The sequence below is a fragment of the Oceanobacillus timonensis genome (assembly GCF_900166635.1).
GTDB classification, from domain to species: Bacteria; Bacillota; Bacilli; order Bacillales; family Amphibacillaceae; genus Oceanobacillus; species Oceanobacillus timonensis.
Genome location: NZ_LT800497.1, coordinates 1888378 through 2811123, shown reverse-complemented (window position 1 = coordinate 2811123; position 922746 = coordinate 1888378). Strand labels below are relative to the sequence as shown.

899 protein-coding genes, 11 tRNA genes, 3 other RNA genes, 6 pseudogenes, 6 riboswitches and 6 other annotated features (1 of these 931 only partly in view) are annotated in these 922746 nt (G+C 39.2%); of the genes and pseudogenes, 418 read left to right on the top strand and 501 right to left on the bottom strand.

The genetic code is table 11. The annotated features are described in order from the left end of the window. The 45 genes from B7E05_RS13765 to recA all read left to right on the top strand — a co-directional run. Positions 1-828 carry the 3' portion of a protein-glutamate methylesterase/protein-glutamine glutaminase gene (locus tag B7E05_RS13765; RefSeq protein WP_080874739.1) on the top strand. Its footprint begins 243 nt before the window's first position, so the window shows 828 of its 1071 coding nt (coding positions 244-1071); its start codon lies off the left edge, out of view; its stop codon occupies positions 826-828. A 19-nt stretch (positions 829-847) separates the two neighbouring features. After that, positions 848-1327, top strand: coding sequence for a chemotaxis protein CheW (locus tag B7E05_RS13760; RefSeq protein ID WP_080874738.1), 480 nt, complete (start codon positions 848-850; stop codon positions 1325-1327). After that, a complete protein-coding gene (locus B7E05_RS13755) occupies positions 1327-1962 on the top strand; it encodes a chemotaxis protein CheC (RefSeq protein WP_080874737.1) in 636 nt (211 codons plus the stop codon). Before B7E05_RS13760 ends, B7E05_RS13755 begins: the two co-directional genes overlap by 1 nt. A gap of 1 nt (position 1963) precedes the next feature. Next, positions 1964-2455 (top strand): chemotaxis protein CheD, encoded by a 492-nt coding sequence (locus B7E05_RS13750; RefSeq protein ID WP_080874736.1) that lies wholly within the window; start codon positions 1964-1966, stop codon positions 2453-2455. 26 nt (positions 2456-2481) lie between these two features. Further along, positions 2482-3258 (top strand): FliA/WhiG family RNA polymerase sigma factor, encoded by a 777-nt coding sequence (locus tag B7E05_RS13745; protein ID WP_080874735.1) that lies wholly within the window; start codon positions 2482-2484, stop codon positions 3256-3258. Positions 3259-3301: 43 nt separating this feature from the next. Then, on the top strand, positions 3302-3766 hold the full coding sequence (locus B7E05_RS13740) for a DUF6115 domain-containing protein (protein ID WP_080874734.1): 465 nt from the start codon (positions 3302-3304) through the stop codon (positions 3764-3766). A 204-nt stretch (positions 3767-3970) separates the two neighbouring features. Beyond that, positions 3971-4729, top strand: a complete 759-nt coding sequence (gene rpsB, locus B7E05_RS13735) for a 30S ribosomal protein S2 (protein ID WP_080874733.1) — start codon at positions 3971-3973, stop codon at positions 4727-4729. Positions 4730-5044: 315 nt separating this feature from the next. Then, on the top strand, positions 5045-5929 hold the full coding sequence (tsf, locus tag B7E05_RS13730; RefSeq protein ID WP_080874732.1) for a translation elongation factor Ts: 885 nt from the start codon (positions 5045-5047) through the stop codon (positions 5927-5929). A gap of 307 nt (positions 5930-6236) precedes the next feature. After that, positions 6237-6959, top strand: coding sequence for a UMP kinase (gene pyrH, locus B7E05_RS13725; RefSeq protein WP_080874731.1), 723 nt, complete (start codon positions 6237-6239; stop codon positions 6957-6959). A 2-nt stretch (positions 6960-6961) separates the two neighbouring features. Then, positions 6962-7519: a ribosome recycling factor gene (frr, locus tag B7E05_RS13720; RefSeq protein WP_080874730.1), complete on the top strand. Its 558-nt coding sequence runs from the start codon at positions 6962-6964 to the stop codon at positions 7517-7519. A 620-nt stretch (positions 7520-8139) separates the two neighbouring features. Beyond that, on the top strand, positions 8140-8898 hold the full coding sequence (locus B7E05_RS13715; protein WP_080874729.1) for an undecaprenyl pyrophosphate synthase: 759 nt from the start codon (positions 8140-8142) through the stop codon (positions 8896-8898). 15 nt (positions 8899-8913) lie between these two features. Next, positions 8914-9702 (top strand): phosphatidate cytidylyltransferase, encoded by a 789-nt coding sequence (locus tag B7E05_RS13710; protein WP_080874728.1) that lies wholly within the window; start codon positions 8914-8916, stop codon positions 9700-9702. Positions 9703-9962: 260 nt separating this feature from the next. Beyond that, complete coding sequence (gene rseP / locus B7E05_RS13705) at positions 9963-11237, top strand: RIP metalloprotease RseP (protein ID WP_080874727.1); 1275 nt, start codon at positions 9963-9965, stop codon at positions 11235-11237. Between the two features lie 375 nt (positions 11238-11612). Then, on the top strand, positions 11613-15902 hold the full coding sequence (locus B7E05_RS13700; RefSeq protein ID WP_080874726.1) for a PolC-type DNA polymerase III: 4290 nt from the start codon (positions 11613-11615) through the stop codon (positions 15900-15902). 290 nt (positions 15903-16192) lie between these two features. After that, positions 16193-16663: a ribosome maturation factor RimP gene (gene rimP, locus B7E05_RS13695; RefSeq protein ID WP_080874725.1), complete on the top strand. Its 471-nt coding sequence runs from the start codon at positions 16193-16195 to the stop codon at positions 16661-16663. 94 nt (positions 16664-16757) lie between these two features. Then, entirely contained in the window at positions 16758-17861 is a 1104-nt protein-coding gene (gene nusA / locus B7E05_RS13690) for a transcription termination factor NusA (protein ID WP_080874724.1), read from the top strand. A 13-nt stretch (positions 17862-17874) separates the two neighbouring features. Then, positions 17875-18144: an RNase P modulator RnpM gene (gene rnpM / locus B7E05_RS13685; protein ID WP_080874723.1), complete on the top strand. Its 270-nt coding sequence runs from the start codon at positions 17875-17877 to the stop codon at positions 18142-18144. A gap of 1 nt (position 18145) precedes the next feature. Then, positions 18146-18451: a L7Ae/L30e/S12e/Gadd45 family ribosomal protein gene (locus B7E05_RS13680; protein WP_080874722.1), complete on the top strand. Its 306-nt coding sequence runs from the start codon at positions 18146-18148 to the stop codon at positions 18449-18451. 388 nt (positions 18452-18839) lie between these two features. Beyond that, positions 18840-20939 (top strand): translation initiation factor IF-2, encoded by a 2100-nt coding sequence (gene infB, locus B7E05_RS13675; protein WP_080874721.1) that lies wholly within the window; start codon positions 18840-18842, stop codon positions 20937-20939. Then, complete coding sequence (locus B7E05_RS13670) at positions 20936-21214, top strand: DUF503 domain-containing protein (protein ID WP_080874720.1); 279 nt, start codon at positions 20936-20938, stop codon at positions 21212-21214. The genes infB and B7E05_RS13670 overlap by 4 nt, the downstream gene beginning before the upstream one ends. 109 nt (positions 21215-21323) lie before the next feature. Further along, entirely contained in the window at positions 21324-21665 is a 342-nt protein-coding gene (rbfA, locus tag B7E05_RS13665; protein ID WP_080874719.1) for a 30S ribosome-binding factor RbfA, read from the top strand. Positions 21666-21827: 162 nt separating this feature from the next. Further along, a complete protein-coding gene (gene truB, locus B7E05_RS13660) occupies positions 21828-22721 on the top strand; it encodes a tRNA pseudouridine(55) synthase TruB (protein ID WP_342744999.1) in 894 nt (297 codons plus the stop codon). 21 nt (positions 22722-22742) lie between these two features. Beyond that, entirely contained in the window at positions 22743-23684 is a 942-nt protein-coding gene (locus B7E05_RS13655) for a bifunctional riboflavin kinase/FAD synthetase (RefSeq protein ID WP_080874718.1), read from the top strand. A gap of 158 nt (positions 23685-23842) precedes the next feature. Beyond that, positions 23843-24112: a 30S ribosomal protein S15 gene (gene rpsO, locus B7E05_RS13650; RefSeq protein ID WP_080874717.1), complete on the top strand. Its 270-nt coding sequence runs from the start codon at positions 23843-23845 to the stop codon at positions 24110-24112. Between the two features lie 249 nt (positions 24113-24361). After that, entirely contained in the window at positions 24362-26476 is a 2115-nt protein-coding gene (pnp, locus tag B7E05_RS13645) for a polyribonucleotide nucleotidyltransferase (protein ID WP_080874716.1), read from the top strand. Between the two features lie 144 nt (positions 26477-26620). Next, a complete protein-coding gene (locus B7E05_RS13640; protein ID WP_080874715.1) occupies positions 26621-27574 on the top strand; it encodes a polysaccharide deacetylase family protein in 954 nt (317 codons plus the stop codon). Between the two features lie 34 nt (positions 27575-27608). After that, entirely contained in the window at positions 27609-28835 is a 1227-nt protein-coding gene (locus tag B7E05_RS13635; RefSeq protein WP_080874714.1) for a M16 family metallopeptidase, read from the top strand. A 150-nt stretch (positions 28836-28985) separates the two neighbouring features. Then, positions 28986-29237: a YlmC/YmxH family sporulation protein gene (locus tag B7E05_RS13630; RefSeq protein ID WP_080874713.1), complete on the top strand. Its 252-nt coding sequence runs from the start codon at positions 28986-28988 to the stop codon at positions 29235-29237. 211 nt (positions 29238-29448) lie between these two features. Then, positions 29449-30333: a dipicolinic acid synthetase subunit A gene (gene dpaA / locus B7E05_RS13625; RefSeq protein ID WP_080874712.1), complete on the top strand. Its 885-nt coding sequence runs from the start codon at positions 29449-29451 to the stop codon at positions 30331-30333. Further along, a complete protein-coding gene (gene dpaB, locus B7E05_RS13620) occupies positions 30330-30935 on the top strand; it encodes a dipicolinate synthase subunit B (protein WP_080874711.1) in 606 nt (201 codons plus the stop codon). Before dpaA ends, dpaB begins: the two co-directional genes overlap by 4 nt. A gap of 39 nt (positions 30936-30974) precedes the next feature. Continuing rightward, complete coding sequence (locus tag B7E05_RS13615) at positions 30975-32027, top strand: aspartate-semialdehyde dehydrogenase (protein WP_080874710.1); 1053 nt, start codon at positions 30975-30977, stop codon at positions 32025-32027. A gap of 80 nt (positions 32028-32107) precedes the next feature. After that, on the top strand, positions 32108-33337 hold the full coding sequence (dapG, locus tag B7E05_RS13610; protein ID WP_080874709.1) for an aspartate kinase: 1230 nt from the start codon (positions 32108-32110) through the stop codon (positions 33335-33337). A gap of 171 nt (positions 33338-33508) precedes the next feature. Then, positions 33509-34243 (top strand): ClpP family protease, encoded by a 735-nt coding sequence (locus tag B7E05_RS13605; RefSeq protein WP_143833312.1) that lies wholly within the window; start codon positions 33509-33511, stop codon positions 34241-34243. After that, the gene (locus tag B7E05_RS13600) at positions 34240-34446 is read left to right on the top strand and encodes a YlzJ-like family protein (RefSeq protein ID WP_080874707.1); all 207 of its coding nucleotides are present in this window, start codon (positions 34240-34242) and stop codon (positions 34444-34446) included. The genes B7E05_RS13605 and B7E05_RS13600 overlap by 4 nt, the downstream gene beginning before the upstream one ends. Before the next feature lie 235 nt (positions 34447-34681). After that, positions 34682-37027 carry an FtsK/SpoIIIE family DNA translocase gene (locus B7E05_RS13595; protein WP_080874706.1) on the top strand — a complete coding sequence of 782 codons (2346 nt, stop codon included), beginning with the start codon at positions 34682-34684 and terminating at the stop codon, positions 37025-37027. A 141-nt stretch (positions 37028-37168) separates the two neighbouring features. Next, positions 37169-37894: a GntR family transcriptional regulator gene (locus tag B7E05_RS13590; protein ID WP_080874705.1), complete on the top strand. Its 726-nt coding sequence runs from the start codon at positions 37169-37171 to the stop codon at positions 37892-37894. Positions 37895-38363: 469 nt separating this feature from the next. Further along, a complete protein-coding gene (gene yfmF, locus B7E05_RS13585; RefSeq protein WP_080874704.1) occupies positions 38364-39653 on the top strand; it encodes an EF-P 5-aminopentanol modification-associated protein YfmF in 1290 nt (429 codons plus the stop codon). Continuing rightward, positions 39646-40941 (top strand): EF-P 5-aminopentanol modification-associated protein YfmH, encoded by a 1296-nt coding sequence (gene yfmH / locus B7E05_RS13580; protein ID WP_080874703.1) that lies wholly within the window; start codon positions 39646-39648, stop codon positions 40939-40941. The genes yfmF and yfmH overlap by 8 nt, the downstream gene beginning before the upstream one ends. After that, positions 40938-41654 carry an elongation factor P 5-aminopentanone reductase gene (gene ymfI, locus B7E05_RS13575; protein WP_080874702.1) on the top strand — a complete coding sequence of 239 codons (717 nt, stop codon included), beginning with the start codon at positions 40938-40940 and terminating at the stop codon, positions 41652-41654. The genes yfmH and ymfI overlap by 4 nt, the downstream gene beginning before the upstream one ends. Positions 41655-41799: 145 nt before the next feature. After that, the gene (locus tag B7E05_RS13570) at positions 41800-42051 is read left to right on the top strand and encodes a DUF3243 domain-containing protein (protein ID WP_080874701.1); all 252 of its coding nucleotides are present in this window, start codon (positions 41800-41802) and stop codon (positions 42049-42051) included. A 277-nt stretch (positions 42052-42328) separates the two neighbouring features. Next, positions 42329-43114, top strand: coding sequence for a DUF3388 domain-containing protein (locus tag B7E05_RS13565; protein ID WP_080874700.1), 786 nt, complete (start codon positions 42329-42331; stop codon positions 43112-43114). A gap of 24 nt (positions 43115-43138) precedes the next feature. Continuing rightward, positions 43139-44047, top strand: a complete 909-nt coding sequence (locus B7E05_RS13560; protein WP_080874699.1) for a helix-turn-helix domain-containing protein — start codon at positions 43139-43141, stop codon at positions 44045-44047. 126 nt (positions 44048-44173) lie between these two features. Further along, the gene (pgsA, locus tag B7E05_RS13555; protein ID WP_080874698.1) at positions 44174-44752 is read left to right on the top strand and encodes a CDP-diacylglycerol--glycerol-3-phosphate 3-phosphatidyltransferase; all 579 of its coding nucleotides are present in this window, start codon (positions 44174-44176) and stop codon (positions 44750-44752) included. Next, positions 44749-45999, top strand: a complete 1251-nt coding sequence (locus B7E05_RS13550; protein WP_080874697.1) for a competence/damage-inducible protein A — start codon at positions 44749-44751, stop codon at positions 45997-45999. The genes pgsA and B7E05_RS13550 overlap by 4 nt, the downstream gene beginning before the upstream one ends. Positions 46000-46193: 194 nt before the next feature. Beyond that, on the top strand, positions 46194-47237 hold the full coding sequence (gene recA, locus B7E05_RS13545; RefSeq protein ID WP_080874696.1) for a recombinase RecA: 1044 nt from the start codon (positions 46194-46196) through the stop codon (positions 47235-47237). Positions 47238-47675: 438 nt separating this feature from the next. Here the strand turns inward: recA and B7E05_RS13540 are convergent, their stop codons facing one another. Beyond that, complete coding sequence (locus B7E05_RS13540) at positions 47676-48932, bottom strand: IS110 family RNA-guided transposase (protein WP_080873567.1); 1257 nt, start codon at positions 48930-48932, stop codon at positions 47676-47678. Positions 48933-49455: 523 nt separating this feature from the next. Here B7E05_RS13540 and B7E05_RS13535 point away from each other — a divergent pair. The 11 genes from B7E05_RS13535 (at position 49456) to hfq (ending at position 62466) form a co-directional block, all read left to right on the top strand. Next, on the top strand, positions 49456-50172 hold the full coding sequence (locus tag B7E05_RS13535) for a dihydropteridine reductase (protein ID WP_080874695.1): 717 nt from the start codon (positions 49456-49458) through the stop codon (positions 50170-50172). Positions 50173-50658: 486 nt separating this feature from the next. After that, a complete protein-coding gene (gene rny / locus B7E05_RS13530; RefSeq protein ID WP_080874694.1) occupies positions 50659-52221 on the top strand; it encodes a ribonuclease Y in 1563 nt (520 codons plus the stop codon). A gap of 86 nt (positions 52222-52307) precedes the next feature. Beyond that, positions 52308-53105 carry a TIGR00282 family metallophosphoesterase gene (locus tag B7E05_RS13525; RefSeq protein ID WP_080874693.1) on the top strand — a complete coding sequence of 266 codons (798 nt, stop codon included), beginning with the start codon at positions 52308-52310 and terminating at the stop codon, positions 53103-53105. Between the two features lie 90 nt (positions 53106-53195). After that, positions 53196-53456 carry a stage V sporulation protein S gene (locus B7E05_RS13520; protein ID WP_040980240.1) on the top strand — a complete coding sequence of 87 codons (261 nt, stop codon included), beginning with the start codon at positions 53196-53198 and terminating at the stop codon, positions 53454-53456. 212 nt (positions 53457-53668) lie between these two features. After that, positions 53669-55228: a tRNA (N6-isopentenyl adenosine(37)-C2)-methylthiotransferase MiaB gene (miaB, locus tag B7E05_RS13515; RefSeq protein ID WP_080874692.1), complete on the top strand. Its 1560-nt coding sequence runs from the start codon at positions 53669-53671 to the stop codon at positions 55226-55228. Further along, positions 55229-55657, top strand: coding sequence for a YlbF/YmcA family competence regulator (locus tag B7E05_RS13510; protein WP_080874691.1), 429 nt, complete (start codon positions 55229-55231; stop codon positions 55655-55657). It begins immediately after the preceding gene. A 263-nt stretch (positions 55658-55920) separates the two neighbouring features. After that, a complete protein-coding gene (locus tag B7E05_RS13505) occupies positions 55921-56493 on the top strand; it encodes an outer spore coat protein CotE (RefSeq protein WP_080874690.1) in 573 nt (190 codons plus the stop codon). 225 nt (positions 56494-56718) lie between these two features. Continuing rightward, the gene (gene mutS / locus B7E05_RS13500) at positions 56719-59328 is read left to right on the top strand and encodes a DNA mismatch repair protein MutS (protein ID WP_080874689.1); all 2610 of its coding nucleotides are present in this window, start codon (positions 56719-56721) and stop codon (positions 59326-59328) included. 22 nt (positions 59329-59350) lie between these two features. Beyond that, on the top strand, positions 59351-61228 hold the full coding sequence (mutL, locus tag B7E05_RS13495; RefSeq protein WP_080874688.1) for a DNA mismatch repair endonuclease MutL: 1878 nt from the start codon (positions 59351-59353) through the stop codon (positions 61226-61228). Between the two features lie 37 nt (positions 61229-61265). Next, positions 61266-62198: a tRNA (adenosine(37)-N6)-dimethylallyltransferase MiaA gene (miaA, locus tag B7E05_RS13490; RefSeq protein ID WP_080874687.1), complete on the top strand. Its 933-nt coding sequence runs from the start codon at positions 61266-61268 to the stop codon at positions 62196-62198. 43 nt (positions 62199-62241) lie between these two features. After that, positions 62242-62466: an RNA chaperone Hfq gene (hfq, locus tag B7E05_RS13485; protein ID WP_080874686.1), complete on the top strand. Its 225-nt coding sequence runs from the start codon at positions 62242-62244 to the stop codon at positions 62464-62466. A 116-nt stretch (positions 62467-62582) separates the two neighbouring features. On the opposite strand, the gene sigK is transcribed toward hfq, so the two are convergent. From sigK to B7E05_RS13440, 9 genes are all read right to left on the bottom strand, one after another. Further along, positions 62583-63290: an RNA polymerase sporulation sigma factor SigK gene (gene sigK / locus B7E05_RS13480; protein ID WP_080874685.1), complete on the bottom strand. Its 708-nt coding sequence runs from the start codon at positions 63288-63290 to the stop codon at positions 62583-62585. A gap of 228 nt (positions 63291-63518) precedes the next feature. Continuing rightward, the gene (mnhG, locus tag B7E05_RS13475; RefSeq protein WP_080876311.1) at positions 63519-63869 is read right to left on the bottom strand and encodes a monovalent cation/H(+) antiporter subunit G; all 351 of its coding nucleotides are present in this window, start codon (positions 63867-63869) and stop codon (positions 63519-63521) included. Further along, positions 63862-64140: a Na(+)/H(+) antiporter subunit F1 gene (locus B7E05_RS13470; RefSeq protein ID WP_080874684.1), complete on the bottom strand. Its 279-nt coding sequence runs from the start codon at positions 64138-64140 to the stop codon at positions 63862-63864. Before B7E05_RS13470 ends, mnhG begins: the two co-directional genes overlap by 8 nt. Continuing rightward, complete coding sequence (locus B7E05_RS13465; RefSeq protein ID WP_080874683.1) at positions 64140-64616, bottom strand: Na+/H+ antiporter subunit E; 477 nt, start codon at positions 64614-64616, stop codon at positions 64140-64142. Before B7E05_RS13465 ends, B7E05_RS13470 begins: the two co-directional genes overlap by 1 nt. Positions 64617-64621: 5 nt before the next feature. Further along, positions 64622-66106: a Na+/H+ antiporter subunit D gene (locus B7E05_RS13460; protein ID WP_080874682.1), complete on the bottom strand. Its 1485-nt coding sequence runs from the start codon at positions 66104-66106 to the stop codon at positions 64622-64624. After that, positions 66099-66437, bottom strand: a complete 339-nt coding sequence (locus B7E05_RS13455; RefSeq protein ID WP_080874681.1) for a Na(+)/H(+) antiporter subunit C — start codon at positions 66435-66437, stop codon at positions 66099-66101. Before B7E05_RS13455 ends, B7E05_RS13460 begins: the two co-directional genes overlap by 8 nt. Beyond that, on the bottom strand, positions 66437-66868 hold the full coding sequence (locus B7E05_RS13450; RefSeq protein ID WP_080874680.1) for a Na(+)/H(+) antiporter subunit B: 432 nt from the start codon (positions 66866-66868) through the stop codon (positions 66437-66439). Before B7E05_RS13450 ends, B7E05_RS13455 begins: the two co-directional genes overlap by 1 nt. Continuing rightward, the gene (locus tag B7E05_RS13445; protein ID WP_080874679.1) at positions 66865-69282 is read right to left on the bottom strand and encodes a Na+/H+ antiporter subunit A; all 2418 of its coding nucleotides are present in this window, start codon (positions 69280-69282) and stop codon (positions 66865-66867) included. Before B7E05_RS13445 ends, B7E05_RS13450 begins: the two co-directional genes overlap by 4 nt. Positions 69283-69802: 520 nt before the next feature. Then, positions 69803-69943 carry a sporulation histidine kinase inhibitor Sda gene (locus B7E05_RS13440; protein WP_040980271.1) on the bottom strand — a complete coding sequence of 47 codons (141 nt, stop codon included), beginning with the start codon at positions 69941-69943 and terminating at the stop codon, positions 69803-69805. A 628-nt stretch (positions 69944-70571) separates the two neighbouring features. On the opposite strand from B7E05_RS13440, the gene B7E05_RS13435 reads away from it, so the two are divergent. The 11 genes from B7E05_RS13435 to B7E05_RS13385 all read left to right on the top strand — a co-directional run bounded on the left by B7E05_RS13435 (position 70572) and on the right by B7E05_RS13385 (position 79388). After that, on the top strand, positions 70572-71087 hold the full coding sequence (locus B7E05_RS13435; RefSeq protein ID WP_080874678.1) for a YqeG family HAD IIIA-type phosphatase: 516 nt from the start codon (positions 70572-70574) through the stop codon (positions 71085-71087). 2 nt (positions 71088-71089) lie between these two features. Further along, complete coding sequence (gene yqeH, locus B7E05_RS13430) at positions 71090-72199, top strand: ribosome biogenesis GTPase YqeH (RefSeq protein ID WP_080874677.1); 1110 nt, start codon at positions 71090-71092, stop codon at positions 72197-72199. Between the two features lie 56 nt (positions 72200-72255). Next, on the top strand, positions 72256-73086 hold the full coding sequence (gene aroE, locus B7E05_RS13425; RefSeq protein ID WP_080874676.1) for a shikimate dehydrogenase: 831 nt from the start codon (positions 72256-72258) through the stop codon (positions 73084-73086). 1 nt (position 73087) lies between these two features. Further along, on the top strand, positions 73088-73381 hold the full coding sequence (gene yhbY, locus B7E05_RS13420) for a ribosome assembly RNA-binding protein YhbY (RefSeq protein WP_080874675.1): 294 nt from the start codon (positions 73088-73090) through the stop codon (positions 73379-73381). A gap of 132 nt (positions 73382-73513) precedes the next feature. Next, positions 73514-74095 carry a nicotinate-nucleotide adenylyltransferase gene (locus B7E05_RS13415; protein WP_080874674.1) on the top strand — a complete coding sequence of 194 codons (582 nt, stop codon included), beginning with the start codon at positions 73514-73516 and terminating at the stop codon, positions 74093-74095. Then, the gene (yqeK, locus tag B7E05_RS13410; RefSeq protein WP_080874673.1) at positions 74070-74654 is read left to right on the top strand and encodes a bis(5'-nucleosyl)-tetraphosphatase (symmetrical) YqeK; all 585 of its coding nucleotides are present in this window, start codon (positions 74070-74072) and stop codon (positions 74652-74654) included. The genes B7E05_RS13415 and yqeK overlap by 26 nt, the downstream gene beginning before the upstream one ends. Further along, entirely contained in the window at positions 74647-75003 is a 357-nt protein-coding gene (gene rsfS / locus B7E05_RS13405) for a ribosome silencing factor (RefSeq protein ID WP_080874672.1), read from the top strand. The genes yqeK and rsfS overlap by 8 nt, the downstream gene beginning before the upstream one ends. Positions 75004-75008: 5 nt before the next feature. After that, on the top strand, positions 75009-75755 hold the full coding sequence (locus B7E05_RS13400; protein WP_245833100.1) for a class I SAM-dependent DNA methyltransferase: 747 nt from the start codon (positions 75009-75011) through the stop codon (positions 75753-75755). Between the two features lie 111 nt (positions 75756-75866). Further along, positions 75867-76493 carry a helix-hairpin-helix domain-containing protein gene (locus B7E05_RS13395; RefSeq protein WP_245833099.1) on the top strand — a complete coding sequence of 209 codons (627 nt, stop codon included), beginning with the start codon at positions 75867-75869 and terminating at the stop codon, positions 76491-76493. A gap of 25 nt (positions 76494-76518) precedes the next feature. Then, the gene (locus B7E05_RS13390; RefSeq protein ID WP_080874670.1) at positions 76519-77097 is read left to right on the top strand and encodes a ComE operon protein 2; all 579 of its coding nucleotides are present in this window, start codon (positions 76519-76521) and stop codon (positions 77095-77097) included. Further along, a complete protein-coding gene (locus B7E05_RS13385) occupies positions 77094-79388 on the top strand; it encodes a DNA internalization-related competence protein ComEC/Rec2 (protein WP_080874669.1) in 2295 nt (764 codons plus the stop codon). Before B7E05_RS13390 ends, B7E05_RS13385 begins: the two co-directional genes overlap by 4 nt. An 81-nt stretch (positions 79389-79469) precedes the next feature. Here B7E05_RS13385 and B7E05_RS13380 read toward each other — a convergent pair whose 3' ends face one another. Then, the gene (locus B7E05_RS13380) at positions 79470-79604 is read right to left on the bottom strand and encodes a YqzM family protein (RefSeq protein ID WP_080874668.1); all 135 of its coding nucleotides are present in this window, start codon (positions 79602-79604) and stop codon (positions 79470-79472) included. A gap of 332 nt (positions 79605-79936) precedes the next feature. On the opposite strand from B7E05_RS13380, the gene holA reads away from it, so the two are divergent. Continuing rightward, a complete protein-coding gene (holA, locus tag B7E05_RS13375; protein ID WP_245833098.1) occupies positions 79937-80941 on the top strand; it encodes a DNA polymerase III subunit delta in 1005 nt (334 codons plus the stop codon). 95 nt (positions 80942-81036) lie between these two features. On the opposite strand, the gene rpsT is transcribed toward holA, so the two are convergent. Further along, positions 81037-81294: a 30S ribosomal protein S20 gene (rpsT, locus tag B7E05_RS13370; RefSeq protein WP_080874666.1), complete on the bottom strand. Its 258-nt coding sequence runs from the start codon at positions 81292-81294 to the stop codon at positions 81037-81039. A gap of 274 nt (positions 81295-81568) precedes the next feature. Between rpsT and gpr the strand changes: the two genes are divergently transcribed. From gpr to B7E05_RS13310, 12 genes are all read left to right on the top strand, one after another. Next, positions 81569-82669, top strand: a complete 1101-nt coding sequence (gene gpr, locus B7E05_RS13365; RefSeq protein ID WP_080874665.1) for a GPR endopeptidase — start codon at positions 81569-81571, stop codon at positions 82667-82669. A 181-nt stretch (positions 82670-82850) separates the two neighbouring features. After that, complete coding sequence (locus tag B7E05_RS13360; RefSeq protein WP_245833097.1) at positions 82851-83987, top strand: stage II sporulation protein P; 1137 nt, start codon at positions 82851-82853, stop codon at positions 83985-83987. A gap of 12 nt (positions 83988-83999) precedes the next feature. Further along, on the top strand, positions 84000-84305 hold the full coding sequence (locus B7E05_RS13355; protein ID WP_080874663.1) for a hypothetical protein: 306 nt from the start codon (positions 84000-84002) through the stop codon (positions 84303-84305). Positions 84306-84494: 189 nt separating this feature from the next. Beyond that, complete coding sequence (gene lepA, locus B7E05_RS13350) at positions 84495-86303, top strand: translation elongation factor 4 (protein WP_080874662.1); 1809 nt, start codon at positions 84495-84497, stop codon at positions 86301-86303. 195 nt (positions 86304-86498) lie between these two features. Then, positions 86499-87671 (top strand): radical SAM family heme chaperone HemW, encoded by a 1173-nt coding sequence (gene hemW, locus B7E05_RS13345; protein ID WP_080874661.1) that lies wholly within the window; start codon positions 86499-86501, stop codon positions 87669-87671. Positions 87672-87849: 178 nt separating this feature from the next. Further along, positions 87850-88881, top strand: a complete 1032-nt coding sequence (hrcA, locus tag B7E05_RS13340) for a heat-inducible transcriptional repressor HrcA (protein WP_080874660.1) — start codon at positions 87850-87852, stop codon at positions 88879-88881. A gap of 100 nt (positions 88882-88981) precedes the next feature. After that, positions 88982-89545 (top strand): nucleotide exchange factor GrpE, encoded by a 564-nt coding sequence (gene grpE / locus B7E05_RS13335; protein ID WP_080874659.1) that lies wholly within the window; start codon positions 88982-88984, stop codon positions 89543-89545. A 39-nt stretch (positions 89546-89584) separates the two neighbouring features. Next, entirely contained in the window at positions 89585-91435 is a 1851-nt protein-coding gene (gene dnaK / locus B7E05_RS13330) for a molecular chaperone DnaK (protein ID WP_080874658.1), read from the top strand. Between the two features lie 208 nt (positions 91436-91643). After that, positions 91644-92774 carry a molecular chaperone DnaJ gene (gene dnaJ / locus B7E05_RS13325; protein ID WP_080874657.1) on the top strand — a complete coding sequence of 377 codons (1131 nt, stop codon included), beginning with the start codon at positions 91644-91646 and terminating at the stop codon, positions 92772-92774. 380 nt (positions 92775-93154) lie between these two features. Further along, complete coding sequence (gene prmA / locus B7E05_RS13320; protein ID WP_080874656.1) at positions 93155-94096, top strand: 50S ribosomal protein L11 methyltransferase; 942 nt, start codon at positions 93155-93157, stop codon at positions 94094-94096. Between the two features lie 17 nt (positions 94097-94113). Continuing rightward, positions 94114-94881 (top strand): 16S rRNA (uracil(1498)-N(3))-methyltransferase, encoded by a 768-nt coding sequence (locus tag B7E05_RS13315; RefSeq protein ID WP_080874655.1) that lies wholly within the window; start codon positions 94114-94116, stop codon positions 94879-94881. A 218-nt stretch (positions 94882-95099) separates the two neighbouring features. Next, positions 95100-96308, top strand: a complete 1209-nt coding sequence (locus tag B7E05_RS13310; protein ID WP_080876309.1) for a Bcr/CflA family efflux MFS transporter — start codon at positions 95100-95102, stop codon at positions 96306-96308. A gap of 129 nt (positions 96309-96437) precedes the next feature. Here B7E05_RS13310 and B7E05_RS13305 read toward each other — a convergent pair whose 3' ends face one another. Then, the gene (locus B7E05_RS13305; protein WP_080874654.1) at positions 96438-97844 is read right to left on the bottom strand and encodes a catalase; all 1407 of its coding nucleotides are present in this window, start codon (positions 97842-97844) and stop codon (positions 96438-96440) included. Between the two features lie 236 nt (positions 97845-98080). On the opposite strand from B7E05_RS13305, the gene B7E05_RS13300 reads away from it, so the two are divergent. From B7E05_RS13300 to B7E05_RS13275, 6 genes are all read left to right on the top strand, one after another. Continuing rightward, entirely contained in the window at positions 98081-98872 is a 792-nt protein-coding gene (locus B7E05_RS13300; RefSeq protein ID WP_179134540.1) for a MerR family transcriptional regulator, read from the top strand. Further along, a complete protein-coding gene (locus tag B7E05_RS13295) occupies positions 98865-99800 on the top strand; it encodes an ABC transporter ATP-binding protein (RefSeq protein ID WP_080874652.1) in 936 nt (311 codons plus the stop codon). The genes B7E05_RS13300 and B7E05_RS13295 overlap by 8 nt, the downstream gene beginning before the upstream one ends. Continuing rightward, positions 99797-100201 (top strand): ABC transporter permease, encoded by a 405-nt coding sequence (locus B7E05_RS13290; RefSeq protein WP_080874651.1) that lies wholly within the window; start codon positions 99797-99799, stop codon positions 100199-100201. Before B7E05_RS13295 ends, B7E05_RS13290 begins: the two co-directional genes overlap by 4 nt. Before the next feature lies 1 nt (position 100202). Next, positions 100203-100565: a hypothetical protein gene (locus B7E05_RS13285; protein WP_080874650.1), complete on the top strand. Its 363-nt coding sequence runs from the start codon at positions 100203-100205 to the stop codon at positions 100563-100565. Between the two features lie 104 nt (positions 100566-100669). After that, positions 100670-101749, top strand: coding sequence for a YiiX/YebB-like N1pC/P60 family cysteine hydrolase (locus B7E05_RS13280; RefSeq protein ID WP_080874649.1), 1080 nt, complete (start codon positions 100670-100672; stop codon positions 101747-101749). 244 nt (positions 101750-101993) lie between these two features. Continuing rightward, on the top strand, positions 101994-102719 hold the full coding sequence (locus tag B7E05_RS13275) for an EcsC family protein (RefSeq protein WP_143833237.1): 726 nt from the start codon (positions 101994-101996) through the stop codon (positions 102717-102719). Positions 102720-102809: 90 nt separating this feature from the next. Here the strand turns inward: B7E05_RS13275 and B7E05_RS13270 are convergent, their stop codons facing one another. After that, positions 102810-103265 carry a hypothetical protein gene (locus B7E05_RS13270; protein ID WP_080874647.1) on the bottom strand — a complete coding sequence of 152 codons (456 nt, stop codon included), beginning with the start codon at positions 103263-103265 and terminating at the stop codon, positions 102810-102812. Positions 103266-103692: 427 nt separating this feature from the next. Here B7E05_RS13270 and mtaB point away from each other — a divergent pair, with 427 nt between their 5' ends. The 29 genes from mtaB (at position 103693) to B7E05_RS13125 (ending at position 132713) form a co-directional block, all read left to right on the top strand. Then, positions 103693-105054: a tRNA (N(6)-L-threonylcarbamoyladenosine(37)-C(2))-methylthiotransferase MtaB gene (gene mtaB / locus B7E05_RS13265; protein ID WP_080874646.1), complete on the top strand. Its 1362-nt coding sequence runs from the start codon at positions 103693-103695 to the stop codon at positions 105052-105054. 15 nt (positions 105055-105069) lie between these two features. Further along, positions 105070-105735 (top strand): deoxyribose-phosphate aldolase, encoded by a 666-nt coding sequence (gene deoC / locus B7E05_RS13260; protein ID WP_080874645.1) that lies wholly within the window; start codon positions 105070-105072, stop codon positions 105733-105735. 111 nt (positions 105736-105846) lie between these two features. After that, on the top strand, positions 105847-106026 hold the full coding sequence (gene rpsU, locus B7E05_RS13255; protein WP_040980621.1) for a 30S ribosomal protein S21: 180 nt from the start codon (positions 105847-105849) through the stop codon (positions 106024-106026). Positions 106027-106040: 14 nt separating this feature from the next. Next, complete coding sequence (locus tag B7E05_RS13250) at positions 106041-106487, top strand: GatB/YqeY domain-containing protein (RefSeq protein ID WP_080874644.1); 447 nt, start codon at positions 106041-106043, stop codon at positions 106485-106487. A 259-nt stretch (positions 106488-106746) separates the two neighbouring features. Next, positions 106747-108051: an NfeD family protein gene (locus tag B7E05_RS13245; protein WP_080876308.1), complete on the top strand. Its 1305-nt coding sequence runs from the start codon at positions 106747-106749 to the stop codon at positions 108049-108051. 24 nt (positions 108052-108075) lie between these two features. After that, positions 108076-108471, top strand: a complete 396-nt coding sequence (locus B7E05_RS13240; protein ID WP_080874643.1) for a flotillin-like FloA family protein — start codon at positions 108076-108078, stop codon at positions 108469-108471. A 45-nt stretch (positions 108472-108516) separates the two neighbouring features. Then, entirely contained in the window at positions 108517-109512 is a 996-nt protein-coding gene (gene floA / locus B7E05_RS13235) for a flotillin-like protein FloA (protein WP_080874642.1), read from the top strand. A gap of 27 nt (positions 109513-109539) precedes the next feature. Next, complete coding sequence (locus tag B7E05_RS13230) at positions 109540-110088, top strand: hypothetical protein (RefSeq protein ID WP_080874641.1); 549 nt, start codon at positions 109540-109542, stop codon at positions 110086-110088. 266 nt (positions 110089-110354) lie between these two features. Continuing rightward, complete coding sequence (yqfC, locus tag B7E05_RS13225; protein ID WP_080874640.1) at positions 110355-110657, top strand: sporulation protein YqfC; 303 nt, start codon at positions 110355-110357, stop codon at positions 110655-110657. Between the two features lie 115 nt (positions 110658-110772). Next, on the top strand, positions 110773-111999 hold the full coding sequence (gene yqfD / locus B7E05_RS13220; RefSeq protein ID WP_080876307.1) for a sporulation protein YqfD: 1227 nt from the start codon (positions 110773-110775) through the stop codon (positions 111997-111999). Positions 112000-112001: 2 nt separating this feature from the next. Continuing rightward, positions 112002-112973 carry a PhoH family protein gene (locus tag B7E05_RS13215; protein ID WP_080874639.1) on the top strand — a complete coding sequence of 324 codons (972 nt, stop codon included), beginning with the start codon at positions 112002-112004 and terminating at the stop codon, positions 112971-112973. 200 nt (positions 112974-113173) lie between these two features. Further along, complete coding sequence (locus tag B7E05_RS13210; RefSeq protein ID WP_245833093.1) at positions 113174-115291, top strand: HD family phosphohydrolase; 2118 nt, start codon at positions 113174-113176, stop codon at positions 115289-115291. Then, entirely contained in the window at positions 115291-115755 is a 465-nt protein-coding gene (ybeY, locus tag B7E05_RS13205; RefSeq protein ID WP_080874638.1) for an rRNA maturation RNase YbeY, read from the top strand. The genes B7E05_RS13210 and ybeY overlap by 1 nt, the downstream gene beginning before the upstream one ends. Next, positions 115745-116107, top strand: coding sequence for a diacylglycerol kinase family protein (locus B7E05_RS13200; protein ID WP_080874637.1), 363 nt, complete (start codon positions 115745-115747; stop codon positions 116105-116107). The genes ybeY and B7E05_RS13200 overlap by 11 nt, the downstream gene beginning before the upstream one ends. A gap of 622 nt (positions 116108-116729) precedes the next feature. Next, positions 116730-117632 (top strand): GTPase Era, encoded by a 903-nt coding sequence (gene era / locus B7E05_RS13195; RefSeq protein ID WP_080874636.1) that lies wholly within the window; start codon positions 116730-116732, stop codon positions 117630-117632. A gap of 194 nt (positions 117633-117826) precedes the next feature. Continuing rightward, a complete protein-coding gene (locus B7E05_RS13190) occupies positions 117827-117988 on the top strand; it encodes a YqzL family protein (protein ID WP_143833236.1) in 162 nt (53 codons plus the stop codon). Between the two features lie 134 nt (positions 117989-118122). Beyond that, positions 118123-118869 (top strand): DNA repair protein RecO, encoded by a 747-nt coding sequence (gene recO, locus B7E05_RS13185; protein WP_080874634.1) that lies wholly within the window; start codon positions 118123-118125, stop codon positions 118867-118869. Between the two features lie 386 nt (positions 118870-119255). Further along, positions 119256-120134, top strand: coding sequence for a glycine--tRNA ligase subunit alpha (glyQ, locus tag B7E05_RS13180; RefSeq protein WP_080874633.1), 879 nt, complete (start codon positions 119256-119258; stop codon positions 120132-120134). A gap of 1 nt (position 120135) precedes the next feature. Further along, a complete protein-coding gene (gene glyS / locus B7E05_RS13175; protein WP_080874632.1) occupies positions 120136-122211 on the top strand; it encodes a glycine--tRNA ligase subunit beta in 2076 nt (691 codons plus the stop codon). A 185-nt stretch (positions 122212-122396) separates the two neighbouring features. Next, on the top strand, positions 122397-123026 hold the full coding sequence (gene ccpN / locus B7E05_RS13170) for a transcriptional regulator CcpN (protein WP_080874631.1): 630 nt from the start codon (positions 122397-122399) through the stop codon (positions 123024-123026). A gap of 28 nt (positions 123027-123054) precedes the next feature. Then, on the top strand, positions 123055-123867 hold the full coding sequence (locus B7E05_RS13165; RefSeq protein WP_080874630.1) for a pyruvate, water dikinase regulatory protein: 813 nt from the start codon (positions 123055-123057) through the stop codon (positions 123865-123867). A 319-nt stretch (positions 123868-124186) separates the two neighbouring features. Continuing rightward, entirely contained in the window at positions 124187-125998 is a 1812-nt protein-coding gene (gene dnaG / locus B7E05_RS13160) for a DNA primase (RefSeq protein ID WP_080874629.1), read from the top strand. Between the two features lie 27 nt (positions 125999-126025). Continuing rightward, positions 126026-127141 (top strand): RNA polymerase sigma factor RpoD, encoded by a 1116-nt coding sequence (gene rpoD, locus B7E05_RS13155; RefSeq protein WP_080874628.1) that lies wholly within the window; start codon positions 126026-126028, stop codon positions 127139-127141. Between the two features lie 165 nt (positions 127142-127306). Beyond that, positions 127307-127843 (top strand): hypothetical protein, encoded by a 537-nt coding sequence (locus B7E05_RS13150; protein ID WP_080874627.1) that lies wholly within the window; start codon positions 127307-127309, stop codon positions 127841-127843. Between the two features lie 141 nt (positions 127844-127984). Beyond that, entirely contained in the window at positions 127985-128380 is a 396-nt protein-coding gene (locus tag B7E05_RS13145; RefSeq protein WP_080874626.1) for a c-type cytochrome, read from the top strand. Between the two features lie 79 nt (positions 128381-128459). Continuing rightward, positions 128460-129203 carry a tRNA (adenine(22)-N(1))-methyltransferase gene (locus tag B7E05_RS13140; RefSeq protein ID WP_080874625.1) on the top strand — a complete coding sequence of 248 codons (744 nt, stop codon included), beginning with the start codon at positions 128460-128462 and terminating at the stop codon, positions 129201-129203. Then, positions 129175-130293 (top strand): Nif3-like dinuclear metal center hexameric protein, encoded by a 1119-nt coding sequence (locus tag B7E05_RS13135; protein WP_080874624.1) that lies wholly within the window; start codon positions 129175-129177, stop codon positions 130291-130293. The genes B7E05_RS13140 and B7E05_RS13135 overlap by 29 nt, the downstream gene beginning before the upstream one ends. Positions 130294-130494: 201 nt before the next feature. Further along, complete coding sequence (locus B7E05_RS13130; protein ID WP_080874623.1) at positions 130495-131808, top strand: DEAD/DEAH box helicase; 1314 nt, start codon at positions 130495-130497, stop codon at positions 131806-131808. Positions 131809-131819: 11 nt separating this feature from the next. Beyond that, complete coding sequence (locus tag B7E05_RS13125; RefSeq protein ID WP_080874622.1) at positions 131820-132713, top strand: deoxyribonuclease IV; 894 nt, start codon at positions 131820-131822, stop codon at positions 132711-132713. Between the two features lie 64 nt (positions 132714-132777). Here B7E05_RS13125 and B7E05_RS13120 read toward each other — a convergent pair whose 3' ends face one another. Further along, a complete protein-coding gene (locus B7E05_RS13120) occupies positions 132778-133059 on the bottom strand; it encodes a DUF2624 domain-containing protein (protein WP_080874621.1) in 282 nt (93 codons plus the stop codon). A gap of 168 nt (positions 133060-133227) precedes the next feature. Here B7E05_RS13120 and B7E05_RS13115 point away from each other — a divergent pair, with 168 nt between their 5' ends. Then, on the top strand, positions 133228-133596 hold the full coding sequence (locus B7E05_RS13115; protein ID WP_080874620.1) for a hypothetical protein: 369 nt from the start codon (positions 133228-133230) through the stop codon (positions 133594-133596). Positions 133597-133946: 350 nt separating this feature from the next. On the opposite strand, the gene B7E05_RS13110 is transcribed toward B7E05_RS13115, so the two are convergent. Further along, on the bottom strand, positions 133947-134273 hold the full coding sequence (locus B7E05_RS13110; RefSeq protein WP_080874619.1) for a hypothetical protein: 327 nt from the start codon (positions 134271-134273) through the stop codon (positions 133947-133949). An 82-nt stretch (positions 134274-134355) separates the two neighbouring features. Here B7E05_RS13110 and B7E05_RS13105 point away from each other — a divergent pair, with 82 nt between their 5' ends. From B7E05_RS13105 to B7E05_RS13045, 12 genes are all read left to right on the top strand, one after another. After that, positions 134356-134991, top strand: coding sequence for an NfeD family protein (locus B7E05_RS13105; protein WP_080874618.1), 636 nt, complete (start codon positions 134356-134358; stop codon positions 134989-134991). A 604-nt stretch (positions 134992-135595) separates the two neighbouring features. Next, the gene (gene ltrA / locus B7E05_RS13095; protein WP_080874617.1) at positions 135596-136855 is read left to right on the top strand and encodes a group II intron reverse transcriptase/maturase; all 1260 of its coding nucleotides are present in this window, start codon (positions 135596-135598) and stop codon (positions 136853-136855) included. Positions 136856-137140: 285 nt separating this feature from the next. Then, a complete protein-coding gene (locus tag B7E05_RS13090; RefSeq protein WP_080876305.1) occupies positions 137141-138769 on the top strand; it encodes a Na/Pi cotransporter family protein in 1629 nt (542 codons plus the stop codon). Positions 138770-139077: 308 nt separating this feature from the next. Continuing rightward, positions 139078-139152 (top strand) — tRNA-Asn (locus B7E05_RS13085). A gap of 1 nt (position 139153) precedes the next feature. Next, a tRNA-Met gene (locus B7E05_RS13080) sits at positions 139154-139230 on the top strand. A 31-nt stretch (positions 139231-139261) separates the two neighbouring features. Beyond that, positions 139262-139337 (top strand) — tRNA-His (locus tag B7E05_RS13075). A gap of 14 nt (positions 139338-139351) precedes the next feature. Next, a tRNA-Ile gene (locus B7E05_RS13070) sits at positions 139352-139428 on the top strand. An 11-nt stretch (positions 139429-139439) separates the two neighbouring features. Then, positions 139440-139532: transfer RNA gene (locus B7E05_RS13065), tRNA-Ser, on the top strand. A gap of 33 nt (positions 139533-139565) precedes the next feature. Then, positions 139566-139638, top strand: a tRNA-Phe gene (locus B7E05_RS13060). A gap of 285 nt (positions 139639-139923) precedes the next feature. Then, the gene (sodA, locus tag B7E05_RS13055; protein WP_080874616.1) at positions 139924-140535 is read left to right on the top strand and encodes a superoxide dismutase SodA; all 612 of its coding nucleotides are present in this window, start codon (positions 139924-139926) and stop codon (positions 140533-140535) included. A gap of 103 nt (positions 140536-140638) precedes the next feature. Further along, entirely contained in the window at positions 140639-141916 is a 1278-nt protein-coding gene (locus B7E05_RS13050) for an MFS transporter (protein WP_080874615.1), read from the top strand. Between the two features lie 165 nt (positions 141917-142081). Next, complete coding sequence (locus tag B7E05_RS13045; protein ID WP_342744998.1) at positions 142082-144208, top strand: peptidoglycan D,D-transpeptidase FtsI family protein; 2127 nt, start codon at positions 142082-142084, stop codon at positions 144206-144208. 128 nt (positions 144209-144336) lie between these two features. Here B7E05_RS13045 and B7E05_RS22450 read toward each other — a convergent pair whose 3' ends face one another. Both B7E05_RS22450 and B7E05_RS13035 read right to left on the bottom strand, forming a co-directional pair. Next, positions 144337-144969, bottom strand: coding sequence for a hypothetical protein (locus B7E05_RS22450; RefSeq protein ID WP_080874613.1), 633 nt, complete (start codon positions 144967-144969; stop codon positions 144337-144339). 12 nt (positions 144970-144981) lie between these two features. Next, complete coding sequence (locus B7E05_RS13035; protein WP_080874612.1) at positions 144982-145212, bottom strand: hypothetical protein; 231 nt, start codon at positions 145210-145212, stop codon at positions 144982-144984. A gap of 254 nt (positions 145213-145466) precedes the next feature. On the opposite strand from B7E05_RS13035, the gene rpmG reads away from it, so the two are divergent. From rpmG to B7E05_RS13000, 8 genes are all read left to right on the top strand, one after another. Continuing rightward, positions 145467-145616 (top strand): 50S ribosomal protein L33, encoded by a 150-nt coding sequence (gene rpmG, locus B7E05_RS13030; protein ID WP_040985278.1) that lies wholly within the window; start codon positions 145467-145469, stop codon positions 145614-145616. Positions 145617-145684: 68 nt separating this feature from the next. After that, entirely contained in the window at positions 145685-146254 is a 570-nt protein-coding gene (locus B7E05_RS13025) for a 5-formyltetrahydrofolate cyclo-ligase (protein WP_080874611.1), read from the top strand. 87 nt (positions 146255-146341) lie between these two features. Continuing rightward, a complete protein-coding gene (locus tag B7E05_RS22180; RefSeq protein ID WP_179134539.1) occupies positions 146342-146512 on the top strand; it encodes a hypothetical protein in 171 nt (56 codons plus the stop codon). A gap of 177 nt (positions 146513-146689) precedes the next feature. Continuing rightward, positions 146690-148237: a rhomboid family intramembrane serine protease gene (locus tag B7E05_RS13020; protein WP_080874610.1), complete on the top strand. Its 1548-nt coding sequence runs from the start codon at positions 146690-146692 to the stop codon at positions 148235-148237. Positions 148238-148402: 165 nt separating this feature from the next. Then, complete coding sequence (locus B7E05_RS13015) at positions 148403-149848, top strand: spore germination protein (RefSeq protein WP_245833090.1); 1446 nt, start codon at positions 148403-148405, stop codon at positions 149846-149848. Positions 149849-149915: 67 nt separating this feature from the next. Continuing rightward, positions 149916-150128: a YqgQ family protein gene (locus B7E05_RS13010; protein WP_080874608.1), complete on the top strand. Its 213-nt coding sequence runs from the start codon at positions 149916-149918 to the stop codon at positions 150126-150128. Further along, positions 150121-151080, top strand: coding sequence for an ROK family glucokinase (locus tag B7E05_RS13005; protein WP_080874607.1), 960 nt, complete (start codon positions 150121-150123; stop codon positions 151078-151080). Before B7E05_RS13010 ends, B7E05_RS13005 begins: the two co-directional genes overlap by 8 nt. Positions 151081-151301: 221 nt before the next feature. Next, complete coding sequence (locus B7E05_RS13000; protein WP_080874606.1) at positions 151302-153239, top strand: LTA synthase family protein; 1938 nt, start codon at positions 151302-151304, stop codon at positions 153237-153239. Between the two features lie 66 nt (positions 153240-153305). On the opposite strand, the gene B7E05_RS12995 is transcribed toward B7E05_RS13000, so the two are convergent. Then, entirely contained in the window at positions 153306-153500 is a 195-nt protein-coding gene (locus B7E05_RS12995) for a YqzE family protein (protein WP_080874605.1), read from the bottom strand. Between the two features lie 207 nt (positions 153501-153707). Between B7E05_RS12995 and comGA the strand changes: the two genes are divergently transcribed. The 9 genes from comGA (at position 153708) to B7E05_RS12950 (ending at position 160249) form a co-directional block, all read left to right on the top strand. After that, on the top strand, positions 153708-154703 hold the full coding sequence (comGA, locus tag B7E05_RS12990) for a competence type IV pilus ATPase ComGA (protein WP_080874604.1): 996 nt from the start codon (positions 153708-153710) through the stop codon (positions 154701-154703). Next, positions 154675-155715, top strand: coding sequence for a type II secretion system F family protein (locus B7E05_RS12985; RefSeq protein WP_080874603.1), 1041 nt, complete (start codon positions 154675-154677; stop codon positions 155713-155715). The genes comGA and B7E05_RS12985 overlap by 29 nt, the downstream gene beginning before the upstream one ends. Before the next feature lie 13 nt (positions 155716-155728). Further along, the gene (gene comGC, locus B7E05_RS12980; RefSeq protein ID WP_080874602.1) at positions 155729-156034 is read left to right on the top strand and encodes a competence type IV pilus major pilin ComGC; all 306 of its coding nucleotides are present in this window, start codon (positions 155729-155731) and stop codon (positions 156032-156034) included. Then, positions 156021-156452: a competence type IV pilus minor pilin ComGD gene (gene comGD, locus B7E05_RS12975; RefSeq protein ID WP_080874601.1), complete on the top strand. Its 432-nt coding sequence runs from the start codon at positions 156021-156023 to the stop codon at positions 156450-156452. Before comGC ends, comGD begins: the two co-directional genes overlap by 14 nt. Further along, complete coding sequence (locus tag B7E05_RS12970; protein WP_143833235.1) at positions 156439-156774, top strand: prepilin-type N-terminal cleavage/methylation domain-containing protein; 336 nt, start codon at positions 156439-156441, stop codon at positions 156772-156774. The genes comGD and B7E05_RS12970 overlap by 14 nt, the downstream gene beginning before the upstream one ends. Then, positions 156725-157192: a competence type IV pilus minor pilin ComGF gene (comGF, locus tag B7E05_RS12965; protein ID WP_080874599.1), complete on the top strand. Its 468-nt coding sequence runs from the start codon at positions 156725-156727 to the stop codon at positions 157190-157192. Before B7E05_RS12970 ends, comGF begins: the two co-directional genes overlap by 50 nt. Continuing rightward, positions 157164-157532 (top strand): hypothetical protein, encoded by a 369-nt coding sequence (locus B7E05_RS12960; RefSeq protein WP_080874598.1) that lies wholly within the window; start codon positions 157164-157166, stop codon positions 157530-157532. The genes comGF and B7E05_RS12960 overlap by 29 nt, the downstream gene beginning before the upstream one ends. Positions 157533-158231: 699 nt before the next feature. Further along, positions 158232-159560, top strand: a complete 1329-nt coding sequence (gene ltrA, locus B7E05_RS12955; RefSeq protein WP_080874597.1) for a group II intron reverse transcriptase/maturase — start codon at positions 158232-158234, stop codon at positions 159558-159560. Positions 159561-160006: 446 nt separating this feature from the next. Then, positions 160007-160249, top strand: coding sequence for a DUF2626 domain-containing protein (locus B7E05_RS12950; protein ID WP_040985302.1), 243 nt, complete (start codon positions 160007-160009; stop codon positions 160247-160249). Positions 160250-160318: 69 nt separating this feature from the next. Here B7E05_RS12950 and B7E05_RS12945 read toward each other — a convergent pair whose 3' ends face one another. Next, the gene (locus B7E05_RS12945; RefSeq protein WP_080874596.1) at positions 160319-160948 is read right to left on the bottom strand and encodes an MBL fold metallo-hydrolase; all 630 of its coding nucleotides are present in this window, start codon (positions 160946-160948) and stop codon (positions 160319-160321) included. Positions 160949-161090: 142 nt separating this feature from the next. On the opposite strand from B7E05_RS12945, the gene B7E05_RS12940 reads away from it, so the two are divergent. Then, positions 161091-161264 carry a DUF2759 family protein gene (locus B7E05_RS12940; RefSeq protein WP_080874595.1) on the top strand — a complete coding sequence of 58 codons (174 nt, stop codon included), beginning with the start codon at positions 161091-161093 and terminating at the stop codon, positions 161262-161264. A gap of 172 nt (positions 161265-161436) precedes the next feature. Here B7E05_RS12940 and B7E05_RS12935 read toward each other — a convergent pair whose 3' ends face one another. Then, positions 161437-162225 carry a YqhG family protein gene (locus tag B7E05_RS12935; RefSeq protein WP_080874594.1) on the bottom strand — a complete coding sequence of 263 codons (789 nt, stop codon included), beginning with the start codon at positions 162223-162225 and terminating at the stop codon, positions 161437-161439. Further along, the gene (locus B7E05_RS12930) at positions 162209-163873 is read right to left on the bottom strand and encodes a DEAD/DEAH box helicase (protein WP_080874593.1); all 1665 of its coding nucleotides are present in this window, start codon (positions 163871-163873) and stop codon (positions 162209-162211) included. The genes B7E05_RS12935 and B7E05_RS12930 overlap by 17 nt, the downstream gene beginning before the upstream one ends. Positions 163874-164033: 160 nt before the next feature. Beyond that, positions 164034-164123, top strand: a riboswitch (glycine riboswitch). A 221-nt stretch (positions 164124-164344) separates the two neighbouring features. Here B7E05_RS12930 and gcvT point away from each other — a divergent pair. From gcvT to gcvPB, 3 genes are read left to right on the top strand one after another with little or no spacing between them, the layout of a single operon-like run. Then, positions 164345-165454: a glycine cleavage system aminomethyltransferase GcvT gene (gcvT, locus tag B7E05_RS12925; RefSeq protein WP_080874592.1), complete on the top strand. Its 1110-nt coding sequence runs from the start codon at positions 164345-164347 to the stop codon at positions 165452-165454. 12 nt (positions 165455-165466) lie between these two features. Beyond that, on the top strand, positions 165467-166816 hold the full coding sequence (gene gcvPA, locus B7E05_RS12920; protein ID WP_080874591.1) for an aminomethyl-transferring glycine dehydrogenase subunit GcvPA: 1350 nt from the start codon (positions 165467-165469) through the stop codon (positions 166814-166816). After that, positions 166809-168281: an aminomethyl-transferring glycine dehydrogenase subunit GcvPB gene (gene gcvPB / locus B7E05_RS12915; protein ID WP_080874590.1), complete on the top strand. Its 1473-nt coding sequence runs from the start codon at positions 166809-166811 to the stop codon at positions 168279-168281. The genes gcvPA and gcvPB overlap by 8 nt, the downstream gene beginning before the upstream one ends. A 76-nt stretch (positions 168282-168357) precedes the next feature. Here gcvPB and B7E05_RS12910 read toward each other — a convergent pair whose 3' ends face one another. Then, positions 168358-168732: a rhodanese-like domain-containing protein gene (locus B7E05_RS12910; RefSeq protein WP_080874589.1), complete on the bottom strand. Its 375-nt coding sequence runs from the start codon at positions 168730-168732 to the stop codon at positions 168358-168360. Positions 168733-169027: 295 nt separating this feature from the next. Between B7E05_RS12910 and B7E05_RS12905 the strand changes: the two genes are divergently transcribed. The 3 genes from B7E05_RS12905 (at position 169028) to B7E05_RS12895 (ending at position 173460) form a co-directional block, all read left to right on the top strand. After that, the gene (locus B7E05_RS12905; RefSeq protein ID WP_080874588.1) at positions 169028-171592 is read left to right on the top strand and encodes a vitamin B12-dependent ribonucleotide reductase; all 2565 of its coding nucleotides are present in this window, start codon (positions 169028-169030) and stop codon (positions 171590-171592) included. Between the two features lie 349 nt (positions 171593-171941). Continuing rightward, positions 171942-172361, top strand: coding sequence for a transcriptional regulator MntR (mntR, locus tag B7E05_RS12900; RefSeq protein ID WP_080874587.1), 420 nt, complete (start codon positions 171942-171944; stop codon positions 172359-172361). A 208-nt stretch (positions 172362-172569) separates the two neighbouring features. Then, positions 172570-173460: a patatin-like phospholipase family protein gene (locus B7E05_RS12895; protein WP_080874586.1), complete on the top strand. Its 891-nt coding sequence runs from the start codon at positions 172570-172572 to the stop codon at positions 173458-173460. A gap of 150 nt (positions 173461-173610) precedes the next feature. Here the strand turns inward: B7E05_RS12895 and B7E05_RS12890 are convergent, their stop codons facing one another. Further along, positions 173611-173994 (bottom strand): SA1362 family protein, encoded by a 384-nt coding sequence (locus tag B7E05_RS12890; protein ID WP_080874585.1) that lies wholly within the window; start codon positions 173992-173994, stop codon positions 173611-173613. 540 nt (positions 173995-174534) lie between these two features. On the opposite strand from B7E05_RS12890, the gene B7E05_RS12885 reads away from it, so the two are divergent. The 24 genes from B7E05_RS12885 (at position 174535) to spo0A (ending at position 194601) form a co-directional block, all read left to right on the top strand. Next, entirely contained in the window at positions 174535-175032 is a 498-nt protein-coding gene (locus B7E05_RS12885; protein ID WP_080876304.1) for a YqhR family membrane protein, read from the top strand. 82 nt (positions 175033-175114) lie between these two features. Next, the gene (locus B7E05_RS12880) at positions 175115-176176 is read left to right on the top strand and encodes a M24 family metallopeptidase (RefSeq protein ID WP_080874584.1); all 1062 of its coding nucleotides are present in this window, start codon (positions 175115-175117) and stop codon (positions 176174-176176) included. A gap of 24 nt (positions 176177-176200) precedes the next feature. Beyond that, positions 176201-176764, top strand: a complete 564-nt coding sequence (gene efp / locus B7E05_RS12875; protein WP_080874583.1) for an elongation factor P — start codon at positions 176201-176203, stop codon at positions 176762-176764. Positions 176765-177113: 349 nt separating this feature from the next. Beyond that, positions 177114-178067 carry a stage III sporulation protein AA gene (spoIIIAA, locus tag B7E05_RS12870; protein ID WP_080874582.1) on the top strand — a complete coding sequence of 318 codons (954 nt, stop codon included), beginning with the start codon at positions 177114-177116 and terminating at the stop codon, positions 178065-178067. Next, positions 178036-178548 carry a stage III sporulation protein SpoIIIAB gene (spoIIIAB, locus tag B7E05_RS12865; protein ID WP_080874581.1) on the top strand — a complete coding sequence of 171 codons (513 nt, stop codon included), beginning with the start codon at positions 178036-178038 and terminating at the stop codon, positions 178546-178548. Before spoIIIAA ends, spoIIIAB begins: the two co-directional genes overlap by 32 nt. Positions 178549-178593: 45 nt before the next feature. Beyond that, positions 178594-178794 (top strand): stage III sporulation protein AC, encoded by a 201-nt coding sequence (gene spoIIIAC, locus B7E05_RS12860; RefSeq protein WP_042534715.1) that lies wholly within the window; start codon positions 178594-178596, stop codon positions 178792-178794. A gap of 11 nt (positions 178795-178805) precedes the next feature. After that, positions 178806-179198 carry a stage III sporulation protein AD gene (gene spoIIIAD / locus B7E05_RS12855; protein WP_080874580.1) on the top strand — a complete coding sequence of 131 codons (393 nt, stop codon included), beginning with the start codon at positions 178806-178808 and terminating at the stop codon, positions 179196-179198. Positions 179199-179266: 68 nt separating this feature from the next. Next, positions 179267-180475, top strand: coding sequence for a stage III sporulation protein AE (spoIIIAE, locus tag B7E05_RS12850; RefSeq protein WP_342744997.1), 1209 nt, complete (start codon positions 179267-179269; stop codon positions 180473-180475). 6 nt (positions 180476-180481) lie between these two features. Continuing rightward, positions 180482-181108: a stage III sporulation protein AF gene (spoIIIAF, locus tag B7E05_RS12845; RefSeq protein ID WP_245833087.1), complete on the top strand. Its 627-nt coding sequence runs from the start codon at positions 180482-180484 to the stop codon at positions 181106-181108. Further along, positions 181105-181743: a stage III sporulation protein AG gene (gene spoIIIAG, locus B7E05_RS12840; RefSeq protein WP_080874579.1), complete on the top strand. Its 639-nt coding sequence runs from the start codon at positions 181105-181107 to the stop codon at positions 181741-181743. Before spoIIIAF ends, spoIIIAG begins: the two co-directional genes overlap by 4 nt. A gap of 13 nt (positions 181744-181756) precedes the next feature. Further along, positions 181757-182452 (top strand): SpoIIIAH-like family protein, encoded by a 696-nt coding sequence (locus B7E05_RS12835; RefSeq protein WP_080874578.1) that lies wholly within the window; start codon positions 181757-181759, stop codon positions 182450-182452. A 309-nt stretch (positions 182453-182761) separates the two neighbouring features. Beyond that, positions 182762-183253 (top strand): acetyl-CoA carboxylase biotin carboxyl carrier protein, encoded by a 492-nt coding sequence (accB, locus tag B7E05_RS12830; protein WP_080874577.1) that lies wholly within the window; start codon positions 182762-182764, stop codon positions 183251-183253. Between the two features lie 13 nt (positions 183254-183266). Further along, a complete protein-coding gene (gene accC, locus B7E05_RS12825) occupies positions 183267-184640 on the top strand; it encodes an acetyl-CoA carboxylase biotin carboxylase subunit (RefSeq protein ID WP_080874576.1) in 1374 nt (457 codons plus the stop codon). 12 nt (positions 184641-184652) lie between these two features. Then, the gene (locus tag B7E05_RS12820; protein WP_080874575.1) at positions 184653-185036 is read left to right on the top strand and encodes an Asp23/Gls24 family envelope stress response protein; all 384 of its coding nucleotides are present in this window, start codon (positions 184653-184655) and stop codon (positions 185034-185036) included. Between the two features lie 240 nt (positions 185037-185276). After that, positions 185277-185657 (top strand): transcription antitermination factor NusB, encoded by a 381-nt coding sequence (nusB, locus tag B7E05_RS12815; RefSeq protein WP_080874574.1) that lies wholly within the window; start codon positions 185277-185279, stop codon positions 185655-185657. A gap of 12 nt (positions 185658-185669) precedes the next feature. Next, positions 185670-186527 carry a bifunctional methylenetetrahydrofolate dehydrogenase/methenyltetrahydrofolate cyclohydrolase FolD gene (folD, locus tag B7E05_RS12810; protein WP_080874573.1) on the top strand — a complete coding sequence of 286 codons (858 nt, stop codon included), beginning with the start codon at positions 185670-185672 and terminating at the stop codon, positions 186525-186527. Next, the gene (xseA, locus tag B7E05_RS12805; RefSeq protein WP_080874572.1) at positions 186524-187891 is read left to right on the top strand and encodes an exodeoxyribonuclease VII large subunit; all 1368 of its coding nucleotides are present in this window, start codon (positions 186524-186526) and stop codon (positions 187889-187891) included. The genes folD and xseA overlap by 4 nt, the downstream gene beginning before the upstream one ends. Beyond that, positions 187872-188114, top strand: coding sequence for an exodeoxyribonuclease VII small subunit (locus B7E05_RS12800; protein WP_080874571.1), 243 nt, complete (start codon positions 187872-187874; stop codon positions 188112-188114). Before xseA ends, B7E05_RS12800 begins: the two co-directional genes overlap by 20 nt. Position 188115: 1 nt before the next feature. After that, positions 188116-189000, top strand: coding sequence for a polyprenyl synthetase family protein (locus B7E05_RS12795; RefSeq protein ID WP_080874570.1), 885 nt, complete (start codon positions 188116-188118; stop codon positions 188998-189000). A gap of 20 nt (positions 189001-189020) precedes the next feature. Continuing rightward, positions 189021-189830, top strand: coding sequence for a TlyA family RNA methyltransferase (locus B7E05_RS12790; protein ID WP_080874569.1), 810 nt, complete (start codon positions 189021-189023; stop codon positions 189828-189830). Positions 189831-189864: 34 nt separating this feature from the next. After that, positions 189865-190314, top strand: coding sequence for a transcriptional regulator AhrC/ArgR (gene ahrC, locus B7E05_RS12785; protein ID WP_080874568.1), 450 nt, complete (start codon positions 189865-189867; stop codon positions 190312-190314). Positions 190315-190338: 24 nt separating this feature from the next. After that, complete coding sequence (gene recN, locus B7E05_RS12780) at positions 190339-192033, top strand: DNA repair protein RecN (protein ID WP_080874567.1); 1695 nt, start codon at positions 190339-190341, stop codon at positions 192031-192033. A 246-nt stretch (positions 192034-192279) separates the two neighbouring features. Next, positions 192280-193473, top strand: coding sequence for a SpoIVB peptidase (gene spoIVB, locus B7E05_RS12775; RefSeq protein ID WP_080874566.1), 1194 nt, complete (start codon positions 192280-192282; stop codon positions 193471-193473). 345 nt (positions 193474-193818) lie between these two features. Further along, on the top strand, positions 193819-194601 hold the full coding sequence (spo0A, locus tag B7E05_RS12770; RefSeq protein WP_080874565.1) for a sporulation transcription factor Spo0A: 783 nt from the start codon (positions 193819-193821) through the stop codon (positions 194599-194601). A gap of 247 nt (positions 194602-194848) precedes the next feature. On the opposite strand, the gene B7E05_RS12765 is transcribed toward spo0A, so the two are convergent. Next, complete coding sequence (locus B7E05_RS12765) at positions 194849-195109, bottom strand: hypothetical protein (protein ID WP_080874564.1); 261 nt, start codon at positions 195107-195109, stop codon at positions 194849-194851. A 189-nt stretch (positions 195110-195298) separates the two neighbouring features. Further along, complete coding sequence (gene lexA, locus B7E05_RS12760) at positions 195299-195919, bottom strand: transcriptional repressor LexA (protein WP_080874563.1); 621 nt, start codon at positions 195917-195919, stop codon at positions 195299-195301. A gap of 400 nt (positions 195920-196319) precedes the next feature. On the opposite strand from lexA, the gene B7E05_RS12755 reads away from it, so the two are divergent. The 7 genes from B7E05_RS12755 to B7E05_RS12725 all read left to right on the top strand — a co-directional run bounded on the left by B7E05_RS12755 (position 196320) and on the right by B7E05_RS12725 (position 202222). Then, a complete protein-coding gene (locus tag B7E05_RS12755) occupies positions 196320-196970 on the top strand; it encodes a YneB family resolvase-like protein (protein WP_080874562.1) in 651 nt (216 codons plus the stop codon). Positions 196971-197172: 202 nt separating this feature from the next. Beyond that, positions 197173-197406 (top strand): DUF896 domain-containing protein, encoded by a 234-nt coding sequence (locus tag B7E05_RS12750; RefSeq protein ID WP_080874561.1) that lies wholly within the window; start codon positions 197173-197175, stop codon positions 197404-197406. 91 nt (positions 197407-197497) lie between these two features. Next, positions 197498-199498 carry a transketolase gene (gene tkt / locus B7E05_RS12745; RefSeq protein ID WP_080874560.1) on the top strand — a complete coding sequence of 667 codons (2001 nt, stop codon included), beginning with the start codon at positions 197498-197500 and terminating at the stop codon, positions 199496-199498. Positions 199499-199647: 149 nt separating this feature from the next. After that, positions 199648-200106 carry a sporulation inhibitor of replication protein SirA gene (gene sirA / locus B7E05_RS12740; RefSeq protein WP_080874559.1) on the top strand — a complete coding sequence of 153 codons (459 nt, stop codon included), beginning with the start codon at positions 199648-199650 and terminating at the stop codon, positions 200104-200106. A 47-nt stretch (positions 200107-200153) separates the two neighbouring features. Continuing rightward, the gene (locus B7E05_RS12735) at positions 200154-200375 is read left to right on the top strand and encodes a YneF family protein (RefSeq protein ID WP_080874558.1); all 222 of its coding nucleotides are present in this window, start codon (positions 200154-200156) and stop codon (positions 200373-200375) included. A 559-nt stretch (positions 200376-200934) separates the two neighbouring features. After that, entirely contained in the window at positions 200935-201639 is a 705-nt protein-coding gene (locus tag B7E05_RS12730; protein ID WP_080874557.1) for a cytochrome c biogenesis CcdA family protein, read from the top strand. A gap of 115 nt (positions 201640-201754) precedes the next feature. After that, a complete protein-coding gene (locus B7E05_RS12725) occupies positions 201755-202222 on the top strand; it encodes a CcdC family protein (RefSeq protein WP_080874556.1) in 468 nt (155 codons plus the stop codon). A 100-nt stretch (positions 202223-202322) separates the two neighbouring features. On the opposite strand, the gene B7E05_RS12720 is transcribed toward B7E05_RS12725, so the two are convergent. Further along, the gene (locus B7E05_RS12720) at positions 202323-202796 is read right to left on the bottom strand and encodes a DUF2621 family protein (protein WP_080874555.1); all 474 of its coding nucleotides are present in this window, start codon (positions 202794-202796) and stop codon (positions 202323-202325) included. 226 nt (positions 202797-203022) lie between these two features. On the opposite strand from B7E05_RS12720, the gene B7E05_RS12715 reads away from it, so the two are divergent. From B7E05_RS12715 to B7E05_RS12695, 5 genes are all read left to right on the top strand, one after another. Further along, positions 203023-204150, top strand: a complete 1128-nt coding sequence (locus tag B7E05_RS12715) for an ATP-binding protein (protein ID WP_080874554.1) — start codon at positions 203023-203025, stop codon at positions 204148-204150. Positions 204151-204392: 242 nt separating this feature from the next. Continuing rightward, the gene (acnA, locus tag B7E05_RS12710; protein WP_080874553.1) at positions 204393-207104 is read left to right on the top strand and encodes an aconitate hydratase AcnA; all 2712 of its coding nucleotides are present in this window, start codon (positions 204393-204395) and stop codon (positions 207102-207104) included. A gap of 148 nt (positions 207105-207252) precedes the next feature. Continuing rightward, on the top strand, positions 207253-207855 hold the full coding sequence (locus B7E05_RS12705) for a TlpA family protein disulfide reductase (protein ID WP_080874552.1): 603 nt from the start codon (positions 207253-207255) through the stop codon (positions 207853-207855). Between the two features lie 30 nt (positions 207856-207885). Continuing rightward, a complete protein-coding gene (locus tag B7E05_RS12700) occupies positions 207886-208308 on the top strand; it encodes an acyl-CoA thioesterase (protein WP_080876301.1) in 423 nt (140 codons plus the stop codon). Between the two features lie 93 nt (positions 208309-208401). Next, on the top strand, positions 208402-208698 hold the full coding sequence (locus B7E05_RS12695) for a hypothetical protein (RefSeq protein ID WP_080874551.1): 297 nt from the start codon (positions 208402-208404) through the stop codon (positions 208696-208698). A gap of 52 nt (positions 208699-208750) precedes the next feature. On the opposite strand, the gene B7E05_RS12690 is transcribed toward B7E05_RS12695, so the two are convergent. The 4 genes from B7E05_RS12690 to plsY all read right to left on the bottom strand — a co-directional run bounded on the left by B7E05_RS12690 (position 208751) and on the right by plsY (position 210941). Next, positions 208751-209050: a HesB/YadR/YfhF family protein gene (locus B7E05_RS12690; protein WP_080874550.1), complete on the bottom strand. Its 300-nt coding sequence runs from the start codon at positions 209048-209050 to the stop codon at positions 208751-208753. Positions 209051-209079: 29 nt separating this feature from the next. Beyond that, the gene (gene yidD / locus B7E05_RS12685) at positions 209080-209316 is read right to left on the bottom strand and encodes a membrane protein insertion efficiency factor YidD (RefSeq protein WP_080874549.1); all 237 of its coding nucleotides are present in this window, start codon (positions 209314-209316) and stop codon (positions 209080-209082) included. 7 nt (positions 209317-209323) lie between these two features. Then, positions 209324-210256: a GTP cyclohydrolase FolE2 gene (gene folE2 / locus B7E05_RS12680; protein ID WP_080874548.1), complete on the bottom strand. Its 933-nt coding sequence runs from the start codon at positions 210254-210256 to the stop codon at positions 209324-209326. A 103-nt stretch (positions 210257-210359) separates the two neighbouring features. Continuing rightward, positions 210360-210941: a glycerol-3-phosphate 1-O-acyltransferase PlsY gene (plsY, locus tag B7E05_RS12675; RefSeq protein WP_080874547.1), complete on the bottom strand. Its 582-nt coding sequence runs from the start codon at positions 210939-210941 to the stop codon at positions 210360-210362. A gap of 289 nt (positions 210942-211230) precedes the next feature. On the opposite strand from plsY, the gene B7E05_RS12670 reads away from it, so the two are divergent. The 16 genes from B7E05_RS12670 (at position 211231) to B7E05_RS12595 (ending at position 234784) form a co-directional block, all read left to right on the top strand. Continuing rightward, positions 211231-212205: an ABC transporter ATP-binding protein gene (locus tag B7E05_RS12670; protein WP_080874546.1), complete on the top strand. Its 975-nt coding sequence runs from the start codon at positions 211231-211233 to the stop codon at positions 212203-212205. Further along, positions 212202-213725 carry an ABC transporter permease/substrate-binding protein gene (locus B7E05_RS12665; RefSeq protein WP_080874545.1) on the top strand — a complete coding sequence of 508 codons (1524 nt, stop codon included), beginning with the start codon at positions 212202-212204 and terminating at the stop codon, positions 213723-213725. Before B7E05_RS12670 ends, B7E05_RS12665 begins: the two co-directional genes overlap by 4 nt. Positions 213726-213769: 44 nt before the next feature. Further along, positions 213770-214186: a CoA-binding protein gene (locus tag B7E05_RS12660; protein WP_080874544.1), complete on the top strand. Its 417-nt coding sequence runs from the start codon at positions 213770-213772 to the stop codon at positions 214184-214186. Between the two features lie 514 nt (positions 214187-214700). Next, complete coding sequence (gene parE / locus B7E05_RS12655; RefSeq protein WP_080874543.1) at positions 214701-216656, top strand: DNA topoisomerase IV subunit B; 1956 nt, start codon at positions 214701-214703, stop codon at positions 216654-216656. Between the two features lie 25 nt (positions 216657-216681). After that, positions 216682-219141, top strand: a complete 2460-nt coding sequence (gene parC / locus B7E05_RS12650; protein ID WP_080874542.1) for a DNA topoisomerase IV subunit A — start codon at positions 216682-216684, stop codon at positions 219139-219141. 133 nt (positions 219142-219274) lie between these two features. After that, positions 219275-220417 (top strand): acyl-CoA dehydrogenase family protein, encoded by a 1143-nt coding sequence (locus tag B7E05_RS12645; protein ID WP_080874541.1) that lies wholly within the window; start codon positions 219275-219277, stop codon positions 220415-220417. Between the two features lie 16 nt (positions 220418-220433). Continuing rightward, complete coding sequence (locus B7E05_RS12640) at positions 220434-221789, top strand: acetyl-CoA carboxylase biotin carboxylase subunit (RefSeq protein ID WP_080874540.1); 1356 nt, start codon at positions 220434-220436, stop codon at positions 221787-221789. 1 nt (position 221790) lies between these two features. Continuing rightward, the gene (locus tag B7E05_RS12635; RefSeq protein WP_080874539.1) at positions 221791-222000 is read left to right on the top strand and encodes an acetyl-CoA carboxylase biotin carboxyl carrier protein subunit; all 210 of its coding nucleotides are present in this window, start codon (positions 221791-221793) and stop codon (positions 221998-222000) included. A gap of 21 nt (positions 222001-222021) precedes the next feature. Further along, the gene (locus B7E05_RS12630) at positions 222022-222801 is read left to right on the top strand and encodes an enoyl-CoA hydratase (protein ID WP_179134538.1); all 780 of its coding nucleotides are present in this window, start codon (positions 222022-222024) and stop codon (positions 222799-222801) included. A gap of 22 nt (positions 222802-222823) precedes the next feature. Next, positions 222824-224353 carry an acyl-CoA carboxylase subunit beta gene (locus B7E05_RS12625; RefSeq protein WP_080876300.1) on the top strand — a complete coding sequence of 510 codons (1530 nt, stop codon included), beginning with the start codon at positions 222824-222826 and terminating at the stop codon, positions 224351-224353. A gap of 209 nt (positions 224354-224562) precedes the next feature. Next, positions 224563-228195, top strand: a complete 3633-nt coding sequence (locus B7E05_RS12620; RefSeq protein WP_245833085.1) for a dynamin family protein — start codon at positions 224563-224565, stop codon at positions 228193-228195. Next, the gene (locus B7E05_RS12615) at positions 228192-229088 is read left to right on the top strand and encodes a 5'-3' exonuclease (RefSeq protein ID WP_080874537.1); all 897 of its coding nucleotides are present in this window, start codon (positions 228192-228194) and stop codon (positions 229086-229088) included. Before B7E05_RS12620 ends, B7E05_RS12615 begins: the two co-directional genes overlap by 4 nt. A 333-nt stretch (positions 229089-229421) precedes the next feature. Beyond that, complete coding sequence (gene cysK, locus B7E05_RS12610; RefSeq protein WP_080874536.1) at positions 229422-230348, top strand: cysteine synthase A; 927 nt, start codon at positions 229422-229424, stop codon at positions 230346-230348. Positions 230349-230561: 213 nt separating this feature from the next. Beyond that, positions 230562-230742: riboswitch (Lysine riboswitch) on the top strand. A gap of 394 nt (positions 230743-231136) precedes the next feature. Then, positions 231137-232018: a 4-hydroxy-tetrahydrodipicolinate synthase gene (gene dapA / locus B7E05_RS12605; RefSeq protein ID WP_080874535.1), complete on the top strand. Its 882-nt coding sequence runs from the start codon at positions 231137-231139 to the stop codon at positions 232016-232018. A gap of 180 nt (positions 232019-232198) precedes the next feature. Further along, complete coding sequence (locus B7E05_RS12600) at positions 232199-233422, top strand: DUF819 family protein (protein WP_080874534.1); 1224 nt, start codon at positions 232199-232201, stop codon at positions 233420-233422. Positions 233423-233617: 195 nt separating this feature from the next. Then, complete coding sequence (locus tag B7E05_RS12595; RefSeq protein ID WP_080874533.1) at positions 233618-234784, top strand: CAP domain-containing protein; 1167 nt, start codon at positions 233618-233620, stop codon at positions 234782-234784. Positions 234785-234870: 86 nt separating this feature from the next. Here B7E05_RS12595 and B7E05_RS12590 read toward each other — a convergent pair whose 3' ends face one another. Next, entirely contained in the window at positions 234871-235098 is a 228-nt protein-coding gene (locus B7E05_RS12590; RefSeq protein ID WP_143833234.1) for a hypothetical protein, read from the bottom strand. Between the two features lie 383 nt (positions 235099-235481). Between B7E05_RS12590 and B7E05_RS12585 the strand changes: the two genes are divergently transcribed. The 10 genes from B7E05_RS12585 (at position 235482) to B7E05_RS12540 (ending at position 243156) form a co-directional block, all read left to right on the top strand. Further along, the gene (locus tag B7E05_RS12585; RefSeq protein ID WP_080874531.1) at positions 235482-236417 is read left to right on the top strand and encodes an ABC transporter ATP-binding protein; all 936 of its coding nucleotides are present in this window, start codon (positions 235482-235484) and stop codon (positions 236415-236417) included. After that, a complete protein-coding gene (locus B7E05_RS12580) occupies positions 236410-237276 on the top strand; it encodes an ABC transporter permease (RefSeq protein ID WP_179134537.1) in 867 nt (288 codons plus the stop codon). Before B7E05_RS12585 ends, B7E05_RS12580 begins: the two co-directional genes overlap by 8 nt. 22 nt (positions 237277-237298) lie before the next feature. Then, the gene (locus B7E05_RS12575) at positions 237299-238456 is read left to right on the top strand and encodes a serine hydrolase (protein WP_080874529.1); all 1158 of its coding nucleotides are present in this window, start codon (positions 237299-237301) and stop codon (positions 238454-238456) included. A 143-nt stretch (positions 238457-238599) separates the two neighbouring features. After that, a complete protein-coding gene (locus B7E05_RS12570; RefSeq protein ID WP_080874528.1) occupies positions 238600-239043 on the top strand; it encodes a GNAT family N-acetyltransferase in 444 nt (147 codons plus the stop codon). A gap of 79 nt (positions 239044-239122) precedes the next feature. Beyond that, the gene (locus B7E05_RS12565; protein WP_080874527.1) at positions 239123-239416 is read left to right on the top strand and encodes an RNA polymerase alpha subunit C-terminal domain-containing protein; all 294 of its coding nucleotides are present in this window, start codon (positions 239123-239125) and stop codon (positions 239414-239416) included. A 211-nt stretch (positions 239417-239627) separates the two neighbouring features. Then, positions 239628-239981, top strand: a complete 354-nt coding sequence (locus B7E05_RS12560; RefSeq protein ID WP_080874526.1) for a lmo0954 family membrane protein — start codon at positions 239628-239630, stop codon at positions 239979-239981. Between the two features lie 26 nt (positions 239982-240007). Beyond that, on the top strand, positions 240008-240643 hold the full coding sequence (locus B7E05_RS12555; protein WP_080874525.1) for a PspA/IM30 family protein: 636 nt from the start codon (positions 240008-240010) through the stop codon (positions 240641-240643). Positions 240644-240747: 104 nt separating this feature from the next. After that, positions 240748-241482, top strand: coding sequence for a cell wall-active antibiotics response protein LiaF (gene liaF, locus B7E05_RS12550; protein ID WP_080874524.1), 735 nt, complete (start codon positions 240748-240750; stop codon positions 241480-241482). Then, on the top strand, positions 241479-242531 hold the full coding sequence (locus B7E05_RS12545; protein WP_080874523.1) for a sensor histidine kinase: 1053 nt from the start codon (positions 241479-241481) through the stop codon (positions 242529-242531). Before liaF ends, B7E05_RS12545 begins: the two co-directional genes overlap by 4 nt. Next, on the top strand, positions 242524-243156 hold the full coding sequence (locus tag B7E05_RS12540) for a response regulator (protein ID WP_080874522.1): 633 nt from the start codon (positions 242524-242526) through the stop codon (positions 243154-243156). The genes B7E05_RS12545 and B7E05_RS12540 overlap by 8 nt, the downstream gene beginning before the upstream one ends. A gap of 90 nt (positions 243157-243246) precedes the next feature. Here B7E05_RS12540 and B7E05_RS12535 read toward each other — a convergent pair whose 3' ends face one another. The 3 genes from B7E05_RS12535 to B7E05_RS12525 form a co-directional block, all read right to left on the bottom strand. Further along, the gene (locus B7E05_RS12535; protein ID WP_245833084.1) at positions 243247-243585 is read right to left on the bottom strand and encodes a TM2 domain-containing protein; all 339 of its coding nucleotides are present in this window, start codon (positions 243583-243585) and stop codon (positions 243247-243249) included. A gap of 231 nt (positions 243586-243816) precedes the next feature. Then, the gene (locus B7E05_RS12530) at positions 243817-244065 is read right to left on the bottom strand and encodes a hypothetical protein (protein WP_080874520.1); all 249 of its coding nucleotides are present in this window, start codon (positions 244063-244065) and stop codon (positions 243817-243819) included. 111 nt (positions 244066-244176) lie between these two features. Further along, positions 244177-244374 (bottom strand): hypothetical protein, encoded by a 198-nt coding sequence (locus tag B7E05_RS12525; RefSeq protein ID WP_080874519.1) that lies wholly within the window; start codon positions 244372-244374, stop codon positions 244177-244179. Between the two features lie 476 nt (positions 244375-244850). On the opposite strand from B7E05_RS12525, the gene erm reads away from it, so the two are divergent. Then, the gene (gene erm / locus B7E05_RS12520; protein ID WP_080874518.1) at positions 244851-245588 is read left to right on the top strand and encodes a 23S ribosomal RNA methyltransferase Erm; all 738 of its coding nucleotides are present in this window, start codon (positions 244851-244853) and stop codon (positions 245586-245588) included. A 33-nt stretch (positions 245589-245621) separates the two neighbouring features. Here erm and B7E05_RS12515 read toward each other — a convergent pair whose 3' ends face one another. Further along, positions 245622-246869, bottom strand: coding sequence for an ISL3 family transposase (locus tag B7E05_RS12515; protein ID WP_080871944.1), 1248 nt, complete (start codon positions 246867-246869; stop codon positions 245622-245624). Between the two features lie 821 nt (positions 246870-247690). Next, positions 247691-249052: a transposase gene (locus B7E05_RS12505; RefSeq protein WP_080873175.1), complete on the bottom strand. Its 1362-nt coding sequence runs from the start codon at positions 249050-249052 to the stop codon at positions 247691-247693. Positions 249053-249173: 121 nt separating this feature from the next. Here B7E05_RS12505 and B7E05_RS12500 point away from each other — a divergent pair, with 121 nt between their 5' ends. Together B7E05_RS12500 and B7E05_RS12495 are read left to right on the top strand one after the other, a co-directional pair. Continuing rightward, complete coding sequence (locus B7E05_RS12500; protein WP_425435113.1) at positions 249174-250880, top strand: helicase-related protein; 1707 nt, start codon at positions 249174-249176, stop codon at positions 250878-250880. 331 nt (positions 250881-251211) lie between these two features. Further along, positions 251212-252079, top strand: a pseudogene (locus B7E05_RS12495) (alpha/beta fold hydrolase). A gap of 226 nt (positions 252080-252305) precedes the next feature. Here B7E05_RS12495 and B7E05_RS12490 read toward each other — a convergent pair. Beyond that, positions 252306-254072 carry a DUF2207 domain-containing protein gene (locus B7E05_RS12490; protein ID WP_218672702.1) on the bottom strand — a complete coding sequence of 589 codons (1767 nt, stop codon included), beginning with the start codon at positions 254070-254072 and terminating at the stop codon, positions 252306-252308. A 501-nt stretch (positions 254073-254573) separates the two neighbouring features. Between B7E05_RS12490 and B7E05_RS12485 the strand changes: the two genes are divergently transcribed. Continuing rightward, positions 254574-254864, top strand: coding sequence for a CD3324 family protein (locus tag B7E05_RS12485; RefSeq protein WP_080874515.1), 291 nt, complete (start codon positions 254574-254576; stop codon positions 254862-254864). 163 nt (positions 254865-255027) lie between these two features. On the opposite strand, the gene B7E05_RS12480 is transcribed toward B7E05_RS12485, so the two are convergent. After that, the gene (locus tag B7E05_RS12480) at positions 255028-255555 is read right to left on the bottom strand and encodes a P-loop NTPase family protein (RefSeq protein WP_080874514.1); all 528 of its coding nucleotides are present in this window, start codon (positions 255553-255555) and stop codon (positions 255028-255030) included. Positions 255556-255865: 310 nt separating this feature from the next. On the opposite strand from B7E05_RS12480, the gene B7E05_RS12475 reads away from it, so the two are divergent. The 8 genes from B7E05_RS12475 to B7E05_RS12440 all read left to right on the top strand — a co-directional run bounded on the left by B7E05_RS12475 (position 255866) and on the right by B7E05_RS12440 (position 261216). Next, on the top strand, positions 255866-256270 hold the full coding sequence (locus B7E05_RS12475; RefSeq protein ID WP_080874513.1) for an Rpn family recombination-promoting nuclease/putative transposase: 405 nt from the start codon (positions 255866-255868) through the stop codon (positions 256268-256270). An 83-nt stretch (positions 256271-256353) separates the two neighbouring features. Then, positions 256354-256620, top strand: coding sequence for a hypothetical protein (locus B7E05_RS12470; protein ID WP_080874512.1), 267 nt, complete (start codon positions 256354-256356; stop codon positions 256618-256620). After that, positions 256617-257000, top strand: coding sequence for a hypothetical protein (locus B7E05_RS12465; RefSeq protein ID WP_080874511.1), 384 nt, complete (start codon positions 256617-256619; stop codon positions 256998-257000). The genes B7E05_RS12470 and B7E05_RS12465 overlap by 4 nt, the downstream gene beginning before the upstream one ends. A 265-nt stretch (positions 257001-257265) precedes the next feature. Continuing rightward, positions 257266-257805 (top strand): PadR family transcriptional regulator, encoded by a 540-nt coding sequence (locus B7E05_RS12460; RefSeq protein ID WP_080874510.1) that lies wholly within the window; start codon positions 257266-257268, stop codon positions 257803-257805. A gap of 285 nt (positions 257806-258090) precedes the next feature. Next, complete coding sequence (locus tag B7E05_RS12455; RefSeq protein WP_080874509.1) at positions 258091-259275, top strand: MFS transporter; 1185 nt, start codon at positions 258091-258093, stop codon at positions 259273-259275. 201 nt (positions 259276-259476) lie between these two features. Next, on the top strand, positions 259477-259941 hold the full coding sequence (locus B7E05_RS12450) for an ABC transporter permease family protein (RefSeq protein WP_080874508.1): 465 nt from the start codon (positions 259477-259479) through the stop codon (positions 259939-259941). A 412-nt stretch (positions 259942-260353) separates the two neighbouring features. Then, positions 260354-260683 (top strand): PadR family transcriptional regulator, encoded by a 330-nt coding sequence (locus tag B7E05_RS12445; protein WP_080874507.1) that lies wholly within the window; start codon positions 260354-260356, stop codon positions 260681-260683. Between the two features lie 350 nt (positions 260684-261033). After that, positions 261034-261216, top strand: coding sequence for a hypothetical protein (locus tag B7E05_RS12440; RefSeq protein ID WP_080874506.1), 183 nt, complete (start codon positions 261034-261036; stop codon positions 261214-261216). 355 nt (positions 261217-261571) lie between these two features. On the opposite strand, the gene B7E05_RS12430 is transcribed toward B7E05_RS12440, so the two are convergent. Next, positions 261572-262474, bottom strand: coding sequence for an alpha/beta hydrolase fold domain-containing protein (locus B7E05_RS12430; RefSeq protein ID WP_080874504.1), 903 nt, complete (start codon positions 262472-262474; stop codon positions 261572-261574). A gap of 608 nt (positions 262475-263082) precedes the next feature. On the opposite strand from B7E05_RS12430, the gene B7E05_RS12425 reads away from it, so the two are divergent. Further along, positions 263083-263481 carry a c-type cytochrome gene (locus B7E05_RS12425; protein WP_080874503.1) on the top strand — a complete coding sequence of 133 codons (399 nt, stop codon included), beginning with the start codon at positions 263083-263085 and terminating at the stop codon, positions 263479-263481. Between the two features lie 54 nt (positions 263482-263535). Then, complete coding sequence (locus B7E05_RS22175) at positions 263536-263757, top strand: hypothetical protein (protein WP_080874502.1); 222 nt, start codon at positions 263536-263538, stop codon at positions 263755-263757. Here the strand turns inward: B7E05_RS22175 and B7E05_RS22170 are convergent. After that, positions 263732-264262 (bottom strand): hypothetical protein, encoded by a 531-nt coding sequence (locus B7E05_RS22170; RefSeq protein ID WP_080874501.1) that lies wholly within the window; start codon positions 264260-264262, stop codon positions 263732-263734. The two genes, B7E05_RS22175 and B7E05_RS22170, sit on opposite strands and share 26 nt — an antisense overlap. Before the next feature lie 213 nt (positions 264263-264475). Here B7E05_RS22170 and B7E05_RS12410 point away from each other — a divergent pair, with 213 nt between their 5' ends. Both B7E05_RS12410 and B7E05_RS12405 read left to right on the top strand, forming a co-directional pair. After that, complete coding sequence (locus tag B7E05_RS12410) at positions 264476-266347, top strand: serine hydrolase domain-containing protein (RefSeq protein ID WP_080874500.1); 1872 nt, start codon at positions 264476-264478, stop codon at positions 266345-266347. A 271-nt stretch (positions 266348-266618) separates the two neighbouring features. After that, entirely contained in the window at positions 266619-268139 is a 1521-nt protein-coding gene (locus B7E05_RS12405; protein ID WP_179134536.1) for a plasmid pRiA4b ORF-3 family protein, read from the top strand. 100 nt (positions 268140-268239) lie between these two features. Here the strand turns inward: B7E05_RS12405 and B7E05_RS12400 are convergent, their stop codons facing one another. The 6 genes from B7E05_RS12400 to B7E05_RS12375 all read right to left on the bottom strand — a co-directional run bounded on the left by B7E05_RS12400 (position 268240) and on the right by B7E05_RS12375 (position 274260). Then, entirely contained in the window at positions 268240-269205 is a 966-nt protein-coding gene (locus tag B7E05_RS12400) for a bile acid:sodium symporter family protein (RefSeq protein WP_080874498.1), read from the bottom strand. Continuing rightward, a complete protein-coding gene (locus tag B7E05_RS12395; protein WP_080874497.1) occupies positions 269202-270587 on the bottom strand; it encodes an FAD-binding oxidoreductase in 1386 nt (461 codons plus the stop codon). The genes B7E05_RS12400 and B7E05_RS12395 overlap by 4 nt, the downstream gene beginning before the upstream one ends. Positions 270588-270877: 290 nt before the next feature. Continuing rightward, positions 270878-271522 (bottom strand): ABC transporter permease, encoded by a 645-nt coding sequence (locus B7E05_RS12390; RefSeq protein ID WP_080874496.1) that lies wholly within the window; start codon positions 271520-271522, stop codon positions 270878-270880. Beyond that, positions 271522-272430 carry an osmoprotectant ABC transporter substrate-binding protein gene (locus B7E05_RS12385; RefSeq protein WP_080874495.1) on the bottom strand — a complete coding sequence of 303 codons (909 nt, stop codon included), beginning with the start codon at positions 272428-272430 and terminating at the stop codon, positions 271522-271524. Before B7E05_RS12385 ends, B7E05_RS12390 begins: the two co-directional genes overlap by 1 nt. A 15-nt stretch (positions 272431-272445) precedes the next feature. Continuing rightward, on the bottom strand, positions 272446-273093 hold the full coding sequence (locus tag B7E05_RS12380; RefSeq protein WP_080874494.1) for an ABC transporter permease: 648 nt from the start codon (positions 273091-273093) through the stop codon (positions 272446-272448). Positions 273094-273108: 15 nt separating this feature from the next. After that, positions 273109-274260, bottom strand: coding sequence for a betaine/proline/choline family ABC transporter ATP-binding protein (locus B7E05_RS12375; protein WP_080874493.1), 1152 nt, complete (start codon positions 274258-274260; stop codon positions 273109-273111). 258 nt (positions 274261-274518) lie between these two features. Between B7E05_RS12375 and B7E05_RS12370 the strand changes: the two genes are divergently transcribed. From B7E05_RS12370 to queE, 7 genes are all read left to right on the top strand, one after another. Next, on the top strand, positions 274519-275109 hold the full coding sequence (locus B7E05_RS12370) for a GbsR/MarR family transcriptional regulator (RefSeq protein ID WP_143833232.1): 591 nt from the start codon (positions 274519-274521) through the stop codon (positions 275107-275109). Beyond that, positions 275099-275983, top strand: coding sequence for a beta-keto acid cleavage family enzyme (locus B7E05_RS12365; protein WP_080874492.1), 885 nt, complete (start codon positions 275099-275101; stop codon positions 275981-275983). Before B7E05_RS12370 ends, B7E05_RS12365 begins: the two co-directional genes overlap by 11 nt. Positions 275984-275993: 10 nt before the next feature. Then, on the top strand, positions 275994-276962 hold the full coding sequence (locus B7E05_RS12360; protein WP_080874491.1) for a 3-hydroxyacyl-CoA dehydrogenase NAD-binding domain-containing protein: 969 nt from the start codon (positions 275994-275996) through the stop codon (positions 276960-276962). Continuing rightward, the gene (locus tag B7E05_RS12355) at positions 276949-277425 is read left to right on the top strand and encodes a thioesterase family protein (protein ID WP_080874490.1); all 477 of its coding nucleotides are present in this window, start codon (positions 276949-276951) and stop codon (positions 277423-277425) included. Before B7E05_RS12360 ends, B7E05_RS12355 begins: the two co-directional genes overlap by 14 nt. A 218-nt stretch (positions 277426-277643) precedes the next feature. Further along, positions 277644-277688: riboswitch (PreQ1 riboswitch) on the top strand. An 85-nt stretch (positions 277689-277773) separates the two neighbouring features. Continuing rightward, positions 277774-278445 carry a 7-cyano-7-deazaguanine synthase QueC gene (queC, locus tag B7E05_RS12350; protein ID WP_080874489.1) on the top strand — a complete coding sequence of 224 codons (672 nt, stop codon included), beginning with the start codon at positions 277774-277776 and terminating at the stop codon, positions 278443-278445. Next, positions 278445-278912 (top strand): 6-carboxytetrahydropterin synthase QueD, encoded by a 468-nt coding sequence (queD, locus tag B7E05_RS12345; RefSeq protein ID WP_080874488.1) that lies wholly within the window; start codon positions 278445-278447, stop codon positions 278910-278912. The genes queC and queD overlap by 1 nt, the downstream gene beginning before the upstream one ends. Then, complete coding sequence (gene queE, locus B7E05_RS12340) at positions 278905-279633, top strand: 7-carboxy-7-deazaguanine synthase QueE (protein WP_080874487.1); 729 nt, start codon at positions 278905-278907, stop codon at positions 279631-279633. The genes queD and queE overlap by 8 nt, the downstream gene beginning before the upstream one ends. A gap of 109 nt (positions 279634-279742) precedes the next feature. Here queE and B7E05_RS12335 read toward each other — a convergent pair whose 3' ends face one another. After that, positions 279743-280501, bottom strand: a complete 759-nt coding sequence (locus B7E05_RS12335) for a sulfite exporter TauE/SafE family protein (protein WP_080874486.1) — start codon at positions 280499-280501, stop codon at positions 279743-279745. A 371-nt stretch (positions 280502-280872) separates the two neighbouring features. Here B7E05_RS12335 and B7E05_RS12330 point away from each other — a divergent pair, with 371 nt between their 5' ends. After that, complete coding sequence (locus B7E05_RS12330; protein ID WP_179134535.1) at positions 280873-281331, top strand: MarR family transcriptional regulator; 459 nt, start codon at positions 280873-280875, stop codon at positions 281329-281331. Positions 281332-281566: 235 nt separating this feature from the next. Here B7E05_RS12330 and B7E05_RS12325 read toward each other — a convergent pair whose 3' ends face one another. Then, positions 281567-283021 (bottom strand): DASS family sodium-coupled anion symporter, encoded by a 1455-nt coding sequence (locus tag B7E05_RS12325; protein ID WP_080874484.1) that lies wholly within the window; start codon positions 283019-283021, stop codon positions 281567-281569. Between the two features lie 303 nt (positions 283022-283324). On the opposite strand from B7E05_RS12325, the gene B7E05_RS12320 reads away from it, so the two are divergent. From B7E05_RS12320 to B7E05_RS12310, 3 genes are all read left to right on the top strand, one after another. Further along, on the top strand, positions 283325-283633 hold the full coding sequence (locus tag B7E05_RS12320) for a hypothetical protein (RefSeq protein WP_080874483.1): 309 nt from the start codon (positions 283325-283327) through the stop codon (positions 283631-283633). 66 nt (positions 283634-283699) lie between these two features. After that, a complete protein-coding gene (locus B7E05_RS12315) occupies positions 283700-284194 on the top strand; it encodes a GNAT family N-acetyltransferase (protein WP_080874482.1) in 495 nt (164 codons plus the stop codon). A gap of 247 nt (positions 284195-284441) precedes the next feature. Beyond that, positions 284442-284999 carry an isochorismatase family protein gene (locus tag B7E05_RS12310; protein WP_080876296.1) on the top strand — a complete coding sequence of 186 codons (558 nt, stop codon included), beginning with the start codon at positions 284442-284444 and terminating at the stop codon, positions 284997-284999. A 488-nt stretch (positions 285000-285487) separates the two neighbouring features. On the opposite strand, the gene B7E05_RS12305 is transcribed toward B7E05_RS12310, so the two are convergent. Beyond that, positions 285488-286105: a TetR/AcrR family transcriptional regulator gene (locus B7E05_RS12305; protein WP_080874481.1), complete on the bottom strand. Its 618-nt coding sequence runs from the start codon at positions 286103-286105 to the stop codon at positions 285488-285490. Positions 286106-286710: 605 nt separating this feature from the next. On the opposite strand from B7E05_RS12305, the gene B7E05_RS12300 reads away from it, so the two are divergent. The 9 genes from B7E05_RS12300 (at position 286711) to B7E05_RS12260 (ending at position 295060) form a co-directional block, all read left to right on the top strand. Next, complete coding sequence (locus B7E05_RS12300) at positions 286711-287409, top strand: adenine nucleotide alpha hydrolase family protein (protein ID WP_080874480.1); 699 nt, start codon at positions 286711-286713, stop codon at positions 287407-287409. A gap of 140 nt (positions 287410-287549) precedes the next feature. Beyond that, positions 287550-288662, top strand: coding sequence for an RNA polymerase sigma factor RpoD (rpoD, locus tag B7E05_RS12295; RefSeq protein ID WP_080874479.1), 1113 nt, complete (start codon positions 287550-287552; stop codon positions 288660-288662). A 309-nt stretch (positions 288663-288971) separates the two neighbouring features. Continuing rightward, positions 288972-290432 (top strand): MocR-like pyridoxine biosynthesis transcription factor PdxR, encoded by a 1461-nt coding sequence (gene pdxR, locus B7E05_RS12290; RefSeq protein WP_080874478.1) that lies wholly within the window; start codon positions 288972-288974, stop codon positions 290430-290432. 134 nt (positions 290433-290566) lie between these two features. Further along, positions 290567-291019 carry a YfmQ family protein gene (locus B7E05_RS12285; protein ID WP_143833231.1) on the top strand — a complete coding sequence of 151 codons (453 nt, stop codon included), beginning with the start codon at positions 290567-290569 and terminating at the stop codon, positions 291017-291019. 61 nt (positions 291020-291080) lie between these two features. Then, a complete protein-coding gene (locus tag B7E05_RS12280) occupies positions 291081-291269 on the top strand; it encodes a hypothetical protein (protein ID WP_080874476.1) in 189 nt (62 codons plus the stop codon). A 184-nt stretch (positions 291270-291453) separates the two neighbouring features. Continuing rightward, positions 291454-292596 (top strand): tetratricopeptide repeat protein, encoded by a 1143-nt coding sequence (locus B7E05_RS12275; RefSeq protein ID WP_080874475.1) that lies wholly within the window; start codon positions 291454-291456, stop codon positions 292594-292596. 249 nt (positions 292597-292845) lie between these two features. Beyond that, positions 292846-293226: a VOC family protein gene (locus B7E05_RS12270; protein ID WP_080874474.1), complete on the top strand. Its 381-nt coding sequence runs from the start codon at positions 292846-292848 to the stop codon at positions 293224-293226. Positions 293227-293314: 88 nt separating this feature from the next. Then, the gene (locus B7E05_RS12265) at positions 293315-294265 is read left to right on the top strand and encodes a threo-3-hydroxy-L-aspartate ammonia-lyase (RefSeq protein WP_080874473.1); all 951 of its coding nucleotides are present in this window, start codon (positions 293315-293317) and stop codon (positions 294263-294265) included. A 21-nt stretch (positions 294266-294286) separates the two neighbouring features. Beyond that, entirely contained in the window at positions 294287-295060 is a 774-nt protein-coding gene (locus tag B7E05_RS12260) for a TatD family hydrolase (protein WP_080874472.1), read from the top strand. A 142-nt stretch (positions 295061-295202) separates the two neighbouring features. Here B7E05_RS12260 and B7E05_RS12255 read toward each other — a convergent pair whose 3' ends face one another. Further along, on the bottom strand, positions 295203-296507 hold the full coding sequence (locus B7E05_RS12255; RefSeq protein ID WP_179134534.1) for an N-acetylmuramoyl-L-alanine amidase family protein: 1305 nt from the start codon (positions 296505-296507) through the stop codon (positions 295203-295205). Positions 296508-297056: 549 nt separating this feature from the next. Here B7E05_RS12255 and B7E05_RS12250 point away from each other — a divergent pair. The 4 genes from B7E05_RS12250 to B7E05_RS12235 all read left to right on the top strand — a co-directional run bounded on the left by B7E05_RS12250 (position 297057) and on the right by B7E05_RS12235 (position 303380). Further along, positions 297057-298244: a CynX/NimT family MFS transporter gene (locus B7E05_RS12250; RefSeq protein ID WP_080876295.1), complete on the top strand. Its 1188-nt coding sequence runs from the start codon at positions 297057-297059 to the stop codon at positions 298242-298244. 1120 nt (positions 298245-299364) lie between these two features. Next, positions 299365-300390: a WD40/YVTN/BNR-like repeat-containing protein gene (locus tag B7E05_RS12245; protein WP_080874470.1), complete on the top strand. Its 1026-nt coding sequence runs from the start codon at positions 299365-299367 to the stop codon at positions 300388-300390. Positions 300391-300499: 109 nt separating this feature from the next. Continuing rightward, positions 300500-302188, top strand: a complete 1689-nt coding sequence (locus B7E05_RS12240; RefSeq protein ID WP_179134533.1) for a gamma-glutamyltransferase family protein — start codon at positions 300500-300502, stop codon at positions 302186-302188. Between the two features lie 64 nt (positions 302189-302252). After that, a complete protein-coding gene (locus tag B7E05_RS12235) occupies positions 302253-303380 on the top strand; it encodes a DUF418 domain-containing protein (protein WP_080874468.1) in 1128 nt (375 codons plus the stop codon). Between the two features lie 78 nt (positions 303381-303458). Here B7E05_RS12235 and B7E05_RS12230 read toward each other — a convergent pair whose 3' ends face one another. Continuing rightward, complete coding sequence (locus B7E05_RS12230; RefSeq protein WP_080874467.1) at positions 303459-304697, bottom strand: aminopeptidase; 1239 nt, start codon at positions 304695-304697, stop codon at positions 303459-303461. 138 nt (positions 304698-304835) lie between these two features. Next, positions 304836-305816, bottom strand: coding sequence for a zinc-binding dehydrogenase (locus B7E05_RS12225; RefSeq protein WP_080874466.1), 981 nt, complete (start codon positions 305814-305816; stop codon positions 304836-304838). Positions 305817-305991: 175 nt separating this feature from the next. Here B7E05_RS12225 and B7E05_RS12220 point away from each other — a divergent pair, with 175 nt between their 5' ends. From B7E05_RS12220 to B7E05_RS12200, 5 genes are all read left to right on the top strand, one after another. Then, positions 305992-306834: a LysR family transcriptional regulator gene (locus tag B7E05_RS12220; RefSeq protein WP_179134532.1), complete on the top strand. Its 843-nt coding sequence runs from the start codon at positions 305992-305994 to the stop codon at positions 306832-306834. 78 nt (positions 306835-306912) lie between these two features. Beyond that, a complete protein-coding gene (locus tag B7E05_RS12215; RefSeq protein WP_080874464.1) occupies positions 306913-307563 on the top strand; it encodes a Vat family streptogramin A O-acetyltransferase in 651 nt (216 codons plus the stop codon). A gap of 198 nt (positions 307564-307761) precedes the next feature. After that, positions 307762-308241 carry a metal-dependent hydrolase gene (locus tag B7E05_RS12210; RefSeq protein ID WP_080874463.1) on the top strand — a complete coding sequence of 160 codons (480 nt, stop codon included), beginning with the start codon at positions 307762-307764 and terminating at the stop codon, positions 308239-308241. A gap of 220 nt (positions 308242-308461) precedes the next feature. After that, the gene (locus B7E05_RS12205; protein ID WP_080874462.1) at positions 308462-310504 is read left to right on the top strand and encodes a catalase; all 2043 of its coding nucleotides are present in this window, start codon (positions 308462-308464) and stop codon (positions 310502-310504) included. A gap of 246 nt (positions 310505-310750) precedes the next feature. Next, positions 310751-311689, top strand: coding sequence for an NADP-dependent oxidoreductase (locus tag B7E05_RS12200; protein ID WP_080874461.1), 939 nt, complete (start codon positions 310751-310753; stop codon positions 311687-311689). A gap of 107 nt (positions 311690-311796) precedes the next feature. On the opposite strand, the gene B7E05_RS12195 is transcribed toward B7E05_RS12200, so the two are convergent. Further along, positions 311797-312672 carry a DUF3307 domain-containing protein gene (locus tag B7E05_RS12195; RefSeq protein ID WP_080874460.1) on the bottom strand — a complete coding sequence of 292 codons (876 nt, stop codon included), beginning with the start codon at positions 312670-312672 and terminating at the stop codon, positions 311797-311799. Continuing rightward, the gene (locus B7E05_RS12190) at positions 312669-313445 is read right to left on the bottom strand and encodes a hypothetical protein (RefSeq protein ID WP_080874459.1); all 777 of its coding nucleotides are present in this window, start codon (positions 313443-313445) and stop codon (positions 312669-312671) included. The genes B7E05_RS12195 and B7E05_RS12190 overlap by 4 nt, the downstream gene beginning before the upstream one ends. A gap of 280 nt (positions 313446-313725) precedes the next feature. Here B7E05_RS12190 and B7E05_RS12185 point away from each other — a divergent pair, with 280 nt between their 5' ends. The 3 genes from B7E05_RS12185 to B7E05_RS12175 all read left to right on the top strand — a co-directional run bounded on the left by B7E05_RS12185 (position 313726) and on the right by B7E05_RS12175 (position 317366). Continuing rightward, the gene (locus B7E05_RS12185; protein ID WP_080874458.1) at positions 313726-314265 is read left to right on the top strand and encodes a TetR/AcrR family transcriptional regulator; all 540 of its coding nucleotides are present in this window, start codon (positions 313726-313728) and stop codon (positions 314263-314265) included. Between the two features lie 116 nt (positions 314266-314381). Further along, positions 314382-315506, top strand: coding sequence for an MFS transporter (locus B7E05_RS12180; RefSeq protein WP_080874457.1), 1125 nt, complete (start codon positions 314382-314384; stop codon positions 315504-315506). Positions 315507-315818: 312 nt separating this feature from the next. Further along, complete coding sequence (locus B7E05_RS12175; protein ID WP_080874456.1) at positions 315819-317366, top strand: multicopper oxidase family protein; 1548 nt, start codon at positions 315819-315821, stop codon at positions 317364-317366. A 299-nt stretch (positions 317367-317665) separates the two neighbouring features. Here B7E05_RS12175 and B7E05_RS12170 read toward each other — a convergent pair whose 3' ends face one another. After that, positions 317666-318541: a LysR family transcriptional regulator gene (locus B7E05_RS12170; protein ID WP_080874455.1), complete on the bottom strand. Its 876-nt coding sequence runs from the start codon at positions 318539-318541 to the stop codon at positions 317666-317668. Positions 318542-318742: 201 nt separating this feature from the next. Here B7E05_RS12170 and B7E05_RS22530 point away from each other — a divergent pair, with 201 nt between their 5' ends. The 15 genes from B7E05_RS22530 to B7E05_RS12100 all read left to right on the top strand — a co-directional run bounded on the left by B7E05_RS22530 (position 318743) and on the right by B7E05_RS12100 (position 333639). Then, complete coding sequence (locus tag B7E05_RS22530) at positions 318743-318871, top strand: hypothetical protein (protein WP_281252468.1); 129 nt, start codon at positions 318743-318745, stop codon at positions 318869-318871. After that, positions 318825-319220 carry a nucleoside deaminase gene (locus tag B7E05_RS12165; protein WP_080874454.1) on the top strand — a complete coding sequence of 132 codons (396 nt, stop codon included), beginning with the start codon at positions 318825-318827 and terminating at the stop codon, positions 319218-319220. The genes B7E05_RS22530 and B7E05_RS12165 overlap by 47 nt, the downstream gene beginning before the upstream one ends. 135 nt (positions 319221-319355) lie before the next feature. Then, positions 319356-320564: an amidohydrolase gene (locus B7E05_RS12160; RefSeq protein WP_080874453.1), complete on the top strand. Its 1209-nt coding sequence runs from the start codon at positions 319356-319358 to the stop codon at positions 320562-320564. A gap of 447 nt (positions 320565-321011) precedes the next feature. Then, a complete protein-coding gene (locus B7E05_RS12155; protein ID WP_425435112.1) occupies positions 321012-322298 on the top strand; it encodes a Y-family DNA polymerase in 1287 nt (428 codons plus the stop codon). A 2-nt stretch (positions 322299-322300) separates the two neighbouring features. Beyond that, positions 322301-322708 carry a hypothetical protein gene (locus B7E05_RS12150; RefSeq protein ID WP_080874452.1) on the top strand — a complete coding sequence of 136 codons (408 nt, stop codon included), beginning with the start codon at positions 322301-322303 and terminating at the stop codon, positions 322706-322708. A 145-nt stretch (positions 322709-322853) separates the two neighbouring features. Continuing rightward, positions 322854-323333, top strand: coding sequence for a PaaI family thioesterase (locus tag B7E05_RS12145; protein WP_080874451.1), 480 nt, complete (start codon positions 322854-322856; stop codon positions 323331-323333). Between the two features lie 330 nt (positions 323334-323663). Continuing rightward, the gene (locus tag B7E05_RS12140; RefSeq protein WP_080874450.1) at positions 323664-324539 is read left to right on the top strand and encodes a TetR/AcrR family transcriptional regulator; all 876 of its coding nucleotides are present in this window, start codon (positions 323664-323666) and stop codon (positions 324537-324539) included. Next, positions 324536-326008 carry an MDR family MFS transporter gene (locus B7E05_RS12135; protein WP_080874449.1) on the top strand — a complete coding sequence of 491 codons (1473 nt, stop codon included), beginning with the start codon at positions 324536-324538 and terminating at the stop codon, positions 326006-326008. The genes B7E05_RS12140 and B7E05_RS12135 overlap by 4 nt, the downstream gene beginning before the upstream one ends. A gap of 393 nt (positions 326009-326401) precedes the next feature. After that, entirely contained in the window at positions 326402-327073 is a 672-nt protein-coding gene (locus B7E05_RS12130) for a spermine/spermidine synthase domain-containing protein (RefSeq protein WP_143833228.1), read from the top strand. Between the two features lie 347 nt (positions 327074-327420). Beyond that, complete coding sequence (locus tag B7E05_RS12125; RefSeq protein WP_080876293.1) at positions 327421-328191, top strand: SDR family NAD(P)-dependent oxidoreductase; 771 nt, start codon at positions 327421-327423, stop codon at positions 328189-328191. A gap of 22 nt (positions 328192-328213) precedes the next feature. Next, positions 328214-328777: a TetR/AcrR family transcriptional regulator gene (locus B7E05_RS12120; protein WP_080874447.1), complete on the top strand. Its 564-nt coding sequence runs from the start codon at positions 328214-328216 to the stop codon at positions 328775-328777. Positions 328778-329227: 450 nt separating this feature from the next. Continuing rightward, positions 329228-330517 (top strand): MFS transporter, encoded by a 1290-nt coding sequence (locus B7E05_RS12115; RefSeq protein WP_245833081.1) that lies wholly within the window; start codon positions 329228-329230, stop codon positions 330515-330517. A gap of 221 nt (positions 330518-330738) precedes the next feature. Next, positions 330739-331530, top strand: a complete 792-nt coding sequence (locus tag B7E05_RS12110) for a uroporphyrinogen-III synthase (protein WP_080874446.1) — start codon at positions 330739-330741, stop codon at positions 331528-331530. Between the two features lie 311 nt (positions 331531-331841). Beyond that, complete coding sequence (locus B7E05_RS12105; RefSeq protein WP_080874445.1) at positions 331842-332267, top strand: hypothetical protein; 426 nt, start codon at positions 331842-331844, stop codon at positions 332265-332267. Positions 332268-332409: 142 nt separating this feature from the next. After that, positions 332410-333639, top strand: a complete 1230-nt coding sequence (locus B7E05_RS12100; RefSeq protein WP_080874444.1) for a hypothetical protein — start codon at positions 332410-332412, stop codon at positions 333637-333639. A 109-nt stretch (positions 333640-333748) separates the two neighbouring features. On the opposite strand, the gene B7E05_RS12095 is transcribed toward B7E05_RS12100, so the two are convergent. Then, positions 333749-334573 (bottom strand): alpha/beta hydrolase, encoded by an 825-nt coding sequence (locus B7E05_RS12095; RefSeq protein ID WP_080874443.1) that lies wholly within the window; start codon positions 334571-334573, stop codon positions 333749-333751. A gap of 514 nt (positions 334574-335087) precedes the next feature. On the opposite strand from B7E05_RS12095, the gene B7E05_RS12090 reads away from it, so the two are divergent. The 5 genes from B7E05_RS12090 to B7E05_RS12070 all read left to right on the top strand — a co-directional run bounded on the left by B7E05_RS12090 (position 335088) and on the right by B7E05_RS12070 (position 340949). Then, on the top strand, positions 335088-335837 hold the full coding sequence (locus B7E05_RS12090) for a gluconate 2-dehydrogenase subunit 3 family protein (RefSeq protein WP_080874442.1): 750 nt from the start codon (positions 335088-335090) through the stop codon (positions 335835-335837). 21 nt (positions 335838-335858) lie between these two features. Further along, positions 335859-337598, top strand: coding sequence for a GMC family oxidoreductase (locus B7E05_RS12085; RefSeq protein WP_080874441.1), 1740 nt, complete (start codon positions 335859-335861; stop codon positions 337596-337598). Between the two features lie 599 nt (positions 337599-338197). Beyond that, positions 338198-339247, top strand: a complete 1050-nt coding sequence (locus B7E05_RS12080; protein WP_080874440.1) for an NAD(P)/FAD-dependent oxidoreductase — start codon at positions 338198-338200, stop codon at positions 339245-339247. A 365-nt stretch (positions 339248-339612) separates the two neighbouring features. Next, on the top strand, positions 339613-340221 hold the full coding sequence (locus B7E05_RS12075) for a uridine kinase family protein (protein ID WP_179134530.1): 609 nt from the start codon (positions 339613-339615) through the stop codon (positions 340219-340221). A 53-nt stretch (positions 340222-340274) separates the two neighbouring features. Beyond that, a complete protein-coding gene (locus tag B7E05_RS12070) occupies positions 340275-340949 on the top strand; it encodes a LysM peptidoglycan-binding domain-containing protein (protein ID WP_245833079.1) in 675 nt (224 codons plus the stop codon). Between the two features lie 185 nt (positions 340950-341134). On the opposite strand, the gene B7E05_RS12065 is transcribed toward B7E05_RS12070, so the two are convergent. Beyond that, positions 341135-341560, bottom strand: a complete 426-nt coding sequence (locus tag B7E05_RS12065; protein WP_080874438.1) for a hypothetical protein — start codon at positions 341558-341560, stop codon at positions 341135-341137. Between the two features lie 430 nt (positions 341561-341990). On the opposite strand from B7E05_RS12065, the gene B7E05_RS12060 reads away from it, so the two are divergent. The 7 genes from B7E05_RS12060 (at position 341991) to B7E05_RS12030 (ending at position 347006) form a co-directional block, all read left to right on the top strand. Continuing rightward, positions 341991-342347: a DoxX family protein gene (locus B7E05_RS12060; protein WP_080874437.1), complete on the top strand. Its 357-nt coding sequence runs from the start codon at positions 341991-341993 to the stop codon at positions 342345-342347. 339 nt (positions 342348-342686) lie between these two features. Next, positions 342687-342983, top strand: coding sequence for a hypothetical protein (locus tag B7E05_RS12055; protein WP_080876290.1), 297 nt, complete (start codon positions 342687-342689; stop codon positions 342981-342983). Positions 342984-343272: 289 nt separating this feature from the next. After that, positions 343273-344508: an IS91 family transposase gene (locus B7E05_RS12050; RefSeq protein ID WP_080872281.1), complete on the top strand. Its 1236-nt coding sequence runs from the start codon at positions 343273-343275 to the stop codon at positions 344506-344508. Continuing rightward, positions 344483-344737 (top strand): hypothetical protein, encoded by a 255-nt coding sequence (locus B7E05_RS12045; RefSeq protein WP_245832918.1) that lies wholly within the window; start codon positions 344483-344485, stop codon positions 344735-344737. The genes B7E05_RS12050 and B7E05_RS12045 overlap by 26 nt, the downstream gene beginning before the upstream one ends. 125 nt (positions 344738-344862) lie before the next feature. After that, a complete protein-coding gene (locus B7E05_RS12040; protein WP_080872281.1) occupies positions 344863-346098 on the top strand; it encodes an IS91 family transposase in 1236 nt (411 codons plus the stop codon). Beyond that, positions 346073-346327, top strand: a complete 255-nt coding sequence (locus B7E05_RS12035) for a hypothetical protein (protein WP_245832918.1) — start codon at positions 346073-346075, stop codon at positions 346325-346327. Before B7E05_RS12040 ends, B7E05_RS12035 begins: the two co-directional genes overlap by 26 nt. A 202-nt stretch (positions 346328-346529) precedes the next feature. Continuing rightward, on the top strand, positions 346530-347006 hold the full coding sequence (locus B7E05_RS12030) for a DUF3267 domain-containing protein (RefSeq protein WP_080874436.1): 477 nt from the start codon (positions 346530-346532) through the stop codon (positions 347004-347006). A gap of 233 nt (positions 347007-347239) precedes the next feature. Here B7E05_RS12030 and darG read toward each other — a convergent pair whose 3' ends face one another. Both darG and darT read right to left on the bottom strand, forming a co-directional pair. After that, positions 347240-348271 (bottom strand): type II toxin-antitoxin system antitoxin DNA ADP-ribosyl glycohydrolase DarG, encoded by a 1032-nt coding sequence (gene darG / locus B7E05_RS12025; protein ID WP_080874435.1) that lies wholly within the window; start codon positions 348269-348271, stop codon positions 347240-347242. 12 nt (positions 348272-348283) lie between these two features. Further along, entirely contained in the window at positions 348284-348913 is a 630-nt protein-coding gene (gene darT, locus B7E05_RS12020) for a type II toxin-antitoxin system toxin DNA ADP-ribosyl transferase DarT (protein WP_080874434.1), read from the bottom strand. A gap of 482 nt (positions 348914-349395) precedes the next feature. On the opposite strand from darT, the gene B7E05_RS12015 reads away from it, so the two are divergent. Further along, positions 349396-350595, top strand: coding sequence for an alpha/beta hydrolase (locus B7E05_RS12015; protein ID WP_179134529.1), 1200 nt, complete (start codon positions 349396-349398; stop codon positions 350593-350595). Between the two features lie 465 nt (positions 350596-351060). Here B7E05_RS12015 and B7E05_RS12010 read toward each other — a convergent pair whose 3' ends face one another. From B7E05_RS12010 to B7E05_RS22440, 4 genes are all read right to left on the bottom strand, one after another. Continuing rightward, positions 351061-351378, bottom strand: a complete 318-nt coding sequence (locus B7E05_RS12010; RefSeq protein ID WP_080874432.1) for a type II toxin-antitoxin system PemK/MazF family toxin — start codon at positions 351376-351378, stop codon at positions 351061-351063. Next, positions 351378-351569, bottom strand: a complete 192-nt coding sequence (locus B7E05_RS12005) for a hypothetical protein (protein ID WP_143833227.1) — start codon at positions 351567-351569, stop codon at positions 351378-351380. The genes B7E05_RS12010 and B7E05_RS12005 overlap by 1 nt, the downstream gene beginning before the upstream one ends. Positions 351570-352200: 631 nt before the next feature. Continuing rightward, positions 352201-352410, bottom strand: coding sequence for a hypothetical protein (locus B7E05_RS22445; RefSeq protein WP_245833077.1), 210 nt, complete (start codon positions 352408-352410; stop codon positions 352201-352203). A gap of 3 nt (positions 352411-352413) precedes the next feature. Then, positions 352414-352584 carry a hypothetical protein gene (locus B7E05_RS22440; protein WP_245833076.1) on the bottom strand — a complete coding sequence of 57 codons (171 nt, stop codon included), beginning with the start codon at positions 352582-352584 and terminating at the stop codon, positions 352414-352416. A 425-nt stretch (positions 352585-353009) separates the two neighbouring features. On the opposite strand from B7E05_RS22440, the gene B7E05_RS12000 reads away from it, so the two are divergent. From B7E05_RS12000 to B7E05_RS11950, 12 genes are all read left to right on the top strand, one after another. Continuing rightward, the gene (locus tag B7E05_RS12000) at positions 353010-353681 is read left to right on the top strand and encodes a response regulator transcription factor (RefSeq protein WP_080874430.1); all 672 of its coding nucleotides are present in this window, start codon (positions 353010-353012) and stop codon (positions 353679-353681) included. A gap of 1 nt (position 353682) precedes the next feature. Further along, complete coding sequence (locus B7E05_RS11995; protein WP_080874429.1) at positions 353683-354669, top strand: sensor histidine kinase; 987 nt, start codon at positions 353683-353685, stop codon at positions 354667-354669. Between the two features lie 123 nt (positions 354670-354792). After that, positions 354793-355560, top strand: a complete 768-nt coding sequence (locus tag B7E05_RS11990) for an ABC transporter ATP-binding protein (RefSeq protein ID WP_080874428.1) — start codon at positions 354793-354795, stop codon at positions 355558-355560. Next, positions 355553-357568, top strand: coding sequence for an ABC transporter permease (locus tag B7E05_RS11985; protein ID WP_179134528.1), 2016 nt, complete (start codon positions 355553-355555; stop codon positions 357566-357568). The genes B7E05_RS11990 and B7E05_RS11985 overlap by 8 nt, the downstream gene beginning before the upstream one ends. A gap of 30 nt (positions 357569-357598) precedes the next feature. Continuing rightward, positions 357599-357892, top strand: coding sequence for a hypothetical protein (locus B7E05_RS11980; protein ID WP_080874426.1), 294 nt, complete (start codon positions 357599-357601; stop codon positions 357890-357892). Further along, entirely contained in the window at positions 357893-358387 is a 495-nt protein-coding gene (locus B7E05_RS11975; RefSeq protein WP_080874425.1) for a hypothetical protein, read from the top strand. Between the two features lie 172 nt (positions 358388-358559). Continuing rightward, a complete protein-coding gene (locus tag B7E05_RS22165; RefSeq protein WP_179134527.1) occupies positions 358560-358724 on the top strand; it encodes a hypothetical protein in 165 nt (54 codons plus the stop codon). 176 nt (positions 358725-358900) lie between these two features. Next, positions 358901-358973: transfer RNA gene (locus tag B7E05_RS11970), tRNA-Thr, on the top strand. Positions 358974-358982: 9 nt separating this feature from the next. Beyond that, positions 358983-359072: transfer RNA gene (locus B7E05_RS11965), tRNA-Ser, on the top strand. 532 nt (positions 359073-359604) lie between these two features. Then, positions 359605-360690, top strand: coding sequence for a tyrosine recombinase XerS (xerS, locus tag B7E05_RS11960; RefSeq protein ID WP_080874424.1), 1086 nt, complete (start codon positions 359605-359607; stop codon positions 360688-360690). A gap of 348 nt (positions 360691-361038) precedes the next feature. After that, positions 361039-361416, top strand: a complete 378-nt coding sequence (locus B7E05_RS11955) for an rRNA methyltransferase (RefSeq protein ID WP_080874423.1) — start codon at positions 361039-361041, stop codon at positions 361414-361416. Between the two features lie 550 nt (positions 361417-361966). Next, complete coding sequence (locus B7E05_RS11950) at positions 361967-362242, top strand: acylphosphatase (protein ID WP_080874422.1); 276 nt, start codon at positions 361967-361969, stop codon at positions 362240-362242. 51 nt (positions 362243-362293) lie between these two features. Here the strand turns inward: B7E05_RS11950 and cls are convergent, their stop codons facing one another. The 12 genes from cls to B7E05_RS11890 form a co-directional block, all read right to left on the bottom strand. Next, the gene (cls, locus tag B7E05_RS11945; protein WP_080876289.1) at positions 362294-363751 is read right to left on the bottom strand and encodes a cardiolipin synthase; all 1458 of its coding nucleotides are present in this window, start codon (positions 363749-363751) and stop codon (positions 362294-362296) included. Positions 363752-363903: 152 nt separating this feature from the next. Further along, positions 363904-365421 carry an FAD-dependent oxidoreductase gene (locus B7E05_RS11940; protein ID WP_080874421.1) on the bottom strand — a complete coding sequence of 506 codons (1518 nt, stop codon included), beginning with the start codon at positions 365419-365421 and terminating at the stop codon, positions 363904-363906. A 137-nt stretch (positions 365422-365558) separates the two neighbouring features. Continuing rightward, complete coding sequence (locus tag B7E05_RS11935) at positions 365559-365798, bottom strand: 4Fe-4S dicluster domain-containing protein (RefSeq protein ID WP_080874420.1); 240 nt, start codon at positions 365796-365798, stop codon at positions 365559-365561. Between the two features lie 141 nt (positions 365799-365939). Beyond that, entirely contained in the window at positions 365940-366143 is a 204-nt protein-coding gene (locus B7E05_RS11930) for a DUF6501 family protein (protein WP_080874419.1), read from the bottom strand. Between the two features lie 42 nt (positions 366144-366185). Beyond that, positions 366186-367145 carry a peptide-methionine (R)-S-oxide reductase MsrB gene (gene msrB, locus B7E05_RS11925; RefSeq protein WP_080874418.1) on the bottom strand — a complete coding sequence of 320 codons (960 nt, stop codon included), beginning with the start codon at positions 367143-367145 and terminating at the stop codon, positions 366186-366188. A gap of 118 nt (positions 367146-367263) precedes the next feature. After that, the gene (gene vrrA / locus B7E05_RS11920; protein WP_080874417.1) at positions 367264-367752 is read right to left on the bottom strand and encodes a VrrA/YqfQ family protein; all 489 of its coding nucleotides are present in this window, start codon (positions 367750-367752) and stop codon (positions 367264-367266) included. A 279-nt stretch (positions 367753-368031) separates the two neighbouring features. Further along, complete coding sequence (locus B7E05_RS11915) at positions 368032-368256, bottom strand: YozE family protein (RefSeq protein ID WP_080874416.1); 225 nt, start codon at positions 368254-368256, stop codon at positions 368032-368034. Beyond that, on the bottom strand, positions 368257-369021 hold the full coding sequence (gene tatC / locus B7E05_RS11910) for a twin-arginine translocase subunit TatC (protein ID WP_080874415.1): 765 nt from the start codon (positions 369019-369021) through the stop codon (positions 368257-368259). It abuts the gene before it with no gap. Positions 369022-369092: 71 nt separating this feature from the next. After that, positions 369093-369263, bottom strand: coding sequence for a twin-arginine translocase TatA/TatE family subunit (locus B7E05_RS11905; RefSeq protein ID WP_080876288.1), 171 nt, complete (start codon positions 369261-369263; stop codon positions 369093-369095). 35 nt (positions 369264-369298) lie between these two features. Further along, the gene (gene tatA / locus B7E05_RS11900; protein ID WP_080874414.1) at positions 369299-369499 is read right to left on the bottom strand and encodes a twin-arginine translocase TatA/TatE family subunit; all 201 of its coding nucleotides are present in this window, start codon (positions 369497-369499) and stop codon (positions 369299-369301) included. A gap of 129 nt (positions 369500-369628) precedes the next feature. Further along, on the bottom strand, positions 369629-370120 hold the full coding sequence (locus B7E05_RS11895; RefSeq protein ID WP_080874413.1) for a dihydrofolate reductase: 492 nt from the start codon (positions 370118-370120) through the stop codon (positions 369629-369631). Between the two features lie 37 nt (positions 370121-370157). Next, positions 370158-371111, bottom strand: a complete 954-nt coding sequence (locus B7E05_RS11890) for a thymidylate synthase (protein WP_080874412.1) — start codon at positions 371109-371111, stop codon at positions 370158-370160. A gap of 461 nt (positions 371112-371572) precedes the next feature. On the opposite strand from B7E05_RS11890, the gene B7E05_RS11885 reads away from it, so the two are divergent. The 3 genes from B7E05_RS11885 (at position 371573) to B7E05_RS11870 (ending at position 374420) form a co-directional block, all read left to right on the top strand. After that, positions 371573-371773: a cold-shock protein gene (locus B7E05_RS11885; protein WP_080874411.1), complete on the top strand. Its 201-nt coding sequence runs from the start codon at positions 371573-371575 to the stop codon at positions 371771-371773. Between the two features lie 459 nt (positions 371774-372232). Then, positions 372233-372766, top strand: a complete 534-nt coding sequence (locus tag B7E05_RS11875; RefSeq protein WP_080874409.1) for a cytochrome c oxidase subunit II — start codon at positions 372233-372235, stop codon at positions 372764-372766. Next, positions 372747-374420, top strand: coding sequence for a b(o/a)3-type cytochrome-c oxidase subunit 1 (locus B7E05_RS11870; RefSeq protein ID WP_425435111.1), 1674 nt, complete (start codon positions 372747-372749; stop codon positions 374418-374420). Before B7E05_RS11875 ends, B7E05_RS11870 begins: the two co-directional genes overlap by 20 nt. Positions 374421-374821: 401 nt before the next feature. On the opposite strand, the gene B7E05_RS11865 is transcribed toward B7E05_RS11870, so the two are convergent. The 6 genes from B7E05_RS11865 to B7E05_RS11840 all read right to left on the bottom strand — a co-directional run bounded on the left by B7E05_RS11865 (position 374822) and on the right by B7E05_RS11840 (position 378242). Then, the gene (locus B7E05_RS11865; RefSeq protein WP_080874407.1) at positions 374822-375949 is read right to left on the bottom strand and encodes a THUMP domain-containing class I SAM-dependent RNA methyltransferase; all 1128 of its coding nucleotides are present in this window, start codon (positions 375947-375949) and stop codon (positions 374822-374824) included. Positions 375950-376070: 121 nt separating this feature from the next. Continuing rightward, positions 376071-376454: RNase P RNA component class B (gene rnpB, locus B7E05_RS11860), an RNA gene on the bottom strand. 57 nt (positions 376455-376511) lie between these two features. Next, positions 376512-376823 (bottom strand): cell division regulator GpsB, encoded by a 312-nt coding sequence (gpsB, locus tag B7E05_RS11855; protein WP_080874406.1) that lies wholly within the window; start codon positions 376821-376823, stop codon positions 376512-376514. A gap of 291 nt (positions 376824-377114) precedes the next feature. Continuing rightward, complete coding sequence (locus tag B7E05_RS11850) at positions 377115-377507, bottom strand: cytidine deaminase (RefSeq protein ID WP_080874405.1); 393 nt, start codon at positions 377505-377507, stop codon at positions 377115-377117. A gap of 35 nt (positions 377508-377542) precedes the next feature. Then, entirely contained in the window at positions 377543-377908 is a 366-nt protein-coding gene (locus B7E05_RS11845; RefSeq protein ID WP_080874404.1) for a YppE family protein, read from the bottom strand. A 118-nt stretch (positions 377909-378026) separates the two neighbouring features. Continuing rightward, complete coding sequence (locus B7E05_RS11840) at positions 378027-378242, bottom strand: hypothetical protein (RefSeq protein WP_080874403.1); 216 nt, start codon at positions 378240-378242, stop codon at positions 378027-378029. A gap of 686 nt (positions 378243-378928) precedes the next feature. Between B7E05_RS11840 and recU the strand changes: the two genes are divergently transcribed. Then, positions 378929-379507 carry a Holliday junction resolvase RecU gene (gene recU, locus B7E05_RS11835; RefSeq protein WP_080874402.1) on the top strand — a complete coding sequence of 193 codons (579 nt, stop codon included), beginning with the start codon at positions 378929-378931 and terminating at the stop codon, positions 379505-379507. Between the two features lie 17 nt (positions 379508-379524). Next, complete coding sequence (locus tag B7E05_RS11830; protein ID WP_080874401.1) at positions 379525-382560, top strand: transglycosylase domain-containing protein; 3036 nt, start codon at positions 379525-379527, stop codon at positions 382558-382560. Positions 382561-382648: 88 nt separating this feature from the next. On the opposite strand, the gene nth is transcribed toward B7E05_RS11830, so the two are convergent. The 11 genes from nth to B7E05_RS11775 all read right to left on the bottom strand — a co-directional run bounded on the left by nth (position 382649) and on the right by B7E05_RS11775 (position 394058). Beyond that, the gene (nth, locus tag B7E05_RS11825) at positions 382649-383302 is read right to left on the bottom strand and encodes an endonuclease III (RefSeq protein ID WP_080874400.1); all 654 of its coding nucleotides are present in this window, start codon (positions 383300-383302) and stop codon (positions 382649-382651) included. 4 nt (positions 383303-383306) lie between these two features. Continuing rightward, complete coding sequence (locus tag B7E05_RS11820; RefSeq protein WP_080874399.1) at positions 383307-383996, bottom strand: DnaD domain-containing protein; 690 nt, start codon at positions 383994-383996, stop codon at positions 383307-383309. A 163-nt stretch (positions 383997-384159) separates the two neighbouring features. Then, positions 384160-385452 carry an asparagine--tRNA ligase gene (gene asnS / locus B7E05_RS11815; RefSeq protein ID WP_080874398.1) on the bottom strand — a complete coding sequence of 431 codons (1293 nt, stop codon included), beginning with the start codon at positions 385450-385452 and terminating at the stop codon, positions 384160-384162. A gap of 96 nt (positions 385453-385548) precedes the next feature. After that, positions 385549-386064: a hypothetical protein gene (locus tag B7E05_RS11810; protein WP_080874397.1), complete on the bottom strand. Its 516-nt coding sequence runs from the start codon at positions 386062-386064 to the stop codon at positions 385549-385551. Positions 386065-386210: 146 nt separating this feature from the next. Further along, on the bottom strand, positions 386211-389015 hold the full coding sequence (dinG, locus tag B7E05_RS11805) for an ATP-dependent DNA helicase DinG (RefSeq protein ID WP_080874396.1): 2805 nt from the start codon (positions 389013-389015) through the stop codon (positions 386211-386213). A gap of 101 nt (positions 389016-389116) precedes the next feature. Further along, the gene (locus B7E05_RS11800; RefSeq protein ID WP_080874395.1) at positions 389117-390097 is read right to left on the bottom strand and encodes a biotin--[acetyl-CoA-carboxylase] ligase; all 981 of its coding nucleotides are present in this window, start codon (positions 390095-390097) and stop codon (positions 389117-389119) included. After that, entirely contained in the window at positions 390073-391260 is a 1188-nt protein-coding gene (locus tag B7E05_RS11795; protein WP_080874394.1) for a CCA tRNA nucleotidyltransferase, read from the bottom strand. The genes B7E05_RS11800 and B7E05_RS11795 overlap by 25 nt, the downstream gene beginning before the upstream one ends. Positions 391261-391263: 3 nt before the next feature. Next, positions 391264-392400 carry an N-acetyl-alpha-D-glucosaminyl L-malate synthase BshA gene (bshA, locus tag B7E05_RS11790; RefSeq protein WP_080874393.1) on the bottom strand — a complete coding sequence of 379 codons (1137 nt, stop codon included), beginning with the start codon at positions 392398-392400 and terminating at the stop codon, positions 391264-391266. A 78-nt stretch (positions 392401-392478) separates the two neighbouring features. Then, entirely contained in the window at positions 392479-392880 is a 402-nt protein-coding gene (mgsA, locus tag B7E05_RS11785) for a methylglyoxal synthase (protein WP_080874392.1), read from the bottom strand. Between the two features lie 37 nt (positions 392881-392917). Next, a complete protein-coding gene (gene dapB / locus B7E05_RS11780) occupies positions 392918-393715 on the bottom strand; it encodes a 4-hydroxy-tetrahydrodipicolinate reductase (protein ID WP_080874391.1) in 798 nt (265 codons plus the stop codon). Beyond that, positions 393705-394058, bottom strand: a complete 354-nt coding sequence (locus B7E05_RS11775; protein ID WP_080874390.1) for a nucleotide pyrophosphohydrolase — start codon at positions 394056-394058, stop codon at positions 393705-393707. The genes dapB and B7E05_RS11775 overlap by 11 nt, the downstream gene beginning before the upstream one ends. A 206-nt stretch (positions 394059-394264) precedes the next feature. Here B7E05_RS11775 and B7E05_RS11770 point away from each other — a divergent pair, with 206 nt between their 5' ends. The 4 genes from B7E05_RS11770 to B7E05_RS11755 all read left to right on the top strand — a co-directional run bounded on the left by B7E05_RS11770 (position 394265) and on the right by B7E05_RS11755 (position 397138). After that, positions 394265-395131 (top strand): YitT family protein, encoded by an 867-nt coding sequence (locus tag B7E05_RS11770; protein WP_245833074.1) that lies wholly within the window; start codon positions 394265-394267, stop codon positions 395129-395131. Between the two features lie 79 nt (positions 395132-395210). Then, positions 395211-396104, top strand: coding sequence for a cidABC operon transcriptional activator CidR (gene cidR, locus B7E05_RS11765; RefSeq protein ID WP_080874388.1), 894 nt, complete (start codon positions 395211-395213; stop codon positions 396102-396104). Positions 396105-396243: 139 nt separating this feature from the next. Continuing rightward, on the top strand, positions 396244-396792 hold the full coding sequence (locus tag B7E05_RS11760) for an acyl-CoA thioesterase (protein WP_080874387.1): 549 nt from the start codon (positions 396244-396246) through the stop codon (positions 396790-396792). Next, positions 396773-397138 (top strand): hypothetical protein, encoded by a 366-nt coding sequence (locus B7E05_RS11755; protein ID WP_080874386.1) that lies wholly within the window; start codon positions 396773-396775, stop codon positions 397136-397138. The genes B7E05_RS11760 and B7E05_RS11755 overlap by 20 nt, the downstream gene beginning before the upstream one ends. Positions 397139-397377: 239 nt before the next feature. Here the strand turns inward: B7E05_RS11755 and B7E05_RS11750 are convergent, their stop codons facing one another. The 57 genes from B7E05_RS11750 to B7E05_RS11465 form a co-directional block, all read right to left on the bottom strand. Continuing rightward, entirely contained in the window at positions 397378-398052 is a 675-nt protein-coding gene (locus tag B7E05_RS11750; RefSeq protein WP_080874385.1) for a zinc metallopeptidase, read from the bottom strand. Between the two features lie 55 nt (positions 398053-398107). Continuing rightward, on the bottom strand, positions 398108-398362 hold the full coding sequence (locus B7E05_RS11745; protein WP_080874384.1) for a sporulation protein YpjB: 255 nt from the start codon (positions 398360-398362) through the stop codon (positions 398108-398110). A gap of 208 nt (positions 398363-398570) precedes the next feature. Further along, positions 398571-399149: a lipoprotein heptaprenylglyceryl N-acetyltransferase LhaT gene (gene lhaT / locus B7E05_RS11740; protein ID WP_080874383.1), complete on the bottom strand. Its 579-nt coding sequence runs from the start codon at positions 399147-399149 to the stop codon at positions 398571-398573. A 162-nt stretch (positions 399150-399311) separates the two neighbouring features. Next, the gene (locus tag B7E05_RS11735) at positions 399312-400088 is read right to left on the bottom strand and encodes a menaquinol-cytochrome c reductase cytochrome b/c subunit (RefSeq protein WP_080874382.1); all 777 of its coding nucleotides are present in this window, start codon (positions 400086-400088) and stop codon (positions 399312-399314) included. A gap of 15 nt (positions 400089-400103) precedes the next feature. Then, positions 400104-400778 (bottom strand): menaquinol-cytochrome c reductase cytochrome b subunit, encoded by a 675-nt coding sequence (qcrB, locus tag B7E05_RS11730; protein WP_080874381.1) that lies wholly within the window; start codon positions 400776-400778, stop codon positions 400104-400106. 6 nt (positions 400779-400784) lie between these two features. After that, a complete protein-coding gene (locus B7E05_RS11725; RefSeq protein WP_080874380.1) occupies positions 400785-401297 on the bottom strand; it encodes a QcrA and Rieske domain-containing protein in 513 nt (170 codons plus the stop codon). A gap of 150 nt (positions 401298-401447) precedes the next feature. After that, complete coding sequence (locus B7E05_RS11720) at positions 401448-401906, bottom strand: DUF2487 family protein (protein WP_080874379.1); 459 nt, start codon at positions 401904-401906, stop codon at positions 401448-401450. Positions 401907-402155: 249 nt separating this feature from the next. Continuing rightward, on the bottom strand, positions 402156-402704 hold the full coding sequence (locus B7E05_RS11715) for a ReoY family proteolytic degradation factor (RefSeq protein ID WP_080874378.1): 549 nt from the start codon (positions 402702-402704) through the stop codon (positions 402156-402158). Positions 402705-402741: 37 nt separating this feature from the next. Next, entirely contained in the window at positions 402742-404001 is a 1260-nt protein-coding gene (locus B7E05_RS11710) for a tetratricopeptide repeat protein (RefSeq protein ID WP_080874377.1), read from the bottom strand. A 131-nt stretch (positions 404002-404132) separates the two neighbouring features. Then, complete coding sequence (aroA, locus tag B7E05_RS11705) at positions 404133-405422, bottom strand: 3-phosphoshikimate 1-carboxyvinyltransferase (RefSeq protein ID WP_080874376.1); 1290 nt, start codon at positions 405420-405422, stop codon at positions 404133-404135. Between the two features lie 19 nt (positions 405423-405441). Further along, entirely contained in the window at positions 405442-406545 is a 1104-nt protein-coding gene (locus tag B7E05_RS11700; protein WP_080874375.1) for a prephenate dehydrogenase, read from the bottom strand. 4 nt (positions 406546-406549) lie between these two features. Beyond that, positions 406550-407653 (bottom strand): histidinol-phosphate transaminase, encoded by a 1104-nt coding sequence (gene hisC, locus B7E05_RS11695; RefSeq protein WP_080874374.1) that lies wholly within the window; start codon positions 407651-407653, stop codon positions 406550-406552. A 3-nt stretch (positions 407654-407656) separates the two neighbouring features. Further along, a complete protein-coding gene (gene aroH / locus B7E05_RS11690; protein ID WP_080874373.1) occupies positions 407657-408031 on the bottom strand; it encodes a chorismate mutase in 375 nt (124 codons plus the stop codon). Then, positions 408028-409104, bottom strand: coding sequence for a 3-dehydroquinate synthase (gene aroB, locus B7E05_RS11685; RefSeq protein WP_080874372.1), 1077 nt, complete (start codon positions 409102-409104; stop codon positions 408028-408030). The genes aroH and aroB overlap by 4 nt, the downstream gene beginning before the upstream one ends. After that, entirely contained in the window at positions 409105-410274 is a 1170-nt protein-coding gene (gene aroC / locus B7E05_RS11680; protein ID WP_080874371.1) for a chorismate synthase, read from the bottom strand. Positions 410275-410463: 189 nt separating this feature from the next. Continuing rightward, positions 410464-411237, bottom strand: a complete 774-nt coding sequence (locus B7E05_RS11675; protein ID WP_080874370.1) for a CheR family methyltransferase — start codon at positions 411235-411237, stop codon at positions 410464-410466. 68 nt (positions 411238-411305) lie between these two features. Then, positions 411306-411752, bottom strand: coding sequence for a nucleoside-diphosphate kinase (gene ndk / locus B7E05_RS11670; RefSeq protein WP_080874369.1), 447 nt, complete (start codon positions 411750-411752; stop codon positions 411306-411308). Positions 411753-411839: 87 nt separating this feature from the next. Next, positions 411840-412811 (bottom strand): heptaprenyl diphosphate synthase component II, encoded by a 972-nt coding sequence (gene hepT / locus B7E05_RS11665; RefSeq protein WP_080874368.1) that lies wholly within the window; start codon positions 412809-412811, stop codon positions 411840-411842. Positions 412812-412849: 38 nt separating this feature from the next. After that, on the bottom strand, positions 412850-413557 hold the full coding sequence (gene menG, locus B7E05_RS11660) for a demethylmenaquinone methyltransferase (RefSeq protein ID WP_080874367.1): 708 nt from the start codon (positions 413555-413557) through the stop codon (positions 412850-412852). A gap of 18 nt (positions 413558-413575) precedes the next feature. Further along, positions 413576-414346 carry a heptaprenyl diphosphate synthase component 1 gene (locus tag B7E05_RS11655; protein WP_425435096.1) on the bottom strand — a complete coding sequence of 257 codons (771 nt, stop codon included), beginning with the start codon at positions 414344-414346 and terminating at the stop codon, positions 413576-413578. A gap of 289 nt (positions 414347-414635) precedes the next feature. Next, positions 414636-414860 carry a trp RNA-binding attenuation protein MtrB gene (mtrB, locus tag B7E05_RS11650; protein ID WP_080874365.1) on the bottom strand — a complete coding sequence of 75 codons (225 nt, stop codon included), beginning with the start codon at positions 414858-414860 and terminating at the stop codon, positions 414636-414638. A 209-nt stretch (positions 414861-415069) separates the two neighbouring features. Beyond that, complete coding sequence (locus B7E05_RS11645; protein WP_080874364.1) at positions 415070-415342, bottom strand: HU family DNA-binding protein; 273 nt, start codon at positions 415340-415342, stop codon at positions 415070-415072. Positions 415343-415755: 413 nt separating this feature from the next. Beyond that, positions 415756-417234 (bottom strand): stage IV sporulation protein A, encoded by a 1479-nt coding sequence (gene spoIVA / locus B7E05_RS11640; protein WP_080874363.1) that lies wholly within the window; start codon positions 417232-417234, stop codon positions 415756-415758. Positions 417235-417456: 222 nt separating this feature from the next. Then, positions 417457-418176: a hypothetical protein gene (locus tag B7E05_RS11635; protein WP_179134525.1), complete on the bottom strand. Its 720-nt coding sequence runs from the start codon at positions 418174-418176 to the stop codon at positions 417457-417459. Positions 418177-418192: 16 nt separating this feature from the next. Continuing rightward, positions 418193-418390, bottom strand: coding sequence for a DUF2768 domain-containing protein (locus tag B7E05_RS11630; RefSeq protein ID WP_080874361.1), 198 nt, complete (start codon positions 418388-418390; stop codon positions 418193-418195). A 350-nt stretch (positions 418391-418740) separates the two neighbouring features. Continuing rightward, positions 418741-419001, bottom strand: coding sequence for a stage VI sporulation protein F (locus B7E05_RS11625; RefSeq protein WP_080874360.1), 261 nt, complete (start codon positions 418999-419001; stop codon positions 418741-418743). A gap of 57 nt (positions 419002-419058) precedes the next feature. Next, complete coding sequence (locus B7E05_RS11620) at positions 419059-420099, bottom strand: NAD(P)H-dependent glycerol-3-phosphate dehydrogenase (RefSeq protein ID WP_080874359.1); 1041 nt, start codon at positions 420097-420099, stop codon at positions 419059-419061. Between the two features lie 14 nt (positions 420100-420113). Beyond that, positions 420114-421424, bottom strand: coding sequence for a ribosome biogenesis GTPase Der (der, locus tag B7E05_RS11615; RefSeq protein WP_080874358.1), 1311 nt, complete (start codon positions 421422-421424; stop codon positions 420114-420116). 196 nt (positions 421425-421620) lie between these two features. Beyond that, on the bottom strand, positions 421621-421806 hold the full coding sequence (locus tag B7E05_RS11610) for a capping complex subunit for YIEGIA (protein WP_080874357.1): 186 nt from the start codon (positions 421804-421806) through the stop codon (positions 421621-421623). Continuing rightward, entirely contained in the window at positions 421807-422703 is an 897-nt protein-coding gene (locus tag B7E05_RS11605; protein WP_080874356.1) for a YIEGIA family protein, read from the bottom strand. 207 nt (positions 422704-422910) lie between these two features. After that, complete coding sequence (gene rpsA / locus B7E05_RS11595; RefSeq protein WP_080874354.1) at positions 422911-424041, bottom strand: 30S ribosomal protein S1; 1131 nt, start codon at positions 424039-424041, stop codon at positions 422911-422913. A gap of 116 nt (positions 424042-424157) precedes the next feature. Beyond that, positions 424158-424739: a lysophospholipid acyltransferase family protein gene (locus B7E05_RS11590; RefSeq protein ID WP_080874353.1), complete on the bottom strand. Its 582-nt coding sequence runs from the start codon at positions 424737-424739 to the stop codon at positions 424158-424160. A 154-nt stretch (positions 424740-424893) separates the two neighbouring features. Beyond that, the gene (cmk, locus tag B7E05_RS11585) at positions 424894-425580 is read right to left on the bottom strand and encodes a (d)CMP kinase (protein WP_080874352.1); all 687 of its coding nucleotides are present in this window, start codon (positions 425578-425580) and stop codon (positions 424894-424896) included. A gap of 218 nt (positions 425581-425798) precedes the next feature. Continuing rightward, positions 425799-427142: a germination protein YpeB gene (ypeB, locus tag B7E05_RS11580; protein ID WP_080874351.1), complete on the bottom strand. Its 1344-nt coding sequence runs from the start codon at positions 427140-427142 to the stop codon at positions 425799-425801. A gap of 16 nt (positions 427143-427158) precedes the next feature. After that, entirely contained in the window at positions 427159-427881 is a 723-nt protein-coding gene (gene sleB / locus B7E05_RS11575; protein ID WP_245833251.1) for a spore cortex-lytic enzyme, read from the bottom strand. 292 nt (positions 427882-428173) lie between these two features. After that, on the bottom strand, positions 428174-428851 hold the full coding sequence (gene prsW, locus B7E05_RS11570) for a glutamic-type intramembrane protease PrsW (RefSeq protein WP_080874350.1): 678 nt from the start codon (positions 428849-428851) through the stop codon (positions 428174-428176). Between the two features lie 108 nt (positions 428852-428959). Further along, the gene (locus B7E05_RS11565) at positions 428960-429925 is read right to left on the bottom strand and encodes an asparaginase (protein ID WP_080874349.1); all 966 of its coding nucleotides are present in this window, start codon (positions 429923-429925) and stop codon (positions 428960-428962) included. 1083 nt (positions 429926-431008) lie between these two features. Next, entirely contained in the window at positions 431009-431980 is a 972-nt protein-coding gene (locus B7E05_RS11560; RefSeq protein WP_080874348.1) for a YpdA family putative bacillithiol disulfide reductase, read from the bottom strand. 195 nt (positions 431981-432175) lie between these two features. Further along, positions 432176-433459, bottom strand: coding sequence for a Glu/Leu/Phe/Val family dehydrogenase (locus B7E05_RS11555; RefSeq protein WP_080874347.1), 1284 nt, complete (start codon positions 433457-433459; stop codon positions 432176-432178). Positions 433460-433612: 153 nt separating this feature from the next. Beyond that, complete coding sequence (locus tag B7E05_RS11550) at positions 433613-434200, bottom strand: genetic competence negative regulator (protein WP_080874346.1); 588 nt, start codon at positions 434198-434200, stop codon at positions 433613-433615. Positions 434201-434440: 240 nt separating this feature from the next. Then, positions 434441-434719 carry a hypothetical protein gene (locus B7E05_RS11545; RefSeq protein WP_080874345.1) on the bottom strand — a complete coding sequence of 93 codons (279 nt, stop codon included), beginning with the start codon at positions 434717-434719 and terminating at the stop codon, positions 434441-434443. Between the two features lie 10 nt (positions 434720-434729). Beyond that, positions 434730-435296, bottom strand: coding sequence for a CPBP family intramembrane glutamic endopeptidase (locus tag B7E05_RS11540; protein WP_080874344.1), 567 nt, complete (start codon positions 435294-435296; stop codon positions 434730-434732). 1 nt (position 435297) lies between these two features. Continuing rightward, positions 435298-436827, bottom strand: coding sequence for a RecQ family ATP-dependent DNA helicase (locus B7E05_RS11535; RefSeq protein ID WP_080874343.1), 1530 nt, complete (start codon positions 436825-436827; stop codon positions 435298-435300). A 14-nt stretch (positions 436828-436841) separates the two neighbouring features. Further along, entirely contained in the window at positions 436842-437879 is a 1038-nt protein-coding gene (locus B7E05_RS11530; protein WP_179134524.1) for a YpbB family protein, read from the bottom strand. Positions 437880-438538: 659 nt separating this feature from the next. Continuing rightward, positions 438539-439054, bottom strand: coding sequence for an ECF transporter S component (locus tag B7E05_RS11525; protein ID WP_080874341.1), 516 nt, complete (start codon positions 439052-439054; stop codon positions 438539-438541). Positions 439055-439057: 3 nt separating this feature from the next. Next, complete coding sequence (locus tag B7E05_RS11520; protein WP_080874340.1) at positions 439058-439495, bottom strand: DUF4430 domain-containing protein; 438 nt, start codon at positions 439493-439495, stop codon at positions 439058-439060. Between the two features lie 190 nt (positions 439496-439685). Next, positions 439686-441440, bottom strand: a complete 1755-nt coding sequence (locus B7E05_RS11515; RefSeq protein WP_080874339.1) for an ATP-binding protein — start codon at positions 441438-441440, stop codon at positions 439686-439688. Beyond that, positions 441440-442156, bottom strand: a complete 717-nt coding sequence (locus B7E05_RS11510; protein WP_080874338.1) for a response regulator transcription factor — start codon at positions 442154-442156, stop codon at positions 441440-441442. Before B7E05_RS11510 ends, B7E05_RS11515 begins: the two co-directional genes overlap by 1 nt. A gap of 202 nt (positions 442157-442358) precedes the next feature. Beyond that, a complete protein-coding gene (gene ccsA / locus B7E05_RS11505) occupies positions 442359-443549 on the bottom strand; it encodes a cytochrome c biogenesis protein CcsA (protein ID WP_080874337.1) in 1191 nt (396 codons plus the stop codon). Positions 443550-443591: 42 nt separating this feature from the next. Continuing rightward, complete coding sequence (resB, locus tag B7E05_RS11500; protein WP_080874336.1) at positions 443592-445241, bottom strand: cytochrome c biogenesis protein ResB; 1650 nt, start codon at positions 445239-445241, stop codon at positions 443592-443594. Between the two features lie 25 nt (positions 445242-445266). Beyond that, positions 445267-445845, bottom strand: a complete 579-nt coding sequence (gene resA / locus B7E05_RS11495; RefSeq protein ID WP_080874335.1) for a thiol-disulfide oxidoreductase ResA — start codon at positions 445843-445845, stop codon at positions 445267-445269. Between the two features lie 65 nt (positions 445846-445910). Next, positions 445911-446645, bottom strand: a complete 735-nt coding sequence (locus B7E05_RS11490) for a pseudouridine synthase (RefSeq protein WP_080876286.1) — start codon at positions 446643-446645, stop codon at positions 445911-445913. A 323-nt stretch (positions 446646-446968) separates the two neighbouring features. Beyond that, a complete protein-coding gene (locus B7E05_RS11485; protein ID WP_080874334.1) occupies positions 446969-447499 on the bottom strand; it encodes a spore maturation protein in 531 nt (176 codons plus the stop codon). After that, positions 447499-448089 carry a nucleoside recognition domain-containing protein gene (locus B7E05_RS11480; protein WP_080874333.1) on the bottom strand — a complete coding sequence of 197 codons (591 nt, stop codon included), beginning with the start codon at positions 448087-448089 and terminating at the stop codon, positions 447499-447501. The genes B7E05_RS11485 and B7E05_RS11480 overlap by 1 nt, the downstream gene beginning before the upstream one ends. Continuing rightward, positions 448082-449110: a D-alanyl-D-alanine carboxypeptidase family protein gene (locus tag B7E05_RS11475; protein WP_080874332.1), complete on the bottom strand. Its 1029-nt coding sequence runs from the start codon at positions 449108-449110 to the stop codon at positions 448082-448084. Before B7E05_RS11475 ends, B7E05_RS11480 begins: the two co-directional genes overlap by 8 nt. A gap of 377 nt (positions 449111-449487) precedes the next feature. Next, positions 449488-450063 carry an SMC-Scp complex subunit ScpB gene (gene scpB / locus B7E05_RS11470; RefSeq protein ID WP_080874331.1) on the bottom strand — a complete coding sequence of 192 codons (576 nt, stop codon included), beginning with the start codon at positions 450061-450063 and terminating at the stop codon, positions 449488-449490. Beyond that, a complete protein-coding gene (locus B7E05_RS11465) occupies positions 450054-450812 on the bottom strand; it encodes a segregation/condensation protein A (RefSeq protein WP_080874330.1) in 759 nt (252 codons plus the stop codon). The genes scpB and B7E05_RS11465 overlap by 10 nt, the downstream gene beginning before the upstream one ends. A gap of 156 nt (positions 450813-450968) precedes the next feature. Between B7E05_RS11465 and B7E05_RS11460 the strand changes: the two genes are divergently transcribed. Then, positions 450969-451061, top strand: coding sequence for a YjcZ family sporulation protein (locus B7E05_RS11460; RefSeq protein WP_077603073.1), 93 nt, complete (start codon positions 450969-450971; stop codon positions 451059-451061). A gap of 205 nt (positions 451062-451266) precedes the next feature. Here B7E05_RS11460 and B7E05_RS11455 read toward each other — a convergent pair whose 3' ends face one another. The 10 genes from B7E05_RS11455 to B7E05_RS11410 form a co-directional block, all read right to left on the bottom strand. Then, the gene (locus B7E05_RS11455) at positions 451267-451635 is read right to left on the bottom strand and encodes a GNAT family N-acetyltransferase (RefSeq protein WP_080874329.1); all 369 of its coding nucleotides are present in this window, start codon (positions 451633-451635) and stop codon (positions 451267-451269) included. A 302-nt stretch (positions 451636-451937) separates the two neighbouring features. Then, a complete protein-coding gene (locus B7E05_RS11450) occupies positions 451938-452369 on the bottom strand; it encodes a peptidylprolyl isomerase (protein WP_080874328.1) in 432 nt (143 codons plus the stop codon). Positions 452370-452424: 55 nt separating this feature from the next. Further along, the gene (lysA, locus tag B7E05_RS11445) at positions 452425-453750 is read right to left on the bottom strand and encodes a diaminopimelate decarboxylase (RefSeq protein ID WP_080874327.1); all 1326 of its coding nucleotides are present in this window, start codon (positions 453748-453750) and stop codon (positions 452425-452427) included. Positions 453751-454060: 310 nt separating this feature from the next. After that, on the bottom strand, positions 454061-455533 hold the full coding sequence (locus tag B7E05_RS11440) for a spore germination protein (protein WP_080874326.1): 1473 nt from the start codon (positions 455531-455533) through the stop codon (positions 454061-454063). 94 nt (positions 455534-455627) lie between these two features. After that, positions 455628-456056, bottom strand: coding sequence for a stage V sporulation protein AB (locus B7E05_RS11435; protein WP_080874325.1), 429 nt, complete (start codon positions 456054-456056; stop codon positions 455628-455630). Then, entirely contained in the window at positions 456034-456651 is a 618-nt protein-coding gene (locus tag B7E05_RS11430; RefSeq protein ID WP_080874324.1) for a stage V sporulation protein AA, read from the bottom strand. The genes B7E05_RS11435 and B7E05_RS11430 overlap by 23 nt, the downstream gene beginning before the upstream one ends. A gap of 173 nt (positions 456652-456824) precedes the next feature. Further along, the gene (gene sigF, locus B7E05_RS11425; protein ID WP_080874323.1) at positions 456825-457577 is read right to left on the bottom strand and encodes an RNA polymerase sporulation sigma factor SigF; all 753 of its coding nucleotides are present in this window, start codon (positions 457575-457577) and stop codon (positions 456825-456827) included. A gap of 10 nt (positions 457578-457587) precedes the next feature. Then, positions 457588-458028 carry an anti-sigma F factor gene (spoIIAB, locus tag B7E05_RS11420; RefSeq protein ID WP_080874322.1) on the bottom strand — a complete coding sequence of 147 codons (441 nt, stop codon included), beginning with the start codon at positions 458026-458028 and terminating at the stop codon, positions 457588-457590. Further along, the gene (gene spoIIAA, locus B7E05_RS11415) at positions 458025-458378 is read right to left on the bottom strand and encodes an anti-sigma F factor antagonist (RefSeq protein ID WP_080874321.1); all 354 of its coding nucleotides are present in this window, start codon (positions 458376-458378) and stop codon (positions 458025-458027) included. The genes spoIIAB and spoIIAA overlap by 4 nt, the downstream gene beginning before the upstream one ends. 106 nt (positions 458379-458484) lie before the next feature. Further along, positions 458485-459663, bottom strand: coding sequence for a D-alanyl-D-alanine carboxypeptidase family protein (locus tag B7E05_RS11410; protein WP_080874320.1), 1179 nt, complete (start codon positions 459661-459663; stop codon positions 458485-458487). Positions 459664-459813: 150 nt separating this feature from the next. On the opposite strand from B7E05_RS11410, the gene B7E05_RS11405 reads away from it, so the two are divergent. Then, on the top strand, positions 459814-460536 hold the full coding sequence (locus B7E05_RS11405) for a 3-ketoacyl-ACP reductase (RefSeq protein ID WP_080874319.1): 723 nt from the start codon (positions 459814-459816) through the stop codon (positions 460534-460536). A gap of 66 nt (positions 460537-460602) precedes the next feature. Here B7E05_RS11405 and B7E05_RS11400 read toward each other — a convergent pair whose 3' ends face one another. The 4 genes from B7E05_RS11400 to B7E05_RS22160 all read right to left on the bottom strand — a co-directional run bounded on the left by B7E05_RS11400 (position 460603) and on the right by B7E05_RS22160 (position 464332). Beyond that, positions 460603-461895 (bottom strand): pyrimidine-nucleoside phosphorylase, encoded by a 1293-nt coding sequence (locus B7E05_RS11400; RefSeq protein WP_080874318.1) that lies wholly within the window; start codon positions 461893-461895, stop codon positions 460603-460605. Positions 461896-461911: 16 nt separating this feature from the next. Next, entirely contained in the window at positions 461912-463090 is a 1179-nt protein-coding gene (gene deoB / locus B7E05_RS11395) for a phosphopentomutase (protein ID WP_080874317.1), read from the bottom strand. Between the two features lie 148 nt (positions 463091-463238). Further along, positions 463239-464129, bottom strand: a complete 891-nt coding sequence (gene xerD / locus B7E05_RS11390; protein WP_080874316.1) for a site-specific tyrosine recombinase XerD — start codon at positions 464127-464129, stop codon at positions 463239-463241. Positions 464130-464134: 5 nt separating this feature from the next. Continuing rightward, on the bottom strand, positions 464135-464332 hold the full coding sequence (locus tag B7E05_RS22160; RefSeq protein WP_179134523.1) for a DUF4227 family protein: 198 nt from the start codon (positions 464330-464332) through the stop codon (positions 464135-464137). Positions 464333-464648: 316 nt separating this feature from the next. On the opposite strand from B7E05_RS22160, the gene B7E05_RS11380 reads away from it, so the two are divergent. Beyond that, entirely contained in the window at positions 464649-465512 is an 864-nt protein-coding gene (locus tag B7E05_RS11380; RefSeq protein ID WP_080874314.1) for a fructosamine kinase family protein, read from the top strand. 251 nt (positions 465513-465763) lie between these two features. Here B7E05_RS11380 and fur read toward each other — a convergent pair whose 3' ends face one another. The 3 genes from fur to B7E05_RS11365 form a co-directional block, all read right to left on the bottom strand. Continuing rightward, positions 465764-466234 (bottom strand): ferric iron uptake transcriptional regulator, encoded by a 471-nt coding sequence (fur, locus tag B7E05_RS11375; RefSeq protein WP_080874313.1) that lies wholly within the window; start codon positions 466232-466234, stop codon positions 465764-465766. A gap of 180 nt (positions 466235-466414) precedes the next feature. Continuing rightward, entirely contained in the window at positions 466415-467059 is a 645-nt protein-coding gene (gene spoIIM, locus B7E05_RS11370) for a stage II sporulation protein M (RefSeq protein WP_080874312.1), read from the bottom strand. 130 nt (positions 467060-467189) lie between these two features. Then, the gene (locus B7E05_RS11365) at positions 467190-467732 is read right to left on the bottom strand and encodes an NUDIX hydrolase (RefSeq protein ID WP_080874311.1); all 543 of its coding nucleotides are present in this window, start codon (positions 467730-467732) and stop codon (positions 467190-467192) included. Between the two features lie 236 nt (positions 467733-467968). Between B7E05_RS11365 and B7E05_RS11360 the strand changes: the two genes are divergently transcribed. Continuing rightward, positions 467969-468895 carry an aldo/keto reductase gene (locus tag B7E05_RS11360; protein ID WP_080874310.1) on the top strand — a complete coding sequence of 309 codons (927 nt, stop codon included), beginning with the start codon at positions 467969-467971 and terminating at the stop codon, positions 468893-468895. 96 nt (positions 468896-468991) lie between these two features. Here B7E05_RS11360 and B7E05_RS11355 read toward each other — a convergent pair whose 3' ends face one another. Further along, positions 468992-469798 carry an SDR family NAD(P)-dependent oxidoreductase gene (locus B7E05_RS11355; RefSeq protein ID WP_080874309.1) on the bottom strand — a complete coding sequence of 269 codons (807 nt, stop codon included), beginning with the start codon at positions 469796-469798 and terminating at the stop codon, positions 468992-468994. Positions 469799-469945: 147 nt separating this feature from the next. Here B7E05_RS11355 and B7E05_RS11350 point away from each other — a divergent pair, with 147 nt between their 5' ends. The 3 genes from B7E05_RS11350 (at position 469946) to B7E05_RS11340 (ending at position 473190) form a co-directional block, all read left to right on the top strand. Continuing rightward, positions 469946-470689 (top strand): glycerophosphodiester phosphodiesterase, encoded by a 744-nt coding sequence (locus B7E05_RS11350; RefSeq protein WP_080874308.1) that lies wholly within the window; start codon positions 469946-469948, stop codon positions 470687-470689. Positions 470690-470833: 144 nt separating this feature from the next. Then, positions 470834-471751: a ribonuclease Z gene (rnz, locus tag B7E05_RS11345; RefSeq protein WP_080874307.1), complete on the top strand. Its 918-nt coding sequence runs from the start codon at positions 470834-470836 to the stop codon at positions 471749-471751. 59 nt (positions 471752-471810) lie between these two features. After that, complete coding sequence (locus B7E05_RS11340; RefSeq protein WP_080874306.1) at positions 471811-473190, top strand: aldehyde dehydrogenase; 1380 nt, start codon at positions 471811-471813, stop codon at positions 473188-473190. Positions 473191-473234: 44 nt separating this feature from the next. Here the strand turns inward: B7E05_RS11340 and B7E05_RS11335 are convergent, their stop codons facing one another. Then, on the bottom strand, positions 473235-474488 hold the full coding sequence (locus tag B7E05_RS11335; protein ID WP_080874305.1) for a DNA polymerase IV: 1254 nt from the start codon (positions 474486-474488) through the stop codon (positions 473235-473237). Positions 474489-474581: 93 nt separating this feature from the next. Further along, positions 474582-475703 carry a M20/M25/M40 family metallo-hydrolase gene (locus tag B7E05_RS11330; RefSeq protein WP_080874304.1) on the bottom strand — a complete coding sequence of 374 codons (1122 nt, stop codon included), beginning with the start codon at positions 475701-475703 and terminating at the stop codon, positions 474582-474584. A gap of 185 nt (positions 475704-475888) precedes the next feature. Here B7E05_RS11330 and B7E05_RS21930 point away from each other — a divergent pair, with 185 nt between their 5' ends. After that, on the top strand, positions 475889-476017 hold the full coding sequence (locus B7E05_RS21930; RefSeq protein ID WP_143833224.1) for a DUF4044 domain-containing protein: 129 nt from the start codon (positions 475889-475891) through the stop codon (positions 476015-476017). A 75-nt stretch (positions 476018-476092) separates the two neighbouring features. Here the strand turns inward: B7E05_RS21930 and B7E05_RS11325 are convergent, their stop codons facing one another. The 9 genes from B7E05_RS11325 to B7E05_RS11285 form a co-directional block, all read right to left on the bottom strand. Next, positions 476093-477079: an aromatic acid exporter family protein gene (locus B7E05_RS11325; protein WP_080874303.1), complete on the bottom strand. Its 987-nt coding sequence runs from the start codon at positions 477077-477079 to the stop codon at positions 476093-476095. Between the two features lie 67 nt (positions 477080-477146). After that, positions 477147-477578 carry a BrxA/BrxB family bacilliredoxin gene (locus B7E05_RS11320; RefSeq protein ID WP_080874302.1) on the bottom strand — a complete coding sequence of 144 codons (432 nt, stop codon included), beginning with the start codon at positions 477576-477578 and terminating at the stop codon, positions 477147-477149. A 78-nt stretch (positions 477579-477656) separates the two neighbouring features. Further along, positions 477657-478928: a dihydrolipoamide acetyltransferase family protein gene (locus B7E05_RS11315; RefSeq protein WP_080874301.1), complete on the bottom strand. Its 1272-nt coding sequence runs from the start codon at positions 478926-478928 to the stop codon at positions 477657-477659. A gap of 14 nt (positions 478929-478942) precedes the next feature. After that, positions 478943-479926: an alpha-ketoacid dehydrogenase subunit beta gene (locus B7E05_RS11310; RefSeq protein WP_080874300.1), complete on the bottom strand. Its 984-nt coding sequence runs from the start codon at positions 479924-479926 to the stop codon at positions 478943-478945. Continuing rightward, positions 479919-480932 carry a thiamine pyrophosphate-dependent dehydrogenase E1 component subunit alpha gene (locus B7E05_RS11305; RefSeq protein ID WP_080874299.1) on the bottom strand — a complete coding sequence of 338 codons (1014 nt, stop codon included), beginning with the start codon at positions 480930-480932 and terminating at the stop codon, positions 479919-479921. Before B7E05_RS11305 ends, B7E05_RS11310 begins: the two co-directional genes overlap by 8 nt. Before the next feature lie 47 nt (positions 480933-480979). Beyond that, positions 480980-482401, bottom strand: a complete 1422-nt coding sequence (lpdA, locus tag B7E05_RS11300; RefSeq protein WP_080874298.1) for a dihydrolipoyl dehydrogenase — start codon at positions 482399-482401, stop codon at positions 480980-480982. Further along, complete coding sequence (buk, locus tag B7E05_RS11295; protein WP_080874297.1) at positions 482402-483496, bottom strand: butyrate kinase; 1095 nt, start codon at positions 483494-483496, stop codon at positions 482402-482404. Between the two features lie 54 nt (positions 483497-483550). Then, positions 483551-484648: a Leu/Phe/Val dehydrogenase gene (locus tag B7E05_RS11290; protein ID WP_080874296.1), complete on the bottom strand. Its 1098-nt coding sequence runs from the start codon at positions 484646-484648 to the stop codon at positions 483551-483553. Positions 484649-484794: 146 nt separating this feature from the next. Beyond that, complete coding sequence (locus tag B7E05_RS11285) at positions 484795-486837, bottom strand: sigma 54-interacting transcriptional regulator (RefSeq protein WP_080874295.1); 2043 nt, start codon at positions 486835-486837, stop codon at positions 484795-484797. 205 nt (positions 486838-487042) lie between these two features. On the opposite strand from B7E05_RS11285, the gene B7E05_RS11280 reads away from it, so the two are divergent. Together B7E05_RS11280 and B7E05_RS11275 are read left to right on the top strand one after the other, a co-directional pair. Next, positions 487043-487276 (top strand): DUF2627 domain-containing protein, encoded by a 234-nt coding sequence (locus B7E05_RS11280; RefSeq protein ID WP_080874294.1) that lies wholly within the window; start codon positions 487043-487045, stop codon positions 487274-487276. Positions 487277-487522: 246 nt separating this feature from the next. Further along, complete coding sequence (locus B7E05_RS11275; protein ID WP_080874293.1) at positions 487523-488917, top strand: aspartate kinase; 1395 nt, start codon at positions 487523-487525, stop codon at positions 488915-488917. A gap of 240 nt (positions 488918-489157) precedes the next feature. Here the strand turns inward: B7E05_RS11275 and glnA are convergent, their stop codons facing one another. From glnA to gltB, 7 genes are all read right to left on the bottom strand, one after another. Then, a complete protein-coding gene (gene glnA / locus B7E05_RS11270) occupies positions 489158-490495 on the bottom strand; it encodes a type I glutamate--ammonia ligase (RefSeq protein ID WP_080874292.1) in 1338 nt (445 codons plus the stop codon). Positions 490496-490579: 84 nt separating this feature from the next. Then, entirely contained in the window at positions 490580-490993 is a 414-nt protein-coding gene (locus B7E05_RS11265; RefSeq protein WP_080874291.1) for a MerR family transcriptional regulator, read from the bottom strand. A gap of 116 nt (positions 490994-491109) precedes the next feature. Then, entirely contained in the window at positions 491110-492351 is a 1242-nt protein-coding gene (locus B7E05_RS11260) for a methionine gamma-lyase family protein (protein WP_080874290.1), read from the bottom strand. A gap of 2 nt (positions 492352-492353) precedes the next feature. Then, positions 492354-493595: a GTPase HflX gene (gene hflX / locus B7E05_RS11255; RefSeq protein ID WP_080874289.1), complete on the bottom strand. Its 1242-nt coding sequence runs from the start codon at positions 493593-493595 to the stop codon at positions 492354-492356. Between the two features lie 63 nt (positions 493596-493658). Further along, positions 493659-494570, bottom strand: a complete 912-nt coding sequence (spoVK, locus tag B7E05_RS11250) for a stage V sporulation protein K (protein ID WP_080874288.1) — start codon at positions 494568-494570, stop codon at positions 493659-493661. Positions 494571-494787: 217 nt separating this feature from the next. Further along, positions 494788-496284, bottom strand: a complete 1497-nt coding sequence (gene gltD, locus B7E05_RS11245) for a glutamate synthase small subunit (protein WP_080874287.1) — start codon at positions 496282-496284, stop codon at positions 494788-494790. Beyond that, positions 496277-500848 carry a glutamate synthase large subunit gene (gene gltB / locus B7E05_RS11240; RefSeq protein ID WP_080874286.1) on the bottom strand — a complete coding sequence of 1524 codons (4572 nt, stop codon included), beginning with the start codon at positions 500846-500848 and terminating at the stop codon, positions 496277-496279. Before gltB ends, gltD begins: the two co-directional genes overlap by 8 nt. A gap of 120 nt (positions 500849-500968) precedes the next feature. Here gltB and gltC point away from each other — a divergent pair, with 120 nt between their 5' ends. Beyond that, positions 500969-501862 carry a glutamate biosynthesis transcriptional regulator GltC gene (gene gltC, locus B7E05_RS11235; protein WP_080874285.1) on the top strand — a complete coding sequence of 298 codons (894 nt, stop codon included), beginning with the start codon at positions 500969-500971 and terminating at the stop codon, positions 501860-501862. Positions 501863-501931: 69 nt separating this feature from the next. Here the strand turns inward: gltC and mtnN are convergent, their stop codons facing one another. From mtnN to cymR, 17 genes are all read right to left on the bottom strand, one after another. Next, a complete protein-coding gene (gene mtnN / locus B7E05_RS11230; protein ID WP_143833223.1) occupies positions 501932-502621 on the bottom strand; it encodes a 5'-methylthioadenosine/S-adenosylhomocysteine nucleosidase in 690 nt (229 codons plus the stop codon). A gap of 30 nt (positions 502622-502651) precedes the next feature. Next, positions 502652-503401, bottom strand: coding sequence for a YrrS family protein (locus B7E05_RS11225; RefSeq protein ID WP_080874283.1), 750 nt, complete (start codon positions 503399-503401; stop codon positions 502652-502654). 329 nt (positions 503402-503730) lie between these two features. After that, complete coding sequence (gene greA / locus B7E05_RS11220; protein ID WP_080874282.1) at positions 503731-504207, bottom strand: transcription elongation factor GreA; 477 nt, start codon at positions 504205-504207, stop codon at positions 503731-503733. 359 nt (positions 504208-504566) lie between these two features. Continuing rightward, positions 504567-505205 carry a uridine kinase gene (gene udk / locus B7E05_RS11215; protein WP_080874281.1) on the bottom strand — a complete coding sequence of 213 codons (639 nt, stop codon included), beginning with the start codon at positions 505203-505205 and terminating at the stop codon, positions 504567-504569. 21 nt (positions 505206-505226) lie between these two features. Then, entirely contained in the window at positions 505227-505874 is a 648-nt protein-coding gene (locus B7E05_RS11210; RefSeq protein WP_080874280.1) for an O-methyltransferase, read from the bottom strand. Positions 505875-505982: 108 nt separating this feature from the next. Then, the gene (gene mltG, locus B7E05_RS11205; RefSeq protein ID WP_342744994.1) at positions 505983-507104 is read right to left on the bottom strand and encodes an endolytic transglycosylase MltG; all 1122 of its coding nucleotides are present in this window, start codon (positions 507102-507104) and stop codon (positions 505983-505985) included. A gap of 266 nt (positions 507105-507370) precedes the next feature. Further along, positions 507371-507646 carry a DUF1292 domain-containing protein gene (locus B7E05_RS11200; protein WP_080874278.1) on the bottom strand — a complete coding sequence of 92 codons (276 nt, stop codon included), beginning with the start codon at positions 507644-507646 and terminating at the stop codon, positions 507371-507373. Continuing rightward, positions 507646-508071, bottom strand: coding sequence for a Holliday junction resolvase RuvX (gene ruvX, locus B7E05_RS11195; RefSeq protein ID WP_080874277.1), 426 nt, complete (start codon positions 508069-508071; stop codon positions 507646-507648). Before ruvX ends, B7E05_RS11200 begins: the two co-directional genes overlap by 1 nt. Further along, on the bottom strand, positions 508068-508337 hold the full coding sequence (locus tag B7E05_RS11190) for an IreB family regulatory phosphoprotein (protein ID WP_080874276.1): 270 nt from the start codon (positions 508335-508337) through the stop codon (positions 508068-508070). Before B7E05_RS11190 ends, ruvX begins: the two co-directional genes overlap by 4 nt. A 91-nt stretch (positions 508338-508428) precedes the next feature. Then, positions 508429-511071 carry an alanine--tRNA ligase gene (gene alaS, locus B7E05_RS11185; protein WP_080874275.1) on the bottom strand — a complete coding sequence of 881 codons (2643 nt, stop codon included), beginning with the start codon at positions 511069-511071 and terminating at the stop codon, positions 508429-508431. A gap of 57 nt (positions 511072-511128) precedes the next feature. Then, positions 511129-511334, bottom strand: a binding site (T-box leader). Between the two features lie 99 nt (positions 511335-511433). Continuing rightward, the gene (locus B7E05_RS11180; RefSeq protein WP_080874274.1) at positions 511434-512522 is read right to left on the bottom strand and encodes an AI-2E family transporter; all 1089 of its coding nucleotides are present in this window, start codon (positions 512520-512522) and stop codon (positions 511434-511436) included. Between the two features lie 92 nt (positions 512523-512614). Then, positions 512615-512803 (bottom strand): hypothetical protein, encoded by a 189-nt coding sequence (locus B7E05_RS11175; protein WP_080874273.1) that lies wholly within the window; start codon positions 512801-512803, stop codon positions 512615-512617. A gap of 65 nt (positions 512804-512868) precedes the next feature. Further along, entirely contained in the window at positions 512869-515205 is a 2337-nt protein-coding gene (recD2, locus tag B7E05_RS11170; protein ID WP_080874272.1) for an SF1B family DNA helicase RecD2, read from the bottom strand. A 12-nt stretch (positions 515206-515217) separates the two neighbouring features. Beyond that, positions 515218-515889, bottom strand: a complete 672-nt coding sequence (locus tag B7E05_RS11165; RefSeq protein WP_080874271.1) for a tetratricopeptide repeat protein — start codon at positions 515887-515889, stop codon at positions 515218-515220. A gap of 16 nt (positions 515890-515905) precedes the next feature. After that, a complete protein-coding gene (gene mnmA, locus B7E05_RS11160; RefSeq protein ID WP_080874270.1) occupies positions 515906-517018 on the bottom strand; it encodes a tRNA 2-thiouridine(34) synthase MnmA in 1113 nt (370 codons plus the stop codon). 12 nt (positions 517019-517030) lie between these two features. Next, the gene (locus B7E05_RS11155) at positions 517031-518173 is read right to left on the bottom strand and encodes a cysteine desulfurase family protein (RefSeq protein WP_080874269.1); all 1143 of its coding nucleotides are present in this window, start codon (positions 518171-518173) and stop codon (positions 517031-517033) included. Positions 518174-518193: 20 nt separating this feature from the next. Beyond that, positions 518194-518619, bottom strand: coding sequence for a cysteine metabolism transcriptional regulator CymR (cymR, locus tag B7E05_RS11150; RefSeq protein WP_080874268.1), 426 nt, complete (start codon positions 518617-518619; stop codon positions 518194-518196). A gap of 375 nt (positions 518620-518994) precedes the next feature. Here cymR and B7E05_RS11145 point away from each other — a divergent pair, with 375 nt between their 5' ends. After that, on the top strand, positions 518995-520263 hold the full coding sequence (locus B7E05_RS11145; protein WP_080874267.1) for a replication-associated recombination protein A: 1269 nt from the start codon (positions 518995-518997) through the stop codon (positions 520261-520263). Positions 520264-520992: 729 nt separating this feature from the next. Further along, positions 520993-521670: an RsfA family transcriptional regulator gene (locus B7E05_RS11140; protein WP_080874266.1), complete on the top strand. Its 678-nt coding sequence runs from the start codon at positions 520993-520995 to the stop codon at positions 521668-521670. 63 nt (positions 521671-521733) lie between these two features. Here the strand turns inward: B7E05_RS11140 and ssrS (B7E05_RS11135) are convergent. The 12 genes from ssrS (B7E05_RS11135) to B7E05_RS11085 all read right to left on the bottom strand — a co-directional run bounded on the left by ssrS (B7E05_RS11135) (position 521734) and on the right by B7E05_RS11085 (position 536311). Continuing rightward, a non-coding RNA gene (ssrS, locus tag B7E05_RS11135) (6S RNA) lies at positions 521734-521916 on the bottom strand. Between the two features lie 75 nt (positions 521917-521991). After that, positions 521992-523362, bottom strand: coding sequence for an NADP-specific glutamate dehydrogenase (gene gdhA / locus B7E05_RS11130; RefSeq protein ID WP_080874265.1), 1371 nt, complete (start codon positions 523360-523362; stop codon positions 521992-521994). A 275-nt stretch (positions 523363-523637) separates the two neighbouring features. Then, positions 523638-525416: an aspartate--tRNA ligase gene (gene aspS, locus B7E05_RS11125; protein WP_080874264.1), complete on the bottom strand. Its 1779-nt coding sequence runs from the start codon at positions 525414-525416 to the stop codon at positions 523638-523640. Positions 525417-525419: 3 nt separating this feature from the next. Then, a complete protein-coding gene (hisS, locus tag B7E05_RS11120) occupies positions 525420-526700 on the bottom strand; it encodes a histidine--tRNA ligase (RefSeq protein WP_080874263.1) in 1281 nt (426 codons plus the stop codon). Between the two features lie 98 nt (positions 526701-526798). Beyond that, positions 526799-527019: a binding site (T-box leader), on the bottom strand. A gap of 51 nt (positions 527020-527070) precedes the next feature. Beyond that, positions 527071-527244 (bottom strand): sigma factor-like helix-turn-helix DNA-binding protein, encoded by a 174-nt coding sequence (locus B7E05_RS22155; RefSeq protein WP_179134522.1) that lies wholly within the window; start codon positions 527242-527244, stop codon positions 527071-527073. A gap of 77 nt (positions 527245-527321) precedes the next feature. After that, positions 527322-527768: a D-aminoacyl-tRNA deacylase gene (gene dtd / locus B7E05_RS11115; RefSeq protein ID WP_080874262.1), complete on the bottom strand. Its 447-nt coding sequence runs from the start codon at positions 527766-527768 to the stop codon at positions 527322-527324. Positions 527769-527783: 15 nt separating this feature from the next. Next, entirely contained in the window at positions 527784-529979 is a 2196-nt protein-coding gene (locus tag B7E05_RS11110; RefSeq protein ID WP_080874261.1) for a RelA/SpoT family protein, read from the bottom strand. 265 nt (positions 529980-530244) lie between these two features. Continuing rightward, entirely contained in the window at positions 530245-530757 is a 513-nt protein-coding gene (locus B7E05_RS11105) for an adenine phosphoribosyltransferase (RefSeq protein WP_080874260.1), read from the bottom strand. Further along, on the bottom strand, positions 530747-533056 hold the full coding sequence (gene recJ, locus B7E05_RS11100; protein ID WP_080874259.1) for a single-stranded-DNA-specific exonuclease RecJ: 2310 nt from the start codon (positions 533054-533056) through the stop codon (positions 530747-530749). The genes B7E05_RS11105 and recJ overlap by 11 nt, the downstream gene beginning before the upstream one ends. Before the next feature lie 91 nt (positions 533057-533147). Continuing rightward, positions 533148-533525 (bottom strand): LapA family protein, encoded by a 378-nt coding sequence (locus B7E05_RS11095; RefSeq protein WP_080874258.1) that lies wholly within the window; start codon positions 533523-533525, stop codon positions 533148-533150. Positions 533526-533714: 189 nt separating this feature from the next. Continuing rightward, on the bottom strand, positions 533715-535967 hold the full coding sequence (gene secDF, locus B7E05_RS11090) for a protein translocase subunit SecDF (protein WP_080874257.1): 2253 nt from the start codon (positions 535965-535967) through the stop codon (positions 533715-533717). A 44-nt stretch (positions 535968-536011) separates the two neighbouring features. After that, positions 536012-536311, bottom strand: coding sequence for a post-transcriptional regulator (locus B7E05_RS11085; RefSeq protein ID WP_080874256.1), 300 nt, complete (start codon positions 536309-536311; stop codon positions 536012-536014). 182 nt (positions 536312-536493) lie between these two features. Between B7E05_RS11085 and spoVB the strand changes: the two genes are divergently transcribed. After that, a complete protein-coding gene (gene spoVB / locus B7E05_RS11080) occupies positions 536494-538044 on the top strand; it encodes a stage V sporulation protein B (protein ID WP_080874255.1) in 1551 nt (516 codons plus the stop codon). A gap of 94 nt (positions 538045-538138) precedes the next feature. Beyond that, positions 538139-538522 carry a TIGR04086 family membrane protein gene (locus B7E05_RS11075; RefSeq protein WP_080874254.1) on the top strand — a complete coding sequence of 128 codons (384 nt, stop codon included), beginning with the start codon at positions 538139-538141 and terminating at the stop codon, positions 538520-538522. Between the two features lie 64 nt (positions 538523-538586). Here B7E05_RS11075 and yajC read toward each other — a convergent pair whose 3' ends face one another. The 15 genes from yajC to rplU all read right to left on the bottom strand — a co-directional run bounded on the left by yajC (position 538587) and on the right by rplU (position 549803). After that, on the bottom strand, positions 538587-538856 hold the full coding sequence (gene yajC, locus B7E05_RS11070) for a preprotein translocase subunit YajC (RefSeq protein WP_080874253.1): 270 nt from the start codon (positions 538854-538856) through the stop codon (positions 538587-538589). A 15-nt stretch (positions 538857-538871) separates the two neighbouring features. Then, positions 538872-540011, bottom strand: coding sequence for a tRNA guanosine(34) transglycosylase Tgt (gene tgt, locus B7E05_RS11065; RefSeq protein WP_080874252.1), 1140 nt, complete (start codon positions 540009-540011; stop codon positions 538872-538874). A gap of 59 nt (positions 540012-540070) precedes the next feature. Then, positions 540071-541099 (bottom strand): tRNA preQ1(34) S-adenosylmethionine ribosyltransferase-isomerase QueA, encoded by a 1029-nt coding sequence (gene queA / locus B7E05_RS11060; RefSeq protein WP_080874251.1) that lies wholly within the window; start codon positions 541097-541099, stop codon positions 540071-540073. Between the two features lie 41 nt (positions 541100-541140). Continuing rightward, a complete protein-coding gene (locus B7E05_RS11055; protein WP_080874250.1) occupies positions 541141-541332 on the bottom strand; it encodes a DUF2905 domain-containing protein in 192 nt (63 codons plus the stop codon). Continuing rightward, the gene (gene ruvB, locus B7E05_RS11050) at positions 541332-542339 is read right to left on the bottom strand and encodes a Holliday junction branch migration DNA helicase RuvB (protein WP_080874249.1); all 1008 of its coding nucleotides are present in this window, start codon (positions 542337-542339) and stop codon (positions 541332-541334) included. Before ruvB ends, B7E05_RS11055 begins: the two co-directional genes overlap by 1 nt. Positions 542340-542357: 18 nt before the next feature. Next, positions 542358-542969: a Holliday junction branch migration protein RuvA gene (ruvA, locus tag B7E05_RS11045; RefSeq protein WP_080874248.1), complete on the bottom strand. Its 612-nt coding sequence runs from the start codon at positions 542967-542969 to the stop codon at positions 542358-542360. Between the two features lie 63 nt (positions 542970-543032). After that, complete coding sequence (locus B7E05_RS11040) at positions 543033-543764, bottom strand: YebC/PmpR family DNA-binding transcriptional regulator (RefSeq protein WP_080874247.1); 732 nt, start codon at positions 543762-543764, stop codon at positions 543033-543035. Between the two features lie 84 nt (positions 543765-543848). Continuing rightward, entirely contained in the window at positions 543849-544349 is a 501-nt protein-coding gene (locus B7E05_RS11035) for a YhcN/YlaJ family sporulation lipoprotein (protein WP_179134521.1), read from the bottom strand. A 57-nt stretch (positions 544350-544406) separates the two neighbouring features. After that, the gene (gene safA / locus B7E05_RS11030; RefSeq protein ID WP_143833220.1) at positions 544407-545609 is read right to left on the bottom strand and encodes a SafA/ExsA family spore coat assembly protein; all 1203 of its coding nucleotides are present in this window, start codon (positions 545607-545609) and stop codon (positions 544407-544409) included. Between the two features lie 294 nt (positions 545610-545903). Then, entirely contained in the window at positions 545904-546758 is an 855-nt protein-coding gene (gene pheA, locus B7E05_RS11025; RefSeq protein WP_080874244.1) for a prephenate dehydratase, read from the bottom strand. A gap of 46 nt (positions 546759-546804) precedes the next feature. Further along, a complete protein-coding gene (gene obgE / locus B7E05_RS11020) occupies positions 546805-548085 on the bottom strand; it encodes a GTPase ObgE (RefSeq protein ID WP_080874243.1) in 1281 nt (426 codons plus the stop codon). Between the two features lie 2 nt (positions 548086-548087). Beyond that, positions 548088-548615, bottom strand: coding sequence for a Spo0B domain-containing protein (locus tag B7E05_RS11015; RefSeq protein WP_080874242.1), 528 nt, complete (start codon positions 548613-548615; stop codon positions 548088-548090). A 224-nt stretch (positions 548616-548839) separates the two neighbouring features. Then, entirely contained in the window at positions 548840-549130 is a 291-nt protein-coding gene (gene rpmA, locus B7E05_RS11010) for a 50S ribosomal protein L27 (protein ID WP_080874241.1), read from the bottom strand. Between the two features lie 14 nt (positions 549131-549144). After that, on the bottom strand, positions 549145-549477 hold the full coding sequence (locus tag B7E05_RS11005) for a ribosomal-processing cysteine protease Prp (RefSeq protein WP_080874240.1): 333 nt from the start codon (positions 549475-549477) through the stop codon (positions 549145-549147). A gap of 17 nt (positions 549478-549494) precedes the next feature. Continuing rightward, entirely contained in the window at positions 549495-549803 is a 309-nt protein-coding gene (rplU, locus tag B7E05_RS11000) for a 50S ribosomal protein L21 (protein WP_080874239.1), read from the bottom strand. A 15-nt stretch (positions 549804-549818) separates the two neighbouring features. After that, positions 549819-549893: a sequence feature (ribosomal protein L21 leader region), on the bottom strand. Between the two features lie 219 nt (positions 549894-550112). Here rplU and B7E05_RS10995 point away from each other — a divergent pair. Both B7E05_RS10995 and B7E05_RS10990 read left to right on the top strand, forming a co-directional pair. After that, on the top strand, positions 550113-550895 hold the full coding sequence (locus B7E05_RS10995) for a M23 family metallopeptidase (protein WP_080874238.1): 783 nt from the start codon (positions 550113-550115) through the stop codon (positions 550893-550895). After that, a complete protein-coding gene (locus B7E05_RS10990) occupies positions 550876-551745 on the top strand; it encodes a M50 family metallopeptidase (RefSeq protein WP_245833073.1) in 870 nt (289 codons plus the stop codon). Before B7E05_RS10995 ends, B7E05_RS10990 begins: the two co-directional genes overlap by 20 nt. Positions 551746-551835: 90 nt before the next feature. Here B7E05_RS10990 and minD read toward each other — a convergent pair whose 3' ends face one another. From minD to B7E05_RS10950, 8 genes are all read right to left on the bottom strand, one after another. Further along, positions 551836-552630: a septum site-determining protein MinD gene (gene minD, locus B7E05_RS10985; protein ID WP_080874237.1), complete on the bottom strand. Its 795-nt coding sequence runs from the start codon at positions 552628-552630 to the stop codon at positions 551836-551838. Continuing rightward, positions 552623-553309, bottom strand: coding sequence for a septum site-determining protein MinC (minC, locus tag B7E05_RS10980; RefSeq protein ID WP_080874236.1), 687 nt, complete (start codon positions 553307-553309; stop codon positions 552623-552625). The genes minD and minC overlap by 8 nt, the downstream gene beginning before the upstream one ends. Positions 553310-553422: 113 nt before the next feature. After that, the gene (mreD, locus tag B7E05_RS10975; protein ID WP_080874235.1) at positions 553423-553947 is read right to left on the bottom strand and encodes a rod shape-determining protein MreD; all 525 of its coding nucleotides are present in this window, start codon (positions 553945-553947) and stop codon (positions 553423-553425) included. Beyond that, positions 553944-554828, bottom strand: coding sequence for a rod shape-determining protein MreC (gene mreC / locus B7E05_RS10970; RefSeq protein ID WP_080874234.1), 885 nt, complete (start codon positions 554826-554828; stop codon positions 553944-553946). The genes mreD and mreC overlap by 4 nt, the downstream gene beginning before the upstream one ends. Before the next feature lie 12 nt (positions 554829-554840). After that, positions 554841-555881 carry a rod shape-determining protein gene (locus B7E05_RS10965; protein ID WP_080874233.1) on the bottom strand — a complete coding sequence of 347 codons (1041 nt, stop codon included), beginning with the start codon at positions 555879-555881 and terminating at the stop codon, positions 554841-554843. Between the two features lie 190 nt (positions 555882-556071). Then, positions 556072-556758: a RadC family protein gene (gene radC, locus B7E05_RS10960; protein WP_080874232.1), complete on the bottom strand. Its 687-nt coding sequence runs from the start codon at positions 556756-556758 to the stop codon at positions 556072-556074. Positions 556759-556989: 231 nt separating this feature from the next. Beyond that, on the bottom strand, positions 556990-557850 hold the full coding sequence (locus tag B7E05_RS10955; RefSeq protein ID WP_080874231.1) for an SPOR domain-containing protein: 861 nt from the start codon (positions 557848-557850) through the stop codon (positions 556990-556992). A 124-nt stretch (positions 557851-557974) separates the two neighbouring features. After that, entirely contained in the window at positions 557975-559231 is a 1257-nt protein-coding gene (locus B7E05_RS10950) for a bifunctional folylpolyglutamate synthase/dihydrofolate synthase (RefSeq protein ID WP_080874230.1), read from the bottom strand. A gap of 303 nt (positions 559232-559534) precedes the next feature. On the opposite strand from B7E05_RS10950, the gene B7E05_RS10945 reads away from it, so the two are divergent. Both B7E05_RS10945 and B7E05_RS10940 read left to right on the top strand, forming a co-directional pair. Continuing rightward, on the top strand, positions 559535-560431 hold the full coding sequence (locus tag B7E05_RS10945) for an ATP-grasp domain-containing protein (RefSeq protein ID WP_143833219.1): 897 nt from the start codon (positions 559535-559537) through the stop codon (positions 560429-560431). Then, on the top strand, positions 560428-561276 hold the full coding sequence (locus B7E05_RS10940) for an ATP-grasp domain-containing protein (RefSeq protein ID WP_080874229.1): 849 nt from the start codon (positions 560428-560430) through the stop codon (positions 561274-561276). The genes B7E05_RS10945 and B7E05_RS10940 overlap by 4 nt, the downstream gene beginning before the upstream one ends. A 47-nt stretch (positions 561277-561323) precedes the next feature. Here the strand turns inward: B7E05_RS10940 and B7E05_RS10935 are convergent, their stop codons facing one another. Then, on the bottom strand, positions 561324-563969 hold the full coding sequence (locus B7E05_RS10935; RefSeq protein ID WP_080874228.1) for a valine--tRNA ligase: 2646 nt from the start codon (positions 563967-563969) through the stop codon (positions 561324-561326). Positions 563970-564040: 71 nt separating this feature from the next. Then, positions 564041-564287, bottom strand: a binding site (T-box leader). 205 nt (positions 564288-564492) lie between these two features. Here B7E05_RS10935 and B7E05_RS10930 point away from each other — a divergent pair. Further along, positions 564493-564681 carry a hypothetical protein gene (locus B7E05_RS10930; RefSeq protein ID WP_080874227.1) on the top strand — a complete coding sequence of 63 codons (189 nt, stop codon included), beginning with the start codon at positions 564493-564495 and terminating at the stop codon, positions 564679-564681. Here the strand turns inward: B7E05_RS10930 and ysxE are convergent. From ysxE to hemA, 7 genes are all read right to left on the bottom strand, one after another. Continuing rightward, entirely contained in the window at positions 564678-565676 is a 999-nt protein-coding gene (gene ysxE / locus B7E05_RS10925) for a spore coat protein YsxE (protein ID WP_080874226.1), read from the bottom strand. The genes B7E05_RS10930 and ysxE overlap by 4 nt on opposite strands. Positions 565677-565790: 114 nt before the next feature. After that, complete coding sequence (gene spoVID / locus B7E05_RS10920) at positions 565791-566954, bottom strand: stage VI sporulation protein D (RefSeq protein ID WP_080874225.1); 1164 nt, start codon at positions 566952-566954, stop codon at positions 565791-565793. 281 nt (positions 566955-567235) lie between these two features. After that, positions 567236-568522 (bottom strand): glutamate-1-semialdehyde 2,1-aminomutase, encoded by a 1287-nt coding sequence (gene hemL / locus B7E05_RS10910; protein WP_080874223.1) that lies wholly within the window; start codon positions 568520-568522, stop codon positions 567236-567238. Positions 568523-568534: 12 nt separating this feature from the next. Continuing rightward, the gene (hemB, locus tag B7E05_RS10905) at positions 568535-569518 is read right to left on the bottom strand and encodes a porphobilinogen synthase (protein ID WP_080874222.1); all 984 of its coding nucleotides are present in this window, start codon (positions 569516-569518) and stop codon (positions 568535-568537) included. Beyond that, positions 569511-570281, bottom strand: coding sequence for a uroporphyrinogen-III synthase (locus B7E05_RS10900; protein WP_080874221.1), 771 nt, complete (start codon positions 570279-570281; stop codon positions 569511-569513). The genes hemB and B7E05_RS10900 overlap by 8 nt, the downstream gene beginning before the upstream one ends. 2 nt (positions 570282-570283) lie before the next feature. Continuing rightward, positions 570284-571210, bottom strand: coding sequence for a hydroxymethylbilane synthase (gene hemC / locus B7E05_RS10895; protein ID WP_080874220.1), 927 nt, complete (start codon positions 571208-571210; stop codon positions 570284-570286). Between the two features lie 117 nt (positions 571211-571327). Then, entirely contained in the window at positions 571328-572701 is a 1374-nt protein-coding gene (gene hemA, locus B7E05_RS10890; protein ID WP_080874219.1) for a glutamyl-tRNA reductase, read from the bottom strand. A gap of 330 nt (positions 572702-573031) precedes the next feature. Between hemA and B7E05_RS10885 the strand changes: the two genes are divergently transcribed. Beyond that, complete coding sequence (locus B7E05_RS10885; protein ID WP_080874218.1) at positions 573032-573511, top strand: LiaI-LiaF-like domain-containing protein; 480 nt, start codon at positions 573032-573034, stop codon at positions 573509-573511. A gap of 48 nt (positions 573512-573559) precedes the next feature. Here the strand turns inward: B7E05_RS10885 and yihA are convergent, their stop codons facing one another. The 14 genes from yihA to B7E05_RS10815 all read right to left on the bottom strand — a co-directional run bounded on the left by yihA (position 573560) and on the right by B7E05_RS10815 (position 586148). After that, the gene (gene yihA, locus B7E05_RS10880; RefSeq protein WP_080874217.1) at positions 573560-574141 is read right to left on the bottom strand and encodes a ribosome biogenesis GTP-binding protein YihA/YsxC; all 582 of its coding nucleotides are present in this window, start codon (positions 574139-574141) and stop codon (positions 573560-573562) included. Further along, positions 574131-576467: an endopeptidase La gene (gene lon, locus B7E05_RS10875; protein ID WP_080874216.1), complete on the bottom strand. Its 2337-nt coding sequence runs from the start codon at positions 576465-576467 to the stop codon at positions 574131-574133. The genes yihA and lon overlap by 11 nt, the downstream gene beginning before the upstream one ends. A 191-nt stretch (positions 576468-576658) precedes the next feature. Continuing rightward, positions 576659-577936, bottom strand: a complete 1278-nt coding sequence (clpX, locus tag B7E05_RS10870) for an ATP-dependent protease ATP-binding subunit ClpX (RefSeq protein WP_080874215.1) — start codon at positions 577934-577936, stop codon at positions 576659-576661. Further along, entirely contained in the window at positions 577929-578150 is a 222-nt protein-coding gene (locus tag B7E05_RS22690; RefSeq protein ID WP_425435110.1) for a ClpX C4-type zinc finger protein, read from the bottom strand. The genes clpX and B7E05_RS22690 overlap by 8 nt, the downstream gene beginning before the upstream one ends. 348 nt (positions 578151-578498) lie before the next feature. Then, the gene (gene tig / locus B7E05_RS10860) at positions 578499-579785 is read right to left on the bottom strand and encodes a trigger factor (protein ID WP_080874213.1); all 1287 of its coding nucleotides are present in this window, start codon (positions 579783-579785) and stop codon (positions 578499-578501) included. Between the two features lie 118 nt (positions 579786-579903). Then, a complete protein-coding gene (locus tag B7E05_RS10855; RefSeq protein ID WP_080874212.1) occupies positions 579904-580878 on the bottom strand; it encodes a tetratricopeptide repeat protein in 975 nt (324 codons plus the stop codon). 234 nt (positions 580879-581112) lie between these two features. Beyond that, a tRNA-Arg gene (locus tag B7E05_RS10850) sits at positions 581113-581186 on the bottom strand. Between the two features lie 5 nt (positions 581187-581191). Continuing rightward, positions 581192-581265: transfer RNA gene (locus B7E05_RS10845), tRNA-Gly, on the bottom strand. A 192-nt stretch (positions 581266-581457) separates the two neighbouring features. After that, positions 581458-581967 (bottom strand): metallophosphoesterase, encoded by a 510-nt coding sequence (locus B7E05_RS10840; protein WP_080874211.1) that lies wholly within the window; start codon positions 581965-581967, stop codon positions 581458-581460. A 69-nt stretch (positions 581968-582036) separates the two neighbouring features. Next, positions 582037-582630 carry an XTP/dITP diphosphatase gene (locus tag B7E05_RS10835; RefSeq protein ID WP_080874210.1) on the bottom strand — a complete coding sequence of 198 codons (594 nt, stop codon included), beginning with the start codon at positions 582628-582630 and terminating at the stop codon, positions 582037-582039. Positions 582631-582649: 19 nt separating this feature from the next. Further along, entirely contained in the window at positions 582650-583396 is a 747-nt protein-coding gene (rph, locus tag B7E05_RS10830; protein ID WP_080874209.1) for a ribonuclease PH, read from the bottom strand. A gap of 158 nt (positions 583397-583554) precedes the next feature. Then, positions 583555-584613: a GerMN domain-containing protein gene (locus B7E05_RS10825; protein WP_080874208.1), complete on the bottom strand. Its 1059-nt coding sequence runs from the start codon at positions 584611-584613 to the stop codon at positions 583555-583557. Between the two features lie 279 nt (positions 584614-584892). Continuing rightward, positions 584893-585708 (bottom strand): glutamate racemase, encoded by an 816-nt coding sequence (gene racE, locus B7E05_RS10820; RefSeq protein WP_080874207.1) that lies wholly within the window; start codon positions 585706-585708, stop codon positions 584893-584895. Between the two features lie 23 nt (positions 585709-585731). Continuing rightward, the gene (locus B7E05_RS10815) at positions 585732-586148 is read right to left on the bottom strand and encodes a MarR family winged helix-turn-helix transcriptional regulator (RefSeq protein WP_379591074.1); all 417 of its coding nucleotides are present in this window, start codon (positions 586146-586148) and stop codon (positions 585732-585734) included. 526 nt (positions 586149-586674) lie between these two features. Here B7E05_RS10815 and B7E05_RS10810 point away from each other — a divergent pair. Continuing rightward, positions 586675-586899, top strand: a complete 225-nt coding sequence (locus B7E05_RS10810; protein WP_080874205.1) for a helix-turn-helix domain-containing protein — start codon at positions 586675-586677, stop codon at positions 586897-586899. A gap of 351 nt (positions 586900-587250) precedes the next feature. Then, the gene (locus B7E05_RS10805) at positions 587251-588168 is read left to right on the top strand and encodes an Ltp family lipoprotein (protein ID WP_143833218.1); all 918 of its coding nucleotides are present in this window, start codon (positions 587251-587253) and stop codon (positions 588166-588168) included. A gap of 122 nt (positions 588169-588290) precedes the next feature. Here B7E05_RS10805 and B7E05_RS10800 read toward each other — a convergent pair whose 3' ends face one another. From B7E05_RS10800 to B7E05_RS10785, 4 genes are all read right to left on the bottom strand, one after another. Beyond that, positions 588291-588731, bottom strand: coding sequence for an acyl-CoA thioesterase (locus B7E05_RS10800; RefSeq protein WP_080874204.1), 441 nt, complete (start codon positions 588729-588731; stop codon positions 588291-588293). 122 nt (positions 588732-588853) lie between these two features. Beyond that, the gene (gene sdhB, locus B7E05_RS10795; protein WP_080874203.1) at positions 588854-589618 is read right to left on the bottom strand and encodes a succinate dehydrogenase iron-sulfur subunit; all 765 of its coding nucleotides are present in this window, start codon (positions 589616-589618) and stop codon (positions 588854-588856) included. A gap of 15 nt (positions 589619-589633) precedes the next feature. Then, positions 589634-591382, bottom strand: coding sequence for a succinate dehydrogenase flavoprotein subunit (gene sdhA / locus B7E05_RS10790; RefSeq protein ID WP_080874202.1), 1749 nt, complete (start codon positions 591380-591382; stop codon positions 589634-589636). A gap of 35 nt (positions 591383-591417) precedes the next feature. Then, on the bottom strand, positions 591418-592038 hold the full coding sequence (locus tag B7E05_RS10785) for a succinate dehydrogenase cytochrome b558 subunit (RefSeq protein WP_080874201.1): 621 nt from the start codon (positions 592036-592038) through the stop codon (positions 591418-591420). 759 nt (positions 592039-592797) lie between these two features. On the opposite strand from B7E05_RS10785, the gene B7E05_RS10780 reads away from it, so the two are divergent. Beyond that, positions 592798-593250 carry a YslB family protein gene (locus tag B7E05_RS10780; protein ID WP_080874200.1) on the top strand — a complete coding sequence of 151 codons (453 nt, stop codon included), beginning with the start codon at positions 592798-592800 and terminating at the stop codon, positions 593248-593250. Positions 593251-593368: 118 nt separating this feature from the next. Here the strand turns inward: B7E05_RS10780 and uvrC are convergent, their stop codons facing one another. The 12 genes from uvrC to zapA all read right to left on the bottom strand — a co-directional run bounded on the left by uvrC (position 593369) and on the right by zapA (position 607058). After that, entirely contained in the window at positions 593369-595174 is a 1806-nt protein-coding gene (gene uvrC / locus B7E05_RS10775) for an excinuclease ABC subunit UvrC (RefSeq protein WP_080876282.1), read from the bottom strand. Positions 595175-595310: 136 nt separating this feature from the next. Beyond that, entirely contained in the window at positions 595311-595625 is a 315-nt protein-coding gene (gene trxA / locus B7E05_RS10770) for a thioredoxin (RefSeq protein ID WP_080874199.1), read from the bottom strand. Positions 595626-595807: 182 nt separating this feature from the next. Further along, positions 595808-596782, bottom strand: coding sequence for an electron transfer flavoprotein subunit alpha/FixB family protein (locus B7E05_RS10765; protein WP_080874198.1), 975 nt, complete (start codon positions 596780-596782; stop codon positions 595808-595810). A 400-nt stretch (positions 596783-597182) separates the two neighbouring features. Further along, positions 597183-597956, bottom strand: a complete 774-nt coding sequence (locus B7E05_RS10760) for an electron transfer flavoprotein subunit beta/FixA family protein (protein WP_080874197.1) — start codon at positions 597954-597956, stop codon at positions 597183-597185. A 23-nt stretch (positions 597957-597979) separates the two neighbouring features. After that, positions 597980-598753 carry an enoyl-CoA hydratase gene (locus B7E05_RS10755; protein WP_080876281.1) on the bottom strand — a complete coding sequence of 258 codons (774 nt, stop codon included), beginning with the start codon at positions 598751-598753 and terminating at the stop codon, positions 597980-597982. Positions 598754-598787: 34 nt separating this feature from the next. Further along, on the bottom strand, positions 598788-599372 hold the full coding sequence (locus tag B7E05_RS10750; RefSeq protein ID WP_080874196.1) for a fatty acid metabolism transcriptional regulator FadR: 585 nt from the start codon (positions 599370-599372) through the stop codon (positions 598788-598790). 211 nt (positions 599373-599583) lie between these two features. After that, the gene (locus B7E05_RS10745) at positions 599584-601284 is read right to left on the bottom strand and encodes a long-chain-fatty-acid--CoA ligase (protein ID WP_080874195.1); all 1701 of its coding nucleotides are present in this window, start codon (positions 601282-601284) and stop codon (positions 599584-599586) included. A 172-nt stretch (positions 601285-601456) separates the two neighbouring features. Next, positions 601457-601867 (bottom strand): DUF350 domain-containing protein, encoded by a 411-nt coding sequence (locus B7E05_RS10740; RefSeq protein ID WP_080874194.1) that lies wholly within the window; start codon positions 601865-601867, stop codon positions 601457-601459. Positions 601868-601966: 99 nt separating this feature from the next. Continuing rightward, entirely contained in the window at positions 601967-604312 is a 2346-nt protein-coding gene (locus B7E05_RS10735; protein ID WP_080874193.1) for an endonuclease MutS2, read from the bottom strand. A gap of 42 nt (positions 604313-604354) precedes the next feature. Continuing rightward, positions 604355-606067 (bottom strand): DNA polymerase/3'-5' exonuclease PolX, encoded by a 1713-nt coding sequence (polX, locus tag B7E05_RS10730; protein WP_080874192.1) that lies wholly within the window; start codon positions 606065-606067, stop codon positions 604355-604357. A 173-nt stretch (positions 606068-606240) separates the two neighbouring features. Next, complete coding sequence (locus B7E05_RS10725; protein WP_080874191.1) at positions 606241-606792, bottom strand: CvpA family protein; 552 nt, start codon at positions 606790-606792, stop codon at positions 606241-606243. Positions 606793-606797: 5 nt separating this feature from the next. Continuing rightward, a complete protein-coding gene (gene zapA, locus B7E05_RS10720) occupies positions 606798-607058 on the bottom strand; it encodes a cell division protein ZapA (protein WP_080874190.1) in 261 nt (86 codons plus the stop codon). 128 nt (positions 607059-607186) lie between these two features. Between zapA and rnhC the strand changes: the two genes are divergently transcribed. Beyond that, positions 607187-608104, top strand: a complete 918-nt coding sequence (gene rnhC / locus B7E05_RS10715; protein ID WP_080874189.1) for a ribonuclease HIII — start codon at positions 607187-607189, stop codon at positions 608102-608104. Positions 608105-608118: 14 nt separating this feature from the next. Beyond that, on the top strand, positions 608119-608811 hold the full coding sequence (gene ung / locus B7E05_RS10710; protein WP_080876280.1) for a uracil-DNA glycosylase: 693 nt from the start codon (positions 608119-608121) through the stop codon (positions 608809-608811). A 67-nt stretch (positions 608812-608878) separates the two neighbouring features. On the opposite strand, the gene pheT is transcribed toward ung, so the two are convergent. The 3 genes from pheT to B7E05_RS10695 all read right to left on the bottom strand — a co-directional run bounded on the left by pheT (position 608879) and on the right by B7E05_RS10695 (position 613510). Further along, positions 608879-611308 (bottom strand): phenylalanine--tRNA ligase subunit beta, encoded by a 2430-nt coding sequence (gene pheT, locus B7E05_RS10705; RefSeq protein ID WP_080874188.1) that lies wholly within the window; start codon positions 611306-611308, stop codon positions 608879-608881. A 21-nt stretch (positions 611309-611329) separates the two neighbouring features. Further along, positions 611330-612364, bottom strand: coding sequence for a phenylalanine--tRNA ligase subunit alpha (gene pheS, locus B7E05_RS10700; RefSeq protein ID WP_080874187.1), 1035 nt, complete (start codon positions 612362-612364; stop codon positions 611330-611332). A 399-nt stretch (positions 612365-612763) separates the two neighbouring features. Further along, the gene (locus B7E05_RS10695; protein WP_342744993.1) at positions 612764-613510 is read right to left on the bottom strand and encodes a TrmH family RNA methyltransferase; all 747 of its coding nucleotides are present in this window, start codon (positions 613508-613510) and stop codon (positions 612764-612766) included. A 94-nt stretch (positions 613511-613604) separates the two neighbouring features. Here B7E05_RS10695 and sspI point away from each other — a divergent pair, with 94 nt between their 5' ends. From sspI to B7E05_RS10660, 7 genes are all read left to right on the top strand, one after another. Beyond that, the gene (gene sspI / locus B7E05_RS10690) at positions 613605-613823 is read left to right on the top strand and encodes a small acid-soluble spore protein SspI (RefSeq protein WP_080874185.1); all 219 of its coding nucleotides are present in this window, start codon (positions 613605-613607) and stop codon (positions 613821-613823) included. A 508-nt stretch (positions 613824-614331) separates the two neighbouring features. Then, positions 614332-615930, top strand: a complete 1599-nt coding sequence (locus B7E05_RS10685; protein ID WP_080874184.1) for a DUF6583 family protein — start codon at positions 614332-614334, stop codon at positions 615928-615930. A 48-nt stretch (positions 615931-615978) separates the two neighbouring features. Then, positions 615979-617202, top strand: a complete 1224-nt coding sequence (locus B7E05_RS10680; protein ID WP_080874183.1) for an ABC transporter permease — start codon at positions 615979-615981, stop codon at positions 617200-617202. Continuing rightward, positions 617199-618344, top strand: coding sequence for an ABC transporter permease (locus B7E05_RS10675; RefSeq protein ID WP_080874182.1), 1146 nt, complete (start codon positions 617199-617201; stop codon positions 618342-618344). The genes B7E05_RS10680 and B7E05_RS10675 overlap by 4 nt, the downstream gene beginning before the upstream one ends. Continuing rightward, positions 618328-619002, top strand: a complete 675-nt coding sequence (locus B7E05_RS10670; protein ID WP_080874181.1) for an ABC transporter ATP-binding protein — start codon at positions 618328-618330, stop codon at positions 619000-619002. The genes B7E05_RS10675 and B7E05_RS10670 overlap by 17 nt, the downstream gene beginning before the upstream one ends. Positions 619003-619119: 117 nt before the next feature. Further along, a complete protein-coding gene (locus B7E05_RS10665; protein WP_080874180.1) occupies positions 619120-619758 on the top strand; it encodes a lytic transglycosylase domain-containing protein in 639 nt (212 codons plus the stop codon). A 121-nt stretch (positions 619759-619879) separates the two neighbouring features. Further along, positions 619880-621031, top strand: a complete 1152-nt coding sequence (locus B7E05_RS10660) for a glycerate kinase (RefSeq protein WP_143833217.1) — start codon at positions 619880-619882, stop codon at positions 621029-621031. 51 nt (positions 621032-621082) lie between these two features. Here the strand turns inward: B7E05_RS10660 and B7E05_RS10655 are convergent, their stop codons facing one another. The 3 genes from B7E05_RS10655 to B7E05_RS10645 form a co-directional block, all read right to left on the bottom strand. Next, positions 621083-622066: a ring-cleaving dioxygenase gene (locus tag B7E05_RS10655; RefSeq protein WP_080874178.1), complete on the bottom strand. Its 984-nt coding sequence runs from the start codon at positions 622064-622066 to the stop codon at positions 621083-621085. Positions 622067-622212: 146 nt separating this feature from the next. Further along, entirely contained in the window at positions 622213-623298 is a 1086-nt protein-coding gene (locus tag B7E05_RS10650) for a M42 family metallopeptidase (RefSeq protein WP_080874177.1), read from the bottom strand. Between the two features lie 26 nt (positions 623299-623324). Further along, positions 623325-623816 (bottom strand): dUTP diphosphatase, encoded by a 492-nt coding sequence (locus tag B7E05_RS10645; protein ID WP_080874176.1) that lies wholly within the window; start codon positions 623814-623816, stop codon positions 623325-623327. Positions 623817-624069: 253 nt separating this feature from the next. Between B7E05_RS10645 and B7E05_RS10640 the strand changes: the two genes are divergently transcribed. Then, positions 624070-624468, top strand: coding sequence for a sigma-w pathway protein ysdB (locus B7E05_RS10640; RefSeq protein WP_080874175.1), 399 nt, complete (start codon positions 624070-624072; stop codon positions 624466-624468). A 77-nt stretch (positions 624469-624545) separates the two neighbouring features. On the opposite strand, the gene B7E05_RS10635 is transcribed toward B7E05_RS10640, so the two are convergent. The 19 genes from B7E05_RS10635 to B7E05_RS10545 all read right to left on the bottom strand — a co-directional run bounded on the left by B7E05_RS10635 (position 624546) and on the right by B7E05_RS10545 (position 643495). Next, complete coding sequence (locus B7E05_RS10635; protein ID WP_080874174.1) at positions 624546-625181, bottom strand: TVP38/TMEM64 family protein; 636 nt, start codon at positions 625179-625181, stop codon at positions 624546-624548. Positions 625182-625273: 92 nt separating this feature from the next. Then, the gene (locus tag B7E05_RS10630) at positions 625274-625582 is read right to left on the bottom strand and encodes a DUF1294 domain-containing protein (RefSeq protein ID WP_080874173.1); all 309 of its coding nucleotides are present in this window, start codon (positions 625580-625582) and stop codon (positions 625274-625276) included. Positions 625583-625718: 136 nt separating this feature from the next. Then, positions 625719-626075 carry a 50S ribosomal protein L20 gene (gene rplT / locus B7E05_RS10625; RefSeq protein WP_080874172.1) on the bottom strand — a complete coding sequence of 119 codons (357 nt, stop codon included), beginning with the start codon at positions 626073-626075 and terminating at the stop codon, positions 625719-625721. A gap of 35 nt (positions 626076-626110) precedes the next feature. After that, positions 626111-626308 carry a 50S ribosomal protein L35 gene (gene rpmI / locus B7E05_RS10620; RefSeq protein WP_080874171.1) on the bottom strand — a complete coding sequence of 66 codons (198 nt, stop codon included), beginning with the start codon at positions 626306-626308 and terminating at the stop codon, positions 626111-626113. A 31-nt stretch (positions 626309-626339) separates the two neighbouring features. Next, positions 626340-626846, bottom strand: coding sequence for a translation initiation factor IF-3 (gene infC, locus B7E05_RS10615; protein WP_080874170.1), 507 nt, complete (start codon positions 626844-626846; stop codon positions 626340-626342). A 65-nt stretch (positions 626847-626911) separates the two neighbouring features. Then, positions 626912-627043 (bottom strand) — a sequence feature (ribosomal protein L20 leader region). A 235-nt stretch (positions 627044-627278) separates the two neighbouring features. Continuing rightward, positions 627279-629213 carry a threonine--tRNA ligase gene (gene thrS / locus B7E05_RS10610; protein WP_080874169.1) on the bottom strand — a complete coding sequence of 645 codons (1935 nt, stop codon included), beginning with the start codon at positions 629211-629213 and terminating at the stop codon, positions 627279-627281. A gap of 55 nt (positions 629214-629268) precedes the next feature. Then, positions 629269-629499, bottom strand: a binding site (T-box leader). 58 nt (positions 629500-629557) lie between these two features. Beyond that, complete coding sequence (gene ytxC / locus B7E05_RS10605; RefSeq protein WP_080874168.1) at positions 629558-630394, bottom strand: sporulation protein YtxC; 837 nt, start codon at positions 630392-630394, stop codon at positions 629558-629560. A 514-nt stretch (positions 630395-630908) separates the two neighbouring features. Continuing rightward, positions 630909-631838, bottom strand: coding sequence for a primosomal protein DnaI (gene dnaI / locus B7E05_RS10600; protein WP_080874167.1), 930 nt, complete (start codon positions 631836-631838; stop codon positions 630909-630911). 54 nt (positions 631839-631892) lie between these two features. Continuing rightward, positions 631893-633224, bottom strand: coding sequence for a replication initiation and membrane attachment family protein (locus B7E05_RS10595; protein ID WP_080874166.1), 1332 nt, complete (start codon positions 633222-633224; stop codon positions 631893-631895). Positions 633225-633245: 21 nt separating this feature from the next. After that, positions 633246-633719 carry a transcriptional regulator NrdR gene (nrdR, locus tag B7E05_RS10590; RefSeq protein WP_080874165.1) on the bottom strand — a complete coding sequence of 158 codons (474 nt, stop codon included), beginning with the start codon at positions 633717-633719 and terminating at the stop codon, positions 633246-633248. Positions 633720-633735: 16 nt separating this feature from the next. Then, positions 633736-634122, bottom strand: coding sequence for a cytosolic protein (locus tag B7E05_RS10585; RefSeq protein WP_080874164.1), 387 nt, complete (start codon positions 634120-634122; stop codon positions 633736-633738). A 251-nt stretch (positions 634123-634373) separates the two neighbouring features. Beyond that, complete coding sequence (locus tag B7E05_RS10580; RefSeq protein ID WP_080876279.1) at positions 634374-635405, bottom strand: glyceraldehyde-3-phosphate dehydrogenase; 1032 nt, start codon at positions 635403-635405, stop codon at positions 634374-634376. 165 nt (positions 635406-635570) lie between these two features. After that, complete coding sequence (gene coaE / locus B7E05_RS10575) at positions 635571-636173, bottom strand: dephospho-CoA kinase (protein ID WP_080874163.1); 603 nt, start codon at positions 636171-636173, stop codon at positions 635571-635573. Then, positions 636170-637012: a DNA-formamidopyrimidine glycosylase gene (gene mutM / locus B7E05_RS10570; protein ID WP_080874162.1), complete on the bottom strand. Its 843-nt coding sequence runs from the start codon at positions 637010-637012 to the stop codon at positions 636170-636172. Before mutM ends, coaE begins: the two co-directional genes overlap by 4 nt. A gap of 12 nt (positions 637013-637024) precedes the next feature. Next, positions 637025-639661: a DNA polymerase I gene (gene polA / locus B7E05_RS10565; RefSeq protein WP_080874161.1), complete on the bottom strand. Its 2637-nt coding sequence runs from the start codon at positions 639659-639661 to the stop codon at positions 637025-637027. A 168-nt stretch (positions 639662-639829) separates the two neighbouring features. After that, positions 639830-641194 (bottom strand): two-component system histidine kinase PnpS, encoded by a 1365-nt coding sequence (gene pnpS / locus B7E05_RS10560; RefSeq protein ID WP_080874160.1) that lies wholly within the window; start codon positions 641192-641194, stop codon positions 639830-639832. Next, the gene (locus tag B7E05_RS10555) at positions 641195-641887 is read right to left on the bottom strand and encodes a response regulator transcription factor (RefSeq protein WP_080874159.1); all 693 of its coding nucleotides are present in this window, start codon (positions 641885-641887) and stop codon (positions 641195-641197) included. Positions 641888-642143: 256 nt separating this feature from the next. After that, positions 642144-642710 (bottom strand): energy-coupled thiamine transporter ThiT, encoded by a 567-nt coding sequence (gene thiT / locus B7E05_RS10550; RefSeq protein WP_080874158.1) that lies wholly within the window; start codon positions 642708-642710, stop codon positions 642144-642146. Positions 642711-642851: 141 nt separating this feature from the next. Then, positions 642852-642955: riboswitch (TPP riboswitch) on the bottom strand. A gap of 312 nt (positions 642956-643267) precedes the next feature. Continuing rightward, positions 643268-643495 (bottom strand): phage holin, encoded by a 228-nt coding sequence (locus tag B7E05_RS10545; protein ID WP_080874157.1) that lies wholly within the window; start codon positions 643493-643495, stop codon positions 643268-643270. A 214-nt stretch (positions 643496-643709) separates the two neighbouring features. On the opposite strand from B7E05_RS10545, the gene B7E05_RS10540 reads away from it, so the two are divergent. Further along, entirely contained in the window at positions 643710-644243 is a 534-nt protein-coding gene (locus B7E05_RS10540; RefSeq protein ID WP_080874156.1) for a YceI family protein, read from the top strand. 58 nt (positions 644244-644301) lie between these two features. Here the strand turns inward: B7E05_RS10540 and B7E05_RS10535 are convergent, their stop codons facing one another. From B7E05_RS10535 to B7E05_RS10525, 3 genes are all read right to left on the bottom strand, one after another. Then, entirely contained in the window at positions 644302-645174 is an 873-nt protein-coding gene (locus tag B7E05_RS10535) for a VanW family protein (RefSeq protein WP_080874155.1), read from the bottom strand. Positions 645175-645463: 289 nt separating this feature from the next. Further along, a complete protein-coding gene (locus tag B7E05_RS10530; protein ID WP_080874154.1) occupies positions 645464-646672 on the bottom strand; it encodes an NAD(P)/FAD-dependent oxidoreductase in 1209 nt (402 codons plus the stop codon). A gap of 301 nt (positions 646673-646973) precedes the next feature. Then, positions 646974-647915, bottom strand: a complete 942-nt coding sequence (locus B7E05_RS10525; RefSeq protein WP_080874153.1) for a hypothetical protein — start codon at positions 647913-647915, stop codon at positions 646974-646976. A gap of 268 nt (positions 647916-648183) precedes the next feature. Then, positions 648184-648288: riboswitch (SAM riboswitch) on the top strand. A gap of 127 nt (positions 648289-648415) precedes the next feature. On the opposite strand from B7E05_RS10525, the gene B7E05_RS10520 reads away from it, so the two are divergent. After that, entirely contained in the window at positions 648416-649522 is a 1107-nt protein-coding gene (locus B7E05_RS10520) for a methionine biosynthesis PLP-dependent protein (RefSeq protein WP_080874152.1), read from the top strand. Between the two features lie 102 nt (positions 649523-649624). Here the strand turns inward: B7E05_RS10520 and spx are convergent, their stop codons facing one another. Beyond that, complete coding sequence (spx, locus tag B7E05_RS10515) at positions 649625-650032, bottom strand: transcriptional regulator Spx (RefSeq protein WP_080874151.1); 408 nt, start codon at positions 650030-650032, stop codon at positions 649625-649627. A 408-nt stretch (positions 650033-650440) separates the two neighbouring features. Between spx and B7E05_RS10510 the strand changes: the two genes are divergently transcribed. Beyond that, positions 650441-650536 carry a YjcZ family sporulation protein gene (locus tag B7E05_RS10510; protein WP_080874150.1) on the top strand — a complete coding sequence of 32 codons (96 nt, stop codon included), beginning with the start codon at positions 650441-650443 and terminating at the stop codon, positions 650534-650536. Between the two features lie 188 nt (positions 650537-650724). Here the strand turns inward: B7E05_RS10510 and B7E05_RS10505 are convergent, their stop codons facing one another. Together B7E05_RS10505 and B7E05_RS10500 are read right to left on the bottom strand one after the other, a co-directional pair. Then, positions 650725-650946, bottom strand: a complete 222-nt coding sequence (locus tag B7E05_RS10505; protein ID WP_080874149.1) for a twin-arginine translocase TatA/TatE family subunit — start codon at positions 650944-650946, stop codon at positions 650725-650727. An 85-nt stretch (positions 650947-651031) separates the two neighbouring features. Next, positions 651032-652636: a M20/M25/M40 family metallo-hydrolase gene (locus B7E05_RS10500; RefSeq protein ID WP_080874148.1), complete on the bottom strand. Its 1605-nt coding sequence runs from the start codon at positions 652634-652636 to the stop codon at positions 651032-651034. A 177-nt stretch (positions 652637-652813) separates the two neighbouring features. Here B7E05_RS10500 and htpX point away from each other — a divergent pair, with 177 nt between their 5' ends. Then, on the top strand, positions 652814-653719 hold the full coding sequence (gene htpX / locus B7E05_RS10495) for a protease HtpX (RefSeq protein ID WP_080874147.1): 906 nt from the start codon (positions 652814-652816) through the stop codon (positions 653717-653719). 84 nt (positions 653720-653803) lie between these two features. Here the strand turns inward: htpX and B7E05_RS10490 are convergent, their stop codons facing one another. The 16 genes and pseudogenes from B7E05_RS10490 to B7E05_RS10425 all read right to left on the bottom strand — a co-directional run bounded on the left by B7E05_RS10490 (position 653804) and on the right by B7E05_RS10425 (position 665791). Further along, positions 653804-654292, bottom strand: a complete 489-nt coding sequence (locus tag B7E05_RS10490; protein ID WP_080874146.1) for a hypothetical protein — start codon at positions 654290-654292, stop codon at positions 653804-653806. 4 nt (positions 654293-654296) lie between these two features. Next, positions 654297-655937, bottom strand: coding sequence for a hypothetical protein (locus B7E05_RS10485; RefSeq protein WP_080874145.1), 1641 nt, complete (start codon positions 655935-655937; stop codon positions 654297-654299). Beyond that, positions 655937-656110, bottom strand: a complete 174-nt coding sequence (locus tag B7E05_RS22150; protein ID WP_245833070.1) for a hypothetical protein — start codon at positions 656108-656110, stop codon at positions 655937-655939. The genes B7E05_RS10485 and B7E05_RS22150 overlap by 1 nt, the downstream gene beginning before the upstream one ends. A 203-nt stretch (positions 656111-656313) precedes the next feature. Then, positions 656314-656565 (bottom strand): annotated as a pseudogene (locus B7E05_RS10480) (TIGR04197 family type VII secretion effector); the annotation flags it as partial. 169 nt (positions 656566-656734) lie between these two features. Further along, positions 656735-657769 carry a lactonase family protein gene (locus tag B7E05_RS10475; RefSeq protein ID WP_425435095.1) on the bottom strand — a complete coding sequence of 345 codons (1035 nt, stop codon included), beginning with the start codon at positions 657767-657769 and terminating at the stop codon, positions 656735-656737. Between the two features lie 467 nt (positions 657770-658236). Next, entirely contained in the window at positions 658237-658608 is a 372-nt protein-coding gene (locus B7E05_RS10470) for a hypothetical protein (RefSeq protein ID WP_080874143.1), read from the bottom strand. 12 nt (positions 658609-658620) lie between these two features. Beyond that, on the bottom strand, positions 658621-659628 hold the full coding sequence (locus B7E05_RS22285) for a hypothetical protein (RefSeq protein WP_218672701.1): 1008 nt from the start codon (positions 659626-659628) through the stop codon (positions 658621-658623). A 69-nt stretch (positions 659629-659697) separates the two neighbouring features. After that, the gene (locus B7E05_RS10460) at positions 659698-660066 is read right to left on the bottom strand and encodes a hypothetical protein (protein ID WP_080874142.1); all 369 of its coding nucleotides are present in this window, start codon (positions 660064-660066) and stop codon (positions 659698-659700) included. Between the two features lie 110 nt (positions 660067-660176). After that, positions 660177-661538 (bottom strand): transposase, encoded by a 1362-nt coding sequence (locus B7E05_RS10455; RefSeq protein WP_080873175.1) that lies wholly within the window; start codon positions 661536-661538, stop codon positions 660177-660179. 123 nt (positions 661539-661661) lie between these two features. Next, positions 661662-661835 carry a hypothetical protein gene (locus B7E05_RS22145; RefSeq protein ID WP_179134519.1) on the bottom strand — a complete coding sequence of 58 codons (174 nt, stop codon included), beginning with the start codon at positions 661833-661835 and terminating at the stop codon, positions 661662-661664. Beyond that, complete coding sequence (locus tag B7E05_RS10450) at positions 661832-662122, bottom strand: hypothetical protein (protein WP_245833068.1); 291 nt, start codon at positions 662120-662122, stop codon at positions 661832-661834. The genes B7E05_RS22145 and B7E05_RS10450 overlap by 4 nt, the downstream gene beginning before the upstream one ends. Next, the gene (locus B7E05_RS22430; protein WP_245833066.1) at positions 662119-663264 is read right to left on the bottom strand and encodes a hypothetical protein; all 1146 of its coding nucleotides are present in this window, start codon (positions 663262-663264) and stop codon (positions 662119-662121) included. Before B7E05_RS22430 ends, B7E05_RS10450 begins: the two co-directional genes overlap by 4 nt. Before the next feature lie 69 nt (positions 663265-663333). Then, the gene (locus B7E05_RS10440) at positions 663334-663693 is read right to left on the bottom strand and encodes a hypothetical protein (RefSeq protein WP_080874140.1); all 360 of its coding nucleotides are present in this window, start codon (positions 663691-663693) and stop codon (positions 663334-663336) included. Positions 663694-663709: 16 nt separating this feature from the next. Then, the gene (locus B7E05_RS22425; RefSeq protein ID WP_245833064.1) at positions 663710-664612 is read right to left on the bottom strand and encodes a CdiA family toxin C-terminal domain-containing protein; all 903 of its coding nucleotides are present in this window, start codon (positions 664610-664612) and stop codon (positions 663710-663712) included. Further along, complete coding sequence (locus tag B7E05_RS10430; RefSeq protein WP_179134518.1) at positions 664612-665478, bottom strand: LXG domain-containing protein; 867 nt, start codon at positions 665476-665478, stop codon at positions 664612-664614. Before B7E05_RS10430 ends, B7E05_RS22425 begins: the two co-directional genes overlap by 1 nt. Before the next feature lie 25 nt (positions 665479-665503). Then, positions 665504-665791: a DUF5344 family protein gene (locus tag B7E05_RS10425; RefSeq protein WP_080874138.1), complete on the bottom strand. Its 288-nt coding sequence runs from the start codon at positions 665789-665791 to the stop codon at positions 665504-665506. Between the two features lie 143 nt (positions 665792-665934). Here B7E05_RS10425 and B7E05_RS10420 point away from each other — a divergent pair, with 143 nt between their 5' ends. Further along, positions 665935-666360 carry a YwqH-like family protein gene (locus B7E05_RS10420; RefSeq protein WP_080874137.1) on the top strand — a complete coding sequence of 142 codons (426 nt, stop codon included), beginning with the start codon at positions 665935-665937 and terminating at the stop codon, positions 666358-666360. A 234-nt stretch (positions 666361-666594) separates the two neighbouring features. Here the strand turns inward: B7E05_RS10420 and putP are convergent, their stop codons facing one another. From putP to pruA, 3 genes are all read right to left on the bottom strand, one after another. Then, on the bottom strand, positions 666595-668073 hold the full coding sequence (putP, locus tag B7E05_RS10415; protein WP_080874136.1) for a sodium/proline symporter PutP: 1479 nt from the start codon (positions 668071-668073) through the stop codon (positions 666595-666597). Positions 668074-668276: 203 nt separating this feature from the next. After that, positions 668277-669278, bottom strand: coding sequence for a proline dehydrogenase family protein (locus B7E05_RS10410; RefSeq protein WP_080874135.1), 1002 nt, complete (start codon positions 669276-669278; stop codon positions 668277-668279). A gap of 105 nt (positions 669279-669383) precedes the next feature. Beyond that, a complete protein-coding gene (gene pruA, locus B7E05_RS10405) occupies positions 669384-670931 on the bottom strand; it encodes an L-glutamate gamma-semialdehyde dehydrogenase (RefSeq protein WP_080874134.1) in 1548 nt (515 codons plus the stop codon). A 240-nt stretch (positions 670932-671171) separates the two neighbouring features. On the opposite strand from pruA, the gene B7E05_RS10400 reads away from it, so the two are divergent. From B7E05_RS10400 to B7E05_RS10375, 6 genes are all read left to right on the top strand, one after another. Further along, complete coding sequence (locus tag B7E05_RS10400) at positions 671172-672533, top strand: sigma-54 interaction domain-containing protein (RefSeq protein WP_080874133.1); 1362 nt, start codon at positions 671172-671174, stop codon at positions 672531-672533. Positions 672534-672699: 166 nt separating this feature from the next. After that, positions 672700-672879: an aspartyl-phosphate phosphatase Spo0E family protein gene (locus B7E05_RS10395; protein WP_080874132.1), complete on the top strand. Its 180-nt coding sequence runs from the start codon at positions 672700-672702 to the stop codon at positions 672877-672879. Between the two features lie 127 nt (positions 672880-673006). After that, positions 673007-674368 carry a transposase gene (locus B7E05_RS10390; RefSeq protein ID WP_080873175.1) on the top strand — a complete coding sequence of 454 codons (1362 nt, stop codon included), beginning with the start codon at positions 673007-673009 and terminating at the stop codon, positions 674366-674368. A gap of 231 nt (positions 674369-674599) precedes the next feature. Continuing rightward, positions 674600-675127, top strand: coding sequence for an NfeD family membrane protein (locus B7E05_RS10385; protein WP_080874131.1), 528 nt, complete (start codon positions 674600-674602; stop codon positions 675125-675127). A gap of 144 nt (positions 675128-675271) precedes the next feature. After that, positions 675272-676816, top strand: coding sequence for a flotillin lipid rafts scaffold protein FloT (locus tag B7E05_RS10380; protein WP_080874130.1), 1545 nt, complete (start codon positions 675272-675274; stop codon positions 676814-676816). A gap of 41 nt (positions 676817-676857) precedes the next feature. Continuing rightward, complete coding sequence (locus B7E05_RS10375; RefSeq protein WP_245833062.1) at positions 676858-677169, top strand: hypothetical protein; 312 nt, start codon at positions 676858-676860, stop codon at positions 677167-677169. A gap of 184 nt (positions 677170-677353) precedes the next feature. Here B7E05_RS10375 and B7E05_RS10370 read toward each other — a convergent pair whose 3' ends face one another. The 3 genes from B7E05_RS10370 to B7E05_RS10360 form a co-directional block, all read right to left on the bottom strand. Continuing rightward, on the bottom strand, positions 677354-677767 hold the full coding sequence (locus tag B7E05_RS10370) for an HIT family protein (RefSeq protein WP_080874128.1): 414 nt from the start codon (positions 677765-677767) through the stop codon (positions 677354-677356). A gap of 111 nt (positions 677768-677878) precedes the next feature. After that, the gene (locus tag B7E05_RS10365) at positions 677879-678448 is read right to left on the bottom strand and encodes a helix-turn-helix domain-containing protein (RefSeq protein ID WP_080874127.1); all 570 of its coding nucleotides are present in this window, start codon (positions 678446-678448) and stop codon (positions 677879-677881) included. A 170-nt stretch (positions 678449-678618) separates the two neighbouring features. Beyond that, on the bottom strand, positions 678619-679521 hold the full coding sequence (locus tag B7E05_RS10360; RefSeq protein WP_080874126.1) for a hydroxymethylglutaryl-CoA lyase: 903 nt from the start codon (positions 679519-679521) through the stop codon (positions 678619-678621). Positions 679522-679884: 363 nt separating this feature from the next. On the opposite strand from B7E05_RS10360, the gene B7E05_RS10355 reads away from it, so the two are divergent. Then, positions 679885-681480 carry an amidohydrolase gene (locus B7E05_RS10355; RefSeq protein WP_080874125.1) on the top strand — a complete coding sequence of 532 codons (1596 nt, stop codon included), beginning with the start codon at positions 679885-679887 and terminating at the stop codon, positions 681478-681480. Between the two features lie 193 nt (positions 681481-681673). Here B7E05_RS10355 and B7E05_RS10350 read toward each other — a convergent pair whose 3' ends face one another. The 8 genes and pseudogenes from B7E05_RS10350 to B7E05_RS10315 all read right to left on the bottom strand — a co-directional run bounded on the left by B7E05_RS10350 (position 681674) and on the right by B7E05_RS10315 (position 687850). Next, complete coding sequence (locus tag B7E05_RS10350; protein WP_080874124.1) at positions 681674-682429, bottom strand: hypothetical protein; 756 nt, start codon at positions 682427-682429, stop codon at positions 681674-681676. A gap of 90 nt (positions 682430-682519) precedes the next feature. Beyond that, entirely contained in the window at positions 682520-683320 is an 801-nt protein-coding gene (locus B7E05_RS10345; protein ID WP_080874123.1) for a hypothetical protein, read from the bottom strand. Between the two features lie 334 nt (positions 683321-683654). Continuing rightward, positions 683655-684434 carry a hypothetical protein gene (locus B7E05_RS10340; RefSeq protein ID WP_080874122.1) on the bottom strand — a complete coding sequence of 260 codons (780 nt, stop codon included), beginning with the start codon at positions 684432-684434 and terminating at the stop codon, positions 683655-683657. 132 nt (positions 684435-684566) lie between these two features. Beyond that, on the bottom strand, positions 684567-684941 hold the full coding sequence (locus B7E05_RS10335; RefSeq protein WP_080874121.1) for an immunity 22 family protein: 375 nt from the start codon (positions 684939-684941) through the stop codon (positions 684567-684569). Positions 684942-685172: 231 nt separating this feature from the next. Further along, a complete protein-coding gene (locus tag B7E05_RS10330; protein WP_080874120.1) occupies positions 685173-685616 on the bottom strand; it encodes a DUF600 domain-containing protein in 444 nt (147 codons plus the stop codon). Between the two features lie 95 nt (positions 685617-685711). Next, positions 685712-686737 carry an ADP-ribosylglycohydrolase family protein gene (locus tag B7E05_RS10325; RefSeq protein ID WP_080874119.1) on the bottom strand — a complete coding sequence of 342 codons (1026 nt, stop codon included), beginning with the start codon at positions 686735-686737 and terminating at the stop codon, positions 685712-685714. Between the two features lie 91 nt (positions 686738-686828). Then, positions 686829-687296, bottom strand: coding sequence for a DUF6985 domain-containing protein (locus tag B7E05_RS10320; protein WP_080874118.1), 468 nt, complete (start codon positions 687294-687296; stop codon positions 686829-686831). Between the two features lie 105 nt (positions 687297-687401). Beyond that, positions 687402-687850: pseudogene (locus B7E05_RS10315) on the bottom strand (SMI1/KNR4 family protein). Between the two features lie 524 nt (positions 687851-688374). Here B7E05_RS10315 and B7E05_RS10310 point away from each other — a divergent pair. Next, positions 688375-689631 carry an IS110 family RNA-guided transposase gene (locus B7E05_RS10310; RefSeq protein ID WP_080873567.1) on the top strand — a complete coding sequence of 419 codons (1257 nt, stop codon included), beginning with the start codon at positions 688375-688377 and terminating at the stop codon, positions 689629-689631. Positions 689632-690109: 478 nt separating this feature from the next. Here B7E05_RS10310 and B7E05_RS10305 read toward each other — a convergent pair whose 3' ends face one another. From B7E05_RS10305 to B7E05_RS10265, 8 genes are all read right to left on the bottom strand, one after another. Beyond that, on the bottom strand, positions 690110-690322 hold the full coding sequence (locus B7E05_RS10305; protein ID WP_080874117.1) for an SMI1/KNR4 family protein: 213 nt from the start codon (positions 690320-690322) through the stop codon (positions 690110-690112). Positions 690323-690414: 92 nt separating this feature from the next. Then, the gene (locus tag B7E05_RS10300) at positions 690415-691530 is read right to left on the bottom strand and encodes an IS4 family transposase (RefSeq protein ID WP_080874116.1); all 1116 of its coding nucleotides are present in this window, start codon (positions 691528-691530) and stop codon (positions 690415-690417) included. A 134-nt stretch (positions 691531-691664) separates the two neighbouring features. Next, positions 691665-692003 carry an SMI1/KNR4 family protein gene (locus B7E05_RS10295; RefSeq protein ID WP_080874115.1) on the bottom strand — a complete coding sequence of 113 codons (339 nt, stop codon included), beginning with the start codon at positions 692001-692003 and terminating at the stop codon, positions 691665-691667. Positions 692004-692533: 530 nt separating this feature from the next. Further along, entirely contained in the window at positions 692534-692965 is a 432-nt protein-coding gene (locus B7E05_RS10290) for a YrhA family protein (RefSeq protein ID WP_080874114.1), read from the bottom strand. A gap of 179 nt (positions 692966-693144) precedes the next feature. Continuing rightward, positions 693145-694701 (bottom strand): IS66 family transposase, encoded by a 1557-nt coding sequence (gene tnpC / locus B7E05_RS10285; protein WP_080872501.1) that lies wholly within the window; start codon positions 694699-694701, stop codon positions 693145-693147. A gap of 97 nt (positions 694702-694798) precedes the next feature. Next, positions 694799-695155, bottom strand: coding sequence for an IS66 family insertion sequence element accessory protein TnpB (tnpB, locus tag B7E05_RS10280; RefSeq protein WP_042528993.1), 357 nt, complete (start codon positions 695153-695155; stop codon positions 694799-694801). A 704-nt stretch (positions 695156-695859) separates the two neighbouring features. After that, positions 695860-696747, bottom strand: a complete 888-nt coding sequence (locus B7E05_RS10270) for an Rpn family recombination-promoting nuclease/putative transposase (RefSeq protein WP_080874112.1) — start codon at positions 696745-696747, stop codon at positions 695860-695862. 179 nt (positions 696748-696926) lie between these two features. Further along, on the bottom strand, positions 696927-697727 hold the full coding sequence (locus B7E05_RS10265; protein WP_080874111.1) for an SDR family NAD(P)-dependent oxidoreductase: 801 nt from the start codon (positions 697725-697727) through the stop codon (positions 696927-696929). A 261-nt stretch (positions 697728-697988) separates the two neighbouring features. On the opposite strand from B7E05_RS10265, the gene guaC reads away from it, so the two are divergent. Next, complete coding sequence (gene guaC, locus B7E05_RS10260) at positions 697989-698972, top strand: GMP reductase (RefSeq protein WP_080874110.1); 984 nt, start codon at positions 697989-697991, stop codon at positions 698970-698972. Positions 698973-699025: 53 nt separating this feature from the next. On the opposite strand, the gene B7E05_RS10255 is transcribed toward guaC, so the two are convergent. The 15 genes from B7E05_RS10255 to B7E05_RS10185 form a co-directional block, all read right to left on the bottom strand. Continuing rightward, on the bottom strand, positions 699026-700705 hold the full coding sequence (locus B7E05_RS10255; RefSeq protein WP_179134621.1) for an ABC1 kinase family protein: 1680 nt from the start codon (positions 700703-700705) through the stop codon (positions 699026-699028). Positions 700706-700850: 145 nt separating this feature from the next. Then, complete coding sequence (locus B7E05_RS10250) at positions 700851-701270, bottom strand: hypothetical protein (RefSeq protein WP_080874109.1); 420 nt, start codon at positions 701268-701270, stop codon at positions 700851-700853. A 20-nt stretch (positions 701271-701290) separates the two neighbouring features. Next, on the bottom strand, positions 701291-702388 hold the full coding sequence (gene ddlA, locus B7E05_RS10245) for a D-alanine--D-alanine ligase (protein WP_080874108.1): 1098 nt from the start codon (positions 702386-702388) through the stop codon (positions 701291-701293). 235 nt (positions 702389-702623) lie between these two features. Then, positions 702624-703790, bottom strand: a complete 1167-nt coding sequence (rodA, locus tag B7E05_RS10240; RefSeq protein WP_080874107.1) for a rod shape-determining protein RodA — start codon at positions 703788-703790, stop codon at positions 702624-702626. Positions 703791-703808: 18 nt separating this feature from the next. Next, positions 703809-704438: a helix-turn-helix domain-containing protein gene (locus B7E05_RS10235; protein ID WP_080874106.1), complete on the bottom strand. Its 630-nt coding sequence runs from the start codon at positions 704436-704438 to the stop codon at positions 703809-703811. A 214-nt stretch (positions 704439-704652) separates the two neighbouring features. Continuing rightward, positions 704653-706170 (bottom strand): alpha-amylase family glycosyl hydrolase, encoded by a 1518-nt coding sequence (locus tag B7E05_RS10230; protein ID WP_080874105.1) that lies wholly within the window; start codon positions 706168-706170, stop codon positions 704653-704655. A gap of 227 nt (positions 706171-706397) precedes the next feature. Continuing rightward, on the bottom strand, positions 706398-706769 hold the full coding sequence (locus tag B7E05_RS10225) for a YisL family protein (protein WP_080874104.1): 372 nt from the start codon (positions 706767-706769) through the stop codon (positions 706398-706400). Positions 706770-706914: 145 nt separating this feature from the next. Next, on the bottom strand, positions 706915-708072 hold the full coding sequence (locus tag B7E05_RS10220) for a DUF418 domain-containing protein (protein ID WP_245833060.1): 1158 nt from the start codon (positions 708070-708072) through the stop codon (positions 706915-706917). After that, entirely contained in the window at positions 708073-711795 is a 3723-nt protein-coding gene (addA, locus tag B7E05_RS10215) for a helicase-exonuclease AddAB subunit AddA (protein ID WP_080874103.1), read from the bottom strand. Continuing rightward, complete coding sequence (addB, locus tag B7E05_RS10210) at positions 711788-715285, bottom strand: helicase-exonuclease AddAB subunit AddB (RefSeq protein ID WP_080874102.1); 3498 nt, start codon at positions 715283-715285, stop codon at positions 711788-711790. Before addB ends, addA begins: the two co-directional genes overlap by 8 nt. A gap of 168 nt (positions 715286-715453) precedes the next feature. Next, positions 715454-716002, bottom strand: a complete 549-nt coding sequence (gene lepB / locus B7E05_RS10205; RefSeq protein ID WP_080874101.1) for a signal peptidase I — start codon at positions 716000-716002, stop codon at positions 715454-715456. A 149-nt stretch (positions 716003-716151) separates the two neighbouring features. Continuing rightward, positions 716152-716790 carry a TVP38/TMEM64 family protein gene (locus tag B7E05_RS10200; RefSeq protein ID WP_080874100.1) on the bottom strand — a complete coding sequence of 213 codons (639 nt, stop codon included), beginning with the start codon at positions 716788-716790 and terminating at the stop codon, positions 716152-716154. Between the two features lie 314 nt (positions 716791-717104). Then, the gene (locus tag B7E05_RS10195; RefSeq protein ID WP_080874099.1) at positions 717105-717569 is read right to left on the bottom strand and encodes a competence protein ComK; all 465 of its coding nucleotides are present in this window, start codon (positions 717567-717569) and stop codon (positions 717105-717107) included. Between the two features lie 224 nt (positions 717570-717793). Then, positions 717794-718789 carry a lipoate--protein ligase gene (gene lplA / locus B7E05_RS10190; RefSeq protein WP_080874098.1) on the bottom strand — a complete coding sequence of 332 codons (996 nt, stop codon included), beginning with the start codon at positions 718787-718789 and terminating at the stop codon, positions 717794-717796. A gap of 233 nt (positions 718790-719022) precedes the next feature. Continuing rightward, positions 719023-719751 (bottom strand): MBL fold metallo-hydrolase, encoded by a 729-nt coding sequence (locus B7E05_RS10185; protein ID WP_080874097.1) that lies wholly within the window; start codon positions 719749-719751, stop codon positions 719023-719025. 114 nt (positions 719752-719865) lie between these two features. Here B7E05_RS10185 and yhfH point away from each other — a divergent pair, with 114 nt between their 5' ends. Beyond that, positions 719866-719997 carry a protein YhfH gene (yhfH, locus tag B7E05_RS10180; RefSeq protein ID WP_080874096.1) on the top strand — a complete coding sequence of 44 codons (132 nt, stop codon included), beginning with the start codon at positions 719866-719868 and terminating at the stop codon, positions 719995-719997. A 282-nt stretch (positions 719998-720279) separates the two neighbouring features. Continuing rightward, positions 720280-722088, top strand: coding sequence for an oligoendopeptidase F (gene pepF / locus B7E05_RS10175; protein ID WP_143833215.1), 1809 nt, complete (start codon positions 720280-720282; stop codon positions 722086-722088). Between the two features lie 118 nt (positions 722089-722206). Here the strand turns inward: pepF and B7E05_RS10170 are convergent, their stop codons facing one another. The 3 genes from B7E05_RS10170 to B7E05_RS10160 form a co-directional block, all read right to left on the bottom strand. Next, the gene (locus B7E05_RS10170; RefSeq protein WP_080874095.1) at positions 722207-723310 is read right to left on the bottom strand and encodes a hypothetical protein; all 1104 of its coding nucleotides are present in this window, start codon (positions 723308-723310) and stop codon (positions 722207-722209) included. A gap of 24 nt (positions 723311-723334) precedes the next feature. After that, a complete protein-coding gene (locus tag B7E05_RS10165; RefSeq protein ID WP_080874094.1) occupies positions 723335-724429 on the bottom strand; it encodes a hypothetical protein in 1095 nt (364 codons plus the stop codon). 298 nt (positions 724430-724727) lie between these two features. After that, complete coding sequence (locus B7E05_RS10160; RefSeq protein ID WP_080874093.1) at positions 724728-725273, bottom strand: GNAT family N-acetyltransferase; 546 nt, start codon at positions 725271-725273, stop codon at positions 724728-724730. Between the two features lie 335 nt (positions 725274-725608). On the opposite strand from B7E05_RS10160, the gene B7E05_RS10155 reads away from it, so the two are divergent. Continuing rightward, positions 725609-725812 carry a hypothetical protein gene (locus B7E05_RS10155; RefSeq protein ID WP_080874092.1) on the top strand — a complete coding sequence of 68 codons (204 nt, stop codon included), beginning with the start codon at positions 725609-725611 and terminating at the stop codon, positions 725810-725812. An 85-nt stretch (positions 725813-725897) separates the two neighbouring features. On the opposite strand, the gene hemY is transcribed toward B7E05_RS10155, so the two are convergent. The 4 genes from hemY to B7E05_RS10135 all read right to left on the bottom strand — a co-directional run bounded on the left by hemY (position 725898) and on the right by B7E05_RS10135 (position 731758). Next, positions 725898-727301 (bottom strand): protoporphyrinogen oxidase, encoded by a 1404-nt coding sequence (gene hemY / locus B7E05_RS10150; protein WP_080874091.1) that lies wholly within the window; start codon positions 727299-727301, stop codon positions 725898-725900. Further along, entirely contained in the window at positions 727301-728236 is a 936-nt protein-coding gene (hemH, locus tag B7E05_RS10145; protein ID WP_080874090.1) for a ferrochelatase, read from the bottom strand. Before hemH ends, hemY begins: the two co-directional genes overlap by 1 nt. A gap of 122 nt (positions 728237-728358) precedes the next feature. Continuing rightward, positions 728359-729396, bottom strand: coding sequence for a uroporphyrinogen decarboxylase (hemE, locus tag B7E05_RS10140; protein ID WP_080874089.1), 1038 nt, complete (start codon positions 729394-729396; stop codon positions 728359-728361). A 154-nt stretch (positions 729397-729550) separates the two neighbouring features. Further along, positions 729551-731758, bottom strand: coding sequence for a transglycosylase domain-containing protein (locus B7E05_RS10135; RefSeq protein ID WP_080874088.1), 2208 nt, complete (start codon positions 731756-731758; stop codon positions 729551-729553). A 188-nt stretch (positions 731759-731946) separates the two neighbouring features. Here B7E05_RS10135 and B7E05_RS10130 point away from each other — a divergent pair, with 188 nt between their 5' ends. After that, positions 731947-732444, top strand: a complete 498-nt coding sequence (locus B7E05_RS10130; RefSeq protein WP_080874087.1) for an antibiotic biosynthesis monooxygenase family protein — start codon at positions 731947-731949, stop codon at positions 732442-732444. Between the two features lie 100 nt (positions 732445-732544). Here B7E05_RS10130 and B7E05_RS10125 read toward each other — a convergent pair whose 3' ends face one another. Next, a complete protein-coding gene (locus tag B7E05_RS10125) occupies positions 732545-733183 on the bottom strand; it encodes a phosphatase PAP2 family protein (RefSeq protein WP_080874086.1) in 639 nt (212 codons plus the stop codon). A gap of 265 nt (positions 733184-733448) precedes the next feature. On the opposite strand from B7E05_RS10125, the gene B7E05_RS10120 reads away from it, so the two are divergent. Beyond that, entirely contained in the window at positions 733449-734624 is a 1176-nt protein-coding gene (locus tag B7E05_RS10120) for a M20 family metallopeptidase (RefSeq protein WP_080874085.1), read from the top strand. 46 nt (positions 734625-734670) lie between these two features. On the opposite strand, the gene B7E05_RS10115 is transcribed toward B7E05_RS10120, so the two are convergent. Continuing rightward, positions 734671-735891 (bottom strand): ABC transporter permease, encoded by a 1221-nt coding sequence (locus B7E05_RS10115; protein ID WP_080874084.1) that lies wholly within the window; start codon positions 735889-735891, stop codon positions 734671-734673. Continuing rightward, positions 735884-736627, bottom strand: a complete 744-nt coding sequence (locus B7E05_RS10110; RefSeq protein WP_080874083.1) for an ABC transporter ATP-binding protein — start codon at positions 736625-736627, stop codon at positions 735884-735886. Before B7E05_RS10110 ends, B7E05_RS10115 begins: the two co-directional genes overlap by 8 nt. 242 nt (positions 736628-736869) lie before the next feature. Here B7E05_RS10110 and B7E05_RS10105 point away from each other — a divergent pair, with 242 nt between their 5' ends. The 7 genes from B7E05_RS10105 to B7E05_RS10075 all read left to right on the top strand — a co-directional run bounded on the left by B7E05_RS10105 (position 736870) and on the right by B7E05_RS10075 (position 741525). Continuing rightward, on the top strand, positions 736870-737301 hold the full coding sequence (locus tag B7E05_RS10105; protein ID WP_080874082.1) for an HIT family protein: 432 nt from the start codon (positions 736870-736872) through the stop codon (positions 737299-737301). A gap of 118 nt (positions 737302-737419) precedes the next feature. Continuing rightward, positions 737420-737938: a tryptophan transporter gene (locus B7E05_RS10100; RefSeq protein WP_080874081.1), complete on the top strand. Its 519-nt coding sequence runs from the start codon at positions 737420-737422 to the stop codon at positions 737936-737938. Between the two features lie 288 nt (positions 737939-738226). Further along, positions 738227-738598 (top strand): YtxH domain-containing protein, encoded by a 372-nt coding sequence (locus B7E05_RS10095; RefSeq protein ID WP_080874080.1) that lies wholly within the window; start codon positions 738227-738229, stop codon positions 738596-738598. Positions 738599-738739: 141 nt separating this feature from the next. Beyond that, positions 738740-738925 (top strand): hypothetical protein, encoded by a 186-nt coding sequence (locus B7E05_RS10090; protein ID WP_080874079.1) that lies wholly within the window; start codon positions 738740-738742, stop codon positions 738923-738925. A 114-nt stretch (positions 738926-739039) separates the two neighbouring features. Then, positions 739040-739945, top strand: coding sequence for a peptidylprolyl isomerase (locus B7E05_RS10085; protein ID WP_080874078.1), 906 nt, complete (start codon positions 739040-739042; stop codon positions 739943-739945). A gap of 233 nt (positions 739946-740178) precedes the next feature. Further along, positions 740179-741186, top strand: a complete 1008-nt coding sequence (locus B7E05_RS10080; protein WP_080874077.1) for a LacI family DNA-binding transcriptional regulator — start codon at positions 740179-740181, stop codon at positions 741184-741186. A 147-nt stretch (positions 741187-741333) separates the two neighbouring features. Then, complete coding sequence (locus B7E05_RS10075) at positions 741334-741525, top strand: HPr family phosphocarrier protein (protein ID WP_245833058.1); 192 nt, start codon at positions 741334-741336, stop codon at positions 741523-741525. 126 nt (positions 741526-741651) lie between these two features. Here the strand turns inward: B7E05_RS10075 and B7E05_RS10070 are convergent, their stop codons facing one another. The 13 genes from B7E05_RS10070 to B7E05_RS10010 form a co-directional block, all read right to left on the bottom strand. Then, a complete protein-coding gene (locus B7E05_RS10070; protein WP_080874075.1) occupies positions 741652-743001 on the bottom strand; it encodes a four-carbon acid sugar kinase family protein in 1350 nt (449 codons plus the stop codon). A gap of 137 nt (positions 743002-743138) precedes the next feature. Further along, the gene (gene pdxA, locus B7E05_RS10065) at positions 743139-744161 is read right to left on the bottom strand and encodes a 4-hydroxythreonine-4-phosphate dehydrogenase PdxA (protein WP_080874074.1); all 1023 of its coding nucleotides are present in this window, start codon (positions 744159-744161) and stop codon (positions 743139-743141) included. A gap of 174 nt (positions 744162-744335) precedes the next feature. Beyond that, on the bottom strand, positions 744336-744929 hold the full coding sequence (locus tag B7E05_RS10060) for a thioredoxin family protein (RefSeq protein WP_080874073.1): 594 nt from the start codon (positions 744927-744929) through the stop codon (positions 744336-744338). A gap of 108 nt (positions 744930-745037) precedes the next feature. Continuing rightward, a complete protein-coding gene (locus B7E05_RS10055; protein ID WP_080874072.1) occupies positions 745038-746306 on the bottom strand; it encodes a TRAP transporter large permease in 1269 nt (422 codons plus the stop codon). Next, the gene (locus tag B7E05_RS10050) at positions 746303-746842 is read right to left on the bottom strand and encodes a TRAP transporter small permease (RefSeq protein ID WP_080874071.1); all 540 of its coding nucleotides are present in this window, start codon (positions 746840-746842) and stop codon (positions 746303-746305) included. Before B7E05_RS10050 ends, B7E05_RS10055 begins: the two co-directional genes overlap by 4 nt. 15 nt (positions 746843-746857) lie before the next feature. Then, positions 746858-747856 (bottom strand): TRAP transporter substrate-binding protein, encoded by a 999-nt coding sequence (locus B7E05_RS10045; RefSeq protein ID WP_080874070.1) that lies wholly within the window; start codon positions 747854-747856, stop codon positions 746858-746860. A gap of 698 nt (positions 747857-748554) precedes the next feature. Then, positions 748555-748731 carry a sporulation YhaL family protein gene (locus B7E05_RS10040; protein WP_080874069.1) on the bottom strand — a complete coding sequence of 59 codons (177 nt, stop codon included), beginning with the start codon at positions 748729-748731 and terminating at the stop codon, positions 748555-748557. A gap of 82 nt (positions 748732-748813) precedes the next feature. Further along, positions 748814-749758 (bottom strand): 3'-5' exoribonuclease YhaM, encoded by a 945-nt coding sequence (yhaM, locus tag B7E05_RS10035; protein ID WP_080874068.1) that lies wholly within the window; start codon positions 749756-749758, stop codon positions 748814-748816. Positions 749759-749785: 27 nt separating this feature from the next. Beyond that, positions 749786-752728, bottom strand: coding sequence for an AAA family ATPase (locus B7E05_RS10030; RefSeq protein WP_179134517.1), 2943 nt, complete (start codon positions 752726-752728; stop codon positions 749786-749788). Continuing rightward, entirely contained in the window at positions 752725-753942 is a 1218-nt protein-coding gene (locus tag B7E05_RS10025) for a metallophosphoesterase family protein (protein ID WP_179134516.1), read from the bottom strand. The genes B7E05_RS10030 and B7E05_RS10025 overlap by 4 nt, the downstream gene beginning before the upstream one ends. A gap of 379 nt (positions 753943-754321) precedes the next feature. Beyond that, a complete protein-coding gene (locus B7E05_RS10020) occupies positions 754322-754621 on the bottom strand; it encodes a metal-sensing transcriptional repressor (protein ID WP_080874065.1) in 300 nt (99 codons plus the stop codon). A 135-nt stretch (positions 754622-754756) separates the two neighbouring features. Further along, on the bottom strand, positions 754757-756010 hold the full coding sequence (locus B7E05_RS10015; RefSeq protein ID WP_080874064.1) for an ABC transporter permease: 1254 nt from the start codon (positions 756008-756010) through the stop codon (positions 754757-754759). Further along, positions 756003-756899 (bottom strand): ABC transporter ATP-binding protein, encoded by an 897-nt coding sequence (locus tag B7E05_RS10010; protein ID WP_080874063.1) that lies wholly within the window; start codon positions 756897-756899, stop codon positions 756003-756005. Before B7E05_RS10010 ends, B7E05_RS10015 begins: the two co-directional genes overlap by 8 nt. Before the next feature lie 194 nt (positions 756900-757093). Here B7E05_RS10010 and B7E05_RS10005 point away from each other — a divergent pair, with 194 nt between their 5' ends. Beyond that, on the top strand, positions 757094-757279 hold the full coding sequence (locus B7E05_RS10005) for a YhzD family protein (protein ID WP_080874062.1): 186 nt from the start codon (positions 757094-757096) through the stop codon (positions 757277-757279). Positions 757280-757330: 51 nt separating this feature from the next. On the opposite strand, the gene B7E05_RS10000 is transcribed toward B7E05_RS10005, so the two are convergent. After that, positions 757331-757678, bottom strand: a complete 348-nt coding sequence (locus B7E05_RS10000) for a YlbF family regulator (protein WP_080874061.1) — start codon at positions 757676-757678, stop codon at positions 757331-757333. A 144-nt stretch (positions 757679-757822) separates the two neighbouring features. Here B7E05_RS10000 and B7E05_RS09995 point away from each other — a divergent pair, with 144 nt between their 5' ends. Together B7E05_RS09995 and B7E05_RS09990 are read left to right on the top strand one after the other, a co-directional pair. After that, positions 757823-758722 (top strand): PucR family transcriptional regulator, encoded by a 900-nt coding sequence (locus B7E05_RS09995; RefSeq protein WP_245833056.1) that lies wholly within the window; start codon positions 757823-757825, stop codon positions 758720-758722. 111 nt (positions 758723-758833) lie between these two features. Beyond that, positions 758834-759931 carry an ABC transporter ATP-binding protein gene (locus B7E05_RS09990; RefSeq protein WP_080874059.1) on the top strand — a complete coding sequence of 366 codons (1098 nt, stop codon included), beginning with the start codon at positions 758834-758836 and terminating at the stop codon, positions 759929-759931. Positions 759932-760011: 80 nt separating this feature from the next. Here the strand turns inward: B7E05_RS09990 and B7E05_RS09985 are convergent, their stop codons facing one another. The 5 genes from B7E05_RS09985 to fumC all read right to left on the bottom strand — a co-directional run bounded on the left by B7E05_RS09985 (position 760012) and on the right by fumC (position 766435). Further along, positions 760012-760209 (bottom strand): alpha/beta-type small acid-soluble spore protein, encoded by a 198-nt coding sequence (locus B7E05_RS09985; RefSeq protein WP_080874058.1) that lies wholly within the window; start codon positions 760207-760209, stop codon positions 760012-760014. Between the two features lie 126 nt (positions 760210-760335). Continuing rightward, positions 760336-761481, bottom strand: coding sequence for a Glu/Leu/Phe/Val family dehydrogenase (locus tag B7E05_RS09980; protein WP_080874057.1), 1146 nt, complete (start codon positions 761479-761481; stop codon positions 760336-760338). A gap of 16 nt (positions 761482-761497) precedes the next feature. Further along, positions 761498-762979: an aldehyde dehydrogenase family protein gene (locus tag B7E05_RS09975; protein WP_080874056.1), complete on the bottom strand. Its 1482-nt coding sequence runs from the start codon at positions 762977-762979 to the stop codon at positions 761498-761500. 42 nt (positions 762980-763021) lie between these two features. After that, positions 763022-764686, bottom strand: a complete 1665-nt coding sequence (locus B7E05_RS09970) for a thiamine pyrophosphate-binding protein (protein ID WP_080874055.1) — start codon at positions 764684-764686, stop codon at positions 763022-763024. A 363-nt stretch (positions 764687-765049) separates the two neighbouring features. Beyond that, positions 765050-766435 (bottom strand): class II fumarate hydratase, encoded by a 1386-nt coding sequence (gene fumC / locus B7E05_RS09965; RefSeq protein ID WP_080874054.1) that lies wholly within the window; start codon positions 766433-766435, stop codon positions 765050-765052. A gap of 162 nt (positions 766436-766597) precedes the next feature. Here fumC and B7E05_RS09960 point away from each other — a divergent pair, with 162 nt between their 5' ends. Beyond that, positions 766598-767512 carry a zinc dependent phospholipase C family protein gene (locus B7E05_RS09960; protein WP_080874053.1) on the top strand — a complete coding sequence of 305 codons (915 nt, stop codon included), beginning with the start codon at positions 766598-766600 and terminating at the stop codon, positions 767510-767512. Between the two features lie 47 nt (positions 767513-767559). Here B7E05_RS09960 and B7E05_RS09955 read toward each other — a convergent pair whose 3' ends face one another. Together B7E05_RS09955 and B7E05_RS09950 are read right to left on the bottom strand one after the other, a co-directional pair. Beyond that, positions 767560-768870 carry an MFS transporter gene (locus tag B7E05_RS09955; protein WP_425435094.1) on the bottom strand — a complete coding sequence of 437 codons (1311 nt, stop codon included), beginning with the start codon at positions 768868-768870 and terminating at the stop codon, positions 767560-767562. Between the two features lie 131 nt (positions 768871-769001). Continuing rightward, on the bottom strand, positions 769002-769238 hold the full coding sequence (locus B7E05_RS09950; RefSeq protein WP_080874051.1) for an IDEAL domain-containing protein: 237 nt from the start codon (positions 769236-769238) through the stop codon (positions 769002-769004). Positions 769239-769562: 324 nt separating this feature from the next. Here B7E05_RS09950 and B7E05_RS09945 point away from each other — a divergent pair, with 324 nt between their 5' ends. Both B7E05_RS09945 and nhaC read left to right on the top strand, forming a co-directional pair. Next, complete coding sequence (locus B7E05_RS09945; RefSeq protein WP_080874050.1) at positions 769563-770462, top strand: cation diffusion facilitator family transporter; 900 nt, start codon at positions 769563-769565, stop codon at positions 770460-770462. Between the two features lie 351 nt (positions 770463-770813). Beyond that, positions 770814-772178: a Na+/H+ antiporter NhaC gene (gene nhaC / locus B7E05_RS09940; protein WP_080874049.1), complete on the top strand. Its 1365-nt coding sequence runs from the start codon at positions 770814-770816 to the stop codon at positions 772176-772178. A 49-nt stretch (positions 772179-772227) separates the two neighbouring features. Here nhaC and map read toward each other — a convergent pair whose 3' ends face one another. Continuing rightward, positions 772228-772980, bottom strand: a complete 753-nt coding sequence (map, locus tag B7E05_RS09935; RefSeq protein WP_080874048.1) for a type I methionyl aminopeptidase — start codon at positions 772978-772980, stop codon at positions 772228-772230. 340 nt (positions 772981-773320) lie between these two features. Between map and B7E05_RS09930 the strand changes: the two genes are divergently transcribed. Then, the gene (locus B7E05_RS09930) at positions 773321-774046 is read left to right on the top strand and encodes an ABC transporter ATP-binding protein (protein WP_080874047.1); all 726 of its coding nucleotides are present in this window, start codon (positions 773321-773323) and stop codon (positions 774044-774046) included. Continuing rightward, positions 774036-775676: a putative ABC transporter permease subunit gene (locus B7E05_RS09925; RefSeq protein ID WP_080874046.1), complete on the top strand. Its 1641-nt coding sequence runs from the start codon at positions 774036-774038 to the stop codon at positions 775674-775676. Before B7E05_RS09930 ends, B7E05_RS09925 begins: the two co-directional genes overlap by 11 nt. A 63-nt stretch (positions 775677-775739) precedes the next feature. Here the strand turns inward: B7E05_RS09925 and B7E05_RS22685 are convergent, their stop codons facing one another. From B7E05_RS22685 to B7E05_RS09895, 5 genes are all read right to left on the bottom strand, one after another. Continuing rightward, positions 775740-775889 (bottom strand): YjcZ family sporulation protein, encoded by a 150-nt coding sequence (locus B7E05_RS22685; protein ID WP_080874045.1) that lies wholly within the window; start codon positions 775887-775889, stop codon positions 775740-775742. 123 nt (positions 775890-776012) lie between these two features. Next, positions 776013-776762, bottom strand: a complete 750-nt coding sequence (locus B7E05_RS09915) for a (S)-benzoin forming benzil reductase (protein ID WP_080874044.1) — start codon at positions 776760-776762, stop codon at positions 776013-776015. Between the two features lie 493 nt (positions 776763-777255). After that, positions 777256-778617, bottom strand: coding sequence for a dipeptidase (locus B7E05_RS09905; protein ID WP_080874042.1), 1362 nt, complete (start codon positions 778615-778617; stop codon positions 777256-777258). A gap of 55 nt (positions 778618-778672) precedes the next feature. Further along, positions 778673-779134 carry an S-ribosylhomocysteine lyase gene (locus tag B7E05_RS09900; RefSeq protein WP_080874041.1) on the bottom strand — a complete coding sequence of 154 codons (462 nt, stop codon included), beginning with the start codon at positions 779132-779134 and terminating at the stop codon, positions 778673-778675. Between the two features lie 267 nt (positions 779135-779401). Beyond that, on the bottom strand, positions 779402-779983 hold the full coding sequence (locus B7E05_RS09895; RefSeq protein ID WP_080874040.1) for a YhcN/YlaJ family sporulation lipoprotein: 582 nt from the start codon (positions 779981-779983) through the stop codon (positions 779402-779404). A 214-nt stretch (positions 779984-780197) separates the two neighbouring features. On the opposite strand from B7E05_RS09895, the gene B7E05_RS09890 reads away from it, so the two are divergent. Next, on the top strand, positions 780198-780443 hold the full coding sequence (locus B7E05_RS09890; RefSeq protein WP_080874039.1) for a YhdB family protein: 246 nt from the start codon (positions 780198-780200) through the stop codon (positions 780441-780443). A gap of 196 nt (positions 780444-780639) precedes the next feature. Here the strand turns inward: B7E05_RS09890 and B7E05_RS09885 are convergent, their stop codons facing one another. The 4 genes from B7E05_RS09885 to B7E05_RS09870 form a co-directional block, all read right to left on the bottom strand. Beyond that, on the bottom strand, positions 780640-781449 hold the full coding sequence (locus tag B7E05_RS09885) for an anti-sigma-I factor RsgI family protein (RefSeq protein ID WP_080874038.1): 810 nt from the start codon (positions 781447-781449) through the stop codon (positions 780640-780642). Then, entirely contained in the window at positions 781446-782189 is a 744-nt protein-coding gene (gene sigI, locus B7E05_RS09880; protein WP_080874037.1) for an RNA polymerase sigma-I factor, read from the bottom strand. The genes B7E05_RS09885 and sigI overlap by 4 nt, the downstream gene beginning before the upstream one ends. A gap of 452 nt (positions 782190-782641) precedes the next feature. Beyond that, entirely contained in the window at positions 782642-783364 is a 723-nt protein-coding gene (locus tag B7E05_RS09875; RefSeq protein WP_080874036.1) for a PRC-barrel domain-containing protein, read from the bottom strand. Positions 783365-783438: 74 nt separating this feature from the next. Beyond that, positions 783439-784257 (bottom strand): S1 family peptidase, encoded by an 819-nt coding sequence (locus B7E05_RS09870; RefSeq protein ID WP_245833055.1) that lies wholly within the window; start codon positions 784255-784257, stop codon positions 783439-783441. 154 nt (positions 784258-784411) lie between these two features. Here B7E05_RS09870 and B7E05_RS09865 point away from each other — a divergent pair, with 154 nt between their 5' ends. Continuing rightward, positions 784412-784969, top strand: coding sequence for a beta-class carbonic anhydrase (locus B7E05_RS09865; RefSeq protein WP_179134515.1), 558 nt, complete (start codon positions 784412-784414; stop codon positions 784967-784969). Between the two features lie 70 nt (positions 784970-785039). On the opposite strand, the gene B7E05_RS09860 is transcribed toward B7E05_RS09865, so the two are convergent. Beyond that, positions 785040-786125, bottom strand: coding sequence for an undecaprenyldiphospho-muramoylpentapeptide beta-N-acetylglucosaminyltransferase (locus B7E05_RS09860; protein WP_080874033.1), 1086 nt, complete (start codon positions 786123-786125; stop codon positions 785040-785042). 103 nt (positions 786126-786228) lie between these two features. Here B7E05_RS09860 and B7E05_RS09855 point away from each other — a divergent pair, with 103 nt between their 5' ends. Further along, positions 786229-787596, top strand: a complete 1368-nt coding sequence (locus B7E05_RS09855; RefSeq protein ID WP_080874032.1) for an MATE family efflux transporter — start codon at positions 786229-786231, stop codon at positions 787594-787596. 70 nt (positions 787597-787666) lie between these two features. Here the strand turns inward: B7E05_RS09855 and B7E05_RS09850 are convergent, their stop codons facing one another. From B7E05_RS09850 to B7E05_RS09815, 8 genes are all read right to left on the bottom strand, one after another. Then, positions 787667-788854, bottom strand: a complete 1188-nt coding sequence (locus tag B7E05_RS09850) for a NupC/NupG family nucleoside CNT transporter (protein ID WP_080874031.1) — start codon at positions 788852-788854, stop codon at positions 787667-787669. Between the two features lie 334 nt (positions 788855-789188). Next, positions 789189-790466 carry a 2-oxoglutarate dehydrogenase complex dihydrolipoyllysine-residue succinyltransferase gene (gene odhB, locus B7E05_RS09845; RefSeq protein WP_080874030.1) on the bottom strand — a complete coding sequence of 426 codons (1278 nt, stop codon included), beginning with the start codon at positions 790464-790466 and terminating at the stop codon, positions 789189-789191. A gap of 1 nt (position 790467) precedes the next feature. Further along, complete coding sequence (locus B7E05_RS09840; RefSeq protein ID WP_143833213.1) at positions 790468-793338, bottom strand: 2-oxoglutarate dehydrogenase E1 component; 2871 nt, start codon at positions 793336-793338, stop codon at positions 790468-790470. Between the two features lie 579 nt (positions 793339-793917). Further along, positions 793918-794391, bottom strand: coding sequence for a tRNA (cytidine(34)-2'-O)-methyltransferase (locus B7E05_RS09835; RefSeq protein ID WP_080874028.1), 474 nt, complete (start codon positions 794389-794391; stop codon positions 793918-793920). 250 nt (positions 794392-794641) lie between these two features. After that, positions 794642-795496, bottom strand: a complete 855-nt coding sequence (locus B7E05_RS09830; protein WP_080874027.1) for an amidase domain-containing protein — start codon at positions 795494-795496, stop codon at positions 794642-794644. Between the two features lie 117 nt (positions 795497-795613). Further along, positions 795614-796750 carry a tRNA epoxyqueuosine(34) reductase QueG gene (queG, locus tag B7E05_RS09825; RefSeq protein WP_080876271.1) on the bottom strand — a complete coding sequence of 379 codons (1137 nt, stop codon included), beginning with the start codon at positions 796748-796750 and terminating at the stop codon, positions 795614-795616. A gap of 86 nt (positions 796751-796836) precedes the next feature. Further along, complete coding sequence (locus tag B7E05_RS09820) at positions 796837-798534, bottom strand: ABC-ATPase domain-containing protein (protein WP_080874026.1); 1698 nt, start codon at positions 798532-798534, stop codon at positions 796837-796839. A gap of 134 nt (positions 798535-798668) precedes the next feature. Then, positions 798669-798742: transfer RNA gene (locus tag B7E05_RS09815), tRNA-Gly, on the bottom strand. Between the two features lie 253 nt (positions 798743-798995). Between B7E05_RS09815 and dat the strand changes: the two genes are divergently transcribed. After that, positions 798996-799868: a D-amino-acid transaminase gene (gene dat, locus B7E05_RS09810; RefSeq protein ID WP_080874025.1), complete on the top strand. Its 873-nt coding sequence runs from the start codon at positions 798996-798998 to the stop codon at positions 799866-799868. A gap of 69 nt (positions 799869-799937) precedes the next feature. Here dat and B7E05_RS09805 read toward each other — a convergent pair whose 3' ends face one another. The 28 genes and pseudogenes from B7E05_RS09805 to proB form a co-directional block, all read right to left on the bottom strand. After that, entirely contained in the window at positions 799938-800942 is a 1005-nt protein-coding gene (locus tag B7E05_RS09805; protein ID WP_080874024.1) for an STM3941 family protein, read from the bottom strand. Positions 800943-801140: 198 nt separating this feature from the next. Then, positions 801141-804368, bottom strand: coding sequence for a carbamoyl-phosphate synthase (glutamine-hydrolyzing) large subunit (gene carB / locus B7E05_RS09800; protein WP_080874023.1), 3228 nt, complete (start codon positions 804366-804368; stop codon positions 801141-801143). A 3-nt stretch (positions 804369-804371) separates the two neighbouring features. Continuing rightward, the gene (locus tag B7E05_RS09795) at positions 804372-805574 is read right to left on the bottom strand and encodes an aspartate aminotransferase family protein (protein ID WP_080874022.1); all 1203 of its coding nucleotides are present in this window, start codon (positions 805572-805574) and stop codon (positions 804372-804374) included. After that, on the bottom strand, positions 805567-806364 hold the full coding sequence (gene argB / locus B7E05_RS09790) for an acetylglutamate kinase (RefSeq protein ID WP_080874021.1): 798 nt from the start codon (positions 806362-806364) through the stop codon (positions 805567-805569). Before argB ends, B7E05_RS09795 begins: the two co-directional genes overlap by 8 nt. Positions 806365-806373: 9 nt before the next feature. Continuing rightward, the gene (gene argJ / locus B7E05_RS09785; protein ID WP_080874020.1) at positions 806374-807594 is read right to left on the bottom strand and encodes a bifunctional ornithine acetyltransferase/N-acetylglutamate synthase; all 1221 of its coding nucleotides are present in this window, start codon (positions 807592-807594) and stop codon (positions 806374-806376) included. 17 nt (positions 807595-807611) lie between these two features. After that, complete coding sequence (gene argC, locus B7E05_RS09780; protein WP_080874019.1) at positions 807612-808649, bottom strand: N-acetyl-gamma-glutamyl-phosphate reductase; 1038 nt, start codon at positions 808647-808649, stop codon at positions 807612-807614. Between the two features lie 225 nt (positions 808650-808874). Continuing rightward, the gene (locus B7E05_RS09775) at positions 808875-809834 is read right to left on the bottom strand and encodes an alpha/beta hydrolase (protein ID WP_080874018.1); all 960 of its coding nucleotides are present in this window, start codon (positions 809832-809834) and stop codon (positions 808875-808877) included. A 450-nt stretch (positions 809835-810284) separates the two neighbouring features. Beyond that, positions 810285-810992 carry a CPBP family intramembrane glutamic endopeptidase gene (locus B7E05_RS09770; RefSeq protein ID WP_080874017.1) on the bottom strand — a complete coding sequence of 236 codons (708 nt, stop codon included), beginning with the start codon at positions 810990-810992 and terminating at the stop codon, positions 810285-810287. A gap of 5 nt (positions 810993-810997) precedes the next feature. After that, positions 810998-811447 carry a MarR family winged helix-turn-helix transcriptional regulator gene (locus B7E05_RS09765; protein ID WP_080874016.1) on the bottom strand — a complete coding sequence of 150 codons (450 nt, stop codon included), beginning with the start codon at positions 811445-811447 and terminating at the stop codon, positions 810998-811000. 444 nt (positions 811448-811891) lie between these two features. Further along, positions 811892-812204 (bottom strand): annotated as a pseudogene (locus B7E05_RS22415) (IS1595 family transposase); the annotation flags it as partial. Between the two features lie 716 nt (positions 812205-812920). Further along, positions 812921-814033, bottom strand: a complete 1113-nt coding sequence (locus tag B7E05_RS09755; RefSeq protein WP_080874014.1) for an ABC transporter permease — start codon at positions 814031-814033, stop codon at positions 812921-812923. Further along, on the bottom strand, positions 814030-815286 hold the full coding sequence (locus B7E05_RS09750; protein ID WP_080874013.1) for an ABC transporter permease: 1257 nt from the start codon (positions 815284-815286) through the stop codon (positions 814030-814032). The genes B7E05_RS09755 and B7E05_RS09750 overlap by 4 nt, the downstream gene beginning before the upstream one ends. A 13-nt stretch (positions 815287-815299) precedes the next feature. Then, complete coding sequence (locus B7E05_RS09745) at positions 815300-816232, bottom strand: ABC transporter ATP-binding protein (protein WP_080874012.1); 933 nt, start codon at positions 816230-816232, stop codon at positions 815300-815302. A 537-nt stretch (positions 816233-816769) separates the two neighbouring features. Further along, a complete protein-coding gene (locus tag B7E05_RS09740) occupies positions 816770-817585 on the bottom strand; it encodes a cytochrome c oxidase assembly protein (RefSeq protein WP_080874011.1) in 816 nt (271 codons plus the stop codon). 175 nt (positions 817586-817760) lie between these two features. Then, positions 817761-818399, bottom strand: coding sequence for a response regulator transcription factor (locus B7E05_RS09735; protein ID WP_080874010.1), 639 nt, complete (start codon positions 818397-818399; stop codon positions 817761-817763). Between the two features lie 28 nt (positions 818400-818427). Continuing rightward, positions 818428-819501, bottom strand: a complete 1074-nt coding sequence (locus B7E05_RS09730) for a sensor histidine kinase (RefSeq protein WP_080874009.1) — start codon at positions 819499-819501, stop codon at positions 818428-818430. 15 nt (positions 819502-819516) lie between these two features. After that, a complete protein-coding gene (locus B7E05_RS09725) occupies positions 819517-820032 on the bottom strand; it encodes a DNA-deoxyinosine glycosylase (RefSeq protein ID WP_179134514.1) in 516 nt (171 codons plus the stop codon). A 26-nt stretch (positions 820033-820058) separates the two neighbouring features. Beyond that, positions 820059-820619: a maltose acetyltransferase domain-containing protein gene (locus B7E05_RS09720; protein ID WP_080874007.1), complete on the bottom strand. Its 561-nt coding sequence runs from the start codon at positions 820617-820619 to the stop codon at positions 820059-820061. Further along, the gene (locus tag B7E05_RS09715) at positions 820619-821017 is read right to left on the bottom strand and encodes a hypothetical protein (protein ID WP_080874006.1); all 399 of its coding nucleotides are present in this window, start codon (positions 821015-821017) and stop codon (positions 820619-820621) included. The genes B7E05_RS09720 and B7E05_RS09715 overlap by 1 nt, the downstream gene beginning before the upstream one ends. 126 nt (positions 821018-821143) lie before the next feature. Next, positions 821144-822448, bottom strand: coding sequence for a nucleobase:cation symporter-2 family protein (locus B7E05_RS09710; protein ID WP_080874005.1), 1305 nt, complete (start codon positions 822446-822448; stop codon positions 821144-821146). Continuing rightward, a complete protein-coding gene (locus B7E05_RS09705; RefSeq protein WP_080874004.1) occupies positions 822445-823032 on the bottom strand; it encodes a xanthine phosphoribosyltransferase in 588 nt (195 codons plus the stop codon). The genes B7E05_RS09710 and B7E05_RS09705 overlap by 4 nt, the downstream gene beginning before the upstream one ends. 115 nt (positions 823033-823147) lie before the next feature. After that, positions 823148-823249, bottom strand: a riboswitch (purine riboswitch). 105 nt (positions 823250-823354) lie between these two features. Then, the gene (locus B7E05_RS09700; protein ID WP_080874003.1) at positions 823355-823729 is read right to left on the bottom strand and encodes a VOC family protein; all 375 of its coding nucleotides are present in this window, start codon (positions 823727-823729) and stop codon (positions 823355-823357) included. 175 nt (positions 823730-823904) lie between these two features. Next, positions 823905-824654 (bottom strand): SDR family NAD(P)-dependent oxidoreductase, encoded by a 750-nt coding sequence (locus tag B7E05_RS09695; RefSeq protein ID WP_143833212.1) that lies wholly within the window; start codon positions 824652-824654, stop codon positions 823905-823907. A 211-nt stretch (positions 824655-824865) separates the two neighbouring features. Further along, positions 824866-825053: non-coding RNA, 6S RNA (ssrS, locus tag B7E05_RS09690), on the bottom strand. Positions 825054-825211: 158 nt separating this feature from the next. Then, on the bottom strand, positions 825212-825814 hold the full coding sequence (locus B7E05_RS09685; protein WP_080874001.1) for a 3'-5' exonuclease: 603 nt from the start codon (positions 825812-825814) through the stop codon (positions 825212-825214). 6 nt (positions 825815-825820) lie between these two features. Continuing rightward, a complete protein-coding gene (locus B7E05_RS09680; RefSeq protein WP_080874000.1) occupies positions 825821-826777 on the bottom strand; it encodes an MBL fold metallo-hydrolase in 957 nt (318 codons plus the stop codon). 350 nt (positions 826778-827127) lie between these two features. Then, the gene (locus tag B7E05_RS09675; RefSeq protein WP_080873999.1) at positions 827128-828375 is read right to left on the bottom strand and encodes a glutamate-5-semialdehyde dehydrogenase; all 1248 of its coding nucleotides are present in this window, start codon (positions 828373-828375) and stop codon (positions 827128-827130) included. Further along, positions 828372-829490, bottom strand: coding sequence for a glutamate 5-kinase (gene proB / locus B7E05_RS09670; RefSeq protein ID WP_080873998.1), 1119 nt, complete (start codon positions 829488-829490; stop codon positions 828372-828374). Before proB ends, B7E05_RS09675 begins: the two co-directional genes overlap by 4 nt. 528 nt (positions 829491-830018) lie before the next feature. Between proB and B7E05_RS09665 the strand changes: the two genes are divergently transcribed. The 4 genes from B7E05_RS09665 (at position 830019) to cydS (ending at position 833311) form a co-directional block, all read left to right on the top strand. Further along, positions 830019-830795 carry an NRDE family protein gene (locus tag B7E05_RS09665; RefSeq protein ID WP_245833053.1) on the top strand — a complete coding sequence of 259 codons (777 nt, stop codon included), beginning with the start codon at positions 830019-830021 and terminating at the stop codon, positions 830793-830795. Between the two features lie 65 nt (positions 830796-830860). Further along, entirely contained in the window at positions 830861-832204 is a 1344-nt protein-coding gene (locus tag B7E05_RS09660) for a cytochrome ubiquinol oxidase subunit I (RefSeq protein WP_080873996.1), read from the top strand. Further along, entirely contained in the window at positions 832201-833214 is a 1014-nt protein-coding gene (locus tag B7E05_RS09655; protein WP_080873995.1) for a cytochrome d ubiquinol oxidase subunit II, read from the top strand. Before B7E05_RS09660 ends, B7E05_RS09655 begins: the two co-directional genes overlap by 4 nt. A gap of 4 nt (positions 833215-833218) precedes the next feature. Continuing rightward, positions 833219-833311 carry a cytochrome bd oxidase small subunit CydS family protein gene (cydS, locus tag B7E05_RS22680; RefSeq protein ID WP_425435093.1) on the top strand — a complete coding sequence of 31 codons (93 nt, stop codon included), beginning with the start codon at positions 833219-833221 and terminating at the stop codon, positions 833309-833311. Positions 833312-833365: 54 nt separating this feature from the next. Here cydS and cydC read toward each other — a convergent pair whose 3' ends face one another. Next, on the bottom strand, positions 833366-835084 hold the full coding sequence (cydC, locus tag B7E05_RS09650; protein WP_080873994.1) for a thiol reductant ABC exporter subunit CydC: 1719 nt from the start codon (positions 835082-835084) through the stop codon (positions 833366-833368). After that, positions 835081-836790 carry a thiol reductant ABC exporter subunit CydD gene (cydD, locus tag B7E05_RS09645; protein ID WP_281252504.1) on the bottom strand — a complete coding sequence of 570 codons (1710 nt, stop codon included), beginning with the start codon at positions 836788-836790 and terminating at the stop codon, positions 835081-835083. The genes cydC and cydD overlap by 4 nt, the downstream gene beginning before the upstream one ends. 243 nt (positions 836791-837033) lie before the next feature. Here cydD and B7E05_RS09640 point away from each other — a divergent pair, with 243 nt between their 5' ends. Continuing rightward, on the top strand, positions 837034-837306 hold the full coding sequence (locus B7E05_RS09640) for a hypothetical protein (protein ID WP_080873992.1): 273 nt from the start codon (positions 837034-837036) through the stop codon (positions 837304-837306). A 53-nt stretch (positions 837307-837359) separates the two neighbouring features. On the opposite strand, the gene B7E05_RS09635 is transcribed toward B7E05_RS09640, so the two are convergent. Continuing rightward, positions 837360-838022: an endonuclease III domain-containing protein gene (locus B7E05_RS09635; protein WP_080873991.1), complete on the bottom strand. Its 663-nt coding sequence runs from the start codon at positions 838020-838022 to the stop codon at positions 837360-837362. A 96-nt stretch (positions 838023-838118) separates the two neighbouring features. Here B7E05_RS09635 and B7E05_RS09630 point away from each other — a divergent pair, with 96 nt between their 5' ends. Next, the gene (locus tag B7E05_RS09630; RefSeq protein WP_080873990.1) at positions 838119-839156 is read left to right on the top strand and encodes a C45 family autoproteolytic acyltransferase/hydrolase; all 1038 of its coding nucleotides are present in this window, start codon (positions 838119-838121) and stop codon (positions 839154-839156) included. A gap of 142 nt (positions 839157-839298) precedes the next feature. Further along, entirely contained in the window at positions 839299-840129 is an 831-nt protein-coding gene (gene pdxK, locus B7E05_RS09625; RefSeq protein WP_080873989.1) for a pyridoxine/pyridoxal/pyridoxamine kinase, read from the top strand. Positions 840130-840217: 88 nt separating this feature from the next. On the opposite strand, the gene B7E05_RS09620 is transcribed toward pdxK, so the two are convergent. The 4 genes from B7E05_RS09620 to B7E05_RS09605 all read right to left on the bottom strand — a co-directional run bounded on the left by B7E05_RS09620 (position 840218) and on the right by B7E05_RS09605 (position 843572). Then, positions 840218-841615, bottom strand: a complete 1398-nt coding sequence (locus tag B7E05_RS09620; RefSeq protein WP_080873988.1) for a DHA2 family efflux MFS transporter permease subunit — start codon at positions 841613-841615, stop codon at positions 840218-840220. A gap of 147 nt (positions 841616-841762) precedes the next feature. Continuing rightward, complete coding sequence (locus B7E05_RS09615) at positions 841763-842308, bottom strand: NADPH-dependent FMN reductase (protein ID WP_080873987.1); 546 nt, start codon at positions 842306-842308, stop codon at positions 841763-841765. A gap of 283 nt (positions 842309-842591) precedes the next feature. After that, positions 842592-842993 carry a spore coat protein gene (locus B7E05_RS09610; protein WP_080873986.1) on the bottom strand — a complete coding sequence of 134 codons (402 nt, stop codon included), beginning with the start codon at positions 842991-842993 and terminating at the stop codon, positions 842592-842594. Between the two features lie 96 nt (positions 842994-843089). Next, positions 843090-843572 carry a GNAT family N-acetyltransferase gene (locus B7E05_RS09605; protein ID WP_080873985.1) on the bottom strand — a complete coding sequence of 161 codons (483 nt, stop codon included), beginning with the start codon at positions 843570-843572 and terminating at the stop codon, positions 843090-843092. A gap of 796 nt (positions 843573-844368) precedes the next feature. On the opposite strand from B7E05_RS09605, the gene ltrA (B7E05_RS09600) reads away from it, so the two are divergent. Continuing rightward, positions 844369-845697: a group II intron reverse transcriptase/maturase gene (gene ltrA, locus B7E05_RS09600; protein ID WP_080873984.1), complete on the top strand. Its 1329-nt coding sequence runs from the start codon at positions 844369-844371 to the stop codon at positions 845695-845697. A gap of 326 nt (positions 845698-846023) precedes the next feature. Here ltrA (B7E05_RS09600) and B7E05_RS09595 read toward each other — a convergent pair whose 3' ends face one another. From B7E05_RS09595 to B7E05_RS09580, 4 genes are all read right to left on the bottom strand, one after another. Then, positions 846024-847094 (bottom strand): DUF871 domain-containing protein, encoded by a 1071-nt coding sequence (locus B7E05_RS09595; RefSeq protein ID WP_080873983.1) that lies wholly within the window; start codon positions 847092-847094, stop codon positions 846024-846026. Positions 847095-847149: 55 nt separating this feature from the next. Beyond that, complete coding sequence (locus B7E05_RS09590) at positions 847150-848529, bottom strand: PTS transporter subunit EIIC (RefSeq protein ID WP_080873982.1); 1380 nt, start codon at positions 848527-848529, stop codon at positions 847150-847152. A gap of 16 nt (positions 848530-848545) precedes the next feature. Continuing rightward, positions 848546-849436, bottom strand: coding sequence for an N-acetylmuramic acid 6-phosphate etherase (murQ, locus tag B7E05_RS09585; RefSeq protein ID WP_080873981.1), 891 nt, complete (start codon positions 849434-849436; stop codon positions 848546-848548). Positions 849437-849546: 110 nt separating this feature from the next. Next, complete coding sequence (locus B7E05_RS09580) at positions 849547-850398, bottom strand: MurR/RpiR family transcriptional regulator (RefSeq protein ID WP_143833211.1); 852 nt, start codon at positions 850396-850398, stop codon at positions 849547-849549. A gap of 423 nt (positions 850399-850821) precedes the next feature. On the opposite strand from B7E05_RS09580, the gene B7E05_RS09575 reads away from it, so the two are divergent. Continuing rightward, positions 850822-851331, top strand: a complete 510-nt coding sequence (locus B7E05_RS09575; protein WP_080873979.1) for an exodeoxyribonuclease VII large subunit — start codon at positions 850822-850824, stop codon at positions 851329-851331. 241 nt (positions 851332-851572) lie between these two features. Here B7E05_RS09575 and B7E05_RS09570 read toward each other — a convergent pair whose 3' ends face one another. The 3 genes from B7E05_RS09570 to B7E05_RS09560 form a co-directional block, all read right to left on the bottom strand. After that, positions 851573-852247: an SIMPL domain-containing protein gene (locus B7E05_RS09570; RefSeq protein WP_080873978.1), complete on the bottom strand. Its 675-nt coding sequence runs from the start codon at positions 852245-852247 to the stop codon at positions 851573-851575. Between the two features lie 50 nt (positions 852248-852297). Further along, positions 852298-852867 (bottom strand): SLOG family protein, encoded by a 570-nt coding sequence (locus B7E05_RS09565; RefSeq protein WP_080876270.1) that lies wholly within the window; start codon positions 852865-852867, stop codon positions 852298-852300. A gap of 148 nt (positions 852868-853015) precedes the next feature. Next, on the bottom strand, positions 853016-853345 hold the full coding sequence (locus tag B7E05_RS09560; protein ID WP_080873977.1) for a CotD family spore coat protein: 330 nt from the start codon (positions 853343-853345) through the stop codon (positions 853016-853018). 350 nt (positions 853346-853695) lie between these two features. Here B7E05_RS09560 and B7E05_RS09555 point away from each other — a divergent pair, with 350 nt between their 5' ends. After that, positions 853696-853899: a cold-shock protein gene (locus tag B7E05_RS09555; protein WP_080873976.1), complete on the top strand. Its 204-nt coding sequence runs from the start codon at positions 853696-853698 to the stop codon at positions 853897-853899. A 146-nt stretch (positions 853900-854045) separates the two neighbouring features. On the opposite strand, the gene B7E05_RS09550 is transcribed toward B7E05_RS09555, so the two are convergent. Continuing rightward, positions 854046-854969: a manganese-dependent inorganic pyrophosphatase gene (locus tag B7E05_RS09550; protein ID WP_080873975.1), complete on the bottom strand. Its 924-nt coding sequence runs from the start codon at positions 854967-854969 to the stop codon at positions 854046-854048. A gap of 178 nt (positions 854970-855147) precedes the next feature. On the opposite strand from B7E05_RS09550, the gene B7E05_RS09545 reads away from it, so the two are divergent. The 3 genes from B7E05_RS09545 to B7E05_RS22525 all read left to right on the top strand — a co-directional run bounded on the left by B7E05_RS09545 (position 855148) and on the right by B7E05_RS22525 (position 857012). After that, entirely contained in the window at positions 855148-855612 is a 465-nt protein-coding gene (locus B7E05_RS09545; protein WP_179134513.1) for a DinB family protein, read from the top strand. Next, positions 855605-856723 (top strand): NAD(P)/FAD-dependent oxidoreductase, encoded by a 1119-nt coding sequence (locus B7E05_RS09540; protein ID WP_080873973.1) that lies wholly within the window; start codon positions 855605-855607, stop codon positions 856721-856723. Before B7E05_RS09545 ends, B7E05_RS09540 begins: the two co-directional genes overlap by 8 nt. A gap of 157 nt (positions 856724-856880) precedes the next feature. Then, complete coding sequence (locus B7E05_RS22525; protein ID WP_281252458.1) at positions 856881-857012, top strand: hypothetical protein; 132 nt, start codon at positions 856881-856883, stop codon at positions 857010-857012. A gap of 59 nt (positions 857013-857071) precedes the next feature. On the opposite strand, the gene B7E05_RS09535 is transcribed toward B7E05_RS22525, so the two are convergent. The 4 genes from B7E05_RS09535 to B7E05_RS09520 all read right to left on the bottom strand — a co-directional run bounded on the left by B7E05_RS09535 (position 857072) and on the right by B7E05_RS09520 (position 860296). Next, the gene (locus B7E05_RS09535) at positions 857072-857725 is read right to left on the bottom strand and encodes a YczE/YyaS/YitT family protein (protein ID WP_425435092.1); all 654 of its coding nucleotides are present in this window, start codon (positions 857723-857725) and stop codon (positions 857072-857074) included. A 130-nt stretch (positions 857726-857855) separates the two neighbouring features. Next, positions 857856-858578, bottom strand: coding sequence for an amino acid ABC transporter ATP-binding protein (locus B7E05_RS09530; RefSeq protein ID WP_080873972.1), 723 nt, complete (start codon positions 858576-858578; stop codon positions 857856-857858). Continuing rightward, a complete protein-coding gene (locus B7E05_RS09525) occupies positions 858578-859228 on the bottom strand; it encodes an amino acid ABC transporter permease (RefSeq protein WP_080873971.1) in 651 nt (216 codons plus the stop codon). The genes B7E05_RS09530 and B7E05_RS09525 overlap by 1 nt, the downstream gene beginning before the upstream one ends. A gap of 252 nt (positions 859229-859480) precedes the next feature. After that, positions 859481-860296: a transporter substrate-binding domain-containing protein gene (locus tag B7E05_RS09520; RefSeq protein WP_080873970.1), complete on the bottom strand. Its 816-nt coding sequence runs from the start codon at positions 860294-860296 to the stop codon at positions 859481-859483. A 344-nt stretch (positions 860297-860640) separates the two neighbouring features. Between B7E05_RS09520 and B7E05_RS09515 the strand changes: the two genes are divergently transcribed. Beyond that, positions 860641-860982 (top strand): hypothetical protein, encoded by a 342-nt coding sequence (locus B7E05_RS09515; RefSeq protein WP_080873969.1) that lies wholly within the window; start codon positions 860641-860643, stop codon positions 860980-860982. 76 nt (positions 860983-861058) lie between these two features. Here B7E05_RS09515 and B7E05_RS09510 read toward each other — a convergent pair whose 3' ends face one another. Continuing rightward, positions 861059-862006 carry a bile acid:sodium symporter family protein gene (locus B7E05_RS09510; RefSeq protein WP_143833209.1) on the bottom strand — a complete coding sequence of 316 codons (948 nt, stop codon included), beginning with the start codon at positions 862004-862006 and terminating at the stop codon, positions 861059-861061. A gap of 327 nt (positions 862007-862333) precedes the next feature. On the opposite strand from B7E05_RS09510, the gene B7E05_RS09505 reads away from it, so the two are divergent. After that, positions 862334-862669 carry a hypothetical protein gene (locus B7E05_RS09505; RefSeq protein ID WP_080873968.1) on the top strand — a complete coding sequence of 112 codons (336 nt, stop codon included), beginning with the start codon at positions 862334-862336 and terminating at the stop codon, positions 862667-862669. A gap of 145 nt (positions 862670-862814) precedes the next feature. On the opposite strand, the gene solA is transcribed toward B7E05_RS09505, so the two are convergent. The 3 genes from solA to B7E05_RS09490 are packed head-to-tail and all read right to left on the bottom strand — an operon-like array spanning position 862815 to position 866221. Then, entirely contained in the window at positions 862815-863954 is a 1140-nt protein-coding gene (gene solA, locus B7E05_RS09500; protein ID WP_080873967.1) for an N-methyl-L-tryptophan oxidase, read from the bottom strand. Positions 863955-863976: 22 nt separating this feature from the next. Then, positions 863977-864450 carry an acyl-CoA thioesterase gene (locus tag B7E05_RS09495; protein ID WP_080873966.1) on the bottom strand — a complete coding sequence of 158 codons (474 nt, stop codon included), beginning with the start codon at positions 864448-864450 and terminating at the stop codon, positions 863977-863979. A gap of 28 nt (positions 864451-864478) precedes the next feature. Then, the gene (locus B7E05_RS09490) at positions 864479-866221 is read right to left on the bottom strand and encodes a class I adenylate-forming enzyme family protein (protein WP_080873965.1); all 1743 of its coding nucleotides are present in this window, start codon (positions 866219-866221) and stop codon (positions 864479-864481) included. Between the two features lie 196 nt (positions 866222-866417). On the opposite strand from B7E05_RS09490, the gene B7E05_RS09485 reads away from it, so the two are divergent. Next, positions 866418-867456 (top strand): IS630 family transposase gene (locus B7E05_RS09485; protein WP_281252457.1). Its coding sequence is split into 2 segments (ribosomal slippage): positions 866418-866915 and positions 866917-867456, totalling 1038 coding nucleotides; the frame shifts between segments, so codons are not numbered across the junction. Positions 867457-867543: 87 nt separating this feature from the next. On the opposite strand, the gene B7E05_RS09480 is transcribed toward B7E05_RS09485, so the two are convergent. The 14 genes from B7E05_RS09480 to B7E05_RS09415 all read right to left on the bottom strand — a co-directional run bounded on the left by B7E05_RS09480 (position 867544) and on the right by B7E05_RS09415 (position 882134). Next, positions 867544-868494 (bottom strand): D-2-hydroxyacid dehydrogenase, encoded by a 951-nt coding sequence (locus tag B7E05_RS09480; RefSeq protein WP_080873964.1) that lies wholly within the window; start codon positions 868492-868494, stop codon positions 867544-867546. A gap of 404 nt (positions 868495-868898) precedes the next feature. Next, positions 868899-870182: a TRAP transporter large permease gene (locus B7E05_RS09475; RefSeq protein ID WP_080873963.1), complete on the bottom strand. Its 1284-nt coding sequence runs from the start codon at positions 870180-870182 to the stop codon at positions 868899-868901. A 26-nt stretch (positions 870183-870208) separates the two neighbouring features. Then, positions 870209-870691 carry a TRAP transporter small permease gene (locus B7E05_RS09470; protein WP_080873962.1) on the bottom strand — a complete coding sequence of 161 codons (483 nt, stop codon included), beginning with the start codon at positions 870689-870691 and terminating at the stop codon, positions 870209-870211. Next, the gene (gene dctP / locus B7E05_RS09465) at positions 870688-871680 is read right to left on the bottom strand and encodes a TRAP transporter substrate-binding protein DctP (protein ID WP_080873961.1); all 993 of its coding nucleotides are present in this window, start codon (positions 871678-871680) and stop codon (positions 870688-870690) included. Before dctP ends, B7E05_RS09470 begins: the two co-directional genes overlap by 4 nt. 17 nt (positions 871681-871697) lie before the next feature. Further along, positions 871698-872951: an enolase C-terminal domain-like protein gene (locus B7E05_RS09460; protein WP_080873960.1), complete on the bottom strand. Its 1254-nt coding sequence runs from the start codon at positions 872949-872951 to the stop codon at positions 871698-871700. 27 nt (positions 872952-872978) lie between these two features. Beyond that, a complete protein-coding gene (locus B7E05_RS09455) occupies positions 872979-873734 on the bottom strand; it encodes a glucose 1-dehydrogenase (RefSeq protein ID WP_080873959.1) in 756 nt (251 codons plus the stop codon). Between the two features lie 14 nt (positions 873735-873748). Beyond that, the gene (locus tag B7E05_RS09450) at positions 873749-874759 is read right to left on the bottom strand and encodes a zinc-dependent alcohol dehydrogenase (RefSeq protein ID WP_080873958.1); all 1011 of its coding nucleotides are present in this window, start codon (positions 874757-874759) and stop codon (positions 873749-873751) included. 28 nt (positions 874760-874787) lie between these two features. Beyond that, positions 874788-875462, bottom strand: coding sequence for a GntR family transcriptional regulator (locus B7E05_RS09445; RefSeq protein ID WP_179134512.1), 675 nt, complete (start codon positions 875460-875462; stop codon positions 874788-874790). Between the two features lie 202 nt (positions 875463-875664). Beyond that, the gene (locus tag B7E05_RS09440) at positions 875665-876516 is read right to left on the bottom strand and encodes a metallophosphoesterase (RefSeq protein WP_080873956.1); all 852 of its coding nucleotides are present in this window, start codon (positions 876514-876516) and stop codon (positions 875665-875667) included. Positions 876517-876616: 100 nt separating this feature from the next. Further along, positions 876617-877357, bottom strand: coding sequence for an esterase family protein (locus B7E05_RS09435; protein ID WP_080873955.1), 741 nt, complete (start codon positions 877355-877357; stop codon positions 876617-876619). A 26-nt stretch (positions 877358-877383) separates the two neighbouring features. Continuing rightward, positions 877384-878553: an ATP-grasp domain-containing protein gene (locus B7E05_RS09430; RefSeq protein ID WP_080873954.1), complete on the bottom strand. Its 1170-nt coding sequence runs from the start codon at positions 878551-878553 to the stop codon at positions 877384-877386. Positions 878554-878805: 252 nt separating this feature from the next. Next, on the bottom strand, positions 878806-879636 hold the full coding sequence (locus tag B7E05_RS09425; protein ID WP_080873953.1) for an alpha/beta hydrolase: 831 nt from the start codon (positions 879634-879636) through the stop codon (positions 878806-878808). Positions 879637-879681: 45 nt separating this feature from the next. Beyond that, positions 879682-880974, bottom strand: coding sequence for a globin-coupled sensor protein (locus tag B7E05_RS09420; protein ID WP_143833208.1), 1293 nt, complete (start codon positions 880972-880974; stop codon positions 879682-879684). A 332-nt stretch (positions 880975-881306) separates the two neighbouring features. Continuing rightward, positions 881307-882134, bottom strand: a complete 828-nt coding sequence (locus B7E05_RS09415) for a mechanosensitive ion channel family protein (RefSeq protein WP_143833207.1) — start codon at positions 882132-882134, stop codon at positions 881307-881309. A gap of 223 nt (positions 882135-882357) precedes the next feature. On the opposite strand from B7E05_RS09415, the gene B7E05_RS09410 reads away from it, so the two are divergent. Beyond that, complete coding sequence (locus B7E05_RS09410; RefSeq protein ID WP_080873951.1) at positions 882358-883929, top strand: PTS sugar transporter; 1572 nt, start codon at positions 882358-882360, stop codon at positions 883927-883929. A 195-nt stretch (positions 883930-884124) separates the two neighbouring features. Here B7E05_RS09410 and B7E05_RS09405 read toward each other — a convergent pair whose 3' ends face one another. From B7E05_RS09405 to B7E05_RS09365, 9 genes are all read right to left on the bottom strand, one after another. Continuing rightward, positions 884125-884559 (bottom strand): hypothetical protein, encoded by a 435-nt coding sequence (locus B7E05_RS09405; protein WP_080873950.1) that lies wholly within the window; start codon positions 884557-884559, stop codon positions 884125-884127. A gap of 29 nt (positions 884560-884588) precedes the next feature. Beyond that, entirely contained in the window at positions 884589-885587 is a 999-nt protein-coding gene (locus B7E05_RS09400) for an ABC transporter ATP-binding protein (RefSeq protein ID WP_080873949.1), read from the bottom strand. Then, entirely contained in the window at positions 885587-886606 is a 1020-nt protein-coding gene (locus tag B7E05_RS09395; protein WP_080873948.1) for an ABC transporter ATP-binding protein, read from the bottom strand. The genes B7E05_RS09400 and B7E05_RS09395 overlap by 1 nt, the downstream gene beginning before the upstream one ends. A gap of 17 nt (positions 886607-886623) precedes the next feature. Then, entirely contained in the window at positions 886624-887475 is an 852-nt protein-coding gene (locus B7E05_RS09390; protein ID WP_080873947.1) for an ABC transporter permease, read from the bottom strand. Between the two features lie 55 nt (positions 887476-887530). Continuing rightward, positions 887531-888475 (bottom strand): ABC transporter permease, encoded by a 945-nt coding sequence (locus tag B7E05_RS09385; protein WP_080873946.1) that lies wholly within the window; start codon positions 888473-888475, stop codon positions 887531-887533. A gap of 151 nt (positions 888476-888626) precedes the next feature. Then, positions 888627-890225: an ABC transporter substrate-binding protein gene (locus B7E05_RS09380; RefSeq protein ID WP_080873945.1), complete on the bottom strand. Its 1599-nt coding sequence runs from the start codon at positions 890223-890225 to the stop codon at positions 888627-888629. 55 nt (positions 890226-890280) lie between these two features. Continuing rightward, the gene (locus B7E05_RS09375; RefSeq protein ID WP_143833206.1) at positions 890281-891474 is read right to left on the bottom strand and encodes a M20 metallopeptidase family protein; all 1194 of its coding nucleotides are present in this window, start codon (positions 891472-891474) and stop codon (positions 890281-890283) included. 179 nt (positions 891475-891653) lie between these two features. Beyond that, complete coding sequence (locus tag B7E05_RS09370; RefSeq protein WP_080873944.1) at positions 891654-892730, bottom strand: C45 family autoproteolytic acyltransferase/hydrolase; 1077 nt, start codon at positions 892728-892730, stop codon at positions 891654-891656. A gap of 435 nt (positions 892731-893165) precedes the next feature. Then, positions 893166-894260 carry a tetratricopeptide repeat-containing glycosyltransferase family 2 protein gene (locus B7E05_RS09365; RefSeq protein ID WP_080873943.1) on the bottom strand — a complete coding sequence of 365 codons (1095 nt, stop codon included), beginning with the start codon at positions 894258-894260 and terminating at the stop codon, positions 893166-893168. Positions 894261-894897: 637 nt separating this feature from the next. On the opposite strand from B7E05_RS09365, the pseudogene B7E05_RS22675 reads away from it, so the two are divergent. Further along, positions 894898-895194: pseudogene (locus B7E05_RS22675) on the top strand (hypothetical protein); the annotation flags it as partial. Positions 895195-895965: 771 nt separating this feature from the next. On the opposite strand, the gene B7E05_RS09355 reads toward B7E05_RS22675, so the two are convergent. The 5 genes from B7E05_RS09355 to B7E05_RS09335 all read right to left on the bottom strand — a co-directional run bounded on the left by B7E05_RS09355 (position 895966) and on the right by B7E05_RS09335 (position 900090). After that, complete coding sequence (locus B7E05_RS09355) at positions 895966-896457, bottom strand: carcinine hydrolase/isopenicillin-N N-acyltransferase family protein (protein ID WP_080873941.1); 492 nt, start codon at positions 896455-896457, stop codon at positions 895966-895968. 95 nt (positions 896458-896552) lie between these two features. Beyond that, complete coding sequence (locus B7E05_RS09350; RefSeq protein WP_080873940.1) at positions 896553-897446, bottom strand: glycosyltransferase family 4 protein; 894 nt, start codon at positions 897444-897446, stop codon at positions 896553-896555. Between the two features lie 40 nt (positions 897447-897486). Continuing rightward, complete coding sequence (locus B7E05_RS09345) at positions 897487-898197, bottom strand: glycosyltransferase (RefSeq protein ID WP_080873939.1); 711 nt, start codon at positions 898195-898197, stop codon at positions 897487-897489. A 24-nt stretch (positions 898198-898221) separates the two neighbouring features. Then, on the bottom strand, positions 898222-899049 hold the full coding sequence (locus tag B7E05_RS09340) for a hypothetical protein (protein ID WP_080873938.1): 828 nt from the start codon (positions 899047-899049) through the stop codon (positions 898222-898224). 90 nt (positions 899050-899139) lie between these two features. Then, positions 899140-900090 carry a glycosyltransferase family 4 protein gene (locus B7E05_RS09335; protein WP_080873937.1) on the bottom strand — a complete coding sequence of 317 codons (951 nt, stop codon included), beginning with the start codon at positions 900088-900090 and terminating at the stop codon, positions 899140-899142. Positions 900091-900358: 268 nt separating this feature from the next. Here B7E05_RS09335 and B7E05_RS09330 point away from each other — a divergent pair, with 268 nt between their 5' ends. The 3 genes from B7E05_RS09330 to B7E05_RS09320 all read left to right on the top strand — a co-directional run bounded on the left by B7E05_RS09330 (position 900359) and on the right by B7E05_RS09320 (position 903520). Beyond that, positions 900359-901666, top strand: a complete 1308-nt coding sequence (locus B7E05_RS09330) for a nucleotide sugar dehydrogenase (RefSeq protein ID WP_080873936.1) — start codon at positions 900359-900361, stop codon at positions 901664-901666. 23 nt (positions 901667-901689) lie between these two features. Further along, complete coding sequence (locus B7E05_RS09325; protein WP_080873935.1) at positions 901690-902373, top strand: glycosyltransferase family 2 protein; 684 nt, start codon at positions 901690-901692, stop codon at positions 902371-902373. 208 nt (positions 902374-902581) lie between these two features. Further along, positions 902582-903520 (top strand): SDR family oxidoreductase, encoded by a 939-nt coding sequence (locus tag B7E05_RS09320; protein WP_179134510.1) that lies wholly within the window; start codon positions 902582-902584, stop codon positions 903518-903520. A 392-nt stretch (positions 903521-903912) separates the two neighbouring features. Here B7E05_RS09320 and B7E05_RS09315 read toward each other — a convergent pair whose 3' ends face one another. Beyond that, positions 903913-904125 (bottom strand): hypothetical protein, encoded by a 213-nt coding sequence (locus tag B7E05_RS09315; RefSeq protein ID WP_080873933.1) that lies wholly within the window; start codon positions 904123-904125, stop codon positions 903913-903915. Between the two features lie 157 nt (positions 904126-904282). Here B7E05_RS09315 and B7E05_RS09310 point away from each other — a divergent pair, with 157 nt between their 5' ends. Beyond that, a complete protein-coding gene (locus tag B7E05_RS09310; protein WP_080873932.1) occupies positions 904283-905560 on the top strand; it encodes a glycosyltransferase family 2 protein in 1278 nt (425 codons plus the stop codon). Positions 905561-906010: 450 nt separating this feature from the next. On the opposite strand, the gene B7E05_RS09305 is transcribed toward B7E05_RS09310, so the two are convergent. Further along, positions 906011-906223, bottom strand: coding sequence for a hypothetical protein (locus B7E05_RS09305; protein WP_080873931.1), 213 nt, complete (start codon positions 906221-906223; stop codon positions 906011-906013). Between the two features lie 13 nt (positions 906224-906236). Then, entirely contained in the window at positions 906237-906638 is a 402-nt protein-coding gene (locus B7E05_RS09300) for a DUF2642 domain-containing protein (protein WP_080873930.1), read from the bottom strand. Between the two features lie 706 nt (positions 906639-907344). Between B7E05_RS09300 and B7E05_RS22140 the strand changes: the two genes are divergently transcribed. Further along, the gene (locus B7E05_RS22140; protein ID WP_179134509.1) at positions 907345-907497 is read left to right on the top strand and encodes a hypothetical protein; all 153 of its coding nucleotides are present in this window, start codon (positions 907345-907347) and stop codon (positions 907495-907497) included. Positions 907498-907583: 86 nt separating this feature from the next. Here the strand turns inward: B7E05_RS22140 and B7E05_RS09295 are convergent, their stop codons facing one another. Continuing rightward, positions 907584-908585: an SDR family oxidoreductase gene (locus tag B7E05_RS09295; protein ID WP_080873929.1), complete on the bottom strand. Its 1002-nt coding sequence runs from the start codon at positions 908583-908585 to the stop codon at positions 907584-907586. Positions 908586-908732: 147 nt separating this feature from the next. Here B7E05_RS09295 and B7E05_RS22135 point away from each other — a divergent pair, with 147 nt between their 5' ends. Continuing rightward, a complete protein-coding gene (locus B7E05_RS22135; protein ID WP_179134508.1) occupies positions 908733-908897 on the top strand; it encodes a hypothetical protein in 165 nt (54 codons plus the stop codon). A gap of 231 nt (positions 908898-909128) precedes the next feature. Here B7E05_RS22135 and B7E05_RS09290 read toward each other — a convergent pair whose 3' ends face one another. Both B7E05_RS09290 and B7E05_RS09285 read right to left on the bottom strand, forming a co-directional pair. After that, positions 909129-909239 (bottom strand): DUF1657 domain-containing protein, encoded by a 111-nt coding sequence (locus B7E05_RS09290; protein WP_179134507.1) that lies wholly within the window; start codon positions 909237-909239, stop codon positions 909129-909131. 65 nt (positions 909240-909304) lie between these two features. After that, entirely contained in the window at positions 909305-909916 is a 612-nt protein-coding gene (locus B7E05_RS09285) for a YetF domain-containing protein (RefSeq protein WP_245833051.1), read from the bottom strand. A gap of 164 nt (positions 909917-910080) precedes the next feature. Here B7E05_RS09285 and B7E05_RS09280 point away from each other — a divergent pair, with 164 nt between their 5' ends. After that, on the top strand, positions 910081-910419 hold the full coding sequence (locus B7E05_RS09280) for a DUF4363 family protein (RefSeq protein ID WP_179134506.1): 339 nt from the start codon (positions 910081-910083) through the stop codon (positions 910417-910419). Positions 910420-910597: 178 nt separating this feature from the next. Here the strand turns inward: B7E05_RS09280 and B7E05_RS22670 are convergent, their stop codons facing one another. Further along, positions 910598-910723: a hypothetical protein gene (locus B7E05_RS22670; RefSeq protein WP_425435109.1), complete on the bottom strand. Its 126-nt coding sequence runs from the start codon at positions 910721-910723 to the stop codon at positions 910598-910600. A gap of 410 nt (positions 910724-911133) precedes the next feature. Further along, entirely contained in the window at positions 911134-912117 is a 984-nt protein-coding gene (locus B7E05_RS09275; protein ID WP_080873926.1) for a DUF3231 family protein, read from the bottom strand. A 197-nt stretch (positions 912118-912314) separates the two neighbouring features. Here B7E05_RS09275 and B7E05_RS09270 point away from each other — a divergent pair, with 197 nt between their 5' ends. From B7E05_RS09270 to B7E05_RS09230, 9 genes are all read left to right on the top strand, one after another. Next, a complete protein-coding gene (locus B7E05_RS09270) occupies positions 912315-913025 on the top strand; it encodes an aspartate/glutamate racemase family protein (protein WP_080873925.1) in 711 nt (236 codons plus the stop codon). A 23-nt stretch (positions 913026-913048) separates the two neighbouring features. Continuing rightward, positions 913049-913198, top strand: a complete 150-nt coding sequence (locus B7E05_RS22130; RefSeq protein ID WP_179134505.1) for a hypothetical protein — start codon at positions 913049-913051, stop codon at positions 913196-913198. A gap of 383 nt (positions 913199-913581) precedes the next feature. Beyond that, entirely contained in the window at positions 913582-913764 is a 183-nt protein-coding gene (locus tag B7E05_RS09265) for a hypothetical protein (protein WP_080873924.1), read from the top strand. 154 nt (positions 913765-913918) lie between these two features. Then, on the top strand, positions 913919-915133 hold the full coding sequence (gene hmpA / locus B7E05_RS09260) for an NO-inducible flavohemoprotein (protein ID WP_080873923.1): 1215 nt from the start codon (positions 913919-913921) through the stop codon (positions 915131-915133). A gap of 395 nt (positions 915134-915528) precedes the next feature. Next, positions 915529-916245 carry a polysaccharide deacetylase family protein gene (locus B7E05_RS09250; protein WP_080873921.1) on the top strand — a complete coding sequence of 239 codons (717 nt, stop codon included), beginning with the start codon at positions 915529-915531 and terminating at the stop codon, positions 916243-916245. Between the two features lie 475 nt (positions 916246-916720). Continuing rightward, on the top strand, positions 916721-917290 hold the full coding sequence (gene ectA / locus B7E05_RS09245; protein ID WP_342745024.1) for a diaminobutyrate acetyltransferase: 570 nt from the start codon (positions 916721-916723) through the stop codon (positions 917288-917290). Between the two features lie 48 nt (positions 917291-917338). Further along, a complete protein-coding gene (gene ectB, locus B7E05_RS09240) occupies positions 917339-918586 on the top strand; it encodes a diaminobutyrate--2-oxoglutarate transaminase (RefSeq protein WP_143833304.1) in 1248 nt (415 codons plus the stop codon). Positions 918587-918626: 40 nt separating this feature from the next. Beyond that, positions 918627-919013 (top strand): ectoine synthase, encoded by a 387-nt coding sequence (locus tag B7E05_RS09235; RefSeq protein ID WP_080873918.1) that lies wholly within the window; start codon positions 918627-918629, stop codon positions 919011-919013. 218 nt (positions 919014-919231) lie between these two features. Beyond that, positions 919232-919687: a hypothetical protein gene (locus tag B7E05_RS09230; RefSeq protein ID WP_080873917.1), complete on the top strand. Its 456-nt coding sequence runs from the start codon at positions 919232-919234 to the stop codon at positions 919685-919687. Positions 919688-919889: 202 nt separating this feature from the next. Here B7E05_RS09230 and B7E05_RS22520 read toward each other — a convergent pair whose 3' ends face one another. After that, entirely contained in the window at positions 919890-920018 is a 129-nt protein-coding gene (locus tag B7E05_RS22520; protein WP_281252456.1) for a hypothetical protein, read from the bottom strand. A 58-nt stretch (positions 920019-920076) separates the two neighbouring features. Between B7E05_RS22520 and B7E05_RS09225 the strand changes: the two genes are divergently transcribed. Further along, entirely contained in the window at positions 920077-921423 is a 1347-nt protein-coding gene (locus tag B7E05_RS09225; protein ID WP_080873916.1) for an MFS transporter, read from the top strand. Positions 921424-921572: 149 nt separating this feature from the next. On the opposite strand, the gene B7E05_RS09220 is transcribed toward B7E05_RS09225, so the two are convergent. The 3 genes and pseudogenes from B7E05_RS09220 to B7E05_RS09210 form a co-directional block, all read right to left on the bottom strand. Further along, a complete protein-coding gene (locus B7E05_RS09220; RefSeq protein ID WP_080873650.1) occupies positions 921573-922013 on the bottom strand; it encodes a GNAT family N-acetyltransferase in 441 nt (146 codons plus the stop codon). A gap of 240 nt (positions 922014-922253) precedes the next feature. Further along, complete coding sequence (locus B7E05_RS09215) at positions 922254-922508, bottom strand: hypothetical protein (RefSeq protein WP_245832918.1); 255 nt, start codon at positions 922506-922508, stop codon at positions 922254-922256. Beyond that, a pseudogene (locus B7E05_RS09210) lies at positions 922483-922746 on the bottom strand (IS91 family transposase); the annotation flags it as partial. The gene B7E05_RS09215 and the pseudogene B7E05_RS09210, both read right to left, overlap by 26 nt.

Sequence of the window (922746 nt, the reverse complement as noted above, 5' to 3'; positions counted from 1 at the left end):
CTGTCCAGTGAAACAAAACAAGGAGCCGACTATACCATTCAGGCTATCTCGACAGGGGCGGTGGACTTTATTACAAAGCCGTCCGGAGCGATTTCATTAGATATAAAAAAGGTAGAACAAGAAATATGTGACAAGGTATATACAGCGGCAACGGTTAAGGTACATAAAAAAATCAATCATGCGGAAGAGCATAAGCCGATCGAAGCGATTCAAAAGCCGCTAACGATGCCCGTACCACCTGCTCTATCAACGAAAAGACTCCTGGCTATCGGAACATCTACCGGCGGTCCGAGAGCTTTGCAGAAAGTGATTACCGCTTTACCGAAAGATATCCGTGTTCCGATTGCCGTCGTACAGCATATGCCTCCCGGATTTACTGCATCGCTTGCGGAAAGGCTGAATCAGATTAGCAAGGTAGCCGTGAAAGAAGCAGAACATGGTGAATTAATGAAAAAGGGGACGGTCTATATTGCGCCAGGCGGCTATCATATGGAGGTGAAAAGCAGCGGGACGGCATTAATTGTTTCGTTAAATCAGCAGTCTCCGGATAATGGGCACCGTCCCTCTGTAAATACCTTGTTCCGTTCTTTATGTGCCCTTCGGAATTATCAGATTGTCACTTGTGTCTTAACAGGAATGGGAAATGACGGAACGCTTGGTTTAAAAGAACTGAAAAAAGCAAATGCCCATGTATTATCACTAGCAGAAACGGAAGAGACGGCAATTGTTTACGGCATGCCAAAATCTATTGTTAAGGAAGGACTGGCTGATTATCAAGTACCTTTAAATCAAATGGCGAGCCAGCTGAGTAACCTTGTTAACAAATAATTTGAAGGGATCGATTTGAATGACACAAGAACAATCAACTTCAGAAACACTGGAAAAAACAATTATTTTTGAGCTGAATGGCAGTGAATACGGACTGCCTGTGAATTTTGTAGAATCTATTGAGACAGCTTTGCCAATCACTCGTGTTCCGCATGAGAAAAACTATATCAAAGGAGTTATTAATCTGAGAGGGAAGGTTATTCCTGTCATCGATTTACGAATCCGGCTGGAAGGACAGCAGGAGCATAGCCGGGATGAGGATCAGATTATTATTACCAGAATAGAAGAGACACAGGTAGGTTTAATGATAGACAGCGCAGAGGATGTTTTAGATATCCCCGTCGATCTATTGGAAAATCCGCCAGAAACAATTGGTACTGTAAAAAAGGAATACATCCAGGCTATCGCACATCTGGATAACCGCTTGATTATCTTATTAAATATATATGCGTTATTACATTTAGAAGAAATAAAGACACAAGAAACGGATGATCGTTAATGGATGTTTTTAAACTGACGGGTTTTCAGAAAGATATTTTAAAAGAGGTAGGAAATATTGGCGCTGGAAATGCAGCAACATCCCTATCCCGGCTTCTGGAACAGAAGATTGATATGACGGTTCCCAATGTGGAGATTGCTGATTTTAATGAAGTGATTGCATTAGTCGGCGGGCCGGAGCAGCCGATTGTCGGTATTATGTTTCAGGTGGAAGGTGAAATAACGGGCGTGATGGCGATTGTTGTGGATATCGAAGAAGCAGAATACCTGGTGCAAAAATTGACTCATAATCAGGCGTTTCAATTATCTGAACAAACAAACGGTGCAGAATTAGAGATTGCGATGTCTGCATTAAGTGAAATTGGAAATATCTTAACAGGTTCTTACCTCACAGCTCTTTCCGACTTTACGGGAATGAACCTGCAGCCTTCCGTCCCGCATCTTGGAATGGATATGGCCGGAGCTATAATGACAATGGGATTATTAGAAATTTCTCAAGTAACAGATTACTGCATTATCATTGATACGGAAATCAGGCAAGAAGAAGAAGGACATGAACAAATTAGAGGCAATTTCTTATTTATTCCTGATCCGGACTCTTTTCAGAAGCTTTTTGCCAAATTAGGATGGAATTAATATGAGTGCGATGAAAACAATTGTAAATGTAGGTATTGCAGATACAAAAACGGTCCATGCGCCGGATACAATCCGTACTTTAGGCCTGGGTTCGTGTATCGGCACGGTGTTATATGATGAAAGACAAGGAATAGCAGGGTTATCCCACGTTTTGTTACCTGATTCCGGCCAAGCAAAGGCAGGAACTATAAACCCGATGAAATACGCGGATACAGCTATTCCTCAACTGATAGAAATGCTGCTGGAACTGGGAGCCGTCAGTATAAAAGCAAAGATGGCCGGAGGAGCACAAATGTTTCAAGTTGGTAAAGGAACCAGCTTTATGCGGATTGGCGATAAAAACATCGAAGCAGTTCAGGAAGCCCTCCGGAAATCAAATATTAAAATTGTTTCTTCGGATGTAGGCGGAAATTTAGGGAGAACCATTGAATTTGATCCAGTCACTTCTAAACTTTCTGTGAGGAAACGGAATCATGATATTTTTACCATTTAACCGATTGGAAAGGAGCGTGTATTTCTTTGAGTTCTCTAGAGCCTTTACAAGAAAAAAAGTTATGGGAAAATTGGGTATCCAATCAAGATAATGAAGCAGCAAACATACTCATTGAGAACTACATGTATCTTGTTTCCTTTCACACGGAAAGAATTGCGAGTCAGCTGCCTCATCGTGTTGATCGGGAAGAAATACGCAGTTATGGTTTGCTGGGGCTGTATGATGCCTTGCATAAATTTGAACTAAAACGTGATCTGAAGTTTGATACATATGCTTCATTTCGGATTAAAGGTTCCATTATGGATGGTTTGAGAAAAGAAGATTGGCTGCCACGGTCTATCCGTGAGAAAACGAAAAAAGTGGAACAGGCAAGTGAATCTTTTGAACAAAGGTATCAACGTGAGGCGCAGCCGGAAGATATTGCTGATATAACCGGGATGTCTGTTCAGGAAGTGGAAACAACCATGCGGGATATGGTCGTTAGCAATATGCTGTCCATTGAAGATAAACCGAAAAGTCATGAAAGTGATTTAAAAGAAGGTATCGGCTACAGTGTATCCGATAAACCTGATCTGAGACCGGAATCCAGACTTATTCAGGCAGAACGGAAAGAGGAATTGATAGATGGAATTAAATCATTAAATGAAAAAGAACAGCTTGTCATCAGTCTGTTTTATCAAGATGAGTTAACCTTTACAGAGATTGGCCAAGTGCTGGGATTAACGACTTCCCGGATTTCTCAAATACATAAGCGAAGTATTGTTAAGTTACGGTCAACGTTACAAAAAATCACGCAGGCTTAGGTAGAAAGAGAATATGTAAAAGTATGTATGGAAAGGAATAAATATGTCAACATTACTATGGATGATCAGCTTTATACTACATGGTGTCTCCCTATTAGCTATTTATTTATTATTAAAGGACAGACAGCATGCCGGTAATAGTAAGGAAACAGAAGCTGTATTAAAAGAGACGCTGACGGAAATTCGGAAAGAGAATAAAATGTTGCAGCGCCTTTTAGAGGAAGAAAAGCAACCTGATACAAAAACAGCTGATTGGGAAGAAATACAACAAACTGCTTCTCCCGTTGCAGAAGATACAGAAGCCGCATCTATCAAAACAGAGGAGAAACTGCAGAATCCGGAAATGTCCCCATCGGCTGTTTACCAGGACGAAGTAGAAACTTCTTTGGAAGCAAAGGTATTGCAGCTCCATGCAAATGGGAATACAACAGACGAGATAGCCCAACAGTTAAACTGTGGTAAAATTGAAGCTGAAATAATTATCAAAATGCATCAAAAAAAGTCATGAAAATTACTTGCTTACATTGGGATGTTGTGGTATATTAACTTTTGGTGTAAATAGTCTAATTATCAGAGAGGATTTATGAATCCACGATTAATAGTTAGATAAAAACAACACACGCATTTGGATTTATAAGATTGGTGCTGCTAGACAGTATTCTTATAAAGAAGAAAAATGCGGAGGAAAAAAACCAATTAGGAGGAATTTATTATGGCAGCAATTTCAATGAAACAATTGCTAGAAGCTGGTGTACACTTTGGTCACCAAACACGTCGTTGGAATCCGAAAATGAAAAAATATATTTTCACGGAGCGTAACGGCATCTACATCATCGACTTACAAAAAACAGTTAAAAAAGTGGATGAGGCATACAACTACGTAAAAGAAATCGCAGCAAACGGCGGTACTGTTCTTTTCGTCGGTACAAAAAAACAAGCACAGGATTCCGTACGTGATGAAGCTGTCCGTTCTGGAATGTTCTATGTAAACCAACGCTGGTTAGGCGGAACGTTAACAAACTTCCAAACTATCCGTAAACGTATTAATCGTTTGAAAGACATTGAAAAAATGGAAGAAGACGGTACATTTGAAGTACTGCCTAAAAAAGAAGTTGTTGACTTATTGAAAGAAAAAGATCGTCTTGTTAAATTCTTAGGCGGTGTGAAAGAAATGAAGAAACTTCCGGATGCGATGTTTGTTATCGATCCTCGTAAAGAGCGTATTGCTATTGCGGAAGCTCATAAATTAAACATTCCAATCATCGGAATTGTGGATACAAACTGTGATCCGGATGAAATCGATTATGTTATTCCTGCAAACGATGACGCCATCCGTGCAGTAAAACTTCTTACTTCAAAAATGGCAGATGCTATTCTGGAAGTGAAACAAGGTGAAGAAACAGAAGAACCTGTTTCTGAACAAGACCAATTAGAAGCAGAAGTAGAAGAAGAAACTGCTTCCCAAGAGTAATCTTTTAAAAGGTGAGGGTGATAAGAGGATAGAAGCCTTTTATCACCCTTTTTTCAAGAAGAATGAATGTGTAATATGCGCGAACGCTATAAAGGTATAGGTTGATTTTAACTAATTTATACTAATAAATGAATAATGATTAAAGATTAGAACGACCTAACGGAGGGAAAATACAGAGACTTCTATGAGAAAGTGTAGTGTTTTTCCATAGCGATCACTATGAAGACTCTCTTGATGCCTATACTGTTAAGTAAGAAAGTTATTTAAATCTTTAATTCAACTTCTATAAATGAATATACCAAGGAGGAATTTAACATGGCAGTAACTGCTCAAATGGTTAAAGAATTACGTGAAAAAACAGGTGCTGGAATGATGGATTGTAAAAAAGCACTAACAGAAACAGACGGAGATATGGATCAAGCAGTTGATTTTCTTCGTGAAAAAGGCATGGCAAAAGCTGCTAAAAAAGCAGACCGTGTCGCAGCTGAAGGTTTAACACACATTGAAATCGATGGAAACAAAGCTGCTATTATTGAAGTAAACTGTGAAACAGACTTCGTAACCAAAAATGATCAGTTCAAACAATTGCTTGCCGATCTTGGAAAGCACATTGTTAAAAATAATCCTGCATCCGTAGAAGAAGCTCTACAACAAAATCTTTTAGATGGATCAGAGACAGTTGGAGATGCCATTACAAAAGTTATTTCTAAAATCGGAGAGAAAATTTCTCTTCGCCGTTTCACAGTATTAGAAAAAACAGATAATGATGCATTTGGCGCTTACCTTCATATGGGCGGAAATATCGGCGTACTTTCTTTATTGGAAGGAACCACTGATGAAACACTTGCGAAAGACATTGCAATGCATGTAGCAGCTATCAATCCGCGCTATACATCCCGTGATGAAGTTGCAGAAGAAGAAGTAAACAGCGAGCGTGAAATGCTTAAAACACAAGCATTAAACGAAGGCAAGCCAGAAAACATCGTTGAAAAAATGGTAGAAGGCCGTCTAGGCAAATTCTTTGAAGAAATCGTTCTTTTAGAGCAAAGTTTTGTAAAAGATCCAGACCAAAAAGTGAAAAAATATGTTGAAGATAAAGGCGCTTCTGTCAAAGCATTCGTTCGCTATGCAGTAGGCGAAGGAATGGAAAAACGTGAAGACAATTTCGCGGAAGAAGTTATGAGCCAAATTAAAAAATAAGTGATACAAATTAGGGGACATTAATTTGTTCCCTTCTTTGTAACTATATAAGTGCGTGTTCAAAAAGACCGATAAATAGGACCAAGAAGTTCAAGGCGGCGCCGCTTTGAGGAACGGACTTTCACAGGATGTGGTGACTTCTACGTTGCCCACAGGACGTGGGTGTTCTTAGTAGAAGTTCCCCTATGCTTTATAATACGTGAGTACCGTAAAAGCAAGCCAACGCAGAAATTCGCAGTGTCATTTTTATTGGACTTTTTGAACATCCTATATAAGTGCAAAATATATTTTTTCTCTGGAGGTTATTATGACAACAGCACATTATAATAGAGTTGTGTTAAAATTAAGTGGAGAAGCTTTAAGTGGAGAAGAAGGTTATGGAATCTCACCAGAAATCATTCATTCCATTTCAGAGCAAGTGAAAGAAGTTGCAGACCTTGGAGTAGAGGTTGCTGTGGTCGTAGGCGGCGGAAATATCTGGCGCGGTAAAGTAGGATCCGAAATGGGAATGGATAGAGCTTCAGCTGATTATATGGGCATGCTCGCAACCATTATGAATTCCCTGGCCCTGCAGGATGGTCTGGAAACCATTGGTGTAGAGACCAGAGTTCAGACATCCATTGAAATGAGACAGGTTGCAGAGCCATACATACGGCGGAAAGCGATTCGCCATCTGGAGAAAAAACGTGTTGTTATTTTTGCTGCCGGAACCGGAAATCCTTATTTTTCTACCGATACAACAGCAGCATTACGTGCTGCAGAAATCGAAGCAGAAGTTATTTTAATGGCTAAAAATAACGTGGACGGCGTTTATACGGACGATCCTAAAATGAATAAAGAAGCAAAAAAATATCAATCATTAACCTATTTAGAAATGTTAAATGCCGGATTAGGCGTGATGGATTCTACCGCTTCTTCATTATGTATGGATAATGACCTGCCGTTAATTGTCTTCTCTATTATGGAAAAAGGAAACATTAAGCGAGTCGTACAAGGTGAAAATATTGGAACAACGATAAGGGGGAACTAAAAATGTCAGATTCAGTGATAAAAGATATGAAGGAAAAAATGAAGCAGGCTGTTCAAGCTTTTTCAAGAAATTTAGCCTCTGTTCGTGCCGGTCGTGCCAATCCAAGCCTTTTGGATAATGTTTATGTGGATTATTATGGTGCGAACACGCCGCTTAATCAACTGGCTCAAGTAGGTGCACCGGAGGCAAGATTATTAACGGTGACACCGTATGATAAATCTGCTATCGGCGATATTGATAAAGCAATTCAGAAAGCAGATTTGGGTCTCTCACCGTCTAATGATGGAAACATCATCCGGATAAATATTCCTGCGCTTACGCAAGAAAGAAGAAAAGAACTGGTGAAATTAGTCGGCAAATATTCAGAAGAAGCCCGCGTGCAAATCAGAAACCATCGTCGTCAAGCCAATGATCAGCTGAAAAAAGATGAAAAAAATGGAGACATTACTGAAGACGACTTGAGAGCATTTCAAGACGATGTACAGAACACAACGGATGCTTTTATTAAACAAATTGAAGACTTAGCAAAAACAAAAGAAAATGAAATTATGGAAGTTTGATAAGAGATATACATTATTTCTATCAGCTTTAACAGTAAATATATTTTTGTTTAAAGGTGACAGTTTTCTGCTAACGTAGTAAGATGCCATTAAGCCCTCTTATTAAAGGGGGTTTTTGTATTCATGTTACCGGCAATTGCGCTAAATACATGTTTAATGAAATATAGTCATAATAAAGGACGTTCAAAAAGTAACCAAATGATAAGCGGAGAAGTCTTTAGTTGATATTCTTGCCTCTAATTTTGGGACTGCGATTACCGATGTTGTCAGGTTAATAAATTTAAAAAAAATAATAGTTGCTATAAGCATAGAGCAATAAAGCTAACCAGCGGAGGAAAAACACGGAGACTCCTGCGGGAAAGCGCAGTGGGAAGACCCCGCAGGAAAAAAGCGAACTTCTTTTTTTCGAGGAGGCTGAGCTCAAGCCCGCGGAAAGCGTAGTGTTTTTCCGTAGCGGTCATACTAACCTGACAACATTGCTGCGATTACTCGTCCCATCGAAAATCATTGGCTACTTTTGAACAGACACTAATTATTATTGGCATGGTCATGCCTTTCATCCCTTGTTCTTGTAAAAGATGAAGAGGGTTATGAACAAACAACCATTCGGGGGACGGAAAATGTCTATTAAAATTCCTTTTTTATCAAAACAACCAAAAGAAACAGATTCACTTTCTGCAGAAAATGCTCCAGGTCATGTTGCTATCATCATGGACGGGAACGGCAGATGGGCGCAAAAGCGGGGTTTACCCAGGTTTGCAGGTCATAAAGAAGGTGTTTCTACGGTGAATAAAATCGTTAAAACCGCTGTGGGAGCAAATGTGAAGGTTTTAACGCTTTATGCTTTCTCAACAGAAAACTGGAAACGTCCAAAACAAGAAGTGGACTATATTTTAAAACTTCCCAAAGAATTTTTGCATGTATATTTACCAAGTTTGATGGAAAATAATGTTCGTATCGAAACAATAGGTGATTTTCATGCATTGCCAAATAATACGCAGGAAGCTGTAAACTATGCAATAGAAAAAACCAAGCATAATGATGGCCTTATCTTAAATTTTGCACTGAATTATGGCAGCCGTTACGAGATTTTAAAAGCTGTGAAGCAAATTGCCATCGACTTAAAAGAAGAAAATTTGGATATTGACTGTTTGGATGAAGAGACCTTTTCCAAACATTTATATACCAATGGCGTACCTGATCCGGATTTATTAATCCGGACCGGTGGAGAATACCGATTAAGTAATTTTATGCTTTGGCAAATGGCATATACCGAGTTTTGGTTTACGGATAAGCTTTGGCCCGAGTTTACGGAAGAAACATTTTATGAAGCATTACTTGCATATCAGCAGCGGAAAAGACGATATGGAGGTATATAAGGTGATGATAATGGAATGAAGCAACGAACGATAACAGCGGTATTGGCGCTGCTTGTATTTGTACCGATTATTATAATGGGCGGCATGCCGTTTACTATTTTTATCTATCTGTTGGCCACAATAGGATTAATTGAATTAATCCGTATGCGCCCGCCGGAAAAGCACTTCTTACCATATGTTTTATCAGCTTTATTAACGTGGGTGGTTTTACTGCCTGATGCCGTTTTTACTGATATTACATGGTTTACGAAGTATGAATTGATTTCTATTCTGATTTTTGTTTTATTAGCATATACGGTACTGGTTCAAAATGCTTTTACTTTTGATCAGGTCGGATTCGTTATCCTTGCAGCATTTTATGTCGGGTTAGGATTCTTCTATTTGCTGGAGACAAGAGATGGTGATAATGCGCTGAGAAATATTTTATTTGCATTTTTTATTATCTGGGCAACAGATACAGGAGCTTACTTATTCGGGAGGAAGCTTGGCAAACGGAAACTATTGCCTGCAATCAGCCCCAAGAAGACGGTAGAAGGTGCACTGGGAGGTATTTTTGTAGCAGTAGTTGTTGCTGTCATCTTTCATCTGATAACACCATTTGAGCAGTCCTTGTTGACAGTCATGATGGTTACGGTGATTGCTTCCTGTGTCGGGCAAATAGGTGATTTAGTTGAATCTGCTTTTAAACGTATATATAATGTGAAGGACTCAGGGAAAATCCTGCCTGGGCATGGTGGTATTTTAGACCGCTTTGACAGCATGCTTTTTGTTTTTCCATTACTGCATTTTATTCATTTTTTTTAACAAATGAAAACGAATGTTGTAGAATCAGTAAAGTAAGCTGAAATGTTGCATATACTAGGTGAAGAGCTTTCTTTTCTCCGTACATAGCATGTTTTATTTTTAAAATGATGAGACAAGCCAATCATTATGAATGGCTTTCAGTTATTAAAAAATAAATTTGTATTACGTCATAAGTTTATGTAATACAGTTATGTTTATATTATGATAGAAAAGTAAGGTGGAGTAATCTCTTTTACCTTTATCAGAAGGAAGGTGCTGTCATGACAACTGTTATTGCATTTATATTAATGTTTGGTGTACTCGTTTCTATCCATGAGTGGGGGCACTTGATTTTTGCAAAACGGGCAGGAATGCTTGTCCGTGAATTTGCAATCGGATTTGGCCCAAAGATATTATCATTCACCAAAAATGAGACACTTTATACCATTCGATTAATCCCGGCGGGCGGATATGTCCGTGTTGCAGGAGATGATCCGGAAATTGTCGAGTTAAAACCGGGACACCATGTTGCCCTGGATTTTAATAAAGATGGAAAAGTATCTCAAATTATTGTCAATAACAAATCAAAACATCCGAATGCCCGCACGATTGAAGTAGAGAAAGTGGACCTTGACCATAAGCTTTACATTGAAGGTTATGAATTGGATGATGAAGAAACAAAACTTCATTTTGATGTCGATCCGAAAGCAATGTTTATCGTTGACGAAAGAGAAACACAAATCGCTCCTTTCGATAGACAATTTGCATCGAAAACAGTTGGTCAACGTGCAATGCAGCTATTTGCCGGACCGATGATGAACTTTGTACTTGCCATCTTTATCTTTCTGCTTATTGGACTGATTCAAGGTGTTCCTGTAGAGGAAGCACAGATGGGGGAAATTCAACCCGACAGTCCTGCGGAAGAAGCGGGATTCGAGGAAAATGATATTATTACACAAATCGGTGATCAGTCCATTTCAACGTGGAATCAGTTCACAGGTATTGTGCAAGAAAGCCCGGGAGAGGAATTGGATTTAGTTATCTCCAGGGGCGGTACGGAACATGAACTCACCGTGGTTCCAGCAGAAGTGGAAACCGTTGATGAAAAGGGCGATCCGATGAATATCGGACAAATTGGAGTAACTGCAGCATATGAAAAAGATCTCCTTGGTACTGTAACCTTTGGCTTTGAGCAGACATTTGAAACATCAAAGCTTATTATTACCAATTTAGTTATGTTAGTTACAGGGCAATTGTCTATTGACGTTTTATCCGGACCAGTAGGCATTTATGATGCAACTAATCAAGTTGTTCAGTCCGGTTTTACTACCTTCTTAATGTGGACGGCAATGCTGAGCATTAATTTAGGAATTATTAATTTGGTTCCTCTACCGGCGTTAGACGGTGGCAGACTGATGTTTGTCGGCATCGAAGCAGTCAGAGGAAAACCGGTTGCTCCGGAAAAAGAAGGTGTATTCCACTTTGTTGGATTTGCACTTCTGATGTTACTAATGATTGTTGTCACATGGAATGACATTCAGCGATTATTCTTGTAAAATAAAATAGTAAATCCAATAGGATACCCTTGTCGGTTTATAGACAAGGGTATCGTGTTTTAATAATAACTCAACTTTGGGATTTTAAACTTTCTTTCCATAGGAACAGGGGTTGATCTTTTCTTCCATACAGCTGTTGAGAAAGAGTAGAAGATAAAGTGTAAGGCTACCGCTGCGGCGGAGTGGAAGCTACACACCATACCTTGTTCAAAAAATAGAAAGATGATTGAACTCAAAGCAAGCATGATAACAGCGATCCTGTTCATCTTGGAACAGCAAGGTCTATATGCTTCTTCTTAGGTGCGTAAGTTGAGTACTAATAAAAGAAGCTTTCTTTTCGTAAGTGAAAATATTTACAGATTGGAGGGGCACAAAATGCAGATTTCCAAGCAAGAAAAAATGAAATTGCTGCTTGAGCAAATTCAATTGTCTGAAACATCGGTGCAAACGTATTTTGCTTCAAGTTATTTGGAAAAAGTAGAAGTATATAAACAAGAGAAAAAATGGCATTTTTATATTCACCTGGAAGATGTGCTTCCTTTTGATGAATATTTATATTTATACCAGTCCCTGCAAAAAAGTTTCTCATCTATTGCGGAAAAGGTGGAACTGACATTACATACAAATAACAAACAATGTAATGAACAGGACATAGGTGTTTACTGGAAACACTTTTTAGCAACAACACCGATTTCTCCCGCCCATCAGGAAATGGTCATGCAGCAGACACCACGGATTGTGGATAATAAAATTATGCTGACTTCCAGAAACGAAACAGAATCCAATATTTTAAAAAAAAGGCTGGAGCCGGCCTTCAGTCAGTTCTGTTATCAAATCGGAGCGAGACCTTATGCTATTGATTTTGAAGTGAAGGCAAATCAGGACGAAATGCAAGCATTTCAGGACAATAAGGCAAAAGAGGACCAGGCGCTGGTTCAAAAAACGGTTCAGGAAAAAGAAAAGCGGGATAAAGAAAAAGATACGCCTGTCAGTCAGCCGTTCGCAATCGGTTATAAAATTCAAGATGATCCGGTAGAGATGAATCAAATTTTAGAAGAAGAAAGACGTATTACCGTACAAGGATATGTATTTGATGCAGAAATCCGTGAATTGCGATCCGGGCGCAGCCTTTTGATTATGAAAGTAACCGATTATACAGATTCCCTGCAAATCAAAATGTTTTCAGGCGGTAATGACGATGTCAGCAAGTTTCAATCTGTTAAAAAAGGGATATGGGTAAAAGCCCGCGGCAGTATCCAGACGGATATGTATACCAATGAATTGGCTATGATGGCAAAGGATATTCATGAGGTGCAAGTCAAAGAAAAACAAGACGAGGCACCGGAAGATGAAAAAAGAGTGGAATTACATGCACATACGACGATGAGTCAGATGGATGCGGTAGTTTCGCCGGATGCATTGGTTGAACAGGCTGCTAAATGGGGACATCCTGCTGTTGCCATCACAGATCATGCTGGTGTACAAGGTTTTCCGGATGCATATTATGCCGGACAGAAACATGGTGTGAAAGTACTCTATGGTGTAGAAGCAAACCTGGTCGATGATGGTGTTCCCATTGCCTACAATGAGAGCGACCGTTCCTTAAAAGAAGACACCTATGTTGTATTTGACGTGGAAACAACAGGACTTTCTGCTGTGTACGATACCATTATTGAATTGGCCGCAGTAAAAGTAAGAGATGGAGAAATCGTTGACCGGTTTGAATCTTTTGCAAATCCGCATCATCCGCTGTCACAGACAACAACCGATTTAACAGGTATTACGGATGATATGGTAAAAGATGCCCCGGAAGTAGGCGACGTTCTAAAAGAATTTCATGCCTGGATGGGGGACGATATTTTAGTCGCACATAATGCAAGCTTTGATATGGGCTTCTTAAATCAAGGTTTTAAACGGATTGACTATGCGAAAGCGACTAATCCGGTCATTGACACGTTGGAATTAGCACGATTTTTAATTACTGAGCTTAAAAATCACCGTCTGAATACCTTATGTAAACATTTAGGAATTGAATTGACCCAGCATCACCGTGCTATCTATGATGCGGAAGCTACAGGCTATTTATTATGGAATCTTGTGCAAAAATTAATGGAAAGAGGAATAACCAATCATCAGGATTTAAATAACCATATGGGAGAAAACAACGCTTATCAACGTTCCAGACCTTTTCACTGCACGATTTTGGCACAGACGCAGGAAGGTTTGAAAAATTTATATAAGATTGTATCTCATGCGCATATTGATTATTTCTACCGGGAACCGCGGCTGCCAAGATCTGTCTTGAAAAAGTACCGCAAAGGACTTTTAATCGGGACGGCTTGTGACCGGGGTGAAGTATTTGAAACAATGATGCAGAAATCGGAAGAAGAAGCAGAGCAGGTTGCTGAATTCTACGATTATATTGAAGTACAGCCGCCAAAAAACTTTGTTCATTTAGTGGATAAAGATTTGGTGCAAAATGAAGCGCAAATTGTGGATATACTACGGAAACTGGTCAATCTTGGCGAACGGATGGACAAACTGGTAACAGCTACCGGAAATGTCCACTATCTGCAGGATTTTGATAAGCAATATCGGCAAATCTTAATTGCCTCCCAGGCCGGTAATCCATTAAATCGGCAAACATTACCGGATACGCCGTTTCGAACAACGAATGAAATGCTTGCGGCCTTCTCCTTTTTAGGAAAAGACAAAGCAAAAGAAGTTGTTGTTCAAAACACCCAACAGTTAGCAGATCATATAGAAACGATTTCTCCAATCCAGGATGGTTTGTTTACACCGAATATTGAAGGTGCCGAACAAGAAATGCGTGATCTATGCTATAACATGGCAAAGGAAATATACGGTGAGCCGATACCGGAAATTGTGACGAACCGTCTGGAAACAGAGTTAGAGAGTATTATCGGAAATGGGTTTGCTGTTATTTATTTAATTTCCCAGAAGCTTGTTAAAAAGTCACTGAACGATGGTTACCTGGTAGGTTCCAGGGGCTCTGTCGGTTCATCCTTTGTTGCAACGATGACCGAAATTACGGAAGTGAACCCGCTGCCGCCACATTATGTGTGTCCAAGCTGCAAGCATTCTGAGTTCTTTACAGATGGTTCCGTAGCAAGCGGTTTTGATTTAGAAGATAAAGCCTGTCCTTCGTGCGGAGCTGCGCTGAGAAAAGATGGACACGATATTCCTTTTGAGACATTCTTAGGCTTTAAAGGGGATAAAGTACCCGATATTGACTTGAACTTCTCAGGAGACTATCAGCCTCGTGCCCACAACTATACAAAAGAGTTGTTTGGTATTGATAATGTATACCGAGCTGGAACAATCGGTACAGTCGCAGAAAAAACAGCTTATGGTTATGTAAAAGGTTATGCCTCTGATCATCAGCTCGTGTATAAAAATGCAGAAATTGATCGGCTTGTGCAAGGCTGTACAGGGGTAAAAAGAACAACTGGACAGCATCCGGGAGGAATTATTGTTGTTCCGGACGATAAAGAAATTTATGATTTCACACCAATTCAATTCCCGGCTGATGATCGGAACAGTGAATGGCGGACAACGCATTTTGATTTCCATTCGATTCATGATAATTTGTTGAAGCTGGATATACTCGGACACGATGATCCGACTGTAATTCGTATGCTGCAGGATTTAAGCGGTATTGACCCTAAAACGATTCCGACCGATGATGAAGAGGTTATGAAAATCTTTGGAGGTACCGAATCCCTAGGCGTTACTCCGGATCAGATTCAATGTAAAACAGGAACGTTGGGAGTACCTGAATTCGGAACACGATTTGTCCGGCAGATGCTTGAGGATACGAAGCCGAAAACATTTGCGGAACTGATTATTATATCTGGTCTGTCACATGGTACAGACGTATGGCTCGGTAATGCCGAGGAACTGATTAACGATGGTATTTGTAAACTTCCGGACGTTATCGGTTGTCGTGATGATATTATGGTGTATTTAATGCATAAAGGGTTAGAGCCTTCTTTAGCATTTAATATCATGGAGTTTGTCCGTAAAGGTAAAGGCTTGAAGGATGAATGGATCGAGGAAATGAAGAAAAATAATGTACCCGACTGGTATATTGAATCTTGTAAGAAGATTAAATATATGTTTCCGAAAGCCCATGCTGCAGCTTATGTATTGATGGCTGTGCGCATTGCCTATTTCAAAGTGCATCATCCGATTCTTTTTTACGCTGCCTACTTTACTGTCCGCGCAGATGATTTTGAGTTAGATACAATGATTAAAGGGTCTGAAGCGATTCGGAAACGCATTGAAGAAATCAGTTATAAAGGCAATGATGCTTCACCGAAAGAGAAAAGTCTGCTTACGGTGCTGGAGATTTGTTTAGAAATGTGCGAACGCGGTCTATCCTTTAAAAAAGTAGATTTATATAAATCGAGTGCGACAGAATTTATCGTTGACGGCGATTCCTTGTTACCTCCTTTTAATGCCGTGGATGGATTAGGTACAAATGCAGCCTTAAATATTGTAAAAGCGCGTGAAGAAGGCGAATTTTTATCGAAAGAAGATTTACGAGAAAGAAGTAAAATTTCCAAAACGGTATTAGAGTATTTAGATAATCATGGATGTTTAGAAGGAATGGAAGAGAAAAATCAGCTTTCATTATTTTAACTGATGAGGATTATCCGGATAAAATGCCTTGTTTTTGGGTAAGCTGACCATAACAGCACGGCTCTGGAAAGCTTTGAAGTCTTGTTTTGATGGTTTGCAAAGGGGTATAGAATATGCTATACTATTTTTTGGTTAGAATGTTTGATACGTACGAATGTAAAGAGTGGGTTCACGCCCGCTCTTTCTTCATACTCCGCCTAAACAGGACTCTCTGCTTCCCCCGCCACTTTTTTAGGCAGGGGTTTTATATTGGCTGAAGGTGCGGAGACATGGTTAAAGGAGGTTTACACTTGAGTTCCAAGGTAATTGATATAACGACTGAATTACTTAATCCAATCTTAGAAGAGAAAAATTTAGAATTAGTTGATATGGAATATGTGAAAGAAGGAAAGAACTGGTTTCTACGTGTTTATATTGATAAAGAAGGCGGTATTGACATTGTAGAATGCGGTGAGGTATCTGAACAGTTAAGTGAAAAACTGGATGAAGCGGATCCAATTAAAGAAGCTTATTTTCTGGAAGTATCTTCTCCTGGGGTTGAAAAGCCGTTAAAAACGCTGGAAGACTTGAAAAAGAATATTGGACAAAATGTTTTCGTCAAGTTATATGAGAAAATTGATGATGAAAAAACATTTGAAGGTATTTTAAAAAATGTGGAGAATGAGACCCTTTCTATTGAATATAAAGTAAAGACAAGAAAGAAAATTGTAGAAATACCTTATGAAAAAGTTGCAAAAGCAAGACTAGCAGTCATGTTTTAATGAAAAGTATCGTTTAAAAGTACGATAAAAGGATTTCAATATCCCTTTTGTCGGATTTATTGATACACATCAACCAAAAGGGGGAAAAGAAAAAGTGAGCACGCAGTTGTTTGATGCGATTGATCATTTAGCAAAAGAAAAAGGAATAGAAAAGGATATTTTGATGGAAGCCTTGGAAGCAGCGCTTATTTCTGCTTATAAGAAAAATTTTAAGGCAGCGTCAAATGTCCGGGTAGAGTTGAATGAAACGACTGGAAAGATGGGCGTTTTTGCGAGAAAAACGATTGTTGAAAATGTAGAAGACGCACAACTCGAAATATCTCTGGATGAAGCGAAAAGTATTAATCCGAATTATGAAGTGGAAGACGTTATAGAAGTGGAAGTGACACCGAAAGATTTTGGGCGTATTGCTGCACAGGCTGCAAAGCAAGTCGTTACACAGCGGGTCCGTGAGGCAGAACGCGGCGTGATTTTCTCTGAATATATTGATAGAGAAGAAGATGTCATGACAGGGATTATTCAGCGTAAGGATGCACGTTTTGTCTATGTGAATCTGGGTAAAATTGAAGCAAAACTGGCAGAGGCTGAACAGATGCCAACAGAAGAATACCATATTCATGATCGTTTGAAAGTGTATGTGACAAAAGTGGAGAATACAAGTAAAGGACCGCAAATTTATATTTCGCGTTCCCATCCTGGTTTGTTAAAACGATTATTTGAAATGGAAGTTCCGGAAATTTATGATGGCATTGTTGAAATCAGATCTGTTTCCCGTGAAGCCGGAGACCGCTCTAAAATCTCTGTTTATGCACCGGACCCGGAAATCGATCCGGTAGGTTCTTGTGTCGGGCAGAAAGGGCAGCGTGTTCAAGCGATTGTGACAGAATTAAAAGGGGAAAAGATCGATATTGTCGAGTGGTCGGAAGATCCTGTTGTTTACGTATCGAATGCTTTAAGCCCATCCAAAGTCCTGAAGGTGCTGGTAGATGAAGAAGAAAAGGCAACGACGGTGATTGTTCCGGACTATCAATTATCACTGGCTATTGGCAAACGAGGACAGAATGCGCGTTTAGCTGCAAAACTTACAGGCTGGAAAATTGATATTAAAAGTGAATCGGATGCAAAAGCAGAAGGTTTGCTGGATGATGCAGAAATAGAAGAAGCTTATTCTGACAACGATGAAGATTTGTTTGAATAAGGAGGTATTTCCCTTGGCTAAGAAAAAAAAGATACCAGAAAGAAAATGTGTTATTACAAATGAAATGAAACCGAAAAAAGACTTAATCCGCATTGTCCGGAATAAAGAAGGGGAAGTGTTTGTTGACGAATCCGGCAAAAAAAACGGTCGTGGCGCTTACCTTTCCAAAGAAAAGTCTGTGATTGAGCAGGCCCGGCAAACGGGTGCACTTAACAAAACATTGAATACAGAAGTAAGTCCGACAATCTACGATGAGTTAGAAGCTTTAGTAGAGGGAGAATGACATGAATCCGAATTATCTAAATATCATTGGTCTCGCTGTCAGAGCAGGTAAATGTTCAACAGGAGATAACATTATAAAGGATATCCGTAAAGGCCGTGCAAAGCTTGTTTTATTGGCTGAAGATATTGGACCGCAAACGAAAAAGAAACTTGCGGATAAATGCAATTCATACCATGTTCCATACCGTTTTGTTGCTGATAGGGAAGTATTATCACAGGCAATTGGAAAAGAACAGCGGGTAGCTATAGCAATATTGGATGCAGGCTTTGCAAAAAAACTCCTTTCTTTATTAACCAAGAAAGTGTAACCTTTTTCGAAAATGAACTCCCAAGCTATAGAGATAGCTTTCTAGCTCCGGGCGCTAAATAAAAAATGGTTAGCACCATATGTTCAACGGCTGAAAACGGTATACCGTGTCCGTATTGAAAGCCGATATTGGCTCGGAATATTCCGGCAAGGCGAGTAAATACAATTAGGCGACCGTATTTAAGGGCGCTCTCCACTTTTAGTTTGTTGGATAAAGGGAGACTTCCTTCAGTGAGGGAATCTGATATCTTTTACTGAATGGCAGTTGAACCAATCGTTCCGTTATTGGCTATTAGATCTCCTTCTTGGAAAGGATCTATTTTCTTATTTCTTGGAGCGGAAGTCTAATAGCCAGTTGCACTGCGATAAATTAATCCGGAGGTGAAGGTATGACCAAAATACGTGTATATGAATACGCAAAGAAAAATAATGTTGCGAGTAAGGAAATCATTCAATTTTTAAAGAATAAGAATATAGAAGTTTCTAATCATATGTCTACCATTTCAGATAAAGAAATCAAACAATTGGATGAAAAGTTCAACCCGCAGACAAAACAAAACACGAATCATAACCAAGTAAATACGAATAAGCAGCAAAAGGATAAAAAAACTTCCAATAAAAAACCAAATGCAAATCAGCGTGGGAAGAAAGATAATCCGAATAATAAAAAACAAAATTCCCCTAAAAAAGGGAAACAACATCAACAGCAAAAGGGGCAGTCATTAGTGAAAGAGACTCCAAGTAAAATCATGTATCACGGTACGTTAACCGTACAGGAACTGGCAGATAAACTGCAAAAAGAACCAGCAGAAATCATCAAGAAATTAATGTTTATGGGTGTGATGGCTACAAAAAACCAAGACCTGGAAGATGATGCTGTTGAGTTAATCTGTGAAGAATATAATGTAGAAGTAGAAAAAGAAATTATTTTAGAAGATACAGACCTTGACAAATATATTGAAGAAGACGATAGTGATAAATTAGTAGAACGTCCGGCTGTGGTTACCATTATGGGACATGTTGACCACGGGAAAACAACGCTGTTGGATGCTATTCGCCATACGAAAGTTACAGCTGGCGAGGCTGGCGGCATCACGCAGCATATTGGCGCTTACCAGGTTGAAAATGACGGTAAAAAAGTGACGTTCTTGGATACGCCGGGGCACGCAGCGTTCACCAGCATGCGTTCTCGCGGGGCGCAGGTAACAGATATTGCTATTTTAGTTGTTGCTGCAGATGATGGCGTTATGCCGCAAACAACGGAGGCAATTAACCATGCGAAAGCTGCAGGAGTACCAATTATCGTAGCAGTTAATAAAATGGATAAAGAAGGTGCCAATCCGGACCGTGTGATGCAGGAATTAACAGAGCATGAATTGATTCCGGAAGCCTGGGGCGGCAGTACCATCTTTGTGAATCTTTCTGCGATTAAAGGGGAAGGTATAGATGATCTTCTTGAGATGATTTTATTAGTTGCAGAAGTGGAAGAGTTAAAAGCAAACCCGGATGCAAAAGCTTTCGGTACCGTTATTGATGCGAAGTTAGATAAAGGCAGAGGTTCTGTAGCGACACTGCTGATACAAAATGGCACCTTGCATGTAGGAGACCCGCTTGTTGTGGGAAGTACGTACGGAAAAGTGCGTGCAATGGTCAATGACCTCGGCCAGCGTGTGAAGGAAGTCGGTCCATCCGCTCCGGCTGAAATTACCGGACTGCAACATGTTCCGCAGGCTGGAGACCAATTCCTCGCATTTTCAGATGAGAAAAAAGCGCGTCAAATTGGTATTGCCCGTCAAGAGAAGCAAATTGATGAAAATCGCGGCAGCCAATCTACGGTCAGCTTAGATGATTTGTTTGAACAAATTAAACAAGGGGAAATGAAAGAATTAAACATTATTGTTAAAGCGGATGTGCAGGGTTCTGTGGAAGCGTTGGCGGCTTCGCTGCGTAAAATTGAAGTGGAAGGTGTGAACGTTAAAATCATTCACACAGGTGTAGGTGCGATTAAGGAATCCGATATTATCCTTGCTTCTGCATCCAATGCCATTGTAATCGGATTTAACGTCCGTCCGGATGTGAATGCGAAAAGAGCTGCAGAATCTGAAAAAATTGATTTACGTCTTCACCGTGTGATTTATAGTGCGATTGAAGAGATTGAAGCTGCCATGAAAGGTCTTCTTGATCCAGAGTATCAGGAAAAAGTAATTGGCCAGGCAGAAGTCCGTGAAACATTTAAAGTATCACGTATCGGTACGATTGCCGGAAGCTATGTAACAGACGGCAAAATCACGAGAGATTCCAGTGTTCGTTTAATTCGTGATGGTGTTGTACTTTATGAAGGCGACCTGCTTGATTTGAAACGTTTTAAAGATGACGTGAAAGAAGTTCAAAAAAACTATGAATGTGGTATCACATTAAAGAACTTTAATGATATTAAAGAAGGCGACACAATCGAAGCTTATATCATGGAAGAAATGGAAAGAAAATGATTCTCTATGCAGAAGTAGAATGTATGTTGTATGAAGGAAATTCGTTAAAAGCGAAACGCTCCGTGTTGAAGCGGGTGATGAATAAATTACGTCAATCTTTTAATGTTTCTGTTTCCGAGATTGGATTTCATGATTTGTGGCAACGCACCAGTCTTGGGATTGTGATTGTTTCCAATGATTATGTGCATGCTGAAAAAGTAATCCAACAAGCTTTACACACAATAGATTCTTTTTCTGAATTAGAGAGAACAATAACCAATGTAGAACGATTGTAGAAGTGTGTGTTCAAAAAGCGCTGAAAGATAAGCAATAAATGGTTTAGAAGCAGGGCTTTTTGAACCCCCTTTAACATGAAGGTTCATCGGAGTATGTGAGGTGAGATGAATGTCTGAATTAAGAGCTCATCGCGTTGCAGAGCAAATGAAAAAAGAGCTGGGGGATATTTTATCCAGAAAAATAAAAGACCCCCGTGTAGGTTTTGTGACAGTTACCGATGTAGAAGTAACCGGCGATTTACAACAGGCAAAAATATTTATTTCGGTATTAGGTGATGAGAAGAAAAAGCAGGAAACCTTATTGGGACTTGCAAAAGCAAAAGGGTTTATTCGTTCAGAAATTGGCAAACGGATTCGTTTGCGTAAAACACCTGAACTTAACTTTGAATTTGATGAAGCGATCGAGCAAGGTAACCGGATAGACTCTATATTGAGAGATCTTAATAAGTAATGTTGAAAACTGATCCTTCTGATTCCCGGTAAGGATCAGTTTTTTTGCTATATTGCATCATGGTACATACCGCGTCCGTGTCTTCTCCAAGACAGCACTTTTTGTCACAGGAGTTTTACGAATGGTTATATTGCGTACTTTATGAAGAAAGGACGGTGTTTTATGGTGAATGGAATTTTACCGCTTTGGAAGCCTAAAGGGATGACTTCTTTCGATTGCGTTGCGAAATGTCGCCGCTATTTTTATACGAAAAAAGTTGGGCATACAGGGACATTAGATCCAGAAGTAGAGGGGGTACTGCCTATTTGTATTGGCAATGCCACCAAGATTGTTCCGTATTTGACGGATACGAAGAAAATGTATTCAGGGACGGTCGCCTTAGGAGCAGAGACAGACACAGAAGATGCGACCGGAAATATAGTGGATGAAAAAGAAGTCATCCGAATGCCGGAAAAAACAGAGATAGAAGCTGTTTTAGAAAAATATAAAGGGACAATCACCCAAGTTCCTCCTATGTATTCTGCTGTCAAAGTTCATGGTAAAAAACTATATGAATATGCAAGAGCAAATGAAGCAGTGGAAAGACCGGTGCGGAAAGTGTTTATCCATGATTTACAGCTTGAAGCATTAGATAAGGAAAAAAACACCTTTGATATATATGTCGTATGTTCGAAAGGAACTTATATCCGGACACTATGTGTAGATATAGGAAAGCAATTAGGCTACCCGGCACATATGCTGCAGTTAGAAAGAATACAAACCGGTAGTTTTTCCAAGAAAAATACGATTACTTTTGCTATGATAGAAGAGGCGGCTGCCAAGAATGAACAAGAACAGCTGTTAAGCCCGATTTCTGATGGTTTAAGTCATTTAATGCATCAAGAAGTAGATGAAGCATTAAAGTCCCGTATTAAAAATGGCCAGAAATTAGCGGTTACAGAAGCCCCTTTTTTGACAGATGACCCGATTGTATTTATAAATAATAACGAAGTATTAGCGATTTACGGCAGGCATCCAGATAAGCCGGAGCAAATGAAACCATTAAGAGTATTCTAAAGAAAGAGAAGGTGTAGCAGGATGAAAACAATGGAATTATCCTATCCGCATACGTTACATAAGGAAGATTTACCAGAAACAGTTAGCGCTATCGGTTTTTTTGATGGAATCCATAAAGGGCATCAGAAGGTTATTCAGCAAGCAGTAGATAAAGCGGCACAAAATAATATGGAAAGTGCTGTTATCACCTTTTTTCCGCATCCTTCTGTCGTGTTAAAAAAAGATGCAGCGCATGTCAAGTACATAACGCTGCCTTCTGAGAAGCAGGCAATCGTCCAAGACCTGGGTGTTGACCGTGTATACATTATCCGTTTCAATGAGGAGTTATCGAAGCTTAGCCCGCAAGAATTTATTGATCACTTCATTATCGGTTTAAACATCAAACATCTGGTTGCAGGTTTTGATTATTCTTTTGGACACAAAGGAAAAGGAAAAATGGCAGATATGCAGGATTATGCAAGGGATGCGTTTACTTGGGAAGCAATAGATAAAGTTACTTTACAAGAAGAAAAAATCAGCTCTACCCGAATCCGAAAGGCATTGGCCTCCGGAGAGATGGAAGAGGCAGAGCAGTTGCTGGGAAGACCCTATACAACCACCGGTGTCGTCGTCAAAGGGGCGAGCCGCGGACGTGAATTAGGTTATCCGACAGCAAACTTAGCGATAACGAAAGATGCGCTGCTGCCGAAGCAAGGTGTGTATGCTGCACGTGTTGATCGGAAGGGCAATATATACGGCGGGATGGCGAATATTGGAACCAACCCGACATTTACAGAAGATCAGGCGGATATGTCTGTTGAAGTGTACCTGTTTGACTTTGATGATAATTTATATGATGAGGAAATCACAATTGAATGGCTGTCTAATACAAGAGAAGAGATTAAATTTGATTCGAAGGAAGCCTTGATAGAAAGAATGCAGCAGGATGAACAGGAAATAAGAGCTTATTTAGCAAACCGGTAAACTACAGCTGCAGTCAGCTGCCTCGTGATAAACTTATGCTTGATTTTTTTCTTTAAAAGCGGTATGCTTATAGTTGTACAACCATCGCTTGGCATCACGTAACTCCGGCGTATGCTAGGGGATTGGGGATAACAAATTATTTTTTTGGAGGTGCCACAATGGCAATTACACAAGAACGTAAAAACGAAATTATTAATGAGTATAAGGTGCACGATACAGATACTGGATCTCCAGAGGTTCAAATCGCTGTTCTAACTGCAGAAATTACTGCATTAAACGAACATTTACGTACACATAAAAAAGACCACCATTCACGTCGCGGTCTTTTGAAAATGGTAGGTAGACGCCGTAACTTATTAACTTATTTACGTAATAAAGACGTTACCCGTTACCGTGAGTTAATCAAACGACTTGGTTTACGCCGTTAATGACGCAAAAAGCAGGAGCAATCCTGCTTTTTCTTTTATGTAAAAACGGTGAAGCCTGTCGAAATATTTGATGGACTGATGCAAACCAGCAGCCTGTGTAAAAGGAAGTGATTGATTCCTGGCAGGCTATCGTTTATTCTATAAAAAGGGATTCTTTTGTGAATAATAGAAGATAGAAGAAAAATGTAATATATGAAGTGCTACATATAAATTTAAATTGCTGTAGCCTTGAAAGGAGCAACAAAACTAATGGCAGATGAAAAAAAGCTATTCTCTACAGAGATTTCAGGAAAGAAATTTACAGTTGAAGTAGGGGAGCTGGCAAAACAAGCAAATGGTGCCTGCATGATTCATTATGGAGACACTGCTGTACTATCGGTAGCCACCGCTTCCAAAGAACCAAAAGATTTACCATTCTTTCCATTAACCGTAAATTATGAAGAAAGATTATATGCAGTAGGAAAAATTCCGGGAGGGTTTATTAAACGGGAAGGACGTCCCAGTGAAAAAGCAATCCTGACGTCAAGACTGATTGACCGCCCGATTCGTCCGTTATTCCCTGATGGATTCCGTAATGAAGTACAAGTTATCAGCACGGTTATGAGTGTGGATCAGGACTGTTCTTCCGAAATTGCAGCAATGATCGGTTCATCCATTGCTTTAAGTATATCCGATATTCCGTTTGAGCAGCCGATTGCAGGCGTTCATGTCGGTCGTGTTGATGGAGAACTAATTATTAACCCTACGGTGGAACAAGAGGAAAAAAGTGATATTGACTTAACGGTTGCCGGAACCAAAGATGCTATTAACATGGTAGAGGCCGGCGCGGATGAAGTACCGGAAGATGTGATGCTCGAGGCAATTATGTTTGGACATGAAGAAATTAAACGCCTCGTTGCTTTTCAGGAAGAAATTGTACAAGCATTTGCAAAAGAAAAATTTGAAGTGGAAATAGCCGAGATAGATGAAGAGCTGGCAGAAAAAGTCGAAGCAGAAGCCAAGGAAAAGTTGACGGAAGCCATTAAAGTGGTGGATAAACACGGCCGCGACGTTGCTATTGATGAAGTGAAGCAGGAAGTCGTCGGGAAATATGAGGAAGAAGAAGCAGAAGAAGAAACGGTGAAGCAGGTTAAATCCGTATTGGATAAAATGGTGAAAGAAGAAGTACGCCGCCTGATTACGAAAGAAAAAATTCGCCCGGACGGCCGGAAAGTAGATGAAATCCGTCCATTATCTTCCCGTATCAACGTCCTTCCACGCACACACGGTTCCGGTTTGTTTACTCGCGGACAGACGCAAGCCTTAAGTATCTGTACACTGGGAGCATTGGGCGATGTGCAAATTTTAGACGGACTTGATTTAGAAGAGACTAAACGTTTTATGCATCACTATAATTTCCCGCAATATAGTGTCGGGGAAACAGGCCCTATCCGTGGACCGGGCCGTCGTGAAATCGGTCATGGTGCGTTAGGCGAGCGGGCACTGGAAAAAGTCGTGCCGAATGAGAAAGATTTCCCTTATACCATCCGCCTTGTTTCCGAAGTGCTGGAATCAAACGGTTCTACTTCCCAGGCAAGTATTTGTGCAAGTACATTGGCGATGATGGATGCCGGTGTTCCGATTAAATCGCCGGTTGCAGGTATTGCGATGGGGCTGGTTAAATCAGGTGATGATTACACCATCCTTTCTGATATCCAAGGCATGGAAGATGCGCTTGGCGATATGGACTTTAAAGTTGCCGGTACTGAAAAAGGTGTTACCGCATTGCAAATGGATATTAAAATTGACGGCTTATCCCGTGCGATTTTAGAAGAAGCACTGACACAAGCTAAAAAAGGCCGTATGCATATATTAGATTCAATGCTTGCAACCATTGAACAGCCGAAAGAAGAACTGTCTGAATACGCGCCAAAAATCCTGACAATGTCGATTAATCCGGATAAAATTCGTGATGTGATTGGGCCGAGCGGAAAGCAAATCAATCAAATCATTGATGAAACCGGCGTAAAAATTGACATTGAACAGGATGGAAATGTCTTTATTTCATCAACTGATAGCGAGATGAACCATAAAGCGAAGAAAATCATTGAAGACCTTGTGCGTGAAGTAGAAGTTGGCCAGGTATACCTTGGAACAGTAAAACGGATTGAAAAATTTGGTGCGTTTGTGGAACTGTTCAAAGGAAAAGACGGACTGGTTCATATTTCTGAGCTTGCGGAAGAACGTACAAATAAAGTGGAAGATGCTGTTTCTATCGGCGATCAAATCATGGTAAAAGTAAAAGAAATTGACCGCCAAGGCAGAGTGAATCTTTCCAGAAAAGCCGTTCTGCAAGATGAGAAGAAAGAAAATGCTCAATCATAATCCCGACAATGGGAATATTGTTCTGTGAAAAAGAAGCTGATTTTTTTAATTCAGTTTCTTTTTTTATGGAATCAGGATAACGCTTAAAACCATTCATACTTGTCCCTCTGAGCGCATAAAAATACCAAGAGGGAGGGATTAGAGATGAAGCGGTACTTTAAGTATGTACATGTTCTTGTGTTTCTCATTTTAATATTCACGGTATTTGATATACGTTATAATCCTTTTCAAACGGAAACTGTTGCAGTAGATCCGTTAGAAATAGAAGTAAATGCACCAAAAGATGCACTGTATATGGAGATTGACCAAAAAAAAGATACGTACCAAGAAGATGCGGAAAATGCTTATATTGATGAGGTATGGAAGAAAACGCCAGGACGGAATGGGCTGGAAGTAAATGTGGAGGAATCTTATCAGAAAATGCAAGAAGCAAATAAATGGGATGAGGACTTACTTGTTTTTAATGAAACCTCTCCGGAAATCTTGTTAGAAGATTTAGAGCCATCTCCCATTTATCGGGGGCATCCTGAAAAAGAAATGGTTTCCTTTTTAATCAACGTTTCATGGGGAGACGCATATATCCCGGAAATGCTGCAAATTTTAAAAGAGCATCAAGTAAAGGCGACATTTTTTATTGAAGGAAAATGGGCGCAAAATAATTCCAGTCTTGTCAAAATGATTAAAGAAGAAGGGCATATCATCGGCAATCATGCCTATGATCATCCAGATATGGCGACACTTGATAAGAGCAATGCCCGTACGCAAATAGAAGAAACCAATCAAATTTTAAAAACAATTACAGGAGATACACCTAAATGGTTCGCTCCGCCTAGTGGAAGTTTTAACAATGAAACCGTAGAAACAGCAGCTGATCTGAATATGGAAACAATCTTATGGACACTTGATACAATTGATTGGAAGAATCCATCCGTTTCTGTTATGGTTAATCGCATAGAAAAAAACGTTCATCCTGGAGCAATGATTCTTATGCACCCGACCGAGGCAAGCACGAATGGTCTGGAGCAAATGATTACCCTGCTTAAAGAAAAAGGGTATAAGATAGGAACGGTAGAATCATTGTTAAGTGAATCACGTTAATTTACTAGAAGATGTATGACAAGGAGGATAAGAATTGGTAGAAAAGTATACAAGCAGCAACGGTGTACGGATTGTATTAGAATCAATGCCATCCGTGCGTTCTGTAACCATAGGAATATGGATCAAAACCGGGTCCAGAAATGAAACGGTCCACAATAACGGTATTTCCCATTTTTTAGAGCATATGTTTTTTAAAGGAACGAAAACAAGAAGTGCGCAGGATATTGCGGAAGCATTTGATTCTGTCGGCGGGCAGATTAATGCGTTTACTTCGAAAGAATATACCTGCTTTTACGCAAAAGTATTGGATACCCATAAAGCATTTGCGCTAGAAGTATTAGCAGATATGTTTTTTGAATCCACCTTTGATGAAGAGGAAATGGAAAGAGAGAAAAAAGTCGTCTATGAAGAAATAAAAATGTGTGAAGATACACCGGATGATATTGTCCATGATTTATTGGCTGAAGCCGCTTATGGCAAGCATCCGTTAGGATATCCGATTCTTGGAACCGAAAAGCAGCTGGCATCATTTGACCAAAAGCAATTACAGCAATATGTGGAAGATCATTACACACCTGAAAATGTTGTGATTTCAGTAGCCGGGAATGTAAGCCGTTCGTTTATAGATGATATTGATGCTTACTTCGGCTCATTTACTAGAAATACTACTAAAGAAAACATAACGAAACCTGTATTTTTGCAGGAGGCTATTTACCGGAGCAAGGATACGGAGCAGGCGCATCTGTGTCTCGGTTACAACGGTTATGAGGCAGGGGATAAGCATTTATATCCGTTAGCTATTGTAAATAATGTGCTGGGAGGCAGTATGAGTTCGCGCCTATTTCAAGAAGTGCGGGAGAAAAAAGGACTGGCTTATGCTGTCTTCTCTTACCATGCTGCATTTTTCGATGATGGCCTGCTGACCATTTACGCCGGTACTGGAAACAACCAGCTTGGACAACTGGAAGAAGTGATTCAATCCACACTCCATGATTTTGTGGAACAAGGTTTATCGGAAAAAGAATTACGGAACAGTAAAGAGCAGATAAAAGGAAGTTTGATGCTGGGGCTGGAAAGCACGAACAGCCGGATGTCACGGAACGGGCGGAATGAATTAGTATTACAGAAGCACCGTACATTAGATGATTTGATACTGGAAATTGACGGTATATCAAACGAGCAAATAACGGACGTTATTCAACATGTGTTTGGGCAGACGCCATCCCGAGCCTTAATCGCACCGGAAGATTCACATATATAAAGGAAAGCTGCGTGCATCGGGAATTTTACGAAGGCTTCTCCGTGATAAAAGCATGTTTTCCTGTTTTGGACATATAGTGTATTAATGGAATCTTTATCGTTCTGAAACGGTAATGACCTGTTTGCAGAATAGAGAAAAGGAGGTTTTAAGGTGGTACGCTTTCGAGATATGGGAGATAAGGAAATTATTAATGTGAACGAAGGAAAAAGGCTTGGAATGCTCGGTCAGACCGATTTAGAAATTAATCCGAAAACAGGACAAATTGAAGCGTTTATCATCCCCAGCTACAAATGGTTCGGTCTCGTGAAAGAAGGGGAAGAAACCAAGATTCATTGGCAAGCCATCCGGAAAATTGGTACGGATATGATTATGATTGATACAGAACTCCCTGAAGAAGGGTAATATGGCTAAGCTTGTTTGTTTGGCTGGAAAAGGATTCAGATATACCTTTTCTTGCTGGATAAACAAGCTTTTTTTATATGCATATAGGTTTTCCCCTTTTTTGACAGGTAAATTGTATTTTTACGGCTTAAATGGTCACCACTGATTTAAAAATTCATAAGCTATATCGAATCATGAATACGTGAAAAGTTGTCTGGAGGTTATGCGTAAAATGAGTCGACGAATTGCAGTGATCGGTGGAGATGCAAGATATTTAGAGTTAATAAAAATATTAAAAGGAAATCCCGATAATGAAGTGATTCTTTGCGGTTTTGATAAATTAGAGCAAGGCTTTACAGGTTTAAATGAATCCGCGCTGGACGAATTGGACCAAAGCAAGTTAGATGTCGTTGTTTTGCCAATCACAGGTATAGATTCAAAAGGGAATGTGGAAACGGTTTTTACAGATAAGAAAATACATTTAGATGAAGCATGGTTTCGGAAATTACATCCGGCATGTATCGTTTTTACGGGAATAACGAATGCTTACTTAACAAGTTTGGCGGAAAAAGCAGGCGTGAAATTAGTACCATTGCTTGATCGTGATGATGTTGCAATCTATAACTCCATTCCAACAGCGGAAGGTGCCATTATGATGGCTTTTGAACATACCGATCAGACCGTGCATTCCTCACGGGTAATGGTTGTCGGTTTTGGAAGGGTAGGAAATACGGTAGCAAATAAGTTTTCTGCATTGGGAGCAAAGGTTTCTGTCTGTGCCAGAAGTATTAGAGACTTGGCCCGAATTACAGAGATGGGTTTATATGCAGTGCCTCTACATGAATTAGATCAAAATACGGAGCATTGCGATATTTTAATCAATACCATTCCGAGTCTGGTAGTGACGAAAGAGGCTATTCGGAACCTGCCAACGAATGCCGTTATTATTGACTTAGCATCAAAGCCGGGCGGAACCGATTTTGAATTTGCAGAAAAACGGGGGATTCACGCTATCTTGGCAAGAAGCTTACCGGGCATTGTTGCGCCAAGAACGGCAGGGAAAATACTTGCCAATGTAATGGAACAAATTTTGGAGGAGGAGCGTGCGTCAGAATGACATTTAAGGATAAACGGATTGGCTTCGGCTTAACAGGATCGCATCATACGTTCACGCATATTTTTCCGATTATTGAGGAGCTTGTCGATCAGGGTGCGGAAGTTATTCCGTTTATAACGGACACGGTTCAATTCACGGATACCAAACACGGGAAAGCAAAGGATAATGTGAAAAAACTTGAGAAAATCACCAACCAGCCAATTATCACCACGATTCCTGATGCAGAACCTTATGGACCGGATAAACCACTGGATGTGATGGTCATTGCTCCATTGACTGGGAATTCAATGAGCAAATTCGCTAACGCCCACACAGATAATGCTGTCTTAATGGCCGCTAAGTCTACGCTCCGTAATGAAAATCCGATTGTATTAGCTTTGACTACCAATGACGCCCTTGGGTTAAATGCCAAGAATTTAGCCGTATTGCTTAATGCAAAGCATATCTATTTTGTACCATTCGGGCAGGATAATCCGTATCAAAAACCCTCTTCGCTCTCAGCAAACCTGAATCAATTAATTCCTGCTGCTGCGGATGCGTTAAAAGGAAAACAAATTCAGCCGATTATTGTACCTTATTCCACAAAAAATGTGTTAAAATGAAGTTTAGTTGACATTTAATAAGTGGAGGGAGTTATTGGAATGGCAGAGCAACAAACATACAATGTAGCTATTGTAGGTGCTACAGGGGCAGTAGGCCAGAAAATTAAACAAATACTAGAAGATAAAAACTTTCCGGTAAAACAACTGAAATTATTATCTTCGGCTCGTTCGGCAGGAAAAGAAGAAACCTTTCGCGGAGAAAAAATAATTGTCGAAGAAGCAGCACCGGAATCATTTACAGGTGTAGACATTGCACTATTTTCTGCGGGCGGATCTATTTCTAAAAAATTGGCTCCTGAAGCGGTTAAAAGAGGAGCAGTCGTCGTTGATAATACAAGTGCTTACCGTATGGATAAAGATGTACCACTTGTTGTACCGGAAGTAAATCCGGAAGATATCGCCAAACATCAGGGGATCATAGCCAACCCGAACTGTTCTACCATCCAGATGGTTGCGGCGTTAAAACCGTTAAAAGATGCATTTGGAATGGGTAAAATTATTGTTTCTACCTATCAGGCTGTATCTGGAGCCGGAAACGCAGCGGTGGATGAGTTATATGAACAGTCCAGAGATTATTTGGAAGGCAATGAAGTAAAAGCTGAGATTTTACCGGTTAAAGGGGATAAAAACCACTTTCCAATCGCTTTTAACGCTTTGCCGCAAATCGACGTTTTTGAAGATAACGGTTTTACTTTTGAAGAGATGAAAATGATTAACGAAACGAAAAAAATCATGCATGATGAAGCATTAAATGTAGCGGCAACCTGTGTGCGACTTCCATTTGCTGTTTCCCATGCAGAGAGTGTTTATATTGAAGTAGAGCAGGAAGGCTTGAATGTAGGAGACTTTTGGAAGACGTTAAAAGAAGCTGATGGTGTAGTATTGCAGGATAATCCGCAGGAACAGGACTATCCGACACCGCAATCTGCTCAAGGCAAAGAAGAAGTTTTCGTAGGACGTATCAGAAAAGATTTAGACAATCCAAAAGGCTTCCACTTATGGGTCGTATCTGATAATCTATTAAAAGGCGCAGCCTGGAATACTGTGCAAATCGCACAAACTTTAGTGGAACGCGACTGGTTGAAAAAATAAGTTTTTCCAGTCTTTTATGAGGTAATCAATCTAATAGGCATCCAGAGTTTAACTTCTTGGATCGTGTTGAGGTGTTCATATTGCAAGTATTAGTTCAAAAATTCGGAGGAACTTCTGTACAATCAGAAACCAATCGGGAACATGTTATTCGTCATATTAAAGATGCACTTGTTCAAGAATATAAGTTAGTTGTTGTTGTTTCCGCATTAGGGAGAAAGCCGGATCCTTATGCAACGGACAGTTTACTAAACCTGGTTGACTTTCCGGCAAATAAAAACGACAATCGCGAGCTGGATTTGCTGATGTCATGCGGTGAAGTGATTTCATCGGTTGTTCTATCCAATGAATTGCAAAAAAATCATGTCTCTGCAACGGCTTTGACCGGTGCGCAAGCCGGTTTTGTGACGAGTGAGGATTTTAACCGGGCAAAAATTAAAAAGGTGAATCCGGCACGCGTTTTACAAGAATTAGAAACACATGATGTTGTTGTTGTTGCAGGTTTCCAGGGACAAAGTGAGTCCGGAGAAATAACAACGATTGGCAGAGGCGGCAGTGATACATCTGCAGCAGCTTTAGGCGTTGCTTTAGAAGCTGAACGTATTGAAATTTTTACAGATGTGGAAGGGATTATGACAGCAGATCCACGCGTTGTCAAAAACGCACGTCCGCTGGATGTCGTGACATATACGGAAATTTGTAATCTTGCTTATCAAGGGGCTAAAGTGATTCATCCCCGTGCTGTAGAAATAGCAATGCAGGGAAAAATCCCGATGCGAATCCGCTCCACCTATTCCGAACGAATGGGAACGCTTGTGACTTCTTCGCGGGTTGAAGAGGAAAGTGCGGATATTTCCGAGCGGATGATTACAGGGATTGCTCATATTGCGAACGTAACGCAAATTAAAGTGCAGACGAAAGAGTCGGCTTATCGCATGCAGTCCGAAGTATTTAAGGCAATGGCAGAAGCGGGTATTTCTGTAGACTTTATTAATATTTCCCCAACCGGCGTGGCGTATACTGTTCCATCCGAACTGACGGCAAAAGCGATTGAGATTTTAGAGGTGCTTGGTTTTCAGCCGGAAATGAAAGAGAATTGTGCCAAGGTTTCAGCTGTGGGCGCAGGAATGACCGGTGTTCCAGGTGTTGCTTCTAAAATCGTAAAGGCATTAACAGATGTTGGTGTACAAATATTGCAGTCAGCAGACAGCCATACGACCATTTGGGTTTTAGTCCACGATCATGAGTTAGTAACTGCAGTAAATGCATTACATGAAGTATTTGGATTAAGTAAACAGGAAGTACCATTATAAATAGAAAAAGGGCATGAAGCAGCTTTTCCATCTGCTTTATGCCCTTTTTTTTACATGGAATAATATTTGAAAAAAAGGAATGCAGTTTCTATATGCCTTCTTCCGCATGATTTTTAACGGATTGTTTATACTAATCATATAAACACAGCTGGAAGGAGTTTTCATATGCGTATGGATACGGATGATAATAATGAAAATCAAGGAGAAGAGGAAAATCAGCAGAACGCATCCTCTCTGGTAGAAAAAATACAGCAGCTTGGGCAAGCAAATGTTCCGCAGGCGCCTGATTCAAACATCCATGTTTTATCGATTATCGGACAGGTGGAAGGACATCTTCAGCTGCCGCCGCAAAATAAAACTACAAAATATGAACATTTGCTGCCGCAGCTGATTGCCGTAGAACAAAATCCTAAAATTGAAGGTTTAATTATTTTGTTAAATACAGTTGGCGGGGATGTAGAGGCCGGGCTTGCTCTGGCGGAAATGATTGCTTCGATGTCGAAGCCGACTACTTCGATTGTATTGGGAGGCGGTCATTCCATCGGCGCACCCATTGCCGTGGCGACGGATTATTCCTTTATTGTTCCAACAGCAACGATGACCATCCATCCAGTCCGGTTAACAGGAATGGTTATTGGCGTGCCGCAAACTTTTGAATATCTGGACAAAATGCAGGAACGGGTGATTCAGTTTATTGTCGACCATTCCAATATTGATTCCGAAAAGCTGAAAGAGCTGATGTTTGCAAAAGGGAATCTGACACGCGATATTGGCACAAATGTGGTTGGCAAGGAAGCTGTGGACTTTGGGATTATTGATGAAGTCGGCGGTGTTAAAGAAGCAATTCAAAATTTAAATCAGATGATACAGCAAACGCATCCGGAAAAAGAAGGTGACGCTTCATGATACTCTATACTCCTTTGTCCTATCAGGAAATTTTCCCGGAAGCACAAGGGACAGGAAACGAGATACAAGCAGTGGAATGGCAGGGCAGAACGGTATTTGTCTCGAAAAACGAGGATGGCAACTATCAAATTAATCAGTTGATTTCGAGTAATCCGAATGATTATTTGAATCCGGATTTTTTACCAGGAAGAATTATCAGCTGATGGAAATCTGTGCTATAATAAAGAAATGGTAAAAAGATAAATGCAAGAAAGAATATGGGATGATATGATAACTGGAACAGTGGCCTCTTTATAGAGAAGACACCTGATGAAGTCTCTCTGTCTGCATAAAGAGAACTGATTCCAGTTTCCTTGTTACGCTGGGAAGTTTGATTTTTAGTATTTCGAATCTACTATTCTGGCAATCTTTATTTGTTATACATACGGGGGTGAGAAAATGGCTGCCAAAAAAAGAAAGAAAAGAAAAAAACGGACAACCAAGCAGGCTAAAGGACTGCAAATGGAGTTAACAGGACTATTATTAATCTTTATTGCTATATTTGGAAGCGGGGCAGCTATATTAAGCGGTGGTGCTATACCGGACTGGCTTGGGAACATATTCCAATTTTTCATGGGAATATGGCATTTTATTATTCCTGTGGCCTTATTTATCATTGGCTTTTACCTTATTTTTAAAAGAAAAGCCCCTGATTTTCTGACCAGAAGATTAATCGGATTTTATATCTTTATGGCTGGTATGTTATTACTGACCCATGTACAGGTGATGGAAAGTCTGCTGACAAATGCGGAGGATGTTTCGATTCTGGGGTTGACCTGGCAGCTTTACTTTCAATATTTAGACGGAACAGGTACATTGGTACAGACCGGCGGCGGTATGTTTGGCGCACTTTTATTCACGATTTCCTACTTCCTGTTTTCTATTGCAGGTTCTCGGATAGTTGTGTTTTTCTGTTTTCTCATCGGGATTATCTTTATGACAAACTTATCCATTGGTGATTTTATAAAAAAACTGACAGCGGGAATAAAAGCGACTTTTGCTTATCTTGGAGAACGTATCGAAAGGTCTAAAGAGAACCGGGCTGAGCGTAAGGAAGAAGAAAATAAGAATCAAAAAGACGTTCCCGATACTGTAACGAAAAGCCGGGCAGAGGCAGATAATGCTGCCCCGGAAGAACAAGAATACAGTGCGGAAGAGCTTCTTATCAATGATTTTACAGATGTCGCCTACCAGGAACAGCCTGGAACAGAAGCCAATAAAGGAAAAACAGAGAATACGAAAGAAAAAACAGCAAACATAGACCACGAGGAAGAAGCGCATGAAGGAATGCCGATGACAGCAACAGAAAATCATGATTATCAGCTGCCATCAATGGAATTATTAGCTAATCCGGCACATCATTCGCAACAGCAGGAAAAATCCCATATCCAGGCAACGGTCCGCAAACTCGACCGGACTTTTCAAAGTTTCGGTGTGAAAGCGAAGATAGCCAAAGTACATGTCGGACCGGCAGTGACCAAATATGAAGTTTATCCGGAGTCTGGTGTGAAGGTCAGTAAAATCGTTGGTCTGCATGATGATATTGCGCTGGCACTGGCAGCCAAAGATATTCGTATCGAAGCGCCTATACCAGGTAAATCAGCAGTCGGCATTGAAGTTCCCAACAAAGAAATCGCGATGGTTTCGCTTCGGGAAGTGCTGGATAAACAATCGTCTAAAACGAATAAATTGATGTTTGCTTTAGGCCGGGATATTTCCGGGGAAGCAATAGCCGGTGAACTAAATAAAATGCCGCATTTACTGATTGCAGGTGCGACAGGAAGCGGGAAAAGTGTCTGTGTCAATGGCATTATTACCAGTATTTTAATGCGTGCCAAACCGCATGAAGTGAAGATGATGATGATTGACCCGAAAAAAGTAGAGTTGAATGTATACAACGGAATTCCGCATCTATTAACACCTGTGGTTACTGACCCGAAAAAAGCTTCCAGGGCTTTAAAAAAGATTGTTGACGAGATGGAACGGAGATATGATCTGTTTTCAGACAGCGGTACAAGAAATATGGAGGCATATAACGCTTATATCCGGAAGTTTAATGAAACGGCAGCTGAAGAGGATCAGCAGCCTTACTTGCCATATATTGTGGTACTGGTAGATGAGCTGGCGGATTTAATGATGGTAGCTTCCAATGACGTGGAAGATGCGATTACCCGGCTTGCACAAATGGCAAGGGCAGCTGGGATTCATTTGATTATTGCGACACAACGTCCATCTGTAGACGTTATTACCGGTGTAATTAAAGCAAATATTCCATCCAGAATAGCGTTTAGTGTTTCATCGACAACTGATTCACGTACGATTCTGGATTCAGGTGGAGCAGAGAAATTACTGGGACGCGGCGATATGCTGTATGTTCCGGCCGGCAGTTCTAAGACCACCCGTGTGCAAGGTGCATTTTTATCGGATGAAGAGGTGGAACGCATTGTTGAACACTGTGTGGAACAACAACAGGCAAGTTATCAGGAAGAAATGATACCGGAAGAGACGAATGAAGTTGTAGAGGAAGTAGATGACGAACTCTATGATGAGGCCGTGCAATTGATTATTGAAATGCAAAGTGCCAGCGTCTCTAAGTTGCAGCGCCGCTTCCGGATTGGTTATACAAGGGCTGCCCGGTTAATCGACGCCATGGAAGAACGTGGTATTGTCGGGCCTTATGAAGGAAGCAAACCCCGTACCGTACTGGTATCTGACCAGGCAGAAGAGCACTCTGGTACATCTTAAAGAAACGCGGTTTATCTCTGGGAGGTAAGCCGCTTTTTCCATGCGGCAAGTCAAAAGTTCAAAATTCATTGAAGAAATGATACGATTAGAAGCAGATATAAAAGGTTATTATCAAGTATATAATAGGAAAGAGGTGGAAAAATGACTTTACGTGATGATGAGAGACATTTATATTTACAGGTAATGGATAAAATAAAAGCAGGTATTGCAGACGGAACGTATACAGAGGAAGAAAAATTGCCATCAGAATATACGCTTTCCAAACAATTAGGAGTTTCCCGGGCAACGTTAAGGGAAGCGTTGAGGATGCTGGAAGAAGACCAAATTGTCACCCGCAAACATGGCGTCGGCACATTTGTCAATGCGACCCCGTTATTTCAAGCTGGTATTGAAGAGCTGAGCAGCGTAACGTATATGATTAAACAGTCTGGAAAAAAGCCGGGAACACAATATATTAGCACCGATGTATTAGACGCTACCGTACAGGAACAGCGTGATTTCGGTAAATTTGATCTGGAATCTGTCACAACAATAGAAAGAATCCGTACGGCGGATGATGTTCCTGTTGTGTTTTGTATGGATAAAGCACCGGCACCTTATCTATCGTTAGCAAAACTGCGGGAAAAAGCGTCTATTATCAGCACGATTGAAGCAGCTTCGGAAAAACAAATTGCTTATGCCATAGCGGATATAGAACCATTTACATATCATGAACGAATCTACAGTATTTTGCAATGTACGCCGGATGATCCGCTGCTTTTGTTAAAACAGATGCATTATACCAGTGATGATGAGGCTGTTTTATATTCCATGAATTATTTTCGGGCAGATATGTTTCGCTTTCAGGTTGTGCGGAAAAGAATATAAAGTGAAACTTTATTTCGTAGCGGTCGCGGTAACCTGACAACAATGGTAAGCGCAATGGTTTTCGATGGGACGAGTAATCGCAGCAAGGTTGTCAGGTTAATATGACCGCTACGGAAAAACACTACGCTTTCCGCGGGCCCCGAGCTCACTCCTCCTCGGAAAAAAGAAGTTCGCTTTTTTCCTGCGGGGTCTTCCCACTGGGACTGCGCTTACTCGTCCCACCGAAGACATTTGCGCTTTCCCGCAGGAGTCTCCGTGTTTTTCCTCCGCTAGATAGTTTTATTACTATCTACCTGTATCGAATATAATTTTTATAAAATTGATTAACCTGACAGCATTGGTAGTCCCAGTCCCAGCCCCAGTCTGTTGCACTGCGATAAATTATTTTTTGTTTTCTTTCAGGATGATGGATGATAAGGAAGAGAAAGGCGTAAAATAAATAGTAGATCGTTAAGAATGGAGGATAATTATGAGCGTTAAAGAAATCAAGAAGATGGAAAACAATATCCAATTTCACATACTTCCAAATAAAAAGCATAAAACAATTACCTTTGCAGTGAAATTCCGTGCTCCGTTAGAAAGGGAGACTATCACGAAACGGGCGTTACTTCCTTATATTTTAAAACAAGGAACTGCTTCGTTTCCAACACGTAAAGAACTGCAGGAAGAATTAGCAGAACTGTATGGTTCAGTCATATCTATCGGCGGATCTAAAAAAGGAGAAAGTCATATATTGACGTTTTACTTAGAAGTGCCGAATGCAAAGTTTCTCCCGGAAAGTGATTCTCTAATGGAACGGGCTGCTGGGTTACTGCATGAAATGATTTATCAACCGCATCAGGAAGGTAATGGCTTTTCCCAGAAGGTGTTTGAGAGAGAAAAAGAGACGCTGCGTCAAAATATACATTCCATTAAGGATAATAAGGCCAGCTATGCCAATATGCGATTAATTGATGAAATGTGTGGTGATGAGGCATACAGCATTCATGCACAGGGCTATGAAGAAGACCTGTCCACACTCTCAAATGACGCATTGTTCACATATTTTGAAAATGTCCGTACAGAAGATGCCATGGATGTTTATGTGAGCGGTGATTTCGAAGCAGAACAGATGTTGAACCTATTAACCCAACAGTTTAAACGTTCTGGAAACCAAAAGGACATAGCACCTGCTGATGAAGATATATCGAAGCAGGTAGAAAACGGAAAAGAAGTCGTTGAGAAAGACCAGATTCAACAGGCAAAATTAAATATTGGCTATCGGACCAATATTCTTTACCGGGATGAAAAATACCCGGCTTTGCAGGTTTTTAATGCCCTCTTTGGCGGTTTTCCAAGTTCAAAATTATTTATTAATGTAAGAGAGAAAAATAGCCTTGCTTATACAGTGGCATCCCGTATAGAAAGCCATAAAGGTTTGTTATTTGTGATGAGCGGTATTGCACCGGCAGACTATGAGAAAGCACTGTCGATTATTCGCGAGCAGATGGAAGCCATGAAAAACGGGGATTTTACAGAAGAAGAATTAGAGGAAACGAAGCAGCTTATCATTAACCAGTTACAAGAGACGCTGGATCATGCACAGGGAATCATTGAATTAATGTATCAGCAAGTGGTCGGGCAGAAAGAAATGACCATGGATGAACTGTTTGCAGGCATCCAGCAGGTAACCAAAGAGCAGGTTATTGATGTAGCGGAGCAAGTGCAGGAAGACATGGTTTATCTATTAACAAGTGAAGGAGGAGCAGCTCATGAATAAGCAGTATTTTGAAACAGTGGACGAAACATTATATGAAAAAAAACTGGATAATGGATTGCAGGTTTGTTTGTTGCCAAAACCAGAGCTGACAAAAACATACGGTGTTTTTATGACCAATTATGGCTCGGTTGATCGCAGCTTTGTACCTATTGGCCAAAATGAGCCAATTACGGTACCGGATGGAATTGCACATTTCTTGGAGCATAAATTATTTGAGAAAGAAGACCGTGATGTTTTTACAGATTTTACGAAACAGGCAGCTTCTCCGAATGCATTTACTTCGTTTACAGAGACAGCTTATTTATTTTCAGCAACAAGTAATATTGAAAAAAATGTTTTAACATTGATTGATTTTGTACAGGATCCGTATTTCTCGGAACAGTCGGTTGAAAAGGAAAAAGGTATTATCGCCCAGGAAATTAATATGTATGATGATCAGCCGGATTGGCGCCTGTTCATGGGAACGAATAAGGCATTGTTCCATCATCATCCTGTCAATATCGATATTGCCGGTACGGTGGATTCGATTTATACGATTACAAAAGATGACCTGTATACCTGTTACCATACTTTTTACCATCCGGAAAATATGATTTTATTTGTAACGGGAAATGTTGATCCGGAGCAGATGATGGATATCATTATCCAAAACCAGGAAAAAAAATCATTTGATAAATTAGAGGATATACAGCGTGAATTCCCGGAAGAACCGAATCAGGTAAAAGAGAAAGAATTAAAAATAAACATGCCGGTGTCGATACCAAAATGTTCAGTAGGTATTAAAGAGCCGAAACAGCAGCTTCAAGGAGATGCTTATCTAAAACGTGATTTATTAACAGATATCGTACTCGATTATTTCTTTTCCACCGGGGGCGACTTTTACCAAGAATTATACGATGCTGATTTAATTGATAACAGTTTCTTTTTCGAAAGTAATTTGCAATCGTCCTTTGGGTATGTTGCCATTGGTTCCAATACCAAACATCCGGAACAATTTGCTTCCAGGGTACAGGAAATGCTGTTGTCAACAAAGGATATGGAAATCAGTGAAGCGGCTTTCGAACGGATGAAAAAGAAAAAAATGGGGGAGATACTCCGTGCCATGAACTCGTTAGAATTTATTGCCAATCAATTTGCTACATTAGCTTTTAAGCATGTGAATTTACTGGATATCGTGCCATTTATCCAAAAACTGACAGTTCAGGATGTCAATGCATTTTTAAGTACGTGGATTGAAGAAGAACGTCTGGCAACTTGTACGATTCAAAAAGAAACGGTGGAAGAATGAAGAAAACCATCCTTTTAATGGGGGCCAGTGGTGATATCGGATCCGCTATTGCCAAAAAATTGATGGCAGACGGATACCAGCTTATCCTGCATTATCATTCCAATCAGGCACCAATTGAAGCGTTGATGCAATCGGATCGTCATAACGCTATTGTAGCTGCTTATCAGGTGAATGTAGCAGATGAAACAGAAGTGCATGCTTTTATCCAAGCTGTATCTATATCTGTAGATGGAATTGTCTTCGCAGGTGGTCAAGCTTATTATGGTCTGTTTCAGGATATGAAGCCAGAAGAAATGGATGCCTTATTACAAGTACATGTGAAGTCACCCTGGCTGATTACACATCATTTTTTACCCGATATGATTCGCAGGCAGCAGGGGAGTATTGTATTTGTTACAAGTATGTGGGGAGACTACGGGGCAAGTAATGAAGTAGTCTACTCCAGTGTCAAAGGAGCCCAAAATATATTTGTGAAGGCTTTGGCAAAAGAAGTGGCTGTATCAAATATTCAGGTGAATGCAGTAAGTCCCGGTTTCATCGATACGAAAATGAATGCTCATTTATCTGCGGAAGAAGCAGCGGTCTTTATTGAAGAAATCCCTGAAAACCGCGCTGGCCGTCCGGAAGAGGTAGCCAATGCTGTCAGTTATTTATTGGGTGACGAATCCAGTTATATCCAGGGTGAAATTATTCATATTAACGGCGGATTATAATGGAGAAAGGACATGTATAAATTCTGTCATTCCTCAAATACTATAGGTGCTTTAAAATAGTTGCATCTCGGTTACCTGGGACAGCAGCAGGCAAGTGATCATGATGCTTCATTTGCTAAGAATATGTTTGAGGAGGCATGTCCTGATGTCAGTATTAGATAACTTTGATTCATGGAAAGGGTTTTTAAAAGGACGTTTGCAGCAGGCTGAAGAAAATGGTATTAATCACGATACCCTGACAAATTTGGCAGCGGAAGTCGGCGATTATCTGGCTGAGAGTGTGGATGCGAAAACACCAGAAGAAGAAGTACTGAAAGCTTTATGGAGTACAGCTTCGGAGGAAGAGCAACAAGCGCTTGCCAGCACCATGATAAAACTTGTCCAAAAACATGATTAAATAATGAATAAGAGGGAAAGAAGCTGTATAGTATGTTCTATATAGCTTCTTTTCTGATTTTAAAAAACTTCAAAAAATGAATGGTGAAAAAGGGATTAGTAGTTTAGGAAATATCGAAAAAATGGTATATTATAATAGAAGGTTCATTTTTTCGATATGATGGTACATAGTACGACATGTTAAGTTGCCTGATTTGAATAATTCTTTCTAAAATACGTGTTCAATAAGATGTCCAAGTGTCGGCAGCTGTTTGAACATTCTCTAAAAGGAGCTTACTATGGATAGAACTGAATGGTACTTAGAATATGAAAATTTAAAAAACCGTCCGGGCTTATTGGGTGAAATCTCTTCTTTGCTCGGGATGCTGACAATTAATATTATTATGATTAATGGCGTCGAAAATTCCCGCAGAGCAATGCTGATTCTATCTAAGCATGATGAGAATATCGTAAGGCTGAAATACATTTTAGAAACAATGGATGCCATTAAAGTACACAAGCTTCGCAAGCCTAAATTGCGTGATAAAATTACCGTTCGTCATGGGAAATTTATCCACCATGATAACGATAATCGGAAAACCATCCGTTTTGTGCGGGATGAGCTTGGCCTTTTAGTTGACTTTATGGCTGAATTATTTAAAGTGGAAGGGCATAAACTTATTGGGATACGGGGAATGCCCAGAGTAGGAAAAACGGAATCTGTTGTTGCAGCAAGCGTCAGTGCTAATAAGCGATGGCTGTTTGTATCCAGCACCATGATTAAACAGACAGTCCGCAAAAGCTTAATAGAAGGAGAATATGATTCGGACAATATTTACATTATCGACGGGATTGTCTCTAAAAGAAAAATGGATGAAGAGGAGCATTGGCGGCTTATCAGAGAAATTATGCAGCTTCCGGCTGTGAAAGTGATTGAACATCCGGATATTTTTGTTCAATCTACCGGATACAGCTTGGAAGATTTTGATTACATTATTGAACTTAGAACACATGAAGGTCAGGAAATCACTTACGAAACAGTGGAAAATGAAGGATTGCCTCAAGATGGATTCTCTATGTTTTAATCAAAAAGGTGGAAGGTGTTTTAAATGGATGTTGGTGAAAAACTAAAAGAAGCACGGCTGGAGAAGGATATTTCTTTGGACAGCCTGCAGGAGAAAACAAAAATTCAAAAAAGGTACCTGGTTGCAATTGAAGAAGGGAATTTTGATATTCTTCCAGGGAAGTTCTACACGCGTGCATTTATTAAAGAATATGCATCTGCTGTAGGAATTGATCCGGACGATATTATGACTGATCATAAAGAAGAACTTCCGGAAACAGAAGAAGAGAATGTCCAATACAGCAGGATTCAGCGGACCAGAAAAGAGAGCAGATCAGATAAAGAATCACGGTCGTTATCTCTTATTCCGACGGTAACAGTCGTGTTATTAATGATCGCTATCGTTGCAGTAGCTATATTTTTCCTGAGTCAAAATTCATCATCGCCAAGTGACGGGGAACCGGCGGAAGATAGCAATAGTAACGATGGCGGTATGATTATTGATGATTCCGGTGAAGAAGGCGGAAACGATGATGCAGATACTGCTGAAGATGCGGAAGAAGGAACAGAAGATGGAGCGGAAGAAGCGGACGGGGAAACAGAAGAAAATGGAGAAGTCTCCGTTGAGGTTGTTGAAGAAGGAACAGGTAATTCCCCGACGTCTGTGCTTGAAGTAACCAATATCAGTGACAGCACAACATTGACATTGGAATCTGCAGATGATGAACAGAACAGCTGGTTGGAAGTAACTGGTTCTGATGATGAATATTTATTCAACGGTAATTTTGATGCAGATTCAGACCCGGTGGAGATTGAGTTGGCGGAAGAAGATACCATTTCTTTAAATATAGGCAACTCATCCGCAGTGACTGTTTCTATTGATGGAACAGACATAGAATATCCTACTTCTGCGGTTCATCAGCGCATCGATTTGCAGATGAGTGATGAATCATAAATGATGTAAGAAATAAACCCTCCTTTTACTGGGAGGGTTTCCTTCTTGCACATTAGCATATGTAAATGCGAACGTATTGGAAAAACTGCCTATGCGGGTTTTTCTTAAATTATTGGAGGGTGTAAAATGAATTTACCAAATAAGTTAACTTTTACCCGTGTTTTAATGATACCTGTTTTTATTATACTGATGAGCGTACCATTTTCATGGGGAAGCTGGGAGATAGGCGATGCAACATTACCTGTTGCCCACTTTGCTGCAGCTCTTCTATTTATAATTGCTGCAGGCACAGACTGGGTAGACGGCTACTATGCAAGAAAATATAATCTGGTAACCAATTTAGGGAAGTTTATGGATCCTTTAGCAGATAAACTGCTTGTGTCGGCTGCTTTGATTTTATTAGTAGAAATTGAACTTGCTCCGGCATGGGTTGTCATTATTATTATCAGCAGGGAGCTGGCAGTTACCGGATTAAGACTCGTGGCAGCTGGAGAAGGAACAGTTATGGCTGCCGGAAGTATGGGGAAATTGAAAACAGCAACACAAATGGTTGCCATTGCTTCTTTGTTGCTTCATAATTTTCCATTTTCTTATATAAGCTTTCCGTTTGGCACAATCATGTTATATATTTCTTTAGTATTCACCATTATTTCCGGAGTGGATTACTTTGTTAAAAACTGGCATATAATGAGGGATTCAAAATGACAAAAAATTATCAAGCAGAAATCGTTGCGGTAGGTACAGAATTATTATTAGGACAAATAGCAAATACAAATGCAGAGTGGCTGTCAGAGCAATTAGCTGCTTATGGCATTAATGTGTATAACCATACGGTGGTTGGAGATAACCTGGATCGTGTAGAGGAGGCTTTCCGTCTCGCGCAATCACGTTCAGATATTGTGATTGTCACCGGTGGATTAGGGCCGACAGAAGATGACATGACACGGGAAGGCTTTGTACAATTAACAGACCTTCCCCTGGTAGAAGATAAAATAACCATGGATAAAATAGAAAGTTACTACCAAGCGCGTAATCGTACGATGACACCGAATAATCGAAAGCAGGCCCGCGTTTTTGAAGGAGCCCGTGTGTTAAAAAATAACGCTGGCATGGCGCCGGGAATGTATGTGGATTATCAGGGTACACATTGGTTCTTTCTGCCGGGTGTTCCTCGGGAAATGAAGCAGATTTCTGTTGAGGAGCTGTTTCCATTTTTAGAAAGTCTGACCGGGAAGCAGCAGGTCATTCAATCCACGGTGTTGAAATTTATCGGGATTGGGGAATCAAATTTAGAGCATGAATTAACCGATATGATTCATGAACAAACAAATCCGACGATTGCTCCGCTTGCGCAAGATCAAGGTGTTGTTATCCGGGTTACAGCAAGTGCTTCATCCAAGGAAGAAGCTCAAAAGCTTGTTGCTGATAAGAAGCAGGAAATTTTAGCACGTGTTGGGGAGTATTGTTTTGGGGAAGATGAACAGACAATCGAAAACAAAGTGATTGAGCTATTAACAGAACAGAACAAAACAATTGGTGCTGCAGAAAGTCTAACGGGGGGACTGTTTTCTAGTAATCTCGTATCTGCCGCGGGAGCTTCGAATGTATTTGCTGGAAGCTTCATTACGTATCAGACAGCTGCGAAATCGTCTTTATTGGATTTATCAGCGGAATGGATTTCGAAATATGGTGTTGTGAGTAAGGAATGTGCAGAAGCGATGGCCGAACAAACTGCTTTGAAACTGCAGACGCCGATGGCTATTTCTTTTACGGGAGTGGCCGGACCTGATAAACAGGAGGGAAAACCCGTCGGACAAGTTTATATTGCTATTTGTGATGCGGGTGAAATCGTAGAATCAAACGCTATTCTTTTATCAGGAAATCGCAATAACATCCGTGAGAGAGCTGCTTTAAAAGGCTTTGAATTATTATATCACTATTTAAAAAAATAATTGGTAATGCATTTTAATGATTCAATGTTATCCCGGTGCATAAAATTGCTTTTTCAGAGTAATGGAGCATATAATTTTAAATTTTGAGCAGAAAATCCTCTCGAAAATACAAGAACATTTATTCGTCTTTTTACTTGTTAAATCTAAAAAATCATTGTATGATAGATACAGATAGATAAAGGAGGTAATTTTCGGTGAGTGATAAACAACAAGCTTTAGATACGGCTTTAAGACAAATAGAGAAGCAATTTGGTAAAGGTTCCATTATGAAAATGGGGGAGAATGAAATACCAAAGATTGCCACGATTCCAAGCGGTTCACTGGCTTTGGATGTTTCGCTCGGAATTGGCGGTTATCCAAGAGGAAGAGTAGTAGAGATATATGGTCCGGAATCTTCCGGTAAAACTACGGTCGCGCTTCATGCGATTGCAGAAGCTCAGAAGCAGGGCGGGCAGGCTGCTTTTATTGATGCCGAGCATGCACTTGACCCTGTTTATGCACGCGCACTTGGCGTGAATATAGATGAACTTTTATTATCACAGCCGGATACAGGAGAACAGGCTTTAGAGATTGCTGAAGCACTTGTACGAAGCGGTGCAGTAGATATTATTGTTGTCGATTCTGTGGCAGCACTTGTGCCAAAAGCAGAGATTGAAGGAGAGATGGGGGATTCCCATGTCGGCTTGCAGGCCAGATTAATGTCACAGGCGCTCCGTAAATTGTCAGGAGCTATCAATAAATCCAATACAACAGCTGTTTTCATCAACCAAATCCGTGAAAAAGTAGGCGTAATGTTCGGAAATCCGGAAACAACTCCTGGCGGCCGGGCTTTAAAATTCTATTCTTCTGTGCGCTTGGAAGTTCGCCGTGCTGAAACGCTTAAAGTCGGCAATGAGATGGTAGGAAACAAAGCCCGTATTAAGGTTGTAAAAAATAAAGTAGCACCTCCATTCAAACAGGCGGAAGTAGATATTATGTATGGTAAGGGTATTTCCAAAGAAGGGGAAGTCCTGGATGTCGGGACAGATTTGGATATTGTTCAAAAAAGCGGCGCCTGGTATTCTTATAATGGAGACCGCTTAGGTCAGGGAAGAGAGAATGCAAAACAATTCCTGAAAGAAAATATAGAAACATTTAAAGAAATCAATACAGCTATCCGCGACCATTATGAACTGGACAAAGAACCGGAACAAAATGAAGAAAAATCTCAAGAAGAACAGGAAAGCATGGATCTTTAATGTTTTAAAAACCATAGTCATTGCACTATGGTTTTTTACATATGGTTTCATCGCAGTGTAATTGGCTGGGACTGGGGAATGCGCTTACTCGCCCCGGCGAAGAGCATTTGTAAGCCTCCTGCTTCAAGGGGCCACGAACATATTCTTTTCATATTTAGTAGGGGATAAAGCGAAACTCCCACTGAAGGAAGTTTCGTTTTTTTAAAATAATTCATCTATTTAATTGAGAATTGTTATCATTTATTGTATACTGAATGATAGCAGAAACATTAATGGATGAGAGCAGCGGTATAATGTCAAGCACTGATTTTTAAAAACCTACTTCATTCGTGCCAATACAGCTAAAAAAGGCAATAGGAAACTAAACCCACCCTAATTTGTTTACATTTTATACCATATAAACAAATTAATAGGTGAAAGAAAAAGGGCGATAAAAATCTATTTATGATTTTGTGGCATCCCTCCTTCTGGATGATAAATTTGGTTGTTCTTCAGCAGATAAAAGATCAACCGCACAAGTTTTCGAGCTGTAAGCGCAAGGGCACGTTTGTTGGCAAATTCTTTTGGTTCTTCCCGCTTTTTCGCATAGTACTGGGCAAAAACAGGGTCATGCACCCGAACACTGTTTGCGGCCTCAAAGAGGTAGTACTTGAGATAGCGGTTCCCCGATTGAATCAGCCGGGTTCGATTGGCAGTAAAATCACCGGATTGCGACTGGTTCCAGGCAATTCCGCCGAATTTAGCCAGCTGCTGCTGTTTTTGGAATTGATGAATGTCTACTTCGGCCAGGATACCAGAAGCGAAAATCGGACCAATTCCCGGGACTGTATCCAGCGTTTGTGGGATGGTTTCTAAATGATCCATAATGGCTTTTTTCAAGACCTTTAATTCCTGCTGAATAGCGCGAATAACCCGGATACTGGATGCCATCGCTAAGTTGACCGAATCTGCCATGGAGTCAGATAGCCGATAAGAAGACCGTGCTGCCTTTTTTAAGGAACGGGCAACGGCTTCGGGATCATCGAATCGATTTTTTCCATGGTGCACCAAAAAGGTAATGAGCTCGTCCAATGAGATATCAACGAGTTCTTCAACGGAAGTAAACTCTTCCATGACGGCCATGGACGTTACGCCGAGCGTGTTTTGTTTAAACGGTCCAGCGATGGTATAGTCGCTGAACTTTAAATACAGGTTTGTCAGGAGAAAGTTGCTCTCCCGTGTTAAATCCTGCATCAAATGATATCGTGCACGTGTCAGTCGCTGTAGAGCCATTTGTGGCTCGCTCCACGTATAAGGATGCGGTAAATTACCTGCACGAAGTTTTGCGGCAATATACCAGGCATCCACCCGGTCGTTTTTGGGAGCATCGAGAAAATTCGCTTTTTTGAATTCTTTGATAAGGCTAGGATTCAATGCGTAAACCAATTTATCTGATACGCCAAAGTCCAGGTGCTGCTGCAAATAGATAGCCGTGTGCGTCGAATAGCTTCCGGTGTGTTCCAGACCGAATAAAACCTGTTCAAACCCATGTTTTTTGACGAGTTTGGAAATACGGTCTTTCAATTCTTGAATGCCGGGACGATTGTTGGTAATGGTAAATCGGCTCAGAGGCCGTTTCACTTCGTCCCGGGTTAAGCAACAGACGACGTTATGCTTACTGCTTACGTCAATTCCGACGAACAAGGGAGAAGTCATAGGAATCACCTCCTTTGGTTTATGATGATGTAGCGCCTACGATGCTGAGATGTCCCTGGGAAACCTATGAACGACAGCCTTGCGAGCTATTGGAATACACCGGGAGTCAGCAGTGCATGAGCCTCCTTCTGCTTTGCGGGAGGGCTAACTGACCGGGAAACAGTCAACGTGTAGGTCTATAACACAGGGCCAGGGCAACACTCTCTAATTGGAAGACACCCAAGTGTTAGCTTGGGGCAACAGGAGAAATCGGAACAATCCCTTGGTAGGAACGCTACCTATGGCTATTTTCCCAAAGACAGCTCAGCATCGTAAACACTTTTGTTTGAGGGCTACCGCACTGTCGCTTGCTTCTTTCTAATTCGCGGTATGCTTGCCAAGGCAAGCATACGCTCATTACGAAGCTGCGCCCTCCAACAATAAATAAAATGACTAACTATTATTATTTAATTTTCAAGGTACAAGTGATGCCTAAAATCTATTAATTATTAGGCTTAAACATAATATACAAGGAGAATGCATTATGAAAATATACTGGACTAAAATAAATAAGATTATTGAGGAAGCCCCTGAGGTGAAAACATACTTGCTCGACTGTCCGGAAGGCTTCACATGGGAAGAAGGTGCCCATACTCACTTTGCATTTGAAGGTTTCAATGCCGGAGATAAACCAAACCGCAGTCTGATTCGGCATATGTCCATTTCCACTTTGCCGCATGAAAATTCAATCGGTATCACAACCCGGATTAGAGAGCAGTGCTCGGAATTTAAATCTATTTTAAGAAATATGGAAGTCGGTCATGAAGTGGCTATATTTAAAACACATTCGAATGTGCCGCTTAAAAGAGAAGACAGAAATGTGTATCTGCTGTCCTCGGGAGTTGGCCTGGCAACGTTCAGACCACTTGTGCTTGAGTATTTGGAACGTACTGATAACGTCAATCAGATTCATTCACTGAACATTGATTCATCCAGAGATTTCTTATTTACGCCTATTTTTGAATCTGCACCTGATAAAAAGTTCACATCACAGTTTGTTGATAACCGTAAAGACTACTATGAAGAAGTGAAAAATTTTGCCGCAGACAAAAATGGACTCTTCTATATTGTTGGTAGTGACGAATTCCTCACACAGAATATTGAAGTGTTGCGTGAGCAGGGCGTTAAGCCGGAACAAATTATGCTCGATAAACATGAACAGCAATTACCTGCATTTTTATCATTTGACTTGTCAAGTTAAACGAAAAACCATAGTTCGAGAACTATGGTTTTTTAATGAAAAAAATAGTTTTTCATCAAAACCAATCATGAAGCAAAAATGAATCTAATGTTAAACAACCCTCCGCCTCTGGTAACATATAAAAGTACCGCATTGATATCGTAGTGTTTTTCCGTAGCGGTCACACTAACCTGACAACATTGCTATGATTGCTCGCCCCGCCGAAAATCATTGCGATAACTCATTTCATCGAAGGGCTTTTGTAAGATTCCTGCTTCAACAAATAAAATCTGGTTTATCACCCTTCGATTTCATAACGAATATTATTTCCAATATATTATAATTTATATCGGGAGTTCCTTGACATTCCGGCGGGTGAGAATTAATATTAATAGTGTATAATTTTATAATTTACTTTATGAAATTACCTTTATTTGATGCATTTGAAAATGTGATATGCCGACAAATACGCAATTTACAATTTTATAGGCAATAGGAGGTGAAGTTATGAATACTGTGGTTATTATCATCTCCATTTTGCTTGCTTTAGTCGTCGTATTTGTTGTTGGTTATCTCGTACGTAAATCTATTGCAGAAGCTAAAATTTCTAGTGCGGAAACATTAGCGAAACAAATTGTGGACGAAGCACACAGAAATGCAGATACTGCTAAGAAAGAGGCGCTTCTGGAAGCAAAAGATGAGAATCATAAACTTCGGACCCAAGCCGAAGAAGAGATTCGTGAGCGTCGTGCGGAAGCTCAAAAACAAGAAAATCGTCTGATGCAAAAAGAAGAAAATCTGGACAGAAAAGGTGAAACATTAGACAAACGTGAAGTTCTGCTCGAACAAAAGGAACAAACGATAGTGGAACAACAACAACAAATTGAAGAAATGAAAAGCAAAGTGGAAGCTATGAAAGACGAGCAGCAAGCTGAGCTTGAGCGCATTTCAGGATATACAACCGAACAGGCGAGACAAGTTATTTTAGAGCGCATTGAAAAAGAAGTCCAGCATGAATCAGCTATTATGATTAAAGAAGCTGAAAATCGTGCAAATGAAGAAGCGGATAAGAAAGCGAAAGATATCTTGTCGCTTGCACTTCAAAGATGCGCAGCTGATCACGTTGCTGAAACAACGGTCTCTGTTGTGAATTTGCCAAATGATGAGATGAAAGGCCGTATTATCGGGAGAGAAGGACGAAATATCCGCACATTAGAAACGTTAACGGGAATTGATTTAATTATTGATGATACACCGGAAGCGGTTATATTATCCGGTTTTGATCCGATACGGCGTGAAATCGCACGCATGGCATTAGAAAGACTTGTACAGGATGGCAGAATTCACCCTGCACGTATTGAAGAGATGGTTGAAAAATCCAGACGTGATGTTGACGAGTATATACGTGAAGTGGGTGAGGAAACAACATTTGAAGTTGGAGTCCACGGGTTACATCCGGATCTTGTAAAGATTCTGGGTCGTTTAAAATATCGTACAAGTTACGGTCAAAATGTCTTGAAGCACTCAACCGAAGTTGCTTACTTGTCAGGACTGCTGGCAGCAGAATTAGGTGAAGATATTCATTTGGCCAGAAGAGCCGGCCTTCTCCATGATATCGGAAAAGCGATTGATCATGAAGTAGAAGGAAGTCACGTTGAAATCGGAAAAGAACTGGCAATGAAATACAATGAACATGAAGTTGTTGTTAATGCGATTGCTTCCCACCACGGAGATGAAGAGGCAACCTCTGTTATATCTGTGTTAGTTGCAGCTGCAGATGCACTTTCTGCCGCCAGACCGGGAGCTCGAAGTGAAACCCTTGAAAATTACATCAAGCGTTTAGAAAAACTGGAAGAGATATCTGAGTCGTTTGAAGGCGTAGAGAAGTCATTTGCCATTCAAGCCGGCCGTGAAATCCGTATCATGGTTCGTCCTGATGATATTGATGACATGGAATCATCGAGAATTGCTCGTGATATCAGAAAACGTATTGAAGGGGAGCTTGACTACCCTGGACATATTAAAATTACGGTTATTCGGGAAACAAGAGCAGTTGAATACGCGAAATAAAGCAAGGGCGACAGATGTCGCCTTTGCTTTTTAGATTAGAAACAAATATATATTGTTTCGTGCGCTGAGAAGAAAGGTTGGAAGAAATGAAAATTTTATTTATTGGTGATGTTGTAGGTTCTCCGGGAAGAGATATGGTTTCAGATTACCTGCCGAAATTAAAAGAAAAATATAAGCCGAATCTAACGATTATTAATGGAGAAAATGCAGCTGCCGGAAAAGGAATTACGGAAAAAATTTATAAACAATTTTTACAAGCCGGAGCACAGGTTATTACGATGGGCAATCATACCTGGGATAAGAAAGAAATTTTTGAGTTTATTGATCAGGCACCTGCGATGATTCGTCCGGCAAATTTCCCGGAGAATAATCCTGGTAAAGGCATAACCTACACAAATATTAATGGAAAAGAAGCAGCCGTGATTAATCTGCAAGGGAGAACCTTCCTTCCGCCGATTGATGATCCATTTGGAAAAGCAGATCAATTACTGGAGGAAGCGAAGAAACGAACCAATACGATTTTTGTTGATTTTCATGGGGAAGCAACAAGTGAGAAACAAGCTCTCGGCTGGTATTTAGACGGAAGAGTAACAGCTGTTGTCGGAACGCATACACATACGCAAACGGCAGACGAAAGAATATTGCCTGAAGGTACTGCATATATATCAGATGTGGGGATGACAGGACCGTATGATGCAATATTAGGTGTGGAGAAGGAGTCCGTTATTAAAAGATTCCAAACTTCTCTTCCAGTACGTTTTGAAATTGAAAAAAAGGGAAGAACACAACTAAATGGAGTATTCATTAGTACGGACGATTCGACTGGAAAAGCAGTAGCCATTGAAAGGATTCTTATTAATGATGATCACCCCTTCTTTGTGTAATATCTGTTATTGTACAGTCGGACACGGTATACATCTCCAGGAGAAATAGTAGCAATAAAAGTATAAATAGCACATGAGGAGGTACTAGTGATGGAAGTTTTAAAAGTTTCAGCAAAATCTAATCCAAACTCAGTGGCAGGAGCTTTGGCAAATGTACTTAGGGAGCGGGGTACGGCTGAAATTCAGGCAATCGGTGCAGGAGCACTGAATCAATCCGTCAAAGCAGTTGCTATCGCTCGCGGTTTTGTAGCACCAAGTGGAGTCGATTTAATCTGTATACCGGCATTTACAGATATTTTAATTGATGATGAGGAACGTACGGCAATTAAGCTAATTATTGAACCCCGATAAGATAGCATGCCAAATGTTTGTTCAAAAGGAAAGATAGACCAAGTATAAGCAATGATTCATGCAGGAAATGGAAAAATCTCTTTTTTCAATAATGGAAAAAGAGATTTTTTGATGTTTCCAGCTTTGCATATTGTACAATTTATATATAGGCTTTATACTATAGGTTAGTGCATTAATACATATGAATCGATGAAAGAAAGGGGATTAACCTGATGAATGAAGAACAACGAAAACAACAGGCCCAGATTCGTAACGAAGAAACAAATATAGAACGCATTAAAAATACATCCAGTGAGGAATTTATCGCTAAATATTTTCAAATGGAATATGAACCGCAATCTCCTGATATAAAGAAAGCGAGAAAGCGCCGTAAGGAAGACATTCAATTTCATTATGATTTCTCTATCCCGGAAGATATGCAACGAATCGGCGAGGGGAAAAAGTATTTAATCCGTACTTACGGATGTCAGATGAATGAGCACGATACGGAAGTCATGGCTGGTATTTTATCAGAAATGGGTTATGAATCCACGAATGTGACCGAAGAAGCGGACATCATCCTGTTGAATACATGTGCCATACGTGAAAATGCGGAGAATAAAGTATTCGGTGAAATCGGCCATTTAAAACCGTTAAAATTAGAAAATCCGGATCTGATTATTGGTGTATGCGGATGTATGTCACAGGAGGAGTCCGTTGTTAACCGGATTCTGGAAAAGCATCAGCACATTGACTTGATATTTGGAACGCATAATATCCATCGCTTGCCACACCTGGTGAAAGAAGCATTGTTTGGCAAAGAAATGATTGTGGAAGTGTGGTCTAAAGAAGGCGACATTATTGAGAATCTGCCTAAAGCACGTAAAGGCAAAACAAAAGCATGGGTAAACATTATGTACGGCTGTGATAAATTCTGTACGTACTGTATAGTGCCGATGACGCGCGGTAAAGAACGCAGCCGACGTCCGCAGGATATTATTCAGGAAGTCCGTCATCTTGTCGCACAAGGGTACAAAGAAGTCACATTCCTTGGTCAAAATGTAAATGCCTATGGAAAAGACTTTGATGATATCGAATATGGTTTAGGTGATTTAATGGATGATGTCCATAAAATTGATATCCCGCGTGTCCGGTTTACAACATCCCATCCACGTGACTTTGATGATCGTCTGATTGAAGTGCTGGCCCAAGGCGGAAATCTTCTTGATCATATTCATCTGCCGGTTCAGTCTGGAAGCAGTGAAATATTGAAGAAAATGAACCGTAAATATACTCGGGAAGATTATTTAGAATTAGTAAGAAAAATTCGTAAAGCCATGCCAAATGCAACATTGACAACAGATATTATTGTTGGTTTCCCGAACGAAACAGAAGAGCAGTTTGAAGAAACAATGACATTGGTTGAAGAAGTTGGTTTTGAAGCTGCTTACACCTTTATTTATTCCCCGCGGGAAGGAACACCGGCTGCAAGAAAGCAGGATGACGTTCCTGAAGAAGTGAAAAAACAACGCTTATATCGTTTAAATGAACTGGTTAATAAGCAATCTGCAGCGTCAATGCAGACTTATCAAGGTGAAACTGTGAAGGTTCTGGTAGAAGGGGAAAGTAAGAAAGACCCGGATGTACTTGCCGGTTATACGGAAAGAAACAAATTAGTAAACTTTAAAGGACCTAAATCGGCGATTGGCCACATTGTGGAAGTAGAAATTACAGAGACAAAAACATGGTCACTAAACGGTGTTATGGTCGAAAATAAAGTTGAGGTGAAATAAATGGCGATGTATGAACGAAAAGAAGTACTTGATGAAGCCAGAAAGTTAGCGGCGATGCTTGGAAGCACGGAAGAAATCGAACGTTTTAAACAAGTAGAAGCTAAATTAAATGCGAATCAAAAGGTGCAGAATCTGATTCAAAAAATAAAAACCTTGCAGAAACAGGCAGTTAACTTTCAAGCCTACGAAAAGAAGGAAGCTTTGCAGCGTATTGAACAAGAAATTGATAAATTACAAAATGAAATCGATGAAATTCCTGTAGTGCAGGAGTTTAAAGAATCACAAATTGTGGTGAATGATGTTCTGCAGCTGGTTTCCAAAACCATATCCCGTACGGTTACAAACGATATTATTGAATCCACAGGCGGCGATGTGCTAAAAGGAGAAACAGGATCGCAGACAAAAAATAGTTCCAGCTGTGCGAACTAATCCTGTATTCGTGTCATAAAAATAGATAGAAGAAAAGCCGGATAATTCAGTTGTCCGGCTTTTCATTATCCAGTGAAAAACGAAAACTTTTACACGCCCTTATTATTAGGATGGAACGGCTGCTGTCAGCCCATTTTTCGCAATAAAAACCCTTTAGGTTATTCTTAAAACGACGCCTTTTCTTTTTTCTTGGCAAGAGTTATGCACTTTAGGTATTTGCCGTGCATAAAATGACTATGAAAAAAGAGGAGGTAAAATATATCATGACTTTTCTTGATAAAGAATATAGAGAAATCATTACGAAAGCAGTATGTGGTAAAGGCAGAAAATTTACAAAAGACACCCATACGATAACTCCGAGCCATCGTCCGACAAGTATTCTTGGGTGCTGGGTAATTAATCATCTGTACCACGCAAAGAAGAAGTCTGAGGATACTGTCATTATCAGTGGCAGTTATGATATTAACGTATGGTATTCTTACAACGATAATACAAAGACAGAGGTTATCACAGAAAGGGTGGAGTATACAGATGTCGTTCCTTTATCTGTAAAAGACGATAATTGTATTAATGATGAATATGATATTATCGCAAAAGTACTTCAGCAGCCTAATTGCTTAGAGTGTATGATTTCAGATAAGGGCAAAAGTATTTCGGTTGATATCGAGCGTGAATTTGTTGTGCAAATCATTGGAGAAACGAAAATTTGTGTGAAAGTAAAGCCGAATTGGCAGAGTGACGATGAAGAAGATGATTTTATGTGGGATTATGAAATGACGGATGATGAAGCAGAAGATATCAAACCGGACTTTATCCATCACAATCACAAAGATTAACATGAAACGAGGGTAGTTAATACTCTCGTTTTCTATTACACACTGCAGGAAATGCTGAAACGAAACATTCCTATACTCTTTAGCGAATGTTTCGTTTTTCTAAGAACAGGATAGGACAAGGATACTTTAGAATATGCTATAATGGAATTCGATTCGTATAAGATGAAATATAAAAGTACATGAAAAGATATATAGACTATTTTAGCAAGCTGGAGGAAAAGATGCATGAGTAAAATAACACCAATGATGCAGCAATACATAGACATAAAATCACAATACAAGGATGCTTTTTTATTTTACAGGCTCGGAGATTTTTATGAGTTGTTTTATGATGATGCCATAAAGGCAGCGCAGGAATTAGAAATCACTTTAACGAAGCGGGCTGGCGGCGATGACCCGATTCCCATGTGTGGTGTGCCTTATCATTCTGCGGAAAATTATATTAAAACATTAATCGAAAAAGGTTATAAGGTAGCCATCTGTGAGCAGGTTGAAGATCCCAAGACTGCTAAAGGGGTCGTCAAACGGGAAGTTGTTCAAATGATCACGCCGGGAACAGTGATGGAAAGTAATATGCTTGTAGAAGGGGAAAATAATTATATTGGCAGCTTATCCCATTTTGATGATGGCTCGTTTGTAATTGCGTATAATGATTTATCTACCGGGGAGAATCGCCTTGCGTTAATGGAAGATGGCTGGGACAGTGTGATTCATGAATTTTATCACCAGCCGGTAAAGGAAATTGTTATTTCATCCACGCTGCCTGAAGAAATGCAAACACAGCTGCAGGACAGATTGCAGGTGACGGTATCCTATCAGGATGAAGTCAATTTTAATGCAGAATTTCGTGATTTAAGCGATAACTTAAACGATGAACGTCTGATGAAAGCTTTCAGCAGATTATTAAATTATATCCAAAGTACACAAAAACGCTCTCTGGACCACCTGCAGCCGGCAGAAGTGATTGAATTAAAACAATATATGAGCCTGGATATGTATTCCAAACGTAATTTAGAGCTGACAGAGACAATTATGAAAAAGTCTAAGCGCGGCAGTCTGCTGTGGGTGCTTGATAAGACGGTGACAGCGATGGGAGCAAGAATGCTGAAAAAATGGCTGGAACGCCCGTTATTGAATCAAGTTACTATTAACCGCCGCCTTGAGGTTGTCGAGACTTTTCTGAACGCTTTTATGGAGCGGGAAAATATACGGGAAAATTTAAAATCCGTCTATGATTTAGAGCGTTTATCCGGAAGAATTGCTTTTGGAAATGTGAATGCGAGAGACCTCGTCCAATTAAAACAGTCTTTGCAGAAAATCCCGGAAATAAAAGAAGCGCTCGGCGAATTGCAAACTGCTGAAGTTGACAAACTGGCAGATGCTTTAATTTACCCGGAAGATACGGTAGAATTACTGGAAAATAGCTTGGTAGAAGATCCTCCGCTTTCTGTCAAAGAAGGGGCCTTAATCAAAGAAGGCTACCATGAAGAGTTGGATAAATATCGCGATGCTTCTAAGAACGGCAAACAATGGATAGCATCGTTAGAGCAGAAAGAACGGGAACAAACCGGGATTAAGTCCCTTAAAATAGGATATAACCGTGTGTTTGGTTATTATATTGAAGTAACAAGGCCGAACCTGCATCTGTTAAAAGATGATCGCTACGAGCGTAAACAGACACTTACGAATGCAGAGCGTTTTATTACGCCGGAGCTCAAAGAAAAAGAGACGCTTATTTTAGAAGCAGATGAAAAAAGTGTGGAGTTGGAGTACGATTTATTTATTGAAATTAGAGAGCAGATAAAGCAGGAGATTCCATTAATTCAACAGCTTGCACAGATTATCAGTGAAATCGATGTGCTGCAGGGATTTGCAACGGTTAGTGAAGAAAATAATTATAAGCGGCCGACGTTTGAGAAAGGCGTTTTCGCTGTAGAGGGCGGGCGCCATCCGGTAGTTGAACAGGTGATGAAAAACGGTACTTTTGTACCGAATGATGTACATCTGGATCATCATGATCAGATGCTGCTTATTACAGGTCCAAACATGTCCGGTAAGAGTACGTATATGCGTCAAGTGGCTCTGATTGCCATTATGGGGCAGACAGGCTGCTTTATTCCGGCAGAATCAGGAGTACTCCCTGTCTTTGATCAGATTTTTACGAGAATCGGGGCGGCGGATGATTTGGTGTCCGGACAGAGCACCTTTATGGTAGAGATGCTGGAAGCAAGACATGCCCTCCGGAATGCAACAGCGGACAGCCTGATTTTATTAGATGAAATTGGACGCGGTACAAGTACGTATGACGGCATGGCTTTAGCGCAGGCGATTGTAGAGTATATTCATCATCATATTCATGCAAAAACGCTGTTTTCTACCCACTATCATGAGTTGACAGCGTTGGAAGATACCTTAGAGCATTTAAAAAATATCCATGTCCGTGCAGAAGAACATGAAGGAAATGTTGTATTCCTCCATCAGATTAAAGAAGGAGCAGCAGATCAGAGTTACGGGATTCATGTAGCTAAATTAGCAGATTTGCCGGATGAATTAATCAGCCGCGCTTCTGTTATTCTCGAGGGCTTTGAAAACAACGGCGTAAAAGAAGGAACACAAGAAGAATCGAAAGAAACAGCAGTAACGATTGAACCGGAAGATGCACAGTCTGACCAATTATCCTTTTTTGTAGAAGAGGATAATAAGCCGCGTAAACCGGAGAAGTTCAATCACAAAGAAAGCAAAACATTAGAAGAGCTCCAAAATTTGAATATATTGGAAATGAATCCGTTAGAGGCTATGAATGAATTATATCGCCTGCAGAAGAAATTAAAGTAACATGTAAGAGGAAGGTGATAGCATGCCAATTGAACAAATGCCGGATAGCCTGGCAAATAAAATAGCAGCCGGAGAAGTGGTAGAGCGCCCTGCTTCGGTTGTCAAAGAAATCATGGAAAATAGTATTGATGCGGGTGCTACCTGGATACGAATCGATGTACATGAAGCCGGATTATCGGAAATACGTATTGTCGATAATGGCTCCGGCATTGCTGCAACGGATGTGGAGAAAGCTTTTTTACCCCATGCAACCAGTAAAATTAGTACAGAGACGGACCTTTTCCATGTGAAAACACTCGGCTTCCGCGGGGAGGCGCTGGCAAGTATTGCATCAGTAAGCAGACTCTCTATTCATTCATCACAAGGGGACTCGGCAGGAGTAGCGCTGGAATTAGAAGGCGGAGAAGTTGTCAAAAGAGGGAAAAGTGATGCCCGCCAAGGTACGGAAATCGTTGTCCGTGATTTATTCTACAATACGCCTGCACGGTTAAAATATATGAAAAGCCTGCATACCGAATTGGGACATATATCCGACGTATTGAACCGGATGGCGCTGGCGCACCCGGAAATCCGAATCGAAGCAACGCATAATGGGAAAGGGCTGCTGAAAACATCCGGAAATAAAGATATGTTGCAAGTCATTTCACAAGTGTACGGGATGAGTGTTGCAAAACAAATGTCCCCTGTAACGTATAAAACAGTCGATTTTACGATTACCGGTTATGTAGCAAAGCCGGAAGTAACAAGAGCTTCCAGAAATTATATGTCAACGATTATTAATGGCAGATTTATCCGTAACGTGGTATTAAATAAAGCCATTATAGAAGGATACCATACATTGTTACCGATTGGTCGTTCTCCCATTGTCATCCTTTCTATCGAGATGGATTCCATCCTTGTTGATGTGAATGTGCACCCTGCCAAACTGGAGGTCCGCTTCAGTAAAGAAAAAGAGCTTTATGAAGCTGTTAAAGATATGATTCAGACCCATTTCCGGAAGATGACGCTGATTCCGGAGGTGAAGAAAAAGCCGGAGCCGAAAGAAAAATCGGAGCAGCATGCTTTTCAGTTTGAGACGGATGCTGTTAACCCATTTCAAGAGAAAGCCAGCGTATTTAAACAAGCAGAACCGATTATCAAGGAAAATAATCCGGTTCAAAATGAAGAACCTGCTGTTATTCGTGACGAGAACAGGTATATAGAAGCTGAAACAAATGAACCGGAACCATCTATCCAGCAGGAAGAAATCGTTCCTGAAAGGCCTTTAAATGATGTTTCGCCCCCTTCTCAGACAGAAGAAAAAACAGAGCAGCAGCCGCGGGTACCGATGATGTATCCAATCGGTCAATTGCAAGGGACCTATATTATGGCGCAAAATGAAAATGGATTGTATATGGTTGACCAGCATGCTGCGCAAGAACGGGTCAAATATGAATTTTTTAAACGCAAACTCGGCAAGCCAATCAATGAGTCACAGGAGCTTTTAATCCCGATGACCTTTGATTTTTCTAAAAAAGAAGCTATCTTTATTGAAGAAGCAAAAGATGCATTAGAAAAAGCAGGTTTATTTTTCGAACCATTTGGTAATCAGACCTATGTTATCCGTTCTCATCCTACTTGGTTCCCGGCGGGTCTTGAAGAAGAAATCATCCGGGAAATGGTGGATCAGTTCATTCGGGAATCTGCAGTCGATGTAGAAAAAATACGGGAAGAAGCAGCGATATTGATGTCTTGTAAAAGATCTATCAAAGCGAATCATTATTTAACAACGGAAGAAATGTTCCAGTTGCTGGAAGATTTACGCAATACAACAGATCCCTTTACTTGTCCGCACGGAAGACCAATTATTGTTCATTTTTCTACCTATGAACTGGAAAAAATGTTTAAACGTATTATGTAATGTGAAAATAAAATGGAAGAAGTTGAGGAACACACACATGAAGAAAAAAGTAATTTCTATTGTAGGGCCGACAGCAGTCGGAAAGACATCGTTAGGAATTGCTGCTGCCAAACAGTTTCAAGGAGAAATTATCAGTGGTGATTCCACCCAAGTATATATTGGAATGGATATCGGAACAGCAAAAGTAACGGCGGAAGAAACAAAAGGCGTCCCGCATCATATGATTGATATCATAAAACCTGACCAGCCTTTCTCGGCAGCCGATTTCCAAGCGCATGTAAAGTATCATATTGAAGCCATTCATGAACGGGGAAATCTTCCTATTATCGTTGGCGGGAGCGGGTTGTATATTCAATCTGTGTTGTTTGATTATCACTTTTCCGACCAGCGCCGTGATGAAGAATTAACCAAAAAGCTGTTTCAACAAATAGAAACAGAAGGACCGGGAAAATTATATGAGCGCTTGAAACAGGTTGATCCGGAACAAGCTGAAAAAATTCATCCTAACAACCACCGTCGTCTTGTTCGTGCATTGGAAGTTCATGAGTTGACCGGACTGACGATGACCGCGTATCAAAAAGAACAACAGGTGGAATCCCCGTATGATCCGTTTATTATCGGATTGGATATGGAACGGTCCATCCTGTATAATCGGATTAACCAACGTGTGGATAACATGATAGAAGCGGGCTTGCTGGAAGAGGTAGCAACTCTTATCGAGAAAGGTTATAAAAATTGTCAGTCTATGCATGCCATTGGCTACAAAGAAATCGTAGCTTACCTGGATCATCGGTTGTCATTGGAAGATGCGGTCCATGCTGTAAAGCAACATTCACGCAAATATGCGAAGAGACAGCTCACATGGTTCCGGAATAAATTGGATGTCCATTGGTATCAGCTTACCGAAAAAGAAAGTTCGCAACAAAAGAAATTAATTTTAAAAGATTTAGCAGGATTTTTGCAGGAATAAATAGAATAAAGAGGTATAGATAGAAAAGAGGAGGAACTTATTTATGGCCCAATCCGTTAATATTCAAGATCAATATTTAAACCAATTGCGAAAGAATCATGTTTTTGTAACTGTTTTTTTAACCAATGGTTTTCAGTTAAGAGGGGTATTAAAAGCATTTGATAATTTTACCGTATTGCTGGAAACGGATGGCAAACAACAACTTATTTTTAAACATGCTATTTCTACATTTTCTCCATCAAAAAATGTGGAGATTGAAAAAGAATAGAGAGCGGACGAGAGAGGGGCATAAATTGGCTTCTCTCTTTTTGAATTTACGTATCTATACAAAAAGGCTCCAAGTGACTTTTAAACACTTGGAGCCTTTTTAAATGCACTTCTGGGTTAATGGGAAGGGTGTTCGTTCCGATAATACTCATGGAATACTTTCATTAGGGCACGCTTCTCAATGCGCGATACATAGCTTCTGGAGATATTCAGTTTCTTGGCAATCTCCCGCTGCGTCATTTCCTCCTGGTCGTTTAATCCGTAACGATACACGATTACTTCCCGTTCCCTGCTGTCTAAGATGGAGAAATACTGTTCAATCTTGGAAATTTCCATGTTTAATTGAATATATTCAATCACATTTTCATTTTCAGCTTCTAATATATCGATTAAGCTGATTTCATTTCCTTCTTTATCCTGCCCAATCGGATCGTGTAGAGAGACATCTTTTTTGACTTTCTTAAGAGCTCTTAAGTGCATCAGTATTTCATTTTCCACACAACGTGCCGCGTAGGTGGCCAGTTTTGTTCCTTTGCCGGTAGAAAAACTTTCCACCCCTTTGATTAAACCAATCGTACCGATAGAGATTAAGTCCTCCATATCCTCGCCGGTGTTTTCAAATTTTTTGACCAGATGGGCTACGAGACGGAGATTATGTTCAATCAGTTTGTTTCTGGCATCTTCATCTCCTTCCTGCATCAATTGGATGTATTTTGCTTCTTCCTTCGGGGATAGTGGCTGGGGGAAAGACTGGTTCTTGACATAAGAGACAAAAAATAATGCTTCTTTAATAAATAGTCCAAGTGCAGATAATACAACAGACAAATCCCATCACCTCCAAGAGTAAGCATCTTTAAACTTTCTAGGTAAGTGCCTATAGCTTCATCATATGTGCAGAAGGCAGAAAAAGTGTCTGTCCATGAAGAATGGAAAAGCGCAAGAAAGAAATTATTTTATCTTACTTGCGCTGCTTTGGAATTTTACGGCAGTACATATAATATAAAAAGCTCCGATATCTCAAGTTATCCAGAGAAATCGGAGCTTTTATGTTATTTATTTGGATTGGTTCTGATTTGTTTCATACATTTCCTTTAAATCATCGATTCCTGTATTCTTATCGAGTTTCACACCAGTACGGTAGGCAGATCTCGTTATCATTAAGCTGGCTACCGGAGCTGTCAGGAATAAGAAGACAATAGCTAATAGTACTTTTGCATTCATGATACCCTGGGATAAAAAGTGAATGAACACAGCCAACATGATGAAAATAACACCTAATGTTGCACTTTTACCAGAAGCATGAGCACGGCTATAGACGTCTTTTAACCTGACAATGCCAATTGCACTAACTACAGCAAAAAATACACCAATGACAACAAAAATAGCTACAAGTATATCAATCATCGTGCTCAATAATAACACCTCTTTCCAGGAATTTTGAGAGACTCAACGTTCCAACAAAACCCAAAATAGTCAGTACGAGAACAATGTCTGAGAATACGGATGTATCTTGTAAAATCATTAAAATCCCGATAACACCGACTAGCAGAACACCTATTGCATCCAAAGCCAAAATTCTATCCTGTGTAGAAGGACCGGCAATAACACGGATAAACAACAATAGAAGTGCGATGGAGAGTGCGCTTAATGCCACGATTAAAACTGTATCAAACATTATTTCGTCACCTCCATAATGGCTTTTTCAAAAGAATCATGAACATTTTTAATCATGGATTCTTTATCTGGAACATCTAAAGAGTGAATGTAAATGGTCTTGCTGTCTTGTGAAAAATCCATAGAAATGGTTCCAGGAGTTAATGTAATTAATGCAGCAAGAATAGAAATCTCAAAATGGGATTCTAATTTTGTTCTTACAGCAACAATTCCAGGCTGGTGATCTTGTTTTGGTTTAAGTACTACTTTCACAACATCAATATTTGCTTTAATTAATTCAACAATAAACAGATAAATTAATTTAATGATAGCCCAGACTCTTTTTAAATAAAACTCAAACTTAAGGAAACGACGTATGATAAATAAAATCAGGATTCCTATCACATAACCGGAAATAAAGTTTACGGCTGTATACTCATTTTGTAAAAACATCCAGAGTATCGCGAGCAAAACATTTATTAATATTTGAAAAGGCATAGCAACTACTCCTTCAGCACAGATTCAATATAATTTGTAGGGTTTAAAATATCTTCCGCAACTTCCATTGAATAATTGAAAACTGGTTCCGCTGCAAAACCTAAAATAATGGTCAGAGCAACCAGAGGCAAGATAGGCAATAAAAGTTTCCCTACGGAGATTTTTGCTTGTTCTGCACTATGTTTTTGCTTGCCCCAAAAGGCAAAGCTGAAAACTTTCATCATAGAAATTAATGTCAGTAATCCTGCCAGCAAGGCTGCTGCGGCAATCACATATTGGTGCTCTTCAAAGCCTGCCAATATAAGTGAAAATTTACTAAAGAATCCACTTAGCGGCGGAATACCTGCCAAGGAAATTGCGGAGATAAAGAATAGCCAGCTCAGCCAGGGATGCGTACCAAGAAGCCCTCCCATTTTTCTTAAATCCGTTGTTCCAGTAACCTTTTTGGTGGCGCCTGCAAATAAAAATAGTGCTGGTTCCACAATCATATGATGAATAATATAGAAAACAGCTCCAGCGACTGCAAGCGGAGTGAAAATTCCTAAGCCCATTACCATAAAACTTACTTGACTGATAATCAGGTAAGAAAGCATCCGTTTGAAATCAACTTGTGCTATCGCTCCGAGTGCACCAATGATCATTGTGATACCTGCAATGGTGACGATAACCCCTTTATGAGTGAAGTTGATATCATGATTGAAAATCAGCGTAAATGTTCGGATAATGGCATAAATTCCTACCTTGGTTAAAAGGCCGCCAAATAATGCGGCGATGGCTGCCGGCGGTCCATAATAAGAGTGCGGAAGCCAAAAATATAATGGGAATAATGCCCCCTTGGACGCAAAAACAATAAATAGCATAATTGCTACAATATTTAATGCTCCAGTCTGATCCAGCTCCGCAACACGCTCAGCTATGTGCGCCATATTCATGGTTCCGGTAATGGAATAAATCCAAGCGATTCCGACAATGAAAAGGGCAGAAGCAAAAACGTTAATCACAACGTATTTAAAGGATTCTCTTAATTGATAGCCTGTTCCGCCATGAACAATTAATCCATAAGAGGCAATTAGCATCACTTCAAAAAATACAAACAGGTTAAATAAATCTCCAGTTAGAAAAGAGCCATTTACTCCAATCATCAAGAAAAGATAAAGCGGATAGAAAAACTGTTTTTCTCTATCCCGGGCAACAGTCTGAAATGCAAAAAACATACAAATTGTCCCGATCAACGTAGACAGAACCAGCATCAGAGTGGAAAGCAAATCTGCAACAATGACAATTCCGAAAGGTGCTTCCCAATCTCCTACGTCCAATACAACTGTTCCATGTTGATAGACATAAACTGCTAAGTAAACGGAAAGTGCCAGCAGAGCCAGCATTGTGATTCCGCTTAGCACACGCTGAACCGTGTGTCTTTTATATAGAAGTATCAGTATAGCGCCGATTATGAAAGGTATAATAATCGGCAAAATGATTACATTACTCATCTGCAGAACCCCTTAATTCTTCTAAATCGTCTGTTTTATGGACTTTATAGGTGCGATAGGCCATTACTAACAATATGGAAGTCACACCAAAGCTGATAACAATTGCTGTCAGTACTAACGCCTGTGGTAAAGGATCCGTATATGTTTCCGCATCAAAACTTAATATAGGTGAAGCGCCGCGCTGCAGTCCCGACATTGTTAACAATAACAGATGGACAGCGTGGGAAAGTAATAATGTTCCTGCAATCACGCGGAGCAATTTTTTAGACATAAGCAAGTAGACGGTTACGCTAAAAACGATCCCTATTATAATTGACATGAGTAGTTCCATTATTTATCATCCTCCGCAATCGTTAGAATAATTTTCAGCGCACTGGCCAGAACAACAAAGTAAACGCCTAAATCGAATAACATAGCGGTAGTCAATTCGACTTCTCCCAGAATAGGAAGCGTGAAATAGTCAAAGAACTGCTTCATAAAAGGAAAACCGAATACCATGGATATGACACCTGTCAAAGCAGCCAAAAGTAACCCGATACCAACTATTTTTACATAATCAAATCGAATAACAGCTTGGATTGATTTAATGTCAAATGAAAGGTACAGAATCAGAATAGCGCTTGCTGTCATCAGACCGCCGACAAATCCTCCCCCAGGACTGTTATGTCCTGCCAGTAATAGATAGATGGAAAAGGAGAGGACAATCACAATAATTAATCTCGCTAATGTCTGCAGCATCATATTATTGGGCTTTTGCATCATATATCCTCACTCCCTTTAAAACGCAAACGAATTAAGCTGACAACAGCTAATGCAGCCATGGAAAGAACAAGTATTTCTAACATCGTATCCATGCCACGGAAGTCTACTAAGATGACGTTAACAATATTATATCCTCCCGCTTCTTCTTTGGCGTTTTCTGTATAAAACTCTGAAATAGAATCATAACCCGTATTCTGTCCCATAGAGAAAGTTGACAATGAACCGAGTGTAATCATTAATCCGAAACCGATGGAAACAATTAATTTGATTGCTTTCGTTTTCGATGGTGTCTTTACCTTTTTCAAATTAGGTAAATGGTAAAAGACAAGCATAAACAGGATAACAGATACGGATTCAATAAGCAGCTGCGTTAATGCCAAATCAGGAGCTCTGAATAGGACAAATAATAGAGCTACAATAAATCCACTGACACCAGTCGTAATAATCAAAGCTACCCGATTATTAATAAATGGAACAATCAAGACAGACCCGACAAAAACGAGCATAATGATCCACATATAAATTGGGACCGGTGACAAGTCCAGAGACTGAATTGACGGCAGACTAAAGCGATACATCGTATAAGCCAGAATCAGGATAATAAACGTGCACATGTAAATAAAGTAATCCCGTAACCGTCCGGTCATTTGCAGACGGGTTAGGCTTTGTGAACCTTTGATTAAACCTTCATATCCCCAATCATAGGCACTGTTTAATACATCGCGCTCTCCGCGGTAAAAGGCAGAGTTCTCCCATTTTTTAAATGTCATAAACAGAATAAGGCCTAAAACAATAATACCAATCGTCATAAAGAGCTCGGCAGAAAAGCCATGCCAATGGGAGATGTGTACATCAAAAAACTCCCCTGGAGAAAGAATCCCCGGTGCAATAGCTGCCATAGCAGGCTCAATAATAGAATAGGCCAGCAAGTTAGGGAAAAGTCCGAATACAATAACGAGAGCGGCTAGTATAATCGGACTGATCAGCATACCAACTGGTGCTTCATGCACGTGTTTAACACTTAATTTGCTCATGTCGAGTTTACCCATAAATGTTCTGTAAAACATGAGAATACAGTATAGGAAGGTCAACACACTAGCAATCCAGGCAATAATCGGAATGATGATACCAAATGTTTCCAAATTAAAAATGCCGTACTCTGTGACGTTTAACATCCCAGTAAGAAACAATTCCTTACTTAAGAATCCATTAAATGGAGGCAGACCTGCCATAGAGGCAAGACCAATCAGTGAAATCGTTGCTGTCACAGGCATGATGGTCATTAAACCGCCCAGTTTTCGAACATCTCTTGTTCCTGTTTCATGGTCAATAATTCCAGCTGCCATAAACAGGCTTCCTTTAAAGGTAGCATGATTAATTAAATGAAATACTGCTGCTAAAATAGCAGTCATGTATAATGCATTATCCCCGTCCTGAAAATAAAATGCAGCAGAACCTGCTCCCAGCAAGCTCATAATTAAACCGAGCTGACTGACTGTGGAATATGCCAAGATACCTTTTAAATCTTTTTGACGTACTGCTGAGATAGAACCCCAGGTTAATGTGATGAGTCCTGCTGATGTAATAATCCAGAACCACTCTGGCGCACCGCCAAAAACGCCTGTTAATCTTGCAACAAGATAAATACCTGCCTTAACCATGGTGGCAGAATGTAGATAAGCACTCACAGGTGTTGGAGCTTCCATCGCGTCCGGCAGCCAAATATGAAATGGAAATTGCGCAGACTTGGTGAATGCTCCTAGTAAGACAAGAATCATTGCCGGAATAAATAAACTGCTTGCCATCACAAGGTCAGCGTTGGCAATGAGCTCTCTGATACTGAATGTGCCTGCAATAACGTAAAGTAATGAAAAACCACCAAGCATGGATAATCCGCCAAAAACAGTGATATACATTGATTTTTGCGCACCATATATTGATTTTTCTCTCGTATACCAATAACTGATTAATAATGAGGAAGCAATACTTGTTACTTCCCAGAAAACATAAATAACAATTAAGTTATCAGAAAGTACAACTCCCAGCATGGCACCCATAAACATTAGTAGATAAACATAGAAATTGTTGAGTTTTTCTTTTTGTTTAGATAAGTAGTAAATAGAGTAGAGGACTACTAATGCCCCAATCCCGGTAATCAATAATGTGAAAAGTAAGCTTAACCCATCCAGATACACATCAAAGTTTATACCGAGGGAAGGCACCCAGTTCAATGTATTTAAAATCACTTCTCCTGATGATGTTCTTGGTATAAATGATAATAAATAAATGAATAGTACCAGGGGCACAATTAAAACAAACCAGCCAGTATGTATTCTTTTTAAGTACTTATACAAGAATGGAATGAATATGGCTGCGATAAATGGTGACAATACAGCCCAATGTAATAACGTCAACAGTAATTCCTCCTTTTACAATAATTACGAATTCCTTTTCGTATGTGTTCAAAAAATAATCCGGTTGAAAGCGGGAAGTAAATGACGTCATTTTTCTTTTACAGAATGACGATTAGCTATACCGTCAGAATCGTTTGCGGACATTTTGAACATCCTCTATAAATATTTCTGTTGTTGAAAGCGTTGATTTCATTTCTTAAATAGCTTGTATCATTATTCAAAAGAAATTCATAAGATATAAGAATGAAAGTTCTCTTTTAACAGAAAATATAAAGGTTATTCGGTGCGATAATAAAGGGGGAATACCATGCTTTTCTTGATTATTATTCCATCTCTTTACGATTTTTTACACAAATCAGAGTGCTATATTCGATTATAACCTATTCTAAAGCTGGATGCATACTAAAAGAATGCTGTCTGCAATGGTCGGCAAATTATATTTTAAATAGGAAGAAACAGGGGGAAAAGCATAAAAAAAACTTCAATGTTTCCATTGAAGTTTTTTTATTAAAAGACAAAATTATACAGATTCTTTGATTTTATGAGTCAGAGATCTTTTATGGATTTCTTCCTCAAACAAAGAAAGAAAATCAGGACTTAGATTTAAGGCTATTGCCGTATAATATGATTCTAGTAATAATTCGTCCGATAATGTTTCCACAATACAACCTCCTCAATCGTCATCAATTCTTCTTAAGATAATAATAATTTAACACGTGTATCTTGTGTTAACAAGCTCTAACTTATCTACATATAGTTGTATATAAGTTGTGTATAAAAAGGTGGGTAACCTCGCTTGATATTGTTATTGGTACATTTTTATGTTGATAAAGTTATCCACAAAATCGAATAATATCGGAATTTGTCGAACGATTTTTACGGATTATATGCATATTTGCTGAACAACTTGTAGCATTTATTGCTGTAAAGAAAATATTGGAAAGCCATGTTGGCCGGGGATACATTTTATATGAACTCAACTTTGCCCTTTAAAAAGTAACTTCCATTTCATCGGAGCAGGGCTGATTGTTTTTTATACAGCTTTTGGCAAGGAAAAGATGGTAAAGTGTAAGGCGACCGCTGCGGCGGAAAGCGTAGTGGTTGGCCGGAGCGGAGCTATACACCATGCCTTGTTCAACAAATAGAAGGATGTTTTTACGAAAAGCTAGTCAGCTGTAGCAGGATTAGGTATAATGTGTTGTAGCGTAGAGTTACCGTCCTTATTGCTATAGAATGAAGGAAAGGACTTTACATATCTATCAATTAATCGGAAATCTTGAGGTGTATGTATGTTTTCTAAATTTTTGCCAGATGAGCAAATTGATCAAATTTTTGACTTGAAACCTGAAAAATTGAAGGATCAGGGAATAAAAGGTATTATTACAGACTTGGATAATACGCTGGTTGCATGGGATGTAAAAGATGCAACACCTGATGTTATTGCATGGTTTAAAATAATGGAAGAAAATGATATAAAAGTGACTATCATATCCAATAATAATCAAGAACGTGTTACGGTTTTTTCAGAACCGCTCGGAACGCCATTTGTATTTAGTGCCAAAAAACCTTTGGGGAGAGCTTTTAAAACAGTAGCAAAGCAAATGGAACTGGAGAAAGAAGAGATTTTAGTAGTCGGTGATCAGCTGTTGACAGATGTGCTTGGCGGTAACATTGCCGGTTTTTACACGGTTTTGGTTGTTCCAGTGGTACAAACGGATGATAAAAAAACAAAGATTAATCGTTTGATTGAGCGAAAAATTTTAAAAAGAATGCCGTTCAAAGATAAGCGCCATAAGGAGGAATAAGATTGGAGCAACATATTTGTCAGGGATGCGGTGCTGTTATTCAAACAGAGCATCCCAATGAACCAGGATATGCGCCTGTCAGTGCGTTAGAAAAAGATGTTATTTTATGTAAAAGATGTTTTCGCCTGAAGCATTATAATGAAATTCAAGATGTATCATTAACGGACGCCGACTTTTTAAAAATGGTCAGTTCCATACGAGACAGAGATGGATTAATTGTCCATATTATTGATATTTTTGATGTTGACGGCACTTTATTAAGTAATTTGCCACGAATTACGGGAGATAATCCAATTATTTTAGTAGGGAATAAGCTTGATTTATTGCCAAAATCAACAAATGAGAATAAATTAAAGCAATGGTTACGTCATGAAGCAAGCCAGCTGGGGATTAAAATAAAAGATGTTATTTTAATTTCTTCAGTGAAAGAAAAAGGGCTGGACGAGCTGAAGCAGAAAATAGAAATACACCGGGCCAATAAGGATGTCTTTATTGTCGGTGTAACCAATGTCGGAAAATCAACTTTTATTAACCGTTTAATTAAAGAAACGACAGGAGAAGAAAATGCCATAACAACGTCTTATTTTCCAGGAACCACCTTAGGATTTATTGAAATCCCGTTGGATGACCATTCCTTTTTAGTAGATACCCCTGGAATTGTGAATAAACAGCAAATGGCACACTATGTTTCCGAAAAGGAATTAAAAATGATTACACCGAAAAAAGAAGTAAAGGCACGAGTGTACCAATTAAATGAACAGCAAACATTATTTATCGGCGGATTGGTAAGGCTTGATTTTATAAAAGGAGAGAAACAATCTTTTATATGTTATTTCTCAAATGACTTAACTATCCACCGGACAAAATTGGAGAATGCGGACGCATTGTATGAAAAACATGCTGGGGAAATGTTAGCTCCGCCTTATGGAGAACAGCTGCAGCAATTTCCGCCGCTGGTGGCGCACAGCTTTAAAGTGGAAAAAGGAAAAGTGGATATTGTCTTTCCTGGACTGGGATGGATCAGTATTCAAGGAGACGGTGCCACAGTAGCTGCCCATAGTCCCAAAGGAGTCGCTGTTACGACAAGAAAATCTATTTTGGCAGGCCAATAAGAAGATATTACCTTTAGAAAAAGATGTATTTATTATATAGAGAGAGGAGCATTCTTTTGCGTTTAACATTTAAATTAATCGGTTATCCAATCAAACATTCTTTATCGCCCTGGATTCATCAAACTTTTTTTGAACGGACCGGTTTAGAAGGATCCTATACGTTACATGAAATACCGGGTGAAGCAGTTTTTGAGGAAGAAATCAAAAAGTTGAGAGATGCAGAAGTGAACGGGTTTAATATTACAGCTCCTTATAAACAGACCATTATTCCTTATTTGGACAGAATGGATGTGACAGCCGAGCGCGTCGGGGCAGTAAATACCGTTTCTTTAGAAGGAAATGAGTGGGTCGGATATAACACAGACGGTATTGGCTATGTACAGGCATTACGCGATAAGTTTTCCGATATGGATCGTAATAAAGATGTTTCTATTCTATTACTGGGTGCCGGCGGTGCTGCACGAGGTATTTTTCACGGTCTTATTCAGGCCGGTTATACAAACCTGACACTTGCGAACCGGACAACATCTAAATGTGAAGATATTATCTTAGGTTACCAAAGTTCTGTGATTACATTGGCGGAAGCGGAAGAAAATTTGGCGGCATATGATGTTATTATTCAAACAAGTTCAGTGGGGATGAATGAAGCCAAACAAATCATAGACCTGAAGAACTTACGAAAAGACACTATTGTCAGTGATATTGTTTATCAGCCGCTGGATACGCAGTTTTTAAAGCAGGCAAATGAAAAAGGCGGGCGTACGCACTATGGGCATACGATGCTGCTTTATCAAGCACAGAAAGCATTTGAAATTTGGACAAACCAACCTGTAGATGTGTACGGAATGGACGAAGAAATGATAGCAAAAATAAAAGGAGATCAATAAAATGTTAACAAATAAACAAAAACAATTTTTACGCAAAGAATCACATGCCGTTAAGCCGATTTTTCAGGTTGGCAAAGATGGTGTGAACGAAAATATGGTCACACAAATTAGTGAGGCATTAGAAAAAAGAGAATTAATTAAAGTGAGCATTCTGCAAAATTGTCTGGAAGATAAACATGTCGTTGCAGAACAAATTTCTTCTGGCACAGATGCAGAAGTAGTTCAGGTAATCGGCAGTACAATTATTTTATATAGAGAATCACAAGATCATAAAGAAATCAAACTACCACAATAAAGCGTATTTCAAAAGCCGCCACAGTCTTGATAGAGCAGGGGCCGGGTCTCTGCGTCTGCTTACGACTGCCCATCCCGGCGTAAACCGTTGGCAGCTTTTGGATAGGTATTTATCATTGCAGAAGGTGAGTATTTGAAAAAGATTGGAATTCTGGGCGGGACATTTAACCCGCCTCATATAGGTCATTTATGGATTGCTGAAGAAGTTAGAATCAGAAAGCAATTAGATGAAATTTGGTTTATTCCCACAAGCACACCGCCTCATAAAGAGACAGAAGTTCTTGATGCAGCACACCGGTTGGAAATGCTTCGTTTGGCTATACAGGATAATCCACATTTTCAAGTGAATGCATTAGAGCTGGAGAGAGAGGGAAAATCGTACACATACGATACGGTACAGGAGTTGACAACGAACTATTCTGAAGTTGATTTCCGTTTTATTATCGGTGGAGATATGGTAGCGTATTTGCCAAAATGGAACCGGATAAATGAATTAGTGCAGATGATTCATTTTATTGGCGTGTCAAGGCCGGGTTACACATTAGAAACACCGTATGCCGTTGAGCGTCTGGAAATACATCCGCTGGACATTTCCTCTACCTTTATCAGAAATCGATTAGAAGAAGGCGAGAAAGTCCGCTATTTGCTTCCTGATGATGTGATGAATTATATTAAGGAGAATCGGATTTATGGATATAGAGAATCTCAAAGTTGATTTGAAAGAAAGGTTGACCCAAGGAAGATATGAGCATACGCTGCGAGTAACAGATACAGCAATAAAGTTGGCTAAAGTCTTTCATGAATCAGTAGAAAATGCAGAGATAGCTGCCTTATTTCATGATTATTGTAAATGTGATTCCCTGGAGGAAATGAAGCAGACCATTGAAACAGACAGCTATTTGCCGGATTCACTGCTTTCCTTTCATCATGAATTATGGCATGGGCCGGTTGCGTCGGTCCGGATAGAAGAAAAATACGGTGTTACAAATCAGGAAATAAAAGATGCGATTTTCTTTCATACAACCGGAAGAGCGAAGATGACAAAGCTGGATAAAATTATCTTTCTTGCTGATTATACAGAACCGGGCAGAAGTTTCCCCGGGTTGGATGAAGTGAGAGATACAGCTGAATCGGATTTAACAAAGGCATGCTATCAGGCTGCCAGGAACACCGTCCGTTTCTTAATGGAAAAGAATAATACAGTGTACCCTGACAGTTTTCATGCTTATAATGACTTAAATCAACAAGTTTTTGGAGGAATAAAAAATGGATAATAAAGAATTAATTCAAGTAGTTGCAGAAGCCTGCGACGATAAAAGAGCAAAAAATATTATTGCTTTAGATATGCATGATGTATCTCTAGTCTCTGATTATTTCGTGATTTGTCACGGGAGTAATGAGCGGCAGGTTCAGGCAATTGCCCGTGCAATAAAAGAAACGGCGGAAAAACACGGAAATGACATAAAAAGAATGGAAGGCTTTGAAGAAGCACGTTGGGTACTTGTTGATATTGGCGATATCGTTTGCCATGTTTTTCATGAAGACGAAAGGTACTATTATAATTTAGAAAAGCTTTGGGGCGATGCGGATCGTGTTGCACTGAATATAAAGCAAGAAGGGTAATGAAAATGGCATATAGCAAAATGGCTGAAGTTTATGACGAGCTGATGGAACACGTTCCTTACGATGATTGGATGGTCATGATTCAGCAGATGATAGCTCGAACCAAAAGTCCTGTGCAATCGATTATGGACGTCGGTTGCGGCACGGGGATTATTACGAGAAAGTTGGCAGCGGGCGGTTACACAATGACGGGTGTAGATCAGTCTGGTGAAATGCTGAGACAAGCACAAAAAGAGACAGTCTCTGCTGATAACATAGACTGGGTGGAAGCTGATATTACAAAATTAGATGATTGGAAACAGCACTATGATATGGTAATCAGCTGCTGCGATGTCATCAATTATGTCACAGATGTTACAGACGTAGAAAAAGCGTTTCAAAATATCCATCAATCGTTAAAACCGGATGGTATATTTTTCTTCGATGTCCATTCAATGCATACTGTGGAAGATATCTATCTTGGACAGACATTTTCCGATGTAACGGATGAAGCAGCTTATATTTGGGAATGCATCCCTGGCGATGAGCCAGGGGAAATGTATCATCAGCTTACTTTTTTCCGGCAGGAACAAGGAGAACATTTTATCCGTTTTCAAGAGACGCATCATCAACGTACATTTCCGATAGCTACTTATCAACATATGTTAAAAAAAATTGGATTTAAAAAAATCCATATTTACGCTGATTTTTCATTAGAAAAAGATATTTGGGATGAACAATCAGAAAGATTTTTCTTTTTAGCTGAAAAGTAATCGTATAAAAGTCAATTTTACGCTGTTTTCTTAAAAAAAGGAGATTACCTTTCTTTGTCGAAATAATATTATGATGGAATGCTATTTTGACAAAGAAGGAGGTAATATCTTTTGTATTGGTTAAAGAAATATAAATTCCTTTTGATTATGATTGCTGCTGTCATTGTATTTGTTATCTTTGTTAGTAAGAAAGACGCCTCTGATCCGTTGTCAGCCTCATTAATCCCTCCTGATCAAGAAGACCCGGCAGAAACGCCGCTTGTTGAAGAAACCGAAGAAGAACAGCCACAACCTCAGCCACAAACGCAAACGGCATTGGTCGATGTCAAAGGAGAAGTGACAGAACCGGGAGTATATGAAATGGAAGAAGGCGATCGCGTCCAGGATATTGTGGAACGTGCCGGCGGTTTCACTGGAGACGCGGACATTGTTCAAGTAAACTTAGCGCAGGCTGTTCAGGATGAAATGGTTATTGTCATACCGGCTGTCGGTCAGGAAGAAGAGAATACAGAAAATGATGTCACAGAAGAACAGTCGGAGAGCGGGAAAATAAAAATAAATACTGCTTCCAGTGAAGAACTGACACAACTGCCTGGTATTGGTCCTGCTAAAGCAGAAGCGATTATTGCCCATCGTGATGAACATGGGCAGTTTCAAAAGGAAGCGGATTTACTGGAGATTTCCGGCATCGGCGAAAAAACACTGGAGACGCTTATGGAGCACATCCAAGTGCCGTAGAAAAAAAGAGAAAGAGGTAATTAGCATGGAGAGAATTGCTTGGAATCAGTATTTTATGGCGCAAAGTCATCTTTTAGCTTTGCGTAGTACATGTACACGCTTAATGGTTGGTGCAACAATCGTCCGCGATAAACGTATTATTGCCGGCGGTTATAATGGAAGTGTTTCCGGGGATGTGCATTGTATCGATGAGGGATGTTATGTCATTGATGGGCATTGTGTGCGAACGGTACATGCAGAAGCAAATGCACTGCTTCAATGTGCTAAATTTGGTGTGCCAACAGAAGGCGCAGATATTTATGTTACGCATTTTCCTTGTCTGCAATGCTCCAAACAGCTTGTGCAAAGCGGTATCAAAAATTTATATTACGCAGAAGATTATAAGAATCATCCTTATGCTGTGGAGTTATTTGAACAAGCCGGGGTACGTACACAAAAGGTGCCATTGGTTGATGCTGTGGTTGATACGAAGTTTGAGGAAAAGAATGCGTTTGTCCAGGAACTTATGGAAAAGTTGGAAACCGCAAATTTATCTCCTGATGAAAGGGAGAAAATAAAAGCAGATGCAACGCGATTATTCTTTAATGAAGAGAACAAACAGTGAGAGGATACTGGCATTTTCCTGCTATTGCATCTGTATTAGCCATTTTATATCATCTGTTGGATATGAAATGGCTGTTCCTTCTTTTTATCTTATGGTTCCTGTGGCTTAAGTTTCTGAAAAAAATGAATATTGCGGTCTGGCTGATGACACTGCTCAGTTTCATCACATTTATCTATATTATTCCAAAAGTTCCCCAGACAGCATTTGAGGAACATGCAGTAGAAGCAGAAATTAGCGGAGAGATTGAAGGTGAAGTGAAAATCAGTTCGGAACAAATCCAATTCACGCTTCTTCCATCCGATAATTCCTCCAAACTCCTCGTTACGTATTTTCCTGAAAAAGATGAGAATGTTCGAGAGATACCTCTCAACCATTCCCTGTTTCATGGCTCCAAGTGTACGATCCAGCAAAGTATTGAAATACCGCCTTCCAGTACAAACCCCGCCCAGTTCGATTTCCGTCAATTTTTACTTAAAAACCAAATTACCCACCAGGCTGTGTTAGAAGATTTTAATCAAATACAATGTGTCACAGAAAAAGGCGTGCTGCCTTCTCTGTATAAACTACGGACAAATTTGCTGAATCAGATGGAAACCGCTTGGAGTGATGATACATCGCCATGGATTCATGCCATTGTATTTGGAGATACCTCAGCTATGGAAGAATCCGTAACAGAATTATTCCAGCGATTTGGATTATCACATATTATCGCCATCTCCGGTACCCATGTGATACTGGTTATTGCTTTTTTATATTTGATTTTAGTCAAAGGTAATATCATGACGAAAGAGAAAACACAGCTGTTGCTTATTTTCTTTCTTCCCGTGTATGCCATATTGGCCGGTGCTAATCCGCCTGTTCTCCGCGCTGCTTTGATGATGGCAGTCCTCCTCGTTTTTCAAAAACTGCAATGGAAACTCCCTTATTCTGATCTATTATGTATTGTTTTTATGGTATTTATCCTTTGGGATCCTTATATGATTTATCAAGTCGGTTTTCAATTCTCATTTGCTGTGACCTTTGCCATCCTATTATCACAAGAGTGGATTAGCCGGTCAAAATCACCAGTATGGAAAGTTTTTCAAATAAGTTTTATTGCACAAATGGCCATTCTTCCGCTGCAGATTTATTATTTTAACATCTTCCATCCGCTATCGATTTTTATGAATGTAGTAGTTATTCCTTACTTTACTTTCTTTGTCATTCCACTTTTGTATATCTTTACAATGATTCATTTTTTGCCTGCTTCTATTTTAGCCATTTTTGATGATAGCTTTCTTTTCATTCATTCGAGAGCACTGCTATTTATGGAATGGATTGATGAGACCTTTCCTTCACCAATCTATTTAGACCAGTTGCCCGTCTTCGGGGTGGTTGTTTATTTCGTTTGTTTTTTCTTATTTATGAAATTTGTGGAACATAGACAGGAGAAATTAGCATGGCTGGCAGGGATTATTTTTATACTTCCGATTTTAATAACTGCAAGTAAGCCGTATTTTCAGGAAGAAGGTATTATAACGATGTTTGATATGGGGCAGGGAGACGCTATTTTGGTGGAATCCGAAAAAAGAGAAGCTGTGGTTATGATTGATGCAGGATCTGCTTTTCATTTTGAAGATATGGAACCGACGAGAGGCGTATATAAGAATATTATCCGTGCTTATTTTCATCAGCGCGGGATAAAAGAGCTGGATGCGATTATTGTGTCACATGACGATATCGATCATTTTGGAAGTATCCGTTATATTTTAGAAGAGGTTCACGTCAAAGAATTAATCGTAAGCCCTTATTTTGATCGGGCTTTATTAGAAGAATTTCAGCAGATACAACCTGATTTAAATATGACTTACGCACAAGCAGGAGATACCCTGCATTTTAATGATGTGATGACTTTTCAAGTATTGGCACCTGATGCAGATAAAGGAAATCCAAACGATAATTCGGTGGTTTTGTATACAAATCTGGGGCTGAATTGGCTGTTTACAGGGGATATTAGCAAGGAAATAGAAGAGCAGATTATACGTAACTATCCGGGATTGCAAGTCGATATTTTAAAGGTTGCTCACCATGGCAGTAACACATCGACAAGTGAAGTGTTTATCGATGCTGTCAAGCCGCGTGCAGGTCTGATTTCTGTAGGGAGAAATAACCACTATCATCACCCCAACGAAGAAGTGCTGGAAATACTGGAAGCCAATCAAGTACAAGTGTACCGAACAGATCAACAAGGTGCGATTCAATTTTATTATACGAAAGATGGCGGAGGAACATTTTCAACGTTTTTACCATAACCTAGAATGAGAACGTACTTCTTTTGAAAACAAAAAAAGAAGAGATGTAATCCCTTCCTTTTTGACCTTTTATCTCTTTTATTATCGGCCGATTACGCTGATGGCAACGCCAATTGCAAAAATGATAAAGAAAAAGAGAAATGAAAAGGTAAATCCTTTAATGGAGTCTACAACATCGCTGCCTTTGTACTGCGGATCTTTTTCGAATTCGTTCAAGATATACCCCTCCTATACTCACAACTATAGTATAAATCATCCATATCAAAAAATCTACACTCTTTATGCGTTTCTTTCATAAGGAATACAGCCATTTTTAGCAACAGTTGTCATCTATACTTTTTGCCAGGAAGCACAAATTATATATAGGCAAATATCGTTCTTAAAATTTGTTTCTAGGGCTTATTTTAAGACGTTTATTATAGATGCTTTATAAGGGAGAAACGTAAAAGTATGGCGTTTCTTCCTTTATTTTTGTTCTTGCGTTTATGTCTGCTTCCGTATAGGATAAAAAGAGATGAAATTTTGAGAGGATAGGAAGCGACATATTCATGATGGATCAAATTACAAAAATTAAAAGCAATCAAATCCAGCCTGTTTACTTTGCTTTCGGGACAGAGTCTTTTTTTCTGGAACAATTAAAAAAGCGCCTGGTAAATACGGTTTTAGAGGGGGACAAGACGAATTTGTCCCTATATGATTTGGAAGAGACACCTGTTCAAGATGTGTTAGCAGATGCAGAGACATTTCCTTTTTTTGGCGATCGTAAGTTAATAATTGCAAGTAATGCATCTTTTGTAAAAACAAAACCGGATAAAACGCCATTTGAACATGATATAGCATACTTACAGGAATACCTGCAAAACCCGCCGGAATATTCTATTTTACTGATCATAGCACCATATGAGAAATTAGATGAACGTAAAAAAGTAACCAAACAATTAAAAAAGCAGACATATGCTGTGGATTGCCAGGCAGTGCAGGAAAAAGATGCAAAAACATGGATTCAAAGCCTGATGAAGTCATACGGAATAGATATCGATCGAGAGGCAATGGAGATATTAGAGGCAGAAGTATCGAGTAATATCCAGCTCTTGCAAAGTGAAATTGGGAAGCTGGCGCTTTATGTTGGCGAAAATGGCGTTGTTACAAAAGAAGTTGCGCGGCAGCTGGTATCACACACACCGACTACAACCTCTATCGCACTTGTGGATGCTGTTATGAAAGGGAGTATTCAGGAAGCGATTGAAATTTATAAGGATTTGGAAAAAATGAATGAAGATCCAATTGCAATGATTGGTTTGCTTGCTTATCAATTTCGAATGATTTTAAGAGTGAAGCAGCTGAAAAAGAAGGGCTATTCGCAATTTCAAATTCAGAAGAATATTGGTGCGCACCCATATGTGATTAAGGTAGCAATGGCAAGGGAAGCGAAATTAACTGAAGAACGTCTGGCTTATATCCTTTGTCAGCTTGCAGAAACGGATGCAAAAATGAAACAGGGGCTGATGGAAAAAGGGTTAGCTTTTGAGCTGCTGTTAATGGACTTGGTGTAGGACTCATTGCGTATGTAGTAAAAATGAGGAATAAAAAAGGTGAAGTATCTACGGTTGTTTTTCCATACTTACTTCACCTTTATTTATTAATATACTTATGCGTTTATTTTTTTAGCTAAACGAGCCTTTTGACGATTAGCGTTATTTTGGTGGATAACACCTTTTTGTGCTGCTTTATCAATCAACTTATTAGCAGATTGGAAAACAATTTTTGCATTTTCAATGTCGTTTGCTTCTACAAGTTTATCCACACGTTTGATCTCTGTGCGCATAGCAGAAAGTTTAGCGTTGTTATTAGCTCGTTTCTTTTGGTTAACTTCTACGCGTTTTACTGCAGATTTAATATTTGCCATGTTTATTCACCTCCTAAAAAGTGTACGATTCTAAAAAAACATGTTTTATGATGGTTTCATCTGTTGTCTGTTTTATCCGTACGACAAGATGTATTTTACCAAAGCTGTCCCATCTTTTCAATAGTATTATTGCTTCACCTGAAAATTGGTATGAAAAAAATAAAAGCAGCACATGCTAAGTATGTTTCATGATGCGAGTAAAGCAAGCATTATTTTTGTGAAGAACTTGTATGCAGACAGCCGATATTTGTATTGAAAAAAGGGGTGTGATGGGATGGAAAATGCAGAGAATCAGTTCCAGGTAAGAACGGATTTAGCAGTGGAAGCAAAAGACATGTATACGGAAAAGCAGGAGAATCAAGAAAAGCAAGATATCACAGGGGTCACATATAAAGAAACGACGACAAAGGGTATACAAATTTCGTATGTGACAATTGATGATAAAGGTGCTGAACAAATCGGAAAGAAGCCGGGTAACTATGTCACCATTCATGCGGATGGTGTCAAAAAACAAGATACAGAGAAACAGCATCAGGCAGCAAAAATACTGGCAAAAGAGCTGGAAGATTTAATCAGAAAACAAGATTTACCAGATAAAGCATCATGCTTGATTGTTGGTTTAGGAAATTGGAATGTAACCCCTGATGCGTTAGGGCCGATGACCGTGGAGAAAGTGCTGGTGACCAGTCATCTATTTCGTCTGCAGCCGGAATCAGTCGCAGAAGGTTATGCCGAAGTGGCCGCTATGTCACCGGGGGTAATGGGGGTAACAGGAATTGAAACCAGTGATTTTATTTTTGGTATTGTAGAAAAGTATCAGCCTGATATGGTTATCGCTATTGATGCGCTTGCATCGAGATCCATCAGCAGAGTCAATGAAACAATCCAATTATCTGATACAGGTATTCATCCAGGTTCCGGGGTCGGCAATAAGCGCAAGGAAATAAGTGAACAGACGCTGGGCATCCCGGTGATTGCTATTGGTGTACCAACAGTGGTAGATGCTGTAACCATTACAAGTGATACCATCGATTATGTATTGAAACATTTTGGAAGAGAATGGAAAGAAAAAGATGACCCGTCCAAATCGCTAACGCCTGCCGGGATGAATTTTGGATCGAAACAATTAACTGAGGAAGATTTGCCGGAGAAAGCGCAGCGGGAAAAGTTATTTGGTATGATAGGCGGCCTGTCAGAGGAAGAAAAGAGACAGTTGATTATGGAAGTGTTGACGCCGATTGGTCATAATTTAATGGTCACCCCGAAAGAAGTCGATGGTTTTATGCTTGATATGGCCGAAGTAATAGCAAATGGTTTAAATGCAGCTTTACATGAAGCGGTAACAATTGATAATTTTTCAAGTTATTCGAGGTAAATACGTTTCTCCACTTCCTCTATCAAGTCTATTTTTTTCGTTTTACACGGTTCTATTTTCTCTACTTCACTCATAGGTTGAACTATAGAGTGATTAGAGAAAGGTGGGATCGTGTATTTTTATGAAGCGAAATAACTGGAGTAAAATGGTACAGACCTTTTCTCGGCGAAGCGGCCTTTATATGATATGTTTTGTGGGTATATTTCTATTAATCAGTATATTAACAGCAGTACAGCCTGCTTATCGATTTTCATCCGATATGCTTAACAGTTGGACAAAAGAAATGGACAGTACAGTTTTTTATCATTTAATTACAATGGAAAACCGGGCATATAAACAAAGTTTTCCTGAAGGGGAAGCAGAAATACCAAAAATGTCTGATGTATTCTTTGAGCTGACATCGAATGTGACACCAACTGATCCCAGAACGTTGTTTGGCAATGAAATTCCGGGTTTTTCAATATATGATAATCAATTATTAATGGCAAGCGATAATGATTTTACTCATTTTCCAATAGAATCGAATCCGCCTTTAGAAGAAGTGTTACGAGAGAGAGAAGCGGTACTGACAGAAGAGGATGAAACCGAGGAGACAGAGGAAACAGAGGAAACAGAAGAGTCTGAAGAGCCGGAAGAAGAAATTGAAAATGAACAGACAACCGGTGACCGAGATGTTGTATTTATCTATAATACGCACAATAGAGAGTCTTTTTTACCGCATTTGCCGAATGAAACAGATCCTGACGGGGCCATGCACGGAGAAATTAATATAACAAAAGTCAGTGATCGCTTAGCGGCTGAACTTGAAAGGCAGGGAATTGGTACACAAGTAGATGATACGGATTTTGGTGCCCTTTTGGATGAGCGGGGAATGGGATACCATCAATCTTATGAAGTCTCTCGCGATATTGTTACGGAAGCAGTAGCAGGTAATCAGGAAATTCAATATGTGTTTGATCTTCATAGGGATTCTCTAAGGAAAGACAAGACAACACAAACCATTGATGGAGAAGAATATGCAAAAATTCTATTTGTTATTGGTACGGGACATCCGGATTATGAAAAGAACCTAAAAGTTGCAACAGAATTACATGGATTGCTTGAAGAAGAATATCCAGGGTTAAGCCGAGGCGTGTTTCAGAAAGATGGTTCCAGTGGAAATGGCGTATATAATCAGGATGTGGAAGGCAATGCATTACTGATTGAGTTTGGCGGTGTCGATAATACCATGGAAGAACTGAATCGTTCCGCGGATGTGTTAGGGGAAGTGTTCAGCGATTATTATTGGGATGCTGAAGCAGTACAGTCTGATGAATAGGGGGAAGTTTTGATGCGAAATATCATTATATTGTTGTTACTTGTCATCTTTTTTCTTAGCGGACTGGTATTTGGGATGCAGAAGAATGAGACAGCTGAACAAACTGCTCCCTCCAGCAATCCCACGAGTGAAGTGATAGAAGAAGAACCAGTGGAGACAAAGGATGAAGAAGAGATGATTATTGCGGAAACAGATGTACTTGAAGAAGGAAATTACTCCTTAACAAATCGTGCGGCTGCTGCGATGGGAGGAATTGTTAAGCAATTATTTGAAGTAATCGTCTCCATTATGTATGGAATCGGAGAGCTGTTTTTTTAAAAGAATAAGAAAGAATAACGTTTTGTAATGTTGTGAGGTTAAGCCGACCACTCCGGAAAAACACGACGCTTTACTAAGTTAATCATTGAATCTCAAGGCATCAATTGCTATAATCAAAGCTAGTAATTGACGCCTTTTAAGATGAAAAGAAATTTAGGTAGTGCAGGAAAAATTAGGAGTGTGCGCGAAATGACGAATACAAAAAGAAACGTCAGAAACTTTTCGATCATTGCCCATATTGACCATGGAAAGTCAACATTAGCAGATCGAATTCTTGAAAATACAGAAACCGTTACAAAACGTGAAATGAAAGACCAGCTGTTAGATGGCATGGACTTGGAACGTGAACGCGGTATAACCATTAAATTGAATGCAGTGCAATTAAAATATACAAACAAAGCCGGAGAAGAATTTATTTTCCACTTAATTGATACACCTGGCCATGTCGACTTCACATATGAGGTATCCAGAAGCCTGGCTGCCTGTGAAGGAGCTATTCTTGTAGTGGATGCAGCACAAGGAATTGAAGCACAGACATTGGCGAACGTCTATTTAGCAATGGAAAATGATTTAGAAATTATTCCGGTCATTAATAAAATTGATTTGCCAAGTGCCGATACAGAAAAAGTTAAAAAAGAATTAGAAGATGTATTAGGGATTGACGGTGATGAAGCCATTTTAGCTTCTGCAAAAGCGAATATAGGAATTGAAGAAATTCTGGAGCGTATAGCAGAAGACGTTCCGGGGCCTCCTGGAGAAGCAGAAGATCCATTAAGAGCGTTAATTTTTGACTCGCTGTATGATACGTACCGCGGAGTTATCGCTTATGTCTGTGTGAAAGAAGGCTCTATTAAAGTCGGAGATAAAATTAAAATGATGGCTACAGACAAAGAATTCGAGGTAAACGAAGTAGGTGTATTTACCCCGAAACAGCTTCCTAAAAAAGAACTGACTGTCGGCGATGTCGGCTATTTAACAGCGTCGATTAAAAATGTCGGTGATTCCCGTGTCGGGGATACCATTACATTAGCTGACAGACCGGCTGATGAAGCACTGCCCGGTTACCGCCGTCTGAATCCGATGGTATTCTGCGGACTCTTTCCGGTAGACTCCAATGATTATAATGATTTAAGAGAAGCATTGGAGCGCTTGGAACTGAATGATTCTTCCCTGCAGTATGAGCCGGAAACTTCTCAGGCGCTTGGTTTTGGTTACCGTTGCGGATTCCTGGGATTACTTCATATGGAGATTATTCAGGAACGGATTGAAAGAGAATTTGGCATTGGTTTAATTACAACTGCTCCAAGTGTTATTTTTGAAGTAGAATTGACAAATGGAGATGTTTTTTCTGTGGATAACCCGTCAGAAATGCCGGATCCGCAAGTAATTGAAGAAGTACGCGAGCCGTTTGTAGAAGCTACGATAATGGTACCGAATGATTATATCGGTGCTGTGATGGAAATTGCCCAAAAGAAACGCGGTAATTTTGTAGATATGCAATATTTAGATGATATTCGTGTTAACGTCATCTATCATATCCCGCTTTCAGAAATTGTTTATGATTTCTTTGATCAGTTAAAATCACAGACAAAAGGGTATGCGTCCTTTGACTATGAATTAATTGGATATCAACCTTCTCGTCTTGTGAAAATGGATATATTGCTTAATGGGGAATCGATTGATGCGTTGTCGCTGGTTGTCCACCGTGATTTTGCGTATGAACGTGGAAAGCAGATTGTGGAGAAACTGAAGAATTTAATCCCAAGACAGCAATTTGAAGTGCCGATCCAGGCAGCCATCGGCAATAAAATTGTAGCGCGGTCTAATATCAAAGCAGTCCGTAAAGATGTGACAGCCAAACTTTATGGCGGAGATATTTCCCGAAAAAGAAAGCTTCTTGAAAAACAGAAAGAAGGAAAGAAACGGATGAAGATGGTAGGCGCCGTTGAAGTCCCTCAAGAAGCGTTTATGGCTGTTTTGAGGATGGATGATGATTAAGTATTGATTTCATAAGGGTTAAAGGAAAATAGATACTTGCGATAAAGTGCAAGTATCTATTTTGCCGTCCATATGCCACCGTGTTCATTTTAGCGATATAGAAAATCTGCATTTTGGATGTTTTATTAGGGTAATCCATTTTGCATGAAAGGGTATCGGAGTTTTTGTTTTCTATAGAGAAAGGAAGTTCATACAATGCGCGTTCAGTCAGTATATATTCATATCCCTTTTTGTAAGCAAATTTGCCACTACTGCAATTTTGTAAAGTATTATTACATGGAGAAGAAGGCAGATGCATTTATAGATGCGTTAATAAAAGAAATAGATACAGCCATTCCTGGTAAAGGAAATGTTTTTCGGACCATTTATATGGGTGGCGGAACACCTACAGCATTGTCAATGGAACAATTGCAAAAGCTCTTTCAGTTTTTACATGAAAAATTTGATCTTGCCGCTTGTGAAGAATTTACGATAGAAATTAATCCGGGAGACATCGACGCTGAAAAGGCCAGACTTTTGTATCATTATGGTGTGAATCGGATTTCATTTGGTGTCCAGGTAATGGATGATGCGATGCTTGAAAAAATCGGGCGTATGCATCGTGTGAAAGATGTTTATACAACCGTGGAAATTCTTACGCAGGCGGCGTTTACCAACATTAGTCTGGATTTGATTTATGCGCTCCCTGATCAAACCGTTTCCCACTTCGAAAAAACATTAAAAGAAGCACTTCAATTTGGTCTTCCGCATTATTCCACATATGCATTGCAAATTGAACCCAAAACGGTTTTTTACCATAAACGGCGAAAAGGGATGCTTCATCAGCCGCCCGAAGATGCTGAAGTGGAGATGTACCGGTTGCTCCAGAACCATATGAAAAAACAAGGTGTTTATCAGTATGAAATCAGTAATTTTGCCAAACCGGGGTATGAGAGCAAACACAATTTAACCTATTGGAATAATGATTATTATTTTGGTTTTGGTGCTGGTGCTCACGGCTATTTGCCCGGGAAGCGTACGGCAAATTACAAACCGTTAGGAACGTATATAAGAGAAATTGACCGTACAGGGTCAGCGGTCGAACATCTGGAAGAAATAACATTACAGGACCGGATTGAAGAAGAATTGTTTCTGCAGCTCAGAAAAGCAGAAGGGATTAATACACAAGCTTTTAGGGAAAGATATCATTTGTCGCTGGAAAAATTATACCGTGAAGAATTAAGTCAGCTGATACGAGATGAATTACTAATGTATCAAGACGGAAACTATGCATTGACAAATCAGGGTATGCTTCTGGGAGACAGGGTGTTTCAGGAATTTTTATTACTGGAGGATTTTTCGGAAAAACTGGAAATTGCCCGTTCTTAAACACCGTTTCCGGTTTTCGTATCTTCATAAATGAACAGGTTGTGTTTCATTCTTTATCATGCAGAAGCAAAAATGATAGAAAGGAAAAACCAAACTGTTTGACAAAAGAAAATGAATTTGATAATTTTATAATAGATTTAGCACTCATAACAAGAGAGTGCTAACAGAGGTGATCATCATGTTAACAGATAGGCAACTTATGATATTGCAGGTCATTATTGATGATTTTATAGAGTCTGCTAAACCGGTAGGGTCAAGGGCACTATCTAAAAAAGATACGTTGCCATTTAGCGCCGCAACAATCCGGAATGAGATGGCGGACTTAGAAGAATTCGGTTTTTTGGAAAAAACGCATACCTCTTCTGGACGTGTGCCATCAGAAAAAGGGTACCGTTATTATGTTGATCATTTAATTGGTCCGGAAATTCATCAACATGGATTGGGAATCATTGAAAAATTAACGAATAACGGGGTATATGAATTTGAACAGATTGTACAAACGGCAGCGGAGGCTCTTTCGCAATTAACCAATTATACGTCCATTATTCTCGGACCGGAGATGTTTGAAACGACAGTAAAAAATATTCAAGTACTGGCACTGTCCGACCAATCAGCAGTAGCTATTTTAGTCACAAATACCGGGCATGTAGAGCACCGTTCATTTACCTTGCCAAAAGGTATTTCATCATCTGATATCGAAAAGCTTGTAAACATTTTGAATGACCGTCTTCAAGGAGTGCCGCTTTATCGGCTGCCTGAGGTTATCCAAAATGAGGTAGCTTCTTTAATGATGAAATATATGGATGATGTAGGGTCATCCCTTCATTGGATTCGCGCGCTATTTACCCAAGAGCAAGCGGTGAAACTTTATTTTGGCGGCAAAGCAAATATATTGATGCAGCCGGAATTTAATGATGTCGATCGCATCCGCTCTTTTTATTCCTTGATGGAACGCGAAGATGAAATTGTAAATCTCTTGAAAAACTCCAATCAAGGTATTAAAGTATCTATTGGACATGAAAATGAAGTGGAAGAGATTAAAGACTTAAGTTTGATTACCGCTTCTTACCATATCGGCGGCGGACAGATGGGAACCATTGCATTAATAGGTCCTACGAGAATGGAGTACAAAAAGGTATTATCCTTAATGGAAAGCATCTCCAAGGAAATGACTGGCGCAATGCGGAAATGGTATAGTGATAAATCCTGAGTGAAAGGACGCGGTTCTTTCCACAAGGATTTTGGTTTTCTGTCTATATCTTCTATGGTATAGTTTTTAATTGGAATTTAGAAAAGAGGTGCTTGAGTAAATGGCAGAGAATGAAAAAAAAGAAGAAGAATCGCTGCAAGAAGAACAGGAAATTGTTGATGCGGCAGCGGACGAAACAGAAACAGAGACTGAATCTGCAGACGAAACGAATGATGTAGAAGCTCAGGCAGAAGCTTTGAAAAATGAAAAAGAAGAGCTTGAGAACCGTCTGCTTCGCTTGCAGGCAGAGTTTGACAACTACAAACGCCGCACATTAAAAGAGCGCGAAGCAGAACGTAAATACAAAGCACAGGATATGGTTCAGGAACTGCTTCCTGTGATGGATAATTTTGAACGCGCACTGCAGGTTGAAGTGTCCGGAGAAAACGAAAGTATACTGGAAGGAATTGATATGGTATACCGTCAATTACAGGACGTATTTTCTTCGCAGGGTGTGTCTGTTATTGAAACAGAAGGTGCAGATTTTGATCCGAATATACACCATGCTGTCATGCAAGTGGAAGATGACTCTGTAGAAACAAATAAAGTTGTTGAAGAGCTGCAAAAAGGCTATCTTCTAAAAGACAGGGTTATCCGGCCTGCAATGGTAAAAGTCAATAAATAATGAAATAGTGTACAGTAGGAATGAAGGAGGAAATAAACTATGGGTAAAATTATCGGAATAGACTTAGGAACAACAAACTCATGTGTATCAGTAATGGAAGGCGGCGAGGCAGTCGTTATCCCAAACCCGGAAGGAAATCGTACAACTCCTTCTGTTGTATCTTTTAAAAACGGGGAAAGACAAGTCGGAGAGGTTGCTAAACGTCAGGCAATCACAAATCCAAATACCGTTCAATCCATTAAGCGTCATATTGGTACAGACTATAAAGTAACCATTGATGATAAAGAATATACACCACAAGAAATTTCAGCAATTATTCTGCAACATATTAAAGCATATGCAGAAGATTATACAGGTGAAACGGTAGATAAAGCTGTTATTACGGTTCCTGCTTATTTCAATGACGCAGAGCGCCAGGCTACAAAAGATGCTGGTAAAATTGCTGGTCTTGAAGTAGAACGTATTATTAATGAACCAACAGCAGCAGCACTTGCATATGGTATTGATAAAGATGATCAAGATCAAACAATTCTAGTATATGACCTTGGCGGCGGTACATTCGACGTATCTATCCTGGACATTGGCGACGGTACGTTTGAAGTTGTTGCTACAGCCGGAGACAATCGTCTTGGCGGGGATGACTTTGACGAAGTAATCATCAAGCACATGGTAGAAGAATTCAGAAAAGAAAATGGTATTGACCTTTCTAAAGATAAAATGGCAGTACAACGTTTGAAAGATGCTGCTGAGAAAGCGAAGAAAGACTTGTCCGGTGTAGGACAAACGCAAATCTCTCTTCCATTTATCACAGCAGGAGATGCTGGCCCATTGCACTTGGAAATGACATTGACACGTGCGAAATTTGATGAATTATCAACAGAGTTAGTTGAGCGTACAATGAAACCGACACGCCGTGCACTTTCTGATGCTGGTTTATCTAAAAATGATATTCATAAAGTTATCTTAGTTGGTGGTTCCACACGTATTCCGGCAGTACAAGAAGCGATTAAGAAAGAATTAGGTCAAGATCCTTCTAAAGGTGTTAACCCGGATGAAGTGGTAGCACTTGGTGCCGCAATTCAAGGCGGTGTGCTGCAAGGTGACGTGAAAGACGTATTATTACTAGACGTAACACCACTTTCTTTAGGTATCGAAACACAGGGTGCAGTATTTACAAAATTAATTGAACGTAATACAACTATTCCGACAAGTGCATCCCAAACTTTCTCAACGGCAGCTGATAACCAGACTGCAGTAGATATTCATGTACTTCAAGGGGAACGTGAAATGGCAGCAGATAATAAAACGCTTGGCCGCTTCCAATTATCTGATATTCCGCCAGCACCACGTGGAATGCCTCAAATTGAAGTATCCTTCGATATCGATGCGAACGGTATTGTTAACGTAAGAGCAAAAGATTTAGGAACAAATAAAGAACAATCCATTACAATCAAATCTTCTTCTGGTTTATCTGACGATGAAGTAGATAAAATGGTAAAAGAAGCAGAAGAAAACGCAGAAGCGGATAAAGCACGCCGTGAAGAAGTAGAACTTCGCAACCAAGCTGATCAGCTTGTATTTACAACAGATAAAACATTGAAAGACTTAGGCGATAAAGTTTCTGATGAGGAAAAACAACAGACTGAAGCTGCAAGAGATGAATTAAAAGAAGCTTTAGAGTCTAATGATCAAGAGCAAATCCAAGCGAAGAAAGATGCGCTGGAAGAAAAAGTTCAACAGCTTTCTGCTAAGCTTTATGAGCAAGTACAACAAGAAGCTCAAGAGGCACAAGGTGCAGAAAATGCAGGGGAACAACAAGGCGATGACGTTGTTGATGCAGATTATACAGAAGTAGATGATGACGACAACGATAATAAAGAAAATAAATAAATGAACAAATAAACAATTTGTTGAAAGTTACTGAATAAAAGTCAAAGTCAGGATTCTCTTGGCTTTGACTTTTTTACAGAGGACGATAAACTGGAAATGATAAAAGCTTATAGTTGATTTGAATGAAAGCAGATATTCATTGTTGCCATAGACAATTGAATGATGATATGATTAAACCTATGCAATCAGAGTGTCGGGAGTGAGTAATTTGGCAAAAAAAGATTATTATGATCTTTTAGGTGTAGATAAGGACGCCTCAAAAGATGAAATAAAGAAGAGTTACCGGAAGCTGGCCCGTAAATACCATCCGGATGTCAATCAGGAAGAGGGTGCAGCAGAGAAATTTAAGGAAGTAAAGGAAGCTTATGAAGTTTTAAGTGATGATCAGAAGCGGGCACAATATGATCAATTTGGTCATGCAGGTCCACAAAGTCAAGGTTTTGGAGGTTTTGGCGGCGGTGGCGCACAAGACTTCGGCGGATTCAGCGATATTTTCGATATGTTCTTTGGCGGCGGCGGACGTACACGTGATCCGAACGCACCGCAACAAGGAGACGATTTGCAATATACGCTAATTCTCGATTTTGAAGAAGCCATTTTTGGGAAAGAAACGGATATTGAAGTACCGCAGGAGGAAGAGTGTGATACTTGCCATGGTTCAGGAGCAAAACCGGGGACAAAACCGGAAACCTGCTCGCATTGTCATGGATCAGGTCAGTTAAATGAAGAACAGAACACACCATTCGGCCGTGTCGTAAATCGTCGTGTCTGTCATTATTGTAACGGAACAGGTAAAATTATTCCGGACAAATGTGAAACATGTGGCGGTACTGGAACCGTTCATACCAAGAAAAAAATTCACATTTCTATTCCGGCTGGGATTGACGAAGGTCAACAAATCCGTGTATCTGGTAAAGGGGATGCAGGCAAAAATGGCGGCCCTCCAGGTGATTTATTTGTTGTTATTCGTGTTCGCAGACATGATTTCTATGTGCGGGAAGGCGACCATATTTTCTGTGAATTGCCGCTTACCTTTGCGCAAGCTGCGTTAGGGGATGAATTGGAAGTACCTACTGTACACGGCAAGGTTAAATTAAGAATTCCAGCTGGTACACAAGCAGGGAAAACATTCCGCTTGAAAGGAAAAGGTGCACCAAACGTTCATGGTAGAGGTCAAGGCGATCAGCATATTAAAGTAAAAGTAATGACGCCAACCAATTTAACAGATAAACAAAAAGATTTGTTGCGTCAATTTAATGAATTAGGTGGAAATGAATCCACAGATGAACAAGAGGATAATATTTTCCAACGCTTCCGTAAAGCGTTCAAAGGTGACTGATCAGAGTGTTCCTCCAGTTTGTAGTTTTGATGATATGTTAAGATAAGCAGACTGGAGGTATCTCTGTTTACATAGATATATAATATAAAATTTTTAGATGAAATTATTTTTATTCAGGAAAAGCCACGTCCAGCTCCAAGCGCCAAAAACTAGGAGATTTCCCGTCGCGCCCTACGATAAAGAAGACTAGGTGATTGCCAAGCCGACAGGCGCGGTCAGAGCCGTAGTCGCACTTATGCCCTGCGGGTATAAGTCAACATCGGTTCGTTACCTCACCGTGTTTCCTTTATCTCAGTTGCGCCGCTCCAATCTCTACGTTTTTAAACGGGCGCTTTGCGCTTTTGGCTTATAGATATATCAACAGAACGGCGGTGTTCCATATGAAGTGGTCAGAGATTACCATTCTTACAACAAACGAAGCAGTAGAGCCTATTTCTAATATTTTACATGAGACCGGAGCGAGTGGATTAGTGATTGAAGATCCATTGGATTTGGAGTATTTTGAGGGAGAAGGTTTTGGAGAAGTCGTGGAACTGGATCCCAATGATTATCCGGATGAAGGCGTCCGTGTCAAGGCATACTTGCCAATGAACAGTTTTTTAGGAGAAACAGTTGATGAGATTAAACAAGCAATCAATCAGTTATTGCTGTATGACATTGATATTGGGAAGAACCAGGTGAGCCTAAGTGAAGTCCATGAAGAGGAATGGGCAAGCGCATGGAAAAAATACTATAAACCCGTTAAAATATCCAATCGTGTGACGATTACGCCAACTTGGGAGGACTACAAGCCGGTATCAACGGATGAATTAATTATTGAGCTGGATCCAGGGATGGCTTTTGGAACAGGTACCCATCCGACAACAGTATTGAGTGTCCAAGGGCTGGAAGCTTATGTGCAGTCGGGTGATAAAGTGATAGATGTCGGCTGTGGATCAGGTGTCTTAAGCATTGCTTCGGTGAAATTAGGTGCTGCATCTGTACAAGCTTTTGATTTAGATGATATAGCTGTAAAAAGTACCAATTTAAATGTGAAATTAAATCATCTTTCAAACTATGTGACGGCAAAACAGAATAATTTGCTGGATGGTGTAGAAGAGCAGGCGGATGTCATTGTCTCCAACATTCTTGCGGAGATTATTGTCCGTTTTGTAGAAGATGCTTACAGCAATCTTCGTCCCGGTGGCCATTTTATTACTTCTGGTATTATTCAAAAGAAGAAACAATTGGTTCGTGACAGGTTAACAGAAGCAGGGTTTGATATTCTGTCTGTCAGCGAAATGGAAGATTGGGTTTCCATTATTGCCAAGAAACCGGATTAAAAGCAGGTGATCGAAACATGCAGCGTTATTTTATTTCGAAAGAACAGGTGACAGATCAAACTGTCAAGATTATAGGCGAGGATGTGCATCATATAACAAAGGTGATGCGGAATAAACCCGGTGATGAAATTATTTGTAATACGGATGACGGACGTGCAGCATGTTGTAAAATTGTAGAAGTACATGAAACAGAGGTGCAGGTAGAAATTGAAAATTGGCTGGATGAATCTGCTGAATTACCAGTCAAAGTAACGGTTGCACAAGGAATTCCAAAAGGAGATAAGTTTGAATGGATTCTACAAAAAGGGACAGAGCTGGGAGCTGCAAAATTTATTCCATTTGCAGCAGATCGATCGGTGGCCAAATGGAATGACCAGAAGTTTTCCAAAAAAGCAAATCGTTTCCGTAAGATTTTAAAAGAAGCTAGTGAGCAGAGCCATCGCAATCGGATTCCTGATCTGTCTCCTGTCATGCAGTTGAAAGCATTAATCAAAGAAAGCGAATCTTATACAGTAAAGCTTTTTGCATATGAAGAAGAGGCAAAAGGAGAGGCTGGAAATACTTCTGCTTTCGCTTTTGTATTGAGCAGCTTATCTGATGGGGACCGTATCTTGCTTGTTATCGGTCCGGAAGGCGGTATTTCTGAACAAGAAGCTAACCAGCTTAAAGCATCAGGGTTTCAGGCAATCCGGCTTGGAAAGCGGATTTTGCGTACAGAAACAGCAGCGTTATATGCGTTAACTGGTATTTCTTATCATTTGGAAGAGCTCATGTTTAAAAATTAGAAGGTAAAAGCAGCCGGAATGAGGTTGTTTTACCTTCTTTTAGTGAACAGAGGACAAAGCTTATATACTAAACGGGAAACAAACTTATGTACATATATACCCCCTTAGCGTCCATCAAGCTTTGAATCATAATAAGGGGATGCCATTTCTTTGCCTAAAATGATTGGTAATAACAGTGACAGGAGTGATAATGTTTGAATGGTGAAAGAGATATAAACATACAACATAATCCAACAGGAGCAGCCCGGTTAGGACTTGCATTGCTTCTCGGGCTGCTTGCTTTTTTAGGGCCGCTTAATATTGATATGTATTTGCCAAGTTTTCCGGAGATTACGCAAGATTTAGACACCAGTGCATCTCTGGTGCAGGTAAGTTTAACTGCGTGTTTACTGGGGCTTGCAATCGGGCAATTATTTGCCGGTCCAATCAGTGATGCGCAGGGCAGAAGGAAGCCGTTATTGATTGCTACGTTTTTGTTTGCTTTGGCTTCTATCCTTTGCGCAGTAGCTCCGAATATTATCGTGTTGATTGCAATGCGGTTTTTACAGGGATTAACAGCTTCAGCTGGCGTGGTCCTTTCTCGTGCAGTCGTGCGGGATGTATTCAGCGGGCAGGCACTGACGAAGTTTTTTTCATTATTAATGGTGATTAATGCCATTGCGCCGATGGTTGCCCCGATGATTGGCGGTTTTATTCTGGCATTTGAATCAACTAGCTGGAAAAGTATCTTTTACTTTTTAAGTATCGTCGGTCTGCTTATGGTTATTATTGTTGCGATGAAATTGAAAGAGACCTTGCCCTCTCATAAGCGGATACCGAGTTCTGCAGGGGCCTCGATAAAAACGATGGGCAGTCTGATGAAAGACCGTTCCTTTATCGGCTATGCCCTGGTCGTTGGTTTTATCCATGGCGGCAGCTTTGCTTATGTGTCCGGGACGCCGTTTGTCTATCAAGATATCTATGGTGTATCCCCACAAGTATTTAGTGTATTATTTGGGATCAATGGTCTGGCGATTATAACAGGCAGTTTTATTATCGGCCGTTTCAGCGGAATCATTCCTGAAAAAAAGATGCTGCAAACAGCTGTTACTACGGCTCTCGCAGCTACGTTTTTATTGCTTATCATGACAATCATCGAAGGCCCTTTAACACTAATCGTTCTATTCATTTTTATCTATATGACGACGATGGGGATGATATTGACAAGTACGTTTACATTGGGAATGGCTAAACAGGATCACCGCGCAGGAAGTGCGAGCGCCATTTTGGGCATGCTTCCGTTGTTACTTGGTTCCGTTTTTTCACCGCTCGCAGGCATAAGCGAGGAATCTGCCATTCCGATGGGAACGATTATATTTACGACCACGCTTATTGGTTTTATTGTTTTCTTTACACTTGTTAAAAAAGACGAGGCAAAAGCATCGTAAAGACCACTGTGAATCCGTTTAAAGATAACGTTAAAAAGAAGAAGTAGACATCGTAAGCTAATGTACCCTTCTTCTTTTTGTTTTAGGCCGTTCCCTGATTTGAATCGGTTTCGTTATTAGGTGTGTAATTTATTGCCGCAACCCGGCTGATACACGTTCCCCAAGTTCACGGGAAGCAAGGGAAAAATAGTGAAGACTCTGCACCTGCAAATTCCGCTCCACGCCTGTTAATGCCCCAACAAGATTCGATACAAGATGCGATTTTCCAGTCTGTGATAAGGATTGATAGAACTCTCCCGCCTGCGTAAAATCATCTTGCATGGTGATATCTGTGCGCACAAGTTTCCCTTCTACATAGGTACCTTCTCCGCTGGTTTGTAAATCGTCCGGCTGCCAATGCTTTTGCGCATTTACCGGCACATCACGGAATCGGGGACCAATACGATAACGCTGCGAATCCCAATAAATATTCGAGCGTCCTTGCAGGATTCTGTCATTGGACAATTCTGCGCCATCTAATAAGTTCGATGGGGAGAATGCAATCTTCTCTACCTGCTCCATGTAGTTATCCGGATTGCGATTCAGCACCATTTTTCCGACTGGATGAGGCGGGAACATCCTTTCATCCCACACTTTTGTGTCGTCAAGCGGATCATATGGAAGCTGTTCTGCTTCTCTTGGGTCCATCATTTGTACGTATAATCCGTATTCAACGGTTTCTCCGTTTGCTATCGTTTGAAAAAGGTCTTCGCCGGAATAATCCGGATTCATGGCAGCAAGTTTTTCTGCCTCCTCATTTGTAATGTATTCCACGCCATCAAATGGAACCCAAAGATATTTAATGTAGCGGCGTCTGCCTTCCGCATTTCGCCATACGTACGTACTGACACTGTGGCCGGGGATGTGACGAAAGCTTTTAACTGTGCCATGATCGGAAAACAGCCGAACAAAAAAAGCGGTGGATTCCGGCGTACTGGCGACAAATCTCCAAAGCCGGTTCGGATCCATCAAATTATTTTTCGGTGATGGTGCCATAGCTTCCACACTTTCTGCAAAACGTCTCGGATCCCGCAACGAAAAGATAGGAAGATGATTACAGATCAAATCAAAGATGCCATCATCTGTATAGAACTTCGTTGAAAAACCGCGCACATTTCGCAGCGTATCCGGCGTACCTTTATTGCTCGCTCCAAGGGAAAAACGGACGGCGACCGGAACGGTTTGGCCAGCTTGCTGAAGAAAGGGGAGTTTGGTGTATGCGCTCATACTGTGCAATGTTTCGAAATAACCGAAAGCTCCGTATCCTTTCACGTGTAAAGGCCGTTCCACGATTTTTTCATGAACAAGGTTCTCCAGTGATTCGTGCAAAATACTGTCCTGCTCCAGTATCGGGCCATTTTTGCCAACCGTCTGTGAATAAAGTGCTTCCGGATTATCGGTCTGTTTAGGCTGACGATTAGCATGCTTAGTTGCTGCTTCTGTTTTACGAACAGGGATACGCCTTCCTTGTGGGGAATGTTGGTTGTTATCGCTCATTATGTCCTCCTTATGAAAAATGTTCTACCTTATAAAGATATGACGGAGGTTTGTATTAATATGCATATTGAACGCTCTGCAAACGTAACTTCATTTTATATTAAAAGCCTGATGCAGCTATCAGGCTTTTTTTGTCTTGTCTTTTATTTTACAGTGAAGCGTCTTGAAAAAATACTATTTTGCTATTGAAGATGACGTAACGTAATATGGTTTAATAATGAGTAGGAGGTGCTATCGTGAAAAATGAAAATAAATTTTCCATCGGAGAAATCTCCAAGCTTACTGGAGTCACCGTCCGGACATTACAATATTACGATAATATTCAATTAGTACCATTACAAAAAAATGAAACAAGTAAACGGAGATATTATACAGAGTCCGACTTAACCCGGCTGCAACAGGTTCTGTTCTACAAATCTTTAGGATTAAAAATTAAAGATATTGCGACATTATTAGAAGAAAGCTCCAATGCGGAGCAGTTTCGGAATGTATTAGAAAAGCAGCGAGACATCTTTTACTATAAACTGCATGATATCAAAAGCAACATTGCTATGATCGAAACGAGTTTGGCCGGAATGGAAGAAAATGATGCACTTCCTTTGGGAAATCTGGTGCAATTAATGATTTCTTTAAATAAGGATACGGTTTATCAATATAAAGATGTTCCCTTTGATAAAAAAGCAGAAGATACTTTTATAGAGCATTATCAGAACCAAGAAGCAGTTATAGAAGTTTATTGGGACTGGAAAGCACTTATCCTGGAAGCTGTTGCGCATATACTCCATGATATCGAGCCGGAGAGTGAACAGGGACAGGACTTTGCGAAAAGGTGGATTGAGATGGTAGTAAGTATTACAGACGGAAGCAAGGAGTTACTCAATGTATATAAAGATTCTTATAAAAATCGGGAGCAATGGCCAAAGGAGGACCAGCAGCTGATTGACTTCACGAATACGTTTATCGATAAGGCGGTAGACCACTATTTATCTGCAGGCAAGGCAGACGTTTGGAGGAATCACAATGATTGAAATGAATCATTTAACGAAAACCTTTAAGGGTACCATTTCTGTGAATCAATTATCGCTGACCATTCAACCAGGTGTTGTGACTGGATTTTTGGGCCCGAACGGTGCAGGGAAATCAACGACGATGAAAATGATTTTGGGATGCATGCATCCGAGCGAAGGAAGTGTAACGATTGATGGGCAGCGTTATAAAAATTTGAAGCATCCAGTTTCTAAAGTAGGAGCTTTCATACATGCAGATGCAGTCAATCCCAAATTAACGGCAAAACAGCATTTAGAAATCATCGCTGCAGCAAGCGGTATTTCCGGGAAGCAAATAACGACAATGCTGAAGGAAACGGGATTGGAAAAGGTAACAGACAAGCCAATCGGCACATTTTCTTTAGGAATGAAACAGCGCTTAGGAATTGCCGCGGCTCTATTAGGTGATCCGGAAACGGTTATTTTAGATGAGCCATTTAATGGATTGGATGTGGACGGTATTCATTGGCTGCGTGCGCTGACGAAAAGGCTGGCACGGGAGGGAAAAGCAGTACTTGTCTCCAGTCACCTCATGAGCGAAATGCAAATGATAGCCGACCGGATGATTATTCTGGCACAAGGAAATCTAATTGCGGATATGACTATCGATGAATTAGCACAAAACAGTCTCGGTTCCTTTGTCAAAGTAACATGCGAAGATAATGACAAATTACAAGCCTTTCTAGCGAAAAAAGGGGCAGAGGTGAAACAGGCGGAAAACGGCGAGCTTCATGTTTACCAATTAGGCAAGGAACAAATTGGAATAACAGCAAAAGAAGAACAATTGGCTTTATATGAATTAACGAAAGTACAGCCTTCCTTAGAAGATTTATTTGTAGAATTAACAGAAGGAAAAGCAGATTATGTATCAACAGATACCCTTCTGACAAAAGGCAGGGAAACACCATGAGAAACATTATGCAAGCGGAATATAAAAAGATTTTCTTTCTTCGTTTTTCGAAAATGTATTTGCTTTTTACTATTGGAATCAGCTTAGCCCTCGGATTTATCTTTGCTGTGACTACCAATGTGACGCAGGGAACCGCGATTACAGATTTATCCGTCATGGAGGTCGTATCAGCAAATATGTTAGGTGTGGACCTCGCCAGTATTCTATTGATCGTTTTTACAGCGTTAACGATATCCAGAGAATTCACTGCAGAAACGATTTATACTACGTTAGCAACTGTTCCGAACCGAAAAAAGTTATTTTTAGGAAAATATATTATCTTTTTCCTGCTCTCCATCGCAATGAGTATTCTGATGGCAGCTCTCATATCTGACCAGTCAACTCATTCTGACGGCCAATAACATGCCGCTCGCCAGTTTAGCAGATACAGACATCCGGCAATTTGTTTTGGGTGTTCTGCTGATGCCGATATTTTACTGTCTGCTTACTGTTGCGGCAACGTTTCTTTTCAAAAGCAGCGGTGGAGGAATTGCTTTTTCTATTATTATATTGGCCATTCCCGCACTGATTCGTATGTTTCCGGGGTCCATTCAGCAAGCGTTGCTGCCAGTCACGCCTCAGTCGGCAATACACAGCTTGTCTGGCACAACCGGGTCAGAATCGTTTGAATCAACGGCTGCATTTACCAGTGTCAGCATACTGATTCTCTGGCTGGTAATCACTTCTGTCATAGCTGTAGTATCCTTTCATAAGAAGGATTTTTAATCAATCCTGCCTGCGTATGTTCCTGTAGCAGGATGCCGTTTTTAATACACGTTGTCATGCGTGGAAAACAATGACATTAAAACTTATTTCATATGGAGAGAACAATGAATATAAAAAAGATGTATCTATTATTAGTAAATATGCTGCTTCTATTCTTTTTGATTTTTTTGCTTTCCGTACAGCAATTAAACATATATGCAGTCATCTACGCTGTTTCGGCAGTACTTCTGATTGGCCATCTTTGGCTGTCACAGAATAAAAAAACAACAAAAATTATTTTCACGATCATTTATTTACTGATCATGTCTGCGCAGCGGGTATTTAATACGTTATTTGTGTTTTCCGGTACGGATGCCGGTATATTATTTCTCATGAAGAAAATGATTGCTGTAATTTTTATGCTGGTTCCTTTTTGTGTGTTGTATGTTATGTATTTATATACGATACAAAACGTCTTTTCCCATTCTGTAAAAGATGCTGCAACCATCAGTTTTAACACGATGAAAGAAATGCAAAAAAGTGCTGTCAGTTTGGGGGATAAATTGAAGAAAGGCAGGAGCTCATTATCCAGGGAAAATTTAAATGAAATCATGGAAGATATTCCAAGACACAGCTATACGAAGTATGTAAATAAAAATTCCTTAACCGATGCTTTCTTTGAGGAGTGTCAGCGAAGTTTAGCGGATGAGCATTTGTATATCGTTATTTCAAGTACCGGAAGTCCTGCAAGCGAGCTAATCGCTGTTTTTACTCAAAAAGTATATAACCATGTTTCCATCAGTTTTGACAGAGACTTAAAAACAATTGTGAGTTATAACGGTGGAGAAAAAGTTTCCCCTCCCGGATTGAATCAAGAGCAATTGATGCAATTTCACAAAAAGGACGATGCTGAAATATTAGTTTACAGTCTGAAGGTTTCCAGGGAACAAAAGCAAATGATTATAGATAAAGTAAAGGAAATGAATGACACAGGCAGTGTCTATAATTTTGTGGGGCTGGTTACAAAATTCTCCGTCCGTCCCAATATTATGTTTTGTTCACAGTTCGTATATAATATGTTGAAGGTGGCCGGATTGGAATATTTTCAGAGCCCCGCTACTAAAATAAAACCGACTGATTTAGTGGAAAAAGATTATTTTAGAAAATTGGCGTTCTGTTATCAAATTAAATTTAATGAGCTGTGAAATAATTGCTTGTTGTTACGTCATGCATCGGTCCAATTCTTTCATAAAAAATGATTGATGTTAATTATGCAGACTGCCTTTCTAATATAATAATGTACCCTTGATTGCATCCCTTTAGATACGATTCCGTTATCTAAGGGGATTTTGATGTCAAAAGAAAAATTTTTCATTCAAATCTTTACTGAATCCATTTGCGAATTCAAATCGTATAAGGAACTAAAGAAAACGAAGGCAGGTTTTGAATATGGAATATGAAACAGTTGTATTGAAAGAAATTCTGGATTGGCGTAATAAAATGTTGAAAAAATCCAGTCTTTTTAATCAGTTATCGAAAAAAGCACAAAAGAAAATGAATAACATGATCCCTGAGAAGGCGCATCAAATTATTACAGACAGCATTAAAAATATGGTAAAGGCTACGTTGGTCGGCTCCAATATGACAACTAAGAAACCCAAACCAACCGAACTTTCCTTGTTTGAACGGGATGAAATGGCCAAGGAAAAGTTAATCTCCTATCGTAAAACAGCCGTCGTTGAAGGTGCGGGAACGGGCGCAGGGGGCATTTTCTTTGGACTTGCAGATTTTCCGTTGCTATTGTCCATCAAGATGAAGTTTTTGTTTGAACTGGCAGCAGTTTATGGCTATGATGCCAATGAATATGAGGAGCGGCTGTTTATTCTCCATGTCTTCCAGCTTGCCTTTTCCAGTGATGAAAAACGGAAGGATACCTTTTATATACTTGAAAATTGGGAGCAGGAGAAGGGGGAGCTGGCTGATATGGATTGGCGTGTTTTTCAGCAGGAATATCGCGATTATATCGATTTGGTTAAAATGCTGCAGCTCATTCCAGGGCTTGGTGCCATCGTCGGTGCATATGCCAATCATAATTTGATGGATACCCTTGGAGAGACGGCAATGAATGCGTATAGGATGCGCCAGTTTGAACGAAATAAGTTGAAGAATCAATGAAAAAGCAACTGCTATCATAGTAGTGCATGTCACCCTGGAATAGTCAGATATACATGCTTATTCTTACAGAGGTAAAAATGGAGTTTCTAGTTAACCAAAAGACTGAACAAGTCTCGTAAGACTCAGCAAAATAAGGGCTGCTCCAAAAATTCGTACCAATAACGGTGCTATTTTATCAAATTTTTGAACCCAGCCTGCTCGCTCTTTTCCCAAAAGAAATTTCGCTCCAAAAAGATTGGTTGCTCCAACAAATAGGAAAATGATAGCTAATCCTGCTCCCTCGTATCCTTCAACTTGTTGCAAGGTTGAGGTCATTTCAAATCCAGCAAGAAAAAAGTTATGAATCGTTATCAATAATCCAATAAAGAACAGGTGAAAAGCAAAAAAATTCAGCAGCCGGCTCCGCGGCCATGAAATATACACACCTGTCGAGCCGTCATCCCATCCTTTGCCGTCACTTTGCATGTATCTCCAGGTCATAAACATCACAAACAAGCAAAACAGGAGCATACCTATTAATTTTATACACTCCCATAACACATCCATGTTTTGCCTCCTTTAGGCAAGTAAGGCTTATTGATAATATATATTTCCCTTATAGTGTGTGTTCAAACCCAATATCGAAGAAGATAGACTATCATTGCATGTGACAATGCCACAGATATTTACTGATGTTATGATGGTTTTTCCTCGTCTTTTGGCTTCCTTTTGGTAGATAATGAAGTGAAAAATAGGAGTATTTCTCACGCTTCACCATACATTTTTCCTCGGGTAAAAGCTGGGTGGAGTGAATGACGCGGGCAGAAATAAAGTAAATTCATGAGTGAAGCAAGATTGAAATGATAAAGCAGGATATCATCTTCCCCTTAATTATGAGGAGGAAAGGGTCTTTTATATCGTATTTTTAAATATTTGTGATATCATTAAGTACGTATAATCAAAAATGAAATGTTAACGAAAGGATGATATATAAATGGCTGAAAAATTGCCAAAAACCGTGAGCTTTCACACACTAGGATGTAAAGTCAATCATTACGAGACCGAGGGCATCTGGAGAATGTTCAAGGAGCAGGGCTATGAACGTGTGGATTTTGATCACGATGCAGACGTTTATGTAATCAATACATGCACGGTTACCAACACTGGTGATAAAAAAAGCAGACAGACTATCCGTCGTGCAATTAGAAAGAATCCGGATGCGGTTGTTTGTGTCACAGGATGCTATGCGCAGACTTCCCCTGGTGAAATTATGGAGATTCCTGGCGTGGATGTCGTTGTCGGCACGCAGGAACGAAAAAATATTTTTACCTATATTGAAGAGCATGAAAAAACGAAAGAACCGGTAAACGGTGTATCGAACATTATGAAAAATCGTGTGTTTGAAGAGATGGACGTACCTGTATTTACCGATCGCACACGGGCGTCACTCAAAATTCAGGAAGGATGCAATAACTTCTGCACATTTTGTATTATTCCGTGGTCAAGAGGACTACTGCGTTCCAGAGATCCTGAAAATGTGATTGACCAGGCTAATAAATTAGTCGAAGCAGGATATAAGGAGCTTGTCCTGACAGGAATACATACAGCAGGGTACGGAGAGGATTTAAAAGACTATAATTTTGCGATGCTGCTGGAAGAACTGGAACAGGTCGAAGGATTAGAGCGTATCCGTATCAGTTCCATTGAAGCGAGCCAAATTACAGATGAGGTTATTCGTGTACTGGATACAAGTAAAAAAATTGTCCGCCACTTGCATATTCCGCTGCAAGCTGGTTCCGATTCGGTATTAACCAGAATGCGCCGAAAGTATTCCACGGATTTTTACCGTCAAAAAGTGAAAAAAATACAAAAAGCATTGCCGGGACTTGCTATTACTTCAGATGTTATTGTCGGATTTCCGGGAGAAACAGAAGAAGAATTCCAGGAGACATGTGATTTCATTAAAGAAATTGGGTATTCCGAGCTTCACGTATTTCCATTCTCCCGAAGAACTGGAACGCCGGCAGCAAGAATGGACAATCAGGTGGAAGATGACGTAAAAGATAGACGCGTGCATGAATTAATTACCTTATCCGACCAGCTTGCAAAAGAATATGCTTCCAAATATCAAGATGAAGTATTGGAAGTGATTCCGGAAGAACATGCAAGTGAACAGGAAGATAATCATTTGATCGGATATACAGATAATTATATGAAAGTACAATTTGAAGGTTCAGCCGATTTAATTGGTAAAATTGTTAAAGTGAAAATAACAGAATCCGGATACCCGATAAATAAAGGTGTTTTTGTACGTGTGATGGATCATGCGACACATGTTGCAGAAAAAAACGCATAAAAGGAGATAACAATCATGAACTTAGCGTCTTATATAGACCACACATTATTAAAGCCTGAATCAACAAAGAACCAAATTGCAAAAATTGTCGAAGAGGCTAAAGAAAATAACTTTGCTTCTGTTTGTATCCAGCCGCATTGGGTTGTTTACTGTGCGAGTGAATTGAAAGATTCCCCCGTCAAAGTCTGTACGGTTATCGGTTTTCCTTTAGGAGCGACAACAACACAGACAAAGGTTTATGAAGCAAAAGAAGCCATCGAAAATGGAGCAGCTGAAGTAGACATGGTGATCAACATCGGAGAATTAAAATCTGGAAATGAAGCGTTAGTGAAAGCAGATATAAAAGCTGTTGTAGATGCTGCGAAAGAAAAAGCATTAACGAAAGTCATTATAGAAACGGCTTTATTAACAGATGAAGAGAAAGTGCTTGCCTGCCAATTAGCAAAAGAAGCAGGAGCAGACTTTGTAAAAACATCCACAGGATTTTCCGGCGGCGGTGCAACTGTAGAAGATGTAAAGTTGATGCGGAAAACAGTCGGACCGGAAATGGGAGTAAAAGCGTCTGGAGGAATACGTGATTTGGAAACAACGGAAGCGATGATCGAAGCCGGTGCAACACGAATTGGTGCCAGTGCAGGAGTGGAAATTGTTGCCGGTAAAGAAGGAACTTCAGATTATTAATAAATAACCATTGACCGTCCTGCAGGTTTATATTATAATTTAAAAAGGCATGATAGTCTATTCATGCTCGCATTAAAAATGGTTTTGTGCTTCGGAGGGAGGGAAATTAGCATGTCAAATAATACAACTCGCGTTCGTAAAAACGAGTCTCTTGAGGATGCTCTTCGTCGCTTTAAGCGTAGTGTATCAAAAAGTGGTACATTACAAGAATATCGTAAACGTGAACACTATGAAAAACCTAGTGTACGCCGTAAGAAGAAATCAGAGGCTGCTAGAAAACGTAAATTCTAAAGAAGGTGTGACGTATGCCGCTACTTGATCGATTAAATCAAGATATGAAGCAGGCGATGAAGAACAAAGATAAAGAAACCCTTAGCGTTATACGCATGGTAAAAGCTTCTATTCAGAATGAATCGATTAAGCTTGGAAAAGATACTCTATCTGAAGATGAAGAATTAACTATTCTTTCGAGAGAAGTGAAGCAGAGAAAAGATTCCCTCCAAGAATTTAAAAATGCTGGAAGAGATGATTTGGTTGACAAGACCGAAAAAGAACTGGAAATATTGGAACAATATTTACCAAAACAACTTTCAGATGAAGAATTAACATCGATCATTCAGGAAACAATAACAGAAGTGAATGCTGCCTCGATGAAAGATATGGGGAAAGTAATGGGTGCCGTGATGCCAAAGGTCAAAGGACAGGCTGACGGTTCTAAAATTAAACAAATAGTAGAGCAGGAATTGCGATAAAGAAAACCAACCCGATTCAGGGTTGGTTTTTTCAGTTATTTGGGGAGGACATTGGGAATAGATCGAATAAAAGAATCTATCATCATGTAAAATTAAGATGACGCTTTCTATTTTCTTGAAACATATGGTACTATCAAGATATACCCATCCACGAAAAATGAAACCTTTTATGAATTACTTTCGTATATAATAGGGAAGGTGCAGTATAAGGAGGTGATTCAAGTTGAAAAGGCATCGCAGGCGGTTAGCTGTATACATAATGTTTGTATCCGTGTTAACCTTCCTATCGATATTTACGTTCACTGGAACAGAGGCAGAAGCTGAACAAGGTGAAGGGGAGACCGTTTATATTATACCAATTGAAAGGGAAGTGGAGCGGGGTCTGGAAGCGTTTGTGAACCGGGCAACGACGGAAGCAATGGAAAATGGTGCAGACCATATTGTTTTTGAAATTGACACTCCTGGCGGCCGAGTTGATTCTGCCGGTCAAATTGGTTCCCATATCCGAGGCCTGACAGTACCGACAACAGCTTATATTGTCAATGAAGCATTATCTGCCGGATCTTACATTGCTTTGTTCTCGAATAATATTTATTTTAATCCACATGCAACGATGGGTGCGAGTGGAATTATTAATCAAGACGGGACAGCAGCTGATGAAAAAGCACAATCAGCATGGCTGGCGCAAATGAAAAGTGCGGCAGAAGCAAATGACAGAGACCCGATTTATGCTGCGGCGATGGCTGATAATAGTATTGACTTGCCGGAGTACGGAGCTCCTGAGGGGCAATTTTTGACATTAGGTCCCAGAGAAGCAGTTGAAGTAGGATATGCAGAAGGGATTGTTTCGAATCGTGCGGAGCTTTTAGAGGAACTTAATCTGTCTGAAGCAGATGTTGTGGAAACAGAACCTTCTATCGCAGAAGAAGCGGCGAGATTTTTAACGCATCCTGTTGTTATTCCTATCTTGTTATCTGTTGCCAGTATCGGTTTAATTGTAGAGCTGTACTCTCCAGGTTTCGGAGTCCCGGGAATATTAGGAGTGGTTTCGTTAATTTTATTCTTTTATGGGCATGTCGTTGCTGGATTAGCAGGAATGGAAGCTCTGCTCCTTCTTTTGATTGGTATCGGTCTTATCGTGGCAGAATTCTTTGTCACCGGAGGCATTTTAGGGGTGCTGGGAATCGGTGCAGTTGTCGGCTCTCTATTGATGTCGGGGTATGATTTGATGCATATGTCAATAAGTATAGGAATTGCCTTTTTAATTACTGTGATTATTGCTATTATCCTGTTTAGAAGAATTGGACTGAACAAAGGGATGTTCCGTCACATTGTATTAAGAGACAGTATAACAACAGAAGAAGGTTATGTATCCTCCGTGAATCGTTTGGAGCTTGTCGGACTTGAAGGAAAGACATTAACTCCGCTGCACCCTTCCGGACTGATTGAACTGGACAATGAAACGCTCGATGTTGTGACAGAAGGTTCTTATATTGATAAAGGGAAGCAAGTAAAAGTAATTCGGGTAGAAGGTGTTCGTGTCGTTGTCAGGGAAGTAAAATAATTTAAAATCTCGGGAGGAACATATGTGAGTAATGATACTATCATCCCGCTTGTGATTATTGCGGTTGTCATAATTGTTTTAGCAGTCTTTTTTACACTTGTTCCTGTAGCAATTTGGATTAGTGCCCTGGCTTCCGGGGTAAGAATCAATATCTTCAGACTGATAAGTATGCGACTGCGTCGAATTACACCTCAGCGTGTAGTTAATCCACTGATTAAAGCACATTTAGCAGGTCAGGATGTGACACTTCAGCAGTTGGAAAACCATTATTTGGAAGGCGGCAATCTGAGTAATGTAGTAAATGCACTCATTGCAGCAGATCGGGCAGATATTGATTTATCATTTGAACGTGCAGCTGCGATGGATTTAGAAGGTCGTGACGTCCTCGAAGTCGTTAGACAGAAGGTACATGAAGTATAAGGTAGTAAGAAAGTAAAATCATTTTTGAAATCAGGAGGAATCAGCATGGATCAAAATATTCTCATGCCGCTTATTATTATTGCGGTGATCGTTATTGCTTTAGCAATACTATTTACTTTTGTTCCGGTCGCACTATGGATCAGTGCCTTGGCTGCCGGAGTAAAAATCAGTATCTTTACACTTATCGGGATGCGTTTGCGTCGGGTAGTACCTAATCGGGTTATTAATCCGCTAATTAAAGCGCATAAAGCGGGTATGAATGTGAAAACCAATCAGCTGGAAAGTCACTATCTGGCTGGCGGTAATGTAGACAGAGTAGTAAATGCATTGATCGCAGCACAACGGGCAAATATTGATTTGTTATTTGAACGTGCCGCTGCAATCGACTTAGCAGGTCGTGATGTATTAGAAGCAGTACAAATGAGTGTCAACCCGAAAGTAATTGAAACGCCATTTATTGCTGGTATTGCAATGGATGGTATTGAAGTAAAAGCATTGGCGAGAATTACTGTACGTGCGAATATTGACCGTTTAGTCGGTGGTGCTGGTGAAGAAACTATCATTGCCCGTGTCGGTGAAGGTGTTGTAAGTACAATCGGTAGTTCCAATGCACATACAGAAGTGCTGGAAAATCCGGATATGATTTCTCAAACAGTATTAAGTAAAGGGCTTGACTCTGGTACAGCCTTTGAAATCCTGTCCATTGATATTGCAGATGTGGATATCGGTAAAAACATCGGTGCGATTCTTCAAACGGATCAGGCAGAAGCTGATAAGAATATTGCTCAAGCGAAAGCCGAAGAACGTCGTGCAATGGCAGTAGCGCAAGAACAAGAAATGCTTGCCCGCGTACAAGAAATGCGCGCGAAAGTGGTTGAAGCAGAAGCAGATGTACCACAGGCATTAGCAGAAGCATTGCGTTCCGGTAAAATGGGTGTCATGGATTATATGAACTATCAAAATATCGATGCGGATACAGATATGCGTGACTCTATTGGCAAATTGTCCAATGACAACAAAGATGACGACCAAAATAAGTAAGTAAAATGATAATAAAGGAGGGGGCATATGGGCTGGATACTTGATAATTTATATCTTGTTATTATCATTGTTTTCGGGATTATTTCTTTTCTGAGCAGTTCCGGGAAGAAACAGGAAGAACAAGAAAAAAAGCAGTCTAGACCTCCAAACAATCCGACACAGACCAGACAAAGACAGCAACGTTCTTCGACGCAAAGGGCAGGAACAAGGCAACAGGCACAAACGCAAAGAAAAAGAGAACAGCCCCGTGCACAGCGTCAAGTTTACACAGAAGGAGAGCGTCCGGATATTTCTGCTGGGAGTATTGAAGAACAGCAGAAAAAACAGATGGAACGTATGGCAAATCGCTATCAAACCTCTTCTCAAGAAAATCTGGAGGATGTTGAACAAAACTTCAACGACTTGAAGGTGGACCGTAAAAGCGAAGAAAATGCTCCTGGCAGGACCGAAATGAAAAAACGTGTCTCCGGGAATTTGGATGGAAAAGGATTGGTCAACGGTATTATTATGGCAGAAGTCTTGGGATCACCACGTGCTAAAAAGCCATATAGAAGTATCGTACAAAGAAGAAGATAAGAAAGAACCACATACCCTGATCGGCGCAACGTTGCCGTTCAGGGTATTTTTATGAGAAAAAAGGATTAATATCAAAATCTATGTTTGACATGATTATATAAATAAGCAAATGGAACGAACCAGCGAAGGATAATCGCCGAGACTCCTAAAAATTCGGATGTAAATTCTTTCTGGGGATGAAGGGAAGATCCTTCCGTTCCCAAGCGCTAAAAACTAGTTCTGTTCAAAGCATCATTTACATATGTATCAATGAGGGGGGATCATCATTGAAGAAATGGCAACAAAGAATCCGTTCGCTTTTAATGGAGCAATTCTCTCTTCCATCCGATGTTGTTATGGAAATGCCGCGCATAACAATTATTGGAAATTTGCATTTTTATATTGAAAATCATCAAGGGTTAGCATTGTATACGAATGAAGAGCTTCAACTAAAGGTAACAAATGGATTTGTAAGCATTAAAGGTCATTCTTTTGTACTGAAAATGATGCTTCCAAAAGAAATTATGTTAGAAGGAACGATTTCCGAGGTGCTGTTTTTAAATCATGAAAATGGAGAAAAGGATACCTGATTTTTCTATTTTCATCAGGTTTTAAGAAACTTCCTTCATGAAAATAATCATTCAAGTAAAAGCAGTATGTTTCTGTGCGAAATTTAAAATTGCAAATGGACAACAGGAGGTTGAAATGAAAAAACAAAACCCGCCGTCTATACGTGCTTACGTTACTGTTCAGGTAAAAGGGACCAGACCCGAACTATTCCTGCAAAAATGCGCTAGTCAGGGTATTTCAATCTGGGATGTTAAAAAAGTGGAAGAAGCATGCTGTCAGGCTACAATTATGCTCAAAGATGTGGGGGCTTTAAGAAAGATAAGGAGAGATTCTTTATACAAAGTTTCCTTTATGGATTCTAAAGGCTTTCCTTTTTTTCTTTCCAGGCTTGGCAGGAAAAAATTTTTACTTGCTGGTGTCTTCACGGGATTTCTATTTTTTTTCATTTTGTCTAATTTATTATGGTCTGTCCATATAACGGGTGTACCAAAAGAAATTGAAGAGAAAATAGAAACAGAACTGGAGGCATTTGGGATATACCCAGGTGTTTGGCTGTTTTCCCTTGCCACACCAAAAGATATTCAACGCCAGCTTTTAAATGAAGTCCCTGAACTGCTTTGGACAGGTGTTGAACTTCAAGGTACATCTCTGCATTTAGAAGCTGTTGAAAAAACAATTGTGGAAGAAGTTCCGCCTGGAGAGCCGAGGAACTTAGTGGCGACCAAAAAAGGGGTTATTTCTAACATGTATGTTTCCAAAGGACGAGCTATGGTCAGTGTCAATGACTATGTTGTCCCGGGAGAAGTTTTAGTGTCTGGTAATTTAAATGACAAAGAAGGGGAAGATAGTACGGAGACGGAAGAACAGGAAGAACAGCCTGATGAAGGCATTGCTGCAGAAGCAGAAGTCATTGCGAACACATGGTATGAAGTTTCTGTTACAGTCCCGCTACAATATCAAGCAGAAGAAATAACCGGAAACCAGAAGAAAAAGCATTATTTGCGTTTCGGAGATGTACAACTTCCGTTTTGGGGTTTTAGAGATCCTGATTTTGCTCATTCTCAAGTGGAGAAGCAGGAACAGCCTATCCATTTTTTAAAATGGGAGCTGCCGATGTCTTATGTTTCCAGAGAAATGAGGGAAACAGAGAAAATAGAGGAACAGCGAACAAATGAAGAGGCTGTAAACACAGGAATCGAGCAAGCTAAGATACAATTACAAAATGAATTGGGTCCGGAAGCTGTCATCATATCAGAAAAAATTTTACATGAACATACAGAGCATGGTAAAGTTGAATTAGTCTTATATCTTTCGGTAGAAGAAAATATTGTAAAAGAAGAACCTATTATTCAAGGAGACTGATTATGCCTGAAAACTTATTGGATATTGATTTACAATTAGAAGGTGCCAATGAAGCTCTTGCTTTGTTTGGTACGAATGATAAACATCTTAAACAACTGGAAGCTTTGCTTGGGGTAGACATTATATCCAGAGGCGAATCCATTCGCGTTTCTGGAGAGGAGCAGGCCGCGCAATTGGTTGAGGAAATTCTTCTGACCATTTTAAGCGTTATCAGAAAGGGTCAAACCATCTCACAACGGGATGTTGTCTACGCAGTAGAGCTGGCAAAAAAAGGAAAAATAAAACAATTTGAGACTTTATTTGAAGATGAAATCACCAAAAATTACAAAGGGAATGCTATCCGTGTAAAAACACTTGGACAGAAGCAATATATTCAGGCGATTAAATCGAAAGATCTCGTATTTGGAATTGGACCTGCTGGAACAGGGAAAACATACCTTGCTGTTGTTATGGCAGTACATGCCATGAAAAACGGCCTTGTCAAAAAAATTATCTTAACCAGACCGGCTGTAGAAGCAGGAGAGAGTTTAGGATTTTTGCCAGGGGATTTGAAAGAAAAAGTAGATCCTTATTTAAGACCGCTCTATGATGCATTGCACGATGTGTTAGGTGTAGAGCATACGGCGCGTTTAATTGAAAGAGAAACGATTGAAATAGCCCCGTTAGCGTATATGCGTGGCAGGACCCTGGATGATGCTTTTGTTATATTGGACGAAGCTCAAAATACCACGCCGGCTCAAATGAAAATGTTTTTAACACGGCTTGGTTTTGATTCGAAAATGATTATTACTGGGGATATGACACAAGTGGATCTTCCGAAAGGGATTACATCCGGATTGAGGGTTGCAGAGCGGATGCTGTCTTCTGTTGATGGCCTTTCCTTTGTACATCTGCAGGCAACAGATGTAGTACGCCATCCACTTGTTCAAAAAATAATAAATGCTTACGATACAGAAAGCGGAAATGAAGGATGAGACAACAGAACGTCTCATCCTTGTTGTTCATGATAAGCGATTTTGAAATATCCTTGCTTTAACCATACATATACAGGTAAGTTCAATGAATGTTTTTAGTGTGTCCTTTTGTTGGCTGCGGCACAACAATCGTATCCGTCAAACTCAATAGCCTATAGCGAATCAAATACAGACGGCAACAAACACAGGATGAGGTGAAAGTGTTGAAAAAAAGATGGAAGAAAGTCCTTTCTTTTTTTAAAAACAGACGTAAATATTTCATTGCGATTATTCCGGCACTTATTATCGGTGTCATTGTTTTTATAACTTTATTGGATAATGTGCGTACCAATACATATGATATTCAGCGTTTTGCTATCTCTGAAGAAACAATACGGTCGCCGATAACAATTGAGGATGAACAGGAAACAGACCATCGAATCAGAGAAGCGGTCAATGCTGTCCCTGATCGATACAGTATCTCTGACGAAGTAACGGAAGAAAGATTAAATTATATTAATGAAATCTTTGAAGCTATCATAACCATAAAAGAAGAATATAATGAGGAGTCGGAAGAATCGTATCAGGAAGAAGTAACGGAGTTAAGGTCGCTGCTCTCAGAAGAAATCAACACAGAAATTTCAGAAGACACATTCCTTTTATTATTGCAGCAGTCAGAGGCAGATTTAGAAGAAGCGGATACGGCCCATTCGCAGAGTTTGGAAAAGGTATTAAATCAAGGGATACGGACAGGGAATATTCAATCTGCAGTAACAAATATTGAACGAGATTTAATGGATTTAGATGTAAATGCAAATTTACAGGAAGCTTTAAGGGAGTTAGCCGCATTCGCTGTAGTAGAAAATTCATTTTTTGATTATGAGGCAACCGCCCAGGAGAAAAAGGATGCTGCGACGCTTGTCGATCCAGTAATTATCCGAGCTGGAGAAACCATCGTTCGTGAAGGGCAGACAATTACAAATGAAATCTATGAACAGCTTGAATTGGTAGGAGTATTATCACAAGAAGGAAATATATATCCCCTTCTTGCATTAGGATTTCTGGCAGCTATTATCGCTTACTTTTTTGGAATGGAATGCCTGCAAATTGCTAAAAATAACAATTGGAGTGTACTGCCGATTACTGCTGTTTTATTATTGAGTATGCTGGCTATTTTCATTATGAAGATTCAGAGTTATTTCTTTGACCAGTCGAATGCATTATATTTAGTGACGCCGATTGCAGCTATTGCTATTTTATTAAAAGTATTAATCAGCGAACGTTCAGCCATCCGCTTGGGCATCTTATATGCTGTATTAGCAGCGTTTATGTTTAATAACTACATTGCCGGGATGTTGCATGTAGAAGCAGCTGTTTATTTCCTATTTTCACAGCTTGCTGCGATTATGCTGATGAAGAAATGGAGTGAGCGTCTTGTTATTTTAAAAACAGCAATTGGATTATTTATCATCCATTCTGCTGTCATTACTCTATTTCTATTCCTGTCTTTTGAAAAGTATACATGGGTTGATGTGTTTTTATACCTTGGTTTTGGCATGATAGCTGCATTTCTTTCTGCTGTTTTGGCAATTGGGTTATTACCATTATTTGAAAGCTTTTTAGGAACGTTGACAGATATGAAACTCCTGCAGTTAGCTAATCCCAATCAGCCGCTCTTAAAAAGGCTGCTGGTGGAAGCGCCTGGAACATATCATCACTCGGTTATGGTGGCGAATATCAGCGAGACAGCTTGTGAAGCGGTTGGGGCAAATGGTTTATTGGCACGGGTAGGAGCCTATTATCATGATATCGGTAAAACGGTGCGGCCGGAATTTTTTATTGAGAATCAAATGCCGAATAAAAATCCACACGATAAATTACCGCCTAAAGAAAGTGCCGATATCATTATCCGGCATACAACGGACGGGGGCAATTTATTAAAAGCGCATAAAATGCCTGAGGAAATCATTGATATCGCGAAGCAGCATCATTCCAATTCCTGTGTTCAATTCTTTTACATGAAGGCAAAGGATCTGGACCCGGAAACAGATGAAGCGGACTTCAGGTATCCTGGACCAAAGCCGGAAACAAAGGAAACGGCGATTATCTGTATTTGTGATTCGGTGGAGCCGGCAGTTCGATCCCTACAGGAACCGACAATGGAACAAATTGATTCCATCGTTGCTTCCATTATTAATAGTAAAATTTCAGATGGACAATTAGATAACAGTCCTTTAACATTAAGGGAGTTAAAAATCATTCAACATACGGTTTGTGATTCTGTGAAAGGGATTTTCCATTCCAGAATTCAGTATCCGAAGAAGGAAGGCGATAAATAATGCTTATTGATTTTCAGGATGAAACACATGCTGTGTCAGATCAACATAAAGAACTGATCGAAAAACTGCTTACCTTTGCCGGGAAAGAAGAGAATGTCGCTTCGGAAGCAGAGATTTCCATCAGTTTTGTCGATAATGAACAGATTCAAGTGATTAACAGAGATTATCGTGGTAAAGATAAACCGACAGATGTTATTTCATTTGCAATGCAGGAAATGGAAGAGGAAGAGCTTGAAATTGTCGGAGAAGGTTTACCAGTTGTGCTTGGGGATATTATTATTTCAATTGATAAGGCAAAAGAGCAAGCGGAAGAATATAATCACAGCTTTGAGAGAGAGCTGGCCTTTTTAGCATTACACGGATTCTTACATCTGCTTGGATACGATCATATGAATACAGAAGATGAGCAGAAAATGTTTCAGAGACAAGATGATATCTTAGGTGCATTTGGCATTGAAAGGTAAGAAACACGTTGTAGGATTCCGTTTTGCTTGGGCAGGACTAAAAACGGTTGTGAAAAAGGAATCTAATTTTCAACTGCATCTGACCGCGACTGCACTCGTGGTTGCAGCTGGTTTCTTTTTCCATCTTTCTCTCATCGAATGGGCAGTTATTTTATTGACGATAGGTCTTGTACTTATTACAGAAATGATAAACAGTGTCATTGAGCGGATTATGGATTTTACCCAACCGGGTTATGATGAACGGATAAAAGAAATAAAAGATATCGCAGCAGGCGTCGTGCTGGTGACAGCGATTATTTCCGTTGTCGTCGGAGTCCTTGTATTCGGCCCTAAGATCATGCAATTGCTGTGATGGTATATATTTCTATATAAATTGAACTTCACTTTCTCACTTTTTAGAGTAACTTCAATTCTATAGAAATAGGGGGAGTTTCTTCCATACATCTGTTGCCAAAGAGTAGAAGGTAAGGTGTAAGGCTACCGCTGCGGTGGACCGTTTTGCTTTCCTAGGGGCACGCTCTTCAGCTAACTTTTGCCAAGAAGAACGCTTGGCAAAAGGGCATCTTCAGATGGTGCTGATCCCTCAGGAGTCAAAACGGTCCGCCTCCGCTAGTGGGGTATTCTACACGGTTGAAATAGTTGAAGCCATTCCTATGGCAGACTAAGAACGTAACATCTTGAGGTTGGGACTGTGATAATCGATGTTGTCAGGTTAATTATTTTTTTAAAAATAATATTCGATACAGGTAAATATCGATAAAACGAACTAGCGTAGTGTTTTTCCGCAGCGAGCGTCAGAAAGTGAAATATTAATTTCAAGTTATATAATAGACAAAAAGGGAAGTTTTTATAAAAACTTCCCTTTTTGTAATTCATTGTATCTTTATTAAAGGTTTTGTCGATATAGTGAAACCAACTAAAAAATGTAGTATGATAGGTAACAAGTAAACAATAGGAATTCGGAGGAAAGCAGCATGACAAATCAATTTAAATCAGGATTTATTGCAATTATCGGCAGACCAAATGTTGGAAAATCGACTTTTATGAATCGGGTTATCGGACAAAAAGTAGCCATAATGAGTGATAAAGCGCAAACGACAAGAAATAAAATACAGGGTGTTTTAACTACGAAAGAATATCAAATGATTTTCATTGATACGCCGGGAATCCATAAACCAAAGCACAAATTGGGTGATTTTATGGTACAGGTAGCAGAGGATACGTTGAATGAAGTGGATAGCATTTTATTCATGATTAACGCAGATGAAGGCTATGGCCGTGGAGATCAATACATTATTGATTTACTGCAAAAAGTAAAACAGCCTGTTTATCTGGTTATTAATAAAATCGATAAAATTCAACCGGAAAAGCTCATGCAGATGATTGACCAATATAAGGACTTGTATGCATTTGCTGAAATCATTCCAATATCTGCACTGGAAGGAAATAATGTGAATCATTTATTGGATGTACTTGCAGAAAATATGTCTGAAGGTCCGCAATATTATCCGGAGGATCAAATAACAGATCACCCGGAAAGATTTATTATTTCGGAGCTTATCCGTGAAAAAGTATTACATCATACCAAGGAAGAAATCCCTCATTCGATTGCTGTGGTTATTGAAGGTATAGAAAGAAATGAAAATGAGAAATTGCTTGTGCAGGCAACTATTATTACGGAAAGAAGTTCACAAAAAGGAATCTTAATCGGTAAGCAAGGGAGCATGCTGAAAAAAATCGGTCATCAGTCACGCCGTGATATAGAAGCATTGCTCGGATCGAAAGTATATTTAGAATTGTGGGTAAAAGTGAAAAAAGATTGGAGAAACAGACAGAGTCAATTACACGAATATGGTTTCCGGCTTGATGAGTATTAAGAGATGTGTTCAACATAGAGAATGTCACATTTCATTATTTCTTGAACATCTTTGTAAAGATGGTAATTTTTAATACTAATGAAAACAACAAAATCGAACCAACCTATAGAAGAAGCGGGATTTTTAATATGAAGCTGCACTTTTAGCGAGTGCTAATGTTTAGTAAAAAATAAATTGGAAAGGCGGGGTTTCTTGTGTTAAATGCAACATGGAATTTATTTTATCAAACAGGAAACATTGAAACCTATTTATTACTAAAAGAATTGGAGCAGCAAGAAGAATTAAACCCGGAACAGGAACAAAATAATCAGGCAGACTCTGCTGCCTCTAAAGGTATGGACTTGCCATCTTTCTAAGCGAATGTTCAAGAGTGTAAAATGATAAGGGAGCATTTCTGAAATAGACCAGCTTTTTGAACATGTACCTCAGATATTTTTTAGAGAACGTTTATATTTTCTGTTCAATATAAAGTAAGGCCGGGTGATGGAATATGTTGGAACAGATAGATGGTATGGTATTAAAAACAAAAGATTATGGTGAAACGCATAAATTAGTAACAATCTACAGCGGAAAAGTCGGTAAATTTCAGGCGCTGGCAAAAGGTGCAAAAAAGCCGAAAAGCCGAATGGCTGCCGTTACGCAGCCATTCGTTTTCACCCGCTTTTTCGTCTATATGAGCAGTGGACTGAGCACCATACAGCAAGGTGAAATATTGCATTCACATCGAAGCATCCGTGAAGATTTTGTGAAAACAGCTTACTGCTCCTATATAGCAGAACTTACAGATAAACTGGTAGAGAATAAACATGCAGATCCATATTTATTTGAACAATTTCAACAGACAGTAACGTGGATTGAAGAAAATGAACAAGCAGAAATTCCGATTATTATGTATGAATTGAAACTGTATAAAACAGCCGGATTTGCCCCGGTTTTAAATCAATGTCTGAACTGCGGAAGTACACAACAGCCTTTTGTATTTTCTGTTGTAGAGGGCGGGTTTCTATGTCCTGCATGCCGTCATATCGACCCGGAAGCAATCGAACTTTCCACGAAACTGGCCAGATTGTTATATCTTTTTTCTGAAGTAGAATTAGAACGCATCGGCACTATCCGGATGAAACCGGAGAATGTGACATTGCTCCAGACCATTTTAAAGGAATACTATGATCGCTATGGAGGATATTATATTAAGTCACGGAAGTTTTTGGATCAGCTTGATTTATTTAAGGAATAATTGACAAGCAACAGGGGAATGGAGTATGATTTGTACATATAGTGAAATTTTTATGCAATAGTGGATTTTTTGTGATAATGCTGTTTAAAGAAATCTAATATGATGATGAAATAAAACTGTGATGATAAAGAAAAGTACTGAAATATTTTCCGTAACAAGCGATTCCGGGACGGTGTGAGCCGGATTTACAGGGGTTTCAGGAAGGAGCTTTGGAGCAGCAGAAATGAAAAGCGGCTCTCAGAAACGGGAGCAAGTAGGGTGGAACCGCGGTTGAAGCCGTCCCTATGTCTGTTTGGATGACAGACATAGGGACGGCTTTTTGTTTCGTTTTAAAACCCTGTCTATCCTTACAGCAAATTTCTTTCCCATTTAAAGGAGTGGAGTAAATGAATATCCAGGAAATGATTTTAACATTACAAAATCATTGGTCAGAACAAAATTGTATCTTAATGCAAGCATACGACACAGAAAAAGGTGCAGGAACGATGTCTCCAATGACATTACTGCGCAGCTTAGGACCAGAGCCGTGGAATGTTGCTTATGTAGAACCTTCCAGACGTCCGGCAGATGGCAGATACGGGAAAAACCCGAATCGTTTGTATCAGCACCATCAATTTCAAGTCATTATGAAACCTTCTCCGGAAAATATTCAAGAACTGTATTTAGAGTCGCTGAAAAAGCTCGGGATTGACCCGCTCAAGCACGATATTCGCTTTGTAGAGGATAACTGGGAGAATCCGACACTCGGTGCAGCCGGTCTAGGCTGGGAAGTATGGTTAGATGGAATGGAAATTACGCAATTTACTTACTTCCAGCAAATTGGCGGTTTGGAAGCCAATCCGGTAACAGTTGAACTAACATATGGCATTGAACGGTTAGCATCTTACATTCAGGATAAAGAAAATGTATTTGATTTAGAGTGGAATAATGGTGTAACTCTCCGTGATATTTTCTATCAGCCTGAATATGAACATTCTGTCTATACATTTGAGACATCCAATACGGATATGTTATTTGATTTGTTTACGAAATATGAACAGGAAGCAAGAACGACTATGGAACATGGACTTGTCTTTCCGGCGTACGATTATGTTTTAAAATGTTCGCATACGTTTAATTTGTTAGATGCGAAAGGGGTTATTTCGGTAACAGAAAGAACAGGTTATATCAGCCGTATTCGTAATCTTGCCCGCAGCATTTCAAAAGTTTATGTTCAAGAACGCGAAAAATTAGGTTTTCCAATGTTGAAAAAGGAGGCAAACTAAGGTGGCACAGGATGTATTGATTGAAATCGGGTTAGAGGAGCTTCCGGCCCGCTTTATAGATGACGCAGAGCAGCAATTTTTAGATAAAACCATACAATGGCTGGATGAGCAGCGGATTTCCTATGCTTCTGCGGTTTCTTTTTCAACCCCGCGTAGATTGGCAGTTCTCGTAGAAGCGATAGCGGAGAGTCAGGCATCGGTTGAGGAAGAGGTAAAAGGACCAGCTATAAAGATTGCGAAAGATGAACAGGGAAATTGGACGAAAGCAGCAGAAGGTTTTACCAGAGGACAGGGAAAAACAACAGAAGATATCTACGTCAAAGAAGTCAAAGGAACTTCCTATATTTATGTGAAAAAATATATTGAAGGAAAACCAGTGCAGTCCTTGCTTCCGGAGTTTAAGGATATCATTGAGTCTATTACATTTGGTAAAAATATGCGCTGGGCGAATGAAACGTTACGTTATGCACGGCCAATACGCTGGTTAATGGCGTTGTATGGCAACGAAGTGATTCCGTTTGAAATTGCGCATGTCCATACAAGTAATATCACATATGGCCATCGTTTTCTCGGTGGGAAGCTTATCATAGAGGCACCGAAGCAATATGAACAGCTGCTGGAAGATAACTATGTTATCGCCGATGCCAAAAAACGGGAAGCGAAAATTGTAGCACAGTTGAACGTCTTACAAGAGGAAAATGCATTTCACATTCCAGTGGATAAAGGTCTCTTAAGTGAAGTAAAAAACCTTGTAGAATATCCAACAGCATTTGTGGGCAAATTTGCTTCTTCTTTCTTAGAATTGCCAAAGGAAGTTCTGATTACCTCTATGGCGGAACATCAGCGCTATTTTCCAGTGGAACGGGACGGTGTACTGTTGCCTGAATTTGTCGGAGTAAGGAACGGTGACGACTTTGAACTGGAAACAGTTGTCAGAGGGAATGAGAAGGTACTGCGGGCACGTCTTGCGGATGCGGAATTTTTCTATGAAGAAGATAAAAAGCTCTCGATTGATTTCTTCCAGGAGAAGCTTTCCCGGGTTGTCTTTCAGGAAAAGCTAGGCACGTATACAGAAAAAGTGCAGCGGGTCCAAAAGATTGCAAGTCATTTAGCAGAAGAACTGCAATTAAAAGAAACGGAAGAAATTGCACGTGCTGCTGAAATTTGTAAATTTGATTTAATGACGAATATGGTAAACGAATTTACAGAGTTACAAGGTGTCATGGGTGAAAAATACGCTGCGTACTTCGGAGAAACGCAGACCGTTTCGCAAGCTATCCGTGAGCATTACTTGCCGAAACAGTCTCATGGCAGTCTTCCTGCTACGGCTGTCGGAGCAGTATTAAGTATTGCGGACAAAATGGATACAATTGCCGGCTGTATTGGTGTTGGGCTTATCCCGAGCGGTTCACAAGATCCTTACGGTTTAAGAAGACAAGCAATGGGAATTTTACGGATTTTGAAAGACCAGCATTGGAATATCACCGTTGAATCATTGACAGAATATACATTAGCTGTATTACAAGATTCGGATTTAACGCTGAACACTTCTGCAAGAGAAGAATTACAGTCCTTTTTCGTTTCCCGTGCTGAATACTTAATGCGTGAAGAAAATATCGAAACAGATATTATTCATGCTGTAACGGATAACCAATTAGGGGTATTCCATTTTGCTGTAGAAAAAGCACATGTCTTATCAGCGGAAAAAGCGAATGAACAGTTTAAATCATCCCAAGAAGCACTGGTACGTGTGCTTAATTTGGAAAATAAGGTAGAAGATAAACATCATAAAGCCAACGCTTCCCTTTTTCAAACAGACTCGGAAAAAGAATTGTATGACGCGGTACAGAAAGTCAAAGCAAGTTATACAGAAGAATTGGATGCACAACACAGCGAAGATGCACTGCAGCTGCTTGCAAATTTAAGTGCTGATATCCATGCATTTTTTGATCACAATATGATTATGGACGATAATGAAGAGATAAGAAAAAACCGTTTAGCTATTATTCACGAGCTTTCCGAACTTATCCTGCAATATGCAGATTTACGGAAAATAGCTTGGAAGCAGCATGCGTAAATAAATATCTTTTTGTTTCGTAAAAAGGTATTTTAGTGAATAGAGTCGAATTATAATAACGTACGATGTTTTTAAATAAAGAAAGCATCGTACGTTATCCTTCATATATGCTCATTTTGATGTAATCAGCAATAGAAATCGTCATATTCGCTTGCAGATAATGCAGCAGTATAGGTGGTGAAAAAGTGGACTTATCAAAGAGGCAACAGCGGATTATAGAAATAGTAAAAGCCGACGGTCCCATCACGGGAGAGCAAATAGCAGATCAGCTAACTTTAACTCGTGCAACCTTGAGACCGGACTTAGCTATTCTGACAATGGCCGGCTTTTTAGATGCGCGCCCCCGTGTAGGTTATTTTTATACGGGAAAAACAGGTTCGGAATTATTAACAGAAAAAATCAAACGGTATAAAGTGCATGAATTTCAGCAAGTTCCTGTAGCTGTAAGTGAGAAGGTGTCTGTATATGATGCCATATCAACCATGTTTTTAGAAGACGTCGGTACGCTTTTTGTGGTGAATGAAAATGCCTGTTTAGTAGGGGTTCTTTCCCGGAAAGATTTATTACGTGCCAGCATGGGGAGCCAGGATTTAAGCTCAGTACCGGTTCCGATCATCATGACGAGAATGCCGAATATTACAGTCTGCCGCAAAAATGATTTGCTTATTGATGTAGCCCATCAACTTATATCCAGACAAATTGATGGTGTTCCGGTTGTAAAGGATACAAAAAATGGTCTCGAGGTAATCGGGCGGATTACCAAGACAACAATGACCAAACTGCTGGTGGAATTAACAATGGAAGATACAATTTAATTTTTAATGCAAAGGGGAGGATATCGAGATGGCTGAACAGCAAGTGATTTATGTGTTATCTGATTCTGTGGGGGAAACGGCTGAACTGGTCATTAAAGCAGGTTTAAGCCAATTTAAAAATGGAGATTATAAAATTCAGCGGATTCCTTATGTAGAGGATAAGGGAACCATTGATGAATTTTTACAACAGGCAAAATCGCATTCAAGCCTGGTCGGTTTTACGTTGATTGATCCGGAATTGCGAGCCCATCTCAATAAACGTTCCGTAGAATTAGATATTGAGGCAATTGATATTATGGGTCCGACAATGGATGCAATGGAACGGGTGTTTAGTGTTCAGCCCCGGCTGGAGGCAGGACTTGTCCACAAATTGGATGAAGATTACTTTAAGAAAATTGAGGCGATTGAATTCGCAGTGAAGTATGATGATGGAAGAGATCCTAGAGGTATAACCCGCGCAGATATTGTATTGATAGGTGTTTCCAGAACGTCCAAAACGCCCCTTTCTCAATTTTTGGCACATAAACGTTTTAAAGTAGCAAATGTTCCGATTGTACCCGAGGTGGATCCGCCGGAAGAGCTAATGATGGTAGATCCTAAAAAATGCATCGGTCTCCGTATATCTTCTGAAAAGCTGAACGGCATTCGAAAAGAACGTTTGAAAGCACTGGGGTTAGGTGACCAGGCAACTTATGCAAATGTGAGCAGAATAAATCAGGAACTGGATTTCTTTAATAATGTTGTCGGAAAAATAGGCTGTCCTGTCATCGATGTTTCCCATAAAGCGGTTGAAGAAACAGCTAACCAGATTATTAGAATGTGGCAAAAAAGAAATCAATAATCGTTTGAAAAGCATTCTGTATGCAACAATAACGGAATGTTTTTCTTTTTTTAATAGATTTGTAAACAAATTAATAGAAATCTATTAAAAAATATATTATAATGGTAAATCGTATGAGCAGATTTAAATGAAAATACAATTTTAATCATATTTTGCTCTGAAAAAGAAGGATTTTAAGCATCCTTTGTAGAAATTATGTTATGGCTATTTTTTTTGAGAATAAGAAAAAAATATGTCGAAAAATGAATGAAGAAGTCTATAAAGGAGGATTTTGTACAATCTCTCTAACAAAAAACAAAAAGAATAGTTGGTGGTAACTATGGCTAATCAAATACCTGAACCAATTATTGAAGAAGTAAAAAAATCCAGTGATATTGTCGATGTTATTGGAGAATACATGCAATTGAAAAAACAGGGTAGAAACTATTTTGGTTTATGTCCTTTTCATGGTGAAAACACACCTTCCTTCTCAGTGACCCAGGAAAAGCAAATTTTTCATTGCTTTGGGTGCGGGAAAGGCGGAAATGTATTTTCGTTTCTAATGGAAATGGAGAATTTCACATTTTATGAGGCATTAAAATATTTAGCAGATCGCAGCGGAGTAGAGCTGCCGGAATCCTCTATAAAGAAAGAATCCTCTATGTCGGAGGAAACGGAACAGATGCTCTCAGCATATGAATGGTTGACAAAATTATACCATCACCTCATAAAGTACCAGAAAGATGGGAAGGATGGATTAGAGTATCTGAAAAGCCGTGGGATTACAAATGAGACCCTGGAAGAATTTCAAATTGGATACGCACCGGACAAACGTGATTTCACGGCAACGTTTCTAACGCAAAAAGGGTACTCCAAGCCAATGCTTTTAAAAACAGGAATCGTGGCAGGAAATGACAGCAATGAGGTCATTGACCGATTTCGCGGCAGAGTTATCTTCCCAATACGGAACGCATTGGGACGCACTGTCGGTTTTGGAGGCAGAACGCTGCAGGAGGACAGCGGTCCGAAATATCTAAATAGTTCGGAAGGAGAACTTTTTCAAAAAAGTAAGCTTTTATATAATTTTGATTTAGCAAAGCGTCATATTCGAAAAGAAAATGAAGCTGTTTTGATGGAAGGCTACATGGATGTTATCTCCGCTTATCAGGCTGGAGTAAAGAATGTGGTGGCCACGATGGGAACGGCTTTAACTGAAACACAGGCAAAGCTTCTGAATCGCTACGCTGACACAGTTGTCATTTGTTTTGACGGAGACAGCGCCGGAATTGAAGCACGTTATAAAGCTTCTCTCTTGTTGCGGTCGGTTGGCTGCGGTGTGCGTATTGCGAATTTAGATGCAAAAGAGGATCCGGATAGTTATGTCCGGGAACATGGCGGAGAAGCATTTAAAGAAAGAGTGCTGCGGACAAGCGACAGTTATATGAGTTTCTTTATGCGGTATCAGCGCAGACATTTTAACTTACAGGTGGAAAGTGAACGTATAGAATATATCGAACGTGTTTTAAAAGAACTTTCCTTGATTGAAAGTGCGCTGGAACGGGAATATTATATTCAGGAATTGCATAAAGAATTTGGTTTGTCCCAAGAAGCCTTGATGAGTCAGCTTGCCCAGCATCAAAAAAGACTTCCTGCCTCGAAGGATAATCAAAGTAATAAGAGTTATACTAATTCATATGTATCTGTAAATAATAATAAATTATACCCCGCATATGTAAATGCGGAAAAAAGAATATTATCTTATATGCTTCAAGACGGTTATATAGCTGAAAAAGTACAAAATGAGCTTGGAGCAGGGTTTAATTTAAATGACCATAAAATTGTGGCAACACATCTATATGCATTTTATGAAGAAGGCAATTCACCAGACATCAGTTTGTTTTTGGAAAGGCTGTCTGATGAATATTTAAAGAATCAGGTTATTGAGTTAGCAATGTCCAGTGATGTACAGCATAGTACAGAAGAAGAAATTGATGATTATTTACGGATGATTCGTCGTGAAGCAAATCAAAGTCCAACGAAAAAGAACTTAAGAGAGCAGCAAAAAAGGGCGGAACAGGAAAATGATCCTTTGGAAGCCGCACGTTTGGCAATGGAGTTAATTGAACTGAAGAAGCAAACAAATGATAAGTAATTCAACAATTTGGAAGGAGGGGGACTCATGGCTGAACAAAAATCTTCACATATGAAAGAACCCGAACTGACATTAGAGCAAGCAAAAGAAAAATTGGTTGACATGGGTAAAAAACGCGGTACCCTTGCATATGAAGAAGTAGCTGACGGCTTATCCAATTTTGACATGGAACCAGAACAAATGGATGAATTTTATGAGTATCTGGAAGATCAGGGTGTCGATGTGATAGGTGAGTCTGAAGATGATCCCGAAATGCAAAAAATCGCAAAAGAAGAAGAAATTAATCTGAATGATCTCAGTGTACCACTGGGAATTAAGATTAATGATCCGGTCCGTATGTATTTAAAAGAAATCGGCAGAGTAGATTTACTTTCGGCAGCAGAAGAAATTGAACTTGCTTCCCGCATTGAAGAAGGAGATATTGAAGCCAAGAGAAGATTGTCTGAAGCCAACCTTCGTCTTGTTGTCAGTATCGCTAAACGTTATGTCGGCCGGGGCATGCTGTTCTTAGATTTGATTCAGGAAGGAAATATGGGTCTGATTAAAGCTGTTGAAAAATTTGACTACCGTAAAGGATTTAAATTCAGTACCTATGCAACCTGGTGGATCAGACAAGCCATTACCCGTGCAATAGCAGACCAGGCTCGTACCATCCGTATTCCGGTTCATATGGTGGAAACCATTAATAAATTAATTCGTGTACAACGTTCCTTGCTGCAGGATTTAGGACGTGAACCGACACCGGAAGAAATTGGGGAAGAAATGGAATTAAGTCCGGATAAGGTACGGGATATTCTAAAAATCGCCCAAGAACCAGTGTCATTAGAAACGCCGATCGGGGAAGAAGATGATTCTCATCTGGGTGATTTCATCGAAGACCAGGAAGCTGTTTCTCCATCAGATCATGCTGCTTATGAATTGTTAAAAGAACAGCTTGAAGACGTACTGGACACATTGACAGATCGAGAAGAAAATGTGCTTCGTCTGCGTTTTGGATTAGATGATGGCAGAACAAGAACGCTTGAAGAAGTAGGAAAAGTATTTGGCGTAACCAGAGAACGTATTCGTCAAATTGAAGCAAAGGCATTGCGGAAATTAAGACACCCAAGCCGGAGCAAACGATTGAAAGATTTTCTTGATTAAGAAGTCACTTTATCTTTTGTTGGCTATAAAAACAGGAATATGCAGGTTCTGAATCAGCAACTTGCATATTCCAATATTTATATAATAAAGGGTGTACAATACGATTCATGAAGTAACACCCCATGATGAATATATATGTATAGATTGAACTTCCGGGGTGGATGTATGAAAAATCAAGAAAAGAATCAATGGATTATCCAGGAGATAGTAAAGTGGAAAGAAAATCATTTGTTGCCGGAAGAACAATGTGATTTTTTATTGGCCTTATATACAAGAGGCGGAGAAATAGAAATGCCAACAGAAAAAAATACCTGGTTGCCAATATGGCGAAAACTTCATTTTGCTTTTATGTTAACGTTTTTGGTAAGCGTTATCTTTTTGGATTATTATTACGATGTAGCCTGGTATATCCTGGTGGGTATTGTAAGTGTGATTTTCATGATAAATGTTCTGATTTACTTAAACATGGGAGAGAATACATCACAACGATACCGTTACTTATTTCTATTTATGCAGTTATTATATATCTTGCAGCTATCTATCAGCATAGTTGAAGCCGCGGGTTTAGGAAGCTATATTCATATTGTTATTATGGCAAACGGAGCAGGATGGATTGTTTTCGGGTATGTAAGGAAACTGCGCGTTTTTAACTTTGCAGGGGCTGTGTTGATTGCGGCTCTCATGGTTTATACCTTTTTTTAGTAAAGACGGTTATCGTACGCTTTTACAGATGCCAAGTTTTATAATAAATATGTTGGATAAACCTTTAAAAATTTTTAGATTTCGAGTAAACTAATAGTAGTATTAATATATAATATTTGTATTACATAAGGAGGAAGCGTAATGAAAAAGAATCCGGTTATACCATATGCTATTATTGCCGGACTGGGGTTAATTGCAGTCATTATTATTTCAGTAGTTGGTATCGATCAGCGAGAAGCTATTCAAAACCCCGATGAAAATGGGGAAGAACAAGCAGAGGAAGGCGCAGAAGAAGGCGGCGATTCTGATTCTGCTGACGCTGGTGAAGAAGTGTTTCAAAATAACTGTGTAACTTGTCACGGGGAAGACCTGGCAAGCGGTTCTGCACCAGACTTAACAGAAGTAGGCGGCAGGTATTCTCAGGAAGAAATCGCTGACATTGTTGAAAATGGAACAGATGGGGGTATGCCCGCTTTTCCTGAACTACAAGGCGATGATTTAGATGCACTGAGTGAGTGGCTAAGTGAGCATCAATAATATATAATGGAAGAAATGAAAGCTTTCTGATTCGTACAGAAAGCTTTTCTTATTGTGCAAAGTAAAAGGAGAACAACGAATGAACTCAAATGTTTCACTTTCTAACCGTTTGAAAATAGTTGCCGGTTATTTACCGCAAGGAGCCTGTTTCGCAGATATTGGTTCAGATCACGCTTATCTGCCTGCTTACGTCTGCCAAAAAGACCCGGAAGCAAAAGCGATTGCCGGAGAGGTCAATCAAGGTCCCTTTGACAGTGCTAAAAAGACAGTTCAATTTCATCAATTAGAAGAACAGATTGAGGTTCGCTTAGGCGATGGGTTAACTGTCTTGAGGGAAGGAGAAGCAGACCAGATTGTTATTGCCGGAATGGGCGGTGCATTGATTACTTCTATTTTAGAAACACAAGCATCGATTGCTGAGTCTGTAGACAGAATCATTGCTCAGCCTAATGTAGATGCCAGAGAGGTCAGGCGATGGTTTGATCAGCATGGTTTTACATTGATAGCAGAAGAAATTATGGCCGAACAGGGCCATATTTATGAAGTGCTGGTTGCTGACCGGCAAATAAATGTTTTTTCGCCATATAACGATAATGATCAGATAAAAGAAAAACAATTTTTGTTGGGTCCTTATTTAGTAAATGAAAAGAACGATGCGTTTATCAAGAAATGGACATGGGAAAAAGCAAAACTGGAACGGATTATTTCACAAATGCAGCAGGCAAAACAAGTGAACTATGAAAGAATGTCTGAATTTCAAACTGAATTAAACTGGATGAAGGAGGAGCTTTATTATGAAGGAACAAACGATGAAACATGCTGATTTTTTTCAAATAATGGACAAGTGGGCGCCGAAAAGTCTTGCCTATCATTGGGACAATGTCGGTTTGCAGACGGGGCGATTCCACGATGCTACCTCTAATATACTGATTACGCTGGATGTAACAGAGGACGTGGTTGATGAGGCAGTGGAAAAAGGGGCCAATCTAATTATTGCACATCATCCCTTATTGTTTCAGCCTTTAAAACAGATTAATGTGGACCATCCGAAAGGAAGAGTGGTGCAAAAACTGATGAAAAACGATATCACGGTTTTTGCGGCCCATACGAATTTAGATGTGGCAGAAGGTGGCGTCAATGATTTATTAAGCGAGGCGATTGGTTTACACGTTAAAGAGCCATTGGAAGTTTTGGATCACGAGTCTTTGCTTAAAATCGTTGTTTTTGTACCGGATACACATGTCGAGGAATTACGTGATGCCTTAAATGAAGGTGGAGCAGGGCAAATCGGCGATTACAGCCACTGTACTTTTCAAAGTCCAGGCCAAGGTACATTTCGTCCATCAGAGGAAGCAGATCCGTATATTGGCACGCAAAATGAACTGACGTATGTAGATGAGAAAAAGCTGGAGGCAGTTGTCCCGAAAAAAGAGCTTGATAAAGTGATGAAAGCAATTATTTCTGCCCATCCTTATGAAGAACCAGCTTATGATATTTATCCATTGGAGAATAAAGGTGCTTCTTTTGGGATCGGCCGCTTTGGGACACTGGAACAATCCGTATCCATGAAAGCATTTATTGAAATGGTTAAAAAGAATTTAGACATGCCACAAGTACGTGTTTCTGGTAATATAGAAAAGAATGTAAAAAGAGTTGCTGTTTTGGGCGGCAGCGGGGAGAAATATGTAAGTCATGCGCTTCGAAAAAAAGCGGATGTATATATTACAGGAGATATGACATTCCATGCTGCTCAAGATGCAGAGCAGATGGGGCTGACTGTCATCGACGCCGGTCATTATATCGAAAAGATTATGAAAACAGCGACACAGAATAAGCTGATACAGGAAATTCCTGCATTCCAGTCAAAAGTTTATGTATCGCAAGTAAATACAGATCCATTCGTATTTATATAAAGTGATAGGACATTCCGTGGGGATTTTAAGGCGTGCTACTGTTTTGGAGAGGAAAGTAAGTGTCGTCCATCTCATGGCATCGCGCTTTCTCATCACCCATTACATCTTATTTGGAGGTTACGCTATTTTTGAAGTGGGAATCTTACAAGCAGTTTCACGGCAATAAAATAGATGGAACTTTTACTTAAAGGAGGGAAATAAATGGGAAAAACATTTACAGAATTATCTCTGGGGACGGATATGCAGCGTGTTATTCAAGAGCTGGGATTCAAAAACCCGACAGAGATTCAAGAACGAGTCATTCCTGCCATTTTGAATGATAAAAGTGTGATTGGCCAATCGCGGACCGGATCAGGTAAATCACATGCCTTTTTATTACCATTGTTTCAAAAGCTGGATGAAAATCAAAAGAAAGTCCAATTTGTTATTACTGCTCCAACGAGAGAGTTGGCAACACAACTTTATAATGAGGTAAGAAAAATCATTACGATTGCAGATAAGACAGAAGATTGGACGGCAAAACTGCTTGTCGGCGGTACAGATAAACAAAAAGCGGTGGAAAAATTAAAAACACCGCCAATGATTGTTGTTGGGACGCCTGGGAGAATTTTGGATTTAGTCAAGGATGGTGCATTATCCGTTTATAGCGCAGAGTCCTTTGTTATTGATGAAGCGGACTTAATGCTTGACTTGGGTTTTATTGAAGAAGTCGATCAATTATTAGTCCGCTCTAAACAAGATATACAGCTGCTTGTTTTCTCCGCAACAATTCCGCAGCGTCTGCAACATTTCTTTAAAAAATATTTAAAAAACCCGGAATATATTAAAATGGAAGAGCATTTTTCACCGGAGGCAATGGAACACCGCCTTATCCGAAAAAAACATCGGGACGTGGCACAGATTATTTGGGATATTTCCCAGACAACTCACCCCTATTTGGCATTGATTTTTACAAATGGGAAAGAACAGGCTAATGAATTAGCAGATAAGCTTCAAGAGTATGGATTAAATGTCGGGGTGATTCACGGCGGTTTAACACCGAGAGAAAGAAAACGGGTGTTAAAAGATATTCAGCAATTACGATATCAATATGTAGTCGCAACCGATTTAGCTTCTCGGGGAATCGATATTAAAGGAATCAGTCACGTTATTAATGCGCAGCTTCCGAAAGAAGAGCATTTTTATATTCATCGGGTCGGCAGAACTGCCCGGGCTGGACTGGAAGGAACGGCTGTCAGTATTTATTCTGAAGAGGATGCCCGTCTGATTGAACGATTAGAACAAAAAGGACTGGAATTCTCCTTCATGGAAGTAAAGCAGGGAGATTGGATAGAAGATAAATCCTGGAACGAAAGACAGCGCCGTAAAACCGTGGATACCAGTACGGACCGGGAAGCATGGAAACGGGTGAAAAAGGCAAAGAAAGTAAAGCCGGGTTATAAGAAGAAACAAAAGTATCAACAACAGCAAATTAAAAGACAGCTGAATAAAGAACAAAACAGGAAAAAACGCTAGGAGGAATAGAGATGGTGAAAATAGGTTCTCATGTTTCCATGAATGGTAAGAAAATGTTACTAGGTTCTAGTGAAGAGGCGGCTTCTTACGGAGCAAATACATTTATGATCTATACAGGTGCGCCGCAAAATACGAGAAGAAAGCCAATTGAAGAATTAAATATTGAAGCAGGACTGGAGCACATGAACGCGCATGGAATATCTGATATTGTCGTGCATGCACCATATATTATTAATATCGGTAACACTGTGAAGCCGGAGACCTTTGAATTAGGTGTGAATTTCCTAAGAAGTGAAATCGAGCGTACAGAAGCTCTGGGCGCTAAACAAATTGTGCTTCATCCAGGGGCACATGTTGGGGAAGGTCCGGAAAAAGGCATTCCAAAAATTATCGAAGGACTAAATGAAGTACTGGAACAGAAAAATGATGTACAAATTGCTTTAGAAACAATGGCTGGAAAAGGATCTGAAATGGGTCGTACATTTGAAGAACTTGCTGAAATTATTTCCGGGGTCACGCATAATGAACATCTATCCGTTTGTCTGGATACGTGCCACATTCATGACGCAGGGTATGATGTGGTGAATGACTTTGACGGTGTACTAAATACATTTGATAAAATTGTTGGTTTAGACCGCCTGAAAGTCGTTCATGTTAATGACAGTAAAAATGACCGCGAAGCTCATAAAGACCGTCATGAAAACATTGGGTTTGGTTACATCGGCTTTGATGCACTTCACAAAGTTGTTCACCACCCGCAGCTCAGTGAATTGCCTAAGATTCTCGAAACCCCTTATGTAGGCACAGATAAGAAGAATAAAAAAGCGCCATACAAGTATGAGATAGCGATGCTGCGTGAAGGGACTTTCCAAGAGAATTTAAAGGAAACGATTATGGAAGGTTAATACCGTATAATGACAAAAAAGATGAGTACCCTTATTCATGGGGATACTCATCTTTTTTATTCATCTAAAATAAATGCTCCATACCATATGATTTAATAACTTCATCCATTAACTGCTGTGCTGCTGCTGCGGTTTTTGGATCAGTAATGTTTGCAAGCTCCATCATAAATCGATCACGGTCAGCCTGATTAAATGGATCAGGAGAAGAAGCCCTTAAATAATTCACAATCTGATCAGCCTGCATGCGTGTAATGGAAAAACCATATTCGCCACTATAATGCAAAATCTCATCTGGGGTTAATTTACGTAGTTTATTTTTAATCATTTCTTTTATAAAAAAAGACATGTCATCACTCCTTTTGAATATCCTCTTATATTCATCAACCATGTAAATATATGCAGAAAACAAAACAATTATACCATTCTTTGTTAAAAATGCCGCATGATGCCTGTATGAAAAGTTGTTAACTCCGTAAGCTAATGATGAAAGTCTAAAAAGGAAGGAGATTATCTGATGCGCGATAATGAAAAAAACGATCATGTTCAGGGTGCACCGAATCATGGACAAAGACCGGAGCATGGACATACAGACGATTCATTAGACAGTAAAAGAATGGAAGAATTTTCAGCGGAACTTACTAGCTCCGATTTGCCGGATATCGAAGAGGAAAAAAGCTTTAACCCAGGAACATTATATGGATGGGGAAGTATTATTTTAGCTGTTATTTCTTTTTTTATTTGGCCGATAGTATTAGGAGCGGCCAGTATTGTATTCGGTTTTGTAGCACGAAGCAGAGGAACAAATATCCTTGGCCTCATTGGTATTATAGCAGGGGCTCTTTCCATCATTTCCGCATTTTTTGTTATACCATTTTTCTCCTAGGCTGAATTTCAGCCTTTTTTTATTGACTCAACTTCCCCCTTAAGAATAAGCATATAACCCTTGCTGTTCCAAGATGAACATATCGCTATTATCATGCTTGCTGACCATGATGCACCACGAAAAATTTGTTCTGTCTAATCGACCTTTTATTTGTTGAGCTATTGCAACCGCATCGAATATCCTACTAGCGTTCGCCTTACACTGTACCTTCTATTTTTGCCTACAGTTGTATGAAAAAAACAATCAACCCCTGTTTCGATGGAGGAAGCAAGTAATAAGTATCGGGTCAACACTTTGACATGTTGAACCGTTAAAACGGCAGCTTGTCCTTGAGTGAATTTGTTATGCTTTTAATTTTCAGTTTGAAATTGAGGGAAGTAGTAAATTTCATGGACAAGAATTTCGTTGGAAGAAGTGGTTGGATTTAATGATTCAAAAGTTGTTAGTATGTTTTCAACCGATACGGAAGAAACAGATACTGTTTGAATCTCCTCCGTAATACTGAGTACGGTGTCCCCAGGACGGACTTTGACCGGAACAGCTTCAAAAGATGGCATTTCCGCATGTTCGTCATTGGAAAAAGAGATTGTTTCGTCAGAATGAGATAAGTCTTGAAAAATGCTGGCTGCCACTAATATAATAAAGGTAATTAGGGAAAATCTACGTAAAAATGCCATAAAAATTCTCCTTTAATGAAACTATTTATTTACCTCAAACGTACATATAGATATAAGCAGGTTATGAGAGGGTGTGACGTGTATGGATATTGTTGAATTACAATGGATTGGATTTCTTGCTTTATTTTTTGGAACATTATTTATATTAGGTGAAATATTTGTGAACATGCGTGGCATTTTTGGCGTGTTGGGATTGGGATTTATAACTGTTTATTTTACCGTATATACAGAAACAGATTCTGTCTTACTCATGTTTATTATATACTTCCTGGGAATATTACTGATAATCATTGACGGGAAAGTATTGAACGATGGTACGTTGGCAACGATTGGACTGGTCATTATGATTGTTGCTGTTGCATTGCCGCAGCCGGATTTTGTAAATGGCCTTTATGCAGTAATCAGTATTTTCGTTGGGGCATTTGCCTCCTTGGCATTTTTAAAAGTGTTTAAGCGTAGACAGATGTGGACGAAAATCGCTTTAATGGACCAGCTTACAAATGAGCAGGGTTACAGATCGCTCAGCGAAGAATATGAAGCGTTATTAGGCAAAGAAGGGGTCGCTTTGACAGATTTCAGACCTTCCGGCACGATAGAAGTAGATAAAAAACATTACAGTGCTGTATCTGGCGGGCGCTGGATTAAAAAAGGCACACCGATTAAAGTGGTTGCCGTCGATGGAACGAGTGTCCGGATAGAAGAGCGGCATAAAGGATAATTGAATAGAAAAACATGGATACAGGGTTCATTTGAAATGAACCCTGTATTTATACGTGTGCCAGGCATGTGCACATTCTCTAGGGTTAAAGTCCCGAATCACGAAGGCAGTAGTAGTGGTTAGCTCAAGACAAGGGTGTCTGGGGGTGACCCAGAATCTGAAGGAAGTCGGCGGCAAACCCCCGCCCTTAGGAACACAAACTTCATAGAAGGCTAGATGTACTTGGGTGAGACTGCATAACAAGTCAAAGCCCTTACTGCCAAAGGGTGCATAGAGTAAATGAAGAAGGGATATGGGGAGGAAGAGTGTGTACTTACCCTGGGAGGTCTGATAGAAATGCGGTACACATGCCGTAACTGAACATGCGAATGTTCACTGAACTATCAGAAGTCAGCCGAAGCCGTAGTACCAGATAGTTCTAGAATATCTGGGAAGGGCTGAATCATTTAAGGAGAATTGCCACTTCGCGTACGCAATACTCGAAGAAGCAGAAACATGAAACCTTCCTAATGGAGGAAGCGGTGAATCCCGCGGGGGACATTAGAAGGGCTGAGAGACATTGCCACACAAGAAGAAAGGACAATTCACGCAGGAGTTAGATAACATGTTGGAACAAATTCTAGCACGAGAAAACCTAATGACAGCTCTGCATCGTGTAGAGCGCAATAAAGGAAGTCACGGAGTTGATGGAATGCCCGTACAAAACCTACGAGCGCATATCATGGAACACTGGGCTTCTATTCGGGAGCAACTAGAAACGGGTACCTACTACCCTCAACCAGTTCGCCGTTACGAAATCCATAAAGAAGGCGGCGGTATGAGGAAACTGGGTATTCCCACCGTGTTAGACCGTTTTATCCAACAAGCCATCGCACAAGTGCTCACCACGATATATGACCCGACCTTCTCGGAAAATAGCTATGGCTTCCGCCCAAAGCGTCGAGGTCATGACGCTGTAAGGAAAGCCAGGGCATATATGAAGGACGGATATCGCTGGGTGATTGATATGGATTTAGAGAAATTCTTCGATAAAGTAAACCACGACCGTTTGATGCGGACGCTAAGTCGGAGGGTCAAAGACCCGAAAGTCCTTCAGCTTATCCGCAGATTCCTGCAAGCAGGAATCATGGAAGACGGAGTGGTACATCCGAATACAGAAGGAGCGTCTCAGGGCGGACCGTTAAGTCCGCTTCTCTCAAACATTGTCCTGGATGAACTGGACAAAGAGTTAGAGAAAAGAGGACTCCATTTCGTGCGCTATGCGGATGATTTTCATATTTATGTCCGTTCGAAAAGAGCAGGACACCGAATAATGGAAAGTATCACCAACTTTATAGAGAAGAAGATGAAATTGGAAGTCAATAAAGAGAAAAGTGCGGTAGACCGCCCATGGAAACGTAAATTCCTTGGATTCTCATTCACCTTTCATAAGGAAAATCCCAAGATACGGATTGCGAAAGAAAGTATCAAACGTTTCAAGCGACGAATCCGAGAATTAACGTCTCGAAAGAAATCAATGAATATGGGGGACAGAATAGAGAAACTGAATCAATATCTCGCAGGCTGGCTGGGATACTACCAGTTAGCAGAAACACCTACGATATTCAAGGAACTCGACGGATGGATTCGAAGACGTCTACGAATGATACGTTGGAAAGAGTGGAAGAAAGTGAAAACGAAACACAAGAATCTCGTGAAACAAGGAATCAAGAAAGGAAAAGCGTGGGAATGGGCAAACACAAGAAAGAGCTATTGGCGAACCGCCAATAGCCCTATCTTGCATAGAGCGCTTGGTGACCAATACTGGTCAGAACAAGGTTTGAAGAGTCTAACTAATAGCTATCTAACGAAGCGTTGGACATAAATGAAACCGCCGTATACGGAACCGTACGTATGGTGGTGTGAGAGGTCGGAGGTTAGTCACCTCCTCCTACTCGATTTTCCTTTTGAAAAAGAAATATTTTTCACGAAATAAGCACATACTAAGCCTTCTTTCTGTGCGAACATCCTCAAATATTAAATCTTTGTAAATTTTTCTTCATACATGTTTACTTTATTGCAGGAATCATCAATAATGAATGAGGCGCAAAATTCTACAAAAGATTACACTACAAAAGGTTACATAAGAGGTAGAAGGGATGAAGTTTTCGTGGATATCGATGTTCAACAGTTAATTATTGAATTTCTCGGAGGAATCGGTATATTCCTGATAGGGATTAAATTCATGGGAGACGGTTTGCAGAAATCGGCCGGTGATCGCTTGCGGGATATTTTAGACCGGTTTACAAGCAATCCTTTTTTAGGAGTTCTTGCTGGAATTCTTGTTACGGTGCTAATTCAAAGCAGCTCCGGAACGACAGTGTTAACTGTCGGACTTGTAAATGCCGGTTTTATGACATTAAGACAAGCGATTGGTGTCATTATGGGAGCAAATATCGGAACCACTGTAACGGCTTTTATTATCGGGATAGATATTGGCCAATATTCGTTACTTATATTAGCAATCGGGGCATTTACCATCTTTTTCTTTAAAAAGCAAAAGATTGTCGCCGTTGGACAAGCTCTGTTTGGATTTGGCTCTTTATTCTTTGGACTGGAATTAATGAGCAGTGGCATGACGCCGCTTCGTTCCTTACAAGCATTCCAGGATTTGACGGTTTCTATGAGTGAAACACCGGTTCTTGGTGTTGTCATCGGAACGGTCTTTACCGTAATCGTGCAAAGTTCTACAGCAACAATCGGTATCCTGCAAGGGTTATTTGCGCAGGGAGCTATTGAATTAGACGCAGCTATTCCCGTGTTGTTTGGTGATAATATCGGAACAACGATTACATCTGTTATCGCCAGTATCGGCGTATCTGTAGCTGCCAAACGCGCTGCTTACACACATGTCATCTTTAACTTAATCGGGGCATTTATTTTTATTTTATTACTTCTACCATTCACCAGCTTTATTGGTTATTTACAATCAATCCTAGGTTTGAACGAGGAGATGACCATTGCGTTTGCGCACGGAAGTTATAATATAGCGAATACGATTATTCAATTTCCGTTCATTGGTGCTTTGGCATGGATTGTGACAAAGCTTGTGCCAGGTGATGATGTTATTATCGAATATAAGCCGAAGCATTTGGATTCTATTTTTCTGCAACAGTCTTCTTCGTTGGCACTGGGGCAGGCAAAATTAGAAGTAGTCCGTATGGGAAAATATGCGTATCAGGGGCTGGAAGAAACACATAATTATGTCACCACACAAAATCCGAAAAATTCAGAGCTGGCCATACAAATTGAAGGGGCACTGAACAATCTGGATCGTAAAATCACGGACTATTTAGTGGATATTGCTTCTACAAACCTGACGGAGATTGAAAGTGCAGAGCATACGGCCTTAATGAGCACCATACGTGATATTGAACGGATTGGTGATCATTTTGAGAATGTCTTAGAATTAGTCGATTATAAAATGTCCAATAAAGTATCTTTAACCGATCAAGCAATTGAAGATTTGAATAAAATGTTTGATTTAACGTACATGACTGTAAAACAGGCTGTGGAATCGTTAGAGATGAGTGACAGAGAAGCTGCTTTGGAAGTGATTCAAAAGGAAGACCAAATTGACAAAATGGAACGCAAATTCCGTAAAAGTCATATCATTCGTATGAATGAAGGCATTTGTAATGGAACAGCAGGTATTGTATTCGTTGATATATTAAGTAACTTAGAACGGATCGGGGATCATGCTGTAAACATTGCCCAGAATGTTTTGGGAGAACATTAATACCCTGGGGCTCTGTCTGATTCAAATACACAGACAGAGCCCTTTCTTTTCTTTTTATGGAGGTATATATGGTGGTGCCCGGCTTTTTGTGACGGAGAATCTGGCCTGGAATGAAAATTTGTTATATAAAATGCCGGATGTGAATAAATTTTTAAAAGTTTTTGTTGAAATATGTTACATTACGTGCTATTATAATTCTTGCAGTCAACTTCCGATAAACATTTTTGCAACTCCGCAAAAAAAGTTGTTGACATAACTTGAAGAACATGATAAATTATATTTTGTTGTTATTTAAATTGTATCTTTATTCCACAGTAGCTCAGTGGTAGAGCTATCGGCTGTTAACCGATCGGTCGTAGGTTCGAATCCTACCTGTGGAGCCATGGCGGTGTAGCTCAGCTGGCGAGAGCGTACGGTTCATACCCGTGAGGTCGGGGGTTCGATCCCCTCCGCCGCTACCAAAAATATACATATATGATTTGCTATTCCATGGCGGTCGTGGCGAAGTGGTTAACGCACCGGATTGTGGCTCCGGCATTCGTGGGTTCGATCCCCACCGGTCGCCCCATAAAAATAGTAAAAGGACCCTTAGCTCAGTTGGTCAGAGCTATCGGCTCATAACCGATCGGTCGCAGGTTCGAGTCCTGCAGGGTCCACCATTAGTTTACCTGGAGGTATACCCAAGTCTGGCTGAAGGGGTCGGTCTTGAAAACCGAGAGGCGGGTTAAACCGCGCGGGGGTTCGAATCCCTCTACCTCCTCCATACATATTTACGAAAAGAAAACGTCATAATTGCGGCTTGGTAGCTCAGTCGGTAGAGCAGAGGACTGAAAATCCTTGTGTCGGCGGTTCGATTCCGTCCCGAGCCATCTTAAAACAAGCGTATGCTTGTTTTTTTAGTATGTCTTTTTATCAGAATGTGAAGATATAACGTTATGGACGGTATTTAAGAAAATTAAATGAAACTTCCCGAAGGTTCATTAAGGCAAAAAAGTTGCCTTTAATCAATTAGAAAAAAAGAAGCTTCCTGAATGCCACTTTTATAAGGAAATATCCACGTCTATCAATGCAAAATATTTGCAAGAAATCGCTCCCTTTGATAACGTAATAATTGTAGACTTAAAAACATCATTTATTTAGAGGAGGAGTTACACATGGCAAAATTTGAATTACCAGAACTACCTTATGCATATGATGCATTGGAACCAACTATCGATAAGGAAACAATGAACATTCACCATACGAAGCATCACAACACCTACGTTACAAAATTAAATGATGCACTAGAAGGACATGAAGATCTGCAGAATAAAACAGTGGAAGAGCTAGTAAGAGACTTGAATGAAGTTCCTGAAAGCATCCGCACAGCAGTACGTAATAATGGCGGCGGACATGCTAACCACAGCTTTTTCTGGAAGACACTATCACCTAATGGCGGTGGAGAACCATCCGGTAAATTAGCTGATGAAATTAACAGCAAATTCGGTTCTTTCGATAAATTTAAAGATGAGTTTGCTACAGCTGCAGCAGGACGTTTCGGTTCAGGCTGGGCATGGCTCGTATTAAACAATGGAGAGCTTGAAATTACAAGCACACCAAACCAGGATTCTCCATTAACAGAAGGCAAAACACCATTACTAGGATTAGATGTATGGGAGCATGCATACTATCTTAAATATCAAAATAGACGCCCGGAATATATTTCAGCATTCTGGAATGTAGTAAACTGGGATCAAGTAGCAAACAATTACGACGCTGCTAAATAAGATGTTTTCCAAAAAAGCTTGCAGAAACATGAAGTTATCTGCAAGCTTTTTTGTATAGATACGGTTCCTTCGCTAAAAATAAAAGGAGAAGGAGTCGTTTTTTATGCAATTACATCAGAAATATAGAAGATACCATCGGCAAAAAGATGAATATAGAGATTTATGGATGCTTCTGCTTATCGGAGCTTTGTATGCAGCAGGCATCTTTTTATCCAATACATTTGTTAATGTGTACCTATGGAAGCAATCAGAGGACTTTTTTGTGATTGCGAATTATCACTTGGCAAGTTACGTATTCCAAGCGCTTTCCTTTATTTATGCTGGAAAATTATCTAAAAAAATCGATCGTATGATCATACTGCGGATTGGCATTCTCTTTTTATGCCTCTTTTTCTTATTTGTTCTGTGGATTGGTGAATTGGCAGCATATTATAATTTTATCCTCGGCTGTTTATTGGGAATCGGTTACGGCTTTTTCTGGTTAGCATATTATGTGCTTACTTTTGAAATAACAGAACCGGATACCAGAGATTGGTTCAATGGCATTTCCGGCACCCTTACATCGTTTGCTGGAATGATTGGTCCTTTGCTTGCCGGATGGATGATTTCAAAAATGACGGATGATGTTGGTTATACGGCTATTTTTATCATCTCGCTTAGCTTATTTATTGCCGCTATTATCGCAAGCTTTTTTATTATACGAAAGGGCAGCAGAGGGAGCTTTGCTTTAGCTGCTGTTATTGAGGAAAGAAAGAAAAATAAAAATTGGAAACGTATTTTACATGCTCATTTTTTTCAAGGGCTCCGAGAAGGGATTTATGGATTTTACATTACGATTTGGATATTCCTTGTAACGAACAGTGAGCTGGTTCTAGGGGTTTTTAATTTATTTCTTTCCGGGTTGTCCATTATTTTTTATTTTGTCGCATTAAAATGGATTAAACCGGCATTGCGAAAAAAGGCTATTTTATTTGGCGGTATTCTGTTATTCGCTTCTATATTTATTATTATTTTTGAAATGAGTTTATTCTGGTTAATTGTCTATGCAGTCATTATTGGCCTTGCATTTCCTATTTTGACTGTACCATATCAATCCCTTACCTATGATGTTATCGGCAAAGCACGGATGGTGAGCGAGAGAAGAGTGGAATATATTGTTGTGCGTGAAATTTATTTGAATCTGGGTCGAATCGCTTCGGTTGCAGCGTTTATTTTTGGGATGTTCCTTTTCCCGGACGACATGATAATACCTGCATTACTCATTATATTCGGTGCAGGACATGCCTTTATTTATTTTTGTGTCCGCAATATTTTTATCGGACCGGTAAAAAATCAAAAAATCGCATTAAAAGAAGATTTTACAGACGAAAAAAGTCGTTAATTGTGGTAAAATCAAACAGTGGTCTTCGCTACACTTGAATGATGGTGTTCATCATCATTCAAGTGTTTAAAAAGATGCATATAAATGATTTATTGCTTATACTTTTAGAAGAACCGTATAATGAAATATGATGGTAGTTCAAAATAGATGCGAAGGAGGAGAAAAGTGGTAGATAAGAAAAAAAAGAAAAAACGGGCCCAGCTTCCTGTTCGTATGAATATTCTTTTCTTTGCCATCTTCTTATTATTTTCTGCACTAATACTCCAGTTAGGTGTTGTGCAAATTTTAAACGGGGAAACATACCAGGATGAAATCGAGCGAACGAACTTAGATACGACCAGTGTCCCTGTGCCCAGGGGAAAGATTTATGATACAAATGGGGAACTGATTGTTGATAATGAAGCGATGTATTCCATTACATACACGCCTCCTAAGGGTGTTCAGGCGGATGATCGTCTGGATGTAGCGGAAACGCTGGCACAATACATCGATATGAGCGATGAGCAGTATATTGACCGAATAACAGATAGAGATAAACGGGAGTACTACTTATTACTTCATCAAGAGGAAATAGAAGAGCGATTAGAAGAAGTCGATACAGAAGAGATGGATAATTCAGAGGTGTACACTGCTACACTGGAATTGATTACAGATGATGAGATTGCTGATTTTTCCGATGATGAATTAGAAGTTATTGCTATTAAAAAAGAACTGGATAAAGCATATGCATTAACACCGCAAGTCGTTAAAAATGAAGATGTTTCTGCAGAAGAATATGCGGCTGTAGCAGAAAATCTGGATAAACTGCCTGGGATCAATGCCACAACAGACTGGAATCGGGTTTATCCGAATGGAGATACATTGACAAGTATTTTAGGCAGTATCACCAGCCAGGAGGAAGGAATTCCAGCGGAAGACATGAGCGCTTATCTGACAAAAGGATACAGCAGAAATGACCGTGTCGGCACAAGCGGAATTGAAGAGCAATATGAAGACTTCTTGAGAGGGCGTAAAGAACAGATTCAATATACAACACGCCCCAATGGATCGATTGTCGATTCAGATACGATTGTAGAAGGAGAGCGGGGGAAAGATTTAGTTTTAACAACAGATTTGGGCCTCCAACAGGAAGTTGATGAGATTTTATTAGATGAATTCCAATCTATGAAGGCGAATAGCCCTCATGCGAATCGATTTGCTACAAATGCGTTTGCAGTGGTTATGAACCCGAAAACCGGGGAACTGCTATCAATGTCCGGCGTGAACTATGATAGAGAAGAGGACGAATACAGTGATGCTGCATTTATGGCACTGTCGAGTGCGTTTGAACCTGGTTCCAGTATTAAAGGAGCAACCATTCTGACAGGATATGACTCTGGTGCTATTTCGCCGGGGGATACGTTCTATGACGCTCCGTTACGATTGGCAGGAGGAGGAATAAAAAAATCTACTCATAATATGGGAACGGTGGATGATTTATCAGCCCTGGAAAGATCCTCCAACGTGTACATGTTCTACGTTGCCTTACGTCTGGGCGGCGATTATCGTCACCCGCTACCGGATCATGCCGGCTTAGACATTGATAGGGCTAAAACGATACAGACCTTGCAAAATTATTTCAATCAATTTGGTTTAGGTGCGTCCACTGGTGTTGATTATCCGTATGAAAGCACCGGAGTAAGAGGGGGAGTGCCGGATAACCCTGGTAATATTCTTGACTTTGCGATTGGCCAGTATGATACGTATACAACCTTACAATTGGCACAGTATGTTTCAACGATTGCCAATGATGGGTATCGTGTCCAGCCACATTTCTTAAAAGAAGCACATGATCCGATTGCTTCGTTAGATGAATTGGGGCCGTTGTATTATTCTAAAAATACAAACGTGATGAACCGGATTGAAATGACAAATGATCAAATCAGCCGTGTCCAGGAAGGATTCCGTCGGGTTTATCAGGGTTCACAAGGAACTGCAAGCAGTTACTTTCAAAATAAGTCCTATAATCCAGCTGGTAAAACTGGAACAGCGCAAACAGCCTGGTATGAAAACGGGGAAGAGGTCGAAAAACTCAATAATCTGACACTGGTCGGTTATGCACCATATGATGATCCGGAAGTTGCTTTTGCGGTTGTTGTGCCGTATACAGGAATCAGTGAAGGAAATGGCATCAACTTTAAAGTTGGTGAGCGTATTCTAGATACGTATTTTGACATCAAAGAAGATCATGATGAAGAAGCAGAAGATGGTTCTTCCGAGGACGATTCTTCCGAAGATAGTGAAGAAGAATAACAAAAAACTTCCACCTATTATTTTTAAGGTGGAAGTTTTTTTATGTTTTGTATAAAAAAAGCGCATGTGTTAAAAAGATACTTTCCTGCTATATAAAAATGAGCTGCTCCATTTGGAACAGCTCATTTTTAATCATCGGAATACGTTGTAATCACATCGCCAATTTCACTGAAAGACATATCGCTGTCAATTTCATAAGTTCCTGGTATGACACTACCGCTTAGATCATTATCTTCCAAGTATTCATTAAAATCCCATGCGTCATCAATAATTCCTTCATCTTCTAAAGCATTACTGATGGAGGAAGGCGGTGCGCCGTCTTCAAGTGTGATTTCTGCTTCAATGACATCAGAATCTTCTTCTGAGGATTCGTCATCTTCATTTCCTTCTGAGTTGTTATCGTCATTGTCTTCATTTTCATTGCTATCTTCATCATTACGGTTGCCTTCATTGTCACTATTTTCATCGTTACTATCATCATCTGTGTTTTCACTATCAGCAGAATCATTGTTTGTATCTTGTTCATCACTGGTTTCTTCATCTGCATCAGCCTCTTCAGCATCTTCTTTGTCAACGCTATATGCAATATATTCGTCTTGGGTCAATACAGCATATCCTTGATCTTCCAAAACCGAAATCAACTCTTCCGGTTCCGTATCTTCCAGATTACCAGAAGATGAATTACCAAATAGATAGATAGCGAGAAGTAAGGCACCACTGGTTAGCAAACCGATAGCAAACGCTCTTACATGTTGTTTCATGATAATACTCCTCTAATCATTATTTTTAGGTTGAGACGATGCATCGTCATCAGATATATTTTGAGGTAATAATTCTTCTTCTAAAACAGATACTTTTTTCTTCAGCTGATATGTATCTTGCATTGTTGTAATGGATAATTGTTCAAGCTGGCTTTCCACTTCTTCAAGTCGATCATTAATAAAAAACGATAGAATAAATAGAACAATTCCAATGACAATCACTGCCAAAATGGCATATAACATTTTTAATTCCCTCCCTTTAGATACATCCTCTTTACGTATCATTTATAGTTATACCATAAAATAAAGCGAGTGACTATGCTAAAAGCATGAGAAATCAGGATAGAAAGTTGCTCCAGACTCTATCAGCCAAGTCATAAAATTTTTATCATGTTTTTCAAATAAACATCCTTGATAAATCAAAGAATGTTTGATAATATAATAAAAGTCTGTACAGTTATGTAAAAAGGCAAGTTGAAAAGTTTGGAGGGATAGATATGCGCGTAAATATAACGTTAGCTTGCACGGAAACAGGAGATCGTAACTATATTTCTACAAAAAACAAACGTAATAATCCGGAACGTATTGAGCTTATGAAATACTCACCACGTCTTAAAAAACATACCCTACACCGTGAAACGAAATAAGTGAACTTAAAAAACCCTTATCTGATATTATTGGATAAGGGTTTTTTAGTAAACGAGGTGAAGTGAAGATGTCAGAAAAAAAGAAAATGCGTCATAATATGTTGGAATATTTAAGCAGTTTTTCGGAGCATGAACGGAAAAAGATAGAAGAAAAACTGCGGCAGCGATTATTTTCAAGCTCATTGTTTCAACAAGCAAAAACGATAGGAATCACCATTTCAACCGATACAGAATGGAATACATTTCACATCATTGAAAAAGCTTTGGAAGAAGGTAAAACAATCGCTTCTCCGAAATGCAAAGTAGAAACCAAAGAAATGCAATATTACACATGGAGCAAAGCAGATCAAATACAAAATGGTTATGCAGGAATAAAGGAACCCATTCCAGATAAAACCATACCGATTTCGTTTCAGGATATTGATTTGCTGATTGTTCCCGGAATTATTTTTGACAAAGAAGGATACCGGATTGGTTATGGCGGCGGATATTATGACAGAATGCTGATGGAGTATCAGGGGATAACGATTTCTCTTTGCAGTGAAAAACAAATCGTGGAGAAAATTCCAAGAGAAATACATGATTTGCCTGTAGCACAGATATTCACAGAAGAGCGTGAGTTCCTAACCGGAAAATAGAAGAAATATGCATAAGATCCTTTCCTCTGTTGACAATAAATGATGCAGATGCAAAAAGCTACGATGGATTGTCGAGGGAGGCTAAAGATGATGCGTATGATTTTTATATTTGCTATGATGCTATCCGCAGTTTTGATTTTGCTAAAATGGAGATATAAAATAATCAACAGCATGTTAAATTGGGAAAAAGGAAGAAAATATCTCGTTCCGATGATTGGAAATATCATTTTACGGAAGAAAGAAAAAGAAGCGGTTTAGCCTGCAGTTTCACGTTCTGTCTGTCATTCATTGTTTCCTCTTTGCTCCTTATTCAGTGGGGATGGAACGCCCCCACTGAATAAGGTTTTACTTTATACGAAGTTGAATCCGCTTTTCAACCCATAGTTGCGCCTGATTATTAAAGTTTGGTATGCTTCAAAGAGGGGAGGATGATTTATGGAGATACATTTGCAATACAGGGCGTATCGGCTAGTGAAAAAATTAAAAGAACAAGGGTTTCGGGTTATTACCGCTGACGATCAAACAGATGAAGTTTGGATGCTGCGGAAGACAGACCGGAAATCTGCGATTGTTCGAGTGAAACCGCAGACGTTTGATTGGTCCAATCAATTGCGGCAAGATGCAGAGGCTACCTATCAGCAAATGCAGCGGATAAGGCAAGCCATTGTGAGTCCGAACGCATCCTTTTATTCCATTTACATAGCAGAAGAGCAACCGGTCGATGATTGGGAAGATATCAAACATCCCCGTGGAGAGGGTACAAAGAAAACGCCCAAGATGCACATATATTATTTTGCTGAAGAAAATGAAGCAGAAGAGAGAAATCAGTTAAATCAGGATTTGCATCTTTCTTTGTCTTCAGATAATGAAAGGGAATTATCAGATGCGGTAAAAGAAGCTGCAGCGAATCATATGAAAATCATATTGTTTCAAGAAATTCAGGAAGAACAAAACCAACGAAAGAAAATATTTTCAGTTTCTAAACCGCTGTTTACATATATATTAATTGCTTTCAATGTACTCATTTTTCTTTTTCAAAATACTAGCGGAAATATCGAAAACACACAACATTTAATTGATATGGGTGCAAACTATAATCTTTTTATCCTGGAAGGGGAATGGTGGAGATTTTTCACCTCGATGTTTTTACATCTCGGCTTTTTTCATTTGATTATGAACATGCTTGCTTTATTTTATCTGGGAACAGCAATTGAGAGGATATTTGGCAGAGCCCGGTTTCTGATTATTTATTTTCTTGGCGGTTTACTAGGATCTATTGCAAGTTTTGCTTTTTCTATCAATATATCAGCTGGAGCTTCCGGCGCTATATTTGCTTTATTTGGAGCACTTCTATTATTTGGCCTTATCTATAAGCAAATATTCTTCCAGACAATGGGGATGAATATTATCCTTATTTTGGGGATAAACCTGGTGCTTGGATTCAGTGTTCCGGAAATAGATATGGGGGCACATCTTGGCGGTTTAGCAGGAGGGTTTTTAACGGCTGGTGCAGTTTATGTTCCAGATAAGCGGAACCCAACGAAACAGCTATTTGCATGGACTGGTTTTGTCATTCTCTGTGTTGGATTATTGATTTATGGCTGGTCTTTCAATGCGTCATCCCCGGAGATGAAGTTAATGGAAGCAGAAACTGAATTAGAGGAAGAGAATTTTAGTGAGGTTATTTCCATTACAACGGAAGCCTTAACGGAAACGGATGACGAGACGTTAATTCCGTATTTCCTATTTCACCGTTCTTATGCATATATTCAAGAAATCGAATTCGACAAAGCTGTTGAGGACTTGGAAGACGCGATTCAATATGATGAAAAGGTGCCGGAAATGTATAATAACCTGGCCATTCTGTATGCAGAGCAGGGCGCAAATGAAGCAGAAATCGAAGCCATTATTGATGAAGGGTTAGAACAATTCCCGGATAATGAACAATTAAATGATTTAAAAAATGAAGTACCATCTTATTAAATAGAGAACCAGGCTGGAAAATGAATCAACCAGCCTGGTTTTTTGTCTAAAAAATAATAGGGCGAGGTTTTCCTTTACGAATACGTATTTACATGTATAGTTTTGACCGGACGATATAAACTATCTACATCCTATGATGTTAAGGTGATAAAAATGGCCCATGAGATGAAAAAAGTAGTGCCGGAACTCGAAACCAATGTTTCTTATTTGAAATCCTATTTAGGAGTGGATAAAAGCTTTGACCTTATTTATTTAGATTTGAACTATGCCGGTAAAGATATGGCGATGTTTATGGTTGACGGTTTTGTAAAAGATGATGTAATGACCTTTATTATGCAATCGCTCCAAAGGCTTCAGCCGAATGAGTTAGATACGGATACATTACGAAAGTTGATGAGAAGGGATATTCCCTTTATTGAAGTAGAAGAAATGAAAGAGATGGATAAATTAGTTGATTTCATCCTTTCCGGAGCTACCGTCTTATTTGTAGATGAATTGGATAAGGCAATTATTATTGATGCAAGGGAATATCCGGCACGATCTCCGGAAGAACCCGATTTGGAGAGAGTTGTTAGAGGGCCGCGGGATGGTTTTGTAGAAACCCTTGTATTTAACACAGCTTTAACCAGACGGCGAGTCAGAGACCGGTCACTGAGAATGGAGTTTACCCAGGTAGGAAGACGTTCGAAAACAGATGTCGTGATTAGTTACATAGAGGACATAGCTGACTCGAAGCAGGTAGAAAAATTGAAAAAAATGCTTGATGGGATAGATACAGACGGGCTTCCAATGGCTGAAAAGACGATTGAAGAATTTTTTAGTGACCGTTATTGGAACCCATACCCGGCGGTACGCTATACAGAACGTCCGGATACTGCTGCCTCCCATCTGTTAGAGGGACATATCATCCTTATAATTGACGGAACGCCTAGTGTGATGATTACGCAGACAACGTATTGGCAGCATTTGCAGCATGCAGAAGAATATCGGCAAAAACCGACTGTTGGTGCCTATTTACGGCTGGTGCGATTTCTGGCCATCTTTCTTTCGCTTGTACTTTTGCCGCTTTATTATTTATTCTCCGTTCAGCCAGAGCTGCTTCCGGAAGCATACGCTTTTATAGGTCCGGAAGAATTTGGGGTTATTCCATTACTGGTACAATTTTTAATTGTCGAACTAGGGCTGGATGTTTTAAGAATGGCTTCCATTCATACACCATCTTCACTTGGAACGGCACTCGGTTTAGTAGCTGCCATTATGATTGGTGATGTTTCAGTAGAAGTCGGCTGGTTTTCCAATGAGGTCGTTTTATATATTGCCACTGCAGCGATCGGTTCTTACGCAACACCAAGCTATGAATTAGGAATGGCTAATCGTCTTGTCCGTTTATTTCTACTATTTTCGACAGCCGTATTTGGTATAAGCGGCTATGTAATTGGCGTAACAGTCTGGTTATTGTTTCTGATAAAAATGAAAACATTGGACACTCCTTATTTCTGGCCGTTAGTTCCATTTTCATGGAAGAATATGCGTGATACATTCATTCGTTTTCCATACCCCGAAAGACATATCCGCCCACCAATATTAAGACCGAGAGATCCAGACCGTTAATTTGGTTTGGGTCTTATTCTTATTTCCCATTTGCATGACGTTTTGGTATAATATTTTTGGTGATAGCATGAAAAATATACATGATATACGAAAGTTGCTGATGAAATTCGGCACATTGATTTATACTAAGGATCGTTTAGGCGATTTAGAATTAATGATGATGGAAATAAATGAACTATATGAATGGAAATTAATTAATGGACAACAATTTCAGCAAGCCGTATTGCTTTTAAAAAAAGAAATGAGAGAATACGAGAAAGGAAACGGTGTCAATGAATGAATTATTAGCAGGTGCAGATATTGGTGGAACCACAGTGAAAATTGGCTTTATTACGAAAGATGGAACGATTCAGGATAAATGGGAAATCCCCACTGATTTAACGAATAATGGCGAGAATATCATTTCAGATATTTGGTCCAGCATGGCGTCTAAATTGCAAACACCACCGTTTAACAATGCTTCTATAAAAGGCATTGGTGTCGGAGCACCCGGTTTTGTTGATGCGCATACAGGTGTCATTGCAGAAGCCGTTAACATTGGTTGGAAAGACGTTCGTTTAGCTGAAGAACTTGGAAAGCTTGCAAATGTTCCTGTTTATGTTGAAAATGATGCGAACATTGCAGTTTTAGGAGAAAATTGGGTTGGTGCAGGAAATCAATCCAGAAATTTAATAGCTATTACATTAGGTACAGGTGTTGGCGGCGGAATCATCGCTAATGGTACGATTTTAAACGGCGCCAATGGTATGGCGGGTGAGATTGGTCATATTGAAGTGCTGGAAAACGGTCATTTATGTAATTGTGGTAAAAGGGGCTGTTTAGAAACGATAGCATCGGCGACCGGTATTGTTAGACAAGGAATGGAAAAAGTCCAGGCAAATCCCGATTCGCTCTTAGCGAAAGTATTTCAAGCAGAGGGAAGCATTACCACCCGTCATATTTTTGATTTGGCGAAACAGGGAGATCCCGCTTCTAAGGAAATTATAGACTATACAACAGATGTTTTAGGGAAAGCACTATCGAACATGTCAATGATTATCAATCCTTCCAATATTTTGATAGGCGGCGGCGTATCAAATGCAGGAGATTATTTGATACAAGCTGTAACCCAAGCATTCAGAAAGCACGCTTTACCAAGGATAAGCGAGGTTTGCACCATTAAAGTTTGCCAGCTTGGGAATGACGCGGGTATCATTGGTGGGGCTTATCTAGTGTATGAAAATAATAATTAACTGATTTTCAGACTTGATTTTTTCAGATTATCTACTAAAATAGTAATTTATGAACGGGTAATAAAATAAAATGATTTAATGTGAAACCTTTCTCTTGCCAAATCGTATGAAAAGGATGTAAAATTCTCTAGTTGTAGGTTTACATTAGCTAATAAAATGGGAAGTAATATGTTAAAGAACAAATTCGTATTCCTGTTTTTATCAATTAGGAGAGGATATAAATGAAACAATTAAAAAAGCCAAAGATACCGCTCTATGTGATTGCGGCACTATTACTTGGTCTGAAAACGTATATTGTCTACCGGTTTGTATTTAATATTGAACTTGATAACTCCATGCAGGAATTAATTTTGTTTATTAATCCGTTTGTGTCAGCATTCTTAATTCTGGCATTAGGAGTATGGTTTAAAAAATCTTCCAGACAAATGAAGTACATTCGGTATGCGATGTTGGCAATGTCCTTACTTGTTTGGGCAAATCTGGTATTCTACCGGCAGTTCACAGACTTTATCACCATCCCGCAACTATTTATGGGAAGCAATATGACAGATTTAGGATCCAGTATCTTAACTCTAATTAAACCATGGGATCTGTTCATTTTTGCAGATGTTGCGATCGTCTGGTATTTAAGTAAGAAATTTGAAGGAAACTTATCCGTGCTGTATCCAAGAAGCGGTAAAGTCGGCGTACTGGCATTTTCATTAGTTTTACTTGCAGGTAACTTTTTCCTTGCAGAAATGGAAAGACCACAGCTGTTCACCCGTGGTTTTGACCGCGAATATTTAGTAAAAAATATTGGATTGCTGAACTATCATGTATATGATGTCGTTGTTCATTCTAAAAATGAATCACAACGTGTGTTTGCAGACGGTAATGAAATTCCTGAAATTCAGGATTATATAAAAGAAAATGTGGATCATGAGAGCAGTGAAGAAATGAATGGTATTGCGAAGGATAAAAATATCATTTTCATTAACGCTGAATCCTTGCAGCATTTTGCGATGGACAGTGAAGTGAATGGAGAAGAAGTGACACCATTCCTTAATGATCTGGCGCATGATGAGGATACGTATTACTTTGACAACTTTTATGAACAAACGGGTCAGGGGAATACATCTGATTCCGAATTTTTAGTAGAAAATTCCATGTACCCATTATCTCGCGGTGCAGTATTCTTTACACATGGAGGAAATGAGTATCATTCATTCCCGGAAATGATTAAAGATGAGGGCTATACGTCATCTGTACTGCATGCGAATAATAAAAGTTTCTGGAATCGGGAACAAATGTATAACAGCCTGAATATCGATGAGTTCAAAGGGGAAGAATCTTATGATGTAACTCCGGAAAACTCTGTAGGATGGGGTATGAAGGATAAACCATTCTTTGAACAATCTATTCCGCTTTTAGAAGAGCAAGAAGAACCGTTCTATACAAAAATGATTACACTGACCAACCACTTTCCATTTGAATTGGATGAGGAAGATGCTACTATTGATAAGTTTGATTCCAACTCCAATACGTTAAACAGTTATATTCCAACTGTACGTTACATGGATGAGTCTATTGAAGAATTCTTTGATGAATTGAAAGAATCCGGTCTGTATGAAGACTCTGTCATTGTGATTATGGGTGACCATATTGGAATCAGTGCAAACCACAATAAAGCAATGGCCCAATTCTTGGATAAGGATGAGATTACACCTTATGACCAGGTTCAGTTACAACGTGTCCCATTATTTATTCATATCCCGGGAGACGGTAATGGTAAAGAAATTGATAAAATCAGTGGCCAAATTGATTTGAAACCGACCATGTTGAACATGCTGGGTATTGAATCTGATGATGATATTTACTTCGGAAATGACTTATTCAGTGATGATAGAAAAGATTATATCGCATTACGAAATGGCGATTTTATCACTGATGATTATGTAAGTACTGCTGGTGCTTGTTATGACCGTGAAACAGGAGAGCCAATGGATGATGTCGTCGAGGAAGAGGCTAATTCAGAGGAAGAAGCAAGTGAAGAATCGGAAAACGTACAAAATACTTGTGAATCTGTTCAAGAACAAGTAGATACCGAACTTTCTTATTCTGACTCTCTTATTTACGGAGACTTATTCCGATTTGTTGATTTTGGCGATGAGGAAGAATAAACGTAAACGATGCAGGCGAATATGCCTGCATCGTTTTTTTACGAAGAATAACGAGAAACAGTCGATTTAGTTTCGGCTGTTTTTTCTTTTGTGATACCAAGACTGAATCGAAAAAGGAATAACACCTAACCATTTGTTGCTGTATAACTGGTTAGTCGATTGCTTCTTTTGTTGTTTGCGTTCTTTTTTTTCTTCGGAAGATAAGTTCATGTATTTGATTGTTTCTTCTGTCAAAAATCGAATATAATCATTGCTTTTCATCTTTTATTCAACGCTCCTTTGAAAGAAAGTTGCTCCGTATCTTCTGTATTCGTAATGGCAGGAGTAAATGCTGTTCGAAGTTGTTTTATATATAGTTTAAACCACGGAGAAAAAATATATTCTTTTTTCTAGAAAAAAGAAGGATAATCCGAAAAAACGTCGAACTTATAGATTATGTCAGAAATATTTATTAGAGGAGGTGAGTAAATGAATCACGTCACAAAGTTATCTGACGACCTCTTTCAGGCAGCAGCACAACAGCAAGCATCCGATATCCACTTCTACCCTTATGAGCAGGAAACTGAAATTTACTTTCGTATCCACGGTAAACGTACTTTTATCCGTACTATCCTGACAAAACAATATCAGCTGCTAAGAACATATTTTAAATTCAGTGCCAACATGGATATTGGTGAAAGCAGAAAGCCTCAGGCAGGAATTATGATCTGGCACTTTGGAAAAAAAGATTATGCACTTCGTATTTCTACACTTCCCCATCACCAGCAAGAGACGATTGCTATTCGAATTCTTCCTCAAAATGAGACGTTACCGCTGGATTATTTATTTCTTTTTCCCAATCAAATACAGCAAATGCGAAGATGGATGAACCATGAAGCCGGACTTATCCTGGTAACCGGGGCAACCGGAAGCGGGAAATCATCCACGCTATATTCTCTGTTAGAAATGAAAATGAAGGAAAGACCTTGCCAAATTATCTCCTTAGAAGACCCCATCGAGAGAAAAATAAAACAAATTTTACAAGTACAAATTAATGAGAAAGCGGGTATTTCCTATCAAACGGGTTTAAAAGCAGCTTTACGTCATGATCCGGATATTCTGATGGTTGGAGAAATCAGAGATAAAGAAACCGCTCATTTTGCTGTAGAAGCAGCTTTGACAGGTCATCTTGTGTTGAGTACACTACATGCGAAAAATGCTGTCGGAACGATTTTCCGCTTAAAAGAAATGGGGATTAAGAAAGCGGATCTTCACCAGATTCTTATTGGAGTAGGGGCACTGCGATTAATTCCGATTACCAGAAAGAATAAAAGGCAGCGGAGTGCTATCGGAGAACTAATCGACGGTGTTCCTCTGACAGAAGCGATTGAAGGTACATTGCAAAACTTGCCGGAAAAACAGCAATTTAAAAATTTACAAAGGAAGGCATTTGCTTATGGCTTTAGCGAAACGATTTCTCCGTAATAATCAAAAGATATCAATTGCTGTACAACTGCAATTTTTACATGTTCTGCAGCGTATGCTTGCAAGAGGTCTTACCCTTATCCATTCTTTAGATACCATGAAATACTACGGGGAGTTGGAACACATCTCCAGCCAGATTTTGAGAAGTCTGGAAGCAGGAGAACATTTGGATGAAGCTTTAGATAAAGCAGGTTTTCATCACTCGGTGGTCTCTTATCTTTTTGTTGTACGGGAAAAATCCAATATACACGAACGGATTGAACATTGCTATCAATTATTTCAGCAGCGTGTTCAATATATTCGTAAATTCCAGCAAACGGTCCGTTACCCGCTTATATTATTGCTGATTTTCAGTGTATTGTTGTTTTTTATTTACTCGTATGTCATCCCTTCCTTCCAGCAGCTTTTGTTTGGAGAACTCCCTGTCCTGCTTCAGGTCGTTATTCTTCTTTCCTCATGGTTCGGATATGTTATCCTTGTTCTGCTTTTTTTCTTCACCATAGGTACACTCATTTGGCTTTTTGTGAGAAAAAATATTTCTTTAGAAACGAAAATGAAATGGTATAAAAGAATCCCTCTATACCGTTCTTACCTCAGGAAACAAACATCCTTTCATTTTGCTGCTTTGTACAGTTCTCTTCTACAAACAGGCATGCCCATGAAAGAAATTTTGAATTATATGTCCAAGCAGACAAAGCTTCCAATCATTTCTTATTACGCAAAACAAATGCAATTAGAATATTTTAAAGGGCGGTCAATCCACGGTCTATTAACCACAATGGCATTTTTAGAAAGTCACTTGACAGATATTTTATCTTCTAATATGGATGCGAAAAGCTTAGCAAAAGATTTAGCTATCTTTGCCGATGTTTCTATCGATACGATGTATCAGCGGCTTCAAAAAAGAATTGTCTATATTCAGCCTGTTTTTTTCTCCATCATTGGAGCGTTTATCATATTTATCTATATCAGTTTAATGTCGCCGATGTTTGAATTAATGAATACGTTGTAAAGGAGTTTGTAATATGTTGAAAAATCAGAAGGGTTTCACATTGATAGAGATGCTTATCGTCTTAATGGTCATCTCTGTCATCATGATTTTAATTATACCGAATCTGGGCAAGAAAACAGGGGATGTGCATTCAAAAGGCTGTGAAGCGTTGATTTCTGTCGTCCAAGCACAAACAGATGCTTATCATATTGATACGGGCAATTTACCTTCCAGCATAAACCAGCTCGTAAGCGCGGATTATATTACCGAAGATCAAACAACATGCTCCGATGGTAATAGCCTTTCTATTTCTAACGGTGTGGTAAATGCCTCGAACTGAACAAGGGTTTACGTTAATCGAAACATTATTTGCATTATCCATATTAGCTGTGATGTTGTTACTCGTTCCTAAACTGCAGGTGGAACAAACAGACAAACTGGAGCTTAAGCAATTCCTTGATACGTTAGAAATGGATGTACTCTATTTGCAAAATACAGCGAGCACCCAGGAGATTAATATGCCCTATGTTCTAAAATTCCATCCAGATAACTATCGTATTACGCTTAATCGCTCTACTGTTATAACACGAGAATATCCATCCCAATTCTCTTTGGAGAGTTCTTATCCAAAAGATGTGGCATTTTATGTGCGCGGGATTATAAAAAATCCACAAACCATTTGGGTAAGCTTAGCAGGGGAGCCGTATCAGATTGTATTTCCACTGGGGAAAGGCAGATTTTATGTTGAAAAACGATAAAGGATTTACCTTATTTGAAACCCTGATTGCATCGCTGCTTCTATTTACCATGCTTACCATGCTTTTTCCTCTTCTCTCCCTCCTTGCAAAAGAACAGTATGATTCAGTCGAAAGAGTCCAAATAACAAGTAAACTGCATGATGATTTGCAAGGGGTGTTTATTGGAATAACGTCTTACCCAAGCAACTATACTGTAACTCCTTACCGGACTTCTGCAGAATTTTCTTTCAAACTGGAAGGGGAGTATTTGAAAGGATGTGCAGAATGGACTAATGCCAAACAAAAAACAGAAACAAAATGTCTCTATGCCATATTGGAATAATCAAAAAGGGTTTACTCTCATTTCGATGCTGGTTGCTTTGACGGTTCTGACATTAACGCTGCCTTTTGTGCATTATGCTCTGTCTACACTTTCATTAAAACAAACATATACAGAAGCCTTATCTATGCAACAATTTTTCATCCATTTACACGATGATATCATTGCCTCTACTTCCATCCATGTTGCTGATAACCAATTGCATATCCGGTTTCTTGATCGAAATGATAATACAGAGAAAACAGCAACGTTCAGCCAATATAACCATTCCATACGAAGGCAGGTAAACAGACAAGGACATGAAATATATCTACATGACGTATCTGATGTTGCCTTTGAAGAACAGACAAATGCTATATTCTTAACGATTACCAAAGAGTCAGGTGAAGTATATGAAAAAACAATTTATAACGCTCCATAATCAACAAGGTTTTCTGTTATTGCATGTTGTCTGGGTCATTCTTATCGTTTTTCTGTCCATTCATTTTTTGCTTTCCCAGTATCAGACTGCAAAAGAAATCGTTCATAACCAGTTGGATCATATTGAGATAGAAACACTCTCTCAAATGGCTTATCAGAAGGCGCGTAAAGAACTAAGTGAAGATGACATTTCTCCATCATATCAAACGGATTATGTTTTTCCGCAAGGCGAGGTTTCCATATCATTTCGGGAAGAATTGGGCGAAAAGGTCTATATACTCTTGTTTATTAAACAGAAAGGCAGCGATCATGTTTACCAGTTAAACAAACCATTTTTCTAATATTCATTTTGAGAATCTTTTTCGCAGTGGAGCTGGCTGGGACTGGGACTGCGCTTACTCGTCCCACCGAAGAGCTTTTGCGATTACCAATGTTGTCAGGTTAATGAATTTTATAAAAAATATAGTAGCTACAAGTAGATAGCAATAAAGCTAACTAGCGGAGGAAAAATACGGAGACTCCTGGAGCGACCGAGCATAGGTCGTGATATATAGCGGGTGGGATTCCCGTCGAGAAAGAACTAGCCATTCACTCGTAGCGAGTCTTGGAGGGCTTGTGGTAACACAAGCTTTTAAGCGTAGACAGTGAGGTAATGGGCGGAAAACCAAGAGCGGTTGAAGGGATAGAGCTTCGAAATTCCGTGAAGAGATAGGAAGGTCGATAAGTTCAGGAGCTTAGAAGACAACACTGGTGTTTACGACAAAAGGCAAGAAAACACTAGCTTCCTCGGAGTCGATGACCTTGGCACGTTACACATAGATATATCACGGCAACTCGGGAGAACCTTTACGGTCTTTCCAACAAATTAGCAGGAAGGTAATGGTGAACAAGCGATAATAAAGTGAGGTAGCCAGAAGCCTAAAGGTAGTCGGATGGTGGCATAGTACCAATGAAGTCGGGTAACGCTGATGGAGGAAAGGCCACCACTTATCAATGCCCTTCAAGGGGACACATCAACCACACACGGAGGTGGAGAATGAATGGAAACTGAACTGCGAAGGATAGCAGAATTAGCGAAAGAAAATAAGGATATGGTCTTTACATCTTTAGCACATCTTCTCAATGAAGAAAATCTGAAACAATGCCATAAGGAACTTCCAAATAAAAAGGCTACAGGTATCAATGAGGTAACCAAAGGAGAATATGGAGCCAATTTGGACGATAATATCAAAGACTTAGTATTGCGCATGAAAGGGAAGAAGTATCGACCAGTGCCGGTAAGAAGAACGTATATTGACAAACCCGGTACAAAGAAGAAAAGACCCTTAGGTATCCCGGAACATGAAGATAAAATCGTTCAAAGAGGTATGGCCAAGATATTAAACGCTATTTACGAGAATGACTTTCTCGACAGCTCCTTTGGATTTCGTCCGAAAAGAAACTGTCATGATGCGTTAAAGACGCTAAACGTGTATATTGAAAAGCGATATACCAGTTATGTAGTAGATGTAGACATCAAAGGCTTCTTTGACAATGTAGACCATAAATGGATGATGACCTTTCTGGAGCACCGTATTAATGACCCAAGCTTCCTTCGAATTATTGGTCGCTTTCTAAAAGGCGGCTATATGGAGGAAGGAAAGTATTATCGGACAGAGGGAGGCACTCCGCAAGGTGGCATCATTTCGCCAATTCTTGGGAATATATACCTGCATTACGTTCTTGATTTATGGTTTGAGAAGAAGATACGCAAAGAAAGCAGAGGCCAGTCATACATGGTTCGATATGCGGATGATTTCGTATGTTGCTTTCAACACAAAAGCGATGCAGAAGCCTTTTACCACAAGCTTAGAAAACGGTTAAACAAATTCCGCCTAGAGATGGCGGAAGAGAAGACTACTATTATTCCGTTTGGCCGTTTCGCTGAAGAGGACTGTAAGCGTAAAAAGAAAGGGAAGCCACCTACCTTTGATTTTCTGGGTTTCACGCACTACTGCAGCAGAAGCCGGAACGGAAGGTTCCGAGTGAAGCGTAAAAGCAGCAGCAAGAAAGTGAAAGCAAAACTTAAAAGGCACAAGGAGTGGCTTCAGAAGCATCGAACGATGGATATCCGATTAATTATGGAGCGACTCAATTTAGCGCTCCAAGGCTATTACAACTACTATTGTGTCACGGATAATATATATGAAGTAAGGTACTTTTACGACAAAGTGAAACAACTTTTATTCAAGTGGATGAATCGACGAAGCCAGAAGAAATCATTCAGTTGGGAGAAGTTTCAACGGTTCGTACAAAAGTATCCGCTTGTCCGTCCGGAAATTAGAGTAAATATATATAGCCTGCGAAATCACATTAGCTATATTCTGTGAAGGTTGATAGGAGGAGCCGTGTGCGGTAATACCGCTCGCACGGTTCTGGGAGGAGTAGAGGAATTCAGTCAGAAGTTATAGAACTGAATTCCCGCTTACTCGACTGGGAAAGCGCAAAAGCTCTTCGGTGGGGCGAGTAAGCGCAGTCCCAGTGGGAAGACCCCGCAGAAAAAAGTGATCTTCTTTTTTCGAGGAGGCTGAGCTCAAGCCCACGGAAAGCGCAGTATTTTTCCGTAGCGGTCGGCTTAACCTGACAACATTGCTGCGTTTACTCGTCCCGCCAAAGAGCTTTTGTAAGACGGATAATGAATAAAATGTCATTTTTATCATTGTTTTCAAATAAATAAATATCATTGGGGGGATGATATTTATAAGAACCGTTTACAATCCTTTCTTGCTCGTATATAATAACTATGAGAACGTTACCTATAAAGGAGGGGGAAGACATGGACCGCATGTTTCGTGTTCTTGCCTTTTGGACAGGTATTTTTACAGTAATGTTTTATGTAGGTGACATGCTGAATACTGCACTATTATTCCTGGTTCAAACGGCGTTTTTCCTTACACTGAGTTACTTAAAGCTGTCTGAACGTATGTACATGTACTTATTCGGTGCATATTGTACGGTATTTATTGTGGGATATACCTGGTATTCAGAGTTTATCCTGGTACCTGGATTTGGACATTAAAAAACAGCGGAAAAAAGACCATCTGTATGTCAAACAGGCGGTCTTTTTTCATCGATACAATATTTTTCTTTATGCAGGGAAAAAAGGATTATTTTTCTTTTCATAGTCGATGGTTGTTGCAGGACCATGGCCGGGGAGAACGGTTAAATCTGCCGGCAGATGATAAAGTTTTTCCCTTATGGACTTTTCCAAGATATCTATATCTCCCTCGATTAAGTCTGTTCTGCCAATGCCCTGTTGAAATAATACGTCTCCAGAGACAGCAAAATTATCTTCAGAAAAAACGAAACTGATACTTCCTGGAGAGTGTCCGGGTGTGTGTAACGTTTCTATTGAAAAGCTTCCGATATGCAGCGTTCCTTCTGTCAATTCTGTATCCGCCTCCTGAGCAGCAATCGTCTGTCCTGTCAGTTTAATCGATCCATTTAATGCAGGTTCTCCTAACCAGTTCCATTCGGCTTTATGAAGATAGACTGGTGCATTCGTGAATTCTCGTACACGGTCTAGCCCTCCTATATGATCAAAATGCGCATGTGTCAGCAGGATGGCCTTCACATGTAAATGATTGCTTTTGATAGCTTCGATGATTTTTTCGGGTTCTCCGCCGGGATCAATGACCAAAGCTTCTTTTTCTTCTTTTTTGTAAACGATATAACAATTTGCCTGAACCAGTCCTACTGGCATTGCGATGATTTCCATATTCTTCTCTCCATTCTTTTATAATAACTCGACAAACGCTTGGAAATACTATAAAATATAAATAGTTTAACGATAATTACATAGTATTAAATACTGACATTTTACACAAGATTCTTTACCTTGAAAAGGAGGAGTTTTTCGGATGGGCCATATTGTATTAGGTATTTTATTTTTAGCAGTTGCATTATTAGCGGTTGTATCCATCGTTCGCCAGTTGAAGTATAAAAATATACTGGCGCTATTATTCTCTGGTCTGGCTGCTGTTGTGTTTGGTTTCTTTTCTATTGCAACGATTATTTCAGAAATTGTTGGATAAAAAAACGTGTTTCAGTTAATGAAGAATCCGGATATATTTGAATTCTTTTACCAGAATTCAGATAAGTCCGGATTTTCTTTGTTTCAAGCATAAAAAAGTATAACGTTTTGTAATGTTGTGAGATTAAGCCGACCGCTACGGAAAAACACCAGTCTTTCCGTGGGTCCCTAACTCACTCCTCCAGTTGCCGTTGCGTTAAATAAAAAATTCCTCCATTGATTACTTGAAAAGAAATTGTTGGTTTAAACCGTTTCTCCAAAGCTTCTAATTCTTCCACATATCTTGGATGGTCAGGTTCATCTTCATAAAAATGCTTTAATGTTGCTTTTTCTGTTTCCAATTGCTCTATAGAAGCAGCAGCCCAAGCATTATCCTGGTTTTGAACATGCTGTAATAAAACATTCTGAATACGGAGAAAACCGCTTTTAGGCTGGATCATCGGTGTCAGTGTATAACAATAATCTGAGATGGTTCTATCAAGAGGAATATCCTCCAGAAAATCCATCATGTTTAAGGTCATATGTCCGTGGAGTAACTGCAAGCCAATAGAAAATATTTCGTCTTTATGTTGTGCGCCACGGTAACTGATTTTTATATTTGCAACAAGCCAAGGATACAAGGGTGTATTGTCTGAAGTGCGAACTTGTTCAAACAACCTTGTATAGCGTTCTTTTTCCGTCAGTTTATTCATAATTTGATGAAGTCTCGGACTGCCAAAATGAATCCATTCTCCGGGTTCATTTGTTTTTTCTTTGTCTGTAATCAATCGAAGTGCTTGAGGTTCTCCTTCCCGTCCTATTTTTTTGATGTAATGCCAATAGAAGGGGCGATTCATTAATTCCTTATCCATTTTCTCAGTCAGCTGAATATGGATTTGCCCTTCATCTTTAGAAAGAATGGTACAATGTTTTGTTTCAAAGTAGTCGGTAAGAAATGCTGATAAATCAATTTGCTGTTCCATCTCTATACTGCTCCTCATTTTGTATTTCCGTATTTGCCTGTTCCATCACAGATGCCAGATTGTCGAGTTTAATCCGGACTTCTCCCGCTGAAGTGGATTCCTGATAAATCGATTCGATTTCTTTTTCCATGCTGTCCACTTTTAACTCTGCTAAAATAGCGTCTAAGTTACCAATCACATTTTCAAACAGATTTATTTTTTCATAAAGCATGGATAACACATGCTCCTCAATCGTCTGTTTCGTGACAATATTATAGATGTGCACATCTGATTCCTGACCATAACGATGAATACGGCCGATTCGCTGTTCCAAACGCATTGGATTCCAAGGTAAATCATAATTAATCAGGTGATGGCAAAATTGCAGGTTAATTCCTTCCCCGCCAGCTTCTGTAGCAATCAGTACCTGCGCATGATTTTTAAATAATTGTTTCATCCAATCTTTTTTACCCCTTTTAAATCCGCCGCGAAAAGGCACGGAGGAGATCCCATGCTGCTGCAGGTACCATTGCAAATAATACTGGGTGGCACGATATTCCGTAAAAACAATCACTTTTTCTCCATCCAGGGATTTAATCAGATTGGTTAACGCCTCCGCTTTTGGATGATGCTCCAACTGTTCAATATTTCCGATGGCTTCTTGTATAGCTGTATGATTTTCATGATCGCCTAATTTTATCAGTGACGTAAAACAGGCTTCTCTGGAAGAGCAGAATTCACGTAAATAAGTGATTTTAGCAAATGATGCCATTCCAAAAGACAACTCCATTAATTGCTGGTAAACCTTCTGGTAACTGTCAGGCAGCGATGTCCAGATCGTCTCGATGTTTCTTTTGGAATGGTTTAAAGTTGTATCTTTTCTTGTGTTACGAACCATCACTTGCTGAACAAGTTTCTTCAGATAAGGATCCCGCTCCATTTTTTGGCGATCCTTTCCGTATTTCTCTGTGAAACTTTTATAATTACCTAAATGTCCAGGTTTTAAAAGGCTGACCAGATTAAATAATTCTAACAGCTTATTCTGGACAGGCGTAGCTGTTAATAAAAGACAATACTTTTTCTTTAATTCCTGTACAAATTGGTAGTTTTTTGTCTGCTCATTTTTTAATTTATGTGCTTCATCCACCAGAATAAAATCATAATCTAACTCTAAGATCGCCTCCCGATGCGGAGAACGTTTGGCTGAATCAATAGAAGATATAATAATGGCATTATCTTCCCAGCTGTAATTTTTTCGATAAGCAATAGCAGGGATTAAAAATTTCTCATTTAATTCTTTTTCCCATTGATTAACGAGAGAAGCAGGAACAAGTATGAGTGCTTTCTTCACCAGTCCTCTTACCATATATTCTTTTAAAACCAGGCCTGCTTCAATTGTCTTTCCAAGCCCTACTTCATCCGCTAAAATGGCACGTCCATGCATCGTTTCAATTGCTTGTTCCGCAGCTTGTAATTGGTGGTCTAAAATATCCAAATGAGGCAGGTATTCCAATGCTTGCAATCCTCTGAAAGAGGGCCGTTTGGTTACATTTGCCGCCTGGTATGCCATACGAAAAAGCTCCCAATTTGTTAAGTCATTTTCATCACGAAAAGCTGATTCTAAATCATTTATAAATTGATTATCTTGTTGAACTTGAATAGAATCCATATATTTGATTCACATCCTTGCAGTTTAAATATGGTTTTCGATTACTTTTTTGAAGAGATATGATATACTTTTGTCAAATAGATTTTCCTGCTAACATATATATAGAATGACAGGTTATACATCCTTTAGTATAACCAACATGCATATATTCAATCAGCGGATGAATACAAGGGGAGAGCTTACAGTCTATGTAACGCCGAAGGAGCAAGTTAAGAGCGAATCTCTCAGGCAAAAAGACTCTTGTAGGACGCTACTCTGGAGAGCGTTTATAAGTTTGTAACACTTATGAACCACCCACGAAGCAAGTATCCCTGTCTACGGGCTGTAACATACCCTGCGATTTGGCGGATACGCAACTTTCTGGTTTGCGGACAGAGACTTCTTTGAGGAGGAGTCTCTATTTTTGTGCGAAAAATCAATGACTTTGTTTTACCAGCAGATTTTAATCAACTTTAAAAAGGAGAGAATCCGATGGGGGTATTAAAACGTACGCCAATTTTTCCAGCTTATGAAAGGGTTGCCAAGACCATTGATTTCGGCGGATGGGATTTACCGGTTCAGTTTTCAAGTATTAAAGAGGAGCATGAAGCCGTTCGGACAAAAGCCGGGTTGTTTGATGTGTCGCATATGGGGGAGATTTTGGTAAGTGGACCAGGAAGCGGGCATTTTCTACAGACAGTATGCACAAATGATATTACCAAGCTTGTACCAAATAAGGCACAGTATACGATGATGTGCTATGAAAATGGCGGGACAGTCGATGATTTCATTGTCTATATGCTTGCGGAAAATGAATACTTGCTTGTTGTTAATGCAGCGAATACAGAAAAAGACTTTGCGTGGCTGCAGGAGAAAAATAAGTTTACTGCAAATGTCGTCATAGAAAATATTTCGGAAAATTTAGCACAATTAGCGTTGCAAGGACCAAAAGCGGAGCAGATTTTACAAAAAGTTGTAAAGGAACCACTTGATGATATCTCTTTCTTCCGTTTTAAAAAGGATGTGGTGGTGGAAGGGATAGATGGGAAAGCCTTCATTTCCAGAACAGGCTATACAGGGGAAGATGGTTTTGAAATTTATCTGGATTCAGAAAATGGCGAACGTTTATGGAATCTTTTATTAGAAACAGGAAAAGAGGAAGGAATACAGCCTGTCGGCTTAGGAGCAAGAGATACACTCCGGTTTGAAGCAGGGCTTGCTTTGTATGGGCAAGAGCTCTCACCTGATATTTCGCCATTGGAAGCTGGTTTAGGTTTTGCTGTAAAGCTGAATAAGGGTACCGATTTTATTGGGAAAGAAGCACTTGAACAACAAGCAAATCATGGGGCAGCGAGGCAGCTTGTTGGCATCGAGATGATAGATAAAGGCATTCCGAGACATGGTTATGCTGTGTATCAGGATGATAAAGAAATTGGATTTGTTACTTCCGGCACACAATCACCGACTCAACACAAAAATATTGGATTCGTGCTGGTTCAATCTGCATTCACAGAGATTGGAACAGAGATGGAAATTCAGGTCCGTAAACGCCGCTTAAGAGCAAAAGTAGTCAAGACACCATTCTATCAGCGTAACAAATAAGGGGGAGAAAAGATGGAGTTTCGTTATTTGCCGATGACAAGGGAAGATAAACAAGACATGTTGGACGTCATAGGAATAAAGGATACAGAGGCGTTATTTGCTGACATTCCGACCAGTGTCCGTTTGCAGAAAGAATTAGACTTAAAAGCACCAGTGAATGAATACGCGTTGACCAAGGAGTTAACAGCTTTAGCAAACAAAAATACGTCAACCAAAGATACCGTATCTTTTCTTGGAGCGGGTGTGTATGACCATTACATCCCTTCTATTGTTGACCATGTCATTTCGAAATCAGAGTTCTATACGGCTTATACACCTTATCAGCCGGAAATTTCGCAGGGAGAGTTACAGGCTATCTTTGAATTTCAGACCATGATTTCTGAACTGACGGCTCTGCCAATCGCCAACTCCTCCATGTATGACGGGGGGACGGCTTTAGCAGAAGCGGTTAATTTAAGTGCAGCCCAGACGAAACGAAAGAAAGTACTGGTGTCAGAAGCTGTCCATCCGGAATACCAGCAAGTCATTCATACGTATGCGAAAGGACAGGAAGTTGACATTATCCCGATCTCATTAAAGAATGGAAAAACAGATCTTACCCATCTTGAAAAGCTGTTAGATGAGGAAATAGCTGGTGTTGTGGTTCAATATCCAAACTTTTTAGGTCAGATTGAGCCAATGGAATCGATTCAGCAGTTATTAGAAAATCAGGAGAAAACGATGCTGATTGTATCCAGCAACCCGCTTGCACTCGGCTACTTGACTCCGCCGGGAGAATTTGGTGCAGACATTGTAACCGGTGACACACAAGTGTTTGGCATTCCCGCTCAATTTGGCGGACCGCATTGTGGATATTTCGCAACCAGTAAAAAATTAATGCGCAAAGTTCCGGGACGTCTGGTTGGTCAAACAAAAGATGAAAATGGCGCAAGAGGTTATGTGTTGACTTTGCAAGCAAGAGAACAGCATATTCGTCGTGATAAAGCAACGTCAAATATTTGTTCCAATCAGGCATTAAATGCGTTAGCCAGCTCCGTTGCGATGAGTTCAATCGGGAAGCATGGGATACGAAAAATGTCTGAAATGAACATGCAGAAAGCACGTTATGCGAAAAAGAAATTAAAAGAGAAGGGTATTGCTATTGTGTATGAAGGTTCTTTCTTTAATGAATTTGTCATCCAGCTGGATCAAGATATTGCAAAAGTAAATACTGCTTTGCTTGAAAAAGGAATCCTTGGCGGTTTTGATTTAGGAAAGGTTGATCCTTCCTATCAAGGTCAAATGCTTGTAGCTGTGACAGAGATTCGTACCAAACAAGAAATCGATCAACTTGCTGAAGAATTGGGGGATATATATGCCTGATAACCATTTTCCATTATTATTTGAGCGCAGTAAAGAGGGAAGAACGAGCTACAGCTTACCGGAATTAGAAATAGAAGCCTTTGATCTACAAGAAGAATTAGAGGATAGTTATATTCGTAAGGAAGCACCAAAGCTTCCGGAAGTAAGTGAATTGGATATTATTCGTCACTATACGGGGCTTGCATCCCGCAATTATGGCGTGGATTCGGGATTTTACCCGCTTGGTTCCTGTACGATGAAGTATAATCCGAAAATCAATGAAGACATTGCGCGTCTGGAAGGGTTCAGCCATATTCATCCCTACCAGGATCCCAATACTGTACAGGGCGCTTTGCAAATGCTCTATGATCTGCAGGAGTCGCTAAAAGAAATTACAGGCATGCATGAGGTTTCTTTACAATCATCAGCGGGTGCGCAGGGAGAATGGACTGCATTAATGATGATTCGTGCCTTTCACGAAGCAAATGGGGATAATCATCGTACGAAAGTCATTGTACCGGATTCTGCGCATGGAACCAATCCGGCATCGGCAGCAGTAGCCGGATTTGAAGCAGTGACTGTAAAATCGAATAAAGAAGGGCTTGTCGATCTGGATGATTTACGGCGTGTTACTGGAGATGATACTGCCGCATTAATGCTTACCAACCCGAATACCTTAGGGTTATTTGAAAAAGATATTTTAGAAATGGCCGAAATTATTCATGGAGCCGGAGGGAAGCTTTATTATGATGGTGCCAATTTAAATGCCATAATGGGCTATGTAAGACCCGGAGATATGGGATTTGATGCGGTGCATTTAAATCTTCATAAAACATTCACAGGTCCACATGGCGGCGGAGGCCCGGGCTCAGGTCCAGTCGGAGTAAGTGAAGAATTGGCCGTTTATTTACCAAAGCCGTTGATTATAAAAGAAAATGATACGTTTTCCTTTGACGATGACAGGCCGCAATCGATCGGCCGGATAAAACCATTCTACGGTAATTTTGGTATTAACTTACGTGCGTATACGTATATTCGGACAATGGGGGCAGAAGGATTGAAAAAGGTTAGTGAATATGCTGTGCTCAACGCGAACTATATGATGCGCAAATTGGAAAAAGCATTTCAGCTGCCTTATCCGCAACATTGTAAGCATGAATTTGTGCTATCAGGGAGTATTCAGAAAAAATTGGGTGTTCGGACACTAGATATGGCAAAAAGACTATTGGATTTTGATATTCATCCGCCAACCATTTATTTTCCGTTGAATGTGGAAGAGGGGATGATGATTGAGCCTACAGAAACAGAGTCCAAAGAAACGCTTGATTCCTTTATTGACAGCATGACCCATATCGCAAAAGAAGTAGAAGAAGAGCCGGAAATCGTCCAAGAGGCGCCGCATCATACGATTGTAAAGCGGATGGACGAAGCAACAGCAGCACGTAAACCCGTTCTTCGGTATGAAGAAGCATCTTATAACAAATGAATCCATAATAAAAGCTGACTCAGATAATATCTCTGAATCAGCTTTTTTATTTGAAAGCATCTCGTGGCGCAATCATTTATTTTTTTGTTTTAATTTTTCCGGTCCACTTTTTAAATCCGCCTTTAAGCTGATAAATGTCACTATATCCTTTTTTATGCAATAGCTGGGCAGCTCTGGCAGAACGGCTGCTGTTTTGGCAATACAGGTATATAGGCTTGTCCTTCCGCATTTCAACAAGTCTTTGTTTCATTTGCGTAACCGGTATATTGCGTGCTCCCAGAATATGGCCTTTATCAAATTCCTGGGGCTCGCGAACATCAATTAACTGTGCTTTACGGTAACCTTCTATAAATTGGTCTTCTGTCAGTACATGTAAATAAGTGCGTTGTCTATAGAAGCGAAAAATAGTAATCGCAAGTAAAACAACTAGAGCAATGAGTAAAATCGTCATTTTATTTCCCCCGTCTATCTTTATATTCTACACCTTTATTATATGGGTAGTGATTTTATTTTTCAAAGTTTTTATTTGGCAAGCGGATAGTTATCATAAAAAAACAATCAAAGCGATGTTTCTTTGCTGTTTTTAAGGGAATTAAAAAGGTAACAGCTTTTAAAAAAACACTTGCTTTTCTGATAATTAACTAGATATTGTGTCAGAATAATGAAATGAGCACTATATATTGTTTTGTGATAAAGAGATATGATAAACTGATAAGTAATCAACCGTAAGACGAGGAGCGATAACATTGACAACCCATTTAGAATCATTAAGACAGGTTCATATTGATGCGCTTAATGAGGATATAAAAAAATTCGAAGCTGTCCATCCAATTACAGAAGAAATGCATATCACGCATCAAGGTGTGTCCCGATTAGTTATGCTGGATCGGTATGCATTTAAAGATACAGAGAAAAAAACATTAAAAAAAGGTGATTTTGTCGTTCTGACTGTCAAAGCAGATCCGAAATTTCCAGCACGCGGTCTAGGTTTTATTATAGATATAAATTGGGAAGATAACAAGGCTGAAGTAGCTGTTGAATCGGGTTATGTAGGAGTCTTAGATAAAGAAGAAGAAAGAGAGAAGGGAATAATTACGCGCTCTCTTGATGTGATTGAAAAGCCTCTGGAAATTTATTATGAACAAATTGCCAAAAGAAATGCGACAGGGCTTTCCGAAGTAGAGGAAACAGAAGAAAGAAAAGCCAGATCATTTGATGCGTTCTATAATCAATTGGCATCGATGAACTTTATTCCGGCAGGGCGTGTACTTTATGGAGCAGGTGCTGAAACAGATGTAACATATTTTAATTGTTATGTGATGCCGCTTGTAAAAGATTCCCGCGAAGGAATATCGGATCATCGCAAACAAGTTATGGAAATTATGTCACGAGGCGGCGGAGTAGGTACAAACGGTTCTACCTTGAGACCGCGTAATACCTTAGCCAGAGGAGTTAACGGGAAATCTTCCGGCAGTGTTTCCTGGCTGGATGATATTGCTAAACTGACAAATCTGGTTGAACAGGGCGGTTCCAGACGCGGTGCGCAAATGATTATGCTCGTTGATTCGCACCCGGATATAGTTGAATTTATCATTTCTAAAATGCAAAATCCGCGGATTTTGCGCTATTTAATCGAAAATACAGAAGACGAACAAATAAAACAGCTGGCAAATGAAAAGCTAAAATTTACTCCGCTGACAGAGACGGAATTTGATTTATATCAGGGAATTGTCAATTATAAAGCAATACCTGGTCAAGGCGGATTTACAGATGCTGCCATGAAACAGGCGACGGATAAACTGCGTGATGGAGGAACTTATTCCGTTCATAATCCGGAATTTCTAGCAGGCGCTAATATCTCCGTTTGTATTACAAAAGAATTTATGGAAGCAGTGGAAACAGACGATTATTATGAACTGCGCTTTCCAGATGTGGAAAATTATACAGCAGAAGAAATGAAAGCTTATAATGAACAGTGGCATGAAGTAGGGGATGTCCGTAAGTGGGAAGAAATGGGCTATGGCGTTCGTGTATACAGGAAAGTAAAAGCGAAAGAGTTGTGGAACTTAATCAATATTTGCGCAACGTATTCTGCAGAACCAGGCATTTTCTTTATTGATAATGCGAATGATATGACCAATGCAAAAGCGTATGGTCAGCAGGTTGTTGCAACAAATCCTTGCGGAGAACAACCGCTTGCACCATTTTCTGTTTGTAATTTAGCTGCTGTTAACCTTGCTGAAATGGCAGATAAAAAAACCAAATCGGTAAATGTAGAAAAATTAAAAGATACGGTAGAGACTGGTGTACGGATGCAAGATAATGTGATCGATGCAACCCCGTATTTCTTAGCTGAAAATAGAAAGCAGGCTTTAGGCGAAAGACGTGTCGGTTTAGGTGTGATGGGACTGCATGATTTATTAATTTATTGCGATACAGCTTACGGCTCAGAAGCAGGGAATAAGCTTGTGGATCAAGTATTTGAAATCATTGCAACAACAGCCTATCGCACATCTATTGAGTTAGCGAAAGAAAAAGGAAGTTTCCCGTTTTTAGTTGGTGAAACAGAAGAAGAAACAAAAACGTTACGTGAACGTTTCATACAAACAGGTTATATGCAAAAAATGCCGGCTGATATCCAGGAAGGCGTGTTGGAATACGGCATTCGCAACTCGCACTTGCTTACTGTTGCTCCAACCGGAAGTACAGGTACGATGGTTGGTGTAAGTACAGGCCTTGAACCGTACTTCTCGTTCTCTTATTACAGAAGCGGACGATTGGGCAAATTTATTGAAGTAAAAGCAGATATTGTTGAGGAATATTTCAATGAGCACCCAGAAGCAGTAGGTAAAGATTTACCGGATTGGTTTGTGACTGCAATGGATCTGAGCCCTGAAGCACATGCTGATACACAATGTGTCATTCAGCGCTGGGTTGACAGTTCCATTTCGAAAACAGTAAATGCGCCAAAGGGATATACGGTCGATCAAGTAGAAAGCGTATATCGCCGTCTCTATAATGGCGGTGCAAAAGGCGGTACTGTTTATGTGGATGGAAGCAGAGATTCCCAAGTCCTGACCTTAAAAGCAGAAGACAATCAAACTGGGGAGCAGACAGAATTATTCCCGGAAGAGAAAGAAGATAAAAAGGTTGTGCTTATGGATACGATTCAGGAATTAGATAAAACGAATGTAACGATTGGTTCCGAGGTAGGAGATACGTGTCCGGTCTGCCGAGAAGGAAGCGTGGAAGATATCGGCGGTTGCAATACGTGCACTAGCTGTGGGGCACAATTAAAATGTGGATTGTAAAATAACAAAAATAAAACAACGGAGAAAAATGCAAAATCTATATTATACGACAGCCTGATACCGTTATTGCACGGTGTCAGGCTGCTTTCTTTCTGGCAATATTCCATCGGCCTCACTTGATATACTACCCCGGATTTAAAAGCCGTCTTCCGAATGTATATCAAGTGAGGCCATTTTTGGGCTTATTCAATGAAAGGGTCATTACGATACCAAAAATAATCACTTGAGTTTTATAGAAAAATACGCTATGATTAGGGTAGAAAAAAAGTTTCCTTTGATAAAAAAAATTAACGTACTTATTGAAGGAGTGGTTACGCTCTCTTGTGGCAACCATAGAAAGGAGCTTTTTATGCCAACACCTAGCATGGAAGATTATATTGAAATTATTTATAATTTAATTGAAGCAAAAGGATATGCCAGAGTTTCCTCCATCGCAGAGGCGTTAGAAGTGCATCCTTCTTCCGTCACAAAGATGGTGCAGAAATTGGACAAGGATAATTATTTAGACTACGAAAAATACCGTGGATTTGTATTGACGTCTAAAGGCAAAAAAATCGGAGAGCGGCTCGTTTTCAGACACGAACTGCTGGAAGATTTTCTGGGATTAATCGGCGTCGATGAAGAACATATATATGATGATGTAGAAGGAATTGAGCATCATCTCAGCTGGAATTCGATTGACAGGATTGCAGATGTTGTTGCCTATTTTAAAGAAGATGAGCAGCGGAGAAATGATTTACAAAAAACAAGTGAAGCAAATAAAGCCTAACCAGTTGTTCGAGGAATGACTGGTTTTTCTATTTGGTATACGAATGATGGCACTTGTTACAGCGGCATACACTATTGGTATTTGCATCTCCCCTTTGAATATTCGCACGTTCCATCCCTTGGCTTTTGGAATCATAAACCGGGAAGCATAATAAACAAGCCAATAAGCGTATAAATCAATAAGCACCTATACAGGATGGAGCGATGTCATGAAAATTGATGCTGTATTCTCAGGCGGGGGAGTGAAAGGATTTGCTTATGTCGGCGTATTGGAGTCTTGGCAGGAGAAAAATCTGCAAGTAGAGCGTGCTGCAGGTACTTCCGCAGGAGCGATTATAGCAGGGCTTTTAGCTGCGGGTTATCATTATAAAGATATTAAACAAATGATGAAAACACTGGATGTTGAGAAATTAGCTGATCCTCCTCTATTATCAAAGGTATTGCCGGTAACAAAATGGTTATTTCTCTACTTTCAATTAGGCTTATACAAAGGGGTGCAACTGGAGGAGTGGCTTCGAGATGTTCTGGCCCGACAAGGGGTCTATCAATTTGGTGATTTGAAATCTGGTGCATTGAAAGTGGTGGTCAGTGATTTATCACTTGGTAAATTAGTTGTGATTCCAGATGATTTAGAACGTGTTTATGGATTACATCCGGATACGTTTTCTGTAGCTGCGGCTATTCGTATGAGTGCCGGTTTTCCATATTTTTTTATGCCGAAAAGGATACAAGGCAGGAAAAAAGAAAAAAGCGTGATGGTGGATGGCGGTTTATTGAGTAATTTTCCGTTATGGGTTTTTACCGAGGATACAAAAAAGCAGCCCCGTCCCATTATCGGCGTGAAGTTAACAGACCCTTCTGCCTCGTTGGAACCCCGTAAAATTCAAAATGCTCTCCAAATGTTCCCGGCTCTTTTTGCGACAATGAAGCAGGCGCATGACAATCGATATATATCAAAACAGCAAGCGGATCATATTATCTTTGTATCTGCTCCGGAACAAAATTCCATGAATTTTAATATAACCGAGGAAAATAGGGAAAAGCTGCGGATAATAGGGAAAGAATCGAGTGAGAAATTCTTGCGTACATGGAGCGGGTAGAGGTTATTTTCACAAGTTGATAAAACGCCATACTTTCGTACGAGGAAGCACATTTAATTGTTGATGTACAATATGGATTAGGATAAAAAAATAAACAAAGCAAAAAGGAGCTTAACATTAAGCTCCTGTAACGCCATCTTCTATCCATTTTTAAGAAGAAACACGATTCTTCTTCTTCGCTTTATTACCTTCGATGACACGTAAATGACTTGCTTTTTTAGGATTTCTTTTCTTTTGATTTGCTTTCTGATAGCCGGACCCAGTTGATTTGACAGTCTGTTGATGACCATACTTGGATTTAGATTGTTTCACTGCTTGCTTATATTTTTTCATATTATCCCGCTGTCTTCCGGAAGGCTGCCGCCTGCGTATGAGAAAGAAATAAACCAATCCAAAGATAGCTGCCCCTATTCCGATAGAAATCAATAGTCTTGATAGAAATGCGGCTGTATTTCCAAATAGTTGGGATACCAAACCGAAAGCCGCAAAAGCGATAATGACATAAACGAAAATAGATACTGCTTTATTTCTCAATTGAAATCCTCCTTCCTCACGCATGATTTATGCTTATATTTTATCACATCGTGCTTGCACAGTCCTGTCAAGGAACTTCATTTCCTTGCGCTGATGTGCCGTGTACTGAAATACTGAAATGATCCATCCTGCTGCAAAACATTTGAGCAGGTGAAGAAGTTGTTACTTACTGTGAAAGTTTCCTTCTCTATTACTTATTTATTCCCTCTTTTATAAAAAATATTCCCATAGTAAGGCAGAAATATGATTTTATCACAGTGTTATTAGCAAAAGAAGACTCGCTTGCAAGATTAAAGGAAACACTAAATTTCAAAGTGGAAGTTTTACAGCCAGCAATACGCCGATTTGTTCAGGGCAATCGGATGTATGGCACAAAGGTGTTGCGATAATATGGATGAGCATCGTAACACCTAAGAATATCATATATGTAGTCTTTGTTTCTTAGGTAATAAGATTCCTTGTTGAATAAAATTTCACTTTGTCATACCAGATTCCATATTTGGTCATACTAAAGAGTGGAGGTGGTTGACAGTGAGACGTATGTCAAAGAAACAACAAATAAACGATAATGAAGAATCTGTGTTAGTAAAAGCAATGTATACGGGATTTATAGGAGGAGTGACATTCAGCTTGCTTGCAAGTGCGATGTATTATTTTAATTTTTTGGAGGTGCAGCCAAAAAATTACCTGTTAACTTCCTGGGTATCTGACGCGTGGACGGATACATGGTTAGGTATTTTTTTTACAACGGTTTTGGCAGGTGTCGTTTCTTTACTGATTGCATTTCTCTATTATTTAGTTTTTAGAAAGATCAAGCATATGTGGGCAGGGATATTATATGGTCTTATTTTATGGGCTCTGTTGTTTCTTTTATTCCGCCCTATATTCCATGATGTTATTACAATCTCGGAATGGTCCATGAATACATGGGTGACAACGATATGTTTATTTATTTTATACGGTACATTTGTTGGCTATTCCATATCCTATGACTATATGGACGCCCAGAAAACGGAAGAGGTTATAAAAAATAGTTAGCGTTCTCCCGGGATTATTCAAATGGAACTATATATGATAAAATGACATATGAAACTTGAGATTTTGGAGAGGATGAAGCGTTTTGACGAAAATGGACCGTTTACGTGAAAAGTTAGAAGAAAACAAAGTGGATGCGATATTGATTGATAGTCCCTATAACAGACGCTATATTACGAATTTTACTGGTACGTCCGGAGCGGCATTAATTACTGCAGACAAAGCTTTATTTATTACAGATTTCCGTTACACAGAACAAGCAGCTGAACAAGCTGACAACTTTGAAATCATAGAACATAAACAAGGATTGGTCCAGGAAATTGCGAACCAACTCGACAAACTGGGCTTGAAAAGACTGGCTTTTGAGAAAGATTATACAACGTATAGTCAATTCGAGTCGTATCAGCGCCAATTTTCCCAAGAACTGATTCCTGTACAAGGAATCCTGGAAACATTACGTATGATTAAAACACCGGATGAATTGAGAATGATGAAACAAGCTGCAAAAATCGCTGATGATGCTTTTACGCATATTCAATCTTTTATCGAACCCGGCGTACCGGAAATCGATATTTCCAATGAATTAGAATTTTTTATGCGCAGACAGGGAGCGACCTCCTCAAGTTTTGACACCATTGTAGCTTCAGGTTACCGGTCTGCATTGCCGCATGGCGTTGCATCTACGAAAAAGATTCAGGAAGGCGAACTGGTGACAATGGATTACGGTGCATTATATGAAGGGTATTGTTCCGATATCACAAGAACGCTGGCTGTTGGAGAAATTTCTGTAGAATTACATGAAATTTATGATATAGTATTAGAGGCGAACCTTCGAGGTGTACAAGGCACGAAAGCCGGAATGACAGGCAAAGAGGCAGATGCTTTAACCAGGGATTATATTACTGAAAAAGGGTTTGGGGAACGTTTTGGCCATTCCACAGGCCATGCTGTAGGTATGGAAGTACATGAAGGTCCCGGATTATCTCCTCGATCAGATGCGGTGTTAGAACCAGGTATGGTAGTAACCGTAGAGCCGGGAATTTATGTTCCGGGATTAGGTGGATGCCGTATTGAGGACGATATTGTCATTACAGAAGAGGGGAATGAGCGGCTGACATACGCTCCAAAAGAATTGATACAATTATAAAATAAAGGGTACAGGAGGAAAAATATGATTTCAGTAAACGATTTTAAAACAGGTTTAACCATTGAAGTAGACAATGATATTTGGCAAGTGGTTGAATTTCAGCATGTAAAACCGGGAAAAGGGGCGGCATTTGTCCGTTCAAAGCTTCGTAATTTACGTAACGGAAACATTCAGGAAAAAACATTCCGTGCAGGCGAAAAAGTAGGCAAAGCGCATATTGAAAATAATAAGATGCAATATTTATACGCATCAGGCGACAGACATGCGTTTATGAATACTTTGACGTACGAACAGCTTGAAATTCCTGAGGAACAAATAAAAGATAAGTTGAAATTTATTAAAGAAAATATGGAAGTTTCCGTAATCAGCTATGAAAGCGAAATTATCGGAGTGGAACTTCCAAACAACGTGGAACTGACCGTAACCGAAACAGAACCTGGAATAAAAGGGGACACAGCAAGCGGCGGTTCCAAGCCTGCTACAATGGAAACGGGTCTTATTGTACAAGTTCCTTTCTTCGTAAATGAAGGAGACGTTCTTGTTATTAATACTTCAGATGGAAAATACGTTTCCAGAGCATCAAATTAAATCGGTATAAGCGGTCTGCTAATGAAAGCAGGCTGCTTTTTTTATGTCCAAAAAACGATCCATAAAGCAGGTTATCTGTTTTTTTATTTTTCTACCTCTGGTCCATTCCAATCCTCTTCATAAACAAATAACTCCAGGGCATAATTTCATTTCAAAATCATATATTTTTAAGAGAATGTTCAAAGTGCCTTCAGCATTTTCGATGGGACGAGTCATCGTAGTACCGTACTTAACCCTATCATCACGGCATTCCTCTTGTAGCAAATTTCTTTTAAGTTGGAGCCTTTGTAAACATACAATCTAAGGAAAATAAGCTGATTTGTATTTTTTCAAAAAGCGGGGTTTTATCATGAATGAGATTTTGCGGCTTTTCCCACCAGCCTTTCAAGACAGAATAAAACATTTCGTAGGTCAGCGCTGGCCGCAACTCCAGGAAATCCGGGTGCGTATGCATCAAAAAATAGAATTTATTTTCGACGCCTCTATCTGTTGGCTGGATGGACCGTTGCCGGATAAGAAAGAAGCTGTTTATATCCTGAATCAGCTGAGTGAATATTCTCTATACCGGATGGAAGAAGAATTGCGTAATGGTTTTATAACAATTGAAGGTGGTCATCGTGTTGGTATCGCAGGAGGAATTATCACATCAGGGCAAAAAGTAAAAGCGATTCAACCGGTATCCTTTTTTAATATTCGTATTGCCAAACAGAAAAAAGGATGTGCAGATGCATTGATGCCTTATATCTATGACGGCGCATATCATCACACCATGATTCTTGGTGCTCCGCAATCCGGAAAAACAACTGTGATTCGGGATATTTGCAGACAAATAGCCAGTTTTTCTGATATCAACCGTTCTAAAAAAGTAACCATTGTAGATGAGCGTTCTGAAATTGCGGCTTCTATCCGCGGTGTTCCGCAACATGATATCGGAATGCGCACAGATGTATTGGATGCTTGTCCGAAAGCAGAAGGAATGATGATGGCGATTCGCACATTATCTCCTGATATCCTGATAGTTGATGAGATTGGCACGGAAAGGGATGTAGAGGCCATCATTGAAGCATCTCAGGCAGGCGTGCAGGTTATTTGCACGTTACATGCAAATGATATGGCAGATTTATATCGTCGGCCGACCATACAAAAAATTGTACAGGAATCGATTTTTGAGCGTTTTTTACTTTTGGGGCGCGGGAGCAGAATCGGCAAACTGATTTGTGCTTATGATAGAGACGGGAAGCAAATAAACCCCAAGCAAAGAGGTGGTGACATTGAAGTGGATTGGCGTGCTGCTTTTAATTAGTATGTCCACAGCACTTGGATGGGAATGGGGAAAAGCATTAAAACAGCGTCCCAAGCATATTCAATTACTATTACAATCGCTTCAGATTTTGGAGGCGGAGATGGTGTATAGTCAGGTTCCATTACAAGAAGCGTTTTATGTTATCTCGGATAAACTGCGGGGACCAGTTGCTGCATTTTATCAAGAACTAGCTGGCGAGCTTGAAAATAAAGAAAAAGATTTTAACGACATTTGGAAAGCAAGCGCCCGTCGATTAGTTGGACAATCCTCTCTGCAAAAAAGTGAGCTGGAGATATTACTTCAGTTTGGGAGAACGCTGGGCCAGCATGATATTGAACAGCAGCAAAAACACTTAAAATTAACCAATATCTATTTAGAGGAGCAATGGAAAAATGCCACGGAACGTTTTCAGACGTATGGAAAATTGTCAAATGTGCTGGGTCTATTATGCGGTATCTTTTTAGCGCTTTTGTTTATTTGAATATTCTTTGAAAGAAATTTGTAGCAAAAGGGAAGGAGCAGGGACATGTTTGTGGACGCATTAATTCTGTTTCAGATTGCCGGCATAGGCATTATTGTTGCACTGATCCATACGATTCTAAAACAAATGGGGAAGGAAGAAATTGCGCAGTTTGCTACATTAATTGGTTTTATACTTGTTCTTCTCATCGTGGTGAACGGGCTCTCTGATTTATTTCAGCAAATTAGATCTGTATTTCTATTTTAAGGAGATTGGCTATGGATATTCTCCAGATTACAATTTTAGGTGTATTAGCAAGTATATTATATATCCTTTTAAAAGAAGTTCATGGTCCGATTGCTTTTTTAATCGTTCTTATTACAGGCATTGCTATCTTTTTTTCCATCATTCAACAAGTCCAATTAATATTTGAAACAATTCAAAAACTTGGAGACCAGGCAAATGTACAAGGACTTTATTTGACAACGATTTTAAAAATTATCGGAATTTCTTATATTGCTGAAATCGGGGCACATCTGACCAAGGACGCCGGACTGAATTCCGTATCAAAATACATTGAATTAGCAGGAAAAATATTTATTTTACTGCTGGCTGTCCCTATTATCACAGCAGTAATTGAAGCAATTATCGGTTTTATCCCGAACGTTTAATGGCGAAAGAAAATAAGAGAAATAAAAACAGACACATTCTAATATCGCCAGGAAAGGGAGTATCCAGATTGCCTAAAGGACTCGCCAAATTACTCCGGATGCTTTGTATGTTTATTATTGTTCTGATTGTTATGCATGGAAATAAAACAGTTGTTCAAGCGGAGGATACCCCGATAACGACAGAGGAAGAAGAGACACTTCAAGATTCTTTATTAGATGAGATTTCGCTGGATGAAATTCAATCCTACTGGGATCAGCTTGTCATGGAATATGGAGATAATTTACCGGATTTACAAAAAATCAGTATTTATGAATGGATAAAAAATGGAGACAGCTTCTCTATCCAGGATATCCTGATGCATTTTTTACGCTATCTCCTGCATGAGCTGATTATTAATGGAAAACTGTTAGGGACGCTTTTAATGCTGACCTTATTCGCCGTAGTGCTGCAATCGCTTCAATCTGCTTTTGAACAGACAACGGTCAGCAAAGTTGCTTATTTTGTTGTTTTTCTCGTCTTATTGTTTATTGTTCTGAATAGTTTTTATTTAGCAACCTCTTATACAAAAGATGCGATTGATACGATGCAAAATTTTATGATTGCGCTCCTGCCTCTGGTACTGGGGATGATGGCGAGTTTTGGAAATGTCATTTCTGTTTCTTTTTTTCATCCGGTTATTATATTCTTCATTCATTTCAGCGGCGTTTTTATTTCCGCTTTTGTGTTACCTTTATTATTTTTATCAGCCATGCTGATTATTATCAGCAGTTTAAACAGTCATTATAAAGTAACACACTTAGCAAATTTATTTCGAAATGTTGCGGTAGGCAGTTTGGGTGTTTTTTTGACCATTTTTTTGGGAGTTATTTCTGTCCAGGGTACGGCGACTGCCATTCAGGATGGCGTCGCAATGAAAACAGCAAAATTTGTAACTGGAAACTTTATACCCGTTTTGGGACGGACATTTACGGATGCTGCAGATACGATTCTCAGCGCATCCCTTATCCTAAAAAATGCAGTCGGCATGATTGGTCTCTTTATTATTTTATTTATTGTTGCTTTTCCTGCTTTAAAAGTCGGCGTTATCGCGATTATTTATAAGCTGGCTGCAGCGATATTACAGCCACTCGGCGGAGGACCGATTGTGCAATGTTTAAATACAGTGAGTACGTATATTTTATTTATTTTAGCTTGTCTATTAGCTGTATCCCTGATGTTTTTTCTCGGGATTGTCATTATTGTTGCAGCAAGTAATCTAACCGTCTTATTACGATAGGGGTTGATGAGTATCGGGGTATTTACAGACTGGGTGACACAAATTATTTTATTTATCATTCTGGCATCTGTCATTGATTTGCTTGTTCCGGCAAATCATCTGCAAAAATATGTGCGGCTGGCAATCAGTTTAATCTTAATTTTGATTCTGCTTCAACCTGTTTTTTACCTGTTTAATACCGATATAAACGCTGCTATATCAAGCTCTATGAACAAAATAGAGAATCAGCTTCAAGGCCAGCCATCGATAGAAAATCAAATTGATTTAGAAAAAAAAGAAATAGAAAGTGGACAAGATGCATATATTTTAGAACAAATGGCAAATGAATTGGAAAACATAGCAGAAGATCCGTTGAAGGAAGAATTTGATGCGGAGATTGCCTCTATTGATTTCCAATTCTCTGTAACGGACTCCGTTTCATATGAGGAGCTGACAGAGGTCATTGTTTATATAACAGAATCAGAACCAGGGGAAGGAGCGATGAATACGGTTGAAGATGTGGTTATTGAATGGGGCAATGAGGAGGAAACGCATGCAGAAGAGCCATTACAAGAGATGGAGGCCCGTTTAAGAGAACTTTGGGAAATTGAGGATAAAGAAATCAAGGTCTATTGGGAAGGAGAGGGATTTTGAAAAATAAACTGACTCACTTTTTAAAACAGACCACAGACAAGGAACATGCTTCGGGGAAAGAGCAAAAACAACCATCAAAAAAAATAGGTTTTATCGTCATTTTAGGGTTGGTGGGAATTCTGTTTATGATTATCAGTAATGTTTTAAAGCCGGAAGAGGAGACGCAGCCCGTTCCTTATGACGATTCACAGATAGAAACATCAGAAGAAGCAGCTGCAGAAACGATAGAAGGGGAAATAGAAGAGCTGGAGGATACATTGGGCGAAGAGCTTTCCAGTATGTTGAATCAGATGGACGGTGTTTCAGACACAGAGGTCATGATTCACCTGGATGCAACCAGTGAACAGGTGTATGAAAAAAATAAAACAACGGGACAACAGACAACAGATGAGACCGATCGAAACGGAGGCTCCAGAACAGTCGAAGATCAAACCGATGATCATCAGGTCGTACTTTACCGTCAGGGAGAGCAAGAAACACCTTTACTTGTACAGTCAAAGCAGCCGGAAGTTCGGGGCGTATTCATTGTTGCAGGGGGGATGGAAAGTCAATCGATGAAAAGCCAGGTTATTGAAGCAGTATCCAGAGTGTTAGACGTCCCTTCACATAAAATATCAGTGATGCCTAAAAATTAAGGAGGTAAAATGTATGTTAAAAAAACAAACAGTATGGTTACTCACAATGTTAAGTTTGATGGTTGTTTTAAGTGTCTATTACATTTTTTCAGCAAACGGGAATGATTTAGCTTTTGTAGATGATGGGCAGGAAGCAAGCTCGGAAGATGTAGTACCTGCAACGCAATCAGATGAAGGGGTAGAAGTAGATAATATCGAAAATGTAGATAGTGATGAATTGTTTACAACCATTCGTATGGAAATTCAAGACGAACGCAGCCGGAAGAAAAGCCAGCTTACAGATGTAGTGGCTTCAGCAAATGCCTCACCAACTGAAAAGGATGAAGCATTGCAGGAAATTGACAGTTTAGAGGAATTAGCCAGCAAAGAAAACATTCTCCAAGAGCAGCTTTTAGGTGCAACAGAATATGAAGACGTTCTTGTTCGGACGGATGGCGATAAAGTTCATATTCATGTAAAAACAGAGGAATTACCGGTAACAGAAGCTGCAAATATTATGCAAATGGCTCGTGATGAATTTGGAACGGACATAAAAGCGGAAGTTAATTTCCAACCAACCACAGGAGCGGAGGAACCAACAGAAGCTGAGGAAACCACGGAAGAAACAGTGGAGGATACAGAAGGAACAGAGGATGAAGCAGAAGGTACAGAAGAAACAGAAGAAGAAGCGGAAGAAACAGAGGAAGAAACTACGGAAACACAAGAATAAACAACAAGCCGGCAGCCTTATGAAGTTGCTGGCTTTACTTATGTAAAAAAAGTCCAGGCGGACATAAACAGGCAAGAACTGTTATACTATAGATATCAAGATTAAGGGAAGCATTTTATCAAATTCAATGATAGAATAATTTGCAGCCGTGTTTTTTTCTGCTATATTCATTCCAGTATCTTGTTTATACCGATATGATTTACAGTATACTTGAAGTTTTTGTGCGTTTTATCGTAATATATTAGAAGATAGGGAAACGAACCCTTTTGCAACAGGAATAAGATTTTAATTGAAATGAGGAGTGCCAACATGTTACAAGTAGATGAAATTAGAGAAATTATTGAAATGGTCGATAAATCATCATTAACCGAATTTTCCTATGAGGCTAATGGTGCAGTGATAGCAATGAAGAAAAATACCGGCTCAGTTACGACTACCGTTCAAACACAGCCTCAAGCTGCAGTGGAGCCTCAAAATCAAGCAATTCAAGAAGTAGACCCTGCAAAAAGCGCTCAACCTGAGGCAAAAGCAGAAGAAGCATCGCAAGCTCAGGCGGATTTTGATTATGAAATTGTTTCCCCGATGGTCGGAACATTTTATGCTTCTTCTTCCCCGGATGGCGATCCGTTTGTGACAAAAGGAAGCACTGTAGATACAAGCACCGTGGTATGTATTGTGGAAGCGATGAAATTATTTAATGAAATTGAAGCGGAAACCAACGGAGAGATTGTGGAAGTTTTAGTTGAAAATGGTGAGCTTGTAGAGTATGGGCAGCCATTATTTAGAGTAAAGAAGAAGTAAGGGGATGGAATAAGTGATTAAAAAGCTATTAATTGCCAATCGTGGAGAAATAGCTGTCCGAATTATCCGCGCTTGTAAAGAAATGGGCATCGAGACGGTTGCGATATATTCGGAAGCGGATGAAGAATCTTTACATGTGGAGTTAGCAGATGAAGCATATTGTGTCGGTCCGAAATTAAGCAAAGACAGCTATTTAAATATAACAAATATCATGAGTGTTGCTCTTTCTACGGAGGCAGATGCGATACATCCAGGATACGGATTCTTAGCAGAGAATGCTGACTTTGCAGAGATTTGCAGAGCGTGCAATGTAACTTTCGTGGGGCCAACGCCGGAAGCCATTCAAAAAATGGGAATTAAGGACGTAGCCAAAGAAACAATGAAAGCTGCAGATGTCCCGGTTGTTCCTGGTTCAGAAGGCATTGTCGATGGGGTGGAACATGCAAAAGAAATTGCGCTTGAAATAGGCTACCCTGTTATCATTAAAGCAACTGCCGGGGGCGGCGGTAAAGGAATCCGTGTTGCTCATTCGGAAGAAGAACTGATCAAAGGAATGGAACTGACACAAAAAGAAGCGGAGACATCCTTTGGTAATCCGGGTGTCTATCTGGAAAAGTATATTGAAGATTTCAGACATGTGGAGATTCAAATATTGGCTGATACACACGGGAATACCGTGCATCTTGGAGAACGGGATTGCTCGATTCAGCGCCGTTTGCAAAAACTGGTAGAAGAGTCACCGTCACCTGCTATTAATGCAACATTGCGGGAGCGCATGGGAGATGCTTCTGTAAAAGCGGCACAAGCAGTAGATTACGTCGGAGCAGGAACCATTGAGTATATTTTTGACAGGAAATCGGAAGCATTTTACTTTATGGAAATGAATACACGCATCCAAGTAGAACATCCGGTCACAGAAATGGTTACCGGGGTGGATCTCATTAAAGAACAAATTCGGATTGCGGATGGGCAAGAACTTGCATTTTCTCAAGAGGAAGTTACGTTTGAAGGGCATGCCATTGAATGCCGTATTAATGCAGAAGATCCGTACAAAGACTTTATGCCTTCCGCAGGGGAAATTAAAATGTATCTGCCTTCTGGTGGACTGGGCGTCCGGGTGGATTCCGGAGCCTATAGCGGGTATCGGATACCACCATATTATGATTCCATGATTGCCAAGCTTATTGTTTATGCTGAAACGAGAAGTGAGGCAGTAGAGCGGATGAAACGTGCGTTAGAAGAGTTTGTTGTGGAAGGGGTTCGTACGACCATTCCATTTCAGTATCAAATCATGAGCCATCCTGTGTTTAAAGAGGGAGACTTCAACACAAATTTCTTAACCGAATATCCAATCATCGAAGAAAAGGAAGATGAGGATAGCAAATAAGGAGTGAAGGCAATGAGTGATCAACTATTAGTAGAGATTCTTGAGGATGAAAGTTTAGGAAGTGTACAGATTGTACCGGAAGTCCTTGAGGTTATTGCGGGATTTGCTGCAACGGAAGTAAAAGGTGTTACGTCAATGCACGGCAACTTTGCAACTGGTGTTGCTGAAAAATTCGGCAGAAAGTCACATGGCAAAGGTGTTCGTGTGGAACTGACAAATAATGGTGCTATTATTGATATTTATGTTATCCTTCAGTTTGGAAAATCTATACCGGAGCTTGCTTCCAAGCTGCAGACAAATATTAAGCAAAATATCCAGACGATGACCTCTATTCAAGTTGAGGAAGTAAATGTGCATGTAGCAGGTATTCAAATGGATAATCAGGAAATTGTATAGATATTTTAAGTAGCATACTCATGCCTCAAACAATGAAATAAAGCAAAATGTATGAATATACAGTTTGAATAAAGAAAAACACAGGCGTAAACAGCTTGTGTTTTTCTATTTGCACAGTGAGAACAAGAATGTACTTGTTTTCATTTTTGCGATAAGCGGGTATACTGTATCCTAGCCAAAAATAAGGGAAACGTGTTATGATTTTAACAGTAAATGAAAGAATGTAGAAGGAGACGTGTAATGAATCGACATAAGGCCAGAGAAAAAGCATTTCAGACGCTTTTTCAATTAGATATGAATGAAGAGGAAATCAGCTTGGCGATGGAATCACTGAAGGAAGAAGAACGAAAAGATGTTTTTCTGTCCATGCTGATTGATGGTGTCATTACTTATAAAGAAACGATTGATTCCAAAATAGCAGAGAATCTTGAGAAATGGTCGATTGACCGAATTGCAGCGGTAGAACGCACGGTTTTAAGACTTGCAGTTTATGAATTATTATACATGGATGACATTCCCAGCGGTGTGTCTATCAACGAAGCAATTGAGTTGGCACATACATTTGGAGATGAACAATCCGGTAAATTTATTAATGGTGTATTATCCAAGGTTATTTCTTAAGGGGGTATTAGCGTGACTGCAGAATTATTAAATGGAAGAGAACTTTCCGATCAATTAAAAGAAGAAATGAAACAAGAAGTAGCAACATTAAAACAACAGCAGCAAATCCATCCGCATTTAACCGTTATTTTAGTAGGAGATGACCCTGCTTCCAAATCGTATGTGAGAGGAAAAGAAAAAGCTTGTGATTATACTGGTATTTCATCGGACCTGATTGAACTTCCTGAATCCGTATCGGAGCAAGAGCTGTTACAGATTATTGAAGAGCAAAATAATAATAAAAATGTACATGGTATTCTTGTTCAATTACCTTTACCTGACCATATCGATGAACAGCAAGTGATTCACGCCATTTCCCCGTTAAAAGACGTGGACGGTTTCCACCCGGTTAACATCGGAAAACTTGTGAATGGAGAAGAAACCTTTTTACCGTGCACCCCTTTTGGTATTTTGACGATGCTGGAATCGAAGCATATTGATATGGAAGGGAAGCATGCAGTGATTATCGGCCGCAGCAATATTGTCGGAAAACCGATGGGGTTATTGCTGTTGGAAAGAAATGCGACGGTTACATACTGTCATTCCCGTACAAAGAATCTCCGTGAAATAGCGTCGGAAGCAGATATTTTAGTGGTTGCAATGGGCAGACAGCATGCTGTTGATGGAAGCTATGTGAAAGAAGGAGCGACCGTAATCGATGTTGGTATTAACCGTATGGAAAACGGGAAGCTGACTGGTGACGTAGAATTTGAAAGCGCGAAAGAAAAAGCTGCTTATATTACACCTGTTCCCCGCGGAGTCGGTCCGATGACGATTACAATGCTTTTAAAAAATACCATTGAAGCCGCAAAAGGATTGGCTGAAAAGTGAAAGACAATTATTTAACAGTTACTGCACTGACAAGGTATGTCAAGCGTAAGATAGATACAGACCCCCACTTGCGCCAGGTTTGGCTGCGTGGGGAAATATCTAATTTTAAACATCACAGCCGCGGACATATGTATATGACCATCAAAGATGACAACGCCCGTATTCAGGCAGTGATGTTTTCTTCCAATAACAGCAAGCTTGTCTTTCGGCCGGAAAACGGTATGAGTGTACTTATTCGAGGAGAAGTAAGTGTGTATGAAGCTAATGGACAGTATCAGCTCTATATTCGTGAAATGGAACCAGACGGTATTGGCGCACTATACCAAGCTTTTGAGCAATTAAAAGAAAAATTGCAAGCAGAAGGCTTATTTCTTCCTGACCAGAAAAAAGAAATTCCTGTTTATCCTAATCATGTCGGTGTTATTACATCACCGACAGGAGCAGCTGTACGTGATATTGTGACAACGATTGAAAGAAGGTCGCCTTCTGTGAAGATTACGGTCTTGCCCGTATCTGTACAGGGACCGCAGGCTGTCAATTCAATTGTAAAAAAAATACAGTATGCAAATGCATTTCCGAATGAATATGATGTATTAATTGTCGGACGCGGCGGAGGTTCGATTGAAGAATTATGGAGCTTTAATGAAGAGGCAGTGGCAAGAGCGATTGATGCTTCTCATATCCCCGTGATTTCTGCGGTGGGACATGAAACGGATACAACGATTGCTGATTTTGTAGCTGATTTACGGGCGCCAACACCGACGGGAGCAGCTGAATTAGCTGTTCCTTCACAAAAAGAGCAGCTGGATAAAGTGTCGTACTTGAAGCAGCGGCTCACTCAATATATGCGTTCAGATATGCAAATGCATCAAAACCGCCTGGAAGCTTTAAGCCAAACTTATGCATTTAAATATCCGAAACAGTTACTTGCTCAAAAAGAACAAGAGTTGGATAATATGCTGGATACGTTAAATAAATCGTTGAAGGTAAGGATTGAACAGAAACGCATTTCGTATACGCATCTCAAACAGAGACTGGATACACAGCATCCAGAGCAGGAAATCAAAATTGCATCTGAAAAAAGTAAGACACTGCTGTCAAACCTGAATAAATCCATGAAACAAGTGCTCACCAAATCGGAAAGTGATTTGCAAGCTTCTATCAATAAACTAACATTGGTTAATCCGCTCGCTATCATGGCTCGTGGATACGGTATCAGCTACAATCAGGATGGCAAAGTGATCAAATCAGTGAATGATGTGAGCGAGGGAGATCCGATGGATGTACAGTTACAAGATGGATATGTACAGACAAAAGTACAGAAGATAAAGGAGGCAGAACAAAGTGGCGGAAGAGAAGAATGAAGATCAATTAACATTTGAGCAGGCAATGGAAAAATTGGAAGTCATCGTAAAAAAATTGGAAGAAGGCGATGTCCCTCTGGAGCAGGCTATTGAGTATTATCATGATGGAATGAAACTTTCCAAGCTTTGCAATGAAAAATTAACCAATGTACAGGAAAAGATGGTTACAATTTTAAATGAGCAGGGTGAACTGGAACCGTTTGATGTAGAGGAGGACAAGTAAGATGCATGAACGATTGCAAGCCTATTTAACATATTATCGGGAAGAATTGGAAAAAGCATATGCAAGCTGCTTTGATAAACTTGAAATACCGGATAATCTGAAATCATCAATGCTGTATTCTTTAGATGCAGGCGGAAAAAGATTACGTCCGATTTTATTATTTGCAAGCTACGAAGCATACGGGGAGGATGTACAAAAAGCAATGTCATCCGCTATTGCTCTTGAAATGGTACATACCTACTCACTCATTCATGACGATTTGCCGGCGATGGATGACGATGATTACCGCCGTGGTATGTTAACGAATCATAAAAAGTTTGATGAAGCGACAGCGATTCTTGCCGGTGATGCATTGTTAACATACAGTTTTGAGCTGATTTTAAGCGATCCATTGCTCAGCTCAGATCAGAAAGTAACCCTTACCAAAACGTTAACAGCCTGCAGTGGTCCTAAAGGGATGGTCGGCGGACAAATACTTGATATGGAAGCTGAAAAACAGTCTGTCTCTTTAGAGAAAATGGAAGAAATTCATACATTAAAAACAGGAGAACTCATCCGGTTTGCGATTTATGCAGGAGCATATTTAGCGGATGCGACAGCGGATCAACTACATTATTTAGAGAAATATGCACACTATTTAGGGCTTATTTTTCAAGTGCAGGATGATATTCTTGATGTTTCCGGAGAAGAAGAAAAGTTAGGTAAGCCTGTCGGAAGCGATGAGCTGAATGAAAAAAGTACTTATCCAAAATTGTTAGGACTTGATGGTGCAATGGCTCAAAAAGAAAAATATGTAAAAAAAGCATATGAAAGCTTAAAATTAGCGGACGCAGAGGATTCTCTTTTAAGAGCGTTAACGGATTACTTTAGTGAAAGAGACCATTAAACAGGTAAAGGAACAGGTTTATGAAAAAAAAGAAAAAAATTGCTGAATTGTTGGTGGAACGAGAATTGGCAGAAGACATGGAAAGTGCAAAACGGGCTTGTATGGCAGGATTGGTGTATTCCGGGGAGGAGCGCATGGATAAACCCGGAAGTCTTATTGCTGTCGAAAAACCACTCCGAATCAAAGACAAGACTTTAAAATACGTAGGCAGAGGCGGTTATAAGCTTGAAAAAGCACTTCAATCTTTTTCGGTAGATGTAACAGATAAGATCTTTATGGATATCGGCTCATCAACAGGAGGCTTTACAGACTGTGCTTTAAAAAATGGCGCTAAAAAATGTTATGCGATTGATGTCGGCTATAATCAATTGGATTGGAAGCTCCGTAATGACCCCAGCGTTATCAGTATGGAGAGAACAAATTTCAGGCATGTTACCCCGGATATGTTATATTCCGGCTGTCCTGAGGTAGCTTCTATCGATGTGTCTTTTATTTCTTTAAAGCATATTTTTCCTGTGCTTGCGACATTGCTTCATGAAAAAAATGATGTGATTGCATTAATAAAACCTCAATTTGAAGCACTTCGAGAGCAGGTTGGTGAAAAAGGAATTGTAAGAGATCCGGCAATTCACCTGGAGGTTTTGGAGAAAGTAATCCATTACGCTCAGGAAGCTTCTTTTACCTTAATGGATATCACATATTCACCCATCAAAGGAACAGAAGGGAACATTGAATTTTTGGCGCATTTTAAATGGAAAAATAAAGGAACGTCTAAAGAAGTTGTTTTAGAAAAGGTTGTGGAGGAAGCGCAGCAGGCATTAATCCAATAATTTTAGCAGCGTCATAATAAAGGAGGGTTTGTAAATGAGTAAAATACAGCGTCATATAAAAATTCGTGAATTAATTACCGAAAATATCATTGAAACACAGGATGAGCTGGTTGATTCATTGAAAAATCTTGGCTATAACGTAACCCAAGCAACCGTTTCCCGGGATATTAAAGAATTGCAATTGGTAAAAGTACCGACAAGTACCGGGGAGTATAAGTACAGCTTACCTGCAGATCAGCGGTTTAATCCATTACAGAAACTGCAGCGGTTGATTGTAGATACGTTTGTCAAAATTGAAAATGCCAGTCATTTTATTATTTTAAAAACACTCCCCGGTAATGCGCACGCAGTGGGTGTCTTAATTGATAATTTAGATTGGGAAGAGATTATGGGAACCATCTGCGGTGATGATACGTGTTTAATTATATGCAGGACACCGGAACATGCGGAGGATATTAAAAATCGATTAATTGGAATGCTTTAAAAATATTTAGTCGGGGTGAGCAGCATGTTAACGGAATTATCTATAAAAAACTTTGCGATTATTGAGGAACTATCCCTGAACTTACAAGAAGGACTGACGGTGTTAACCGGTGAAACAGGCGCAGGGAAATCCATTATCATTGATGCTATCCAATTATTGGCTGGTGCAAGAGGTTCGGTTGACTTTGTTCGACATGAATCAAATAAAGCAGAGATTGAAGGATTGTTTTTCATCGATCACGAAAAACACCCTATTTACCAAGTCGGAAAAGCATACGGGATTGAAATCAGCGATGAGCAAATTGTGCTCCAACGGACGATAACCTCATCCGGAAAAAGCATCTGTCGTGTGAATAGTAAATTAGTGACACTGGCTATTCTCCGTGAATTTGGAAAGACATTGATTGATATCCATAGTCAGCATGAGACGCAATCATTAATGGATAATGAGCAGCATATTGACTTTTTAGATCTTTATCTCGGAGATGAGATGAAAGAAGCTAAAAAGGATTACCAGAATATTTATGAACAACTGGAAAAATGGAAGAAAAAGTACCGCAGTTTGAATGATAATGAACAAGAGATGGCGCAACGTCTTGATTTGCTTCAATTTCAACAGCAGGAATTAACAGAAGCACAGCTTGTACCCAATGAAGATACAGATTTAGAAGAAGAACGCAATCAGTTGGCAAATTATGAAAAAATACACCAATCGCTTTCTGACGCTTATTTTGCTTTGTATGGCGAACAACGCGGATTGGATTTAATCAGCCAGGCGCAGCGTTCCTTGCAGGATGCCTCTGATTTGGATCCTTTTATTGCCGAAATATTAGATAACATCTCCAATCATTATTATATGCTGGAAGAAAGCACATATGACATCCGTAATTATCTTGACCAACTGCAATATAATCCGGAACGTCTGAATGAGATTGAGCAACGAATCGATGAATTAAACAGATTAAAACGGAAATATGGTTCAACAGTGGAAGAAATGACAGACTATTTAGGTCGAGTGGAAGAAGAAATCGAACAGATTACAAACAGGGAATCGCATTTAAATACACTGGTCACTGAAATTGATGAGCTGGAAAAAGATGCTTTATTGGAGGCAGATCAGCTTCATTATTTACGAAAGCAGGCTGCTGAAGAATTAACAAAAGATATTCACCGGGAATTGAAGGATCTTTATTTGGAAAAAACGACCTTTTCCATTGATTTTGAGGACTCTGCACAACGAAAGCTGAAATCAAACGGCTATGATAAAATATTATTTCGTATTTCCACTAATGTTGGCGAACCTTTAAAGGATCTTACAAAAATCGCTTCAGGTGGCGAGTTATCAAGAATTATGCTTGCCTTAAAGAAAATCTTTTCAAAGCATCAAGGCATTACGAGTGTTATTTTTGATGAAGTGGATACAGGTGTCAGTGGAAGAGTCGCCCAGGCGATTGCTGAAAAAATCCATGAAGTTTCGTTAGAATCACAAGTTCTATGTATTACCCACCTTCCTCAAGTTGCTGCAATGGCAGATACGCATAAATTTATCCAGAAAAAAGAAAAAGAAAACCGCACTTTTACTTCCGTCGTCGAATTAAATGATAAAGAACTAATTGAAGAGTTAAGCCGAATGGTTACAGGAACAAAATTAACTGACACTGCGAAAGAACATGCGAAGGAAATGGTAGCATTAGCGGACCGTTTTAAAAAATCAAATTAAAGGGATAAAAACCTGGAAAAGCCGGACAATAAAAGTACCGGTTTTTTCTTTTTCCTATACTTACAAATTCCGTCAACAGCGTGTCCGTTTGCATCCGAGGAATAACACACTATACATTCGTTTATCCATTTTTTTAGAGGAAAAGATACACATATCACATAGGTTGTTCCAGTTTAAACTGCCCTCCAACTGCAAAAAGTATAGGTACAGAAAGATCATATTTTTTGTAAGAGGAGGAGACGATTCATGCAGAGACCAAGCAAGAACAAGTGGATATATCTCATTAGCCCGCTTTTATCACTTGTTTTTATGTTATTTTTTATTTCCCCTTCCGTTATCCACGCAGAAACTTCCATGCAAGGATATAAAGAAGTATTTCAAGACCATCCCATCCTTCCCTTTTTCAATAAAGGAGAACGTACAAATAAGGAGGATAATGATAAACAGTACCAAGACCTGGAAGATGTCAGAATCGTACCAGGGGGACAATCCATCGGCGTACAATTAGAGACAAAGGGTGTACTGGTGGTCGGACATCATCAAGTGAAAGTATCAGAAGGAGCAAAATCTCCAGGGGAAACCGCCAAAATAAATGTCGGTGATACGATTGTTGAAATAAATGGACAGAAGATAAACCATATGACAGATATCAAACCGATTGTTGATCATAGCGGTAAAGAAAACAAAGCGCTGCAAGTCAAATTGAAGCGTGGAGATAAGTTTATGGAAACCAACTTACAGCCTGTTTTTGATAAAAAAGAAAAAGCTTATAAAATTGGTTTATATATCAGGGATACGGCAGCAGGTATTGGCACAATGACTTTTTATGATCCGGAATCAGGGAAATACGGTGCTTTAGGGCATGTTATTTCCGATATGGATACAAAGAAACCGATTGATATTAAACAGGGATCGATTATTCATTCATCTGTTACATCCATTGAAAAAGGTGATAATGGATTGCCCGGGGAAAAACAAGCATCTTTTCAAACACAGGAAAAACGAATTGGTAATATAACGAAAAATACGGACTTTGGGATATTTGGAAAATTAGAGAAAGGGGTCAATCATGAGAAATATGAAGAATCCTTTCCCGTTGCATTGTCCCATGAAGTAAAAGAAGGTCCTGCAAAAATTTTAACAGTTGTAGACGGGGAAAAAATTGAAGAATTTGATGTTGAAATTATCAGCAGTGTTCCTCAAAAATCAGCATCTACAAAAGGAATGGTTATTCAAATCACAGACCCGCGCTTGTTAGAAGTAACAGGCGGAATTGTACAGGGAATGAGCGGGAGCCCAATTATTCAAAATGATAAAATTATTGGTGCTGTAACACATGTATTTGTAAATGATCCAACTTCCGGTTATGGTGTTCATATTGAATGGATGCTGGAAGATGCTGATATTATTCAGCCGGACGAGAATGAATCCGCAGCATAAAAGGAAGCTTTATTGCAGGCTATTCCTTCTTTCCAAACGCAAAGAAATAAGACTGTCATACAAAAACTTGTGATAACGATCGTTATCACAAGTTTTTGTATGACAATATGGACATAAATTGTTAAATTTTAAATTTCTTGAAAAAAATACATCTATATCTGTTATAATGAAAACGGATACAATAAAGCTTTAAATGTTTGTCGAAGGATGTTGAAAAACAGAGAAAAAGGGAGAATGCTAAAGAAAATCGAAATAAATCAAATTTATTTTGATTTTTAAGAGGATATTCTTATTATTTGTAGAATAAGTAATAGGTGCATAAAAAGCAAAAGGGAGGATTTTTTAGTGAGTAAAATATCAGTATGTTTTGTAGATGATAATCGTGAGTTAATCCAATTAATGGAGGACTTTTTTGGTCAACAGAATGAAATTGAAGTTGTTGGAACAGCATTAAACGGCAAGGATTGTATCACATTAATTGAGGAAAAGACACCAGATGTCTTGGTGTTAGATATTATTATGCCGCATATGGATGGTATAGCTGTATTAAGTGAAATTAAAAAAATGAACTTAACTAAAAAACCGCATGTTATTATGCTGACAGCATTTGGCCAGGAAGAGGTAATGAAGAAAGCTGTTGATTTAGGGGCTTCTTATTTTATTCTGAAACCATTTGACATACAGAACCTGGCTGATCAAATCCTTCAGGTACGGGGACTTACTGCTCCAAGAGTGACGAATATAACGAAAACCAATACAGATGATAAAAGGAAACAAGATTTGGAAGCAAATATAACAAATATTATTCATGAAATCGGCGTACCTGCGCATATTAAAGGATATATGTACTTAAGAGAAGCAATTACGATGGTTTATAACGATATCGAACTGTTAGGGTCCATTACGAAAGTACTCTACCCGGATATCGCCAAAAAGTTCAGTACAACTGCTTCTCGTGTTGAAAGAGCGATTCGTCATGCAATTGAGGTTGCTTGGAGCAGAGGAAATGTTGATTCTATTTCTGCTTTATTCGGCTACACCATTAATATTTCCAAAGCAAAACCGACGAACTCAGAATTCATTGCCATGGTGGCTGACAGATTACGTTTGGAACATAAGGTAAGTTAGTGGGGTATTGAACCCTATGTGTGATAGGATTTACATTACTTATATCGTATTTGCAAGCCCGCGCTTAGAAGCCGATAAGCTTCTTTTTAGGGCTATAAATAAATCGCTTTTTATCAAAAGACATTTTTCTTTATTGGCATGTAACATTTACCAGTAAAGAGAGGTGTCTTTTGTTATAGATAAATACGAAGCTGCATCGCTTCGAATCAAGTGAAGGGAATAAACGGAGATGTGAAAAATAAGTTATTTATCCAAGGATAAAAACTGTAATTTGGTACCATGCTGCAAGGGAAACGATGAGAAGAGCAGCAAGCATTTTGATGATGTTTTTCCGGGAAAAATAATTTTTGCCTGGATAGACTTCCAGAAAAGTAAGAATGAGCAAAAGTACTGATAGAAATGGGAGGGTCAAATAGTCAGCTACTTTGGTTAAATAAACAAGACCGAATACAAAGCTAATGATGATTATCGGAATATAAATCCATCTTTTTTTAATGATTTCCGTCAAGGCGATTCACTCCTTAGGCTTGTCTTTTACACAAACATATGAAGCGTACGCGCGATTTATGTTAAAAAGTTAACAGACATCTTTTAAATGGATGTCTGTTAACTTCTTATTCGTGAAATATTTGTATAGCTGTCTATAGGCCTCATTGGAATAGCACTTGTTTGAACAGCAGTTTGGGAGCTTTTTCAATTAATGGATATGGCGATATAGGCCGATAACTTTACCAAGAATCGTTACATTTTCATAATAGAGAGGCTCCATTGTCGGATTTTCAGGCTGCAGCCGGAATCGATTCTTTTCTTTAAAAAATCGTTTCACAGTAGCTTCATCTTCCTCGGTCATGGCCACAACAATATCGCCATTATCAGCAGAACTTTGCTGTTTAACGATAACCATATCATTATCCAGAATGCCTGCCTCAATCATACTTTCTCCTTCAATAATTAGTACAAACAGGTTATCATCCGGTCCGGCTGAAGAGCTGGGAACGGGAACAAATTCTTCAATATTTTCAATCGCAGTAATAGGAATTCCTGCGGTAACTTTACCAATTACCGGTACATAAATGGCTTTATCTCTGGGTGCTTCATTTTCATTACCATATATAACCTCAATTGCGCGGGGCTTGGTTGGATCTCTACGAATAAATCCTTTGTTTTCTAATCTTTCTAAATGACCATGAACAGTAGAGCTTGAAGCTAAACCGACAGCTACTGCAATTTCCCGGACAGAAGGCGGATAGCCTTTCTGTTCTACTTCTTCTTTAATAAAGTTAAAAATCATTTGCTGTCTTTTTGAAAGTTTTGTCATGATTTTCTCCCCTCTGGCATAGGTATTTGTTATTTACAGTATAGCATGTAATTTTATCTTTTACAAACAAACGTTCTAAAAAGTGTTGACAAGAACAGTTGTTCTTTATATACTATTTTTAGAACAGCTGTTCCGTGAATTTATAAAATAACTGAAGGGGAGTTTTAAAATGTTTGAAAAACTAATGAAGTCTGACGCGTTTTATATTGTAGCTTTTATTATTGCTTTACTTTTTTTATATGTAATGATGGTTACGACTGTTTAGGTTTTGGAACAGGATAACTTATTTCCTTGCTTATTTTATAACGTATTAATAGAATTTATAATGAAGGAAAATAAATGGTAAAAAAGGACAACCCGGGAAGTGGACAAGAACGGTTTGCCATTGGAGGATAGGACATTGAGAACGATTATTTATTGCCGGGTAAGTACGGATAAAAAAACACAGGAAACATCGCTTCAAAGACAATATGAAGAATTAACAGTCCTTGCTGAAAAATTAAATTTCACTGTCATAGATTGCATACAGGAAAAAGCCAGCAGTTATGATATCGACAGAGATGGTATATTTAAGCTTCTTGATTATTTTTCCCGTCAAGAAGCTGATTGTCTTTGTATTCAGGATGAAACAAGACTGGGAAGAGGAAATACAAAAATTGCTTTATTTCATCAACTTCGAAAAATGCAGATACCAATTTATACAGTAACGCATGAAGGAGAACTTGAACTGAATGAGGCGGATTCGATGGTGTTGGATATTGTTGGTATAGTAGAAGAACATCAGCGCAAATTACATAATATGAAAATAAAACGGGGCATGCGCAGGGCTGTAACCAATGGATATAACCCTCAAGAAAATTTAAACCATATCAATCAATCCCCTGGGAGAGAGCGTGCCGAAATTCCGATTAAAGAGATTGTCCGGTTACGCCAAAATAAATTAACATTTCAAGAAATTACAACGGTTTTAGAAGGACTCGGCTATCATGCGTCGAAGGCAACGATTCATCGGCGTTACCAGGAATATATCAATTCCTTGAATGATGACTGACAGTGACGTAATATAGAGAAGCAGAACAATAACTGCTCTTTATTCAGGATTGGAACTGGGACTATGTTTTTCTGTAGCGGTCATACTAACCTGACAACATTGCTATGCTTACTCGTCCCATCGAAAACCGTTTCGATTCCCTGTCCTGTTGCAACGTATTGACAACATTTTGAACGCTTAACTATAGAAGGAGGGACAAGTTATGTTGTCTAAAGATAAAATAGATAGAATAAATGTATTAGCGAATAAATCGAAAAATGAAGGATTAACAGAAGAAGAAAAAAAAGAACAGAAAGAACTTCGGGAAGAGTATCTGGCAAACGTACGGGGATCTTTCAAAAATCATTTAAAAGGGATGACGGTAGTTGACCCTGCAGGCAATGATGTGACGCCAAAAAAACTTCGTGATTATCAGGAACGTAACAAGAAACATTAGTAAGCCACATGGACTTAGCTTGTATCGTTCTGGATTTCATTATAAAATAGAGATATGAAAAGAATATGTTTGCAGTGGAAGGAGAAAAATAATGACACAACAAATTGAGCAATTATCGATTAATACCATTCGCACGTTAGCTATTGACGCGATTGAAAATGCAAGTTCAGGTCATCCAGGATTGCCGATGGGGGCAGCGCCAATGGCTTATACGCTTTGGACAGATTTTATGGATCACAATCCTAAGAATTCAAAATGGTTCAATCGGGACCGCTTTGTATTATCAGCTGGACACGGTTCTATGTTACTTTACAGCTTGCTGCATTTATCCGGCTATAAAGTATCTATTGGTGATTTGAAAAATTTCCGTCAATGGGATTCTAAAACACCGGGGCATCCGGAAGTGCATCATACGGACGGGGTTGAAGCTACAACTGGTCCATTAGGACAAGGAATTGCGATGTCCGTTGGAATGGCAATGGCAGAAGCGCATCTTGGCGCAACTTATAATAAAGAAGGATATAATGTAGTTGATCATTATACCTACGCGATTGTAAGCGATGGAGATTTAATGGAAGGGATTTCCCACGAATCAGCATCTCTGGCAGGACACATGGGGCTCGGCAAATTGATTGCTTTATATGATTCCAACGATATTTCATTAGACGGTGATTTAGATCGTTCCTTCTCCGATAACACAGAACAACGCTTTAAAGCATATGGCTGGCAAGTATTACGGGTAGAAGATGGTAATGATCTTGCGTCTATCCGTCAGGCAATTAAAGAAGCACAGCAAAATAAAGATCAGCCTACACTAATTGAAGTAAAAACGGTTATTGGTTATGGCTCTCCAAATAAATCTGCATCCAGCGCTGCGCACGGAGCTGCACTTGGGGCAGATGAAGTGAAGCTGACCAAGGAAAATTATAATTGGACGTATGATGAATTCCATGTACCTGAAGAAGTATATGCTGATTTCAAAGAAAAAATCGTCGATGACGGTTCAGATAAAGAAGCTGCATGGAATCAACTTGTAGCAGCTTATAAAGAAGCTTATCCTGAGCTAGGTAAAAACTTTGAACTGGCATTGAAAGGAGAACTTCCAGAAAACTGGGACGAACATTTACCAGTTTATGAGGAAGGATCTAAGCTGGCTACACGTGCATCTTCCGGGGAAGTATTAAATGCAGTTGCAAAAACTGTTCCAAACTTTTTTGGAGGCAGCGCGGACCTGGCTGGATCTAACAAAACAACAATCAATGATGAAACTGACTTTACAAAAGAAGATTATAGCGGACGTAATATCTGGTTCGGTGTACGCGAACACGCAATGGGGGCTGCGTTAAATGGCATGGCGCTTCACGGAGGACTGAATATCTTTGGAGGAACATTCTTTGTATTCAGTGACTATTTACGTCCTTCCATTCGCCTTGCATCTATTATGAATGCACCGGTAACTTATGTGTTCACACATGATTCGATTGCAGTAGGTGAAGATGGCCCGACTCATGAACCAATTGAACAATTGGCTGCTTTACGTGCTATGCCACATTTATCTCTCATTCGCCCAGCAGATGCCAATGAGGTACAAGCTGCCTGGAGAATAGCATTAGAGTCAACTAATCAGCCGACAGCCCTTGTGCTGACCCGACAAAACATTCCAACACTGGCTCATACAGCAGAGCTGGCATATGATGGTGTTAAAAAAGGTGCTTATATTGTAAGTGATTCTGAAAAAGAAACACCGGATACGCTTCTTCTAGCTACCGGTTCCGAAGTTCACTTGGCGGTTGCAGCTCAAGAAGCGCTTAAAGCAAAAAATATTGATGCTCGAGTTGTAAGTATGCCTTCGTGGGATCGTTTTGAAGCACAAGATGAAGCTTATAAAAACAAAGTACTTCCGAAAGAGGTAACTGCCAGAGTAGGAATTGAAATGGCTTCCTCATTTGGATGGGATCGTTATGTCGGCCTGGAAGGTAAGACACTAACAATTGATCGTTTCGGTGCTTCTGCTAATGGCGATTTAATCATTGAAAAATATGGTTTCACCGTAGAGAACGTTGTTCAATTAGTAGAAGAAGTAACAAAATAAAAAAGAATATATTATATCTATAAAGAGAGCAATGATAATATTGCTCTCTTTATTCTTGTATTCGACAAAAGAAGTTGTTTCTTGCACGCTATTTTGACAACTTCCGAAGATAGATTCCTCTATAATAATAGTCAAAGGGGGAATACGTGATGAATGAATACGCAATTTATTGGATAGAAGAAAATGTGGCAAAAAACTATTTCCATAAAAGTGATTTATTACATCGATTCTTTATGGAATGTGCTGAAAAAAAGGATGAAATTATAATAAGAAAGCAATTTCGATTTATAACACGAAAAATCCATTTTTATAAGTTCGCTATGCATTTAAAGACGTTTTCTTCACCGGAAATTAACGTAAAACGAATCGGAAATAGAGTTCTCGTAAAAAGAGGTAAGGAAGCCGTTTGCCTGTATTTTGAGAATGGAGAATTAATTTTAAAATGTCATCATTTGACTACGGCGGTGTCTCTGCTTTTCCCTATTTTAGAAGATATTCATCCTTATTTCTTTGTTCAGGGTAAGGATAACCCGCAATATGGGTGGATTTCTCCTAAACCAATAAAAGCTCTGGATGATGAAAGTCAAGTGTTGTATAATTTCCTCTAATCTAATATACTGTATTAGAGACAACACGAAGGAGGAAATGTAGTAACATGAGTACGATATGGGTAGTATTAATTGCAATTGCAGCTTTAATTGCTGGTGTTGCTCTTGGATTTTTTATTGCAAGAAAATATATGATGAACTACTTGAAAAAGAATCCGCCGATCAATGAGCAAATGCTTCGTACATTGATGATGCAAATGGGCCAGAAGCCGTCACAAAAGAAAATCAATCAAATGATGCGATCTATGAATAATCAAAATCAGAAATAACCCTTGATATATCTGTTTTTTACAACAATCTTGATTTTTTCTGATTATAATAAAAAACTGTCGGATTTATTTTTTCTTTAAAGTAAAAATTGATTGGTTAAGTATTTTCAAAAACCATTTTTCTGTTGAAAATGAAGCAGAAGGGTGGTTTTTTTGTTATCTTGTATGATTTAGTTACTCAACTTACGTACTTAAAAATAAGCATATAAACCTTGCTTTGAGTTAAAGTGTCCTGCTATTTTTTTGAACAGGGTATGGTGTACAGCTCCCGCTCCGGCCAACCACTCCGCCGCAGCGGTCGTCTTACTTCTTACACCTCACCCTTCCTATATTTATCAACAGATAGATGGAAGAAACGCCCAAACCCTGTTCCTATGGAAAGGAAGGTACTTTTTAAAGTACAATATAGTTATTACACCATCAAATTTAGCGAAGAACCGAAAACGGAGAAGCGAATATTTCGAGAATTTCATTCATAAAATGTATATAGATTGTCATAAATTTGACTTTTATTTTTTTAGTTCTCTGTTAAAATAGAAATGATTAAGGGGTGAGTCATGTGGAAGAGATTAATATTTTTCTGGCTTTTGCAGCTGGATTCCTTTCATTTATTTCGCCTTGTGTTCTTCCTTTATATCCTGTATTTCTTTCGTATATTACCGGGATGAGCATGGATGAAGTAAATCAAGATGATAAACGGCTCGATCGAAAAGCGATATTACATACAATATGTTTTCTAATCGGTTTTTCAAGTATTTTTATAATGATTGGATTTACGACAACCTATATTTCCGAATTTTTAATGACCTATCAAGATACCATCAGACAGATTGGTGCTATTTTAATTATATTTTTTGGTCTGGTTATTGTAGGCGTTTTAAATTTCGAATTTCTGATGAAAGATCGTAAAATACAGTTTAAAAACCGTCCCGCTGGTTTTTTTGGTTCAATTATTATTGGAATGGCGTTTTCTTTAGGCTGGACACCATGTACCGGACCGATTTTAATGGTTGTATTCTCGTTAGCTGCAACGAATCCTAATCTTGGACTTATCATGATGATTAGCTATATTTTAGGTTTTGCTATTCCTTTCTTGCTGCTTGCTTTCTTCATTGGCAAATTAAAGTGGTTTAGAAAACATAGTAAAAAGATGGTGAAAATTGGCGGTTGGATTATGGTATTCATGGGCGTTGCATTATTCTTTGATTGGATGACGAGAATTACAGCGTTTTTAGCAAATTTATTTGGATTTACCGGTTTTTAAACATTATTGATATGGTACTGGATTCCATTGAAAAACATTTTATTGTATGGGGAAATATTAGCCAAAATAATATGAATCGGTATTTTCCATTGTATAAAGAAAAGAGTTGTTATTTATGTATTTAGCAATTGCGACAACAGCTGTCTTTGCATTCATGGCAATTGTGATGATATTTGTGCGAATGCGTGCCTCCAGAAAACCGGCATCTGTAAAAAAAATTATTTTGCCACCTTTTTTCATGAGCACAGGGGCATTGATGTTCTTGTTTCCTATGTTCCGGATAAGCTGGCTTCAGGTTGCAGAAGCCTTGGTAGTAGGAATGATATTTTCTATATTTCTAATAAAAACATCAAAATTAGAGCATTCTGATGATAATATTTACGTCAAACCCTCCAAAATGTTTCCAGTTATTTTAGTTGGCTTATTAATCGTTCGTATTACCATTAAGCTGATAATTGGTACAAGCATCTCTGTAGGCGAGACCTCTGGCATGTTCTTTTTACTTGCCTTAGGAATGATAGGTACTTGGAGAATAGCGATGCTCTATCAATATGTACAATTAACCAAAAAGCAAAGTGCGTAACGACCTGCACTTTGCTTTTTGGTTACAGACAAACGCTCGGAATTCTTTGCTGCTAAAAACCTTTCTGTCAATAGATGTTTATCCAGATAGTCTTTGTATCCTATGAATTTTTCTGCTTGTATTTTTCTCTCCAATTTTCCTGATAATCCTCTTTGGACTGTTTGAAAAAAGGTTCATATGGCGTTACATCGATATTTTTTTCTTTTAATTTTTTGCGGAGAAATTTGTGGTCTTTTTTTGGTGTTGCTAGAATGTATCCCTCAATCAATGTTGAACGTGTGATGTTCGCCTCATCTTTCTGAATGGATAATTCTCCAATTTTACTGGCAATTTTTTGTCTAGCTACGTCTCTGAACAGTTCAGGGACAGGGGAAACCAGTTCTTCTAAAAAGTCTTTTTCTGTTTGCGGCCATTTATGTATGGTTTGCTCTAAATAATATTCTTCCCAATCCATAATGGATCGTCCGTCTTCTTTAGGGAGTCTTTTTAGAAACTTTCGAAACATAAAATATCCACCGATTGCCATCAAACCAATTAATAAACAGCCCCACAGTATAATAATCAGTGATACCATCGCGCACCTCCCCCTTCATTTTACATAAAAAAATTACGAATATTGCTAATTTATTATCAACTAATCAATTTATTTTTTTAGAAAATTGTAGTAACATTAATTTAACCATTGTTAAGTTTCCTTACTTTAACATTATAAAGACAATAAGAAATATACACAAGTATTCATAATTGTTTCGTCATAATCATACATATTATTTATAACAACTTCTGAAAGGAGCATGGGTATGGATAGAAATAATAGAAATGAAAACCCGAGTGACTTACAAAGTTCTGAAAGTCGTCATAATTTACACCCCGATGCAACGCTTTCAGCAGCCATTATTTCATGGCTGAGCAAGAAAATAGAAGGAATAGTGGTGGTCATGAATACAAATAATGAAATTGAATACATTAGCGATTCTGTGTACGGGATACTTGGCTATGAGCCAAAAGAAGTAATCGGAAAAACGTGGAGCGATTCCCCGATAAAAATCGATTCAGAAATTATTTCGCAAGTTGTAGCAGATGACGAAATGAAACATAAAAAACTCTTAATTGATATTTTGGATAAGGATGGGGAACAGCTTTCTTTTTCTTGTGAGCTAGATAATATTTTTCAAGATATAGCTGTAGAAAAGAAATACCTGTTTTATTTGGAACGAAAAGAAGAGGATACCAGATTGGATGATTTAATGATTCGTTCGGAGAAAATGAATGTAGCCGGACAGCTGGCTGCCAGTTTAGCTCACGAAATTCGCAATCCACTTACATCGCTGAAAGGGTTTCTGCAATTACTCCAGGCGGGTGCTCAGCATAAAGAGGAGTATTTTAATGTGATGATTGAAGAAGTCGAAAAAATTGAATCAATCACGTCTGAATTATTATTTATTTCCAAACCGCTTACAAATAACCGTTCTAAAGAAAAAGTAACAAAAATGATGCAAGACGTGGAATTGTTATTACAATCTCAAGCGAATCAAAAAGATATTCATATTCAGTTACAAAGCAGTACAGAAGCATCTATTCTTTGTGATCGTTCCCAAATCAAACAGGTTTTGATTAATTTGGTGAAAAATGCCATTGAGGCAATGGAGCAATCCGGAAAGATAGTTGTAGAAGCGGAAGAAATAGAGCATAAAGTAAAATTGTCTGTTATTGATGAAGGCTGCGGATTGCCGGAAGATACCTTGCACCGATTAGGAGAGCCATTTTTCACAACAAAAAGTTCTGGTACTGGACTGGGGCTGTTGATTACGAAAAAAATTCTTACGAACCATGATGCAGATCTCCACATGTTTAATAATGCACGTAAAGGGAGTACATTTGAGATTATATTCCCTAAGGCTGATGACGAAACTGGTATAGACGAATAAATATATCCTGATTTTTGTATTCTTTTTTTCTATTGATAATTCTGCAATCATATAAGTTTAATTTATCCCTTGGCATAACTTTTTACTATCTACTATTTAACAATAATTATTTGTTTTATTTACTAGATTCCTATATTATATATTATGAACGGTTTATTAATTAGAATAGTTGATGAAAGAAAAAGGAATACCTTCTTCATTTTAAATGGGAGAAGGATAGGAAATGAAAGGGGTAACACAATATGTCGAACACAAATGCGTACAATGCAAAAAAGCAGTTCGAATTAAATGGTAAAACGTATCATTATTACCGTTTAAAAACGCTGGAAGAAGCGGGATTAGGTAAAGTAGATCGCTTGCCTTTTTCTGTCCGTGTTCTTTTAGAATCATTATTAAGACAACAAGACGGGCATCAAATTAAAAATGAGCATGTTGAATCCTTAGCACAATGGGGAACAGATAAGGCTACAGGGGAAGATGTTCCATTCAAACCTTCCCGTGTCATCCTGCAAGACTTTACAGGTGTACCTGCCGTTGTGGATCTGGCATCCCTGCGTAAAGCAACCGTAGATCTTGGGGGAGAACCGGACAAAATCAACCCGGAAGTTCCGGTAGATTTGGTTATTGACCACTCTGTTCAAGTTGACCAATATGGAACAGCCGATGCATTACGTGCAAATATGGAATTGGAGTTTGAACGTAATGCGGAGCGTTATCAGTTTTTAAACTGGGCGCAAAAAGCATTTAATAATTACCGTGCAGTACCGCCTGCAACCGGAATTGTCCATCAGGTAAACCTGGAGTATTTGGCTGATGTGGTCCATGCACGTGAAAATGAAGATGGTACGTTTGATACCTTCCCTGATTCACTTGTAGGTACTGACTCTCATACAACTATGATTAACGGTCTTGGTATCCTTGGCTGGGGTGTCGGCGGAATTGAAGCTGAAGCAGGCATGCTTGGACAGCCATCTTATTTCCCTGCACCAGAAGTAATCGGCGTAAAATTCACCGGCTCTTTCCCGAATGGAACAACAGCAACCGACTTGGCATTGAAAGTAACACAAGTACTGCGTGAACAAAATGTTGTCGGGAAATTTGTTGAGTACTTTGGTCCAGGGCTGAAAGATATGCCATTGGCGGATCGTGCTACGATTTCCAATATGGCTCCGGAATATGGCGCTACTTGTGGTTTCTTCCCAGTTGACCAAGAAACACTTGATTACTTAAAATTAACCGGCCGCAGTGATGAACTGATCAGCGTTGTTGAAAAATACAGTAAAGAAAATGATTTATGGTATGACGCTGATGATGTGGATCCGGAATATACAAAAGTCATTGAAATTAACTTGTCCGAATTAGAGCCGAATCTTTCCGGTCCAAAACGTCCGCAAGATTTAATTGCTCTTTCTGACATGAAAAAAGAATTTAATAAAGCAATTACTGCCAAAGAAGGAAACCAAGGATTTGGATTAGATAAATCTGAATTTGATAAAGAAGTTGAAATCAACCATCCAAATGGAAAAACTTCTGTCATGAAAACAGGAAGCCTTGCTATCGCGGCTATTACCTCTTGTACAAACACATCGAACCCATATGTGATGTTAGGTGCAGGATTGGTTGCGAAAAAAGCAGTTGAAAAAGGCTTGGAAGTTCCTGAATACGTAAAAACTTCTTTAGCACCAGGTTCAAAAGTTGTAACACGCTACTTAGAAGACGCTGGTTTACAAACGTATTTAGATAAACTTGGCTTTAATCTTGTAGGGTATGGATGTACAACATGTATCGGTAACTCCGGGCCTTTACGTGAAGAGATTGAAGAAGCAATAGCAGCGAATGATTTAGTTGCGTCTTCTGTATTGTCCGGTAACCGTAACTTTGAAGGTCGTATCCATCCGCTGGTAAAAGCAAACTATCTTGCTTCTCCACCGCTTGTTGTTGCGTACGCGTTAGCAGGTACAACGGATCTTGACCTTGTGAAGGAGCCTATCGGCAAAGATTCAGAAGGTAACGATGTTTACATGAAGGATATCTGGCCAACACTTACAGAAATTAAAGAGGAAGTTCAAAAAGTAGTAACACCTGAAATTTTCCGTAAAGAGTATGAAGATGTATTCAACTCAAACGAAAAGTGGAATGAAATTGATACAACAGATGAACCGTTGTTTGAATGGGATGAGGATTCTACTTATATCCAAAACCCGCCATTCTTTGAAGGGTTAACACCTGAAGCAGGTACTGTTGAGCCACTTAGTGGATTACGTGCTATCGGCCTGTTTGGAGATTCTGTCACAACCGACCATATCTCACCAGCAGGTGCTATCGCAAAAGATATGCCAGCAGGTAAGTTCTTGCAGGAAAAAGGTGTTTCCCCTAGAAACTTTAACTCTTACGGATCTCGCCGTGGTAACCATGAGATTATGATGCGTGGTACATTTGCAAACATTCGTATTCGTAACTTGCTGGCTCCTGGCACAGAGGGCGGTTATACAACATACTGGCCAACTGGCGAAGTCATGGCAATCTATGATGCTGCAATGAAATATCAGCAAGATGGAACAGGTCTTGTCGTTATTGGCGGAAAAGATTATGGAATGGGATCATCCCGTGACTGGGCTGCAAAAGGTACAAATCTGTTAGGAATCAAAACAGTAATTGCAGAAAGCTTCGAGCGTATTCACCGTTCTAACCTTGTTATGATGGGCGTATTGCCGCTTCAATTTGAAAAAGGCGACAGTGCGGAAAGCTTAGGATTAACTGGAAAAGAAACATTTGCTGTAGAAGTAGATGAGTCTGTGAAACCAGGTGATTTAGTGAATGTAACGGCAACAGATGAAGCTGGAAAAGTAACTACCTTTAAAGCAGTTGCCCGTTTTGATAGTGATGTTGAAATTGATTACTACCGTCATGGTGGTATCCTGCGCATGGTATTGCGTAATAAAGTCAAAGCATAAACAACTAGTTGTTTATGCTGATGAAGAAAAAGAGTTTTGCTGTTAGAAGGCAAAACTCTTTTTCTATGGGTAATTCATATTCTTTACAAAATTTGCGTTCCTCTGTACGATAGAAGAAGGAAAACAATGTGGATGGTGGGAGATACGATTGTATAAACGGATATTTGCGCTTATTCTATTGCTTATTCTTGTCGGGATTGTTATTGCTAATGTACTCGTAGATAGAACAGATGATACAGCGGAGGGAGAGGAAGAAGAGGCGGAACTTGTAGATGATGGTTCTTCCAGCCAAGGTGCCGGTATTGCACCTGCAGAAAGTGCTGGGATAGAACCGGGGGAGCCTGCTCCTGACTTTGAACTGGAGACGTTGGAAGGAGAAAGTTTCCGTTTGTCTGATTTACAAGGACAGAAAGTAATATTAAATTTCTGGTATTCCTGGTGTCCTCCATGTATCGAGGAAATGCCTGAAATACAGGATTTCTATGAAGATTATCAAGATGAGGTGGAAGTAGTTGCTGTTAATATGACACAGCATGAGAATCAATTGTCGGATGTTGGGGATTTTATTGATGAAAATGAACATACTTTTACGGTACCGTTAGATAAAGATAACTCATTATCAGAACCGTATGTGGTCTATGCTGCACCGACGACTTATTTTATAGGGACAGATGGTACGATACAACAACCCAGAAGAATTGGACCGATGGATTATGAATTTATGGAAGAAATGGTTCAGGAAATGGATTGATTGACGGAAATGGAAGAGGAGGAAGAAAGCTTGTTAGTTACAGAAACACCGATAGAAGTGAGATATCAAGAAACCGACCAGATGGGAGTGGTTTATCACGCAAACTATCTCGTGTGGTTCGAAATCGGCCGTACAAAGTTTGTAGAAGCTTTAGGACTCAATTACCAACAAGGTATGGAACAGCATCATGTTGTTTCGCCGGTGATTGATGCGCAGATTTCTTATAAAAATGCTGTACGCTATGGTGAAAAACCGGTTGTGAAGACATGGCTGGAGGATTATGATGGTTTACGTACGGTTTACCGTTATGAAATTTTAACGGAAAAAGGAGACATTGCTGTTACAGGTACAACGACACATACCATTGTTGATAAAGATACCTTTCGGCCGCTGTCTATCCGCAGAAAATTTCCGGATTGGCATGCTGCCTATCAAAAACAGCTTGGCAGTTAAGAAAGTATAAACTTTCTTATTGCATAAGTGTAACTAAGGTTGTCATCTAAAGGCTTGGTGGCAACCAAGTTTTCTAAAGAAAGAGGATTAGGAATGGCTTTTGGATTAAAGAGAGAAGAATTAAACCAGTGGAAGCGCAATGTCCGAGCTGGAAAAATTGATTTTATTACACATTATTGGCTGGACGATCGCTTTCCTGGTTGCAATACAGTAACCAAAGTGGGTTGCAGTGATTTGGAAAAACTGAAAGAATGGGGCAGAAAATATCAGTTGGATGAATCCTGGATTGATTTAAAGCCGGAGTATCCCCATTTTGATTTATTCGGTGACTATCAATGGAAAATTTTAAAATCAGAAAATAAGCTGGAACAATTGGAACGGTTTCAATAAGAAAAACGCAGGTAGATATTTACTTACCTGCGTTTTTCTTATGGAGTGTAATCTATTCTTGTCTTTCTAGATATTCTATTTTAGGTTCTTCACTGGAATCATCATAAGTAACGGACAAATCAGCACCTTCAAAATACCAGTCATCTGATTCTTCAATAAAAAATAGAATGTCATTCACCTTTGTCGATGCCGATTCATTTTCGGGTGCTTCCGCTTTAATACCGAGTGAAAATCCCGCTATTCTGCCGCCGACTCCACCATATCTCGGGAAGAACCGAACATTTTGTTCATCTTGTAAGTCTAACTCTTCTTTATACCAATTTGCGGCTTGTTCAGATACTGTTATTTCCATTATATCTCTCCCTTCCAAGAAAAAGTATCTTAAGGATGCTTTTTCTTTTCAACCTTTTCCGGAACGTAATCCACGCCTCCTGCATGAAATGGATGGCATTTACTAATTCTTTTTATAGATAATATAGCCCCTTTAAAAAAACCAAAACGTCGAAACGCTTCCAATGCGTAAGCGGAACAAGTTGGATAAAAACGGCAGCTTGCTGGTGTGAAAGGGCTGATAGCAAGCTGGTAAAAGCGGATCAGCCCTATAAAAATATATTTCATTTGATAATCACCCTTGTCTGTTGCGTTTATCATAGGTGACAGAAGCAATAGCATCATGCATATGAATCGACTCTTCATTACGACAGGCTACATGAAACTGCATGACGGCAGGTAATTCATATAAATCAGCAGCAACTAAACGAACAATATCCTCCACAAATCGGGGATTTTCATAGGCAGATTCTGTTACCATTTTTTCATCCGGTCTTTTCAAAACAGGATGGAGTCTGGCACTTGCATTACTTTCAGCGGCTTCTAATAAAAGAACCTTCCAATCCCCATCTGCATTGGAAAAATCAGAGTCCAGTTCTGCTTCGATTGTTACATTACCACGTTGATTATGAGCGCTGTATTCGCTGATTTCTTTGGAGCAGGGGCATAATGTTGTGATTTGCACATTTAAAGAAACATTAATCTGATACCCCTTGTTGACGGAATAACAAACGGAAACAGAGGCTTCCGCATGGTTTAACCCGGCTGCAGAACTATACGGTGCTTTACGCTCATAAAACCAGGGAAAGCTGACGGAAATCGTTGCATCTGTCTGTTCCAGTTTCATAGCCAATTCCTTTGTAAACTGTTTTAATGCATCCACAGAAACAGTAAAACCATTTTGATGATATTGTTCCAGCAGTTCCATGAAACGGCTCATATTCGTTCCTTTACTATTTGCAGGGATACTGGATGAAAATGTGAATGTGCCCACAGTGGTTTGTTCAGATGGTGCTTGTCCGCTTAAAACACGGACAGGGTATTTTACATTAGAAACACCGACGGCATCTAAATCAAAAAGAAAATCGCGTTTCACATTTTGCAAATCAGCCATTTTGTTTTTGTCAGTCGGTTTTTTCTTCTCACCAGGCGGTACAGAACCAAATAATTTATGTCTTTCTTCCTTTGAAGGAAGTTTTTTTAATGGAATCGTGTTTAATTGTTGCATAAAAACGCCCTTTCTAAATAAACGCCTGAAGTGTTCAAGTGTTTAAACAATCATTATAGCCACTAGTATACTGAATCAAGCTTAAATATTCAATCTATCGGCTTTACATCCAAGTTATTTTAGGCTCTGTTCCATTTATGATTCGTTTAATGTTAGCCCAATGCCGATACGCTACAAAAATGGTTAATATCAGGATAACAATGGTTAATCCGGTGTTTTGGAAAAACAAGGATGCAAAAAAGGCAACAACCCCTGTGATCATAGAGGAAAGGGAAACATACTTAGATAGATATAACGAAAGTAAGAATGTTGCAATCATAATAATAAATAAGATAGGATTAATCCCCAGAATCATTCCGCCGGATGTTGCGACCGCTTTGCCGCCCTTAAATTTAGCAAAAACCGGATAAGTATGTCCTAAAACAGCAATAATACCAATAATTAATGGATAAGCATCGGCGTTAAATAATTGCGGCAACACAGCTGCTGTCGTCCCTTTTAAAATGTCACCCAGAATGACAATGCTTCCTGCTTTAAAACCAAGTACGCGGAAGGCATTAGTAGCTCCAAGATTACCGCTTCCATGTTCACGAATGTCTATTTTATAACCAATCTTGCCAATGACTAAGGCGAATGGAATAGATCCTAAGAGATAAGCAATGATCCCGAAAATAATATAATCCATACGTTCCCAACTCTCTTTTTCAAATTCTTATTCTATGTTCCTATGGCTATTTTAGCATGAACCAATCCGTTTAAGTACATATTTTTTTACACTTTAAAAAAGTATACGTGTCATGAAGGCAATTTGTTGTCTTTCCTCCCTTGTTGCACTAAGTTTTCTTTAGAAAAGTGTTTCAAAGCCTGTTTTAGGAAGGAGCTAATTCTTATTTTCTTTTAACGGCAATGAAAATAAAATAATGAATGGGTTTTAAACACGTATAATCGGGAATCGTTTTTAGAGGAGGTTTTTTATGATTACTTTTGATGATGTTACAAAAACATACCCGGATGGTACAACCGCTGTCAATCAATTTAATCTGACAGTGGAAAAGGGTGAATTTATGACATTAATCGGTCCCAGCGGCTGCGGAAAAACAACGACAATGAAGATGATTAACCGCCTGATTGATCCATCTGAAGGGACGATATACATAGACGGAAAACCGGTAAGTGACTATTCCATTCATGAATTACGATGGAATATTGGATACGTCCTGCAGCAGATTGCCTTATTTCCCCATATGACTATTCAGGAAAATATCCAGGTGGTTCCTGAACTATTGAAGTGGAAAAAAGGAGAAGTAGATAAACGGACGGATGAGTTATTGGATATGGTAGGGCTAGACCCGTCTACTTTTAAAAAACGTTATCCGCTGGAATTGTCTGGTGGCCAGCAGCAGCGTATCGGTGTTATCCGGGCATTGGCTGCAGATCCGGACATTGTTTTAATGGACGAGCCGTTCAGTGCACTTGATCCAATCAGCAGGGAACAATTACAAATCGATATCGACAAATTGCAAAAAGAAATAAAAAAGACGATTGTGTTTGTAACACATGATATGGATGAGGCATTAAAAATGAGTGACCGGATTTGTTTAATGAGAGAAGGAAGTGTAGTACAGTGCGGCTCACCGGAGCAATTAATGAAGCACCCCCAAAATGGTTTTGTGGAAGAATTTATCGGAAACCGACAATCACCGTGGCTGAAATCTATTCAGGATGTAATGAAAAAAGAGGAACAGCCTGTACTTGAACAGACACCGGAAAACAGCGTGACGATTCCTGCAAAAAGTACACTGGAAGATGCATATGCCATCATCCATTCGGCAAACCAGACGGACTTTCCGGTAGTAGATAATAATCAAAAAGTCGTCGGAACAGTGACAAGGGACGAACTCCTTCAATACTTCTATCAGCAGGAGAAGGAAGGAGCGAGTGTTTTATGAACGCATTGATTGACGTGTTCCAGAACAGGCAGGATATGCTCTTTCAGGCTATTTGGGAGCATTTGCAAATTTCTTTAATTTCCCTTGGTATTGCTATTTTAATTGCTGTACCGATAGGCATTATGCTGACAAGATATCCGCGCGTTGCGGAACCTATCATTGGTACTTCAGCTGTTTTACAGACCATACCAAGTCTTGCTGTGCTTGCTTTTTTAATACCGTTTTTGGGAATTGGTATCCAGCCGGCGGTCGTTGCACTTATTCTTTATGGACTGCTGCCCATTCTCCGAAATACATACACCGGAATAGCCGAAGTAGACCCGGCTTTACAGGAAGCTGCCAGAGGCATGGGGATGAATACAAGAAAGCAATTAATGAAGGTGGATCTACCAATTGCAATGCCTGTTATTATGGCAGGTATCCGTACCTCCATGGTTCTTATCGTGGGGACAACAACCATCGCGGCTTTAATTGGTGCCGGCGGTCTTGGAGATATTATTTTACTTGGGTTAGACCGTGGAGGAGATATTCCGCTTGTATTATTGGGGGCCATTCCAGCTGCTTTATTAGCTATTATACTTGATTTTATTCTGCGCTTATTTGAGAAGCTGTCTAAAAATTACGGAATCAAAGCTTTTACAGCAATGTTGATTGTTGTTGTTTTAGTTGCAACTATTCCGTTTATGATTCCGAGCAATCAAAAAGGGGATATTGTGATAGCCGGGAAATTAGGAGCAGAGCCGGAAATCATCATGAATCTGTATAAAATATTAATCGAAGAGGAAAGCGATATTACCGTTGATTTAGAACCGAACCTCGGAAAAACAGATATGGTATTTAACGCACTGCAGCAAGGCAGCATTGATATTTACCCGGAATTTACAGGAACCGTTATTGTTTCGATGCTTGATGAACAGGCGGAATCCAATGAAGCAGAAGAAGTATATGCACAAGCAAGGGATGGCATCAAAGAAGCATATAATTTGGAACTTTTAGAGCCAATGTTGTTTAATAATACGTATACGGTAGCAGTGACAGAAGAATTTGCAGAAGAAAATAATCTGCGTGATATCTCTGACTTGAAGACAATTGAAGATCAGGTGACAGCCGGTTTCACATTAGAGTTTAATGACCGCTATGATGGTTATGTCGGGATGAAGGATCTTTATAATCTGGATTTTAATGAGGTAAATACGATGGATCCAGGTCTGCGTCAGGAAGCCATTTCCAGTGGAGAGGTAGATGTGATTGATGCTTATGGAACAGACAGCTATATGGTAGAATTAGGGCTGGTATCCTTGGGAGACTCTGAAAACTTGTTCCCGCCATATCAGGGTGCTCCGTTAATGCGTGAAGATACGTTAGAACAGTATCCAGAACTGGAGGACATACTGAATCAGCTGAGCGGGCAAATTACAGATGAGGAAATGCAGGAGATGAATTACCAAGTGGATTATGAGGATGCATCTGCAGAAGATGTTGCCAGAGATTATTTGACAGAAAAAGGCTTTGTGGAATAATTAGAATGAAAGTTCCAAATATGCACGTTAAAGGAGGAAATATCATGTCCGTTGAGAATCCAAGTCAAGAAAGATTAAAAGAAATCCTGGAGAATGCCAAGACCATCGCAGTTGTCGGTTTATCTGCTAATCCGGAAAGAACATCGCATCAAATTGCCAAAAGAATGCAGGAGGAAGGATATAAAATCGTTCCAGTTAACCCGACGATTGATGAGGTGCTTGGAGAAAAAGCGTATCCTTCATTAACAGAAGTTAATGAACCGATAGATATTATTAATGTTTTCCGCCGGCCGGATCAGCTGATGGAAGTTGCAAAGGATGCAGTACAAACAGACTGTAAAATGTTCTGGGCGCAGCAGGGGATTGTGAATGAAGAAGCTTATGATTATTTAAAGGAACATGATTTTGAAGTAGTGATGGATCTTTGTATAAAAGTGATACACGCCGTGTTATTGAATTAATGTGTTATCATTTATTTTATACGCGATGAGAAAAGCTGAATCCGGAATGATAAACCGGATTCGGCTTTTCTCATTTTAAATGTGCATCCGTGTGCAAACATCTTAAATAAATGATTATCTTGCTTTTCTGCGATTTTTCCAATAAGATATTAATGATGTAAATATGGATAGAATGCGTTTATCCTGATTGGATGAAGTCTCTCTATAAAGATTTATCGGCAAGAAAGCATGTTTAGACTAGACGAAAAAACAAATTCTGCTCTATAGTGTATAAACAAGGTATTTGCTGACGTATCGGCGAAAAAAATACTTTTATTGAGCTAAATAAGGCGCTTTACCAAAATCTATGGGTGATCAATGAGTATTATTTTGATGGTAGCAACCGCTACGGAAAAACACTGCAGATTTTGGTGTTGAACCCTAAATAATAGGTTTGATTCTTTTTCTATTTGCGAATGAAGAACGAATGTTCTATGATGTGTATATGAGGAAGTTTGAAAGGAGAAGATGATTCGTGGAGAATGAATATCAATACTCTGACAGTTCCATCCAAGTGCTGGAAGGGCTGGATGCAGTACGAAAACGACCGGGAATGTATATCGGAAGTACAGATATTCGCGGATTACATCATCTTGTTTATGAAATTGTAGATAATGCTGTAGACGAGGCACTAGCTGGTCACGGCAATCAAATTACGGTAACCATACATAAAGATGACAGTATTTCTGTGGAGGACAGCGGCAGAGGAATGCCGATTGGAATGCATGCGACGGGAAAACCGACCATTGAAGTTATTTTTACGGTGTTGCATGCAGGCGGAAAATTTGGTCAAGGAAGTTATAAAACAAGTGGCGGATTGCACGGAGTAGGAGCCTCTGTCGTCAATGCTTTATCTGAATGGCTGGTAGTCACCACCTATCGTGACGGGCATAAGTATGAACAGCGTTTTGAAAATGGCGGGCATCCTGCAACCACATTAGAAGATAAAGGGCCTTCGAGAAAAAAAGGTTCTTGTATCCACTTTAAGCCGGATCCGACTATCTTCTCGATAACCGCATTTAATTTTGAAACCATTTCCGAACGTTTAAGAGAATCTGCCTTCCTTCTTAAAGGTTTGAAAATTGAACTGCAGGATGAGCATGACGGAGAACATCAGGTTTACCAATATCCTGATGGGCTGGAGTCTTTTGTAAAATGGCTGAATGAAGAAAAGGACGTGCTCCATCCGGTTGTCTCCTTTGAAGGGGAACAATCCGAAATGGAAGTTGACTTTGCTTTTCAATTCAATGATGGATTTGCTGAAAATATGCTTTCTTTTGTTAACCATGTACGAACCAGGGATGGCGGGACGCATGAATTCGGGGCAAGAACAGCCATTACTCGTACGGTAAATGATTATGCTAGAAGAGCCGGGCTTTTAAAAGAGAAAGATAAGAACTTGGAAGGAACGGATATCCGGGAAGGGATGACTGCCGTGGTATCTGTCCGGGTGCCGGAGAATAAGCTGCAATTTGAAGGGCAGACAAAAGGCAAATTAGGAACAACAGAGGCCCGTTCCGCTGTTGATGCGGTTGTTTCTGAAAACCTGACATACTTTTTAGAAGAAAATGCAGAGACTTCTTCCTTGCTGATCAAAAAATCTATCCGTGCCAAAGAAGCGCGGGAAGCTGCTAGAAAAGCGCGGGAAGAAGCCCGTACCGGGAAGAAACGAAAAAGAAAGGATTCGTTGTTGAGCGGGAAACTAACGCCGGCACAATCCAAAAACCCAAAGAAAAATGAGTTATACCTTGTTGAGGGAGACTCTGCAGGCGGTTCTGCAAAGCAGGGCCGTGACCGTAAATTCCAGGCTGTACTTCCGCTTAGAGGAAAGGTCATTAACACGGAAAAAGCAAAACTGGAAGATGTTTTTAAAAATGAAGAAATTTCAACGGTTATTCACACGATAGGCGCGGGCGTCGGCGGAGATTTTAATATGGAAGATGTCCAATATGATAAAATTATCATTATGACAGATGCAGATACGGACGGGGCACATATCCAGGTATTGTTGTTAACTTTTTTCTATCGTTATATGCGGCCTTTGGTGGAAGCAGGAAAAGTATTTATTGCACTTCCGCCGCTGTTTAAAATTACGAAAGGAAAAGGAAAACAGGAAAAAACACGTTATGCCTGGGATGAAGAAGCGCTCCAAAAAGCAGTAAAAGAACTAAAGAATGGTTATGATATCCAGCGCTATAAAGGACTTGGTGAAATGAATGCGGACCAATTGTGGGAGACAACCATGAACCCTGAATCCCGTACGCTTATCCGTGTCTCCATTGATGATATTGCCCGGGCGGAACGCAGAGTAACGACGTTAATGGGAGATAAAGTGGAACCCCGTCGTAAATGGATTGAAGGGCATGTTAAATTTGGTTTGCAAGAGGATGGAACCATTTTGGAAAATGAAAATATTCATAAAGAAGATTAGTTCGGATTGTAAGGAGTGATTCCACTTGGATCAAACAGAGAAATATTTAGATCTTCCTTTAGAAGAAGTTATAGGGGACCGTTTTGGGAGATATAGTAAATATATTATTCAGGACCGGGCACTGCCGGATGCCAGAGATGGTATGAAACCAGTACAACGGCGTATTCTTTATGCTATGCATACAGAGCGAAATACCCATGATAAGAATTTTAGAAAAGCGGCGAAAACAGTTGGAACCGTTATTGGTAACTACCATCCGCATGGAGATTCTTCTGTATACGAGGCAATGGTCCGTTTAAGCCAGAATTGGAAAGTGCGTAATAGACTGATTGAGATGCACGGAAATAATGGCAGTATCGACGGTGATCCTCCTGCAGCTATGCGTTATACAGAGGCGAGGCTATCCCCGATTGCATCAGAACTTCTTCGGGATATTGACAAAGAGACCGTTGAATACATTCCTAACTTCGATGAAACAACCGATGAACCTGTTGTTTTGCCGGCGAAATTTCCGAATCTCTTAGTGAATGGCTCTACAGGTATTTCTGCAGGATATGCAACGGATATTCCTCCTCATAATCTGGCGGAAGTCATCGATGCAGTCATCATGCGGATGGATAAACCGACATCGAGTGTCGATGATTTAATGCATGTGTTGAAAGGACCTGACTTCCCGACTGGTGGCATTATCCAAGGGGTCGAAGGTATTAAGAAGGCATATGAGACAGGCAAAGGAAAAGTTGTCGTCCGCGGAAAAGCAGCGATTGAAACGTTAAAAGGTAACCGGGAACAAATTGTTGTGACAGAAGTACCTTTTGAAGTAAATAAAGCCACCATGGTGAAGAAGATGGATGAACTCCGCATTGACAGGAAGGTGGAGGGCATTGCAGAAGTGCGCGATGAGACAGACCGGACAGGGCTCCGTATTGTTGTTGAACTGAAGAAAGACGCGAACAGTGAAGGCATCTTAAATTTCTTATATAAAAACACAGACCTGCAGATTACGTACCATTTCAATATGGTGGCTATTAAAGATAAAACACCGACGCTTTTATCGCTGCCGCAGCTTCTTGATGCGTATATCAGCCACCAGCGCGAAGTTGTAACCAACCAGACGCGGTTTGATTTAAATAAGGCGAAGAAAAGAGCCCATATTGTGGAAGGGTTAATCAAAGCCATTTCCATTTTAGATGAGTTGATTGCAACCATCCGTGCATCAAAGGATAAAGCGGACGCTAAACGTCAGATTATGGATAAATACGACTTTACAGAGCCTCAAGCTGAAGCCATTGTTACCTTGCAGCTGTACCGGTTAACGAATACGGATGTTGTCCAGCTGGAAGAAGAAGCTAGCGAGTTGCGAGAACAAATGGAAAAACTGTCAGGAATTTTGGATAGTGAAAAGAAACTGCTGCAAACCATTAAAAACGATTTGAGACAAATCAAGAAAAAATTTGCTGATAACCGTCGTACACATATTGAAGATAAAGTGGAAGAGCTGAAAATCAATATCGAAGTAACCGTGGCAAGTGAAGATGTCTTGGTTTCCGTAACGAGAGACGGTTATGTGAAACGGACCAGTCTCCGGTCTTATGCGGCTTCCAATAATGAACATTTACCGCTGAAAGATGATGACCATCCAATCAGCCTGCTGGAGGTTAATACGACGGACGATATCATGCTGTTCACAACCAAAGGAAGATATATTCTTTGTGCTGTTCATGAGTTGCCTGATATTCGCTGGAAGGATATGGGGCAGCATATTTCACATATTGTCCCGCTGGAAAAAGAAGAACATTTGCTGAAGGTTATTCCTGTTCGTGATTTTAAGGAAGAACAAGGGTATTTAATGTTCTTCACCAAAAATGGCATGGTCAAACGAAGCGAATTCCAGCTTTATGAAGCACAACGTCGCGGGAAAGCATTAATTGCTTTAAATCTGAAAAACGATGATGAACTTGTTCATGTTACCCGGACAGACGGTCAGAAAGATCTGTTTATCACAACCAATAAAGGTTTTGGCCTATGGTATGAAGAAAATGAAGTTTCTATTGTCGGGCAAAGAGCAGCCGGAGTAAAATCTATTGCCCTAAAAGATGATGACTTCGTCGTTAATGGACAAGTTTTTGGCCCGGAAGCACCTAAAGATTTATTTATCATCACACAGCGCGGGGCCAGCAAACGTATGAAGTTAAAATCCTTTGAAAAATCCAGCCGGGCCAAGCGCGGATTAACCATGTTGAAGGAATTGAAGAAAAAACCGCACCGGATTCAAGGGTTCTTTATGGTAGATAAACAGGACATGATTTGCTATGAAACCAAAAATGGAGATACACAGAAAGTAAATCCACTAGAGTTTTCTGCATCCGACCGTTATGGAAATGGATCATTTATGTTTGATGCTGATCAAACAGGAGAAGTCATCGAAGTATATAAAGAAACCGTTTATGAAAAGCCATTTGAAGCTAACGAAGAAGAATCATAAAGGTAAGTTTATCTCCTTAACATGCAAAAAGCATAGTTAGGGAGATTTTTTTATCTTTTCCTTTGCCTAAGCCTCAGCTTTTGATAAAATAAATATGGAAACGCATTCATTATTTGCAAAAGGGGGCACGAGAATGGATTTTGATTTAACAAAAGAACAAAAAATGATTCAGCGGATGGTTTCGGACTTTGCAGAAAAAACAATCCGGCCAAGAGCAGTAGAAATCGATGTTAATGCAGCTTTTCCAAAAGACATCTTTCAAGACATGGGAGCGCTCGGTTTATTAGGAATTCCTTTCCCTGAAAGTTACGGCGGCTCAGGCGGTGATACCATTTCATATGCTGTTGCTGTTGAAGAAATCGGGAAGCGCTGCGGAAGTACTGGACTAAGCTATGCAGCGGCAGTGTCTTTAGGTGCGAGTCCTATATATTATTTTGGAACGGAAGAGCAGAAGCAAACGTTTTTAAAACCAATTGCTGAAGGAAACACTTTGGGTGCTTTTGGTTTAACAGAGCCTAATGCGGGGTCCGATTCCGGGGGGACGAAAACAACCGCAAAACGAGATGGAGATGAATATGTTATTCAGGGAGAAAAATGTTTCATTACCAATGCCAGTTTTGCGGAATTTATTATTGTAACAGCAGTTACTAAAAAAGATGCAGATAATAAGAATAAGATTTCTGCCATTATTGTGCCGACAGATTCGGAAGGACTGACCATTCGCAGTGATTATGACAAAATGGGAGTCCGTGGATCAGATACGGCAGAAATTGTTTTAGATAATGTTCGTGTCCCTAAAGAAAACCTCTTAGGTACAGAACATCAAGGGCATCAACAATTTTTGAAAACATTAGATGGCGGAAGAATTTCCATTGCGGCATTAGCTGTCGGTATTGCGCAGGCTGCCTTAGACCGTTCTTTGCAGTACGCCAAAGAGCGGAAGCAATTCGGAAAAGCGATCTCCAGTTTTCAGGCGATTCAATTTAAATTAGCGGACATGGCGATGGAAATTGAACTGGCACGTAACATGGTTTATAAAGCAGCCTGGTTAAAGGATCAAGGCAGAAATTTTTCCAAAGAAGCAGCTTACGCTAAATTATATGCAACGGAAATGGCATTTCGTGCGGCAAATCAAGCGATTCAAATTCATGGCGGTTACGGATACATGCGGGAATATGAAGTGGAAAGGCTGCTGAGAGATGCGAAGTTATTAGAAATTGGTGAAGGGACATCGGAGATTCAGCGGCTGGTTATTGCCAGACAGCTGGGATGCTAGAAAAGGAGAGAAGGCTATGATAGAAAAGGTTTTAATTGCCAACCGCGGGGAGATAGCCAGAAGAATTATACGCAGTTGCAAGCAGCTGAATATCCAGACGGTAGCTGTTTATTCGGATGCTGATGAAAATGCATTATTTAAACAAGAGGCTGACGAGGCATACCATATTGGTCCTTCCCAAGTGCAGCAAAGCTATCTTCAATTAGACAAAATGGTAGCGATTGCGAAAAAGGCGCATGCTGATGCCGTTCATCCCGGCTATGGTTTTTTAAGTGAAAGCCCGGCATTTGCAGAACGGTGCAAAGAAGAAGGAATTATCTTTATTGGCCCGGAAGCGTCTATCTTAAGATTGATGGGAAGCAAAATTGAAGCCCGGAAAGCGATGATAGCAGCTGGTGTACCTGTCATTCCTGGTACAGACCGTGCTGTGGAGTCGGCAGAAGATGCAACCCGTTTTGCGGAACAGATTGGCTATCCTGTTATGTTAAAAGCATCTGCTGGCGGTGGCGGCATCGGGATGGAGATTGTACATTCTTCCGTTGAATTGCAAAAAGCATTTGAAAATAATTCTAAAAGGGCAGCATCTTTCTTTGGTGATGGAGCGATGTTTATAGAAAAACAGATTACAAACAGCAGACATATTGAAGTGCAGGTGTTAGCAGACCATCATCAGAATACGGTTCACTTATTTGAAAGAGAATGCTCGATTCAGCGCCGCAACCAAAAGGTATTGGAGGAAGCGCCTTCTCCATCTATTTCTGAGGAACTTCGCAGGAAATTAGGAGAGACAGCTGTGATTGCTGCGCAAGCGATTCATTATACGAATGCCGGAACGATTGAATTTTTAGTCGATGAATCGGAGCAATTTTACTTTTTGGAAATGAATACACGTATTCAGGTAGAGCATCCTGTCACAGAAGAAATAACGGGTATGGATATCGTTCAAGAGCAAATCAACATTGCTAATGATCAGAAGCTTCCTTTTGCACAAGAAGAAATAACAAGACAGGGGCATGCGATTGAAGGAAGGATTTATGCAGAAGATCCAGTGCGCTTTTTTCCATCCCCGGGTAAAATCACTACGCTGGAACTACCTCAAGGAGAGGGCGTGCGGAATGAATGCGGGGTGACGTCCGGAGATACGGTAACACATTTTTATGACCCGATGATTGCCAAACTGATTGTTCACGGGGAAAATCGGTCAGAAGCAATTCATAAGCTGGAAAAAGCGCTGCAACAATTCAAAGTAGAAGGAATTAAAACCAACATACCAATGCTTCAGGAAATTATTACGTATGAGGCGTATAAAAAAGGGGATACCCAAACCAATTTTTTAGATAAATATTATCAACCAAATACAGGAGGGAATTAAAATGGAAATCAAAGCATCGATGGCAGGAAACGTATGGAAAATCACAGTACAGCAGGGGGAAGCTGTGGAAGAAGGACAGGATATAGTTATTTTAGAGTCTATGAAAATGGAAATTCCGATTGCAGCAGAGGAAAAAGGTGTTTTAAAGGAATGGAAGGTGCAAGAGGGTGATTTTGTAAATGAAGGCGATACCATTGCGGTTGTCGAATAAAACAGTTTGGGGTGAATGTTTATGCAATTAGTAAACTATGAAACGGTTGATCATCATATAGCTGTTATTACATTAAATCGGCCGGAAGCTGCAAACGCTTTATCCACGGCTTTGCTCACAGAATTAGAGCATTGTATTCAAAAAATAAAAACGGATGAAAAAATTCGTACGGTGATTATTACTGCTAGCGGAGAGAAGGCTTTTAGCGCAGGGGCTGATTTGAAAGAACGAAAGACAATGAATGATGAAGAAGTTGCAGCCGCCGTACAGAAAATTTCCAACGTCTGTGATTCCGTAGAGAAATTAGATGTACCCGTTATTGCAGCTCTTAATGGCGTTGCTTTTGGAGGAGGTCTGGAGCTGGCTTTGGCCTGTGATCTGCGTATTGCTGCGAATCATGTGAAAATGGGCTTAACAGAGACATCTCTGGCGATTATACCAGGAGCCGGGGGGACCCAGCGATTGCCGAGATTAATCGGGATAGGTCAGGCCAAGCTGCTTATTTATACGGCCAAATCAATCTCTGCAGAGGATGCTTTCGCGATTGGACTGATTGAGCGGTCAGTCGCTGCTTCCTTTTTACAGGATGAGGCAGTCAGTATCGCCCGGAAAATAACCAAAAATGGACCAATAGCAATCAAACAGGCAAAACAGGCGATAAACCAGGGGATGGATTTGCCAATGGATGAAGCGGTTCAACTGGAACATGCTTCTTATTTAAAACTTATCCCGACAAAAGATAGAAAAGAAGGCTTGCTTGCATTTCAGGAAAAAAGAAAGCCGGATTATCACGGAAATTAGAGCTGGGAAGGAGCGTGCTTATATGCGTAAGGAAGAAGAGTTGGAGCAGCGCATTGAAAAAATAAAACAGGGCGGAAAACAAAAATATCATGATAGCAATGCTGAGAAGGGGAAGCTGTTTGCAAGAGAAAGAATTCAACTGCTTTTTGACTCACATGATGTTATCGAAGACGGGTTATTTGCCAATGCAATGGCAGCGGATTTGCCGGCAGATGGTGTCATTACGGTGATGGGGAAAATAAATGGCCAGACGGTTTGCGCGATGGCGAATGATTCTACGGTCAAAGCGGGAAGCTGGGGGCAGCGGACGGTGGAGAAAATTTTACGCATCCAAGAGACCGCAGAACGGCTGGAAGTACCGATGATTTATCTGGTTGATTCTGCTGGTGCCAGAATTACAGATCAGATAGATATGTTTCCGGGGAGAAGAGGAGCGGGACGCATTTTTCATAATCAAATTAAGCTGTCTGGCAGAGTGCCGCAAGTCTGCTTGTTATTTGGCCCATCTGCTGCCGGCGGTGCCTATATTCCGGCCTTCTGCGATATTGTTGTTATGGTCGATGGTAATGCATCGATGTATTTGGGATCCCCGCGTATGGCGGAAAAGGTCATTGGTGAGAAGGTTTCCTTAGAAGAAATGGGCGGAGCAAAAATGCATTGTACGACTTCGGGAGTAGGCGATGTTTTAGTAGATACCGAAGAGGAAGCGATTCAATTTGCACAGAAGTACTTAACCTATTTCCCTGCTAATTTTCGGGAAAAACCGCAGCAGTTGGCACCTGTAGAACCAAAAACTTTTGATAAGTCCATTAGCGAAATTATCCCGGAAAATCAAAATGTGGCGTTCAATATGTATGATCTGATAGACCGCATGATTGATAAAGATAGCTTTTGTGAGATAAAAAAGCGATTTGCTCCAGAATTAATTACAGGTTTGGCGCGTATTGACGGTCAAAGTGTAGGATTGATTGCAAATCAGCCGCGTGTAAAAGGAGGTGTTCTTTTTACCGATTCAGCAGATAAAGCAGCAAAGTTTATCCAATTATGCGATGCATTCGGGATTCCATTACTGTTCTTAGCCGATGTACCCGGATTTATGATTGGAACGAAGGTAGAGCAGCAGGGTATTATTCGCCATGGAGCCAAAATGTTGTTTGCAATGAGTGAAGTAACGGTACCCAAAATTTCCGTGATTGTTCGTAAAGCTTATGGGGCAGGCCTTTATGCAATGGCAGGGCCCGCTTTTGACCCGGATTGCTGTTTGGCATTCCCCAATGCACAAATTGCTGTTATGGGACCGGAAGCAGCCGTAAATGCTGTTGAAGCAAATAAAATTGCCAAACTGCCAGAAGAGGAGCGAGCAGCTTATATTCAGGAAAAGCAGGCTGCCTATAAAGAGAACATTGATATTTACCGTTTAGCTTCGGAAATGATTATTGATGATATCATTCATCCGGATTATCTCAGAAATGAGCTGGCCAGCCGTTTCTCCGTTTATCAGAATAAGAAAAAGCAATTTACAGAACGGAAACATGGGGTCTACCCGGTATAAAACATTATTAAAACGCTCAGATTACTTCGAACTCTGAGCGTTTTTACATATTATTTTAATCAACTATAATATTATTATGTAAACTAAAATAATAATTCCTAGAAATCAACACCAATATTCCGTATAATAAGGATATAGTGCGAACGTCAGGAATAACAGTATCGAAGCGATGAACAGCTATGAATAAGTTGGAAAAGGGGTAAAGGCTTGTGATCACGTATATGGAAAAAAAGGTAACAGAACAACAAATTGCATCTCTCTATCAGGAAATGATAAACAAAGGGGACAAAGTGAATGCAGATAAGATGCTCGATATGCTGGAAAAATACACGGATCAAGAATTTATTATCACCTTGACAGGTCATTTTTCTGCAGGGAAATCTTCGCTGATTAACCACCTTTTAGGGGAAGAAATTTTGGCGAATAGTCCGATTCCTACCAGTGCAAATGTGGTTAAAATCACATCTGGAGAAGGAACTGTCAACGTGTTTTTTCATAATGGAGAAGTGGTAGAGTATCATGAACCGTATAATTTAGAACAAATTAAACAGTTCACTCAAAATAAAAATGATATTAAAAAGATGCACATCAGTACAGGAAAAGCCATTTTGCCGCCGCAAACAGCTGTTTTGGATACACCTGGTATTGATGCTGCCGATGATGTGGATAGGGTGCTGACAGAAGCATCGCTGCATTTATCAGATTATCTGATTTACGTCACCGATTATAATCATGTGCAATCGGAAGTAAATCTATTATTTTTGCAGGCGATGCAAGAAAATGGCCTGCCGTTTATGGTGGTTATCAATCAGATAGATAAGCATAACGAAGCGGAATTGCCTTTTGTCGAATTCGATAAAAAAATTAAACAAACGTTTGATCAATGGAATCTTCACCCTTCTTCTATTTTCTACACATCTCTCAAAAATGCTGAAGCACCGCACAATGCGTGGGAAGAATTGAAAGACACGGTATTTCATATGCTGCAATCAAAGGATGAATACATGACGATGGATGCAAGCATTCGACAAATCGTCCGTGATCATAAAGAAAAAATTCATCGGGAAATGTCGAACCAAAAAGCATCTTTGGGAGAAGTTGACGGAGCTTCCCTGACCCAGGAAATGGAAACCCTCACGCAAGAAATAGAAAACTTGGAGCAACAGCCGAAAAATATAGCGGCCTCTTTTTTAGATGAAGTGGATCAGACCGTCAAAAATGCTTATCTTATGCCGGCTGATGTAAGAGATTTTGCAAAAAGTTATTTGGAATCCGTGCAACCTGATTTTAAAGTGGGCGGATTATTTACAAGCAGTAAAAAAACAAAAGAAGCGAAAATAGAACGAAAACAAGCCTTTATGGAAGCTTTAGAAAAGAATGTGGAAACAACTTTAAAATGGAAACTCCGTGATAAGTGGTATGAACATATAGAAGCCCATCAACTTGATTCTTCTTATCAGGAAAAAGGTGTCTCTTTCCTGGAATGGTCTTTAAGTGAAGATCTGCTGGAAAGTCATTTACGTAAGGGTGCGAACCCTAATGGCGATTATGTTTTAAACTATACGAATGAAATTGCTTCCAGTTTAAAAACATATTTCAAAAAAAAGATGCGGCAGTTAACAAATGAAGTAAAACAAGAACTGGAGGCAAAGAATGAGAACGCGTTAGAAGAACGGAAACGCGCGTTGGAAAGCTTGCAGGAGAAACAGGAAGAGCAGCAAGCTAATCAGGCGCTTGATAAGGAAGAAGAAGCTTATTTCAAGCATTTAGATGAACAGGAAGCCGCTCCAGAAGTGTCAACAGATATCATCGCTGCGATGAAGGAGGAGCTAAAAGCCCGACAAGTTACTCCTAAGCAGGGAACCGCGGACTTGGAAATGTTGAAAGAGGAAGCACAGGTGGAAGAACCTGCAGATGAACAAGGTGAGACAGAAAATACGGTGCATCATAATACCGATCAAGATGTTGTCCGTGATATAGATGATGTATTGCAAGTGGTTCAATTACCGGGTTTTGAAAGTTATCAGCAGGATTTAAAGAAACGAAAAGTATCTTTGACAGAACGATCTTATACCATTGCTTTATTTGGTGCTTTCAGTGCTGGAAAATCATCCTTCGCCAATGCAATTCTGGGTGAACGTGTCCTGCCGGTATCGCCGAATCCAACCACTGCAGCAGTTAATCGGATTCGCCCGGTTACGAAGGAAAATCAGCATCGGGACGTTATTGTCACTTTTAAATCTGAAGCCATGCTAAAGGATGACATCCAAACCTTGGCAAAAGAATGTGAGCCGCCTGATGCTTCTCTGGATGAGCTTATTACCTGGCTGGAAACAGAAGAAGTGCTGACCGATGCACGTTTACCAAAAATGTATCAAGCGTATTTACGGGCGATGATAGCAGGTTATGGGCAGGCGAAATCGGTTATCGGCTCATCTAAGAAAATTACCTTTGATGCATTTGCGTCTTACGTGACAGATGAAGAAAAAGCATGCTACATTGCATCGATGGACCTTTTTTATGATTGTGCCGTAACAAAGCAGGGCATTACGCTTGTCGATACGCCTGGTGCGGACTCCATTAATGCCAGGCATACGAACGTATCCTTTGAATATATCAAACAGGCAGATGCTATTTTATATGTTACCTATTATAATCATGCGCTTTCCCGCGCAGATAAAGATTTTCTAATGCAGCTGGGGCGAGTAAAAGATGTATTTGAATTAGATAAAATGTTTTTTATTGTCAACGCCGCAGACTTGGCCAGCAATCAAGAAGAGTTAGATCTGGTAACCGGATATGTTAAAGAACAATTAACGCAATTGGGAATTCGTTTTCCGCGTCTTTATCCTGTTTCAAGCAAGCTCTCTTTAGCAGAGAAATTAGAACAAAAACCATTAAATCAGCAGATGCAGGCTTTTGAATCTCGCTTTTATGATTTTATTCATTATGATTTAACGGCACTGGCGAAAAGAGCTGCCATCAGCGATATGGAGCGTTCAGATGAAGCGCTGGAACAATTTATTCAATCCTTAAAACTGGATCAATCAGCAAAAACAAAACGAAAAGAAGATTTACAGCAAGCGTATCAGCAAATCATTCAATATGCAGAAAACCTGGACGTCACTTCAACAGAAAATCGCTGGCATCAAAAATTAGAAAAACAAACGTATTTTTTAAACGGGCGTTTTGCTATCCGGTTCCATGACCTCTTTAAAGAAATGTATAATCCAGGAACCATCACCGAGTCCGGGAAAGCAGGACGGGAACAGCTGACGAAGCAATTTGAACAGCTGGCGTTATATGTGGAAACCGAATTGCATCAGGAGTTATTAGCTGTTTCTTTACGAGTGGAGCAGCTCTTGAAAGATTTATTAAAAACCAATCAGCAGGAAATGATTGCAAAAGCGAAAAACCTGGATCCGGTTTTTTCGATAGCAGAATGGGATATGATCTCGTTTGACACACCTGATATCACGACCCGACTGTCGGTTGAAAAGGAGCAGGAGCTTCAGAAATTATTTGCGCGATTTAAAGATACAAAAACATTCTTTGTTCAAAATCAAAAAGAAGAAATCAAAGAGCAGTTATATACCATCATTGAATCAGATATTCAAACTTTCATAGAAGAAGGAAGAAGGTTAATCCAGTTGTCTTATCAAGCGCAGTGGGATCAAGGAATAGAACAGGAAAAAACAACCCTTGTCCATGAAGCGGATGTCCTTTATCAGCAATTTATCGACCGCTTATTTGTAGAAGTGGATATGGATGATTTAGAGCAGCGCAAAGAACGAATGAACAGTATTTTGGATGCATATAGAGAGGAAGGAAATAAATCATGACAGCAAATAAAGTTTTATTAGTAGATGGAATGGCGCTTCTGTTCCGGGGATTTTTTGCAACATCTTTCCGGGGGAATTTTATGTACAATTCTAAAGGCGTTCCGACAAATGGTGTTTATCAATTTTTGCGCTATTTAACAGATGCCATTCACACTTTTGAACCAACGCATGTTGTCTGCTGCTGGGATATGGGGAGCAAAACTTTCCGGACCCAGATGTATGACGGCTATAAAGCCAATCGCGATGAACCGCCGGTGGAACTGATTCCCCAATTTGATTTAGTAAAAGAAGTAGTGGATTCTTTTGATATCCCGAATGTCGGGTTGGTAAATTTTGAGGCGGATGATTGTATGGGAACCCTTGCCAATATGTATAATCCTGAAAATGACGTATTTATTCTTTCTGGGGACCAGGATTTACTGCAATTGGTAAAAGAAAATATTCGTGTGGTTATTATGCGGAAAGGTCAAGGCAATTATGAAGTCTTTGACAAGGATAACTTTTATGAGAAAAAAGCACTTTCTCCTGCACAAATTATTGATTTAAAAGGGCTGATGGGAGACTCTTCCGATAATTACCCTGGAGTAAAAGGTATTGGAGAAAAAACAGCATTGAAGTTACTTCAGGAATTTGGAACAATCGATCATTTAGTTGATAATATCGAAAAGCTTCCTAAAGGAGTACAAAATAAATTGCAGGCAGATATGGATATGCTTTATCTATCAAGAAATCTTGCGGAGATAAAATGTGATGTTCCGATTTCTTGTGATTTAGAAAGTTTTACATGGCGTTTTCAAGAAGAAAAAGTAACCACGGAATTAAGTAAACTGGAATGGAAACATTTGGGCCGGTTGCTGGCGCCATTAAGAGCTAATACAACGATATCATTTTAAATCCAGCTGACATAAGATGGGGGTATCCTTTGTACCTGGTAGGGGTATAAAAGATACCCCCCTTTCTTTTGGAGTGGCGAAGTAAAACCGCACACAGATTAGGGATTTCAAAAACTGAAAATAAATAGTTTTTATGATGGATGTACACTAGAGGTGTATAAGTATTTATTATTGTTAAAAATATGGAAAATAATAATGAAATTTGGTAAAAAGGTTTTCCATCGTTATAATAGAGGAAGATAAGTATGGAAGAATAAATAAAGATAAATCTGGGTATGTCTTGTAGATAGACGATTATGAAAGGAATAGAGTAAACAGAAGGGAGCAAAAAGTATGAGAGTAGTAGATAACATTACGGAATTGATTGGAAATACGCCGATGGTAAAATTAAATAAACTGCAGCCGGAAAATGCAGCAGAGGTTTATGTGAAGCTGGAAATGTTTAACCCGAGCGGGAGTGTAAAGGACCGGGCTGCAGCTCATATGATTGAAGTTGCTGAACAAGAAGGGCTTATTCATCCCGGGGACACGATTATAGAACCGACAAGCGGGAATACAGGAATAGGGCTTGCGATGGCTGCCTCAGCCAAGGGATATGAGGCTATCCTGGTGATGCCGGATAATAGTACGGCAGAGAGAAGAAATCTTTTAAAGGCTTATGGAGCAAAAGTTGTGTTAACACCAAGCAATGAAAGAATGCCGGGTGCCATAAACAAAGCATTAGAATTGCAAGAGGAAATACCAGCAAGCTTTATCCCTCAGCAGTTTAAAAATATCTCGAATCCGGACGCCCATCGTCAAACAACCGCGCTGGAAATTTTAAAAGATACAAATGATCAATTAGATGCTTTTGTTTGTACAGCGGGTACAGGAGGAACAGTGACAGGCACAGGGGAATCATTGAAAGAATACATTCCGGATCTACATATTGCTGTGGTGGAGCCTAAAGGTTCCCCGGTATTATCCGGTGGAGAACCGGGTTCGCATAAATTAGTAGGTACGAGTCCGGGCTTTGTACCTGAAATTTTAAATACATCTATTTATGATGAAATCATTCAAATTAATGATGAGCAGGCATTACGTTTATTAAAAGAACTTGCACAGAAAGAGGGATTGTTTATTGGCCCGTCTGGTGCAGCTGCTGTTTATGCAGCGATAGAAGTTGCTAAACGTCTTGATTCGGAGCAAAAGGTTGTCTGTATCGCGCCTGACACGGGAGAGAGATACCTGTCCATGGATTTTCTGCAAGACAATAATTAACACGCAGGCGAATCACCTATTTTCTTATACTGCATAGTTTACAATAAAGAAATTAAAAATGCTGATTCTTTATTTGAACGCACTATATCATTGGCAGAGCAGTATGTAGTTCAGGAAACGTCATACGATTTTATACAATATAAAAAAACCTTTATTTTTCATTGTTTTTCTTTGTTATTCTTGCTATAATACAGTCAAATTCATTATTCATAGGTGAACGATAGAGGTGCAAAAACCATCAGTATATATGCGGAGTCCGAACAGGCCGGCGATGAAGCATATAGAAAGGGGGATTTGCCGAAGCACAATAAGCCCTGTTCTTATTGTACTGGAACCAGGATTGAATAAATCCGGTGCTGTCATATAGGGGACTATGTGGAGGGCTATCAGCTGAGAGGACATGGAAATGTTTATGCAGCAGCGGTCTCCGTTGGTGCATTTTATTTTGTGGAAATTGTTAAAGTATTGGATAATGATAAGAGAAAATAAATTCGGGAGTAGTAAGAAAATAACACTGACTCTGCTTATCTTTATTACTTTCCACCCTCTAGTTTTTAAGGCACTTTAGTAAGGTGCTGCCGTCTATTTTTCATTATGAAATGTTGATATTATAAAAAGAGGTTTAAAAAAAGGCCGAATTAGAAGCAAGAAGATCAAGGCGGTGTGGCTTTTCCGAACGGAGCGTATGTTATTAAATACGTGAGTATCGGAAAAGCCGCGCCAACGCAGAGATTCGCCGCTTATCATTTGGAGTTTTTTTGAACTTCCTATAAAAAGGGTGTGTTGTTATGAATTTTGGGAAAGTGGTAACGGCGATGGTAACGCCATTCAACGAACAGCAAGAAATTGATTATGAAGCATTGGATCATTTAATTGAACATCTGATTGCTAATGGCTCCGACGGGGTGGTAGTCGCAGGAACAACGGGCGAATCCCCAACTTTATCAAATGAAGAAAAGCTGGCATTATTTTCACATACGGTACAAAAAGTAAATGGAAGAATTACAGTGATTGCTGGCACTGGTTCCAACGAAACAAAAGGCTCTATTGCGTTGTCACAAGCTGCTGAAAAAACAGGTGTGGATGCTATTATGCTGGTAACACCTTATTATAATAAACCTTCTCAGGACGGTTTACATGCGCATTTTAAAACGATAGCTGATTCGGTGCAATTGCCTGTGATGCTATATAACGTACCTGGCAGAACTTCTGTTGATTTGGCAGCAGAAACGGTTATTCGTTTATCGACGGTGGATAATATTGTGGCTATTAAAGATGCGAGCGGTAATATGGATAAGGTAACGGAAATGGTAGCGCAAACGGACGCGAGCTTTTCTGTATATAGCGGAGAAGATGCAATCACATTGCCGTCTCTTGCAGTTGGGGCAGTAGGCATTGTTTCGGTTTCAGCCCATGTAATCGGTAATGAGATGCAGGAGATGATCACTGCATATGAACAGGGAGAAGTGAAAAAAGCGGCTTCAATCCATCAGCGCATTTTACCGGTTATGCAGGAAATGTTTGCAGCACCTAGTCCAGCTCCGGTAAAGGCAGCTTTGAATCGGAAGGCTGTAAATGTCGGCGGTGTTCGTTTGCCATTACTTTCATTAAATGATGAGCAGCTGCAATCATTAAATCGTAAATTAGAACTGCTTGAGCAAGTAAAATAATTGGCGCTATCAAGTTGAAACCTCTCTAAATCATTTAGATTTAGGGAGGTTTTTAGCGTGGATTTGTCTGCAATATAGTCAATATTCCTAAAAACATACCACAATACCTATCAACTTATTCAGATTAAATGATAAAATATAATACAAATAATGAATAACAGAGAAGGGAATGGGGAGTCGATGAGTGAAACATTCATTCAAGCGGATGACAGTATTACACTATGGGGAATGATCATTATTTGGGCATCCGTCAGTATTTATTTGGAACAGCGCTACAATTGGGCCTCCAAGGTTACTGGAGCAATTATTGCGTTAGTCGGTGCCATGATTTTATCTAACACGGGTGTTATCCCATTAGAATCACCGGTGTATGATGCAGTCTGGTCTGTGATTGTTCCATTGGCAATACCACTATTGCTATTTCATGTGAACATTAAAAAAATATGGAAGGAAAGCAGCAGATTATTACTTATTTTCCTGCTGAGTTCAATCGGAACGGTGGCAGGAACCATTATTGCGTTTTTTACTTTGCGGAATCATATTCCTTTTTTAGATCAATTGAGTGGTATTTTCAGTGCTACATATACAGGAGGAGGCGTGAATTTTGCAGCGATGTCTGCTAAATTTGATACTCCTGAAGCCATTACCTCTTCAGCTGTGGTTGCTGATAATTTAATGATGGCTTTGTTATTTATTATTCTGATGATGATACCTGCTGTTAACTTTATCCGTAAACGATATTCAGCGCCGCATGTGAAACAAGTAGAACAAAGGCAATCGGATGCTGATAAGACATTGGCGGAAAGCTTTTGGAAGCGGAAGGAAGTTTCTTTGAAGGATATGGCACTCTCCATTGGGACGGCTTTTCTTTTAGTTATTGTCTCCTTAAAAATTGCAGAATTCTTTGCTGGCATCATCCCAAGCGGTGACGATGCTTCTTTTTTTAATAACTTATTGAGCGGGATCATAGGAGACCAGTATCTGGTACTGACAACACTGACTTTTATAGCGTTGGCTGTATTTCCAAATTATTTTTCCGGGTTAAACGGAAGCCAGGAAATGGGTACGTATCTGATTCACCTCTTTTTTGTCGTTATCGGAATTCCTGCTTCTATTCCTTTGATTATCCAAACGGCGCCATTATTACTTTTATTTGCATTTATTATTGTGGCCATTAATTTAATACTGTCACTTGTTTTTGGGAAATTATTCAAGATGAGCTTAGAAGAAATCCTTTTGGCCAGCAACGCAAATATTGGAGGTCCGACGACGGCAGCTGCATTTGCGATTGCGAAAGGATGGAAACAGCTGGTCGGACCGATATTAATCGTCGGAACACTAGGGTATATTGTAGGGAATTATATCGGTACCTTTCTTGCTGTTTGGTTTGGCTCTATCATGTAAGTAATTGTAAAAAATCTGTTTCTGTCTATTAAGATAGAGCAGATTTTTTTGATGTAAGCTGCATTTGAAAGAAAAAATGCTTAGATTTGTTGAAAGCAATTCAAACATAGTATAATTCACATAAGTTAGTCCATTAACTTATGATGGAAGGAGTAGCAGCAGCTGATTTGGTAAATAATAGAATAGCGGCTGTTGATGCTCTATTGCTGTATTAAAGAGACAAAAAAGGTTGGGATAGCAATTTTCAAGCGATTATTATTTTTGCTGTTTATTATATTATTAGCTGTTTGGACAAAAACGCTATGGGAAGATCCGGTTCGTGATTTGGTCCCGGATGCTGTCAATGATGCGTTTTCTTATGTAAGCGACTTTGTGACAGATGCGATAGATAATGACTTTTATTTTCGTCAAATATCCGATGAGGCAACGTCTTTGGTAGATTCCATAACCGGTTCAGATACAAACAGAGAGTATGAGCAAGTAGAAACACCTGAACTCACTACTCCAGAAGAACAGTCCTTTTCTGTTGGTAATGTGGAGATTGGAGATACAAAAGAACAGGTGGAAGACATGTACAGTGAGCCGGCACGTCAAAGTCAAAATGAGTATGGCGTCGAGTGGTCTACGTATCATGAAAATTATAAAAACTTTATGATGGTAGCGTACGATGAGCAGGAGGTTGTACGTGGACTCTTTACCAATCAGGATTTACTGTCTTCGCAGCATGATATTGAATTGGGTGATTCCAAATCATTTGTCAATGAGACATTAGGTGAGCCGGAAGAGGTGATCCGTAATGGCTGGTTTAATTATAACATTGAGAGTGAAGGGGAATATGATGTTTATCATATGGATGGCACGTACGCAACCATCTTTTATGATCTGCATGAATCAGATGAAGTCACAGCCATCCAGCTGATAGACGAGGATTTAGAATCTGCAAAAAGCACCCTTTATACGCCTGGCAATGAAGAGCTGAAAGAAGGGCTGGAATATCAATTATTTGATTTAACCAATGCAACTCGTGTGAAGCATGACCTGTCTATTTTGGAGTGGGACGAAGAAGTAAGAGAAACGGCGAGAAAACACAGTACGGATATGGCTGCCAATCAATTTTTCAATCATACGAATCTAGATGGACAGTCCCCTTTTGATCGAATGCGGGAAGACGACATTTCCTTCTTAAGTGCGGGAGAAAATCTTGCGTATGGACAATTCAGCAGTGTGTTTGCTCATCAGGGATTGATGAATTCAGAGGGACACCGAGAAAACATTTTACACGATACATTTAGCCATTTAGGCATAGGCGTTGATTTTAATGAAAGCGATCAGCCATTTTATACGGAAAATTTTTATCAATAATGTGTTCTGATTTTAGAACACCCGCAAGCTGTTAGAAGCAAAATCTAATAGCCTGCGGGTTTTTTTAAAGGATGAGGGTTCGCTTTTTATATGCTTTTATTAGTAGAAGCTGTTACAACAAAAGCAGAATCTCCTTCTATTTCTATGACGCTGTCTGTTATCACAATGATTCGATTCACGACATTTGTGATGATGATCGTTGCTGTGATGATCTCGGCAATGACAACGTTTTTCATGTCTGCTTCTGCATCCGCAATGGCTTTCATGTCTGCTGCCACAGTGACAGGATTTATGATCTCTGTGACGATAGTCACCTCCTGGGCGACTTGTGTTGCGACAAGGATCTTTACACTTTTCTCTTGATGAGTGATGACCGCACATAGCTTATCCCTCCTTTCCCAATCAATATACGCAAAGAAGAAAAAAGGGATTAGACAAACCTAATAGGAGCTAACACATTTTTGCGTAAAGCATGTATCTGTTGTATAGATTATTATCTTTTTCTTTACTCGAAGACCACCCAGATCGTTATGGACAGTAAAAAGGCCGCTATGAATGAATCGTACGTTTTTTCTTTTCTTGAATCGGGAATCATACAGCAAGTTACACTGCGTAAAATAGAGATGGGTGTGAAACTTTTAAGTTATTCTTTCGTATAACTTAATTAGACAGAAAAAATGGACGAGGAGGTCATGAATTGACTGAGATTGCAATGGAACTAACAAATGTCAGTAAACGCATTAAAGACAAAGAAATTATTAAAGACGTCAACTTTCAAATAAAGAAAGGGGAAGTTTTTGGTTTTGTCGGGCCGAATGGGGCCGGTAAAACGACTACGATCCGGATGATGGTTGGTCTGATGAAATTAACAGAAGGTGACATTCGCATTGTCGGGAAAAGCATTCAAACCGATTATGCAGAAGCAATCAGAGAAGTGGGAGCCATTGTGGAGAATCCGGAAATGTATCCTTTCTTAACAGGAAGAAAGAATTTGGAACAATTTGCCCGGATGATTCCAGGGACAACGAAAGAACGAATAGAAGAGGTTGTTCGATTAGTCGGACTGGAAAAGGTCGTCAATGAAAAAGTTGGCGGGTACTCTCTTGGAATGCGGCAGCGGTTAGGCATTGCACAAGCTTTGTTACATAAACCGTCGATTCTCATTTTAGATGAGCCGACCAACGGACTGGATCCCTCCGGAATGAAGGAAATTCGCCAGTATATCCGGACATTGGCAGAAAAGGAAAACGTCAGTGTGATTGTGTCCAGCCATTTACTATCTGAGATTGAATTAATGTGTGATCGCATTGGCGTTATAAAAAATGGCGCTTTAATTGCCGTGGAAGATGTGGAAAAGAACAGACAAGCTGAGAAAGACGATGTGTCAGAGTATACCATCTCCGTCAACAATGCCCAGGCTGCAAAAGTGCATTTGGACAGTTTGGATGATGAAACACTCCATGTTGAAGCGGTAGACGAATCAACCATAAAAACAGCTGTTAAACGGGAACAAATACCGGCTGTGCTTAAAGAATTATTAAACCATAACATTAATGTGTATGAAGTTCAGGTATCGACAAATACGCTAGAAGATAAATTTTTTGATTTGATTGGAGAGAATGTCATTGAGTAATTTGGGTCAGCTAATAAAAAACGAATTTATCAAACTGCATCATTATAAATCTACCTGGGCGATGTATATTATTATCGGCTTCCTCTTGATTGGTATGGGTATGGTTACAAGCTTTGTTGTGAACCCAAGTGCGATGGTTGATGGAACTTTTCAAGCAGAGCTGATGCAGGCCTATCAATCCATGGGATTAGAAGTTCCTGCTTACGATATGTGGGCCTTCGTGGCAGAAAATATCTCTATGACCAGCTTCATTACGATTTTCATTATCGTTGTTGCAGCTAAAATTATTTCCAATGAATATAAATGGGGAACGATTAAATTATTATTGATTCGCCCGGCAGGAAGAGGAACCATTTTAACCTCAAAATATATTACCGTTTTGTTGTTCGCATTGGTAATGATTTTATATACCATTATTCTTTCTATGATTATAGGGCTTCTCTTTTTTGGTGTCGACTCCTGGAATCCAACGATTGTCGATAATATGGGGTCCGGATATACGGAAGTTTCGGTGATAACTTCGATTGGGAAAGACATCTTGTTCAGCCTTATACCATTAATTATTGTGGCAACCTTTTCTTTCATGATTGCGATTTTATTTAAAGGCAGTGCTATGGCCATTGCAGCAAGCATTGTTATATTCATTGCTTCACCAATGATTACGATGCTGGTAAGCCAATATGAAATTAGTAAATATTTATTAACCGCACATCTGAACTTGCAAAGTACTTTTGAAGGATCACCAATGATTGAAGGAACCTCCTTAGGCTTTTCCGCTGCTGTGCTTCTTGTTTACTATGTGATATTTATGGTAATAGGGTGGCTGACTTTCAAAAAACGAGATGTAGCTGGAAATTAGTCGGAAAGGCGGTCTATCTATCGTGAAAAAAACGTATGCTTTTTTGCTCTGCAGCTTGCTTCTCCTTTTAGCTGCTTGTGCCAGCGATAATGAGGAAGAGAAGGAAGACAAGGAAAATCATTCAGGACAAGCGGATGATTCCGAAGATAATAATGAAAAGCAAAATCTGGATCCAGCAACAGGGTTGTTGATGGACTTTATAAAAGAAAATCAAGATTCGGAGCGCGTTTCTTTTTTAGCGACTTGGAATGATGAACCAATAGCGGAAATGAATACCGAATTAGCCATGCCGCTTGCCAGTGTAGTTAAAATAATGATTGCAATGGAATTTGCTGGTCAAGCAGAAGCAGGTGACATTGATCCTTCTCAAACGGTGGCTATGGAGGAAGTGGACAAGTATTATTTTCCGAATACGGATGGCGGAGCGCATGATGCCTGGAAAAGTACACTGGAAGACGAAGAAGGCGATGTTTCCCTGGAACAAATCGCACAAGGTATGATGGACTTTAGTTCTAATGCCAATACCGATTATTTAATAGAAAGACTGGGATTAGAAGAAGTAAATAATCGGGTAGAAGAATTGGATTTGAACCATCATGAGCCGATTTATCCGTTAACCGCAAGTATCGCTATCCCTCAAAGGGTGATGGAAGAGAAGCATTTAGAAGAAGGTGAGTTGGAAGCAGCATTACGCGATGTAGATGATGATGCTTACCGGCAAATAGCGAGCGATCTTTTTGAAGAATGGCAAGAGGAGCCGTTAAGTGCAGAGGAAAAAGAAGAAGCAAGTGCTTTACTTGATATGCCGATTCAAAAGGTCTGGTCGGATCGCCTGACACATGCGACAGCGGAAGATTATCATCACATCATGGCGATGCTGAATAAAAAGGAATATTACTCCGAAGCATTTTATGACGAATTAGATGCTATTTTTAACATGGATGTAGCGAATGAATCGATTGTACGTGCCGCGCAAAAAGGCGGAAGCACTGCTTTTGTTTTGAATCAGGCTGTGTATGCAGAAGATGCGGATGGAAATCGATTGGAGCTAGTTTTATTTACAAATGACCTCAACCTGTCTGAACTGGAGATTGCAACGATGCAGATGCAGGCTTTAACGGATAAATTAATCCATGAGAAAGATTTTCGTGAGGAAGTCAGAGAGATGTTAGCTGAATAATAGTCCTGACGAGTTCCCCTAGTGCTGGTGATTGGCACCGTACTAGGGGATTTTAATTTGTAAGTATCCTTTTTTACCCTTTTTAAAAGGTGGTAGTTATTCTATCATTAATAAAATAAACACAGAGAGAGCGGTGCAAATGAGTGTCTATTGATATAAAAGAAGTTAATAAAGAAAATTGGAGAGAAATTGCTGTATTAGAAGCAGCTGAAAATCAAAAAGCATTTATAGAGAGTGTTCCTTTTTGCCTAGCGGAAAGTTTTATTGAAGCGTTGACTACTTCCCTTGGGCTTTATGCAGATAACAAACCTGTCGGCTATGCCATGGTCGGTTTTTATGTTGCTGAAAAAAAGAGCATCTGGTTTGACCGGTTTATGATTGATTACCGCTATCAGGGACAAGGTTATGCCAATCAGTTCATCCCATTAATTGAAGCATATATCCATGCACGTTATGATGTCCAGGTCATACGTTTAAGCTTTGTTCCAGGAAACCATCTAGCGGAACAATTATATAAAAAGCATGGTTTCGTCCGGACAGGGGAGTATGATCCGGAAGGAGAAATCATTATGGAAAAGCGCATTTAGATAACTATAATTATATTATGTAAACTAATGAGTTAGCGTATTATTCTTTAAATGATAAAATAAGAAAAGAGGAAATTCGATGACCGGCCAAAAACAAAGAAAAGTATGCAAGAATGGACATATTTTCTTTAAAAGTTCCGATTGTGAAAGCTGTCCGACTTGTGAAAAAGAAAATAAACCGGAAAGTGGCTTTTTAGCGGCACTTTCCGCTCCGGCAAGAAGAGCACTTATCCACGAAGGCATTACTACAGAAGAGCAGATGGCAGCTCATACCAAGCGAGAAATATTAGCTCTACATGGCATTGGCCCAGCATCGATGCCGGCTCTGACAAAGGCGCTGGAAAACAAAGAACTTACATTTAAAACAGAATAGGTAGAATCGAAATGGAATGGCATCTCAGTCAGAGATATCATTCCATTTTTGCGTTTTAGCAGCTGGAACTAGATGGCTTGTAAAAGTGCTGTTTAGGAGGTTTAGAAGGGCATAGACCCTAAGGCTTAGACAAAGATATTGCTCAGGCTCATTACGAGAAAACAAAATCCCCGGTAAGATAAAGATACAATAACAAAAGGAGGAAAACGGAATGAAAAAATTCATGTTATTTATCGGCGGGCTGGTTGCATTACTGATCTTGCTCGCAAATCTTGGGCCGATGGTATTACTTGCTTTAAGCGTATGGCTGCTCTATATATGCTTTAAAAAATTTATCAGTACAGATTCCACCGCTGCCAAAGTAGGATGGGTGATTCTGGGATTGATTGTTGTAAGCATCACATTCTCTAACATTTATGCTGTATTAGGCGTCGCAGCAGCTTATGCACTTTACCTGATCTATAAGAACTGGAACACACCGGAAAGCTCTGTTGTCCACGAAATAAAGGAAGATGATGATCCATTTACCAATTTTGAAAAACAGTGGGCAGAGTTAAATAAATAATATTACATTCAAAGGAGAGATTGATTATGTCAACAAATATTTTTACACGAATGAAAGATTCTATTTCAGCAGATTTACACACGATGATGGATAAAAAGGAACAAAAAAACCCAATCGCTGCACTTAATCATTACCTGCGCCAAAGTGAACAGGAAAAAGAAAAAGTAAAAAAACTGATTGATCGTCAATATAAATTAAAAGAAGAATTTGCCCGCGAATATATGAAAGCACAAGACCTTGCAGATAAACGCTTGAAACAAGCACAAATTGCCGACCGTGCGCAAGAAGAGGAAATGCATGAATTTGCTTTAAAAGAGCATGAAGAGTATCAAAATCGCGCAGAACGCATGAAAGCATCCAGAGAAGAAGCGATTACGCAGCTTGAAAATCTGGAGCAGAAATATGAAGAAATGAAGCATCGCCTAAAGGATATGCACTTGCGCCGGATGGAGTTAATGGGACGGGAAAACATTGCAAAGGCAAATCATCAAATCAATCGCGTCGTGGAGGAATCACCGGAAAAACCTTTCTCCAAGTTTGAAGAAATGGAACAATATATCGAAAATCTGGAATACAGAGTAAACAGTTCTTACTACCAAAGCACATTTGACAATAAAATTGCCGCCATTGAAAAGAAGTTGGATGAAAAGGAAACAAACTAGAATCGATAGCTAGAAATGGAAAAATCATGGTATACTTATACAGGTGCAGGTCTTTCTTGCGCCTGTATATTTACATAAGAAATAAACGAAAGGAGAATGGCAGGATGTTTAAACAGCTCAGCACGAGAAATTTAAATTGGATAGGCATTACTGTCGCCATTCTTCTCATTTTTGAAATCGTCTTTTTTCATGGCGGATCACTGATATCGGCATTGATTACCGGTTTCTTTGTATATTTCAGCTGGAAAAGACTGCATTCCCTGGGCTGGAAGATCGTGTTTGCGATTGCAGCAATATCCTTCATTCTCAACATTTTTAATTTACTTGCAGTACGATTTTTAATCGTTGTTGCTATTGTTGTTTTCATTTTAAATTATGTCAAAGCAACGAAAGAACCCAGTAAAGAACAACCGGAACTGCCAAATAAATCGGGTTTAACAGAGGAAGAGCCGCTTGTTCAAGTGGATAATTTATTTGATGAACGTTTTTTTGATGATTTTCGGACGGAAGAGACAGCTTATCAATGGAAGGACGTCAATATGCATGGGATTTATGGTGATCGTGTTATTGATTTAAGTAATACAGTATTGCCATATGATACAGCAGTCATCTCTATCCGTCATATCGTAGGAAATATTGAGATTTATGTACCTTATGAAGTAGAGGTCAGCATCCATCATAGTTCCATCTTTGGCAGAGCATCGATTTTTGGCGTGTATCATGGAGGTCTGATGAACAAATCGCTTCATTATGAAACAACAAACTATAGTACAGCGCAGCAAAGAGTGAAGATTGTCACTTCTTTATTTTCCGGAGATATTGAGGTGAAACGCATATGAATACCATTATTCGTTTTGTTCTTTTGTCCATTGCTTGCAGTTTTGTTCTGGCTATTGCTGCGGTTGTTGCGACCTTTGTTACTTTTTCCATCAATGAAACAGCAGGGTGGAGTGCGCTCTGGGAAGGCCAAATTGGAGATGTTTCTTTTCTTCTTACTGTATTGGCATTTGTGCTAACATTTGGTTCCATTATCGGCGCGATTATCGGCTGGTATTGGAAGGGGAATTTGAAAAAGGTAGAAAAAATGCTTACAGGAATTGTAAAAGGAGAAAAGCCTATTGAAACCGATGATATTCCGAAAGAACTGGAGGCAATCTCTGTCCAAGTGAACCAAGTTCAGGAAAAATTACGGGCGCAGACAGAACATGCCCAAAAAATTGCGACGGAAAGAGCTAATGAACGGGAACAAAGCCTGCAGGAAGTCGTGGAACAGGAAAGAAATCGCTTGGCCAGAGAACTGCATGATTCTGTCAGTCAACAGCTCTTTGCGGCTTCCATGCTGATGTCGGCGATTAATGAGTCAGGGCAGCCAGAGGATCCGACTTTAACGAAACAGCTGAATATGGTGGAAAATATGATTCATCAATCACAGATGGAGATGCGTGCCCTTCTCTTACATTTACGCCCTGTAGCTTTAAAGGGCAAGTCCTTGCAGGAAGGCGTAGAAGGACTTTTAAAAGAATTAACGCAAAAAGTACCATTGGAAATTGATGCTAAAATCGAAGCATTTCAAGTAGATAAAGGGGTGGAAGATCAGCTGTTCCGGATTTTTCAGGAATCTATTTCCAATACATTGCGTCACGCGAAAGCTGCAAATCTTCATATTTTATTACTAGAAAGAGATGAAAACATTATTATGCGTGTGGTGGACGATGGAATTGGATTCGAAACAGAAAGTGTCAAAACAAGTTCTTATGGCATGCAGAATATGCGTGAACGCGCTTATGAAGTTGGAGGCACATTGAAAATTATTAGTCTGCCGAATGAAGGCACACGTTTAGAAGTAAAAGTACCCATTGTAAGAAAGGAGGACCCAACCAATGATTAACGTTTTATTTGTCGATGATCACGAGATGGTACGAATCGGTGTATCCGCCTATCTTTCCTCACAGCCGGATATTGACGTGGTTGCAGAAGCAGATGACGGTGCACAAGCTATTGACCTGGCATTAGAGCTCCGTCCGGATATTATTTTAATGGATCTTGTGATGAAGGAAATGGATGGAATTGAAGCGACAAAGAAAATCATTGCATCCTGGCCGGAAGCGAAGATTATTATCGTTACCAGTTTTTTAGATGATGAAAAAGTGTATCCTGCATTAGAAGCAGGAGCTACGAGCTATATGCTGAAAACATCCAAAGCCAGCGAAATTGCCAAAGCAATTCGAGCCACCTACGAAGGGCAATCTATCCTGGAACCGGAAGTGACCGGGAAAATTATGAATCGTATGCGGACGAAAGAGGAGACTGCTTTACATGAGCAGTTAACAGAACGAGAAAAGGAAATATTATTATTAATGGCCAAGGGTAAAGCCAATCAGGAAATTGCGGATGAATTGTTTATCGCGTTAAAAACGGTGAAGGTGCATGTTAGCAATATTTTAGGAAAATTAGAGGTTCAAGACCGGACGCAGGCTGTGATTTATGCCTTTCAGAATAAACTGGTGGAATGATGGATTCGTTCAAAATGGAAAACGGATATGATATATATGAAGGACTAGAAAAGGCAAAGCCCAAATGTACCTGAGCTTTGCCTATGTATTTTATTGACTTTGAACTTTTTGATTTTCCAAGTTTCGAGTTACTTCTACTTCGATTTGATTATGGTTTTGTTTAATCATGCCAGGAATTAAAAATAAATCGACGATAACCCAAATGCCCAATGCAAATAATACGACACCGCCTATAAGAATAAAAGTTGTTATAATTCCGAAAATCCAGAGTATAAGCATAGAAACGGCGCTGCCAACTTTACCTAAGTAGAATCGATGAATACCTAATGTACCTAAGAATATAGCTAAAAGGTATGCTACTACAATATTTTTTCCTTTTCTTTCAATTTCTGAATTCACATATAGTTTTTCTTGTGTTGATAAGGGCAACTTGTCACCTTCTTTCTTCAAGTAATTATAAGATACAACAAAATAAGATTTGCGAATCATTTCCTCTAGTTACTTTGATAGAGGGAATTTGTATCTTATTTCTTTATTATGTTGATTTACGAAAAAAATGTCAATACAAAATCAAATGATTTTTTAAAGTATAAAATTTCAGCAAAGAAGATTGTGACGTGGTTAAAATTTTTAGGTACTTTTACAGTTTTTGAATTGCTGTTAAGTTTCTGTTTTTGTAATAAATGCTTCATATAAAATCGCCACAGCGGACATGATCCCTATTCCCACAGCAATATATTTGAAAGCTTGATTGCCTGCATTATCATTAAACAGCGTAAGCATCGTTGTGGCAATGACAACCGCTGCCATTCCGATCTGTGCGGAGAATTTTGGTTTTGAATCTCTATTTGTAAATCTTTTATTTACGAAAAGAATCAGCAAAATGATAATGACAAAAACAATAATCATTCCGGTCACCTCCATACATAGTAGGTGCTATATTAAGATATATTCTTATGGTAACCTTCTTCCCATCGTTTTCTAGCCTTAAACATCAATCACTATGAAGAAGGAAAACAACTAAACCTTCTTGTTTGTAAAGAAATTAGAAGTAATGACTATAATTATTCCTATAATGATGGAAGGTACAGAAAAAGTGGAGAGGATTTCTGGACCATCTGTTATGGTACCTATACTTTTATTAAAAGCTATTCCTAACATAGTAAATAAAAAACCTGCCCAAAAAATTCTCTTTCCCAGTTTTGTATGTTTTTTCATGTTTATTCACCCTCCTGTTTCATTTCAACATGTTGTACATGAGTTTAAATATCATTTTGCACAAAATTTACAATAATTTTATCATAAGTATTCGGAACTATCTATCAAGTTAGTGGAGAAATAACCTGTTCCTATTTCTTGCTAACCAAAAGATACCTCACATTAATTTATATTTTCCCAATTGATGAAATAGCTTTTGGACATATTGCATATGTTTTGATTCCATTAGTATCGTTTTCAATTATTTGTTATAATCAACTTGTCATATTATATATGGAGGTAACTATTATGGGAAGTACATCAATTGCAGTTGTAGATAATCGTCTATTCTTCTAATTCATTTGAGAGGAGGATAGACATGGGGATTTGCAGCATTGCTGTAGTTAAAAACGTTCATTATAAACCAAGAAAAATACAACATGGTTATAATGAACGGTAAATAAAGTTCGTTATAACCAATGGGATAGAGGGTTATAATGAACAGCGTCAATCCAAAAAACAGTCAAAATTTTATCACGTCGAAAAAGCATATTCATGATATATTATCTCGAACAAATATCGGTAAAACAGACACCGTTATTGAAATTGGTTCGGGGAAAGGTCATTTCACAAGAGAGCTTGTGAAGATATGTGATTTTATCACTGCTGTTGAAATAGATTCTAAATTTGTATCTATAACGCAAGAATCTATCAATAAGGCTAAAAACATTCAAGTAGTCCATGCAGATATATTAAATTACAGGTTTCCAAAAGGAAATCAGCCGTATAAAATTTACGGAAACATTCCTTACAATATAAGTACAAAAATAATAAAAAAGATTGTATTTGAAAGTGCTGCCGCGTATAGTTTTCTGATTGTGGAAGAAGGCTTTGCGAAGCGGCTCATAGATTATCGAAGGGCTTTCGGATTATTCCTATTTCCTGAGGTTGATATAAAGTTTTTAAGAAGAATTCCTAGAGATTATTTTCATCCTAAACCTAAAGTTGATTCTGTTTTTATTCAACTTACAAGAAAAGAATCTGAAATTCATTCCAGAGACAAAGATTTGTATCAACATTTTGTTTATAAATTGGTTAATAAGGAATATCGAAAGCTATTTACAAAAAATCAGTTTAACAAAGCATTGAAGCATGCCAAGGTAACAAATATAGATCGTTTAACTGGTGAGCAAGTATTATCTATGTTTCATAGCTACAAGTTATTCCAGAGTTAAAAATGGCTCATCACCAAAATCTATGGTTGACGATTAAATAATATCCTGCATGTAAGCCCAATTACATTCAACTAAAATACGGTTCTCATATACATCCCGGTTACGTGTGAAAAAATGCCGGCGCTGTATCGCTTTTATCTTATTGTGACGTCCTTCCACCACAGCGTTCGTAAAGCGCATCCGGTGATAATTAATCACTTCTGTTTCCCAGTTTTTAATCGTTTGGAGACAGGATTCAACTGCTTTATGCTGGATACGATGTCCTTGTCGATACCATTGTTCCAGCATTTGTTTCGCTTGTTGTGCGTTTAAACTCAAATCATACCAGTCAATAAAAGCTTCTTTCCATTCATAGATGGCTTTTAATTGGTTATCATAGTTTAAAAGGGTTTGAACCGTTGTCTGGTCTTCTTTGGACAGAGCATCGTAGCGTGTTTCCAGCAGCTGATGATGACGTTTCAGTTGTTTCCTTGCCTGTGTAGAAAGTTTTTGCTGCACCTCTTTTCGCACGGCATGCATTGCATCGGTCACATAACGATTGACATGAAATCGATCGGCAATCCGAATCGCTTGCGGGAAGGTTTCTTTGACAAATTTATGATACGTATAGCTTAAATCCATCACTACAGCGACAGGGTTTAATAGATGCATATAGGAAGATGTTTGTTGAAACGCTTGTAAGTCTTCCTGTTTCCGCCCAGAAATGATATCCAGCATGTTGCCGCCTTTTAAATCATGAATGCCTGTATTGTAGCTGTGTCCTTTCCGCACGGCAAAATCATCGATGCCAAGCACCAATTGATGACGCTGGACCGCATCTTGAATGCAGGTCATTTGGGTATGCTTCCTTTCTGCTTGAAGTCCATTTTTAAAATACCTTTCCGCTGTGGAATAAGGGACGGATTGAGAAGCAGACATGGATTGTACCGTTACGCCTTGTCCTTGTTTCATCAACTGATGCTGAAAAGCTTTTGTATATCGCTTTTTCGGCGGAACAAAGGCATATTGCCAAACGAAATGGGCCTTACATTCCTGACATTCCATATTCACTGCTGGAATACAAAGCAGTGTTCGCCAGTTTGCCAATGGCAAATGGCGGACATGACGGTGGTATAATACACCATCCCGATGAACGTCATGGCTGCCGCAATAAGGACACGGTTGAACGTACTGTATCGGCTCAACAGATAGATAAACAACACCTGTTTTGTCATCAAATAATATATTTTTTACGTTTATTTCTGGAAGTTGAATCAATTTATTGATATAGTGAAATTGCACCGGTAACACCTCGCTATTTTGGTTGTTGGTACTTTCACTATAGCAGGGTTACGGGTGTTTTTTCATGTATTTGGATCTATTACCATATTTAACCTAATGTGTCACCCATAGATTTTGGTGTAGACCCTTAAAAATAGAGAGCCACTCAATTACTTCATTTAGAAGCAAAAAAATAGTTTAAAAGAAAATCCCCGCTTGTATGGTTTTTAGCAGATATCAAGTAGGGATTTTCATCAAAAGTAAATGATAAAATACTTGATTAAAGAACGTACGTTCTGTATAATGTGTTTAAAGTATTTCCTAGGTATATTTTTAATAAGATTAAAATGATATGTATTCATAATTCTAAGATCCTCTTTAGACTCTATGATGAGTTCCCCTAAAAAACACTACTAATTATTCAGCTGCTGTAAATAAGAAAAATCGCTATTCCATTTTATAACATATAACCAAACGTCAAGAAGATATTCAAGTTAAATAATCATTTTTGAATAAAAAATCAGAAAAGAGTGAAAATTAATGAAGCAAAAATCGAAAAAAGTCAATTAACAGCCATTTATAAATGTAAAGGTCATTTAGTAAGAGCGTTTCAGGGTGAGAGGAACAAACGAAATGAAATTCATAAAATTAGAAACCTTGTTAACCAATATCGGAATTTAATACGGCAAGCTTATATTTTTAATGACGAAGAAAAGCAATTTTTTCAGTCGGATTTGGAGCATTTTGAAAATAGGCTATTAGCTTGAATGAATTTCATAATTGCTCTTTTTAAAAATACAAAGACGAACCGAATTTTCGAAAGTGTATTTTTAAAAACAAAATTATGCAGTTTGTTGTTGTTGAATAAGCTCAGCTTGGATGCGATCCGCAGCTAATTTGGAAGCATTATAAATCAAAGCGACCATATCAAAATGGACTTTCGCACGCTTTCCAGTACGATAACGAACATTGTTTAGCTGATAGAACTCTTTCAGATAAGCATTGACACGTTCTACTGCTGTCCGTTGTTTAAAAATCTTTTTCCAAGCTCTTGATCCGCGTGCAGGCGCAGTATAACGTCTTAAATCCGTAGTTATCTTGACTTTATACACTTTTTGACAGATACCTTCGTTCGCAAGTGGGCAGTCGCTGCATTCCTTTGGTCTGGTATATTTCAATGTTTCGTATTTTGGATCAAAGCTATCATATTTATAGGAATGTTCTCGAAAACAGGTTGGGGCAAAATTCTTATCAAACCCAATCATTTCGCCTTCATTGCGCTTATTATAGGCAATGACAGACTGTTGTCCCATGCGATGAATCTGTTCATAAATCGGCTCGAAATCGTAACCAGCATCTAGCGTATTATAATGAACAGTGGTAAGAGGAAGGCGCTGGTCCGTTCCCTTTAATAAGGCGATAGCGGCTTTTCCATCATTTAAGCTGCCAGATGAAAACAAGGATTGTAGAATATACTGGCTTGATGTACCAACTGCGAGATGTCCTTTGTAGCCAAACCAGTATTCATTTTTACCGTCTGCATTCTTTTTCACACCCCATTTGGGGGCTAGTGGTACTTCTGCACGCAAGATGTCTAACGGAACGTCTAACTGTGCTTCGATTTTCTTTTCATACAATGGCAGGTTTGCTTCCTTTTCTGCTTGTTCTTGAAGGTACTGTTCGCGTTCTTCTTTGGATTTACGCCCACGCTTTTTGGGCGCAGCTTCCGGTTTTTCTTCTTTTTGAACGGGTGCCTTATCTCGTGCTTCAAAATGGGTGGCATCAATGGCAATGACTTCATCGGCAATAAACCCTTCTGTGACAGCTGCCAGCGTTACGCTTTCGAAGGATTTTTCTAAAATATCTGATTCACTCAGTTTCGTTACGAGACGAGAATACGCAGCTTCTGATGGAATAGCGTCGGAAACCAGAAATCCGCAGTTCATTTTAAAGATAAAGTCATCATTGAGACGCTTGATTAAGTCTTTGATCGTTGGGATGCGTTCGATGTAGCGAATAAAAAAGGAAATAATCATCCCTGCATAATTTAGCTCAACAGGCGCTCCCAGCCGGGATTTCTTATTAATCGCATGATAAATAAGATCCAGATCAATCGCTGAAATAATCGCTTCATATTTTTGGGTAGGTTCCATGTCATATAATTCTTGGATGCCAAATAGGCTCGGTTGTCGTATAATGGTCATAAGAAGTACTCCTCCAGTCTTTTTATGGTTTTCTTGTCAACTACCATTATACAAGATTTGGGGAGGTACTTCTTTTTTCATGTCCTGAACTCATTGGGGCACAAGGGATAAGAATTATGAAATTCATTCAGCTTATGAAAAAGAAGAATATCAACGGTTACAGCAGCATTATCGTTTTAACGAAAGCTTTCAAGAATGGATTATAGATAAGGCTAATCGGCTCTTCATATTAAAAAGAGGCGTTGACGAATATATTCATGAAAAGCTAATCCCTGCTGCTTATCAAAAAGCATTTGAAAACGGAATCCCCGACCATCTAAAAGAAGAATATCCTGAAACAAGATTAACGAAACGTCATTTTATTATTCATGCCGGTCCTACGAATTCTGGAAAAACCTATCAATCTATTCAATCATTATTAATAGCAAAAAAAGGAATTTATCTAGCACCGCTCCGTTTATTAGCTTTAGAAGTATTTGAAAAATTGAACGACAATGGAGTAAGCTGCGATTTAATCACTGGAGAAAAAGAAATAATTGTCCCGTTTTCCACACATCTTTCATCCACAGTAGAGAAAGCAAATTTTCAAGAAGAATATCCCGTAGCTGTTATTGATGAAGCACAGTTGATTTCTGATAAAGAGAGAGGAAGTGCTTGGTTCCGCGCTATTATTGGTATAAAAGCAAAAGAAATTCATATTTGTTGTTCTCTAAATGCTGTAAAGCTGATTAAAAGAATAGTAGAGGACTGTAATGATAAGGTGGAAATTCATTATCACGAACGTAATACACCTTTAATCGTTCAAAAAGAAGAAGTTTCATTTCCAGCGGATATTAAAAAAGGAGATGCCATTATAGCCTTCTCACGTAAGAAAGTTTTGCGTATGGCTGCTCATTTGAGGAAGAATGGCTTCAAGCCTGCAATTATTTATGGAGCGTTACCTCCAATAACCAGACGAAAGCAAGTAGAGTTTTTTAATAATGGTAAAGCAGATGTTGTTGTTGCAACAGACGCTATTGGAATGGGCATTAACTTGCCTATACAACGAATTATTTTTTCAGAACTTGAAAAATTCGATGGTACAGGCATTAGAAAGTTAACTTCTCAAGAAATAAAACAGATTGCTGGAAGGTCCGGCAGAAGAGGTATCTATAATATTGGTTGGGTTGCAAGCATGACAAAAAAATCAAGCTTTATTGAAAATAAACTTAACCAAAAAGATTCTATCATAAAAAAAGCTGTAATTGAGCCATTAGAAGAAACGATTTTACAAATTCAGTATGGTAATTTGATTAATAAATTAAGGTATTGGAATGACTTTACTTATAAATTGAATTATCTCGAAAAAGCAGATATAAGTAAACAATTAGATTTATTAATGATTTTGCCAAAGAAAATATTAGAAAGTAATAAGGATAAATTGTTATATCATGCAGTTCATATTCCTTTTCAAAAAAGAAATACAATTTTAACGCAACAGTGGCAAAATTATGTTTTTCAGGTTTGTGAAAATAATCAACGATTAGAGAAGCCGTTTGAAGAAATCTTTGAAAAGCATAGTTTAGATGTATTGGAAGTGAAATATAAACAATTAGATTTATATTATTCTTTTTCTAAAGTGTTTCAGAAACAATTGGATCGAGAATGGGTTACAAAACATCGTCAAAAGGTGTCTAATCTTATTATGCAATATTTAATAGGCGCTGATTTGAAAATATTTATCTCTTGCAGAGGTTGCGGAGAGAACAGGTTATATTTTGAAGCAGGAGATTATTGTGAGAAGTGTAGTATGGAACATTTTAAAAGAGAAGAATATTGGTTGTTGTAATCAGTTACTAATGTAAATTAAGCATAATTTCACTGAGGGATAGGGGAGTCTTTTTGTCATTGCTGTAATTTATCGCAGTGTAACTGACTGGGACTGGGACAGCGATTACTCGTCCCGCCAAAAAAGCCGCTAGTTTGTCTTATTGCTATCTACTTGTATCAAATATATTTTTCATCTCGAATGGAATTTTTATTTAAAAAACAATTAGAATCCTGCCTGGTTTCATTTGTTTCTGTTATGATTGGTTGTAATAAAACAGCTTTAGAATACATTTGGCGGGCGGTTTATTTGAATTGGTCTATCTAATGTGTGAAAGGATGTGGCGGGATTAATGGAAAGAATTCTTGGTACCTATTTTGTAGATGGTTATACGATTGAATATTCAATTACTGAAAAAGAGGGTACACCAATCCTCGTAATGCATGGCGGGCATTCTAACTGCTATGAGGAATTTGGGTATAAGCCGCTGGTGAAGAACGGGTTCATGCTAATAACACCCTCAAGAGCAGGATATGGAAAGACGTCAAAAGAAATTGGAGAAAATTTATCCAAAGCCAGTGATTATTATGTAAAGCTATTAGATTACTTGAACATGGAGAAAGTACATCTGCTTGCCATTTCAGCTGGCGGTCCGAGCGCCCTTTATTTTGCATCTCGCTATCCCGGGAGAGTTAAAACATTAACTTTACAAAGCGCTGTTACAAAAGAATGGCTGACAACCTGAAGATATAATATATAAGGCAGCACAGGTATTATTTCGTCCTGCTGTGGAAAAAACAACATGGAAACTGGCTTCAAGTATGAGCAATATTTTCCCGGAATTGATGTTTAAACAGATGGTACCTGCCTTTAGTAATCTTTCCTATAATGAATTAAAAAGCAGTGTGCTGGATCAAGATATCGATGAAATCCAGAGAATGAATAAACGCCAACGATCGGGCGATGGATTTTTAATAGATTTATCCCAAACGAAGGAAATCACCTCTAAAAACCTGCAGGCTATTCCCTGTCCAACGCTCATTATGCATAGTGAATTTGACGGTTCTGTTCCATTAGAGCATGCATATTATGCGGATCAACAAATACGAGATTCTGAATTGTGTATACTTGATACATGGGGGCATTTAATATGGCTTGGGCGCGGTTCTGGTAAAGTAAACGAAAGGCTTGTGAAATTTCTTAATAACTTCTCTTTATAAAAAATCAGACGAATTGGATGAAGAAAGAAAGCATTTGTAAATTCTGAAGAGAAAGATGAGGAGGCAGAGGTGATACATACCCCAAGCTGTTACTCTGCTGGTAAAGAAAATGATATGGTGAAAGGGGATAGTAAAAGTAAGAAAAGCTCAAAACAGTAATTTGAGCTTTTCTTATAATATAGATACATTATCTTTTATTTTAAAACTAAAAGCTAGAGAGGCTTGCCTAACGGGCACCGCCGCCTCCACCTCCGCCAGCACCAGCTCCACCGCCGACACCGGTAGCGCCGCCGCTGCCGCCTGCTGCAGTAGCAGCTGAAGTGCTGGAATGAAATCCGCCGCTGGCTAACCCGGTGGTCCAGCTTGCACGGGTGTAGTAAGTCCCAAACCAGAATTGCAGGTATACCCAGTCCTCTTCGTACCTGTCTTCAGGGACTAAATCCTCTAGTTTTTTAGATACTTTATCGCTTTTACCAAGCAAAGCACTCCATAGCATCATATCTTTCAAGGAAAGTGGCTTGGATGCATTCGAAAATTGATTGATATCTGATTCCTTTAAATAATTATCAAACTGAATCAAACGATCCGCTAGCTTTTCTCCCTCTTCACTTGGTATTGTAATAGATTGTAAAAATCCAAACACCTTTATTTCTTCAAAAGAGAACAATCCTTGCTGCTCCAGATAGGCTTCGGAATAGTCTTTGAGATAATCGGCAAAAGTGCTGACTTCCTTCGCATGCTCTTTACCCCATTTTTGGATGGCTTTATCTGTTACAACGCCATTCCTGTCTGCAGCATCCAAAAGCATCGTCCATAGAGCCATTTCATATGTCCCCTCATAGGATTCATCTTCTATTTGATCCGTAAGTTCACTAAAAGTTGTTGGGTGTTTTTTTCGTTCATTTTCAATATCGCTGATGGTAAGCGTTGTGCGGTATTTTTTTCCAAAAACCTTGCTTTCTTCTTCTGCTTCCATCGAAATGTTTTCATTTACAGACCATTTTAATAGATATGCTTGAAAGATATCTTCAAAATAACCAAGCTTCATCTGCATTAAGAGGGCACTTAAACCAGCATAATCTTCTCCGTCGAAAGGCACGGCTGCATACGTTTTGCCTTTGTTCTCTGCTATCCGTTTATGGATAGGCTTTATCGCGCCAGCTTCTCTTTTTACTTGATTTGTTTTACGGACAATGAAGAAGGTTCCAATACCAATCAATAAAGATAAACCAACGACTATGCTAATGATGATAACAGCTAGCGTAGAATTGTCACTTGAATTATAGGTGGACCCATCCATTGCTTTTTCTTGCTGGTCGGATAAGGTCATGTCTTCTGTCTGTTCAGCTTGAAAGAAATCAGTCGGAAATTGCGTTAAAGCAATCACATCTCCATCGACTTCCCCATTTGACTCCCATACAATACGGTCACCTTCCAGCTGCATATCTCCATCAAAACCAAAACCCCAGAAATTTACGTTATCAGGTGTAAATGGTTGAAAGCCAGAAATCTCAACTGTTAAATTCTGAGCAGGAATATCGGAAAAGGTATCAAAGTTCCAGAGCATGGCCTGGCCGTCTTCTAAATTACGTACAAGATTAGATAATGTATAGGTTACTGTATACGTATTTTTACCGTATTCACCAATTCCCCAAACTAATTCGGCGCCATCACTTGTAGATACTATTCCATATTTTCCTGCCTTTTCTTCCCGTGAATCATCAGAGTCCCAATCGGGCTCTTCTGTAAATCCATCAACGGAAAAATCCAGTACCTCAGACCCGTCAAGGTTGGCCATATTGATGAAAAGCTCTGTACCATCGTCCATATCCATCTGACGGTGTTCCGTCACGATACCTGAGCCATCTTCCTGTAATTCTACTTCAATATGTAAATCGCTCATTTCATTTTCAGCAAATACTGTGAGTGTAAGTAGCATGTTCATTGAAATCGCCATTGTTAAGGCAGCAAGTATCTTCAACCCCTTATTCATTTGTGTTCATCGCTCCCTTTATTCATTATGATGCATTCTTTGTGAATGTATTATATTACGTTTACCCTTTTTCAAGCACTGCTAATCGGAAATTTATTTATTGGTATAGCAAATAATTACGTTAGATGGTAAATTCGTGTGGATGGCGGATTGTCTCAATCAAGGAATGACAAATCGCAGAAAAAGATAAAAAATAATTATAATCGTTTTCCCCCTTGTTCAGAAGAGGGGAAATATGAGTTAATAAGGGTGTCGGTCCGATAGAATATCGGAAAGGAGGCTGATTGAAATTGATCACAAAATATGAGGTGATTTCCGCATAGCGGAAATCATAAAAGATGGGGCCGCATTTATTTTGCGGTCTCCTTTTCTTTCCCAAACTATTGTATACTAAAAGTGAAAAGGCTTACGAAAATAATTCCAAATGAAAGGAGTTTTAATGATGAATAAGAAAATAATGCATGATCGACTCATACATCTTGATAGAAAGGATGTTTCAGCTTGTCATATAAAAATGGAAAAGAGGTGCTTCCACCTCATTTGTTGAAGGAGCTTCAGAGATATATTCAAGGAGAACTTGTTTATATTCCGAAGCAAACAAGCCAGCGGGCGGGGTGGGGAGAAGCGAATGGCTCACGTCTTGCCCTGGACGAAAGAAATGAAGAAATCTGCCGACTATATAGAGAAGGCTATTCATTCGAGGAATTGGAGCAAACCTATAATCTGTCGATGGATAGTATTCGTAAAATTGTCTATAAAGCACGTGAGATTCAAAGTGACATAAAACAATAAACAGGCGTATTTTCATCTGTAGAGAATTTGAGACAAAATCTCTTTCATTAAAAGAGTGGTAATCGCTAACATTTTAGTGAGAGCCCTCTTTTTTAGCATATAAAAATCCCGGACAAAGAATGAAGATTCGTTTTAAAAATATATGTATCGACAAATATTCCTGTTAAGGCTGGCTTTCAAATTTTTGCATAAATTCTTTGAGCTGCCGTCCAGAACGAATATGATTGAAATGAAGCTGCTCCTGGTATTTAACCTTTAATGATTTTATCTTAGAATCATTTTCTTTCTTATAATTCCAAACAAAACGCAGGAAAGAAAAATCTAGCCTATCCGGATTCCCGTGCGGATTTTTCTTTCCTTTGTTTTTTACATAGCGCTTGAGTATACGATAGAAACAGACACTGCGAGGGAAATCTAACCAAATAACCACATCTGCACGCCCCATTCGCAAAGCTAGCGTTCTGGCATAATTTCCATCCATAATCCATTCCTTTTTTTGAATTTCTTCTTTTAGTTTGGCATCAAAATCTGTTTGAGAGACAGTGGTATCATCGTCAATCCATTGAATGTTGTCTAAATGTACCAAAGGGATGTTTCTTATTTGCGCAATTTGGGCGGATAACGTTGATTTACCTGCGCCCGGACAGCCAATGACGATGATTCGATTGACAAGGCACTTATTTTCTTCCATCCTCTTTCCCTCCAATCTTTTCAATAAGTATTATCAATACAAGAACTTCACTAATTTAGAAATGTATCATAGTTTATTCATCGTATCACGTTTAACCTAAAAGACCATACTCATTTTTCTGTTGTCCAAAAAACATTAAAAATCCAAATTAGATGGCATTTGATGATGGAAAAATGAAAAATACCGTACACAAATCCTCTTTTCGCAGGCATTTTTTGCAGGAAAAATTCTGTTTAACCGTTTTGCCTTTCACATACAAAACCGCTATGATAATAACAAATTTATTATTCCTTGGAGATGTGGTAAACTAATGCTAAATACAGTCAAAGAAAATAAAAACAGTTATCGCGTAAACCAGCCTGATTATGATGGACTTTGGAAGAATTTGATTGAAGAGTTGTTTCAAGAATTTATGGCCTTTTTTGCACCGGATTTGTATCCGGAAATTGATTTTGAGCGGGGAGTGGATTTCAAAAGCCCGGAACTTTTTCAGCTTGTGATGAAAACCAAAAAAGGAACCAAGTATTCAGATAAAATCGTCAAAGTACTTCTAAAGAATGGAGAAGAAAAATATGTCTTTATCCATATCGAAGTGCAGGCGGTTGGAAAAAAAGAATTTGCAGAACGCATGTTTAAATATTTTTACCGGATTTACGATAAAACGAAACTTCCTTCAGCGGGAGTTTTTGCTTTTCTCCCGCTGAAGGTTAGTTGAGTGAATCAGGGAGTTAGCGCCCGTTACCTCCCGCCTGCATACGTTTAATCTTCATGCTCTATTTTGAGACGGGAGGTTTACGGGTGATTCTCCGTGGCAAAACCAGCCATTCGATCTACTCCATCGCCTTGTTGACAGATGCTAGTCAGAAAGAGCATGAAGACGCATTCGGCTACTCTTTTTACGGCACCGAATTAACCTATGCTTATAACACTTATCGATTTCATGGAAAAGATAAAGAAGAACTGAAAAAATCAGATAATCCATTTGCTTTAGCGGTGCTTGCCGGCATGTATACCAGTGAAAATACCGACAAATCCGACAAGGATGATAAAAAAGATACCGATTGAAACAGCAGCTTCTCCGCCTGGCATTTGAAAAATATTCGCACCGCACCAATTATCTCGCCGCATTAGTGTATTTCATTGATTATATGATGCTGATTCCCTCAGACTTACAGGAACAACTGTATGAAACGTTACCCATTGCACAAAACAAAAAAGAGGAGGAAAAAATCATGGGTTTGGAAAAGTTAAGAGACACCCCAACATTTGGAAAAGTGTATAGAGAAATCGAGGAGAAAGCAATCAGGAAAGGTAAGGAAGACGCGGAACGAAAATTTGTTAAAAACCTTCAAGACCGGAACTATTCAGAGGAAGAAATAGCTGAATTAACGAGTCTAGAGCTTGAAGAAGTAAGGAAGCTTCAGAAATCGCTTGAAAATGAATAAACGTGAAAAGAACCTATACCTGTTAATGAGTTCCCTTTAGCAGATATAGGTTCTTTCATTTTTTGAAAAAAGTAGTTGAACATAACGCATGGAAGTACAAATGATGTTGATGCATATTTTCCGTTTTGAAATCGGCAAACAGGAAGCAGGGAAGAGAAAAATCGGTTATACGAATAACAGGTTTTGTCCATTTGCATCGGATATATTTGACACTTTTATATATTCATCATATAATACTCAACGTTAAGTAAAGGATGTGACGATGATGACGAGACTGCTTGTACTATGCATGTTAGATGCAAAACCGATGTCCGGCTATGATATTCAGCAGGCGCTGCGGATGACAGATGCGGAAAGATGGGGCGGCGTTTTAATTGGTTCCATTTATCATGCGCTTAAAAAATTAGAGAAGGATAGCTATATTACCATTGACAAGGTGGAACAAACTGGTCACCGGCAAAAATTCACTTATCGTATCACTGAAGAAGGAAAAGAACATCTGAAAGAATTGATTCGTGAAGCATTAACTGCTTCATCCGTTCAATACCCATCTTCTTTATATGCAGGCATCTCTTTTTTTGAAAAGCTTCCAGTCGAAGAAGCGCGTCAAGCTTTGGAACAACAGCAGATAGCTTTGGAAAAGGAATATCAAAGTGTTGAAACAGGCTGGCAGGAAAAGAATGTAGCCCTGGAAGGTAACATTCCTCCCATGGTACAGCTGGTTTTTGATAATATGTTTGCTGCAATCAGACTTCAACAGGATTTCGTCGAAAAGGCATTAGCATATGTAGAAGAAAATAATTAATAATCTCCCTCTGTATAGGAGGGAGAAAAAATATATTTATAGTCAACAATGACTAATCAATGTTGAGTAAAATAAAAAATGTTTGATACAAGGTGGATAAAGTCAGTAATGTCAGTGAAACTGTAAATTGCTGACGTTATCGGTGGAGGCGGAGCGTAAACGAGGCGGAAAAATTTATTCCTGTTCCTCTTCAGGTGTAATAGAAGAAAGGAGCCAATGGATTATCTTAAAAGAGGAAGAAAGTTGTTTTTATACAACACAGAATAAAGGGAAAGAAGGGAAAAAATGAATCAAGAACAACATGTAAAAAAAGCTCAAAAGAGCGCCTTGTTTATTGTGACGCTAGCAATCTTCACCGATATGCTTCTATATGGAATGATTGTTCCAATTTTGCCTGACTATGCAGAAACCTTAGGTATATCCCAATCTGCAATCGGCATTTTATTCGGTAGTTATGCAGCAGCTCTGCTAATCGCCACTCCTGTTTTTGGAGTTATTTCTGATAAAGTTGGGCGGCGAGGGCCGATGCTTTGGGGAATTTTAGGTCTTATGATTGCAACCCTGTTATTTGCATTTGCGAATACGTTTTGGCTCTTGCTGATTTGCCGTATTTTACAAGGAATCGCAGCAGCGGCTACCTGGACAGCTGGGCTTGCGCTTCTAGCTGATTTCTACCCATCAAAAGAACGGGGAAAAGTAATGGGGATCGCGCTGTCGGGTCAAGCAATGGGGATTCTGTTAGGTCCAACATTTGGAGGCTGGCTCTATCAGCTGGGCGGCTATATGCTTCCATTCTTTGTAGCTGCAGGGATTGCCCTGATTGATGGTTTGCTACGTGTATTTCTTTTGAAAGAAGAACCGCATCAAAAGGAAGAAGACACTTCAGGAGCATGGCAGTTATTAAAAAACCGTACCTTGCTGATGATTGTTGGAGCAGTGGTTATTGGAGCTGCCATTCCAAGCGTGCTGGAGCCGACATTTCCAACGCATCTGCAACATGTGTTTGATGCATCCCCAGGGATTATCGGCTTATTATTTGGTGTTCCCTCACTTGCTTACGCGTTTGCCGCACCGATTGTCGGAAGTGTTTCAACAAAGATTGGCCATCCTAAAACAATTACCATTGGTTTAGCAATCACTGCTGTATCATTCGTACTTGTTGTGATGCCGACAACGATGTGGCTGCAGGTTGCGGCATTAGCTTTGATAGGTATCAGTATGGGAACGGTACTTGCGCCGACGCTTCCTGAACTTGCTGATATCGCACAGGAAAATCAAACACAAGCATACGGGGTTACCTTTGCCATTTACAATACAGCTTATTCTATCGGAATGATGGTTGGACCGATAAGCAGCGGTACATTCGCTGATATTTTCGGATTACAAGCAAGCTATTTAGCAATTGCTGTGATGGTCTTGGTGTATATGCTGATTTTTGCAGTGATGACACTGTTAAAAAAGAAAGTGTAGGAAGATTAAAGAAGGTTTTATAAAGGAATTTTCATGATTACTTTTAGATAACAGCATTAAAGGTCTCGTTTTTTATCCAGGGAATGACATGCCTCCTTCTACAGTGGCAGACTTCGGTATTGTCATGTTTGCTCCTATATACGCATTCCTTATTCTGCCTGTGTATGCAGCAAGCAGTGAATATCAAGGGGGCAGTATCGTATGACGTTAACCGCTACCCCAAATCGACACCGATTAATGAACGGAAAAATAGTTGCGGTTATACTGGCAATATTAGGTGGAATATTAGTAGCTATCATCCCTTCACGATTGATCATTAATATCTTTTCGGATGTAAGTATGAGTTATATGTTGATTGATATCACACGTTGGACAGCGGTCTACTTGCTTATGTCTATCATTGCTTTTAGCATTGCGGGATTAACACGCAGCACCATCGTTCCGCTTTCCATTTTAATGATGATTCCTATATTTATTGGAACAGGCATTTTACAATGGCCAGAAGGACTGCGATTCCTGCCGGATCAAGCGGGCATGAGCTTACTGGGAACGCCTGCTTATGAAGTGACCGAACTGCCGCCGTGGACTGCTTTCTTTACGCTTTTCATTTGGGGGTTAATATGTACTTTGGCTTATTGGCTGTCTTTTCTGCGGAGGGATAGCTGAGAAGTGGAGAAGAGGGGATTAGTCAGAAACAGTAAATAGCCTTACAACAATTTCAATAAATATGACCCATTCGCATCTTGCGGTTCTAACACAGGATGCGAATGATTTATGTTATGATATCGCTCGTATTGTGCAATCTGTCCTCGCCCGTTTATAAAACCTCATTAAATATCCAAAATATAAGTCCTATTTAAATTTACTAAAACAGAAAGAGTAGTTATTCATATAATTACTCTTTTATTTGAAAATAAAATTAAACCCTCAAATCAGATTACTTATTATAATGTGATATAATAACAATTATAGATGTTTTAAATTATGGAATCATTATATTCGTAATTACTTTGACAGAAAGAGTGATTAATAGTAATATTACTATACTAGATAGAATAAATGATAAGGAGGGTATGTTATGATTAGAAGTGATATTATACGAGGGCATTTAGAGTCAATTATACTGCGTTTAATTTATGAAAATGATCAGTATGGTTATGAAATATCAAAACAAATCAGCTTACGGACAGAAAATCGTTTTCAGATTAAAGAAGCGACACTATACGCTGTTTTCCAACGACTTGAAAAGAAAGGATTAATCGAATCTTACAATGGTAAAGTGTCTCATGGCGGAAAGCGAAAATATTATCGAATGACGATGTTAGGGAAAGCATATTTAAAAGAGACAGCCCGAGAGTGGGAGGAAACAAAAGAAATTATTGATTTGTTTATGGAAGGGTTAGATTAAAGAAGATACAGCATTAATTTAAAATTGTTTTCTGGTATTAAGAAGTCTGGGAGGCAACGATTTGATGTCTTTAAACGAATACGGACCTTTTAACGGCGAAAAAGTGGGCATGGATGAAGTAAATGATTAATTTAGCAAATTAAAAATGAAGCCGTTTTAAAAACAGGTATTGAAGAAGATAAAGTTAAGTAATATTATTTAGATATAGGATATTTTGGCAAGTTCATAAATTATTATGCACCTTTAACGCATTATTACCTATCTCCTATCAGGGCGCATGTTCGGAATAGATAACGACGTGCAAATTACCTTTTTAAAGGGAAATTTGTGAAGGGAAGGAGAATATTGTGTTGTCAGCATCAGTAGGCGGTTTAAATATGGGAGATGTGTTTATTCAATTGCTCTTTTTGTTACTTGTTATTTTGCTCGTTATAGGGTTAGTATCGCTAATCGTAATGTGCATCAAAAGAAATAAAAGAATAAGTCAATTGGAAGAAAAAATTGATACATTACTATCAGAGAAAGGTAAATAGACTTTTCTTGTGAAAGAAATGACAGTTTACGCTGAAATGGACAGTAATGAAAAGCATAGGTTTTATAGCAGATTGGATTGGTAAAATGAATGACGATAAAAAAACGGGATTAGGTCAGGAAATGGCGTCTAAATGGTTCTCAAGCGTACCTAAATGGCTTAGATTTTCCATCATATTTGGGGCTCTGATAGTGTTGGTGTATTTAGTAAATAAAGGGATTGTTTTTTAATTTATATTTTGTAAAGAAAAGCAGTAAAAGCAACTCTTTAGCAGCTGCTTTTTGTTAGATACACTTTGTTGTAAGCTGACACAGTAAAACCGCGGGATAACAAATTTTCTGAACGGGAATCCTGCATCAGCTGTTTGTTATAATATCTACTATCTCTTTGGTTGCTTCTCTTGCCTCAGGAATAGGGTAAAGCACAAAGATATGGTTCATTTCCGGGTACTCAAAATAATTAATGTGAATGTCTTGCGATGCAGCCAACTCTTTGAATTTTTTAGCATCTGGTAAAAGAACTTCATGTGTTCCAATAAACATAGTAATTTCTCCTAGCCCATGTATCTTTCCGTTTATCGGACTGAGCAGATAATGATCACGGTCCGTATTTCCTGCGTATGCTTTCCCCATCTGAATTAATCCATAGATGCCTAACATCGGGTCTTTAGGTTCGAGCGCATGAGCCTCTGGATTTTTCATCGTAATATCAAGCCAAGGTGAAATTAATATAATATGCCGGGGCTGTGGCAATTCCTTTTCTAAAAGTAATTGTGCTAACGCTAATGCAAATCCTCCGCCGGCAGAGTCACCCATCAAAATAATATTATCGCTATTGATTGTTTCTAACATCCATTTGTATATTGGAAGCACTTTCTCGAAAGACTCTTTATAATGATGATTGGGTGCTTTCGGATAAATCGGAACGTATATGTTAGCTTTGGTTTCTTTTGCTACTTTCCCAAGAAAATGCCAGTGATATAACGAGGGCTGCTTGATATAACCTCCTCCGTGTAAATAGAGGATGGATTTTCCTGAATGATTCTCTTCTTGATTAAAGATATACCATTCCATTCCATCAAACATCTTTTTTTCAATGTTAAACCTTGTTTGAATGTATTTTGGCAGATCATATGGTTTTTCATTTTCTTTTTGTTTTTCTTTTAGAAACGTTTTGAATAATTGAGGGTCGGTAAAGCTGTCCTTATTACTCAGCCTCGTGATTAGACGTTCCGCAAGCCGGCTTTGAATACTTCTCATATTCGTGTTTCCTCCTGTATGCTATTTCTCCATTGCTTTTTATGTACGGCGTTTACAGACTCTGGATAATACATATATCCATCTTATGAATAAAGTTATTTTTTAATAAGCGCTCAAAAGTCTATATACATATAACCGCATTATCTTTATCTAGGGATAACGTATATTTTAAATTTACTTCAATCAAAAAAGCCATCCTTTTTTAGTATATAACAAAAGATGATGGCTGTATTCCCGAACCTCTGTCATCCTATTTTTTGATTCATCCATTTTTACTTGCGAATAACCAATATATTTCCCTCTATTATAATATATGAGCTGTGAATTCTAAATACCATACACGCATATATTTTTCTTTAATATTATCTCCATTTCTGTAAGTGCCTGGGGAAATGCTAAACAATAAACCTGAAGGACATATTCTTTTCTCTGGAAGTGGTGAATATAATATATTAATCCCAATAAAATAAGAGCGTTTTAACAAGCGATTTTTATCATTCTTTTGAACTAATTCACATAAGCATTTATATAGATTTTATCAGAAAAGGAGAGTAGAATGAATATTGAAAATATAATTTAACATCAATTAAAAGGAAGGGGAATGGAAAATGAAAAAGTTCTATCTTATGTTGTTAGCGTTTGCTTTAGCTTTTGTATTGGCAGCTTGTGGCGGAGATGACAGTAGTGATAGCAGTGATGGCGGGGCTGACAATGCGGAAAATGGGGAAGAGACAGAATCCTCTGATTCAGGGGAAGACGAGGAAGATGGAGATTCTGCCAGCGCTGACGCCGGAGAAGAAGTATTTCAGAATAATTGTGCCAGTTGCCACGGTCAAGACTTATCAGGAGAAGCTGGTCCAGATTTAACAGAAGTTGGAAGTACGTATTCCCAGGACGAAATTGCTGACATTGTAGAAAATGGAACAGATGGAGGAATGCCATCCTTTTCGGATATGGAGGATGACGATTTGGATGAACTGACGAGTTGGTTGAGTGAGCATAAATAATATATAATACAAAAACATAGACATGGAAATGCTCCCTTTACAGCAGATGAAGAAATGATAAAACAATCTAACATGATAATGGGAGCATTTTGTATTATTTTTTGCAAAGCAATACAGGAAATGCGAAAAGTAAATATTAAACTCGGAGAAAAGATACTGCCGCATGATATGTCAGGACGTAATGTAGACTTCATTTGTTTCAGACAACAAGGTTTTCCAACGATTGTGGTGTTTAAAAAGTATTTTATTGTTATATTACTTCATCAAACGGATTAAATGAATCTTTGATGTTTAATTCTTCCTTTAGCTCTTTTTTGAGTGGTTCATACGCATCGAGATTCATCCGTTGAAATGATTCAATAAACGACAGCATTTTATCAATATACTTTTGTTCTTCTTTACTATATGCTTCGGGATTGTTGTGATATTCTAAAACAAGCGGATTTGGGAAAACCTCCGAAACATGTGCATCATTTTCCTCAGCATATTTTTCTGCTTCCCCATATAATTCATGTTCATACATCCAGCTCTGGTCTGATTTATCAATATGATTATCATCAGTTGTTATTATTTCCATCATGGTGGTGGTAAAAAAATAAAATTGTACGAGTTGTTCGTATGTTTCATCGGATACACCATCGATATTTGACTTATCCGGTGAATTGCTTGCGCATGAAGATAAAATAAAGCTAATGGATAGGACTGCTAGAAAGATGGATGGTAGTTTATATCCCGTATGTAATTGTAAAAAAATGCGCTTTCGGATAAATATTACCTCCAATATTTGAAATAATTGCTAATAATAGATTACTGAAAATAGAATGAAAAGTAAATAGCTGTCTTGGCAAAGGTTTCTGTTGAAAAAAAGTAAAGTTGCACGCGAGAAATGATTTAAAATTATTAGAATTTTAAAATAAAAACTGTGAGGATATTCTATTTCGTGCTATGATAAATACTGAACCAGTATTTAAAAATCGGAAAGAAGGTCGGCTTAATGATCAAAAGAATCAGCGTTCTTCTTTGCATACTCTTATGCAGTTTATGTTTCCCGTATCCTTTTTCAGCAGCGGAAAATACAACGCCATCGGGGATCCCGATAGAAGAACTGGAGGAGTTTGTAGACGATTATGCAGAAGAATACATAGGCAGTACCGTTGCAGGCGCAGCAATCATTGCGATAAAGGATAAACAGATTGTCCTTTCTAAAGGCTACGGTTATGCGGACATAGAAAACCAAATTCCAATGGATCCGGAGACAACCGTTCTGGAATGGGGATCGATTACGAAATTATTTGTATGGGTCTCTGCGATGCAGCTTGCAGAACAAGGGGAACTAGATTTAGAGGAGGATATACGGACTTATTTGCCGGAGGATTTTCTAACGAAATTAAATTACGATGAGCCGATTACCATTTTAAATTTAATGCATCACAATGCGGGTTTTGAGGAATATATTTTTGATTTGTTATTTGATTCTCCGGAGCATTTGGTTGATTTAGAGGAATCCTTAACATTAGCAGAGCCGGAACAGGTGTATAGACCTGGAGAGGTTGTTGCTTACTCCAATTATTCTACATCTTTAGCAGCTTTTATCATTGAAGAAGTTACCGGACAGCCGTTTTATGAATATGTGGAGGAACATATTTTGGAAGAATTGGGAATGGCTCATTCCACCATCCATTTGCCTGTGGAAGATAATCAAGAAATAGCGCGTCATAAAGGGAAAGGGTATTTTCCTGGAGAGAACGGTGACTTTATAGAATCACAGCCTTTTTATATCTCCATGTATCCAAGCGGTGGTATAAACGGGACAGCTGCTGATTTAGCAAGGTTTGCACAGGCTTTGATGCCGCCTGATTCAGAAAACACTTCTTTATTTCAGGAAAATAGGACACTTTCCGAATTGCTTGCAACAAGCTATGCTCCGGAAGAAGGAGTTCCTGGTCTGGCTCATGGTTTTTGGGAATATGATGGCGAATACAGAGGATTGACCCACTCTGGAAATACAGTTGCTTATTCCAGTAATATGCAAATTGTACCGGAAGATCATTTTGCCATTATTGTTTTAACCAATCAGGCAGACGAAGTAGATTTATCTCATGGGTTGGTAGATGAACTGGTTGGAAAAGGAGAGCGGGAAGTACAAGAAAATCTTCCGTCCACGTCTGAGGTAGAAGGTTCTTATCTTTCGGCTCGGCGCACGTATCATGGTTTTATGAATCTCTATGCATACCTTGCTCCATTACATGTTAAACCAATCAATCATAATGAAGTCGAGATGGACCTGGCCGGTTTCAAAGCAACGTATGTACAAACAAGTCCTTACGTCTATCAATTAAAAAGCGGAGATGATGTTTTTATACCAAGCAACGTTATGTACTTTCGTGTAAATGATGGGGCGGTAGAGCAGATATCCACTTCTTATGCAGATTATCTGCCTATGGATAAAAGCAATCTTTTTCTTTTCATTAGCTTCGGACTGTTTATTTGGTTCATGGTTTATTTTCTAATCTCTCCAATTGTTTTAATTGTGCTGGCATGGTTGCGGAGGAGAAAAAGGCAGAAAACAGTGTCTGCTGCAAAATGGAATTGGGTATTAACGCTTTCCGGAACAGCATTGGCAGTGAATATAGTCATACTCATTGCCCGTATGCTAACTAATGCCACGCGACCGTATTCTGAATTGCTTCCTCACTTTATAGGGAATTATATTGTTACTATCATCAGTCTTATTTCTTTTGTGATGATAATGATCTCATGGAAGAAGAATCGATTATCCAAAATGCAGAAGGTCGGTTATCTGTTAACGAGTATTAGCAGTATTTTGTTTATTGCTTGGTTAATTAGTTGGCAGATGTTTGCATAGAGCAGCTTCCTTTGGATGGGTAAAAAGAAGAGAAATTTCCTTATTTGATGTCCTTCTTTTAACATGATTGCAATGGAATCAACCGACGTATTGGCTGTTTTCATCTCCTGCTTAGAAAATACAATTCTTCTCTGTTTGAAATGAGAGTCAAGTAGCTAGTTGCACTGAGATAAAAATAGTTGCATTTTTACCATTGAAAGTCTATCTTAAATGTAAATGTTTCCATAGAAGATGAAAGAGATAAAGCATAAATAGAGAGAGGATGTATTTTTTGGTTCTTCAATTAAATATTCATTTAAAAAATGTGGAATCCCCTAAGCAGCGAACATTAATCGTGTCGGAACAGAGCTCTTTTGAAGAATTGCATTTGTATCTGCAAACGGCATTTGCGTGGTCTAGCACGCATTTGCATCTTTTTTCACAGGAGGGCACCTCCATTGTGCCTCAAGCAGGAGATTTAATGGATCAGCCGGAAGCAATTGATGAGAAAACGGTGGTCTTAACGGATTTCTTGAAAAGTCCAGGGGATCAGTTAACGTATATTTATGATTTGAATATGGATTGGCAGCATGAAGTTATTTTAGAACAAAAAGCAGAATTGCCCATGGATTTACCTTTGCCATTTTGTATAGCGGCAGAGGGGAGTGTGCCTTTGGAACAGGGTTTTAAAGAGATGTATTCCTTTTCAGACAATGAGGAACTTCTAGAATATATTAATCATCAATTAAGTATATTTTATGAAGACTGGCTTCTTGATGAAGATGGTGCCGAAGAAATAGAACCGGATGAGGCAGAATGGAATCAATTATTTCATGCAGCTGATCAAGTTAAAGCTGACAAACCATGGCTTGACATACGTGATGATCAATTCATTGCGGTTTGGTCTGACAGGATAAATGATTATGTGTATTGTTCCATTATGGGAAACGCAGAGGAAAGTTTTGGTGTTTCCGGTTTTCTGGGAAACAGAGGGTTATTATCTTATCTGGATATACTGGAAAAGGATCCATTTGAAGATGATGTAGCTTTGTTTTTCAATCAATATTCGCTGACAGCTCATTTTAATAATAGAGAGGAATTGAGCGAGGATGAATATGATTTGATTAAAAGTCTGAACAGAAAATATCGCGGAAAGCACCAATGGCCATCTTTTGTCAGTATGGTTCCAGATACGGTTCCGTGGAGTTTTAATCAAGAAGAATGCTGGATTTTTACAGAAGTACTGACTAAATTGGATGCATTCTTTTCCCGTACGAAAAATCTTTCGAAAAAAGTTCCGAGCTTTGATGATGGGGAAATACTCGCACTAAATAAACAAGGTGAGCAAATTATTCTATCAATAAATAAGCAGATTATAAAGGCTGTGCAAGTTCCTGCTTTAGAATTAGAGTTGTCAGAAATAGAATGGAAACGGATGAGGAAGAAAATAGATAAGATCAATGGGGTGGAAATGGAACTGGCGTTTATCCAAGCAGGAGAACCGGTTCAGAGAACCCCTGAATCAAGACCGTTTCTTCCGTATATCCTTGTACTTATTGACCGGAATACGGGAGCAATAGTACATTATGATTTAGTAGACTCGGTTTATTATACGAAAGGTATTCAGGAAAAAATATTCCATCTTTTTGATAAAATAGAAACCTTACCGAAAACGGTGTATATGTTTGACGATTTCTTCGCGATGCATGGAGAGCCGCTATTTAATCAATTATCTCTTCCCTTAGTAAAAACAGAGGAATTACATGGTGTGAATCAATTTATCAACATGATGGAAGAGGACGGGCCTTTTTAATCATTCAAGGGTACGAAGAAGTAATGAAACAGTATAGGGTTTAAAGACAATAAAAAATCCAAGTTAACATTCAACTTGGATTTTTTGGGTATAATTCATATCAGTTTACTTTTTTTAGATTGACACCATCTTTTTCTTTTTCGACAGACTTATTTGCCCAAATCGTTGCAATAATGGGGCCTGAGATATTATGCCAGATGGCACCCCAGACACTTGGAAGTGCTGCCAGCGGGCTAAAGTGAGTCGTTGCCAAGGAAACGCCAAGACCGGAGTTTTGCATTCCTACTTCTATGGAGATAGCTCGCCGATCATTTTCATCCAGCCCCAGTAATCGTGCTGCTATATAACCCAAAAGTAAACCAAAACTATTATGCAGGAACACTGCAGCGAAAACAAGCGCTCCGGCAGAAGCGACATTAGGAGCATTTGCTGCTGTTACAGCTGTCACAATGATTAGAATAGCTGTTACTGATATTAATGGGACAATGGCGATGCTTTTTTCAACGGCAACAGGGAAGAATCGCTGTACCAAGAAACCAAGAATAATTGGAATAATAATAACTTGGACAATAGATAGAAACATAGCCACTGGATTAACCGGTAGCCATTGACCGGCTAACAAGTAAAGCAAGAGCGGCGTCATAATAGGAGCCAGCATTGTTGAAAAAGCAGTCATTGCAACAGAAAGTGCAACGTTTCCTCTTGCTAAATAAACCATCACATTCGATGCGGTGCCCCCTGGAACGGAACCTAATAAAACCAGACCGGCCGCAAGCTCTGCAGGTAATCTCAGTAAATAGGCAATACCAAAAGCAACAAGTGGCATGATTAGGTATTGTGCGGCTATTCCGATAATTACCGGTAAAGGATTGGTAACGACTAACTTGAAATCAACAGGCTTTAACGTCAGTCCCATTCCAAACATAATCACGCCGAGCAAAAGCGTAATAAAGCTCCCAAAAACAAGGAAGGCGGAAGGGAAGATAAACGAAATAACCGCAGCAATAATGACGAGAATTGCAAAATATTTACCGGCTAGTGCGCTTATCTTCTCAAGTGTTTTCATAACTTGTCCCCGCTGTCTATATCGACAATTTTATCCGGATTTAAAATATTATTCGGATCCAACGCTTTTTTTATGCTTGTCATCACATCGAGAGCATTACCGTGTTCCTGACGCTGATAAGGTTTCTTTCCGACACCTACCCCGTGTTCTCCTGTACAGGTTCCGCCACGCTCTAAGGCATAATGTACTATATTTTCATTAAATTGTTTTGCTTTTTTTACTTCTTCTTCGTTCTCCATATCAATCATAATCAATGAATGGAAATTTCCGTCCCCGACATGCCCTAATATACCGCCCGGAATATCCAATTTTTCTAATTCTTCCCCGGCATAGATAACGGAATTTGCTAATTCGGAAATGGGAACGGCAACATCTGTCAACATCATCTTTTTCCCGGTATAATCATGGACAAAAGCATATGCTAAATTATGCCGGGCATCCCATAGGTGATTACGTGCTGCATTATCTGTCTCTGAGGTAAATGTGTCACAAGCATGGTCCTGCATAATTTCTTTGGTAAAAGCGACATCCTCTTGTAAACCGGATGCATTTCCGTGAAATTCTAAGAAAAGAGTCGGCTTCACAGGATAATCGGTCTCACTAAACTTATTAATTTGTTCGACAGAAGCTTCATCCACAAACTCCACTCTAGCGATGGGAATTCCTGCGTGCAAAATAGAAGTTACCGCTTCTATGGCATTGGTCAGAGTCGGGAAAGTGGCCCGGGCTGCAACAATATGTTCCGGTATGCCATAAACTTGGAGCGTCAGTTCAGTGAAGCAGCCAAGTGTTCCTTCCGAACCGATAAACAGTCCGTTTAAATGATAACCGGATGCAGATTTTGCAGCCAGACTGCCTGTATGGATGACACTGCCATCCGCAAGTACGACTTCCATATCACGGACCTGATCGCGCATCACACCATACTTCACAGTCGTAGTACCGCTCGCATTCGTCGCAGCCATTCCGCCAAGCGTGGCATTTGCACCAGGGTCTACAGTGAAAAACAGACCGTATTTTTTTAATTCTTTATTCAGCTGTTCTCTTGTGACTCCTGGCTGGACTTTAACAAGTAAATCGCCTTCTTTTATTTCCAAAATCTGATTCATCGATGAAAAGTCGATGGTAATACCATTTTGATAGGGAATAACATGTCCTTCTAAACTCGTACCAACTCCAAAAGGCGTCACTGGCGCTTGGAATTTTTGTGCCACCTCCATAATATGCGTGACATCTTCTGTTGATTCTGGGTAAACAATGACATCCGGCAAGCTTGTCTGATGATAGGTTTCATCTTTGCTATGTAGTTCTTTTACCGTGTCATTGGTAGAGATTTGATTATTGGATAACGTTGTTGTTAACGCTTGTATAAGTTGTTCCATTCTTTTTCCCCTTTCGATTGTTAAAATTGATATTTCTTTGCGGATAGAAGCCACTGTAGTGATTATATATATTAATTTTATTATAAATACTTTTCAGATTAATTCAATGATTATAGAATAATTTTAAAACATGACAGAATTTGTTAGCAAAAGAGAGGAGTGCTAGAAGCTTTACATATCTACTGCAATAAATCCCGGCTTATTCGCGATTAAAATCGAAAAAGCCGGGATTCCTCCTATTTTGCATCCATATAACGAAGGTTACAGTTGTTTTCCTTCATCTCTGTCTTTTAATTATTTACCGGGTTTAACATTCTTTCAATTTTACCCATAATTAAATCCGCTGCAATGGCCATTAATGCAGTAGGAACAGCGCCTGCTAAAATAATGGATGTTCCATCTGTCGCATTGGTTCCTCGTACGATAATAGAGCCGAGTCCTCCTGCGCCGACAAAAGTTCCGATTGCAACAACACCGATGCCGACAACTAGCGCTGTACGGATACCTGCCATCATGACACTGATAGCAAGAGGCAATTCGACTTTTATCAGCAGTTGGAAACGTGTCATGCCTGAAGCATAGGCAGCTTCTTTTACTGTCTGATCTACGCCAATGATGCCTACGTAGGTATTTTGAATAATAGGCAGCAGGGAATAGAAAAATACCGTTACGACAACGGTAGTCGTACCAAGACCCATGACAACCATTGTGATTGCCATAAATCCTAATACTGGGATGGTTTGAATGATACTGCCAAGTGTCAATACCCAGCTGCTCAATTTACCATACCTGGCAATCAGGATGCCGATTGGGATGGAAACAATAGAAGCGAAAAGAACCCCATAAGCAGCCATTAAAAAGTGGCGATAAAATTCTGTCCAAATGTAAAAACCATTTTGAGATACATAGGTGATAAATTGTTCCCAGGCGCTCATTACATTCCCTCCTTGTCTTCAAAATAGTTATTTTCTTCAAGAAAATCGCGGGCAATGGTGGCAGGGCTGACTAATTCTACGTCGCCTCTGTAATTCATTTCTTGCATATCCTCTGTTGTTGCAGTATCGCTCAGCTTTTGCATTACTTCTTCAATTTCCGGATTTTCCTCCAACAGTTCATTTCTTGCTACTGGAGAGGCATCGTAAGGAGGGAAGAAGTCATCATCCAGTACTTTTAAATCATAAGCTGCAATTCTGCCGTCTGAGGAATAGCCGAGTACGGCATCCATATTTCCAGAAGCAGCTGCTTCATACACAAGACCAATTGCCATCGGATAAACATTACCAAAAGCAAAATGCGTCTCTGTGAAAGCATCATATCCATCTCCGGAACGGTTGACCCAGGCATTGTCTACGCCGAAATTCATATCATCAGCGAAGGGTTCCAAGTCATCAACATGGGAGATGCCTTCTTCCTCTGCGAATTCTTGTGTTACGGAAATAGTATAACTGTTTTCAAAACCGTACGAGTCGCCCCAGGTCTGGTCAAATTTTTCATCAAATTCCCGTTGAACAATGTCCATTGCTTCCTCCGGGTCTGTGACATCTTCATAGTTTAAAACCCCTGCGATGTCGGTTCCTGTATATCTGGTAGCTGTAATGTCTACTTCATCTTGCATCATCGCTTGATGGAGAACCATCGTGGATCCTAAATTTGTTACCAATTCTGTATCTAAATCTGTATAATGCTCAATCATTTGAGCAAGTGTATTGCCCCAAATTTCAGATTCTACTGTGTCTAACGTCGCTATGCGAACCGTGTTTTCTGAAGGCCCGCTGAGACCTGGCAGTGCACAGCCTGACAGAAGAAGTGCCGAAAGAAGGGGGATCAGCAATAGTTTCTTCATATATGATCCTTCCTTTTATACCGTTTTTCGTAAAGGCTTAGGTGTCAGTCCTTTTTCAAGGAGCGATAATAACCAGCTGGCAATTAACGCTAAAATCGTTGCCGGAACGGTTCCCAGAACAATGAGTTCCGGTTGATACAGGTTCAGACCGTCAAAAATAAGGTCACCTAAACCGCCACCGCCGATAAATGCTGCCAGGGTAGCCCAGCCAATCAAGTATACTGTGGCAAACCGGATGCCTGACATAATGACTGGTAATGCCAGCGGCAGCTCTACTTTGCGGATAATCTCAAAATTATTCATACCCATGCCTTTCCCTGCTTCTTTTAAACTTGTATTTACTTCCATAACACCGGTATACGTATTTCTAAGTATGGGAAGCACAGAATAAATAAATAAAGCAATAATCGCAGGGATAGTACCTACGCCCAGAAAAGGCATTAAAAAAGCTAAAATGGCCAGACTAGGGACGGTCTGCAGTATACCTACGAACGATATAAACCGATCCGCTGCTTTGCTTGGTATCCGGGTCAGTAAAATTCCTAACGGGACAGCAACGAGTATGCCTAACACGATAGCGGCGATCGAGATATACAAATGCTCTCCCGTTTTTTCCAGCAACTCCCACCCATAAGATGAGAGTGTATCCATCATTGTTTGCATTATTTTCCTGCCTCCTTAGGATTCCATTTTGCCGACTTCTGCTGTTTCATCACCCCAGATAGTGTTATAAACCATATCTGCAAGCGTTGCTCTCGTTACAATACCGGCCAGTTTATTATCATCTGTTACAACTGGTACGTAACTGCTGCCACGCCGGAGCATACGATGCATCGTATCTCGGAGCCGACTATTTTTATCAACCGCATATTTTGCGGTATCCATCACTTCATAAACATGATTTTTCTTTTTGTAGTTGGAATCAACCATTTCAATATCGATATATCCTTTTAAAGTACCGGATTCATCAACGACCAGCAGAGAATCAACCCGATTGGCATGCATTCTTTGGATAGCATCTCTTAAACTGCTTTCTTCGTCTATTGTAATCGGGTCCGGGTTCATAATCTGTTCGACAAAAGTGACTTCCGGACGGCTTTCTAATAAGCGGTCTTTGCCGATAAAGTCTTCTACAAATTCAGTTGCTGGATGACGGAGAATATCATCCGGTGTACCAACCTGGACAATTTCACCTTGATTCATGATAACGATTTTATCAGCGAGTTTGATTGCTTCATCCATATCATGTGTGACAAATACAATGGTTTTATTCATTTCTTTTTGAAGCTTCTTAAATTCTTCTTGTAAGCCGTCACGTGTGATTGGATCAAGTGCGCCAAAAGGTTCGTCCATTAAAATTAACGGCGGATTCGTAGCCAACGCCCTAAGTACCCCGATTCGCTGCTGCTGACCGCCACTTAACTCATGCGGATAACGATCTAAATAATCTTCCGGTAAATGAACCATGGAAATCAGTTCTTTAGCCCGTTCCCTTTGTTTTTCTTTATTCCATTTTAATAGGGAACCTACCAGAGATATATTTTCTCCTACTGTCATATGAGGCATTAAACCAATTTGCTGTATGACATAGCCGATGGAACGTCGAAGTTGGACAGCATCCTGCTCTAAAATATTGGTGCCGTCTACCAAAATTTCTCCACCAGTAGGTTCGATTAGACGGTTAATCATTTTCATTGTTGTGGTTTTTCCACATCCGCTTGGTCCTATAAAAACGACAAATTCTCCCCGCTCCACGTTCAAGTTCAGCTTATGAACAGAAGGAGTATCGTTTCCGTCGAATTTTTTTGTGACTTCTTTAAATTCTAGCATTCAAAGCACCTCCATAACTTATTCCGTCAAAACTTAAAATCAGACTTTAAAAAGTATAATAAATTATCCTATAAAAATGAAAACCCGAAAAAATCGATTCTAATCGTATAATCTGTGCAATTTAAACTTTACAAACTTTATGTAAGGGTTTATCTTAGAATTGCTTTTAATTACTCCGGATATCTATCAAATATGATTTTTTGATTTTTATTTAATCCGTGATAAAGTAGCTCATATACAGTAAAAGGGGGCTTGACGATGGAATCATATTCAAACAATCAATTGCTTCAGGAAATTCGAGCTTGCGAAAATCTTCTTACAGATCGTATTGCTGATAATATGGAGACCTTTGGTGTGTCGTCTACAATTGGGCGTCTGCTCGGTATTATTTATATGAACCGGGAGGCGATGACATTGGATGCACTTGCTGGCGAAACAGGTATGAGTAAAACCAGGATGAGCCAGGTCATGCGGGAAATGATTTCACTTGATATTGCAGAAAAAGAATATGTGAAAGGAAGCCGTAAAGACCATTACAATGTAGAACGCGATTATGCGCAGACGTTTATATCCTTGTTTACAAGGAATTGGTCGGAAGTCGTAAAGCGTAATACCAATTTAGAACGTCGTTTGAGAGAACAAATCCATCATTTAGAGACATACTTGACGGAAGATTCCCCAGAGGAAGTAAAGAATCGGATGGAAAGTTTACAAAAAGAATTAGATGAATGGCAAGCTTACTATCAATGGATTGATGGTCTTGTGACTTTTTTTGAAAGTGGCGAGATTTTTAAACATGTTCCTATTGTCACCCCAAATACGAAGGAGGAAACGCATCATGAAAAATAAACGTATTATTACCGCAGCATTGACTGGTGCTGGAGATACAACGGAAAAAAGCAGACATGTTCCGATTACACCAAAAGAAATTGCCGACGCTGCGATTGAATCCGCAAAAGCAGGTGCTGCCATTGCACATATTCACGTTCGTGACCCGAAGACGGGAAAACTCAGTCACGATGTGGACCTTTTTAAAGAGACGGTAGAACGAATCCGCGAATCCGACACAGACGTGATTATTAACATTACGGCCGGTGGCGGCGGCGACTTTGTTCCTGATCTCGAAAATCCGACACAGGGCGGACCTGGTACAGATATTCAAACACCAAAAGAGCGGCATGAACCAGTCGGAAAACTGCTTCCGGAACTCACTACACTGGACTGTGGCAGCTTGAACTTTGGCAATCAGGTTTACTTAGGACCGGAAGATTGGTTACGTGAGCATGCCAAGATGATTAAAGAAAGCGGCGTAAAACCGGAAATGGAAGTATTTGATACAGGGCATATCCGCCTTGCCAATCAATTGATTTCAGAAGGATTGGTGGAAGGATCGCCGATGTATCAGTTTTGTCTTGGTATTCCATGGGGCGCAGATGCAGATGCAGAAACGATCGAATATATGAAAAGACGCGTTGTCGAAGGGTCCCACTGGTCCGCTTTCGGTATCGGCCGTATGCAGCTGCCGATCGTAGCGCAGGCTGCTTTACTTGGCGGAAATGTCCGTGTTGGATTAGAAGATAATCTATACTTGGAAAAAGGTGTACTCGGCACCAATGCGCAGCTGGTAGACCAAGCTGTTAACATTTTAAACAGTGTAAAGCTGGAACCAATGACAGCAGCTGAAGCAAGAGAACTGTTAAGTTTAAGAAAATTTAATTCCTAAGAGGTGAACTATGGCACAAAAAACAATGGCCGTTTTAGGTACCGGTGTTATCGGTAATGGCTGGATTGCCCGCTTTTTAGCAGGCGGACATCAAGTCCATGCTTTTGACCCGGCTCCCGGCGCAAAAGAAAAAACAGAAAAAATGATAGATGATATTTGGGTAACATTAGAAGAATACGGAATAAGCAATGAAGCAGCAAAGGAAAACCTTACCTTTTATGACACCTTAGAAGAAGCGGTAAAAGAAGCAGATCTGGTACAGGAAAATGTTCCGGAGCAGGAAGCATTGAAGAAAAAAGTGCTGGCTCAAGTGGATGCAGCAACAAAACCAACCGCAATTATTGCATCCAGTACCTCGGGATACATGCCTTCTGTACTGCAGGCGGATTGCGTGCATCATCCGGAACGGGTTGTTGTCGCGCATCCATTTAATCCAGTTTACTTAATCCCGCTTGTAGAAATTGCAGGTGGCAAACAGACGGAAAAAAGTTACATGGAAAAAGCAGAAAAAATGTATGAAGACATGCATATGAAGCCGCTTGTGATGAAAGGGGAAATTGACGGCCATATTGGTGACAGACTGATGGAAGCAATCTGGCGTGAAGGACTTCATATCGTGAATGATGGCGTAGCGACTACGGAAGAAGTAGATAAAGCCATTGTTTATGGACCTGGTCTTCGCTGGGCCTTGATGGGACCATTTTTGACACTTCATTTAGCTGGCGGCAAGGATGGTATGAGGCACATGCTGGAACAATTCGGACCTGCATTGAAACTTCCTTGGACACGCCTTGTCGCTCCCGAGTTGACGGAGGAATTAAGTGAAAAAGTCATTTCAGGAACCGCAGAACAAAGTGGGGATGTCCCAATTGAAGATCTGGAACATCGCCGTGACCGTTTCTTAATTAAATTAATGGCGCTGTTAGAGGAAGAAGGTTTCTGGCCAGCAGAAAGGTTGCTTCCTTATGACAGAAAGTAAGCAAATATGGAAAGGTCGTGTGCTCCCTGAATGGGTCGATTATAACGGCCACTTGAATGATGCGTCCTATGCTTTGATTTTCAGTTACAGCCTGGACGCTTTAATCGATGACATTGGTCTGGATGAAGATGGAAGAAAAGCATATGCTTACACCATTTTCACCCTGGAGGCACATATTAAATATGTCAAAGAAGCTCATGAAAACGAAGAACTGCATACCTGTGTCACCGTGCTGAATCGGGATGCAAAACGGATGCATCTCTGGTTTGAAATGAAGAATAAAGAAAATGACACAGTGGCAACCAGTGAACAGATGGTGATGGGCATGGATGTATCATCTGGACGCCCGGCGCCATTTCCGGAATTGGTTGAAGCAGAAGTGAAACAATTACCGCAATTAGCGGAAGCAGACTGGCCTGCGGGAGCGAATAAACCGATGGGGATTCGCAAGAAAAAAGAATAGTTATCGTATGTGATGTGCTCTCTTATTGGCAGGAGGGAATAATAAATATTTCCTGTATCCGGTAAGGGAGCACTTACTATATTAGAATAAAAAGCAAAGCATATAGATTCTAATCCAATCTCGCTGGAGAAACATGAAAAACAGAAAATAGAAGCATACGTATAAAAAATATGTTATACTGCCATTTGAATGAAAAATGAATAAAGTCTACTTCATACGTAGGAGAGGTTCTAGGTACACCCTCTATAAAAAACTAAGGATAGCCATACTAATGAAACCTTAGATATGGTTTTTTATATTTCTGGGTGTATAGAATTCTCTTTTTCAAATTGGAAAGGGGATTTTTTTATGGAAAAAAATAATAAGCGGGCAGTCGTTGTTTTTAGCGGCGGCCAGGATAGCACCACTTGTTTGTTTTGGGCATTGGAAAAATTTGAACATGTAGAGTTAGTTACCTTTGACTACAGTCAGCGCCACAGTTTAGAGATTGAGGTGGCAAAGGAAATTGCTGCAGATCAAGGATTGAAGCACCATATTTTAGATATGTCTTTACTGAATCAATTAGCTCCCAATGCGTTAACAAGAGATGATATCGAAGTAGAGAACGCAGAAGATGGTGGTATTCCCAATACATTTGTACCGGGCAGAAATTTGCTATTTTTATCTTTTGCAACCATCCTAGCGAATCAAATCGACGCGAAACACATCGTCACCGGTGTATGTGAAACCGATTTTAGCGGATATCCGGATTGCCGCGATATCTTTACCAAATCATTAAATGTCACCTTGAATCTTTCTATGGATGAAGACTTTGTCATCCATACACCGTTAATGTGGCTGGATAAAGCAGAAACATGGGAGATGGCGGACGATCTGCAAGCCTTTGATTATGTCAGAGAGCGGACATTAACCTGCTATAATGGCGTGAGAGGTGCAGGATGCGGCGAATGTCCGGCATGTCAATTGCGCCAGCGTGGCTTAGATCAATATCTGGCAAGAAGACAGGAAGTGCATCCGTAATGTATGGATTTCGTATTGTTGAAGCGTTGCAAAAACTGGACGAGGATATTCATAGGGAACAGCTGGCTTATCATCAGAAACGGGTGATGGTAAGTAAGGAATTTACGTTTGATGCTGCACACCATCTTCATTGTTATGAGGGGAAATGTAAGAATCTTCATGGCCACACGTATCGAGTCGTATTCGGTATCAGCGGTTTTGTGGATAATATAGGGATGGTGATTGATTTTGGGGATATCAAAGAGATTTGGAAAGACAAGTTGGAAATATTCCTGGATCACCGTTATGTCAATGAAACTTTACCGAAAATGAATACAACAGCAGAAAATATGGTTGTCTGGATGTTCGAACAAATGGAAGCAGCTGTCCAAGAACTTCCCAACCAATGCCAGGTGGAATTTGTGCGGTTATTTGAAACACCGACAAGCTATGCAGAAGCAAGACGGGAGTGGATGTACCATGCGTAAAATACCTGTTTTAGAAATATTCGGTCCCACGATTCAAGGAGAAGGCATGGTGGTAGGAAGAAAAACGATGTTCGTTCGGACCGCCGGATGTGATTACCGGTGCGCCTGGTGCGATTCTGCCTTCACTTGGGATGGGAGTGCGAAAGAAGATGTCGTTCCAATGACGAGTACGGAAATTTGGCAGCGGCTGCAAGAAATAGGAGGGAATCACTTTGACCATGTGACGATTTCAGGCGGGAATCCAGCTTTGTTATCCGCTATGGACGATTTGATTGATGTGCTTCAGGAGCATCATATTGAGGTGGCTCTGGAAACCCAAGGAAGCCGTTATCAGGATTGGTTTGTTAAAATTGATGATCTGACCATATCTCCCAAGCCCCCAAGTTCTAAGATGAAAACAAACTGGGAGAAGTTAGATGATATTATTCATCAATTGGAAGTTAATGAGCGATTGGTACATACCAGCTTAAAGATAGTGATTTTTGATCAAGAAGATCTTCGCTATGCTGAAAAAGTACATCAGCGTTATCCGAAGCTTGCTTTTTTCCTGCAGGTAGGGAATGATGATTTAGAGGAAATAGAGCCACAGCAATTATCCAGGCATTTATTGAATAAGTATGAATGGTTGATTGATCAAGTCGTGGCATCCACTGTGCTGAATCGGGTTCGCGTTCTGCCGCAAGTACATGCATTAGTTTGGGGAAATAAGCGAGGGGTATAATAAGAGAGAAAAAGCTATTATCCTATTAAAAAGACTGTAAGAATTATCGTCTTTTTGATAGGGTAATAGTTTATTTCATTTTCTGGCATTTCTCTGAATGGATAGAAATCTAAATCAACAAAATAATTCCGCCAATCAGCGGCACTGCAACCATCGCAATTTTTAAGATTATCGGGTTTAACCTGGTGGTAAATTTAGCACCAATATAAGAACCGATAATCGTTCCGATAACGACTTCGATAAATAATGTTAAATCGAGAAAACCGACGGAATAATAACCGATACCGCCAACCAGTGCAATCGGTATAATAACAAGCATCGTCGTACCCGCGGAAAGCTGAAGCGATAAACCGAAGAAAACAAGGAATCCGATTTGGATAAACGGCGTCGAGCCAATTCCGAAAGCCCCTGATAGTAAGCCAGTCACGATACCGATTCCTGCAGCTGTCATCCAAAACCTGCTTCTTGAGGAACGGTTTTTCTCTGCGAAATCTTGTGTAGCAAACCTGCCAAATCCTGCTGTTACACGAATCCACAATAGTATGGCGGATAGAATAAGCATCCCTGCCGTAAAGAATTTTAATTCACTTTCCGGGATAAAACTGGCCAGCCTGGAACCTAAAAAAGCGCCAACTGCACCAAACAGCCCAGTTGCCAGCCCAATTTTTACCATCGTATTTCTTTCCCGCAAGTGACTGATGGTGCCGGATAATGAGGTGAAAACCATCGCTGCCAGAGATGTTCCAAGCGCTGTGTGTATTGGAACATCAAAAACTTCACTCAACATGGCAATAATAAAACCGGAACCGCCTGCCCCGACAAAACCAAGTAACAAGCCAATCACGAGCATCGTTAATAAAACAATCAAACTAAAAATCCCTTTCTCTTCTAAATTACATAAGCCATTATAGCATAGTGATGGTGCATTTTTGGATTGAGAATACTTGAGATGTTTTGTGTGATATTTTTTTAGGTAATAGGTCAATAAACGATTAAATGTCAGAAACCATTATTGCTGTGAAAAAGGACGCTAGTTTTAAATATAGTCTGTCTTGAAAATAAATAAAAAGTGCTGACAAAAAGGTGCTTTTTTCTGATTTTAATGGATAGAGAAGAGAGCAGAGAGATAACGTCACGATTTTTGTTAACTGGTAAACAATAATTGACGAATAGATAACAGAGATGTATAATCATAATTGTTAACTGGTTAACCAAAAACAGAAAGGTTAGGTGACATATATGGATAAGAAAAAAGAAGCAATTGAAGCATTACAGCAGTTGATTAAGGAGAGGGAAGCAGCGGATAGAAATCGTAAAGCAATAAAATTCAATGAAGAAGCTGTTGTTTCTGATTGGACACTAACACAGCTGCATGTTGTTGCTGTTATAAAAGAAAAAGGACAAGCAAATAACACGACCTTGGCAGAGCAATTAAATATATCTAAACCAGCTGTTACAAAAGCGGTAAAGAAATTATTAGAAAATCGGATGCTTGAAAAAATACAACAGGATGGAAACAAAAAAGAAGTGTATTATATGTTAACGGATTCCGGTGATATGCTTGCTGCCATTCATGAGGAACTACATGAAAAAGCAGAATCACGTTATTTAGATATTTTCAATCATTTTGATGACAATGAATTAGAAACACTGATTACGTTTTTCAAATTGGTATCTAAAAATATCAAGTCTCTTTAGGGACTGCATTAGGCCTGTTTAATTTTATCCGTTATTCCGGTATGGCAGTAGGCGGCATGTTTACTGGAATAATGCATGTTTTGTCCAGTACATTTACCTTTATTTTCTTAGAAGTTTTCCTTTTGGGAATTTCTTTTTGGCAATATGCTGTTGTAAAGAAAAATAAGGAGTAAAAGGGGATGAAAAGCGATATAAAAGAGTGACTTCACGTTCTTTTATATCGCTTTTAAGCTAATTATAACAATCCAACCCACTGCCAATACGTGGCACTAAACAGGATAATAAGCAAGTATCCAATCACCGTAAGCGGGACACCAGATTTGATAAATTGTTTTAAAGTAAATGTTCCTGTTCCATATGCCAGCATATTTTGTGGAGCGCTGACCGGCAATAAGAAACCGAAACTGATTACAAATTGCATAATCAAGACAAGCCCTGGGCCATTAAATGCTGTTGGTTCCATGGATCCGACTAAAGCAATGACAATCGGAATAAAAGCAGAGGCCAAACTGGTAGCGCTTGCAAAGCCTAAGTGAATCAAAATATTAAATAGAGCAAGTACTGCAATCATTGCGACCAGTGGCAGGGTAGATACACCGAGTATTTCAAATGAATTGGAAGAAAGCCAGGTAGCTCCTTCGGTCGCTAACAGGACAATCCCTAATGAAATTCCCGTTGCAAATACAATCAATGTGCCCCAAGGTACTTTGGTCTGTACTTCTTTCCAGGAAAAGATACCAATAACTGGTGTCAGCATGACAGCAACAGCAACAATGGTAACCGTAGTAGAATCTAAAGGATGTAGAATACCTTCTGTTGACCAGAATAATAAGAGCAACCCGGCAATAATGACCAAGCGCCACTCTTTTCCACTCATTTTACCCAGCTCTTTTAGTTGCTTTTCAATACTTATTCCTTCCTGCATTTCTGACATATTTGGCTTAATCAGATTAACCATAACAATATAAAGCACAATGGACATAATAAACGCCCACGGGGCAGCGTAGAGAAACCATTCTCCCCATGTCACATCAATACCGAATGCCGATTCCATAAATCCTAAGGCAACCATATTTTGCGCGGCTGCAGTTTTTATTCCAATATTCCAAATGGAGATAGACTGAACTGCAGTAATCATTAATAATGCGGCCAGTTTACTTTGTTTTGCCAATCCAAATGCTGCGACAATTCCTAATAAGATAGGCACAAGTGTACCCGCACGTGCCGTAGCGCTTGGCACAAACAAGGCAAGTACAAAGCTGACAATAATTGTTCCCAAAACAAGTGCTCCCGGTTTAGTTCCAACTTTTGACATAATATACAATGCTATTCTTTTATGAAGTCCAGTGATTTCCATGGCTGTAGCTAAAACAAGTGCTCCTCCAACAAGCAATACAGCGGAAGAACTAAATCCTTCTACTGCCATACCCAACCCCTGACTTGTTCCATAAATGGTCCCCGGATCTTCAATAGTAGGGGAGATTCCGATAAGAACAGCTAATAAACTAACGATCATCACTGCACTTACAGGATAAGAAACCGCTTCCGTAACCCATAACACAACAGCGAAGGCTAAGACAGCAAGCGCTCTCTGGCCTACGATAGGTAATGAATCAGGGTTAGGTAATATTAAAATGATAACAAGAACTAAAAAAGCTGCAATGAGTGCAATAGCATCTTTCTTTTTCATGAAAACCCCTCCCTTTATCTACCTTTATTATAATACAAAATAAATAGTTTGTGATGATATTCACATGTTACAAAAAATCGAAATTGTTATAAACTTCATAAAATGTTCAACAAGAACATATTTCTATACTTTGTATGAGAGGAACAGGGACTGTTTCTGCATTATTGCTGTATTTTGAAGGAAACGTTTGATACAATTGAATCAATTATCAGAATTTTATTTCTCCAGTAGCTAATCATTTAACATAAATTAAGTTTTATATGGAAAAAGAACGTAGTAAAAAGAAGTGAGGGAGGTTCTGACATGGAAATTATCAAGGCAATTGCGCCTCTTATCATAGTGGGAGGAATTGCAGTTTTTGTCGTTAACAGGGCAAAATATAAATTTAATCAAAGCAGCCCAGAAAAGAAAAAATCTAAAGAAAAGCAGGATGTATCGATTAGCTTTATCCCGATAGGAATGTTTTTTGGTTGTGCTGCTGGTGTCATATTAGGCACATTTTCTTCAATATTCTTACCAACCACAATTAGTTTAGGAGCAGGAATCGGCTATTTATTGGGGTATTTTGCTTATGAATTTTATAACAAAGAGGAAACTGTCAATCATCAATAGCTGTCTTTGGATACCAGATTTGGATAGCAGCGAATACATTTGGTATAAAATGGGGAGTGGATAAAAATGAACATAAATATTAAAAGAGCTGCGCGGGAACATGTTGAAGCAATTGCTGCTATTTGTTCTTGTGGCTGGAAACAAACGGTAGAAGGAAAGTTAAGTGAGGCATACCAAGTAAAGAATGCAGCGGAATGGTATAATCACGAACGAGTGACGTCAGATATAGAAAATGGCAATTATACGCATGTTGCTGTGATTGATTCCGAAGTAGCGGGCGTTATTGGCGGCGCAATAACGGAGCCAGGTGTCAGCCAAATTTTTGTATTATATGTAGATGAAACATATCGATACCACGGAATAGGGAGACAATTATTAAAAGTATTTACAGAGCAACATAAACAGGAAGGGGCAAGGGATCAATGGGTGTCTGTGCAGGACGGGAATCAAAGAGGGATTCCTTTTTATGAAGCGAGAGGGTTCGTGCTGCAGAAAAAACGAAAAGAGATGGCGAATACTGGAGAGTCATTTGTTAATCTGCAGTATTTGAGGAGAATCTAGTTATTATAACTGCTTACAAGTACATTTCAGTTTGGGAAGTTGCGTCATTTTCGTATTCTAGAAAGTATAGTCTGTATATTATGGTAAAATAAAACTACCTTAGATTGAGATCTCTCATAATAAGGAATTTAATTGGAGGAGGCGTTCATATGGTACATAAAAATAGAAAACACGTAATAAGTAAAAAAGGGAGAACGTCTAACTAGCCAGTTATCTCGTGTTTCCCTAAATTGGAAGGGGAATGGAATTGAATCAAGTATTATTGATTATCGATGCACAGCAGGAATTAATCGAAGGTAATCATGAAAGAAACGCGATTTTTCAAAAAACGCAGTTTATTGCTAATATTAACTCAGTAATTGAAAAAGCGGAGAAGATAGCAGTGCCACTTGTATTTGTAAGGGATTTAGATGTCAACGAAGGAAAAGAGAGCGGTTTTGAAATTCACAAGGAGATCCATGTATCTGCTGAAGCAGAAATTTTTGATAAGTCTGCAACAAATGCTTTTTATGGAACAGGTCTGTTAGAATATTTAAAGTCATATCAAGTAAAGCATATAGTAGTGATGGGCTGTGAAACACAGCATTGTATAGATAGCGCCGTAAGAACAGCAACTATCGAAGGTTTTGATGTCACATTAGTCGGAGATGGGCACTCAAACCTGGGTAATGATATTTTGAGTCAAGAACAGATTATAAAGCATCATAATGCTACACTTCATGGCCACTATAATGTAGATTATTTTTCCATTGTAAGAAATGCAAACGAAGATTTATTTTGCCCTACACATGATTCTTATAGATAATCATTCTAAAAGCGACATATATCTGTGTCGCTTTTAGTGTTTTATGAAAATGTGATGATATGGTGCTGTTAGAAGGGATAAAAGGGAAAGGAGCATTAGAAAAAGATAATAAGACACAGTAATCTAGCTTATACACTAATAGATTTGGGCGAATTTTAAGAGGATGTAGACGCTGAATAAGTGGTGATTCATTTAAATCCAAATGCACTGGAACAGTATATTTCTATGAACAATAAGCTTTCAGTTAATCTGCAGTATTTGAGGAAAATCTAGTATTATTTCTTTCCATTCCGGAATAAGAAAAACCTCAAGCTTGCATCTGCAACTATACCGAATATAACTCCAAAAAAAGAGTGGGTGACTATTCCTCAATGCTATTCATCTTCTTAAATGAATGTTCATAATCAGTAATTATTTTTAAGACAGAATGAAATTTTCCTTTTATAGTAAAATCTTTGCAAGTCATTTTCTAAAGCGTATGTATTCTATTAATGCTTATCTGAATGAACCGAATCAGTAGACGCGATACCATATAGAAAAGTATCGATAGCTTTGGCATATAGATCCAGTGTTTCTTTCATATCTAAATCCCGGCAAGTGTTATTTAATCCGTATAGCAAGGTATCAAAAATCTTTGCGAGTAATAGCGCGTTGTCTGATTTGAATTCGCCGGATGTCATCCCTTCGGCTAATAATTGTTGACTATAGGATATTCTGGTATTAATTGTTTTATAAAGCTGATTTTGAACGAACGTATTGGACTTTTCATGACTGAAAAATTCATCAGCAACATCTGTCAGGGGATGGTTATAATCATTGATAACAAAATGTTTCGCAATACCATGGAGTTGTTCCGTTACAGAGAAATACTGTTGTTTTTGTTCCTCCCATTGTTCCATCCATTGTTTTTCCCATTCATCCAATACATAAATAAAGAGCCCTTCTTTATTATCAAAATGATAATAAATATTCCCTTTACTGACTCCTGTTGCTTCGGAAATATTTTCAATTGAGGTGGCAGCATAGCCTTTCTGAATAAATAAATGTTTGGCGGCTTCAGCAATCTTTTGCTTTGTCATCATGCTTTTCGTTTGTTTCTTGTTCAAAAGGTTCCCTCCTATGTATTTTTGATGTCTGATTCGAACATTATTGAGGCATGTACGAAGACAAACTTATCGGTTTGATGTCGTTTAGATGATTACTGACCAATTGTTCTAAATCTACCATAATTTAAGTTCTGAAACAAGGTATTTTTAACAGCGTGGTCAGCTATTGACTGTGATACGAAGCTATGATATGATTTTAGAACGAACGTTCAGTTAATGGGATGGAAATAGTTGCATTATAAAAAAAGCAGTGGAAGTTTGCAACTTGTGAAGAAGTACAACATAAATTAGAATAAGGAATCATGACAATTATTTTGAATGTATCTTGTTTGAAAAAATAAGGTTTATTTTTTGTGTTATTTTAGAACAATCATTCAGTTTTAAAAAGGAAAGGTGGTGAGGGAAATGGCAGACCCGGATTCGGAACCCTGTGTTCATAATCATTTCCGGTTTAAGGATATACGTGTTTATCTTTCAAGCAAGGGTAAAGACGTATATCTTTAAACCGGCAGGAAAGCAATCCTATTTTCAAGTTTCTATAGCATTGGCATAACAATGAAATGCGATTACAGCTTGCGGATAGGTAACACAAGGAGGGAGGAGAAATGACATTAAAAGCAAGGCATCATATCCTGGTATGTTTAGAGGAACAAAACTATAGCCGGAAAGTTCTACTAAAAGGGGCTTTATTGGCAAGAAAATATGGTTATACGTTCGAAGTACTATTTTTCTGCTCCGTTGAAAGCAAATACACCATGTTTCATTTGTTAAATTTAGCAGAGAGTAAAAAATTAAGCAGAAGATTAGGGGCGGAAAAATTTACGGTGAAGCGGACAAAAAATGAATGGAAGACAGCAAAAGAAGTAGTAATGACCGCCAAAAATAATCATGTAAAAGAAATCATTATGTCAGGTGTACAACCCAATGATAGATTGCATATTCCGTTTTGGAAAAGAGCTTTCTTTTGCGATAAATACAATTATATCTTAAAAAGAATACCGGATATCATTCTGGTAGTGATGGATCACAGCGAATATAATCCTTTTGAAAAGGGATTATATCAAAATGGAAGACAAGGGTATTTAGTAAATAAAAGCGCTAATAGAACCACTTATTTTCTTCGTGATCATCCTTTTAGAGAAAAAGATATCCCCGGGCTTTTCTTTCAGGAGAAGGACACAGATGCACGTAATGGCGTTTTTGCTTTTATTCATAAGGGAAAAGTAAAGTACGTCTATATATACCATGGCAAAACGGATAAAGGGATGAAGGATGAGGTACAACCAAAACATGCTACTCTGTAGGCATTTGGATTTTTGTTATTGAGCTTAAACCCAAAATTGGTTCCAATGCCGGATCTGAATGCTGGTTCAGAGGCTTTATGAAAACACATGCTAGTAATCCATCAAGAAATAACTGAAATAGTTTGGAAGGAGGGAGATATATGACTGCACAAAACGTTTCACCCAAAGAAGAATCAGCATGGACATTAGAACAAGCCAAAGAAAAATTGGTGGAAAAAGGGAAGCAAAACGGTGTGCTGCTTTATAAGGAAGTAGCTAATGTGCTATCGGATTTTGATTTGGAAATGGAACAATTAGATGCATTTTATGCGTATATGGAAGAGCAAGGCGTTGTTGTGACAGAAGGGGCAGAAGATGATGCTAAAATACAGAATACAGAAAAAGAAGAAGTGGAGCGGATTGATCATAGTGAACCTGTAGGAATGAAAATAAATGATTCCGTTCGTATGTATTTAAGAGAAATTGGTAATGTGGATTTGCTGTCCCGGGAAGAAGAAATCGCACTTGCCGTTCGTATAGAAGAAGGAGATACGGAAGCGAAGAGAAAATTAATGGAAGCAAATCTTCGCCTCGTAGTCAGTATCGCCAAACGGTATGTAGGCAGAGGAATGGTTTTCTTAGATTTAATTCAAGAAGGAAATATAGGGCTGTTTAAAGCGGTTGAAAAATTTGATTACCGAAAAGGGTTTAAATTCAGCACCTATGCAACTTGGTGGATTAGACAGGCAATTACACGTTCCATTGCAGATCATGGCCGCACGATCCGTATTCCGGTGCACATGGTAGAAACGATGAATAAATTAATCCGTGTTCAACGCTCGTTACTTCTGGATTTAGACCGTGAACCGAACTCGTCGGAAATCGGTGAAGAGATGGGGCTAAGCCCAAATAAAGTGGAGGACATCTTAAAAGTCATTCAAGAGCCAGTATCCTTGGAAACACCTGTCGGGGAGGAAGATGCTTCGTATTTAGGAGACTTTATTGAGGATCAGGAAGCGGTATCACCTTCGGATTATGCGGCGCATGAATTGTTAAAAGAGGAGTTAGAGGAGGTGCTGGATACCCTCCCCCTCCGAGAAGAAAATATACTTCGTCTTCGATTTGGATTAGATGACGGAAAAACAAGGACGCTGGAGGAGCTTGGTAAGGTATTTGGCGTGACCAGAGAGCGGGTTCGTCAAATTGAAGCAAAAGCATTACGGAAATTAAGACACCCGAGACGCAGTAATCGGTTAAAAGATTTTCTGGATTAGTGCAGGGTATTCGTGTAAAAAGCTATTTATACTGATTCATTACAGTCCGATAACTTCATTGTTAATCGGACTTTTCTGCAGGAGAAAATAAAAATGTCAAAAATATTTCATTGCATGTAAGTTGCTTATTCAAGCATTTTTTCGCTATTATAGTAGGAGATATCTTTTTTTGGCCGGTTCCGTTTTCTTTAGTAAAACAAACATAATTATATAAAGAATAGCAAAGTCGTAACGAAGCTGTTATTTGTATATTGGTCAATAGAAAGCGTATCAGCATATTTAAATCTGCAACATCATCGAGGAATGCATATGAATTTTAATTTGGATCGTTCAGCCAAAACACCGCTGTACAAACAAATCGCAACATATATTGAAAATGGAATTTCTACAGGAGAATTTTCACCGGACGTCCCGTTGCCATCAGAACGTCATTTAGCAAAAGAGCTCCAAGTTAATCGCAGTACGGTAGTTGCTGCTTATGATGAGCTTCAATCGCTAGGAATCGTTGAAAGACGAAAAGGCAGCGGAACACATATTAGCACGGATATTTGGGGAATATCGGACAAGCGAATACCTAATTGGGGAAGGTATGTAGAAGATGGTTCGTTTCTTCCTAATTTACCGTTAGTCCAAAAAATACGAACAGAAACGCAAAATAATGAAATGATCAATATGGCGAGCGGGGAATTAGCTGCTGATTTATTTCCTGCAGAGCAGTTTCATTCTATTTTTAAAGAGTCTCCTTTTAATGAATATCTGGGTTATGATCATCCGCTTGGGAATGTTGATTTAAGAGAAACCATTTCCAAGCATCTTGCTGCCTATAAAGGTATTTCTATAGATGCAGCATCTATCCTGATTACTTCCGGCGCGCAGCAGGCACTTCATCTTATTGTTCAATGTTTACTGAAGCCGGGAGACGCAGTAGCGATAGAGGACCCGTCGTATGCTTATTCTTTACCTTTATTTAAGTCAGCCGGTTTACGTACCTTTTTATTAAAAAGCGATAAAAACGGGGTGCAACCTGAAGAAATTGTCGAATTGCATAAAAAACACCGCATTCGGATGGTTTTTATCAATCCTGATTTTCAAAATCCAACTGGTGTACAAATGCCTTTAAACAGACGAAAAAGAATATTGGAGATTTCATCTGACTATGGGATTCCGGTTGTAGAAGATGATCCGTACAGTATTACCGCGTTTGATGGAAATGTTGCTTCATCTTTAAAGCGAATGGATACGAACGGAAATGTATTATATATCAGCTCCTTATCTAAAATTGTTGCTTCTGGGCTGCGAATCGGCTGGGTTCTCGGACCGGAAAAAGTTATTCAACGTTTAGCTGATGCAAAACAGCAAATTGATTTTGGTCATAGTATTTTTCCGCAGTGGGTTGCCAATACATTTATTGGATCGCAGCAATTTGATGAGCATATAAATAAGGTCAGACAGCAGCTGGAAGAACGAAGGAAGCAGCTGTCAAAAGCGTTAACACACTTTTTAGGGGATAAAGTAGCATTTATCGAACCGAATGGCGGCATTCATTTATGGTGTAAGTTGAATGAACCCGTCGATGAATTTCAATTACTGGATGAATCGTTGAAAAGGGGATTTGCTTTTGTACCTGGTTCCATCTTTGGCGAGAGTAAAGGATTTGTTCGTTTCACTTATGGCAGAAGTACGAATGCCGATATCTGGGAAGGCATTTCTCGATTTGCAAAAGCTTTACAGTATTTGCTTGGCATAAATAACTCATCCTATCATCGCTAAAGTGGATGAGGTATTTTTATGCGAATTGGATGGTATCATTTTTTAGATTTCCGGTACAATGAAAATAGATTGAGAATGTATCCTACCAGGAAGCAGTTCAAACTAGGAAATGAAAACAGGAGATGAAATATGTCATGACATGGACGTTTATATTAATTACCATAGCAGGGATTATACTGAAATTTTTAACTAGCCCTCCAAGTGCTTTGGTGGGCTGGGTTTTAAATAAATTTGAGTTGCATCCAAAAATTGATGCAGAAAATAGCACGGTAACATATGGTGGAGAGTACCTGGAAGGAGATAAGAAACAAAGTGTTATAGATTCTTTTAATGGAGCCCAATTTTTATACAAGAATCATATTTTTCCAGGAAAAGAAGCCTCGTATCTTCAACCGGAAACGGGCATGATTCCACATATCATCAAATATAATAGAAAAAATAAAAACATCACATTTCATGTTTTTGCTTATGACAATCATGTAGATGTGGTTAAACAATGGAAGAAAAAAATGGCATCTTACACGCTTGATGCAGATTATATACAGAAAATGGCTTCGTCAGATAACAGGCTGCTGGATAATGCCTGATCGTACGTCAACGCTGCCGGGATCATTATGTCATTCAATGGACGTGGAGGGGGGATGAAACATGTTGAATAGCCTTATTATACTGGTTATTATCGTGTGTGTGTTGGCGTTAGTCGGAACGTTGCTTGTTACAAAAAAGCTGGATGATAATTATGAAAAGAAAAAAAGTTTCTCAAGTCTTTCTTATATTTATTTCCTTGGTCTTCCAGCAATTATTCTGATTTCCGTTCTTATCTGGGTTTTCGTTTAAAATGACATGTTACAAGTGACAATGATAATAACAGTGATGCGTAAAACACGGAATTTCCGTGTTTTTTTCTGTTTCCAGCATTATTTAGTACTTTATGCCGCAATTATCTTCCTTTTTTATTCCATTTGTATTATAATGAATTATGTTATTTGAAAGAATTATTTGTTAAATAAAGGAGGATAAGATGGAAAAACCACGAATACTCATTTTTATCTCATTATGCTTATTCATTGCTGGATGCAGCAGTACTTCAGAAGATACGAGTGCATCTGAACCTTCCTCATCTGAATCTTCTGAAGAAAGTGCGGATACGGAATCATTGGATACGGAGGAAGAAGCATCAGGTAACGAAACAAATGCCGATGAAGAAGAACAGCTTGCTTCCGGTTCAAATACCAGTACATATTTATTATCGGTAAAACTCCGGCCATTATATGCAAATGAAAATTATGATGAAGCGCTGGATTTAATCGAGGAATCTTTGGAAGAATATCCGGAAGAAGCCTTTCTTTATAATGATAAAGGCTATGTTCTCGTGGAACTTGGAAGACCAGAAGAAGCGAAAGAGGCTTTAGAAACAGCAATTGAGCTTGATGAAACGATGGAGTCTGCCTATAATAACTTGTCTTATGCACTGTCTGATTTAGGTGAATTTGAAGAGGCGATGGATGCAGCACAAACAGCGATTGATTTAAACTCAAATACACCGGAACAATATATTGCGATGGGGAATGCGCTTTCTATGCTGGATAGAGATGAAGAAGCCATACCTTATTTTGAAGAGGCATTGGAAATTGAACCGGATGTGGATTTTGCTTTGTATGGTATGGGAGTCAGTCTGCTTTATTTAGAGGAAACAGAAGAAAGCATTGTTTATCTAGAAAAGTTTTTGCAACAGCATCCAGAAGATGTCGATGCACTTGATATGCTTGTATATGCTTATGAACTGACAGAAGACTATGAGGAAGCTTTGCAATATGCTGACATTGTATTAGAAATGGATGATGAAGCCAATATCATATACAACCTGGACTATAAAGGAATTCTGCTTGCAAAAAATGACCAGTTGGATGAAGCAGAGGAGCTTTATGAAGACATGCTGGAAGAACACCCATTAGATAAAGGGGTTGCTTATTACGGTCTAGCTTTTATCGACATCCAGCGGGGGGAGATCGATGAAGGGCTGGATAAGTTGGAAGAAGTCTTAGAGGTAGATCCGGACTTGATTGAATATGCCGTCACAGATCCATTGTTTGAAGATATTTTAGATAATGAAAGATTTATAGAACTCGTTGAATCATATGATAATTCATTTAATGAACTATAGGAGAGATAAGCAAAAAGGTTTGATTTTACATGTATCAAGCCTTTTTGCTTTTTCATTGATTGGCAGCAGGTGATTCATTATCTTTGCCTCCCGACATTCAAACGGGATATATTATCCAATATTGAAAAAGAACCGAATTTTATGATAATGGAAATAAATGATATAATACGTTTTAATAGAATATATTACTAAAATACGGATAACCAATTGATGTTGATGTGTCCTGCTATTTGAATGGAGGGAAGCGAAATGAAAATCGAGCACGTGGCAATCTGGGTCAAAGATTTAGAAGCGATGAAACATTTTTACGAAACGTATTTCAATGGAAGTGCAAGTGCCAAGTATCATAATAAAGACAAAGCATTTGAGTCTTATTTTCTCACATTTGATGGAACAACACGTTTAGAAATCATGCGTCAATCAGGGGTGGATCAACCAGATTCAAAAAAGAGAACCGGTTGGGCTCATATTGCCATTTCCTTAGGGAGTCAAGAACAAGTGAATCAAATGACAGATACATTAAAAAAGACTGGTTTTCATTTAGTAAATGGTCCCCGCGTTACGGGAGATGGCTATTATGAAAGTGTTATTGAAGATCCGGAAGGCAATTATTTAGAATTAACGGTATAAAGATTGCCCTATAAAACAAGTAAAGTTCGAAAGTAGTTTTCGAAAAAACAGAAAGCGTTACCATCCGCGTAAAAAAGGAGAAATCAAAATGTATGAAAAAATAACAGAAGCAGCAAACCGTTTAGACGGCATTGCACATAAAACGCCAGTGCTGACTTCAACGCTTTTAAATGAATTAACCGGAAATTCTATTTTTCTAAAGTGTGAAAACTTCCAACGTATGGGGGCGTTTAAATTTCGTGGCGCCTATAATACGGTCAGCTCTCTTTCGCAAGAAGCCAGAAGGAAGGGAGTAATCGCCTATTCATCCGGAAATCATGCAATGGCTACGGCTTTAACTTGTAAAATACTTGCTATTCCGGCGACCGTAGTTATGCCTGAGGATGCTCCACGGGTTAAAACTGATGCTGTGGAGGACTACGGTGCGACAATTATTAAATATAACCGCTCCACAGAATCTCGGGAGGAAATTGCACAAGAGCTAATCGATAAATACGGTTATACGTTAATTCCGCCTTTCGATGCGGAGTCCATTATAGCTGGACAAGGTACCGTTGCACAAGAGTTCATAGAAGAAGTGGGAAAGCTTGATTATCTCCTGGTTCCCTGCGGGGGAGGCGGGCTGATAAGCGGATGTGCTGTTGCCGCCAAACACCTCTTGCCTGAATGTAAGGTGATTGGGGTGGAACCGGCGTTATCAGATGATGCAGCGAAGTCGTTTAAAACAGGTGAATTACAGACGATAAAAACACCAAACTCTGTTGCGGATGGTTTAAATACCCCTTCATTAGGAAAAATTACTTTTCCATTTATTAAGGAGCATGTAGATGATTTTATAACTGTTTCTGAGGAGGAAATCAAGACGGCTATGTACCTTCTTTGGACGCGGTTGAAGATTGTAGTCGAACCATCTGGAGCGGTTGCTTTAGCAGCGTATCGGAAGCTTTCTGTTAAAGGCAAAAGAGTTGGCGTGGTATTAAGCGGAGGAAATGTGGATGTCAGGAAAGCTGGTGATTTATTCAAGGATATCATCGTTTAATAGGAGCAGGGGGTGTGTTTGATGATTGATGCTCATATTCATCTGGATTGGTATCAGCCGAATGAATTACAACAGGTCATTCATGCACGCAAAATAGATGGAATGATAGCTGTAGCGAGCAATTTTGAGAGCTGCCAAACAGTATGGCAATTGGCCGAGAGGTATCCGTTTGTTTATCCCGCTTTTGGTTGGCATCCGGAACAGGCGCTGCCTTCTTCGCAAGAAATCAGCCAAATCATACAAGCAATCGAACAAAGATCAACAGATATTGTTGGTGTGGGGGAAGTCGGTGTACCTTATTATGCTAAACGTAAAGACGCTTCTTCTCTTGATGTTACACCTTATCACGCGATTTTGGAACGTTTTATACAAGTTGCAAAAAAGTATGATTTACCGATTATTTTACACGCGGTTTATGAAGATGCTTCTATTGTCTGTGATATGCTTGAAAAATATCAGATAAAACGGGCACATTTCCATTGGTTTAAAGGGGACCAGGCAACAATAAAACGGATGATAGCTAATCAATATATGATTTCTATAACGCCGGATTGCTGGTATGAAGAGGAGATTCAGTCTTTAATCAAACAATACCCATTAGAACTTATGATGGCAGAAACAGATGGACCATGGCCGTTTCAAGGACCTTTTCAGAATCAAATGACCCATCCGGATAGGATTATCGATGTCATGAAGAAAATAGCTGAAGTAAAACAGCTGCCTTTTGACAACGTTCGACAGCAAATAACAGACAATACGTATCATTTCTATCGATTGGAACGGTTTCATAAATAGCGCCAGCGCTGGATTGGAGAAACTATCTCTGAAAGGCTCTCTCGTTGGTTCCTTATTTTAGATAACAGGAAGCGTATAAGAGGGTGACAAATAAGGCAAAAGTGCAATAGAAAGATACTTTTGCCTTATCATGAGATGTTATTTAATTAAAATACGTTTCCAAACCTGCCACAATACCTTTTGTTGCATTTTCTTGATAGTGATCCGTTTGAATCACCTGCTGTTCCTCTGCATTGCTGATGAAACCAAGCTCAATTAAGATAGCAGTTTGCTGATTATCCTTCAACACTTGGAAATCGGCCTGTTGCGCCCCGCGATCATGGAGATCAACATGATTCATCAGCGATGTTTGTACAGATTGCGCAAGCATTTGGCTTTCACTTTCATTTTTGTAAAAGGTTTCTACCCCGCTCGCAGCTGGATCTTCCGAAGCATTATAGTGCAAGCTGATAAATGCGTCCGTATCTGCTGCATTACTAATATTGGCCCGTTCCTCCAATGAAAGATACGTATCATCTTCTCTGGTAAAGGTAACGGAAGCCCCTTGTTGACGTAATTGATCTCCTAATTTTTTAGCTGTGGTCAGCGCTAATGTTTTTTCATATACCTCTGACCCTACTGCGCCAGGATCTTTCCCGCCATGACCAGGATCAATCACAAAGTGACGGTCTGCAAGCGGATGTTCCGAGCTTTGTTCCGCTTGAACTTCTGGCTTGTCCTCTTTTGATTCAGTCTCTTCGTTTTCCGTTTCATCCTCTTTTTGTTCCGTATCAGCTTCTGATGCTTCATTTTGATTTTCTTCTGCTGTTTCCGACGACTCTATTGTTTCATTTTCTTCTGATACATCATCGCTGATGGTCGATTCGTTATCTTTATCAAGTAAATATAGAGCAATCCATACTTCTTCATCATGATAATACGTTTTTCCCCAACCGTATGATTCTTCAAAAATAGTAACTTTTTCTCCATGATTTAACTGTGTAACGACTGCTGCATTCTTATCAGGTGCATAACGTGCATTTACTGCGGATGCTTGAACACGGTACAATACTCCGTTTGTGCTAGATTCCGCAGACGTTGTATTTATTTCTGCAGCAGTTTCCGTTTCAATTTGTTGATTTTCTGTATCTTCTGTATCTTCTGTATCTGATTCCTCGTTTTCTGGCTCTGTCTGTATATCATCCACTGCGGAAAGGTGATGTAACGCGATCCAGGCCTGTTCACCGTTATAAAATGTTTTCCCCCAGCCATTGGATTCTTCAAAAATAGTAACTTTATAGTCTTTTTTTAATTCACCTAGAATGGTTGCATCCTCAGAGGGAGCATCCATGAATTCTATTGTTTCAGCATGAACTTGGTACATCTTCCCGTCGTCTGCATGAACTGTTGGTAAAAAAATGAATAGGCAAACGAAAAAAGCAATGCCTATCATTAAGTTGTACTTCATCTTGGAAATACCTCCAATTAATAGTTTGTTATATTGACAGGTTGTCCAATAAGTTTCATAGATATACATTTTTTGAAAGAAAAGAGTGGGAGTTTCAGATAATTTGTAATAATTTCATTGAATTCTATATTTTAAAGTTGAAAGAATGTGATAGACTGGAAGAAATACGATAAACTTTGATACCATAAACGTAGGTAACGATTAATAAAATAGGAAATGATTGACTTATGAAATATATTTTGTGGGAGGGTACATACGATTCGGAGAAGCTGATGATGAAATGGTATCAAACGAAACTTCATTCAGTGGGAGTTTTAAAGGCGATTTTCCGTGATAAATCGATGCATGAAATATGCTAAAAAATCATATAATATATTTCTTCGTTGAAATTATGAGCATCTTGACAACGTTCCGCACCTTCCCATAACATATATTGTATTATGAAAAATGTTTCTGTATTGCCTTTCAAGATACGAGAAATCGAAAAGAAGATAAAAAGAAGGTATGTAGATGGAGAAAAAAAGAGTGAGAGCAAAAAACAGTGGCGTTATGGAAGCATCTTCGAATAAGAGAATGCTATATTTGATTGCCATCATGGTTATTGGTTTTAATCTGAGACCAGCAATTACTTCTGTTGGACCGTTATTAGGGACGATACGGGATCAGATTGGTCTGGAGAATTGGAGTGCGGGGACAATTACCAGTCTGCCGCTGATTGCATTTGCTGTGATATCACCGCTTGCTCCGAGAATTGGACGGCGGCTGGGAAATGATCAAGCTGTCATGCTGGGACTGATACTGCTGTTCGTTGGCATTGGAATGCGCTCTGTTCCTTATACACCGCCTTTGTTTATTGGGACAGCTATTATTGGTGTTGGTATTGCCATTATGAATGTCCTGTTGCCGGCAGTAATTAAAGAGAAGTTCCCGCATAAAGTTGGCCAAATGACCAGTGTGTATTCGACATCGATGGCAATATTTGCAGCTACCGCTTCCGGGCTTTCTGTCCCGCTTGCAAAAAATGCAGGTTTGGGCTGGGAGTTAGCTTTATTATCTTGGGCTGTGCTGGCTGTAGTAGGAATTATTGTTTGGGTTTTTGTTCTTAGACAGGATTCCACGCCGAAAGAAGAACAGATAGCGTTAAGTAACCGATCTTTTAATGACGGTAATTTGTGGAAATCGCCACTAGCTTGGCAGGTTACTTTGTTTATGGGTTTGCAATCATTTATATTTTATGTAATCGTATCGTGGCTACCGGAAATAATGCAAAGTTTTGGCTTTTCCGTATCAGCAGCAGGCTGGCTAGTAGCCTATGTGCAGTTTGTTGGATTGCCGTCTACTTTTTTGGCACCGGTGTTGGCAGAAAAATTCTCCAACCAGCAAGGTATCGTATTAGGAATTGGCGGTGGTGCTACGATTGGTTTTGCCGGTCTATTAATCGGAGGGCCGCTGCCGCTCATTTTCGTTTGGGTAACACTGATTGGTGTTACTTTCGGAGGCGCTATCAGCTTATCCCTTGCGATGCTGGGGATGCGTGCGCGAAATGCTGAACAAGCAAGCTCGCTTTCCGGGATGGCACAATCCATCGGTTATATTTTTGCCGCAGTTGGACCATTGTTTATAGGGCTGCTGTTTGATATAACGCATGCATGGAATGCGTCCCTGATTGCTATCGTGGTTATTTGTTTACTGATGACACTGGCAGGATTGGGCGCTGGCAGAAATAGATACGTGTAAGTGTTTCGTTCTGTCCGGAATGCAGTTGAAAGCTGTTTTCCAGATACGGAATGTATTTATCCTGAGTGATGGAAAAGGCAAGGGAATTCTGTATGTAGTCATGTAAAGGGCTTCCGGAGATACAAATTTAATAATCTAATCATGATGCTAAAAAATCCCTCTTTGTTCTATTTGAAGACAAAGAGGATTTTTACTTTACTAGGCTTTCAATGAAAAGTCATCCGCTAAGATTGCCCTAAGACTTTGAATGCTTTTTTAAACGTCTTTTTCAGATAGAAAAAGAAGCAATGTCTAAAAGAACGCATAAAAGGAAGCCTTAAGTAAAAAGATTAGAAAACTTGTTCGTTTCACCATGCTTTATTCAACTCTAACATAATGTGTTAAGATTTATGAAATGCTTTAAAAAACTATCTAACAAATAACAGAAGACAAGCAAGAATAGCCAGTCACATGAAAACAGTATGATAAATTGTTAGATTAATAAATATATCATTGGGAGATGTTACATTTGGACAATATGTCAATACACTGTTGTTAAATGACCCGAAAGTCATTGCCGGAAAGCTTTTTTAAAGAAAATTAATCCAGCCGACATAGAGGAAGGAGGCTTGTGTATATTCCAGCATCCACAATTCAAGCAATAACATATGACATTGTCTCCAAAGGGTCTTATCCATGATAAGGCCTTTTTTGTATGGGAATAAGACTCATCATATTTTGATTAAAAAATGATTGTTTAAAAATTTTTGACAAAATCTTTTTGACTGTAGAATGACTTATGATACTCTAACGATAACTTGAATGACTGGAAAGATGATGTTGGCATGTAAACGGATGAAGACAGATTACTACATTTATTTTCCATACTTTATTTGAAGGCGAAGGTTTTACGGGCGTTTCTCCGTGATAAAAAGTCAATTTCGGACGTTTACGAGTTAGGTTTACAGTGAATAAAGCTAACTATAAAGGCTTTTTTCATTGTTTCTCGATATTTTCTTAGCTTTTCTTGTTGTAAAAGGGTTGTTTTTACTTACAAGTACACTAAATGAATTAGATGTATTTCTTAAGATGACCCTGAAATAGAAAGATGGATTTCAAAATAATCAAGGTGGTGAGTAGCATGGAAGTTTTATATTTTACAGCGGGAAGTTCTGTTTATGAAATAAAAAAAGAGGAGCAGGAATGGGTAATGGAAGAAAGACGAACACCAGCACCATTTTTATGTCTTGCAGCAGACCCTAGCCAGAAAGGACGGCTGTATGGAGGGACCTTTAACGAAGGTTTATGGATAAGTAATGATTGTGGCAAGACATGGACAGCAGCTGGATCAGGGATATCACATAACAGAGTAATGAGTGTGGCGGTCAGTCCAACAGAGGTGAAAAATGGATATCATGTTGTTTGGGCAGGTACAGAACCGAGCGGACTATTTCGTTCCGAAGATGGGGGTAAAACTTGGACTGATTGTCCAGGTCTATTAGATTTACCTTCCAAATCTGCTTGGAGTTTTCCGCCTCGTCCATACACACATCACGTACGTTGGATTGAACCGGATATCCATGATGAGAACCGTATATTTGTCGGCATTGAACTTGGCGGCGTGATGAAAAGTGAAGATAAAGGAGCAAGTTGGGAAGATCGAAAACCTCATTCACAATATGATTGTCATACTTTAACAACACATGCTCAAGCTCCAGGGCGAATATATGAAGCTGCAGGCGGCGGTTATGCAGAAAGCTTTGATGCCGGTAACACTTGGCAGACAGTGAATGAGGGCCTTGCACCTTATAACTATTTAGTTCATATCGCTGTAGACGCAGGGAATGCTGATACAATGGTTGCTGCCGCAGCGCAAAGTCCTTATGAAGCTTATGATCCGGCGCACGCACGTACGATTTTGGTACGACGGGAAGATGGGGCTTCCTGGTCGCCTGTAGAAAATGGCTTACCTGGTGCGGAAGGTTCCTCTGTCTTTGCTTTAACTTCCCATCCATCGGAATCAGGGGCTTTTTACGCTGTGAATAATCTTGGTTTTTACCTTTCTTATGATGCCGGGCAAACCTGGGAAAGGGTACCGCTGGAATGGCCAGATTACTTGAAAACAAAAAGAATTCATGGATTTGTCATGATTGCCTCCCCGGATTAAAACACAATAGAGGTCACATCTATAAATTAAAATTTTATTGTCTCCTACAGTTATGTTAGCTACATTATATTTCGAATATATTAATGACGTTATAGAAGGAGTTGAATTCATGCACACAAAGAGGCGTAACAATTGCCAAACTGGCTTGCTTTTAACTTTTACGACAACGGTATTGCTTGCGCTTAGCGGATGTGTCTCCGAGAAAGAGAATGGAGAGGATCCTGCGTCCAATCCATCTGAAGATAAAAGGGAAACGATAAGCCCGCCAAACGAGGAAGAAGAGACAGAGAATGATCCGGACGTGCCAGAGGCTTACGGTGTCAGCGCAGGGCACCCAGATGCTGTAGAAGCTGGAATGACCGTTTTGGAAAATGGAGGTAATGCTGTGGATGCAGCCATTGCAACTGCGTATGCCATTTCTGTAGTCGAGCCTTTTGCTTCAGGAATCGGAGGCGGCGGGGTAACCCTGGTTCAAGAGCAGGGTCAAGATCCCGAGGCATATGATTATCGTGAAGTCGTCCCTGAAGACGGCATTCCTTCATCAGATATTGGTGTGCCAGGGTTTGTAGCTGGGACAAAGGAATTACATGACGACTATGGGAGTGCTGACTGGCAAACGGTGATGAACCCGGCGATTGATTTAGCAGAAAGTTCGGAGGTATCTGAAACCTTAGCGCAGCAGCTTCAATCTGCTGAGGACCGCTTGCCGGTCGAGCAGCTGGAGCATTTTTATCCGGAGGGTACAGCGATTGAAGCAGGCGCTACGTTAGAACAATCGGCATTGGCCGAAACATTGCGTGATATTCGGGATAGTGATGGAACGTCCTTTTATGAAGGGAATACCGGAGAGAACTTAGCGGCGATTGAAGGGCTGGATAGAGACTCGCTTGCGGACTTCGATGTTGGTCGGCATGATCCGGTGACTGGAGAATTTGCCGGATATGAGGTGACTGGTGCTCCGCCGCCGCTTCCTGGTGCCAGTGTCATTCAAATGCTGCAAATGATAGAAGAACGGGGAACATTAGATGAAGAACGGAATAGCAGACCATTTGTGCATGATATTGCGATGTCTTGGCGAATTGCCCAACAATTTGTTGATTCGGATTTTGGCGATCCTTCCTTTGTGGATGTTCCAGTTGACTCTTTGGTTGACCGTGAACAAAATGCCGATTTAGCAGAAGAAATCTCCAGTGGCAGCTTGCTTCCTGAGGACGAAGAGCGGACTTATGGTGATTCGGATCCTAATACGACACATATTACTGTCATTGATGATAACGGCACCGTCATTTCCATGACGAATACGCTGACCAATTTCTTTGGATCGGGTGAGTACGCAGAAGGTTTCTTTCTGAATAATCAGATGTCCCGGTTTGACATTGGCCAAACTGAACAAAATACACCGGAACCTGGACGGCGTTCCGTTACTTGGTCTTCCCCGATGATTGTTGCGGATGAGGAGGGACCTGTTTTAGGAATCGGCAGTCCGGGAGGCGAACGTATTCCGATCATGCTTACGCAAGTGATTGCGGACTGGGTTCAAGAAGATTCGGATTTGGAAGCCGTTGTTGAAGCGGATCGCTTTCATCTGACGGATGACGCCCTTGTGATGGAAAGCGCACCGGAAACGAACGTGAGAGAAGCGTTGCTTGATATCGGTTATCGTGAGATTCGTGAAGCTCCGACCCCGCTTTATTTCGGTTCGATTCAAGCGTTGATGATTGATCGGGATAAGGATGACATATCAGGAGCGGCTGACTCCCGGCGTGAAGCCGATTGGCGTGTAGAACCACGGGATTAAGTAAGAATCTAGCATTAAAAAAATGCATGTGGCCATTTTAATGTAAGGAGTTAAAGAGGATTCTATGACATTAATAAAGCAGAACGATCAACATCAAAGAATTGCTATTTTAGACCAAATGCGGGGCATTGTTTTACTCGGAATCTTTTTAGCCAATGTTCCAGGTCTGTCTTCCGTCGATACGGAAAATTTATCTCCGGTTAATGAAGTATTAAGAAGTCTGGAAGAGATTATATTAAGTGACAGTACCCGGCCATTGTTTGCGTTCATGTTTGGGCTGAGTCTCATGTTACTTTATAATCGTTTAAAAGCGAAGGAAATCAATCCTTATCCGATGTTATTCAGACGGTTATTTTTGCTTACCCTCGTTGGTGCTGTGCACGGTTACGCTATTTGGTCGGGAGATATACTGCTCATGTACGGGATGGCAGGATTTGTCCTTCTGTTGTTTATGGATTGGTCAGCAGCTGGATTAGTTATGACGGCTTTTCTTTTCTGGATTGTTTACACAATTGGATCGGATGTCATCAGTTACTTTTCCTCCTACCATTTGTCGCTGGAAGATGGTTTGAAAGGTCTCTTGCCTGATTCCGAACAGCCGCCAACAGGAACAGAATATCTTATTATTGAATTTTCTTCCATGGTTGCACATATCGGTTTTTTCCTGTTTGGTATGTATGCGTATCGCAAGGGCTTGTTTACAATCATCGAAAAGCGAAGAACAGCCATGGGGTTATTGGCAGTTATTTGTCTTGTGATTGGCTTGGCAGGGAAAATAAGCCTTTATGATAGGATTGTGTTACATCCGTTAGAAAATTTCTATCCCTTTGTTGTAACGATTGGCATGATATTATGCATTGTCCTTTTAGGAACAAGCAAGACAAGCATGTCGAAGTTGCTTGTCCCGTTCACTTCCGTTGGTAAGATGGCGTTTACGAATTATCTTTTACAATCCATTGTGTTCGTGAGCTTATTTCAATCGAGTGGACGAACGATTTTTATCAACTTAGGGATTTGGCAGGAACCAAGTTATGCGTTCGCTCTTGGTATTGGTGTCATCTTATTCGCAGTGCAAATGATTTTCAGTCATTTTTGGTTAAAAGCATTTCGCTATGGACCATTTGAATGGCTTTGGAGGATAGGGACTTATGGAAAAATGGTTTCCATAAAGAGGAGAGAGGAAACGGAATAGACACATGCTATATATTAATGAAAAAATCCAACTAAGCTGATAGTTGGATTTTTTACTGACTATTTACGACTGATTGGATTAAGCCCAAGCACCTTTTCGGAAGACAGGAACACGGCTGCCATCTTCTTTAATGCCATCAATATTCATTTGATCCGAGCCAATCATGAAATCGACGTGTGTTGTGGAACGATTCAGACCTGCTTCTTGTAATTCTTCTTCTGTCATTTCTGTTCCGCCCTCTAAGTTAAACGCATAAGCAGACCCTAGCGCTAAGTGATTGGAAGCATTTTCGTCAAATAGCGTATTGAAGAAAGTCAATCCGGATTGGGAGATTGGTGATGCATCCGGAACTAAAGCAACTTCGCCTAAGCGGGAGGCTCCTTCGTCTTGCTGGACTAATTTTTGGATAACTTCTTCGCCTTTTTCAGCGGTCACTTTGGTTACTTTCCCATTTTCAAAATGGAATTCCATCCCTTCGATGACAGAACCGGCATAACTTAATGGTTTGGTTGACACGACCACGCCATCGACCCGGTTAGCATCCGGGGCAGTAAATACTTCTTCTGTCGGCATATTGGCTATAAAACGCTCCCCGCGTGCATTAAAGCTTCCAGCTCCTTCCCAGCGATGATTTTTTGGAAGGCCGACCGTTAAGTCTGTACCCGGAGCAGTGTAATGCAGGGCTGTGAATTGTTCTTTATTCAATGATTCTGCTTTCGTTTCCAGAGTTTGATCTTTTTCTTCCCATGTTTGAACCGCGTCGTCATCATATAGATGAATTGCTTTGAAAATAGCGTCCCATAAAGCATCTGTCTGTGCTTCCGTTGAATCTAATTCAGGAAAAACTTTCGCTGCCCATTCTGGACTGGCTGCAGCTGTTACAATCCAGGAAAATTTATTAGATTGAGTTGCTTGAGCCATTGGTTTGAAGGCTTCGCCGGATGCTTTTTGTGCCGCTGCGATTTTTTCACCGTCTAATCCTTTTAAAGCATCGGGATCATTGGACACAACATTGATACGAGTGGCACCTTCTTCAATGATATAGTTCATTTCTTCGATGCGGTAGTCCGGAATATCTGTTAATGTTTCTGTCGATTGATGTTCAAACCCAAGTCTGGAAACTTTATCGTCTCCCCATTTGACAATAACGCGTTTGGCGCCTTTTTCGTAAGCAGCTTTCGTTATTTTACGGGCTAATGGAGCTTGGTCGACATCAATGGATAAAACAACGGTGTGACCTTCTTGCACATTGACACCAGCAGAAACGATTAACTCAGCATATTTTTGTAGTAATTGATTAAAATTTTCCAAAGCCATGTATAAAGCCTCCTTGTAAATTGATATTCGTTTTCATAGTAGCACAATCATTTCTGAATCACAAAAAAGAGCGAATGAACGGTTTGGTTTACACCGGACGAATATTTCCTCATGATGAAAAATCAAAACGCAGCTTTTTTATTCCATTTCCAAGCCTACATTGCCAAATTGGTTTCCGGATTTCATTCTCTCCAATGCTTGTTCGATTTTGATAAGTGGATAAACACTGTCCAGCACCGGTTTTATGTTGTGATGTGTAATAAATTGTATCATCTGTTCGAACTCTTCCTTACTTCCCATAGAAGTTCCTAAGATATTCAATTGCGGGTAAAAGAGGGAGCGTAAAGAAAGGTTCACGCTGTCTCCAGAACTCGCTCCAAAAGTAACCAAATTCCCATCTGGCTTTAAGACGTCAATGTATTTCGGGAAGAGAGCTGGTCCAATACTATCTAATATGATATCAAAATTTCCCTTTTTTATTGCAGTCTTCCAGTCACTGTTTGTTTTTAAAAGATAATCCGCTCCGAGATCTCCAGCTTTACGCAGCTTCTCTTCGTCTCTTGAGGTGACGCCCACCTTTGCTCCGATTGCTTTTGCAAAGAGGAGGGCATAGGTTGCTACGCCGCTTCCAATTCCGGGAATGAGAAGATGCTGTCCCGTTTGCAGTTGTCCTTTGGTAAACAGCGCCCGGTATGCTGTAAGAGCGGAAAGAGATAATATACCAGCTTCTATCCAGGAAAGATAAACGGGTTTTTTAATGATATTTTGGGAGGGAATTACAATATATTCGGAAAAGGTGCCATTTGATGGACCGCCTAAAATACGCGGAGTCATTGGTACATTTTTGGCTGTATCCCAATCCAGACTTGGATTAATAATAACCGCGTCATATAACTCAAAATCCATAACTCCTTCTCCCAGTTCTGTAATGATTCCGGCACCATCCGAGCCCGGGGTATAAAATGTTTCATGAGACCGTTGCTGATTCATGACAAATAGATCGCGCCGGTTTAACCCTGCCGATTTTAACTTGATTTTGACTTCTCCTGCTTTTGGTCTTTTATTTTCTATTTCCTGATAAGATAATCCTGTTTGAGTTTGATAAATGATTGCTTTCATTTTTTCTCCTTTCTATTCCAATACGTTATAATAGCGAAAGGAACGAACATTCTTTTTAAATTAAAACAAAATGAATAAAAAGCTTTTATCTTTTATTTATTGTATAGTAAACAGAGGAACGGCGGAAATACGGATTGATTATGTAGTTCATAACCAATTGTTATGGGGTGAGAAAATGAATCAAACTGGGCTAGAAGCATATATTGCGATTGTTGAGGAAAAAAGCATTACCAAAGCAGCAAGCCGTTTACATATTTCTCAGCCTGCATTAAGTAAACAGGTAAGAAGCTTAGAAGCAGATTTACATACAAAATTGCTCGCCAGAAGCTCGAAAGGGATTGAACTGACAAAGGAAGGGGAATATTTTTATCATCAGGCATTATCTTTGCTGCAGGAAATGAGAAGAACCAGAGAGCAGCTGAATAGAATGCAGCAATCTGAAAAACTGACGATTGGCTGTTTACCGAGTATTTCAACCGCTTTTCTTCCGGACGTTATGGATGCTGATCATTCTATCTTTATTCAAAATCATTCGGAGGCACTTGTCCAATCTATAATGAATGGACAAATTGATGTGGCTTTTATCGATGCTTCTTTTCAAACAAAGGAGGCAGTGACAGCGGAATTATTTTCGGAGAATTATTATGTCGTTATGCCAAAGCAATATATAAAAGAGAAGCCAGAGATGCTGGAATGGCAGGATATTGTGAAGTTTCCGCTTATTTTGCATACCAGTCCCTGCGACTCTCGAAGCAGGATTTTAGCTTTTGCAAAACAGGTTGGTGCGATTCCGACGATTTCAAGGGAGGTTCCTTTTGGTGATTTTCTATACGGGTATGTATTAGCTGGGGAAGGAATAACCATTGTGCCGGCATTGCTTGTTAAAAGTATCAAGCATTTAAATGTCCATCTTATCCCTGTTAACGGTATGGAGCGTACGATTGCTATCTGTAGTAAAAGTGAGGAGAAAAGAGATAAGCTTTTATCGTTGATTGATAAAGGTTTGGTATCTAAATAACGGGTATCTGAATTATCATAGAGTGTAATAAATAAAGCGGGTTGTATTTGAAAAAATTTATAAAAAGGAAGTGTGTCTATGTCAGGAATAACGGAAGGACCGAACCCAAATAAAAGATATCCAATCGATGGAAATAAAAATGTTCAGTTTATTAAACCATCTCTAACAAAGGCAAACATCGTAGTTGGGGATTACACTTACTATGACAGCAAAAATGGAGAACATTTTGAAACCCAAGTTCACTATCATTATGACATAATAGGAGATCGGCTAATCATCGGGAAATTTTGTTCCATCGGTCCTGGAGTGACTTTTATGATGAACGGGGCGAATCATCGCATGGATGGTTCCACTTATCCATTTAATATCTTAGGAAATGGATGGGAAAAACATACACCCTCCTTAGATATGCTGCCTTTAAAAGGAGATACAGTTATTGGTAATGACGTATGGATTGGGCTGGATGCGCTCATTATGCCTGGTGTGAAAATTGGAGATGGAGCGGTTATTGGAGCCAAATCAGTGGTGACAAAAGATGTGGAACCTTTCATGATTGTTGGAGGTAATCCGGCTAAGCAAATAAAGAAACGTTTTTCTGAATCAAAAATAAACGAGCTATTAAAGGTCCAATGGTGGAATCTTGATAACCAGGTTGTGAGCGATAATATAGATGCTATTCTTAGCTATGATATGGAAGTGCTTCGGCATATTTCTAAAAACGATGATTAAACGATGCAGGCGATGAAAGAAAGCCCCCATCATTGAAGAATGTTTCACTTTATCTGTTGCTCATCTCTTTTAATAAACCTATTTTTGCTGTGATTTTGAATAAAAGGAAATAAATTGAAAGAAACGTATGTTCTTTTTCTTGGGATGGTGTTATGATAAGATAATGCAATTTACAAATGAATGAAGGAGAAAAAGAGCATGACAGGAAAAACACATATCATGGCTGGTATCGCAGCAACGACAGCCATCGTTGCTATCACAGATGCCTATCAACCTGAATGGTTTATTGCAGCAGGCGCAGCAGGGGGATTGCTTCCGGATATTTGTCATAGCGGCAGCAAAATCGGGCGGAGGTTTCCAGCAGTTTCGAAAATCGTCAATAGCCTCTTTGGGCATCGAACGTTTACACATAGTTTATTATTCTTAGCTTTGCTGGCATTTATTTTATCGAAATTCGTCAGTAATTCATCGATTACCACTGGTATCTTAGTTGGTATGGCTACACACCTTCTATTAGATGCTACTACGAAGCAGGGGATTAAGTTATTGTATCCTGCTAAGATAACGATTCGTTTTCCGGTTACCACGAGGACTGGCGGTAAAGTGGAAGGAATTCTCTTATTGGTGTTAACGGTGGTTACACTTTATTATGCAAACAGTATGATTGGGCTTTTTTAGAGAATAGAAGTGAATATTATATTAGAGAAAATGAGAAGGGAAATGTGGTGTAAAAGCAATTTCTCTTTTTTACATATTAACGTTTTATTCTTCTTTATTCAGGTGTGACAGGGTATACATGAAAGATAGACGTCACTTTATACAGAAAAAATCTCTTTGAATATTTCTAGTATATTTGCTAAAAATAAACGCAATTACCATCGCTAGGAGATGAAGCTGTATGAGTGAACGCGAAAAAAATAAAAAGGAACAGCAATTGGAATCATCTATTCGAGATACCCGCGATCAAGAGATGATTTCCAATGAAGGAAAAAAGATTGTGGATGATGAAAATTCATTGACCGCTGGGGATCGCGGACCAACGCTGATTGAAGACTTTCTTTCCAGAGAAAAGATAGCGCATTTTGACCGGGAGAGAGTACCCGAACGGGTGGTACATGCACGAGGGACGGGCGCTTATGGCGAATTTGAATTGTACCAATCAATGAGTGATATAAGCATGGCTGATTTCTTACAGGATCCTTCCAAAAAAACACCATTATTTGTGCGTTTTTCCCAAGTAATCGGTTCACGGGGCTGTAATGAAACCGTTCGTGATGTGCGCGGTTTTTCGATTAAATTCTACACCGATGATGGAAATTTTGATATTGTGGCCATCAATTTCCCGATCTTCTTCATCCAGGATGCGATTAAATTTCCTGATTTGATTCACTCTGTCAAGCCAGAACCTGATAATGAATATCCGCAAGGACAAACGGCACATGATACGTTTTGGGATTTTATGGGGAGTAATCCGGAGACGACCCATATGGCGATGTGGATTATGTCGGACCGGGCTATTCCTAAGAATTTCCGTACCATGGAAGGCTTTGGGGTTCATACGTATCGTTTTGTAAACAAAGAAGGCGTTGCTCATTTTGTTAAATTTCACGTGAAGCCTGTACTAGGGGTTCATCCATTAATTTGGGATGAAGCACAGAAGCTTGGTGAAGACGCCGATTTTCATCGCAGAGATCTTTGGACAAATATCAAAATGGGAAATTATCCGGAATATGAACTAGCTGTACAAGTTATCCGGGAAGACCAGGAATTTATGTTTGATTTTGATATTTTAGACCCGACAAAGTTTTGGCCGGAAGAGGAAGTGCCGCTTCAAAAACTCGGAAAGGTAACCTTGAATAAAACGGTCGATAATGCTTTTTCAGAAACAGAACAAAGTGCGTTTCATCCGGGGAATATTGTCCGGGGGATGGATTACTCCAATGATCCGCTGCTGCAAGGGCGTTTATTTTCGTATACAGATACCCAGCAGGCGCGAATCGGAGCAAATTACCAGCAGCTTCCCATCAACAAGCCAGTCTGTCCTGTTTTTAACAATCAGCGGGACGGCAATTCACGTCATGTGATTGACCGCGGCAAAGTTTCTTATCATAAAAACTTATTGGCGGATAATACACCTTCCGAAGTTTCGCCGGACAAGGGAGGGTTTGTTACGTATCCTTCCACTGTTCAAGGATTGAAACAGCGTAAAACAGCCGACTCGTTCAAAGACCACTATTCACAGGCCAGGCTCTTCTGGAACAGCATGACACCTGTGGAACGGGAGCATATTATTGGAGCTTACAGTTTTGAACTGGGAAGATGCCTTCATGTACCGGTACGTCAGCAGATGGTGGATCGCCTGGCGAGGGTCAGCACAGAACTAGCAGAAGCGGTTGCCAAAAATGTTGGGGTGACGGTACCAGATGTAGAAGAGTCAACGGTTACGAAATCATCGCCGGCTATCAGTTTGATGAATACACACTTTACAGCGAAAACATTGAAAGTTGCTGTTTTTCTTGCGGAAGGTTTTCCCGGGAAGGAAGTGGACGCTTTGCTGAAGCAATGGAAGGATGCCGGGATGCATCCAGTTATTGTCAGCAATAAGCTCGGGGAAGTAAAGAGCAGCGAGGGAATGACGTTTGACGTCGACCAAAACTTCCTGACAGGATCTCCCTTAAGCTATGAGGGTGCGTATCTTGTCGGCGGCACCGGAGTGGATGACTATTTTCATCATCAAGCCCGTACCTTTATTATGAATATGTACAATCATTTCAAGCCGATAGGGGCAAGAAAAGAGAGTGCTCATTTATTGAAGGAAATGGGTATTGAAGGACAAGCCGGCGTAGTTATGGATTTAGATGCGCAATTCGGACAGAAGTTTATTGATGCAATGGCAAAGCAGCGTTTTTGGGAGCGGCCAAGCTATCTTTATAATATGTAAGGGAAATATGTGTATAGAAGGAAGAAAGCATCAAATTACGATAACAGCGCGTAATTTGCTGTTTTTCTTTAGAGCTTTATGCGGGAATATGTATTTGTCATAAACGTTATCATGTCTGAGATATGAAATGCATGATTTACCAAATCTATATAAGTTTATTAAGCAAGTTTGAGTTGATTGTTTAAGCGAAATCCGTTTGATAATATGGACAATGCAACAGAAAAACATACGCTGGAGGTTTTGACCATGAAAGCAATTATTATCGACCAATACGGCGATGCAGATCAGCTAAAAGAAAAAGATGATATCCCAATTCCGGAAATAAAAGATAATCAGGTATTAGTAGAAATGCACGCTACGTCTATTAATCCAATTGACTGGAAACTGCGCGAAGGTTACCTGCAGGAAGGTGTTCCTTTTGAATTTCCAATTATTTTGGGATGGGACGCAGCAGGTGTTATTAAACAAGTCGGTAAAAATGTCACCGCCTTTCAAGTGGGTGATGAGGTATTTGCTAGACCGGATCTTACACCAAATGGCACGTATGCTTCCTATACAGCGGTAGATGAAGAACTGCTGGCGATGAAACCGAAAAATAGCAGTTTTGAAGAAGCGGCAGCTGTTCCGCTTGCAGGTCTCACTGCTTGGCAATGTCTTGTGAACTTCTCTGAAATAAAAGAAGGCGATAACGTGTTGATTCATGCCGGTTCTGGCGGTGTCGGCAGCATGGCCATTCAGATTGCTAAAAGCTTCGGTGCCTATGTCGCTTCGACTGCAAGCGGGAAAAATGAGGCATTTTTAAAAGAATTAGGCGTCGACCAGTTCATTAATTATAAAGAGGAAGACTTTGAAGAAGTCCTGCAAGATTATGATATTGTCGTAGACACGCTTGGTGGTGAAATCCTGAATAAAAGCTTCCAGGTATTAAAAGAAGGCGGGCGGCTGGTTTCCATCGCAGGACAGCCAGATGAAAAGGCAGCCAAACAAAAAGGAATCAAGGCAGGGTCCTTATGGCTTGAGCCCGATGGAAAAGAACTGTCGGAATTAGGGAAGCTGATGGAAGACGGGAAATTAAAAGCGTATATTGGACATACTTTCCCGCTTACAGAGAATGGTTTAAAAGAAGCCCATCGTTTGAGCGAAACCCATCATGCGAAAGGAAAAATTGTGATTCAAATCAAGTAAGTACAATCATGCGCAAAGAAAAAGATATTTCAGGCTGCTGAGCAATATGCAGCAGCCTGATTTTTTGCTAAAGGAAAAAGTCAATTTAACGAAATATTTCTTACCGGCTACGTAAGAACTCCCTGCACAATAAGCCCAAGTACCAATCCTAAGAAAATGGAAGAGAGCGTACCTAATAAGAAATATTCCGCCCAGTTTCGGTCATCTAACTGTTTAAATCGTGCAATGGACTTGGCAGCGATAATAAAAGCGATGGACGGATAAGCACCAACTGCTGTTAATAGAATCACCAGCAATCTTTCCAGATAACCGATAAGTTTGCCGCGCGAGCGAAGCGGGGCGGAGTATGTGAAATAGTGATATTCCTCCGTAAAATGCTTGTCCATCTCCGGCCGAATTTGTTCCTTCCCGGCGGCAATTTGATTTTTTAATGTCAGTTCACCTTCAAAATTGGCAAATTCAGATGGCAGAGAGCCGATGATAAACTTTACAATATGACCGCTGACACTTGTTGCTAAAATGTAAATGAGGATAATAAATAATGCGGTATTGGACAGACTTAAACGGTTTGTACCATTATTTAAGTTTAAAAGACTAGCTGCCATCTCTGCCGTTGTCATATGAAAGAAAAGCATACAGGCCGTGAGTATCATCATAACGTGTAAGGCTTGATCTGCCAGAAAATACCCGAGTTTTTTCATATTATCCGTCGGACTTTTGGGAAGGGAGTCTATAAATTTTATTTTCACTAAATCAATTAGAAGGTGCGTAATCATAATAAAAACTAATGGTAAAATCAAATAACTCATGATATGTTGAAATGCATATTGGTAACCCCAAATAATGATAAGTGCGATACCTGTTGTCAGCAGATGGTGAAAGATGTGTTTCTTTAAATATTTGATTTTATGTTTCACCATCTGGTCTGATTGCAGCCAAAAATCAGCAATCAAATGCGCCAGCAGAAGCATAAGTGTTGTCATGATAATCTCCTTTCTTCCGGGAAATAATCAGGTAAATGTTGGCTAATCTGTTGTCTCATATTTGTTTGCAGCTTATCCGTTAGACGCTGTTTCTCTTGTGTGCCTAATGAGTCCAGCACCTTTACAATATCCTCAAAAGCACGCAAGATGACTTGTGTTTTACCCTGTTTCATATGATGAGATATGGTGGCTGTTGTTCTTTTCAAATATTGGCTTACCTTTTTTTGTTGGCCGAGTATGAAATACAAAGAGCAGACGAGAGATTGTATTGCGGTTTGTTCGTTAATTTGTTCCTGCTTCAGCATTAAATTCGAATTGATTAATGTTTCGAACTGTCTACTAAAAGCCGTGAAGGTTTGTTCATTCGATGAGTCAGGTAATGCAAATCGAAATAGCCACCTGTCCATTTGTTTTTTTAGGTAATCATTGGCGTTTCTTGCTTGTTTCATTAATGGATGAATCCACGTTTCTATATTTATGTCTCTTACATCTTCTTGAATCGTACCGAATGATAGGCCGAAATAAGGCGGATGATCCGTAAATTTCCAAATGCGGCTGATATAAAAAGCAAGTGTATATGCTGTTGCGTAGCCACTGCTTATAAGTACCAATTCATCCCCGGCGCGGTGACTGATTTGTGTTACCGCTGTATTTTCCGTCCATCGAGAAATATTTTCTTTTAATTGCTCCAGGTAATCACTTAATGCTTTCCCGATATTTTCATTCGATGAATTACTTATATCCATGATGAAGATGGAAACTTCATTTGCCATGCATAAAACAACTCCTTCCTTATCCACTACAGCGGCAAGTTTGATTATATCATCAAATATAGCAAAAGTTAGATGAAATAGTCAAACTTTATGGAAATTAGATTGTTTGGTCTAATATAATGAAAATCATCCTGTTGTTGCTATGGATAATATAAATCCTGAATAAAGGTTGGTTAACTAGATTTATTTTGGAAATAGCAAACCTTTTTAAGTGTCTTGTCATACAATAAGTGATATGTTATTTTTATAATGAACGTTCAATATAAAAAGGAGTTATCTTATGAAAAAATCACAGAAAAAAGAAGCAATTATTCAAACAGCTGAGAAATTATTTTATGAACACGGATTTCATGCGGTTGGTGTGAAAAGCATATTAAATCAAGCTGGCGTTGCTCCGATGACGATGTATTATCATTTTCAATCAAAAGAAGAATTGATAAAAGAAATATTAACTCAAAGAGAAAAAAGGTATTTCCGATTGTTAGAGGATGAATTTGATAAGGGGAGTGGCATTCATTCATATATACAATCCCTTATTAATGCTCATATTAATTGGTTAAAAACAGCTGGTTTCAATGGTTGCTTGTTTTTAAGGGCTAAACAAGAATACGAGGGTGTAAACGAAGAAATTGTTTCACTAAGCAAAGCGCATAAGAGAAAACTCCTGGAAAAAATGGAAAAGGATTTAAATTCCAAATCGCTTAGTGTGCAAATTTCCGTTATGTTAGAGGGATTAACATCAATGGATCAAATACTTGATTTGGATGAGTTAAAAGATACTGCAATGGAATTATCAAAAAGAATGCAGGTTTCTGTATAATAAATGCTATAGATATAAGTGGAGGACATCGTAATTTCAAAATTTTAAGATTGCCTCCTATATTTTTTAATTGTTTTTATAATGAACGTTATATATAAAAAGGGGGAGTGGATTTTATGGATGCAAAGAAATTGATAGCAATAGGCTTGCCTATGATTGCTGTCACATATGGGTTATCTCGGTTTAGTTATGGTTTAATGCTCCCATATATTAGTGAAACAATTCCTATGAATCCATCAACCAGTGGATTTATTTCATCTTTATCGTACATTGCTTACTGTATTGCAATCCTATTTGCAATGATATTTTCTAAGAAGATTACTTCTAAAACAATTCTTATGATAGCCGGATTATCCTCTATTATAGGGTTAGGGATTATCTCTGTTTCTCCCAATCCTATCTTTTTAGGCTTAGGTATATTTTTAGCAGGGATGAGCACTGGATTCTCCTCTCCGCCATATGCTGCTATCGTAAATAATCATGTAGAAACAGGATTACAAAATCAAGCGAATTCATGGATTAATTCTGGTACAAGTATAGGGACAGCTTTCACAGGGGCTATTGCTATAGTGATGGCTGATAGCTGGAGAGAGACATATTTGATATTTATGGTCATTGCTATTTTTGTACTTATTGCAAATTATAAAGTGCTTCCAAAACAAGTGATTTCGGAGGAGAAGGGGACGGCAGGTTGTTCTAAAAAAGAATGGAGCCACTCTATTCAGTTAATTATTGCATCTTTAGTTATAGGAATCTCGTGTTCTGCCTATTGGACATTTTCCAGAGACTTCGTGTTAAATTTAGACCGTGTTCCAGCATATTTAGGAGAATGGTTTTGGGTAATTATAGGAGCTGCAGGCTTATTAGGAGGAACTGCAGGCGTGTTTATTAATCATTTCGGTTTAGTGCGTGCGTACAGAGTTTCTGTATTCATATTATCCACTTCGTCCTTTATTCTAGGGGTATTTCCAGAGAATGTGATAATGGGATTCCTTTCACCAGCTTTTTTTGGCAGTTCTTATATTTTCATGACAGGAGTATTGATTGTTTGGGGGATCTCCGTATTCAAGACGAATCCGTCATTCGGGCTTGGTGTACCATTCTTAATACTCGCGCTGGGACAGTCTATAGGGTCCATTTTATCTGGACAGATAGCCGATATATCTGGATATTACGTTCTTTTTATTGGAGCTTCTATCATTGGTTATGTAACCTTACTTTTGAAACCAAAAGTAAATTAGATTATTGGTTGAAAAAGGGAAGCAGAAGGGTATGCTTCAAACCTTAAAAATTTTTGGCAACTTCTGTTCTATATTTCATTTAATAGCTTTGAATGTATTATCTAAAGGGGTTTATGCGTTTACATCACCCATGCCCAGTCGCTAAAGTGCAGGTTTTATCGCAGTGTAACTGGCTATAAAACACCCACTACAAGAAATGAATCCATTTTTACTTTATATTCCCCCTAACTCTTTTAGCGCTCAAGTATATCAGCTTTGCACTTTTTTGCTCCTGGTTACATTTACTACTATAAAGAAATGGGGTGAATACGAATGCGCCGCAAGCTAGAAAAATTTGTGGATCAGCTTCCAAACATGCAGGTTTTAAAGCCTGATCAAAAAGCAAAGGATGGGGTTCATTATGAAATCGCGATGAAGCAATTTAAGCGCAAGCTGCATCGTGATTTACCAGCAACCACTTTATGGGGATATAACGGTCAGTTTCCCGGTCCAATCATTGAGGCAAATCGTGACGATCCGGTTCATGTGACTTGGTTGAACCAATTACCAAATAAGCATCTGCTTCCTGTTGATGTATCCATTCATGGCCTTGATCAGCTTCCTGCTGTACGCACTGTGGTACATTTACATGGCATCGAAACGAAACCGGATAGTGATGGACATCCAGAAGCATGGTACACCAATCATTTTCAGGAGACCGGCCCTGTTTTCTCAAGAAAAACATTTACGTATCCGAATCATCAGCGCGGAAGCTTGCTTTGGTATCATGATCATGCAATGGGAATTACGCGGCTGAATGTATATGCAGGACTTGCAGGAATGTATATACTTCGGGACGAACATGAGAAATCATTGAATCTGCCCGCTGGGGACTATGAAATTCCGCTTATGATTACAGACCGAAGTTTGAACGCAGATGGTTCCTTATTTTATCCATCACAGCCTGATGATGCAACTGAAGATTTACCGAACCCTTCTATTCTGCCAACGTTTAATGGAGATACCATATTGGTTAATGGAAAGGCATGGCCATATTTAGAGGTAGAACCAAGAAAATATCGTTTTCGGATTTTAAATGCTTCCAATACGAGATCCTACCAGTTACAGCTTGACTCTGATATAGCCTTTCAACAAATCGGCTCTGATGGCGGGCTGCTTAGACATCCTGTCGAAATGGAAACAATCGGTTTTCAGCCAGCAGAACGAATCGATGTCATTATTGATTTTTCCAAAGCAGCTGGTCAGTCGGTTGTATTAAAAAATGATTTAGGAGCCGATGCTGATCCCAACGACGACACGGGAGATATTATGCAGTTTCGTGTTACAAAGTCGTTAAAAAAGAAAGATCAAAGTTTTTTGCCTGCAGCTTTATCGGTTATTCCGTCATTAAAACAAAATAACATTTCTGCGATTCGCTATTTAAAATTAGTTGGGTCTGATGATGAATTTGACCGTCCTTTATTACTTCTCAACAATAAACACTGGCATGACCCGATTACAGAAAACCCGCGGCTGGGGACAACAGAGATGTGGGCTTTTACAAATACAACCAATTTCTCTCACCCAATGCATATTCATCTAGTCCAATTTCAAGTATTGGAGCATCAGCCATTTGACCTGGAGCAATATAATAAAGATGGCAAAATCATATTTACAGGATCGCCAATTGCGCCGGCAGCAAACCATCGCGGCTGGAAAGATACCATCGAAGCACCTGCTGCAACCATCACCCGAGTGATTGCCAAATTTGCACCATATAGTGGCGAGTTTGTGTGGCACTGTCATATTTTAGAGCATGAAGATTATGATATGATGCGGCCTTATATGGTGGTAGATGATGATGAAAAGGGTTTGAATTAAAGGGTGTATAATCTGCTGGTCTTATATAGTAAATAGACTATGAAATAACAAAGCATGCAATATCCATTTAATTACATCAATACCAAACAAAAAACCTCCTAAAAGTCATAAAAGTTAATGATTTTTAGGAGATTTTTGTAGAAACGTAATGAAGCATTGAACATATAGCTTATTACGGAATACGTATAGAGATGTCCTGGATATATTTTCATAAGATATCCTATTGAACATACGATAAAAAGCTGGTGAACAAAATCAAACAGCAAGGCATGAAACGTAACAACTGAACGAGGGAGTTATTATTCTTTTTGAATCATCTCTATAAAATGCTGAGCGGATTTGGACAAGCGATGATCTTTGAGCCATATTAATCCGACTGGTCCATTTAACTCCATCGCATTTGATATTCGATAAGTATTTATGGAGTATCCTCGATATCGCTTCAGTAGCGTTTCTGGAACAATAGATGCAGCAAACCCTGATGAAACAAGATCCAATAGAAGACTAATATCAGAACATTCCCCAATCATATGAGGGTGTAGTCTAAATCGAGAAAACGCCTCTATCATTAAATAGTGCACACCTAACCCTTCTGTACTTGGAAATAGGAGTGGGTAATGTTGGATTTCAGCAAGGGACACTTCTTTATCCAATGATGTGTACTCCTTAGACGTGATGAAATAAAAAGGGTCGTTATAGAGATGAAGTACAGAAAAATCATCCAAATCGAGTGGCATGCGGATAATTGCCAGTTCCACCATTCTGTCCCTGACCAATTGACAAAGATGAGAAGATTCATTTTGTTGGATTTTATACGTAATCTTTGGGAATTCTCTTTGAAATTGTTCAAGTATCTGCGGCAATTCGCTAACAGAAAAGGTGTTGACGCCAATAGCGAGACTTCCATTGACCCCTTTGCCAACCTCTTTTACCTCTGTTTTGGTTTCTTCCATTAATTGAGTTATTTGCTGCGCCTTTGTATAAAGAGCTTTTCCCGCCTCTGTCATTTCTAAAAATTTACCGCTTCTCTCGACTAATGTAGAGCCGAGTTCCTCTTCCATGGCTTTCAATTGCTGGCTTAAGGGCGGTTGAGATATATGTAGCCTTTTCGCGGCGGCGGAAATTTTCCTTTCTTCTACAATGGCAATAAAATAACGCAGCTGCCTAATATCCATCATAAACATCCTTTCTACTTTATATATGAAAAAGATAAGTAATTATAATTTAATTAATATTTATCATATAATCATCTTCATGATAACATATTTACATCAGGGTACAGGTTATTATGAAAATGATTATATTTTTATCACAGTACAACTGTAAAAACGGATGAAGATGCTTCCATACAGAAAGAAAAAAAGGAGGAAATCAATTTGGAGCAAAAGTTTATTTTAGCAGCAGCAGAAGGAGACACAAAAACTGTTTTAGCATTATTAGAAAAAGGAGTGGAACAACATGTCAAAAACAGAATGGATGAAACAAGCAGTCAAATTAGCAAATGAAAACGAACAAAAGCACCAGAGAGCTCCATATGGAGCAGTGGTTGTCAAAGATGGAAAAGTAATTGGATCTGGTGTGAATGAAGTAACCGCAACGAATGATCCAACTAAGCATGCAGAAATCCAAGCTGTTCGTGAAGCATGTCAAACGTTAAATACAACGAACCTTAAAGGGTGTGCAATCTATGCCAGTACAGAGCCATGTCCAATGTGTTTAAGCACCATCTATTATACGCAAATGGACACTGTATATTTTTCTAATCCTAGCAACCCTGATCAAGACTATGTATACAATCAGCTTTCCTTATCACACGATGAAAAAGATATCCACATGATTCGTTTAGAGGAATGAGAATTGTTTTGTGGTGAATATAACAGGCTAATCAAAAACGCCGGTTTAGCTAATCAGGTGCAAAAGAGATACCAACGCTGAAGTGAATGAATTTTTAAAGGAATGCTTTATGAATGATAGAAAGGATGGAGCGATATGCGCCCTGCTTATTGGTTAACAAACGTACGTTTAGAGACAGGCTATCAAAATACAAGTACAAAGACCGGATTTTTTCATCTATTGATTAAAGATGAAAAAATTGCAAACATGATAGCTTCTACGGAAAAGATAACAGATGACCTGCAAAAAATAGATGCAAAACAACTATTGGTACTTCCGCCTTTTGTTGAGAAACATTGTCATTTGGACAAAACATTGATTGGTGATCGATGGCGCTCCGTAACCCCTGCTCTTAATATCTTTGAACGTCTTGACATTGAAAAAGAAGTTCTTCCTTCTCTGGAGACTACCACGCAGGAACGGGCGGAACTGCTACTTGAAAAATACGTTGCATTTGGCATCACTCATGTACGTACACATGTAGATATTTATCCAGAGATTGGATTGAAGAATTTAGAAGATGTGCAAAAAGCACTGCAGACATTTGAAGGAAAATTAACATATGAAATGGTTGCCTTTCCTCAGCATGGCTTATTACGTACAAATTCACGACAATTAGTAAGAGAGGCGTTACAAAAAGGAGCAAATTTTGTAGGAGGCGTTGATCCGGCTACTGTGGACGGAGATATCGATGCATCACTAAATGCAATGGTTGATTTAGCGGTAGAAGGAAATGCCGGAATCGACTTGCATTTACATGACCCGGGTCATTTGGGAATCTTCACAATAAAGAAACTAGCTGAGTTAACAAAAGAAGCTGGTCTGGAAGGAAAAGTGGCAATTAGTCATGCTTTTGGACTTGGAGATATCCCGCTATCTCAAGAAGAAGAAATAGCGGAATTACTTGCTGATGCAGGAATCACCATTATTTCCAGTGTACCAATTAATCGAAAATTTCCATCGATGGGCTTATTGCGCGAAAAAGGCGTATCTGCTGCTATTGGATGTGATAATATTTTTGATGTTTGGTCCCCCTTTGGTAATGGAGATATTTTAGAAAGAGCTGGGCGATTGGCTGAAATTTCTAATTGGGTAGATGAACATGCACTATCACAAGCTCTTTATTATATTACGGGCGGTAAGACGCCGCTTAATGAAGAAGGTGTGCAAGTGTGGCCGAAAGTTGGCGATGATGCAAGTCTTGTGTTGGTTGAAGCGTCTTGTTCCGCAGAAGCGGTTGCACGAAGATCTAAACGGGCAGCTACTATGTTCCATGGAAAAATGGTATCAGGTTCACTTGAATAATCATATGAAGCGCAAGTAATTTATCTGTATGTAATTGTATCGTTATTCTACCGCAATGAATCATCAAAAAGGTTATTCATCGTCTTTTCTGCTGAAAAATATTTTTCTATACTTGTAAGAACCCTTTGCGATTCACTTTTGCGAAGGGTTTTTCCATTTGTCGTGGAGAACTTGTATCGAATGAATCATGACTTTGCCAATATCACTCATTCAAAAAGGAGAGAGGGATAAGCATGCTTATCCTTAAAAACAGGATTGGACCATGGGTGAAAGCGATGGCAACAGTTGAGAATAACAAAGAAAGTTTACCTTCCTGCATTTAGCTTTCCATATATTAACACGACTATTTAAACTGATTTATGTTGACTATAGGAATATACGTTCGTATAATGAAAATACAAACACCTATTCGTATCAGGAGAGATTATGATGAAAAACATTATCATGATGGATTATTCAAAGGAACCGCGCAGAGATATTATGTGTATCGACGCCAAATCTTTTTTCGCAAGTGTAGAAGCTGTCGAACGCAAGCAGCATCCTTTACAATCCCGAATTGCGGTTGTATCCAAGCCGGACAATCAAGGCGGTTTGGTGCTGGCCTCCTCTCCTTTGGTAAAACAAGAGTATGGAGTGAAAACAGGAACAAGGATTTATGAAATCCCGAAGAAAGCAAATATAGACATTGTGGAGCCCCGTATGGCATTGTATTTACAAAAGAATATGGAGATATTACGTATTTTTAAGCGTTATGTAGCCAAAGAGGATTTACTTACTTATTCTATCGACGAATCGTTTCTCGATGTAACGAAATCACATAAACTTTTTGGCAGTACGCAGGATATAGCAAAGAAAATCCAACGTGATGTATGGAGAGAATTAGGCTTAGTGCTGACTGTAGGAATAGGAGATAATCCACTTTTAGCAAAATTAGCGCTTGATCATCAGGCAAAACATGATGAACAACGAGGATTTATTGGAGAGTGGCGCTATGAGGACGTTCCACATAAGTTATGGAAAATAGAAGCTTTGATTGATTTTTGGGGAATAGGACAGAGAACAGAAGCAAATCTTAATCGGATAGGTATTCGGAATATGTATGATTTGGCGCAATATAATATTGGCAAATTAAAAGAAAGGTTCGGTGTGATTGGAGAACAGCTCTATTTCCATGCACATGGAATAGACCGAACCAAACTATCGGATATGTACACACCGAAAAGTACATCCTTCAGCAAAAATCAGATACTGAACAGAGATTATGTGGTGAAACACGATGTGGAAATTGTCATCAGGGAGATGACGGATGAAAATGTATCCAGACTAAGAAAGCACCATCTCATGACCGGTGTCGTCAAACTTTCCATTGGTTATTCCAAAGAAGTAGCACAAGACGGATTTCATCATCAGATGAAGATCGAAGCTACGGATTCGTCCAAAAAATTAAAAGGATACATGTTGCTTATTTTTCATAAATACTATCAGGAAAATATGCCGGTCAGGGTTGTCAATGTCACGTTTGGAAAACTTCAAATAAAGCAATCCTTACAGCTGAATTTATTCGAATCAGCAGAAGAAGCGATCGAAAATGAAGAGCTGGATAAGACAATTGATTTTGTGAGACGAAAATATGGTTATACGTCACTGCTGCATGCTTCCAGTTTACTTCAAAGCGGAATGGCAAGATATCGAGCGAAATTGCTTGGCGGTCATCGTTCTGGAAAGGAAGAGTGAACGTGGAAAAAATATCGATTACACGAGTGACACCAGAACAGTTCGGATATCAAGACAGAGGCATCGTTAAATGGTTAGGTATGATGTTAAGCGACCATTCAGAAGCACTTAAAAAAGAAGAAATGAACGAACAGCTAATCGAAGTGAAAGCAAAAGAAGCGATGTCGGAGGAAGCAATCGCCAAAGTGTTATATCAAGCTTTTGTAACAGATTCGCCTGTTTTGATTCAAGCGAATGTGATGCGAAATGGGCACTATTATAAAGATTTGGAATGTAAAGTATCTGGGTATATGGAAGAGCAGATACATCTCTTTTTAAAAGATGGGCGGGTAACAAGCTGTGCCCTGGAGGAAATAAGAAATGTGACGTTGATGAACACGCTTGACTGGTTCAATAAAAGGAAACAGTAAACTTAAAATATTTCTTATCAAGTTAAGTTTCAGAAAATGATTGTACATCAGGAAGAACTTCTATATATTTAAATTACAATACTATCAAATATTGACTGATATTACATTGGATCTACTGACATGGATTATACAAGGAGGATGCCTGATGGAAGAAAAAGTGGACAAAGCAATACAAGATATCTATCCTGATGATTTCGCCTGGTGCTATGGATGCGGCCGTTTAAATAAAGACGGTCATCACCTCCGAACTGGCTGGCAGGGGGACAAAACGGTTACTATCTTTACACCTGAAGCAAAGTATATGGGAATTCCAGGCTTTATTTATGGTGGACTGATAGCCTCGTTAATGGACTGTCATGGGACAGGGTCTGCCTCGCTCGCTTTACACCATAAGAACGGGAACGAGATTGGGGACGGGTCTGTACCACCCAGGTTTGTTACCGCAAGCCTGCAAATGGATTTTCTTAAACCAACCCCACAAGATGTTCCACTAAAAGCAATTGGAACAGTGGAAGAAATTCATCCTAAGAGATGGAAAGTGCATACAGAAATATTTGCTGATAATATGCTTTGCGCCCGTGGTGCGGTCGTTCTTGTTGTTATGCCCGATACATTTATGAAATGAAAACGAAAAGAGCAGCATACCACGGAACAGATCAAATGCTGCTGTAAGGGACATGAAATAGGATACGACCCTTCTAAAATGAAGCACACGCTATTCATTCTCTTCTTGTACTGCGATAAAAGCGCCGGACACTTTTTGTAGTGGGTGGCGCTTTTATCATGAAGTGAGAATCAGCAGGAATACTAACGGACAAGTTCCTGTGAAATGGTTTATTCGTGCATTTTCTCCATCCATTTTTCAATTCGTTGTGTCTTAAAATATCATATGTTATTATGTTTCAGTGACTGTTAGTTCACGAATGGTAACCAAGTAGTCAAAGGAGGGATCCTGATGAAACAGCGAAAAGAGGAAATGTTGGATGCGGCTGTGCAGCTGTTTCAGACAAACGGGTTTCACTCAACTTCAATAGAAAATATAACTACGGCATGCGGCATTTCCAAAGGGGCTTTTTATAAACATTTTGATTCGAAAGAAAGCATGATTCTGGAAGTTCTGCAACGCTATTATGATAAACTGTTCTGGGAAGCAGACCATTTTCCAAAGGATGTACATCGTTCCCCTCTGCAAGTACTTCAAACGAAAGTTACTGTGGAACTGGAAAAATCAATTGGTTATCGCTATTTTTTCCATGCTGTTTTAACCGATTTTCCTCCAGATGGTAAAGGACCTATCCCAAAATCATTATATCGTATGCAACGTCAACTTCATGAATGGCATAAAAACGCACTTCTGGAAGCATTTGGTCAAACTGCAGCAAGATATTTAACAGATTTAGCAGTGGTTATGGAAGGTATGATTCACAGTTACTTAATGAAGATTATCTGGGAAGGTCCAGTTATACCATTGGATCGAGTTGGAGACCTTATCGTTGAATGCCTTCATGCTATTGTAGCAAATGATGAGCATCTTTATCCTGTGCTGCCAAGTCAGCTAAAAACAGATAGGAGCCGCGTCTCTATCCTGGAGAGTATAAAACATAGTCTGGAAACGATACGCGCTGAATTACATAGGGAACAAAAGGAAAATCAGGAAAATGAAAAAGATATGCAGACCATTGATTTCCTGATTGATGAACTTGGGCAGAAAAGACCGCGGGAATTTCTGGTTGATGCGTTGCTTGCCCAACTTCATCGCCGCCAGAATCTAAAAAAGCAAATGACAGTTATTTTAACAACATGGGAAGTATGGAAGGATGATGAAATATGAACGACACAGCAAATTCCTGGGATTTGCCGACAAAACAAAAAGCACTCATGATAGCTGCCCTGCTGACAGGGGCATTTATGGGAATTATTAATGAAACACTACTCGCAACTGCTCTCCCATCCATTCAAGAGGCATTTTCCATTACACAAGGACAAGTGCAGTGGATGACGACGGCTTTCTTAATGACAAACGGGGTAATGATCCCGATATCCGCATTTTTGATTGACCGGTTTACTACAAGAGGATTATTTTTAACAGCGATTGGATTATTTGGTGTAGGAACACTTATCGCAGCCATAGCCAATGTCTATCCGATACTCCTGATGGGCCGCATTGTTCAAGCTGCAGGTTCCGGTATTATGCTGCCACTGCTGATGACAGTGCTTTTGGCAGTTATTCCGGTTGAAAGACGCGGTACCGCAATGGGGATGATCGGAATTGTTATAGCATTTGGCCCGGCAATCGGTCCAACGCTATCCGGCGTACTTTTGGAACATTTTTCTTGGCGCTCCCTGTTTCTTGTTGTATTGCCAATTGTTGTGATTGCTATGATAATTGCGGCATTATTCCTGAAGAATGTCACAGAACTGAAGAAGCCAAAAATAGATATTTTATCGATTATTCTTTCATCCGTTGGTTTTGGTTCCTTTTTATACGGATTTAGTATCGCTTCTGAAAGCGGGTGGGGAAGTGCGGAAGTTATTATAATGATTGCAGCTGGAGCCATCGTAATTGGGCTGTTTGTTTGGCGGCAGCTTATTCTGGAGACGCCGATGCTGGAATTCCGTATCTTTCAATACCGGACGTTCACACTTGCGATTATCATTACAATGACGGTGATGGTATCACTGATTGGAGCTGAAACGCTCTTGCCGCTGTTTATGCAAAATGTATTGCAATTTTCACCGCTGCAGTCCGGGCTGATGCTGCTCCCAGGTGCAGTTGTGATTGGGATTATGTCCCCGCTTACCGGGCGATTGTTTGATAAGTTTGGAGCGAAATGGCTGGCATTAATAGGGTTGAGTATTGTGACGGTTACAACGTTTATGTTTACCAGACTATCGCTGGATACATCTTTTGCGTATCTGACAACGATTTATGCGATTCGCATGTTTGGTCTGTCGTTTGCGTTGATGCCAGTTATGACATCCGCATTGAACCAACTTCCACCAAAGGAGTATTCACACGGTTCGGCGATGGCAAATACATTGCAGCAAATTTCGGCATCGCTTGGTACGGCAATTCTAGTGACACTTGTTGCTATGGGGGCAAACAGCTTTACAGCGGATGCCGATACTACTCCAGAAATAGCAGGACAACTTTCACAGCTTATTGGATTTGAGTGGGCATTCATGGGTAGTACCATTCTTGCGCTTTTTGCGTTTATACTGGCCCTGTTTCTACACCCTCCGAAGAAAGAAAAAGAAATTGTTCAACGTATACATGGCAGGGATGCAAACGGAAGGTAAGGATAAGAAACTTCCTCCTTGTTGTTATGAGGCGGAAAAGCCGTTCTTTGCGTCTTTGCAATCGTGTTATTCCATAAACTTAAACGTAACTGCCTTCTTCCTGTCATATTGGGAAAAGGCGGTTATTTTTTAATGCATGACTGAATATGTATTCAAAACCAGCAGGATATAAGTTGTTCTCCTTTTTATAAAGTGAGGTGCCATCTTTATTTTGAGAGGAATAGATGATAGTGTATATATAAAGCATTTTTTACATTTTTTCATGGATAAAATACCATAATTAATCGAAAGCTATTATACTATTTCGAGCATAATTACCCGTAGTCGCCATATACAGCATTGGAATAATGCGTAGCAAATAACTTGGCAGAAAACGATAAGGATGTGTGGATGATGCATGGTCAAACACGAAATATAATACAGCGTGTACGTACGCCCAGAGGAGATATACAACTTCAACAACGCGGCAACCATTATGAAATCATCAGTAATGGGACGTTTCTAATGGCAACATATAATGGAGAATCCGAGAAAATTTTAGTAAGTGCTGCATTAAAAAATACAACAGCTCCCAGAAATGTACTGGTTGGAGGCTTAGGAGTCGGTTTTTCTTTAGCAGAAGCATTGCGTCATGAACAAATCACGCAAGTCACCGTTATTGAGATAGAAGAAGCAATTATTTCATGGAATCGAACCTATCTTGCCGCTTTCTCAAATCATGCATTAAAAGATCCCAGGACGAAAATGATTCAGGCTGATTTTTTAGAATGGATGGAAGCAGCGACAGAAAAATATGATGTCATATGCTTAGATATTGATAACGGACCCGACTGGACAGTGACAAATTCCAATACAGACTTATATCAAGTGCATACACTGCACCTATTAGCAGGATTACTATCTTCCGATGGCGTACTAGCTTTTTGGAGCGCTGCTTCTTCACAAGCTTTTGTTGAAAAACTGAAAGAATCTTTTGAAGAAGTACACGTTATTCCTGTACCTCAGGAAAAGGGAGAGGCTGACTATATCTATCTCGCAAAAGCTCCTTTTCCATCGGTGTGCTAATTCATTTTCAAGTGATTTCCAAAGCACGTTTCCTTCCTTCTGTTCCAGACCGGTTCATTCAGATATTGCTTCATCTGAATCATTCCGGTCTAAAAGTTTTGGCAAATTTTCGTTCCACTTTTTCCCATGTCTTTTTTCCATCCTTTAGTGGCATGCCTTTTCAGGCCGTTCCTTTCTCGATTTCTTTAAACCGTCTTCCAAACGTCTGGTGACTCTTCACTTTTTCATTTTCACCTATGAAGTATATTTTTCTAGTTTCTTCATAATACATATTTGGTTTGACATTCTACCTATTGGTAGGTAGAATAAAGTTGTTTAATAAACAAAATGAAAGTGAGGAAATAAATATGCAATTTCAAAATAAAACGGTCATTATCACCGGCGGAGGTACCGGCATTGGCCGAAAAGCAGCAGCATTATTCTATAACGAAGGTGCCAATGTAATCATTAATGGCCGCAGAGAAGAGGTATTGAAAACAACAGCCACAGAGATTGATCCAACTGAACAAAAAGTAAGTTTTGTAGCAGGAGATATAAGTAACCCTGAAACGTCGAAAGAGTTAGTTAACAAAGCTGTTGAATTATTCGGTGGAGTTGATATACTGGTTAACAACACTGGAAAGTTTGTTCCAACTCCATTTACCGAATATACACCGGAAGATGTGCAATCTTATCTTGATGTCATTGTGAAAGGAACCATCTTCACTTCCCAAGCAGTTATTCCGGAAATGAAGAAACGTGGACAAGGTGTCATTATTAACACTGGTTCGATGTGGGCGCTTCAATCAGTAGAAGCAACCCCTTCCGCTGCTTATTCTGCAGCCATGGCTGGGAGACACGCGCTTACAAAAAATATGGCGGTGGAATTAGCTGCAGATAATATTCGAGTAAATGCGGTAGCTCCTGCTGTAGTGGAAACGCCAATTTATAATAATTTCCTTTCCGATGAGGAAGTTCCGGAAGTATTAGATTCATTTAATGAATTCCACCCTTTAAAACGAAATGGGCAACCAGAAGATGTTGCGAAGGCCATTTTATTTTTAGCAAGTGAATCAGCTTCCTGGATAACAGGAACGGTTATGCCTGTAGATGGCGGAGCGACAGCAAGGCTGCGTTAATATTAAAGGCAAAGGTGATTGAATGGCAAAAAAAGCAAATACGGAAACAAAAATTATTGAAACAGGAGAAGAACTGATTCAAGAAAGGGGCATAAATGGATTTAGTTTTGCTGATATCGCGAATATAGTAGGCATCAGAAAAGCTAGCATCCATTATTATTTCCCGACGAAAACAGATCTGGTAAAAAGTGTGTTAGAGCACTATATTAATCACTTTTTTACTGCTTTAGATAACCGATGCCGTCATCTTCGTTCGCTTGAAGAGGTTCTTACTGCGTATACAGAACAATTTAAAAGTAGTTTACAGGAAAATAACCAAGTATGTTTATGTTCGATGCTGTCCATGGAATCTTTTTCTTTGGATGATGAATTGCAGCAAGAGATTAATACATTTTTTAATAAAAATGTATGGTGGCTTCAAAATAAATTAGAGGAATTTCATATTCCGGAAGAACAGGCAAGTACGATGGCAAATCATCTATTTGTAGTGGTTCAAGGAGTACAGTTGATTACTCAAAGCTCCAGAGACATCTCTTATTTTGATTCCATCGTTTCTAAAGAGATTCATTCCATTATTTCACTTTAAGAAATGTTGGTGCCTCGTGGTGAAAAGGTATTGAACTTAACTAGTTAAAATGTGTCACAATGTACAGAAAATATCGTATTGATTAAAATAAGTTAAACTCAATAGTATCATAAAAAGATGATGTCTAAACGCTCATTATAGACATCATCTTTTCATTTAAATAATGAAAAAAAGTTAAAAGGTTTGTTCTATGAAGCATTTACAAGAATTGGGGAAATCTTTTTGCTATCGAATAATGCTAAAATGATAAAGTTCCAGAAAGAAGTGTACTATATGATTCATGAACTAGCGGTGGCTTCCAATTCTGAATTTATTCATTCTTCGCGTTACTTATATAGGAGTAACTTGGTGATGAGATTCAGCTAATCAGATAGAAATGATGAGCCTATAGAGCATTGGCTAAAAAGGTGTACTTATGAAGAGACAGATTGGGAGAAGAAGGTGTTTATTTTGGCGGATGAAAAGAACGATTCGGCACAAGGGTATATAGATAATCCAGAAAGACAAAAGCAATTGTATAAACGTACCTTGATTATTGTCGTTATTTCACAAATGTTTGGCGGGGCAGGATTAGCTGCCGGGATAACGGTAGGAGCACTGCTTGCTGAACAAATGCTTGGTACAGATGCTTTTGCAGGAGTTCCTGCTGCTTTATTCACTTTAGGATCAGCGGGAGCTGCATTGGTGGTAGGAAGACTTTCCAATCGCTTTGGAAGACGGATGGGTTTGGCGACAGGTTTTATAACGGGCGGACTTGGAGCAATAGGTGTAGTGCTTGCCGCTGTTTTAAATAGTGTGGTTTTATTATTTGCTGCTTTACTCATATATGGTGCAGGTACTGCAACCAACTTACAGGCACGTTATGCTGGTACAGATTTGGCAACGAATAAACAACGAGGTACTGCTGTAAGTATGGCGATGGTTGCTACAACTTTTGGTGCCGTTGCTGGCCCAAACTTAGTTGATGTGATGGGGGATTTTGCACGGTCTATTGGTGTGCCTGAATTAGCTGGGCCGTTTATTTTATCTGCAACCGCCTTTATATTGGCAGGTGTTTTCTTGTTTATCTTTTTACGTCCAGATCCATTCATGATTGCGTTAGAAATAAATGCAAATAAACTTCATAAGGAACAAGGTACTCGTACTCAACAGAATCTGATTCATAAAAAAGGAATGATCGTTGGGGCAATCATCATGGTACTGAGTCAAATTGTGATGATTGCCATTATGACAATGACTCCTATTCATATGGGAGATCATGGACATAGTCTACGAGCGATAGGACTCGTCATCGGTTTTCATGTCGGTGCAATGTACTTGCCATCACTCATTACAGGAGTACTTGTAGATAAGGTCGGCCGTACTGCGATGGCAGTTGCTTCTGGAGCCACATTGCTTCTTGCAGGAGTTGTAGCAGCCATTGCTCCTGGAAGCTCTTTATTTTTCATGACAGTGGCACTGATTTTGCTCGGGTTAGGATGGAATTTTGGCTTAATAAGCGGCACAGCTTTAATTGTTGATTCCACTGAGCCTGAAACGCGTGCGAAGACGCAAGGAACAGTGGATGTGTTTATTGCATTAGCTGGTGCGAGTGGCGGTGCTATGTCAGGAATGGTAGTTGCTGGGTCAAGTTACGAGATGTTGTCGCTTGTGGGCGGTGTTTTATCTTTGATACTTATTCCTATTGTGATTTGGTCTATCAAGGGGGAAAGAAACCGTTCAGAGAATAATATGAAATAAAAATGATCCATAACGATATAATTAGCTAATTTTTTTCAGGGGTAAGAGCTGCTTATTTTCTTAAAGATAAACAGCTTTTTATAAATAACTATCAGAAAAAATAAAAAAAGATTTCAGACTATCGAGATGCCCCTATGTTATAATATCCATAAATGAAGGATGGAAGAGATAGATGGATATAATTATAAATAATGTAAAAATGACTAAAAAAGGAGAAATATATGAACGGACTTAATGGAAAGAAAGTGGCTGTGGCTGCATCTCGTCAGGCAGAAGCAATCGATACGATGATTAGTAAACAAGGCGGAAACACAATGCAATTACCGATTCAAGGAGCATATCAGCTTAATGATTCGATTTGTGAAAACGATGTAAAAACGCTGATTGAAAACACATTTGACTTGATCATATTAACTACTGGAATAGGAGCAGAAACGCTAGAACAATCCGCACAGAAACTCAATATCCATCATAGCTTCATAGACAAACTAAAAAGCTCAAAACTCGCGATTCGCGGCAGTAAAACAACAAAGTGGATGAAACAGCATCAACTGACACCAAGCATTCTTTCTGCAGATGGCACAATGGAGAATTTGCTTGAATCGTTACCTCCTGCAAAACAGGATGAAGGAAAACAAATTTATTTGCAGACATATAATGAAGACGATGCGTATTTAAAAAGAAGTCTGGAGCAGCTTGGGTATGATGTTTATTTATCTAAGCCATATTCCTATAAAGAACCGGATCAACAGGTTTTATCGACACTGAAAGAAACAATCCTTCTTCAACATGTCGATGCTGTTGTTTTTACCAGTAAAACACAGGTGCGAAATCTATTTATGAAGGAGGATAAGGAGAAATTGGCGGAAGCCTTTAATCAAGGAGTTTTAGCAGCAGCGATAGGCAAGGTGACTGCGGCTGAATTAGAGAAGAATGGCGTTGACAACGTATTTCAGCCAATGAAACCTAAAATGGGAGCAATGGTTGTAGAACTAAATAAACAGTTCTCATAGAAAAGGCTACAAATATTTTTGCCGATGTCAGTTTTCGGTTAGTGTTATTCTAGCAATTATTGGTTTGATTACGTTACTTCCAGTTATTCGAAGGAAATTTATCGCAATAATACGTAATAAAAAATAAGGACATCTATAATGTTAATAGAATGAAGGTAAAGAGCAGCGGTTATTGCAGCCGTTGCTTTTTATTTATCCATTTTATCAACTTGTAATGTTGTATAAAAAAGCAGTTGCAATTACCTTTATACTAGTGTACTTTTCAAGTAGTACATGGATAGGAAATGGGAGAGCGAGAAAGGGGAAAAGAAATGAAACAGATTCGGATTGTTCTATTAGCAACGATACTGCTGCAAATACTGACTGGCTGTTCCATAGCCGAAGAGTTGTTCACTGAAGCAGAACAAGGCGACTTAGAAGTAGCTGTTAATCAAGATACAGGGGAAGGGGCGATGGAATTAGTCACCCCAACGATTACTACTGCAGATAATGAAATTGCAATTAAGGTCAATGGTATCGATGAGGATAAAACCACGTTTATTTCTGTAGCGAATGAGACCATCTTTGAAGATAAGATGGAGAATGACAAAGTATACACATTTAACATCGGTGATATCAACGATGCGCTTCGAACAGATTATGATTCAAAAATACAATTGATACAAACAAGTAATGACGAAGACTCTGGAGATATTACTGTCTTTAAACAAGTTCGATATACAGTGGAGCAAGAATAAAGAAAGAGCTGTTTTTAGTAAATAAATCGTTGCGTTTTACATATAACTAAAGTCTTGTTCGGCTTTAGAAAGTAAAAATAGTTTGATTTTTCAAATCTCGGGAATAGTTCTAAAACGAAGCCTTTATTTTGGAGGGGTTATTTTGAAGAAAATAGGTGTTGTTTTAGGACTATTTTTAATTTGTTTTGTGTTTGCAGCTTGCAATAATACAAATGAAACAGACTCTACGGATGCTACAGAATCAAACGATGCAGAGGGAGATGCTGTGTCTGATGATGCGGCAGAAAATAATGAAGAGGGAATCGAGCAGGATAACGAAGCAGAAGAACAGGATTATACGGAAGAGCAAGTCTCTAGAGATTACTTGATCTACGGTGAATGGCTGGAAGGGACGGATTTATTGCTTCACTTCACACGGACAACAGATGATTTGACACGCGAGGAGCGCTTACATCAATCTTTAATGGAAAGTGATTCTTCACAACGTAACCTGTTTTCTGCCACGACTAAATTTGAGGTCGACGGAACGCAAGCGAACTTATACTTTAATGAGGATGATGATTTAAGTATGGCGTCAACCGAATCTGCGCAATTTTGGGAAGTAATGAATGAGATTGGTTTTCGCTATGGATTAGATGCGTTTAACCTTTTGAATCAGGATGGAGAAAGAGGGCTGACTTTTGCTGAAAATCATTGGGAAGAGCCGATAGAAATAGAACAAGAGCCAAATCGAGGATATTATGTTATGAATCCAGAAAAAACGGAACAGGGGGAACACACTTATATAAGCGGAGCTGTTGCGGGAGAAGAAACGTATACGGATGATGAAGATTATTATTCTGGTATTTATGAAGGCTTAGAAATGGAAGAAGCAATGATTGATGGGAACCAAGCGACTGTTAAATACCGTATCGATGAGGGGACAGAAGCATCACAACAAGAACGTGAAGATTTTGAGCAAGTTCTTCAGTTAGCTGCGCTTGATTTTGAAGTCGAGGAACTTAAACTTGTGAACGAAACAGACCAGGTTATTTCCGTTTATCCATTGTTAGAGGAAACGGATGATAATACAAATGACGCTGCAGATAATGATAACTCATCTGAAGATGCATCAGATACAAGCGGACAAGAAGAAAATGCCAAGTTGACAGAAGAAGATGCTACAAGCAATGTATTTGATTATGTGGATGAGCATAAAGACGTTGATCGGGAAGATGTGAAAACCATGGTCCATGAAGATGAAGATGGGTATTTTACTGTTCAAGCATTTGTATATGCGGGAGAAGACGATGAGGTGCAGATGACAAATACGATAGGCTGGTATTTGGTAGATAAAGAGACGGGGAAAGTAGAGGAGAAGGAATTCGAATGAAGAAATAATTTATCGCAGTTTCACTGACATAAGTCACAAAAGCTACGTCCGCGATATCGCAGACGTAGCTTTTGTGTCTTTAATATTTCAGCAGGGGAGATTGGTTTATTTAGAACATTGTTATTAGCGCTTTTGCGAATTCTTCCGACTTTTGAATATAACCCAAATGCCCGCCAGGAATATTTATAATTTCTAAACCAAGCTGCTCAGAAATGTATTGGTTAACATCTTGCGGAAAAGAACCTTTTGAATCCAATCCATTTAATAAGACAATGCGGTCAATATATGGTTGGAAATCATCTAAAGTGATATCTGAACTTGTATATTGACGAATTTCATAACGGAACCAATTTAGCATTTCTTGTACTCTTTTAGAATCTCCATCTGTATCAGCAGGTTTTGACATACTCTTTGCATCTATAGGAGCCACATTTAATGCTGTAGCAAATTTTTTCATCGCTACATTCATATTTTGATGGAAGGCTGTTTGCACAATGTCTTCATTTTCTTCTTGCCATTTTTTCCTGTCCGGCAAAAAAGAATTGATTGGCGGTTCATGAAAGGCAATCTTTTTAACAATGTCAGGATGCTCTTTTAATACATGCATTGCGACGATAGAGCCTGAGCTGGAACCCAGAATATAGACTGGTTCATTGCTTAAATGTTTGGCTAAAGCAGCAATATCTTCCGCGTCACATTTTACGCGATACTGGTTATGAGGGTCCTCTGCATATTTAGGCAAAGGTTTCGTTAATTTACTTTGCCCATAACCTCGACGATCTACAGCAATGACAGTAAATTGGTCCTGTAATTGTTTTGCTAAAGGGATAAAAATATCCCCCGTTCCATTCGCACCTGGAATAAAGATTAAAATAGGTCCTTGTCCTATTGTTTCATAATGAATGTTTGCACCTTCCAATTCAATCATACTCAATTTATTTTGCTCCTTTCATACAGGGTTCCGTTTTCAGTAGCTTATCCTTTGATAATACGGTTAATCGTTACAATTTGCAATCTGTAAGAAATAATCCATCAAGAAAGATGGTTGAAAGATTGTAGATTTCATAATGATTATGCTAATAAGCTGCACACTATAGACGCCAAATGAATCCTTCCTCATAGTTGTATCCATAGTTATGTTCACTTAAAACAGAGACATAACTTTTTGTTTTTAATCTAATAAGGTATAAGACAATAAGAGAAGACATATACATGTATCAATCAATGAAATGAAGGAAGGTATATGTTTGTCACATATGAATGGATAAATTTTACTGTTGGTTTTATACCCTGGTAACTCATATAAAATGCGTTTTATTGAGACTCTATAGGTATTTCCTATTTTGTTATATAGACACCTAAAGTGGGGCACACAGCTTTAGGATATTCCCATTTTTTATACACGAAATAGAAAGTAGTTTAACAGTTTGAGAAAGGCGGGAAGTAAAATGGCTGAAGAATCAAAGGGGTCGAAGTTGTCACGCAGAAAATTTGTAAAGAATTCCAGTTATGTAGCGGGAGGTCTTATTGGCGGTGGTTTGATAGGTTCTGTGTTTGGCGTGAATTTTGGTGGTTCAGGATCGAAACAAGCTCCTGCACCTTCTGTGAAAGAAGCAGGGAATTTCAACCAAGCCTTAATGTATTTCACAAGGCATGCTGATTTTAATACGCTTGGTGCAGCAACGGAGCGTATATTTCCGGAAGATGATAATGGACCTGGTGCTTTAGCGCTTGGAGTCCCTTATTTTATTGATCATCAATTGGCAGGATCATATGGAAATAATGATAACGAATACATGCAAGGACCGTTTCGAACTGGAACTCCTTTTCAAGGGTATCAATCCGCATTAAAACGTCATGAAATTTTTATGCAAGGAATTCGCGCATTGGAGCAGGAAAGTCAAAAGAAACATGAAACGTCATTCACAGACTTGGAAGGAGAACAGCAAGATGAGATATTGCAGAAATTTGAAAATGATGAAGTGACATTAAAAGGGGTCGCCTCCTCTGCATTTTTCAATATGCTGCGATCTGCCACGCTTGCAGGCGCCTATGCTGATCCTTTATATGGCGGGAATGACGAGATGCGCGGTTGGAAAATGAAAGAGTACCCGGGCAGTCAAATGAGTTATAACGACAAAATTGAAGATGAAAAGTTTATAGAAATGGAACCAAAAGCATTAAACGATCATTTGTAATACGATGAGGAGGTTTTTTTAATGGCAAAAAAATTGGACAAAGTAGACGCAGTTACTGTTGGAGTCGGCTGGACCGGTGGTATTATTGCCGCAGAGCTGGCAAAGGAAGGGTATAAAGTAGTTGGGTTGGAACGGGGCAGTGACAGAGGAACAGAGGATTTTCAAATGATACATGATGAATATCGTTACGCTGTCCGGTATGGGCTGATGCAAGATACCTCAAAAGAAACCATCACATTTCGAAATAATCCTGATGAACATGCCCTGCCCATGAGACAATTAGGTTCCTTTCTTCTCGGAGAAGGAGTCGGAGGAGCTGGTGATCATTGGAATGGCCATACTTGGCGTTTCTTGCCATATGACTTGCAAATCAAATCAAAAACAGATGAGAAATATGGAAAGGACAAGCTTAGTGACGATTATACGTTACAAGACTGGGGAATCACTTATGAAGAGTTAGAGCCTTATTTTTACCAATTTGAACAAACCACCGGTATCAGCGGGGAAGAGAATCCAATGGGGGCTCCTCGAGAGAACGCTTATCCGACAGGGCCAATGAAAAGCTCTCCCATCCTGGATCGTTTTAAAAAAGCTGCGAAGAATTTAAAACTCCATCCCGTCCAGATGCCTTCCGCCAATTTATCTGAGGCGTATGAAAATCCGGATGGTGAAACAATCAATGCTTGTCAGTATTGTGGATTCTGTGAGCGGTTTGGTTGTGAATATGGGGCGAAATCCAGTCCTAATATTACTGTTCTTCCTACGGCAAAGAAAACGGGGAACTTTGAATTACGGCCAGATTCCAATGTTGTTGAGATTCTTCATAATGACGGGAAGGCAACTGGCGTCCGTTATGTCGATGTGCAAACAGGAGAAGAATTTGAACAACTCGCAGATGTTGTCATCTTGACCAGCTATGTATTAAATAATACGCGTTTGCTGCTCCAATCAGAAATTGGCGAACCATATAATCCCGAAACAGGAAAAGGCGTTATCGGCAAAAATTATTGCTACCAAATCGGCGCAGGTGCGACGGGCTTCTTTGAAAATGAGAAGTTTAACACTTTTATGGGGGCCGGCTCGCTTGGAGCTACCGTAGATGATTACAATGGAGATAATTTCGATCACAAAGATTTGGATTTTATTCATGGCGGTTCCTTATCAATTACACAAACAGGGCGCCGGCCAATTGAAAGCAACCCAGTTCCAAAGGGCACGGCATCATGGGGCAGGGAATTTAAAGAACAGTCATTACATTATTTCAACCGCTCCTTATCTGTCAGTGCACAAGGAGCTTCCATGCCGCATCGCAATAATTACTTAAGTTTGGATAAAAATTATAAAGATGCCTACGGTAATCCTTTATTGAAGTTAACATATGACTTTACCGAGCAGGATCGAAACTTACATCGCTATCTTTCGGAAAAAGCCGGAGATATCTTGAAAGAGATGGGTGCGGATAAAGTGGATGTGAGAGAAATCAGTGAACATTATGATATTGTTCCATATCAAACCACTCATAATACAGGCGGTGTCATTATGGGCGATGATCCAGATACTTCTGCAGTTAATAATTACTCGCAAATGTGGGATGTGGATAATTTGTTTGTTGTTGGTGCTTCTGCTTTTGCGCATAATGGCGGTTACAACCCTACTGGTACGGTTGGTGCACTAGCGTACCGTGCAGCGGAAGGGATTATTACATTTCTTGATGAGGGAGGCCAACTGGTCCAGACGAATAATAATAGCCAGCATGTTTAATGACAATCGATATAGAATGACTAGCAGCACGTATTCCATCATTCATTGGAATACGTGCTGCTAGTCATTTAAAGAGAAACAAACACATAGTTCTTTTTTCTTGATTTTTATTGCAAATGGCTATTTGCAAAGGAAATTGGAGCTACAGCCAACCCACTTTTCCTAAATAAATCAGATTATCTTGCAATTAAATGTTGACAATGATAATGAGAATCATTATCATTCAATTATGAGGTTTCTCTATCAAAATTTTTTACAATTTCTCAGCTTACTCATTGTGTTACCCCCAACCAAACATATAGAGACTTTAGAGACTTGATAGAGATTCCCTCAATTTTATAATAGAGTATACTACTTGGAGTGACAATAACATTCGGTGATAAACAGGCCATGTCCTATACATGGAATAATCCATTTCTGTTTTAGACATAGAACATAGCCCTCAACAGGGAGGGGGCATTCCATCTACATAACAGTACATTTGCTTAAAATGCCGCTCCATAAAAGAATCAGTTTACCATCATTGAGCAAAAAATCTCCGGCAAGAAGTGAAAAAGGGTGCTAAATAAATACATGAACGAAAGGCAGGTTGTTAAATAATGACAGAATGTAAAGACGTAACCATTATTGGAGGCGGTTCCGCTGGTTTATATGCAGCATTTTATAGCGGCATGCGAGATTTATCTGCACGTATTATCGAATTCAAGCCAAAACTCGGAGGCAAAATTCACATTTATCCGGAAAAGATAATTTGGGATGTAGGTGGTGTGACGCCGATCACAGGTGCACAATTGATGCATCAAATGGAAGCGCAAGCACGTACCTTTGATCCGGAAATTATTTGTAATGAGAAAGTAGAAAAACTTGAAAAGAATAAGGAGAACCTTTTTGTCGTAACGACCAATACAGGACAAGAATACTTTAGTCGAACCGTTATTTTGGCAACCGGTGGCGGTATTGTAGAGCCAATTAAATTAGATATAGCAGGAGCAGAACGTTTTGAAGTAAGTAATCTGCATTATACAATACAAAGCCTGGATGATTTCAAGGGCAAGAAAATTATCATTTCTGGTGGTGGAAATACCGCCTTTGACTGGGCAAATGCACTGGAACCTATTGTGGAGGAACTGTCATTAATTTATCGGGGTGACGCATTCAAAGCAATGGAAGCGCATATTGCTAGTCTGGAAGCATCCTCAGCCAACATTTATAAAAACACCGAGATTGAGAAGCTGATTGCCGATGGGGAGGATCATCGTATTACAGAAGTCTTGGCCCGAAATCAAAAAACCGGTGATGAAATGCGAATAGAAGCCGATGATTTAATTATTAATTATGGGTACGATCGAGAGTTGACATTTATTAAAGAGAGCGCATTACAAGTGGAACTGGAGCATGACTTCTTCGTAAAAGGATCTGCCAAAGCTCAAACCAATGTAACTGGATTGTATGCTGCTGGCGATATCTTATCTTTTGAAGGTAAAGTTGGTTTAATTGCTGGTGCTTATACGGATGCGGCAAATGCTGTGAATCAGGCAAAATTATATATTCAGCCTGATGCGTATGCAAAAGCAAGGGTATCTTCTCATAATGCTAAATTTGATGAAAAAAATAGAGAGCTGCTTTCTCATTTATACACTAAAAGCTAAGGAATGAATGGGATAAAAACCATATTCTAATAAAGCTTGACTTGCAAATGCGTTCTGCTACCATAATAGACAATCAAATGAATGCAATTTTCTTACGTATATGTTTTGATATGCAAATACTTCCTCTGTTCGTCTTTAGAAAAAGATGAAAGGGGGAATTTTTTTATCGAAAAAGAATAGGAACTCCACTTCTAGGAATAACGTATACGTTTGAAAATTGGCTTTTAGAAGGTAAAAGTGAATAATCATTAAGAGAAAGAAATATGGTTAATATGAAGAAAGAAGCAGAATGAGGTTTTATGCAATCACATGTGTTAGTGTACGAATAATTGGATATTACAACTGGATTCAGAGGAGCGATAATCGTGAAAAAGAACGAAATAAAGAAGACAGCTGCGCAGCAAATCGTAGCCGCTATACAAACACGCCTGAAAGGACGAACCAAACCTTTGGTGGTGGCCTTGGACGGAGGGAGTGGTGCAGGAAAATCGACGTTAGCCGCTGAAGTAGCTTCGCATGTAGGAGCTACCGTCATTCAGTGTGATGCGTTTTTTGATGCAACAATTACGGACGATGAATGGGATAGCTATACATTGGATTTGAAGTGTCGCAAGTGTATCGACTGGCAACGTATACGTACGGAAGCATTGTTACCACTTCTAGCAGGGCAGAATGTTCAATATCATCCTTTTTCCTTTTCTACTGAAAACGGCCTCTCATCATCCTGCATATCCAAAGAGCCTTCCGTGGTCATTATTCTTGATGGCATTTATAGCTCACTGCCTGAATTATCTGATGTGGTCGATTTTAAGATTCTAGTGGATCTGTTACCCGAAGTTCGCCGCCATAGACATAATATAAGAGAGGGTAATGAAGATTCGGATTGGCATATGAGATGGGATCCAGTAGAGGATTACTATTTCTCTGTATTGTGTCCGCCGTCATCTTATGATTTAACTGTGACTAATCCGTAATTTATCGTTTAGAAGAGTGAAAAAGGTTAAAAAGAATTATCGTACGCTCGATAATGAAAAATAATTTACAAAATGAAAAAGTATTTCTATTTTTTCATTTTGTTTACAATTATATTAAAAATGTTTATATCGATAGAATTCAAGTTTATAAGTTAAATCGGCGGGTAAAGGGTAACTATCACAATGGAAAGGAAGGTGTTATTATTAAGTCTATTTTTTCGATTATGATTGCTTTGGCTGGATTCGTTCTCTTCGCAGGGGTGGCCTCTGCTGAAAAGCAATATGAGGTGCAGCCAGGAGATAACGTATACCGTATCGCACAGAACTACCAAGTAGATGCCAATGCTATCATTGCAGCAAATCCATCCATTTCAGATTCTGCTTCTATTGAAGCCGGGCAAACAATAAAAATACCGGATGAAGATGGAACTCCTTTTACAGTAACAGCTTATACAGCTGGAGAAGAATCTACTGGTAAAGAACCTGGTGATCCCGGCTATGGAATAACAGCATCCGGTGAAGAGGTAGAGGAAGGAAACACTGTTGCATGTCCAGAGTCTCTTCTTTTTGGTACGAAAATACATATCCCGGAGTTGGATGAAACTTACGTATGTGAAGACCGCGGGAGTGCTATTACAAATGGCCATTTAGATATTTATAAGGAAGATTTGGATGATGCACTGGAATTTGGAGTGCAAGAGCTTCAAGGGAAAGTTTGGACATATTAAGGTTAAGAACTAGCTTATTGATTTATTGAGCATGAATAACCTTACCGTAATTTACAATAAAAGAAAGCAACCACCTATGGATTACATATAGGTTGGTTGCTTTCTTTGTGTGTGCTGTCTTGTTAAATTGCCCATCCATTCTGTTATGTAGACTATTCTATACATTATCACGGAAAATGGTAAATTTACATAAGTGTCTTTTTGAATTTATCAATATAATCCCTTGCCTTATCGGGACTTAGTCCACTATAATCCTGCACGTATGTAACAGCTTTATGCTCGTCTTCAGGATTTTGGAGCAAATCCTTTAAATGTTGTACAATTTCCGGGTCTTCTAATTTTTGATATGGAGATGCAGCATTATCTACATATCTTTTCAATTCAAAGAAACCCATTCCGGTTTCTTTTCGCACATATTTCATTATCTTTATAAATTTTAGGGGGGATGCATTGTTTTCGTCGTTATCGAACATCGTCTGAGCTTCTAAAAGAACTTCAAAAGGATCTCGTCGTGTTTGTGATGGGTCAAATTTATTTCTTTTACGTAAAAATATTAAATATAGAATTCCAATGATAATAATTACGATTAAAAGGATTTGCATAATCAGCATAATTTGACTCTCCTTGGAGATAGTTTTATATTATCATAGCATAAAGCGCAGTTACCTTCTAGTCATATATAAACGTTTCAAAACGAAGGAAAGAAAAAATAAAAGAGCTAACTTTACTATATGCAATGAACAAGAAATCCTGCCTGGGAGCGCCTATTGAACTAAATGATGCACTTGGGTTGGCATAGACTTTTAAATAAGCCTTCTTATCATTATATTTGCTGGATTGTGTAAGTTTGAAACAAGAGAATGCTATTTTGGTAAGTCTTTGTAGTCGGCGTCGGTTTCAGAAGTCGACTTTGCAAACAATACCTTTGGATGTTGCAGATGATTTTGATATGATATACGATGTTAATGTTTTTACCATTATCTATCATCAAACATGGAAAAATGTTAAAAAATACACAAATAGACGCAGGAGTGAACAGATATGCTACAACATTTCTCTAATGGTTATGTCGCAAAAACACTATTTCAAAGCAGCATACCAAAGGTACAAGGTGATGACCAGGCTGCAACGCAATTTAAAGAAGGTTTTAAATTATCCAAAAGGGTAATGAAGTTTGCAGGCCTTCTTGAAATGATTGGTTCCATATTTTTATTTATATCAATAATATCCAAATCAGGGAAAAAATTTGCAAGAATTGGTGCGCTGATGATCAATATTGTTCTTGGCGGCGCTATTTTTAAACACCTTGAAGCCGGACATGGCGTAGACGGCTCCAAAAAGGCATTAAAATTGTGCGGTTTAAATACGCTTAATTTTATAGAAACCTTGCGTAAATAACTTTTTCATAAGGAAGCAGAAGTCACCTACTTAAACGAAATAAGTGGGTGACTTTTGTGATTTCTATTTATTATATTTTATAAGGTAAGCTTCTATTCATTATGCTACTTGTATATTGGTGCTATTCTTTGTTTTCAATATTTGGTTCATGAGGTAAGTCTATTTCAATTAATGTTTCTAGATTTTCTCAGATCAATCATTGTTTGATTACAAGTCTTGATACATAGAATAGCATTTATCTTCTTACGTTTAATAACCATGCTAAAGGGTATCGTTTAAATAGAAAATGTTTACAAATGAAAGAGAGGAGGTTTTAATTTGAACTCAGCTTTAGAAATTATGCGTGTTTTATTACCTCTTGTACTCGTGTGTGGGATTGCAATATTTGTAGTTATGCGAATGAAACATAAATATGAAAAAGGTACTCTAGGTAAGAAAAAATCAAAAGGAGCTCAACAGTTATTAGATAGCCTAATACCACTTGGAATGACAGCTGGTTGTGCCTTTGCTATTATTTTCAGCGCGATTTTTCCAATTTCCTTACTATCTATTTTCGGTTTGGGAGCTGGAACAGGTTTATTACTCGGCTATGTTGCTTATGAAATTTACAGTAAAAAGCCAGAAGTTCATTCATAATTAACTGACTTATAGAAATGGTCACTTTAATATAAATAATAAGAACTTCTTCATGATGGGAAGTTCTTATTTTTCCATGAAATTGAAATGTAAGGGAGGCTGTGAAATACTTTTATATCATTGAACTTTATACATAAATTGCAGAAAATTATCATAAAAGTGATTGACCATGGATCAACAAGCAGTAGCTAAGCTTTTAGTTTTTTTATTGTCTAGGAAATTATAAAATTCTCTAGCTGTGGATAACTTTTATGTTAAACTTTTATTAACTCACTGGAGGGGTAGAGATATGAGAAAGGGAAGCGGAGTTATTAAAGAAATCTTAAAAGACCATTTTGCTGGATTTTGGGAGTTCCATGCTGATCGTTTTCCGAAAACTTATCGTGAACATATAAAAGAAACGGTAGAAAAAACAATTCGTTGCGGGACACGTGATTTAGGATATGCTCGCTATGAGTGTTTAGGATGTGAAGGGGATCCTTCTCCTAAATTCGTGTGTTTTACTTGTAAAAGCAGACTATGCCACCGTTGTGGGAAAAAGTATACGGATGACTGGTCAGACAAACAACAGGAAATGATATTTAATGTTACGCATCGCCATATGGTCTTTACACTTCCACGAGAGTTAAGAAACATATTTTACAATGACCGAAAAAAATTAAATGAATTAAGTAAACAGGTAGCCGAAGTATTTCAGTACCATAATAAAAAGAAAGGTAAGAAAAGAGGCTTCCGTTCAGGGATTATTACGGTTATTCATACGTTTGGAAGAGATTTAAAGTTTAATCCTCACATACATGCATTGGTGACAGAAGGTGCGTTAGATAATCAAAATGAATGGGTTAATAATGGATATGTTCCTTATGATTTTTTAAGAAAGTCCTGGCAAAAAGTTGTCTTAGATTTGTTGAAGAAGTGGTTTCCTGCAACACCGAAAATCATAGAACTTATTAATGAGTTATATCAAAGGTATCCGAAAGGCTTTTATGTCAATGCAGAGAAGAAAATGAACAATGCCAAGCGTGTAGCCAAGTATATCGGCAGATATTTAGCTCGACCAGCTATCGCCGAATATCGTATTGAATCTTATGATGGGGAAACAGTTCATTACTGGTATGAGGATCATAAAACAGGAAAACGTGTAGATAAAAAGGTTCCAGTGTACAGGTTCTTATTTGAAATATTACAACACATTCCACCAAAGCATTTTCGAATGGTTGGGAGGTATGGACTGTATAGTAGAAGGGCTCATCGTAAAGCGCAACAAATATTGAGTTTATATGCGTTCATGAGAACGAAGCAGATTTCGTTTCTTTTGGAAGCAAAACGTAAGAAAAAAACATACCGTCAACGTATGATAGAATCATTTGAACAGGACCCTTTGGAATGTCCGTGTTGCCGTAAACAGATGGAGCTCATTGGAATATGGCATGCTGACTATGGGTGGATTTATCATTACATGGAGGATGTAGAGAAAGAAAGAAGGAGGAGATACGGAATTGACAAACCCAAAAGAGCCGGATAAATCAGATGAATTTTTTCCAGACTGGCTGGACGAAGAGGATCCTTTTGGCTTAAAAGAAGAAATGAAGATCATATTATTTCAATGTTTAGATTGCCATGGAACCGATGAAGTCCCGGAGTATATCATTGGTGAATTTAGTGTGGATAAAAATAATAGGGATGAAGTAGAACTTCATTGTCCGCATTGTAATGGCACTATGATTGAAGCGAAAAACGTCCCAAGTGATTAGCATCTACTTGGGACGTGATTTAGTCGCGTTAGCGATTTTGTTCNTTGTCTAGGAAATTATAAAATTCTCTAGCTGTGGATAACTTTTATGTTAAACTTTTATTAACTCACTGGAGGGGTAGAGATATGAGAAAGGGAAGCGGAGTTATTAAAGAAATCTTAAAAGACCATTTTGCTGGATTTTGGGAGTTCCATGCTGATCGTTTTCCGAAAACGTATCGTGAACATATAAAAGAAACGGTAGAAAAAACAATTCGCTGTGGGACACGTGATTTAGGGTATGCTCGTTATGAGTGTTTAGGATGTGAAGGGGATCCTTCTCCTAAATTCGTGTGTTTTACTTGTAAAAGCAGACTATGCCACCGTTGTGGGAAAAAGTATACGGATGACTGGTCAGACAAACAACAGGAAATGATATTTAATGTTACGCATCGCCATATGGTCTTTACACTTCCACGAGAGTTAAGAAACATATTTTACAATGACCGAAAAAAATTAAATGAATTAAGTAAACAGGTAGCCGAAGTATTTCAGTACCATAATAAAAAGAAAGGTAAGAAAAGAGGCTTCCGTTCAGGGATTATTACGGTTATTCATACGTTTGGAAGAGATTTAAAGTTTAATCCTCACATACATGCATTGGTGACAGAAGGTGCGTTAGATAATCAAAATGAATGGGTTAATAATGGATATGTTCCTTATGATTTTTTAAGAAAGTCCTGGCAAAAAGTTGTCTTAGATTTGTTGAAGAAGTGGTTTCCTGCAACACCGAAAATCATAGAACTTATTAATGAGTTATATCAAAGGTATCCGAAAGGCTTTTATGTCAATGCAGAGAAGAAAATGAACAATGCCAAGCGTGTAGCCAAGTATATCGGCAGATATTTAGCTCGACCAGCTATCGCCGAATATCGTATTGAATCTTATGATGGGGAAACAGTTCATTACTGGTATGAGGATCATAAAACAGGAAAACGTGTAGATAAAAAGGTTCCAGTGTACAGGTTCTTATTTGAAATATTACAACACATTCCACCAAAGCATTTTCGAATGGTTGGGAGGTATGGACTGTATAGTAGAAGGGCTCATCGTAAAGCACAACAAATATTGAGTTTATATGCGTTCATGAGAACGAAGCAGATTTCGTTTCTTTTGGAAGCAAAACGTAAGAAAAAAACATACCGTCAACGTATGATAGAATCATTTGAACAGGACCCTTTGGAATGTCCGTGTTGCCGTAAACAGATGGAGCTCATTGGAATATGGCATGCTGACTATGGGTGGATTTATCATTACATGGAGGATGTAGAGAAAGAAAGAAGGAGGAGATACGGAATTGACAAACCCAAAAGAGCCGGATAAATCAGATGAATTTTTTCCAGACTGGCTGGACGAAGAGGATCCTTTTGGCTTAAAAGAAGAAATGAAGATCATATTATTTCAATGTTTAGATTGCCATGGAACCGATGAAGTCCCGGAGTATATCATTGGTGAATTTAGTGTGGATAAAAATAATAGGGATGAAGTAGAACTTCATTGTCCGCATTGTAATGGCACTATGATTGAAGCGAAAAACGTCCCAAGTGATTAGCATCTACTTGGGACGTGATTTAGTCGCGTTAGCGATTTTGTTCTATGTCAATTATTACTTGGAAGAACATCTTATGAGATCAGCAGCAGCGTTAATGAAATAAATCAAAACGAAGCAAATGAACGCAACAGAGAGAAAAATTCTGCTTATACTACTGTAACTTTTTAGAGGGGGGAGAATTACTATCGAACGATTAAAAGAAGTGAATATTTTAAAAGAAAAGAAAATAGTCATATGGTTGAATATCTGGTCGCTCATTATCTTTATCCTGGTTTTTACTTTAGGAATATTTATTTTACCAGCAGGTGCAGCGGAAATTACGATTCTTAATCTTATATTATTTTTAGTCAGTATGTTTGTGCTGTTCTGTTTTCACGAATTAATCCATGGGACGTTCTTTAAACTGTTTGCACCTGGATCTAAAGTGAAATACGGAATGAAGAGCGGTATGCTTTACGCTGCAAATCCAGGAAACACTTATGGGAAATTGCCTTTTATAGTGATTTGCATAATGCCTTTTATCATTATTACTTGCTTACTGACAATAGCTTCTCTGTTTCCAATTAATGCTTATGCTTTGTATTTATTATTCGCTGTTCACACAGCAGGTTGTGTCGGCGATTTCTATTTTATCGGGTTACTTAATAAGCCTAGTTTAAAAATAAAAACATTATCGTAGAGGACACCTCCGAAGGCATCAATATTTATCATAATTAGCCGAGAGGGCTTCTAACTTCAATGTAATCAACACCACAACGTTGCTGATTACAGCTATTCCGTCATTGTAAAGGGTTAAGCAATTTTATTTAGTTTTTCTAAAGTCACAATGATCTGAAATGATACGCCGTTTTAATAACGTATTTATGAAGGAAAGGGCAATCTAATTTGGATTGCCCTTTGATTTTCTGAAATTTATTTATACATTGGTACTTGTTGTAGATGTTTTGAAGCTTTTAAAATATGCTTAGGTGGAAACAATCTCTTTTTTCGTTCGTTCCAATTATGAATGGCTTGAATAAGGTCTTCATCTGAATTCGGTTTGTTTTTTTTAAGAACCCAATGAACGGTTGCAAGTAATTCCAGCCCATAGGGTGTTTCAAAACCATGAATGACTTCATTTACTTTTTCGAGCCGTTTCATATTATCTGGATCATTTTTTAAAAAGGCATACGCATTTTTTCCAGCGGAATGTATTAAATATATTTCCGACTCTGTATTACGATCCCCATATCCACGAATAAAATGACCTTCTAATCGTTGTAAGACAAAATTCAAATTTTCTGCGTAAGGTCCATATTTATTCTTTTCAAAATTAAGCTTAAGGGGTTCCCCGGATTCTTGAAGAAAATAAGCAATTTTTTGTACTTCTAATAATGATAATCGGTACCCTGTACCTTTATAGTTATCTAATGAAGCTAATAATAAAGCTCTTGATGTTGTCATCCGCGGTTTCTTCGTTCCAACTTTCATATCAGCTGGTTTTGGACTGCCTGCTGGTTCATAAACATGTACGGTTACGGATGAGTTTGCAAATGTTTCTTCAATTAATGCCTTAACTTTATCCCAGCTTAACCCTCCATTTCCACAACCAAGTGGTGGAATTGCAATGGATTGAATATTGTATTCATCAATTACTTTTACAAGATCTTGTAGACCTTCCGTAATATAATGCATTTTCGATTTTTCTTTCCAATGCTGTTTCGTCGGAAAGTTAATAATATATTTTGGTCCAATTCCATCTAGTGTTCTGTTAGGTACAACATGCATTTGACCTGTTTTTATTTCATTATTTCTACATGCTCTTGCATATTCCCGGAAAACGTCAGGAAATCCCTGTTTAAATTGTAAAGCAATTCCTTTTCCCATTACGCCAACAGTATTGACCGTATTAACAAGTGCTTCTGAAGTATCTTCTAATAAATTTCCTTTTTTATATTCAATCATCTTATTCACCTCTTAATAATAAAAAGATGGTCTAGTGAGTACTTGCATATCTACATTATATTCTTTCAGTATTTCATTTACTTTATGCTTCATATCATTGTTGCGCACACCAATACCCAAAAATAAATCCAATTCTGCAGAATGATATACTAAGAATTCAGCTTGGCGCCTTCTTTTTCTATCAGGATCTTCATTTGTGTCATTCCAGTATCGGCTTTTCAAGACATCCCAATCAAGCTCTTTTAAATCATTTAAATCGTTATAAAACTCTGTAATGAACATAATAGCATGACCATCCGTAAAGACAAATTCTTTTTCACGATTGACAATGTTGTCTATGCTCGTGACTAAATAAATGATATCATCTTGTGTTCCTTGGAATCCTTCGACACGTCCATTACTTAAAGCATATAGCATTGGAGATCGAGGTGCAAAATAAAAAGGAACATAGTCATGTAGTACACCATATGGGTACACGTCGACTTTCTTTGTAATCCGTCGATATTGAATAGACTGGTGAGCAATATCACTATAAGGCATTTGCTTCGAGGATACAAAAGAATGAGTTGCCAAGTGTCCTTTAACCAAAATGGACGGTAGATTTCGATAATCTGTTATATGATATAACAATTTAGATTCCATAGATTCACTTCCAGAAATTAAAAATAGCAGTGTTAAGATAAAATAACTTTCTATATTTATTATATCACATGATACAACTACAAAAATGCTCGAATATACGTTTATAAAAACAATTGTGGATTTCCCTGATTTTCAAGAAGCAGTTTTGAGATCTCTTTCAAATTTTGTGACCTACATTGCAATAGAAAATAAAGAACATTTTGCTTCCTATGATGATCCGATTTTTAAGCAAATGAAATTATTCAAATGAAAAAAGCTATTTTATAGATACATAGTTACAAAAAAACTATATTGGCAAACCGTCAGATGTCACTTGATAATAGAGAATCAATAGAAAAAATCCTGAAACTCTGCCAGTTGGATTCAATATAGTGTATGTAACATGAGAGTATTTTAAAGTAGTGTGACAAACAAGCTTTAGTTTCAAAAATCTCTTTTCAGGGTACTGCTATCCAGACAAACGAATGAAAGAGAGAAATGAAATGACATTTAAAAAATTAAAATCAACATTAAAAATAACAGGCATTATTGCCAGTTTATTAGTACTAACAGGAACGCTTGTTTTGCTTTGGCGTACATTTTTTACTAGTGGATATGGTACCTATTCAGGCCAAACTTCATTTTACTTGCTCACATTTCCTGTAGCATTATTCATTTTAGGCGGGGCAGCTTTCATTATTTTACTCCTTCTTATTTGGAAAAAATCTGCATTATTTTTAAAAATGATTTGGGCAATCATCTGTATTTCCTTTGTAGGAATAGCGCTTCTTTCAGGGTTTCAAAACCAATACTATGCAGAGCATATTGACGCAGAAACAGCATTGATGGATAACTATACATTCTCTTTTTCTGGTACAGATACGTATTCCGATTTAGAAGAAGATGTGGTTTATAAAACTGTGGAAGATGAAGATTTATTACTGGATGTATGGGATACAAAAGTTAATGATGAAAATCGTCCTGTTATCGTAAATATTCATGGCGGGGGATGGAGCAGTGGAGATAAAAGTGAGGTTTCCTCATGGAGCAGGTGGTTTAATTCGAAAGGATATGTGGTATTTAATGTGGAATACAGCCAAAATGGACCAGACATGTGGCAAAAACAAATTTCAGATACACATGCAGCTTTAAAATGGATTGTTGAACATGCAGATGAGTATCATTTAGATGAAAACAGAATTAATTTAATAGGATTTTCTGCAGGAGGGCATCTAGCCTTGTTAACTGGGTATACAGAATTAAATGAAAACAGTCTTATTTCCAGAGAAACGGGTTCCGATTCCACAGTGAAAATAAATTCTATTATTAATCTATATGGGCCATCGGATTTATTACAACTCTATGATGATACGAATAGTAAAGAATTTATTCAGCCACTGCTTGAACAGCTCATGGATGGCCAACCAAAAACAGAAGAAATCAAACATCGTTATCGTCAAATGTCTCCTATTCAGTATGTAAATGAAACTTCTGCACCCACGATTTCATTTGTCGGTTTAAAAGATAAAGTGGTACCTGAAGAGCAAATAGAGATATTGCATAAAAAACTAGATGAAAATAAGGTAGACAATCAAGCTTATTATTTTCCGTTTTCTGACCATAGTTATGACACGAACTGGGAAAGTATAACTACACAATCAACAAGACAAAAAATAGAAGAATTTTTAAATGAATATAACTAGGACTTATTGGTAAGAGAAGCTCTCCAGCAACTCGATAACAGTTAAGTACATTTAGCTGTTTTACTTTGCTGTAGGTAGGAGTAGGGAGTTATAATTCGCTTTTCTTTATGATAACGCAGATTGCAATCATTGCAAGAATATGGAGGGTATGTTCATACATACAAATTGTCAATAACCTTAGAAAGCAGGAAGAGAAATCCATTGACTATTCATTATACAGGGGACTTATTTCTTAAAGAAACAAATTATATGCTTAAATGTGGCTTCCAGCAAACCACCGATATTTTCTATCAAGACTTGTATTTTGATAAGGGATATATTGATATTGAAAGGTTAAAGCAACTCGGAGACTAGTAGGCAATTATAAGTTGGTGGATAAAATGATTAATCTACATGATAAAAACTCTGGAATAGATAAAGGTGAAAAAATGAAAGGCAAATACTATGTACAAAATATACATAGTATTACTTTTGATAATTATTAAACTTCTCTACGATTTCTAGAAACTCCAATGGATCAAGCATTCCTCTAGGTTTAATGCTTTCATCATATTCGAAGTTTTCTGAACAATCGATTTGAACATACGATTGTTTAGTGAGACCTGAATTAGGACTTTTTTTAATAGGAACACGATTTTGCTCTCTTTTAGTACCAGTTATTTTTAAGCCTTGTACTGTTCCATCTTCTTCTTGGATAAATAAAATTAAGACAGGGCGATTCTTTCCCTGTCCTTTTTCATCTTCATATGAATAAGTTAAATCATATATATAACCGGGTTTCATTAATCATCCTCCGTCCAGAATTTATAATTAGGATGATCAGGAGAGATATTAACATTTCCATTTTTATCAATTTTAAGTGGTTTATTCTTCGATAGCTTTGTTCTATCGACTTTATTTGAAATTTCCGCTAATAAGCGATCATACTCTTTTTGAATGTCTTTATGATTAGGACTTTTAAGTGTTGAGTTCATTTTCTTGTCCTCCTCTTTACACATTCCAATCACCACCTTATGGTAATCAGTATATGCATTTTAATAAAATATAGTCATTCTACATATTTATTTTAGCAATAAATATGGAAACTAGCAAGGATACTTAGGGTTAGTCTTTACCTCTATATTATCCGCAATAAGTGCAACGATGTTTAATATCGTTGCACTTGAGATTGCCTCGGATTTCAAACTCTCCAAAGTATAAATGAGCTGGGTTTCTTCTTCCTACATGCTGATTTATGGGATAGCGCAGTTATTTACGGAAAGCTTTCCGATTCCATAAAGTTGAAAGACCTGCTTGCATTTGGGTTGAGCATTTTTGTGTCCGATTTTTTCCATCCGGTAGAAGAGGGCAGGCTTTGAGGATATAAGTGGCCCTTTTTTATAATTTGAAATTGATAACTGACAGAATGAATGAAATTACTGAAGAAATAGATAATTGAATTAGAAATAGATAAGTATAGAACCGGACAAGGTACGCATGAAGTGAATAAATAAGTAAACAATTTAATGAGACGGAAAGGCATATTTCTTATTGAAGTATACCATTAACAAAGCAGTGATAATCAATAAAAAAATTGTTATTGGAAAGGACTCGCTGCCAATATAATCAAGAAGAATCCCTCCTATGATACCGCCACCGGCAATAGCAATATTCCAAACGGTTGTACTCTATATAATTTGAAGAGAAAGCGGTAACGCTATTAAAAATAAGAAATAAAAGGATTGCAAAAAGAAACAGGGGTTTGCGTCTCCATCCTTGTGTGGCAAATGTAACAGGAATCGCAGCAACGATAGCACCAAGTGCATAAAAAGACACCAATTATCCAGCGTAAGCGTTTGATACATTCAATCCATCACTTATTTGTGAAAGCAGTCCTGCAGGAACAGTCTCCATCATAGTACAAATAAAACCTGCCATGGAAAGAGCTAATAATCCAAGCCAAGGCAGTTTGTCCGTTGTTTGCTCTTGCGAATTCCTGGAAGTAGACATGTATACGCTCCTTATGAATAGGGTTACGTTATAAATTTTCTTTTAAAGCTATAAAAAATCTTTTGCAATTCTTTTATAATCGTAGTTACGCACAAAAAAAGACTAGAGAAGTACTTTCTATAAACATTATACGACAGGGAAGCTTATTTGACATTTAATTGTCCATCTCTATTCTATCGATTAAGCTAATCCAACTGGACAGTATTTTCAGTTGGATTTATTATAGTTAAAAAACCTTGGTTATGCTCGAGGTTCCAGAAAGCTTCTAGCAAGAAGCCAAAAAATACACTTCGTGGTAAGATAAAATTGGTTTCCCGACTACATATTTAAAAGAATTCACTCCTAAGATTCTTGAGATAATGGATTACAAAAATATATATTACAAAATCGAAACAAGTAAACAGTAATCGGAAGGGACTGATACGTTGAAAATCTTTATCGTAGAAGATGATTCAATCATATCTAAAAAGATAAAAGAACACATAGAAAAATGGGGGTATGAAGGAGCGGTCGTACAAGACTTTCAAAATGTCCTCTCTGAAGTGATTGCTTTTGATCCGCAATTGGTGCTGATGGATATTTCACTCCCTTTTTTTAATGGCTATTACTGGTGTGGGGAAATACGGAAGGTGTCGAAAATGCCCATCATTTTTATTTCCTCCGCTTCGGATAATTTGAATATCGTACGTGCCGTTGAAATGGGGGCAGATGATTATATAACCAAGCCTTTTGATTTGGAAGTGCTGATGGCAAAGATACAGGCGATTCTCCGCCGGACCTATGATTTTAGCGGAACTAGCAATTTAATGGAGCATCGAGGGTTAATTTTTAATGTAAATAATTTCACCATTTCGATTGCAGATAAAACTGCGGAATTAACGAAAAATGAAGCTAAAATCTTTCAAAAGCTTCTGGAAAATAGAGGAGAAATTATCAAACGGGATGAATTGATGATGACTTTGTGGGAATCAGACAGCTTTGTAGATGATAGCGCGCTATATACAAATGTGAATCGCCTGAGAAAGAAATTGGATCAAATGGGCTTAGAGAATTTTATTACCACAAAAAAAGGCGAAGGATATATCATTGAGGGATAATATGAAAATCTTTTTAACCTATCTGAACAATTATAAAGTACCGATTGCATTATGGATTTTGTTTGGCTTGATAAACATATTTATTGGTTATTTGTATCAGGTGCCGTTCGAACGCTCTCTTCTTTGGCTGGCAGTATGCGGATTTATTGGAATCGCAGTCGCTGGTTTTCACTTTTATAACTATTACAGCAGACACAAGAATCTGACCTTTCATCAAAAACAAACGCATATGGAGATACAGCAATTGCCGCTGCCGGGGAATTTAATAGAAAGTGACTATCAGGATTTACTGGAAAAATTGAGCGCAGCACATTCTCAGCTGGAAAATACAAAAGCGGAAAACGAGCAGGAAATCTTAGATTATTTCACCATGTGGGTCCATCAAATAAAGATACCAATTTCAGCCCTGCATTTTATTCTTCAAGATGAAGATAGTGAAGTGACGGAAGAAATGAAGGAACAGTTATTCAAAATCGATCAATACGTCGAATTGATATTACAATATGTACGGTTAGGAAGTACTTCGACGGATTATCATTTTCAAAAGGTGGACTTGGATGCGATGATTCGTGAAAGCCTCAAAAAATATGCTTCTGTTTTTATTCGCAAAAGGCTATCTGTTCATTATGACGGGATAGATCAACGCATCGTTACTGATGCCAAATGGCTGAGCTTTGTGCTCGAACAAATTTTATCCAATGCGTTGAAATATACAAACGAAGGTGCTATTTCGATTTACTTGGATGAAAATGCTGTCGTGATAGAGGATACAGGAATCGGTATTCGCCCGGAAGATATTCCGCGTGTAGCTGAAAGAAATTTCACAGGGTTTACAGGACGCGAGCATAAGAGCGCCAGTGGAATTGGACTTTACCTTTCCAAGCAAATCCTGACGAAATTGGGGCATCAAATAAAAATTGAATCGGAACCTAAAAAGGGAACAAAAGTTTCTATCGTGTTTGATGATAAACAAATGACAACAGAATAGCCAATCTAACAAAAATGTTAGAAACAAAGGAGAAATGTCAGATAGAACTGTAGATTGGCATTTCTCTTTTTTGCTATTCTTTACCTATCAACAAGAAAGTTGTTGGAAGAAAGGAGATGTACCATGACACTTTTACAAGTTCAACATTTAAGAAAGGTCTATACAACCAGGTTTGGAGGAAATCAAGTAGAAGCACTCTCTGATGTCTCTTTCAGCGTGGACGCAGGAGATTATATAGCTATTATGGGGGAATCCGGCTCCGGTAAAACAACGTTATTAAATATTCTGGCGGCATTGGATAAACCAACACGCGGTAATGTATTGTTGAACCGGAAAAATATTGTGCAGATACCTGAAAAAGAAATTTCTGCATTCCGGCGTAATAACCTCGGATTTGTATTTCAGGATTTCAACCTATTGGATACCTTCTCAATTCAGGATAATATCTTTGTTCCGCTGGTTTTATCCGGAAAAAAGCATAAAGAAATGGAACAGAAACTAATGCCGATCGCGAAGAAACTTGGTATCGAGCATATCTTGACTAAATTTCCGTATGAAGTATCAGGCGGCCAAAAGCAAAGAGCGGCAGTTGCCAGAGCATTGATTGCCGATCCGGAATTAATATTGGCAGATGAGCCGACGGGCGCTTTGGATTCCAAATCTACAGATGAATTGCTGGAGCATTTCGAACAAATTAATAAAGAGGGACAAACGATTTTGATGGTAACGCATAGTATTAAGGCAGCAAGTCACGCGAAACGCGTATTGTTTATTAAAGATGGAAATGTATTTCATGAATTATATAAAGGAGATACATCCAATGAAGAAATGTTTCAAAAAGTCTCTCATACACTTGCTGTTTTAGCTGCAGGGGAGGATGGAAATGGGTAATGGCTTTTATTTAAAAATGGCGGCAGACAGTATACGTAAAAATGGCAAGATGTATTTTCCATTTATCATTTCCTGTATCAGTACGATTATGATGACGTATATCATTCAGGCATTATCGACCAATCCGGGCCTTTCGGAAATTCCGGGCGGAGAGAACTTAAAAACAATTCTTTCTATGGGGTATTTCGTATTAATTATATTTTCAACGATTTTTCTATTTTATATGAACAGCTTTTTGATGAAAAATAGAAAAAGGGAATTTGGTGTATACAATATCTTAGGCATGGATAAAAAGCATATCATGAAAATGCTTGCTTACGAAACCTTATATATTGCTGTATGCAGCATGGTCGTAGGATTTGTTGCAGGCACCATCCTTAATAAAGTTTGTGTATTATTGATTCGCCAAATGATGGGTGCGGATGTAGCTCTTGGGTCTGAGTTTTCTTCCGAAGCGGTTATATGGACACTAAGCTTCTTTAGCATCATTTTTCTATTGATTTTATTGGGGAACATCTCTCAAATTCGATTAGCCAACCCGATAGAGCTTTTAAAAAGCGGAAATGTCGGTGAAAAAGAGCCAAAAACCAAAATCTTCTTTTCGATTCTTGGTGTTTTATTAACTGGGTGGGGTTATTATATTGTGTTAACCCTGCAATCTCCCATTAGTGGTATGCCTTATGCTTTTCTTGCAGCAGTATTGATTATTGCCGGTACGTATCTCTTATTTACCACCGGAAGTATTGCTGTACTCAAAATTTTAAAAAATAATAAAAACTATTACTATCAGACCAACCATTTTATCCCTGTTTCTGGCATGCTTTACCGGATGAAAAAGAATGCAGTAGGTCTTGGGAACATTACCATTTTATCTGTCGGTGTGATTCTTTTACTTTCGATTGCGGTTTCTTTATATATCGTATCTGAGAGTGATGATGCAACCTATTCAGGTAATGTGATTTCAGAGGTAAGATTACCAGAGGATACAGATGAAACAGGGGAAGAAATCAAAGCAAAATTAAGTGAGCTGATTGATCAAACAGCTTCTGAAACCAACAATACCGTTACCGGTTCATCTTCTTATACCTATCTAAATTTTGTAACACTTGCTGCGGGCGATGGCTTCGAAGTTACAAAAGATGCCTATTCCATGTTAGCGAATGAGAGTCCGATCAATTTATATATGACTGATCAGGAAAGCTATAATCAGTTAACTGGAGATAACCTGTCGCTTGATGAAAATGAAGTATATGTCCATGGAACAGATGATGAATATACAAATGAAACCCTTTCGCTGATGGATTTTCAATTTTCCGTCAACGTTATGGAGGATATGGAAGAATTCTCGCTAGACAGCGAAACGACAAGTTTAATTAGTGATACCTATTACATGATCGTTGATGATATAGAAACCCTTCGACAAATAGAGCAGCAGCAAAAAGAAATATTGGATGACTATGCTGCAAGCACAAACGTGTCTGCGCAAATTGGATTGGAGCAGGGAGTAAGTGAGGAGCAGGAAATAGCGTTTGGAGAGCAGCTGCGATCGAATATGGAAAAGGAAGATATGGACATTGTTGTGGTAGATAGCCGAACAGAAGCAGCAAATGACTTGCAAGCCCTAAGGAGCGGTGTTTTGTTCATTGTTTTGAATTTAGCTGTCTTACTATTATTAATGACGGTACTGATTATTTATTATAAACAAACTTCTGAGGCTTATGACGATAAAGAGCGTTTTTCTATCCTGCAAAAAATCGGATTGAATCAATCGGAAATTAAAAAAGCCATTAAATCTCAGATTTTAACCGTCTTTTTTCTCCCTGTCGTCGTAACAGGAATTCATATTTTAGCGATTTTCCTCCTCATAAGGAAATTAATGATTCTGGTCATGATTAATCAGGTGAACTTATTCCCAATCAGTGTGCTGATCGCATTTCTCGTTTTCCTGATTGTTTATGTGGTCATCTACCGAATAACGGCACGCGTTTATTACAAAATTGTTCAATAGAATAATGTTATATGAAAGAGGGGATAGGTTATGCATTTAAGTCTAATGGAGCTGCTGCTTATCTTTGTTGGCGGAGTTTTGATTTTAGGAATCCAGTTTTATTTATCGACCAGAAAGAATCGATTCATGGGGCTTTTATTCCCGTTCGTAGCCTTGGGGTATTCCATATATATGTTTTTAAAATCAGATTTCTTTTCCGATATGGCATTAAGTATGAAGGCTTATATGTTCATTGCTCAAAATATTCCTGCGCTGGTTTTGTTGGTAATTTACTTTATTTGCCGTTGGAATATGAAAAAACATAGGGAGAAAGGAGCTGTATAAATGAAAAAACAATTATTAATCTTAATAGCCCTAACAACTACTTTTATTATACTTGTTGGGTGCAGTGCTTCCGGATCAAATGATGATGAAAACTTTTTTAGTGAAACTATACGAAAAGCAGGCGATAAACTTACCGGCTTTTTTGGTGAACCTTCCTTAACAAAAGATAAATCATTAGAAGGAGAAAGAGCATTTGGAGAAGATGATTATACAGGAACATATGAAGCGGTATATCAACAATTCTCAGGCACAGAAAATTTATTTGGCGGTGCATCGCTTGATGGAAGTGAAGGAAAGAAGGTTCAGATCACCTATAACGCAAACATCGAAAGCGGGGAGGCAGAAGTATTTTGGAATACCGCTGATTCAGAGAAGGAATTATTATTTGAAGGCCAGGGAGAGCATACAGAAACCATCAGTTTACAAGGCGGCTGGGAATATCTCAGCTTGGAAGGGGATAAACTGGAAGGAGATATTCAGGTGAAAATTGAATAAAAGGGGATAGTAAGTCATCGACAAGCTTTTTGCAGAGAGAATTTCTCCTCTATATCGTATGAAATAAAGATGCATACCCAAATCGAAATAGATACAACCATTAATTGGAAGCCTTTATCTCATGTCTGTTTCCAAGTTTTGTGCATACTAAAAAATAAGGGAGGTGTTAGCAGTGAGTAAGAAAGGTGAAAAAAAGAAAAATAACGATTTTTTTAAAGATAACAAAGGCGTTCAAGCAGTACAAAATCAATTGAATGAAAGTTATCAAAGCGGAGTGGTGGAGGACCAGTTAAAAAATAATAAAGGGGTCAACCACTTCAATAATAAAAGCAGATAAAACCGAAATAATTGAGGCTGGGATATGACTAATAATTAGTCACAATCAATTTAAAAAGGGTTCTGGTTATTGTTTTAATGATCAGAACCCTTTAAAAACCTGAGTTTCTTGATCAAACGTTTTTATTGAAATTCCCGGAAAAATGTATTAATATGTAACATGTTCTAGAATTTAATGCTGGCGTAGCACAGTTGGTAGTGCGCATCACTCGTAATGATGAGGTCGGAGGTTCGAACCCTCTCGCCAGCATCTCTCAATGGAGAAGTACCCAAGTCCGGCTGAAGGGGACGCACTCGAAATGCGTTAGGACGGGCAACCGTCGCGTGGGTTCGAATCCCACCTTCTCCTTTTAAAAAAACGAAAGAATGTATTCAGCAGAATGCCGATGATTGTTTGGACTCTTTATTTTTAAGGAGTCCTGTTTTTTATTTTCATTCCTTTTTTAAACCAAAATAAAAGTTTATTTGCTAAAGGCGTTTAATAATTATTAAAATTAGAATGTATTATATCTATGTAACAAACTTAAAATGGTATAAAAAATGAACCAAAATCACAGCATCCTGTTCCTTATATAAGGAACAGGATGCTGAAAATCTGGTTTAAATTCAACACCAGCCATTACAATAATTCAATAGCAAGAAATGTATTTCAAAAGAAAATATGAAGCTTTCCCAAAAACGATTGCTATAAAGTAATTCGTGACGGACTGCATAATAATGACCTTAAATGGAAGTTTAATTATAAAGAAGAGGGAAGTTAGATACATCAAAAAATACTATCTAAATATATTCCAAATACATTATTACGTAAAATATAAATTTGACGTAATAATTGTGATTCTAATTAAAATCTTGTAAAATATACATATGAGGTGATCTTAATGGCGAACCGTTCAAAACAACAACTATACAACAAACTTCAAGCTTTACTTAAGGAACTACCTTGGTATGTTGAGGAGTTTATCAATCATAAAGAAAGAAAATTATCAGCAGCTTCATTACTCAATTATGCGCACGATTATAAAATCTTTTTTAATTGGCTTATTACGGAGAATTTTTATTCCGGTGAATTGAAAGATCTGCCGCTTGAATTGCTTGAATCACTCACGGTTCAGGAAGCTGAACGATTTTTAGCTTTTCTTCAATACCAATTACATAACAAAGAACTCACGATCAACCGTAAATTATCGGCTTTAAAATCGCTTTTCAATTATCTGCAAAATATTGCTGAGACACGTGATTTACAACCCTATTTAAAGCGTAATGTGATGGCAAAGCTTGAATTTAATGATATAAAAGAAAGTATGGAAACAACGGCAAACAAAATGGAAGGAAAAATTTTAATGGGCGATGAATATGAAAGCTTTCGCCAATTTATTGCCTATGACTATGGCGAGCTTTATAAAGACAATAAAAAGCTTGCAAACTTTCACACCCTAAACCGTGAACGTGATACAGCAATTGTCTCGCTTATTTTAGGGTCTGGATTACGGCTTTCCGAGCTTGTAAACCTGGATTTAGACGATATTGATCACAGCAAGTATACTGCGCGCGTTATTCGCAAAGGAAACAAAGAACAATATGTTTATTTCAGCAAGCAAGCAATGGATGACTTAAACGAATATTTACAAATTAGATCAGCACGCTATCATGTTGAGAAAACGAATAAAGCTTTATTTATAGCTGCAGCAATGGGACCAAAAGGCACGCCAAGACGATTAACTGCACGTTCTATTGAAAAATTAATCGAAAAATACGCCAACGCTTTCGGAAAACCCTCCTTATCCGTTCATAAATTAAGACATTCGTTTGCAACGAGGTATCATAGTGAAATTAACGATGTACCGAAGTTAAGACGGCAACTCGGACACTCATCGATACAAACGACGATGATTTATACGCATATTAACAACGATGATTTAAAGAATGCTGTAGATAAGATGGATATGCCTAAAGTGGATGAATGATGAGTAGTACATTTTACAATTCCCTTTAAAGTATTTTCATTCATATAGTTTTCCGCTTGAATAAAGGAACGTTTGTTTGTATAATAAGAGAAAGTATACAAACGAAGGGAGAAAAACAATGCCTAGAAATCCGGGATTTACAGACGAAGTCATTATCAAGATGTATCAAAGCGGTATGCCTTTTAAAGAAATGGTTTCACGTGTCGGAATATGATGTGTCAGATGAGTTTCTCCCCTCCTAAACTAGCAGATATTATTTACAATGACGCAATAGAACCTTATGAATCTAAAAAGGAAAAGAATTTAAGAGTACACTCAAAAAATACACAATAAAGGAGTTAAAAGAATATGTGGAAACTAGTAAATGGAAAACTTATTCAGACCGCTGATAAATCAAGAGTGGAATTTAGAACAAATGTAAGCAAGTCGATTATTGATCAATTGAACGCAATGGCCATCCAATACGACACATATCCCAATTATTTATTAGAATCAGGCTTACAAGCTGTTTTAACACAAGGGTTTATCCAGTTTAATAAAAAAAATCGTCCAAAAGATCGTGTACAGTATAAAACAACATATGATAAGGAATTATTACTTGAAGTGAAAGATTTTGCAAAAGAACACAAATTAAGTGTCAATGATGTACTTGAATGCAGTGTTCATTTCATTGATTTTAATTCAGTGAAGAAGAAAAGCAATAAACATCGAATTGAAAAGTTGTAATTTAACCATTTATTATAACGCCGTATCCATAATATTTATTATGAGAAGCTATAGTATATTTCATCTCATAACGAAGTATACTTTGGATAGTGAGACAAAACTAAATTTTTAAAACGCATTTAGTCTTTAATTATATAGTATTCGTTTACTCATCAAAACTGTATTCAAACGTTGCTGTTAAACGGAGTCAGCATATTAAGGTCCAGCCTCTTGCTTTTTTTAGCAAAATAACTTTAAACAGCAGCGTAATGCAGTTTCCGCTAAATATGAGACGTTGTTCTTGAGCGATAAACATTCCAATTGACTCGCTTTGCAAAACGCCGGTAATTATTTGTCAATTAAGTCTCTTTTTCATATCTGTCTGTTGTACAGCCGTTCAGTAAATTCTATTAAAATAGTTACCCCTTCCCCCATCGCTCTTTGTTTAGATACTGTATTCATAATTCATCTCACCTTATAATTATCAGAATATTTATTCATTAGGTTATGTCTCTTCACTGTAAATTGATAAATAAATTATGCTATCATATCTATTAAGAGGTGATTATCAATGAAGTATGTATCTGCTAGAGTTCAAGGGCGTGTGCAAGGAGTTGGATTTCGCTACTTCACGCAGCATACTGCCATGAGCTATGATATTGTCGGTTGGGTGAAAAATGAAGATGACGGCGCTGTTGCCTTCGAAGCATATGGAGAAGATGACCAAGTTGACCGTTTTCTTGAAGAAATTAAAAAAGGCCCTTCCCGATTTGCAAAAGTAAGTGAGATGGATGTTAATAAGCTTTCCGGAGAACCGGAATATACCTCTTTTAATGTAAGATATTAAAAAATGAGCAAGCCCGGTATCACTAGGAATAAGTGGTGCCGGGCTTGCTCATTATAGTATTGGCGAAAGTAAACGGGAGATATTTTCTTTGAATTTAATCCATAAAGATCGTTTGTTATAACGCGCAGTTGTTAATTCAGAACTTCGTGCACAATCTTCTTCAAATATGCTGTATAATTCTTCAGCAACCTTTTCATCATAAGTAATGGCACTTACTTCAAAATTTAAACGAAAGCTCCGAGAATCAATGTTCATCGTTCCAACAGATGCTATTTTTTTGTCTACGACGATTGTTTTAGCATGCAAAAAGCCGTTATCATAAAGTAATATTTTTGCTCCATACTTTAACAGGTCACCGGCATACGCCCATGTCGCCCAATATACAAATGGATGATCCGGCTTACAAGGAATCATAATCCGTATATCCACTCCGGACAAAAGTGCCATTTTACAAGCATCCATGAAGCTGGTATCCGGTATAAAATAAGGGGTTTGGATACAGACACTTTCCTTTGCAGAGAGTATCATTTTAATATACATATTCTTTAAATGCTCGGTCTCTGAGTTTGGACCGCTGGAAACCACTTGCACAGGGCTGGTGCCATGATGTTTTTCTAAATGAAAACAAAAATCTTTATAATCATCATGCTTTTTGTCTTTTCCGGCTTGATGCCAGTCCATGATAAACCTTATCTGAATATCATTCACAGCATTACCATGTATTTTTAAATGTGTATCTCGCCAGTAGCCGAATTTTTTATTCTCCCCAAGGTATTCATCGCCAACATTAAAACCACCAATATAGGATAAATCACCATCAATAATGACAAGTTTTCTGTGATTACGGTTATTAATTCGGAAATTCACAAGCTTTAAGAACGACGGAAAGAAAACACGGACTTCCCCACCGGCCTGCTTTAAATCCTCAAAGAATTTGGATGGCAATTTTTTTGATCCGACTTCATCATATAAAACACGAACCTTCACGCCCTCTTTTGCTTTTGCTATTAGTGCATCTCTTAGTCTCTTTCCGAGATGATCAGGCTGAATAATATAATATTGAACATTAATTTCTTGTTTCGCAGCCTGGATATCACTCAGGAGCGCATCAAACTTTTTATGACCATCGTTAAATACAAAAATCTCGTTATCCTCCGATAATCTGCCGTGGGAGGAACGTAAATTCATGGTGATAAGATCATCGTAATTTTTTAACCAGGGAAGGTCATCCCGTTTTTCTTCATCTATTAGCTTTAATTGCGTGTCAACTTCCTCTTTAAGCATTTTCTGTTCTTCCGCTGTTAAGCCATAGAAATTATTCTGCTTTAAACTGCGTCCTAAGAAGATGTAAATCAAGAATCCGACAATAGGTAAGAAAAACAAGACCAATAACCATGCCCATGTATAGCCGACATCTCGTTTTTCGAAAAATAACACACCTAATGCTAATAATAAATTAATAAAAATAATGATGGAGGCAATCATTGTAATAATATTACTTATTTCCATTGCCAATAGAAATCACCTTCTTTTTTTCTATAAGTTAAACTATTTTATTAGATTCATCCATATTATATAAAATGAAAAGTTAAGTCAACTATTGCTGCGCACACCTAAAAAGGAACACGTTTTTACGAATCAAACGTGTTCCTTTTTAGGTGTTAGTCATCGAGAGATATTTTTCTCAAAGGTTTTTTCGCCGGTCCTGCCATTACCTCCCCATCATAATGATAACGGGATCCGTGGCAGGGACAGTCCCAGGTTCTGTCTGCGCCGTTCCAATTCACCTCGCAACCCAGATGCGTGCACGTTGTATCAAGGACATGTACCTGATCTTCCATATCTTTATAAATGCCGACCCGGTCCCCTTTTACTGTTGTAATAGCTGCTTCGTCTATCTCTAATGTGTCTATTTCTTTAGAAGCAGGAAAAGACAGTTTCCCTTTTAAAAATTCTGTTGCAACTTCCATATTAAAACGGAATAAATTTTGTAACATCGGTTTTGAAGTGAACCGTTGCGGAGAGAATAAACCTTCGTACGGATGTTCATCTTTTTTAGTGATGATGTCCGTCATTATTTTGGCAGCTAGTGTCCCATTTGTCATCCCCCATTTTTTATAGCCGGTAGCAATAAGGATAGAAGGATCATCTCCTGTTATTGGGCCAATGTATGGCATTTTATCCAATGTGGTAAAATCTTGCGCGGACCATTGATAAGGAAAATCCGTTATCTCAAATTGCTCTTTAGCAAATGCCTTTAGATTCGCATAGCATGATGTTTCATCTAATTTTTCTCCGGAACGATGGTTTTCGCCGCCAATAAGCAGATAAGTGTCTTTATTATTTAACGTAGCTGTCCGGATAGAACGGATGGGATTTTCAGCATTGATATATATACCGCCTGGGTATGTTCCTGTCCATTTTCCAGCCACTATATGAGATTGTTCTGCGTACATTTTGGCAAAATAAAGCCCTTGATGATCTATATACGGAAATTGTGTTGCTGCTATCAGGTAATCGCATGCAACACGATATTCGTCCTTTGTCATAACCGTTTTTTGTCTATTATATTCCAACTTCATCGCAACTGTTTGCTCATAAACCTCTGTTCCGTTTTTGACAGCTTCCTCAAACATAAATTGTAAATACTTTAGCGGATGAAATTGTGCTTGCCCCGGCATTTTTAATGCTTGTTTAAATGGGATATCAAGCGGCATCTCCGAGGTGAGTTCTCCGGGGATACCCAAGGTTTGGTATGCCTCTGCTTCTTTGTCTAATTGCGGTAAATAGGCATCATCATTGGTGAAAAGAAAAGCATCTTGTTCCTCATAATTACAATCAATCCGATGTTCTGTGATTTCATTTTTTATAAAATCCATGCCGTCGCGGTTTGCCTGATAATATTGTTTTGCTTTTTCTTCTCCAAAAGTATCTATCAGTTCCGAATATATCATACCATGCTGCGCAGTGACTTTGGCTGACGTATTTCCAGTCACACCACTAAGCACTTGATTAGCTTCTAATAAGATAACTTTCATGCCTTTTTTAGAAAGCAGATAAGCAGCAGTAATTCCTGTTAATCCTGCTCCAACGATACAAACTTCTGTTTCCTTCGATTCTTGAAGCTTGGGAAAGTCTTGAAATGCGGTATCTGTCCGCCAAATGGATTTCGAATTCATATTTATTGCACCTCACATTTTGCTTGTTTCTTTTAGTATCTCCTTTACACATCAGCTTACTCAAAAGAAATGGAAACAAAAAAGAGGACATAGAAAAAGGCTGCTTCTGTTATGCAAGCAACCTTTGTATCGAATCATTAGCGATTTTCAAAAAACAGCCGATTCAATGAAATATATTCGTTCTCTTCTTCCGGTACCTCATCTTCCATATAGATTGCCTCTACCGGACAAACTGCTTCACATGCACCGCAATCGATGCAAATATCCGGATCGATATAGAACATATCTTTGCCTTCCTCTATACAATCAACGGGGCAAACTTCTACGCATTCCCCTGATTTTTCTGTTTTACATGGTGATGTAATAATAAAAGCCAACGAAATTCTCCTCCTCTTTACCAATGGTTTACGTATGAAATAATTATAACGTATTTTAAAATAAAAGAAAACGTCCTTATATGTAATCAGGAGATAAGATTTGTTCTGTAAACCAACCTTATCTCCTGATATTGGATCTGTTTAAACCACTTGGAAATAATCTTTTCTAAATCCTGCCATTCGATCACTGTTATCAATAATAAAGTAAAACTCATCTGTCTCGTTTTTTACATCGTAAACTTTACCTGGAGTAAGTTTGCGGTCTACAATAAATTTCTTGGCATTCGCGTGTACACATTTAATTTGTTTGATGGTTTCTCTGTTTTCCCAATCCTTATGAATCATTCTTTTGTTCTCCTCTGCTTGTTTACATAATAATATTATAATCTATTTGAATAGATATAAAAAGTTTCCATAACCTTCTTCTTCCATCTTGTCCTTAGGAATAAAGCGCATTGCTGCAGAATTCATACAATAACGTAATCCGCCTGCTTCTTTTGGACCGTCTTCGAAAACATGTCCCAAATGAGAATCGGATTGTTTACTTCGAACTTCTGTGCGAACCATGCCATGAGAAGTATCCGTCACATCTGTCACTTGCTGCGGGTCAACTGGTTTTGTAAAGCTCGGCCAGCCGCAGCCTGCATCATATTGCTCCTTCGATGAAAAAAGAACCTTGCCGGAAATAATATCAACATAAATACCATCTTCTTTATTATCCCAATATGCATTGTCAAACGGACGCTCTGTCCCGTTTTCTTGTGTGACTTGATATTGAAGAGGCGTCAGCTTCTCTCTTAATTCTTGTTCAGAAGGTTTATGCTGCCAATTTTCTTTGATGAAAGCTTCCCGGCCGGAGCCTTTTTTATACATTTTATAATGGAAAGAACGTTTCTTATAGTAATCCTGGTGCTCTTCCTCTGCTTCATAAAAAGGTTTAACCGGAAGAATCGGTGTAACGATGTCTTTTTTAAATTTTCCACTTTGCTGCAGTAATTCCTTAGAATGCTCTGCTATTTCTTTCTGTTCTTCATCATGATAAAAAATAGCTGTTTGATAGGACTCACCACGGTCATTAAATTGTCCGCCGGTATCTGTCGGATCAATTTGCTGCCAAAAAGTTTCTACTAACTCTTTATAAGGCATGATCGTTGGATCAAATTCAATTTGCACCGCTTCGACATGTCCTGTTGTATCGGAACAAACCTGCTCATAGGTTGGATTTTCTACATGACCGCCCGTGTAGCCGGAACGAATACTGATTACCCCTGGCCGTTCATCAAACGGTTCCACCATACACCAAAAGCATCCTCCTGCAAAAGTGGCGAGCTTTTTTTGTTGTGACATATTTTATTGCCTCCTATTCATCGCTATTTTACTATCCATTCTCCCCCTATTCTTCCTTTTTTATAAAAAAAAATCAAGCAGAAGGCTTTTAAGATTATTGTAATAGCCCCCTCTTGATTTAAATATACAGTTTTGGTGTAGAGATACCTTTTTCTTCTGTTTGTACAGGTTCTTTTTGTTCTTCTTGCTGCTGCTGATGGATTTCCTGTTTTGGTTCTGGATGCTCTTGGGAGAGTGTTTCTGCCGGAGTGGATGCTGTATCTTCTTTATTAAACGATTTAAAAGCTTTCATCATCCTGTACATGGAAGGAAGATTCTTTACCATTGGTCCATATTCCTGAATTAACGGTGCTGTTGATTGGACGACACCAAGAACTTGCTGTACACCGCCAAGTGTTTTAGAAAGTGTAGAAGCGCCTCCTGTCTGCGCCAATCCTTGTGCAGCACCACTAGATAATAAACTTGATAAACCTCTTGATCCGCCTTTTGCATTTGCAGTTCCACTCGAGTTTCTTATTTCTTTCGGAATCCCTCTTAAATGAGGAGGCCCGTTACGAAAAGGGGACTGTGGCGAACGAGGTATTTGATTTCTAGATGGGAAAACCATCACTATCTACCCCTTATTCATCTATTTCTTTTTCATTCTCTTATAGAATATGCGATAGTCATTCAACTGTGTAGACATTCATCTTATTCCTCTCATACACGCAATCATTTCCCGGGAAACCGCAGGAATCAACAAGAATCAGCGAGGACGATAAAAGCATGTCGAAACCTCCCGTTATTTCGTATATACTTGTTAATCAAACGTTTGATTAACAAGTATATACTCCGGTAAAAAGCTACCTAAACTGCTGTTACGTGTTCATGAAAAAAGCAGCATGTTTCAGCTGCTGTATTTCCATTCATAATCTGTCCAAAGCTCATCAAAGACATTTAATGCACCGGGAAATGGACTGTTCCATTCCAGATAATCACTGATTTCATCATAACTTGTTGCTTGCTTTGGGAAATAATGATCGTGAAATGCCCAATCCGCTAAAGCAGAGTAATTATCCGCCTTCAATTTCCCGCGGTGAGTTAATAAAAATTGATAAAAAGATAGACGCATTTATTCCCCTCCCTCATTCATAAAGTTCTCATGCTGTGCTTGTTTCTTTCGATAAACCATTTTACATAATTGAATACTCAGTTCATAAATAATAATCAGCGGTACCGCTACAACAATCTGCAGGAAAAAATCAGGTGGAGTAATCAATACGCCGACAATGATTAAAATAAAATATGCATATTTCCGGTTTTTTGTCATAAATGATGGTGTCAGAACACCTAAGCTTGTTAAAAACATGGTAACAACCGGAAGCTCGAATAAAAAGGCAAACGGGATTGTCACTTTTAATAAAAATCCGAAATAACGGTCTACCGTAAACATGACATTGAACATATCGTCATTCAAGGATAATAAAAACGGGAAAATTAATTTAATAAATACCGTGTAACCAAATACGAGACCAAGTAAAAACAAAATTAAAGAACCTGGTATATACACTAAGGAAACGCGTTTTTCTTTGGCTGTTAAAGCCGGGCTGACAAATGCCCAGAGCTGATATACAATAACGGGTATCGTTGCAGCAAAAGCCAGTAATCCGGCAATGGAAAAGTAAATCCAAATAATTTCAGCTGGGCTGATGACTGTCAGCTGCATATCAATATCATTTACAAAAAATTGATAGATGCTTTTTACGTTGAGAAAGCCAACAATAAAAAATAGTAAAAATATAATCGCCGTAACAATTAAACGATTTCGCAGTTCTGTTAAATGTCCCCCGACATTCATTTCTTTTTCTCCAGATATCTGTTCTTCTGTTTCAGACATTCTACAACCCACCTTTTAAGCTGATGACATAAAAGAGATGCAAGGAATAATCCCTACACCTCTGCCGTTAATTACTGTTTCTTTTTAGGATTGTCATTTAAAATATCCTGACTTGCATTTTTAAATTCTTTTAATGTCGTTCCTAGTGCCCTTCCGATTTCAGGAAGTTTATTTGGCCCAAAGACAAATAAAGCGGCAATAATAATTAGAATTAACCCCGGAAATCCGATATTTGAAAATATGTTCATTATCCATCACTCCGTATATGAGACTGAACTCATTTTTCTTCTTTTATAATCGATGTAACTTCTTTTGCCTCGTCTGTGACATCCTGTGTTAAATCACTTGTGGAACTTTTAAATTCTTTCAGTGATTGTCCGGCAGCTTTCCCAATTTGCGGCAGCTTGTTTGGCCCAAAAATAATAAGGGCTAATATGACGATTAAAATAAGTCCTGGAACGCCTATGTTCGTTAACATCTATCGGCACCTTCTTTATTTATATTGTGTCTTCTCGTATAAGATGCTCTAAACGTTCATCTTAAAAACGTACTTAGAAAACACTGTCTCTTTTTCATATCATAGCATGTTTAGAAAACGTTAGACAAGTTAATTTTTGCGGTCGTATTGCAGAAAATAATAGTCGTAAGGATTTTTTTCATTTTTTATACCTTTTTTCTTTTCGGTAAGCTCCCACTGTGCTTCATCAAACGCCGGCGCAAATGTATCCCCGGGGAATGCCTCATCAATCCTTGTGATATACATTCGATCAGCAATCGGCATTGCTTGTTCATAAATTTCTCCGCCGCCAATAATAAAATATTCTATCTCGGGCTGTTCTTTATTCCAACGCTCCACGGTAGATAAATCATGAATGACTTCTACATGGTCAAGTGAAAAATCCTTATTTCTGGTCAATACAACATTATGCCGCTTCGGTAATGGACCGTTCATCGACTCTAACGTTTTTCTCCCCATAATAATCGTATTTCCAGTTGTCTTCTCTTTAAAAAATTTCAAATCCTCCGGCAGATGCCAGGGCATATCATGTTGATAGCCGATTACGTTATTTTGATCAGCTGCAAATAACAATGAAATCATGCTTCAGCCTCCGTTCTGTACTATAATGTTCTTCTGTTTAAACTGCAATGGATGCTTTGATAGCTGGATGCGGATGATAATTTTCGATTTCCAAATCAGTTATGTCGATATCAAAAATGGACTTGTCCGGCGCATTTATTTTTAATATCGGCATTTCCCGGATTTCTCTTTCTAACTGCAAATTTACTTGTTCCACATGATTGGAATAAATATGCGCATCTCCAAAGGTATGAATAAACTCACCAACTTCTAAGCCGCATTCATGTGCTACCAAATGGGTTAACAGCGCATAGCTGGCGATGTTAAATGGAACACCAATGAAAATATCTGCACTGCGCTGATACAGTTGACAAGATAATTTTCCATCTGCTACATAAAATTGAAACAATGTATGACAAGGCGGCAGAGCCATCGTTGGAATGTCTTCCGGGTTCCAAGCCGATACAATATGGCGTCTGGAATTCGGATTATTCTTAATGGCTTCAATGGTCTCTTTTAACTGGTCGATGGATTCCCCTTTGGATGTTTCCCAATCTCTCCACTGCTTTCCATAAACAGAACCCAGGTCTCCGAATTTTTCAGCAAAGGCATCATCATGCAGTATTTTCTCTTTAAACAGCTTCATTTGTTCATCATATACTTCTTTAAAGGCAGCATCTTTTTGGCTGCGTATACCAAAATTTGTCATGTCCGGACCTGTATACGCTGAACTTGTAACCCATTTTTCAAAAGCCCATTCGTTCCAAATATTATTATTATGTTCTAATAAATAGCGTATGTTGGTATCCCCTTTGATAAACCATAATAATTCCGTCGCGATTAAACGGAAAGGAACTTTTTTTGTGGTCAACAAAGGAAATCCTTTTTGTAAATCAAATCGAATTTGATGACCAAAAATGGAGTAGGTTCCTGTTTTTGTTCTGTCATCTCTATTCGACCCCGTATCTAATATATTGCGGCATAATTCTAAGTAACCTTGTTCTCCTTGCATTGATAATGCCTCCTCTATCATTATATGTACGTTCCCCTTTTTTAGGAAGAACTTTTATACGTATGTCATTTTATATCATAAGATAATGAAACACCCCTTATTATAACAGAAATTCACTTCGACGTACGTATCGGAAACATAAACTGTTGAATTTCTGCTTGCACTCTATCTATTCTTGAAGCAAGCTTCTTGCAGCTGGTTGTATAATGGTATATTCAAAATATTTTTATTATTATATAAAAATGGTAGGGTTTTCTTGACTACGAAAAAAAAATAAGCTAATATGGGTACAAGCAAAGAAGATGGTACGGAATCATTAGAATGTAAAGGCAGCTTCGATAGACAGAAGTGGATACTTATGATCCCGTTCTTCTGTCGGAAGCTGCCTTTTTTTCATATTTCGTTCTTCTGCTTTGTAATCACACGCGTTTTACGTGGAAGTATTTAGGAGGAAATTTAACATGGAAAACGGAGTAGTAAAATGGTTTAACGCAGAAAAAGGCTACGGGTTTATTCAATTAGAAGAAGGGAATGATATTTTCGTACATTATTCTGCCATTCAAGAAGAAGGATTCAAAACATTGGAAGAAGGACAAGATGTTTCCTTTGATGTTGTTGAAGGTGAACGCGGGCCACAAGCTGCAAATGTTGTAAAAAATTAAATACCATTATAGATGAAAGCAGAGTTCTTACATAGAGCTCTGCTTTTTTTATTAACCAAACACGTCATTATTTACATAGTTACCCCCTTCCCTCTCCTCCATGAAAATAATCTGTTTATCATTTCCTCTATTCTTTTTTGTCAATGATTTCATTCATTTGTTCGTTAAAAAGTCATAAACTTTTCTAACCAAAAAGTTTGTAAAATCATGAAACCGACCTATTTGTGAATAATTGAACGAATTGTGAAAAATTTGATTTGCTAACGTATACAAGGCTTCTTTCCGATATGATAGACATATAGGCAAGAAGTTACAAAAGGGGTGAATCACATGAAAAAACCTGAACCTAATTTAAAAGGTACATTTTTTTCCGTTATCACTATAGGAGTTATTATTGTTATCAGCTGGGTCGCAGTATTGTTATTATTTTTATCACGATAAAGAAGGAGGAGAAAGCGTATGCATTTACACAAATACGAAAAGATATGGCTTATCTTCGGCGGCGGATCGCTTGTCGTATTTCTGCTGATACTTGGTTTTGGGGCATTTTATTTAGGGACACATCCACAAAGCCACGGAGCTACGATTGACCCGGAAAATGTGGAAGCAAACGAAGCATTCGAAAGGGAAAATCTTGGTCTTACCCAAGTAGATGAGGATCGGTACATTGTTAATGTTGTTGCCAGTACTTTTAACTATGATTTAGGAGATGATGAGGACGGAAACCCGGTATCTCACATTGAGATTCCTAAAGGGTCGACGGTTTTATTTCAAGCCGTAACCAAAGATGTTATTCATGGTTTTAATATTGCTGGAACCAATGTCAATATGATGGTTGAACCTGGGTATATTAGCAATTTGGAAGTAGAAATGAACCAAACCGGAGAATTTACATTGGTATGTAATGAATATTGCGGTGCAGGACATCACATGATGTTTGCAACAGTGGAGGTGGTTGACAATGAGTCTGGCAATGAAACAGCAGCCGAATGATGAAATAAATGTAACGCCCTTAAGTATTACCAAACCGGAAGCGAAATTATATCTTTCTTTTATGTATGTTGCGTTTATTTCCTTATTTATCGGCGGATTAATGGGTTTGTTGCAAGTGCTAGTGCGTTCTGGTGACTTTGAATTACCGCTTGGTATCGGCTATTATCAAATCCTTACTTTACATGGCGTTATTCTGGCATTAGTACTGACGACATTCTTTATTATTGGATTTCAATACGCTTTATTGGGTAAAACCGTAGGCATGTCTGATAAACAAAGGAAACTTGGCTGGTTATCCTTTTGGATAATGCTGATTGGTACGGCTTTAACAGGAACAGCTATTTTACTTGGGGAAGCAAATGTTCTATATACCTTCTATGCCCCCTTAAAAGCACATCCAATCTTTTATATCGGCCTTGCACTTGTCGTAGTAGGATCTTGGATTGCCGCTTTTGTGAATTGGCATCAGGTCTATGTTTGGAAAAAAGAACATCCTGATCAGAAAACCCCGCTTTTAGCATTTATGGTTACAATTAATATGATTATGTGGGTTATTTGTTCTTTAGGTGTTGCTGTAGCAGTTCTCGTACAATTTATTCCGTGGTCGTTGGGTTACGCAGAAACGATTAATGTGTTGTTGAGTCGTACACTATTCTGGTACTTTGGCCATCCGCTTGTTTATTTCTGGTTATTGCCAGCTTACATGGCATGGTACGCCATTATACCAAAAATTATCGGCGGGAAAATATTCAGTGATTCTTTAGCCAGATTGTCCTTTGTTTTATTCTTATTTTTCTCTATTCCTGTCGGCTTTCATCATCAGCTTACCGAGCCGGGGATTGATCCGACATGGAAGTTTATCCAGGTCGTTCTTACCTTTATGGTCATTATTCCGAGTTTAATGACTGCATTTTCGATGTTTGCCATGTTCGAAACGACCGGCAGAAAACAAGGGGCTACAGGGTTATTTGACTGGTTTAAAAAATTACCTTGGAAAGATGTCCGTTTTGTAGCGCCATTTGTCGGGATGTTAGCGTTTATTCCAGGTGGAGCCGGCGGTATTATTAATGCATCGCACCAATTAAACACATTGGTTCATAACACGATCTGGGTTACAGGACACTTTCACTTAACCATTGCAACAACGGTTATTCTGACTTTCTTTGGAATTGCATACTGGTTAATACCGCATTTAACGGGCAGAAAGTTGACGCCTAAGATTCATAAGCTGGGCATTTATCAAACGATTATTTGGGCTGTTGGTATGCTGATTATGTCTGGAGCTATGCATATTCAGGGACTTTTAGGCGGGCCAAGAAGATCTTCCTTCTCTGAATATGGCGGTACAGAACAAGCTGCTGAATGGGTTGGCTATCAGACTGCTCAGGCTGTTGGCGGAACATTGCTGTTTATCGGCATTGTCTTGATGGTATACATTTTTGTGGAATTAATTGCTTTTGCACCTGAGGGCGAAGAAGAATTCCCAATTGCAGAAGAAGAAGAGGATGCGCAACCTACACCGCGCTGGATGGAAAACTGGAAATTGTGGATCGGTATTACCATTGCTTTAATTTTATTTGCGTATACGATTCCGATGATAGATATTATACAAAATGCACCACCAGGGTCTCCTCCATTTGATGGTATTTTATAAGGGGAAATTATTCGATAAATGATGAATAAACAAATATATATGAATCTCAAGAGCGATTTTAAGTATAAGTTAGACCGGGAATTGACAAAAGCTGAAAAAGAATTTTTTAAATGGATCGCAGCAAAACATGTGTCTGAACAAGAAAAAAGAATGAATGAATAAGAATGCCTTCATAAAACAATCCGTTTTGATTCATCTTCAAAGCGGATTGTTTTGTTCCATTCATAGGAGCTTATCAGATAGCCTGCCACTTTCTGTTACAGATTTGAAAATGACATCACGTAAAAACCCCCACATTCTATGTGAGGGTCATAAGAACGACATCTGCTCTTCACGTAAGTAGCAACATCATTTCGTTATTGATATATCTTCTTCATGATTTATAAAGGAATACCTTATCGCTATTCTTTCTTTCCAAAATATTGATAATAATTTGTCTGAATAAAACCATTAAACAATTTGCGTTTCTTTGTAGCCGGTTTTCCAAATGCTTTTTCAAATTGTTCATAAGCTGTAATGATATACGCACTCCAGGATGGGTGATGATGCATGATGTTCCCTAGATCCTGATACATCTTTTCTACTTCTTCTCTATCGCTTAACCGTTCTCCATACGGCGGATTACTGATTAAATAGCCATTTTTTTGTTTAATGGAGAGATCACGGACTTGCATCTGTTTCCATTCAATTAAATCACCAAGCCCTGCTTCGAGTGCATTTGCCTGCGCAATTTCAATCATCTGGTGGCTGATATCCGAACCGGTAATGGATAGAGGCTGATCATAATTCGCTCGTTCTTCTGCTTCATTAAAAGCAGCGTCCCAATGTTTTTGTTTCACAAAATTCCATTCTTCCGAAGCAAATTCCCGGTTAAATCCAGGAGCAATATTCTGTCCGATGAAAGCTGCTTCGATTAAAATGGTCCCTGAACCGCAAAATGGATCGATTAACGGCTGATCAGGCTTCCAATTGGTTAATAAGACAAGCGCTGCTGCCAGTGTTTCTTTCAAAGGAGCTTCTCCTTGTCCGGTACGGTAACCGCGTTTATGTAGGCCTGTTCCGGACGTATCAATGGTTAATGTAGCTTCATCTTTTAATAAAGCAACTTCTACTTTATATAGAGCCCCAGATTCCGTCAGTTTGTTAACCAGACCATATTTTAACTTCATTCGGTCAACAATTGCTTTTTTTACAATCGCTTGACAATCCGGTACGCTATACAGTGTTGATTTAATTGATTTTCCGGAGACAGGGATTTGCCCATCTTCATCCATGTACATTTCCCAAGGAAGCGCTTTGGTCTGTTCAAATAATTCATCGAACGTTTTGGCCTGGAACTTGCCAACAAGAATCTTTACACGGTCAGCGGTTCTTAACCATAAATTACATCTGGGAATTGCTGAAATTGGCGCATCAAAGATAACTTTCCCGTTTTCTACAGTTGTTTCATATCCAAGGTCCTTTACTTCTTTTGCAACAATTGATTCTAGTCCCATCGCTGCTGTAGCAATTAAAGTTACTTGTTTCATTTTAACTATTCCTCTCAGTCATTAGTCATTCATATCGCTGTATTATCATAAAAAGAAAAAAGATTCTATTTCATTCAATTGGAAATAGAATCTGTTCATTCATCAGTACGACCATTAAATGTCCGGTAAGCCATGTTCTGTTCCATTGTACTGCAAACGGTGGTCAAGCCTCGTACGCCGGTTGTAATCATCTATCTACAGCATCTGCTGTCCCTCGTTCGGTTTCATTCCCTACTGGAAGATGCCCCTACCATTATTTGGGTTGCTCACTCGCGGGGTTTACCTCGTTCCACCTGCTGTGTTTCCACAACAGCTACGTCACTGTGGCACTTTCAAGCGAACTGGACATATCACAAAAAGCGACTTAGTACAGCTCGTCTGCCGTTAGTTTCTAAAAACTACCTTGACTTATGATTTCATCAAGCACGAACACTACAGGCATCTCAGCCTGTGTGAGCATGGACTTTCCTCTATGTCCGGATGGACATAGCGATTACATAGACATTTAAACAACCTATAATATCTTAGCAAAGTTTTGGAGATAAATCAATTCTCACTTTCCTTATTCTTCAGAGTCAGCGTATTTTTTTCCAAATACAGCTTTTTCAAGATTAGATAAGCGTTTTAACACATCATAATTCACCTGTGTATTTTGTGATGTTGAACGTGCTCTTGGTGCTTCTGTCTGCCGATTATTTTTCAATTGGTCAATTTCCTGATTTAAACGATCGATTTCTTGTTTAAAATTATCGTAATCTTGAATAATGATATCTAAAAATTCATCGACTTCTTCTTGAGAATAACCTCTGATTCCTGTTTTAAAATCTTTTTCTAAAATTTTCTTTCCACTAAGTTGAACGCGGTCAATGCTCATTATAAAATCACCTCTAAAATGTACTATTCTTATTCTTTTTCTTCATTTGTTTATATTTTAACATTATTCTCTATAAATTAAAGCTATTATAACATAAAGTAACACTTTGTTCAGCGCGAGGTTCTTTATATCTCTGCTGAATGTTCATTGCACTGTCATAAAAACGCCCGGACCTATACTTGGTACCTGAAACTTTTTCCTATGTTATACTTCCCCGACGTATAAAAAAGGAAACTGAATATCAGTCTCCTTCTAAAACTTACACATCTCCCGGAATGAAGTTGTTTCAAATTATGCCATATCTTCCTTCTGAAACGAGAAAGGAAGTAATTGATCAGTAGTAAGCGTTTGAACGTCTTCCTGTAAGTTGGTTAAATGGATAGTCATATCAGGAGCGAAAAATTCGCTCATTACTTGTCTGCATGTTCCGCATGGCGGTACAGGACGCTGCGTATCTGCTGCAACCGCCATTTCTAAAAATGCTGTTTCCCCATCGGAAATGGCTTTAAAAATAGCAACACGTTCTGCACAGCAAGTCGATGGATAAGCGGCATTTTCAATGTTGCATCCTGTATAAATTTTTCCTGAGCTTGTTAATAATGCTGCGCCTACAGGGAATTCAGAATAAGGTACATAAGCTCTGTCTCTCATTTGAATGGCTTCTTTAAGTAATTTTTCTTTCATGTGTATGTTCCTCCTGCTCTTTTACGTGTATCGTTTTATTTCTGTTCGGCTTCTTTGAGTGTACCTAATAGCAAATCAAAAACATATCGGATTGATTTATATAGCTCCATATACCTTTTTCTTCTTACATCCAGGTAATAACTATGCATGAGCAATAATTCCATGTTTTCCCTGGTGGATTGAATTTGATTTGGATGCACATCTGCTCTTCTTTCCTTTACTGCAGCAGAAGCAGCTTCTTCCCATATTTCTAATGCATCATAAACAGGAGCTGTTTCTTTCTTTACCATATTAAAAAAATCACGGTTTTTTCGATCTGTCGGAGCTTCTCCTGTTTCAAATCTCTCCCGCAGTGCTTCCAGATATTGATTTAATTGTTCGGTTTGTTCGCGGAGTTTCATTATATTCATCCTTCAATTTCAAACTGCTTGTCTTTATTCTATATAGATATAATAATGTAAGTTTATCATATAACAACCGGAAAAGTCATCATCCACTCATCAAATAAGCAGCTTCTTATTATAAGAGCTGCTTCCATCTTTGTATTTCTGCCTCCGTCTGTCTCAGGCTGTTTGTTTTTGTTTGAAACCGCACCCATACTTCACTGTCTACATTCGCTTTTAACTTAATGTGAATAAGATCGAGCTGCTCTTGTATCTGTTCAATTTGTTTTTCTATCTCTTTTTTACTGTATCCTTTATTTTCTTCGGGAAGGCTTGATTTTGAAAGAAGCATCTGTTTTCTCCTCCTATAGATAAAATAAAATTATATGGTTCAAATCCTGTTATGTTATTCATTCCACAGGAAAGGGATAACTTCCTTCTTGTTCGACAAAACTAGAATAATCCAAACAAAACTAGTGTAAATCTGTAATGATTTACACAAAATGAGACAAACTATATTGTGAAACTTCATATCGCCTGAAGTTTTACTGTGAAGCAAACAGGTACAGCCATTTCATATTAGAAAAGGAGGTTATTGTGTATGAAACCATCAAAAGCCCAGCAAAAAACCAACGCAAATAACAAAAAGAATAATAATGAAAAAACAAGAGATAAAAAAATAGCGGGTCCTGACCGCCCTTCCACTTAATTTTTAATATGTTGTCATCAGCAAACCTAATTATGTTTTGCAGGTATATGTACCAGCGGAATAATAATTAGGTTCTTTTTAACCTTCGACCCTTATGAATAAAAGCTTGTATCCGTAGATTATGTAAGGTTGATGCAACGGTAGTTTCTGTTTTCATTTCTCCATATTTTGTCCATATGTTTAAAAATTTCGTATGCTATAATTCGTTTCCTTCTTGAATTTATATTATAATATATGATGTACTGGTTTTATATGTATCCTACACGGAGCAGAGAAGTTTTCATATGATTGATGTGCGTTTAGGGTATAGCGTTAGGAGGCTTGCAAATATGAATTATCCAAATGGTCAGCGGAAACCACTAACCATAAAACCAAAGCAAACAAGTTTTAGCAAGAGAGGGATGACACTGGAAGAAGAAATAAATGAAACAACAGATTTCTATCGAATACAAGGACAAGCAGTGATTCATAAAAAACCGACACCTGTACAAATTGTAAATGTCCATTACCCGAAACGCAGTGCTGCAGTAATTACCGAAGCATACTTTAAACAAGCATCAACGACGGATTACAACGGCATTTATAAAGGAAAGTATATCGATTTTGAGGCGAAGGAAACCAAAAATAAGACATCTTTTCCTCTTGCAAACATTCATGAACATCAAGTGCATCATATGCAGCAAGTAATAAAACATGGTGGAATCAGCTTTGTTATTTTACGGTTTAGAGCTTATGAAGAAACTTATCTATTTGATGCAAAAGATTTATTTGTTTGCTGGCAAGAGCAATTTGATGGTGGTAAGAAATCAATTTCCTATGACTACGTGAAACAATCGGGATATCTTATTCCCTTTCATTATCAGAAAAAGGTTGATTTTTTAACTGTTGTTGATAAGCTCTACTTATAGATATGGAGGTATAAAAAATGGCAGATCAAACAGGCCAGACAAGAGCTGCTAGAAGAAAGCAGCAAGGAAAGAAAACAAAGAAGAAAAAGAAACAGCCGATTTGGAAGAAAATCATTAAGATTATTCTTTTAACCCTTTTAATTTTATTTTTAGGCGGAGCTGCTGTCGGTGCTTACTGGATTGCGCAAGCGCCTGATATTGATGAAGAGCAGCTGAGTGTTCCCTTTGCTTCGACTCTCTATGATAAAAACGGAGATGAATTTGCCAATTTGAGCTCTGATGAGCAAAGGCAGGAAGTGAGCTTTGAAGATGTGCCGGATCTACTGATTGATGCGGTTACTGCTACAGAGGATGTCCGTTTCTTTGACCATAATGGGATAGACCTCAGACGTATCGGCGGAGCAATCCAAGGTAATTTCACTGGCGGATTCGGTTCCCAGGGTGCCAGTACAATCACCCAACAAGTTGTCGAGCGGGCATTTTTAAGTAATGAAAAAAAGGTCAGCATTAAAGTGCAGGAAATGTGGATGGCCATGAAATTAGAAAGACAGTACAGTAAAGAAGAAATTATGGAAATGTACTTAAACAGTATTTTTTATGGTAATCATTCATACGGTGTCGCTCAAGCGGCAGAAACCTATTTCGGAAAAGACGATTTAAACGATTTGACGTTGCCGGAAGCTGCAATTTTGGCCGGTTTACCACAGCGTCCAACCGCTTATAATCCAATTGAGAATCCGGAATTAACGGAAGAACGGATGAATACCGTATTAAATCTGATGGTTCGTCATGGTAAGATTACGGAAGAAGAAGCTGACGAAGCAAGAAGTGTCGACATCCCTTCCCTACTATCGGATGATCAACCTGATCCATCACCGTATGATGCCTTTGTAGATCAGGTTCGTAAGGAAGTTAACGAAAAATTAGAGGACGTTGACCTTGATTCGGATGGATTGAAAGTTTATACCACACTTGATCCGGATGCGCAGCCATATGTGGAAGACGTAATGGAAAAAGGAGATTCCAATCCGATTCAATATCCGGAAGATACACAAGGAGCTATGGTTGTTTTAGATACACAGTCAGGGGCTATTCAAGCGATTGGAGGCAGCCTGAATAATGAAAGCAATGGCTTTAACTATGCTACAAGAGGTACACCTCAAGCTGGTTCTACTGCAAAACCAATTATGTCTTATGGACCAGCAATAGAATACAATCAAATATCAACGTATTATCAGTTAGATGATGAAGGTCCTTATGAAATTGAAGGTTCTAACCCAATAAGGAATGCTGGCAGAAGTTACAATGGATGGGTAACTGCCAGATATGCATTGCAACAATCTCTAAACGTACCAGCAGTAAAATTAATGGAAGAAGTTGGTCCTGAGAATTCAAAAGAATTTGCTGAAAATCTCGGCTTTGAATTTGAGTCTGATAACCTTGATCTCCGTGAAGCAATCGGCGGTACAAAGACAACAGTCACTCCGATACAAATGGCGGGAGCATATAGTACGTTTGGTAATGAAGGGAATTATACAGAACCGTATGCTGTCACAAAAGTAGAATTTTCGGATGGCCGTGAAGTGGACTTAACACCGGAATCAGAACAAGTGATGGAAGATTACACAGCTTATATGGTAACGGATATGCTTAAATCTGTTGTCAGTTCCGGTACAGGTACCAATGCAAACGTCCCTGGTCTGGATGTTGCCGGTAAGACTGGAACAACGACGATGGATAGTCAGGAAGGAAGCCCGGATGCCTGGTTTGTCGGTTACACGACAAATTATACCATTGCAGCGTGGACCGGCGGTTATCATGTAGATGAGGAATCAGGCGAAACCAGCCGGGTACCGCTGCAGGATACAACCTTGTCCCAGCAAATGTTCCAACAGACCATGAGTCACTTATCAGAAGGTATTGAAACAGCAGACTTTAATCGACCTGACTCCGTCGTAGATGTAGATGTGGAGAAAGGTACCAACCCGGCTGCTTTAGCAAGTGACAGCACTCCGAGTGACAACAAAGTAACAGAGCTGTTTGTCAAAGGAACAGAGCCAAACGAGGTTTCTGAGCGCTATGAAGAGTTGGATGGCGTAAGCGGACTGTCTGGAAGCTATAATGAAGACAATAATTCCATTGAAGTATCTTGGGATTATGACGCAGACTCGGAAGATGATGTGAACTTTGATGTAAGTGCCAGCATTGACGGCGGCAGTATGCAATCCCTCTCTTCTACCAGCGACACATCGATGGAAATTTCCGATGTGGAAGAAGGCGCAGAGTATACGATACAGGTTGTTGCTGAAAGTGGATCCACATCCAGCGATCCTGCGACAACAACCGTTCAAGTACCTGGCGAAAATGAAGATGAGGACGAGGAAGAAGAAGATATACCAGGTGTGAGTGGTCTTTCTGCTGAATATGATGGAGAAGAAACGATTGACGTTACCTGGAGTTATGATGGACCATCTGCTACCTTTGAAGTAAGCGTAAATGGAGAAACACAAAATGTAGGTTCTGAAAGTATTGCTGTCAGCGGAATTACTCCAGGAGATTACGACATTTCGGTGACGCCAATCAGTGAAGAAGACAGCAATGTTCGAGGTTCTTCCTCCTCTACCAGCGTGACTGTCCCTGAAGAAGAGGATAGTGACGAGGAAGAAGAAGCTGAAGAGGAAGAGTCGCCGGAAGAAGATGACAATGAATCTGATTCGGATTCAGACTCGGAATCATCCGGGGATGAAAATGACAATGGTTCAAATGACAACGAAGATAATAACAATAATAATAACGGCGATGACTCCGGTAATGGTAATGACAGTGGCAACGGTAATGACGATGGTAACAATAATGATAGCGACAACGGGGATGACAATAATAGCGATGAACCTGATAACCAGGAGGAACAAGAGAATGGAGATAGTGACTCCGATAGTTCCGATGGTTCCGATGAAGGCTCCGATGATTCGGAAGACGAAGGTTCAGAAGATGTTACACCTCAAAATGAAGATAATAGCGGTGAAGATGACAGTACCGAAGAGGAAGAATAAATCAAAAAATCCCGATCTGAATCAGCAGATCGGGATTTTTTGATTATGTGATTATATGGAAATGATTACGCAAACAGAATATTTCATCCTACTCCCCTATTTTCTTCATTCGTTTTTGACCTTCCCGGCAGATATCCAGTAGCGGGCATTCCGGACATTTAGGGTTCCTGGCTCTGCAATGGTAGCGGCCAAAGAAAATCATCCGGTGATGCGTGACACTCCATTCATCCCTTGGAACTTTACGCATCAGCGTATTTTCTACTTCAGTCACACTGTCTTTCCACCTGCAAATACCTAATCGTTTTGACACACGCTCCACATGTGTATCAACGGCGATAGAAGGTTCATCAAAAGCAACAGAAGCAACCACATTAGCTGTCTTTCTGCCGACGCCGGCCAATTGAATCAGTTCTTCTTTGGTTTGGGGCACTTCCCCATCAAACTTGTCGATTAATGTACGGCAAAGCTTTTGAATATTTTTGGCTTTGGACCTGTACAAACCGATCGAACGAATATCATTTTCCAATTCTTCTAATGGCACAGCGAGATAATCCTCCGGGGTTTTATACTTTTTAAATAAATCCGCTGTCACTTTATTAACCAATTTATCTGTACACTGTGCCGACAGCAAAACAGCAATCACTAATTCAAATGGATTGGAATGAACAAGCTCCCCCTTGGCATTCGGAAACATTTCAGCCATGGCATCTAAACATCGTCTGATTTGTGTGTTATTCAGCATTATTTTATTCTCCTTCCAGCCAATTATAATAAAAGGATGTATCCCGTTTCGGGCGTGTCTCCGTGTTGTTAGTCTCCGTTTTATTCTGATGAAATTGCCTGCTTGCCTTTCTCGCATCTTGTACGGTATGAATCCCTTTTTTCTTCCATTCTCTTAAAATCCGATCGATATATTTAAAGTTTAATTTGCTCATCAATACAGATTCACGCAAACCCGCTTTTATCAAAGAGGGCTCTATTTCATCTTCATCCAGCCAGCTGTTGACCGTTTCTATTTCAAATGGGGATAAAGGTCGGCCAAATTCTTGTTCAAATAAAATAAAAATATTCCCTATGTGTTCTTCTTCATGATTCACAACAGCAGCTTCTTCATCGTATAGTTTTTCCAACAAAGGCTCCAAAGAGTATGATTCACTGATTGGTGTCTGGTCAGAATTGTTTTTTTCAATGGACAAGAATCCTCTTTGCACTAATTTCCGAAGCATATTAGCTGCTTCTTCTTCTGAAATACTGGCTGTTTGTGCCAGCTCAAAAGGCGTAGGAAAATGATTCCCTTCATTTGCAAAACGGGAAAGCTGCAACAGCAAAATAAGTTCCGTTTCATGAAGGCCTAATTGATGATAGTTTGTCAGCAATTTTTTAGGAACAGTCATTTGATCCTGGATAATTTCTTGATAATTTATTTTTTTAGTCATTTCTAGCACCTCAGATAACAGTATAGCATTTTTTCTTCATCAAAAAGAAAGGAAATCCCTCGCTTAAAAGCAAGGGATTTTTGCGTACAGGAAATCTTCATATTTTGGTCCTGAAAGCCAAAAATAAAGCGCTCAGAACGTTGTTTCTTAGATATCTTCTTTATTAAGGATATAAACGGTTCAACAGTCTTGGGAATGGAATGGTTTCCCGGACATGTTCTACACCAGATAACCAGGCTACCGTTCTTTCTAGTCCCAGCCCGAATCCGCTGTGCGGTACACTGCCGTATTTACGCAATTCTAAGTACCACTCGTAAGCAGGTCCGGTCAAGCCATGTTCTTGATATCGTTGTTCCATTAACGCCAAATCATCAATTCGCTGGGAACCGCCGATAATTTCGCCATAGCCTTCCGGAGCAATTAAATCTGCACAAAGGACAACATCGGTTCTTTCTGGATGCGGCTGCATGTAAAATGCTTTAATGTCCTTTGGATAATTGGTAATGAAGACAGGCTTGTCATAGCTTTCTGCAATAGCTGTTTCATGGGGGGCGCCAAAGTCCTCTCCCCATTCAATATCCTCAAACCCTTTTTCTTTTAATAATTCTACGGCTTCATCATAGGTGATGCGCGGAAATGGAGCCTGAATTTGCTCTAATTTCGATGTATCCCGATCTAATGTTTTCAGCTCTAAAGCACAATTTTTAAGTACTGCCTGCACCACAAAACTCACATAGTTTTCTTGTACTTGTAAGCTGTCCTCGTGATCCATAAATGCCATCTCCGGCTCAATCATCCAAAATTCAATCAAGTGTCTTCTTGTTTTGGATTTTTCAGCACGAAAAGTAGGACCGAACGAGAATACCTTTCCTAATGCCATTGCTGCTGCTTCCATATAAAGCTGTCCGCTTTGAGATAAGTAAGCTTCTTCATCAAAATATTTGGTATGAAAAAGTTCCGTTGTTCCTTCTGCGGAGGAACCAGTTAAAATAGGCGGGTCTACCTTGACAAAACCATTGGTATTAAAGAATTCGTAGGTAGCACGGATAATTTCGTTACGGATTTTCATCACGGCATGCTGTTTTTTAGAACGCAACCATAGATGACGGTGATCCATTAAAAATTCGGTTCCATGATTTTTGGGTGTAATTGGGTAATCTGTTGCTTCATGGATAACTTCCAAATCAGACACTTGCATTTCATAACCAAAATCAGAACGTGTATCTTCCACAATTTTCCCGGTGACATATAAGGACGTTTCTTGTGTCAGGTTCTTTGCCCTTGAGAATACTTCCTCAGTAACATCGCTTTTCACAACAACTCCTTGCATAAAGCCGGTACCGTCACGAAGCTGTAAGAAGGCAATTTTACCGCTGGAACGTTTATTGGCCAGCCAGCCGCCGATGGTGACCTCCTTCTCTACGTGATTAGGTGCTTCTTGAATGGTTATCTTCATCTTAAAAATCCTCCAACTCGTTATTCGGCATCTGTTTAGGATGCATGTGTTTGTACAATATATGATTCTTTTTGCTGCTTCAAGCAGCCTCCCTGCTTATGGGAACATCTGATTATATGTGTATCGCTCTTCTAAATTCTCTCCATCAATGGAATAGTAATCCATGACAAACTGGTTGTCTTTATCATGGTACGTAATCTCCCATAACGCCTCCCCATCTTCATAGGCAGGACTGATATCGGCAAAGGTACACGTATCACAGCTGGATGACCAAGCATCTAAAATCGCTTCTTCACTCATCATATCTTCTGTATTAATCACAATTAATTCGCGTTCTTCCCCTTCCAACGGGAGAAAAATCAAACGTTCCTCATTGTCTTCATTACTTGCATAAAATACATGGTAGTTATTTTCTCCATAGTATCCTTGTATCGAATGAACATCATGATAAGAGGTCTGTGTTTCTATCTGATTTTTTGTGTCATCAAATCCTTCTGTGCGGTTATCGTTGATTACCTGATATAAATAAATACCGTAACCTACTCCTGCAAGTAAGAGAAGCGCAATGATGATCAGCGTCCATAATACCCATCTATTATTTGATTCCCTCATGTCACTCCATCCGTTTCTTATAAGTTTATCTTTCATCATTTACTATACCTAGATGTATAGCTTCTGTAAACAAATACCCCTGAAAACTTTCGTGCCGGCAAAAAAATCCCAATCTTGCCATCGCTTTTGATGATATGTCCAATAAGCTAGTGATGAAACCATTCTTCTGCGGCGCTCATCAAATGTTGAGTCGTATCATAATACACTGGTACATCCGGGATAGAATCCAGAAAGTATTTTCCGTATCTTGCTGTTTTCACACGCACATCGCAAATAAATACAATGCCTCTGTCCTCTGAGGAACGGATTAAACGTCCAAATCCCTGTTTAAATTTAATAACAGCTTGCGGCAAGGATAAATCCATAAACGGATTTTTTCCTTCTTCTTTCATTTGATGCGATTTCGCTTCAAAAACAGGATGGTTGGGTGGTTGAAACGGCAGTCTTGCCATCACTAACGCCGATAAATCTTCTCCGGGTATATCTACACCCTCCCAGAAGGAACTCGTCCCGAGCAGGATTGCCTGATCATAGGATTGGAAATTTTTCTTCAACCTGCTGCGGCTGCCGCTCGTTACACCTTGAGCAATAATGACATACTGCTGATCTGTCATCATTTCTTTTAGAAGATGATTCGCTTTTTTTAGCATATCATAAGAAGTAAACAAGACCAGCATTCTCCCCGAGGTCACTTCTGCTAACGATAAGATGGATTCACATACTGCATAGACAAAGTCATCCATGTTGCCATATTTAATATCCGGAAAATCAGTCGGAATTAACAGCTGTACTTGTTTATCGTAATGGAATGGAGAAGCAATTTGTTCTGTTAACAAATCTTGTTCCGCTACTCCCAATCGCTCTTTGATAAATGTAAAGGAGCTTCCCATCGTCAATGTGGCACTGGTGAAAATAACGCTGCTCTTTTTAGCGAAAAAGTTTTCAGCTAATATCGGGGCTATATCAGACGGTTCACTATAAAGAAATACACTATGGTGACTTCCCTTTAAATCTATCTCTGCCCATTTAATCAATGCTACTTCATTTTGTTCCTGGAACATTATCTTTAAATCTTCCCTATATTTTTCTAACACGTCCTGCATCTGAGCAATCTCTTCAAGAAATTGTTTTTCATCCCCATTGGTTGAGGAATAATGATTCTTTAACTGAAATAAAACATCTAATTGCTTTTGAAAATGCATACGCAGGCGTGCAACCATATCTTGAGCAAGCTGCCAGGTATTCTGATGATATGTCTCCGGCTTGATACGATATTGCACCCTTCCCAGATCGCTTGTTGCTTTATCATTCTTCTGTTGTGCCATCACAAATCGCTCAATAAGATGGAATAATTCGTCAATATCGTATTTTGCTTCTTTGATAGCAGCATTCCACTGCTCCGCCAATTCCTTTTTGTGTTCGACATTAAAAGCCTTCAAAACGGTATGGAATTGTTTATCTTCATCTGCTGTTCCTAAATAATTACAGGTGAATTGCATCTGTATATAATCCAGCTTGAGTCCGTAATGATGGGACGCCGTTTCTTCAAAATGATGCGCCTCATCGATAATGACTTTCTGATAGCTTGGTAAAAAAGCATAATCATTAAACATATCCGTACACAGTAATGCATGATTCGTAATCAGAATATCCGCTTTTTGAGCCCGTCGCCTGGCCAATTGATAATAGGAATGATGGAACCAGGGAGATTTCGGGTTCATATTTCTTTCTGCATCAGCAGAAACCTTTTGGAAGAGAATATATCCCCCCGCCGGTAACTGGATTTCATCAATATCCCCTGTTTCGGTTTCCGTAATCCACACGAGTAAAATCGCTTTTGTTAAGACAAAATCATAATTATCCTTTGGTCCATAATCCAGCTCATAAAGAAATTTCTCCAGGTTTAAATAATGATTCTTCCCTTTCATTAACGCTACTTTGAAAGGAGTGTCTATAATCTTTTTTAATAATGGAATTTCTTCTTCAAGCAGCTGGCTCTGCAACTGTGTTGTATATGTACTTATAATAAGGCGCTCTTGGTGATTGACAGCCTGGTAAATAGCCGGTAATAAATAAGCCAACGATTTTCCTGTCCCGGTCCCCGCTTCAATAAACGCGTGTTTTTTGGCAGAGAACGCATCATAAATCGTTTCAGACATTTGCCGCTGTCCCTCTCTCGGTTCATAAGATGCGAATGCTTTCGCAAGAGCCCCTTCTTCCTGGTAGATCGCATCTAAATATTCTCCAAATGATATATCTAACCGGGAGTCCGTTTCTGTTTCTTTTTCAGACATACGGAAAGCAAGTCCCTGATAATGTTTTATTTGATCATCGGGGTGTTCCTTGAATGCTAATTCCTCTAAACGATAATCCAGGATAGCTGCTAAATCGGATTGTAATTTATCTTCAAGCATTTTCAGCTTATATAACGTTTCATATGGCAGATGGTCCATTTTTTCTTTTAACTTTAAAAATAGTTTTCCTGTTACATAAGCATCGGATAAAGCACGGTGCGGATCATCGTGATGCAGATCAAAGTACGTGGACAGATAACTTAATTTATAACTGGATATACCCGGGAATAATATTCTGGACAGCTCTACTGTATCCAGCACCTGATTTTTTAATGCCGGAAAACCATTGGATGTTAATTCCGTATTAAGGAAGCCGACATCGAAAGTTGCATTATGTGCAATAATATAGCTGTCCTGAAACATACGAGTAATATCTTCTGCTTCATCTATAAATAATGGCGCATCTGTCACATCTTCATTATAAATACCTGTCAGCTGAGAAATGAAAGGCGGTATCGGCTGATTCGGATTGATTAACGTTGTTTTTGTTTCTTTTATTTCATCATTTTCAATGACAACCATTCCTATTTCAATGATTTTCCCTGCTTTTGCCGGTGAATTACCGGTTGTTTCTAAATCAATCACAACATACTTCATAAGACCACCTCCATTCTTTTCATTGGATAGGATCATTCATGTGCTGCATTTCTATATACATACAGCAGACTGTTCTCCCAATGGATTTCTATTATCTGCTTTTACCGGTCAAACCATTCTATTTCTGCGGAGTATAGGGTTACAGGGCTCCCATCCGGTGATTCAGCAATTAAAGCCCCTTCATCTGTGATACCCAAGAATTTGCCTGACCATTCATTATGAAACGTTTTAATGTTAATATTTTCCCCTATTTTAAAAGCATGTTCTTCCCACCTGGATTTAATGGCTTTAAATCCTGTCTCTAAGTATACCTCATACGTGTTTTCAACGTGTTTTAATATGCTCTGGACGATTTCTTTTTTATCCCAATTTTTCCCGGACTCTATTTTCAATGAGGTCGCAATATCACGAATCGATGCATCCCAGCTTGCTTCATCCTGATTGACATTTAAGCCGGAACCGATTAAAACATAATCAATCCGATCTTGCTCTCCCTGCATTTCCGTTAAAATCCCACAAAGTTTTTTATCGCCGATTAATAAATCATTCGGCCATTTAATACCGATAGACAAACCCGTCAGCTCATGCAGTGCGTCCCTTAACGCAACCGCAGCTAATAACGTAAGCTCAGAAGCTTTATTTGGAGGAATCGGCGGCCGCAGAAGCAGAGTGGACCATAAACCTTCTTTATCCGAAAACCAGTTTTTTTTCATTCTGCCTCTGCCGGCAGTCTGTTCTTCAGCAATAATCATGGTTCCATTCGGTGCATTTTCCCGGGCCGCTTCATGTCCAATTAATTGGGTAGAAGCAACCGATGCTTTGTGAATAATGTGGTGTCCCATCCATTTTGTTTCAAGCCCCCAGCGGATTGTATTGCTGCTGACTTTATCAGGAAAGGAAACGATGCGATATCCCTGACTTCTTTTCGCATCGATGGTATAGCCGTCACGCTCTAAGTCTTTCATGTGTTTCCAAACGGCATTCCGGGAAATACCCAATGCTTCAGAAAGCGCTTGACCGGAGATATAGCTCTCCTTACTTTTGGATAGAAGCTTGATTAACTTTGAGCGGGTAGATTCCATTGTATCCATTCCTTTATTTTTGATTTTTCATTTGCGAGTTTAGAGATAACGATATGATATTCTATTTTATCCAATATATCTTTTATCCATTTTCCTTTTGGACGTTCCGGAAACCACTCCATGATATCATGTCCGTTCACACAAAGCTCTTTTTTAGATAAAATAGGGAGCTTCTCCCGTATAAAGTACAGCTCTTGTCTATCTATCGTATGCTGATCGATCTGTTTTACTAAGTAAACAAAATCATCCCATTGTTCTTTTGGCAATTGATAGACAAACCATGCATCGATTCCGCTCTTTTTATAGAGATGATAAGCATCCACAAGGTTGTTTGCCTGTTGTTTCAGTTGATTGGAACACTTATAAGCCTTCGTGCAAGCTGCTGCTGTAATACCTGTGTTTTTCAGTTCCACGAATGCAAACACAGGCGCAAGCGAAGAAACAGGTTCTAATTCTTTTAATAGTGAGGGCTCTGCTTTAAAAATAGGCAGATAATGATACAATGCTAATTCAAATATATCATCGACAGCTCTTTTGAAATAAGTTCCTGCTACCATCTTTTCTAACTCTACCGTTAACCGTTCCACTGCTAAGTAATCGATTAATGCCCCGCAACGTTGCATCGCTTGCTTCGTATTCTCTTCAATAGTAAAACCTAATTGGCTGCAAAAGCGGAGAGCGCGAATAATACGTAAAGCATCCTCTTCAAAACGGTCCACTGCATTTCCGACCGTCTGAATCCGCCCGCTGGCAATAGCTTGTTTTCCGCCAAAAGGGTCTAATATCTTTCCGTTCATATCCATCGCTATCGCATTCATGGTGAAATCCCTGCGTTTTAAGTCTTCCTTGATATCACGGACAAAATGAACCTCATCCGGGCGGCGGTGGTCACTGTATTCGCCTTCTGTCCGGTAAGTGGTGACTTCAAATGATTCCTGCTCGTAACGGACAATCACGGTACCATGTTCCAATCCTACCGGAATAACTTTTGGAAAAATCTCCTGAATTTCGGAAGGGAGGGCAGATGAAGCAATATCCACATCATGAATCGGGCGTCCGGTTATATAATCACGCACACAGCCGCCAACGAAGTAAGCTTCGAAGTGATTTTCTTCCAGAATGGATATGATGTTTGCTGCCTTTTGAAAAATAGATGGTAACATTTGCTAACCTCTTTCCCCTTCTTCGAGAACTCGATTATATAATGCTTCATATTGATTGACAATTTTTTCGGATGAAAAATGCGTCCGCACATGTTCTAAAGCCGCTTCCGAAAATTGCTTTTGCATGTTCGAATCCGATAATAATTCGATGGCATATGCAGCAGCGCTTTTAACATCTCCAAGCTCCACGATAAATCCTGTTTTACCATGTGTTAACACTTCTGGAATACCGCCGACATCTGTGCCGATTCCAGGAACGCCGCAAGCCATTGCTTCTAATAATACTAACCCGAAGCTCTCTTTTTCAGACATCAGCAGCATGACATCCGCCATTGCCACAATATCACTGACATTATTTTGTTTTCCAAGAAACTGTATTTCTGATTCCAATCCTAAATCATGAACGTGCTGCGACATATCAGCAAATTCCGGGCCATCTCCAATTAATAACAATTTGGAAGGGACATTTTCATTCACTATTTGAAATGTATCGATGATATCCTGAACCCGCTTCACTTTTCGGAAGTTGGATATATGCACCATTATTTTATCGGATTCTTTTATTTGAAATTGATGACGCAGCTCCGTCTCATTTTTCGGATAGTATTCATTTTCATTGATAAAGTTATGAATAACGTTCATTTTTTTATTCACATCCACCATCTCGACGGTCTGTTTCCGTAAACTTTCCGAGACAGTAGTCACCGCATCAGACTGTTCGATACCATGGCGGATAATAGGTTTTAACGTATTATCAATACCCAGAACAGTGATATCTGTCCCGTGTAAGGTTGTGACAATCTTAACCGGGTGTTTTGCCATATCCCTGGCTAAAATACCGCAAATAGCATGCGGCATGGCATAGTGTACATGAAGAATATCCAGTTTCTCCCGATCGATTACTTCCGCCATCTTTGCAGCTAAAGCTAAATCATAGGGCGGGTATTGAAATACAGGATAATGGCTTATCTCCACTTGATGATAGTACACATTGACATATACTTTTTCTAAACGAAAAGGCATACTGGAAGTAATAAAATGTATTTCATGTCCTTTTTCGGCTAATTTCTTCCCTAATTCTGTTGCGATAACTCCCGAACCGCCAATCGTCGGGTAACACGTAATTCCTATTTTCTTCACAATTCCCCTTCTTTCCTGCCAGCTGTGTCCAGCTCTTGAAACAAAATAATAGTCAGCGTATCGTAGCACACACTGTATTTACTCTTCTTTTATAATTTCTCTCCAATGAAAATCACCCCGGTTCAACCCATGCATATAAATTTCTCCGCCAGCAATATTGGTGGCTAAAGGAATTTGATAGACATCACATAACCGCATTAAAGCGCTGATATCAGGCTCATGCGGCTGTGCAGTTAACGGGTCGCGGAAGAAAATAACCATGTCCATTTTATTTTGGGCAATCATACTCCCTATTTGTTGATCTCCACCGAGCGGGCCCGATTTAAAACGATGTACCGGAAGTCTTGTTGCTTCTTCTATCCTGCTGCCAGTTGTTCCAGTAGCAAATAAATCATGTTTCTTTAGTATATGTGCATAAGCTGTTGTAAACCCGACCATATCATCTTTTTTCTTGTCATGTGCTATCAATGCGATATTCATGTATCTTCCCCCCCCTTTCTTTACATGTCGGCATTTTCTATAAAATATTCTCTAGACCATAAATGAGCTCATCCAGATCCATTACCTGATAAACGCACTCTTTTACACCATCCATAAATGATGCCCGATTCATAGAATCATGCTGTATCGTTAAGGTTTGGCCAGCACCGCCGAAAACAATTTCCTGATGCGCTACCAGACCGGGAAGACGCATACTGTGAATACGCATGCCATCAAAATCTCCGCCGCGCACTCCTGGAATGGTTTCTTCCTCATCAGGGTGTCCCTGTTTTTTTGGATTTCTTGCTTCCTGAATAAGCTCTGCCGTTTTCTTTGCCGTGCCGGATGGGGCATCCAGTTTTTGATCATGGTGCTTTTCAATAATTTCTACATCGGGGAAATAGGCAGCTGCCATTTTTGCGAATTTCATCATTAAGACCGCACCGACTGCAAAGTTTGGCGCTATAATACAGCCGGTTTGTTTTTCTTTTGCCAGCTGTTTTAATTCTTCTAACTGCGCTTCGGTATAGCCGGTTGTTCCTATAACCGGGCGAATTTGGTGATTCAATGCTGCTTTTGTATGTTTATAAGCTACTTCAGGTACCGTTAAATCAACAAATACATCGGCCTGCTGTTCGGAAAAGCACTTTTCGATATCTGTATAGACCGGAATAGTCAAATCATCCTGAAAGCCTTCTAAATCTTTCAGGTTCATTCCTTCATTTTTATGGTCCAAACAAGCTATTAATTCAAAATCCTCTGTATCGTGAATCATATGAACGGCTTCTTTCCCCATTCTTCCTCTTGGTCCTGCTACAATAATTTTAATTGCCATGGTTTTCTTCCTCCTCTTTTTTAGTCCAGCGATTTTTATCTCTTGTTTCAAATTTTTGCATTGTTTGCTCAAAGGAATCCGACAGATCAAAATCCAGTGAATTTGCTAAACAGGCTAATACAAAAATCATATCACCTACTTCTTCTTCGACTGTATTTTCTTCTTCTGTCTTTTTCTTTGGTTTTTCTCCATGATAATGATTCACTTCGCGCGCTAATTCTCCTGTTTCCTCAGATAGTCTTGCCATTAAAGAAAGCGGCGAAAAGTACCCTTCTTGGAATTGGGATATGTATGCGTCCACCCGTTTTTGGACATCTTCTAAGGTAAGACGGGAATTCTCCATTATCGACACCTCGTTTTCTAACAATATACTTTTTCTCTTCTCTAATGTTAGCTAAAAGCAAGGATTTTGACAACTAATTGGTACAGTATGCGGATTGTCATTGTGATGGAAATTGTCTATAATAGATTCCGTCGAAATTTGCGTTATTAAAATATGATTATAATCTTAAACACAGCATACCACAACGAAATAGGGGGATTGATTCATTGCGTATTCGGGTAAAGAACATCATATTTATATTAGTGGGAGCTGCTATATTTTCTTTTGGTCTTGTTCATTTTAACATGCAGCATAACCTTGGCGAAGGCGGTTTTACCGGGATTACCCTTTTATTTTATTTTTTATGGCATATAGATCCTGCTATAACCAATCTTATCCTTAATATTCCGGTATTTTTGATCGGATGGAAAATACTCGGAAGGAATGCATTTATTTATACACTAGTTGGCACTTTTTCCGTTTCTTTATTTCTCTGGATTTTTCAAATTTATCAAATTCCAATTGGTTTAGAGAATGATATGACACTTGTTGCATTATTTGCAGGTGTATTTATCGGTGTTGGATTAGGAATTATCTTCCGCTTTGGCGGAACAACCGGCGGCGTTGACATTATCGCCCGCATTATTAACAAATATACTTCCTGGAGTATTGGAAGAGCGATGTTTGCATTTGATTTTCTTGTTATTGTTACTTCCATCCTGACATTCCTTGAACTGTCTGAAGGAATGTATACCCTTGTCGCTGTATTTATTGGCGCAAAAGTAATTGATTTTATTCAGGAAGGTGCCTATGCTGCCAAGGGAGCCTTTGTCATTTCTGACCAGAGTGAAGAAATTGCTAATCAGATTATGAAAAAAATGGACCGGGGTGTAACGGTTTTAAACGGAGAAGGAAGTTTTTCCAAAGAAAAAAGAAATGTATTATATTGTGTCGTAGCCCGGAATGAAGTTCCACGAATGAAAAGTATCATTACCCAGACAGACCCTTTCGCCTTTGTCTCTGTAACAACCGTTCATGAGGTGATGGGAGAAGGTTTTACACTGGATGAAAATAAAAGGCCGTTAAATGAATAATGTTGTAAAAGAGCCCGGAGCGTTTCCGGGCTTTTTCACAAACGAAAAATCATGAATTTTATTAAAAAGGAGAAAGACCATGGAGATTAAACATATGATTTATTTTATAGAAATCGTGAAAACGGGCAGTATGACAAAAGCAGCTGAAAATTTATTTATTTCACAGCCTACGATTAGTAAGCTCTTGCGGGATTTAGAAGCAGAGTTAGAAGTGGAATTATTTGATCGTCACAAACGCAAAATGGTTCTTACGGATGCAGGGGAAGCATTTTTACATCAGGCCAAAGAAATTGTTCGATTATACGAAAACCTGCCCACTGAAATGGATAATTTACTGGGAATCAGGAAAGGTCATATAAAAATAGGATTACCTACGATTATGGATGTCAGGCTGTTCACACAGATGCTTGGAAAATTTCACGAGAATTATCCGGATATCAGCTTTGAATTATTAGAGAGCGGCAGTAAAAAAATTGAAGAAAGTATTGAAAATGAGGAGCTCGATGTCGGAGTTACAGTGCTGCCGACAGACACGGAAGCATTTCATCAATTCTTTTGGCTTGAGGAGCAATTGAAGCTGGTGGTTCCTCGGTCACACAAATTTGCTGAAAGAGACAAAATAGAACTTATCGAATTGAGAGATGATGATTTTATTCTATTCAGTGAAGATTTTGTCTTAAACGATCGTATCATAGAGGCATGTAAGACTGCTGGATTTGTTCCCAAAGTAATTGCGGAAAGTTCTCAATGGTATTTTATTGAACAGATGATTGTCTCCAGTCTTGGAGTGAGCATTCTCCCGGAAAGTATTATCGACATGCTAAAAGAAGATGTTGTTGGTATTGAAATTGATACGCCTTCGATTTCCTGGCAGTTAGCAATTATTTGGAAGAAAAGTAGCTATACTTCTTTTGTAACAAAAGAATGGTTGAAATATATACAAGAGCAATTGATGTTCCAACGTAAAAAATAATAATTAATTGTGGCGTTTTCATAGATTTGGTCTATAGGTCGGATGAATAATAACTATTTTTATTATGAACAGTTACGTTTTAGAATAAGAAATAGAGACAAAATAAAGTTATCTTATTGAAGAAAGGAACGTAAGCAACATGACTAGTTATAAACATCCAAATGAAAGCAGAGTCGTTAGTACAGATCAAGTACTAGTGAATGATTTAAATAATTACAATACCCTCTTTGGAGGTGTATTGATGAAAAAATTAGATAATAACGCCACTTTATCTGCAAGAAGACACGCTAGAGTAAAGGAATGTGTCACAGCATCTACGGATTCGATTGATTTTCTTCATCCGATTACACAGTCCGACTCCGTATGTGTTGAATCATTTGTTTCCTATACTGGCAATACGTCAATGGAAATTTTTTGTAAAGTTATTGCGGAAGATATGATGACAGGAGAAAGAAAAATTGCTGCAACTGCTTTTCTTACTTTTGTAGCCCTGGATCAGGACAAAAAAGCAATTAAGGTACCAAGTATTGCTCCAGAATCAGCGGAAGAAAAATTCTTGTTTGAATCAGGTGAAAAACGGGCAGCAATGCGTCGTAAAAGAAGAGAACACAGTAAAGAACTGACGCAAATCATTGGTTTGGAAAAACCATGGGAAAGAGGAGATATCCATGTTTGTAAATCTGAATAACTTGTATCAAATAAAAGAAGAATTCGAAGAGCTTCAATATAATGATAAAGCATTATATGAGCATTTACAGCATGTGGTGAGCTTGACCAGACAGTTGCAAATTCCTTATAAATATTTAGGAGATTTGTTAGTAACAGGAGAAGAAGGAACAGTCAATCCTCCTTTTATTCGTGATTCTGTTTTACAACTTTATCAGCGTGAAGTGAAGTCGTTAAGAGAACGCAAGGATATTGAGAAGTTGTTATCTATTCTTCGTCAACTGGACCGTATCTCCTATTCACAAGTATTTCTGTTAGTGATGGGAGCAAAACCGGAGTTTATCCGCGTCAATACGATTATTAAATAACAAAAGGGCCAATCACCCAGAACAATATGTGGTGATTGGCCTTTTTCAATGATGAGAAGGTAAAGTGAACAAATAAAAGATCGATCATTCAGCAATCATTCCTTTCTATGCGTGAAAGCTGTTCTCGATAGTAACGATCCATGCTGTTATGTTTTGAGCTGGTCTTTTTGTATGCTCTTACAGGTGAATGCTGCCACTAAAAAAGATGATTCATTTTGGAATCATCTTTTTTATGCTTACTATTCTCTGTTTGCTGCAAAGATAAGAATAAAACGCATCAATTCGGCTACGGCAACTAATGCAGCTGCAACGTAAGTCAATGCGGCAGCATTTAATACTTTTTTGGTCTCCCGTTCTTCATTATTACGGATAATGCCTGCAGAAACTAGCTGGGTCATCGCCCTGTTGGAAGCATCGAATTCCACCGGCAATGTGACGAGTTGAAATAGTACTGCAACGGCGAAGAAAATAATTCCCACTAACATTAAATTCATTGTCCCCAAGAGCATTCCTGCAATAATTAAAATCATCGAGAGGTTGGAACCAGAACTTGCTGCTGGAGCTAAAGCGCTTCTAAAGCGTAAAAATGCATATTCTTCCTGATCTTGTATCGCATGTCCCACTTCATGTGCTGCTACTGCAGATGAAGCCATTGACCTGCCCTGATAGTTATTTTCAGAAAGGTTTACTTGTTTTTTACGGGGATCATAATGGTCTGTTAATTCCCCTTTTACCATACCGATCTGTACATCATGCAAACCGTTATCATCCAGTATTTTTCTGGCAACATCTGCACCAGTCATACCGGATGAAGTCGGTTTTTTAGAATATTTGGTATATGTGCTTTTGACTTTACTTGATGCAAGCATTGGAATAATCATTAGTAATAAAAAATAAATTAAATAAGCACCCATGTTTTAATTCCCCCATTACTGTATCTTAAGGTCAATTTTAGTCAGTATTTTCATTTTAGTCAACTGATTTGTCGTTTTTACGAAGCGACTTATTCCCTGGTTTTTCCCCTTTATATTTTTTCCAACTTACATAGGATAATGTAATAATAATGCAACCGCCTACAATCATTACACCTAAAATAAATGGAGACGGTGCCAAACTGTTATAATGAATATCTGATGAAGGAATAGAGGCAGCATGGACAGCTTTTACATGGCAAAACATCCCTATGATACCGATTGTCATCACACGAAGCAGTTTCCCACCCATAGAGATCACCTCTGATCTTTTTAATATCTACTCTTAGTTTATGATGAGAGGTGAACGGGTATGACGGTCAGACGCCTTGATTAGTAAGAAAATATAAAATGTTTGCATTGTTTGCGAAGAAACGATTAGCTGCACAGTACTAGTCTTACGTAATATTATCTTATTCAGAAACGGTTATATTTTGTTTGTGCAATAAAAACGCGTTCTTTTACTCGGCAGCTTTTTTTCGATGAATCGTTAAGTAATAAGCCAGGAGAATGGAAACAATACTTAACCAAAATGTAAAATAACCAATTTCATTCATATACGTTGTTAAATCAGAATAAATAGGCATTTGACCGAAAACATAGTCAATAATATCGTTGTGCAGTACAACGATTGCTGCGACAGTTAAATGTCGTAATTTTATTTTATAAAACGGGGCATAGAGTAACCCTTGTACAGCCATTCCAAAATGCGATGCAATCAGCATATAGCCTGCCGGACCGATATCCCCGCCTATTATTAATGATAATAAGTTCATCACAACAGCCCAGATGCCATATTTAAATAAAGAAACAATCGCTAATGCTTCAATATATGGAATGTTCTTACCAAAAATGAAAAATAATAAAAAAATAGTAAAAAATAAACTCGCTGTCGGGCTGTCCGGCACAAACGGAATAAATATCGCTGGAGTTATCTCCAGCTGCCATCCATACCAATAATAACCATAAATGGTGCCTAAAAAATTGATAATGAAAAGCAGTATCAAAAATTTTTTATCTAATAATATGTAGGATAACATCTCTATTCGATTTCTCCTTCTTTCTTAATAGTTACCAATAGAAGAAAGCACCTTTGCCTTATTATGGTCAAAGGTGCTTCTGTTTATCACAGTGTAACAAATATTCAGAAGGAATATGAGGAAATTCCCTCTGAATAAAATTTGTTTGATGCTTCATACTTCCTATTCTGCTGCTTCATTCGTTTCAACGATAAAATCTGCTAATTGTTCCAATTCTTCATCTGTTCCTTGGAACTGATCGGCAGGCATTGACCCGGTACCGTTTACAGCAATATCCATAATTTCTTCTTTTGAATGCTCATTTCCTCCGACTAACGCAGGGCCTGCACCGCCCTCTAATTCGCCGCCATGGCAGCTTAGACAGCTGGTTTCATATGCTGCGTATCCAGGATGACTCTCATCAACTACAGATTCACCCGGAGGAATTGGTTTGTTCTGTTCCGCACGCTCTTCCCAGTCAACTGGTGCTGCAGAAGTGTACGTTAACCAGATAACCGATGCTAGTCCTAATAGCATCATACCAACAGCAACTGGACGCTGACGCGGACGTCGCCCTGGACCATTGTCCAGAAATGGAGCAAGAAATAGTGCTCCAAATGCAATTCCCGGAATAACAAGAATTCCAAGAATAATCCAATTACCACTTGCAAATTGATATTTTAATAATTCATACAAGAATAAGAAATACCAGTCCGGTAGCGGGATATATGATGCATCTGTCGGATCAGCCATTCCCTCAAGCGGAGACGGATGTGCCAACACTAAACATAAAAACCCTACAAGGAAAACAGCTCCGGCCAACCATTCTTTTAATAAAAAGTTGGGCCAAAACGCTTCTGTTCTACCAGGATACTCGGAATAATCTTTTGGTATCTTGGATGCTCTTTCCGCCGGGATTCGGGAATCTCCGACGAACTTCATACCTTTACCTCTACGCATGGGTTGCCCTCCTTTTTATAGTGGTCCAGAAATACCTTGTCTACGGATTAAGATAAAGTGAACTGCCAATAATGCAAACAATGCTCCTGGTAAGAAAAAGACATGGATTGCAAAGAACCGGGTCAGCGTTTGTGCTCCGACAATCGTAGCATCTCCGGCTAGAAGCGTTTTTAAAGCTTCTCCGATAAATGGAACCTGTTCAGCAATTTCTAATCCAACTTGAGTTGCAAAGTATGCTTTGTTATCCCAAGGAAGCAAGTAACCAGTAAAGCCTAATCCCAGAATGATGAAGAAGATAAGAACTCCTACCATCCAGTTCAACTCACGAGGTTTCTTGTAGGCCCCTTGGAAAAACACCCGTAAAGTATGTAATAACAGCATTACGACAACAACACTTGCACCCCAGTGATGCATGCCTCGTACTATTTGGGCATGTGCTACCTCTGTTTGTAAATAATATACAGATTGCCAAGCGTTTTCAATATCCGGTACATAGTACATTGTCAAAAACATACCGGAAAGAATTTGAATGACGACAACAAAGAATGTTAATCCGCCGAAACAATATACAAATGCGGAAAAATGGTGCGCCGGATTAACGTGCTCTGGAACTTCGTGATCGGCAATGTCCCGCCAAATCGGCGTAATATCAATGCGATCATCGATCCAATCATAAATCTTTTGTAACATTGTTCATTACGCCTCCTCGTGTGGTTGGATATTACCCAGGAACAGCATGCCATCCCTTTCTTCCTGTTCATAAACATCAAGCGGTTGCAACGGCGGCGTTCCGGGAACATTCACACCATTTTTGTAATAACGGCCGTTATGACAAGGACAAAAATACTCTTCTGGATAATCTTCATTGCCTTCCCATGAAACAAAACAACCTAAATGTTTACAAACCGGGGAAAAGGCAACAATTTCATCATCATCATTTCGATATACCCAGGCTGTCTGGTTTACTTCTGATTCGTACCATCCGTCTACCTGGTCGATCGTCCAATCGACACGCTGTGGTTCAGAAGTGATTTCAGAAACTTCCAGACCAACATTTGCAAAATCTCCACCTTCATCATGCTTCAATACAGGATCAATAGCCATTCTGACAGGTGAAATTAACAAACCGGCAGCCATAAATCCGCCCACCCCTGTAAGCGTATAATTTAAAAATTGTCTGCGGGATATATCGCGCTTTTCATCACTCATGTTTTTCCCCCCTCTGTGTTCAAATAGTCACGGACATTATTAAGATAAAATCAGATTACTAGGACACTAATAATGATAGCGTAAACTATTGTTTGGGTCAATATATATCCTAAGGTTCAAACCAAATGTTTTGATAATTTTGTCATACATTTACCAAAAAGACTTCATCAATTCGGCTGTCTGCATCGTTTGGTCTCTTACCATGCTCTTTACTGCAGCTGGATCCGCATCTTTTAAAGGGATAGAAGGAAGCCAAATAAATTCTCCTTCTAATTGACTAGCTACTTTTCGCCAAGCAGGGTCAAAACTGATATACAACACATGTTCAAATGGTTGTTCTTTAAAATGAGCAGTCCATGTATTCAATCTTTCTGCTTCTTCGGATTTTTCAGCCGACGTGATATATGTATACATTGGCGTGAGCATGACTCTCCCCATTAATTCTTTCTCCAACTCTCTGGAAAGAAGCATTAAAACGTCATACTGATCAGCCTGTTTTGCAGAAGCGTCCAATGCACCAATTTGAAATGGGGCTAATGGGACAACAACCGTATCCACGTACTCCTTTGCTTGTTCGTATTTCTGTAAATCAACACTTGTCCATTTCATTCAAATTCCTCCTTTAAATGCTTGCCTATATTGTACCAATTTTTTTACATTGCTGAAAGAACCAAATGGAATCGCAGTCATAGAGAACAAAAGTGAAAAGCTCCCAGTTGTTGGCGTTCGGAGCTGGGCAGGACTGTTTATCTATCAATTGTGATTGGCAAGTAAACCGTTCTATTATTTTCTGCCATAAAAAAACAACCCGTAAAAAATACAGGTTGCTGCAGCATCATTTGATTAAAATAGTTCATTTTAGGTTTTATTCAGCAGTTTATCCAACTCTTTCGTTAACTCTATAAACTCTTTTTGATTTCCGGTATCCAGGGCGTTATCAATCTTTTCCCGCAATTGTTCCTGCTGTTGCTTTACAATGAGTTGATCCAATAATTCAGCGGTTGTCTGCTTATCATCTTTGGTCAGATAATAATCATCCGGTAAAAATGGATTTTCTTCTAAAACAGCAGCGTAATAGGCGCTTTGATTTGCCTGGTAGAAATTCAGCTGGATAAATAATGCTTCCTGCTTATTTAAACGGATATCATGAAATGTTTTCTCCGCATCCGTCGTTACCAAATGATTCTTATAAAAACGGAATGGTATTTTGTCCGAACACCGGCTTGAAATCATGACGCCCCTGGGGCAGTACTTCACATCTCTGACAAAATGTACATGTTCCAGAATATCCATATGGTTCACTAAATAATTAAGTATCCATACACTTTCTCTTTTTTTTAAGCGATAATGGTTTAAAAACCACTGGATGAACTTCTTCTTATCTTTTGCAGTTACAGATGATAGCATGCCACTCTCCCCTCTCTAAAAGCTTGATAATCCGCTATTACAGTAAATCTTGCTCTAAGCGTTCTACATGCTCACGCACATCCTCATCAATCGGCTGCTGTTCGAGATATGCTTTCAGGACCGGAATGGCTTCTTGCACTCTCCCTTCTTCCGTCAAGAAATAGCCATACTCTTTTAAAAAGTCACTGTCATGTTGTAAACTAGTATATGCTTCCTGATAGCTGTTTAATGCATCATCAAACGATTCTATTTCAACATTGGCTTTGGCCAATTCCCAATCATAGAGCGGATCCTCTGCACCAGTGTTTTTAATGCTTTGAATAACGTCAACAATCTCATCAAATGCTTCTCTTGCTTTAAGCAGTTCAATTAAAAACAAAACAGCTTCTTTATAATCTGGCTCTAAAGCAATTGCTTCTCTGACATGCTCTTCGCTTTCTGCCTCTCTTCCTAATTGGTGTGCAATTTCTCCGGCAAGGAAGTAGAGTTCTTTTTGATAGGAGTTCCTTTCCAGCCCCTGCTGGGTTATCTTATAGGCATCTTCCAGCATTCCCTGCTCTTTATAGACATCCGCAAGCTGCGTATAAGCGGCATAATAATCCTGGTCAATTTCCAGTGCGTGCTCCCATGCTTTCATTGCAATATCATCACGGTCAGCCTGATGTGCCGTAATCCCGTATTTAAATAATTTTTCAGGATCCGGGTCTTCCTCTTCTTTATAAAACGTCAGGGCTTTCTCATAATCACCGGCAGCTGCATATGCTTCGCCAAGCCGGTCGTCAATAGATATATTTGCTACTTCTTTTGTTTTTGCATACACATGTTCATAATAGTTAATAGCTTTCATGTACTCGCCAATAGAAAAGAACAGTTCTCCAAGTGCAAAGTCAATCACACTTTCCTGCGGGTCAATTTGTTTTGCTTCCATCAATTTTTGCTCGGAAACTTCAAACAGCCCTTGTGCCTGATATAAATCAGCCAGCTGGATTAATGCTTGCACATAGCCCTCGTCCTCTTCCGGAATTTCATTTAATATCGTAATCGCCAGCTCGTCTTCTTCAGATTCAATAAATATATCCGATAATGTGAGCTTTAACGAGGTTTCTTCAGGATATTTTTCAATCAATTGTTCAAGAATCGTTCTTGACTCGACTAGAAAACCCCATTGCAGGTATAGTTCGGCTATTTGAAACAAGGAATCATCATCCGCATTTTTTTGATAGTCTTTTAATAACGCTAATGCTTTCTCTGTTTCATTTTTTTCAGCTAATTCGATTGCTTGTTGAATGGTGTTCATTTAAAGAACCCCTCTCTTTTGTGTTTCTTTTGCTTCCAATTTATCATACAAAAAAGACAGCTACAGTTCAAATGACAAGAACTGTAGCCAGAATATAAGTGGATATTTCATCGATATAGAGCAATCATGATTTACTGCAAGATAGCTTCCAGATCATCGAAAAATGTCGGATAAGAAATGTTAATACTGTCTTTTTCATCCATTTTCACTGGAGCTTCTGTTATAAGCGCCGCGATAGCACCCATCATGGCAATACGGTGGTCCATATAGGAAGAAATGGTGCCGCCGGTTAATCGGCTGGGCCCGTTGATAACCATACCGTCTTCGGTGGCGGTAACATCCGCACCAAGTGCTTGCAAATTTTTACAAACGGCTTCGATACGATCCGTTTCTTTTACTTTTAATTCTTCCGCATCTTTAATGACCGTTTTTCCATCTGCCTGAGTGGCTAATAAAGCGAGTATTGGAATTTCATCTATAAGACGTGGAATGACATTTCCTTCTATCGTTGTTCCTTTAAGAGCGGTATACTGAATGGTTAAATCACCAATTTTTTCCCCGCCTGTTGTCCGTTCATTAGCAACTGTAATGCTAGCTCCCATTTGTTTTAACACATCCAGCACTCCAGTCCTGGAATGGTTTAAACCGACATTTTTTAAAGTAACTTTACTTCCAGGTACAAGGGCCCCGGCAATTAAAAAGAATGCAGCTGAAGAAATATCACCGGGAACTTCCACATCACAAGCGGTCAAATTCCCTTTGCTCGTTACAGCAATGCCTTTTTCCGTTTGTTTTAAATCTGCCCCGAATGCTTGAAGCATCACTTCGGTGTGATTTCTTGTTTCTGTTTCTTCCTGAACAACTGTTTCTCCTTCTGCAAGCAAACCTGCTAATAAAACGGCTGATTTTACTTGAGCGCTTTTCACCGGAAGCCGGTAGGTGATTCCTTGCAATGCGCCCCCGTGAATGGTAATCGGGAGGAAATTTCCGTCTGCTTCTCCGTAAATCGAAGCTCCCATTTTTCTTAATGGGTCAACTACTCGATTCATCGGGCGCTTCGTAAGAGAAGCATCCCCAAAAATGGTTGTTTCAAATGGAAGTCCGGATAAGAGCCCGAGCATTAACCGGGTTGTTGTTCCTGAATTACCAAAATCAATTGCTTCACCAGGTTTTTTCAGACCTTCTAACCCATTACCATGAACAAGTACCGTACTTCCCTCTTTTTCAATCCGCACACCCATTTTACGAAATGCAGCAATGGTTCGGAGACAATCCTCTCCATCAAGAAAATTCGTTACTTTTGTCGTTCCGTGTGAAATACTCCCGAAAATAATCGAACGATGGGAGATGGATTTATCACCGGGGACCATTACCTCGCCTTCTAATCTGGGTGAAGTATATTCAAATTGAACATGTGACACGCTATTCGCCTCCCTGTCATTACGATGGAATCATCGTTTCAAATCCGCGTTGTTTTAATATCTTCTGACCGGCATCTTGGGCTTCTTTTGAATAAAAACTTAGACGTAATGCACCTGTAATGCCTTCACGAACTTCAAGGATTTCAATATTTTTAATACTCAATGATGCGTTTGCCAAAATGAGTGCGACCTCCGCTATAGCCCCCGGCTGGTCAGCGATATCAACAACAACATCATAAAATGCAGGGATTGCTCCGCGCTCCCCTTCGTTTAATCCATCCCGATAATTTTTGGCACTATTTAAATACGTGATGACTTCTTCTTTTTCGTTCTCTTCAATCCGTTTTTTCAACTGTTCCATCTCTGTAATCCAGTCCTCCAGCATAGCTGACATTTTAGACTGATTATGGTAAAAAATATCCTGCCACATCACTGGATTACTGGAAGCAATGCGCGTAATGTCACGAAATCCGCCAGCAGCCAGGTTGGGAAGGAAAGCGTGTTTTTTCTCCCATTTTCTCGCCTGGTGAACAAGCGAGGATGCAATCAGATGTGGAAAATGGGAGATAACACCGGTCATCTCATCATGCTCATCAGGATTTAGCACGACAAAATTACTCTTGGTTGCGGATAAAACGTCCTGCAGTGTATGGACATTTTCCTCAGATGCATGATCCAGCGGAGACAGAACATAAATGGCATTTTCAAATAAATGCTCTTTCGCCGCTTCAATGCCTTTTTTGTGCGAACCGGCCATCGGATGACCGCCAATAAAATGAACAGCTTTATTGGTTAACTGATTTGCAGCCATAAGGACAGAACCTTTGACAGATGCTGTATCCGAAACAATAACGTCCTTGGTAAAAGGAATATCATCCAGTCTTGTAACCAGTTGAATCGTTTCTGAAATTGGGGCAGATATAATAATAATATCTGCCTGTAATGCCGCTTCTTCAAAATTTGTAAAAGCTTGATCGATAATTCCGTGATTTAACGCAAATTGCAATGTATTTTCATTGACATCAAAACCGGTGATGCCATGTTCGGATTCTTTTCTTATCGCTTTTGCGATGGACCCGCCAATCAGACCGAGTCCGGCTATTAAAACCTGTTGCTTCTCCATACGTTCACCTTACCTGATTTAATTTTTCTTGGTATTCTTTTAAAACGTTCTCCAACACTTTCATATCTTCTTCTTTTCCAATGGTGACACGAATCGTATTGGGGATTCCTAATAATTCTCCCGGACGGACGATAAATCCGCGCCTGATTAAATAATCAAATACATCTGTTCCGCTTCCAGGTGTTTTCACAAGCAGAAAATTCGCTTCTGATTCATAGTAGTCCCAGCCAATGGAAGTTAAAAAAGCCTGAAATTGCGTTAATACTTTTTTATTTTCCTGATACGTATGCCGGATAAAATCCTGATCTGAAAAGGCAGTAACAGCTGCCTGTTGAGTGACTGATGTTGTATTAAATGGACCGCGTACCTTATCCAGCGTTTCGACAATTATCGGGTCTGCGATGCCGTAACCAATTCGGAGACCTGCCAGACCGTAAGCTTTTGAAAATGTACGTAACACAATTAGGTTTGTATATTTATCTAACAGTCCCAGCGCATCGGGATCTTTTTCAGGATCCAAAAATTCAACGTACGCTTCATCTAAAACAACCAGAACGTCAGAAGGACAATCATTTAAAAAGCTCTCCAATTCTTCTTTGGAAAGGGACGTTCCAGTTGGATTATTCGGCGTACAAATCCAGATGATTTTTGTATTTTCCTGTACAGAAGCAAGCATCTTATCCAGCGGATGACTGCCATCCGCATTTACTGGGTGTTCAATAATCTCTGCACCTTCTATTAACGAATAATGCTTATACTGTGGAAACGTAGGTGTTGCCATAATAACCTGATCCTCTGCAGTCAAATAAGACCGGCAGAGCATCTGGATAATCTCTTCAGATCCGCTTCCGAAAATCAGTGATTCCGGACGGACATTTAATTTTTCACTGATCAAATAACGGAGTTCTGCCGTATAGCCGTCGGGGTAAATATGAAAGGCAGGTTCATTTGCCTGAAATACATTCTTTACCTTATCGGAAAAGCCATAGGGATTCTCATTCGACGCCAGTTTAACAATATAATCAAGTCCAAATTCGTCTTGAATGTCTTTTGTCTGCTTCCCTTGTTTATATGGACTGAGTTGTTTTAAAACCTCTTTACTTCTCATTGCTTAGCCATCCTTTCTTTCTACAAGATCCGGACGGAGTTTTACGGCCTCTCTCTGAAATGTATGCACAACTTCTTTTTGTGCTGTTTCCGTATTTACTACCATCATAACCCGGATGCAATTCGGCAGACTGCCGGGAACATCAATCTCCTGCATACACATAACGGGCACGTATTTCCATCCGTCAATTTCCCGCACAGCTTTTGCAGGAAACGCTGCATCAATTTCCTTGGTTACGGAAATAAAGGCATGGGATACATCTTCCGGCTGAATCTGATTGTTTTCTGCCATCTCCAGCACCAATGTTCTTGTATGCTCAATGATTTCGTCTGCTGTATTATTTTCTACTGTTGTAGCTCCTCGTACGCCTCTTGTCACAGCTTGTTCATCCTCTCTATATATGTTTTGATATAAGCCTCCACAGAGGAATCATCTAAGTTTTCGACAGTCGGCTCACCAATTTTATGGAGTAAAACCATCTGAATATGGCCGGAAACGGATTTTTTATCCGACTTCATGCTTTTAATGAGTTGATCTATATGTGCTTCTTCTATGTCGATAATCGGGTATTCATTCATTGTCATCCAATGATAGAACTCCTGAAACGGAAGCAGCTGTCCGTTTACATGCTCACTCACATGAAGGGCAAATAACATCCCGTTTGCGACAGCTTCTCCATGTGTTACTTTTCCATATCCGAGCGTAGCTTCAAAAGCATGGCCCAATGTGTGACCGAAATTCAGATGTTTACGAATGCCGGATTCTTTCTCATCTGCTTCTACGATATCTGCTTTCACCTTTATACCTGCTTCTAAGTGATTTTCCAGCTGCTCCGGCGAAATTTGTTTTAAAGAAAGCGGCAATAATGCTTCTGCTAATGAACGATCAGCAATAAGCCCTTCTTTTAAAATTTCTGCATAGCCGCTGCGAACTTCACGATAAGGTAAAGATGTTAAAGTTTCCGTATCATATAAAACAGCTGCCGGCGGGTAAAAGCAGCCGATTAAGTTCTTTCCGGATGCATGATTAATAGCTACTTTGCCACCGACACTGCTGTCATGAGCCAAGATTGTCGTCGGCATTTGCACGTAGTCAATTCCGCGCATAAAAGTAGCAGCGACAAATCCTGCCAAATCACCTATTACCCCGCCGCCTAAGGCAATAATGAGTGATTTGCGGTCCAGTCCGCTTTCAATAGCTTTGGACTGTAATTTGTAGTACACTTCTATATTTTTGGAGGCTTCTCCAGATGGAACAACCGATGTATAGATAGCTTTATCTTGCAGGCTGTTTGTCACATCTTGCAAATATTTATCAGCTATTTTATCATCCGTTATGATGAAAATGGAGCTGTAATCCTCGTGCAACCACTTCTTTAAGCGAAATCGCAGACCGGATTCCATCACAATCGGATAATGACGCTGGATTGACTGGATGGTTAATTGTTTCATTTAGAAGCACCTGATTTCTTCTCTATATGCATCTATAGCCTGTTTCAGCTGTGAAAAACGGTCGCTTGAAAACTGTTCTGTGACAGCTTTCGCTACTTCAAAAGCAACGATATGTTCCATCACGACAGAGGCAGCTGGAACTGCACAGGCATCCGATCTTTCAACGGTCGCTTTAAAAGGTTCTTTTGTTTCAATATCCACACTTTGCAATGGTCGTTTCATCAGCGTCGGGATAGGCTTCATCACACCACGTACAATAATAGGCATACCAGTACTCATGCCGCCTTCTAAACCGCCCAGACGGTTCGTGGTGCGATGATATCCATCTGCTTCATTCCAGGTAATTTCGTCATGGACTTCACTGCCATTTAGGCGGGCTGCTTCAAAGCCGATACCGAATTCCACCCCTTTAAATGCATTAATGCTGACTACACTTGCTGCAAGTTTACTGTCCAGCTTTCTATCATAATGTACATAGGAACCAATTCCGGCCGGCAATCCTTCTACATAAACTTCGCAGACACCGCCAATCGAATCGCCCACTTTTTTTGCTTCGTCTATCGCTTCCACCATTGGCTGTTCCACATTGGAATCTAATACCATAACCGGAGAATTCTCGGAAACCTCCGCACGTTCTTTTGCTGATAAATCGGGCTTTTCTTCTGCGCGGATACCGCCAATTTCTTTAACATATCCGGTGACACGAATGCCTAATTGTTCTAATAGCGATTTTGCTACTGCACCTGCAGCAACCCTTGCCGCTGTTTCTCTTGCTGAGGAACGTTCTAAAACATTCCGCATATCGCGGTGCCCGTATTTCAAACCGCCATTTAAATCGGCATGTCCCGGACGTGGTTTTGTAACAACTCTCCGCATTTTCGCCTCTTCGTCCATAGGATCTGCACCCATGATGTCTGTCCAATGCTTAAAATCATCATTATGTATCACAAGTGAAACAGGAGATCCGAGCGTATACCCGTGACGCACACCACTGGTAATATCTACGGTATCCTTTTCAATTTGCATTCTCTTTCCTCTGCCATGCCCGCCTTGTCTTCTGCGCAGGCTCTTATTGATATCTTCCGCTTTTAATTCCATCTGGGAAGGCAGTCCTTCGATAATTGTCGTTAATTGTTTTCCATGTGATTCTCCAGCTGTTAAATAACGCACTATACATTCTCCTTTACCTTTATAAACTATGAAAAAGAGATTTTTATAATCGCTGTTATCTTCCAAATAATTTCGTAAAAACGAACGTGTCATATTTTTTAGATAATATCGAATATACTTCACTCATTTAAATAGTTGAAAGTTTTCTAATTACTATATCATATCTTCCTGTATTTCGGGTAGTGTTAATTATTGTTTCCGGTAAAAAAAGCTGTCTTCCAGATAAAAACCGTATTCTCCAGCGTTAAATATCTGCTCGGTACTGCCGACAAACAAGCAGCCGCCCGTTACTAAGGATTGCTGAAAGTGACGGAATATATTTTTTTTAGCTTCTTCTGTAAAATAGATTAACACATTCCGGCAGACAATCAAATCCACTTCTTTCGGATAACGGTCTTCTAATAAATTATGCCGTTCAAAACGGATATGCTTTCTTAAAGATGGATCCACCTGAAATATCGTACCGTTTGACGTGAAATATTTTTTCTTTAAAGCAGCAGGCAGTTCTTTTAAAGCACGTTCCTGATAGTTCCCTTGTTTGGCTGCATTTAACACAGCCTGATCAAAATCTGTAGCACGAATCTGATAGTTTAAATCCGGAAAGTGTTCTTCCAGCATCATTGCCAAACTGTATGGTTCTTCTCCTGTAGAACAGGCAGCACTCCAAATCGTCAGTTTTCTTTTGTTTTTGATTAATTCCGGAATAATTTTCTTCTGCAGAACGTCCCAGCGATTGGGATTCCGGTAAAACTCAGAAACATTAATGGTTAATTTTTCTGTGAATTCCTCCAGAAACGCAGCATCTTTCTGACAAGCCGTAAAATAATCAACATAGCTTTTAAAACCGTGCTTATCCCTTAACGTCGTGATCCGTCTTTTCATTTGCGCTTCTTTATATAAACTCAGATTTAATTGAAGTGATTGATGTACTTTCTGTTTCATTAAATCATAATCATCTTTCATCCATTACCCTCCCTGCTCGTACATAAAAACCTCCGTATGTTTAACGGAGGTTTCCACAACGCTTTCCTTTAATAAATCCAAGTTTCGTCTTGCTTATTGTAATCGTTCAGCTCTTCTTCATTAAAAAACAGATTGATTTCTCTTGAAGCGCTTTCCGGAGAATCTGAACCATGAATAATATTTTTGCCGACATTCATGCCGTAATCTCCGCGAATTGTACCCGGAAGTGCCTCAGATGGGTTTGTTTTTCCCATGATTGTACGAGCGGAAGCAATCACATTATCTCCTTCCCAAACCATTGCGAATACCGGTCCGGAAGTAATGAAGTCAACCAGTTCGCCAAAAAATGGGCGTTCCTTATGTTCTGCATAATGTTGTTCAGCCAAATCGGCAGATACTGTCATTAACTTAGCTCCGGCTAATTTAAACCCTTTTTGTTCAAAGCGAGCAACAATATCTCCGATTAAGTTACGTTGAACACCATCCGGTTTAACCATTAAAAAAGTTTTTTCCATTCAAATCACCCTATCTCTATGTAATTAAAAAATATAACCTCTAAAATAGTAACAAATTATCAGTCAAATAACAATATCTTAATTAGATTAGGAGCGTCTTTTTCCAATAAATGCAGCAATATCCTGTAAACTTTTCTTTGCTCTGGATGGTTCCAGCCCATCTAAAGACTTTAATGCCTTTTGTAAATAAAGGTCACTGACGGCATAGCTTCGTTTGATAGCATCTGTATTTTTTAAACAGGCAACCAGTTTCTGCATGGTGCTTTTATTAATATCCTGGTTACTGGTAATCAATGTCGTCAATTGTTTTCTTAATTCTTTATCCTCCATTGCATAAAGAACAGGAAGTGTAATATTCCCTTGTAATAAATCATTTCCTGCCGGCTTCCCTAGTTCTTTTTCCGTAGAAGTGAAATCAAGAATATCGTCAATAATTTGATAAGACATGCCAACGTTGTACCCATAACGATATAATTTATTGGCATCCTGATTACTTAATCCACCAACCAGCGCACCCAGTTTACAACTGCAAGCAATTAATAATGCTGTCTTCCTTTTTATCCGGCGAAGATAATCACGCAAGTTTTGGTTCCATTGATATTTAAATTGGATTTGTTCAATTTCGCCAATGGATACCTCCACAAGTGTTTTTGATAATAATGTATGTATTCTTGGATCTTCTATCTTTGTAATTTCTTCCAGAGCCCTTGCAAGAATGAAATCTCCTGTATACATCGCAATCCGGTTTCCATATTGGGAAGCGGTTGTCGGTTTTCCGCGACGGAGTTCTGCCTCATCAATCACGTCGTCATGAACAAGCGTTGCCATATGAATCAGTTCCAACGTGACAGCCACTTTTTGTATTTTTTGGGAATCATAATTCCCTAATTGACATGAAAGCAAAACAAAAACAGGACGAATTCGTTTTCCCCCTGCTTTCAAAAGTGCTGTTGAAGCGTCTCGAAGTATGGGATGTTCAGCCTGAATACTCTGCTGTAAAGTTTTTTCAATAGCGTCCATATCTTTTGTTAAAAAACCATAAATCTTTGGTAGTCTCATGTACGTCACCTTATTTTACTAGTAAATTCATTCTTCATTTAAGATTTATGCCCCATGTGCATGGCAGCACCACCGCCGGCATACGTTTTGACATCAACAAACTTGAAGCCTGCATCAAAAAACATTTGTTTCAATTGGTCTTTGCCCGGGAAATCTTTTGCAGATTCCTGCAGCCAGGAATATTCCTGATAACTCTTGGCAAATATTTTCCCAAGTAATGGCATGATAAATTGGAAATAAAAATAATAAAGTTGTCGATAGCCTATCAAAGTAGGCTGTGATGTCTCGAGACAAACAACCTGCCCTCCCGGTTTTACTACCCGGTACATTTCTTTTAAAACGGCCATATAATCCGGTACATTCCGTAAACCGAATCCGATGGTTACGTAATCAAATTGATTGTCTTCAAAAGGAAGCTCCATTGCATTGCCATGCATCCATTCGATTGCATCCAACTGTTCCCGATTTCCTTTTTCTTTCGCGATAGACAGCATATTTTCGCTGAAATCCAGACCGATTACTTTCCCATCCGGACCGACGGCTTTTGCTAAAGAAATGGACCAGTCTCCCGTACCGCAGCATACATCTAATGCGCTGTCTCCCGGTGATACATGCATCCGTTTCATGACATCTTCACGCCATAATATATGCTGTTTAAACGAAATCACAGAATTCATCGCGTCGTAGTTTTTATATATATTCTCAAAAACGTGATGGACACGTTCTTCTTTTGATGAATAACCCATTATGCATTACACTTCCTTTTAAAGTCTTGACGTTCTCAGTTCATTCTTTTCCTGAGAATAAATGAACTGTTTCATAAACAAATTAGATTCGGATAACTGGGAAATAGCATGATAGACAGCTTTTCCATAATCCCGGATCAATTTACCATCAATCAGAGGCATAGAAGTTGCTTTGTTATGATGTGCTTCCCATTCTGTACGCAACAAAGAATAGCCATAATCAGCCTCTTCCGTGTCTAAACGACGGTACATTAGCCAGTTTTGGATAATGGATTCTAATTCAGCACCATACAGATATGTCGCCACATGTACAAGTAATGATGCATTTAATTTCATTTTTATCTGTAACCATGTTTCAAGTGGTAATTGCTCTTCATAATATAAAGTCACTTTCAACTCATTTATTTCACGGATGGCATTTGCGAGTGTCTGAATAAACGGAATCTCGCCTGCTTCTGCCAATAATAAATAATATAATCCGCTGTAGTAGTCCCCTGAAAGAACCTGAAGTTGTTTTTTAATCATTTCATTTTCCGTATCGGCTCTTTGTTTAATGGAAACAAAATCATGCGTATCCAAGGCAATTTGAACAAGCATCGTTGAAATAATATACTTTTCACGCTGCAAGGGAGTCAATGATTTATGTTGTTCAACAAGAAAAAGTAATAAATTCCATTTTTCCTCATCGATAACTGGATAATGTATATGCTTATGAATGTATGAATCATACAATTTATTTTCCAGTATTTTTCTATAACCTCTATCTGTTCTAATAAATGTAGTCAACACTATCACCTGAATCCTTTCAGCCTTTCTTCGCTTTAGCTATTATAGCACATTTTACACGTTATAAAAATGAAAGAAATTATTCTATTATCGCACGTGTGTAAAAAATAAAACCCCTTATTTCAGGCTTTTCATCAAAATCCAGGTTGGATGAATGAATGATAATTATGTTTTATAGTTCCCGCTGCGACGGGCTGTAGAGGGTTAAGTAATCGCAGTGTTCATTCTTTTTCGGCAGGGTGAATCGCCGTTAGTCTCCTAATGAGTTGCATCCGGCTGAAGGAAATTCTGCTTATTCATTTTTTATTTCACCGTGACTTGTCTGGATAAGTGCTTTCCCGCGGACTTTAATAGCAGAAGTATGCTCTGTGAATTGCGCAATCATAATTTCCCCTTGATCCAGTTTTTCCGAATGATGGAATTTTGTATCGCTGCCACGAGTTAACCCGATAACATGAACCCCGTCTTCTAACGCTTTGATAACAAAATAATCTGCTGTTGTGTTTTGACCGTCCATCCGTTCGTCCTCCTTAATTGTAACTATTTGATTGTTTTTAAGTAACACACGATTCATTGAGAGGTGTCTGCACTCCGTTATATTTGTGTTGGATAAATTAGCTGTTATTGAGACCAATTCCTTTAAAAGGTTGTTCAAAAACAAGGAAAGGGACACGTTTATGAACGTGCCCCTCCCTTTTGTACACTCCGGTTCGGATATGTAAAAGATTATTTTACACTATCCTTAAGAGCTTTACCTGGTTTGAAAGCAGGAACTTTGCTTGCAGGAATTTCGATTTCTTCTCCTGTTTGCGGATTGCGTCCTTTACGTGCAGAACGTTCACGTACTTCAAAGTTACCAAAACCGATTAGTTGTACTTTTTCACCGTCTTTAAGTGAATCCATGACTGCATCAAATACTGCATCTACAGCTTTTGTTGCATCCTTTTTAGAAAGATCGCTTTTTTCAGCCACAGCATTTACTAAATCTGTTTTATTCATGACATTCACCTCCTCCCAGGATGTTCTTTAGACAAATAGACGGACACCGTCTGTCTATCCATGGTCTTTTTCATCAAAGTCACCCTAATATGTGATGACAAGGCTTATAATAAACGAGTTTTAAATAAAATTCAACAAAAACTATCGATTTCTCTAGAATTTATTGAGATTTTACATGAAATTTCCTTTTTCTGAAGCGAAGCAGGCTAAACTCTTATGGAACAAGCATTGTCACCTTTCCATAAATCTATACGGTGTTTACCGGTTTTTTTTGCCGTTCTAGAAAAATATTTTCTTAGAAAACCTGTCATTTGTCTTATTTTTGCTTGAAAGCTATCAAAAATGAGGTATCAGGGAATGCAGACAAAAAAATAAACAGCTATTTTTTAGCTGCTTATCCAGGATGTATTCTTTTATAATATAATAGCGATTAAACCGCCTGATCCTTCGTTAATAATTCTCTCCAGCGTATCTTTTAATTTATATCTTGCATTTTCCGGCATTAAAGAGATTTTACCCTGAATACCTTCTCTGACAATCGAACTGAGCGACCTGCCAAAAATATCAGATTCCCAAATCGATAGCGGATCTTCTTCAAAATCCTGCATCAGGTAACGGACCAGCTCTTCACTTTGTTTTTCGGTTCCGATAATCGGGGAAAATTCCGATTCCACTTCGACCCGAATCATATGAATAGACGGTGCAACCGCTTTTAATCGAACACCAAATCTGGAGCCCTGCCGGATGATTTCCGGTTCATCCAGCTGCATATCTTCTAAACTTGGTGCAGCAATACCATAACCAGTTTGTTTTACCATTTGCAATGCCCCGGAAACCTGATCGTATTCCCGTTTTGCATAGGCAAAGTCTTGCATCAATTCTAGTAAATGGTCTTTACCGCGAATTTCTTCTCCGACAATTTCTTTTAGAACATGATCATATAATTGGTCGGGAGCATGTAAATCAATTTCAGCAATGCCTTCTCCCATTTCCATACCGGCTAGGTTAGCCCCATCAATATATTCGTAATCCCTGAAATAACCAACAATATGGTCCACATCACGCAAACGTTTGATATCCTTCACTGTATCTTGAATGGCTTCCTGGTAATTCTGACGAAGCCAGTGATTTTCTTTTAATACCATCACCCAGCTGGGCAGGTTCACATTTACTTCAAGTACCGGGAATTCAAATAATGCTTCGCGCAATACACTATAAACATCATGTTCCGTCATTGTTTCTACGCTCATGGCTAACACTGGAATATCGTGTTCCTGAATCAATTCTTCCCGAAGCATGGAAGTTCTTTGACTCTGCGGTTCTGTTGAATTAATCACCATAATAAAAGGTTTACCAACTTCTTTTAACTCTTCAATCACCCTTGTCTCTGCTTCCACATAATCTTCTCTATCGATTTCCCCGATAGAACCGTCTGTAGTTACGACAACGCCGATGGTTGAGTGTTCCTGAATGACTTTCCGCGTTCCAATTTCTGCTGCATCGTGAAATGGGATTGGGTCCTCATACCATGGTGTATGAATCATACGTGGCCCATTTTCGTCTTCAAACCCTTTCGCACCTTCTACAGCATATCCGACACAGTCAACGAGGCGGACGTTTACATCTAATCCATCTTCGACATTGACTTGAACAGCTTGGTTCGGAACAAACTTTGGTTCTGTCGTCATAATGGTTTTTCCAGCAGCACTTTGTGGTAATTCATCGTGTGCTCTTGCTTTTTCACTTTCACTTTCAATATTAGGAAGTACAACTAACTCCATGAATTTCTTAATAAAGGTGGACTTTCCTGTACGGACTGCTCCGACGATTCCAAGATATATGTCGCCATTTGTACGTTTCGATATATCCTTAAAAATATCTGTTTTTTCCAAAAGATCCCCTCCCGATCTCCGTACTTTGATATACATCACCCGTAATAATTGGACACTATCAGTCTATGACGTTGTCCTAATGGATTATGACTGGTTTCACATATTTTATCTGTATCAGATAAAACAAACCTTATATTTCATGTGTATGCAGCATAAATTGAATTATTCTGTTTTGTTTACATGCATTAAAAAAGCCGTACAATCCATTGTACGGCTTTGCGTTTATTCTTCTTCCATAAATACTGCTTGTCCATCTTCTACGGTATATGGCATGGAATACGCAGGGACAAATGGTGAGTCATCTACTAAAAGGTGACGGATATCTTCGCCTTCTTCATAATCATCATCTGTTTCCTCCAGCGCCTGATTCAAATCATAAGCATAATCAATGTATAGATTTCCGTCTAAATCCATTACAATTGGTAAATCAGCTTGTGTAAAAGGACTTTTTACGGTTGGCGCTTCTTGTAAACCAAGTTTTTCATAATCTACTGTATATATTTGATCGGTAATTTTCTGCCCGAATGCCGGATACGTATGCTCTTGTCTATACGTGTCCAATCGTACGTTGACGCTCCGTAACTGCTCCGTAGCTTGTAAATCAATTAGCCTGACTTTGAGGTCTCCTTCCGGATCAACAATGGTATATTGATAGACACCGCCTTCCTCAAAAGCATTTCCCGGTATTTCTGAAAGATACCCTTTCTCCAGCATCGGTCTGAAATCGATTAAATATTTTTCATAGATATGTGTTTCGCTGTCTTTGGTCTGGATTGGCACTAAACCATCTTCTCCTTCTCTATAGGTTTCAACGGCCTGCTGGACAACAGCTAATTGCTCTTCATTCGGAACCTGATTTTCCGACTGTTCACTTTGCGGATACATGCAGCCGCTTAAGAGCAGGAGAAAACAAGGTATTGCCAATAAATATGTATATTTCATCATGAAACTCCCTTTCCTATCTGGTTGGTCCGCTAAATGTAACATATAAAATAATCAAAGCTCCGCTGACGAGACTTATGTACGCTAACAACGTAACGATACCGCCAAACCAGCCCCGCAGCTTCGTTCTGCTCCAAACAATCAGGCCGGTAGCTAAGATTAATAAAAACATGCCTACAAAAGATATGTACATCATTAACATGGATACTGACAAAGCTTTCCCCCCTATTTCAATCAAAATACATTCAACAGACGCTATTATAACATAATTTTTGCGCAATATGCTTCCGGATAACTGACGAAACATTGAAAAATATAAAATGCCATTCTTCATGCAGTGACGGGTTTTTGGCGCTTGTAACTGGACATGGCGTTTAGAGGCAAACAGTTATCCACAAGTAAATTTTTTATAATTCCCTAGATATTAAAAAACCTATGGCAAAGGGGGTAACTTCACCATAGGCTGACTAAATAAAATCCTCAGCAACTCTATTCCTTGAATGCTGGTGCGATTTATCTTATGCATTATTTTGAAAATCCGTATACTCAACCGCCTATAAAACCCTATTTTCTAAATAATTTATTTAAAGAATTTGCATCTCCAGGCATTTTGCCGTTAACCACGGATTTTACAATTTTGTCTTCTTGTTCCTTGGAAAGGGGTTTATTCGCCATTGTTGAGAGCTGCTTAACAAGATTCCGGACGGTTTTTTCATCCGAAAAATCAGCATGCTTTACCGAATCAGCTACTTTGTATACTTCCTCAGGATTAATGTTGGAGTTCTTCTGTATTTTATCAAACATACCTTTTTGAAAATTATTCACATGGTTTCCTCCTTGCATTTCATTCATCACAGTATATGCCGGGAGGATAACAATGTGTTACTTATCTGAATAACGTTCTTTTAAAAGATTGCTTATATCATCTATTTCTTGACGCTTGGAGCGGTTCATTAATTCATCTACCACGTCTTTTGGAGCTTTATCTTCAAAAAGTACTTGATGAATCCCTTGGGTAATCGGCATTTCCACACCTTGTTCTTTTGCAAATTGATGTGCTGCTTGGACCGTGCGTACCCCTTCTACAACCATTCCCATTTCCTCTAGTACTTGATCCAGGTTCATCCCTTTACCTAACAGGTTCCCTGCCCGCCAGTTTCTGCTGTGCGCACTTGTGCAAGTAACGATTAAATCACCTACACCAGACAGACCAAGGAAACTTAATGGATTTGCTCCGAGTGTTGTGCCAAGACGGGCAATTTCAGCCAGACCACGTGTGATTAGTGCAGCTTTTGCATTATCGCCGTAACCAAGACCGTCTGAAATACCTGCCCCTAAAGCAATGATATTTTTGAGCGCCCCGCCTACTTCGATTCCCACGATGTCATCACTCGTATAGACACGTAAATGTTCACTGTTGAATAAATCCTGAGCCTGACGTGCACTGTCGAGATTAATTGCTGATGCAGATACGGTTGTCGGATGACGCAGTGCTACTTCTTCTGCATGACTTGGTCCGGATAAAACAACAATATTCTCATAAGGGAAATCCGGTATTTCCTCAGCAATCATTTCAGATACGCGTTTTAAAGTACCGGGTTCAATTCCTTTGGTTGCATGAATAATTTGCGTACTTGACGTAATATCATTTTTAAGCTGCCGGCAAACCTCACGTATAGCCTTGGTCGGCACAACGACAATCACTGCATCTGCATCCTTCGTTGCTGCTTCCATATCGTGAAATGCAGTAATTTTATCTGGAATATCGACATCCAGATATTTATCATTCCGATGCGTCCGGTTTATTTCATCTACATGTTCTTTTCGGTGTGCCCACATGCGCACTTCATGGCCGTTATCAGCTAAGGCAATTGCAAGTGCTGTACCCCAGCTTCCTGCACCAAGTACTACAACCTTACTCATCATCTATCTCCCCTTTATCGTCTCTGTCGTGCAAATAATTTAATTGGTGTTCCTGTAAAATCAAAAGCGTCTCTAATTTTGTTTTCTAAAAATCTTTTATAAGAGAAATGCATTAATTCCGGATCATTGACAAATACAACGAAGCTAGGCGGCTGCACAGCTACTTGTGTAGCGTATAATACCTTCAGCCTTCTCCCTTTTAGTGTAGGTGTCGGATTCATAGCGATGGCGTCCATGATAACATCATTCAGGACGTTTGTCGGGATACGTCTTGCATGGCTTTCACTTGCTAGTTGAATCATTGGAATTAACGTATGCAGCCGTTTCTTTGTTTTCGCAGATAAAAATACAATAGGAGCATAATCTAAATATTGAAAATGTGCCCGGACTTTTGTTTCAAAATCTTTCATCGCTTTTTCATCGCTGTTAACTGTGTCCCATTTATTCACAACAATAACAATTGCCCGTCCCGCTTCGTGCGCATACCCTGCAATCTTTTTATCCTGCTCTCTGATGCCTGTTTCTGCATCAATCAGTACCAAGACAACGTCAGAGCGCTCAATCGCTCGCATGGCCCTTAAAACGCTATATTTTTCCGTGCTTTCATATACTTTACCGCGTTTGCGCATTCCTGCCGTATCAATAATGACAAAATCCTGGTCGTCTTTACGTAATTTCGTATCAACAGCATCTCTCGTTGTGCCTTCTATTTCACTGACGATGACACGATTTTCATTTAATAAAGCATTCACCAGGGATGATTTCCCTACATTGGGACGGCCGATAACACTGAAATAAACCGTATCCTCTTCTTTTTCCGCACCCTGATCATCTGGAAAATGATTGACCACTTCATCAAGCATATCACCCAGCCCTAAGCCGTGCGTGCCGGAAATTGGAAATGGCTGTCCAAATCCTAATGCGTAAAATTCATAAATCATTTCATGCATATCTGGATTATCCATTTTATTCACTGCTAAAACGACAGGCTTATTTGATTTAAATAATAGCTTTGCAACTTCTTCATCAGCTGCGGTGATGCCTTCTCTGCCGTTAAGCATAAAAACAATAACATCTGCTTCATCAATTGCAATTTCAGCCTGCTGTCTCATTTGATTTAATAATGGCTCATCGACCATTTCAATACCACCAGTATCTATGATGTTAAATGGTTGATTTAACCATTCTGCTTCCGAATAAATACGATCGCGGGTAACACCTGGTGTGTCTTCCACGATGGAAATTCTTTCTCCAACTAATCGATTAAAGATCGTTGATTTACCAACATTTGGTCTACCAACAATCGCTACTACAGATTTCCTCACGTAAGGAACATCCTCTCTTTTTCAAAATTCCTTCTAATATATCAGCAGGTTCCGACATGCAGTAGAATGGAAGTCTGACTGCACCTCAGTCTTATTCTAGCAAAAGTAAGAAAGTTCCACAACGAAATATTTAAGCACCTATTCAAAAGCCTGTTAAAAGAATGCTTAACAGGCTTTTTGAACGTCTATCTTCTCATTAGTGCTTTACAATAATATAGACTTCCTCACTCAATTGATGGGAAATCCCGTCTATTATTGCTTCCAGATTGTTTGCGAATAATGCAAGCTCTTCCTTTGAGGAGCAAATAAAAATAGGGGCACCGCCTCCAACACTTTCCTCCTTCGTCGTAATAATAGCCAGAATTGCTTTTTCGACAACCATTTACTTTTTACCTCCTTTTAGAAATGTAGCTTCTGAAGGCATTTTAATAGCATTCTCCAAAACTGGAACAGAACCGATTACTTTTTTTGCAAATTCCGTATCCCGCACAAGCGGCAGGATAAAAACACCTAATCTGCCATCATCTAAATCCCGTTTTATTAAAGGAGTCAGTGCAGGAGTCCCGGCGTCTTTATAAATACCCAGGGTAACAGAAACATCATGTAAAATAGCCTGCCGCTGTCCTAAATTACTGATTGTTGTAACAACATTCAGGTTTTTGGGTTTAAGTATAAAACCCATTCCGTATTTTGAAATTTCTTCTTGTCGTTCATCCAGTCCGATATTCATGATGTAAATATTATCGACATAGAGTCCTGCTCCATCAAAAGATATTTCCGATTCTTCTATTTCAACAATATCTTTTAACGTAGAACCGCTCATAAAGCTGAGCGAAGCAACAATAGCCAATACACCAACGACTGTGGAAGGAAACCATCCCCATGAAACATAAGCCAGTGAAGTTAAGAAAGCTGTAAACATCACAAGATAATTCCTTCCTTCAAAAGAAATGGCAATCCCTTCAATATACGTATTTCCTCTGGGAACCAATTCAAATTGATCGAGCTCCGTTAATGTCGTTCTTTCCATACTTCGTACATCTCTAAATTGTGTTGCAGCCACTGTTAAAAAAGTAACAGCTGTAAATTCTAATTCTAACAGTGCAGGGATAGCTAATGCTCCCAGTGATGCAGCAATAAAACCTAATGATACATGAATAATCCGCCCATGCAGATATGTAGGATACTGCCTGTAATCACTCCGCAAAGTGATTAACCTGGTCAGTGTCCCAGCAACAACCCCAAATAAAATGACATTCAGGTAAGATTCGATTTCCATACATATCACCTCTTTTTCTTAAGTGTTAGTATGGCTCATTTTAGACGGATTATTTAAAGAAAACTTGGCAAGAGCATAGTTGGTTCCTTATGAAGAGACGGAACTGCGCTTACTTGCCCCACCGAAAGCCGCAGCTCAAATTTATACAATATACTTTTGAACATATAAAAAAGCTGTACATACGTATGTACAGCTTTTCGATTTTCATTATTTGTATTTATCCAACTGGTCACCAATCACATCTCCAAGTTGGAAACCTGGCTGATCGTCGGATTTTTCATATTGCTTATAATCTTTTTCTTCTTGTTCCTGTTCCAGTTCTTTCATGCTCAAGGAGATACGTTGTTCTTCCTCATTGACATCTAATACTTTTACAGTCACAGTTTGTCCAATTTCAAGAACTTCCTGCGGTGTGCCAATGTGTCGATTAGCGATTTGAGAAATATGAACAAGCCCTTCAACACCAGGTAACAGCTCAACAAATGCTCCGAAGCTGACCAATCTCTTGACAACACCTTCTACCGTAGAACCAGGCTTAATTTTTTCACTTACTTCTGCCCAAGGTCCAGGCAATGTGTTTTTATGAGATAAAGAGATGCGTTCACTGTCTAAATCGACAGAAATAACTTCTACTTTGATGGTATCTCCTTCAGAAACAACATCGGAAGCTTTTTCAACGTGTTCATGTGCTAGTTGCGAGATATGAACAAGTCCATCGACGCCTCCTAAATCAACAAACACGCCAAAATTGGTAATACGTTGAACAACCCCTTCAATCACATCTCCCGGGTTTAAGGATTGTAACACTTTTTCTTTTCTTTCTTTTTCTTCATCTTCTACAATCGCACGGTGTGATAAAATAACACGATTTTGCGTCCGGTCGATATCCGTGATTCGCACTTTTAACGTGCGATCTAAATAATCACTGAAATCTTCCACATAATACGTTTCAACTAATGATGCCGGGATAAAGCCTCGTACACCAACATCAACAACAAGTCCGCCTTTAACTACTTCTTTAACTGTTGTTTCAAAGGCTTCTCCTTGTTCGTATTTTCTTTCAAGTTCTTCCCATGATTGCTCTGCATCTACTGCTTTTTTCGATAATACTACTTCATCATCGTCGATTTTCTTTACTTTTAAAGTCACTTCTTCTCCTTCTGACAGTACATCAGTAGTAGATTCTACATGTAGTGTGGAAAGTTCGCTTATCGGCAAAATACCTTCTGTTTTATATCCGATATCTACAAGAACTTGTTTTTCTTCTAATTTTATAACTGTCCCTGTTACCGTTGTACCAACTTCTAACACCTGAAGGTCTTTATTTTCTTCACTCATATCCTTAGCCTCCTAGTTACAGTTCACCTATTCATACATTCGAATAGCAGAATGATGATTCATTATACTCTACATATAACTTCTAATAATTCGTTTTATTTGTCAAGTAAAGACAATTAATTTTTATGAATTTCGTATAAATTTCTGATTTCTTCCATAATTCCCTCTGACATTTCTTTCGCAGAAGCTTTGTTTTTTCGAAACGATTCTATATCCATTGGTTTCCCATAAACAACTTTCGTCCGGCGGAATAATTTATACTCACTGATAATAACACAGGGAACGACGTCCGCTTGAGAACGGAGTGCAAAAAAGCCAACGCCTGGCAACGCTTTCCCCGGTTTGCCATCTTTACTCCTTGTTCCCTCAGGAAACAAGCCGAGTGTTTCCCCTTCTTTTAAAAATTTCAAACCGCTTCGCAAAGCATTTCGATCAGCTAATCCTCTTTTAACAGGAAAAGCATGAATTCTTCGTAATAGTCCGCCAAAAATTTTCCCTTCAAAAAGCTCTTCCTTCGCCATAAAATAAACAGTCCTGGGAGCTGTAATTCCCACTACAGGAGGATCCAGATTAGAAGTATGGTTCGTACAAATAATAACCGGCCCTTTTTTTGGTATGTTGTGCTTTCCCGATACTTTAATCCGGTATAAGGGATAAAAAAGAATCGCAACGAGATATTTCGCCAAATGATACAGCATGCAATACACCCCCTGTTTTCACCCTTTTCTGCTTGCATGTCGGACATAGTATGCAAAGGAACCGTCTGAATAAATTCAACCTGGCCCATTATTGCAGACTATGTACATAAACGATGAGTCCGTAAAAATACACGGGAGACATTTGCCTGAAAACTTACCGGACACCGCGTTTTTTAATAAATGGCTGGCAAATATCGAGAATTTTCTCTGTCACATCATTGATGGATAGGGAAGTAGTATCCAATTCAATCGCATCATCTGCTTGAATTAATGGGGATGCTTTCCGGGTAGAGTCAAGTTCATCCCGTTTCTCTATTTCTTTTTCTAGTGTATGTAAGTCAGCGGGGATGCCTTTTTCTTTGTTTTCCTCGAAACGGCGCTTTGCACGCTCTGTTACAGAAGCAATAAGGAATATTTTTACATCTGCATCTGGTAAAACATGGGATCCTATATCGCGTCCATCCATTACTACACTATGATCTTGTGCAAGTTCTTGTTGTGCTTTTACCATTTTTTTTCGAACCAGCGGGTGTTTCGCAATCACGGAAACAGAAGCCGTCACATCCGGATAACGGATTACAGCAGTGACATCCTTCTCATCGATAAATACGCGCTGTCCATTCTCCTGTTGTGCAAGTCTGATATCAATCTTTTTTAAAATTTCCATAACCGCATTTTCATCTTCCAGGTCGATATTTTCTTGCAGCGCCTGGTAAGTGAGCGCCCTATACATCGCTCCTGTATCCACATAAATAATTCCAAGTTTTTTTGCAATCTGCTTGGCAACCGTGCTCTTTCCAGCTGCCGCCGGGCCGTCAATTGCAATTGAAATACTTTCCATTCTCTTCACTCCTGCCATTAAAAAGCCTGACGAATGCCAAGCAAGTTCTACACTATATTATCATAACATATCTGTAATTGATTAAACAGCCGTGAGTAAGACAGGAATTACATGGCCACATTCTACAACAAGTGATCCGACTTTTTCAGGATATTGATAAAAACAGCCTTCGAAAATAAGAAAAAATATTTTCGAAGGCTCGTTTATTTGATATCTTCCTATACCACAGAATTATAATTAATTTCTGCTTCTGTCAGTTTCTCAATTTTTTCTTCTTCGCCTGTCTCTGCATTTATAAATATTCGATAGGTCGCATCATCTCTGGTTCCTAAAAATTCATAAGAGAGAACCTCTTCTCCTTGATCATCATCAATAATCGCTAAATGATTCTCTTGGATCGTAACGTCCTGATTAACTGCGTCCCGTGCTTCTTCCTCTGAGATAGCAGGTTCTGGTATCTCCCGGTCCGTATGATTTTGAAAGTAATTATTTGCCGTCAAACCTGTAATCTCTCCATTATCTAAAGCTACTTTCACTTCCACAGCATCAGAGAACACGCGCACACCATCTTCTTCATAAACAAAAGAGTATACACCGATCTGATCATATTCGCTACTTTGGAAAAGCTCCATCTCATCGAAGCCAAGTTCAGAAAGATAATCTTCCGCAATTTCATTTCCTTCATTCAGACTTATCTGCTTTTCTTCTACGTCTCTGGAAACTAACAAATGAAGCGGGTGGCCGCCTTTCACCGTTAAATCTGCGTAGCCTCTTTCTCCATTTTCATCATAGGAAATGCTATACATCGGGGTTAATGCTCCATCGCCTGATTTCGTAATTGTCCAATCGGTTCCATTTTCTTTACCAAAAATCTTTTCAGCCTCTTTCAACGCTTCTTCTTCTGTGAGGTCATCGCCTGTTACATTTTTATAGGAATGATCTTCCGTTCTTGTACTGGTAGTACTGTCTTCAGGCGTCTCCTCTGTAGAAGTATCAAAAGAGTCTTCTACAGTTTGGAAGCTGTTTACCATATCATTATCTTTTGCTTCATCCTTATTTAATAACGTTTGTTCTACATCCATCCATTTCGATCCATCACTTAAGGATAGATGCTGCGCTTCTCTGAGTTCATCCCGTATTTCTCCGGATTGCTGGTAGAACTCTTCTAACTGCGCTGTTTCTTCATCCGTTAATGGGTCGTCATCCAAGTCACGAACAGCAGTCTGATATGTGAAATCTCCTAAATCGGATAGAAACTGTTCTGTTTTATGAATCGGCAGTAACCCCATTGGCAGTTGTCCAGTATTTGCATGTGCATCGGAACTGATACGCCAAATATCCACAAACTGCGGTGATAATTTGTCAGGTGAATTCATTGCTAACGAAGTACCTATCTGATCGTTTAACACATCCATATTGTAAGTGAGCTCGTGAAAGGACCTTTGATATTCATTCTCTGTTTGAACATATAGATCATTTTTTTGTTTATTGGTTTGGTAGCCCCAAATAGAAACCGAAATTAGAGCTACGGTCAACAATGTAATTGTAATCCAACGATACATTTATTTTCACACCTTTCTAGCTGCAGAATATATGTTTTCCAATTGTTTTAATTTGCGGTCTTGACCAAATCCATCCTGATGTTGCGGTATCGGGGTTGAAATAATAGATTGCATTGCCGGAAGGGTCCCAGCCATTAATCGCATCAATTACTGCTTCTCTGGCTTGTTCATTAGGTTCCAGCCATATTTGGCCATCTGCAACTGCTGTAAATGCTCTTGGTTCAAAAATAACGCCGGATACCGTATCAGGAAACAACTCGCTATCCACTCGATTAAGAATTACCGATGCAACGGCTACTTGTCCCTCATAAGGCTCTCCTCTCGCTTCGCCATATACGGCATTTGCCATGAGCTGGATATCATTATTGGAGTATCCTTGAGGAACATTTACAGAACTGGTGGGCGCGCTTTCCCCTCCTTCATTGTTCCCTTCTGATGGGGTAGAATCATTCCCGGTTCCGTACATTTCTTGCTGTACCTTTTCTTTATCAAATTCTGTCGCCTGTGTGAGCTTATCTTTTGCTGCTTGCCCGGCCATCCCATCAATTTCCATACCAAATTCATATTGGAAATTTCTTAAAGCCCAGTAAGTTCCCCAGCCAAATACACCGTCGATTTCCCCATTATAAAAACCAATGTGTTTTAATCTGGCTTGTAATTCAATGACGTCGTCTCCAACTGCCCCCTGTTGAATCACTTGGTCACTAAATGCATTTGTTTGTACTGGTTTTGCAAACATAAATGCAGATAGGAATACCAAAAGTGTTAAGCTGTAAACCATCGATTTGTGACAATTTATCATAATGATGCCTCCATTTCTTTCTCTCCTCATTCTTTTGAATCATTCAATTGAGAAACAAAAAGATGAGTAAAAGAGAAATATTTACCTAAGGCTATTTTTTGTGCAATTCTACTTTTTATTCATAAACTATAGAAAACAAATTAATAACGGATGAGCAGTTCCTTTTTTCTCTTCAGATGATGTTTTTTATAACTAAAAAAAGCTGACGAACAAGAAGTTCATCAGCTTTTTAGCTATCTTTTTTATATATTTTGAGGAGAGGAAATCGACTATCATACATTCTGGCGTGCTTTAAACGGTAAATCGCGAAAATCCATACACCAATTAAAAAGACCGACAAGATAATAATAAATTGATTTAATCCAAGCAGTATGTAGTTATAGATACCATGTAATAGAAATGGCATCACAAAAGCAATTGTTAAATATCTATGTTTATATTTTGGTTTCATCTTTGCTTTTCCTAAATAATATCCCATAATAATCCCGAAAAGGGCGTGTGAAGAAACCGGGTACAAAGCTCGCATCCATGCAAACTCAATGCCATTTGATAATAAATAAAACACATTTTCTAAGGAAGCAAACCCCAGACTGATTGCGCTGGCATATACAATTCCGTCATAATGATTATCAAATTCCTCATGCTGATAAATCAAGAACATAAACATAAACCATTTAAAAAACTCTTCTAAGAACGCACTGAAAAGAAACGCTTCGACAACAATGGGAACATTGCCCAGTTCCGCGTGAAGACCGTACTGGATAAACATAATCGGTAATACAATTAAGGCACCAGCAATAAACATACGCGCTATCAACCAAAGCGGTTCTGTAATGCGATCACGTAAATAAATAAATGTCATAAAAGCAACAGCGGGGGCTATACCAGCAGATAGAGCAGCTATCATGGTTTCTTACTCCTCTTCTTTCATCGATGACAGGTACATCCTATATTCATGTCAAGGGCAGCTCCTGCATGACTGGACTCGTGTAACTCCATATCAAACAATGAAAAATTATATATCAAATAAATGTTTTAATTCCACGTTACTTGCCAGGCCGGCAAGCAGTTTTATTCTCGCTTTTTTACTATCATAATCTCTTCCTAAAAGAACGCCATTTTCCAGGAGATCATACGTACTTCCTTCATAATCATAAGTCGGATAAACTTCGCCTTCTACAGCAGAAGTGGTAATCACTACTTTTATACCCTGTCGGATACATGCTTGAATAGCAGGCATCATTGCCTTTGAAACTTGTCCTCTTCCTACCCCTTCCAGAATAAGACCATCTACACCACTATCTATCGCTGCTTGAATATATTTTCCATCCGCATCCATATATACTTTGATAATATCAACAGTTGGAAGCTCTGTTTTAATTTCTAAATATTCGCGGTAAGTTGGTTTTTGGAATACACGCACAGTATTATTATCAATAATACCTAAATAGCCGTAGCCAAAAGCATTAAACCCTTGAATATTGGAAGCATGCTCTTTTCGGACATAGCGGGAATGGAAAATACGTTCATTGAATACCACTGTTACGCCGACATCCTTTAAATCTTCACTGCATGCTGCCAAAACAGCATTTTTAATATTAATAAAAGAATCTGTACCTATATCCTTGGGAGAACGTTGTGACCCGGTAAATACAATTGGAATACTGTAATTCGAAATAAGATGCATAAAATAAGATGCTTCTTCCAACGTATCTGTACCTTGTGTAATAACAATACCATCCCAAGTCTCTTTTTTTAAGTATTCATCTAATTTTTCTTTGATTTTGATTAAATCGGAAAAATGTAAATGCATACTTGCTTTTTGGACGAAAGAATCCACCTTCACGTGAATATCATCCGGTATATCACATTTTTCAATGATTTCTTCTCCAGTTAATACACCTGATGCTAATTTACCGCTTTCCTCATTTTTATCACTTGCGATGGTGCCGCCTGTTGCAATCATTAAAACTTTTTTCATGTCATTACCTTCTTTGCCAGTTATGTAATTAACTTTCTTTTTTAAGATTAACTCAACTTCCGCGCCTAAGAATAAGCATAAAAAAACTGGTGTTCCAGGATGAACATGCTTGCTATTATCATGTTTGGATTTCGTTATATCATCCTTCTATTTTTTGAACAGGGTATGGTGTATAGCTCGGCTCCGGCCAACCACTCCGCTTTCCGACGTACAAATGTTTTCGATGGGGTGAGTAAGCGCAGCAATGTTGTCAGGTTAGTATGACCGCTACGGAAAAACACTACGCTTTCCGCGGGCTTGAGCTCAGCCTCCTCGGAAAAAAGAAGTTCGCTTTTTTCCTGCGGGGTCTTCCCACTGCGCTTTCCCGCAGGAGTCTCCGTGTTTTTCCTCCGCTGGTTAGCTTTATTGCTCTATGCTTATAGCAACTATTATTTTTTGAAAATTTATTAACCTGACAACATTGGTAAGCGCAAAAGCTCTTCGGTGGGGCGAGTAATCGCAGCCCCAGTCCTAACTCCAGGAGTCACCGTTTTAGCCTGCGCTCTAATAGAATTCTGCAGCGCATGGAAGTAATAACATCTTTTGACATGCACTAAGAAAAATGTGTTCTGTCTGATTGAACTTTTATTTGTTCAGCTATTGCAACCGTATAGAATATCCTACTAGCGGAGGCGGACCGTTTTGACTCCTGAGGGATCAGCACCATCTGAAGATCCACTTTTGCCAAGTGCTCTTCTTGGCAAAAGTTAGCTGAAGAGCGTGCCCCTAGGAAAGCAAAACGGTCCGCCGCAGCGGTCGCCTTTCACCTTACCTTCTATTTTTGTCAACAGCTGTATGGAAGTAACGATCATCCCCTGTTCCAATAGAAAGAAGTTACTTCTTAAAGTGCGGAAGTCGAGACATTAACTTACAAAACACATGTTACAGCGGGAGGAATAAAACCTCCCGCTGCCTGTTTCACTGGAACGGAATGTTATATTCCCTGTCTCCAAAATATAACAGTTCGTTGCGCAACTGTATATTCCTATTTTGAAAAAGGGGTAAGAATCGCTCTTTTAACCCGGTTCTTCTTAAGCATGTTGTTTAAGAGAAAATAGATGCAGCAATCTGCTTGCCATGAAAACGGCCATTTTCAATAAACACTTTATTATTATCATAACCAGCTGCGACGACACCTGCGATATATAAGTTTGGCACATTCGTTTCCATTGTTTTCTCATCATGAATAGGTTTGCCGTTTTCAAGATTAATCTTTACGCCAACTTGTTCTAATAAGCTATAATCCGGACGATAACCTGTCATAGCAAAAACAAAGTCATTTTCAATCGTCACTTCTTGCCCATTTGTTTCATAAGTCAGGTGTGTATCTGTTATCTCTGTCACAGACCCGTTAAATATCATATCTACTTTTCCGTTTCGAATAAGTGATTCGAATTCAGGCAGAATCCACGGTTTAATACTTTCCGAATAGTTATCTCCTCGATAAATAACCGTGATATGCGCTCCTGCTTTATGCAATTCCAGCGTAGCATCAACAGATGAATTCTTACCGCCGATAACTGCCACTTTTTGGTTATAATATTCATGTGCTTCTTTAAAATAATGCATCACTTTTGGCAATGATTCTCCAGGGATATCTAAATAATGAGGTTGATCATAATACCCTGTAGCCATAATTACTTTTTCCGCACGATATGCATTCTCGCTGCCATCTCTTTTGACGGTTTTTAAATAAAAGCTTTCGCCGTCTTTGTCAAGAGATACTAATTTTTCAAATGCGTTTATCCGCAGTTCATTTCTTTCGGCAACTTCCCGATAATAAACCATTGCTTGATTTCGCACCGGTTTTTTATTTTCTGAAATAAATGGTACACCGCCAATTTCTAATCGGTCACTTGAGCTAAAGAAAGTTTGGTGTGTAGGAAAGTTACTGATTGTTTGTACAACATTTCCTTTTTCAATCAATAATGGGTTTTCGCCCTTTTTTTGAAGCTCTAATGCACATGCCATTCCGCATGGACCGGCTCCGATAATAATTATTTTTTCATCTAGCATTGTTTATCCTTCCTTCATCCATCGCTCGCAAAAGCGGTACATTCGCTTTTTATATGATGTTTTCACATAAATTTTTCATTATCTATCGTACAACGAGGCGCACTGCATCGCAAATACAAAAGGTCAGCTTACCACAAAAATAAAAAACTCTCGGCAAAGAAGAGTTTTTTATTTATTGTCTTTTGATGTTCCTGTTTATACCCAGCCTCTGAAATGGGAAGCTTCGGCCATTTTTCGCACACCTACCATGTAAGCAGCAAGCCTCATATCAATTTTTCTTGTTTTGGACATATTATATATACTATTAAAAGATTTAATCATGATTTCATGAAGCCGTTTGTCAATTTCTTCTTCTGTCCAATAGAATCCCTGGTTATTTTGTACCCATTCAAAGTAGGATACAGTAACCCCTCCTGCTGATGCCAGTACATCGGGAACGATCAGAATATCTCTATCTGTAAGTATTCTGGTTGCTTCCATCGTAGTTGGGCCATTCGCTGCTTCAACAATAATGGAGGCTTTGATATTATGTGCGTTATCTCTTGTAATTTGATTTTGAACTGCAGCCGGAACAATAATATCACAATCCAATTCAAATAGTTCTTTATTGGTAATTGTTTGATCAAATAATTTCGTTACCGTTCCGAAACTATCCCGGCGATCCAGTAAATAATCAATATCTAAACCCTTAGGATCGTATAATGCCCCATACGCATCTGAAATTGCGACAACTTTCGCACCGGCATCATGTAAAAATTTAGAAAGGAAACTGCCTGCATTTCCAAATCCTTGAATAACAACTCGAGCTCCTTTTAAATCAATACCTTTCTTTTTCGCTGCTTCATTTAAAGCAATCGTTACCCCTTTAGCGGTAGCTGATTCTCTGCCGTGCGAACCGCCGAGAACAATTGGTTTACCGGTGATAAATCCCGGGTTATTGAATTTATCAATTTTACTGTATTCATCCATCATCCATGCCATGATTTGTGAATTTGTAAATACATCGGGAGCCGGAATATCTTTTGTCGGTCCGACAATCTGGCTGACAGCACGAACATATCCGCGGCTCAAAGCTTCTAATTCTTTAAAAGACATTTTCCTTGGATCACAAATGATACCGCCCTTTGCTCCTCCATAAGGTAAGTCGACAATACCAGCTTTTAAACTCATCCAAATCGAAAGTGCTTTCACTTCTGTTTCTGTAACATCCGGATGAAATCGGATACCTCCTTTTGTCGGTCCAATAGCATCATTATGTTGCGCCCTATAGCCGGTAAAAACTTTTACTTTACCATCATCCATACGGACTGGAATACGAACAGTAAGCATACGCAAAGGTTCTTTTAATAAATCAAATACTTCTTCAGGGTAACCGAGTTTATTTAATGCGGTCTCCACAATGGATAACGTCGAATGTAACACATCTGTATTTTCTTCGTTTTTTGTTTGAGAAGTATCTTCTGCTTTATCGCTTGCCATCAATATTTACCCCCTGCCATGATATCAATGTTTTACTCACTCCAAGTTCAGTATACACTTTCATACGAAATATGCAACGAAAGAGGCGGCTGGTCTGATGATACGGTTATAACAGGAAATAATCCGTTTATTTCCAAAAAATACTCCGCTTCTTTATGAAGCAAAATAATGATTGATTTTAGAAATGGCGTCTCTTTCAAAAATGACTTTCCCATATTCCTGTAAACGATAAGATGTTATGATACTCGGATGAGCAAATTCAGACATAAGCCCAATGATATTTTCTTTATGTCTGACTGTATGCACATAAGGATCCAGCATCATAAAGTAACGGTTCTCCATAAAATATACGTTGGATTCTTTGATTTGCATATTGGATAAATACCCTGCTACTCCAATAACATCTTCAAAATCATCAAAGGAAAATATAAGCTCTTTGCTTTCATCAAGTGTCACTTTCATTTCAATATATTCATCATCTTCTTCTATATCTATATCTTCATATTGATGCGTCACAAAAATATGCATTCCTTGAGCTTGCATGAGGTGTACCTGTACAAGCAACATCCCTTCAAACTCCATTCCAAGTTCACTGCTTGCTTCGTACATCATATCGCTGAACAGTGTACGAACATTAGATGCATCATGCCATAAGTCCTCACGGGTAAATCCTCTTTCTATCAGATCATCGAACGTAAGAAAAATTTTAAACTGGTCTGTTGAAATTCGTTCGATCCGCATACTGCATCCCCCTTATCTTCTTCACATTTGCAACAAGTATTAATATTAATATATGCACCATCTCCAAATGATGAACACAACCTGCTTGTATCGTTTTGAAAATGGGTTTATAGATGTGCATCGAATGTATATATTGTATGTTATTCGGTTTGCTTTCTATACTTATACTTGTACACTGATTATAACATTTTATGTGTTTGTTGAATCCTATTATGCTTATTGAACGTGTTTATTCAAAAATCAAATAAACCAAATAATAACACCAGCAAGAATCAAGAGTAACACAACAATAAACAGAAATCGTAATAGTGGAAGATTCAATTTAATACGCATTTTACGGTTGTCTTTATGCACTTCATTTCTCGGAGGTAAATTCAATATATCAACTTCAATCTTGGTATGCTCCGTTGTTTCATGTTTGTCTTCCTCCGTTTGTTCCGATTCTTCTGGTTGATGTTCCGTTACGTCTTCAATAGCTTGTCTTAGTGCTTCTGCCTGATCATTTTGTTTGGAGCTCAATGCGACCACCTCATTTCTTTAACCGTATAACTAAACCAAGTAGAAAGTCAATAAAAAAATGCATGATAATTGGTACAATCAAATTAGCTGTATGTTCATAAACCCAGCCAATATAAAAACTAAGAAGCAGCACAGCAATAAATAGTAAAGGCTTCTTTAAATAGCGTATATGGACAACGGCAAAAAGAATACTTGCAAATACATACCCAAATGTTGTCTGGATAACACCCCGGAATAAAAACTCTTCACAAATTGCAACGGTAAGCGTGAATATAAAAATAAAACTTATTGGCTGGTGTTGAAATATAAGCTCATTTATTCCGCCATCATCCTGCCACTCTTCGGGCAGGATATACATAGCAGCAAGCTCAATCAGGACTACGAGAATAGCAGACAATAAACCAAAGGTCATCATATCCTGTATATCCCATCTGAATAGATGAAACCAATCGAAAAACGAGTCGAATAGAAAAAAGCTCAGAACAAAGGCTGCCAACAACAATAAGCCTTGTGAAAAAAATAACTGTATTCTCAGTTCTTTATTGGACAGTTGTTTGATTAACTCAGATTGTTTCATCTCATGCCTCTTTTAAATGCAAGATTTTCTGAAGTTTTTTTCGCCAATCTCCAGGATATGACGTTTCTCTGGTATGAAGAGGCGATACAGGATCCCACTTCCGCCAATCGAATCCACAGTTGCTGCAACATTGCCCGGATGGTTCCTCGAAATCATCCTGAAAAGGCTGATAAAGTGTTTTTCGTAAACATTCTTTCGTCTGAACCCACTCATATAATTCGTACAGTTTGCTATTTTTATATCGTTTTCTTTCTTCCAAATAATTCATCACCTTACTTCTGACCTGCTTCCACTTTGTTTCATCTATCATCCATTCATTATCACGAACCAAGCCGTGTTTTTGCAACTGTCTTTGTATAAAACGCGCGGCTCCTTCATTCATATCGAAAAACATATGCAATTGGTCAGGAGGTGGCAGCTCCATAGGATGTTGTTGCTCGTTTAAAACTGTTGCAACCAGACGGTCTATATCTTCCATCGCCGGCAGCTCATTTTTAACCATACTTGCTGACAGACGAAAATCTCCTTTTTGGTAAAGAATAACGCCGACACTTGGTTTCCCGTCTCTGCCAGCTCTTCCCACCTCCTGAATATAAGATTCAATTTGAAGTGGGAGATGGTAATGAATGACCAGCCGGATATCCGGTTTATTAATCCCCATTCCGAAGGCACTAGTACAGCAGATGATATCAATTTGATTATTCATAAACTGCTGTTGAATTCGCAGGCGTTCGGACGCTTCCATTCCGCCATGATAGTAGGCGATGTTGCGTTTCGGATGTTTGGCAGCAAGCGACAGCGCTGTCTCTTCTGCGGTTTGCCTGCTTGTAAAATAAATTAAAGAAGGGACAACATATGACGTTGTGATTTCTGTAATCTGCTTTAACTTTTCCTGATCATTTTCTACTTCTTCGATGCAAAAAGCAATATTTTTCCGATCCATTGGATAAATATGTTTTTTCATCTTCGGCTTATGCAAGCTCTCGATAATATCTGCCTGCACATCTGGTGTTGCTGTGGCACTCAGAGCTAAAACTGGCGGATGGTTTAGTGTTTCGATTACTTCTGCAAGCCGCTGGTAATCCGGTCGGAACTCATGTCCCCACTGTGATATACAGTGTGCTTCATCCACAACAAACAGTTTAATTGGCAGCTGCTTGAGATAATATTGATGGGCCTTTTTTTGCAGCCACTCCGGAGATACAAAAATAAGCCGATATGTGTGTAAATTGTTCAGTGCTCTCTGTTGCTCCGGAAAAGGCAAAAAACTGTTTAAAGCAATCACTTCTTTAAAAGAAGCCGCTTTTAATTCCTTTACCTGATCAATCATTAAAGAAATTAACGGAGAAACGACAATGGTGATTCCGTCCAATAGTTTTGCAGGGAGCTGGTAACAGATAGATTTACCGGAACCTGTCGGCAACACGCCAAGTACATCTTCTCCGCGCAAGACGTCCGATATAATTTCCTTTTGTCCCTGCCGAAAATAATCATAATGAAAATAATGACGCAATGCTTCTTCCAAACGCATATTTCCCACCCCCTCTACTTATTATATAAAACCAGTGCCAAGCGAATTTGAAAGTAAGTGATATCCGGATGAACATTATTTTTAATTTCTTTTAAACGGTACGTTTGTTTGGTATGTACAAATGCTTTAATTTCTTCATAAATAGCAGAATCTAAGTAATCAAAAAAAGGAAATGCATCTTCCTGCATGGCAATCTCTACAAAATGATCCTGAATCGTATTTGCTTTTAACCTGCGAATCTGCATAATCTCTTCAAACGAATGCTTTTTCTGTAATAACCGGCGTGTCCATTGTGCGGTTTGACTCAAAGACGTATCAACGGTTCGCAAGTGTTTTGTTAATAGGGTTAACATCGGATAATTTTCGCTATTCTCCTGTACGTTTAGCAAATGATAAAATGTTTTCTGCAAGGTCAGATAGCAATCTGGAATAGAGAGCTGATAATCTTGGGAGAGCTGTTGCAAACTGCTTCCATAAGAAAAAAAGCTGGTTATACGATCGACAAACATGGCTGCCTCGATATTGGACAGTCCGGATAAAGCCTCTTCCAATTCTTTGTACAATTGCTGCAGAATCTCTGCAGAACGATGTTTATATTGTTTATAAGTCCATTTAATAAACTGTTCAATGTCAACGTTATCGGTAATAGGAATGAACCGGTATTGGTTCTTAGAGGTGTTTGTGAAAGTTTGGATAAAAAGCAAGAGCCGCTGCTTGAATGGTTCGATTATTTTTGCGTATTTCGATCCTTGAAAACCATTAAGATCCGTTTTATGGGATAACATCCAAGTTTGTCCTTTAGCAGTTATTTGCAGCTTATGAGCTTCCTCTTCCTGTATGTACCTTGCATGCAACAATTGCTGAAGCTGCTGGTTATAAACCGCTTTTTCCAAATCCGGATAAATACCATAATAGTCAGCAATATGATAAAACTTGGCATCTTGAATCGTCTGAATGGCTTTTTTTCCGACTAAAAGATTATAAACGCTCGAAGATGTACGTTCTTGATTTATTTTTTGGAAACAATCGATAATGATCCCCTGAAAAAGCATTCTCACACCACCGTTCATACTGAAAACATCCGAATTGAAAAAAGGCAGCCCAAAGCACAGTCTATGAACTGGACTCCTTGTTTTCATATCATCTGGAATTACTTTAATTTCATAAAAAGTATACCACGAATACCTCGTTGTTTATATTATTTGAAATTCAAAACATAACGTCTCCCAGAGCTTTTTCTCCGTGACTCAACTTTCGCACCTAAGAATAAGCATAAAACCCTTGCTGTTCCAGGATGAACATGATCGCTATTATCATGCTTGCTGATCATTTTTATCATGCTCCACGAAAATTCTGTTCTGTCTTATCTAATTTTTATTTGTTCAGCCATTTCAACCGTATAGAACATTCTGCTAGCGGAGGCGGACCGTTTTGACTCCTGAGGGATTAGCACCATCTGAAGATGCCCTTTTGCCAAGTGCTCTTCTTGGCAAAAGTTAGCTGAAGAGCGTGCCCCTAGGAAAGCAAAACGGTCCGCCGCAGCGGTCGCCTTACACTTCACCTGCTAATATTTGTCAACAGATGTATGGGAGAAACAAACAACCTCTGTTCCTATAGAAAGGAAATTACTTTATTAAAGTTCGCAAGTTGAGTCCGTGATAAATAGATAACCACAGAAAAGACTGCTGGTCAGCAGATTTTTCTGTGGTTATTATTGGGAATCCTTCATTTGAAATCTATTTTTAGCATACTTTCGAAACAACACGTGAAGCAATGGATATAAAAGAACGGTAAATACCCCGTTACCAATAGCATGTGCTGTATCAAATGGAAGCCCAGCCAGATAATAAGGCCAAAAATGTCCAGTTACCTGGTAGGTTGTTAATGAAATAATAAATCCATAAAAATAACCGCTAAATACGGAAAAGAGAATAATGAAGAGGAACGGCACTTTTTTCCAAACCATTCCGATACCTCCTGCTGCCAAGCCAATCAAACACCACGCAATAATCTGCCAGATGGTCCATATCCCCATACCAAGTAACATATTCGACAAGAATACAGTTAATATTCCTAATAAAAGGGATGATAGCGGACCGAGAAAAATACCTGTTAAAATAATAATTGCTGTCACAGGTTGGACATTAGGGATAAATTGAAAGGCATATCTGCCTGCTACCGCCAGAGCTGCTAGCAGTGCAAGCAATGTCAGCTTGTATGTGCTCATTTTCTATTCCATCGATTGCAGGTCAAATGTAATCTCTTCGCCGCCATTCAGTTCGTATTCCCCGGCTCCTACCTGCGCTGGTTCACCGTCTACCGTATACATCCAATATTTTCCTTCTTCTTCATCATCTGATACACGTTCAATAGAAGTGATAAATCCATCATCTTCTTCCACGTAGAAAGTATCGTTTAACACATCTAACAAGATGTCTCCTTCTTCCACTTGTGCAACTTCTTCTGCTACATTTTCGTTGCCTTCATCAATCGTTATTGTTAAACGTACTTCATCTTCGGCAAGTTCTTGGTCTTCCCCGCTTGATTCATTCGTGCTGACAGAAGTATTGGTGCTTTCATCGTCCTCTGCTTCTTCTCCGTTACCGCAAGCTGCCAGCAGAGTAAAGGATAATAGCATGATTCCTAAAAACTTCAACCATTTGTTCATTTGTTTTATCTCCTCTCGTACTCCATTCCAGCCAGGCCTTTTTAAATAAATAGTATCAGGAGAGATGAAAGGAGTTGTCTTCCATAAAAAGCTTATTTGCCAGACCTGGGAAATGTTTCTTCCACTTTTGTAAATTTCCTTCCTGTCTCTCCCGTTTTACATACCATTATATTATCATATTTATCCTTTTTCAGGAATGTTTCATAGGTATTTCAAAACTAAAGGTTGTACCAATATCGAGCTTACTTCTTACTTGGATTTTTCCTTGGTGCGCTTCAATAATATTTCTTGCGATAGCTAAACCTAAGCCGGTTCCTTGTTTTTCTTTTTTCACTCTTGATTTATCCGCTTTATAAAAACGTTCAAAAACAAAAGGCAAGTCTTCTTCCGGAATACCGCTGCCGTTATCCTTCACTTCTACATGAAAGAAATCGGAATTACTTAGTGCATGAATCTCGACTTTCCCGCCTTTTTCCGAATGACGGATGGCATTATCAATTAAATTGGTTAAAACCTGCTCCACCCGATCTGCATCCATTTCACCAATTTGTTCATGGATATCCATCGTTAAGGAAAGTTCGATTTCATTGTCCTGGGAAAGCCCCTGGAATTTATGGACAACCCGTTCAACGAATGCTTGAACGGCAACAGAATCAATATGCAGCTGAATTTGACCTGCTTCCATTCTTGCCAAGTCAAGTAATTCATTAACAAGTCTGCCCATCCGGAGAGACTCATCATAAATAATTTTAGCCAATTCATTCTTATCATCTTTTGTTTCTGCTATATCATCAACAATCGCTTCACTATACCCTTGAAGCATGGAAATAGGCGTGCGTAATTCATGCGAAACATTTGCGATAAAGTCCTTCCGTAATTTATCAAGACGGCGCTCTTCCGTCATATCACGGATAACTGCAACACAGCCGCGGACATGGGATTCATCATATAAAGGAGTGACAAGCATTACATAGTTTCTTCCTTGTACTACCGATTCCTTTAAAACAGCGCGCTCTTCTGCAATGACTTCATTAAGAGCCGTTTTAAGCTCTGTCGGAAGTTGTCTTTCTTTCTCTTCATCCAGAGAGTTCTCATAGTTCCAGTTATCTAAATAGGCTTTTGCAGGAGGGTTTATAACAACAATTTCACCATCCCGATTTAATGTGAAAACACCATCTGCCATGGAGCTGACAATACTGGATAATTGTTCTTTTTCCTGTCTCAGCGCGTGAATATGATAATTCAACTGATTGCCCATCCGATTAAACTCTATGGCCAAATCGCCAATTTCATCCCGTGTCAATACCGGTACCTTCGTGTTAAATTCACCACGGGTTAAATTATATGCTGCTTCCCGCATTTTTATCAGTGGTGCCGTTATACGGGATGATAAAAACACAGCAAAAAATGTCGTTAACAAAATAGCAATTCCACCACTCAACAAAATCAGCTTGGTTGTTTGATCCCTCGTTTCATTAATCATATCCAGGGATTTAAAAACAAATACCCCTCCCCCATTATCTAACGGAGAGCCCACAGAAATAATCTCATTCTCATTTACGATTAATCCTTGTGAGTTCTGTGCTGAAATTCGCTCCCTCAAATCTGTTGCATCGGGGTTATTTAACATCCATGATTCATCTATAAAATTCAAGTCGGTATCCTCTGTGTCAGAAATCCACTGATCCCCGTCAGCGTTATAAACAACTACCCGGCTGGAGGGGTCTTTTAACATCTCCGTGGCATCTTCAATAAATTCCGAATCATAGTCGGAGTCCACTAAAGAAGAAATTTTCTCAGACATTTGGGTCATATCATTTTCTGCTTCTTGTATATGGTAGGTTTCAAAAAATTGCATTAAAAAAAACATCAATACACATAATACAAAGGATACTAATAATAGAATCGTTAATGATAGTTTGCCGACAACACTTTTCCAAAACATCAGTCTTGTTCAACCTCAAACTTATAGCCGATACCCCAAACCGTTACGATCATTTTAGCAGCTTCCGGAGAGACCGAGTTTAATTTTTCCCGTAACCGTTTTACATGGGTGTCTACGGTGCGGAGGTCACCAAAGAATTCATATTGCCATACTTCTTTTAATAATTGCTCGCGATTAAATACTTTATCCGGCGCACTCGCTAAAAAGCAAAGCAATTCATATTCTTTCGGGGTTAAGCTTACTTCCTGATTATCTGCTGTTACCCGATGCCCATCATGATCAATCGTTAAGTGCGGGAATACTAATAAATTTTTGGCAGTTGTATCAGACTCCTGGTAATTCAGGTTGGATACTCTACGCAGAATCGCTTTGACACGTAATACAGCTTCTCTGGGACTGAATGGTTTCACGATATAATCATCTGCCCCTACTTCAAAGCCTTGTACGCGGTTAGATTCTTCTCCCCGGGCTGTTAACATGATTACTGGTGTATCCTTTTCTTTTTTCAACTCTTCACATACTTCAATGCCATCCATTTCCGGCATCATGATATCCAAAATAATAGCACTGTAATTATTTTGCAAAGCCATTTCTAATGCAGTCTTTCCGTCTGCCGCTTCGTCTATTTCAAAATCTTCTTTTTCCAAGTACATTTTTATTAAACGGCGTATCCTTTCTTCATCATCTACCACTAATAATTTCTGTGCGTCGCTCATTTACATTTCACTCCTCATTTCAACTCTAATTAGCATTATAAACGAACCTGTTTGAAAAGTTAAGGAATTAAAAGCATCCTGCATGATTAACGAGTATGCCAGAGGCTGATAAATTCCCATAGAAAAAAGAACTGCTACCAAATAATTGATAACAATTCTTTTTTTGTCTTAGTTTGAGTCTGACATGTTTCGAAAATCCTTTTTAAGCATAGGAGTGCAAACCGGCAAGTATCAAGTTTACTACAATCAGATTAAACATGATAATAGCGAATCCAACTACTGCCAGCCAACCGGATTTTTCTCCATGCCAGCCTCTGGAAAGCCGCAAATGTAAGAATGCTGCATAGAAGAACCAGGTAATTAAGGCCCAGACTTCTTTTGGATCCCAGCCCCAGAATCTTCCCCAGGCAATCTGAGCCCAAATCGCTGCGAAAATTAATCCTCCCAGCGTAAAGACAGGGAAACCAATCGTAACTGAACGGTACATAATCTCATCCAGCATATCGGGTTTTATTCCTTTAAGAAGCGGCTGCAACCTTTTACCAATCCGCTTTCTGGAAATTAAAAAGGCTATTCCATAAATAAGGGTTCCGCCAATAAATGACCAAATCACGGTGTTTAATTTTCTTCCGGCGTCTTCGCCCTGCATCCAACCCGGTGCTTCAAACCATGGCGTCATCACATTTTCTGATAATAGTGTGCTATCACCGGGAGCTGCAATCGGCGGAAGGTGATATTCTGTCGTCATCTGCTTCCCTTCGCTTTCCACTTCAAAAGTAGCTTGGTAGGAAAGTGAATTAAATATCGTTGTGACAGCAATGAATCCAATAAATAAAAAGATAAAATAGATAACTATCTCAAGCATTGTATTTCGAAAAGAAAGTTGTGTCTGGTCAATTTGACGAATTAAATACATTAATCCAGCTACAAAGCTGATAAATAAAATTCCTTGTCCTAACGCTACTGTTGTAACATGAATATGCAGCCAGTTGCTTTGTAAAGATGGAACCAATGGCTCAGCTTCGGTAGAAAACATACTTGCATAAGCAATGATGATAGTAGCTACAGGTAATGCAAATACGCCTAAAAATGCTGTTTTATAGTAGATATATATAATAATAAATGCCAAAATCATCGACATTCCCAAAAAGGTGGTAAACTCAAAAAGATTACTTACAGGTGCATGACCAGTCATTATCCACCTTGTAATAAAGTAAACTAATTGAGAAATAAAACCAATCACGGTAATAACTAACCCGATACTTCCGGATTTCGTTTTCTGATGCCGCTCATTTTTATTTTGACGAATGGCTCCTCCAAAGAAAAAAGTGGCAACCAAATATAAAAGAAAAGCAATGAGCAAGGCTCCGCTACTGACGCTAAATAAGTCCATTCCCTTACCTCCAATCCTCTCTTAACCATTTCATATTCCTATTTACTTATCCAGTTCCTGCTGGTCTTCAACCATTGTAACATCGGTATCTTCTATAGCTTTTTCAATATCCTGTTTGACTCCATACCAATTTTTATTTGTATGGGCTGCCAAAAGAAGTGTATTGTCATTTTGTTTATTAATCCAAATTCGGCGATGCTGCCAATACATTCCTTGAATGACACCTATCATAAAAATCATCGCTCCGGCAAAAAAGAACGGAATGGTACGATCTGAACTTACGGTTATCCCGCTGACATCCCTGAATTCCACGTTATCAATAGCTACTTTATATTGATTTTCTCCTGTAGCATCGACATTCATGCCAATACCAAGAAAGCTGACCTCTCCTTCTTCCGAATCAGGAGGGTATACCGTCACAACAAAAGCAGGGTTTCTCGGGAAATTCGTTTCCGAAGCAGGCTCTCCCTCTTCGGTCATAATATAATCCGGATAATAGTTTGTTAACTCCACCTGGAAGCCATTGTCTAATTCATAAACCGATTCCGGATTGGTTAAATCAATAGTGAACGTACCTAACGATTCCCCATCTTCGTCCGCTGTTTCATGAATATAAAAGCTCATACTTTCAAACTCACCTTGTTGGAAGCCTTGTTGGTACAGTGTATATTTATCAAACTTTGCCGGATGGTTCATTTGAATAGACTCTTCCATAATTGGTTCCAATTCCGGTTCCGCACCGACAACATCAGCATCCTGTGCTTCATAGATAACAACATCAGTTTGGAAATTACTTGCAATTTCCTCTTCATCCAACGAACCTTCTTCAGCAGGATCCTGTCCGTCTTCCTGATCATATGTTTCCATTATAAAATCTTTATTTTCTATGTAGTACTGGTTATCGGTACCAGGTATACTTCTTTGTTCTCCTTCACGAACCCACATATATTCTTCGGAAAACATAATCGGTGTTGTACGTAAAATAGCAGCGATTAATATAATAATAAGACCTATATGATTGACGTAAGGTCCCCACCGGGAAAAACGGCCTTTCTCGGCTAATATATGCCCGTCTTCTTCCGTGATTTTATACCTTGATTTTCTTAACCTTTTAACTAATTTATCCACATCCGCGTCATCAACATTTGGTGTTTCACTATATAAACGCTGTCTGGATAAAAATTTCTTATGTTTTTTAGGTTTCTGATTTTTTAAAGCACGATAAAGCGGAACGAAACGATCCAGGCTGGCGATAACCAAGGATATACCTATTAATGCAATTAAGGTAATAAACCAAACAGAACTGTACATATGATGAAACCCGAGTTGATAATACATCAATCCAAAAATACCATAAGTCTCTTCATAAAAGATTGCCGGATCTCTTGATACAGCATCCTGTGGTATAAATTGCTCCTGCGGGAGAAGCGTTCCAAAGATAGAGGCTATTAAAGCTAAAACAATCAGCCAGACGCCTACTTTGACGGAGGAGAAAAAACTCCAGATTTTATCTATGATTGATTTCCGGTATATTTGTGAGCGGCGGGCACTGCCGTCATAACGCATATTTAACAGTTTTTTATCATCATTTCCATCGATGTACTGGTTACCTTCTACAGGCTTTCCACATGCTTCACATAACACAGTACCCTCCGGATTCATGTGTCCGCATTCACACTTTATTTTACTCATTGTCTGCCCCCATTCTTACGGATCATTATGATGCATCCGGCGTTATATCATCCAGATGGCCTTCTAATTTATCTAATGTCAGAGCCCCTTGAACAATTTCGTTTATGGTCCCGTCCGGATTGATAAAGTAAGTCGTCGGCATCGGCCTGATTTTATATAGGTCCCTCACATCCGCATTTATGTCTTGAGGAATTGCAAAAGTCAATCCATATTCTTCGATAAAATTATCAATGACTAATTCTGTGCTATCCAGACTGACTGCAACAATTTCGACCCCTTTATCTTTATATTCCGGATATAAATCCTGCATATATGGCATTTCCTCTTTACACGGTCCGCACCATGTCGCCCAGAAATTCAGCATAACCCCTTTTCCTTCCAAATCGCTGAGCTGTGTTACATCCTCATCAAATGCGTCATTTACTTGCTTCAGTTGAAAGTCAGGAGCATGGTCACCCGAATGGTATATTTCATCTTCATCTTTTGAATTTGAAAATAGTACAAATACGACAGCAGCAACCAAAACAGCTAAAATAGAGGACCGAAAAATGAGGCGCTTTCGTTTCTTTTTTTGTTTTTGTATCTCTTTTTCTTCTTTACCCATAATGGCCCCATCCCCTTTCCAACACATTATAACATTGACTAAAGCGTTTAAATTTGAATATTATCTTACAATTTTGTGGACATATTCCGGAGCTGGTTGACTTCTTTCGGCGTCAATGCTCGATATTCCCCCGCTTTTAATCCATGTAAAGTCAAAAAAGCGTATTGTTCACGCTTCAGTTTTAAAACCTGCAGACCTATTGCTTCAAACATTCTGCGAACTTGTCTGTTTTTCCCCTCATGTAATGTTAATTCAATGATCGATGTCTTCTTTTCTTTATCACTGGACAGTATTTGAACATGGTCCGCTGTTAATTTTTCACCATCAGATACGACACCTTTCCGAAATTTGGACAGTTCTTTCTTATGAGGAATACCTTTGACTTTTGCGACATACACTTTATTAACTTCTTTACTGGGATGCATCAGCTGGTTCGCAAATTCCCCATCATTTGTTAAAAGGAGTATCCCGGATGTATCGTAATCCAGCCTGCCAATCGGAAAAACCCGTTCGCTGACTTCCGGAAGATAATCTGTCACTACTTTTCTGTCTTTGTCATCTTTGACACTGGAAATGACTCCGCGGGGTTTATACAACAAATAATATACAAATGCCTCTTTTTCAATCGGAACACCATCAACTTCTACTTTATCATCAGGCGTAACCTTGATGCCCATTTCCGTTACTGTTTGATTATTTACTTTGACGTTTCCATTTGAAATAAGCTGTTCTGCTTTTCTTCTGGATGCCACTCCGCTTTGGGCAATGACCTTTTGTAATCTTTCTTCATGCTTCGACATATTAATCTCCTGTTCTTTATTTATATTTGCTATCCAGCTGGTTTGGGATAATGAAATAGAAATTTCCATTTTTCTATTATACTCATAATATCACGGTGGAACCTGCTGTAAAACTTCTCCACTAAAAAAAGAGAATAACAGATGATTGGATGCACCGTCTGTTTCCTGGTAAAAGGTGAAAACTGTTGCTATAGGTATTTCCTTCTGTACAATAAGAAAGCCTATGATGCGATATCATTTTTCATCTATCTACATCATAGCCTTATTTGACATGTTAGGAAAGGATAATTTTTTCAGAGTAAATATTTCCAGTTCAATCGATTCTACCCAAACATTATTGTAACAAGAAACACAGCTGTAAGTATAGCAATTATATCAGCTAATAAACCTGCCTGCAGCGCATAGCGTATTTTTTTGACGCCAACCGCACCGAAATAGATTGTAAGTACATATAAGGTGGTGTCCGTACTCCCTTGCATAACGGAAGCAAGCGTTCCGATAAACGAATCCGGCCCATAAGTTGCGATGATCTCTGTTGTCATACCTAATGCAGCTGTTCCGGATATTGGCCGGATAAGCGCAAGTGGCAAAACTTCTGCTGGAAACCCAATAAAAGCCAGCACAGGGGTTAATAAGTCAACAAAAGCATCTAAAGCACCAGAACTGCGTAATATCGAAATAGCTGTTATCATGCCTACTAAAAAAGGAAGTAACGAAACAGCTGTTTTTATCCCTTCTTTTCCCCCTTCCACAAATAAATCATATGCAGGCAATTTCCGGATACTGGCTGCTATCATAATAATTAAAATAAAACAAGGTATCATCCAGATACTTAGTGCGCTGATAAACCCCATTATGATTTCCTCCACGTACTTCTAAAATGAAAAAAACGATCGATAGCCAGTCCGGCAAGAGTACCTATACATGTAACCAGTAAAGTTGCACCGACAATTTCTGTAGGAGAAGCGGACTCATACTGCATTCGGATTCCAATGACGGTAGTAGGGATCAAGGTTAGCCCGGTTGTATTTAAGATAAGAAAGGTAATCATCGAACGGGACGCTTTTTCGGAATGATTATTGAGTTTGTTCATTTCTTCCATTGCTTTAATCCCTAAAGGAGTAGCTGCATTTCCCAGACCAAACATATTCGCTGTTAAATTAGATAGAATATATCCCAGCGCTGGATGATCCTTTGGGATTTCCGGAAATATTTTTGAAATAATCGGACGAAAAAGCTTGGCAAGCCCCCGTAAAATACCTGCTTCTTCAGCAATGCGCATCATTCCCAACCAAAAAACCAGAATGCTGATCAGTCCAATAGCCAGGGTGACCGCCTGGGCAGCACTTTCAAAAATCGCTTCGTTTACTGCTTCCATATTCCCTGAAAACATGGCATATATAATACCGATCAGAGCCATAGCGATCCAAATCCAATTAATCATTTGTATCCCACCTTAGAATTGAATGAAATACACGGGTTACATTATCCATCAACCCCTCTTTGTGCTGTTCCTCTATTCCTATATTGCTTGCCTGAAATGCCGGCACGTTTCGTTTGAGGTACACATCTTTTGCCCAATTATCCTGCTTATCTTTATAAAGCGGCACATGAACGCTATTTTCAGATGGCTTCTTATTTGATACTGCTTCTCCGTTCTGATTGACTTCTTTCATTTCAAATTGCTCAAACCCCCATTCAAACATGGAGATATGGTCCTGCCAATCATCGGGAGCATCCAAAGTGACAGCGATTAACTCCATCCCGTCCTTTTCGGCAGTAGTAATAAGCGTTCTTCCTGTCTGTTTTGTATAACCGGTTTTGCCGCCGGTACAATATTCATAGAAATACGTCAGAAGTTTATTTTTATTACGCCAATGATAAGATCGGTTTTCAGATATAAAACTTTCCGATCCACTTATTTCCTGGAAGATAGGGTTATCCATTGCATATTGCATGAGAATTGCCATATCGTGAGCGCTTGAATAATGCGTGTCTGAATCCAGACCATGCGGATTATCAAAATGGGTATGATCCATCCCAAGCCATTCCGCCTTTTGGTTCATTAAATAAACGAATCCTTCTTCACTGCCGCCGACATGCTCAGCAATTGCTACAGCAGCATCATTCCCGGACCGCAGCATAAGTCCATACACTAGATCGTTTAACGTCATTTTTTCTCCTTGCTCCAAATAAATCGATGAGCCTTCTGTATAAATTGCATTTCTGGAAACCGTTGCTTTTTCATTCATTTTTCCAGACTCTACTGCAATGATGGCTGTCATTATTTTAGTTATGCTTGCTATAGATGCCTCTTCCTCGGCATTTTTTTCAAATAACACTCTTCCTGATGATTTTTCTATCAAAATAGCATGCTGTGCAGAAACATCTACCGCAGCATGTCCATGAGTCGGGAAGGATAAAAGACTAAAAATGATAATAACTACCCATAATACAAAACGCATTAGCTTGGCTCCTCTCACAAAATACAGGTCTGTCGCAGCGGGCTGACTGGAAAACTTCCATCTTAAGAAAAGTGGAAACGAAAGATCAAAGAACCGGTAACAGCCTGTTTGGTTCCGGACTACAGGATGTAGGTCACGAAGCCCCAAGACATCGGTTTTCGGCAGAAAGCATTCTTCCACTCACGTTATAGTGAATGTATCATTTGTTCCTTAGACAGCAGGACATCAGAAACGCTACCAAATAAAAATCCCTTTATTTATAAGCCGGTCGATGAAATACTTCCTGATTTATTTATATGTGTGGAACAAGCTATTATGTATCTTATATATAAAAAGACCTCCTAGCTAAGCAGCAATCACTTAGCTAGGAGGTCTTTTTATTCATCTTGGAACCGGTCGAAAAATAAATCCACATCGGATGTATCTGTTTCCGTATCGAAGGAACTTTCTAATTCCGGTAATTCTTCCAGCGTTGATAAGCCGAAGAAGGTAAGAAATTCTTTTGTTGTTCTAAAAAGGGTTGGACGGCCGACTGTTTCTTTTTTGCCACATTCCTCTACCAACATTCGGGAAACCAATGTTTGCAGCGGTCTTTCACTGCGGACACCACGAATTTCATCAATTTCCGTCCGCGTTATCGGCTGCTGATAAGCTATAATAGCCAGTGTTTCTAACGCTGCCTGAGACATTCTATTTGGCTTCGGCTGGATAACCCATTTCTTAAAAAAATCACTGTGCTCCGGTTTCGTTGTTAAGCTGAGCATCCCGTTAGCATTTAGAATCATTAATCCGCGGTGCTGCTCTTTATAATCTGTCTGAAGCTCCTCCACAATTTGACGGACTTCATCTAAGGAAATATCAAGTATATTCCCAAGCTCATTGATTGTTATCCCTTCGTCTCCGCCGGCAAATAACAGGCCTTCCGCAGCCCCTTTTAAATAATCTAATTCCACGATGACTCCTCCATGTTATAAACATATAATTCTTCAAAAGCCTTTTCTTGCATGGCATATACTTCTCTTTTTTTCATTAATTCCAAAATAGCTACGAAGGTCGATACGATATATGACTTTGTCGAATCTGGAAACAGTGTATGGAAAGGAACACCGGTTTTGCTGTTCTTAACTTGCTGCAGAACTTCTTCCATCCGTTTTTCTATCGGAATATCCATTCGCTGGATGACCGTATCTTGCGGCTCTTTCCATTGATTTCTCTGCATCATTTTTTTCAGCGCATCAACCATATCGAAAATAGATGCATTTCCTGCATTTGTATTTTCAGGCAGTACATCTTTGAAATCAAACACGACAGGAGAGCGTGTATACACATGCTGCTCATTCGCTTCTTTTTCTTTGAGTGTTTCCGCAGCTTCTTTATATTTCCGGTATTCAATTAGACGGTGCATCAGTTCTTCACGCGGATCCTCCATATATGCTTCATCATCCATCTCTTCTTCTTCCAATTCTTGTTTGGGGAGAAGCATCTGGCTTTTGATTGCCAGCAATGTAGAGGCCATCACCAAGTATTCGCTGGCGATGTTTAATTCCAGGTGTTGCATGGTATGAATATAATCCATATACTGTTGTGTAATTTGAGCCACCGGAATATCATAAATGTCGATTTCATATTGATTTATCAAATGAAGCAACAAATCCAACGGACCTTCAAATTTTTCTAATTTCACTTCATATCCTTGAATCATCGCTGTCATTCCCCTCAACTAATTAAAAAATGTGCCGGTTATCCCAAAAAATTTTGCAAGAGCCCATACACTCTTTGCTTATCTTACATAAGTTATAACGTAATATAAATGTTAGCACAAAACATTTATGGACTGAACTAAAAAGGAGGAAATAAAATGAGTGGTTATTCTGGTGGTTATGCAGGTGGATTTGCTCTAATCGTTGTACTATTTATTTTATTAGTAATCGTAGGAGCAGCTTGGTTCTAAAACGATTTGAAATAAGATCAAACTTCATTCAGCGGGGCGTTGCCCCCTTGCTGAATGACAGTTGAACCAATCGGGCTGTCCTGTTATCCAGCTGTTTGCTCTCCCATTTCGAATTTTCAGGTTTTCCCTATTCTTGAAGTGGGAATCTTACAAACAGTGCTACTGTGATAAATAGATATAGCAACGAATGAAAAGCCAACCCATATCAGGGTTGGCTTTTATAATCATCCTTTGCTTTCTCATAAAAGGCTTTAACACTTTCAGAAGGTATAATATCATATTTATTGGAATAAATACGATGAATTTCTGCAATCATTCGTGACCCTATCCCTTGATCTCTATGGGAAGGATTCACAGTAAGGTGGTTAATAACCAATTGATTGTCACTCACGATTTGTACGCCTATTGCTCCGAGAACATCATCGCCTTCTTTCCACAAATGTAAATGCATTTGGTCATTTTCTTCATACTCCCGTATGGTTTCCTGCAGTTTTTTTACATCTTTTCCCTCAGGCATAAATGATAATAATCCCATAGCAATTTTTTCTAAGTTTCGTTTAAAGCGAATTAACATAATTACCCCTCATTAAATTCTTGTATGGTAATCCTCTTAAATTTTAATCAGTATTTACTCTGAAAGTATAACGCATTTCCAATATAATGAAAAGCACCATTTTAAAATTTAAGTAAAACTAATGATGACAGACATAAAGGAAGCCTTTCAAAATCATTCACAGAACGTATTTGTTTCCTTTTATCAAAACAATCATATCAAAGCCTTTTTAGCTATCTTTCTTCCAGATTCGTCTCTACTACATAGAACAAAACGTCATTTCCTGTCATTTTACATACGTATCTATCGTGATAAAAATAAGATTATCCTTCTACCCGAATTTCTTTCATAACATCCCCGTTAGACATTGCTTTTGCATGTTCTATACCGGATGTTACTTGTCCAAAAACAGTATGAACACCGTCTAAATGCGGCTGTGGTTCATGCACCACGAAAAATTGACAGCTTCCTGTATCTTTTCCTGCGTGTGCCATAGATAAAGAACCTTCTTGATGCTTGTGCGGATTTCCTTCTGTTTCACATTTGATTGTATACCCTGCAGAACCTGTACCATTCCCGACCGGACAGCCTCCTTGGCTGACAAAACCAGGAATGACACGGTGGAAAGTCAAACCATCATAGAATTCTTCATTCGCTAATTTTTCAAAGTTAGCTACTGTTCCCGGCGCTTCATTTGGATATAATTCAAATTCAATTTTATTTCCGTTTTCCATTTCAATATAACCTTTTTTCATTTCGGCAAAATCTCCTTCTAAAAACAATTATACTTTATTTTACCACTTATTCAGCTCAAGTAAAGCTCTTTATTTCGTCATAAGACAAGTCATTTTTAACAATATCCTGATACATTTCCCTCTTAACAACAAGATGATCCTGTCCATCTTCAATAAAAACAACGGCAGGTTTTGTCAACCGATTATAGTGGCTGGCCATCGAATAATTATAAGCCCCTGTTGAGAAAACAGCCAGTATATCTTTATCTTCAATACGGGGTACCGGTAAGTCCCAAATCAGCATATCCCCAGATTCACAACACTTTCCGGCGATGGAAACTTCTTTTACCGTCTCTGCTTCCGGCCGATTGGCAACCACCGCATCATATCGGGACTGATACAATGCTGGACGTATATTATCTGTCATTCCGCCGTCCACAGAATAGTATTCTCTGACACCAGGAATGTTTTTGTTTGCTCCGATTGTATATAAAGTAATTCCTGCGTCACCCACAATAGAGCGCCCCGGCTCAATCCAAATTTCCGGAAACTTCATATTATATTTTCGACAATTATCTTCTACACCTTGAATCATATCTTTTACGTACGCTCCGAGCGGAAGAGGTTCATCATTTTCCGTATATCGAATACCGAAACCTCCGCCTAAATTTAAAATGTCCGATTCAAATTGATAGGTTTGTTTCCATTCTTCTAATACAGCAAAGAGCCTGTCTGTTGCTGCGCGGAAACCATTTGTTTCAAATATTTGTGAACCAATGTGACAGTGTAGTCCTTTGATATGCATTCTCGGATGTCCCAATACTTTTTTCAAAGCAGCTTCTGCTTGGCCGTTTTGCAAATCAAACCCGAATTTAGAATCTTCATTTCCGGTCATTATATATCTATGCGTCTTTGATTCCACGCCCGGAGTTACACGAAACAGCACGTCCATTGTTTTATTCTGTTTGAACAGTTCCTGATCTAATAATTCAATATCATGAAAATTATCAAGCACGATACAGCCTATGTCATGTTTTACTGCCATCGCGATTTCCTGTTTGTTTTTATTATTACCATGCATATGGATTTTTTCCGTTGGAAAGTCTGCTTGGAGCGCAGTATATAATTCACCTTCCGAAATAACATCCAAGCATAATCCTTCTTGTTTTGCCACCTGAAGCATGGCAATAGTTGAAAAAGCCTTGCTGGCATAAGCGACTCTTCCGGTAACCCCGGCATCACGAAATGCTTGAACAAAAGCTCTGGCATGATTGCGAATCATTTCCACATCATAGACATATAAAGGTGTTCCGTATTTTTCTGCTAATTCGATGGTATCCACACCACCAATTTCTAAATGTCCCTTTGTATTTACGTTAAAGGGGTGTGCATCAAGTATCATTCTATTTCCCCCATCATTCTCAAATAATAAAAACACTTTATCATAATAGTGCTAATAATGAAAGCGTAAAACGAAACTTCATTCAGTGGGAGGTTTTTACGTAACAATGTTTTGATAAGGCGCGTAACCACAACCCAGTCTCTGTTCCATGACATTTTGTTAACTTGCTCCGGGGTCAATCGGATGGATACTGGCTGCCTATCTTCCGCTTAAAAATGAAAGCATTCCATATTGCTTGATACGGAAGCTTTGCAACCAGTTTTATTCCGATATACCATTCTCTAATTAGATGGAAGAAAACAGCTTCATATTAAGGCCGGCGATAATTATTTCGCGGGTGTACGATGCTCGGACGGTGTTTGGTGTTCGGGACCGGCATACGAAATATGATATGTGTCATCGCTTTAAAATTAAATGGCAGCAAAGGCCACATATAAGGTGTTCGTAAAGACCTGATTTGGATAAGGAATAAAAGATATAATGTAATACCGATCATATATCCGGGGAAGCCAAAAAAACCGACAGAAAGAACCAGAAGAATGGTCACGACCTTATTGGCGACACTTAACTCATAACTCGGTGTAACATAATTTCCGATAGAAGCTGTTGAAATATACAAAATAACCTCTGGTGAAAATAACCCGACCTCAATGGCTATCTCTCCAATCAACACAGCTGCAATTAACCCCATCGCTGTTGATAAAGGGGTCGGAGTATGTATCGCCGCCATTCTTAAAAATTCAATACCAATGGTTGCAATAATAATCTGTACAGTAATCGGTACGTTTCCTTCATCATTTGGACCAATAAAACTCAATTTATCCGGAAGCAATGATGGTTCCACTGCAAATAACAACCATGTCGGTAATAGAAATAAAGCCGCAAACACAGCCAAAAACCGAATAAACCGGATGCAAGTTCCAATTGCAGGTACTTGCCGGAATTCCTCAGCATGCTGCATATGGTGGAAATACGTTGTCGGCACGATAATAGCGCTTGGGGATGTGTCTACAAAAACAATCACATGACCTTCTAATAAATGGCTTGTTGCCACATCGGGTCTTTCTGTATACCGTACCAAAGGATAAATATTCCACTTTTTAACGAGTAAAAATTCTTCCAATGATTTATCCGTCATCGAAAGACCGTCTACTTCCACTTTCTCAATCAGATCTTTTAAATACGTCACTAAATCCGGATTAGCTACTTCCTCAATATAAGTGAGACAGACATCTGTTTTAGAACGTTCCCCGACTTTCAGCATGACATTGCGTAAATTTTCATCACGCAGACGTCTTCTGGTAAGTGCCGTATTTTCTACAATATTTTCCGTATAGCCATCTCTGGATCCACGAATAACTTTTTCTGTATCCGGCTCTTCCGGCGTTCTGCCCGGATAATTACGCACATCTATGATCTGTGCATAATCTTTCCCGTCAATAAATACTGCAATTAGACCGCTTAAAACTTCATCAACTGCTTCGTCCATGGTGTCCACATGTTCTACTTGCTGATGAACCAGTCTATTTTCAATAATTTCTCCGATTTTCTTACTTTCCGATTCATTATCATTAATTTCAATCAATATTTTTAAAATCTCTTGTATGACAGAGGTATCACATAGCCCCGTAACATAATAAAGCTGTATACGGTGACCTAAAATAACTAATTCCCTATATCCCAGATCCCAGGATTTATCTAAACCTATCTTCTTTTTCATATATGCATGCGTATCTTCAATATGAGGAGAAATAGATGTTTTCTTTTTCTTATCTGTCTGCATGTGTTCACCTTCTGATTATTGGCTTATATTAAAAACGGATGACGAACGGAGTCATTGTTTTCGAGCCGAAAAGTTTTTGAATGATTGATGCTTTTTAACGGACAAAATAAATCCATTGAAACAGCGAGCCAAATACCTTGCCCAGCATTAACGCCATCATAAATAGGATAACGTAATCTTTCATTCCGATTCTCCGGGTGAGAATAGGAAAAACATTTAATACTTCTGTCAAAGCGGCGGCAAGCATACCATTAAAAATACCATGTAATGCTCCCCACAAAATTAATGCTATGACCGATTGTGATGTTGAAACTGGGGTAAACGAAAAATAAGCCCCTGCCAGCATTCCAATCGTTACGGAAGCTCCGTAGACTTTGATATACTTCTCTGTCTTACTTAATTGAATAAGCCTCGGAATAATTCCCAATACCGTAATAAATGCTACAAAACCTGCACCAACAGCAATACCGCTACTAAAACCGATAAAAACCTGTAAGACATTAAGAAGAATTTCCTGAATCATTCAATTCATTTTCCATCGTATTAATATACTGCTGTAGGTCCTGCTGGTAGTTAAAGATTTCAACTTCTAATGGACTCGGTTCTTCATTAAATCTTTTTTTGAACCAATGGTTGAAAAAAAGAATCGTTCCAACTCCAAGTCCTAAAGAGTAAGGGATTTGAATCCACAATGGATACGCATTTTCCACACCGGTCAAAATAAAATGCAGTTTTTGCTGAACGGGCTGCATACTGACGTCATAATGAAAATTCATAATAGTCATTGCCGATCCGACAAAGAGAAGTAACCAGATAAAAGTTAGAATGAGTGGATGCGCCGGTTTCTTACGCGGTTCAATTTGTATTAAAGTCTGCTCCGGTCCGAGCAGTTGAAATTCAACATTGGAATATTCTTTTGTAAGATGGTCAATCACCAAAAAACTGTCGATTACTAATATATTTTTATCTTTTTTTGATAAGCGGTATATTGATGTATTTTCCAGTAATTCCTTCTTGTTTGAATGTGTAGATATATAAGCAATATCTTTCAATTTGAGCTCTTGCCACGCTTCGAGAATTACTTTTTTCCGCATTCTAATATAAACAAGCTCTGCCATCGCTAATACACCCCTGTCTTCATATCCTTAACAGATAGTATTTGTTAAAAGTGAACAAATTATAAGCCTTAAATATAAAGTACGGCTTTATGAATGAAGATGTCTTACAGTGAATGGAATGCACGAATACGAAAAAAGCTTATCTGTGTTATATACACAAATAAGCTCGCATTCTATCCGGCATCCATATTTTTTTTCATATCCTCTAGGATCTTTTTCTCCAGCCTGGAGACCTGTACCTGGGAAATACCAAGCCTTTCCGCTACTTCTGTCTGCGTTTGATCTTTATAATAGCGTAAGTAAATAATCAATCGTTCCCTTTCAGTCAGAGAGCGAACAGCTTCTTGAATAGATAGCTTTTCAAACCACCGGGAATCCTGTTCAGCAATTTGATCCAACAAAGTAATGGAATCTCCATCACTTTCATAGACTGTTTCGTGAATGGATTGAGGCGATTTGGCAGCCTCCTGTGCATGCACAATTTCTTCTGGTTCCAGCTCCAACGCTTCTGCCAGTTCATTCACAGACGGGGAACGTCCTAAATCTTTCGCCATTTCTTCCCGTTTACGGCGAATTTTATTTCCCATTTCTTTTAAAGATCTGCTGACCTTTACACTGCCATCATCTCGAATAAAACGTTGTATTTCACCAATAATCATGGGAACGGCATAGGTAGAAAAACGCACATTATAGGACAAATCAAATTTATCTACGGCTTTGATCAGCCCGATGCTTCCAATTTGAAATAAGTCATCCGGGTCATACCCCCGGTTGACAAATCGTTGAACGACAGACCAGACAAGCCGGACATTTCGGCGAATAAGTTCTTCTCTCGCTTCAATGTCCCCTGATTGGCTTAACCGGATCATTTTCTTTACCTGCTCATTGGAAAGCTGCTCTCTTTCCTCCGTTTTATGAATATTCACGACAGCTGTCCTAATTATAGACCTTTTTTGATTTGGATAATTGCTTTTTCATAAAAACGGAAGTCCCTTTTTCAGGAGCAGAAATGACTTCCACGGCGTCCATGAAATTTTCAATAATTGTAAAACCCATGCCGGACCGTTCCATTTCCGGTTTTGATGTGAATAAAGGTTCCCTTGCTTCATCAATATTTATAATACCTTGTCCTTCATCGCGGATGGTTAATTCTATCTCTCCATCATATAATACACAGTCAATATAGACTTTATGATGCGGTTCGCTTCCATAACCATGGATAATGGCATTGGTCACCGCTTCTGAGACAACCGTTTTTATTTCTGTTAACTCTTCCATCGTCGGATCCAGCTGTGTGATAAAAGATGCAACAGCCACTCTGGCAAATGCTTCATTTTCGCTGATGCTTGAAAAAGAAAAAGACATTTCATTTTTCATGATGTCACCCCCAACCCTTGAAGTGCGCGTTCTTCATTTTCTTCTAAGCGGATAATCTTAAAAAAGCCTGACATATCAAAAAGACGATGCAGGGAAGGAGCTACAGAACAAAGAACCATCTCTCCCCCTAATTGTACTACTTCTTTATAACGCCCCAGTACAACTCCTAATCCAGAGCTGTCCATGAAGCTTATTCCTTGTAAATTCAGGATGATATGTTTAATGGAATGCATGTAAATCCAATCCTTCCACGCATCCCTTAAACCTTCTGCCTCATGATGGTCTAATTCTCCTTCCATACGTACAATCAGCACATCGTCTCTTACTTCGAATTCAGTCTGTAAACTCATGCGCTATGTTCCTCCTCTTTGTTGTGAAATAGTTGCCTTTGCATATATTTATTCTCTATGCAGATGCCTATTTCCTGCTAGTCGACAAAAGAAGTGGAAATACGTATTAATCTCCTGATTTCACCATTTTTTGCAGGCTTCTTTTTGATAATTCCAGTACAGATGCTTCCGTGATATCCTCTTTTACAACCAGTGGCGTTGAATGAACAGGTTCATTATTTTCTTTGACCGTCAGTTCACCAACCACCGTTCCTTTTTTAATCGGAAATTCCCAATCCTCTTGTATGGAAACATCTGTGGTAACAGCAGGCTCTTCCTGTCCTTTTTTATACAAGCTGTGAACAGCCTGTTCGGTTACAATATCAAAAGAATGCGGTTTGGCTTTTATTTTATCCAGCTCCATAACTGTTTCTTCTTTTGCAAAAAGCTGTTTTGTCTGATAGCTTTGGAAACCATAATCAAGTAATCCAGACACCATCTTATTTCGTTCTTTCGGTGTTTCAGCCCCCATAACAACGGCAACAAGGCGCATATCATTTCTTTTTGCAGTAGCAGTTAAACAATACTTCGCTTCATTGGTATAGCCTGTTTTCATGCCATCTGCACCAGTATACGAACGAATCAGTTTATTCGTATTGACAAGCCAAAATTCGTCTTCTTCTCCCTGCCGCAAGTAGTCTTCATAGATGGAGGTATAGTTTGTAATATCTTCATATTTTAATAATTCTCTTGTCATCACAGCCATATCATAGGCGCTGCTGTAATGGTCTGTTGCTGGAAGACCAGTGGTATTTGCGAAATGCGTGTTTTCCAGGTCGAGTTCTTCTGCTCGTTTGTTCATTTCTTTAACAAATTCCTCTTCGGTTCCCGCAATCATTTCAGCCATTGCAACACTGGCATCATTTCCAGAAGCAATAGCGATTCCTTTGATTAAATCATTGACAGACATTTCTTCTCCTGCTTCAAGAAAAACTTGGGATCCCCCCATGGAAGCAGCATATTCACTTACAACCACCATATCCTCTTTCGTAATTTTTTCTGCTTCTAATGCTTCCATAATAAGCAGCAAGGTCATTATTTTTGTCATACTGGCAGGTGGTAATTGTTCGTGTGCGTCTTTGTCAAACAGTATTTTCCCCGTATTCTGTTCGATTAAAACACCTGATAATGCATCTTCTGCCAACCCTTGATTTTCTGGATTCTCCTCATTTGCTAAAACAGTGCTGTAGTTAAAAAACATTGAAACAATCAGTAATCCAATCATTAATAAGCTTCGTCGCTTCATACTGCTTCCCTCCAAATTACAATCATACTTTTAGGGTTTCCATTTGCGATAGATTTCATACTATTTTTAAGATGTAAAAGCATCCTTTTTGTTGTTTTAAACGTTCTCATCTATAATAAAATGAAAAGCGATAAGGAAGGTGATTGGAAAATGGGTCAAAATATACGTGATAAAGTTGCTTATATCACAGGTGGAAGCAGCGGAATAGGCAAAGCAACCGCCCATCAATTTGCAAAAGAAGGCGTGCATCTCGGCATCATTGCCAGAAATCCGGAAAAGCTTGCTAAAATCGAAGAAGCATTAGCAGGGTACGATGTCAATGTGGTTACCTGCAGTGCAGATATTTCAAAACAGGAAGAGGTAAAAAACGCTGTAAAGACATTAGAACAAAGATTAGGCAAAGCAGATATTTTAATCAATAATGCAGGAATCAGCGAACATGGCAATTTTCAGGAGATGGACGAGAAAACCTGGAAACATATTTTTGAAGTAAATGTTTTTGGAACGTACCATATGTTAAAAGAAGTTGTGCCGCATCTGGTCAGCAAGCAAAAAGGAGATATCTTCAATATTTCTTCCAGCAACGGTTTAAAAGCAACAGCAGGATCTACTGCTTACAGTGCCTCTAAATTTGCTGTTCAAGGTTTGTCTGAAGCTTTAATGCAGGAAGTTCGCAGAGAAAATATCAGAGTATTTACGATGAATCCAAGTATGGTAGCTACAGAATTAGTTTTTGGTGATGAATTAGAGGAAAAAAATGAAGAGAAATGGATGCAGCCGGAAGATATTGCCGAATATATCGTTGCGCAATTAAAATTAAATCAACGTATCTTTATTAAACAGTCTGCTCAATGGGCAACGAATCCATTCTAATAATGCAAAAAGAGCTTTCGAACACGTTGCTGTGTTTGAAAGCTCTTTTTACTGTTACATTGATTTTTATTGAATAATGCCGATAATACTTGGTTTTACTTGAACAGGACTGTCTGAAAATGCAATGGCATCCTTTATTTTTTGAATCACCGCGTTATTATCTTCTCTATTGGTGTGAATGGTTGCCAACTTATCGCCTGCTTGTACTTTATTGCCTAATTTCACATGAAAGCTGATTCCTGCTTGATGGTCAATTTGATCATCCTTCGTTTTCCGGCCGGCACCAAGCAGCATGGCGGCTTCTCCCATTTGCTGCGTTTCGACAGAAGCAATATATCCAGCCTTATCTGCAGTGACATCAATGGTATGCCCTGCTTCTATTTCATGGATACTTGACATATCTCCATCCTGCGCTTCAATAAAGGTAACAAATTTCTCATAAGCCTCGCCATCTTCAATCACTTCTTTAACAAGTTTTCTAGCTTGTTCTTCTGTTGTTGCTTTTCCTGCTAAGAAGACCATTTGTGCTGCGATTTCTACGGAAATATCATATAAATCCTGGCTATATTCCTGGTCGCGTAATAATTTTACTGCTTCCAAGACTTCATTCCCGTTGCCGATTTCGAATCCAAGTGGCTGATCCATATTGGTTAAAACAGCTACCGTTTCCCGATTCAATTTATTCCCGATGGCAACCATTGTCTCCGCAAGCTCTTTTGCCTCTTCTTCTGTTTTCATAAATGCCCCATTGCCGACTTTAATATCCAGAACAATCGCATCTGCTCCAGAAGCAATTTTTTTACTCATAATAGAGCTTGCTATTAATGGCGTCGAATCCACTGTACCTGTCACATCTCTTAATGCATAGATTTTTTTATCTGCCGGCACTAAATTCCCGGACTGTCCAACTAAAGAGATACCCAGATCCTTAACTTGCTCCTTAAATCTATCTAACGGAAGTTCTGTATGAAATCCTTGAATTGATTCCAGCTTATCTACTGTCCCGCCTGTATGGCCGAGTCCTCGTCCGCTCATTTTTGCAAAAGGAATATCTAAGGATGCAATAATCGGTGCAACAACCAGACTAACCTTATCTCCTACGCCGCCGGTAGAGTGTTTGTCTACAACGGTTGTATTTAAAAAGGACAAATCAATTGTCTCCCCGGACTTTACCATTAAATCCGTGAGGGCAGAGGTTTCATCGCTGTTTAAACCTTGAAAATAAACAGCCATTAGCCAGCTTGAGACTTGATAATCCGGAATCGTATCGTTGACATAACCATTTACAATATGCTCGATTTCTTCATAAGATAATACTTCCCCATATTTTTTCTTATTGATAATCTCTATCGTATTCATTTTAACCATCCTTTTATCATTTAATATCGTCTAAAAAGCTGGTGCCATGTTCAGGTGATGGAATCTGAAAATTATCAGCGATGGTTGCCCCGATATCAGCGAAAGTTGTCCGTTGCGGCAGCTCTTTTCCTTGTTCAATATTGGTATGATACGCAAGCAGTGGCACGTACTCGCGGGTATGATCGGTCCCGTGATGAATCGGGTCATTCCCGTGATCGGCGGTTACAATCAATAAATCATCATCCTGTAATTGTTCAAGTATTTCCGGGAGCTGCTTATCATACGTTTCCAGAGCTTCCCCATAACCAATCGGGTCTCTGCGGTGCCCGTATTTTGCATCAAAATCAACGAGATTAAGAAAGGTTAACCCGGTAAAATTCTGCTTTAATGCGTCGCTTAATTTTACCATGCCATCATCATTATCTTTCGTACGGACGGCTTCTGTCACTCCTTCCCCATCATAAATGTCATTTATTTTGCCAAGTGCAATTACATCAATCCCAGCATCTTTTAATTCATTCATTACTGTACGGCCAAAAGGCTTTAAAGCATAATCATGGCGGTTGGAAGTACGTTCAAATGCGCCAGGCTCTCCAATAAACGGGCGGGCAATCACACGTCCTACCATGTATTTTTCATCCAGGGTAAGTTCTCTGGCAATTTCACAAATACGATATAATTCATCAATTGGGACCACGTCTTCATGAGCAGCAATCTGCAAAACAGAGTCCGCTGAAGTGTAGACAATCAGGCTCCCTGTGTCGATATGTTCTTTTCCGAGTTCAACCAATATTTCTGTACCGGAAGCGGGTTTATTGCCAATCACTTTCCTCCCGGTCTTCTCTTCCAAGGCTTGAATAAGTTCATCCGGAAATCCTTCCGGGAAAGTTCGAAATGGCTGCTCAATGCGGAGACCCATAATCTCCCAATGTCCTGTCATCGTGTCTTTCCCATTAGAAGCTTCCTGCATTTTTGTATAGTGTGCTTTTGGATTGTCTACAGGAGCAATTCCTTTAATTTCTCGAATATTGCTCAAACCTAAGCTTCCCATGGTCGGCATATCCAGCCCATCCATCTTTTCTGCGATATGTCCTAATGTATCCGCTCCCAAATCATTAAACTTCTCAGCGTCCGGAGCTTCCCCGATTCCAACTGAGTCCATAACAATTAAAAATACGCGTTTAAATGGTTTCATTCCTAACAACCTCCTATGTACTATATTCCCGTAATAAGTGCTCCGTATGACATCTATTATAGATGTTAGATGTCTGACCACACAAGCAAAAATACATTTCTTTCGCGTGGAAAGCTTTTATTATACAAAAGACATGTTCGTCCACTTATTATGCTCTGGGATGATACGATTGATAAATATCTTTCAATCTTGCTTTTGTCACGTGTGTATAAATTTGTGTGGTGGATATATCCGCATGCCCCAGCATTTCCTGCACAATCCGCAAGTCTGCTCCGTTTTCTAATAAATGTGTCGCAAAGGAGTGCCTTAATGTATGCGGCGTAATCGTTTTATGAATCCCTGCTTCCATCGTCAATCCTTTTAAAATTTTCCAGAATCCCTGTCTGCTTAAAGGACGTCCGTGCTGATTTAAAAAGAGCACGTTTTCCTGTTTATTTTTCTTCACCATTTCTTTTCTCGCTGTCTCCACATATTTCTCTAAAACATGATTTGCTGTATCTCCCAATGGGACGATTCTTTCTTTTGACCCTTTGCCCATACACTGAACAAAACCCATCGTTAAGTGTAAATCTTCCAATTTCAAGTTTATCATTTCAGAAACACGGAGCCCGGTAGCATATAATAACTCCAGCATTGCTTTATTTCGCAGTGCCAGCGGTGTTTCCGCGGGAATGTTTAATAGGTTGTCCACTTCTTCCTGAGAAAGGATGTCCGGAAGCTTCCGGTCTTTTTTCGGTGTCTCAATATGCAGACTGGGATCCGTCTCAGCGATTCGCTCCCGTATTAAAAATTGATGAAAGGATCGAATAGAAGAAATGTGCCTGGAAATCGTAGCAGTTGATTTGCCATTGTCTTTTAGTTCATATAAAAAACGCATAATATCATTTCGGGTTATATCATTCCATTCATTATATCCAATTTTTGTTAAATGCTTTTCATAAGCCGTAAGATCTCTTTGATAAGAGTTAATGGTATTATCAGATAATCCTCTTTCTACCCGAAGAAAATGAAAAAAATCTTCTAATGCATCTTTTAACATAGCTATTATTCCCCTTTCAGAAAATCAAATGGCAGCCAGGGAACCCCTTCTTCTGTTACCTTAACCGCTGGTCCTTCCGGTAAATCATAACGATGCATTTCCTGAAACTCTTTATAAATAAAGTGCAAACATACCGTGAAAAAACATGCACCTACCATAAACCAGATAAATATTTTACATACTTCTTTAACATGTTTCCCCATATTCCAACCTCCCAGTGCTGTTACGCTGTATCGTAAAACAAACACTTTTACAGTTAGAATATGCACAAAACAATTTAAAAAATACCAGAAAAAGATGCAGACGCTTAAAAATAAAAACATCTCTCTGTTAATATTATACAATGGTTGGTACCAGAGATAAAGTTTCGCTTTATAAAATTCATTAACCTGACAACATTACTGCGCTTACTTATCCTATCGAAAACTGTATTCCCAACGATAACCACAAACACTTTTACGCTTTTGCATCATTCTGTATAATGACATACGGAAGGTAACGGAAAAGGAGGTTCATCGAATGATAGAAGAAAAATTAAAACACATTGGTGACAATACGTCGATTCAAACAAAGACACCTGTTTCCGGCGGGGATATTAACCAGGCTTATTATATACAAACCGGGAAACAAGCATACTTTATAAAAGTGAATCGCCAAGCGGAAAGCGGTTTTTTTCAAGTAGAAGCAAACGGACTGGAAAGGATTCGTTCGACGCAAACAATCGCTGTACCAGAAGTCTATTACTTTGACCAATCTTCCGGAGACCAGGAAATGACATTAATAATGGAATGGATTCAAGGAGAAAAGACAGCAACCACTGAACAACAATTAGGTGAACAGCTCGCCTCGATGCATGCTGCTGGTGGATCCGGCCAATATGGACTGGACCAATCAACTTATGTCGGAAAACTGCATCAGCCAAACGGATGGTATACTGACTGGGCTGATTATTTCCGGGAATGCCGTCTGCAGCCGCAATTCGATATAGCTGTGCAATTGAACCGGATGAATCAAAACAGACGCATGAAATTAGAAAAGTTAATGGATAACTTGGATAAATACCTTCCGAAACAGCCGCAAGTGTCTCTGCTGCATGGCGATTTATGGGGAGGAAATTGGATTGCAGGACAGGCCGGGAAACCTTATTTGATTGATCCTTCCATACTCTATGGCGACCATTTATTTGAATTGTCCTTTACGGAAGTTTTTGGCGGGTTTTCAAATACATTCTACTCTCAATATCAGAATGTATTTCCATTAGAAGATTACTACGAAGAAATCAAGCCTATATATCAGCTGTTCTATTTACTTGTCCATTTGAATATGTTTGGAGAAGTTTATGGAGGAAGTGTAGATCGAATTCTGAAGAGATATACATCCTAAATAGATGTTCCAAAAGATAAGTGAAATGGACTTCTATTCAGCGGGGACATGAATTCTCTCCGCTGAATAGAAGTATCACAAAGTTCGTTACATTGTGATAAATGAAGGATTTACAAGAATTATTATAAAAAGGTCTGTTCATGTAGATCGTGCATTTTTGACAGACCAATATGCTATCCTCCCTGCCTCCTCTGTGTATGTAGTTACTAAATAAAACCTTTCTCTCCCGGAAAAAGGTTTTACTTGGATGATTATGTTGCTTTTTGAACATCTTCTTCTACTGCAGATTCCTGGCATTGACGACAAACTCCATGAAAGGTTAAGCGATGGTCTTTCACCTCGAAGCCCCAGTCATTTTCAACAATTTGCTCTACCTCACCCAACAAATCATTCTCAATCTCTTCTACCGATCCACATTCAATACACACTAAATGATGGTGGAAATGCTTTGCACCTTCTTTGCGTAAATCATATCTTGATACACCATCGCCAAAATTAATTTTGTCTACTATTTTCAATTCGGATAATAATTCTAATGTACGATAAACGGTTGCCAGACCAATTTCCGGTGATTTCTCCTTTACAAGAAGATATACATCTTCCGCGCTTAGATGATCATCTTCTCTTTCCAGAAGTACTCGAACCGTAGCTTCCCTTTGGGGAGTTAATTTGTAGCTATGCGAATGTAGCTGTTTTTTAATTTTTTCAATCCGGTGTTCCATGGATAGTCGCCTCCCTCATTTTACATCTTAATTATATGCATCTATCTTCCATGTGTCAAAGGAATTCTCAATTATTATTAATAAACGTTATAAAGTAATAATGATTATTATATAATAGATGCACTTCTTTTATCAAGTGATAAGCAAGTGATGTAAACGAGATACAAGCAAAACAAACAACTATCCATTATACCTTTCTATCCATTCTAACAAGAATGTATTTGATAAATAAGCCTCCATTAACGCCGCGAGTGCTGCGAATACAATCAGAACGGCAAAAATGATAAGCAGCCTGATAAAAGGAGGTAATACTTCCTGATGATGATGCTTCAATAATAACTTCTGCCATAATCCAATCGAAAATACCATCGCAACACTTCCGGCAATGATGTATATTGGGATAATTAATACATTTTGCGGGGCAATCGATATAGTTGATAAAAGCAGCCCTTGTCCTCCAAGCTGGCTTACCATAAAACCAACGGAAAACCCGACGACAAGTCCTTTCATAAAGACCATCACCCAAATAACAGGAAGCCCGATCATACTTAATGCCAGCAAAATCATAACGGTAAGATACTTGATATGATAGAGGAGGCTTTGGATGAAGATGTCTTTCCGTCCAATAACTTCCCCGTCAACGGTTTGTTGTGTAAAAAAACGCTCTAAATAAAAGAACAGATTCTGCTTTTGCACAAAATCCATACTATTTACTAAGATAGCACCAAAAACAATACCTGTCAGAAAAAGAAGGCTTGTAAATAAATAAACCGTGGTATGCCGTTTTATATGCCCAATAAGTAAGTGATGAGATGTATGATACATGTCGATCCTCCTCGTATAAGTTCCTATACTTCAAACTATGAGAATCTTCCTCAAAACATACCTATCATTTTTAACTTTTAATAGAGCATAATCACACACCAGCTGAAATCCGCCTGCTCCCTCTCTATCTTTACTTATTTAAAGCATGTAAATAAAGAATAGCATAGTTTGTTTTTGCATCTTGAATCCGTTCTTCTTCTACAAGCTCTTTCGCTTCATCTAACGTTACTTCCATTATTTCAACAAATTCATCATCGTCCCCTGCCGGCGGATTTTCCATTTGAATTAAGTCATTAGTGACATAGACATACACCAACTCATTTGCAAAGCCTGGAGAAGTATAAAAAGACGTTACCTGTGATAGATTCGTTGTTGTATACCCCGTTTCTTCTTCCAGTTCACGGACTGCAGCTGTTAACGGGTTCTCATTTTCTTCCAACTTCCCTGCCGGAATTTCTATTAATGTTCTTTCTAATGGTTTACGGTATTGTTCCACAAGGACAATCTTGTTATCAGGTGTAATCGGGATAACTGCTACCGCCCCTGGATGGTATACTAACTCTCTTTGGGCTGTTTTGCCATTCGCGAGCTTTACCTCGTCCAGTTGCACATCTATGATGTTCCCTTCAAATATTTTTTTGGATGTTACTGTTTTTTCTTCAAAACGATGCATGTTTTCTATTCCACCTTTTCAGATTAATCTGTTCTTCTTATTTTAATTTGTCAGACTCTATTGTAGCAAGTCTATGTCTTTTTTTCTTCTGATTCGTTTTCTATTCTATTTCCGAAACTATTTTTTTAATTTGTTCCATATACAAGCAGATATACATCCTGAAAAAGTATATTGATTGTATTCTGTTCTTTCACCCTCTACAATGTATGCATACGGAGTTCATAAGGAGGATTAACATGAAAAAACGCCAGCTTGGAAAAAGCGATATTGAAATTTCTGATCTAACCCTTGGCTGTATGTCACTGGGCACGGATACACAACATGGAAAAAAAATGATTGATTATGCGTTGGATAAAGGGATTAATCACCTGGATACAGCAGACCTTTATAACTTTGGAGAAAACGAAAAAATCGTAGGAGAAGCTATAAAACATCGCAGATCAGACGTTGTTGTGACAACGAAAGTCGGAAATCACTTTAATGAAGAAAATCCAGATGACGGCTGGTTCTGGGACCCTTCCAAAAAACATATTCATGAAGCTGCCCGGGCCAGTCTTCAAAGATTAAACACGGATTATATTGATGTGTATATGCTTCATGGCGGCACATTAGAAGATCCTATTGATGAAACGATTGAAGCTTTTGAAGAGCTGAAAAAAGACGGTCTGATTCGTGCATATGGTATTTCATCTATTCGTCCCAATGTTTTTAGGGAATATGCACTCCGGTCTTCTATTGATGTTTTAATGACCCAATATAGCCTGCTGGATAGACGTCCGGAAGAAAGCCTTTTACCACTTGCAGAACAAAACCAAATCAGCGTTGTTTCCCGCGGGCCGCTGGCAAAGGGACTGCTAAGTAATAAAGCCGCTCAAGTCCTTGATAAAAAAGGAAAAGACGGGTATCTTGATTATTCTTACAGTGAACTAAAATCACTTTACTATGAACTCGAACAGGCGCTGCCTGAAAACACACTGCAGCAATTGGCAATGTACTATGTCGCTAACCATCCGGCTATCACTTCGACTGTATTTGGAGCTAGCTCTTTGGAACAATTGGAACAGAATATTGCTGTTCATCAGACTATCAATGAAATTACCGATGCAGCTTATCCTAACTTGCAACAGCTGACAAAAGCATCCCAGTATCAGCAGCATCGTTAAACCGGTATTTCCCGGCAGCAGTTAACAGAGCAGGTCTGCTTTGAAAGATGAAACGTATCTAAAGCAGACCTGCTTCTATTAGATGTATCGAATCTATCATTTTTTATCAAATTGCGATTTCAACATTTTTTCCATCAATCCGGGAAACAGACGGTAAAAGATACTCCCCGCCTCCATCCACCATGGCATATTAATCTCTCTTTTATTTGTAAATAGAGAATGGACAACTTTAGAAGCGATTTTTTCAGGCTTGAGCATGTATTTTTCAACATTTTGCTGGTACTCCCCATTTTTATCCGCTACCTCAAAAAAGGATGTTTTGACAGGTCCAAGATTAACAGAAGTGACAGTCAGACTGCTTTCCCTTGTTTCTTGTCTTAGTACATTTGTAAACCCTAGCATAGCATGTTTAGAAGCAGCATATCCTGCTGTTTTCGGTGTTGGTAACTTAGCAGATTGAGAGACAATATTGATTATATGCGACTTTCCTTTAAACTGTAAAAAATGTGGCAGAAACCCTTTTGCATATTGAATTCCTGCTAAAACATTCACTTGAAACATTTCTTCTACATCTTCTATATTCAGGTCTTCTATCGAATCAAATATACCAAAACCTGCATTGTTAATTAACCCATGAATACGTTCCTCTTTTTCCATCATCGTATTTATTTGTTCGGCAATGGCTTCCCTTGAGAATGTTTCTATGGGATAAATTTTGCAAATACCATTGTTTACTTCGATTTCTTCAGCTAATTCTTCCAGTAACTCTGTCGATCTAGCAACCAAAATAGGTATGCCTCCCTGCGCAGCAATTTCTTTCGCAATTTCTCTGCCAATTCCTTTCGATGCACCAGTAATAATGATTTTCTTGTCATAAACAGAACGATTTCTTCTTATTTTCATATTTATCGACCCTTACTTCATATAATGATTGAAATGGACATACGCTACATATACATATATTGTACAACGAAACAATCATGCCGTACACTAGTTTAAACATTGACTTACGGGCAGAAATCAAACACAATAAGGTTTGGGGGTGATAGGATGACATCCATTATCGCACACCGGGGAGCAAGTCATTATGCACCTGAGAACAGTATTTCGGCGTTTGAACTGGCTTATGAAATGAAAGCTGATGGCATTGAAACAGATGTTCAACTGACAAAAGATAATATCCCTGTCTTGTTTCATGATGAAAGTCTGAAGCGTATTTTTGGAATAAGTGGATGGATTAATCAATACACGCTTGCTGATTTAAAGCAATTGGATATGGGAAAGTCGTTTCATACTGCATTCACAGGTACAAGCATCGTAACCCTTGAAGAATTTTTGGTTTGGATAAAAGATAAACCATTAACCCTGCATTTAGAACTGAAAAATAATAAGATTGCACATAAGAACTTGGAAAAAATTACATATAACCTTATCGAGCAGCATCAATTGTTAAATCAGACCTATTTTTCTACGTTTTCGGACAGCAGTATTTCTTGTCTCGCTGGATTTCAGGAAATTACGCATATCGGCTGGTTAACAAAGCGGCAGCGAAGAGATTTATTAGCATATGCTTCGTCTATCGGCGCTACAGCCATTCACATCAAACATACATTATTGCGGCAGCGGCTTGTAAAAGAAGCGATGAAAAATGGCATTCCTGTCAGGGTTTATACAGTGAATTCGCCCCGTTTATTAAATCGGTGCTTTGCTTACAAAGTAGACAGTGTTTTTACAAATGTACCTGATAGAGCATTTGCCATCCGTAAAAAACTCTATCGGCGTTTTTTGGTCTGATTGAGAGGAAACATGCATATTTTTGAAGTTATACATTGATGAATGCTGGATATTTGGGTAAAATTTTAAAATATAAATAGATATTAGCGTACGTTCAAAAGATTGGATGATTTTGAACATACGATATGAAGGTGAGATTAAAACATGGATATTACTTTCTTAGGCACCGGAGCCGGTCTTCCTTCCAAAGAAAGGAACGTAACAGCTATCACGCTCAGTATGCTGCAGGAACTGAATGAGGTCTGGCTGTTCGATTGTGGTGAAGCGACACAGCATCAACTTCTTCATACTAAAATTAAACCGGGAAAAATAAATAAACTTTTTATTACGCATATGCATGGAGACCATATTTACGGTTTACCGGGCTTTCTCAGCAGCCGTTCTTTCCAGGCGGGTACAGATAGACCCTTAACCATTTATGGCCCTGAGGGAATCAGGGAGTTTGTTCAGTCTGCTTTGAAATTAAGCTATACCCATTTAACATATCCTCTGACAATCATTGAAATCGAAGAAGGATTATTACTTGAAACAGAAGCAGTAAAAGTATATACTAAAAAGCTTGCACATGGTGTTCCGAGCTTTGGTTTTCGAATTGTTGAGAAAGATAAGCCGGGGGAACTGCTTGTTGAAAAATTAAAAGCAAAAGGGATACGACCAGGTCCGATTTATGGAGAAATAAAAGACAATCCTTCTGTTACGTTGGAAGACGGTACCATCATCAACCGACGTGATTTTATCGGCCAGCCTAAGAAAGGAAGAATCATTTCCATACTAGGTGATACCAAATACCAGTCAGCACATAAAGATTTTATTAGCCATAGCGATTTGTTCATTCATGAAGCAACTTTTGCTGCAAATCAAGCAACGCTAGCAGAAAACTATTTTCATTCTACCAATAGACAAGCTGCAAAATTAGCACTTGACGCAAATTGTAAACAACTTATTTTGACACATATATCTTCAAGGTATCAATTCCAGAAAATGGATCAATTTCTGGAAGAGGCAAAAGAAGTTTTTTCGAATACATTTGTTGCCAGAGACTTTAGTGTGTTTCAATTATAGTATGTGTGTAGCATAAGCTTGCACATCCTTTTGAAGTGAGAAAGGGAGAGACAGATTTGATGACCTTACAAGAAAACTACCAACAAATTGTTGATGATCAGCGAAAATATGTTGACCAGGGAAACACGGTTGATTATACGTTTCGTAAACAACAATTAGAAAATATAAAAAAAATATTAAAAGATAATGAAAAAGAAATATACGATGTCTTAAAAAAAGATTTAAATAAACCCGATCACGAGGTTGTACTTACGGAGATCGGCATTATTCAAAGCGAATTGGAAGTTGCCATCAAAAATCTCCGCTATTGGATGCAGCCTGAAAAAGTGGCTTCTCCATTAACGCATAAAGGGTCGAAAAGCTATATTCTAAAAGAACCGCTTGGCGTTGTTCTGGTTATTGCACCTTGGAATTACCCTCTGCAGTTATCGCTTGCGCCTATTGTCGGAGCGATTGCAGCTGGCAACGCAGTGGTTTTAAAACCTTCTGAACATGCTCCGCACACGTCTGACTTTCTCGCCAGAGTGGTGGAAGAAAACTTTGATCCCGCTTATTTCACTGTTGTACAGGGTGCTGTCGAGGAAACAACAGAGCTGTTAAAGCAACGATTTGATCATATTTTCTACACCGGGGGAAGTGCTGTTGGAAAAATCGTCATGCGTGCAGCAAGTGAACATTTAACGCCGGTTACCTTGGAATTAGGCGGGAAAAGCCCGGCTATTGTTGATGAAGATGCCAATATCCAGATGGCAGCCAAGCGAATCGTGTGGGGAAAGTATACAAACGCCGGTCAAACTTGTGTTGCTCCAGATTATTTATTAGTTCAGGAATCTGTTAAATTTAAGCTTTTAAAAGCAATGAAAAAACAAATTAAATCGTTATTCGGCAAGAATGCTCTCCAAGGTGAAAACTACTCCAGAATCATTAACTATGACCATTTTAAGCGTCTGACCGCATTTTTAAATGAAGATCATATTGTGCACGGCGGAGAATATAACGAGGAAGAATTAATCATTGAACCTACGATTCTTGATAAAATAGATTGGGAAGATGCTATCATGCAAGAAGAAATATTCGGCCCGATTCTGCCGGTGTTACACTTCGAAAATATAGAAGACGCCCTTTCACTGATTAAATCAAGAGAAAAGCCGCTAGCTTTATATTACTTTGGAGAAAATCCAAGAATGCAATCTCAAGTAATGGAATATGTTTCTTTTGGCGGCGGTTCTATTAATGATACCTTCTTTCATTTGGCCAATCCGTATTTGCCTTTTGGCGGTGTCGGACAGAGCGGAATGGGAAGTTATCATGGAAAAGCCAGCTTCGATACTTTTTCACATCAGAAAAGTATTTTAAAGCAGACAACGAAATTTGATATTCCTTTTCGTTATTCAGGCGGTACGGTTACTTCAAATATTTTAAAGAAATTTTTATCTTAAATAACAAAAAGCCTTGATTTTATTCTATTTTACCAAATAGAAAATCAAGGCTTTTTATAGTCGTCCAAGAAATCTTTTTGAAAGCTTGTGCGCGGCTGCTGATCTTTTTCTTTCTCGCTGTTTAGAGGTAAAAAGATATCCTTCCCGTATTTATCTGTTAATGCTTCCATCGTTTCATACAGTTTTTCCTTCTTGGCATTATCCCGATAGGTAAATAAATCAAGTTGCTCTCCAACCTGCCTCTTCTCCTCTAAGTTTTGCAAAGAGACACCTAACAGCCGTACAGGATCTTCATTCCAATGGGTTTTTAATAATTCTTTTGCCACAAAAAGAATATCTTCTTTTTCATCGATATATCCTTGTAATGTTTTACTGCGTGTAATCGTTTGGTGATTATGAAAGCGAATCATTAATTGGACACTTTTTCCTGTCGCACTTTTTCGTTTCACCCTTCTTGCTACATTAGAAACAAGTTGATCCAGCAACTGATGCAGTTCATCCCAATCCGTCGTGTCATGAGCTAATGTTTGAGAACTGCCGATACTTTTAAAATCATGTACCGCTTCCGGGTCAACAAGTCGATAATCTATCCCGTTGGCAAGATTCTTCATTCTTTCTCCATTCACACCTAATAGCTGTTTTAACTGATATACATCATGTATGGCCAAATCGCCAATCGTTTGAATAGATACTTTCCTCAATTTTTCTGCTGTTTTCTTACCAATTCCGTGCATTTCTTCAATGGCAAGCGGCCATAACATGGTAGATAATTCTCGCTTACGAAGGATGGTTATTCCTAAAGGTTTTTTCATGTCTGAAGCCATTTTTGCCAAAAATTTATTGGGTGCAATACCGAGACTGCATGGAATATCCAGCTCTTTTAATATTCTTTGCTGCAGATATTCAGCTATTTCGATGGGCGTTCCCAGTCCTTCTGTATCTGTAATATCCAAATAACCTTCATCAATTGAAACCGGCTGAACAAGCGGCGTTATTTCCGAAAGCATCTTAAAAATCTTCCGGGAAGCTTCCCGGTACCTGTCAAAATTAGGTCGCATCAATAATAAATGAGGACATAATTTTTTCGCCTGCCAAACCGGCATGGTTGTTTTCACACCTTTTGCTCTAGCCTCGTAACTGCTTGTAACAATAATGCCCTTACGTTCTTCCGGATTCCCGGCTATCGCAATAGGACGCCCTTTTAATTCCGGGTTATGCGCCATTTCCACCGAAGCATAAAAACAGTTCATATCAATATGAAAGATAATACGTCTTTTGGAATTGACTGATTGCGTCATGACAACCCCCCTTACAGTGAGAAGAACACATCCCATTATGGAATGCGTTCCCCTTATTTCACAGAAAGTCGCTCCAAATATGGAAGCTGTATCTTATTTTGCTGCCGTTTTAACAATCTCCACAACAAATTCTGTTACTTTCACCAAATCCGCTACTTTAATACGTTCATCGGTTGTATGAATTCCCTCATAGCCAACAGCTAAGTTGACTGTTGGAATGCCATACCCTGCGATGACATTGGCGTCACTACCGCCGCCACTCTGTTCCAAGGTACTTTCTCTGCCAATCGCTTTTGCGGCTTCTCTAGCTACCTCGACAACCTGGTCTCCCTCTTCAAAATGATAACCGGGATAAGCAATAGCGATGTTGACATCAGCTGAACCGCCAAGCTCTTCAGCAGCTTCTTCAAAAGCTGATTTCATTTTTTCAACCTGGTCTTTCATCTTTTCTTCAGATAAGGAACGTGCCTCAGCTAAAATTTCCACGTGGTCTACGACAATATTGGTTTGCTTGCCGCCTTCAAAACGTCCGATATTCGCGGTTGTTTCTTTATCAATGCGTCCTAATGGCATTTTAGAAATCGCTTTGGACGCAATGGTAATAGCAGACACTCCTTTTTCAGGCTCCAATCCGGCATGTGCTGTTTTGCCAGTAATCGTTGCATGAATTTTTGCCTGTGTCGGTGCAGCAACAACAATATCACCAACCGTTCCATTGCTGTCCAAGGCGTAACCATAACGGGCATCCAATTTGGAAGCGTCCAATGCTTTTGCGCCTACCAAACCAGATTCTTCTCCAACAGTAATAATAAATTGAATCTGTCCATGAGGAATATTATTTTCCTGAAGTACTCTAATCAGCTCAAACATAGCAGCTAAGCCTGCTTTATCATCTGATCCGAGAATGGTGTCTCCTTCTGAAGAAATCACACCATCTGTTATTATCGGTTTGATCCCCTTCCCAGGAACCACGGTATCCATATGAGAAGTAAAATAAATGGCATCTGCATCCTCTTTGGTGGCCGGCAGTGTACATATTAAATTCCCTGCACCATGACCTGTTTGCTCTTTTGCATTATCTTCTTCCACTTGAACACCTAAAGCTTCAAATTTTTTGGTTAAAACATTTGCTATTTCTGTTTCAAAACCTGTTTCCGAATCTGTTTGAACAAGTTCTATAAATTCATTTACTAATCTTTCTTGTTTCACACTCATTTGCGTAACCTCCTAATGTATAGGCTACTACAATTTTTGGTTTTTTTACAGTAGAATGAATTCAATGGCCTGTTTCTATGCTTCTATCCTTTAAATTCAGAAAAACAATACGATTAACTTGTCTGATAAAGCATTTCACGTTAAAATAGCGATAGACAATATCGGATGATGAAGGGGGATATTTCATGGCAGCAAAGCAATCCGTACAAAAGAAACGTTCCAAACGCGCATTCCGTACCAAGCTTATTATATATTTCATGGTCGCTCTGATGATTATTTCAGCGGTTACAGCCGGACTAGCAGCTTTTGTTTAACATATAAAGGCAGTGCAGAAAAGTATCATGCTTTTCTGCACTGCCTTTTTGATGTATGTAACAGGAAAGTGTAAGTTACTTTTCCCTTTTTAACTTCCTTTTCTTCCAGGGAGTCACATCGCTTTTCTTGAATTTATTTTTTATAATTAAGTATTCTTCCATTTCATGTAATAACTGAAATAAATGTGCTCTTGTTTCAAATGTCTCTCTCGTTTCCGGTAAATCCTCTGCATGAAATTCCCGCCTTAACTCTTTTAATTGCTCTAAAAACGTAATAGCTGTATTCCCTGGGTGAACAGCTTTAGATAAATGTTCAAAGAAATCCGCAATCTCAAGCGCAATATGATCTGTTCTTGGTAAATGAGTTACAAGCGGCAGCATTTGCTTTAATAGTTCAAATTGTCTTTCTCTCATTTTAAAATAATTATAATAGGTATGTTCATTTCGTAATAAATGATTATCTTTATCCCGGATAACTAATTGTTTTGCTTCGGAAAGAATATCCTCTGTAGCTGCAATTTCTTCCCCTTGCCATTTGTCGTTTTGATCCCGGATATACAAAGAGTATTCATACAAAATGCGGCTGAAATTCATTTCTAATTGTGATTGCAGTTTCTTTAATTTGTTGTCTAAGCTCGGCATATAAACATTCAGTAACAGCCCTACTCCCAGCCCGACAGTAATTAGAACGAATTGCTCGCCAATTAAGGAGAGTGTTATATTCCCGGAACCATACAGGTTCAGCACCACAACTGAACTGGATGCAATTCCTGGAGTTGCTTTTAATCTGACCATTGCAGGAATAAATAAAAGAAGTAATAAAAATATAGAAAGGCTGTAATAGCCAACTAATTCAAAAATAATACACGAAAAAATAACGGCTGCTGTACACGCAACAAATCGCTGCCAAGCACTCAAAAAGGAAGACTTTCTCGAGGGCTGTATACAAAGAATGGTTAATATCCCTGCTGAAATAAAGTTTGAAAGACCAATCCATTGGGCTAACGAAATGGAAATGGGCGTTCCAACAGCAGTTTTGAGGGTGCGATATCCTATTTTCACCGTGAACCTCCTGATATATTTTCACATAGACAAAGAAGGCTGTCAGACGACAGCCTTTTATGGTTTCTTACACTTCTTCGCAATATTCATCAAACAGGTTTTGAAGCTTCACAGATACATCCATGGCACTATGTCCTTCAATCTGGTTACGTTCTACCATATCAAGGATTTTTCCATCCTTCAGCAGTGCAAAACTTGGGGAAGAAGGTGCATAGCCTTCAAAATAAGTTCTTGCTTGATCCGTTGCTTCCTTGTCCTGTCCGGCAAATACTGTTACTAGATGGTCTGGACGCTTATCGTAATGAATGGCATTACCTGCAGCTGGACGAGCCACTCCGCCGGCACAGCCACAAGTTGAATTAACCATCACAAGTGTTGTACCTTCACGTGCTAATGCTGTATCCACTTCTTCTGCAGTACGCGCTTCTTCATAGCCTGATTCCGTTATATCTGTTCGTGCTACATTCACGACATCTTGCATAAATAAATCAAAATCCATTATATCTCACCCTTTTTACTTAAAATATAGTTATAGCTTATCAGCTAGTGCTTAAAAATTCAATCTATTAGCATCTGCTTAATAAAGGCTTACGGATGATGCATTCATCCCTTCTAAAATTTCTTTCACACGAGATAAAAATCTGCCGCATACAAGACCGTCTAAAATACGGTGATCTAAAGAAAGAGATAGATTCACCATGTCACGAGCGGCAAACATATCATTGATAATAACAGGTCGTTTTACAATCGATTCAACTTGTAAAATCGCAGCCTGCGGGGAATTAATAATTCCCATTGAAGAGACCGAACCAAAAGAACCTGTATTGTTGACCGTAAATGTACCGCCCTGCATATCCTCCTGAGACAGTTTTCCCTGACGTGCTTTGGCAGCAAGCGTTGTAATATCACGGGCGATTGCTTTAATCGTTTTTTCATCCGCATGTTTGATGACAGGAACGAATAATTCATTGTCTTTTGCCACCGCAATCGATAAATGAATATCTTTTTTTTGAATAATTTTATCTCCTGCCCACATGCTGTTTAATTCAGGGAATTCTTTTAGCCCCTGAGCAACTGCTTTGACGAAGAAAGCAAAGGGGGTTAATGAAAAACCTTCCTGCTCTTTAAAGGATTCTTTCACACTATTACGGTATTTCACTAATTCGGTCACATCTACCTCTACCTGCATCCAGGCATGGGGGATTTCTTGTGTAGAACGGACCATATTTTCGGCAATCACTTTTCGAACTCCTTTTACAGGAATTTCGGTATCTCCAGCAGCGCTCTGGGTGCTTTCTTGTTGTGTCGAAGGTGTTTCTTTCACAGCAGCAGTCTCCGTTTTCTTCTCCTGTGACGGCGCAGATTGCTTCTGGACAGCATCGCCATTTTCAATGTATTTTTCCACATCTTTCCTGGTAATTCTTCCGCCTCTTCCAGATCCTTCGATTTTATTTAAATCAATCTGATGCTCTTGAGACAAGCGTAATACGGCCGGCGAATATCTTTTTTTCATCGAGCTGTCTGTATTCTCAACTTGTTTATCAGCAGTATTTTCCTCTTTACTTGTTTCTGTATCAGAAGGTGCTTCTGCATCCTCTGATGCAGCCTCTTCTGTTTCGATATAGCAAATCAGGGTTCCAACTTCTATCGTTTCCCCTTCTGCTGCTGTCAGTTCTGTTATTTTCCCTGTATAGGAAGAGGGAATTTCGGCATTTACTTTATCCGTCATCACTTCCGCAATCGGGTCGTATTTATTTACCTGATCCCCGACAGAAACAAGCCAGATACTGATCGTTCCCTCTGTTACACTCTCACCAAGCTGAGGCATTGTCATTTTTTCCACAGTCATATTTCTACCTCCAATTAATATTCTGCAAGGTCACGCATTGCTTTTTCTACTTTGTCCGGATTTAGCAAAAAGAACTTCTCCAATACTGGCGCAAATGGTGTTGCCGGCGTATCAGGTCCAGCCAAACGCTGAATGGGAGCATCCAGATCAAAAAGGCATTCTTCAGAAATAATCGCAGCAGCCTCACTAATAATACTTCCCTCTTTATTATCCTCCGTGATTAGTAATACTTTTCCTGTTTTACTTGCTGCTTCTTGAATGGCTTCTTTATCAAGAGGATAGACCGTACGCAAATCAAGAATATGTGCTTCGATTCCATCCGCTGCTAACTTTTCAGCTGCCTGCAAAGCAAAATGAACACATAAACCATAGGTAATTACCGTAATGTCATCCCCTTCTCTTTTGACGTCTGCTTTTCCAATTGGAACGACATAATCCTCTTCTGGTACTTCTTCTTTTAACAAGCGATAAGCACGTTTATGTTCAAAATATAAAACTGGATCGTTATCTCGAATGGAGGCTTTTAATAGACCTTTTGCGTCATAAGGTGTCGATGGCATAACAATCTTTAACCCCGGCTGATTTGCAAATACTGCTTCAACGGATTGAGAATGATACAATCCGCCATGCACACCAGCCCCGTATGGCGCACGTATCGTAATGGGCGCATTCCAATCATTGTTAGAACGGTAACGCATTTTAGCTGCTTCGGAAATAATCTGGTTGACAGCAGGCATAATAAAATCAGCGAATTGCATTTCAGCAACTGGACGCTTTCCGTACATCGCTGCACCAATAGCAACTCCGGCAATCGCCGACTCTGCTAACGGGGTGTCTAAAACGCGGTCTTCGCCAAATTGCTGGTAAAGCCCTTCCGTCGCTTTAAATACACCGCCTTTTTTCCCTACATCTTCTCCAAGAAGAAAGACACTTTCATCCCGCTCCATTTCTTCTCGTAAAGCGCTGGTAATTGCTTGAATATAAGACATATTAGGCATTATTTTCGCCTCCTTCATCCAGTTCTTCATATACGTATTTTAATGTGTCTTCCGGATCCGCAAAAGCAGCTTTTTCTGCATAATCCGTTGCACTATTGATCAGTTTGTCAATCCGCTCATGAATTTCTTTTTCTTTGGAGTCATCTAAAATTTGCTTTTCTTTCAAGGTTGCAGCAAATGTTACAATCGAATCTTTTTCTTTCGCTTCTTTCACTTCATCATCTTCCCGATAAGCACGATCATCATCATCACTGGAATGAGCTGTAAAACGATAGGTTAAAGCTTCAATCAAAGTTGGCCCTCCGCCACTCGCTGCCAGTTCTCTCGCTTCTCTTACCGCTTGGTAAACCGCAATTGGATCATTTCCGTCCACGGTAATTCCCGGCATGCCATAAGAAGACGCACGTTCTGCGACGGTCTTACTTGCTACTTGCTTATCATAAGGCACAGAAATGGCATATTGGTTGTTTTCGACCATGGTAATAACCGGAAGTTTTTGAACGCCGGCAAAATTTAATCCTTCATGAAAGTCACCTTGATTGGAAGAACCCTCTCCTAAAGTGACAAAAGCGGTGATGTCTTTCTTATCCATTTTAGCAGCGAGCGCTACGCCAACAGCATGCGGAAGTTGGGTTGTTACTGGAGAAGATCCAGTTAGTATGCGATTTTTTTTCTGACCGAAATGTCCCGGCATTTGTCTTCCGCCAGAGTTTGGGTCTTCTGCTTTACCAAAAGCGGAAAGCATAATATCTTGAGCAGTCATTCCAAACGCAAGAACAACGCCTAAATCCCGATAATAAGGTGCAATATAATCTTCCTTGCGATTCAATGCAAATGCAGCTCCCACTTGTGCTGCTTCTTGTCCTTGGCAAGAAACCACAAATGAAATTTTCCCGGAACGGTTTAACAGCCACATTCTTTCGTCAATTTTTCTTGCTAACAGCATCATTTCAAACATTTCTAAAGCCAGTTCGTCACTTACATTTTCCCAAGATGTTTGTGCCATTATTTTTTCCCTCCTTCAGCCATTTCACATGATTCTATGGTGCTCATTTATCCATGAATTTGTATTCCATCAACTGCCAGCGCTGCTTCACCGATTACTTCTGATAAAGAAGGATGCGGATGAATGGTCTGGCTGATTTCCCATGCAGTTGCGTCGAGCACTTTTGCTAGACCTGCTTCGGATATCATGTCTGTTACTTGAGGTCCAATCATATGAACCCCTAATAAATCCTGTGTTTTTTTATCGGTAATCATTTTAACAAAACCATCTGTTTCTCCATATACTAATGCTTTCCCAACAGCTTTAAAAGGAAACTTCCCGATAACGAGTTCATATCCTTCTTCTTTTGCCTGTTCTTCAGTTAAACCGACGCTTGCAGCTTCCGGGCTTGCATAAATACAGCTTGATACCGACTGGTAGTCTATTTCCTGTGTGTATTTACCTGCCATATGTTCTACAGCTGTGATTCCTTCATGGGAAGCCACATGTGCAAGCTGCATGCCTCCAATAACATCACCAATAGCATAAATATGCGATTCCTTGGTTTGATAAAATGGATTCGTATCAATCGTATGGTTAGAAAGTTGAATATCTGTATTCTCCAAACCAATATTTTGCGTATTCGCTTGTCTGCCAACAGATACGAGTAATCTGTCTGCTTCAAAACGTTCTTGTTTATCACCAATTATTGCTTCCACCATTACTCCGTTATCTTTTTCTAATGTATCTGTTTGAACATTAGCTCCTGTTATAATGTGTACGCCCCGTTTTTTCAGCTGTTTTTCCATTTCTTTCGCAACATCTTTATCCTCTGTCGGCAAAATTTGTTTTTGATATTCTAAAACCGTGACATCTACTCCGAAATCATTCAGCATGGATGCCCATTCGATACCAATAACGCCGCCGCCAACTATAACGACGGACTTTGGAAGTTCTTCCATTTCTAAAGCTTCATTCGAGCTGATGACATATTCACCATCGAAATCCAGTCCAGGTAACGTATTTGGCTGCGATCCAGTAGCGATTAATACATTTTTTGGAAGTAGCATGTCATTTTCATTTCCGTTTTCATATTCAACAGAAATCGTCCCAGGCATAGGAGAAAAGATGCTAGGTCCCAAAATACGGCCAAAACCTTGATAAACATCAATTTTTCCTTTTTTCATTAAACCTTGGACACCTTTGTGTAACTGTTCAATAATGTTATTTTTCCTCTGTTGCACCTTTGCGAAATTTAATGTAGGTGAATGCACTTCAACCCCGAATGTATCAGCTTTTATCGTTTGCTGGTAAACTTCCGCACTGCGCAATAATGCTTTGGAAGGAATACAACCTCTATGTAAGCAGGTTCCTCCTAATTCGGCTTTTTCTACGATTGCTACTTTCATATTTAACTGACTCGCACGGATAGCAGCAACGTAGCCGCCTGTTCCGCCCCCTAAAATGACTAAATCATATTCTGTGGCCATCTACTCAGCCTCCTCTGCAACATATATCTTCGCTTCTCCAGGGCTATTTAATACTTCTAAAACCCCTTCATTCATCGCTTCTAAATCATTTTTTCCAGAAAAAACCATCACATCCGCAATCCAGTTTATTCTCGGAATAATCGCGTCAATGACAAAATCATTTTCATCTATCTTTCCAGTAAAAACAATCCCGTCTACTTCCCCACATAACACAGCACTCATTGCCCCGATTTCTTTGGCAATCTGGTATGCTTGTGCTTCTATGACTTCTTTTGTTTGCTGATCTTCTTGCAATAATCTGGAGCGGATAATCAATGGATCCTCTGTATGCAAATAAGCTTTTATTCCGCCGGCATGCTGTACATGGTTCCATAAGAAACCTTCATTCAGAGCATAGTGGTCAGACAGATAGGTCAAGAAACCTTTTAACGGGATACTTCCCGACCGGTCAACGGTAAATGGGCCTTCTCCATCTACCCCGTTGGTTACATCGATAATTCTCCCCTGATAATGCGAAGCGATTGTAATTCCTCTGGCAATATGAACGGAAATCAGCTTTAATGTACGGTATGTTACCCCAAGTTGCTTGGCAGCAATTCTGCCGGCATGCCGGTGATTCAGAGAATGAAAAATGCTTGTTCTTTTTATTTCAGGAATACCGGTATATTTTGCTATATTGTGCATTTCATCTACAACCGGGGGATCGACAATGTATGCCTGGATATTTAAATTATCAGCTATCTCATGCGCTAATATCGCACCCAAATTCGATACATGTTCCCCATAAGCATTCGTTTTTAAATCGTACAACATCGCATCGTTTACGCGATATGTTCCACCACTGATTGGTCGTAATAGGCCGCCCCGGCCGCACACACTGATGAAATGTGATGTATTCATCCCATCCAAGTCCAACTGTTCAAATATAGCCTGCTTTCTGTATGGAACTTGGTCAATCAGCTGGTCAAAATGATACAATTCATCTTCGTTATGCGTAATCTTTTGCTGATATAAAAGATGATTCTCCTCAAACACACCAATCGTGGTGAAATACAAGTCAGGATAGATAACTAAAATACGAGCCCTTTGGTTCACAAAACAACCTCCATCATGTTACTATTCCTGTCTGTCAATAACTAATGATCCAATCTATTGTCTACGGTCTAATATATTTCGTTCATTTGTCATAAATTGATTACGTGATTTTAATTTTGCCTGAATTCTTTCCTCTGCAAGCCGATCAGCTGCAATATCTGTTGGAATATCATCACGATTCGAGATAGCAAAGACTTGCTCCAGATTTTTATAAATGCGCTGTACATTTTGTAATGCGCGATCACGATTATAACCAACTAATTCATCTGCAACATTAATGACTCCCCCAGCATTAATGACATAGTCAGGGGCATATAAGATCCCTTTTTGATGCAGAATCTCGCCATGTTCACGGCTTTTTAACTGATTGTTTGCCGATCCTGCTACTACTTTTGCTTTCAGTCTTGGGATGGTATTATCATTAATGGTCGCTCCCAGTGCACAAGGGGCATAAATATCACATTCCACATCATAAATATCATCCGGATCAACAGCTTTGGCATTAAAATTATCTTGCGCACGCTTCACCGCTTCTTTATTAATATCTGTAACAATTAAATGTGCGCCCTCTTCATGCAATAATTCGCATAAGCTGTAAGCGACATTTCCGACTCCTTGAACAGCAATGGTCTTTCCTTCTAAAGATTCTGATCCAAAAGCTTCCTTTGCGGTAGCCTTCATTCCTTGAAAAATGCCAAGTGCTGTAATAGGCGATGGATTCCCCGCTGTGCCGCTATATGCAGATAATCCTGTTACATATTCCGTTTCAAGCCCAATTTGATCCATGTCTGCTTCCGTTGTTCCAACGTCTTCAGCAGTGATATATCTGCCGTTTAAACTTTGAACATAACGGCCGAAAGCACGAAACATTTCCGGGTTCTTATCCTTCTCAGGATTCCCGATAATCACGGTTTTCCCGCCGCCCAGGTCCAAGCCGGCTGCTGCATTTTTATAAGTCATCCCACGTGCCAGACGCAGTGCATCCTCGATAGCTTCTGCTTCGGAATCATATTCCCACATTCTGGTTCCGCCCAGCGCCGGCCCTAATGTCGTATCATGAATTGCTATAATAGCTTTTAGCCCTGATTGTTTATCCTGACAAAAAAGCACCTGTTCATAATCGTATTTTTCTAAGTAATTAAAGATTTCCATGTTAAACCCTCCTATAGTAACTCGAGATTCATTCTTCTTGCATGTTATTTCAAACAACAGACGCAAAAGTATCACATATAGTATGATGCATCTGTTATTATCCACGGTTGGTAAGCATGCTATCACGCAAAAATTTGCAGACTATTTTATTCAATTTGATATTTTTCAAGCTTATAATACAGATTGCGGACAGATATTTGTAATGCTTTAGCAGTTTTCGTCTTATTTTTATTACATTGCAGATACACTTCTTGTAAATATTTCTTTTCATAACGATCTAAAGCTTCCTGTAATTTTAATGGTTTATCCGTCTGTACTATATCTTGATTTGCAGGTATTTCCTTTGTTTGCAATGTTGGCAAATGAGATGCCTCGATCTGTTCTTCCATATTGCCGATAAATATCATGGAGTGGCTGATGACATTAGCCATTTCTCTGACATTTCCGGGCCAATGATATTCCATCAGTTTTGTTAAAGCTTCATCGGATATTCTTTGAACATTTTTCCCATATTCTTCATTCAACTGATAAATAATATGCTCAATTAACATTGGAATATCCTCTTCCCGCTCTTTTAATGAGGGGATCGATATTGGTAGCTTATTGATTTGGTAGTAGAGATTTTCATCGAACTGATGATTCATGACAGCCTTCTCTGGATTAATATTTGTACCCGCAATCACCCGGACATCAACAGAAACAGGTTTTGACGCTCCCACGGGAGTGACTTTATTTTCCTTTAGCACATCAAGCAATTTTTTTTGAATAGTTAAGGGTAATTCGCCAATTTCATCAAGAAAGATACTCCCTTTATCCGCTTGTTCAAACAGTCCTTCTGTTTTAGCTAACTTTCCGGTCTCTTCTTCTACAGAGCCGAACAGCTCTTTTTCCAAAGCAGGTCCGGATAGCTTGGCGCAATTCACACGAATAAATTTATTAAATTTCCGGTCGCTTTCATGATGTATAGCCTGAGCAAATAACTCTTTCCCAGAACCTGTCTCCCCTCTCAAGAGAACCGTGGCTGGTGTTTTCGCTCCTACTTTCGCCTGTTCTAAAGCAAGTTTCATTTCCGGCGAGTTACCAATAATATCATCAAATGTATACTTCGCTTCCAGATTACGGATAATCTGCCTAGCGCGTTTTAACTCTTTTGTCACAGATTGTAATTCACTGACATCGTGAAGCACTCCGACACTGCCTTTCATTTTTCCCTGGACAATAACCGGCGCCCCATTCACAATAACGTCTTTCCTGGCTGGCCCGACCTTCATATGTACGCCGCGAACTGCACGCCTGGTCTTTAAAACCTGCATATGAACACTATCACCTTCTGAGATATCCACTGTTGCCGGTTTGCTGATGACTTCCTCTTCCGTTAACCCGGTTATCCTTGTATAGGCAGGATTAATAATCAGGCCGTTTCCGTGCTCATCGACAACACTGATAGCCTCGTCTGAAGAATTAATAATAGCTTCCAGCATGGTTTTAATTTCGTTTAAATCCGTATTTTCTTCCGCTAATTGAACCACTTCGGTAATATCTTTGAAAACAGCAAAAGCTCCGACTAAATCACCTGTTTTATTAATAATGGGAATACGGGAAGCAATCACTTTTTTACCATTATCCAAAATGGTCTTTTGATTCAATTCTTTTCTCTGGCTTCTTAAAACATGGGATAAACGGCTTGTTTTTAGTAATTCTTTAATAGGTTTCTCTTTATAATCTCTTTCTTTTTTACCGAGAATTTGTTCTGCACGCCGATTTAACAGCTGTACCTGTTCCTTCTTATTAACAACAATCATCCCGTCATTCATATGATTGAGAATAAGTTCAAGCCGACTTGCCTGCACTTTTACTTCATCTGTTAAAGCGGTTTTCTCATGAATTAATTCATAAATAATATTTGCTACAGACCCGGGAATAATGATTGTCTTTCTTGGAAATAACGCAATCATTTTTTCGAATAAGTTTTCTTCACCAGTCACATTGACAACAATATCAATAGGATGGTCAACCCAATCTTTCCAATCTGTACTGGTCTGAATATTCACTTCTTCCGCCAATTTCATAGCAGGAGCATTGGAATCTCTGTCAACAATTGCATGAATCTGCATGCTTTTCATTTCTTTAAACAGGTGGAATAATGCAGTACCACCTTTACCAGCGCCAACTATCAGAATTTGCTTCATGCTATCCATCCACCTTGAATTTATTTGCACAGTTTCATCATACGTTACCATGCATAATTTAGCAAATGAATTCTATTTCTATTTATCGACAGATTTTGATATAATGATATGCAAGTTGAAATGAAATCATTAGAAATAAAGCATTTCGAGTCAGAAGAAGCGTCTTACCTTAATGAAAGTACATATATAAAGGAGCAGAAGTTTTATGCAAAGAAACCTCGCTTTACTCATTCTATTTATTCCTGGAGTAATTGCAGCTTTTGGTATTAAATTAATGCGTGACACCCTGTTTGATACATTTTATCCTGTTTTTATGTATGGAAGCATTCAATTTATTGCCGGTTTAATTCTTTTTCTCGGCGGACTGATATTTCTTGCAGGCTTTATTGTTTATCGGGACAGGAAGAAGCGTAATCAAGAAAAAAAATCGGCAAGCTGATAAGCAGCTATCACAGTCTTACCTTCCTTGCTGTTTCCCCATTCCGGGTTAACAGAAATTGTAATAATTGATTTAATCAGGGGGAATGGAAACGTTATCTTGGCATTTTTCTTTCTTTTTTCCGTTTCCCCCTTTAATTTAACAGAAAATATGTTATATTAGTAAAAATAAAATATACCATGCGGCTAAAATCTGCAGACTAATCGCTGGTTTATTGCGAGAATTTTGAAATGGGGTATCTTGTAAATGAAAGTAGCAAAATTCGGAGGAAGTTCTGTAGCAAATGCAACACAAATTAAAAAGGTAGCGGATATTATCAAATCCGATTCCTCCCGAAAAGTGATTGTTGTATCCGCGCCGGGAAAACGATTTTCAAATGATGTGAAAATGACCGATTTATTAATCGATCTTTGTTATGCCAAACAAAATAATCAGGATTATGATTTGTTTTTACAAAAAATTATGTCCAGATTCCAGGAAATTATAGATGATTTAGATCTTGGCCACTATATTTTGGAAGATATTCAGCAAACCATTGAAAAATATCTCCAATTTGATATATCTCCAATGGCACAGCTTGATGCGTTAAAATCTGTTGGAGAAGACAGTTCTGCTAAAATTGTGAGTGCTTATTTAGAACATATCGATTTACATGCAAGCTATGTAAATCCCAAAGATGCAGGTATCTTTGTAAGTAATGAACCAGGCAATGCACAATTGCTTCCAGAAAGCTTTTCTCTTATCTATCAATTAAGAGAACGGGAAGGTGTATCTGTTGTCCCCGGTTTCTTTGGCTATTCAGCGGATGATGATTTAGTAACGTTCTCACGGGGCGGTTCGGACATCACGGGAGCTATTCTGGCTGCCGGAACCAAAGCGGATCTTTATGAAAATTTCACAGATGTGGATTCCGTTTTTACAGTAAATCCAAACTTCGTAAAAAATCCAAAAGATATTACGGTATTAACTTATAAAGAAATGCGGGAACTTTCCTATGCCGGTTTTTCTGTTTTTCACGATGAAGCACTTATCCCGGCGTTTAAAGAACAAATTCCTGTCTGTATAAAAAATACGAATAACCCGGATGCACCCGGGACGATGGTTGTTGCGGAAAAAGATGCAACAGACCAATGTGTTGTCGGTATCGCAAGTGATGTCGGTTTTTGCAGTTTATATGTAAGTAAATTCTTAATGAACCGGGAAGTAGGTTTTGGCAGAAAGCTTTTGAATATATTCGAGGATGAAGGGATTTCGTTTGAACATACACCTTCCGGAATCGATGATATGTCTGTTATTTTCAGAGATAATCAATTTACACCAGAGAAAGAAAAAGTGGTTATTGACCGGATTCGTGATGAATTAAACGTAGATACCGTAAGTGTTCATCGTGATTTGGCAGTTGTGATGGTTGTAGGCGAAGGATTAGAAAATACAATTGGCGTTGCTGCTAAAGCAACTGCATCTTTCGCTAAAGCTGGTGTCAATATTGATATGATTAACCAGGGTTCTTCAGAAGTATCCATGATGTTCGGTATTCATGCTGTTGATTTGGAAAAAGCCATTCAGTCGTTGTATAAAGAATTTTTTACAGACGAATCGAATTTAGAGTTTTCTGCTGTATCAGCGAAAGAACAGCAATAATATATGAGGAAGCATCGAATGCGGACAACCAATTCGCATTCGATGCTTTTTTTGATTGGGCGAGTAATCCGAGCCAGTTACACTGCGATAAAACATTAATAATAACACAAAACCCCTCAAGCAGCTTTTTAAACTGTTTGAGGGGTTTTGAGCTACATGCTTTTCAAAAGTGCATCAACTTCTTTTTATTGAGGAGATACCAGCTCAAGAAAACCTTTGATAATATCATGTTTTACTAGATTAATAATTGGTCAGATATTGCTCGCGTTCCCAAGGGTGCACGGTCGTACGGAACATATCCCACTCAATATCTTTCGCTTCAATAAAGTGCTCGAATAAATGCTCCCCTAGTGATTCCACCAGCACGTCATCCTGTTCCAGATAATTCATCGCTTCTTTCAAGGTAGATGGTAAATCTTTCACACCATTTTCTTCCCGCTCTTTTTTGTTCATCACATAAATATTGCGGTCGACGGATTCTGGAACATCCAATCCATTTTTTATCCCGTCTAAACCGGATGCAAGCAGGACGGATAACGCCATGTATGGATTAGCAGAAGGGTCTACACTGCGGACTTCAATACGTGTACTTAATCCGCGGGAGCTTGGGACGCGTACCAATGGGCTGCGGTTAGATGCAGACCAGGCAACATAACAAGGCGCTTCGTAACCAGGTACTAAACGTTTATAAGAATTTACTGTCGGGTTTGTCACCGCTGTAAAGTTTGTTGCATGCTTCAGGATACCGGCAGTAAATTGATAAGCTGTTTTACTTAATTCCAATTCACCTTTTGTATCGTAGAATTGATTTTCTTTGCCTTTGAATAAAGACATATTAACATGCATTCCGGAACCATTTACACCAAATAGAGGTTTTGGCATGAACGTCGCGTGTAAATTATGTTTTCTGGCGATTGTTTTTACGACCAATTTAAATGTTTGGATATCATCTGCATGTTTTAATGCATCTGAATATTTAAAATCTATCTCATGCTGTCCCGGAGCAACTTCATGGTGGGATGCTTCGATTTCAAAACCCATCTCTTCCAACTCTAACACGATATCGCGACGGCAATTTTCGCCTAAGTCTGTTGGTGCCAGATCAAAATAACCGCCGTGGTCATTTAATTCCAGTGTCGGCTCCCAGTTTTCATCCAGTTTGAACAGGAAAAACTCCGGCTCTGCACCAATATTAAATGCGTCAAATCCGGCCTCTTCCATTTTTTCCAGATTACGTTTTAAATTATAACGCGGGCATCCTGCAAACGGCGTACCATCCGAATTATAGATGTCACAGATAAACCGCGCTACTTTTCCTTTTTCGGAAGTCCAAGGAAATACAATAAATGTATCCAAATCCGGATGCAAGAGCATATCAGATTCTTCAATACGCACAAATCCTTCAATGCTGGACCCGTCAAAAGCCATTTTATTATCTAATGCTTTATCCAGCTGGCTTAATGGAATCTCAACATTTTTAACTGTTCCCAGCATGTCTGTAAATTGCAATCGAATAAATCGGACGTTTTCTTCCTCAATTTGTTGTAAAATTTCTTTTTTGGTTAACTTTTCAGCCATCAGTTCTCCTCCTAAATTCTTGACTAAATGTAAAAGAAAGTTTGACTGCATCATATTGCAGCATGCTTTCCATATCACTTTGTTCTAACGTCCTGTGAAAAAACGCGATAACTCCCCTTGTCTCATACTTGCTTTCCCGTATCTTCCAGCTTCATTTAATTCGTTTCTGAGGATATCTCTCAGTTCCTTGTCAGTCAGGTCGGCCGAACCTTTTTTCTCTGGATTTGCTGTTTTTTCTTTTGGAAATGCTTTTTCATTTTCTTCATCCAGTAAAAGCTTGATTCCAGCCATGTTTAACCCTCTGTCCAAAAGGTCTTTAATTTGAAGCAGTTTATCCACATCACGAAATGAGAATAGACGTTGATTTCCTTTTGTCCTTTCCGGCGCAATTAAATCATTTGCTTCATAATAACGAATTTGTCTTGCGGTAAGTTCGGTTAATTTCATAACTATACCTATAGAGAATAAGGGCATTGAACGACGATCCTGATCATTCAAAAAAGGACCCCCTTCCTATGATGATACATTAAGTATAATTGATGTTATCTTTATTGTCAATTATATGTTAGGTTATTTAACATATAATTAGCCCATCAATAATCCTTTCCCTGATCTCACGAAATAAAACCTTGATTTTTTAGTGTTTTCACAGCTTCAATAATTGCAATTTTCACGTGTGTATAGGTTAAACCGCCTTGTACATAAGCTGTATAGGGAGCCCGTATCGGCCCGTCAGCAGACAGTTCGATGCTTGCCCCTTGGATAAATGTGCCCGCAGCCATAATAACTTGGTCCTCATAACCAGGCATATCGCTCGGGTATGGCTTCACATAAGAATTGATTGGAGAACTTTCTTGAACAGACTGACAAAATGCAATCATTTCTTCCGCATTTTCAAAAGTGACCGTTTGAATCAGATCCGTTCTTTTCTCCATATACGATGGAGAAGTATGAAAACCGGCAAGTTCCAGGTATCTCGCCGTAAACAGTGCCCCTTTTAGAGCTTCACCTACAATATGCGGTGCCATGAAAAATCCTTGATACATTTCCTGAAGCATGCCTAAAGAAGCCCCAGTTTCCTTGCCAAGGCCGGGTGCTGTCAGACGATTTGCACATAAATGTATTAAATCACTGCGACCGGCAATATATCCGCCGGCCCGTACCAAACCTCCGCCTGGATTTTTGATGAGGGAACCGGCAATCAAGTCCGCTCCAACATGTAACGGTTCTTGTGTCTCCGTAAATTCTCCATAACAATTATCAACAAAGACAATGACAGACGAATCGATATCCTTTACAAAAGCAACCATTTCCTCGATTTCATTTATGGTAAAGGAAGGTCTTTCGTCATAGCCTTTGGAACGTTGAATCGCAACGACTTTGGTTTCTTTTGTCCAGCTTCTTTTTATTTCTGCAAAATCAACTTCGCCTGTCTCTTGTAAAGCCACCTCGCGATAACCGATTTGAAAATCAGCAAGTGAGCCTTCTTTCTTTCCGGGCTTGCCAATTACCTCATCTAATGTATCGTATGGATGTCCAGTGATATAAACAAGCTCATCTTGCGGGCGCAGTACGCCAAATAAAGCCGTTGTGATGGCATGCGTCCCCGATACAATTTGCGGGCGTACAACAGCGTCTTCTCCGCCAAATACATTTGCATACACTGCTTCCAAGCCTTCTCTGCCCAAATCATCATAGCCATAGCCTGTGGTGCCCTGCAAATGTGCATCGCTAATCCGATGGTTTCGGAATGCTTCCAGTACACGCCGTTGATTTTCTTCCACAATCCCCTGGATATATTGCTGCCCTTCCAAACAATCTTTTTCTGCTTCTATGATAAGTTTATCTGCTTGCATGTTTATTTCTCCTCCACAAAACGATGAAATGGATGGTCTTTTCTGACATAACCTTGAACATGAAATTGATTCGTTTCTTCCAGCAGCTCTTTTTTTACAATGAGCGCAGACGATTGCAACTGATATAGTAAATCTCCTTCACTTGAATCCAAAACAATGTCAAATAAATCCCATTCTTCTTTTAATACTTCCTCTATTTTCATGTATAATGCCTGTAAATCTTCTTCTTTGAATGCAGTTATTTGAATATTAGGGAATTGATTCGCTATAAAGAAATCACCTTTCAGCTGATCTTTTTTATTATAGACTGTCAATACCGGAATATGGCCTGCATCTAATTCCTGTAAAAGTTTCTGTACGGTTTCCTGCTGCTGCGCTAAATCCGGATCGGAAACATCGACGACATGCAGAAGAAAATCCGCTTCTGCCACTTCCTCCAAAGTCGATTTGAAAGCAGCAATCAACGCAGTCGGCAGATCCTGAATAAACCCAACCGTATCGGTTATTAGACTCTTCAGACCGCTGGGGAGCTGGATACGTCGTGTGAGCGGATCCAGTGTTGCAAACAGTTGATCTTCTTCCAGGGAGCTGCTTCTTGTTAACCGATTAAAAATCGTTGATTTCCCTGCATTGGTATATCCGACAATAGCTACTTGAAAGACGTCATTGGAGCGCCTGCGTTTTCGATATTGATCACGTTGCTTCACCACCAATTGCAGACGGCGTTTGATATCATAGATTCTTCTTTCAATATGCCGGCGGTCCGTTTCTAATTTGGTTTCTCCCGGACCTCTTGTCCCGATTCCTCCTCCAAGTCTGGACAGATTTGCCCCTTGTCCATGCAAACGAGGAAGCAAATACTCCAATTGAGCCAGTTCGACTTGGAGTTTCCCTTCCTTTGTTTGTGCACGCATCGCAAAAATATCCAATATTAATTGACTCCGGTCAAGCACACGGACATCCAATGCATCTGCCAGATTACGAACTTGGCCGGCAGATAATTCATTATTTGCTACCACCAAATCAATATCCGATGCATCAACCATCCGGCTCACTTCCTGAAGCTTTCCTTCACCAATATAAGTAGCCGGATGGATGCGTTCCCGGTTTTGTGTAATGACATGCTGCACCTGCCCTCCAGCTGTTTTACAAAGAGAAATAAGCTCATCTAAAGAGGACTGGAGTTGGCGCTCTGATTTCTCATTCTGGTTAACCGCAATTACTAATACATTTTCTGCTGTCATAGTTTACCTCTTTCTTAGAATATCCTTTAAAATTATTCTTATCATTTATCTTACTCATTATTTCTATTCTAGCAACAAATCCTCCTCTGTTAAAACAATTAAATCTTTGGATACTATTCGTTCGGAGGCAAGCAGCCGGACCGCTTGTAACCGGATTGCTTTTTCAATGACATTTCGCACATACCTTGCATTCGAAAAATTAAAAGATTCTTCCCGCAATTTTCTCGCTAAATGACTGCGAAGCTTCCATTCCGCCGGTTTTGATAATTGGTACTGTCTCTCGCCCAACATACGATTTCCTATATTTAATAATTCATCAACAGAATAATCATCAAAGTCTAAAATAAACGGAAAGCGGGACTCAAGGCCAGGATTCATCGAAAGAAAACGATCCATTTCACGTGGATAGCCGGCAAGGATAAGAACCATATCTTCCCGGCCGTCTTCCATATGTTTTACCAGTAGATCAATCGCTTCTTTACCAAAATCCTTTTCCCCTCCACGCGATAACGAGTAAGCTTCGTCAATAAATAAAATACCACCCATTGCTTTCTGAATAATCGCTCTTGTTTTTTGTGCTGTCTGGCCGATATATTCGCCGACTAAATCTGCACGTTCCGCTTCAATAAAATGCCCTTTTGACAGGACGTTCATATCATGATAAAGTTTTGCCAATTTCCGGGCTACGGTCGTTTTTCCCGTTCCGGGGTTTCCTTTAAATAACATATGAAGAACCTGTTTGGAGGTTTTTAACCCTTGTTCCTTTCGCTTTTCGTTGATAAGAATACTGGCATAAATCTCTTTAATGGACGTTTTTAAGTCGTTTAAACCGACAAAAGATGCAAATTCTTTATCGATTACTTCAAGCGGCGAATGTTTTTGCTTTTTCACACGAACCTCCCTGCTGGGCTGTTGTGTATTCTCGTTTAATATGATATTAATACGTCCATTTTTATACCTTTCTGCCTGTGCCAATTCTCCATCACCCCTTATTCTCTAACAATATACGCAAAGAACGGCAGAGGGGTGACAAATGCCTATGGATTCATCATGGTTTCCATCATGATTAGCTTTGTCTATGATGCAGTATATGAATCCGGGAAACGTATATATGAAAATCATTATACCTCTATATGTAATAAAGCGGAATAAAAACCCTCTTCGGACTTCTATTCCGCTTTAATTTCTTTTTTTACATATTTGCAACAGATGGCAGGGAAGTTTCCCCCATTATATATGCATCGACCTGATAGGCAACTTCTCTTCCTTCATTAATCGCCCAGACAATCAAACTCTGACCTCTGCGAGCATCCCCTGCCGCAAATACATTATCCGCTGTTGTTACAAATTTTCCATATGCTGCAAGCACGCGGTTTCGCATTGTTTTAACTCCGAAAGCATTTACAACCGGCTCTTCGCCTCCTTCAAATCCAATAGCAATCAACACAAGCTGCACAGGCCACACCTTTTCTGTTCCTGGTATTTCTTCAAAAAAGAAAACACCATCCTCATCTTGCCTTTTCTCCATTTGTACCGTATGCAACGCTTTTAATTCGCCTTGTTCATTGGTCACAAATTTCTTTGTTTGAATGGAATATTCCCGGATATCCTCGCCAAACTTTTCTTTCGCTTCTTTGTGTGCATATTCTAAGCTGAATACTTGCGGATAAGCTGGCCATTGGTTAGTATCTGCGCGTTTAATCGGCAGCTGCGGATGCTTCCCGAATTGGACAATGCTTTTGGCGCCCTGACGGATAGCCGTTGCAATACAATCTGCACCCGTGTCTCCGCCGCCGATGACAATAACATCTTTTCCTTCTGCGTTTAACTCTTCCTCTATTTCCACCTCTTCATCAAGCAGGGTTTCGGTTGAGCGTGTCAGGTAATCCATCGCAAAACGTACTCCTTTGCTGTCTCTGCCTTCCAGGGGCAAATCACGATGCTTCTGCGCGCCCGTACAAAGAATCACGGAGTCGAAGCTTGCTTTGATTTCTTCTGCTGAAATATCTTTGCCCACCTCCGTATTTAACACAAAATGAATTCCTTCCTGACGAAGCAGCTGGATACGTCGTTCAACTACGCCTTTATCCAGTTTCATATTTGGAATACCATAGGTCAGCAATCCGCCAGCCCGGTCCGCACGCTCATAAACTGTTACTTCGTGGCCCGCTTGATTTAACTGATCCGCTGCTGCTAATCCGGCTGGTCCGGAACCGATAATAGCCACCTTTTTGCCAGTACGCACAGTTGGAATCCGCGGTTCGATCCATCCTTCTTCAAACCCTTTATCAATGATTTTCTGCTCGATATTTTTAATCGTTACAGCGGGGTCATTAATTGCTACCGTGCAAGAACCTTCACATGGTGCAGGGCAAACGCTGCCGGTGAATTCAGGAAAATTATTGGTTTTCATTAACCTGTCTAACGCTTCTCTCCATCTCCCTTTATAGACAAGATCATTCCACTCCGGAATCAGGTTATAGATAGGACAGCCTGATGTAGCTCCTTCTATTTCCATCCCAATATGACAAAACGGAATACTGCAATCCATACAGCGCGCACCTTGCTCACTAGCTGCATCATCTGAGAAAGTGCCAGCGTATTCCTGCCAGTCTTTTATTCTTTCAAGCGGTTCACGCTCCACAGCATTTTTTCTTTTTATTTCCATAAATCCAGTTGCTTTACCCATTGACTCTGGCTCCTTTCGCTTCTTTGATGACTGCATTTTCATCCAGATGTACTGTCATTTTATGATTTTTCTTTGCCATAAAAGCTTCGTAACGTGCGTCCTCTATGCTTAAGCCTTTTTCTTTAAACCATTCTATCTGCTGAAGCATTAATTTATAATCTATTGGAATGACTTTCACAAAATGTTTCACTTCTTCTTTCCAATTTTTTAAAATAATCGCCGCTTTTTCACTGTTTGTATAATCTAAATGATTAATCAACAAGTCTTTTACTTCTTCCAGCTCTTCCAAGTCGGTGCATGTTTCAAATTGAATCAATCCGGTATTGGTTAAGGATTGGAAGGAAGAAATATCATCCGGCCTGATATAGGCGATGCCCCCTGACATTCCTGCGGCAAAGTTTTTACCGACATTACCAAGGATGACAACACGCCCTCCCGTCATATATTCACAGCCATGATCACCAACACCTTCTACAACCATTTTTGCGCCGCTGTTCCTGACTGCAAAACGCTCGCCGGCATAACCCTGGATATATGCTTCACCGCTTGTTGCACCATAAAAGGAGACATTCCCCGCAATCACATTATGACTGGGATCTATCGTCGAGGTTTCGGGTGTACGAACAATGACCTTTCCACCTGAAAGTCCTTTTCCGACATAGTCATTGGCATCGCCGGTTACCGTCATTGTTAGACCTGATGGGATAAAAGCACCGAAGCTTTGCCCAGCCGATCCAGTAAAGTGTAAGTTGATGGTGTCTTCGGGCAGCCCTTCTTCTCCGTATTTCATCGTCACTTCACTGCCGACAATTGTTCCCGCAGCACGGTCTGTATTATTGATTGGGAAGCATGCTTCCATTGCTGCTCCTGTTTTCAGTGATTCCTGAACAGCAGGAAGGATTTCTTGAATATCTAACGTTTGATTTAATCGCTGATCCTGCTGCCTTGTTTTTCTCTTTGTTCCGTTCGGCTGGTAAACCAGCGTCGATAAACCAAGGTGTTTCGCTTTCCAATGTGCATCCGTACGTGCCGATCTTTCCAGATACTCAGTCCGCCCTATCATCTCATCCATCGTTCGGAAACCAAGCTCTGCCATAATTTCACGAACCTCCTGCGCGATAAATCGCATATAGTTCACAACATAGTCCGGATCTCCGGCAAACTTTTTTCGAAGCTCCGGATTTTGTGTCGCTATACCGACTGGACAAGTATCCTTATGACAGACACGCATCATTACGCAGCCGACAGTAATAAGCGGAGCCGTGGCAAACCCGTATTCTTCCGCTCCAAGTAAAGCTGCAGTGACAACATCTTTTCCTGTCAACAGTTTCCCGTCTGTTTCTAAGGTAACACGGTCTCTCAGTCCGTTTAGCATCAACGTCTGATGTGCTTCCGCCAAGCCCAATTCCCATGGCAAACCAGTATGTTTAATACTCGTTTTTGGAGATGCACCCGTTCCTCCGTCATAACCAACAACAGAGATAACATCTGCATTTCCTTTAGCTACCCCGGCAGCGATTGTTCCAACACCTGATTTAGCAACAAGTTTAACACTGACCCTCGCGTGGCGATTCGCATTTTTCAAGTCATAAATCAATTGTGCCAAATCTTCAATCGAATAAATATCATGATGCGGCGGTGGGGAGATTAAATCTACCCCAGGTGTGGACCTGCGCACATCCGCAACCCATGGATAAACTTTATCAGCCGGCAGTTGACCGCCTTCTCCAGGTTTTGCACCCTGCGCTACTTTAATTTGCAGTTCTTTTGCATTGACTAAATAGTTACTGGTCACACCAAAACGGCCCGATGCTACCTGTTTGATGGCGCTGGAACGTAAATCTCCATTCGCATCAGGTGTAAAACGGGATGCATCCTCCCCGCCTTCCCCGCTGTTGCTTTTACCGCCAAGACGATTCATCGCGATCGCTAATGTCTCATGCGCTTCTTTACTGATAGACCCAAATGACATGGCACCCGTTTTAAAACGTTTTACAATGGAAGCAACTGATTCTACTTCATCCATGGAAATAGATTCTGCCTTTTTGAAGTCAAATAAATTTCTTAAAAACCCAATACGCTCTTCGTTTGATTCTTTCGAAAATTGCTTGAACAACTTATAATCTCCCCGGCGGCAGGACCATTGCAGTTTATAAATTGTTGAAGGATTAAATGCATGGTGTTCACCAGTCTTCCGCCATTGAAAATCACTTCCGGAATCAAGCAGCTGCTTGTGTGCTTCTTGATATCCTTCCTGATGGCGTTTCTCTGTTTCAAGTTGAATCACGTCCAGCCCAATCCCGTCAATTTGAGAAGCTGTTCCTGTAAAATATTTTTCAATAACTTGTTTGCTGATACCGACAGCTTCAAAAATCTGTGCCCCTCGATAGCTTTGTACAGTCGAAATACCGATTTTAGACATGACTTTGATAATCCCCTCGGTTGCAACGGCAATAAATTTCGTTTGCGCTTCTTTTGGGTTGAAAGCTAATTTATTATCTTCAAACGCCTGCTGATAGGTTTGATAAACGAGGTATGGGTAAATGGCATCCACCCCATAACCGAGCAAAGCTGCAAAATGGTGTACCTCACGCGCTTCACCTGACTGGATAACGATACTTGTTTTTGTCCGGATACCTTCACGAACTAAAAATTGATGCAAGCCGCTAACCGCAAGCAGTGCCGGTATCGCTTTTTGGTTTTGATCCATTTCTGAATCCCGCAGCACCAGTATATTTTTCCCGTTTTGAATGGCTGTTTTCGCCTGTTTAAACATCTGATCCAACGCAATTTTCATATCGTTCGTAAACAACGTTTCTATCATTTCAGCATCCAGTCCGGCCATTTCGTTGTTTTCCAACTTTCTCATTTGCACATTGGAAAGAATCGGTGAATCCAGACGGACACGCCTTTTCCTTTCCGTCTCCGGATGGAGGATATCTCCCTCACTGCCTAACCACGTCATCATGGATGTGACTAATTGTTCCCGATATGCATCAATCGGCGGATTGGTCACTTGAGCAAAGAGTTGTTTAAAATAATGAAATAAACTTTGCGGACGTTCCGATAAAACAGCTAACGGTACATCATTCCCCATTGCACCAATCGGGTCTTTCCCATCCTGCACTAACGGAATCAAATACTTTTCAATATCCTCCGTCGTATAACCAAATGCTTTCTGTTTATGGAATAATTGCGGATCCATTGGGATGCTTTCATCCACTTCCGGAGCGAGTGTCGTAGTTTGTTCGGCTATCCATTTTTGATAAGGATACTTCGTTGTCATGGCTGTTTTTATTTCTTCATCCGAAATGATTCTTCCTTTCTCAATATCCACTAACAGCATTTTCCCCGGACGCAACCGTTCTTTTAATAAAATATTATTTTCTTCCACATCGACAACGCCAACCTCGGAGGAATAGATAATATAATCATCTTTTGTCACGTAATATCTCGCCGGGCGCAATCCGTTTCTATCTAAAATCGCTCCAATTTGCTTTCCGTTTGTAAATGTAATGGATGTCGGGCCGTCCCATGGTTCCATCATCATACTGTGATATTGATAAAAAGCGCGCCTTTCCTGATTCATATGGTCATTTTTATCCCAAGGTTCAGGGATCAGCATCATAGCCGCATGAGCAGGTTCTCTTCCGGCAAGGGTTAAAAATTCCAGTGCATTATCCAGTGCTGCAGAATCGCTGCCGTCACTACGGATAATCGGCAACCATTTTTCTAAATCCTCACCAAATGCATCAGAAACAAATTGTTTTTCCCTGGCTCGCATCCAGTTCACGTTTCCTCGCAATGTGTTGATTTCACCGTTATGAATCAAATAACGGTTTGGATGCGCCCGTTCCCAGGATGGAAATGTGTTTGTACTGAATCGGGAGTGGACAAGAGAGAAAGCAGAAATAAAATCAGCTGCTTGTAAATCCAGATAAAATCCCTCCACCTGATTCGGGGTCAGTAATCCTTTATACACGATTGTATTACTGGAAAGGCTTGGTACATAAAAACGAATATCTTTTTCTTCTGCCCAATGCTCTGCCTGCTTGCGGATCATATATAGCTTTCTCTCAAAATCCAGGTTACCAGCAGCATTCGCCCGAATAAATACTTGCTTGATTTCCGGTAATGTATCCACAGCTCCTTTTCCAATACAAGCGGAGTCAACAGGAACATCTCTCCAGCCAATTAGCTGTTGTCCTTCTTGAACAACCAACTTATTGATCTTCTTTATGATTTTTGTTTGTTCTTGTTTATCTTGAGAAAGAAAGACCATACCGACCGCATATGCACCCGCAGACGGAAGATCGAAATCCGGGCAAACTCTTCGGAAATACTGATCCGGTATTTGTACCATCAAACCAGAACCATCCCCAATCATCGGATCACTTCCTTGTCCGCCACGATGTTCCAGCTTACAAAGCATATTCAATCCTTTGGCAACAATGTCATGTGTCTGTTTTCCTTTTATATGTGCATATAAGCCAATTCCACAAGCATCATGTTCAAAATCAGGGTGATATAGCCCTTGTGCTTTAGGAAAATCTTGAAAAGTCATTCTGCGTTCCTCCATTTCGTGTACATTAAAAGTGGGTAAGATACATTTTATGTTTTTTTATTTATCGAAACAATATATAATAAACATAAGAATAATCTAATATTGATATGAGGTGGAAATATGGAACTGCGTCAATTGAGGTATTTTGTTGCTGTAGCAGAAAGAGAACATGTATCGGAAGCTGCCTTGGAACTGCATGTTGCCCAATCAGCAGTCAGTCGGCAGATTTCAAATTTAGAAAGCGAATTAGGAGTGCAACTTTTTGAAAGAACTGGTCGAAATGTGCTTTTAACGCCAATCGGAAAAATATTTTTAACACATATAAAATCAGCTTTAAAAGGAATCGACTATGCAAAGAAGCAGGTGGATGAATACTTGGATCCAGAACGGGGATCGATAAAGATCGGTTTTCCGACAAGTTTAGCAAGTAACCTTTTACCAACGGTTTTATCTGCATTTAAGGAAAGCTATCCAAATGTCCGCTTTCAATTAAGACAGGGCTCCTATAATTTTTTGATTGAGGCCGTGAGAAATCGAGAAATTGACTTAGCGTTTCTCGGCCCTTTACCTGATACGCAACCGGATATCATTGGCAAGGTTCTATTTATGGAAAATTTCTATGCACTTATTCCTAGAAATCACGCTAAATCGAAAGAAGAAAAAATTTCGGTAGCTCATTTAAAAGAGGAAAATTTCGTGTTGTTTCCAGAAGGTTATGTACTTCATCAACTTGTTATCGATGCTTGTATTCAATCCGGATTCACACCAAACATCCAATCACAAGGAGAGGACTTGGATGCCATTAAAGGGCTTGTTGCTGCCGGGATGGGGATTACGTTGCTTCCTGAAAGTGCCTTTAATGATGTAAACACGACTTATAGTGCCAAAGTTGCTATCGATAATCCGCCTCTGAAGCGGACAGTTGGTATTATTATTCCTAAAAACCGTAATCTGGCACCATCCGAACGGGTATTTTATCATTTTATCCAGGATTATTTCGAAGCGTGGGAGTAAAACAGATTTCAGTAAGGAATATAAAAAACTCGTATTCACTTTTTTGCGAATACGAGTTTTTTATACTGCTTATAATTTTTGAACCATTTTTATAATCACATCTGCTGCATTTTTTGCTGCTTTTTCCAAAAAAACATCAAAGGAAACTGATGATTCTTTTCCGGCAATATCAGATAATGCGCGAATAATGACAAACGGTGTTTTATACTGATAGCACACTTGCGCAATCGCAGCTGCTTCCATTTCCAATGCAAGCATTTCCGGAAACCGCTTCTGCACTACTGCTGTTTGATCTTTTCGCTGCATAAAGGAATCACCGGTAGCAATAATTCCTGTTTCTGCCTGGATGTCTGATTCCAAAACAACCTTATCTGCCAACTCTATCAAATCCGGAGAGGCGGTATAGACAGCAGGCATTCCTGGAACTTGTCCATACACATAATCAAATGCTGTCGCATCTACATCATGGTGCAATACCTCTGTGGAAATGACGACGTCGCCTACTTCCAAATTTTCAGCAAATCCTCCCGCAGAGCCTGTATTAATAATTTTATCAGGTTTAAAACGTTCATGTAGTATCGTTGTAGACATTGCTGCATTTACTTTTCCAATACCGGATAGCAGAAGGACAACTTCTTTTCCCTCCAAGTATCCTTGATAAAAGGAAGTATTTGCAACTTCGATTTCTTGTACATCTGTCATTTTTTGTTTCAGCAATTCAATTTCTTCATCCATTGCTCCAATAATTCCGATTGTCATCGTCATCCTCCATTACTGTCCTGCATCATGTTAATTCAATTCTTCTACTTGCGTCGGCTGCCAGCCTTCACCGTCTACCCAATCCAGAAACACACGATAATTCTCTGAGTTGCTTGAATCAGAAACCGTAGCAATTACTTTGTCAGGCCCATTATTCCCAACCCAGTGCTCTACCATACCATCTTCACTTAAACCAGTGACCATGGAGACGGCTCTCTTAATTTCAACACGGTCCGAAGATCCATCGTTAAAATCTGTATTATGCTCGCCTTCTTGTTCTGTACCTACTGGATCCCAGTCACCAGTATAGGCTTCTTCTGCATCATCATCCGATGGCTCTGTTGATTCTCTATCATCATACCCATTTTCTTCTTCATTTTCATCTTCATCGGAAGCATCTTCATTCTCGTTATCATTTTCATTTTCATCTTTATCTTCGTTTTCACCCTCGTTTTCATCTTCATTATCTTCTTTTTTATTGGCGTCTTCGTTTTCAGATCCGTTATCATTTTCATCTTCATTTTTGTTCTCATCATCGGAATCTGGATCTGTTATTAGAAAACCATTATCATCTTCCCCGCCGCCTTCACCATTCGCATCTTCTGACGTATTTTCGGATGCATCCGATTCGGTTCCTTCTTCGGCTGTATCATCTCCGCCGCCAAATACCCATGTTGCAAGCAAGACAACTATCACTAACCCCCCAACAATAGATAGAATCGTAATAGCATGTGTATTCTTTCTTCTTTTTTCAAATTTGTTTGATCTTGTCTGACTCACCTATAATCCTCCTTACTGCTCTATTCCCTTTATACTATCATATCGATTTCAACAATCATTGTCTATTCTATTCTAGCATAAAAATACTGTTCGTCTCTTCTTTAAACGTGATGATTAAAAAGAAAATGAAAAAGAATATCTTTCTGTGTTCTAAATACTATTCGTTCAGGCAGTCTGATTTTTAACGTTTTTTATCAGAAATACAAAAACTTACAGTCAGCATGAACTGTAAGTTTTCTGTAAGATAATTCTTCTTCAGAGAAATTACCATCTATCTATTCACTATGGTGCGTTGCGGTAAAACATCCTGTGCAATCGCTTCCTATTTTTTATTCTACATTTGTTATTCGAACTTCAATTTCACCAGCTGGTGTTGTTACTGTAACATCTTTTCCAATTTCATGTCCTAATAAACTTTTCGCCATAGGAGAATCATTGGATATTTTCCCTTCAAATGGATCAGCTTCCGCGCTGCCTACAATGGTATACGTTTCTTCATCACCATCAGGTAATTCTACAAAAGTAATTGTTTTTCCAAGCGCAACAACGTCAGGATTGGCATTATCATTCTCAATAATTTCAGCATTACGAATCATGTTCTCCACTTGTGTAATACGCTGTTCCACAAATGCCTGCTCATCTTTTGCGGCATCATATTCGGAATTCTCGGATAGATCTCCGAAATCACGAGCTACCTTTATTCTTTCAACGACCTCTTGACGACGGTCAGTTTTTAAATAATGCAGTTCGTCCTCTAACTTAGCTTTCCCCTCTTCTGTCATATAAAAGCTTTTTTCTGCAGCCATCTCGATACACTCCTTCTGATTTCTTTTCTATCAAGGAACAAATACAGCTTCTTCAGCGTAATATTTACTCTAGAAAAAGCCCTTTATTCCATGTTTATAAAATGAAATTTCATTCAGTGGGGACGTTTATCCCCGCTGAACGAAATTTGCGATTACCCGCTTGTCAAAAAAACGTTGGATGATTATTGGCAAACAGCCTCACTTGTAATGAACTATTTCATTATTTCTATAAGCAGGCGTGTTATAGCCAGTTAAACCGGATAAATGAATAAAATTAGCTATATAGTTTATGTGGTAACTATTCAAAATATACTAATCAATACTATGGCAGATATTACCTAAATTAGCAAGAGAAATAATTATCTAATGGCATTCTTCGCTAAAATATTTTCTATTTTAGATGCCATAACATCTACGGCAACATGATTTTCTCCGCCTTCAGGAATAATTAAATCAGCATAACGTTTGGACGGTTCAATGAATTGCATGTGTGCAGGCCGAACCACTTGGATATATTGGTCAATCACCGATTCCAACGTTCTGCCACGCTCTTTAATATCTCTTAACAGGCGCCGTATAATTCTTAAATCAGCATCTGTGTCAACAAACACCTTGATATCCATTAAATCCACCAAATCGGCATCCTCTAAAATTAAAATTCCTTCCACGATAATGACTTCTTTCGGGTCAACATGAATGGTTTCATTAGAGCGGTTGTGGACCTTATAATCATAAACGGGTTTTTCAATCGGTTGATAGGCAATCAACTGTTTCAGATGCTCTACTAATAAGTTGTTATCAAATGCTAATGGATGGTCATAATTTGTTTGCAATCTTTCCTCGAAAGGAAGGTCCGATTGATCCTTGTAATAGGCATCCTGTTCTATCACTAAAATCGATGTCTCTTTAAAACGGTCATAAATGGACCTGGTTACGGAAGTTTTTCCACTGCCACTCCCCCCTGCAACACCAATTACAATGGGTTTATTTTTTGTCATGCTGTTATCTCCTTACATCTTTCATCTTTTATAGCTAATAGAAACACCATCATCCATCGGGATAATAGATGTATGATAATCGGGATGATTCATTAGCATTTCATTGTACGCTTTTAATTTCCGTACCAATGTTTTATATTTTTTAGGCGCCTCTTCAGCGGAATAGACCATTCCTCGGAATAATACATTATCCGTAATTAATATACCGCCGGAAGTGAGCATTTTATCGGCTAAATCAAAATAAGTTTGATATTGCCCTTTTGCAGCATCCATAAAAATAACATCAAACTGCTTTTTACTTTCAGCTAACTCCTGCATTACTTCCGCTGCATCACCTGCGATAACTTGAATCTGATGATCACGTTGCCAGGCTTGAATATTGCTGATTGCTTCATGATAGCGTGTATCATCTTTTTCAATGGTAATGATATCAGCATGTTCTGCTCCTTCCAGCATACGCAAGGCAGAATAACCAATAGCTGTACCTATTTCCAGAATCTTTTCCGGTTGTTTTATCTTTAAAATAAGATTAATCATATGCATACTGCTTCTGTCTATGATTGGCACATGATTAGCTTCTGCATCATTTTCCAGCATTGCAACAGATGCAGAAGACGCCGGTAATAGAGATTCCAGGTACTTTTTGATTTCTTTATTCATCTCACCAATTCCTTTTACTTAAAAAATCTCGTGGACGCAATGTGTAAAAAAGAAAACGGAAAATGGAGAAAGTCTCCATTAATCCGTTTAAGTGTGTGTATTTTAAAAACACACGCTTTAATCTATATACTCTTCCCGATTTTCACCATGTTCTTCAAAGGTTTCTGAAAAGTGAATATTTCCATCCTCATCATGTAAGAAATAAAGATAGTCTGATTCTTCCGGAGACAATACAGCTCGCAATGAATTTTCCGCGAAGTTGGATATAGGGCCTACCGGCAATCCGTCCACGACATACGTATTATACGGCGATTCTACTTCTAAATCTTCAAAAGTAACAACTGCTTGATGTTCTCCTTTTGCGTACAACACTGTCGGATCCGTCTGCAGCTTCAACCCTTCGTCTAAACGGTTTTGGAACACACCTGCAATTTGTGGCCTTTCTTCTTCATGGGCCGTTTCCTTCTCCACTACCGATGCAAATGTGATTGCTTCGTGCGGGGTGAAATCTTGCTCCGCTATCTCCCCTTCATACTGCTGGAAAATAGAATTGGTTTGTTCAACCATGCGATCGATGACCGCTTCAATAGATGGTTCCTCTTCATAAAATTCATAAGTAGAAGCAAACAGATAACCTTCTAAAGGAACATGGATATCATCATCCAGGATGTCTTCCGTTAACAAATCAGGGTACTTCTCCATCAATTCATCAATAAATGCAGGGTCATTGGCTACCTCCATGAAATCTTCCTCGGAGAAATGAAATTGTTCACTATATACTTCTGCAATTTCTTCTACTGTTAACCCTTCCGGAATTGTTACTGTATGCGCAGCATCTACAATAATTCTGCCATGCTGCAATGATTCAATGATTTCATCCATACTCATAGCCGTATTAAACGTATAATTTCCGGCTTGAAACTCGTTCACATTATTAAACTTTGTATAGAGACGGAATATACGAGCATCCTTGATAATTTCATTTTCCTCAAGTATACCGGCGATTGTTGAGCTGGAAGATCCAATGGGAATCTCAACTTCTACCGGGGTGGAATTCGCTTCATCCACCGGTTTCAGTGCGGAATGAATATATAAATAACCAGAGATTCCTCCGATTACTATAATCAGGATAAAACATACAATAATAATTGCGACAATCTTTCTCACTTTAGAAGCATCTTTTCCTCTTTGAATAAGATTTTTTTGGAATCCATTCGGCTTGTCATCTTTTGACACCATGTATCCCCCTTTCATCCGCTTTATTATACTAAATTCATATAAAATTATCCAATATTCCTGTTATTTTATTTCATCCTGTTACATTATAAACCAAAAGTTTTGTTTTAATCAGGATTATTGGAGAAATTTATATTTTTTCAGCAGATATTAAAAGGTTTTTTCATTCAGACGAACAAGGGGCTTATTTATCGAACCAAAAAGTACATAAATGCACCATAAAAGAAAGCCGACGCCATAAAATCTGGACATCCGCTTTCTTTTACGGTTTACTCTTCTTCGTCTGCTAAAGTGTTTAGCATTTCTTCAACCATTTCCCACTCTTCATCGGAATCAATCGGGTAAAGTGTGAAATCGTCATTGTCCTGTTCTTCGTAACGGAACGCGTATACTTCTACTTCTTCTTCCTCTGCTTGTTCAGCAGGTACGACAGCTATATACGATTGTTCTGTTTTATCCACGTCAAAGGTGAATAGCACTTCAAAAAGATGCTCGTCCCCGTTTTCATCTGGAATAATAATTCGTTCTTTTTCTTCTAATGACATTAAATAACGCCTCCTTTTGAATCAAGATAACCTTGTAAAATCATTGTAGCTGCCATCTTATCAATGACTTTTTTTCTTTTTTTACGGCTCACATCCGCTTCCAGAAGCACACGTTCCGCTGCCATTGTAGTTAAACGCTCGTCCCATAACTCAACAGGCAATTGGTATTTTTCTTTCACATACTCGGCATAGCGCTTTGATGCTTCTGCTCTTTCACCAATCGAACCATTCATATTTTTCGGAAGACCGACAACAATCTGAGATACTTCATTTGCCTCTATCAGGCTTGTAAGTTCTTCATCTGCAGATTCGATTTCTGTTTCATCCCAATAAATAGTAGTCAATCCCTGAGCAGTCCACCCAAAAGCATCACTAAGCGCAACACCTATCGTTTTTGAACCTACATCCAAACCTATTGCTTTCATGAATTCTCCTTATTCTGTTCTAGATAAAACTTGACAAGTTCTTCAATCACTTCGTCCCGTTCCACTTTACGTATCATATTACGCGCATCATTATACCTAGGAATATAAGCAGGATCTCCTGACAGTAAATAACCGACTATTTGGTTAATCGGATTATATCCCTTTTCCTCTAATGATTCATGAACAGTCATTAAAATCTTCTTAATATCCTGGTCAAATGGTTCTTCGGAAAAGTTGAATTTCATTGTTTTATCAATTGAACTCATAATGACACCTCGTCCTTCATTAACCTTCTACTATTTTAACATGTTTATCTTTTTCATTATACTTATTTATGAGAAAAGATACAACCAAGGATTAAGCATTTGTCATGTCTTTTACATAAGTTATAGCACTTTGTAATGCTTCTGTAACTTTAGATGGGTCTTTTCCCCCAGCTTGCGCCATATCCGGACGACCACCGCCGCCACCGCCGCAAATGGTAGCAGCCTGTTTTACTAAATTACCTGCATGGAGGTTTTGTTGCATGACATCCTTTGTTACTCCTGCAACAAGCTGTACTTTATCATTATTGACAGCTGCGAGAAGAATTACACCTGACTCTATTTTCTGCTTTAATTCATCTACCATAGAGCGCAGTTGATTCATATCTTTTACATCTACTTGTTTCGCCAGAACTTTTACATTATTTACCTCTTTTATTTCATCTAAAATAGAGGAAGCTTCCAGATTCGATAATTTAGCTTGTAAAGATTCTACTTGTTTCTGTGTTTCTTTTAATTCCGTTTGTAATGCAGATACTTTTTGCGGAATTTGTTCTTCTCTTGCTTTTAATAATGCGCCCGACTGCTTTAATAATTCAATTTTGTTATTCAAATATACATAAGCTTCTTTGCTTGTAACAGCTTCAATTCTTCTTGTTCCTGCTCCTATTCCGCTTTCTGAAACAATTTTAAACAAACCGATTTCTGCTGTATTGCCCACATGACATCCGCCGCATAACTCAATGCTGTAATCACTGATTTGAACAACTCGGACAACATCCCCGTATTTTTCACCAAACAATGCCATCGCGCCCATTGCTTTTGCTTCTTCAATCCCTTTTGTTTCAATGATGACCGGCAGCGACTCCCATATTTTTTGATTCACTATTTTTTCGATTTCTTCCAGCTCTTCTTCTGTTACACTGCTGAAATGCGAAAAATCAAAGCGAAACCGATTTTTTTCATTCAATGAACCTGCCTGATTCACATGCGATCCGAGTACATCTTTTAATGCCTGATGCAGCAAGTGGGTAGCGGTGTGGTTTTTGATGACATCATTACGGAAAGCTCTATCCACAACAGCTTCTACTTCCTCAGAAACGTGTAATACGCCTTCTTTTACCTCAACGTGATGGATATGTTGTCCATTGGGAGATTTTTGAACATCTTTGACTACCGCATACGCATTATCCGTTTTAATAGAGCCGGTATCAGCAACTTGTCCGCCACTTTCTGCATAGAATGGTGTTTCTTTCAACAGAATATATGCTTCTTGCCCTGCCTCAACAGAGTCTGTTGTTGCTTTATCCTGAATCATCGCCTGGATAACCGTATTTTTTTCTAAAACCGAATAGCCTACAAATTCACTTTCTACATCGATTGTTGAAAATATAGTATCCTGTACTTGCATGGAATCAACTTTTTGCCGTGCATTTCTTGCTCTTTCACGCTGCAGCTTCATTTCCTTTTCGAAGCCTTCCTGATTCACGGTAAATCCTAGTTTCTCCACGTATTCTTCTGTTAATTCTTTGGGAAAACCGTACGTATCATATAGACGGAATACTTCTTCTCCCGGAAATACATTACTGCCTTTTTCTTTTTCCGTTTCCATCAATTTCGTCAAAATTTCCAAACCGTCATTTAACGTTTCATGAAAACGTTCTTCTTCTACTTTGATGACTTTTTGAATGTAATCTGTTTCTTTGACAACTTCCGGATAGAAATCCTTCATGATTTCCGCTACTACCGGAACAAGACGATACATAAAAGCTTCCTGGATGTTGATGTCTATGGCGAAACGAACGGCACGACGCAATAATCGGCGGAGAACATAGCCTCTGCCTTCATTAGACGGTATTGCCCCGTCACCAATAGCAAAGCTTACTGTGCGAATATGATCAGCAATGACTTTAAATGCGATATCTGCTGCTTCATTTTCTCCATACTTCCTGTCAGCAATCATTTCTGTTGCTTGGATAATTGGCATAAACAAATCTGTTTCATAGTTTGTAGGTACTTCTTGAATAATGGATGTTAACCGTTCCAGTCCCATTCCGGTATCAATGTTTTTCTTCGGAAGCGGGGTATAGGTATCATCCGGATTATGGTTGAATTGAGAAAACACCAGATTCCATACTTCTAAATATCTGCTGTTTTCTCCGCCCGGGTAAAGTTCCGGATCAGTCGGATCATTTCCATAACTATCTCCTCTGTCATAAAAAATCTCCGTGTTCGGTCCGCTCGGGCCTTCTCCGATATCCCAGAAATTTTCTTCCAACCGGATAATGCGTTCTTTTGGCAGACCGACTTTTTGTAACCAAAGATCGTAAGCTTCATCATCTTCCGGATGAACCGTGACAGCTAACTTTTCCGGATCAAAACCAATCCATTTTTCATCTGTAAGAAACTCCCATGCCCATTCAATGGCTTCTTCTTTAAAATAATCACCGATGGAAAAGTTGCCCAGCATTTCAAAAAACGTATGGTGACGCGCAGTAAAACCAACATTTTCAATATCATTGGTACGTATTGCTTTTTGCGCATTCACAATTCTAGGATTATCAGGGATAATACGGCCATCAAAATACTTTTTTAATGTTGCTACCCCGCTATTAATCCATAGAAGTGTAGGATCTTCATGCGGCACCAGAGAAGCACTTGGCTCTACCTGATGCCCTTTCTCTTTAAAAAAATCAATAAACATCTGCCTGATTTCTGCGGAACTCAAAGATTTCATATTATATTTGCCTCCTTCATTTATGTAGAAATATAAAAAATCTCCTCACTGCATGATTGCAGGGACGAGATTTCGCGGTACCACCCTTATTATGAACAAAATATATGTTCATCTCTTTTCTCATTTTAACGGTATGATACCGACGGGGATTAGCCGTACTCTGGTGTAGCTTTCCATAACCATTTATTCAGGAGTCCTTTCAGCCGGGGGATTCCCTCTCTTGGAATAGCTTGTCATGTACTCAGCACCTTCATCGTGATTGACATCATGTTTAACAGCATGCGTTATTTTTAGTTGTTTCGTTTGATTCTAGCGTTATTATATTGATTTTTCCGCTCTATGTCAATTTTTCTTACTTGAAGCTACTTGAAACTTGTAGTTCCCGACTTCCTGCTTTTGGAAAGTTGATACTGTTGAAACAGTACTTTCAACATTGTAAAAACCGGAACAGAAAGGATCATACCGATAACTCCCGCCAATTGTCCTCCCAATAATAACGCAAAAATGATGCCGATTGGATGAATTTTGACGGTTTTTCCCATAATGTACGGGGACAACAGGTTACTTTCAATCAGCTGGATGATAAAGATAATCACGATAACGAGAAGCGCTTTTTCAGGCTGTACCATATAGGCAACTGTGACAACTGGAACAGCACCAATGATAGGCCCAAAATATGGAATAATATTAACGATTGCCAAAATAATTCCCAATAAAAGAGCATATGGTAAGTCCATCCACATCCAGCAAAGAGTCGAGATAACACCTACTGCAGCACTGATAATAAACTGTCCGCGAATATATCCCCCGAGACCTTTACTTATTTCTCTGCAGATACTGCCTGTTTCATCCCGATATTTCGCAGGAACAAAACGAAATAGAAAGGATTTGATAAATGGATAGTCTTTCAGGAAATAAAATACAAGTACCGGAATAACAGTCAAAAGGATGACAGCATCCATCATATCATTAAAACCGCCAATGGCTTTTCCTGAAAAGTTATTCATTGTATCCTCTAATGATTGAATAAACATATCCAGCCGGTCATGCACGGTTTCCGGTAAAAAAGAAGTAGACGTATATACCTTGTTTAAACCGTTCTGGTACAGAGCAATAAATTCCGGAAAGTTTCGGCTCATTTCCTTTACTTGTTCCACAATCAGCGGGTAGGCCCGGTAAATCGCATACCCGGCTCCGCCAAAAAAGAACAGATAAATAACTAATACCGCTATGCCGCGATGTATTCGATATCGATGCATCCATTCAATCAATGGATGCAGAAGAAAAGCCGCAATTCCAGCTATTAAAAACGGAAAGAGCAACTTGCCAATAAAGGAAAAAAATGCTGCATAATAAGGTTTCGTAATTGCTAAAAAATATAAAAGAATAAAGGAAAGAATCGCAATCACCAGAAAATAGATGACTTGTTTTGCTTTTATTTTTTTCCACATATAATCACTCCCAGTCTATGGTAGTGTAACCAACAGACTGGGAGTTTATCACAGATAATTGTTCGTAAAATTCCGCTATAGGAAGAAGCGCATTATAATAATCTTCGCTCTTCCTTAGAAAATAAGTCATCTAATGAACTGAGCGTTCCATCCGGTTCGACCTGATGGATATGCAATTCCTCCCCGGAAACCGTTAATTCAATGGAACATACCCAACAATAATAGCTAGTGGGACTTAATTTTCCAATTTGTTTTTCCCGGCAATTTGGACATACCAGCATATTTCTTCATCCTTTTTCCGCTTGGTATCATCCAATTATTGCCCATAATCAAAAAATATATACATCTATTCCATAAAATCGTATGGAGATAATTCTTCTTCGGGAATATCCTCTACGGTTTCATATTCTTTTTTCTCCGCTTTTTGGTTTCCTAATTGAATCTTTAACATCTCCTGCAATGAAGTAAATCTCCGGTTCGTATCTTCGGTTTGCACACCTTTGAAAAATGCTTCTTTTTCGCCGCAAATAATCAGGGACTCTTTTCCTCTTGTAATCGCCGTGTATAAAAGGTTTTTTCGCAGCATGCGATGATGGGAATAAACAACGGGAAGAATAACAATCGGAAATTCACTTCCCTGCGACTTATGGATGGAAATACAGAAAGCATGCGTGAAGTTATTATAATCTTTTCGGATAAAGACAACTTCTTTATCTTCAAATGCAATCACAATTTGTTCTTCATTTTCTTCGTTTTCTTCCGGTTTAAAAATGGCGACAATTTCGCCGATATCTCCATTATAAATACCGTCGTCAGGCTGATTAATTAACTGAATCACACGATCTCCCACACGAAAAACCGCATCTTGATAAACAATCTCCCGTTTCTTCTCTCCTGGAGGATTGATTAACTGCTGCAATGCTTCATTAATTGCATGGATACCGGCTTGTGAACGGTACATCGGGGACAAAACCTGAATAGACGAAGGATCAATTCCTTTTTTCTGTGCTTTGTCAATAATCGATGTCAATACATCTGTCATTTGGTAGTCATAACAAGGAATAAAACTGAAATCACGCGCATTTTCTAACGAATGATTATCATAATCTGCATTTTTAATCTGATGGGCAAGCCGGATAATTTTAGAACCTTCTTTTTGACGATAGACATCTGTTAAAGAAATAACAGGCAGAACGCCGCTTTTCATCAAATCGGTTAAAACCTGTCCAGGTCCCACTGATGGTAGCTGGTCTTCATCTCCAACAAGAATCACTTGCATCGACTCAGGAATTGCTTTAAATAAATGATTTGCTAACCAAGTATCTACCATCGAAAATTCATCAACAATCAGCAGCTTTCCGGATAAGGGTTCCTGTTCATCTTTTTCAAAACTCCCCATTCCATTCCAGCCCAGTAACCGGTGGATAGTGACAGCAGGTAAGCCAGTCGATTCAGACATCCGTTTTGCAGCCCGCCCGGTTGGAGCTGTTAAAACAAAGGGGAACTCACCTTTGTTCTTATAATCCGACGGCTCTAATGAAAGCTCGTGAATCTCGGCAAAAGCTTGAATAATACCGGTGATAACGGTTGTTTTCCCCGTTCCCGGACCACCTGTTAAAATCATCATTTTCGAATGAATTGCCTGGACAATGGCATCAAATTGTTCTTTTCCATAGCTCAATGACTCTGCTTCTTCAATATCCCCCGTAATCTTCAACAGTTCCGCTAAAGGTACTTCATCCTCTACCGGTTTGCTGATGATTTTTTTCAAACTGGCAGTAAAATTATCTTCTGCATAGTATAAAGACGGCAAATAGACGCGTTCGTCAACACCGATAATTTTTTTCTCTGTATTTAGCTGCATAATAACGTCGGAAACATACCCCTGGTCCGGATTAGGTAGACGAAGCAGGGAAATAACCTCCTGCACACATTTTTCAAAAGGCAGATAAACATGTCCCGCTTGAATACTTTGTTGCAGGATATAGATCACCCCTGCGCCAATACGGCTCTCATGGGTATGTGAGATACCTTGCGTGGAAGCTATCTGATCTGCCATTTTAAATCCAAAACCCTCAATATCAAAAACATATTGATACGGATCTTTTTCTAAAATTTCCAATGCCTTATCATGATAGGTCTGATAAATGACCTGTGCCATTTTCAGACCTATCCCATATTCTGATAATTGAACCGCAACTCGTTCAAAACCTTGATTTTCCTTGAGGCGCTCAGCTAATCGTTTACCTGTTTCCTTTGATAGTCCGGAAACACCATCTAAAACCGATGGGTCATCAATAATTTTCGAAACCGCATTTTCCCCCAGTTTCTCAACAATTTTAGTAGCACTCTTTTTACCGACACCATAAAATAAATCACTGGACAGGTATTGAATAAGCCCATCCTTGGTTGTCGGCAAAATGGTTTCATAGGATTGTACTTTTAATTGTGGACCATAGCGGGGATGCTTTTCCATCGCTCCATAAAAACAATAGGCAGTCTGATCCTGCAGCTGATCAAAATACCCTTTTACAATGATTTCTTTATTGCCATAATCAAGGTTTGTTTTTGATATTTTAATTCGAACGATAGAGAAATGCTCTGCCTCATTACGGAAAATCGTATTGATGACGCTACCTGTTACAAAAGGCAGTGCTTCCTTCGCTTCTATCTGGTTTCCCATGCTGATTACCCCTTATTTATCATCGGATTGCTCCATATACTGTAAAGCTATTTTCTTCCCATTTGCAGCAAGCATATGATCCGGTTGCAATTCCAATGCTTTGTCAAAATGGTTTTGTGCTTCTTGTATTTTTTCATGGAATAACGCAATCACCCCGAGATTATAATAAGCATCACTATGCGCTTCATCTAATTCGAGCACTCTTTCAAATGTCTGCTGTGCTTCTTCTAAAAACTCAGCTTGTGCCAGAGATAAACCATATTGAAACAGAAAACTTTCATCATTTGGATCTATTTCCGTTGCCCGCAGTAAATACGGCAGGGATAACTTCCATTGCTCCTGATTCCGAAAGCACATACCAAGCATAAAATAAGCATCCGCTTCTTCAAGCCCTTGTTCAATTGCTTTTAAGAAAGATTGTCCGGCTTTTTCAAAATGTTCCTGCTCAAAATAGAGATTTCCCAATCCATAATGTGCCGCTGCTGCTTGTTCATCCAGCTCAATGGCGCGTAAAAAGAAACGTTCCGCGCGCTCTGCCTCGTCCAATTTCATTAATAGATTGCCGAAATTAATATACCCTAAAGGATCATCGGGAGACTCTTCAATCACTTCATTAAACAGCTGTGCTGCTTCTTCATACTTTTTTTCATTTAATAGTGTAATAGCCTGCTGATTTTTATCCATTCATAAAGCCCCCCTGTTAGCCGACATATTGCAGTGCTTTATCATCTTTTATAATTTCATCAATCGTTCCGCCGCCAAGACAAACATCCCCTTGGTAAAATACAACGGCTTGTCCCGGTGTAACTGCCCGCTGGCTGTCTTTAAACAGGACATATGCTTTATCGTCCTGTACGGTTACGGTTACCTCTGCATCTTTTTGACGATAACGGAACTTCGCTGTACAGGTGAATGTTTCTTCTAATTTATCCGGCTGAATCCAATTCATATCCGTTGCTACAAGTGCATCAGAATAAAGATATTCATTATGATAGCCTTGAGCGACATATAAATAATTAGCTTGTAAATTTTTTCCAACAACAAACCATGGATCACCGGATCCGCCAATACCCAGACCTTGACGCTGCCCCAGGGTATAGTACATTAAACCGTCATGTGTTCCTTTTTCCACACCATCCATCGTCACCATTTTACCTGGCTGTGCCGGCAAATATTCACTTAAGAAACTTTTAAAATTCCGTTCGCCAATGAAACAAATTCCAGTAGAGTCTTTTTTCGTTGCGGTAGCCAATCCATAGTCCGCTGCAATTTTGCGCACTTCCGGTTTCGGCAGATGACCTAACGGAAACTTAACTTTTTCCAGTACATCTTTACTCAGTTGATTTAAGAAATACGTTTGATCTTTATTATCATCAACGCCGCGGAGCATTTGCACTTCCCCGTTTTCATCTCTGGCTACTTGCGCATAATGCCCCGTTGCCAAATAATCCGCTCCCAGAGAAAGTGCATGGTCCAGAAATGCTTTGAATTTAATTTCTTTATTACACATGACATCCGGGTTCGGAGTTCTTCCAGCTTTATATTCATCAAGGAAATACGTAAACACTTTATCCCAATACTGTTTTTCAAAGTTCACAGAGTAATAAGGAATATCTAGTTGGTTACATACCCGTACCACATCATCAAAATCCTCTGTCGCTGTACAAACACCAAATTCATCCGTATCATCCCAGTTTTTCATAAAGATACCGACTACGTCATATCCTTGTTCTTTTAATAATAATGCTGCAACGGAAGAGTCGACTCCGCCGCTCATCCCGACTACAACACGTGTGTCTTTATTCTCTTTCATTGTCGCCCCTCCTTAATTTGTTAATCTTTTTACAATACGTACGATTCTGTCTGCTGCTTCTTTCACATTTTCTGTTGTATTAGCCAGTCCAAAACTGAAACGAATCGAGTTTGTTGTAACCGGACTGTCCGATCCGAACATGGCTGATAATACATGCGAAGGTTCGACACTCCCGGCAGTACATGCACTGCCGCTGGAAGCAGCAACACCGCTTAAATCAAAATTGGCAAGCAATGCTTCCACATTTGCTCCCGGAAAGCGGATATTTATAATTGTGGAAACAGTTTTTTCAGGGTCTCCGTTAATATCAAAAGCTATGCCTGCTTCTGTAAATGTATCTGTTAATATTTGCTTATATGCTTGATACTGTTGATTTCTTGCCGCTTTTGTTTCCATCGCAATGGCAGATGCCATTTCAAAACCGACTACAGCAGGAATATTTTCCGTTCCCGGACGGCGTTTCCGTTCTTGTTCCCCGCCGGATTGAATCGGGTTTATAGACACGCCATCGTTTACATACAAAAAGCCAATCCCTTTTGGTCCGCCGATTTTATGCGCAGAAGCAGTTAATAAATCAATATTTTGCGTATGCACATCGATATCAACCAGTCCATAGGCCTGTACGGCATCTGTATGAAAATATGCCTGATGCTCTCTTACGATGGAGCCAATTTCACTAATAGGCTGGATAACACCAGTCTCATTATTGACATACATGACAGAAACAAGAATCGTATCATCTGTTAAAGCTGCTTCTACATCTCGGACAGATACCAGCCCTTTGTCGTTGACAGGCAAATAAGTGATTCGGAAGCCTTGTTTTTCCAGTCTTTCGGCTGTGTGCAGGGTCGCATGATGTTCCTGGGTGGTTGTGATTATATGATTTCCTTTGGCCTGATTCGCTTCTGCAACACCGACAAGAGCCATGTTATCCGCTTCAGTGCCCCCGCTTGTAAAAATAATTTCCTTCTCGTTGGCACCAATGGATGCTGCAAGTGCCTGTCTGGATGCATCCAGCTGCTGTCTTGCCTTCCGTCCAAAAGAATGCACACTTGATGCATTGCCGATGATTCCTTCATAAGCAGGAATCATGGCTTCCGCAACTCCCTTTGCCATAGGAGATGTGGCGGCATGGTCTAAATAAATTGCTTCCATGATTAAAATCCTTTCCAACTTTAAATGTAGAACATATATGCTTCTGCAGGTTCTTCATCATCGCCATCATAATTTGCCAAATCTTCGAGTGTGGTTTTATCTAAGATATTTTTCACCGCATCTCTGATTTCCAGCCATAATGAAGCTTGTGCCGGCTTTTCATTTTCCATGCCTTCTACAATCGTCAAAGGACCTTCCAGCACACGAATCACATCACCTGCTTTAATTTCTTTCGGTTTTTTAGCAAGCTGGTAACCGCCATATGCTCCACGGATACTCTTAATAAGACCGGCATTTCTTAACGGCGAAGCAAGCTGCTCCAGATAATGCTCGGACAAACTATTATCTTTGGCAATTACCTTCAAGGAAATCGGACCATTCCCTTCATTTTTCGCCAATTCTATCATTATCGTCAGTCCGTATCTTCCTTTAGTTGAAATTTTCATCAAATACACCTCATTTTTTAACTATCATTACACTTTTACCTATGATTTAATCTATATCATTTGAAATAAAGATTTTATCTTCTGGTAACCGCTCCGGAACACACTACACTTTCTTATAAGAGCTTCCGTGTATTTCTTCCGCTGGTCATCGTGATTCATGATAAAAAAATTATTTTGCTATATATAAAAGATAGATTAAACAATTTAACTTAACTTATCTATATCATGTATGAAATACCGTACACTATTTCATTCCATCTATACAAATATAATTATTTACATTACACCTATTATAGCACGACTGCTAACCTCTTGCATTTCTTCTATTTCCGCTTTAAGCTAATAGAATACGATTCAGAGGAAAGGTGTTATTTCATGTATAAACAACCACTGGCATATCGAATGAGACCAAAAAACATAGATGATATTATAGGACAAGAACACTTGGTAGGTCAAGGAAAAATAATTGATCGTATGGTGAAAGCGAATCAACTTTCTTCCATGATTCTCTTTGGCCCGCCTGGAACCGGAAAAACGTCCATGGCATTTGCCTTTGCGGAAACAGTTGGATTGCCATCCAAAACATTAAATGCCGTTACAGATAAGAAAAAAGATATGGAAATTGTTGTCGAGCAGGCAAAAATGCAAGGACAAACCGTTCTTATCTTAGATGAGGTACATCGTCTGGATAAAGCTAAACAAGATTTTTTGCTGCCGCATTTAGAAAATAATTTACTGACTTTAATCGGCTGTACAACAAGTAACCCGTATCATTCGATTAATCCGGCAATTAGAAGCCGCTGCCACTTATTTGAGCTGCACGGATTAACACTTGAAAATGTGAAAACAGCATTGCATCGTGCGGTAGAAGATCAGACAAATGGCTATGGAGATAAGGATGTTCACATCAATGATGACGCGCTGGAGCATTTTGCAATTGCAGCAAACGGCGACTTGCGCGCTGCCTTAAACGGCTTGGAACTGGCAGTCAGCTCGACACCGCCGGATGCTTCCGGACAACTGGCGATAACATTGGACATTGCAGAAGAATGTATGCAAAAGAAAAGTTTTTCCCACGATAAGGATGGAGATGCCCATTATGATGTTTTAAGCGCTTTTCAAAAATCGATTCGTGGAAGCGATGCTGATGCGGCCCTTCATTATTTAGGACGTCTGATAGAAGCCGGCGATTTGGACAGTATTGCAAGAAGGCTGGTTGTTATTGCTTATGAAGATATTGGCCTGGCAAGTCCACAGGCAGGTCCTCGTGCTGTAGCGGCCGTTCAGGCTGCAGAGCGGATTGGATTTCCAGAAGCACGGATTCCATTAGCTGACATTGTCGTAGAGTTAGCCCTCTCTCCCAAATCAAACACTGCTTATAAAGCACTCGATGCGGCTTTAACGGACATACGCAATGGAAAAAGCGGCGATATTCCTGCTCACTTAAAAGATGCCCATTATTCAGGAGCCAATAAACTTGGCAAAGGGAACGATTATCAATATCCGCATAATTATCCCGGCGCATGGGTGAAACAACAATACCTGCCGGATACGATTAAAAATCGACAATACTATACGCCAAAAGACACCGGAAAATTCGAAAGTGCCCTCAAACAAGTATACGAACGAGTAAAAAAAGATTAAGAGTCGGAAACTTGAAGAAATACTTTTTATAATGACTCAACTTTTTGAACAGGATAGGGTGTATACTTCCGCTCCGGTCAATCACTCCGCTTTCCGACGTACAAATGTTTTCGATGGGGTGAGTAAGCATAACACCAGGAGTCACGGTTTAGCTTGCAAACCACTTAGGAGTCTGCGTGGTTGGGCTACGCTCTAATAGGATTCTGCAGCATGGATTGTTCATATTGAGAATAGCTTTCATGGCACCACGAAGAAGTTGTTCTGTCTGATCGAACTTTTATTTGTTCAGCTATTGCAACTGCATAGAATACCCTACTAGCGGAGGCGGACCGTTTTGACTCCTGAGGGATCAGCACCCTCTGAAGATCCACTTTTGCCAAGTGCTCTTCTTGGCAAAAGTTAGCTGAAGAGCGTGCCCCTAGGAAAGCAAAACGGTCCGCCGTAGCGGTCGCCTCACACTTTACCTTCTCTTCTTTGTTAACAATCTCTATGGAAGAATTGGCTAACTCCTGTTTCGACGGAATGGAAGTTACTTTTTAAAGGGCGAAAGTAGAGTAATTATAGATCCATGTATATTTTAAAACTCCTCTGGAAAGAATAGAGATTACTATAATCTTTCTAGTACGTTAGAAGAATGTAATATTTTAACGTACCAAATACAAGAAAAAACATACAGGCATCAAATAATAGATGAATGTGCGTTTTTCTAAATGATGAGGAGTGAATAACATGGTAAAAGTGAGACAAGACGCCTGGTCTCATGAGGATGATTTATTATTGGCAGAAACAGTGTTAAGACATATTCGTGAAGGAAGTACGCAGCTAAATGCTTTCGAAGAAGTTGGAGACCACTTAAATCGTACTTCTGCTGCTTGCGGATTTAGATGGAATGCAGAAGTACGCAATAAATATGAAAATGCAATAGATTTAGCAAAGAGACAACGAAAAGAGAGAAAGAGAGCATTCAATAAAACGGTTCAAGCTGTTCCGAAGATGCGCCCTGCTAATCAACCGGAACATACCCCGTCTGATGAAGAATCAACGGACAAACCAGAACCGCAAATCAATCTCGAAGAACCAGCTGCAACATTTAATTTAGATTCTGTGATTACGTATTTAAAATCTTTAAAGAAAGAATTATATACTTCGAATCAGTCCAAATCTTCGATGCAATCGTTAGAAAGCGAGAACAGTGTTTTACAATCGAAAGTAGAAGAACTACAAAAGAAATTAGCAGATACGGAGCAACAGCTGCAAGCGATGAAAGAAGATTATCAAACATTTATCCAGATTATGGACCGTGCCCGTAAAATGACCGTTTTTGAGGATAAACATCCTGTCGGTGCACCAGCCTTCCGCATGGATAAGAACGGAAACCTGGAGCAGCTCGCACAAGGTTCCAACTAATTTCAAAATGGATAAATCATCTATATACAAAAAATACTGCACAATGCCTGTGCAGTATTTTCACGTAATCCCGATAGTGCCGTTCCACAATAAAGTTTTGATCCCGCTTTTCGCAGGTGGGTGTCCTGCTTTAAAGTTATTGCGCTTCCTTCGTGAGGCTTGCACGCACTTTAAAGACGCTGCGGACTCCCTAACTTATAGGTGTTCGGTCAAAATACCAATTGTTAACGAACACATCAGGATTGGTTAATGATTTATTTTCTATCATATTAGCATACATTCATTTAAAGTACAAATCATAAGTAAGGAATATTATTTCGCTTAGATAATCCCTTGTTCCACCATCGCATCTGCTACTTTTAAGAACCCTGCAATATTGGAACCTGCTACAAGATTCCCTGCCTCTCCATATTCATTTGCAGCTTGAATGCTGTTTTGATAAATATCCTTCATAATATTTTGCAGCTTTTCATCTACTTTTTCAAAATTCCAAGCTACCCGGCTGCTGTTTTGCGCCATTTCTAATGCAGATACAGCTACCCCGCCTGCATTTGCCGCTTTTGCCGGTGCAAATAAAACATTGTTACTCTGAAATTGATTAATTGCCTCTAAGGATGACGGCATATTCGCGCCTTCTCCCACAGCAATAACACCATTTTTAATTAACGCTTGGGCAGTTTCTTCGTCAATTTCATTTTGAGTCGCACTAGGTAAAGCAATCTCACATGGTACTTCCCATACGCAGCCGTCAGCTACATATTCTGCATCAGAATGTGTTTCTAAGTATTCACTAATACGTCCTCTATCTACTTCTTTAATCTTCTTCACGAGCTCAATATCGATTCCATTTTCATCATAAATATATCCATTAGAATCGCTGCATGCAACAACACGCGCTCCAAATTCGACAGCTTTTTCCATGGCATAAATGGATACATTTCCTGAACCGGAAACAGTCACTGTTTTATTTGAAAAATCCAGTCCATTATCTTGAAGCATTTCCTGCATAAAGTAAACCAGACCAAAACCAGTTGCTTCTTTTCGTGCCAAGCTTCCGCCAAAACCTAGGCTTTTACCAGTCAGCACACCAGGTTCAACAGTCCCTCTTATTTTCTTATACTGGCCGTAAAGATAACCAATTTCTCTTGCGCCTACACCAATATCTCCTGCAGGTACATCTGTATCCGGGCCAATGTGTCTGGATAATTCTGACATAAAGCTTTGACAAAAACGCATGATTTCAAGATCTGATTTTCCTTTTGGATCAAAATCAGATCCGCCTTTCCCTCCGCCAATAGGTTGGCCGGTTAAAGCATTTTTGAAAATTTGTTCAAATCCTAAAAATTTAATAATACTTGTATTTACTGTTGGATGGAAACGAAGGCCGCCTTTGTATGGCCCGATAGCACTGCTGAATTGAACACGGTATCCACGGTTTACTTGTACCTGTCCCGCATCATCAACCCAGGGAACACGGAAAGCAATCAGGCGTTCTGGTTCTATAATTCTCTCTAAAATCCCTGCTTCCATGTATTCCGGATGTTTCTCGAAGACACCTTCCAATGATTGAACAATTTCTTCCACTGCTTGTAAAAATTCGGTTTCATGATGATTTCTTTGGTTTAACTCTTCATAAACTGTCTGAACATATTCTTTTGCTGTTTGATTATATTTCTTCACATTATTCCCCATAATATTTACCGTTCATCTCCTTTAATTAAACCAAGTTTTAAATTCAGGTGATTTTTATATTCTATACGAAAAAAAGACTGAAAACAAGAATAAGCAAGTTTTTTTGCATTAATCTTACAAAAATCCGAATATTTTAGCACTTTTTTGCACTGCTGCGATGAAATAATTTTACTCCTCACCAAGTCCGTTACGATAAGCTTTTCTTACGCTCAGCTGTCAAAGAAAGATGCACGATGAATACATATCACGCATCTTTTCTTTTTTGACATTTTCTTTTATTTTTTATTTTCGTTTTTTTTCGCCAAGGCAATCGACAATTCCTGCAACTGGTCATCACTTACTTCACTGGGAGCTTCTGTCATCAAGTCAGAAGCGGATGCTGTTTTAGGGAAAAGAATCGTATCACGCAGATTGGAACGTCCTGCCAAAAGCATAATGATACGGTCTAAACCAAGTGCAACTCCTCCATGAGGTGGCGCTCCATATTCTAATGCATCCAGTAAGAAGCCGAATTGTTCTCTTGCTTCTTCTTCCGTAAACCCTAACGCTTGAAACATCTGATTTTGAAGTTCTGTTTGGTGAATACGGATGGATCCGCCGCCAAGCTCATAGCCATTTAATACTAAATCATAGGCATTAGCCCGCACATTGATTGGATCAGTTAACAACTTCTCTTTATCTGCTTCCACTGGTGATGTAAACGGATGATGGGCTGCAAAATAACGGCCTAATTCCTCATCATATTCAAATAAAGGCCAATCCGTTACCCATAAGAAATGAAATGCCTCTTCATCAATCAATTGTAAATCTTTCCCCAGCTTCAGACGCAGAGCACCTAAACTATCGTAGACAACAGATGATTTGTCAGCAACAAACAATAGCAAATCTCCACTAGCAGCATGTGCTTTATCGACGATTGCTGCCTTTTCCTCATCGGATAAGAATTTACTGATTGGACCTTTCACTTCTTCTTCCTCTACTTTTAACCAGGCTAAACCTTTTGCACCATACACATTGACATACTCTGTTAGTTGGTCAATATCTTTTCTGGAATAACTGTCGGCAGCACCTGCAACATTTAATAAAGCAACTTTACCGCCATTTTCTACCGCTTGTCTAAATACTTTAAACCCGGAATCAGCTACGATGTCCGTTACATGTGTTAACTCCAATCCAAAACGTGTATCAGGTTTATCGGAACCAAAACGATCCATTGCTTCATCATAAGGCATCCGCTTTAAAGGAAGTTGAATGTCAACACCTTTTACTTCTTTCACGACCTGCTTCATCATTTCTTCCGTCATGGTCATAATTTCATCACTTGTCAAAAAGGAAGTTTCAATATCAACCTGTGTAAATTCCGGCTGACGGTCCGCCCGCAAATCTTCATCACGGAAACAGCGCGCGATTTGATAATACCGCTCAAATCCGCTCATCATAATTAATTGTTTAAATAACTGCGGAGATTGCGGCAAAGCATAAAAGTCACCTGGATGAACCCTGCTCGGAACAAGATAGTCACGCGCTCCTTCTGGTGTACTTTTTGTTAAAATCGGTGTTTCCATTTCCAGAAATTCATTGTTATTTAAATAGTTACGGATGCTTTGCGTTGTTTGATGGCGTAATTTAAATGTTTCTTGTAAACCTGGCCGGCGTAAATCTAAATAACGGTATTTCAAACGGATATCTTCCGCAATATTAACATCATCCTGAATCATAAACGGCGGGGTTTTCGCTTTATTCAGCACGGTAATCGAGTTAACAATCACTTCCAACTTACCAGTTGCAATGGATGGATTGATAGTTGATTCGTCACGCAAAACAAGTTTGCCGACGACATCTATCACATACTCAGAACGGATGCTTTCAGCTACTTCTAATGCTTCTACGGAATAATCCGGATTAAAAACAATCTGCATCACTCCGGATTTATCGCGTAAATCAATGAAAATAAGCCCGCCAAGATCACGGCGTTTTTGGACCCATCCTTTCAACCTGACTTCTTTTTCTATTTCTTTTTCTGTTAAATGTCCAGATAAAACACGTTCCGTCATTTTCTAAATCTCCTCCAATAACGCTTTAAATTCGTTTATTACATTATCCATTGATATTTCTTTTTGATCGCCGGTTTCCATATTTTTAACGGTTATGATTTGTTTTTCTATTTCATCATCGCCTAAAAAGAATACAAATTTTGCTCCCAGACGGTCAGCGGCTTTCAGCTGTCCTTTCATTTTGCGGTACTGATAATCCGTATCCACCTGGACTCCAGCAGAACGCAACTGATGAACGAGTTTTACAGTTTCTAAGCGCACTTTTTCAGATCCGAAACCTGCCACATAACAATCCAGTCCAGTATCAACAGGAATGTCAACACCTTCTACCTGAAGCGCCATTAATAACCGCTCCAGTCCCATTCCGAAACCGATTCCCGGTGTGTTTGGACCGCCAAATTCATTAATTAAACCATCGTATCTTCCACCGCCTGCTAATGTTGTAATAGCACCAAACCCATCAGCTTCACTCATAATTTCAAATGCTGTGTGATTATAGTAATCTAATCCGCGAACTAAATTCGGATCTACTACATAAGGAATACCCATCGCATCCAAATATGCCTTAACCTGTTCAAAATAAGTTTGGGATTGTTCATTTAGATAGTTTAAGATGGATGGTGCTGTTTGCATGGCCGGATGATCACGGTCTTTTTTGCAGTCCAGTACACGTAACGGATTGTTGTCCAATCGTGCCTGACAATCTGCACAAAGTTCCTCTCGATATGGATCAAAGTGAGCCACAAGTGCGTCGCGATGTGCTTGACGGCTTTCTTTATCACCTAATGAGTTAATCACAAGCTTCAGCGATTTCAGACCCAAGCGCTGATAAATTTGCATTGCCAAATCAATGACTTCCGCATCTACAGCTGGGTCTTCACTCCCCATCGCTTCCACACCAAACTGGTTTAACTGCCGCATTCTTCCCTTTTGCGGTCGTTCATAACGGAACATGGAACCGAAGTAATACAACTTTTCTGGTAAATCTGGACTGCCAAACAGTTTATTTTCTACAAATGCACGGGCTACAGCAGCAGTTCCTTCCGGACGGAGTGTAATGCTTCTGCCTCCCCGGTCTTCAAATGTATACATTTCCTTTTGAACAATATCGGTAGAATCCCCGACACCACGCTGGAAAACTTCTGTGTGCTCAAATATCGGCGTGCGTATTTCGTGATAATAATAAGCATCACAAATTTCTTTGATTTGTTTTTCAACATATTGCCATTTTGCCGTCTCTTCCGGCAAAATATCCACGGTACCTCTCGGCGCTTTCATAGCCATTTTGTTTCCTCCTTACAAATATACAAGACATTAGCGTTGATAACAGGTAAACGTCATATTTTAACTAACAATACAAAAAACCCGTCCCTTATAAACAAATAAGGGACGGGTTTACCCGCGTTGCCACCCTAGTTGATATCAAAAAGATATCCACCTTTATCAGTTAACGCCTGCAACACGTTTATATCTACTCCTCTATTTCGATATAAATCCTCTGGAATGTCTTTCATATAAGCTGTATAGATAGTTGCTTCCAGCCAATGACAACTACTCTCTTGCTACCGGCACTTATATTACTTTTTTCCTTCGACGGTTTGATTCATTTAATTTTATGGAATGATTATAATAATAAGGTTAGTTAGACGCAATGTCAAGAACGACCAGCTCTTTTTTTCAATTGTTTCACTTCCTGAATGGAAATACCAAGCTCCGTTGCTATTTCTAAATACGTTGCTGACTTTTCCATTTGCAGAAAATGATGAAAATCAACCATCAGCAAATCAGAATAATCATTGGCATTACGCTGTTTTATATGTCGATGCATTCCTTACATTCTCCTTTTATCACGAAACGTTTTTATAGCATCTCCACAACACACACACCTTATTCTTCAACCTATTTTCATCTGTCTTTACTATCAATAATTAATGTAACCGGACCGTCATTGATCAGCTGTACGTCCATCATCGCTCCAAATTCGCCTGTCTCCGTAACAATCCCTTCCGTACGCAAGGCTTGGTTAAAGGCATGATATACCGACTCGGCCTGATTCGGCTTCGCTGCTTTGATAAAGCTTGGACGTCTGCCTTTTTTGGTATCTCCATATAATGTAAACTGTGACACAGACAATATACTTCCGCCTGTATCTTTCAGAGATCGATTCATTTTCCCATCTTCATCTTCGAAAATACGCAAATGGACAATCTTATTAACAAGATAATTTACGTCTTCCTCCGTGTCTTCATGTGTGACACCGACAAGCAGAAGAAACCCTTTTTGTATAGCACCGATTTTTTCTTCTTGGACGGTGACAGAAGCTTCCTTCACCCGTTGCAATACTACTTTCATAAAAATAAACGCTCCTTATTGAACTGTTCTGGTCACGGTATACACTTCCCGAATTTGTTTGATTCGTTCTACTACTTTTTTCAAGTGATTGGTGTTATGAATTAAAATAGTTAGTTGAATCACAGCCATTTTATTACGGTCTGATCTGCCGTTCACATGCGTAATATTTGTTTTTGTTCCATTCACTGCCTGCAATACTTCATTCAGCAGACCACGGCGGTCATAACCGGTAATCTCCAGGTCCACATGATATTGTTTATTTTCTGCAGACTGTGTTTTCCATTTGACATCAATATAACGCTGCCTCGCTTCATCCGTTTGTACATTCGGACAGTCCGCACGGTGGACAGAAACCCCTCTGCCTTTTGTAATGTAACCTAAAATATCATCACCAGGTACGGGATTACAACACTTCGCTATGCGTACAAGTAAATTATTTACTCCCGCCACTTCAATGCCGGAATCTTTCTTAGAGGATGGTCTTGCTTTATCTGTTTTGACTTCTTCTATCTTTGTTTCCAGATCTCGATCGACTTCTCTCGAATGGCGGATTTTTTCTGTCAGCCGGGTAGCGATAAGTGATGCCGTAATTCCCTGATAACCGACAGCAGCATACATATCATCTTCATTTGTAAAATTAAATTTATCAAAAATGCGCTGTAAATTATCCTGTGTTAATACTTCTTTCGGATCAATATCAAAAGCCCGAATTTCTCTTTCAACCGCTTCTCTTCCTTTAACAATATTTTCATCACGCTGTTGTTTTTTGAAAAATTGTTTGATTTTACTTTTGGCTTGAGATGTTTGAACCATTTTCAGCCAGTCCTGAGATGGACCATAGGAATGCTTGGATGTCATGACATCCACAATATCTCCGTTTTGTAATGTATAGTCTAAAGGCTCCATTTTGCCATTAATTTTTGCGCCGATTGTTTTATTACCAATCTCTGTATGAATTTTATAGGCAAAATCGATTGGAATCGATCCGGACGGCAATTCAATAACTTCTCCTTTTGGTGTGAACACATAAACCATGTCCGAGAATAAATCAATCTTCAGTGATTCCATAAATTCTTCTGCATCATGTGTATCACTCTGCCACTCCAAGATTTCCCGAAACCATGATAATTTTTCTTCGAAGGAGCTTTTCCCTTTCGCCTGCTTCCCTTCTTTATAAGCCCAGTGTGCAGCAATACCATATTCGGCAATATCATGCATTTCCTTTGTTCGGATTTGCACTTCGAGCGGATCCCCTTTAGGCCCGATGACCGTCGTGTGCAAAGATTGGTACAGATTTTGCTTCGGCATGGCAATATAGTCTTTAAATCTGCCCGGCATCGGCTTCCAATTCGTATGAATAATACCTAAGACGGCATAACAGTCTTTGATATTATCAACTAAAATCCGGACAGCAAGCAGGTCATATATTTCATTAAACTGCTTTTTCTGATTAACCATTTTTTGATAAATACTGTATAAATGCTTCGGCCTGCCGGACATCTCTGCTTTAATATGGACAGCTTCAAATTCTTGCGAAAGGTCGTCCATTACTTCCTGAATGTAAGATTCCCTTTCTTCCCGTTTTTGTTTCATCAACTGTACAATCCGATAATATTGCTGTGGATTCAAATAACGTAAAGCTGTATCTTCCAGCTCCCATTTAATCGTTGATATTCCCAGCCGGTGGGCAAGCGGAGCAAAGATTTCCAGCGTTTCATTGGAAATACGTCTCTGCTTTTCTGGTGGTAAATGTTTTAACGTCCTCATATTATGCAATCTGTCAGCGAGTTTAATCATGATAACACGGATATCTCTCGCCATTGCCACAAACATTTTGCGATGATTTTCTGCCTGCTGTGCTTCTTTTGTTTCATAGCGGATTTTCCCGAGTTTGGTTACTCCATCTACAAGTGCAGCTATCTCATGATTGAATGCTTCTTCCAATTGTTCGAAAGTAACATCGGTATCCTCAATCACATCATGAAGAAACCCGGCTGAAATCGTTTCTGCGTCCATTAACAGTTCAGCAAGGATTCCTGCTACTTGTACCGGATGTATAATATATGGCTCACCGGATTTACGAAATTGGTCTTTATGCGCCTCTCTCGCAAATTCATAAGCACGTTCAATCAAGGCAACATCTTCATCAGATAAATATTCGCTTGTTTTTTCTACAATATCTGTAATGTTGACATTTTCATCTTTTGCCATGTAATCACCTTTATTTACCTTCAATATTCATTATATTATTTTATAAAATAAAAATAGCAACAAGTGTCTGAAAGCTTGAAGCCATTCCTTTTGTTTAAAACCCTTTATACTTCTCCGATTTTAAAACAGGTTTCGATAATAATTACTATTATAAGACTTTTCATATATGTATGTCCAACTAAAAACCTGCTGCACAGTTATTAAAAATCTATACAAAAAGAGTCAAGACAGGATTTAGCTCTGTTTGACTCTTTTTAAGTATTCTCTAATAGGTCATGATTGTAAGCACATCATAGCCTTCTAATTTATCTTTACCGTCCAGATAGCCTAGTTCCACCAGAAAAGCACAGCCGGCAACGATTCCGCCAAGCTGTTCTACTAAATGAATGGTTGCTTCAATGGTACCGCCTGTTGCCAGGAGGTCATCCGTAATTAATACTCGCTGGCCGGGTTGAATCGCGTCTTTGTGAATGGTTAATACATTCTTTCCGTATTCGAGTCCATAATCCACCTTGATGACTTCCCTTGGTAGTTTTCCTTCTTTTCGGACCGGCGCAAAACCGATTTCCAAAGCATAGGAAACTGGGCAGCCGACAATAAACCCTCTTGCTTCCGGGCCTACAACGACATCAATTTCTCTTTCTTTTGCATATTCGACAATTTCATCCACAGCTGATTTAAAAGCGGGGCCGTCCGCCATTAATGGTGTAATGTCTTTAAAACGGATTCCTTCTTTTGGCCAATTCTCAACAATTTCTATATACTCTTTATAATCCATACACTGCTTCCTCCTTTTGGTTCGTAGACGTATCCATGCAAGATTCAAACCATTTTTTCAAATCCTGGTAATTAGAATAAATAAGTATACGCTCTGCTTCCTTTTGTTTCATACAATGTTGATAAATCACGGATTCGGATAAATCCTTCTTCGTTGCTGGTGCCGTATAGCGAAGCCAGCCATCCTTTTCTTCAGCAAAACCCAAATCTACAAATACATCGGACATAAATTTGACTTTTGCTTCGTTCCAACCTCGATGCTGCTCAATTGCTGTTTGCATCTCAGCAATCCGAAACTTCTTATGCTGTTTAATCAAGCTGTAATAGTCTATAAATTCTTTCCGGGAAGGAAACTGAAATGGATATTGGTTCGGAACCCTGCGTATCGCAATAACAATATTATCCGGGTTTACTTGCCGGATAATTTCCTGCATATCCTGTAACGACGCCGGAAGCTCTGTAAAACCGATTGTTTGATAAGAACAGAGATCCGCAGAAAGCGCCTCTTGATAGGTGTATGCCTTTTGCTGTTCAGCAATTTGCGTAAGCTCGCCGCATACAAAGACTTCTTTCGCTGTGTCTGGAAGTAATTGCTCCGCTTTCTTTCCGCGAAAGTCAAAAAGCTGCCATTCCGTAATTTTTACGTCTTCCAGCATTAATTGTGCATTTCTTTTGCCATTCCACTCATTAATAGATAGTTCGCCCGCAACAGCTACCTCCGTATACGGAGAAATCGCTTCTTTTAGCTCCCCAAATCCAAAACCAACCATATCCATTTGTGTATTCGCAGAAGCAAATTGCATTTTCAAATGGTTTTTCCTGCTTCCAATCTGACGAACTTCTTTGGGAACGCCATTCAGCTCGAATAACGGCTTCGGATTGCCCATACCAAATGGGGAAAGCTTTTCTATTTCCTCAATCAGAGAAACATGAATATCTTCCATATCTAATATAGCATTAATATATAATTCCTGCTTAAAATCTTCTTCTGACAAATTCTCAAAAAGTAAGTTGTTCAAAGCCGTTTCTAATCGTTCCATATTCTCTGCAGGCAAGGTCATCCCTGCTGCCTGTGCATGCCCGCCAAATTGTGTGAACAGCTCTCTGACAGTCATGCAGCCCTCAAATAAATCAAATGCCGGAATACTTCGTGCAGATCCCTTTACAATACCTTGGTCCGGTTTTACCGCAAGAACAATAGCTGGACGGTCATATTTTTGGACTAATTTGGAAGCAACGATACCTAATACTCCTTCATTCCAGCCTTCTTTAGCTACAATAATAATCCGTTTATCCGTTTGAACCATTTCCATTGCTTCGTCTACAATATCCTGGACAATTTTCTTGCGCTGTTCGTTAATATAATTGATTTCATTCGCCATTTCCAAGGCAATGTCAGCATCTTCCTCCAACAAAAGGTCAACAGCCAAATCTGCGTCTCCAAGTCGCCCTACTGCGTTTAACCGCGGGCCAATTCGAAAGCCGATATCCTCTTCTGTCGGGTTCCCCTCTATACGACAGACTTGTTTCAAAGCATTCAACCCTGCATACGTCGTTGATTGCATTTTTTTTAATCCGTATGTCGCCAGAATCCGGTTTTCCGAAACCAATGGTACCAAATCCGCAATCGTGCCAATCGCTGCAAACGGAAGTACTTCCTCAGGCAGTTCACCGATTAAAGCTTGCGCTAATTTCAAAGAAACACCCACACCTGCAAGCTCTTTAAAGGGATAGTTCTCAGACAGTTTGGGATGAATAATGGTATAACAATCCGGTATTTCTGACTGGGGTTCATGGTGATCGGTAATAATGACATCTATACCGATTTCTTTGGCTACTTCCGCCTCATGAACGGAAGCAATTCCTGTATCGACCGTAATAATCAAATCGAAACCTGCTTGCTGAAGCTCCCGGAATGCGGCCTCGTTGGGTCCATATCCTTCTGTAAATCGATTTGGAATATAGTATTCACATTCTGCGCCAATTTTTTTCAAAGCATGCAGCAGAACAACGGTAGAACTGACACCATCGGCATCGTAATCCCCGTATACAACAATTTTTTCATGATTATCAGCTGCTTCCTTGATTCGATTCACCGCTTTTTCCATTCCAGTTAATAAAAATGGATCCTGTAAGTGGCTTAAATCAGGACGCATAAATTGTTTTACTTCTTCGGTTGTCGTAATGCCTCTTTGCAAAAATAGATCCTTTACAATAGGCGATATCGCTATGTCTATCGAATCTCTCTCCTCTGCAGGAGGATGGTTTATATATTTCCAATTTGCTTTACTTGATAGCATAAATTCACCCCTGACCTACTTATTATACACAAAGTAAGCCAGGGGCATCAAATAGATTATTCTCATTGATAAAGGAAATGAATAAGACAGATTATTCTTTATCTGTTCTTTTCGCTTGTCTTCCTTCATTACGCTTTTCTTTTCGGGATGTTGCTGTATCTTCCTTACCGTTAGTATTTTCCTTAACTTGCTCATCTGTAATTCCGTGCGCGACCAGACGTTTTTTCAAACGCTCATTTTCTGTACGTAGTTTTTTGACTTCATGATATGCTCTGTAAAGTCGAATCGCTCCTACTGCCGCAGTAATTAATCCTCCCATTAATACAGAAAAGAGAATAACCAGGATCAAAGGAGAATCCGTCGTCCAGAATAAATAATCCACTGCGACAGGATCCACGTTGATAACAGCAAATACAGCAACAATAATCACAAATATAATTGCTAGTATGACATAGACTTGTCCATTCATAAATCTTCCTCCATCATTAAAAAATAGTTGCTATCCATTCATTACCCGATTACGTATGATTTTAAGCACTCAATATAGAAAAGAGAGCTTTCATTTTTAAATGATCCTGCCACAAAACCTTATTAATAAGTTTTTCCAAAGGCATTACCATTTTGAAAGCTCTCTTTTTTGTTTACCGCTTTTTATTATCTACACTTGCGGACCATCTACTCTTTCTTTCTTCCGGAAATCAACCGGCTTATCTTTCACTTTTCGTCCTCTCCATACCAGCCAGAGCTGGGAAGCAAGGAATAAGGAAGAATACGTTCCGGCTATTAATCCGATTAATAACGCAAAAGCGAAACTCCATATAGATGATGCGCCAAGTACCATAAAGGCAACTACTGCAACAACAGTCGTGATAGAAGTATTCATTGTCCGCGTAAATGATTGAACGATACTTCTGTTCACCACTTCTGCAAGTTTTTTAAAGGATTTCACCCGCTTTTCTAAACGGATGTTTTCTCTGATTCGGTCAAAAATAACGATGGTATTATTCAGGGAATAACCAATAATCGTCAAAATGGCCGCTACAATCGTGACATCAAACTCTATTTGTGTGACACTGAACGCAACCAGCATGAAAAATACATCATGCAGGAGTGTCAGAATAGCTGTCACACCAAAGAAAGGCTCAAAACGGATGGCGATATACGCAATAATAAATACAGACGCAATAGCCACTGCTAATATCGCATTTCTCACAAGTTCCTGTCCGACAACTGGTGATACTACACTTGTACTCGGTTCTTGCCCATATTTATCTGCGAAATGCTGCTGTACCGTATCAACTTCGTCTTCATCAAGAACTGTATCAAAACGGGCAACACCAATTTCATTGTTTTCCCCAGATAAATTGACGGAGTTTGTTTCATAACCTAATGTCGCAAATTCAGATTCTATTTCTTCTTCTGTCAAACTGTCGTCAGCGACGACTTCTACCCGAGTACCACTTGTAAAGTCAACCCCCGGATTAATTCGGAAGATACCAAGGACAACGGCTCCAATAACAATTAACAGTAAAGAAAAGGTAAAGAACTTCTTGCGATGATTGGTAATATGAGCTTGTTTTCCAAAAATGGTCGGCTCCTGTTCTTCGCCATCTTCAATGTCCTGAATTTGATTCTTATTCACACCGAGCCAGCCTTTTCTCTTTCTCAAAAAGCCGCTTTGCACCCATAAGTTTAAGAAGACTCTTGAACCGAATACAGCAGTGATAAAGCTGACAACGATACTGATAATCAGCATGGTCGCAAAGCCTTTAACAGAACTTGTACCAAACGCAAAAAGTACGCCTGCTGCAATTAATGTCGTCAAGTTGGCATCTAGTATAGTTATAAATGAGTTTTTGTTCCCGGATTGAAAGGCAGCTTTTACAGACTTACCGAGACGTAATTCCTCTTTAATACGTTCAAACGTAATGACGTTCGCATCGACTGCCATTCCTACCCCCAAAATCAGGGCAGCTATACCGGGCAATGTTAATACCCCGTTCAACAGTTCAAAAATTAACACAACCAGGAATACATAGACAACTAAATTAATGGAGGCAATAATGCCGCTGAAACGATAAAACACGCATAGATAAAGAATAATTAGCGCGATCCCGATCATTCCGGCAATAACCGTTTCATTTAATGCCTGTTCACCGAATTGTGCACCTACAGATGTCGAGAAAACTTCATTCATATGTACGTCAAGGGAACCGGAATTAATAATATCGGCCATTTGCTGTGCCGAATCTACCGTAAAATCTCCTTCAATCATGACATCACTGGAATGAATTGGTTCGCTCACTGCTGGAGCAGAGACATATTTCGGATCTTCTTTGGACATTTCCTCCTCGAAAGAATCTTCGCCTTCCTGATAGTCCATCCAGATGGCCATGCGATTATCCGTCATTTGACTGATTTCTTCCGTGACCTCTCCGAATTTGGAGGCATCTTTCAATTGCAAAGTAACAATCGGCGCATTGGTATTCGGGTTATAATCCTGACTGGCGCTGCCATCTACAATATCAGAACCATCCAAGTACTCTTCATCATTCACATCTCTGAAAGATAATTGTGCTGATGAAGACAGTAACTCTCTTGCTTCTGCTTGGTTTTCCACTCCGGCAAGCTGTACCCGAATCCGGTCATCTCCTTCTATATTAATATCCGCTTCACTGATTCCGAGCCGATTCACACGGTCATTCAGCGTTTCCACGGTTCCTTCCATTAGACTTTCAGAAATTTCCTGGCCTTCTTCAACAGGTTCAACTTCATATAAGACCTCAAAGCCTCCCTGCAAATCCAAACCAAGATTCACATTACTTGCCAGACTGCTGAACGTTGTTCCAATTACTCCTGCCAAAACTGCGATGACAAGAAAAAAGGCAACGATTCTGCCTCTTTTTTTCATCGTTTGCGCTTCCTCCTTCATATATCAACCTTTTCTAACGGACATTAATTTTCCGTGTTTTCCGGATTACCCAGCAACGCTTCCACGGAAGCAGCCAGATCATCATTTTCATAGGATTGTATCGTTAAATAACTTAAATAAACAGATGATTTCAAATGAAAAATATCCTGAACCATTTCATGCAATTTTTTTTCAGGATTACCTTTCCAAATTTTCACTGAAAGGCACTTCCACACTTCTTCCGGCGTTGCCTGTTCATAACCAAGCATTTCTAACTCCTCCTGCTTGCTTTTCAGTGCCGGATAAATCATTTCTTTCCATGCGTCTACATGTTGGTTGTCCATTTCATTTCATCCCACCATTTCTGTCTAATCTCTATGAAGTGCTTACGAATAACTTTTAGACATCCTCTAATACGTCTTCTTATTGTACGCCTTTTTCATTCAACTGTCATGGTTTGTCCACCATACAGCATATATATCATTGTATATCAAATTTATTTTTTTGAGAAGGCGGGGCAACACAAATGACAAAACAATCCTTTATCCAAGGAGCATTGATATTAATTATCGCCGGGATGCTTACCCGTTTTATGGGCTTTATTAACCGCATGGTGGTAGCGCGCTTTATGGGTGAGGAAGGTGTCGGCCTTTATATGATGGCTTTGCCTACTTTATTTTTAGTAATGACATTGACACAATTTGGACTTCCTGTTGCTATTTCCAAGCGTGTAGCGGAAGCAGATGCACAAAATGATTCCAAAAAAATAAAACAGATTGTTGCTGTGTCTCTTGCTATTACGCTAAGTGCAAGCATCCTGTTTACTGTACTGTTGATACTGGCTGCTCCAATACTGTCGGTTACCCTGTTTACCGATCAACGTGTATTGCTTCCCCTGGTTGTTATTAGTCCGATTATTCCTATTGCAGCTGTTTCCGCAGTATTAAGGGGATATTTTCAAGGGAAACAAAATATGAAACCTCAAAGCATTGCTCAAGTTTTGGAGCAACTTGTCCGCATTGCATTTGTTGGCATATTTATTTATATTCTTCTGCCTTATGGCGTAGAATACGCAGCTGCCGGTGCCATGTTCAGTATCATTATCGGTGAATTTGCATCTCTCCTATACATGATTCGGAATTTTCGTCAAAAAAGAAAGTTAAAAATACGAAAACACTTTACAGAAACCGTTCTATCCGGTAAAGGAACTGCTAAAGAGCTGTTATCCATTTCCATGCCGACATTGGGAAATAGAATGATTGGTTCGATCTCTAATTTTCTCGATCCGATTATTATTGTTCAGTCGCTTGCTTTAGCTGGTGTTACAACAGCAGTTGCAACAAAACAATATGGAGAGTTAATGGGGTATACCATGCCGTTATTATTTTTACCGACATTTATTACAAGCTCCTTATCAATTGCGCTGGTCCCTTCTATTTCAGAAGCCGCAGCTAAAAAGCAAACAGAACTCATTCATAACCGAATCCACCAATCTATTCGGATTTCTTTTGCATCAGGCGCATTAGCCACAATTATAATGACCTTATTTGCTGCAGATTTGCTGCATCTGATGTATCATTCAGATTCTGCCGCTCCCTTACTGATTATCATGGCACCATTTTTCTTATTTTTATATATTCAGGCACCGCTTCAGGCAGCGCTTCAAGCTTTGGACTTAGCCCAGCCCGCGATGTGGAATACCTTGATTGGTGTTATTTTAAAATTCGGTACGATGCTGTTATTGGCAACAAGTTCTAATTTGGGCATTCGAGGAGCAGCTATTGCTATCTGTGCCAACGTTGTCCTGGTTACGTTGCTTCACATTGCTGTACTGAAAAAAGAAATCAATTATTTCCCTGCCGTAAAGGAAATCTTTCGAATGATCACTTTAGTAGGAACCACTTTCCTCCTGACTTATTATATAAAAAACCAATTCTACACAGGGGATGCAAACATCATTACATTTATTTCCCTGCTGGTGGTCATTGTATTGATTTATTTTATCTTATTAATCCTATTACGATTCGTACGAAGAGAAGAATTAAAACAAATGCCTTTTTTATTAAAAAAGAAGTGATATTCCAGCTTGCTTGTCTTATAAATATTTCTTCTAAATAAAATGTCCAAGCATAAATTTAGAATAAGGAACAAACTTAGGAGGAGATGAAACAATGGAAAAAATGCAATGGACATCCTTGCTCTATGGTTGGATTATATTGTTCGGTTTGCTTTTTATCTCAAGCTTTGCATTGGGACTGTTTTTAAAAATGATAGATATGAAAGAAACCACATTATCCTGGACTACTTTCATCATCGGACTGGTTATTCTATTTACATGCGGATTCATTACCGGCTTAAAAGGAAAAGCAAAGGGATGGCTGTTAGGTGTGTTGATTGGAATAGGATTTACCGGATTTGTTTTTCTGGTGCAGTTTCTCGGATACCAACAGGGCTTCACTTTGTCACAAGCGATGTATCACGGATTTTATCTGATTGCGGCCATATTGGGAGGAATTATCGGGGTTAATTTTTCAAGTCCTGCAGAAGAGAAATAGGCTGCAGATTCTATCATTACTTCCTATGAAAAAAAGCTAATGACATAGCCATTAGCTTTTTTCATTATGCTTCTTGTTTTACTTCCCTGATTGCAGAACGGTCATATGTTAATTTTGTTCCTTCTTCAGTAATTAACACAATTGTGCCTTCATCAATCGCATGGATTTTCGCATGAAGACCGCCGATAGTTACAATATCGTTGCCTTTTTGAATACTATCTTGCATCTGTCTTACTTGTTTCTGACGCTTTTGCTGCGGACGGATAAGTAAGAAGTAAAAAATAGCAAACATAAGTACAATCCATAGAATTGGCGTAATCATTTCAGCTCCCATATGTTCCACTCCTTCCTAAAAGTTCTTTGGATTCTCCTGATTCAATCCATATTGTTCAAAGAATGACTCTTTGAAGTCACCAAGTCGATCTTCTCTTATAGCAGTTCGGACTTGCTCCATTAATTTTAACAGAAAATGCAGGTTATGATAAGTCGTAAGTCGGAATCCGAATGTTTCGTTGCATTTTATTAAATGACGAATGTAAGCTCTTGTGTAATTTTTACAAACATGACAGTCACAATGCTCGTCTATCGGCGTGAAATCACGTGCATATTTTGCGTTCCGAACGACTAATCTGCCGTTTGAAGTCATGCAGGTTCCATTTCTGGCAATCCGGGTCGGCAGCACACAATCAAACATATCAATGCCGCGCATCGCACCATCAATAAGTGCGTCCGGAGATCCTACCCCCATTAAATACCTTGGTTTATTCGCCGGTAATAATGGCGTCGTGAATTCCAGCATGTGATTCATAACGTCTTTCGGTTCACCGACTGATAATCCCCCAATCGCATAGCCGGGAAAGTCGAGGGAGACTAAATCTCTTGCACTCTGTTTCCGCAGTTCTTCATATTCGCCACCTTGAACAATTCCGAATAATCCTTGGGTTTCCGGACGCTTATGCGCTTCGAGACAACGTTCAGCCCACCTGGAAGTCCGTTCAACAGATGACTTCATATAATCATATGCCGCAGGGTACGGAGGACATTCATCAAATGCCATCATAATATCGGATCCCAACGCATTTTGGATATGCATTGCTTTTTCCGGTGATAAGAAAAGTTTCTCCCCGTTTAAATGGTTTCGAAAATGAACACCTTTCTCCTCGATCTGGCGCATATCACTCAAGCTGAATACTTGAAAACCACCGGAATCTGTCAAAATCGCTTTATCCCAATTCATAAACTGATGCAGACCGCCGGCTTCCTCAATAATATCTTCTCCCGGACGCAGCCACAAGTGGTAGGTGTTTGATAAGATAATATTTGCCTGCATCGCATGCAATTCTTCCGGACTCATTGTTTTTACAGTTGCGAGTGTACCGACCGGCATAAAAGTGGGTGTATCAAAAGAACCATGCGGTGTATGGACACGACCAAGTCTCGCTCCTGTCTGTTTATCTGTTTTGATTAATTCATACGTTATCGGTGTCATCATTCATCTTCCCTTTTCTTCAGCCTAAACATATCATAACGTATTTATACATGATCAGGCTAGATAATTAGCATGGCATCCCCAAAACTGAAAAAGCGGTAACGCTCTTTCACCGCCTCGCGGTATGCATGAAGCACTTCATCTTTCCCGGCCAAAGCACTGACAAGCATAATAAGCGTTGATTTAGGCAGATGAAAATTCGTAATCAAACCATCAATCGCCTGGTACTGATAAGGCGGATAGATAAAAATATCTGTCCAGCCGCTTGTTTCTGCAAAAGAACCATGATGATCACGGGCAATGGTTTCCAATGTGCGGGTAGAAGTCGTGCCCACCGAAATAATTCTTCTTCCCTCTCTCTTTGCAGTATTCAATGCTTCACTAGCCTCTTTGGACATACGATAAAACTCACTGTGCATCGTATGGTCTTCCACCGAATCTACGCTGACAGGGCGAAATGTACCGAGTCCGACATGGAGCGTAATAAAAACAATTTCGACCCCTTTGTCTCTTATCTGCTGTAATAATTCATCGGTAAAGTGAAGACCGGCAGTAGGTGCAGCAGCTGATCCTTTTTCTTTTGCATACACCGTCTGGTAACGGTCTTTTTCAGACAGTTGTTCCTTAATATATGGCGGCAGCGGCATTTCACCAAGCTCATCTAATATCTCATAAAAAATACCTTGATAAGAAAATTCCACTGTACGCCCACCATGCTCTTTGATATCGGTGCAAACAGCTTTTAATAAGCCGTCCCCGAAATCAATAACGGTACCTTTTTTCACTTTCTTGGCAGGTTTTACTAATACTTCCCAGCTGTCGCCTTCTTCTTGATGCAGTAAAAGAACCTCCAGCTTTGCACCGGTATCTTCTTTTACACCATACAAACGGGCCGGCAATACCTTGGTATCGTTTAAAACAAGACAGTCTCCTGCATGCAGATAGTCTATAATATCTGAAAAATGCTGGTGCTGTATGTGACCTGTCTGCTTATCCAACACACATAATCTGGATGCACTTCGATCTTTCAACGGCGTTTGCGCAATTAATTCCTCAGGCAGGTCAAAATCAAAATCTTCTATATTCATGTTCATCCCTTGCTTTCTTATCTTTCTTTATCGTTCGAAACTTATCTGAACCTGTTTATAATAAACAAAATCAGCGTCAATATAACACTAACGAGAATGGAAGTCATTAACGGGAAATGAAAGGTCATATTTCCTTTTTGGAATGTAAAATCACCCGGCAGTCTCCCGATAAACGACCAAAGTAAACCAATGACAATCAGAACAATTCCGGCAATGATAAACATTTTTCCCATTATTCTTCTCCATTTACCATTGGTATTCCAAAATGTTCATAAGCTTTCGGGGTAACTTTTCTTCCTCTCGGAGTCCGCTGAATAAACCCTAATTGAAGCAGAAAGGGTTCGTATACTTCTTCAATCGTCTGCGATTCTTCTCCAATTGTAGCTGCAATGGTATCTAAGCCGACGGGACCGCCTTGAAAACCTTCGATAATTTCTTTCAACAGCTTATGGTCAATATGATCCAAGCCGGATTCATCAACTTGCAACATTTTTAAAGCTTGTCTGGATGTTTCAAAACTAATTTCTGTTTCCCCTTTTACCTGCGAAATATCACGCACTCTTTTTAATAAACGATTGGCAATACGCGGTGTCCCTCTGGACCTGCTGGCAATTTCTACAGCCGCATCTTCCGAGATAGTCATATGAAATATATCGGCTGTGCGCATGACAATTTGACGCAAGTCCGCCACATCGTAATATTCGAGCCGGCTGAGTACCCCAAACCGGTCACGTAACGGCGCACTTAACAGCCCTGACCGTGTGGTTGCCCCTACCAGGGTAAACGGAGGTAAATCAATACGTACACTCCGGGCACTTGGCCCGCTCCCTATCACGATATCGATAAAAAAGTCTTCCATTGCCGGATACAGTACTTCTTCCACAGAACGAGGAAGGCGGTGTACTTCATCAATAAACAAGACATCGCCAGGCTCCAATGAAGAAAGAATGGCTGCTAAATCTCCTGCCCGCTCAATGGCCGGACCGGAAGTAGACCTGAATTGAACACCCATCTCATTAGCAATAATAGAAGCCAGTGTTGTTTTACCCAATCCCGGCGGCCCGAACAGTAGTACATGGTCAAGTGGTTCTTCCCGCATTTTTGCTGCTTGGATAAAGATACTTAAATTCTCTTTTACCTTGGGCTGACCAATGTAATCCTCTAATTGCAGCGGTCTTAAACTTTGCTCTATTGATACATCCTCATCCTGCAGGTTTCCGTCAATCATCCGTTCATCCAAGGATAAAACTCCTTTCTATTATTTTGCTAATAGTGTAAATGCCTTACGAATAACCTCATCTGTATTTGTGAGTGTTTGGTCTGATTTCAATTGTGGCGTAATTTTCTTCAGTTCACTTGACGTAAAGCCTAGTGCTTTTAAGGCATCCAATGCTTCCGAAACAATTTCGCGTTCACTGGTGCCTGCTGTTGCTTCAGAAGATTGCTCCGCAGTACTTTCTATAGCGAAATCATGAACCAGCTTTCCTTTTAAGTCCAAAATAATCTGACGGGCCGTTTTTTTCCCGACTCCAGGAAAGGTCGTCAGAAATTTTTCATCTTCATTTTCAACGGCCGAAATAAAACCTTGAATATTAACGCCGGCTAAGATTGCCAAAGCACCTTTGGGACCAATTCCTGATACAGAGATAAGCTTCGTAAATAAATATTTCTCATCCGTATTTCGAAACCCGAATAAAATTTGTGCGTCCTCCCGGACATGATGATGCGTATGTATTTGGACTTGCTGATTCATTTCCGGTTCAAATACATAAGGATTGGGACAATGAATCTCATACCCAACCCCGTGTACATCCACAATGACAGCATTCTCTTTTATTGAAGTAAGCTTCCCTTTTATATATGCAATCATATTAAGCTCCTTTTGCTCCAGATGGAATCAATGAATAAACTTCTATTTATAAAAAATAGAAGTTTATTTACTCGACTCCAGATTATGATGAACATCTTGCACATCTTCACTTTCTTCCAGGGCATCTACTAACTTCATCATCTTCTCTTCATCTTCAGGAGACAGCGAATTATAATTTTGTGGAATGTAGGTAACTTCTGCATCAGCCAGCTTGTAAGACTGTTCTTCTAAATAAGAAACAACATCCTGATAATCTTCTGGACTCGTGAAGATTTCATATGCGTCATCTTCCACACTGACATCTTCTGCTCCAGCTTCCAGTGCATCTAAAGTAATGGTATCTTCATCAATGGATCCATCTTCATTTTCAATGACAATGTAACCTTTACGATCAAACATAAAGGAGACACTTCCATTTTCACCTAGATTTCCGCCATTCTTTTTAAAAGCGTGTCTGATTTCAGAAGCAGTACGATTTTTATTATCTGTTAACACATTTACAATTACTGCCACACCACCGGGGCCATAGCCTTCATACGTGATTTCCTCGTAAGTGGCACCGTCAAGTGCTCCAGTTGCTTTTTTAATATTTCTCTCTATATTATCGTTTGGCATATTATCAGCTTTCGCTTTATCAACAGCTGTTCTTAAAGCAGCATTCGTATCCATATCCCCGCCGCCGCTCTTTGCAGCCAAGTAGATATCCTTTGCGTGTCTCATGAAAATTTTACCTTTTTTTGCATCTTGTGCATTTTTTCTCTTCTGTATATTTTTCCATTTGGAATGTCCAGCCATAAGACATACTCCTCTCTCGAAACTCTTTTTTTACTATATCAAAAAAAGTCCCATCAGAAAAGGAAAACCCTCTTTTTTTGGCAGCTATTCAAACAGATCCTGAAACAGGCGTTCCGTATCTTCCCCCATTTGGTTTGCTTCCTCACGTGCATTAAAATCTTTCACCCGCTCCCATTTTGCCGTGTTATTATAAATAAACAGCTGTTTATCTGTGTCCAGCATTTGTTCAATATCTCTGCTTATTTCCTCAAAGTCACGCCTATCCGTCCCTTTTTTCATTTGCGCAGCTACAACAATCCGATTGGCTTCGGTAACCACCTGTACATCTTCTACTTCTGGATGTTTGCGAATCCTTTCTTGAAATGCAGCAGCTTCTTCCCTGTCAAAAGATTGTAAAGACGGATTTCCACCTCTCCTTCCAGCATCATTTCCTCGTTCTGCAGGGGTCTGGTTTCTGTTCTCTTCATAGTGAATCGGCTGAACAGACTGCTCATTGCCTGTATCCTTTTCAGTCGTTGTATCGGCGCATCCTGTCATCAATAACATAATGGATGCAGTATAAAATATATATCGTATTTTCAACATAATAAAATCCTCCCTCATACTTGTAGTATGGATCAGGAAGGATTTTTTACACATTCTTTATGAATCGGAACCATGTTTCTCATCGGGATGTTCCGGAAAAAATGGCGGTTTCGGATAAAATGGCTGCTCCTGTGGTGAATTGGATAACGCTGTATGATCAGGCTGGAAATAACGTTGGCTTCCAGCTGGATTTTGTGACTGTCTTGGTGCATTCATAAAAGATGCTGATGTCGGCATCTGATTCGGTTTATAAGATGAAAATGACGCATTATCTGCATTTGGATTGGATGTTGCTGTTTGATTATCTGATCCATGCGTTCTATAAGACCCAGGGTTAGACGTTTGCTGATTCGGCGCGTTAACAGATTGTTGTTGGTGATTAGTCATTTCCTGAAACTGCTGATTCGGCATTCCGAATGGGTCCTCATAAAATCCTGCAGGCATCTGTTGAAAATGACTTTGTGCCGGCTGAACATAACTCTGTCCGCCACAACCACAATCCCCCGCCGGTGGCATCATTGGAAAACTTTGTTGCATTCCTGGCTGCACAGGATAGGGATGCATTTGCGGCATCGGTGGACAAGGCATGTAAAATACCGGCATCATTGGCGGAATAAAAGCAACTGGTTCACAAGGCATCTCTGCCGGCTGTTGATATGTTTCACAATCAAACGCGCCTTGGTGCTGCGGCTGTTCAGCATGTTGCGGCAATGGTGATGGTATACTTGTTGGTTGCTTCTGCTGATCTGGCGTATGTTTTTCCTGCTTTGGTTTCTCAGGCTTTGGGGGCTCTTCCATTTTTACTTGTTTCTTTTCTTTCTTCATTTCTTTTTCTAAAATCGGCATTGACGGCGCTTGCGGCATTTTTGGCATCACTGCTTCGAATTGTTCTTTTTTCTTTTCTTTTTGATCATCCTCTGTTAATACAGCGATTGGTGTCTGTGATTTTTGTTTATATGGATGCTCCGTTTTTGGTTGCTCTTTGGGTTGTTCTTTTTTCTGCTCTTTTTTTTGTTGTTCTTTCGCCGGTGGTTGACTTTCTTCTTTTTTCGTCGTCACTGGCGTTGTTTGTTGTTCTTTTTTCGATTTACTTGTTTGCACTGCCTTTTTGGATCCAGGTATTTTTATTTTCATCCCAGGCATCAGCTTTTCCGGGTTAGCCAAGTGTGCATTCACCTTTTTTAATTCTTCAAAAGAAGCATTGTACTTCTCTGCCAATTTCCATAATGTATCTCCAAGCTGCACAATGTGTATTTTCAAAATAACGTACTCCTTTCCCTTTCGTAATTGAAATGGGCTAATGCTCTATATCATCATATGCATGAAAATAAAAAAGTTGCATATCAGCGAACGTTCAAAAAGTCGCAAAGGTTAAATGAAGGAACTGTCCCGAATAAAAGGGCCGCAGATACGAATAGGCTCTGCAAATGTTAAAATAATTTTCAAAATGAATAAAAAAAGAAAGCATGCTGTACGTTTATACATATCAGCATGCTTTCTTTGTTCATCTATTCGAAATATCATTGTGTGACTTCGTTGTAAATCATCGGGTACTTATAAAATATCATAAACAGAATATGAACCAAGAATCGTAACCTGACATCCAAGCGCTTCAAGCTCAGCCTTGGCACCTGGAAGCAGAACGTCATCATATGCTTGATTCACATCAATAATAAAGAAATAATTTCCTAATCCCGTTTTCGTAGGCCTGGATTCAATCTTGGATAAGTTCATTTTACGCCACGCAAAAGCGGAGAGAATCTGATGCAGCGCCCCCGCCTTATCACTTGGCAATGTAATTAAAAGAGTTGTTTTATCTCCCTTAGGTTCGCTTTTAATTTTAACTTTCTCCGGATAGTGGGAAAGAACAAGAAAGCGCGTATGATTATTAGGGTAATCATGAATATTTTCTTTAAATATTTCCAGACCATACTCCGAAGCAGCAGAACGATTCCCAACCGCTGCAATCGGCTCATCCGAACTGCTGACTATTTCCGCTGCTCTTCCCGTCGAAGAAGTAAAGGCTATTTGTGCATTCTTCAAATGCTGATGCAGATATTGATGACATTGTGCTATCGCATGGCTGTGTGAATGGACCTCTTTTATTTCTGATACATCGTGGATAATATCTCCGCGTACAAGTAAATGCTGCTCAATTGGTACAACAATTTCTCCCACTACGGGGATGCGTACTTGATGAATCAAATAGTCCACCGTTAACTGCACGGTACCCTCAATCGCATTTTCTAACGGAACAACGCCGATATCAATTTCTCCATTATCTACCGCATCAATACATTCCGGAATGGTCTTAAATGCTTCTTTATGTTCCCCATTAAAGGTTGCGTCTACTGCTAATTTTGTAAATGTTCCCTTAGGACCTAAATAACCAATACTCGTCAACTTCATTTCCTCCTAAACTGATCAAGAACTGCTTCAAGTTCGTTTTCAAAAACTATTCCATAAATTCGAATTCATAATCCAACAGCCGGACAGTATCGCCGTCTTTTGCCCCGCGTTCACGGAGTGCTTTATCAACGCCCATCCCTCTTAACTGGCGGGAAAAACGCTGAATTGCTTCATCATGCTGAAAGTTTGTCATTTTAAACAAAGTTTCAATCCGGTGCCCGTACAGCACATAAGCGCCATCCGGATCTCTTGTTATATGGAAAGGATCTTCTTCCTTCTGATAACGGTAAACGACTGTTTCATCTGCCTGTTCTATCTCTGGTTCATATTTTGGTATTTCTTCCAGTTTATCAGCTACAGCAAATAAAAGGTCTCTAAGACCATCTTTTGTAACAGCTGAAATTTGATATATCGGTATTTCTTCTCCCAGTTTTTCTTTAAATGCATGTAAATGAGCTTCAGCATCTGGCATGTCCATTTTATTAGCCGCAATAATCTGTGGTCTGTCCAAAAGTGTCTGATCATACTCAGCAAGTTCTTCATTAATTTTCATATAGTCTTCATATGGGTCGCGTCCTTCTGTTCCGGCCATATCAATCACATGCACAATGACCCGGGTACGTTCCACATGGCGTAAAAACTGATAACCAAGCCCCACCCCTTGGGAAGCACCTTCAATTAATCCCGGCAAATCCGCCATCACAAAACTGCGATGGTCTCCAGTGTCCACTACACCAAGATTTGGGGCAACTGTTGTAAAATGGTAGGCAGCCACTTTGGGTTTTGCTGCACTGACTACAGATAATAATGTGGACTTACCGACACTTGGAAAACCTACTAATCCCACATCTGCAATCAGCTTTAATTCAACTTTAATATTTCGTTCCTGGCCCGGTTCCCCATTTTCTGCCATATCCGGTGCAGGATTACGGGGATTGGCAAACCTTGAATTGCCTCTTCCGCCACGCCCGGCCTTAGCAATGATAGCCTCCTGGTCGTGCGTAGTTAAATCAGCAATCACTTCGCCAGTATCTTCATCTAAAACAGTCGTTCCCGGCGGCACAGGAATCACATAGGCAGCTGCATTTTTCCCATGCTGGTTCTGACTCATTCCATTTTCGCCGCGTTTCCCTTTAAAATGACGATTGTAGCGGAAATCCATTAATGTATTTAAACCTTCATCTACTTTAAAGACGATATCTGCACCGTTTCCACCGTCTCCACCTGCAGGTCCGCCTTTAGGAACATATTTTTCCCGGCGGTATGCTACAAGTCCATTTCCGCCATCACCGGCTTTTACATAGACACTGACCTGATCGACAAACATGGCTATTCACCTCTTTCTTCTTTTGCAATATTCCATTCAAAGCTTGTTTGTTCTTTTTCTATTGTGACAGAAATGCCATATCGCTTTTCTATTGCTGGTGCATTTTCAACTGCCAAATCTTTTATGTTCATTCGAATGCTCCAATCGTTTGTTCTTTCAACTACGTGGAGAAAGAGATCATACACACGAAATGCTTCTGCAGCCTCTGTTAAAACAGCTAAAAGTGTTTCACAAGTGAAGAGAAGTTCTTGCTCATCAATTGATTTTTCAGCAGTTTCCAGCAAATCTACATGGTATGTAAGTGCGAAAGAAGGATATTCATCCTGAAATTGTAAAACCCAAATCATAAATGTATCTGCATTCAACCGCATCAGTTTCCGTTCCTCTTCATAATACTGAAGCACTTCGTCTAATTGCTGTTTCGCTTTATCTGTTCTTTCCATACTCAAATAACCGGAAACAATTTGTAATCGGTTCATTAAATCATGCCGGTATTTTTGTAGTAAACGAACGGTTTCCTTTTCCTCCATGTCTTCACCTCATTAAAGTTGAGTATAGCAGAAAATGGCGGAAATCAAAAGTCGAAAACGGAAGAATACAACAACATACAAGAAATCAGGAGTTTGCATGCTTTCCATTGTTTGCTTGCTCCCTCTGCCCAACATATATGTTAGAGCCGGAATATGAAAGAAGGCCGCCGAGATATAATCTCGACAGCCTTCTGTGTTCTTATGGAACAAACCGTATGCAAGCATTATGCTTCTTTAGCTTCAGGGTAAACACTCACTTTTTTACGGTCTCTGCCAAAGCGTTCGAATTTTACTACACCATCGGTTTTAGCGAAAAGTGTATCATCTCCGCCACGGCCAACGTTTTCACCTGGATAAACTTTTGTACCGCGTTGACGGTAAAGGATAGAACCACCAGTTACAAACTGACCATCGGCACGTTTTGAACCAAGTCGTTTTGATTCTGAATCACGACCGTTTTTAGTGCTACCTGCACCTTTTTTTTGTGAGAAAAATTGTAAATCAAGACGTAACATGAAAATGCACCTCCTTATGAAAATTTCAGTTGAACATGCTCGCCATAACTCTCTTCAATGGTTTCTAAAGAAACAATCATTCCTTTAACCAGCCATTGCATCTTTTCAAGTTTATCAGAGCTTATATTCGGTGGGAGCTTCACAGCAAGATAACCACTGCCATCGGCTCCCTGATCAATATCGAGGTCTGTCTCACATAGCTTCATCATTGCATTCACAGCACCAAATGTTACAGCTGAAACACCTGCACAAACAAGATCATATCCATAAGGACCACTCTCTGCATGTCCAGTGACTTCAAATGCTGTAACGTGATTATCTGATTGAAAAACAGTTATTTGAATCATGATGATCAACAGAATCCTTATAAGTTGATTTTGTCGATAACAAGCTTCGTATAAGGTTGACGATGACCTTGTTTACGATGGTAGTTCTTTTTAGGCTTGAACTTCACAACATCAATTTTCTTTTGACGGCCATGTTTTTCAACCTTTGCTGTTACAGATGCACCATCAACGTATGGAGCACCAACTTTCACATCGTCTCCGCCAACGAATAGGACTTTTTCGAAAGTTACTGTGTCATCTACTCCGTTGTCCACTTTCTCAATGTAGACTTCTTGTCCTTCCGTTACTTTAACTTGTTTACCACCAGTTTCAATAATTGCGTACATATATATGCACCTCCTCATTAAACTCAGACTCGCCATTCAGGTACTGCATTTAACAGTTTTAAGACCTGTTCTGCGCGGTTGTAGCACGGGTGCTACTTAGAATAACAGATAAATCTTATCACTTTACAGGTTCCATTGTCAACCATTTTAAAAACCTTTTTGAACAAGTACATTTGTTTTTGTCTTACTATTTATTAAAAAATGAATGCTGTCCCATTTCTATATATCTGTCTTTCTGATATGTAATCATATAAATAGCTTGTTCAACATAGAATGAATTACACCACGCTGTAAAGGATTGTGAGATGTATGGATAAAAACATTAAAAAAATCCGTAAAACCATTGAAATGCGGCAAAAAGCAAAAGGGTTAAACCAGAAAAAACAATACCAGCAAGATAATTATTTGCAAAGTAATGTATTACCGGATACGGAAGAATCGCATGGATTTTATCATTCTGTGTCCGCCAGCCATACAAGTACAGCAATTCCTGAAAATAATTCTCGCATGACGAGCATTGCTGTGAAAGCTTTATTGTCTGTTTCCCTTTTTCTTGGGACAGCGTTCGTTACTGAAATTGATAAACCTTTCATGACCCAGCCCAAAGAATGGATAACTTCCACTTTAACAAACCAGTTTCCTTTTGCAAAAGTAAATGCATGGTATTCGGAAGCGTTTGGTACACCTTTGTCTTTCCGGCCTGACCCGGCAGCAGAAGAGGTTACTACAAATGGAGATTCCCTTCCTGTTAACGGGGCAATATCCGAATCCTTCCATGAAAATGGTCAAGGTATTTATATTGACGCAGAAGGAGAAGAAAATGTAGCAGCTGTCCAGGAAGGAATTGTTGTATTCGCTGGTAATGATCGTTCCACTGATAAAACAGTTAAAATTCAGCATGCGGATGGAACGACAACACAGTACGGCTTTTTAGATTCTATAGATGTCCATTTATATCAGCATATTTCTAATGGCCAAGTCCTTGGAACTCCAGGAACGGAAAATGACAGTACTTCTGTTTTTTTCTCCATTGAGCAGGAAAACCAATACATTGATCCTGAGCAGGTGATTCTTGTTGATCAACAGCCTTAAAACTGCATTGCAACTTATTCATGTACATCCTATTTTATGGATATTTATTGTCATTTCTTTTTTAACAGGATCATTTACTGAACTGGCGATTATTTTCAGTATTGTCCTTCTTCATGAATTAGGACATTATATTGCTGCTACTGCTTTTAAATGGAGAATTTCCGCTATTATTCTTTGGGCATTTGGCGGAGTTATGAAAACAGATGAACATGGCACACGTCCTGTACGTGAAGAAGCAATTGTTATACTGGCAGGTCCTTTTGTACAAGTTTTAATATATGGTTTGCTTTATGGCATATCTTCCTTTGGTATAATTCCGGAATATTATTATGCATTGATTTTCTACTATAATACCATTATTCTACTGTTTAACCTGCTGCCCATTTGGCCGTTGGATGGCGGAAAACTCATTTTTCTGGTTTTAACTACTTTCTTAACCTTTAAAAAAGCTTTTTACGCAACGATTATTGCCTCATTGGCAATTTGCGCCGTCATTATTTTGACCCAGATTCTATTCTTTCCATTTACGCTGAGCAGTTTTCTTATCTGGCTTTTTTTAATACATGAAAATCGGAAAGAGTGGAAATATCGGTTTTATGTTTTTATCCGCTTTCTTTTAAAGAGATACGAAGGCGGTCATTTTGTACGAGCTATTAAACCAATCTATGCATCATCTCAAGATAGCTTTTTAGACGTGTTAGCCCGGTTTCATCGTGAAAAAAAACATACCATTTATATCGAATACCCGGACAAAGAACGGGTTTCTGTGGAGGATAATGAATGTTTAGCATTTTACTTTAATGAAAGACCTTATCGAAAAACGATTGGAGAATCTTTTACTGGATATTAACTAAAAAACATCCGGTAAATCATCAAATAATCTACCGGATGTTTTTTATTCACCAATATCAAACATATAGACTATGGTGAACAGCTGCTATTATATTTTAAAGAATGCTTTTACCTTTTGCATAAAACTTTTTTCTTCTTCGAGCGGCTGCAGCGGAACGGTTTCGCCTAAGATTCTTCTTGCTATATTTCGATAGCTGATCGATGCTTTAAAATTCGGATGCAACGCAATCGGCTCCCCTTTATTAGAAGCTTTAATCATTTCTTCATCATCCGCTACTATTCCGATTAAATCAATCGCCAGCAGCTGAACAATATCGTCCACATCAAGCATATCACCGTTTTTCATCATATGATTGCGAATTCTGTTAATAACCAATCTTGGCGGTTCTATCATATCTTCTTTTTCAATCAGTCCGATAATCCGATCCGCATCCCGCACACTTGAATTTTCAGGTGTTGTTACAACTATTGCTCTGTCAGCGCCGGCAATGGCGTTTTGAAAACCTTGTTCAATCCCGGCTGGACAATCAATAATGATATAATCATATTCTTGTTTTAATTCTGTCATAATTTCCTTCATACCATCAGAGGTTACGGATGTCTTATCACTTGTTTGCGCAGCTGGAAGCAAGGAAAGATAATCAAAACGTTTATCTTTGATTAAAGCTTGCTGCAGTTTGCAACGTCCTTGAATGACATCAACAATATCATAAATGATCCGATTTTCGAGTCCCATTATGACGTCGAGGTTACGAAGGCCGATATCTGTATCAATTAAACAAACTTTTTTGTCCATTAGAGCCAGAGCTGTACCAATATTTGCAGATGTGGTTGTTTTACCAACGCCGCCTTTCCCCGATGTGATGACAATCGCTTCACCCATTATTCATTCTCCTCTCAAATGCGCTAATCACCTTTCTCTGTTTTGAAAGAATTTTGATTGAATCAATCACAATCTTGTCCTGATTCGGATCAATGATTCCGCATTCCATGTATACTCCATCAGCTTCATAATCAGGTGCCCGACTGATATATCCGGCAATTCGAAGCTGTGCCGGTTTCATATAAGAAGCAGCTATAAAAGCCTCCTGGTCTCCCTCTGTTCCGGCATGTGCAATCCCCAGTAAATTGCCCATAATATAGATGTTCCCCCGGGCTCTTACGCTGCCCCCGGGATTCACATCACCAATCAGAAGTAAATCGCCTTCTGTTTCCAATACTTGTCCAGATCTGACAATCTGGTTAACTACTTTTAACTTACTCTGATCCAGCCATGTTTTGGCATCTTTAATTGGGATAACTTCGGACTCCATGGCTTCTATTTGAAAACGGTTCTTTTCTTCAATAATTTCTTTTAATTGATGGCGCTGTTCATCCGTTAAATAACGGTGCCCTAATTTTACTTTGACGGAAACGATAGGTTCTTCTTTTTTAGGACTGCTGGCCTCCAGCTTTTTGATTAAATCTTGTACAATCTCTTCAAAAGAAGCATTTTCATCTATAAATAAAATCAAACCATCTCTTGTACCTTTAATCGTGATGGTCGGTTTGGTTTCTTGCACGATCTATTCACCTCTTTTTTCAGCAGTCAGCTCCAATCAAGGATGCTGACTGAGCAGAGTCTGCTGCCCTTTCATAAATATACGTCTGAATAGAAGCATTTCAAACGGTCAGCTTATGTTAATTCTCTGCCCCACTTTCGCATTGGTTTTATTATTATCGGATAGATCACTACTAAGAATAAAAGATTCATAAGGATAGTAGGCACCAACCGGTTTAATAAATAGACTTCTACCGGCATATCTGCTAGTCCAATAACAGTGTACATGGTATAAATACTAATATCAGCTAAAGCAATTCCAAAAGCTGAGAGGATTAACAACACATAAAAATTTCCTTGCAGCATTTTCTTTAAACCGCGGACAATATATATAACCAGCGCATAAGAAAACATATAGGCCCCTAAAACACCTGTATACACGATATCAAAAAGCAATCCAAAAATCAGGGCATATAACACAGCATAATAGGTATCGTTACGGTCATAGAAAATCGCAATATAAATAAGTATCACAAACAGCCAGTGCGGCACAATCATATAGGACCCCATTAACAACTGAGGGGGCAACAGTTCTAAGGCCACTCCACTCAATACCATCACAACGAATAAAATGACAGGGAATATCACACGTCTAGTCAAGACTCGTCATTCCCTTCTTCTTCCACTTCCTCTTCGGGCTGGTCAATAGAACGGTTGACAACAATCACATTTCGGATGTCAAATAAATCTGCTGCCGGTTCAACCATTGCGATTCTGGTTAAACCATATTGGTCAGCAACCACTTCACTCACTTCGCCGATGGTAATGCCTGCTGGAAATTCTCCGCCAAGTTCGGAAGAATAAACGGTATCTCCTTCTTCGATTTCCGAATCTGATTCCTCAATAATGCGGAATAACAACCGCTCTGTTTCTTCATCAAATCCTTCAATCATTCCAAAAATGTCGCTGTCATCTTCTCTTAATACCGTTGCAGAAACACGGTTAAATTCATCAAATCCTGTCAATAATTGCACCGTAGACGTTCCTTCTGATGTACGCAAGACTTTTCCAATCATTCCTTCTGCTGTGCGGACAACCATATTTTCCTCGATTCCGTCGTTTTCACCGCGATTAATGGTTACTTGATCCACCCATTGTTCTGGTGAACGGGCAATAACCGTTGCATAGATTGGATCATAATCCCTGGATGTTTCTGTCATATCAATCATGGAACGTAATTCTTCGTTCTCCTCTTCCAGCCGCTGCAAATCATATGCTACCCCTTTTTGCTGCGATAACTGTTCTCTTAATACTTGGTTCTCTTCATAGGTTGTTTTAAAATCACTGATATTAGAAGCAATATCGGTAACAAACGTTACGGGAGCCTGTGCAACATTCTGAACCCAGCCTACTGCATCACTGACAATCTTTTCTGCAAAGTTTAAATGCCCCCGGTTATTCAGGGAATACCCTATTAATACAACGAGTACAATGAATCCTACAAGGATTATAAATAATTTCTTACTTCGAAAAAAATTCATACAAACACCTACTTAATAATTTAACACGCGTGAAGACACACTTGGAGCTGAACGGAATTGATCAATATAATCAAGTGATTTTCCGGTACCAATGGCGACACTTTCTAAAGGTTCATCTGTAACAAAAACCGGAATTTTTGTTTCATTACTTATCACTTTATCCAGATTTTCCAAAAGCGCTCCGCCTCCCGATAAGACAATTCCACGGTCCATAATATCAGCGGATAATTCCGGCGGCGTGTTTTCTAACGTTGTTTTGACTGCATTGACAATGGCATCGACATTATCATCTAAAGCTCCAGAAATTTCTTCAGATGTAACTGTAATGGTTTTTGGCAGTCCCGTCAACAAATCACGTCCTCTTATATCCCTTTCTTCTCCAACAATGCCTTGTTTCGCTGCTGCTATATCCATTTTAATCGATTCGGCGGATCTTTCTCCAATCATTAGGTTATAATTTTTTCGTATGTAAGAGATAATGGCTTCATCCAGATCATCTCCTGCAGTTCGAATCGAATTACTTGTTACAATGCCTCCCAATGAAATAACCGCTATTTCCGTGGTTCCTCCACCAATATCAACAATCATGCTTCCAGTCGGCTCCCAAACAGGCAATCCTGCTCCAATTGCCGCAGCAAAAGGTTCTGCGATTGGATAGGCTTCTTTTGCGCCCGCCTGCTTTGTTGCATCAATCACTGCCCGTTCCTCCACCATGGTAATACCGGATGGGACACAAATCATGACATTTGGTTTCTTCGCAAAGAGCGAACGGCTTTTCATCGCTTTTTTCATATAATAATTCATCATGACAGAAGTTGTATCGTAATCTGCAATAACTCCATCTTTCATCGGACGGACAACGGAAATATTCCCTGGCGTACGCCCAATCATCATTCTTGCATCACTTCCAACAGCCTCGACGGCACCTGTCTCCAAATTCTTAGCAACAACAGAAGGTTCCCGGACAATAACACCTTTTCCTTTTACATAGACTAATGTATTTGCTGTCCCTAAATCAATCCCCAAATCCTGCGAAAAATTAAACATCCCCATCTTTTTCATCCTCTCTCATTCTCGTTTCAATCATTTTCATTTAAGCTTTTCATATATAAACACGCATTATGGAGCGAATAGCTTGATTATACAATGTTAAGAAGCGCCACTTCTGTATTAATAAGAAAAATGGCGCTGAAAATTAATACCATATACAATTATACGAAAAAATACTAAAAATAGATAGTATTTATAAGTACCCTTTTTGTTTTAATGAAACAAAACATTCATTTCCAATAACCAAGTGATCAATGACTTCAATTCCAATTATTTTTCCGGATTCAACAAGCCGTTTGGTAACAAGGATATCTTCCTGTGATGGGGTCGGATCTCCAGAGGGGTGATTATGACACACTAATATCGTAGCAGCCGATCGTTTGACCGCTTCACGAAACAGTTCTCGAGGATGTACAATACTGGCATTGAGCGAACCGATAAAGAGGGTTTGGCGATGAATAATTTGATTTTTGGTATTTAAAAAAAGAGCTACAAAATGCTCCTGCGCTAAATTGCGCATCTCTTCCATAACATAATTTGCTCCATCTTCCGGAGAACGGATAATATAGGCATCTACCGCTTTATAACTGCTGATTCTTTTCCCAAGTTCAATTGCTGCCAATATATTTAAACTTTTTGCAATGCCTATTCCTTTTATCGCAGTTAATTCTTCCACGGTAGCATCTCTTAATAATTTGATTCCTTCAAAATGCATTAGAATACGGTCCGCCAGCAGTTGAACCGGGTCATCTTTCGAGCCGCTTCCTATTAAAATAGAAAGTATTTCCTGATTACTCAACTTGTCTGCCCCATATTTCAGCAATCGTTCTCTCGGTCTGTCTTCCGTCGGTAAATCCCGGATAAAAATTGGTTTTCCCATGGTATCCCGCCTTTCGTTTATTTATATCATATCGATACCAAGCATTTTTTACCACTTCATAATTAAGCATTTCTATACCGATTTAACCTGTTAAAATGGCTTTTTCCTGCAATAAAATTCCTGATTTGCAATCGTTTTTTCCTTATAAAAATAAATTTTATGTAAATTTCTATTATCTCAACATAAGACCCCTCTTGGAAAGCTTACATTCCAAGAGGGGTATGATTCACGCTATAATTCTTCATATGCTTTCATCCAGCTCAACAATTGATAAAAAGATGGTTCGCCCTGCATTTCTGTTAAATGGGATACCAATCCGTCTATTGCCTCCCCAGATTCCGGAGCCTTATCCACCAAAGCAGCGATTGTTTCATCTGCAATTGGCTGATGGAGATCTGTTTGATGAAGCTGCTCATCAAAAAATGCTTGAAATGCGGTAATCCAATCCCTTTCTGCTTCGGTCATTTCTATTTCTTTTGGCTGTGTGTTCCATTCCTTCACATAAAGTTCTGCCTGATTATCAGAAAGGGATGCAGCAAGCGATTCTGCTGTATCTTCTGATGGAGTGACCCCTGCCATCAGAAAAAACTCCCCGTCTCTTTCAAAAAAGGCAGTCGGTATATTTAAATCTGTCAAGCCAGCGATTAATGACTCCGCATTTTCCTCTTCAGAAAAAACACCAGCCTGCAGGATATACGATTCTAATGGATCAAGCGAGGCCGTAACGGTATCGGGACTTGCTTCCTCTTGTTCTGCTTGTGTGACGGCTGGTGTTGTTTGCGATGGATTCTCGGTGCTTGTTGGTGTGTCTACTTGTCCAAACATCCGAATAAGAAAAAACCCCATGATTGTACCGACAAGGATAGCACTTCCTGCGCTGATTAAAATGGGCTTCCATAAATGATTTCTTTTTCGATTTCCTTTAACCGGACTGTTAACAGGCGCCAGCGATTTGTATTCGACTTCTGTCTGTTCTTTTTCCTCAGCTGCCGCTGATTCCCTTTCTGCATCATCTTCTTTGGAGGATGTATGGACTTTATATGTCCAATTGCCTTTCGTATCTTTGATTATTTGCGGTTTCTGTTTTGCCATCCATCCGGCCCTCCAATGCTAGTTTTGTTTTACTCTAGCACAGCTCATGTAAAAAGTAAGGCGAATCATGGCACTTCCGTTGATAATCGTTCTACAATTTTCTCATCGTTACACCCTTCAATATCTATTTAGAATCTTTCATCGACTTGACAAACGCACGGACCAAACTCGTAAAGTGAAAGGACCCGGTGATTAAAACCGGTGCCATGGATGTTTTTATTTGTTCTTCTAACCATGCTTGCCAGTCCTCGACCTGTTCCCCTTTGTCTTGTAACGGATAGTCTGTTAAAGAAGCGGCCCGGGGATGGTCAAAAGTGGTTATATATAAATTCGGAAACACATCTGTCAGCGATGTCTGCATTGCTTGGACATCTTTATCTTTAAAAGCAGCAAACAGTACTTGTACTTTTCTTCTTGGATAAATCGCCCTCACTGTTTTAATAAAAGCTTTTATTCCCGCCTCATTATGCGCAGCATCCACTAAAATAAAGGGACTATCATGTATTTTTTCCATTCTGCCTGGTATGGTTATTTTCTGGATTGCCTCAATCCCAATACGCATATCCAAATGACCAAAACTGTTTTTTAACACTTTTATAGCTTGTATAGCTATGGAAGCATTTTGGTGTTGATGCAAACCAATACTTCGTAGTTTTACACGATAACTGGAAGCGATATTTTTCCATTCAAATTCATCAATTTGTAAATCATTCACCACAAAATCCATCCCAAACCGATATAAAACAGCTCGCTTTTTATTTGCTTCATGAATAATCGGAGTCAGCCCTTCTCCTTCTACACCGGTTATAATTGGGGTCTTTGACTTAATAATGCCAGCTTTATGTGAAGCAATTTCTTTTATCGTATCCCCCAAAAAAGCAGTATGATCTTTGGAAACTGTCGTAATAATGGATAAAATGGGATGAATCACATTTGTCGTATCCTCTCTTCCGCCCATACCAGCTTCTATAATAGCTATATCTACGTTTCGGGAAAAATATAAAAATGCCAATGCTGTAATAATTTCAAAATGACTTGGCGCCTTGCCTTCTTTATCCATTCGTTCAATCACCGGTTCCATTTCATAGAATAGCTCCGAAAAGACACGCTCTGAAATGGGCTCCCCGTTATGAAGAATAAAGCCGGTCAACCCATGCAGCGTCGGTGATGTAAAGGTTCCTACCCGATAACGGTTTGCTCTTAATGCAGCTTGCAGAAAGGTTGCCGTGGATCCCTTTCCGTTCGTGCCAGCAATATGAATAGATGTAAATGTTTTCTCTGGATGATTAAAAGCACCCAACAGGGACTCTATTCGATCTAATCCCGGCTGCACACCAAGCTGCTGACGTTTTTCAAAAAAATCATGGATGTTTGTATTCATCTCTCTTTCCTCCTTCACCTATTCGTCGTATACTGAGTATCATAGTATGATTGTCCGTAATCTCCTCTTACATACAAAAGAATCATTTTATGGAAATGAGAAAACCAATGTTATAAGGTTAGTACGACCGCTACGGAAAAACACTACGCTAGATAGTTTTATTGCTATCTATATTGAAATTAACAAAATTCATTAACCTGACAACATTGATGGGAAGCGGACACTTCATCTCCTGGTTGATTTCATCGGATTTATCGTGTCCGTTAAATCCCGTTTTACTGTATAGAGAAAGGATGTTCTAATTTGAATTATACAGGTTGGATTATTATTAATGGAAGTATCGCAACAGATAAATTTCTGGACTATGCCAATATGATTGCAGAAGCTGCAGAAAAACAACATATCCAAACCGTCTGTTTAAAAAATGATGCGGTTTTAACTTTATTATGCCCGAAAAATGGCATGGTGTCATCTATCGCAAATAATGATAAGCTTCCTGATTTTGCTTTTTTTATAGACAAAGATATTTATATAGCAAGACAATTGGAACAGCTCGGGGTTCGTGTATTTAATTCTTCACGTGCGATTGAAATCAGTGATGATAAAATTTACACATATCAAACGCTCAGTCAACAGCAGATTCCTATTCCTGAAACAATCATCGCTCCGAAAAAGTATTATGGAGGAGACCTGCCTTCCGCTTATATCCGGAAAGTAACAGAAACCCTCGGCTTCCCTCTGATTGTTAAAGAAGCTTTCGGCTCCTTTGGGGAGCAGGTACATTTCATTCCTGATCACGAGCAATTAACAAATATTATTCCAATGATGGAACAACGTCCATTTGTATTCCAGCGTTATATAAAAGAGAGCAAAGGACGGGACATCCGCGTGCAAGTAGTCGGTGATAAGGCCGTAACTGCTGTCGAGCGGCAAAATAACAAAGATTTCCGGGCGAATGTAACAAACGGAGGCAAAATGCTGCCATTTGCCCTTGATGACAAGACAGAAAAGTTGGCTGTTGAGGCAGCAAAAGCAATTGGAGCTGACTTTGCCGGTGTGGATTTATTATTTGGTCCAAATAAAGAACTGCTGGTTTGTGAAATAAATGCCAATGCACATATCCGCAATCTATATGAATGTACCGGAGTCAACGCTGCTGATGACATGATAACCTATATTAAAAAGGAGCTTTCCCGATGAAAGGATGGCTGATCTACACAACATCGGATTCGATCCGAAATAAAAGTTATATTGACTGGTTTATCGATGAAGCTCAAAAACAGTCTATCGATCTTGTTTTATTACGCAGAGAAGATATTTCTATTGGTATTCATCATAATAAGCAGGTTATCTATGCAAATGGAAGGGCAATAACTGCTGACTTCGCTGTCGTGCGGACGATCGATCCGCTCTTGAATAAACAGTTGGAGCAAATGGGAATAGCCGTATTTAATAAGCCTGCTATTTCAGAAACATTTAACCATAAAGCCTATGGCTACCTTGCTGTCCAGCAGCTGGGCATTCCTGTACCGGAAACGTATTACTTCCCGGGAAATTTGACGCCTTCCACCCCGCCGCTGGATTTTCCTTTTGTTGCTAAAACAGCTGCAGGAAAAGGGGGAAGTCAGGTAATCATGCTTCATCATCTAAAAGAATGGGAAGCATACTGTCAACGTACAACAGAAGCCTTTGTCGTACAATCTCCGAAAAATATTCAGCCTGGCAAGGATTTACGGGTCTTCGTCATTGGTAAAGACATCATCGCAGCAGTTTTACGTGAAAACACAAATGATTTTCGGGCTAATTACTCCCTGGGAGGCAAGGCTTCTTTATACACGTTAAGTCAAACTGAAAAAAGAACGGTTCAAAAGATGATAGATGCTTATGATTTCGGACTGGTCGGGATTGATTTCATGTTCTCTCATGATGGAGAATTCATTTTTAATGAAGTTGAAGATGCAGTCGGCTCTCGTACGTTGAGTATGCTTAGTACGATCAATCTTTTGGAAAAATATGTTCATTTTATCAAAAAAAATTTGCGTTAAAACCTAAAAAATAGCTATGCGAACATTTCCGCATAGCTATTTTTAAATTACTGTTTCAACTCTTGTAAACGGGCTTTTACTTTCGCCTGTTTATCCAGATAGTCTGCTTCTTTTTGTTTTTCTTCTTCTACTAATGCTTCTGGTGCTTTGCTGATAAACCCTTGGTTCGAAAGTTTCTTCTGTACTCTTTCCACTTCCTTATCCCATTTGCTGAGTTCATTTTCTAAGCGTGCGATTTCTTTATCAAAATCAATCAAACCTTCTAATGGAAGGAAGATTTCCGCTCCAGTGACAACAGAAGTCATTGCTTTGTCCGGCGCTACCATACCTGTGTCAATCTGCAAGGAACTCGGGTTACAGAAACGCTCTAGATATTCCCGATTTTTCTCTAATTCCTGCACAAGTGCTTCATTTTCAGCGGAAATAAGCATCTCAATCTGCTTAGACATTGGCGTATCCACTTCTGCACGGCTGTTACGTACGGATTTGATAATGGCAACTAAGCGCTGCATTTCCGATACTGCTTTTTTATCATCAAATGCCGGATTTACTTTTGGCCATTCACTGACTGTAATAGAAGCTCCTTCATGCGGAAGCTGTTGCCAAATTTCCTCCGTGATAAACGGCATAAATGGATGCAGCATGCGCATTGTCTGATCTAAAACATGTGCTAAGACAGAACGTGTTGTCTTTTTCTTTGTTTCGTCTTCGCCATATAATGTCAGTTTTGCCATTTCAATATACCAATCACAGAATTCATCCCAAATAAAGTTATAGAGATGTCTTCCTGCTTCCCCAAATTCATACTTATCTGCATTTCTTGTTACGTGATCAATCGTCTCATTTAAACGAGATAAAATCCATCTGTCAGCAACCGTTAAATCTCCTGTTAAATCAATATTTTCATACGTAAAACCTTCCATATTCATCAGAGAAAAACGGGACGCATTCCATACTTTATTGGCAAAATTCCAAGTAGATTCGATTCTTTCCCAGTGGAAACGCAAATCCTGACCAGGTGTCGATCCCGTCATTAAGAAATATCGCAGAGAATCGGCACCATATTTATCAATGACATCCATCGGATCTACACCATTCCCCAGGGATTTACTCATTTTTCTTCCTTCTGCGTCACGGATTAAACCATGCAGCAACGTATCCTCAAATGGACGTTCATCCATAAATTCTTTGGATTGGAAAATCATCCGGGATACCCAGAAGAAAATAATATCATAGCCTGTTACTAACACATTCGTAGGGAAATAACGTTTCAGGTCAGCAGATTCTTCATTGGGCCAGCCCATGGTAGAAAACGGCCATAAAGCGGATGAGAACCAAGTGTCCAATACATCTTCATCCTGCTCCCAATTTTCCATATCAGCAGGGGCTTCTTTACCTACATAGATTTCTCCTGTTTCTTTATGATACCAGGCCGGAATCCGGTGGCCCCACCATAGTTGTCTGGAAATACACCAGTCACGGATATTATCCATCCAGTTAAAATAGGTTTTTTCAAACCGCTCCGGCACAAAGTTTACTTTTTCCTCCGGCGAATCCTGCATTTTTAAAGCTGATTCTGCCAGCGGTCCCATGTTGACAAACCATTGTGTAGATAAGTAAGGTTCAACAACTGCTCCGCTTCTTTCGGAATGGCCAACCTGATGCGGACGTTCTTCGATTTCAAATAGAACGTCTAAGTCCTGCAAGTCCTTCACGATTTGATTCCGGCATTCAAAACGGTCTAATCCCTGGTACTTGCCGGCATTTTCATTCATCGTACCGTCTTCATGCATGATCAGCACACGCTCTAAATCATGGCGGTTGCCGATTTCAAAGTCATTCGGGTCATGGGCAGGCGTTATTTTAACTGCTCCGGATCCAAGTTCCATATCGACATATTCATCGGCGACGATTTCCATTTCTCTGCCTATAATCGGAAGGATGACCGTTTTACCGATTAAATGCTGATAGCGCTCATCTTTGGGGTGTACGGCAACTGCTGTATCCCCGAGCATGGTTTCCGGACGGGTTGTTGCAATCTCAATCGTTTCATCACTGTCTTTGATAGGATAACGCATATGATAAAACTTACCAGGAATTTCTTCATAAATTACCTCAATATCAGACAACGCTGTTTGCGTCGAAGGATCCCAGTTAATAATATATTCGTCGCGATAAATCAAATCTTTTTCGTAGAGACGGACAAATACTTCCCGAACCGCATCGGATAAACCATCGTCTAACGTAAACCGTTCACGGGAATAATCCAAACCGAGTCCAAGCTTTTCCCACTGTGAACGGATAAAGTCGGCATACTCCTCTTTCCACTCCCATGCTGTTTCCAGAAACTTTTCGCGTCCGAGTTCATAACGGCTGGTTCCTTTTTCTTTTAACCTTGCTTCTACTTTTGCCTGTGTCGCAATTCCTGCATGGTCCATTCCAGGTAACCACAGCACATCATAACCCTGCATACGCTTCATACGCGTTATCGTATCCTGCATCGTTGTATCCCATGCATGCCCTAAATGCAGACGCCCTGTTACGTTTGGCGGCGGAATGACAATCGAATAAGGCTCTTTCTCAGGGTCATCTTTCGCCTCAAAAAAATGACCATCTAACCAAAACTGATATCTTCCTGCTTCCACTTCTTGCGGGTTGTATTTAGGAGGAAGCTGATTTTGTTCGTCTGACATGTTAAAAACCTCCTTGGTTCATATAACAAAACTTTCCCGGAAAACGTAAAAAAAACCTTTTCATCCTTATAATAAAGGACGAAAAGGTATATTTCCGTGGTACCACCTTTGTTTGCTTATAAATAAAAGCTGTTATAGCTTGAAGTAAGCACACTCAAGGTCATGGATATCGGCTGACAACCGGAACCTCCTACTGCTTTTTTCAGAGATTCTACATCCGAGACGACTTCAAGAACAACCTTCCCGGGAAATTTTCACCGCATGATTTCCCTCTCTTAAGAGCGTTTATTCTTTACTACTTCTCTTCAACGTATCCGTATGTTTTCCTAGTAATATTTATTTTATCTGTTCCTCTAAAGAACGTCAACTACATTCTCCTGTATTTACTGATAAATGGATGTTTGTCCAGTCTACATAAAAAAGTGTATCTATATTATTGACACACTTTTCGAGCATTTATACATAACATAATATATCCATTCCAAAAGTTTAACTTCATTTAATAAACAGGAGGAGAAAAAATATGTCCCGTTTTTATCGTTACCGCCTTCCACCATGGGCTAGAAAATGTATTTTTGTCGCAGAAACGGTTGTAACGCCAATTATGATTTTTCAGCTTATCCGGACCCTTCTCATACCAACAACATTTGATATTTTAATACTTGCTATATTAATTGGTCTGGTTATTGCTTTTTATCTGCAGTGGATTTAGTCTGGCTGTTCCTCTTTAGACTCATATGTTTCCTGAATAAAATCGACCCAATTCATTGCAAACTCTAAACGGCGGAACTGCTGCTGCAACTCCTTTACCTGTGTTACCATTGATTTCTTTGTACGGCGATCCGTATAATTTTTGAGTACACTTAAATAGGATGAGGGGTTTAATAAATAAACAGAAATAAGCTGCATTTCCTTTACAGTCAGATGATTTGTTTTTTGGTAAACCGTAAATGCTTGCTGTATCGTTTTCTCCGGCTGGTTATAAGCACCTGTCAACGTCCGGAAATAATGTGATAAATCACGAGCCGGATGCTCCAAGCTTCCTGCTTCCCAGTTAATTAAATAACCGCCCTTGGAATGCGTATCATCGACCCGCTGATGGCATAAACTTGCAGACCATAAAATCTCCGTTTCTTCCCCGCCGTAAATTTGTTCCAGCTTTTCCTGCAATAAACTGACAGCATGACAAACCCCTTTATAATGCGTGCAATATAAAAGCTCAAACGGAGACATATATTTTCTGCTTTCATAATCTGTGACACGCACATGAAACTGATCTAAGGACTGTTCACAAAAGTTAGAAAAACCTTGAAAAGATGCTTTCATTTGATCTGATTTCATACGGCTGGTCTGCCTTGTTTTTTTGTGAATGTGTGCCAGTGTCTGCAATGTTCGTTCGATATGATACGTAGAATCCGTCATTTCTGGCGAATCAATCCAGGGTGTTAAATAATAATAAAAATTCTCTTCCTTATGAAAAAAAGTATTATCCCGGGTTAAATAGACGGGTAAAATCTCCGTCACGTTTTTTTCACGGGCAATGTGGTAGATATGCTGCCAATCTTCTATGGTTTGTTCTGTTAAAAAACTCCGCTTCAATGCATATTCCTGCATCCCATCAAATACTTTTACAACACGTTCTGTCTGTTTCTCTATACTGACTGGATAGATATGATATGCTTCCAGAACTTTCTTCCATATATTCATCACATTCACCTCCCGCTGGCGTCATTTTTCCTGAAATTTTATAAAGTAAGGCTATGTAAAACTTCCGCACAAATAATTTTATCCATTATTTGTGCAGAATCTGTATCGATTATTTTACGGAATATAAAGCAGCTGTCCTTCGTTGACTTCATAATCAGCATCTAACTGGTTATGTTTGATTAATTGCAGCGGACTGACAGCAAAACGCTCGGCTATCGTATCAATGGTATCGTTCTCCTGAACAATACATAATCGCATACTGGTATAATGATTCTCTTCTGCTTCCCTGAAAATTTCCGATAAGATAGAAGCACTTTCTGTTCGTTCCTCTTCCTGTTCCTTCGTTTCAACGTCCGTGATTTCCTGTTCCCGGGGTGTATCCGAATAGACAGTATCTTCTATATAATCAATGAGTTCCGACTCGTCTGTCCCGCTCCAGCCTGCTTCTTCTTCTATTTCTTCCACGTCATCTATCAATTCTGATTCTCCAGCCTCATTCACGTCCAAAATTTTTTCTTCCGGATATTCAGCCTCTTCTTCTGTCTCTTCCTCCGTAAACGTTGGTTCTGAAAGAGATTGAAAATATTCAGAAAGAGGTTGTGATTTTATTTTCCATCGATCCGGATCATCATCTTGTACTTCAGATACCGGCTCCTCTTCCGATGTTATTTGCTCCGCTGATGTCAGCTCTTCATCGGTTGTTTCCTGCTCTGTTGACGTGGTTTGTTCATGACGCGTTAACATTTCCTCCGGATGTTCTATTTCAAATGAAAATGTTTCTCCCACTTGTTCCTGATCCGCCTCTGTTGTCTCTGAATCCACTTCTTCCGGACGGTATGCTTCATCTTCCAAAATACCTTGAATCGCAACCTCGGCAGTTATTTTTAAACTATCCAGATCGGATAAATGATAATCAAAGGACTCAATTTGTACAGTGACATCCTCTATATTTTTTACTCGATGAGGGGGGACGGATATATCTACTGGAAATTTATGAGTAAATACATATAGCCCATTCACCTCTCGAATACTTTCTACATAACGTTTGGCTTGAATCTGGTCAAAGTCAAAAATTTCTTCTTCCTCACCTCCTGAATGTACCTTTTGATATTCTCCTTGAAGCTCAATATTACCGCGAATAGAGATATAGTTATCTAATGATTCGATAGTAATTTCCGGTTCAATGGAAATGCCCCTGATTTCTTCTACTTCCTGTCCTTTTTCGAAAAAAAGCGATTCTTCCAGTTCAAAAATAAACGAATTAGAATCTGCGGACAAATGTATTCCTCCTCTCGCAAACAGTCCAGATGCGAATCATTCGTTATCATTTATATGATGGAAAGGCAGAGAATATGCTAAGAAGAAAAGGGGGCTTCACCACCATCTATGGTTGATAATTGACATTTTAAGAATAGCGGCTGCTACGGAAAAACACTACACTGCATGGATGTTTTTGACCATATGTAATCACTTCTTGCAATCATTGTTTTTGATGTTGACCCAAAAAAAGAAACCCAAACAACGCCGTTTGGATTTCTTTTTCCTAAATGAACTTATCATTATTTTTTAATCTTAGAAAATGCAGTATGCACCGCTTCAATTGTTTTTTTAATGTCTTCATCTGAATGGGCAATAGATAAGAATAAACCTTCAAATTGAGACGGCGGCAGGAATATGCCTTCTTCAATCATAGCGCGATAATATTGCGCAAAATAGTCTAAATTAGAAGACTGTGCTGTCTCAAAATCCACAACTTCCTGATCTGTGAAAAATACACCGACCATCGAACCGGCACGATTAATATGAAGCGGAATATCATATTTGTCAGCCGCCTCGCGGAATCCTTCTGTAAGCATGTCTACTTTTTTATTAATTTCTTCATAAGACGCTTCCGTTAATGCAGCTAAGGATTCATACCCTGCTGTCATGGCTAACGGATTACCAGATAACGTACCAGCCTGATAAATCGGACCAGTCGGGGCAATCTGTTCAATGATTTCCCGTTTTCCGCCGTAAGCACCAACAGGAAGACCGCCGCCAATGACTTTACCCAGACAGGTTAAATCTGGTGTTACGTCAAAATGTCCCTGCGCACTGTAATAACCCACGCGGAAACCAGACATCACCTCATCAAAGATAAGTAAAGAGCCATATTGTTCTGTTATATCGCGTACATTTTGTAAGAACCCTTCTTTTGGAGGTACAACGCCCATATTGCCGCATACAGGTTCCATAATAACAGCTGCGATTTGGTCACCGTACTGTTCAAAAGCAAGCTTCAGACTTTCTGCATCGTTATAAGGAACGGTAATGGTATTTTTTGCGATATTTGCCGGAACGCCGGGACTGTCCGGAAGACCGAGTGTTGCTACTCCGGAACCAGCTTTAATCAGCAGGGAATCCCCATGACCATGATAGCTTCCTTCGAATTTAACAATCAAATCTCTATTGGTATAACCACGCGCCAGACGAATCGCACTCATCGTTGCTTCTGTACCAGAGTTCACCATCCGTACCATTTCAATCGATGGCACACGGTCGATCACCATTTTTGCCAACTGGTTTTCCATCAGGGTTCCCGTCCCCAAACTTGTCCCTTTCTCTACAACTTCCTTTAGGCTTTCTGTCACACGCTCATCGGCATGTCCTAAAATTAACGGTCCCCAGCTTAATACATAATCAATATACGTATTACCGTCAATATCGGTAATTTTAGAACCTTTTCCTTTATCCATAAAAATCGGATCAAGCCCCACTGATTTAAATGCACGTACCGGAGAGTTTACTCCGCCAGGCATTAAATCAACCGCTTCTTTGTATGCATCTACTGATCTTGTGTTTACCATGCTCTTCCTCCCTTATTTATCTTCTTGCAACCATTTTGCCACATCTTTTGCAAAATAGGTAATAATTAAGTCTGCGCCTGCACGTTTCATCGATAACAGAGTTTCTGTTACCAATTGTTTCTCATCAATCCAGCCATTTAATGCAGCTGCTTTGATCATGGAATATTCTCCGCTCACGTTATATGCAACAACAGGAACGTCAAAATTATCTCTGACCTCGCGCATAATATCCATATAAGACAGCGTAGGTTTTACAATTAAGAAATCAGCGCCTTCTTTAATATCCGATTTCGCTTCACGCATTGCCTCCAAACGATTAGCAGGATTCATTTGGTATGTTTTCCGGTCACCAAATTGTGGTGCGCCGTCTGCCGCATCACGGAAAGGACCATAATAAGCAGATGCGTATTTCACTGCATAGGACATAATCGGAATATAATGAAAACCAGCTTCATCTAAAGCATGGCGGATAACTGTTACGAAACCATCCATCATGTTGGAAGGCGCAATAATATCTGCCCCCGCTTTTGCTTGGGAAACAGCTGTTTTTGCTAACAGTTCCAAAGAAGCATCATTGGCTACGTCTCCATTTTCAATAACGCCGCAATGTCCGTGTGACGTGTATTCGCATAAACAGGTATCAGCCACAATGAGCATGTCCGGATAAGCTTCCTTCACGATTCGGGTTGCTTCTTGAATAATACCGTGATCATGAAAAGCCTCTGAGCCGATTTCATCTTTTTCTGTAACCACTCCGAATAAAATCAAGGAACGAATTCCTACTTGGTAAGCTTCTTCCACTTCTTCTAATAAATGATCAAAAGAAACCTGGTAAACGCCAGGCATGGAAGGGACTTCATTGCGGATATCTTCCCCTTCAATCACAAAAATCGGATAAATAAAATCCGTTGCCCGTAAATGGGTTTCCTGGACGAGTGCCCGCATAGAAGCGGATGAACGCAAACGTCGATGTCTATCAAAAGTAAATTCACTCATTATGCATCTTCCTTTCATTTACTAACTTGCCAATTAAACACAACATCGCATCGGTTGTATACGGAGAAGAAGTATACAGATTAGGGATACCTTCCTCCTCTGCTTTTTCTTCTGTTGTCTGACCAATGCAAATATACGTTGCTTTGTCAGGGATATATGCTGCTAATGCAGCAAATGCTTCCACGGTAGATGGACTTGTAAATGTGATATAATCCACAGATGGAAGGACCTGATTAAGCGCCTGTGTTGATTTTCTAGCATACATTGTCTCATATACTTCCAATGTTTCAAAAGGAATCTGTGCTTCCCGAAATTTTTCCGGCAACGTCTTTCGGGATAAATTTCCTCGGATAAGAAGGACGGGTTTTTTCCTTTTATCGTAAAATGACATAAATCCTTCTGCCATCGTCATCGCATCAAAAGTTTCCGGAACAAAAGAAGCGCTATAACCGTATGCATTTAATACGTTCTCCGTTTTTTTTCCGACAACCCCAATTTTTAATGTTTGCGGGAGTGCCATATGCTGCTGACGAAGAAGCTGAAAAAAACCGTGCACACCATTAGCACTTGTTAGAAGCACCCAGCTGAAATCGGCAAGGCGCTCCAGAATCGAATGATTCTCAAGTTGCTTTTTCAATTTTATTTCAATCATTGGGACAACAATGGGGTTCCCCCCTAGTTTCGTGACTTTTTCTGCCATTGCATCGGCTTTTGTCACTTCTCTTGTTATCAAAATGCGCTCCCCGTGAAGCGGCTTTCCCATGATTATTCCATCTCCTCTTTCACGCGATCCACAATTTCTTTTGCACCCTGCTTGATTAATATATCGGCAGCTTCCCGGCCCACCTGAACCGGATCTGTACCCCGGACAACTTCTTTCAAAATGGTTTTTCCATCAGGTGTACCGACTAAGGCTACTAAGATAACTTCTTCCCCATTCAAATAAGCATAACCGCCAATCGGCACTTGGCAGCCTCCTTCTAACAGATGCAGAAAAGTACGCTCAGCAGCAACGGTTTTTGCCGTATAATCATGGTGAATCTTTTGGACAAGTTCCGTTAATTCCGAATCATCCGCACGACTTTCAATTGCCAGCGCCCCTTGTCCGACAGCAGGTACACAAATTTCAGGATCCAAGTATTCGGTAATCAGTTCCTCACTCAAGCCGACACGTTTCAAACCGGACACAGCTAAAATAATTGCATCGTAATCTTCATCATTTAATTTACGAATACGTGTTTCTACGTTTCCCCGAATCCACTTAATTTCTAAATCCGGTCTGGCTGCCAGAATTTGAGCTCCACGGCGTAAACTGCTTGTTCCCACAATAGCGCCTGCTTTTAAGTCCGCTAATTTCACATGATCTTTTGCAATATAAGCATCACGGTGGTCTTCTCTATCAGGAATAGAGGAAATATCCAACCCTTCCGGAAGTGCAGAAGGCATATCCTTCATACTATGCACCGCAAAATCAATTTCTTTGTCAAATATTGCTTTTTCAATTTCTTTCACAAAAAGACCTTTTCCACCAACCTTTGATAAGGTTACATCAAGAATCTGATCTCCCTTTGTAACAATTTGCTTGATCTCAAATTCATTTTGAACACCAGCTTTTTTCAACTGATTAATAACCCATTTCGTTTGTGTCATAGCTAAGTTACTTTTTCTGGAACCAACAATTATTTTTCGCATGATGTCTTTTCCTCCTCGACTTTCCCAGGTTTCTTCTACAATAAAAAGCAACCAGAAAGTAATTCCGTAAACCTTCTGGTTGGATATGAATGATTTACACCGGCCGAAGCACCCTGCTTAAGCAGTAGGTACCCGTTCAACGACTTTAAATGAAGGAGATTCCTCTTGAGTGAATTCAGTTCGTGTTTCATTCTTTTTCATTTGCTTCTCAAACTCTTCGCTTACCTCATTTTCAATGCCGAAAATATCAATAAATAACTGCAACGCCTCATCTGCCTGATCAGTGCCAGCAAATTCTTTTGCCTGCGTAATCGGCTCTTTCAGCAATTGATTAATAATACTTTTCGTATGCTTGTTAAGTACCTTTTTCTCACGTTCCGTTAAACTTGGTATTTTCCGTTCAATACTTTTCATTGTTTCCGATTGGATAGACAATGCTTTTTGTCTGAGAGCAGATATTACTGGAATAACTCCTAGTGTCTTCATCCATTCTTTAAATTGGACAATTTCTTCTTCTAGCATTATTTCTATCTGTTCTGCAGCTGCTTTTCTCGCTTCTAAATTATCATCTACAATGTGCTGCAGGTGGTCAATATCATATAAAGCAACCTGATTGACTGCTGCAATATCCGGATCAATATCCCGTGGAACAGCTATATCTACTAAAAATAATGCCTTATCCTGCCGTTTCTTTTGGACCTTTTCAATCGCTTCTCTGGATAAAACAATCGATGCAGAACCAGTAGAGCTGATTAGAATATCTGCTTTTTCTAATACAGATCCCAGTTCATCTATTCCAGCTACATTGGCATTGAATTTAGCAGCCATCATCTCCGCTTTTTCCTGTGTGCGGTTAATCACTGTAATTTCACCTGCGCCGGCGCCCTGAATATTTTTTGCTGCTAATTCGCCCATTTTTCCGGCTCCTAAAATAGCAATATGCTTATTGCTCAAATCACCGAATTTTGCTTTTGCTAATTCCACAGCAGCATAACTGATGGACACCGCATGTTCACCAATTCCGGTTTCTTTATGCATTCGTTTCCCAAACGTAATCGCTTGTTTAAACAGCTCATTAAAAATCGTGCCTGTTGTATTTGCCTGCTGTGCTTGTAAGAAGGCTTGTTTGAGCTGGCCAAGAATTTGTGTTTCTCCAAGCACCATCGAATCAAGGCCGGTTGTTACTCGGAATAAATGTTCTATAGCACCATCATCTTCTGTTATTTGCAGGTATGTGGAAAAGGTTTCTTTTTCTTCTCCAAACCAGTCTGCTAAAAATTGTTTAATATAATATCTGCCAGTATGAAGCTGATCTGCTACGGCGTATACTTCCGTCCGATTGCATGTTGAAACAATCACATCTTCAAGAATACTTTTTTGATCCTTCAATGCAACCATCGCTTCTGACAATTTATTTTCGTCAAATGTAAATTTTTCCCTAACCTCTACAGGGGTTGTTTTGTAATTAAAACCAACCTTTAAAATATGCACAGTACTACCCCCACTACAATAAAATGATTTATACTTATTATTATTAACTAATAATCATTATAACATGTCATAAAATGCTGTACGTGCTAAAATGTGAACAGAATCTGAAACAATTGGCACGTAATATAAGAATATGTATCGTTAGGTGATTCATGCCGGTTAAATATAGACGCCTGCTGCAACGACTTATTCCGACTGTAATGTAACATAACTGAAACTTTATAGCAAGGAACACGCTTTCTTTTACGTCTTTCTGCACTTAAAGACTTTATTTATTACACGACAGTTTGATACATTAGAATAGTATGGAAATGGGAGGAGGATCTTTTTGTGAAGAGAAAGCATTCATTGCTTGCTTATTTATGTATCGGAATCGGTATTTTTCTTTTATTCCGGGAACTGCGGATTCCATTTTTTGTTGATCTTTACTCATGGCAATCTTTTCTTATTGTCATCGGGATTGGTATTATTATTCACAGTTATACGACAAAAACATATCAGAATTTGTTTATAGGTACGTTACTTTTCGGAATCGGAATCCATCTGCATGGCATAAACCACTATTCCTTTTGGGTCGATGATTGGTCTGTCTACCTCATTATTATAGGACTTGCCTTTATTATCCGATATACCAAAACGAAAAAAGGGTTTTTCTCAGGCGCTGTTTTTATTCTTGCAGGTTTACTTTTTCTTTTTTCGGAACAACTCTCGATATATACCAGCTGGTTGGAGCCGATTGTTTCCTTTTTGGAACGCTTTTGGCCCGTTTTACTTGTTCTTTTAGGTATTATTATGCTCAAACGTAAATAAAGGATACGGTCAGGAGCTTTTGCTTCTGCCGTATCCTTTATTATTTGCTTAGATAAAAGATTTTATAGCTGACCAGACCGCATCTTTCCCATCTCCGGTCTCTGCAGAAAAAGGAATGAAAATATCTTCCGGATCCATGTCCAGTACTTTTTTCGAGCGTTTGATATGCTTATCCTGCTTTGTTTTCGGAATCTTATCCTTTTTTGTTCCAATAACAATCACCGGCAGCTCAAAGAATTTCAAATAATCATACATCTGCACATCATCATCTGTCGGCTCATGACGTAAATCCGTAATCAGAATAACAGCCCGGAGCGGTTCTCTGTTTTTAAAATATTCTTCCATCATTCCGCCCCATTTTGCCCGTTCCTGTTTAGATACCTGCGCATAACCGTATCCGGGAACATCAACAAAATAAAGAGATTCATTAATTAGATAGAAATTTAACGTTTGTGTCTTTCCTGGTTTAGATGACGTTCTTGCCAAGTTTTTCCGGTTAATCAACTTATTAATTAAAGAAGATTTCCCGACATTGGAGCGGCCCGCAAGTGCAAATTCCGGGTATTTCTCCGCTGGATATTGCTTCTCACTGACAGCACTGATGACAATTTCTGCTTGATTAACTTTCATGTTGTCCGTCCTCCTTTACCAATGCGATTTCTAATACTTCATCCAATGATTTTACTGGAATAAAATCAAGATTATCGCGAATGCTTTCAGGTATATCCTCGATATCTTTTTTATTTTCCTCAGGTATAATAATCGTTGTAAGCCCTGCTCTATGCGCACTCAATGATTTCTCTTTTAATCCGCCAATCGGCAGAACGCGCCCGCGAAGTGTAATCTCTCCGGTCATACCGACTTCTTTTTTTATAGCTCGCCCTGTTAATGAAGAGACAAGCGCCGTCGCGATGGTAATCCCAGCTGAAGGTCCATCCTTCGGCGTTGCTCCAGCAGGAACATGAATATGAATATCATATTTTTCATAAAAATCCGGCTCAATCTGCAATTGTTCTGTACAAGAGCGGACATAACTAAAAGCTGCCTGCGCTGATTCCTGCATCACGCCGCCAAGCTTCCCGGTGAGTTTCAAATTCCCTTTGCCGGGATAATGCGTTACTTCAATGGATAAAATATCTCCGCCTGCCGTTGTATACGCAAGGCCTGTTGCCGCTCCAACCTGATTCTCTTCTTCAATCATTCCATAGCGGTACACCGGTTTACCGAGATATACTTCCACCATACGCTCCGTAATAACAATGCGATCTTTTCCTTCATCCGTCACAAGTTCTTTAGCTGCTTTACGGCAAAGCGTGGCAAGTTGTCTTTCCAGCCCCCGTACACCTGCTTCTCTTGTATAAGTTCGGATTAACTTCAAAATAGCTGATTCACGGATCTGTACCTTGCTCTTCGTCAACCCATTTTCTTCAATTTGTTTCGGCAAAAGGTAACGTTTCGCGATATGCGTTTTTTCAACTTCTGTATAACCCGGGATAGAAATTAACTCCATCCGGTCCAGCAAAGGTTCCGGAATGCTGTTGACATTATTTGCCGTAGCAATGAAAAGCACATTTGATAAATCATAGGTTTCTTCAATATAATGATCGCTAAAATTATGATTTTGTTCCGGATCTAAAACCTCCAACATAGCAGAGGATGGGTCTCCCCTGAAATCATTGGACATTTTCTCTATTTCATCGAGTAAAAAAACCGGATTAACCGTTTCTGCACGACGCATCCCTTGCATAATTCTTCCCGGCATGGCACCAATATAAGTCCGGCGGTGTCCACGGATTTCCGCTTCATCCCGAACGCCTCCCAAAGAAATGCGGACAAAATTCCGATCGATTGCACTGGCAATTGATTGAGCCAGAGAAGTTTTTCCAACCCCAGGCGGTCCGACTAAACATAAAATCGGTCCTTTTATCGTGTTGGTCAATTTTTGAACAGCTAAATATTCCAATATACGTTCTTTCACCTTTTCCAAACCATAGTGATCTGCATTGAGTACTTTTTCCGCTTTTTTTAATTGGATATTATCTTCTGTTTTTGTTTGCCACGGAAGCGCGATGAGCCATTCCAAATAATTTCGGATTACAGAACTTTCTGCTGATGACTGTGGCACTTTCTCATAGCGCCCCAGCTCCTTCAAGGCAACATTGCTGATTCTTTCTGGCATATCGGACTGTTCAATTTTTGCACGTAGCTGTTCCAAATCGCTCGTCCTGCCATCACGGTCACCTAATTCTTTCTGGATAACCTTCAATTGTTCCCTTAAATAATATTCTTTTTGGGTTTTCTCCATAGACGTTTTAATCTTTTGTCCTATTTTCTTCTCCAGAGATAATATTTTTTGCTCGTCGGCAATGACATCTAAAAGTTTATGTATTCTTTCTGTCACATCAAAACATTCGAGTATTTCCTGCTTGTCATCCAGTTTTAAAGAAAGATGGGAAGTAATCATATCCGCTAAACGGCCTGGATGATCGATATCCCCAACGGTTTTAAATGTTTCTTCTGTTAACTTCCGGGAAACTTTTATGTATTGCTGGAATTGATCAAGTAACGAACGCATTAATGCTTCTGTTTCATATTCATCTCCAAGAATATCTTCTTTCTCTTCTACTTCTACAATAAAGTTCGCTTCTTCTTCCAAGTAACGGACAACCTCAGCCCGGTAATATCCCTCTACCAGTACTCTTTGCGTGCCATTTGGCAGCTTTGTAATTTGCTTCACTTTTGCAACGGTACCAATGTTATATATATCAGAAGGATCCGGGTCATCTGAATTCATTTTCTTTTGGGAAGCTAAAAATATGTATTGATCTGCCTGCATAGCTTGTTCTAAAGAAGCAATCGACTTATCCCTGCCTACATCGAGGTGTAATACCATCGATGGAAAGATGATTAATCCCCGCACAGGCAACAGCGGCATTTTAAAATAATTTGCTGCCATACATTCACCCCTTATTCTGTTTTATTATTTTCTCTGTAAGGCTCTTTCTCAGTGTAAAAAAAATTCATCAAAAAGTAAACACTGTTGTATCTTCTTTTGTTATAAATCATTACTTCAATAATCATGAAGCGGAAAAATGCAGATTCTCTAACCAGAACCTGCATTTCCCCCATTTTTTATTTACGTTTCTATTATGCACTTTCTTTTGGGAATTTTTCATTTCCTTCTTGAACGGTGCCATCCTGGAAAACAAGTTTTGGACTGCCATTTTCCTGGATAACTGTATCTTTTGTAATGACACATTTTTCAACGTCTTCCCTGGATGGAAGATCGAACATGACGTCTACAATTATCCCTTCAATAATAGAGCGAAGACCCCTTGCACCTGTTTTTCGTTCAATTGCTTTTTTAGCAATTTCATTCAGTGCTTCTTCTTCAAAATCCAGCTCGACATTATCGATTTCAAACAGCTTTTGATATTGCTTGACCAATGCATTTTTTGGCTTGGTAAGAATTTCAATAAGCGCATCCTCATCCAATGGTGTCAGGCTGCCAATTACTGGAATACGTCCGATGAATTCCGGAATGAGTCCATAACGAAGTAAATCTTCTGGAAGAACTTTCGTTAACAGCTCTGCTGTAGTCAATTCTTCTTGTTCTTCATTGGCTCCGAAACCAATCACTTTTTTACCGATACGGCGTTTAACCACTTGATCAATTCCGTCAAATGCCCCACCGACAATAAAGAGGATATTGGTTGTATCGATTTGAATAAATTCCTGATGTGGATGTTTTCTTCCGCCTTGAGGAGGAACACTTGCCACTGTACCTTCAAGAATTTTTAGAAGAGCCTGCTGTACACCTTCTCCGGATACGTCTCTTGTAATAGACGGATTTTCAGATTTTCGGGCTACTTTATCAATTTCATCGATATAAATAATGCCTTTTTCTGCTTTTTCTACATCATAATCAGCAGATTGAATTAGCTTGAGAAGAATATTTTCTACATCTTCCCCGACATATCCTGCTTCTGTTAAGGATGTCGCATCCGCCATTGCAAATGGAACATTAATAATTCTCGCTAATGTTTGAGCTAATAACGTTTTCCCGCTACCAGTCGGTCCAATCATTGCAATATTACTTTTCGCTATTTCTACGTCTCCGTTATTCATACCGGAGTTAACACGTTTGTAGTGATTGTATACTGCGACAGAAAGGTTCTTTTTCGCTTTATCCTGGCCGATAACATAATCATCCAGGATATCACAGATTTCTTTCGGCTTTGGAATTTCATTCATTTCCATGCCTTCCTCTGTGCCAAGCTCCTCTTCAACAATTTCTGTACATAATTCAATACATTCATCACATATATAAACACCGGGACCAGCTACCAGCTTACGGACCTGTTCTTGACTTTTGCCACAAAAAGAACATTTTAGCTGCCCTTTTTCTTCATTAAATTTAAACATTACTTTTCGCCGCCTTCCTAAACAATCTCTGAGACTTTCTCAACACTTCTTTACATATATTAACGTCTGAACCTGCCACTAACTTTCGAACCTCTTCCTCGTTCCTGTCACAAAAAGAGCATTGGGACTGGCCATTCTCAACATTTATCTTTGAAACAACTCCACCCGCTTTCTCATGAGCTATGACAGGCCAGCAGTCAGCTTTATAATTCATCATATCAGATACATATAGAAATACAAAACAATATACTTTATACAATTCTTCTAGTCCATTGCATGGTAACTCTGTCATTCCAGTATGCATTATTTCTTTTAAATGTCAACTATTTGCCATTATATCTGTACAGCGTGTTTCGAATAGCTTTTCAGGCCGATAAAGTGAAACGTGGTAAGGCAAGTTTTTAAGGGAAGTCCTTGTGCAAAGAGCAAAAAAAGATTCAATCTTTTTTATTTCGCCAAAAAACCCCATTTTTCGACTTTGTCCTCATTAACAGGAAAGACAAGGCACGTATCTTAGCGCACCTTGTCTTTTTATCCTCTTTTTTATTTATTCCCTGTTCATTTATTTTGTTGTGCTGTGTTCCACTAAGAAGTCAATAGCAGCACGTGTTTTCAGATCATTTTCAAGCATTTCTGTTGAACCGCCAAGCATTTGTACAAGTTGCTCTTTTTCAACACCGTACATGGAACTCATTTTCTCAAGTTCCGCGTCAATGTCTTCTTGACTAGCTTTCAAGTCTTCTGCTTCAACAATTGCTTCTAAAGCAAGGTTTGTTTTCACGCGTTTTTCAGCATCTTCACGCATTTGCTCTTTTAATGCATTCTCATCTTGACCGGAGAATTGACTGTACATTTCCATTGTCATTCCCTGCATTTGAAGCTGCTGTTCAAATTCACGGTACATTTGATCCACTTCCGTATCTACCATTGCTTTCGGTACGTCTACTTCCACATTATCTGTGACTTGTTGAACCAATGCTTCCCGTTTTTCGTTTTCAGCTTGCTGTTTTTTGTTTGCTTCAAGCTCTTCCCGTTTTTTCGTTTTTAACTCATCAAGCGTTTCAACGTCTTCGTCTACGTCTTTAGCGAATTCATCATCCAATTCAGGAAGTTCTTTCGCTTTCACTTCATGAATTTTCACTTTAAACACAGCTTCTTGACCAGCCAGGTCTTCTGCATGATACTCTTCAGGGAAAGTAATTGGAACTTCTGTTTCATCACCGGCTTTTTTACCGATTAATTGTTCTTCAAATCCAGGGATAAATTGTCCGGAACCAATTTCCAATGAATGATTTTCGTCTTTACCGCCTTCAAACGGCTCACCATCTTTGAATCCTTCAAAATCGATTACGGCTGTATCGCCCTCTTCAATTTCTTCATCCTCTTTAACAACTAATTCTGCATGACGTTCACGAAGATTTTCAATTTCTTGTTCTACATCTTCATCAGTTACTTCTACAGATTGTTCTTCTACTTCCAATCCTTTATATTCACCAAGTTTCGCTTCCGGTTTCACTTCTACTTCAGCAGTGAAAACAAGCGGCTGTCCTTTTTCAATCTGGTCAATATCAATCGATGGTTGCGCAATTGGGAAAATGTTTGCTTCATCAACTGCTGCAGAATAAGCACCCGGAAGTACAATATCTACTGCATCTTGATAAAGTGATTCTACCCCAAAGCGTTTTTCAAAAATACTGCGAGGTATTTTTCCTTTACGGAATCCAGGAATTTGGACATCCTTTGATACTTTTTTAAATGCCTGGTCTAACGCTTGATCAAATTCTTCTGCAGAAACTTCAAACGTTAATACTCCTTTGTTGTCTTCTTGTTTTTCCCATTTTGTTGTCATTATTATTCCCTCCAAAATCAAATCTATCATTACATTTCATTATTCGTTTGATTAATCAATTTCCCTAATTTACAACCACCTCATTATAACACAAATCTTTCGTGTTTCAAGCATTTAACTATTCCTCAATGATACTTAAATAGAGGGAGTTACAAATTTTTATAGATTCCATCCAGGATTCAGCAACATTATCCAGTTCCTCCTGCGGTGTATCCAACTGTAAATACGCATTTCCGAGCGTATAGACCGCGTCTATAAAAGCATAGATATCATTTTTTTCAGGTGTGAACGGATAGGTCACATAAAAATAACGATAGACGAGCTGTCCAATCAGATTTAATAAAGTAGGATTGGCTTTTACTCTTTCTTCTAATTCTTTCATTATAAATAGGTAACTCTCCTCGTTATCTATCCTGGTCAGTTCAGATGGCTGAATGATTGTATTTGTCTCAAACTTATGTATGTGGACTGATCTCTCTACACCAGCTTCTTTAAGCCATTTTAATAAAGCTGTTTTAATAACCGGATGAATGTGAGGATCTTCAAGCAACTTGATGTTTTCCTCCTCAGGATCTGCTTTTAGCCGCCTGAGATGCTCAAGCAAATTCCATTGTTTCATATAATCCTCTTGGTGCACAGCTTCTTTAAATTCTTCCTGAAAACCTCTGGCATTATCTTCATCAATTCCCATTTTCATATTCCCGCTCATTTCATATAACTGTTGAAAAGGCTCTTGAAGCATATCAGGAATCATATTATGTTCAAACTCGATTTCTAACAGATCCATCAAATGCTGGTACTGACTGGTTTGAAACAAAATGGTTAAATAGATGTGAAAGTAATGATAATAATGTGCATCTTTTCTGGCTAATAAATTTTCACTAAGCTGTTCAGCATCTTTATAATTTCCTAATTCCATCAGGCACATGATTTTACCGATATATATTTCATGGCTTCCTTCATGATAATCAATCAGACAATTTAGTTTTTCTAATGCTTCTTTATATCTTTTTTCTTGCAGTGCATGTAACCCTTCTTCTTCTAGCTGCTTTTTTGTATTCGGAAATAAGATTACCTTTGTGCTATCTTTCATTTGCTCACCTCTATTCTGGATTACCAAAATTGTTTATCAAATCTGTTATACCCATATCCTACATGATTTAAACTATTAATTATAGAGTTTGTTAATAAAGAAACTTTTAACCCTTAAGAAATTCCTTTCGTATCGCCGTTTTGAAATGGAAGTCACCAATCATATCTTTTTTAAAAAGTAAATTTTAAAAAAAGAAAAGCCCTACAACGCCCGGCGCTGTACGACTTTTGATGATGTCCCAGGCAGGATTCGAACCTGCGACCCATAGCTTAGAAGGCTATTGCTCTATCCTACTGAGCTACTGGGACAAGAATGGAGCGGGTGAAGGGAATCGAACCCTCGTCATCAGCTTGGAAGGCTGAGGTTTTACCATTAAACTACACCCGCAATTACTGTACGTTTATCTCTCTTATTATGTACGCCGTTTTTAACGGACAAGTAATATTATATGTGTAGAAGAAGTTTTTGTCAACAGATTTTTAAATTTTATTTTCCAGTTTTAATAATTTCTGGTTAAAGCTGGGTGTAAGCAGTTCATATCCTCTCTTCCAAACAAATATGAACTGCTTTACTACTTTTTTATAAAGAAATGTGATAAGTCATATCTTCTACTTTTCCACCTTTTAAAGTATAAAAATCCACTTGAACATCATTTGCTTCTTCCCAGCTCAAAATCGCATATGTTTTCTCCACACGGTTTCGAGGCATACGAATACTACCCGGGTTAATAAATAATTGATGACCAATTTTTTCAGCACCGGCAATGTGTGTATGACCAAAACATACGATATTTGCGCCCTGTTCTTCAGCTGCATAAGATAAATTAGTTAAACTGCTTTTCACTTGATGAAGATGGCCATGTGTCACGAAGAAACGAAGGCCATGTAAATCAATGACTTCCTGTTCTGGATAGAGCGAGTCAAAATCACAATTCCCAGCTACCTTATAAAATGCGCTCAGCTGCTCAGCATCAAAATCCAGCTCAGAATCACCGCAGTGGATGTATAAATCGGCAGCATGCTTTTCCTTCATTTCTTCCAGTTCCTTTGTCAATCCATGACTGTCACTGGTAATCAGTACGCTTGTCATTATATGCCTCCTCTTCTCTCTTTACACAGGTGCCCTTCCTTAAAATCCTTTATAGAATCAGGTTGTATTTTATAATAGATGGATTTTATTTTCTAATTGATGCATTGCCATGTTCCGGTGGCTTATTTGATTTTTTTCAGCCGGATCAAGTTCTGCCATTGTTTTTTCGTACCCTTCCGGAACAAAAATAGGATCATACCCAAAACCGTTTTGTCCACTTTGCTCTGTTTGAATATGACCTTCACAATAACCCGTTACAAACATGGTTTCCTCCCCGGGACGGGAAATCGCTAAAACACAAATAAATCGGGCATCACGCGCATCATTAGGAACTTCTTTCATTTCCCCCAGAATCTTATCGATATTAGACTGATCATCTGTAGGTTCCCCGGCATATCTTGCAGAATAAATACCAGGTCTGCCTTCCAGGCTATCAATAATAAGTCCTGAATCATCGGCAAGCGCCGGTTGTTGAAAACGATTGGCAATCTGTTCCGCTTTGATAGCTGCATTTTCCACAAAGCTTTCTCCAGTTTCTTCAATATCTGGAATATCCTCTTCCAAGTCCAGTAAAGAAACAACCTCAATGTTATGAGGAGCAAAAAAAGCCCTGAACTCTTTCACTTTTCCTTTATTTTTGGTTGCAATAATAATCTTCTTCACTGCTTATCCTCCAATAAAATCAGTTTTGATTAACTAAATCTGTAATAGATCCCAACGTTTCTTTTTGTTTATCAATTAACGCTTGAACACCTTGTTCACCCAATTGTAACATTGCTTGTAATTGCTGTGCATTGAATGTAGCTTCTTCTCCCGTTCCCTGCAGTTCAACAAACTCACCTTTTCCTGTCATAACAATATTCATATCGACATCCGCTGTACTATCCTCCAGATAATTCAAGTCAAGTACTTCTTGTCCATCCGGTAATACACCGACAGAAATTGCTGCTAAGAAATCGGATACTGGAAACTCCTTAAGCACTTTATTTTCAACGAGCTGATGGAGTGCCGTTACCATAGCTATGTACGCACCTGTAATGGATGCAGTTCGCGTTCCGCCATCCGCTTGAATAACATCGCAATCAATCCAGATTGTCCGTTCACCAATTTTTGAAAGGTCAACAACAGAACGTAAAGCACGTCCGATTAATCGTTGAATCTCCATGGTTCTTCCACTTACTTTCCCTTTGGAAGATTCCCGAATATTACGCTGCTCCGTTGCACGAGGAAGCATCGCGTATTCTGCTGTAATCCAGCCCTTTCCTTGTCCTCTCATAAATGGAGGTACTCTATCTTCTATACTCGCATTACAAATTACTTTTGTCTGACCCATTTCCATTAGTACCGACCCTTCCGGATGGGTAATATAACCTGGTGTTATTGTAACTGGGCGTAATTCATCTGCTTTTCTATTGTCATGTCTTTCCATCTGATTTCCTCCTTATTTCACATTACATAGCTTATCATATTTTCTAAAAAAGAAACATGAGAATGCTGCGGAAGGAATAACAGCCATATTCCAGGCTACATAAAAAAAAGTACCTGAAGAGGAAGTAAATCACGCTTCAGATACTTTGATTTATCATTTTACAGTTCTTCACCTGGTGTATATAACTGTGCAGATACCGGTGCTGAATAAGGTTCTCCGTTTTCATTAAATACTTCATCCACATTTTCAACCTGAACATTCACGGCGTCTATATCTGGCTGCTGTGTTAATGTTCTGACCACTGTCTCCATCACTTCATCTGAAATAATATGTTGTTCAGCATCCATTAGAATTCCTTCGTTAAATGTCAAGTTGGCGACGCCTTCCTCGATAACCGGATCTTCTGTTAAAGCAGCTTCCGGACTGAATACATTGACAACTTGATTTTGATAACCAGGACCATCCATCAGCTCATTAATAACGCCTGCTATGTCACTCTCATCTTCCATCTCTACATATTGCGTAACCGGGACATAATAACGGTTGTTTTCTTGTTCTGCCGGATAAAACATCGTTACCGGACTACTATTAAAATAGTCCAACGTATCATTGTTTGTGAGATTAATGCCATTTGCCCGCGTATATCCATTATTAATCGGTGTCCCATTGACAGGCATTTCTTTTAAATCAACACCGTCTACCCGAAGCTTGACTTTATGGACATTATCAAATTGTGTCAAAGTATGCGTAACAGCTTCTAAAATAGGCAGCTCCGATGACGCTTCATATTCTGAAAAATCCTCGGATAAATCAACGACAATCGTACCATCCTCTTGCAGGTCAATACCAAGAACTTCCGTATCTTCTGGAAGCACAGCCTGAAATCCATTCGGCAACATTGGCGTTATTGGACCACCTTTAACCATATATTCAACCACCTGTTGTGCCACTTGGTTTTCTTCCGGAACAGGCAGATCTACCATTTGTGAAGCAACCATGCCATTCGAATCAATTAAGTACAGCTCTCTGGAAACCGTATCTTCCGCTTCCGCAGGAGTAGCTGCAGTATCTTCCCCTTCTTCTGTTTCTTCGCCATTCACTGCTTCTGCATTTTGTGGAGGGTCTACCTCTTTTGATGACTGTTCTCCTTTAAAGCAACCAGCTAACAAGACTAATATTCCAAACGCCACAATTAATCGGATTATTGATTTACCCATGCAACTACCTCCCAAGATGGTTTGTACTATTAATTATACGAGCTCCCTTGCTGAAATAGACCATGAATTGGGTAGTTTAACAAACAAAAACGGAATAAATCTTTCTAAAGCAGCTAGTATTTCTTTATTCATCCGTGGTAGAGCGACTTTTAAAGGAGATAGAAAACTTTCATACAACAACTATACGTCTTGAAAGTATGTAAAAACGCCTGAACTGTAAATGCATTTCGTTACAGCTCAGGCGTTTTTAGTTCTATCAATAATGCTTTCCCGCTGTTATTACACGGCCTGCAGGTCAGCATGTTTAATCGTAAGCACTTCAAATTGGCTATCTTTAAATATTTTTTGTGTAATATCTATAAAAATCTCCAAATCTCCGGTTGCATAAAATTGATGCAGCGGCATTTGACCATTATCATTCGCAATTTGGTGAATATCTAACGTCGTGCTTGTCTCTCTCGCGGTTTCTTCGCTGGAAGAAATAACCTTGATCTCCTCGCCGACCACCTCTTGGATGGTATCTTTTAACAAAGGATAATGCGTGCAGCCCAGAATCAATGTATCCATTTTATCATGCTCTATAATCGGAACTAATGCCTTTTCGACTACCTGTTTTGCTTCCGGTCCATCCAGCAAGCCTTTTTCCACCATTGGGACAAACGCCGGACAAGCCAAAGATAGAACTTCAATTTCTGACTTGATTTGACGAAGTGCATAGCTGTAAGCTTCACTCCGTACGGTTCCTTCTGTCCCGATAATGCCGATATAATCATTTTCTGTCGACTTAATCGCAGCTCTTGCCCCAGGCTTAATGACACCAATAACGGGTATATCCAGTTTTTCATGTAAATCTTTTATCGTAAACGCTGTTGCTGTATTACAAGCTATCACAAGCATTTTTATGTTTTTTTCCAACAAAAAATGGACCATTTCCCAAGTAAATTGTTTTACCTCTTCTTCTGTCCTTGGTCCATATGGACATCTTTCCGTATCTCCTAAGTAAATAAGTGGTTCTTTTGGCAGCTGTCTCATTAGTTCATGAACAACTGTCAGACCGCCCACACCGGAATCAATGACACCAATCGGCTGTTCCAAAATTCTCTCTCCCTTTTGTTTCTTTACTTTTCATTAACTTGCTTCATTTCATCATGCAAAAAGCTTAATAATTCATTTAACGTGTCTTTTTGCTCATCTGAGAATGGTGATAAAACATCCTGTAAATATTCCTGGCGTTTTTGAATAACTTCTTCGATAATATGTTTCCCTTTTTCCAAAAGATGAATCCGCACCACACGACGATCATTGGTATCCCGGACACGCTCTACCAATTCATTTTTCTCCAGCCGGTCGACCAAGTCTGTCGTCGTACTAAACGCATGGCTGATTCGGTTAGACAATTCGCCTACTGTCAGGTCTCCCTCCTCCAAAAGCCATTGCAGTGCAATAAACTGTGGGGAAGTTATCGGATAATGGTGTAAGATTTTTCGTCCATTTTGTTTAATCATACCGGAAATATATCGCAACTGTTTTTCCATTTTATGAACTGCTTCTACTTCTTGATTCTTTTCCAAACCAATACCCCCTAAATGTAAAATCCACTCTTGGTATTTTAACACTAATTGTGTCGCATTTGTTGTAAATTTATTTCATCGCAATATAACTGACTGGGACTGGGGCTGCGATTACTCGCCTCATTGAAGGGCTATTGCAAGATTCCCAATTTGAGCAGAGAAAGTGTTGGACAATCGAAGCAGCAGTCGGATAGCCAGTAGCGGGTCTACTCGTTCCAGTTTATGAGATGCACGTTATAGAACCGCTGTCACATACTTCCCCTTTATTCTTCTCCTATTCAACGAGCATATCCCTCACAAATTAATTTTTACTTTATATACTTGTAATACATAGTAACCTAAAAATAACTTCTTGAAAACTTTTTTAAAGCAAAGCAGTCAAATTCTCTTCAAAAATGTACGCACTCTTTTCTTTCAGCCTTCATAAGCTATATCGACTAAATAATTTCCCTTCATGATGCAGTTCTATAAAGCAAGGAGGGGGTAACATTTGAAGGAAAATGGGTATAAACCGAAGCAGCTACTGACCAAACGCGAGAAAGAAGTGTTTGAACTATTAGTACAAGATAAAACAACGAAAGAGATTGCCCAAGAGCTATTCATCTCAGAAAAAACTGTGAGGAACCACATTTCAAACGCGATGCAAAAACTGGGGGTAAAAGGCCGTTCACAGGCTGTTGTTGAATTGCTTCGCATGGGCGAATTAAAACTATAAACACAAAGATAAAAGAAAACGATAAATCAGGATGTTATTCGAGATCAAAATACATTTACTTTCTTATTTTATTTGATTTTTATTTTGAGCTCATATCAATAAATGCATGGAATGGTAAGATTTCCCGCAATTGCTCTTGCCATTTAGTCGTATTCTTTATCGTCATTCCTCACAGATATCATCTAAAGCTATATGAAGGCGCTGTATAAGTCTGAGTTTCGTAAAAAGGAACTCAGACTTTTTTATTTTATTTTTGCAGAGAAATTGTACGGTAAAAAAGAAAAATAGCATCTATTACTATTGAATTAGTTATGGTAAAATTTACTTATTATACATACAGGGGTGGTCAATGTGAAAAAAGAAAAAATAGGTCTGCTTAAAAAATGGCATTTATTGTTGATTGCGTTTATCACAGTTGCTGCATTTTTAAGCGGTTGTGGAGATGAAGAGGAAGCAGCGGAAGAACCAGATCAAGTAGAAACAAATACTAATGATGAAGAAGCACCAGAAGAAGCCAAGGATGAATCTGACGAATCGCATGAGGCGGAAGAAGCGGAAGAAGCGGAAGAAGCGGAAGAAGAACCTGCTCAAACCGAAGAAGCGGAAGAAAAGGAAGAAGATTTTGTTGAAGTAGAAGAGCTTGATAATCTGGAAGAAGAACCTGCTGAAGCTCAAGCGTCTGAAGAAGTTGAGGAAGATCTTACTGAAGCAGAGGAATTTGATGATTTAGAGGAACTTGATGAAGTAGAAGAAGAGCCTGCTGAAGAAGAAGCACTTGACGAAACGGAAGAACTTGATGAAGCGGAAGAAGATACTTCCGAAATAGAAGAAGCTGGAGAAACTTTATCCCAGCAAAACGCAGTGAGTGCAGCTAGAGATTATATAAGTTATTCATCTTTCTCAGAGAGTGGTTTAATCGAACAATTGGAATTTGAAGGATTTAATAATGAAGAAGCAACTTATGCTGTGAATCAACTAGACGTTGATTGGCAGGAACAGGCTGTCTTCACGGCTGAAGATTACTTGGCCTATTCTAGTTTTTCAGAAAGCGGTTTGATTGAACAGCTCGTTTTTGAAGGGTTCAGCAATGAGCACGCTTCTAATGCTGTCAGCCAACTAAATGTTGATTGGCAGGAACAAGCTGTTTTAACAGCTGAAGACTATTTAGCTTACTCTAGTTTTTCAAAAAGCGGTTTGATTGAACAGCTCGTTTTTGAAGGGTTTAGTAATGAGCATGCTACCTATGCTGCGGAACAAGCAGGATTATAAAATAGTTCGCTTTAGTATAAAAGTCATCCTAAATAAAGGATGACTTTTTCTTTCTATTTAATCGGGTTGTTACATGGCAGTTGGGAATATCTGAAGCTTTTAGGAGTATTTTTAAATACGTGCTATGTCTCTATTAATTTCTGTTTTAATGCCTCGGTCAATTTTTGCGGTTCTTTCTTTTCTGTATCCATATACACTAATCTTCCCCGGGCTGTCAGTATAACTTCCTCTTGCCTCACGACTTTATAGTGAATATCAAAAGAAGTATTTCCAACAGACGCTGTTTTCACATAAACACGAATATCATCACCGAAATAAAGCTCCTTCAGATAATTACATTGCAAATCGACGACAATAATTCCATCTTTTTGGCGCATATCCTTTGATAAAAAGCCTATATGATGTAAATAAGCAATGCGGGCTTCTTCAAAATAAATAAAGGGGGATACATTATTCACATGCCCATACATATCTGTTTCAGAGAATCGAACCGATACAGGGATATAGAAAGAAAATTCCTTTTCCCACGTTAAAAAATCTTCAATATAAGAAATACGACTCATACACCCTTTTCCTCTCTCTTTTATAATTTGGTGCCAGGAATTCAACCGATTTTCGAAGCGCTTACATTTTTTATTGAGAAAGAACCCTAACCTGGATTTGGTCAGGGTTCACTCTTTATCTATTAAAGTGCTGCGTCGCTTCCAAAGAAGTTTTTAAAAGCTTGAATATTGGTAGCACGGTTCATTGCGGCAATAGAAGTTGTCAAAGGAATTCCTTTCGGACAAACTTGCACACAGTTTTGAGAGTTTCCGCACCCGTCAATACCGCCATCTTCCATTAAACCGTTCAAACGTTCACTTGCATTCATTTCTCCAGTTGGATGAGCGTTAAATAAACGCGCTTGGGAAATGGCAGCAGGACCAATAAAATTCGAATTGTCATTGACATTTGGACAAGCTTCCAAACAAACACCGCATGTCATACATTTAGATAATTCATATGCCCATTGACGTTTATTTTCCGGCATACGTGGTCCAGGACCTAAATCATGTGTTCCATCAATTGGAATCCATGCTTTTACCTGTTTTAACGCATCAAACATACGCTCCCGGTCAACAATAAGATCGCGGACAACCGGGAATGTTGACATTGGTTCTAAGCGGATAGGCTGCTCCAGCTGATCAACCAGCGCTGCGCAGGACTGTCTAGCAGTACCGTTAATTACCATGGAACATGCACCACAAACTTCCTCTAAGCAGTTCATGTCCCACATAACAGGTGTAGTTTGCTCTCCATTCTTATTGACAGGATTTTGCCGGATTTCCATTAAAGCAGAAATAACATTCATATTCTGTCTATAAGGTATCTCAAACGTTTCCTCATAAGGAGCAGAATCCGGGCCGTCTTGTCTTGTGATAATAAAAGTAATTTTACTTTGTTCAGCCATTTCGTTTACTCCTTTCTAATGTTTAGTTGTATAATCTCGTTTACGAGGCGTAATCAAAGAAACATCCACATCTTCATAACTAAATACCGGCTCATTATTTTTCGCATCATATTCTGCGATAGTTGTTTTCAGCCAGTCTTCATCATTACGTTCCGGGAACGCTGGTTTATAGTGGGCTCCACGGCTTTCATTTCGATTGTATGCACCTTTCGTGATCACACGAGCTAATTGAAGCATATGTTTTAATTGACGGGTAAACATAACACCCTGATTGTGCCAGCGGGAAGTATCATTAATATTAATATTTTCCCAGCGTTCTATCAATTCGACAATTTTCGCATCTGTTTTCAATAATTTATCATTATCACGGACAACCGTTACATTATCCGTCATCCATTCTCCAAGCTCTTTATGAATTTGATAAGCATTCTCTGTACCTTGCATATTCATCAGCTTATCAAAATCTTCTTGTTCTGCTTCTTCACGAGATTGATAGAGTTCATCCGGAAGTTCTTCCACATGCTCGTCCAAGCTTTCAATATATTCAATTGCACTTGGACCTGCCACTGTACCACCGTAAATTGCTGACAATAAGGAATTGGCGCCGAGACGATTACCGCCATGCTGTGAATAGTCACATTCGCCGGCAGCAAAGATTCCCGGAATACTTGTCATCTGCTTTTGATCAACCCATAGGCCGCCCATGGAATAATGAACTGCAGGGAAAATTTTCATCGGTACTTTACGAGGATCTTCCCCGACAAACTTCTCATAAATCTCAATAATTCCACCAAGTTTTACATCCAATTCTTTTGGATCTTTATGAGATAAATCAAGGTAAACCATGTTTTCCCCATTAATGCCAAGTTTTTGATTGACGCACACATCAAAAATTTCTCTCGTTGCAATATCACGAGGGACAAGGTTACCATATGCCGGATATTTTTCTTCAAGGAAATACCATGGTTCCCCGTCTTTATACGTCCAAATACGACCGCCTTCTCCACGAGCTGACTCACTCATTAAGCGGAGTTTATCATCGCCGGGAATGGCAGTCGGATGAATTTGAATAAATTCTCCATTTGCGTATTTTGCTCCCTGCAAGTAAAGTTTACTTGCTGCTGAACCTGTATTAATCATAGAGTTGGTTGATTTACCAAAAATAATTCCAGGTCCTCCTGTCGCAAAAATGGTTGCATCGGATCGAAACGCCTTAATTTCATGTGTTTTCACATTTTGAGCCACAATTCCTTTTCCAACACCATTTTCATCAATAACAGCTTCCAGGAATTCCCAACCTTCAAATTTCGTAACAAGTCCTTCCACTTCATAGCGGCGAACCTGCTCGTCTAAGGCATATAATAACTGCTGACCTGTCGTTGCCCCTGCATATGCTGTACGGTGCATCTGCGTACCGCCAAAACGTCGGAAATCCAATAATCCTTCCGGCGTACGGTTAAACATAACGCCCATACGATCAAACATATGTATAATACCTGGTGCAGCATCACACATTGCTTTTACTTGCGGTTGGTTAGCGAGAAAGTCTCCACCATAAACTGTATCGTCAAAGTGCAGATCCGGAGAATCTCCTTCACCTTTTGTATTAACCGCTCCATTAATACCGCCTTGTGCACATACAGAGTGAGAACGTTTTACAGGTACGATAGAAAATAGATCCACATTTACTCCTGCTTCAGCAGCTTTGATTGTAGCCATCAAACCGGCTAAACCGCCGCCGACTACAGCAACTTTTTTACTCATTCGTTAGCTCACTCCTTCTTTCATTTCATTACTATTTAGACACCATATGCGAATGCAAGTAATGATCTCACCCCTAAATAGCCGACTGCTAAAAATACAATCAGACATACATACGTGGAAATGCGCTGTGATTTTGGTGTTTGCGTAATTCCCCATGTTACCAGGAAGCTCCACAATCCATTTGCGAAATGGAATACAGCTGAAAGAACCCCTACCACATAGAACCAAAACATCGGTGTGCTCGTCAAAATACCTTCCATCAGACTGTAGTCTGCTTCAGCATTTCCTAAACCAATCTGAACGCGTGTTTCGATTACGTGCCATGCAATGAAGACAACAAGAAAAATTCCAGTGAACCGCTGTAATGCGAACATCCAGTTACGGAAAAATCCATAACGTCGTGTGCTGTATCTAGATGTGAAAACAATATAAACACCTAAAATCGCATGGAACAAGATTGGTAGATAGATTACAAGTGTTTCTAATACCAATACAAATGGCAAATTAGCCATAAAACCAGCTGCTGTATTAAACGCTTCTTCTCCATACACAACAAAATGATTGACAAATAAATGTTGTACTAAGAAAATACCAATCGGTACAACTCCCAGTAACGAATGTAGTCTTCTAAAGAAGAACTCACGTTGTTCTGCCATGTTTACCCCCCTTTTGAAACGTAATCCCATAATATGTATACTACAAAAATAAAGCCTTTACAAAAACGTATAAATTTATTTTCATAGTACAGCCAATAACATCTATTATTGTACTTCTTACAATCTAAAGCGTCAAGAATTCCCAACTACCTTATTTTAAGAAAAAGAAAAAGATTCTCTTCAAAATATCTTTTCAGCAGGAAATGTTGATATAATTCTATAAGACACATGGATTTTTCTAATAGACTCAACTTTCGCATCTAAGGATAAGCATCTAAACCTTACTGTTTCAGGATGAACATTGTATATAGCTCCCGCTACGGAAAAACACTACGCTAGTTCGTTTTATCGCTATTTACCTGTATAGAACATCCTGCTAGCGGAGGCGGACCGTTTTGACTCCTAAGAGATCAGCACTATCTGAAGATGCCCTTTTGCCAAGTGCTCTTCTTGGAAAAAGTTAGCTGAAGAGCGTGTCCCTAGGTAGGCTAAGACCGCAACGTCTGCACTAGTACGTCCTGGAACTGCACTTACCTTCTCATCTTTATCAACAGATGTATGGAATGGAAGTTACTTTTTAAAGTACGAAAGTTGAATAATAGATAACTATACAATACGAAATAACTAGAAAAAGATTTAGAAAAATCGCCGGTGATGTTATGATAAGTTCATATCATTTGGTACCAATACTTGCTAATTACGAAACAACCATAGATAATAATCTTAGATATTTAAATGGAACGAAGCAGGAGGGAAAGGATGAAAGTAGTGTCAAAGAACGAGAGTAATCAAAAACTGGATGTAAATGAATTAGAACAATTATATAGCGATGGAGCGGGATATGACATTTTACGGTATATCGGCCTGCCTGAGCTGTTTGGTGAAGAAAAAGAAACATTACTCTATTTTTTAGGCAGAAATGTCGCCCGTAAATTTGAATTTAATAGTCTCGAAGATGTAAGCTCCTTCTTTGAAAAGATGGGGCTGGGAACGTTAGATTTAGTAAAGGAAAAAAAGAATGTAAAAACGTTCAATCTTTTATCCGAAGCAGTTGTTACCAGATTAAAATCAAATGTGGAGACCGATTTCCGATTAGAAGCAGGAATCATAGCAGAAGCACTCCAACAAATAGAAGGTGTGGATTGTGAATGTCTTGAATCAATCCATCGCCGCCTGAAACAAATTGAATTTACCGTTTATATACAAGACTGACTGCCCTTCCAAAGATGGTATGAAGGAACGCCTATTATATCGCTCTTGGAACGGGAATGAACACAGTACACCCATTACAACCGGCTGTTTGAAAGAACGCCAAAAACGATCGCGAAACTCATTCGATTTCACGATCGTTTTTTTCTGTTTCCTGTTCTTTTAAATGTTCAATAATTTCAGTCGCAATATTTTGGGGAATACCAATTTTACGCATTTCCTCTAACGATGCATTTTTTATCTCTTCCACTGTCTTAAAATGTGTCAGCAGAAGTTTACGACGTTTCTCTCCAACGCCGGGGATGCGATCGAGCTCTGACTGAATCACGCCTTTCCCTCTTAATTGTCTATGGAAAGTAATAGCAAAGCGGTGCACCTCATCTTGTATCCGCTGAACCAAATAAAAAGCCTGCGACTGCCGTTTTAACGGAATGACTTCCGGAGGGTCGCCATATAACAATTCACTCGTTTTATGTTTGTCGTCCTTAGCAAGGCCGGCAAGCGGAATACTTAGCCCAAGCTCATTTTCCAGTACATCTGCCGCTGCTGACATCTGTCCTTTTCCACCATCAACAATAATTAAATCAGGTAAAGGGAGGTCCTCGCGAAGTACTCTAGTATAACGTCTGCGTATAACTTCCCGCATCGTATCATAATCATCCGGGCCCTCTACATCTTTAATTTTATACTTTCGATATTCTTTTTTATTCGGCTTTCCATCTTCAAAAACGATCATGGCGGATACGGGATCGGTGCCCTGAATATTTGAGTTATCAAATGCCTCAATCCGGCGCGGCGTCTCTATATTCAGATAATCCCCTAAGTCTTCCATCGCTTGATAGGTTCTTTCTTCATCCCGTTCGATTAATTGAAATTTTTCATTTAAAGCAACGTTTGCATTTTTATTAGCTAATTCAACCATTTCTTTTTTACGACCACGAAGCGGTGTATGCACATTAATTTCAAGCAATTTTTCCAGTATGTCATCATCTATACCGATAGGAACAAGTACTTGCTTCGGTTTCAAATGATTTTCCTGTAAATAGAATCGGGCAATAAAACTGATAATCGTTTCTTCCGCATTGTCATAAAACGGAAATAGGCTGACATCCCGTTCAATCAACTTGCCTTGCCGGATAAAAAATACTTGTACGCACATCCAGCCTTTATCATAACTGTACCCAAATACATCCCGATTTACCAAGTCGTTAGCAGCCATTTTCTGCTGTTCCATCGTGGCATCGATATGCTGGATTGTATCCCGGAGTTCTTTCGCTCTTTCAAAATTCAGCGCTTCACTTGCTTCTGTCATTTCTCTTGTTAAACGGTTACGTATATCTTTAAAACCGCCATGTAAAAAGGAAGTGATCTCTTGCACAATTTCCTGATATATTTCTTTGGAAGGCGGATGCTTGCTGCAAGCTAAACATTGTCCCATATGATAATAAAGACACGGCCTTCCGGGAGGATTATTACATTTCCTAAGTGGATAAATCCGATCCAATAGTTTTTTTGTCTCTCTAGCTGCAATCACGTTCGGATAAGGTCCAAAATATTTTCCCTTGTCTTTTTTCAGTTGTCTTGTAACAATCAACCGCGGGTGACGCTCGGATGTGATTTTTAAATAAGGATAAGACTTATCATCTTTTAACATCACATTATATTTAGGATCATATTTTTTGATTAAATTCATTTCCAAAATCAAAGCTTCTATTTCCGACGACGTGACCATATATTCAAAATCTGCAATATCCTGTACTAAGCGCTGCGTTTTCCGGTCATTTGCCCCGCGGAAATAAGACCGGACACGGTTCCTTAACTTTTTGGATTTCCCCACATAAATAATCGTTCCATGCTTATCCTTCATTAAATAGCAGCCGGGCTGCATAGGAAGGATAGACAGTTTTTTTTCAATCGCTTCTTTCATAGTACCAGCCCTTTTATAATACATCAGAAAATCCCTTTTCATCTGCTTGATGAGAAAGGGATTTTCTTTTCTCTAATAAAATATAAAAGATGCCATGTTGTGCTGTATTATCACACAAAATGGAACCTTTCCTTTATTAGGCATGTTTATTAATTAAATCGGTTAATGCCTCTTTTGGTTGAAAACCAATAACCTGGTCTACCACTTCACCATCTTTTAATAAAAGAAGTGTCGGGATGCTCATCACACCAAATTTCCCAGCTGTTTCCTGGTTTTCATCAACATCTAATTTGACGATTTGTACTTTATCTTCCATTTCTCCATCAATTTCTTCCAAAACAGGAGCAATCATTTTACAAGGTCCACACCATGGAGCCCAGAAATCAACAAGTACAAGACCTTTTGACGTCTCTTCTGTAAAGTTTTGATCTGATGCATGTTTAATTGCCATTATTATTTACCTCCTTAAAACATCATACAGCTTATCATAAGCTTAGTATGAGTATATCACCGTACAAGTATACTGTATAATAGTTTGCTTGAACAAGTGTGAAATAAGCTTCAAAAGGCCTGTGTTGAAATGTTTCCTTCAGACCTTTTGCATAATGTTATAACACAGAAAGTTATCGCAGTCTACTCTTTTACCTTTTTAATTTCTTCAATAAGCAGCGGAATGACATCGAATAAATCTCCAACAATCCCATAATCCGCTACATTAAAGATATTTGAATCAGCATCTTTATTTATCGCAACGATCACTTTGGAGTTAGACATTCCCGCTAAATGCTGAATCGCACCGGAAATACCTACAGCAATATACAAATCAGGCGTTACTACTTTTCCAGTCTGCCCAATTTGCAGCGCATAGTCACAATAATCCGCATCACAAGCACCTCTGGAGGCTCCTACAGCACCGCCTAATGCTTCTGCCAGTTCATAAAGAGGCTTAAATCCATCTGCACTCTTTACCCCTCTGCCGCCTGCTACAATAACGTTTGCTTCGGAGAGGTCAACACCGTCAGAGGCTTTGCGTACAACATCTTTCACAACTGTACGCAAATCTTTAATATCTACATCTTTGGTATGCACATCACCAGATCTGGAATCGTCTTTTTCAAGAACAGCTATATTATTAGGTCGTATCGTTACAAATGTAAAATCATCTTCAAATGTTTTCTTCTCAAACGCTTTTCCAGAATAGATAGGACGAATAAACACACTCTCATCCCCATCTTTTTCAATATCTACAACATCAGAGATAAGCCCTTTTGCAAGCCTGCTGGCAATTTTCGGTGTTAAATCCTTGCCAATGGCTGTATGGCCCATGATAATTCCTTTTGGAGATAATTCATCGATAATGTCTAACAGCGCCTGTCCATACCCTTCCGACGTATATGTTTGCAGGTTATCATGTGTAACTGTGACAACACTATCTGCTCCATAAGCAATCAATTCCTGCCCGGAACTTGTCAAATCACTATCACTGAATAATACTCCAACAATTTCCGCATCCTTATCAATTTGTTTTGCTGCCGCGATGGCCTCAAAAGAAACATTTCTTACTTCATTATCTCTTACTTCCCCAATTACTAGTAACTTATCGCTCATTATTATTATCCCCTTTCCCAATCAGCTTCTATATGAATCGACATACAATTAAAGTGCGTGTTCAAAAAGTCCGATAAATAGGACCAAGTCGGCTAAGTTCGCGACGTCCTGGGGTTGCGATTACTCACCCCATCGAAAAGCGTTGTCGCAATGCCGACACTAGCACGTCCTGGGACTGCGATTACTCGCCCCACCGGAAACATTTGTGCGTCGGAAGTTCAAGGCGACGAGATTTTTACGAACGGACTTCTCGCGTGTTGTGGTGACTTCTACGTTACCCACAGGACGTGGATGTTCTTAGTAGAAGTTCCTCTATGCTTTAAAATACGTGAGTATCGGAAAAATCTCGTCAACGTAGAAATTCGCCGTGTCATTTTTATTGGACTTTTTGAACATCCTCTCAAAGTACTTTTTTGTCATTTTTCAATAAAGATACCAGTTCCTTCACCTGCTCCTCTATATCTCCCTCTAACACCTTTCCCGCTTCTTTTTCAGGAGGAAGATAAATATCAACCGTTTTTGTTTTTGCTTCTACGTCATCTTCATCCAAATCCAGGTCATCGATTTCTAATTCCTCCAGCGGTTTTTTCTTAGCTTTCATAATACCTGGTAAAGACGGGTAACGCGGTTCATTTAGCCCTTGTTGACACGTCACTAACACAGGCAAACTTGTTTCGATGATTTCCACATCACCTTCGACATCTTTTTCAATCGATACATTCTCACCGTCAATAGACAAACTGGTTATCGTCGTCACGTAAGAAATTCCTAAGAGCTCCGCAAGTCTTGGTCCAACCTGACCGCTGGCTTCATCAATAGCAACATTACCTGCCAGAATCAAATCCGCCTCTTTATCTTCAAAAAACGCTTCCAAAATTTTTGCTGTTGTAAATTGATCTCCATCTTCTAAGTCCTCTTCTGTATTAATCAAAACAGCTTTATCTGCTCCCATCGCCAAAGCTGTCCGAAGCTGTTTTTCAGAATCCTCATCACCGATTGTGACAACTGTTACTTCCCCGCCATGCTTATCTCTTTGAACAATCGCTTCCTCCACTGCATATTCATCATATGGATTAATGATGAATTCTGCACCATCATCTTCAATCCTGCCCCCTTGAACCGTGATTTTCTCCTCTGTATCAAATGTTTTTTTCAATAATACAAAAATATTCATATTTCTCTCCTCCTGACGAAAATCTATTTATCTTGAAAATAAGCCGTTCTCTTTTCTATAAAAGCGCTTACACCTTCTGCGGCATCAGCTGAACCAAATATTTCGCCAAACAAACGCGCTTCTTGGTTAACACCTTCTTCAAATTGACTTGTATTCGCATATGGGATTAACTGCATAATCCGGTTAATTCCAGGTTTGCTTTTCGCCGCAATTTTTACAGCTAATTGATGCACTTCTTTTTCAAGGTCATCTTCTGCAAAAGCCCGGTTAACAAGCCCCCATTCTTCTGCCTGCTTTCCGGAAATGGGTTCACCGGTCAGGATCATTTCGTACGCTCTTGCGTTTCCGACATAGCGCGGCAATCGCTGTGTGCCAGCAAACCCCGGGATAATGCCTAATTGCATCTCTGGTAAACCTATTTTTGCGTGTACAGTTGCATATCGGATATGGCAGGCCATGGCCAGCTCCAGTCCTCCTCCCAATGCAGCTCCATGAATGGATGCAATAACAGGAAGCGGAAAATGCTCTACTCTGTTAAAAATATCCTGCCCTTTTTTTGCTAGTGATTCATATTCCGACGCCTCTTGAAGAGATGTAAATTCCTTAATATCCGCTCCTGCCGAAAAAAATTTACCTTCCCCTCGTAAAACAACTACTTTAGCTTCATTATCTTTTTCAATTTGGGTTAGCAATGCATCCAATTTCGTAATAATCTGTGAAGATAAAGCATTGGCGGGAGGGCTTTTTATACTTACATAAGCAATCTTTTCTTCCACTTGGAAATCAATAATGGACAAAATAAACACCCCTTTTTCCAATTTATTTGTCTGTTTATTCAGCGGACAAAGCACTGACGAGCATTCTGTGAATCTCAGGCGCCATGTCAACGAGAGGATACTTTTGCTCTTTCATCACCCAATTTGTGACGATTTCATCGAGTGTTCCGAAAATCATTTGCCGTACCAGCGGTATATTGAGATCTTCTCGAAACTGCTGTTGTTTAATCCCTTTTTGAATAATGCCGTCAATCACGGTTAAATAGGGCTTTAAAACCTGGTTAATCTGCATCCTTAAAGAAATATTTGATTGTCTCAATTCCAACTGTGTCACAATAGCCAAATAATAATCCGAAGATAGCTGCCTGAAATGCATTTTAATCAAAGTATATAATTGATCGGATGCAGTGTCACTTTCTTCAATTGCTCTGGCTATCTGATCAATAAATTCCCCCATTTTCACTTCAAATAAAGAAACAAGAATATGCTCTTTGTTCTTAAAATATAAATAAATGGTACCATCCGCTACATTTGCTTCCTTTGCTATTTTAGACACTTGTGAACCATGGTATCCATTTTCAGCAATTACTTTGACAGCAGCTTCAATAATTTGATGGTATTTTGGTTTTTGATTCTTCATAATGAACTCCTTGCTTACATATTAAAAGTGAGTGAATAGTCATTCATATTTTCAATATACAGTCCCATCCCTTTTCTGTCAATCATAATCTATTTTTTGTCTTACTTTTTCTATACATTCGGTTGGTCTTTGTTACATCTTCTCATCACAGATAAAACTTACTTTCAAATGCATCTGTTTGTTTGCTGCAAAAGAAAAAAGAGCACGAGGCTCAAACAGATGCTGCTTCTTGTTTCTGTTTCTCTTCGTCAATCAGTTTTCTTCTTAGTATTTTGCCAACAGCCGTTTTCGGTAATTCGGAACGGAATTCATAGATTCTGGGAACTTTAAAACTCGCCAGATATTTTCTGGCATACGCATTCAATTCTTCCTCTGTAAGCGTCGCTCCTTCTTTTAATACAACATAAGCTTTGACTGTTTCTCCCCTGTACGGATCAGGTACACCTGCTACTACAGCTTCCTGCACATCCTCATGTTCATATAAAATTTCTTCAATTTCTCTTGGGTAAATATTAAAACCGCCGGCAATTATCGTATCTTTCTTTCTGTCAACGACATAGAAAAAACCGCGTTCATCCACATAACCTAAATCCCCGGTTAACAGCCAGCCATCTTTTAACGTAGATGCTGTCTCTTCTTCATTATTCCAATATCCTTTCATGATTTGTGGTCCTTTTACAGCTATTTCGCCAATTTCTCCAATTGGAACTTCTTCTAATCCTTCTTCGCCCATTTGCACAATTTTCGCATCTGTATCCGGCCAAGGAACACCGATACTGCCATTAATACGCTCGGCATATACAAAATTGGCATGTGTTACAGGAGAAGTTTCCGTTAAGCCATAACCTTCCACTAGATTTCCCCCGGTAATCCGTTCAAAACGTTCCTGAATCTCAATCGGAAGCGGCGCTGATCCGCTAATACACGCATCAATAGAAGATAAATCATATTTTTCTAAATCAGGGTGATTCAATAGACCGATATAGATTGTCGGAGCACCTGGAAAAAGATTTGGTTTCTGTTTATCAATGACTTTTAATAACTCACCTGCATCAAACTTAGGAATTAAAATGATTTTGGAGGCTTTTTTAATGGCAAAATTCATTACGGCAGTCATGCCATATACATGAAAAAAAGGAAGAATACCAAGGACAACATCCTGCCCGGCTTGTTTTCCGCTGCGTGAAAGCCATGTTTCACACATTTGCACATTGGAGCTTAAATTATAATGGGTGAGCATCACGCCTTTGGGATTTCCTGTTGTTCCGCCGGTATATTGCAGGAGCGCAATATCTTCTTCCGGGTCAATCGCGGATTCTAAATAATCAGGCACCGATTGTTCCATTATCTTTTTCCATATGTGTGTATCATTGCCCGGTTCTACTTTTACCACCATATTGTATTCCCGCTTCTGTATAAATGGATAGATGACATTTTTCGGGAATGGAAGATAGTCTTTGATACCGGTTACGATAACATGTTCTAATGTTGTATGGGAGCGGGCACTGTTTACACGCGGCAGTAAAATATCTAAACATATAATAGCTCTTGCCTGCGCATCATTCATTTGAAAAATTAACTCTCTTTCTGTATAAAGGGGGTTCGTCGGAACAGCTACCGCTCCTGCCATCAGAATACCATAATAACTAATCACCGATTGAGGGGTATTCGGTAAAAAAATTGCCACCCGATCTCCTTTTCTGATACCGATGGATTGCAGGTAATTTGCTGTTTTCTTCGCTTCTTCATAAACCGTCTTATACGTCATTTCCTTCCCCATAAAATAAAGCGCTTTCTTTTCTCCGTATAACGCCGCAGCATCCACCAAATATTGGTACAACGGACACTTATCATATTCCAGTGTGAGCGGCAAATCCTCCGGGTAACGGTCATGCCAAGCTCTTTTTTCCATCAAACCATTCCTCCTTCATTATCATTCTATACCTATTATAACGATTGTTTTCTATTTTTGAAAATATTATCTATTTTCTAGAGAAACAGATAAACAATTCCAACGACGAAGAAAACGACAGCTACTGCGATTAATATTTTTGCCATGCGTTCAAATATCACAAATCCCACTCCTAACCTACAATACTTGCTCCGATAACATATGCTAATCCAACGGAAATAATCATAGAAATAAATCCGACAGCCTTATTTCCATTGCCAATCTCTTCATCTACTTTCATAAATGGCGTTAAAAACTCAAAAAACAGGTAACCGGCTATTAACAATACAAATCCATAAACGCCCCAGCCCATCGATACAAGTAAACTGTCATTATGTTCAATAGAGAATCTGAAAATCATGGCGATACCAAATAATTTCCCTCCGGTAGCCATTGCGACAGCCACGTTTCCGTTTTTAATTTCTTCCCAGTTTTTATAGGAAGTTACCAGTTCTGCTATTGCTAAAAATAATAAGGTAGATAAAATAAAGACACTGTATCTTGCTGCAGTGATTACTAATATATTTTCCCAAAAACCTTCCATTTTTCTCGCTCCTTGATTGGCAAGAAGGGATTCGTCAGCTTGATACTACGCAACCCCCTCTTCCAATGTTTCTAACATTTAAATGCATTCTTTACCGCTTTATTCAAAACGAATAACTGTAACGCCGCTTCCGCCTTCTCCAGCTTCTCCGGCTCTGGAACCCTTGATATGCGGATGGCGTTTTACGAATTCCTGCACCCCTTTTCGCAATGCTCCAGTGCCTTTCCCGTGGATAATAGACGCTTGGGTGTACCCGGCCAACAATACATCATCCACATACTTTTCCAACTTGTGCATCGCATCTTCATAACGTTCACCACGTAAGTCTAATTCTGTTTTCACATGTTGGTTACTGCCTCTTACGGTTGCTACTGGTTCAGCCTGTTTCTTTTTCTTCTTCTTCACAAGCTCCAAGTCAGATCGTTTCACTTTCACCTTCATAATACCGACCTGAACCATGTATTCCTTATTGTTTACCTTTTCCACAACTTCGCCAAGCTGATTTACTGTCAGGAGTTTTATCTCATCTCCAGGTTTTAACTCGCTCTCCTCCTGACTTTTTTCAGGTTGGCTTTTTGATTTATCACTGCTTAAGTGCGGCATTGCATCATCTAACATCTTTCTGGCTTCTATCCATTCATGCTCTTTCATACCAGATTGGTCTTTCATATGACGCATCATCTGAACAATTTCTTCTGCTTCCTGTCGTGCTTTCGTTAAAGCTTTTTCGGCCTTCTCTTCCGTTTTCTCATATATCTTTTGCTTATTATCTTCCCAATGATTCATTGCTTTCGTCAATTCCTGGTGAAGTTTCTCACTTTCTTCTAATATCTCGTGGGCTTTTTCATAGTCCTTTTCCGCCTCGGTATGAGATTGTTCCAAGGAAGCAATCATGTTTTCCACCTGGTTAGAATCGATACCAACCAACTGTTTTGCATGTTGAATAATATCTTCATCCAGTCCCAATCGTCTGGAAATATCAAATGCATTACTGCGTCCTGGTACGCCGATTAATAGCCGGTAAGTCGGTCTCAATGTCTCTACATCGAATTCAACAGAAGCATTGACCACCTGCTTTCGATTAAATCCATAAGCCTTTAATTCCGGGTAGTGCGTTGTAGCAATGACACTGGCATTTTTATCAAGCACCTCATCAAGAATGGACATTGCCAAAGCAGCCCCTTCTTGCGGATCAGTCCCTGAACCTAATTCATCAAATAAAACAAGCGACCTGTCTGTTACATGTTTCATAATTTCTACAATATTTGTCATATGGGAAGAAAAAGTACTTAAATTTTGTTCAATGGACTGTTCATCCCCGATATCAGCAAAAATTTCATCAAATACCGGCATCTCGCAACCATCCAGTGCCGGAACTTGCAAACCGGACTGTGCCATCAATGTACAAAGCCCCGCCATTTTTAAAGTAACTGTTTTCCCGCCTGTGTTAGGTCCTGTAATAACAATTGCCTGAAAGTCTTTCCCCATTTCAATATCATTGGCGACGACTTGATCATCCGGAATATAAGGGTGCCTTGCCTGCTGCATCTTTATATAACCATGTATATTCATCTTAGGTCTTACCGCATGCATTTTTTGCGCAAGTTTTCCCCTGGCGCTGATAAAATCAATTTCCGAAAGCCAGTAAATATTATTTAAAAGCTCTTGCTCATATGAAGCGATATGTCCGCTAAGCTCTTTTAAAATACGTTCTATCTCTTGTTTTTCTTTAGAAAATAAATCCTGTAATTTATTATTCATATCAACAACCGCTTTGGGTTCCATAAATAACGTTTGGCCGGAAGATGACTGATCATGGACAATCCCGCCAATAGCAGCACGGTATTCCTGTTTCACCGGTAACACATAACGGTCATTCCGAATCGTAATAATTGCATCGGAAAGCATGTTACTGTTAGACCGTGTATAGTTTTCCAGTTTATTTCGGACAGTACTTTCATACGTCCGGATAGAGCTGCGGATAGACCGCAATGCCTGAGATGCGGCATCCATGATATGACCATGATCATCGATACAGCTATTAATATGCTGCTCCAGGTCACGGATAGCGATAATATTCGCTGCTGCGGATTGCAGAATCGGTATTTCTACATCCTCAACTTGCTCGATGAAACTTTTTGTCTGTCTTCCGCCATATAACGTATCACCAATGGCTAATACTTCATCGGCAGCAAGAATACTCCCTATGGCACTGCGTTTGACACTTGGCCTTATATCTGAAATACCGCCCAGAGGGATGACTTTATTCAGCCGAAAAATCTGCACGGCTTCATCTGTCTGAGCTTGCAGTTCTTCCGTTTCATCCAGTGTGGATTTCGGTTTTATCTTCGATGCTAATTCCTTTCCGATAGAGGTTTCCGCTTGATCACGAAGCATGTCAGCAAGACGATGAAATTCAAGCGTTTTTAATATTCGTTCGTTCATGTTAAAACCCTCTTTTGTTAAAATTCAATATTATATAATGACTTATCTCTTCTGATTAAAGAATGTAATGAGTGCTTCTTTAGACCATGTGTTGATGACGGTAGACGGTTTCACCCACCCTTTGCGGGCAGTTGCAACGCCATACTGCATATGTTCGAGCATGTCATAATTATGAGCATCGGTGTCAATCACGAGCTTCACACCAGCTTCTTGTGCTTTTTTAGCCCATTCACTCGACAAATCCAGACGATTAGGATTGGCGTTTATTTCCAACGCTGTATTCGTTTCTTTTGCTTTCTCAATCAACTGTTCTAATTGGACTTTATATCCTTCCCTTTTACCAATAAGTCTTCCTGTCGGGTGAGCAATAATGGAAACGTAAGGATTTTCAAGTGCATTATTCAGCCTGCGCATGATTTCTTCTTCTGATTGTTGGAAGCTGGAATGAATCGCGCCGATTGCAAAATCCAATTCTTTTAGAAAATCATCATCAAAATCTAAACGACCATCCGGCAAAATATCCATTTCCACCCCTGAAAAGATATGAAAATCTGGGTATTTTTCATTTAACCGATGGATTTCTTCCTGCTGTTTACGCAGGCGGTCTTCATTTAACCCATTTGCTACCCGCAAAAATTTCGAGTGGTCTGTAATAGCCATGTAGGAGTAGCCCATACGCTTCACCTGTTCTACCATTTCCTCCAATGACTGTGCGCCATCACTCCAGGTGGTATGCATATGCAAATCTCCGCGGATATCGGATAACTGGAGTAATGCATGCTTCTCTTTAAACTGCTCCACTTCTCCTGTGTTTTCACGAACCTCGGGCGGAATAAAATGCAGGCCAAAATGATTAAAAAACGACGTTTCCGTTTCAAATTGCAGGGTTTCTCCAGTTTCTTCCACTTCCACACCATATTCACTGATTTTTTCACCGCGTGATTTTGCTAATTGCCGCATGGCGACATTATGATCTTTTGAACCGGTGAAGTGATGGAGGGTTGATGCAAATGCTTCATTTGACACCATCCGGAAATCAACATTAATATCATAGATTTCTTCTAACGTGATGGATACTTTAGTATCTCCGCCGGCAATAACTTCTTTGACTGTCGGAAATGTGATTAATGCTTCTTTTACTTCATTTGCTTTATCTGTCGCAATGATAAAGTCCAGATCCTTGACTGTTTCACGCATACGCCGGATACTTCCCGCCTGAGAATAACGAATAATTCCGGGAATGCCATCTAAGAATGCTTCTAACTTCTCCGCAATTGGCAGCATGGTAGCTATCGGCAGCCGTTCCGGTCTTTTACCTGCATCCTCGAGGGCTGCAATAATCTTCTCCACTGATTTTTTGCCAAAACCAGGAAGCTCCTCGACGTTGCCGGACAGGCATGCCGCTTTTAATGTTTCCCCATCTATTACACCGAGTTCCTGATACAGTTTAGACAACTTTTTCCCGCCTAAACCCGGTAAATCCAACAAAGGAACTAGCCCTGCCGGTACTTCTGTTTCTAATGTTTCCAACGTTTCGGAATGCCCTGTTTCCTTAAAATCTGTAATGACCTGTGCAGTCCCTTTTCCAATACCTTTCATTTTCGTAAAGTCGTCGATTTCATTTAAACTGCGGTCGTCTGCCTCCATTGCTTGGGCAGCTTTCCGGTATGCACTAATCTTAAATGGATTTTCGCCTTTCAGCTCCATATATACAGCTATTTTTTCCAGCAACCCAATAATATCTTTCTTATTCATACACTTTCACCCTATTCTGTCACTAGTTAATAAAATAAAGCTTTCTTCCGTAGAAGTTTTGATTTTTCCATAAAGGCAGGGGACTTACGGATGGTTTTCGTGATAAAACGGACTCAAGCTATTGATGTTAGTTTGAGTCCGTTTTGCTTATTATCCTGTTCCCTTCTGCTATTCTATTTGCCCAGGGATTCTGTCAGATTAAACCATAATTCATAAATACGTTCGGAAAAATATGGCGTCTGTTCAATAATCCGCATCGCCAGAGACGACCCCTGGATGACTTCCTGTACGCCGCCAACCGGCGTTAACGCCAGAATGTATAGAATAATAAAACTGATTAAATAGATTTCAACAAAACCGAGTACAGCTCCAAATATTTTATTAATAAAATTGATAATTGGTATAGCTGCTACAAAATCAAGCATAGAAGCAATAATCTGCAGGATAAATTTCACCGCAAAAAAGATAAGCGCAAAAGAAATGGCGTTATAAAATGCGGTCTCCACCGGCAGATTTTCTAAAAAGGATGACCATGCTCCATCACTGGAGAGGTCGGGATAAGGGATATACAGGGATAGTCTTTCCGCAACCGGGCTGTAATACATTACTGCAACAATAAAAGCAATAACAAAACCCGTTAAGTGGAATAATTGAAGGATGAACCCTCTTTTTAATCCCATCATAATCCCAAAAATGAAAAGAATCATTATAATTATGTTAATCATGTTTGTTATTCCTCTTTCTTTCTTAATGAGCCTAAAAGCGTCGCATAGTCTTCTTTTAGTTTTACGTAATCATTCATTGTATTGACTGCTGTCAATACCGCTAAACTTGCCGTATCTAACTGTTTATTAACATCATGGATTTCATTCATTTTTTGATCGACTAAATTTGCCACTAATTGTACATGGCGTTCTGATTCTGTACCAATAACATGGTATGTTCGATTATATATTTCAACTGATATGCGTTTTTTTTCATTATCTGTCATTTTTGCTGCCTCCTGTGCAACGATGATTCTACTATATATTAACATGAACTTTGCGTAAAAAGAAGTATTTCAAAATCCTGTTATATTTGCTATAGTCTAAAGTATCGGATGATTGGAGGAATGAAGTTTTGGGCCAAATTGTATTAAAAATCTCTGCAGATAAAATAAAGCAAATGAAACAGCACTACCAAGCATACTTAGAAAAAACACCACAGGCTGCCGTTTTTCGCGCAAAGACGCCGAATGCCGTAATCACAGCGTATCATTCCGGGAAAGTGCTTTTCCAGGGCAGTGCTCCGGAAAAAGAGAGTTCCCGGTGGAAAGACGCATCTGCTGCTGCAGAGCCAAAGAAAGCAAAGCATTCCCCAAGTGTAGACACAACTATTTTTCAAAAGAGCCATATTGGATCCGACGAATCTGGAACCGGCGATTATTTCGGGCCAATAACAGTCGCTGCCGTTTTTGCGGACAAAGAGCAGCAATTACAATTAAAACAGCTTGGCGTGGAAGACTCCAAGCACTTAAGAGATGACTTTATTCACCAGCTCGCACAGAAAATTGTAAAGCTGCCCATTTCGTACACCATCCTCAGATTGGAAAACGAAAAATACAATCGCCTGCAAAACAAAGGCTGGTCGCAGGGAAAGATGAAAGCGATGCTGCATCATCACGCTATTGATAAATTGATTAAAAAATTAAATGGAACAGCTTATGACGGTATCGTTATTGATCAATTTTGCACCCCTGCTGTATATAAACGCTATCTGCAGTCGGAAGCATTAAAGCTTCATGATCATACAACCTTTATTACTAAAGCGGAGAGCCATTCCATTAATGTAGCTGCCGCTTCTATATTAGCCAGAGCCCGTTTTGTAACTGCTATGGACAAGTTATCGGAAGAAGCGGGAATTGCCCTGCCAAAAGGTGCATCCAGCACAGTGGATAAAGCAGCTGCAAAGTATATCCGAACCCACGGCGAAAAACAGCTGGGACACGTAGCGAAACTTCATTTTGCGAACACAGAAAAAGCTAAGAAATATTTATAATGGAAGGTGCTATAATGAATATACCTTTAACCAACGATTGGGGACAAGTTTTAGAGCAAGAATTTCAAAAAGACTACTATAAAAATTTACGGGAATTTCTAAAAAAAGAATACAATGCTTTTACTGTCTATCCAGATATGTACGATATATTTAACGCATTACATTACACCGATTTTGAAAATGTGAAGGTGGTTATTTTAGGCCAGGATCCTTACCACGGCCCAAATCAGGCGCATGGCTTAAGTTTCTCTGTACAGCCCGGTGTAGCAGTCCCTCCTTCTTTGAAAAATATGTATCAGGAATTGGCCGCCGATGTCGGTTTTGATATTCCTTCCCATGGTTATTTGAAAGAATGGGCAGAGCAGGGCGTGCTATTACTTAATAATGTTCTGACCGTTCGTGCTCACCAGGCACATTCGCATAAAAATAAAGGCTGGGAACATTTTACGAACCAAGTTATTTATTCGTTAAATCAAAAAGATAACCCGGTTGTTTTCTTATTATGGGGAGCGGCTGCCCAGAAAAAGATGGAATTAATTGATACCGGGAAGCATTATGTTTTGAAAGCACCCCATCCAAGTCCTTTATCCGCACACCGCGGATTTTTTGGGTGCCGCCACTTTTCAAAAACAAATGCTATTCTGGAACAGGAAAACCTGACTCCGATTGATTGGCAACTTTCTATGAATGTGAGTTTGGATAATTGATTTTAGAAGAAAAAGCCGGTAAAACAGCTTGCACGCAAACTGTTTTACCGGCTTTTTTTTGTCAAAATCAGGAACGGACATACGATCCAAACTGATTATTTACTTTTTCAATAATTTCCTGATAAGATGCATCCACTTCTTCATCTTTCAATGTACGGGTTGGATCCTGATACAGGAGACGGTAGGCAACCGATTTTTTACCTTCTTCCATATGCTCTCCCTGATAGACATCAAATATAGATACTTCTTTCACTAAAGGAACACCGACTTCCTGGATAACTGCTTGCACATCACCCGCGGGGACATCATTGTCCAGGATAAAAGCAATGTCCCTTGTTACAGACGGATAGCGCGGAATATCCGCGAAGGAAGGTTCTTCCTGATGTACAGCGAATATCGGTTCCAAATTAACTTCAAATACGTATGTTTCTTTGATGTCAAAGTCTTTTGCAACAAGCGGATGAATTTGGCCTACGTAGCCGATACCTTGGCCATTCAATCGAATTTCTGCGCACCGTCCTGGATGCATATCTTCCATTTTTACCTGAGCAAAGGTAACATCTAACGCCAGATGGGAAAATAATCCTTCCACAATTCCTTTTGCAACATAAAAATCAACCGGCTTTTTCTCTTGCTGCCATGGATGGTTATGCCAAAGCCCTGTTAAAGCACCGGCAACATGCAAGTTCTCTGTCGGCTGGTTAGACACCTGTTCTTCTTCGGAAACAAATACTTTGCCAATTTCATAATAAGCCAGGTCCGTTTGCGTTCTGGCCACATTATGTTCCAGCACACGTAACATTTCCGGAATCAGGCTTAAGCGCAGATGGCTGTGTTCTTCACTCATCGGCAGGGCCAAACCAACCGGATAAACACTTTGATTGCTTATATCCGGCGTCCGGAATCGAGTTGCATCCTGCCGGTTTGTTAGAGAATAAGTCAGAGTTTCCATTAATCCGGCACTTGATAAATAATTTTTCATTTCCCGCTGTAACAATTGAACATCTGTTAATCCGCCAGCTTGTACCCAGCCTTGTGGAATGGTATACGGGAGATGATCATAGCCGTGAATACGGATGATTTCTTCTAAAATATCTTCAAAAATGGAAATATCCAGACGGCGCGTCGGTACTTGAACAATGATTTCTTCCCCTTTTTGGGTGAATTCAAATTGCAGCCGTGCGAGGACCGAAGTAATTGCTTCTTCATCCAAATGCATTCCCAAACGCTGATTTACCTTGGCTGTTGTAATCGACACCGTTTTTTCCGATTTATCCAATTCATCTACTTCCACAACCCCGTTGGCTACTTTGCCATTGGCGTATTTTTGCAGCAGGCTGCAGGCACGAATTCCAGCGCGTTTCACCCGATTCGGATCGACGCCTTTTTCAAAACGGGTACTTGATTCACTGCGCAGCCCTGTTTGTTTTACTGTACGGTGTACAGAAACAGCATCGAAATAAGCAGCCTCTAGCAGAATATTTGTTGTGTTATTCGTTACTTCCGAATCAGCACCACCCATAACTCCCGCTAAAGCAACAGGTTCTTTACCGTTTGTAATGACAAGATTCTTTTCATTCAGTAAACGTTCCTGACCATCCAGCGTCACCATTGTTTCATCTTCTTTTGCTTGGCGGATAACAATCTCTTTCGAACCAAATTGATCATAATCAAATGCATGCAATGGCTGTCCATATTCTAATAATACAAAGTTGGTAATATCGACAACATTGTTAATTGGGCGAACCCCGGCAGCCATTAAATAATTTCGCATCCATAGTGGGGCCTGCTTTATTTCTACGTCTCTTACTACAAAGGCACCGTAATATGGATTATTTTCAATGGAATCAATCTTCACATCAATATAATCCTCGGCTTGTAAAGATGCATCTGGTGCCAAGCTTTCATCAGGTAAATCGATGGGCCGGTTTAAAACAGCTGCTACCTCATACGCTACACCCAGCATACTTAGTGCATCTGGACGATTCGCTAGTACATCTAAATCCAACACAGCGTCATCTAAATTTAATAGTTCTTGTACAGACGCCCCAACTGCTGCATCTTCAGGGAAGACAAAAATACCTTCTGCAACGTCGGCAGGAACGTATTTTTCTTCTAATCCAAGCTCCTGCAAAGAACAAATCATGCCATTGGATTCTACACCGCGCAGCTTTGCTTTTTTAATTTTCATACCACCAGGAAGCTTGGCGCCGGGTTTCGCCACGGCAACCTTTTGACCAGCTGCAATATTTGGCGCTCCGCAGACGATTTGCAGGGACTCTTCTCCAACATCCACCTGGCATAGGTTTAGTTTATCTGCATCTGGATGCTTCTCGCAGGATGTGACATATCCAACAACAATTTTTTCGAGAGCAGGCGCCAGATATTCCACTCCCTCTACTTCAATACCGGACCGTGTTATTTTTTCCGCTAATTCTTCCGGTGTTACCTGGTCTAAATTGACATAGTTTCGTAACCAATTATAAGAAACAAGCATGTCCTCTCCTCCTTCTTCCTCTTACGCTTGATGATATTGTGACAAGAAACGGACATCGTTGGTATAGAAATGACGAATGTCATTCACCCCATATTTCAGCATCGCAATACGTTCCTGTCCCATTCCGAATGCAAATCCGCTGTAAACAGACGAATCATAACCGCTCATTTCCAATACACGCGGGTGTACCATGCCGCCGCCTAAAATTTCGATCCAGCCGGTATTTTTACAAACAGAGCACCCTGCTCCATGACACACCTTACACGACACATCCATTTCCACGGATGGTTCTGTGAACGGGAAGAAAGACGGCCGCAAACGAATTTCGCGATCTTTCCCGAACATTTTTTTCGCAAATACATCCAACGTTCCTTTTAAATCACTCAATGTAATATTTTTATCCACGACTAAACCTTCAATTTGTCTGAATTGATGCGAATGGGTCGCGTCATCCGTATCGCGGCGGTACACTTTCCCCGGGCAAATCATTTTAATCGGGCGTTCCCCTTGATACGCTTCCATGGTCCGCGCTTGTACAGGAGATGTTTGTGTACGCAAAAGCAATTCATTCGTAATAAAGAATGTATCCTGCATATCACGTGCCGGATGATTTTTTGGTAAATTTAATTTTTCAAAATTGTAGTGATCCGTTTCTACTTCTGGGCCTTCTTTTACTTCATAGCCCATCCCGATAAATAAATCCTCAATCTCTTCCATAATACTTGTTAATAAATGCCTGCCGCCGACATGGACCGGATTCCCAGGTAATGTCACGTCGATGGTTTCAGCTTCCAACTGCTTATTCAAAGCTGCTTTTTCCATTTTTTCTGTTTTTGCGTCCAATGCTTCGGTAATCGTTGCGCGGACATTATTGGCAAGTTCCCCGATTACGGGACGCTCTTCCTTGGAAAGCTTTCCCATTCCACGTAGAACAGTTGTTAAAGAGCCTTTTTTACCTAAGTATTTTACTTTCATCTCTTGTAAATCCTGGCTGTTTTCTGCTTGTTCAATAGCTGCGAGAGCCTCACGCTCAATCGCCTGCAAGTCTTCCTTCATTGCGTCAAATACCTCCTTTTAATACTTTCCTGTTTTTGATGGACTTTTGGAAACATAAAAAAGCTCCGTCTCCAAAAAAGGGACGAAGCTATATGGTCGCGGTACCACCCTTGTTGACCGGATAAATATATCCAATCCAACTCTTGCCTCGTAACGGATGGCATGCCCGAATCACCTTTACATTAGTATATGGTCTAAGTGTCCGCTCCAGAGTGAAATGTAATCATCCCAAATGATAGAAATGCTTCCAGTCAAGGCATTTCTTCCCTGCATCATTTATTTGGACAGTTACCTGCTCTTTCATTGCGTTTTGTTGTTTGTTCCTTTTATCGTAAAAAAGAACCTTTTATTTATGATGGAATACAGTTATTATAGAAAAATTATCGCTCCATTGCAAGGCTAATTGTTTAAATAATATAGCAAAACGCCTGCCGCGATGCTGACGTTTAATGACTCCGCTTTGCCGAAAATCGGAATGGTGACACGTTCATCTGCTTTTTCCAATAAAGAATCTTTTACTCCGGCACCTTCATTCCCAAAGATAACCGCAGTTTTTGACGGAACAGGCAGATTCTTGTAATTCTCTGCCTGTTCTAAAGCTGTAGCCCAGACAGTGTAATTCGCTTCTTTGAGCTGGTCCACTTCTTCCTCCAAGTCAGCATGCAAAATAGGCAGGTGGAAAATAGACCCTTGGGTGGACCGGATTACTTTATCATTATATAAATCAACACAACCGCTGCCCAGGATAACGCTATCTGCTCCTGCCGCATCTGCAGTACGTATGATTGTCCCGGCGTTACCTGGATCCTGGACTGCATCCAATAAAACAACTAATTCTCCATTGACTGCCTCTTCCGTCTTTATTTCAACCACGGCCATCACGCCTTGAGGCGAAGCAGTAAAAGAAAGTTCTTTAAAAACCTGCTTCGTTACCTCTGTGACAGGCAGATTTTTTGCCGGCTCCGGTATGGAAGCCTCTTCAGATACAATAATTTCTGTCGTTGTCCAATCACTCGCCAGTGCTTCTTCTATTAAATGTTCGCCCTCAATTAAGAACGTATTCGTTTGCTTTCGATATTTTCTTTGATGCAGTTTTTTTAAATCCTTTATTTTCTCATTCTTCACAGATGTAATCACTATTTTCATCCTATCCAATTTTAAATTCTACATACATCATACATAAAAGCACAACTTCTGGTCAAACTACGTTTAATATCACAAATGAAGGAGTGAAGAAGTGATGGATTTAAATATCCGCAAAGCAATTTACGCAAATATATCGAATAATGATCAAGAACAATTAGAAGCAACCATTGTAGATGCAATCAATAATGGAGAAGAAAAAATGCTGCCTGGACTCGGCGTTCTTTTTGAACTGATTTGGAATCATTCCGATGAAAATGAAAAACAGGAAATGATATCATCCTTAGAGTCAGGAGTCCAAAACGACTTGTCCTGATGGACTCCCGGATATTCTTTTTATGCTTGAATCATGAAAAACATGCTGCGATAAAAAGCGGCATGTTTTTTGTTATACTCTATACTTCAAAAAAGCAGCATCTATACTAAGCAAAATATTCCGTTTCCTATTTAAATTCGACAAATTTAGCAAACGTTGAAACCTTTTATGAATCAGCTTCGTATAACATAGTAGAATGAAAGAAAGCTAGTTTTGTCAAATATTCTGCCGCTGTTCGTTTATACTTCCGTCAAAAAGGGTATAGGCCATTGAGCTTAGCCGTAGGAAGTAAGTTTTGAAACGGTTTGACTACGGGTTTCATTAATGTTATAACGAATGGGTGCTGTTTTTCAAAGCTATAAATTTATGATTCTAATTCTCAGCTTACGAATATAATGTATAGTGTGAACAAAACAGCGGCCTGGCAAAACTACATATGCTAAGCTTTTATTAATCATTCTGAAATGTGCAAATTGCGCAAATTTAATTTCTGGAAAGGAGCATGACTTTGGCGGAAAATAATGATGAACAACCAAAGAAAAAAGGTCTATCAAAGGGGATTATCGCAATTATTATTGCTGTAATCGTCCTTGCAGGTGGAGGTGCAGCTGCATTTTTTATGACCGCATCTTCGCCCAAAGCAACGTTTTTCCAAGCTGAGAAAAATTCCATTGAACAACTTCAACATTTTGCAGAAACAAGATATGAAGGTGAATTCGATTGGTATGAACAATCTATGGAAAATCCTGTTTCACAAAATGCAACATTGGGTGTAAATTTAGAGGGGCTTGAAAATGAAGAATTTGTTGACCCTCAAATGATAGCGATGCTTTCCAATGCAGAGCTGGCAATGAATTCAGAGACGGACATGGAAAACAAACAGGCTTACATGGACTTATCCGTCAATGTAGCAGGAATGAACTTAGATGGTATCGCAGGTTATGTGGAAGGATCTGATGTGTATGCAGAACTCCCTTTCCTAGAAGAAGTACTTCAAATTTCTGATGAGGATATTGGCAGTGTATTAGCTGAAGTTGATCCTTATACGTTTACAGGTAATGAGTCACTTGGTATCGAAGAACTGGTATTTGAAAATAACGGGCAGTTATTAACAGACGAAGAAAAAGAATACATCCAGGATGAATATATCATGTTCGTTTATGATGAACTTCCTGATGATGCCTTTGAAAGTGAAAATGAAGATGTTGAAGTAAATGGGGAATCGATTAGTGCTGAGAAAATAGCGATGAACCTTTCTGAAGATGAATTGAAGTCTGTTATTACTTCTGTTTTAGAAAAAATGAAAGAAGATGAAGAATTTCAGGAAATTTTAAGAAATCAATTTGAAAGAAGTGCCAGCACTCCGCTGCAAGATCCTGAGGTAATGCAGCAGCAGATTGATACGATGTTTGCAGAATTTGATACAGCTATCGACCAAGGTATCGAAGGAGTGGAAAACTTCCAGTTCCCTGATGGTCTACAATCTACACTTTGGGTATCTGATGACAAAGTTGTCCAGCGTGAATTGGTTGCCAGCATGGCACCTGAAGGCGAAGAACCAATTGCATTCAGTTTATCCGGCGGGCAATTATTGAATGATGACCAAATTTATTTCGATCATACATTAACAATGGGTGATGAGAATGTAGAAGCAAATATTGGCTTAAATGGGGACTTCCAAGGTACTGGAGAATCTGTTACCGATAATGCAAATCTTACTTTTGCATTTGACGATGGCTTTACTCCCGTACAATTCGACGCTTCCTACACTGGTGATGAAACATTAGACGGATCTGCTCGTGATTTCGACCGTCAATTTGAATTCACAGCAGATAACCAAACCGTTAATCTTGGCTGGACCGGTGATTCTACCTATGATGGTGATCAAATGAGTTCAAACAATAATATTGCATTCAGTATCCCTGGATATGTTGATAATGTGTCTATGGATGTCAATTCTGAAGGTGCTGTTATCGACGCTGTAGAAGGTATCGATACTTCGAATGTCGTAGATCTTGGTGCCATGTCAGCAGAAGAATTGCAACAATATTTCCAAGGCGACTTTAACAGCCAGTTCCAGCAATGGTTAATGCAATTTGGAATGTAAGTTTGAACATTTATTGATTGAGTTAGAAAGAAAAGAGTGTGCATAGTCATGATTTTTATGAAGCAGACTGGGCTTTTTATCAAAAATCATATACGGCAACTTAAGAGGAAGTGGTATTCACTTCCTCTTCTTTTCATATTTCCGCTTGCTTTAGCGGGACTGATGATGGTGATTGTTGTCAGTTTTTTTGCCCAGGATGAAAACGAACCCATCCAATTGGGGCTCGTCGATTTAGATCATTCAACAGAAACAGACATGATGGTTCAAATATTAGAACAATCCTCTGGTTTTATCGATTTTTTAGAAGTGAATCAAGTATCCGAGGAAGAAGCAGTGGAACAGATTGAACAGAACCAATTAAGTACATATATCGCTTTTCCGCAACATTTTATCCAAGATTTATATCAGGGGCATTCTGTGGAAGTCCCTATTGTTGGAAATAGAAAACAGCAGTTAGAAAGTTACATGATGAACGAAACATTACAAAGTGTCATTCGCCATATTCGTTCTTCTCAAGCGAACATACTGGCAATCAATGAATATGCCAGACAATTTCAAATGGATGATGAAGAAAGAAATGACTTTGTTTTTGAACAATTCCAGGATTTTCTGATGTATACGGTTGGCAGGGATCAGGTTATTAGGGAAAGAACCTTGTCCAATCAGGCAAGCACCTCCCCTATCGCTTATTTCAGCTTGGGCGGCTGGTTTATTATCAGCAGTCTTTGGCTGTTTTCATTATATTATTTTTTCACAAAAGAAAATCCGCCGTTAATCAGCAGACGCATCCGGCTTTACGGGGCCACCCTGTTCAGACAAATGCTTGCTAAAATCATCGTGACACTTGTGCTGTCGCTTATTTTAGGCTGTTTGTCCTTTTTCGGATTGCTTTATTTCTTACAAGTAGAACTCAATTCGGAAAATTGGATGCGCTCGCTGATGCTTATTGCGATGTATCAAGTTGGGTTTGTCGTCTCTTTAGCTATTTTTGAAGCACTTATTGCTTCTTTAAAACTGAGACTGCTTTGCCAAATCCTATTTATATCCATAATCTTATTATTCAGCGGAGCAATGATACCAGTGCTTTATCTGCCGGCAGGAATACAGGATTATCTCCCCTATTCTTACGCTTATAACAGCCTTTATTGGCTGCAGGAAATCATCCTTAATCAAAGGCATTATGCAGAATATACTTCCAGCCTTCTGCTCATTGGTGCGCTTGTCTTTGTATTTCTGGGAATATTAAGCTGGAAGGAGAAGAGAAACCTATGATGGATATCATAACAACACGCTGGCTGCATATGAAGAAACAACTGCTTTCCATCTTGTTTTGGGCAGTCTTCCCTATCCTCTTCACATGGCTGCTTATTTCTGGAACAGAGCTGGTACAAGACCAGAGTTCAATTCCTGTTGGCATTATGTTAGAAGAAGAATCGGATATGGCTGTGCAGTTGAAGGAAAAGCTTGATTCTTCCGATTTTGTTCGTGTGGTTGAAATGGACAATGAAACCGAAATGAGACAGATGGTCGCCACTCATGAATTGGACAGTGCCTTTGTGATTAAAGAAGGATATGCAGATGCCATTCAAGCAGGTCAGCGCAATCAATTAGTGACAAGTTACCGGACAGAATTATCAATGGGATATACACCGGCAGTAGAAATGATTGCTTCCTTTGTTCAGGAAGATAGCGGGAAAGCACGGGCAGCCTATACCATTATGGATTTAGGAGAAACGTTAAACCGCGCTTCTATACCGGCATTCGATGACATCATCAATACCATTTATACGATTGAAGAAAATGAGAATTTGATTTTCACGGATTTCTATTTACTTGGAGAAGAAGCTCAAGATGACACGGGCTTTTCATTATTCCAAAATCCTTGGGGGTTATGGTCCTTATTTACGCTATTATCTACCTTCTTTTTATTCGATTGGCTGATAAAAGAAAAAAACGCCGTCGCCCGCATCCGTTTTACATTTAATCGATTTTCGTTTCAAACGTATTTACTTTCTAACCTGCTTCTATACATTCTTGGTTTATTTGTATTGGATATGCTGGCTTGGGGAGTCTTCTATCTTTTATATGATGAATCATTTAGTCTATCGCAATTGGTTTATTTGGCCAGTTTCCGGCTGACGGTTTGCATGTTTGTCTTCTTAATCGGGTTAGCTTTTAAAAAACAGCTGCCCTACTATATCACGGCGATTCTCATGGTTTTAGTAACTGCAATTATCAGTGGAATTATTTTACCGATGGACGGTATTTACGAAAACTATCCTTGGGTTGCTTTCTTAAACCCTTTAAGACAGGTTGTTTATGAAGAAGGATGGAGCGGCTGGACGTTCATTACACCAGTTTGTCTAATCATCTGGTATGTGAAAGGAGTTTTTCATGATGCAGCTGGAAATTGATCATGTATCGAAATCATTTGGAAGAAAGAAAATACTTGAAGATATATCTTTTCAAGTTCACGCTGGAGAGATTATTGGGCTGGTCGGGGAAAACGGCGCAGGAAAATCTTCTCTCCTGCATATATTAGCAACGATTTCCAAGGCAAATACAGGAACCATACGTTTAGGAAAATGGACTTATGAAAAAAATCGCAAACAGCTTCGCAGGCTAGTCGGGTTTGTTCCTCAGGATATTGCTTTATGGGAAGACATGACAGTGAAAGAAAATATGGTTTTCTTTGAAAAGCTTTCTTGGGTAAACCGTTCCAAAAAAGAATTAAAACAACTCTGCGAAGACATGGAATTATTCAAATGGAAAGAACCTGTGCATACACTTTCCGGTGGAATGAAACGCAAACTAAACCTGGCTATCAGTTTAATTCACGACCCGGAATTATTGTTGCTGGATGAACCGACAGTTGGTATTGATTTACGATCCAAAAAAGAAATCGCCAGTTATCTGAAACAAAAAGCTCAGGTTGACAATAAAATGATTATGTATACCTCGCATGACATGGAGGAAATTCAAAGTATCTGCGACACTGTTATATGTATAGGCAATGACCCGTTCTATGAGAATTTATTACGGGAAAGAAACATGAAAATTATTTCTTTCTAATATTGCCTAACGAATATAAAACAGATAGAATAATAGTAATTCGTAATAAAGATTGCTATTTCAGATGGATTCAAGGACGATAAACCTATTTTTAGTTATGATGGACGGTGAAGATAAATGGAAATCAATACAAATCAGCAGTCGAATCCCCTAGATACGTTATCTATGACACCTGCTTCAGGGGGGATTCCCGAGGAAAACACCGGTTTTGGCAGTAAGTCTTTTCAACAGCTGTTATTAGAAAGAATTCAGGAGGCGGAAGAACGTACGGCGCAGGATTTTGGCTCAAATATTCAAAAACCCACCTTTGCTTCCTCTCCAGCAGCGCAAACGCAAGCACCAGTATCAGCTACTGCAAATCAGGCTGCTCATGAAAACGGAGGAAATTATCAAAATATCGTTCAAGAAATGGCAAATAAATACAACGTCAATGAACGATTAATCAATGCTGTTATTCAGCAGGAATCTAATTTCAACCCTAATGCAGGCAGTCAAGCTGGAGCGCAAGGTTTAATGCAATTAATGCCGGAAACAGCGGCAGGTTTAGGTGTGACGAATTCCTACGATCCTCGTCAAAACATTGAAGGCGGCACGAAGTACTTAAGTCAGATGCTGAACAAATATAACGGAAATACTGAACTAGCTTTGGCAGCTTATAACGCAGGTCCCGGAAATGTTGATAAACATCAAGGCATTCCTCCTTTTCAAGAAACAACAGATTATGTATCTAAAATAATGAATACATACCATGCCTGATGATAGATAAGGTATATGTGTTGATATTGTATAACTGAAATAAATAGTAAGGAATCCATTAAAAACTTGATTCCTTACTATTTTTAGTAGTTACATGAAATAAAGAATGGAGTTGACTTTCTTGCAACAGAAAAAAATAATCATTGCACCCGATTCTTTTAAAGAAAGCATGACAGCTAAACAAGCGGCAGAGGCAATAGCTAGAGGTTTTCAAAATGTTTTTCCGGATGATACTCAACTGGAGATTATCCCGATGGCAGATGGCGGTGAAGGAACAACCCAATCATTAGCAGACGCCCTCCTAGGTACAATTCATTATCAAACGGTTACTGATCCGATGGGCGAACCTGTCAGAGCTGCTTATGCCATATCCGGAGATAAATCGACTGCAATCATTGAAGCAGCAGCAGCTTCAGGTTTGGAATTGGTTCCGCCCCACAAAAGAAACCCGATGCTTGCAACAAGTTATGGAACTGGAGAATTAATCAAAGCAGCCTTGGAACATGGCGTTTCCAAAATTATTCTCGGAATTGGAGGAAGCGCTACCAACGATGGAGGTACCGGTATGTTGGAAGCACTGGGTGCTGTTTTCTATCATCAGAATGGAGAGAAGTTACAGCGCGGCGGAGGAGATTTGATTCATCTCAGCCATATTGACACTTCTCTTTTGGATGCCAGATTGCACCATGTAGAAATCGTTGTCGCCTGTGATGTGGATAATCCCCTTTTAGGAGCAGATGGCGCCAGTGCTATTTATGGTCCGCAAAAAGGAGCAAATGAAGAAATGGTCCATCAACTTGACCAGGCGTTAAGTCATTTTCATGATGTGCAAGAAAAAATCACACATCAATCGGTGAAAGATATTCCCGGATCCGGTGCTGCCGGCGGTCTTGGTACAGCTTTTCTAGCCTTTTTAAACGCAAAGCTTGAGCCGGGGATTAACATTGTTTTGAAAGAAACAAATTTCTACAAACGCGCTGCGGGAGCAAATCTTGTTATTACCGGCGAAGGAAAAATAGACGGACAAACCATTTTTGGTAAAACACCAGTCGGCGTTGCAAAAGCAGCCAAACAAAGTAATATTCCTGTGATTGCTGTATGCGGAACATTAGGACAAAACTATGAAAAAGTATATGATCACGGAATTGATGCAGCCTTTAGCATGATGCAATCTCCATGTTCGCTTAATGACGCTTTAGAAAATGGTCCTGCTTACTTAGAAGGATTAGCAACAAATATTGCCAAAGTACTTCAATGGAATCACACTTTTTAACATACATGAAAAGATTCGTTTATCTATTAGCGATAAACGAATCTTTTTTAGTTACTCATATTCTTTTTCTATTGTTTTATTACTGCGGACTGTGTCAATTTCTCTTACTTGACTTTCAATCTGTTCACGCTTTGGCTCAAGGAATGGTGGCAATGCTAATTTTTCTCCTACTGTTTCATAGGGTTCATCTTCCATAAATCCTGGGCCAGCTGTTGCAATTTCAAATAATACTTGCGGTGCAACCGGTGTATACAATGAACCAAAATAGAAACGTTCAACGAACCCGGAAGTTCGAAAACCAAATTGTTCTATTCTTTGCTGCCAAGCGTCCAAATCTTCTCGTTCATCTACACATAATGCCGCATGATGAACGGTACCGTAACCCTGTCTGGCAGGTGGTAATTCCTCATTATGCTCGACGATGATTCGAGCGCCATTACCTCCTTCACCTATTTCAAATAGGTGGAGAGCTCCGTCATTCGAAATTTCATTGTACATAAAGACTTTTTCCAGCACTTCTTTGAAAAAAGTAAAATCTGCGACACGTACAACAACAGGACCAAGTCCAGTGATACCATATTCTAATGGAATCGGACCATTTTGCCAAGGTGTTCCTGCCACTCTGCCATTGTTATTTTCATCGGAAACAAGTTGATACCTTTGATCATCAAAATCAGCGAAAGATACAGTTTTTACATCAAATTGCTGTTCTATTCCTGTATGGGCGATACCTAAGCGGTCAAAGCGTTTTACCCAGTACTCCAGTGCTTCATCACTTGGCACGCGTAAAGATGTTTTATAGATTTCGTTTGTTCCATGCTTACCTTTCGGGATTCCCGGAAAATCAAAAAAGGTCATATCTGTTCCGGCATTTCCTTCATCATCTGCAAAGAATAAATGATACGTATGAATATCATCTTGATTAACGGTTTTTTTAACTAAACGCATCCCAAGTACATAGGTAAAAAATTCATAGTTCTTTTCGGCGCTGCTTGTAATAGCTGTAACGTGGTGCATTCCACGAATTGGATTCATTTATAAAACTCCCTTATATTTAATTCAATTATTTTTAATTAAATATAATTTATCATAGCTTTGGTTATCTGTCAAGAATAGATGCTTTGATATGAAAAAAACCGTGCATTTTTTATATGTTACATGGCACGGTTTTTTCATCTATATTAAGCTTTGATTAACGCATCTACGGTTTCACGATCCATTTTCTTTATTACGGCTGTCAATAATTTTACGGCATTTTCATAGTCATCACGGTGAAGAATTCCGGCATGAGAATGAATATAGCGGGTTGCTACCGTAACGGACAAAGATGGTACACCGTTGCCGGCCAGGTGGATAGATCCAGAATCTGTACCACCGCCTGCCATCGTTGTAAATTGATAGGGGATATCATTCTCTTCCGCTGTGTCCACAACTAGATCACGGAGACCTTTATGCGAGACCATCGAAGCATCATATAGTACAATTTGCGGGCCGTCTCCAAGCTTGCTGTCTGCTTCCTGCTTCGCGATACCTGGTGTATCACCTGCGATTCCTACATCCACGCCAAAACCGATATCCGGCTGAATCAGGTGCGAAGATGTTTTTGCTCCGCGCAATCCGACTTCTTCCTGAATCGTTCCCACACCATAGACTGTGTTCGGATGCTTCTCTCCTTTTAATGCTTTTAATACATCGATAGCAATTGCTAAACCGATACGATTGTCCCATGCTTTGGCCATCAGTAATTTTTCATTTTTTAAGGGAGTAAACTCAAAATACGGGACAATGGAATCACCCGGTTTCACACCAAAAGATTCTGCCTCTTCTTTACTTGTCGCACCAATGTCTATAAACATATCTTTTATTTCATAAGGTTTTTTTCTTGCTTCCGGGCTAAGTACGTGCGGGGGTTTTGAACCAATCACACCCGGCACATCTCCTTTTGCCCCCATAATGGTGACACACTGTGCGAGCATAACCTGATTCCACCAGCCGCCAGCAGTCTGGAAATAAAGAAAGCCATTTTCATCAATACGTGTCAACATCAGACCTATTTCATCCAAATGGCCGGCAACCATAATCTTTGGTCCATTTTCATCGCCTGTTTTTTTAGCAATCGAGCTTCCCAGATTATCCGTTGTCAATTCATCTGCGTAAGGCTTGATATAGCTTTCAAAGACATCTCGTACCTCTTTTTCATTTCCCGGTATTCCTTTCGCATCTGTTAAATCCTTGAGCATTGTTAAGGTATTATCTAATTTTTCCATGTTCAATATCTCTCCTTTAAAAATTTTTAATAACCTTGGTCCTGACGCTGATAATTAATTTGATTTTTCTCCCAATAGGCTTGTCGAATATCTCTATCTGCAAATCCAAGGCGGTTACCTAAATAAAGACTCCAGCTAAATAATTGCTGATAGTTGCCATCTGTTGGATTTTCCCGATAAGCAATGGCTTTTTCATATACGTGATAAAAGCATTCTGATTCTGTGCAAGACGCTTGTACCTCATCTTTTTCTTCTCTGTGATACATGTAACCTTTTTCTATCCCGATAGACATTAAGAAATGCAGGACGTCTACATATTCTTCCAAAATAACTTGCTGGCTATTCCTTGGTTTGGTACTCCAAAATTTAAAACACCTCGTTTCATTTGCAAGTTCTCCAAGCTCTACCAACAAAGCTAAATGCTTTTCCTGAAATAGGTTTACTTCTGACAAATCATGATTATTTTCAATGTATGTATCCAATTGCTTTTGCATTTCAAATAGTTGATTCCAATCCAAAGTTACGCCTCCTTATCTTTATTGCTTCTATTTTATCATAGACGTTTACGAATAGCTTTTCAAAATCACTATTTATATAGATCATTAAAGCATATAAGCATACGTCACTATCAAGCTTTCATAATGATAGCCGCATATATCCCGCTTATTGATAAACTTTCTACAAATTTTTATAAAAAATTGATTCTCCTGAAACTTTTTTGAGACTCATTCGTAACTAGGGATAACAGGACGTTCTAAGGAGTAGATAATTATGGCCATCATTATCTTTCGAATATTATTAGTCATTGCAATTGCGTTGATTATTTATACATGGATTCAATACGTAAGAAGCCCTGAGCGAAAACTGCGTATCTCTCAGCAAAATCAGGGATTTTACTTATTAGATGAACAAAATAATAATAAGAAGAATTTCCAATTAACCTATAAAGGCTGTCTTTTTATTGGCGAAAAGTATTTAGGTACTACGGAAGATGCTTTTGAAGTAGTGGATATTCATGTTACTGTTAAAAATCCGCTGGAGCTTCGCGGTTTAACGAGGGAAGATTTGTATTTTCTGGAGCAGGAAATATTAATTCATTATCCGCATGCGTCCATCACTTGGAAACACCCGATTAATGAACTTATTATAACGGAAATCACAAAAGAGTAACCCATCCTCAACTGGATGGAACAGCAACGTATAAAATCGTCTTTCTTTTGTTAAGGCAAAACAACCAGCTCTTCTGCTCAGGAGCTGGTTGTTTTGCTTGCCTGTAAAGGTTCCGGTAATCCATTGTGTTCTCTGCAGGAAGCTGATGATGAAGCAAAAAATTCCTTCCACTTGATGATGATTTCTTTTCTCCTTAACAGATACAAGGATGGGAGCAAGGCGATGATAAAAACGGCGATGTACATCGGAGAAAGCCGGGAAATCCAGCCGCCGATACTTGTGTAGACAATAGCTAGAGGAATATTCGTTATAATAGAAGATTTCATATACCCTTTGAAAGTGTGATTCGTTTCAATCAAACATAAGGATAATAAATGAAAATGAATAAATGGCACAAGACGCAGCAGCGTGATTTGAGCGGTTGTCATCTCTGTATTTTTACCGAGGAGGCGCTGTTTCAAAATGATTAGTTTATCGATCGATTTTGGCATCCAGCCTGCCATCACATAAAAAAGCAAGCTCGCCATCGTTATTCCTATGATAGAATAAACACTTCCCGCTATTGGACCAAATAAAATGCCGCCAGAAATACAAATAAATACAACTGGTAAGAATAACATTGGCCGAATGAGATGGAGCATTATAAATAACAGCGGGGAAAGCACACCACCCATCTCAATAATCACCAGCAAGTAATTCCCAACGTATTCCATGGCCACCCCTCCTTGAGGAAGCTGGTATTACTTTTATTTATATATATGTTTCAAGACGAGCTGTCTATGATAAAAGAATTGCCTGCGGTTTTCTACATCAGATTAGTTAAAAAGTAAATCATTTCTTCAGAAAAGAAACCCAACCCTATAAAACAGCTCAAATTAACAATAATTAAAACGGGTATACCGATAGTAAAGCTGGTATGTTTTGTTTTATGCCGAAATGTCTGCATACCAATATATATACCGATACTGCCTCCTAACACAGCCAGCAGCCAAAAAGTGCGCTCCGGAATACGATATGCATGCTGTTTTGCTTTTTGTTTATCTTTGAACATTAAATAAAATCCGATGATATTTGCTGCGAGTAAATAAATAATCCATGAAGTGACGTTTTCCATCTTTTCCTCCTGTTTCTATCATTAATGAATAAATACCCTTTTTATCATAAAGCAAGTTACTGGTTGCCGCAACGCTGGAAAATTTTGAAGCCAAAAAAAGACCGTTCCCCATCCAGGAAACGATCTTTCTTTCATCTTATTTTAAAGCGTCTTTCGCTTGAGATACTAATTGAGTAAATGCTTGTTCGTCATTAATAGCTAAATCTGAAAGCATTTTACGATTAATATCAATACCGGCAAGTTTCAAACCGTGCATTAATTTGCTGTAAGAAATATCATTCAAACGAGCAGCAGCATTAATACGGGAAATCCAAAGTTTACGGAAATCACGTTTTTTCTGTCTGCGGTCACGATAAGCATATTGACCTGATTTAATAACTTGTTGTTTTGCTGTTTTAAATAGCGTTCTTTTCGAACCATAATAACCTTTTGCTAGTTTTAAGACGCGCTTACGACGACGACGCGTCACTGTTCCACCTTTAACACGTGGCATAAGAAATCCCTCCTGATTCAATTACATTTCTAAATTTATTCTTTTGGTAGCATTTGTTTAATACGTTGATAGTCTCCGGAAGAAACTAGAGCACTTTTACGCAATTTACGTTTTTGCTTTTGAGATTTGTGTGCAAACATATGGCTAGTGTATGCATGTGATCTTTTTACTTTTCCAGATCCAGTTTTTCTGAAGCGTTTAGCTGAACCTTTATGAGTTTTCATTTTAGGCATAATTTTTTCCTCCAGTCATTACAATAAAAGCTTATTTTTTTTCATTTAATGGAGCGACCATCATAAACATATTCCGGCCTTCCATTTTCGGTTTTGTTTCTACTGAACCAATATCCTTCACTTCTTCAGCGAAACGGTCCAATACTTCTTTCCCCAGTTCTTTATGGGTAATCGCACGCCCGCGGAAACGAACCGCAGCTTTTACTTTGTCCCCTTTTTCCAAGAACTTACGTGCATTTTTGAGCTTCGTTTCAAAGTCATGGTCACCAATTCCAGGTGTAAAACGTACTTCCTTCACATTGATTACTTTTTGCTTTTTACGAGCTTCCTTCTCTTTCTTCTGCTGCTCAAAACGATACTTCCCGAAATCCATAATACGACATACCGGTGGTTTTGCGTTTGGAGCCACTAATACTAAATCAAGGTTGCGTTTCCCTGCAATATCCAGTGCTTCATTACGGGATTTGACTCCCAACTGGTCCCCATTTGAATCAATGAGACGAACTTCTCTTGCACGAATTTTTTCGTTAACATTCATATCCTTGCTAATAGCCGGCCACCTCCGAAATTTTGTTACTGATCTATCTGGACAAGTCATTTCAATACATAAAAAAAGTGTCGGTACATACTTGCACCCACACATCTCCTCATTCGTAAACATGAATCGTGATGAACCAGTTAACTATCCACAAGGGATGTCAATCAGGTGAGAAGCGGGTGCTTCTACTTGTCTTTAGATCATATCATTAACTTTTATAATATAGCATTTTATCGTTTATTTGTCAAGGACTGTATCCTTCTGTTTGAAACAACTATTGAATCATAGCACGGTTATTTATTATTGTCAATGGTTTTTGTGAAAATGTAATAGCCATATAGCGTGATTTCTAACTTTACATTTGGAGAATATACTAAAAAGGCTATTCTCACTCATAACATGAAAATAGCCTTTTTTAGTCATAACCACTGCTTATTTCTTCTGCTCTATTTCACCTTTGATAAAGGCTACAAATTGATCGAATTCCAATGTTTCTGTATCTTGTTCTCCGTAACGGCGGTAGTTTACGCTGCCGGATTCCATTTCTTTATCACCTAAAACGAGTGCAAATGGAACCTTTTGCGTCTGTGCTTCCCGTATTTTATAGCCCAGTTTTTCATCGCGGCTATCTAATTCTACACGGACACCTTCCAGACGTAATTTTTCTTCCACTTCTTTTGCATAATCCAGATGTGCCTGTAAAGATACTGGAATAATTTTAGCTTGTACAGGAGCAAGCCAGGTTGGAAAAGCACCTTTATATTCTTCAATCAGGAATGCAACAAAGCGTTCCATGGTAGACACCACACCACGGTGAATAACAACCGGACGATGCTCTTTACCATCTTCTCCGATATATGTTAAATCAAAACGTTCCGGTAAGTGGAAGTCCAATTGAACCGTAGATAATGTTTCATCTTTTCCTAATGCTGTTTTCACCTGTACGTCCAGCTTTGGACCATAGAAAGCAGCTTCTCCCTCTGCTTCTACATATTCCAGGTTCATATCTTCCATTGTTTCTTTCAACATCGCCTGTGCTTTATCCCACATGGCATCATTATCTACATATTTTTCTTTATCTTCTGGATCACGATAAGAAAGACGGAAATAATAGTCGTCAATCCCAAAATCTTTATAAACACGTTGAACAAGCTCAACAACGCGAATAAACTCTTCTTTTAACTGATCCGGACGAGCAAAAATATGTGCATCATTCAGCGTCATCGCACGCACACGCTGCAGGCCTGCAAGTGCCCCACTCATTTCATGACGATGCATGGTGCCTAGCTCTGCAATACGGACAGGCAGATTACGGTAGCTCCATAATTGGTTTTTGAAAACCATCATATGATGCGGGCAGTTCATTGGACGTAATACAAGCTCTTCGTTATCCATTTCCATAGTCGGGAACATATCCTCCTGATAATGATCCCAGTGTCCGCTTGTTTTATACAAATCTACATTACCAAGTACGGGTGTATACACATGGTCATAGCCTAAGCGTTCTTCGATATCCACAATATAACGTTCAATCGTACGGCGGATGGTAGCCCCTTTCGGCAGCCATAACGGCAGACCTTGTCCTACTTTTTGTGATACGGTAAAAATGCCCAGCTCTTTACCAAGCTTGCGGTGATCTCTTTCTTTACGCTCTTCTAAAATCTGCAGATATTCATCCAGCTGCGATTTTTTCTCAAATTCTGTTCCGTAAATACGTTGCAATTGTTTATTATTGCTGTCTCCACGCCAATAAGCGCCGGAAATACTTAATAACTTGAATGCTTTGATTTTACTTGTTGACGGAACATGCACTCCCCGGCACAAGTCAAAAAATTCTCCCTGCTCATAAATCGTTACCGTTTCGTCTTCCGGAATCGCATCCAGCAGTTCTAATTTAAGCTCATCGCCAATTTCTGCAAAACGTGCTTTTGCTTCATCACGAGAAACTTCTACACGTTTGATTTCTAAATTTTCATCTATGATTTTCTTCATTTCTTTCTCAATTTTCGGCAGGTCTTCCGGGGTTAAGGTATCTTCCATATCGATATCGTAATAAAAACCCTCTTCAATAACTGGACCAACGCCTAATTGCACATTCGGATATAAACGTTTCACAGCCTGTGCTAATAAATGGGCAGTAGAGTGACGTGCAATCTCCAGCCCTTCCTGGTTACGGTACGTAATAATTTCAATTTTTCCACCTTCGAAAAGCGGTCTGCGTAAATCAACAAGCTCTCCACCTAATTTAATGGCAAGTGCCTGTTTTTTTAATCCCGGGGAAATAGAAGCTGCGATATCTTCGCCCGTTGTTCCTTCCGGGAAGGACTTCTCCGCTCCATCTGGAAAAATAATTGTTAAATCAGCCATGTTCATCGAACTCCTTTATCAAATATAAAAAAACGCTCCATCTCTTTGCGTCATGCAAAGGGACGAGCGTTTATGCCGTGGTTCCACCCTAATTCCTGAAGATAAAAATATCCTCAGCTTCATTCATCCTTAACGCAGATGAAACGTTGCTGCCTACTTTTACATATTTCAGCAGCAATGCTCCAAGGTGGTAATTATTTCTTTACGAAAGGAAGCTTACAGCCTCAGGACTTCCCTCTCTAGGTACGTAAAATGAAAATAATCTTGTCCTCATCATTGCCATGTTGTATTCAAACTCTATTCGTATTATATTCCTTCTGCGTTTGAAAAGCAAGTCCAATTCATTATTCTCCCCGGGAAAGAATAGAGGCTCCTTTCGCTTCAAATAGTACCCTCTCTTGAAATATATTGATAATTGTCATGGTCTTTGGGTCAGCAGGATTATTTCCATACACCTTTATTTTTGCCGGTGCCATGGCAATAAGCGGACTTAAATTAAATTCATTATCATGCAAGCCGAGCACATACAAAGGCGCCTGGAACATCCACATGCGCAGCATATCTTTAGAAATGACCTCTCCTTTTTCATTGTAAAAAGTAAAATTTTCTCCCTGCTCGATATGAACCAAATCAACACAGGGCTCTTTTTTTTCAATATAATGGCGCAGCGTGTCCATAAATGCCTGGTGATCTTCTTCCCGCTTAAATTCCTCAATAGCCTTTCCAACGCATTCATGAATAAATGTTAAAAAGCTTGCCAGTCGAAAACGTAATATAGCACGAAAATGAATGCTCGTATGTTCTTTTAATTGCTGAAGAAAAATATGCTGCAGAAGTTTGGCAGTATCCACATGTTCTCTTAACGTTTGGTTATCTTCGTCTGTTTCAAATAAAATGCCCATAGAAAAATCATAAATGCGGTTAATCTCCTCCGGGTCAGAGAAATAATACTCCTCGGTAATTTCTCGAATAATGATGTCTGAAAGATGCTCTTCTATCAATACATTTGACATGACAGAGCTGATGACATGAATTAATTCTGCCTTTGTTCCATTACTTTCCAGTTGTAACCTGCTTCCCCAGGCGTTCGTTTGTTGATGTACGCTGATTTGTTTTCTATATGGAATCAACTGATTACAAAAAGCTTGAGCTTCCTTATCCGTTTCAAAATACACTTCCATCAATACATATCACCCTCATCCACTTGCAAACTGTTACAATTATATGGACAAGACTGTACAAACATGCTTAAACTAGTCAGACTAGCAGATTTGCTTTACCTAATATAAACACTCTACCTTTCGGATATTTATTGTTTTCTTTCTGGTAAGTATATGAAGAAACAAGGATTTTCACCGGAATCTATGGGTACTATGGGTAACAAATGGTGGATTAGCAGTTCAAACCCTAACCATGGATCGTTACTATCGAGAATAGCTTTCATGCATAGAAAAGAATGGTTACTGAGCCTTTTTACCATGCACCACGAAAATGAGTTCTATCTGATTGAACTTTTATTTGTTCAGTTATTTCAACCGTATAGAACACCCTACTAGCGGAGGCGGACCGTTTTAGCTCCTGAGGGGTCAGCACCATCTGCCATACACTTTACCTTCTTTTCTTTGTCAACTACTGTAAAGCCAAAAAAGATTCCCATTTATCACAATGGGAATCTTTTTTAGAAAAATGTTTCTTCTATTCATCTCTTCTATTTTTACCGGTCATCTCCACGACATTACTTACTTGTTTAATCCGTTCAATAATCCGGCCGGCTTTCACTTCTTCCACACCATTTCTAGTACTTGCTAATTCTTTTTCCAGCTCGTTTAAAGCAAAGTTGGAGGAGAAAAAGACCGGCAAGCCTTCCATCATGCGGTATTGCAGGACAGAACCTAATACCTCATCCCGGAACCACGCTGATTGTAATTCCGCTCCGATATCATCCAGCATTAAGACATCCGCTTTTTTAAAGAAATCGATTTTTTCATTGAACGAATCATCTTTAAAAGACCCTTTTATTTCCCGTACAAACTCCGGCATATAAATCAATGTCGAAGAATAATGATGTTTTTTCAGTTCGTTTGCTATGGCGCCTAACAGGTATGTCTTACCAACACCAAAAGAACCATGCAAATATAATCCTTTTTTCGGTAATGCTGTTTTGGCATCTTCTAAAAAGCTAATAATTGCACCGATAGCTGCAATTCTTGATTTATCCTGAATGACTTCCGACATTTTTGCTTCCAAAATTTCTTTTGGCATATACAGACTTTGTAATAATTGCTGCTGTGCGTCTTGTTCTTCTGCCTGGACACGCAAATGACATTTTTCATAGCTGATTCTGATTTCATTTTTATCCATACTCAATAAAGGAGAATACCCTTGAATCATATTTTGGCATTCTCCGTAAGAAGCACAACGGTCACACTGTTTCGATTGTGATTTATATTCATACAGCCGCATTAAATTTTTTTCAATATCGTGATCAGTCAATTCCGGATGTTCACGCAAAAACGATTGAATGGAGGGATCACTCAGAATTTCTTTTTTAATTCTAGTGTAATTGGTTTTGAAATTCTCATTTTTGTCCATCCAAGCTTTTAATTCTGATTGTATCGGTTTCACCAATCAACCCTCCTTTATATGTGTGAACTTTTCTTTCCATTTCTTCGTTGAAACTTAGCTTTCATTTAAATATTTCTGCAGCTTAGCTTCAATCTCCTGTTGCTCTTTTTCACTAACATCTACATCCACTGCCGTTTTGGATGATTTCTTTTTCCGATTATTGAACCAGTCAGGAACAACTTCTTTTTTATAGTTATTGTTATAATTATTCGTTTTCCGAGGTTTATTTTTGGCAACTTTATATTTTTCCTGTTCCCGTTTAGCAAAATTCATGGCCTCTTTTGCTGTTTTTAATCCAACTCTGGACCAATGACCGGCAATAGTTTCCATGTAGGCTTTTGACAGCTTCATATTTGATTGCAGCAGTACGTAGTGTATAAGTACATTCATGACCGGAGCAGGCAAACCTTGTTTTGTCATTACTTCACGAACCACTTTGATATCTTGTTCGGAAGCACGATTTCCATCTGACAAATCCTCTAATAGTTGTTTTGGAGAAATTGTCTCCAGCTCATGAATTAACTGCTCTTCTTTTGTAGCAGGTTTTTTCACTTCAGGCTGCACATCGGACGTTGCCATTTTGTCATTTAGACGAATCGTCTGTCCATTATTACGGGATACAAACATATCATGACAAGCTGACTTAAATTCTTCCTCATTCAACTGATTATCCTCATCCAACGCCCAGAAAAGTGCTTTTTCTATTTCCGCACTTTCTGCATCATATAAAGTCTTCATCTGATAAATAAGTCTTTTATTTGCAGGATGAAGCACATTTTCAACTGGAATAAACCGCTGGCGGAGTGATTGTTCAATCCAGGAAAAATCCATTAAATCAGACTCTGTGCGTTGATTATCATATTCTATATTATTATTTAGAGTAGCAGTTTTAGGAGGCGTCACTGTATCAAACACGTCATTAAAATCTGCTGTCACTTCTTCCCCATAAGGATAGCTGTCCTTGACATAACGTGCATAAAGGGCATTGTATTTCTGTTCCCCGATATGATGCAGTAACAATTGGGACAACATTGCTTCTCTCAGAAACTGGTCGGGAGAAAAAGGACGTTGTATACGATACGTATAATAGTCTCTGCTTTCTTCCCGCCGTTTATAAGTCTTCAATAATCCGATAGCTTCCAATTTTATCCGCGCACGGTAAATATCATCCAGCGTCAGGTTCAAATAAGTCATTAATGTATGATGCGTCTGAATCTGTCGGGTATGATCCACCTCATAAAATAACGTATAATATAAAGAAATTGCCTGAATCCCAATTAAAGGCTGGTAAAAATGTGTCAAAGAAGCATTGAAATCAATGGAGGGCTGTTCATCCATCACAACTTCGTACCCGTCAACAGGAAGAATTTTTCCGATTGCATTCATTCTAATCCATCCTTTTCGCTGTTATTCTTCCTCTGTTTGTTTATCTGTCTTAATAATTTCTTTCAGCTCGTCCAAAAACACAGTGATATCCTTGAATTGGCGGTATACCGAAGCGAACCTGACATAAGATACTTCGTCCACTTCTGCCAGTCTTTCCATTACCATCTCGCCCACTGTATGACTGGATACTTCGGAATTTCCTGCATTCCGTAAATTCTTTTCCACTTCTAACGCAATATTTTCTATCGTATCTACCGCTACCGGACGTTTTTCGCAAGCTCTGATAATTCCTCTTGTCAATTTTTCCCGTGAAAATTCCTGGCGCATGCCATCTTTCTTTACTACAATAAGCGGCACTTCTTCAATCCGTTCAAAAGTGGTAAAACGAAATCCGCACCTTTCACATTCCCTGCGTCTGCGTATGGCTGCTCCTTCTTCTATGGGGCGGGAATCTAACACTTTCGTATTTTTGTTGTTACAATTGGAACAACGCATTTCGTTCACTCCTATCTCAATGACCTTCTATCTCTGGTAACTGTTCATTTATATACCGATATATTTTCTTGATTACCTTATCACTGTAACCAAAATCGACGCGGACAGCAGTTTCTGTGGTTACGGAAAAATCAAGTGCCGTATGATATGGCCGAACCATAATGACTGTAGCTATAATCAAAACCTTTTTCCCGCGCTTACTGATTGCACTTATCTCTCCATGCTGTTCCGAACGGGCATGAATGGAGAAATCAGGGTCCGCATTGAAATACGCCTCCAGTTCCTCCAAAACCGCATGCTTTTTTGCTTTATAATACCTGGTTTTTAAATCTTTATCTATATGATAATCGCTTGTTTCTGCATGATTATTAAAAAAACGTTTCACTTTATCTCCCAAGGGCATATACAAACACATCCTGGTTGTATCATTTTAGGTAAATCCAAAAAAACTCGATAATTCACTTCTATCTATCTTATTTTAACATGATTTGCGTATTTAAACTATTAGTGAATGTTAAAAGGCTATAAAAAAAGGATGGTTGCTTCAGTGAAATGCCATTTTCTTTCATTTTATGTAACAGAAAAAATTCAAAAAGATAATAGGAGAAAGAGCCTGTGCGGGAGCATTCTCTTGCACAGGCTCTTTCTCCTATATTATGATGTTAAGCTTACATTTTGCTCTAATCTGAAGCCAACATAACTAACTAAATCTACAACGCGTTTGGAATAACCCCATTCATTATCATACCAGGCAATAATTTTTAACTTATTATTATCCATCACGATGGTTGAAAGCCCGTCTATGATTGCTGAATAAGTGCTTGTCGTATAATCAATGGAAACTAACGGTTCATCTGAATATTGAATAATGCCACGCATCCTTCCCTCTGCGGCCTGTTTGAAGATGGCGTTTACCTCTTCCTCTGTCACGTCTTCTTCAATATCAATCACCAAGTCTACCAAAGATACATTTGGTGTCGGCACACGTAGTGCCATTCCGTGCAATTTTCCTTTGAGACCGGGCATGACTTCAGCAAGTGCCTTCGCAGCACCAGTCGTTGTCGGAATAATGGATTGGGTACAGCTTCTCGCCCGGCGCAGGTCTTTATGCGGATTATCAATATTCTTTTGATCGTTTGTAAATGCGTGTACGGTCGTCATTAAGCCGTTCTTTATGGTAAAGTGATCATCAATAACTTTGACCACAGGAGCTAAACAATTTGTCGTACAGGATGCATTCGAGATGACATCATCTGCATCTGGGTTATAATCATGTTCGTTAACACCGATGACAATGGTCTTGTCAACTTCTTTCCCTGGAGCGGTAATCACTACTTTTTTCGCTCCTGCCTGCAAGTGACGCCCCGCGGCCTCTTTTGTCTTAAATTTACCGGTTGCCTCAACAACAATATCAATCCCTAAATCTTTCCAAGGTAATTTTTCAGGTTCTCTGGAATTGACTAAAAGAATTTCTTTCCCATTAACAATCAATTTATCCGGTAACGCTTCCACATTACCTTGAAAAGGACCATGGACACTATCGTATTTAATAAGATGAGCCAGCGTTTCCGATGGGTAACTTGCATTAATAGCTACAACGTCTAAATGATCCTCTTCCATCGCTTGACGAAAAACCATTCTGCCAATTCGACCAAAACCTGTTATTGCAATACGCGTCTTCTCCATAAGCACTTTATTCCTCCCAATAATGTTATACTTTTTATCTTTTGTTGTAATTAGTATAACACATATGCAAGAAAGTGTGTCATGAAATATAAAAAATGTTTCCTACTTATTTTAGCCAAAAAACACCATCCTCCCTTCAATAAGATCCGATGGTGTTTCTGCTGTTTATTCGATTACTTCCCACTTTTTTAGTAAATTGGTTAATTGTGCCCTGCTTTTTTCTACCGTGTCATTATTATTAATCACTTCATCAGCAATCCGGGCTTTTTCTTCTAAAGGCATTTGCGATGCAATCCGGTCCATTGCATCATGTTCACTTAACTGATTCCTTTCCATTAACCGTTTTAATTGTGTTTTTTCATCTACGAACACGACTAATGTTTTATCAGCCAGGAAAGTCAGTTGACTTTCAAATAACAGAGGGATATCCAATACAATGCATTTTTCTCCCTGCTGCATATAGTCTTCTTTTTTCTTTAACATTCGCTTGCGGACAGCCGGATGAACAATTTGGTTCAATTGCTCCCTTTTCTCTTCATTCGAAAAAACAATGGAACCGAGTTTCGGACGATCAATCGCCCTATCTGGCTTTAAGATATCTTCACCAAATACATCGACGATCTGTTGATAGGAAGTTTCACCAGGTTCCACTACTTCTCTTGCTATCACATCCGCATCAATGACGGGAATATCTAAAGCATGAAACATTCTTGAAATGGTACTTTTTCCGCTTGCGATGCCTCCGGTCAATCCAATCACTAAGCTCATATATCATTCACCTTTTGTGGCTGGCAATGAGGGCATACATGCGTCCCTCGTCCGCCAACCTTCATTTTTATAATTTCTTCACCACATGTTTTACACGGTTTTCTATCTTGGCCATACACATATAAAACCTGTTGAAACATTCCCATATTCCCCTGACTGTCGACATAACTGCGAATCGTTGTACCACCGGCCTTCACCGCTTCCTGCAGCGTTTCAATGGCGGCGTAACGGATTGCTTCTGCATCTTTTTCAGTCAGCTCATTGCATTTGGTCAGAGGATGAACCCCGGAACGGAATAACGTTTCATCCACATAGATATTTCCTAGCCCCGTGACCAGATGTTGATCCAAAAGCGCTGTTTTAATAAACCGCGATGATTTTTTTAACTTCTGGTAAAAATATTCCGTCGTAAAAGTATCTTCAAAGGGTTCAGGACCAAGCGTTCTCAAAGGAGCTTGAGTAAATTCAGTCCCTTTTGTTAACAGGTGCATGGTTCCAAACTTGCGAACATCGTTATAGTGCAATGCTTCTCCACCTGTTAAATAAAAAATAACATGCGTATGTTTATCCTTCGCTTCATCCGGTTGTTGCAAATGATATTTCCCTTCCATCCTTAGATGGGACACTAGGACATAATCATCAAAATAAAAGAGCAGGAACTTCCCCTTCCTTTTTATTTCTTGAAAGGTTTGTCCCTCCAGTAAATGCTTAAAAATGGCTGCATCATCCGGCTGCTTTATCATATTTGCCCAATAAACATCTACTTTTTCGATCGTTTTCCCCTGGACAAGTAATTTCAAGGTTTCTTTTATTGTTTCTACTTCTGGTAATTCCGGCATTTCTTCTTCCCCTTACTTTGCGTCAAACCAGCTCTCGCCATAAGAATAATCCACTTTCAATGGAACGGAAATATCCACTGTTTTTTCCATCATTTCGGGAACAATATTCTTTAACGTTTCGATTTCGTTCTCCGGTGCTTCTAAAATCAATTCATCATGGACTTGTAATAAAAGCTTGGCCTGCAGTTTTTCTTGTTTCATGCGGTGGTCCAAATCAATCATTGCTTTTTTAATAATATCAGCCGCGCTGCCCTGAATCGGAGTGTTCATAGCCGTTCTTTCTGCAAAACTGCGCACATTGAAGTTCCGGCTCGTGATATCCGGCAAATAACGGCGGCGATTCATTAATGTGGATACATACCCTTTTTGTTTTGCTTCTACAACGATGTCATCCATGTATTCTTTCACATTTGGATAGCTGTTGAAATATCGTTCTATAAATTGCTTGGCTTCTTTTCGAGTAATCCCTAAGTTTTGAGACAGCCCATAATCACTTATACCATATACAATCCCAAAGTTCACAGCTTTCGCTTGGCGGCGCATATTGGAAGTAACCTCATCTCTCTCCACATGAAATACATCCATTGCCGTTTGTGTATGAATGTCTAAATCATTTTTAAATGCCGTCTTCAATTTCTCATCGTCCGCAATATGCGCAAGCACCCGCAGTTCGATTTGCGAATAGTCGGCAGCAAACATTTTCCAGCCTTGTTGCGATGGAACGAAAGCTTGGCGGATTTTTCTTCCTTCTTCCAGGCGGATAGGAATATTTTGCAGATTCGGATCAACAGAACTTAAACGGCCGGTTTGTGTTAACGCCTGATTAAAGCGCGTATGAATTTTATGGGTATCCGCATGGACAACCTTTTGCAATCCTTCAATATAGGTTGATTGCAATTTTCCTAACTGGCGGTACAGCAGTAATTTCGGAATAATTTCATGCTGATCGGCAAGTTGTTCCAATACATCTGCTGCCGTAGAATAGCCCGTCTTTGTTTTCTTGATAACAGGAAGTCCCAAATCTTCAAATAACACAGGGCCAAGCTGTTTTGGTGAATTGAGGTTAAATTCTTTACCCGCCAATTCATATACTTCTTTTTCCAGCTTGTCCAATCTTTTCTTTAAATCGTCTCCCATTTCTTTTAGGCGCTCCACATCAACTAAAACACCTTGGTGCTCCATTTCAGCAAGAATCAGCGCAAGCGGCATTTCTAAATGCTTTAATAAATCCGCCTGTTCATTCGCTTCTAATTCCTTTTCCATCCCGGGGTACAGGGCGAGCAGCGTGTCGGTTTTCCGGACTACATGCTCACTGAGAACCGCTTCTTCCGGCACTTTTTGTTTTGCACCTTTTCCGTATACCTCTTCGTCAAAAGACACATCGTATGTTCCTTTTCTGCTTGCAATACCCGGAATATCATGATTATTTTCCGCAGGATTAATTAAATAAGAAGCAAGCAAAGCATCAAAGACAATTCCTTCTATTTGAATACCGTGACGTAATAAAGCAACTTTTGTCCGTTTCGCATCAAAGACAATCTTCTTTTTCCCGGGGTCTTCCGCCCATTTTTGGAAAACAGGGGATTCCGCCGCCACAGAAACAGGAATAAAGCTTTTTTTATTGCCATTAACAACGCCAATTCCTTCAATTGGTTCTGTATGGTAATTTTCACCCAACATTTCTACAACAAGGGCATTTTCTTTGGAAAATAGTGTTTCTGTTACTTCTTCCACGATGGTATAATCTATTTCCTGATATTCTGTTTGCTCTTCTTCTGTTTCTTCTGTTCCGGAAATACGAGTCAACAGCGATTGAAAACCTAAGTCCATAAACATATTACGAACAGAAGCTGTGGAGTAGCCTTCATAAATAGCATCCTCCAAGCCGACTGTAATAGGCGAGTCCCGATCAATGGTTGCTAATTTCTTACTCATGAGCGCATCATCATGATAGGTTGTTAAATTTTCCTTTAACTTTTTACCACTGACCTCATCTAAGTGTTCATACACTTTCTCTAATGTATGAAATTGTGTTAACAGCTTGGTTGCTGTTTTTTCACCAATCCCTGGCACACCGGGGATATTATCTGAACTGTCTCCCATCAGCCCTTTTAAATCCGTAATCTGTTCCGGTGTTACTTGCATCTTCTCCAACAAATAAGATGGTGTATATTTTTCAATGTCACTGATTCCTTTTTTGGTTACACGAACAGTCACCTGATCCGATACAAGCTGCAGTAAATCTTTATCACCAGAAATAACAGTTATGTCCCATTCCTTATTATCGGCCTGTTTCGATAATGTACCGATAATGTCATCTGCTTCATATTGATCCAGCTGATAATGCTTAATACCAAATGCATCGAGCAGTTCTTTCAGGACAGGAAATTGTTCGGAAAGTTCCGGAGGCGTTTTTTGACGGCCCCCTTTATATTCTTTATACGTTTCATGGCGGAATGTTGTTTTTCCTGCATCAAAAGCAACAAGCATATGTGTCGGCTTCTCTTCTTCTAAAATTCGCAGTAGTATGGTAGTAAAACCATAGACGCCATTGGTATAGACGCCTTTTTCATTATTTAACAGCGGCAACGCAAAAAAAGCGCGATAGATAATACTGTTACCATCGATTAAGATGAGCTTTTTGGTCATAATCCCGTCTCCTTTATCTTTCATCGCTAAATGTAATCTTATTTTATCATGTTTGGAGAAAACTGCATAATACGTGTATGTAGGTTATCCTTTATAGAACGATCCTATTACGGCTGTTTTCACATCCAATTAGCCATTTAAAAAGCCACCACCGGGGCCGGTGATGACTTAAGCTGTCGGAATATATACGTGAACAGCTGTTCCTTTGTCCACTTCACTTTCTAAAACAATTTCACCTTGATGCACCTCTACAATATGTTTCACGATAGCGAGGCCAAGGCCGGTTCCTCCTGTATTTCTGCTTCTGTCCTTATCCACTCTGTAAAAACGTTCAAACACTCTTGAAGTTGCTTTTTGATCAATACCAATGCCTGTATCCTCAATTAGAATATGAACACGCTCTTGTTCATCAGACAGGCTTAAATGAATATTTCCTCCAGAAGGTGTATAGTTAATCGCATTATCTACAAGATTAATAACAACCTGCTTCAATTTTTCAGAATCTGCATACACATCTGTATCTGAAGAAATGGATGTTGTGAAATGCAAATCTTTTTGTGCTGCTTTTTGTTCTAACGACGGCAAAACTTCATCTATCATTTGTTTTGCATTAAAATTCGCTTTTTCTAATTGAAAGTCCTCTCTTTCCAAACGGGAAAGTTCTAGCAAATCTTCTATCAGCAATTGCAATCGATGGCTTTCCTTATAAATAATCTCAATAAATTCTTCTGCTGCTTGTTCATCATGCTGTTTCTCCTTTAATGTTTCCGCAAATCCACGTATGGACGTAATGGGTGTACGCAGCTCATGAGAAACATTCGCAACAAAATCTTTACGCATTTTTTCTAACCGCTTCAATTCCGTTATATCATAAATAACCAATACAGCGCCCTTAATCATATTATGCTCATTAAAAACAGGTGCTGCAATCACTTCCATGTAGTTTTTGGTCAATCCGCGCTCATTTTTAAACTGTTCTTTCACAGGCTGTTCATACAGAAATGTTTTTTGGACCGCATCGTGCAAGGCTTCATTTTCAAATACTTCATAATATAAATGGCCGCGATACTGCTTATCTTCTCCATGAAACATTTCCAAGAAACCGCGATTCACCAGATGAACATATCCTTTTTCATCAATCAGCGCGAGTCCATTCTTCATGTTATCAATAATAGAAGTCATCTGCTCCGCCTGCATTTGTTCCTGAATCGTAATTTCATTCATGTTCCGCGCCAATTTATTGATATTTTTGCTTAACTGCTCCATTTCTTTACTATTACTATTATTAAAACGGGCAGAATAATTTCCTTTGATCATTTCATTTACCGTTCTGGAAGCTTTGCTAAGCGGCCTTGCGTATTTATTATAAAACTGCATAAATATAATAGATATCACTAAAAATTCCACTAATAAAATAGCTGCGATAATAATCCAGTTTCCCTGAGCTTGTACCATTAACCATCCTGATACTACCAGGACAACCGTGATACCAAGAATATTGGGAAACAATGACTTTGAAAATAATATTTGCATTTAAACCGGCTCCTCTAATTTATAACCTAATCCACGAACTGTTTTGATATATACAGGTTTTTTTGAATCGGGTTCAATTTTATCCCGCAGATGGCTTACATGAACATCCACAATTCTTGTATCTCCAACAAAATCATAATCCCATACACTGCTGAGCAGTTGGTCTCTGGAAATAACTTTTCCTTTATGTTTAGCCAAATAATACAGCAGTTCAAACTCTTTTCGTGTAAACGTAATTAATTCTTCTTTTATTTCTGCTTCATAGCGCTCCGGGTAAATGGTTAAATCCTTTATGCGGAGTGCCTGAAAGTAGTCACCTTCCGGACGTTGTGATCTTCTGATGATTGCCTTCACACGGGCAATTACTTCTTTTGGACTGAACGGTTTGGTTAAATAATCATCCGCCCCGAGCTCCAGTCCAAGAATCTTATCAATTTCTTCATCTTTTGCGGTAAGCATTAAAATCGGCGTCTCCGTATCATTCTTTCTGAGCTTCCTGCATACTTCTATCCCATCTAATTTCGGAAGCATTAAATCTAAAATAATCAATTCATAACGGTTAGCCGAAGCTTTCTCATAGGCCTCTTCTCCATCGTATGCTACATCTGTCGTAAATCCGGCATTTTCAATATTATATTTAAGTAACGTTACAATGGATTGTTCATCATCTACAATTAGAATTTGTTTACCCATCTGGAAAATCCCCCCTTAATTAATATATACGTTCCTGCTGATTAAAAATCCTTCTTAAAACCAGATTTTCTATAGAAGCGGAACACGAATTTGTCTTTATATCATCTTTATTTTCTTTATTCTACCATTATTTACCCGGATAGCCTATTCCATAATGGAATGTTAATAAAATTTAACAAAATAAACAAATCGAAATAAACATTAAAAATCCTGAAGCAAGGATGTGCTGCAGGATTTTTGTGTGAGGGAGTTTTCTTTACATTTTTCCTACTAATGTTCTCGGCTGCTTATAAAACAGAAGAAACACAATAATAAGGCTTAATATAAAAGATGGAATCATATAAGATGAATTATAAATTAACGAATAGAACCAGGCCGGCTGTCCTTCTACCGCTGAGCCGAAGAAAATCGTTCCAGCAATATAATGGCAAATAAAGCGAGCCGCTGATCCCAGGAGTACGCCAATTAGAATATAGACAAAAGATTTTTTTATCTGCTTCTTTTTCATATTTTCAATAACTTGCTTTGAAAATACGCCGGCCAGTCCGACAACGGTAAAAGCTAGTCCATACTCAATAATCCCTTGTACCGGATGTAAAATGTAAGCCGTACCTGTTGCCACCTGTAGCACTCCCCAGAGGAATCCTGATAATAAACCGCCTTTTAAACCCCAGCGGAAAGCAACGATAAAGACAGGAATCATCGCAAAAGAAACAGACCCTCCTTGAGGCCAAAGCTTAAACCCTAATGGTAAAATATCCAGTAACAAGGCAAGTGCCGTAAAAATAGCTACTTCAACTAAAAATAGCGTTTTATTTTTCAATTATTTCTCCCCCATTTACGTAGAGCAATTATTTTTAGACAACAAAAAAGTAATGCCAAGGGGAGTCTTCTTGATGGTGATATTCTTAAAAGAACTTACGCTCTATAGAACATCTAAACTCCGCTCACACATTACTTTTATCCATCAAAAAGTCCACAATCCCTGCGCCAGTACTAACTGACAGGTTCGAAGGGTCAGAACATCAACATGTCCACTCTCAGCCAAAGGCTCCCCTTGCAGGCTTTTTTATTCACTTTTTTGTATAAATGTAGTATAAATCACTTTTAGACAATTCGCAATAGCAGCGATTCCTTTTCGATATTTTTGTTTAACTCTAAAAATCCCTGGACTTCTTGTTTTCATAGCTCCACGAAATTTTCTCAAAAACCAGGTTTTGTCAAATTCACTTGGAGCTGCTTCTCCGTAAGCTTCTTTACAGTGTTTGCCCTATATCTCCCTGTCAGCTTCATGGACAAATTACTGATAAGAAGGCCGAAATACTTTATCCCGGAAAAATAGCCTGTTATAGAAAATGAATTCTATGACAGGCAAGATTTTTATTTCTTTCTTTTGTTCTTATTCTCTTTCTTTTTCTCTTTCGCCATATTTGCTTTTTTTCTTCTCAGCCAAGCATTCAGAACGGTTACAATGGTGAATATGGCAGATACTACTTGTTCGATCAGGGTACTATCGATAAGCATTGGTGACTTACCTAATAGCACAAGAACTTGGTTTGCTGCGGCAATCATCACGGCAATTATACTAATCAACGTACCTTTGTCCACTTTTCTCTTCCTCCTTTACAACCCTATATATTTATATTTCAAAAGCAACATTCCAGGAACGGCTTCAATCTTTATATGTTTTATAAAACAACAATCCGGGTAAGGTATATATGTATTTCAATTATTTTTAATTAAATATACTTGACTTTCATTATTTATTATTTTACACTTGGTAACAGAAAGTAAGTAACTAATTATTTAGGAGGATGTCTACATGGCAAAAGTAAACTGGAATTTAGACACAGCGCATAGTGAAGTAGGATTTTCTGTAAAACATATGATGATTTCAAAAGCAAAAGGAACGTTCGACAGTTTTGATGCAAAAATAAATGCAGATGCAGCGGATTTAACAGATGCAGATATTGAATTAACCATTGATGTGGCAAGCATCAACACTCGTAATAACGATCGTGATGACCACCTTCGTTCTGCTGATTTCTTTGATGTTGAAAACTATCCAAAAATCACTTTTCAGGCAACAGATATTGAAAAATCCGGCAACGAATATAAAGTAACTGGTAATTTAACAATAAAAGAAACAACAAAACCTGTTACGTTGGATGTTGAATTTGAAGGACAAAGTAAAGATCCAATGAGCGGCAGCATGGTTGCAGGATTTAGCGGTTCTACTAGTATTAACCGTAAAGAATTTGGCTTAACTTGGAATGCTTCTCTTGAAACTGGCGGCGTTCTTGTTGGCGAAGATGTAAAAATTAACTTCGAATTGGAATTACAAAAACCTGAATAATTAGGGTCATTCCTATTTTCAATCATAAAAAGCCTTGATTTTACGATAAACAGTAAAATCAAGGCTTTTTTGCTTGAAAAAGAGAAGCATCATTACTTGTATAAACAGCAATAGTTACCGCTCCTCCGTCAGCAGATGCTTGAATAAGTACAGGCTGATTATATTTATTTCGAAAAGCAAAATCAGGTCCCCACCAGCTTACCGTAGCATCTCTTCCTTTTGGTACATACGGAACCTCTCTGCTGTGTGCATAGCGTTCGGTTACTTCAATCCCTTGAAGGTCCACCGCATTAAACAGGGTCGAGGATACCTGACAAATCCCGCCGCCAATATCTTCACTGAATTCTCCTTTTACAATAACCGGCGCCGGAAGATATCCTCTTTCACGTGTCCGTTCACCCACCACTTCATTAAAAGAAAAATACTCACCCGGGAAGATAATCGTATTGTTAATCGCCTCTGCTGAAAGTTCAATGTTCCGTGTTCTTTCTTTATTACTTGCTCTGAACCTTGTGGTGAAACGATTTAATTCTTTCTCTTTTATTTCTTTTAAAAGGGCTTCGTTCACACGTGCTGGAATCGTCTGCTTCGGTACTTGCTGCCGCTGATCCATGCCCTGGTAGTACGCTTCATTAATCAACGAGTGAAATTGCGTAACATCCAGCACAAAACCTGGTTTTTCTTTTATAATCTTTCCTTCCTTATCCATATAAGCATTTTCCGGCTCTTTATAGACCAGTTTTTGCATATCCCTGGTTAAATTTTGCATTTGACTCCAGTCCAATAACGCTTCGTCCATTTCAAATACATAGGCTTTTAAATCAATCAGCCAGGAGTCTTCCTCTTCATCATACAGTTCTAATACTGCAGCGTGTACGGTTTGAGGTAATAGGAGAAAGAGAAACATACAAGATAATAAAAAATAACGCATGATGCCACACCCCTTTAGCATTAGTATGCTGGGAATGCTTTATTTCTATACAGCAGAGAAAGTCAATTATTCCCTTTTGACAGTACGAAAAAATGCCGGGGAAGCTGCTTCCCCGGCATTTTTTAAAACTTATCTAAAGTCCCTGTTATCTTCTAAATATTCACTTGCTACACGGTAACCGACTAGGGCTGTCAGAGCAAGCAAAACGTAACAAAATATATTTTTCATATCTCTTACCTCCTGTGGAGTAGTTTATCAAATACTATTTCCATGATGATGTCATTCGGATTTAGAATGGACGGAATTTACCTTTTTTAAGTACTGTTTTGGCACCGCCTACTAAGAATAAGGAACGGTCATCAACCACTTTTTTCATTGCTGCCGCTGCTTTACCGCTTAGTTTTTTACCATCAAGTACGTTACCGATACCATCTGATATACCAAGAGAAGCCACTGTCCCTTTATTAGAATAAACAAAGTCAGTAACTACTTCATCACGGATTAATGCAACAATATTATCCGCAGCTTTTGCCCCTTCTTGTACAGCTAATTGGCCGGTTGGAGGGAATGGTTTGCCCGTTTCCGGATCCATTGTCCAAGAGCAATCTCCGAGAACGAAAACACTTTCTTCCCCTTCCGGACGTAAATCTAATCCAACATTTACTTTTCCTTTGAATAATTCAAATCCGGATTCAGCTAAGACAGGAGTGCCCATTACGCCGCCAGTCCATACAATGGTTCCAGCTTTAATCAGCTCATGATCATCGCCGACAACGAAGCCTTCTTCTGTACATTCTTTAATTGCAGTGCCGATACGGAATTCAACACCACGGTTTTCTAAAGATTGTTTCCCGTAAGCAACTAAATCTTCGTCAAACATAGGTAAAATAGATGGCATCGCTTCTACGTTAATAATTTTTGCTTTGCTTCGATCAATATCATATTTTTTACATAGCTCAGGAATCTTGTCCGCAAGCTCACCGACAAATTCAATACCTGTGAAACCGCCACCGCCGACAACAACAGTAAGCTGCTCATCGTGTTTTTCTTCACTTGAAGAATATTGTGCGAATTGGTATTCGATATGTTCAGCGATTAATCGGCTTGAATCAATATCTGTGATAGCATACGCATTTTCTTCCATACCAGGAATGCCAAATGAGTTGGATACAAATCCAAGCGCAAATACTAGGTAGTCATAAGAAACTTCACTATTTTCCAATACCACACGCTTATCTTCCCGCTTTACCTCTGTAACGTTGTCATAGATTAAGCGTACCCGCTTCGGGTTAACAACGTCTGTCAGCATAAAACGCGCCTGGTTCGGAGTAATTGTTCCCGCTGCTACTTCATGTAACCATGTACTTTCATAATGATAATTATGTTTGTTGATTAAAACAATTTCCGCTTCTTCAGCAGAGAGCTGTTGTGTTAAACGTCTTGTTGCCACTAATCCAGCATAGCCGGCACCAAGCACAACTACTTTTGGTTTACTCATAATTCATCTTCCATCCTTTCTATACTTCCATAAATAAAATGTAATGTAATTTCGAACTATCACGATTAATAGTTGCTGCATCTATTATAATATCAAATTTTGCAGTGTTAAGCTAATTTTCATTAACATTTCTTTAGAAAACTTTTAATCCCGATAGACATACTTTTCCCTGTTCCATGTTTTTCAAACGTTCGCACAATACATCTTTTGGTTTATCCATCTCCATTTTATCATAATAAAAACGGCAAATAATGCGATTGAATGCAAATTTACCGTTTTTTCGTCTTTTTATTTTTCATATTTACTCAGTATAAACGGAAGCTGTACTTGGTTTATTCTCCCCAGAATGATGTTCTTCATTTTCGTCTTCCGATTCTTCTTCGTTTGGTTCGCTCTCTGATTCTTCTTCTTCCTCTTCGTTATCTCCATTTTCACTATCGTTTTCCGGTTCTTCATTTTCTTTTGGGTCTGATTCCTCTATATCATCCTCCGAATGGCTTTCATCTTCTTCGTTTTTACCTTTACCATTTTTTTCGTCTTCTGTTTCTTCCTCACCATTCGAATCATTACCTTTGGATTGCTCCGATTTATCAGTTGAATTTTTCTGTTGATTTCCGTTGTCCGAATTATCGGCACCTGCAGAGGAATCATTTCGTTCAGATTTCTTTTGATCTGTTTGCTTGTTTGCAGAGTCCGTTTCTTGTCTAGAATCATTCTGTTTCGTTTCACTTTCTCTTCTCTCTGTATGTTCATCATCTTCACTAGCAGCGTAACTTTCCCTATAAGAAGTCTGACGTTGCTTATTTTCATCGGATTCATCGGTGTCTTTATTCGTTATTTGGTAAGCGGATGTTTCCTCCGAAGCCGAATTATTTCTTTCCTGCGTTTCTGGTTTCTGATTCGTATGTGTTTCTGTTTCCGTTTCGATTACTCTCTCTTGCGGGGAATTGTTCTCAGTCTGTGCTTCTTCTGCTTCATTGCCTTCTTGCTGCGAGCTATTACGATTGTCTAATTGAACCGTTTGATAAATTTGTTCATTATCTCCTAATAACCGGTCATTCCAAGAAGTAGTGAAAAGCTCGACACTTTCTCCATTCTGCCCGTCTCCGCCATCTGTATCTTCTGTATTTACTTCCATGGAATATTCCACAGAATGATTGTCTTTATAAATACCCATACCAATAATGACAATACATCCTGTTAACAAAGAAATGTTAACCAGTAACAATTTTTTTCTGCGCATATATCTTCTTCCTTTTTTTAAAAGATTATTATTCTGTCACGTGCGTTTTACTTTACTATTTCAACCATTACATATACGTATAACTATAAATTCGTCACATCCATTGTAATCTTCATCAAAGCCCATTTCAAATACTTTTCGGATTTTTTATATACAAATCATTGCTCAACATGATGGTAGCCTGCTTTCCGGTTTGATTAAAAAATAATTTAAAGCTTGATTTTTTTGCTTCTCTCTTGTAAAGTAAACGTAATTATAAATATGTTAATTCTTATCCAGAGAGACGGAGGGACTGGCCCGCAGATGTCTCAGCAACCGGCTTATGATAGCAAGGTGCTAATTCCAGAAGGGGGCTTCCCTTTAAAGATAAGAGATGTGGATGATTTTGATATTACACCCTTCTTATCTCTGGATAAGAAGGGTTTTTTATTGATTTAACAGAAAATACATAGGGAATAGCAAATTCTCATGCAAGCTTTTCTTATGGAGGAGGAAAAATAATGAAGAAATTAGAAACTGCATTGGTACAATTAGGAAACAAAACGGACAAACGAACAGGGGCGATAAACCTGCCAATCCATTTGTCAACAGCTTATCAGCATCAAGAGATTGGTCACTCCACCGGTTTTGATTATACCCGCACGAAAAACCCGACCAGATCCGTACTGGAAGATGGATTTGCGAAATTAGAAGAAGGAGACGCCGCTTTCGCCTGCAGTTCCGGGATGGCCGCCATTCAATTAATCCTTTCTTCTTTATTCCAAGTAGGTGACCATCTTATTGCGACAAAAGATATCTATGGAGGAACGTATCGTATTTTTGACCATTATGAAAGAGCATATCATGTTTCTGTAACGTATGATGAATGTCAGGATGTATTGGAAACGGAACGATGTATTAACGAAAATACAAAAGCTATCTTCTTGGAAACACCTACAAACCCGTTACTTCAAGAGGTAGATATTGAAAAATATGCAGAGCTGGCAAAAAAATATAACTTGCTGCTTATTGTGGATAATACGTTCTTAACACCGTACTTACAACAACCTCTTACACTTGGAGCAGATATTGTCGTACACAGCGCAACTAAATATATCGGAGGTCATAACGATGTACTGGCGGGTCTTGTAGTGACAAAAACGCCGGAATTATCCGAGAAAATATTTGAAATGCATAACGCTTCCGGTGCTACGTTATCTCCTTCAGACAGCTGGCTCCTTGTCCGCGGCTTAAAAACACTTGCACTCCGTATGCAGCGTCATGAAGAAAATGCGAAGCAGCTGGCAGCATATTTAGAAGAACACCCGGCAGTCAGCCAAGTTTTTTACCCTAATAGGGGCGGTATGCTTTCCTTTTGCTTAGAAGACGCCAATCTGGTAAAGTCTTTTTTAGCTAATCTGGATATCATTGTATTTGCTGAAAGCTTAGGCGGTGTGGAAAGTTTTATTACGTATCCTACCACGCAGACACATGCGGATATGCCGGAAGAGGAAAGAATCCAGCGAGGAATCGGCGACGATTTGCTCCGTTTCTCTGTAGGTGTGGAAGATGTAGATGATTTAAAAGCAGACATTGAGCAGGCGTTACAAGTTATTAGTAACGTATAATATATCATAACACCAAAAATAAAAAAGAGACAGATTAGCTGTCTCTTTTTTATGTTATATTGTCATTTTATATTCCCGGATTTAAGGTTCATTTAAGGTTGGTCACCCTTTTATTAACCCTAAATCTACTTTCCACTGCGACCATTGCAGCTGTCTTGTTTTCCGAGGTAAAAATTGACGAATATCTTCTTCGTGATAACCGACCTGAAATCTTTTTTCATCAACCAAAATTGGGCTTTTCAGCAATCTTGGATATTTATGAATTAATTTTAATAAGGTTTGTAAAGACAATTCCTCTACATTCAAGTTTAATTCTTTGTAAATTTTAGAACGGGTGGAAAGAATTTCATCGGTTCCTTCTACCGTCATTTGTAAAATATTTTTTAATTCGTCAATTGTCAATGGTTGATGTAGAATATTCCTTTCCTTATAAGCAATTCCATTTTTGCGAAACCATTGTCTGGCTTTTCTTGTAGATGAGCAAGATACTCCGTAAATATGCACTGTCATATTCATTCTCCTTATTGTTTGACATATTCATTACAAGAGTCAAAGTGATAATCCATGAAATGAAAACGACTTGTTTTGCTTTTTCATTCCATTTTTCTATCTTACCTATCACTTTAGCACGTAAATGTGGTAAAACTATGGTACAGCCATGAAAAAAACATAAAATGAAGCTTAATTCATTGAAATATAACGGTCTATATATCAATTACAACATACAAGCCGTCCGGAAAAATCTGCACAAACCAGCATCTGTTCCGCAAAAAGCATATCCGTTCTCCGTTCATCATTGATGTTATTACTTCTTCATTAATTGATTCGATAAGTACAGGGTAAAATCCTTTTTTTCTGGTCAAATACCCTCTCCAAAAGAAAATTCTATCATATAGTAAACACACAGGGGGTGTAAAAATGAGTAAATACAATGAATTTGGAGGGGGTTTTGCCTTACTGGTAGTCCTGTTCATATTATTAATTATTGTAGGTACTTCTTATTGGGGCTACTAACAATATAATGAAAGACAAATCTTTTCCTCCTCTTCCCTATAATTAACTAGCTTTTACGTATCCAAAGCTAAAAAAAGATCGTGATAATAAACGCTTGTAAAGACAGCTCATCAACCTCTTTACAAGCATTTTTTATGTATAAAAAAACAAGGCGAACAATGGAAATAACCATTGATGCCTTGTTTTCTTTATTTGGATGATTCCTTCTCCGTCTCCAGTTCATCCTTCTCTTCTTTTATTTCATTCTTTTTACCTTCGTCAGACATTAAATTATTCGCTGAATTTTTAAATTCCCGTAAGGTTTGTCCGGCTGCTTTACCGATTTCCGGAAGCTTCTTAGGGCCAAAAATAATTAAAGCAAGAACAACAATCAGTATCAAACCCGGAATACCTATGTTTGCTGGGTTCATGGAACAACACCTCCATTCTTATTTCATTATAAATCATTTGCTGCTATTTTTTAATGGGATAAGCCTAAAATTAAAATGATTTTTCTTATTTCTGTGAAATTTGCAGAATCAGTTGCCGCATTAAAGATGGTAATTGCTCAAATGCATTGGAGATATGGAGCCTCTCTGTCCGTTTATGGGCGTCATGACCAAATGGCCCTATATTTAAAACAGGAGCGTTCAATGCACGCATAGACGAAAATGGTAATGTATACGAATCTCCCCAGACCGGCGTATTCTCCTCGTAAACCTGCAAGTCTTTATCACTACCCTGATAATTCACATAGCTCAAGTCACAGATGCCATTTAAAAAATGACTCCTTTTGATCTCTGCTTGGAATTGCTTTTTGGCTTCTTTCTCCATAAAATCCACACAAAATTCGACAAGCCGGTTACCGCTGGAGTTAACAGCCGGGTAATAAGGCGGAGCAAATAACACGACAATAGCCGGCGCGAGCTCCTGACAATGAATCATCAGGTTATCCGTAATACGCAATGACTTCTCCCTGTCATCATACGCATCATGGTAATGCACATCCTTTTTCAGATCTTCAACAAATTCACGCCCTAATTTATTCATTGCATATTCCAGTAGTTCTTTATAAGAAAACACCTTCACATGACCAATCGGATCCACCTGGTTATCCTGACATATTTTTTTATACCGTTCATTACATTGTGCGGCAGCAATTTTTGCGGTCTGTTCAAACAAAGCAAATGCTTCCTCCGCCGTCCTCTCTAACAGAAAAATATTATACAATGCAGAAGATCGGTACGGTGTCTGGGTAGAGTAGCGCAATCGCAAATCTGTCTGCTGCAGCGTAACGGGTAACGGAGCTGTTTCTCCAAGCACCGTCTCCTTGAAAATCGGATTCCATTCCATCTCTCTCGTTAAAAACGAAGAGATAAATGGCGATGTCATCCCGCTCAATGGCTCCCCTGCGTGGGTTTCCTTTCCATAAAACAGCGCTCCTGCCAACACTTTACCAATCGTACCGCTGTAAATATAGTGCGTATTATCTTTGGGATCATGCCGGAATGAAGGCTCGCTGTTCAGAAATAACGTATAGGTTAATTGATGCTGCTTTTGTAAATCTGTAAGCACTGGGATGGCATAACGCATCCCCGCTGAATTCACCTCTTCATCCGGAACCGTCAGTAAGAGCAGGTTCACAGGCCATTTTTCCGCAGCTGCCTGTTCTATCAAGCTCATATGCATTACCAGCCCCATCTTCATATCCATTGTCCCGCGGCCGAATAAAAAGTCGCCTGATTCAATCTCTGCCCGGATATCTCTGGAAAATGTATCCTTCTGTTCCCAATATACTTTGGTAAGCTCCTCTGGTTGGGTTGCGAGCGGCTCCAACGAACCGTATTCTTCGGTATTTACGGTATCAAAATGACTGATGAGGCAAATCGTCTTGGAAGCATCCGGGTGCTTGTATAAAGCTGTTAACAGTTTTCGGCGTTGATCGGCCTCATGCAATGTTAAGTAATCCGGATGTTCATGAAAATAATCTACATCTTGCAGTTTCGCATATAACTTTCTGGGAAACTGCTTCTCACCTTCTGAAAGGCTAATACTCTTCCAGCTGACCAACTCATTCAACAGCCGGCGTAATGCTTCAGGGCTGTTCCATTGCAATGTCATTAAACCCCCGCCTTTCTACCAACGTTCCTTCTATTATATCAGTAATTGAATACGTTTACAGTATTTGTTGCTATTCTCCCGCTTAAAGAATTTAGCTCCCAAACGCGATGAGAGTTTAGCTCACGCTGCAAAATATGATATGATTTAGAAAATAGAAAATAAATCAGGAGGTTATTTATGGGGAAACGAGTGCTGTTATTTCTTTTAACAAACATCTTAGTAATGACAACCATTGTCATTGTCTGGTCCATTATTACAAGCATTTTTGATATTGGACCAAGTTATCGTGCAAATGGAGGAATTGATTATCCTTCCCTCATGATATTCAGTATTATTGTCGGTTTTACCGGATCCTTTATCTCTTTAGCAATGTCCCGTTGGATGGCTAAAACCATGATGAAGGTAAAAGTCATTGACCCGGACAAAGCAGTCAATCCACAGGAACGTGCGGTTTATGAAAAAGTGGAACGCCTTTCCCGAGCTGCTGGACTCACCCATACGCCAGAGGTAGGTATTTACCATTCCCAGGAAATCAACGCATTTGCGACCGGCCCAACTAAAAAACGTTCGTTGGTTGCTGTCTCGCAAGGGTTATTGGATAATATGGATGATGATGCTGTAGAAGGCGTTATTGCACACGAAGTAGCTCACGTTTCAAACGGGGACATGGTTACCATGACATTATTACAAGGCATTATCAATACATTTGTTGTCTTCCTGTCCCGTATTGCCGCAAGTATCGTTTCACGCATGGTGCGCTCTGAGTTGCAATGGATTGTTCATTTTGCCTGCATTATTATTTTCCAAATCCTTTTCTCCATCTTAGGCAGCCTTGTTGTCAGCGCCTATTCCAGATACCGGGAATATCACGCAGACCGGGGCGGTGCTGATTTAGCCGGAAAAGATAAAATGAGACATGCGCTTGAGTCTCTAAAGCTGCATATTAACCGTGCTGAAGTAGAAGATCACAGTAACGACGCAGCTATTCAGACCATGAAAATCAGTAATAAATCAAGCTTTCTCAATGCTTTTTCTTCACACCCGCCGTTGGAACAGCGGATCGCGAAATTAGAGCAAAGATAATGAAAAATCCCGTAAGTCTAGTGAGACTTACGGGATTTTTTATACTGTACTATTATAGGATTACTAAATGCAAGTGTTAGCTACTTAACCCAAATATTCTTTTATTAAGATCGCTTTAAACTCCTCATACATGTCAAATGATTCTTTTAATATAGCTTCTAGTTCATCATAATTTTTGAAAGCGGGCATTCTTATTTTATAATTAAGATCAATTAATAACCTGGCATAAGAGAACCAAGGTCTTCCCAACCTTACTTCATCATTATGTACTACTTCCCACGTAAATTCCACTCTATCGGATATAATGGCAATATGAACGGCAAATACCAGCTCTTTTTGCACAGTATCTTCAACCCTGAAAAAATTTTCCTTTTTATCATAGGAAACGGAACACCCTAATTGATGAGCTATTTTTTCTATTATTTCCATGACTAATACCATATCTATATCAGATAATCTTTCTTCTTCTTGGATGTTTTCTATACTGTATTTTTTTGATAGTTCCTCATATTTTCTTACAAAATCCATCTCCATTAATGTCTTTTTGATTTCTGGTTTTAAATCGTTGCTCATTTTTTCACTCCTTTAAAAATCGCAATGTGACATTGTATTCTGCTGCCATGTCTTTAAAATAGGTAAGTTTTTCACTTTTTAGATTGGAAGCTGGTAACTCAAGAATATATTCTCCATGCAACTTCTGACCATTTATTTCTTTATATTGATTACTTCTAATCAACGTTCCCTTTTTATATTTATTTTCAAATTCAGCTAAGTGTGTTCTAAAATCTCTATCTGAAATGTTATCTAGATAGGTAGACTTTCTAGATATAATTTCACCAGCGTCGGGATCATATGAATCTATTCGTTTTCCATTAGATAAATGAACTTCATGATGCGGGTAAATCTCAGCTTCTCTTGCTGTCTCATTAAACTTTCTTCCTCTTGCCATCGGTGAATGAATTCTCCAATATTCGCTGACTTCTTTCCACTTTAATCTACTCCTAGGAGTTTCTCCTCGTCTTGTTTTCAAATTATAATAAGTCTGATATTTTCCCTCTACAATCGGATCGGCAAATTTTCCATCGGATCCAATTCCATTATTTTTTGTGACAACAGAAGCTTCTTTACTTTTATTTTTATTGATAGCACTTTTCCTTGATATACCAGGATTTTTAAGAGAGGCTAAAGAGGAAATACCTGACCTTTGAAACATTGTCAGATATGCGCCTGTTTGTATAGATACTTTTTGAAAATCTTCATATTTATGACCTGTTAAATAGGTCTTCCCTTGTCTTTGTGCCTCTAGTTCTTTTTCTTCAATGTAATGCTCGTCAATTTCTTTATATAAATTTTCATCTATTAAATCACTATGTTCATTTAAGTAAGCTTCCAGTTCATCATCAGATACGCGTTCCCCGTTCTTTTCAAGAATCCAATTAAACTTCGGTTCACCAAAACCGATATCATTCTTCCATAAAAGCAAGTCATATTCTGTTACTTCTTCTATCATCTGAATATGATATTCATCTTCTGCTTCCAACTTTTCCTGTTTCACACGTTCCTCTCGTTCAGCCCATTTACTACCAATATCATTGGTCCATGTCAGATTATCTGCAGAAGGTATCTTAAAACCAGTACTTGGACCGGCCCAAGCGTTTTGAGCTTGCTCAGCCCCCTTGTTTACGATATCTTCCAGTTCTTTTATTTTAGAAAAAAATTGAGGAGAACGTTGATGAAAATCCAACAACATATTCAATTTTCCCTCTAAATATCTTTTAGAATCCATTAAGTTATCCATTATCTGCTCGTTCGCCCAAATAGAAGCACTTTTAAAAACACCAGAAATATCCGATGTTTCCACCATTTCTTGTATTTCCTGTACATATAAAATATGATCTTTCATTCTTTGAATTTGTGCTTCTAATTCCGAAGAACTTAAATCCCCGCTATCCACTGTTGCCAAATATTGATTAGGAAATTTCTGGCATGCTTCTTCAACTGTTTCCGATAATAAAATCCCTGCTTTTGCCAATGGTATTAACACCTGCTCGTAAAATAACTTCGCATTAAAATAGGTGTTTGATTGCAGTTGATTATCCGATATAAAAGCTTCTAAAGCGTTGATAAGCGCTTGATATCTTTCCTGTTCTTGCTGACAAATGGTCGTTACACTTTCTCCCTGCTCCTGAGCTGCTGCAATATACATATCAACACTCATCATTTATCCTCGTTTAATAGAAAATGACGTCTTTGATGCTTTAAATCATCATCTTCTTGATATAGTTGCCGTTTTCTATGTTGTAATGCATCCTGTTCCTCATCAAGATGAGTGAAAATGGCTTCTTTCGGATGACGGAGACGGTCTTGCTGCTTTTGAAAAAATGTCCTCATTCTTTCATTTTGCCCTAAATCTCTATAGAGAGTTGAAATTTGGTGAAAAAGATGTTGATAATTCTCATCTATTTGATCTGTTTGTTTTCTTTATCTAATTTTCGTTCTAATTGATGGAATTGTTCGTTTATTTTTTGCAGTTGATTATTAGATTTCATTACCATTGTCCTCCCAGAGAGAGGTGTAGAAGCTATCTGATTGCGTATATCCGTATCTACAGCCTCAAACTCTTCTGCAACATGTTGCAGATTCTCACATGATTGACGAATTACTTCTACAATTTGTTATCTGGAATGTATTAATGATTCCATTGACTGATGTGCTGTTATGTTTCCAGCAACAGTAGTTTTGATATCATGAGTGATTGTACCTATATCGGAAAGGTCATCTAATGAGATTGCAATGTTTGTAGCAAGTCGTTTTGCTATTTCTGGACTGCTTTGAATTATAGTCATAAGAAATCCTTCCTTTCATGTAAAATAATCCTAAATAATTAAGATTATTTTACCTTAAAAGGAATAAAATTAACAAATTAGTCACAACATATTATTTTTTACAAAAACATCCTCCCATGGAAAAGTATATCTTCTCCCCAAGAGGACGTTTTTCTTCTATCTATGTTACTTAGGAAAGAAACTTCACACAAACAGCTTCCGGAACATCAATCACCTGATCCATTTCCGTTAATTCCCCAGTCTTTACATCTCTTTTAAATAGGACAGCGTTCCCGCTATGTTGGTTCGTCGCTACCAAGAATTTTTCCGTCGGATCCAGCACAAAATCTCGTGGCCATTCGCCGCCGGATGGCGTAAATGCGAGAAATGTCAATTCACCGCTGTTCTCATCCACTTGGAATGAAGTAATGCTATTATGTCCGCGGTTGCCAGTATAAAGAAACTTCCCATCCGAAGTGATATGAATGGCGCTTGCATCATTGGTTTCTTTAAAATCAGCAGGTTTAGCAAGAATCGTCTGCTTTTCTGTGAAAGACCCTGTTTCGCTATTATAATCTAACACAATAACTTCTGTTGTAAGCTCAGTGATCAGATAAGCAATCGGTTTACTCGGATGAAAAACAATATGTCTCGGACCGCTTCCCGGATTGGTATAAAACGTACTGACTTCTACTAAAGAAGTATCTTCCACCTTATATGTTACCAGGCGGTCCGTTCCTAAATCCGCAACAACAATATATTTTTTATCCGGGGTAAATCCGGTAAAATGCACATGCGGTTTTTCCTGTCTTTCATGCGGACCGCTTCCCTCATGCTGTGTAAAATAACCTTGCTCAACTTCCCCATTTTCATATGTAAAATGGAGACCGATCGTTCCTTTATGGTAATTTCCTGTGACTACCATATTGTCTCCCGCTTCCACGTAGCAAGGAGGATTTCCTTCTACCAGCTGGCCATTTACAGGCTGTAATTCTCCATTTGTTTTATCCACTCGAAAGGCATTGACGCCTCCCATGTCCCCTTCCTGGGCAACAGCATATAGGTTGTCTTGATTTTCATTAAAATTCAAATAAGTCGGGTTACCTAGTGTTGCAGCTTCCTTTGCAGCTGATAGCTGTTCCTTCTCCGTATCTAAAGTAAAACGGTATACACCCTGGCTTGTTTTTCTTGTGTATGTTCCTGCATAACCAAAATATTTACTCATCTGCATGCATCCTTCCATAATAAATATTCCTGTCCCGCTCATTGTATCATCTTCCTGTAAAAGGTTACATCTAAAAGCATTATCTGAAAAACTCCTAATAAAACTAGTGAAAGGGTTTTCATTTTTTATTGAATTTCCTGCTGAATCGTATGTCCATGCTTCTATTTCTTTACGTCTATACCACATCATCTAAAGTTTAAAAACCCTGAAAAGCAATTTAGCTCATCAAGGTATATATTTAAAGTTGCATCTTTATTTCCTTCTATTCCTTTTTTCATACTCTATTTCCATCAGATAAAAACTGTACATGGCGGATTATCATACAATGAAACTTCAATCAATGAACCCTTTTTTTGCTTCAGCCAATTATATACACTATCTTCATTATCAGTAGTCCAGGAGAAGCCATTTTCAATACTATAAAACAGTCAACAGCTCTTACACTTTCAGAGTAGCTGTTGACTGTTTTACATGATTTGTGGCTCTGAAACTGCTAATATTTCCACTATATTATCTATATCATCTAATACAATAAAATGTTGGGCATCATGCATTGGTCTTGTGCCAGAAGATTGGTATTCATATTCATTTATATACGTTGATTCTTCTACAAGGAAAATCTTATTTTCTTGCAATATTTCAGCAGGTATGTGAGTCAATCTGTCAATTATTCCGCTTTCATTTGTATATTTATATCCATAAATATCTAAAAAAAGAATTTTCTTTCGCATAGAATTTTTCTCTAAATGAATGGATAGTTCTCCATGCGTAAACTTTATTTCCTCTATTACATATCCATATTCTATATTGATTTTTTCATATGGTATCCACTTTTCCATAAAAAACGCTCCTTAATATCTAATTTTAATACTTTTTTTGGTAGATGGATCAAAAAATTCAATAGTTGGATTGCCATTAGTACTGGAAGGTCTTACATTAACCACTTTTCCATCGGGGAAACTTCCTACTGTCGTACCATTGGGATAACTTTTTATGTTTTCTAACTGTAAATTATTAAAGTCTTCTAAAGCCGCATTGTAACCTTTAATGAATGACTCATAATTATCAACTTTACCTGTTTGTCTAGTTAATGTTTTATTTTTTAATAAATCATCGACAACTTCAACTTCTCTAGATTTCTTATTCCCACCCTTATCCTTTTTCCCTTCCACATTTCCTTTCTTCATAAAAAAACGATCATAGTTCTTAATCAACCTTGTGGGTGGAAGAACCGAAGCAGCTGAAAATGCTCTCTGAAATATATTCGTATCCTCATCCATAATGGCGTTGAGGTCATCACCTATCCAGAAATCAAAAACACCCTTATAAGCTTCTCCTTGCTTATTGACATTTTCTTGTAGGATTTCATCGGCTTTACTTTCTTTTGGTTTTATAGGTTCGAAGCCGTCTCTCCATTCTATGGTTTCTTCCCCATTAGACGACTTTAACCTATTGCGCAGTGGAATCCTATCAACATATTCATATTGCTTCACACCAGACCTTGTCGTATAGGACCGGACAATATTTCCATTTTCCAGCGTTAGATATTCTCCATCCCATTCCCCTTTGTAATCTTCTACAAACGTTGTCTCCACTACCTCTGCTGTGTTTCGATTCCATTCATCCTGGCTCATCACTTCAGAGCTGCTGGCGTTTTTTTGCTGCAAGGCTCGGTCACGGTAATCTCTGGTTACTTCTTTTTCCTGATCTACCTCTTGCACAAAGCGGTACAGTAAAAATGCAGGATAAACACCGGCCATTGCTTGCACAATATTCATGGGATGGACAAATGATAAGAAGTAGTCCAGGAAGCCATTTTTCAATACTATAAAACAGTCAGCAGTTCTTGCATTTTGCATTACTGTTGACTGTTTTCATTATCGCTACTGGCTTTTTATTTTATTCATATATAGTAAACAACCTATTTACTATACATTCCATTCTTTTTTTATAGCTAGAAGTAAACGTTGAATTGTTTCATCATCTTTATGTTTTTCTTGAATAACTTGGACCAAATAATGATATAATTCCTCAAAGTCCAAATAAACTTTTTCATTTACCGACGCAGCTGGATACTCCGCTAGAAGCACAACTTGATTGTCTTTTATTTCTTGTAATTCTTCTTGATCTTCATATTCATCTAAACTCTGTTTATATAAAATTGCCATAGAATCTATCCTAAATCCTTCTTTTTTTAAAAAACTTTCCATAGCCATTCCTATATGGTTTCTTATCAAAATAAAATATCCATGAATTAATGAATTCTTTTCTTCTTTATCTGTTACTAATGTATACATTTATCTATCTTCCATTTTTATTTTTTCATAATTGAATGAATTTCATAATTGCTCTTTTTAAAAATACAAAGACGAACCGAATTTTCGAAAGTGTATTTTTAAAAACAAAATTATGCAGTTTGTTGTTGTTGAATAAGCTCAGCTTGGATGCGATCCGCAGCTAATTTGGAAGCATTATAAATCAAAGCGACCATATCAAAATGGACTTTCGCACGCTTTCCAGTACGATAACGAACATTGTTTAGCTGATAGAACTCTTTCAGATAAGCATTGACACGTTCTACTGCTGTCCGTTGTTTAAAAATCTTTTTCCAAGCTCTTGATCCGCGTGCAGGCGCAGTATAACGTCTTAAATCCGTAGTTATCTTGACTTTATACACTTTTTGACAGATACCTTCGTTCGCAAGTGGGCAGTCGCTGCATTCCTTTGGTCTGGTATATTTCAATGTTTCGTATTTTGGATCAAAGCTATCATATTTATAGGAATGTTCTCGAAAACAGGTTGGGGCAAAATTCTTATCAAACCCAATCATTTCGCCTTCATTGCGCTTATTATAGGCAATGACAGACTGTTGTCCCATGCGATGAATCTGTTCATAAATCGGCTCGAAATCGTAACCAGCATCTAGCGTATTATAATGAACAGTGGTAAGAGGAAGGCGCTGGTCCGTTCCCTTTAATAAGGCGATAGCGGCTTTTCCATCATTTAAGCTGCCAGATGAAAACAAGGATTGTAGAATATACTGGCTTGATGTACCAACTGCGAGATGTCCTTTGTAGCCAAACCAGTATTCATTTTTACCGTCTGCATTCTTTTTCACACCCCATTTGGGGGCTAGTGGTACTTCTGCACGCAAGATGTCTAACGGAACGTCTAACTGTGCTTCGATTTTCTTTTCATACAATGGCAGGTTTGCTTCCTTTTCTGCTTGTTCTTGAAGGTACTGTTCGCGTTCTTCTTTGGATTTACGCCCACGCTTTTTGGGCGCAGCTTCCGGTTTTTCTTCTTTTTGAACGGGTGCCTTATCTCGTGCTTCAAAATGGGTGGCATCAATGGCAATGACTTCATCGGCAATAAACCCTTCTGTGACAGCTGCCAGCGTTACGCTTTCGAAGGATTTTTCTAAAATATCTGATTCACTCAGTTTCGTTACGAGACGAGAATACGCAGCTTCTGATGGAATAGCGTCGGAAACCAGAAATCCGCAGTTCATTTTAAAGATAAAGTCATCATTGAGACGCTTGATTAAGTCTTTGATCGTTGGGATGCGTTCGATGTAGCGAATAAAAAAGGAAATAATCATCCCTGCATAATTTAGCTCAACAGGCGCTCCCAGCCGGGATTTCTTATTAATCGCATGATAAATAAGATCCAGATCAATCGCTGAAATAATCGCTTCATATTTTTGGGTAGGTTCCATGTCATATAATTCTTGGATGCCAAATAGGCTCGGTTGTCGTATAATGGTCATAAGAAGTACTCCTCCAGTCTTTTTATGGTTTTCTTGTCAACTACCATTATACAAGATTTGGGGAGGTACTTCTTTTTTCATGTCCTGAACTCATTGGGGCACAAGGGATAAGAATTATGAAATTCATTCAATTAGAAAGAAGTATGCTGTTTCTCCTGTAGTTCTATCAATGAATCCAGTAAAACCCAATCCATTTGAACTAATTCTATAAACACACCTCTCATCAACTACACCATTTTGCATAGGTTCCATATCTAAATTACAAATTTCTTCGTTTGAAAAATAGCTTGAAATCATCTCCATCTCCAGCTAATTTCTCCATCGGGGTAAATCGCAGGTATATAAATACCTTTTTTCCTATTTTCATTATCAATAATATACCAATTGTTATCATCTAACCATTCTTCATTATAATTTGTTTCTTCAAATTCATTTTCCTCATCGACAATCGCTGAAAAAAAATCTTTGAATTTGTCTATATTTTTTGAAGGGATAATCTTAGCATTAATCCACATTCCTTCAACATTAATATCTACTATATCTCCTAAAAACTCTTTTAAATAATATAGTTTCAAAATTCTCACTCCTTAGGCAAAATATTAATATATTGGCTAGGAACTTCCCCTTTAATCAAATATTCATTATCCCTTTTAGACCAGTTAATTGCTCTATTCTTCCAAAAATCAGAAGAAACAACATCTCTCTCTATTAACTTTTGAATTTGTTTTGGAGAGAGTATAGCAACATCTTTTACCTTTCCAGACTGTATATTTTTTCGCAAGGCTGATATATCTAGTTCAATTGCATTTTCCCCATAATTTCCGACCATATTTTTGTTGTTTGTAAAACTAGTATAAGGACTATTAGATTTAGCTCCTCTTCTGTAACCCCCAAGTATATGCTCTGTAACAGTCACTTGTCGCCCTTTATATAAACCATCCTTACTGGCTGGAACTAAACCACCTGAACTCGATATATGAGGTTTACCAATTCCGTTTGGTCTAGTTGGAGAGTAAAGTAAACTGTCACCTCTGTATAAATTACTTCTTTTGTTAGTTACAGTAGTACTATCTACACCTAGCTTATAACCTTTCCTAACACTCGTAAATATCTTCCCAACAGGAATAAACGAAACTCCTGATATCATCCTCTCTGTAATAGGTGCATCTCCGTCTAAAACTGTCCTTGCATCATCCAACCACAAAAAGTCAGCAGTTGCTTCAGCTCCATCCCAAACTATCTCTGCACCCTGCTTTGCATAGTCCACTGCTTTATCAAAATAGGCGCCAATCCCCTCTTCTTCCTCTGGTTCCCCCACACGGGCTTCAGGGATTTTATCCACATACTCGTATTGCTTCACACCAGTACTTGTCGTATAGGACCGGACAATATTTCCATTTCCCAGCGTCAGATATTCTCCATCCCATTCTCCCTTATAATCTTCTACAAACGTTGTCTCCACAACTTCTGCTGTGTTTCGATCCCATTCATCCTGGCTCATCACCTCGGAGCTGCTTGTGTTTTTTTGCTGCAAGGCTCGATCGCGGTAATCTCTGGTTACTTCTTTTTCCTGATCTACTTCTTGTACAGAGCGGTACAGTAAAAACGCAGGATGAACACCAGCCATTGCTTGCACAATGTTCATGGGACGGACAAACGAGAAGAAGTAGTCCAGGAAGCCATTTTTCAATACTATAAAACAGTCAACAGCTCTTGCATTTTGCATCACTGTTGACTGTTTTCATTATTGCTATTGGCTTTTTATCTTATTCATATCTAGCAAACAATCTATTTACTATACATTCAATTCTTTTTTTATAGCTAGAAGTAAACGTTGAAGTGTTTCATCATCTTTATGTTTTTCTTGAACAACTTGGACCAAATAATGATATAATTCCTCAAAGTCCAAATAAACTTTTTCATCTACTGGAGCAGCTGGATACTCCGCTAGAAGCACAACTTGATTGTCTTTTATTTCTTGTAATTCTTCTTGATCTTCATATTCATCTAAATCATTTCTGAAAAGTATTCTTATAAAATCATCACCGTAACCATTCTTATTTAAAAACTTCTCTAGACTTGTTTTGTTTATCATACCCGAGTAAGTTTTTAATAGCATCTCTTTCTCCGCACTATCTGTCACTAACGTATACATTTTAGACTCGCCCCCTCTATTTTGAAAATACTGGATAGAAATTAGTAATTTCCCCAACATTATTTATATACCCTTTAAACTCTAAACCATTAGTGGCCGTTCCAATAATCTCTCTTCCGCTAACTGTTCCATTCTCTAACGCCTCTATACCCCATTTATATATATCATCGTTCGATATATATTTTGGATCATAAACAGTTTTAGGAGTCCTTACTTCTTTATATTGATTAGGAATCACTTTTCCTGCTCTGTCTAAAGCAGGAACACGATATTCTATCTCATATACTCCTTTTATAGACGGATGAGACTTTTTATTAATGATACAATCTTCTACATTGAATCCCTGTTTACGAAGCTCCCCGTAAAATGAATCTATGTTGTGTCCTCCCACTACTCCTTTTCCACCTTTTCTGACAAATCCTTCTGAATTTACTAAATGATTTTTGGCATTATCATTTATTTTAAAATTATTCAATTCAGCAGTTGTATTACTGCTGCCTCCATTATCAGCTCTTCTTCCACTCCTACTCCCTGTACTTGTAAAAAGATTTGCTCCACGCTTCGTCTTTGATAAAAATTGCATACCAGGTATCGGCACAAAGGATGATGCCGCCCAAATCTTATCTCCTATAGAAGCATCTTTATTTGCAATTGTCCTAGCATCATCCAGCCACAAAAAGTCAGCAGTTGCTTCAGCTCCATCCCAAACTATCTCTGCACCCTGCTTTGCATAGTCCACTGCTTTATCAAAATAGGCGCCAATCCCCTCTTCTTCTTCCTCCTCTGGCTCTTCCACACGGGCTTCAGGAATTTCATCCACATACTTGTATTGCTTCACACCAGAACTTGTCGTATAGGACCGGACAATATTTCCATTTCCTAGCGTCAGATATTCTCGATCCCATTCATCCTGGCTCATCACCTCGGAGCTGCTTGTGTTTTTTTGCTGCAAGGCACGTCGCGATATTCTCTGGTTACTTCTTTTTCCTGATCAACCTCTTGCACAGAGCGGTACAGTAAAAACGCAGGGTGAACACCAGCCATTGCTTGCACAATGTTCATAGGATGGACAAACGAGAAGAAGTAGTCCAAGAAATAATCCTTGGAAATAACCTTTTGACTTAAGCCTGCCAGCAGCTGATGATGACTGTCAAGCTGGTTGACCTGATTGGGCTTATAGCTGCTCGGGATTAACTGGTGATTGCTGGTCATTGTTGTGATTTCTTGTATGTAATTTTCTGCCCGCTTCAGGTCTTCTTCAGTAGAAGTCAATTGTTTTATTGCATCAGCATCAAATGCATGAATACTTTCGGTAAGTCTATTTGCCTTTTTATCTAGATAATCGGCTCCCCACTGAAAATTTTCATCCGATACAGTAGACACTTCTACAATATCCATTACAGAACGAAGCTGATCATTAGCATCTGCAGTTAATTCTGCTATTTTTTCACGTACATGATGCAAATCTTCTTGAAATGCTTGTAGAAAGGATTCATCCAGCACAGCTTGATTGGATGAATCCACGTTATCCAGACTTTCCTGCACTTCTCTCAAAACATCTTGGTAAGCTCTTGCACACCCTTCGAGATAAACCGCTAAAGGCAGATGGACGTCCCGGAAAAAGGAACGTATTGCTGAGGCTGTTGCTCCTTTAAAATCTGCCTGGGTATCCTCCAGGCCTTGCAGCGCTGTTTGGATCGCTTGCATCTGATGAACTACTGTTTCCATATAAGTTTGTGTTTGTTCAATTGCTTCATGAATCGGGTCTGCTTTTAAACGCTTCATTTCCGTTGTCATCCCCCCCTTTATCCTACTTGAGCATCTCGATTCCTTTTGCTGCCTGCCTCTCTCTTTCTTCTAAGCTGTCCAGCGCCTCCTCACTTAAGCCAAGATGCTGGTTAACAACACGCTGATAAGATTCCATTATTTTTTGCCATTGCACGGCAATATCTTGCATTTTTTCTGCCATCTCTATCTCTTTCTGTGTATCAATCATATCAACTGATTGACTTTCTTGAATGTCTATCTGGCTGACAGTGGATGCAATCTGCTGGTATTTCTCTTCTACCTGAGAACGAACCAGTTTAATCTCTCCCATTATGCTCCCTCCATTTCTTTGCATCTTTTACATAGAAAGACTGGAATACCCTATATTTTTTTACTGTATTCCAGTATAATAGATACAGTTTAAAAAATCCATTTTTCTGACAAAAGAAACAAATTAAACAATGAGGTGATCGGATGGATTCCACACTGCAAACGAGGGATGCAGAGCTCATGAACATTCAACATCTTCTTGGCTCGAATCAATTCCATTTAACAGAAAAACAGGATACGTTACGCCGTCTGGAAGAGGCTTTAAAGGAATTAACAGCAACCAAAGCGGCATTAGATACGATGAAAAAAGCCTATTTGCAGCCCGAATTTACAAAGGAAACATTTGCAGGGGAAAATAGTAAAAACGTTAACGAATTTCGGCATGAAACCTTACAAGACAGCTTCATGCATTTAACAAACAAGCAAATGAGCCAGCGGATAGAGGATATCCAAAGACAAATTACTGCCTGTCATGGAGAGATTAGCCGCATAGAAACCACGATTTCTTCCTTGGAATCACAGCAAACAGAACTCAAAGTGCAGAGGAAAAAAGAAATCGCTGATTATTAAACGCGTTATGCTCCTTTCCGGCCTTATGATATATTCCTAAAGTGAAACACTATGAAGGGGGTCTTACAAAAGCTCTTCAACGGGACGAGTTCACAGTAGAAGTCCCCTCTAGCTATTAAACGAAGCTTCTTTCCATAAGAGATTATGGAGAGAAGCTTTTACTATATCTGGCAAAACCTTCTTATCTTCATAAAAAAGAGCCGGAGTTTCCCCCGACCCTGTTTTTCATTCTTATTACTGCTCTTTCAACCGTCTCACTGTTTCATCGAACTCTGCTTCAATGTCTTTGTTTGGTTTATACGTTTTCAGACTGATCAGAATGATGGCAAGCATGTTTAGTACAAAGCCCGGAACAATTTCATACAGATAATCGGCCAGTGGAGAATAGCCCCATGCGAAAACAACAACCGCACCAACGATCATTCCCCACAGCGCACCGATTCCTGTTGTTTTTCTCCAGAACAGAGACAGCAGCACAACCGGACCGAATGCTGCGCCAAAACCTGCCCACGCGAAAGATACAAGTCCCAGAATCGTATCATTTTGCTGCCAGGCGAAAACCAAGGCAATCAGGGAAACAATCAAAACAGCGATTCTCCCTAAATTCACGTAGGTTTTGTCTTTCGCATCTGTGTTAAGTATCGCTTTGAAAATATCTTCCACCAGTGCGGAAGAAGTGACTAAAAGCTGCGAAGATACTGTACTCATAATCGCAGCAAGCACGGCAGCTAATAATAATCCGGCTATAAACGGATGAAATAAGTATTGCCCTAAAACAATGAATATTGCTTCCGGATCAGAAAGTGTCAACTCCGGATTTGTCTGGAAGAAGGCAAATCCGGAAATCGCTGTGGCAGCTGCACCAATTAGTGCGATAACCATCCAGCCGATACCGACACGACGTGCAGTGGATGCTTCCTTCGCCGATTTCAGAGCCATAAAACGAACGATAATATGCGGCTGTCCAAAATAGCCCAATCCCCAGGCTAAAGAGGAGATAATCCCGGTGGCTGAAGCTGCGGCAAAAAAGCTTAAAATATCCGGATTCGTATCCTGAACAATGGTTATCGTATCGCCAAAACCGCCTAATGAAATAATGGCCAGCGCCGGTACTAAAATAAGTGCTAAAAACATCATGGTTCCTTGCACCACATCTGTAAAACTAACAGCTAAAAAACCGCCTACAAAGGTATATACAATCGTTACCGCTGCTACCGTAAGCAAACCAGTATGATAATCCACTCCAAATGCACTCTGGAAAAAGACACCGCCTGCTACCATTCCGGAAGAAACATAAAAAGTAAAATAAATTAAAATAACAATGCCGGATACGATACGCAAAACTTTGGTGTTATTTTTAAAGCGGTTATCTAAATAACTGGGAATCGTAATCGAATTATTCGAAACCTCCGTATACGTCCGGAGCCGCGGAGCAACAATCAGCCAGTTCAGCCAGGCGCCTGTCGCCAAACCAATTGCCATCCAGCCTTCAGCAAGACCGGATACATAAATAGCGCCGGGAAGCCCCATCAGCAGCCACTGGGACATATCTGACGCACCTGCACTCAATGCGGATGTAACTGGACCTAAACTTCTCCCGCCCAGCATATAATCATCTAAATTGGATGTTTTACGATAAGAATAAATTCCAATTGCGATCATTGCTAAAAAATATAAAATAATCGCAATAATTTGATACGTTGTCTCTGACATCCTTCCCTCTCCTCTGTCCATGTAAAAATGTATTCTAAAGAAACTTGGCTTTTTGCACTTTGATGGATCGACCCATTTACCTCGGTGAACCGTCCGTAAAACGCCCAACGGAATGAAGTTTTATTTGTATGTTGAAAGTTGAAAAAAGACTGCATTCGCCACAACCTATGATGTTATCTACCCAAAAACCTTTTTTTATGTTTCTACGCTTTCTTTTTCCGTTTTCCCAGACACACGAGTAAAGTTAATGCTGCGGCCCCGGCGATTAGCGGTTGTTTCTTCATCTTATTATCTTCTGTATAAAAAACATCTTTTACAAGAAGATTGACGTTCTGCGGCCTCTCTGCCAAGCGACGCATAAAATAACCGAACCAATCTTCCCCAAATGGAATATACGTACAGAAGCGGTAACCTTCTTTGATTAGTTGATGCTGCATATCGACCCGAAAACCATAGAGCATTTGAAATTCAAATGTATCTTTTGAAATATGGTGGTCATCCACAAATTTCTTGAGTGTTTCAATAATATGGTGATCATGTGTTGCAATTGAAGTAAACGTATTCTTAAGCAATCGTTTTTTAGCTATCCATAAGAAATTATCATCAATATCTTTCTTAGAAGCATATGCCACCGTCTGGTCCTCTTTGTAAGCTCCTTTTACAATCCGCAGCCGTACATCTTCTAACCCATCTAAATCTCTCTCGACATCATATAAGTATGTCTGTATAACCGTCCCAACATTGGAATATTTTTTGCAAAGCTGTTTCAAAATAGCCAACGTTTTATCATAATGGATATACTTTTCCATATCAATGTTCACAAAAATGCCATACCTATTAGCCACTTCTACAATCTGTTCTACATTTTCAATGCAGAAGGATTCCTCAATGTCTAACCCCAATTGTGTCAGCTTAATCGAAATATGGCAATCTAATTTTTCCTCATGGATTTGGTCCAGCATACGCATGATTTTTTCTTTCGCATACGTGGCTTCTGCTCTATCCATAACAAACTCGCCGAGATGGTCCATTGTACAAGATATCTGTTTTTGATTCAACTCCCTCACAACAGGAATAATCGCATCAAAATCAGTACCAGCTACGAAGCGGTCTGCTCCAAAACGGGCGCCAAATTTTTTTGCACTTTTATTTAAAATAGCATTATTGGATAATCCGATAAAGAAATTTCTCGTTAAACTCGTCATCATTTATTCCCCCTTTTCCGCCAAAAAAACGCTTTCATTCGCGAATATATCAAACCTTCCCGTGAACAGAAAAATAGATTTCTGTTCACAGGAAGCCTGCAGTCATTAAAACTGTTCTGTTACATTTTTAGCCTCTAAAAAGTGCTGCAGGTAATCCGGTCCCCCTGCTTTGGAATCAGTGCCGGACATTTTAAAGCCGCCGAACGGCTGGTAACCGACAATCGCTGCTGTACAGCCACGGTTAAAGTACAGGTTGCCGACATGAAAATCTTCCCGGGCGCGCTCTAAATGAGCACGGTTAGTAGAAATGACGGCGCCGGTCAGACCATATTCTGTGTTATTTGCAATCTCTAATAATTCATCAAAATCTTTTGCTTTTGCAAAGGCAACAACAGGTCCAAAAATTTCTTCCTGCATCAGACGTGCTTTCGGATCAAGATCTTTGAAAATAGTCGGATAGACATAGTACCCTTTTGAATCATCGGTTTCTCCTCCAAAAGCCAGCTCTCCCTCATCTTTTCCGATTTCAATATAGTTTTTTATTTTATCAAATTGCGCCTGATTAATCACAGAAGCCATATACACATTCTCTTCTGATGGATTGCCGACTGTTAATGTTTTCGCAATGTCGATGGATTTCTCAATGACTTCGTCGTATACATCCTCATGAACAATAGCCCTGGAGCATGCAGAGCATTTTTGGCCGGAGAAACCAAATGCCGAATGGACAATGGATTCAGCAGCTAAATCTAAATCCGCTGTTTCATCCACAATAATCGTATCCTTTCCACCCATTTCAGCAATCACACGCTTCAGATGCTGCTGCCCTTCCTGGATTTTTGCTGCACGTTCGAAAATACGGACACCCGTTGCTCTTGATCCGGTAAAGTTAATAAAATGCGTATCCTTATGGTCAACCAGATAATCTCCAATTTCTTTCGGATCCCCCGGCACAAAATTTAAAACACCTTTTGGAAGCCCAGCCTCTTCGAATGCTTCTACCAATTTATAAGCTATCACCGGTGTGTTTTCTGAAGGCTTTAATAAGACAGGATTACCAGCAACAATTGGAGCTGCAACTGTCCCGCACACAATCGCAAACGCAAAGTTCCATGGCGGAATAACCACTCCTGGTCCCATCGCTTTATAAAAATAGGTATTACTCTCTGTAAAACGATCTTCTACATGTTTTCCTTCAGCAAGCTCCAGCATCTGCCGGCCATAGTATTCCAAAAAGTCAATACCTTCTGCAATATCTCCATCTGCCTGATTCCACGGTTTCCCGGCATCTTGAATCAACCATGCAGAAAATTCATGTTTCCGGCGCCGGACGATGGCTGCAGCGCGGAATAAAACATGTGCGCGATCTACTGCCGGTACTTTCCTCCATGTTTCAAAAGCATCGACTGCTGCCTCAAAAGCCTGTTCTACATGCTCCGTTGTTGCTTTGGATACGTTCCCGACAACTTCTTCCTTTTTAGCGGAATTAATCGCAACCAATTTATCTTCTGTATATATGTTTTCTCCATTGATCACAAGCGGATAATCTTTGCCTAATTCTGCACGGACAGAATGCAAAGCTGCCTCAAGCTCTTTCTTATTTTCTTCTTTCTTAAAGTCTGTAAACGGTTCATGTTGAAATGGTAATACCATGTAAAATACCTCCTAATATATAATTTAATGCTGTTCCTTATCAAACTACATGCAAAAAATATGCCAATTAAAAACAGCAGATCAAAAAACACACTCAAAGCTCACTACTAATGGAAGCGATTTCAGTTTTTTAAAATTTCAGTTGCTTTTATTTACGTATTCCATTTACAATAGTGTAAAGAATACTTACAGATACTGTATAGTGGGTTTACAATTTACTTTACACTTTGAGGTGAGCGTATGAATGAAATCTATTTCTTTGAAGAATTACTGCAATCAGAAGATGACGCCATAACCATTGTTGACAAGGATCAAAAAGTAATCTATTGGAATAACGCTGCCGAACAAATCTATCAAATTGCCAGAGATCAAATTATTAACCAGCCTATTACTACCTTTTTTTCACATGATGATTTGATGGTAATGAAAGTACTGAACACGATGAAACCTGTCAAAAACGCCTACCACCGACCAAGAAAAGACAAGCATGTGGTTGTCAATTCTTCTCCTGTCTTCAATCAGGAAAATCAATTAGTTGGTGTTCTTTCCATCGAACGTGATATTACACACATTGTTAAACTAAATGACAATCTGGAAAGTACTTCACAAGAGCTGCAGGAACTCAAACAAAAAATGACTCCTGCTTCATCCGACTCTCCTTTCACTAAATTAAAAGGAGATAGCCGAGCGCTTCATCAAATGATTCGGTTGGCTAGTAAAACAGCTGCGACAGATGCAACCACATTAATCCTTGGAGAAAGTGGTACAGGTAAAGAGGTATGCGCTCGTGCCATTCATGATGCCAGTAATAGAAAAAACGCCCCTTTTACCCCCGTCAATTGCGGCGCGATTCCGCAAGCATTGTTTGAAAGCGAATTATTTGGATATGAGAGCGGGTCCTTTACAGGTGCTGAAAAAGGCGGAAAAGCAGGAAAAATTGAAATGGCCGATGGCGGGACGGTGTTTTTGGATGAAGTCGGTGAACTTCCATTAGATATGCAAGTCAAGCTGTTGCGTGTCCTGCAGGAAAATCGCATCTATCGTATTGGCGACTCCGGTGGAAAACAAATTGATGTCCGATTTATCGCTGCAACTAATCAGGATTTAGAAAAATTAATGCAAGAGAATCAATTTCGATCAGATTTATTTTACCGGTTAAATGTCATCCAATTAACCATGCCGCCTTTGCGCGATCGAAAAAAAGATATCGATATACTTGCCCAAACGTTTTTAAAGCAATTTGCTGTGAAATACCAGACTTCTGTCCCCAAGATTCCTGCAGAAACAATGGATGTATTACGAGCATATCACTGGCCGGGCAACATCCGAGAAATCAGAAACCTGATGGAGAGAATCATTATTTTACATGAAGGCACCACGTTAACAAAACAGGATGTATGGAGTTTTCTCCCTGCTTCCTTTTCCAATCCTGTTTTCTCCCAAACAGAAACCCTGCCGCTGGAAAAAGAAAATATCGAACAAATATCTATCGAACAAGCACTGGAAAGGTGCCACGGCAATAAATCAAAAGCAGCAAAACAACTTGGAATATCACGTGTGACACTATATCAAAAAATAAAGAAATATAATCTTGATACCTAAATGGAAAATATCGTTGTCGAAAAATGTAACTTTCTTTCTAGTTTTGTCGAATGTATTTCATTTTTTTTCACCTTTTGCGATAATTCTTTTGGTACTTTAATAAACCGATTTTATTGTATGAATAATCACAGCCAAATATTACTAAGAAAGGTGCATCGTAAATGTCATGAAGTATGAAAGAAAACCTGATACGTACAACAGGGAAACCATTGTACTGTCTATTGTTCAAAAGCGAAGTGAAATGTTACAACAAGCACAAAAAAATGGTTTAGGAGCCAAGGAAACTGTAAACTGCAGCCAAGAACTGGATCAGCTGATGAATCAGCTCGTTCTTTTAGATAATTGAATGAATTTCATAATTCTTATCCCTTGTGCCCCAATGAGTTCAGGACATGAAAAAAGAAGTACCTCCCCAAATCTTGTATAATGGTAGTTGACAAGAAAACCATAAAAAGACTGGAGGAGTACTTCTTATGACCATTATACGACAACCGAGCCTATTTGGCATCCAAGAATTATATGACATGGAACCTACCCAAAAATATGAAGCGATTATTTCAGCGATTGATCTGGATCTTATTTATCATGCGATTAATAAGAAATCCCGGCTGGGAGCGCCTGTTGAGCTAAATTATGCAGGGATGATTATTTCCTTTTTTATTCGCTACATCGAACGCATCCCAACGATCAAAGACTTAATCAAGCGTCTCAATGATGACTTTATCTTTAAAATGAACTGCGGATTTCTGGTTTCCGACGCTATTCCATCAGAAGCTGCGTATTCTCGTCTCGTAACGAAACTGAGTGAATCAGATATTTTAGAAAAATCCTTCGAAAGCGTAACGCTGGCAGCTGTCACAGAAGGGTTTATTGCCGATGAAGTCATTGCCATTGATGCCACCCATTTTGAAGCACGAGATAAGGCACCCGTTCAAAAAGAAGAAAAACCGGAAGCTGCGCCCAAAAAGCGTGGGCGTAAATCCAAAGAAGAACGCGAACAGTACCTTCAAGAACAAGCAGAAAAGGAAGCAAACCTGCCATTGTATGAAAAGAAAATCGAAGCACAGTTAGACGTTCCGTTAGACATCTTGCGTGCAGAAGTACCACTAGCCCCCAAATGGGGTGTGAAAAAGAATGCAGACGGTAAAAATGAATACTGGTTTGGCTACAAAGGACATCTCGCAGTTGGTACATCAAGCCAGTATATTCTACAATCCTTGTTTTCATCTGGCAGCTTAAATGATGGAAAAGCCGCTATCGCCTTATTAAAGGGAACGGACCAGCGCCTTCCTCTTACCACTGTTCATTATAATACGCTAGATGCTGGTTACGATTTCGAGCCGATTTATGAACAGATTCATCGCATGGGACAACAGTCTGTCATTGCCTATAATAAGCGCAATGAAGGCGAAATGATTGGGTTTGATAAGAATTTTGCCCCAACCTGTTTTCGAGAACATTCCTATAAATATGATAGCTTTGATCCAAAATACGAAACATTGAAATATACCAGACCAAAGGAATGCAGCGACTGCCCACTTGCGAACGAAGGTATCTGTCAAAAAGTGTATAAAGTCAAGATAACTACGGATTTAAGACGTTATACTGCGCCTGCACGCGGATCAAGAGCTTGGAAAAAGATTTTTAAACAACGGACAGCAGTAGAACGTGTCAATGCTTATCTGAAAGAGTTCTATCAGCTAAACAATGTTCGTTATCGTACTGGAAAGCGTGCGAAAGTCCATTTTGATATGGTCGCTTTGATTTATAATGCTTCCAAATTAGCTGCGGATCGCATCCAAGCTGAGCTTATTCAACAACAACAAACTGCATAATTTTGTTTTTAAAAATACACTTTCGAAAATTCGGTTCGTCTTTGTATTTTTAAAAAGAGCAATTATGAAATTCATTCAATTAACATAAAAAAGAAAACAAAAAACAAAAGGCTCTTTTCATAAAAGGGCCTTTTGTTTATTATATTAGTTAAGTATTCATTAAAAAGTGAAACCAAATCAAAAGATACAACGTACATAGTAGTATAGAAAAAACGCAAAGGAGGGTACATATTGACGTTATTTGGTTATGCTATCCAGGATTTATATTTATGGATACTGATTATAGCAGCAATTTTAACCGTTGTTGTGCTGCTGTTTGGAGATTTATTGGATGGTATTTTTGAATCCATTCCTTTCCTGCATCCAGTACTTATTCTTTCGTTTTTCATTTTTTTATCTGCCATGGGATATATTCTCGAATGGTTTATGAACTGGTCCAGTCTGGCCATTCTCATCATTTCTTCTATTTTAAGTATTATTTTTGTTACTCTTCTGCATATATTTATTCTCGTACCAATCCGGTCCGCTGAAGAATCTCTGGGATATACAGAAGAGGCTTTAATCGGCAGTGTAGGAACGGCGATTGTTTCTATTCCTGTAGATGGCTATGGAGAAGTGATGGTGCAATGGAAAAGCGGCGTGATTTCAAAACCGGCTGTCGGCTTCGATAATGAAGCAATCTCCCAGAATGAGCGCGTATTAATTATCGACATTCAAGATGGGGTTTTCTATGTCAGTCCTTATGAATCGTTGGATTAGCTAATCATAGATTGGCTTTTCATATATATGAAACTTCTTTCCTCTTATTCAAATAGAGAGATTGCAAGTGGATGTATTCAGGTTGTTATCATCTGGCCTGCAGATAGTAACAGCCTGAAAAATTAATAAGCTAGGAGGAAAATTATGTCAGAAATTTGGATTGTTATTATTGTAGCAGCCGCGCTTCTGTTGGCATTAGTCGGTTTATTCGTGACGAAGTATCGCACAGCAGGACCGGATGAAGCGCTTATTGTTACAGGAAGTTATTTGGGTGGAAAAAACGTCCATGTTGATGAAGCCGGGAATAAAATTAAAATTATCCGTGGCGGCGGAGCGTTTGTCGTTCCCGTTTTTCAACAAGGAGAGCCACTCAGCCTATTATCCAGCAAGTTGGAGGTAACTACCCCGGAGGTTTACACAGAACAAGGTGTTCCTGTTTTAGCAGATGGTACAGCAATTATAAAAATAGGTGGATCTATCGGTGAAATTGCTACAGCAGCAGAACAATTCCTTGGAAAATCCAAAAACGACCGGGAAATGGAAGCAAAAGAAGTGTTAGAAGGTCATTTACGTTCTATCCTTGGTTCCATGACGGTGGAAGAAATCTATAAAAACCGTGACAAGTTTTCTCAAGAAGTGCAGCGAGTGGCTTCAAACGACTTGGCTAAAATGGGATTAGTTATCGTATCTTTTACCATTAAAGATGTCAGAGATTCCAATGGATACTTAGAATCACTCGGAAGACCACGTATTGCTCAAGTGAAACGCGATGCAGATATCGCTACCGCAGAAGCGGAAAAAGAAACAAGAATTAAACGCGCGGAAGCGGCCAAAGATGCAAAACGTGCCGAGTTAGAACGGGCAACAGAAATTGCCGAGTCCGAAAAAGACAATCAATTAAAAACTTCCGATTACCGCCGTGAACAAGATACGGCAAAAGCACGCGCGGACCAGGCTTATGATTTTGAAACAGCCCGCTCTAAACAGGAAGTAACCGAGCAGGAAATGCAAATTCAAATTATCGAACGTCAGAAACAAATCGAACTGGAAGAAAAAGAAATTCTGCGTCGGGAAAGACAATATGATTCAGAAGTGAAGAAAAAAGCCGATGCAGACAGATATGCTGTGGAACAATCTGCCGTTGCTGAGAAAACGAGAGAAATGAATACAGCAGATGCGAACCAATATCGTATCGAAACAGCTGCCAAGGCAGAAGCTGAAAAAGTTCGTGTGGACGGTCTGGCTAAAGCAGATGCAGAACGGGCACAAGGGGAATCTGAAGCAGAGGTTATCCGCTTGAAAGGTCTCGCAGAAGCAGAAGCGAAAGAAAAAGTCGCACAGGCCTTTGAACAGTACGGTGAAGCAGCGATTCTTGATATGGTTATCAAAATGCTTCCGGATTACGCGAAAGAAGTGGCAAGCCCGCTCTCCAATATTGATAAGATTACGGTTGTCGATACAGGAAGCAACGATTCGAATGGCGGAGCAAATAAAGTCTCCGGCTATGCGACCAATTTAATCAGTACATTACAGGAGAACTTAAAAGAAACTTCCGGAATTGATATCCAGCAATTACTCGCTGGTGCATCAAAAGGGAAAATGAACCGGGAAGATAATCAAGAACCTGTATCACCAGCAGTTTCAGAAACCGCTGCAGCGAAAGCAAAGCAGGAAAATACGGATAGCTGATATAATAGAAATGCAGGATGAGTGAAAAAAGAGGTGTTTATTTGAAAAACGAACCTGATAAGTTGAAAAAACATGGTCTTCTTAGTTATATTTCTCTTATCATAGGCATTGTCTGCTTTTTTATTGTTTTCGTAACACCAACCAGAATTGCTAATATTGGCTATTTGGCGGGAGATTATATCACCTTTTTCCTGACATTTGTAGGTATCGTTTTATCTATTATCGGTATCTTCAAGAAGACAGAGAAAAAGGTTATCCCAATTATATCTCTAGTCCTTTCCGCGTCTTTATTTATATTCTGGCTTATCGTGATTTTCTTATTGGTTACTGGTCAAATGGATTTCGCTCCATAATACATTCCTTTTTGTAAAATGTATTAGCACTGCATCATAAAATAGTGTGTTTTTATTATCAACAACAAAAAAGATTTTCTCTGATTGGAGAGAAAATCTTTTTTGTGTAGTTAATCATCTTAAGCGCCATACAGCTGGTGGGTTCTGATCCTTGTTTAAAAAAAGAAGCAGCGTTATATTCATTTTATACATTTCCTGGCCGGGTATTTGAAGGATGCTTAAATATGTACCTTATCCCCTTCCCTCTCATCTTTTCGTCCGAATAACGGGGCAATACATGCATGTGCGCATGCATAATATGCTGTCCTGCAATTTCTCCGCTGTTCCAGCCAATATTATATCCAGAAGGTTCATGCTTTTCATCAATCAAATATTTCACCTTCTGCAAAAGATCTTTTATTGCCAACCATTCTTCATTTGTTAAATCAAATGGGGAAACGCGATGTGCTTTGGTTACAATCACCCCTGCGCCTTCAAGTACATTTCCTGAATGCTGTGCTTCCTCTAATTGTAAACATATTGCTTTTTCATTTTCTAAAATAATCTGCTGATTTTCCACTAGATACGGATAGCAAAACGGACATTCAGATGGATGCATTATTAACCTCCCCAGTAGCTATATATATCTATACTTCATTTAAAAAAGTGATTCAACTCATGAAACGGCTGTATATCATTTTGCTTACCTGGCTAAATTAACGCTCCTTGCTTAAACCCGATCAATAAAACAGGTCAGCACTTTTGCTTCCTGATCATTCACCGGAAGAAATAAATGCTCCTTAGAGCCTGCGAAATAGGCACTGTCCCCTGTTTGAAGCAGCTGCTTCTTCCCATCATATAATAACTCAATCTCCCCTTCCAGAACGTAAATAAATTCATCTTGTGTATGTGTATACGTTCTTTCATCACGCAGATTCAGCGATTTAGGGGTAACATGCACAATCGTCGGTTCAATCCCGCTGTATTTAGAGCGGTTCGCCAATACCTCGTAGGAGTAGCCCATGCTTTCATCGCCTACTTTTTGCGGACGATTGCTTTGCTTCTGAATGACAATATCCTGCTCTTCTTTATCATCCAATACCCATGACAACTGTATATGCAATGCATCACAAATCCGGGATAAGGTAGCTATTGCGGAAGCTGTTTGTCCATTTTCTATTTTGGAAAGGAGACTCTTGGAAATGTTGGAAGCGTCTGCAATTTCCTGCTGCGTTTTATTTTCTCTTCGTCTGGCATATTTAATTTTTTCGCCAATTTTATGTAATTCGATGCCGCTCATTCCTTCCTCTGCCAAAGGTTCATTTCAATAGAATGTTAATATATTTTATCATAATCCAGTTGAACCAATGCAGTCAATCTACCTTTTCAAAAACGTTGCTCACCCGCTCCATGCTAAAAAGCCTTGTCTTCCGTTTGTGTGACAAGACTTTTCTAGCGATTTCTGCTATTTCAAGCATTTTTTAAATAAGCTACAGATCGGCTGGGCAATGTTGTACCGAGTTTATTTTGAATATAGATACTTGCTTCTTGAATACCTTTTTCACTGATTCCTGTTTCAATTCCCAAACCATTTAATAAATATAGCACATCATTTGTCGCCACATTTCCTGCTGCTCCCGGTGCATATGGACAGCCGCCCAAACCGCCGACTGTACTGTCAAAACGGGTAATTCCCATGTGAAGCGCCGTCATGATATTTGCTATCGCCATCCCTCTGGTATCATGAAAATGCAAAATCAATTTATCCTTTGGAAAATAAGGAGTGAGCCCTTCCAGTAATGCCTCCACTTGTGTCGGTACCGCTGTCCCGATGGTATCTCCAAGGGAAAGGGAATCCACCCCGCTTGCAATTAACTGATCACATACACGCAGCACGTCCTCCACCGCAATCCTTCCTTCATAAGGACAATCAAATACCGTTGAAACATAACCTGTTACCTCTTTCCCGGCATGTTTGGCTTCTTGAATGACCTCCGACAATACCGGGTATGTTTCATCAATGCTTTTATTTATATTTTTAAGATTATGCGTTTCACTGGCCGACATAAAGACAGAAGCACCATCAATACCTGCTTCCAAAGCATGCTCCAGCCCTTTCATATTCGGAACCAAGGCAGAGTATGTGACTCCTTTTTTACGGCGGATCCGTCTGCCTACCTCCCTTGCATCCTTTAATGCGGGAATCATTTTCGGATGAACAAAAGAAGAATATTCAATCTCCCGGACACCTGTTTCAGAAAGCATATTAATCCACGCAACCTTGTCATCGGTAGAAATCCATTGCGATTCATTCTGCAATCCGTCTCTTGGTCCAACTTCCTTCAAATAAACATGACTTGGCAATCCACCCATGCATATCCCTCCTTATTTGAATGCGTTTTCATTTCAAATTATGAAAATAAACGTTAAACGTTCGTTTCCTATCAAATCGAAAAGTTCAACTATCACATATTGAAGCAAATAATGAATCCAAACCTGCTCTTACCCGCTTTCCTTTTTCCATTCACTTCAGTTTCCTTTTATTCAACTTTGTTGAACCAAGTATATAACAAAATTTCTGAAAAAGTCAATCTGTCTGCTGTAAAGATAGAAATAATTTTGATAAGATAGAAAGATAGTCCTCTTGATTAGAAAGCCGTTTGACGGACTGCCAGCTATTTTGTACAAACATTTTACTTTTACATATATATGAACATGCAGATAAGGAGACTTACCATGATAACTATTTATACGAATGGTGTGATACATACATTTCAAGCTTCTCAGCCAATTGTCGAGGCCGTTGCAGTTAAAGACGGACGTTTTATCGATATGGGTTCGACCAGCCAGATGCTTGCATTTTGGCGTGCGAAAAGCGATAACGTCATTGACCTTGGCGGCAAAGCAGCGACTCCAGGCTTAACGGATACACACCTCCATCTTTCCTTACAGGCAACGAAATTTATTGATTTAGATGTCACCGGCGTAACCAAAAAAGCAGATTTTTTACATCTTATCAAAAAGCATGGCGAAACACTTGAAAAAGACGCCTGGCTGTTAGGAGCCGGATGGGACGAAAATCTGTTTACAGATGGCGGACTCCCGACAAAAGAGGAGCTGGATGCAGTCGCCCCGCACCATCCGCTTTTTATTACCAGAATATGCGAGCATGCTGCCGTGGTTAATTCCAAAGCACTCGCAGAAATTCATTATTCCAGCACGATACCTCTGCCGGATGGCGGTGATATTGTAACAGATGCAAACGGCAATCCGACCGGTCTTGTCTTGGAATCCGCATCTGCATTATTTAAAGCGCAAATTCCTGAGAAATCTTATCAGACTTGGAAAAATGCGCTTCGTCAAACGATGTCCTCCGCTATCGGATACGGTTTAACAAGCGTACATTCCAATGACCCGGCATACCTGGGCGGACTGCAGCAAACCTATCAGCTCTATCAGGAATTATTGAATCAGGAAGGAATGGGATTGCGCACCAACCTATTGATTGATTACCCATTTTTAGAAGACTTGCACGCGGAAGGAATGTATGCCGGCTATGGCAACAACACCCTGCAAATTGGAGCAGTGAAAATATTTGCTGACGGTGCATTCGGCAGAAGAACCGCTTTGTTAAAAGAAGCATACGCTGACCGGCCGGGACAATATGGAGAAGCATTACTCACGCAGGATACGCTGTATGCGATTGTCAAACGCGCCCGCGAACTGGCAATGCCGGTTGCTATCCATACGATTGGCGACCAGGCGTTGGAAAATGTTCTTGATATTCTGGATCAATTTCCACAAGCAGCTTATAGAGACCGCTTGATTCATGCACAGGTTATCAATCAAGGCCTGGTCAAGCGCCTTGCTGACCCTGGCCGTATCGTTGATATCCAGCCCCGCTTCCTTGCCAGCGATTACCCTTGGGTAACCGACCGCCTCGGGAGAGCACGCATGTCTGATGCTTATGCCTGGAAAACCATGCTTGATGCCGGCGTTATCTGCGGCGGCGGTTCAGATGCGCCTGTAGAGCCGTTAAATCCGTTGCTCGGCATTCATGCTGCCGTTACACGAAAAGCTCCGGGAGAATCGCATAACGGCTGGTATCCGGAACAAAAATTAAGCATGCAGGAAGCCTTTTATCTATTTACCAAATATGCTGCTTATACAACGAATGAAGAAAAGGTAAAAGGAACGATTTCACGAGGAAAACTTGCAGATATGACCGTTTACTCTGCTGATCCATTTCAGATGGAGAATGCGGATGAATTGCTGGATACCAGCGTTGACATGACAATTATTAATGGAGAAGTGGTGTATCGAAAAGAGTAGATGTTTCTTGGATAGCCGGTTTATGCAGGAAATTCTAACTGGTGAGAAAAGAATATGTCCCGCGGGAAGGGGGGATTTGATCCCCCTCTCGCATCATTCTACGTATGTTTTTTATAGAATGAGGTGTGTGATAAACACCAAATCATCCCCTTGCATGTCCAATAACTATTCCTTCGTGCCTAAAATAATTTCCTTACCGCAACTGCTCCAACGGCGCTTGCCATTTTATTTCATCTGAATCGATGCCTTTTTCGCCAATTAAACTGTCACTTATTCCAATGCTTATTTCAACATCGTAATAATAATAAAGATCCTTTGAATTCAAATCATTTTCTTCCTGCATCACCGTATCTAATACCCTGGCGCTGTCTTCCCCCACAGTTTTTTTTTGATCTCTTGTAAGATTGTCCGAAACATCTAAGAAAATATCAATATACGCTTCCTCATCAAAATGATCTTCATCCATGCCGATACTAGCACTTAATACATCATCTCTATCTTCTATGATTTCAACAGCTTCCTGCATATTTCCTTCAGTTATTTCAGGTGTGTTCAGCCATCTATCTATGGAATCAAGATTGATTAATATCATTATCGTTATGTAGAATAATATCATTATAGCCATGTTCACCTTGCCCGCTATTTTCTTATTTTTGATAACATAATCTACCATGATCATAAACGCAAAGAAAACCGTACAAGTAATCGTAAAACGCCACATTCCAATGAAGGAATGCACACCAAATATAATCATGCTTGATAATATAATGAACGCCCACAGCTGTTGTAAAAATTTAAAGGAAAGATACACAATGAGAATAGGAAGTAACACAAAACAAAATAATGTTGTAAAACCTGCATTGATTCCGAAAACAATAAATGCAATAATAATACTCCCAATGATGGTCCCATATAAACTGTAAAACGCGGATGTTTCTTTCTTTTTCATTGAAAATCACCTTTACTTTATAATTATTATGTAAACACAAAATCTTGTACGTAGTTTGAAGGTATTGTTTTCGTCCTATCTGCCATTCTCTCAATATGACCTAGACGATTCCTCATTCCTGCGTTCTTTTCTATCCATCCCCATTGGTTTTAAATTTCCATCTTCATCATAATTAAAGCTGTCAAACCGGTATTTACAGTATAGTATGACTAGCTGTTCAGGAAGGACAAAGAGCATGGTGTAAAAAATAGTCAAACAAATAATTGCAATTAATATAAGATCCAGTTGAAGAAAGTAAAAATTTCTAGCAATATACTGAATGATATATACTATTCCTACTCCCCCTATAATAGCGAAAGGTAAATAAGATTGTGTTTCGAATCGCCCTCTAAGTTTATCTTTTCTTGAATCCTTTCTATAATTGCCTTTTTGTAACAGGTTGTAAAAACGGACACAAGTAAAAACGAATATGAATAACCCTATTACAAATGTAACAAGAGTCATTATCATTAAGGAATTTTCTGTAGAGTTACTTCTTCCGGCTATAAAGAGAGTAAAAACATATGGAAATGCTCCAAACAAATTTTGGGATATTATTACACTAATTACATATTGAGATTTTTGCTTCTTCATATAAACAGCAGGAATTGCATAAACAATAGATATTAAAATAATAATAACTGTAATTATCAAATGTATGGTAAACATCTCTTTTTGTAACGGATAATTGGATTTATCAGCAACAACTACATAAGCCAAAAAGAACATAAGACTTTGTAAAAAAATACTTAATATAAAAATACTTCCAAATGAATGCGGACTCTGTCGCCTTGATTCAAATGGTGCCCTTAAAACTGCAAAATCTTTTTCTGTTAACTTGTTTAAACTCAAATGGTTCCGCCTCCTCATAAAATTAGCAAAACTACCTTTTCCGCCATTCCTTTGAAAGATAGCGTACTGTAGCAAATCCTTATGGCCCAATTCTCCATTTTCCAGAGAAACATTCCATCATTTACAAATATGAATCCTAACTTGCTGTTTATTTATCCTCTTTAAATCTTACAGTGGTATTACCTGCTGGAACTGCCAAAGGACCAGTTAATAATGTTATGCACAAAAAAACATTCCTGAAAAAAGAATTACTGGATTTGCTAATTGAATGAAACCACTTCAACGCCGCATAGTGAAACCCATAAAAATAAGTGATTGCTTTTCCATAAGTATATTAAGTGTCCTTTCTATCATTACCCATTGGTTTTAAATTTCCATCTTCATCATAATTAAAGCTGTCAAACCGGTATTTACAGTATAGTATGACTAGCTGTTCAGGAAGGACAAAGAGCATGGTGTAAAATATGACAATAGCTATCATGATCATAATCAATACATCCATATTTTCTAAACCATAGTTCCTTATTAGAAATTGAGTAATAAATAGCAACCCAACACTGCTAATTACAGCTAAGGGAAGATACGTTTTTTTCTCGTACTTTTGTCTTGTTTCGCCTTTTTTAGCACCTTTCTTGTAATAACCCTTACTTAACAATATGAAAAATCGAATAAAAGTTACTGTAAATATGAGGAAAGCAAGTATCAACGAGGTATACGTAAATGTCAGTAATGAGCCCCTTCCAATATTTACATTTGATTCTTCCGTACCTAAAATAGTTAGCAACAGTACATAGGCAGATACACCAAAAAGATTTTGAGATACAAAAATACTTAACGTATATTGGAACTTTTGATTTCTTATTCGAATATAAGGTATAACATATATTATAGATAATACTGCCAATATACAGGATATTGATAAGTGTATCTTAAAAATATCCTGTATATGAGGAAAACTAGAGTACCTCCCAATATAGAACTCCAAAAATAAGAATAATGCTTGCAGAAAAATAGCTAGAATTAGCATTGCACTTAATGATTCGGGCCTTTGTCTCCCTGACTCAAGGGGACCTCTTAATGAAGCAAAATAGTCTTCAGATAGTTTATTTAACATTCAACAACCTACCTTCTAATCCCAATTAGCTGAACCAGTCTTTTTTCCTTAATATGAAATAGTCTTCAAAAAGGGACTTCTATTTCGATATTCATCAAATAAGTAAATGCTCCATGTTTATTAAGGATTTTCTTACTCATAGGTGATGGAAGTAATAAAGTCAAAAGCACCAATTGAATTAATTTCATTATTATATTCAAAATTATAAATTAGAATTATTGCATTGTATGATTTTTTTAAGTCTATGCTTTCTTCCATTTTTGGAATGATGATTTCTTCAAATGAACATCCTTCTAATAATCTGGAAAGGTCACTACTACTATTCTTATAAACCACTTTTTCTATAAAATCCTCATCTGTTTCATTCAAATCAATATTAAAATCAACAAAAAATGGAGAAGGGACAGATTCGCCGCCCTCATCATATGTTAAATCTACATATTCACTAATAGAGTCCACATCTTTAATATCGCCTCCCCAAATAGAAACCCATCCTTGTTTTTCCATTATCATATCCTCCTTAAATTTTAATCTTTCAGTAAGGAACAAAGCTCCTCTCTCTAAACCCTTAATTCGTCCAATTATTAAGCCGTCTAAAGAATGTATTACGTCGGTTAGAGCTATCAATTCATTATGTAATTTATTTGCTGATTCAAATCTTCTTTGAACACTGTTAGCCAGTGCACAGGAGCAATCTGCCTTATAATAATCTTCAAGAAAGTAATCCAAGAAGTGTATTTAATTTTTAATCTCTTCCATCCAACGGTTAAAAATATCATTGGGTAATAGATCATCTGTTTGAGAATAAATGAGATTATATTTATATTCACCCTGTAGTTTATTCAAATTGACATCATAGAATAATTTCATTTCAGTTGGCATTTCTCTTTTATACTCCACACATGCGCCAAGTATTTTTTCCAAGTCTTCTCTTCCAACTTTCATGACAACTTTCTGTCTTTCAATAGAAGTATCATATGTGTCTTTGAAAATATTATTTAATTCATGTTTATGTACAATCTGTCCTTTTATTTGGTAAAAAACATTAAAGTAGTACACTTCAGGTTCATAGGAACAATATACGTATATTTTGTCAGCGTCATTATTTACATACTCTAAAGCTATTGATATCATATCAGCTTGTAATTCAGTAAAATAATCTTCAAATTCTTTCTCTTTCATATTCACACGCCTTTTCTTTTAATTTTTGAAAGTAAAGGTTATGAAACTATTACTTCTAATTGAAGCTAGTTTTTAGTAATTTCTCAGATCATTATTTAGAGACTTCCATATTCTTCAATAATCGCTTTATTAGCACAAAACGCATAAAACTGGTTTATGAACGTATCGATATCTTGTTTCCTTACTATTTTATCTAACCATTCATTAGGGATTTCATCCATTTTATAATACATTCCTGCTAATGTTCCTGCTATTGCTGCCACAGTATCCGTATCTTCACCTAAGTTTACTGCCTTTAATACTGTCTCGCGATAAGTCGTTGAATTCCCTAAACACCAAATTGCAGCTTCTAAAGTATGCACTATATATCCATCTGATGAAATTTCATTCTCAGGCGTTCTAAAGAAATTTTCATTAAATATACGGTTGAAATATTTTAACTCTTGTAGATAAACATGATTTTTATCAAAACTTTCAATGAAAAGATCATGAATTTCGCCTATGGACTTTTCTAATGAATTATTATGGTAAAGTCTTAATAAACATTCAATATAAATAATAGAGCCCACTATAGCTCGTGGATGTGCATGAGTCATTTCTGTATACTTTTTGATTATCTCAGCTTTTTTCACAAAATTAAATTCATTATACAACATGAATGATAAAGGGGATATGCGCATAATGGCACCATTACCGTTATCATATTCAGATTGGCCTCCACAATTTTCTGGTGAAATCCCTTTTTTAAATCTATTAATGGCTTCAATGGTTGTTCTGCCAATATCAAACATTTCACCAAAAGGGGTCCAATATCCTTTATCTTTGTAAAGACAGTATTTTTCCATTAAACTGTTTAAATCGCCTTCTTCCATGATGTTTTCCATTAAACATAATGTTAAAGAAGTATCATCAGACCACGTTCCAGGTGGTTGGTTATAGGTTCCATATCCAGTTATACCTTTAATATAAAATGTATCTCTTTGTTTAAATTCAACTGGGACTCCCATTATATCTCCAATAATTCCTCCGTATACAGTTGGAAGTACGCGATTTTTAATATTTAAACCTAGAAACATTTTATTATCATCTTCCCACCTGTCAATCATTCTTCTACCCGTCATTTTTTTCACCTGCTTATCTAATATCAAATTAAAATGAATTTATAAATTGTCATTCCCGTTATTTTGCCGTCAAAAATTCTCTTTTTGTGCTTTATAGAACTATATCTTGATATCCAACTTCTTCTACAATTTCATCTTCTATTTTTACTCCCAATCCATCCTCCACACTCCAAGATACCTCGCATAATAGCCCTAATCTTCTTTTACCATTTTTCCTTACTCTTCTTACTATTAATTCTGTAGGTTTCACTAATTCTGCCAAGCCTGATAAAGAATCAATTTTAGGAGAAATTTTATTTGTTTGTGGTTCATCCCCTAACATTTCTCTATATTCTTCAACATTCTCTCTATAGTACTTGTAAATTTCCTTTTCTACTTCATTCATTATGAAATTACGGAATGCTTTTTTCTGAGTAATTGAAAAATCAGCATTTTCATGAGCATCAACACTTAACAGTATGTCTTTTTCTAGGCTAAACATTTTAATAGTCACTTTGCCGCGCCAAAAATTATTAATATATTCAAGTTCTCCAAACAGCTTATCGTTAATAACTGTCATTGTGATTACTCTCCTAACTTAATTTTTATATTACATTCGCCTACTCCACTTAATTGTTTAAATACGCTGCTAATAAGGCGATTTCATCCCTCTACTAGTCTCCTCTTAGAAATCTTCTTCCCAAGCTTGTTTTCCATCCAATAGCCTTTGTGAAAAAAATTCATAAAAATTTTCTGCCGTATTGTAATATCAAGTCCTCCTTGCTTATTCCAGGCTATTATTGGACAGTAGTTACTTTCTATTTTGCTTATATCTAAACAATAAGCATATTCGTCTATATTTTCAATAACTATTAGATTCTTACTCATTCCTAATTTCCTGTACCTCTCCGTTTCAATAACAACAGTAGCAATATTAGATTTAGCAACCCCTAAAATATCTACACCATATAAACCACCAGATCCATAATGATATAAAAACCACTTATAACTTTTTGGCAATTTTAAATTCAGAGCATCTTGAACATCATCAATTTGCTTTTTATCTATTCCTCCAGTAAAATCATTTACTTCCATATTTTTATCAATAAAATGAATTAATTCCTCTTTATTCATTTATCATTTCTCCTTGTATATTATGTTTAAGCCTAATAATTAATAGATTTTAGGCATCACTTGTACCTTGAAAATTAAATAATAATAGTTAGTCATTTTATTTATTGTTGGAGGGCGCAGCTTCGTAATGAGCGTATGCTTGCCTTGGCAAGCATACCGCGAATTAGAAAGAAGCAAGCGACAGTGCGGTAGCCCTCAAACAAAAGTGTTTACGATGCTGAGCTGTCTTTGGGAAAATAGCCATAGGTAGCGTTCCTACCAAGGGATTGTTCCGATTTCTCCTGTTGCCCCAAGCTAACACTTGGGTGTCTTCCAATTAGAGAGTGTTGCCCTGGCCCTGTGTTATAGACCTACACGTTGACTGTTTCCCGGTCAGTTAGCCCTCCCGCAAAGCAGAAGGAGGCTCATGCACTGCTGACTCCCGGTGTATTCCAATAGCTCGCAAGGCTGTCGTTCATAGGTTTCCCAGGGACATCTCAGCATCGTAGGCGCTACATCATCATAAACCAAAGGAGGTGATTCCTATGACTTCTCCCTTGTTCGTCGGAATTGACGTAAGCAGTAAGCATAACGTCGTCTGTTGCTTAACCCGGGACGAAGTGAAACGGCCTCTGAGCCGATTTACCATTACCAACAATCGTCCCGGCATTCAAGAATTGAAAGACCGTATTTCCAAACTCGTCAAAAAACATGGGTTTGAACAGGTTTTATTCGGTCTGGAACACACCGGAAGCTATTCGACGCACACGGCTATCTATTTGCAGCAGCACCTGGACTTTGGCGTATCAGATAAATTGGTTTACGCATTGAATCCTAGCCTTATCAAAGAATTCAAAAAAGCGAATTTTCTCGATGCTCCCAAAAACGACCGGGTGGATGCCTGGTATATTGCCGCAAAACTTCGTGCAGGTAATTTACCGCATCCTTATACGTGGAGCGAGCCACAAATGGCTCTACAGCGACTGACACGTGCACGATATCATTTGATGCAGGATTTAACACGGGAGAGCAACTTTCTCCTGACAAACCTGTATTTAAAGTTCAGCGACTATACCATCGCTGGACCGTTTAAACAAAACACGCTCGGCGTAACGTCCATGGCCGTCATGGAAGAGTTTACTTCCGTTGAAGAACTCGTTGATATCTCATTGGACGAGCTCATTACCTTTTTGGTGCACCATGGAAAAAATCGATTCGATGATCCCGAAGCCGTTGCCCGTTCCTTAAAAAAGGCAGCACGGTCTTCTTATCGGCTATCTGACTCCATGGCAGATTCGGTCAACTTAGCGATGGCATCCAGTATCCGGGTTATTCGCGCTATTCAGCAGGAATTAAAGGTCTTGAAAAAAGCCATTATGGATCATTTAGAAACCATCCCACAAACGCTGGATACAGTCCCGGGAATTGGTCCGATTTTCGCTTCTGGTATCCTGGCCGAAGTAGACATTCATCAATTCCAAAAACAGCAGCAGCTGGCTAAATTCGGCGGAATTGCCTGGAACCAGTCGCAATCCGGTGATTTTACTGCCAATCGAACCCGGCTGATTCAATCGGGGAACCGCTATCTCAAGTACTACCTCTTTGAGGCCGCAAACAGTGTTCGGGTGCATGACCCTGTTTTTGCCCAGTACTATGCGAAAAAGCGGGAAGAACCAAAAGAATTTGCCAACAAACGTGCCCTTGCGCTTACAGCTCGAAAACTTGTGCGGTTGATCTTTTATCTGCTGAAGAACAACCAAATTTATCATCCAGAAGGAGGGATGCCACAAAATCATAAATAGATTTTTATCGCCCTTTTTCTTTCACCTATTAATTTGTTTATATGGTATAAAATGTAAACAAATTAGGGTGGGTTTAGTTTCCTATTGCCTTTTTTAGCTGTATTGGCACGAATGAAGTAGGTTTTTAAAAATCAGTGCTTGACATTATACCGCTGCTCTCTTTCCATTTGCCTTTTATCAATATTATTTCTATCCGTTGTATATTTTGAAAAAATCTTTGCTTTCAACTGGAATATGACATTCAATATGTACCACCTTTGCAATCCTTTTTGCCATATTTCAACGTACAATCATTCCCCACGTCTTGAGAGTATACATCCATAATCTATAAATTTTCATTAGCATTTTTATTGCAATCAAAATATAAATTTCTTACAAAAAGCACTTGTTGCTCAGGTGCAATCAAGTGCTTGAAATGAATTTAATAAGTATGACTGATTTAAAAGTATTTAATCAATATATAGCTTCCAAGAAGTAACTATACTGTTAGAGTTTTTAGAAATTCTTCAAAGTTATTACTTACAAAATACGTTACAGGATTTAAATCTGAAGATTCTTCGTGATTCCAAACGCATACAATAGGCTCTTTAACACTATTACGATAGTCTAAACAAATAAAGTCACCAGCCACTAGCGTTGCATAAATATAATATGAATATTCTGTAAAGTATTTCTCAATAATTTTTGCCAAAAAATCAACGACCTCATAAAGGGGATTCTATCCATTTGGAAAATATATACATTTATACCAATATTCCTGTCATTACCTGTTCACCCTCTTTATCAAGGGACAGTTTTCTTTTCAAAACGACGCAGCCACAGATAAGCTGGCTTCCATAAAGCTGCCTTCAACCAGCGGACAATACGGAGTAATTTCTTGTCACTCTGTGACTCTAATTGAATAAGTACATGTAAACAAAAGGTGATGAGTGCTAGATAGATTTGGTTTTGTAAAGCTGTTTCACTCATGCCATAAAAATGCTTGATTTTGACGTGCTGTTTCAGCCATTTGAAAAATAATTCAATCGCCCAACGTGACCGATAGATATTGCTTATTTCCTCGGGTTCTAAATCAAATCGATTGGTAATTAATCGTAATCGATTTCCTTTTGTATCTATTACTTCGAGGAGGCGAAAGACATTTTCACAGCGTTTTTGTATCGATCCAATATAAACCATCTGATCAGATAGCACGCTCGATTCAGGAGGTACAGAAAAAGCACAAACCTCTCTTGTGACTGAATTTTTCTTGAGCCTGGATACGAAAAAGTATCCATCATCTGTCATACGGTCAAAACGTTCGTAATCCATATAGCCACGATCAAAGACATACATAGCTTCCTGATCATCTACGAGCACTTCCAGTTGATTACGGTCATGTTCCTTTGCCGATGTTATTGTAGCTTTTTCCGGATATACTGTATCCTTGTCCATGAAAACCAGTCGCAAGTGTAACTTGACTCCTGCTTTGGTTTTACGGAACTTTGCCCACTTATAACGGGTCAAGTTGAGAGGCAGCGTGCTGGAATCAATGATTTTTAAGGGAAGTCCTTTCATGGCTTTGTTTTCATAGCTTTTGATCTGATAAACCAAATCTAAAAATAGCGTCGCTAAGATAGAAGGATCGATTTCATTATTTTTGCGTGAAAGCTGGGAAGAGCTAATACTTTTTAATCCCGCAGCTTTCTGGAAATCAGCATCTAAAAGCGCGTCACTTAGAGCCTGGAGCCCTTCTGTTTCATGTAATTGTGCATAAAGCATTACCTTCAAATAAGCTTCTGTCGTCAGTTTTTTTGTATAGGTATCTTGTTTGTAATTTGTCACTTGTTCAAAAAGTTTTTTGCAATTTATTGGTGCAATCCATTTACCAAATGCATTTTTTATTGTATGCTTGTCCATAAGTTCTTCCTTTATATTGGATTTGGACAGAAATTCACCTGACCAATTCATTATAAAGGATTTTTTTATGTCTTCAAACAGTAAAAACCGAAAATTGGGATTATTTTGTATTATTAGACATAATTAATGCAACGCTAGTGGTCACCAGCAAACAAAACAGCTATTGGCAACAGTTCAGTACCTACCAAATTTTCATCAAAAACAATTCTATCATCTAATTGCGTTTTAACTACTCCTATATCGTAATACTCATTATCAATGTCGCCGGTTATTTTTAAAATACCTAAAAACCTGTCAATCACATACATACGATTATTGCACTTAAAACAATCCTTTATGGGAATGCCGCCATTATATTTTTTTATAAATTCTTTATACGTCTCTGGTAAATTTATTTTCCACTTACCTTCTTTTTTTGATAACAAAGCATCATCTGGCAAGGGGGAGATTATTGACTCACTCTTAAATTTCATTTTGATATTTTCCTTTTATACATCATTATTTTTCTCTTAAACTGGAAATTCAAGTTCATTATAGCATATTATTTCTATAAAAATATAAACATCATTACCATTTTTGATCTTTCCGACTTCCTATGCTATTTGAATTTATTCCGTATAAGAGTTATCATCGCTCAACAGATTACATCCACACTTTTTAGCTCGTTATGTATTCCCTACAACTTAATGCTGATAATATTATATTTCTTTCATAATAAAGTCTAATAAAAAGTCACCAAAATCATCTGCAATTATTTCATAATTCTAATTTCTGATTTTCAGTTTAGTAAGTTTATGTCCAGCTTCCTTCAATATTACTTCGCGTTAGCCGCTTTACCTTTAGCTGAAAACTCCTACCAACCTTTTATGGATCTTTCACCACCAAGTTTTTATCCATGCAGGGGCACTCATTCAAAACCTAAAAAAGCATTAAGCTAGTCAATCTGTTCTCACTGTTGTGTTTATATCTACTCTGCCAAAATATCTACAGTTAAGATTAATGTTTACAACACACTCTTTATCGCTCCAGTAACCATTTCTTCAAAATTATTATATTCCTCTATAATATCTCCACTTGGCTTATCTAATTCAAGGAATACACACTTTTCGCTATCCATGCAGTACCAAGAAATACTTGAATCTCCAAAAAACAAGTAATCATTATCCCATTCACTATCTCTCCAAATTTCATTTGATTTAATAAAACCCTTATTTTCATCACTAGATTTTCCATTATAAATAACTAATCCATTAAATTCTAAACCATTTACTTTTTCTAAAAAACTTCCATATTCGTTAATCCATAAGTTTTCACGTACATTCCTTGAAATCCACTCTTTTAAGGATTGAATATCTTTATTACTTGCAGGAAACTTCATTGTCTCACCATCTTGGCTTTTAATTTTTTCAATTTCAGCCAGTAACCTTGAAACCATATGTGCACCTCTATATTCTTATACTCTCTTTGTTGCTATTCAAGTATCTTTAAAAATTTAGTAAAGTTATCTGCCACGTTATACGTAACTGGTTCAAACGTAAGCGGGAAATAATATGACGCCATGACAAATAGCCCTGAAAGGAGTAAACTTTTTGTAAAGAAGCTCCATTAGGGCTATTATGCTCGTTTTATATGTTTTGAAAGTGGCTTCACCTTGGCTTGGATATAAGGACTCCATGGAAAATAGTTTTCCCATTGTTCCGAGTCTTGAAAAATATTAAGCTGGGGAAGTTCCGTAAATAAAACGGTTAAGTATTCAAACGGATCAATTCCATTTTCTTTAGCTGTTTGGATAACACTGTATCCAATGGTATTCGCATGAGCTCCAGCTACGCTGGTTGAAAAATACCAGTTTTTACGTCCGACGGTGACAGGCCGAATGGAACGTTCTGCGAGATTATTACTAATGAAAAGGCGTCCGTCTGTTAAAAAGCGTTGAAGGGAATCCCTTAACTTTTGTGTATAATCCACAGCTTTTTGTAAAGGACCTTTCATTGTAACGAGAGCGTCCAGCCATCCCCAAAACTCCTTCAGTAACGGCTTGCTTTCCAGCTGGCGTTGCTGCAGGCGTTCCTCTGGAGATAAATCTTTCCATTGCCTTTCCAGCTTGAAAAGCTGGTCACAGTAATGGACGCCGACGGCGCCTTGTCCATTTGAATCATTGGTCTCTAAAAACTTTCTCCGAACATGCGCCCAGCACGTTTGAAGTTGCACATCTTCTAATTTTTGATAGACGGAATATCCATCACAATGAAGAAGTCCTTGAAATCCTTTGAGAAAGGTTTCTGCTACTTCAAACCGGCGTGTCTCGGAAGAATGGTAGAGAATAATGGGATGTTTGGCAGCTTCCGCTGTTCGAAATAACCATATCCTCGCATCGGCTGTAGCTGACTTTTCGTCTGCCCGGCGTAAAATTTGATAGGTCGTTTCATCAGCGGAGAGCACAGGTTCTAGAAGTAATTTTTCTCTCATTTGTTGGTACAATGGCTCCAGCCATTCTTCGGAACTTCGAATCGCCCAGTTTGCCAACGTTCTCCGGGAAACCTTCAACCCATATCTTGCCCATTCTTTTTCCTGACGATGATAAGGAATACTCATCTCCAGCTTTTGATAGAGATTATAGGCTAACACGCTCGGTCCAGCTAAACTTTTAGCTAAGGCTGGTTCCGGTGCTTTTTGTCGGAGAATGTGATTCTGACCGGTTTTCTTACAGGCTAAGCATTCATAAGCATGTTCATAATGTACATGTTTTACTAAATGAGCTGGGATAAACTCTAACTCCGTTCGAGCTTCTCGCTTCCCAAGATGTTTTAATGGGCTGGCACAGCACGAACAGACCTGGCTATCGGACGGAAGAGTGTGTTCTTCCACCACGATAGGCAAGTCTCTTGTGATATCGGCCCGCTGCCCTTGATATTTTTTTCGCTGATAAGAGATGGTCTCTATTTCAACGGCTTTGTCTGCAGGTTGCTCTGCCTCGCTAAAAGGGGGATTATTGTCTTCTTCGAAGAAGGAGAGTTGACCTTGAGAATTCTTTTCGGATGATGTTCCAAATAGTCGACGATTCATATTGGTCAGCTGGTTAATCAGCTGTTCAATTTGTTTTGCTTGTTTTTCATTTTGAATTGTCAAATGTTCGATTTGTTTCATCAGCTTCTTTTCCAATTCTGTCAACGTATTCACCCCCTGTGTCCAAATAATTTCTTTTATCGTACCACACTTTATCAAAAAGGGAAGAAAAAATTTAAAAAACAATTTCTCTCCCCCATGATTAAGTGAGGACACCTAATTTGGCAGGTTGAATTTTTTGTTTTTGATAGATGGAAAAACCGTCAAACAGCCACTCGATTTGTTTTGGTGTCAGTTTTTCAACGTCGGTTTGCGAACGCGGCCAAGTTAACTTTCCCTGATCGTATCGCTTATAAAGCAAATAAAAACCTTCTCCATCAAACCAGAGAGCTTTAAATCGATCCGTTCTTCTCCCGCAGAATAAGAAAACAGATTCATCTAAAATATCTAATTGAAATTGACTGGTGATTACGGAAGCCAGACCATCAATGCCTTTGCGAAGATCTGTATAGCCACAGACTAAATAACAATTTTTCATCTGGGAGAAGTCAACGAGCATGACGGCACACCTCCTTTATCAAGGCTACTGCCAAAGATTCCTGACAACCTTCAAAGATTGTTAGCTGTAGAGAATGACAAGAAACTTCCGCTACTGGATTTACAGGCGTAGAGGAAGATGGTGCTGGGATCGTTACGGGAACAATCGGGTTTTCCTTCATGAAAAAACTACCTCCTGTTACTTGTTAAATCCAAGTATAGAGGTAGTTCCGTTATAATAGAATGCGGTCTATTATTTCCCGCTTACATTTAAAATTAATTTTTGACTTAATGTTTTTATTTGAAATAAACACCAAATATTAGTAAAAGTAAAGAATTTCACTTTATATTACGATGATTGGCTAGACACAGCTCATAACATTAGAAACAAGCAAACGCATAGAAAACAAATCCATCCTATAAGTTGATGAGAACAGCGGCGGAGGTAACGTTGCCTTCTGAGAGAATTACAAATCTGGAAGAAAGGAAAATACGATCGTATTTTTGTTGTCAGATACCGCTTGGAATATTTGGAGAAGCGGTAAAAATTTCAGTTGGGATTGTGATGCGGTGAAGAGCAGAAAGATGATTAACTTAAAACCACCTGATTATTTCTCAAGAGTTGTATTAATGAAAGACGAAAACTTATCCATAATTAATAGCGGTTCGAGAAAAAATAAAGAAAAACGGCAAGTGAGGATAGTTTTCCTTGCCGTTTTTGAATAACTATAATTCTTTCTTAATTTGTTCTATTTCCTCCGCTGTTAAATCCGTTGCTTCCATAATTTGTTTTTCATCCATTTTTAAGAGAAGTAACTTTTTGGCTACTTTTATACTGTTTTCTTTCATACCTTCACTTCTAATCTTTTCAGCAATAGACATAAATCGTTTCCTCCCTTCGATAGTCAACCGCTCCTTTACTGTCTCCACAGGCAAATTATCACGGATACTTAGTATATAAATCATGACTGTGTCAAAGTAGGATGGGTCATATTTGTTCAACAATTCATCCACGGTCATCATGACTTCCAAAAACGTTTCCATATCTTTGATGAAAATATGCTTGGATAACTCCAAATATGCCTGCAGCTTCGGTTTGCCTTTTACTTCTTCCCCACCTTCGAAGGAAAAATTATAATACATAAAATCATAATCGGGAACATATTTCTGGATAGATTCAGGGAACTGATGATAACCGCCTATCCAATCACTTACTTTTTTCGTTTCTTCCCATTTTTGTTCTCCGTGGTAGAAAAGGATAGGGATGATAATCGGTAACGTTTCAGCTTTCTCTTTCTTTACATGATTCCCCCAAATTTGCAGCATATACCCCAAAAGCTGAAAGGTAATATCTTTTGCCGGATAACTCTTATGCTCAAATAGAAAATAAAGATATCCTTCTTCATTTCCCATTTGTACATGAAATAACAAATCCGAATAGGAATCCTTCAATTCTGATTCAATAAAGCTTCCATTTTGTGGTGCAAGTGTGTCGATATTTATGATGTCCAAGATTTCTTCTGGTAAATAGTGATGCATAAAGTTCGTTGTTACATCTAAATCTCCAAATGTTTCTTTGAACAATTTATCATGAGGGTGATTAATTCTGTCCACTCAACTATACCACCTCTGCATTGACTTATCACGGAAATCCTCCGCGAAAGGAACTTCATTTCTAACCATAGTATACCATTTTTCTGAATAAACATAAAATTATCCAACAATATAATTTGTATTTGGATACCGTTTGAATAAAGACGAATGCAAGTTATCCCCATTCGTCTTCCTTTTCCTCACCGCATCACAGCTCCACCTGAAATTTTCACTGATTCCCCAACAATATTCCGAGCCGCGTCCGTCAGCAGGTAAGCTATCGTATTCCCTACTTCCTCTGGAGTTGTGATTCTTTCAGAAGGCAAAGATTCCTCCGCTGCTTTTCTCACCTGCTCATAGGATTGATTCGATTTTTCAGCATTTGCTTGAAATAATCCCTGCACCATTTCTGTATCGACAAAACCGGGACAAACGGCGTTAACACGGATATGATATGCGATTGCTTCCAATGCCATGGACTGTGTCCAGCCAATCATCGCAAATTTGGAAGAAGCATAAGCGCTATTTCCATAGGTACCACGTAAACCGGATAAAGAAGCCACGTTGACGATATTTCCCTGCTTCTTTTCCTGCATTTCCTTGTATATTTCTTTTGTTAAACGAAAAGCTGCTAAGTAGTTCACATCGAGCATTGATTGGATATCAGCTGCGTCCAATTGATCTACTGTCTTTTTTCCGGCAATACCTGCTGCATTGACCAGATCGGAAATAAAACCAAGTGCTTCCCGGGAACTGCTGACTAATTGAGTTCTTTCTTCATTATCTGTTATATCCGCCTTTTGCATAAATAAGTTTGACGTATCTGTTAAACTTTCAAGCTCCTGTTTGAGAGTTGCAAGTTTGTCCGTATTCCGTCCGGTAATCGTCACTTTAGCACCCATCTGCGCAACTATTTTTGCAGTTTCCTTTCCAATTCCTCCTGTTGCTCCTGTGATCAAAACATGTCTATCCTTTAATGCGTCTTTAGAAAATATAGCCATTGTTTCTTTTCCCTCCAACGTTTTTAGATATCATTAGCTTTAAGTATAACACCTGTATCCTCTTTCAAAACATCACGCGTGTCCCATCATCTCTCTCTTTTCACGAGACCATAAAGCAATCTATCAGCGTCATTTTTCAAATTATTTTGTCGATAACTTAAGCGTCATCCATTGACAAAACACCCTCATTGGGTTAAATTACTAAAGGCGAATGTTTTTAAGATGTAGTCCAAATTTTATTCGTGTTTAGGAGTGTTTTAAATGGAAAATGTATTTGATTATGAAGATATCCAATTAGTTCCCGCAAAATGTGTGGTAGATAGCCGCTCAGAATGTGATACATCCATTGAGTTTGGAGGAAGAAGATTTAAATTACCGGTGGTTCCTGCAAACATGCAGACTATCATTGATGAAAATATTGCAACGTATTTAGCTGAAAATAATTATTTCTATATTATGCACCGCTTTGAGCCTGAAAAGCGTGTTCAGTTTATTCAAACCATGCATGAAAGAGACTTAATCGCTTCGATCAGTGTCGGCGTGAAGGAAGAAGAATATCGCTTTGTCGAAGATCTTGCCGCAGACAATCTGGTTCCGGAATATATCACAATTGATATTGCCCATGGTCATTCGGAAGCAGTTATCAATATGATTAAACATATTAAATCCCATTTACCGGACAGCTTTTTAATTGCCGGCAATGTAGGTACACCAGAAGCTGTCCGTGAACTGGAACATGCTGGTGCCGATGCCACAAAAGTAGGTATTGGCCCTGGGAAGGTATGTATTACGAAAATTAAAACTGGTTTCGGTACAGGCGGCTGGCAATTAGCTGCATTGCGCTGGTGTGCCAAAGCTGCCACTAAACCAATTATCGCTGACGGCGGTATCCGCACGCATGGAGATATTGCGAAATCCGTACGTTTCGGTGCTTCTATGGTGATGATCGGCTCTTTATTTGCCGGACATGAAGAATCTCCTGGTGAAACCGTTGAAAAAGATGGCAAAAAACTGAAAGAATATTTCGGTTCTGCTTCTGAATTTCAAAAAGGAGAAAAGAAAAACGTAGAAGGCAAAAAAATGTATGTGGAACATAAAGGCGCACTTCAGGATACATTGGCCGAAATGGAGCAGGATCTGCAATCTGCTATTTCTTACGCGGGCGGCGCGCATTTAGATACTATCCGCACGGTAGACTACGTTGTCGTGAAAAACTCTATTTTTAATGGCGATCAAGTATTTTAATAACAGGGTTGAAAAAAAGCTTATGTTCAAAAGACATAAGCTTTTTTAATGCTTTAAAACCTTCCCGATCGGAATATCGCAAAGATAAGCCATATAAACATGAGTACCGCCACGACAAAACCAATTTCAATAACAGGAAAACTCCAGAAATAGGATGACTCTCCCGAAATGGAGGAACCGATAATTAAGCCGACCATGATAATACTGAAAGATAACAGAACAATACTAAAAGATAAGCGGTTACTGATTCTGTCGAGTTTCTTCAAAATCATTTCCACTCTGGAAACAGATATTTCCAACGGAACCTTTCCCTTACGTATCAGCTTGTATACAGCGTTCACATGTTCTGGAAAATCTAAGATAATGTCCTTATAATCGTCCGCCTGTTCATAGACTTCCTCCGCAATTTTTTTCGGACGGTATTTCTCTTTAATCAATCGCTTCCCAAACGGTTGCGCGATTTTCACAATACTGATATCCGGATCTAATCTTTCCACCGTCCCTTCCAGTGTTATCAGTGTCTTCCCGACTAAAGACAAATCAGCCGGAATACGGATTTGGTGTTTAGAGGCAACACTAAATAAATCATTTACTGCTTCTCCCAAACTGACTTGACTGAACGGAACATCGTAATATTTATCCCGGAGCTCTTCAATATCTGCGCGCATCATGTCATCGTTAACCTCATCAGGTACAACACCCATTCTGTAGATGGCCTTCACAATGGCATGTGTATTTTGACGGGCTAATGCAATAATCATATCCGTCAGATGCTCCTTCATCAGCGGTGTCAATCGGCCGACCATTCCAAAATCCATAAATAATAATTGATGACCAGGGAGCACCATCACATTTCCCGGATGCGGATCTGCATGAAAGAATCCATCCAGTAAAATCTGCTCAAATAAATTATGAATTAATTTTTCAGCAATAATCTTGGGCTGATAGCCTTCCTGAACGAGTTGTACATTCTCGTCCAGTTTGATCCCCTTCACAAATTCCATAGTCAGGACACGTTCTGTCGTAAATTCCCAATGCACATCCGGGACTTTGACCCCTTCTTTATCATTCTTGAAATTCATCGCAATTTTATGCGCATTCCGACCTTCCAAGGTATAATCCAATTCAGCCAGAATCGAGGTTTTGAATTCTTCAATGATTTCCGTGATTTTATATTGCTTGGCCCAGTCTAAACGTGTTTCCGCGAGTGAAGCAAAATTCATTAAAATCTCTAAATCCGTATGAATTTTTTGCTCAATATTGGGGCGCTGCACTTTCACAGCCACTTCTTCTCCGTTCTGCAAAACAGCATAATGGACTTGTCCAATCGATGCTGCTGCTAATGGTTCCTGATTGAACGTTTTAAAAACTGTATGAATCGGTTCTCCCAATTCCCTCTCGATAATTTCTTGAATGTCCGCATAAGGAATTTGGCCGACCTGGTCCTGCAGTTTCTCCAACTCTTTAATAATGTCTTGAGGAATCAAATCGTTTCTGGTACTCGCAATTTGCCCCAGCTTAACAAAAGTCGGTCCGAGCTCTTCCAGAAAAAGCCGAATTCGTTCGCCTGTTGTCTTACTATGTATTTCCTTTTTCCCTTTTAGCACTCTTTCCGGTAAAGAAACGACCTTTTGCAGTCCCAATTCTTTGACGATATAACCAAAACCATTACGGGAAAAGGCAATAAGTATTTGGCGGTAGCGTTGTATATGACGAATACGTTTATTCAAAATATCAGCTCCCTCCCTTCTTATGTGCTCATATGGATAGTATACCCATTCTTATCCATATCCTAACGGGTAATCCAGATTTATTTGCAAAGAGGAGCTGTTACTTCCAATTATCACAACAACCCCTCTTTGTATTTTTACATGTTCATTATTTTTTCAAACGTGCCAGCAATATTTTCACATATAACCCGATCAACATACACACAGACGGTAATATAATTGCTAAATAAATGAGCTGTTCATTTATAAAAGCCAAATAAAGATAAGGCAACGAATAAAACATAAGTACCTCAGCTACAATCAGCGGAATCAATGTAAACATTATCAAATTTACAATAAAGACCAAAGAGACAGATTGTATATTTAGAGAGAGGCTGCCTTGGTTTTTCAAAGCCAATCCAAATAATATATACACGATTAAAATACCATAAAATGTAACTTGCGGCTGATTAATGAAAAACACCATCATCATTGCAAAGATACTTAGAAAAAAATGGAAAACCAGTGACGGTATATTGCTTTGAAAATACGTTTTGACACTGTTTTCTTCTGCGTTGTTGCCAGACATTCAATCATCCTTTTACTACTTTAATTTGAAATAGAACTTTTTAATTGCCGGTCTCTTTCATGCCGTTCGATAGCCAGTTCAATTAATTTCTCGATCAGTTCCGAATAAGTAATGCCGCTTTCTTCCCAAAGTTTTGGATACATACTTATTTTTGTAAAACCCGGCAGCGTATTAATTTCATTAATTACAACGGTATTATCTTCTTTTAAAAATACGTCTACTCTGGCTAAACCTTCACAATTCAACGCTTCAAAAGCTTGAACAGCCGTTTTTTGAATTTTTGCTGCCACGTCTTCATCCAATACGGCAGGGATTTCCAGATTTGCTCCTGATTCATCAATATATTTCGCTTCATACGAGTAAAATTCGACGGTTGGGAGTATCTCGCCCGGTACGGATGCTATCGGATGATCATTGCCTAAAACCGAACATTCTATTTCCCTTCCTGTAACAGCCTCTTCTACTAACACTTTATGGTCATATAGAAAAGCATCCTGTATCGCATTGTAAAATGCTTCTTCCGTTTCCACTTTGTGTACACCGACTGAAGACCCTTGATTTGCCGGCTTAATAAATAACGGTGTACCTAATTCTGCAATAATAGCCTGATAGGATATGTCATCTTGCTGTGCTTTTCGGAAACTGTAGCCTCTGGCAACATTTAACCCTGCATCCAGCAGTAAGCGCTTGGCGATATCTTTATCCATACTAATGGCAGAGCCGAGAACACCGGAACCGACAAATGGAATATTGGCCATCCGTAACATTCCCTGCAGGCTGCCATCTTCCCCAAGCGTCCCATGAACAATAGGAAAGATAACATCCAACTGATCAATGCTGACATCGGAATCCGTCTGAATAATTTGCTTTTCCTCTGCCCCGGGGACAATCGCAATACCCTCACCTGTTTTATTTAAAGCAATCAAGCTTGGATCTTCTTCATTGATTAAATAATGCGAACGATCATTCACATGCCAATTCCCCTGTTTATCAATTCCGAACAGATAGACGTCATATTTATTTACATCAATAGCTTCCACAATATTTTTCGCTGATTGCAAGGAAACTTCATGCTCGGATGATTTCCCTCCAAATACAATACCAACTTTTTTCTTCATTCAAATCCTCTCCTCGTTGACCCTGATGACATAATGTTATATGTAACATATCATATGTATTTATAGCCTAATTGGTTTGACCTGTATCGCTATTTTATCACAGACTCCATTTGGAAGGGGAGATGAATGTTCATAATTCATTAAAAGTGTGATTTTGCCAATAAAAGATACCAATCCGACCAACAGAAGAAAGCTGAAAAACCTTTTAGGGTGATTTTTCAGCTTTCTTCTTTTCCTACTCACGAATTGCTTTTTTCCGAAATAAATGGTCGTTGGAAGAGCGAATCTGTACACTGATTACCAAACCAATCATAATCATATTGGTTATTAGCGAGCTTCCTCCGTAACTGATAAATGGTAACGTAATACCAGTGATTGGCATCAATCCAATGGTCATGGCAATATTTTGGAAGACTTGGAAAGCAAGAATGCCAATGATACCAACACAAAGATAGACACCAAATAAATTATCTGCCTCATAAGCAACCTTTGTAATACGGTATAAAAGCAGGAAATATAGCAAAATCAACATACTCGCACCAATAAACCCATATTCCTCTCCAATCACGGTAAATACGAAGTCTGTATGTGCTTCCGGGACATTCCCGTTTTGAATTTGCGTCCCCTGGTTAAAACCGGCACCGTTTAATTGTCCTGAACCAATCCCCATGATTGCCTGCTGGAGCTGATATCCATAGTCTGATGCATACTCCGATGGCTTTAACCATCCATAAATCCGATCCATCTGATGCGATTGAAATAACCGCGTGAAAATAGCTTCATTATAAGCGTATAAAAAAACCAAACCGGAAATCGATGTCACAATCGCAAAAAGAATTGGTAAAATCACTTTAATCGAAATACTGGAAACAATGATCATCGTAAAAGCAATCGCCAATACAATCAAAGCTGATCCTAAATCCGGCTGCAAAAATATAAATACAAACGGGATAAACGTTGCTGCCAATACTTTTACTGTTAATTGAATACTCATTTTTAAAGATAACTTTCGATTACCATATCTCTCTAATAAGACAGCTAAGTAGATAATAAGAAATATTTTCATAAATTCAGAGGGTTGGATCTCAAAAACGCCTAAATTTAACCAGCGTTGGGAGCCGTTCCGAAAAACACCAAAAAAATGAACACCTATCAGTAACAAAACACCAATTGCGTATAGCCTAAATGCTTGTTTTCCCAAAAGTTCATAATCAAAGAAAACGACTCCCAGCATTATTAAAATACCGACAATATACCAGATTACTTGACGAATCACAAAATAATAGGGTTGGGACTGGGCATATTGGCCAGAACCACTGTATACAGCTATTAAACTAATTAAAAACAATAAAAATAAAATCGTGATGATGTTGAAATCCAAATGATATTTCTTTTGCTTCATACCTGAAAAACCTCATTACTAATATTTATTGGAAAGAAAACCCATGACTACCTGCACCGCAACTGCGTCATCTAAATAGCCGACCGGGAAAAGGTAATCCGGGATAACATCCGCTGTGCTGATAAAATAAATTAACGCAGCACCCATTAATATCAATTCTTTGCGTGTTCCCTTTTTATGAAAGAACCGATGAAAGAAAGTTGATATCTGTTTCATATAAGCGCCCTGGTCTCCTGCGCTTTTTTTCTTCTCTTGGAATGCATCTAAAATCAGGCGGCGCCCCGCCTCTGTTTCTGCCTCTTTCTCATAGTCATGTAATTTCTTTTTTAATTTGTCCATTGAAAAGGATTCATACTGTTCATCGGATTGCTTTAAAAAATGGTCAATCATCACAATGGAATCCTGGATATCGCTGGCTTGGTCTTCTGTTGATTTTACCGGCAGTCCTGTTTTATGCAGCAATGTTTCAAAAGGGATATCCAATGCTTTGGAAATTTCCATTAAATGCTGATTGGTCGGTTTACGTTTATGGTTAATAATTCGCGATATCGTGGAAACATTAATATTCGTTTGTTTACTTAATACCCGCATGGAAATATGTTTTTTCTCCAGCTGCTCTTTGATGTAATCTCCTATATTCTGGCTCACTATGCCTTCAAACCCTTCTATTTTCGGATATTTCTCTTATACTTATTCTACTATACGAGGAGTGTTGACAAATTGTCAAACACAGCAACAAACTTTTATTTATACACTTGGATTCAATAAAATAAAACGACTTAAAAAAGCATGTAAAAAGAAAATAGAAAATTTTCTTTTTACATGCTTCGTTCTGTATTTATTCACCTATAAAGCAAGCTTATCACTGATTGCTACTATTATTATCTTGCTGTTCTCTCACCTTCTGCTTTCTTTTTAACCGTACAATGGCAACGACAAATAACAGAAGGACCACCACAATAAAGCCGATGAACAGCCAATTAATCCCTTTATCCTCTTCTAAAATGTAAACTTCTACAGATTCTCTTGGAATACCGATCCGGTAGTTGCCTTCTTCGTTTTCGCGAACTAAATTATCCTCTAAAATCCCGGTTAACTGCATGCCGGATTCGATATTATCCGTATCAATATAAGCGGATTCACTTCCATTATTAATAGCTACATACATCACTTCATCTTCATAACTCCGTCGGAACACCAGCATGGACGCTTCCGACCCAACATATTCAAAATCCCCTAACCTTAATGCAGGAAATTCATTATGCAGAGAAGCAATCCGTTTATGAAATTCCTGTAAATCTTCATCACCGCTATTGAAAGGAACAAGCCGCTGTGATTCTTCTGCGTCCATTCCGTACATTGGAAGCTCTGTTCCCTGCGTCACCGTGGTCGCGCCCGGTGTGGTATACATATAAGTTAAGGCCAGTGTCCAGGCCGTTACCGCATTACGTTGATGTTCCGAGAAGGCATTGGTAAACCGCTCCTGTTGGAGGCCGTCGATTTGTTTATAAAAATCAGTCAGTCCCCCCTGTTCTTCCCACGTCTCATAAAGCGCAGAAACATCTCTGTCGCTATCTGCAAATGTTTCGCTTAATACCTGGTTCAGTTCCGGGTTATTGATTAAGTCCAAGGACGTATTTTCCAGTAACTGGTCGGTTTCAGCGGTATCAGCAGCCGATGCATCCCCAATCAGATAAAAGTCCGAATCGTTTTCTTTTAGGGCAGCAGTCAATTCCTCGATAAATGCCTGCGGCGCCACGTCTACATCCTGGAGTTTAAATCCGTCTACTTCTGTTTCTTCCTGCCAATACAAGGCAACATCCAACATGTATGCTGCAGCTTCCGGATTGGTTAAATCCAACTGAACAGTATCGGACAGCCACGGATTATCTGAATCTGGTGTTCCCTGCCACCAGTCTTCTTTATCCGTATCCTCTGTTAAAGGGTTCGTATCCGCAGCATAGTTAAACACAAAATCAACGGTTATTTTCATATCACGGTCATGCACTTCGGATACCAGCCGATGAAAATCATCCATCGTTCCAAATTGCGGATTAATTTGATAAAAATCATTCACCCAATAACCATGATACCCGTTTTCCTTATTTTCCATCATCGGTGATACAGAAATCGTCGTAATGCCGATATCCTGCAAGTCATCCAGTTTATTTATGATACCTTCAAAATCACCGCCATGATAATGGTAAGGATCATCGATATCTATTTCCTCATCTATACTGGTGTCCCCATTATTAAAGCGGTCAATGAGTATTTGATAGAATACGTCATTATGTATATCTTCATCCTCTGCGTGCACAGGTGCTTGCAGTATCAACATGCTTATTACAGCAGCAATTCCCATACTTATTTTTTTAAACATAGAATTCCCTTTCCCCCTATTGAAAACAAAATCTGCCCTATTTATTTTACTCTCATCTCTATTATCACTTATTTTCCCCGAAAATCATACCTTGATCAAAATATGTAAAAAAGCGTTCACAATTAACAATGAAAATCATGACAATCAAATAAAGTGCCTCAGCCAATGGACCGAGGCACTTTCTGTACGTTTGTTTTACATCTACGAATGGCACTTGTTTCTTTATTTTAGAAATAGAAGCCCATCGGTAGACGGAAGAATCCTAAAATAATCACGATAATCAGTGCGATTACGAATTGAACCCACTTTCCTGTCGTACCTTTTCCTTTTTTCACGGAAACCAGAATTAATTCCATCAGAACAACCAGCCATAACCCGGCAAGTGCTTTGACAATGGCTTCTCCAAGCTCCGGCATACCAAAGCCTTGAATATAATCCCAAGTCAATGATCCACCAGTATAAATGATAAATAAATACACCAGACGTAAAATCATATGAATGATAGTTGCAGGCTTGTCACTGTTTTTCTTGTACAAGATAAGAGCAACAATGAAAAGAATCAACCCTAACGCCCACGATGTAATATGCATATGTGTCATTTATGTCCCCTCCTTCATTTTTTATAAATACAGGTTCTACGCATCTTTTACATGTAACAAAAATGACGAATAATTCGTTTACAATGATACCATTTTCTTCCCTAAGATGACATTCTAACGATTTTTTGTCAACAAATCGCCATGATTACCGCTTAATCGGCTGCACTTTTTTATAGGTAATGGACCGCCATAACCATTCCACCGGTCCAAATCGAAAATAACGAAGCCAAATCATGCTGCCCGCTACCTGCAAGCAGAAAATCCCGACAACCAGACCGATTTGCTGGATAGGACGTATTTCGCCATATAAACCAAGACCGAAACCATAGAACAGCCAAACAGAAATAATCGACTGCAGCAAATAATTAGACAATGCCATTTTCCCGATTGGTGCCAGCAAGTGAAGCATCTTCTGTGCCGGTCGCTTTTGCCATAATAAGGTGATGGATGTCAGATAAAACACAGCCGATGCCGTCCCGCCAATATTATCCTGCATGAGCGCAAACCAGGACGGGTTGCCAAACGCATAGGGCCCGATTTTAAATACGATAAATCCAAGCAGAGAAATCAGCCAGACTTTTTTCAATATAGGCGTAAACCGGACTGGATCATGAAACCATTTCTTTCTTGCCAAATACATGCCGAATAAAAACAAGGGAAGAAAGATAAAAGGAAACATAATGAAACCATTGATTCCGTTGGACATTTGCCAATCCTGCGCATTTTGTGCGAATATCGCTGCAAAATCACCGGAACGATAGGTTTGATACGCCTGATTTATTTGCGCTGTAAAATGCATGTCGATAAAGTCTCGCATCGCAAACTGCATCCCTGTTAAAAGAACGGTTGAAATTCCTAATAAACCAACCGCCCAGCCTAATAGAATCTTATCCTCACTATATAAAAATAGCAGCAGCAAGAATCCGATTGTTCCATATGTTAACAGAATATCTCCGCTCCAGATTGCAAAAGCATGAATCAATCCGAATACGATTAATGCTCCTAATCTGCGTCCAAAAAAACCATAAGGAGAAATATGCTTTTTTTCTAAACTATCCTTTTGTATTTGAATACCAAAGCCAAAAAGAATCGAAAATAATGTATAAAAACTTGCTTGAAAGAAAATATCAATAAAAATCAGGCTGAACTGATCCAAAGCAGCAGGCCAGGCATCTTCTGCTCCCCCATAGAGAAAATAAGGAGCAGAAAACGCCCCGATATTAACCATAAATATCCCGAAAATCGCAAATCCTCTTGCTGCGTCTATCCATTCCAGCCGCTTGTTTACTTGGTAAGGTTGCACTTATGATTCCCCTTTGATAAGCAGTCCTTTGGAAAAGAAATAGAGATAGGTTTCCTTCACAGGCTGCTTCCAGATTTCTTCAATAGCATAGCGGTAAAGTTCAAGCTGGGTTTTATACCGTTTCCTCAGCTTCTCTTCTGCTTTCTCTTTCGCAGTTTCTGTTATATGGTCTGTTTTATAATCAAGAATAATCCAGCCATCTTCCGCAGGGATAAGACAATCAATTACCCCCTGAATGAGTACTTTTTCGTCCGACGTTTTCTGCCAATTGGCATACACTTTTTCTGCCGGCAGCATCAAGCTGAAAGGAACTTCTTTAAAAATTTGATTTGCATCATAAATGCGCTGCGCCATATCTGACTCTAAAAATGAAACAATATCAGCAGTGGATACACTCTCCGCTTCCGGAGCGGTCATCTTCTTTTCCTGCACCAGTTTTTCTATAAATTCCGCCACTTGCTCATTCGTCAGCGAGCCTTTTAAAGGTAAGTGCTGCATCACCGTATGAAGCGCTGTCCCTTTCTCTGCCGGTGTTAATTTCTTTTCTTCCAGCATAAATCGCGGTCTCTTCGTAATCGGACGTGCAGTGGATTTTGGAATCATTTGCTCATCACTGTACGTATCTTTTTGTTCCTGTTGACGTTTCAACTCGGTCACCGATTGTTTGGCACGGGTATGGATGGCTTCCTGGTACGGATACTGGTAAGAGAGACGGCGGTTTACCCAAGCTGCTGCCTCTTTATCCTCCTGTTCAATCTGTTCCCAATTTCTGATTTGAGCTTTTAAGGCTTCCTGTTTTTCCTGCACCTGATTTTCAAACGAAACAACGTCTTGACTCGAGTGAATATTTGCTTCCCATCTGGATGAATCCTGGGTAATCGCAGATAAAACTTGATTCCCTATCTCTTCGTTCCGCAAAGCTTCTCCTTGCTGGTGACGGATAAGTGCAGGACCAACCCATTCCAAATAGGTTTTGGCTCCCGTCCGGAAATATGCCGGTAATATCCAGTCGGGATAATGTGTAAGCCAGGACCATGTCGCTTTCAACTTCTCTGCAGAGGGAACGGTAGCCACCATAAACAATTTTTCCTCCGCCCGCGTTAAGGCCACGTACAATAAACGAATTTCTTCGGATAACTGTTCTCTTCTTATTTTTTCCTTTATCGCATGATAAAACAAGGTGGGATATTGAATCCGCTTCTCCGGATCAATAAACTTGCTGGCAAACCCTAAATCTTTATGAAGAAGATACTTCTGATTCAAATCCATCATATTAAATGATTTATTCATCCCGCCAAGAATAACCGCAGGAAATTCTAATCCTTTACTTTTATGAATCGTCATAATCCGGACAACGTCTTCCTGCTCACTGAGTGCACGTGCCGATCCTAAATCTTTTTGTTCTTCTTCCATTCGTTCAATAAACCGCAGGAACCGATATAAACCGCGAAAAGAAGTCTCTTCATAACTTCTTGCTCGATCATACAACGCCCGTAAATTGGCCTGACGCTGCTTCCCGCCGGGGATGCCGCCGACAAAATCATAATAGCCTGTTTCTCTGTAAATTTGCCAAATCAATTCGGACAGTGCTCCTTGCTGAGCAGATTGTCTGAACTGCTCCAGCATCGTTTGAAACGCGTTTAACTTCTCCGTTACCTCTGTATCCTCTTTTTTCATGTACGCTAACAGGGCATCATAAAAATTCCCATGGCGATTTGCCAGGCGGATGGAGGCCAAATCATTTTCTTTCAACCCGACAATAGGAGAACGCAATACAGAAGCCAGCGGGATATCCTGACGCGGATTATCCACGATTTTCAGCAAACTGATCATAACCCGGATTTCAATCGCTTCAAAATAACCGGATCGTAATTCGGCATAAGCAGGAATTCCCTGCTTTTTTAATTCCTCCATAATCACAGGAGCCCATGTCATAGAGCGCATTAAAATAACAATATCACGATACATCAAGTTACGGTTCTGGCCTTTTCCTTTGTCCACCACCTGCATAGGCGTGCCACTTTCTCCGGTACCAATCCATTCCTGAATTTTCCGCGCATATGCACGTGCTTCCAGTTGTGCTTTTTCTACATCTTCTTCTGCCTCTTCATCATCCACGGAATGCTGTTCCGGGGATGATTCATCAATCAGCAGCAGCTCTGGATCCGAATCAGAAGGAAAGTCATCATACAGACGATTACCGTAAATCAGTTCAGCATCCGCATCATAAGCAATGTCACCGACCGCTTCATCAAAGAGCTGGCGGAATAAATAGTTGGCGCCAGTTAAGATATCATCACGGCTCCGGAAATTCCGATTCAAATCAATGCGTTCGGCCGGATGGTTTTTTGCTGCAAATTGTTTATACTTTTCGATAAACAAAGAAGGCTCCGCATGCCGGAATCCGTATATACTTTGTTTCACATCGCCTACCATAAACATATTTCCGTCATCTTCCGGGTTGCGGACGAATTGCAGAATGCTCTCCTGCACCAGGTTTGTATCCTGGTATTCATCGACGAGAACTTCTTTATACTGCTTTTGCAGCTGCAAAGCAATGGAAGAAGCCTGGGATAAATAACCGTCCGAATCCGTTTCGGATAAAATGTCCAGGCAATAATGTTCCAAGTCATTAAAATCAACGATAGCCTGGTCTTTTTTACGGCTTTGGAAGGCATCCATATAGCTTTCTACCATCGAGGTCATCTGCTTCAGTACAGGTGCCATTTCCTGCATATCTGCAATATGGGCATCCAGACTCCGGGCAAACCATTTTTCTTTCATTTTGTCCCATCTAGCTTTGACTTTATTACGGAAGGATTTCACCTGTTCTCGTTTTTCCGGGTTATCCTCTACTTTTTTCCTGGATAATGCTGCAAACTTCCCTTCATGGACAAATTCATGGAAGGTATTCCAGTCTACTAATTTATCGGCAGCCGCTTCCAGCATCGCGGTATCCTTTTCTAAAGCTTCCAGATAGTGGTATGGACCATCTGGCTCCCGGGCCAGCGTAAGCGCCAGAGCATTCTCCTGTTTCATCGCATTCAACTGGTTAACAATCTCTTCTTTAACCCCTTGCAGCCAGGGAATCGTCTCTTCTGTCCAGTCTTCTGCTATTTCATAATTGGCGGTCAATTGATGCAGCCACTTTTTTGGAGATGGATGCTGTACCGCAAAATTCGCTGTTCGTAAAATTAATTCTTCCACATCTTTATCACTGCGGTCATTGGAGAAACGGTTTACCACTTCAAAAAACTTCTCCTGCTCCGGATTTTCATCATCATACCAGCCTTCCAGCAGCTCATCCAGAACTTCCCGCTTAATCATATCCATCTCGATATCATCCGCAATTCGGAAAGAAGGGTCTAAATCTACCATATAAGCATTTTTCCGTACAATATCCAGGCAAAAGGAGTGCAATGTTGAAATAGACGCGCGTTGTAATAAAGATAGCTGTTTTTTTAAATGGAGCGATTCCGGTTTTTCCGCTAATGCTTTTTCTAATGCAGCTCCGACTCTTGTCCGCATCTCCTGGGCAGCAGCGTTGGTAAAAGTCACAACCAATAACTCATCGATATTCATCGGATTTTCTTCTGTTAACAGTTTTTGAATAATACGTTCCACCAGCACAGCTGTTTTTCCGGAACCGGCTGCGGCGGCAACAAGAATATCGGAACCGCTTTGATAAATCGCCCGTTCCTGCTCTTCGGTCCATTTAGCCACGGATTTCCCCTCCTTTTAACAGATTAATCACTTCTTTTTCTTTCAAGTTTTCTATTTTTCTATAATGGTTCCCCTGTAAAACCGGATCAAACTGACACACAGCATGGAACGGACAATACGTACATGCTTCTGTATCTTTTTTTTGAAACGGATTAATTTCCACACCGCCGGAGGTCATATCAAGCCCTGCTTGTTTCAGCAATCCATGAATATGATTTTTTAATTGCGCAAAAGTATCTTCATCTGCGATTTTAGAACGCGAGTTAAACGTACCGTCTTTTTTCAGTCCGGCCGGAATAATATTACTGGTCCCTATATCTAAGGATTCATCCATCATTTTGGCAATTTCCTCATCAGATAAGAGCAGTCCTCTCATTTTATAAGATTTAAAGATTTCTTGTTCGATATCACTGTCTGTTGTTTCATTATCCAGGTTAATCATTGGATTATGCACATGGAAATACAGTACCCCTGCCGGATTTGCCTGTTGCCCGAGCCATTTTTCAGAATGGGTCAGCACCACATCCAAATACGTCAGCATTTGCAGCGCAAGACCATAATAAACCTCCAGCAAGTCCAAAGCACGGGAACTGGATTTATAATCGATAATCCGTAAATATAAATCCTGATGCAGTTCTGCCTTGTCAACACGGTCAATCCTTCCGCGCAGCATCAGCTCATACCCGTTATCAAGTGGCAATACAAGCGGCGGCAGCGGACTGTCCTTCTCTCCAAAGCTGAGTTCCAGACCAATTGGACTAAAGTCCGTCTGTCTAGCCTGTTCGCTTAATATGAATGCTGCTCTGGCAATGATTTCTTCCAATTTTTGCTGGATGAAGGTGTAACGGTTCGAACTGTGTAAAATCTGATGCTGCAGGACAGGAGATAATTTTTGAATCGCCCGGCGTGCATAGTTTGCAGATGTTTCTTTCGTAAGCTGCTTAAAATCTTTCTGTTCATTCTGCACCCAGTCCGTAATTAAGCGTAATGCTTCATGAAACAATTGCCCGATATCCGGCGCATCTAATTTATACGTCTCCCGTTCCTTTAAATTCAAGCTGTAACGGGCAAAATGCTGGTAAGAACACCGGTAATAAGATTCCAGCCGGCTAACACTGGCCTTGATTTGTTTTGGATAAAGCTCTTCAGCTGTTTCTTTCTTTAATTGCTCCGGCTGATTTTTATAAAACAGACCCTGCAGTATCCGATAAGTCATGCTGTGTTTCGACTGATTCTCCACATACCAGTTATAAACAGCAAACCAGGCCGAATCCATATCATAGCCTCGTTGGAATTTAGCCAATTGTGTTGTCAGAGCGGACCTCGTTTTCGTTTTTGTTGTAATAAATCGCGTCGTATCTGCGGCATCTTCCACATCCTGAAATAATACATGTTCCTGACAAGCTGGAAACAAATCCTCGATTCGATGAACAACTTGCGAAGGCACCTTTGCTTTCCCTTCCTCGTCACTGATTGGATAACTGATCATCAACTTATCCTTTGCTACAGTTAAAGATAAATAAATATAAAACCAGTCATCCAGCAGCTGCCGTTGTCCGTTATCAGCAAGCTTCAAGCCGTTTTGCTCCAGCAGATCTCTTTCTTCATCATCAATCATGCCGTCAATTTGCGGCTTCATCGGCCATATTCCTTCATTAACACCAAGCAGAAAAGCGCAACGGACATCAGACATCCGTGACCGGTCAATCGTTCCTACTAAGACGTGATCCATTGTCGGCGGAACATGGGAAAATTCCAATGCTTCCAAACCGGCATTGATGGATGTATTAAAAGTAGACATATCCAGTTCTTCGTCTCCGGCTATTTCTACCATTTCCTCCATCAGTTGGACGACGGCATCCCATACCTGCTGCTGTTCCCTTCCTCTTTCAGGAATGCCCTGCTCATCAAAGGAAGCCTGCATTTCCTCCAGCTTTTCGGGAACACCAAGCGACTCCAGCCATATAAAAATAGCTTCACAACGCTCTTTCACACTTGAAGCAGCTCGGAAATCGGCATCAAACGAACGGAGTGCATCTGTTATTTGATTCCGGTAGCGATTGATTTCCTCCTGCATTTCGCTTTCAAAGCTTGTCTGCGCTGCCTGATCAAAGCCGCGAAAACGCTGATATTTCCATGGTTTATCAGCTAGCCATTGCTTCCGGTATCGAATCCCATATTCGATGGTATAGTTTTCTAATTGATCCACTGCATCATTCGTTAATGGAAATTCCTCATCACTGGCAGGAATAAAACCTGTTTTCAAAACACGGAATATCGCATCCGACCGCCAGCCATTTTCAATTGCTTCCAGCATCGAACGGATTAATTCAATTAATGGATGGTGAAGCATCGAACGTTTTTGGTCGATAAAGACCGGAATATCATAATCGCCGAAAATCGTCTCAATTAAATCATCGTAGACATCCGATTGCCTTACTAAAATAGAAATATCCCGGTAACGGTAACCTTCGTCTCTGACAAGCGAGAGAATTCTGGAGGCCACCCCTTCAACTTCTGCACGGGGATGCACTGCTTCCGCTATTTCAATCGAGGCATCAGTTGTATATTCCGGTGAAGGCCGAACATCAAAATTTTGTTCCAAATGTGCAAAGTAGGGACGATCTTTGAATTGATCCTTTAATGGATTTAAATGGACGGATTGGTCCAGGGAAATACCGTTATCTTCAGCAACCGCAGATAGTTGCTGATAGGTTTGATTCGTCTGATAAAAGATATCCAGCTCATCCGGATTATCCGTGTTGGCAGGATCCACCGTTAAGCCAATATGCACTTGGGCACACTTCTTCATTAATGCAGTAATGACGGATATCTCCTGTGGTGTAAAACGATGGAAACCATCAATATAAATATGTGCACCTTCCAACGTGCTCGCTTGCGGGATTTTTTCTTTTAATATTTGTAATCTATCTTCATTATCCATGTAAGTATGCTGCAACTGCTTGAGAAGCTGTTCATAAATATAAATAAAATCATCCAGTTTCCGGACTAAACCCGTTTCTGAGGGTGATTGATGCACAAATTGGTTCAATTGATTTTGCTGTATCCGGAGTGCATCAGGTGTAATTTCATATCGTTTAAACTCCTGAATCACCGATTCCAGCTGATCCAAAAAGCCTTGTTTTTTCATCGCTTTTTGAAAAGCCATCCAATCTCCGCTTTTTTCCGCAATGATTTTTCGCAGCATCATTTGTGTTCCAACTGAACTGATAAAGGGCTTTAAGCCGCCCCCTGTTTCCTGCAGTATGCGCCATGCCAGCCGTGAAAAACTGGTAACCTGTGCCCGGATACTTCCGCTTAAATGCTCCCGGCTGAATAAGGCTGTTTCCAGCTGAAAGGTCATTTGATCCGGAACAATGTAAAAAATAGCTGGCCCCATTGGATCCTTTTGCAGACGTTGTTCTATATCCTTCATCATCCAACCGCTTTTATCTGTACCGGATCTGCCTAAAATAAATCGTACTGTCAATCGGATACACACTCCTTTGCTCGTCATATATGTATTTATATCCTATAAAAATCATTTTTCATCTTCTCCAAGAACAAAAGCTTCTATTTTTTATTTTAGCAAAAATAGAAGCTTGTTCCTAATGATAGTTATTTATTTTTACCTGTTGGCGTAAAGCCGGAAAGGCTATCAACGCGGCTGCTTAAATAATTGATTTACGGGCCAATACGTAATATCTACTTTGCCGACCACTTCCTCCACCGGTATAAAGCCGATAGATCTGCTGTCCAGGCTGTCTCCGCGATTATCTCCCAGTACAAATAATTCATCTTCGGGCACTGTTTTTTCGCCAGTTGCCTGAAGCAGTGTAAAGTCTTCTGTTAATGGGTCAGCTTCTCCTTTTTCCTTTTCTTCTTCCAGAAATTCTTCAGGGATGTATTCCCCATTTACATATAACTTATCATCTTTATATTCGACGGTTTCTCCCGGGAGTCCGACAACGCGTTTTACATAATCATTTTTTTCTGATGCATGAAATACAATCACATCAAAACGGTGAATATTTGGTATTTCACTGGTGAATGTATTCACCATCATTAAATTACCATCGTAGAGTGTTGGTTCCATAGATTTTCCATTAACGACATAGTTTTCAAACAAAAACGTTCGAATGATTAAAAACACAGCGATTAACAGGACAGCTACTACGGAAACTCTTACATAGTTATATTTTTTCACTGTTATTCTTCCTTCGCTTTAGTCTATTATTCATATCATACCCCAAAGCGAAGAGATTTAACCTTTGATTGCAGTGTATCAGTCAGCATTTACTTGTCCTTCAAGCAGCTATATATACGTTTTCTTCATTCACATTACTTCTTCTTGTATCATGTATGATACTTATCCGCTTTTTTTTGCAGTCTTTTTTCTAAGTATTTTCCGAACATCCAGAAAATGACGATCCCTATACCTACTACAATTGTCCGTATCGGATTTTGTGCAAATTCCATTATACTGGAACCAATATAAGATATGGAAAAAATCATCACTGTCTTCCCTAAAAATACTGCCAATATAAATGGATAGATACTGATTTTAGACAGACCTGCCACCACATTAATAACGGCGGAAGGAGAAAACGGGAAACATAACAATAAAAACAAAGGGCCGAACCCATGTCTTTCTACCCAATTTGTTATCTTAGACACTTGTTTGTTATTCCGAATCCATTTCAATAGTCTTGTGTTCCCCAGCCGGCGTATAAGAAGAAAAACAAGAATAGCACCTATGCTGGCTCCAATCCAAGAATACAAAAAACCTTCCAATAATCCATAAGCAGCTGCATTTCCAAGTACAAATACGATGAGCGGCAAAAACGGTAAAAATGCTTCAAAAAATGGCAGCGCAATACCTGGTAAAGGACCGAGCCCTTCATACTGCTCCAAAAGCTGAAGGATAAATTCTTCCCAGCCTTCTTCTTTTAAAAAAGCTTGCCAATTTGAAAAGGTAATGTTCATTACATACATAAGGTCAGTCTCCCTCAAAATTCCAACAATCTTATGATGATTATATGCTACTGCAGTTTTTTTGAAAAGTATAAACTTCTCTGCTGCAAACTCAAGCAATCACTAGGGCATCTTGTTCATTTTGAAATAAATTGAGAAGTTTTCATCATTGTAAATGCTGGTATATACTCTGATACAGTAACTATATTATTAACCGATTTCGTTCCATGTAGTAGTATGATTTTATGTTTGCGGTATCTTCGGAAGGAAATGAGAGGAAAAAAGCTAAGGTGCACATTTGTTGAATGCCCTTACATTGTAATGCATTATTTCGCTTAAAATGGTCTTCCCCGTTCGTCCATCAGATAGCGGATGTGAGCTGTCCGTTGTATTTGATTGATAATCGTACCGTGGGAAACGTCTAAACTGATCTTCCGCCCATTTTTAAATAAAATTTCCGTACATGTTTTATCTATTTTTCTTGAATTATCTATATGCGTATGCGAAATCCAGCAACAACTCGATTGCAACGGGGATTTCGTTGGAAAGAAATACATTCTGTTTCGCGGATCAATTGGTATCGGTGTCTTATAATAAAAACCGGAAACACTTTTTATTCCGTTTTGTCTCCCCTTTAAGTCTGATCCGAAATAGGCACATGCATATTCAATCACTTTTGTCGGTTTTCCTTGTAACACATATTCCGTATCGTCTTCTAAAACTCTGGTAACCGTTCTTCCATCATCATCTTTATCATATAAAATTGCCATGGTATATGGCGTAATTTCACGCATTTCCATTGCGTAAGTCCTCCTTTTTCCCTAGTGATGCAGATGAGTTAAGAATTATTATAGCAGTTAAGTAAGCAAAAAGATACATTTATTTTAAAATTTTAAATAATTTTAAATAAACAGATGATAATTATCCTTTAATTATGCATATTTAGACCCATTAAAAAACTTCATTTTGAGAGTGTTTTTAACGCTCCCAAAATGAAGTTTCACTTTATTACATATTTTTAAAATTAATAAAGCAGTTCTAAAAATTCATCTGCAGAAATTCGTCCGAGATAGTGGGATACGTCGACCTTGTCCACGGCTTCTTTCACAGCATCACGATTGTGGCGAACGCCTGTCAGTGCATCTTCTAATTCTTTGATATTCCCCATGCCAAAGAAGTCACCATAGATGGTACAATTCTCAATTATCCCTTTTTTCACATCTAAACGGACATCAACAAGTCCGCCAGGGAACTTTTTGGATTCCTGATAGTTAAATGATGGTGATTTTCCATAGTTCCATTCCCATTGCTGATATCGTTTCTTGGAAATCGCATGGATTCTTTCCCAATCTTCATCCGTTAATACATACTGCGGTACGTCTTTCACGTCTTCCACTTCAAAGATATAACGTAGAATTAATTCCTTAAACTCGTCCATGGATATCGGATTATCAAGATACTCCGCAATATTTGCAACACGGCTGCGGATGGATTTAATTCCTTTGGATTCAATTTTAATATCTTTTACTTTTAATGCTTTTGTTAACTCTTCCAACTGAGAATCCAGCATTAACGTTCCGTGACTGAACATACGCCCGCGAGTGGAAAACATCGCATTACCGGAGATTTTTCTTCCTTCTACAGCTAAATCATTTCTACCTTGTAATTCTGCCGGAACCCCAATGTTATTTAGTGCGTCTACTACCGGTTGGGTAAATTTAGCAAAGTTTTGAAAACTATTGCCATCATCCTTTGTGATAAAGCTGAAATTCAAATTTTGTTCATCATGATAGACAGCACCGCCTCCGGAAAGACGTCTTACCACTTTAATTCCCTTTTCATCCACATAGTCTGTATTAATTTCTTCAATCGTATTTTGATTCCGTCCAATAATAATGGAAGGGCCATTTACATAAAATAATAGATATGTATCTTTCTCACCAAAATTCTCCAGAATATACTCTTCAATTGCCAGGTTAATCCGAGGGTCTGTAATCCCTTTATTATCAATAAATTTCAACTTTATTCCTCCCTTTTTTCACTAGTTTTATTCTAACGTATAAATGATAGTAAATCAAAATATCTACCTAGGAAGCCTGCGTCTTTAACAGCTGCTACATAGTTGGGGAGAAACGAATAAGTACCGTCCACCAGAAAACGACATCAGCTTTACAATTCACTGAGTCGTAGTTGGAACTAGCAATTACGCGTCCCCCGGTAAGAATCATAGACTTTTTATACTTCTACTATGTGTTATTTCCATACATAGCCTTCTTCTGCTAATACAATCGGACCTGTATAAATTTGTGCTGCTTCTTCTCTCAACTGTTCTAGTACACCAAATTGCGGTAAGTGGCTGAGTACCAGTTGTCCTACATTAGCTGCTTGCGCAATATGCGCTGCTTCTTCACTGTTCATATGTCCTGCAGCTGTTCCATCCTGCCCTTTAAAATAATTGCAGTCCGTTATCAAGACATCCGCACCCTCAGCAAATGGAATCCATGCCTCTGTATAGCTGGTGTCAGCTGTATAAACAATTGTTTTGTCACCATCTGTAATTCGCATTCCAAAGCAAGGGACCGGATGCTCCGTTCTTAAGAAAGTAATTTCAAAAGGCCCGACTTGTAATACCTCATCAGATTGATAAGGTATTCCCTCTGTATAGCGATGGGACAGGGATGCGTACCCCTCTTCATCTTCTGTATGCCCATATATTTTTACCTTCTGTTCACGATGATGTACATAATAATCCGTTAATTTAGCATATTGTAATACACCTATATCCGCCACATGATCATGGTGATAATGGGATAAAATCACAGCGTCTATATCCGGTACAGAAACATATTTTTGCAGTTTGGATAGCGCTCCGCTCCCCATATCCATCACCAATTTATAATTATCTTTTTCTAATAAATAACTGGAAGTGGCACCATCTTTATTTGGATAACCGCCCCAAAAGCCGACAATGGTTAATTTCATCAGAAAACAGCTCCTTTATTATTTTTTCAAAAATTGTATCAATACAGTGTTGACATTAATAATCTGTTATAGTACAATACTTTTAAATCAATTAACACTTAAGGAGGAATTGAAATGACTGGAATTATCGAATTCTTTAAAAATTTGCCAAGAAAGAAATGTGCTAAATGCGGAAATGCAATGATGCATGAAAAGGCAGATTGTTACGGTAACATTTGTGATGACTGTGATTATCCAGGGCGTTAATACTACTTGCCAATCAGCACCATGAATGGCTGCAATGAAACCGCCCTGTTTAATAAAAGATGAATCCCATAAGTTAAAATCCTTCTCCTGAATAGCCTTCTATGTGGCTATTCTCTTTTTTGTGTTCGAAACGCTGAATCGATTTTCATTCTCAAATCCTGTCCTTATTTCATTCCTTGTATTATAATTAATTAGATAATCGAATTAATTGATGAAGTATTGCTATAATCTTATTTTCTTTTATATGTAGCGATATTTCAAGTATTTGAGGAGGATTGATGGATGATGTCAGAGACATATCGGATAGATGTTCCCGTGGAACAAACATGGGATTTAACAGATCTTTTCCCGGACAAAGCGAGTTGGGAGAAGGCATTAAAGGAAGCGGTGGAAGAAGCTGATCAAATCACAGCTTTTAAAGGAAAACTTTCTGAAAATGCACATACTTTGTTGGAAGCAATAAAAACTGCCGAGGCATACCAGCAAAAAGTGATTCGTGTTGCCGTGTATGCGAATTTATTAATCAGTGCCGATGGAAGCGATCCCGCTAATCAAGAAGCAGCGGCAAAAAGCGGTGCGGCACTGGCGGCTATCGGATCGAAAATCTCCTTTTTTGAAACAGAACTGCTGGAACTTTCTTCATCTGATCTAGCACAGTTTATAAAAGATGAACCGGAACTGGAGACCTACCAGCAATATGTCATGGACATTCTCGAGAAGAAAGAACATGTCCTTTCCCCTGAAGTTGAGGAGACACTCTCTGCGTTAGGCGAAGTCTTAGACGCTCCCTATAATGTTTTTTCCCGCAGCAAGCAATCTGATATGCAATTTGAATCTGTAACAGATAGCAAGGGAAATACCCTGCCGATGAGCGAGCCTCTCTACGAAGAAAGCTACGAGTATTCTGAGGACACCGTGCTGAGACGGAATGCATACGATGCTTTTGTAAATACATTCGAACAATATAAAAATACGTATGCCGCGACCTATGCGGCAGAAGTGACGAAACAGGTACAGCTTTCAAAATTAAGAAAATATGATTCTGTTACCGACATGCTATTAGCGCCACAACAAGTTACAAAAGAGATGTATCACAATCAATTGGATGTGATTCAGGAGAAATTAGCACCATATATGCAAAAATATGCCAGATTGCTGAAAGAACAACTCGGTTTGGATGAATTACGTTTTTGTGACTTAAAAGCACCATTGGATCCTTCCTTTAACCCAGACACATCTTATGAAGAAGCTTCCGAAACCATTTTAAGTGCATTGAGTGTGATGGGCACTGAATATATCGAAGGGATGAAAAAAGCATTAACAGAACGCTGGGTAGACCGTGCTGAAAATACCGGTAAAGCAAGCGGGGCATTTTGCTCAAGCCCTTATGGTGTGCATCCGTATATTCTTGTAACCTGGGCGGATAAAATGCGTAATGCGTTTATTCTGGCACATGAATTAGGACATGCAGGCCATTTCTATCTGGCCGGCAAACAGCAGACACTATTTAACACGCGACCGTCCACTTACTTTATTGAAGCACCATCCACATTAAATGAATTGCTGCTGGCAGATCATTTAATGCATAAAAATCAGAATGATCCACGAATGAAGCGCTGGATCATCACCCAGCTGTTAGGAACCTATTATCATAATTTTGTTACCCACCTATTGGAAGGCGCTTTTCAACGCAGGGTTTATGAATTAGCAGAAGAAGGTACTCCTTTAACTGCGGATGTATTATGCAGAGAAAAACGCCATGTATTGGAATCTTTCTGGGGAGATACCGTTACATTTGATGATGGAGCCGGGTTAACATGGATGCGGCAGCCGCATTACTATATGGGATTATATCCATATACGTACTCTGCCGGCTTAACCGTTTCTACCACGATGGCGAAGCGAATCCGGGAAGAAGGCCAGCCAGCTGTGGATGACTGGTTAAACGTACTAAAAACAGGCGGTGCTAAGCAGCCGCTTGACTTAATGAAAGATGCGGGCATTGATATGTCTAATCCACAAAATATTGAAATTGCGGTTGATTATGTTGGTTCTTTAATTGATGAATTGGCAGATAGCTTTTCAGAATAACAAAAGATAATATACAGAAGCCAGCCGGTTGATTTTCCGGTCTGGCTTTTTTAATAAATGTTATTTTAACTTTTTGAGAAGCTACAAGGCGTTCATTGACCTAGTTGATTTTAAATTTTCATATAATCATTCCTAAATCCACTAAATAATAAGTTGGATTTTCTTTATCTTCCTGCAAATCAATAATCACATTTGTTGAACCCGCTGACCCTGTAATTGCACCTTTATATTTCAGGCGCAAAACAATAAAATTTTCATTAAAATACACAATTTTTGAGCGTCCAATCCCAACTGAATCTAAACTCAATTCATCTTCTATTTCATCATAATTCAATTCAAATTCAGCATCATTCTGCTCAGTTCCTTTGGCGTAATCTTCTACTTTTTGAATTCTTTGCTTACCTTCTTCTAATGGATTGTCTTCTCCGTTTAAATAAATATAATTACTATCCTCACTCAAAAGGTGTTCTTTTTCTATCTCCATGACTTGATGCTTTTCTGTGTCAATGATTTTCCGGTCTAACTTGCTGAGTGTATCGTTCACCTTCTTTAATATAGGGTAATAAGGAATAAGTTCTTCTTTTTCAATTGCATCTCCAAGTTCTGTATATGGAACAATAGCCATTTCCGATAAATCCTGTAATACAAAAACATAATAATAATCTCCTGTCTCCTTATTTGACAAACCGATAATAAACCCTTCTTCATTTGCCTGCTCCATGTTTATTATCAGTTCTTCCTCGATGTCTATTCCCAAATTTTCAGGGACAGAAAAAGTAGCTTCATTATCATTTGTTTTTATATTTAATATATTTCCTTCTTCCATGGTAATATCAGGAAGTCTTGTATCTTCACTCTGATTAACATCCTCTAGAAGGTTCAACTCTTTATTTTCAAATAATGTATGTAGCTCCTTATCTGGATTTTCTGTAGAAAACATCGGTTCTATATATTTATCCAGTTGAGGGAGTGTATATTGAAAATAAGTTAATTTCCTTTCGTCTTCCTTTCCATTTCGGTTAGTATATGTAAAAGTCTCTTCCTCTTCATATAAAAAAATACCCGATCCACCGATAACATTGTCCCCTAAAAATTTAGATAACCCCAAAGAGGTTTCGGTAGGAAATCCTTGTTGATAATTCACTTTATCCTCTTTTTCACACGCAACAAGAAAGAGAAGACATATAATAACAAGGATTAATTTTGTAACTTGGCGTAACATATTGATCACTCCTTCTTCTACGTTTTACAGCAACCCCAAATCCACTAAATAATAAGCTGGGTTATCTTTATCTTCCTGTAAATCAATAATCACATTTGTTGAACCTGCTGTTCCTGTGAATGCTCCTGCAAATTCCAAACTTAAAATAATAAAATTTTCATTAAAATACACAATACTCGCTAACCTAATGCCAACGGACTCTAAATGAAGCTCTTCGTCAATTTCATCATAATTTAATTCAAATTCAACATCACTTTCATCATTTCCACTAAAATAGTTTTCTACTTTTTGAATTCTTTGCGTCCCTTCAGTTAGCGGTTCCACTTCTCCATTCAAATAAACGTATTTGTAATCCTCGCTAAAAGTATCGTCTTCTTTTGTTTTAAATGGTTCATGCGTTTTTGTATTGACTACATGGTAATCAACTACACTTAATGACTCATTTACCTTTTCTAATAAAGGATAATAAGGCACTAACTCCTCTTGCTCAATAGCACTATCAAGTGCTGTATCTTGAAAAATGTCCATTTTCGATAAATCATGTAGAGCAAAGAAGTAATAAATTTCTTTAGTTGTATCATTCTTCAAATGTAAAATAAATCCATTTTCATTTGTATGGTATATGTTCATTAGCAATTCTTCGTCTATATCTTTCTCCAAACTATCAGGTATGGAGAAACGCTTTTCATTCTGGCTTGTTTTTATGTTTAATACATTCTCTTCTTCTAGCGTTACTTCCGGTAACCGCGCATCTTTTTCATTTATATTTTCATCACGAATAGCATCATTCCTTAGAAACAACGCATGAAGAACACCTGCGTAGTCCTGTGTAGAGAAGATTTTGTTTACATACTCATCAAACTCTGGTGATGTATATTGAAAATAGTCTATTGTACTTTCACTTTCATCCATATTCCTATTAGCATACATAAACGTGTCCTCTTCTTCAAATAGAAAAATAGACTCATAACCAAGAACATGACTTCTCAAAAATTCAGTTAAAGCCGGACTGCTCTCGGAAGGAAAACCTTGTTGATAGGTCACTTTATCTTCATCCTTTTCACACGCAAATAATAGTAATGTGCAAATTAATGTTATTATTAACAATATTTTTTTCACACCTGACCCACTCCTACTCTTTATTGTTCGTGTTTACCTGTCGTTTTAATTGAATGAAATCTTTACTTATAATTTCAAAAGAAAGAGCTGGCTTCGTAATGCCTTCTTCTTTCACTTCATCAGAAAATTGATTACCGCTTCTAATAATTCTCCATGCTGATTCTCTACAAAAACTGGTCATCCCTCGTATTGTAGATTATATATATGTATGAAAAACAGGCAGCGCTTAGCCAGCCGTTTATTTACGGTCTGGCTTTTTAAAATAAAAATATGGAAATACTGCATCTAAGTTTGGTAATTACACCTGCCTCCACTCTTCTCTTAATACGCCATACACTTCCCGATCATGAAAAGTATCTCTTATCCGTTCATCTGCCCTGATTGTTCCTTCATGCTTAAATCCCAGTCTTTTGGGAATAGCTGCACTTTTTATATTCTTTACGGCTGTTTTAATTTCCACTTTATTTAGTTCCAGTTCATGAAATGCATAATTCACCATCGCAGCACAGGTTTGTGTCATAATCCCTTTATTTGTGTATGCCTCGCCTAACCAATATCCGATTTCTGTTTTCTTTACATTCCAGTCAAAATACAGGAAACCAATGCAGCCGGCTAATCTTTCCTTATACCAAATTCCTGCCCAAAAACCTTCTTTATTTACAAAACGAAATAAGGACTTTTTAATAAACGATTTAGAATCTTCTACTTGATTGGTTACTGATGGAAACCTTAACCAATTACTTAAAAAAGCTTTGTTAGCGGTTACCAGTTCAAATAAGATTTCAGCATCATTTTCCTCTAGTAAGGAAAGCATGATGTTTGAATTCACCGGTTTATATAGCATTATTTCTCCCCTCTCTTTTATCCATACCAGGAGTAAAATTATCGATGCAGTCTTGAATACTTCTTTATGGAAAATGCATGTATTTTCTTTATTCTATCATTTATGTAGTTATTTCCATAAAAAAACAATGATAGAATGCTAGTATCTCTGAAAATTTATAATTGTTCATTAATCCTTGGAGAAATAGATCCTTTTTTCTTCATACCATCTATACGGTATTACAATAACTGTGTTAATATTCACTCAACTTCCGCATCTAAGTATAAGCATATAATCCTTGCTGTTCCAGGATGAACAAGAAATGGTGTATAACTAACTACTCAGGAGGGTACTTTGTGGTCGACTTTTATAAAGAGTATACGCATTATATCGGTATCATTGTATTAGCAGTTGTTGTCGTTATATGTGATTACCTGTTTTCTAAAAAACCAAAAACATGGAAGGAAGAACGGCGTAACTTTGCTATTATTATATGTGTATCTTTCTTTTTTGGGATTTTGGGGGATTCTATTGAATTTATAATAGGGTTGTTTTCATAAGTGATAGAAGTGCATATCATTTAACCGAAAAATATGAAATATAAGTAAAACACCCGATTCGCAAAAAAGCGAACCGGGTGTTTTCTTACGTCAATGCTTCCAATGCCAGCGCAGCACCTTTTTGACCGTGTTCAATGCAATCCGGAAGTCCGGTGCCATCATAGGAGCTGCCTATTAATTCCAGGTTTGGAAGATTATCAGCTACATAAGCGCGTACGCGGCGGACAAGTTCCAAATGACCTGTATGATATTGCGGTCTGGCATCAATAAATCGGGTCACCTCATAAAATAAAGGCTGCCCTTTTACTTTCATGACTTTATTTAAATCTTTTAATACCGTATCTACGAGTGTTTGATCGGATGCTTTCACAATGTCCTGATCACCAGGTTTCCCAACATAACAGCGTAATAACGCTTTGCCTGCCGGTGCCGTTCCTTCCCATTTACGATGGGTCCATGTGCAGGCGGTAATCCGGTAGTTACTGTTTCTTGTCACTAAAAATCCGGTGCCGTCCAAATCACGTTTGATTTGTTTTTCATCAAAAGCAAGAACGACATTGGCAGTTGATGTGGCTGGAATATCATATAATTTCTGCAGCGGCTGATGCTTGCTTAGCATGCCCGGAACCTGTGTATGCGGAACCGCGGATAAAACAAAATCAGCTGTTAAAACATCGCCGGAGTCCAGCAGGATATGATAGCCCGCTTCTTTTTTCTCCATATGATTTACTTTATTCCCACGGATAATTTCCACAGAATCAAGGCTTGCTTCCAGCGTATGAACAAGCGTCTGCAATCCATTGGTGAACGAGAAAAATTGGCCTTTAGAAGGTTTCGCCTTTTTGTTTTTAGCAGGCTTCGGCATTGTTTTATTCAGGCCTTTCATCACACTGCCATATTCCTGTTCCATTTCCCCAAACACAGGATAAATCGCCTGCAGACTCATCTGATCAAGGTCGCCGGAGTGAATACCTGATAATAGCGGATCAATCTGATTATCGACGATTTGATCGCCGAAACGACGCCGCATAAAATGTCCTAAGGACTCATCTTCTTTACTTTTCTTCTTCGGTTTCATCAAATCCATTAACCCACGGAGTTTTCCGGATAATGTAAAGGAATTCGAACGCAAAAGTGGACCTACTTCTTTTGGAACGCCCATATAAGCACCCTTTGGCATTTTATGCAAGCTATTTTTAATCAGCATGTAAGACTGTCCGGTCGAATTTCTCCTTACTTGATCTGAAATACCTAATTCTTCCACTAGCGCCATCGCTGCTGGCTTACGTGCTAATAGAGAATCGGGACCTTTCTCAATCGTAAAGCCATCTTTTTTGATTGTATGAATGCGGCCGCCTAATCGGTCTGAGCCTTCTACCAATGTGATATCGATTGGAAGTTTTGCTGCTTTCACTTTTTTTTGAAGATGATAGGCGGCAGATAACCCTGTTATACCGCCGCCTACAATAACTACTTTTTTTCTATCCATCAGGAAGCACGCTTTACTTTTTTTAATACCACATTTGCCAGCGTTTCAATAAATTCCGGGTTGGCATTTGGCATTTCCGGACGGTAATAGCTTGCTCCAATCTCATCACAGACAACTTTACATTCATAATCATTATCATACAGCACTTCAAGGTGATCCGCTACAAAGCCGACAGGCGTATAAATAAACGCTTTGTATCCTTCTTTGTTATACAATTCACGAGTTAAATCCTGTACATCCGGTCCAAGCCAAGGATCTGGTGTGTTTCCTTCACTTTGCCAGCCTACTGCATAATTTTTCACATCTGCAGCTTCTGCAATTAATTGTGCTGTTTCCTCTAATTGCTGCTTATATGGATCGCCGTTTTGAAGAATTTTCTCCGGCAGGCTGTGAGCAGACACGATTAATACTGCATTTTCTTTTTCTTCCGCAGGCATTTTCGCAAAAGTTTGCTGCACACCTTTTGCCCAGAAGTCAATAAACCCTGGTTCTGTATACCAATCTTGTACAGATTCAATGTTTATACCGTGTTTTTCAGCTGTGCTGTTCGCACGTTCATTATATGATTTCACACTGAATGTAGAATAGTGCGGTGCTAAAACAATGGAAACCGCATCTTCTATGCCGTCTTTCGCCATTTCTTCTACTGCATCCTCAATAAATGGAGCAATATGTTTTAAACCAATGTATGCTTTAAACTCATATTCATCCTGTAATTCATTCAGTTTGCTTTCTAATGCAGCAGTTTGCTCTTTGGTTATTTTGGCTAAAGGAGAAAGACCGCCAATCGCTTTATAACGATCTTTTAAATCTTGCAGCGCCTCTGGCTCAGGCTTTCTTCCATGACGAATATCTGTATAATACGGTTCAATATCTTCTTCTTTATATGGCGTACCGTATGCCATTACTAATAATCCCAATTTCTTTTTTTCCATTTCCAATACACCTCGTTACATTTTGTTGTTCAAAAGTTAGAAAGTATACGTTTTATACGTCTGCTTTCAGGACAGAAAGAACTGCCCCAAATCCGATTACAAGGACTCGGAATTGCGTTCTTTTAATTTTGTTTTGAATAGCTGTGAACAAGTTCTGTCAGCCGTTTTAAAGTTTCCGGCTTAATATCAGGTGTCACACCATGACCAAGATTAAATACATACCCTTCTGTATGCATCCCCTGATCAAGAATCGCTTTCGTTCTTTTTTCAATGGTTTCCCAATCACTGAGTAGAATAGCAGGATCCAGGTTCCCTTGCAGTGTTTTCGTGACACCCCGTTTTCTGGCTTCATTGACGGAAGTACGCCAGTCCAGTCCAATCACGTCAACAGGCAGGTCATTCCACTCAAGCAGCAAATGGCTTGCCCCTACGCCAAAGGTAATAAGCGGAACATCGTATTTTTTTAATGCAACAAAAATATCTGTCATCACTGGTTTAATAAAATAACGATAATCTTCCGCACTTAACGCACCGACCCAGGAGTCAAAAATCTGAATCGCACTTGCGCCGGCTTTTATTTGCGCTTCTGCATAACGAATAATCATTTTTGCTAATTTATCCATTAATGCAAACCAGGTTTCCGGCTCCCGGTACATCAAAGCTTTTGTTTTGGTGTAATTTTTAGAAGGTCCGCCTTCAACCATATAGCTTGCCAACGTAAATGGTGCGCCGGAAAAACCGATTAACGGGACATCCAGCTGTTCTTCCACGAGTAAACGAATCGTATCCAGTACATATGGAATGTCCGTTTCCGGATCAATCTCCCCAAGTTTTTCGATATCCTGCTTCGTCCGGATTGGCTGTTCAATTACCGGGCCAATCCCGCTTTTGATTTCCACATCGACTCCGATAGCAGGCAGCGGCGTCATAATATCTTTATAAAGAATCGCCGCATCCACGCCATAATTTTCGACCGGAAGCCTGGTAACATAGGCACAAAGCTCCGGTTGATGTGTAATTTCAAAAAGGGAATATTTCTCTTTTAACGCCCGGTATTCCGGTTGTGATCTGCCAGCCTGGCGCATAAACCAGGCTGGTGTATAGTCTGTTTTTTTTCCGCGATAAGCGTCTAAAATTGTTGTGTTTTTCTCTTTTGCCATGCAACGTTCATCCTCTTATATTCTTATTCCACCTACAACTATACCGATTTATCACGTATCTGTATAGAGATGGGAACTGTTTGTCATCAAATTGTCTCATTTTATAATTATTCTAAGAAGATATTTCTTATAAAGCAAGCATGTCTACTCGCTATCAAAAAAAGGATACAGAAGCAGAACGAGAACCTTCCATACTGGTTATAGGATCAACCGGAACAACATAATAGGTTTCGTTGCGGAACCAGACATCGTCAACGATAAATTCATTTTCTCCTTCCACTTCTCCTACCAGTTCATCATTGCCCTCTTCTTCTTTATACACACGATAGATGACACGATCATCTGTCGAACCTTCCCAGGTTAACTTTCCTTTCACCATGGCAAATCCGCCAAAAGTATAGCTCGCATTCACGTTGTCAATTTCCGGTAAATCAATCGGGTCCGGTAAAGCTTCTACATCATCCGGTTTCTCAAAGGAAGCGGTCAATGCTGAACCAGACTGATTATCTATATCCGTCAATATTTTTTTGGTTAATGAAGTCGGATAAGAGCTTCCGCCTGTTAAATAATGCTCCGCATCAGATTGGTCATAACCCATCCACATTGCTGTTACGTAATCCGGTGAATACCCTACAAACCAAGCATCTTTGGACGCCCCATCAACGAGAGGGTGCTGCGTTGTTCCTGTTTTTCCTGCCAGTTCTTTGCCATAATATCCTGCCGTTGCTGTTCCTGTGCGAACGGTTTCTTTCAGCATTTCTGTCATATCCCAGGCAACCTGTGGTGTAAATACTTCTTCATTATTAGTTTCCGACTCGTAAATCACTTCGCCATTACGGTCTTTTATTTCAGCAATTGCTGTTGCTTTCGACATCTCGCCATTGTTGGCAAAGCTCTGGTAACTTTGCGCCATTTGCAGCGGTGTAACACCTTTCCCCAGCCCGCCCAATGCAATGGATAATCCTTTATCATCAATAGGCATGCCCAATTTTTCCAAATAGGACTTCGAATTATCTATCCCAATTTCATCAAGCAGCCAGACTGCAGACGTATTGGTTGATTCAACAATTGCTTGATAAATCGTAATGTTATTCTTATATTCTCCACTAGCATTGGTTACTTCATACTCATCCATATATTGATCCGGGATAACCGTATACGGATTATACGTGTCTCCCTGCATTAATGCCGGGCCATATACGGCAACTGGTTTATAGGTTGACCCTGGCTGACGCTCCACGTTTGTCCGGTTTAGGTCACCAAAATTATATTCACGGCCGCCGATCGCAGTTACAATATGGCCATTATTCTTATCCAGCATGACAAAAGCCCCTTCTGTCCCGTCTGTATTACCAGGAAAGAAAGCATCCTCCTGAAAGTTCTGATAGGCAATCTGCTGATAATCGTCGTCCATATATACGGTAATTTCATAGCCTCCGCTTTGCAGTTCGTCAACGCTTAAATCATGCTCTTCTGCCGCCTCTTTAATGGCTATATCCACATAACTGTCGACCCATGGATTTTCTCCTCTTTCGTCTTCTGTCTGATTGATTCCCAATCCTTTTTCCTGTTCTGATTGAAGCGTTTCTTCATCTATAAATCCAGCTGATTCCATGGTATTTAAGACGACATTTCGCCGTTCAGCTGCTTTTTCGGGATGATTGATAGGCGAATAGCCGTTAGGTGCTTTCATTAACCCAGCGAGCAGTGCCCCTTCGGAAACAGTTAAATCATCTACATCTTTGGAGAAGAAGTGTTCGGAAGCTTTTTGGAGTCCATACACACCTTCTCCGAAATAAATCTGATTAACATACAGCTCCAATATTTCTTCCTTACTATGTGTTCGTTCCAGGTAAAGAGATGCCATCACTTCTTTTATTTTTCTGGTCCAGGATTTATCATTTGAAAGAAACAGGTTTTTAGATAATTGCTGTGTAATCGTACTGCCGCCTTCTACTTTACTTCTTGCTATGATATCACGGTACACAGCCCGTCCAATCGATTGCAGGTCAACCCCCTGATGTTCATAAAACCGGCGATCTTCTACTGCAATAAATGCTTGCAAGACATGGTCGGGGATATGCTCTGTCGAAACATACTCCCTGTTTTCATTATATAATGTTCTGATTTCTTCTCCATCTGCGGTACGAATCGTCGTTGTCAAATCAAGTTGTAAATCATCTTCATTTGCAATCATTTTCCCACCTAAAATAAGCAGTCCATAACCGCTTAACAACAGGAGAAAAACGGCCGCAATAGCAATTCCCAGCCATTTTATTCTTTGCCGGAACAAATTCTTTTGATTTTTTCTTCTTTCGTTTCTTTTTTCATTTCTTTGTTCCGTTCTTTTTTCTGTGCTCATAAGCTCACCTCAAGTAGCGTATACCCTTTTATTATACGTTATTCTTATCTTTTGATAAAGAATGGACACACCTAAATTACGCCAATATCCGACAGATGTAAATTGTTTTCAATATTATTTGCATTTGTGTACAATTTAATTATATAAGATGATGTTTCAGAAAGGTTGACAAATGAAGGAGGAATTTGATGAAGGCGTTTATGTCAAGAGGAACGATCGATTTTTTGGAAAAATTGGAGCAAAAACATACGGAGATTGATTTTTACTTTATTGCCAGTAATGATGGCGGCATTGCTTATTATGAAAACAGTTCTAAGAATATTTTTTCAGCCGGACAATCTTTTGAGGTATTAAAATCGGTTGGCGTATTATCCAAACAAGGATATGTGGTCATGAATCATCTTCCGGTATCGGAAGACAGCAGTTCCACGTTTGAATACCGTATGAAACACAATGACAGCGGTATTGAAAAAATGGATGGCTTTCAGGCATGGCGTTTTCTTCGTCAGGAAAAGACAAGTAAATATGTTGTATTAACACAATGGAAATCATTTGCTGACTTTGAGAACTGGAAAAACTCCGATCAATTTAAAAAAGCACATGACTCCCAACAAGCAAAACAGCCGAGCTACTTTATGGAGCGGCCGTTTGTTGTCACAGGTCATATGCATGAGAAGGAAAAATAATATATCATTCACTCCAAAGGTTGTTCCCCATCGAACAACCTTTTAATGCGTTCAAAACAATAACCAATCCGTATAAACGGAAACGATTGTAACGCAGATCTTATTTTTGCCTCCAATCCGGTATTCTTTTATCCAAGCGTATATATGCGTAAAGAACCGCAAAGCCGATCGTGAATCCGGCGATAACGTCCGTTATATAATGTACATTGATAAAAAAACGGCTGACTCCAATCAAACAGACAAGCGTTCCAAACACGATTTGCACCGTCCATGTTAATTTTTCTGAACGTATTTTTTTACATAGCAGATAGGCAATCAGTCCATAACAAACCATGGAAATCATACTATGCCCGGATGGAAAACTGAATCCCTCTGCATTTAATGCGACAGAGATACTCGGTCTTTCCCTGGCTACCAGCTGTTTGATAAACACATTTAGTAAATGTGCAAATAAAGATCCTGCTAAAAGCAACAGTGCCGGATACCAATGCCTGTATAGCAACACAAAAATCGCAGCTGCCGCTATCGCAATGGGTATCAATACATTCGAAGACCCCAATTCGGTAATGATTCTAAAAAATTGATAGGTAGCTGATCCATGAACTAGCGGAACAATTTCACTTGTCCATCGGTCTATATACGGTAATATATCAAGCTTTATTTGTATTACCCAGAAAACACTTAGCAAAAAAGCAATAAACCATACACAACATAAAATAACTGCTGACTTATTTTTCATCCAATCTTCCTTTCTTCTCCCTCTTTGAGGCTACACAGTTTTGAGACGATCACCAACGAAAATAAAAAATCCACGAATGCATTTGTTTTTCCCTGCCTATCCCGTCTTATGTTTTTGAATTCTCTCACGTACGGATACATTATTTCGAGAAATGAAATATTTCATTCTACAGGTTCTTTCATAAATGATATGATAGAATACATGTAGAATAACATGAATGACCAGATTATTCTTCATGTATTAACAAAATTTAAGAGGTGATCAAATGTTATCAGCTATTCATTCACGCCTTGATAACACATATGAAGAAATGGTGGACATCCGCAGATATTTGCATCAGCATCCGGAATTGTCATTCCAGGAAACAGAAACAGCTAAATACATTGCTAATTACTATGAAGACCTAGGTATTCCTTATGAAAAAAATGTGGGCGGAAATGGTGTTATAGCCACCTTGAAAGGAGCAAAACCCGGTAAAACGGTTGCCTTCCGTGCCGATTTTGATGCGCTCCCCATACAAGATGAGAAAGATGTTCCTTATAAATCACAGGTTGCAGGTGTCATGCATGCTTGTGGCCATGACGGACACACAGCGACCTTACTTACATTTGCAAAAGTTATGCAGCAATTCCAGGATGAATTGGAAGGAACGATTGTTTTTATCCATCAGCATGCAGAAGAATATGCTCCCGGGGGTGCAAAGCCCATTATTGAAGCTGGTGCTTTAAAAGATGTAGACGCTGTATTCGGCACCCATCTGTGGGCCCCGTTACCGCTTGGCAGTATCTATTCTGCTCCTCAGGCTCTAATGGCCGGTACAGACCGCTTTGAAATTACAGTGCAAGGTAAAGGTGGACACGGTGCTATTCCGCAGGATACACAGGACGCCATCGTCATTGGGGCGGAAGTGGTGTCACAGTTTCAGCAGATTGTAAGCAGACGTTTAAATCCGTTGGCATCTGCGGTTATTTCTATCGGAATCTTTGAAGCAGGCAATGCTTTTAATATTATTGCAGACCAGTCTAAATTGATTGGGACCGTCAGACACTTTGATATCGCCGTTCAGGAAAAAATCATTCAAGAAATGGAACAAATTCTAAAAGGAATTTGTGATTCCTTTGGAGCTTCTTATGAATTTAACTATATTAAAGGGTATCCGCCCGTTATCAATCATCCGGAACAGTCAGAACTGGTTCTGGAAACGACCAAAGATATAGATGGTGTAGATGTTGCTTCAACAATAGAACCTTTAATGGTTGGCGAAGATTTTGCTTATTACTTATTAGAAAAACCGGGTGCTTTCTTTCTCACAGGTGCGAATCTGGAAGGAAATGATTATCCGCACCACCATCCTAAATTTGATATCGACGAAAGAGCCTTGCTTACTGCCGCAAAAGCTTTCGCGAATATTTATATCGCCTATCAGAAAAAATACAATTAAAAAAATAAGCTGCCAGATGGAAAAAATCCCTCCTGGCAGCTTATTTTTACATTTTACCCAATTTGGGCTGAACATAGAATGTGACGTATGCCCAGACAAAAGCGAGACCGCCAATGAACAGAATGATACTGCCCAGCCACTCGAACTGGAAAAGAAATAAAAGCGTGAAAACAATTGTTTGTACATAACCAAGCTTCCGGATAATTGCTATGACTGCCGCTCGTTTTAAGTCTGGTTTCACCGGATAAAGATCCAGCCACATTTGAGTACGGTGATGATGGTATAGAGCCATCATTTGAAACACACTTAAATAAATAAACAGAATCGCAAATAATATTTTTATCCAGCCATTTGGAATAACCCAAATAAAAATACCGCCTATGATAACGAGCCGGACATACATTCCTAAGTAGTCCCCGCTGCGTAGAAAGGAAAGTTGATATAAGTAATCATAGGTCGCTGACTGTGCAAATGGAACCCTGCTGATAATGGGTCTGGTCAGCCACTCCCTTTTCTTCACTTTATTTTTCAGATGCGGGACATCCGCAAATAAATTGGCGATACGGTAAAAGGATTGCAGACGCATTTGATCCTTTTCTATTAATAGCTCCCAAGAGATTCCCGGCTGTTTAACAGCTACTGTAAAATCATACACGATAACGAGCAGTAACAGCACAATACTGATAATGGCAAATACAGCATGTCCTTCGATTATAAAATACGCGATAACGATATTAAGAAGTGTTCGTGCGGTTAAATCAACGGTACGTAAACTTTTTTCCCGGACTTTTAACATATGCCAGTTGGTCAGCATATTCATTCCTTTTAAAACAAGGAATAACAGCAGCATCACTAAATAGACACTACCTGTCCGTCCGCTGAAGCTTGCAAAATATAACGGACCAAATGCAGCTGCTGCTAATACAACCAGATACATTTGAATGATAAAACTATAAATAATACTATTTCGGAAATACGGTCCCATCCGCTGCTCGGCAGCAATAAGAAATACGAGATCTGGTTCTTGCAACAGCGTCCGTATTGGATTATAACTCATCAGCAAACCTAAAACGATTCCCATAATAATACCGGTCGGAAAATTCGGCGGTAGCTGTTCCAGCCATTGCTGGTAATAATATGCTGTCGCAGCAACGAAAAACAGCATAGCGAAGGCAATATGCCCGTTAAACATATATTTTAAATACCTGCTTAAATTGGTAACATGAGAAGATAAGCGTTTTTTATAGAGTTCATGGGAATCAAACATGGCTATCTTCCTTTGTCAGCTGAACATACAAATCATCTAACGTTGCATCCGGCATCTGGAAATCTTTGCGCAATTCCTCTAACGTTCCTTCTGCACGCAATTTTCCATCATGCATAATCAGAAAACGATCACAGTACCTTTCTGCTGTCGCGAGAATATGGGTGGACATTAAGACACCTGCCCCCTGTTTTTTCATCGAATCCATCGTCTGCAGGTAAGATTGGATACCCAATGGGTCCAGCCCAACAAATGGCTCATCGACGATATAAAGCGGCGGTTCAATCAGAAAAGCACACATAATCATGACCTTCTGCCGCATTCCTTTTGAAAAATGTACCGGGAACCATTTTAGTTTCTTTTCCAGCCGGAATGCTTTTAAAAGCTGCGGCAGCCTTTGTTCAAATACCTTTTCCTCAATGCCGTAAGCCATCGCTGTCAAACGAAGGTGTTCATACAGCGTCAGCTCGTCATACAGGATGGGCATCTCCGGTATATATGCCATCTGGTTACGATATGCTTCCGGATCATCCTGAAAACTTTTCCCCTGTACTTGCACCACCCCTTTTTTTGGCTGCATCAACCCAATGATATGCTTAATGGTTGTACTCTTCCCGGCGCCGTTTAACCCGATCAGCCCGACGATTTCTCCTTTATTTAAATCAAATGATATATCATGCAATACATTCTTGTGGGTATATCCCCCGTATAAGTTTTCAATATGTAATAAAGGACTCACCTTATTAACCTCCTTTGTTCACTAATCTGATTTTATCATTATTCATAAAAGATTCCAAAATGAACCGTTCTGCAAATGATGGGAACATTTGATAAGGTATAGCATTTTCCGCTTTAAAATGACAGCAGCATTCTTTTTCACACTTCCCTTAACTAGAATAATATAGATTCCTTTACTTTACCCGTTATAACTCTATACAATAGATGTAAGCATCCATTTTTCATTGATAGGAGGAACAAAATATGAAGCATGAAGATTGTATTTTTTGCAAAATTATCGATGGTGTTATTCCATCAGCAAAGGTTTATGAGGATGAAAAGGTATATGCTTTCCTCGATATCAGTCAAGTAACCAAAGGGCATACCCTTGTTATTCCCAAAGAACACACGAAAAATATCTATGAAACACCGCCGGAAATAGCGAAAGAATTGTTCAGCAGAGTACCGGTCATTGCCAACGCTATCCGTGATGCGTATCAACCGTTAGGAATGAATATGCTCAATAACAATGAAGCAGCTGCAGAGCAATCTGTATTCCATCTGCATGTTCATTTGATCCCCCGTTATGGTGATGGGGACGGTTATACGCCAAACTGGATTACGCACACGGAAGATTATACGTCCGACGATTTACAAGCGATGGCTAAAACCATTCATGAACAAATTCAAGCGTAAATCCGGGCAGTACTTTTTATTTTAACCAGCATTTGATATACTGGTGATACACTTTCGCGTCTGGCGATGAGCGCACAGACGGAAAGCAGAGTTTAGAAAAGCAGAGGAGAGTTAAGTAATGAAGACAAAAATTTTAACCATTCTTGCCCTTTTGGTGAGTATCGGTACCGTACTGCATTTTGTAATGCCCCCGCTATTATTTGGAGTAAAGCCTGATATGATGCTGGCAATGATGTTTTTAGGAATTATTTTATTTCCAAAATGGAATTATGTTCTTCTGCTCGCATTTGCAACAGGTGCGATTTCTGCATTAACTACAGCAGCTCCGGGAGGACAAATCGCTAATATGATAGATAAACCGTTGACAGCAGTTGCTTTCTTCCTGCTATTTTTACTGGTAGGAAAGCATCTGAATACAAAAGTAGCTGCATCTGTATTAACTTTTGCAGGGACACTGATTAGCGGCAGTATCTTTTTATCTGTTGCCCTGTTCCTTATCGGGTTTATGGAAGGCGGTTTTCCGGCTTTATTCGCAGCTGTTGTTCTGCCGGCAGCAGTATTAAATACCGTTATCATGGTTGTCGTCTATCCAATTGTCGAGGGTATTATGAAACGAAGTAAAGTAGCTGCGGTATAAGATGAAGGAGGAGCCAGCTAAGTGAGAAGATTACTCCCCCTTCTCTTCGTCTTCCGAAACATTCGTTCCATTTCAAATTGGAACGAATGTTTTTTCTATTATCCAAAAGCATATTTATCATATCCTATCTATTTTGTGTTAAACTATAGTTAGTTAAAATACATTATACTAGCAGAAAATGATTCCATTTCCTATAATATGTATGTATCATTTGTGTAAAAGGAAATGTTTAAATACATATGGTAAAAGGAAAAGGTATATGTGAAAGAAGAAAGGAGTGCGTTTCCTATGTCTAAGAAAAAATCATTAACCCTGGGATTTATTGTGGGTGCATCTGTCAGTGCAGGTATTGCACTGTTAAGCACGCCTGAATCAGGTAAGAATGTTCGCGGAAGAGTGATAAGACAATCCTCCGATTTAAAAGAATTATTGATGAACTTAAAAGAAGACAGTATACGTATTAAAGAGCAATTGCTCCGAACTTCCAAAGAAGGCGCTGTGTTAGTCAAAGAGCTGACGGAAGAAATGCGAAAATCCGTAGAAGACTGGAAAACCGCTGTTGAACCTCAACAAGAAAATATTCATCAGTCATTGGAACAAATTGAGTCCAGTATTCGTGAACTAGAAGAAAAACTGAAAAACACAAATGCCAATTCATAGAAAGAAAGCTTTTGCCGGCAGTTTACAGCTGGTGAAAGCTTTCTTTATTTTGAGTTTCATCAGCTTTTTCACTGTTCAACACGTTTTGTTTTTGATAGAGTTATAGGAGTATTACTATTGTAAAGGGGCGTATATATAAACATGGCTATCTTTTATATTATTTTTGGCTTTTTCGTATTACTTATCTTCAACGTCATGATTACTGCTTTAAGCACGAAAATGGAGATGTCCAAGCAAAAATCACAAAGAATGGACCGGGTTACAAATATGATATTGGTAGCCATGCTCGTTTGTTCTTACCTACGCGTTTTAAATGTGACAGTTTAATGTGATTTTTAAGTAAAAAATTGAAAATAATTATTTTAATGCAGAAAGTATGATATATTAATCATGGTAAACAATAAAAGTAACATTTGGAAAGAGTAGGAGTGTATATCAGACATGAAAAAATGGACATTAGCTGCAACAATATCGGCCAGTGTACTTGCACTAGCTGCATGTAGTTCTTCCGACGATGAAGTAGTTGCATCCACCGATGCCGGCGACGTTACCAAAGAAGAATTTTATGATGAATTAAAAGATCGAAATGGTCAGGCTGTACTTGAAGAACTTGTTACCATCAAAGTGCTGGAAGACAATTATGAAGTAACAGATGAGCAAGTAGATGATGAAATTGAAAATATGAAAGAGGAACTCGGGGAAGATCAATTTGAAGAAGTGATCAACCAGCAGTTCGGAGATGAAGAAGAACTGAGAGATCTCGTTTATGTAGGAATGCTTCAAGAAGCTGCTATTTCTGAAGATATGGAAATCACAGATGAAGAATTGAAGGATTACTATGACAGAAAAAATACAGAAATAGATGCACAACATATTCTCGTTCAAGATGAAGAAACAGCCAATGAAGTCAAAGAAAAATTAGATGATGGCGAAGAATTTGAGGATTTAGCTTCTGAATACTCTACAGATGGAAGTGCAGAAGACGGCGGTAACCTTGGTTATTTCTCTGCTGGAGAAATGGTACCAGAATTTGAAGAAGTGGCATTCGACATGGAACCTGGTGACGTCAGTGATCCGGTAGAGTCTCAATTCGGTTATCATATCATTAAAGTGAATGATGTTCGTGAAAAAGAAGAGTCTATTGGTGATTTTGATGAACTGAAAGAAGAATTAAGAAGTGAATTAGTTCTTCAGCAGGCTGATCAGCAAGAAATCCAGGAAAAAGTCCAAAGCCTCATTGAAGATGCTGATGTAGATGTTTCAGCAGAAGGATTAGAGGATATATTTGAAGGCGGCGGAGAAGATCCCCAAGCACCTGCTGACCCTGCTAGCCCAGTGGAAGAATAAGTAAATATCATCTGATACAAAAAACAATCGCTGCTTGATTTGCATGCGATTGTTTTTTGTTATGCAAGACAAATGGTGTGGTTCTCGTTCTGTTACCCCTCTCCCCTCTCTCTGCAAACAAAAATCATCTATACTATTCAGAAGGTATCAATGTTATAATGAACGTACATATTTTCGTAAAACATACTAAACGTAATTGTTGTTAAACGACGTATTCTCAGAGGTGAATAAAAATGCGTATCACAATGAAAGAGATAGCTAAAGAAGCTGGTGTATCTGTAACTACCGTTTCTCATGTAATCAATGGCAGTAAAAAAATCACGGAAGAAACGTATAATCGTGTCATGGACATCGTCAATAAATATAATTATGTACCTAACTATTCCGCAAAAAATTTGAGAAATAATACTACAAAAACAGCCGGTCTGATTATACCAAGCTTTCCGGACTCATTTGTCACAGAATATATAAACGCTATTTCCCTTAGAGCAAAAGAAATGAATTATAACCTGCTTTTTGTGAATACAAATGAAGATGTGGATTATGAAGAAGCTACTTTAAAATTGTTCAGTTCCCAGATGGTGGATGGTATTATTCTCTCCCCTGCTGCCAATTATTCCAAGCCATTTCCATATGATATACATAACATTATGAAGAATTTGCCTATCGTTTTAATCAGTAGATATCATGATGCGCTTTCGGACACGCCCATGGTTTATCAGGATGACTACCAGGCCGGATTTGATGCAGCGAAACACTTTTTAGCACACGGACATAAAAACATGGTGGTTGTTTATTCAATGGATGATATCGGACCAACCTTCAACCGGATTAAAGGTTTTAAAGCTGCTATGGAACAAGAAGGATTAACGTTAGATCCGGAGCAAATTATTGATGGAGAATCGACTGTTCAGGGTGCCGAGAAAGCAGTTAAAAAAATGATTGCAAATCAGCCGGATATTACTGCTATGTTCCTTCTGAATGATTCCATGACAATCGGTGCTATTTCTGCATTGAACGAGATGAACGTATCCATACCTAATGAGATGGCAGTGATTGGTTTCGGTGATTTTCCGTCAGCTTCTATTATTAACCGTCCGATCACAACCATTAGCGCTTCTGCAGAGACAATGGGGAGAACAGCTTTTGATATGCTCTTAAATAAAATAAATAATCCAGATTACATGAACAAAGTGATTGTGCCTACTTATTTGATAAAAAGAAAATCCTGCGGCTGTTAAGTTAAACGTTTTTCTTTTCATGTGCGCTTTTTATCTATATAATTTAGGTAGGATTCATTTTAGGAGGAGATTATTATATCATCATTTCAAAAAAGCACCGTTATTCATATTAGTGAAGAACAGACCATTATTGAATTAAGTTACTTATTGCAAAAATATGATTGTGAAGTATTCATCCGAAACCAATCTGGAAATCAAATCCATGAAGTGAACCCGAAAAGCATCTTGGGTCTTGCGACGCTGCAACTGCGAAATGGTGTCGAAGCTACTGTACGGGCAGAAGGAAAAGATGCCGAGGACGCTGTTAATGAGATTATCCGCTTTTTTGGAGGAGAATAATCTACATACAGCTTTTCATTGCACAAAATCAAACATGTAAAAAACCATCAAGCAGATTGATGGTTTTTTACATGTTTTTAATATAATCTCCAGTGGGACAAATGCATCCGATTACTAATAATGCATTCAATTCTCAATCAACTCTCGAACACTTGCCTCTTTACAAATTCGTTCAACAATATCTGCCGCTGTCTGGACAGATCCTGTTAAACCGCCTTTCCCAACGACAACCAGCCCATCTGAATGACCACCGATAACAATCCCTAAATCGGCCTGTGGGATAACATAGTCCAGCAATTTAATTCCAACTGCTTCCAGTGTTTTCAAAATATGAACCATGGTGTCTCCGCCTGTCATATATATCCCTTTCACTTTAGATGTCTGCAATAATATGCCCTTTGTAATTTCGCCGAGTGCTTTATTGATATTATCAGCAGCGTCCCCAAGGGATAAACCGTTCCTTCTCTCCTCGGCCTTTAAATCCACCCGTTCATTTGTTACAGATGTTTCGATAATTAGCGCCTGCGGAGAAGTATCTTTTAAATGGTTTACCGCTACATCAATAACGCGTCTGATTTCTTTAGAGGAAGTTTCATTAGAACACACTAAATCTTTTGCTGCGACTGGGATTTGAATCACATTTTCCTGTTTGGCTAAATGATGAATCTGCTCTTTGGTTACAGAGGAAGCACTGCCAGCAACGGCAAGAACAGTCCCTTTTTGTTGCTCCGTAGAAACAGCACTGGTGTTTAACGCTTCTTCCTTCATCGTAAATCCATTATAATAAGCCATTCTCTCTGTAAATGGCCCTGGATCAATCATCAGTACATTCCATTTTAAACCTGAAACAACCTGTGCGATTACATCGATATGCTCCAAGGACACTGCATCGGCAATAACGATTTTCGCACCGCTCTCCCGGACTTTTTGCAACCGTTTTTCCAGCGATGCTTTACCGGCCAGTATCGTATTTAATGAAATGGTTTCAACAGGATAATCCGTTTGATTTTTGATTAAGGTAGGACAATGTGATTCTTCTACAGGCGTTCGTACATCCTTTGCTACGGGAGTTTGTGATAAAGGGATATTATCAATAATCGAATATCCTCCTACTAAAATCCGTTTAGATTGCGGCATTGCTGGAACCATAATACCAATAGCATCGTCATCCATCATTTCTAGCATGGCTTCTACTTCAGCACCTATATTTCCCCTTAATGTTGTATCAATTCTTTTAGCTAAATAGGTGGCACCGTTTTCTTTTAATTGAATCACAGCTTGTTGAACTCTTGCTTTTGCCTCTTCTTTTTTGATTGACCTTGAATCTGTTGTTAAAATAAATGCTTCCTGTTCTTTATCCTTAGATAAATTATCTGAATCAAAATAGGCAGCGACAGGGATATTCGATCTTGCTAATAAGACACCTGCTGTTGTTGCACCTGTTAAATCATCAGCAACGATACCTAATTTGGACATGTGTGCACCTCGCTTTGATAACTGCATTTTTTAGAAAACGAACGAAGTAACCCCTTATAGAAATAAAACAGGAAAGTCTCCCTCCCTGTTTTATTTCTATTTAAATGGAGTAAATTCGAACATCATAACGTAATATATTATGCTTGTAATGCTTTTTGTTGTTGTTTCCAATATTGAACAGGAACTAAAGTAGACTCAATCATACTTACTGACCCTGCAATGCCTTTTCCAGCGATGTCAAATGCTGTGCCATGGTCTACCGAACTCCGCATAAACGGCAGGCCCCACGTAATCGTAATCGATTTTTCAAAATCATATGTCTTACAAGCAATATGGCCTTGATCATGATAAAGCGATAAAATAGCATCATATTTGCCTTGTAATCCTAAATGGAATATAGAATCAGCCGGTACAGGGCCGACTACATTCATTCCTTGTTCTTTGGCTGCTTCAACCGCTGGAATTAAATGGTCTTTTTCCTCTGTACCAAATAGTCCATTATCTGAAGCATGCGGATTTAATGCTGCCAGTGCAATTTCCGGATGCTCATATCCAATACCTTTTAGTTCTGTATCAATTTGATGCAATGTATCTAAAACAACATCTTTTGTCGCATAACGGCAAGCTTCAACCAATGCTTTATGCCGGCTGACAAAGAATACTTTCAAGTTATGGCAGTTAAACATAGTTAATGCATAATCCGAATTTGTTAAATCACCGAATATTTCTGTATGTCCTTCATGTTTACAACCTGCCAGCTTAATTGCTTCTTTATGGATAGGAGCTGTAGAAACAATATCAACTTCTTTATTTAATCCTAATTCAATGGATTTTGTTACATAGCCATAGGACATTTCTCCAGCCAATTTTTGCACTTTCCCAAATTCAATTTGTGAGCAATCATATTCTTTTGGCTCCAAAACATCGATTACACCGTAAGTAAATGCAGCTTGTGATGGAGAATCAATTTTATTCACTTTAAAATCACTATTTTTAATATCTAAAGCTCTTTTAACAATATCTACAGAGCCAATAAGGAAGGGATTACATTCGTCATAAACCTTCTCAGCCAACATCGTGTCTACAGTTATTTCCGGTCCAATCCCTGCTGGATCTCCCATTGTTACAGCTACAACTGGTTTTTTTAAATCTCCGCTCATTATCATTACTCCTATCTATTTTAATTTGGTTAAACGTTTTTATAGTTTATATTCTATACGTAAGGTTTAACTATGTCAATAAAATGTTTTAACGTTTAACCATTTCATAAATGAACTCCTAAGCTACTGCCAATAGTCTGTCTTGCTGGTTTTTTCGACCCATTTCGTTTTTTATTAGCTATTTTTCGGTATCAAATCACAAGCTTCTGGAGGCATCCAATATTTATCTTTACCATTCCATTTTATATTACATCCGATAGGATTCGTCATTGGCTCGGTGATTTCTCTTCCTGATACGACTTCCTCCAATACATTTTTCAGATCATTGACCGATGCTTCTTCAGGATTTTTAGGATTACTGATCCCCCTTCCTGTATAAATAAGCTTGCGCTGCTTATCAAAAACAAAGAAATGCGGCGTTTTTAATGCTCCATATGCTTTGGCCACTTCTTGATTTTCATCTCGGAGATAAACCCATGGAAAACGTTTTTCTTCCATTCTTTCAACCATATATTCATAAGCGTCCAATTCTTTTGTCTCTGCACTGTTGGAATTAATGCCTACAAAAGAAACGCCTTTATCCTTATAGGTATCCGCGATTTCCCTTGTTACCTCATCCGAACCAATCACATACGGACAATGATTGCATGTAAAAAACACAACGAGTATTTCTGCATAATCAAAATCGTTTAAACGATAATTTTTTCCGTCTGTCGCCAGAAGTGAAAAATCTGGTGCATTCGTTCCCAATTCAATCGTATATGACATCTTTATTCCTCCTTCGAGTTTTATAGAAGATATCGTACATTCCATTCGTTGTACGTCCATACCTCCCTGCAACTTCTCTGTAAAAGCGATTTCTTTATACGTGCCAAACTATAAGAACAGCGTTGTTAGCTGCGGAATAGCAGCAATCAAAAGAAGACCAAACAAAATAACAAAAAAGAATGGAATAACCGCTTTGGCCAGCACAGGCATACTTAGACCAGATAGTCCGGATCCTACAAATAAATTCACTCCTAATGGCGGAGTAATGAATCCAATTGCTAAAGTAACAATCATGACAACACCAAAATGAATTGGATCCATGCCAATTTCAAGTGCGACCGGATAAAGAATCGGTGTAAATATAATAACTGCTGCGGCAGTATCAATAAAACAGCCAATAATTAATAACATGATAATAATCATTAGCAAAATAACCATGCTATTAGGCGAAACAGTTAAGAAACCTTCTGCAAACGCCTGTGGAATTCTTTCCATCGACAAGATTGTGCCAAATGCATTGGCTGTTCCAATAATAATTAAAATCGCTACCGAACTTAATGCTGCATTTCTAAAGATGGCATGCAAATCTTTAAATTTGATTGATTTATGCAAGAACATACTTACAAATAATGCATAGACCACAGCTACAACAGCAGCTTCTGTAGGTGTGAAAATACCGCCGTAAATACCACCAAGGATAATGATCGGCACCAGTAAAGACCATTTCGCTTGGTTAAGCGTCTGAAATAATTTTTTAAAACTGAACGATTCACCAGTTCCTGCATAGCCTTTCTTTTTCGAATAAATGTAGGCCCATAATAGAATTAATCCGCCAATCAATAAACCTGGAATAATCCCGCCCAGAAATAGATCCCCAATGGATTCATTGGCTGAAATACCATACAAAACCATCGGTATACTTGGAGGCAGGATAATTCCTAATGAACCTGCTGCTGCAATTAAAGCGGTGGCAAATTTTTTATCATAGCCTTCCGCAACCATCGCCGGAATCATAATACCCCCGATTGCAGCTACGGTTGCTGGACCTGATCCGGAAATAGCCGCAAAAAACATGGAAGTAACAACAGCTGCCATCGCAAAACCGCCGGTATACCTGCCGACAAAAACATTTGCTAAATCAAACAGACGGTTGGATATACCGCCTTTTCCCATGATTTCTCCCGCAAGAATAAAGAACGGAATCGCCATTAATGCAAAATTATCTGTCGATGTCACTAACCCCTGTGATAGAAAAGTAACTGATATATTTGCCGAATACATGGCAGTAACAAGGCCGGCAATGCCTAGCGCAATTCCGATAGGAACAGTTAACGCCATAAATAAAAAGAATGTGCCAAATAAAATAAACGGTGTCATACTGTTTTCTCCTCCTGACCTGCCAAGGATTCGTTTCTATCCTGATTATTTACATTTTCGTTTTTCTTCATAGATCGATAGTCTTTCATATCATAGACCATTTTTTGCAGTAATCGAATAGAGGTTAACAGCATACCTACAACCGGAGCCAGATACACCCAAAATAACGGGATTTGTAACGCCGCTGATGTTCTGGATACCCTCGCAACAATATCAATTCCAAAATACGTCATCACTACTGCAAAGATGAGGAAAGAAATATTCGCAATCATTGCAATGATTAACTTTCCTTTCCGCTGGAATAGCATCGATAATGCGTCTACCCCTAAATGTTTATTCCGCTTCACTCCATAACTTACTCCAATGTAAATCAGCCAAATAAAAGCATATCTTGCAATTTCTTCAGACCAAGCAAGCGAGTTGCCAAAAATATATCTCATAACCACTTGCATAAATATGATAATTACTGTGAAAGCACTTAAGAAAACAAGAATATATTCTTCAAAATGCTCATCCAACCATCTTAACACTTTCATGTTTTTTCTCACCCCTTATTCTATCTCATCCAAAACCTGGTCTAAGAGTTCATCCCCATAAGCATTTCTAAACTGTTCATAAACGGCTTCCCCTGCTTCTTCAAAAGCCTCTGTATCCGGATTTTCAATCACTGTCATACCTTGTTCTTCTAATTCTTCTATCATTTTCGCTTCATTTTCCCGCAATAAATCACGATGATATTGCGCTGTCTCTACAGCACTCTCTTCAATAATGTCTTGTTCTTCGGGTGTCAGAGACTGCCAAAATTCATCTCCAATCGCAACAGGAAGGGGTGTATATTGATGACCTGTCATAATAAGATAATCTTGAACTTCATTTAATTTATTTGCATAAGTATTAGCAACTGGATTTTCCTGCGCGTCAATTGTACCTTGCTGCAACCCCATATACACTTCTCCGAAAGACATTGGTGTCGGATTTGCTCCAAAAGAAGCTAACGTATTCACGTTTACAGGAAACTCCGGCGTTCGGATTTTTATTCCTTTTAAATCATCCGGTTCTTCAATTGGATGATTGGCTGTAATATGACGAAAACCATTTTCAAAGTACGAAATAATCCTTAAATTATCATCTAATAACGGTTCAGCTACGATATCTCCTACTTCCCCATCCAATGAATCCCAAGCTTGTTCATAATCATCAAATAAATATGGAAGTTCAAGCATACTAATTTCCGGACTATATTGGCTGTAAGCCGCTGCAGCAACCATCTGTAAATCATTTAATGCTACGCTTTCAACCATTTCCGACTCAGATCCTAACTGGTTATTCGGATAAACCTGCACTTCCATATGCCCATCGGATCTCTCTTCTACCAGTTCTTTAAAATGCATTATTGCTATATGCCTTTCATTCGACTCTACTTGGTCATGCCCAAAACGAATCGTAATCGTGTCATCCGTCATCGCATTGCTTGTTGTAAAGAAAGCAACAACAATCCCTATCGCTAATACTACAATTGCAAAAACGCTTACATTTCGAATTATCTTCACTTTATTTAACCTCCATCCCCGACAGTTCTTCTTAGAAGCCCTCATTTTATCGTTACTATTTATGGAAGGCGTTAACAACCTTGTCTACAATGTCATTAGACCGTCATTTCATTCCATAAATGCAGCCACAAAGCATCTAGCTCCACTTTTATCTTGGTTGAGAAAACGATTACGAAATCAAATAAAATTTGAATGAGTTTGTTTCTTGTTCTCTCCTATTTGTTATGTTATTTCGCTAAGTCACCTCCGTCCGTATATTTCATTTCTTCTTAATAATTGGAATTCATATATCAAGAAAAATAATTTCCTATTAGGTTTAACGTTTTACCTTTTTATTGAATTATAAGCTGTAAGCGGAAACATGTCAACTTGAAATGACTGGTTATTTGTCTTCTTAATAGAAACAACCTTATATACTCCTTTAAAAATAGAGCTGCATACTGGTTGCGCCGACTCCTATTTAGACGTTTCAATTCTTCTCTATTCTTGGAGCAGGGTGCTTACCCCCATTCTTCTGTTCTTCAATAATTACTATTTAAGACACCACTCGATCATACTTTATTTACTATAAAATCAAATATACAGAAAAACGTTTAACTACTTATTATGGGTATGTAGTCTCTAATCCCACTAAAAAAAGCGTCCTGTCATTCTTATACTGAGCATAAGAATGACAGGACGCTTTTTCATCCATTTTATCACTGTTCTCTTTTTTTCATCCGTTCTTCCTGAATCCGTTCCATGTAGATCTTGCCTTCACTTTCAATAAACTGTCTATCCAGCTTTTTTTCAGCCATAAATGCACGTAACGCCATATATCCACTAAATAAAATCAATAGAATCACTGCAAACACCCAAATTGGAATCGAGCTCATCTTATATCCCCCTTGTCCACTCCTTACTAAATATATATGAACAAGTTCTTAGAAAATGACATGATCTTCATTTTGATACCACTTATTCAAAAGAAGGTTTATAAAAAGAGCGATTATCCATGGCAAAAAGCCGTTCTGTAAATTCTCCCGGCTGGACTTTATCTAAAGCTTTATCCAACATATTCATTTTGGCATCAATTAAGTCAATAAGATGCAACAGTTCTGCTTCTTTCACCATCGGCGGTTTCGGGCTGCCCCATTCTGCTTTGCCATGATGACTTAGAATCAAGTGCTGTAAAATAAGCACCTCTTCTTTTTCTTCGACTTGCAGTTCTTTTGCCATCTCCGCTATTTCTTCTGTCATCATCGTGATATGACCCAGCAGCTTTCCTTCCAGTGTATACGTGGTGGACACCACGCCGGATAATTCTCTGATTTTCCCGATATCATGGAGAATAATACCTGCATAGAGTAAGTCTCTATCAATGGAAGGATATAATTCATGCAGTTTTCGAGCAATACCCAGCATACTGACAACATGATATGCAAGTCCAGATGCTACATCATGATGATTCTTCGCAGCAGCCGGATAAATAAGCAAATCATGTTGATACTTTTTTACAAACCCTCTTACAATCCGTTGCAGGGTTGGATTTGTCATTTCAAAAATAGCTTCTGTTAACTTTGACCCAAGTTCTTCTTTACCCAATGGAGCTTTACCGACAAAATCGCTCACATGCACCTGGTCTGTAGGTTGGGATAAGCGAATGGCATGTATACGCAACTGATTTTTCCCACGAAATTGATTAATTTCTCCATTCACATGAATAATCTGTTCAGCGACGAGATTCTCCTCATCCTCTTTCGTGGCATCCCACAGCTTTGCTTCTAACTCTCCAGATTCATCACGAAGCATTAATGTTAAAAATGGTTTTCCGTTACTCGTCGTCCCTTTTGTCGATTGATTAATTAATAAAAACCCTTCAAATTTATCACCGACTGTTAAATATGCAATTCCTTTTTTCATCTAATTTCTCCTTCCAAATCAAGCTTATCATGAATGAAGTTGAATAATATCTCCGTTAGCAGCTTCAGCAAATTCTCTATGGCAGGTAAATAAAATTACCTGTTGATTTTCAGACAACCGTTCTAAGACCTGTTGCATTCTCTCTGTACGTTTCCTGTCAAAATGAACCAACGCATCATCCATCAGAAATGGTAATCCGGATGTTTTAGCCATCACCTCATTAATCGCAAATCTTAAAGAAATATAGAGTTGGTCTCTGGTTCCTTTAGAAAGCTCTCCGACGTGAAATCGCTGTTTATTTTTACTATTTTCGACCTGAAAAGGTTTTTCTGCTGTTGCTGCATATATTGTATCATATTGGTTTCCAGTAATCTCTTTAAAATAAGTTTGTGCTGATTCTATCACGAGGGTCAAATATTTGTCCTTGTATTGATGTTTGGCGGCAAGGAGCATCCGTAAAGCGGTTTTTTGCACAGCCCACGCTTTGACCATATCTTGCAATTCTTCCTTCTCCATTGCCAGTTCATGCATTTGCAAAGAAATATCTTCTGCCGATTCCAATTGTTCAATACGTAATTTCTGCTCTGCCAGTTGATTTTTTAACTGTTCTAATGCTTCTTCTTCCTCCGCTAATGCTAATTCCAGCTCTTTTTTATTTTTATAAGGCTGATCAGCTTCCAAGGATCCCTCGGTCCATTCCTGCTGCCATTTTTCCGGAAGCATCATCTGCATTCTCTCTGTTAGTTCTTCTTGCCGGTTGAACAGTTTATTAAAATGTTCTTTTCTCTCCTGTTTTTTAAAGTAATCTTCTTCTGATGCCGCTCCAGCCGCTTTTAATAACTGATCCTGTTCTTCTCTGTAATAATGTTTTTTTTGTTTGAGCGCCAATTGCTTATGTTGTACATCTTTTATCAACTGATCCAGCTGCTGCATCTCATACTGTTGTTGCTGTTCTTGCTGCTGTATATCCTCTAACGTGCGCATCATAGCTTCCAGACTGGGTTCACTGGAAAATCCATTCTGTTCCAACCAATCTTTAACCTGTGCAAAAAACTGATCCAAGTGCTCTTTTACCTCATCTAACTCTATTTGAATTTGCTGTTTTTCATTGGATAGCTGAAGCAGTTTTTGCAGTAAATGGTAGACATCCTGCCAATAAAAAATAGCTATCGATTGTAAAAATGGAAACTGAAGTTCTTGATGTGCAATTTTTTCTTCTAAGCGCTGTTGCCGTTTTTCTAAATCAGATTGTAATGTTTCCGTGGTTTCCAGCTCACGAATTGTTTGTTGAAAGGCATCCTGTAAGGTGGAGCGTTTATGATGCAACCGCTGCTGTTCTTCTAAAATTTCTTGTGCCTCCGCATATTCTGCTGCAGTCACATCCATTTCCTGTCCCGAATAATCTATCTGCCAGTCTTGCTGCTGTTGCTTTAACTTTGTCATGTGCTGTTCCAGGATGCGGCGGATATAATACACGCCGATACCGCCTGCCAAACTTAATAAAAATAGCCAGGGCATGTCTATAATCAAGCCAGCTAACAGAACCGCCAGAACGACTATGATTCCGGTAACAGTAACCATTTTCTGCTGTTTCTTTTTCCCTCGAATCATTTGCTCCAGCAGCTGGTACATCCCTTTTTGCTGCTTTTCATCCTGATGATTTCTCTGTTGGTAAGCTTCCATCCGCTGGTTTAATTCCTTTACATGCACGTCAGCAAGCAGTTCTTTTTCTACATCTTTCTGTTCCTCTTGGATGCGTAATTTTTCTTGTGTCAGCTTTTCTTTCTGTTGCTGGTTATCAGCAGTACTTTCTTGCAGATGTTCCTGTTCTTTCCGTATTGCTGCCCATTCCTTCTCCAGATAAAAAGGCAATTCCAGCTGTTTCAATTCTTCTGTTGTTATATTAATCTGCTTTTCTTGAATCATTCCGGTCATTTCGCGTGCTTTATAATTATCATCCTGTTCCAGCGTTTTACGGCGTTCCATCATGAAAGTTATTTCCGCTTTTTGATTTAGCAGCTGCGTTAATTCCTCTTTTTCTTCACTTCCAAGAGAATTGATTGCTACATTTTGTTTTTTTTCTGTATACGTATCCAGGGTAGCCTGATGGGAATGAATTTCTCTATCGAACTGGTTGATATCAGCATAGATTGTCCTGATTTGTTCTTGATGATCTAAGGGAAAGTCTTGAACATCTGTCAATGCTTGCAATTCTTCAGAAATATGAAGGATTTCTTTTCGGATAGGAAGTGTATTGTCGAGCAATTTTTTCTTTTCCAGCTGTTCATCCAACGCTGCAATCTGTTCTTTTTTTAATGTATGTTTATTTTCCAATGTATGCAGTTTCTCTATTTGCTCTTTATATGATTTTTCCAGCTGCTTCTTTTCTTCTGCCTGTTTATCTTTGGAGCGCAATTCCCTTAATTTTTCATTGATAACCGGTTTCGTTCCAGACGGTCTGAACCGTTTTTGCAATTCTGTCTGTAGTTTTTTCTCTGCTTTATAAATAGCTGCCGATCCTGTTAGACCAACACTCAGCAGCAGTTCACTCATATCTTCTTCATTCATTTCTTCCATTACGGTTAAATCCTGATCAGAAAAGGAATAAATGGATTGAAACGTTTCTGCATTCACATTCCCCAGAAGCGCTCCAAACCAGGTTCCATCTTTTTCCTCTCCCTTGTTATCAAAGTATCTTACCTCTGTCGCGTCCAGGCGTTCTATCCTGACCGTACCTTCAAGAGGATGTTCGATAATCATCCTCCCGCCCAGTTTACTGCTTGTTTTCGGACGGTAAAAATCGCATTGCTTTTTTGTCATACCAAACAACATATATATCATAAATTGATGCAAAGTCGTTTTACCTGATTCATTATTACCAAGAAGCGTTATCAGATGTGAATCTGAAAAGGAGAATGACTGATCAATCCATCTGCCAAATCCGTAAATGGTTATTTCTTTTATTTTCACTTTGACCGCTCCTTTCGCAATACGTCATTCAGCAACTTATATGCATCAGCTTTAACATCCTGTGCATCTTCATCCGACAAAGCGGGTAAAAACTTTCGGGCATCCTTATGACGATAGATTTCTTGTAATCCTTCATGGATAAAATCCATATCCACTTCTTCTAATATATCTGTTAAGAAATCATCTGCCAGTTGACTTGATTCTTCTTCTAAAACAATCTGATGCTGATAAATATATTGCCATGGGAAACGTTCCATCAGCGATTCATTGATTACTTCGACCAGCTCTTGGATAAGTCCCTCGTCCGGTGTGAATGTTTCTGTTTCTTTCGCTGCTATTTTCAAATAGAATAAGCTGGGAACACTAGATTCCGGGAGCCGCTCTATGATTGCTTTTTCTGCTTGGGAAGGTGATAAACCATCCCGGATATCCACTTCCACTTCTTCATAACGGATTGCCTGAAGCGGTAAAAAGGTCTGCTTTGTCTGATGTTTGCTTAAAGTAATCAAATAACAACCTTTTTCTCCCGTCTCTTTCCGATGCCTCCCTTGTATATTACCGGGATAAATGATGGACGGATTTTCATGGAGTTGCTGCCGTTTATGAATATGGCCCAACGCCCAATAATCCATTCCTTTGTTTAACAAGTCTTTTATTTGAAAAGGAGCATAGGTATCATGTTCTGTATTTGTCGCCACACTGCCGTGCAGCATAGCAATATGAAACGGAAAATCATCGTCTGTTGTCGTTATGTATGCTGATGATTTATTTTCATAAACTGCTCTATGTTCATAGCTAAAACCGTATATCGCTGCAGCAGCTTTACCATGTTTATAAAAAGGAATACACGTTACCGTTTCATCAGGAAAGATATGTACATTATCCGGATACGCTACGTCAAAAGAATCTCCTTTGATAAAATCATGATTTCCATAAGATAGATATACGTCAATATGTTCATCCTTCAGCCGTTCAAAAGCACGGCGCAGCCTTATTTGTGATTTTAGACTTTGTGATTCATGATCATATAAGTCCCCTGCTAATAATAAAAAGTCCACCTGATGTTCGATTGCTCTGTCCACTAAATGGTTCAGAGCAGTAAATGTACTCTCTTGAATTTCTTTAAATATATTTTCCGGCACATGTCTGAGCCCTTTAAATAAACTGTCTAAATGCAAATCAGCTGCATGGATAAAAGTAACTGCAGAATTCACTGTCTTCCCTCCCGCTTTTATCATACCCTTATTTTAACAGAGGCGATAATAGAATGCACGTTCTGTTAGGCAGTCACTTCCAAAAAAGATCATCTTTGATACACGCTGATTCTTCCCAACAAAACTCTTCCATTTATCTTTATTTATATTTTGACTCTTCATCAAAATTTATGATTGACAAATGACTATATTTTTGATGTTAGCAACCGCTACGGAAAAACACTACGCTTTCCGTGTTTTTCCTTCGCTAACTCGTTTCACTAACTTATTTATAAAATAATATCAACAATAGATTTTAGTGTTGAACTTATATTCGGAATCATTTTAGCGTACAAATAGAAAAAGCCTACCACGGATGTGTAGACTTTAACATTATATATCATTTTGTCATCTGATTTAGCACGTCCATCAGTTCATCTATTGCTTCTTCGCCTTCTCCGGATTTCACGGCGTCGCTGACACAATGTTTGACATGGCGCTCCGTCACTTCAAATCCGACTCGTTTTAATGCGGAGTTAATCGCACTGATTTGGACAAGAACATCCACACAATATCGATCTTCATCAATCATTTTTTGGATGCCGCGTACTTGACCTTCAATTCGTTTTAATCGATTCGTCATTGCTTTTTTTTCTGCATCTGTTCTTGGTTTTACGGTATGTTCATGTAAGGAATCCATCGTATCCCTCCTTATTGGTTACATTTTTAAAATACCACCCGACCGTATTTTTGTCAAAGAAAAAACCTTGCATAGATGAGTCTAAACCGAAAAGTCTCCATCTTTAAATAACAATGGAGACTTTCGGCACCTGTTCTATTCCTTTTTCGATAACTTCATTGCCTGTTTTATATCCTTGATTGAACCTGATTTGCCATACATTAACACGCCACCTTTATAAACACGTGCTGCTAATGCTGCAAGCAATGCAATGGTTACAACCAGAATCGCAATCGATAAGCCAATTTCCCAGAAAGGAATATTGAGCATACCGATACGTAAAAACATAATCATCGGCGTAAAGAATGGAATATAAGATGTCACTGTAATCAGTGTTGATTCAGGCATACTCAATCCCATCATAGCCAGGATAAATGCAACAACAATCACCATAATCATCGGCGTCACCAGCTGATTAACATCTTCTATTCTGCTTACCAGCGAACCAAGCATGGCTGCCAACGTTGCGTATAAGAAATAGCCTAATAAAAAGAACACTACTGCGTAAATATAAATAACCGGGTCATTATTGGTCAACCCCATGACTTCAAAAAATTCGCCGGCCATCGAACCTTCATTTGCCTGAATCGCAAAATACCCTCCCCCAAGCAGGATAATAATTTGCGTCAGCCCTAAGAAGGCAATACCGATAATTTTTGCGAACATATGCATAATAGGTGGAGCACTGGAAATAAGCAGTTCCATCACACGCGAAGATTTTTCTGTTGCGACATCAGTGGCGATCATCTGCCCATAAATCAAAACGGTCATATATAAAATGAAAAGCATCGCATATACAAGGCCTCTGGACTGATTCATTTCTTCTGCTGTCCGGGCACTGTCATCGAGCTGCTCCGTTTGCAAAGTCACAGGAGCGTAAATCGTATCCAACGTCTGCTGATCAATTCCTGCTTCCTGTGTTCCTGTCATTACTTTCAACTGCTGTAATATCTGCTCAATCTGCACTTGTTCCCCTGTTTCCGAAATGCGATTTGCATAATATTCCCCTTCAGGCAGGTTATCTTCATCAGCAGTTACGACAAGCAGACCATCATATTCTTCATCGATAACGGCTTCCTTTGCCTCTTCCTCGGTTCCTTCAAAATTCTCAAAGGCAATTCCTGTTCCTTCACTAATCCCTTCTTCCAGTAAATAATCCCCATAGGTTCCGGATTCATCCATAACCAGCACGTCATCGGACTCATCCTCTCCGGAAAACATATCAATGATAGAAGGTAAATTTGCCATACCGATAATAATAGCTAATGTAATCACGGTCGTAATAATAAATGATTTCGATTTCACTCTTGAAAAATAAGTATGACCGACAATGGTCCAGAATTTATTCATAAGAAGCACCTACCTTTGCAATAAAGATATCATTTAATGAAGGCTCTTCTATTTCAAATTTCCGGACAAAACCTTTCCCTTGTAGTCCGGCAAAAATATCCTGCGCTGCCTGTTCATCCTCAATCTGTAACGCACATCCATCTGGTAATTCCTTATAAGATACCACTCCATGATAATTCTTTAAGAATTCCATGGAAAAATCACCGCGGATGTTCAGATTCTTCTTTCCGAACTCCTGCTTAATTTCCCGTAATGATCCATGGACAACAGGCGTTCCTTTTTGCAGAATACAAATATGCTGACACATTTCTTCTACATGCTCCATCTGGTGAGAAGAAAACACAATCGATGTTCCTTGATTTTTTAAATCGAGCACCGCTTCCTTCAGCAATTCAACATTTACCGGATCTAATCCCGAAAACGGTTCATCCAGTATAAGCAGCTTCGGTTCATGAATCACCGCAGAGATAAACTGAATCTTCTGCTGATTTCCTTTGGATAACTCCTCTACTTTTTTATCCAGATACTCTGGCACTTTAAATCGCTCCAGCCAGGCATCCAGTTTTTGAAGGATATCCTGTTTTTTCATCCCCCGCAGCCGACCTAAGTAAATAATTTGTTCTTTCACGGTTAATTTGGGGTATAAACCTCTTTCTTCCGGCAGATAACCAATTAAATGGCTCTGATTATAAGAGATTGATCCTCCCTGCCAGGTAATATCTCCTGCTGTTTGGTCAAGCAATCCAAGAATCATACGAAATGTCGTTGTTTTGCCTGCGCCGTTTCCGCCTAAAAAGCCGAACATTTCACTTTCCGGGATTTCCAGAGACAAATTGTCTACAGCCGTATGGTTTCCAAAACGCTTGGTTACATTTGATAGTTTCAGCACACACTTCTCTCCCTTCCTACTCTAATACGTGACATTATAAAAAAAGTTTCAATGATTCTTTCTGTATTTTCATTTGTCCTACTTCATCATATATGCTGCAATGAAAATAAACAATGCTCCATTTTCATTGCAGCATGCTTCTCCTTGTTTTACAATAAACGTATAAAACGGTTTCAGATGAAGGAGGCTGTGAGATGGTTGCGTACTATTTGACGGTATTTTCAAAAGATGGCGAGAAATTACTTGATGAGTATTTTGATGCTTCGGCGGATGGAGAAGCGAAGAAAATTGGAACAGCTAAACTTGCGGAAAAAGGATACTTGGAACACACGCATCGTTGTGTCAGTCCCACTGCGAAACTGGTTCTTTTCCATCGTTAAAAAAACCCCGCTGCTGCCAAGATAAAGCAGCGCCGGGGTTTTGCATGTTCATTATTCATTTGCACCATAAAGTTCTTCTAATGGTTTTGTAATGGTTTGAGAAACTTCATTAATCACATTGTTTAGTTTTTGTTCCTCTTCCATGAGTTTTGAAATTGCTTCATGCTGTTGCACTGTTTCAACAATTTGTCTTGCTTTTTCAATTTCCTCTTCCGAAATATCCAAGCCTTGCATATGCTTTTCCTGGAGGTTTAATTGTGTTTCACGAAAGTTTTCAAACATTTGTTTGGCAACTTCATCAGCCATTACTGCCTCGTAAGCTTGTTTTAAATCTTGAAATTCTTGGCTTTCACGTAGTGCTTGTTCTAATTGATTTGCTTGCTCTTGTAAATTTGCCATTAAATAAATTCCTCCTTCAATCGTCTCTTGCTACTATAACAAAGCTGTAAGCGTATGTATAGCCATATCTATTCGACATGTATAAGAAATAACGTCAAGAGATTTTTAAAAGTCACTCTGTATTTAAATAAAGGAGGAGCTGTATTGTATTTACAACGATTAAAAAAGCTGTATCCCAGTTTAATTGAACTTTCCAAAATACAGCCACATATTGATCCTGATTTTTATTGGTATCAATTTGAAAATAAAATAATTGGAATCGATAAAAAAGAATTAACCGAAAAAGATGGTATGCTTTTAAGTACTTTTCTTACCCCTTACCATGTTGAATTGCCGGATAAAACACCAAAAGAAAAAGAATGGGAAACACGGATCCAGAATAGAAAAGACCAAAACCTGGGAAGAAACGGACGATACCGTTTTATATTCTTTCAAATCGAAAAAGGACAGGTTGATGCATCGATTTTCAAAAAAACGTTGCAGGCATTTTTTAAAGATAATGTATCTATTTTATGGAACCACCCCAATCAAGGGTTTATTATCGAAGACGGAAACAGTTTCTTAGAAGAAGATATCTCCTATCATCATATTGCAGATACCTTCATGAGTGAATTATATGTCAAAATCACCTTCCTCATTGGCCCTTACCTGGAAAATGATAAGGACTTGGCTGATTATACAGATCAGCTTTTACAAATGGCGACAATGAGCATTCCCAAAATAGACCGTGCTGTGATGGACTATACCGAAGCATATCCGCTATGCCTTATCGGTAACCTTCTTCCAAAGCAGCAGCACCAGTTAAGTGAATGGATATTAAAAGAATTCAGGACGGATACCGAAGCATTAGAAACCATGCACATGTTTATCCATTGTAATTTAAATGTTTCTGAAACGGCCAAGAAACTATATATTCACAGAAACAGTCTACAGTACCGGCTTGATAAATTTTATGAAAGTACTGGTATTGATATGAAGCAATTTGATAAGGCCTTCACGGTTTATTTAGCCATTTTAGCAAACATGCACAATGCCGATACATAATTTTATGCAACTCCACCATATGATTTTCACCGTTTTTTCCGTAAACTGAAATCAGTTACTAAAAACGCTTTCACGAATAAATACTTGCATGAAAATCAGGGAGGAAAAAACATGGCAGAATTAAAACTGGACCATATTCAAAAGATATATGGGAAAGATGTTTTGGCAGTAGAGGATTTTAACTTGCATATTCAAGATAAGGAATTTATTGTATTTGTTGGTCCATCCGGTTGCGGGAAATCAACAACCCTTCGTATGATTGCCGGTTTAGAAGAAATATCGGAGGGAGAATTATATATTGATGATAAATTAATGAATGATGTTTCCCCAAAAGATCGTGATATTGCAATGGTATTTCAAAACTACGCCTTATACCCGCATATGAATGTATATGATAATATGGCATTCGGACTGAAACTGCGGAAATTCAAAAAGGAAGAAATCAAAGAGCGCGTGGATCAAGCAGCGAAAATTTTAGGGTTGGAAGCATACTTAGATAGAAAACCAAAAGCATTATCCGGCGGGCAAAGACAGCGTGTGGCATTAGGACGTGCGATTGTCCGGGATGCGAAAGTTTTCTTAATGGATGAGCCTTTATCCAATTTAGATGCGAAATTGCGTGTGCAAATGCGCGCGGAAATTCAAAAGCTTCACCAGCGTCTTCAAACCACAACCATTTATGTAACCCATGACCAGACAGAAGCGATGACCATGGCGACAAGATTAGTTGTTATGAAAGACGGTGTGATTCAGCAGGTTGGTGCTCCGAAAGATGTATATGATTTGCCGGAGAACATATTTGTCGGCGGTTTTATCGGTTCTCCATCGATGAACTTCTTTACAGGCACATTGGAAGGAGACAGATTTACCATTGGCGACAATTCCTTTCTCATTCCGCAACCAAAGCTTAACCCCTTAAAAAATCAAGGATATGAAGGGAAAGAGCTGGTTATTGGCGTGCGTCCTGAAGATATCCATGATGAGTTAGTATTTTTAGAAGCATCCGCTGATTCGAAACTTACAGCAAAAATCGAAGTTGCTGAGCTGATGGGAGCGGAGTCCATTCTTTATTCCAGTATCGATGGACAGGAATTTGTTGCACGGGTTGATTCCCGAACCGATATACAAGGCGGTGACGATATAGAACTTTCCTTTGATATGAATAAGGTCCACTTCTTTGACAAAGACAATGAGCAGCGGATACATTAATATTTGCCTTGTTTCTAAATTGGTAAAGGGGAGCTTTTAAAAGCTCCCCTTTTCAGCCAGTAATATTTTGTTTAATAAAATTATTGACCATGATGCATTTGTTGTTGAGCAGTTTGAACAAGACGTTTTGTGATTTCTCCGCCTACAGAACCGTTTGCACGGGAAGTTGAATCTGCACCAAGATTCACACCAAATTCTTGAGCAATTTCGTATTTCATTTGATCAAGAGCTTGTTGAACTCCAGGTACTACTAATTGGTTTGAGTTGTTGTTTGCCATAGTTATCACCTCCTGTACACCTATCATCTGCAATTTTGCTGATCTTATGATAGTTAATTATTGGTAATAACAATGGCAAACTTTAAAATGCAGAACGCAGCTTGCTCTGCGCCCTTTTTTTATCTTTTAATATTCTAACAGGTCGCTTTTCCCGGGACGGAAAAGCTCATTTGCTACGTCTCTTTGATATCTGTTCTGTTTTTCTGATTCTATAAATAAACGCTGCACATTTTTTCGGCATAGCTGTTCAATATCGTCAATCACTGCTTGCGGCGTTGGATCTACAAGGCCGAATACCACAGCGTCATAAGCGCGGACAGACCCTAAATTGACGACATAGTCATTTACTAAATGAATACCTTTTTCTTTGACAATTTGATCTCCCTCAGCGGAAATTGGAATATTTGCTGCTTCCGCAATCAGACTTGCATTCACTGAATCCGCATTGCCTGCATGAATCACATCTTCGAGCGCACAAGGAATCAGAATATCTGTATCGACATCCAGCCATTCATTATTTGGTCTTACATGATAATTAGACTCGAAATAGGCTTTATCCATCTCCCCATATTCATTTTTATGGTCAATCAGAGAAGGTATATCCAGTCCTTCTTTACAAGTGACCAATAAATTGGCATCTGAAATTCCAACTACTTTATAGCCCAGTTGATGTAATTTTAATGCACAGCTGGCACCGACACAGCCAAATCCTTGAATAACAACTTTTGCTCCGCCTTTTCCATTCATTCGTTTCCAGGCTTCATCTGTTGCAAAAGCAGCGCCATAGCCGGTGACAATATCATTTAAAAGAAGTCCGTCCAGCTTTTGTGTTAATAAATCATCATAATCCTTGATTCCTTTTAACACAACCGGATTTTCCTTCATGGATTTAGTCAGTGGAATATCGATACCAAATTCATGGAATATTTCCAGAATATCTTCATATTTTGTTCCTAAATCATTCCCCAAGGACACGCCGTTATCAATATATGGCATCATAGCTGTCAGGAATCGTTTTAATACACCGGGTGCTTCAGGTGATTTAAAATCAAAAGCAATGCCGGCTTTACATCCGCCTGTTGTTTCCGATTCACTGGCCACATATTTATAGGCCATCGCTTCTGCCAGACGAATCACTTCTTCTTTTGTTACGGATGGATGCATTCTTGTTCCTCCGCCGGAATATCCTTTTTTCAGATTCTGGACAACCAGCCAGCCTTGTGCATCTGTTTCCGTATCATTCCATTCTACAACTAAATATGGTTTTAACATGTCTCTTCTCCTTTATTTATTTTTCTCCATCAAACCAGTCAGAACGTTCCGGGTTCATACTAATATTGATTTGTTTTGTCTCCTGGTACTCATCCAGGCCGTATTTTCCGAGACTTCTTCCAATCCCACTTGTTTTGTATCCTCCCCACGGCGATTGCACGCTGGACAGGTGATAGTTATTCACCCAGGTAATCCCCGCACGTACTTTCTTTATGACACGGACAGCTTTGGCCTGATCAGTGGAAAATACCGCGCCGGCAAGTCCATAATCCGTATCATTAGCCACATGGATAGCTTCCTCTTCATCTTTAAATGTTTGAATCACAATTACCGGACCGAATATTTCTTCCCGGACAATACGCATATCACTTGTTACATTGGTGAATACAGTCGGTTCGATGAAGAAACCTTTCTCTAACCCATCTTTTTCGATACGCTTGCCACCTAAAACTAAATGTGCGCCCTCTTCTTTACCAATCTGTATATATTCCATAATACTATCCATATGCTTGTTGCTGACAATAGCTCCCATTTCCGATGCTTTATCATTTCCAGGACCAACTCGGATGGCTTTCGCTTTTTCGATAAACTTTTCCACAAATGTTTCATATATATCTTCTTGAATGAGCAGCCGACTGCCTGAAGTACAGACTTGTCCCGCTCCCATAAAAATACCAAATAAACCATAATCAACTGCCAAATCTATATCCGCATCATTAAAGACAATGTTCGGTGATTTTCCGCCAAGTTCCAAAGAAACTTTTTTCAAATTACCAGCTGCTGCCTGCATAATCTGCTGCCCTACTTTTGTGCTGCCTGTAAAAGATACGATATCTACATCCTTACTTTCGGAAAGTGTTTGTCCCGCTACAGCCCCTGTTCCAAGCACCAGCTGCGCAACACCTTTAGGCAAATCGGTTTGTTCGAAGAGTTCATACAGCTTCACGGCAGTCATCGGCGTTATTTCTGCCGGTTTTAAAATAATGGAATTCCCAGCAGCTAAAGCAGGAGCTATTTTCCACACACTCATCAAAATCGGGAAATTCCAAGGAACGATTAAACCGGCTACTCCCATTGGTTCTTTGACAATCATCGTTTGTAAATCCTTCTCCGCTTCAAAGGTTTCATCTGTCTGATTTTGTAACAGACCAGCGTAATAACGGAATGTGTGCAACGCATCAGCTACGTCGGCTTCTGCTTCTCTGATTGTTTTTCCGTTATTTAATACTTCCAGTTCGGTCAATTCCTCAGCATGCGCTTCTATTTTATTGGCGATCTGGTATAATACTTCCGCTCTTTCTCCAGGCGTCTGTTCCGACCATATCCCGCTTTCAAATGTGCTTCTGGCGATACGAATTGCCTTTTCGGTTTCTTCTTTTGTCGCTTGCGGCGCTTGCGCAATGACTTCCTGATTGGCAGGATTGATTACCTCTTGCCTATCAGGATTGACCGAATCCAGCCATTCACCATCTATATACAACTTCAAATGTTTGGTCATATCATAAGCCTCCTTATTTCACTTTAGCAGCGGTTATCCTGACTATTGATGTGGACGAAATGAACGGATATATTCCGGAGAATCTTCATATGCCAAATGACCAATCGCCTTCGTATCCACAACAATCATATAGGATTGGTTACTTGCAAGAGCCTTTGCCAACACGTTATCAAATTCACTGGCAGATGTTGCTTTTTCCGCTTCAAATCCCATCGATTTTGCCATCATAGCAAAATCAGGGTTCTGTAAATGAACAGCTGTCTGCCGGCCATACGCTGCTTCCTGATAATATTGCAGAATGCCATAGCCGCCATCATCAAACAGTAAAACAATAATCGGTGCATCTTCCTGGACAGCCGAAATCATTTCTCCTGCGTTCACCATAAAACCACCATCACCAGCTATCAACACAACCGGTTTTTCCGGCTGAGCAACTTTGGCACCAACTGCCATAGGCAAGCCCTGTCCAATTCCGCCGCCGGTCATATGCAAATAATTACCTGGTTCCTGGATTTGGACCAGTTTATTTCCCCATATGTAGCCATGCATTGTTACATCAGTTACTAAAATCGTATTTTCCGGTAATTGCTTGTTCATGATATCGGCAAATTCTCCATAAGGCTGAACCATTTCATGTAAATCATTGCGGACGGCTGTCCGGGTTGTCTTTACTTCTTCTACATACGCGTTATCCGGCTGGGTTTCTTTGTCTGCCAGTGTGTTATTAATGGTTTGCAAGACAGCTTTGGCATCGCCGATTAATCCGTACTTTGTATCATAATTTCGGTTAAACGCAAATGGGTTTAAATCAATATGAATATGGTTTTCCGGTAATGGAAGCGTGCCTTCTGCCGTTTCTGTTTCCCGAAATCTGACTCCGATACTGACAAGCAAATCCGATTTTTTAAGAAGCTCTGTCACTTGTGGGGTAGCGGCGAAATTTCCGATGCAAAGCGGATGATTCTCCGGCATGCCTCCTTTACCGGATTCGCTTGTAATCACTGCCGGCTGGATTTTTTCAACCAATGTAGTTAGTGCTTCAGAAGCCCCAGCGTGAATAATCCCGTCGCCGGTCCATACAATTGGTCTTTTAGCAGATGCAATGGCTTCTATTATGTCTGCAGGTATACTTACTTCTGTATTTTGTTGCTTTGTTTTCGATTCAATCAGCTGGTTATCTGGAATAATCTGTGCTTGAAAATTCGTTGGAATCGATATCGTCACCGGGCCTTTGGGAACTTCCCGTGCATCATTCATTGCCGCCCGCATAAATGGTGTAATCTGATGCGGCAAGCGCAATAAGTAAGATGATTTACTAGCACCATCCATCATTTTTTGCTGATCTTTACATTCATGAATATAGCGTAAATCTTTTCCGATATAATCGGAATCTACTTCGCCTGTAATATGAAGCAGCGGTGTTCCTGCATTCCACGTTTCGGTTAAGGATCCGGCTCCATTTCCGGCACCTGCTCCTGTACTAGTCAGTACAACACCTAATTTACCCGTTGTTCGTGCATAAGCATCTGCCATATTCACCGCGCCGCTTTCTCCCCGAGCAGTGGCTATTCGGATGGAACCTTCTTCCAGCAATGCTTCATAAATAGGCATATTATGGATGCTGACAATTCCAAATATTGTATCTACATTTGCTTTAACAAGTTCTTTTACAATTGCATCTGCAACGGTCATTTCTTTCTGATTCATTATAATCCTCCCCTTACTGTCTATGTACCCATTTCCTAACTTGTTTTTCCCCCTATTTAAAACCTCTCTTCAAAAATAATGGAGAGAGGAAGTAACATAATTTATTGAAAATGGGAAGTACAATATTCGACAGATAAACGTTTGACTTTAAGTTTAGCTTATAGCACCCTGCAAAAGATTGCAAGGGAAGTAACAGGATTCACATCCCTATCACCGGTTTTTGGCAGCGGTTACACCATAGCAAGAAGTACAGCTTCACGTTTTTGGATTTTTTAACAAAAAGTTTGCATTTTTTCTTATATTCTTCTTTTTTAATCAAAAACTGCCGGTTCGATTGTCCGGCAGTTTTTGATTTCTTTCTATTTATTTTGGATGTGTCATTTCTTCCGGTTTGACATACGCATCAAATTGTTCTGCTGTTAATAATCCCAGTTTAACTGCTGTATCTTTTAACGTAGCATTATCCGCAAATGCGGTTTTGGCAATTTTGGCTGCATTTTCATAGCCAATATGCGGATTTAATGCCGTTACCAGCATCAAGGAATCCCGCAAGTTCTTTTCGATATTTTCTAAGTTTGCTTCAATTCCGGCAGCACAACGTTCGTCAAAGGACATTATACTGTCCGCTAATAATTGGCTGGATTGCAAGAAATTATATGCAATCACCGGCTTGAATACATTTAACTCAAAGTTCCCTTGGCTCGCTGCAAAACCAATCGTGGCATCATTTCCCATTACCTGTGCAGCAACCATGGTCACTGCTTCGCTCTGTGTCGGATTGACTTTCCCAGGCATGATAGAACTTCCTGGTTCATTTGCCGGGATGGCAATTTCTCCAATTCCGCAGCGTGGACCGCTTGCTAACCAGCGTACATCATTCGCAATCTTCATCATATCTGCTGCTAATCCTTTTAAAGCACCATGTGCATATACCGTTTCATCATGGCTCGTCAATGCATGAAATTTATTTTCAGCAGAGATAAATGTTTTTCCAGTATATGCTGAAATAGCTTTACATACCTTTTCCGAAAAATCCGGATGAGCGTTTAAACCGGTTCCTACTGCTGTTCCGCCAATAGCCAGTTCACGCAGATGCGCATTGCTTTCTTTAATCATGGTATAGGACTTCTCCAACATGCGGTGCCAGCCGCTGATTTCTTGTCCTAACGTCAATGGCGTTGCATCCTGCAAATGGGTACGTCCGATTTTAACAATGTCAGCGAACTTCTGCTGCTTTTCTTCCAGTGTATTTGCGAGTTGCTTCACTGCAGGAAGAACAGTGTCTTCGAGCTTTAATACAGCTGCTACATGCATAGCAGTAGGATATGTATCATTAGAACTCTGCGACTTGTTTACATCATCATTGGGATGAAGTTTTAATTCGCTGCCCTTGTCTTTGAGCCACTCATTTCCAACATACGCCAATACTTCATTGACATTCATATTGGATTGTGTACCGCTTCCTGTTTGCCAAACGACTAATGGAAAATGCTCGTTTAATTTATCTGCTAATACTTGGTCTGCAGCATACTTAATAGCTTCTGCTTTTTCTTCTTCCATTAAGCCCAATTCAAAGTTAGCAACCGCTGTACTTCTTTTCAGAATTGCAAACGCTTTAATGATTTCGACAGGCATGGTTTCCTGACCAATCGGGAAGTTCTGCTTACTGCGCTGTGTTTGTGCTCCCCAAAATTTGTCTGCCGGTACATTGATTTCCCCAATAGTATCTTTTTCTATACGATAATCCATCTTAACTCCTCCTTGAAACTTTTCCTTGAATCCCTTTCTAGTGTATCAAATTTTTTGTTTTTTTTCGATTTCTTTTTCATGATATAATACAGTAATCGTTCTTTTTCCGACAATATCTTCCTTTTTCACGTATTTCAATTTGAAAGAAACGAGGGATACATCATGCCAAATATTTGGACACATATTTTTTTCGCAGAAGATGTTTGTAATTCTTTGTCCTGTGATACACATCGTTCTCCATATAAACATACGTTGTTCCTGGGAGCACAGGGTCCTGATCCTTTCTTTTATTATCGATTTTGGCCCTGGTTTTCAAATCAAAAAACCGGACAGGAAATCGGCAACACTTTACATACAAAAGAATGCGGGCCTTTTCTCTTGCATCTGATTACAAAAGCCATGAAACAAGCCGATGAAACAAAGGCTTATGTAATGGGTTTTATCACGCATCATTTACTGGATCGCCATACGCACCCTTATATCCATTATCGTGCTGGCTATCAAGGCAGCAAACATCAAAAACTGGAAACCATCATCGATACAAAGTGGGCCTTCCGCACTCGTAAAATGGAGCTTTGGAAACATCCGGCATATGCTGAAATAAACGTCGGCACTACGTTGCCCGCATCTATTTTACACCTGTTAGATGAAAGTATCCGCACCTTTTATCCCGGATTATCTTTTCAAATACAGGACATCCAAATCGCTTATCAGGACATGCTGGCTGCCCAAAAACTATTTGCGGATCCAAGCGGGTGGAAAAATAAAATGTTAAAGCCTTTTATCAGCTCTTATTCCCATCGGCCTATCGATGCATCTATCGATTATCTGAATGAAAATAAAACCCCCTGGCTGCATGCAGCTACTGGAGAGGTGCACCAGGAAAGTTTTCCAGAATTATACGATGATGCATTAAATGATGCCGTCAGTTTACTTCCACTTGTTACGGATTATTGGAATGAAGGCGGGGCATCTGTTTATGAACAGCTCAGCCGCAGAATCGGCAACATATCATACGATACAGGAACTCCCTTGGCAAACCAGGATAGAAACCGTTTCAGTGTCCCTATTGTGTAAAGGAAAAAGCACATGCTACAGCCTAATTTGGCAGCATGTGCTTTTTATTATTGCGGACGTACATCGACTTCCTCTTTTTTATTCGAAGCGTTTTTCGCTTCTTCTATTCCTTTATCAATATCTACAAATTTCAAAAGAACTATTCCGATAATAAAGAAGAAAATAAGAGAAAGGATTCCTAAGCGACTGTTCCCCGTCAACTGGCCAATCAACGCAAATATAAATGGGCCGATAACAGCAGCGAACTTGGAAGAAATACCATAAAATCCAAAAAACTCCGCGTGTTTGCCAGTCGGAATCATTCGTCCGAAAATGGAACGGCTCAATGATTGTGCTCCTCCCTGAACCATCCCTACAATAATAGCTAATATATAAAAATGAAGTGCTGTATTCATAAAATAGCCAATAATAACAATGCCTAAATACACATATAAGGTGATAAATAACGCTTTTTTCGCTGTTATTTTTGTTGCCAGCCACCCAAAAAAGAATGTAAACGGAATGCCGACAAATTGGGTAATTAATAAAGCAACAATCAGATCATTTTGACCGATACCGATTTCACTTCCGTATACCGTTGCCATGCGGATAATTGTTGAAATACCATCATTATAAAGCCAAAAAGCCAGCAGGAAAATAAGCAGCTGCTTAAACCGTTTTATTTCCCGAAAAGTGTTGCCAACTCTGGAGAACCCGATGGAAATATATGATTTCGTCCGCTCTTCCTTCTCTTTTTTCTCTTCTTTCAAATTTTTCAGCAGCGGAATCGTAAATACCAGCCACCAGATCCCGACTGATGCAAGTGAAATACGGCTTGCCCATTCTGTATTGGCAATTCCGAACCACGATGGTTTTAATATCATCATCACATTCACAGCCAGCAGAATTCCTCCGCCAATATAACCGTATGCGAAACCGCCGGAAGATACTTTATCTATCTCTTCCTTATCAGCGATTTCCGGCAAAAATCCATCATAGAATATATTCCCGCCAGAGAATCCAATTGAACCTATAATAAACAATAGGGAAGCAAGCAGATAATCTCCTTCACTGATAAATATCATTAAAATACTCGCAATAATACCCATAAATGCAAAAAATCGGAGAAACTTTTTCTTTGCTGCTGAAAAATCACTGATTGCACCTAGAATTGGTGCCAGGATTGCTACAATAAGTACCGAAATAGATTGCGAATAGCCCCAGTAGCTTGTCGCTAAATGCCCTTCCAATCCAGATGCAGCAACTGATGAATAATATACTGGAAGTACAGCAGCCATGATTGTTGTCGCAAAAGCAGAATTCCCAAAATCATACATCATCCAACTGCGCTGTATTTTCTTTTTCGATTTTGCGTCCACCATATCCCCCTCCTTTACTGCATTATAATGGATTTATTTAGTAAATCCTATCTCTTTTCGTAATTTAACAAAACTTATAAAAAAAGCATAGACCGCATTTGATTTATACGATCTATGCCTTGTTATATTCTTTAATCTTCCCATACATATTGTTTATAAGCTTCACTATATTCTTTAAAGTCTGTGTGATTATTTGTGTCAATGGCATGATTGATTCTTTCTTCCAAGTGAGATTTGTTCCAGTTAAACACAAGCTCATCTAATACGAATTGTGCAATCAGCTTGTCTTCAAATGCTAATTCTTTTCGTGCAGTTAGCGGCTCGCCTACATATTGAAAAAAGCGGTAAACGACTTTTTCTTGTTTCATGGAAGATTCCCCCTTAAAGCCTTTTATCCATTATGCACAAACTTTCTATAAATTTCAACTATAAGGTATTTTGAAATATTTGGTGATGTTTAGTAATGTTTCCTAAAGGAAAAGATGCTTACAAATCTCAATAACTCTTCCTGAGGTCGCTTATGTTTCTCTAGACCCACCAGCAGGTGATTTGTTAGACTATAAAAGCTAACTTGAAATAATTTCAAGACTATATACAGAAAGGTTATATAACGTATTGAAAAACAACAAATACTATACAAAAATGTTGGTCTACACAATGTATCTTCATTTTTAAGACATGGTGGGATAGCTATGAATAATCATGATGAAAATTTAAAAACCGGTGATAAAGGAGCTTGGCTGAGCATCGTCGCCTATATATTTCTGGCCGTTATGAAGCTTTTTATTGCGTCTATCGGAAATTCGGAAGGGCTGCGTGCAGATGGTTTAAATAACTTTACAGATATTATTACTTCCGTTGCGGTATTAGTAGGATTAAAAATAGCCCGGAAGCCAGCTGACTCCGTTCACCGTTATGGACATTACCGGGCAGAGAGTATTGCTTCTTTATTCGCCGCTTTTGTTATGGTGTTTATTGGCCTGCAAGTTATATTTACTGCCAGCCAATCCCTTTATGCAGCTGATTATGAGCAACCTGGTATGCTGACAGCTTGGGTAGCCTTATTTGCCGCTCTTATCATGCTGGGTGTCTTCAATTATAATTTGAAACTGTCCAGAAAAGTGGGCAGCAGTGCGCTTTATGCCGCTGCAATGGATAATCGTTCCGACGCTTTTGTCAGTATTGGCGTGTTTATCGGGATTATTGGATCACAATTCGGGCTATTCTGGTTGGATCCGGTTGTCGCGATATTGGTTGGATTTATCATTTGTAAAACAGCCTGGGATATTTTTAAAGATTCCACTGTCACATTAACGGATGGCTTTGATTATAAAAAATTAGACGAAATGAAAGAAGACATCCGCACATTTAAAAATGTACGGGATGTCATTGATATTAAAGGGCGTATCCATGGTAACCAAGAGCTTTTAGATATCACTATTTTAGTGGATTCCACACTAACGGTCGCTCACAGTCACGCCATTACAGAACAAATTGAGGACTACCTTTATCAAAAATATGGCATTAATCATGCGTTAATCCATATTGAACCTTATGGAGAAGACGGCGATTCGCCAACTTTAAATACGTAAAATCTCTTATTGACAATACGAGTAAATTAATTGTATAGTCATTATTAACAATCTTATCGTTAGACAGGAAAAGTCCGCAGTAGACCATTATATAACAGGACGTCAGAGACAAGGTGGCCGGTGCAAACCTTGGTGTATAATGGATTCGAATTACAGGCTTTGTATAAATACTTGTCGCTGTAATCAAGTGGATGCACTTATCTGTGCATCAACAAGGGTGGTAACGCGGAGCTGCACTTCGTCCCTATTTAGGGGCGGAGTTTTTTTATTGGCGTAAAACGATACGATAATACCTAATGTATTTTATTCTAATTGAATTAGAGTATAGGAAAAGTCAAGGAGGAATTATAAATGAATTCAATCAAGGCAAAACATCATCCCTCATTAATTGGTTCAATCATTTTTCTTTTCATGATTGTAGTGATTATCAGCTTGTTTATGATTGGTCTCGAAACAGCACCGCACGTACCTATTCTTATCGGAATTTTCATTCTGATCGGCTATGGTTTATGGAATAAAATCAGTTATCCATCTCTGCAGGACGCGATGGCTCTGGGTGCCGGTTCAGCTATGGGAGCAGTATTCTTGTTCTTTGTTATCGGTATTTTAATCAGCAGCTGGATAATCAGTGGAACGATCCCTGTGCTGATGATGACAGGATTGTCTATTATTTCAACGACCTGGTTCTATGCCGTTGTCTTTGCCATTACAGGGATCATCGGGATTTCTTTAGGAAGTTCCCTGACCACGACAGCCACAGTTGGAGTAGCATTATTAGGAATGGCTGGTGCAATGGATGCTTCGATAGCTATAACAGCCGGAGCAATTGTTTCCGGAGCGTTTTTCGGAGATAAAATGTCACCATTGTCGGATACAACGAATCTTGCTTCCACGATTGTTGGGGTTGATTTATTTGAGCATATTAAACATATCAGTTTAACGACGATCCCTGCATTTATTATATCTTTTATTATTTTTGCGATATTATCGCCCAATGAATCCCATGCAGGCAATAATATTGCACAATACCAGGAAGCATTACAAGCTACAGGCCTGATACATTGGAGTTCTTGGATTCCATTAATCGTTTTAATCATTTGTACCGTTTTTAAAATTTCTGCTTTCTTATCAATGTCCATCAGCAGTATCATTGCCAGTATTTTTGCGATTGTTGTGAATCAATTTCCATTAACAGCTATTCCAGGCATCTGGTTCGGCGGATATATCGGAAGTTCTGATTTTGACCCTGTTAATGAATTGCTTACAAGAGGCGGTCTGGAAGGGATGTTTTTCACGATTACCCTTGTGCTTCTCGCTTTAAGTTTTGGCGGATTATTATTCGTGACAGGAATTTTTCCGGTAATCTTACAAGCACTTCAAACCAGACTGAGACGAACCAGATCGATTATTACTTCCACCGCCTTTACAGCAATTGGTGTGAATGTTTTCATCGGCGAACAATATTTATCCATTCTGTTAACCGGAGAAACATTTCAGCAAATCTATGAACGGGCAGGATTAACAAAGAAAGCTTTATCCCGAACGTTAGAGGATGCAGGAACAGTGATTAACCCGCTTGTCCCTTGGAGTGTATGCGGCGTATTTATCGCAGACGTCTTAGGTGTCCCTGTCCTGACTTACTTGCCATTTGCATTTTTCTGTCTGTTAAGCCCAATAATTACGATTATATTCGGTGCCAGAACTGCAAAAAAATAAGATGAAAAAAAGGCCTTGATGTGTTTTCATTCATCAGGGCCTTTATCCATTATTTATCTTGATCTGTCAAAATGATTGCATCATCTTTTGTGATAACGATTTGATGTTCAAACTGTGCAGAGCGTCCTTTATCAACCGTTCTGGCTGTCCAGCCGTTATCATCCATTTTGCTGTGCCAATCACCTTCATTTATCATTGGCTCTATCGTAATAACCATGCCTTCCTTTAAACGGGTTCCTTTATTTGGCAACCCATAATGGGGAACATGCGGGTCTTCATGAATCGTAGGTCCGATTCCATGACCAGTGAAATCACGAACAACCGAAAATCCTTCTGCTTCAGCATAAGACTGAATCGCGTGGCCAATATCTCCAAGGCGGTTACCATGTTTTGCCTGGGCAATTCCTTTATATAATGCTTCTTTGGTTACTTCAATCAACTTCTGTCCTTTTTCATCTACATTCCCAACAGCATAGGTCCATGCAGAGTCAGCTAAACCTCCATCTAAGTTAACAACCATATCGACCGTCAGGATATCTCCATCTTCTAATGGTCTGTCTGTCGGAAAACCATGGCAAATTTCATCATTTAGAGAAGCGCAAATTGCATACGGATAACCGTTATAGCCTTTTTGTTCCGGTGTTGCACCATGCTCTTCCAAAAACTTCTCCACAAATGCATCTAATTCCAACGTCGTTACACCCGGCTTAATCCGGTTTGCAATTTCTTTATGTGTAGCGACAAGCAAATCTGCCGCATCTTGCATTTGTTGTACTTCTCTTTTACTTTTTCTGGTAATCATTCACTCAACTTCCTTTCCTTGTTCTATATTCGCGATACTATATAGGAAATCAATTCAATTATTTAAACAATGTTTCACACCCATAGTCCATTGTAAATTTTAACACAACCATTCTGAAACGGACAGTAAATCACCTTCTTATGATGTTGTATACACTTTTTCTAACCCATTGAAATGAAAACATTCCAACATATCCGGCCTAAACGCCAAGCAAAAAATGGGGCTACGCTGTAAAAATGGTAAAGTACAATTTATTAAAAAGAAACCGCATGTTATCATAAACATATCTTTTTTTAAAAAAGATATGTTTGAACGTTTAAATGGAATTGGAGGTCTTGTTATGATAGAAATTTCCGAAATTAATAAAAGCTTTGATGGTAATCATAAAATTATTGAAGATCTATCCTTGGTGATACCTGATGGGAAAATTATCGGCTTTCTCGGTCCCAATGGTGCTGGTAAATCTACGACGATTAATATGATGACCGGTATTCTGCCCATTGATGACGGGACCATTACCTTAAATGGGATTGATATTGAAAAATATCCGTTACAAGCAAAACAGGTTTTCGGCTTTGTGCCTGATCGTTCCGATATTTTCCTGAGATTGAAAGGGCTGGAATACCTAAACTTCATTGCGGATATGTATCAAGTACCTGAAGATGTACGAAAAGAAAGAATAGCATATTATACGGAACAGTTTTCCATCGATCACGCACTCGGAAATTATATTCAAAGCTACTCTCATGGTATGCGCCAAAAAATAATGGTTACATCTGTGCTATTGCATGATCCGGATATTTGGATTTTAGATGAACCGTTAACCGGTCTTGACCCGAAATCTTCCTATGCCTTAAAACAAATGATGCGGGAACATGCAGATCGAGGGAACACGGTTTTCTTTTCCAGTCATGGCCTCGAGGTTGTAGAACAGCTCTGTGATGAAGTAGCGATTATTAATCATGGCAGGCTTTTATTTTACGGTACGATAGAGGAATTACAATCTGAGTATCATACAGACCAGTCGCTTGAAAATGTGTTTTTGGAGCTGACCAATGATGCGTAAAACATGGACATTGACTAGAATTATGTTAAAAATGCAGTATTCCTCTGCCGGGAAGCAAAGTAATGCATGGGTATACATTATTCTTGCTATTTTTTTAATTCCATTTGCTATTATCGTACTGCAGGGGCTAAATTCCATGATCACCTACGCTTATAACTTTCTGGCTGAGATAAACCAGGAAAGTATGCTTCTTGGGTTGGCGCTTCTTTCTATTGCAGTTATCTTGCTATTTTTATCATTCATCATGATTTTATCGGCTTTTTATTTTTCAGATGATATTTCGGCTTATATACCGTTGCCCGTTCATCCTTATCAATTATTAGTCGGGAAGGCGGCAAATCCATTAATTTATAATTATTTCCTGACTGCATTTATCTTTCTTCCCTTTTTATTTATGTATGGGAGTTTGAACGATGCATCCTTTTTATTTTATGTCTATGGATTTATATTGTTTATTATTTTTCCTATTATTCCATTTTGTCTCGTTGCTGTTATTCTTATGTTTATTATGCGCTATGTTAATATTGCCAAAAATAAGGACCGTTCAAAAATCTTTATGGGAATTGGCTCTTTATTGTTTGTTATCCTCGTTAACGTGCTTGTGCGATTAAATATGGATAATGCTGCATTCATGGATACCTTTATGACCTACATGCAGGAACAGGAAGGCTTGATGCGATTGATTACATTTATCTTTCCACCCGCCTACTTTGGCGCCAACAGTCTTCATCTTGCAGCTAGCTGGTCCGGTCTTTTTTATCTGATTGCTCTGTTGTTTTTATTTGTAATCAGTGTGTTAGTATTTGTCTGGGCAGGACAACGGTTTTATTTGAAAGGTGTTCGCGGAATGAGCTCCGGCAGTAAGGGGAATTTATCAGCGAAAGCAACACAAAAGCTGACAAAACAGCATTCAAGTCTTATCACGTATATGCGTAAGGAACTCAAAGTCATTTTTCGTACCCCTGCTTTTCTGATGCAGTGTGTGATTCAATCTTTGTTTTTCCCGGTATTCCTAACCGTGATTCTATTTTTGGATATGGGAGATGAGCTGGCCGCACTAGTTCCGGCTGCCCCGGAAAAAAATCTATTTCTCATCTTATTTATGGTTTCGGTATTTATATTAAGTATGAATGTAACAGCTTCTACAGCTATTTCCAGAGAAGGAGCAAGCAGAAAATTAAATTTATTTTTGCCAATTCCTTTTCATCATTTGATTGACGCAAAATTATTTGTTGCTTATCTTATGGCGCTTCTGCCATTTGTCCTTATCATCGGAGTCGGTATGTATATCCATATTCCTATACATATCTTCATCGGCTGGGTTGCTATTTCCTTGTTGTATAACTGGTTATCTGTAATGATTCATTTTATCGTTGATGTCCAAAACCCGAAGCTACATTGGACCGACGAGCAAGAATTATTTAAAGGAAGGTTCATTCCGTTTTTTATTTCTCTTGCCCAAGTTGCTTTTTTTGGAATTATAACGATAATACTTTGGAATATGCAGATAAATGGTGTCTATCTGATACTGTTTATCCTGCTCATGGTTACTCTTATCGCTACCGCTTTAACACAAACCTATTTGCGTAAAAAAGTAACGCTAAAAACGCTGCAAAAATTAGGGGAATGAATAAAAAGAAGACGTACCCGGCAATCATACGCGTTGCCGGGTACGTCTTCTTTCTTTTCATCATTAACAGTAATAGCCACCATTGTAGCCTTGGTTGTTGCCTGAGTATGCTGTTCCAATAATAATTAACAAAATAAATAACACAACTAATAACGCAAAGCCCGCTGAGCCAAAGCTTTGATTACAATCATGCTCACAACATTCTTTACCCATGTGTATAACCTCCTCTATCTGGACTACTTTAACTTATGCACGTTTATCCAGATTGGGAAGGCGAATGACCATATTTTTAAGAAAATACATTTGTTTTCGTTTTTTATTTGTCCTTTTTACGTATTAAAGATATTCCTTCACGTCATAAATTTTCCCGTTTTCAATGTTGTCATCCATTAAAATATCAATTAAAACGCCACCTATCATATCAGCGTCCTTGAGTTGATTATTTTCTTTTAACGCACGGAAACTTTCTACATCTTTAAATGCACCTGGTGTACTGGAACGGATGATTTCCTGCATTCCTGTATCCATCACACCCGGGCTGAAGGCAATCACTTTATGCCCTGTTTTCTCCTGTTCCATCGCAACGGTTTTCGTATACATATTCATACTGGCTTTAGTAGAACAATAAACACTCCATCCGTATTTCGGCTTTTCAGCTGCCCCTGAAGTTACGATTGCGGTAAGAAGCTGCACATGATGCTCTGTCGCTTTTTTTAAGAAATGATTGGTTAAATACATTGGTGCAACTGTATTTACTTGAATTTGTTTCATTAATCCATCCATATCTATATTTTCGGCACGATCAATCGGATCCACTAATCCGGCATTATTAATGACATACAGTTTCGATACGTTTTCTTTAAATAAAAAGTCATCCAGATTGTTACATGCAGTTTGTATAGAATCTTTTTCGGATAAATCACATGCAATGAAATAATAATGCGCATTATTTTCTTTGGCATAGTCATATAGCTTGGTATTATCTGTGCGGGAAATACCCACTACATTAATCCCTGACTCTAAAAATAGCTTTGCAACCGATGCTCCTAAGCCCTTTGATGCTCCTGTAATGATTGCTGTCTCCATAAACACTTCTCCTCTCCCGATTTAAACATATTACCCTATTCCCTTTTTTCTTATTTATCATGCACCACGAAAAATTTGTTCTGTCTGATCGAACTTTTTTATTGATTCATTTCAACCGCATCGAATATCCTGCTAGCGGAGGAAAAATACGGAGACTCCTGTGGGAATGCGTAGTGGGAAGACCCCGCAGGGAAAAAGTGGTCTTCTTTTTACCGAGGAGGCTGAGCTCAAGCCCACGGAAAGCGCAGTATTTTTCCGTAGCGGTCATCTTACACGTTACCTTCTCATCTTTGTCAATAGATGTATGGAAGAAACAATCAACCCCTGTTCCGATGGAGGTTACTTTTTAAAGTACGAAAGTGGTGTTAGAAAAAACGTCACAAATATCCCAACATAACTTCATTGGTTCCATCAATAAAAAAAGATCAGTCTCAATGAACACCTACTCCTTGAAACTGATCTTTTTTCATCTGTCTTAAAAGGATAATTTACTTTATAACTCTGTCCAATAATAAGCCAATGTTTCCATTCCTTTTGCAAAGCTATCTAATGGAAAGCTTTCATTTGGCGAATGCAGACGATCTTCTGGTGTACCAAAACCGAGCAGTACAATTGGATATTGGTACGCAGCCTCCAACCATTCAACAACAGGAATGGATCCGCCCATTCTCAGAAAGACCGTTTCTTTTCCAAATGCTTTTGTATAGCTTTTCGCAGCTTTTTTAATTAATGGATGATCCGGTTCGACCTTGTAAGCTTTAGCAGAGAGCTTTTCTTTTGTAATATCCACATGTACGCCTGCCGGAGCAAATTTCTCGACATGTTTCACTAATTTATCCTGTACATCTTGCGGATCTTGACCAGGGACAAGCCGTGAAGTAAGTTTTGCCGTTGCGGTGGAAGGAATAATGGTCTTTGTTCCTTTTCCTTGATAACCGCCATACAGTCCATTTACTTCCAATGTTGGTCTGCCCATGGTATGTTCTTTTGCTGTATATCCTTTTTCAGAGACGGTTTCCGGGATATTTGTTGCTTGAACAAAATCTTCCCCAGGAGCTTTTTCCATCAGCTCTCTTTCATCTGGTGTCAAGTCCTCTACTCCATCGTAAAAACCATCTACTGTGATGACTTCATTCTCATCTTTCATGGATGCAAGCAAGTGGCTCATCGCCATTAAAGGATTTCGAACTGCACCGCCATACATACCGGAATGAAGGTCATGATCCGGTCCAGTTAAGGTAATTTCGATCCCCGTGAAACCTTTTAAACCATATAAAATAGTCGGCTGATTTTTCTCAGCCATCCCGGAATCAGAAATAACTGCAAAATCAGCTGCAAATTGATCTTTCTTTTCTTGCAGCAGCTCATAAAGGTTTTCACTGCCAATTTCTTCTTCTCCTTCAATACAAACCTTTACATTCATCGGCAGTTTTCCTTCCGTTTTTAAGAAAGCTTCAAAAACGGCAAGATGCATGAATACTTGTCCTTTATCGTCACTTGAACCGCGGGCATAGATTCTTCCATCGCGTACTTCGGCCTGAAATGGCTGACTTTCCCATTGTTCAATCGGATCAACCGGCTGCACATCATAATGGCCATAAAGCAAAACAGTCGGAGCATCCGGGCCTGCTTTTGTGTATTCTGCAAAAATGAGCGGGTGCCCTTTTGTTTCCATTTTTTCTACATTTTCAAATCCTAATTCGTTTAAGTATTCCGTTAAAAAATCTGCAGCACGTCCAATATCTTCTTTATGTGCTGGATCCGTACTTACACTTGGAATAGCTAAAAAGTCATATAATTTTTGTAATAGCGCGTCGTGATTGTCTTTCAGATAAGCAATTGCCTTATCACTCATAGTGCTTATTCCTCCTTCAACTTGGATACATGCAGCTCCTCACCGGAATGCTTTATTAAAATACTTCATGCCATGTATCTTTATACTTTAGCATGTCTTCAGCAATTTCTTTTGCCCCTTCCAGGCTGTGATTTGCTGCCCAGCCACATTGCACTTCATTGCATGCAGGGACTTCTGTTGCCGTTAATACATCTTTTAATGTTTTCTCCACCATATCGAGTACTTCGTCGTAATTATCTTGATTCATTAAAGAAAGATAAAAACCGGTCTGGCATCCCATTGGGCCGATATCCAATACAGCATCCGAGTGATTACGGATATTTTCCGCCATTAAATGCTCTAAAGAGTGCAGTCCATCCATTTCCATATGGTCTTTGTTAGGCTGATTAAAACGGATATCATATTTATGCACTTTATCGCCATGTGCGCCTTCCGTTACGCCTACAAGCCGTACATAAGGAGCCTTTACTTTTGTATGATCTAAATTAAAACTTTCTACATTCATTTTTTGAGCCATGTTGTTCAACTCCCCTTCTCTTTATACTTTGATTGGCATGGTATCTTTTTTTATCATACATGAAAAAATTATGTAAGAAAAGCAGAGTGCGTTGACAGCATGTTGGATGCTATTTTTTTCCTTTTCAACTTTTGACCAAAATAAAAATCCAATTTCTCACTAAAAAGCAGAAAGAAATTGGATTCCATCAAATGACCTTAGAAAATTTTTTTTGCTGGGAGAGCAATCTCAACCCTCAAGAAAAATATATGCGTTATATAACGTCATTTATTTGGCATCCGGGAAAACACGATCAATCATGCTGCCGATTTGGTCAAAGAAACCTTCAACCGGGTTGCCATTATCCATATCATTGACATATTTGTCAGCTAAGTCCAAGAAGTCTGGATTCGATGTGACATAAACATGGTCAATGGATGAATCAACAGAGCGTACAATATCTGCAATCTCATCTTTTACGTCATCCGTGATTTCCATATTGCTGTCATTTCTCGCATTATCGTCATTATCGATATCCAAATTTGCTCCTACATATGCATTATTTTCTGTTGTTAATACATACGCATGGTCGATGTTGTCCATTTTATCCGTAATTTTTTCAGCTGCTTCTTTGGATACATTGTATTCCGCATCTGTATTACGATCCGCATCTCTTTCTAACATATGATCGCGATTTTGGTTTCGGTCACCATCTCTGTTACCATCATTGATGTTTTGACCTTCATAACGTGTCGGCTCTACATTTCCATCCGTGTTATTCGGATTGGCATCCTCATTATTATCCGTATTTTGACAAGCAACTAAGACCATCATAAGAACGGTTAAAACCGTAAACAAACGTAATTTCATTTTCATTCCTCCTTAACCTGTTTGCCTTTATTATGGATAAACAGTCAAAGGATTATGCATGAAGAATACGTTAATTTATGGAAATAACACCATGAAAGTTGCAGACATATTTACGTAACAATGGAGAAGCTATACTTAAGGAACATCACATTGCACTGCAATTGGTCATTCTCCTTCGATTCCTGCCAAATTCCTTCTTGATAAAGGAGTGAAATTGTTGATACCTGACTACGATAAAGCATTATACTACACCATATGGGGACAGTGGGATAACTTATTCATATTAATGTCACGGACAGATGATGATTTACTCGCCAAAAAAATTGAGTACTTCCTTTATGCTTATCATCATTCCACAAACCAAAAACATGTCAATCAATCGCATGATACACTGCTCTATTATTTAGAACATGCCTTGCAAATCAGCAGTCCATGGATGTATGAATTAGAATTAGAATAAGCCCCATGCTGATGAAGCAGATGCCAGTCGAAAACAGGCTTGTATCTGCTCATACAGCCCTTCCATTCCAATCCGGTTATTTATTTAAATGTCTGTTTGCATTCGGACAGGGAGGAAACTGTCTGTCCTTCTTACTTTAAATGATCTAAGTTAAATCAACCCGTTGATTTTCTTTTTCATCAGAATCTTCATCCGTTCATTCGTTATCTTCCATCTCCACCGGCTTTTTCTCTGGTTCTATAGAACGACCCGCATCTGAGTCAGACGCTTCTTCACCATAAAAAGAATCAATAATTGCACGATCATCCGGGTCTGTGATTTCTAAATGCGTTTGTTCTATATCAACAGAATGGTTTTCCAATTCTGCCGCCATTACTTCATTCATTGATTGATGATTGTTTTGTGCAATTTCTCGGACTTCATCAGGAATCTCCAGCGTTGCGACATCCCAATCAGAAAGCGTTTCTATGTAAGTATTGATTTGCGAGATTAAGCTATCTGGGTTGTCATCCTGATTTTGACAACTAACGCCTACAATCATCGTTTTATCCGCTGCTAAACCCTGGTCTTCACTTTCACGAATAATGTCTGTTAAAACGGAGTTGACAGTCCGGTTTTGGATACTGCTTACTTCTTCTATCAGCTGATCTGCAGAGTCATTTAATGCATGGATATTTGTAACCACAAAATCATCATTTAATTCTAATTCAATACTGGGATTTATATCAATAGCAACATAGGCGTCCGTTGCAGAGTTATTCGTCCCGTAAAACAGAGAAAAGCCGAAAATAAATAATGCCAGAAGAACAATGGCTGACAATCTTACAGCTAAGGGCGTTTTATCCCAATAGCTTTTCCATCCGGCTTTTTCCGATACAGACTGAAAAATAACTTCATCTCCCTGATCCGCATATGTTGTTAAAATAATTCCCTTTTCAAAACTGCCATCTTTCGTAAGTAAAATGGCATATTTGCGATGGATTTCCATCACAATTCCTTTTTTCATTCTTTCACATCCTTGAGGTAATCCTTAAGGTAGTCCTTAAGATAAGCATATTCACTGCTCAGCACAATAAAGATAGCTATAATAAATTTGCGATTCCGCTCTAATGTTTTTTTACTTACTTCTACTTTCATTAATAACTTTTTAATCGGCAGCTTCTTTTTGCGCTGAACATACGCGCTCAGCTGGTTGTCCTGGTATAAAGCATAAGCTACCTGTACAGCAGATTCCCTGGCATCTTTATGTTTAGGAGAAGCCTTGGTAAGCTCTTCCATCGTCAGCCGGTATGCATTTAATTTTTCTTGGAATAACATGATTTCTTCCCGTCTTTTGGCATTCTCCGCTTCTATTTGATGTTTTTCTTTTGCCGCAGCAATAATAAGCGGATTTTCCATCTGTTCTTCTTCGTTGATTTCATCTAAAGATAACAGATTCGGGCGCTTTTGATGATAACGAATATAATCGATTACTTTTCGTTTCACAACAAGTTTGGCAAAGGATAAAAAAGAACTTCCTTTATCCGGTTCAAAAGAGAAAATGGCATCATTAAAAGCCATTAAGCCAATACTGAATTCATCATCCTTTTTAGGGTCAATATATCGTTTACAAACTTCCGAAACACATTTGGCAATAAACGGCTTATATGTTTGCAGGATTTCATTTTGTAATACGATATCACCTTCCTGAATGGCTTCAATTTTTTCTTCAATAGGGGTATCTGTTAATTGTTTCGTCATCATCATTTCATAACTCCCCCAAACATTATATAATTCGAAATCCTATTTATTTTTTCGGGTTTAAAATGTATATTTAAAAAATCTGTCGTTGTATTTATTATTTTCATATCAAATAATCTCCATTTTTGTCGTTCTTGTTGGTTAGGTTCATTCACTTCAATGAACTTTTTTTCATAGCAATAAAAATCATTTTATTGGTTATATATGCAGACTTTTTTAGTCTCTACAGTTAATACTACCCTATATCCGGCAACGTTACTATCACAAATGAATAACATTTCATTTAAATTAATATGACGAAAAATAGTTTTTTGTAAAACACACCCGAAAAAGATAGGATTTTGTAAAAAATATTACGAGAAGAAAACAAATAGGCTATATAAAAAGCATTCCATCCTTACCTCTGCAATGGTCAAGATGAAATGCCAAACGCTGCTGTTTATTTTTAATAAACTTATTTATACATGATTTACATGACGGAATACTTCTTCATTACTTTTTAACGACGTCACTTGTTCTAAACTTTCCACAGAATCGTCTATATACAGATCTTTTTCAAACCAATCTACGGATGTAACCTGATTCGTGTGGTATAAATATAAATTATTTTCCACGTAACTTTCATTGCTGTTTACTACAAGATAGTGGATTTTTCCCTGCTTTGTTAAAATAACATTATCCATGATACCAATTTTTCCGTCAGTTGCATGGACTTTAAATGTCATCAATTCATCCATACTTCTTAAATTATCATTTGAGCTTTCCGGTGCAGCCAAATCCGGTTCTGGAGGCACATTTTTATTTTCAAGTTCGCCATTCCCGGTTGTTACCGGACCGTGATCGGAATCTAATACTGCATTTTCCTTATAGCTGTTCCAGCCAAAATAATCTAACACAGCTTCTTGATAAGCAAAAATATAATCATTATCATCTATCGGTGCTTTCGGGCTGTCACGGATGGTTTCCTTATCTCTAGCTACCTTTATATAGCCTTCTTCCAAATTAATTTCTTCTTGCACATGATAAGGTAACAGGACTTTCTTTCCTGGCAGCCATTTTCTTGTATCCACAATAATAAATCGTAATTCCCAATTGTCATTAAAATATAAATCTTTTACTTTACCTATTTCTCCATCTGTCGCATGTATCGTTAAATTTGTTAATGTTGAACTGAGAAACATGTAAACCCCCCCTAAAAAAGGTCTTACTATTCCATACCCTTTTAACAGCAAATTAAACGGCTCTATCTTATTTGTTATTCATTTGTAAAATAACGAATAGGTACATACAGGCCAACATTTCCATATTCCTCATGGTCCAATGTTGCAAAAATCACACCAATGACATTTCCTTCCTCATTTATAACTGGACTACCGCTATTTCCGCGATATACAGGTGCCCTAATCATCATAACTTCTTTGTCCCAGCCGGAAAGTTGCAGCGGACTTAATATGGTTCCCTCATTGGCAATTCCGTTAAAAAATAAGGGGTTACCTATGAAACGGATATAATCTCCATGTTCTGCAGAAGCTGTTTCATCCAATGGAAGCGACGGGAGGTTTTCTCCTTCTACCTCTACTACTGCTAAATCTATCTCAGGCATTTCTTCAACGACCTCCCCTTGAAATAAACCTTCTTCCGGAAAAGCCACGGTTACTGTCGGGTCGTCCTCAATAACATGCTGATTGGTTAAAATCGTGCCTTCTTCAGAAATAGAAAACCCTGTTCCTTTTCCATCATTTGTTTCAATCGCAACGACAGCTTCTTTATATGCTGCTACTTGTTCATCTTGGGAGAGGCGACTGGATGCTTGAAGAAAATCAATAGCAGGAACCGAAATCACTCTCGGAAATAGGGAAAGAACATAAAAAGCCATCGCAACAGCAATCAGAATAGCAATCATCTTTGAGAATCGCCGTTTCGGTTTTGGTTCCTTTTCCTCTGTGCGCGCTCTTTCCAATGCATCTGCTTTTGCTTGCATCACCAGTTCATCTATTTCTTCTTCATCAAAATCTTCCATTAAATCTTCGTCTATATGTTTTTTTCTATCCTGATGGTTCTCTTGATCTTTCAACATCCCCCCCCCTTTCTTCATTAACATATCCTGTGTTTATTTTAACAAATATCCATAAAAGCAGCCTTTCTTTAAGTTTTTAACGAATTTCTCCATTTTATTTATTTTCATATTTTGCATTTAATGCTATTATTTTTATTTAAAGGAGATGAAAGTGATGAATTTAGATCAACTATTAGATTTCAATGAAAAATTTGTAGACAGTAAAGGCTATGAGGCTTATACAACGGACAAGTTCCCGAATAAACGAATGGTTATTTTCACTTGCATGGACACACGCTTGGTAGAATTACTCCCTAAAGCATTAAACATCCGTAATGGGGACGTGAAAATGGTTAAAAATGCCGGCGCTATTATCCGAAAGCCTTTTGATAGTATTATGAAAAGTTTATTAGTAGCTATTTATAGTTTAAAAGCAGAAGAAGTTGTTGTTATCGGACATCACGGCTGTGGAATGTCCAATGTAGACACAGAAGCATTACAGCAAACCATGCTCGACCGTGGAATAACAGAAGAAACCTTACATACCTTGGAGCATTCCGGTATTAACCTTCATAAAGAGTTCCATGGTTTTGAAAAAATTGAGGACTCTGTGACTCAGAGCGTAGGAATTATTCGTAATCACCCGCTGCTTCCCAATGAAATAAAAGTTCACGGGCTGGTCATTGATCCGGAAACAGGGAAATTAGACGTCGTTACCAGAGAAGACTAACTCCCATACTAAACAAAGGACCTGCAACCCTTTAATAGAGCTGTGCAGGTCCTTTTTCTTAGCTTGAACATTATTTTTTTTGAATAGATGCAATGATTTCGATTACTTTATTTTTCGATTCTTCACTCTTATATTTTTTCATTTCATCCAGCATAACAGGTGCTGCTTTTTTTAATGCGCCCGCTTCCTGAATCAGTTTTTCTGTTGTTAATGTTTCTTCTTCAACCACTTTGGCATAATTTTTTTCTTTAAAAGAATTGGCATTAATAATCTGATCCCCTCTGCTTGCACCACGAGAAAGTGGAATTAACAGCATCGGTTTTTGTAAAGCCAAAAATTCAAATATCGCGTTGGAACCGGCACGGGATACCACAAAATCGGTTGCCGCAAAAATATCTTTTAATTCCTCATGCACATATTCAAACTGCGCATATCCCGGCATACGAAGGGAAGCATCTACTTTTCCGCTTCCACAGATATGAATAATTTCAAATTCTTTTAATAAGTCATCTAATGCCTCACGGATTGTTGCATTGATTTTTTCCGATCCGCCGCTTCCGCCCATAATTAATAGAACAGGCTTTTCCCCTGAAATTTGCGCATACGCTAATCCAGCCTTTTTATCTCCTGTAAATAATTCATCACGAATCACCGCACCAACGTAAGCTGCCTTCTTTTCCGGCAGATACTTCATTGTTTCCGGGAATGTCGCCAGAACTTTTTTTGTAAATGGGATGGAAAGCTTATTCGCCAAACCAGGAGTGAAATCAGACTCGTGAATAACAGATGGAATCCCTCTCAATTTTGCTGCTGCAACAACCGGTACAGATACAAATCCACCTTTTGAAAAAACCGCCGCTGGTTTTTTCCCTTTTCCTAAAATACGAAAAGCTTGCATCGTTCCTTTTAAAACTTTAAATGGATCTTTAAAGTTTTCTTTGGACATGTAACGGCGCAGTTTTCCAGTTGATACCGAATGATAGGTTACGCCATCCAATTTTTCAATCAAATTTCTTTCGATGCCTTCATAGGAACCAATGTAATCCACATTATAACCCTGTTCCTGATAATATGGTATAAGTGCTAAATTAACAATGACATGACCGGCAGTCCCACCGCCAGTAAATACAATACGTTTTTTATTTCGTTTCTCCATGGACCAATTCATCCTTTCCCAAATCATTATATCAGCGTATAATTACCATTGCACCTATTAATTTAACGAAAAAAAGAATTACTAAATGTCAGGAAGATGAAAGATGTACGAAACAAGCAATCGAAGACAGAAAATCAAGCTCTTTATTATCATCATGCTGCCGATTCTTGTAACACAAGTCAGCATGAATTTGATGAATTTTTTTGATACCGTGATGTCGGGCCAATCAAGTGCCGTTGATTTAGCTGGTGTTGCAATTGGGTCCAGCCTTTGGGTACCTATTTTGACGGCGGTTAATGGTGTGGTTCTTGCGATTACGCCAATTATTGCCCAACTTATCGGCGCCAAAAAGAAAGAAGACATTCCGCAAGTAATCCAACAGGGAATGTATCTATCTATTGGTTTGTCCTGCCTTATTCTCATTGGCGGCTTTTTTGTTTTAGAGCCGGTATTACAGCTCATGAGTTTGGAGCAAGATGTACATTATATTGCAAAATATTACTTAGTTTCACTGGCTACAGGGATTATCCCTTTATTCCTTTTCCACACTATCCGGAGTTTTATGGATGGATTGGGGCAAACACGAGCTTCCATGATTATTATCTTAATATCCTTGCCAATCAATGCATTCTTGAACTATATCTTTATTTTTGGCAAGTTAGGAATACCGGCGTTTGGCGGAATTGGAGCAGGTATCGCGACAAGCGTTACATATTGGATTGTCAGCATTATTTCTATATATATGATACATCGGGTTGCTCCTTTTAAAACCTATCGAGTCTTTAAAGTGTTTGTGAAACCAAAACTTTCTTATTGGATCAGTCAATTAAAAATTGGGATGCCCATCGGACTTGCTATGTTTTTTGAAACAAGTATTTTTTCAGTTGTCACGATGATGATGAGTAACTATGATACCAACACAATCGCTGCCCACCAAGCAGCAATGAACTTTGCAGGGTTGTTATATATGCTCCCATTAAGTGTCGGGATGGCTCTGACGATTGCTGTCGGATTTGAAGTAGGTGCTAAACGTTTTCAAGATGCCCGTTCTTACACTTATCTTGGAATCATGGGCGGCATTATAATCGCTGTTTTTATCGGGATTATTTTATTCCTATTTGATGGAACCGTTGCACGTTTATATCACACCAATCCGGAAGTGATTGCATTAACCAAACAATTTATTCTGTTTGCGATTTTTTATCAGCTTGCAGATGCTATCGGTGCCCCGATTCAAGGTGCTTTAAGAGGATATAAAGATGTAAATGTAACCCTTGTTCTTGCATTAATCTCTTATTGGATTATCGGTCTGCCGGTTGGATTTTTATTTGCAAACTATACCAATTTAGAGGCTTTCGGCTACTGGATTGGCATTATTGTCGGTTTGAGCGCAGGCGCTCTTGCTCTCCTGCTACGTTTACAATACATTCAACGTAAAGTTAAGCGAAATAATCAGGTAACAAGCAGCTAGAAATGGCTTATCCGTATACTAAAAAGCACCATGAATCAACTTGAATGATTCATGGTGCTTTTACGTTATTTTATAAGAATAAACCAGCAATTGTTGCGGAAAGGATGGATACTAAAATCGAACCTGCCAGCAACTTCATGCCAAATTTGGAAACAATCACAGCTTTGGCACTATCAATTCCTTTCACCGTACCTGCAATAATACCGATCGATGAGAAATTAGCAAAGCTTGTTAAGAATACTGTTACAATACCGACTGTTTTTTCAGAAAGCTGTTCGGTTAAAGGCTCGAACAACGACATGGCTACAAATTCATTGGTAACAATTTTGGTACCCATGATACTACCGGCTTCCAATACTTCCCCGGGAGCAATCCCCATCAGGATTCCAATCGGATAAAAGATATAACCAAGAATTTCTTCTATTGTAACTCCTGCAAATATCAATTGGATAACCCAGTTTACAAGTTCCAATGATGCGATGAAAGCCATTAACATTGCGGCTACAATTAGAGCAATCTTTCCACCTTCCAGTGCACCATTTCCCATTGCTTCAAAAATACTTTTGTCACTGCTGACATCCTTAATATCTACTTTATCTTCTTCTTTAGGAACATGAACTGGTGCGATAATCGTTGAAATCATTAAACAGCTGAGCATATTTAATGGCAACGCCACTAAAATATATTCTTCCGGAAGCATCAGCATATATGAACCAACAATGGACGCAGAGACCGAACTCATAGCAGATGCACTGATAATATAAAGACGATTTTCTGTTAAATGATGAAACTGAGAACGAATAGCAATCAATGCTTCAGACTGACCAAAGAAAATACTGTTGACGCCGTTAAATGATTCAATTCTCGGTAATCCGGTAATTTTTGAAATCGCTGCACCAATATATTTAATAATTAGCGGAAGAATCTTTAAATAAGTTAATACGGAAAGCAAAGTGGAGAAAAAGATGATTAACAGAAGGACGTTAAAGAAAAATACGCCTCCCTCATCCAATACAAATCCATTCACGACAAAACCGATTCCTTCTTGACCAAATTCAATTAACTTATTAAAGGCGCTTGCTATCCCTGTAATAATTTGTTGTCCCATGTTTGTTGAAAACATAAACCAGGTAATCAGTAACTGTAAAACCAGCATGACACCGACACCTTTAAAGTTAATTCTTTTCTTATCGTTTGACATGAGGAACGCTAAACCAAATGTAATAATAATTGCCAGAATCCCTAAGAGAATGTCCAAATTGTTACCTCCTTATAAAGCGCTTTTTTTATTTTCAGAAAAATAAACTGCATTGCAAATGAATGAGTATTCATTTATGTACAAATGTATTTTCAGGAAATAAACATCCTACTCATTTCCCTACTTAAACAAGTTGTTCCTTCAAATACAATCATATTCGACATAGAAAAGAATTTCAATACTCTCAAAAAGAATTAATTATTAAAATAATTTCCAATACAGGAAATTAATTAATTTTTATTTCCATAAGCGCGTAATATCAAAATAAATGAAATAACTTTTGATGAAAAAAGCCTTGATACGAGCGTTGTATCAAGGCTTTTTCTTTCAACTCTTAACCTTCCAGTAATAAATCATATGGATCTTCAAGCATTTCTTTAATCCGAACTAAGAATTGAACTGCTTCTTTTCCATCAACAATACGATGGTCATAAGACAAAGCAATATACATCATCGGACGGACTTCAATGGAATCATCAGGCATAGCCATTGGACGTTTGATAATATTATGCATCCCTAAAATACCGACTTGCGGCGCGTTTAGAATTGGCGTGGACATCATGGAACCAAACGTACCACCATTGGTAATTGTAAATGAGCCGCCTTGTAAATCGTTTAAGGACAATTTATTATCACGAGCTTTTGTACCTAAATCAACGATGTCTTGTTCAATTCCTGCGAAGTCTTTCCGATCGGCATCACGAACAACCGGAACCACAAGACCATCATCTGTGGAAACAGCAATACCGATATCATAGAATTTCTTAAGCACTAATTCATTGCCTTGAATCTCTGCATTAAGAAGCGGGAATTCTTTCAATGCGCCAACAACGGCTTTTGCAAAGAAAGACATAAATCCTAACTTCACGCCATTTTTATCTAAAAATTTATCTTTCCGCTGCTTACGAAGCTCCATGACTGCTGTCATATCTACTTCATTAAATGTTGTTAACATCGCCGTATTATGCTGTACTTCCACAAGATTTTTAGCGATTGTTTGACGGCGGCGTGTCATTTTAACGCGTTCTACCGGTTTATCAAACTCTGTTTTTTCCGTTTTAGGTTCTTCCTTCTTCGCCGGTTTTGATGGCGCCGCGTCTTGCTTCGGTGCATTATTATGTGCTTCTACATCATCCGGACGTACTCTGCCTAGCGGATCACGCGACTGGACTTCACTTAAATCAATTCCCAGTTCGCGGGCACGTTTTCTGGCTGCCGGAGAAGCAATTACATCCCCATTATTTTGTTCAGATGCCGTTTCTTGCTTGCTTTCCTGAGAAGAAGACTGCTGAGGTTCTTCTTTAGGAGATGCTTCCTCTTTTTTATCGGCAGCAGCTTCCTTACTTTCTTCTCCGCCAGAAGATGCTCCAGCTTCTCCATTTTCATCCAGCTTCCCAATCGTATCGCCGACAGAAACATCTTCACCTTCTGTACTGCTGATTTCAGTAATTACACCAGTAAATTCTACGTTTACTTCCACATTTACTTTATCCGTCTCTAATTCTACAATAGCGTCGCCTTTTTCTACCTTATCGCCTTCTTTGACAAGCCATTCCGCTATCGTTCCTTCCGTGATAGATTCCGCCAGTTCAGGTATTTTAATATCTTGCACTTTATTTTCCTCCTTCAAATTCACTCAATGCTTGATCGATAATATATTTATGCGCTGTTTGGTGCACAGTAGGAATACCTCCAGCTGGTGCTGCACGCTTCGGTCTGCTGATAACATGTAATTTTTGATCGTCTTCCAGAAGCTCTCTTAGAAGGTCATCTACAAAATCCCATGCTCCCATGTTTTTTGGCTCTTCCTGTACCCATACAATTTCTTTTAAGTGCGGAAGCTTTTTGATTTCTTCTTGAATTGCTTTTTGCGGGAATGGGTAGATTTGCTCTACTCGCAGCGCGCGAATCCAATCACAATTCTCTTCTGCTTCTTCCATTTCCCCTTCAATATCAACCATAATTTTTCCGCTTCCTAATAACAAGCGTGTTGTTTTTTCCGGATCTGTATCAAAGTATGGCTGTTCACGTAATGTTTTAAATTTACCACTTGTAAACTCTTCTGCACTGGAAGCCATCTTGTAATCTCGGATCAGACTGCTTTTCGGTGTCATCAATATCAATGGACGCGCCTCCGGACGGGAACGCATTGCCGCCTGACGACGAAGCAGATGGAATAACTGCGCAGATGAAGTTACATTCGCTATAATCCAGTTATTTTCTGCAGCCATTTGTAAGAAACGTTCTAACCGTGCACTGGAATGCTCCGGTCCTTGTCCTTCATATCCATGAGGAAGCAATAAGACCATATTGGACTTTTCATCCCATTTGGCTCGCGCGGAAGCGATAAACTGATCAATAATAACTTGTCCGGCATTCGCAAAATCACCAAATTGAGCTTCCCAAATAACCAAGGTGCTTGGTGAGTAAACACTATAGCCGTATTCAAACCCTAGAACAGCAATTTCTGATAACGGGCTATTCCGTACATCGAAGGAGGCCTTTACATCAGATAATCCGTGCATCGGGCTATATTTTTCACCTGTTTCCACATCGTGCAGGACAGCATGACGATGCGCAAAGGTTCCGCGCTCTGTGTCTTGTCCCGTCAAACGAATTGGTGTGCCGTCTTTTAATATAGAGGCAAATGCCAAAGCTTCTCCTGTACCCCAATCCGCTTTATTCCCTTCTTCTAAAGCATTTTCTCTGCGTTTTAAGATTCTTTCTGTTTTCCGGAAACCTTTAAACCCTTCCGGACGTTCCAGCAATTCTTTATTCAATTGCTTTAAAGTCTCTAAATCTACTGCTGTTTCAAATTGATCTAATCTATTAGATAATATCTCCGGCATAGATTTTGGCTGAGGCTCTCCGATTTCACTCTCTGTCATTTCCTTATAAATGTCGGAAAGCTTCTTATCAATTCCCTGCTTGATTTCATCAAATTCTCCGGATTCCAGCAGGTTCCGCTCTTCCATCGCACGCGCAAACAGCGTTGACACAGAAGGATGCTCATCAATTTCACCGTATAATTGCGGCTGCGTCGTTCTCGGCTCATCCATTTCATTATGTCCATAACGGCGGTAACCTACTAAATCAATTAAAATATCTTTGTGGAATTTTTTACGATACTCACAAGCTATTTTAACAGCAGAAATACAGGAAATCGGATCATCAGCACTGACATGAATAACCGGAATTTCAAAACCTTTTGCCAAGTCACTTGCGTAACGGGTTGAACGTCCGTCAACACGATCCGTTGTATAACCAAGCTGGTTATTGGCAATCAGATGGACTGTACCGCCCGTTGTATATCCCGGTAAACCGCTTAGATTCAACGTTTCTGCAACAACACCTTCTCCGATGAAAGCGGCATCTCCATGAATAACAAGCGGCATAGATTTGTTAATATCCCGCGTCGGATAACCGCTTACATCACGTTCATCCTGAGCCGCCCGGGCAAAACCTTCTACTACCGGATTCACAAATTCAAGATGTGACGGATTATGTGCAAGCGTTATTTTTGTATTTACCTTACTTCCGTGTATGACTTCTTTTTCTGCACCTAAGTGATATTTAACGTCTCCGGTCCAGCCATAGGTAATTGCTTTGGAACCTTCTGACGGCATTAATTCCTTATCTCTCGTGTAATTAAATTCGGAAAAAATCTTATCATATGGTTTTTTTAATACGTTTGCGAGTACCGCTAAACGTCCCCGGTGCGCCATTCCAAGCATCACATGTTCGATATTATCTTCATTTGCATATTTAACAAGATAATCAATCATCGGAATCATAGATTCTAATCCTTCAACGGAAAAACGCTTTTGACCAACAAACGTTTTTTGAAGGAATTTTTCAAAACCTTCTACTTCATATAAACGTTTTAAAATATCCACTCTGTCTTCCTGATTCGAATCAAATCTTGCATCGCCTTCTTCAATCAGGTCAAACAACCAGGTACGTTCTTCATCATTATTCACATGATCGTACTCAAACGTAATCGTACCCGTGTAATATTTTTTCAGCAGGTTAATTACATCTAAACCTGTTTCAATTCCTTCTTTTTTACGTTCCCAAATCCATGTTGCAGGGATTTTTTGCAAATCTTCTTCTGTTAAATGATGATGCTTCAAATCCAACATTTTTGACGGAGCACTTTTATACCCGCCGACGGAATAAATATCAGCATCTGTATGACCGTAACGTCGAATAGCCTCAACAAGTTTGGTTGCTGAGGATAATTTAGTCACATCTAAATCTTCTGATACATTCATATTAGAAGTAGTTTGTCCGCTAGCAGGACGAACGGTTTCTTCTCCCGTCAACCAGTCAGGTGCTCCATGTGTATCAAACAATGATTTTATAGAAGATTCGACTTGCTCCGGATCTTCTTTATATAGTTCATACTGTTGTTCTAAATACCCCGCATTTGGTCCGTGAAACTGTCCCCAAAATTGTTCTGCAGACTCTTCATTTCCTGGCACGACTGATACCCCCATTGCATTACTAATCCGTCTTTGAAAACGGTTCAATTTTGTTATAATCATCTTACTTTGTTTACATTAATTAATATACATGATTTTCAAGGCAGTTACAAGGATTCGGCACCGATTCCCGGGGAGAATTCGACATTTTTTATATAAAAGAAAAAATAGAGTCAAAACAGCTTATGCTTTCTTATTTTTCTGATAATAAAGCAACTGATTTGGATTGGTTTACCGCCTTTTTTCAACGTAACATATTTGCTTGGATGTACAAAATAGAAGAATAGTTCACAACATCCGATTTTTCCGTTATAATAAGGGTTAATTACAGAGAATGTTCCAAACAGGTATTACTATTACATAGAAGGAGGAATCCGTTTATGAATTTAGCATTAATCATGGGCGTTATTGTGACTTTTCTTGTTTCTTGCTTCACAGCCGGTTACGAATCAAAACCAGGCGTTCCAAAAGAAGACCAACGTACTTAATGATTTCTAAATACGTTGCATTAAATGACATTACAAAAAAGATGCCTCTTTTCCGGAGACATCTTTTTTGTAATTGTTTGAACACACACGATTAATGCAAACCAGGAAATTTCTGCTGCCTTAATACTTCATAAATAATAATAGAAGCTGTATTGGACAGATTTAGTGAACGAACGCGATCGTTCATATGAACCCGCAGGCATTTATCTTCCTTCCCTTCCAGCAGATCCCGGGGAATCCCTGTTGATTCTTTCCCAAACACAAAAAATTGGTCTGTATCTACAGGTGAAAAATCAAAATCTGTATAATACTTTGTACCGAAATTTTCTATATAATAAAAGTTTCCTTCTGGGTAAGTCTGATACAATTCTTCGATAGAATGATATTCTCTTACATCTACGTGCTCCCAATAATCCAATCCAGCGCGCCGTACCATTTTATCATCTGTTGAAAATCCGAGCGGATGAATCAGATGTAACGTTGTTCCGGTTGCTAAACACATTCTTCCAATATTCCCTGTATTTGCAGGTATTTCTGGTTCAAATAAAACTACATGTAAACCCACCATTCATTCTCCTTCAGTGTTAAATTCTTAAAAAAACCTGCATCTGCTCCTTTTTTAATATAGCGGCAGTTTTTCTTTGTCGTCTAAGTGCATCATGCCATGAGGCGGGGATTAACCGCCCGCTAAAAATGCGAGTGACTTGTATCGATTCCATGACATCGCATGCGTTGTACTCCACACTTTAAAACCTTTATTTTTCTTAAGTACAAAACCTGCTCTATCATCTAATCGCAAACAAAACAATTATACACTAATTTATTTCAATGCGAAAAAACTTATATTGTATTTCCGGCGTCCAGGCCGTTGAATCTTCGTAAGACCAATAACGGTTGCGGCTGTTATCCGTATGAGCATTAACCAGCGGCATGTTATTTACGTCTTTTCGCACCACGATGGTGGAATGATTCCATGCCCCGTCTCCGTCAAAATCATAGCAAATAACATCACCAGGGTTCAATTCTTCTGGCGATTCAACTTCTATTCCTCTTATTCCACGTTCCGATCCGCTTAAGTACCAGCGGAAAGAATGTGCCACAGACCAGCTGAAACTCCATGAATCACTGCCATACCACCAGCCTTGTTCCCGGACCGGTTCTCCCCACATCGGGCCTCCCCCTGCCCGCAAGCATTGGGAAATATAATTTGTACAATCATCTTCAAAGCGGAGGTATTCCGGATTAAAACTGTTCCACCACCGCTCTGCATATTTCACTGCTTCCAGCCGGTTGTATTCTGTTTCACGGTAAGGCTCTTTCTGGTTACCTTGCTTAAATACCGGAAAAGGATTTCTGCTTTTCTCTACAAATGGTTTTTCGATATATTCATGCCGCTCTTTTCCATTTGCACTTTTTACAAATTGGTATGGAATAACCTGTTCTTCCTTATAAAAAAAATCTCCCTGCTTCAGCAGATATTCCAGATGCAGCGCATATTCTGTCCTGTTCGTTGTGTCATAGGACTGTTTACTTAAGATAAGGCCTTTTCCTTTAATCTTTACAAGTTGCGCTTCTCTTTTCCTGCAGAGTTCTTTCTTTTTCTGCCACCAATCTTGCCCCTCTTTATTACCATGGAAAAAACGGTGCCAATATGTCGAGATATCGCCCATTAAAAATCGCCCCCTCGTCAAAGCTTATGCTTTAAATGTCACTTCATTCCATGGGCATTTTCTTATGACAGAGGAAGCGAATAAGGACGCAGAAACGGTATTAATCCTAGCAGTTTTTTATTTCACCGTCATTGCAGAGAGCGCATTTTCTATTTCAAACTGCACTTGTTCATCCGCTTCTTTTTCCAATGTGTCAGCAAGTGCTTCTCTCGCAGAAGCTGTTCCTATTTTCCCTAAAGACCATGCAGCAGTACCGCGGATAACTGGTCGTGGATCGTGCTTCATCACAGCCACTAAATCCTCTTCCGCTGTTTTTTCTTTATAATGACCCAACGCCAAAATCACATTACGTTGAATTGGTTTTTTTCCGCGCCAAGAACCTGACATATGGCCAAACTTTTCCTTAAACTCGCGATTCGATAAATGGAGCATTGGTCTGAGCCTTGGTTTAACCAGTTCAGGATCGGGCTCTAATTCTTCGTGAAAATGCGCATCTTTATCACGATTCCAAGGGCATACCTGCTGGCAAGTATCACACCCGTATAAGCGATTGCCTATTTTGTTACGAAATTCTTCCGGCAGAAAATCTTTTGTTTGTGTCAAAAACGCGATACAACGCTGTGCATTCAGCTGACCGCCTTGCACAATAGCTCCTGTAGGACAGGCATCCAAACAAATTGTACAATCCCCGCAGCCGTCTTCTATCGGGGAATCAGGAATAAATGGAATATTGGTCAGCATTTCTCCTAAATAAACAAACGATCCATGTTCTTTCGTAATAATAGATGTATTCTTACCGCTAAAACCTACACCAGCACGTTCAGCCACTGCCCGGTCGCTTAATTCTCCTGTATCTACCATTGACTTAACAATCGCATCAGGCACTCTTTCTCGAATATATTCCCCGAGTTTATCCAGCCGTTCTCTTAAAGCGACATGGTAATCAATCCCCCACGATGCACGGGCAAAGATACCGCGTCTGTCTCCTTTTGTCCCTCTTGGTGTCTGCTCCATCCGCGAAGGATAGGCGACGGCAATGGAAATGATAGATTGTGCTTCCGGAAGCAGCCTCTTCGGTTCCGTTCTTTCTTCAATGCTTCCTTTTTCAAAGCCCGATTGATAATTTAGTTCTTGCTGGCGCCGCAGCCTTTCCTTTAGTTCCGTAAAAATGTCAGCTGTTGTAAAACCAATCTCATCGATACCAATCGTTTTTGCATATGCTTGAATATCTTTTTTTAGCTCTTCTACTTTCACCATACCGCCCCCCCTTTCTTTTATCTGAAATCTTGACAAACTTATAGGAATCGAAACGTTTAAAAACAGCATTCCATATTTATTGCTTACTTCATGGAAAATACAGCTTTACGCATCCGATTCAGTACCGCTGCAATTTCATTTTTCCTTGGTCTGGCCAAGTCTCCAGGATGTTTTCCATTGCTCTTCGTCAGTTTTTCCAATCCCTGATCCATTTTATCATCTATATGTTGAATGAGATCCGAAAAGGAAGCATATTGTTCCCCATTATTCCGATAAAGGTATTGGATAACTTCGGCAATCATTCTTGTTTGGGACGGGTCTGTTAACTGTTCTGTATAAGCAAAAGTAATCGGCTCTTTTCCAAATAAGATTTGAAATTGTCCTTTCGCCTGAATCTTGAATTTTCGATCCGCTTGTTTGGGAAATGTAGAAGCTAATAACTTCCGGTTCTTCACATTCATGAAATCCGTCGGTTCTACATTACTATGAGCAATTGGATCTTCCTTTATGATTTCTTTTGCTCTTTTTGTTACATTTTTCGGCTTATATTCCTCCATTAGAATCACATTATCAGCCACTGCAAAATAATCTCCGGAGCCGCCTGTCACCAAAATAACCGATTTATCGGCTTCTTCCGCCAGCTGCGTGATACGGTGAATAAATGGCGTAATCGGTTCATTTTCAGGATCAATCAGCTTTTGCATGCGACCGTCGCGGATCATAAAATTCGTTGCACTCGTATCTTCATCAATCAATAATGTTTCTGCTCCGATTTCTAATGCTTCCATCACATTTGCCGCCTGTGACGTACTTCCGCTTGCATTACTTGATGAAAAAGAAGTTGTATCTTTTCCATGAGGAAGATTGGAAATGAAAGGAGAGATATCCACAGACGAAATCTCTCTGCCATCCTCTGCTCGTATTTTGACAGCACTCGGATCGGTACAAATAAATTCACGTCCATCTCCATTACAATGCGGATAGACACCGCGCTCTATCGCTTGAAGCAGCGTACTTTTCCCATGATAACCACCGCCGGTAATCAGAGTGACTCCCTGTTTGACCGCCATTCCTTTTATTGTTTTGCCGTGCGGAAGTTCCAGCTCCACTTCATCTTCTGCAGGGCTCCTGAAAGCTATCGCTCCCTTGGCCGGTAAATCACTGACACCGCTTTTTCTCGGCAAAATAGAGCCATTGGCAATAAAACTGACCCAATTGTTTTCTTTCATTTTCTCCCAGATCGTTTCCTGTTGATCTGCTAACTGGATAGCTTGCTGAATTGTTCTATCCTGAATTTGAAAAATGGAGTGTTCGATTAACGATGGAACGACTTGATCAAATAACTTCATTGCTTCTTTTCCGTTTATCGTACGTCCATTAGCAGGTAAACCTACTGATAAACAAACGGTTATGGATTGCTCTGAAATACGGACACCAGTGCGTTCCAGTATCTCCTGACCCGGTCCGTCAAAAGCAATCATGCCACTTTTACCGGAACCTTTCACAGGTATGTTATTTTGATGTACTGCTTTACTGACCACTCTGGCAAAAGCATCTTCTACAGCAATTCGACGTGCTTTTGTTTCCAGCCATTCGGATGCGATGGCACGCTCTTTTTCCGGAATAACAACTCTTATTTTAGAAGGGCTGGCAAATGGGTCTCCTTGTACATAATCTATATAAAGCGTATGACGCGGATACATATAACTTCCGGCAATTTGTTTGTATGCTTTGTAACTTTTATGGTCAATTTGTGATAACGTATTTTTTAGCTGTTTCATGATAACTCCTCCGTTCTGTTTGAACTCCTTTATGAACAGGGTACTATGTGAAAGTAGCAGAAACAATTATTTTGCAAAATAAAAACGCAACACTTCGTAGGCTAAGTACGAAACACTGCGTTATCACATATGTATGGAGCGGGTGAAGGGAATCGAACCCTCATCATCAGCTTGGAAGGCTGAGGTTTTACCACTAAACTACACCCGCATGATTTGTATTCGTTTTTCAACGACAAAATTTATTATAGCAACGTATTCGATAAAAATCAACAATAAATTTAATTTTTTTCATAAAAAATCAATAGAAAATGAATTGCAGTATGAATAACTTATCTTATCAGCACATACACTTCTACGATACCTGACGTTTCACTTTATCGCCTTATCTGTTTACAATCTTCTGACTACGTAATAAACTAAAACTATTATGATGTTTCCCAAGACGAAAGGAGATTTTTTAAATGTCTTTATATTCAACTATTCTTAGCCAATCAGAATTTGTTGATAAGGATAGTCTTAACTACCCGTTTGAAGAAAGGGGATTGCAGTTTGGTGACGGGGTTTATGAGGTAATACGTATTTATAATGGAGAATACTATCTCTTGACAGAACACGTCAATCGGCTCTATCGTTCTGCCGAAGCCATCAAAATAAACATTCCTTACCATAAAGAAAAGATGACGGCACTGTTATACCAGCTACTGGAAAAAAACAACATGAATAACGACGGAAAAGTATATCTGCAAATCACACGTGGTTCTGCCCCTCGTGATCATGCCTTTCCAAGTGAAGTCACGCCTAACATCTATGCTTACCTTCAGGATTTACCAAGAAATGAAAACCTGCTGGAAAACGGTGTGAAGACGATTTCTCAACGTGATGTCCGTTGGGAAAACTGTTATATCAAAAGTTTGAATCTGTTGCCGAATGTTTTAGCAAAACAGACCGCGAAAGAAAATAATTGTTATGAAGCGATTCTCCACCGTGATGGTGTAGTGACAGAATGCAGTTCTTCCAATATTTATTTAGTCAAAGATGGGAAAGTATACACGCATCCAGCTACAAATAACATTCTGCATGGCTGTGTACGTATGGCAGTAGAGCGTTTTCTGAACGACGAAAATATTCCGCTGATTGAAGAAGCTTTCCATATGGAAGATATTCAGCACGCAGATGAAATGTTCTTATCCAGCAGCACATCGGAAGTATTACCGGTTATTCAGCTTGATAGTGTTGTCGTTGGTAATGGGGAACCTGGAAAAATCACCCGTACATTGCAAAAAGCATATGAACAGGACGCTAAAATCTCCGACAAATTGATTAAAAACGTATAAGGCAAAAACAGCCACCTTCGATGCGGTGGCTGTTTTTGATAATGATAAGAAAATGAAATGGCAGTTCTTTTATTCCTCGTTCCGGAACCCACGAAATGCCGCCCGCACAATCAAATAAACAGCTCCCAGGGGAATAACGATAAAACTCAATATATAAAGAAGAAAAATATGAATAAAAAATTCCAGTTTATCAAGATGTGGCGCCGCACTTCCTTTTAACTTAAAACTAAGTTTGAATCCTCCGGCAATATCATAAATCATTCTTGCAATTGGATACAAAATAAACCCGATGACCATTACCGGCATAGACTCACTATAAAAATTATCCCCCTCTGCTTGATACATAAGGAAGGAAAAAACAATGGTTATGAAGAAACTGATTCCGACAATTTTCAATATGTACTTCTTATTGATCTGGCTATATTGTTCTAACTGCAACGCTTCTTCTTTCCTTTGATCAGACAAGCTCTTCGGCGACACCATTTCCGCTGCTTTTTCTCCTAGTATTTGTCTATTTTGCTCTTTTTCAAGTGCAAACACATCCGTTTCAGCTCCGAACGCACGTATGTCAAGTTCTTTCAAAAGTTCTGTTCTTTCCTTCCGCTTAACCAGCCCTAGTAAAAAATTTGTTTGTAGCGTCTGGGCAATTGCGTTCGTTGATAATCGATCGCGAATTCGCCTGTTTGCAAATGAACGTTTTCGCAGCGCTTTATATTCTTCATTGTCATCTAAATAAATGACTATAGAACTGATGAGATTAACCTTTCGTATGTCATACCTTCTAATATATGTCCATCTGAGACGCATCGCGCGTTTTAATGGATGTTTCACAATAAGTTCTTCTTTTGTCAAAGTAATATACGGATCGGACGTTACCAGCATTTTAAACATAAGCAACGTTGACACTCCAAAAATCAATGGGAAAACAGCAAAGATAAAACCGTCAACGGTATTCCCTTCTTTAAAAAAATAAGTGCATAATGCTATTCCTAGCGTAAAAAAAGCCAAGGAAAAGATAAACGATACGAAACTTTTTCCTTTCGGCGATTTAAAATACATTTCCTGTGAATTCACTATCATCACCTCCTGCGCTTCTTTTTATATTACACGATGCAGCCTTCATTTGAAATAATAGTTATCCCACATTTTTCTCTTTCCCAATACGCGTATCTGTACACCATGTTTCAACGGAAATTTTAATTTTCATTGAAAGGGATTGATCATTCCCAAACATAGAGGCGACAATTTCTGCCGCCTCTATGTTTATTGAACTTATGAAGTTACACTGCTCACTTTATACAACGTCTTTACATATTCCTGTAACGATTGTATATCTGTATTCTCCAAATACGGATATTGCCAGACGAGTTTTGCCGTTTCCAAGCTGGTGAAATAAGGGATATTCAATTGCGTACATAACTCTCTCAGCTGGAAACCAAATCGTTCTTTATCCCTGCCAATGCTCGGAACATTTATCACATATCCCGGCGGATCTTGTAAAAACAGCTTTTTAAGGTTACTTATTTCTCGATTCACGGGGGTAGAAGGAATTTCTTTTTCCTTCAGAAAGGTACTTGTTCCCTCAGTAGCAATCATTTCTGCTTTTTTGGCAATTTCCCGCATCAAGGGGACGCTTTCTCCCTTATGATGATCGCTTATCGATACAAACCATTTTTTCGTGTTATTCGTCTTATGCGGAGACGGTATAACCGCTTTTTTTATCGCCTTTTCCAATGTCACATCCATTCCAATGGCTTCTCCGGTGGATTTCATTTCCGGGCCTAAAATATGATCAACACCTTTTAATTTGTTTTTAGAAAAAACTGGTGCTTTCACGGTGTAATATTCCGGCTCCTGGTACAAGGCGAATTCTTTCATAAAGGCCTGCAGAGATTTGCCTAATTGCGCATTTACTGCTAAAGAAACCAGTGGAATACCGGTTACCTTACTCATTACGGGAACCGTCCGGGAAGATCTTGGATTTACTTCCAGAACGTACACTGCTTCTTCATAAAGAACGAACTGGATATTCATCATTCCGATAATCGGAAGCTCTTTGGCAATCTTTTTAGAGATTTGATAGACTTGTGCTTTTTGCTGTTCTGTTAAGGTAATAGCTGGAAACACACTCGTACTGTCTCCGGAATGAACGCCTGCTTTTTCGATATGTTCAAAGATGCCTGGAATAACTACATTTTCCCCGTCACTGACTACATCTACTTCACATTCTAATCCCGGCATGTAAGAATCCATCAATAACGGCCAGCACTGGTCATACGTATCTATCTGCACTCTTTGAACATTACTGATAAGTTCCTCTTTGTTGTAACAGACAAACATGGATTGCCCGCCAATGACATAAGATGGACGAATCAAAACCGGAAAACCTAACTGATGTGCCGCTTCTTTTGCTTGTTCCGTATCATGGACAATTTCTCCTTGAATATGGGCAATATTTAATTGCTCCAGAAAAGCATAAAATTGCTCCCGATCTTCCATTTTATCCATATTTTCAGGCGTTGTACCCAAAATAGAAACACCTGCTTCTTGTAACTGCTCCATCAGATTAATCGCTGTCTGACCGCCAAATTGAACAAGCACATCTTGGATATTTTCTTTCTCTATAACATGGAGAACATCTTCCAGAGCGAGCGGTTCAAAATAAAGACGATCTGCCACCGTATAGTCCGTACTTACCGTTTCCGGATTATTATTAATCATAACCGCTTCATAACCGGCTTTCTGCAACGCCTGTACAGCATGGACAGAACAGTAGTCAAATTCTACACCCTGTCCGATACGAATTGGACCAGATCCGATAACCAGCGCTTTTTTCTTATTCGATGCCGGATGTACTTGATTGCCGCCTGACCAGGTAGAATAAAAATAAGTTGAATTTTGACCTGAGGTACCCGGGCATGTATCCACAAAACGATAATGCGGCGCCAGCCCGTGGTTTTGATAAAATTGACGAAGTACAGCTGGTTCGATATGAAGAAGTTTTGCTAACTGAACATCACTGATATTATATTGCTTTGCCTGTAAAATCTTTTCTTCCGTGATATTCTCCCAGCCGGTTGCTGCCACTTCTTTTTCCACCTGAATGACCGCCGCTATCTTTTCCAAGAAATAAGGTTGAATCAATGTCCGCTCCGCTATCTCAGCAACAGTGTATTGACGCCAGAAAGCTTCTCCGATAGCAAAAAGACGTAAATCATTCGGCTCTTCAAGTAATGCCATTAACGCATCATCCGACTTTTCTGCAAATACCGGCCAACGCAGAGATTGTACATTCATTTCCAAGGAACGAACTGCTTTATTTAATGCCCCTTCGAACGTTTTCTCTAACGACATAACCTCTCCAGTTGCCTTCATCTGGGTGCCAAGAGTACGGTCAGCTTCGGAAAACTTATCAAATGGAAAACGCGGTATTTTTACCACGGTATAATCCAAGTCCGGTGTAAAATGAAGATAGGTTGCTCCGCTGACAGGATCGACTAATTCATCCAGCTGATAACCTACTGCACATTTTGCTGCCACTCTGGCAATTGGATAGCCTGTTGCTTTGGAAGCCAAAGCAGACGAACGGCTGACACGGGGATTAACCTCGATAATACAATATTCATTCGTGTCCGGATGCAAGGCAAATTGAATATTACAGCCCCCTACTACTTCCAATGCACGAATAATTTTTATGGATGCATCACGCAAAATTTGGCTCTGTTCGGCTGTTAATGTCTGTGTTGGGGCGACCACAATAGAATCACCGGTATGCACACCAACAGGATCCACATTCTCCATATCACAAATAATTTGGCAAGCGTCATTTTCATCACGCATGACTTCATATTCAATTTCCTTCCAGCCTTTAATACTGCGTTCTACAAGCACCTGCGTAATCGGACTTAAGTGAAGACCTTTTGCTAACAGCTCGCGAAATGCTTCCTCATTATTGGCAAACCCTCCACCTTCTCCGCCTAATGTATATGCCGGGCGAAGAATCACAGGATAACCGATTTTCTCCGCAAACTGCAAACCCTCCTCTATATTTGTTACAATTTGCGATTCAGAAATGGGCTCCTGAATGGAAATCATCAAATCTCTGAATTTTTCTCTATCTTCGCCCTTTTGGATCGAAGCAATGGATGTACCGAGCAGTGTCACACCGTATTTTTCCAGAATTCCTTTATCATACAGTTCCAAGGATAGATTTAACCCTGTTTGCCCTCCTAAGGTTCCGATCAGACCATCCGGCTTTTCTTTTTCAATAATTTTTTCAATCGCTTCCACTTCTAATGGTTCTAAATAAACCTGATCGGCAATCGTTTCGTCTGTCATAATCGTTGCAGGATTGTTATTGATAAGAACGACGTCTAGCCCTTCTTCTTTTAAAGCAAGACAGGCTTGTGTCCCGGCGTAATCAAACTCTGCCGCTTGCCCGATAACAATCGGTCCCGAACCGATCACAAGCACTTTCTTTATCCCTGGATGTAATGGCATATATTATTCTCCCTTCTTCTCTAAATTTGCTGCGATAGCTGTTATCACACCAATAAAAGTGAATAACTCCTCTTTATCTGTTGTTAATGGAGGCAGAATACGTACAACATGCTCTCCTGCTGTTAAGACCAGAATCTGCTTTTCTCTTAATTTTTCAACCCAGACAGCCGCTTTATTGGTTACTTCCATCCCGATCAAAAATCCTTTGCCTCTTATTTCTGTAACCAATGTATTGTTTTCAACCAGCTCATTTAATGCGTCTGTCAGCAGTACACTTTTTTCCTGAACATCTTGTAAAAAGGCTGTATCTGCAATGTGATCCAATGTAGCCAGTCCTGCAGTTGCTGCCAACGGATTTCCGCCAAAGGTACTGCCATGAGTTCCTGGTGAAAAACTGTCTGCAGCTTTGTCTTTTGCTGCTAACGCGCCAATCGGAAAACCGGAGCCTAACCCTTTAGCCAATGTTATGGCATCCGGTTCGATATCATATTGCTCATACGCAAAGAGAGAGCCGGTCCTGCCGATTCCCGTCTGAATCTCATCGACCATAAATAAAATATCTGCTTCCTTACAATAAGTATATAGCGCTTTAACCCATGCTGCGTCTGCCGGGTGAACGCCCCCTTCTCCCTGTACAAGTTCCAATAATACACCTGCTGTTTTTTCTGTATCTATCTGTTCGATAGCTGCCATCTGATTAAATGGCAGATAAGTAAAACCAGGAGTTATCGGCGTAAAACCGTTATGAATTTTTGTTTGTGCTGTTGCCGCCATCGTAGATCCTGTTCTTCCATGAAACGAATTGGAAAAAGTAACAATTTCCGTTCTTTCCGGCTTTTGATGATCTTTAGCATATTTTTTGGCCAATTTAATCGCCGCTTCATTTGCTTCCGCTCCACTATTACAGAAAAACACCTGATCAAAACAGCTTACAGAAACGATCTTTTCAGCTAATGCTTCTTGCTGCGGAATCTGATATAAATTAGAAACATGCCATAAATCATCTAGTTGTTCTACTAATTTTGCCTGTACCTGGTCGGGCACATGCCCCAAGCTGCATGTTGCAATTCCAGCTGTATAGTCAAGATATTTTACGTCCTGATCATCCCATACATAACTTCCTTTTCCTTTCAATATGGTAAGCGGCAGACGCTGGTAAGTTTTCATTAATGCTGATGATGTCGTTGCAGTATTTAAATCAGACATGCTCAAACTCCTTTTCCTTTAAAATAGTTCCTACTTTTTCTCCGTCTAAATATTTCAATATATCATTCGGCTCCAAACCGTTTAAAATAACGGATTCCTCTACACCGCCTTGTAAACTTGCCAATGCAGAGCGTACTTTTGGAATCATACCGCCATAAATGACACCGGAATCAATCAGTGCTTCTGCATCTGTTCGCGTCAAATGATGATGGAGGATTTCTTTTTGATTAATTGTTTCCATCACGCCGGGAATATTACTGATGAGAACGAGTTTACATCCCAACGCTTCAGCCACAGCTCCGGCAGCTGTGTCGCCATTAATATTTAAGCGGGTGTCCCCTTCTCCGGATGCTATCGGCGAAATTACTGGAATACCTCCCGATTTCAGAATCATATCAATCCAGGATGTTTCTACTTTAGTAACCTCTCCGACAAAGCCCAGCTTCCCGTTTAAAATCGGCCTTGCCTGCAACAGCTTGCCATCCACTCCGCTTAATCCAATTGCTTTCCCGTTTTGATTTTGAAATAGACCGACAATACGCTTATTAATGGTTCCGCTCATCACCATTTGAGCAACTTCTAACACTTCTTCCGTGGTAACACGCAATCCATCGACAAAGGTACTTTCAATATTCATCTGTTCCAGCGCCTGATTAATTTCCGGTCCGCCGCCATGAACAATCACAGGTTCACAAATCTTTTTTTCTTTCAAGTCAATCAGCAGCTCATAAAAGGATTTTGGGAGTTCCTTCAAAATACTTCCGCCTACCTTAAACACTACTTTTGTCATAAAAACACCTCACGTTCGATAGGATGCATTGATTTGTACATAATCATAGGTTAAATCACAGCCCCATACGGTTGCTTTTTCCGAACCTTCTTTCAGGCTGATAAAGAGATGGACTGTATCTTTGACTAATTCTTCGACACAATTTGGTTCATGGAAGGAAAGTAATTGTCCTTCCCGGATAATCTGTTCCGGTCCGATAGATAGGGATAAGCCGTTTTTATCAAAAGGAATACCGCATGTTCCTAATGCACTGATAATTCTTCCCCAATTGGCATCTTCTCCATAAATAGCTGTTTTTACCAGACTGGAACCGATCACCGCTTTCGCCAGCCCGGCTGCATCCTGCTCGGAGGCAGCTCCTTCCACCTGTACTTCAACCAATTTGGTCGCTCCTTCTCCATCCTTGGCAATCATTTTTGCAAGTTCACGGCTGACATATTGCCATGCTTGCATAAATTGCTCCCATTCGTGATGCTCAGGATGAAGCGTTTCATTATCTTGCATGCCATTGGCTAATATCAGCACCATATCATTGGTACTGCAATCGCCATCTACAGTAATACGATTAAATGACTGATCGGCCGTTTGCTTTAACCCTTGTTGCAGGCTGGCAGTATCGACCTTCGCATCCGTTGTCATAAAGGACAGCATCGTTGCCATATTGGGATGAATCATTCCGGATCCCTTCGCAGCACCGGCGATGGTGACAGTTTTTCCGTCTATTTCCACTTCCACGGCAATATGTTTTGTTTTGGTATCCGTAGTTAAAATCGCATGTTCGAAATCATCTGCTGCTTCACTTTCACCAATCCGTGTGATTGCTTCTTTAATCAAATGCATCGGCATCATCTCGCCAATAACACCGGTCGAAGCAACTGCAACCAAGGAAGGATCAACCCCTATTTTCCCCGCAGTCAACTGCTGCATTTGCACTGCATCCTGGTAACCTTGTTCTCCGGTATATGAGTTTGCATTTGCTGAATTCACCACCACTGCTTGCAGCTGATCGGAATCTTTTAATGCTTCTTTTGTAATTTCAAGCGGAGCAGCCTGGAACGTATTCATCGTATAAATACCTGCTGCATTTGCCGGAACTTCGGAATAAATCCAGCCGAAGTCAAGCTTGGATTTACGCAGACCAGCGTGTATACCTCCTGCTGTAAACCCTTTTGGTTGATCAATATGTGCATTTTCCACTATTTTAAATGCCTTCGATAATGTATGTTCCATGTGTTTTCCTCCCCTGTTTATGGAAATATCGGAATAAATTCTAATCCCATTGTTTCTTCCCAGCCGTTCATCAGATTGGCATTATGAATTGCCTGCCCAGCTGCTCCTTTTACTAAATTATCAATCGCTGATGCAATAACAATGCTGTTCGTCCGTTCATCTACATGTACCCCGATATCACAGTAATTACTGCCTGTTACTCCTTTTGTCGCCGGAAACTGTCCTTCTGGTAAAATACGAACAAAGGCTTTTTCCCGGTAATAAGTCTGCAAATATTCTAAAATAGAAGCGGTTGTTTCTTCTTGTTTCATATCTGCATACACCGTACACAGTAAACCTCTGGTCATCGGAATGAGATGTGTTGTAAAAGATACCTTCACGTCTTTATCCGTGAACCTGGACGCATAACGCTCTATCTCCGGAATATGCTGATGCTGTCCAATTTTATAAGGAACCACATTTTCATTTGCGGAAGAGAAATGAGCTTTTTCACTTAACCCTTTCCCCGCTCCAGAAATCCCCGTTTTTGCATCAATACGAATACCTTCTGTCTGAATTTTATCTCCGTCAATAAGAGGAATTAATGCAGATAAAGCAGCGGTCGGAAAACAGCCTGGATTGGAAATAATCGACGCTGTTTTAATGTCCTCTGTAAAAATATCACTGAGTCCAAACACGGCCTTTTCTAAAACAGCGGCATCAGCAGGCTCTTTACCGTACCATTCACTATATTCCTCCTGCGAAAGCCGAAAGTCACCGGATAAATCGATGCACTGAACAGAAGTATCTTGAAAAGAAGGAATGATATTTTTAGCGACACCGGCCGGGGTTGCCAGAAATAATATATCAATCTCTTTTTCTAACTCCTCGATATCTAGCGATTCCATTTCCGTTGTGATCATACCGGTCAGATGCGGATAAGTTGCTGCTAAATCCTCTCCCGCCTGTGATTGGGATATAATTTTTGTAATCTTTATTTCTGTATGTGCTTGGAGAAGCCGGATAAGTTCAATTGCCCCATATCCTGTTCCGCCAATAATTGCTGCTTTCTTCAAAACACTCTCTCCCTTATCTGAAAAATGAATTATTCATTATTATAAATTTTTATGTATGTTTATGCAAGGGAATTTATAAATATTAATTAAATTTCTTTAGATTATTTATTTTTTTGTATAATAAATGTATAAAAAAAGGCGTTGGTTCGCTATAAATAGCTAACGAACCAACGCCTTTTTTATATATGCACTTTACCCGGCAGGTATCCAATTATGCACTTTATTTTACTTCACAAATCGTTCCAGAAAACCATCCAATGTTTCCTTATATAATTCCTCATCCTTCACAAACGATTCTCCATGACTTGCTTCATCTACAAGCAGCAGCTCTTTTTCGCTGTTGGTATTTTCATAGAGTTCCTTTGTCATTTCTGTTGGTACAAAGACATCCTCTTTTCCATGAATATATAATATAGGTACTTCTGCTTTAGCAACTTGATCTAAAGCAGAGGCTTCCTTCAGCCCGTAGCCGGCACGAATCTGCGTAACCAGACTCGTAGACGGAATAAACGGAAAAGAAGGCAAATGGAACATCCGGTCAATTTGATAAGAAAACAATTCATTCACATCTGTATAGGATGCATCTGCTACAACAGCTTTTACATTTGGCGGTAATTCCTCCCCGCTCGCCATTAAAACAGAGGATCCTCCCATGGAAACCCCATGCAACACGATTTCAGCATCCTCACCAACACGTTCAATGATTTTATCCACCCAATCGAGCAAATCTAAACGATCATGCCAGCCAAAACCGATATAATCCCCCTCACTCTCTCCATGTCCGCGCATATCTGCCGTAAAAATGTTATACCCTAAATCCTCATAATAATGCTGCCCATATAAAGCCATATCTTTTCCGCGCCCCAAATAACCATGAGCAAAGATAACCACTTTATTCGTAGGCTGTTCCGCTTCCAGATAATATCCTTGTAAATCAAGTCCGTCATAAGAAGTCTGATGCCATGTTTCAAATGGCTGTTCATCCGACCAGTCGCGCCAATCGCCATCTAATAATACGTCCATGGTTTCTGCTTCCACTTCCAAATCATCGTTATCGTTTAAAAAATCTTTTACATTACGTTCAATAGCGAGATTATAAAAGAAAATCGCTGCTGCAAAGTTTATAATAAGGAGTATCACCACTACTCCGGAAATAATCCAAATCCATTTTTTCCTTTTCTTCACCTTTTGACCCTCTTTTCTGTCTAGCAGTCTTTTTATTCATTATACTAGAAAAAAACAGTCACGCATCATCCAAGTTATGGGAAGATGCCTGGTAGTTTGATATATTTTAAATTTTGGCTATGTTAAAGTCTATTGTTGATATAAAGTAAAAATTAGAACTCCCATTTTTCTGGAAGTTCTAATTAGTAATTTCATAATGATTTCAAATGCGATTTTTATATATTTTTATTAGGTTTATTTTTTAAAAGGATATCAATCATTTTAAACATGTGTCTAATCCCTTTTCGCTGGTATTTAAAAGAATCCAATTCTTCTATAGTGTTTTTCTGACGTCCCCGTTAGTTAAAGAAGAAACAGTGTTTATACAGCAAATTTAGTTAACCTTAGTGTATCATAAATTTCTGAATTCTGTACTAAATTCAAATTCCCTTTAATAATCAAGTTATACATTTATTTACTATGTAACTTAACATATTTACGCTTTTGAATTGGCCACCATATTAAATGAAAAAGCATGTGGACAATTATAGCTGCTAGTAACCCTCCTTGAATGAAGGCTACCCCAGCGAAAATACCAACCCAAATGTTAGCAACAATCGTATACACATACAGAAGAGGTTTTGGTTGTGAGACAACAAGTTTAATAGACGGTAAATGAACAAAGGCAAATAAGATACATGAAATGGAAATTGCAAATAATGTACTAAGACAATCCCCTATACTCATTAATTGAAACAACCAAATAAATAAGCTAAGTAAGCCCCATCGAAACATAACTTCTTCTATAACTCCACCATAAAATACACGACTTAAAATACCTGTATTTACATAATGCGTTTCAATTTCCATATAATCTGTTTTTGTCAATCTTGGCACTAAATACATATAATAAAACAACAAATGGCTAAGAGAACAGATAACACCTAGACCTAAACCATATAATAAAATTTGACTAATTTCTATTTGTTGAACAACATGAATCTTAGGGACAAAATAAGCACCCATCGCTGAAAATATAAGTGCTGTTAAGCCATGTGCAATTAATCGTTGCCCATCTGTCACATCATCCTCTTTTATATGTATTTTTTCCGACTGATACATAAAATAAATGCCTGGTATACAAATGGAAAGCACAATGGCTAAATAAATCCAATTCATGGGGTCTACTCTCCTTTTGCTTTCATTTGTTCTTCCAAAATGACCTTATAAATCTTGTTCACTGCCTGTTCTAATTGACTAATTACTTCGTCATCTAGCTTAGCATAGTATGTTGACACAATTTGCTCATCTACTTTTGCATATAATTCATAAAGTTCTTTACCTTTTAAGCCAAGTGTTACCACGATTTCACGTCTTGAGTCAGGATTAATGGACCGCTCGATATAATGCTCTTTCTCTAATTTACTTAACAACTGGCTAACTGCACTTGCACTCACATTCATCTTTTCAGCCAATTCACTGACTGTTAATGTATTATGCTGCTGGACATGCTCAATAATTAAGGACTGCTTCGGTGTTAATTTATGTTCAAGTACTTCATCGTAGTGATGTAACAATGCGTAGTTTATCTGATCTAATGTATGAAAAATCCCATTCATTCGCTTTTCTAGCATAAAATCCCTCATTCCATTTAGTTATATAAACATTTTAAGTATCTAAAGTGTTTATTATAAGAATAATATAACTAAATACACATTAAAGCAACCGTATAGAAGTAAATTTTATACACTATCCTATTTAAGCTCCAAATAGTAATGCTAGTCTTAGCATAAACTTTTGATATACAAAATAAGTGTCAGCATACATAATAAACATTACCATACACTGAAATTAACAAAAGGAGTGATCTTTCAATCTAACTTCCAAGTCTTTTCACCTGAATATAGATTTCCAATTTATTAATAAAAATTCAAAACCTTGAAATAAGCTGTCAAATGGTTAATCCACCAAAAGGCTATTTTTAAAGACAATCCAAGAGACTGAATATATAGTAGCTCCATTTATATGACGGAACGTGATAAGTGCATATTAATGTATCCCACACTACTATCCGATTACCACATTTTAAATGCACGCCAAAATTCCGTGCATAGTATATTTTCACTTGAAAGCCTATACCCGATATCTTTGTCTAATTGGTCTTTCGTTAACCTACCCATACCTAATATCTGAGAAAAAGGTGGTTTTATCATTGTCTCTTGCAACCAATACACATACTTGTTCATTGCTTATACTACGTTGCTTCGCAGAGTCACCACGTTTACGTGGCTTTCTACTTTTCATTTTTCTTTGTCCTTTTTCTGAGTACAGGAAATAGGTCCCGGCCATCTCTACGATACCTTCAAAATTAGGGATTTCAATCCGCTCCAGCCAACGACTCCACTTTCCGACGTACAAATGATTTCGATGGGACAACTAAGCGCAAAAGCTCTTCGGTGGGGCGAGCAAGCGCAGCCCCAGGAACCACGGTTTTTGCCTGCAAACCACTTAGGAGTCTCCGCGGTTGGCCTGCGCTCTAATAGGATTCTACAGCGCATGGAAGAAATAACACCCTGATGAAGTGAGATAAAATAATCATTCTGGTGTTTCCAATGGTTGGTTTAGCAGTTCAAATCATGACAGCATGGATCATCCATATCGAGTATAGCTTTTATGCACAGAAAGTAAACTTGGGTAAACATTTTATGAAAAATATGTTCTATCTAATCAAATTTTTATTTGGTGAGTTGTTTTCCACGTATAGAATATCTTACTAGCGGAGGAGGACCGTTTTGACTCCTGAGGGATCAGCACCATCTGAAGATCCACTTTTGCCAAGCGATCTTCTTGGCAAAAGTTAGCTGAAGAGCGTGCCCCTAGGAAAGCAAAACGGTCCGCCGCAGCGGTCGCCTTACACTTTACCTCCTACTTTTTGCCAACAGTTGTATGGAATGGAAGTACCTTTTAAAGTACGAAAGTTCAGCTGTTATTATCATATTTTAATTACTTATTTCAATAATTGATTATGTATTGCCCTTTTTAAATACACAAATAAACGTATAAGGCTTTGCAAACATACAAAGTCTTATACGTCTAAATACGTTTATTTAAATATGACGTCTTTCCATTAAATGAATACCGAGTCCGGTAAATAAGACTGTCATCAATGTCAATATACTGATTGGCTGCAGGAGTTCTGTAAAGGAATAGCCATATACCGCTGCTCCTTGAATAATATCCAAGCCATATTTGATTGGATTCAAATTCGCTAAAAATAACAGAACAGGATTGCTGACAATTTCTAACGGCCAAAAGGCTCCGCCAATCATGGCTATGCTGACTGCAATAATGCTGATAGCTGCGTTAAACTGCTCGACATTTTTAACAAGCGCTGTAATCAAAATAGACATCGCCACAATAGCTAACGCATACGGAATCAACATCAGTAAAATGTCAATCATTCGGCCATTAAATGTGATTCCCCTCCAAAAATAGAAGACAATGAAGATAATCAAAATTTGCAGATACCCCTCTATAAAACTGTACAGCAAGTTGGCAATATACATTTCTGATTTCTTAACAGGGGATAAAATCATCCGGTCCCAGACGCCCAGGCGCTTCTCTGTCAGGATTTTCACAACGCCATAAGCGATTGTATAAATCGCGAAAAATAGAGCAAACCCGCCAACACGATGTACATCATCATCATACTCCCAGGATTCCTCTCCCGCAAAACTGCTTACCGACAAATCGAATGTCCCTTCAGATACCGTTTCCTGGTAAGAAGAAACCACTTGATCTGCCTCCATGCCTTCTGCGTCTGCTGCCTCTTTGATGACATCCTGCTGGATATCTGTTGTATATACTTCCTGCACCGTTTGTTGAATCAAACCCGCATTCGGAGATTCTACGCCTACTAAAATAGCAAATTGATCGGCGGATAAGATAACACCCGTATCGGCTTCTCCTTCTCTTAATTCCGCTTCTAATGTTTTTTTATCCACTGTGTAAAACTGAAAAGCTTCCTGTTCTTCAAGAGAACGCTGATATTCACCAGCTCCTTCTTCTGCATATACCGGCACCGGAAGACCTCCACCCCCGCCGCCAACATTCATCGAAGAAATCACCCAGGCAAATAAAATAGACATGCCTGTAAAAAGGAGAAAAGTAGATGGATTACGTATAAATTCACGTATTCGTGCTAAGAGTATCGCTTTCATCGTGTAGACCCCCTTTTTGGAAAGCTCATAGCAGCAACAACAATCATGACAGCCCCAAAAGCAATCATATAAATGAGATAAGACATGACATCCTCCAGTCCGCTTCCCCGGAGCAATTGGATATAGGCAGTCAAACCAGATCCGTTTGGAGTTAAATTACCTAAGCGCGCCATGGTTTCCGATAATTCGCCAATCGGGAAAAAGCTTCCCCCGATAAATGCTAAAACAGAAGTGACAATCCCTGCAAAAAATCCAACAATGGCATCTGTTTTAAAACGATAACTGATGGCTGTAACAAAGACCGTGATTCCCCCGACAGCAATTGCATAAGAGGCCGTCGTAATCAAGAATGCCAACATGTCATTAAAAGTGACTTGAAAAACGAAATAAGAAAAGCAAAATAGAAACAATAGCTGAATAAGAGCAATCACTGTTCCTGCCGTTAAAATACTAGAAAAATACATCCATCTGGAAATATTTCCAACAATCATACGGTCGAATATCTGATCCTGTCTTTCTCTGGTTGCCAATAAACCAATGGTTGAGGCAACGTATAATGCATTAAAAACCGCCATCGCTACCGTATAATAATCACGGGAGGAAATCGAATCCAGCTGTTCCATTTGCTTTTGCTCCCCGACACTGGTTGCGGCCTGCATTTCCGCTATATCTATAGCTAAACCATTTTCCTGAAGAAAGGCTTGTGTTGTCAGGCTTTCATCAAACTGCTCCAAAATTTGTGATAAGACAGAGGAATAAATCCCGTCTTCCTGATTGACATGTAACATTAATTCCGGCTTCTCACCGCTTTGTCCTGAGATAACCTGCAACATATCATAAGTGAAATGAGCCGGTACTTCGATTAAACCAGAATAGGAACTGTCCGCCAGCACTTCTGCTTTTTCATCTTCTTGTATAATGTCCAATTCAATCATTTCCCGCAAATCTTCCCCTTGAAAAATATCCTCTCGCAGCATCGATATCATACCCAAGTCTTCCCTATCATCAAAAGCCTCTGCTGGTGCACCAAGCGCTTCCATATCATCTATAAATTGATTGACCTGCTCTGCTTCCTCTTCATGTTCCAGCCAGGCTACTTTTAATTCCAGCTGCGGATTGCTGTCTTCCATAAAACCTGCCAGCGCAAAACTTAAAATAACTATCAAGATGATTGGCAGTCCCAAGAGTAAAAAGATTTGAACAGGATTACGCCAAAGCAGGAGCAATTGTTTTTTAACGAATTGAAATAACATACACACTCCCCTCCTAATCGCGTAATGCTCTTCCGGTTAAGTGCAGGAATACATCTTCCAGTGTCGGCGATTTAACATGCAGCGAACGTAATGCAATATCATATTTCTCCGTCATTGAAATAATTTCAGAAAACAGATTAACTTCTTTCGGTGTAATAAGGATGATTTCTTTATCTTCCACATAAACATGATGAATTGATTCATGTTCCTGTAACTTAGTTATAAATGCCTCATTCCAATGGTCAGACTCCATCGAAATTGTATTTTCCGAGGAAAGAATCTGCTTAATTTCCTCTTTGGTCCCGGAAGCGATTAAATTCCCCTGATCCATAATATAAATCCGATCACACAAATAATCGACTTCTTCCATGTAGTGACTTGTGTAAACTACCGTCATCTGCTGCTCTCTATTCAGGCGCTTGACGGTCTCCAAAATATAACTTCTTGATTGCGGGTCAATACCGACAGTCGGTTCATCCATAATCAGTATTTGTGGCTGATGCAGCATGGCTACACCAATATTCAATCGTCTTTTCATACCACCTGAGAATGCTTCTACTAGCGTTTTCCGTTTTTCAGAAAGCCCTACTTGCTCTAACACTTCATTAACACGTTTTTTTAAATCTTCCCCCTTCAAACGGTAAATCCTGCCAAAGAAAAGTAAATTCTCCTCTGCGGATAACTGCGAGTAAAGCGCAATTTCCTGTGGAACAACACCGATTGCTTTTCTTAAAGGAGACGGTTTTTTGATAACAGATTTTTTTAAAAAACGTACATCTCCCTGTGTCGGTTCAATCAACGTAGACAGTATGGAAATAGCTGTTGATTTCCCCGCTCCATTCGGCCCGAGCAGACCGACAATTTCCCCTTGTTCCATAAACATGTTTAGTGATTTGACAGCTTCTATTTTTTTAAAACGCTTTGAAATATCTACTAATTCCAGCATGAATATGCCTCCCCATGAGAATCTGCTTCTATTCTATCGTTTCTTGAAACGACGCAACACTCCCTGCCGTCACAAATCATTCTGTAAAATAGTGACTTCCGTCATTTTGTTAATAAATTTTCAAAAAAATGATAGTTGCTACAAGCATAGAGCAATAACGCTAACCAGCGGAGGAAAAACACGGAGACTCCTGCGGGAAAGCGCAAATGTCTTCGGTGGGGCGAGTAAGCGCAAAAGCCCTTCGATGGGACGAGTAAGCGCAGTCCCAGTCCCAGTGGGAAGACCCCGCAGGAAAAAAACGAACTTCTTTTTTCACCCGCGGGGCATAAGAGCGACTTTAGCTCTGTCTGCGCCTTTCGGCTTGCCAATCGCTAAGTCTCCTTTACCGAGGAGGAGTGAGCTCGGGGCCCGCGGAAAGCGTAGTGTTTTTCCGTAGCGGTCATACTAACCTGACAACATTGCAGCTAATACTCCCTTCCTGCTTTTGACACACAAAAACAGCAGAACTGCCTTTTCAGCCCTGCTGTTTTATATATGTTATGTTATTTTATTTTTAAACTGCCTTTGTGACCAGACCAGCGTAATAACGGAAATCAAAGCGATACTGAAAAGGAAAATCAAAATCCCCATCTGCTGTTCATAAACCGGATCAAAAGGCAGGAAACCGACATAAAACTCATCCGGCATCTGTAAATCAACCGGGATACAGACTCTTAAAGATTCCAAAAAGACAGCAGGATCCTTATAAGTCCGGTAAATTCCTGTACTTGATAGAAGTCCATAAAAGCAATATGGTAAAAAAGCAGAAATTTGAATGGCCATGGCGTACCATCGGATCCGATTTTCCAGCCAATAATAGAAAAATGCAGACCAGAAATTCAACGCTGCCATAAACAGCCCCAGCATAAAGAAATGATTCCAATATAACTCAACACGGGCAATATCAAACATCAATGGTGTATGATATCCGTAAAAAAAGACGGTTAACAAAATAATAGCTGTTGCCGGTTTCCGGAGAAAAGTCAGCGTCTTTTCTATCCAGCTAATTTTTTGGCTGATCCAGGATTTTGGCCGCCAGCCAATGACGAGCAGGGGTGCTGCAATAAATAATAAACCGACAATTTGATACATATGTGCTTGCAATGTCAGTCTGCCAATAATATTTAACGGACTTCCCGCCGCCAAAAAGAGAACCACCATGCCAAGGAGGAAAGAAATAGGATGCAGTATACCGCTCTTCCCCCGGGAAGGAATCATAAAAAAATAACCAATAATAATAAATGCACAAAATAAAAAGATTCCACCATTCCATAGTGTTGAAAAATGAAATTCATCTAAAAATATTGCAATCATATCTTCTTCACCAAACTTTTTTTAGGTTATCTCTATCTTAAAATATGTAACGTCTGACTTCAGCAGGGAATTCGTACAATTTCTTGACATTCGCTATTTGAACTTTCTTTTTACAGTGTCTATTACAGAAGTGCTGTACTACGTTAAACAAATCAAATGCTTCAAGGCCGCCCGCTTACGTTATATCATGCGTCACTGCATATATCGCAAGCTGCGTCCGATCTCGTAAATCTGTCTTTTGCAAAATAACAGAAATATGGTTTTTAACTGTCCCGATAGATAGATACAGCTCTGTGGCGATTTCTTTATTGGTTTTCCCCTGTCCAACTCGTTTGGTAATTGCCCTTTCTCTTTCGGTAAGGTCAATTTCTGATTGAGCACTCGTTTTCTTAGATTGCTTTAACAATTTCGGCATCACCTTCGCAGTTACCTCATCATGCAATACCAGTCCGCCCTTCATTACACTGTAAACGGCTTCGATAAGCTTTTTCCCGTCAGAAGTTTTCAACAAAAAACCGCTTGCTCCTTCATTCAATGCCTCAAGCGCGTATGCATCGTCATTAAAGGTCGTTAAAATAAGTATCGGGATATTCGGCCACTGCGCTTTTATTTTTCTTGTTGCCTCGATGCCATTCATATCCGGCATACGAATATCCATAAATATAAGATCAACACGATGTGCAGACATTTGCTCCATCGCCTCGATGCCGTTACTTGCTTCACAACTTATCCGAATCTTGTCGTCCTGCTCGAGAATCATACGCAGTCCTTGCCTCACCATTTCCTGGTCCTCCACAAGCATAACGTGGAACATCTATCATCATCTCCTTCCACAATATGTATCAGCCTGGAATTCTGCCTGATAAAACAAATTTATCAGGTAATTGATGCGTTTCCAGTTTCCCCTCTAATTCCTCTACACGGCTCCGCATATTGGAGAGTCCAAATCCCGGTTTAAAAGCTTTCACTTCATGTATCTTATTACTAATTTCAAATCGAATCGCATCATCTGCAGATTTGCTTAATGTTACAAATACTTCGCGACTATTGGCGTGTCGCATCGCATTCGTAATCCCTTCCTGGATAACCCGATAAAGAATCACACTTTTGACATTAGATATCGGTACGGATAAAACACCATTCTTCATTGTAAAATGAACTTGTAAATGACTCTCACTTTCCAATTTTCGAATCAGATGAACGACAGTAGCAATTCCTTCCGATTCCTCTACTTTTAATGCTTGGACAGCATCTCTTGTTTCCTGCAGGCTTTTGTTAGCTAATTCCTTCATCTGTTTCAACTCCAAATCTGGATGCTGAATTGATAACATTTCCATTTGCATCATTAAAGCCGTTAAATGATGCCCAACAGAGTCATGCATATCTCTGGCAATGCGCGTTCTTTCCTCCATCCTTGCATTTTCTTCCGCATTCACTTGCAACCGTTTCAATTGACGGTAGGAATGACTTAATTCATCATATAATTGCTTATAATACTGGTCATTCATCCATTGTTTATGGAGGAGGAAACTAACTATTACAATAAATCCGCTCCCAAGAAGCAGTTCGTAGGAAGTGAACGGAATGAAAGAAAAAAGCATACTGGCCAGTATGGCAACAACAGATAGTAAATAGTATGCCAATGTATGTAATTGGCTGGCCGCTAATAATAGCAAAAACCATATTAAGCCGATAGAAAATAAAATGTTCTCTGCGAAAAAGAATCCAGCGCATAAAACAATGATTACATTTCCCAAAAACAGGTAGATCCGTTTCTTGCGGAATGATAATAAAAAGAAACATGCCAGGCTTACTGCAAACAAAAAGAAATGATAAGGGATAAACGTACTATTAAATAAGAGTAATCCAATCCATAACATAGCGAAAAGTATAAATTGTAACCAAAATTGTTTCATTCTATCTCCTCTTATTTAAGACTTTGGTTCATCTAAATCGTTGGTAATCACGTCCCAAGCTTCTATCTTTTCTTCAAATGATTTATTATATTTTCCAGGAATCGGGCTGGTAGAAGGAAGCTTAAGAACATCTATTTCCTGTTCCAGCATGGGAGAGATATACTTCTTAAAACTGTGATATGCCTTTGTTCCATTACATGCAATCAATCGAATAGATGGGTATTCTTTTAAAAGCCCGGCAATATCATTCGGTTCTTCCTCTTCAATATGCATATCAAGACTCCCCTTCCGGAAACAATATCCGATTGTATCCCATAATGCCAGCTGATGTTTCTTGATCAAATCTATTTTTTCCGAGTAGGTTGCAGCTGCTTTTTCATTCAGAATACGGTACATTATTGGCCAGAAATGGTTGCGGGGGTTTCCATAGTATTCTTGTTCTTCTAATGATTTTTTACTTGGCATAGAACCGACAATAAGCACTCTAGGATGTGCACCAATAACCGGCGCAAATGATTGCAGTTTATCCATAATCTCCCTCCCTGATGAATGCTACCCTATAGTTCGACTGTTTTAATAAATGTAGCCGGATTCCCTCCGTAAATGACATTTGCAGGTACATTCTTCGTCACCACAGAGCCTGAAGCAATAACTGCATTATCTCCAATCGTTACACCGGGATTGATAATAGCTCCACCGCCAACCCAGACATTATTACCAATCGTTACCGGTTTCCCATACTCTTTTCCGGAATTACGTTCTGCTGGATGGATCGGATGGGTTGCTGTATAAATATGTACCCCTGGCGCCAGCATACAATTATCGCCAATTCGTATTGGACAAATATCTAACATCACACAATTAAAATTTGCATAAAAATGCTCTCCAACATGGATATTATAACCATAGTCACAATGAAAATCAGGTTCAATAAACAGCGTTTCTCCTGTGGAACCAAATATTTCTTTTAGACAGTTGGTACGTCTCACTGTATCGTCCTCTGTCAGCCCATTATAATAACGCATCATTTTCCGGACGTGCAGCCGATCCTTAACTAATCCGCTATCTTCCGGGTTATATATTTCTCCTGCCTGCATTCTCTCTTTCTCTGATAACATTAAATCCCCTCTTTCATGTTGTTATTATCTCGTTTCTGTTTCCGGTTCTTAAACCATTGGATCATTCTTTTTAACTTAGGAACAAGAAACGCATATAGCTGTTTATATTCCGGACCAAATAGGACCCAGAAAAGGATGTACAAATGGCCTAATAACAGAAACACACCCATTCCTTGTCTCTCTCTGGCCTGCTGCCATATATAAGCTATCTCATTCATCGCTTCCGGACGGTTTATACTATATAAAAAACTCACAAGAGGTAATAAAAGAGATAAAATAATAGCAGTCACAGCTAACACTTCAAATCTTCTTCTGACCCACTGAATGACCCCAACGAGCAGTGCAGCTAAAATGACAAGGCCATAGAAAAGAAGTGTACTGGTTGATAAATCTGTCATCTCTTGGGTTCCTCCTTCCATTTGTATGAAAATGTATACTTTGATTTTAGCTTACTCCAGGCTTGAATTCCAGTAATCTTTGAAATCAAAGAAAAAACTGCCACTCGTGTGACAGTTTACAATTTTTTATAATGCTTCTTTTGCCAGTTCACCTGTTCGAGCAGTTTGTTTTTCCTTTTTACGTCTTGGGGTCATATTAAATATAATATTTAACACAATCGCCGTAACACTTCCTGCTACAATACCATTACTGGTTAAAATTTGCAGCGAATTCGGAAGTACGGCAAATAGATCCGGAACAACCGTAACACCTAGCCCCATCCCAATGGAACAAGCAATAATCATCGAGTTCTCCGGAGAGTCTGATATAACCGTACCAAGCATTTTGATACCTTGGGCAACTACCATACCAAACATAGCTAACATCGCTCCACCCAGTACAGAGGTTGGAATAATGGTTGTTATAGCAGCAATTTTAGGAACAAATCCTAATACAACGAGCATGCTCCCGGTAATAACAATAACACTGCGTTTTTTCACGCCCGTCATTTGCATCAATCCGACATTTTGAGAAAAGGCAGTGTATTGAAATGCATTAAAGATTCCTCCAAGAAAAATCGCTAACCCTTCTGCCCGGTATCCTCTGGATAAATCTTTTTCCTTTAAGTCCTTATCAGTAATATCTCCTAAAGCAAAATAAACGCCTGTTGATTCGACTAAAGACACCATTGCCACTAAAATCATTGTAATAATAGCGGACCATTCAAAAGTCGGTGTTCCGAAATAAAATGGATGAACCATATGGAAATAGGAAGCATCGGCAACAGCGGAAAAATCAACATTTCCCATCAAAGCAGCAGCAATCGTTCCAGCACCTAAACCTATTAATATAGCGATGGATTTTAAAAATCCTGTGGTAAATCGATACATTAAAATAATAAACAATAATGTTCCAAAACCAAGGGCAATATTTGAAGTAGAGCCGAAGTCAGCAGCTCCTTCTCCGCCGCCTAAATTATTAATCGCTACAGGAATTAACGTAATCCCGATAATTGTTACAACCGATCCTGTGACAACTGGCGGGAAAAAACGAACCAGTTTCCCAAAAAAACCACTGACGATGAAAACAAATAATCCGGATACCATAATCGCACCATAAATGGCCGTGATACCGTACTGTCCGCCGATAGCAATCATCGGTGCAACAGCGGTAAAGGTACATCCTAAAACAACTGGCAGCCCGATACCGATAAATTTACTATTCAATACCTGCAACAGCGTAGCCACACCACACATGAGAATATCGATGGCTACCAAGTACGTTAATTGTTCCGAATTCAGCCCTAGAGCATCCCCGACAATAAGCGGTACTAAAATCGCTCCGGCATACATCGCTAACAGGTGTTGAAAACCCAATGCTGCCATTTTCATTGTTGGCGGGCCTCCTCTTTAAAAGCCACCTGTTTGTTTTCTAAAGAGTCAATAATTGCTAATGATTCTACCTTTACCCCTTTATCCCGAAGTGCTTGTCCACCTTTTTGAAATCCTTTTTCAATAACGATACCGATACCGGCAACTGTCGCTTTTGCCTGTTCAGCGATATCCATTAATCCAAGAGCTGCCTGCCCATTTGCCAGAAAATCATCAATAACCAGCACATTATCCTCTTCTTTAATAAAATCATGAGAAATAGAAATCTTGCTTGTTGTCTGTTTTGTAAAGGAGTAAACCTCTGCTGTTAACAGATTATCTGTTAATGTTAATGATTGCCGTTTTCTTGCAAAAATGACCGGGACACCGAGTTCGAGTCCTGCCATCGTTGCAGGTGCAATACCGGATGATTCCAGTGTAAGAATTTTAGTTATTTTTTTATCACGGAATCGATTTGCGAATTCTTTTCCGATTTCCTGCATGAATACAGGGTCAATTTGATGATTTAAAAAGGCATCCACCTTTAATACTGTATCTGATAATACTTTTCCCTCTGCTACAATTTTTTCTTTCAGTAAATCCATGAATGATTCCTCCTAATGTAAAAAAAACCCGAAAAATCTCCCTTTTGGAAAAGTAGATTTTCGGATCTTTTGTCGAATAATCAAGCAAGCGTGTATTATTTTTAGACAACATACAAGCTTTTATATACTTTTCCATAGTCAGTTTATTTACGGTAAACCGGTAGAAACTTGCAGGCCCTATCCCCGCGATTATATGAAAAATATTCATTTTGTATTGGGTTAAAAATAAAGAATGCCTATAGTATAGCACGTACACGCATAAAAACAAGCATAAGGAAAAAATTAAAACCTTTCTAATAATTCCGATTAAAAAATATCCTTCTTATTTATCCTTCCATTCCAGAAATTCTAATCTGTTCCCAAAAGGATCCTTGACATAGAACCTTTGTGCATTCGAAAGTTTACTGTCCCATTTTGTCGAAATACCCGCGTTTTCTAAATAAGTCTGCAAAGCGTTGATTTCTGATACTTCAAAAGCCGGATGTGCTTTTTTCATAGGAGAAAACGGCTCCTCGATTCCAATATGAAGCGCGATGTCTCCCTTGCTAAACCAGACTCCTCCATTTGGCTTTAGCGACTCCGGTTTTTCTTCTTCTGCAAAACCTAAAATATCTCGGTAGAACTTTTTCGCTATTTCCTCCGAACCCTTTGGCGCAGACAGCTGGATATGATCTAATTTTTCTAATTGAAATGTCATGTTTGCTCTTCCTCCTATGGATTGAAAGCTTATATCAAGCATAGCAGGAAGAAGCAAAAAGCAAAAATCGTATTTTTTAATCTATTTGTATTTGTTTTTCTTATTGGCGAAGCTGCACATCCCGCCTTTATCTGCCAACGAAAAAATCTCCCTGTATCGGGAGATTTTTTTCAAATTATACACTTGTATATCCGCCGTCGACCAGCAAGCTTGATCCTGTAATGAAAGAAGCTTCATCACTAGCTAAAAACAGCACAGCGTTGGCAACTTCATCCGGTTTTCCTAGTCTGCCGATTGGGTGAAGGCTTACAAGGTCTTGTCTCATTTCATCTGGTGCGTCTTTTAATAACGGAGTATCAATGTAACCAGGGTTCACATTATTGACTCGAATGCCTTTTGCTGCATATTCTGCCGTAGCTGTTTGAGTCAGCAGCTTCACACCGCCTTTTGCCGCAGCATAAGCACCAACACCAGCTTTCCCGACAAAACCATGAATCGAATCATTATTCACGATTGCGCCGCCATTTTCCTGTTTTAACATTTGCTCGATGGCATATTTATTGGTTAAAAATACGCCTGACAGATTAACATCAATCACCTTCTGCCATTCTTCAAATGACAATTCATGTATTGGGGTACCAGTTCCAATTCCCGCGTTCGCAAATAATACATCCAATTGACCATACTTCGCAACAGTTTCACTCACCAAATTTTTTACGTCTTCTTCATTGGATACATCTGCTTCAATAAAAGTCGTTTCCAGGCCTTGTTGGTTGAGTTTATCTGACAACGCTTTTCCTTTTTCGGACATATCAGAGAGCACTACCTTTGCCCCCTGTTCAGCAAATTTTTTGGCAGTAGCTTCTCCGATACCGCTTGCTGCTCCTGTAACAATAACTGTTTTTTCATCAAATCGACTTGCCATTTTCATAGCTCCTTCCTGTTCTTACCAAAGAATATATCTTCCCTTATTATAATTCCCGGTCCAGAAAGAGCTAAACATTTATTTTTATTGAACTTTAGCCAAACGGTCAGTAAATATTTCACATCATCGTTCCACGTAATAGAAGTACCTATACAATCAATAAATCCCGATAACAATTCCTGTTATCGGGATTTTAAATAGTCCATTATGTACACAGGCCACATTTGCCGTATCATGCAATAAAAAGTTTTTAACCACCACTTCGCAAAGTGGGTGTTCGCAGAAATCTTCCTGTCTTCCATTCCTTTATGACGGCTCGACATTTCAATTTCGATGTAAAACTCCCTATTCCAACTTTAGAGGTTAAAACTTTTATTGATACGAACAATGCAGCTTGTAGTTTATATCTTACTCTTTTTTTCTAAAAAAGGCAATGGGATGGACAGCCTAATTTTTTCTTTTTTAGCACGGAAGAAGTATCAGCTGTATTCTTTTATTTCATTCCAAAATGCAGGGTTCCATTAGATAAACTATGCGGATATTGCTAAGTCCTGTTATCATAAATAAAGCTTCGTTGGACCCCTGCCTGACTTCGTTTTAAAGTTGGTTTTATTTTTATTTCTTTTGGGAGCGAGCCATCTTTCTAAAAAGTGCTCCGTTTCGCCGTCCTGCTGAGCTTCCAATGCTTTCATCAATATAAGAGCCGATGCCTTTGCATCTTCTAATGCATGATGGTGAATTAATGGAATATGATGATAATTGGCGACAGTATGCAGACGGTGATTTTCCAGATACGGCCACACACGCTGTGAAATTTTCACGGTGCATAAGGAGGCAAAATCCGGGTGCCCCAAATTATATTTTAATAAAGACTGTCGCAGTACACTCATGTCAAAGCTGGCATTATGCGCCACAATCACATGTCCTTCCAGTTTTTCATGCAACGTCGGCCACAGGCCTTCAAAAGTCGGTGCATCTTGCACATCTTCCTCTTTGATACCATGAATACGAATATTCATATGACGGAAATCGCTCATCGGGTTAATCAGTGAATAATATTCATCAAAAATTTCCTTTTCATCAAAACGGACGACGCCGATTGAACAGGCACTGTTTCTTTTTTCATTGGCTGTCTCAAAATCGATTGCTGCAAACTTCATCTATTATCAGCTCCTAATAGCTTGTAAATCTGTTGCAGGAAGTCCGTAATAGTTCTTCCCTTTTTTGGTCTGCACTTTCACTTTTGACTGTTCTTCCAAATAAATCAATCTTGTCAGGGTAGCCATAAACTGACTTGCAAAAGCCGTGTTTTTCATTGGTCCATATGCTTTTGTCGTTAATTTAAAAGCAGTCATTTCATCTTCTGCCATCAATTCCAGTAATTGCTCCAGCCGTTTTTGGTGACGACGGGATATATCGGTTATCCGTTCATCCAGATTTTCAATCCGATCACCATGACCAGGCAATGCCAGCCGAACCTGATAGTCTTTCAATCCATCCAATGCCTTCAAATAATCTTTTAGCGGATTATATTCTTCTCCCATCCACAGCCCAATTACCGGGGAAAGATGGTTTAACACATGATCGCCGATAATCATCACTTCTGTTTCCGGCTGGTAGAAACAGTAATGATCCGGTGCGTGGCCAGGTGTCCATATTGTCTGGTACAACCGGTTACCAAGCATTATTTCATCATTGTCATCAAAAAAACCGTCCGGTTCAAATTTAAAGATAGGAGATTCATCTTTTATTTTTATAGGAATTGGCGGCGCTCCGTGTTTTTTTATTAAACGTTTTATCCGATTTTTTCGTGCTTTTGCATCTCTTCCTTTACGCATTTCTTCATAGCCGCGCCGGGATACATACACAGGAATTTCATATATTTCTTGAAACCACCGCGCTAAGCCGATATGATCCTCATGCGTATGCGTCAGCACAAGCTTTTCTATTTTATAATGACTCAATACACGTTCCCAAAATGCTTTCGTTTCAGGTGCATGAATACCTGTATCAATAACGGTATAGCCGTTATCTCCTTGAATAAGATAACTGTTCACCTCTCCCATCGCTCCCTTGAAACGGACAACGAGACGGTAAATATCATCTGTCATTTGCTCTAACATGTCAGACCTCTCTTTTCTGCAAACATCTACACTTTTATTTTATCGCTATTTGAAGTATTTGCAAAACAAAACTTATCAGTGCGTGTTCAAAAAGTCCGATAAATAGGACCAAGAAGTTCAAGGCGACCTGTTTTTTACGAACGGAGCGTATGCTTTATAATACGTGAGTATCGGAAAAAGCAGGTCAACGCAGAAATTCGCCGTGTCATTTTTATTGGTCTTTTTGAACATCCTCTATCAGCTGGACAAGATTACATGGGGAGAATCCGTTATGAAACAACAGCTCAGGCTGCCGGGGGAGACCCTCGACAGCCTGAATAAAATATCTGTTATTTCATGATGCATTTCATTTATTCTCGTATCTGTCCATCACCGGAAACAATAAATTTATTCGATGTTAATGCTTTTAAGCCCATTGGACCTCTTGCATGCAGTTTTTGTGTGCTGATGCCGATTTCCGCTCCAAAACCAAACTCAAAGCCATCGGTAAAGCGGGTTGATGCATTATGGTATACAGTTGTTGCATCCACTTTTTGCTTAAAAATTGCAGCATGATCAGCTGTTTCGGTAATAATGGCTTCCGAATGTTTGGTACCATACGTATTAATATGGTCGATTGCTTCATAAACATCTGCAACAATTTTCACACTGATTTCCAGGCCAAGATACTCTGTTCCCCAATCGGCGTTAGTTGCTTCTTGCACAAAAGGCACTTTTTCTACTACTTGGGCATCGCCATGGACTGTAACACCTTTTTCAACTAAAGCAGCAATGATATCCTCTCCATATTTGTCAAACCAATCGGACTGAACCAACAGCGACTCAATCGCATTACAAACAGATGGACGCTGCAGTTTGGCATTTAAGGTAATTGCTTTTGCCATTTCCAGATTTGCGGAGTCATCGATATAAACGTGACAATTACCGGCGCCCGTTTCAATTACCGGTACACGTGATTCTCTGACGACAGTATCAATAAGCGTCTTTCCTCCACGCGGAATAAGCACATCCAAATAGTCATTTAATCGGAATAATTCACTTGCCGTTTCCCTGCTCGTATCTTCAATTAACTGAATCGCATCCGGAATAACGGCACTATCTGCCAACGCTTTATGAATGACTTTGACAATCGCTAAATTAGAATGAATCGCAGAGGAGCTGCCGCGCAAGATAATAGCATTCCCTGTTTTCACCGCAAGTGCTGCTGCATCAACGGTGACATTGGGTCTTGCTTCATAAATCATACCGACAACGCCGATGGGAACCCGGGTATTATTAATCACGAGCCCGTTATCCTTCTCAATGGTTTCCAGTACTTCGCCAATTGGATCTGTTAAATCAATCACTTGTAAAATAGCATCCGCAATATCTGTAATCCGTTCTTTCGTTAATTCCACCCGGTCAAGAATAGACGCAGACAGCCCTTTTTCTTTGCCGGCCTGAATATCCAGTTGATTGGCAGCAAGAATCGCTTTCTGATTTTCCCTTAACCCTTCAGAAATTTTTGCTAATGCTTCATTCTTTTCTTTTGTTGTGCATGTTCCGATTTGATAGCTGGCTTTCTTGGCAAGTTTCCCTTTTTCAATGACTTCACTCATGTTAATTCTCCTTTCATTGTCGCAAATGATACCCATTTGTCACGGTGGATCACTTCAATCGTTGGTACTGTCTGGATGTACGTAGATTCACGTAATTTCATAACAGCTTCTAATTCTTCAGAGGAACATTTTACTTGTCCTCTCCCTAATAATCCGGAATTTCCGTAGACTTCCACAACATCCCCTCGGGCAAAATAACCTTCTACTGCGGTAATGCCTGGAGAAAGTAAACTGCTGCCGTGATGCATTAATGCATTTTCTGCTCCTCCGTCAATAACGACACGCCCTTCTAAATGCGAATGCAGCGAAATCCACTGCTTATTCGCGGGCAGATGCACTTTTCTTTCGCTATCAATATAGGTGCCATCTCCTTGACCGTCTAAAATAGCAGCCAGCTTCTCTTTCCCGTGACCGCGTCCGATAAATACCGGAATTCCGACAGAAGATGCCATCTTAGCAGCCATCAGTTTGGATTTCATTCCGCCTGTACCTACCTTGGAGCCTGTTGCATCTGTCTGTTCAATTAATTCTTCACTGAGTTTCATTAAATGATCATACCGGACGGCGTCAGGATGTTTATTTGGATTTTTATCATATATCCCGTTAATATCAGTTAACAGCACTAAATGATCGGCATGAATGAAGCCGCCTACTAAAGCGGAAAGCATATCATTATCTCCAAACGTGAGCTCGTCAATCGCGATGGTATCATTTTCATTAATAATCGGAATGACCCGCCGCTCCAGTAATTCTTCCATCGTCGCATACGCATTTCGATATCTTCCCTGGTCAGAGAAATCACTTCTGGTAAGAAGAATTTGGGCAGCGGTAATATCGTATGCTTTTAATTTTTCCATATAGGTCTGAATCAGCAGCCCCTGTCCAACTGCCGCAGCTGCTTGTTTTCCTTTTTGTGTAACTGGTCTGGAAGAATAGCCTAATTGTTTAAATCCCGCAGCTATTGCTCCGGAGGAAACCAAGATAACTTCCATATTACGCTCATGTAATAATGCCAGCGCGTGCACATGATCTTCCAGCTGCTCTTTATCAATTTCTCCGTGTGTATTGGTTAACGAACTGCTCCCTATTTTTACGACAATACGCTTTGCTGCCATCGTTATTCCTCCTTTCCCGCTCTAACAACATTTCCCCATCAATAAAAAAACTCCCTCATCCCTCCTAAAACGAAGGGACGAAAGAGTTTACTTCCGCGGTACCACCACAACTTAAATACGATGTTAAAAATCGCATTTCACTTTTTCCAAGATAACGTCTGGAAAACGCTTATGTTTGCATAAGACTGATGAAGGCAGGTTCAGTAAATCAGCAATGAGGAATCTTCCAGCTCTGGATAAATGCAAACAAGAAAACAGCTTTTCCTATTTACAGTCTATCCTCTGATTCCATCTCTGACATTGTGATAGCTTACTTACTAGTCCTTCCATAACGTTCTAAGATTCAATATGATTGATATTTATTATCGTCAGAAATCTTCACTTTGTCAACCGGTAATGCTGTCTTCTTTTCAAAAACATGCATATTGATTCTAAAATATCAGAAAAGTATACTGGAGACAACAAATATACTTTAAAAATCGTATTAGCGCCACTTTCAAAAAGTGAATCAACATCATCAGAAGGAGGATGTTACATACTATGTGTTTAATTACTTTTGCTTATCAACAACATCCAAAATATAAATTTATTTTACTGAGCAATCGGGATGAATTTTACCGGAGGCCAACACTCCCAGCCACATTTTGGAAGGACAAACCCGATATACTGGGCGGAAGAGATTTACTGCAGTCCGGAACATGGCTGGCCGTTTCAAAACAGGGAAAATTTGCAGCAGTAACTAATTTCCGTGACCCTTCTCTCCCGGAAGCAAAGAAATTTTCCCGCGGGGAATTACCGGTACATTTTTTGTTACAGAATAATGGCAATGAAGCGTTTTTACATCAGCTTTCAAAAAATCGTCATAACTATGCAGGATATAACCTTCTTTTCGGTGACAAAGATTCCCTGTATCACTATAATAATGTGTATAATCAGGGCATTCAGATAGAAGCTGGAATACATGGATTAAGTAACGACACATTGAACACACCTTGGCCAAAGGTTGAGCGTTCAAAAAGCGGTCTGGCTAATTATCTGCAGTCTCATACAGACCTAAGAACAGAAGATTTATGGCCGCTGTTAAAAGATAAGACACAGGCAGATAATCATTATTTACCACAGACAGGAGTTGATAAGGATTTAGAAAAAGCACTATCTTCTATTTTCATTGACACACCGGATTATGGAACCAGAGCATCGACGATTTTACTTATCGATTATGATCATAATCTGACTTTTGTTGAAAAAACATATGATAAGGAAGATACGTTGCAGCAATATGAATTTTCTCTTCCATCAGATTAATTATCTGGTCAAAGGGAATGTTAAAAATATAGGCAGATTAAAAAATGCGTAAAGGAGGCTGACCTATGACGTTATTTGAAGATCCGGCATTTGCCAGTAGAATGCTTACGCTGTTGACATTATCATTTCATATTATTTATGCCACCATTGGTGTCGGTGTTCCGCTAATGATTATGATCGCACAGTGGATCGGCATCAAAAACAATGATCCGCATTATTTGTTGATGGCTAGGCGCTGGGCAAAAGGATTTGTCGTTACGGTTGCTGTCGGCGTTGTAACAGGGACAGCTATTGGGCTTCAATTATCCCTGTTATGGCCAAGCTTTATGGAATTAGCGGGGAACATCATTGCTATGCCGCTATTTATGGAAGTTTTCGCCTTTTTCTTTGAAGCGATTTTCTTAGGAATTTATTTATATACCTGGGATCGTTTTGACAATCCGAAAAAGCATTTGCTTTTATTAATTCCAGTAGCTGTCGGCGGCGGAATGTCGGCATATTTTATCACTGTCGTGAATTCATTTATGAACAGTCCGGCAGGCTTCGATATTGTTGGAGGAGACCTGGTCAACGCCAATCCGCTGCTTGCCATGTTTACCTTATCGATGCCGACAAAAGTTGCCCATGTACTGTCTACCGCTTATATGACGATTGCCTTTATGTTTGCAGCGATTGCAGCATTCCGATTGCTTCAGAAGAAAAATCAGGAATATCATAAAAAATCACTGCATATGGCCATGAAGATTGGTTTAATCTTTGCAGTTGCAACAGCTTTAATCGGTGATTTATCTGGTAAATACTTAGCAGAATACCAACCGGAAAAGCTGGCTGCTGCGGAATGGCACTTTGAGACATCAACAGAAGCACCACTTGTGATGTGGGGTGCTCTGGATGATAATAATGAACCGCAATATGCCTTGCACGTTCCTTATGCTTTGAGCATCTTAGCACATGGATTCCCGGGCTCGGAAGTAACGGGACTGGAAGAATTTCCTGCAGACGAGCAGCCACCGCTTGTTATCCATTATTTCTTTGACACGATGGTGACCATCGGTATGTTTATGATTGGCTTATCGCTGCTTTATTGGTTTGGAATGCGGAGAAAATGGGCTTTTGTTGAAAAAACATGGTATCGCTGGCTTATTGTTGCAGGCGGACCGCTTTCCTTCCTGGCCATTGAAGCGGGCTGGTGGATGGCCGAAGTAGGCCGTCAGCCTTGGATTTTAAGAGGGCTGATGACGATTGAAGAAGGCGCTACAACCAGTGACTATGTCGGCTGGATGTTTGTGTTATTCGCAGTTCTTTATTTCATCCTCGGGGTCGGTACGGTTGTCGTATTAACGCATATGTTCCGGAAAAACCCGGTCGATAAGGACTTAGAACGCATGCAAGGTGGTGATCCATCATGATAATGGAAATCGTCGGTATTTCTGTTCTCTGGTTATTTTTATTTGGTTACATTATTGTTGGGTCCATTGATTACGGAGCAGGCTTTTTCAATGCCTATAGTATCGTTACCGGAAAACAGCATATTCTCTCTAAAATCATTCAGCGGTATCTGTCTCCTGTTTGGGAGGTTACCAATGTATTCTTTGTATTTTTCTTTGTCGGGATCGTCGGTTTCTTTCCGGAGACGGCGTACTACTTTGGAACAATCCTGCTGGTTCCGGGCAGTCTGGCTTTAGTTTTATTAGCCATCCGTGGTTCTTATTATGCATTTGAATCCTATGGAAAGCAGGGACATAAAGGGTATGCCATTATGTATGGCTTATCCGGACTGCTGATACCTGCTTCTTTATCCATTGTGCTTACCATTTCAGAAGGCGGCTTTGTCTTTATGGAAAATGGAAATCCAGTCTTAGATTACAGTGCATTGTTCTTCAGTCCGTTAACCTGGTCGATTGTCGTATTGAGTCTTGTCGCTGTTCTCTATATATCCGCCGTGTTCTTAACCTGGTATGCTAATGAAACAGGAGATAAGGACGCAACAGACTTAATGCGGAAATATGCATTAGGCTGGTCTATTCCTTTGATTATTGCTGCTTCAGGAATCATTGTGGAACTGTATTTCCATAATGAAACCCATTTTGAAAACCTGTTGAGTCTATGGTGGATGTTCGCCATTTCCTTTATTCTATGGATATTTACAGTTGTACTGATTTGGAAACGCCGCAATTACGGAACTGCATTCTGGTTTCTGACCGGGCAATTTGCTTTTGCTTTCTTCGGTTACGGTATCGCCCACTATCCGTATCTGTTGTATCCGCATATCAGCATCCATGAAGGGTTTACCAACCCGGCAATGGCTATATCACTGATTGTGGTCTTTATCTTAGGGATGGCATTGCTTGTTCCGTCACTTTATTTATTACTCAAGCTGTTCTTGTTTGATAAAAACTATATTAAAGGAAAGAAGTGATGATATGTTCAATCAATTTCTGATTTTTATCGCTCCTTTTATTGTCCTGATTGCAGCAATTGTTTTTGCATTTGTCGCTGCAGCAAAGGATAGATAGAAAAATCCCGCACATTGCTGTGTTACTTTCAGCAATGTGCGGGATTTTCATTTGTTAAAAAGCTAACTGCTGATTTTCCAGTTCTTTCATAGCCTTAAAATATCCTTGCTCTTTTTTCATCAACTCCGTATAAGTACCCTGCTCTACAATGTCACCATGGTTCATCACAATAATCTGATCCATCTTTTCTAACCCTGTTAAACGATGTCTGATGGTGACAACGGTCTGGTATGTTGTGGCTTGCTCAATTTCATCCATGATTTGCTGCTCCGTAATTGCATCTAAAGAAGAAGTCGGCTCATCCAGCAGCCAAATGGAAGCATCCCGAAGAAATAGACGTGCTAATGCCAGACGTTGTTTTTCTCCGCCGGATAAGTTCGTCCCTTTTTCCAACACTTGATCTTCCAAAGAAAAATGACCTAATTGGACTTTATCCAAAGCTGTCCGGCATGCTTCTGTTGTTGCTTCTTTATTCGCAAACTGTAAATTCTCATACATACTGCCATAAAAAAAGTGATTGTGCTGCAGGGATACATTCATTTGTCTCCATAAACTGTCTGGAACAATGGTGCTTAATTCTTTCCCATTTACGAAAATGTGACCAGATTGTATTGGCGCAAAAGTAAGCAACGCCTGCATCAATGTTGATTTTCCTGAACCGCTTGGACCAACAATAGCAATATTTTTGCCAGGCTTTATTTGAAAGGTGGCGTGTTGCACGGCCGCTTTTCTTTCATTTGGATAATGAATGGAAACATCCTTAAAATCAACATGTATCGGGACATCTGTGTCGAGTTCATGTACAGCTGCTTCGGCTTGTGTTTCATTTTCCCAAACGTCCATCAGACGTTGAGAAGAAGCTTTACTTTCTTCTAAATGCGCAGGAAGTACAGCCATGGAAGGCGCGTCTTCAAATACTGTAATGGCAATCATAAACAGCATTGCCAACAGCGTTCCTGCCAGATTCCCTTCTGCCACATAAAAGCCTGCCTGCACCAGGATAATCACAGCAATGAAAAAGGAAAAGAATATAACGATTGCTTCCCGGATAGCAAGCTGCCGATTTTCTTTTGCTTTCATCTCTTCATATTGGTGCATATCCCGATTTACCTGTTGTTTTTTGCTTTCAGCCTGCTGAAAAATAGTCAATTCTCGGAAACCGTATAGATAATCTGTAAATGTAGAGGACAATGCACCTCTTTTTTCGCGCATCGATATTGCCGTTTTTTTCTGAAACAGATAAAAAAGAGATGGAAAAATAAAAAGCACCACAACAGTACCAGCAATCATCGTCAGCGCAACACCAACAGACAGATACAACGTAAAGAAAATAGTAGCTATAAAAACAGCTGCCAATACAACCGGCGGATAGAACACACGTAAAAAGAAATGCTGCAAGCTCTCCACATCGCCGACAATCCGGGCTAAAATATCTCCGCTCCGGTATTTTTGTAATATCCGGTTTGCTAACGGCTCGATCCGGTCATATACTTTCAAACGAATATTTTTGAGGATTGTAAAGGTGCCGCGATGGGAAAAATAACGTTCCCCATACCTGCTGACAGCTGACGTAATTCCGAGCAGCTTCACACTGGCTACCAGAACCATTAACGTGTAAATCGGCGGTGCAAAAGCAGCTTGTGAAATTAAATATCCGCTAGCCGCGAACAAGGAAACAGCTGTCACCCCGGCAAGAAAACCAAAAAAGATAGAGAGAAGAATATCCTTTTTTTCTTTCAGCATCATTTTCATAACCAGACTGAGATCTTTCATGATTCCTGTCCCCCCTGCTGCGTGTTTAGCATTTGCTGATACATTGGATGATGTCGATAAAGCTCCTCATGCGTCCCCTCTCCTGCTATTTTCCCTTCGTCCATCAGAAATATTTTGTCAGCATTTCGGATGGTATGCAGGCGGTGCGCAACAGTTATAATTGTTGCCTGATGTTTTAAGGCATCTAAAGATTGTTGCAAAATATGCTCCGTCTGAATATCCAATCCGGTCGTCGGCTCATCAAAAAAGAGGATTTGCGGCTTTTTGAGCAGGGTCCGGGCAATCGCAATCCGCTGCTTTTCGCCCCCGGATAGACCTCTTCCGCCTTCACCAATAGCGGTATCCAGTCCTTCCGGCAAGGCTGCAATCCAGTCCTGGATTCCAGCTTGGGCAGCAACTTCCTGTATCGTTTTGTCACGCTGCTCTTCCGGAGAACCGAGTAATATATTTTCCCGTACTGTTCCTGAAAATATATAAGGCTGCTGCGATAAATACCCTATTTTCCCGAACCAATCTGTTTTTTGTACTCTATCTTGTGGGATGCCATTAATCAAAAATTCTCCTTCTTGCACAGGCAAAAAACCGGCAAGCACATAAAGCAACGTTGATTTCCCTGCACCCGTTTTTCCGATAATCGCCACTTGGTCACAGGCGGAAATGCGCATGGAAGATGCTTCCAGCTGGAAATCACCTTCTTCATAATGAAAAATGGCCTGGTCAAGCTGTAATTCCGGTATGGTACACTCTTCCAACGGCTCCTGTCCCCAAGAAACCGGAGCAGTCTCTTCCTGTAACGTATCTTCCACTCTTGAGGCGGCTCCCATACTCGCGCGGCCAGAATGAAAGGCTGATCCGAGCTGTTTTAATTGATTGAACAATTCGGGAGCAAGAAGTAAGACAAAAAAGCCGGTAAAAAAGCTGAGATTTTGAAAAATAATCATCCGAATGGCAATTTCTAACGCAATCAGACCAATACTCAGCATCGCAATAAATTCCAAAGCTAAGGAATTCGTAAATGCCACCTTTAATATCCCCATCGTTGCATCCCGGAACTTCGTGCTGTCTTGATCAATTTTATCTCGCTGTGCAGCTGATTGGCCAAATATTTTCACCGTCGGCAGACCTTGCAGCGTATCGAGAAACGTTCCTGAAAAAGCAGCTAATTCCGACAGTTGTTCTTTCGACTTGTCCTTGGTCTTCACCCCGATAATCATCATAAAAATTGGAATAAATGGTGCGGAAACAAGAATAATCAATCCGCTTGTCCAATTAAGGATAAAAATAGCGATCCAGACAATTAGAACAATACCAACAGATTGAATGACTTGCGGAAGATACTGGCTAAAATAACCGTCTATTTCATCCACGGTATCCATAAACAAACTTGTTTTCTGACCGGACTGTCCCTTATCAGCTTCTGTCATCGGTTGGCTGGTAAAATGACGAAGCAGCTTTTCCCGCATGGAAATTTTCGCAGTCTGTGCCATTTTGATTCCGGATTCCTTGATAATATATTGAAAAATCGTTCGTAATAACAGCATACTGATCAATAGAAAGATTGCAGGAATAATGGATAAAAATGCCGCATGATCCAGAAACAACTCCTGGATGATAGTTACAACGAAATAACTCTGCCCTACAATGGCGAATGCCATCGCGAGAGAGACTATCCCCATCCAAACCATCCTGCTACGAAAAGTTTTCATAAATTCCTTTAACAACAGACCACCACCTTTCAAACGTCGCCATTTCTTACGGCATACTTTCTATTTCATTATACAACACGATCCTGTGCATCGCTTAACATACAGCACACGATGCCTTCATGTATTGAACATTGTTTGAACATTGTATAGTAGAGTTTTTGGGAAAATCACATATATTAACCTATACACTACTGTCCCATGTACATGAGATAAGAATAAAATGACGTATAGGGGTGTTATACCATGTCTAATTTCTTCCTTAGCCCACAATCAAACACAAATACAAACGAAAAAGACCTTGGAGATAAATTAGTTTATTATGGCGAAGTAGTTGCTACATTGGGAAGTATCGTGGCTATCGTAGGCTCAACCATTTTATATTATCAAGATATAGAAGAAGAAGAAGCCGCTTTTGAAGAAGATACACCTGTGACGAATCGGCAACTTATTGAAATGCAGCAGCAAATTACACGGTTACAGCAAAAAATAGATCAGCTGGAAAATCATGGGCAGTGAATCGTCATTGGCTGCCCTTGTTGTTCCATGTGGTAAAAAGTGTTTCACGCATTTTATGATGGAGCTGTTTTTTCTCTCCCTGTCCTGCAAAAAGGAAGAAGCGGACAAGCCGCACATAATGGTGTCTTCTTACAATATTGTTTTCCATGCTCTACAATTAATGCGTGAAACTCCTGATGCATTTCTAAATCATAAGGAAAAGCCGCTTCTACCTCTTTTTTAAAAGCTTCATACGTTTTCGGAACAGAATAACCAATCCGCCGAAAGAGCCTCATTGCGTAGTTATCTGCCATAAATCCAGGTTTATCAAAAGCATACAGCATCATCGCATCAGCTGTTTCCTCTCCGATTCCATAGACAGTTAACAATTCTTTACGCAATGTTTCCCTGTCCATTTCCTTCACTCGATCTATTTGAAAATCATATTTTTGAAACCAGTGCAGCCAGGCTTTCACCTTCCGCGCCTTCATCCGGTAAAACCCACTGGGACGTATTTTTTCCGCCAATTCATCTTCTTCCATCCGGAGTAACTCTCCGACTGTGACATCTTTTCCTAAGTTCTCTAAAGCGAATGCAACATTCTTCCAATTTGTTCGTTGCACTAAAATCGCACTAATTAACATCTGTAAATCAGAATCTGCGGGCCACCACCCCTGTGGACCATAATAATGGAATAATTTTTGATATAGTTCGATATAGCTTATCTTTTCTACCATTTTACAGCTCCTCTGCTTCATCAAGCGGATTCCTTTTCAAATCTTTTTTAACAAGATACACTAACAGTGCAAATCTGAAAGAAATGGAGAACAATGATGAAATCTGTTCATACTGATATTATACAATTCCGCGGGAGCCATTATCAATTCGGGCTTTTTCAAGCGGAAAAACTAAAAAATTCTCCGATACGCACACACCGGAAAGCACTCTTGAACAAACGCTGGAGAAATTTTCTGGTTGATGAAGCGGAAGTAAAAGCTGTATTCCAAACGTTTTCCCCTGCCATTTGGGAAGAGATACAAGGATTAAGCGATGGGTTAGGGATGTCATGGAATGATGCGATACGCGAATTTGGCGGATACTATTACGAATATGGACGCAGCGGCTGTTCGATTCATACAAAAAATGATTTTCTGGTACGGAATTATGATAATGCTCCAGATTCCTATGAAGGACGTTATGTCCTATATGCACCTTCAGACATAGGGTACGCCAGCGCCGGCCCATCGATGCAGATTACCGGACGTACAGACGGAATCAACGAGAAAGGATTGACAATGGGCTATAATTTCGTCAATCGTAAAAAATCAGGTGACGGCTTTGTCTGTAATATGATCGGCAGACTCATTTTGGAAAACTGTGCTACTGTGGAAGAAGCCGTTCAATTACTACAGGATTTACCGCACCGGAATACGTTCAACTATGTCTTATTAGATCCCTCCGGAAAATCACGCATTGTAGAAGTTTCCCCCCGCTCTTTCTCCGTACGGGAAGGTCACAGCTGCACCAACCATTTTCATGCATTAACAGAAGAAAACAGATACCGTTCTGATGAATCAATGGAAAGACTGGAGAAAATAGAAATCAAACAACAGGAGGTTCACTCTCCCTATGAAGCATTTCGCATGTTAAACGATGTGGAACAAGGGATTTTTTCTGAAAAATATGGTGCATGGGCAGGAACGCTTCATACCGCACTTTATGTCCCTAGTGAACTTTCTGCGTGGATTGCACTGGGCGGCGACCGCCAGCCCTTTATTTTCTCTTTTAGAAAGTGGCTGCAGGGAGAAAAATTACATGCGACCAAAATAAAAGGCCAAATAAACGCAACAGATTCATTTATTAATCAATAAGCAGAAACGATAGATGATAGTGCATTGCTTTACAATTAGGCCATAAAGGATTATCCTAACTACAAGAGAAATTATAAAGAAATGCAGGCACACAGCGTTTGTGATGATGACGGACTATGTTGTGTTGAAGGAGGAAAAACCAATGACAATGAAAAAAGCATTAACGCTTGCCGGTTCTGATTCCAGCGGTGGCGCTGGAATTGCAGCAGATTTAAAAACGTTTCAAGAACATGATGTATACGGCATGACTGCCTTAACTTCTATTGTAACAATGCATCCAGAAGGCTGGAGTCATGATGTCACTCCAATAGATGTCGATGTCGTGGAAAAACAATTGAACACGATTCTTTCCGTCGGCGTAGATGCCATGAAATCCGGCATGCTCGGTTCTGTAGATATTATCAATTTAGGAGCCAGAAAAATTGATGAATTTCAGATTGATAAATATGTGCTGGATCCGGTTATGGTATGTAAAGGCGAAGATGAAGTGCTTCAGCCGGAAAATACCGATGCCATGCGCGAAGAATTACTGCCTCGTTCGTTAGTGGTGACACCTAACTTGTTCGAAGCTGCCCAATTAGCACAAATGGCTCCAATTAAAACCATTGAGCAAATGAAAGAAGCAGCGAAAAAAATTCATGCCTTAGGCGCAAAAAATGTTGTCGTTAAAGGCGGAAAACAACTGGAGCATGACAAAGCAGTTGATTTATTCTATGATGGCGCGGACTTTGACCTATTAGAAAGTGAAAAAGTAGAAACAACGTATAACCACGGAGCAGGCTGTACCTTCGCAGCAGCCATCACAGCCAATTTAGCTCACGGTGAAAACGTGCATGATGCAGTAAAAGCAGCAAAAACCTTTGTAGCAGCTGCCATTGCAAACGGCTGGAAACTAAATGAATATGTAGGTCCTGTTATGCACGGTGCTTATAATAAAACAGACAGCAAAAAAGTAGAAGTATTCAGCGTATAGTAAAAAACCTTAGAACCCTTTGGGCTCTAAGGTTTTTTGTTGTGGTAAAGTTCAGAGCGTCCGTTACCACCTATTAAGTTTCGGTCAATTAATTACCTCTATCCCGAATAAAGAAAGTCATGACAAACCCGACAATAGCAATTATTCCAGTTACCAAGAAGGAAATATTGACCCCATGTACCATCCCTTCCACACCCTGTTCAGGAATAGAAGCTGTCGACATAATTGTAATCGGCAATGCAGTACCGATTGCTCCTGAAACCTGTCTTAACGTATTATTAACAGCTGTACCATGTGAAATATACTTTTCAGGCAGTACATTAAGTCCGGCTGTTGTGACAGGCATCATTGCCATGGCAACCCCTAACATTCGGAAACCATGTACGGTTGCGATAAATACAAAGCTTGTTTCCGGCGTCAGTGTACTTAGCATTAATGTCGTAATAACGATGAAAGCCAGACCGATCATCGCCAAATACCTTGCTCCGTACCGGTCAAAAAGCCGGCCCGTAATAGGGTTCATCAACCCTTGTACAACTGCCCCTGCGAGGAGTGCCAGACCGGAATGAAAGGCGCTGAATCCCAGCATCTGCTGCATATACAATGGTAAAATAACTGCAGCTCCAATCATTGTCATAAAAGTAACCATGCCCAATACGGTAGTAATCGTAAAGATTCGATACTTAAATACCCTAAATTCCAGGATTGGTGTTTTTAAATTCATCTGTCTTGTAATAAACCAGGCCAGCATGATTCCGCCGATTACCAGCGAACCAATCACCTGGTAGCTTAACCATCCTGCATTTCCAGCAGTACTAAATCCATACAGAATACCGCCAAAACCAATTGTTGATAGTAAAATGGACAGTTTATCCAACTCAGGGAAGGTCCGTTCCGTTACATTTTTAAGTAAAAAGTAAGCAATAATGATGTTTAGAATAGCAATTGGCAACACCATGAAAAATAGTGTTCTCCAAGGAAAGTTTTCTACAATATAACCGGATAATGTCGGTCCGATTGCTGGTGCAAAGGAAATAACTAAACCAAACATCCCCATTGCACTGCCTCGTTTTTCCTTTGGATAAATTAAAATTAAAATCGTCTGCATCAACGGCATCATGATTCCGGCACCTGCCGCCTGCAGAACACGTCCTAATAACAAAGAGAAAAATTCAGGAGCAAAACCGCAGATAACGGTACCTGCTGTGAAAAGAGACATGGCTGTTAAAAACAGGGTGCGTGTCGTAAACGTTCCTATTAAAAAAGCCGTGATTGGAATCATAATTCCATTTACCAGCATAAATGCTGATTGCAGCCACTGGACCGTATTTGCATTAATATCTAAATCCGACATGATATGCGGCAATGCTGTCCCTAATAACGTCTGGTTTAAAATAGCAACAAAAGCTCCAGATAATAAAACAACCAGAATCGGAACCCGGCTGCTTTTTGTTGTTTCTAGTGACGATTCATGCTGTTCATCCATTTCCAACCCTTCTTTCCATATTATTAAAATATGTACTTTTCTTATTACCCCATTTACCATGTTCCAATACGTCTTTCTTCAAATAAAGAGGATGATAATTCATAAAGACATACAAAACCGGTGACTATACAAATCACCGGCATCGCATTATTTCAGTACTGTATTACACCAATGGACAAAGTTATGAACAACGGAATCCAGAAAATCAATTGTTTGTTCATCTGTCAATTTCCCTTGCTCATCCATTTTGTTCTGAACGGAACCAATTAATACTTCATTTCCCGGCAGTGTTAATACACCAACTCCGCGGGAATTTAAAATCTGGCGAAGCTGCAATTGTGCTTTAACCGTACCAAGAGCTCCCATAGAAGCACCAACGACCATTCCGGGTTTATTTACCATGACTAAATCTACGCGCGAAAACCAGTCAATTGCATTTTTTAACATACCCGAAATAGAACCATTGTATTCAGGAGTAGCAAATAAAATAGCATCACTTTCTTTAATGCGCTGACGGATCTCTTTAACAATCTCCGGCGGATCTAATTCTTCATCCTGATTAAAAAAAGGTAACTTCTCTATCGGTAAAATATCGATATCCACATTTTCCTGATAGCGATCCTTCATATATTCAACAAGTTGTTTGTTGTAGGAATCTGCACGATTGCTTCCAATCATTGCTGCAACTTTCATTCGTATACCTCCAATATTTCTTCGATTATATGTTATGTTTATCACAAATACTTGTATGTTTTTAAACACATGTAATATTATTACCATACCGGTTTACCTATAGCAAGAAATATGTTTGTAAAAGAAGCCTTTCTGATACAAAAAAATACTCTTATTAAGAAGTATTTCAACAACAGGCATTCTGATGCCTATTGAAGAATACATTCTTAATAAGAGTTATGGTTTATCACATGATTATTTGCAGGAGAAACGAATGTGCTCCCGCTCTGAACATGCTACATTTTTAGAAGAACCAGTTACGATTTCTGCCTGAACAGCAGGAACGTTTTCTTTTGCATGAACGGTCTTCGGAACATTTGTTGCAATTATCTGAGTGATGATGGTTATTTCCACCACCGCAATTGTTCGAACCGCCTACTCTGCGGCAATTACTTGAATCGTTTACGTCGCTGCCACAATCGTAATTCTCAACAACCGTTTCGTTCACATTGGATTCTCTGACTGGAAAATAATTTTCATTACGGACAGTGGTACGATGCACATTTTTGATTTCTGTTGGGTGAATATTTTTAACTGTTCTTACGCTATTGTGATGACGAACCTCATGCCTTGTCGGATGAACACGTACATCCTCATCCCGGTTCGAATTGCGGCAACGGCTACATTGACAGTTATCTTGACTCATTCGGACTCCCTCCTTTCCAATGCATAATATATCTTATGAAAAGAAGCGGATTTGTCCTGCGCAAATAACTATGAATATCATAAATGTACGTTTTTTCTATATAGATGAGGGATGACGCTTCATCGTTATAAATTCTATTTCCTTATAATAAAATTGGTGTTCTTTGATAAAACCATTTTTTTCATATAAACGAATGGCACGTTTGTTAAAGGAAGCAACAGTAAGCCGGATTGGTTTTCCTTTATGCTCCTGTTCAATGAAATGAAGAATTCTTTTTAAAAACAAATCTCCCTTCCCTTTCCCGGTCAAGGCAGGATTCATTCCTAGGCCTAGATCAACACAATCTTCTATATATGCAGCATTTCTCTCGCCGGCTGGCACTTTGGCTGACCGGCCAGTACAAAAGAACCCGATTAACTTGTAAGATGAATCTACAATGGCATAGTAACTGCCACCAAGCAATTCCACAATCGCACTTGTTGTTAATACATTATTATAAAAATCATAAGGCTTTTCATACTTCCAGCAAAGCGCCTCCACAGCATATTTTTGTGTCATCCTTGCAATATGTATATCCATTAAGCATCCCCACTTTTCCTTTAGCCTATCTTTATTATTCCACATTTTTCTTTAAAGGTGAATAAATATGCTATATCTTCAGAATTCCGTCAGAATTTCAAAATGAGGGCGGGAATGAATCCTGTTGCTTCGTTAGAAGTTGGTGTGAAATAAGGGTTTGCTGATACAGCATGTGAATCAGCACCAATGTTGTCAGGTTAATAAATTTTCAAAAAATGATAGTTGCTACAAGCATAGAGCAATAAAACTAACCAGCGGAGGAAAAACACGGAGACTCCTGGAGCGACCGAGCATAGGTCGTGATATATAGCGGGTGGGATTCCCGTCGAGAAAGAACTAGCCATTCACTCGTAGCGAGTCTTGGAGGGCTTGTGGTAACACAAGCTTTTAAGCGTAGACAGTGAGGTAATGGGCGGAAAACCAAGAGCGGTTGAAGGGATAGAGCTTCGAAATTCCGTGAAGAGATAGGAAGGTCGATAAGTTCAGGAGCTTAGAAGACAACACTGGTGTTTACGACAAAAGGCAAGAAAACACTAGCTTCCTCGGAGTCGATGACCTTGGCACGTTACACATAGATATATCACGGCAACTCGGGAGAACCTTTACGGTCTTTCCAACAAATTAGCAGGAAGGTAATGGTGAACAAGCGATAATAAAGTGAGGTAGCCAGAAGCCTAAAGGTAGTCGGATGGTGGCATAGTACCAATGAAGTCGGGTAACGCTGATGGAGGAAAGGCCACCACTTATCAATGCCCTTCAAGGGGACACATCAACCACACACGGAGGTGGAGAATGAATGGAAACTGAACTGCGAAGGATAGCAGAATTAGCGAAAGAAAATAAGGATATGGTCTTTACATCTTTAGCACATCTTCTCAATGAAGAAAATCTGAAACAATGCCATAAGGAACTTCCAAATAAAAAGGCTACAGGTATCAATGAGGTAACCAAAGGAGAATATGGAGCCAATTTGGACGATAATATCAAAGACTTAGTATTGCGCATGAAAGGGAAGAAGTATCGACCAGTGCCGGTAAGAAGAACGTATATTGACAAACCCGGTACAAAGAAGAAAAGACCCTTAGGTATCCCGGAACATGAAGATAAAATCGTTCAAAGAGGTATGGCCAAGATATTAAACGCTATTTACGAGAATGACTTTCTCGACAGCTCCTTTGGATTTCGTCCGAAAAGAAACTGTCATGATGCGTTAAAGACGCTAAACGTGTATATTGAAAAGCGATATACCAGTTATGTAGTAGATGTAGACATCAAAGGCTTCTTTGACAATGTAGACCATAAATGGATGATGACCTTTCTGGAGCACCGTATTAATGACCCAAGCTTCCTTCGAATTATTGGTCGCTTTCTAAAAGGCGGCTATATGGAGGAAGGAAAGTATTATCGGACAGAGGGAGGCACTCCGCAAGGTGGCATCATTTCGCCAATTCTTGGGAATATATACCTGCATTACGTTCTTGATTTATGGTTTGAGAAGAAGATACGCAAAGAAAGCAGAGGCCAGTCATACATGGTTCGATATGCGGATGATTTCGTATGTTGCTTTCAACACAAAAGCGATGCAGAAGCCTTTTACCACAAGCTTAGAAAACGGTTAAACAAATTCCGCCTAGAGATGGCGGAAGAGAAGACTACTATTATTCCGTTTGGCCGTTTCGCTGAAGAGGACTGTAAGCGTAAAAAGAAAGGGAAGCCACCTACCTTTGATTTTCTGGGTTTCACGCACTACTGCAGCAGAAGCCGGAACGGAAGGTTCCGAGTGAAGCGTAAAAGCAGCAGCAAGAAAGTGAAAGCAAAACTTAAAAGGCACAAGGAGTGGCTTCAGAAGCATCGAACGATGGATATCCGATTAATTATGGAGCGACTCAATTTAGCGCTCCAAGGCTATTACAACTACTATTGTATCACGGACAATATATATGAAGTAAGGAACTTTTACGACAAAGTGAAACAACTTTTATTCAAGTGGATGAATCGACGAAGCCAGAAGAAATCATTCAGTTGGGAGAAGTTTCAACGGTTCTTACAAAAGTATCCGCTTGTCAGTCCGGAAATTAGAGTAAATATATATAGCCTGCGAAATCACATTAGCTATATTCTGTGAAGGTTGATAGGAGGAGCCGTGTGCGGTAATACCGCTCGCACGGTTCTGGGAGGAGTAGAGGAATTCAGTCAGAAGTTATAGAACTGAATTCCCGCTTACTCGACTGGGAATGCGCAAATGTCTTCGGTGGGACGAGTAAGCGCAGTCCCAGTGTGAAGACCCCGCAGAAAAAAGTGATCTTCTTTTTTCGAGGAGGCTGAGCTCAAGCCCACGGAAAGCGGAGTGTTTTTCCGTAGCGGTCATACTAACCTGACAACATTGGAATCAGCACTCCCTTATTTCATACATAGAGACGATACAAACAACCGTTTTACACAGGGATATTTTTACACCCATTTAATTCGAAATTGCTGATTTCCTTTAATCCAGTCTAATAATGGTACGTCTTCCGCAATAACCTGCCCAAGTACATTTACTCTTTCATCTGCCGGCAAATCATGTAATGTCACTTGAATTTCCCCTTGATAGCGCATATATTTTTCATTATCAACAGTGATTGATCCGGCAGGACGCTTGATTGTGTTACAGGCTGGAATCGTAACTTTTCCAAATGATGCATATCCTCTTGATTCAACGGCGCGGACACAATCTCTTGCATTATCTGCCCGATTAGTCAGTGCAGTTGCTGCTTTACGCAGCATTTCAGCGTCTGCCGATCTATCAGGAACAGCCCGAATTAAAATTTCCCGCTGTTCATAAGCACGAAATTGCTCCAATGCAGCATCACTTATTTCAATGTCTCCAACTATCACTTTATCCAGCCCGGCCAGCTTTTCCAATTGCAAAAAAGCAGCAAAAGGAGAAAATTGACGGTGCCGCTCTAAAGTCGGTAACTTTTCGAACAACGGGCCTCTTAGCTGTTTATCCCCGGGAATAAATGCCATCACGGTTAAACCTGTTGCAGTTAATGCCATGTTTTTTTCGATAAAATCAACCAATCCCAACCCCGTTTCCGGTCGTGGGTAATAATTATGCCATGCTTCCACCGCTTCCACTTGAAGACCATTTGCTTTCATTTGATTTAAGGAATCGACATTGATCGTACTGGCATTTAACGCAATCCGCATTTTATGTGATAAATCAATCATTGTCTGCTCATCAACACCATAATCGATTCGCAGACCGGAAAGCCCCCAGTTTAACAATTGGTCTGCATTCTCCCAATGAAAACCTAATGCTTGCAGAGAATTCGGTGATATATCTGCCATCAGCTCCATATCTAATTCACTGGCTGCTTTTCCAAGAGCCTGGAGCTGCTCTTTATATACTGTCTGGTCATCTTCTGGAATATGCAATGAAGTAAAGATGGACTGGAATCCACTTTCCTTCATTTTTCGAATATAGGGAAGCTGTTCTTCTATGGGCGTGTTCCCCAGATAAATAGAAATTCCTAACATAAATCGTTCCTCCACCTTTCCTATAAGAAGAAACAGGAGACTGAATAGTCCCCTGCTAAATGCCGTCTGCCATACTATCTTTAAAGCCGAACGCATATGTGAATAAGAAACCAAACACATATGAAATAACAAGCCCTATAAAATAACTTATATATTGCCCATTGGTTATTAACGGAATCAGTGATAAGCCAGAAACGCCAATCCCTGCAGCCGCCGTATTCATTACTGCCTGAAAAGCTCCTCCAACAGAAGCGCCTAAACAAGCGGTTAAAAATGGTCTTCCCAGCGGCAAGGTGACGCCATACATTAACGGTTCACCGATACCCAGGAACCCTACAGGAGCAGCCCCTTTAATAATATTTTTTAAATGTGTATTCTTTGTTTTTATATAAATCGCAATCGCCGCACCGACTTGCCCGGCTCCACCCATCGCCAGAATCGTTAATAATGCTGTTTCATTAAATGAATTGATTAATTCCAGGTGAATCGGCGTTAAACCATGATGCAAACCAACTGTAACCAATGGCAGGAAGAACCCTGCCAGCACCGCTCCTGCAATGACGCCGCCAGTATCTATTAAAGCAATCAACCCTTTTGTAATACCATCTGATAATAAACCCGCTACCGGCATAATAGCAAATAATGAAATAAATCCAACTACCAACACTGTAATTAAGGGAGTGAAAATAATATCTACTGCGTTCCACATTACTTTACGCACATGTTTTTCTATAAATGTCATGAGCCAAGCGGCAAAAATAACGCCAAACAAGCCGCCCCTTCCTGGTGTTAATTCTTCACCGAAAATGGTTATCGTTTCCAGCTGCGGACTAAATAAAATCATTCCAGCAATAGCACCTAATACGGGCGTTCCTCCAAATTCCTTTGCTGTATTCCAACCAACTAATATTCCTAAAGAAGCAAAAATAACGCCGCCAAACAAGAGTAATATCTGCATCCATGTTTGTTCCTGATCCACCCCTGCGTTAACTGCAAAGTTTGCCGCACCGTTAATAACACCTGATGCAACAAGTCCAGGAATTAAAGGAATGAAAATATTTCCAAGCTTACGTAAAAAGTTTTTAAATGGCGTCCGGTTCTTCGCTTTTATTTTTTCTTTGTCCAGCGCTGCCTTTTCTTCAAACGTTAAATCATCTTCCTCCGCATTTGACTCTTCGCCAATGCCAAGTCCTGTCAGCTGGCTCATCTCTGTAGCGACTTTATTTACTGTACCCGGCCCGATAACGATTTGCAGCGTTTCATCCTCCACGACCCCCATGACGCCGTCCACCTTTTTTAAGGCTTGCAAATCTGTCTTCGAATCATCCTTTAAAGATAAACGCAGACGTGTCATACAGTGAGCAATTCGCCTGATATTCTTCTCCCCGCCAACACACGCTAAAATATCTGTGGCCATCCTCTGCTCTTTTTTCATCGTTCATTCCTCCTTGTTAGTCAGCTAACGCATTTCGGACAAACCCGTTCGCTTTTTCAAGCCTGTTTTCAGCAGCTTCGCAGGAACATTGTAATAAAATCATAACAATCGCAACCTTCACCTGGTGATTTGATCTTTCAAAATAGGATGTGGCAGTTTCATAATCAACTCCAGTCATTTCCATAATGTTTCGTTTAGATCTTTCTACTAATTTTTCATTTGTCGGTTTCAGATCGACCATAAAATTTTGATATACTTTTCCAATTCCAACCATCGCTGCGGTAGAAATCATATTCAAGACTATTTTCTGAGCCGTTCCAGACTTTAACCTGGTAGAACCAGTCAGCACTTCAGGTCCTGTTTGAAGTTCAATCGCTACAGAACTGTACTGGCTCATGACAGCATCTTTATTACAGGATATACTCACGGTATTCGCTTTAATAGATTCTGCATATTGTAAAGCTCCAATAACATATGGCGTACGTCCGCTTGCTGCAATTCCTATGACCGTATCTTTCTTAGACAGCTGTATGTTTCTAAGGTCTTCCTCTCCAAGTTCAGGATTATCTTCCGCTCCTTCAGCCGCCTCATAAAGCGCTTTCATTCCGCCCGCAATAATCCCCTGTACCATTTCTGACGAGGTACCGAATGTAGGAACACATTCTACAGCATCTAAAACGCCTAACCTGCCACTTGTTCCAGCCCCAACATAAATAAGTCTCCCCTTATTCTTAAATGATGCAATAGCATATCGCACAGCTTTTTCAATTTGTGGAAGTTGATTCTTAATAGCCGTTAAAACTTGTTCATCTTCTTGATTCATCATGCATAACATATCCGTAATGGACATTTGGTCTAAATGCATCGTATGTTGATTTCGTGCTTCTGTAGATAGTTTATCCAGCATTCCATCATCCTCCTCTATCTTATAATTCTATTTTAATTCTTTTTGAAATTAAAAGTCAATAATATTTTATTAATAAATGAAATTTAATTTCATTTTTACAAAAAAAAGAATTACCTCCTTAATTTTACCACTTGCTCTCTGGCTTCTTGATATTCGTCTAGCACATTTTCGCCGATAATATTAAAAATACTGATATATAAACTGTCCACAATGGTTAACTGCGTCATTCTTGAAGTGATGCTTCCGATTCGGAAATCCTGTTCCACATTCGGTGTCGCTAAACAGATATCCGCTTCTTTATATAATGGTGATTTATTCATATTGGTTATTGCAATCACTTTCGCACCTTTTTTCTGAGACAATCGTGCCAAATCTAACACATCTTTCGTCTGTCCAGACATACTAATCGCTACAAATACATCTTCCTCGTTAAAATGAGGGATTTTTGAAAGCATATAATGAAAATCCAAGTTAAACTCCACTTGATATCCGAGTTTGGTGAATTTATATAACGCATCCATCGCAGCAATGGACGAACCGCCCACCCCATAAAATACCATTTTCCGGGCATTTTTCAATACTGACACTGCTTCATTCAATTCTTTTCGATCCAGCGATTCCATAATCAGCTCAATGGCATTTTTATTTACATGAACTACCTTTTGAAACAATTCATATGGTGAATCCTTTTTCTGCAGAATGGAAAAATCAGTAATATATTCTTCATTGACAGCTAATTCCTGCGCTAATGAAAGTTTAAAAGTTTTAAAGCTCCCGACCCCTATTGTCTTAGCGAAACGAATGACACTTGCTTCACTGACATCTGCCTTTTCTGCCAATTCCTTCGTAGTCATATTTGGAATCAGTTCCGCATGATGTAATATGTACGTAGAGATTTTTTTCTCTGTTTTGGAAAATTGCGGAAGTCGTTCGTTGATTCTGGTTAGTAATGCAGTCGCCATGTTCATTTCTCCCATTCTTTTTATGCATTTCAGTATAGCAAATCTTTATAAAATGTTCTAATTTTTTCGATGATATGCCATTTTATATTTTTCCCTTTTTACTTGAATGTAAATCTTCTATGATTTTGTATAGCCGAAGAGATATTAACATTTCACTTTATATGTCTTGATATCATCCAATTTTCAGTTACAATAATACGTTCTGGATGAAACATTCCGGACATAATTTGCATCGTTTATTCTTTTAAATATTCTACTTCTCAATAGCCCCATCATCATATATAATAGTTGTATACATGTAACCAGAGAAATACTCCTCACACAGACTCCCTATCATGCATCTCCATCATTTCATTCTTCATAGTCAGCCACGATTTGGAATTCTACGGTTACATGCAGTCAATCATTGAAGGAGGTTTTACCATGGAAAATTCAGAAATTCTAAAGCAGATATCCACCATGCTTTCGGATTACTCTCAAAAAATCGACCAACGCTTTGATGGAATGGAAAAACGTTTTGAAAAGATCGATCAACGCTTTGAAGATATTGATCAACGCTTCGAGAAAATGGATCAACGCTTTGAAGATATCGATAAACGCTTCGAAAAGATCGATCAACGCTTTGAAGATATCGATAAACGTTTCGAGAAGATCGATCAACGCTTTGAAGATATCGATAAACGTTTCGAGAAGATCGATCAACGCTTTGAAGATATCGATAAACGCTTTGAAAAGATGGATCGGCGATTCGAGGATATGGACAAGCGTTTTGACAAAATGGATCAACGGTTCGAGGATATGGACAAACGGTTCGATAATCTGGATAAGAAAGTAGATGGCGTTAAAGTAGAACTGTCCGAGACGCAGGAAACGACTAATTTTCTGCTAAGTAAGTTTGCTCAACAGGAGAAAAAGATTCAAAATCTGCCTTAATAAATGTGGACACATGACTAGCAAACGCACGATAAACCATATAGAAATGGATTATCGTGCGTTTGCTTTTAACAACAAAGTGACGCATCACCAACTTGATAACGAAATAATCAGCAAAGATTTACTATCAAACCAAATCAAATGTAATCACTCATACTTCCATACTGAGAATATAATACAAATGATAACAGGTTTTAATCTGACTGATAAATCCATTGCGTACCATATTCTGTCGTACCACTTAAACCTGATACACAACCTCTAACCGCGCTTCCACTGCTTGATTCCCAGGTTCGATTGGGGTAGATACCATTTTGAAAACTTGTGCCGGACCGACTCCTGGTGAAGCCGTCTGTTCGTTTATTTTTAATGGAACTGGATTTAAATTAGCATTAGCCCCCAGCTGTTCCACCAAACTTTCTGCCTTTCTTTTGGCATCCGTTAGCGCAAAGCTTAAGGCTTCCAAATAAAAATTTTCCGGATTTTCTACAGAAAACTCAATCGACAGTACTTCATTGACGCCATTTTTCGTAACACGATCAATCATTTCCCCGATTCCGTCCATATCATCGGTAACAACAGTAATTTCATTCCGTACTTCATAGCCTTGTAACATCTGATTGCCGTCCTCATAATTATAAAAGGGCCTTGCAGAAAAACTGGTTGTTTGAATTTGTTCTCTTGGAATACCAATTTGCTGTAAAATATCCAGAACCTGATTCATTCGTTCTGCGTTTTCAGTCTGCGCTGCTGCCAACGAACTGTTAGTGGTGGAAACAACCAACTGAATACGGGCAATACTCGGTGAAACAATAACTGTTCCGACACCGGTAACGGTTATAGTACCTTGCTGCTGATTGTTTTGACGGTCAGGCATTCTATACCCATAATTAGGCGGTCCATAAGTATAATACATTGCGAACATCCTCCTTCATACCATCCTATGTCGCAGAAGGTTTGTACCATTCAATAATTATCCGGCTCATCCCAGTAATCCGGATCCTGCATTTGCAATTCCTGAACAATATCTTCTAAATCTTGCGGCGTAATCGTAAAAATAGGGTATTCCTTAGATGTTCGTTTTGTAGCATTATAAAAATAATTCACACTTCCGGGATATTCATCGTCGACAAGAAGTAAAGCGGCATCACTTTTGTCAATCAGCCACAAATCTTTTGCCCGAAATTGATACGCACCCTGGTATTCCCCCTTATAAAGCGGTTTGAAAAAATCGGCGGTCATCATTAATGCTTCATATTTTTCCTTAATGGGGTCCGGCCAGCGCTGATCCTGATTTTCAAATGGCGGGAAAACACCGATTTGCACATCGTATTCCTCTTTTAAATCCATGATTACCTCTGCTGCCCACAGTTCAATTCCCATTTGTCCAGAAATAATAACCCATTCTATCCCTTCTTCGATAAATCCCCGCAATCTTTTTTCTAAAGCTGCTTTAATAAACACAATCCTGGAATCATTTTCTTTAAAAATACCTAATTCTGTCGGTTTATAGCCTGTTACATGTAATATTTTCACTGTCATATCCTTTCTTGGCTTCCCATTTTACGATTTAAATACTTTCTTTATCTTTTATCTTTAATATATGTTATTTTAACGCAGGAATCCTTGTTTTGAAAGCATGTCCCGCCAGAGCAAAAGGCAGCCCTCACTGCCTTTTGCTGTATTACCACATCCCTGGTCTTCTATGCGGTCGGAAACCGGGATGATTTCTTCCTTCTCCCACAGGTCCAGGCGGCATCTGTCCCGGCATATTATTTGGCCCAGGAGGAAAAGGCGGGCGTGGACCAGCTTGTGGCCTGCCTATAAATCCCCTTCCTCCATACGGTTGATGATGTGGATGTCTTTGCACAGGATGATTCACATACGTTGTGTGTATGGGGTGAATATGATGAACAACCGATTCGGATGAGGTATGGACATACTGGTGCTTTGTCGGATGAACAATTGTCTTTTCATTCGGATGCCGGTGATTAAATTGACCTTTCCTTTGCATCGTTGCTCCCTCCCTTTTTCTGCTCTCTATCTAACATATGTGATAAACGTACAAGTCGAATATGGCAGCCACCCAATTTCTTTTAAATTTTTATAATGAGTGGAAATCCCTCCTTTACAGTTATTTAAGGGAAATAACCGTAGCTGAACTGGAGAGGAACAAGTGGTTTAGAAACTTTTTTCCTGAAAAGCTTGGCATTTCTTTTTGTAGATGCTATAATGTAATTAATTATTTAGATTCGGTCGAAATACAGGATGGGATACAACAAAAGTATTGATCTTTCGTCTTGAGATTTAACTTTGAACTAAATAGTAATAAACAGTGCAACAATTGCACGTGGAGGTAAAAGAATGAACACAGGTTCTGTAAAATGGTTTAACGCTGAAAAAGGCTTCGGTTTCATCGAAGTAGAAGGTGGAGACGACGTATTCGTACACTTCTCTGCAATCCAAGGCGAAGGATTCAAAACTTTAGAAGAAGGTCAAACAGTTACTTTTGATATCGAAGAAGGTAACCGCGGACCTCAAGCTGCTAACGTTGTTAAAGAAGGCTAATAAGCAGATATTAAAAAGCTGACCATAGTTGGTCAGCTTTTTTTATATCCTTTTTTATATAGAAACATCCGATTGAAACGACTAGCTAGTAAAGGAAATCCCGCTGTCATGCGAAGACAGCGGGATTTCCTTTACTAATTTATATATTAAAACTGCTCTGTTAAAGCTGTCACAATTTGTTTTTTACGAGAAACAACACCTTTTAAGACAGCACGATCATTTTCATCCAACGTAACATTAAATGCTTTTTCTACATTTGCTTTTGCTGGTCCGACTGCCAATACTTCGGAATCATTATTTAAAATATCTGTTGCAACAAATAGGAATAAATCCAATCCTTTTTCATTCACCGTTGCTGTCAGCTCGCGAACTAATTCATCCTGAAGCTGATAAATCTCGCTGACATCCACAGCATTTACTTGTGCAATTTCTACCTTCGCATCGCCCATCGCAAATTCTTTGGCATCCATGGAAATCAATTCTTTTACAGATTTATCACTGATATCTGCACCTGCTTTTAGCATTTCCAAGCCATATTCTTCTAAGTCTACGCCTGCTTTATCAGCTAATTCCCGCGCAGCTTTTTCATCTTCCGCTGTACAAGTTGGTGATTTTAACAATAATGAATCAGAAATAATCGCAGATAATAACAATCCGGCAATACTTTTATCCAATTCGATATCATTTTCTTTATACATCTTATTTAAGATGGTCGCTGTACAGCCGACTGGCTCAGCACGGAAATAAAGCGGTTCTTTCGTTTGGAAATTAGATACCCGGTGATGGTCAATCACTTCTCGGATAACAGCATTTTCAATATTATCCGCACTTTGCTGAAATTCATTATGGTCTACTAAAATAACTTCTGCACCATCCTCCAGTTCTTGTACAAGTGCTGGAGCTTCCACACCAAATTGATTCAGAGCATATTGCGTTTCGCCATTTACTTCGCCTAAACGAACCGGGCTTACTTCTTCTCCCAATTTCGTTTTTAAATCCGCATACGCTAAAGCGGAACTGATCGTATCGGTATCTGGACTTTTATGTCCGAAAATAAGTGTTTTTGACATCTCTCTATTCCTCCCTCGACAAACTATCCATATATAGATTATCATATTTAACCTTCTATGCTCCAGTCCTAATCTTATTTCTTTCAAATTTCCTTGCTAATTTTTTCAATCTGTCTCGAAATACTGTAAAAATAATCATTATTAGATTATAATGAGTCTTATTGGAGGGATAAATGAAATGACAAGAAAACAATTTAATTTAACTCGTACTGCTTTATTGACATACGCATCTGAACTTAATGATGAGGTTATCGACGTTCAAGCAGACTATTTTGATACAACAATTCGCTGGCATTTAGGTCATGCGCTCGTAACAATGGAAAAATTTTTATTCCGTTACCCCACTAAATCAGAAAATATCCCGGCAAGTTATGCTGACCTTTTCAGTTCCGGCATAAGCCCGCAAGATTGGGAGGAAAAAGCCCCGAGCTTGGAAGAACTATTAAAAGATTTGGAACTGCAACAGCAACGCATCAATGAATTTAACGAATTGTTCTGGAAGTCCAACGTAACCTTTAAAGTCCCATTCGGCAGTGTCGAAACACAAGGTGATTTACTGATTATGCTATCTTTCCGTGAGGCTGAACTTCTCGGCAAAATCAAAACCATGCACCAGGTTATTGCCAAGGATAAAAATGAGTAAACCTTATGTCATTATAGGCGGCGGCATTTTAGGTGCCAGTACCGCCTTTTACCTCACACAGCAAGGAGCTGAGGTCATTCTGATTGACCGGCAAGATAAAGGGCAGGCAACCGATGCCGCTGCCGGAATTATATGCCCATGGATTTCCCAGCGCCGCAATAAAAAATGGTATCACCTTGCTAAAAACGGCGCGCGTATATATCCATCTCTGGTAACAGAGTTAGAAAAGCTTGGTCAACTGGACACAGGGTATAAACAAGTTGGAGCACTCAGCCTGCATACGGATGCGAGCAAGTTGGACGGGATGGAAGAAAGAGCGTATAAACGACGGGAAGATGCTCCGGAAATCGGGGGTATCATCCGGCTAAGTGCTGAGGAAACACAGCAGCGTTTCCCTATGCTGGATAAGGACTATCAAGCTGTTTTTATCAGCGGTGCTGCACGAGTGGATGGAAGAAAATTATTACAATCCTTAAAAAATGCAGCCAAGGCAAATGGAGCTGTGCTTTTATCAGGGGATGCTGCATTACATGTGAACGGGGATACAGTAACTGGCATCACATGCAACAATGAAGTCATAGAGGCAGAAAAAGTTATTTTAGCAAACGGTGCCTGGATGAAAGAAACAGCAGCAGCATTAGATGTTCCACTCGATGTCTCCTTCCAGCGCGCCCAAATCATGCATTTGGAAATGCCGGGATTAGAAACAGCAGACTGGCCCGTTGTGATGCCGCCAGGTACGAAATATATACTCACACAGGATGATCATCGTTTTGTTATCGGCTCCACTCACGAAGATCGAACCAACTTTGATTATCGGGTTACTGCAGCCGCCTCTCATGAAATTTTACATCAGGGGCTGGCGATTGCACCCGATTTAGCAGAAGCTACTGTATTAGAAACCCGGGTCGGCTTCCGCCCGTATACTCCCGGTTTCTTACCGATTATTGGCGAACTTCCAGGATATGCCAATGTTTTGCTTGCAAATGGATTAGGTTCCTCCGGACTAACAATGGGCCCTTTTCTGGGTCAGCAGCTTGCAAAATTAGCTTTACATGATAAGCTAGATATTCAACTGGAACATTATGATGTCTTATCAGCAATCAAATAACGAAAAATCAGCCAGACAATCAGAAGATATATGAGACTTCCAATAAAGAAAAATTGACAGCTTTACTCATGAAAAAGCGCAGATTACTTTCATTACACGTATACTTTATTTCCTATTGTATTTCTTTCTTAAAGCGCAATGAAAAGAGGTGGCCCATTTGAAGGGATCATATGCCGTTATAATAATTATTATTCTCGTTCTCCTGACAGGCTTCTTTACCTGGTTATGGCTGCAGGGCTTTACTGAAAACCAGGAAAGTATCGCAAACTTATTGGATCAGCTGATATAGATTTACAAAAGGACCGTTTCATCTGTTCGTTAAAGAAACGGTCCTTCATCTATCTTTCATCATGAAGAAGCTTCTGTTTTATTCTCCTTTCGTTGTTGCTTATATGTGATTTTTAGTACGAATTTTCCGAACTTTAAATAAGTAGCCTGGAATATAGGACTTTGAATAAAGGTAAAAACAAATGTAAAAATAAAAACCGGTCCGCTAATAATTAATCCCAGCACCAGCACACTGCATTCCGTTATAATCCTTACTCTGCCAATAGGCGCTGCAAATTTATCTGCGAGCGAGAGCATAAAACCGTCACGCGGGCCTGAGCCAATCCCCGCTGCATTATACACCCCTCCGCCAAAACCCATGATACAAATGCCAATCAACATAAAAAGAATATCCGGCCAGCTGTCTGTTGCTGTCGGAAGAATTCCTGTCCAATGATAAAAATCTACAAATGATCCTACTAATAATGCATTCAAAAATGTGCCCACTTTTATATAGCTCCGGTCTAAAATAAAACAAATACCTATCAGAATAAAGGAAATGATAATATTCCATGTCCCTACCGTAAATCCAAACCTGTCAAACATAGCTACATTTAAAACATCCCACGGATGCACACCTAAATGCTGCATATTCACTGTCAACGCAATACCACCGCTGAAAATAAATATTCCGATTAAAAATAATAGCCATCGAAACAACCTGTTCAAATCCATTACCCTTCTTTCTTGCCAATAATCACTCCACTCCATTAAAACCAGTATACGTTTTTTTGAAATAAATAGAAAGCAGGTTGATAGATGTTTATGGACTGTAAACCTGCCTTCTATTTGCATTGTATGATAATTATAGAACTTTATTTAAAAAGTCTTTGGTTCGTTCAGAAGCAGGATTGTTGAAGATGACATCCGGGGTATTTTCTTCCATAATAATACCTTCATCCATAAATAACACCCTATCCGCAACTTCACGAGCGAATCCCATTTCATGTGTTACAACAACCATTGTCATACCTTCTTTGGCCAACTGTTTCATTACCTCTAAAACTTCACCGACAAGCTCCGGATCAAGTGCAGAGGTTGGTTCATCAAAAAGCATCATCTTCGGTTCCATTGCAAGTGCACGTGCGATTGCTACACGTTGTTGCTGTCCTCCTGATAATTGGGATGGATACTGATGAGCTTTTTCGGCCAGCCCTACCTTTTCTAATAAAGCTTCTCCCCGCTGTCTTGCTTCTTTTTCAGATAGCTTACGAACCTTTTGAGGTGCAAGCATGACATTTTGGATAACGGTTTTATGCGGAAACAGGTTAAATTGCTGAAATACCATCCCTACTTCGGTACGAATCATATTAATATCTGTCGCCTTATCTTTTATATGATAGCCATCGACAATCACATCTCCACTTGTAATCTCCTCTAATAAATTGAGGCATCGTAAAAATGTACTTTTACCAGATCCGCTGGGACCAATCACACAAACGACTTCTTTTTCTTCCACGTCACAATGAATTCCTTTTAAAACCTCATTATCTCCAAAACTTTTGTGTAAATCCTGCACTGTTATCATTAATAATTCAACCTTCTTTCTGTATAACGCAGTAATAAGGATAGGCTAAAATTAATTATTAAGTAAAATAAAGCAACAGTTGTATAAATTTCCACCGCGTTAAAATAATTCGATGCAATATACCTGCCTTGGAACATTAATTCCGGCACTAAAATAACCGATAATAAAGAGGTATCTTTAATACTGATAATAAATTGATTCCCCAGTGGCGGAATCATCCGCTTGAAAGCCTGCGGCCAGATAATATATCGCATTGCCTGATGTTTATTTAAACCTAAAGAACGTCCTGCTTCCATTTGTCCTTTATCAATCGAATCAACAGCGCCACGAACAATCTCTGCAATATACGCTCCGGAGTTTATTGCAATAACGGCAATACCGGCAGTAATGGAATCCATATTATATTGTGTAATAATAGGTAATGCGAAGAAAATCCATATGGCTTGCACAAGCACCGGCGTACCCCGGATAACCTCCACATAAATGGACGCAATAATAAAAAAGAACTTATTCTTGGAAATTCTTCCTAAACCGAATATAGCTCCTAAAACAAACCCGATTAATAAGCCAATAATAGAAATTAATAATGTATAATATAAACCTTTACCTAATTGTGGTAAAAAATCAATGACCTGTGTAAAATCAAACATTCCCTCACCTCTCTAGGCAATAAAATAAGGAGCCGTGCATAGATTGCCAGCTCCTTATTTTATCCCTGCCAAGTTAACTGCACTAATGATTTTGGGTTATATTTTGTTGCTCGTCTCAGCTTTCTTTATTTTTTTGCAACCAAGTAAATCATTTTAATCATCGGTCATCGCCCATCGAAAACATTGTTACTCGATTACTTGTTATAACATGAAGAGCGGAGCATCAAAAAACTTCCAGAATAGCGTTTCATTTTATGATTCTGATTCATCAAACCATTTATCATAAATCTCATCATATGTTCCATTTTCGTGTAATGTAGCCAGTGCATCATTGATGGCAGCTACTAAATCCTCATTTCCTTTTGATATCGCTATCCCGTAATCTTCAGCCTGGTAGGTTTCTCCAACTGCTTTTAATCCATCGCCAGTTGTTGCAATATAGTACTCTACGTTAGGCAGGTCATATACTGCTGCGTCAGCACTGCCATTTTCAACGGACATATATACCTGATCCAGCTGTTCATACGTATCAAGGGTCTTATCTTCCAGGTTTTCCTCCAAAAATTGTGCGCTTGTAGATCCTAATCGTGTTGCAACCGTTTTTCCTTCCAAGTCTTCTAAACTATTAATATCTTCATTATCCTCCGGAACAGCAATAGTAATACCAGATTCATAATAAGGGTCACTGAAATCAACGGTACCTTTTCTTTCTTCCGTAATACTTATGCCGGCTACCGCAATTTCAAATTGTCCCGTTTGTAAACCCGGGATAATTCCATCGAAATTTGTGGTTTGGATTTCTCCATCAATTTCAAATCCCGCTTCTTCCGCAATTGCTGTAATTAATTCAATATCAAAACCAACTAACTCCCCATCTTCCATAAATTCAAATGGTACAAACGAATTATCGCTTACTACCGTGTATGAATCATTCAAATCATAGCCACCGTTTTCTGCCTCTGCTTCCCCATCGTCCCCTGAAGCGTCATCTCCGCCGCCGCATGCAGCTAAAAAAAGGAATGAAATAAATACCAGCATGAAAATCCAAATTCTTTTCTTACTCCCCATCTTCATTTGCCCCCTAATCGTTATTTTGGTTGATATGAATAAAAATAAAGTACCTTAAATGAAATTATACCAAAAATCTGTTTTTATTCAAAATTCTTTATTCATTCATATTTCTGAAAATAAAACCAAATTCTTTGATTTTAACGCTTCACCCATTGTTTACATTCTTTAAACTCTTAAATCATCGAGAATCCTTTCTTTTTCGCTTAAATATACCCAAAAACAACTTTTCTAAGCACAAATCAGTTGAATCTGTTAAACTGTTCCTGTAACAATGTGTTCTAAAATTTACCAATAATTTGTGATGAGACAATGAATCACATAGGCTGGAGGTCTGTATCAATATGGAAGATAGTATCTCTATTCTGGAGTGGAAAGCTTTTGTTGAAAATAAACAAAAAAAGAAAATGGTTGTAAAAGTAATCTGGAATGACACCGATAGATTAACATTGCTTATCACACCGAACATGAAAGTTCACTCGTTTATTTTAGATGAAAAAGAAGGTTATTTATTTTACGACAGTGAAGGAAAACAAATAACAAATCCTGTCCCTTCCATTATTCCAAGCAATGCATTTATAGATGGACAAATTGAACGAAGAGCTATCTCAGAAGGAAAAGTAACTTTTTTCGGAGAACGATTATCCAAACATGACTTAAACGCATTAAATCAGTCTGAAAATTAACGAAAAAGCCGTCAACAAACAGACGGCTTTTTCTAATCAAGCTAACGAGCCTATTTTTTCTCTAAAGACTAGACTCTCACATATTTTCTTTTTTCTCATCATATTTTGACCAAAAAGTCGCTAGAACCGGTCCGGAAATATTATGCCAAATACTGAAGATAACGCTTGGTACGGCGGCAATTGGCGTAGCAGAAAAGAAGGTTAATGCTAATGTAGAGGCCAATCCCGAGTTCTGCATACCAACCTCGATAGAGACTGCCTTTTGATCCGAAAAACTTAATTTAAACAGTCTGGCAATAACAAAACCTAATAATAAGCCTAATAAATTATGCAGTATCACAACACCAAAAATAAGCAGCCCCGATGTGGCAACCGCATCTTTATTGACGGAAACAACTGCCGTAGCAACTGCAACAATACCTACAACCGAAACAAGCGGAAGTACAGAAATACTTTTCTCGACTTGTTTATTAAATAATAAACGGATTACAAACCCTAAAATAATCGGGATAAGAACAACCTGCAATATTTCAATAAACATATCTTTAAAGGAAACAGGCATCCACTGATTCGCTAATAAAAGTGTTAACGCCGGCGTTAACACTGGTGCCAATAAGGTAGATACCGTGGTTGCTGATACAGACAAAGCTGTATTTCCTTTTGCTAAGTAAGTAATAACGTTGGATGCTGTTCCGCCTGGTGAACACCCTACCAGAATAACGCCAACGGCAATCTCTGGCGGCAATTGAAAAGCAACAGCTAAACCATATGCTATAAGCGACATAATAATATACTGCGCAATGACAGTAATAAGTACACTTTTTGGAGTTTTTAATACATCCTTAAAATCTTTCGGCGTAAGTGTTAACCCCATACCAAACATGATAATTCCCAATAATATACCTACATGCGGTGAAATCCAGGTAAATGCGCCCGGAAACAGAAAACTGATTATCGCAAACAAAATAACCCAAAGTGCAAAAGTATTTCCTGCAAAGGCGCTGATTCTTTCTAACATCTTCACTTTCCAATCCTCCCAAAAATACATTCGTTCATGGCTTCTCCAACCAAAAATTCAGACAATTCAATCTGTTATTTCTAAAAGAAGAAAGCAATAGAAGCCACATTGCGTTTCTATCTTTTTATTGTGAAATAAAAGATGTTTCTTTATCATACCAAAAATCAAATAATAACGTCCAGACAAAATGTAAAAAAAGAGAACCACCTCTCTATCACATGTCTATTTACTCTGTAAAAAGAGAAATTATAGAAAACATAAGTTGCATATATTTCCTTCATTTGTATATTATGGTATATTTGCATTGCGTAATGTTAGAGGAGGTAATGATATATGAAGACATGGGTTGCCGTTTTATCCATCCTTGGAGGTTTAGCCGGGGTTGTTAGCGGGTTGATTGTAACGTTTAGTGGAAGTATTTTTGGCGAAGAGGCTATGGCTGATAGCGGGGCTTCCGTATTCTGGGTATCCTTTCTGGCAATTATTTTAGGTTTTGTATCATGGAAGTTTAGCAAAACAGCCGGCGTTGGTCTTCTTGTTATCAGTATTTATGGTTTTATCTCTAATGGATTATTTTTTATTTTCGCTTTTGTATTTTTACTTATTGCAGGGATTTTATCATTCAGAATCAAACCAAATAATGCGAGCAACAACAAAGTTGCTAGTTAATCAAAAAAGAGAGGACGCCCTCTCTTTTTTAATTGACTAGTAACTTCCCCTCCTAATGTTGCTAGGAAGAAAACCAGTACAGTAAATATCCGCTATGGAATATAATTCAATATCTTTAGCAACCCTTTTCCCGGCAGATGCATTTTTATGATGATTCATCAAATCGGCTTAACCGGAAACCTTCCAAGCTAACAGCCGGTTCTTCCCCCATTAGTATGCTAGCCAAACTGTCACCAATACCACTTGCAAATTTAAAACCATGTCCGGAAAATCCGCAAGCAACAACAACATTTGCATATCCCGGCAGGTAATCAATAATAAAATCCTCATCAGGGGTATTGGTGTACGTACATACCCTTCCTTCTTTTAATTCTATATCCTTCGAGAAATGCTCATGCGCAAAGTCCAGCGTCTCCTGCTCATCTTCCGGAAATGTTCCAAAAGGATCCAGCTCTCCTGGGTCAATTAAAGGCTGTCCTCCGTCATGTCTGCCGATTTTTAACCCCGCACCATCGATACTTGGGAAGCCATAATATGTACTGTCCTTCCCAATGTGTCCAAAGCCGGGAAAAGCGCCTTCTTTATAGTTCGCTTCTTCGGCTGTTGTAAACCATGAAAATGTCTTACGTACTGGCGTAAGCGGCAATGTTATATCAAGCAGCTTTGCCACTTGATTCGTCCCTTTTCCAGCAGTGATAAGCAACTTCTTCCCGGTTACTTCTTCATTTTCTAATTGCACAGTTACGTCATCAGCTGTTGTTTCGATTGCTTGAACATAGCTGTTTGTGTATAAATCTGCTCCATTTTTTTCTGCTAATGTCCGATATGTCCGAACCGCATTTTCACTGAACACAACGCCAGAGGTTTTTTCAAAATAACCAATCGATTCTTTATCTAATTGAAATCCCGGCCAGCGTGCATTAATCTCTTCTGCTGTCATGACTTCCAAAGGCAGATGATATTCTTTTGCCGATTGTTCAACGGTATCTAAAAACGTATTACCTTTTGGACCAAAATTAAGAACACCTGTCTTGGCAAATATTCGCTCCTCTGTTTTCTCATCCAATGCTTCCCATAATTTTTGTGCGTGTAATGCCAAAGGGACATAATTACCGCCTTCTCCATAAGCATGGCGAATCAGCCTTGTTCCCCCATGATGAGAACCTGATTCATGCGGAGGGTCATAAGCATCAATCAAGGCAACTTTCTGCCCTGACTCTGTTAAATAATATCCGGCAGCCATCCCCATGGAACCTGCCCCTATAATAATCACATCATACGTCATTTTCCACTGCTCCTTTTCTCATTTATTCAGCAATCTGTTGCAATTGTTCATACAATTCCGGGTGTGTCTTACGCAGTTTGACAGGTTTCCAGGCTTTATTCACCCACATATGGGTTGTTTTTCCTGTCGTCAATAATTCTCCATAAGGTGCTTCTGTTGTAGCACTTTCCAATCCATTTGCCTCCCAGTCCGCTTGTGTGATTCTTCTCGCTTCATATTCAAACACCAACCGAATCGGTGAATATGCTTCGATACGTGTAAATAACACGACTAAATCATCAAATCTTGCAGAACGTTTATATGTCGCATTCACATCCAATACCGGTAAAAGCAAACCTTGCTCTTCCAAGGCATGATAAGACAAATTAAAATGTCTCATCCACTCTGTCCGCGCTACTTCAAACCATGTAATATAGTTTCCGTGATGGACTACTCCCATTTGATCTGTATCTTTGTATTGCACACGCATTCGGTGCTGATGCCACGCTTGTGTCATTTACATTTCCTCCTGTTTTTTTCATTCCCTACTCTCTGGAACGTTTTAATTTTTCTTCTGCTAGTTCCTGCAGACGGAATTTTTGAATTTTCCCCGTGCTGGTAAGTGGCCAATCTGCAGTCTGTATAACCCAAACATATCTCGGTATTTTAAAACGTGCCAATTTTTCCGAACACCATTGAACGATTTCTTTTCTGGTTATGGATTCTCCTTCATAAACTTCGATAAAAGCTGCCCCAATTTCCGTTGTCATAGAATCGGAAACACCAATAACACCTACCTGGGACACTGCGGGATGCTCCGAGATTACTGTCTCCACTTCTCTTGGGGCAACTAACTCCCCAGAAACTTTAAACATTTCTTTACTGCGGCCCAAAAGCTGCACATAGCCATTTTCATCCACTCTGCCGACATCACCTGTACGCAGCCAGCCGTCCTTATCAATCGCTGCCGCTGTCTCTTCCGGTTTGTTATAATATCCTGTTGTCACAGATGGCCCGCGAACCGTTAATTCTCCAATTGCCCCCGCTTCCAACGTTTGTCCATTTTCCGGATCAACTGTTTTATATTCTGTCGCATGACCTGTGAATTCGGAACGTCCGCTCGCCCCAGCCAATTTGGGACGCCCGACTCTGGTAGCTATTGTCTCTAAATCGTCCCCTATTTCCGTTGTAACACCGGAAGAACTAACCTCTGTCTGTCCATAACCAGTAACAATTTCCGTCAGACCAAGCGTCTCCATAGCCTTTTTCCACACGGGAACAGGCGCTGGCGCAGCACCACACCACATTGCAAATAAAGCAGATAAATCAAATGTATCCACTTGCGGATGATTTAATAATGGAACAAGAGTAGACGGAACACATAAATAATCATTCGCATGATACGTTTCCATTAATTCCAGCGATTTTAACGGAGAAGCGCCAAGCGCAGCAATAAAAGAACCGCCGACAAAAGACATCGCAAGTATCGCTTCTACGATGGCAAAGCAATGATAGAACGGTAAAGGAGCAAAGGTTACCCGCCCCTTCTCAATCGCACGGCTGTAGCACGTACTATACGCACAGCGAAGCAGCATGTCATGGGTAAGCATGACACCTTTCGGACTTCCAGTTGAACCAGAAGTATACATAATAATAGCTACTTCATCTGCATAAAGGGAAGCCTCCCATCGATTCATCCATTCCGCTTCCGTCACGTTTTCAGCACCTTGCAAAAAATCCTCCCATTTTATAAAAAAAGGTGGAATATTCGTATCTCCTTTTGTTTGCATACAAATTACTTTTTTCAATGAAGCATTTTCTTGAAAAGCTTTCTCTTGCCCTATTTCCTGTACAGCCTGAGCGTGCTTTTTCCCCTTTACAGAATCATGTACAAAAAGGTAATTGGTATCCGATTGCATCAAAATATATTTTAATTCTTCTTTTGACAACATCGAATTCAAAGGGAGAAATACGGCTCCCACCATAGATGACGCAATCATCAAAGCTGGATAAGTTGCATCATTATCCATTAAAATAGCAACATGCTCCCGCCTTTTTACGCCGCTGTGGATAAAAGCTTTTGCGATTTGTACAGCCTTATTCCATACATCCTGATAGGTATAAGTTTTCCCGTCAATATGCATAAAAGCCTGATTTGCATAGGCTTTCACACTTGTTTGAATATGCGATGCAATCGTATTTCTGTTCCAAACCGGATAAGCTTTGATGAAATCCTCTCTTCTTTCATCGACACTTTTGAATGTTTTCGTATGTTGCAGATGATGCATATTAAAAAATCCCCCTCTACTAATCTATCTTATATGTAAACGATAATACCCCTCCGTTAGAATTATATCATTTTGATGGATGGAATTTAACTTGGAGGGTTTTAATAAAATTCAAACTATATAAGTTGAATTAAAGGTTCCAACTTCCTTCAAATAGGGTATAGATTATAAAATACCTTGAAAGGATTTGAGAGCTATGAACGTTCAAAGTCAGATAGAAGAACTGAAAGAAGCGATGAAAACTGCTACTGATTCTCGTCACTATGAACGCTATCAAGCTGTGTACCTATACCTAAGCGGTTATAAGATGAAAGAGATTGCGAATATTATCCACCGCCGTCGTGAAACCGTTGGTGCTTATGTGTCCATGTACAGAAATAACTCTCTTGAAGGTTTGAAACTAGGTTATTCACCAGGAAAGCCCTCCAAACTATCAAAAGAAAAACAAGCTATTCTTTTAGAAACTGTTTCTATTAAAGTTCCGGCAGATGTCGGTTTTACTGCCAGATATAATTGGACATTATCTCTTATTACGCAATTTGTTAAAAACGAATGGGACATTGACTATAGTTTGCGTGGGATGTCACGTCTTTTACATTCGCTTGGATTAAGCTACACCCGTCCAACTTATACGCTTGAGAAAGCAGATCCAGAAAAACAAAAAGAATTCACAGACACAACCTTTCCCGCTTTAAAAAAAACTGGTAAATGAAGAGATACATCATATTCTCTTTGAAGATGAATCGATGATACGAGACTACCAAGCGATACAGCGCACATGGTTTTTAAAAGGAAAGCAGCGAATCATCCCGACGCACGGACAACACAAGGGTGTAAAATTGGTTGGCACATTGAACTATGAAAACGGCGAAGTATTCTGCATCGAAGAAGAAAAGTTTGATGCAGCTGCTTTTCTAAAGTTTTTAACAGCGACACTCGAACATTACCCTGCCGGTAAAATTGTTATGATATTAGACAATGCTCGGATTCACCACGCAAAACTCCTCCGCCCTTTTTTGGATGAAAACAAGGACCGGCTGGAACTTGTGTATTTACCGCCCTATAGTCCAGAGCTCAACCTCATTGAAGGATTATGGAAATGGCTGAAAGAATCTGTCATTAACAATGTCTTTTTTCCAGATGTCCGAAAAATTGCGCTCAAGGTCAGAGAATTTATTGATGATATCAACCAGTATAAGGATACGATTATCGATCGGCTTTGTGTTAGAGCATAGGTTAGAATCATAAATTCAACTTATATAAAAATTCCTATTGTTAAAAATTTAGACAATAGGAATTTTAGCTTGAATCATTTAACTATATTAATAGCCTTGTTTTACATCAACAATATTCAATATATTTTTTTTGCCGTTTTTGTATTTTTCCAGGTTATCAGAAAATATATCTAATGCTCTATCAAAATAATGTGGAGAAACTCCCGATAAATGAGTAGTCACAGTAATATTTTCTTCTTCCCAAAATGGATGATCTTTCGGAAGAGGCTCTTCTTCAAACACATCTAATACAGCATGAAATATTTCTTTCTCGTGTATAGCTTTTAAAACGACCTCTCCACTAACCGCATCACCTCTTCCGATATTAACAAACACTCCATGTTCAGGCATTGTTTCGAAGTGCTTATACTGAAAGAATCCCTTAGTTCCAGGAGTACTTGGAAGTATAGAAATCACAAAATCTGCCTCATTCAAATACATATCCATTTCTTTAAAAGTAATATTTTTATCAAAATAATCAACTTGTCTACCACTTTTTGAAACTCCAATTGTTTTCATCTGAAAAGCTTTTGCTATTTTTGCAATTTCTCTTCCTAATATACCAGTCCCTGCAATTAGCATTGTTTTGTTCGTTATCTCTTCCATTTGAATATCTCTTGTCCAAACCTTGTTTTTCTCATTTTCTATTAACACTTTTCCTTTTCTATAAACTAACATTAATACAAAAAATACGTATTCAGACATTGGTGCTTTATGAATACCTTTAGCACTAGTAACCAAAATATCTCTTTTCTTTAATTCCTGAAACGGAAGTTTATCTACTCCAGCAGCAATAACCATTATCCATTTTAACTTAGAAGCCTTTTGAATCACTGCTTCGGTTAAATCATTACCATAAGTTATTAATATCTCCGTATCTAAGAGATGGTCTTCTGCATCCTCCATGTTATTACAAAAAGTAAAATGATCTTCTGGAAACATTCTTTCTAGGTTTGATTGATTTTCTTGTGGTAATTCAGCAGATGTTAGTATTTTCAAGCTAATTCCTCCTATTAAAATCTTTTATTCAACTTATTTTCTTAATACTTGATTTCTAATAAATGCAGTATTTCATACACTATGTTAGTCAATTCTTTAAATTCCTCACGATTCACTTGATGAAATTCAATACAACTTCTTCCATCAATTATACTCATTAGAAGATTCTATACTTATTTCAGAAGACGTTTCTCCTGCTTGCCTTACTTCTTGAAGGACTATTTACTAGTTCTCTTCTGGTAAACGATCAAACTACTCTTCACTAACAATTAAGATTAAGACTAATTGATAATATGATGACGTTTACAATTTCATCCCCATTAGTCTTATTGCAGTTCCGCTAAAATCATCAATAAATGGTATAGACTAAGTTCCTTCCACTCTTATAATAAAGTACTTTTCATCTATGATCCCAATAGTAAATCTGGTAAAAACAATACGATGCTAGGAAACATTGCTATAATAACAATAATAGCAAGTACTGTTATTATAAAAGGCAAAGCTCCTTTAGTATATTCTACAACGCTGGTCTTTGTAATAGATAATACAGCAAACATTGTAACCCCTAAAGGCGGTGTCATACCTCCAAATGTAATCAGAATAACCATTACTACTCCAAAATGAACTGGGTCAATTCCTGCCATTTCTACAATTGGAAGAAATATCGGTGTTAACATTAAATTATTTGCAGTAGCTTCCATAAACAGTCCAGCCATAAATATAAATAATAAGAATAATAGAAACAATAACTGTGGATTTTCAGTAATGCCTGTTACAAATTGAGACATTGTTCTTGGGAAATTTTCAAAAGCAATAACATAACTAAAAATAGATGCAGATGCTATAATTAACATAATCATACTGTTATCTGTAACCGCATCTTTTAAACATACTTTTAATTTTTTCCAAGTTAACTCTCTATGAAATATAAAACCAACAATTATCGCATAAACAACTGCTACTGCTCCACCTTCTGAAGCAGAAAATATACCGAATCGAATTCCAACAATCAACAATATAGGAAATAAAATTGCCCACATACAATTTTTAAAACTAATTATCACTTCCTTCATTGTTGGGGGATTAAATTCATTATTTTGGTCGTAATTATTTTTCTTAGCAACAAAATACACACTTATCATTAATACTGTTATTAAAAGTATACCTGGTATAATTCCCCCAATAAAAAGTTTGTTAATTGATACTCCTCCAATAAAACCATATAAAATTAACCCAATACTTGGAGGAAACGTTGCTGTAATAATCGAACTAACAGAAATTAACCCTGTTGAAAAACCTTTTGAATATCCTCTTCGTAACATATCATTCGTCATTATTCTGCTTTGCATAGCTGCATCTGCTGTAGCAGATCCCGATATACCACCCATCATTGCACTGAGCAAAACAGAAGCTTGTGCTAATCCTCCAATCATATGTCCAGTCAGAACATTAGCAAATGTTATCAATCTGTTAGTTATACCTGAAGCATTTAATATATGACCAGCTAAAACAAAAAATGGAACCGCTAACAACGGAAATGATTGAGTGCCAGTAGCAAACTGTTGAACTGCTAGGGAGTTAGGAATCTCTGCAAAAAAGAAGTAAGAGATACCTGAAATTCCTATTGCAAATGCAACTGGCATATTTAAAAATAGTAAAACAAAAAACACAATTAACATAATAGTCATATGATTAACTCCTTTATCCTATATCTCTATTCATTATTACTTCGAATCTGTCTCCACTTCCCCAAAATTTGGCTTATTGTAGTTAATAGCATTAAAATACTACCAACCGGAATAGCTAGAGTAACTGTCCAATAAGGGACATTCGTACCTGAAATAAGACGACTCGTTGACGATATAACCATATCGCTTCCATAATAAATAAGATAAAGTAAAAAGAATATCATCAAGATGTTCATAATCATTTCAATTAAAAGTCTTAGTTTTGGCCATAAAAAGTAGTTTATTACATCTATGCCTACATGAGCATGTTTTCTTAAAGCTTGGTTAGCTCCAAGAAAAATAACCCAAATAAAAATCAATTGAGCTATTCCTACCGACCAAGTTGTAGGATTGCCAAATGCTCGTACTACCACTTCCATAAAAACCAAACCTACTAATATAAGCAGCAACCATGTCGTCACATTCTCTTCCGTTTTTATCCAACCAGTTTTTATCTTCTCTATAATCATTGATCTAACACCTCAAGTACTTCCTCTCTAATCTCTATCATATCGAGGTTATCATACACTGGTTCTGTTAATTCTTTAAATTCTTCACGATTGACTTCATGAAAAGTAACCCCATATTCTTTCATCTGTTCTTCGTACTCTTCTGATTCCTCTAACGCTAATTCTGAAGCTACTTTTCCTCCTTTATCAGCTTCTTCTAAAACAATTTCCTGATATTCTTCTGGTAAATCATTAAACCAATCTTCACTAACTACTAATGCCGAAACGAGCTGATAATGATTTGTTTTGGCTATATAATCAATTACTTCATACATACTTGATTCATAAATTGCTAAATTATGAGCTTCTACACCGTTAATAACTCCCTGCTCTAAACCTGGATACGCTTCTGACCAAGGCATCCCACTAGGCGCTCCTCCCATTTCTGAGACTGTTTCATCAACAATCTGCGCCCCGCTTGTCCGAATCACACTTCCTTTTACATCCGCAGCAGATGTAATCTCATCTGTTGTTGCTAAATTTCTTTCCCCCAGATAAAAATTAAAAGATAGGATGCGAATACCTTCATCCGTAAAATCCTCAACCCATCCTTGATAGAGTTCCGATTCTGTCAAATCGTCCACTTGGCTATAATCATCAAACATATAAGGAGATTGCAAAATATAAAATTCTTTTTTTATATCTCCCAGCATTGCCGCATCCGATATGGTGCCAACGCCATTCCCCATAGCTGCTTGTTCAATTAAATCCGGTACACTTGACAGCTGGTCACTATGATACAGTTCAACAGAAACCTCTCCGTTCGTTCTTTCTTCTACTCCTTCCTTAAAAGATTCAACTCCAATAAACTCTGCATTTTGATCATTCTGAGTTACTCCAATCCTCAACGTATAGTCTTCATTGTCCTCTGCTTCACTACTTTTAGAACCGCAAGCAGTTAGTAAAAGAATTATACATAAAATACCTATAATTAAAAATTTGTTTTTCATTTCTTTCTCCCCTTTAATTATGGCTTTACCGAAGTCCCATCTGGTGTCCTTGCTAAGGTCCACTCCGGCAATGTATTAAGAGCGGGGTATTCTGCTGCCATTTCTTCGTTAAAATCTATACCGAGACCTGGCGCTTCCCCTACATACGCATACCCTTCTTTTATTATTAATTCGTTAGGAAATACATGATTAAGTGCCTCATTCATAGGTGTCCACTCTTGTATCCCAAAATTGTTCACTGCATAATCTAAATGGAAGTTAGCCAACACTCCAACTGGTGAAAGGTCACCAGGACCATGCCAAGCCGTCCGCACACCAAACATTTCACCAAAATTAGCCAGTTTTCTCGCTGGTGTTATCCCACCGATTGCACTAATATGTGCTCTAATAAAATCAATACGTTTGTTCATAATTAATTCTTTCCAATCATTAGGATGACTAAATAATTCCCCCATTGCAATTGGCGTAGATACTTGTTCGCGTAAAAGTTTTAACCAATCAGCGTTTTCAGGCGAAAAAGGATCTTCAAGATAAAACAAATCATATTTTTCTAATTTTTTAGCTAAACGAATGGCTTCAATTGGTGGAATACGTTCGTGAATATCATGAATGATTTCAAAATGATTACCTAAATTATTGCGTAAATGCTCAAATAAAGCTTCGACATTTTTCGCATAAAATTCAGGATCAAAATATTCCCCAGCTCTTCTATTCTCAGGAGACCTTTTTAATTCAAAATTTTCCGCTTTTTTCATCTTCTTAGAAATTAAGCCTGTATCATTTGTTCCTGCCCCACCGTACATTCCCAATTGACAGCGGACATGCTGGTATCCCTCTTCTAACGCTACTTTAACGTTTGCTTCGACCTCTTCTAAAGTCCCTCCATCAACATGGCGATATAAAGCAATTCCATCTCTTGACTTGCCACCGAGCAAAGAATAAACCGGTAAATCAGCTATTTTCCCTTTAATATCCCATAAAGCCATATCAATTCCTGAAATAGCATTATTAACTACAGGTCCATTCCTCCAGTAACCGTTTACATTTGCGGATTGCCAAATGTCTTCAATATTAGCAGGGTCCTTACCAATTAGGAATGGTTTTAAATAATTTTCGATAGCGTTTTTAACGGTAAACGCCTTTTGTGTAAAAGTGGCACATCCTAATCCATATAGCCCCTCTTTATTAGTGATTATTTTTACTACCACCAAATTAATATTATTTGGTGCTGTAATAAATACCTTTACATCTTTAATCTCAAGTTTGCTCATCAATCATTTCCCCCATTTCTTTGTTGTCTATCGGCCTAGCCAACCACCATCAACTGCCAGTAAATGCCCATGAATGTAATCAGCTAAAGATGACGCTAAAAATACCGCTGCTCCTTTCATATCACTTGGATCTCCCCATCTTCCAGCAGGTATTCTATCTAAAATTTGTTTACTCCGATCAGAGTCATTAATAAGTGCTGTATTCATTTCAGTTGCAAAATAACCCGGTACAAGTGCATTCACATTTACTCCTAATGAAGACCATTCATTAGCTAATTCTTTCGTCAATTGACCAACTGCTCCTTTTGCTGCAGTATAAGCAGGAACTAAAATTCCACCTTGAAACGAAACTAAAGAAGCTATATTTATAATCTTCCCACTTTTATGAACTGTCATGACCTTTCCAGCCTCTTGACAAAGAATCCATACAGATTTTAAATTGACATCAATTACTGCATCCCACTCATTTTCTGGAAATTCTACTGCTGGATATCTTCGTTGAATTCCTGCACTATTTACTAAGATATCTACTGAATTCATTTTCTCGTTAACTTCAGAAACCACTTCTCTTACTCGTTTTAAATCACTTAAATCACACTCGATAATTTCACAGTTTCTTCCCAACGCTTTAATTTCTTCTTGAACAGCTGTATCCTTGGACCGTTGCACCAGTGCAATATCAGCACCTGCTTCAGCCAGCCCAATGGCTATAGCTTTCCCAATGCCTCTTGTTGCCCCTGTTACAATTGCTACTTTATTTTCCAAATTAATATTGATACTCAATAGTCGTTCCTCCTTTACAATTTGAATAAAACCTTCAATGATTCTGCAGATTTCTTTACTAACTGAAATCCTTCTTCAAAAGATTCCACTGGTAAACGATGACTTATCAGCCCCTCAATATTTATTCTCCCTTCTTCTATAAATTGAATTGCTGCTTCAAAATCCCTTGGTGAAAAACATCTCGTTGTAGATAGAGATAATTCTCTAAAGTGCATTTTTGCTAAGTCAATCGTTGGCGAATTTTTAAATACACTTACTACCATAATTTCGCCTTGAGTCTTAATCGCAGATATCATTTGATCTGCAGTAATTTGGTTTCCAGCAGCTTCAAAAACGACATCGGAGCCAATTCCTTTTGTTATTGATTTTACTTCTTCAATTAAGTCCTTTTCCGTCGAATTAACGGTATGAAGACCATAGGATGCTGCAACTTCTAAACGATAACTACTGATGTCAGAAATAATGACCTTCGCTGCACCAGCAAGCTTAGCGATAATTCCAATTAAAATTCCAATTGGCCCAGCACCCAATATAGTAACTACATCACCTACTTTAAATTTTGATCTTCTAACTGTGTGTATAGCTACTGCTAAAGGTTCTATTACAGCTGCCTCGTCTTCCCTCACGTGATTAGAAAGAATGTGTAAATTTTCAATGGGGATTTTAGCATATTCTGCAAATCCTCCATCTAAGTCTATGCCAATATACTTTAAATTCTCACAGATATGATAGTTTCCTGATTTACAAGGCTCACATTCACCACAATATCTAATAGGATTAATAGCCACTCTATCACCTTTTTCAAATGATGATTGTCCTTTAATCTCACTAATTTCACCAGAAAATTCATGTCCCATTACTAAGCCAGATTGTGCCCGTGGATGAACGCCCGCATAAATCATCATGTCTGTTCCACATATACCTCCATAATTTACTTTGACTAATGCCTCCCCAACATTAATCTGAGGAACATTTCTCTCTTCTAATATTAGTTTCTCTTTACCTGCATAAGTAATTGCTTTCATTTATTTCAACCCTTTCTTTCAAATACCTTTATTTAAAGAGAATACCTAATACCGTTTTTCTAGTGTCTTCAAAATGAACACTAAGTGTTTCATCAATACCAGTCATCTTCTTATCTTGCATAGCTTTTACAATATCCGCATGCTTCTTGATTAGGAAATCTACTTTTTCTTTTTCCATATTAATTCTTTTTTCAGTTGCAATTAATAAAGCTGTTACTACAATATTTTTTATACTTTTCCATACGTACATAAATCTCTTATGTTGACTTGCTTCAATAATTGCTTCATGAAAGGCAATATCTTGAATAGAAAATTCTATAAAGTCATTTCGCTTTGCAGAAATTTTCATCTGTTCTATTGAAAAATGAAGAAAAGCAAAAAGTGATTCATCAGCCTCTTCTGCACATTTTTTCATACAGAATCCTTCTAACAGGAAACGTACATCATTAATTTCTTCTAAATCTTCTTTGGTAACACCATGGATTACTGCTCCCATCCTTTCTAGGGTAATTAAGCCCTCGTTTTGAAGAATACGTAATGCCTCCCTAGCAGGAGATCTACTTGTATCATAAGTAGAAGCTATATAATTCTCAGAAATTTTGTCCCCTTTCTTCAATTTTCCTGAAATAATTTCAAATCTAATTAAGTTTGCTACTTCTTCTCCTTTTGAAGAAGAAGGTAATCTATCGATTGGAAAACTCATATTTTCACCTCTTACATACGTTGTATACAACATATACAGATGGTAGCATGATTTTTTATTTTTGTAAACGTTTTATTATATTTTTTATTGTACTTGTGCTAAAAAATCTCTAAATTTATTAAAGGAACATACCGTATATTAATATTATATTTGACTAAAACAAGCAACACCCCTTCCCCCAACAAGGTGCTGCTTGTTCCTTCTATCCTTCTCCCTGAATCGTAACCAGGCTTATCTGACTCTGATTCAAAAATCTTATTGGCAGTCCGCTCGTTCCAAGACCACTGTCAATATATAAATAACGTTCGGTTCCTAATGGATATACGCCTTCTTGTAATTCGGGAAATAGCCCTTCATCAGGGGCAATCAATGCTCCAATAAACGGCATTCTCACCTGTCCGCCGTGCGTATGTCCGCTCAATACGAGATCTGCTCTCACATCCGGATATTTTTGAACAACGGATGGTGCATGAGAAAGTAAAACGGTATAATTCTGCGGATCTGCACCTGCAAATGCCAAAGACATATCTTCATGTGCTGTTGATACATCATTCACACCAACCAGGTTAAACAGCTGTCCGGCTTTTTCCACTTTTGTATTTTCATTACGCAGAATCTGAACACCTCTATTCTCTAATCCTGTCAGGAATGCATCTTTTTCGGGGTTTTCATGCTCATGATTGCCAGTAACAAAATACGTATCCGGGTTGACTTCCGCTAATGCTTCGGCAAGATGCAAAGCTATGTCCAAATCTTTTGTTTTCCGGTCAATTAAATCACCTGTCATTACAATGATGTCGGCATCAAGGTCCTTCACCTTTTCCAGTATCTCTGAATTATCTTCCCCAAATGAACCACTATGTACATCGGTTATCTGCAATATCGTTAATTCGGAACCTGCCTCCAGCTTTGTACTGGAAAACTGCTCTTTATTCACTTTAAATACGTTGGTATCAAAATACACTTTCATCATGAAGGATAGCATCATCAGTAATAAGATGATGAAAATAATTCTTCTTTTAATTCTGCTCTTTGATTTTGTCGTATGCTTCATTTTTGGACCTCTTTATCTTTCTTCTATTTTCCGGACAGAAATCTTCATTCCAGCCATCATTTAAAAACACCAGTACCTTTAGTATACTGGTGTTTCCCCTTCAGGAAAATAGTTTTTTCAGATAATAAGGCATCTGTTTTCTCCACCAGATCCAGTCATGAGATACATCATCTCCCCACTCATCAAACCAGGCGGGAATCTGTTTCTCTGCAAACGCTTCTTTCAATGTATAGAAAGAAGGCAGTCCGTCCTGTTCCCAGTCGCCAAGCCCTGTACAGATAATGGTTTTTGCAGAGCGGTAACGGTCCATAAACCAGCCATCATTCTGATTCCAGATATAATCACTTGGTGAATTTTCATATACCAGCGGATCATCTCTATAATCTCCAAAAAAGAAACGGGCATCATACACGCCGCTAAGTGCAACGGTTGTCTGAAAAACATCCGGGTGCCGCAAGAAAAAATTCAGCGCATGATAAGCACCCATGCTGCAGCCAGTTGCCATCATCGGATCAAACCAATTTGTCTGATGTTTGATAAAAGGAATGGCTTCTCCAATCACATAACGGTCATATGCCTCATGCGCCAATGCCCGGTCGTGCGCCGGCTTGGAGTCATGCAGCCAGCTTTCACTATCTATACTGGCTAATGCAAAAAACTGTACTTTTCCAGATTCTATAAATTCCTGGGATGCATCAATCATTCCAAAATCGTTGTATTCAAAGTGCGATCCGCCGGATGAGGGAAAAACAACAATTGGCATACCGCTGTGTCCATATCTATTTAGAGGCATCTCCCTGCCTAATTCTCCGCTCCAATGGCTTAATTGTTCCATATGCATGATAGACGTCTCCTGTCTCTACTTTTCTATTTTTTTCGTTCATGTACAAAACGGGTGATCTGGTTCACTTCATCTTCTGTTTCTGCATTAATCGCATAAAATTGATTCCCCTGCAGGTGGGCAAACGCTTCCGGCATACGCTCGGCAAACTTTACCTTATCACCAAATTTGTCACGGATTGCCTTGGTATCGTTTTGATACTGATACGCATCACGTTGTGTCACGCCGATACAGAACTGATTAGGTACATCTGGCTCCTTAAATTTCCCTCCTGTCACTAGCGTTGCATATTGCGCAAATAAATCTATTGAATAAGCATAGTTATACATATCAATCGTATAGCCTCCTGCCAGACGATTATTATATTCCAGCGCGACGTAATCTCCAGTTTCTAATTGGAAAAATTCAATATGGAAAAAACGTTCTTTCATGCCAAACGTTTTCACGATGGCTTTTCCATAAGCCTCCAATTTGGGTTCGATTTCTTTTTGGATGACATAAAATAAATCCAGCTGCTCCTGAACAAGCTCTAATGTCGGCACATTATATGTGAAGCTTGTCTGAAAAACAATATTCCCTTCCTGATCCGTTAAGCCATCAAACGTACAAAGTTTTCCTCCCTCAATATAAGGTTCCAGGAAATACGCAGTTTTTTCCGCCCATTCTGCCTCAAATTGATGTACATCTTCCTCTGAGCTTAATTTAAACGTCGCGGCAGAGCCAACACCATTATCCGGTTTTGCAATCACCGGAAGACCTAATTGTGCTACAGCTTCCGTCAGTTCCTGTTTATTTTTAACAACACTTCCCTCTACTACCGGAACACCGGCTTTTCGGAACAGTTTTTTCATTTCTGATTTCAATTTTACCTTTTTTAAATCCGCTGGTTTATTTCCATACACATGAAATTGTTCCCGGAGTTGTGCATCAAGCTCTAACCAATGTTCATTATGCGATTCAATCCGGTCAATAGGGCCATGTTTAAAAAATAAAAATGCCACAGCGCGTTTTACTTCATCCAGATTCTTTAAACTTTTCACACGATAATATTCGCTTAAAGATTTCTGTAATTTCGAGCCTAATTGCTCATAGGGCTCTTCTCCAATTCCGAAAACATGCACACCTGCATCTTTCAATCGATACGCAAAATTTTGAAAATTTTTGGGATAATATGGCGAAATTAGAATATAATTCATCTTAAAACTCCTTTCCTAAACTGGGCAAAAATCATTAGATTTCTGTTAAAATACCATTTATCTCTATAAAAATCAATCTAAATTTTCGAAAATTACCAAAAAGGTGAAACGTCCATTTAAGATATTCGCCTTTCCCTTTTGAAAAGAAACAACTGCCAGGAAGAAACCAAAAACAATAAAGCCGGCGAAAATGCCAGCTCTATTTCTAAATACTTCTGACAGATGCTTCTTTCCATCTGCAACATATACTATTCATGACCAATCGGCACTTAAAAAACGCAAACATTCCGGAAGATGTTTCGACCAGAATACTTCATTATGTTCCTCATCCGAAAAAATATTTAAATCAATTTGTTCAATAGGAACATGGCCTTTGATCAGCTGCTGATAATATTTCAGGGAACAATCGATATACGCCTGCTTCATATTCCCATACATTAATTTCCGATCCGTATCATCCCCTTCTTCTGTTCCGACTTGGATATAGATACGCTGTTCCGGATCTAATGTTTCTCTTTCTATATAATGATCAAATGCTTGGCTGGTAATCCAGTTTGCAAGCGAGAAAATACCCAGGCAGCCAATTTGGTTCTTGTATTCGATTCCCATAAATGCAGAAATATTTCCACCTAAGGAACTGCCAATCATAGCCGTATGATATTTATCCGATTTGGTCCGATAGTTTTCATCAACAAAGGGCTTAACAATTTTCATTATAAATTCCGCAAATTCCGTACCTCTCCCGCCAAGCTCAATATCTTCCGGCAGCGGACTTTCCGTGATTTTCCAGGGCGTATATTCATGGATACGATCCTGTTCTCCGTTGTCGATACCAACAACAATCATTTTCGGGAGATCCGGATTCCGCTTGATCGCAGGAATAACTTTCCAGGAGTAACCGCTGAATGCTTCACTGCTGTAAAAGACATTCTGCCCATCATGCATATAAACAACAGGATAATGCCGATTTTCTTCTTTTCCATAATCCTTTGGTAATAGCACCCGTACGCGGCGTTTCTCCTTTTTATAAGCCATGGGAAGTTCATGTGTTTCCAGTTTTAAATAAAAATAGGATTGTCTCATTTCCTGCGCCTCATTCCATTATTTTTTTGCTGCGATAAGGTCATACTAATCTTCTATCGTATGGAATTCCAATGAACAGTTCTCAATCTCCCGCATGGAGGATTCTATTTCATGGATACTCTGCTGATTTTCTTCCAGGGACTGCTGAATGTTGCTGCTATTCTCTGAGATAAGTGTCATGGATTCAGAAACCCGGCTTAGGATGGCTTCTGTATCCGCTGTTTGTTCACGGACTTTTTTGACTTCCTCTTGTGTTTCTTTGATAGCTTCATGGCTGTTTGAAACCTGTTCATTTGTCTCTAGAATCAGGTTGCTTACTTCTGCAACAGCATTTTGAGATTGCTCTGCAAGTTTGCGCACTTCATCCGCTACCACAGCAAAACCTTTTCCCTGTTCTCCGACTCTGGCTGCTTCAATAGACGCATTCAAAGCTAACAAATTCGTCTGTCCTGCAATCGATTCTACAATGGAAATCACCGATTTTATTTCCTCCGCACTATTCGTCAGCTGTTCTAACCTTTCCATAACACGTGTCATATGATTATCCAAGTGCGACATGCCCGCATTCGTGCTCTGTGTCTGTTCTACTCCCTGTTGCGCAGAAGCACTTGTCGTCGCTGCAACCTCTTCTCCTTGTTTGGAAATGTGACGAATTCGATCTGCCTGCTCTACCATTTTTGCTACAGCCTGATTCGTTTCCACAGATAGGGTGTTCAACCGTTCTGCCGTTTCCTTCATGGAAGTAATCAGATTCCGGTTTTTGTCATCCATCGCATTTCTTTTTTCAGCGATATCTGCTTCATACGCTTCTAAAACAATCTGCTGTTCAAAATTTAATAACTTATTCGTTACCTGAACAGCACTCAAAAAATTTTCCCTGTCCTTATATGTATCGGATAGTAACTTGGATATTTGAAAGAAAAGCTCTTGAAAGGAGGCAATATACCATTTAGGCTCCAGACCAATATGTACATGCACCCTGGCAATCCTTCGACGCTTATCAATAAATGCTTGATTTACTTCGCCGGAAAACATTTCAATCATATGGGTTTGCAATGTTTGTTTTAAACGGTGAATGGAACTGTTATTTTCAATAATTCTCATTAATTTTGGAGAAAGGGCTAAATTATCATAGAAAGCATCGATAATGATGTTGATATTATCTTTGATTATCGGCTTTAATAATTTAGCAATAGCCAAATCTTGTTTCGTTATTTTTGATATTTGCAGTTGCAACGCCAAATCTGTTTGATGCAGATTTTCTAAAACCACGTGTTCTGCTTTACTTCGTTCCAATAAATTTGCTTCACGCTCATCTTTTCGAAAAATACTTTTCAACCAAATCACTCCTGCTATTTGTATGGTAAATTAATTCTTATTTATCTATGTTCATTCAATGAAAAGCCCTAAAAAAACGGATGTTATAGTTTAGTGGGAATCCATTGTTTATTTGTACTCATTACGAAGTCAAACTTATTCGTTTGTCTCCCTGCCATTATACAGGATATACGCTGATATAGGGTCAGAAAATGGAAGAAATGATACTTTGGTACAGAAAAAATTGTTTTACAACATACCCCTCTTTATACAGCAAATAAAAAGGGCACCGAAACCCAGCGCCCCTCTTCTTTAAATCCTATTCAAATCATCATCTTCACCTTTTGTTCTAACTACTCCTGTAATCTTTCAGCATACGTATTTTCAGGATCTTCCTGTTTTGCATCCAGTGCTTCTTTAATCGCTTTCCGCAAATCACGTTCTACTTTCCACTGTGCCATTGCCTCTGTTTTAGCAATCACACGTAAAGTAATTTCTGCAGAACCAAAGGTCTGTACACCCAGTACATCCGGGCCTTCTACGATTTTCGGATTGTCTTCCTTGATAGCATCACATGCTGCTTGAATCGTATTCACCGCTTCATCAATATTATCTGCGTATGGGATGGCAATATCTACTAACGCCTCCATACTTCCGCGGGAGTGATTACTTAACGAACCGATTTCTCTGTTTGGCACATAATTTAATGTCCCATCAAAGCTGCGGATTTGCATCGTACGCAAACCGACATCCTCTACAACACCATCAAATCCGGCAACAGTCACATAATCACCGACATCCACCTGCTTTTCTAAAAGAAGGAAAAATCCAGTAACAACATCGCTGACCAAACCTTGTGCACCAAACCCGATTGCCAGGCCTACAACACCTGCTCCGGCAATCAGTCCTGCTGCGTTAATGTTAAATATGCCCAGAATAATCACTAGCGTAATAAATATTAAAACATATGAATACACGCTTATTGACAGAGATTGTAATGTTTTCGTTCTGCCGGCAGACATTTTTCGACTAACCTGCGCTTTTGTAAAAGATTTCTTAATCAATTTTTTTCCAACCGCACGGACAATCCAAAAAACAAGCAAGGTTACAACCAGTTTTAAGATGGTCATTCCGGTGTCTAATAGGAATTGCTCCCAATTTATGTTTTCTACCCAAGCCAACCTAATCTCTCCTTTATTGCTTCCTAATAATGGATGATTATATCAAAAGGGAAATACAAAGTAAAATAAGAACAGATTCGAATATAAGTGCATATTCAAAAAACGACCCAGGCCAACCCATTATTTTATGATTAATTCCGAAAGACTTTAACGCTTTAGTATGATAAACTATTAATACGTTAAAATTTTATCATACTGAAACTAACTACGTGGGGGAATTATCTTGAAAAATATTGCTATCATTGGTAGCTCGGGCGGCAACTTGTTTAATTTAGGAGGGAAAAATCCAAGGAAATTATTAGATGAGATTAAAAATCAATGTCATGCCGCAGATTTTAACATTGCTGCCATTCAATTTATTGCTACGGAAGTTTCCATGGATCAGGCAAAAGCGGACTCAAAAACAAGCCTGTTTCGTATGGATGAAGAAGAACAGATAACACAAACTGCTACCAATACATTAGAAAAAATAAATGAACAAGCAAAAACGATCGACGAGCAAATAGCTGCTCTGATACGTAATCAAACAGTCGATGGGTTAATCGTTATGAGCGCAGATGCAAAGAGCGCGAATCAACAAACCATTGACGCAGCCGTTGAAAAGAACATTCCTATCGTTGGAACAGGTGGAACATCGATGGCAACCATCAGTACAAAAGGTGCCAATGTTATTGCTCAATCAGGAACGACGGGGACCACTAATCGAACACGAGCAATCTCGTTCATTACCTCCCTTGCAACCTATTGGGATGTGAAATATAAACCAATTATTGGTACTGCCAATAAAATGGATACGGAAAACAGCGGAAGCATTTGGAAAAATATTAATATTCGCGGCATCATGGTTTCTGCGTTACCAGGCTTTATAGCGATGGCACTCGTTCTCGCACTAAGTAAGATTCCAATATTCAGCGGTCTGCAAGATATTTTTGATGTGATGATTGGAGCACTACCGATTATTATTGCAGCAATTGCAGCAAAACAAGTATCTAATTTAGATGAAGTATCAATTGTTGCTGGTGTTGTAGCCGGCGTATTATCCGTAGATGGCGGCATTATCGGCGGTCTTATCGGCGGTATTTTAGCCGGGGTTTTCGTACATTATTTCTTTCAAAAGTGCATTCGCTGGAAATTCCCGATGACAACCGTCAATATCGTCACGGGAGGATTAGCCGGTTTACTCGCAGGGTTATTAGTCTACTTTTTATTCGCACCCGTTGCATTGTTTATCGGCGATGGAATTAAAATTGCAATCGAGTCAGCCATTGCATTTAACCCTATTCTGGCTGGACTATTAGGTGGTCTGCTCATTTGGCCAGCCATTTTAGGCGGGATATATCATGCAGCTATTCTGCCCATCGTATTATTGGAAATGGAACAAACAGGAGTAAGTTTCTTAGGAGCCATCGATATGGTTGGTTTAGTTATGGTATCTGCTGGAATCAACTTAGCAAACATGGTTGCTCCAAGAGAGAAAGGGGAAGCAGCAGCTGCAACTCCAGGGTTCTTGATTAATATGGGATTCGGAACATTTGTGGAAGCGGCTTATCCGTTCATGTTCTCTAATAAAATTGTTTTTACCGGTGCCATTCTATCAGCTGGAGTCGGCGGCGCACTAGTCGGTCTGTTTGACATTCGCGGAACAGCTTATGTACCAACATTTACTACACCATTTTTATCGGATCATCCTTTGGGCTTTGTTATTGCCATGCTTGCTTCATTTGCGCTGTCTTTTGCAGTTACTTTGATTGCAAATAAGAAAAAGAAAGTAGAAGAGGAGGGCGTAAGTGCTTAAGCGTTTAGTAGTATGAAAGAAATAGATTCCATGGTGAAAAAATCCACTAGAAAGCAAAGGTCGTCATCGATACTTGCGATGTCGACCTTTGTAATACTTATACATTCCAAACTCATTTCAGATAAAACGAAACTTAACGCAGTGAGCGTTTTTATGCTTCTCCCACTGCGTTAACTAAAATGATTCAGAGAACGATTACCCAAAATCCTTCTGCTCTTTCAACAATATAGAAACGCCGCTCTCATCCTCCTCTACTTTCCAATTCAGAGAAAGCATCTGCTTTAACTCTTCCAAAGAAGACGCATCTATATTTAAGCTCACAGCTCCCGTTTGCTGCTTCTGATAATCTTTCTCAGGTTCCTTCCCAAACTTCAACCTCAATAACCTTTCCAATCCGCCAACTGTCACGAATTTAACCGCGTAACCTTCATGAATCACTTGTTCAAAAGATGCAAAATCTTTCTCCGCCAATGTAATTAACTGTTCAAAATCAAATTTCTCGTTTAATTTCTGCCATTTTGACACATCTTTTTCTTTGACAGCCTGAATCATTTCCTCATTTGTTACGTTATTTGTACGCAATGTTTCAATCATATAAGCGTCCATTTGTGAAATTTTTGGTCTACTCATTCGTAAGTTCCTTTCTGCTTCGTATTTTGTTATTGGTTAAGAACCATTTCTTTGGTTTCTTGCGGGTAAAAACAAGCAACTCGATGATTCTTCCTATCCTTCTCTTCCAGTTCAGGAACAGCTTGTTTACAAGACGCTTGAGCAATCGGGCATCTCGTATGGAAGATACAACCCGATGGCGGATTGGCAGGAGACGGTAGATCTCCTTGGAGCGTGATGCGTTGACGTTGTCTTTCTTTTTCCGGATCAGGCAACGGAATGGCGGACAACAGCGCATTGGTATATGGATGCTCCGCATGATGATACAGCGTGTCACTGTCCGTTAATTCCATTACTTTTCCAAGATACATAACAGCAACTTTATCGGCGATATGTTTAATCACCGAAAGGTCATGCGCAATAAATACATATGTCAGTCCCAGCTCTTCCTGCAAATCTTCCAGCAAATTGATTACTTGAGCCTGCACAGATACATCCAATGCACTTACCGGTTCATCCAGAATTAATAACTTTGGTTTTAATGCCAACGCCCTGGCAATACCAATCCGCTGACGTTGACCACCGGAAAATTGATGCGGAAATTTATCTGCATCTTCTTTCTTTAAACCGACAAGTTCCAATAATTCATCAACCCGTTCTTGTAAATTCTCTGTCATTTTAAATGCTTTTAGCGGTGCTGCAATAATTTCGCCGGTTTTCATTCGTGGATTTAAACTGGTGTAAGGGTCTTGATATACGATTTGGATATCTTTGCGTAATGCATGCATCTGCTTTCTATTGTACCCCGGGATACTTTCCCCTTCAAAGTAAATATCACCAGATGTCGGCTCCAAAAGGCCTACGATTGTTCGTGCCAATGTACTTTTCCCGCATCCTGATTCGCCTACAATTCCTAAGGTTTCCCCTCGTTGCACAGTTAAACTGACACCATTAACTGCTTTCACATGTTTGGTTGGCTTCTTTAATAATTTTTCTTTTATTGGAAAATACATTTTTACATCATTTAATTCCAGTAACGGCTCAGACATTATTTGACAGCTCCTTTCTGCGCATTTTCTTCCAATTCCTGTTTCGCTTGATTGAATTCTCCTTCTGATAAGATACATGCAGCCCAATGCCCTTCTCCGCGTTCTGTTAAGGAAGGGTCTATTTCTAAACATGCCTCTTTCGCAAATGGACATCTTGGATGAAAATGACAGCCTTGTGGCCGTTCAATCAAATTGCTGGGCTGTCCTTGAATTGGTATTAACCGGCCGGATGATTCCGTATCAATGCGTGGCATGGACCGTAATAAAGACCATGTATATGGCATAGTAGAGCGATAGAATATATCTGACACGCTTCCTTCTTCTACAATCCTGCCTGCATACATCACAAGTACTCTGTCTGCAACCTGTGCAACCACACCCAGATCATGCGTGATTAGAATAATGGCGGTTCCATACTTTTTTTGAATCGTCCGCATTAATTCCAAAATTTGAGCCTGTATGGTTACATCAAGCGCTGTCGTAGGTTCATCAGCAATTAAAACTTTTGGGCGACCTGCCAGCGCGATTGCAATTAAAACACGCTGACGCATCCCTCCGGAAAACTGATGTGGATAATCTTGCAATCTCCTTTCCGGATCAGGTATACCAACGTCGGTCAATAACTCTAATGCACGCTTTTTTGCATCTTTTTTAGATTTTTTTTCGTGAGACCGAATCGCTTCGATTAATTGATCTCCAATCTTGAAAACAGGATTCAAACTGGACATCGGGTCTTGAAAAATCATCGCGATGTCATGACCTCTCATTTTGCGAATTTCTTTTTCACTCATATCAAGTATATTTTTTTCTTCAAACGAAATTTCTCCTTCAGGATAGAAAACAGGAGGAGAAGGGTTTAACTGCATGATAGAATGTGCTAAAACACTTTTCCCGCTTCCTGACTCTCCTACAATACATACGGTTTCCCCCGCTTGAATCTGGAAAGAAACATCGTCTACTGCTTTCACTATTCCGCCTTCTGTATCAATGTAGCTTTTTAGATTTTTTACTTCAAGCATTACATACCGCTCCTTTCTTAAGAAGCCATTTTTGCTTCCGTCATCCGTTTTTTCCTTTTTTTCGTCCTTTTTGCATGTGGATCAAATGCATCACGCATCCCATCACCAAGCATGTTTAAAGCAAGGACGGTAACGACAATGGCCAGTCCTGGAAAAATCGAAATCCAAGGAGCTGTAGAAATATATATTTGCGATTCTTGCAGCATATTTCCCCAAGTTGGCGTGGAAGGTTCTACACCAACTCCCAAGAAACTTAGCGCAGCTTCAGCAAGAATGGCTTTGGCAAAAATAAACGTACCCTGCACGATAATCGGAGACAGGACATTTGGCAATACATATTTGGATAGAATCACCGGATCACTGACCCCGGAAGTTTTTGCTGCTTCAATGTATTGCACAGCATTAATTTGTAATACTGCCGAACGCACAATTCTTGTCATCACCGGCCAAAAGGAAAAGGTTAACGCAATAATGATATTGGTCACACTCCCTCCCAACGCTGCAACCAGTGCCAACGCCAGAAGCAAAGAAGGAAAAGCCAGCATTCCGTCAATAACGCGCATAATAATAAAATCAGCTTTTTTATAATAACCTGCTATCAGTCCGGTTATTGTCCCTAAAACCGTTGCTAATACAGCCACTGTCACACCAACTGTTAAAGAGACTCTTGCCGCTACCACGGTTAATGCAAATACATCTCTTCCAAAGTGATCCGTACCAAACCAATGAGCTCCGGACGGAGAAAGCAATCGCTGCGTGGCATCTATAAAACCTGGAGAAACAGGGAGCCAATAATTAGCTGTTATCGTTGCGATGGTTAAAATTGCCAAGGTGGAAAAAGCAATTACATTTCTTTTTTTCTTCAGCATAGAGATATCCCCTTTTTTCTATATACATACATGTTTGAAAGTATCCGTAACTCCTTTAATCATATCGGATTCGTGGATCAAGCAATCCATAAAGCAAATCAACGAGTAAATTGATAATCACGTAGACTACAGCAATGAATAAAACAACCCCTTGAATGACGGGATAATCTCTCCGATGGATAGAGTCAATCAGCAGCTGTCCAATTCCCGGTATTGTAAATATCGTTTCAATAATGACAGTGCCGCCTAATAACCCTGCTATCGTCACACCAATCACCGTAGTTGTCGGGATTAATGCATTCGAAAAAACATGTTTCATCAGCACCATGCTTTCTTTAATGCCTTTCGCACGCGCTGTTTTGGTATAATCTTGATTTACCGCTTCCAACATTCCATCTCGTAACATTCTGGAAATTAAACCTATTTCCACAGTCGCCAGCACAAATGCCGGCAATATTAAATGGTGCAGCCATGGTATAAACCCTTCTGCAATCGGGATATATCCTGCAACCGGAAAAATCGGTATGCTGACACCCAATCCCAGAACCAGCAGCATAGCAAACCAGAATTCCGGAATGGAAGCTCCTAACAAAGATGCGGAAATAAATAATGGGTCTAATACCGTTTGTCGCTTCCAGACAACGAAAATCGCTACAGGGATAGCAATAACTAGCGTAAAAATCATGGAAATCACCATCACACTGAAGGTTGGACCAATTCTGTCCAATATAATAGATAGAACTGGTTCGGAAGAATACACAGATTCTCCTAAATCTCCTGTAAGTACATTCGTACCCCAGTCAAAAAACTGCATGACTGCCGGCTGGTTTAATCCCAATTGTTCTTCCAGCTGTTGGACTGCCTCCTCCGAGCTGTCTTCCCCAAGAATCAGGTAAGCCGGATTACCTGGAGTTAAATGAACAATCATAAAAACTATAATACTGACAATCAGCAAAACTGGAATAATAGATATCAGCCGACGTATGGTATATTGTAACAAACCGTATTCACCTCATTTGCTGTTTTACCGTTCTGCTCCTTTTAAACGGATACTACCGGCAACATATAATTTATTTAAGTAAAAAATGATTCTAAGAATAGGAAAGAAGCCACGTCAATATAGACAAAGAACATGGCTTCTTCAACATTTTCTATTGATTCTTCCAGGATCCCCAGAATTTCGGTCCAACCCAATTTTCCTCTAATTGAACCTGTTCTCCTTTAATATCAAGCCGTGTTTCATTAGCCACTTTAATAAACGGAAGTTCATCCCAAACTGTTTGATTCATTTCCGATAATATATCTGCTCTCTCATCGTCATCTGAAGCGACAGCCCAGTCATCTACTAAGTCTCGCCAACGTTCACTGTCATACCAGCCGCTGCTGTTTGTATCATTAACAAGCTGACCAAGTTCATTTGGAGAGAACCTTGTTGACCATCCAACAACAACCAAATCCCAATTAGATGGATCGCTCCATTGCTCTAAGTACGTTGCCCATTCCAGCGGAACAAGTTCAATGGAAAATCCAACTTCTTCTAACTGCTGTTGCATCACTTGGGAGATTCGCTTATAAATTTCCGAATCATTAGAATGTAATACTTTTAACGTCTCGCCATTATAATCGGATTCCTCTAATAATTCCTTAGCCCGTTCCGGGTCATAGTTTAAATATTCTTCCGTTCCTTCCTCTGAATAAAGCTGTGTCTGTTCCGGATCAAACAACGCTCCGTCAAAGGAATAAAAATCACTATTTCCGTACGTTGCCTCCGCCATTGCTTCTTTATCTAATGCCAGATTTAAAGCTTCTCTTACTTGAATATCATCAAATGGTGCTTCTGATTTATCCGGCGTAATCGTTGAGTAACCATTAATATAGCTGACAGAATCAATGGAAGGGTCAGACTCTGCAACATCATATAAATCATTCGGTATACTCAAGGCGTAGTCATATAAATCTGTTTTAATACCATTAATGGCAACTTGCGGATCTTTCACAATCTCAAAATTTAATGCATCAAAGTAGGCGTTTTTTTGACCTGCTAACCCGCCAAGGTCTTCTTCTTCCCGCGGTGAATAATCTTCATATTTCGATAAGAGAATGTCGCTTCCCCGGTTCCATTCATCAAATTGGTAAGGACCTGTTCCTACCAACTGTTCCGGCGTTAACGGCTGCTCCCCTGCTTCTTCAGCAATTTCTTCTGGAATAATCATCAAAGCACTTTTAGGTGCACTCATATCAGATAAAAAAGCGTTGTATACTTCCGTCAATTGAATTTCAATCGTTTGATCATCCACGATGGTGACAGAATCTATGTATTTATCTGATTCTTGCCCTACGGAAGAAACCGTTCTCCATCTGTCCAGTGAAGCAACCACATCTTCTGCAGTTACATCGGAACCATCATGAAAGGTCACATCGTCTCTTAAAGTGATAGTATAAAGCGTTTCATCTTCACTAACTGTGAAATCTTCTGCTACAACTGGCTGTACTTGATAGTCACTATCCGGTCCCAGCAGCGGTTCAAAAATATGCCAGGCAATATCTCTCGTTGGCGTAGCACTGGTTGCCATCCAATCGAGCGTATCCGGCTCCGAAGGGTAAGCAACGTTTAATGTTCCTCCTTCTACCGGTTCTCCTTCTGGTTCCGTATTTTCAGTTCCGTCAGCAGATTCTTCCTGACTTCCGCATGCAGCCAGCCAAAATACGGAGAAAATCGAAATTATAATAAAACGAAAGCGTTTGTTCATCCTGTATATCCCCTTTTAAAAAGTTATATTCGCCTTTTCATCCAGGCATTTTATCTTAAAATAAATAATGGTGAATGATAGATGCAAATGCCTTTTCTATATTTACTAATGCTCGTTCATCAATGTCAAACCGTGGATGATGATGTGGGTAATGCGTAGCTTCATCCTCATTTCTTGAACCAATTCGAAAATACGTTCCCGGTTTCTCTTCCAAGAAATAAGAAAAGTCCTCTGCTCCCATTACCGTAGCTAATTCTACGACATTCTCTTCATCAAATGTTTCTTTAAATAACTCTCTGGCAACGTCTGTTTCTGCTTTATGATTAAACAGTGCAGGATATCCCCTTAAAAAGTCTAACTCATAAGTTGCATGGAAAGCCGTTGTAATCCCATCAAGAATAGAACGAATCTCGTTTTCTACTTTATCCCGTACCTCAGGCTCAAAGGTTCGAACTGTTCCTTCAATTCTGACTGTATCCGGTATCACATTAAACGCATTTCCCGCTTGAAAAACACCAATAGTGACGACTGCTGATTGCAAAGGATCGATTTGACGGCTCACAATTTTCTGCAAAGCCTCTACGACACTGGTTCCGATGACAAGGGTATCCGTCGATTCATGCGGACGGGCACCATGGCCGCCCCGGCCTTTAATATCAATTGCAAACTTATCTACCGCCGCCATCCGGCGTCCTTCTCCGACTGCTGCCTTTCCAAGCGGAATATCCGAAGCCAGATGTGCACCAAATACATAATCCACATCATCCAAAATACCTTCTTCAATCATAAATTTTGCTCCGCCTGGCGGTGTTTCTTCCGCTGGTTGAAAGACAAATACAATACTTCCTTTTAGTTTTTCTTTATGTTGACTGATCACTTTCGCCACTCCAAGTAAAGCTGCCGTATGTCCATCATGTCCGCACGCATGCATGACTCCAGGTTTTGTAGATTTATAAGGTGTTTCCTTCTCATCTTCAATTGGCAATGCATCAAAGTCCGCACGCAATGCAATTTTCTTTCCGGGCTCACTGCCTTCTAAAACACTTATGAGACCATTACCACCAATATTTTTCTGCACCTCAAGCCCAAAACTTTTTAATTTTTCTTCAATATATGCTGCTGTATGTACTTCTTGAAAGGATAATTCCGGGTGCTGGTGCATGTATCTTCTCCAGCCTTGCACTTCTTCAAAGGACTGTTCCAATTGTGCATGAATCGAATCAATGATTTTATCTTTTGTGTCTCCCATTTCAAAACCCTCCGTTTAATCATTTTTTTAGAAACTTTCATTCTATTTTCGAAATATTAATTAATCATAAAGCATATTAAACTGAGTTGTCAACTAGGTTTAATGATATTATTTTAATAAAATAAGAAGTTTTGCCCAAAATGACATCCCTTCTTATTTTATTCATCCGACAAAATTGCTTACTTTTTAGACGCTTCTTTAAACCAATCTGCTTTTTCCATATGTACGAATGGAATATCTGTGTCAATCGTTCCTGTGACGGCAGATATGGGAAAATCATTCCCTTTTAACCATGAAGCAAAGTCAAATATAACAGGCTGCTGATCACCGCCCAGAGCAAGCCATGCTTCTAATGTTGATGGGAAATATGCAGAAGTATGTATCGTACCTGCCCACTGACCATATAGTTTAGAAAATACACCGTTTTCTGTTCCGTTTAACAGTTGAAATGCTTCTTCTTTATTTAGCAAACTTGATTGATGGTTTTCCATCATTTCTAAACGTCTTTTCGAATCCTTCAAATAATGGCGGTTTTCCTCCTTCATTATTTGAAAATGATTTGTACATGCTGTTCCCTTTCTAACTTCGACATTTCTTGGCGAAGCTTCTACGATAGTTGCTTCCGTATGTTTATGATCAAATAATACATAACTAAATGAACCACGATGCGGGATTTGCTTTAGTAACGAAACAGCTTCGTCTATATCGGCACATGTTTCTAAAATCATTCTTCCAATCATATAGCAGACAAAACCGTCTTTTGGACGTTTGCGATGCATAAAGGTATACCCCATTGCTAAACCTTTTTCATTCATTCCGTCACAACGTCCCGTTACTTTCTGCGTAACGCCTATCACCGCATAGCCTGTATCCGCAGGCTGAAACGCCGAAAAAAAACCGTCATAAGTTTTAGGATGATAATCATAATTACGGATTAAATAATCCTTTCCCGTTAAAATGGAACATCCAGAACGGTTCAATTTCACACGATATCCTCCAAATTCAAGCAAAACTCTTTCCATTGGCCATTCAAGCGCTTCTGCAAAGCCTAATAATTCTTCCCAAATTGCCGGTGCGATTTCTTGAAAAATCCTTTTTGTTTCTTGGATATTAATCGAAAATAACGGCGTTCTTACCTTCCATTGATTTTCACGATTTTTTATTAAGATATGATTTTTTACTAAAGTACCTTGATGGTAGCCAAATTCATAATGCGTACCTCGAAATTGAATAACATTTGTACTGACCCTTTTCATAAGAACCCCCTTGTATTTCCTATATCATTCTTAGCGTACTAAATATCACCGGCAAATGAAACACATTTGATTAGGAAATAATCTGATTCTTTTTGAGCGGACACTAATCAAACAGAAGCGTCTTGAAAAGCATGTACTTATAATGAAATGATATTTAATACAATACCGCATAATAAAAGAACGATTGCAGTTAGTTCCATTAGACATACACCATTTTCTGTAGCCTGCAGCCATTAATATAATGGGTTGTCTAGATGTTATTTCTCAGACGTAAGGGGCTCTATCCCAGCGTTGTCAAATCGTATGACGACCAGCAGAATATAATGGTGTTGACTCCAAGAAATTGATAGATTCTGGACGACTATTTCAAGATGGGGGATAAGAGATAACAATCAATCAAATATTATTGGTAAAATTGCAAAAGAAGTTATAACGTTATTGGTAATCACCTTTACCACTCCTCTGCAATGTTTCCTCCAAATACTGCTTGTTGTGTAGAACATTCTTATCTTTCGGGCGATATTTCCGGGCAATTTCATTATGGTAATAGGCAGACTCGTAATCCCCCAATCGATCATAACAAACACAAAGTTGTAAATGAGGAAGCCACGTCGAACAAGAAATATTAACAAATCCCATTCCATCTTTAGATTGGTCTGTTTCTGCTGCGATGTCATACCAAAATATTGCGGTTGGAAAATCATTTTTTTGTAAAAAATAATAGCCCAACCGGCAGCAGAATTCTGCACGGGGACGATCGTATGAAAATGACCTGAACACGGATTGCAGCTCATTTTTCGGTTGACCCAATTCTGAATAACAATCCGCCAGTTTTCCGCAAGCAGCTATGTTGTCTTCCAACCACCCTTGCCCTGTTGCCAGGAATTGCTCATAAAAATAGACTGCCCGTTCAAACATACGATGATCAGTTAACTCATTTGCAAAGTAAAATAAATCGCGCGGGGTAAATTCCTCCCCTTTTGCTAATCGGTTTTCATAGATTTGCAGATTTCTATCTGAATCATGGTGTAATTTATGGTGGGTCACAGCTATATTACTGGTGAATATATTGCCCCCAACTTCCAGGTATTCGTGAACAGCCCCAATCCAGCGGAAGTTTCTTTCTCTTTTCACAAGGCGGTTACGTCTTACGCTAAATGTCACATTTTTATATTCGTCAAATGCAAGGTGGTAATCCATGGTGACTACGTCTATTTCTGAATCAAGATTATTTTTAAGACTTGCTAATTTTTCCTGATCCTTTTCTAGCAATACATCATCAGCATCAAGCCAAAAAATATAATCTTTTGTCGCGTGTTCCAAAGCAAAATTTCTTGCCGCTGCAAAATCATCTACCCACTTAAAATCATATATTCGGTTTGTATAGTCCATTACAATATTTTTCGTTTGATCCGTCGATCCAGTGTCAATAATATTGATTTCGTCAACCAGGTTCTTCACTGAACCCAGGCAACGTCCAATAACATCTTCTTCATTCTTTACAATCATACAAAGGCTAATACTAACCATCATTCCACTCTCCTACTATGGACTCTCTATGCATATGAATATTCTATAGGGGAATGTAATGTTCCTGTGCAGATACTTGATCAATTATTTTTACATTCCAAGGTTTGGTTAGATTTACTAGGTAGCAAACTCCAGAAGAATATTGATAGTATTTCCCATTTGCTGTTGTGCCTTGAGTGCATTACGCTGAATCAGAATTATCCTACCTGTGAAATGATTGGTTATTTAATGAATACAAAATTGACAACCGGCTTAAAAAGCATTGGATAAAATGCTTTTTTCTGTATCAGATAATCCTACATTTTATTTTCTTGAGCAAAGCGTGGAGGGTATATGCCGTTACTGTATTGTAGGACTCTTAATAGAATGTAAGAACGAAGAATTCTTTCTATTAGGAGGATGTTACGTGTCGAAATATAAAGGGTATCATAAACGAAAGTATCTAACTGGCGGCTGTGAATGTTGCAATCAGGGCAATAATCATAGTCGAGAAAATGATTGTAGCTATTATCATAATGAATGTGATTACTATGAGTTCTGTAATCGGTGTAAAGGAGTATTTTACAAACAACAATGTCGCTGTGACCCTAGCAATATATGCCCGCCGGGAGCAACTGGCCCTACTGGGGCAACCGGAATGACTGGCGCGACTGGTGCAACGGGACTCACTGGGGCAACTGGAATGACTGGCGCGACTGGTGCAACAGGACTCACTGGGGTAACTGGAATGACTGGAGCAACCGGGCCTGCCGGAGAAGCCGGCGCGACTGGCGCAACGGGACCTGCTGGAGAAGCCGGTGTAACTGGACCTACTGGGCCTACCGGAGAAGCTGGCGCAACTGGCGCAACGGGACCTGCTGGAGAAGCTGGCGTAACTGGGGCAACGGGACCTACTGGAGAAGCTGGCGCGACTGGCGCAACCGGACCTACTGGAGAAGCCGGCGCAACTGGCGCAACCGGTCCTGCTGGAGAAGCCGGCGCAACTGGCGCAACCGGTCCTGCTGGAGAAGCTGGCGTAACTGGGGCAACCGGACCTACTGGCGATACCGGCGCAACTGGCGCAACCGGACCTACTGGCGATACCGGCGCAACTGGATCTACTGGATCTACTGGACCTACTGGAGAAGTTGATTTGGCTTACGGATCTTTAAGAGGAAGTAGTGTAGAAACACCAGGGGAAGATTTTGAAACTGTACCATTTAATGTTGCAGGGCCTTTATCAGGCATTACAGTTAGTCCATCCGGAAATGAATTAGTGGTAGGAGAAAGCGGCGTTTATCAGATAACGGTATCAATTAATGCTGAAGCCACAACCGACCCTGAACCATCAGAGCCATTTTTAGATGCTCTTATTACCGTCAATGGTACACCCATTTTTGGCGATACGACTACTTTTTTTAAAATAGCCAATAGAAGCAGTTCGACGTATGTGGTTCAAGCTCCCTTAACAGCAGGGGACGAAGTAGGAGCAATTATCAGGACGGACTATCCCGATCTTTTGGGTTACATGAATCGCTCTTTAACGATTGTTAAATTAAGTAGTTAACTAAGGAAGGCACTTAAATGGAAATATTACTTTTACCACATGCAAATCCGAAGGTACTTCCGGTCAATTGCCGGTAAATCTTCGGTTCTTTCATGATTAGTGATTGAGCTATATTTCATTCCAAAGAGAAAGCAATATGAAAACAACTTTTGGTACCATTTAATAAATGCAAAGCTGTCTTCCCCGTTGTAAGAACATGATTGGCTTTTCCATAACTTCTAAACGTCTTTTGGATTCCTTTATATAATGGTGATTTTCTTTTTTCATTATTTGATAATGGTTCGTATAAGCTGCTCCACTCCTCACCTCAATATTTTTCCGTGAAGCTTCGACAAAAGCTGCTTTCGTCTGATTCGTATCCTTTAGTACATAGCTGAACAAGCCATAATGTGGAATATTCTTTAAGAAAGAAACATCTCCCTCTATATTTGCACAAGTTTCTAAAATAAGTCTCCCAATCAAGTTACAGATAAATCCATCCTTGAGCCGCTTACGACGAATAAACGTATACTCCGTCGCTAAGCCTTTTTCATTCATTCCATCACACCAGACTGTTACTTTCTGTGTAACACCAATTGTAGAATACCCTGTACCGGCTGGCTGATACACAGAATAGAAACCATCATATGTTTTAAGCGTATTGGGGCAAATTAAACGGCCACCTGAATAGCAGGCGGCCGTTTAATTTGAGAGGCAGGTCTTCATCAAATAAAAGAAAGCCTCCCTCCATACAACTTTTTGCTTGTTTATTTTAAAGATAAGAAAAAACGTTCCCAATCACTTTTACATTTTTCCAATGTCCAGGCGGATAATATTGTTTCTCTACTATTTTTTGACATATTCATTTTCATTTCAGGATTGTTGATCAGCTTTTTTACAGCATTCCTAAATGCAGCTGCATTTCTAGAAACGATAAGCCCATTCTTTTTATTTGTGATTAATTCAGGAACAATGCCTACTTTCGTTGAAATAACTGGAATGCCGCAGGAAGCGGCTTCCAATACAGGCAATGGAATGTGTTCAGAGGAACTGGAACAAATAAAGCAGTCAAGGCCTTGATAAAAATTTACCATCTCTTCTCTTGGAACTTTATCTTTATAAGTTCTGAATTGAAAAGTAACAGGTAAATCTTCTAATGCATCTAAAACGATATCATAACCTTTTAATTTTCGATAATCGCTTTGGTCGTTTCTTCCCACCCAGCCAACAACAAATTCTTCTGTATTCTTTTTCGTAGTTGACGGCTTAAATTGTTTTTCATTAATTCCGACTCTTGTTTTAAAAATAGACAATTCGTCTTTAAATTGCTGTACGATTTCATCTGATGCTGTATTTATTCCGCGGAACTCATGGATAAAGGGAGGTATTTTCTTTCCTTCCAGCATATATTTCTCCATTACCCGAACAGAAGTAATCCCTGTAGCCATTTGTTTATAAGGTATACCTGTTTTTTCATGTAACTTTTTTGCAATGTTTATAGACATGGGGTAGATGACATCGTAAGCAAACTGGTCAGCTGTTTTAACCTTGTTGACATATTTCAATTTGAATTGGACCTCTGAAAAACGGAGTGATAACAGATCTTTTGCCCGATGATCAAAAGCCCATCCAGGGCCTCCTGGAACCAGAAGTATTTTCATGATATTCTTCTTCTCCTTTTAAACAAGTTTGAGGGAAAAATCACGTTTCCTCCTCACCTAAATCAACGGCTCCTTCCTGGAAATACGCAATATGCTTCGAGAATAATGCATCAATATGATCATCATAAGCTTTATTTTTGTTGATTTCTGTTTTCACAGGGATTTTTTGAATCCAATTCTCCCTTCTTTTAATTGCAATGATTGGGATTCCTGCTTTTGCTGCTTTGCATGAGACAACCGCATCTCTCATATTCTTTTGCTTAAATTCGCCTGGTGTCACTGCAAAAACATCTGTATGCATACAGGATGTACCAACACCGGGAATCATAACAGGGCGGTTCTTATCCAATCCTTTATAAGAGAGATAAGGCTTCTTTTTATTTTTGAATACTTTGTGGACAGGAACGAACGGATCAAAACTCGATCCATGAACACAAGCAATCACCTGATTCTGATACATTTTCATGAGTTCTATCATTTTCTCAACGTAATCCTCAGGATAAACTAGGTCATCATCGACACAAAAATAATAACCATGGGTTTGCTGTATTCCTTTAAAAGCCATTTGTCCCCCCTTGTTAACATTGGAAAAGGAAAGCTTAATTTTTGGTTCCTTTTTCAAAAATTCAGGACATTGCTGCGATCCATTTACATGAATAAACATGGTATCACATTGCTTTAGTAATGGAGGGACAATTTTCTTTAAATGTTTAAATCGTGAAGGAACGGTAGCCATTCCTATGTTGATCATGATGGTCGCCACCTTCTTTTCGTTTCAATTTTGTACGATTAATTTTCGTAAGAGCTGAACTTCCTGGATTTGAAGTGTGTTTTCTATACTTTGGAATAGCGGGTCATCGTAGTACTCTAGAAGCTGTTTTCGCAAAACCGGGTATTCAGGAAGGCGATGAAATGGGTTTTTTGGCCCCTCTCTAACATAATCTTTAAATCTAGCAGATCCTTTTCGCAAGATTCCTAAATGGAAACCATGATGAGGGCGATAGTGGTATTTCTTAATATCACGAAATCCGATATTCTTTTCGACCATCTGATATAAAAATTCTTCATCCCTTTTTATGTTTTGAAACACTTTCACGATTTTGTCCGGATCATCTAAATAGTGCTGAATTGCCGGATCCATTTTTTTGTAATATTCATCGACTTGATAAAAATGCAGCCCGGTTAATCTTTTTGATCCAGGACGAATTTGGTTGCTATATGGAAGGCTGATTTGATTGCAATGATCAAGATGTGAATCCAAAAGGGAAGGATGTTCATTCACAACCAAAAAATCGATGTCTCCGATATAAACATTTTCAAAATCTTTAAATTCATAAGAAGGGACTAGAAATCTTATGGCTTTTCCGGATAAACGGTTAAATTTTTGATTCGTAAAATAATTTTCCTTGACTTCAAAGTTCTTGGATAAATGCTTACGGATTAGTTGCAAGCTTTTCTTTTCCTGCGGAGAGAGTGTATCTCTCAGGAATATTTTGACGTAATAATCCGGATAACTCTTCAGTATGCTATAAATATAATAAGGAATATATTTTTTGTAACTTCCAAAGACAAAAGTAGAAATACATAGTGGCATTCGTTTCATTTTTTCGATCCTTTCTCGCTCTATAATAAATGGTGATTTTCCCAATTTGGGAAATGCTGTTTTTCCTATGGTCCAAAAGCAAGCGAGTCTTCAACGCTTGATGTGAAATAATGTTTCTAGCCACTCCCCCATCGCCTTATCCACCGTAAAGCGTGACAAAACGCGTTCTCTTCCTTCTTTTTGCAAAGCTCTGTGGAATTCCTTATCTTTTTTTAGCATGTTGATTTTTTCAACAAAAAGAGCTGGTTGAAGGCTGTTTAACACCAACGATTTCCCTTCTTGTCCGGCAATGTGTTTCACATAACCCACATTTGTCGAAAGCACAGGTACACCACTTGCCAGCGCCTCCAAAGCCGGGGCAGGTCCGCCTTCATTCGAAGAAGTAATGAGTAGCAAGTCTAGCGCTTTATAAAAATGCGGCATTTCTTTAACTGTTTTGGGAGAGGAGCGCGAAGCTTCTACAAACTGGATTTGTGAATCTTTCCTAAATGCTTTCTCAATAGGCCGATACAGTGTATCATAATTCTTTACTTTCCTTTGATTATTTCCTACCCATCCAACTACAAATTTAGCTTCAGCCAGCCGCTTAGAGGGAGGGTAAAAACGTTGAGTATCTACGAAGGGGCGAATGAAGTTTACTTTCTTGTGTGGGAACAATTTCTCCGTTTCTTCTTTCAGTTTTGGACTGATAACACCGTAGTGATCGAGTTTCATCATTTTTTTTAGAAAAGAACGATTAGGTTTCACAAAACCATCCCATTCCCGATATGAAAGATGATTTTTCGCGAGATAATTATACGAGCCTACTTGTGAAGAATCGACCCTGACACCAAAGCGCAAAAGACAATCCGCTAGTCCCAAACCAAGCGTCGAAATTATTTCATAAGAAGAATTCACATAAGCCGAACCATTCTGTTTGATTATCTTTTCCAGCTCTTGTATTGACATAATATGCAAATCCGGATGATATCGTTGAATAATTTTTGCTTTTTGTCCTAAAATCCACCAGCTATAATCATACACCAACAAATGTCTGGTCATGCTGAACCCTCCTTTTTTCAAATTATGCTGTCTCTTTTTTTGTGTTCCAAAATATACAAGATTTCCATCGTTGTCTATTCAAAAAAAGACAACCGATATAGTTGCCTTTATAGGTAAAAACTTTATATATAGCCCTTTGGTGCAAGTATCTATCAAATAACTACTTCTTTTAATTATTGGACAAGTGCCGTTTCTATTAATAATAACTTTAATATGATAAAGAGATATTACAGTAACAATAAACATTTATACGGAAAGGAGATACAAATTGAATTTTTATAATACGGCACCAGAAACCACAAAAATCGGTGTAATTGGTTTAGGGTATGTAGGGCTCCCTTTGGCTTTATTATTTGTGCAGAAAGGTTATCAGGTGACAGGCATTGATATTGATAAGGATAAAATAGCCCGATTGCAAAAATACGCTAGTTATATTCCCGATATTAAAGATTCCGATATTAAGTCAGCTTTATCATCAGGTCAATTAACACTAGCAACAGATTATACTTCTATCGAATCTTTAAATATTATCGTCATTTGTGTACCAACTCCCTTAACAGGCAACCAAAATCCTGACTTACGCTATTTAAAAGGTGTCAGTGAAGAGCTTTATCCTAGACTGCAAAAAAAACAATTAGTCATATTGGAGAGTTCTACCTATCCTGGAACCACCCGTGATGTTATTCAACCAATTTTAGAAAAAAGCCAGTTTCATATCGGAACTGACGTTCACTTGGCCTACTCGCCTGAACGTATTGATCCAGGAAATAAAACAATGAAAGTAGAAGAAATACCTAAAGTAGTAAGTGGAATTACGACCGAATGCTTAACATATGCTTCCGATTTTTATAATCGTATATTTAAGAAAGTCGTACCTGCAACTTCTGTTGAAGTCGCAGAGTTATCCAAACTTTTAGAGAACAGCTACCGTTTTATCAATATTTCTTTTATCAATGAAATGGCCATGCTTTGTGACAAATTAAATATTAACTTATGGGAAGCTATTTCCTCTGCAAGTTCAAAGCCGTATGGGTTCCAACCCTTTTACCCAGGCCCCGGGATTGGCGGACACTGTATTCCAATCGATCCTTTGTATTTGTATTGGGTTGGACAAAAACACGGGTTCCATAACCAATTCCTATCCCTGGCTGAGAGCACAAACAATGATATTGCATCCTATATCATTACCCAGGTGGTAAATTTAGTTGAAAAAAATAAAGAAATGAAAGATGCCAACATATTATTATGTGGTATCACTTACAAAAAAGATTCCAACGATGTAAGAAGTTCTCCACCTGTTCGCATCATGCAACGTCTTTTACAACTCGGTGCAGATGTAATATATCATGATTCCCATGTACCAGATATTGAAATCAACCATAAAATGTATAACAGTCTCTCTCTCTCCCCCGAAGTATTAAACGAAATGGACATTGTTGTCATTTTAGCAGACCATTCTGACTTGCAGTTAGAAAAAATAATTCATCATTCAAAGCTCGTTTATGATACCAAAAATATTACCAAGGGCTTACAGGGTAAAGCTCAGATTATTGTCCTGGGCGGCGGGAATGGCTAATTCTGTATGAAAGGATTATTCAAATGATTTCTGTAATCACTTGTACAAATAGAAACAGGATGATGGAAAATATTTTCCTTAACTATTCCATACAGACGATGAAAAACAAGGAACTGATCATCGTCTTAAACAACGATACCATGGACCTTAATGTTTGGAGAATGGAAGCAAAGAAATATCCTTACGTATCCGTTTATCAAATGCCTGAAAAAATGACAGTTAGTGATTGTAAGAATTTTGCGGTTCAAAAAGCAAGGTATGACCATATAGCAAAATTCGATGATGATGATTATTATGCTCCTTCCTATCTGCAATCCGCCTGGGCGGCTTTCACAAGACATAAAAAAGCAGATATTGTCGGAAAAAGCAGCGTCTACTACTACTTTCAAGAAAGTAAACTTCTCTGCTTATTTCCATCTTTAACAGAATGCACATGGACAGACAACGTTGCTGATTCAACATTGGTATTCAAGAAGAGTATCTTTCACCATGTACGCTTTCCAAAACAGAAAGTTGGTTCAGATAAAAAGTTTCAACGGGAATGTAAAAGGAAAGGTTATAAAATTTTTGCAACAGATAGATATAACCACGCTATAATTAGAAGCAAGTATCGAAATCATACGTGGAAAATAAACGAACAAAAAATAATTGCAATGTGCAGTGATATTGTTTACACGGATGATTACCAGTCTCTAGTTACAGCGTAAATAGGCGATGTTTTGGATCCATCCAAAACATCGCCTATCTTGTTTAAAAGGGAGCTGAATTGGTTCCTCATTTTCAAATGATCAATGGTAAATCAGAAATAGACAGTCACATAACGTAACACCCAACTTCTTTACTCTATGTTATTGTCCAAGCACTCCCTATCAGTCGACATAAAATAAACGTAATATGATTAAAGGGGGTTTTTCAGTGAAAACGTATCTTGTAACTGGCGGCGGAGGTTTTATAGGCTCAAATATTGTTCGTAAATTAATCGAAAGAGGAGAAAATGTTAAGGTACTTGATAACTTTCATACTGGGAATAAGGAAAATATACATGAGTTGATGAATCATATTCATGTCATTGAAGGTGATTTTACCAATAACCAAACTGTCAAAGAAGCCGTTAAAGATGTTGATATTATATTTCATCAAGGGGCTATTCCCTCCGTCCCCAAATCGATAATAGATCCCGTTAAGACAAATCACGCGAATGTAAATGGGACGCTTCAACTATTGCATGCAGCAGTTGAAGCGAACGTAAACCGGTTCATTTATGCAGCATCCTCATCAGCATATGGATTTAATGAGACACTTCCTAAACGTGAAAATATGCCTGGAAGACCCATGTCTCCTTATGCCGTCAGTAAGTATACTGGAGAACATTACTGTAAAGTCTTTCATCATTTATATGGTCTTGAAACGATATCACTTAGATATTTTAATGTCTTTGGACCTCGTCAAGACCCTTATTCTGAGTATGCAGCAGTTATCCCTGCATTTATTGCGTCCATTTTAAATGATCAATCTCCATTAATTTATGGTGACGGGACACAGTCTCGAGACTTCACCTATATTGACAACGTTGTTTTGGCAAATTTATTAGCAGCCGAAGCTCCTAAATTGCAAGGAGAAGTTATAAACATCGGTAGTGGATCACGTACCGATTTAAACGAGCTGGTTAAATATATCAATACCATTTTAGGTAAAAATATCCCGCCAACATACATGGCTGAGCGTCAGGGCGATGTAAAACATTCGCTGGCCGATATTCAACTTGCTGAAAAGTTAATTGGCTATCGCCCATCTGTTTCGTTCCATGATGGACTTACGAGCACAGTAAATTGGTTCGTAAACCAGCGAACTTAACTCCAAAATACATTCATCAACAATCTATCCTAAATGAGCAGAACTACTTTCTACTTTTCAACAACATGAATTTTAGAAATTTATAACGATGTATAGCATTTTTGCAATATTTAAGATGGATTTATATTATTATAAATGTGTATTATGTAACGAAGCTAAATTATTAGGGTAACGGATCTCCAGTAAGTCAGATAATAAGATTATATCTTCCAATTACAAAACATTTTTATAATAAGCTAGGGCATAGTTAGCCAAAAATAAAGAAAAAAGGATTCCACATTCATTTTTGATGTGAAATCCTTTTTTCTTTACAGTCAATAAAATCTTTAACTTTTTCAAGACTTGTTTGAACTGCTTTTATCCCGAAAAACAGCTTTTTTCTTTCTTTGCTTTTAACTCAATTCGGTTTGCTTCGTATAAGTTTGCACGGATTGGCCCAAATGCTCTGCCATCTGTTGAAATTCTTTTATAGACAGCACTTCCTGAGCAAGTTTTTCAGTACCAATAATCAAGGGGGACAGATACGCTGATTTAAAAGATAAATAAGCAGAAACCAGACCCACCCAAAGAATCCTCAGAACAACCAAAACGTAAATCGTAATCATTATTTAATACTCATGAAGTCTTCATTTTAGATATGATAGCTTCTAAAATTCGATGAAGCGATCTAATTGCTCTTTCAAACAGACCATTCAAATGGGATAATAATTTAAAAATCTCATATATATAAAGTGAATAATGTAAATGAATGGAGGCTTTCTATTGAAAGATATAACCGCAATCCTAGTCCATTATTCTAACCCAGCAGCACTTCGTAAAGCTTTAGTATCTTTAAAACAAATAAATTCCAGATTACATTCTATTATATTACTTCATGAACAGGATATGTCTTTAAGCATCATTCAGGACGATATTAACTTCAAGAAAATTCAATGTATGGCATTGAAAGAGAATGATCTAGGGAAAACATTGAATGATACCATTCATATGGTTAACAGTTCATATGTATTATTTCTTCAAGAGACAGATTACCTTTCCCCCGCTCTTCAAACGGAATCCCTTCATCTTTCTCAATCGGAACCATTTATAAATACTTTATACCGTAATCAAAATATTGCTGTCCATCGTCCATTCTTGGTGTCTACTTCTTTTCTTAAAAAGCAAAAATTCTTATCAGCCTTCCAGTTGCCGTTTAAGGAAGCGTTTTTTCCTGCCTGGCTCTCCAATAAACCGAATTCAAAGAAGCTATGTAGAGAAAACCTGGTGATGCAATCAAGAAAGAATCGTTCTGCTAACACACTGGAAAAGCAAAAATTTATGCAGAAGTATCGGCTAAATAAAATTCAGACAGCACACCCAAGTCTTTCCATCTTGATTTCGAATTATAACATGGAACAGTATGCAGAGACGGCCGTCGCTTCCTGCCTCTTCCAAAACGAAATGCCAGAACAAGTACTAATCATGGATGATGGATCAACAGATAACTCCTATAATAAACTCAAACAATGGGAGGATGGAAAACGTATAAGCGTTTTTGAAAAAAAGAATGAAGGAAAGGCTATAGCTTTTAACCATTTATTGCCACATGTTACGTCAGATTTTATATTAGAACTTGATGCAGATGATTGGCTGGACCCAGATGCTATTACTGTTATTAAAAGACTTCTGGCAAGTCTCCCTGAGGATGTATCAGTATTGTATGGTAACCTCCGAAAGTGGAAACAATTAGCAGGAGACGTTCTCTTTAAAGGGATATCGAAAGGAAATATGATCAACGGAAGAGGAGATTTGCTTTCCTATCGTTTTCCTCTTGGTCCAAGGATATACCGTGCCTCGGCTTTAAAAAGCGTCGGAGGGTTTCCGGTAATTGCATTTGAAGATGGGATGCTTTATGAAGACGTTAGTGTGTTAAACCAATTAATCCAAAACAATCGTTTCCAATATCATGATTTTACTGTATATAATGTACGAGAGCATAACGAAAGTATCACTAAAACAAACCGTCCAGACTGGAATGAATTTTTGAAATCGTTAAAATAAAAAGACTGGTGGATGTTATATTTTATTTTTCCATCAAAAATCTATGTATTATACAGGATTCTTAAATTTACCAAACACATATAACACATTTATACCTGCCTCCCCAAAAACACTGTTTCATCAACTATTCAACAATTTTCCGTTATCTTAAAAGATTTTTACTTTCGTCCATTCAGTTCTTATTGGACTAACCAAATACCCTGGCTAACAAACACCAGGGTATTTTTCATCCTTTTATTTTTTTAAAATGGAAATCTATAAACAAAACTCACTACAGTAAGGTCGTTTTCTCCCTCCTAAATGGAAACGAATGCAAGGTAACATCTTCATGTCCTATAAAACGCTGCTGTGACCAACATGCTAGGAGGAGCGATTAACTATCCCCCAGCAAAAGTGTTGTTGGTCTGAGATGAGCATGTTACGGATGATTCACCATGATTCATATTTGTTTTACGCCGCTACAGGAAAACGGGCAAAGTTAATCGCATCTACTGAAATATATAATTTGACATTATCTCCATAACCGCTTGTCACATCGATAACCAGGGCTAAATCTGCTGTGACTGTTGAAAGAATACCTTCAATCAAATTATTATCGGTAGCTACTTCGACCCTTGATCCAAGCCGATTAGCTAATTCAGCAGCAAACGTTGCTTCAAACATGTAAACTCCTCCTTTACGAATTACTGACAAATTCAATTTTGTCAATTTGGACTAGCACTTGAGCACCAGAAGCTTCAATAATCACAACATAGTCATCTTGGACAGTAAGCAGTGTTCCAGATATTGTATCAAAAGGAGTTGTAACCTGCACTTGTTCATTTACTAAACCCTGGAGGACTTCTCTAATGCTTGTCGGAGTGCTTGGAGGCGTTGGTGTGCCTCCCCCCCTATTACCGAAACCTAAATTTAAATTATTATTAGCGTCTAAACTGAACCCGGGCAGATTCAGAGATAAATTATTACTTAGCGTGCTATCATTACTGGTATCATTGGCGCTATTAGCTGTAACTACGTTTTGAGACAACTGGTTTAATAAATTCACTAACTTTCTTTGCCGTTCTGTTAAATTAGCCAAGCTTGTTCATTCCTTTCCTTAATGTTTTTGGAGTCGCCTTTTTACTAACAAGAAGACCCACAAAATAATTGAGAAATCAACTGCCCCTCACTGACAGCTAATATCCCTTGTCACTTATTCCTTTTGGAGTCTATCCCGGACTGGCTGTTATCGCCATCGGGATACTACTTTGCAAGGAATCCGTAATATGCGTATCTACGCGTGGAATTTTGACGTATTCTGAAGATTTAATGGTATCCTATTACGTTGATATTTACTTGCCGGGGATAGGTTGTGCTCCATCTACTATGGCAGTTATATCATAGTGTTTGTCCCAGTATTTAGAATCGTTATTGCTAGTTATTCTGGCAAAATCCTTCAAGCCCCTCTCCCTTCTTTATTAGTAAAGCTGCATTCAGAGGAATCGGCTTTATCAGAACAACGTCTATTTCATGTTATAAATAACACTCCCTTCATTTAGATATAAAATAATTTATGTTTTTATTCATTCGTTAGATTGTACACATTCATTACAATATCGTTTTCTCAGCATAAAGGGCTGGGCAAAAACCAAAAAAAATGAAAAATAATGACTTCGCACATGTTTCGTAGAGAGTCCGTATTTTTCATAATCATTGTATTTTTGAAGAGTTTCCTTTAAGAATAAGTTTCAAGAAAAAGGTAATCAATAAAGTGAAGTACGTTTTACTTAACTGAGGTGATAGCAATGAAATTAAAAAAGATAACTTTATGTATGATTGCTTCCATTATTTCTGCCAGTTTGCTGGTCGGGTGTGGTACAGGTCAGGATGAACAGGAACAAGATAAACCATTTGAAAATCCACAGCGGGACGATTGGGGCGGAAAAGGCAATCAATAATGAATATCCATGAAGCCTTCATTTTAGATATGATGGCTTCATGGTTCGGGGAATCTTTACGGGCTTTTTACCAGAATCAACTACTTTTAAGAATTAGTTGATTCTCCTCCATCTACATGAAGCACCTGACCCGTAACATGTCTGGAATCATCCGATGCCAGATAAACAAAAGTCGGTGCTACTTCAAATGGTTGAGCCATGCGGCCAAATAAATTCCCTCCAGTCAAGGCGTTTTCATCTGCAGAAAAGCTTGCCGGGATAAGTGGTGTCCAAATTCGGCCTGGAGCAATCGCATTTACGCGAATCTGACGTTTAGCAATGTTTTTGGCTAAAGAACGTGTCCATCCGACAATGGCTCCTTTGGTAGCTGCATAATCCATTAATAAAGGTTCTCCCGCATAAGTAACTACAGAGGACGTTCCAATAATGGAGCTTCCTGCTTTTAAATGTGGCAGCGCTGCTCTCGTTGTATAAAAGTGAGAATAAATATTCATTTTAAAAGTTTGATCAAATTGTTCATCGGTAATTTCCGTCACATCATTTTGCTGAAATTGAACGCCAACATGATTACATAATATATCCAATTTATTAAAATGTTTAATCGTTTCCAAAACAATATGTTCACACTGCTTTTTTTCACGAAGATCTCCGGGTAATAATAGACATTCTTGCCCAAGTTCCTCTATCCTTCTTTTTGTCCGATTAGCATCTTCATGCTCATTTAAATAGGCAATCGCAACGTCAGCGCCTTCTTTCGCAAAAGCAATTGCCGCAGCAGCTCCCATTCCGCTGTCTCCACCCGTTATCAGCGCGACTTTCCCTTTTAATTTTCCGCTTCCTTTATAGTTTGGATTCTCAATAATCGGTTTTGGAACCATTAATCTTTCGACTCCCGGCTGAACCAGCTGGCGTTGTTCCGGTTGTGTAAGAGGCACCTCTTCGTACTGGGTAATTTTACCGTATATCGGGTAATACGGATAAGGATCTTCTATTTTATTTTCTTCAAACCATTGGTGGTACGCTCGAATTTGTTTCAACGCTTCTTCCTCTGATAATGATGGATCACGGTCATTATTTTGGTTTTTCATAACGATTTCCCCCTCCTTTTCATAGGCTATGATTAGGCGAATGCAGATGTGAAGCAATATGGCATTATATAGACCACTTTCGTTTCACATGCATGTGTAAAACCCGCCCCTTAAATAACATAGAGTTTTACAGAAGGAGGCAATAAGTTGGAATTTGAATTTTACCCTCACGTTAAACGCTTATTAGAAAACAATGAAGAAAAGCTGGAAATGCATTATTTAAACTATAGTTGGACGACGCCAACAATTAAGATTAGACCGCCATATTATACTAAACCTGTATATGAGCCTTTTTATCCTAACGTAGAATGACAGTTTCCTATCGATAGAACCAGCATATAAGAACAATGAATGTATTGGAGAAGACAAAAAGGTATTACATATATTTATATTAGATATGTAATACCTTTTCTTTTATCTATTCAACATAGAAAAACCACTCTCTTACAACAATTAAAACACATTTTAAAGCAGCGTAAACAAGCATATCTGGATTAGCGACCCATCTGGCAACCGGATTTGAATAAAAATATTCCGCTTCTTTTACTTTAAATAAGGCAGGGTGGTATTCAGCACTTTTTGAACTTCTGTTGCCTGCCTGGCATATAAATCTTTAACTTCTGGATTCTCTGTCTGAAGTGAAAATCCCTCCAAATCGGCTTGTATTTTTTTAGCGATGCAGCTAACAGCAGTTTTTCTTCTATTTTAGTTTTGGTATATTAATCCTCATACAAATCAACATAGATACTGCCGCGAGAATTCATTTGAGCTAGGAAAACATCCTTAATATCTTCCGCCCCCTGCTTCTGTATTTCACCTGCAAGCCATTCTTTTGAATAACCAAGATGCTCCAGGCTTTTTTTCATTATTTTTCCGTCCATAATCAAGATCGCAGGTCCATGCCCCTGCTCCATCGAGATGCCTAATGTTTGCGGAGTAGCCGGCTGTTGATCTGTTTTCAACATAATACTTAACTCCCCATTTGTCTCCCAAACAGCCATTTCTACATCCGAAACGTTAAATGCCCCCTTCTCTCTTAATAGCATTAATAATTCATTAATAGTCAGCAGGTTCTTTCTCAAATTCTTGTCCAGCACTTCGCCGTTTCGTATGACGATGGTAGCTTTCCCATCTGTTATTCTTGAAAAAACCAATGATTTCAATCCGAGATAAGCCAGCATAATCGGAAAAAATCCCCAAATCGTTAACGATACTAATCCATTTACAATTTTAACGTTTTGGTCCACTGACAACGTAGCAGCTATGGAACCGATAGTAATTCCTACACAATAATCAAAAAAAGTAAGCTGTGAAATTTGCTTTTTTCCCATCATCCGCGCCATTAAGAATAATAAAAAAATGCCGTTATCGATCGGATGAGGATCAATACAATCTCTGGCATGATTTCATTCCCAACCTTTCTAAAATACATAATATATTCGTATTATGGGGCAATCTATGTATAACCATGCATAACATTAGGAAGGGATTAGAAATGAAGAAGGTAATCATTTTTTTCGTACTGCTGTTTATCACCCTTCCCGGGTGCAGCAATCAAGTAGGAGGCGACCATTTTTTTGAACATATTGATGAACTCGAACAGACAATTGGGCAGTCTGAATGGGATACGGTAACATCACAAGCTGAGGAATTAAAGAAAATGTACAAAGAAGATAAATGGAAAATCCAGTTAGTTGGGGATGAAGACGAGTATGAGGGGCTGGATGAGAGTATCAGTAACCTAATCGCAGCAGCGAAAGAAGAGGATGTTTTAAATACCAGACTTGAACTGGCTACGGTAAAGTCTATTTTTGAAGGAATTTATTCATTGTAGTTAAAAAATGAATTCAGTGTGATGTCAGCAAAGCAACCATTATAAGAATTCTTTTTGTTGCCTGTTTTGTAGTTTTATCTTTATCAAAATTGGTTTCATTTTATGTATCAGATATATTCTTATCTGTTTAAATAGACTCAAAGGGCAGACTCCTACAAAATGGAGCCCGCCCCTTCAATTAACTATTTGATTCGATTGCCTTTCGTTGTTTAAATTCTTCTTTGATTGCCTTTGACGTATAAGATTCTTCTGCCAACACCACGGTTACTCCGTGCTTTTCTGCTTTGTATGTGTACATCTGAATAAGCAGGCTGTAAAAGATTGGTCATTTCTTTATCCATCTTAGTGTGTTGTTCCGACTCTTTATGTTGATTAATTAATGAGGGAATCAATATCCACTTCCAGAGAGGTTTTATGATTTGAAAACTGGCCTTATAAACAGGCTTTGATTTGAAGTAATCTTTTTTGGATGATTTTCTTCAAACGTTTAGATGTAAACGGATCTTCGTTTGGATGTTTTCATTGTAGGTTGCTCAACGTAAAATTTTAGCCGGCTTTGTTGTTGATTAACGTATAAGACGGTTTTGCCTTCCGCTAAAACGACTCTATTGCCAGTGTTCGTGACTGTGGCTGCAAAATTATCAATACCTAAATCAACAGCCATCATTTGAAGCTGCTGCCGTTTCTTTTCTTGCTGTAATGCTATTTAGTTATTCAAACATCCATTTTTGGCGGTTCTTCCATCCAGCCATTATTGAGCATAATGGTTAACCCTTCTCTTGCATATTGGTAGATATCTTTAGCTTTTATCCCAAGACTTGCATTCAAATCATTACGCATACTGAAATTAGCACCAAAGCTTTGGGATCCAAGAGATACGTTACAAAAAAAGAAGGTTGTCATCATCATGAGTTTATCTGAAAAAGGTGCAGTTGTGGAACTTGTCACAGTGCCTCCCGGGGTAGCTGGTGATTGGATGTCATCCCGAAGAAGGATTTCTCCAGTTTCATTTAAAATTTCTTTCGAAAGTTCCTTCCCTTTTGTAAAATATTTTTGTACCTCTTTATCCTTCGCACATTGGGCGAAACCTGCCATTAATTGCATACCGGTAATGTTAACTTCAATACTTTGATAAAGATATGAAAACTCAACCGTATTTAGAGTTCGTTTATTCCCCAAAAGGTTTGTTCCTTTCATATAATTCTTGTCCGTGATGTAATCCACCGACTTTGGCATGGAGATGTAGTTTGGACGAGGAAGCAGCCCTTCTTCCAGTAAATATTGAGTGAAATGATTATAATAGGTCTGCGAAATATGAATGATATCCATATAAAGCTTAATAATATCTTCTCGGTAAGAAACGGTTATATGGAGAGCATACATAGACAGACTGAGCTTTTTTAATATCCGGCAAAACATAATATCAAAACCATTCTCATATAACCTTGGTGCTTCCAGGTATACATCTTCATGCGTAAATCCTTTGGGAGCTGCTGCGCCTTCCGCTTGAATCATTATTTGCATTTCTTCGACTTTGGGATGAAGTGCCTCCCATAATCCTGCCATTAGATTTTGAGCCTTTTCATCCTCTGCTGTTTCTATAAAGTATTCCAAATATCGCAGAATCAATGTTTTCTTCTGGTACGTCATCCATAGAGCACCGAGTTCAGATGCAGTCATTTTAGATTTATCGGGCATTAGCACATAACCTCCCTATATTTATTATTCACGTTAAAAAGTAGTATTGGGCTTTTTTATGAATGTATACATATTACTGTTCCCAAAAATCACAAAATATTAGCAACTAATTCATTCTGTATTTGATTTTATATTGTTAATTAGATTCGTAATTCTTATAATATAACTAGGAATTAATATAAAGAAGGAGGAACATGATGAAACAAATTGGGATTATTGGTGGTTTAGGTCCAGAATCCACGGTTCAATATTATCAGTCCATTATCAGGCGGTTTCAAGAAAAGAAAGGGACCCGTCAGGTACTGCCAGAGATATTTATTAACAGTATTAATATGTATCATATTTTCAGGTACATTACGGAATGGCGTTTAGATGATCTGATTACGTACGTTGGGAATGCTGCACGCAAACTGGAACACTTGGAAGTAGACGGCATGATTATTGCTGCAAATACGCCGCACCTTGTTTTTGACGAAGTACAAAAACAGGTGAACGTTCCAATGATAAGTATCGTAGACGCAACGGTTGAAGAGGCTAAAAATCAGGGAGTAGAGCAGATTGGTCTCCTTGGCACAAAGTTTACGATGGAACGAGATTTTTTCAAAACACCATTTGAAGAAAATGGGAAACGTATTGATGTTCCAGAAGAAGTTACCCAGCAATACTTGCACGAAAAAATTGTCAATGAATTAGAAAATGGGATTGTCAATCCTGAAACAAAAAAAGCATTTAAGCAAATTGTCGATGAGATGATTGAACAGAAGCAGATTGACAGCCTAATTCTCGGCTGTACAGAGTTGCCAATGATTTTTTCTGAAGAAGATTTTGACATTCCCCTTTTAGATACCATGGACATCCACGTAAACAAAGTAGTGGATTTCATGTTTGAAAATGAAGGAATTAGTTAAAGGAAGAAATGAGGAGAATCCGAATGAAAGAATATATAGGGACATGTGTAAAATGCGGTAAGACGATTTATTGTAAAGACGGTTTCTTAGATGGTGTACATGATCAAGGGAACCTGTATTGTTTTACATGTTCAGAGGAACCGCAACAGGAAGCGGAACATCATCAAAATTAAATGTATCAGCCATTTTAGATAACGGCATTTTTCTAATCCCTACCCCTAACGTGTATATTACAATGACAAGATCCATGAAACAATCTCTAATTAAAAATAAAACGAAACTTCACTCAGCGGGAATTTTACGGACCGTTCTCCGTGTTAAATTGTCCAAAGCAGGCAACATACCAAATGGCAGGACTACTTTGGGTCTTCTCAAGATTAGAGCCTGAATCGGCACTTTTTCAAATAACAAAATATGGATTCTCAAAATAACGAGTGATTTTTGGAAAACGGGATAAGATATAATTCGAGGGCGACATTTGTACTGGCAGCTTTCGTTTAAGGCAAAGTTCCAAAAATAAATGTTATTCTCATAAAGCATACTGGGAGGGCTTTCAATGGATACTAATAAACGTCGTTTTGACCGCAATGAACGAAGAAAACGCAATAATGAGGACCGCCACAATCAAGAAATCAGTAACGTGGAGTTTGCAAATGAGAATGAGTTTATGGATGAAAATGCTTTCGAGGAAAATAATAATCGTAACAACGAGCGACGCAATAACCGTCATCGCAAATAGTTGATCCTTATTTTTAAGATACCTGAATCATCGCGGACTAAAAATCCCTGATTCAGGTATCTTTTTTGTCGCAGTGTACCTGGATGCGCTATTAAAAATCGTTAATAAGTATATACTAACAACGATTAACATGGAACCTGAAAGGGGTAATATAATGCTTGAAGAAAACACAATTAAGATAGTGAAATCAACTGCTCCAGTATTGCAGGAGCATAGTCAAGAAATTGGTGAAAGATTTTACGAATTGCTATTCTCCCGCGTACCTGATTTGTACAACATGTTTAACCAAACAAATCAAAAAAGCGGTGTTCAGCAGGGAGCATTGGCTTACGGTGTGTATTTAGCTGGTGCCAATATTGACAATTTAGAAGCTATCGAAACAATGGTAAGGAGAGTGACTGAAAAACACCGGGCATTAGGCGTACAGGCTGAACAATATCCAATTGTTGGGGAAACGCTGCTTGAAGCTGTGAAAGACGTTCTCGGTGATGCAGCAACAAATGAGGTTATTGAAGCCTGGGAAGAAGCATATCAAGCCATTGCAGATATTTTTATTGATATTGAGAAAAAACTTTATCAGCAGGCAGAGCAGCAACCAGGCGGTTGGACCGGGTTCCGCACCTTCCTTGTAGATCAAAAAGTAAAAGAAAGTGAAGTGATTACTTCTTTCTATTTAAAACCTGAAGACGGCAAACGTATCCCTGCTTATAAACCCGGTCAATACCTTACCATTCAGGCAGATATCAAAGGTGAAAAATATTTTCATATGAGACACTATAGCTTGTCAGATGCTCCTAATAATCTGTATTTCAGGATTAGTGTCAAACGTGAAGGTCCCCAAAACGGTTATCCAGCCGGGATTGTTTCGAATTATCTTCATCATGATGTTTCAGTAGGTGATACACTATCTATCGCCGCACCTGCTGGTGATTTCACACTTTCTACGGAAAAGCAGCCGATTGTTTTACTTAGTGGAGGAGTAGGTATAACGCCAATAATGAGTATGTTCAATTCCTTGGCAGAAAGTCACCCTCAACGTGAAATCACATTTATCCATGCAACCGAAAACAGCAAAGTGCATGCAATGAGAGAGCATGTAGAAGCATTAACCAAAAAACATAAGCATATAAATGCTTTTATATGCTATGCTGCCCCTACTAAACAAGACCGAATAGAAAATCGTTATGATAAAGAAGGTTTTATTGACTTGGACTGGCTAAAAACTGTTTTATCTGATAACAAGAAAGATTTTTATTTTTGCGGACCTCTTCCCTTCTTAAAAGCCATAAACGATGCGCTTAAAGAATGGGGAGTCTCTGAAGAAAACCGTACCTACGAGTTGTTCAGTCCAGTTAGCACAATCGATTAGGTATAAGATGCTCTAAAGTAAGAAATCACTGAAAGAGAATATTTCAAATGAAAAATTGTCTCTTGCACTTTAAAGAAGGGATGATTTTTCATTTGAATCACTTTCGAATGTTCCTTAAGTTCCTATATTATTATCAGGAATCATATTTATTTTTTTATTATCAATACGTTCACATAAGTTGGCTGCCAATGAAAAAAATAAAAGCACAAATAGGAGGTTATACGTTTTATTCCGGCTACTTTTATAAAATATTTCTTTTAGGTTAACGTAACCTTCTCCCCCAAATTTTTCAAGTATTCCTGCAGAATGAAAAAATCACATCCAACAAATAATAATAAAACAACGAATCATTGATTATAGCCATAAATTTATTGATTGGCATTTAGAGGTGTTAAATGAAGAAAAAAATACAACATACCGTCCCTTATTTACTGCTAACTGTTTGTTTTTTCTTATTAGCCCAAGATCCAATACATGCAAAAGATAGATTCGACTATGAAAAAGATGGAGATATCTTTTGGGATGCTGAAACAGAGGAAAAAGTGATCGCTCTGACATTTGATGATGGCCCACATTCGATTTATACTCCAGCTGTTCTCGATATTTTAGCGGATTACGAGGCAAAAGCTACTTTTTTTGTCCTCGGTGCTCATGCAGAAAAATTTCCAGATATTCTTTACCGGCAATTTTCAGAAGGACATGAAATTGGTAATCATACTTATGACCACACCACAAAGTTATCTCGACTTAATCAAGAAATGAAGGAAACCTCAGATATCATATACGCCATAACAGGGACCCGGCCAAAGCTTTTCCGGCCCGTCGGCGGTGAATATAATAATGCAATTGTTGATAAAGCGAAAAAGAACCAACTATCCGTTGTTTTATGGTCCTGGGATCAGGATACAAAAGATTGGAGCGACGTAGACTATCAATCGATTGCTGATGATGTCATCAGCAATGTATCTCCTGGAGATGTTGTTCTTTTCCATGATGCAGGTGGTAATAGAGAAGAAACCGTGAAGGCACTTCCACTTATTCTTGATTATCTAACGGAACATGGATACGAAACCGTGACACTTTCTGAAATGAAAGAGCTGGATGAAAAATAAAGTGAAACTTCATTCAGTGGGGATCTTTCCACCCCACTGAATGAAGAGGAACAAAGGCTAAGTTCGTGACGTCGCGCAGCAATACCTTTGTCACCTACATCCTGCAGGCCGGAACGAATTGGGCCGTTACTGGCTGCCCTGCCTCTCACTTAGTAATAACAAGTTTTCTTCATTTTAAAGCGGGAATATTACAAAAGCCTTTCGATGGAACGAGTAAGCGCAATGATTTAACGTAACATCCAGTCCATTTCCGAAAATGAAAATTTCCAATTAAAGAAGAACATTATTATTTTTTAATCTGTTTTCCTTCATAATTGTATAAAACGGATTATTTCTATTATATTCAAAGCTATTTATAGCCAATGGCAATCATTTTACACTCACCCCTTCTCATCATCAATAATCACGTTATTCACCACTTTATACGTTTTGACGTTATTTCTGCTTATGTTAATCTTATATAGGTAAGTAAAAAATCCACGCAGGAGGTGAGAGCATTAATACAAACACAACAAAAGACACGACATTAACAATTGAAAAAGAAAATGATTTTTATTTTCGCGAACCTGCAAAAGGTGATGGAGCAGCCGTTTGGGAACTGATCAAAGATACCAAGGTGCTTGACCTCAATTCTTCATACAGCTATTTAATGTGGTGTGATATCTTTTCAGAAACCTCCATCGTTGCAGAAAAAGACGGAGATACCCTCGGATTTATTTCCGGGTATAAAAATCCGAATAATCCGAATAAACTATTTATCTGGCAAGTTGCTGTAGATGCTTCTGCTCGAGGTAACGGATTAGCAACGAAAATGCTGCGCCAATTATTAAAACGTGAAGCTTGTAATGAGATTGATTATGTAGAAGCAACCGTTTCTCCATCCAATCAACCTTCCCAATCTTTATTTAAGGGTCTTGCTAAAAAGCTTGATACGGATTGTCACATCAGTGATTATTTCATATCAGAAGACTTTCCGGATGAAGAGGAAGAACATGAAGATGAGTTACTATTTACGATTGGGCCGATTGCGACAGAAAATAAATAATTAAAAGGAATGATTTCATTGACAACAGCAACATTAAATGATGCGAAAATGAAAACGTTTGAAAATTTAGAATCGGAAGTAAGAAGCTACAGCAGAGGCTGGCCGACTGTTTTTGAAAAATCAAAAGGCTACAAGCTGTGGGATACAGATGGAAAAGAATATATTGATTTCTTCGCAGGTGCAGGCACATTGAATTATGGCCATAACAATGATGCGATGCAGGAGAAATTAATTGAATATATTAAAAATGATGGTGTGATTCATAGCCTTGATATGGCTACGATTCCTAGACAAGATTTCCTGGAGCGTTTTAATGAGGTTATTCTCAAGCCACGAAATCTGGATTATAAAATCATGTTCCCCGGCCCTACTGGCACCAATACAGTGGAAAGCGCACTGAAAATTGCCAGAAAGATAACAGGCCGGGAAACGGTTATTAGCTTTACCAATGCGTTTCATGGAATGACGATTGGCTCGCTGTCTGTGACAGGAAACTCCTTCAAACGTCATGGTGCCGGTGTACCGTTGCACCACGCTGTTTCGATGCCATTTGACAACTATGTAGAGGACCATGATTCGATTGCTTATCTGGACCGCTTTTTAGAAGATAGCGGAAGTGGTGTCGCACTGCCTGCCGCAATTATTCTGGAAACCGTTCAGGGTGAAGGCGGAATTAATGCTGCACGTATGGATTGGCTGAAAAAAGTGGAAGAACTATGCAGACGCTGGGACATCCTTCTGATTGTAGATGATGTACAGGCTGGAAATGGACGGACTGGTACCTTCTTCAGCTTTGAACCGGCTGGAATTAAACCGGATGTGGTTTGCCTGTCTAAATCGATTGGCGGCATCGGTCTGCCAATGGCGATTACGCTCATTAAATCAGAGTATGACCAATGGGGCCCTGGCGAGCATAATGGCACTTTCCGTGGTAACAATATGGCCTTTATCGCCGCAACCGAAGCGCTGAAAAATTGGGAAAATGATGCATTTGCCCGTGCTATACAAGAAAAAGGTGCATTTCTAAAATCAGAAATCAATCGACTCATTGACCAATACCCGGAATTAAACGGAGAAGCCAAAGGCAGAGGTCTGATGCAAGGCATCGCCATCGACAAAGAAGGATTGGCAGAAGACATTTGTGCGGAGGCATTCAATCGCGGGCTGATTGTAGAAACTTCTGGTCCAGATGATGAAGTGGTAAAATTCCTGCCACCATTGATTATTGATCAGGAAGGATTGGAAAAAGGATTAGAGATTCTGGAAGATAGTATAAAACATGTCCTAAAACAATAAATATAAAAGAAATACCGATTGCAGAGAGGAGAATAAAGGAATGATTGTAAAATCACTGGAAGACTTACTTGGCACAGAAGCAGAAACAAAATCCGAAAATTGGGAAAGTCGCCGCTTCATTTTAAAAAAGGAAGGTGTCGGCTTCAGTATGAACGACACCATCATCAAAGCAGGAACAGACAATTTCTTCTGGTATAAAAACCATATTGAAGCAGTTTACTGCATCGAAGGCGAGGGAGAAATTGAAAAGGTATCAACGGGGGATGTATACCAGATTAAGCCCGGAACAATGTACCTTTTAAATGAAAACGATAAGCACCGGCTTCGTGCACGCACACAAATGCGTATGGTTTGCGTTTTCAATCCTCCTTTAGTTGGGACTGAAACGCATAATGAAGAAGGATACTATCCGTTGTTAACGGAATAGATTGTCTTGAAAATCACCTGAACCTGATATGGGTTTCTTCTCATATTAGGTTCAGGTGATTTTTGCTTTCAAATAAACATATATCATCATATAACAGCAACGAGATGAACATTCGAAGCAAACTGCCGTATAACTGAGCGCATCTATCTTTTTCGGATAGCCGCACACATAGCGAGAAAAGAAGAATAGACTGGTGTAGGATGAAAGGAGGTTAACGGATGTCTTTTCACAATCCACCCTATTCGCCTGGTTGGGGGTGGCAGCCTTATCGACAGCATCAGGAGAATCATACCCAGCAAAGTGCCTACCAAGGTTCTGTTTCTGTCAACAGAAACAGTGTACAGGATTCCACTGGCAAGGAGAAACAATTGCAAGGAACGAAGTATGAAACAAATACGGTACCTGGATACAGCCCCCTTGCTTCGGCTACTGTCAACCAAAGACCAGAAAACGGGTCATATGATGCCTTTTCAGCCTATCCAGTCAATGCATCATATGGTGCTTCACCAGATATGCAACATATGGTGCAGATGATGTATCATCTAAAGAGCCAATTAGAGCAGCTTAACCAATTGATTACACAAAATAATCAACTGCTGGAATCGTTGCATCAGCAGGAAGATACCAAATGTGTTCAAGGAAGCGGCGGCGGAGCAGTCATTGTGCGCATGTAATAAAGTGAACTTTCAAGAGAAGAATTCATTCTGATTATTTTTCTAAAATGGATTCTTCTCTTGTTCTGAAACAAGACGCTGCACGTCATTTCCATTCAATCATCATCTTGTCTTTCCTCTTATTCACTTCTACTTCCATCAACAAATGGACTTCAGAATACTTCTTATCTGCTCGCATACGTCCGGTCTCGGAACCCAGTATTTATCCAAACGCATTTTTCAGCTGCATGAAAGCAAATACATAGCCATGCCCTCCCGCTCCCTCACCTATATAGTTATTTCCTATAGCAAACGATACATTTTTACAATTACCTGATAGCTGTTCTTTCATGGTAAGATGCTCTTAACCTTAAAAATCGAAAATAAAAACGAAAGGACGTTTTAACAACATGCGCACAGTCCAGACAACCCAAGTATTAGGAAACAGCAAATTTAATAAATTTCATCTGCTTATTTTTCTTTGGTGTTTTTTCGCCATTGGCTTTGATGGCTTTGACGTTGCCATCTATGGAATTGGACTTCCATTAATGATGGAGGATTTTCATATCAGCAGAGTGGAAGCTGGAGCAATAAGCAGTTATACGCTTATCAGCACCATGGTCGGTACATTTTTGCTAGGTTCTATTTCCGATCTGATTGGACGTAAAAAAGCGATAGCTATCTGCTTAATCTTATTCAGTCTTTTTACCTTTTTAGCCGGTTTTGCACAAAATCCCACCCTGTTTATGACGATGCGAATCATTGCAGCATTAGGGCTCGGCGGAATCATGCCAATCCTTGTAGCAATGATGGGAGAATATTCTCCAGTAAAGAAACGTGCGCTAACGATTGCCGCTATGTATTGCGGCTATTCCATAGGAGCTATTATCGCTTCCTTTATTGGAATGTATTTAATGGAAATGGTCAGCTGGAGATTATTATATTGGGTTGGTATTATACCTCTTCTTGCGATGCCATGGTTCCTAAAACAGTTTCCGGAATCAATTTCCTATTACCTTTCCAAGAAAAGAGGAGATAAGATTGCGGAAATTCTAAATAAGGTCCATCCTGGCGGTAACTATCAGGCATCCGATAACTATGAATATGAAACGTTTAAGGAAAGCACTAAGGAAGTTCCCATTAAAAAGGTTTTCTCCAATAATCGGACAACCAGTACGTTGGCATTTTGGGTTGCTGTTACGTGCTCGATGCTGGTAATTTCGGGACTAACAACTTGGCTGCCGCAAGTCATGGTGGACGCAGGACATGGCTTAACATCGAGTTTATCTTTTAACCTGATGCTTGCTGTCGGACAAATTTCAGGATCTATCTTTGGAGGTATGTTAGTAAACCGGCTCGGACATCGTTCTGTCTTAATCCTGATGTTTTTTATCGGTTCACTATGTTTTGTTTTATTGAGTATTACCACACATTCTCTGTTGTTATACTTTATTATTACATTAACAGGTGCCTGCACCGTTGGAACACAAAATTTAGTAAATCCGTATATTTCCGAGTTTTACCCGAGGGAAATTCGGACAACTGGGTTAAGTATCGCAGTTGGCGTTGGACGAATCGGCGGCATTATGGCACCAGTAGCCATTGCCCTCTTACTGTCAACAAATCTAGACCCGCAGCATGCATTTATGGCATTTGCGATACCTAGCCTGATTGGAGCCCTTTGCTTTATTACAGTCAGGGAAAAACATGCCAGCTTTGACCGGGTTATACCAGTTAAAAAGCATCGAATCGCATAAGATAATAGCTGTATTACAGCATAATCATGCGGTTACCAATCTATTTCATCCTATATAAAACCGCCTGTTTCACATGATGATCGAAACGGGCGGTTTTATGTAACCTATCTGCTTTCATTTGATATTGTCTGCCATAACACGGGTTTCACTTATTCCGTGACTCCGTCCAAACCTAAATGCAGCAGGGCATAATCTCTTCCCTGCCCATCTTGTTCGGATTCTCCAATCACTTGAAATCGATGCTTCAAATAAAAAGCAGTAGCTGATGTATTGTCCTTATTTACATCTACGAATTGAATGCCATCTTTTTCTATTAAATCCTTTATAATAATGCTGCCAAATCCCTTCCCTATTTGGTCCGGGTCTAAAAACAACATTTCCAAATTTCTTTCATTCACACCAGAAAACCCAATCAATGTATCATCATGGTACCACGATTTCATATCTAGTTGCGGGAAATAAGTTGGAATTTCTGCTTTCATTTCTTCTCTATCTTTGGATTTCAAAAAATCATGTGTTGCTAACACAGATTTCTCCCATAATTGAATCAGAGCAGTATAATCTTCACTGCTAGGCTTTTTCCATTGCATGAGTACTTCCTCCCAATTAAAAATCGAATAAAAATCCTTTCCTTTTTACAAGTAAGGCATGTTTTTATTATATATGCCTGTTCATGTTTTATGAAGTAATTATTCCATTGCTATCTATAACCTCTTATTTACTGCCAAAGAAAAGTCATTTTCACTTTCTAATTATCTTCTATAATAGAACACATTTCACAATATCAGAACAAAATCGCTAACGCGACTAAATCACGTCCCAAGTAGATGCTAATCACTTGGGACGTTTTTCGCTTCAATCATAGTGCCATTACAATGCGGACAATGAAGTTCTACTTCATCCCTATTATTTTTATCCACACTAAATTCACCAATGATATACTCCGGGACTTCATCGGTTCCATGGCAATCTAAACATTGAAATAATATGATCTTCATTTCTTCTTTTAAGCCAAAAGGATCCTCTTCGTCCAGCCAGTCTGGAAAAAATTCATCTGATTTATCCGGCTCTTTTGGGTTTGTCAATTCCGTATCTCCTCCTTCTTTCTTTCTCTACATCCTCCATGTAATGATAAATCCACCCATAGTCAGCATGCCATATTCCAATGAGCTCCATCTGTTTACGGCAACACGGACATTCCAAAGGGTCCTGTTCAAATGATTCTATCATACGTTGACGGTATGTTTTTTTCTTACGTTTTGCTTCCAAAAGAAACGAAATCTGCTTCGTTCTCATGAACGCATATAAACTCAATATTTGTTG

Coding starts and splice junctions, on each gene's coding strand:
- B7E05_RS13760 (WP_080874738.1), top strand. CDS start 848: ATGACACAAGAACAATCAACTTCAGAAACACTGGAAAAAACAATTATT.
- B7E05_RS13755 (WP_080874737.1), top strand. CDS start 1,327: ATGGATGTTTTTAAACTGACGGGTTTTCAGAAAGATATTTTAAAAGAG.
- B7E05_RS13750 (WP_080874736.1), top strand. CDS start 1,964: ATGAGTGCGATGAAAACAATTGTAAATGTAGGTATTGCAGATACAAAA.
- B7E05_RS13740 (WP_080874734.1), top strand. CDS start 3,302: ATGTCAACATTACTATGGATGATCAGCTTTATACTACATGGTGTCTCC.
- rpsB (WP_080874733.1), top strand. CDS start 3,971: ATGGCAGCAATTTCAATGAAACAATTGCTAGAAGCTGGTGTACACTTT.
- tsf (WP_080874732.1), top strand. CDS start 5,045: ATGGCAGTAACTGCTCAAATGGTTAAAGAATTACGTGAAAAAACAGGT.
- pyrH (WP_080874731.1), top strand. CDS start 6,237: ATGACAACAGCACATTATAATAGAGTTGTGTTAAAATTAAGTGGAGAA.
- frr (WP_080874730.1), top strand. CDS start 6,962: ATGTCAGATTCAGTGATAAAAGATATGAAGGAAAAAATGAAGCAGGCT.
- B7E05_RS13715 (WP_080874729.1), top strand. CDS start 8,140: ATGTCTATTAAAATTCCTTTTTTATCAAAACAACCAAAAGAAACAGAT.
- B7E05_RS13710 (WP_080874728.1), top strand. CDS start 8,914: ATGAAGCAACGAACGATAACAGCGGTATTGGCGCTGCTTGTATTTGTA.
- rseP (WP_080874727.1), top strand. CDS start 9,963: ATGACAACTGTTATTGCATTTATATTAATGTTTGGTGTACTCGTTTCT.
- B7E05_RS13700 (WP_080874726.1), top strand. CDS start 11,613: ATGCAGATTTCCAAGCAAGAAAAAATGAAATTGCTGCTTGAGCAAATT.
- B7E05_RS13680 (WP_080874722.1), top strand. CDS start 18,146: ATGAATCCGAATTATCTAAATATCATTGGTCTCGCTGTCAGAGCAGGT.
- infB (WP_080874721.1), top strand. CDS start 18,840: ATGACCAAAATACGTGTATATGAATACGCAAAGAAAAATAATGTTGCG.
- B7E05_RS13670 (WP_080874720.1), top strand. CDS start 20,936: ATGATTCTCTATGCAGAAGTAGAATGTATGTTGTATGAAGGAAATTCG.
- rbfA (WP_080874719.1), top strand. CDS start 21,324: ATGTCTGAATTAAGAGCTCATCGCGTTGCAGAGCAAATGAAAAAAGAG.
- truB (WP_342744999.1), top strand. CDS start 21,828: ATGGTGAATGGAATTTTACCGCTTTGGAAGCCTAAAGGGATGACTTCT.
- B7E05_RS13655 (WP_080874718.1), top strand. CDS start 22,743: ATGAAAACAATGGAATTATCCTATCCGCATACGTTACATAAGGAAGAT.
- rpsO (WP_080874717.1), top strand. CDS start 23,843: ATGGCAATTACACAAGAACGTAAAAACGAAATTATTAATGAGTATAAG.
- pnp (WP_080874716.1), top strand. CDS start 24,362: ATGGCAGATGAAAAAAAGCTATTCTCTACAGAGATTTCAGGAAAGAAA.
- B7E05_RS13640 (WP_080874715.1), top strand. CDS start 26,621: ATGAAGCGGTACTTTAAGTATGTACATGTTCTTGTGTTTCTCATTTTA.
- dpaA (WP_080874712.1), top strand. CDS start 29,449: ATGAGTCGACGAATTGCAGTGATCGGTGGAGATGCAAGATATTTAGAG.
- dpaB (WP_080874711.1), top strand. CDS start 30,330: ATGACATTTAAGGATAAACGGATTGGCTTCGGCTTAACAGGATCGCAT.
- B7E05_RS13615 (WP_080874710.1), top strand. CDS start 30,975: ATGGCAGAGCAACAAACATACAATGTAGCTATTGTAGGTGCTACAGGG.
- B7E05_RS13605 (WP_143833312.1), top strand. CDS start 33,509: ATGGATACGGATGATAATAATGAAAATCAAGGAGAAGAGGAAAATCAG.
- B7E05_RS13600 (WP_080874707.1), top strand. CDS start 34,240: ATGATACTCTATACTCCTTTGTCCTATCAGGAAATTTTCCCGGAAGCA.
- B7E05_RS13595 (WP_080874706.1), top strand. CDS start 34,682: ATGGCTGCCAAAAAAAGAAAGAAAAGAAAAAAACGGACAACCAAGCAG.
- B7E05_RS13590 (WP_080874705.1), top strand. CDS start 37,169: ATGACTTTACGTGATGATGAGAGACATTTATATTTACAGGTAATGGAT.
- yfmF (WP_080874704.1), top strand. CDS start 38,364: ATGAGCGTTAAAGAAATCAAGAAGATGGAAAACAATATCCAATTTCAC.
- yfmH (WP_080874703.1), top strand. CDS start 39,646: ATGAATAAGCAGTATTTTGAAACAGTGGACGAAACATTATATGAAAAA.
- ymfI (WP_080874702.1), top strand. CDS start 40,938: ATGAAGAAAACCATCCTTTTAATGGGGGCCAGTGGTGATATCGGATCC.
- B7E05_RS13570 (WP_080874701.1), top strand. CDS start 41,800: ATGTCAGTATTAGATAACTTTGATTCATGGAAAGGGTTTTTAAAAGGA.
- B7E05_RS13565 (WP_080874700.1), top strand. CDS start 42,329: ATGGATAGAACTGAATGGTACTTAGAATATGAAAATTTAAAAAACCGT.
- B7E05_RS13560 (WP_080874699.1), top strand. CDS start 43,139: ATGGATGTTGGTGAAAAACTAAAAGAAGCACGGCTGGAGAAGGATATT.
- pgsA (WP_080874698.1), top strand. CDS start 44,174: ATGAATTTACCAAATAAGTTAACTTTTACCCGTGTTTTAATGATACCT.
- B7E05_RS13550 (WP_080874697.1), top strand. CDS start 44,749: ATGACAAAAAATTATCAAGCAGAAATCGTTGCGGTAGGTACAGAATTA.
- B7E05_RS13540 (WP_080873567.1), bottom strand. CDS start 48,932: ATGACTTCTCCCTTGTTCGTCGGAATTGACGTAAGCAGTAAGCATAAC.
- B7E05_RS13535 (WP_080874695.1), top strand. CDS start 49,456: ATGAAAATATACTGGACTAAAATAAATAAGATTATTGAGGAAGCCCCT.
- rny (WP_080874694.1), top strand. CDS start 50,659: ATGAATACTGTGGTTATTATCATCTCCATTTTGCTTGCTTTAGTCGTC.
- B7E05_RS13525 (WP_080874693.1), top strand. CDS start 52,308: ATGAAAATTTTATTTATTGGTGATGTTGTAGGTTCTCCGGGAAGAGAT.
- B7E05_RS13520 (WP_040980240.1), top strand. CDS start 53,196: ATGGAAGTTTTAAAAGTTTCAGCAAAATCTAATCCAAACTCAGTGGCA.
- miaB (WP_080874692.1), top strand. CDS start 53,669: ATGAATGAAGAACAACGAAAACAACAGGCCCAGATTCGTAACGAAGAA.
- B7E05_RS13510 (WP_080874691.1), top strand. CDS start 55,229: ATGGCGATGTATGAACGAAAAGAAGTACTTGATGAAGCCAGAAAGTTA.
- B7E05_RS13505 (WP_080874690.1), top strand. CDS start 55,921: ATGACTTTTCTTGATAAAGAATATAGAGAAATCATTACGAAAGCAGTA.
- mutS (WP_080874689.1), top strand. CDS start 56,719: ATGAGTAAAATAACACCAATGATGCAGCAATACATAGACATAAAATCA.
- mutL (WP_080874688.1), top strand. CDS start 59,351: ATGCCAATTGAACAAATGCCGGATAGCCTGGCAAATAAAATAGCAGCC.
- miaA (WP_080874687.1), top strand. CDS start 61,266: ATGAAGAAAAAAGTAATTTCTATTGTAGGGCCGACAGCAGTCGGAAAG.
- hfq (WP_080874686.1), top strand. CDS start 62,242: ATGGCCCAATCCGTTAATATTCAAGATCAATATTTAAACCAATTGCGA.
- mnhG (WP_080876311.1), bottom strand. CDS start 63,869: ATGATTGATATACTTGTAGCTATTTTTGTTGTCATTGGTGTATTTTTT.
- B7E05_RS13470 (WP_080874684.1), bottom strand. CDS start 64,140: ATGTTTGATACAGTTTTAATCGTGGCATTAAGCGCACTCTCCATCGCA.
- B7E05_RS13465 (WP_080874683.1), bottom strand. CDS start 64,616: ATGCCTTTTCAAATATTAATAAATGTTTTGCTCGCGATACTCTGGATG.
- B7E05_RS13460 (WP_080874682.1), bottom strand. CDS start 66,106: ATGAGTAATGTAATCATTTTGCCGATTATTATACCTTTCATAATCGGC.
- B7E05_RS13455 (WP_080874681.1), bottom strand. CDS start 66,437: ATGGAACTACTCATGTCAATTATAATAGGGATCGTTTTTAGCGTAACC.
- B7E05_RS13450 (WP_080874680.1), bottom strand. CDS start 66,868: ATGATGCAAAAGCCCAATAATATGATGCTGCAGACATTAGCGAGATTA.
- B7E05_RS13435 (WP_080874678.1), top strand. CDS start 70,572: ATGTTTTCTAAATTTTTGCCAGATGAGCAAATTGATCAAATTTTTGAC.
- yhbY (WP_080874675.1), top strand. CDS start 73,088: ATGTTAACAAATAAACAAAAACAATTTTTACGCAAAGAATCACATGCC.
- yqeK (WP_080874673.1), top strand. CDS start 74,070: ATGGATATAGAGAATCTCAAAGTTGATTTGAAAGAAAGGTTGACCCAA.
- rsfS (WP_080874672.1), top strand. CDS start 74,647: ATGGATAATAAAGAATTAATTCAAGTAGTTGCAGAAGCCTGCGACGAT.
- B7E05_RS13400 (WP_245833100.1), top strand. CDS start 75,009: ATGGCATATAGCAAAATGGCTGAAGTTTATGACGAGCTGATGGAACAC.
- B7E05_RS13390 (WP_080874670.1), top strand. CDS start 76,519: ATGGAGAGAATTGCTTGGAATCAGTATTTTATGGCGCAAAGTCATCTT.
- holA (WP_245833098.1), top strand. CDS start 79,937: ATGATGGATCAAATTACAAAAATTAAAAGCAATCAAATCCAGCCTGTT.
- rpsT (WP_080874666.1), bottom strand. CDS start 81,294: ATGGCAAATATTAAATCTGCAGTAAAACGCGTAGAAGTTAACCAAAAG.
- gpr (WP_080874665.1), top strand. CDS start 81,569: ATGGAAAATGCAGAGAATCAGTTCCAGGTAAGAACGGATTTAGCAGTG.
- B7E05_RS13360 (WP_245833097.1), top strand. CDS start 82,851: ATGATATGTTTTGTGGGTATATTTCTATTAATCAGTATATTAACAGCA.
- B7E05_RS13355 (WP_080874663.1), top strand. CDS start 84,000: ATGCGAAATATCATTATATTGTTGTTACTTGTCATCTTTTTTCTTAGC.
- lepA (WP_080874662.1), top strand. CDS start 84,495: ATGACGAATACAAAAAGAAACGTCAGAAACTTTTCGATCATTGCCCAT.
- hemW (WP_080874661.1), top strand. CDS start 86,499: ATGCGCGTTCAGTCAGTATATATTCATATCCCTTTTTGTAAGCAAATT.
- hrcA (WP_080874660.1), top strand. CDS start 87,850: ATGTTAACAGATAGGCAACTTATGATATTGCAGGTCATTATTGATGAT.
- grpE (WP_080874659.1), top strand. CDS start 88,982: ATGGCAGAGAATGAAAAAAAAGAAGAAGAATCGCTGCAAGAAGAACAG.
- dnaK (WP_080874658.1), top strand. CDS start 89,585: ATGGGTAAAATTATCGGAATAGACTTAGGAACAACAAACTCATGTGTA.
- prmA (WP_080874656.1), top strand. CDS start 93,155: ATGAAGTGGTCAGAGATTACCATTCTTACAACAAACGAAGCAGTAGAG.
- B7E05_RS13315 (WP_080874655.1), top strand. CDS start 94,114: ATGCAGCGTTATTTTATTTCGAAAGAACAGGTGACAGATCAAACTGTC.
- B7E05_RS13305 (WP_080874654.1), bottom strand. CDS start 97,844: ATGAGCGATAACAACCAACATTCCCCACAAGGAAGGCGTATCCCTGTT.
- B7E05_RS13295 (WP_080874652.1), top strand. CDS start 98,865: ATGATTGAAATGAATCATTTAACGAAAACCTTTAAGGGTACCATTTCT.
- B7E05_RS13290 (WP_080874651.1), top strand. CDS start 99,797: ATGAGAAACATTATGCAAGCGGAATATAAAAAGATTTTCTTTCTTCGT.
- B7E05_RS13285 (WP_080874650.1), top strand. CDS start 100,203: ATGCCGCTCGCCAGTTTAGCAGATACAGACATCCGGCAATTTGTTTTG.
- B7E05_RS13280 (WP_080874649.1), top strand. CDS start 100,670: ATGAATATAAAAAAGATGTATCTATTATTAGTAAATATGCTGCTTCTA.
- B7E05_RS13275 (WP_143833237.1), top strand. CDS start 101,994: ATGGAATATGAAACAGTTGTATTGAAAGAAATTCTGGATTGGCGTAAT.
- B7E05_RS13270 (WP_080874647.1), bottom strand. CDS start 103,265: ATGGATGTGTTATGGGAGTGTATAAAATTAATAGGTATGCTCCTGTTT.
- mtaB (WP_080874646.1), top strand. CDS start 103,693: ATGGCTGAAAAATTGCCAAAAACCGTGAGCTTTCACACACTAGGATGT.
- deoC (WP_080874645.1), top strand. CDS start 105,070: ATGAACTTAGCGTCTTATATAGACCACACATTATTAAAGCCTGAATCA.
- rpsU (WP_040980621.1), top strand. CDS start 105,847: ATGTCAAATAATACAACTCGCGTTCGTAAAAACGAGTCTCTTGAGGAT.
- B7E05_RS13250 (WP_080874644.1), top strand. CDS start 106,041: ATGCCGCTACTTGATCGATTAAATCAAGATATGAAGCAGGCGATGAAG.
- B7E05_RS13245 (WP_080876308.1), top strand. CDS start 106,747: ATGTTTGTATCCGTGTTAACCTTCCTATCGATATTTACGTTCACTGGA.
- floA (WP_080874642.1), top strand. CDS start 108,517: ATGGATCAAAATATTCTCATGCCGCTTATTATTATTGCGGTGATCGTT.
- B7E05_RS13230 (WP_080874641.1), top strand. CDS start 109,540: ATGGGCTGGATACTTGATAATTTATATCTTGTTATTATCATTGTTTTC.
- yqfD (WP_080876307.1), top strand. CDS start 110,773: ATGAAAAAACAAAACCCGCCGTCTATACGTGCTTACGTTACTGTTCAG.
- B7E05_RS13215 (WP_080874639.1), top strand. CDS start 112,002: ATGCCTGAAAACTTATTGGATATTGATTTACAATTAGAAGGTGCCAAT.
- ybeY (WP_080874638.1), top strand. CDS start 115,291: ATGCTTATTGATTTTCAGGATGAAACACATGCTGTGTCAGATCAACAT.
- era (WP_080874636.1), top strand. CDS start 116,730: ATGACAAATCAATTTAAATCAGGATTTATTGCAATTATCGGCAGACCA.
- recO (WP_080874634.1), top strand. CDS start 118,123: ATGTTGGAACAGATAGATGGTATGGTATTAAAAACAAAAGATTATGGT.
- glyQ (WP_080874633.1), top strand. CDS start 119,256: ATGAATATCCAGGAAATGATTTTAACATTACAAAATCATTGGTCAGAA.
- B7E05_RS13165 (WP_080874630.1), top strand. CDS start 123,055: ATGGCTGAACAGCAAGTGATTTATGTGTTATCTGATTCTGTGGGGGAA.
- dnaG (WP_080874629.1), top strand. CDS start 124,187: ATGGCTAATCAAATACCTGAACCAATTATTGAAGAAGTAAAAAAATCC.
- rpoD (WP_080874628.1), top strand. CDS start 126,026: ATGGCTGAACAAAAATCTTCACATATGAAAGAACCCGAACTGACATTA.
- B7E05_RS13150 (WP_080874627.1), top strand. CDS start 127,307: ATGAAAAATCAAGAAAAGAATCAATGGATTATCCAGGAGATAGTAAAG.
- B7E05_RS13145 (WP_080874626.1), top strand. CDS start 127,985: ATGAAAAAGAATCCGGTTATACCATATGCTATTATTGCCGGACTGGGG.
- B7E05_RS13140 (WP_080874625.1), top strand. CDS start 128,460: ATGAACTCAAATGTTTCACTTTCTAACCGTTTGAAAATAGTTGCCGGT.
- B7E05_RS13135 (WP_080874624.1), top strand. CDS start 129,175: ATGAAGGAACAAACGATGAAACATGCTGATTTTTTTCAAATAATGGAC.
- B7E05_RS13130 (WP_080874623.1), top strand. CDS start 130,495: ATGGGAAAAACATTTACAGAATTATCTCTGGGGACGGATATGCAGCGT.
- B7E05_RS13125 (WP_080874622.1), top strand. CDS start 131,820: ATGGTGAAAATAGGTTCTCATGTTTCCATGAATGGTAAGAAAATGTTA.
- B7E05_RS13120 (WP_080874621.1), bottom strand. CDS start 133,059: ATGTCTTTTTTTATAAAAGAAATGATTAAAAATAAACTACGTAAATTA.
- B7E05_RS13115 (WP_080874620.1), top strand. CDS start 133,228: ATGCGCGATAATGAAAAAAACGATCATGTTCAGGGTGCACCGAATCAT.
- B7E05_RS13110 (WP_080874619.1), bottom strand. CDS start 134,273: ATGGCATTTTTACGTAGATTTTCCCTAATTACCTTTATTATATTAGTG.
- B7E05_RS13105 (WP_080874618.1), top strand. CDS start 134,356: ATGGATATTGTTGAATTACAATGGATTGGATTTCTTGCTTTATTTTTT.
- ltrA (WP_080874617.1), top strand. CDS start 135,596: ATGTTGGAACAAATTCTAGCACGAGAAAACCTAATGACAGCTCTGCAT.
- sodA (WP_080874616.1), top strand. CDS start 139,924: ATGGCAAAATTTGAATTACCAGAACTACCTTATGCATATGATGCATTG.
- B7E05_RS13050 (WP_080874615.1), top strand. CDS start 140,639: ATGCAATTACATCAGAAATATAGAAGATACCATCGGCAAAAAGATGAA.
- B7E05_RS22450 (WP_080874613.1), bottom strand. CDS start 144,969: ATGAAACAACATGTAAGAGCGTTTGCTATCGGTTTGCTAACCAGTGGT.
- B7E05_RS13035 (WP_080874612.1), bottom strand. CDS start 145,212: ATGTTATATGCCATTTTGGCAGTGATTGTCATTGGAATTGTTCTATTT.
- rpmG (WP_040985278.1), top strand. CDS start 145,467: ATGCGCGTAAATATAACGTTAGCTTGCACGGAAACAGGAGATCGTAAC.
- B7E05_RS13025 (WP_080874611.1), top strand. CDS start 145,685: ATGTCAGAAAAAAAGAAAATGCGTCATAATATGTTGGAATATTTAAGC.
- B7E05_RS22180 (WP_179134539.1), top strand. CDS start 146,342: ATGATGCGTATGATTTTTATATTTGCTATGATGCTATCCGCAGTTTTG.
- B7E05_RS13020 (WP_080874610.1), top strand. CDS start 146,690: ATGGAGATACATTTGCAATACAGGGCGTATCGGCTAGTGAAAAAATTA.
- B7E05_RS13015 (WP_245833090.1), top strand. CDS start 148,403: ATGAAAAAAGTAGTGCCGGAACTCGAAACCAATGTTTCTTATTTGAAA.
- B7E05_RS13010 (WP_080874608.1), top strand. CDS start 149,916: ATGAAAAATATACATGATATACGAAAGTTGCTGATGAAATTCGGCACA.
- B7E05_RS13005 (WP_080874607.1), top strand. CDS start 150,121: ATGAATGAATTATTAGCAGGTGCAGATATTGGTGGAACCACAGTGAAA.
- B7E05_RS13000 (WP_080874606.1), top strand. CDS start 151,302: ATGAAACAATTAAAAAAGCCAAAGATACCGCTCTATGTGATTGCGGCA.
- B7E05_RS12995 (WP_080874605.1), bottom strand. CDS start 153,500: ATGAAAAGCAATGATTATATTCGATTTTTGACAGAAGAAACAATCAAA.
- comGA (WP_080874604.1), top strand. CDS start 153,708: ATGAATCACGTCACAAAGTTATCTGACGACCTCTTTCAGGCAGCAGCA.
- B7E05_RS12985 (WP_080874603.1), top strand. CDS start 154,675: ATGGCTTTAGCGAAACGATTTCTCCGTAATAATCAAAAGATATCAATT.
- comGC (WP_080874602.1), top strand. CDS start 155,729: ATGTTGAAAAATCAGAAGGGTTTCACATTGATAGAGATGCTTATCGTC.
- comGD (WP_080874601.1), top strand. CDS start 156,021: ATGCCTCGAACTGAACAAGGGTTTACGTTAATCGAAACATTATTTGCA.
- comGF (WP_080874599.1), top strand. CDS start 156,725: ATGCCAAACAAAAAACAGAAACAAAATGTCTCTATGCCATATTGGAAT.
- B7E05_RS12960 (WP_080874598.1), top strand. CDS start 157,164: ATGAAAAAACAATTTATAACGCTCCATAATCAACAAGGTTTTCTGTTA.
- ltrA (WP_080874597.1), top strand. CDS start 158,232: ATGGAAACTGAACTGCGAAGGATAGCAGAATTAGCGAAAGAAAATAAG.
- B7E05_RS12950 (WP_040985302.1), top strand. CDS start 160,007: ATGGACCGCATGTTTCGTGTTCTTGCCTTTTGGACAGGTATTTTTACA.
- B7E05_RS12945 (WP_080874596.1), bottom strand. CDS start 160,948: ATGGAAATCATCGCAATGCCAGTAGGACTGGTTCAGGCAAATTGTTAT.
- B7E05_RS12940 (WP_080874595.1), top strand. CDS start 161,091: ATGGGCCATATTGTATTAGGTATTTTATTTTTAGCAGTTGCATTATTA.
- B7E05_RS12935 (WP_080874594.1), bottom strand. CDS start 162,225: ATGGAACAGCAAATTGATTTATCAGCATTTCTTACCGACTACTTTGAA.
- B7E05_RS12930 (WP_080874593.1), bottom strand. CDS start 163,873: ATGGATTCTATTCAAGTTCAACAAGATAATCAATTTATAAATGATTTA.
- gcvT (WP_080874592.1), top strand. CDS start 164,345: ATGGGGGTATTAAAACGTACGCCAATTTTTCCAGCTTATGAAAGGGTT.
- gcvPA (WP_080874591.1), top strand. CDS start 165,467: ATGGAGTTTCGTTATTTGCCGATGACAAGGGAAGATAAACAAGACATG.
- gcvPB (WP_080874590.1), top strand. CDS start 166,809: ATGCCTGATAACCATTTTCCATTATTATTTGAGCGCAGTAAAGAGGGA.
- B7E05_RS12910 (WP_080874589.1), bottom strand. CDS start 168,732: ATGACGATTTTACTCATTGCTCTAGTTGTTTTACTTGCGATTACTATT.
- mntR (WP_080874587.1), top strand. CDS start 171,942: ATGCCAACACCTAGCATGGAAGATTATATTGAAATTATTTATAATTTA.
- B7E05_RS12895 (WP_080874586.1), top strand. CDS start 172,570: ATGAAAATTGATGCTGTATTCTCAGGCGGGGGAGTGAAAGGATTTGCT.
- B7E05_RS12885 (WP_080876304.1), top strand. CDS start 174,535: ATGTCAAAGAAACAACAAATAAACGATAATGAAGAATCTGTGTTAGTA.
- efp (WP_080874583.1), top strand. CDS start 176,201: ATGATTTCAGTAAACGATTTTAAAACAGGTTTAACCATTGAAGTAGAC.
- spoIIIAA (WP_080874582.1), top strand. CDS start 177,114: ATGAATGAGATTTTGCGGCTTTTCCCACCAGCCTTTCAAGACAGAATA.
- spoIIIAC (WP_042534715.1), top strand. CDS start 178,594: ATGTTTGTGGACGCATTAATTCTGTTTCAGATTGCCGGCATAGGCATT.
- spoIIIAD (WP_080874580.1), top strand. CDS start 178,806: ATGGATATTCTCCAGATTACAATTTTAGGTGTATTAGCAAGTATATTA.
- spoIIIAF (WP_245833087.1), top strand. CDS start 180,482: ATGAGTATCGGGGTATTTACAGACTGGGTGACACAAATTATTTTATTT.
- B7E05_RS12835 (WP_080874578.1), top strand. CDS start 181,757: ATGTTAAAAAAACAAACAGTATGGTTACTCACAATGTTAAGTTTGATG.
- accB (WP_080874577.1), top strand. CDS start 182,762: ATGTTACAAGTAGATGAAATTAGAGAAATTATTGAAATGGTCGATAAA.
- B7E05_RS12820 (WP_080874575.1), top strand. CDS start 184,653: ATGAGTGATCAACTATTAGTAGAGATTCTTGAGGATGAAAGTTTAGGA.
- nusB (WP_080874574.1), top strand. CDS start 185,277: ATGAATCGACATAAGGCCAGAGAAAAAGCATTTCAGACGCTTTTTCAA.
- B7E05_RS12795 (WP_080874570.1), top strand. CDS start 188,116: ATGCATGAACGATTGCAAGCCTATTTAACATATTATCGGGAAGAATTG.
- B7E05_RS12790 (WP_080874569.1), top strand. CDS start 189,021: ATGAAAAAAAAGAAAAAAATTGCTGAATTGTTGGTGGAACGAGAATTG.
- ahrC (WP_080874568.1), top strand. CDS start 189,865: ATGAGTAAAATACAGCGTCATATAAAAATTCGTGAATTAATTACCGAA.
- recN (WP_080874567.1), top strand. CDS start 190,339: ATGTTAACGGAATTATCTATAAAAAACTTTGCGATTATTGAGGAACTA.
- spoIVB (WP_080874566.1), top strand. CDS start 192,280: ATGCAGAGACCAAGCAAGAACAAGTGGATATATCTCATTAGCCCGCTT.
- lexA (WP_080874563.1), bottom strand. CDS start 195,919: ATGACAAAACTTTCAAAAAGACAGCAAATGATTTTTAACTTTATTAAA.
- B7E05_RS12750 (WP_080874561.1), top strand. CDS start 197,173: ATGTTGTCTAAAGATAAAATAGATAGAATAAATGTATTAGCGAATAAA.
- tkt (WP_080874560.1), top strand. CDS start 197,498: ATGACACAACAAATTGAGCAATTATCGATTAATACCATTCGCACGTTA.
- sirA (WP_080874559.1), top strand. CDS start 199,648: ATGAATGAATACGCAATTTATTGGATAGAAGAAAATGTGGCAAAAAAC.
- B7E05_RS12735 (WP_080874558.1), top strand. CDS start 200,154: ATGAGTACGATATGGGTAGTATTAATTGCAATTGCAGCTTTAATTGCT.
- B7E05_RS12725 (WP_080874556.1), top strand. CDS start 201,755: ATGTATTTAGCAATTGCGACAACAGCTGTCTTTGCATTCATGGCAATT.
- B7E05_RS12720 (WP_080874555.1), bottom strand. CDS start 202,796: ATGGTATCACTGATTATTATACTGTGGGGCTGTTTATTAATTGGTTTG.
- B7E05_RS12715 (WP_080874554.1), top strand. CDS start 203,023: ATGGATAGAAATAATAGAAATGAAAACCCGAGTGACTTACAAAGTTCT.
- acnA (WP_080874553.1), top strand. CDS start 204,393: ATGTCGAACACAAATGCGTACAATGCAAAAAAGCAGTTCGAATTAAAT.
- B7E05_RS12695 (WP_080874551.1), top strand. CDS start 208,402: ATGGCTTTTGGATTAAAGAGAGAAGAATTAAACCAGTGGAAGCGCAAT.
- B7E05_RS12690 (WP_080874550.1), bottom strand. CDS start 209,050: ATGGAAATAACAGTATCTGAACAAGCCGCAAATTGGTATAAAGAAGAG.
- yidD (WP_080874549.1), bottom strand. CDS start 209,316: ATGAAATATATTTTTATAGGGCTGATCCGCTTTTACCAGCTTGCTATC.
- folE2 (WP_080874548.1), bottom strand. CDS start 210,256: ATGCAACAATTAAACACGATTCCATTAAAAAAACTTCCTTCAAAGGAA.
- plsY (WP_080874547.1), bottom strand. CDS start 210,941: ATGGATTATATTATTTTCGGGATCATTGCTTATCTCTTAGGATCTATT.
- B7E05_RS12670 (WP_080874546.1), top strand. CDS start 211,231: ATGATTACTTTTGATGATGTTACAAAAACATACCCGGATGGTACAACC.
- B7E05_RS12665 (WP_080874545.1), top strand. CDS start 212,202: ATGAACGCATTGATTGACGTGTTCCAGAACAGGCAGGATATGCTCTTT.
- B7E05_RS12660 (WP_080874544.1), top strand. CDS start 213,770: ATGTCCGTTGAGAATCCAAGTCAAGAAAGATTAAAAGAAATCCTGGAG.
- B7E05_RS12645 (WP_080874541.1), top strand. CDS start 219,275: ATGGATTTTGATTTAACAAAAGAACAAAAAATGATTCAGCGGATGGTT.
- B7E05_RS12640 (WP_080874540.1), top strand. CDS start 220,434: ATGATAGAAAAGGTTTTAATTGCCAACCGCGGGGAGATAGCCAGAAGA.
- B7E05_RS12635 (WP_080874539.1), top strand. CDS start 221,791: ATGGAAATCAAAGCATCGATGGCAGGAAACGTATGGAAAATCACAGTA.
- B7E05_RS12630 (WP_179134538.1), top strand. CDS start 222,022: ATGCAATTAGTAAACTATGAAACGGTTGATCATCATATAGCTGTTATT.
- B7E05_RS12625 (WP_080876300.1), top strand. CDS start 222,824: ATGCGTAAGGAAGAAGAGTTGGAGCAGCGCATTGAAAAAATAAAACAG.
- B7E05_RS12615 (WP_080874537.1), top strand. CDS start 228,192: ATGACAGCAAATAAAGTTTTATTAGTAGATGGAATGGCGCTTCTGTTC.
- cysK (WP_080874536.1), top strand. CDS start 229,422: ATGAGAGTAGTAGATAACATTACGGAATTGATTGGAAATACGCCGATG.
- dapA (WP_080874535.1), top strand. CDS start 231,137: ATGAATTTTGGGAAAGTGGTAACGGCGATGGTAACGCCATTCAACGAA.
- B7E05_RS12600 (WP_080874534.1), top strand. CDS start 232,199: ATGAGTGAAACATTCATTCAAGCGGATGACAGTATTACACTATGGGGA.
- B7E05_RS12595 (WP_080874533.1), top strand. CDS start 233,618: ATGCTCTATTGCTGTATTAAAGAGACAAAAAAGGTTGGGATAGCAATT.
- B7E05_RS12565 (WP_080874527.1), top strand. CDS start 239,123: ATGACCGGCCAAAAACAAAGAAAAGTATGCAAGAATGGACATATTTTC.
- B7E05_RS12560 (WP_080874526.1), top strand. CDS start 239,628: ATGAAAAAATTCATGTTATTTATCGGCGGGCTGGTTGCATTACTGATC.
- B7E05_RS12555 (WP_080874525.1), top strand. CDS start 240,008: ATGTCAACAAATATTTTTACACGAATGAAAGATTCTATTTCAGCAGAT.
- liaF (WP_080874524.1), top strand. CDS start 240,748: ATGTTTAAACAGCTCAGCACGAGAAATTTAAATTGGATAGGCATTACT.
- B7E05_RS12545 (WP_080874523.1), top strand. CDS start 241,479: ATGAATACCATTATTCGTTTTGTTCTTTTGTCCATTGCTTGCAGTTTT.
- B7E05_RS12540 (WP_080874522.1), top strand. CDS start 242,524: ATGATTAACGTTTTATTTGTCGATGATCACGAGATGGTACGAATCGGT.
- B7E05_RS12530 (WP_080874520.1), bottom strand. CDS start 244,065: ATGATTATTGTTTTTGTCATTATCATTTTGCTGATTCTTTTCGTAAAT.
- B7E05_RS12525 (WP_080874519.1), bottom strand. CDS start 244,374: ATGAAAAAACATACAAAACTGGGAAAGAGAATTTTTTGGGCAGGTTTT.
- erm (WP_080874518.1), top strand. CDS start 244,851: ATGAACAGCGTCAATCCAAAAAACAGTCAAAATTTTATCACGTCGAAA.
- B7E05_RS12505 (WP_080873175.1), bottom strand. CDS start 249,052: ATGACCATTATACGACAACCGAGCCTATTTGGCATCCAAGAATTATAT.
- B7E05_RS12490 (WP_218672702.1), bottom strand. CDS start 254,072: ATGAATAAGGGGTTGAAGATACTTGCTGCCTTAACAATGGCGATTTCA.
- B7E05_RS12480 (WP_080874514.1), bottom strand. CDS start 255,555: ATGGAAGAAAATAAGTGCCTTGTCAATCGAATCATCGTCATTGGCTGT.
- B7E05_RS12475 (WP_080874513.1), top strand. CDS start 255,866: ATGCTAAATACAGTCAAAGAAAATAAAAACAGTTATCGCGTAAACCAG.
- B7E05_RS12460 (WP_080874510.1), top strand. CDS start 257,266: ATGACGAGACTGCTTGTACTATGCATGTTAGATGCAAAACCGATGTCC.
- B7E05_RS12455 (WP_080874509.1), top strand. CDS start 258,091: ATGAATCAAGAACAACATGTAAAAAAAGCTCAAAAGAGCGCCTTGTTT.
- B7E05_RS12450 (WP_080874508.1), top strand. CDS start 259,477: ATGACGTTAACCGCTACCCCAAATCGACACCGATTAATGAACGGAAAA.
- B7E05_RS12445 (WP_080874507.1), top strand. CDS start 260,354: ATGATTAGAAGTGATATTATACGAGGGCATTTAGAGTCAATTATACTG.
- B7E05_RS12430 (WP_080874504.1), bottom strand. CDS start 262,474: ATGAGAAGTATTCAAAGCCGGCTTGCGGAACGTCTAATCACGAGGCTG.
- B7E05_RS12425 (WP_080874503.1), top strand. CDS start 263,083: ATGAAAAAGTTCTATCTTATGTTGTTAGCGTTTGCTTTAGCTTTTGTA.
- B7E05_RS22175 (WP_080874502.1), top strand. CDS start 263,536: ATGATAAAACAATCTAACATGATAATGGGAGCATTTTGTATTATTTTT.
- B7E05_RS12410 (WP_080874500.1), top strand. CDS start 264,476: ATGATCAAAAGAATCAGCGTTCTTCTTTGCATACTCTTATGCAGTTTA.
- B7E05_RS12400 (WP_080874498.1), bottom strand. CDS start 269,205: ATGAAAACACTTGAGAAGATAAGCGCACTAGCCGGTAAATATTTTGCA.
- B7E05_RS12395 (WP_080874497.1), bottom strand. CDS start 270,587: ATGGAACAACTTATACAAGCGTTAACAACAACGTTATCCAATAATCAA.
- B7E05_RS12390 (WP_080874496.1), bottom strand. CDS start 271,522: ATGAGCGCCTGGGAACAATTTATCACCTATGTATCTCAAAATGGTTTT.
- B7E05_RS12385 (WP_080874495.1), bottom strand. CDS start 272,430: ATGAAGAAACTATTGCTGATCCCCCTTCTTTCGGCACTTCTTCTGTCA.
- B7E05_RS12380 (WP_080874494.1), bottom strand. CDS start 273,093: ATGCAAACAATGATGGATACACTCTCATCTTATGGGTGGGAGTTGCTG.
- B7E05_RS12375 (WP_080874493.1), bottom strand. CDS start 274,260: ATGCTAGAATTTAAAGAAGTCACAAAAAAATTCGACGGAAACGATACT.
- B7E05_RS12370 (WP_143833232.1), top strand. CDS start 274,519: ATGGAATCATATTCAAACAATCAATTGCTTCAGGAAATTCGAGCTTGC.
- B7E05_RS12365 (WP_080874492.1), top strand. CDS start 275,099: ATGAAAAATAAACGTATTATTACCGCAGCATTGACTGGTGCTGGAGAT.
- B7E05_RS12360 (WP_080874491.1), top strand. CDS start 275,994: ATGGCACAAAAAACAATGGCCGTTTTAGGTACCGGTGTTATCGGTAAT.
- B7E05_RS12355 (WP_080874490.1), top strand. CDS start 276,949: ATGACAGAAAGTAAGCAAATATGGAAAGGTCGTGTGCTCCCTGAATGG.
- queC (WP_080874489.1), top strand. CDS start 277,774: ATGGAAAAAAATAATAAGCGGGCAGTCGTTGTTTTTAGCGGCGGCCAG.
- queD (WP_080874488.1), top strand. CDS start 278,445: ATGTATGGATTTCGTATTGTTGAAGCGTTGCAAAAACTGGACGAGGAT.
- queE (WP_080874487.1), top strand. CDS start 278,905: ATGCGTAAAATACCTGTTTTAGAAATATTCGGTCCCACGATTCAAGGA.
- B7E05_RS12330 (WP_179134535.1), top strand. CDS start 280,873: ATGGATAAGAAAAAAGAAGCAATTGAAGCATTACAGCAGTTGATTAAG.
- B7E05_RS12325 (WP_080874484.1), bottom strand. CDS start 283,021: ATGAAAAAGAAAGATGCTATTGCACTCATTGCAGCTTTTTTAGTTCTT.
- B7E05_RS12320 (WP_080874483.1), top strand. CDS start 283,325: ATGGAAATTATCAAGGCAATTGCGCCTCTTATCATAGTGGGAGGAATT.
- B7E05_RS12315 (WP_080874482.1), top strand. CDS start 283,700: ATGAACATAAATATTAAAAGAGCTGCGCGGGAACATGTTGAAGCAATT.
- B7E05_RS12300 (WP_080874480.1), top strand. CDS start 286,711: ATGACATTAAAAGCAAGGCATCATATCCTGGTATGTTTAGAGGAACAA.
- rpoD (WP_080874479.1), top strand. CDS start 287,550: ATGACTGCACAAAACGTTTCACCCAAAGAAGAATCAGCATGGACATTA.
- pdxR (WP_080874478.1), top strand. CDS start 288,972: ATGAATTTTAATTTGGATCGTTCAGCCAAAACACCGCTGTACAAACAA.
- B7E05_RS12285 (WP_143833231.1), top strand. CDS start 290,567: ATGACATGGACGTTTATATTAATTACCATAGCAGGGATTATACTGAAA.
- B7E05_RS12280 (WP_080874476.1), top strand. CDS start 291,081: ATGTTGAATAGCCTTATTATACTGGTTATTATCGTGTGTGTGTTGGCG.
- B7E05_RS12275 (WP_080874475.1), top strand. CDS start 291,454: ATGGAAAAACCACGAATACTCATTTTTATCTCATTATGCTTATTCATT.
- B7E05_RS12270 (WP_080874474.1), top strand. CDS start 292,846: ATGAAAATCGAGCACGTGGCAATCTGGGTCAAAGATTTAGAAGCGATG.
- B7E05_RS12265 (WP_080874473.1), top strand. CDS start 293,315: ATGTATGAAAAAATAACAGAAGCAGCAAACCGTTTAGACGGCATTGCA.
- B7E05_RS12260 (WP_080874472.1), top strand. CDS start 294,287: ATGATTGATGCTCATATTCATCTGGATTGGTATCAGCCGAATGAATTA.
- B7E05_RS12255 (WP_179134534.1), bottom strand. CDS start 296,507: ATGAAGTACAACTTAATGATAGGCATTGCTTTTTTCGTTTGCCTATTC.
- B7E05_RS12250 (WP_080876295.1), top strand. CDS start 297,057: ATGGAAGCATCTTCGAATAAGAGAATGCTATATTTGATTGCCATCATG.
- B7E05_RS12245 (WP_080874470.1), top strand. CDS start 299,365: ATGGAAGTTTTATATTTTACAGCGGGAAGTTCTGTTTATGAAATAAAA.
- B7E05_RS12240 (WP_179134533.1), top strand. CDS start 300,500: ATGCACACAAAGAGGCGTAACAATTGCCAAACTGGCTTGCTTTTAACT.
- B7E05_RS12235 (WP_080874468.1), top strand. CDS start 302,253: ATGACATTAATAAAGCAGAACGATCAACATCAAAGAATTGCTATTTTA.
- B7E05_RS12230 (WP_080874467.1), bottom strand. CDS start 304,697: ATGGCTTTGGAAAATTTTAATCAATTACTACAAAAATATGCTGAGTTA.
- B7E05_RS12225 (WP_080874466.1), bottom strand. CDS start 305,816: ATGAAAGCAATCATTTATCAAACTCAAACAGGATTATCTTATCAGGAA.
- B7E05_RS12220 (WP_179134532.1), top strand. CDS start 305,992: ATGAATCAAACTGGGCTAGAAGCATATATTGCGATTGTTGAGGAAAAA.
- B7E05_RS12215 (WP_080874464.1), top strand. CDS start 306,913: ATGTCAGGAATAACGGAAGGACCGAACCCAAATAAAAGATATCCAATC.
- B7E05_RS12210 (WP_080874463.1), top strand. CDS start 307,762: ATGACAGGAAAAACACATATCATGGCTGGTATCGCAGCAACGACAGCC.
- B7E05_RS12205 (WP_080874462.1), top strand. CDS start 308,462: ATGAGTGAACGCGAAAAAAATAAAAAGGAACAGCAATTGGAATCATCT.
- B7E05_RS12200 (WP_080874461.1), top strand. CDS start 310,751: ATGAAAGCAATTATTATCGACCAATACGGCGATGCAGATCAGCTAAAA.
- B7E05_RS12195 (WP_080874460.1), bottom strand. CDS start 312,672: ATGACAACACTTATGCTTCTGCTGGCGCATTTGATTGCTGATTTTTGG.
- B7E05_RS12190 (WP_080874459.1), bottom strand. CDS start 313,445: ATGGCAAATGAAGTTTCCATCTTCATCATGGATATAAGTAATTCATCG.
- B7E05_RS12185 (WP_080874458.1), top strand. CDS start 313,726: ATGAAAAAATCACAGAAAAAAGAAGCAATTATTCAAACAGCTGAGAAA.
- B7E05_RS12180 (WP_080874457.1), top strand. CDS start 314,382: ATGGATGCAAAGAAATTGATAGCAATAGGCTTGCCTATGATTGCTGTC.
- B7E05_RS12175 (WP_080874456.1), top strand. CDS start 315,819: ATGCGCCGCAAGCTAGAAAAATTTGTGGATCAGCTTCCAAACATGCAG.
- B7E05_RS12170 (WP_080874455.1), bottom strand. CDS start 318,541: ATGGATATTAGGCAGCTGCGTTATTTTATTGCCATTGTAGAAGAAAGG.
- B7E05_RS12165 (WP_080874454.1), top strand. CDS start 318,825: ATGTCAAAAACAGAATGGATGAAACAAGCAGTCAAATTAGCAAATGAA.
- B7E05_RS12160 (WP_080874453.1), top strand. CDS start 319,356: ATGCGCCCTGCTTATTGGTTAACAAACGTACGTTTAGAGACAGGCTAT.
- B7E05_RS12155 (WP_425435112.1), top strand. CDS start 321,012: ATGGATTATTCAAAGGAACCGCGCAGAGATATTATGTGTATCGACGCC.
- B7E05_RS12145 (WP_080874451.1), top strand. CDS start 322,854: ATGGAAGAAAAAGTGGACAAAGCAATACAAGATATCTATCCTGATGAT.
- B7E05_RS12140 (WP_080874450.1), top strand. CDS start 323,664: ATGAAACAGCGAAAAGAGGAAATGTTGGATGCGGCTGTGCAGCTGTTT.
- B7E05_RS12135 (WP_080874449.1), top strand. CDS start 324,536: ATGAACGACACAGCAAATTCCTGGGATTTGCCGACAAAACAAAAAGCA.
- B7E05_RS12130 (WP_143833228.1), top strand. CDS start 326,402: ATGCATGGTCAAACACGAAATATAATACAGCGTGTACGTACGCCCAGA.
- B7E05_RS12125 (WP_080876293.1), top strand. CDS start 327,421: ATGCAATTTCAAAATAAAACGGTCATTATCACCGGCGGAGGTACCGGC.
- B7E05_RS12120 (WP_080874447.1), top strand. CDS start 328,214: ATGGCAAAAAAAGCAAATACGGAAACAAAAATTATTGAAACAGGAGAA.
- B7E05_RS12110 (WP_080874446.1), top strand. CDS start 330,739: ATGAACGGACTTAATGGAAAGAAAGTGGCTGTGGCTGCATCTCGTCAG.
- B7E05_RS12105 (WP_080874445.1), top strand. CDS start 331,842: ATGAAACAGATTCGGATTGTTCTATTAGCAACGATACTGCTGCAAATA.
- B7E05_RS12090 (WP_080874442.1), top strand. CDS start 335,088: ATGGCTGAAGAATCAAAGGGGTCGAAGTTGTCACGCAGAAAATTTGTA.
- B7E05_RS12085 (WP_080874441.1), top strand. CDS start 335,859: ATGGCAAAAAAATTGGACAAAGTAGACGCAGTTACTGTTGGAGTCGGC.
- B7E05_RS12080 (WP_080874440.1), top strand. CDS start 338,198: ATGACAGAATGTAAAGACGTAACCATTATTGGAGGCGGTTCCGCTGGT.
- B7E05_RS12070 (WP_245833079.1), top strand. CDS start 340,275: ATGAAAAATAATTTACAAAATGAAAAAGTATTTCTATTTTTTCATTTT.
- B7E05_RS12065 (WP_080874438.1), bottom strand. CDS start 341,560: ATGCTGATTATGCAAATCCTTTTAATCGTAATTATTATCATTGGAATT.
- B7E05_RS12060 (WP_080874437.1), top strand. CDS start 341,991: ATGCTACAACATTTCTCTAATGGTTATGTCGCAAAAACACTATTTCAA.
- B7E05_RS12055 (WP_080876290.1), top strand. CDS start 342,687: ATGCGTGTTTTATTACCTCTTGTACTCGTGTGTGGGATTGCAATATTT.
- B7E05_RS12050 (WP_080872281.1), top strand. CDS start 343,273: ATGAGAAAGGGAAGCGGAGTTATTAAAGAAATCTTAAAAGACCATTTT.
- B7E05_RS12040 (WP_080872281.1), top strand. CDS start 344,863: ATGAGAAAGGGAAGCGGAGTTATTAAAGAAATCTTAAAAGACCATTTT.
- darG (WP_080874435.1), bottom strand. CDS start 348,271: ATGATTGAATATAAAAAAGGAAATTTATTAGAAGATACTTCAGAAGCA.
- darT (WP_080874434.1), bottom strand. CDS start 348,913: ATGGAATCTAAATTGTTATATCATATAACAGATTATCGAAATCTACCG.
- B7E05_RS12015 (WP_179134529.1), top strand. CDS start 349,396: ATGACATTTAAAAAATTAAAATCAACATTAAAAATAACAGGCATTATT.
- B7E05_RS12010 (WP_080874432.1), bottom strand. CDS start 351,378: ATGAAACCCGGTTATATATATGATTTAACTTATTCATATGAAGATGAA.
- B7E05_RS12005 (WP_143833227.1), bottom strand. CDS start 351,569: ATGAACTCAACACTTAAAAGTCCTAATCATAAAGACATTCAAAAAGAG.
- B7E05_RS22440 (WP_245833076.1), bottom strand. CDS start 352,584: ATGTCTACTTCCAGGAATTCGCAAGAGCAAACAACGGACAAACTGCCT.
- B7E05_RS11995 (WP_080874429.1), top strand. CDS start 353,683: ATGAAAATCTTTTTAACCTATCTGAACAATTATAAAGTACCGATTGCA.
- B7E05_RS11990 (WP_080874428.1), top strand. CDS start 354,793: ATGACACTTTTACAAGTTCAACATTTAAGAAAGGTCTATACAACCAGG.
- B7E05_RS11985 (WP_179134528.1), top strand. CDS start 355,553: ATGGGTAATGGCTTTTATTTAAAAATGGCGGCAGACAGTATACGTAAA.
- B7E05_RS11980 (WP_080874426.1), top strand. CDS start 357,599: ATGCATTTAAGTCTAATGGAGCTGCTGCTTATCTTTGTTGGCGGAGTT.
- B7E05_RS11975 (WP_080874425.1), top strand. CDS start 357,893: ATGAAAAAACAATTATTAATCTTAATAGCCCTAACAACTACTTTTATT.
- xerS (WP_080874424.1), top strand. CDS start 359,605: ATGGCGAACCGTTCAAAACAACAACTATACAACAAACTTCAAGCTTTA.
- B7E05_RS11955 (WP_080874423.1), top strand. CDS start 361,039: ATGTGGAAACTAGTAAATGGAAAACTTATTCAGACCGCTGATAAATCA.
- B7E05_RS11950 (WP_080874422.1), top strand. CDS start 361,967: ATGAAGTATGTATCTGCTAGAGTTCAAGGGCGTGTGCAAGGAGTTGGA.
- cls (WP_080876289.1), bottom strand. CDS start 363,751: ATGGAAATAAGTAATATTATTACAATGATTGCCTCCATCATTATTTTT.
- B7E05_RS11940 (WP_080874421.1), bottom strand. CDS start 365,421: ATGAATTCGAAATCCATTTGGCGGACAGATACCGCATTTCAAGACTTT.
- B7E05_RS11930 (WP_080874419.1), bottom strand. CDS start 366,143: ATGATTCATAAGGATTGGGAAAACAGAGAAACCATCAAACAAATTAAA.
- msrB (WP_080874418.1), bottom strand. CDS start 367,145: ATGTCACAACAAAAAAAGCTCGCCACTTTTGCAGGAGGATGCTTTTGG.
- vrrA (WP_080874417.1), bottom strand. CDS start 367,752: ATGGTTTTCCCATCTAGAAATCAAATACCTCGTTCGCCACAGTCCCCT.
- B7E05_RS11915 (WP_080874416.1), bottom strand. CDS start 368,256: ATGCGTCTATCTTTTTATCAATTTTTATTAACTCACCGCGGGAAATTG.
- tatC (WP_080874415.1), bottom strand. CDS start 369,021: ATGTCTGAAACAGAAGAACAGATATCTGGAGAAAAAGAAATGAATGTC.
- tatA (WP_080874414.1), bottom strand. CDS start 369,499: ATGTTAACGAACATAGGCGTTCCAGGACTTATTTTAATCGTCATATTA.
- B7E05_RS11895 (WP_080874413.1), bottom strand. CDS start 370,120: ATGATTTCATTGTTATTTGCAGCTGATCAAAATAACGTAATCGGCTAT.
- B7E05_RS11890 (WP_080874412.1), bottom strand. CDS start 371,111: ATGCAAGGAGAACAAGGTTACTTAGAATTATGCCGCAATATATTAGAT.
- B7E05_RS11885 (WP_080874411.1), top strand. CDS start 371,573: ATGGAAAACGGAGTAGTAAAATGGTTTAACGCAGAAAAAGGCTACGGG.
- B7E05_RS11875 (WP_080874409.1), top strand. CDS start 372,233: ATGCATTTACACAAATACGAAAAGATATGGCTTATCTTCGGCGGCGGA.
- B7E05_RS11870 (WP_425435111.1), top strand. CDS start 372,747: ATGAAACAGCAGCCGAATGATGAAATAAATGTAACGCCCTTAAGTATT.
- B7E05_RS11865 (WP_080874407.1), bottom strand. CDS start 375,949: ATGAAACAAGTAACTTTAATTGCTACAGCAGCGATGGGACTAGAATCA.
- gpsB (WP_080874406.1), bottom strand. CDS start 376,823: ATGAGCATTGACCGCGTTCAACTTAGTGGAAAGAAAATTTTAGAAAAA.
- B7E05_RS11850 (WP_080874405.1), bottom strand. CDS start 377,507: ATGAAAGAAAAATTACTTAAAGAAGCCATTCAAATGAGAGACAGAGCT.
- B7E05_RS11845 (WP_080874404.1), bottom strand. CDS start 377,908: ATGAAACTCCGCGAACAAACCGAACAATTAAATCAATATCTGGAAGCA.
- B7E05_RS11840 (WP_080874403.1), bottom strand. CDS start 378,242: ATGCTTCTTTCAAAATCAAGCCTTCCCGAAGAAAATAAAGGATACAGT.
- recU (WP_080874402.1), top strand. CDS start 378,929: ATGAATTATCCAAATGGTCAGCGGAAACCACTAACCATAAAACCAAAG.
- B7E05_RS11830 (WP_080874401.1), top strand. CDS start 379,525: ATGGCAGATCAAACAGGCCAGACAAGAGCTGCTAGAAGAAAGCAGCAA.
- nth (WP_080874400.1), bottom strand. CDS start 383,302: ATGCTGAATAACACACAAATCAGACGATGTTTAGATGCCATGGCTGAA.
- B7E05_RS11820 (WP_080874399.1), bottom strand. CDS start 383,996: ATGACTAAAAAAATAAATTATCAAGAAATTATCCAGGATCAAATGACT.
- asnS (WP_080874398.1), bottom strand. CDS start 385,452: ATGAAGATAACCATTCAAGAAGCACCTAATCACGTAGAGAAGGAGGTC.
- B7E05_RS11810 (WP_080874397.1), bottom strand. CDS start 386,064: ATGAGGGAATCAAATAATAGATGGGTATTATGGACGCTGATCATCATT.
- dinG (WP_080874396.1), bottom strand. CDS start 389,015: ATGAAGTATGTTGTGATTGATTTAGAAACAACCGGTAATTCACCGGCA.
- B7E05_RS11800 (WP_080874395.1), bottom strand. CDS start 390,097: ATGGAATCTACCCGCTCAAAGTTAATCAAGCTTCTATCCAAAAGTAAG.
- B7E05_RS11795 (WP_080874394.1), bottom strand. CDS start 391,260: ATGTTACCATCTATTTTTCAAAAGGCAGCAAACATCATATCCATTCTG.
- mgsA (WP_080874392.1), bottom strand. CDS start 392,880: ATGAATATCGCATTGATAGCACATGACAAGAAAAAAGATGATATGGTC.
- dapB (WP_080874391.1), bottom strand. CDS start 393,715: ATGGCAATTAAAATTATTGTAGCAGGACCAAGAGGAAGAATGGGGAAA.
- B7E05_RS11775 (WP_080874390.1), bottom strand. CDS start 394,058: ATGGAGAATTCCCGTCTTACCTTAGAAGATGTCCAAAAACGGGTGGAC.
- cidR (WP_080874388.1), top strand. CDS start 395,211: ATGGAGATTAAACATATGATTTATTTTATAGAAATCGTGAAAACGGGC.
- B7E05_RS11760 (WP_080874387.1), top strand. CDS start 396,244: ATGACTAGTTATAAACATCCAAATGAAAGCAGAGTCGTTAGTACAGAT.
- B7E05_RS11755 (WP_080874386.1), top strand. CDS start 396,773: ATGTTTGTAAATCTGAATAACTTGTATCAAATAAAAGAAGAATTCGAA.
- B7E05_RS11750 (WP_080874385.1), bottom strand. CDS start 398,052: ATGGGTGCTTATTTAATTTATTTTTTATTACTAATGATTATTCCAATG.
- B7E05_RS11745 (WP_080874384.1), bottom strand. CDS start 398,362: ATGGGTGGGAAACTGCTTCGTGTGATGACAATCGGTATCATAGGGATG.
- lhaT (WP_080874383.1), bottom strand. CDS start 399,149: ATGTTATCCTACATATTATTAGATAAAAAATTTTTGATACTGCTTTTC.
- B7E05_RS11735 (WP_080874382.1), bottom strand. CDS start 400,088: ATGCGTAGAGGTAAAGGTATGAAGTTCGTCGGAGATTCCCGAATCCCG.
- qcrB (WP_080874381.1), bottom strand. CDS start 400,778: ATGTTACAAAAGATTTATGATTGGATCGATGATCGCATTGATATTACG.
- B7E05_RS11725 (WP_080874380.1), bottom strand. CDS start 401,297: ATGAGTGATGAAAAGCGCGATATATCCCGCAGACAATTTTTAAATTAT.
- B7E05_RS11720 (WP_080874379.1), bottom strand. CDS start 401,906: ATGAAATGGACAAGTGTTGATTTACAGAAATACGAACAAGCAAAGGAG.
- B7E05_RS11715 (WP_080874378.1), bottom strand. CDS start 402,704: ATGCTATCATCTGTAACTGCAAAAGATAAGAAGAAGTTCATCCAGTGG.
- B7E05_RS11710 (WP_080874377.1), bottom strand. CDS start 404,001: ATGAACACCATTCAACAAGCAATCGAATTAGCTGAAAAAAATGAAACA.
- B7E05_RS11700 (WP_080874375.1), bottom strand. CDS start 406,545: ATGGAGAAGCAACAGGTTTTAATAGCCGGACTCGGTCTGATTGGCGGG.
- hisC (WP_080874374.1), bottom strand. CDS start 407,653: ATGAGAAGTAAAGAGGTTTTAAAACAACTCAGTCCATATAAACAAGGG.
- aroB (WP_080874372.1), bottom strand. CDS start 409,104: ATGAAACAATTAACCATCCAGTCAATCCAGCGTCATTATCCGATTGTG.
- B7E05_RS11675 (WP_080874370.1), bottom strand. CDS start 411,237: ATGAAAGATGATTATGATTTAATGAAACAGAAAGTACATCAATCACTT.
- ndk (WP_080874369.1), bottom strand. CDS start 411,752: ATGGAAAAAACTTTTTTAATGGTTAAACCGGATGGTGTTCAACGTAAC.
- hepT (WP_080874368.1), bottom strand. CDS start 412,811: ATGAGACTACCAAAGATTTATGGTTTTTTAACAAAAGATATGGACGCT.
- menG (WP_080874367.1), bottom strand. CDS start 413,557: ATGGGTTATTCATCAAAAGAAGAACGTGTCCATCACGTTTTTGAGAAT.
- mtrB (WP_080874365.1), bottom strand. CDS start 414,860: ATGGACGGTCAAAACACAACAGCAGATTATTTTGTTATCAAAGCGTTA.
- B7E05_RS11645 (WP_080874364.1), bottom strand. CDS start 415,342: ATGAATAAAACAGATTTAGTAAATGCTGTGGCTGAAAAAAGCGATCTT.
- B7E05_RS11635 (WP_179134525.1), bottom strand. CDS start 418,176: ATGAAATATACATATTTATTGGCAATACCTTGTTTTCTCCTGCTCTTA.
- B7E05_RS11620 (WP_080874359.1), bottom strand. CDS start 420,099: ATGAGTAAGGTTGTAGTACTTGGTGCAGGAAGCTGGGGTACAGCACTT.
- B7E05_RS11610 (WP_080874357.1), bottom strand. CDS start 421,806: ATGGTTGTCGAAAAAGCAATTCTGGCTATTATTACGACGAAGGAGGAA.
- B7E05_RS11605 (WP_080874356.1), bottom strand. CDS start 422,703: ATGGAAATCGAATCTTACCTGAATGTCATTTTATTTGGGGTTGTTGCT.
- rpsA (WP_080874354.1), bottom strand. CDS start 424,041: ATGAGTGAAGAAAATAAAGACCTTCAGGTGTTAGAAGTTGGTACAACG.
- B7E05_RS11590 (WP_080874353.1), bottom strand. CDS start 424,739: ATGCTGTATCATTTGGCGAAATATCTCGTTGCGATTCTTTTTTATCCC.
- cmk (WP_080874352.1), bottom strand. CDS start 425,580: ATGGAAAGTATTTCAATTGCAATTGACGGCCCGGCGGCAGCTGGAAAG.
- ypeB (WP_080874351.1), bottom strand. CDS start 427,142: ATGTATCGTTGGATTACAATTACATTGTTGACCGTAGCTCTAATTTCG.
- sleB (WP_245833251.1), bottom strand. CDS start 427,881: ATGTTTGCAAAACCAGTACAAACAAATGCATTTAGTGACCAAGTGATT.
- prsW (WP_080874350.1), bottom strand. CDS start 428,851: ATGATAGCTGCTCTATCTGCTGGTATAGCCCCCGCTGTTGCTTTTATG.
- B7E05_RS11565 (WP_080874349.1), bottom strand. CDS start 429,925: ATGAAAAAAGTTTTAATGATTGCAACAGGCGGCACCATCGCAAGTGAT.
- B7E05_RS11560 (WP_080874348.1), bottom strand. CDS start 431,980: ATGCTAGATGAAAAAATAATTATTATCGGAGCCGGTCCATGCGGAATG.
- B7E05_RS11555 (WP_080874347.1), bottom strand. CDS start 433,459: ATGGCAAGCGATAAAGCAGAAGATACTTCTCAAACAAAAAACGAAGAA.
- B7E05_RS11550 (WP_080874346.1), bottom strand. CDS start 434,200: ATGCGGATCGAACGAATTTCAACAGACCAGTTTAAAATTTTTCTTACG.
- B7E05_RS11540 (WP_080874344.1), bottom strand. CDS start 435,296: ATGAAACAATCTGAGTTAATCAAACAACTGTCCAATAAAGAACTGAGA.
- B7E05_RS11535 (WP_080874343.1), bottom strand. CDS start 436,827: ATGCGTTTGGAAGAAGCATTGCGTCATTATTTTCATTATGATTATTTT.
- B7E05_RS11530 (WP_179134524.1), bottom strand. CDS start 437,879: ATGCTTTTTCAGGGGATCATTATCGATTGTTTCCAAAAAATAAATCAA.
- B7E05_RS11525 (WP_080874341.1), bottom strand. CDS start 439,054: ATGAGCACATACAAGCTGACATTGCTTGCACTGCTAGCAGCTCTGGCG.
- B7E05_RS11520 (WP_080874340.1), bottom strand. CDS start 439,495: ATGAACAAATGGTTGAAGTTTTTAGGAATCATGCTATTATCCTTTACT.
- B7E05_RS11515 (WP_080874339.1), bottom strand. CDS start 441,440: ATGTTTTGGAAAAGTGTTGTCGGCAAACTATCATTAACGATTCTATTA.
- B7E05_RS11510 (WP_080874338.1), bottom strand. CDS start 442,156: ATGAGCGACGCACAGAAATTATTAGTGGTAGATGATGAAGAAAGGATA.
- ccsA (WP_080874337.1), bottom strand. CDS start 443,549: ATGGACTTATTTAGCGTCAGTAGCGGAGCCTTGCTCATTGCTTTTCTT.
- resB (WP_080874336.1), bottom strand. CDS start 445,241: ATGAGTAAAATAAAGTGTGAATGCGGACACATGAATCCGGAGGGTACT.
- resA (WP_080874335.1), bottom strand. CDS start 445,845: ATGGGTAAAGAAGAAAAAGAGATACAAAAACAAAAAAAGAAACGAAAG.
- B7E05_RS11490 (WP_080876286.1), bottom strand. CDS start 446,645: ATGTCGAAGCATGAAGAAAGATTACAAAAGGTCATTGCCCAAAGCGGA.
- B7E05_RS11485 (WP_080874334.1), bottom strand. CDS start 447,499: ATGGGGTTTATCAGCGCACTAAGTATCTGGATGATACCTTGTTTTATT.
- B7E05_RS11480 (WP_080874333.1), bottom strand. CDS start 448,089: ATGATTAATTGGATTTGGATCGCTATGGCTCTGATCGGTATTATATAT.
- B7E05_RS11475 (WP_080874332.1), bottom strand. CDS start 449,110: ATGCGTTTTGTATTATGGGTAGTTATTATCATTTTTAGTCTTTTATCC.
- B7E05_RS11465 (WP_080874330.1), bottom strand. CDS start 450,812: ATGATTCAAGGATATGAAGTGAAATTAGAAAAATTTGAAGGTCCGTTG.
- B7E05_RS11460 (WP_077603073.1), top strand. CDS start 450,969: ATGAGTGGTTATTCTGGTGGTTATGCAGGTGGATTTGCTCTAATCGTT.
- B7E05_RS11455 (WP_080874329.1), bottom strand. CDS start 451,635: ATGTTAATTCGCTTTAAACGAAACTTAGAAAAAATTGCTATGGGATTA.
- B7E05_RS11450 (WP_080874328.1), bottom strand. CDS start 452,369: ATGAAAAAAGGTTATATTGAAATGGAAAACGGAAATAAAATTGAATTT.
- lysA (WP_080874327.1), bottom strand. CDS start 453,750: ATGATACTTGATGCACACCCCTTTAACGTAAATACAAAGGGACATTTA.
- B7E05_RS11440 (WP_080874326.1), bottom strand. CDS start 455,533: ATGCAGACAGATAAGAAAAAGAAAACATCTATTTCTCCTCATATTGAA.
- B7E05_RS11435 (WP_080874325.1), bottom strand. CDS start 456,056: ATGATTCAGGAAATTCTTCTTAATGTCTTACAGGTTTTTATCGGTTTT.
- B7E05_RS11430 (WP_080874324.1), bottom strand. CDS start 456,651: ATGGCAGAGCTTGTTTATATTAGAATGCGGAAAAAAGTAATTCTCGAA.
- spoIIAB (WP_080874322.1), bottom strand. CDS start 458,028: ATGAAAAATGAAATGTCTTTTTCTTTTTCAAGCATCAGCGAAAATGAA.
- spoIIAA (WP_080874321.1), bottom strand. CDS start 458,378: ATGAGTTTACAGACTGAATTCGAAGTAAGAGACGATGTGCTGATTGTA.
- B7E05_RS11410 (WP_080874320.1), bottom strand. CDS start 459,663: ATGAAGCGACGAAGCTTATTAATGATTGGATTACTGATTGTTTCAATG.
- B7E05_RS11405 (WP_080874319.1), top strand. CDS start 459,814: ATGGGTCAAAATATACGTGATAAAGTTGCTTATATCACAGGTGGAAGC.
- B7E05_RS11400 (WP_080874318.1), bottom strand. CDS start 461,895: ATGAATACGATAGAGATTATCAATAAGAAAAAATATGGGGAAGTATTA.
- deoB (WP_080874317.1), bottom strand. CDS start 463,090: ATGAAACCATTTAAACGCGTATTTTTAATTGTTATGGACTCAGTTGGA.
- xerD (WP_080874316.1), bottom strand. CDS start 464,129: ATGTTAAAAGATGCATTAGAAGATTTTTTTCATTTTCTTCGGGTAGAA.
- B7E05_RS22160 (WP_179134523.1), bottom strand. CDS start 464,332: ATGGGGAAACATGTTAAAGAAGTATGTAAAATATTTATCTGGTTTATG.
- B7E05_RS11380 (WP_080874314.1), top strand. CDS start 464,649: ATGATAGAAGAAAAATTAAAACACATTGGTGACAATACGTCGATTCAA.
- fur (WP_080874313.1), bottom strand. CDS start 466,234: ATGGAACACCGGATTGAAAAAATTAAAAAACAGCTACATTCGCATAGC.
- spoIIM (WP_080874312.1), bottom strand. CDS start 467,059: ATGTATCATACATCTCATCACTTACTTATTGGGCATATAAAACGGCAT.
- B7E05_RS11365 (WP_080874311.1), bottom strand. CDS start 467,732: ATGCATCGTTTTGAAGAAAAAACAGTAACATCCAAAAAAATATTTGAA.
- B7E05_RS11360 (WP_080874310.1), top strand. CDS start 467,969: ATGAAAAAACGCCAGCTTGGAAAAAGCGATATTGAAATTTCTGATCTA.
- B7E05_RS11355 (WP_080874309.1), bottom strand. CDS start 469,798: ATGAAAATAAGAAGAAATCGTTCTGTTTATGACAAGAAAATCATTATT.
- B7E05_RS11350 (WP_080874308.1), top strand. CDS start 469,946: ATGACATCCATTATCGCACACCGGGGAGCAAGTCATTATGCACCTGAG.
- rnz (WP_080874307.1), top strand. CDS start 470,834: ATGGATATTACTTTCTTAGGCACCGGAGCCGGTCTTCCTTCCAAAGAA.
- B7E05_RS11340 (WP_080874306.1), top strand. CDS start 471,811: ATGACCTTACAAGAAAACTACCAACAAATTGTTGATGATCAGCGAAAA.
- B7E05_RS11335 (WP_080874305.1), bottom strand. CDS start 474,488: ATGACGCAATCAGTCAATTCCAAAAGACGTATTATCTTTCATATTGAT.
- B7E05_RS11330 (WP_080874304.1), bottom strand. CDS start 475,703: ATGAGTGTGAAACAAGAAAGATTAGTAAATGAATTTATAGAACTTGTT.
- B7E05_RS21930 (WP_143833224.1), top strand. CDS start 475,889: ATGGCAGCAAAGCAATCCGTACAAAAGAAACGTTCCAAACGCGCATTC.
- B7E05_RS11320 (WP_080874302.1), bottom strand. CDS start 477,578: ATGGATTTTGATTTATTTATGCAAGATGTCGTGAATGTAGCACGAACA.
- B7E05_RS11315 (WP_080874301.1), bottom strand. CDS start 478,928: ATGACTGTGGAAAAAATGACAATGCCTCAGCTTGGTGAGAGTGTAACA.
- B7E05_RS11310 (WP_080874300.1), bottom strand. CDS start 479,926: ATGCCTAATATGTCTTATATTCAAGCAATTACCAGCGCTTTACGAGAA.
- B7E05_RS11305 (WP_080874299.1), bottom strand. CDS start 480,932: ATGGCACAAACATCTTGGGAAAATGTAAGTGACGAACTGGCTTTAGAA.
- lpdA (WP_080874298.1), bottom strand. CDS start 482,401: ATGGCCACAGAATATGATTTAGTCATTTTAGGGGGCGGAACAGGCGGC.
- B7E05_RS11290 (WP_080874296.1), bottom strand. CDS start 484,648: ATGGAAATCTTTAATTACTTAGAAAAATACGATTATGAACAGGTGCTT.
- B7E05_RS11285 (WP_080874295.1), bottom strand. CDS start 486,837: ATGAAGCAAATTCTGATAGTTGGCGCTGGTAAAGGTGGTACTGCATTA.
- B7E05_RS11280 (WP_080874294.1), top strand. CDS start 487,043: ATGCAAAGAAACCTCGCTTTACTCATTCTATTTATTCCTGGAGTAATT.
- B7E05_RS11275 (WP_080874293.1), top strand. CDS start 487,523: ATGAAAGTAGCAAAATTCGGAGGAAGTTCTGTAGCAAATGCAACACAA.
- glnA (WP_080874292.1), bottom strand. CDS start 490,495: ATGGCTGAAAAGTTAACCAAAAAAGAAATTTTACAACAAATTGAGGAA.
- B7E05_RS11260 (WP_080874290.1), bottom strand. CDS start 492,351: ATGCAAGCAGATAAACTTATCATAGAAGCAGAAAAAGATTGTTTGGAA.
- hflX (WP_080874289.1), bottom strand. CDS start 493,595: ATGACAGCAGAAAATGTATTAGTAATTGCGGTTAACCAGAATGAGAAA.
- gltD (WP_080874287.1), bottom strand. CDS start 496,284: ATGGGTAAAGCAACTGGATTTATGGAAATAAAAAGAAAAAATGCTGTG.
- gltB (WP_080874286.1), bottom strand. CDS start 500,848: ATGACTTTTCAAGATTTTCCTAAAGCACAAGGGCTATATCACCCTGAT.
- gltC (WP_080874285.1), top strand. CDS start 500,969: ATGGAACTGCGTCAATTGAGGTATTTTGTTGCTGTAGCAGAAAGAGAA.
- mtnN (WP_143833223.1), bottom strand. CDS start 502,621: ATGACAATCGGAATTATTGGAGCAATGGATGAAGAAATTGAATTGCTG.
- greA (WP_080874282.1), bottom strand. CDS start 504,207: ATGGCTGCAGAAAAAAGCTTTTATATGACAGAAGAGGGGAAAGCTAAG.
- udk (WP_080874281.1), bottom strand. CDS start 505,205: ATGACAAAAAATAAACCCATTGTAATTGGTGTTGCAGGGGGGAGTGGC.
- mltG (WP_342744994.1), bottom strand. CDS start 507,104: ATGGTGTCAAAAGATGACAAGCCGAATGGATTCCAAAAAAATCTTATT.
- B7E05_RS11200 (WP_080874278.1), bottom strand. CDS start 507,646: ATGTCATTAGAAGAAAAAGAACGAATTATTATTCCAGATGAAAACGGG.
- ruvX (WP_080874277.1), bottom strand. CDS start 508,071: ATGAAAGCAATAGGTTTGGATGTAGGTTCAAAAACGATAGGTGTTGCG.
- B7E05_RS11190 (WP_080874276.1), bottom strand. CDS start 508,337: ATGAGTTCAATTGATAAAACAATGAAATTCAACTTTTCCGAAGAACCA.
- alaS (WP_080874275.1), bottom strand. CDS start 511,071: ATGAAATCTTTGAGTTCCGCAGAAATCAGGCAGATGTTTATTGATTTT.
- B7E05_RS11180 (WP_080874274.1), bottom strand. CDS start 512,522: ATGTGGAAAAAAATAAAAGCAAAACAAGTCATCTATTTTCTGGTGATT.
- B7E05_RS11175 (WP_080874273.1), bottom strand. CDS start 512,803: ATGCTGGTATGTCCAAATTGCCGGGAAAAACAAATTGGAAAATTAAGT.
- recD2 (WP_080874272.1), bottom strand. CDS start 515,205: ATGGGAAACCAGATAGAAGCGAAGGAAGCACTGCCTTTTGTAACAGGT.
- B7E05_RS11165 (WP_080874271.1), bottom strand. CDS start 515,889: ATGGATAAAAATCAGCAGGCTATTACACTATTAAATGAAAAAAAGTAT.
- mnmA (WP_080874270.1), bottom strand. CDS start 517,018: ATGAAAGAGAATAAAGACACACGTGTTGTAGTCGGGATGAGCGGCGGA.
- B7E05_RS11155 (WP_080874269.1), bottom strand. CDS start 518,173: ATGGAAGCAATTTATTTAGACCATGCCGCCACATCTCCTATGGCAAAG.
- cymR (WP_080874268.1), bottom strand. CDS start 518,619: ATGAAAATTTCAACTAAAGGAAGATACGGACTGACGATAATGATAGAA.
- B7E05_RS11145 (WP_080874267.1), top strand. CDS start 518,995: ATGTATAAACAACCACTGGCATATCGAATGAGACCAAAAAACATAGAT.
- B7E05_RS11140 (WP_080874266.1), top strand. CDS start 520,993: ATGGTAAAAGTGAGACAAGACGCCTGGTCTCATGAGGATGATTTATTA.
- gdhA (WP_080874265.1), bottom strand. CDS start 523,362: ATGGGGAATAATGTGAAGAAATATAATCAAACAGCAAAAGAATATGTT.
- aspS (WP_080874264.1), bottom strand. CDS start 525,416: ATGACGGAACGTGTTTTATCTGGACATTTAACAGAAAAAGAAATAGAA.
- hisS (WP_080874263.1), bottom strand. CDS start 526,700: ATGGCTATGAAAGCGCCGAGAGGTACCGTGGATATTTTGCCGGAAGAG.
- B7E05_RS22155 (WP_179134522.1), bottom strand. CDS start 527,244: ATGCATCGACATATAAAACAGCGTAATGCCAATGATTATTCTGATTTG.
- dtd (WP_080874262.1), bottom strand. CDS start 527,768: ATGAAAGTAGTATTGCAACGGGTGAAGGAAGCTTCTGTCACCGTCCAA.
- B7E05_RS11110 (WP_080874261.1), bottom strand. CDS start 529,979: ATGGCAAAAGATGAAAATGTCAACATTACAGATATTGTAGAAAAAACA.
- B7E05_RS11105 (WP_080874260.1), bottom strand. CDS start 530,757: ATGGATTATAAAGAGTATATAGAAATTGTTGAGAATTGGCCAAAAGAA.
- recJ (WP_080874259.1), bottom strand. CDS start 533,056: ATGCTATCAAGTAAAGCAAATTGGAAATATATAAACCATCCTCCTGCA.
- B7E05_RS11095 (WP_080874258.1), bottom strand. CDS start 533,525: ATGAATGGACAAGTCTATGTCATACTAGCAATTATATTTGTGATTATT.
- secDF (WP_080874257.1), bottom strand. CDS start 535,967: ATGAAAAAAAGAGGCAGAATCGTTGCCTTTTTTCTTGTCATCGCAGTT.
- B7E05_RS11085 (WP_080874256.1), bottom strand. CDS start 536,311: ATGGACAACCAACATGTAGACGCATGGAAAGAAATGATTTATCCGGCA.
- spoVB (WP_080874255.1), top strand. CDS start 536,494: ATGACAAAACAATCCTTTATCCAAGGAGCATTGATATTAATTATCGCC.
- B7E05_RS11075 (WP_080874254.1), top strand. CDS start 538,139: ATGGAAAAAATGCAATGGACATCCTTGCTCTATGGTTGGATTATATTG.
- yajC (WP_080874253.1), bottom strand. CDS start 538,856: ATGGGAGCTGAAATGATTACGCCAATTCTATGGATTGTACTTATGTTT.
- tgt (WP_080874252.1), bottom strand. CDS start 540,011: ATGACACCGATAACGTATGAATTAATCAAAACAGATAAACAGACAGGA.
- queA (WP_080874251.1), bottom strand. CDS start 541,099: ATGAATATAGAAGATTTTGATTTTGACCTGCCTGAGGAATTAATTGCG.
- B7E05_RS11055 (WP_080874250.1), bottom strand. CDS start 541,332: ATGGGAAAAATGTTTATCATTGCCGGAATTGTTCTGATTGTCATTGGT.
- ruvA (WP_080874248.1), bottom strand. CDS start 542,969: ATGATTGCATATATAAAAGGGAAGCTTACTTCAATAAAAGAGAATGCT.
- B7E05_RS11040 (WP_080874247.1), bottom strand. CDS start 543,764: ATGGCTGGACATTCCAAATGGAAAAATATACAGAAGAGAAAAAATGCA.
- B7E05_RS11035 (WP_179134521.1), bottom strand. CDS start 544,349: ATGTTGAAAATACGATATATATTTTATACTGCATCCATTATGTTATTG.
- pheA (WP_080874244.1), bottom strand. CDS start 546,758: ATGAAGTTGACGAGTATTGGTTATTTAGGTCCTAAGGGAACATTTACA.
- obgE (WP_080874243.1), bottom strand. CDS start 548,085: ATGTTTGTCGATCAGGTCAGTGTCTATGTAAAAGCCGGTGATGGCGGA.
- B7E05_RS11015 (WP_080874242.1), bottom strand. CDS start 548,615: ATGGAGGAAAAGGAAACCGTTCGTTTACTACAAAAATACCGGCATGAT.
- rpmA (WP_080874241.1), bottom strand. CDS start 549,130: ATGTTACGTCTTGATTTACAATTTTTCTCACAAAAAAAAGGTGCAGGT.
- B7E05_RS11005 (WP_080874240.1), bottom strand. CDS start 549,477: ATGATTCAAATAACTGTTTTTCAATCAGATAATCACGTTACAGCATTT.
- rplU (WP_080874239.1), bottom strand. CDS start 549,803: ATGTACGCAATTATTGAAACTGGTGGTAAACAAGTTAAAGTAACGGAA.
- B7E05_RS10995 (WP_080874238.1), top strand. CDS start 550,113: ATGGATAAAAACATTAAAAAAATCCGTAAAACCATTGAAATGCGGCAA.
- minD (WP_080874237.1), bottom strand. CDS start 552,630: ATGGGTGAAGCGATTGTCATCACATCGGGGAAAGGCGGCGTTGGTAAA.
- mreC (WP_080874234.1), bottom strand. CDS start 554,828: ATGAATTTTTTTCGAAGTAAGAAATTATTTATAATCCTTGTAGGATTC.
- B7E05_RS10965 (WP_080874233.1), bottom strand. CDS start 555,881: ATGGGGATGTTTAATTTTTCGCAGGATTTGGGGATTGATTTAGGGACA.
- radC (WP_080874232.1), bottom strand. CDS start 556,758: ATGGGAAAACCAATTTTTATCCGGGATTTACCGACGGAAGACAGACCG.
- B7E05_RS10955 (WP_080874231.1), bottom strand. CDS start 557,850: ATGGCAAAACAGAAACCGCAAATAATCAAAGATACGAAAGGCAATTGG.
- B7E05_RS10950 (WP_080874230.1), bottom strand. CDS start 559,231: ATGAATACAAACATCCATGATTTTTTTGAAAAACGTCAGCAGCTTGGT.
- B7E05_RS10940 (WP_080874229.1), top strand. CDS start 560,428: ATGAAAGGATGGCTGATCTACACAACATCGGATTCGATCCGAAATAAA.
- B7E05_RS10935 (WP_080874228.1), bottom strand. CDS start 563,969: ATGTCAGACGAACAAAATCAGCTTCCTCCTAAATACAACCCGCAAGAA.
- B7E05_RS10930 (WP_080874227.1), top strand. CDS start 564,493: ATGTCCCGTTTTTATCGTTACCGCCTTCCACCATGGGCTAGAAAATGT.
- ysxE (WP_080874226.1), bottom strand. CDS start 565,676: ATGAATATATGGAAGAAAGTTCTGGAAGCATATCATATCTATCCAGTC.
- hemL (WP_080874223.1), bottom strand. CDS start 568,522: ATGGTAAACACAAGATCAGTAGATGCATACAAAGAAGCGGTTGATTTA.
- hemB (WP_080874222.1), bottom strand. CDS start 569,518: ATGAGTGAATTTACTTTTGATAGACATCGACGTTTGCGTTCATCCGCT.
- B7E05_RS10900 (WP_080874221.1), bottom strand. CDS start 570,281: ATGGGAAAGCCGCTTCACGGGGAGCGCATTTTGATAACAAGAGAAGTG.
- hemC (WP_080874220.1), bottom strand. CDS start 571,210: ATGCGAAAAATAATTGTTGGTTCCAGAAAAAGTAACTTAGCTATGACA.
- yihA (WP_080874217.1), bottom strand. CDS start 574,141: ATGAAAGTTAATCAAGCAGAAATTGTCATCAGTGCTGTCAGTGAGAAG.
- lon (WP_080874216.1), bottom strand. CDS start 576,467: ATGGCAGCAAATTATTTTAAAATGCCGCTGTTGCCTGTGCGGGGATTA.
- clpX (WP_080874215.1), bottom strand. CDS start 577,936: ATGTTTAAATTTAATGAAGAAAAAGGGCAGCTAAAATGTTCTTTTTGT.
- B7E05_RS22690 (WP_425435110.1), bottom strand. CDS start 578,150: ATGAATTATAAAGCTGACTGCTGGCCTGTCATAGCTCATGAGAAAGCG.
- tig (WP_080874213.1), bottom strand. CDS start 579,785: ATGACAACAAAATGGGAAAAACAAGAAGACAACAAAGGAGTATTAACG.
- B7E05_RS10855 (WP_080874212.1), bottom strand. CDS start 580,878: ATGAAAGATAGCACAAAGGTAATCTTATTTCCGAATACAAAAAAGCAG.
- B7E05_RS10840 (WP_080874211.1), bottom strand. CDS start 581,967: ATGACAAGCGTACTGATTACCAGTGACAGTCATGGATTGACAAAGGAA.
- rph (WP_080874209.1), bottom strand. CDS start 583,396: ATGGAAAGACATGACAATAGAAAAGCAGATGAATTACGCCCAGTTACA.
- B7E05_RS10825 (WP_080874208.1), bottom strand. CDS start 584,613: ATGGGTAAATCAATAATCCGATTAATTGTGGCGTTTGGAATATTAGTC.
- B7E05_RS10815 (WP_379591074.1), bottom strand. CDS start 586,148: ATGGAAAAACAGTTGCGATATATTTCCGGTATGATTAAACAAAATGGA.
- B7E05_RS10800 (WP_080874204.1), bottom strand. CDS start 588,731: ATGAGTCGTATTTCTTATATTGAAGATTTTTTAACGTGGGAAAAGGAA.
- sdhB (WP_080874203.1), bottom strand. CDS start 589,618: ATGGCTGAACAAAGTAAAATTACTTTTATTATCACAAGACAAGACGGC.
- sdhA (WP_080874202.1), bottom strand. CDS start 591,382: ATGAGTAAAAAAGTTGCTGTAGTCGGCGGCGGTTTAGCCGGTTTGATG.
- B7E05_RS10785 (WP_080874201.1), bottom strand. CDS start 592,038: ATGGCAGAACAACGTGAGTTCTTCTTTAGAAGACTACATTCGTTACTG.
- B7E05_RS10780 (WP_080874200.1), top strand. CDS start 592,798: ATGAAAGTAGTGTCAAAGAACGAGAGTAATCAAAAACTGGATGTAAAT.
- uvrC (WP_080876282.1), bottom strand. CDS start 595,174: ATGAAAGAAGCGATTGAAAAAAAACTGTCTATCCTTCCTATGCAGCCC.
- trxA (WP_080874199.1), bottom strand. CDS start 595,625: ATGGCAATTAAACATGCATCAGATCAAAACTTTACAGAAGAGACGTCA.
- B7E05_RS10765 (WP_080874198.1), bottom strand. CDS start 596,782: ATGAGCGATAAGTTACTAGTAATTGGGGAAGTAAGAGATAATGAAGTA.
- B7E05_RS10760 (WP_080874197.1), bottom strand. CDS start 597,956: ATGAATATTTTTGTATTATTGAAAAAAACATTTGATACAGAGGAGAAA.
- B7E05_RS10750 (WP_080874196.1), bottom strand. CDS start 599,372: ATGAAGAATCAAAAACCAAAATACCATCAAATTATTGAAGCTGCTGTC.
- B7E05_RS10745 (WP_080874195.1), bottom strand. CDS start 601,284: ATGGAAAAAAGAGCTTGGCATGACCGTTACCCGGAGGATTTGCCGCTC.
- B7E05_RS10740 (WP_080874194.1), bottom strand. CDS start 601,867: ATGGAAGGTTTTTGGGAAAATATATTAGTAATCACTGCAGCAAGATAC.
- B7E05_RS10735 (WP_080874193.1), bottom strand. CDS start 604,312: ATGAACGAACGAATATTAAAAACGCTTGAATTTCATCGTCTTGCTGAC.
- polX (WP_080874192.1), bottom strand. CDS start 606,067: ATGAATAAGAAAGATATTATTGGGTTGCTGGAAAAAATAGCTGTATAT.
- B7E05_RS10725 (WP_080874191.1), bottom strand. CDS start 606,792: ATGATTAACATAATTATAATGATTCTTTTCATTTTTGGGATTATGATG.
- zapA (WP_080874190.1), bottom strand. CDS start 607,058: ATGACAGATAATGAAAAAAAACGCATATCAGTTGAAATATATAATCGA.
- ung (WP_080876280.1), top strand. CDS start 608,119: ATGAATATACCTTTAACCAACGATTGGGGACAAGTTTTAGAGCAAGAA.
- pheT (WP_080874188.1), bottom strand. CDS start 611,308: ATGCTTGTTTCTTATAATTGGTTACGAAACTATGTCAATTTAGACCAG.
- pheS (WP_080874187.1), bottom strand. CDS start 612,364: ATGAAGGAAGACTTGCAGGCGATTGAGCGTGAGGCTCTCGCAGCTATT.
- B7E05_RS10695 (WP_342744993.1), bottom strand. CDS start 613,510: ATGAAAATAGTGATTACATCTGTGAAGAATGAGAAAATAAAGGATTTA.
- sspI (WP_080874185.1), top strand. CDS start 613,605: ATGGATTTAAATATCCGCAAAGCAATTTACGCAAATATATCGAATAAT.
- B7E05_RS10680 (WP_080874183.1), top strand. CDS start 615,979: ATGATTTTTATGAAGCAGACTGGGCTTTTTATCAAAAATCATATACGG.
- B7E05_RS10675 (WP_080874182.1), top strand. CDS start 617,199: ATGATGGATATCATAACAACACGCTGGCTGCATATGAAGAAACAACTG.
- B7E05_RS10670 (WP_080874181.1), top strand. CDS start 618,328: ATGCAGCTGGAAATTGATCATGTATCGAAATCATTTGGAAGAAAGAAA.
- B7E05_RS10665 (WP_080874180.1), top strand. CDS start 619,120: ATGGAAATCAATACAAATCAGCAGTCGAATCCCCTAGATACGTTATCT.
- B7E05_RS10655 (WP_080874178.1), bottom strand. CDS start 622,066: ATGAATCCAATTCGTGGAATGCACCACGTTACAGCTATTACAAGCAGC.
- B7E05_RS10650 (WP_080874177.1), bottom strand. CDS start 623,298: ATGGAAAAATTAGATAATACCTTAACAATGCTCAAGGATTTAACAGAT.
- B7E05_RS10640 (WP_080874175.1), top strand. CDS start 624,070: ATGGCCATCATTATCTTTCGAATATTATTAGTCATTGCAATTGCGTTG.
- B7E05_RS10635 (WP_080874174.1), bottom strand. CDS start 625,181: ATGGAATACGTTGGGAATTACTTGCTGGTGATTATTGAGATGGGTGGT.
- B7E05_RS10630 (WP_080874173.1), bottom strand. CDS start 625,582: ATGGAAAACGTCACTTCATGGATTATTTATTTACTCGCAGCAAATATC.
- rplT (WP_080874172.1), bottom strand. CDS start 626,075: ATGCCACGTGTTAAAGGTGGAACAGTGACGCGTCGTCGTCGTAAGCGC.
- rpmI (WP_080874171.1), bottom strand. CDS start 626,308: ATGCCTAAAATGAAAACTCATAAAGGTTCAGCTAAACGCTTCAGAAAA.
- infC (WP_080874170.1), bottom strand. CDS start 626,846: ATGAATGTTAACGAAAAAATTCGTGCAAGAGAAGTTCGTCTCATTGAT.
- thrS (WP_080874169.1), bottom strand. CDS start 629,213: ATGGCTGATTTAACAATTATTTTTCCAGATGGAGCGGAGAAGTCCTTC.
- ytxC (WP_080874168.1), bottom strand. CDS start 630,394: ATGGAAGTGTATTTTGAAACGGATAAGGAAGCTCAAGCTTTTTGTAAT.
- B7E05_RS10595 (WP_080874166.1), bottom strand. CDS start 633,224: ATGAATGCAATCGGAAAAATTCTTCCTGTTGACGGGTACGAAGTTGTG.
- nrdR (WP_080874165.1), bottom strand. CDS start 633,719: ATGCGTTGTTCCAATTGTAACAACAAAAATACGAAAGTGTTAGATTCC.
- B7E05_RS10585 (WP_080874164.1), bottom strand. CDS start 634,122: ATGCCCTTGGGAGATAAAGTGAAACGTTTTTTTAATAATCATGCAGAA.
- B7E05_RS10580 (WP_080876279.1), bottom strand. CDS start 635,405: ATGGAGAAGACGCGTATTGCAATAACAGGTTTTGGTCGAATTGGCAGA.
- coaE (WP_080874163.1), bottom strand. CDS start 636,173: ATGAGCTTAGTGATTGGATTGACCGGAGGCATCGCAAGCGGAAAAAGT.
- mutM (WP_080874162.1), bottom strand. CDS start 637,012: ATGCCGGAATTACCAGAAGTAGAAACAATAAAAGAAACCTTGAAATTA.
- polA (WP_080874161.1), bottom strand. CDS start 639,661: ATGACCAAAAAGCTCATCTTAATCGATGGTAACAGTATTATCTATCGC.
- pnpS (WP_080874160.1), bottom strand. CDS start 641,194: ATGCAAATATTATTTTCAAAGTCATTGTTTCCCAATATTCTTGGTATC.
- B7E05_RS10555 (WP_080874159.1), bottom strand. CDS start 641,887: ATGGGTAAACAAATTCTAATTGTAGATGATGAACAATCCATTGTAACG.
- B7E05_RS10540 (WP_080874156.1), top strand. CDS start 643,710: ATGGCAAAAGTAAACTGGAATTTAGACACAGCGCATAGTGAAGTAGGA.
- B7E05_RS10535 (WP_080874155.1), bottom strand. CDS start 645,174: ATGCGTTATTTTTTATTATCTTGTATGTTTCTCTTTCTCCTATTACCT.
- B7E05_RS10530 (WP_080874154.1), bottom strand. CDS start 646,672: ATGAGTAAACCAAAAGTAGTTGTGCTTGGTGCCGGCTATGCTGGATTA.
- B7E05_RS10525 (WP_080874153.1), bottom strand. CDS start 647,915: ATGCGCAGAAAAAAATTGTTACTGGTTAACATTTCTTTGTTAACAGGA.
- B7E05_RS10520 (WP_080874152.1), top strand. CDS start 648,416: ATGAAGAAATTAGAAACTGCATTGGTACAATTAGGAAACAAAACGGAC.
- spx (WP_080874151.1), bottom strand. CDS start 650,032: ATGACAGTGCATATTTACGGAGTATCTTGCTCATCTACAAGAAAAGCC.
- B7E05_RS10510 (WP_080874150.1), top strand. CDS start 650,441: ATGAGTAAATACAATGAATTTGGAGGGGGTTTTGCCTTACTGGTAGTC.
- B7E05_RS10505 (WP_080874149.1), bottom strand. CDS start 650,946: ATGAACCCAGCAAACATAGGTATTCCGGGTTTGATACTGATTGTTGTT.
- B7E05_RS10500 (WP_080874148.1), bottom strand. CDS start 652,636: ATGACATTGCAATGGAACAGCCCTGAAGCATTACGCCGGCTGTTGAAT.
- htpX (WP_080874147.1), top strand. CDS start 652,814: ATGGGGAAACGAGTGCTGTTATTTCTTTTAACAAACATCTTAGTAATG.
- B7E05_RS10490 (WP_080874146.1), bottom strand. CDS start 654,292: ATGAGCAACGATTTAAAACCAGAAATCAAAAAGACATTAATGGAGATG.
- B7E05_RS10485 (WP_080874145.1), bottom strand. CDS start 655,937: ATGAGTGTTGATATGTATATTGCAGCAGCTCAGGAGCAGGGAGAAAGT.
- B7E05_RS22150 (WP_245833070.1), bottom strand. CDS start 656,110: ATGAGGACATTTTTTCAAAAGCAGCAAGACCGTCTCCGTCATCCGAAA.
- B7E05_RS10475 (WP_425435095.1), bottom strand. CDS start 657,769: ATGAGTAAATATTTTGGTTATGCAGGAACATACACAAGAAAAACAAGC.
- B7E05_RS10470 (WP_080874143.1), bottom strand. CDS start 658,608: ATGGAAAAGTGGATACCATATGAAAAAATCAATATAGAATATGGATAT.
- B7E05_RS22285 (WP_218672701.1), bottom strand. CDS start 659,628: ATGCAAAATGCAAGAACTGCTGACTGTTTTATAGTATTGAAAAATGGC.
- B7E05_RS10460 (WP_080874142.1), bottom strand. CDS start 660,066: ATGTATACATTAGTAACAGATAAAGAAGAAAAGAATTCATTAATTCAT.
- B7E05_RS10455 (WP_080873175.1), bottom strand. CDS start 661,538: ATGACCATTATACGACAACCGAGCCTATTTGGCATCCAAGAATTATAT.
- B7E05_RS22145 (WP_179134519.1), bottom strand. CDS start 661,835: ATGATTTCAAGCTATTTTTCAAACGAAGAAATTTGTAATTTAGATATG.
- B7E05_RS22430 (WP_245833066.1), bottom strand. CDS start 663,264: ATGCAAAATGCAAGAGCTGTTGACTGTTTTATAGTATTGAAAAATGGC.
- B7E05_RS10440 (WP_080874140.1), bottom strand. CDS start 663,693: ATGTATACGTTAGTGACAGATAGTGCGGAGAAAGAGATGCTATTAAAA.
- B7E05_RS22425 (WP_245833064.1), bottom strand. CDS start 664,612: ATGAGCCAGGATGAATGGGATCGAGAATATCTGACGCTAGGAAATGGA.
- B7E05_RS10430 (WP_179134518.1), bottom strand. CDS start 665,478: ATGAAGCGTTTAAAAGCAGACCCGATTCATGAAGCAATTGAACAAACA.
- B7E05_RS10425 (WP_080874138.1), bottom strand. CDS start 665,791: ATGGGAGAGATTAAACTGGTTCGTTCTCAGGTAGAAGAGAAATACCAG.
- B7E05_RS10420 (WP_080874137.1), top strand. CDS start 665,935: ATGGATTCCACACTGCAAACGAGGGATGCAGAGCTCATGAACATTCAA.
- putP (WP_080874136.1), bottom strand. CDS start 668,073: ATGTCAGAGACAACGTATCAAATTATTGCGATTATTTTATATTTTTTA.
- B7E05_RS10410 (WP_080874135.1), bottom strand. CDS start 669,278: ATGACGAGTTTAACGAGAAATTTCTTTATCGGATTATCCAATAATGCT.
- pruA (WP_080874134.1), bottom strand. CDS start 670,931: ATGGTATTACCATTTCAACATGAACCGTTTACAGACTTTAAGAAAGAA.
- B7E05_RS10400 (WP_080874133.1), top strand. CDS start 671,172: ATGAATGAAATCTATTTCTTTGAAGAATTACTGCAATCAGAAGATGAC.
- B7E05_RS10395 (WP_080874132.1), top strand. CDS start 672,700: ATGAAGTATGAAAGAAAACCTGATACGTACAACAGGGAAACCATTGTA.
- B7E05_RS10390 (WP_080873175.1), top strand. CDS start 673,007: ATGACCATTATACGACAACCGAGCCTATTTGGCATCCAAGAATTATAT.
- B7E05_RS10380 (WP_080874130.1), top strand. CDS start 675,272: ATGTCAGAAATTTGGATTGTTATTATTGTAGCAGCCGCGCTTCTGTTG.
- B7E05_RS10370 (WP_080874128.1), bottom strand. CDS start 677,767: ATGCATCCATCTGAATGTCCGTTTTGCTATCCGTATCTAGTGGAAAAT.
- B7E05_RS10365 (WP_080874127.1), bottom strand. CDS start 678,448: ATGAGCGGCATCGAATTACATAAAATTGGCGAAAAAATTAAATATGCC.
- B7E05_RS10360 (WP_080874126.1), bottom strand. CDS start 679,521: ATGGGTGGATTGCCAAGTCATGTTTATTTGAAGGAAGTTGGACCAAGA.
- B7E05_RS10355 (WP_080874125.1), top strand. CDS start 679,885: ATGATAACTATTTATACGAATGGTGTGATACATACATTTCAAGCTTCT.
- B7E05_RS10350 (WP_080874124.1), bottom strand. CDS start 682,429: ATGAAAAAGAAAGAAACATCCGCGTTTTACAGTTTATATGGGACCATC.
- B7E05_RS10340 (WP_080874122.1), bottom strand. CDS start 684,434: ATGTTAAATAAACTATCTGAAGACTATTTTGCTTCATTAAGAGGTCCC.
- B7E05_RS10335 (WP_080874121.1), bottom strand. CDS start 684,941: ATGGAAAAACAAGGATGGGTTTCTATTTGGGGAGGCGATATTAAAGAT.
- B7E05_RS10330 (WP_080874120.1), bottom strand. CDS start 685,616: ATGAAAGAGAAAGAATTTGAAGATTATTTTACTGAATTACAAGCTGAT.
- B7E05_RS10325 (WP_080874119.1), bottom strand. CDS start 686,737: ATGACGGGTAGAAGAATGATTGACAGGTGGGAAGATGATAATAAAATG.
- B7E05_RS10320 (WP_080874118.1), bottom strand. CDS start 687,296: ATGACAGTTATTAACGATAAGCTGTTTGGAGAACTTGAATATATTAAT.
- B7E05_RS10310 (WP_080873567.1), top strand. CDS start 688,375: ATGACTTCTCCCTTGTTCGTCGGAATTGACGTAAGCAGTAAGCATAAC.
- B7E05_RS10300 (WP_080874116.1), bottom strand. CDS start 691,530: ATGGACAAGCATACAATAAAAAATGCATTTGGTAAATGGATTGCACCA.
- B7E05_RS10295 (WP_080874115.1), bottom strand. CDS start 692,003: ATGAAATTTAAGAGTGAGTCAATAATCTCCCCCTTGCCAGATGATGCT.
- B7E05_RS10290 (WP_080874114.1), bottom strand. CDS start 692,965: ATGGTTTCAAGGTTACTGGCTGAAATTGAAAAAATTAAAAGCCAAGAT.
- tnpB (WP_042528993.1), bottom strand. CDS start 695,155: ATGCTCGTTGACTTCTCCCAGATGAAAAATTGTTATTTAGTCTGTGGC.
- B7E05_RS10265 (WP_080874111.1), bottom strand. CDS start 697,727: ATGGCTATATTTTCTAAAGACGCATTAAAGGATAGACATGTTTTGATC.
- guaC (WP_080874110.1), top strand. CDS start 697,989: ATGGAAAATGTATTTGATTATGAAGATATCCAATTAGTTCCCGCAAAA.
- B7E05_RS10250 (WP_080874109.1), bottom strand. CDS start 701,270: ATGTCTGGCAACAACGCAGAAGAAAACAGTGTCAAAACGTATTTTCAA.
- ddlA (WP_080874108.1), bottom strand. CDS start 702,388: ATGAAGAAAAAAGTTGGTATTGTATTTGGAGGGAAATCATCCGAGCAT.
- rodA (WP_080874107.1), bottom strand. CDS start 703,790: ATGAAGCAAAAGAAATATCATTTGGATTTCAACATCATCACGATTTTA.
- B7E05_RS10230 (WP_080874105.1), bottom strand. CDS start 706,170: ATGTTTAAAAAAATAAGTATGGGAATTGCTGCTGTAATAAGCATGTTG.
- B7E05_RS10225 (WP_080874104.1), bottom strand. CDS start 706,769: ATGACACATATGCATATTACATCGTGGGCGTTAGGGTTGATTCTTTTC.
- B7E05_RS10200 (WP_080874100.1), bottom strand. CDS start 716,790: ATGTATGTAATGAACATTACCTTTTCAAATTGGCAAGCTTTTTTAAAA.
- B7E05_RS10195 (WP_080874099.1), bottom strand. CDS start 717,569: ATGGAAATGCGTGAAATTACGCCATATACCATGGCAATTTTATATGAT.
- B7E05_RS10185 (WP_080874097.1), bottom strand. CDS start 719,751: ATGAAATTAACCATTGTCGGCTTTTGGGGCGGTTATCCAAATAAAGAT.
- yhfH (WP_080874096.1), top strand. CDS start 719,866: ATGACTGGAATTATCGAATTCTTTAAAAATTTGCCAAGAAAGAAATGT.
- pepF (WP_143833215.1), top strand. CDS start 720,280: ATGATGTCAGAGACATATCGGATAGATGTTCCCGTGGAACAAACATGG.
- B7E05_RS10170 (WP_080874095.1), bottom strand. CDS start 723,310: ATGTTACGCCAAGTTACAAAATTAATCCTTGTTATTATATGTCTTCTC.
- B7E05_RS10160 (WP_080874093.1), bottom strand. CDS start 725,273: ATGCTATATAAACCGGTGAATTCAAACATCATGCTTTCCTTACTAGAG.
- hemY (WP_080874091.1), bottom strand. CDS start 727,301: ATGGATAGAAAAAAAGTAGTTATTGTAGGCGGCGGTATAACAGGGTTA.
- hemH (WP_080874090.1), bottom strand. CDS start 728,236: ATGGAAAAAAAGAAATTGGGATTATTAGTAATGGCATACGGTACGCCA.
- hemE (WP_080874089.1), bottom strand. CDS start 729,396: ATGGCAAAAGAGAAAAACACAACAATTTTAGACGCTTATCGCGGAAAA.
- B7E05_RS10135 (WP_080874088.1), bottom strand. CDS start 731,758: ATGAGCACAGAAAAAAGAACGGAACAAAGAAATGAAAAAAGAAACGAA.
- B7E05_RS10130 (WP_080874087.1), top strand. CDS start 731,947: ATGAAGGCGTTTATGTCAAGAGGAACGATCGATTTTTTGGAAAAATTG.
- B7E05_RS10125 (WP_080874086.1), bottom strand. CDS start 733,183: ATGAAAAATAAGTCAGCAGTTATTTTATGTTGTGTATGGTTTATTGCT.
- B7E05_RS10120 (WP_080874085.1), top strand. CDS start 733,449: ATGTTATCAGCTATTCATTCACGCCTTGATAACACATATGAAGAAATG.
- B7E05_RS10115 (WP_080874084.1), bottom strand. CDS start 735,891: ATGTTTGATTCCCATGAACTCTATAAAAAACGCTTATCTTCTCATGTT.
- B7E05_RS10105 (WP_080874082.1), top strand. CDS start 736,870: ATGAAGCATGAAGATTGTATTTTTTGCAAAATTATCGATGGTGTTATT.
- B7E05_RS10100 (WP_080874081.1), top strand. CDS start 737,420: ATGAAGACAAAAATTTTAACCATTCTTGCCCTTTTGGTGAGTATCGGT.
- B7E05_RS10095 (WP_080874080.1), top strand. CDS start 738,227: ATGTCTAAGAAAAAATCATTAACCCTGGGATTTATTGTGGGTGCATCT.
- B7E05_RS10090 (WP_080874079.1), top strand. CDS start 738,740: ATGGCTATCTTTTATATTATTTTTGGCTTTTTCGTATTACTTATCTTC.
- B7E05_RS10085 (WP_080874078.1), top strand. CDS start 739,040: ATGAAAAAATGGACATTAGCTGCAACAATATCGGCCAGTGTACTTGCA.
- B7E05_RS10080 (WP_080874077.1), top strand. CDS start 740,179: ATGCGTATCACAATGAAAGAGATAGCTAAAGAAGCTGGTGTATCTGTA.
- B7E05_RS10070 (WP_080874075.1), bottom strand. CDS start 743,001: ATGTCCAAATTAGGTATCGTTGCTGATGATTTAACAGGTGCAACAACA.
- pdxA (WP_080874074.1), bottom strand. CDS start 744,161: ATGAGCGGAGATTTAAAAAAACCAGTTGTAGCTGTAACAATGGGAGAT.
- B7E05_RS10060 (WP_080874073.1), bottom strand. CDS start 744,929: ATGTCATATACGATTGAATTGGGAACGAATGCACCAGATTTTTCACTT.
- B7E05_RS10055 (WP_080874072.1), bottom strand. CDS start 746,306: ATGACACCGTTTATTTTATTTGGCACATTCTTTTTATTTATGGCGTTA.
- B7E05_RS10050 (WP_080874071.1), bottom strand. CDS start 746,842: ATGAAAGTGTTAAGATGGTTGGATGAGCATTTTGAAGAATATATTCTT.
- B7E05_RS10040 (WP_080874069.1), bottom strand. CDS start 748,731: ATGAGCTCGATTCCAATTTGGGTGTTTGCAGTGATTCTATTGATTTTA.
- yhaM (WP_080874068.1), bottom strand. CDS start 749,758: ATGAAAAAAGGAATTGCATATTTAACAGTCGGTGATAAATTTGAAGGG.
- B7E05_RS10020 (WP_080874065.1), bottom strand. CDS start 754,621: ATGGATTCCTTACATGAACATACCGTAAAACCAAGAACAGATGCAGAA.
- B7E05_RS10015 (WP_080874064.1), bottom strand. CDS start 756,010: ATGAATAAATTCTGGACCATTGTCGGTCATACTTATTTTTCAAGAGTG.
- B7E05_RS10005 (WP_080874062.1), top strand. CDS start 757,094: ATGGTTGCGTACTATTTGACGGTATTTTCAAAAGATGGCGAGAAATTA.
- B7E05_RS10000 (WP_080874061.1), bottom strand. CDS start 757,678: ATGGCAAATTTACAAGAGCAAGCAAATCAATTAGAACAAGCACTACGT.
- B7E05_RS09990 (WP_080874059.1), top strand. CDS start 758,834: ATGGCAGAATTAAAACTGGACCATATTCAAAAGATATATGGGAAAGAT.
- B7E05_RS09985 (WP_080874058.1), bottom strand. CDS start 760,209: ATGGCAAACAACAACTCAAACCAATTAGTAGTACCTGGAGTTCAACAA.
- B7E05_RS09980 (WP_080874057.1), bottom strand. CDS start 761,481: ATGTTAAAACCATATTTAGTTGTAGAATGGAATGATACGGAAACAGAT.
- B7E05_RS09975 (WP_080874056.1), bottom strand. CDS start 762,979: ATGACCAAACATTTGAAGTTGTATATAGATGGTGAATGGCTGGATTCG.
- B7E05_RS09970 (WP_080874055.1), bottom strand. CDS start 764,686: ATGAATCAGAAAGAAATGACCGTTGCAGATGCAATTGTAAAAGAACTT.
- fumC (WP_080874054.1), bottom strand. CDS start 766,435: ATGGATTATCGTATAGAAAAAGATACTATTGGGGAAATCAATGTACCG.
- B7E05_RS09960 (WP_080874053.1), top strand. CDS start 766,598: ATGCCAAATATTTGGACACATATTTTTTTCGCAGAAGATGTTTGTAAT.
- B7E05_RS09950 (WP_080874051.1), bottom strand. CDS start 769,238: ATGAAACAAGAAAAAGTCGTTTACCGCTTTTTTCAATATGTAGGCGAG.
- B7E05_RS09945 (WP_080874050.1), top strand. CDS start 769,563: ATGAATAATCATGATGAAAATTTAAAAACCGGTGATAAAGGAGCTTGG.
- nhaC (WP_080874049.1), top strand. CDS start 770,814: ATGAATTCAATCAAGGCAAAACATCATCCCTCATTAATTGGTTCAATC.
- map (WP_080874048.1), bottom strand. CDS start 772,980: ATGATTACCAGAAAAAGTAAAAGAGAAGTACAACAAATGCAAGATGCG.
- B7E05_RS09930 (WP_080874047.1), top strand. CDS start 773,321: ATGATAGAAATTTCCGAAATTAATAAAAGCTTTGATGGTAATCATAAA.
- B7E05_RS09925 (WP_080874046.1), top strand. CDS start 774,036: ATGATGCGTAAAACATGGACATTGACTAGAATTATGTTAAAAATGCAG.
- B7E05_RS22685 (WP_080874045.1), bottom strand. CDS start 775,889: ATGGGTAAAGAATGTTGTGAGCATGATTGTAATCAAAGCTTTGGCTCA.
- B7E05_RS09915 (WP_080874044.1), bottom strand. CDS start 776,762: ATGGAGACAGCAATCATTACAGGAGCATCAAAGGGCTTAGGAGCATCG.
- B7E05_RS09905 (WP_080874042.1), bottom strand. CDS start 778,617: ATGAGTGATAAGGCAATTGCTTATCTGAAAGACAATCACGACGCGCTA.
- B7E05_RS09900 (WP_080874041.1), bottom strand. CDS start 779,134: ATGGCTCAAAAAATGAATGTAGAAAGTTTTAATTTAGATCATACAAAA.
- B7E05_RS09895 (WP_080874040.1), bottom strand. CDS start 779,983: ATGAAATTACGTTTGTTTACGGTTTTAACCGTTCTTATGATGGTCTTA.
- B7E05_RS09885 (WP_080874038.1), bottom strand. CDS start 781,449: ATGAAAAAAGGAATTGTGATGGAAATCCATCGCAAATATGCCATTTTA.
- sigI (WP_080874037.1), bottom strand. CDS start 782,189: ATGATGATGACGAAACAATTAACAGATACCCCTATTGAAGAAAAAATT.
- B7E05_RS09875 (WP_080874036.1), bottom strand. CDS start 783,364: ATGTTTCTCAGTTCAACATTAACAAATTTAACGATACATGCGACAGAT.
- B7E05_RS09860 (WP_080874033.1), bottom strand. CDS start 786,125: ATGGAGAAACGAAATAAAAAACGTATTGTATTTACTGGCGGTGGGACT.
- B7E05_RS09855 (WP_080874032.1), top strand. CDS start 786,229: ATGTACGAAACAAGCAATCGAAGACAGAAAATCAAGCTCTTTATTATC.
- B7E05_RS09830 (WP_080874027.1), bottom strand. CDS start 795,496: ATGGGCGATATCTCGACATATTGGCACCGTTTTTTCCATGGTAATAAA.
- B7E05_RS09820 (WP_080874026.1), bottom strand. CDS start 798,534: ATGAAACAGCTAAAAAATACGTTATCACAAATTGACCATAAAAGTTAC.
- dat (WP_080874025.1), top strand. CDS start 798,996: ATGTCTTTATATTCAACTATTCTTAGCCAATCAGAATTTGTTGATAAG.
- carB (WP_080874023.1), bottom strand. CDS start 804,368: ATGCCATTACATCCAGGGATAAAGAAAGTGCTTGTGATCGGTTCGGGA.
- B7E05_RS09795 (WP_080874022.1), bottom strand. CDS start 805,574: ATGTCTGATTTAAATACTGCAACGACATCATCAGCATTAATGAAAACT.
- argB (WP_080874021.1), bottom strand. CDS start 806,364: ATGACAAAAGTAGTGTTTAAGGTAGGCGGAAGTATTTTGAAGGAACTC.
- argJ (WP_080874020.1), bottom strand. CDS start 807,594: ATGGAACATACATTATCGAAGGCATTTAAAATAGTGGAAAATGCACAT.
- B7E05_RS09770 (WP_080874017.1), bottom strand. CDS start 810,992: ATGAATTGGATTTATTTAGCCATTGTGCTTTCCATTTGTATACCAGGC.
- B7E05_RS09765 (WP_080874016.1), bottom strand. CDS start 811,447: ATGCTAGAAAAGCGAATGAATGGGATTTTTCATACATTAGATCAGATA.
- B7E05_RS09755 (WP_080874014.1), bottom strand. CDS start 814,033: ATGAAAGCGATACTCTTAGCACGAATACGTGAATTTATACGTAATCCA.
- B7E05_RS09750 (WP_080874013.1), bottom strand. CDS start 815,286: ATGTTATTTCAATTCGTTAAAAAACAATTGCTCCTGCTTTGGCGTAAT.
- B7E05_RS09745 (WP_080874012.1), bottom strand. CDS start 816,232: ATGCTGGAATTAGTAGATATTTCAAAGCGTTTTAAAAAAATAGAAGCT.
- B7E05_RS09740 (WP_080874011.1), bottom strand. CDS start 817,585: ATGATTGCAATATTTTTAGATGAATTTCATTTTTCAACACTATGGAAT.
- B7E05_RS09735 (WP_080874010.1), bottom strand. CDS start 818,399: ATGTTCCACGTTATGCTTGTGGAGGACCAGGAAATGGTGAGGCAAGGA.
- B7E05_RS09730 (WP_080874009.1), bottom strand. CDS start 819,501: ATGAAACAATTTTGGTTACAATTTATACTTTTCGCTATGTTATGGATT.
- B7E05_RS09725 (WP_179134514.1), bottom strand. CDS start 820,032: ATGGATAAACTGCAATCATTTGCGCCGGTTATTGGTGCACATCCTAGA.
- B7E05_RS09720 (WP_080874007.1), bottom strand. CDS start 820,619: ATGTTATCAGAGAAAGAGAGAATGCAGGCAGGAGAAATATATAACCCG.
- B7E05_RS09715 (WP_080874006.1), bottom strand. CDS start 821,017: ATGACAGATTTATCAACCAGTACACTTCTTTTCTATGGCCTTGTCATT.
- B7E05_RS09710 (WP_080874005.1), bottom strand. CDS start 822,448: ATGAAAATGGCAGCATTGGGTTTTCAACACCTGTTAGCGATGTATGCC.
- B7E05_RS09705 (WP_080874004.1), bottom strand. CDS start 823,032: ATGGATTTACTGAAAGAAAAAATTGTAGCAGAGGGAAAAGTATTATCA.
- B7E05_RS09700 (WP_080874003.1), bottom strand. CDS start 823,729: ATGACATTTCAATTAGAAAAATTAGATCATATCCAGCTGTCTGCGCCA.
- B7E05_RS09695 (WP_143833212.1), bottom strand. CDS start 824,654: ATGGCAAGTCGATTTGATGAAAAAACAGTTATTGTTACAGGAGCAGCA.
- B7E05_RS09685 (WP_080874001.1), bottom strand. CDS start 825,814: ATGAAGTTTGCAGCAATCGATTTTGAGACAGCCAATGAAAAAAGAAAC.
- B7E05_RS09680 (WP_080874000.1), bottom strand. CDS start 826,777: ATGTTAGAGCAAATGACAGATGATATTTACCGTCTCGTTGTCCGTTTC.
- B7E05_RS09675 (WP_080873999.1), bottom strand. CDS start 828,375: ATGAGTGAAGTCATTGAAAAAGGGAAACTTGCCAAGAAAGCCAGCTAT.
- proB (WP_080873998.1), bottom strand. CDS start 829,490: ATGGCAGCAAAGCGTATTGTCGTAAAAATAGGGAGCAGTTCGTTAACC.
- B7E05_RS09665 (WP_245833053.1), top strand. CDS start 830,019: ATGTTACATACTATGTGTTTAATTACTTTTGCTTATCAACAACATCCA.
- B7E05_RS09660 (WP_080873996.1), top strand. CDS start 830,861: ATGACGTTATTTGAAGATCCGGCATTTGCCAGTAGAATGCTTACGCTG.
- B7E05_RS09655 (WP_080873995.1), top strand. CDS start 832,201: ATGATAATGGAAATCGTCGGTATTTCTGTTCTCTGGTTATTTTTATTT.
- cydS (WP_425435093.1), top strand. CDS start 833,219: ATGTTCAATCAATTTCTGATTTTTATCGCTCCTTTTATTGTCCTGATT.
- cydC (WP_080873994.1), bottom strand. CDS start 835,084: ATGAAAGATCTCAGTCTGGTTATGAAAATGATGCTGAAAGAAAAAAAG.
- cydD (WP_281252504.1), bottom strand. CDS start 836,790: ATGAAAACTTTTCGTAGCAGGATGGTTTGGATGGGGATAGTCTCTCTC.
- B7E05_RS09640 (WP_080873992.1), top strand. CDS start 837,034: ATGTCTAATTTCTTCCTTAGCCCACAATCAAACACAAATACAAACGAA.
- B7E05_RS09635 (WP_080873991.1), bottom strand. CDS start 838,022: ATGGTAGAAAAGATAAGCTATATCGAACTATATCAAAAATTATTCCAT.
- B7E05_RS09630 (WP_080873990.1), top strand. CDS start 838,119: ATGAAATCTGTTCATACTGATATTATACAATTCCGCGGGAGCCATTAT.
- pdxK (WP_080873989.1), top strand. CDS start 839,299: ATGACAATGAAAAAAGCATTAACGCTTGCCGGTTCTGATTCCAGCGGT.
- B7E05_RS09620 (WP_080873988.1), bottom strand. CDS start 841,615: ATGGATGAACAGCATGAATCGTCACTAGAAACAACAAAAAGCAGCCGG.
- B7E05_RS09615 (WP_080873987.1), bottom strand. CDS start 842,308: ATGAAAGTTGCAGCAATGATTGGAAGCAATCGTGCAGATTCCTACAAC.
- B7E05_RS09610 (WP_080873986.1), bottom strand. CDS start 842,993: ATGAGTCAAGATAACTGTCAATGTAGCCGTTGCCGCAATTCGAACCGG.
- B7E05_RS09605 (WP_080873985.1), bottom strand. CDS start 843,572: ATGGATATACATATTGCAAGGATGACACAAAAATATGCTGTGGAGGCG.
- ltrA (WP_080873984.1), top strand. CDS start 844,369: ATGGAAACTGAACTGCGAAGGATAGCAGAATTAGCGAAAGAAAATAAG.
- B7E05_RS09595 (WP_080873983.1), bottom strand. CDS start 847,094: ATGTTAGGAATTTCTATTTATCTGGGGAACACGCCCATAGAAGAACAG.
- B7E05_RS09590 (WP_080873982.1), bottom strand. CDS start 848,529: ATGAAAAAAGAGCAGAGGATGGCCACAGATATTTTAGCGTGTGTTGGC.
- murQ (WP_080873981.1), bottom strand. CDS start 849,436: ATGCTGGATAAACTATCTACAGAAGCACGAAATCAACATACGATGCAT.
- B7E05_RS09580 (WP_143833211.1), bottom strand. CDS start 850,398: ATGGCGACTGCATTACTAACCAGAATCAACGAACGACTTCCGCAATTT.
- B7E05_RS09575 (WP_080873979.1), top strand. CDS start 850,822: ATGGAAAATTCAGAAATTCTAAAGCAGATATCCACCATGCTTTCGGAT.
- B7E05_RS09570 (WP_080873978.1), bottom strand. CDS start 852,247: ATGTATTATACTTATGGACCGCCTAATTATGGGTATAGAATGCCTGAC.
- B7E05_RS09560 (WP_080873977.1), bottom strand. CDS start 853,345: ATGCAAAGGAAAGGTCAATTTAATCACCGGCATCCGAATGAAAAGACA.
- B7E05_RS09555 (WP_080873976.1), top strand. CDS start 853,696: ATGAACACAGGTTCTGTAAAATGGTTTAACGCTGAAAAAGGCTTCGGT.
- B7E05_RS09550 (WP_080873975.1), bottom strand. CDS start 854,969: ATGTCAAAAACACTTATTTTCGGACATAAAAGTCCAGATACCGATACG.
- B7E05_RS09545 (WP_179134513.1), top strand. CDS start 855,148: ATGACAAGAAAACAATTTAATTTAACTCGTACTGCTTTATTGACATAC.
- B7E05_RS09540 (WP_080873973.1), top strand. CDS start 855,605: ATGAGTAAACCTTATGTCATTATAGGCGGCGGCATTTTAGGTGCCAGT.
- B7E05_RS09535 (WP_425435092.1), bottom strand. CDS start 857,725: ATGGATTTGAACAGGTTGTTTCGATGGCTATTATTTTTAATCGGAATA.
- B7E05_RS09530 (WP_080873972.1), bottom strand. CDS start 858,578: ATGATAACAGTGCAGGATTTACACAAAAGTTTTGGAGATAATGAGGTT.
- B7E05_RS09525 (WP_080873971.1), bottom strand. CDS start 859,228: ATGTTTGATTTTACACAGGTCATTGATTTTTTACCACAATTAGGTAAA.
- B7E05_RS09520 (WP_080873970.1), bottom strand. CDS start 860,296: ATGGGGAGTAAGAAAAGAATTTGGATTTTCATGCTGGTATTTATTTCA.
- B7E05_RS09515 (WP_080873969.1), top strand. CDS start 860,641: ATGGAAGATAGTATCTCTATTCTGGAGTGGAAAGCTTTTGTTGAAAAT.
- B7E05_RS09505 (WP_080873968.1), top strand. CDS start 862,334: ATGAAGACATGGGTTGCCGTTTTATCCATCCTTGGAGGTTTAGCCGGG.
- solA (WP_080873967.1), bottom strand. CDS start 863,954: ATGACGTATGATGTGATTATTATAGGGGCAGGTTCCATGGGGATGGCT.
- B7E05_RS09495 (WP_080873966.1), bottom strand. CDS start 864,450: ATGACACAAGCGTGGCATCAGCACCGAATGCGTGTGCAATACAAAGAT.
- B7E05_RS09490 (WP_080873965.1), bottom strand. CDS start 866,221: ATGCATCATCTGCAACATACGAAAACATTCAAAAGTGTCGATGAAAGA.
- B7E05_RS09475 (WP_080873963.1), bottom strand. CDS start 870,182: ATGACTATTATGTTAATTGTGTTTTTTGTTTTACTATTTTTAAATATG.
- B7E05_RS09470 (WP_080873962.1), bottom strand. CDS start 870,691: ATGATTATAGAGAAGATAAAAACTGGTTGGATAAAAACGGAAGAGAAT.
- dctP (WP_080873961.1), bottom strand. CDS start 871,680: ATGAAAAACAAATTTTTAATTATAGGTATTTTATGTATAATTCTTTTA.
- B7E05_RS09460 (WP_080873960.1), bottom strand. CDS start 872,951: ATGAGCAAACTTGAGATTAAAGATGTAAAGGTATTTATTACAGCACCA.
- B7E05_RS09450 (WP_080873958.1), bottom strand. CDS start 874,759: ATGAAAGCAATTACTTATGCAGGTAAAGAGAAACTAATATTAGAAGAG.
- B7E05_RS09445 (WP_179134512.1), bottom strand. CDS start 875,462: ATGAGTTTTCCAATCGATAGATTACCTTCTTCTTCAAAAGGAGAAGAA.
- B7E05_RS09440 (WP_080873956.1), bottom strand. CDS start 876,516: ATGAAGCATACGACAAAATCAAAGAGCAGAATTAAAAGAAGAATTATT.
- B7E05_RS09435 (WP_080873955.1), bottom strand. CDS start 877,357: ATGCATATGGAACAATTAAGCCATTGGAGCGGAGAATTAGGCAGGGAG.
- B7E05_RS09430 (WP_080873954.1), bottom strand. CDS start 878,553: ATGAATTATATTCTAATTTCGCCATATTATCCCAAAAATTTTCAAAAT.
- B7E05_RS09425 (WP_080873953.1), bottom strand. CDS start 879,636: ATGAGACAATCCTATTTTTATTTAAAACTGGAAACACATGAACTTCCC.
- B7E05_RS09405 (WP_080873950.1), bottom strand. CDS start 884,559: ATGAGTAGACCAAAAATTTCACAAATGGACGCTTATATGATTGAAACA.
- B7E05_RS09400 (WP_080873949.1), bottom strand. CDS start 885,587: ATGTCTGAGCCGTTACTGGAATTAAATGATGTAAAAATGTATTTTCCA.
- B7E05_RS09395 (WP_080873948.1), bottom strand. CDS start 886,606: ATGCTTGAAGTAAAAAATCTAAAAAGCTACATTGATACAGAAGGCGGA.
- B7E05_RS09390 (WP_080873947.1), bottom strand. CDS start 887,475: ATGCTGAAGAAAAAAAGAAATGTAATTGCTTTTTCCACCTTGGCAATT.
- B7E05_RS09380 (WP_080873945.1), bottom strand. CDS start 890,225: ATGAACAAACGCTTTCGTTTTATTATAATTTCGATTTTCTCCGTATTT.
- B7E05_RS09375 (WP_143833206.1), bottom strand. CDS start 891,474: ATGGGAGACACAAAAGATAAAATCATTGATTCGATTCATGCACAATTG.
- B7E05_RS09370 (WP_080873944.1), bottom strand. CDS start 892,730: ATGAAAAGGGTCAGTACAAATGTTATTCAATTTCGAGGTACGCATTAT.
- B7E05_RS09365 (WP_080873943.1), bottom strand. CDS start 894,260: ATGGTTAGTATTAGCCTTTGTATGATTGTAAAGAATGAAGAAGATGTT.
- B7E05_RS09350 (WP_080873940.1), bottom strand. CDS start 897,446: ATGAAAATACTTCTGGTTCCAGGAGGCCCTGGATGGGCTTTTGATCAT.
- B7E05_RS09345 (WP_080873939.1), bottom strand. CDS start 898,197: ATGATCAACATAGGAATGGCTACCGTTCCTTCACGATTTAAACATTTA.
- B7E05_RS09340 (WP_080873938.1), bottom strand. CDS start 899,049: ATGAAACGAATGCCACTATGTATTTCTACTTTTGTCTTTGGAAGTTAC.
- B7E05_RS09335 (WP_080873937.1), bottom strand. CDS start 900,090: ATGACCAGACATTTGTTGGTGTATGATTATAGCTGGTGGATTTTAGGA.
- B7E05_RS09325 (WP_080873935.1), top strand. CDS start 901,690: ATGATTTCTGTAATCACTTGTACAAATAGAAACAGGATGATGGAAAAT.
- B7E05_RS09315 (WP_080873933.1), bottom strand. CDS start 904,125: ATGATTACGATTTACGTTTTGGTTGTTCTGAGGATTCTTTGGGTGGGT.
- B7E05_RS09305 (WP_080873931.1), bottom strand. CDS start 906,223: ATGTTTGAAGCAACGTTTGCTGCTGAATTAGCTAATCGGCTTGGATCA.
- B7E05_RS22140 (WP_179134509.1), top strand. CDS start 907,345: ATGAAATTAAAAAAGATAACTTTATGTATGATTGCTTCCATTATTTCT.
- B7E05_RS09295 (WP_080873929.1), bottom strand. CDS start 908,585: ATGAAAAACCAAAATAATGACCGTGATCCATCATTATCAGAGGAAGAA.
- B7E05_RS09285 (WP_245833051.1), bottom strand. CDS start 909,916: ATGGGAAAAAAGCAAATTTCACAGCTTACTTTTTTTGATTATTGTGTA.
- B7E05_RS09280 (WP_179134506.1), top strand. CDS start 910,081: ATGAAGAAGGTAATCATTTTTTTCGTACTGCTGTTTATCACCCTTCCC.
- B7E05_RS09275 (WP_080873926.1), bottom strand. CDS start 912,117: ATGCCCGATAAATCTAAAATGACTGCATCTGAACTCGGTGCTCTATGG.
- B7E05_RS09270 (WP_080873925.1), top strand. CDS start 912,315: ATGAAACAAATTGGGATTATTGGTGGTTTAGGTCCAGAATCCACGGTT.
- B7E05_RS22130 (WP_179134505.1), top strand. CDS start 913,049: ATGAAAGAATATATAGGGACATGTGTAAAATGCGGTAAGACGATTTAT.
- B7E05_RS09265 (WP_080873924.1), top strand. CDS start 913,582: ATGGATACTAATAAACGTCGTTTTGACCGCAATGAACGAAGAAAACGC.
- hmpA (WP_080873923.1), top strand. CDS start 913,919: ATGCTTGAAGAAAACACAATTAAGATAGTGAAATCAACTGCTCCAGTA.
- B7E05_RS09250 (WP_080873921.1), top strand. CDS start 915,529: ATGAAGAAAAAAATACAACATACCGTCCCTTATTTACTGCTAACTGTT.
- ectB (WP_143833304.1), top strand. CDS start 917,339: ATGAAAACGTTTGAAAATTTAGAATCGGAAGTAAGAAGCTACAGCAGA.
- B7E05_RS09235 (WP_080873918.1), top strand. CDS start 918,627: ATGATTGTAAAATCACTGGAAGACTTACTTGGCACAGAAGCAGAAACA.
- B7E05_RS09230 (WP_080873917.1), top strand. CDS start 919,232: ATGTCTTTTCACAATCCACCCTATTCGCCTGGTTGGGGGTGGCAGCCT.
- B7E05_RS22520 (WP_281252456.1), bottom strand. CDS start 920,018: ATGAAAGAACAGCTATCAGGTAATTGTAAAAATGTATCGTTTGCTATA.
- B7E05_RS09225 (WP_080873916.1), top strand. CDS start 920,077: ATGCGCACAGTCCAGACAACCCAAGTATTAGGAAACAGCAAATTTAAT.
- B7E05_RS09220 (WP_080873650.1), bottom strand. CDS start 922,013: ATGCAATGGAAAAAGCCTAGCAGTGAAGATTATACTGCTCTGATTCAA.